The organism is Achromobacter sp. NCFB-sbj8-Ac1-l (assembly GCF_052695805.1).
In genome coordinates this window covers 4,127,251-5,029,432 of the sequence record NZ_CP199812.1, presented here as the reverse complement: position 1 = coordinate 5,029,432, position 902,182 = coordinate 4,127,251, and the positions used below count along the sequence as shown (strand labels likewise).

General features: G+C 67.2%; 814 protein-coding genes, 10 tRNA genes, 4 rRNA genes, 1 other RNA gene, 4 pseudogenes and 3 riboswitches (2 of these 836 running past the window's edge). Of the genes and pseudogenes, 434 read left to right on the top strand and 399 right to left on the bottom strand.

The window, feature by feature from the left end; translation table 11 throughout:
- The 5 genes from ACUDP5_RS23095 to ACUDP5_RS23075 form a co-directional block, all read right to left on the bottom strand.
- On the bottom strand, positions 1–859 hold the start of the coding sequence (locus tag ACUDP5_RS23095; RefSeq protein WP_445657289.1) for a DUF3141 domain-containing protein. It extends 1,613 nt beyond the left edge of the window; the window shows 859 of its 2,472 coding nt (coding positions 1–859); it begins with the start codon at positions 857–859; its stop codon lies off the left edge, out of view.
- A 187-nt stretch (positions 860–1,046) separates the two neighbouring features.
- Entirely contained in the window at positions 1,047–1,445 is a 399-nt protein-coding gene (locus tag ACUDP5_RS23090; RefSeq protein ID WP_445657288.1) for a VOC family protein, read from the bottom strand.
- Positions 1,446–1,464: 19 nt separating this feature from the next.
- On the bottom strand, positions 1,465–2,100 hold the full coding sequence (gene yfcF / locus ACUDP5_RS23085) for a glutathione transferase (protein WP_445657287.1): 636 nt from the start codon (positions 2,098–2,100) through the stop codon (positions 1,465–1,467).
- A 95-nt stretch (positions 2,101–2,195) separates the two neighbouring features.
- Entirely contained in the window at positions 2,196–2,525 is a 330-nt protein-coding gene (locus ACUDP5_RS23080) for a DHCW motif cupin fold protein (protein ID WP_263911358.1), read from the bottom strand.
- A gap of 60 nt (positions 2,526–2,585) precedes the next feature.
- Positions 2,586–3,071: a GNAT family N-acetyltransferase gene (locus tag ACUDP5_RS23075; protein WP_263911607.1), complete on the bottom strand. Its 486-nt coding sequence runs from the start codon at positions 3,069–3,071 to the stop codon at positions 2,586–2,588.
- Between the two features lie 214 nt (positions 3,072–3,285).
- On the opposite strand from ACUDP5_RS23075, the gene ACUDP5_RS23070 reads away from it, so the two are divergent.
- The 3 genes and pseudogenes from ACUDP5_RS23070 to ACUDP5_RS23060 form a co-directional block, all read left to right on the top strand.
- Positions 3,286–4,233, top strand: a complete 948-nt coding sequence (locus ACUDP5_RS23070) for a DnaJ C-terminal domain-containing protein (RefSeq protein ID WP_263911608.1) — start codon at positions 3,286–3,288, stop codon at positions 4,231–4,233.
- Positions 4,234–4,235: 2 nt separating this feature from the next.
- The gene (locus ACUDP5_RS23065; protein WP_263911360.1) at positions 4,236–4,550 is read left to right on the top strand and encodes a chaperone modulator CbpM; all 315 of its coding nucleotides are present in this window, start codon (positions 4,236–4,238) and stop codon (positions 4,548–4,550) included.
- A gap of 15 nt (positions 4,551–4,565) precedes the next feature.
- Positions 4,566–4,652: pseudogene (locus ACUDP5_RS23060) on the top strand (glutathione S-transferase family protein); the annotation flags it as partial.
- Positions 4,653–4,806: 154 nt separating this feature from the next.
- Here the strand turns inward: ACUDP5_RS23060 and ACUDP5_RS23055 are convergent.
- The 4 genes from ACUDP5_RS23055 to ACUDP5_RS23040 form a co-directional block, all read right to left on the bottom strand.
- Positions 4,807–5,454, bottom strand: a complete 648-nt coding sequence (locus tag ACUDP5_RS23055) for a DsbA family protein (RefSeq protein ID WP_445657286.1) — start codon at positions 5,452–5,454, stop codon at positions 4,807–4,809.
- A gap of 75 nt (positions 5,455–5,529) precedes the next feature.
- On the bottom strand, positions 5,530–7,005 hold the full coding sequence (locus ACUDP5_RS23050) for an inorganic phosphate transporter (protein ID WP_263911364.1): 1,476 nt from the start codon (positions 7,003–7,005) through the stop codon (positions 5,530–5,532).
- A gap of 191 nt (positions 7,006–7,196) precedes the next feature.
- The gene (locus tag ACUDP5_RS23045) at positions 7,197–7,322 is read right to left on the bottom strand and encodes a hypothetical protein (RefSeq protein WP_255358783.1); all 126 of its coding nucleotides are present in this window, start codon (positions 7,320–7,322) and stop codon (positions 7,197–7,199) included.
- A 40-nt stretch (positions 7,323–7,362) separates the two neighbouring features.
- The gene (locus tag ACUDP5_RS23040; protein WP_445657285.1) at positions 7,363–8,487 is read right to left on the bottom strand and encodes a D-alanyl-lipoteichoic acid biosynthesis protein DltD; all 1,125 of its coding nucleotides are present in this window, start codon (positions 8,485–8,487) and stop codon (positions 7,363–7,365) included.
- 194 nt (positions 8,488–8,681) lie between these two features.
- On the opposite strand from ACUDP5_RS23040, the gene mog reads away from it, so the two are divergent.
- Genes mog through ACUDP5_RS23025 form a run of 3 tightly spaced genes read left to right on the top strand, consistent with a single transcriptional unit; the run spans position 8,682 to position 10,602 of the window.
- Positions 8,682–9,332, top strand: coding sequence for a molybdopterin adenylyltransferase (mog, locus tag ACUDP5_RS23035; RefSeq protein ID WP_445657284.1), 651 nt, complete (start codon positions 8,682–8,684; stop codon positions 9,330–9,332).
- Between the two features lie 41 nt (positions 9,333–9,373).
- Entirely contained in the window at positions 9,374–9,721 is a 348-nt protein-coding gene (locus tag ACUDP5_RS23030; RefSeq protein ID WP_025137363.1) for a hypothetical protein, read from the top strand.
- Between the two features lie 17 nt (positions 9,722–9,738).
- Positions 9,739–10,602 (top strand): peptidoglycan DD-metalloendopeptidase family protein, encoded by an 864-nt coding sequence (locus ACUDP5_RS23025; protein ID WP_445659205.1) that lies wholly within the window; start codon positions 9,739–9,741, stop codon positions 10,600–10,602.
- Between the two features lie 36 nt (positions 10,603–10,638).
- Here ACUDP5_RS23025 and ACUDP5_RS23020 read toward each other — a convergent pair whose 3' ends face one another.
- From ACUDP5_RS23020 to ACUDP5_RS23000, 5 genes are all read right to left on the bottom strand, one after another.
- Positions 10,639–10,968 carry a hypothetical protein gene (locus tag ACUDP5_RS23020; protein WP_263911371.1) on the bottom strand — a complete coding sequence of 110 codons (330 nt, stop codon included), beginning with the start codon at positions 10,966–10,968 and terminating at the stop codon, positions 10,639–10,641.
- A gap of 163 nt (positions 10,969–11,131) precedes the next feature.
- Positions 11,132–11,395 (bottom strand): translation initiation factor IF-1, encoded by a 264-nt coding sequence (gene infA, locus ACUDP5_RS23015; protein ID WP_006221179.1) that lies wholly within the window; start codon positions 11,393–11,395, stop codon positions 11,132–11,134.
- Between the two features lie 531 nt (positions 11,396–11,926).
- Entirely contained in the window at positions 11,927–12,466 is a 540-nt protein-coding gene (locus tag ACUDP5_RS23010) for an SRPBCC family protein (protein ID WP_263911375.1), read from the bottom strand.
- Positions 12,459–12,824, bottom strand: coding sequence for an ArsR/SmtB family transcription factor (locus ACUDP5_RS23005; protein WP_263911377.1), 366 nt, complete (start codon positions 12,822–12,824; stop codon positions 12,459–12,461). Before ACUDP5_RS23005 ends, ACUDP5_RS23010 begins: the two co-directional genes overlap by 8 nt.
- A gap of 53 nt (positions 12,825–12,877) precedes the next feature.
- Entirely contained in the window at positions 12,878–13,309 is a 432-nt protein-coding gene (locus ACUDP5_RS23000; RefSeq protein ID WP_445657283.1) for a GFA family protein, read from the bottom strand.
- A gap of 194 nt (positions 13,310–13,503) precedes the next feature.
- On the opposite strand from ACUDP5_RS23000, the gene phnC reads away from it, so the two are divergent.
- The 3 genes from phnC (at position 13,504) to phnE (ending at position 16,228) form a co-directional block, all read left to right on the top strand.
- Positions 13,504–14,346 (top strand): phosphonate ABC transporter ATP-binding protein, encoded by an 843-nt coding sequence (gene phnC, locus ACUDP5_RS22995; RefSeq protein WP_445657282.1) that lies wholly within the window; start codon positions 13,504–13,506, stop codon positions 14,344–14,346.
- 30 nt (positions 14,347–14,376) lie between these two features.
- On the top strand, positions 14,377–15,360 hold the full coding sequence (gene phnD / locus ACUDP5_RS22990) for a phosphonate ABC transporter substrate-binding protein (protein ID WP_445657281.1): 984 nt from the start codon (positions 14,377–14,379) through the stop codon (positions 15,358–15,360).
- A gap of 73 nt (positions 15,361–15,433) precedes the next feature.
- Complete coding sequence (phnE, locus tag ACUDP5_RS22985) at positions 15,434–16,228, top strand: phosphonate ABC transporter, permease protein PhnE (RefSeq protein WP_445657280.1); 795 nt, start codon at positions 15,434–15,436, stop codon at positions 16,226–16,228.
- Positions 16,229–16,291: 63 nt separating this feature from the next.
- On the opposite strand, the gene ACUDP5_RS22980 is transcribed toward phnE, so the two are convergent.
- The 3 genes from ACUDP5_RS22980 to ACUDP5_RS22970 all read right to left on the bottom strand — a co-directional run bounded on the left by ACUDP5_RS22980 (position 16,292) and on the right by ACUDP5_RS22970 (position 19,670).
- Complete coding sequence (locus tag ACUDP5_RS22980) at positions 16,292–16,795, bottom strand: GAF domain-containing protein (RefSeq protein WP_445657279.1); 504 nt, start codon at positions 16,793–16,795, stop codon at positions 16,292–16,294.
- Entirely contained in the window at positions 16,792–17,763 is a 972-nt protein-coding gene (locus tag ACUDP5_RS22975; RefSeq protein ID WP_263911384.1) for a Bug family tripartite tricarboxylate transporter substrate binding protein, read from the bottom strand. The genes ACUDP5_RS22980 and ACUDP5_RS22975 overlap by 4 nt, the downstream gene beginning before the upstream one ends.
- Before the next feature lie 71 nt (positions 17,764–17,834).
- Positions 17,835–19,670 (bottom strand): gamma-glutamyltransferase family protein, encoded by a 1,836-nt coding sequence (locus ACUDP5_RS22970; RefSeq protein WP_445657278.1) that lies wholly within the window; start codon positions 19,668–19,670, stop codon positions 17,835–17,837.
- A gap of 120 nt (positions 19,671–19,790) precedes the next feature.
- Here ACUDP5_RS22970 and ACUDP5_RS22965 point away from each other — a divergent pair, with 120 nt between their 5' ends.
- A complete protein-coding gene (locus tag ACUDP5_RS22965) occupies positions 19,791–20,759 on the top strand; it encodes a LysR family transcriptional regulator (protein ID WP_445657277.1) in 969 nt (322 codons plus the stop codon).
- Here the strand turns inward: ACUDP5_RS22965 and phnN are convergent.
- The 4 genes from phnN to phnF form a co-directional block, all read right to left on the bottom strand.
- Positions 20,724–21,302, bottom strand: coding sequence for a phosphonate metabolism protein/1,5-bisphosphokinase (PRPP-forming) PhnN (gene phnN, locus ACUDP5_RS22960; protein ID WP_445657276.1), 579 nt, complete (start codon positions 21,300–21,302; stop codon positions 20,724–20,726). The genes ACUDP5_RS22965 and phnN overlap by 36 nt on opposite strands.
- Positions 21,299–22,042: a DUF1045 domain-containing protein gene (locus ACUDP5_RS22955; RefSeq protein WP_445657275.1), complete on the bottom strand. Its 744-nt coding sequence runs from the start codon at positions 22,040–22,042 to the stop codon at positions 21,299–21,301. Before ACUDP5_RS22955 ends, phnN begins: the two co-directional genes overlap by 4 nt.
- Positions 22,043–22,044: 2 nt before the next feature.
- Positions 22,045–23,241, bottom strand: coding sequence for an alpha-D-ribose 1-methylphosphonate 5-triphosphate diphosphatase (locus ACUDP5_RS22950; protein ID WP_445657274.1), 1,197 nt, complete (start codon positions 23,239–23,241; stop codon positions 22,045–22,047).
- Between the two features lie 83 nt (positions 23,242–23,324).
- Positions 23,325–24,047 (bottom strand): phosphonate metabolism transcriptional regulator PhnF, encoded by a 723-nt coding sequence (gene phnF, locus ACUDP5_RS22945; protein ID WP_263911394.1) that lies wholly within the window; start codon positions 24,045–24,047, stop codon positions 23,325–23,327.
- A gap of 184 nt (positions 24,048–24,231) precedes the next feature.
- Between phnF and phnG the strand changes: the two genes are divergently transcribed.
- From phnG to ACUDP5_RS22905, 8 genes are all read left to right on the top strand, one after another.
- Entirely contained in the window at positions 24,232–24,702 is a 471-nt protein-coding gene (phnG, locus tag ACUDP5_RS22940) for a phosphonate C-P lyase system protein PhnG (protein WP_263911395.1), read from the top strand.
- 1 nt (position 24,703) lies between these two features.
- Complete coding sequence (gene phnH / locus ACUDP5_RS22935) at positions 24,704–25,321, top strand: phosphonate C-P lyase system protein PhnH (protein WP_445657273.1); 618 nt, start codon at positions 24,704–24,706, stop codon at positions 25,319–25,321.
- A 1-nt stretch (position 25,322) separates the two neighbouring features.
- Complete coding sequence (locus ACUDP5_RS22930) at positions 25,323–26,474, top strand: carbon-phosphorus lyase complex subunit PhnI (RefSeq protein WP_445657272.1); 1,152 nt, start codon at positions 25,323–25,325, stop codon at positions 26,472–26,474.
- Positions 26,471–27,361 (top strand): alpha-D-ribose 1-methylphosphonate 5-phosphate C-P-lyase PhnJ, encoded by an 891-nt coding sequence (locus tag ACUDP5_RS22925; protein ID WP_445657271.1) that lies wholly within the window; start codon positions 26,471–26,473, stop codon positions 27,359–27,361. The genes ACUDP5_RS22930 and ACUDP5_RS22925 overlap by 4 nt, the downstream gene beginning before the upstream one ends.
- On the top strand, positions 27,358–28,134 hold the full coding sequence (phnK, locus tag ACUDP5_RS22920; RefSeq protein ID WP_445657270.1) for a phosphonate C-P lyase system protein PhnK: 777 nt from the start codon (positions 27,358–27,360) through the stop codon (positions 28,132–28,134). Before ACUDP5_RS22925 ends, phnK begins: the two co-directional genes overlap by 4 nt.
- Positions 28,135–28,136: 2 nt before the next feature.
- The gene (phnL, locus tag ACUDP5_RS22915) at positions 28,137–28,853 is read left to right on the top strand and encodes a phosphonate C-P lyase system protein PhnL (RefSeq protein ID WP_445657269.1); all 717 of its coding nucleotides are present in this window, start codon (positions 28,137–28,139) and stop codon (positions 28,851–28,853) included.
- 4 nt (positions 28,854–28,857) lie between these two features.
- The gene (locus tag ACUDP5_RS22910) at positions 28,858–30,057 is read left to right on the top strand and encodes an alpha-D-ribose 1-methylphosphonate 5-triphosphate diphosphatase (RefSeq protein ID WP_263911404.1); all 1,200 of its coding nucleotides are present in this window, start codon (positions 28,858–28,860) and stop codon (positions 30,055–30,057) included.
- Between the two features lie 167 nt (positions 30,058–30,224).
- Entirely contained in the window at positions 30,225–30,659 is a 435-nt protein-coding gene (locus ACUDP5_RS22905) for a hypothetical protein (RefSeq protein ID WP_263911405.1), read from the top strand.
- A 72-nt stretch (positions 30,660–30,731) separates the two neighbouring features.
- Here the strand turns inward: ACUDP5_RS22905 and ACUDP5_RS22900 are convergent, their stop codons facing one another.
- Together ACUDP5_RS22900 and ACUDP5_RS22895 are read right to left on the bottom strand one after the other, a co-directional pair.
- Positions 30,732–31,109 carry a hypothetical protein gene (locus tag ACUDP5_RS22900; protein ID WP_263911406.1) on the bottom strand — a complete coding sequence of 126 codons (378 nt, stop codon included), beginning with the start codon at positions 31,107–31,109 and terminating at the stop codon, positions 30,732–30,734.
- A 175-nt stretch (positions 31,110–31,284) separates the two neighbouring features.
- The gene (locus ACUDP5_RS22895; protein WP_263911407.1) at positions 31,285–32,592 is read right to left on the bottom strand and encodes a dicarboxylate/amino acid:cation symporter; all 1,308 of its coding nucleotides are present in this window, start codon (positions 32,590–32,592) and stop codon (positions 31,285–31,287) included.
- Positions 32,593–32,934: 342 nt separating this feature from the next.
- On the opposite strand from ACUDP5_RS22895, the gene ACUDP5_RS22890 reads away from it, so the two are divergent.
- Positions 32,935–33,834: an SMP-30/gluconolactonase/LRE family protein gene (locus tag ACUDP5_RS22890; protein ID WP_445657268.1), complete on the top strand. Its 900-nt coding sequence runs from the start codon at positions 32,935–32,937 to the stop codon at positions 33,832–33,834.
- Positions 33,835–33,991: 157 nt separating this feature from the next.
- Entirely contained in the window at positions 33,992–35,056 is a 1,065-nt protein-coding gene (gene fba / locus ACUDP5_RS22885) for a class II fructose-bisphosphate aldolase (protein WP_263911409.1), read from the top strand.
- A gap of 100 nt (positions 35,057–35,156) precedes the next feature.
- On the opposite strand, the gene ACUDP5_RS22880 is transcribed toward fba, so the two are convergent.
- The gene (locus ACUDP5_RS22880) at positions 35,157–35,612 is read right to left on the bottom strand and encodes a GFA family protein (RefSeq protein WP_263911411.1); all 456 of its coding nucleotides are present in this window, start codon (positions 35,610–35,612) and stop codon (positions 35,157–35,159) included.
- A gap of 174 nt (positions 35,613–35,786) precedes the next feature.
- On the opposite strand from ACUDP5_RS22880, the gene ACUDP5_RS22875 reads away from it, so the two are divergent.
- The 6 genes from ACUDP5_RS22875 to ACUDP5_RS22850 all read left to right on the top strand — a co-directional run bounded on the left by ACUDP5_RS22875 (position 35,787) and on the right by ACUDP5_RS22850 (position 40,510).
- Positions 35,787–36,668 carry a phosphoribosylaminoimidazolesuccinocarboxamide synthase gene (locus tag ACUDP5_RS22875; protein ID WP_445657267.1) on the top strand — a complete coding sequence of 294 codons (882 nt, stop codon included), beginning with the start codon at positions 35,787–35,789 and terminating at the stop codon, positions 36,666–36,668.
- A gap of 255 nt (positions 36,669–36,923) precedes the next feature.
- Positions 36,924–37,082, top strand: a complete 159-nt coding sequence (locus tag ACUDP5_RS22870; protein WP_263911414.1) for a DUF5993 family protein — start codon at positions 36,924–36,926, stop codon at positions 37,080–37,082.
- A gap of 9 nt (positions 37,083–37,091) precedes the next feature.
- The gene (locus ACUDP5_RS22865) at positions 37,092–37,664 is read left to right on the top strand and encodes a disulfide bond formation protein B (protein ID WP_263911416.1); all 573 of its coding nucleotides are present in this window, start codon (positions 37,092–37,094) and stop codon (positions 37,662–37,664) included.
- 74 nt (positions 37,665–37,738) lie between these two features.
- Complete coding sequence (gene purE / locus ACUDP5_RS22860; protein WP_025137396.1) at positions 37,739–38,260, top strand: 5-(carboxyamino)imidazole ribonucleotide mutase; 522 nt, start codon at positions 37,739–37,741, stop codon at positions 38,258–38,260.
- A 5-nt stretch (positions 38,261–38,265) separates the two neighbouring features.
- The gene (locus ACUDP5_RS22855) at positions 38,266–39,456 is read left to right on the top strand and encodes a 5-(carboxyamino)imidazole ribonucleotide synthase (protein WP_263911418.1); all 1,191 of its coding nucleotides are present in this window, start codon (positions 38,266–38,268) and stop codon (positions 39,454–39,456) included.
- Positions 39,457–39,460: 4 nt separating this feature from the next.
- On the top strand, positions 39,461–40,510 hold the full coding sequence (locus ACUDP5_RS22850) for an L-threonylcarbamoyladenylate synthase (protein ID WP_445657266.1): 1,050 nt from the start codon (positions 39,461–39,463) through the stop codon (positions 40,508–40,510).
- A gap of 68 nt (positions 40,511–40,578) precedes the next feature.
- Here the strand turns inward: ACUDP5_RS22850 and ACUDP5_RS22845 are convergent, their stop codons facing one another.
- From ACUDP5_RS22845 to ACUDP5_RS22830, 4 genes are all read right to left on the bottom strand, one after another.
- Positions 40,579–41,406, bottom strand: a complete 828-nt coding sequence (locus ACUDP5_RS22845) for an IclR family transcriptional regulator domain-containing protein (protein ID WP_263911421.1) — start codon at positions 41,404–41,406, stop codon at positions 40,579–40,581.
- Complete coding sequence (locus ACUDP5_RS22840) at positions 41,406–42,047, bottom strand: 3-oxoacid CoA-transferase subunit B (protein ID WP_445657265.1); 642 nt, start codon at positions 42,045–42,047, stop codon at positions 41,406–41,408. Before ACUDP5_RS22840 ends, ACUDP5_RS22845 begins: the two co-directional genes overlap by 1 nt.
- Positions 42,048–42,075: 28 nt before the next feature.
- Positions 42,076–42,756, bottom strand: coding sequence for a 3-oxoacid CoA-transferase subunit A (locus tag ACUDP5_RS22835; RefSeq protein ID WP_445657264.1), 681 nt, complete (start codon positions 42,754–42,756; stop codon positions 42,076–42,078).
- 68 nt (positions 42,757–42,824) lie between these two features.
- Positions 42,825–43,844: a Bug family tripartite tricarboxylate transporter substrate binding protein gene (locus tag ACUDP5_RS22830; RefSeq protein WP_263911425.1), complete on the bottom strand. Its 1,020-nt coding sequence runs from the start codon at positions 43,842–43,844 to the stop codon at positions 42,825–42,827.
- 393 nt (positions 43,845–44,237) lie between these two features.
- On the opposite strand from ACUDP5_RS22830, the gene ACUDP5_RS22825 reads away from it, so the two are divergent.
- The 7 genes from ACUDP5_RS22825 (at position 44,238) to ACUDP5_RS22795 (ending at position 51,550) form a co-directional block, all read left to right on the top strand.
- Positions 44,238–45,260 (top strand): amino acid ABC transporter substrate-binding protein, encoded by a 1,023-nt coding sequence (locus ACUDP5_RS22825; protein ID WP_263911427.1) that lies wholly within the window; start codon positions 44,238–44,240, stop codon positions 45,258–45,260.
- A 165-nt stretch (positions 45,261–45,425) separates the two neighbouring features.
- Complete coding sequence (locus tag ACUDP5_RS22820; protein WP_263911428.1) at positions 45,426–46,292, top strand: IclR family transcriptional regulator; 867 nt, start codon at positions 45,426–45,428, stop codon at positions 46,290–46,292.
- Positions 46,293–46,594: 302 nt separating this feature from the next.
- Positions 46,595–47,503 (top strand): arginase family protein, encoded by a 909-nt coding sequence (locus tag ACUDP5_RS22815; protein WP_263911429.1) that lies wholly within the window; start codon positions 46,595–46,597, stop codon positions 47,501–47,503.
- 39 nt (positions 47,504–47,542) lie between these two features.
- A complete protein-coding gene (locus ACUDP5_RS22810) occupies positions 47,543–48,334 on the top strand; it encodes an ABC transporter substrate-binding protein (RefSeq protein WP_263911430.1) in 792 nt (263 codons plus the stop codon).
- Positions 48,335–48,364: 30 nt separating this feature from the next.
- Positions 48,365–49,057, top strand: coding sequence for an amino acid ABC transporter permease (locus ACUDP5_RS22805; protein WP_025137407.1), 693 nt, complete (start codon positions 48,365–48,367; stop codon positions 49,055–49,057).
- A 4-nt stretch (positions 49,058–49,061) separates the two neighbouring features.
- Positions 49,062–49,814 carry an amino acid ABC transporter ATP-binding protein gene (locus ACUDP5_RS22800; protein ID WP_175219870.1) on the top strand — a complete coding sequence of 251 codons (753 nt, stop codon included), beginning with the start codon at positions 49,062–49,064 and terminating at the stop codon, positions 49,812–49,814.
- A 176-nt stretch (positions 49,815–49,990) separates the two neighbouring features.
- Complete coding sequence (locus ACUDP5_RS22795; RefSeq protein WP_445657263.1) at positions 49,991–51,550, top strand: acetolactate synthase large subunit; 1,560 nt, start codon at positions 49,991–49,993, stop codon at positions 51,548–51,550.
- Positions 51,551–51,618: 68 nt separating this feature from the next.
- Here the strand turns inward: ACUDP5_RS22795 and ACUDP5_RS22790 are convergent, their stop codons facing one another.
- From ACUDP5_RS22790 to ACUDP5_RS22755, 8 genes are all read right to left on the bottom strand, one after another.
- A complete protein-coding gene (locus tag ACUDP5_RS22790; protein ID WP_263911432.1) occupies positions 51,619–52,329 on the bottom strand; it encodes an ABC transporter ATP-binding protein in 711 nt (236 codons plus the stop codon).
- Positions 52,317–53,105, bottom strand: a complete 789-nt coding sequence (locus ACUDP5_RS22785; protein WP_445657262.1) for an ABC transporter ATP-binding protein — start codon at positions 53,103–53,105, stop codon at positions 52,317–52,319. Before ACUDP5_RS22785 ends, ACUDP5_RS22790 begins: the two co-directional genes overlap by 13 nt.
- Positions 53,098–54,198, bottom strand: coding sequence for a branched-chain amino acid ABC transporter permease (locus ACUDP5_RS22780; RefSeq protein WP_445657261.1), 1,101 nt, complete (start codon positions 54,196–54,198; stop codon positions 53,098–53,100). Before ACUDP5_RS22780 ends, ACUDP5_RS22785 begins: the two co-directional genes overlap by 8 nt.
- A 2-nt stretch (positions 54,199–54,200) precedes the next feature.
- Positions 54,201–55,082 carry a branched-chain amino acid ABC transporter permease gene (locus ACUDP5_RS22775; RefSeq protein WP_263911436.1) on the bottom strand — a complete coding sequence of 294 codons (882 nt, stop codon included), beginning with the start codon at positions 55,080–55,082 and terminating at the stop codon, positions 54,201–54,203.
- Between the two features lie 9 nt (positions 55,083–55,091).
- Complete coding sequence (locus tag ACUDP5_RS22770) at positions 55,092–56,252, bottom strand: ABC transporter substrate-binding protein (RefSeq protein ID WP_445657260.1); 1,161 nt, start codon at positions 56,250–56,252, stop codon at positions 55,092–55,094.
- Between the two features lie 31 nt (positions 56,253–56,283).
- Positions 56,284–57,126: an alpha/beta fold hydrolase gene (locus tag ACUDP5_RS22765; RefSeq protein WP_445657259.1), complete on the bottom strand. Its 843-nt coding sequence runs from the start codon at positions 57,124–57,126 to the stop codon at positions 56,284–56,286.
- On the bottom strand, positions 57,123–58,682 hold the full coding sequence (locus tag ACUDP5_RS22760; RefSeq protein WP_445657258.1) for a benzoate-CoA ligase family protein: 1,560 nt from the start codon (positions 58,680–58,682) through the stop codon (positions 57,123–57,125). The genes ACUDP5_RS22765 and ACUDP5_RS22760 overlap by 4 nt, the downstream gene beginning before the upstream one ends.
- Positions 58,683–58,786: 104 nt before the next feature.
- Positions 58,787–59,257 carry a DUF4863 family protein gene (locus tag ACUDP5_RS22755; protein ID WP_263911439.1) on the bottom strand — a complete coding sequence of 157 codons (471 nt, stop codon included), beginning with the start codon at positions 59,255–59,257 and terminating at the stop codon, positions 58,787–58,789.
- Positions 59,258–59,434: 177 nt separating this feature from the next.
- Between ACUDP5_RS22755 and ACUDP5_RS22750 the strand changes: the two genes are divergently transcribed.
- The 7 genes from ACUDP5_RS22750 to ACUDP5_RS22720 all read left to right on the top strand — a co-directional run bounded on the left by ACUDP5_RS22750 (position 59,435) and on the right by ACUDP5_RS22720 (position 69,093).
- On the top strand, positions 59,435–60,346 hold the full coding sequence (locus ACUDP5_RS22750; RefSeq protein WP_445657257.1) for a helix-turn-helix transcriptional regulator: 912 nt from the start codon (positions 59,435–59,437) through the stop codon (positions 60,344–60,346).
- A gap of 196 nt (positions 60,347–60,542) precedes the next feature.
- Positions 60,543–62,201, top strand: a complete 1,659-nt coding sequence (boxC, locus tag ACUDP5_RS22745; RefSeq protein ID WP_445657256.1) for a 2,3-epoxybenzoyl-CoA dihydrolase — start codon at positions 60,543–60,545, stop codon at positions 62,199–62,201.
- A gap of 35 nt (positions 62,202–62,236) precedes the next feature.
- Positions 62,237–63,664 carry a benzoyl-CoA 2,3-epoxidase subunit BoxB gene (gene boxB, locus ACUDP5_RS22740; RefSeq protein WP_263911442.1) on the top strand — a complete coding sequence of 476 codons (1,428 nt, stop codon included), beginning with the start codon at positions 62,237–62,239 and terminating at the stop codon, positions 63,662–63,664.
- A gap of 51 nt (positions 63,665–63,715) precedes the next feature.
- Positions 63,716–64,951 carry a benzoyl-CoA 2,3-epoxidase subunit BoxA gene (boxA, locus tag ACUDP5_RS22735; protein WP_263911443.1) on the top strand — a complete coding sequence of 412 codons (1,236 nt, stop codon included), beginning with the start codon at positions 63,716–63,718 and terminating at the stop codon, positions 64,949–64,951.
- Positions 64,952–65,043: 92 nt separating this feature from the next.
- A complete protein-coding gene (locus ACUDP5_RS22730) occupies positions 65,044–65,484 on the top strand; it encodes a MaoC family dehydratase (RefSeq protein ID WP_263911444.1) in 441 nt (146 codons plus the stop codon).
- 279 nt (positions 65,485–65,763) lie between these two features.
- Positions 65,764–67,311 (top strand): phage tail protein, encoded by a 1,548-nt coding sequence (locus tag ACUDP5_RS22725; RefSeq protein ID WP_445657255.1) that lies wholly within the window; start codon positions 65,764–65,766, stop codon positions 67,309–67,311.
- A 120-nt stretch (positions 67,312–67,431) separates the two neighbouring features.
- Positions 67,432–69,093 carry a phage tail protein gene (locus ACUDP5_RS22720; protein WP_445657254.1) on the top strand — a complete coding sequence of 554 codons (1,662 nt, stop codon included), beginning with the start codon at positions 67,432–67,434 and terminating at the stop codon, positions 69,091–69,093.
- Positions 69,094–69,121: 28 nt separating this feature from the next.
- On the opposite strand, the gene ACUDP5_RS22715 is transcribed toward ACUDP5_RS22720, so the two are convergent.
- The 3 genes from ACUDP5_RS22715 to ACUDP5_RS22705 all read right to left on the bottom strand — a co-directional run bounded on the left by ACUDP5_RS22715 (position 69,122) and on the right by ACUDP5_RS22705 (position 73,362).
- A complete protein-coding gene (locus ACUDP5_RS22715; RefSeq protein ID WP_445657253.1) occupies positions 69,122–70,108 on the bottom strand; it encodes a TRAP transporter substrate-binding protein in 987 nt (328 codons plus the stop codon).
- A 247-nt stretch (positions 70,109–70,355) separates the two neighbouring features.
- Positions 70,356–71,549, bottom strand: coding sequence for an acyl-CoA dehydrogenase (locus ACUDP5_RS22710; RefSeq protein ID WP_054428460.1), 1,194 nt, complete (start codon positions 71,547–71,549; stop codon positions 70,356–70,358).
- Positions 71,550–71,679: 130 nt separating this feature from the next.
- Positions 71,680–73,362: a thiamine pyrophosphate-binding protein gene (locus tag ACUDP5_RS22705; protein ID WP_445657252.1), complete on the bottom strand. Its 1,683-nt coding sequence runs from the start codon at positions 73,360–73,362 to the stop codon at positions 71,680–71,682.
- 180 nt (positions 73,363–73,542) lie between these two features.
- Between ACUDP5_RS22705 and ACUDP5_RS22700 the strand changes: the two genes are divergently transcribed.
- The 4 genes from ACUDP5_RS22700 to ACUDP5_RS22685 all read left to right on the top strand — a co-directional run bounded on the left by ACUDP5_RS22700 (position 73,543) and on the right by ACUDP5_RS22685 (position 76,820).
- The gene (locus ACUDP5_RS22700; protein ID WP_445657251.1) at positions 73,543–74,448 is read left to right on the top strand and encodes a LysR substrate-binding domain-containing protein; all 906 of its coding nucleotides are present in this window, start codon (positions 73,543–73,545) and stop codon (positions 74,446–74,448) included.
- A 38-nt stretch (positions 74,449–74,486) separates the two neighbouring features.
- Positions 74,487–75,470 carry a site-specific tyrosine recombinase XerD gene (xerD, locus tag ACUDP5_RS22695; RefSeq protein WP_445657250.1) on the top strand — a complete coding sequence of 328 codons (984 nt, stop codon included), beginning with the start codon at positions 74,487–74,489 and terminating at the stop codon, positions 75,468–75,470.
- A 114-nt stretch (positions 75,471–75,584) separates the two neighbouring features.
- Positions 75,585–76,073 (top strand): Cys-tRNA(Pro) deacylase, encoded by a 489-nt coding sequence (ybaK, locus tag ACUDP5_RS22690; RefSeq protein WP_026383153.1) that lies wholly within the window; start codon positions 75,585–75,587, stop codon positions 76,071–76,073.
- A gap of 168 nt (positions 76,074–76,241) precedes the next feature.
- A complete protein-coding gene (locus ACUDP5_RS22685) occupies positions 76,242–76,820 on the top strand; it encodes a DJ-1/PfpI family protein (RefSeq protein WP_025137430.1) in 579 nt (192 codons plus the stop codon).
- A 50-nt stretch (positions 76,821–76,870) separates the two neighbouring features.
- Here ACUDP5_RS22685 and adhP read toward each other — a convergent pair whose 3' ends face one another.
- Positions 76,871–77,896, bottom strand: a complete 1,026-nt coding sequence (adhP, locus tag ACUDP5_RS22680; protein WP_263911455.1) for an alcohol dehydrogenase AdhP — start codon at positions 77,894–77,896, stop codon at positions 76,871–76,873.
- 211 nt (positions 77,897–78,107) lie between these two features.
- On the opposite strand from adhP, the gene ACUDP5_RS22675 reads away from it, so the two are divergent.
- Positions 78,108–78,497: a ribbon-helix-helix domain-containing protein gene (locus tag ACUDP5_RS22675; RefSeq protein ID WP_445657249.1), complete on the top strand. Its 390-nt coding sequence runs from the start codon at positions 78,108–78,110 to the stop codon at positions 78,495–78,497.
- A 138-nt stretch (positions 78,498–78,635) separates the two neighbouring features.
- Here ACUDP5_RS22675 and pbpG read toward each other — a convergent pair whose 3' ends face one another.
- The 4 genes from pbpG to ACUDP5_RS22655 form a co-directional block, all read right to left on the bottom strand.
- Positions 78,636–79,904 (bottom strand): D-alanyl-D-alanine endopeptidase, encoded by a 1,269-nt coding sequence (gene pbpG, locus ACUDP5_RS22670; protein WP_263911457.1) that lies wholly within the window; start codon positions 79,902–79,904, stop codon positions 78,636–78,638.
- Between the two features lie 353 nt (positions 79,905–80,257).
- Positions 80,258–80,332 (bottom strand) — tRNA-Arg (locus ACUDP5_RS22665).
- 75 nt (positions 80,333–80,407) lie between these two features.
- On the bottom strand, positions 80,408–81,013 hold the full coding sequence (locus ACUDP5_RS22660) for a DUF4276 family protein (protein ID WP_445657248.1): 606 nt from the start codon (positions 81,011–81,013) through the stop codon (positions 80,408–80,410).
- A complete protein-coding gene (locus tag ACUDP5_RS22655; protein ID WP_263911459.1) occupies positions 81,010–82,212 on the bottom strand; it encodes an AAA family ATPase in 1,203 nt (400 codons plus the stop codon). Before ACUDP5_RS22655 ends, ACUDP5_RS22660 begins: the two co-directional genes overlap by 4 nt.
- A gap of 189 nt (positions 82,213–82,401) precedes the next feature.
- On the opposite strand from ACUDP5_RS22655, the gene ACUDP5_RS22650 reads away from it, so the two are divergent.
- From ACUDP5_RS22650 to ACUDP5_RS22620, 7 genes are all read left to right on the top strand, one after another.
- Positions 82,402–83,166, top strand: coding sequence for an enoyl-CoA hydratase/isomerase family protein (locus ACUDP5_RS22650; protein ID WP_263911460.1), 765 nt, complete (start codon positions 82,402–82,404; stop codon positions 83,164–83,166).
- The gene (locus ACUDP5_RS22645; protein WP_263911461.1) at positions 83,163–84,794 is read left to right on the top strand and encodes an AMP-binding protein; all 1,632 of its coding nucleotides are present in this window, start codon (positions 83,163–83,165) and stop codon (positions 84,792–84,794) included. Before ACUDP5_RS22650 ends, ACUDP5_RS22645 begins: the two co-directional genes overlap by 4 nt.
- Positions 84,791–85,735, top strand: a complete 945-nt coding sequence (locus tag ACUDP5_RS22640) for a hydroxymethylglutaryl-CoA lyase (protein ID WP_445657247.1) — start codon at positions 84,791–84,793, stop codon at positions 85,733–85,735. Before ACUDP5_RS22645 ends, ACUDP5_RS22640 begins: the two co-directional genes overlap by 4 nt.
- Positions 85,736–85,823: 88 nt before the next feature.
- Positions 85,824–86,360 carry a MarR family winged helix-turn-helix transcriptional regulator gene (locus tag ACUDP5_RS22635; protein WP_263911464.1) on the top strand — a complete coding sequence of 179 codons (537 nt, stop codon included), beginning with the start codon at positions 85,824–85,826 and terminating at the stop codon, positions 86,358–86,360.
- A gap of 82 nt (positions 86,361–86,442) precedes the next feature.
- Positions 86,443–87,177, top strand: a complete 735-nt coding sequence (locus ACUDP5_RS22630; protein ID WP_263911466.1) for an enoyl-CoA hydratase/isomerase family protein — start codon at positions 86,443–86,445, stop codon at positions 87,175–87,177.
- Positions 87,174–88,370, top strand: a complete 1,197-nt coding sequence (locus tag ACUDP5_RS22625) for a CaiB/BaiF CoA transferase family protein (RefSeq protein ID WP_263911468.1) — start codon at positions 87,174–87,176, stop codon at positions 88,368–88,370. Before ACUDP5_RS22630 ends, ACUDP5_RS22625 begins: the two co-directional genes overlap by 4 nt.
- Before the next feature lie 114 nt (positions 88,371–88,484).
- Positions 88,485–89,453, top strand: coding sequence for a tripartite tricarboxylate transporter substrate binding protein (locus tag ACUDP5_RS22620; protein WP_263911469.1), 969 nt, complete (start codon positions 88,485–88,487; stop codon positions 89,451–89,453).
- A 47-nt stretch (positions 89,454–89,500) separates the two neighbouring features.
- On the opposite strand, the gene ACUDP5_RS22615 is transcribed toward ACUDP5_RS22620, so the two are convergent.
- Positions 89,501–90,454, bottom strand: a complete 954-nt coding sequence (locus ACUDP5_RS22615) for an NAD(P)H-dependent flavin oxidoreductase (RefSeq protein WP_445657246.1) — start codon at positions 90,452–90,454, stop codon at positions 89,501–89,503.
- A gap of 194 nt (positions 90,455–90,648) precedes the next feature.
- Between ACUDP5_RS22615 and ACUDP5_RS22610 the strand changes: the two genes are divergently transcribed.
- The 12 genes from ACUDP5_RS22610 to ACUDP5_RS22555 all read left to right on the top strand — a co-directional run bounded on the left by ACUDP5_RS22610 (position 90,649) and on the right by ACUDP5_RS22555 (position 106,657).
- On the top strand, positions 90,649–91,854 hold the full coding sequence (locus ACUDP5_RS22610; protein ID WP_445657245.1) for an MFS transporter: 1,206 nt from the start codon (positions 90,649–90,651) through the stop codon (positions 91,852–91,854).
- A 16-nt stretch (positions 91,855–91,870) separates the two neighbouring features.
- Entirely contained in the window at positions 91,871–92,038 is a 168-nt protein-coding gene (locus ACUDP5_RS22605; protein ID WP_263911471.1) for a hypothetical protein, read from the top strand.
- Between the two features lie 58 nt (positions 92,039–92,096).
- Positions 92,097–94,760: a PD-(D/E)XK nuclease family protein gene (locus ACUDP5_RS22600; RefSeq protein WP_445657244.1), complete on the top strand. Its 2,664-nt coding sequence runs from the start codon at positions 92,097–92,099 to the stop codon at positions 94,758–94,760.
- A 3-nt stretch (positions 94,761–94,763) separates the two neighbouring features.
- On the top strand, positions 94,764–98,363 hold the full coding sequence (locus tag ACUDP5_RS22595; protein WP_445657243.1) for a UvrD-helicase domain-containing protein: 3,600 nt from the start codon (positions 94,764–94,766) through the stop codon (positions 98,361–98,363).
- A 484-nt stretch (positions 98,364–98,847) separates the two neighbouring features.
- Positions 98,848–98,945: signal recognition particle sRNA small type (gene ffs, locus ACUDP5_RS22590), an RNA gene on the top strand.
- A 120-nt stretch (positions 98,946–99,065) separates the two neighbouring features.
- Positions 99,066–101,543 carry a DNA polymerase III subunit gamma/tau gene (gene dnaX / locus ACUDP5_RS22585; protein ID WP_445657242.1) on the top strand — a complete coding sequence of 826 codons (2,478 nt, stop codon included), beginning with the start codon at positions 99,066–99,068 and terminating at the stop codon, positions 101,541–101,543.
- 46 nt (positions 101,544–101,589) lie between these two features.
- On the top strand, positions 101,590–101,916 hold the full coding sequence (locus ACUDP5_RS22580; protein WP_025137446.1) for a YbaB/EbfC family nucleoid-associated protein: 327 nt from the start codon (positions 101,590–101,592) through the stop codon (positions 101,914–101,916).
- Positions 101,917–101,983: 67 nt separating this feature from the next.
- Positions 101,984–102,592 (top strand): recombination mediator RecR, encoded by a 609-nt coding sequence (recR, locus tag ACUDP5_RS22575; protein ID WP_006385499.1) that lies wholly within the window; start codon positions 101,984–101,986, stop codon positions 102,590–102,592.
- Between the two features lie 154 nt (positions 102,593–102,746).
- Positions 102,747–104,036: a CaiB/BaiF CoA transferase family protein gene (locus tag ACUDP5_RS22570; RefSeq protein ID WP_445657241.1), complete on the top strand. Its 1,290-nt coding sequence runs from the start codon at positions 102,747–102,749 to the stop codon at positions 104,034–104,036.
- Positions 104,017–105,057 (top strand): ABC transporter substrate-binding protein, encoded by a 1,041-nt coding sequence (locus ACUDP5_RS22565; RefSeq protein ID WP_445657240.1) that lies wholly within the window; start codon positions 104,017–104,019, stop codon positions 105,055–105,057. The genes ACUDP5_RS22570 and ACUDP5_RS22565 overlap by 20 nt, the downstream gene beginning before the upstream one ends.
- Positions 105,050–105,859 carry an ABC transporter ATP-binding protein gene (locus ACUDP5_RS22560; protein ID WP_263911480.1) on the top strand — a complete coding sequence of 270 codons (810 nt, stop codon included), beginning with the start codon at positions 105,050–105,052 and terminating at the stop codon, positions 105,857–105,859. The genes ACUDP5_RS22565 and ACUDP5_RS22560 overlap by 8 nt, the downstream gene beginning before the upstream one ends.
- Positions 105,860–105,862: 3 nt before the next feature.
- Complete coding sequence (locus ACUDP5_RS22555; RefSeq protein ID WP_263911482.1) at positions 105,863–106,657, top strand: ABC transporter permease; 795 nt, start codon at positions 105,863–105,865, stop codon at positions 106,655–106,657.
- Between the two features lie 104 nt (positions 106,658–106,761).
- Here ACUDP5_RS22555 and ACUDP5_RS22550 read toward each other — a convergent pair whose 3' ends face one another.
- The 4 genes from ACUDP5_RS22550 to ACUDP5_RS22535 are packed head-to-tail and all read right to left on the bottom strand — an operon-like array spanning position 106,762 to position 110,596.
- On the bottom strand, positions 106,762–107,331 hold the full coding sequence (locus ACUDP5_RS22550; protein ID WP_263911484.1) for a biliverdin-producing heme oxygenase: 570 nt from the start codon (positions 107,329–107,331) through the stop codon (positions 106,762–106,764).
- 19 nt (positions 107,332–107,350) lie between these two features.
- Positions 107,351–108,013, bottom strand: coding sequence for a hypothetical protein (locus ACUDP5_RS22545; protein ID WP_445657239.1), 663 nt, complete (start codon positions 108,011–108,013; stop codon positions 107,351–107,353).
- Between the two features lie 8 nt (positions 108,014–108,021).
- Complete coding sequence (locus ACUDP5_RS22540; protein WP_263911488.1) at positions 108,022–108,387, bottom strand: response regulator; 366 nt, start codon at positions 108,385–108,387, stop codon at positions 108,022–108,024.
- 1 nt (position 108,388) lies between these two features.
- Positions 108,389–110,596: an ATP-binding protein gene (locus ACUDP5_RS22535; protein ID WP_445657238.1), complete on the bottom strand. Its 2,208-nt coding sequence runs from the start codon at positions 110,594–110,596 to the stop codon at positions 108,389–108,391.
- 147 nt (positions 110,597–110,743) lie between these two features.
- Between ACUDP5_RS22535 and ACUDP5_RS22530 the strand changes: the two genes are divergently transcribed.
- Positions 110,744–111,271, top strand: a complete 528-nt coding sequence (locus tag ACUDP5_RS22530) for a carboxymuconolactone decarboxylase family protein (RefSeq protein WP_263911491.1) — start codon at positions 110,744–110,746, stop codon at positions 111,269–111,271.
- 39 nt (positions 111,272–111,310) lie between these two features.
- Here the strand turns inward: ACUDP5_RS22530 and tal are convergent, their stop codons facing one another.
- A complete protein-coding gene (gene tal, locus ACUDP5_RS22525) occupies positions 111,311–112,264 on the bottom strand; it encodes a transaldolase (protein WP_445657237.1) in 954 nt (317 codons plus the stop codon).
- Between the two features lie 166 nt (positions 112,265–112,430).
- On the opposite strand from tal, the gene carA reads away from it, so the two are divergent.
- From carA to ACUDP5_RS22505, 4 genes are all read left to right on the top strand, one after another.
- On the top strand, positions 112,431–113,585 hold the full coding sequence (gene carA, locus ACUDP5_RS22520) for a glutamine-hydrolyzing carbamoyl-phosphate synthase small subunit (protein WP_445657236.1): 1,155 nt from the start codon (positions 112,431–112,433) through the stop codon (positions 113,583–113,585).
- A gap of 10 nt (positions 113,586–113,595) precedes the next feature.
- Positions 113,596–116,838: a carbamoyl-phosphate synthase large subunit gene (gene carB, locus ACUDP5_RS22515; RefSeq protein WP_263911494.1), complete on the top strand. Its 3,243-nt coding sequence runs from the start codon at positions 113,596–113,598 to the stop codon at positions 116,836–116,838.
- Positions 116,839–116,891: 53 nt separating this feature from the next.
- Complete coding sequence (gene lpxO, locus ACUDP5_RS22510; protein WP_263911495.1) at positions 116,892–117,788, top strand: lipid A hydroxylase LpxO; 897 nt, start codon at positions 116,892–116,894, stop codon at positions 117,786–117,788.
- 86 nt (positions 117,789–117,874) lie between these two features.
- Complete coding sequence (locus ACUDP5_RS22505; RefSeq protein ID WP_263911497.1) at positions 117,875–118,651, top strand: SDR family oxidoreductase; 777 nt, start codon at positions 117,875–117,877, stop codon at positions 118,649–118,651.
- A 49-nt stretch (positions 118,652–118,700) separates the two neighbouring features.
- Here ACUDP5_RS22505 and ACUDP5_RS22500 read toward each other — a convergent pair whose 3' ends face one another.
- The 6 genes from ACUDP5_RS22500 to ACUDP5_RS22475 form a co-directional block, all read right to left on the bottom strand.
- Positions 118,701–119,345 carry a histidine phosphatase family protein gene (locus ACUDP5_RS22500; RefSeq protein WP_263911499.1) on the bottom strand — a complete coding sequence of 215 codons (645 nt, stop codon included), beginning with the start codon at positions 119,343–119,345 and terminating at the stop codon, positions 118,701–118,703.
- A 51-nt stretch (positions 119,346–119,396) separates the two neighbouring features.
- Positions 119,397–120,305, bottom strand: a complete 909-nt coding sequence (locus tag ACUDP5_RS22495) for a LysR family transcriptional regulator (RefSeq protein ID WP_263911500.1) — start codon at positions 120,303–120,305, stop codon at positions 119,397–119,399.
- A gap of 24 nt (positions 120,306–120,329) precedes the next feature.
- A complete protein-coding gene (locus ACUDP5_RS22490) occupies positions 120,330–121,415 on the bottom strand; it encodes an ABC transporter ATP-binding protein (RefSeq protein WP_263911501.1) in 1,086 nt (361 codons plus the stop codon).
- A gap of 15 nt (positions 121,416–121,430) precedes the next feature.
- Positions 121,431–123,137: an ABC transporter permease gene (locus ACUDP5_RS22485; protein WP_445657235.1), complete on the bottom strand. Its 1,707-nt coding sequence runs from the start codon at positions 123,135–123,137 to the stop codon at positions 121,431–121,433.
- A 106-nt stretch (positions 123,138–123,243) separates the two neighbouring features.
- The gene (locus ACUDP5_RS22480) at positions 123,244–124,569 is read right to left on the bottom strand and encodes an ABC transporter substrate-binding protein (protein WP_445657234.1); all 1,326 of its coding nucleotides are present in this window, start codon (positions 124,567–124,569) and stop codon (positions 123,244–123,246) included.
- A gap of 147 nt (positions 124,570–124,716) precedes the next feature.
- On the bottom strand, positions 124,717–125,148 hold the full coding sequence (locus ACUDP5_RS22475) for a FlxA-like family protein (protein WP_445657233.1): 432 nt from the start codon (positions 125,146–125,148) through the stop codon (positions 124,717–124,719).
- A 133-nt stretch (positions 125,149–125,281) separates the two neighbouring features.
- Between ACUDP5_RS22475 and ACUDP5_RS22470 the strand changes: the two genes are divergently transcribed.
- Positions 125,282–126,598 (top strand): uracil-xanthine permease family protein, encoded by a 1,317-nt coding sequence (locus ACUDP5_RS22470; RefSeq protein ID WP_263911507.1) that lies wholly within the window; start codon positions 125,282–125,284, stop codon positions 126,596–126,598.
- Positions 126,599–126,700: 102 nt separating this feature from the next.
- Here ACUDP5_RS22470 and ACUDP5_RS22465 read toward each other — a convergent pair whose 3' ends face one another.
- Positions 126,701–128,320, bottom strand: a complete 1,620-nt coding sequence (locus tag ACUDP5_RS22465) for a methyl-accepting chemotaxis protein (protein ID WP_263911509.1) — start codon at positions 128,318–128,320, stop codon at positions 126,701–126,703.
- Between the two features lie 677 nt (positions 128,321–128,997).
- Here ACUDP5_RS22465 and greA point away from each other — a divergent pair.
- Complete coding sequence (gene greA, locus ACUDP5_RS22460) at positions 128,998–129,474, top strand: transcription elongation factor GreA (RefSeq protein WP_199166166.1); 477 nt, start codon at positions 128,998–129,000, stop codon at positions 129,472–129,474.
- Positions 129,475–129,605: 131 nt separating this feature from the next.
- Here the strand turns inward: greA and ACUDP5_RS22455 are convergent, their stop codons facing one another.
- A complete protein-coding gene (locus ACUDP5_RS22455) occupies positions 129,606–130,217 on the bottom strand; it encodes a YhbY family RNA-binding protein (protein ID WP_263911510.1) in 612 nt (203 codons plus the stop codon).
- A gap of 18 nt (positions 130,218–130,235) precedes the next feature.
- On the opposite strand from ACUDP5_RS22455, the gene ACUDP5_RS22450 reads away from it, so the two are divergent.
- The 5 genes from ACUDP5_RS22450 (at position 130,236) to ACUDP5_RS22430 (ending at position 136,219) form a co-directional block, all read left to right on the top strand.
- Complete coding sequence (locus ACUDP5_RS22450) at positions 130,236–130,868, top strand: RlmE family RNA methyltransferase (protein ID WP_025139564.1); 633 nt, start codon at positions 130,236–130,238, stop codon at positions 130,866–130,868.
- Between the two features lie 228 nt (positions 130,869–131,096).
- Positions 131,097–132,995 carry an ATP-dependent zinc metalloprotease FtsH gene (gene ftsH / locus ACUDP5_RS22445; protein ID WP_445657232.1) on the top strand — a complete coding sequence of 633 codons (1,899 nt, stop codon included), beginning with the start codon at positions 131,097–131,099 and terminating at the stop codon, positions 132,993–132,995.
- A gap of 18 nt (positions 132,996–133,013) precedes the next feature.
- A complete protein-coding gene (gene folP / locus ACUDP5_RS22440) occupies positions 133,014–133,859 on the top strand; it encodes a dihydropteroate synthase (RefSeq protein WP_445657231.1) in 846 nt (281 codons plus the stop codon).
- The gene (glmM, locus tag ACUDP5_RS22435) at positions 133,856–135,199 is read left to right on the top strand and encodes a phosphoglucosamine mutase (protein ID WP_263911513.1); all 1,344 of its coding nucleotides are present in this window, start codon (positions 133,856–133,858) and stop codon (positions 135,197–135,199) included. Before folP ends, glmM begins: the two co-directional genes overlap by 4 nt.
- A gap of 216 nt (positions 135,200–135,415) precedes the next feature.
- A complete protein-coding gene (locus tag ACUDP5_RS22430) occupies positions 135,416–136,219 on the top strand; it encodes a GNAT family N-acetyltransferase (RefSeq protein WP_263911514.1) in 804 nt (267 codons plus the stop codon).
- Positions 136,220–136,387: 168 nt separating this feature from the next.
- Here the strand turns inward: ACUDP5_RS22430 and ppx are convergent, their stop codons facing one another.
- Positions 136,388–137,875: an exopolyphosphatase gene (gene ppx, locus ACUDP5_RS22425; protein ID WP_263911516.1), complete on the bottom strand. Its 1,488-nt coding sequence runs from the start codon at positions 137,873–137,875 to the stop codon at positions 136,388–136,390.
- 221 nt (positions 137,876–138,096) lie between these two features.
- Between ppx and ppk1 the strand changes: the two genes are divergently transcribed.
- The 5 genes from ppk1 (at position 138,097) to pstB (ending at position 144,416) form a co-directional block, all read left to right on the top strand.
- A complete protein-coding gene (ppk1, locus tag ACUDP5_RS22420; RefSeq protein WP_263911518.1) occupies positions 138,097–140,172 on the top strand; it encodes a polyphosphate kinase 1 in 2,076 nt (691 codons plus the stop codon).
- Between the two features lie 345 nt (positions 140,173–140,517).
- On the top strand, positions 140,518–141,558 hold the full coding sequence (pstS, locus tag ACUDP5_RS22415) for a phosphate ABC transporter substrate-binding protein PstS (RefSeq protein ID WP_263911519.1): 1,041 nt from the start codon (positions 140,518–140,520) through the stop codon (positions 141,556–141,558).
- Between the two features lie 136 nt (positions 141,559–141,694).
- Complete coding sequence (pstC, locus tag ACUDP5_RS22410) at positions 141,695–142,711, top strand: phosphate ABC transporter permease subunit PstC (protein ID WP_175194411.1); 1,017 nt, start codon at positions 141,695–141,697, stop codon at positions 142,709–142,711.
- Between the two features lie 26 nt (positions 142,712–142,737).
- On the top strand, positions 142,738–143,592 hold the full coding sequence (pstA, locus tag ACUDP5_RS22405; RefSeq protein ID WP_175194414.1) for a phosphate ABC transporter permease PstA: 855 nt from the start codon (positions 142,738–142,740) through the stop codon (positions 143,590–143,592).
- 47 nt (positions 143,593–143,639) lie between these two features.
- Positions 143,640–144,416 (top strand): phosphate ABC transporter ATP-binding protein PstB, encoded by a 777-nt coding sequence (gene pstB, locus ACUDP5_RS22400; protein ID WP_006221056.1) that lies wholly within the window; start codon positions 143,640–143,642, stop codon positions 144,414–144,416.
- Between the two features lie 64 nt (positions 144,417–144,480).
- Here the strand turns inward: pstB and ACUDP5_RS22395 are convergent, their stop codons facing one another.
- Positions 144,481–145,836, bottom strand: coding sequence for an MFS transporter (locus ACUDP5_RS22395; RefSeq protein ID WP_445657230.1), 1,356 nt, complete (start codon positions 145,834–145,836; stop codon positions 144,481–144,483).
- A 154-nt stretch (positions 145,837–145,990) separates the two neighbouring features.
- Here ACUDP5_RS22395 and ACUDP5_RS22390 point away from each other — a divergent pair.
- Positions 145,991–146,067 (top strand) — tRNA-Pro (locus ACUDP5_RS22390).
- Between the two features lie 330 nt (positions 146,068–146,397).
- Here the strand turns inward: ACUDP5_RS22390 and ACUDP5_RS22385 are convergent.
- On the bottom strand, positions 146,398–146,874 hold the full coding sequence (locus ACUDP5_RS22385) for a hypothetical protein (protein ID WP_263911546.1): 477 nt from the start codon (positions 146,872–146,874) through the stop codon (positions 146,398–146,400).
- On the bottom strand, positions 146,871–147,845 hold the full coding sequence (locus ACUDP5_RS22380) for a LysR family transcriptional regulator (protein WP_263911547.1): 975 nt from the start codon (positions 147,843–147,845) through the stop codon (positions 146,871–146,873). The genes ACUDP5_RS22385 and ACUDP5_RS22380 overlap by 4 nt, the downstream gene beginning before the upstream one ends.
- A 96-nt stretch (positions 147,846–147,941) precedes the next feature.
- On the opposite strand from ACUDP5_RS22380, the gene ACUDP5_RS22375 reads away from it, so the two are divergent.
- The 3 genes from ACUDP5_RS22375 (at position 147,942) to ACUDP5_RS22365 (ending at position 150,904) form a co-directional block, all read left to right on the top strand.
- Positions 147,942–149,306 (top strand): 2-hydroxycarboxylate transporter family protein, encoded by a 1,365-nt coding sequence (locus tag ACUDP5_RS22375; RefSeq protein WP_445657229.1) that lies wholly within the window; start codon positions 147,942–147,944, stop codon positions 149,304–149,306.
- Positions 149,296–150,294: an esterase gene (locus ACUDP5_RS22370; protein WP_263911549.1), complete on the top strand. Its 999-nt coding sequence runs from the start codon at positions 149,296–149,298 to the stop codon at positions 150,292–150,294. Before ACUDP5_RS22375 ends, ACUDP5_RS22370 begins: the two co-directional genes overlap by 11 nt.
- 142 nt (positions 150,295–150,436) lie before the next feature.
- Positions 150,437–150,904 (top strand): carboxymuconolactone decarboxylase family protein, encoded by a 468-nt coding sequence (locus tag ACUDP5_RS22365; RefSeq protein WP_263911551.1) that lies wholly within the window; start codon positions 150,437–150,439, stop codon positions 150,902–150,904.
- Between the two features lie 39 nt (positions 150,905–150,943).
- Here the strand turns inward: ACUDP5_RS22365 and ACUDP5_RS22360 are convergent, their stop codons facing one another.
- The 3 genes from ACUDP5_RS22360 to ACUDP5_RS22350 all read right to left on the bottom strand — a co-directional run bounded on the left by ACUDP5_RS22360 (position 150,944) and on the right by ACUDP5_RS22350 (position 152,314).
- Positions 150,944–151,546, bottom strand: a complete 603-nt coding sequence (locus tag ACUDP5_RS22360) for a LysE/ArgO family amino acid transporter (protein ID WP_263911552.1) — start codon at positions 151,544–151,546, stop codon at positions 150,944–150,946.
- Positions 151,547–151,680: 134 nt separating this feature from the next.
- The gene (locus ACUDP5_RS22355; RefSeq protein ID WP_445657228.1) at positions 151,681–151,899 is read right to left on the bottom strand and encodes a hypothetical protein; all 219 of its coding nucleotides are present in this window, start codon (positions 151,897–151,899) and stop codon (positions 151,681–151,683) included.
- Positions 151,900–152,089: 190 nt separating this feature from the next.
- Complete coding sequence (locus ACUDP5_RS22350; RefSeq protein ID WP_263911614.1) at positions 152,090–152,314, bottom strand: YdcH family protein; 225 nt, start codon at positions 152,312–152,314, stop codon at positions 152,090–152,092.
- A 278-nt stretch (positions 152,315–152,592) separates the two neighbouring features.
- Here ACUDP5_RS22350 and ACUDP5_RS22345 point away from each other — a divergent pair, with 278 nt between their 5' ends.
- Positions 152,593–153,738, top strand: a complete 1,146-nt coding sequence (locus ACUDP5_RS22345; RefSeq protein ID WP_263911555.1) for a sterol desaturase family protein — start codon at positions 152,593–152,595, stop codon at positions 153,736–153,738.
- A gap of 80 nt (positions 153,739–153,818) precedes the next feature.
- On the opposite strand, the gene ACUDP5_RS22340 is transcribed toward ACUDP5_RS22345, so the two are convergent.
- The 5 genes from ACUDP5_RS22340 to ACUDP5_RS22320 all read right to left on the bottom strand — a co-directional run bounded on the left by ACUDP5_RS22340 (position 153,819) and on the right by ACUDP5_RS22320 (position 158,355).
- Positions 153,819–154,442, bottom strand: a complete 624-nt coding sequence (locus ACUDP5_RS22340; protein WP_263911557.1) for a response regulator — start codon at positions 154,440–154,442, stop codon at positions 153,819–153,821.
- 833 nt (positions 154,443–155,275) lie between these two features.
- A complete protein-coding gene (locus ACUDP5_RS22335; RefSeq protein ID WP_445657227.1) occupies positions 155,276–156,001 on the bottom strand; it encodes an anti-sigma factor in 726 nt (241 codons plus the stop codon).
- On the bottom strand, positions 155,998–156,567 hold the full coding sequence (locus ACUDP5_RS22330; protein WP_445659204.1) for a sigma-70 family RNA polymerase sigma factor: 570 nt from the start codon (positions 156,565–156,567) through the stop codon (positions 155,998–156,000). Before ACUDP5_RS22330 ends, ACUDP5_RS22335 begins: the two co-directional genes overlap by 4 nt.
- Positions 156,568–156,691: 124 nt before the next feature.
- Positions 156,692–157,240 (bottom strand): DUF3455 domain-containing protein, encoded by a 549-nt coding sequence (locus ACUDP5_RS22325; RefSeq protein ID WP_445657226.1) that lies wholly within the window; start codon positions 157,238–157,240, stop codon positions 156,692–156,694.
- 155 nt (positions 157,241–157,395) lie between these two features.
- The gene (locus ACUDP5_RS22320) at positions 157,396–158,355 is read right to left on the bottom strand and encodes an AraC family transcriptional regulator (protein ID WP_263911561.1); all 960 of its coding nucleotides are present in this window, start codon (positions 158,353–158,355) and stop codon (positions 157,396–157,398) included.
- 316 nt (positions 158,356–158,671) lie between these two features.
- Between ACUDP5_RS22320 and ACUDP5_RS22315 the strand changes: the two genes are divergently transcribed.
- The 3 genes and pseudogenes from ACUDP5_RS22315 to ACUDP5_RS22305 form a co-directional block, all read left to right on the top strand.
- Entirely contained in the window at positions 158,672–159,718 is a 1,047-nt protein-coding gene (locus tag ACUDP5_RS22315; RefSeq protein WP_445657225.1) for an aldo/keto reductase, read from the top strand.
- A 128-nt stretch (positions 159,719–159,846) separates the two neighbouring features.
- Positions 159,847–160,536 (top strand): lysozyme inhibitor LprI family protein, encoded by a 690-nt coding sequence (locus tag ACUDP5_RS22310; RefSeq protein WP_445657224.1) that lies wholly within the window; start codon positions 159,847–159,849, stop codon positions 160,534–160,536.
- A 14-nt stretch (positions 160,537–160,550) separates the two neighbouring features.
- Positions 160,551–161,288 (top strand): annotated as a pseudogene (locus tag ACUDP5_RS22305) (YoaK family protein); the annotation flags it as partial.
- A gap of 79 nt (positions 161,289–161,367) precedes the next feature.
- On the opposite strand, the gene ACUDP5_RS22300 reads toward ACUDP5_RS22305, so the two are convergent.
- From ACUDP5_RS22300 to ACUDP5_RS22290, 3 genes are all read right to left on the bottom strand, one after another.
- Positions 161,368–162,177, bottom strand: a complete 810-nt coding sequence (locus ACUDP5_RS22300) for a hypothetical protein (RefSeq protein WP_445657223.1) — start codon at positions 162,175–162,177, stop codon at positions 161,368–161,370.
- Between the two features lie 65 nt (positions 162,178–162,242).
- Positions 162,243–162,956, bottom strand: a complete 714-nt coding sequence (locus tag ACUDP5_RS22295; protein WP_263911566.1) for a tetratricopeptide repeat protein — start codon at positions 162,954–162,956, stop codon at positions 162,243–162,245.
- A gap of 82 nt (positions 162,957–163,038) precedes the next feature.
- The gene (locus ACUDP5_RS22290) at positions 163,039–163,584 is read right to left on the bottom strand and encodes a fasciclin domain-containing protein (protein WP_263911567.1); all 546 of its coding nucleotides are present in this window, start codon (positions 163,582–163,584) and stop codon (positions 163,039–163,041) included.
- A 283-nt stretch (positions 163,585–163,867) separates the two neighbouring features.
- Here ACUDP5_RS22290 and ACUDP5_RS22285 point away from each other — a divergent pair, with 283 nt between their 5' ends.
- A complete protein-coding gene (locus tag ACUDP5_RS22285; protein ID WP_025139514.1) occupies positions 163,868–164,527 on the top strand; it encodes a thiopurine S-methyltransferase in 660 nt (219 codons plus the stop codon).
- 47 nt (positions 164,528–164,574) lie between these two features.
- Here the strand turns inward: ACUDP5_RS22285 and ACUDP5_RS22280 are convergent, their stop codons facing one another.
- From ACUDP5_RS22280 to ACUDP5_RS22265, 4 genes are all read right to left on the bottom strand, one after another.
- Entirely contained in the window at positions 164,575–165,174 is a 600-nt protein-coding gene (locus ACUDP5_RS22280) for a transglycosylase SLT domain-containing protein (protein ID WP_025139513.1), read from the bottom strand.
- A 216-nt stretch (positions 165,175–165,390) separates the two neighbouring features.
- The gene (gene acnB / locus ACUDP5_RS22275) at positions 165,391–167,982 is read right to left on the bottom strand and encodes a bifunctional aconitate hydratase 2/2-methylisocitrate dehydratase (protein ID WP_263911570.1); all 2,592 of its coding nucleotides are present in this window, start codon (positions 167,980–167,982) and stop codon (positions 165,391–165,393) included.
- A gap of 299 nt (positions 167,983–168,281) precedes the next feature.
- Positions 168,282–169,190, bottom strand: coding sequence for an FxLYD domain-containing protein (locus ACUDP5_RS22270; RefSeq protein ID WP_445657222.1), 909 nt, complete (start codon positions 169,188–169,190; stop codon positions 168,282–168,284).
- Positions 169,180–170,061 (bottom strand): FxLYD domain-containing protein, encoded by an 882-nt coding sequence (locus ACUDP5_RS22265; protein WP_445657221.1) that lies wholly within the window; start codon positions 170,059–170,061, stop codon positions 169,180–169,182. Before ACUDP5_RS22265 ends, ACUDP5_RS22270 begins: the two co-directional genes overlap by 11 nt.
- A 353-nt stretch (positions 170,062–170,414) precedes the next feature.
- Here ACUDP5_RS22265 and ACUDP5_RS22260 point away from each other — a divergent pair, with 353 nt between their 5' ends.
- A complete protein-coding gene (locus ACUDP5_RS22260) occupies positions 170,415–171,179 on the top strand; it encodes a TSUP family transporter (RefSeq protein WP_445657220.1) in 765 nt (254 codons plus the stop codon).
- 45 nt (positions 171,180–171,224) lie between these two features.
- Here ACUDP5_RS22260 and ACUDP5_RS22255 read toward each other — a convergent pair whose 3' ends face one another.
- From ACUDP5_RS22255 to ACUDP5_RS22225, 7 genes are all read right to left on the bottom strand, one after another.
- The gene (locus ACUDP5_RS22255; protein ID WP_263911576.1) at positions 171,225–171,665 is read right to left on the bottom strand and encodes a CBS domain-containing protein; all 441 of its coding nucleotides are present in this window, start codon (positions 171,663–171,665) and stop codon (positions 171,225–171,227) included.
- Positions 171,649–172,116, bottom strand: coding sequence for a type II toxin-antitoxin system RelE/ParE family toxin (locus tag ACUDP5_RS22250; protein WP_445657219.1), 468 nt, complete (start codon positions 172,114–172,116; stop codon positions 171,649–171,651). Before ACUDP5_RS22250 ends, ACUDP5_RS22255 begins: the two co-directional genes overlap by 17 nt.
- A 721-nt stretch (positions 172,117–172,837) precedes the next feature.
- Positions 172,838–173,851, bottom strand: coding sequence for a proline racemase family protein (locus ACUDP5_RS22245; protein WP_445657218.1), 1,014 nt, complete (start codon positions 173,849–173,851; stop codon positions 172,838–172,840).
- Positions 173,852–173,886: 35 nt separating this feature from the next.
- Entirely contained in the window at positions 173,887–174,678 is a 792-nt protein-coding gene (locus ACUDP5_RS22240; protein ID WP_263911581.1) for an ABC transporter permease, read from the bottom strand.
- A complete protein-coding gene (locus tag ACUDP5_RS22235; protein ID WP_445657217.1) occupies positions 174,675–175,523 on the bottom strand; it encodes an ABC transporter permease in 849 nt (282 codons plus the stop codon). The genes ACUDP5_RS22240 and ACUDP5_RS22235 overlap by 4 nt, the downstream gene beginning before the upstream one ends.
- Positions 175,520–176,569, bottom strand: coding sequence for an ABC transporter ATP-binding protein (locus ACUDP5_RS22230; RefSeq protein ID WP_263911582.1), 1,050 nt, complete (start codon positions 176,567–176,569; stop codon positions 175,520–175,522). Before ACUDP5_RS22230 ends, ACUDP5_RS22235 begins: the two co-directional genes overlap by 4 nt.
- A gap of 16 nt (positions 176,570–176,585) precedes the next feature.
- A complete protein-coding gene (locus ACUDP5_RS22225; protein WP_445657216.1) occupies positions 176,586–177,641 on the bottom strand; it encodes an ABC transporter substrate-binding protein in 1,056 nt (351 codons plus the stop codon).
- Between the two features lie 124 nt (positions 177,642–177,765).
- Between ACUDP5_RS22225 and ACUDP5_RS22220 the strand changes: the two genes are divergently transcribed.
- The 5 genes from ACUDP5_RS22220 to ACUDP5_RS22200 all read left to right on the top strand — a co-directional run bounded on the left by ACUDP5_RS22220 (position 177,766) and on the right by ACUDP5_RS22200 (position 182,573).
- Positions 177,766–178,848, top strand: a complete 1,083-nt coding sequence (locus ACUDP5_RS22220; RefSeq protein WP_445657215.1) for a GlxA family transcriptional regulator — start codon at positions 177,766–177,768, stop codon at positions 178,846–178,848.
- 105 nt (positions 178,849–178,953) lie between these two features.
- Positions 178,954–179,661 carry a glutathione S-transferase gene (locus ACUDP5_RS22215; RefSeq protein ID WP_263911586.1) on the top strand — a complete coding sequence of 236 codons (708 nt, stop codon included), beginning with the start codon at positions 178,954–178,956 and terminating at the stop codon, positions 179,659–179,661.
- Between the two features lie 483 nt (positions 179,662–180,144).
- Positions 180,145–181,614, top strand: coding sequence for a methyl-accepting chemotaxis protein (locus ACUDP5_RS22210; RefSeq protein ID WP_445657214.1), 1,470 nt, complete (start codon positions 180,145–180,147; stop codon positions 181,612–181,614).
- A gap of 113 nt (positions 181,615–181,727) precedes the next feature.
- Positions 181,728–181,952 carry a DUF1653 domain-containing protein gene (locus ACUDP5_RS22205; protein WP_263911588.1) on the top strand — a complete coding sequence of 75 codons (225 nt, stop codon included), beginning with the start codon at positions 181,728–181,730 and terminating at the stop codon, positions 181,950–181,952.
- A gap of 3 nt (positions 181,953–181,955) precedes the next feature.
- Positions 181,956–182,573 carry a 3'-5' exonuclease gene (locus tag ACUDP5_RS22200; protein ID WP_263911589.1) on the top strand — a complete coding sequence of 206 codons (618 nt, stop codon included), beginning with the start codon at positions 181,956–181,958 and terminating at the stop codon, positions 182,571–182,573.
- A 13-nt stretch (positions 182,574–182,586) separates the two neighbouring features.
- Here the strand turns inward: ACUDP5_RS22200 and ACUDP5_RS22195 are convergent, their stop codons facing one another.
- Entirely contained in the window at positions 182,587–182,877 is a 291-nt protein-coding gene (locus ACUDP5_RS22195) for an antibiotic biosynthesis monooxygenase family protein (RefSeq protein WP_175194581.1), read from the bottom strand.
- Positions 182,878–182,999: 122 nt separating this feature from the next.
- On the opposite strand from ACUDP5_RS22195, the gene ACUDP5_RS22190 reads away from it, so the two are divergent.
- The 3 genes from ACUDP5_RS22190 to ACUDP5_RS22180 all read left to right on the top strand — a co-directional run bounded on the left by ACUDP5_RS22190 (position 183,000) and on the right by ACUDP5_RS22180 (position 185,095).
- Positions 183,000–183,413, top strand: coding sequence for a hypothetical protein (locus tag ACUDP5_RS22190; RefSeq protein WP_445657213.1), 414 nt, complete (start codon positions 183,000–183,002; stop codon positions 183,411–183,413).
- Between the two features lie 457 nt (positions 183,414–183,870).
- Positions 183,871–184,335 (top strand): hypothetical protein, encoded by a 465-nt coding sequence (locus ACUDP5_RS22185; protein ID WP_263911592.1) that lies wholly within the window; start codon positions 183,871–183,873, stop codon positions 184,333–184,335.
- A gap of 46 nt (positions 184,336–184,381) precedes the next feature.
- Positions 184,382–185,095 carry a hypothetical protein gene (locus tag ACUDP5_RS22180; protein ID WP_445657212.1) on the top strand — a complete coding sequence of 238 codons (714 nt, stop codon included), beginning with the start codon at positions 184,382–184,384 and terminating at the stop codon, positions 185,093–185,095.
- Between the two features lie 31 nt (positions 185,096–185,126).
- On the opposite strand, the gene ACUDP5_RS22175 is transcribed toward ACUDP5_RS22180, so the two are convergent.
- Together ACUDP5_RS22175 and ACUDP5_RS22170 are read right to left on the bottom strand one after the other, a co-directional pair.
- A complete protein-coding gene (locus tag ACUDP5_RS22175) occupies positions 185,127–187,553 on the bottom strand; it encodes a DUF3772 domain-containing protein (RefSeq protein WP_445657211.1) in 2,427 nt (808 codons plus the stop codon).
- 229 nt (positions 187,554–187,782) lie between these two features.
- Positions 187,783–188,706: a LysR family transcriptional regulator gene (locus tag ACUDP5_RS22170; protein ID WP_263911597.1), complete on the bottom strand. Its 924-nt coding sequence runs from the start codon at positions 188,704–188,706 to the stop codon at positions 187,783–187,785.
- A gap of 125 nt (positions 188,707–188,831) precedes the next feature.
- On the opposite strand from ACUDP5_RS22170, the gene ACUDP5_RS22165 reads away from it, so the two are divergent.
- Entirely contained in the window at positions 188,832–190,349 is a 1,518-nt protein-coding gene (locus ACUDP5_RS22165; protein WP_263911599.1) for an acetyl-CoA hydrolase/transferase family protein, read from the top strand.
- A 50-nt stretch (positions 190,350–190,399) separates the two neighbouring features.
- Here ACUDP5_RS22165 and ACUDP5_RS22160 read toward each other — a convergent pair whose 3' ends face one another.
- A complete protein-coding gene (locus tag ACUDP5_RS22160) occupies positions 190,400–191,347 on the bottom strand; it encodes a LysR substrate-binding domain-containing protein (RefSeq protein WP_263911600.1) in 948 nt (315 codons plus the stop codon).
- A gap of 153 nt (positions 191,348–191,500) precedes the next feature.
- Between ACUDP5_RS22160 and ACUDP5_RS22155 the strand changes: the two genes are divergently transcribed.
- The 7 genes from ACUDP5_RS22155 (at position 191,501) to rrf (ACUDP5_RS22125) (ending at position 198,856) form a co-directional block, all read left to right on the top strand.
- Entirely contained in the window at positions 191,501–191,869 is a 369-nt protein-coding gene (locus ACUDP5_RS22155) for a hypothetical protein (protein ID WP_445657210.1), read from the top strand.
- A 1,349-nt stretch (positions 191,870–193,218) separates the two neighbouring features.
- Positions 193,219–194,749, top strand: a 16S ribosomal RNA gene (locus tag ACUDP5_RS22150).
- 133 nt (positions 194,750–194,882) lie between these two features.
- A tRNA-Ile gene (locus ACUDP5_RS22145) sits at positions 194,883–194,959 on the top strand.
- 26 nt (positions 194,960–194,985) lie between these two features.
- Positions 194,986–195,061, top strand: a tRNA-Ala gene (locus ACUDP5_RS22140).
- A gap of 308 nt (positions 195,062–195,369) precedes the next feature.
- Positions 195,370–198,254 (top strand): 23S ribosomal RNA (locus ACUDP5_RS22135).
- Positions 198,255–198,454: 200 nt separating this feature from the next.
- Positions 198,455–198,567, top strand: a 5S ribosomal RNA gene (rrf, locus tag ACUDP5_RS22130).
- A 176-nt stretch (positions 198,568–198,743) separates the two neighbouring features.
- A 5S ribosomal RNA gene (rrf, locus tag ACUDP5_RS22125) occupies positions 198,744–198,856 on the top strand.
- Together the 16S, 23S and 5S rRNA genes with 2 tRNA genes alongside form the textbook arrangement of a ribosomal RNA operon.
- A gap of 157 nt (positions 198,857–199,013) precedes the next feature.
- On the opposite strand, the gene ACUDP5_RS22120 is transcribed toward rrf (ACUDP5_RS22125), so the two are convergent.
- Both ACUDP5_RS22120 and ACUDP5_RS22115 read right to left on the bottom strand, forming a co-directional pair.
- Entirely contained in the window at positions 199,014–199,769 is a 756-nt protein-coding gene (locus ACUDP5_RS22120; RefSeq protein ID WP_263912421.1) for an aldolase, read from the bottom strand.
- 140 nt (positions 199,770–199,909) lie between these two features.
- Positions 199,910–200,620 carry a haloacid dehalogenase type II gene (locus tag ACUDP5_RS22115; protein ID WP_445657209.1) on the bottom strand — a complete coding sequence of 237 codons (711 nt, stop codon included), beginning with the start codon at positions 200,618–200,620 and terminating at the stop codon, positions 199,910–199,912.
- 214 nt (positions 200,621–200,834) lie between these two features.
- Between ACUDP5_RS22115 and ACUDP5_RS22110 the strand changes: the two genes are divergently transcribed.
- On the top strand, positions 200,835–201,722 hold the full coding sequence (locus ACUDP5_RS22110) for a LysR substrate-binding domain-containing protein (RefSeq protein WP_445657208.1): 888 nt from the start codon (positions 200,835–200,837) through the stop codon (positions 201,720–201,722).
- A gap of 32 nt (positions 201,723–201,754) precedes the next feature.
- Here ACUDP5_RS22110 and ACUDP5_RS22105 read toward each other — a convergent pair whose 3' ends face one another.
- The 3 genes from ACUDP5_RS22105 to ACUDP5_RS22095 form a co-directional block, all read right to left on the bottom strand.
- On the bottom strand, positions 201,755–202,144 hold the full coding sequence (locus ACUDP5_RS22105; RefSeq protein ID WP_445657207.1) for a YchJ family protein: 390 nt from the start codon (positions 202,142–202,144) through the stop codon (positions 201,755–201,757).
- A gap of 6 nt (positions 202,145–202,150) precedes the next feature.
- On the bottom strand, positions 202,151–202,423 hold the full coding sequence (locus tag ACUDP5_RS22100) for a GNAT family N-acetyltransferase (RefSeq protein WP_025135608.1): 273 nt from the start codon (positions 202,421–202,423) through the stop codon (positions 202,151–202,153).
- A gap of 164 nt (positions 202,424–202,587) precedes the next feature.
- Positions 202,588–203,532 (bottom strand): 3-hydroxyacyl-CoA dehydrogenase NAD-binding domain-containing protein, encoded by a 945-nt coding sequence (locus ACUDP5_RS22095; RefSeq protein WP_445657206.1) that lies wholly within the window; start codon positions 203,530–203,532, stop codon positions 202,588–202,590.
- A gap of 113 nt (positions 203,533–203,645) precedes the next feature.
- Between ACUDP5_RS22095 and ACUDP5_RS22090 the strand changes: the two genes are divergently transcribed.
- Complete coding sequence (locus ACUDP5_RS22090) at positions 203,646–204,296, top strand: hypothetical protein (protein ID WP_263912413.1); 651 nt, start codon at positions 203,646–203,648, stop codon at positions 204,294–204,296.
- A gap of 74 nt (positions 204,297–204,370) precedes the next feature.
- Here the strand turns inward: ACUDP5_RS22090 and ACUDP5_RS22085 are convergent, their stop codons facing one another.
- Positions 204,371–205,783 (bottom strand): MFS transporter, encoded by a 1,413-nt coding sequence (locus ACUDP5_RS22085; RefSeq protein ID WP_445657205.1) that lies wholly within the window; start codon positions 205,781–205,783, stop codon positions 204,371–204,373.
- A gap of 213 nt (positions 205,784–205,996) precedes the next feature.
- On the opposite strand from ACUDP5_RS22085, the gene ACUDP5_RS22080 reads away from it, so the two are divergent.
- A complete protein-coding gene (locus tag ACUDP5_RS22080; RefSeq protein ID WP_263912411.1) occupies positions 205,997–206,863 on the top strand; it encodes a LysR family transcriptional regulator in 867 nt (288 codons plus the stop codon).
- 142 nt (positions 206,864–207,005) lie between these two features.
- On the top strand, positions 207,006–208,409 hold the full coding sequence (locus ACUDP5_RS22075) for an amidase family protein (protein WP_263912409.1): 1,404 nt from the start codon (positions 207,006–207,008) through the stop codon (positions 208,407–208,409).
- Positions 208,410–208,491: 82 nt separating this feature from the next.
- Here the strand turns inward: ACUDP5_RS22075 and ACUDP5_RS22070 are convergent, their stop codons facing one another.
- The 10 genes from ACUDP5_RS22070 to ACUDP5_RS22025 all read right to left on the bottom strand — a co-directional run bounded on the left by ACUDP5_RS22070 (position 208,492) and on the right by ACUDP5_RS22025 (position 218,591).
- Positions 208,492–209,016, bottom strand: coding sequence for a GNAT family N-acetyltransferase (locus tag ACUDP5_RS22070; protein ID WP_263912408.1), 525 nt, complete (start codon positions 209,014–209,016; stop codon positions 208,492–208,494).
- Between the two features lie 41 nt (positions 209,017–209,057).
- A complete protein-coding gene (locus tag ACUDP5_RS22065) occupies positions 209,058–209,840 on the bottom strand; it encodes a 2-keto-4-pentenoate hydratase (protein WP_445657204.1) in 783 nt (260 codons plus the stop codon).
- Positions 209,841–209,845: 5 nt separating this feature from the next.
- The gene (locus ACUDP5_RS22060) at positions 209,846–210,226 is read right to left on the bottom strand and encodes a hypothetical protein (RefSeq protein ID WP_263912406.1); all 381 of its coding nucleotides are present in this window, start codon (positions 210,224–210,226) and stop codon (positions 209,846–209,848) included.
- A gap of 48 nt (positions 210,227–210,274) precedes the next feature.
- The gene (locus ACUDP5_RS22055) at positions 210,275–211,555 is read right to left on the bottom strand and encodes a glutamate-5-semialdehyde dehydrogenase (RefSeq protein ID WP_445657203.1); all 1,281 of its coding nucleotides are present in this window, start codon (positions 211,553–211,555) and stop codon (positions 210,275–210,277) included.
- Between the two features lie 92 nt (positions 211,556–211,647).
- On the bottom strand, positions 211,648–212,706 hold the full coding sequence (holA, locus tag ACUDP5_RS22050) for a DNA polymerase III subunit delta (RefSeq protein WP_263912403.1): 1,059 nt from the start codon (positions 212,704–212,706) through the stop codon (positions 211,648–211,650).
- Between the two features lie 3 nt (positions 212,707–212,709).
- Complete coding sequence (locus ACUDP5_RS22045) at positions 212,710–213,372, bottom strand: LPS-assembly lipoprotein LptE (protein WP_445657202.1); 663 nt, start codon at positions 213,370–213,372, stop codon at positions 212,710–212,712.
- Between the two features lie 11 nt (positions 213,373–213,383).
- Positions 213,384–216,041, bottom strand: a complete 2,658-nt coding sequence (gene leuS, locus ACUDP5_RS22040; protein WP_263912400.1) for a leucine--tRNA ligase — start codon at positions 216,039–216,041, stop codon at positions 213,384–213,386.
- Positions 216,042–216,128: 87 nt separating this feature from the next.
- Positions 216,129–217,349 (bottom strand): MFS transporter, encoded by a 1,221-nt coding sequence (locus tag ACUDP5_RS22035; protein ID WP_263912398.1) that lies wholly within the window; start codon positions 217,347–217,349, stop codon positions 216,129–216,131.
- A 58-nt stretch (positions 217,350–217,407) separates the two neighbouring features.
- Complete coding sequence (locus tag ACUDP5_RS22030) at positions 217,408–217,920, bottom strand: MarR family winged helix-turn-helix transcriptional regulator (protein ID WP_263912397.1); 513 nt, start codon at positions 217,918–217,920, stop codon at positions 217,408–217,410.
- Positions 217,921–218,132: 212 nt separating this feature from the next.
- The gene (locus ACUDP5_RS22025; RefSeq protein WP_049072689.1) at positions 218,133–218,591 is read right to left on the bottom strand and encodes an HU family DNA-binding protein; all 459 of its coding nucleotides are present in this window, start codon (positions 218,589–218,591) and stop codon (positions 218,133–218,135) included.
- 377 nt (positions 218,592–218,968) lie between these two features.
- Here ACUDP5_RS22025 and ACUDP5_RS22020 point away from each other — a divergent pair, with 377 nt between their 5' ends.
- The 3 genes from ACUDP5_RS22020 (at position 218,969) to ACUDP5_RS22010 (ending at position 222,904) form a co-directional block, all read left to right on the top strand.
- A complete protein-coding gene (locus ACUDP5_RS22020; RefSeq protein WP_263912395.1) occupies positions 218,969–220,120 on the top strand; it encodes a D-alanyl-D-alanine carboxypeptidase family protein in 1,152 nt (383 codons plus the stop codon).
- An 86-nt stretch (positions 220,121–220,206) separates the two neighbouring features.
- Entirely contained in the window at positions 220,207–221,079 is an 873-nt protein-coding gene (locus tag ACUDP5_RS22015; RefSeq protein WP_445657201.1) for a phosphonopyruvate hydrolase, read from the top strand.
- Between the two features lie 73 nt (positions 221,080–221,152).
- Positions 221,153–222,904 carry a SulP family inorganic anion transporter gene (locus ACUDP5_RS22010; RefSeq protein WP_445657200.1) on the top strand — a complete coding sequence of 584 codons (1,752 nt, stop codon included), beginning with the start codon at positions 221,153–221,155 and terminating at the stop codon, positions 222,902–222,904.
- Between the two features lie 13 nt (positions 222,905–222,917).
- Here the strand turns inward: ACUDP5_RS22010 and ACUDP5_RS22005 are convergent, their stop codons facing one another.
- The 6 genes from ACUDP5_RS22005 to ACUDP5_RS21980 form a co-directional block, all read right to left on the bottom strand.
- Positions 222,918–223,676: an ABC transporter ATP-binding protein gene (locus tag ACUDP5_RS22005; protein WP_445657199.1), complete on the bottom strand. Its 759-nt coding sequence runs from the start codon at positions 223,674–223,676 to the stop codon at positions 222,918–222,920.
- Complete coding sequence (locus ACUDP5_RS22000; RefSeq protein ID WP_263912390.1) at positions 223,673–225,550, bottom strand: ABC transporter permease; 1,878 nt, start codon at positions 225,548–225,550, stop codon at positions 223,673–223,675. The genes ACUDP5_RS22005 and ACUDP5_RS22000 overlap by 4 nt, the downstream gene beginning before the upstream one ends.
- A 13-nt stretch (positions 225,551–225,563) precedes the next feature.
- A complete protein-coding gene (locus ACUDP5_RS21995) occupies positions 225,564–226,787 on the bottom strand; it encodes an ABC transporter substrate-binding protein (RefSeq protein ID WP_263912389.1) in 1,224 nt (407 codons plus the stop codon).
- A gap of 219 nt (positions 226,788–227,006) precedes the next feature.
- Positions 227,007–227,174: a 50S ribosomal protein L33 gene (gene rpmG, locus ACUDP5_RS21990; RefSeq protein WP_003810296.1), complete on the bottom strand. Its 168-nt coding sequence runs from the start codon at positions 227,172–227,174 to the stop codon at positions 227,007–227,009.
- Between the two features lie 37 nt (positions 227,175–227,211).
- A complete protein-coding gene (gene rpmB / locus ACUDP5_RS21985) occupies positions 227,212–227,448 on the bottom strand; it encodes a 50S ribosomal protein L28 (RefSeq protein WP_006390601.1) in 237 nt (78 codons plus the stop codon).
- Between the two features lie 325 nt (positions 227,449–227,773).
- Positions 227,774–228,973 (bottom strand): Bcr/CflA family multidrug efflux MFS transporter, encoded by a 1,200-nt coding sequence (locus ACUDP5_RS21980; RefSeq protein WP_445657198.1) that lies wholly within the window; start codon positions 228,971–228,973, stop codon positions 227,774–227,776.
- A gap of 171 nt (positions 228,974–229,144) precedes the next feature.
- Here ACUDP5_RS21980 and ACUDP5_RS21975 point away from each other — a divergent pair, with 171 nt between their 5' ends.
- The 5 genes from ACUDP5_RS21975 to ACUDP5_RS21955 all read left to right on the top strand — a co-directional run bounded on the left by ACUDP5_RS21975 (position 229,145) and on the right by ACUDP5_RS21955 (position 234,939).
- Positions 229,145–230,419, top strand: coding sequence for a class I SAM-dependent methyltransferase (locus tag ACUDP5_RS21975; protein WP_445657197.1), 1,275 nt, complete (start codon positions 229,145–229,147; stop codon positions 230,417–230,419).
- Between the two features lie 561 nt (positions 230,420–230,980).
- The gene (locus ACUDP5_RS21970) at positions 230,981–231,982 is read left to right on the top strand and encodes an ABC transporter substrate-binding protein (RefSeq protein ID WP_263912387.1); all 1,002 of its coding nucleotides are present in this window, start codon (positions 230,981–230,983) and stop codon (positions 231,980–231,982) included.
- Positions 231,983–232,192: 210 nt separating this feature from the next.
- Positions 232,193–233,050, top strand: coding sequence for an ABC transporter permease (locus ACUDP5_RS21965; RefSeq protein ID WP_263912386.1), 858 nt, complete (start codon positions 232,193–232,195; stop codon positions 233,048–233,050).
- On the top strand, positions 233,047–234,420 hold the full coding sequence (locus ACUDP5_RS21960) for a quaternary amine ABC transporter ATP-binding protein (protein ID WP_263912384.1): 1,374 nt from the start codon (positions 233,047–233,049) through the stop codon (positions 234,418–234,420). Before ACUDP5_RS21965 ends, ACUDP5_RS21960 begins: the two co-directional genes overlap by 4 nt.
- A gap of 144 nt (positions 234,421–234,564) precedes the next feature.
- Positions 234,565–234,939, top strand: coding sequence for a tautomerase family protein (locus ACUDP5_RS21955; protein ID WP_263912383.1), 375 nt, complete (start codon positions 234,565–234,567; stop codon positions 234,937–234,939).
- 97 nt (positions 234,940–235,036) lie between these two features.
- Here ACUDP5_RS21955 and ACUDP5_RS21950 read toward each other — a convergent pair whose 3' ends face one another.
- The 3 genes from ACUDP5_RS21950 to ACUDP5_RS21940 form a co-directional block, all read right to left on the bottom strand.
- Positions 235,037–236,002 carry a Bug family tripartite tricarboxylate transporter substrate binding protein gene (locus tag ACUDP5_RS21950; RefSeq protein ID WP_445657196.1) on the bottom strand — a complete coding sequence of 322 codons (966 nt, stop codon included), beginning with the start codon at positions 236,000–236,002 and terminating at the stop codon, positions 235,037–235,039.
- Between the two features lie 126 nt (positions 236,003–236,128).
- Complete coding sequence (locus ACUDP5_RS21945; protein ID WP_263912380.1) at positions 236,129–236,614, bottom strand: MaoC/PaaZ C-terminal domain-containing protein; 486 nt, start codon at positions 236,612–236,614, stop codon at positions 236,129–236,131.
- Entirely contained in the window at positions 236,611–237,864 is a 1,254-nt protein-coding gene (locus ACUDP5_RS21940; RefSeq protein ID WP_445657195.1) for a CaiB/BaiF CoA transferase family protein, read from the bottom strand. The genes ACUDP5_RS21945 and ACUDP5_RS21940 overlap by 4 nt, the downstream gene beginning before the upstream one ends.
- A gap of 70 nt (positions 237,865–237,934) precedes the next feature.
- Here ACUDP5_RS21940 and ACUDP5_RS21935 point away from each other — a divergent pair, with 70 nt between their 5' ends.
- Complete coding sequence (locus ACUDP5_RS21935; RefSeq protein WP_263912378.1) at positions 237,935–238,831, top strand: LysR substrate-binding domain-containing protein; 897 nt, start codon at positions 237,935–237,937, stop codon at positions 238,829–238,831.
- A gap of 4 nt (positions 238,832–238,835) precedes the next feature.
- Here the strand turns inward: ACUDP5_RS21935 and ACUDP5_RS21930 are convergent, their stop codons facing one another.
- Positions 238,836–239,849: an acyl-CoA dehydrogenase family protein gene (locus ACUDP5_RS21930; RefSeq protein WP_445657194.1), complete on the bottom strand. Its 1,014-nt coding sequence runs from the start codon at positions 239,847–239,849 to the stop codon at positions 238,836–238,838.
- A 9-nt stretch (positions 239,850–239,858) separates the two neighbouring features.
- Positions 239,859–241,010 carry an acyl-CoA dehydrogenase family protein gene (locus ACUDP5_RS21925; protein WP_445657193.1) on the bottom strand — a complete coding sequence of 384 codons (1,152 nt, stop codon included), beginning with the start codon at positions 241,008–241,010 and terminating at the stop codon, positions 239,859–239,861.
- Between the two features lie 215 nt (positions 241,011–241,225).
- Between ACUDP5_RS21925 and bktB the strand changes: the two genes are divergently transcribed.
- From bktB to ACUDP5_RS21875, 10 genes are all read left to right on the top strand, one after another.
- Positions 241,226–242,407: a beta-ketothiolase BktB gene (gene bktB / locus ACUDP5_RS21920; RefSeq protein WP_175218453.1), complete on the top strand. Its 1,182-nt coding sequence runs from the start codon at positions 241,226–241,228 to the stop codon at positions 242,405–242,407.
- A gap of 105 nt (positions 242,408–242,512) precedes the next feature.
- A complete protein-coding gene (locus ACUDP5_RS21915) occupies positions 242,513–243,283 on the top strand; it encodes a spermidine synthase (protein ID WP_263912375.1) in 771 nt (256 codons plus the stop codon).
- 147 nt (positions 243,284–243,430) lie between these two features.
- Entirely contained in the window at positions 243,431–244,183 is a 753-nt protein-coding gene (locus ACUDP5_RS21910; RefSeq protein ID WP_445657192.1) for a GntR family transcriptional regulator, read from the top strand.
- A complete protein-coding gene (locus tag ACUDP5_RS21905) occupies positions 244,134–245,450 on the top strand; it encodes a malonyl-CoA decarboxylase domain-containing protein (protein WP_445657191.1) in 1,317 nt (438 codons plus the stop codon). Before ACUDP5_RS21910 ends, ACUDP5_RS21905 begins: the two co-directional genes overlap by 50 nt.
- A gap of 83 nt (positions 245,451–245,533) precedes the next feature.
- The gene (locus tag ACUDP5_RS21900) at positions 245,534–246,325 is read left to right on the top strand and encodes an enoyl-CoA hydratase/isomerase family protein (protein ID WP_445657190.1); all 792 of its coding nucleotides are present in this window, start codon (positions 245,534–245,536) and stop codon (positions 246,323–246,325) included.
- Between the two features lie 5 nt (positions 246,326–246,330).
- On the top strand, positions 246,331–247,872 hold the full coding sequence (locus ACUDP5_RS21895) for a malonate--CoA ligase (protein WP_445657189.1): 1,542 nt from the start codon (positions 246,331–246,333) through the stop codon (positions 247,870–247,872).
- Between the two features lie 169 nt (positions 247,873–248,041).
- A complete protein-coding gene (locus ACUDP5_RS21890) occupies positions 248,042–249,016 on the top strand; it encodes a Bug family tripartite tricarboxylate transporter substrate binding protein (protein ID WP_445657188.1) in 975 nt (324 codons plus the stop codon).
- A 75-nt stretch (positions 249,017–249,091) separates the two neighbouring features.
- Entirely contained in the window at positions 249,092–249,592 is a 501-nt protein-coding gene (locus ACUDP5_RS21885) for a sigma-70 family RNA polymerase sigma factor (RefSeq protein ID WP_445659203.1), read from the top strand.
- Entirely contained in the window at positions 249,517–250,557 is a 1,041-nt protein-coding gene (locus ACUDP5_RS21880; protein WP_445657187.1) for a FecR domain-containing protein, read from the top strand. Before ACUDP5_RS21885 ends, ACUDP5_RS21880 begins: the two co-directional genes overlap by 76 nt.
- Positions 250,558–250,647: 90 nt before the next feature.
- Positions 250,648–253,086: a TonB-dependent siderophore receptor gene (locus ACUDP5_RS21875; RefSeq protein WP_445657186.1), complete on the top strand. Its 2,439-nt coding sequence runs from the start codon at positions 250,648–250,650 to the stop codon at positions 253,084–253,086.
- Positions 253,087–253,172: 86 nt separating this feature from the next.
- Here the strand turns inward: ACUDP5_RS21875 and ACUDP5_RS21870 are convergent, their stop codons facing one another.
- Positions 253,173–254,129: an aldo/keto reductase gene (locus ACUDP5_RS21870; RefSeq protein ID WP_263912366.1), complete on the bottom strand. Its 957-nt coding sequence runs from the start codon at positions 254,127–254,129 to the stop codon at positions 253,173–253,175.
- Positions 254,130–254,400: 271 nt separating this feature from the next.
- Here ACUDP5_RS21870 and ACUDP5_RS21865 point away from each other — a divergent pair, with 271 nt between their 5' ends.
- The 3 genes from ACUDP5_RS21865 (at position 254,401) to ACUDP5_RS21855 (ending at position 257,447) form a co-directional block, all read left to right on the top strand.
- Entirely contained in the window at positions 254,401–255,372 is a 972-nt protein-coding gene (locus ACUDP5_RS21865; protein ID WP_025137870.1) for an ABC transporter substrate-binding protein, read from the top strand.
- 388 nt (positions 255,373–255,760) lie between these two features.
- Complete coding sequence (locus ACUDP5_RS21860; protein ID WP_263912364.1) at positions 255,761–256,651, top strand: ABC transporter permease; 891 nt, start codon at positions 255,761–255,763, stop codon at positions 256,649–256,651.
- 1 nt (position 256,652) lies between these two features.
- Positions 256,653–257,447 carry an ABC transporter ATP-binding protein gene (locus tag ACUDP5_RS21855; protein ID WP_263912363.1) on the top strand — a complete coding sequence of 265 codons (795 nt, stop codon included), beginning with the start codon at positions 256,653–256,655 and terminating at the stop codon, positions 257,445–257,447.
- Between the two features lie 83 nt (positions 257,448–257,530).
- Here the strand turns inward: ACUDP5_RS21855 and ACUDP5_RS21850 are convergent, their stop codons facing one another.
- The 4 genes from ACUDP5_RS21850 to ACUDP5_RS21835 form a co-directional block, all read right to left on the bottom strand.
- Positions 257,531–258,199 (bottom strand): aspartate/glutamate racemase family protein, encoded by a 669-nt coding sequence (locus ACUDP5_RS21850; protein ID WP_445657185.1) that lies wholly within the window; start codon positions 258,197–258,199, stop codon positions 257,531–257,533.
- 26 nt (positions 258,200–258,225) lie between these two features.
- The gene (locus tag ACUDP5_RS21845) at positions 258,226–259,470 is read right to left on the bottom strand and encodes an NAD(P)/FAD-dependent oxidoreductase (RefSeq protein WP_445657184.1); all 1,245 of its coding nucleotides are present in this window, start codon (positions 259,468–259,470) and stop codon (positions 258,226–258,228) included.
- A gap of 118 nt (positions 259,471–259,588) precedes the next feature.
- Positions 259,589–261,226 (bottom strand): NAD(P)-binding protein, encoded by a 1,638-nt coding sequence (locus ACUDP5_RS21840; RefSeq protein WP_445657183.1) that lies wholly within the window; start codon positions 261,224–261,226, stop codon positions 259,589–259,591.
- Positions 261,226–262,737, bottom strand: a complete 1,512-nt coding sequence (locus ACUDP5_RS21835; RefSeq protein ID WP_263912358.1) for a polyamine aminopropyltransferase — start codon at positions 262,735–262,737, stop codon at positions 261,226–261,228. The genes ACUDP5_RS21840 and ACUDP5_RS21835 overlap by 1 nt, the downstream gene beginning before the upstream one ends.
- Positions 262,738–262,834: 97 nt before the next feature.
- On the opposite strand from ACUDP5_RS21835, the gene ACUDP5_RS21830 reads away from it, so the two are divergent.
- The 8 genes from ACUDP5_RS21830 to ACUDP5_RS21795 all read left to right on the top strand — a co-directional run bounded on the left by ACUDP5_RS21830 (position 262,835) and on the right by ACUDP5_RS21795 (position 268,647).
- Positions 262,835–263,221 (top strand): DUF350 domain-containing protein, encoded by a 387-nt coding sequence (locus ACUDP5_RS21830; protein WP_263912437.1) that lies wholly within the window; start codon positions 262,835–262,837, stop codon positions 263,219–263,221.
- 45 nt (positions 263,222–263,266) lie between these two features.
- Positions 263,267–264,310, top strand: coding sequence for an SPFH domain-containing protein (locus ACUDP5_RS21825; RefSeq protein WP_445657182.1), 1,044 nt, complete (start codon positions 263,267–263,269; stop codon positions 264,308–264,310).
- Between the two features lie 13 nt (positions 264,311–264,323).
- Positions 264,324–265,793 carry a DUF4178 domain-containing protein gene (locus ACUDP5_RS21820; RefSeq protein WP_263912356.1) on the top strand — a complete coding sequence of 490 codons (1,470 nt, stop codon included), beginning with the start codon at positions 264,324–264,326 and terminating at the stop codon, positions 265,791–265,793.
- Between the two features lie 3 nt (positions 265,794–265,796).
- The gene (locus ACUDP5_RS21815; protein WP_263912354.1) at positions 265,797–265,970 is read left to right on the top strand and encodes a hypothetical protein; all 174 of its coding nucleotides are present in this window, start codon (positions 265,797–265,799) and stop codon (positions 265,968–265,970) included.
- Positions 265,970–266,359, top strand: a complete 390-nt coding sequence (speD, locus tag ACUDP5_RS21810; RefSeq protein ID WP_263912436.1) for an adenosylmethionine decarboxylase — start codon at positions 265,970–265,972, stop codon at positions 266,357–266,359. The genes ACUDP5_RS21815 and speD overlap by 1 nt, the downstream gene beginning before the upstream one ends.
- 121 nt (positions 266,360–266,480) lie before the next feature.
- Positions 266,481–267,239, top strand: coding sequence for a molybdate ABC transporter substrate-binding protein (gene modA / locus ACUDP5_RS21805; protein ID WP_445657181.1), 759 nt, complete (start codon positions 266,481–266,483; stop codon positions 267,237–267,239).
- 38 nt (positions 267,240–267,277) lie between these two features.
- Complete coding sequence (gene modB / locus ACUDP5_RS21800; RefSeq protein WP_445657180.1) at positions 267,278–267,961, top strand: molybdate ABC transporter permease subunit; 684 nt, start codon at positions 267,278–267,280, stop codon at positions 267,959–267,961.
- Entirely contained in the window at positions 267,961–268,647 is a 687-nt protein-coding gene (locus ACUDP5_RS21795) for an ATP-binding cassette domain-containing protein (RefSeq protein WP_263912349.1), read from the top strand. Before modB ends, ACUDP5_RS21795 begins: the two co-directional genes overlap by 1 nt.
- A gap of 59 nt (positions 268,648–268,706) precedes the next feature.
- On the opposite strand, the gene ACUDP5_RS21790 is transcribed toward ACUDP5_RS21795, so the two are convergent.
- A complete protein-coding gene (locus tag ACUDP5_RS21790) occupies positions 268,707–269,501 on the bottom strand; it encodes a TOBE domain-containing protein (RefSeq protein ID WP_445657179.1) in 795 nt (264 codons plus the stop codon).
- Between the two features lie 194 nt (positions 269,502–269,695).
- On the opposite strand from ACUDP5_RS21790, the gene ACUDP5_RS21785 reads away from it, so the two are divergent.
- From ACUDP5_RS21785 to ACUDP5_RS21730, 12 genes are all read left to right on the top strand, one after another.
- The gene (locus ACUDP5_RS21785) at positions 269,696–270,289 is read left to right on the top strand and encodes a DUF4136 domain-containing protein (RefSeq protein ID WP_263912345.1); all 594 of its coding nucleotides are present in this window, start codon (positions 269,696–269,698) and stop codon (positions 270,287–270,289) included.
- Between the two features lie 28 nt (positions 270,290–270,317).
- Complete coding sequence (locus tag ACUDP5_RS21780) at positions 270,318–271,514, top strand: patatin-like phospholipase family protein (RefSeq protein WP_263912344.1); 1,197 nt, start codon at positions 270,318–270,320, stop codon at positions 271,512–271,514.
- Positions 271,515–271,720: 206 nt separating this feature from the next.
- Positions 271,721–272,152: a helix-turn-helix domain-containing protein gene (locus ACUDP5_RS21775; protein WP_263912343.1), complete on the top strand. Its 432-nt coding sequence runs from the start codon at positions 271,721–271,723 to the stop codon at positions 272,150–272,152.
- Between the two features lie 271 nt (positions 272,153–272,423).
- A complete protein-coding gene (locus tag ACUDP5_RS21770) occupies positions 272,424–273,680 on the top strand; it encodes an efflux RND transporter periplasmic adaptor subunit (protein ID WP_263912342.1) in 1,257 nt (418 codons plus the stop codon).
- Positions 273,681–273,743: 63 nt separating this feature from the next.
- Positions 273,744–276,986, top strand: coding sequence for an efflux RND transporter permease subunit (locus ACUDP5_RS21765; RefSeq protein WP_445657178.1), 3,243 nt, complete (start codon positions 273,744–273,746; stop codon positions 276,984–276,986).
- Positions 276,983–278,476, top strand: coding sequence for an efflux transporter outer membrane subunit (locus ACUDP5_RS21760; RefSeq protein WP_445657177.1), 1,494 nt, complete (start codon positions 276,983–276,985; stop codon positions 278,474–278,476). Before ACUDP5_RS21765 ends, ACUDP5_RS21760 begins: the two co-directional genes overlap by 4 nt.
- The gene (gene pdxJ / locus ACUDP5_RS21755) at positions 278,473–279,213 is read left to right on the top strand and encodes a pyridoxine 5'-phosphate synthase (protein WP_263912339.1); all 741 of its coding nucleotides are present in this window, start codon (positions 278,473–278,475) and stop codon (positions 279,211–279,213) included. The genes ACUDP5_RS21760 and pdxJ overlap by 4 nt, the downstream gene beginning before the upstream one ends.
- A gap of 123 nt (positions 279,214–279,336) precedes the next feature.
- The gene (gene acpS / locus ACUDP5_RS21750) at positions 279,337–279,774 is read left to right on the top strand and encodes a holo-ACP synthase (protein WP_263912338.1); all 438 of its coding nucleotides are present in this window, start codon (positions 279,337–279,339) and stop codon (positions 279,772–279,774) included.
- Positions 279,775–279,817: 43 nt separating this feature from the next.
- Positions 279,818–280,873 (top strand): beta-N-acetylhexosaminidase, encoded by a 1,056-nt coding sequence (gene nagZ, locus ACUDP5_RS21745; protein ID WP_445657176.1) that lies wholly within the window; start codon positions 279,818–279,820, stop codon positions 280,871–280,873.
- Positions 280,836–282,665: an excinuclease ABC subunit UvrC gene (gene uvrC, locus ACUDP5_RS21740; RefSeq protein WP_263912335.1), complete on the top strand. Its 1,830-nt coding sequence runs from the start codon at positions 280,836–280,838 to the stop codon at positions 282,663–282,665. The genes nagZ and uvrC overlap by 38 nt, the downstream gene beginning before the upstream one ends.
- Before the next feature lie 32 nt (positions 282,666–282,697).
- Positions 282,698–283,270: a CDP-diacylglycerol--glycerol-3-phosphate 3-phosphatidyltransferase gene (gene pgsA, locus ACUDP5_RS21735; RefSeq protein WP_025137842.1), complete on the top strand. Its 573-nt coding sequence runs from the start codon at positions 282,698–282,700 to the stop codon at positions 283,268–283,270.
- A gap of 194 nt (positions 283,271–283,464) precedes the next feature.
- A complete protein-coding gene (locus ACUDP5_RS21730) occupies positions 283,465–284,760 on the top strand; it encodes an MFS transporter (protein WP_263912334.1) in 1,296 nt (431 codons plus the stop codon).
- A gap of 110 nt (positions 284,761–284,870) precedes the next feature.
- On the opposite strand, the gene ACUDP5_RS21725 is transcribed toward ACUDP5_RS21730, so the two are convergent.
- Positions 284,871–285,947 carry a tartrate dehydrogenase gene (locus ACUDP5_RS21725; protein ID WP_263912332.1) on the bottom strand — a complete coding sequence of 359 codons (1,077 nt, stop codon included), beginning with the start codon at positions 285,945–285,947 and terminating at the stop codon, positions 284,871–284,873.
- 140 nt (positions 285,948–286,087) lie between these two features.
- On the opposite strand from ACUDP5_RS21725, the gene ACUDP5_RS21720 reads away from it, so the two are divergent.
- Positions 286,088–286,996 (top strand): LysR substrate-binding domain-containing protein, encoded by a 909-nt coding sequence (locus ACUDP5_RS21720; protein ID WP_263912331.1) that lies wholly within the window; start codon positions 286,088–286,090, stop codon positions 286,994–286,996.
- A gap of 112 nt (positions 286,997–287,108) precedes the next feature.
- Here ACUDP5_RS21720 and queF read toward each other — a convergent pair whose 3' ends face one another.
- Entirely contained in the window at positions 287,109–287,933 is an 825-nt protein-coding gene (queF, locus tag ACUDP5_RS21715) for an NADPH-dependent 7-cyano-7-deazaguanine reductase QueF (RefSeq protein ID WP_445657175.1), read from the bottom strand.
- A gap of 322 nt (positions 287,934–288,255) precedes the next feature.
- On the opposite strand from queF, the gene aceA reads away from it, so the two are divergent.
- Entirely contained in the window at positions 288,256–289,575 is a 1,320-nt protein-coding gene (gene aceA, locus ACUDP5_RS21710) for an isocitrate lyase (protein ID WP_263912327.1), read from the top strand.
- Between the two features lie 53 nt (positions 289,576–289,628).
- Here aceA and ACUDP5_RS21705 read toward each other — a convergent pair whose 3' ends face one another.
- A complete protein-coding gene (locus ACUDP5_RS21705) occupies positions 289,629–290,426 on the bottom strand; it encodes an AraC family transcriptional regulator (RefSeq protein ID WP_445657174.1) in 798 nt (265 codons plus the stop codon).
- 127 nt (positions 290,427–290,553) lie between these two features.
- Here ACUDP5_RS21705 and ACUDP5_RS21700 point away from each other — a divergent pair, with 127 nt between their 5' ends.
- A complete protein-coding gene (locus tag ACUDP5_RS21700) occupies positions 290,554–291,318 on the top strand; it encodes an alpha/beta fold hydrolase (RefSeq protein WP_445657173.1) in 765 nt (254 codons plus the stop codon).
- A gap of 60 nt (positions 291,319–291,378) precedes the next feature.
- Here the strand turns inward: ACUDP5_RS21700 and ACUDP5_RS21695 are convergent, their stop codons facing one another.
- A complete protein-coding gene (locus ACUDP5_RS21695; RefSeq protein WP_263912323.1) occupies positions 291,379–292,236 on the bottom strand; it encodes a LysR family transcriptional regulator in 858 nt (285 codons plus the stop codon).
- A 126-nt stretch (positions 292,237–292,362) separates the two neighbouring features.
- On the opposite strand from ACUDP5_RS21695, the gene ACUDP5_RS21690 reads away from it, so the two are divergent.
- Genes ACUDP5_RS21690 through ACUDP5_RS21680 form a run of 3 tightly spaced genes read left to right on the top strand, consistent with a single transcriptional unit; the run spans position 292,363 to position 295,424 of the window.
- Positions 292,363–293,331 carry a tripartite tricarboxylate transporter substrate binding protein gene (locus ACUDP5_RS21690; protein ID WP_445657172.1) on the top strand — a complete coding sequence of 323 codons (969 nt, stop codon included), beginning with the start codon at positions 292,363–292,365 and terminating at the stop codon, positions 293,329–293,331.
- Positions 293,332–293,364: 33 nt separating this feature from the next.
- Positions 293,365–294,228 carry an HpcH/HpaI aldolase/citrate lyase family protein gene (locus ACUDP5_RS21685; RefSeq protein WP_263912320.1) on the top strand — a complete coding sequence of 288 codons (864 nt, stop codon included), beginning with the start codon at positions 293,365–293,367 and terminating at the stop codon, positions 294,226–294,228.
- Positions 294,225–295,424 (top strand): CaiB/BaiF CoA transferase family protein, encoded by a 1,200-nt coding sequence (locus ACUDP5_RS21680; RefSeq protein WP_445657171.1) that lies wholly within the window; start codon positions 294,225–294,227, stop codon positions 295,422–295,424. The genes ACUDP5_RS21685 and ACUDP5_RS21680 overlap by 4 nt, the downstream gene beginning before the upstream one ends.
- Positions 295,425–295,513: 89 nt before the next feature.
- Here ACUDP5_RS21680 and bioD read toward each other — a convergent pair whose 3' ends face one another.
- From bioD to bioF, 3 genes are read right to left on the bottom strand one after another with little or no spacing between them, the layout of a single operon-like run.
- Positions 295,514–296,941: a dethiobiotin synthase gene (bioD, locus tag ACUDP5_RS21675; RefSeq protein ID WP_445657170.1), complete on the bottom strand. Its 1,428-nt coding sequence runs from the start codon at positions 296,939–296,941 to the stop codon at positions 295,514–295,516.
- Positions 296,938–297,597, bottom strand: coding sequence for an alpha/beta fold hydrolase (locus tag ACUDP5_RS21670; RefSeq protein ID WP_445657169.1), 660 nt, complete (start codon positions 297,595–297,597; stop codon positions 296,938–296,940). Before ACUDP5_RS21670 ends, bioD begins: the two co-directional genes overlap by 4 nt.
- Positions 297,597–298,781 carry an 8-amino-7-oxononanoate synthase gene (gene bioF / locus ACUDP5_RS21665; protein WP_445657168.1) on the bottom strand — a complete coding sequence of 395 codons (1,185 nt, stop codon included), beginning with the start codon at positions 298,779–298,781 and terminating at the stop codon, positions 297,597–297,599. The genes ACUDP5_RS21670 and bioF overlap by 1 nt, the downstream gene beginning before the upstream one ends.
- 82 nt (positions 298,782–298,863) lie before the next feature.
- Here bioF and ACUDP5_RS21660 point away from each other — a divergent pair, with 82 nt between their 5' ends.
- From ACUDP5_RS21660 to ACUDP5_RS21615, 10 genes are all read left to right on the top strand, one after another.
- Positions 298,864–300,132, top strand: coding sequence for an adenosylmethionine--8-amino-7-oxononanoate transaminase (locus ACUDP5_RS21660; RefSeq protein WP_445657167.1), 1,269 nt, complete (start codon positions 298,864–298,866; stop codon positions 300,130–300,132).
- A gap of 52 nt (positions 300,133–300,184) precedes the next feature.
- Positions 300,185–301,159: a P-type ATPase gene (locus ACUDP5_RS21655; protein ID WP_445657166.1), complete on the top strand. Its 975-nt coding sequence runs from the start codon at positions 300,185–300,187 to the stop codon at positions 301,157–301,159.
- The gene (gene ccoS / locus ACUDP5_RS21650; protein WP_025137824.1) at positions 301,156–301,317 is read left to right on the top strand and encodes a cbb3-type cytochrome oxidase assembly protein CcoS; all 162 of its coding nucleotides are present in this window, start codon (positions 301,156–301,158) and stop codon (positions 301,315–301,317) included. Before ACUDP5_RS21655 ends, ccoS begins: the two co-directional genes overlap by 4 nt.
- Positions 301,318–301,448: 131 nt before the next feature.
- Positions 301,449–302,936: a cytochrome-c oxidase, cbb3-type subunit I gene (gene ccoN, locus ACUDP5_RS21645; protein ID WP_263912310.1), complete on the top strand. Its 1,488-nt coding sequence runs from the start codon at positions 301,449–301,451 to the stop codon at positions 302,934–302,936.
- Positions 302,937–302,946: 10 nt separating this feature from the next.
- The gene (gene ccoO / locus ACUDP5_RS21640; RefSeq protein ID WP_263912309.1) at positions 302,947–303,723 is read left to right on the top strand and encodes a cytochrome-c oxidase, cbb3-type subunit II; all 777 of its coding nucleotides are present in this window, start codon (positions 302,947–302,949) and stop codon (positions 303,721–303,723) included.
- Positions 303,724–303,725: 2 nt separating this feature from the next.
- Positions 303,726–303,899, top strand: coding sequence for a cbb3-type cytochrome oxidase subunit 3 (locus ACUDP5_RS21635; RefSeq protein WP_199167331.1), 174 nt, complete (start codon positions 303,726–303,728; stop codon positions 303,897–303,899).
- On the top strand, positions 303,896–304,861 hold the full coding sequence (gene ccoP / locus ACUDP5_RS21630) for a cytochrome-c oxidase, cbb3-type subunit III (RefSeq protein WP_445657165.1): 966 nt from the start codon (positions 303,896–303,898) through the stop codon (positions 304,859–304,861). The genes ACUDP5_RS21635 and ccoP overlap by 4 nt, the downstream gene beginning before the upstream one ends.
- A gap of 75 nt (positions 304,862–304,936) precedes the next feature.
- Entirely contained in the window at positions 304,937–306,427 is a 1,491-nt protein-coding gene (gene ccoG, locus ACUDP5_RS21625) for a cytochrome c oxidase accessory protein CcoG (protein WP_263912305.1), read from the top strand.
- A 54-nt stretch (positions 306,428–306,481) separates the two neighbouring features.
- Positions 306,482–306,706, top strand: coding sequence for a FixH family protein (locus ACUDP5_RS21620; RefSeq protein ID WP_263912304.1), 225 nt, complete (start codon positions 306,482–306,484; stop codon positions 306,704–306,706).
- Positions 306,707–306,725: 19 nt separating this feature from the next.
- Positions 306,726–306,962, top strand: coding sequence for a hypothetical protein (locus tag ACUDP5_RS21615; protein WP_025137817.1), 237 nt, complete (start codon positions 306,726–306,728; stop codon positions 306,960–306,962).
- Positions 306,963–307,018: 56 nt separating this feature from the next.
- Here the strand turns inward: ACUDP5_RS21615 and ACUDP5_RS21610 are convergent, their stop codons facing one another.
- Entirely contained in the window at positions 307,019–307,945 is a 927-nt protein-coding gene (locus ACUDP5_RS21610) for a LysR family transcriptional regulator (RefSeq protein WP_445657164.1), read from the bottom strand.
- Positions 307,946–308,065: 120 nt separating this feature from the next.
- Between ACUDP5_RS21610 and ACUDP5_RS21605 the strand changes: the two genes are divergently transcribed.
- The 4 genes from ACUDP5_RS21605 to ACUDP5_RS21590 are packed head-to-tail and all read left to right on the top strand — an operon-like array spanning position 308,066 to position 312,281.
- Positions 308,066–309,040 carry a Bug family tripartite tricarboxylate transporter substrate binding protein gene (locus tag ACUDP5_RS21605; protein ID WP_445657163.1) on the top strand — a complete coding sequence of 325 codons (975 nt, stop codon included), beginning with the start codon at positions 308,066–308,068 and terminating at the stop codon, positions 309,038–309,040.
- Between the two features lie 8 nt (positions 309,041–309,048).
- Complete coding sequence (locus ACUDP5_RS21600; protein ID WP_445657162.1) at positions 309,049–310,083, top strand: 4-hydroxythreonine-4-phosphate dehydrogenase PdxA; 1,035 nt, start codon at positions 309,049–309,051, stop codon at positions 310,081–310,083.
- Between the two features lie 57 nt (positions 310,084–310,140).
- Complete coding sequence (locus tag ACUDP5_RS21595) at positions 310,141–311,313, top strand: L-rhamnonate dehydratase (protein ID WP_445657161.1); 1,173 nt, start codon at positions 310,141–310,143, stop codon at positions 311,311–311,313.
- A gap of 5 nt (positions 311,314–311,318) precedes the next feature.
- Positions 311,319–312,281, top strand: a complete 963-nt coding sequence (locus ACUDP5_RS21590) for a dihydrodipicolinate synthase family protein (RefSeq protein WP_445657160.1) — start codon at positions 311,319–311,321, stop codon at positions 312,279–312,281.
- A 33-nt stretch (positions 312,282–312,314) separates the two neighbouring features.
- Here the strand turns inward: ACUDP5_RS21590 and ACUDP5_RS21585 are convergent, their stop codons facing one another.
- Together ACUDP5_RS21585 and amaB are read right to left on the bottom strand one after the other, a co-directional pair.
- A complete protein-coding gene (locus ACUDP5_RS21585; protein WP_445657159.1) occupies positions 312,315–313,598 on the bottom strand; it encodes a phospholipase A in 1,284 nt (427 codons plus the stop codon).
- Between the two features lie 165 nt (positions 313,599–313,763).
- Positions 313,764–315,266, bottom strand: a complete 1,503-nt coding sequence (gene amaB, locus ACUDP5_RS21580; RefSeq protein ID WP_445657158.1) for an L-piperidine-6-carboxylate dehydrogenase — start codon at positions 315,264–315,266, stop codon at positions 313,764–313,766.
- Between the two features lie 126 nt (positions 315,267–315,392).
- On the opposite strand from amaB, the gene ACUDP5_RS21575 reads away from it, so the two are divergent.
- The 10 genes from ACUDP5_RS21575 to ACUDP5_RS21530 all read left to right on the top strand — a co-directional run bounded on the left by ACUDP5_RS21575 (position 315,393) and on the right by ACUDP5_RS21530 (position 322,791).
- Complete coding sequence (locus ACUDP5_RS21575) at positions 315,393–316,148, top strand: amino acid ABC transporter ATP-binding protein (protein ID WP_445657157.1); 756 nt, start codon at positions 315,393–315,395, stop codon at positions 316,146–316,148.
- A 174-nt stretch (positions 316,149–316,322) separates the two neighbouring features.
- A complete protein-coding gene (locus ACUDP5_RS21570; RefSeq protein WP_025137807.1) occupies positions 316,323–317,114 on the top strand; it encodes an ABC transporter substrate-binding protein in 792 nt (263 codons plus the stop codon).
- An 82-nt stretch (positions 317,115–317,196) separates the two neighbouring features.
- A complete protein-coding gene (locus tag ACUDP5_RS21565) occupies positions 317,197–317,889 on the top strand; it encodes an amino acid ABC transporter permease (protein ID WP_263912289.1) in 693 nt (230 codons plus the stop codon).
- Positions 317,890–317,891: 2 nt separating this feature from the next.
- Positions 317,892–318,581 carry an amino acid ABC transporter permease gene (locus tag ACUDP5_RS21560; RefSeq protein ID WP_263912288.1) on the top strand — a complete coding sequence of 230 codons (690 nt, stop codon included), beginning with the start codon at positions 317,892–317,894 and terminating at the stop codon, positions 318,579–318,581.
- Between the two features lie 9 nt (positions 318,582–318,590).
- Positions 318,591–319,883: an NAD(P)/FAD-dependent oxidoreductase gene (locus ACUDP5_RS21555; protein ID WP_445657156.1), complete on the top strand. Its 1,293-nt coding sequence runs from the start codon at positions 318,591–318,593 to the stop codon at positions 319,881–319,883.
- Between the two features lie 12 nt (positions 319,884–319,895).
- Positions 319,896–320,480, top strand: a complete 585-nt coding sequence (locus ACUDP5_RS21550) for a helix-turn-helix domain-containing protein (RefSeq protein ID WP_445657155.1) — start codon at positions 319,896–319,898, stop codon at positions 320,478–320,480.
- A 104-nt stretch (positions 320,481–320,584) separates the two neighbouring features.
- Positions 320,585–320,974 (top strand): hypothetical protein, encoded by a 390-nt coding sequence (locus tag ACUDP5_RS21545; RefSeq protein ID WP_445657154.1) that lies wholly within the window; start codon positions 320,585–320,587, stop codon positions 320,972–320,974.
- A 99-nt stretch (positions 320,975–321,073) separates the two neighbouring features.
- A tRNA-Arg gene (locus ACUDP5_RS21540) sits at positions 321,074–321,150 on the top strand.
- A gap of 634 nt (positions 321,151–321,784) precedes the next feature.
- A complete protein-coding gene (locus ACUDP5_RS21535) occupies positions 321,785–322,297 on the top strand; it encodes a DUF421 domain-containing protein (protein WP_263912284.1) in 513 nt (170 codons plus the stop codon).
- A 101-nt stretch (positions 322,298–322,398) separates the two neighbouring features.
- Positions 322,399–322,791: a YkvA family protein gene (locus ACUDP5_RS21530; protein WP_263912283.1), complete on the top strand. Its 393-nt coding sequence runs from the start codon at positions 322,399–322,401 to the stop codon at positions 322,789–322,791.
- Between the two features lie 53 nt (positions 322,792–322,844).
- On the opposite strand, the gene ACUDP5_RS21525 is transcribed toward ACUDP5_RS21530, so the two are convergent.
- Positions 322,845–323,360 (bottom strand): RcnB family protein, encoded by a 516-nt coding sequence (locus tag ACUDP5_RS21525; RefSeq protein WP_263912281.1) that lies wholly within the window; start codon positions 323,358–323,360, stop codon positions 322,845–322,847.
- Between the two features lie 273 nt (positions 323,361–323,633).
- On the opposite strand from ACUDP5_RS21525, the gene ACUDP5_RS21520 reads away from it, so the two are divergent.
- Positions 323,634–323,972, top strand: a complete 339-nt coding sequence (locus ACUDP5_RS21520; RefSeq protein ID WP_263912279.1) for a DUF6693 family protein — start codon at positions 323,634–323,636, stop codon at positions 323,970–323,972.
- A 64-nt stretch (positions 323,973–324,036) separates the two neighbouring features.
- On the opposite strand, the gene ACUDP5_RS21515 is transcribed toward ACUDP5_RS21520, so the two are convergent.
- The 4 genes from ACUDP5_RS21515 to ACUDP5_RS21500 form a co-directional block, all read right to left on the bottom strand.
- A complete protein-coding gene (locus ACUDP5_RS21515) occupies positions 324,037–324,381 on the bottom strand; it encodes a hypothetical protein (RefSeq protein ID WP_263912278.1) in 345 nt (114 codons plus the stop codon).
- Positions 324,382–324,541: 160 nt separating this feature from the next.
- The gene (locus tag ACUDP5_RS21510; protein WP_263912276.1) at positions 324,542–325,165 is read right to left on the bottom strand and encodes a response regulator transcription factor; all 624 of its coding nucleotides are present in this window, start codon (positions 325,163–325,165) and stop codon (positions 324,542–324,544) included.
- Between the two features lie 14 nt (positions 325,166–325,179).
- Entirely contained in the window at positions 325,180–328,938 is a 3,759-nt protein-coding gene (locus ACUDP5_RS21505) for an ATP-binding protein (RefSeq protein ID WP_445657153.1), read from the bottom strand.
- A 56-nt stretch (positions 328,939–328,994) separates the two neighbouring features.
- Positions 328,995–330,227 (bottom strand): EAL domain-containing response regulator, encoded by a 1,233-nt coding sequence (locus tag ACUDP5_RS21500; RefSeq protein WP_263912274.1) that lies wholly within the window; start codon positions 330,225–330,227, stop codon positions 328,995–328,997.
- A 350-nt stretch (positions 330,228–330,577) separates the two neighbouring features.
- On the opposite strand from ACUDP5_RS21500, the gene ACUDP5_RS21495 reads away from it, so the two are divergent.
- On the top strand, positions 330,578–330,988 hold the full coding sequence (locus tag ACUDP5_RS21495) for a DUF1090 domain-containing protein (protein WP_263912273.1): 411 nt from the start codon (positions 330,578–330,580) through the stop codon (positions 330,986–330,988).
- 85 nt (positions 330,989–331,073) lie between these two features.
- Here the strand turns inward: ACUDP5_RS21495 and ACUDP5_RS21490 are convergent, their stop codons facing one another.
- Entirely contained in the window at positions 331,074–331,457 is a 384-nt protein-coding gene (locus ACUDP5_RS21490; RefSeq protein ID WP_263912272.1) for a hypothetical protein, read from the bottom strand.
- A gap of 170 nt (positions 331,458–331,627) precedes the next feature.
- On the opposite strand from ACUDP5_RS21490, the gene ACUDP5_RS21485 reads away from it, so the two are divergent.
- Positions 331,628–331,798 carry a hypothetical protein gene (locus ACUDP5_RS21485; RefSeq protein ID WP_263912271.1) on the top strand — a complete coding sequence of 57 codons (171 nt, stop codon included), beginning with the start codon at positions 331,628–331,630 and terminating at the stop codon, positions 331,796–331,798.
- Between the two features lie 56 nt (positions 331,799–331,854).
- On the opposite strand, the gene ACUDP5_RS21480 is transcribed toward ACUDP5_RS21485, so the two are convergent.
- Positions 331,855–332,988, bottom strand: a complete 1,134-nt coding sequence (locus ACUDP5_RS21480) for a glycosyltransferase family 4 protein (protein ID WP_263912269.1) — start codon at positions 332,986–332,988, stop codon at positions 331,855–331,857.
- A gap of 39 nt (positions 332,989–333,027) precedes the next feature.
- Positions 333,028–333,978, bottom strand: coding sequence for a glycosyltransferase family 9 protein (locus ACUDP5_RS21475; protein ID WP_445657152.1), 951 nt, complete (start codon positions 333,976–333,978; stop codon positions 333,028–333,030).
- 208 nt (positions 333,979–334,186) lie between these two features.
- On the opposite strand from ACUDP5_RS21475, the gene ACUDP5_RS21470 reads away from it, so the two are divergent.
- The 3 genes from ACUDP5_RS21470 to ACUDP5_RS21460 all read left to right on the top strand — a co-directional run bounded on the left by ACUDP5_RS21470 (position 334,187) and on the right by ACUDP5_RS21460 (position 337,176).
- On the top strand, positions 334,187–335,122 hold the full coding sequence (locus tag ACUDP5_RS21470) for a hypothetical protein (RefSeq protein ID WP_263912266.1): 936 nt from the start codon (positions 334,187–334,189) through the stop codon (positions 335,120–335,122).
- 144 nt (positions 335,123–335,266) lie between these two features.
- Positions 335,267–336,652, top strand: coding sequence for a PLP-dependent aminotransferase family protein (locus ACUDP5_RS21465; protein WP_263912265.1), 1,386 nt, complete (start codon positions 335,267–335,269; stop codon positions 336,650–336,652).
- Positions 336,652–337,176 (top strand): DedA family protein, encoded by a 525-nt coding sequence (locus tag ACUDP5_RS21460; RefSeq protein ID WP_263912264.1) that lies wholly within the window; start codon positions 336,652–336,654, stop codon positions 337,174–337,176. Before ACUDP5_RS21465 ends, ACUDP5_RS21460 begins: the two co-directional genes overlap by 1 nt.
- A 65-nt stretch (positions 337,177–337,241) precedes the next feature.
- Here ACUDP5_RS21460 and ACUDP5_RS21455 read toward each other — a convergent pair whose 3' ends face one another.
- Positions 337,242–337,940, bottom strand: a complete 699-nt coding sequence (locus tag ACUDP5_RS21455; RefSeq protein ID WP_263912262.1) for an SDR family NAD(P)-dependent oxidoreductase — start codon at positions 337,938–337,940, stop codon at positions 337,242–337,244.
- 157 nt (positions 337,941–338,097) lie between these two features.
- On the opposite strand from ACUDP5_RS21455, the gene ACUDP5_RS21450 reads away from it, so the two are divergent.
- Positions 338,098–338,523, top strand: coding sequence for an organic hydroperoxide resistance protein (locus ACUDP5_RS21450; protein WP_445657151.1), 426 nt, complete (start codon positions 338,098–338,100; stop codon positions 338,521–338,523).
- Positions 338,524–338,531: 8 nt separating this feature from the next.
- Here the strand turns inward: ACUDP5_RS21450 and ACUDP5_RS21445 are convergent, their stop codons facing one another.
- The 3 genes from ACUDP5_RS21445 to ACUDP5_RS21435 all read right to left on the bottom strand — a co-directional run bounded on the left by ACUDP5_RS21445 (position 338,532) and on the right by ACUDP5_RS21435 (position 340,833).
- On the bottom strand, positions 338,532–339,851 hold the full coding sequence (locus tag ACUDP5_RS21445) for an ATP-binding protein (RefSeq protein WP_445657150.1): 1,320 nt from the start codon (positions 339,849–339,851) through the stop codon (positions 338,532–338,534).
- Positions 339,852–340,589: a response regulator gene (locus tag ACUDP5_RS21440; RefSeq protein ID WP_025137773.1), complete on the bottom strand. Its 738-nt coding sequence runs from the start codon at positions 340,587–340,589 to the stop codon at positions 339,852–339,854.
- A 64-nt stretch (positions 340,590–340,653) separates the two neighbouring features.
- Positions 340,654–340,833 (bottom strand): hypothetical protein, encoded by a 180-nt coding sequence (locus ACUDP5_RS21435; protein WP_263912257.1) that lies wholly within the window; start codon positions 340,831–340,833, stop codon positions 340,654–340,656.
- A 178-nt stretch (positions 340,834–341,011) separates the two neighbouring features.
- On the opposite strand from ACUDP5_RS21435, the gene ACUDP5_RS21430 reads away from it, so the two are divergent.
- Together ACUDP5_RS21430 and ACUDP5_RS21425 are read left to right on the top strand one after the other, a co-directional pair.
- On the top strand, positions 341,012–341,704 hold the full coding sequence (locus tag ACUDP5_RS21430; protein WP_445659202.1) for a cytochrome c biogenesis CcdA family protein: 693 nt from the start codon (positions 341,012–341,014) through the stop codon (positions 341,702–341,704).
- Positions 341,705–341,760: 56 nt separating this feature from the next.
- Entirely contained in the window at positions 341,761–342,300 is a 540-nt protein-coding gene (locus tag ACUDP5_RS21425) for a thioredoxin family protein (protein ID WP_263912256.1), read from the top strand.
- A 72-nt stretch (positions 342,301–342,372) separates the two neighbouring features.
- On the opposite strand, the gene ACUDP5_RS21420 is transcribed toward ACUDP5_RS21425, so the two are convergent.
- The 4 genes from ACUDP5_RS21420 to ACUDP5_RS21405 form a co-directional block, all read right to left on the bottom strand.
- Complete coding sequence (locus ACUDP5_RS21420; protein ID WP_445657149.1) at positions 342,373–343,635, bottom strand: arsenic transporter; 1,263 nt, start codon at positions 343,633–343,635, stop codon at positions 342,373–342,375.
- A 113-nt stretch (positions 343,636–343,748) separates the two neighbouring features.
- Entirely contained in the window at positions 343,749–345,161 is a 1,413-nt protein-coding gene (locus ACUDP5_RS21415; RefSeq protein WP_445657148.1) for a trypsin-like peptidase domain-containing protein, read from the bottom strand.
- Positions 345,162–345,322: 161 nt separating this feature from the next.
- A complete protein-coding gene (gene ggt, locus ACUDP5_RS21410) occupies positions 345,323–346,918 on the bottom strand; it encodes a gamma-glutamyltransferase (protein WP_445657147.1) in 1,596 nt (531 codons plus the stop codon).
- A 22-nt stretch (positions 346,919–346,940) separates the two neighbouring features.
- Entirely contained in the window at positions 346,941–347,927 is a 987-nt protein-coding gene (locus ACUDP5_RS21405) for a Bug family tripartite tricarboxylate transporter substrate binding protein (protein WP_445657146.1), read from the bottom strand.
- A 232-nt stretch (positions 347,928–348,159) separates the two neighbouring features.
- On the opposite strand from ACUDP5_RS21405, the gene ACUDP5_RS21400 reads away from it, so the two are divergent.
- Entirely contained in the window at positions 348,160–348,816 is a 657-nt protein-coding gene (locus ACUDP5_RS21400) for a GntR family transcriptional regulator (protein ID WP_445657145.1), read from the top strand.
- Between the two features lie 59 nt (positions 348,817–348,875).
- Here ACUDP5_RS21400 and ACUDP5_RS21395 read toward each other — a convergent pair whose 3' ends face one another.
- A complete protein-coding gene (locus ACUDP5_RS21395; RefSeq protein ID WP_263912432.1) occupies positions 348,876–349,757 on the bottom strand; it encodes a DMT family transporter in 882 nt (293 codons plus the stop codon).
- Positions 349,758–349,795: 38 nt separating this feature from the next.
- On the opposite strand from ACUDP5_RS21395, the gene ACUDP5_RS21390 reads away from it, so the two are divergent.
- Positions 349,796–350,365, top strand: coding sequence for a helix-turn-helix domain-containing protein (locus ACUDP5_RS21390; RefSeq protein WP_445657144.1), 570 nt, complete (start codon positions 349,796–349,798; stop codon positions 350,363–350,365).
- Positions 350,366–350,436: 71 nt separating this feature from the next.
- Here the strand turns inward: ACUDP5_RS21390 and ACUDP5_RS21385 are convergent, their stop codons facing one another.
- From ACUDP5_RS21385 to ACUDP5_RS21375, 3 genes are read right to left on the bottom strand one after another with little or no spacing between them, the layout of a single operon-like run.
- Positions 350,437–351,225 carry a deaminated glutathione amidase gene (locus ACUDP5_RS21385; protein ID WP_445657143.1) on the bottom strand — a complete coding sequence of 263 codons (789 nt, stop codon included), beginning with the start codon at positions 351,223–351,225 and terminating at the stop codon, positions 350,437–350,439.
- A 41-nt stretch (positions 351,226–351,266) separates the two neighbouring features.
- Entirely contained in the window at positions 351,267–352,220 is a 954-nt protein-coding gene (locus tag ACUDP5_RS21380) for a nitrate ABC transporter substrate-binding protein (RefSeq protein WP_263912246.1), read from the bottom strand.
- 55 nt (positions 352,221–352,275) lie between these two features.
- On the bottom strand, positions 352,276–353,253 hold the full coding sequence (locus tag ACUDP5_RS21375) for a Bug family tripartite tricarboxylate transporter substrate binding protein (RefSeq protein ID WP_263912244.1): 978 nt from the start codon (positions 353,251–353,253) through the stop codon (positions 352,276–352,278).
- 149 nt (positions 353,254–353,402) lie between these two features.
- On the opposite strand from ACUDP5_RS21375, the gene ACUDP5_RS21370 reads away from it, so the two are divergent.
- The 4 genes from ACUDP5_RS21370 (at position 353,403) to ACUDP5_RS21355 (ending at position 358,571) form a co-directional block, all read left to right on the top strand.
- Entirely contained in the window at positions 353,403–354,368 is a 966-nt protein-coding gene (locus tag ACUDP5_RS21370; protein ID WP_445659201.1) for a LysR family transcriptional regulator, read from the top strand.
- Between the two features lie 135 nt (positions 354,369–354,503).
- Complete coding sequence (locus tag ACUDP5_RS21365) at positions 354,504–355,031, top strand: sigma-70 family RNA polymerase sigma factor (RefSeq protein WP_263912242.1); 528 nt, start codon at positions 354,504–354,506, stop codon at positions 355,029–355,031.
- Positions 355,032–355,063: 32 nt separating this feature from the next.
- Entirely contained in the window at positions 355,064–356,005 is a 942-nt protein-coding gene (locus ACUDP5_RS21360) for a FecR domain-containing protein (RefSeq protein ID WP_445657142.1), read from the top strand.
- 181 nt (positions 356,006–356,186) lie between these two features.
- A complete protein-coding gene (locus tag ACUDP5_RS21355; protein ID WP_263912240.1) occupies positions 356,187–358,571 on the top strand; it encodes a TonB-dependent siderophore receptor in 2,385 nt (794 codons plus the stop codon).
- 94 nt (positions 358,572–358,665) lie between these two features.
- Here the strand turns inward: ACUDP5_RS21355 and ACUDP5_RS21350 are convergent, their stop codons facing one another.
- The 3 genes from ACUDP5_RS21350 to ACUDP5_RS21340 form a co-directional block, all read right to left on the bottom strand.
- Entirely contained in the window at positions 358,666–361,074 is a 2,409-nt protein-coding gene (locus ACUDP5_RS21350) for a TonB-dependent siderophore receptor (RefSeq protein ID WP_445657141.1), read from the bottom strand.
- 89 nt (positions 361,075–361,163) lie between these two features.
- Entirely contained in the window at positions 361,164–362,177 is a 1,014-nt protein-coding gene (locus ACUDP5_RS21345; protein ID WP_445657140.1) for a FecR family protein, read from the bottom strand.
- Positions 362,174–362,692, bottom strand: coding sequence for a sigma-70 family RNA polymerase sigma factor (locus ACUDP5_RS21340; RefSeq protein ID WP_445657139.1), 519 nt, complete (start codon positions 362,690–362,692; stop codon positions 362,174–362,176). Before ACUDP5_RS21340 ends, ACUDP5_RS21345 begins: the two co-directional genes overlap by 4 nt.
- 295 nt (positions 362,693–362,987) lie before the next feature.
- Between ACUDP5_RS21340 and ACUDP5_RS21335 the strand changes: the two genes are divergently transcribed.
- Positions 362,988–364,259, top strand: coding sequence for an MFS transporter (locus tag ACUDP5_RS21335; protein ID WP_445657138.1), 1,272 nt, complete (start codon positions 362,988–362,990; stop codon positions 364,257–364,259).
- Between the two features lie 104 nt (positions 364,260–364,363).
- Here the strand turns inward: ACUDP5_RS21335 and ACUDP5_RS21330 are convergent, their stop codons facing one another.
- From ACUDP5_RS21330 to ACUDP5_RS21320, 3 genes are all read right to left on the bottom strand, one after another.
- Positions 364,364–365,236: an NAD(P)-dependent oxidoreductase gene (locus tag ACUDP5_RS21330; protein ID WP_263912233.1), complete on the bottom strand. Its 873-nt coding sequence runs from the start codon at positions 365,234–365,236 to the stop codon at positions 364,364–364,366.
- A gap of 110 nt (positions 365,237–365,346) precedes the next feature.
- Positions 365,347–366,054, bottom strand: a complete 708-nt coding sequence (locus tag ACUDP5_RS21325) for a fumarylacetoacetate hydrolase family protein (RefSeq protein WP_445657137.1) — start codon at positions 366,052–366,054, stop codon at positions 365,347–365,349.
- A gap of 157 nt (positions 366,055–366,211) precedes the next feature.
- Positions 366,212–367,114, bottom strand: coding sequence for a helix-turn-helix transcriptional regulator (locus ACUDP5_RS21320; RefSeq protein WP_445657136.1), 903 nt, complete (start codon positions 367,112–367,114; stop codon positions 366,212–366,214).
- A gap of 171 nt (positions 367,115–367,285) precedes the next feature.
- Between ACUDP5_RS21320 and ACUDP5_RS21315 the strand changes: the two genes are divergently transcribed.
- Positions 367,286–367,714: a PaaI family thioesterase gene (locus ACUDP5_RS21315; RefSeq protein ID WP_263912228.1), complete on the top strand. Its 429-nt coding sequence runs from the start codon at positions 367,286–367,288 to the stop codon at positions 367,712–367,714.
- 78 nt (positions 367,715–367,792) lie between these two features.
- Here ACUDP5_RS21315 and ACUDP5_RS21310 read toward each other — a convergent pair whose 3' ends face one another.
- On the bottom strand, positions 367,793–369,250 hold the full coding sequence (locus ACUDP5_RS21310) for a phospholipase D-like domain-containing protein (protein WP_263912227.1): 1,458 nt from the start codon (positions 369,248–369,250) through the stop codon (positions 367,793–367,795).
- 80 nt (positions 369,251–369,330) lie between these two features.
- Between ACUDP5_RS21310 and ACUDP5_RS21305 the strand changes: the two genes are divergently transcribed.
- From ACUDP5_RS21305 to kdgT, 3 genes are all read left to right on the top strand, one after another.
- Entirely contained in the window at positions 369,331–369,558 is a 228-nt protein-coding gene (locus tag ACUDP5_RS21305) for a hypothetical protein (protein WP_445657135.1), read from the top strand.
- A 35-nt stretch (positions 369,559–369,593) separates the two neighbouring features.
- Positions 369,594–369,669 (top strand) — tRNA-His (locus ACUDP5_RS21300).
- Positions 369,670–370,258: 589 nt separating this feature from the next.
- A complete protein-coding gene (gene kdgT, locus ACUDP5_RS21295; RefSeq protein ID WP_445657134.1) occupies positions 370,259–371,260 on the top strand; it encodes a 2-keto-3-deoxygluconate transporter in 1,002 nt (333 codons plus the stop codon).
- A gap of 33 nt (positions 371,261–371,293) precedes the next feature.
- Here kdgT and ACUDP5_RS21290 read toward each other — a convergent pair whose 3' ends face one another.
- The 7 genes from ACUDP5_RS21290 to ACUDP5_RS21260 all read right to left on the bottom strand — a co-directional run bounded on the left by ACUDP5_RS21290 (position 371,294) and on the right by ACUDP5_RS21260 (position 375,650).
- Positions 371,294–371,683: a type II toxin-antitoxin system HicB family antitoxin gene (locus ACUDP5_RS21290; protein WP_445657133.1), complete on the bottom strand. Its 390-nt coding sequence runs from the start codon at positions 371,681–371,683 to the stop codon at positions 371,294–371,296.
- A 21-nt stretch (positions 371,684–371,704) separates the two neighbouring features.
- Complete coding sequence (locus ACUDP5_RS21285; RefSeq protein WP_263912221.1) at positions 371,705–371,887, bottom strand: type II toxin-antitoxin system HicA family toxin; 183 nt, start codon at positions 371,885–371,887, stop codon at positions 371,705–371,707.
- 105 nt (positions 371,888–371,992) lie between these two features.
- Complete coding sequence (gene mntP / locus ACUDP5_RS21280) at positions 371,993–372,556, bottom strand: manganese efflux pump MntP (protein ID WP_445657132.1); 564 nt, start codon at positions 372,554–372,556, stop codon at positions 371,993–371,995.
- A gap of 11 nt (positions 372,557–372,567) precedes the next feature.
- A riboswitch (yybP-ykoY riboswitch) is annotated at positions 372,568–372,737 on the bottom strand.
- A 56-nt stretch (positions 372,738–372,793) separates the two neighbouring features.
- The gene (locus ACUDP5_RS21275) at positions 372,794–373,165 is read right to left on the bottom strand and encodes a tRNA-binding protein (RefSeq protein ID WP_263912218.1); all 372 of its coding nucleotides are present in this window, start codon (positions 373,163–373,165) and stop codon (positions 372,794–372,796) included.
- A gap of 10 nt (positions 373,166–373,175) precedes the next feature.
- Positions 373,176–374,837: a hypothetical protein gene (locus tag ACUDP5_RS21270; protein ID WP_445657131.1), complete on the bottom strand. Its 1,662-nt coding sequence runs from the start codon at positions 374,835–374,837 to the stop codon at positions 373,176–373,178.
- Positions 374,838–374,845: 8 nt separating this feature from the next.
- Positions 374,846–375,460, bottom strand: coding sequence for a YiiX family permuted papain-like enzyme (locus ACUDP5_RS21265; protein WP_445657130.1), 615 nt, complete (start codon positions 375,458–375,460; stop codon positions 374,846–374,848).
- 28 nt (positions 375,461–375,488) lie between these two features.
- Positions 375,489–375,650 carry a hypothetical protein gene (locus ACUDP5_RS21260; protein WP_445657129.1) on the bottom strand — a complete coding sequence of 54 codons (162 nt, stop codon included), beginning with the start codon at positions 375,648–375,650 and terminating at the stop codon, positions 375,489–375,491.
- Positions 375,651–376,263: 613 nt separating this feature from the next.
- Between ACUDP5_RS21260 and ACUDP5_RS21255 the strand changes: the two genes are divergently transcribed.
- The 3 genes from ACUDP5_RS21255 (at position 376,264) to ACUDP5_RS21245 (ending at position 377,787) form a co-directional block, all read left to right on the top strand.
- A complete protein-coding gene (locus ACUDP5_RS21255) occupies positions 376,264–376,458 on the top strand; it encodes a hypothetical protein (RefSeq protein ID WP_445657128.1) in 195 nt (64 codons plus the stop codon).
- A 30-nt stretch (positions 376,459–376,488) separates the two neighbouring features.
- Positions 376,489–376,980 (top strand): GNAT family N-acetyltransferase, encoded by a 492-nt coding sequence (locus tag ACUDP5_RS21250; RefSeq protein WP_445657127.1) that lies wholly within the window; start codon positions 376,489–376,491, stop codon positions 376,978–376,980.
- A 174-nt stretch (positions 376,981–377,154) separates the two neighbouring features.
- Positions 377,155–377,787 carry an FMN-binding negative transcriptional regulator gene (locus tag ACUDP5_RS21245; RefSeq protein WP_263912208.1) on the top strand — a complete coding sequence of 211 codons (633 nt, stop codon included), beginning with the start codon at positions 377,155–377,157 and terminating at the stop codon, positions 377,785–377,787.
- A gap of 51 nt (positions 377,788–377,838) precedes the next feature.
- On the opposite strand, the gene ACUDP5_RS21240 is transcribed toward ACUDP5_RS21245, so the two are convergent.
- Positions 377,839–379,095, bottom strand: a complete 1,257-nt coding sequence (locus ACUDP5_RS21240; protein WP_445657126.1) for an MFS transporter — start codon at positions 379,093–379,095, stop codon at positions 377,839–377,841.
- Between the two features lie 89 nt (positions 379,096–379,184).
- On the opposite strand from ACUDP5_RS21240, the gene ACUDP5_RS21235 reads away from it, so the two are divergent.
- From ACUDP5_RS21235 to ACUDP5_RS21225, 3 genes are all read left to right on the top strand, one after another.
- On the top strand, positions 379,185–379,928 hold the full coding sequence (locus ACUDP5_RS21235; protein ID WP_445657125.1) for an ArsR/SmtB family transcription factor: 744 nt from the start codon (positions 379,185–379,187) through the stop codon (positions 379,926–379,928).
- Between the two features lie 87 nt (positions 379,929–380,015).
- Positions 380,016–380,642, top strand: coding sequence for an N-acetyltransferase (locus ACUDP5_RS21230; RefSeq protein ID WP_263912205.1), 627 nt, complete (start codon positions 380,016–380,018; stop codon positions 380,640–380,642).
- A gap of 313 nt (positions 380,643–380,955) precedes the next feature.
- Positions 380,956–381,228 (top strand): hypothetical protein, encoded by a 273-nt coding sequence (locus tag ACUDP5_RS21225; protein ID WP_263912203.1) that lies wholly within the window; start codon positions 380,956–380,958, stop codon positions 381,226–381,228.
- Positions 381,229–381,302: 74 nt separating this feature from the next.
- Here the strand turns inward: ACUDP5_RS21225 and ACUDP5_RS21220 are convergent, their stop codons facing one another.
- The 3 genes from ACUDP5_RS21220 to ypfJ all read right to left on the bottom strand — a co-directional run bounded on the left by ACUDP5_RS21220 (position 381,303) and on the right by ypfJ (position 383,787).
- A complete protein-coding gene (locus tag ACUDP5_RS21220) occupies positions 381,303–382,067 on the bottom strand; it encodes a DUF1828 domain-containing protein (RefSeq protein ID WP_263912202.1) in 765 nt (254 codons plus the stop codon).
- Positions 382,064–382,600: a hypothetical protein gene (locus tag ACUDP5_RS21215; RefSeq protein WP_263912200.1), complete on the bottom strand. Its 537-nt coding sequence runs from the start codon at positions 382,598–382,600 to the stop codon at positions 382,064–382,066. The genes ACUDP5_RS21220 and ACUDP5_RS21215 overlap by 4 nt, the downstream gene beginning before the upstream one ends.
- A 335-nt stretch (positions 382,601–382,935) precedes the next feature.
- Complete coding sequence (gene ypfJ, locus ACUDP5_RS21210) at positions 382,936–383,787, bottom strand: KPN_02809 family neutral zinc metallopeptidase (RefSeq protein WP_263912198.1); 852 nt, start codon at positions 383,785–383,787, stop codon at positions 382,936–382,938.
- 88 nt (positions 383,788–383,875) lie between these two features.
- Here ypfJ and ACUDP5_RS21205 point away from each other — a divergent pair, with 88 nt between their 5' ends.
- The 4 genes from ACUDP5_RS21205 to bamC all read left to right on the top strand — a co-directional run bounded on the left by ACUDP5_RS21205 (position 383,876) and on the right by bamC (position 387,394).
- Positions 383,876–384,502 (top strand): L-threonylcarbamoyladenylate synthase, encoded by a 627-nt coding sequence (locus tag ACUDP5_RS21205; RefSeq protein WP_263912197.1) that lies wholly within the window; start codon positions 383,876–383,878, stop codon positions 384,500–384,502.
- A 109-nt stretch (positions 384,503–384,611) separates the two neighbouring features.
- Complete coding sequence (locus tag ACUDP5_RS21200; protein ID WP_263912196.1) at positions 384,612–385,259, top strand: site-2 protease family protein; 648 nt, start codon at positions 384,612–384,614, stop codon at positions 385,257–385,259.
- 87 nt (positions 385,260–385,346) lie between these two features.
- Positions 385,347–386,252: a 4-hydroxy-tetrahydrodipicolinate synthase gene (dapA, locus tag ACUDP5_RS21195; RefSeq protein WP_025138040.1), complete on the top strand. Its 906-nt coding sequence runs from the start codon at positions 385,347–385,349 to the stop codon at positions 386,250–386,252.
- Between the two features lie 17 nt (positions 386,253–386,269).
- Complete coding sequence (gene bamC, locus ACUDP5_RS21190; RefSeq protein ID WP_175192761.1) at positions 386,270–387,394, top strand: outer membrane protein assembly factor BamC; 1,125 nt, start codon at positions 386,270–386,272, stop codon at positions 387,392–387,394.
- Between the two features lie 152 nt (positions 387,395–387,546).
- On the opposite strand, the gene ACUDP5_RS21185 is transcribed toward bamC, so the two are convergent.
- The 6 genes from ACUDP5_RS21185 to ACUDP5_RS21160 all read right to left on the bottom strand — a co-directional run bounded on the left by ACUDP5_RS21185 (position 387,547) and on the right by ACUDP5_RS21160 (position 394,224).
- Positions 387,547–387,774 carry an endopeptidase gene (locus tag ACUDP5_RS21185; RefSeq protein ID WP_105557453.1) on the bottom strand — a complete coding sequence of 76 codons (228 nt, stop codon included), beginning with the start codon at positions 387,772–387,774 and terminating at the stop codon, positions 387,547–387,549.
- Positions 387,775–387,991: 217 nt separating this feature from the next.
- A complete protein-coding gene (locus ACUDP5_RS21180; protein WP_445657124.1) occupies positions 387,992–389,185 on the bottom strand; it encodes a JmjC domain-containing protein in 1,194 nt (397 codons plus the stop codon).
- On the bottom strand, positions 389,182–391,836 hold the full coding sequence (mutS, locus tag ACUDP5_RS21175) for a DNA mismatch repair protein MutS (RefSeq protein ID WP_445657123.1): 2,655 nt from the start codon (positions 391,834–391,836) through the stop codon (positions 389,182–389,184). Before mutS ends, ACUDP5_RS21180 begins: the two co-directional genes overlap by 4 nt.
- Positions 391,837–391,969: 133 nt before the next feature.
- A complete protein-coding gene (locus ACUDP5_RS21170; protein ID WP_263912129.1) occupies positions 391,970–392,317 on the bottom strand; it encodes a hypothetical protein in 348 nt (115 codons plus the stop codon).
- A gap of 561 nt (positions 392,318–392,878) precedes the next feature.
- Complete coding sequence (locus ACUDP5_RS21165) at positions 392,879–393,142, bottom strand: hypothetical protein (RefSeq protein ID WP_263912128.1); 264 nt, start codon at positions 393,140–393,142, stop codon at positions 392,879–392,881.
- A gap of 179 nt (positions 393,143–393,321) precedes the next feature.
- Complete coding sequence (locus ACUDP5_RS21160) at positions 393,322–394,224, bottom strand: LysR family transcriptional regulator (RefSeq protein ID WP_445657122.1); 903 nt, start codon at positions 394,222–394,224, stop codon at positions 393,322–393,324.
- Positions 394,225–394,317: 93 nt separating this feature from the next.
- Here ACUDP5_RS21160 and ACUDP5_RS21155 point away from each other — a divergent pair, with 93 nt between their 5' ends.
- The 3 genes from ACUDP5_RS21155 to ACUDP5_RS21145 all read left to right on the top strand — a co-directional run bounded on the left by ACUDP5_RS21155 (position 394,318) and on the right by ACUDP5_RS21145 (position 396,885).
- Positions 394,318–395,337 carry an NAD-dependent epimerase/dehydratase family protein gene (locus ACUDP5_RS21155; protein ID WP_445657121.1) on the top strand — a complete coding sequence of 340 codons (1,020 nt, stop codon included), beginning with the start codon at positions 394,318–394,320 and terminating at the stop codon, positions 395,335–395,337.
- Between the two features lie 211 nt (positions 395,338–395,548).
- Positions 395,549–396,445, top strand: coding sequence for an aldose epimerase family protein (locus ACUDP5_RS21150; RefSeq protein ID WP_445657120.1), 897 nt, complete (start codon positions 395,549–395,551; stop codon positions 396,443–396,445).
- An 83-nt stretch (positions 396,446–396,528) separates the two neighbouring features.
- A complete protein-coding gene (locus ACUDP5_RS21145; protein ID WP_263912124.1) occupies positions 396,529–396,885 on the top strand; it encodes a hypothetical protein in 357 nt (118 codons plus the stop codon).
- An 87-nt stretch (positions 396,886–396,972) separates the two neighbouring features.
- On the opposite strand, the gene ACUDP5_RS21140 is transcribed toward ACUDP5_RS21145, so the two are convergent.
- From ACUDP5_RS21140 to ACUDP5_RS21130, 3 genes are all read right to left on the bottom strand, one after another.
- Complete coding sequence (locus ACUDP5_RS21140; RefSeq protein ID WP_445657119.1) at positions 396,973–397,230, bottom strand: hypothetical protein; 258 nt, start codon at positions 397,228–397,230, stop codon at positions 396,973–396,975.
- A gap of 181 nt (positions 397,231–397,411) precedes the next feature.
- Entirely contained in the window at positions 397,412–398,425 is a 1,014-nt protein-coding gene (locus ACUDP5_RS21135) for a zinc-binding alcohol dehydrogenase family protein (RefSeq protein ID WP_263912122.1), read from the bottom strand.
- An 87-nt stretch (positions 398,426–398,512) separates the two neighbouring features.
- Positions 398,513–399,307, bottom strand: coding sequence for an SDR family NAD(P)-dependent oxidoreductase (locus tag ACUDP5_RS21130; RefSeq protein ID WP_445657118.1), 795 nt, complete (start codon positions 399,305–399,307; stop codon positions 398,513–398,515).
- A gap of 112 nt (positions 399,308–399,419) precedes the next feature.
- On the opposite strand from ACUDP5_RS21130, the gene ACUDP5_RS21125 reads away from it, so the two are divergent.
- The gene (locus ACUDP5_RS21125; RefSeq protein ID WP_263912120.1) at positions 399,420–400,337 is read left to right on the top strand and encodes a LysR family transcriptional regulator; all 918 of its coding nucleotides are present in this window, start codon (positions 399,420–399,422) and stop codon (positions 400,335–400,337) included.
- A 37-nt stretch (positions 400,338–400,374) separates the two neighbouring features.
- Here ACUDP5_RS21125 and ACUDP5_RS21120 read toward each other — a convergent pair whose 3' ends face one another.
- Positions 400,375–400,881 (bottom strand): DUF6496 domain-containing protein, encoded by a 507-nt coding sequence (locus ACUDP5_RS21120; RefSeq protein ID WP_263912119.1) that lies wholly within the window; start codon positions 400,879–400,881, stop codon positions 400,375–400,377.
- A gap of 196 nt (positions 400,882–401,077) precedes the next feature.
- On the opposite strand from ACUDP5_RS21120, the gene ACUDP5_RS21115 reads away from it, so the two are divergent.
- A complete protein-coding gene (locus tag ACUDP5_RS21115) occupies positions 401,078–401,296 on the top strand; it encodes a dodecin (protein ID WP_025138019.1) in 219 nt (72 codons plus the stop codon).
- A gap of 699 nt (positions 401,297–401,995) precedes the next feature.
- Here ACUDP5_RS21115 and ACUDP5_RS21110 read toward each other — a convergent pair.
- Both ACUDP5_RS21110 and hpxZ read right to left on the bottom strand, forming a co-directional pair.
- A complete protein-coding gene (locus ACUDP5_RS21110; RefSeq protein WP_263912116.1) occupies positions 401,996–402,550 on the bottom strand; it encodes an NADPH-dependent FMN reductase in 555 nt (184 codons plus the stop codon).
- Between the two features lie 128 nt (positions 402,551–402,678).
- Positions 402,679–403,056 carry an oxalurate catabolism protein HpxZ gene (gene hpxZ / locus ACUDP5_RS21105; RefSeq protein ID WP_263912115.1) on the bottom strand — a complete coding sequence of 126 codons (378 nt, stop codon included), beginning with the start codon at positions 403,054–403,056 and terminating at the stop codon, positions 402,679–402,681.
- A gap of 201 nt (positions 403,057–403,257) precedes the next feature.
- Here hpxZ and ACUDP5_RS21100 point away from each other — a divergent pair, with 201 nt between their 5' ends.
- The gene (locus ACUDP5_RS21100) at positions 403,258–403,800 is read left to right on the top strand and encodes an antibiotic biosynthesis monooxygenase (protein ID WP_263912114.1); all 543 of its coding nucleotides are present in this window, start codon (positions 403,258–403,260) and stop codon (positions 403,798–403,800) included.
- A gap of 77 nt (positions 403,801–403,877) precedes the next feature.
- Here the strand turns inward: ACUDP5_RS21100 and ACUDP5_RS21095 are convergent, their stop codons facing one another.
- Genes ACUDP5_RS21095 through ACUDP5_RS21070 form a run of 6 tightly spaced genes read right to left on the bottom strand, consistent with a single transcriptional unit; the run spans position 403,878 to position 408,951 of the window.
- Positions 403,878–404,585 (bottom strand): GntR family transcriptional regulator, encoded by a 708-nt coding sequence (locus tag ACUDP5_RS21095; RefSeq protein WP_263912113.1) that lies wholly within the window; start codon positions 404,583–404,585, stop codon positions 403,878–403,880.
- 33 nt (positions 404,586–404,618) lie between these two features.
- Complete coding sequence (locus tag ACUDP5_RS21090) at positions 404,619–406,064, bottom strand: AtzE family amidohydrolase (RefSeq protein ID WP_445657117.1); 1,446 nt, start codon at positions 406,062–406,064, stop codon at positions 404,619–404,621.
- The gene (locus ACUDP5_RS21085; protein WP_263912111.1) at positions 406,061–406,243 is read right to left on the bottom strand and encodes a DUF4089 domain-containing protein; all 183 of its coding nucleotides are present in this window, start codon (positions 406,241–406,243) and stop codon (positions 406,061–406,063) included. Before ACUDP5_RS21085 ends, ACUDP5_RS21090 begins: the two co-directional genes overlap by 4 nt.
- A gap of 30 nt (positions 406,244–406,273) precedes the next feature.
- Positions 406,274–407,095, bottom strand: coding sequence for an ABC transporter ATP-binding protein (locus ACUDP5_RS21080; RefSeq protein WP_445657116.1), 822 nt, complete (start codon positions 407,093–407,095; stop codon positions 406,274–406,276).
- Between the two features lie 2 nt (positions 407,096–407,097).
- Positions 407,098–407,940 carry an ABC transporter permease gene (locus ACUDP5_RS21075; RefSeq protein WP_445657115.1) on the bottom strand — a complete coding sequence of 281 codons (843 nt, stop codon included), beginning with the start codon at positions 407,938–407,940 and terminating at the stop codon, positions 407,098–407,100.
- Between the two features lie 3 nt (positions 407,941–407,943).
- A complete protein-coding gene (locus ACUDP5_RS21070; RefSeq protein ID WP_445657114.1) occupies positions 407,944–408,951 on the bottom strand; it encodes an ABC transporter substrate-binding protein in 1,008 nt (335 codons plus the stop codon).
- 295 nt (positions 408,952–409,246) lie between these two features.
- On the opposite strand from ACUDP5_RS21070, the gene ACUDP5_RS21065 reads away from it, so the two are divergent.
- The 8 genes from ACUDP5_RS21065 to ACUDP5_RS21030 all read left to right on the top strand — a co-directional run bounded on the left by ACUDP5_RS21065 (position 409,247) and on the right by ACUDP5_RS21030 (position 418,718).
- Positions 409,247–410,158, top strand: coding sequence for a LysR family transcriptional regulator (locus tag ACUDP5_RS21065; protein WP_263912105.1), 912 nt, complete (start codon positions 409,247–409,249; stop codon positions 410,156–410,158).
- 123 nt (positions 410,159–410,281) lie between these two features.
- Positions 410,282–410,956 (top strand): hypothetical protein, encoded by a 675-nt coding sequence (locus tag ACUDP5_RS21060; protein ID WP_445657113.1) that lies wholly within the window; start codon positions 410,282–410,284, stop codon positions 410,954–410,956.
- A 39-nt stretch (positions 410,957–410,995) separates the two neighbouring features.
- Complete coding sequence (locus ACUDP5_RS21055) at positions 410,996–412,315, top strand: MFS transporter (RefSeq protein WP_445657112.1); 1,320 nt, start codon at positions 410,996–410,998, stop codon at positions 412,313–412,315.
- 227 nt (positions 412,316–412,542) lie between these two features.
- Entirely contained in the window at positions 412,543–413,841 is a 1,299-nt protein-coding gene (locus ACUDP5_RS21050; protein WP_263912099.1) for an imelysin family protein, read from the top strand.
- Positions 413,838–415,355, top strand: a complete 1,518-nt coding sequence (locus tag ACUDP5_RS21045) for a di-heme oxidoreductase family protein (RefSeq protein ID WP_445657111.1) — start codon at positions 413,838–413,840, stop codon at positions 415,353–415,355. Before ACUDP5_RS21050 ends, ACUDP5_RS21045 begins: the two co-directional genes overlap by 4 nt.
- Positions 415,355–416,473 (top strand): imelysin family protein, encoded by a 1,119-nt coding sequence (locus tag ACUDP5_RS21040; RefSeq protein ID WP_445657110.1) that lies wholly within the window; start codon positions 415,355–415,357, stop codon positions 416,471–416,473. Before ACUDP5_RS21045 ends, ACUDP5_RS21040 begins: the two co-directional genes overlap by 1 nt.
- A gap of 163 nt (positions 416,474–416,636) precedes the next feature.
- Positions 416,637–417,725 (top strand): DUF1513 domain-containing protein, encoded by a 1,089-nt coding sequence (locus ACUDP5_RS21035; protein ID WP_445659200.1) that lies wholly within the window; start codon positions 416,637–416,639, stop codon positions 417,723–417,725.
- 159 nt (positions 417,726–417,884) lie between these two features.
- Positions 417,885–418,718, top strand: a complete 834-nt coding sequence (locus tag ACUDP5_RS21030) for a mechanosensitive ion channel family protein (RefSeq protein ID WP_263912093.1) — start codon at positions 417,885–417,887, stop codon at positions 418,716–418,718.
- 124 nt (positions 418,719–418,842) lie between these two features.
- On the opposite strand, the gene ACUDP5_RS21025 is transcribed toward ACUDP5_RS21030, so the two are convergent.
- Entirely contained in the window at positions 418,843–419,604 is a 762-nt protein-coding gene (locus tag ACUDP5_RS21025) for an IclR family transcriptional regulator (protein WP_263912092.1), read from the bottom strand.
- Between the two features lie 162 nt (positions 419,605–419,766).
- Between ACUDP5_RS21025 and ACUDP5_RS21020 the strand changes: the two genes are divergently transcribed.
- A complete protein-coding gene (locus ACUDP5_RS21020; protein WP_263912090.1) occupies positions 419,767–420,756 on the top strand; it encodes a Bug family tripartite tricarboxylate transporter substrate binding protein in 990 nt (329 codons plus the stop codon).
- Positions 420,757–420,821: 65 nt separating this feature from the next.
- On the opposite strand, the gene ACUDP5_RS21015 is transcribed toward ACUDP5_RS21020, so the two are convergent.
- On the bottom strand, positions 420,822–421,610 hold the full coding sequence (locus tag ACUDP5_RS21015; protein ID WP_263912088.1) for an RNA methyltransferase: 789 nt from the start codon (positions 421,608–421,610) through the stop codon (positions 420,822–420,824).
- Positions 421,611–421,730: 120 nt separating this feature from the next.
- On the opposite strand from ACUDP5_RS21015, the gene ACUDP5_RS21010 reads away from it, so the two are divergent.
- The 3 genes from ACUDP5_RS21010 to ACUDP5_RS21000 all read left to right on the top strand — a co-directional run bounded on the left by ACUDP5_RS21010 (position 421,731) and on the right by ACUDP5_RS21000 (position 425,279).
- Complete coding sequence (locus tag ACUDP5_RS21010; RefSeq protein ID WP_175192733.1) at positions 421,731–422,516, top strand: inositol monophosphatase family protein; 786 nt, start codon at positions 421,731–421,733, stop codon at positions 422,514–422,516.
- A 260-nt stretch (positions 422,517–422,776) separates the two neighbouring features.
- A complete protein-coding gene (locus ACUDP5_RS21005; RefSeq protein ID WP_263912086.1) occupies positions 422,777–424,360 on the top strand; it encodes a TerC family protein in 1,584 nt (527 codons plus the stop codon).
- A 58-nt stretch (positions 424,361–424,418) separates the two neighbouring features.
- Positions 424,419–425,279 (top strand): undecaprenyl-diphosphate phosphatase, encoded by an 861-nt coding sequence (locus tag ACUDP5_RS21000; protein ID WP_445657109.1) that lies wholly within the window; start codon positions 424,419–424,421, stop codon positions 425,277–425,279.
- Between the two features lie 104 nt (positions 425,280–425,383).
- Here ACUDP5_RS21000 and ACUDP5_RS20995 read toward each other — a convergent pair whose 3' ends face one another.
- The 3 genes from ACUDP5_RS20995 to ACUDP5_RS20985 all read right to left on the bottom strand — a co-directional run bounded on the left by ACUDP5_RS20995 (position 425,384) and on the right by ACUDP5_RS20985 (position 427,477).
- Positions 425,384–426,157 (bottom strand): UDP-2,3-diacylglucosamine diphosphatase, encoded by a 774-nt coding sequence (locus ACUDP5_RS20995; protein WP_263912084.1) that lies wholly within the window; start codon positions 426,155–426,157, stop codon positions 425,384–425,386.
- The gene (locus ACUDP5_RS20990) at positions 426,150–426,659 is read right to left on the bottom strand and encodes a peptidylprolyl isomerase (protein WP_025137994.1); all 510 of its coding nucleotides are present in this window, start codon (positions 426,657–426,659) and stop codon (positions 426,150–426,152) included. Before ACUDP5_RS20990 ends, ACUDP5_RS20995 begins: the two co-directional genes overlap by 8 nt.
- 134 nt (positions 426,660–426,793) lie before the next feature.
- Complete coding sequence (locus ACUDP5_RS20985) at positions 426,794–427,477, bottom strand: tetratricopeptide repeat protein (protein WP_445657108.1); 684 nt, start codon at positions 427,475–427,477, stop codon at positions 426,794–426,796.
- Between the two features lie 342 nt (positions 427,478–427,819).
- Here ACUDP5_RS20985 and cysS point away from each other — a divergent pair, with 342 nt between their 5' ends.
- From cysS to ACUDP5_RS20955, 6 genes are all read left to right on the top strand, one after another.
- Positions 427,820–429,274: a cysteine--tRNA ligase gene (cysS, locus tag ACUDP5_RS20980; protein ID WP_445659199.1), complete on the top strand. Its 1,455-nt coding sequence runs from the start codon at positions 427,820–427,822 to the stop codon at positions 429,272–429,274.
- A gap of 20 nt (positions 429,275–429,294) precedes the next feature.
- Positions 429,295–429,939: a DNA-3-methyladenine glycosylase 2 family protein gene (locus ACUDP5_RS20975; protein ID WP_263912081.1), complete on the top strand. Its 645-nt coding sequence runs from the start codon at positions 429,295–429,297 to the stop codon at positions 429,937–429,939.
- Positions 429,940–429,975: 36 nt separating this feature from the next.
- The gene (locus ACUDP5_RS20970) at positions 429,976–430,941 is read left to right on the top strand and encodes an acetyl-CoA carboxylase carboxyltransferase subunit alpha (RefSeq protein ID WP_263912079.1); all 966 of its coding nucleotides are present in this window, start codon (positions 429,976–429,978) and stop codon (positions 430,939–430,941) included.
- 146 nt (positions 430,942–431,087) lie between these two features.
- A complete protein-coding gene (tilS, locus tag ACUDP5_RS20965) occupies positions 431,088–432,149 on the top strand; it encodes a tRNA lysidine(34) synthetase TilS (RefSeq protein ID WP_445659198.1) in 1,062 nt (353 codons plus the stop codon).
- A 109-nt stretch (positions 432,150–432,258) separates the two neighbouring features.
- On the top strand, positions 432,259–433,524 hold the full coding sequence (locus ACUDP5_RS20960; protein WP_025137988.1) for an aspartate kinase: 1,266 nt from the start codon (positions 432,259–432,261) through the stop codon (positions 433,522–433,524).
- An 88-nt stretch (positions 433,525–433,612) separates the two neighbouring features.
- Positions 433,613–433,705, top strand: a tRNA-Ser gene (locus ACUDP5_RS20955).
- An 88-nt stretch (positions 433,706–433,793) separates the two neighbouring features.
- Here ACUDP5_RS20955 and ACUDP5_RS20950 read toward each other — a convergent pair.
- The 4 genes from ACUDP5_RS20950 to ACUDP5_RS20935 all read right to left on the bottom strand — a co-directional run bounded on the left by ACUDP5_RS20950 (position 433,794) and on the right by ACUDP5_RS20935 (position 435,846).
- Entirely contained in the window at positions 433,794–434,117 is a 324-nt protein-coding gene (locus ACUDP5_RS20950) for a hypothetical protein (RefSeq protein ID WP_263912074.1), read from the bottom strand.
- 82 nt (positions 434,118–434,199) lie between these two features.
- Positions 434,200–434,607, bottom strand: coding sequence for an ABC transporter substrate-binding protein (locus ACUDP5_RS20945; protein WP_263912072.1), 408 nt, complete (start codon positions 434,605–434,607; stop codon positions 434,200–434,202).
- A 316-nt stretch (positions 434,608–434,923) separates the two neighbouring features.
- Positions 434,924–435,340: a DUF5071 domain-containing protein gene (locus ACUDP5_RS20940; protein WP_445657107.1), complete on the bottom strand. Its 417-nt coding sequence runs from the start codon at positions 435,338–435,340 to the stop codon at positions 434,924–434,926.
- 80 nt (positions 435,341–435,420) lie between these two features.
- Positions 435,421–435,846 (bottom strand): hypothetical protein, encoded by a 426-nt coding sequence (locus ACUDP5_RS20935; RefSeq protein WP_445657106.1) that lies wholly within the window; start codon positions 435,844–435,846, stop codon positions 435,421–435,423.
- On the opposite strand from ACUDP5_RS20935, the gene ACUDP5_RS20930 reads away from it, so the two are divergent.
- The 3 genes from ACUDP5_RS20930 to ACUDP5_RS20920 are packed head-to-tail and all read left to right on the top strand — an operon-like array spanning position 435,832 to position 443,134.
- The gene (locus ACUDP5_RS20930; protein WP_445657105.1) at positions 435,832–438,651 is read left to right on the top strand and encodes an ATP-binding protein; all 2,820 of its coding nucleotides are present in this window, start codon (positions 435,832–435,834) and stop codon (positions 438,649–438,651) included. The two genes, ACUDP5_RS20935 and ACUDP5_RS20930, sit on opposite strands and share 15 nt — an antisense overlap.
- A complete protein-coding gene (locus ACUDP5_RS20925) occupies positions 438,648–439,907 on the top strand; it encodes an EAL domain-containing response regulator (RefSeq protein ID WP_445657104.1) in 1,260 nt (419 codons plus the stop codon). Before ACUDP5_RS20930 ends, ACUDP5_RS20925 begins: the two co-directional genes overlap by 4 nt.
- Positions 439,904–443,134 carry a response regulator gene (locus tag ACUDP5_RS20920; RefSeq protein WP_445657103.1) on the top strand — a complete coding sequence of 1,077 codons (3,231 nt, stop codon included), beginning with the start codon at positions 439,904–439,906 and terminating at the stop codon, positions 443,132–443,134. Before ACUDP5_RS20925 ends, ACUDP5_RS20920 begins: the two co-directional genes overlap by 4 nt.
- Positions 443,135–443,162: 28 nt before the next feature.
- On the opposite strand, the gene ACUDP5_RS20915 is transcribed toward ACUDP5_RS20920, so the two are convergent.
- The 3 genes from ACUDP5_RS20915 to acpA form a co-directional block, all read right to left on the bottom strand.
- On the bottom strand, positions 443,163–446,507 hold the full coding sequence (locus tag ACUDP5_RS20915) for an autotransporter outer membrane beta-barrel domain-containing protein (protein WP_445657102.1): 3,345 nt from the start codon (positions 446,505–446,507) through the stop codon (positions 443,163–443,165).
- Positions 446,508–446,799: 292 nt separating this feature from the next.
- Positions 446,800–447,843 (bottom strand): tRNA 2-selenouridine(34) synthase MnmH, encoded by a 1,044-nt coding sequence (mnmH, locus tag ACUDP5_RS20910; RefSeq protein WP_445657101.1) that lies wholly within the window; start codon positions 447,841–447,843, stop codon positions 446,800–446,802.
- Between the two features lie 100 nt (positions 447,844–447,943).
- Positions 447,944–449,698: an acid phosphatase gene (gene acpA / locus ACUDP5_RS20905; protein ID WP_445657100.1), complete on the bottom strand. Its 1,755-nt coding sequence runs from the start codon at positions 449,696–449,698 to the stop codon at positions 447,944–447,946.
- 203 nt (positions 449,699–449,901) lie between these two features.
- Here acpA and ACUDP5_RS20900 point away from each other — a divergent pair, with 203 nt between their 5' ends.
- The 3 genes from ACUDP5_RS20900 (at position 449,902) to ACUDP5_RS20890 (ending at position 450,935) form a co-directional block, all read left to right on the top strand.
- Positions 449,902–450,531: a TetR/AcrR family transcriptional regulator gene (locus ACUDP5_RS20900; RefSeq protein ID WP_445657099.1), complete on the top strand. Its 630-nt coding sequence runs from the start codon at positions 449,902–449,904 to the stop codon at positions 450,529–450,531.
- Positions 450,532–450,648: 117 nt separating this feature from the next.
- Positions 450,649–450,725, top strand: a tRNA-Arg gene (locus tag ACUDP5_RS20895).
- A 133-nt stretch (positions 450,726–450,858) separates the two neighbouring features.
- Positions 450,859–450,935 (top strand) — tRNA-Arg (locus ACUDP5_RS20890).
- Between the two features lie 167 nt (positions 450,936–451,102).
- On the opposite strand, the gene ACUDP5_RS20885 is transcribed toward ACUDP5_RS20890, so the two are convergent.
- The gene (locus ACUDP5_RS20885) at positions 451,103–451,321 is read right to left on the bottom strand and encodes a DUF3079 domain-containing protein (protein WP_263912422.1); all 219 of its coding nucleotides are present in this window, start codon (positions 451,319–451,321) and stop codon (positions 451,103–451,105) included.
- Between the two features lie 168 nt (positions 451,322–451,489).
- Here ACUDP5_RS20885 and ACUDP5_RS20880 point away from each other — a divergent pair.
- Positions 451,490–451,566, top strand: a tRNA-Arg gene (locus ACUDP5_RS20880).
- Positions 451,567–451,679: 113 nt separating this feature from the next.
- Here the strand turns inward: ACUDP5_RS20880 and ACUDP5_RS20875 are convergent.
- Positions 451,680–452,276 carry a short chain dehydrogenase gene (locus tag ACUDP5_RS20875; RefSeq protein ID WP_445657098.1) on the bottom strand — a complete coding sequence of 199 codons (597 nt, stop codon included), beginning with the start codon at positions 452,274–452,276 and terminating at the stop codon, positions 451,680–451,682.
- A gap of 132 nt (positions 452,277–452,408) precedes the next feature.
- Here ACUDP5_RS20875 and ACUDP5_RS20870 point away from each other — a divergent pair, with 132 nt between their 5' ends.
- Positions 452,409–453,320, top strand: a complete 912-nt coding sequence (locus ACUDP5_RS20870) for a LysR family transcriptional regulator (protein WP_263912056.1) — start codon at positions 452,409–452,411, stop codon at positions 453,318–453,320.
- 14 nt (positions 453,321–453,334) lie between these two features.
- On the opposite strand, the gene ACUDP5_RS20865 is transcribed toward ACUDP5_RS20870, so the two are convergent.
- A complete protein-coding gene (locus tag ACUDP5_RS20865; protein ID WP_263912055.1) occupies positions 453,335–453,583 on the bottom strand; it encodes a hypothetical protein in 249 nt (82 codons plus the stop codon).
- A 101-nt stretch (positions 453,584–453,684) separates the two neighbouring features.
- Positions 453,685–454,284 carry a helix-turn-helix domain-containing protein gene (locus ACUDP5_RS20860; protein WP_445659197.1) on the bottom strand — a complete coding sequence of 200 codons (600 nt, stop codon included), beginning with the start codon at positions 454,282–454,284 and terminating at the stop codon, positions 453,685–453,687.
- A gap of 211 nt (positions 454,285–454,495) precedes the next feature.
- On the opposite strand from ACUDP5_RS20860, the gene ACUDP5_RS20855 reads away from it, so the two are divergent.
- Positions 454,496–455,164, top strand: a complete 669-nt coding sequence (locus tag ACUDP5_RS20855) for a hypothetical protein (RefSeq protein ID WP_445657097.1) — start codon at positions 454,496–454,498, stop codon at positions 455,162–455,164.
- A gap of 97 nt (positions 455,165–455,261) precedes the next feature.
- Here ACUDP5_RS20855 and ACUDP5_RS20850 read toward each other — a convergent pair whose 3' ends face one another.
- A complete protein-coding gene (locus ACUDP5_RS20850) occupies positions 455,262–456,038 on the bottom strand; it encodes an SIR2 family NAD-dependent protein deacylase (RefSeq protein ID WP_445657096.1) in 777 nt (258 codons plus the stop codon).
- A gap of 190 nt (positions 456,039–456,228) precedes the next feature.
- Here ACUDP5_RS20850 and ACUDP5_RS20845 point away from each other — a divergent pair, with 190 nt between their 5' ends.
- Both ACUDP5_RS20845 and ACUDP5_RS20840 read left to right on the top strand, forming a co-directional pair.
- Positions 456,229–456,855: a cysteine dioxygenase family protein gene (locus ACUDP5_RS20845; RefSeq protein ID WP_263912050.1), complete on the top strand. Its 627-nt coding sequence runs from the start codon at positions 456,229–456,231 to the stop codon at positions 456,853–456,855.
- 64 nt (positions 456,856–456,919) lie between these two features.
- Complete coding sequence (locus ACUDP5_RS20840) at positions 456,920–457,684, top strand: IclR family transcriptional regulator (RefSeq protein ID WP_445657095.1); 765 nt, start codon at positions 456,920–456,922, stop codon at positions 457,682–457,684.
- Between the two features lie 350 nt (positions 457,685–458,034).
- Here ACUDP5_RS20840 and ACUDP5_RS20835 read toward each other — a convergent pair whose 3' ends face one another.
- Positions 458,035–459,000, bottom strand: coding sequence for a tripartite tricarboxylate transporter substrate binding protein (locus ACUDP5_RS20835; protein ID WP_445657094.1), 966 nt, complete (start codon positions 458,998–459,000; stop codon positions 458,035–458,037).
- Between the two features lie 289 nt (positions 459,001–459,289).
- Here ACUDP5_RS20835 and ACUDP5_RS20830 point away from each other — a divergent pair, with 289 nt between their 5' ends.
- Genes ACUDP5_RS20830 through ACUDP5_RS20810 form a run of 5 tightly spaced genes read left to right on the top strand, consistent with a single transcriptional unit; the run spans position 459,290 to position 464,328 of the window.
- Positions 459,290–460,453: a CaiB/BaiF CoA transferase family protein gene (locus tag ACUDP5_RS20830; RefSeq protein WP_263915396.1), complete on the top strand. Its 1,164-nt coding sequence runs from the start codon at positions 459,290–459,292 to the stop codon at positions 460,451–460,453.
- Positions 460,450–461,172, top strand: coding sequence for an enoyl-CoA hydratase/isomerase family protein (locus ACUDP5_RS20825; protein WP_445657093.1), 723 nt, complete (start codon positions 460,450–460,452; stop codon positions 461,170–461,172). The genes ACUDP5_RS20830 and ACUDP5_RS20825 overlap by 4 nt, the downstream gene beginning before the upstream one ends.
- A 52-nt stretch (positions 461,173–461,224) precedes the next feature.
- The gene (locus ACUDP5_RS20820) at positions 461,225–462,055 is read left to right on the top strand and encodes a CoA transferase subunit A (protein ID WP_263915394.1); all 831 of its coding nucleotides are present in this window, start codon (positions 461,225–461,227) and stop codon (positions 462,053–462,055) included.
- Positions 462,048–462,782 (top strand): CoA-transferase subunit beta, encoded by a 735-nt coding sequence (locus tag ACUDP5_RS20815; protein ID WP_263915393.1) that lies wholly within the window; start codon positions 462,048–462,050, stop codon positions 462,780–462,782. The genes ACUDP5_RS20820 and ACUDP5_RS20815 overlap by 8 nt, the downstream gene beginning before the upstream one ends.
- A 58-nt stretch (positions 462,783–462,840) precedes the next feature.
- Positions 462,841–464,328 (top strand): class I adenylate-forming enzyme family protein, encoded by a 1,488-nt coding sequence (locus ACUDP5_RS20810; RefSeq protein ID WP_445657092.1) that lies wholly within the window; start codon positions 462,841–462,843, stop codon positions 464,326–464,328.
- A gap of 6 nt (positions 464,329–464,334) precedes the next feature.
- Here ACUDP5_RS20810 and ACUDP5_RS20805 read toward each other — a convergent pair whose 3' ends face one another.
- From ACUDP5_RS20805 to ACUDP5_RS20780, 6 genes are all read right to left on the bottom strand, one after another.
- Positions 464,335–465,228 carry a GntR family transcriptional regulator gene (locus tag ACUDP5_RS20805; protein ID WP_445657091.1) on the bottom strand — a complete coding sequence of 298 codons (894 nt, stop codon included), beginning with the start codon at positions 465,226–465,228 and terminating at the stop codon, positions 464,335–464,337.
- A gap of 4 nt (positions 465,229–465,232) precedes the next feature.
- Positions 465,233–466,285, bottom strand: a complete 1,053-nt coding sequence (gene pdxA / locus ACUDP5_RS20800; protein ID WP_445657090.1) for a 4-hydroxythreonine-4-phosphate dehydrogenase PdxA — start codon at positions 466,283–466,285, stop codon at positions 465,233–465,235.
- The gene (dtnK, locus tag ACUDP5_RS20795) at positions 466,282–467,502 is read right to left on the bottom strand and encodes a D-threonate kinase (protein ID WP_445657089.1); all 1,221 of its coding nucleotides are present in this window, start codon (positions 467,500–467,502) and stop codon (positions 466,282–466,284) included. Before dtnK ends, pdxA begins: the two co-directional genes overlap by 4 nt.
- Complete coding sequence (locus tag ACUDP5_RS20790) at positions 467,499–468,527, bottom strand: 2-keto-3-deoxygluconate permease (protein WP_263915389.1); 1,029 nt, start codon at positions 468,525–468,527, stop codon at positions 467,499–467,501. The genes dtnK and ACUDP5_RS20790 overlap by 4 nt, the downstream gene beginning before the upstream one ends.
- Positions 468,528–468,678: 151 nt before the next feature.
- Entirely contained in the window at positions 468,679–470,532 is a 1,854-nt protein-coding gene (locus ACUDP5_RS20785) for an ABC transporter ATP-binding protein/permease (protein WP_263915388.1), read from the bottom strand.
- A gap of 71 nt (positions 470,533–470,603) precedes the next feature.
- Positions 470,604–471,125 (bottom strand): MarR family winged helix-turn-helix transcriptional regulator, encoded by a 522-nt coding sequence (locus ACUDP5_RS20780; RefSeq protein ID WP_445657088.1) that lies wholly within the window; start codon positions 471,123–471,125, stop codon positions 470,604–470,606.
- 143 nt (positions 471,126–471,268) lie between these two features.
- Here ACUDP5_RS20780 and ACUDP5_RS20775 point away from each other — a divergent pair, with 143 nt between their 5' ends.
- Positions 471,269–472,231, top strand: coding sequence for a tripartite tricarboxylate transporter substrate-binding protein (locus ACUDP5_RS20775; RefSeq protein WP_263915399.1), 963 nt, complete (start codon positions 471,269–471,271; stop codon positions 472,229–472,231).
- Positions 472,232–472,243: 12 nt separating this feature from the next.
- Complete coding sequence (locus tag ACUDP5_RS20770) at positions 472,244–473,812, top strand: sulfatase-like hydrolase/transferase (RefSeq protein ID WP_263915386.1); 1,569 nt, start codon at positions 472,244–472,246, stop codon at positions 473,810–473,812.
- 48 nt (positions 473,813–473,860) lie between these two features.
- On the opposite strand, the gene ACUDP5_RS20765 is transcribed toward ACUDP5_RS20770, so the two are convergent.
- The 10 genes from ACUDP5_RS20765 to ACUDP5_RS20720 form a co-directional block, all read right to left on the bottom strand.
- Positions 473,861–475,549 carry an AMP-binding protein gene (locus tag ACUDP5_RS20765; RefSeq protein ID WP_445657087.1) on the bottom strand — a complete coding sequence of 563 codons (1,689 nt, stop codon included), beginning with the start codon at positions 475,547–475,549 and terminating at the stop codon, positions 473,861–473,863.
- 2 nt (positions 475,550–475,551) lie between these two features.
- A complete protein-coding gene (locus tag ACUDP5_RS20760) occupies positions 475,552–476,145 on the bottom strand; it encodes a chalcone isomerase family protein (protein ID WP_445657086.1) in 594 nt (197 codons plus the stop codon).
- A complete protein-coding gene (locus ACUDP5_RS20755; RefSeq protein ID WP_263915383.1) occupies positions 476,109–476,654 on the bottom strand; it encodes a DUF4442 domain-containing protein in 546 nt (181 codons plus the stop codon). The genes ACUDP5_RS20760 and ACUDP5_RS20755 overlap by 37 nt, the downstream gene beginning before the upstream one ends.
- A 4-nt stretch (positions 476,655–476,658) precedes the next feature.
- Complete coding sequence (locus tag ACUDP5_RS20750) at positions 476,659–477,858, bottom strand: acetyl-CoA C-acyltransferase (RefSeq protein ID WP_445657085.1); 1,200 nt, start codon at positions 477,856–477,858, stop codon at positions 476,659–476,661.
- Between the two features lie 9 nt (positions 477,859–477,867).
- A complete protein-coding gene (locus tag ACUDP5_RS20745) occupies positions 477,868–480,258 on the bottom strand; it encodes a 3-hydroxyacyl-CoA dehydrogenase/enoyl-CoA hydratase family protein (RefSeq protein WP_445657084.1) in 2,391 nt (796 codons plus the stop codon).
- A 61-nt stretch (positions 480,259–480,319) separates the two neighbouring features.
- Positions 480,320–481,630: an outer membrane protein transport protein gene (locus ACUDP5_RS20740; protein WP_263915380.1), complete on the bottom strand. Its 1,311-nt coding sequence runs from the start codon at positions 481,628–481,630 to the stop codon at positions 480,320–480,322.
- Between the two features lie 109 nt (positions 481,631–481,739).
- Positions 481,740–483,674 carry a 3-hydroxyacyl-CoA dehydrogenase NAD-binding domain-containing protein gene (locus tag ACUDP5_RS20735; protein ID WP_445657083.1) on the bottom strand — a complete coding sequence of 645 codons (1,935 nt, stop codon included), beginning with the start codon at positions 483,672–483,674 and terminating at the stop codon, positions 481,740–481,742.
- Positions 483,671–484,966, bottom strand: a complete 1,296-nt coding sequence (locus tag ACUDP5_RS20730) for an acetyl-CoA C-acetyltransferase (protein WP_445657082.1) — start codon at positions 484,964–484,966, stop codon at positions 483,671–483,673. The genes ACUDP5_RS20735 and ACUDP5_RS20730 overlap by 4 nt, the downstream gene beginning before the upstream one ends.
- A 15-nt stretch (positions 484,967–484,981) precedes the next feature.
- Positions 484,982–487,330, bottom strand: coding sequence for an acyl-CoA dehydrogenase (locus ACUDP5_RS20725; RefSeq protein WP_445657081.1), 2,349 nt, complete (start codon positions 487,328–487,330; stop codon positions 484,982–484,984).
- Between the two features lie 54 nt (positions 487,331–487,384).
- Positions 487,385–488,056 carry a TetR/AcrR family transcriptional regulator gene (locus ACUDP5_RS20720; protein WP_263915376.1) on the bottom strand — a complete coding sequence of 224 codons (672 nt, stop codon included), beginning with the start codon at positions 488,054–488,056 and terminating at the stop codon, positions 487,385–487,387.
- A 324-nt stretch (positions 488,057–488,380) separates the two neighbouring features.
- Between ACUDP5_RS20720 and ACUDP5_RS20715 the strand changes: the two genes are divergently transcribed.
- The 3 genes from ACUDP5_RS20715 (at position 488,381) to ACUDP5_RS20705 (ending at position 492,313) form a co-directional block, all read left to right on the top strand.
- Positions 488,381–489,976, top strand: a complete 1,596-nt coding sequence (locus ACUDP5_RS20715) for a glucosamine inositolphosphorylceramide transferase family protein (protein ID WP_263915375.1) — start codon at positions 488,381–488,383, stop codon at positions 489,974–489,976.
- A gap of 564 nt (positions 489,977–490,540) precedes the next feature.
- Complete coding sequence (locus tag ACUDP5_RS20710) at positions 490,541–491,290, top strand: response regulator transcription factor (protein ID WP_263915374.1); 750 nt, start codon at positions 490,541–490,543, stop codon at positions 491,288–491,290.
- Between the two features lie 345 nt (positions 491,291–491,635).
- The gene (locus tag ACUDP5_RS20705; RefSeq protein ID WP_263915373.1) at positions 491,636–492,313 is read left to right on the top strand and encodes a response regulator transcription factor; all 678 of its coding nucleotides are present in this window, start codon (positions 491,636–491,638) and stop codon (positions 492,311–492,313) included.
- Here the strand turns inward: ACUDP5_RS20705 and ACUDP5_RS20700 are convergent.
- From ACUDP5_RS20700 to ACUDP5_RS20640, 13 genes are read right to left on the bottom strand one after another with little or no spacing between them, the layout of a single operon-like run.
- Positions 492,291–493,541, bottom strand: coding sequence for a glycosyltransferase WbuB (locus tag ACUDP5_RS20700; RefSeq protein ID WP_445657080.1), 1,251 nt, complete (start codon positions 493,539–493,541; stop codon positions 492,291–492,293). The genes ACUDP5_RS20705 and ACUDP5_RS20700 overlap by 23 nt on opposite strands.
- A complete protein-coding gene (locus ACUDP5_RS20695; protein ID WP_445657079.1) occupies positions 493,538–494,098 on the bottom strand; it encodes a putative colanic acid biosynthesis acetyltransferase in 561 nt (186 codons plus the stop codon). The genes ACUDP5_RS20700 and ACUDP5_RS20695 overlap by 4 nt, the downstream gene beginning before the upstream one ends.
- Positions 494,095–494,982, bottom strand: a complete 888-nt coding sequence (locus tag ACUDP5_RS20690) for a glycosyltransferase family 2 protein (RefSeq protein WP_445657078.1) — start codon at positions 494,980–494,982, stop codon at positions 494,095–494,097. Before ACUDP5_RS20690 ends, ACUDP5_RS20695 begins: the two co-directional genes overlap by 4 nt.
- A 13-nt stretch (positions 494,983–494,995) precedes the next feature.
- Positions 494,996–496,138 carry a glycosyltransferase gene (locus tag ACUDP5_RS20685; protein WP_263915369.1) on the bottom strand — a complete coding sequence of 381 codons (1,143 nt, stop codon included), beginning with the start codon at positions 496,136–496,138 and terminating at the stop codon, positions 494,996–494,998.
- Positions 496,131–497,423 (bottom strand): O-antigen ligase family protein, encoded by a 1,293-nt coding sequence (locus ACUDP5_RS20680; protein ID WP_445657077.1) that lies wholly within the window; start codon positions 497,421–497,423, stop codon positions 496,131–496,133. Before ACUDP5_RS20680 ends, ACUDP5_RS20685 begins: the two co-directional genes overlap by 8 nt.
- 26 nt (positions 497,424–497,449) lie before the next feature.
- A complete protein-coding gene (locus tag ACUDP5_RS20675; RefSeq protein WP_263915367.1) occupies positions 497,450–498,352 on the bottom strand; it encodes a glycosyltransferase in 903 nt (300 codons plus the stop codon).
- Positions 498,353–498,372: 20 nt separating this feature from the next.
- The gene (locus ACUDP5_RS20670; protein ID WP_263915366.1) at positions 498,373–499,686 is read right to left on the bottom strand and encodes a lipopolysaccharide biosynthesis protein; all 1,314 of its coding nucleotides are present in this window, start codon (positions 499,684–499,686) and stop codon (positions 498,373–498,375) included.
- A gap of 31 nt (positions 499,687–499,717) precedes the next feature.
- A complete protein-coding gene (locus tag ACUDP5_RS20665; RefSeq protein ID WP_445657076.1) occupies positions 499,718–500,671 on the bottom strand; it encodes a GDP-L-fucose synthase family protein in 954 nt (317 codons plus the stop codon).
- A gap of 6 nt (positions 500,672–500,677) precedes the next feature.
- A complete protein-coding gene (gmd, locus tag ACUDP5_RS20660) occupies positions 500,678–501,787 on the bottom strand; it encodes a GDP-mannose 4,6-dehydratase (RefSeq protein WP_025140082.1) in 1,110 nt (369 codons plus the stop codon).
- Positions 501,788–501,797: 10 nt separating this feature from the next.
- The gene (locus tag ACUDP5_RS20655) at positions 501,798–502,160 is read right to left on the bottom strand and encodes a VanZ family protein (RefSeq protein ID WP_263915364.1); all 363 of its coding nucleotides are present in this window, start codon (positions 502,158–502,160) and stop codon (positions 501,798–501,800) included.
- 37 nt (positions 502,161–502,197) lie between these two features.
- Positions 502,198–503,628: a mannose-1-phosphate guanylyltransferase/mannose-6-phosphate isomerase gene (locus ACUDP5_RS20650; protein WP_263915363.1), complete on the bottom strand. Its 1,431-nt coding sequence runs from the start codon at positions 503,626–503,628 to the stop codon at positions 502,198–502,200.
- Entirely contained in the window at positions 503,625–504,170 is a 546-nt protein-coding gene (locus ACUDP5_RS20645) for a GDP-mannose mannosyl hydrolase (RefSeq protein ID WP_263915362.1), read from the bottom strand. The genes ACUDP5_RS20650 and ACUDP5_RS20645 overlap by 4 nt, the downstream gene beginning before the upstream one ends.
- Positions 504,160–505,569 carry an undecaprenyl-phosphate glucose phosphotransferase gene (locus ACUDP5_RS20640; RefSeq protein WP_445657075.1) on the bottom strand — a complete coding sequence of 470 codons (1,410 nt, stop codon included), beginning with the start codon at positions 505,567–505,569 and terminating at the stop codon, positions 504,160–504,162. The genes ACUDP5_RS20645 and ACUDP5_RS20640 overlap by 11 nt, the downstream gene beginning before the upstream one ends.
- Before the next feature lie 247 nt (positions 505,570–505,816).
- On the opposite strand from ACUDP5_RS20640, the gene ACUDP5_RS20635 reads away from it, so the two are divergent.
- From ACUDP5_RS20635 to ACUDP5_RS20605, 7 genes are all read left to right on the top strand, one after another.
- A complete protein-coding gene (locus ACUDP5_RS20635) occupies positions 505,817–506,953 on the top strand; it encodes a polysaccharide biosynthesis/export family protein (RefSeq protein ID WP_445657074.1) in 1,137 nt (378 codons plus the stop codon).
- A gap of 100 nt (positions 506,954–507,053) precedes the next feature.
- Positions 507,054–509,315, top strand: a complete 2,262-nt coding sequence (locus ACUDP5_RS20630; protein ID WP_263915358.1) for a GNVR domain-containing protein — start codon at positions 507,054–507,056, stop codon at positions 509,313–509,315.
- Positions 509,316–509,333: 18 nt separating this feature from the next.
- Positions 509,334–510,737, top strand: coding sequence for a phosphomannomutase/phosphoglucomutase (locus tag ACUDP5_RS20625; RefSeq protein ID WP_263915357.1), 1,404 nt, complete (start codon positions 509,334–509,336; stop codon positions 510,735–510,737).
- 13 nt (positions 510,738–510,750) lie between these two features.
- Complete coding sequence (gene pgi, locus ACUDP5_RS20620) at positions 510,751–512,424, top strand: glucose-6-phosphate isomerase (RefSeq protein WP_263915356.1); 1,674 nt, start codon at positions 510,751–510,753, stop codon at positions 512,422–512,424.
- A gap of 12 nt (positions 512,425–512,436) precedes the next feature.
- Positions 512,437–513,489: a UDP-glucose 4-epimerase GalE gene (galE, locus tag ACUDP5_RS20615; protein ID WP_263915355.1), complete on the top strand. Its 1,053-nt coding sequence runs from the start codon at positions 512,437–512,439 to the stop codon at positions 513,487–513,489.
- Positions 513,490–513,683: 194 nt separating this feature from the next.
- Positions 513,684–514,631: a serine O-acetyltransferase EpsC gene (gene epsC, locus ACUDP5_RS20610; RefSeq protein ID WP_263915354.1), complete on the top strand. Its 948-nt coding sequence runs from the start codon at positions 513,684–513,686 to the stop codon at positions 514,629–514,631.
- Between the two features lie 30 nt (positions 514,632–514,661).
- Positions 514,662–515,480, top strand: coding sequence for an NAD-dependent protein deacetylase (locus tag ACUDP5_RS20605; protein ID WP_263915353.1), 819 nt, complete (start codon positions 514,662–514,664; stop codon positions 515,478–515,480).
- 168 nt (positions 515,481–515,648) lie between these two features.
- Here the strand turns inward: ACUDP5_RS20605 and ACUDP5_RS20600 are convergent, their stop codons facing one another.
- From ACUDP5_RS20600 to gabT, 3 genes are all read right to left on the bottom strand, one after another.
- Positions 515,649–516,503 carry an inositol monophosphatase family protein gene (locus ACUDP5_RS20600; protein ID WP_263915352.1) on the bottom strand — a complete coding sequence of 285 codons (855 nt, stop codon included), beginning with the start codon at positions 516,501–516,503 and terminating at the stop codon, positions 515,649–515,651.
- Positions 516,504–516,707: 204 nt separating this feature from the next.
- Complete coding sequence (locus ACUDP5_RS20595) at positions 516,708–518,177, bottom strand: NAD-dependent succinate-semialdehyde dehydrogenase (RefSeq protein ID WP_263915351.1); 1,470 nt, start codon at positions 518,175–518,177, stop codon at positions 516,708–516,710.
- Positions 518,178–518,335: 158 nt separating this feature from the next.
- Positions 518,336–519,598: a 4-aminobutyrate--2-oxoglutarate transaminase gene (gene gabT, locus ACUDP5_RS20590; protein ID WP_445657073.1), complete on the bottom strand. Its 1,263-nt coding sequence runs from the start codon at positions 519,596–519,598 to the stop codon at positions 518,336–518,338.
- 95 nt (positions 519,599–519,693) lie between these two features.
- On the opposite strand from gabT, the gene pdxR (ACUDP5_RS20585) reads away from it, so the two are divergent.
- Positions 519,694–521,223, top strand: coding sequence for a MocR-like pyridoxine biosynthesis transcription factor PdxR (gene pdxR / locus ACUDP5_RS20585; protein ID WP_445657072.1), 1,530 nt, complete (start codon positions 519,694–519,696; stop codon positions 521,221–521,223).
- Between the two features lie 43 nt (positions 521,224–521,266).
- Here the strand turns inward: pdxR (ACUDP5_RS20585) and ACUDP5_RS20580 are convergent, their stop codons facing one another.
- Positions 521,267–522,184 (bottom strand): DUF72 domain-containing protein, encoded by a 918-nt coding sequence (locus tag ACUDP5_RS20580; protein ID WP_445657071.1) that lies wholly within the window; start codon positions 522,182–522,184, stop codon positions 521,267–521,269.
- A gap of 262 nt (positions 522,185–522,446) precedes the next feature.
- Between ACUDP5_RS20580 and ACUDP5_RS20575 the strand changes: the two genes are divergently transcribed.
- From ACUDP5_RS20575 to ACUDP5_RS20515, 13 genes are all read left to right on the top strand, one after another.
- Complete coding sequence (locus ACUDP5_RS20575; protein ID WP_445657070.1) at positions 522,447–525,335, top strand: type VI secretion system Vgr family protein; 2,889 nt, start codon at positions 522,447–522,449, stop codon at positions 525,333–525,335.
- Complete coding sequence (locus ACUDP5_RS20570; RefSeq protein ID WP_263913510.1) at positions 525,328–526,194, top strand: DUF4123 domain-containing protein; 867 nt, start codon at positions 525,328–525,330, stop codon at positions 526,192–526,194. The genes ACUDP5_RS20575 and ACUDP5_RS20570 overlap by 8 nt, the downstream gene beginning before the upstream one ends.
- A complete protein-coding gene (locus tag ACUDP5_RS20565; protein ID WP_445657069.1) occupies positions 526,191–528,332 on the top strand; it encodes a T6SS phospholipase effector Tle1-like catalytic domain-containing protein in 2,142 nt (713 codons plus the stop codon). The genes ACUDP5_RS20570 and ACUDP5_RS20565 overlap by 4 nt, the downstream gene beginning before the upstream one ends.
- Before the next feature lie 2 nt (positions 528,333–528,334).
- Positions 528,335–528,886 (top strand): DUF3304 domain-containing protein, encoded by a 552-nt coding sequence (locus ACUDP5_RS20560; protein WP_263913512.1) that lies wholly within the window; start codon positions 528,335–528,337, stop codon positions 528,884–528,886.
- Between the two features lie 83 nt (positions 528,887–528,969).
- Positions 528,970–529,461: a DUF3304 domain-containing protein gene (locus tag ACUDP5_RS20555; RefSeq protein WP_263913513.1), complete on the top strand. Its 492-nt coding sequence runs from the start codon at positions 528,970–528,972 to the stop codon at positions 529,459–529,461.
- Positions 529,462–529,622: 161 nt separating this feature from the next.
- Positions 529,623–531,719 carry an ATP-dependent helicase gene (locus ACUDP5_RS20550; protein WP_445657068.1) on the top strand — a complete coding sequence of 699 codons (2,097 nt, stop codon included), beginning with the start codon at positions 529,623–529,625 and terminating at the stop codon, positions 531,717–531,719.
- 101 nt (positions 531,720–531,820) lie between these two features.
- Positions 531,821–532,828: a magnesium and cobalt transport protein CorA gene (locus tag ACUDP5_RS20545; RefSeq protein ID WP_263913515.1), complete on the top strand. Its 1,008-nt coding sequence runs from the start codon at positions 531,821–531,823 to the stop codon at positions 532,826–532,828.
- A gap of 105 nt (positions 532,829–532,933) precedes the next feature.
- Entirely contained in the window at positions 532,934–533,590 is a 657-nt protein-coding gene (locus ACUDP5_RS20540; protein WP_263913516.1) for a thermonuclease family protein, read from the top strand.
- 91 nt (positions 533,591–533,681) lie between these two features.
- Positions 533,682–535,919: an ABC transporter substrate-binding protein gene (locus ACUDP5_RS20535; RefSeq protein WP_445657067.1), complete on the top strand. Its 2,238-nt coding sequence runs from the start codon at positions 533,682–533,684 to the stop codon at positions 535,917–535,919.
- A complete protein-coding gene (locus ACUDP5_RS20530) occupies positions 535,916–536,893 on the top strand; it encodes an ABC transporter permease (protein ID WP_263913518.1) in 978 nt (325 codons plus the stop codon). The genes ACUDP5_RS20535 and ACUDP5_RS20530 overlap by 4 nt, the downstream gene beginning before the upstream one ends.
- A 5-nt stretch (positions 536,894–536,898) precedes the next feature.
- The gene (locus tag ACUDP5_RS20525; protein WP_445657066.1) at positions 536,899–538,407 is read left to right on the top strand and encodes an ABC transporter permease; all 1,509 of its coding nucleotides are present in this window, start codon (positions 536,899–536,901) and stop codon (positions 538,405–538,407) included.
- Positions 538,404–540,098, top strand: a complete 1,695-nt coding sequence (locus tag ACUDP5_RS20520; RefSeq protein WP_445657065.1) for an ABC transporter ATP-binding protein — start codon at positions 538,404–538,406, stop codon at positions 540,096–540,098. The genes ACUDP5_RS20525 and ACUDP5_RS20520 overlap by 4 nt, the downstream gene beginning before the upstream one ends.
- Positions 540,099–540,334: 236 nt before the next feature.
- On the top strand, positions 540,335–541,492 hold the full coding sequence (locus tag ACUDP5_RS20515) for an FAD-dependent oxidoreductase (RefSeq protein ID WP_445657064.1): 1,158 nt from the start codon (positions 540,335–540,337) through the stop codon (positions 541,490–541,492).
- A 120-nt stretch (positions 541,493–541,612) separates the two neighbouring features.
- Here ACUDP5_RS20515 and ACUDP5_RS20510 read toward each other — a convergent pair whose 3' ends face one another.
- The 3 genes from ACUDP5_RS20510 to ACUDP5_RS20500 all read right to left on the bottom strand — a co-directional run bounded on the left by ACUDP5_RS20510 (position 541,613) and on the right by ACUDP5_RS20500 (position 545,878).
- Positions 541,613–542,152 (bottom strand): MarR family winged helix-turn-helix transcriptional regulator, encoded by a 540-nt coding sequence (locus ACUDP5_RS20510; RefSeq protein ID WP_025140514.1) that lies wholly within the window; start codon positions 542,150–542,152, stop codon positions 541,613–541,615.
- A gap of 27 nt (positions 542,153–542,179) precedes the next feature.
- On the bottom strand, positions 542,180–543,922 hold the full coding sequence (locus ACUDP5_RS20505; protein ID WP_445657063.1) for a collagen-like triple helix repeat-containing protein: 1,743 nt from the start codon (positions 543,920–543,922) through the stop codon (positions 542,180–542,182).
- 357 nt (positions 543,923–544,279) lie between these two features.
- A complete protein-coding gene (locus ACUDP5_RS20500; RefSeq protein WP_445659196.1) occupies positions 544,280–545,878 on the bottom strand; it encodes a ShlB/FhaC/HecB family hemolysin secretion/activation protein in 1,599 nt (532 codons plus the stop codon).
- A 601-nt stretch (positions 545,879–546,479) separates the two neighbouring features.
- On the opposite strand from ACUDP5_RS20500, the gene ACUDP5_RS20495 reads away from it, so the two are divergent.
- The 17 genes from ACUDP5_RS20495 (at position 546,480) to ACUDP5_RS20415 (ending at position 562,691) form a co-directional block, all read left to right on the top strand.
- Entirely contained in the window at positions 546,480–547,310 is an 831-nt protein-coding gene (locus ACUDP5_RS20495) for an MHYT domain-containing protein (protein WP_263913524.1), read from the top strand.
- A gap of 118 nt (positions 547,311–547,428) precedes the next feature.
- Positions 547,429–547,605, top strand: a complete 177-nt coding sequence (locus tag ACUDP5_RS20490; protein ID WP_006390266.1) for a Flp family type IVb pilin — start codon at positions 547,429–547,431, stop codon at positions 547,603–547,605.
- Positions 547,606–547,760: 155 nt separating this feature from the next.
- Entirely contained in the window at positions 547,761–548,282 is a 522-nt protein-coding gene (locus ACUDP5_RS20485) for a prepilin peptidase (protein ID WP_263913525.1), read from the top strand.
- Positions 548,249–548,689 (top strand): pilus assembly protein, encoded by a 441-nt coding sequence (locus ACUDP5_RS20480; protein ID WP_263913526.1) that lies wholly within the window; start codon positions 548,249–548,251, stop codon positions 548,687–548,689. Before ACUDP5_RS20485 ends, ACUDP5_RS20480 begins: the two co-directional genes overlap by 34 nt.
- A gap of 1 nt (position 548,690) precedes the next feature.
- Positions 548,691–549,182, top strand: coding sequence for a TadE/TadG family type IV pilus assembly protein (locus tag ACUDP5_RS20475; protein WP_445657062.1), 492 nt, complete (start codon positions 548,691–548,693; stop codon positions 549,180–549,182).
- Positions 549,179–550,132 carry a Flp pilus assembly protein CpaB gene (gene cpaB / locus ACUDP5_RS20470; protein ID WP_445657061.1) on the top strand — a complete coding sequence of 318 codons (954 nt, stop codon included), beginning with the start codon at positions 549,179–549,181 and terminating at the stop codon, positions 550,130–550,132. The genes ACUDP5_RS20475 and cpaB overlap by 4 nt, the downstream gene beginning before the upstream one ends.
- Before the next feature lie 66 nt (positions 550,133–550,198).
- Positions 550,199–551,584: a type II and III secretion system protein family protein gene (locus tag ACUDP5_RS20465; RefSeq protein WP_445657060.1), complete on the top strand. Its 1,386-nt coding sequence runs from the start codon at positions 550,199–550,201 to the stop codon at positions 551,582–551,584.
- Positions 551,581–552,921, top strand: coding sequence for a pilus assembly protein CpaE (locus tag ACUDP5_RS20460; RefSeq protein ID WP_445657059.1), 1,341 nt, complete (start codon positions 551,581–551,583; stop codon positions 552,919–552,921). Before ACUDP5_RS20465 ends, ACUDP5_RS20460 begins: the two co-directional genes overlap by 4 nt.
- Positions 552,922–552,942: 21 nt before the next feature.
- Positions 552,943–554,304: a CpaF family protein gene (locus tag ACUDP5_RS20455; RefSeq protein ID WP_263913530.1), complete on the top strand. Its 1,362-nt coding sequence runs from the start codon at positions 552,943–552,945 to the stop codon at positions 554,302–554,304.
- The gene (locus ACUDP5_RS20450) at positions 554,304–555,233 is read left to right on the top strand and encodes a type II secretion system F family protein (protein ID WP_263913531.1); all 930 of its coding nucleotides are present in this window, start codon (positions 554,304–554,306) and stop codon (positions 555,231–555,233) included. The genes ACUDP5_RS20455 and ACUDP5_RS20450 overlap by 1 nt, the downstream gene beginning before the upstream one ends.
- Before the next feature lie 11 nt (positions 555,234–555,244).
- Positions 555,245–556,240, top strand: coding sequence for a type II secretion system F family protein (locus ACUDP5_RS20445; RefSeq protein ID WP_445657058.1), 996 nt, complete (start codon positions 555,245–555,247; stop codon positions 556,238–556,240).
- Positions 556,241–556,251: 11 nt separating this feature from the next.
- Positions 556,252–557,136 (top strand): tetratricopeptide repeat protein, encoded by an 885-nt coding sequence (locus ACUDP5_RS20440; RefSeq protein ID WP_263913533.1) that lies wholly within the window; start codon positions 556,252–556,254, stop codon positions 557,134–557,136.
- Between the two features lie 21 nt (positions 557,137–557,157).
- Positions 557,158–557,604: a DUF3613 domain-containing protein gene (locus ACUDP5_RS20435; protein WP_263913534.1), complete on the top strand. Its 447-nt coding sequence runs from the start codon at positions 557,158–557,160 to the stop codon at positions 557,602–557,604.
- 26 nt (positions 557,605–557,630) lie between these two features.
- Positions 557,631–559,742, top strand: coding sequence for a pilus assembly protein TadG-related protein (locus ACUDP5_RS20430; protein ID WP_263913535.1), 2,112 nt, complete (start codon positions 557,631–557,633; stop codon positions 559,740–559,742).
- 49 nt (positions 559,743–559,791) lie between these two features.
- Entirely contained in the window at positions 559,792–561,198 is a 1,407-nt protein-coding gene (locus tag ACUDP5_RS20425) for a sigma-54 dependent transcriptional regulator (RefSeq protein ID WP_263913536.1), read from the top strand.
- Between the two features lie 176 nt (positions 561,199–561,374).
- Positions 561,375–562,082: a DUF2968 domain-containing protein gene (locus tag ACUDP5_RS20420; RefSeq protein ID WP_263913537.1), complete on the top strand. Its 708-nt coding sequence runs from the start codon at positions 561,375–561,377 to the stop codon at positions 562,080–562,082.
- A 150-nt stretch (positions 562,083–562,232) separates the two neighbouring features.
- Entirely contained in the window at positions 562,233–562,691 is a 459-nt protein-coding gene (locus ACUDP5_RS20415; protein ID WP_263913538.1) for a DUF1178 family protein, read from the top strand.
- A gap of 136 nt (positions 562,692–562,827) precedes the next feature.
- Here the strand turns inward: ACUDP5_RS20415 and efp are convergent, their stop codons facing one another.
- From efp to ACUDP5_RS20400, 3 genes are all read right to left on the bottom strand, one after another.
- On the bottom strand, positions 562,828–563,388 hold the full coding sequence (gene efp / locus ACUDP5_RS20410; protein WP_006220534.1) for an elongation factor P: 561 nt from the start codon (positions 563,386–563,388) through the stop codon (positions 562,828–562,830).
- A gap of 208 nt (positions 563,389–563,596) precedes the next feature.
- Positions 563,597–564,712, bottom strand: a complete 1,116-nt coding sequence (earP, locus tag ACUDP5_RS20405; protein ID WP_445657057.1) for an elongation factor P maturation arginine rhamnosyltransferase EarP — start codon at positions 564,710–564,712, stop codon at positions 563,597–563,599.
- Between the two features lie 9 nt (positions 564,713–564,721).
- Positions 564,722–565,924 (bottom strand): DUF2863 family protein, encoded by a 1,203-nt coding sequence (locus tag ACUDP5_RS20400; protein ID WP_263913540.1) that lies wholly within the window; start codon positions 565,922–565,924, stop codon positions 564,722–564,724.
- 256 nt (positions 565,925–566,180) lie between these two features.
- On the opposite strand from ACUDP5_RS20400, the gene ACUDP5_RS20395 reads away from it, so the two are divergent.
- Together ACUDP5_RS20395 and ACUDP5_RS20390 are read left to right on the top strand one after the other, a co-directional pair.
- Positions 566,181–566,954 carry a dioxygenase gene (locus ACUDP5_RS20395; protein ID WP_263913541.1) on the top strand — a complete coding sequence of 258 codons (774 nt, stop codon included), beginning with the start codon at positions 566,181–566,183 and terminating at the stop codon, positions 566,952–566,954.
- Positions 566,955–567,096: 142 nt separating this feature from the next.
- On the top strand, positions 567,097–568,095 hold the full coding sequence (locus ACUDP5_RS20390; RefSeq protein WP_445657056.1) for a DUF4892 domain-containing protein: 999 nt from the start codon (positions 567,097–567,099) through the stop codon (positions 568,093–568,095).
- 104 nt (positions 568,096–568,199) lie between these two features.
- Here ACUDP5_RS20390 and acnA read toward each other — a convergent pair whose 3' ends face one another.
- Positions 568,200–570,905 carry an aconitate hydratase AcnA gene (gene acnA / locus ACUDP5_RS20385; RefSeq protein WP_263913543.1) on the bottom strand — a complete coding sequence of 902 codons (2,706 nt, stop codon included), beginning with the start codon at positions 570,903–570,905 and terminating at the stop codon, positions 568,200–568,202.
- Between the two features lie 309 nt (positions 570,906–571,214).
- A complete protein-coding gene (locus ACUDP5_RS20380) occupies positions 571,215–572,144 on the bottom strand; it encodes a LysR family transcriptional regulator (protein WP_445657055.1) in 930 nt (309 codons plus the stop codon).
- A gap of 118 nt (positions 572,145–572,262) precedes the next feature.
- Here ACUDP5_RS20380 and ACUDP5_RS20375 point away from each other — a divergent pair, with 118 nt between their 5' ends.
- The 3 genes from ACUDP5_RS20375 to ACUDP5_RS20365 all read left to right on the top strand — a co-directional run bounded on the left by ACUDP5_RS20375 (position 572,263) and on the right by ACUDP5_RS20365 (position 575,795).
- Positions 572,263–573,150 (top strand): SDR family oxidoreductase, encoded by an 888-nt coding sequence (locus ACUDP5_RS20375; protein WP_445659195.1) that lies wholly within the window; start codon positions 572,263–572,265, stop codon positions 573,148–573,150.
- Entirely contained in the window at positions 573,147–574,682 is a 1,536-nt protein-coding gene (locus ACUDP5_RS20370) for an AMP-binding protein (protein ID WP_445657054.1), read from the top strand. The genes ACUDP5_RS20375 and ACUDP5_RS20370 overlap by 4 nt, the downstream gene beginning before the upstream one ends.
- A 129-nt stretch (positions 574,683–574,811) precedes the next feature.
- Entirely contained in the window at positions 574,812–575,795 is a 984-nt protein-coding gene (locus ACUDP5_RS20365) for a Bug family tripartite tricarboxylate transporter substrate binding protein (RefSeq protein WP_445657053.1), read from the top strand.
- 74 nt (positions 575,796–575,869) lie between these two features.
- Here ACUDP5_RS20365 and ACUDP5_RS20360 read toward each other — a convergent pair whose 3' ends face one another.
- Positions 575,870–576,778 carry a LysR substrate-binding domain-containing protein gene (locus tag ACUDP5_RS20360; RefSeq protein ID WP_445657052.1) on the bottom strand — a complete coding sequence of 303 codons (909 nt, stop codon included), beginning with the start codon at positions 576,776–576,778 and terminating at the stop codon, positions 575,870–575,872.
- Between the two features lie 118 nt (positions 576,779–576,896).
- Between ACUDP5_RS20360 and ACUDP5_RS20355 the strand changes: the two genes are divergently transcribed.
- Together ACUDP5_RS20355 and ACUDP5_RS20350 are read left to right on the top strand one after the other, a co-directional pair.
- The gene (locus ACUDP5_RS20355; RefSeq protein ID WP_263913547.1) at positions 576,897–577,922 is read left to right on the top strand and encodes a pirin-like C-terminal cupin domain-containing protein; all 1,026 of its coding nucleotides are present in this window, start codon (positions 576,897–576,899) and stop codon (positions 577,920–577,922) included.
- A gap of 303 nt (positions 577,923–578,225) precedes the next feature.
- Positions 578,226–580,430: a TonB-dependent receptor gene (locus ACUDP5_RS20350; RefSeq protein ID WP_263913548.1), complete on the top strand. Its 2,205-nt coding sequence runs from the start codon at positions 578,226–578,228 to the stop codon at positions 580,428–580,430.
- A 97-nt stretch (positions 580,431–580,527) separates the two neighbouring features.
- Here the strand turns inward: ACUDP5_RS20350 and ACUDP5_RS20345 are convergent, their stop codons facing one another.
- From ACUDP5_RS20345 to ACUDP5_RS20320, 6 genes are all read right to left on the bottom strand, one after another.
- On the bottom strand, positions 580,528–581,295 hold the full coding sequence (locus ACUDP5_RS20345; RefSeq protein ID WP_445657051.1) for an SDR family oxidoreductase: 768 nt from the start codon (positions 581,293–581,295) through the stop codon (positions 580,528–580,530).
- Positions 581,292–582,281 (bottom strand): NAD(P)H-quinone oxidoreductase, encoded by a 990-nt coding sequence (locus tag ACUDP5_RS20340; RefSeq protein WP_445657050.1) that lies wholly within the window; start codon positions 582,279–582,281, stop codon positions 581,292–581,294. The genes ACUDP5_RS20345 and ACUDP5_RS20340 overlap by 4 nt, the downstream gene beginning before the upstream one ends.
- A gap of 21 nt (positions 582,282–582,302) precedes the next feature.
- Complete coding sequence (locus ACUDP5_RS20335) at positions 582,303–583,007, bottom strand: ABC transporter ATP-binding protein (RefSeq protein ID WP_025140547.1); 705 nt, start codon at positions 583,005–583,007, stop codon at positions 582,303–582,305.
- A complete protein-coding gene (locus tag ACUDP5_RS20330) occupies positions 583,000–584,781 on the bottom strand; it encodes a branched-chain amino acid ABC transporter ATP-binding protein/permease (RefSeq protein WP_445657049.1) in 1,782 nt (593 codons plus the stop codon). Before ACUDP5_RS20330 ends, ACUDP5_RS20335 begins: the two co-directional genes overlap by 8 nt.
- 22 nt (positions 584,782–584,803) lie before the next feature.
- Positions 584,804–585,670 carry a branched-chain amino acid ABC transporter permease gene (locus ACUDP5_RS20325; protein ID WP_175193098.1) on the bottom strand — a complete coding sequence of 289 codons (867 nt, stop codon included), beginning with the start codon at positions 585,668–585,670 and terminating at the stop codon, positions 584,804–584,806.
- Between the two features lie 126 nt (positions 585,671–585,796).
- Entirely contained in the window at positions 585,797–586,996 is a 1,200-nt protein-coding gene (locus tag ACUDP5_RS20320; RefSeq protein WP_263913553.1) for an ABC transporter substrate-binding protein, read from the bottom strand.
- A gap of 331 nt (positions 586,997–587,327) precedes the next feature.
- Here ACUDP5_RS20320 and ACUDP5_RS20315 point away from each other — a divergent pair, with 331 nt between their 5' ends.
- Genes ACUDP5_RS20315 through ACUDP5_RS20305 form a run of 3 tightly spaced genes read left to right on the top strand, consistent with a single transcriptional unit; the run spans position 587,328 to position 590,081 of the window.
- Positions 587,328–588,110 (top strand): SDR family oxidoreductase, encoded by a 783-nt coding sequence (locus tag ACUDP5_RS20315; RefSeq protein ID WP_445657048.1) that lies wholly within the window; start codon positions 587,328–587,330, stop codon positions 588,108–588,110.
- Positions 588,110–589,153: a 3-hydroxyacyl-CoA dehydrogenase gene (locus ACUDP5_RS20310; RefSeq protein ID WP_445657047.1), complete on the top strand. Its 1,044-nt coding sequence runs from the start codon at positions 588,110–588,112 to the stop codon at positions 589,151–589,153. The genes ACUDP5_RS20315 and ACUDP5_RS20310 overlap by 1 nt, the downstream gene beginning before the upstream one ends.
- Positions 589,146–590,081 (top strand): 3-keto-5-aminohexanoate cleavage protein, encoded by a 936-nt coding sequence (locus ACUDP5_RS20305; RefSeq protein WP_445657046.1) that lies wholly within the window; start codon positions 589,146–589,148, stop codon positions 590,079–590,081. The genes ACUDP5_RS20310 and ACUDP5_RS20305 overlap by 8 nt, the downstream gene beginning before the upstream one ends.
- A 208-nt stretch (positions 590,082–590,289) precedes the next feature.
- Here the strand turns inward: ACUDP5_RS20305 and ACUDP5_RS20300 are convergent, their stop codons facing one another.
- Together ACUDP5_RS20300 and ACUDP5_RS20295 are read right to left on the bottom strand one after the other, a co-directional pair.
- A complete protein-coding gene (locus ACUDP5_RS20300; protein ID WP_445657045.1) occupies positions 590,290–591,357 on the bottom strand; it encodes a glycerol dehydrogenase in 1,068 nt (355 codons plus the stop codon).
- Positions 591,358–591,366: 9 nt separating this feature from the next.
- Positions 591,367–592,071, bottom strand: a complete 705-nt coding sequence (locus ACUDP5_RS20295) for a GntR family transcriptional regulator (protein WP_263913558.1) — start codon at positions 592,069–592,071, stop codon at positions 591,367–591,369.
- Positions 592,072–592,251: 180 nt separating this feature from the next.
- Between ACUDP5_RS20295 and ACUDP5_RS20290 the strand changes: the two genes are divergently transcribed.
- The 4 genes from ACUDP5_RS20290 to ACUDP5_RS20275 are packed head-to-tail and all read left to right on the top strand — an operon-like array spanning position 592,252 to position 596,495.
- The gene (locus tag ACUDP5_RS20290; protein ID WP_263913559.1) at positions 592,252–593,067 is read left to right on the top strand and encodes a transketolase; all 816 of its coding nucleotides are present in this window, start codon (positions 592,252–592,254) and stop codon (positions 593,065–593,067) included.
- Positions 593,068–594,054, top strand: coding sequence for a transketolase C-terminal domain-containing protein (locus ACUDP5_RS20285; RefSeq protein WP_263913560.1), 987 nt, complete (start codon positions 593,068–593,070; stop codon positions 594,052–594,054). It begins immediately after the preceding gene.
- Positions 594,055–594,069: 15 nt separating this feature from the next.
- The gene (locus tag ACUDP5_RS20280; protein ID WP_445657044.1) at positions 594,070–594,879 is read left to right on the top strand and encodes a shikimate dehydrogenase family protein; all 810 of its coding nucleotides are present in this window, start codon (positions 594,070–594,072) and stop codon (positions 594,877–594,879) included.
- Positions 594,880–594,896: 17 nt separating this feature from the next.
- Entirely contained in the window at positions 594,897–596,495 is a 1,599-nt protein-coding gene (locus ACUDP5_RS20275) for a GMC family oxidoreductase (RefSeq protein ID WP_445657043.1), read from the top strand.
- Between the two features lie 73 nt (positions 596,496–596,568).
- On the opposite strand, the gene ACUDP5_RS20270 is transcribed toward ACUDP5_RS20275, so the two are convergent.
- Genes ACUDP5_RS20270 through ACUDP5_RS20240 form a run of 7 tightly spaced genes read right to left on the bottom strand, consistent with a single transcriptional unit; the run spans position 596,569 to position 602,245 of the window.
- Entirely contained in the window at positions 596,569–597,672 is a 1,104-nt protein-coding gene (locus ACUDP5_RS20270; RefSeq protein WP_445657042.1) for a mandelate racemase/muconate lactonizing enzyme family protein, read from the bottom strand.
- A gap of 23 nt (positions 597,673–597,695) precedes the next feature.
- Positions 597,696–598,514, bottom strand: a complete 819-nt coding sequence (locus ACUDP5_RS20265) for a transporter substrate-binding domain-containing protein (protein WP_445657041.1) — start codon at positions 598,512–598,514, stop codon at positions 597,696–597,698.
- A gap of 55 nt (positions 598,515–598,569) precedes the next feature.
- On the bottom strand, positions 598,570–599,301 hold the full coding sequence (locus ACUDP5_RS20260; protein WP_025140562.1) for an amino acid ABC transporter ATP-binding protein: 732 nt from the start codon (positions 599,299–599,301) through the stop codon (positions 598,570–598,572).
- The gene (locus ACUDP5_RS20255; protein ID WP_263913566.1) at positions 599,285–599,944 is read right to left on the bottom strand and encodes an amino acid ABC transporter permease; all 660 of its coding nucleotides are present in this window, start codon (positions 599,942–599,944) and stop codon (positions 599,285–599,287) included. The genes ACUDP5_RS20260 and ACUDP5_RS20255 overlap by 17 nt, the downstream gene beginning before the upstream one ends.
- 11 nt (positions 599,945–599,955) lie before the next feature.
- Complete coding sequence (locus tag ACUDP5_RS20250) at positions 599,956–600,639, bottom strand: amino acid ABC transporter permease (protein ID WP_445657040.1); 684 nt, start codon at positions 600,637–600,639, stop codon at positions 599,956–599,958.
- Positions 600,640–600,676: 37 nt separating this feature from the next.
- Entirely contained in the window at positions 600,677–601,909 is a 1,233-nt protein-coding gene (locus ACUDP5_RS20245) for a UxaA family hydrolase (protein ID WP_445657039.1), read from the bottom strand.
- A gap of 9 nt (positions 601,910–601,918) precedes the next feature.
- Positions 601,919–602,245, bottom strand: a complete 327-nt coding sequence (locus ACUDP5_RS20240) for a UxaA family hydrolase (protein ID WP_445657038.1) — start codon at positions 602,243–602,245, stop codon at positions 601,919–601,921.
- Between the two features lie 252 nt (positions 602,246–602,497).
- Between ACUDP5_RS20240 and ACUDP5_RS20235 the strand changes: the two genes are divergently transcribed.
- Genes ACUDP5_RS20235 through ACUDP5_RS20225 form a run of 3 tightly spaced genes read left to right on the top strand, consistent with a single transcriptional unit; the run spans position 602,498 to position 605,075 of the window.
- The gene (locus ACUDP5_RS20235; RefSeq protein ID WP_445657037.1) at positions 602,498–603,268 is read left to right on the top strand and encodes an SDR family oxidoreductase; all 771 of its coding nucleotides are present in this window, start codon (positions 602,498–602,500) and stop codon (positions 603,266–603,268) included.
- Positions 603,269–603,305: 37 nt separating this feature from the next.
- Positions 603,306–604,160 carry a fumarylacetoacetate hydrolase family protein gene (locus ACUDP5_RS20230; protein ID WP_445657036.1) on the top strand — a complete coding sequence of 285 codons (855 nt, stop codon included), beginning with the start codon at positions 603,306–603,308 and terminating at the stop codon, positions 604,158–604,160.
- 27 nt (positions 604,161–604,187) lie between these two features.
- Entirely contained in the window at positions 604,188–605,075 is an 888-nt protein-coding gene (locus tag ACUDP5_RS20225; RefSeq protein WP_445657035.1) for an IclR family transcriptional regulator, read from the top strand.
- 16 nt (positions 605,076–605,091) lie between these two features.
- On the opposite strand, the gene ACUDP5_RS20220 is transcribed toward ACUDP5_RS20225, so the two are convergent.
- The 3 genes from ACUDP5_RS20220 to ACUDP5_RS20210 all read right to left on the bottom strand — a co-directional run bounded on the left by ACUDP5_RS20220 (position 605,092) and on the right by ACUDP5_RS20210 (position 608,657).
- Positions 605,092–606,228 (bottom strand): AAA family ATPase, encoded by a 1,137-nt coding sequence (locus ACUDP5_RS20220; protein WP_445657034.1) that lies wholly within the window; start codon positions 606,226–606,228, stop codon positions 605,092–605,094.
- On the bottom strand, positions 606,225–607,106 hold the full coding sequence (locus ACUDP5_RS20215) for an RNA ligase family protein (protein WP_263913574.1): 882 nt from the start codon (positions 607,104–607,106) through the stop codon (positions 606,225–606,227). The genes ACUDP5_RS20220 and ACUDP5_RS20215 overlap by 4 nt, the downstream gene beginning before the upstream one ends.
- A 507-nt stretch (positions 607,107–607,613) precedes the next feature.
- On the bottom strand, positions 607,614–608,657 hold the full coding sequence (locus ACUDP5_RS20210) for an alpha/beta hydrolase (protein ID WP_263913575.1): 1,044 nt from the start codon (positions 608,655–608,657) through the stop codon (positions 607,614–607,616).
- 201 nt (positions 608,658–608,858) lie between these two features.
- On the opposite strand from ACUDP5_RS20210, the gene ACUDP5_RS20205 reads away from it, so the two are divergent.
- Entirely contained in the window at positions 608,859–610,037 is a 1,179-nt protein-coding gene (locus tag ACUDP5_RS20205; protein ID WP_263913576.1) for a beta-lactamase family protein, read from the top strand.
- A 13-nt stretch (positions 610,038–610,050) separates the two neighbouring features.
- Here the strand turns inward: ACUDP5_RS20205 and ACUDP5_RS20200 are convergent, their stop codons facing one another.
- Positions 610,051–611,499 (bottom strand): HD domain-containing phosphohydrolase, encoded by a 1,449-nt coding sequence (locus tag ACUDP5_RS20200; protein WP_445657033.1) that lies wholly within the window; start codon positions 611,497–611,499, stop codon positions 610,051–610,053.
- A 125-nt stretch (positions 611,500–611,624) separates the two neighbouring features.
- Between ACUDP5_RS20200 and ACUDP5_RS20195 the strand changes: the two genes are divergently transcribed.
- From ACUDP5_RS20195 to ACUDP5_RS20185, 3 genes are all read left to right on the top strand, one after another.
- Positions 611,625–612,383 (top strand): alpha/beta hydrolase, encoded by a 759-nt coding sequence (locus tag ACUDP5_RS20195; protein ID WP_263913578.1) that lies wholly within the window; start codon positions 611,625–611,627, stop codon positions 612,381–612,383.
- 113 nt (positions 612,384–612,496) lie between these two features.
- Positions 612,497–613,375, top strand: coding sequence for a hypothetical protein (locus ACUDP5_RS20190; RefSeq protein WP_445657032.1), 879 nt, complete (start codon positions 612,497–612,499; stop codon positions 613,373–613,375).
- Positions 613,376–613,379: 4 nt separating this feature from the next.
- Positions 613,380–614,039 carry a hypothetical protein gene (locus ACUDP5_RS20185; RefSeq protein WP_445657031.1) on the top strand — a complete coding sequence of 220 codons (660 nt, stop codon included), beginning with the start codon at positions 613,380–613,382 and terminating at the stop codon, positions 614,037–614,039.
- A gap of 20 nt (positions 614,040–614,059) precedes the next feature.
- On the opposite strand, the gene ACUDP5_RS20180 is transcribed toward ACUDP5_RS20185, so the two are convergent.
- On the bottom strand, positions 614,060–615,388 hold the full coding sequence (locus ACUDP5_RS20180; protein WP_445657030.1) for an MFS transporter: 1,329 nt from the start codon (positions 615,386–615,388) through the stop codon (positions 614,060–614,062).
- Positions 615,389–615,515: 127 nt separating this feature from the next.
- Here ACUDP5_RS20180 and pdxR (ACUDP5_RS20175) point away from each other — a divergent pair, with 127 nt between their 5' ends.
- Positions 615,516–617,018, top strand: coding sequence for a MocR-like pyridoxine biosynthesis transcription factor PdxR (gene pdxR, locus ACUDP5_RS20175; RefSeq protein WP_263913581.1), 1,503 nt, complete (start codon positions 615,516–615,518; stop codon positions 617,016–617,018).
- A gap of 63 nt (positions 617,019–617,081) precedes the next feature.
- On the opposite strand, the gene ACUDP5_RS20170 is transcribed toward pdxR (ACUDP5_RS20175), so the two are convergent.
- The 5 genes from ACUDP5_RS20170 to ACUDP5_RS20150 all read right to left on the bottom strand — a co-directional run bounded on the left by ACUDP5_RS20170 (position 617,082) and on the right by ACUDP5_RS20150 (position 622,935).
- Entirely contained in the window at positions 617,082–618,410 is a 1,329-nt protein-coding gene (locus ACUDP5_RS20170; protein WP_445657029.1) for an aspartate aminotransferase family protein, read from the bottom strand.
- On the bottom strand, positions 618,407–619,486 hold the full coding sequence (locus ACUDP5_RS20165; protein WP_445657028.1) for a phosphotransferase: 1,080 nt from the start codon (positions 619,484–619,486) through the stop codon (positions 618,407–618,409). Before ACUDP5_RS20165 ends, ACUDP5_RS20170 begins: the two co-directional genes overlap by 4 nt.
- Positions 619,483–620,781, bottom strand: coding sequence for an ArgE/DapE family deacylase (locus tag ACUDP5_RS20160; protein ID WP_445657027.1), 1,299 nt, complete (start codon positions 620,779–620,781; stop codon positions 619,483–619,485). Before ACUDP5_RS20160 ends, ACUDP5_RS20165 begins: the two co-directional genes overlap by 4 nt.
- Positions 620,782–620,950: 169 nt before the next feature.
- On the bottom strand, positions 620,951–621,922 hold the full coding sequence (locus ACUDP5_RS20155) for a tripartite tricarboxylate transporter substrate binding protein (RefSeq protein ID WP_263913585.1): 972 nt from the start codon (positions 621,920–621,922) through the stop codon (positions 620,951–620,953).
- 68 nt (positions 621,923–621,990) lie between these two features.
- Positions 621,991–622,935, bottom strand: a complete 945-nt coding sequence (locus ACUDP5_RS20150) for an esterase (RefSeq protein WP_263913586.1) — start codon at positions 622,933–622,935, stop codon at positions 621,991–621,993.
- An 85-nt stretch (positions 622,936–623,020) separates the two neighbouring features.
- On the opposite strand from ACUDP5_RS20150, the gene ACUDP5_RS20145 reads away from it, so the two are divergent.
- Positions 623,021–623,917: a LysR family transcriptional regulator gene (locus ACUDP5_RS20145; RefSeq protein WP_445657026.1), complete on the top strand. Its 897-nt coding sequence runs from the start codon at positions 623,021–623,023 to the stop codon at positions 623,915–623,917.
- Positions 623,918–624,091: 174 nt separating this feature from the next.
- Positions 624,092–624,382, top strand: a complete 291-nt coding sequence (locus tag ACUDP5_RS20140; protein WP_445657025.1) for a helix-turn-helix domain-containing protein — start codon at positions 624,092–624,094, stop codon at positions 624,380–624,382.
- Between the two features lie 45 nt (positions 624,383–624,427).
- On the opposite strand, the gene ACUDP5_RS20135 is transcribed toward ACUDP5_RS20140, so the two are convergent.
- From ACUDP5_RS20135 to ACUDP5_RS20125, 3 genes are all read right to left on the bottom strand, one after another.
- Entirely contained in the window at positions 624,428–625,114 is a 687-nt protein-coding gene (locus tag ACUDP5_RS20135; RefSeq protein ID WP_445657024.1) for a hypothetical protein, read from the bottom strand.
- Between the two features lie 187 nt (positions 625,115–625,301).
- The gene (locus tag ACUDP5_RS20130; protein ID WP_263913589.1) at positions 625,302–625,985 is read right to left on the bottom strand and encodes a hypothetical protein; all 684 of its coding nucleotides are present in this window, start codon (positions 625,983–625,985) and stop codon (positions 625,302–625,304) included.
- 231 nt (positions 625,986–626,216) lie between these two features.
- Positions 626,217–626,723: a CinA family protein gene (locus ACUDP5_RS20125; protein WP_445657023.1), complete on the bottom strand. Its 507-nt coding sequence runs from the start codon at positions 626,721–626,723 to the stop codon at positions 626,217–626,219.
- Positions 626,724–626,953: 230 nt separating this feature from the next.
- Between ACUDP5_RS20125 and ACUDP5_RS20120 the strand changes: the two genes are divergently transcribed.
- Entirely contained in the window at positions 626,954–628,543 is a 1,590-nt protein-coding gene (locus ACUDP5_RS20120; protein ID WP_445657022.1) for an ATP-binding protein, read from the top strand.
- Here the strand turns inward: ACUDP5_RS20120 and treY are convergent.
- The 11 genes from treY to ACUDP5_RS20065 form a co-directional block, all read right to left on the bottom strand.
- Positions 628,540–631,245, bottom strand: a complete 2,706-nt coding sequence (gene treY, locus ACUDP5_RS20115; protein ID WP_445657021.1) for a malto-oligosyltrehalose synthase — start codon at positions 631,243–631,245, stop codon at positions 628,540–628,542. The genes ACUDP5_RS20120 and treY overlap by 4 nt on opposite strands.
- The gene (gene malQ, locus ACUDP5_RS20110) at positions 631,242–633,359 is read right to left on the bottom strand and encodes a 4-alpha-glucanotransferase (RefSeq protein WP_445657020.1); all 2,118 of its coding nucleotides are present in this window, start codon (positions 633,357–633,359) and stop codon (positions 631,242–631,244) included. The genes treY and malQ overlap by 4 nt, the downstream gene beginning before the upstream one ends.
- Complete coding sequence (gene treZ / locus ACUDP5_RS20105) at positions 633,356–635,143, bottom strand: malto-oligosyltrehalose trehalohydrolase (protein ID WP_445657019.1); 1,788 nt, start codon at positions 635,141–635,143, stop codon at positions 633,356–633,358. Before treZ ends, malQ begins: the two co-directional genes overlap by 4 nt.
- On the bottom strand, positions 635,140–637,251 hold the full coding sequence (gene glgX, locus ACUDP5_RS20100) for a glycogen debranching protein GlgX (RefSeq protein ID WP_445657018.1): 2,112 nt from the start codon (positions 637,249–637,251) through the stop codon (positions 635,140–635,142). The genes treZ and glgX overlap by 4 nt, the downstream gene beginning before the upstream one ends.
- A 2-nt stretch (positions 637,252–637,253) precedes the next feature.
- On the bottom strand, positions 637,254–639,212 hold the full coding sequence (gene glgB / locus ACUDP5_RS20095; RefSeq protein WP_445657017.1) for a 1,4-alpha-glucan branching protein GlgB: 1,959 nt from the start codon (positions 639,210–639,212) through the stop codon (positions 637,254–637,256).
- Positions 639,209–642,589, bottom strand: coding sequence for a maltose alpha-D-glucosyltransferase (treS, locus tag ACUDP5_RS20090; RefSeq protein ID WP_445657016.1), 3,381 nt, complete (start codon positions 642,587–642,589; stop codon positions 639,209–639,211). Before treS ends, glgB begins: the two co-directional genes overlap by 4 nt.
- Entirely contained in the window at positions 642,582–645,806 is a 3,225-nt protein-coding gene (locus ACUDP5_RS20085) for a maltotransferase domain-containing protein (RefSeq protein WP_445657015.1), read from the bottom strand. The genes treS and ACUDP5_RS20085 overlap by 8 nt, the downstream gene beginning before the upstream one ends.
- 11 nt (positions 645,807–645,817) lie before the next feature.
- Positions 645,818–647,386, bottom strand: a complete 1,569-nt coding sequence (glgA, locus tag ACUDP5_RS20080; protein ID WP_445657014.1) for a glycogen synthase GlgA — start codon at positions 647,384–647,386, stop codon at positions 645,818–645,820.
- A 158-nt stretch (positions 647,387–647,544) separates the two neighbouring features.
- The gene (locus tag ACUDP5_RS20075; protein WP_445657013.1) at positions 647,545–648,573 is read right to left on the bottom strand and encodes a lysylphosphatidylglycerol synthase domain-containing protein; all 1,029 of its coding nucleotides are present in this window, start codon (positions 648,571–648,573) and stop codon (positions 647,545–647,547) included.
- Complete coding sequence (gene clsB, locus ACUDP5_RS20070) at positions 648,570–649,772, bottom strand: cardiolipin synthase ClsB (protein WP_445657012.1); 1,203 nt, start codon at positions 649,770–649,772, stop codon at positions 648,570–648,572. Before clsB ends, ACUDP5_RS20075 begins: the two co-directional genes overlap by 4 nt.
- Positions 649,769–650,539, bottom strand: a complete 771-nt coding sequence (locus ACUDP5_RS20065; RefSeq protein WP_263913602.1) for an endonuclease/exonuclease/phosphatase family protein — start codon at positions 650,537–650,539, stop codon at positions 649,769–649,771. Before ACUDP5_RS20065 ends, clsB begins: the two co-directional genes overlap by 4 nt.
- A 212-nt stretch (positions 650,540–650,751) precedes the next feature.
- Here ACUDP5_RS20065 and ku point away from each other — a divergent pair, with 212 nt between their 5' ends.
- Both ku and ligD read left to right on the top strand, forming a co-directional pair.
- Positions 650,752–651,720, top strand: a complete 969-nt coding sequence (gene ku / locus ACUDP5_RS20060) for a non-homologous end joining protein Ku (RefSeq protein ID WP_445657011.1) — start codon at positions 650,752–650,754, stop codon at positions 651,718–651,720.
- Between the two features lie 2 nt (positions 651,721–651,722).
- Positions 651,723–654,317 (top strand): DNA ligase D, encoded by a 2,595-nt coding sequence (gene ligD, locus ACUDP5_RS20055; RefSeq protein ID WP_445657010.1) that lies wholly within the window; start codon positions 651,723–651,725, stop codon positions 654,315–654,317.
- Between the two features lie 115 nt (positions 654,318–654,432).
- Here ligD and mqo read toward each other — a convergent pair whose 3' ends face one another.
- Entirely contained in the window at positions 654,433–656,145 is a 1,713-nt protein-coding gene (gene mqo, locus ACUDP5_RS20050; protein WP_445657009.1) for a malate dehydrogenase (quinone), read from the bottom strand.
- Positions 656,146–656,572: 427 nt separating this feature from the next.
- On the opposite strand from mqo, the gene galU reads away from it, so the two are divergent.
- From galU to ACUDP5_RS20035, 3 genes are all read left to right on the top strand, one after another.
- Positions 656,573–657,406, top strand: a complete 834-nt coding sequence (gene galU, locus ACUDP5_RS20045) for a UTP--glucose-1-phosphate uridylyltransferase GalU (RefSeq protein WP_445657008.1) — start codon at positions 656,573–656,575, stop codon at positions 657,404–657,406.
- Between the two features lie 87 nt (positions 657,407–657,493).
- Positions 657,494–657,709: a hypothetical protein gene (locus ACUDP5_RS20040; RefSeq protein WP_263913607.1), complete on the top strand. Its 216-nt coding sequence runs from the start codon at positions 657,494–657,496 to the stop codon at positions 657,707–657,709.
- Between the two features lie 48 nt (positions 657,710–657,757).
- Positions 657,758–658,189 (top strand): hypothetical protein, encoded by a 432-nt coding sequence (locus ACUDP5_RS20035; RefSeq protein ID WP_445657007.1) that lies wholly within the window; start codon positions 657,758–657,760, stop codon positions 658,187–658,189.
- A gap of 22 nt (positions 658,190–658,211) precedes the next feature.
- Here ACUDP5_RS20035 and ACUDP5_RS20030 read toward each other — a convergent pair whose 3' ends face one another.
- Positions 658,212–659,579 (bottom strand): amino acid permease, encoded by a 1,368-nt coding sequence (locus tag ACUDP5_RS20030; RefSeq protein WP_263913668.1) that lies wholly within the window; start codon positions 659,577–659,579, stop codon positions 658,212–658,214.
- 277 nt (positions 659,580–659,856) lie between these two features.
- Positions 659,857–660,891: a DUF1254 domain-containing protein gene (locus ACUDP5_RS20025; protein ID WP_445657006.1), complete on the bottom strand. Its 1,035-nt coding sequence runs from the start codon at positions 660,889–660,891 to the stop codon at positions 659,857–659,859.
- A 508-nt stretch (positions 660,892–661,399) separates the two neighbouring features.
- On the opposite strand from ACUDP5_RS20025, the gene ACUDP5_RS20020 reads away from it, so the two are divergent.
- Positions 661,400–662,332, top strand: a complete 933-nt coding sequence (locus ACUDP5_RS20020; protein WP_445657005.1) for an N-carbamoyl-D-amino-acid hydrolase — start codon at positions 661,400–661,402, stop codon at positions 662,330–662,332.
- A 36-nt stretch (positions 662,333–662,368) separates the two neighbouring features.
- On the opposite strand, the gene ACUDP5_RS20015 is transcribed toward ACUDP5_RS20020, so the two are convergent.
- Together ACUDP5_RS20015 and ACUDP5_RS20010 are read right to left on the bottom strand one after the other, a co-directional pair.
- Entirely contained in the window at positions 662,369–663,325 is a 957-nt protein-coding gene (locus ACUDP5_RS20015; protein ID WP_263913610.1) for a LysR family transcriptional regulator, read from the bottom strand.
- A gap of 330 nt (positions 663,326–663,655) precedes the next feature.
- Complete coding sequence (locus tag ACUDP5_RS20010; RefSeq protein ID WP_445657004.1) at positions 663,656–664,555, bottom strand: LysR family transcriptional regulator; 900 nt, start codon at positions 664,553–664,555, stop codon at positions 663,656–663,658.
- Positions 664,556–664,700: 145 nt separating this feature from the next.
- Here ACUDP5_RS20010 and ACUDP5_RS20005 point away from each other — a divergent pair.
- From ACUDP5_RS20005 to ACUDP5_RS19985, 5 genes and pseudogenes are all read left to right on the top strand, one after another.
- Positions 664,701–665,498: pseudogene (locus ACUDP5_RS20005) on the top strand (hydroxymethylglutaryl-CoA lyase); the annotation flags it as partial.
- Between the two features lie 279 nt (positions 665,499–665,777).
- Positions 665,778–666,914, top strand: a complete 1,137-nt coding sequence (locus ACUDP5_RS20000) for a CaiB/BaiF CoA transferase family protein (protein WP_445659194.1) — start codon at positions 665,778–665,780, stop codon at positions 666,912–666,914.
- Between the two features lie 41 nt (positions 666,915–666,955).
- The gene (locus ACUDP5_RS19995) at positions 666,956–667,957 is read left to right on the top strand and encodes a tripartite tricarboxylate transporter substrate binding protein (protein ID WP_263913626.1); all 1,002 of its coding nucleotides are present in this window, start codon (positions 666,956–666,958) and stop codon (positions 667,955–667,957) included.
- 120 nt (positions 667,958–668,077) lie between these two features.
- Positions 668,078–670,462: a catalase gene (locus tag ACUDP5_RS19990; RefSeq protein WP_263913627.1), complete on the top strand. Its 2,385-nt coding sequence runs from the start codon at positions 668,078–668,080 to the stop codon at positions 670,460–670,462.
- A 146-nt stretch (positions 670,463–670,608) separates the two neighbouring features.
- Positions 670,609–670,809 carry a hypothetical protein gene (locus ACUDP5_RS19985; RefSeq protein WP_263913628.1) on the top strand — a complete coding sequence of 67 codons (201 nt, stop codon included), beginning with the start codon at positions 670,609–670,611 and terminating at the stop codon, positions 670,807–670,809.
- Between the two features lie 99 nt (positions 670,810–670,908).
- Here the strand turns inward: ACUDP5_RS19985 and ACUDP5_RS19980 are convergent, their stop codons facing one another.
- The 7 genes from ACUDP5_RS19980 to ACUDP5_RS19950 all read right to left on the bottom strand — a co-directional run bounded on the left by ACUDP5_RS19980 (position 670,909) and on the right by ACUDP5_RS19950 (position 676,934).
- On the bottom strand, positions 670,909–671,166 hold the full coding sequence (locus ACUDP5_RS19980; RefSeq protein ID WP_445657003.1) for a hypothetical protein: 258 nt from the start codon (positions 671,164–671,166) through the stop codon (positions 670,909–670,911).
- A gap of 213 nt (positions 671,167–671,379) precedes the next feature.
- On the bottom strand, positions 671,380–672,390 hold the full coding sequence (locus ACUDP5_RS19975; RefSeq protein WP_263913630.1) for a transketolase family protein: 1,011 nt from the start codon (positions 672,388–672,390) through the stop codon (positions 671,380–671,382).
- Positions 672,387–673,250 carry a transketolase gene (locus ACUDP5_RS19970; RefSeq protein ID WP_263913631.1) on the bottom strand — a complete coding sequence of 288 codons (864 nt, stop codon included), beginning with the start codon at positions 673,248–673,250 and terminating at the stop codon, positions 672,387–672,389. The genes ACUDP5_RS19975 and ACUDP5_RS19970 overlap by 4 nt, the downstream gene beginning before the upstream one ends.
- A gap of 28 nt (positions 673,251–673,278) precedes the next feature.
- Positions 673,279–674,538, bottom strand: a complete 1,260-nt coding sequence (locus ACUDP5_RS19965) for a TRAP transporter large permease subunit (RefSeq protein WP_263913632.1) — start codon at positions 674,536–674,538, stop codon at positions 673,279–673,281.
- Positions 674,539–674,553: 15 nt separating this feature from the next.
- Positions 674,554–675,084 carry a TRAP transporter small permease gene (locus ACUDP5_RS19960; RefSeq protein ID WP_445657002.1) on the bottom strand — a complete coding sequence of 177 codons (531 nt, stop codon included), beginning with the start codon at positions 675,082–675,084 and terminating at the stop codon, positions 674,554–674,556.
- 71 nt (positions 675,085–675,155) lie between these two features.
- Positions 675,156–676,148: a TRAP transporter substrate-binding protein gene (locus ACUDP5_RS19955; RefSeq protein WP_263913634.1), complete on the bottom strand. Its 993-nt coding sequence runs from the start codon at positions 676,146–676,148 to the stop codon at positions 675,156–675,158.
- 36 nt (positions 676,149–676,184) lie between these two features.
- A complete protein-coding gene (locus ACUDP5_RS19950; RefSeq protein ID WP_263913635.1) occupies positions 676,185–676,934 on the bottom strand; it encodes an SDR family NAD(P)-dependent oxidoreductase in 750 nt (249 codons plus the stop codon).
- Between the two features lie 123 nt (positions 676,935–677,057).
- On the opposite strand from ACUDP5_RS19950, the gene ACUDP5_RS19945 reads away from it, so the two are divergent.
- Positions 677,058–677,954, top strand: a complete 897-nt coding sequence (locus tag ACUDP5_RS19945; protein ID WP_445657001.1) for a LysR substrate-binding domain-containing protein — start codon at positions 677,058–677,060, stop codon at positions 677,952–677,954.
- A gap of 88 nt (positions 677,955–678,042) precedes the next feature.
- Here the strand turns inward: ACUDP5_RS19945 and ACUDP5_RS19940 are convergent, their stop codons facing one another.
- Complete coding sequence (locus ACUDP5_RS19940; RefSeq protein ID WP_263913637.1) at positions 678,043–678,957, bottom strand: LysR family transcriptional regulator; 915 nt, start codon at positions 678,955–678,957, stop codon at positions 678,043–678,045.
- A 232-nt stretch (positions 678,958–679,189) separates the two neighbouring features.
- Here ACUDP5_RS19940 and ACUDP5_RS19935 point away from each other — a divergent pair, with 232 nt between their 5' ends.
- Positions 679,190–680,320, top strand: coding sequence for an MFS transporter (locus ACUDP5_RS19935; RefSeq protein WP_445659193.1), 1,131 nt, complete (start codon positions 679,190–679,192; stop codon positions 680,318–680,320).
- Positions 680,321–680,357: 37 nt separating this feature from the next.
- Here the strand turns inward: ACUDP5_RS19935 and ACUDP5_RS19930 are convergent, their stop codons facing one another.
- From ACUDP5_RS19930 to ACUDP5_RS19910, 5 genes are all read right to left on the bottom strand, one after another.
- Positions 680,358–681,377, bottom strand: coding sequence for an XdhC family protein (locus ACUDP5_RS19930; RefSeq protein WP_445657000.1), 1,020 nt, complete (start codon positions 681,375–681,377; stop codon positions 680,358–680,360).
- The gene (locus ACUDP5_RS19925; protein ID WP_445656999.1) at positions 681,364–681,951 is read right to left on the bottom strand and encodes a nucleotidyltransferase family protein; all 588 of its coding nucleotides are present in this window, start codon (positions 681,949–681,951) and stop codon (positions 681,364–681,366) included. Before ACUDP5_RS19925 ends, ACUDP5_RS19930 begins: the two co-directional genes overlap by 14 nt.
- Before the next feature lie 10 nt (positions 681,952–681,961).
- A complete protein-coding gene (locus ACUDP5_RS19920; RefSeq protein WP_445656998.1) occupies positions 681,962–684,253 on the bottom strand; it encodes a molybdopterin cofactor-binding domain-containing protein in 2,292 nt (763 codons plus the stop codon).
- On the bottom strand, positions 684,250–684,723 hold the full coding sequence (locus ACUDP5_RS19915; protein ID WP_445656997.1) for a (2Fe-2S)-binding protein: 474 nt from the start codon (positions 684,721–684,723) through the stop codon (positions 684,250–684,252). Before ACUDP5_RS19915 ends, ACUDP5_RS19920 begins: the two co-directional genes overlap by 4 nt.
- A gap of 625 nt (positions 684,724–685,348) precedes the next feature.
- Positions 685,349–686,098 (bottom strand): SDR family oxidoreductase, encoded by a 750-nt coding sequence (locus tag ACUDP5_RS19910; protein WP_263913672.1) that lies wholly within the window; start codon positions 686,096–686,098, stop codon positions 685,349–685,351.
- Positions 686,099–686,285: 187 nt separating this feature from the next.
- Between ACUDP5_RS19910 and ACUDP5_RS19905 the strand changes: the two genes are divergently transcribed.
- On the top strand, positions 686,286–687,191 hold the full coding sequence (locus ACUDP5_RS19905; protein ID WP_263913643.1) for a LysR family transcriptional regulator: 906 nt from the start codon (positions 686,286–686,288) through the stop codon (positions 687,189–687,191).
- A 15-nt stretch (positions 687,192–687,206) separates the two neighbouring features.
- Here the strand turns inward: ACUDP5_RS19905 and ACUDP5_RS19900 are convergent, their stop codons facing one another.
- The gene (locus tag ACUDP5_RS19900) at positions 687,207–687,611 is read right to left on the bottom strand and encodes an Hsp20/alpha crystallin family protein (RefSeq protein WP_445656996.1); all 405 of its coding nucleotides are present in this window, start codon (positions 687,609–687,611) and stop codon (positions 687,207–687,209) included.
- A gap of 29 nt (positions 687,612–687,640) precedes the next feature.
- On the bottom strand, positions 687,641–688,081 hold the full coding sequence (locus tag ACUDP5_RS19895; protein WP_263913645.1) for an Hsp20/alpha crystallin family protein: 441 nt from the start codon (positions 688,079–688,081) through the stop codon (positions 687,641–687,643).
- Positions 688,082–688,405: 324 nt separating this feature from the next.
- On the opposite strand from ACUDP5_RS19895, the gene ACUDP5_RS19890 reads away from it, so the two are divergent.
- The 5 genes from ACUDP5_RS19890 to ACUDP5_RS19870 all read left to right on the top strand — a co-directional run bounded on the left by ACUDP5_RS19890 (position 688,406) and on the right by ACUDP5_RS19870 (position 691,896).
- Positions 688,406–689,368: a Bug family tripartite tricarboxylate transporter substrate binding protein gene (locus tag ACUDP5_RS19890; protein ID WP_445656995.1), complete on the top strand. Its 963-nt coding sequence runs from the start codon at positions 688,406–688,408 to the stop codon at positions 689,366–689,368.
- A gap of 71 nt (positions 689,369–689,439) precedes the next feature.
- Positions 689,440–690,099, top strand: a complete 660-nt coding sequence (locus ACUDP5_RS19885) for a glutathione S-transferase family protein (protein ID WP_263913673.1) — start codon at positions 689,440–689,442, stop codon at positions 690,097–690,099.
- Positions 690,100–690,111: 12 nt separating this feature from the next.
- Positions 690,112–690,894, top strand: a complete 783-nt coding sequence (locus ACUDP5_RS19880; RefSeq protein WP_263913647.1) for an aldolase — start codon at positions 690,112–690,114, stop codon at positions 690,892–690,894.
- A 62-nt stretch (positions 690,895–690,956) separates the two neighbouring features.
- Entirely contained in the window at positions 690,957–691,514 is a 558-nt protein-coding gene (locus ACUDP5_RS19875; protein WP_445656994.1) for a helix-turn-helix domain-containing protein, read from the top strand.
- 16 nt (positions 691,515–691,530) lie between these two features.
- The gene (locus tag ACUDP5_RS19870) at positions 691,531–691,896 is read left to right on the top strand and encodes a cupin domain-containing protein (RefSeq protein WP_445656993.1); all 366 of its coding nucleotides are present in this window, start codon (positions 691,531–691,533) and stop codon (positions 691,894–691,896) included.
- Positions 691,897–691,954: 58 nt separating this feature from the next.
- Here ACUDP5_RS19870 and ACUDP5_RS19865 read toward each other — a convergent pair whose 3' ends face one another.
- The gene (locus ACUDP5_RS19865; RefSeq protein WP_263913649.1) at positions 691,955–692,329 is read right to left on the bottom strand and encodes a hypothetical protein; all 375 of its coding nucleotides are present in this window, start codon (positions 692,327–692,329) and stop codon (positions 691,955–691,957) included.
- 228 nt (positions 692,330–692,557) lie between these two features.
- On the opposite strand from ACUDP5_RS19865, the gene ACUDP5_RS19860 reads away from it, so the two are divergent.
- From ACUDP5_RS19860 to pdxK, 19 genes are all read left to right on the top strand, one after another.
- Positions 692,558–693,238: an STN domain-containing protein gene (locus tag ACUDP5_RS19860; RefSeq protein WP_445656992.1), complete on the top strand. Its 681-nt coding sequence runs from the start codon at positions 692,558–692,560 to the stop codon at positions 693,236–693,238.
- Positions 693,228–693,836 (top strand): RNA polymerase sigma factor, encoded by a 609-nt coding sequence (locus tag ACUDP5_RS19855; RefSeq protein ID WP_263913651.1) that lies wholly within the window; start codon positions 693,228–693,230, stop codon positions 693,834–693,836. Before ACUDP5_RS19860 ends, ACUDP5_RS19855 begins: the two co-directional genes overlap by 11 nt.
- Positions 693,812–694,831: a FecR family protein gene (locus ACUDP5_RS19850; RefSeq protein ID WP_445656991.1), complete on the top strand. Its 1,020-nt coding sequence runs from the start codon at positions 693,812–693,814 to the stop codon at positions 694,829–694,831. Before ACUDP5_RS19855 ends, ACUDP5_RS19850 begins: the two co-directional genes overlap by 25 nt.
- 101 nt (positions 694,832–694,932) lie before the next feature.
- Positions 694,933–707,484, top strand: coding sequence for a filamentous haemagglutinin family protein (locus ACUDP5_RS19845; RefSeq protein WP_445656990.1), 12,552 nt, complete (start codon positions 694,933–694,935; stop codon positions 707,482–707,484).
- 350 nt (positions 707,485–707,834) lie between these two features.
- Positions 707,835–709,454, top strand: a complete 1,620-nt coding sequence (locus ACUDP5_RS19840; RefSeq protein WP_445656989.1) for a ShlB/FhaC/HecB family hemolysin secretion/activation protein — start codon at positions 707,835–707,837, stop codon at positions 709,452–709,454.
- 37 nt (positions 709,455–709,491) lie between these two features.
- Entirely contained in the window at positions 709,492–711,423 is a 1,932-nt protein-coding gene (locus ACUDP5_RS19835) for a DUF2341 domain-containing protein (RefSeq protein ID WP_445656988.1), read from the top strand.
- Between the two features lie 12 nt (positions 711,424–711,435).
- Positions 711,436–711,855, top strand: coding sequence for a biopolymer transporter ExbD (locus ACUDP5_RS19830; protein WP_263913655.1), 420 nt, complete (start codon positions 711,436–711,438; stop codon positions 711,853–711,855).
- A 17-nt stretch (positions 711,856–711,872) separates the two neighbouring features.
- Positions 711,873–712,586, top strand: coding sequence for a TonB C-terminal domain-containing protein (locus ACUDP5_RS19825; RefSeq protein WP_445656987.1), 714 nt, complete (start codon positions 711,873–711,875; stop codon positions 712,584–712,586).
- A gap of 36 nt (positions 712,587–712,622) precedes the next feature.
- Entirely contained in the window at positions 712,623–714,317 is a 1,695-nt protein-coding gene (locus ACUDP5_RS19820; RefSeq protein WP_445656986.1) for a putative porin, read from the top strand.
- A 10-nt stretch (positions 714,318–714,327) separates the two neighbouring features.
- Positions 714,328–715,035, top strand: coding sequence for a DNA repair protein (locus ACUDP5_RS19815; protein WP_445656985.1), 708 nt, complete (start codon positions 714,328–714,330; stop codon positions 715,033–715,035).
- A 42-nt stretch (positions 715,036–715,077) separates the two neighbouring features.
- Positions 715,078–715,554, top strand: a complete 477-nt coding sequence (locus ACUDP5_RS19810; protein WP_445656984.1) for a YbjN domain-containing protein — start codon at positions 715,078–715,080, stop codon at positions 715,552–715,554.
- 99 nt (positions 715,555–715,653) lie between these two features.
- Positions 715,654–716,730 (top strand): peptidylprolyl isomerase, encoded by a 1,077-nt coding sequence (locus ACUDP5_RS19805; RefSeq protein ID WP_445656983.1) that lies wholly within the window; start codon positions 715,654–715,656, stop codon positions 716,728–716,730.
- Positions 716,663–717,145 carry an MbcA/ParS/Xre antitoxin family protein gene (locus ACUDP5_RS19800; RefSeq protein ID WP_445656982.1) on the top strand — a complete coding sequence of 161 codons (483 nt, stop codon included), beginning with the start codon at positions 716,663–716,665 and terminating at the stop codon, positions 717,143–717,145. The genes ACUDP5_RS19805 and ACUDP5_RS19800 overlap by 68 nt, the downstream gene beginning before the upstream one ends.
- Positions 717,142–717,624 (top strand): RES family NAD+ phosphorylase, encoded by a 483-nt coding sequence (locus ACUDP5_RS19795; protein ID WP_263913662.1) that lies wholly within the window; start codon positions 717,142–717,144, stop codon positions 717,622–717,624. Before ACUDP5_RS19800 ends, ACUDP5_RS19795 begins: the two co-directional genes overlap by 4 nt.
- Before the next feature lie 383 nt (positions 717,625–718,007).
- Complete coding sequence (locus tag ACUDP5_RS19790; protein WP_445656981.1) at positions 718,008–727,448, top strand: hemagglutinin repeat-containing protein; 9,441 nt, start codon at positions 718,008–718,010, stop codon at positions 727,446–727,448.
- A 2-nt stretch (positions 727,449–727,450) separates the two neighbouring features.
- Positions 727,451–727,897: a hypothetical protein gene (locus ACUDP5_RS19785; RefSeq protein WP_445656980.1), complete on the top strand. Its 447-nt coding sequence runs from the start codon at positions 727,451–727,453 to the stop codon at positions 727,895–727,897.
- 207 nt (positions 727,898–728,104) lie between these two features.
- On the top strand, positions 728,105–730,732 hold the full coding sequence (locus tag ACUDP5_RS19780) for a hemagglutinin repeat-containing protein (protein ID WP_445656979.1): 2,628 nt from the start codon (positions 728,105–728,107) through the stop codon (positions 730,730–730,732).
- Positions 730,732–731,064: an Imm45 family immunity protein gene (gene imm45, locus ACUDP5_RS19775; protein WP_445656978.1), complete on the top strand. Its 333-nt coding sequence runs from the start codon at positions 730,732–730,734 to the stop codon at positions 731,062–731,064. Before ACUDP5_RS19780 ends, imm45 begins: the two co-directional genes overlap by 1 nt.
- Before the next feature lie 323 nt (positions 731,065–731,387).
- Positions 731,388–732,251, top strand: coding sequence for a pyridoxine/pyridoxal/pyridoxamine kinase (pdxK, locus tag ACUDP5_RS19770; protein WP_263911207.1), 864 nt, complete (start codon positions 731,388–731,390; stop codon positions 732,249–732,251).
- Positions 732,252–732,341: 90 nt separating this feature from the next.
- On the opposite strand, the gene cynS is transcribed toward pdxK, so the two are convergent.
- The 6 genes from cynS to ACUDP5_RS19740 form a co-directional block, all read right to left on the bottom strand.
- Positions 732,342–732,785: a cyanase gene (gene cynS / locus ACUDP5_RS19765; protein WP_263911223.1), complete on the bottom strand. Its 444-nt coding sequence runs from the start codon at positions 732,783–732,785 to the stop codon at positions 732,342–732,344.
- A gap of 9 nt (positions 732,786–732,794) precedes the next feature.
- Positions 732,795–733,589, bottom strand: coding sequence for an ABC transporter ATP-binding protein (locus ACUDP5_RS19760; RefSeq protein WP_445656977.1), 795 nt, complete (start codon positions 733,587–733,589; stop codon positions 732,795–732,797).
- A gap of 2 nt (positions 733,590–733,591) precedes the next feature.
- A complete protein-coding gene (ntrB, locus tag ACUDP5_RS19755; protein WP_445656976.1) occupies positions 733,592–734,434 on the bottom strand; it encodes a nitrate ABC transporter permease in 843 nt (280 codons plus the stop codon).
- Positions 734,434–735,795 (bottom strand): CmpA/NrtA family ABC transporter substrate-binding protein, encoded by a 1,362-nt coding sequence (locus ACUDP5_RS19750; protein WP_445656975.1) that lies wholly within the window; start codon positions 735,793–735,795, stop codon positions 734,434–734,436. The genes ntrB and ACUDP5_RS19750 overlap by 1 nt, the downstream gene beginning before the upstream one ends.
- A 133-nt stretch (positions 735,796–735,928) precedes the next feature.
- On the bottom strand, positions 735,929–736,567 hold the full coding sequence (locus tag ACUDP5_RS19745) for a response regulator (protein WP_263911202.1): 639 nt from the start codon (positions 736,565–736,567) through the stop codon (positions 735,929–735,931).
- Entirely contained in the window at positions 736,558–737,721 is a 1,164-nt protein-coding gene (locus tag ACUDP5_RS19740; protein WP_263911200.1) for a PAS domain-containing sensor histidine kinase, read from the bottom strand. The genes ACUDP5_RS19745 and ACUDP5_RS19740 overlap by 10 nt, the downstream gene beginning before the upstream one ends.
- A 191-nt stretch (positions 737,722–737,912) precedes the next feature.
- Here ACUDP5_RS19740 and ACUDP5_RS19735 point away from each other — a divergent pair, with 191 nt between their 5' ends.
- Both ACUDP5_RS19735 and ACUDP5_RS19730 read left to right on the top strand, forming a co-directional pair.
- Positions 737,913–738,836: an ABC transporter ATP-binding protein gene (locus ACUDP5_RS19735; RefSeq protein ID WP_025135666.1), complete on the top strand. Its 924-nt coding sequence runs from the start codon at positions 737,913–737,915 to the stop codon at positions 738,834–738,836.
- Positions 738,833–739,594 (top strand): ABC transporter permease, encoded by a 762-nt coding sequence (locus ACUDP5_RS19730; protein WP_025135667.1) that lies wholly within the window; start codon positions 738,833–738,835, stop codon positions 739,592–739,594. Before ACUDP5_RS19735 ends, ACUDP5_RS19730 begins: the two co-directional genes overlap by 4 nt.
- 131 nt (positions 739,595–739,725) lie before the next feature.
- Here the strand turns inward: ACUDP5_RS19730 and ACUDP5_RS19725 are convergent, their stop codons facing one another.
- The 4 genes from ACUDP5_RS19725 to ACUDP5_RS19710 all read right to left on the bottom strand — a co-directional run bounded on the left by ACUDP5_RS19725 (position 739,726) and on the right by ACUDP5_RS19710 (position 742,948).
- The gene (locus tag ACUDP5_RS19725; RefSeq protein WP_445656974.1) at positions 739,726–740,430 is read right to left on the bottom strand and encodes a glutathione S-transferase family protein; all 705 of its coding nucleotides are present in this window, start codon (positions 740,428–740,430) and stop codon (positions 739,726–739,728) included.
- Positions 740,431–740,579: 149 nt separating this feature from the next.
- The gene (locus ACUDP5_RS19720; RefSeq protein WP_025135669.1) at positions 740,580–740,984 is read right to left on the bottom strand and encodes a DUF4168 domain-containing protein; all 405 of its coding nucleotides are present in this window, start codon (positions 740,982–740,984) and stop codon (positions 740,580–740,582) included.
- 230 nt (positions 740,985–741,214) lie between these two features.
- The gene (locus ACUDP5_RS19715) at positions 741,215–742,012 is read right to left on the bottom strand and encodes a 4'-phosphopantetheinyl transferase family protein (protein ID WP_445656973.1); all 798 of its coding nucleotides are present in this window, start codon (positions 742,010–742,012) and stop codon (positions 741,215–741,217) included.
- A gap of 120 nt (positions 742,013–742,132) precedes the next feature.
- The gene (locus tag ACUDP5_RS19710) at positions 742,133–742,948 is read right to left on the bottom strand and encodes a sulfite exporter TauE/SafE family protein (protein WP_445656972.1); all 816 of its coding nucleotides are present in this window, start codon (positions 742,946–742,948) and stop codon (positions 742,133–742,135) included.
- Positions 742,949–743,050: 102 nt separating this feature from the next.
- On the opposite strand from ACUDP5_RS19710, the gene ACUDP5_RS19705 reads away from it, so the two are divergent.
- Positions 743,051–743,818, top strand: coding sequence for an AraC family transcriptional regulator (locus ACUDP5_RS19705; RefSeq protein ID WP_445656971.1), 768 nt, complete (start codon positions 743,051–743,053; stop codon positions 743,816–743,818).
- 130 nt (positions 743,819–743,948) lie between these two features.
- Positions 743,949–745,133 carry an FAD-dependent oxidoreductase gene (locus ACUDP5_RS19700; RefSeq protein ID WP_445656970.1) on the top strand — a complete coding sequence of 395 codons (1,185 nt, stop codon included), beginning with the start codon at positions 743,949–743,951 and terminating at the stop codon, positions 745,131–745,133.
- Between the two features lie 49 nt (positions 745,134–745,182).
- On the opposite strand, the gene trhA is transcribed toward ACUDP5_RS19700, so the two are convergent.
- Positions 745,183–745,827, bottom strand: coding sequence for a PAQR family membrane homeostasis protein TrhA (gene trhA, locus ACUDP5_RS19695; protein WP_445656969.1), 645 nt, complete (start codon positions 745,825–745,827; stop codon positions 745,183–745,185).
- 282 nt (positions 745,828–746,109) lie between these two features.
- Here trhA and ACUDP5_RS19690 point away from each other — a divergent pair, with 282 nt between their 5' ends.
- The 3 genes from ACUDP5_RS19690 to ACUDP5_RS19680 all read left to right on the top strand — a co-directional run bounded on the left by ACUDP5_RS19690 (position 746,110) and on the right by ACUDP5_RS19680 (position 748,282).
- Positions 746,110–746,292 carry a hypothetical protein gene (locus ACUDP5_RS19690; RefSeq protein ID WP_025135675.1) on the top strand — a complete coding sequence of 61 codons (183 nt, stop codon included), beginning with the start codon at positions 746,110–746,112 and terminating at the stop codon, positions 746,290–746,292.
- Between the two features lie 204 nt (positions 746,293–746,496).
- On the top strand, positions 746,497–747,498 hold the full coding sequence (locus ACUDP5_RS19685; protein WP_445656968.1) for an extracellular catalytic domain type 1 short-chain-length polyhydroxyalkanoate depolymerase: 1,002 nt from the start codon (positions 746,497–746,499) through the stop codon (positions 747,496–747,498).
- Positions 747,499–747,769: 271 nt separating this feature from the next.
- Positions 747,770–748,282, top strand: a complete 513-nt coding sequence (locus ACUDP5_RS19680; RefSeq protein ID WP_445656967.1) for a DUF1993 domain-containing protein — start codon at positions 747,770–747,772, stop codon at positions 748,280–748,282.
- Between the two features lie 46 nt (positions 748,283–748,328).
- Here the strand turns inward: ACUDP5_RS19680 and ACUDP5_RS19675 are convergent, their stop codons facing one another.
- Both ACUDP5_RS19675 and ACUDP5_RS19670 read right to left on the bottom strand, forming a co-directional pair.
- Positions 748,329–748,832, bottom strand: a complete 504-nt coding sequence (locus ACUDP5_RS19675) for a VOC family protein (protein WP_263911183.1) — start codon at positions 748,830–748,832, stop codon at positions 748,329–748,331.
- A gap of 128 nt (positions 748,833–748,960) precedes the next feature.
- Positions 748,961–749,329, bottom strand: coding sequence for a DUF1428 domain-containing protein (locus ACUDP5_RS19670; RefSeq protein ID WP_445656966.1), 369 nt, complete (start codon positions 749,327–749,329; stop codon positions 748,961–748,963).
- 170 nt (positions 749,330–749,499) lie between these two features.
- Between ACUDP5_RS19670 and ACUDP5_RS19665 the strand changes: the two genes are divergently transcribed.
- Positions 749,500–750,474, top strand: coding sequence for a GlxA family transcriptional regulator (locus ACUDP5_RS19665; protein WP_445656965.1), 975 nt, complete (start codon positions 749,500–749,502; stop codon positions 750,472–750,474).
- A 40-nt stretch (positions 750,475–750,514) separates the two neighbouring features.
- Here ACUDP5_RS19665 and ACUDP5_RS19660 read toward each other — a convergent pair whose 3' ends face one another.
- The gene (locus ACUDP5_RS19660) at positions 750,515–751,558 is read right to left on the bottom strand and encodes a transporter (protein WP_445656964.1); all 1,044 of its coding nucleotides are present in this window, start codon (positions 751,556–751,558) and stop codon (positions 750,515–750,517) included.
- Positions 751,559–751,676: 118 nt separating this feature from the next.
- Here ACUDP5_RS19660 and ACUDP5_RS19655 point away from each other — a divergent pair, with 118 nt between their 5' ends.
- The gene (locus ACUDP5_RS19655) at positions 751,677–752,624 is read left to right on the top strand and encodes a Dyp-type peroxidase (RefSeq protein WP_263911177.1); all 948 of its coding nucleotides are present in this window, start codon (positions 751,677–751,679) and stop codon (positions 752,622–752,624) included.
- A 74-nt stretch (positions 752,625–752,698) separates the two neighbouring features.
- Here the strand turns inward: ACUDP5_RS19655 and ACUDP5_RS19650 are convergent, their stop codons facing one another.
- Positions 752,699–753,145 carry an SRPBCC family protein gene (locus ACUDP5_RS19650; RefSeq protein ID WP_175196033.1) on the bottom strand — a complete coding sequence of 149 codons (447 nt, stop codon included), beginning with the start codon at positions 753,143–753,145 and terminating at the stop codon, positions 752,699–752,701.
- 149 nt (positions 753,146–753,294) lie between these two features.
- Between ACUDP5_RS19650 and ACUDP5_RS19645 the strand changes: the two genes are divergently transcribed.
- Positions 753,295–753,783, top strand: coding sequence for a nucleoside deaminase (locus ACUDP5_RS19645; RefSeq protein ID WP_445656963.1), 489 nt, complete (start codon positions 753,295–753,297; stop codon positions 753,781–753,783).
- An 86-nt stretch (positions 753,784–753,869) separates the two neighbouring features.
- Here ACUDP5_RS19645 and ACUDP5_RS19640 read toward each other — a convergent pair whose 3' ends face one another.
- Entirely contained in the window at positions 753,870–755,570 is a 1,701-nt protein-coding gene (locus ACUDP5_RS19640) for a M24 family metallopeptidase (protein ID WP_445656962.1), read from the bottom strand.
- A gap of 153 nt (positions 755,571–755,723) precedes the next feature.
- On the opposite strand from ACUDP5_RS19640, the gene pdxR (ACUDP5_RS19635) reads away from it, so the two are divergent.
- Entirely contained in the window at positions 755,724–757,280 is a 1,557-nt protein-coding gene (gene pdxR / locus ACUDP5_RS19635) for a MocR-like pyridoxine biosynthesis transcription factor PdxR (RefSeq protein WP_445656961.1), read from the top strand.
- Here the strand turns inward: pdxR (ACUDP5_RS19635) and ACUDP5_RS19630 are convergent, their stop codons facing one another.
- Complete coding sequence (locus ACUDP5_RS19630; RefSeq protein WP_445656960.1) at positions 757,281–758,096, bottom strand: alpha/beta fold hydrolase; 816 nt, start codon at positions 758,094–758,096, stop codon at positions 757,281–757,283.
- 252 nt (positions 758,097–758,348) lie between these two features.
- Between ACUDP5_RS19630 and ACUDP5_RS19625 the strand changes: the two genes are divergently transcribed.
- The 4 genes from ACUDP5_RS19625 to ACUDP5_RS19610 all read left to right on the top strand — a co-directional run bounded on the left by ACUDP5_RS19625 (position 758,349) and on the right by ACUDP5_RS19610 (position 761,220).
- Entirely contained in the window at positions 758,349–758,651 is a 303-nt protein-coding gene (locus ACUDP5_RS19625) for a hypothetical protein (protein ID WP_445656959.1), read from the top strand.
- Positions 758,652–758,912: 261 nt separating this feature from the next.
- The gene (locus ACUDP5_RS19620) at positions 758,913–759,701 is read left to right on the top strand and encodes a PhzF family phenazine biosynthesis protein (RefSeq protein WP_445656958.1); all 789 of its coding nucleotides are present in this window, start codon (positions 758,913–758,915) and stop codon (positions 759,699–759,701) included.
- A 13-nt stretch (positions 759,702–759,714) separates the two neighbouring features.
- Positions 759,715–760,302, top strand: coding sequence for an SUKH-4 family immunity protein (locus tag ACUDP5_RS19615; protein WP_445656957.1), 588 nt, complete (start codon positions 759,715–759,717; stop codon positions 760,300–760,302).
- A 174-nt stretch (positions 760,303–760,476) separates the two neighbouring features.
- A complete protein-coding gene (locus ACUDP5_RS19610) occupies positions 760,477–761,220 on the top strand; it encodes a sulfite exporter TauE/SafE family protein (protein ID WP_445656956.1) in 744 nt (247 codons plus the stop codon).
- A gap of 3 nt (positions 761,221–761,223) precedes the next feature.
- Here the strand turns inward: ACUDP5_RS19610 and ACUDP5_RS19605 are convergent, their stop codons facing one another.
- Positions 761,224–762,453 (bottom strand): D-amino acid dehydrogenase, encoded by a 1,230-nt coding sequence (locus tag ACUDP5_RS19605; RefSeq protein WP_445656955.1) that lies wholly within the window; start codon positions 762,451–762,453, stop codon positions 761,224–761,226.
- Between the two features lie 44 nt (positions 762,454–762,497).
- A riboswitch (glycine riboswitch) is annotated at positions 762,498–762,588 on the bottom strand.
- Position 762,589: 1 nt separating this feature from the next.
- A riboswitch (glycine riboswitch) is annotated at positions 762,590–762,680 on the bottom strand.
- Between the two features lie 133 nt (positions 762,681–762,813).
- Here ACUDP5_RS19605 and ampC point away from each other — a divergent pair.
- Together ampC and ACUDP5_RS19595 are read left to right on the top strand one after the other, a co-directional pair.
- Entirely contained in the window at positions 762,814–764,037 is a 1,224-nt protein-coding gene (gene ampC / locus ACUDP5_RS19600) for a class C beta-lactamase (RefSeq protein WP_445656954.1), read from the top strand.
- 340 nt (positions 764,038–764,377) lie between these two features.
- Positions 764,378–767,629, top strand: coding sequence for a phosphoribosyltransferase-like protein (locus tag ACUDP5_RS19595; RefSeq protein WP_445656953.1), 3,252 nt, complete (start codon positions 764,378–764,380; stop codon positions 767,627–767,629).
- Between the two features lie 234 nt (positions 767,630–767,863).
- On the opposite strand, the gene ACUDP5_RS19590 is transcribed toward ACUDP5_RS19595, so the two are convergent.
- Complete coding sequence (locus tag ACUDP5_RS19590; protein WP_445656952.1) at positions 767,864–768,145, bottom strand: hypothetical protein; 282 nt, start codon at positions 768,143–768,145, stop codon at positions 767,864–767,866.
- 218 nt (positions 768,146–768,363) lie between these two features.
- Between ACUDP5_RS19590 and ACUDP5_RS19585 the strand changes: the two genes are divergently transcribed.
- From ACUDP5_RS19585 to ACUDP5_RS19555, 7 genes are all read left to right on the top strand, one after another.
- Positions 768,364–769,446 carry a Shedu immune nuclease family protein gene (locus tag ACUDP5_RS19585; RefSeq protein ID WP_445656951.1) on the top strand — a complete coding sequence of 361 codons (1,083 nt, stop codon included), beginning with the start codon at positions 768,364–768,366 and terminating at the stop codon, positions 769,444–769,446.
- 162 nt (positions 769,447–769,608) lie between these two features.
- Entirely contained in the window at positions 769,609–770,514 is a 906-nt protein-coding gene (locus ACUDP5_RS19580) for a DUF2242 domain-containing protein (protein ID WP_445656950.1), read from the top strand.
- A gap of 144 nt (positions 770,515–770,658) precedes the next feature.
- Positions 770,659–771,084, top strand: a complete 426-nt coding sequence (locus ACUDP5_RS19575; protein WP_263911149.1) for a CopD family protein — start codon at positions 770,659–770,661, stop codon at positions 771,082–771,084.
- A 197-nt stretch (positions 771,085–771,281) separates the two neighbouring features.
- The gene (locus tag ACUDP5_RS19570; RefSeq protein WP_445656949.1) at positions 771,282–772,121 is read left to right on the top strand and encodes a MetQ/NlpA family ABC transporter substrate-binding protein; all 840 of its coding nucleotides are present in this window, start codon (positions 771,282–771,284) and stop codon (positions 772,119–772,121) included.
- Positions 772,122–772,128: 7 nt separating this feature from the next.
- On the top strand, positions 772,129–773,244 hold the full coding sequence (locus tag ACUDP5_RS19565; protein ID WP_445656948.1) for a methionine ABC transporter ATP-binding protein: 1,116 nt from the start codon (positions 772,129–772,131) through the stop codon (positions 773,242–773,244).
- Positions 773,225–773,881: an ABC transporter permease gene (locus ACUDP5_RS19560; protein ID WP_263911145.1), complete on the top strand. Its 657-nt coding sequence runs from the start codon at positions 773,225–773,227 to the stop codon at positions 773,879–773,881. The genes ACUDP5_RS19565 and ACUDP5_RS19560 overlap by 20 nt, the downstream gene beginning before the upstream one ends.
- Before the next feature lie 48 nt (positions 773,882–773,929).
- The gene (locus tag ACUDP5_RS19555) at positions 773,930–775,120 is read left to right on the top strand and encodes a trans-sulfuration enzyme family protein (protein WP_445656947.1); all 1,191 of its coding nucleotides are present in this window, start codon (positions 773,930–773,932) and stop codon (positions 775,118–775,120) included.
- Positions 775,121–775,206: 86 nt separating this feature from the next.
- Here the strand turns inward: ACUDP5_RS19555 and ACUDP5_RS19550 are convergent, their stop codons facing one another.
- Both ACUDP5_RS19550 and ACUDP5_RS19545 read right to left on the bottom strand, forming a co-directional pair.
- Complete coding sequence (locus tag ACUDP5_RS19550; protein WP_445656946.1) at positions 775,207–776,271, bottom strand: hypothetical protein; 1,065 nt, start codon at positions 776,269–776,271, stop codon at positions 775,207–775,209.
- 77 nt (positions 776,272–776,348) lie between these two features.
- Positions 776,349–776,807: a hypothetical protein gene (locus ACUDP5_RS19545; protein ID WP_445656945.1), complete on the bottom strand. Its 459-nt coding sequence runs from the start codon at positions 776,805–776,807 to the stop codon at positions 776,349–776,351.
- 242 nt (positions 776,808–777,049) lie between these two features.
- On the opposite strand from ACUDP5_RS19545, the gene ppk2 reads away from it, so the two are divergent.
- Positions 777,050–778,303 carry a polyphosphate kinase 2 gene (ppk2, locus tag ACUDP5_RS19540; RefSeq protein ID WP_445656944.1) on the top strand — a complete coding sequence of 418 codons (1,254 nt, stop codon included), beginning with the start codon at positions 777,050–777,052 and terminating at the stop codon, positions 778,301–778,303.
- A gap of 82 nt (positions 778,304–778,385) precedes the next feature.
- Here ppk2 and ACUDP5_RS19535 read toward each other — a convergent pair whose 3' ends face one another.
- The 4 genes from ACUDP5_RS19535 to ACUDP5_RS19520 form a co-directional block, all read right to left on the bottom strand.
- Complete coding sequence (locus ACUDP5_RS19535; protein WP_263911137.1) at positions 778,386–778,766, bottom strand: RNA-binding S4 domain-containing protein; 381 nt, start codon at positions 778,764–778,766, stop codon at positions 778,386–778,388.
- A 59-nt stretch (positions 778,767–778,825) separates the two neighbouring features.
- The gene (locus ACUDP5_RS19530; RefSeq protein ID WP_445656943.1) at positions 778,826–780,535 is read right to left on the bottom strand and encodes an EAL domain-containing protein; all 1,710 of its coding nucleotides are present in this window, start codon (positions 780,533–780,535) and stop codon (positions 778,826–778,828) included.
- A gap of 191 nt (positions 780,536–780,726) precedes the next feature.
- Positions 780,727–781,716, bottom strand: a complete 990-nt coding sequence (locus ACUDP5_RS19525; RefSeq protein ID WP_445656942.1) for a tripartite tricarboxylate transporter substrate binding protein — start codon at positions 781,714–781,716, stop codon at positions 780,727–780,729.
- A complete protein-coding gene (locus ACUDP5_RS19520; protein WP_263911132.1) occupies positions 781,713–782,549 on the bottom strand; it encodes an amidohydrolase family protein in 837 nt (278 codons plus the stop codon). The genes ACUDP5_RS19525 and ACUDP5_RS19520 overlap by 4 nt, the downstream gene beginning before the upstream one ends.
- Before the next feature lie 129 nt (positions 782,550–782,678).
- Here ACUDP5_RS19520 and ACUDP5_RS19515 point away from each other — a divergent pair, with 129 nt between their 5' ends.
- Both ACUDP5_RS19515 and ACUDP5_RS19510 read left to right on the top strand, forming a co-directional pair.
- Entirely contained in the window at positions 782,679–783,566 is an 888-nt protein-coding gene (locus ACUDP5_RS19515; RefSeq protein WP_263911130.1) for a LysR family transcriptional regulator, read from the top strand.
- 152 nt (positions 783,567–783,718) lie between these two features.
- The gene (locus tag ACUDP5_RS19510; RefSeq protein WP_445656941.1) at positions 783,719–785,545 is read left to right on the top strand and encodes an ABC transporter ATP-binding protein/permease; all 1,827 of its coding nucleotides are present in this window, start codon (positions 783,719–783,721) and stop codon (positions 785,543–785,545) included.
- Positions 785,546–785,566: 21 nt separating this feature from the next.
- Here the strand turns inward: ACUDP5_RS19510 and ACUDP5_RS19505 are convergent, their stop codons facing one another.
- The 3 genes from ACUDP5_RS19505 to ACUDP5_RS19495 all read right to left on the bottom strand — a co-directional run bounded on the left by ACUDP5_RS19505 (position 785,567) and on the right by ACUDP5_RS19495 (position 788,058).
- A complete protein-coding gene (locus ACUDP5_RS19505) occupies positions 785,567–786,823 on the bottom strand; it encodes a type II toxin-antitoxin system HipA family toxin (RefSeq protein WP_445656940.1) in 1,257 nt (418 codons plus the stop codon).
- A gap of 10 nt (positions 786,824–786,833) precedes the next feature.
- Positions 786,834–787,130 carry a helix-turn-helix domain-containing protein gene (locus ACUDP5_RS19500; RefSeq protein ID WP_263911126.1) on the bottom strand — a complete coding sequence of 99 codons (297 nt, stop codon included), beginning with the start codon at positions 787,128–787,130 and terminating at the stop codon, positions 786,834–786,836.
- A 124-nt stretch (positions 787,131–787,254) separates the two neighbouring features.
- On the bottom strand, positions 787,255–788,058 hold the full coding sequence (locus ACUDP5_RS19495) for an aspartate dehydrogenase (protein WP_263911125.1): 804 nt from the start codon (positions 788,056–788,058) through the stop codon (positions 787,255–787,257).
- Positions 788,059–788,332: 274 nt separating this feature from the next.
- On the opposite strand from ACUDP5_RS19495, the gene ACUDP5_RS19490 reads away from it, so the two are divergent.
- The gene (locus ACUDP5_RS19490) at positions 788,333–788,833 is read left to right on the top strand and encodes a GNAT family N-acetyltransferase (protein ID WP_445656939.1); all 501 of its coding nucleotides are present in this window, start codon (positions 788,333–788,335) and stop codon (positions 788,831–788,833) included.
- Positions 788,834–788,855: 22 nt separating this feature from the next.
- Here ACUDP5_RS19490 and ACUDP5_RS19485 read toward each other — a convergent pair whose 3' ends face one another.
- The 8 genes from ACUDP5_RS19485 to ACUDP5_RS19450 all read right to left on the bottom strand — a co-directional run bounded on the left by ACUDP5_RS19485 (position 788,856) and on the right by ACUDP5_RS19450 (position 798,545).
- The gene (locus tag ACUDP5_RS19485) at positions 788,856–789,773 is read right to left on the bottom strand and encodes a BMP family ABC transporter substrate-binding protein (RefSeq protein ID WP_445656938.1); all 918 of its coding nucleotides are present in this window, start codon (positions 789,771–789,773) and stop codon (positions 788,856–788,858) included.
- Entirely contained in the window at positions 789,770–790,747 is a 978-nt protein-coding gene (locus ACUDP5_RS19480) for a Bug family tripartite tricarboxylate transporter substrate binding protein (protein WP_445656937.1), read from the bottom strand. Before ACUDP5_RS19480 ends, ACUDP5_RS19485 begins: the two co-directional genes overlap by 4 nt.
- 186 nt (positions 790,748–790,933) lie before the next feature.
- Positions 790,934–792,322: an amidohydrolase gene (locus tag ACUDP5_RS19475; RefSeq protein ID WP_445656936.1), complete on the bottom strand. Its 1,389-nt coding sequence runs from the start codon at positions 792,320–792,322 to the stop codon at positions 790,934–790,936.
- 212 nt (positions 792,323–792,534) lie between these two features.
- Positions 792,535–794,028, bottom strand: coding sequence for an MFS transporter (locus ACUDP5_RS19470; RefSeq protein WP_445656935.1), 1,494 nt, complete (start codon positions 794,026–794,028; stop codon positions 792,535–792,537).
- A gap of 130 nt (positions 794,029–794,158) precedes the next feature.
- Entirely contained in the window at positions 794,159–795,109 is a 951-nt protein-coding gene (locus ACUDP5_RS19465) for a tripartite tricarboxylate transporter substrate binding protein (RefSeq protein WP_263911116.1), read from the bottom strand.
- Positions 795,110–795,180: 71 nt separating this feature from the next.
- Positions 795,181–796,509: a carboxylesterase/lipase family protein gene (locus ACUDP5_RS19460; RefSeq protein ID WP_445656934.1), complete on the bottom strand. Its 1,329-nt coding sequence runs from the start codon at positions 796,507–796,509 to the stop codon at positions 795,181–795,183.
- Positions 796,510–796,664: 155 nt separating this feature from the next.
- Complete coding sequence (locus ACUDP5_RS19455; protein WP_263911113.1) at positions 796,665–797,615, bottom strand: adenosine deaminase; 951 nt, start codon at positions 797,613–797,615, stop codon at positions 796,665–796,667.
- A 12-nt stretch (positions 797,616–797,627) separates the two neighbouring features.
- The gene (locus tag ACUDP5_RS19450; RefSeq protein ID WP_263911111.1) at positions 797,628–798,545 is read right to left on the bottom strand and encodes a LysR family transcriptional regulator; all 918 of its coding nucleotides are present in this window, start codon (positions 798,543–798,545) and stop codon (positions 797,628–797,630) included.
- Between the two features lie 212 nt (positions 798,546–798,757).
- On the opposite strand from ACUDP5_RS19450, the gene ACUDP5_RS19445 reads away from it, so the two are divergent.
- The 4 genes from ACUDP5_RS19445 to ACUDP5_RS19430 all read left to right on the top strand — a co-directional run bounded on the left by ACUDP5_RS19445 (position 798,758) and on the right by ACUDP5_RS19430 (position 802,084).
- Complete coding sequence (locus tag ACUDP5_RS19445; RefSeq protein WP_445656933.1) at positions 798,758–799,411, top strand: hypothetical protein; 654 nt, start codon at positions 798,758–798,760, stop codon at positions 799,409–799,411.
- A gap of 208 nt (positions 799,412–799,619) precedes the next feature.
- Complete coding sequence (locus ACUDP5_RS19440) at positions 799,620–801,158, top strand: lytic murein transglycosylase (RefSeq protein ID WP_445656932.1); 1,539 nt, start codon at positions 799,620–799,622, stop codon at positions 801,156–801,158.
- Positions 801,159–801,275: 117 nt separating this feature from the next.
- Positions 801,276–801,875, top strand: a complete 600-nt coding sequence (locus ACUDP5_RS19435) for a GNAT family N-acetyltransferase (protein ID WP_263911105.1) — start codon at positions 801,276–801,278, stop codon at positions 801,873–801,875.
- Between the two features lie 20 nt (positions 801,876–801,895).
- Positions 801,896–802,084 carry an oxidoreductase-like domain-containing protein gene (locus tag ACUDP5_RS19430; protein ID WP_263911104.1) on the top strand — a complete coding sequence of 63 codons (189 nt, stop codon included), beginning with the start codon at positions 801,896–801,898 and terminating at the stop codon, positions 802,082–802,084.
- A gap of 40 nt (positions 802,085–802,124) precedes the next feature.
- Here ACUDP5_RS19430 and ACUDP5_RS19425 read toward each other — a convergent pair whose 3' ends face one another.
- The 8 genes from ACUDP5_RS19425 to ACUDP5_RS19390 all read right to left on the bottom strand — a co-directional run bounded on the left by ACUDP5_RS19425 (position 802,125) and on the right by ACUDP5_RS19390 (position 811,047).
- Complete coding sequence (locus ACUDP5_RS19425; RefSeq protein ID WP_263911102.1) at positions 802,125–802,562, bottom strand: acetyltransferase; 438 nt, start codon at positions 802,560–802,562, stop codon at positions 802,125–802,127.
- 8 nt (positions 802,563–802,570) lie between these two features.
- Positions 802,571–804,310, bottom strand: coding sequence for a peptidase M14 (locus ACUDP5_RS19420; RefSeq protein ID WP_445656931.1), 1,740 nt, complete (start codon positions 804,308–804,310; stop codon positions 802,571–802,573).
- Positions 804,311–804,587: 277 nt separating this feature from the next.
- Positions 804,588–805,454 (bottom strand): ABC transporter permease, encoded by an 867-nt coding sequence (locus ACUDP5_RS19415; RefSeq protein WP_199164196.1) that lies wholly within the window; start codon positions 805,452–805,454, stop codon positions 804,588–804,590.
- 5 nt (positions 805,455–805,459) lie between these two features.
- Positions 805,460–806,383, bottom strand: a complete 924-nt coding sequence (locus ACUDP5_RS19410; protein WP_025135729.1) for an ABC transporter permease — start codon at positions 806,381–806,383, stop codon at positions 805,460–805,462.
- 72 nt (positions 806,384–806,455) lie between these two features.
- Positions 806,456–807,988 carry an ABC transporter substrate-binding protein gene (locus ACUDP5_RS19405; protein WP_263911097.1) on the bottom strand — a complete coding sequence of 511 codons (1,533 nt, stop codon included), beginning with the start codon at positions 807,986–807,988 and terminating at the stop codon, positions 806,456–806,458.
- A gap of 52 nt (positions 807,989–808,040) precedes the next feature.
- On the bottom strand, positions 808,041–809,894 hold the full coding sequence (locus ACUDP5_RS19400) for an ABC transporter ATP-binding protein (RefSeq protein ID WP_445656930.1): 1,854 nt from the start codon (positions 809,892–809,894) through the stop codon (positions 808,041–808,043).
- Positions 809,895–809,903: 9 nt separating this feature from the next.
- Positions 809,904–810,416 carry a winged helix DNA-binding protein gene (locus ACUDP5_RS19395; RefSeq protein WP_175195699.1) on the bottom strand — a complete coding sequence of 171 codons (513 nt, stop codon included), beginning with the start codon at positions 810,414–810,416 and terminating at the stop codon, positions 809,904–809,906.
- A gap of 133 nt (positions 810,417–810,549) precedes the next feature.
- Positions 810,550–811,047, bottom strand: coding sequence for an Lrp/AsnC family transcriptional regulator (locus ACUDP5_RS19390; protein WP_263911095.1), 498 nt, complete (start codon positions 811,045–811,047; stop codon positions 810,550–810,552).
- 114 nt (positions 811,048–811,161) lie between these two features.
- Here ACUDP5_RS19390 and ACUDP5_RS19385 point away from each other — a divergent pair, with 114 nt between their 5' ends.
- Complete coding sequence (locus ACUDP5_RS19385) at positions 811,162–812,643, top strand: aminotransferase class V-fold PLP-dependent enzyme (protein WP_445656929.1); 1,482 nt, start codon at positions 811,162–811,164, stop codon at positions 812,641–812,643.
- A gap of 113 nt (positions 812,644–812,756) precedes the next feature.
- On the opposite strand, the gene ACUDP5_RS19380 is transcribed toward ACUDP5_RS19385, so the two are convergent.
- The gene (locus ACUDP5_RS19380; RefSeq protein WP_445656928.1) at positions 812,757–813,143 is read right to left on the bottom strand and encodes a hypothetical protein; all 387 of its coding nucleotides are present in this window, start codon (positions 813,141–813,143) and stop codon (positions 812,757–812,759) included.
- Between the two features lie 325 nt (positions 813,144–813,468).
- Between ACUDP5_RS19380 and fmdA the strand changes: the two genes are divergently transcribed.
- On the top strand, positions 813,469–814,698 hold the full coding sequence (fmdA, locus tag ACUDP5_RS19375) for a formamidase (protein WP_263911092.1): 1,230 nt from the start codon (positions 813,469–813,471) through the stop codon (positions 814,696–814,698).
- A gap of 22 nt (positions 814,699–814,720) precedes the next feature.
- Positions 814,721–815,053 (top strand): FmdB family zinc ribbon protein, encoded by a 333-nt coding sequence (locus tag ACUDP5_RS19370; protein ID WP_445656927.1) that lies wholly within the window; start codon positions 814,721–814,723, stop codon positions 815,051–815,053.
- 29 nt (positions 815,054–815,082) lie between these two features.
- Here ACUDP5_RS19370 and ACUDP5_RS19365 read toward each other — a convergent pair whose 3' ends face one another.
- Positions 815,083–815,826: an ABC transporter substrate-binding protein gene (locus ACUDP5_RS19365; protein WP_445656926.1), complete on the bottom strand. Its 744-nt coding sequence runs from the start codon at positions 815,824–815,826 to the stop codon at positions 815,083–815,085.
- A 132-nt stretch (positions 815,827–815,958) separates the two neighbouring features.
- Entirely contained in the window at positions 815,959–816,384 is a 426-nt protein-coding gene (locus tag ACUDP5_RS19360; RefSeq protein ID WP_445656925.1) for a copper resistance protein NlpE, read from the bottom strand.
- Positions 816,385–816,676: 292 nt separating this feature from the next.
- Between ACUDP5_RS19360 and ACUDP5_RS19355 the strand changes: the two genes are divergently transcribed.
- From ACUDP5_RS19355 to ACUDP5_RS19325, 7 genes and pseudogenes are all read left to right on the top strand, one after another.
- The gene (locus tag ACUDP5_RS19355; RefSeq protein WP_445656924.1) at positions 816,677–817,072 is read left to right on the top strand and encodes a GFA family protein; all 396 of its coding nucleotides are present in this window, start codon (positions 816,677–816,679) and stop codon (positions 817,070–817,072) included.
- 169 nt (positions 817,073–817,241) lie between these two features.
- Positions 817,242–817,712, top strand: coding sequence for an OsmC family protein (locus tag ACUDP5_RS19350; RefSeq protein ID WP_445656923.1), 471 nt, complete (start codon positions 817,242–817,244; stop codon positions 817,710–817,712).
- Between the two features lie 128 nt (positions 817,713–817,840).
- Positions 817,841–818,488, top strand: coding sequence for a glutathione S-transferase family protein (locus tag ACUDP5_RS19345; protein ID WP_445656922.1), 648 nt, complete (start codon positions 817,841–817,843; stop codon positions 818,486–818,488).
- Between the two features lie 14 nt (positions 818,489–818,502).
- Positions 818,503–819,078 carry a GNAT family N-acetyltransferase gene (locus ACUDP5_RS19340; RefSeq protein WP_445656921.1) on the top strand — a complete coding sequence of 192 codons (576 nt, stop codon included), beginning with the start codon at positions 818,503–818,505 and terminating at the stop codon, positions 819,076–819,078.
- A 31-nt stretch (positions 819,079–819,109) separates the two neighbouring features.
- Positions 819,110–819,661, top strand: coding sequence for a cysteine hydrolase family protein (locus tag ACUDP5_RS19335; RefSeq protein WP_445656920.1), 552 nt, complete (start codon positions 819,110–819,112; stop codon positions 819,659–819,661).
- A gap of 6 nt (positions 819,662–819,667) precedes the next feature.
- Positions 819,668–819,883: pseudogene (locus tag ACUDP5_RS19330) on the top strand (DUF3820 family protein); the annotation flags it as partial.
- A gap of 268 nt (positions 819,884–820,151) precedes the next feature.
- Positions 820,152–820,484: a hypothetical protein gene (locus ACUDP5_RS19325; protein WP_263911082.1), complete on the top strand. Its 333-nt coding sequence runs from the start codon at positions 820,152–820,154 to the stop codon at positions 820,482–820,484.
- A 147-nt stretch (positions 820,485–820,631) separates the two neighbouring features.
- Here the strand turns inward: ACUDP5_RS19325 and ACUDP5_RS19320 are convergent, their stop codons facing one another.
- Entirely contained in the window at positions 820,632–821,858 is a 1,227-nt protein-coding gene (locus tag ACUDP5_RS19320; RefSeq protein ID WP_445656919.1) for an MFS transporter, read from the bottom strand.
- 234 nt (positions 821,859–822,092) lie between these two features.
- Here ACUDP5_RS19320 and ACUDP5_RS19315 point away from each other — a divergent pair, with 234 nt between their 5' ends.
- Positions 822,093–823,061, top strand: coding sequence for a GlxA family transcriptional regulator (locus ACUDP5_RS19315; protein WP_445656918.1), 969 nt, complete (start codon positions 822,093–822,095; stop codon positions 823,059–823,061).
- A gap of 179 nt (positions 823,062–823,240) precedes the next feature.
- Positions 823,241–824,494 carry an Hsp70 family protein gene (locus ACUDP5_RS19310; RefSeq protein ID WP_445656917.1) on the top strand — a complete coding sequence of 418 codons (1,254 nt, stop codon included), beginning with the start codon at positions 823,241–823,243 and terminating at the stop codon, positions 824,492–824,494.
- Between the two features lie 73 nt (positions 824,495–824,567).
- Here ACUDP5_RS19310 and ACUDP5_RS19305 read toward each other — a convergent pair whose 3' ends face one another.
- Complete coding sequence (locus ACUDP5_RS19305; RefSeq protein ID WP_263911076.1) at positions 824,568–825,488, bottom strand: LysR family transcriptional regulator; 921 nt, start codon at positions 825,486–825,488, stop codon at positions 824,568–824,570.
- A 136-nt stretch (positions 825,489–825,624) separates the two neighbouring features.
- On the opposite strand from ACUDP5_RS19305, the gene ACUDP5_RS19300 reads away from it, so the two are divergent.
- From ACUDP5_RS19300 to ACUDP5_RS19290, 3 genes are all read left to right on the top strand, one after another.
- Entirely contained in the window at positions 825,625–826,644 is a 1,020-nt protein-coding gene (locus tag ACUDP5_RS19300) for a zinc-dependent alcohol dehydrogenase family protein (RefSeq protein ID WP_445656916.1), read from the top strand.
- A 135-nt stretch (positions 826,645–826,779) separates the two neighbouring features.
- Positions 826,780–827,367 (top strand): NUDIX domain-containing protein, encoded by a 588-nt coding sequence (locus ACUDP5_RS19295; RefSeq protein ID WP_263911073.1) that lies wholly within the window; start codon positions 826,780–826,782, stop codon positions 827,365–827,367.
- Between the two features lie 42 nt (positions 827,368–827,409).
- Positions 827,410–827,745: a 2Fe-2S iron-sulfur cluster-binding protein gene (locus ACUDP5_RS19290; RefSeq protein WP_263911072.1), complete on the top strand. Its 336-nt coding sequence runs from the start codon at positions 827,410–827,412 to the stop codon at positions 827,743–827,745.
- Between the two features lie 48 nt (positions 827,746–827,793).
- Here ACUDP5_RS19290 and ACUDP5_RS19285 read toward each other — a convergent pair whose 3' ends face one another.
- The 4 genes from ACUDP5_RS19285 to ACUDP5_RS19270 form a co-directional block, all read right to left on the bottom strand.
- Entirely contained in the window at positions 827,794–829,095 is a 1,302-nt protein-coding gene (locus ACUDP5_RS19285) for an MFS transporter (protein WP_263911070.1), read from the bottom strand.
- 143 nt (positions 829,096–829,238) lie between these two features.
- Complete coding sequence (locus tag ACUDP5_RS19280; protein WP_263911068.1) at positions 829,239–830,438, bottom strand: hypothetical protein; 1,200 nt, start codon at positions 830,436–830,438, stop codon at positions 829,239–829,241.
- Positions 830,439–830,455: 17 nt separating this feature from the next.
- Complete coding sequence (locus ACUDP5_RS19275; RefSeq protein ID WP_025135762.1) at positions 830,456–831,184, bottom strand: helix-turn-helix domain-containing protein; 729 nt, start codon at positions 831,182–831,184, stop codon at positions 830,456–830,458.
- Between the two features lie 129 nt (positions 831,185–831,313).
- Complete coding sequence (locus ACUDP5_RS19270) at positions 831,314–831,742, bottom strand: gamma-glutamylcyclotransferase family protein (RefSeq protein WP_445656915.1); 429 nt, start codon at positions 831,740–831,742, stop codon at positions 831,314–831,316.
- A 139-nt stretch (positions 831,743–831,881) separates the two neighbouring features.
- Between ACUDP5_RS19270 and clpB the strand changes: the two genes are divergently transcribed.
- Positions 831,882–834,488 (top strand): ATP-dependent chaperone ClpB, encoded by a 2,607-nt coding sequence (clpB, locus tag ACUDP5_RS19265; protein ID WP_175191854.1) that lies wholly within the window; start codon positions 831,882–831,884, stop codon positions 834,486–834,488.
- A gap of 108 nt (positions 834,489–834,596) precedes the next feature.
- Here the strand turns inward: clpB and ACUDP5_RS19260 are convergent, their stop codons facing one another.
- From ACUDP5_RS19260 to ACUDP5_RS19225, 8 genes are all read right to left on the bottom strand, one after another.
- Positions 834,597–835,037 carry a DUF1641 domain-containing protein gene (locus ACUDP5_RS19260; RefSeq protein ID WP_263911064.1) on the bottom strand — a complete coding sequence of 147 codons (441 nt, stop codon included), beginning with the start codon at positions 835,035–835,037 and terminating at the stop codon, positions 834,597–834,599.
- Entirely contained in the window at positions 835,034–836,224 is a 1,191-nt protein-coding gene (locus ACUDP5_RS19255) for an NAD(P)/FAD-dependent oxidoreductase (protein WP_445656914.1), read from the bottom strand. The genes ACUDP5_RS19260 and ACUDP5_RS19255 overlap by 4 nt, the downstream gene beginning before the upstream one ends.
- A 162-nt stretch (positions 836,225–836,386) precedes the next feature.
- Positions 836,387–837,397: a 2-hydroxyacid dehydrogenase gene (locus ACUDP5_RS19250; RefSeq protein ID WP_445656913.1), complete on the bottom strand. Its 1,011-nt coding sequence runs from the start codon at positions 837,395–837,397 to the stop codon at positions 836,387–836,389.
- A complete protein-coding gene (locus tag ACUDP5_RS19245; RefSeq protein ID WP_445656912.1) occupies positions 837,394–839,091 on the bottom strand; it encodes an ABC transporter ATP-binding protein in 1,698 nt (565 codons plus the stop codon). Before ACUDP5_RS19245 ends, ACUDP5_RS19250 begins: the two co-directional genes overlap by 4 nt.
- Positions 839,088–839,933 (bottom strand): ABC transporter permease, encoded by an 846-nt coding sequence (locus ACUDP5_RS19240; protein ID WP_175191861.1) that lies wholly within the window; start codon positions 839,931–839,933, stop codon positions 839,088–839,090. Before ACUDP5_RS19240 ends, ACUDP5_RS19245 begins: the two co-directional genes overlap by 4 nt.
- Entirely contained in the window at positions 839,930–840,904 is a 975-nt protein-coding gene (locus ACUDP5_RS19235; RefSeq protein ID WP_263911056.1) for an ABC transporter permease, read from the bottom strand. The genes ACUDP5_RS19240 and ACUDP5_RS19235 overlap by 4 nt, the downstream gene beginning before the upstream one ends.
- Before the next feature lie 31 nt (positions 840,905–840,935).
- The gene (locus tag ACUDP5_RS19230; protein WP_263911055.1) at positions 840,936–842,501 is read right to left on the bottom strand and encodes an ABC transporter substrate-binding protein; all 1,566 of its coding nucleotides are present in this window, start codon (positions 842,499–842,501) and stop codon (positions 840,936–840,938) included.
- Positions 842,502–842,549: 48 nt separating this feature from the next.
- Positions 842,550–843,317, bottom strand: a complete 768-nt coding sequence (locus ACUDP5_RS19225) for a class II aldolase/adducin family protein (RefSeq protein ID WP_263911054.1) — start codon at positions 843,315–843,317, stop codon at positions 842,550–842,552.
- Between the two features lie 166 nt (positions 843,318–843,483).
- Between ACUDP5_RS19225 and ACUDP5_RS19220 the strand changes: the two genes are divergently transcribed.
- From ACUDP5_RS19220 to ACUDP5_RS19205, 4 genes are read left to right on the top strand one after another with little or no spacing between them, the layout of a single operon-like run.
- Positions 843,484–844,209, top strand: coding sequence for a GntR family transcriptional regulator (locus ACUDP5_RS19220; protein ID WP_263911052.1), 726 nt, complete (start codon positions 843,484–843,486; stop codon positions 844,207–844,209).
- Positions 844,206–845,234 (top strand): histone deacetylase family protein, encoded by a 1,029-nt coding sequence (locus ACUDP5_RS19215; RefSeq protein WP_445656911.1) that lies wholly within the window; start codon positions 844,206–844,208, stop codon positions 845,232–845,234. The genes ACUDP5_RS19220 and ACUDP5_RS19215 overlap by 4 nt, the downstream gene beginning before the upstream one ends.
- An 11-nt stretch (positions 845,235–845,245) precedes the next feature.
- Positions 845,246–846,298 (top strand): phosphotransferase, encoded by a 1,053-nt coding sequence (locus tag ACUDP5_RS19210; RefSeq protein ID WP_445656910.1) that lies wholly within the window; start codon positions 845,246–845,248, stop codon positions 846,296–846,298.
- A 13-nt stretch (positions 846,299–846,311) separates the two neighbouring features.
- The gene (locus tag ACUDP5_RS19205; RefSeq protein ID WP_445656909.1) at positions 846,312–847,649 is read left to right on the top strand and encodes an aspartate aminotransferase family protein; all 1,338 of its coding nucleotides are present in this window, start codon (positions 846,312–846,314) and stop codon (positions 847,647–847,649) included.
- Positions 847,650–847,738: 89 nt separating this feature from the next.
- Here the strand turns inward: ACUDP5_RS19205 and ACUDP5_RS19200 are convergent, their stop codons facing one another.
- Entirely contained in the window at positions 847,739–849,391 is a 1,653-nt protein-coding gene (locus tag ACUDP5_RS19200) for an S-layer protein (protein ID WP_445656908.1), read from the bottom strand.
- 98 nt (positions 849,392–849,489) lie between these two features.
- The gene (locus ACUDP5_RS19195; RefSeq protein WP_445659192.1) at positions 849,490–850,173 is read right to left on the bottom strand and encodes a TetR family transcriptional regulator; all 684 of its coding nucleotides are present in this window, start codon (positions 850,171–850,173) and stop codon (positions 849,490–849,492) included.
- A gap of 156 nt (positions 850,174–850,329) precedes the next feature.
- Here ACUDP5_RS19195 and ACUDP5_RS19190 point away from each other — a divergent pair, with 156 nt between their 5' ends.
- The 3 genes from ACUDP5_RS19190 to ACUDP5_RS19180 all read left to right on the top strand — a co-directional run bounded on the left by ACUDP5_RS19190 (position 850,330) and on the right by ACUDP5_RS19180 (position 852,896).
- Positions 850,330–851,541, top strand: coding sequence for a Tm-1-like ATP-binding domain-containing protein (locus ACUDP5_RS19190; protein WP_445656907.1), 1,212 nt, complete (start codon positions 850,330–850,332; stop codon positions 851,539–851,541).
- 10 nt (positions 851,542–851,551) lie between these two features.
- Entirely contained in the window at positions 851,552–852,382 is an 831-nt protein-coding gene (locus ACUDP5_RS19185; protein WP_445656906.1) for a phosphoenolpyruvate hydrolase family protein, read from the top strand.
- 70 nt (positions 852,383–852,452) lie between these two features.
- Positions 852,453–852,896, top strand: coding sequence for an SRPBCC family protein (locus tag ACUDP5_RS19180; RefSeq protein ID WP_445656905.1), 444 nt, complete (start codon positions 852,453–852,455; stop codon positions 852,894–852,896).
- A gap of 48 nt (positions 852,897–852,944) precedes the next feature.
- On the opposite strand, the gene ACUDP5_RS19175 is transcribed toward ACUDP5_RS19180, so the two are convergent.
- A complete protein-coding gene (locus ACUDP5_RS19175) occupies positions 852,945–853,913 on the bottom strand; it encodes a LysR family transcriptional regulator (protein WP_263911042.1) in 969 nt (322 codons plus the stop codon).
- Between the two features lie 169 nt (positions 853,914–854,082).
- On the opposite strand from ACUDP5_RS19175, the gene ACUDP5_RS19170 reads away from it, so the two are divergent.
- Entirely contained in the window at positions 854,083–855,546 is a 1,464-nt protein-coding gene (locus ACUDP5_RS19170) for an N-acyl-D-glutamate deacylase (RefSeq protein ID WP_445656904.1), read from the top strand.
- 34 nt (positions 855,547–855,580) lie between these two features.
- Positions 855,581–856,540, top strand: coding sequence for a tripartite tricarboxylate transporter substrate binding protein BugE (locus ACUDP5_RS19165; protein ID WP_263911040.1), 960 nt, complete (start codon positions 855,581–855,583; stop codon positions 856,538–856,540).
- Positions 856,541–856,636: 96 nt separating this feature from the next.
- On the opposite strand, the gene ACUDP5_RS19160 is transcribed toward ACUDP5_RS19165, so the two are convergent.
- From ACUDP5_RS19160 to ACUDP5_RS19140, 5 genes are read right to left on the bottom strand one after another with little or no spacing between them, the layout of a single operon-like run.
- A complete protein-coding gene (locus ACUDP5_RS19160; RefSeq protein ID WP_445656903.1) occupies positions 856,637–858,061 on the bottom strand; it encodes a sulfite reductase subunit alpha in 1,425 nt (474 codons plus the stop codon).
- Between the two features lie 3 nt (positions 858,062–858,064).
- Positions 858,065–859,081 carry an FAD:protein FMN transferase gene (locus ACUDP5_RS19155; RefSeq protein ID WP_445656902.1) on the bottom strand — a complete coding sequence of 339 codons (1,017 nt, stop codon included), beginning with the start codon at positions 859,079–859,081 and terminating at the stop codon, positions 858,065–858,067.
- Positions 859,082–859,095: 14 nt separating this feature from the next.
- Positions 859,096–859,896 (bottom strand): DUF4198 domain-containing protein, encoded by an 801-nt coding sequence (locus ACUDP5_RS19150; protein ID WP_445656901.1) that lies wholly within the window; start codon positions 859,894–859,896, stop codon positions 859,096–859,098.
- Positions 859,897–859,928: 32 nt separating this feature from the next.
- Positions 859,929–860,444, bottom strand: coding sequence for a DUF2271 domain-containing protein (locus ACUDP5_RS19145; RefSeq protein ID WP_445656900.1), 516 nt, complete (start codon positions 860,442–860,444; stop codon positions 859,929–859,931).
- Positions 860,445–860,471: 27 nt separating this feature from the next.
- Positions 860,472–861,098: a PepSY-associated TM helix domain-containing protein gene (locus ACUDP5_RS19140; RefSeq protein ID WP_445656899.1), complete on the bottom strand. Its 627-nt coding sequence runs from the start codon at positions 861,096–861,098 to the stop codon at positions 860,472–860,474.
- 157 nt (positions 861,099–861,255) lie between these two features.
- On the opposite strand from ACUDP5_RS19140, the gene ACUDP5_RS19135 reads away from it, so the two are divergent.
- Positions 861,256–861,810, top strand: a complete 555-nt coding sequence (locus tag ACUDP5_RS19135; protein WP_445656898.1) for an HdeD family acid-resistance protein — start codon at positions 861,256–861,258, stop codon at positions 861,808–861,810.
- A gap of 4 nt (positions 861,811–861,814) precedes the next feature.
- The gene (locus ACUDP5_RS19130) at positions 861,815–862,207 is read left to right on the top strand and encodes a CrcB family protein (RefSeq protein WP_263911031.1); all 393 of its coding nucleotides are present in this window, start codon (positions 861,815–861,817) and stop codon (positions 862,205–862,207) included.
- A 76-nt stretch (positions 862,208–862,283) separates the two neighbouring features.
- Here the strand turns inward: ACUDP5_RS19130 and hpnE are convergent, their stop codons facing one another.
- From hpnE to hpnC, 3 genes are read right to left on the bottom strand one after another with little or no spacing between them, the layout of a single operon-like run.
- Positions 862,284–863,609: a hydroxysqualene dehydroxylase HpnE gene (gene hpnE / locus ACUDP5_RS19125; RefSeq protein ID WP_445656897.1), complete on the bottom strand. Its 1,326-nt coding sequence runs from the start codon at positions 863,607–863,609 to the stop codon at positions 862,284–862,286.
- Positions 863,606–864,469: a presqualene diphosphate synthase HpnD gene (gene hpnD / locus ACUDP5_RS19120; RefSeq protein ID WP_263911028.1), complete on the bottom strand. Its 864-nt coding sequence runs from the start codon at positions 864,467–864,469 to the stop codon at positions 863,606–863,608. The genes hpnE and hpnD overlap by 4 nt, the downstream gene beginning before the upstream one ends.
- Before the next feature lie 19 nt (positions 864,470–864,488).
- Complete coding sequence (gene hpnC, locus ACUDP5_RS19115; RefSeq protein ID WP_445656896.1) at positions 864,489–865,319, bottom strand: squalene synthase HpnC; 831 nt, start codon at positions 865,317–865,319, stop codon at positions 864,489–864,491.
- A 125-nt stretch (positions 865,320–865,444) separates the two neighbouring features.
- On the opposite strand from hpnC, the gene alr reads away from it, so the two are divergent.
- Both alr and ACUDP5_RS19105 read left to right on the top strand, forming a co-directional pair.
- The gene (gene alr, locus ACUDP5_RS19110; RefSeq protein ID WP_445656895.1) at positions 865,445–866,572 is read left to right on the top strand and encodes an alanine racemase; all 1,128 of its coding nucleotides are present in this window, start codon (positions 865,445–865,447) and stop codon (positions 866,570–866,572) included.
- 194 nt (positions 866,573–866,766) lie between these two features.
- Positions 866,767–867,486, top strand: a complete 720-nt coding sequence (locus tag ACUDP5_RS19105; RefSeq protein ID WP_006396065.1) for an SDR family oxidoreductase — start codon at positions 866,767–866,769, stop codon at positions 867,484–867,486.
- A 163-nt stretch (positions 867,487–867,649) separates the two neighbouring features.
- Here ACUDP5_RS19105 and hpaI read toward each other — a convergent pair whose 3' ends face one another.
- From hpaI to ACUDP5_RS19085, 4 genes are read right to left on the bottom strand one after another with little or no spacing between them, the layout of a single operon-like run.
- Entirely contained in the window at positions 867,650–868,450 is an 801-nt protein-coding gene (hpaI, locus tag ACUDP5_RS19100; protein WP_263911023.1) for a 4-hydroxy-2-oxoheptanedioate aldolase, read from the bottom strand.
- 14 nt (positions 868,451–868,464) lie between these two features.
- Positions 868,465–869,268: a 2-oxo-hept-4-ene-1,7-dioate hydratase gene (gene hpaH, locus ACUDP5_RS19095; protein ID WP_263911021.1), complete on the bottom strand. Its 804-nt coding sequence runs from the start codon at positions 869,266–869,268 to the stop codon at positions 868,465–868,467.
- A gap of 25 nt (positions 869,269–869,293) precedes the next feature.
- The gene (locus ACUDP5_RS19090; RefSeq protein ID WP_263911020.1) at positions 869,294–870,043 is read right to left on the bottom strand and encodes a fumarylacetoacetate hydrolase family protein; all 750 of its coding nucleotides are present in this window, start codon (positions 870,041–870,043) and stop codon (positions 869,294–869,296) included.
- A gap of 18 nt (positions 870,044–870,061) precedes the next feature.
- On the bottom strand, positions 870,062–871,093 hold the full coding sequence (locus ACUDP5_RS19085) for a fumarylacetoacetate hydrolase family protein (RefSeq protein WP_445656894.1): 1,032 nt from the start codon (positions 871,091–871,093) through the stop codon (positions 870,062–870,064).
- Positions 871,094–871,294: 201 nt separating this feature from the next.
- Here ACUDP5_RS19085 and hpaE point away from each other — a divergent pair, with 201 nt between their 5' ends.
- Together hpaE and hpaD are read left to right on the top strand one after the other, a co-directional pair.
- Positions 871,295–872,761 carry a 5-carboxymethyl-2-hydroxymuconate semialdehyde dehydrogenase gene (gene hpaE / locus ACUDP5_RS19080; RefSeq protein WP_263911017.1) on the top strand — a complete coding sequence of 489 codons (1,467 nt, stop codon included), beginning with the start codon at positions 871,295–871,297 and terminating at the stop codon, positions 872,759–872,761.
- Positions 872,762–872,789: 28 nt separating this feature from the next.
- Complete coding sequence (hpaD, locus tag ACUDP5_RS19075) at positions 872,790–873,641, top strand: 3,4-dihydroxyphenylacetate 2,3-dioxygenase (RefSeq protein ID WP_263911014.1); 852 nt, start codon at positions 872,790–872,792, stop codon at positions 873,639–873,641.
- A 77-nt stretch (positions 873,642–873,718) separates the two neighbouring features.
- Here the strand turns inward: hpaD and hpaR are convergent, their stop codons facing one another.
- Both hpaR and ACUDP5_RS19065 read right to left on the bottom strand, forming a co-directional pair.
- Complete coding sequence (hpaR, locus tag ACUDP5_RS19070) at positions 873,719–874,168, bottom strand: homoprotocatechuate degradation operon regulator HpaR (protein ID WP_263911013.1); 450 nt, start codon at positions 874,166–874,168, stop codon at positions 873,719–873,721.
- 104 nt (positions 874,169–874,272) lie between these two features.
- Entirely contained in the window at positions 874,273–874,926 is a 654-nt protein-coding gene (locus ACUDP5_RS19065) for a hypothetical protein (protein ID WP_263911012.1), read from the bottom strand.
- 300 nt (positions 874,927–875,226) lie between these two features.
- On the opposite strand from ACUDP5_RS19065, the gene radA reads away from it, so the two are divergent.
- The 3 genes from radA to ACUDP5_RS19050 all read left to right on the top strand — a co-directional run bounded on the left by radA (position 875,227) and on the right by ACUDP5_RS19050 (position 877,797).
- Positions 875,227–876,588, top strand: a complete 1,362-nt coding sequence (gene radA, locus ACUDP5_RS19060; RefSeq protein ID WP_183005111.1) for a DNA repair protein RadA — start codon at positions 875,227–875,229, stop codon at positions 876,586–876,588.
- A gap of 12 nt (positions 876,589–876,600) precedes the next feature.
- On the top strand, positions 876,601–877,380 hold the full coding sequence (locus tag ACUDP5_RS19055; protein WP_263911011.1) for a sulfite exporter TauE/SafE family protein: 780 nt from the start codon (positions 876,601–876,603) through the stop codon (positions 877,378–877,380).
- Positions 877,381–877,560: 180 nt separating this feature from the next.
- Entirely contained in the window at positions 877,561–877,797 is a 237-nt protein-coding gene (locus ACUDP5_RS19050) for a hypothetical protein (protein ID WP_263911009.1), read from the top strand.
- 254 nt (positions 877,798–878,051) lie between these two features.
- On the opposite strand, the gene ACUDP5_RS19045 is transcribed toward ACUDP5_RS19050, so the two are convergent.
- The 3 genes from ACUDP5_RS19045 to ACUDP5_RS19035 all read right to left on the bottom strand — a co-directional run bounded on the left by ACUDP5_RS19045 (position 878,052) and on the right by ACUDP5_RS19035 (position 881,168).
- Entirely contained in the window at positions 878,052–879,008 is a 957-nt protein-coding gene (locus ACUDP5_RS19045; protein ID WP_263911007.1) for a 2-hydroxyacid dehydrogenase, read from the bottom strand.
- 113 nt (positions 879,009–879,121) lie between these two features.
- Positions 879,122–880,093 carry a tripartite tricarboxylate transporter substrate binding protein gene (locus ACUDP5_RS19040; protein ID WP_263911005.1) on the bottom strand — a complete coding sequence of 324 codons (972 nt, stop codon included), beginning with the start codon at positions 880,091–880,093 and terminating at the stop codon, positions 879,122–879,124.
- A gap of 73 nt (positions 880,094–880,166) precedes the next feature.
- Positions 880,167–881,168, bottom strand: coding sequence for a Bug family tripartite tricarboxylate transporter substrate binding protein (locus ACUDP5_RS19035; RefSeq protein WP_445656893.1), 1,002 nt, complete (start codon positions 881,166–881,168; stop codon positions 880,167–880,169).
- Between the two features lie 153 nt (positions 881,169–881,321).
- On the opposite strand from ACUDP5_RS19035, the gene ACUDP5_RS19030 reads away from it, so the two are divergent.
- From ACUDP5_RS19030 to garL, 5 genes are all read left to right on the top strand, one after another.
- Positions 881,322–882,287 carry a dihydrodipicolinate synthase family protein gene (locus tag ACUDP5_RS19030; RefSeq protein WP_263911001.1) on the top strand — a complete coding sequence of 322 codons (966 nt, stop codon included), beginning with the start codon at positions 881,322–881,324 and terminating at the stop codon, positions 882,285–882,287.
- A gap of 137 nt (positions 882,288–882,424) precedes the next feature.
- Entirely contained in the window at positions 882,425–883,138 is a 714-nt protein-coding gene (locus ACUDP5_RS19025) for a FadR/GntR family transcriptional regulator (protein WP_263911217.1), read from the top strand.
- Between the two features lie 133 nt (positions 883,139–883,271).
- Positions 883,272–884,294, top strand: coding sequence for an Ldh family oxidoreductase (locus ACUDP5_RS19020; RefSeq protein ID WP_445659191.1), 1,023 nt, complete (start codon positions 883,272–883,274; stop codon positions 884,292–884,294).
- Between the two features lie 124 nt (positions 884,295–884,418).
- Positions 884,419–885,420 (top strand): Bug family tripartite tricarboxylate transporter substrate binding protein, encoded by a 1,002-nt coding sequence (locus ACUDP5_RS19015; RefSeq protein ID WP_263910998.1) that lies wholly within the window; start codon positions 884,419–884,421, stop codon positions 885,418–885,420.
- A gap of 11 nt (positions 885,421–885,431) precedes the next feature.
- Positions 885,432–886,199 carry a 2-dehydro-3-deoxyglucarate aldolase gene (gene garL, locus ACUDP5_RS19010; protein WP_445656892.1) on the top strand — a complete coding sequence of 256 codons (768 nt, stop codon included), beginning with the start codon at positions 885,432–885,434 and terminating at the stop codon, positions 886,197–886,199.
- Positions 886,200–886,229: 30 nt separating this feature from the next.
- Here garL and lysA read toward each other — a convergent pair whose 3' ends face one another.
- Positions 886,230–887,462 (bottom strand): diaminopimelate decarboxylase, encoded by a 1,233-nt coding sequence (gene lysA / locus ACUDP5_RS19005; RefSeq protein ID WP_445656891.1) that lies wholly within the window; start codon positions 887,460–887,462, stop codon positions 886,230–886,232.
- A gap of 115 nt (positions 887,463–887,577) precedes the next feature.
- Between lysA and ACUDP5_RS19000 the strand changes: the two genes are divergently transcribed.
- Positions 887,578–888,492 (top strand): LysR family transcriptional regulator, encoded by a 915-nt coding sequence (locus tag ACUDP5_RS19000; protein WP_445656890.1) that lies wholly within the window; start codon positions 887,578–887,580, stop codon positions 888,490–888,492.
- A 152-nt stretch (positions 888,493–888,644) separates the two neighbouring features.
- On the opposite strand, the gene rpsT is transcribed toward ACUDP5_RS19000, so the two are convergent.
- The 7 genes from rpsT to ACUDP5_RS18965 all read right to left on the bottom strand — a co-directional run bounded on the left by rpsT (position 888,645) and on the right by ACUDP5_RS18965 (position 894,716).
- Complete coding sequence (rpsT, locus tag ACUDP5_RS18995) at positions 888,645–888,908, bottom strand: 30S ribosomal protein S20 (protein ID WP_006396042.1); 264 nt, start codon at positions 888,906–888,908, stop codon at positions 888,645–888,647.
- 336 nt (positions 888,909–889,244) lie between these two features.
- Complete coding sequence (locus ACUDP5_RS18990) at positions 889,245–890,231, bottom strand: FecR domain-containing protein (protein WP_445656889.1); 987 nt, start codon at positions 890,229–890,231, stop codon at positions 889,245–889,247.
- Positions 890,232–890,426: 195 nt separating this feature from the next.
- The gene (murJ, locus tag ACUDP5_RS18985; RefSeq protein ID WP_263910991.1) at positions 890,427–891,986 is read right to left on the bottom strand and encodes a murein biosynthesis integral membrane protein MurJ; all 1,560 of its coding nucleotides are present in this window, start codon (positions 891,984–891,986) and stop codon (positions 890,427–890,429) included.
- A gap of 117 nt (positions 891,987–892,103) precedes the next feature.
- The gene (locus ACUDP5_RS18980) at positions 892,104–892,862 is read right to left on the bottom strand and encodes a 3-hydroxyacyl-CoA dehydrogenase (RefSeq protein WP_175191903.1); all 759 of its coding nucleotides are present in this window, start codon (positions 892,860–892,862) and stop codon (positions 892,104–892,106) included.
- 146 nt (positions 892,863–893,008) lie between these two features.
- Positions 893,009–893,665, bottom strand: coding sequence for an adenylate kinase (gene adk, locus ACUDP5_RS18975; protein ID WP_263910989.1), 657 nt, complete (start codon positions 893,663–893,665; stop codon positions 893,009–893,011).
- Positions 893,666–893,757: 92 nt separating this feature from the next.
- A complete protein-coding gene (gene kdsB, locus ACUDP5_RS18970) occupies positions 893,758–894,522 on the bottom strand; it encodes a 3-deoxy-manno-octulosonate cytidylyltransferase (protein ID WP_263910987.1) in 765 nt (254 codons plus the stop codon).
- Positions 894,523–894,533: 11 nt separating this feature from the next.
- Complete coding sequence (locus ACUDP5_RS18965; RefSeq protein ID WP_006384001.1) at positions 894,534–894,716, bottom strand: Trm112 family protein; 183 nt, start codon at positions 894,714–894,716, stop codon at positions 894,534–894,536.
- A gap of 178 nt (positions 894,717–894,894) precedes the next feature.
- Between ACUDP5_RS18965 and ACUDP5_RS18960 the strand changes: the two genes are divergently transcribed.
- Positions 894,895–897,120: an IgaA/UmoB family intracellular growth attenuator gene (locus tag ACUDP5_RS18960; protein WP_445656888.1), complete on the top strand. Its 2,226-nt coding sequence runs from the start codon at positions 894,895–894,897 to the stop codon at positions 897,118–897,120.
- A 16-nt stretch (positions 897,121–897,136) separates the two neighbouring features.
- Here the strand turns inward: ACUDP5_RS18960 and lpxK are convergent, their stop codons facing one another.
- From lpxK to ACUDP5_RS18945, 3 genes are read right to left on the bottom strand one after another with little or no spacing between them, the layout of a single operon-like run.
- Positions 897,137–898,180, bottom strand: coding sequence for a tetraacyldisaccharide 4'-kinase (lpxK, locus tag ACUDP5_RS18955; RefSeq protein ID WP_445656887.1), 1,044 nt, complete (start codon positions 898,178–898,180; stop codon positions 897,137–897,139).
- Complete coding sequence (locus ACUDP5_RS18950) at positions 898,177–898,590, bottom strand: ExbD/TolR family protein (protein ID WP_025135832.1); 414 nt, start codon at positions 898,588–898,590, stop codon at positions 898,177–898,179. The genes lpxK and ACUDP5_RS18950 overlap by 4 nt, the downstream gene beginning before the upstream one ends.
- Positions 898,587–899,204, bottom strand: coding sequence for a MotA/TolQ/ExbB proton channel family protein (locus ACUDP5_RS18945; protein WP_263910983.1), 618 nt, complete (start codon positions 899,202–899,204; stop codon positions 898,587–898,589). Before ACUDP5_RS18945 ends, ACUDP5_RS18950 begins: the two co-directional genes overlap by 4 nt.
- Before the next feature lie 352 nt (positions 899,205–899,556).
- On the opposite strand from ACUDP5_RS18945, the gene xseA reads away from it, so the two are divergent.
- The gene (gene xseA, locus ACUDP5_RS18940) at positions 899,557–900,924 is read left to right on the top strand and encodes an exodeoxyribonuclease VII large subunit (RefSeq protein WP_445656886.1); all 1,368 of its coding nucleotides are present in this window, start codon (positions 899,557–899,559) and stop codon (positions 900,922–900,924) included.
- 111 nt (positions 900,925–901,035) lie between these two features.
- Positions 901,036–902,182, top strand: the 5' portion of a protein-coding gene (locus ACUDP5_RS18935) for an ankyrin repeat domain-containing protein (protein ID WP_445656885.1). 2,108 nt of this gene lie beyond the right edge of the window; 1,147 of the gene's 3,255 nt are visible here — the first part of the coding sequence; its start codon is at positions 901,036–901,038; its stop codon lies off the right edge, out of view.

The window sequence follows — 902,182 nt, the reverse complement described above, 5'->3', positions numbered from 1 at the left end:
TCAAAAAGACGTGGCCGCCCCACCATTTTTCGAAGCTCAGGTAGCGCCCGGCCTCGGTGTCGACCTTGGAATACAGGTTGTACTGCTTGGACCACAGCGTGTTGGCGGGATTCAGGTTTTCGAAGTTCTGCACCAGCCAGGCGCCATCGAAGGTGCCGTTGCCCAGGTCGCTGGTCAGGGCGGTAAGCCAGCTGCCGCCCAGCAGGCCGCCGGCGTAGCGCATCGGGTTCATGCCGCGCCAGCCCGCCCAGTACGACAGCGGCGCCCCGGCGATGATGATGGGCCCGAACAGCTCCGGGCGCACCGCGGCGGTCATCATGATCTGCCAGCCGGCCTGGCAGTTGGCCACCACCACCGGCTTGCCTTCGGCGTCCGGATGCAGGGCGATGATCTTTTCCAGGAAGTGGGCTTCGGCCGCCATCACGTCTTCGACGGTCTGGGTAGGCATGGGCCGGGGCAGGAAGGTGGCGAAGTAGCAGGGGTGGCCGGCGCGTACCGCCACGCCGATCTCGCTTTCGGGCTTGAAGCCGCCGATGCCGGGGCCGTGCCCGGCGCGGGGGTCCACCACCAGGAAGGGGCGCTTGATGGGGTCGACCACCACGCCTTCGGGCGGCTTGATGCGCAGCAGGCCGTAATTGACTGGCCGGTCCAGTTCGCGGCCGTCCAGCACCAGTTCGTATTCCATGCTGAGCACGTTGGGGGCCCGCTTGGCCATGTGCTCGTGATATTGGTTGCCGCGCTGGCGCATCACGTCGGCATAGAGCACGGCGCGCTGCCAGGCGTCCACGGCGTATTCATAGGCGGCCGTCCAGGGATTGAAGGACGGGGCGGGGACGCGATCGTTGCCGGATTCGGCCATGGCGATCTCCTGTAGGGATGCTGCCGGCGGCAACGTTGCCGCCGGGCGGGTTCCCAGTGGAACCAGCTGACTTGACCCCCCCATTACACCTGATTGAATGTTGCATCGCAACATGGGTGGGATTGATGCAGGTCAAACACGGGCGGACTATCCGTCCCTCTGGGTGTTCCGCCCCCCGGGCGACGCGTCAGGGTGCGTCGTGGCAGACGGCCTCGATGCGGTTGCCCGACGGGTCCAGCAGAAACGCGGCGTAGTAATGCGGATGGTAGTGCGGCCGCAGGCCGGGCGCGCCGTCGTCGCGGCCGCCATGGGCCAGCCCGGCAGCGTGAAAGGCGTCCACCACCGCGCGGCTGGCGGCCTTGAAGCACCAATGGCGGCGGGTGCCGGCCAGCGGTTCGGCGGCATCGGCCAGGATGGAAATGTAAGTGTGCCCGGCATCGCCGGGCCGGCAGCGTTCGCCGTAGCCCAGGGCATCGGGGCGGTCGTAGACCTTGGCCGCGCCCAGCGCCTGCATGACGGCATCGTAGAAGGGCCGGGCGGCGTCCAGCCCGGCGACGGTCAGGGAGACGTGATCCAGCAATTGCATGGCGGCTGCGGCAGGTGGGCTAGCTGCGGGCTGCCGCGTTGTGCTCGAGCCATTTGCGCACCGACGGGCGCTGCCATTGCGCTTGGGCATAGTCGCGCAGCGGATCGGGCAGGCCGTCCAGCCACAGGCGCCGCAGCGCCACCGCCAGGTCGACGTCGGCAATGCACCATTCGTCGAACAGGGTCGACTGGCCGGCGCCGATCAGGGCGCTCGCGACGTGGATCAGCTTGGCCGCCGCCGCGTGGCCGGCGTCGGACAGGGGCTGGCCGGGCTGGTCGTAGAACACGGTTTCGGTGGGGCGTTCCTGGCGCAGGGCGGCCAGGTCGCTGCGCAGCCAGGCCTGCAACTGCCGGGCACGGGCACGGTCGCGCGCATCGGCCGGATACAGCGCCGTACAGGCCGGCGCCGGGTGCAGGTCTTCCAGGTATTCCGTGATGGCGGTGGATTCGGTCAGGTTGAAATCGCCATGCGTCAGCGCCGGCACGCGTGCGGTCAGGGCGCGGCACTGGTAGGGCTGCATGCGTTGCTCACCCGCGTCCAGGTCGATCAGGCGCACTTCGAAGGGCAGTTGTTTTTCAGTCAGCGCCACATAGGCCGACATGGCGTAGGGGCTGAGGAACTGGGAATCGACGAACAGCGTAAACGGGGCGCCCAAGTGCTTCTCCGGTGTGGCGGTGATGAGGGGTTACGTAGGAGGGGTCGTAGGATGAAGCGTAACGCAACTGAAATTCAGCGTGTCGCGCGGGCGCGTCAGTCGACGATGAAGAGCCTGGCGCCGGTCGCTGTGGACGAGCGGTGCGGCTCGGCCTGGTCGGCCACCTGGTAGCTCATGCCGGGCGTCAGCACGAAGCGGCGGCCGTCTTCCAGCTCGGTGTGCAGTTCGCCTTCCAGGCAGAACAGGATGTGGCCCTTGCTGCACCAGTGGTCGGCCAGGTAGCCGGCGGTGTATTCGACCATGCGCACGCGTATGTCGCCGAACTGGCGGGTGCGCCAGTAGGCCATGCCGGTATCGCCGGGGTGTTCGGTCGCCTCGACGGCGGACCAGTCGGTGGTGCCGAAGGGGATGTTGCTCATCTTCATGGGATGTCCTTTGCCAGGGGGGGCGCCGCGGCGGCGCCCGGTAGGGGAATCGTGGGCGGCTCAGGCGGCCAGCTTCTTTTGCCAGAACATGGCGCGGCCGGTGTCTTCGTCCAGCGAATAGCCTTCAAAGCCCAGCTTGCGGTACAGGCCCTGTGCGACGTCGTTGCCTTCCAGCACTTCCAGCGTGATCTTGCAGCAGCCCATCTGGCGGGCGCGGGTTTCCAGCGCGGCCAGCAGCTGCTTGCCCACGCCCAGGCCCTGGAAGCGCGGCGAAACGGCCAGATCATGCAGGTTCACCAGCGGACGGCAGGCGAACGTGGAAAAGCCCTCCAGGTAGATCGCCACGCCAGCCGCCTGGCCGTCGACCCGGGCCAGCAGTGCGTGCGCGGTGGGGCGGCGGGCCAGTTCGCCGATCAGGTTCTGACGAGCGTAGTCGGGCAAGGGCGAATTGCCGCCCATGGGGCCGCTGGCGTATTCGTTGAGCATGGCCAGCACTTGCTCGCCGTGTTCCGGGTGGTTGAAGTCGACGTCGATGATTTCCAGCACGATCGGTTCCTGTTCGTTGGCGGCGGCCTGGCGCAACGGGCGCGGGGCCGCCGGCCCGGTCTGCGCGACCGGACCGCAGCCTGCAATTATGCGCGAAGCGGCAAACTTGGTGAATCGCATTGAAAAATCGGCCGCCAGCCCCTATCTTCTTTGTATTCAGGGCCGAATCCGGCGCGAGCCGCCTTTGGCTGCAACCCCAACCATGGGCTGGAAAATGGAGTTCAAGGACTACTACAGCATTCTTGGTGTGGAGCGTGGCGCCTCCGAAGACGAGATCCGGCGCTCCTACCGCAAGCTCGCCCGCAAATACCACCCCGACGTCAGCAAGGAAAGCGACGCCGAGGCGCGCATGCGCGACGTCAACGAAGCCTACGACGTGCTGCGCGACAAGGAAAAGCGCGAAGCCTACGACAACCTCGCGGCCGGCGTATCGCCCGGCGGCGGCTTCCAGCCGCCTCCCGGCTGGGACGAAGGCTTCGAATTCCACCGCGGCGCGGCGCCTGGCGACGAAGCCCAGTTCAGCGAATTCTTCTCGTCGCTGTTCGGTGGCCGCGGCCGCCGCGCGGCGGGCCAGGGCGCGCAGCAGGAATTCCGCGCCCGCGGCGACGACCATCACGCGGCCATCGAGGTCGACCTCGAAGATGCGCTGAAGGGCGCCACGCGCGACATCAGCCTGCGGTCCATGCAGGTCGATGACCAGGGCCGCCCGCAAATGCAGACGCGCACGCTCAGCGTGCGCATTCCGCCCGGCGTGCGCGAAGGCCAGTTCATCCGCCTGGCGGGGCAGGGCATGCCCGGCTATGGCGGTGGCGAAAACGGCGACCTGTACCTGGAAGTGCGCTTCAAGCCGCACGCCCGCTACCGCGCCGAAGGGCGCGACCTCTACATGACGCTGCCGGTCGCCCCCTGGGAGGCGGCGCTGGGCGCCAAGGTCAATGCGCCCACGCCGGGCGGCACCGTCGAAGTCGCCATCCCGGCCGGCTCCGGCAACGGCCGCAAGCTGCGTCTGCGGGGGCGCGGCATTCCGGGTGATCCGCCCGGCGACCTGTACCTGGTGCTCGAGCTGGCCCTGCCGCCGGCCGACACCGAGGCCGCCAAGGAGGCCTACCGCAAGCTGCAGCAAGACCTGCCGTTCAACCCGCGGCGCCACCTGGGGGTCTGATCATGAAGAAACTCGTCATCACCAGCGCCACCGTGGTGGGCAAATCGCAACCGCTTACGGCCGACGACCTGGCCCGCGCCTGCGGCGCCGAAGTGGAATGGGTCGCGCAACTGGTCGAAGTCGGCATCGTCGAGGCCGCCGGGCAGCAACCCGCGCACTGGCGCTTCTACAGCATGGACCTGCAACGCGCGCTGGACGCACGCCGCCTGGAACGCGATTTCGGCGCGGGCCTGGATGCCGTGGCGCTGATCCTGGACCTCAGCCAGGAAGTGCGGCGCCTGAAGGCGCAACTGCGTGCGCTGGGCGGCAGCGACTAACCCAGGAGACCGACCATGCTGACCCTCTATCACGCGCCGCGCTCGCGGTCGTTCCGGATACTCTGGCTGCTGGAAGAACTGGGCGTACCGTACGACACCGACTCGGCCTATGCCGAACGGCTGGCGGCGCGCCCGGCGATGCATCGCGCCTTGCAGCGCGACGGAGACATCGGCGAGTCCTGATGCCCGGCCACGCAGGCCGCCTGGAGGGTTCTGGCCGAACCGGGTTGGCGCAACGGGCCTTGCCGGGCGGTGTTTACTTCAGCCGCTCGCGCAGGTCTGCCTGCCATTGCGACGGGCGGCCCAGGTAGCGGCCCGGTTCCAGCAGCGTATAGGCGCCGTTCATTTCCAGCGCCAGCGTCGGAAAGCCCGAGCCGCCCACCCGCGTCAGCAGCGCCCGGCTGTCGGCGATGTGGCGCGCGGTGGCCTCGCCGTCGGCTTGCGCATACGCGGCGCGGAAGGCCTCGGCATCCAGCCCGATGTCTTCGGCCAGCCCTTGCAGTTCAGCGGGGTCGGCGATGCGCAGGCCTTGCACGTAGTGCGCGCGCTGCAGCCGCTTGAGCAGGTCCAGGCCGCGGCCCGCCAGCGTCTGCGCGGCCAGGACCGCGGTGGTGGGCGGGGCCGAATCGAACACTGCACCGTGGTCGCGCAGCAGGCCGTCGCGATAGTCCACGCCGAATTCCTGGCCGGTGAGGCCGGCGATGCGCGCATCGTGCGGCATGACGTAGCGGCGCAGGGCGTCGGTGACCGGCTGGACGTTGCTGCCGGTCATCATGCCGCCGCCGTGGGGCGCGATCGTCAGGCCCGCGATGCCGCGGGCGGCCTCGATCAGCGGCGCGGCGCCATAGCACCAGCCGCAAAGCGGGTCATAGATGTAATGCAGGGTGGGGGAAGAGGTAGCCATGGCGCCATGGTAGTGGCGCGCCCGCGCCGGACATAGCCCGGCGCGGTTGCCAGAGTGTTGCGTCCGCCGCGCGGATCAGCCGGCGATCTGCACGCCGACCCAGAACAGGCCGGCCGCCAGCAGCATCGAGGCGGGCAGGGTCAGGATCCAGGCCAGCAGGATGTTGCGCACCGTGCCTCCCTGCAGGCCGCTCTTGTTGGCGATCATGGTGCCGGCCACGCCGGACGACAGCACGTGGGTGGTCGAGACGGGCAGGCTGAACACATTGGCCAGGCCGATGGCGCCCACCGCCGTCAGCTGGGCCGACATGCCCTGGGCGTAGGTCATGCCCTGCTTGCCGATCTTTTCGCCCACCGTCAGCACCACGCGGCGCCAGCCCACCATGGTGCCGGCGCCCAGCGCCAGCGCCACCGCCACGATCACCCAGAAGGGCGCGTACTCGGTGGTGGCGGTCAGGTCGGCGCGCAGGCGTTGCAGGTCGGTGCGTTCACGGGCCGGCAGGCCTTCGATGCGCGCCACCTTCTTGGCCGTGTCGTCCAGGCACAGCAGGTAGCGGCGCACGTCGATGCGCTTGGCCGCCGACAGGTCGGCATAGTTGCTGACGCCATGCAGGTCGGCCTGCAGCGCGTCGATGGTGGGCAGGGTCAGCTCGGGATCGCAGCGGAAATTGCGCGGCAGGTCCGAGGCCGAGCCGGCGCGCTTGAGCGCCAGGAAGTCGCCCAGCATGGCTTCGTTGCGCTGGTAGAAGGCGGACAGGTGGGTGGCCGCGTCGCGGGTGCGTTCGATCTGGTAGGTGGTGCTATTGGTGTCCAGCACGAAGTTGGCCGGCACGATGCCGATCAGCACCAGCATGATCAGGCCGATGCCCTTCTGGCCGTCGTTCGAGCCGTGCACGAAGCTCACGCCCATCGCCGACAGCACCAGCACCAGGCGGTTCCAGAACGGCGGGTGCTTTTTATTGTCGATGGCGCGGCGCTGCTCGGGCGTCTTGTGCATCTTGGATAGCGGCAGCCAGCGCTTGAGCGCCAGCAACAGCCCGCCGGCCACCAGGAAGCCCGCCACCGGCGACACCACCAGCGAGGCGCCGATGTCGATCGCCTTGCCCCAGTTGACGCCGTCCGCCAGGGGCAGGTCGGTCATCAGGGCATTGGCCAGGCCCACGCCCAGGATCGAGCCGATCAGCGTGTGCGAGCTGGACGCGGGAATGCCGAAATACCAGGTGCCCAGGTTCCAGGCGATGGCGGCGGCCAGCATGGCGAACACCATGGCCAGTCCGCGCCCCGTGTCCACGTTGATCAGCAGTTCCACCGGCAGCAGGTGGACGATGGCGTAGGCCACGCCCACGCCGCCCAGCAGCACGCCCAGGAAGTTGAAGATGCCGGAAAGCACCACCGCCAGGTGCGGCGGCATCGCCTTGGTGTAGATGACCGTCGCGACGGCATTTGCCGTGTCATGAAAGCCATTGATGAATTCGAAGGCCAGGACGAATGTCAGGGCCAGCGCAAGGCTGAGGCCGACCCAGAGGTCTAGGCCATGGAAGAGGGAGAACATGGAGGGCGGGGAGAGGTTCCGGCGAGGCCCAGATTATTACAGATTTGTGACCTGTCCCTGGTTGCTTGGCGCAACTTCGACGGCATGGTGGACACGCCTCGCGGCGGGGGCGAGCGGCCCTGCGACCGGCGGCCCTGGCGCCCAGGGCGCAGTCCCCTTGGCCCCCTGCGCGCGCGCCCCCGGGCAGGCCCCTAGAACTTCTGGTACTGGAACTCGATCTCGATCGGCTTGCCCAGGTTGGCCGAGGTGTCGGCCTGGATCATCATGACGGCCAGCAGCCCCAGGTACAGCAGGCACAGCCACAGGGTTTTCTTCATCGCGGGCCCTCCTTGGCGGGCTGGGGAGAAAAAAGGGGCATCATGGCCGGAACATCTCGGCGATGCGCTGGTTGACCCGCAGCCAGCCCAGTTCGCCCAGGTGCTGCACGTCGCGCAGGGTGCCGACCTCGTAGGGGGCACCGTACATGTCCATGCAGGTCATGGCGTAGCGGGCGCACAGGGCGTTGACCTCGTGCTGGATCGGGGTGAAGCGGTCCAGGTCCTTGAACACCAGCGGGTGCAGCGGCTGCATCACGAACAGCGCGTTCACGCCGTGGTTGCGCAGCAGCTGCATCAGCGCGGCCAGCTCGCGCAATTCGTCCTTGCCGGTCAGCGGCTGGGGCTGGAACGCGGTCTTGCCGCCCGCCGGCACGGCTTGCAGGTATTTGTCGAAGAAGTCGTCGCGCACCGCATAGCGGTTGCGGGCCATTTGCGCCTGCTCGGCGTCCTGCGCCTCGCGCGCCAACGCGTCCCAGTCCACCACGCGGGCGGCAGCGCCCGGGCCGGCCATTTCGTTTTCCGGAGCCGGGGCGGCATACGCGGGCGCCCACAGGTCCACCAGCCGCTGGCGGAACACGTACGCCTGCTCGGCGGCCATGGACCAGGCCACGCGGGCATCGCCCTTGTCGTGCAGCCAGCGCGCGACCTGTTCGCGCCCCTCGGGCTGGCGCAGCAGGCGGGGCAAGAGAGGATTGGCGTGTTCGCGGAATTCGTCCGGCCCCAGGCCGCCGTCGCCATCGAACCAGCCCGGCGACACCATCACCACCACCCGCGAGGCGGGCGACAGGTCGTCGGCCAGGGCGGCCAGCACCAGTTGCATGCCCAGCGATTGGAAGCCGGAATGGCCGTAGGCCATGACCGGCATCTGCAATTCGTCGGCCAGGAACCGGTACGGCACGAAACGCAGGTCGGTGCTGGTGAGTTCGGACGAGCCCAGCACCACCAGCCGGTCGCCGGTGCGCAGCGCCTGGCTCAGGCGCGACAGGTTGCGGGTCTGGTCCTGCAGGGTGTTGCCCAGGTTGTGGATGTAGACGCCCGCCGAGGCGGCGGGCGCCGGGCCGGTCCGCAGGGCCAGCGAGTGGCAGGCGCCCCAGCCCGCGGCCACGGCAACGGCCAGGGCCAGCGCTGCCGCCAGCGCATGCTGCCCAAGGGTGCGTTTGAACATGAGGAACCAGGAAGGCGCGGCGCGCGTCTCAAGTGAGGGATCGGATTGTGAGCGGATGTTATCCAGGCGCCATGACCGAGACAAGCGCGCAAACCCGAGGGTGCCCGCCGATTCCCCTTTTTGCGACAACCTCTGGCCGAGCCCGCCGCGTCCGCGTCCGGCTGGGCCGCCGAAGAATGCGATAGCATCCTGCCATGACTACCCCTACCCGAATCGCCCGCCGCCACCCCGACGAACTGATCATCGGCCTGGTGTCGATTTCCGACCGCGCCTCGACCGGCGCCTACCAGGACCAGGGCCTGCCCGCCCTGCGCGAATGGCTGGGCGGCGCCCTGGCCTCGCCCTGGCAGGCCGTGGACCGCCTGATCCCCGACGAGCCTGCGCGCATTTCCGAGACGCTGATCGAACTGGTCGATACCTGCGGCTGCGACCTGGTGCTGACCACCGGCGGCACCGGCCCGGCCCGGCGCGACGTCACGCCCGAGGCCACCCTGGCCGTCGGCACCAAGGAAATGCCCGGCTTTGGCGAACAGATGCGCCAGATCAGCCTGCGTTTCGTGCCCACCGCCATCCTGTCGCGGCAGGTGGCCGTCATCCGCGAGCGGCCTTCGCACGCCGCCCTGATCGTGAACCTGCCGGGCCAGCCCAAGGCCATTCGCGAAACGCTGGAAGGCCTGAAGGCCGACGACGGGTCGACCCTGGTGCCGGGCATCTTTGCCGCCATTCCCTATTGCATCGACCTGATCGGCGGCCCCTATGCCGAGACCCATCCCGAGGTCATCGCCGCCTTCCGCCCCAAATCGGCGCGCCGCCCGCAGCCTGCCCCCGGGGGCGCTGCGGTATAGTTGGCCGCCCCCTTTTTACACCTCAGCCAGAGAGCCGTCCCATGAAGGTCCGTACTGCCTTGTCCCTTACCGCCGTCCTGCTCGCCGTGTCGGCCTGCGCCAACGTCAAAGACGTGCGCGACCGCGATCCGGTGTTCTACGGGTCCACCCAGCGCTCGGCCGAGGACTACACCAATTGCGTCGCCTCGGCCTGGAAGGGCATTGGCGTGAATTTCGAGCGCAAGGCGGTGCGCAACGGTTTTGAACTGATCCAGCAGGACAGCCTGGGCGTCGAGGCCGTGCTGACCACCACCACCTGGAAGGGCAAGACCGAAGCCCGCCTGTCCACCCGCATCACGCGGCGCGACCAGAGCCTGATCGAACCGGCCAACCTGTGCCTGCAACAGTGATGCCGCAACGCCGAGACATGCTGCGGCTGGGGCTGGCCGCAGCCGCCGTCTGCCTGGGCCTGCCGGCCCGGGCCCAGCAGGCCGCCGGCCCGCAGGCCGGTTTCATCACCCGCAAGCTCAATGCGCCGGTGCCGGGCGGCGTGGCCGTACTGGCGCTGGGCGACGGCGCCCGCGCGCCCGAAGTCACCTACCGCGACCGCCGCGTGCTGGTGCTGCGCGAAGACGGCAAGCAGTGGATCGCCGTGGTCGGCATTCCGCTGGCGGTCAAGCCGGGCGCGCAGGAAATCTCGGTGCGCGACGGCAATGCCACGCGCCAGGTGCCCTTCACCGTGCGCGCCAAGGAATACGTGGCGCAGCACATCACGCTGAAGAACCCGCGCCAGGTCAATCCGGACCCGGACGACATGAAGCGCATCGAACGCGAGATGGCCGAGCAAAGCGCTGCCAACCGCGCGTATCGCGCGGGCGTCACGCCCAGCAACGTGCTGCTGGACCGCCCGGTCACCGGCGGCCGCCTGTCCAGCCCGTTCGGCCTGCGCCGTTTTTTCAACGGCGAAGAGCGCAATCCGCATTCCGGCCTGGATTTCGCCGTGCCGGCCGGTACGCCGATCAAGGCGCCGGCCGCGGGCGTGGTGTCGCTGGTGGGGGATTACTTCTTCAACGGCAAGACGGTGTTCCTGGACCATGGCCAGGGCTTCGTCAGCATGTTCTGCCACATGTCGGCCATCGACGTGAAGGTGGGCGATGAGGTGCCGCGCGGCGGCCTGGTGGGCAAGGTCGGGGCCACCGGTCGGGCGACCGGCCCGCACCTGCACTGGAATGTCAGCCTGAACGATGCGCGGGTGGACCCCGCGATCTTCATCGGCGCCTTCAAGCCCTGACGTTGCGCGGCGCGCACGGGCGCGCCGGGGCCACGGTCAGGCGGTGACGGCTTGCGCCTGCGGTTCGGGCGCGGCCGGCGCGGTGGCCGGCTGTTGCAGGGCGATGCGGTGCAGCACGAACTGGTGCATGCGCTCGGCATACATCATCTGGTCCAGCATGCCGTGCAGCTGCACTTCCTGCTCATCCAGGCAATTGTCGTACTTGGTCTTGGCTTCGGCGTAGGTCAGGCCGGTGTTGCGCAGGCTGTTGATGAACGCCTCGCGCGATTGATGAAGCAGGCGCAGGCCTTCTTCCCCCTTGGCGAATCGTCTTCGCGTCAGAGAGAGCTGGTCGGCGGCTTCTTTCAATTCCTGTGTCAGATCCATCTTGCTTCGTGCGTGTTCCGCCGGGCCTGGCGGCTGGGCGCCATTTTTTCATGAACCGGGGTCTTCTGCATTACTACGGCAGGGCGCGGGCAAGGTTAAGGGCAAGCCGCGCTGAAGCAAGCGGTGGGGGGCCGGCGCACAGGCCGGCCCGGAGCCGGGCGTTTTAGCGGCGGTATTGCTGGGGACGGTGCGGCGCGGGAGCGCGTTCGTCCTTGTGGCGGAAGTTGATGCGGCCCTTGGTCAGGTCGTACGGCGACATTTCCAGGGTGACGCGATCGCCCGCCAGGATGCGGATGCGGTGCTTGCGGATGCGGCCCGAGGCGTAGGCGCCCACTTCGATGCCGTTGTCCAGTTTGACGCGGTAGCGGCTATCGGGCAGCACTTCGTCAACGATGCCATCCAATTCGATGAGTTCTTCTTTAGCCATTTTCTACTCCTTGATCATTGCGCGCCGCCATGCCGTCGGCATGGCGCGCCGCAGGGGCGGCGGGCGCGTTGGACCTTGATATCCAGGTCCGGCGGTTTGAACGTAAAACGTTCGGGCAAGCGCGGGTAGGGGCCACGGCATCCCGGGTGGATGTCTGAAATGACGGATACTCGCGCCGCGAGGGCGGTGTGCGCGCGATGCGCGGCTTGGTCGCGGTTTGGCGCGGGTAGCGCGTAGCCGGAAGAAGCGGGTTGGAGCGTCTGCTGCAGTGCCGGGCGGCGCGGTTGCTGCAATGCGCTGCGGGACAGTCGTAGGTTTCGCCCAAGAAAACCGGTTGCCGTTCCGACCCGCCACCGCAAGGTTGGCGCGCAGAGTGAAATAAGCCCGGTTTTTGCGGAAAAATCACGGACTTATGTTACTTCAAAGCGCAATATTTAGCCAGTTTTTATCTGCCGCCAGGGCGTGATAGTTGCTATTGAACGACTTCCCCGCGCCAGGCAGGCCTGGCAGGTGCGGGGAGGCAAACCGTGATTAGCGCGCTGGAATGCGGGCCTGATAGTCGGCTTCCCGGCGTTGCAGCGCCGACCAGAACGGGCCCGGGCTGCGCCCGGCCAGGCGGGCGGACAGCACGCCCAGGTGGGTGTGCCAGCCGCCGGCCACGTCGACCATGTCCTCGCGGGTGGCGAGTTTGCGGTGGGTCAGCACCAGCAGGGTGTCATGGCCCTGCGGCGACAGTTCGAACGTCACTTCCGAAGGTTCGCCGCGCGAGCCGCCCCAGGTAAAGGCCAACAGCCGCGGCGGCTCGCAGCGGGTGATGACGCCATGCGTGGTGACCCCGTTTTCGTAGGGCTTGTAGGGGTCGGGCGTGGGTTCGGCGACGGACGACAGGTCGGCGTGCACGAAGCGCAGGGTGACGCCACCGCCTTCGCGCAGGTCCATGTCGCCGGTGGCCAGCCATTGGCCGCGCTTGTCGGATTCGGTCAGGAAGGCCCAGACGCGCTCGACGCTGCCGGGCAGGACGCGGGTGAAGGTCAGGGACTCGGGGCCGGTGACGACGCCGTATTCACTCATGTTGCTCTCCTTGGGGACTGGCCGGGGGCGTGTGGGCGGCGAGCGCGGCGGCCAGCGCGTCCAGCTTGCCGGACCAGAATCGTTCATAGAAGCGCAGCCATTGCATGGCCTCGGCCATGGGAGCCGGTTCCAGGCTGCAGACATGGTTGCGGCCCTTGACGGTGCGCCGCAGCAGGCCGGCCCGTTCCAGCGCCTGCACGTGCTTGGAGGCGCCCGCAAAGCTCATGCGCAAAGGCGCGGCCAGTTCACCGATGCTGCGGTCCCCCTCGGCCAGGCTGCGCAGCATGTCGCGCCGCGTGGGGTCGGCCAGCGCGCGAAAGACGGCATCCAGGGTGGGGGAGGGCATAAGTTCAACCATAGGGTTGAATATATCCCGCTTTTCGTCAGAAGTTCAACCCCTGGGTTGAATATTCAGGTGACCGCGTGCGGCAGCTCCGCGTCAGCGCGCTCGTAGGCCCCGGGGTGTTGGGGCAGGGTGTCGGTGATGTCGAACCACGGCGCCTTGCTGGCCACGTGGCAATGCGCGCCGGGCTTGACGCCCGGATCGTCGTCCAGCGCGCCCAGCGGCAGGCCGTAGATGTCCGGGGTCTGGTCGAAGCGGCTGAGCAGCGGCGTGCCGCAGGCTTCGCAGAAGCCGCGGTAGTTGCCCGGCGACGAGCAGTACCACGTGACGTGGTTTTCCCCCTTGGTCCAGGCGAAGTCCTTGGCCTGGACCGTGGCCCGGCTGCGGAACGCCGCGCCGTGCGATTTGCGACACATGGCGCAATGGCAATTGAGGGCGTCGGTGAGCGGGCCGCTGATTTCGTAGGCAACGCGGCCGCAGAGGCAGGAACCTTTGATCATGATGAGCGCCTGGCGAAGGGGGGATTCCTTGAATATACCCGCGGCCCGCGACCGTGGCGCGACCTTATATGACGGATGTCTTTCAGTCCGTTGCCATGCCCCCATTTTCCGCCAAATGATTCGATCGTCAGGTCATCGCGCTGTCATGCCGCGTAAACAGAATGCGCCCATGAACTACCCAAGGGGATTCGACGATGACAACCGCCATCGAAGTGCAAGGCCTGAGCAAATCCTTCCATCCCGGCGCGCTGGCGCTGGACAACGTCAGCCTGCGCGTGGCCGACGGTGAAATGGTGGCGCTGCTGGGCGCCTCGGGCTCGGGCAAGTCCACCCTGCTGCGCCATCTGGCCGGCTTCGTGGCGGGCGACGCCGGGCAGGGCAGCGTGACCGTCAATGGCCAGCTGATCCAGCGCAATGGCCGCCTGTCGCGCAACGTGCGCGCCGCCCGCGCCGGCATCGGCTTCGTGTTCCAGCAATTCAACCTGGTGGGCCGCCTGCCGGTGATCACCAACGTGCTGACCGGCCTGCTGCCGCGTGTGCCGATGTGGCGCAGCCTGATTCGCGTGTTCCTGCGCGCCGAAGTCCGCCAAGGCCTCGATGCGCTTGCCCAGGTTGGTATAGACGACTATGCATTTCAGCGCGCCTCGACGCTGTCCGGCGGCCAGCAGCAGCGTGCGGCCATCGCCCGCACGCTGGTGCAGAACGCCCGCGTGATCCTGGCCGACGAACCGATCGCCTCGCTCGACCCGGAATCGTCGCGCCGCGTGATGGACACGCTGGCGCAGATCAACCGCACCCGCAAGATGGCCGTGGTGGTGTCGCTGCACCAGGTCGACGTGGCTCTGCGCTACTGCCCGCGAGTGGTGGCGCTGCGCCACGGCAAGGTGGTCTACGACGGTCCGTCGGCCGACCTGACGCCCGCCATGCTGCGCGAGCTGTACGGCTCGGAACTGAGCGAGCTGCTGCCCGAATACACGCCGCCGGTCATGCCGCTGCCCGGCCTGGCGCCGCTTTCCCGACAGGCCTGCGCCGCCTGACCCACCGCCTTCCCACCCGGAGCTTTTCCCATGCTACGCAGAACCTTTTGCGCCCTGATCGCCGCCGCCGCCCTGTCCACGCAGGCCCACGCCCAGGACGCCAAGCCGCTGAACTTCGGCATCATCTCGACCGAATCGTCGACCAACCTGAAGTCGGTCTGGCAACCGGTCATCGACGACCTGAGCCGCGCCGTCGGCGTGCCGGTCAAGCCTTTCTTCGCGTCCGACTACGCGGGCATCATCGAAGGCATGCGTTTCAACAAGGTGCAGGTCGCCTGGTACGGCAACAAGGCCGCCATCGAGGCGGTGGACCGCGCCAACGGCGAAGTGTTCGCCTCGGTGATCGACAAGGACGGCAACCCGGGCTACTGGTCGCTGCTGATCGTCAACAAGGACAGTGACCTGAAGACGCTGGACGACGTGCTCAAGCGCCGCGGCCAGCTCAGCTACGGCGCGGGCGATCCCAATTCCACGTCCGGCACCGCCGTGCCTGGCTACTACCTGTGGGCCGCCAACAAGATCGAACCCAAGACCTTCTTCAAGACGGTGCGGTCGAGCAACCACGAAGCCAACCTGCTGTCGGTCATCAACAAGCAGGTGGACGTGGCCGTGAACAACACCGAGGCGCTGGAGCGCTATCGCCTGAGCACCGGCAAGGACGCCAACGACAGCGTGCGCATCCTGTGGAAGTCGCCGTTGATCCCGGCCGATCCCCTGGTCATGCGCACCGACCTGCCGGCCGACATGAAGACCAGGATCCGCGACTTCTTCGTGAACTACGGCAAGGGCAAGGATGCCGAGCGTGAACTGGCCAACCTGAAGGCGCTGACCTACCAGGGCTTCCGCGCGTCGGACAACCAGCAACTGGTGCCGATCCGCCAGATCGAACTGGCCCGCGAAAAGGCCAAGGTCGAAGGCGACGCCACCATCAGCCAGGCCGAAAAGCAGAAGCAGCTGGCCGAACTGGACCGCAAGCTGGCCAGCCTGGGCCAACCGGCCACGGCCAAGCAGTAACGATGCCGCGCGCGCGGGCGCCTGACCCCCGGGCGTCGGCGCGCGTTCATCGCCCTCTTTACCTGGAAAAGATATGACCCTGGCCGTGCCCTCTTCCCGTTCTTCCGCCGCGCCGCGCTCGTCGCTGCCGGTCCTGCTCGTCTGGGCCGTCGTGCTGGCGCTGCTGGTGATGTCCTGGCGCGGCGCCGACATGCGGCCGCTGGATCTGCTGCGGGACTCCGGCAACATGGCGCAGTTTGCCGCCGACTTCTTCCCGCCCAATTTCCGCGATTGGCGCATGTACCTGGACGAGATGGTCGTGACGGTGCAGATCGCCGTGTGGGGCACGTTCCTGGCGATCGTGCTGGCGGTGCCGCTGGGCCTGCTGTGCTCGTCGAACATGGTGCCGGCCTGGGTCTACCAGCCGATGCGGCGCCTGATGGATGCCTGCCGCGCCATCAATGAAATGGTGTTCGCCATGCTGTTCATCGTGGCGGTGGGCCTGGGCCCGTTCGCCGGGGTACTGGCGCTGTGGGTGCACACCACCGGCGTGCTGGCCAAGCTGTTTTCGGAAGCGGTCGAGGCCATCGACCCGCGACCGGTCGAAGGCGTGCGCGCCACCGGTGCCAACGCGCTCGAAGAAATCGTCTACGGCGTGATCCCGCAGGTACTGCCGCTGTGGATCTCGTATTCGCTGTACCGCTTCGAGTCGAACGTGCGCTCTGCCTCGGTGGTCGGCATCGTGGGCGCGGGCGGCATCGGCACCGTGCTCTGGGAAATCATCCGCAGCTTCCGCTACGCCGAGACCTGCGCGGTGATGATCATCATCGTCGCGTTCGTGGTGGTGATCGACATGGCGTCCTCGCGCATCCGCCGGGCGTTGATCTAGCGGCCGGCACGCCCAGGCGGCGGGCAAGGCGGGGCCGGGGCCATGGCCCCGGCATCTGCTCCGTCAGCCCTGCGGCCCCAGCATGAGAAAGGCGGGCAACGCCAGCAGCCCCGCCAGCCGGGCCGCAGCGATGTCATCGGCCGACAGGGCCTCGCGCGGCATCAGGAAGTTCACGGTGCCCAGGCAGGCCTGGCCATACACCACCGGTACGTTGATGACCGACCGCAGACCCAGTTCGCGGATGGCGTCATGGTCGTTGAAGAATTCGCGGATGGCATCGGTGCCTTCCCCGATGAACAGCTTGCGTTCAAGCAGCACGTGGCGGCCCCAGGCGGTGCCGCGCTTGTCCTTGCTGCCGCCCGGCGGGTAAACCTGCGGATTGGAACTGTACAGGCGCACCACGCGCATGCGCTCGGCATCGTGGCGGTTGATGGTGCACAGCGTGTGGCCCAGCGTGGCGTGGGCATGGGCATCGACCGCGGCGAAGGCGGCCGGCGCCGAGGCCTCGGCGTAGGCCTGCGCCAGGCGTTCCAGGGCCGTATCCACGGCGTCCAGAGGAGCGGTCATTCTGCCGTGATCCCCAGTTCCTTGATGAGCTTGCCGTACTTGTCGGCATCGCGCGCCAGCACCTTGGAAAACTGTTCCGGCGTGGTGTCCATCAGCAGCACGCCCATGTCGGCCATTTTCTTGATGACCTCGGGACGCTTCAGGATGCGGTTGATTTCCTGGTTGAGGCGGGCGGTCAGCTCCGGCGGCATGCCGGCCGGGCCGAAGGCGCCGTACCACACCGACAGCTCATAGCCGGGCAAGGTTTCGGCTACCGTGGGGACGTCGGGCAGCAGCGGCGAGCGCTGTTCTTCGGTGACGGCCAGCAGCTTGAGCTTGCCGGTCTGCACGTGCGGCAAGGTCTGCGTGCCGGCGCTGAACAGCACCTGCGTGCGCCCGGCCACCGTGTCCAGCACGGCGGGCGCGCCGCCGCGGTAGGGGATGTGCATCATCTTCACGCCGGCGGCCTTTTCGAACAGCGCGGCGCTGAGATGGTTGGTGGATCCCTGGCCGGCAGACGCGTAGGCGACGGTGCCGGGGTTGGCCTTGGCGTAGGCGATGAATTCCTTCAGGTTGGACGCCGGCACCGACGGATGCACCACCATGGTGTTGGTCACCAGCGCCAGTTCGGCGATGGGCGTGAAGTCCTTGACCCCGTCGAACGGCATGCTGGAGTACAGCGCCTGGTTCATCGTGTGCGTGCTCATCGAGCCCACCAGCAGCGTATAGCCGTCGGGTTTGGCGCGGGCCACGAAGGTGGTGCCGATGTTGCCCGACGCGCCCGAGCGGTTCTCGACAATGACCGGTTGGCCGAGCGATTGCGTCAGCCCTTCGGACAGCACGCGCGCCAGGATGTCGGTGGACCCGCCCGCGGCCCACGGCACGATCAGGGTGATGGGCTTTTCGGGCCAGGCGGCATGCGCCAGCGCGGGGCCGGCAAGCGCCACGCCCAGGGTGCAGGCGCGCAGCAGTCGTTGGATGAGCTTCATGGTGTTTACCCCTTGCAATGTGGCCGGTCTGGTCGCCGGCTGGATGGAAATGTGTTCAGTGCGGGCAGGATCTAACGGCCGACGGCGTAGCCCTGCATGCCGCGCGGATTGGCGCCGGCGCGCAGCAGCAGGCCGCCACCGGCCGCGGGCTCGCGGGTGCAGGCGCTGATGCGGCCTTCGGACCAGTCCGGCCCCACGCGCACCTCGTGGCCCGCGTCGCGCAAGGCCTGCACGGTGTGCTCCGGCAGACGCGCTTCGACGGTCAATCGGTTCAGCGTCAGCGCGCGCGGCCAGAACGAGCCCGGAAAGTGGTCGATGTGCCAGGACGGCGCCTCGATGGCTTCCTGCAGATTCATGCCCAGGGCGTGGCGCAGGAAGAACGCCACGGTCCATTGGTCCTGCTGGTCGCCGCCCGGCGTGCCGAACGCCATGTAGGGCAGGCCGTCGCGCAGCACCAGGCCGGGCGACAGTGTCGTGTTGGGCCGCTTGCCGGGTTGCAACTGGCCGGGCACGCCTTCATCCAGCCAGGTCATCTGCAACCGCGTGGTCAGAGGAAAGCCCAGTCCCGGCACGACCGGGCTGGACGACAGCCAGCCGCCCGAAGGCGTCGCGGCCACCATGTTGCCGTCGCGGTCGATGACGTCGATCTGGCAGGTGTCGCCCACGAAGATCTCGCGCTCGGCCCATTCGGCCACGGGCGGCAGCGCGGCAAACGTCGGCTCGCCGACGCCGAAGCGCGTATCGGACGCGGCCAGCGTGCGCACGGCCGCGCCCAGATCGGGCAGGTGCGGCGCGCGGCCGCCAGGGCTGCCGGGGCGCAGCGTGTCCGAGGCACGCGCGCCGATCGTGGCGGCGCGTGTTCGGGCGTATTCGTCGCTGAGCAGGTCGGCCAGCGGCACGTCGACGAAGTCGGGGTCGCCATACCAGGCGGCGCGGTCGGCGAAGGCCAGCTTGGCGGCCTCGGCCACGCCGTGCACGAACTGCGGCGAACAGGGGTCGGTGCCCAGGTCCAGGTGGCGCAGCAGCGCCAGTTGCTGCAAATGCGCCGGGCCTTGCGACCAGATCCCGCACTTGGCCACGGTGTAGCGGCCATATCGGACCGTGGCCGGCTCGTCGTAGCGGGCGCGCCAGTCGGCCAGGTCGGCCTTGCGCAGCAGGCCGCGGTTGCGCTGGCCGGTAGTGTCGCGCACTGCCTCGTGGGTGTAGTAGTGGTCGATCTCGTCGGCCACGAAGCCGCGGTACCAGACGTCCAGCGCGGCATCGATGCGGCCGCGGCGGTCGGTCGAGGCGGCATGCGCCTCGTCCAGGATGCGGGTGTAGGTGGCGGCGATGGCCGGCGTGCGCATCAGCGCATCGGGCGCGGGCACGCGGCCGCCGGGCAACCACACGGCGGCCGAGCTGGTCCATTCGTCGCGGAACAGGGCCTGCACCGCCAGGATGGCCTGCGTGATGCGCGGCACCAGCGGAAAGCCGTTGCGGGCGTAGTCGATGGCCGGTCGCAGCACGTCGGCCAGTTCCCAGGTGCCATAGTCGCGCAGCAGGGTCAGCCAGGCGCCGAACGCACCGGGCACCGTGGCGGGCAGCAACCCGATGCCGGGTACCAGGTCCACGCCCAGGCCGCGAAAGTAGCCGGGCGTGGCCAATGCCGGCGCGGGGCCCTGGCCGCACAGCGCCCGCATGCGGCCTTCGGCTTCGCTCCAGAACAGGATAGGCACTTCACCGCCCGGGCCGTTCAGGTGGGGTTCCACGATCTGCAGCGTGAAGCCGCCCGCGATCGCGGCGTCGAACGCGTTGCCGCCACGTTCCAGCACGCTCATGGCCACCTGCGAGGCCAGCCAATGCGTGGACGAGACAACACCGAAGGTGCCGCGGATTTCAGGTCGGGTGGTGAACGTGGGGGTGGACATGGGCGGTCGAGGCGGCAGGGGCTGGGCGGCGGTGAACGGCCCCAGTATAGGGTCGTGAAATAACTGCAAAACCCTTTATTGGCATAATTGAATAACCATAAGGTTATAGGAATGCGCGTCGTGACCTGGGACCCCTCCCGTCTTGCCAGCCGCCTCAAGCAGCGCCACCTGGTGCTGCTGGCCAACATTGCCCGGCATGGCACGCTGACCCGCGTGGCGGCGGCTACGGGTATCAGCCAGCCGGCGGCGACCAAGGCGCTGGCCGAACTGGAAGATATTTTCGGCGCGCCGCTGTTCCTGCGCACGGGCCGCGGCCTGCAGGCCACGCCCCTGGGCGAGCTGGCGCTGGTGCGCGCCCGCCACCTGCAGAACGATCTGGACGTGTGGGCGCGCGAAGTCGCCGCGCTGCACGATGGCCGCGCCGCGCACCTGCACGTGGGGGTGGTGCCGTATGTGTCGAGCGCGCTGCTGACCGCGGCGATCAGCCGGCTGCACCAGCGCCATGGCGTGACGCTGACGTTGCACCGCGCCACCACCGACCACCTGGTGCCGATGCTGCGGCGGCACGAGCTGGACTGCATCATCAGCCGCGCCACCTCGACCGTGGCGTTGGACGACCTGAGCCACCGGGTGCTGTACCGCCAGCGGCCGCGCCTGATCGCGCACAGCCGGCTGGCGCAGCGCCTGGCCCGCCGCAAGCCGGACTGGGCGGGGCTGGCCGAGATGGATTGGGTGCTGCCGGCCGCCAACACGCCGACGCGCCAGCTGATCGTCGAGCATTTCATCCGCGCCGGCCTGCGTTCGCCGTCGCCGGTGCTGGAGGCCTATTCCACCGACGTCATCGAAGGCATGCTGAGCGCCAACGATGCGCTGATGTCGGTGGTGCCGGAAGACATTGCGCGCGAGATCTGCCAGCGCGGCAAGCTGGGCATGGTGCCCTGGGATTTCGGCTGGGAGTTGCCGCCGATCAACCTGATCCGGCGGCGGCGTGAACAGGCGCTGGCGGCGGAAGACCGGTTCTCGGAAATATTGCTGGAACTGTGCGCGCTCGCGTCAGACGGCCAGCCTGTCGCGGGCGATATCCAGTAGTTCTGCCGCCGCGGCTTCGGGGGCGCCGTTGTTGCCCACCCGCAGCAGGCGGCAGCCCTCGGGCACGCCGAAGTCCTGCGCCGCGCGCGCCAAGCGCGACGCAATCTGTTCAGGCGTTTCACGGCCGCGTTCGGCCAATCGCTGCGCGAGCTGGGCGGGGTCGACCGTGATCTCGACCGCCGTCAGGGCCGGATAGCGCTGGTACGCGTCGGCCAGATGCGCGCGCGAGCCGTTGATGATGACCGCCGCGCCGCAGTCCAGCCAGGTATCGACCTCGATGCCGATGCCGTAGAAGAGGCCATGGCTGGCCCAGCGCAGGGCGAAGCAGCCCAGCGCGGCGCGGCGCGCGAATTCCTCGACGGTCAGGCGCAGCGCGTCCTCGGTGGCGCCGCTGTCGCGGGTGATGTAGCGGTGCGCCACCAGCACGGGTTCGTCGCCGCGCAGGCGGGCGCGCATCAGTCGCAGCAAGGTGTCCTTGCCGCTGCCCGACGCACCCATCAGGTAGACCAGGCGCGCGCCGCTGGCGGGGGCGGGCGGGTTCATGCCGCGGCCGGCCCTTGCAGCCAGGCGGCGCCGGCGGCATCGGTGTGCGTACCGTCGAAACCGTAGTGGCGCGCGGCGATGAAATCCGCGCCCGCTTCCGGCTGTACGTAGACGCTGACGCCAGGCACCGGCATGGCCTGGCCCCGCAACGGGTCGGCGAAGGCGGCGATCGCGGCCTGCGCCTGGGCCAGTGCGGCGCCTTCCAGCTTGCCGGTCAGCGTGATGTGGAAGGTGAAGGTGTCGAACACATACGGGTAGCCCCAGCGCGCCAGCATGGCCTGCTGTTCGGGTGGCAGGGTGTGCGGCTGGCGGCGGGCCAGTTCGTCCGGTGTGGGCGGAGCGCGCAGTTCGTCCAGCCCGCGCACGGCGGCCGCGGCCAGCGCGTGGATGCGGGCGTGGCCGTCGCTGTCGTGCGCGGCGACGCGCCAGGCCAGGAAGCCGCGCAGCGGTTCGCATTCCAGCTGGAGGGCGAACGCGCTGTCGCCTTCGGCCAGCCGGCGCGCGGCGGCGTCGACGTCTTGCGGCGCGGTGCCGGTGCGCAGGCGGAAGGGCGGCTTGAGCGTGGCGTGCAGGCCGTAGTGACGCGGCGCGCGCGTCCAGTCGGAGGCGGCTTCGGGCTGATCGGGCAACGGCGGCAGGGCCGCGCCGGTGTCCGCGCAGCGGCCCAGCCAGCGGCTGCCCAGGTCGCGCCAGGGGCCGGTGGGGGCCAGGTACAGGGCGTAACGGTGAGCCAGCGGCATGATCAGGCCGCCATGCGCTGGCTGTGGTCGTCGCCGAAGGCGCGGGTGGCATAGCGCAATTGTCCGCCCACGATCGCGGCGCAGACGCGCGGCAGGCCGGGCACCTGGTCGTCCACCACGATGGCGTCGGCGATCAGGCCGGGGGCCAGCATGCCGCGGTCCTGCAGGCCGGCGGCGCGCGCCGGGTTCAGCGACACCAGGTTCCAGGCCTGCTCCAGCGGCAGCACGCCGTCGTGCGCCAGCCGCATGACGGCGGCCAGCGGCGCCGGGTAGTAGTAGTCGGACGTGAGAATGTCGCACAGGCCCGCGCGGATCATCTCGGTGGCGCTGGGGGCGTTGGTATGGCTGCCGCCGCGTACCACGTTGGGCGCGCCGAACACCACGGAATTGCCCAGGTCGCGCGCCACGCCGGCGGCTTCGCGCGTCAGCGGGAATTCGGCCACGCCGCAGCCCAGCTGGTGGTAGTAGCGCCGCGTGGCGGCGTCCGGGTCGTCGTGCGAGGCGACCTTCAGGCCGGCCGCTTGCGCGCAGGCGGTCAGCTCGCGCATGGCGTCGGCCACGGAGTCGGCCGCGCCCATCGCCTGGCGGATGCGTGCCTGGAAGGTGTCCAGGTCGCACTCGGCGCGATCGGCGTACTGCAGCAGCTTGCGATCGTCGCCCAGGCGGCGCGCCATGCTGGGCAGATGGTCGTTCAGCGCCACGAAGCGCACGCGGCCGTCGCGGATCCATTGCTGGGCGGTCTCGACGCCGCCCACGTGGTGGGTCTCGAAGCGCAGGTGCACGTAGTGGCGCGCGCCCATGACGTGGCGCAGGCGTTCCAGCGCGTCGAACATGCGTTCGGCGTAGACTTCGCCGCGCAGGCCGCCTTCCCACGACAGCGTCACGCCGTGGAATTCGGTGGTGATGCCGTTGGCCAGCAGTTGGCGGTCGACGTCGAACAAGGCGCCGTCGTAGGGGAAGGTGACGCCGGGCCGGGGCATGATGGCGCGTTCGAAGGCATCGCCGTGCAGGTCGACGATGCCGGGCAGCACCAGCAGGTTGCCGGCGTCGAACCAGGACGCGCCGCGCGCGGCCGAGCCGCCGCCGTCGTCGATCAGTCCTGCGTGAAAGCGCAGGCTGGCGTGCTCGATGCCGCGAGGGGTCAGGATACGTTGGCCTGTGACACCGGCCAGGGGCGAGGGGGCGTGTGTGGGGTTCATGACTGGGACGTTAGCGTTGTTGCATTACAACCAGATGTCTAGATGAGTTGGGCGGCACTGCCGCGACCAGGGCCGCGGGGAGTTCAGGTTTCGTCGGTCACCATCAATTGCACCAGGTCGCCGACGAAGCGGGTGATGCTGTATTGCAACGGCGCGCCCGCCTGGTCGATGTTCAGGGCTTCGACCTGCAGGATCGGGCGCGTCTTGGGTTGCCCCAGCAACCGCGCCACTTCCGGCGAGGGCAGGGCGGCGGTAATGCGCGACCACTTGCGGGTGTAGTCGCCGATGCCGTAGTGGGCATAGACTTTGGACACCGATTTCAAGGTGGTCAGGCGGTCGGCGAAATCGGGAAAGCGCTTTTCGTCGAAGTAGTGTTCGGACGCGCTGATGGGGCGGTTTTCGGCCTTGCCCACCAATTGCACGCGCAACAGCGGCGCGGTGCGCGCCAGGCCCAGGTGCTTGGCCACGTCGGCCGCGCGCAGGGTCTGGCTGCCCAGGGTTTCCAGGTGGCCCAGCACGCCCTGGCTGCGCAGGTTTTCCGAAAAGCGGGTGCGCTTGCCGATCGCGTAGTCGATGGCGTGTTCCTGCACGAAGGTGCCGCGGCCCTGTTCGATGCGCACCAGGCCGCTTTGTTCCAGTTCGCCCATGGCGCGCCGGATGGTGTGGCGGTTGACGGAAAACTTGGCGGCCAGTTCGGGCTCGGACGGCAGTTGTTCGCCCGCCGTATAGAGCTTGTTGCGGATGTCGTCCGCCAGTGACTCGCCAATCTGCCGCCACACGGCAATGCCGGAACCTCTTTCAACCATGGGATGTGCTCGCGCTGTCATATCAGCTTCATCAAGAATGGCTGTGATTGTGCACCAAGCGGCGGGCGCGGGATAGGCGATGCGTCCCCGCCGCAACTGTCATCAAAAATTCACGCCAGGCTGTTGAACTTCGTTCTGAACGCGATCATACTCCATCCGGTCGTCTAGACGTTTAGAGGAAATAATGGATCATCGACACACAGCGCAAGGCGAGACCAACGCGCAGCGGGCTGCCTGGATGCGGGTGCTGGCGTTGGCCGATCCGGCCATGCTGGACGGGGCCTTCGGTGCGCTGGGCGGGCTGCCGTCGCACCAGATGCTGCGCCCGGCGCAGACCGGCATGGCCATGGTGCGCGCCCGCAGCGGCGGCACCGGCGGGCGTTTCAACCTGGGCGAAATGACGGTCACGCGTTGCGCCGTCAGCCTGGACAACGGCGTGGTCGGCATTGCCTACGTGCAGGGCCGATCGCTGCGCCACGCCGAACAGGCCGCCGTGGCCGACGCCCTGCTGCAACTGCCCGACTGGCACGACACGGTGCAAGCCCAGCTGATCGGGCCGCTGGCGCGCGAACGCGCCGAACGCGTCGAGCGCCAGGCGCGCGTGGCCGCGCAGACCAAGGTCGAATTCTTCACGATGGTGCGAGGCGAGGACTGACATGCAGCAACACATCACGAACGCGTCGGCCGCCAGCCGCAAACTGCTGCCGGGTTTTGCGGACCCGGTGAATGACGCGCAGGCCACTTTCCGCACGGCGCTGGATGCCATGGCGCATCCCGGCCGCGTCGTCGAAACGGCTGCCACCAGCGGCGTGCCCGCCGGGTTGTCGCCCGCATTGGCCGCGCTGCTCCTGACGCTGGTCGACGTCGACACGCCGCTGTGGCTGCCCGACGGCATCGATAGCGGCGTGCTGGATTTCCTGCGCTTTCATTGCGCCTGCCCGCTCGTGCCGTCGCCGTCGCTGGCGCGCTTTGCCTGCGTGCCGGCGGGGTGTGCGGCGCCGGCCCTGTCGGCCTGCCATCCCGGCGACCCGGCGTATCCCGACCTGTCGACCACGCTGCTGATCGAAGTCGAATCGCTGGAATCGGGTGCCGAAGTCACGCTGACCGGCCCCGGCATCCAGACCCGCCAGGCGCTGCGCGCCGCCGGGCTGCCCGACGGTTTCTGGCGCGAATGGCGCCTGAACCATCAACGTTTTCCGCTGGGCGTCGACGTCTTCCTGACGCACGGGCGGCAACTGTGCGCGCTGCCTCGCAGCACGCGCGTGGAGAACTGACATGTACGTGGCCGTCAAAGGGGGCGAACGCGCCATCCTCAATTCCTATCGCATGCTGGACGACTACCGGCGCGGCGACCGCGCCGTGCCCGAGCTCAGCCTGGAGCAGATCCGCGAACAGATGCCGCTGGCGGTGTCGCGCGTGATGGCCGAGGGCTCGCTCTACGATCCGCAACTGGCGGCGCTGGCGCTCAAGCAGGCCGCGGGCGACGTGATCGAAGCCGTGTTCCTGTTGCGCGCCTACCGCACGACCCTGTCGCGCTATGGCTATACGCAGCCGATCGACACGGGCCGCATGCGCCTGCAACGCCGCATTTCTTCCACCTTCAAGGACGTGCCCGGCGGCCAGATCCTGGGCCCGACCTACGACTACACCCAGCGCCTGCTGGATTTTTCGTTGGAAGCCGAGCGCCACGCAGACGCCTTGCCGGCGGGCGACGAGCCGCTGGACAGCGCCATGCCGCGCGTGACCGACCTGCTGGCGCACGACGACCTGATCGATGCCGAAGCGGTTCCCGAAGGCGATCCCGAACCCTTCGACCTGACCCGCCAGCCGCTGGACTTTCCGGCCTCGCGCGCCGCGCGCCTGCAGAACCTGGCGCGCGCCGACGAAGGTTTCCTGCTGTCGATGGGCTATTCCACGCAGCGCGGCTACGGCAATACCCACCCCTTCGCCGCCGAAATCCGGTATGGCTTCCTGGAGGTCGAGATGCACATCGAGGAGCTGGGCTTTGCCGTCACCGTGGGCGAAATCGAGATCACCGAATGCCAGATGGTCAGCCAGTTCGCCGGCAACGGCGAAGAAGGCCCCAAGTTCACGCGCGGCTACGGCCTGACCTTTGGCTACGGCGAGCGCAAGGCCATGTCGATGGCGCTGGTGGACCGCGCCCTGAAGGCGCAGGAACTGGGCGAACGCGCCGATTCGCCGGCCAACGACCACGAGTTCGTGCTGTATCACAGCGACAACGTCGAGGCCTCCGGTTTCGTGCAGCACTTGAAGCTGCCGCACTACGTCGACTTCCAGGCCAACCTGGAGTTGTTGCGGCGCCTGCGCGCCGAGCGTGCCGCGCCCGGCTCCGGGCCTGGACCCGTCTCGAGCCTCGCGTCTACCCCTGACACCACCCGCCAGCTGGACGAGGCCGTCGCCCCATGAATGCTTCCCCCCTTTCCGCCGCCACCGTCGAACGCGACGACCACTACAACTTCGCCTACCTGGACGAATCCACCAAGCGCATGCTGCGCCGTGCGCTGCTCAAGGCCGTGGCCATTCCGGGCTACCAGGTGCCGTTCGGCAGCCGCGAGATGCCGCTGCCTTACGGCTGGGGCACGGGTGGCATCCAGGTCACCGCGGCCATCATCGGCCAGGGCGACGTGCTCAAGGTCATCGACCAGGGCTCGGACGACACCACCAATGCCATCAACATCCGCCGCTTCTTCGGCCGGGTGACCGGCGTGGCCACCACCGAATCCACCCGCGACGCCAGCATCGTGCAGACTCGCCACCGCATTCCCGAAACGCCGCTGGCGGCCGGGCAGATCATGGTGTTCCAGGTGCCGATTCCCGAGCCGCTGCGCTGGCTGGAGCCGAGCGAAACCGAAACCCGCACCATGCATGCGTTGGCCGAATACGGCGGCATGCACGTCAAGCTGTACGAAGACATCGCGCAGCACGGCCACATCGCCACCACCTACGACTACCCCGTCATCGTCAACGACCGCTACATGATGCGGCCGTCGCCGATCCCCAAGTTCGACAACCCCAAGCTGGACAACAGCCCCGCGCTGATGCTGTTCGGCGCCGGCCGCGAAAAGCGCGTGTACGCCGTGCCGCCGTACACGCGGGTCGAGAGCCTGGATTTCGAAGACCATCCCTTCACCGTCGAGAAGTGGTCGGAATGCTGCGACGTGTGCGGCTCGCGCGACAGCTTCCTGGACGAGATCATCCTGGACGATGCCGGCACGCGCCGCTTCGTCTGCTCCGATACCGAATACTGCAACGACCGCCAGGCGCAGCAACACCCGAAAGAGGCCACCGCATGAACGCCCAACCTTTGCTTTCCGTGCGCGACATGACGCGCACCTGGGATGGCGTGCACGGCTGCCGCAACGTCAGTTTCGACCTGTTTCCGGGCGAAGTGCTGTGCGTGGTGGGCGAGTCTGGCTCGGGCAAGAGCACCTTGCTGTCGGCCGTGTCGTACCAGACCTCGCCCGACTCGGGCAGCGTCTGGTACGACACCCGCGACCAGGGTTTTACGGACCTGGCCGGGTTGCAGGGGGCGCGCCTGCGCCTGTTGTCGCGCACCGACTGGGGTTTCGTGCGCCAGAACGCGCGTGACGGCCTGCGCATGCAGGTCAGCGCGGGCGCCAACATCGCCGAACGGCTGATGGCGGTGGGCGACCGCCACTACGGCGAATTGCGCCAGGCCGCGGGCAACTGGCTGGAAAAGATGGAAATCGACGCCGGCCGCCTGGACGATGCGCCGGCCGCGTTTTCGGGCGGCATGCAGCAGCGCCTGCAGATCGCCCGCAACCTGGTGACGCATCCGCGCCTGGTCTTCATGGACGAGCCGACCGCCTCGCTGGACGTCTCGGTGCAAGCGCGCTTGCTGGACCTGCTGCGCCAGCTGGTGACCGACCTGGGCCTGGCCGCGATCGTGGTGACCCACGACCTGGCGGTGGCGCGCCTCTTGGCGCACCGCACGCTGGTCATGCGCGGCGGCGAGGTGGTGGAAAGCGGCCTGACCGACCAGATTCTCGACGACCCGCAGCACCCCTACACCCAGTTGCTGGTGTCTTCCATTTTGCAGAGCTGACCATGACTGTAGCGACTCCCATGATCGAGGTGCGGGGCCTCGGAAAGATGTTCACCCTGCACAACCAGGGCGGCATTCGCCTGCCGGTGCTGGACGCGGTGGACTTCGACGCCGCCGCCGGCGACTGCCTGGTGCTGGCCGGCCCGTCGGGCACCGGCAAGAGCACCTTGCTGCGCTGCCTGTATGGCAACTACCTGGCCACCGAAGGCAGCATCCGCGTGCGCGCCGGCAACGACTGGGTGGAACTGGTCGGCGCGCCCGAACAGCGCATCCTGGCGCTGCGGCGCGATGTCATCGGCTACGTCAGCCAGTTCCTGCGGGTGATTCCGCGCGTGTCGGCGCTGGACGTGGTGGCCGAGCCGCTGCGCATGGCCGGCACCGATGCCGAAGAAGCCCGCGCCCGCGCCGGCACCATGCTGCGGCGCCTGAACGTGCCGTCCCGCCTGTGGGGCCTGGCGCCGGCCACGTTCTCGGGCGGCGAGCAGCAGCGGGTCAACATCGCCCGCGGCTTCATTGCGCGGCACCCCATCCTGCTGCTGGACGAGCCGACGGCCTCGCTGGATGCCGACAACCGCGCCGTGGTGGTCGAGCTGATCCGCGAAGCGCGCGCCGCCGGACGCTGCCTGCTCGGCATCTTCCACGACGCCGAAGTGCGCGATGCCGTGGCGACCCAGGTCCTGGCCCTGCGCCCCGCGCAGGCCGCCGTCGAAGTGGAGTGACCCCATGCAAAGCATCTACCTGACCCACGCCCGCGTCGTGCTGCCGGACCGCGTGCTGGAAGACAGCGCCGTGTTGATCGATGATGGGGTGATCGTGGCGATCGCCCCCGACGGCGCCCGCGCCGACCAGGAAATCGACCTGCGCGGCCAGACGCTGGTGCCAGGCCTGATCGACTTGCACTGCGACGCCATCGAAAAAGAGGCCGAGCCGCGCTCGAAAGTGCTTTTTCCGCTGGATTTCGCGGTGGCCCAGGTGGACCGCCGCAACGCCGCGGCGGGCATCACGACGCCCTTCCATGCACTGTCGTTCGCCAACAGCGAGTCGGGCGTGCGCAACAACGAAACCGCCGCCCAGGTGGTACGCAGTGTGCGTGCGTTCCGCTCGCACAGCCTGGTCGACAACCGCGTGCATTGCCGCTACGAAGTCACCGACGCGACCTCGTTGCCGGTGTTGCAGGCGCTGATGGACGAGGGCGCGGTGGACCTGCTGTCGGTGATGGACCATTCGCCGGGGCAGGGCCAGTTCAAGACGCTGGAGTCCTACCTGCAATACATGATCGGCAACCACGCCATGAGCCGCGAGCAGGCCGAAGAGGCCGCCCGCGCCAAGACGCGCTCGAAGGATGGCGCGGTGCAGCGGGTGGAAACGTTGCTGGCGCATGCGCACGGCCTGGGCATCCCCACGGCCAGCCACGACGACGATTCGATCCACCGCATCGCGACCATGCGCAACCTGGGCGTGGCGATGAGCGAATTCCCGATCACGCTGGACACGGCGCGCGCCGCGGTGTCTTGCGGCCTGCCCACCATCCTGGGCGCGCCCAACGTGCTGCGCGGCAAGAGCCAGAGCGGTTCGATGCGGGCCATCGATGCCATCCGCGCGGGCGTGGCCAGCTGCCTGTGCTCGGACTACCAGCCGTCCACGCTGATCGCCGCGGCCTTCGCGGTGGCTGCGCAGACCGATCTGACGCTGCCGCAGGCCATGGCCCTGGTGACGGCCAATCCGGCCGACGCCTGCGGGTTGTCCGACCGTGGCCGCATCGCGGTGGGGTTGCGCGCTGACCTGGTGGCCGTGGCGCAGGTGGGCACGCTGCCGCTCATCAGCCATGCCTGGAGCGCCGGCCGATTGGTGTTTTCGGCCCACTACCCCGCGACCAGGCCGGCGATGCCGGCCGTCGAACCGCGCGGGCTGGTGGCCGCCTGATCGTCCCGCCGCCCGGGCGCGCGCCTTTTTTTTGCGCCCGCGCAAGGCCCGGCGGGCAAAAACATCGCTACCGGGCAAGCGGGGGCCGCGCGCATCTGGTTAAATGGGTGGATGACGAGGCGGCCCCGGCTTGCGGGGTCCGTCTTCCCTTTTTTCCGGAGCGCGCGATGGCACGATTCAATTTCAACCAAGACCCCGAAGAACCCGATCTCTGGGCCGCGGAAAACGTGCCCGTGGGCGGCAGCCGCCCGCCCATCCACGTGATGATCCAGACCGACGGCGAAGAACCTGACAGCGGCGCCTCGAAAGTGGTCAAGGCCATCATCGACAACCTCGATGACCACGTCCTGGCCGCCGCCGAGTTCCTGCTCGACAACTACTCGTACGAACACTACAAGAAGCTGGGCATCGAAGACGACCAGCTGCTGGCCGAAGAAACCGCCGAAGCCATGGCCGAGAAGGCCGTGCTGCGCGCGCTGTGGCTGTTCGACGAAGACGGCGACGGTTATGAACTCTGGTTCACGCTGCCCTGGGACCCGGTCCACACCTACGATGTGGAATTCGAAGACGGTTCGCCCGTCTCGTGTTCGGTCAACGACTGATCCCACGCCAGAAGCGCCCCGCCCAGCGGGGCGCTTCTGCATCGGCGGTGTGTTCGCGCGCCGCCTGGGCGCTCAGGGCATGAGTTCGTAGCGGGTCGCGCGGGCCTCGCCCAGCGACTCGTCATAGCGGTAGAGCAGCTTGACGGGCTTGCCGCGGCGCACCGCCGACGCATCGACATTGTCCAGCGCCACGTCGACCTGTCGACCGACGAATTCCGTGCAGTCGGTATCGGCGCGCGCGCCGTCGGGAATGTCCGCCGCCTTGACCTTCAACTGGAACAGCACTTTCGATAGCTCGGTGCCATCGGTGCGGTACTGGCGCATGGTGACGGGCAGGTTGACGACGGTGCCGGACAGATCGCACGAGATGCGGGTCCAGGCATGCGCGCTGGGCAGCGCGGCCATCAGCGCCGCCGCGGCGAGCGCGGTGCGCAAGCGTGGGAGTTTCATGGCGTTTGCAATGGGCGCAGCGGCCAGGCGCGGCGCCCGTAAGGGGCCAGGGGGCTTTTATGTTGCGCCGGTCGCGCAACCAGGTCAAGGCGGGGCGGGCAGCAAAAAAAGGCCCCGCAACAGAATGCGGGGCCCGCTTTGGAATTCAGCAATGCGTCAGTGCGACGCCTCGCCATCAAGCGTCGCGCGTGGCGGCCCGGGCCGGTTGCGAGGCGTCCGTCAGCGGTTGACCGACATCGGCCTTGGGCGCCAGGTCTTCCTCGTTGCCTTCCATCTTGGCGATGACGGCGGTGGCCAGGCTGTTGCCGACCACGTTGGTGGCCGTGCGGCCCATGTCGAAGAACTGGTCGATGCCCATGATCAGCAGCAGGCCGGCCTCGGGCAGGTGGAACATCGGCAGCGTGGCTGCCACCACCACCAGCGAGGCACGCGCCACGCCGGCCATGCCCTTGCTGGTCACCATCAGCACCAGCAGCAGGGTGAGCTGCTGCGAGAAGGTCATTTCGATGTTGTAGGCCTGCGCGATGAACAGCACGGCGAACGACTGGTACATCATCGAGCCGTCCAGGTTGAACGAATAGCCCAGCGGCAGCACGAAGCCCGAAATGCGCTTGGACACGCCGAAACGCTCCAGCGCTTCGATCGTCTTGGGGTAGGCCGATTCGCTGCTGGCGGTGGAAAACGCGAGCAGGGTCGGTTCCTTGATCAGCCCGCCCAGGCGGAAGGTGGACTTGCCCAGGAAGAGGTAGCCCACGGCAAACAGGATGGCCCACAGCAGCGCCAGGCCCAGGTAGAACTCGCCGATCAGCTTGCCGTAGCTGACCAGCACGCCCAGGCCTTCGGTGGTGATGGCGGCGGCCATGGCGGCGAACACGCCCAGGGGCGCGAAGCGCATGACGTAGTCGGTCACGCGGAACATGATCTTGGCCAGCTCGTCGATCATGTTGTAGATCGTGTTGTGGCCCTTGCCGCGAACGAACGACAGCGCCGCGCCGAAGAACAGCGAGAACACCAGGATCTGCAGGATTTCGTTGTTCGCCATGGCTTCGGCGATGCTCTTGGGGAACACGTGGGCAATGAACGCCTTCAGCGTGAAGTCGCCCGTTTTCAGGCCGGCGGTGGCGGCCGCGTCCGGCAGCGCCAGGTTCATGTGCGCGCCGGGCTGGAAGATGTTGACCAGCGCCAGGCCCAGCAACAGCGAGATGGCCGAGGCGGCGATGAACCAGAACATGGCGCGCAGGCCGATGCGGCCCACGGCGCTGGCGTCGCTCATGCTGGCCAGGCCCGACACCAGGGTGGCGAAGACCAGGGGCGCGATGATCATCTTGATCATGCGCAGGAAGATGTCCGTGATCAGGCTGAAGTACGAGGCGATGTCCTTGGCCTCTTGCGCGTTCTGCGCGTACTTGTTGCAGAAATAACCCACCACGACGCCCAGCACCATGGCGATGCCGATGTAACGCGTCAGCTTCTTAGTATTCATCTTCAAAAAACGGAAAACAGGGACCCTATCGGTCGGCCGGGGGCCTTACCCGCCGGCACGGGGCGGGGCGAATCGGTCCAATGACGGATATGCCGGAGGGCGCCCGGAGCGGCACGGGTTAACCCTTTGGGCCGCGATGTTAACGCCGCGAACCTGACAGTTAGTTGTCAGGTTGGGGACGGATCGGCACAATCGAAGCGGGGCCGCCGGACATGCCAAAATGACCGCACCCCGAGGGCCGCCGCCAGCCGGCGGGCCGCTGACAAGAACATGGGCTGCCCGGGTCAAGGGTCGGCCCGGTGGGAGGTCATCCAGGCCCCCGCCTATATAGGAGACAGAGCTATGCCGAAACGCGAATTGTCCGTCCTGGCGTCCGGGTACACCTACCTGGAGGGCCTGCGCTGGCATGACGGGCGCTTGTGGGCGTCGGACTTCTACACCGGCCAGGTGATCGCCGTGGACCTGCAAGGGCGCGTCGAGGTCATCTGCCGGGTCCTGCAGCAGCCCTCCGGCCTGGGCTGGCTGCCCGACGGGCGCCTGCTGATCTCGTCCATGAAAGACCGCAAGCTCCTGCGCCGCGAAGCGGACGGCACGTTGTCGCAGCATGCCGACCTGTCCGCCCTGACGGGCGGCCCCATCAACGACCTGGTGGTGGACGACCAGGGCCGGGCCTACGTGGGCAACTTCGGCTTCGACCTGATGGCCGGCGAGCCTTTCGCCACCACCACGCTGGTGCGGGTGGACACGGACGGCGTTGCCCAGGTGGTGGCCGACGGGCTGTGGTTTCCCAATGGCTCGTTCATCACGCCCGACGGCAAGACCCTGATCGTCAACGAAACCTTCGGCAACCGCATCTCGGAATTCGACATCCTGCCCCATGGCGCCCTGGGGCCACGGCGCGACTGGGCCCATTTCGGCGCCTTGCCCGACTCCAATGACCTGTCGGTGCTGATCGAAGCCTCGGCCATCGGGCCGGACGGCGGCGCGCTGGATGCGGAGGGCGCCCTGTGGGTGGCCGACGCCATCGGCAAGCGCATCGTGCGGCTGGCGCGCGGCGGCAAGATCCTGGAACAGATCGATACCGGCGAGTTCGGCATCTTCGCCGCCGCGCTGGGCGGCCCGGACGGCAAGACGCTGTTCATGGCGGCCGCGCCCGACTTCATCGAGGCCAACCGCCGGGCCAAGCCCGAAGGGAGGATCCTGATGACCCAGGTGGACGTGCCGCACGCCGGCCGCCCCTAGGGCGGGTCGGCGGGCGGCCCAGTCAGACGGCCGGTTTAGTCCTGGTGGATAGGGATACCGGCCGTTTCAAGACCTTTCTTCGATTCCCCCGTAAAATCTCGCCATTCGGCTCGATTTCAACCATCTTTCAATCCACAGTACCTAAGGAGGACCACTCATGGCCCTAGTCTCCATGCGCCAGTTGCTCGACCACGCCGCCGAGCACGGCTACGGCATTCCGGCTTTCAACGTCAATAACCTGGAACAGGTCCAGGCCATCATGGAAGCCGCGGCGGAGACCGACAGCCCGGTGATCATGCAGGCTTCGGCCGGCGCCCGCAAATATGCCGGCGAAGGCTTCCTGAAGCACCTGATCCAGGCCGCCGTTGAGTCCTACCCGCACATCCCCGTGGTCATGCACCAGGATCACGGCCAGTCGCCCAAGGTCTGCCAAGGCGCCATCGACCTGGGCTTCTCCAGCGTCATGATGGACGGTTCCCTGAAAGAAGACGGCAAGACCATCGCCGACTACGACTACAACGTCGACGTCACCAAGAAGGTCGTCGACATCGCCCACAAGCTGGGCGTCACCGTCGAAGGCGAACTGGGCTGCCTGGGCTCGCTCGAAACCATGGAAGGCGACAAGGAAGACGGCCACGGCGCCGACGGCAAGCTGACCATGGACCAGCTGCTGACCGACCCGGAACAAGCCGCCGACTTCGTGCGCCGCACCCAGCTGGACGCCCTGGCGATCGCCATCGGCACCAGCCACGGCGCCTACAAGTTCACGCGCAAGCCCACCGGCGACATCCTGTCGATCGCCCGCATCAAGGAAATCCACGCCCGCCTGCCCAACACCCACCTGGTGATGCACGGCAGCTCCAGCGTGCCGCAGGAACTGCTGGCCGAGATCCGTGAATTCGGCGGCAACATGAAGGAAACCTACGGCGTGCCCGTCGAGGAAATCCAGGAAGCCATCAAGTACGGCGTGCGCAAGATCAATATCGACACCGATATCCGTCTGGCCATGACCGGCGCGATCCGCCGCTTCTTTGCCGAGAACCCCGAAAAGTTCGACCCGCGCGAATACCTGAAGCCGGCCCGCGCCGCCGCCAAGGCGATCTGTGTGGCTCGCTACACGGAATTCGGCACCGCCGGCAACGCCAGCAAGATCAAGGCGCTGCCGCTGACCGAGATCGCCGCCCAGTACGCCTCGGGCAAGCTCGCCCAAGTGGTGCAGTAAGCCGCTGGCCCGGTCCCGCCTCCTGGGGCGGCCGCCGGGCGGGCTGTCAGGCGAAAAAAGGCGGGCCCCGGGTGGGCCCGCCTTTTTCTTGCGCGTCGCCTCAGGCGGGCGGCCCGTTCTTGGGAAAGTGCGGCACCGACTTGTCCACGTGGTGCCAGGACGGGGCCGAATCGGTCCAGAGGCTGACGCGGGTGTGGAAGGCCTCGGGATCGTCCAGCGAACCGGCCCGCACCACTTCGTACGTCGTGCTGTCGGAGCCGCCGAACAGCGGCGTGCCACAGTCCGGACAGAAGCTGCGCATCACGATGTGGCCGGAATCGCTCTTGTAGCGGTGTTCGCGCGCCTGGCCGCGCAAGAGGGTGACGGAGCCGGCCGGGAAGATCAGCGCGTGGGCCGGCGCGCCGCCGCTGGAATACTGGCAATCGCGGCAATGACAGGTGGCGGCCATGATGGGCTCGTCGGTCACTGCGTAGCGTACGGCGCCGCACTGGCAGCCGCCGGTCAGGTGAACCTGCGCGTCGGCGTGGGACGCGCGTTTCAAGGATGCTTCCTGCATACGACTTTGTCTCCTCCAGGTGAAAAGGGAGCGTCGTGACGCGCGTTCGCGGCCGGCGCATTATTTGGAATGCAGCCAGACTAACCCGGGGTCCGCCACCCGGCAAGACGGACCTATTTGCAGTAACCTATGCGCTTTCTTGCGCCCTCATTTTTGCCATAGGCCATTTTTCCCGTGACTTCTGCTTTGCATCAATCCAGCATCACGTCCCTGCCGCTGCTGGGCCGCGGTAAGGTCCGCGACATGTACGCCGTGGGCGACGACAAGCTGCTGATCGTCGCCTCGGACCGCATCTCGGCGTTCGACGTCATCCTCGACGATCCCATCCCCGGCAAGGGGCAGGTGCTGACCGAGCTGACCGAGTTCTGGCTGCAGAAGCTGGCCCACATCCTGCCGAACCACTCCACCGGCGTGAAGCCCGAAGACGTGGTGGCGCCCGACGAAATCGACCAGGTGCGCGGCCGCGCCGTGGTGGTCAAGCGTCTGAAGCCCATCCTGGTCGAAGCGGTGGCCCGCGGCTACCTGATCGGTTCCGGCTGGAAGGACTACCAGGCCACCGGCGCCGTCTGCGGCATCAAGCTGCCCGCCGGCCTGCAACAGGCCAGCCAGCTGCCCGAGCCGATCTTCACGCCCGCGGCCAAGGCCGAATTCGGCATGCACGACGAAAACGTCGACTTCGCCCACGTGGTCAAGGAAGTCGGCGAGGAAATGGCCGAACGCATCCGCGACGTCACGCTCAAGCTGTATGCCGAGGCCGCCAGGTTCGCCGCCACCAAGGGCATCATCATCGCCGACACCAAGTTCGAATTCGGCCTGGACGACGATGGCACGCTCTACCTGATGGACGAAGTGCTGACCCCGGATTCCTCGCGCTTCTGGCCCGCCGACGGCTACCGCGTGGGCATCAGCCCGCCGTCGTTCGACAAGCAGTTCGTGCGCGACTGGCTTGAAACGCAACCCTGGGACAAGACGCCGCCTGCGCCGCGCCTGCCCCAGGACGTACTGGAAAAGACCGCCGCCAAGTACCGCGAAGCGCTGGATCGCCTGATCGCCTGATCTCGCGACCGCGCCGGTCACCCCGCAACCCGCCCGCGTTTTGGGCGGGTTTCTTTTTGTCCGGGATGGCTGGCGGCTCAGGGAAATCCCTGCTTTTCGCTAAGAATTATTGCTTATTGTTACGCTATACTCGCCGGCACATTGCACCCGGAGACCGTCGGCGAGGCCGCTCGGCTTCCCTCTGCCAACTTGCCGGGCGCGGCCCGCAGCCGCCGCAAGGGCGCATTGCCCCCCGGTCGTAGAAAGGAGCTGCGCATGATAATGATGTTGCCTTTCCTGACCGGATTGGTCGCGGTGTGGTTCGGCATGCTCGGCAAGCGCCGTCCTTGCGTGGCGTTCTGGCTGATCACCCTGCTGGTCTTCGCCGCCTGGTGCCAGTTCCACATGACCAGCCCGCTGGCGCTGTCGCTCTAGGGCCGCGCCATGATTTTCTCCCGCAATCCCGCGCGCGGTTCGCGCATCCTCAACGGCCTGGCCCTGCTGGGCGTGACCGCCATCCTGGGCCTGGCATTCGCCTGGCAGTTCGCCTACGACGAGCTGCCGTGCCCGCTGTGCCTGCTGCAACGGGTGGCCTTGATGCTGGCCGGGGTCGGCCTGCTGCTGAACCTGCGGCTGGGGCCATCGCCCATGCACTACGCCATGACGATCGCGGCCTCGCTGGGCGGCATGGTGGCCTCGGGGCGCCAGGTGCTGCTGCACATCGCGCCGGGCGACCCGGGCTACGGCACGACGCTGCTGGGCCTGCATTTCTACACGTGGGGCTTCATTGCCTTTGTCGCGCTGATCGTTTTCTGCGTGGTGATGCTGTCGGCCGACCGCAAGTGGGGCGACAACGTGATCAAGCGGCCGGTCTCGGCGCTGGGCGTGGTGGTCATGGCCCTGTTTTTCATCATGGTGCTGGGCAACCTGGGCAGCACCACGTTGCAATGCGGTTTCGGGCCCTGCCCGGACAACCCCACCGGCTATCTCTGGCTGGGTTCCGCCGACCCGTCGTAGGGGTGCCGCCGACGCCGGGTAAAATACCGGGTTTCGCGGTTTCGCCGCGGCCATCCAACTACTCGACATCGGTTATGACAGCCAAGACTTCCGCAGCGGCAGACGCCACCCCCGTGGTGGGCGTGATTATGGGTTCTTCCAGCGATTGGGAGGTCATGAAGCACGCCGTCACCATGCTGGAAGATTTCGGCGTGGCCTATGAAGCCCGCGTGATCTCCGCGCACCGCATGCCGCAGGACATGGCCGAATACGGCGCCGCGGCGTTCGAGCGCGGCCTGCGCGGCATCATCGCCGGCGCCGGCGGCGCGGCCCACCTGCCGGGCATGATGGCGGCGCTGACCGAAGTGCCGGTGTTCGGCGTGCCGGTGCCGTCCAAGTACCTGCGCGGCGAAGACTCGCTCTTGTCCATCGTGCAGATGCCCAAGGGCGTGCCGGTTGCCACCTTCGCCATCGGCGAGGCCGGCGCTGCCAATGCCGCGCTGCACCTGATCGCCACGCTGGCGGGCACGGACGCGGGCCTGCACAAGAAGCTGGTGGCGTTCCGCGCACGCCAGACGCAGGCCGCCCGTGACATGAAGGTTCCGCCCGAGGCTTGATCCGTATGACGCAATCGACTGCTTTCTCCATCGCGCCCGGCGGCTGGCTGGGCCTGCTCGGCGGCGGCCAGCTGGGCCGCATGTTCTGCCACGCGGCGCAAAGCCTGGGCTACAAGGTCGCGGTGCTGGACCCGGCCGCCGAATGCCCCGCGGGCATGGTGGCGGACCTGCACATCCAGGCCGCCTACGACGACGAGGCCGGCCTGGAGCGCCTGGCGAGCACCTGTCAGGCCGTCACCACCGAATTCGAGAACGTGCCGGCCGACAGCCTGCGCGCGCTGGCCACGCGTTGCCGCGTCAGCCCGGCCGCCGACGCGGTGGCGATCGTGCAGGACCGCATTTCCGAAAAAAGCTTCATCGCCGGCCAGGGCATTTCAGTCGCGCCGCACGCGGCCATCCGCAGCGAAGCCGATCTGCGCGCCGCGCCCGATGCGTTGTTCCCGGGCATCCTCAAGGTGGCCCGGCTGGGCTACGACGGCAAGGGCCAGGCCCGCATCGACACGCGCGAAGCCGCGCTGGCCGCCTTCGCCGAGTTCGGCGGCGTGGCCTGCGTGCTCGAAGCGCTGATGCCGCTGGACTACGAGATCTCGGTCGTCATCGCGCGCGGTTTCGATGGCGCGAGCGTGGTGTTCCCGGTGGCCCGCAACGTGCACCGCGACGGCATCCTGGCCGTGTCCACCGCGGCGCCGGTCAAGCAGGATGCCGCCCACGCCGAACGCCAGGCGCGTGCCACCGAGGCCGCGCAGGCCATCGCGCAGGGCCTGGGCTATCACGGCGTCCTGTGCGTGGAATTCTTCGTGTTGCAGGACGGCAGCCTGATCGTCAACGAGATCGCGCCGCGTCCGCACAACAGCGGCCACTACACCATGGACGCCTGCGTCACCAGCCAGTTCGAGCAGCAGGCGCGCGCCATGGCCGGCCTGCCGCTGGGCAGCACCGACCTGCTGGCGCCGGCCGTGATGCTGAACCTCCTGGGCGACATCTGGTATCCGTCGGCCACCGGCGAGGCGCAGCGCGAACCCGACTGGGCCGCCGCGCTGGCCGTGCCCTCCGCCAAGCTGCACCTGTACGGCAAGCGCGAAGCGCGCCGTGGCCGCAAGATGGGCCACGTCACCATCGTGGCGGCCAGCTTGCGCGAAGCGCAGGCCGACGCCGCGCGCGTGGCCGCCGCGCTGGGCATGCAAGCGCCCGAGTAACGCGATGCCTGCCCAGCCGTCCTCTTCCGCCAGCGCCCAGGACATCGCCGCCGCCGCCCAGCGCCTGCTGGACGGCGAGCTGGTGGCATTTCCCACCGAGACCGTCTACGGCCTGGGGGCGGACGCCGAGAACCCGCAGGCCGTGGGCAAGATCTACGCCGCCAAGGGCCGGCCGTCGAACCACCCGGTCATCGTGCATATCGCGCCGCAGGGCGACCTGTCGTACTGGGTGTCCGAGGTGCCACCCGAAGCCCGCCTGCTGATCGACGCTTTCTGGCCCGGTCCGCTGACGCTGATCCTCAAGCGCGCGCCGCACATCGCCGATACGGTCAGCGGCGGCCAGGACAGCATCGGCATCCGCTGCCCCTCGCATCCGGTGGCCCAGGCGCTGCTGGCGGCGTTCGCGGCCGGCAAGCCGAACGGGCAGGGCGGCGTGGCCGCGCCGTCGGCCAATAAGTTCGGCCAGGTCTCGCCGACCCGCGCCGACCACGTGACAAGCGAATTCCCCGACGAGGTCGCCGCCGGCATGCCGGTGCTGGAAGGCGGCGCGTCCGACGTCGGCATCGAATCCACCATCCTGGACCTGTCGCGGCTGGATCGTGGCGCGGGCCCGGTGCTGCTGCGCCCGGGGCACATCAGCGCCGCGCAGATCGAAGCGGTGCTGGGCGTGCAGGTATTCGCGCCGGACGCCGCGGCCCCACGCGCGTCGGGTACGCTGAAGGCGCATTACGCGCCGCGCACCGCGCTGGAACTGGCCTCCGATGCGCGCTTGCAGGCCGTGCTGCAAGGCCGTGGCCTGCCGGCGGGCAAGGTCGTGGTGGTGGCCTATGCGCCGCCGCCCGCGGGGCTGGATGCCCGAATGCAATGGCAGCAGGTGCCGGCGGACCCGACGCGCTACGCCCAGGCGCTGTATGCGCTGCTGCGCGACCTGGACGGCCAGGGCTTTGCCCGCATCATCGTGCAGGCCCCGCCTGCCAACGACGACTGGCACGCGGTCAACGACCGCATCGGCCGCGCGGCGGCGGCGTTCACGCTGGACACGACGGACCTGTAAGGTCTGTCTTTCCCCACGCGGACCTGTAAGGGCCGTCCTTCACGCCGTGGACCTGTAAGGTCCGTCCTTCACGCCGCCAGGAATTCCCCGATCCGTTCCACCGCCTGCCGCATCGGCGTCAGGAATTCGCCGGTCAGGCGTTCGAGCGGCACCCGTGCCGCCTTCACGCTGACGTTCACCGCGCCGCAGGCCTTGCCGCTGGCCGAGCGCACCGGCACCGAGATCGCGCGCACGTTCAGTTCGAGTTCCTGGTCGACCACGGCGTAGTCCTGCTCGCGGATGCGTTCCAGCTCGGCGCGCAGCCGCGCTTCGGTGACCAGCGTGAATTCCGTATAGGGTTGCAGGTCGACGGCAGCGAAGTAACGCGCCAGCGCCGGCTCGGACAATTGCGCCAGCAGCACCCGCCCGATGGACGTGCAATAGGCCGGCAGACGGCTGCCCAGCCCCATCGACGTGGCCAGCAGCCGGTTCACCTCGGACCGCGCCAGGTACAGCATTTCATGGCCTTCCATGATGGCCAGCGCGCAGGTCTCGTTGACGGTGGCGCTGAGTTCTTCCAGCACCGGCTGGGCCAGCGAAACGAACGGCGTCGACGAAAAATAGGCATAGCCCAGGCCGAGGATGCGCGGGGTCAGCACGTATTGGCGGCCATGTTGTTCGGCAATGCCCAGCAGCATCAGCGTGTGCAGGCAGCGCTGCACCACCGCGCGCGGCAGGTTGGCGCGGCGCGCCAGTTCGGCGGCGGTCTGCGGATGGCGCCGCGTGCCGAACGCGCGGATCACGTGCAGTCCGCGCGCCAGCGTCAGCATGTAGTCGGGATCGCCCCGCAACTGGTCGGGGTGGTCTTCGGGGGCCAGCGGCGCGGCGTAGCCGGGCGGGGGGAGGTTGGGCAGCATCAGCCTGCGCGCAGCGGCGCGCCGGTGCGCGCCTGCAGTTCCGTCAAGGTCATGCCATCGATCATATCCCGGACCCACAGGCCGTCCGGCGTGACGTCGATGACGGCCAGGTCGGTGTAGATGCGGTCCACCACGCCCGCGCCGGTCAGGGGATAGGTGCAGCGTTCGACGATCTTGGGCGCGCCGTTCTTGCTGTTGTGCTCCATCATGATGAACACGCTGCGCGCGCCCACGGCCAGGTCCATGGCGCCGCCCACGGCCGGCGCCTCGCCCGGTTTGTTGAGGGACCAATTGGCCAGGTCGCCGTTGGCCGCGACCTGCATGCCGCCCATGACGCAGAGGTCCAGGTGGCCGCCGCGCATCATGGCGAACGAGTCGGCGTGGTGAAAGTACGCGCCGCCGTCGAGCAGCGTGACCGGTTGCTTGCCGGCGTTGATCAGGTCCAGGTCGATGGCGTCGTCGGCGGGCGGCGGGCCCATGCCCAGGATGCCGTTTTCGCTGTGCAGCACGATCTCGCGGTCGGCGGGCAGATGGGCGGCCACCAGCACGGGCATGCCGATGCCCAGGTTGACGTAGCTGCCGTCGGGGATGTCACGGGCCAGGCGGCGCGCCATGGCCTCGCGGGTCAGGGGGGTAGGCATTGTGCGGGATCCTTGAGGGGGGCGGGGCCTAGCTGGAAAAGACGGCGTCGGGCACTTCGGTGACGCGCGTGACGAAGATGCCGGGCGTCACCACGGCTTCGGGCGACAGCTCGCCCAGCGCGGCCTTGGCGCGCACCTGGACGATGGTGGTCTTGGCGGCCATGCACATGATGGGGCCGAAGTTGCGCGCGCTTTTGCGGTAGGTGAGGTTGCCCCAGCGGTCGGCCTGGTCGGCCTTGACCAGCGCGAAGTCGCCGTGCAGCGGCGCCTCGAACACGTAGCCGCGGCCGTCGATGATGCGGGTTTCCTTGCCGGTGGCCAGTTCGGTGCCGTAGGCCGTGGGCGTGAAGAAGCCGCCCAGCCCCGCGCCCGCGGCGCGCAGCCGTTCGGCAATGGTGCCTTGCGGCACGCATTCGAGTTCGATCCTGCCCTGGCGGTACAGGTCGTCGAACACCCACGAATGCGAGGCCTTGGGAAACGAGCAGATCACCTTGCGCACGCGGCCGGCCTTGATCAGGGCGGCCAGGCCGGTTTCGCGGTTGCCGGCGTTGTTGCTCACCACGGTGAGGTCGCGCGCGCCCTGGTCGATCAGGGCGTGCAGCAGTTCGGTAGGCATGCCGGCGCCGCCGAAGCCGCTGACCAGCACGGTGGCGCCGTCATGGATGCCGGCCACCGCGGCGTGGGGAGTGTCGATGAACTTGTCGATCATGGTTGCCTTCGGGTCGGGCGGGGCGCGAGTTGCCGGCGCGCCCCGCGGATGCGTCGCCGCGGGGCGGCTCAGTCCAGCGTGATGTGCGCCTGCTTGATGATGTCGGCGTAGCGCGCGGAGTCCTGCTTCATCAACTGGGCGAACTGGTCGCTGGTGCCGCTGGCCGGCAAAAAGCCGGCGTCCAGGAATTTCTGCCGTACGTCGGGCTCTTGCACGATGTCGCTGATCTCGCGCGCCATGCGGTCGATGATCGGCTTGGGCGTGTTGGCCGGCGCCATCAGCCCGGCCCATGACCCGGTGACAAAGCCCGGCATGCCGGCTTCTTCCATGGTGGGGATGGCGGGCTCGGTGGGCCAGCGCGCCTTGCCGGTGAAGCCCAGCGCCTTCAACCGGTTCTGCTTCACGTACTGCATCGGCACCAGGATGGGATCGAACACCATCGACACCCGCCCGCCCAGCAGGTCGGTCAGGATCGGCGCGCTGCCCTTGTAGGCCACGTGCGTCATGGTGAGCTTGTTCTGCAGGGCGAAGTCGGCGCCGGTCAGGTGGGCGCTGGACCCGTTGCCGCTGGACGCGTAGGTGAGCTTGTCCGGGTGCTTGCGGGCATAGGCCACCAGTTCGGCCACGCTGTTCACGGGCAGGTCCTGCGAGACGAACAGGAACAGGGGCAGGTCGGCCATCTGCGCCACCGGCGTCAGGTCGTCGGGCTTGTAGGGCAGCTTGTACAGGTGGAAGTTGATGATGAACGCGGGCAGGATGGACAGGAAGGTGTAGCCGTCGGGGTCGGCCTTGGCGGCGATGCCCGCGCCCACGCTGCTGTTGGCGCCCGGCCGGTTCTCGACAATGATGGTCTGCTTCAGGCGCGGGCCGAGCTTTTCCATCACGATGCGCGTGACGATGTCGGTGGATCCGCCCGGCGTGTAGGGCACGATCACCTTGATGGGCTTGCTGGGCCAGTCGTCGGCGGCGTGGGCGCTGCCCGTGGCCAGGCCGCAGGCGGCCAGCGCGGCGCAGAACAGGGTTTTGAGGGCGTGGCGGCGATGTCCTGCCGCAAGGCATTGGGGCTGCGGTTTCCTTGCTTGTGCCATGGATTTGTCTCCTCCATGAGTCGGCCTTGGACCAGCGCGCGCCCGGGTTTTTGTTGTGGCGCGGCCGGTTTTTTGTGGGAATGTCGATCGCGCCGCCTTTCGGACAAGGCGCGAAAAAAGTATGGCACGCAGGGGGGAGGCCACTGGGGCATCGGGGTACGGATAAAGTTCGGTGACCGGACTTCACCCAGGTTTCCAGGACGGTTTCACCTGGGGTTTCCACTAGGCGTTTGCGCGTTGTTCACGCCATGGACATCGCGTAATCTGGCGGCCGGCCCGCAAAGCATGGGCTCGGTTTCAGCCGCAGCGGGCCTACAGGCCGGCGCGGGCATCCAGGGCCTGTGCGAGGTTCCTTTTTAGCGTTGACAGGCCCTAAATTCAGGAGAAGCAATAATGAAGCGGTTGATCTCGTTGGCTGCCGGCGCCCTGGCCCTGGCTTGTGCGTCCCAGGCAGCGGTGGCTGGCCCCACGCTGGATGCTGTGAAGAAAAAGGGCTACGTGCAATGCGGCCTGACCGACGGCGTGTCCGGGTTCTCGGCCACCAACAGCAAGGGCGAATGGGAAGGCATGGACGTGGACATCTGCCGCGCTGTTGCCGCCGCGGTGTTCGGTGATCCGACCAAATTCAAGGGCACGGCGCTGTCGACCCAGCAACGCTTCACCGCGCTGCAATCGGGCGAAGTCGACGTGCTGCTGCGCACCGTCACGCTGACCCAGACCCGCGACACCTCGCTGGGCCTGTCTGCCGTGGCTGCCAGTTTCTACGACGGCCAGGGCATCCTGGTGAACAAGAAGCTGGGCGTGAAAAGCGCCAAGGAACTGAACGGCGCCACCGTCTGCGTGCAGCCGGGCACCACCACCGAGCTCAACCTGGCCGACTGGTTCCGCGCCAACAACATCGAATTCAAGCCGGTCGTGATCGACAAGGTCACCGAGGTCGTGCGCGCGTTCGAATCGGGCCGCTGCGACGCCTTCACCGACGACGCCTCGCAACTGGCCGCCGTGCGCGCCACCCAGGTCGCCAAGCCGGACGACTACGAGATCCTGCCGGAACGCTTCTCGAAGGAACCGCTGGGCCCCATGGTGCGCCAGGGCGACGAGAACTGGCTGGGCATCGTGCGCTGGACCCTGTTCGCGTTGCTGGAAGCCGAGGAATACGGCATCACCCAGAAGAACGTGGACGAGATGCTCAAGAGCAACAACCCCAACGTCTCGCGCATCCTGGGCGTGACGCCGGGCGCCGGCAAGAACATGGGCCTGGATGAAAAGTGGGCCTACAACGCCATCAAGGCCGTGGGCAACTACAGCGAAGTGTTCGAGCGCAACGTCGGCAAGGACAGCAAGCTGGGCCTGCAACGCGGCACCAATGCGCTGTGGAGCAAGGGCGGCGCGATGTACCCGTGGCCGATCCGCTGAACGCGGCGGCATGAGGAACTACGGCCCGTTCGCGGGCCGTTTTCTTTTTTGCGGGTGCGCGCGGCGCCTGGGCCGCAGCTTGTGCGGTGGCCAGGATCGCCATGCGATATGGTCGAACCATTATGCGGTACGCTATGCGCTTTTCCACCGGACGCACCGCGCGCCATGACGCAACCCCGACCCGCCGAGGATTCTCCCCTGTTCATCGCCGCGCTGGCGCGTGGCGTTTCCGTGCTCAGGGCCTTCGGCGAAGGCCGGCCGGCGATGACGCTGCCCGAACTGGCCGAGGCCACGGGCCTGAGCAAAAGCTCGGTGCAGCGCTTTGCCCATACGTTATGGACGCTGGGTTACCTGCGCAAGGACCCGGCCAGCAAGAAGTTTTCGCTGGGGCCGTGGTCGCTGGAACTGGGCATGAAATATGTGCAGACCAGCCCGCTGGTGCTGGGCGGCAACCCGTTCCTGCACTCGCTGAACCGCAACTGCCAGGAAACCTGCAGCCTGGCCGAGCCCGACGGGTTGGACATGGTCTATGTGGCGCGGTTTGCCACCCACAAGGAAATGTTCGTCAACATGCCGGTCGGCATGCGGCTGCCGCTGTACAGCACGGCGTCGGGCCGCGCCGTGCTGGCGCGCCTGGACCCGGACGTGGCGCGCGGCCTGCTCGAGCGCTGCGACCGCAAGCCTTTCACTGCCTCCACCATCACGGACCTGGATGCGCTGATGGCCGAACTGGAATTCGCGCGCCAGCACGGCTATGCGAGGTCCAACAGCGAGTTCTATCCGGGCGACATGACCATCAGCGCGGCCGTGCTGGACGCGGGCGGCACGCCGCTGGGCGCGGTCAATGTGTCGGTGCCCTCCAGCCGCTGGTCGTTCGAACAGGCGCAGGCCGTGTTCGGTCCCCAGGTGGTGGAGACGGCCCACGCCATCAGCGCGTCCCGCACGCTGGGACGCTCGCATCCGTTCTATGAGTGGGAGCCGCCCGGTGGCTCGCTGCGTGGCGCGCTGCCGTTCTCGATCGACGAGGTCTGACGGCGCGAGCTTGCCCCCGGGCAGGCCGCAATCTGGTGCGCGCGCCGCGCACCATACGGGAGCCGGTCGCGGCCAATTCCCGATAAATTTGATCAAGTACTAAGTGCGCTGCTCAGGGAAATTCCCTAATTGGCGGCTGGTCTTCTTGCGCGTTACTCTGAATTTGACGTGATCGTATCGCACAGCGATTCGATTGAATCTAATTATGCAGCCGGACGCGGCATTGTCGCGGCTGGCTGACGCCAGGGAGCCGCGCTGTGCCGTCGTCCGCCGAAGTCTGTTTTCATCCCGTTTCGGGGTTCATGGGTCTGCCGTCGGCGCGTGCCGCCGGCACGGGGGCCGCGCTTGCCTGCGTCGTGGGCATCCCGTTCGATTGCGGCACGCATCCCTTCCGGGTCGGCTCGCGCCAGGGGCCGGATGCCATCCGCGAGCAGTCGCGGCTGCTGCGGCCGGTGGACATCTTCCGCCGCCACGGCATCGACAATCCGCCTGAATTCCTGCGTGCGGTCGACGTGGGCAACGTGGCCTGCCATCCGGGCGACCCGGACGCCTCGTATCCGCTGATCGAGGCCGGTATCGGCGCCATCCTGGATGCGGGCGCAATCCCTATTTCGATGGGCGGCGACGGCGCGGTCACGCTGCCGCAACTGCGCGCCGTGGCGCAACGCCACCCGGACTTCGTGGTGCTGCATTTCGATTCGCACACCGACACCTATCCGATCCCTGGCTACAACACCGCCACCACCTTCACCCGCGCCGCCGAAGAAGGCCTTTTGGACGTGCAGCGCAGCTTCCACGTGGGCACGCGCGGCAGTTCCTTCATGCCGGGCGTGCTGGAGTTCGGCCGCGAGGTCGGCTACACGATCGTGCCCTACGACGAATTCGACGCGGACCAGAAGGGCGCGCTGGACGACATCAAGCAGCGCATTGGCGAGCGGCCGGTCTATCTATGTTTCGACATGGACATCTTCGATCCGTCGTGCGCGCCCGGCGTCTGCACGCCGGAGTGGGGCGGCTTGTCGCCCAAGGAAGGGCTGGCGCTGCTGCGCCAGCTGGCCGGCCTGAACTTCGTGGCCTTCGACGTGAACACCGTGTCGCCGCCGCAGGACGTGCAGGGCGCCACGGCTTTCCTGGCCGCTACCGTCATGCAGGAATTCTGCGCGCTGGCGGCGGTGGCGGTACGGCAGTACCCAGAAGGGCGTCCGGCCTGACACGGCGCCCGCGGCATTCATTCATACAAGGGGAATTCCATGACACTCAAATCCATTCTGCTCGGCCTGGCTTCGGCCGCGCTGCTGGTCCAGGCCGGCGCGGGCGTCGCGCGCACGCTGGACGACGTGCGCGCCGACAAGACGCTCAACGTGGTCACCACCGCATCCGCGCCGCCGCACGGCTTCAAGAATCCGCAATCGAATCGCCTGGAAGGCATCATGGTGGACGTGGCGGCCGCGGTGGCCAAGCACCTGGGCGTGGCCGACAAGCTGGCCGACGTGCCGTTCTCGGGCCTGATCCCGACGTTGACCTCGGGCCGCGCCGACCTCATGTCGGCGCCGCTGTTCATCACCGAGGAACGGGCCCGCGCCATCGACTTCTCTGTGCCGGTGTACGAGTGGGGCGAAGGCATCGTGGTCAGCGACAAGACCGCCAAGCGCTACGGCAAGTTCGAAGACATGCAGGGCCAGAAGGTCGGCGTGCTGGTGGACTCGGTGCAGTTCAACATGATCAAGGACATGCCCGGCACCAAGGTGTCGACCTACCAGGACTATTCGACGCTGCTGGCCGACGTGCGCGCCGGCCGCATCGACCTGGGCATCGTCGATCCGCCCAGCATCATCTACCAGATCAAGACCAAGAACATTCCTGGCGTGAAGCTGGACACCGGCTACCAGCCGCAGCGCAAGTGGCAGGTCGGCATGGCCGTGCAGAAGGGCAATGCCGCACTGCTTGACGCCGTGAACGCCGCGCTGGCCGAGATGAAGCGCAACGGCGAACTGGCCGCCATCGGGCAGAAGTGGGGCGTGTCGGATCTGCTCAGCAAATAAGGCCCACGCGGCACGGATAAGGAGCACGACTTGGATCTCGCTACCCTGCGCATGTACCTGACCCCCCTGGCCGAGGGCACGGTCTGGACCCTGGCGCTGTTTTTCTGTTCGGCATTCCTGGCGGTGGCGCTGGGCCTGGTCGTCTGCCTGTGCCGCCTGTCGCGGCACCGGGCGCTGAGCCGCGCCGCGCGCCTCTACATCGACATCATCCGCGGCACGCCGTTGCTGCTGCAGCTGTTCTACATCTACTACGGCCTGCCCGAGATGGGCGTGGTGATCAACGGCTTCGTGGCCGGCGTGCTGGGCCTGACGCTGAATTTCGGCGCCTACCTGGCCGAGCTGTTCCGCAGCGGCATCCAGTCGGTGGATACCGGCCAGTACGAGGCGGCGCGCGCGCTGGGCCTGCGCCGCGGCCAGCGGCTGCAACGCATCGTGCTGCCGCAGGCGCTGCGCACGATCTTCCCGGCGCTGGGCAACTACGCGCTGGTGCTCATCAAGGAGACCTCGCTGGTGGCGGTGATCAGCGTGTATGAACTGATGCGCGCCGGTGAAATGCTGGCCGGCGCGACGTTCCAGGCGCTCACGGTCTACACGATGGTCGGCGTCATCTACTTCGCGCTGTGCAGCATCCTGGCCTATCTGTTCCGCCGCTCTGAAAAGCGCCTGACCGTGCCGGGTTACTGGAGCGGCGCCGGTGACAACCACGACATCTCGAAGGCCTGACGCCATGGACGGAATGAATCGCATCGCGCCCATCATCACGATGCAGGGCGTCTCGAAATGGTATGGCGACTTCCAGGTGCTGGACGGGCTGGACCTGCAAGTGAGCCCCGGCGAAAAGCTGATCCTGTGCGGCCCGTCGGGCTCGGGCAAGTCCACCACCATCCGGCTGCTCAACCGGCTGGAAGAGCACCAGAAGGGCCGCATCGTGGTCGACGGCATCGAGCTGGACGACGACGTCAAGAACATCGAGCGCATCCGCGCCGAAGTGGGCATGGTGTTCCAGCACTTCAACCTGTTCCCGCACCTGACCGTGCTGGAAAACTGCACGCTGGCGCCGATGCTGGTCAAGGGCGTGGCGCAGGCAGACGCCGAGCAGCGCGCCATGCAGTACCTGGAACGCGTCAAGATCCCGCAGCACGCGGCCAAGTATCCGGGCCAGTTGTCCGGCGGGCAGAAGCAGCGCGTGGCCATTGCGCGCGCGCTGTGCATGCAGCCCAAGATCATGCTGTTCGACGAGCCCACCTCGGCGCTGGACCCCGAGATGGTCAAGGAAGTGCTGGACACCATGGTGTCGCTGGCACGCGATGGCATGACGATGGTGTGCGTGACCCATGAAATGGGCTTCGCCCGCGAAGTCGGCGACCGCGTGGTGTTCATGGACCAGGGCGCGATCGTCGAGGTCGACACGCCGGCGCAGTTTTTTTCGGCGCCGCGTTCCGAACGGGCGCAGGCTTTCCTGGGGCAGATCCTGGCGTAGAGGCGCGCGGCATTCGGACCTGTGGACGGGAAAATTCCGGCAGCCGGAACCCCGAAAAATGGTTCCATGCCCGGCGCCGAAAATGGCTCTACCGGGTTTGCGCTACGCTACCTATCATGCCGATGGGCCGGCGCGCCGCCGCTGGCCCCAGCCAACAAAACTACCAGGGAAACACGATGAACGGCGCTGACAGTCTTTGCGATACCCTCCTTGCCAACGATGTGGACGTCTGCTTTGCCAACCCGGGCACGTCCGAGATGCACTTTGTGGCGGCGCTGGATCGCAAGCCGAAGATGCGCTGCGTGCTGGGCCTGTTCGAAGGCGTGGTGACCGGCGCCGCCGACGGCTACGCCCGCATGGCCGACAAGCCGGCCGCCACCTTGCTGCACCTGGGCCCCGGCCTGGGCAACGGCCTGGCCAACCTGCATAACGCCAAGCGCGCCCGCACCCCGATGGTCAACATCGTGGGCGATCACGCCACCTACCACGTGCAGTACGACGCGCCGCTGACCAGCGACGTCGAGGGCGTGGCGCGGCCGATGTCGCATTGGGTCAAGCGCAGCCTGACGGCCCAGGCCATGTCGGCCGACGCGGCCGAGGCCATTGCCGTGGCGCGCCGCGCACCGGGCAATATCGCCACGCTGATCCTGCCGGCCGACACCGCCTGGACCGAACTGCCCGCCGACACCCCCGCGCCGGTCAAGGTCACCGACGCCGCCCTGCCGCACACGTCGATCGAGGCCGTGCGCGCCGCCGCCCAGGCGATCCGCAGCGGCGAGGTCACCACGCTGATGCTGGGCGGCGCCGCACTGCGCGAGCGCGCCCTGAACGCCGCCGGCCGTATTGCGCGCGCCACCGGCGTGCGCCTGATGTCCGAAACCTCCAACCGCCGCATCGAACGCGGCGGCGCGCGCACGCCGGTCGACCGGCTGCCGTACCCCATCGATCTGGCCGTGGCCAAGCTGAAAGACGTGCGCCACCTGGTGCTGGCCGGCGCCAAGGCGCCGGTGGGCTTCTTTGCCTATCCCGGCAAGCCCAGCCTGCTGGCCCCGCCCGATTGCCAGCAAGTGGTGCTGGCCACCGGCGAGCAAGACCTGGCGCATGCGCTGGAATGGCTGGCCGACGAGCTGGGCATCGCCGCCGACGCGCCGCGCCTGGCCGCGCCGGCCGCCGCCTACGAGGTTCCGGCCACGGGCAAGCTGACGGGCGCCGCGGTCAATATCCTGGTCGCGCATCACCTGCCCGACAACGCGATCGTCTGCGATGAATCGATCACCCAGGGCCGCGAATTCCCGATCTACAGCGCCAGCAGCGCCCCGCACGACTGGCTGATGCTGACCGGGGGCGCCATCGGCATCGGCCTGCCGCTGGCCGCGGGCGCGGCGGTGGCCTGCCCGGATCGCAAGGTCATCACCCTGCAGGCCGACGGCAGCGGCATGTACACGCTGCAGGCGCTGTGGACGCAGGCGCGCGAAAACCTCGATTGCCTGACGGTGATTCTGGCCAACCGGTCCTACGCCACGCTGCACGGCGAAATGAAGAACGTGGGCGTGCAGGAGCCGGGCCGCAATGCGCGCCGCATGCTCGACCTGGAAGAACCCTACCTGGACTGGACCCACCTGGCGCGCGGCATGGGCGTCGAAGCGGTCAGCGTCGATACGGTCGAAGGCTTTGCCCGTGCGCTGCAAGACGGCCTGAAGCGCCGCGGCCCGTTCCTGATCGAAGCGCTGATCTGACCTGACGGGATAGAGACAAGCCCCGCCGCGCCGGCCATCGGCGCGGCGGGGCTTTTTCATGAGCGGGGCTAGACGCCCAGATAGCGCGTCAACTGTTCCGGTGTGGCCGCCAGCGCGGCGCTGTCGCCATCCTGCGCGATCAGGCCTTTCTCCATCACCAGGCAACGATCGGTATGGGCCAGCACCGCGCGATAGTTGCGGTCCACGATCAGGGTGGACATGCCCGTTTCGCGGATGCGCCGGATGATGCGCCAGATCTCGGCCACGATCAGCGGCGCCAGGCCTTCGGTGGCTTCGTCCAGGATCAGCAGGTCGGGATTGGTCATCAGCGCGCGGCCGATGGCCAGCATCTGCTGCTCGCCGCCCGACAATTGCTGGCCGCCGTGGCCCAGGCGTTCGGCCAGCCGGGGAAAGGTTTGCAGCACACGGTCGTAGTGCCAGTCCTGGCGCCCCTGGACGCCGGCGCGTGCGGCTACGAGCAGGTTCTCGCGCACGCTCAGGTTGGGGAAGATGCCGCGGCCTTCGGGCACGTAGGCGATGCCCAGCCGCGCGATGGCGTGGGGGCGAGCGCGGGTGCAGTCCCGCCCGCGCACCGCCACGTTGCCGCGCGCGCTGGGCACCTGGCCCACCAGGCTGCGGATCAGCGTGGTCTTGCCCATGCCGTTGCGGCCCACCAGGCCCACGGATTCGCCCGCCGCGATGCGCAGGTCGACGCCGCGCAGCACGTGGCTGGCACCGTAATACACATGCAGGCCGCCGGCCTCGATCAATGCGGGCATGCGGCGTCTCCGAAGGCGTGGTCTGCCGCCAGGTCTTCGCCCAGGTAGGCGGTGCGCACCTCGGCGTTGGCGCGGATCGCCGCGGGGCTGCCGCTGGCGATGCTGCTGCCGTTGACCATGACGGTGATGGTGTCGGCGATACGAAAGACGGCGTCCATGTCGTGTTCGACCAGCAGGATGGCGTGGCCTTCCTTCAACGTCTGCAGCAGGGCCAGGATGCGGTCGGTTTCTTCCGGGCCCATGCCGGCCAGCGGCTCGTCCAGCAGCAGGACCTGTGGCTCGCCGGCCAGGCACATGGCGATTTCCAGCTGGCGCTTGCGGCCGTGCGGCAGCAGGCCGGCCGGTTGCGCGGCATCGTCTGCCAGCCCGGTGCGCGCCAGCGCCTGCTTGGCCAGCGCCACGCTGGTCCGGCAGGCGGACGCCGGGTGCCACCAATGCCAGAAGCGCTGGCGCCGCGCCTGCGCGGCCAGGCGGCAATTCTCGAACACGCTCAGTTCAGGAAACAGCGTGGACCGCTGGTAGCTGCGGCCCAGCCCGGCCTGGGCGCGTTCGGGCTGGCTCCAGCCCGTGATGTCGCGGCCGCCCAGCGAGACCGCCCCGCTGGTGGGCGCCAGTTCGCCGGACAGCAGGTTGATCAGCGTCGACTTGCCCGCGCCGTTGGTGCCGATGACGGCGTGGACTTCGCCGCGTTGCAGCGCGAGCGACACGCCATTGACGGCGGTCAGGCCGCCAAAGCGGCGCGTGACGTCGCGCGCGGCCAGCAGGGAATCAGGCATGGGGCTCTCCCGGTAGGGGCAGGCGCAGCGGCGCCGGGGTGGAGGCGGTGGGCGTCAAGGGGGCGGTCTTGCCGTCGGGTATGCCATCGGGCTGGCCGCGCAACGCGGCGGTGTCCGCGGGCGTATCGCGGCGCGCACGGCGGCGGCGCCACTGCGCGGGCAGGCCCGCCAGGCCGTCAGGCAGCAGCGCGACCAGCGCGATGATGGCCAGGCCCAGCGGCAGGTGCCAGTGGCGTGCGTAGTCGCCAAACAGCGCCTGCGACTGGAACAGTTCCTGCAACAGCACCAGCGCCGCCGTGCCGAGCACCGCGCCGCCCAGGCTGCCCATGCCGCCCAGGATCACCATCAGCAGCACCAGGCCCGATTGTTCCCAGGCCAGCAGTTCGGGCGTGACGAAGCCGTCTTTCAAGGCGAACAGGAAACCGGCCAATCCCGCCAACGCGGCGCCGATGACATACGCAGCCAGCTTGTATGGATAGGTCGAATACCCGGCCGCGCGCATGCGCTGTTCGTTGATGCGGATGCCGGCCAGCGCCGCCCCGAAGGGCGAACGCCGCAGCAGCGCCAGAAAGCCCCAGGTCAACGCCAGGCAGGCCAGCACGAAGAAGTAATACGTGACGCCCTGGTCCAGGTCGAACGGGCGCCAGCCGCCGATGTCGGCCTGCGGCCGGAAGTACAGGTAGATGCCGTCGCTGCCGCCGCCCGCCTTGGTGTCGTGGAACACGTAGTACGCCATCTGCGCGAAGGCCAGCGTCACCATGATGAAGTACACGCCGCGGGTGCGCAGCGCCAGCGCGCCGGTGATGAGGGCGTAGGCGGCCGCGGCCAGCAGCGCCGCGGGCAGCAGCCACCACAGGCTGCCTGCTTCCGACGCCGGCGACAGCAGCGCGGCGGCGTAGGCGCCGATGCCGAAGAAGGCGGCATGCCCCAGGCTGACCAGCCCCGCGCCGCCCACCAGCAGTTGCAGGCTCAGCGCGAACACCGCGTAGATCATGATCTTCACGGCCAGCCCGGTGTAGTAGTCGCTGCCGCTCCAGGCGAAGGCCGCCAGCGCCAGCAGGGTCAGGCAAGGAAGGAGTCGATTCAGCGTCATGGTCAGCCCTGTTTGAACAGCCCTTCGGGCTTGCACAGAAGAATGGCGGCCATCAGCACGTACACCAGCACGCCGGCGGCGGCCGGAAACAGCACCTGGCCGAAGGTCTCGACCACGCCCACCAGCATCGCCGCCACGAACGCGCCGCGGATCGAGCCGATGCCGCCGATCACCACCACCACGAAGCACACGATCAACACGCCGTTGCCCATGCCGGGGTACACCGACGACACGGGCGCGGCGATGCTGCCGGCCAGCGCCGCCAGCGCCACGCCCGCGGCGAACACCAGCCGGTAGAGCCTGTTGACGTCGATGCCCAGCGCGCCGGTCATCTCGCGGTTGCTGGCGCCGGCGCGCAGCATCATGCCCAGCCGCGTGCGCGCGATGACCCAGTACAGGAGCAGCGCCACGCCGATGCCGACGCCCGAGATGAACAGCCGATACACCGGATAGGTCATCACGTCGCCCAGCGCGATGCTGCCTTGCAGCCAGGCGGGCAGCGGCACGCCGTGCACGTCGTTGCCCACCAGGATGCTGCGCAGTTCCTCGAACACGAGGATCAGGCCGTAGGTCATCAGCACTTGCTGCAGGTGATTGCGGCGATACAGGTAGCTGAAGAACGCGGCTTCGAGCAGGTAGCCCAGCGCGGCGGCGGCCAGCACGCAGACCGCCAGTGTGGCCAGGAAGCCGCCGCCCAGCCAGCGATCGACCGCCGGCCCCAGCGCGAACGCCATGTAGGCGCCGATCATGTAGAAGCTGCCATGGGCGAGGTTGATGATGCCCATGATGCCGAAGATCAGCGTCAGCCCGCTCGCCACCAGGAACAGCAGCAGGCCGTACTGGAAGGCGTTCAGGCTCTGGATGAGCAGGATGCCGGCGTCCATGGGCCTGTCCTAGAGCTTGCAGCCGCGGGCGGGATCGGCCAGCTTGCGCACGGCCACGTCCACCACCTTGTTTTCCAGGCCGTCGACGCGGCGCAGGTAGATGTCCTGCACCGGGTTGCCGGCCGCCGACAGCGTGAACGGACCGCGCGGGCTGTCGACCGTGGCACCGCGCATGGCCTGGCGGAAGTCCGCCTTCCTGGCGAAGTCGCCTTGCACCGCGCTCAGGCCCGACTGCATCAGCTGCGCCGCGTCATAGCCCTGCACCGCGTAGACGTCGGGCTGCGCGTTGTAGGCCTTGGCGTAGTCGGCGCGAAAGGCGTTGTCGCGCGGCGTGTTCAGCCCGTCGGCGTAGTGCAGCGTGGTCAAGAGGCCCTGCGCCGATGCGCCCTGGGCGGGCAGCGTGCCATCGGTGAGAAAGCCCGAGCCATACAGCGGAATGGTCTTGTCCAGGCCCGCCGCATGGTAGTCCTGCACGAACTTCACCGCGCCGCCGCCGGCAAAGAAGGTGAACACCATGTCGGGTTTGAGCGCGGCGATCTCGGTCAGGAGCGATTGGAATTCGACGTTGGGGAAGGGCAGGCTCAGTTCCTTGACCACCTTGCCGCCGGCCTGCTCGAAGCCTTCCTTGAAGCCGCCGATGGCCTCGTCGCCGGCCGCGTATTTCCAGGTGATGGTGACCGCCGTCTTGTGGCCGCGCGCCTTGGCCACCGGCCCCATGGCGTAGGCCGGCTGCCAGTTGGTGAACGACGTGCGGAAGATGCCCGGGCCGCATAGCGGGCCGGTGATGGCGTTGGCGCCGGCATTGGTCACGATCAGCGTGGTGTCCGAATCCTTGGCGGCCTTTGCCAGGGCCATCGCCACGCCGGAATGCACGGTGCCGATCAGCACGTCCACCTGGTCGCGCTTGATCAGGCGGTTGGCGTTCTCGGCTGCCTTGGACGGGTTGGATTCGTCGTCCACCTTGAAGTACTCGATTTCGCGCCCGCCCAGCTTGCCGCCTTGTTCGGCCACATACAGCTTGAAGCCGTTCTCGATGGCGTTGCCGAGCGCGGCGAAGGTGCCGCTGTAGGGCAGCATGAAACCGACTTTGAGCTTGTCGGCGGCCAGGGCGCCGCTGGTGGCCAGCATCAGGGCGGCGCCTAGCGCGGCCCGGGACAGGGCATGGGTCATGGTGGGTCTCCGTACGTTGTTATGGGCTGCCTTAATGGCGGCCGGGGGGGGCCAGCGCGCCGATGAAGCCGGCGATGGCCTGGATGACGGTGGCGGGCTGGTCCTTGTGCGGCGAATGGCGGCAGTCGGGAATTTCCAGCAGTTGCGTCTGCGGGGCGGCCTCGTGGATGCCGCGGATCTGCGCCAGCGTGCCGTATTCATCGTCGAGGCCCTGCATCGCCAGGACGGGGCAGGTGATGGCGGGCAGGCGGCCCCGCAGGTCCCATTGGGCAAAGCCCGGGTCCAGCCAGATGTCGTTCCAGCCCCAAAAGGCGGAATCCACGTCATCGTGGTGGCGCGCCAGGCGCTCGCGCAGGCCGCCTTCCAGATAGGCCTGGCGGGCCAGGCGGATATGGTCCACGGCGCGCGTTTCGACGAAGATGTGTGGCGCGGCCACCACCACGCCGGCCACGGCCGCCGGATGGCGGGCCGCATAGAGCAGGGCGATCGAGCCGCCGTCGCTGTGGCCGAACAGCACGGGGCGATCGCGCCCGGCGTCCACGTCCAGCGCGGCCAACAGCGCGGGCAGCACGTCTTCGGCTTCGCGATGCATGAAATCGACGGCGCGCTGTTCGCCCGCGGCCAGGGGCGTGGACCGGCCGTAGCCATGGCGCGAATACACCAGCCCGCGGCAACCGGCGGCATCGCATACCTGTTGCGGCCAGTCTTTCCACATCGACACCGAACCCAGGCCTTCGTGCAGGAACACCAGCAGCGGGGCATTGCGCCGCGCTGGAGAGAGCCAGCGGTATTCCAGGCGCTGGGGGCGGCCCGGCCCGTGCAGGTCGACCCAGCCGGCGTCCATGCCGGCCCGGGGGGCGGGGGCGGCCGTCATGGCGTGACCTGTTCCAGCTGGCGCAGGCGGAAGCGCTGGATCTTGCCGGTGGCGGTCTTGGGCAGTTCTTCGGTGAAGTCGATCTGGCGCGGGTACTTGAAGGGCGCCAGGTGCTGCTTCACGTAGCGCTGCAGGTCGGCGCCGGTCTGCGCATCGGGAGCGAAACCTGGGCGCAGCACCACGTAGGCCTTGGTCTTGACCAGCCCGTCGTGGTCGGGCACGCCGATCACGGCGGCTTCGAGCACGGCCTCGTGCTGCACCAGGATGTTCTCGACCTCGACCGGCGACACATACTGGCCGCTGACCTTGATCATGTCGTCGCTGCGGCCGGCATAGGTGTAGTAGCCGTCGGCGTCACACACGTACTTGTCGCCGCTTTTCAGCCAGTCGCCCAGGAAGCACTGGCGCGTCTTGTCGCGGTTGTTCCAGTACATCAGCGCGGCGCTGGGCCCCTTGATGTAGAGGTCGCCGATGGCGCCGGCAGCCACCGGGGCGCCGTTGTCGTCGCGCAGCTGTACCTCGTAGCCCGGCACCGGCTTGCCGGTGGTGCCGTAGCGCAGCTGGCCGGCCTGGTTCGAGATGAAGATGTGCAGCATTTCCGTCGAGCCGATGCCGTCCAGGATCTCGCAGCCGAAATGGCGCGTGAAGCGTTCGCCGATATCGCGCGGCAGCGCCTCGCCGGCCGACGTGCAGACGCGCATCGCCACGCGTTCGCGCGGCGGCAGGTCGGGGGCCGCCAGCATGCTGGCATACAGCGTGGGCACGCCGTAGAACACCGTCGGCCGGTGTTGCGTCAGGCGCTGGAACACGGCCTGCGGCGTCGGCCGTTCGGCCATCAGTACCACCGTGGCGCCCACCGACAGCGGAAAGGTCAGGCCGTTGCCCAGGCCATACGCGAAGAACAGCTTGGCCGCGGAAAACGCCACGTCGTCTTCGCGAATGCCCAGCACCGGCTTGGCGTACAACTCGGCCGTGTGCCACAGATTGCCGTGGGTGTGCACCACGCCCTTGGGCTTGCCGGTCGAGCCCGACGAATACAGCCAGAACGCGATCTCGTCGGACAGCGTGCGCACCGCCGGCGCCAGCGGCGCCACGGCCAGCAGCGCGTCCAGGTCATGCGCGCCGGCCGGCAGCGGCGCGGCGGGCTGCGAGACCACCAGGTGTTCGACCTCGCCGGGCGCCTGCGCCAGCGCCGCCTGCAAAGTCGGCAACAGGGCGCCGGACACGAAGGCGGCTCGCACCCGGCTGTGGCTCAGGATGTAGGCATAGTCGTCGGCCGTCAGCAGCGTGTTCACGGCCACCGGCACCACGCCCGCGTGCAGCGCGCCCAGGAACGCCACCGGCCAATCCACCGTGTCCTGCATCAGCAGCAGCACGCGCTCTTCGCGCCGCAGGCCCAGTTGGCGCAGCGCGCCCGCCATGCGCGCCACGCGCTCGGCCAGTTCGCCGTAGGTCAGCTGGCGGGTGTCGTCGATATAGGCCGTCTTGGCGGCGCGCGGCGCGTTCAAGGCCGCCAGGTGGCTGGCGAAATTCAGTTCGGCGGGGCAGGCATTCACGGTGGTCTCCTGGTGTTCTGGCGGGCGTCGGGCCCGGGCCTGTGATCGGCCCTTGTCGGCATTGCAGGCCATGCCGGCGCGCAAGGCCGCATGGCGGGGTGGGGTCAGGGGCGCGCGAAGTCGATGGCGCCGCCGGGTAGCAGGTACAGCACCAGCGCGCGGCCTTGCGTCACCGTCGGCGCATGCGCGCTGCCGGGGCCATAGACCAGCCAGCCGGCGCCGTGGCCATCGAAGCGGGCGTCGGCGGTCAGCGGCATGATCATGTCGATTTCGCCGTTGGGGTGGGCGTGGTGGGGGCCCGCCAGGTCGTCCATGTCGACCACGTCGACCGAACAGCCGGCCAGGTCGTCGGCCGGCTTGATGACGCGGCCATAGCGGATGCCGCCGCCTTCGCGGTTGCACATCCAGCCCTCGGCCACGCCTTGCCTACAGGCGCTGAAGATGTCGCTGTACAGGGGGCTGCCCGGGCCGGCATCGCGGTTCAGGCGGTCTTGCAGGGCGCCGTCCAGCGGCTGCCCGGCCATCAGGTCGGTGACCTGGCGCATCAGGGCGTGGAATCGTTCAGGCGTGCTCACCGTATCTCCTCCTTTACACTGTCGGCGCTTCAGCGGGGATGCAATCCAGTGCTGTTTTGTCGCACCTGACACGCTGTTGAAGCTGTTGGAGGAAAAATAGTGCTTCCATTGACCTGGGTCAAGCACTATAGTGCATAAATCGAGTGTTATCAGGGTATTTGCGGAGTCAGCTACACCATGAATCAAGCGCTAGACGCAGCGCCATCCGAAGAACCTCACCGCGAAGCCTTCCTGGTGGCCCTGGGCGAGCGGGTGCGCCGCCTGCGGGCCATCCGCGGCATGACGCGCAAGGGCCTGTCGCAGGTGACCGGCGTGTCCGAGCGCCACCTGGCCAACCTCGAGCACGGGGTCGGCAATGCCTCGATCCTGGTGCTGCTGCAGATCGCCAAGGCCTTCAACTGCGCCCTGGCCGAGCTGGTCGGCGACGTCACCACCGAATCGCCCGATTGGCTGTTGATCCGCGAACTGCTCAGCGGCCGCACCGAATCCGACCTGCAACGCGCGCGCGAAGCGCTGACCCAGCTATTTGGCGTGGGCGCCGGCGCGCAGCGGCCCAACCGCACCCAGCGCGTGGCGCTGATCGGCCTGCGCGGCGCCGGCAAATCGACGCTGGGCCAGATGCTGGCCGACGACCTGGGCTACCCCTTCGTCGAGCTGAACCGCGAAATCGAACGCGTGGCCGGCTGCAGCATCCTGGAAATCCACAATCTGTACGGCCCCAACGCTTACCGCCGCTATGAGCGCCGCGCCCTCGAAGAGGCCATCCAGATCTACCCTGAAATGGTGCTGGCTACCCCGGGCGGCCTGGTGTCCGAACCCGCCACGCTCAACCTGCTGCTGGCCCATTGCTACACGGTGTGGCTGCGCGCCACCCCCGAAGAGCATATGGGCCGCGTCATGGCGCAGGGCGATTTCCGCCCCATGTCGGGCAACAACGAAGCCATGGCCGACCTCAAGCGCATCCTGGCCGGGCGCGAAGCCTTCTATGCCAAGGCCGACCTGACCTGGGGCACCAGCCATCTCGAGGTGCAGGAGAGCTTCGCCGGCCTGCGGACCCAGGTGCGCAAGGCCTGCGGCCTGCCGTTGTAGCGGTCGGTTCACCGGTAGGTTTGTGCCAGGGCCGCCCAAAAGGGCGGCCCTGTTCATTGTGGCGGCCGCGCGCCTCCAAGAAACTGCACTTTTGTGCATCTTTTGCTTGACGCTGATTTTCACCTGCACTAATCTGCATAATAATTCATGTGATGCAGTATTTTTCCTGTCATCAGGATGCACGAGGAGACAAGCGATGAGCAGCCCAGCCAATCCGGTCGATTTTCGGACCGATCCCGCCCAGTACCGCCATTGGCGCCTGACGTTCGACGGCCCGGTCGCCACCTTGGCGATGGACGTCGCCGAAGACGGCGGCCTGCGCCCCGGCTACAAGCTCAAGCTCAATTCCTACGACCTGGGCGTGGACATCGAACTGCACGATGCCCTGCAACGCATCCGCTTCGAGCATCCGGAAGTGCGCAGCGTGGTCGTCACCAGCATGAAAGACCGCATCTTCTGTTCGGGCGCCAACATCTTCATGCTGGGCCTGTCGTCGCATGCCTGGAAGGTGAACTTCTGCAAGTTCACCAACGAAACGCGCAACGGCATCGAAGACTCCAGCCGCCATGGCGGCTTGAAGTTCATCGCCGCGCTCAATGGCGCCTGCGCGGGCGGCGGCTACGAGCTGGCGCTGGCCTGCGACGAGATCCTGCTGATCGACGACCGCTCGTCGTCGGTGGCCCTGCCCGAAGTGCCGCTGCTGGGCGTGCTGCCTGGCACCGGGGGCCTGACCCGCGTGACCGACAAGCGCCGCGTGCGCCACGATCACGCCGACGTCTTCTGCACCCTGGTCGAAGGCGTGCGCGGCCAGCGCGCCAAGGACTGGCGGCTGGTCGACGACGTGGTCAAGCCCGCCCAGTTCGAGGCCGCGGTGCGCGCCCGCGCGCTGGCGCTGGCCGAAGGCAGCCACCGCCCGCAGGGCGAAGCCGGCGTGGCGTTGACGCCGTTGGTGCGCGAGGAAAGCGCCGACGCCTTGTCGTACCGCTATGTCGACGTGCAACTCGACCGGGCTCGCCGCCAGGCCACCTGGACCGTGCGCGCCCCGCTTGCACCCGTCGAGTCGGACCTGCCGGACATCCTGGCCGCGGGCGCCGCCTGGTGGCCCTTGCAGATGGCCCGCGAGCTGGACGACGCCATCCTGTCCCTGCGCACCAACGAGCTGGACATCGGCACCTGGATCCTCAAGACCGAAGGCGACGCGCAGGCGGTGCTGGCGGCCGACGCCGCCCTGCAACGCCATGCCGACCATTGGTTCGTGCGCGAAACCGCCGGCCTGCTGCGCCGCACGCTGGCGCGGCTGGACGTCACCTCGCGCAGCCTGTTCGCCCTGATCGAGCCCGGTTCGTGCTTTGCCGGCACCTTGCTTGAATTGGCGCTGGCCGCCGACCGCAGCTACATGCTGGACAGCGAAGCGGGCGAGGCCGCCGCCAGCCTGGTCGTGGGCGACGCCAACTTTGGCGCCTACCCGATGGTCAATGGCCAGAGCCGCCTGCAACGGCGCTTCTACGAAGAAGCGCCGGCGCTGGATGCGGTGCGCGCCCGCGCCGGCCAGCCGCTGGATGCGCAGGACGCCCTGTCGCTGGGCCTGGTGACCTTTGCGCCCGACAGCATCGACTGGGACGACGAAGTCCGCATGGTGCTGGAAGAACGTCGCGCGCTGTCGCCTGATGCGCTCACCGGCCTGGAAGCCAACCTGCGCTTTGGGGGCCGCGAAACCATGGAAACACGCATCTTCGGCCGGCTGACCGCCTGGCAGAACTGGATTTTCAACCGCCCCAACGCCGCCGGCGAAAAGGGCGCGCTGAAGCTGTATGGCAAGGGCGAGCAGGCGACCTTCGACTGGAACCGCGTCTGAGCGGCCCACGAACAAAAAGAACCAGGAGCGAGACAATGTCAGGCATCAACTACACCGACAAGATCCCCAATAACGTCAACCTGTCCGGCGACCGCACGCTGCAGCGCGCGCTGGAACACTGGCAGCCCAACTACCTGCAATGGTGGCAGGACATGGGTCCGGACGGCTCGCATGGCTTCGACGTGTACCTGCGCACCGCGGTCAGCGTCGAACCCGACGGCTGGGCGCATTTCAACCACGTGCGCATGCCGGACTACCGCTGGGGCATCTTCCTGGCGCCGCAAGACGGCCAGCGCAAAATCCACTTCGGCGAAAACATCGGCCGCGACGTCTGGCAGGACGTGCCGGGCGAACACCGCGCCAACCTGCGCCGCATCATCGTCACGCAGGGCGACACCGAGCCGGCGTCGATCGAGCAGCAGCGCCACCTGGGCCTGACCGCGCCGTCGCAGTATGACCTGCGCAACCTGTTCCAGATCAACGTCGAAGAAGGCCGCCACCTGTGGGCCATGGTGTACCTGCTGCACCGCTATTTCGGCCGCGATGGCCGCGAAGAAGCCGATGCGCTGTTGCAGCGCACGTCGGGGGATTCGGACAACCCGCGCATCCTGGGCGCCTTCAATGAAAAGACGCCCGACTGGCTGGCGTTCTACATGTTTACCTACTTCACCGACCGCGACGGCAAGTTCCAGCTGTGCGCGCTGGCCGAATCCAGCTTCGATCCGCTGGCCCGCACCACCAAGTTCATGCTCACCGAAGAGGCCCACCACATGTTCGTGGGCGAATCCGGCATCTCGCGCGTCATCCAGCGCACCTGCGAAGTGATGAACCAGCTGAAGACCGACGACCCGGCCAGCGTACGCGCGGCCGGCGTGATCGACCTGCCCACCATCCAGCGCTACCTGAATTTCCACTATAGCGTCACCATCGACCTGTTTGGTGCCGACCAGTCGTCCAACGCCGCCATCTTCTACGGGTCGGGCCTGAAGGGCCGCTACGAAGAAAGCAAGCGCACCGATGACCACCAGCTCAAGAACGACACCTACCGCGTGCTGACGGTCAACAACGGCAAGCTCGGCGAAGCCGAGGTGCCGATGCTCAATGCCCTGAACGAAGTGCTGCGCGACGACTTCATCCGGGATTCCGTGGCCGGCATCGGCCGCTGGAACAAGGTCATTGAAAAGAGCGGCATTGCCTTTCGCCTGCATGTGCCGCACAAGGCTTTCAACCGCCAGATCGGCACGCTGGCCGGCATTCGCATGTCGCCCGAAGGCGAGGTGCTGTCCGAAGCGCAGTGGCAGGCTCACCGGCACCAGTGGCTGCCCACGCCCGAAGACCGCGAATTCGTGGCCTCGTTGATGGGCCGCGTCACCGAGCCGGGCAAGTTCGCCAACTGGATCGCGCCGCCGGTCATGGGTGTCAACCGCCAGCCGGTGAATTTCGAGTACGTCCGTTTCAACTGAGGCCCGGCGGCGGCGCGCGGCGCCGCCGCGGTGCGTATTGGGATGACCGCGATGAACGCAGCCCTGCCCGTAGACGTCCTGAAGCAGCATCTCATCGACCCCGAGATCTGCATCCGCTGCAATACCTGCGAAGAAACCTGTCCGGTCGACGCGATCACGCACGACAGCAACAACTACGTGGTCGACCCCGACATCTGCAACGGCTGCATGGCCTGCGTGCCGCCGTGTCCGACCGGGTCCATCGACAACTGGCGCCTGGTCGTGCGCGCCCAGGCCTATACGCTGGCGGACCAGCTGGGCTGGGATGAGTTGCCGCGCGAAGAAGCGTTGCCCGAAACGGCCGCGGCGGCCGTGCCGCTGGCCGATGCCACCGCATCGGAACCCCCCGCGAACGTCGCCTGGACCGCCGCTGGCGCCAGCGTGCCGCCCTGGTCGGCCGCGCACCCCTATGTGAACCTCTACACCCACAAGGCCCCCGTCACCGCCACCGTGGTGGGCAACTACCGCGTCACCGGCGCGGACACCGACAGCGACATCCACCACATCGTGCTGGACTTCGGCGAACTGCCGTTTCCCGTGCTGGAAGGCCAGTCCATCGGCATCCTGCCGCCGGGCACCGATGCGCAGGGCCGGCCGCACCACGCGCGTCAATACTCGCTGGCCAGCCCGCGCGACGGCGAGCGCGCCGGTTACAACAACCTGTCGCTGACCGTGAAGCGCGTCACCGAAGACCACCAGGGCAACACCGCCCACGGCGTATGTTCGAACTACCTGTGCGACCTGGCCAAGCACGATACGGTGCAGGTCATCGGCCCCTTCGGCCAGACTTTCCTGATGCCCAACCACCCGCGGGCCAACCTCATCATGATCTGCACGGGCACCGGGTCGGCGCCCATGCGCGCCATGACCGAACGCTATCGCCGCCGCATCGACACCGGCGAGAACGGCCGGCTGATGCTGTTCTTCGGCGCCCGCACCGAGCGCGAACTGCCGTACTTCGGCCCGCTGATGAAACTGCCGCGCGACTTCATCGACATCAATCTGGCGCTCTCGCGCGAGGCGGGGCAGCCCAAGCGCTACGTGCAGGACCTGATCCGCGAGCGGGCCGCCGATGTGCGCACGCTGCTGGCCGACCGCAATACCTGCATCTACGTGTGCGGATTGAAGGGCATGGAAGTCGGCGTGCTGGACGCGCTGCGCGAGGTGACGATGCAATCGGGGCAGGATTGGACTATCCTGCATGACGTGCTGCGCCGCGAGGGGCGGCTGCACTTCGAAACCTACTGACGTCGAGATCCATCGACTCGGAACCGGCATGGCAACGCGCGGCCATCCCCGCGCGCTGCCGTGCCGATTGCATCGCGAGGGGAAGTCCACCCATGAAGTTCGCCGATTTCAAGGACGGCATGCTGATCAAGGCCGGTCCTGTCACCATCACCGAAGCCGAGATTCTCGAGTTCGCCCGCAAGTACGATCCCCAGTGGTTCCACACCGACGTCCAGCGCGCCGCCGAGGGCCGCTGGGGCGGCCTCATCGCCAGCGGCTGGCACACCTGCGCGCTGGCCATGCGCATGGCGGTGGACTCGGCGCTGCACGATTCCGAATCCTTCGGCTCGCCCGGCCTGGGCGAAGTGCGCTGGCGCACGCCAGTGCGCCCCGGCGACCAGCTGCGGCTGGAAGCCCGTGTGCAGGGCGCGCGCACGTCGTCCTCGCGCCCCGACCTGGGCATCATCACCTGGGCCTGGACGGTGCTGAACCAGCACGACGAAGGCGTGCTGGAACTGGACGCCACCAGCCTGTTCGACTTGTCCGGCGACTGATCCGGCCTGAGCCGTCCGCCCGTGTCGCGCATGGCGCCGGTCAGCCGCCGACGTCGTGTCGCAGATTGCTTGCCGGGCTGGGTGATAGCCCCCTAACATGACTGCGTCGTGGGCGAATTGCGTCCATTGATCCCGCAAGCCCGCCCAGGACACTGAGCGGGCTTTTTGCATGGGGCCAATGAATCCGCCGTAGCCCGAACCTGTATTGCCCACCCGCATTGCGCCGGTGGGCTTTTTTCATTCGGCGGCACTGCCGCGTCATGTCCTGAAAGGCGTTTCATGCAAATCCTCAAACCCATCAACGTCGGCCAGGCGCCGAACGACCAGACCGGCGATACGCTGCGCAACGCGATGGTCCTGGTGAACGAGAACTTCACCAAGACCCGCAGCGGCGTGGATGCCGTGGAAATCGCGGCGGCCGCCGCCCAGCGCAAGGCGGACGCCGCCATTCCCGCCGCGGAAAAAGGCGCGGCCGGCGGCGTGACGCCGCTGGATGCGGCAGGCAAGGTGCCGGCCGCGCATCTGCCGGAACCCGCCATTCCGCTGGCACAGAAGGCGGCGCCGGGCGGTGTCGCGCCGCTGGACGAAGGCAGCCGGGTCCCGGTCGATTTCATGCCGATCACGGAACCGGCCGTTCCATTGGCCCAGAAGGGCCAGCCCTACGGCGTGGCCACGCTCGCCGTCGACGGCAAGATCGACCCGTCGCAGTTGCCCGCCCTGATTCCGGTGGCGGAGAAAGGCCGCGCCAACGGCGTAGCGATGCTGGGCGCTGACGGCCGCGTGCCCGCCGTGCAACTGCCTGCGGTGCAGGATGCGGTGCCGCTGGCGGAAAAAGGCCTGCCGGGCGGCGTGGCCACGTTGGGGGGCGACGGCCGCGTACCGGTCGAGCAGATGCCGCCGATTCCCATGGGCCTGCCGGTTGCCACGATGGCATGGTGGCCGTTGCGCGCCTCCATCCCGGCCGGGCAGATTCCCGCGGACGGCCAGACCCTTTCGCGCGCCACCTTTCCCGACCTGGCCGCCATGGTGACGGGGGGCAGGGTGCCCGTCGTGCCGGAAGCGGATTGGCTGGCCGACCCGCTCAAGCGCGGCAGCTACACGCTCGGCGACGGGGTCTCCACGATACGCGTGCCGGACATGAATGGTGTCGCCAGCGGTTCGCTGGCGGCGATGGTGTTGCGGGGCGACGGCGCGAGATCTGCAGGCACTCCTGGCAGGCTGCAGGCCGATCAACTGGGTCCGATGGACTACCGCGTGGTCAGCGGATTCAACCAGGCGACCAACCTGTTGGCCGATGGGGCGTTGAACGCCGTGATGCCTTCGGGGAATTTCGTCGGCTACACATTCACGACGACTCGGCAAACCACGTCCGGCAATCGGTGGATTGCCAACACCGGCGACGAAACGCGGATGGCGAACGCCACGGGGGTCTGGACGATCCATGCTTTTGCAGCGGTGACCAATCCAGGGGCTGTGGACACGGCGCAACTCGCCAGCGATTTCGCGGCCCTGAACGCCGCCTTTCAATCCTTGAAAGGACAGACCTTGGGATTTGGTCAAGCGCTGCAGGATATGCAGGGCCAGCGTGCGTTTGGCCCAACCTATGTCAATGCCGCCGGGCGCCCCATTTGCGTTTATGTATTGGGCAGCACGGCATCGTCCGCCGGCGGAAACATGTATCTGACGATCAATTCGGTTCCGGCCACGCGTGTAATCGCGACGGGCAACGGCGTTACGTTAGCGATGAATTCGGTGGTGCCGTCGGGTGCGAGCTACGCCGTTGTATCCGACAACATGAATTTTGGTAGCTGGCGTGAGTACAGGTAGCCGCCTCGGGGTCGCTTGAAGACCTCTCGATCAGCCAGTTCTTTTCGATGCCCGCCAGCGAGTCCGCTTGCGGCTTTTTTTTGCGGTCCCGATGCAGTGGCCGCTTCCGAGAGCTTTCCCATGCAAATCCTCAAACCCATCAACGTCGGCCAGGCGCCGAACGACCAGACTGGCGACACGCTGCGTGACGCCATGGTCGTCGTCAACGAGAACTTCACCAAGACTCGCAGCGGCGTCGACGCCGTGGAAGTCGCGGCGGCCGCCGCGCAGCGCAAGGCCGATGCCGCCATTCCCGCCACGGACAAAGGCGCCGCGGGTGGCGTGACGCCACTGGACGCCGTCGGCAAGGTGCCCGCCGCGCATCTGCCGGAACCGGCCATCCCGCTCGCACAGAAAGCGGCGCCCGGCGGTGTTGCCCCGCTGGACGAAGGCAGCCGCGTGCCGGTGGATTTCCTGCCGGTCACGGAACCGGCCGTGCCGCTGGCACAGAAGGGCCAGCCTGGCGGCGTCGCCACCCTGGCCGCGGACGGCAAGATCGCGCCGGTGCAATTGCCCGACCTGATTCCCGCCGCTGAAAAGGCACAGCCGAACGGCGTTGCCACGTTGGCCGCGGACGGCAGAATCGTGGCGGGCCAGTTGCCCGCGTTGATACCCGCCGCCGACAAGGGCCGGCCGGGCGGCGTGCCGACGCTGGACGCCGAAGGCCGTGTGCCCGCTGCGCAACTGCCAGCCGTGCAGGATGCCGTGCCGCTTGCTGAAAAAGGGCAGCCCGGCGGCGTGGCGACGTTGGCCGCCGATGGCCGCGTGCCCGTCACGCAATTGCCGCCCATCGACAGCATTCCGCTGGGATTCGTGACGTGGTGGCCGAGCCGTGCGGCGATCCCCGCCGGTTGGGCGCCGCTGGACGGGCAGGTGATCAACCGGGCGACGTATCCGGATATGTGGGCGAGCGTGCAGGCGGGTAAATTTCCGGTGGTGCCGGAGGCGACTTGGCAGAGCGATGCCTCGGTTCGAGGCAGCTACACGACGGGAGACGGCACGACTACGCTGCGTCTGCCGGATCTGAACGGCAAGTCGCCGGGGGCGCATGGGGCGGTCTTGTTGCGGGGGGATGGTGCGCTGTCTGCAGGCATCGATGGGGTGATCCAGCGCGACGCCACGCAACGGGTGGCCGGGGCCATTGCCTTGGCCTACGGCGTGACCCAGATTGATGCGTCCGGCGCATTTTTTTCACAGGAAGGCGTTGGGGGAGGATCGACCTCCTACTCATACACCAATCCATATCGATGGCTGAAGTTCGACAATGCGCTCCAGGCTCGCACCGCCACCGAGAATCGCCCGCTGAATGCCACTGGTTGCTGGGTGGTGAAACTGTTCGGCGTGGTCACCAACCCGGGCGCTGTAGATGCTGCACAACTGGCCTCCGACCTTGCCCAGGCCCAGTCCGCGCTTCAACAATTGAAGAGCCAGGTATTCGGCATCGGGCAAAAGCTGCGTCAGCGCACCACGGTATTGCGTACGTGGTATCAGAACACGACGGGTCGTCCCATCATGGTGGGATCGCGCTTCATCGGGACCGTTGCCGGAACTCTCGTTGTTGCCGGGTATCTCAACAATGCCCCCAATTCCACGGGGGTGGTTACCTCTCACTATGAAACCATCCCAGGTGGATACGTAGACATGCGATGTGGATTCACCATGCAGGTTCCCCCCGGTCTATGGTGGACGGTCGATGCGCTGAACATGGATATCGAGGCGGGCTTCAGCTGGGAATACGCCTGACGCTTATCGCCGACGGCCGCCTTGTCGTCTACGGCCGCCGCATCGCCTTCAGGATATTCACCCCATCCGGCCCTGCCGCAGCCTCCCACTGCTTCACCGAATCCGCCGCCGCGTCCTTCAGCGCCTTGCGCACCGGCATCGGCACCGCCGTATCGATCGTCACGCCGTTCTTGCGCATGTTGGCGTAGTTCTGCTGCAGCCGGCCTTCGATGCGCTTCCATTGCTCGGCCTCGGTCTGGGCGGCGGCCTGGTCGATGGCGCGGCGCGACTTCGCATCCAGCGCCTGGTAGGCCTGCAGGTTCATCGTCGCCACCGACACCGGCATGGCGTAGTTGATCTCGGCAAAGCGCGGCAGGTGTTCCCACAGCTTGCGACCTGCGCCGCCGTCGCCCGACGACAGCACCGCGTTGACCTCGCCCGAGGCGATGCGTGGCATGGCGTCGGCGAACGAAATGTTCTGCGCGCGGGCGCCGGCTTTCTGCATCACGTCCTGCGACGTGGTGTCGTACGTACGGATGCTCAGCGCCTTCAGCGCCGCCACGCTGTCCACTTTCTCTTTGGACCAGATGCCCGAGGCCGGCCAGGGCGTGGTGTAGAGCAGCTTCTGGCCGTGCGCGGCCAGCAGCTTTTCATAGGCAGGGCGGGCGGACTTGTTCAAGGCGCGCGCCTTGCTCAGCGAGTCGGCCAGGAAGGGCAGCGACGACACGCCGAACAGCGGGTACTTCGCCGCCAGGGCGCCGGCAAACGCGTCGCCGGCATCGACCTTGCGCGCTTGCACGGCATCGATCATGTCGCCGGACTTGATGCCGCGCGCGGCATCGAAGCTTGCGTCGATGAGCACCTGGCCGCCGCTCTTGCTGCGCACCAGGTCGGCGAAGGTGGACACGCCTTGTCCCGGCATCGACGTGGCCGGGTATTCGGTGGTCATGGTGAGGGTGGTGGCGGCCAAGGCGCCGTGGCCCGCGAAGGCAATGACAACGCCCGCCAACAGGCGGAGAGAGGGACTGCGAAGCATGCGCGACTCCTGGTCGTGACGGAAAATCCGGGGTCGGGCAGGCGATGCAGCGGGCCGGCGCCAGGCCAATGCCGCAAAGCGTACGGCAAGGCCCGTTGCGCGGCTAGTTCTTGATTACCCTGAAGGCGTGTCGCGCCGCATGAAAAAAAGCCGCCCCGGGGTGAACTGACCCCCGGGCGGCTTGTCGGTGCAGGCAAGCGGGGCGGCTATCGATGGCCCCGTTGCCTGCCTGGCGTTAAGCAGGCGATCAATAGAACGCCTGGATGCCGGTCTGCGCGCGGCCCAGGATCAGGGCGTGCACGTCGTGGGTGCCTTCGTAGGTGTTGACCACTTCCAGGTTCACCAGGTGACGGGCGACGCCGAATTCGTCGGAGATGCCGTTGCCACCCAGCATGTCGCGGGCCAGGCGGGCGATGTCCAGCGCCTTGCCGCAGGAATTGCGCTTCATGATGGAGGTGATTTCGACGGCGGCGGTGCCTTCGTCCTTCATGCGGCCCAGACGCAGGCAGCCTTGCAGGGCCAGCGTGATTTCGGTCTGCATGTCGGCCAGCTTCTTCTGGATCAGCTGGTTGGCGGCCAGGGGGCGGCCAAACTGCTTGCGGTCCAGGGTGTATTGGCGGGCGGTGTGCCAGCAGGCTTCGGCGGCGCCGATGGCGCCCCAGGCGATGCCGTAGCGAGCGGAGTTCAGGCAGGTGAACGGACCCTTCAGGCCGGACACGCCGGGCATCATCTGGTCGGCGGACACTTCCACTTCGTCCATGACGATTTCGCCGGTGATCGAGGCGCGCAGGCCGACCTTGCCGTGAATGGCGGGGGCCGACAGGCCCTTGGTGCCCTTGTCCAGGATGAAGCCGCGGATCTTGCCGTCGAATTCACCGCCCACGCACTTGGCCCACACCACGAACACGTCGGCGATGGGCGAGTTGGTGATCCACATCTTGTTGCCGGACAGCTTGTAGCCGTCGGCCGTCTTGACCGCGCGCGTTTCCATGCCGCCGGGGTCGGAGCCGTGGTTGGGTTCGGTCAGGCCGAAGCAGCCGATCCATTCGCCGCGGGCCAGCTTGGGCAGGTACTTCTGCTTTTGCGCTTCGCTGCCGAATTCGTTGATGGGCACCATCACCAGCGACGACTGCACGCTCATCATCGAGCGGTAGCCGGAGTCGATGCGTTCGACTTCACGGGCGATCAGGCCGTAGCTGACGTAGTTCAGGCCGGCGCCGCCGTATTCGGCGGGGATGGTGGCGCCCAGGAGGCCCAGCTCACCCATTTCGGAGAAGATTTCCGGGTCGGTCTTTTCGTTGCGGAAGGCGTTCAGCACGCGCGGGGCCAGCTTGTCCTGCGAATAGGCGTGGGCGGCATCGCGCACCATGCGTTCTTCTTCGGTGAGCTGCTGGTCCAGCAACAGGGGGTCTTGCCAATGGAAGGAAGGATTCGAGGACATGCTGGGTCTCCGCTATGGATTTCCGTTTTCGGAATCTGGAAAGTTTAAACCTAAAATAATTCGGGCGGCAAGCCGGGGTTTGCGCGACGCGCGCCTGCGCGCCGCTCGTGGCCTGGCTGCCGGTCGGGGATCAGTGCTGGGCCTTGAGCGCGGCGTCGCGGATCTTGTCCAGCGTGGTGGACGGCGTGATGGCCTGCGGGTCGATGAAGCAGTGCAGGATCGCCGGCTTGCCGCTGGCCAGGGCGCGTTCGAACGCCGGGCCGAACTGCTCGTTGGTCTCGACGCGTTCGCCGTGGCCGCCAAAGGCGCGGGCGTAGTCGGCGAAGTCCGGGTTCTTCAGCTCGGTCGCGGAAATGCGGCCGGGGTAGTGCTTTTCCTGGTGCATGCGGATGGTGCCGTACATGCCGTTATCGACCAGCACCACGATGATGGGCAGGTCGTACTGCACCGCCGTGGCGAATTCCTGGCCGTGCATCAAAAAGCAGCCGTCGCCGGCAAAGCAGACCACGGTCTTGTCGGGCCAGACGCGCTTGGCGCCCACGGCCGCAGGCAGGCCGTAGCCCATCGAGCCCGAAGTGGGGGCCAACTGCGTGCCGTAGCGCGTGAAGCGGTGAAAGCGATGCAGCCAGGTGGCGTAGTTGCCGGCGCCGTTGGTCATGATGGCGTCGGCCGGAAGCGTTTTTTCCAGGTAGGCCATGACCTGGCCCATCTGCAGCACGCCCGGCGTGGTGACGGCGGCCGGGTCGCTCCATTTCAGGTACGACTCGCGCATGGCCTGCGTGCCTTCGGCCCAGACGGGCAGGGCGGGGGCCTTCAGGCCGGCCAGCGCGTCGGCGAAGGCCGCGGGCGAGGTGTTGATGGCCAGCGTGGGGCGATAGACGCGCGCCAGCTCGCCGGCATCCGGATGCACGTGCACGAGCTTCTGCTTGGGCACGGGGATGTCGAACAGCGTGTAGGCCTGGCTGGGGTTTTCCGACATGCGCCCGCCCACCAGCAGCACCAGGTCGGCGTCGGCCACGCGTTTGAGCAGCGTCGGGTTGATGCCCAGGCCGACGTCGCCGATGAAGCAGGGGTGGTCGGCCGGGAACAGCATCTGGCGTCGGAACGAGACTGCCGTGGGCAGCGCATGGCGCTGCGCGAAATCGGCGAACTGTTGCACCGCGCGGGCATCCCAGCGGGTGCCGCCCAGGATGGCGACCGGGTTGCGAGCCCCAGCCAGCAATTGTTCCAGGTCGGCCAGTTGGCCGGCCGTGGGGGCCGCATCGATGACTTCGTAGCGCGGCGCGTCGGCCACCTGGGCGGCTTCGACCAGCATGTCTTCGGGCAGGGCGATCACGACCGGGCCGGGGCGGCCCGAGGTGGCAATGTGAAAGGCGCGCGAGATCAGTTCGGGAATGCGTTCGACCTGGTCGATTTCAGTGACCCACTTGGCCTGCGTGCCGAAGACGGCGCGGTAGTCCATTTCCTGGAAGGCTTCGCGCTCGCGCATGCCGCGTTCGATCTGGCCCACGAACAGGATCATGGGGGTGGAGTCCTGCTTGGCGATGTGCACGCCAGCCAGCGCGTTGGACGCGCCCGGGCCGCGGGTGACCATGCAGATGCCCGGTTCGCCGGTCAGCTTGCCGTGGGCGTCGGCCATCATGGCCGCGCCGCCTTCCTGGCGGCATACGGTGACCTTGATGTCCACATCGTGCAGGCCGTCCAGCACCGCCAGGTAGCTCTCGCCGGGAACGCAGAAAACGTGTTTGACGCCCTGGGCGACCAGTTGGTCTACCAGGATGTGGCCGCCAAGGCGGGAAGCTTGCTGGGACATGGTGGGGACGTGGTAAGCCGAGGTTGGGACCCCCGAGCATAATGTTCCTTGATCGCACAACGCAATTGATAAAATTGCACAATCTAGTGACCCCCCGGCACGACCCCCGATGCTGCGCCGCGATAAGCGGGCTGCGGGTTTTCCCGGGTTTCTCGTCTTTTTTCCAGGCGGTCCCGCTCCATGAGAAACGGCATTCCCAACCTGAGCGCGCTGCAGGCGTTCGAGGCATCGGCCCGCCTGGGCAGCTTTTCGCGGGCGGCCGAAGAATTGTCGCTGACCCACAGCGCCATCCATCGCCAGGTCGCCAGCCTGGAAGCCCGCCTGGGGGTGCAATTGTTCACCCGGGTGCGGCGGCGCATCGCGCTGACCGACCACGGCGCGGAATATGCCGGCCGCATCCGACATCACCTGGACCAGATCGAGAAAGACACCTTCGGCCTGGTCAGCCGCACGGGCATGGGCCGCAGCATCCACATCGCCGTCGTGCCCACCCTGGCCACCACCTGGCTGATCCCGCGGCTGGCCGACTTCCAGCGCGAGCAGCCGGACATCACCGTCAGCCTGTCGGTGCGCACCTTGCCCTTCCAGTTCAAGGACCAGCCGTTCGACGGCGCGCTCTACCACGGCGATACGCTGTGGCCGGGCACCCAGGGCGTACTGCTGTTTCCCGAGCGCGAACTGGTGCCGGTATGCGCCCCGGCGCTGGCGGCCCGGGTCACCGAGGCCGGCGCCGGCGCGCTGGCCGGCATGACCCACCTGCACCTGAGCTCGCGGCCCGACGCCTGGCGTCAGTGGTACGGTGCCCACAACTACCTGTATGGCCCCCAGGCCGCCGGCGGCCCGCGCTACGAGCTGTTCACCATGGTGATGGCCGCGGTGCAGGCCGGCCTGGGCGTGGGCCTGATGCCGCGTTTCCTGGCGCAGCCGGCGCTGGACCAGGGCACGCTGGCCATGCCGGTGCCGCAGGCGCTGACGGTCAGCCAGGGCTATTACTTCGGCTATCCGCTGCGCAGCGAACGATCCGACGCGCTCAAATTGTTCGAAACCTGGCTCAAGTCGGCAGCGGCGGCGGTGGCCGGCCGCTGATGCCGCCGTAGAATGGGGCCAATTTTCCTATCCTTGCCATGCCAGAACCCCGCCCATCGCTAGCTTCCCAGCCCGACATCGACGCCTTCATCGACGCCGTCTGGCTGGAAGACGGCCTGTCCGCCAATACCCTGGCCGCCTACCGCCGCGACCTGACGGGTTTCGCACGCTGGCTGGAAGACCCCGAGGCCTATGCCCGCGAGATGGCCGATCGCTACGGCGACGCGGTAGCCCCCCACGTCTTGCCGGCCGGTCCCGCCAAACCCCTGGTCGAGGCGGACAAGGGCGACATCGAAGCCTGGTTCGCCTTCCGCCACGAAGAAACCCGCGCCACCACCGCCAACCGGCGCCTGGCGGCCCTGCGGCGCTTCTATGCCTGGGCCCTGCGCGAGCATCGCGCACCGCGCGATCCCTGCCTGACCCTGGTGGCTGCCAAGCAGCCCCCACGTCTGCCCAAGACGCTGTCCGAGCAGCAGGTCGATGCGCTGCTGCGCGCGCCCGACCTGGGTCAGCCGCGCGGCCTGCGCGATCGCGCCATGCTCGAAACGTTGTACGCCACCGGCCTGCGCGTGTCCGAGCTGGTGGGCGTGCGGGCGCTGGATGTCAGCCTGAACGAAGGCGTGGTGCGCGTCGTGCTGGGCAAGGGCGGCAAGGACCGCCTGGTACCGCTGGGCGCCGAGGCCGCCCACTGGATCGATCAATACCTGAAGACCGCACGGCCCGAACTGGCCGCCGGCCGCGTCAGCGATGCGCTCTTCATCACCGGCCGCGCCGAAGCGATGTCGCGCCAGGCATTCTGGCAACTGGTGAAGAAATACGCGCTGCTGGCCGGGGTGAACGCGCCGCTGTCGCCCCACGTGCTGCGCCACGCCTTTGCCACGCACCTGCTGAACCACGGCGCCGACCTGCGAGTGGTGCAGATGCTGCTGGGCCACGCGGACATTTCCACCACGCAGATCTACACCCACGTGGCGCGCGAACGCCTGAAGGCGCTGCACGCCGCGCACCATCCGCGCGGCTGACACCCGGTTGCCATGGGCTCGCCGCGTGATTGCCCCGCGCGAGCCACGCGGTTGCCGCGCGCGCCCGGGATGCCTACACTTTTGGCCATCCACGCCTTTTCCAAAGCAATCTCCATGAGTAAAGCCCGCCACGTTTCCGAAACGCCTGCCACCCAATTCCTCAAGCAGCACAAGGTGGCCTACACCGAACACACCTACGATTACGTCGATCATGGCGGCGCCGGCGAGGCCGCGCGTCAGTTGGGGCTGGACCCGCACGCGGTGGTCAAGACGCTGGTGATGGAAGACGAATCGGCCAAGCCCCTGATCGTGGTCATGCACGGCGACCGCGAGGTCTCCACCAAGAACCTGGCGCGCCAGGCCGGCCTGAAAAAGGTCGAGCCCTGCAAGCCCGAGGTCGCGCAGCGACACTCGGGTTACCAGGTGGGCGGCACGTCCCCTTTTGGCACGCGCAAGAAAATGCCGGTATGGGTCGAGGCCGAGGTGCTGCAATATCCGGTCGTCTACATCAATGGCGGCCGCCGCGGCTATCTGGTGGGCATCGACCCCAACGTGCTGGTCAGCCTGCTGGACGCCAGGCCGGTGACGGTGGCGCTGGAATAGGGGCGCTTCGTCGGCCGACCGGCAGCGCGCCGGTTCGGTCCGCGCGTGGTATCCCGTTACCACCCTTGCGCATGATGGTGGGGGCACAATGGCCGAAGAACATCAAGAACCGGCCGCCCGGCCTCGGGCCCCTGAACCGGCTCCGCCCCTCATCCCCAGGAGACAAGCATGAGCAAGAGACTATTGATGCTGGTCGGCGACTACGCCGAAGACTACGAAACCATGGTGCCGTTCCAGACGCTGCTGGCCGTGGGGCACACGGTGCACGCGGTCTGCCCGGGCAAGAAGTCCGGCGAAAGCATTGCCACCGCCATTCATGATTTCGAAGGCGCGCAGACCTACAGCGAAAAGCGCGGCCACAATTTCGCGCTGAACTACGACTTCGATCGCGTCGAGGCAGGTTCGTACGACGGCCTGGTGATTCCCGGCGGCCGTGCGCCGGAATACCTGCGCTTGAACGAAAAGGTGCTGGACATCGTGCGCGCCTTCGACCAGGCCAAAAAGCCCATCGCTGCCGTGTGCCACGGCGCCCAGCTGCTGGCCGCGGCGGGTATCCTGAAGGGCCGCACCTGCTCGGCGTATCCGGCGTGCGCGCCCGAAGTGCGCCTGGCCGGCGGCACCTACGCCGAAATCGGCATTGACCAGGCCTACACCGACGGCCACCTGGTCACCGCGCCAGCGTGGCCCGCGCATCCGGCGTGGCTGTCGCAATTCCTGGCCGTGCTGGGCACGAAGATCACGCACTGATCGCGCTGCCCATGAACAAGCGCCTGCCGCGAGGCAGGCGCTATTTTTTGCTACGCGAAGTCCAGCACGATGCGGCCTTCGATCTGGCCGCGGCGCATGCGGTCGAACACGCTGTTGATGTTCTCCAGCTTTTCGGTGGCCACGGTGGCATGCACCTTGCCTTCCTCGGCAAATTGCAACGATTCCTGCAGATCCAGGCGCGAACCCACGATCGAGCCGCGCACCGTCACGCCATTGAGCACCATGTCGAAGATCGACAGCGGGAAGTCGCCGGGCGGCAAGCCGTTCAGGGCGACCGTGCCGCCGCGGCGCACCATGCCCAGCGCCTGCTCGAAGGCCTTGGGCGATACCGCGGTGATCAGCGCACCGTGGGCGCCGCCGATTTCCTTCTTCAGGTACGCCGCCGGGTCGGTGGTCTTGGCATTGACGGTGACTTCGGCACCCAGCCGCTTGGCAAAGGCCAGCTTATCGTCGTCGATGTCCACCGCCGCCACGTTCAGGCCCATGGCGCGTGCATATTGCACCGCCATATGGCCCAGGCCACCAATGCCGGAAATGACCACCCAATTGCCCGGGCGGGTGTCCGTCATCTTCAGGCCCTTGTAAACGGTGACGCCGGCACACAGCACCGGGGCGATATCCACGAAACCCACGTTCTTGGGCAGCAACCCCACATAATCGGCTGCCGCCAGCGCATATTCGGCAAAGCCGCCGTTGACGGAGTAGCCTGCGTTCTGCTGCTGCTCGCACAGGGTTTCCCAGCCGCCCAGGCAGTGCTCGCAATGGCCGCAGGCGGAATACAGCCAGGGGATGCCGACGCGATCACCTTCCTTCACATGCGTCACGCCTTCGCCCACGGCCACCACGTGGCCGACACCCTCGTGGCCGGGGATGAATGGCGGATTGGGTTTGACGGGCCAGTCGCCCTCGACCGCGTGCAGGTCCGTATGGCACACGCCGCAGGCTTCAATCTTTACCAGGAGTTCGCCGGCCCCGGGGCGCGGCACTGCGACTTCTTCGATTTCCAGGGGTTTGCCGAATGCTCGTGCAACTGCGGCCTTCATCGTCTTGTCCATCACTACCTCCGAAGTCAGATCAGTTTCACCATGCTCGGATGGGCACGCGTCCGAGACCTTGATTTATATCAATCGTGTCCGAATGCGAGGCCCCCGCGAAACGTGTCGTTTCAGAATGGCGGCCAGCCACCCGGGAATGGCCGCAACTTGCCGCGCCCGCGCCTGTCGTCGTACAGTGGACCGCAGCCCCGTCCCCGCACCAGGAGCGCCCATGTGTGAAATCTTCATCCGCGCGAGCGAACAATCCTACGCGCCCGAAACCCGTTCCCTGCGCCTGCATGGCGTGGCGACCAGCCTGCGGCTCGAACAGCTGTTCTGGCAGGTGCTGGAAGAAATCGCAGCGCGCGACGGCATGCGGGTGACCCAACTGATCGAACGCCTCTACGACGAACTGGTCGAGTACCGCGGCGAGGCCGCCAACTTCACCTCGTTCCTGCGCGTCTGCTGCCTGCGTTATCAATTGCTGCAGGCCGAAGGCCGCATTCCCGCCGATGCCGGCGTGCCGATTCGGTCGCTCAATGCCCAGGCCGTGCTCGAAGGCCTGCCGGCGTCGCTGTACGATCCGCAGCCCCTGCGCCAGAAACGACCGGTCGCCGCCTAGCTCGTCGTGCCGCGGCGGGCTGCCCCGACGTCCGGGTGTGGCGCCAGGGTTGCCGTCAGGGCTGGGGGCAGGCAGGGGACGCAGGAAAAAAAAAGCCCGATCATGATCGGGCTTTTTTGTGGACGTTTGCGGGCGAACTCAGCCGCCCGGCTGCGCCGAGGCCATGGCCACTTCGCTTTGCACGATGCGGCGGATGCGCACGGCGTCGCCGATACGCGAGAGCTTGCCTTGCGAATCCAGCAACACGATCGCCAGGTCGCGGCCGTTGATGCGCGCCAGCATCACCAGGCATTCGCCGGCTTCGTTGATGTAGCCGGTCTTGGATACCTTGATGTCCCAGTCGGGCTTGCGCACCAGCAGATTGGTGTTGCGGAACGTCTGGGTGCGGTTATTGATCTCGACGTCGTACTCGGTATCGGTGGAGTAGCGGTGGATCAGCGGGCGCTGCGAGGCGGCGCGCAGCAGGCGTGCCAGATCGTGCGGCGACGACACGTTGTTGCTGGACAGGCCGGTGGGCTCGATGAAGTGCGTGCTGGTCATGCCCAGCGACTGCGCCTTGGCGTTCATGGCGGCCACGAAGGCCGGCAGGCCGCCCGGGTAGTGACGGCCCAGCGCGTTGGCGGCGCGGTTTTCGGAAGACATCAGCGCCAGGTGCAGCATGTCGCCGCGCGACAGCTTGGTGCCTACGCGCAGGCGCGAGGTCGTGTGCTTCAGGCCATCGACGTCTTCGTCGGTGATCTCGAGCATTTCGTCCATGGGCTGGTTGGCATCCACCACCACCACGGCCGTCATCAGCTTGGAAATGGAAGCGATGGGGCGCACCACGTTTTCATTCTTGGCGAAGATCACGGTGGACGTGGCCAGGTCTTGTACGTAGGCGGTGCTGGAACGCAGCGCGGCAGCTTCGGCGCGCACCGACACGGCGGGCGGCGGCATGGCGGCCGATGCCGCGGCGGCCGTGCGCTGGCCGCGGGCGGGCTTGTTGGGCTTGCCGTTCTTGCCGGCGGCGCCTTTCTTGGCCGGCGTTTGCGCTGCGACGGCCTGCTTGCCGCCCTTGGGCGGGGCGGCCTTCTTGCCGGCGGCCGGCTTGGGGGCGGCCTGCTTGGCCGATGCCTGCTTGCCGGGGGCTTGCTTGCCCGCGGCAGCCTTCGGAGTGCCTTTGCCGGCAGCCGATTTCGGGGCGGCCGCCTTGGGCGCGGCCTTGCCTGCGCTTTGCTTGCCGGCGCCGGCCTTGGCCGGGGCGGGGGCTTTCTTGGCTTGTTGCGCCTTGCAAGCCGCCGATTTGGCGTTGGTCTTGCAAGGGTCGGTGTTTTTCGCGGCGAACGCGGCGGAGGGCAGGAGCGCGCACATCGCCAGCGCCGCCGGCGCTATCGCGTTCGCAATCGCACGTTTCCAGTTAAATGCCATGGTTTGAGCAGGCTTGTCAGTCTGTGAAGAATTATTTCCCGGTCCGGGCTTGCGGTGCTTCAGGAAAAGTCCAGATGAATTAGAGGCTTACGCGTCGAATTTAAACAGAAATTTCAAGTTGCGCGCAAGACGATTCGCTATCATCGCCTAAAAAAATACCGGGGACATATTGACGGATGATCAATTTGTCACCAACGGCGTCCCGAGACGCTACCGTCGCGCGGCGCGTGAGCGTAGCCCGGATTAACCCTCATCTTGCTGAAAGGGCTGAATTTTCTTGGGGTTGGCGATGCAGGGGGCGGGATAACGCCAGGGGCGGGGCTGCGGGGGGCGCAGTCAAGGCCGGGGAAGGGTGGCCTCGCCGGGTGGAATCGAACCACCAATTGACCCTTAGGAGGGGCCGGTTATATCCATTTAACTACGGCGAGACGGGCAAGGCATTGAAAATAAAGAATTTATTCTTTATGCCTGAAATGCTGAGAGGCGCATTCTATCATTCGGCATCAGACCTTACGTCTGGCGCGAGCCATCTGCCTGTCCCATTCGTCGCACAGCTTGCGGAAGGATCTGCATCGTTCCAAGGCTTGCGGCAAATTCATCTTGGCGGAGAACGCAGGCTGATCTGTCGTCTCGCCATAGACCTGATTGCCCATTCGTTCCCGCAACCATCCTTTGGCATTTCTCGGCGCTTCCGCGTCAGTGTGCAGATCGGCGGCTGTGATCTTCAATGAACGTTCCCCATTCAGTGAAGCGGCTGCGCCGATGAACCACGCCTCGTATTCCCGATTTGCCAGTATGACGGAGACGGGGCGGTGAGGCAGTACCGCACGGGCACGGGCGAGGACGCTGGCACCCAGTTCGGCGGGGCAATCGTCATCGGCGTCCAGCAAGACCATGACCCAACCATCGTCGCCACATTTGGCCGCGGCGAATAGCAGGTGCCGCTGGAATTCTTCTTCACGGCGCAAAAATCTGTCGCGATGGACTCGGATGGGGGGGCATACCTCGATGTAGGCGTCCGGGTTGCGCCAGTTTCCGATCCTTCGCAGCAGGATGGGTAGCGAGACGACTTCACCGTGGCCTTCGACGATGCACGCCACACGGGTCATGGATTGTCGCCGTCAAACAGCTGGGCTTGGTGGGCGGCTTGGTCACGCAGGGCGGCAGGATCAGGGGCCAATTGACCGAGCTTGAGAAGTTCTCCGGCTGAAAACAGATGCTGGCGTATGGCTTCGCGGGATGCCATATCGATCGGGGCAAGTTTGGTTTCGCCTTCGTCGGACACAATGGCCAGGATTTGATCGTCTCGGATGGAAGCGTCATCCAGCAGATCGGGACTATGGCTGGTAACGATGACCTGCGTGTTCTGCGTGGCGCGTTCGAGCGCCTCCCGGAGCGCCGCGCTGGCCGCGGGGTGCAGTGCGGTTTCCGGCTCTTCGATGCCGATCAGGGTCGGCGCGAAATCCTGGTTGGTTTGAAACAGGGCCGTTAGAACGCCCAACGCGCGAAGTGTGCCGTCTGACATGTTGTGGGCAGAGAAACGCCAAGGATCTTTGGCGCCTGGCACGTCTTGACGGAATTCCAAGGTTTCCATCGGACCGACTTGCACCCTGGTCACTTCATGGACGGTGGGCACGACGGTCTGAAGGTATTCGGAGATGGTGTCGATGGCGCCAGGGTTCACTTTTTCGAGGTGTCCGATGACGCTTGCGATGTTCTCGCCTTCGGGCTTGAGCAGACGGCCTTCTTGCGGCTTCTGCAAATCGCGCATCATTTTGGGATTCAAATTGTAGAAGCCCATGCTGGTGAGTGCGTCGTAAATGGGTCTGAAATCGCTCAATCCGGAAAGTGCCACCAACGCCAGGCGATCTTTCGTGAAAGCAGGCAACGTCGTTTCGCTGCTTTGCACGACTTCACCGCGCTCGATGCGGTAGAACGGGCCCTTGCCGACGCCGCCCAGGCTGCATTCTTCGGCTTGGACCTCGAACCCACGATTCTTCAACGCCCCCACATTGAAAGCATAGTGGCCGAGTTGATCTCCGATCCGGAATTCCAGGCGGATTCCAAAATGAGTGGGATGGCCGCTGGACCGCCTGCGAACTTCCGAGAGGCCGCCGCGTCGGCTCAGGGCTTGATCAAGCGAGCTGCTCAGCGCGTCGGTCACCAGATGCAGTGCGTCGACGAAATTGCTTTTTCCGGCGCCATTGGGTCCGACCAGATAGGTCAGCGGGCCTAATGCGACGTCACACTGACCGATGCTTCGGTAGTTGCGAAGAACGACTCGGGTGATGAAGGGAGCGGCTTTCATGGGTGATATCCCTGGGAGAGTCCGGGAATGGTAACAGTGCAGACCAAGGGCGAAAGGAGTATCGGGCGGGTTGCGTCAAAAGTAGTGGATTTAATCAACTATATGCCCTATATTGACTGCCACGGCCGGACCCCGCGGCAGGCGATGCCCAGCGTTCGGCCCCATACCTAGAACATCCAGGAGTGAGGCATGACCCCGACTTTCCACACGATCTTGCTGGGCGTGCAGGACCGTGTCGCCACGGTGACGCTGAACCGGCCCGACAGCCGCAATGCGCTGAATTCCCTCATGTGCGCCGAATTGGTGCAGGCCATGCAGTGGCTGGCGGCCGAGCCGAGCGCGCACGTGGTGCTGATCAACGCGGCGGGCTCCGCCTTTTGCGCCGGTGCCGACCTGAAAGAGCGCAAGACCATGTCGAACGCCGAGATGACGGCGCGGCGCGTGCAGGGCTTTGCCGCCTATGGCGCGATCGAGCGCATGCCGCAGCCGGTGATCGCCGTGGTGCAGGGCGCCGCGTTCGGCTCGGGCTGCGAGATCGCCGGTGCGTGCGACTTCGTGCTGGCCTCGTCCGAGGCGGTGTTCTGCTATCCCGAAGTGGGTTGGGGCACGGTGGGCGCCACGCAGCGGCTGCCGCGCATTGCGGGGGCGCGCCTGGCCAAGGAACTGCTGTTCACCGGCCGCCGCTTCGATGCGGCCGAGGCGCGCGAGATCGGCCTGGTCAATCATGTCTACGCCCCCGAGGCGCTGGCAAACGAGGCGGCCGCGATGGCCGCGGCCATCGCGCGCGCCGCGCCGCTGACGGTCCGGCTGACCAAGCGCAGCATCGACCAGGGCCTGGCGACGACGCGCGAAGGCGCCATGGCCATCGAACTGCTGGCCATCGAAGAAAACCTGCGCGGCACCGATTGGAAGCAGGCGATCGCCGGCTTTGGCGGCGCAGGAGACCAAGCATGATCGCCCCGATGACGCTATCGCAGGCGCTGGCGCGCCAGGTGGCCGAACGCGCCAACGCCGAAGCGTTCGTGGCGCCGGGTGAACGCCTGACCTGGGCCCAGTTGCATGACGGCGCGCAACGCATCGCCCACGCGCTGCACGCGGCCGGCGTGCGCCGTGGCGATCATGTGGGCGTGCTGCTGGGCAACGGCGGCACGTGGGTGCAGAGCTTCTACGCCTGCGCCATGCTTGGCGCCGTGACCGTGCCGGTCAACACGCGCTTCAAGACCGATGAATTGGAGTTCTGCCTGAAGCAGGCCGACGTAACGCTGCTGCTGACGGCGGACACGTTCCTGGGCATCGACTTCCTGGATTTGCTCACGCAGGTCGAGCCGGCGCTGAACAGCGCGTTGCCCGGGACGCGGCTGCCGCGGCTGCGGCGCGTGGTGGTGCTGGGCGAGCGTCGCCTTCCCGGCGCTCAATCCTGGGAAGAGTTCATTGGGGCAGGCGATCCCACCTCGCCCGTCGACGACATCGAACTCGACGCCTTGCAACGCGACGTCACGCCCGACGATGTATTGCTGATCCAGTACACCTCCGGCACGACCTCATTCCCCAAAGGCGTGATGCTGACGCATGCCAACATGCTGACCAACGCCTGGGCCGCGGCGCAGCGCATCGGCGTGCGGCCCGACGACCGCTACTTCAGCATCCGGCCGTACTTCCACGTGGCCGGCACCACGCTGTCGATCCTGGTCAGCCTGATGACCGGCTGCTGCCTGCTGACACTGCCCAAGTTCGACGTGGCCGAGGCGCTGCGCATGCTGGATGAAGAACGCTGCACGCTGACGTCCGGCAACGACACCATCTTCCTGATGTTGATGGGCCACCCGGACTTCGATCGCCGCCGCATCCACCTGCGCGGCGGCTGGGCGGCGGCGGGGCCGCAAGTCATGCAGAAGATCCGCGATGTCATGGGCGTGCCGGGCATCTGCAACGCCTATGGTCAGTCCGAGGCCTCACCCAACATCACGCTGTCGTCGTTCGACGATCCGTTCGAGTTGCGCGCCATGGGGTGGGCGCTGCCGCATCCCGGCATGCAGGTGCGGGTGGTGGACCCTGGCACCGGCCAGCCGCTGCCGGCGGGCGAACCCGGCGAGATCCAGGCGCGCGGCTGGAGCGTGATGAAGGGCTACTACAACATGCCCGAGGCCACCGCGCGCGCGCTGGGCCCGGATGGCTGGCTCAGCACCGGTGACCTGGGCGAGATGGACGCTTCGGGTCGCCTGCGCATGGTGGGCCGCCTGAAGGACATGTTCCGCGTGGGCGGTGAAAACGTCGCGCCGGCCGAAGTGGAAGAAACCCTGCACGGCCATCCCGCCGTGCGCATGGCGCAGGTGGTGGGCGTGCCCGACGCGCGCCTGGGCGAAGTGCCCGCCGCGTTCGTGCTGCTCAAAGACGGGCAGGACTGCACCGCGGCCGAGCTGACCGCCTGGTGCAAGGCGCGCTGCGCCAACTTCAAGGTGCCGCGCTATGTCGAAATCGTGGACAGCTTCGAGCACATCGGCATGACGGGCAGTTCCAAGGTGCAGAAGAACAAGCTGCGCGCGCACGCGGTGGCGCTGTTCGGGCTGGAGCCGCAATCGTGAGCGCGCGCGACGTGGTGCTGTGCGAATGCTTTGCGCGTGACGGCCTGCAGCACGAGCCCGACTTCATCCCCACGGACGTGAAGGCTGAACTGATCGATCGCTTCGCCGCAGTGGGGTTCGAGCGGATCGAAGCCACCTCGTACTCCAATCCCAAGGTGGTACCGCAATTCGCGGATGCCACCGAGCTGCTGGCCGCGCTGCCGCGACGGGGCGGCGTCTGGTACAAGGCCACCTGCGCCAACGCCCGCGCGGTGCAGCGCGCGTTGATCGATCTGGACAGCGGCATCGGCGCCAACGAAATCAGCCTGCTGGTCTCGGCCAGCGAGTCGCACTCGGCGCGCAATCTCAAGCGCGACCGGGCCGCGCAATGGGACAACATTGCCGAGATGGCACGGCTGGCCGATGGCCGCTTTCGCCTGATCGGCACCATCTCGGTGGCCTTCGGTTGCCCCTTCGAGGGGGCGGTGGACCCCGATGCGGTGATGGCGGATGTGCGCCGTTTCGCGGCCCTGGGCGTGGGCATCGTGACCTTGGGCGACACTACTGGCATGGCCACACCGGCCTCGGTGCGGGCGCTGTATGGCCGCATGGCGCGCGAGACGCCCGAGGTGACGCCGGTGGCGCACTTTCACGACACGCGCGGCACCGGCCTGGTCAATTACGTGGCCGCGCTGGACGCGGGCGTCAGGTATTTCGACTGCGCCTTCGGCGGCGTCGGCGGCCACCCGGCCAAGGTGCGCTACGGGGGCGGGCATACCGGCAACGTTGCCACCGAAGACCTGGTCAACCTGTTCGAATCCATGGGCGTGCGCACGGGGCTGGACCTGCAGGCGTTGCCCGCCGTGTCGCAGCGCTGCCAGGACGTGCTGGGGCGTGCGCTGCACAGCCGGGTGGCGCAAAGCGGGTTCAATCCGCTGATCGCCGCCGCGGGGGGCGTTTGATGACCGCGCGCCGTGTTTGTATATCATGCGGGCAGCAATGCGCGACCTGCGCGCGCCCCGTATTCCGACGCATTTGACGAGTCCCGCCATGGCCACCCGACCCGCATCCAAGCCAGCCCCTTCCACGCGCCCCGCTCCGCAGGCGCTCAAGGAACTGTTCTCGTATCGCCTGAACCGCCTGGCCTACGTGTCCAGCCGCATCGCTGCTGGCCTGAACGAAAGCCGCTACGGCGTGGGGCCGCGCGAATGGCGCATCATCGCGCTGCTGGGGGCGGCGCCGGACATGTCGTTGAACACGGTGGCGCGCGAGGCAAATATCGACAAGAGCCAGGCCAGCCGCACCGTGTCCGAATTGATCGAACGCGGCCTGATCCAGCGCAGTGCCGACAGCCAGGATGGCCGCGGCGTCAGCCTGGACCTGACGCGCGCGGGCCGCGCACTGTACGACGAGATGTTCCCGGCGGCGGTCGAACGCAACGAGGCCATGCTGTCGGTGCTGACGCAGGCCGAACGCGACGCCATGGAACGCATGCTGGACAAGCTGACGGGTCACGCGCTGGACATGCTGAACGAGTGCAAGGCGGAAGTGCCCGCACGTCGCGGCCGGGGCGTGCAGCCACGCTGAGCGCGGGGCGCGCGCTTTTTTTACCCTTATTGTTGATTTAATCAATTAATTTGCACGTTGCCATTGGCAAAGGATATCCGTGATGTCGGAACTGATCATCGAAGACCTGGGCGCCGTCCGGGTGCTGCGGTTGAACCGCCCGGAAAAGCACAACGCACTGAATACCGCGCTGACCACCGCGCTGCTGGACGCGCTGCGGCAGGCGGACCAGGACGCGGCCGTGCGCGCGGTGGTGCTGACGGGCAACGGCAAGTCGTTCTGCGCCGGCGCCGACACCACGGAATTCTCGGCCCTGACGCCGGAGCAACCCGATGCGGTGCTGCGACGCGCCGACCTGACCACCGACCTGCACCTGGTGTTCTCGCGCATGGCCACGCCGGTGGTGGGCGCCGTGCACGGCAACGCGCTGGGCGGGGGCGCCGGCCTGGCGCTGGCCTGCGACCTGACGGTGATGGCCGAGGACGTGCGCTTTGGTTATCCCGAGCTGCGCCATGGGATCGTGGCCGCCGTGGTGATGGCCAACCTGGTGCGCCAGGTGGGTCGCAAGCATGCCTTTGAACTGGTGGCGATGGCCGAACCGATCGACGGCGCCCGGGCCCTGGCGCTGGGCATCGCCAACCGTGTCGCGCCCGCCGCGCAGGTGCTGGACCAGGCACTGGCCATGGCGCAGCGCCTGGCGGGCTGGGAGCCAGCGGCCATGGGGCTGACCAAGCGGGCGTTCCATCGCACGGCCGACCTGGGCCTGGCCGAGGCGCTGGGCGTGGGGCGCGACGCCAACGTCATCATGCGGGGCTTTCGCCAGGGAGCGGTGCGATGAGGCCGCTGGAAGGGGTCACCATCCTGGACCTGTCGCGCGTGCTGGCCTGCCCGTTCGCCTCGATGATCCTGGCCGAGCTGGGCGCGGACGTCATCAAGGTCGAGCAGCCCGGCGGCGGCGACGAAACGCGGGGCTTCGAACCCAAGGTGCAGGGCGAAGGCGGGACGGAATCCGCCTACTACCTGGCCTTCAATCGCAGCAAGCAATCGGTCACGGTGAACTTTCGCCACCCCGAAGGCCAGGCCGTGATCCGGCGCCTGGCGCAGACCTGCGACGTGGTGGTCGAGAATTTTCCCGTGGGCACGCTGGCGAAATACGGCCTGGACCGCGACCACATCGCGCCGGATAACCCCGGCCTGATCTATTTTTCGTGTACCGGGTTCGGCATGACCGGGCCGTATGCGCCGCGCAAGGGTTACGACACCGTATTCCAGGCGATGGGCGGCATCATGAGTCTGACCGGCGAGCGCGGCGGCGGTCCGGTCAAGCCCGGCCTGCCGGTCAGCGACCTGACCTCGGGCCTGTGGGCCGCCATCGGCATCCTGTCGGCGCTGGTCGGGCGGGCCCGTTCGGGCCAGGGCTGCCATATCGATTTTTCGATGCTCGACGGCCAGGTAGGGCTGCTGTCGCTGGCGGCCGCGCGCTATTTCGCGCTGGGCGAAGTGCCGCCGCGGCTGGGCACCGAGCACCCGGGGCGGGTGCCGTCCGCCGCGTTCGAATGCGGCGATGGCCGCTGGGTCCAGATCACCGGCAGCGACCAGCACTGGAAGCCGCTGTGCGAAGCGCTGGAATTGCCGCAGTGGGCCGATGACCCGGACCTGGCCAGGAACGCCGTGCGCGTGGCGCGCCGCGAAGAAGTCATGGCCGGCCTGTCGGCAGCCGCAGCCCGGCTGACCCGCGACGAACTGTGCCGCCGTTGCGATGCACGCGGCGTGCCGGCGGGGCCGATCCTGGACGTGGAAGAGATCCTGCACAACGAGCACGTGCTGGCGCGCGGCATGGTAGCCAGTTACGACCACCCGTCCATCGGCCGTTTCGGCGCCGTGCCCGTGCCATTCAAGTTCGACGGTTTCGACGATCCGCGGCTGGAGCGTCCACCCTTGCTGGGCGAGCACACCGACAGCGTCCTGGGCGGGCGGCTGGGCCTGTCGCCCGCGCAGATCGAAGCCTTGCGCGCCCAGGGCGCGATCTAGGACTGCCGTGACGAGCGCGTATTCCGTTTCAACAGGCATCAAGGCCTTGGGGCATGACGCCTCGGGCCTCATCTGATTCACCCCAAAAAAACACAATATTCCAGGAGACAACCCATGAAGATTCTGCAGCGCCTGTTATGCGTCGCGGCGGCGGGCGCGTTAAGCGCCTCGGCCGTCGCGGCCGATTCGTATCCCTCGCAACCGATCACGCTGGTGAACCCCTATGCCGCCGGCGGTCCTGCAGACGTGCTGGGCCGGGCCCTGGCGCGCGAGCTCGAAAAGCAGCTGGGCAAGACCGTCATCGTCGAGAACAAGGCCGGCGGCGGCGCCGCCATCGGCGCCAGCTTCGTCGCCCGCGCCAAGCCCGACGGCTACACGCTGCTGCTGGGCACGTCCGCCGCCCACGTGGTCACGCCGCTCATGCAGCAGACGCCGTACGACGGCATCAAGGATTTCGCCTTCGTGTCCATCGTCGCCAACCAGCCCAACATGCTGGTGGTGCGGCCCACGCTGAAGGCCGAAAACATCGAGCAACTGATCGCGATGGCGCGCAAGGAGCCTGGCCGCATCAACTACGCCTCGGCCGGCCCCGGCAGTTCGCCGCACCTGGGCGCTGAACTGTTCCGCGAACGCGCGGGCGTGGACATCGTCCACATTCCCTATAGCGGCGCTGCGCCGGCCATCAATGACCTGGTGGGCGGGCAGGTGGACATGGCCGTGCTGAACCTGGCCGCCAGCCTGCCATTCATCCGCAGCGGCCGCCTGAAGGCGCTGGCCTACGCCAACGACAAGCGCTCGCCGCTGTTGCCCGACGTGCCGACCCTGGCCGAATCCGGCGTGAAGGGCGCCGAGTCCGCGTCCTGGTACAGCCTGGCCGCGCCCAAGGGCACGCCGCCGGAGGTGCTGCAACGCCTGAACGACGCGGTGGCGAAGGTGAATGCCAATCCCGAATACGCCAAGCTGATGCAGGCGCAGGGTGTGGACCTGTGGAACATGACGCCGCAGGAAGCCACGGCATTCGTGGAAAAAGACCAGACCGCCATGCGCAAGCTGGTGCAGGCGGCGGGGTTGATGAAGAAGTAAGGGAAGCTGGCTGGGAAGGGGGGCCGCCTTGGGCGGCCCCTTCTCGTTCATCCCGCCAACGCCGCCACGCGCGTGAGCGCCTCGCGCGTTTCAGCCACCAGTTGTTCCACGACGGCGCCTGCCGGTTGCAGGCTGTCGATCAACCCGGCGCTTTGTCCGGCTTCGACCTTGCCGCCTTGCACGTCGCCGTCGAAGGCGGCCTGTTTCAGTGAGCTTGCCGCGAACATCGCGTCCAGCGCGGCGGCGTCGCCGCCGCGTTCGGCGGCCAGGTAGTCGTGCGCGAAGGCGTTGCGCAGCATGCGTACCGGCGAACGGCCGCGGCCCACCAGGGTCGTGTCGGCCACGCCGGCGGCCAGCACGGCGTCTTTGTAGGCGTCGCAGACGCCGGCTTCGGGCGTCAACAGGAAACGGGTGCCCAATTGCGCGCCCGCCGCGCCCAGGCACAGCGCGGCGGCGATGCCCGCGCCGTCGGCGATGCCGCCAGCCGCCACCACCGGCACCGTCACACGCCGCACCACTGCGCGCACCAGCACGTGCAGGCCGATCTCGTCCGGACCGGGGTGGCCGCCGGCTTCCAGGCCCACTGCGATCACGGCATCCACGCCCGCCGCTTGCGCCTTGGCGGCATGCTCGGGGCTGGCAATGACCTGCAACCACTTGATGCCCGCTTCGCGCGCGCGCCCGATGTGCTTTTGCGGGCCGCCCTGGGACGCAATGATGACCGGCACGCCCTTGCCGATGGCGATGTCCATGTGTTCCTGCGCGCGCTTGTTGTACAGCGGAATGTTGACGGCAAATGGCGCGTCGGTGCCGTCGCGTACGTCGCGGATGGCGGCGCGCAGCACGTCGGGGTACATCGGGCCGGCGGCGATCACGCCCAGCCCGCCGGCGCGCGATACCGCCAGCGCCAGCGCCGCATTGGACGAGGCCCAGCTCATGCCGCCCTGGATGATCGGATAGCGCGTGCCGAGCAAGCGGGTCAACGGGGTCTGCAGAGTCATGGTCGTCGTGCCTGGGGAAAATCCCATTCTGGAATATTTGGTTGATAAAATCAACCATATTCGATGCCGCACGGCATTCATGGCGACGCGGTTATTGCCGGGGCGGCGAGGCGATTTGATTATCATGTGAAGGTCCGGCCTGCGGCTGGACCGTCCCGAGGAGGGGGCGTTTCCCATCATCAATAAGAACAATCATGTCTGGCAATACCGATACGCTTTCCGTGCGCACCCTCGTTTTGGGCACCCTGGTCGTGCTTCTGGCCATGGGCGTGCGCGCCACCTTCGGCCTGTTCATGCAGCCGATGGGACTGGCCCATGGCTGGGGCCGCGACGTTTTCTCCATGGCCTTCGCGCTGCAGAACCTGGTCTGGGGCGTGGCCTGTATCTTCATGGGTATCCTGGCCGACCGCTATGGCTCCGGCCGCACCATTGCGCTGGGCGCGGTGCTGTACATGCTGGGCATGATCGGCACGCGTTTCGCCACCGACGAGGCCACGCTGTACCTGAGCGCCGGCGTGCTGGTCGGGCTGGGCCAGGCGGGCACCACGTTCCCGGTGATCCTGCCGGTGGTGGCCCGCGCCGTGCCGCCGGCCTACCGCAGCACGGCCATGGGCATCGCCAGTGCCGGCGGTTCGCTGGGCCAATTCGCGGTGGTGCCTACGGGCCAGGTCTTGATCTCCGGGCTGGATTGGCCGGGCGCACTGTGGGTGCTGTCGCTGTTCGTGGCCTGCGCCGCGCCGCTGGCGTATTTCCTGCGCGGTCGGCCGCAAGCCCAAGGCGGACCGCAGCAATCGCTGGCCGCCGCGGTGCGCCAGGCCGTGCGTCATCCGTCGTTCCATTTCCTGTTCTGGAGCTATTTCGTCTGCGGCTTCCACACGGCCTTCATCACGCTGCACCTGCCGGCCTACGTCACCGACGGCGGTCTGACGCCCGGGCAGGGCGCCACCGCCGTGGCGTTGATCGGCCTGTTCAATGTGCTGGGCTCGTTCTACGCCGGCAAGCTGGGCGGCAAATACAGCAAGAAGCGTCTTCTGGCGGTGGTCTACGGCATGCGCGCCTTCGGCATCCTGTTGCTGTTGTGGATGCCGCTGTCGTCCTGGGTGCTGTATGCCTTTGCCGCCTGGATGGGCCTGTTCTGGCTGGGCACCGTGCCGCTGACCCAGGGGCTGATCGGGCAGATCTACGGCCTGCGTTATGCGGCCACGTTGTCCGGCATCGTGTTCCTGGGCCACCAGTTGGGCAGTTTCATCGGCGTGTGGCTGGGGGGCTATGCCTATGCCACGACCGGCAACTACGACCTGGTCTGGTGGCTGGGCGTGGTGCTGGCGGTGGTGGCCGCGTTGCTGTGCCTGCCGGTGCGCGAGCAACCGGTGACGCAACCGGCTGCGGCGTCCGCGTAATCACCCCGAGTCCGCCATGAATCCCACGCCCGCCTCGCCGCCCGCTTCGCCCAGACGCCACACCGGCTGGCGCGTGGCCGGCTGGGCCGCGCTGGCGCTGGTGCTGGGCCTGGCCTTCTGGGGCTACACCACGCCCGAGATGCAGATCCACTGGGAAAACCTGGCCTCACTGTGCGGTTTTTAGCCACGTAGACGGGGTCGGCTCGCGGTATCCTACGGCGGTGAATTCTTCTTCGCCTTCCATGCAGGACACACCGCTTTCCTATCCCGACCTCAGCTTGCCCGACATCGGTGGCCTGCCTGCCGCCGACATGCTGGTGCTGACCGTCAACAACCGCCTGTCGCGCCGGCTCACGCTCGAGCTGGCCGGCTTGCTGCGCCAAGAGCGCCAGGTCAGTGAACTGCCCCGCATCCTGCCTTTGTCCGCCTGGTTGGCCGAATCCGCCAACGAACTGGCGTTCGAGGCCGACGAAGGCGTGCCCGCCTACCGTCTGGACAGCTTCGCCACCCAGCTGGTCTGGACCGAAGCGATCCGCGCCGAAGAAGCTGAACGCGTGCTGCTCGACGCCAGCCAGGCCGCACGCCTGTCGATGGACGCCGACCTGCTCATGGACGAATGGGCGCTGCATGTGCCGTCCGGCGCCGATACCGACGAATACCGGGGTTTTGCGCGCTGGCGCCAGCGCTATCGCAAGGCCTTGGCCGCCATCGATGCCGAAGACGCCAACCAGGGCTACGCCCGGGTCCTGGGTGCACTGGAAGACGGCCGCCTGGCGACGCCGGGGCACCTGGTGCTGGCGGGTTTCACTGACCTGTCGCCGCGGTTCCGGCGCCTGCTGCAGGCGTTCGAAGAACAGGGTTGCCTCATCGCCCAATGGCGCGACGCGCAGCGCGCGCCGGCTGCGCCGCGGCGCTTCGAGGCGCCCGACCAGGGCGCTGAATGGCGCGCCGCGGCCGAGTGGGCGGCCAGCCAGCTCAAGCAGCATCCCCATGGCCGCTACGCCATCGTGTCGCCGCAACTCGAAGCCGAATCCCCGTTCGCGCGCCGCATTCTCAGCCAGGCGCTGGCTGGCCATGGCGGCCAGCCCGCGTTTGCCTTCAACGTGGCGGTGGGCCGGCCGTTGAATGAATGGCCCCTGGCGCGCGCCGCGCTGGCCTGGTTGCGGGCGCTGGCCGAGTGCGCGGCGGGCAAGGGCTGTGGCGTCGAGATACTGGGCGCTGCCTTGCTGGCGGGCCATTGCGCGGGCGACGTCAGCGAACGCGCCCGGTTGGCGGCCCTGGACGCGCGCTGGCGCCGCCGCGGCCAGGTCCACGTTGCCGCGGCCGAGTGGCGCAAGCAGCTGGCCGTGGTACCGCCCTTGGCGCAGGCCTGGGGCCAGGCCATGGAAATCTGGACGCAGGGGGGCAACCGTGCGTCCTGCGATGTCTGGATGCTGCGCATGAAGGCCGCCCTGACGGCGCTGGGTTTTCCCGGCGAAGGCGTGCTGGACAGCGTCGGCTACCAGGTGCTTGGCGCCTTGGGCGACGCGCTGGCCAGCTTTTCGGCGTTGGCGCCGGCAGCGGGCAAGCTGGGCGGCGTGGCGGCGGTCAACCTGCTGCAAAGCGTGGCGCGGTCGGCCTCGTTCCAGCCGCAACGCGATCCGTTGGCGCGGCTGGACGTGCTGGGTCTGCTTGAAGCCGAAGGCGGCTTCTGGGATGGCGTCTGGATGCTGGGCCTGACCGACGACGTGCTGCCCGCGTCACCCAAGCCCAATCCATTGTTGCCGCTGGCGGTGCTGCGCCAGGCCAAGGCGCCGCGGGCCACCCCCGAACGCGAGCGGGAATGGGCCGAAGGCATGTATGCCGCGCTGTGCCGGTGTGCGCCTGAACTGATCGTCAGCCACGCCCGCATGGACGGCGAACGCGAATTGCGGCCATCGCCCCTGATCGCGGCGGCCCTGCCCGCCGACTGGGCGCCTGCGCCCGCACAAGGCGTTGCCGCGCTGCCGCAGGAATCGCTGGACGACTCGCAAGGCCCGCCGCTGGCGCCGGACGACCGCAGCGGCGGCGGCCTGGACGTGCTCGACACCCAGGCCCGCAATCCGCTCTGGGCCTTCGTGCGGCACCGGCTGGGCGGGCGCGAACTGGCACCATACGCCGACGCCGCCACGGTGAACGTGCGCGGCCAGTTCCTGCACAAGGCGCTGGAACGGGTGTGGGGCATGCTGCCCGATCAAGAGGCCCTGCACGAGACGCTGGCCACGGGCCGCCTGCCCGCGCTGCTGGAACAGGCGGTGGCGCAGGCGGCCGACGAAGAACTCAAGGAATACGCCCCGGCGCTCAAGGCGCTGGAATGCGCGCGGGCCCTGACCGTGCTGGCGTCGTGGCTTGACATGGAAGCCCAGCGCCTGCCATTTACCGTGGCCCAGGTCGAGAAAAACCACGAGTGGCACCGCGGCGCGCTGCACCTGAAACTGCGGCTGGACCGCATCGATGCCCTGGCCGACGGCCGCAACGTCATCGTCGACTACAAGACCGGGGTGGCCGCCGCCAAGCCCGAACCCGACTGGTCGCGCAGCCGCCCGGTGAACGTGCAGTTGCCGTTCTACGCCTCGGTGCTGGCCGACGCCGCGGGCGGCGAGGTCGCCGGCCTGGTGCTGGCCCAGATCCACGCGCGCCAGGTGGCGGCGCAGGGCCTGGCCGACGAAGACCTGGGCATGCCGGGCGTCACCCTGGCCGCGGACAGCAAATATTTCGACGGACTGTCGTGGCCAGAAATACGCCAGCGCTGGCGTAGCGCCATCGAATCGCTGGCCGACGAATACGTGGCCGGCTACGCCGCCAATGTGGCATATCGCCGCGACGATCTGAAATACTGCGACGCGCTGCCTTTCCTGCGCTTGCACCTGGATGACGAGGACGCCTGAGCCATGGCCGATACAGAACGCCAGCCCCAGGACCACGCCGCGCGCGCGGCCGCGCTGGACCCCGCGCGCTCGTTCCTGGTGCAGGCTCCCGCGGGGTCGGGCAAGACCGAGCTGCTTACCGACCGCATCCTGGCGCTGCTGGCCACGGTGAATCGCCCGGAAGAAATCGTCGCCATCACTTTCACGCGCAAGGCCGCGTCCGAAATGCATGCCCGCGTGCTCAGCAAGTTGCGCCGCGGCCTGGATGCTCCGCCCGATGCGGCGCACGAACGCCGCAGCTGGGACCTGGCCCGTGCCGCGCTGGCACGCAACGATGAACAGGGCTGGCACCTGCTGGACCACCCGGCGCGCCTGGCCATCCGCACCATCGACTCGTTCTGTGCGGGCCTGGTGCGCAGCATGCCGTGGCTGTCCGAATTGGGAGGCATGCCCGAGATCACCGACGATGCGCGCGGCCACTACGAGGCCGCGGCGCGCGCCACGCTCGACCTGGCCGACGACTACGACGCCGTGCGCATCCTGCTGCAGCACATGGACGTGGATGTGCAGGCCGCCAAGGAAGCCATCGCCGCCATGCTGGGTCAGCGCGACCAATGGCTGCCGCTGCTGCGCCATGGCTCTGACCGCGAGGCCTTGGAGGCCACGCTGGCCGAGGCCATCGGCGAAGACCTCGACGCCCTGTGCGAGGCCATGCCCTTGGGCTGGGCCGACGCCCTGTCGGGCCCCGCCCGACTGGCCGCCACGCAGTTGCAGGACGGCGACGATGACAACAAGCTTGCCGCATTGCTCGACTGGACCGATGAACTGCCCGCCGATGCCGAGGTGCTGGACGAGTGGCGCGCCGTGGCGCACCTGCTGCTCACCGGCACCGGCACGCTGCGCAAGACCGTCAACAAGAACCTGGGCTTTCCGGCCAAGTGCGCCCACAAGGAACCCTTCGTGGCCTGGCTGGAAAGCGCGGACCCCGACGCCCCCTGGGTGCGGCGCCTGGCCGCCGTGCGCGATATCCCCTCGCCGCACTTTTCGGACGCCCAATGGGAAGTGCTGGGCGCGCAGCTCATGACGCTGGCCCTGGCGGTCGCGCAATTGCGGTTGCGGTTCGCCGACACGGGCGAGGTCGATTTCATCGAAATCTCGCAGCGCGCTGCCGCGGCGCTGGGCAGCGCCGACGACCCCGGCGAACTGCTGCTGAAACTGGACGCCTCCATCCGGCACCTGCTGATCGACGAATTCCAGGACACCAGCCAGACGCAGCTGGACCTGCTGCGCACGCTGACGTCCGGCTGGCAACAGGGCGACGGCCGAAGTCTTTTCCTGGTGGGCGATCCGATGCAGTCCATCTACCGTTTCCGCAAGGCGGAAGTCGGGCTGTTCCTGGAAGTCGCCGAACAAGGCGTGGGCGAACTGCAACCGGGTTTTCTGAACCTGACCGACAATTTCCGCTCGCAGGCCGGCATCGTCGACTGGGTCAACCAGTCCTTTGCGCAACTGCTGCCCAAGCGCAGCGACGCGGCGGCGGGCGCCATCAAGTACAGCCCGTCCAGTGCATTTCACGAGGCCCTGCCGGACCCGGCCGTGCGCTTTCATCCCGCCTGGTCGCGCGCCGGTGCGGCCCCGGCGGAAGAACAGGCCGAAGACATCGCCGTGGGCCTGGTGCGCCAGGCGCTGGCGGAAAACGCCGGCAGCAAGCACCCCGTCGCAGTGCTGGTGCGGGCCCGCAGCCACCTGGGCAACCTGACGCGCCGGCTGGCGCAAGAGGGTATCCGCTGCCGCGCGGTCGATCTCGTGCCGCTGGCTTTGCGGCCGGTGGTGGCCGACCTGGTGCAACTGGTGCGCGCCTTGTCGCATCCGGGTGACCGGCTGGCCTGGCTGTCGGTGCTGCGTGCGCCGTATTGCGGCCTGACGCTGGAATCGCTGCAGCACCTGTTCGGTGCCGACCACGTCACGCCGGTGCCGGTGCTGCTGGAACGCGCGCTGCGCATCGTGCCGGCCCAGGCGGCCGCGGGGGGCTTCGAGGCCACATCCGGTTTGGCACCAGGGAAGCGGTCCGATCGCACCGCAGTCGCGCACCAGGGGGGGCAGTTCGGTCACGCTGATGCCGCGCCCCAAGGATCGCTGTTCGATCACACGGAAGCGCCGCCCCAAGGATCGCTGTTCGACGACGCCGAAGCCCCGCCGTATGGGGACCCATCCGCCGATACGCCCTCGACGCCCGTGGCGCAGACGCTATTGCACCCGGACGAATATGCCCGCCTGCGCCAGGTGGCGATGGTGCTGCTGGACACGCGCAACGCCTCGGGCGCCATACCCTTCGCAGCCTGGGTCGAAGCGCTCTGGCGTCGTCTGGGCGGCCCGGCGCTGTACAGCGGCCCATCGGTGGCCACCGACGCCGAAAGCCTGTTCCAGCTGGTCGAGCGCCTGGCACCCCATGGCGCCATCGACCCGGCCGCGCTGGACGCCGGCATCGCCCGCTTGTTCGCCGCGCCTGACGCGGCCGACGAAGAAGCCGCGGTCGAAATCATGACCATGCACAAATCCAAGGGCCTGCAGTTCGACACGGTCATCCTGTACGGTCTGCACCGCGCCCCGCGTGGCGACCAGCCGCCGCTGGTGCGCTTCGAGCAAAGCGGCGGCCGCGTGCTGTTCGGCCCGGTCAAGGCCCGCGCCGAAACCGAAGCCGACCCGGTGTCGCGCTACCTGGGGGCGCGCGAAGCGCGCCGCGCTTCCTACGAAATCGACCGCCTGCTGTACGTGGCCGCCACCCGCGCCCGCAAGCGCCTGCACCTGGTTGGCCATGTCTCGATCGACGAGGCCAGCGGCCAGCCCAAGACCCCGTCCTCGGCCAGCCTCCTGGGCCGCCTGTGGCCCTGCCTGACCCCGCCCGTGCCCCCGTCGTCCGGCGAAGACGCCGCCGCGCCGCCCGAAGACGGCCCCGAATGGCAAGGCGAACCCCTGCGCCGCATCGATACGACCGGCCTGGCACACCTGTCGCGCCAGGCCGACGTTGCCATCAGCCCCGGCTTCGCTGCCGCCGCGCGCGGCGCCTGGGGCGAGGGCGGCGAGCATCCCGCCTGGCAACTCGAGTCCGGCTACGACGCGGCCATCGGCACCCTGGCCCACGCATGGCTGGCCCGCATCGGCCAAGACGGCGTCGCCGCCTGGCCCGCCGAAGCACTGGCTGACCGACTGCCCGCCATGCGCCGCCAACTGACCCGCGCCGGCATCCCCGCCAGCCAGGCCGACGCCGCCTCCGAAGCCGTGCTGGACACCCTGCAAGCGACCCTGTCCGACGACCGCGGCCTGTGGCTCCTGTCCCAATCCGGCGCCCGCCGCGAATGGCCCCTGATCGACGCCGCCGGCAAGGTCTCGGTCATCGACCTGGCCCTGAGCACCGAAGATGGCTGGCTGATCGTCGACTACAAAACCGGCCGTCCCCAACCCAACGAGTCCCCCACCGCCTTCGCCCAACGCATGCGCCAACGCCACGGCGACCAACTCCTGCGCTACTGCGCCCAAGTCACCGCCCTTGACGGCCGCCCCGCCCGCGCCGCCCTCTACTTCCCCCGCGCCAAAGCCTGGATAGACCTGACTCCACCCCCCTAAGTCAGCCACTCCACACCCAATCAACGCGACACAACCAATCAACGCGACACAACCAAAAGAAGCCAAACCGAAGCCAGCACGCCACAAGACAAGCAAGCAAGCAACGCCCTCAACCAGGCAAATAAAGCCAGCCAGTAAACAAGGCAAGCAGACAACGCAAAGCAAGCAAAGCGAGCAAGCAAGGCAAAGCGAGTGAGCAAGCAAGCAAGGCAAAGCGAGCAAGGCAAAGCGAGCAAGGCAAAGCGAGCAAGGCAAAGCAAGCAAGGCAAAGCGAGCAAGCAAGCAAGGCAAAGCGAGCAAGCAAGCAAGGCAAAGCAAGCAAGCAAGGCAAAGCGAAGCGAGCCAAAAGGACAAGCGAAGCGACGTCCTCTCCCCCTCCCCCCCGGGGGGAGGGCCGGGGAGGGGGCCCCCCTACAGCCCCCTGGGGCCCGCCAATCAAGAGGCTAGCAAGCGAGCAACGCGAAGCTCTGCTAGAATCTTGATTGGCGGGCCCCTTCGCATGGTTCGACGGTGAACCTGGTCAGGTCGGGAACGAAGCAGCCATAGTCGTTTAGGGTCAGTGCCGGAGTAAGGCTCGCCAACCGGTTTCTCAAAGGGGACGGGGTTGTTTTCCAAGGGGGATTCCCCGGAAGATGATTCCGTCCCCTTTGCATTTCACGCCGGCCATCGCTTAGGCTCTTGCAAAGGCTCTACAATCCCGCCATGACTTATCTGGTACTGGCCCGCAAGTGGCGGCCGCGATCGTTCGATACCCTCGTGGGACAGGATCACGTGGTGCGCGCGCTGACGCATGCGCTCGACACCCAGCGCCTGCATCATGCCTGGCTGTTCACCGGCACCCGCGGCGTCGGCAAGACCACGCTGTCGCGCATCCTTGCAAAATCCCTGAACTGCGAAACCGGCATCACCTCGAAGCCCTGCGGCGTCTGTCGCGCGTGTACCGAGATCGATGCCGGCCGCTTCGTCGACTACCTCGAGCTGGACGCGGCGTCCAATCGCGGCGTCGAGGAAATGACCCAGCTGCTCGAGCAGGCCGTCTACGCGCCGGGTGCGGGCCGCTTCAAGGTCTACATGATCGACGAAGTGCACATGCTCACCGGGCACGCGTTCAACGCGATGCTCAAGACGCTGGAAGAGCCGCCGCCGCACGTCAAATTCATTCTTGCCACCACCGATCCGCAGAAGATCCCGGTCACGGTGCTGTCGCGCTGCCTGCAATTCAACCTGAAGCAGATGCCGGCCGACTCCATCGTGGGCCACTTGCAGGCGGTGCTGGGCGAAGAGCAGGTCGGCTTCGAAGTCCCTGCGCTGCGCCTCATCGGCCAGGCCGCGTCCGGCTCCATGCGCGACGCGCTCTCCCTGACCGACCAGGCCATCGCCTACAGCGCCGGCAACCTGACCGAAGACGCCGTGCGCGGCATGCTCGGCACGATCGATCAACGCCACCTGGTGCGCCTGCTCGACGCCCTGGCTGCCGGCGATGCCAAGAGCGTGCTCGCCGTGGCCGACGAGCTGGCAACCCGCGGCCTGTCGTATGCCGGCGCGCTGGCCGACCTGGCTGTGCTGCTGTCGCGCGTGGCCATCGAGCAGCGCGTGACTGGCGCGATGCCGGCCGAAGACCCGTTGGCGGCCGATATCGCCCGCCTGGCGCAGGTGCTGCATCCCGATGCCGTGCAACTGTTCTATTCCGTGGCGGTGCATAGCCGCGGCGAACTGACGCTGGCGCCGGACGAATACGCCGGCTTCATCATGGCCTGCCTGCGCATGTTGGCGCTCAATGGCGACGCCGGTCCGCAGACGGCCCTGGAAGCGCCCGCCACGCCGGCCCGCCAGACGGCAGAGCCGGCCACGGCAGCCGCGCAGCCGGCGCCGGCTGCGCCGGTCGCAGCCGCACCCGTTGCGTCGCCGGCGCCTGCCGTGCAAGCCTCGGCGCCCGCTGCGGTGACGCCGTCGCCTGTTGCGCAAGCCGCCGTTGTTCAGGCACCCGTCGATCAGGCACCCGCCGTCGCTCAAGCTCAGGCCGCACAAGCGTCCGCCGGGCAAGCGCCGGCCAGCCGGGCCGCCACGAATCAGCCCCCGGCGACGCAGCCCGACGCGGCGCAAGCGCCGGTTGCCCAGGCCGCTGCGGCGACGCCCGTGCCGGCCCCTGTCTCCGCCCCGGCTGCTCCGGCGCAGGTTGCCAGCGTGGCAGATGAACCTGCCGCAAGCCCCGCCGCCGCACCGGCCGTTGCGCCGGTTGCCGCAGCAGCCGCCGCTGCGAACTCGGCAGCCGCTGCGCAAGCGCCGTCGGCTGGCATTCCGCCCTGGGAAGAGATTCCCGCCGACGCGTCCGCGCAATCCGTCGCGCCGGCCGCGGCTGCGCAACCGTCTGCTCCCGCGAATGCGGCAACGGACGCGCCGGCATCGCCGCCTGCTGCGGGAACGCCCGCCGCCGGATTGCCCGTCGCCGGATCGCCCGCCGCCGGATTGCCCGTCGCCGGATCGCCCGTCGCCGGATTGCCCGTCGCCCCCAAATCCGCACCGCTCGCTGTGACGCCGGCCGCTGCCGCTGTCGCGCCCGCCGCGGACGACAACGATGGTCCGCCGTCCTGGGTCGACGAGGAAATTCCCTTCGAAGCCGAAGGCGGTTTCGTACCGGACGGCGGCTTCACGTCGGATCCCGACGACGACTTCGAAACCCTGGCCAGCGCGCCGTCGGCGGCCCCGGTGCCGTCGCCCGCGCCCGCCCGGCGTGACGGCGCCGCCCCGGCGCGCAAGCGCCAGACGCGCGCCCGCCTCGCCGACATGACCTCCACCGCCTGGCCCGAGCTGGCCGCGCGCCTGCCCGTAACCGGGCTGGCCGCCGAGTTGGCCCGCCAAAGCGAATGGGCCGGCGTGCAGGGCGATGCCGTCATCCTGCGGGTGGCGGTCCGGACGCTGGCCGAAAGCGAAAGCCGCGTGCGGCTGCAGACCGTGCTGTGCGAACACTTCGGCCAGGGCATCCGCCTGGATGTCGACGTCGGCGCCGTCGGCGAAGCCACGGCCCACGCCGTGGCCCAGGCCGAGCGTGCGGCGCGCCAGCAGGCCGCCGAAGACGCGGTCGCCGTCGACCCGTTCGTGCAGGCGTTGCTGTCCGATTTCGGCGGCCATGTCGTGGCCGGCTCGATCCGCCACGTCGATCCCCCTTCCGCCGCCGCCTGAGGCGCCGGCAAATCCCCTTATTCCCCTCGTTCAAGGAAACTCGATCATGATGAAAGGACAACTGGCCGGCCTGATGCGCCAGGCGCAGCAGATGCAGGAAAACATGAAGAAGGCGCAGGACGCCCTGGCCGAGATCCAGGTCGAAGGCGCCGCGGGCGGCGGCCTGGTCAAGGTCACCATGTCCTGCCGTCACGACGTCAAGCGCGTCGAGATCGATCCCTCGCTGCTGGCCGACGACAAGGACATGCTTGAAGACCTGGTTGCCGCCGCGTTCAACGACGCGCTGCGCAAGGCCGAGGCCACCTCCCAGGAAAAGATGGCGTCCGTTACCGCCGGCATGCCGTTGCCCCCGGGCATGAAGCTGCCGTTCTGATCGAACGCCCGGGCCGTCGCCGCATCCCGCGGCGCGGCTATTGCCGTCCGCAAGATTTCGCCGCGCCATGGATCCACTACTGCCCGAACCCGAACCGCTCGTCTCGTTGATCGAGGCCCTGCGGCGCCTGCCTGGCGTGGGCGTGCGCTCTGCCCGGCGCATGGCCTATCACCTGCTGCAGCACGACCCCCAGGGGGCCGACATGCTGGGGCGGGCGTTGGCGGGCGCGGTGCGTGACCTGCGTCATTGTTCGCGTTGCAACAGCTTCGCCGAAGAAGACGTGTGCGCCACCTGCGCCAACCCCAAGCGCGATCCTTCCCTGCTGTGCATCGTCGAAACGCCGGCCGACCAGAACATGATCGAGTCCAGCCACGGCTACCGCGGCCTGTACTACGTGTTGATGGGCCGGGTTGCGCCGCTGGAAGGCATCGGGCCGCGGGAACTGGATTTCGACCGTGTCATCCGCCGGGCGACCGACGGGGTGGTGCAAGAGGTCATCCTGGCCACCAACTTCACGGCCGAAGGCGAGACCACCGCGCATTTCCTGGGGGAAGCCCTGGGCGAACGCGGTCTGCGCGTGACGCGCCTGGCCCGCGGCGTGCCTGCGGGCAGCGAACTCGAATACGTGGACGCCGGCACCATCGCCTGGGCACTGATGGAACGCAAGACCACCTGACGTGCCCGCGTGGCGTTTGCCGGGCGAAGGTCGTGCCGTCCACGGGGCGCGCACAGGCCTTGGGGCGGCGGGGCGGGGCAGGGTATCCTGTACCGCTCGCAAATCGATCCGCGGCGCATGTACGGCGCGGACACCCACGAGGAAGACACCCATCATGTCAGCCCTGACCGGACTGAAAGTCCTGGAACTCGGCACGCTCATCGCCGGGCCGTTCGCCGCGCGCATCTTCGGCGAGTTCGGTGCCGACGTCATCAAGGTCGAAACCCCGCACGGCCCCGACGGTACGGGCGGCGGTGACCCTATCCGCAGTTGGCGCCACCTGCACGAAGGCAATTCGCTGTGGTGGACGGTACAGGCCCGCAACAAGCAATCCATCGCGCTCAACCTGAAGCACCCCGACGCCCGCGAGATCGCCCGCAAGCTGGCGCTGGACGCCGACGTGGTGGTCGAGAACTACCGCCCCGGCGTGCTGGAAAAATGGGGCTTGGGCTTTGAACAGCTGCGCGCCATCAACCCCGCCTTGATCATGGTGCGCCTGTCCGGCTACGGCCAGACGGGGCCGATGAAAGACCAGCCGGGCTTCGGCGCCATCGGCGAATCCATGGGCGGGCTGCGCTACGTGTCCGGCCATCCCGACCGGCCGCCGCTGCGCGTGGGCATCTCGATCGGCGACTCGATCGCGGCGCTGCACGGCGTGATCGGCGCGATGATGGCGCTGCGCCATCGCGATGCCACCGGCGGCCGCTGGAACGGCCAGAGCGGCGAGGCCTGCCGCGCCGGCCAGGGCCAGATGGTCGACGTGGCGCTCTACGAAGCGGTTTTCAACATGATGGAAAGCCTGGTGCCCGAATACGACGTGGCCGGCGTGGTGCGCGAGCGCACGGGCGGCGCGCTGCCCGGCATCGTGCCGTCCAACACCTACACCACCCGCGACGGCCAGAACGTCGTCATCGCCGGCAATGGCGATGCGATCTTCCACCGCCTGATGCGGGCCATCGGCCGCGATGACCTGGCCACGGACCCGGACCTGGTCCGCAACGGCGGGCGCGCCCGCCGCGTGGACGAGATCGACGGCGCGATCCAGGCGTGGTGCGGCGGCCGTGACATTGACGACGCGCTGAACACCCTGAAGGCGGCCGACGTGCCGGTCGGCAAGATCTACAGCGTGGCCGACATGTTCACCGATCCGCAGTTCCTGGCGCGGCGCATGATCGAGCAGCACCAGTTTGCCGATGGCCGTCCGGTCAAGCTGCCGGCGGTGGTGCCCAAGCTGTCCGAGACCCCCGGCGGCACCCGCTGGATCGGCCCCGCATTAGGGGAACATACCGAGGAAGTCCTGAAATCGCTGGGGTATGATTCAGCGGCTATCGACAAGCTGGCGCAGATCGGCGCTATCGGTAAGCCTGATCCCAAGGAGACAACACATGTCAGTCACACGCCGTGATTTGCTCAAGATGGCCGGCGCTGCCGGCGTCATGGGCATGGCCCCCGCCATCGTGCGCGCCCAGAAGCTGGAGAAGACCAAGGTCCAGATCGCCGTGGGCGGCAAACCCCTGATCTACTACCTCCCGCTGTCCATCGCCGAGGCCCGTGGCTACTTCAAGGACGAAGGCCTGGACGTGTCGATCGCCGACTTCGCCGGCGGTTCCAAGGCGCTGCAGGCGGTCGTGGGCGGCAGCGCCGACGTGGTCTCCGGGGCCTTCGAGCACACGCTGGCCATGCAGTCCAAGGGCCAGTTCTACCGCGCCTTTGCCTTGCAGGGCCGTGCACCGATGATCGGCGTGGGCGTGTCCAGGAAGAACATGCCCAACTACAAGGGCCCGGCCGACCTGAAAGGCAAGAAGATCGGCGTGACCGCGCCGGGTTCGTCCACCAACATGGTGGTCAGCTTCTTCCTGGCCAAGCACGGCCTGAAGGCCTCCGACGTGTCCATCATCGGCGTGGGCGCCGGCGCGGGTGCGGTCACCGCGCTGCGCAGCGGCCAGATCGACGCCATCTCCAACACCGACCCCGTGGTGTCGATGCTGGAAATGCCGGGCGACATCCAGATCATCGTCGACACGCGCACCCTCAAGGACACCCAGGACATCTTCGGCGGCAACATGCCGGCCGGCTGCCTGTATGCCCCGCAGGCGTTCATCGATGCCAATCCGAACACCACCCAGGCGCTGACCAACGCGCTGGTGCGCGCCGACAAATGGATCCAGAAGGCCGGCCCCGACGAGATCGCCAAGGTCGTGCCCGAAACCTACCTGCTGGGTGATCCGGCCGTCTACAAGGCCGCCATCGGCAAGAGCCTGGAAGGCCTGTCGCCCGACGGCCTGATCCCCGAAGACGGCGCCGCCACGGCGCTCAAGGCCCTGGCCGCTTATCAGGCGGACTTCGACGCCGCCAAGATCGACGCCTCCAAGGTCTGGACCAATGACTTCGCGCGCCGCGCCAACGAGAAATACCCCAATGGCTGAAGCCGCGCTTTCGCTGGAAAACATCAGCTGCACCTTTGTCTCCCGCGACGACCGCTCGCAGCGCTACACCGCCGTCAGCGACACGACCCTGGCCATCGCGCCCGGCGAGTTCGTGTCGGTGGTGGGCCCCACGGGCTGCGGCAAGTCCACCCTGCTCAACGTCAGCGCCGGCTTGCTGGCGCCGTCGTCCGGCCAGGTGAAGGTCTTTGGCCAGCCGCTGTCCGGCATCAATTCGCGGGCCGGCTACATGTTCCAGGGCGAGGCATTGCTGCCGTGGCGCAGCGCGCTGGATAACGTCGTGGCCGGGCTGGATTTCGCCGGTGTGCCGCGCGCCGAAGCCCTGGAACGCGGCCGCGAATGGATGCGCCGCGTCGGACTGGGCGGGTTCGAAGGCCGCTATCCGCACCAGATGTCCGGCGGCATGCGCAAGCGCGCCATGCTGGCCCAGACGCTGATCCGCGATCCCGACATCATCCTGATGGACGAACCGTTTTCCGCGTTGGACATCCAGACCCGCCAGCTGATGGAAAACGAGGTGCTCGACCTGTGGATGGCCAAGCGCAAGGCCGTGCTGTTCATCACGCACGACCTGGACGAGGCCATCGCCATGAGCGACCGCGTCGTGGTGCTGTCGGCCGGGCCGGGCACGCACCCCATCGGTGAATTCGCGATCGATCTGCCGCGCCCGCGCGACGTGGCCGAAGTGCGCAACAACCTGCGCTTCGTCGAACTGCATGCGGCCATCTGGGCCGTGCTGCGCGAGGAAGTGCTCAAGGGCTATGCCCAACAGAAGCGGGCCTGACCTATGTCCAAGTCGTTCAAACCCGGTTCCGCCAGCCTGCGCTTCTGGCAGTTGCTGCTGCTGGTCATCATCCTGGGCGTCTGGCATCTCGCCTCGCGCGATTCCAAGGTCGCCTTCTTCTTCGGCGAACCCCTGAAGGTCTGGGGCCGCATCTGGGCCTGGTTCGTCACCAACGCCGACATCTATACCCACTTGTGGGTCACGTTGACCGAAACGGTGCTGGCCTTCTTCATCGGCACCATCGCCGGCCTGGCTTTCGGCCTCTGGCTGGGCCTGTCGCCGCGCGCTAGCGCCATCCTGGACCCCTACATCAAGGCGGCCAACTCGATGCCGCGCGTGATCCTGGCGCCGATCTTCGGCATGTGGTTCGGGCTGGGCATCTGGTCCAAGGTCGCGCTGGCCGTGACGCTGGTGTTCTTCATCGTCTTCTTCAACGTCTACCAGGGCGTGCGTGAAGTCAGCCCGACCCTGCTGGACAACGCCCGCATGCTGGGCGCGCGCCAGCGGCAATTGCTGCGCCACGTCTACCTGCCGTCGGCCACCAGCTGGGTGTTCTCCAGCCTGCACACCTCGGTGGGCCTGGCCTTCGTGGGCGCGGTGGTGGGCGAATACCTGGGCTCGGCCAGCGGCGTGGGCTACCTGATCCTGCAGGCCGAAGGCACGTTCGACGTCAATACCGTGTTCGCCGGCATCGTGGTCCTGACGGCGTTCGCGCTGGTGCTGGACTACATCGTCGGCGTCGGCGAGAAACGGCTGATGAAGTGGCAGCCCAAGTCGGGCGAGACCGAAAAGCTCTGATCCGCTGCTTGTCGAGAAGCCCCATGAAAAAGCCCGGCCTGGCCGGGCTTTTTCATGGGCGTCGCGCACAGGGGGCGCGAGCCCGCGGGGTACTGATAATCGGCCTAGGCCTGCAGTGCGCGCTGGCTGCGCAGCCACGCGGTCAGGCTGTCGAACGCGTCCTGCGCGCCTTGCAGCGCACGCGCTTCGTGCCCCTGGGCGGCGCTGTCCAGATGCTGCAGGAAGCCCTTCCACAGCGCGCCGACCTCGTCGCCATAGCCGCGCAGGTAGCTCAGCGGCAGGGGCGGGGTCACGTCTTCCAGCCGCTTGGCCAGGAAGCGCCCGCCCAGTTGCGAGCCTTCCACTACATAGGCCACGCCCAGTGCATAGGCGTCGGCCTGGTCCGGCGCGGGGGCGTCGGCGCAGTGCGCAACCGGGGCCGCGTCGCCCGCCGCGTGCAGGTCGGCGCGGATCAGGGCGCTTTTGCCCGCGCGGGCCGGGGCGCGCAATTCGGCCGGCCATTCCAGCTGCCACAGGCGCTGTTCGACCGGTTCCAGCCAGCCCAGCAGGGCCCGCAGGTAGTTCAGGTAATGGGCGCGGCTGACGTCGCCGTCGGCCAACGCCAGGCCTTGGTCCAGGGTTTCGTGGCGTGCGCGGGTGCCGTCCCGCAAAACCTGGTGCACGGGGGAGATCATGCGAAGCTCCTTGAGGGTTTCAACAGGCCTGCGGCGCAACCGGCAGGTGCAGCGTCCAGCGCTGCGACTGCCGCTCCAGGCGCCAGCCCGATGCGGCGGCCAACAGCTCGATGTCGTGCGTATCGAACAGCTGCGGCGCGGTCGGTGCCTGGGGCATCGCTGAAAAATCCGCGTGCCAGGCCCGCGTGTCCGTAGCGTCCAGCGCCAGTTCGCCGCCTTCGGGCAGCCACGGCAGCATGCACAGCAGCCATGCCATCACCAGGTAGCGCGATGCGAACGCGGGCAGCTCGATCGCCCCGGCGTCCTCGGGCCAGCGCACCTGGCGCCTGGACCACATCAATTGCGAAAACAGCAGCTTGCGGCATTGGCGCAGCAGCGCATCGGCCGGCAGGCGGGCGCCATTGTCGATCAGCCACTGGTCCAGGTCGCGCACCACGTTGACGCTGTCTTCGAGCATGTGGTGCAGATCGCCCGCCAGGCGTTGGCAACGCTGCTGCAGGGCATCGGCGCTGGCGCCATCCGGCGCCTGGCGCAGCATGGCTACGGCCAGCGTGGCGTTGGACAGCGGCGCAAGGGTCTCGTGCCGCAGGACGGGAAAGATCTGCGCCAGGACCTTGAAGCGCACGCCGTCGGCGGCCAGGGCCGGCGCGGAAAGGGCCAGGGCGGAAGTATCGGCGTGCATGGGTGGCCTCAATCCGCCTGCCGCAGCACGTTCAGGAGTGCGTCGGGGTCGGCGGGTTTTTCGATCCAGCCGTTGAACAGGCGGGTGGCCTCTTCGTGGCGCTCGTGGCGGGCCAGGCCGCTCAGGGCATAGATGCGGGTCGACGTGCTGCGCTCGCGCAGCCGGCGGGCCAGTTCGTAGCCGTCCATGTCGGGCAGCAGGATATCGACCAGCACCGCTTGCGGGTCGAAGGCGGCGACCTGCGCCAGGGCGTCTTCGCCAGTGACGGCGCAGCGGGTTTCCAGGCCGGACAATGCCAGGAATTCGGCCAGCAGTTCAGAGCCCATTTCGTTGTCGTCGACCAGCAGGACGCGTAGCGAGCGCGCTTCGTTCAAATCATGTCTCCAGGATGCGGGTTGCGGGCGGCGCATCGGCGCCGCGCGGCAGAATAACAGTGAAAACCACCCGGCCGTCATGGCAGCCGACGGTGATCTCGCCATCGTGGTCGCGGACCACCTGTTCGGCAATATACAACCCCAGCCCCAGGCCATTGCGGTTGCGCGAATGGCCCATGGATTCCGGCTTGAAGGGCGAGAACAGATGCGCCATGACCTCGTCCGGTATCGGGGCGCCGTGGTTCACGACCGTCAGTTCGATGGCCTCGCCGTCCTGTCGCGCCGTCACGTGGATCGGCATGCGCGGTGCGCCGTGCTGGCGGGCGTTGCTCATCAGGTTGGTGACCACCTGGGCGATGCGGTCGGTGTCGGCCATCAGGGTCAGCCCGGGCTGTACGTCGGGTTCGATCAGCAGGCCGGGGTAGGCCTGGCGCTTTTCCTCGATCAGGCTGTTCAGCAGGTCGGACAGGCGGCATTCGCGCTTTTCGATGCCCAGCCCCATGCCGGCCTGCAGGCGCGACAGGTCCAGCACCTGCGAGATCAGGCGTTGCATCCGGCCGCTGGAATAGCGGATGCGCTCGCCCATGCGGGCGCCGGAATCCGTTTTCGACAGCAGCGTGGCCGCCATGGAAATGGATTGCAGCGGATCGCGCAGGTCGTGGCCCAGCATCGCCAGCAGCGCGGTGCGGGCGCGATCCACGTCGGCAGCGCGGCTGGTGGCGATGTGCGAGAGTTCGTCGCGCAGGTTGTCGGCCGCTTCCCGTTCGGCCGGCAGCCACGGTGCGCTGGTGTCGCGGGTGACTTCGCGCCACGCGTCGAACGAACCGCGCGGCGTCAGGCGCGGCCCCAGGTTGCCGACGGCGTATTGCTTTTCGGGCTTGCCGCCCCACACCACGGTTTCGATCTGCTCTTTGCGCAGCCAGATCAGCCAGCCGTTGTTCATGGGGTCGAACTTGCAGGCCAGGAGGCCCGCGTACGGCACCAGGTCGGTTTGCAGGTCGGGGTAGTCGCGCGCGATGTTGTGGGTGTGAACCAGCCGCTGGCCGCTCTGGTCCAGCGCGCACAGGATGCCGGCCAGTTCGCCGCGCGGCGCAATGCCGCCGAACACCGTCACGCTGTTGCCCCACAGGCACAGCGCGGCGTCGTTGGGGACGAGCGCGGCGGGCGTGTCCGGGCCGCCGGACAGCGCCAGGTGCACATTTTCCGAAGCCGACACGCGTTCTGCCAGGCGGCTGACCAGCGCGGCGCTGTGGCGCGCGTTTTCGGCGCGCTCGCTGCCTTCGATGTTGGCCAACGCCGCCGACAGCACCTGCGCCAGCGCCTCGCAGGCCAGCCGGGCGGGGTAGGGGATCTGGCGCGGGGAATGGTGATGGCAGGCGATCATGCCCCACAGCTTGCCGCCGATCACCAGCGACAGGCTCATGGAGGCGCGCACGCCCATGTTCGCCATGTATTCCAGATGAATCGGCGACACGCTGCGCAGCACCGAAAAGCTCATGTCCAGCGGCGGTTCGTCAGCGCTGTCCTGGCCCAGCACGCGCACGGGCTGGTATTGCGCGTCGGCAATCTGGCGCAGCGTATTCACCGTATACAGGCGTCGCGCCTGGGCGGGGATGTCGCCGGCCGGATAGCGCCGTCCGACCCAGTCTTCCAGCGTGGGGTCGCCCCGCCGCTCGGCCACGATTTCGCCGCTGTCGTCCGGATGAAAGCGGTAGGCCATGACGCGGTCAAAGCCGGTGGCGCGCTGTACTTCCTGCACCGTGCGATCCAGCAGGCTGGCGATGTCGCGTTGCACGCGGATGCGTTCGATGCCGCGGTAGATGCGCGCGGGGTCGGCGATGTCGGCAGCGTCACCGCGGCGTTCCAGTTCAAGCAGCGTCAGGCCGTCCCCGTTGCGGTGGGCAATGACGTCATAGGTATGTTCATTCAGCACCAGGGTCAGCGGATCGAACACCGGGTCGGCGCTGTCCAGCCAGACCGACAGGTAGTGCGACAAGCCCGGTGGCAGGGCGCCGGGTTCGCAGCGATAGCCCAGCGCAAGGGGTGTGCCCAGTACCTGCGGCGCGGTTTCGCTCGCGTAGCGCAGCACGCCCGCGGCGTCGAACGCGAGCAACGCGCCCAGGGGCTGGATGGCGCCCGGTACGTGGATCGGTTCGCTGTCGCAGTTTGCGAGCGTGACAGGCGGGTGGGACTGGGTAGGCGCATTCATTCTAGGCTTGTCCTGGGAGTGCGCAGTGTGCTGTCATTATGTCAAAGTTCTTGCGAATGTGTTCATTTGCTGCGCCTCGGACATTCGACGCTCAAAGGCGTTACGCGCTTGGGCGCCAACCGGTCTTAATCCCCTTACGGAGTTTTCATGGCGCGTCTTCCTTACGCCGATTTGTCTCATCCCGACGCGAAACCGCTGGTGGACCGCATCGTCGCCGAACGCGGCAGCGTGCTGCATCTGTACCAGATGCTGCTGCACAGCCCGGCCGTGGCCGGGGGCTGGCTCAATTACCTGACGTCCATCCGCCAATTGTCGTCGTTGCCGGGCGATATTCGCGAGCTTGTGATCATGCGGGTGGCGGTGATCAACGGCGCGCCCTACGAGGCCGACCAGCACGCGCCGATCGCCCTGAAAGAAGGCCTGACGCAAGCCCAGCTGGATGCCTTGCCCGATTGGCAGGCATCACAACGGTTCAGCGAGCGAGAACGCGCGGTCTTGGCCTATACCGACGCCATGACGCGCCAGGTGCAGGTGCCCGAAACCGTGTTCCAGGCCGCGCGCGCCGCGATGGGTTCGGACAAGCTGACGGTCGAACTGACCGCCACGGTGGCCGCCTACAACATGGTCTCGCGCTTCCTGGAAGCGCTGCAGGTGCATTCGCACGACCACCGCTGAAAACCGTCCGGGGGCGCCGCCCGCCGGACGGGGCGGGGCTCAGCCGCGCTGGGCCTCGATCAGCGCGTCCAGCTTGATGGCGTCAACCACGAACGCGCGAATGCCCTCGGACAGCTTGTCGCTGGCCATGGCGTCGTCGTTCAGCTGCGTGCGGAAGGCCACTTCGTCCGAGGCGATGCGGGCGATGTCACCGCTGACGGCATCGGCGCGCAACTGCGCCGGGGCGTCACCGTCGGTGGCCGCCAATTGGGTCAGCAGCTCGGGGCTGATGGTCAGGAGGTCGCAGCCCGACAGCGCCAGGATCTGGCCCACGTTGCGAAAGCTGGCGCCCATGATCTCGGTGGCGATGCCGAAGCGCTTGTAGTACTGGTAGATGCGGGTCACGGACTGCACGCCGGGATCGCGCGCGCCGGCATGGTCGGCTTCGACCCAGGCGGCGCCGGCGGCCTTCTTGTGCCAGTCGTAGATGCGGCCCACGAAGGGCGAAATCAGCTGCACCTGGGCGTCGGCGCAGGCCACGGCCTGCGGCAGCGAGAACAGCAGGGTCAGGTTGCAGCGCACGCCCTCGGCCTGCAGTGCGCGGGCGGCCTGGATGCCTTCCCAGGTGGAGGCGATCTTGATCAGGACGCGCTCGCGCGGCACGCCGGCCGCTTCGTACAGCGCGATCAGGCCGCGGGCGCGTTCGATCGTGGCGCGGGTGTCGAACGACAGGCGGGCGTCGACTTCGGTCGAGACCCGGCCGGGCACGATGTTCAGGATGGCGCGGCCGAATGCGACCAGCAGGCGGTCCATCAGTTCGGCGGTGGGGGCGCCGCGGTGGTCGCGGGCGGTCTTTTCCAGCAGCGGGCGATAGGCGTCCTGCTGCACGGCTTTCAAAATAAGGGACGGATTCGTGGTGGCGTCGGTGGGACGCAGCGCCTTCATCGCTTCGAAATCGCCGGTGTCGGCGACAACGGTGGTGTGATTGCGCAGGGCGTCAAGTTGGCTGGACATGGACAAAACGGGCTCACAACGTCAGGGTTGAAGGTGCCTTAGCGTATCACCGCCGACAGGCCAATTCTTCGATCCTGGCCTTATTTGGCGCGGTTTTCCGGGGAAAACGGCCGCTCAAGGTATAATTCGAAGGTTTGATTATCGATTCATAAAACCGGGGTTTACTGTGCTGCCGCAACTTTTTCCCGAGGGGATCAACCGCTTCCCTCCTGCAATTCTGGCTCTGGCGGACGGTACCATTTTTCGAGGCGTGTCGATCGGTGCGCCTGGGCATACCGTTGCCGAAGTGGTGTTCAACACCGCGATGACCGGGTACCAGGAAATTCTCACCGATCCCAGCTATAGCGGCCAGATCGTCACGCTGACCTATCCGCACATCGGCAATACCGGCATCAACGCCGAAGACGTCGAGGCGAACCGCGTCTACGCCGCCGGCCTGGTGGTCCGCGACTGTCCCGCCCGCGTGTCGAACTTCCGTTCCACGCAATCGCTGCCCGAGTACCTGTCTGCCCAGGGCATCGTTGCCATTTCCGGCATCGACACCCGCAAGCTGACCCGCATCCTGCGTGAAAAGGGCGCCCAGGGCGCCTGCATCTTTGTCGGCACCGACGCCGACCGCGCCGTCGAACTGGCCCGCGGCTTTGCCGGCATGGCCGGCCAGGACCTGGCCAAGGTCGTGTCCATCAAGTCCAACGCCACCTGGACCGAAGGCACCTGGCAACTGGGCGAAGGCTACACCCAGCCCGACCAGTCCAAGTTCCACGTCGTCGCCTACGACTTCGGCATCAAGTCCAACATCCTGCGCCTCCTGGCCGATCGCGGCTGCCGCCTGACGCTGGTGCCGGCCCAGACCAGCGCCGAAGAAGTGCTCAAGCTCAACCCCGACGGCGTGTTCCTGTCCAACGGCCCCGGCGACCCCGAGCCCTGCGACTACGCCATCGCCGCCACGCGCACGTTCCTGGACAAGAAGCTGCCCGTATTCGGCATCTGCCTGGGCCACCAGATCATGGGCCTGGCCGTGGGCGGCAAGACGCTCAAGATGAAGACCGGCCACCACGGGGCCAACCACCCGGTGCAGGACCTGGCTTCCAAGCGCGTCTTCATCACCAGCCAGAATCACGGTTTCGCGGTCGACGCGGCCAGCCTGCCGGCCAACGCGCGCGTCACGCACGTGTCGCTGTTCGACGGCACGCTGCAGGGCTTCGAGCTCACCGACCGTCCGGCCTTCTGCTTCCAGGGCCACCCCGAAGCCAGCCCCGGTCCGCACGACATCCTGGAGCTCTTCGACAAGTTCATCAGCCTGATGTCCGGCCAAAAGTAAAGATTGCATCATGCCCAAGCGTACAGACCTAAAAAGCATTCTCATCATCGGCGCCGGCCCCATCATCATCGGGCAGGCCTGCGAATTCGACTATTCCGGCGCGCAAGCGTGCAAGGCGCTCAAGGCCGAGGGTTACCGCACCATCCTGGTGAACAGCAACCCCGCCACGATCATGACCGACCCGGAAACGGCCGACGTCACCTACATCGAGCCCATCACCTGGCAAGCCGTCGAAAAGATCATCGAGCGTGAAAAGCCCGATGCGCTGCTGCCCACCATGGGCGGCCAGACCGCGCTGAACTGCGCGCTCGACCTGGCCCACCACGGCGTGCTGAAAAAGCACAATGTCGAACTGATCGGCGCCAACGAGCACGCCATCGAAAAGGCCGAAGACCGCCAGAAGTTCAAGCAGGCCATGACCGACATCGGCCTGGAATCGGCCAAATCGGGCGTCGCCCACAGCATGGACGAAGCCTGGGAAGTGCAGCGCCGCATCGCCGCGGAAGTCGGCACCTCGGGCTTCCCCGCCGTCATTCGCCCCAGCTTCACCATGGGTGGTTCGGGCGGCGGCATTGCCTACAACGCCGAAGAATTCGAAACCATCTGCCGCCGCGGCCTGGAAGCCTCGCCTACCAGCGAACTCCTGATCGAAGAGTCGTTGCTGGGCTGGAAGGAATTCGAGATGGAAGTCGTCCGCGACAAGGCGGACAACTGCATCATCGTCTGCTCCATCGAAAACCTGGACCCGATGGGTGTGCATACCGGTGACTCGATCACCGTGGCGCCGGCCCAGACGCTGACCGACAAGGAATACCAGATCATGCGTAACGCATCGATCGCGGTATTGCGCGAAATCGGCGTGGACACCGGCGGCTCGAACGTGCAGTTCGCGGTCAATCCGCAGAACGGCCGCATGATCGTCATCGAGATGAACCCGCGCGTGTCGCGTTCTTCGGCGCTGGCCTCCAAGGCCACGGGCTTTCCCATCGCCAAGGTCGCTGCGCGCCTGGCCGTGGGCTACACGCTGGACGAACTCAAGAACGAAATCACCGGCGGCGCCACGCCGGCCTCGTTCGAACCGTCGATCGACTACGTCGTCACCAAGGTGCCGCGTTTCGCCTTCGAGAAATTTCCCACCGCCGACGCCCGCCTGACCACCCAGATGAAGTCCGTGGGTGAAGTCATGGCCATCGGCCGCACCTTCCAGGAATCGTTCCAGAAGGCGCTGCGCGGCCTGGAAGTCGGCGTCGACGGCCTGAACCAGAAAACCACCGACCGCGAAAAGCTGCAGGTCGAGCTGGGCGAACCCGGTCCGGAACGCATCTGGTACGTGGGCGACGCCTTTGCGCAAGGCTTCACGCTCGACGAAGTGCACGCCATCACGCACATCGACCCCTGGTTCCTGTCGCAGATCAAGGAAATCGTCGACATCGAGCTCGCGCTCGAGCAAAAGACGCTGGCCGACCTGGACTACGCCACCCTGTGGGAACTGAAGCGCCGCGGTTTCTCCGACCGCCGCCTGGCGTTCCTGCTGGATTCGGCCGAATCCGAAGTGCGCAAGCTGCGTCACCAGCTGAACGTGCGTCCGGTCTACAAGCGCGTGGACACCTGCGCCGCTGAATTCGCCACCCGCACGGCCTACATGTACTCCACCTACGAGGAAGAGTGCGAAGCCGCGCCCACCGACCGCAAGAAGATCGTGGTGCTGGGCGGTGGCCCGAACCGCATCGGCCAGGGCATCGAATTCGACTACTGCTGCGTGCACGCCGCGCTGGCGCTGCGCGACGACGGGTACGAGACCATCATGGTCAACTGCAACCCGGAAACCGTGTCCACCGACTACGACACGTCGGATCGCCTGTACTTCGAACCCCTGACGCTCGAAGACGTGCTGGAAATCGTCCACAAGGAAAACCCGGTCGGCATGATCGTCCAGTACGGCGGCCAGACCCCGCTGAAGCTGGCGCGCGCCCTGGAAGCCAACGGCGTGCCCATCATCGGCACCAGCCCCGAATCCATCGACGTGGCCGAAGACCGCGAGCGCTTCCAGAAGCTGCTCAACAAACTGGGCCTGCGTCAGCCGCCCAACCGCACGGCCCGCACCGAAGGCGAGGCCCTGGCCCACGCCACCGAAATCGGCTACCCGCTGGTGGTGCGTCCCAGCTACGTGCTGGGCGGCCGCGCGATGGAAATCGTGCACGAGCAGCAAGACCTCGAACGCTACATGCGCGAAGCCGTCAAGGTCAGCAATGACTCGCCGGTGCTGCTGGATCGCTTCCTGAACAACGCCACCGAAGTCGACGTCGACTGCCTGGCCGATGGCGAAACCGTCTTCATCGGCGGCGTCATGGAACACATCGAGCAAGCCGGCGTGCACTCGGGCGACTCCGCCTGCAGCCTGCCGCCTTACTCGCTGTCGGCCGACGTCATCGCCGAAATCAAGCGCCAGACCACCATGATGGCCAAGGCCCTGAACGTCAGCGGCCTGATGAACGTGCAGTTCGCCATCCAGGGCGGCGACGTCTACGTGCTGGAAGTGAACCCGCGCGCTTCGCGTACGGTGCCTTACGTGTCCAAGGCCACCGGCCTGCAACTGGCCAAGATCGCCGCGCGCGCCATGGCCGGCCAGACGCTGGCGGCCCAGGGCATCACCAAGGAAGTCGTGCCGCCTTACTTCTCGGTCAAGGAAGCCGTGTTCCCGTTCGTGAAGTTCCCGGGCGTGGACACCATCCTGGGTCCGGAAATGAAGTCGACCGGCGAAGTGATGGGCGTGGGCACCAGCTTCGGTGAAGCCTTCGTGAAGTCGCAGCTGGCCGCGGGCGTGCGCCTGCCGGAATCCGGCACGGTGTTCATCAGCGTGAAGAACCAGGACAAGCCCCGCGCCGTCGAAGTGGCGCGCGGCCTGCACGCCCTGGGCTTCAAGCTGGTCGCCACGCGCGGCACGGCGGCCGAGATCGAAGCGGCCGGCATTCCCGTGCAGCGCGTGAACAAGGTCACTGAGGGCCGTCCGCACATCGTCGACATGGTCAAGAACGGCGAGATCTCGCTGGTCATCAACACCGTCGAAGAACGTCGCAACGCCATCGTCGACTCGCGCACCATCCGCACCCAGGCGCTGGCCGCCCGCGTGACCTTCTTCACCACCATCGCCGGCGCCCGCGCCGCGGTCGAAGGCATGCAGTATCTGCGCCAGGGCTTGGGCCTGCAGGTCTATTCCCTGCAGGAACTCCACGCGTCTTTGACTGACAAATAGTGCTTGGGCGCGCAGAGGGCGCGCTGCAAGTGAAGTGAGGTGAGGGCAAAAGAATGAAATGGTTCATTCTTGCGTTATTCATTGTGTGCGCCACGGTAGTTCACTACCGTGGCCGTGTCAGGCACCGGTTCTCGCGGCAGGCGTTGGATCACTCCACGTTCACGGCGCCGCTGAACTGCTTCATGTACGCGTTCTCCAGCGTGCCCAACAAGCCCTATCTCGATCTGGATCAGTTTCCAGAGCTGAAGGTCTTGTTGGACCGCTGCGACGAAATCCGGGCAGAGGCCGTCAACCTGTATGGCGACGGCCACATCAAGGCCTCGGATAAATACAACGACGCGGGCTTCAATTCCTTCTTCAAGACCGGCTGGAAGCGTTTCTACCTGAAATGGTATGACGCCGACCATCCGTCGGCCGACGCCCTGTGTCCGGTCACGACCCAGTTGCTGGCAGGCATTCCCACCATCAAGGCGGCGATGTTTGCCTCGTTGCCTCCGGGCAGCCGCCTGCCGCGGCATCGCGACCCGTACGCCGGTTCGTTGCGCTTTCACATGGGCCTGATCACGCCGAACAGTCCCGACTGCTATATCGACGTCGACGGCCAGCAATACCACTGGCGCGACGGCGAAGCAGTGGTGTTCGACGAAACGTTCATCCATTACGCCGAAAACAAGACCGACCAGAACCGCATCATCCTGTTCGCGGACGTGGAACGCCCCATGCGTTACCGCTGGGCCCAGGCGTTCAACCGGGTGGTGGGCGGTTTCCTGCTGCGTGCGGCCGCAGCCCCCAACCAGGAAGGCGACGCCACCGGTGGCATCAACCGCATTTTCGGTGCGGTGTACGCGGTCAGGCGTTTCGGCAAGGCGCTCAAGAAAAAGAGCAAGCCGCTGTACTACCTGTCCAAATGGGCGCTGGTGGCGGCGATCTTCGCGCTGATCTTCCTGTAATCCGCGGCGCCGGCCTTCCTGTAGGATATCGGGCGGCCCTCCCTGGCGGGAGGCGCCGCCTTTTTTCATCCGACCCAGGCGAACTCATGGACAGAGTCTTCATTACCGGTGCCAGCAGCGGCTTGGGCCGAGCCCTGGCCCAGCAATACGCCGCGGCCGGCGCCACGCTGGGCCTGCTCGGGCGGCGCGAAGACGCGCTGCGCGAACTGGCCGCCAGCCTGCCGGGCCAGCACCGCTGGTATGCGGTGGACGTGCTTGATCGTCCGGCGCTGCATGCCGCCGCGCAGGATTTCATTGCGTTTTGCCAGGGGCGGGTAGACGTGGTCATCGCCAGCGCCGGTATCAGCGCAGGCACCCTGACCGGGCACACCGAAGACTTTGACGTTTTCAAAGCCATTGTCGACACCAACCTGTTGGCGACCGTGGCCACCTTCGAACCCTTCGTGGACGCCATGCGCGCCGCGGGCGGGGGGCGGCTGGTAGGTATTGCCAGCGTGGCCGGCGTGCGCGGCCTGCCCGGGGCAGGCGCCTACAGCGCGTCGAAATCGGCGGTCGTGACCTACTGCGAAAGCCTGCGGCTCGAGCTGGCGGGCGACGGCATCCGCGTCGTCACCATTGCGCCGGGCTACATCCGCACGGCGATGACCGCGCACAATCCGTATTCCATGCCGTTCCTGATGGACGCGGACGCCTTCGCTCGACGGGCGCACGCAGCCATCGCGCGAGGCACGTCGTACACGGTGATTCCCTGGCAGATGGGCGTGGTGGCCAAGCTGATGCGGCTGTTGCCCAATGCCGTCTACGACCGCCTGGCGCGCAATGCGCCGCGCAAACCGCGCAAGGCGGACAAGGCGGGGCAGTAGGAGATAACGCGGCAGGCCAGGCCGCACCAGGCGGCGTGGCCCAAGGCCGTTACGGCACCACGTCGTCGCCGACTTCGGCAGCCACGTGGCCCACGTCGCCCCAATCCAGCACCTGCCAGTGACGGCCCTTTACGCCCACCCGGTTGATGCTGACATTGAGCAGCGCGGCATCGCGCGGCGCGTTCAGCGGCACGCCGCTGGCATGGCGCCAGATGATGTCCAGCACGCCGCCGTGCGTGAACATCAGGATGCGTTCGCCCTCGTGGCGGCTGGCAATGTCGTCCACGGTGGAAATCACGCGCGACTGGAACTGGCCCAGCGTTTCGCCGCCATCCAGCGGGCGCAGCGGATCGCGGCTTTTCCAGGCGGCGGCGGCTTCCGGCGCCAGCACATCGATGCGGTCGTGGTCCAGGCCTTCAAGCACGCCAAAGCCGCGCTCGCGGATGCCCGGTTCGACGCGTACGCGCAGGTCCAGTTGCTCGGACACCGGTACGGCGGTGGCGTGGGCGCGCTGCAGGTCGCTGCTGTAGATGGCGTGGATCGGCGTGTGGTGGGCTTCCTCGCGCAGGCGCGCCGCCAGCAGGCTGGCCTGGTTGCGGCCGAATTCGTTCAGCGGGATGTCTTTCCAGCCTTGCAGGCGGCGTTCGCGGTTCCAGTCGGTTTCGCCGTGGCGGATGAACCAGATTTCAGTCATTGCAATATCGATACGGTGGGGAAGGGGCGCGGACGGACGGGTGGGCCCGGCTCAAAGCGGGTCGGGCGCGATTGGCGCACGCGGCTTCCAGATGGCTTGAATCACCGAGCTTAACGCGACCAGCGCGGGCTCGCTAGCGCGTTCGTAGGGCAGGATGAAGCCCAGCGTCGCGTCGGCGCGAGCCTGGCCCCAGACGATGAAGTCGTTCGAGGCCGCGCCGGCCAGCGCGGTTTCCTCGCGCAGCAGCGCGCAGCCGGCGCCGGCCCGCACCAGTGCTTCCAGGTTGGCCTGGTCGTCGTGCTGCATGGCCACGCGCGGCGACAGGCCGTGGCGTTCGAACATGTCGCGCAGCAGCAGGTGGGTGTGGCTGCCGGCCGGACCGTCCAGCCATGGCAGTTGCGCCACTTCGCGCCAGCCGCCGCGCTTGAGCACGGCGGCCTGTTCCTTGGGCAGCGCGATGCGGTAGCGCACACTGCGCAGCGGCTGCCACAGCACCCCGCGCGGCGGGTGGGCGGCAATCGTCAATGCCGCCGGCAGCCGGCCGGTGCTGACCTGTTCGGCAAGCGTGGCGGTGGGCAGCGTCTGCGTCTTCAGTTCGATCAGCGGCAGCCGCTGGGCAATGGCCGAGGCCAGCTCGCCCAGCCGCAGGAAATCCGGTTTTTCGCTGGGCACGCCCAGTTCGACCACGCCTTGCAGGCTGCCCTGCAACTGCTGCGCTTCGGACTTGAATTGCGCGCCCAGCACCAGCAGCGATTCGGCCGTGGGCAGCAGCATTTCGCCGGCCTTGGCCAGCGCCAGCCGGCCGCCGCTGCGATCAAACAAGGCCACGCCCAGGCTTTGTTCCAGGGCCTTGATCTGGCCGGTGACGGCGGGCTGGGTCAGCGACAGGGCTTCGGCGGCCTTGGTCAGGTTGCCCAGCCGGGCCACCGTGACGAAGGCGCGTATCTGATAGATTTCCATGGCGCCTTTGTAGGGGAACCGGGCTCAGGCGGCAAGCAGCCGCACCTGGGTCGGCTCCAGCCCGATCGACACCGGCGCCCCCACCGGAAACGGCGACAGTCCCGCCAGGTGAGACTGGTCTGCCGTCAGGCGCTGCTCGCCCACCTGCACCTGGTAGCGGGTGAACTCGCCCAGGAACTCACTGCTTTCCACCACGCCAGGCAGCCACACGTAGCGCGCATCGCCCAAGCCGTCGGCCATTTCGATCTGCACGGTATGCGGCCGGAAGCTCGCCGCCAGGCGCTGCGCCGTGGGCGCTTCGGCCGCCAGCGGCAGGTGCAGGTCGCCCACGCCTTCCACCGCCAGCACCACGCTGCCGCTGGTGCGCTCGCGCACATTGCCTTCCAGCACGTTCATGGTGCCCACGAAGTTGGCCACGAAGCGGTTCACCGGATAGTCGAACAGCGTGCTGGGTGCGCCGATCTGCTGCACCACGCCATGGTCCAGCACCGCCATGCGGTCGGCGGTGGTCATCGCCTCTTCCTGGTCGTGCGTCACGAAAATGGTGGTGATGCCCAGCCGGCGCTGCAGGCTGAGCAGATCCTGGCGCATCTGCACGCGCAGCTTCTTGTCCAGGTTCGACAGGGGTTCGTCCAGCAGCAGCACCTGCGGCTCGATCACGATGGTGCGCGCCAGCGCCACGCGCTGCTGCTGGCCGCCGGACAGCTGGTTGGGGCGGCGGCGCGCGTATTGCGACAGGCCCACCAGTTCCAGCGCGGCCTCGACCTTGCTGCGGATCTGGTCGCGCGGCAGCTTGCGTTCGACCAGGCCGAACGCCACGTTGTCCCACACCGTCATGTGCGGCCACAAGGCATAGTTCTGGAACACCATGCCGATGTTGCGGTTCCAGGGCGGGATGCCGCTGATGTCCTTGCCATCCACCAGCAGCTGGCCGGCGTTCTGGCGGTTGAAGCCCGCGATCAGGCGCAGCAAGGTGGATTTGCCCGAGCCGGATGGCCCCAGCAGGGCGAAGAACTCGCCGGGCTCGATGCTGATGTTGACGTCCTTGAGCACTTCCGTCTTGCCGTACGACAGGCGGATGTTGCGGCATTCAACGCTGACTTTCTTCATGTTGTTCCCCTTGGTTCAAGCCTCGTCGCCGCGCGCCGGGCGCTGGCGCGCCTGGGCGCGCTCCACCAGCAGGTGCGAGACATAGGTGCCGATGGCCACGGCCACCACCGCCAGCACGCCCAGCGCGGCGCCGGGCCCACGGCCCGCCGCGCTCTGCATGTACAGATAGATGCCGTAGCTCATCGGCGCCTGGCTGTCTTTGGTGACCAGCATGATGGTGGCCGACAGCTCGACCGCCGCCGTCACGAAGCTGGTGACAAATCCAGCCAGCATGCCACCGGCCATCAGCGGCACCACCACGCGGCGGATGGTGCGCAGGCGAGTCGCGCCCATCGATTGCGCGGCCTCTTCCAGCGATACGTTGATCTGCTGCAGCGAGGCCACGCAGGAGCGCAGCGCATACGGCAGGCGCCGCACCGAGTACGCGATCATGATGATGATCCACGACGAGGTCAGCAGCGTGCCGGTGCCGGGAATCTCCACGCCGCGGAACGTGCGCAGCAGGCCGATCGCCAGCACGATGCCGGGAATCGCCAGGGCGGCGGACGCCAGGAAATCCAGCCACTGGCGCGCCGGCAGGCGGGTGCGCAGCATCAGGTAGGCAATGGCCGTTCCCAGGATCACGTCCACGCCCGCGGCCAGGCCGCAATACAGCAGCGTGTTGGCGATCATGCCCTGCGACTCGCTGAACACCGCGGCGTAGTGCGCCAGCGTGTAGCCGTCGGGCAGCGGCGCAAAGCTCCAGACGCTGGCCAATGACAGCAGCAGCACGCCCATGTGCGGCGACAGCACAAGCAGCAGCACCAGGGCGATCCAGCCATAGGCCAGCGTGCTTTCCAGCGGATTCAGTTTGCGCTTCTGGATCGAGTTGCCGCCCTTTTGCAGCGTGGAATAGTCGCGCCCCTTGAGCACCCGCGCCGACAGCCACAGCGCCAGGATCGAAAACGCGATCATGATCACGCTGATCACATAACCCAGCGGATCTTCCAGGCCCACCTGGGTGATGCGCAGATAGGCCTGCGGCGCCAGCATGTTGGTGGTGCCCAGCACCAGCGGCGTGCCCAGGTCATCGAACACCTTCACGAACACCAGCGACGTGCCCGCCACGTAACCGGGCAGCGCCAACGGGAAGATCACCCGGCGGAACAGCCGGAACCCGCGCGAACCCAGGTTGAAGGCCGCCTCTTCCATGGCGCCGTCGATGTTGCGCAGCGCCACCACCAGGTTCATCAGGATGAACGGGAAGTAGTGCAGGGCCTCGACGAAGATCACGCCGTTCAGCCCGTCCATGAACGGGATGGTGAAGCCGAACCAGTCGTTCAGCAGCAGGTTCACGCTGCCCGAACGGCCGAAGATCAGCTGCATGGCCACGGCGCCCACGAAGGGCGGCATGATCAGTGGCAGCACGCCCAGCGTCTGGATGATGAGTGCGCCGCGGAAATCGAAGCGCACCGTGAAATACGCCAGCGGCACCGCGATCAGCGAGGCCAGCAGGGCGGACCAGCCCGCGACGTAGAGGCTGTTGAAGAAGGCCTCGCGCATCAACGGCTGGTTGAAGAAGGCGCCGAAGTGGCCCGTGGTGAAGCTGCCGTCCGCATTGACGAACGCCGTGTAGAACACGGTGCCCACCGGCACGGCCAGGAACAGCGCCAGGAAACCCAGCACCAGAAGCGCGGCCAGCACAGGGCCGGCGGGCAGGCGGGTATGGCCCGGAAGATTCATCGAGATTCCCGTTGTGGTTGAAGACAGGCGGTGGCCGCCGGTCCGTGCCAAGGGCCGGCCCGACGGTCATGCGGGCGGGGCGAGCCCCGGCCCCGCAGGTCCTGCGCTACAGCGCTGCCGCTTCCCGCGCCAGCTTCACGGCCTGCTCATAATTGCTTTTGGCCGTGCCGTTCCATTCGCCTTCCAGCTGCGTGATCTGCTGGTTGACCGCCGCGTCCTTCTTGTTGCCGCTGAAGATCTTCAGGAAGGCCGGGTCGGCGGCTTTCTTGCCGTCGACCAGCGGGGCCCACGCCAGCCTGCGCGCCTGTGCCAACAGTTCTGCCGGCTTGCCGCTCTTGGCCTTCTCGCCCAGCTTGGCCTCGGCGTCGTAGATCGCCTTGGTCGCCGCCTGCAATTCCTTCAGGCGGAACGTGACGGTCTGGTCATACAGCGACTGCACCACGTAGTAGCGCGTCTGCGACAGGTCGGCATTGAACTGGACCTTGCTGCGGCGTGCGATCTCGGCCGGGTCCGGATAGCCTTCGGGCACCTTGCCGGCCAGCGCCGAGTACGGCAGCACCGGCAGGCGCGAGATCTTCGGTTCCAGCAGCAGTTCCTGGCCTGCCTGGCTCAGGGTGAAGGCGATGAACTTCTTGCCTTCCTCGGTGTTCTTGGCGCCGTCGATCAGCGCGATGTTGGCCGGCACGATGGCCGTTTCCGACGGATAGACGAATTCCACGGGGAACTTCGAATACTTGCTCGACAGGCCGAAGAAGTCGATGACCGGACCCGCGCCGAACTGGCCGTTGTTCACGCCGTCCGGCACGCCGAACGAACGTTCGGTGACCGCGCTGCTGTTGCCCGACATGCGCAGCAGCGTATTCCAGCCGTCATCCCAGCCTTCGCCCTGCAGGATCGTTTCCACGGTCAGGTGCATGGTGCCCGAGCGCGATGGGGAGGTGATGCCGACATGGCCGAACCATTGCGGCGCCAGCAGGTCCTTCCATTCGACCGGCGCGGGGATGTTGTGGGCCTTGATGTAGCGCGTGTTGTAGACGATGCCGTAGCCGGCCAGCGCCTGTCCGAGGTACATGCCGCCAGGGTCGTTGATGGGGTAGTTGCCGATCTTGTCCGGCACATTCCTGTTGGCCACGTCCGACGAGTTGGCCAGCAGCTTGTCGCGGCCCAGCACCTCGAACGCGTCGGGGGCGCTGGCCCAGAACACCTCGGGGCGCTGGCCCGCCGGCGTTTCGCGCACGTAGGCGATGCCGGACACGGTGTTCTTGTTCAGGATTTCCAGCGTGATGCCCGGGTTGGCCTTTTCGAACGCGGTCTTGTAGGCCTGGGTCAGGTCTTTCGGGAACGACGTGATGACCGTGACGGTGCCCGCCAGGGCCGGCGCCGCGCAGGCGGCCAGCAACGCCCCTGCAAGGGCTGTGCGCATTGCATGCATGGTTTGTCTCCGTGGTTTTTTGATTTGTCCGGAGACCTTAATGGCTGCGCCCGCCGCACGTCCAATCAGAAATTTTGATGCGCGTCATCAGCCCGGGGGGGGGGCTGGCGCCGGTCCCGCCGAAGCACCGGCGCAGGGAAAACGCGCTTACGCCGTGGCTGCCACGCCGCCGTTCGCTTTGGCCATCGCCTTGGCTTTTTCGGCCATGACCTGCTGGATCTGGCTCATGATCTGCATCGCCTGGCCGTTCAGTGCTTGCATCTGCGTGGCTTTTTGCTCGGCCGACGCGTTGCTGTCGCGCACGCGTGCAATCTGCTCCATGACCCGCTTGAGCTGGCGCTGCAGTTCCTTGATCTGCCGGGTGTAGTGGTCGTCGTTCTCGGAAGATTCCGTTTCCTCCGTCTGGCCCACCTTCATGGCGCCGGCATTGGACACGCGGATCTTGCCGTCGGGCGTGACGGTGACGCCCTTGCTGTCGTCCTTGGCGTCCTTGGCTTCCTTGTTGGCCTGGATTTTCTGCGCCCACAGGTCGGCGATGCTGCCGATGCGCGAGGTGCCGCTGATGGAATCGATGGCCATGAGGGGTCTCCAGAAGGAAGAATGACTGGGGGTTTCCACTAATACGGCATTCCGACCGGGAACTTAAGTTGCCGCCCGTTCCCGGCCCCCTTTACACTGGCGCCCGCTCACACCAATCACCCCCGGGGAATCCATGTCCAATTCCTATTTTCCGCGCTGGCGCCTGGCCGACGACGCCGAGCCCGGCGTCATCATCGCGCCCGATGAACGGCTGTCCTGGCCCAAGAACGTGGCCATGGGGGCGCAGCACGTGGTGGCGATGTTCGGCTCCACCGTGCTGGCGCCGCTGCTCATGGGCTTCGATCCCAACGTCGCCATCCTGATGTCGGGCATCGGCACCCTGATCTTCTTCCTGTTCGTCGGCGGCCGCGTGCCCAGCTACCTGGGCTCCAGCTTCGCCTTCATCGGCGGCGTCATCGCGGTGACCGGCTATGCCGGCGGCGGCGCCAATGCCAACATCGGCGTGGCGCTGGGCGCCATCATCGCCTGCGGACTGGCCTACACGCTGATCGGCGTCATCGTCTGGATCGTCAACGCCCGCGCGGGCGGCGGCGCCAACTGGATCGATACGCTGATGCCGCCGGTCGTGACCGGCGCGGTCGTCGCGGTGATCGGCCTGAACCTGGCGCCCATCGCCGCCAAAGGCGCCATGGGCGCCTCGGGCTTTGATAGCGCCATGGCAATTGTCACCATCCTGTGCGTGGGCGGCATCGCCGTCTATACCAAGGGCATGGTGCAGCGGCTGTTGATCCTGGTCGGCCTGATCCTGGCCTGCGTGGTGTACGCCCTCTGCGCCAACGGCCTGAATCTGGGCAAGCCCATCGACTTTTCCGCCGTGTACGCCGCGGCCTGGTTCGGGCTGCCGCATTTCGCTGCACCGGTCTTCAAGGCCGAGGCAATGGGCCTGATCGTGCCGGTGGCCATCATCCTGGTCGCCGAGAACCTGGGCCACGTCAAGGCGGTCAGCGCCATGACCGGCCAGGACCTGGACCGCTACCTGGGCCGCGCCTTCGTCGGCGACGGCGTGGCCACCATGGTGTCGGGCGCAGTGGGCGGCACCGGTGTCACCACCTATGCCGAGAACATCGGCGTGATGGCGGTCACCCGCATCTATTCGACGCTGGTGTTCGTCATCGCGGCCCTGATCGCCATCGTGCTGGGTTTCTCGCCCAAGTTCGGCGCCTTGATCCAGACCATCCCGGCCCCCGTGCTGGGCGGCATGTCGGTCGTGGTGTTCGGCCTGATCGCCATCGCCGGGGCCCGGATCTGGGTCGTGAACCAGGTCGACTTCAGCGACAACCGCAACCTGATCGTGGCCGCCGTCACGCTGGTGCTGGGCGCGGGCGACTTCACGGTCAAGCTGGGCAACTTCACGCTCGGCGGCATCGGTACCGCCACCTTCGGCGCGATCATCCTGTACGCGTTGCTGCGTCGCAAGAAGCAGGGGTAGGGCGGCGGTTGCCGCTTGCGCCTTGCCGCTGGCCGGGCGCTCGGGCCCGGCCCCTGGCCGCCGGCCCGGGCTGGCGTGACGTCCGCCCAGGCCGGCCCCCTCTCAGGGCCGTGATAGCCGCGAAGCCGGTGCCCGGCCCGCCACCCGCACCGGCGCCGCCTCGATCACCTGGCCCGACTGGGTCTTGAAGACTGCGGTGGCCTCGGAAAGGCGCCGCGCCTGGTCCTCCATCGCCGATGCCGCGGCCGAGGCTTGTTCCACCAGCGCGGCGTTCTGCTGTGTCACCTCGTCCATCTGCGACACCGCCAGGGTGACCTGGTCGATGCCGCCGGCCTGCTCGGCCGACGCCGCCGAGATTTCGCCCATGATGTCGGCCACTCGCTGCACCGAGGTCACGATTTCCTCCATGGTCTGGCCGGCGGCCGATACGTGCGACGCCCCTGCCGCCACCGTCTCGACGGAGGTCTCGATCAGGGCCTTGATTTCCTTGGCCGCCTGCGCCGCGCGCTGGGCGAGGGTGCGCACTTCGCCCGCCACCACCGCAAAGCCCTTGCCCTGTTCGCCCGCTCGCGCCGCCTCCACGGCCGCATTGAGCGCCAGGATGTTGGTCTGGAAGGCAATGCCGTCGATCACCGAGACGATGTCGGCGATACGGCGCGAGCTGTCGGAGATGCCTTGCATCGTCGCCACCACCTGGCCGACCGTGTGGCCGCCGCGCTGGGCCACTTCCATGCTGACCGCGGCCAGTTGGTTGGCCTGGGCGGCGTTTTCGGCATTCTGCTTGACCGTGGCGGCCAACTGCTCCATCGTGGCCGCCGTTTCCTCCAGCGCCGCCGCCTGCTCTTCGGTGCGAGTCGACAGGTTGGCGTTGCCCGCGGCAATCTCGGCCGCCCCGACGTTGATTTCCTCCACCCCCTGGCGCACGGTCGTGACCGTACGCGTCAGCCCGTCCTGCATGCGCTTGACCGCCGAGAACAGCGTGCCGATCTCGTTGTTCGATCGGGCGTCCACCCGCTGGGTCAGGTCGCCGGCGGCGATGCGGTCGAAGTGCCGGCCCGCGTCCTGCAAGGGCAGCAAGACGCCACGCCGGATGAAGGCCCAGCACAGCGCCGCCAGCAGCACGGCTACCGACAGCAGCACGATGGACGACACCTTGGCTGTCGCGTAGGTGTTCTGCGAACGGCCCAGCACCCCGTCGCTGCGTTCCTGCACGCGCGCCAGGAAGACCTGCATGTCCTTGGCGAAATTCGTGTCAGCCTGCCGCACGGCGTCTTCGCCCTGCTGGTAGCGGGCCACCGAGCGTTCCTTCAGCGCCGAATCCAGTTCCTGCAGCGCCGCCGCGTAGCCGTTGAAGCGGCCTTGCAGCGCCAGGGCCAATTCCTGGCCGCGCTCGCTCTTGGGTACTTCCATGTAACGGGCAAAGCGCTCGCGCGCCAGTTGCAACTGTTCGGCGGCAGTCGCTTCGGCTGCCGCGGCCTGGTCGTTGGCGCCGGCCTGCAGGGCGGCAATGCCGGCGCCCAGCGCCAGGCGGGTCCGCAACAGGGCGCCATTGGTCTCGTACAGCGGATCGACCTGGTGCACGGCCACATTATTCAGGTCTTCGATTTCCCGCACGCTGTTTTCGGCATTCATCCAGCCTAGGCCGCAAGCCAGCGCCAAGGCCACCACGAAGCAGGCCAGCACCAGCATCATTCCCGTACGGACTTTCAATTTTTCCAGCATGAGAGCTCCCGTTCTTGAACGCGCTCCACCGCTGGCGCGGGCCCCAAGCCCATGGGCGCTGCGGTAGAGGGGCAAACGTCGAGCCGGATGACTGCGATGCGTCCGCCCAATCTGCAACACGCACAATCGATCGATTCCCGCGGCGGCCACATTATGTCGTTGGCCGTCGCGCCCCTCGGATTTGATTAAGGAAAACCGCCGGTTGATTCCGACTTGTATTTAATTGTTATTAATGGGCCGATTTGTCGGTTATACCTTTTTTATTCGATACCACCGCGCGTTTTTACAGAAACCCCGGGCCCTCCCGATATCCAGGCTATCGGTGAGTATCTTTTATGCAACGCGCGGCAGCGGCCCTTGCCGGGTCAGGGGCGGGCGGGGTTGGTGGGGGACGGATCTGGAAGCAGGCCGTTTTGGGAAACGACGGGTTTTAGCGGGTTACAGCGGCGAAATGCGCCGAAAACGACGGTTTCTCCGGTGGCTTGCAATTCCCGTGGACTTTGACCACAATATGGCCTTGATTGCCCCGGTTCCGACCCGAGCCGGGGTTTTGTTTTGGTCGAAGCTTGCCGCATCCGCCTGGCGAGCCGACCGGACGCCTACCGCGTCAGGTCCAAGACCTTCACACCGAGAACGCTCCGTCCGGGGCGTTTTCTACTTTTGTTTGGGAAACGACAATGTCTGCCATTCCTTTGACCGTGCGCGGGGCCGAGCGCTTGCAAGAAGAGCTCCAGCGGCTGAAAACCGTGGAACGTCCCGCCGTCATCAACGCTATCGCTGAAGCGCGCGCGCAGGGCGATCTGTCGGAAAATGCCGAGTACGATGCGGCTCGCGAGCGCCAAGGTTTTATCGAGGGCCGGATTGCCGAACTTGAAGGCACGCTTTCCAATGCCCACCTGATCGACCCGACCTCCCTCGAGGCCGAAGGGCGCGCCGTGTTTGGCGCTACCGTCGACATCGAAGACCTGGATTCGGGCGACCGTGTGACGTACCAGATCGTCGGCGACGTCGAAGCCGACATCAAGTCGAACCTGATCTCCGTGTCGAGCCCCGTGGCCCGCGCACTGATCGGCAAGAGCGAAGGCGATGTCGTCGAGGTCAAGGCCCCGGCTGGCGTTCGCGAATATGAAGTCCTGGGCGTGCGTTACATCTGACGCCTGCCAATAGCGGTAACATCAGCAAAACACCATAGCCAGAACGTAGCGTTCGTCAGGATTTCCGCGGCTAGCAGGCGGAACGCTATGGTGGACCGGGCGCGTAAAGCGCCCGTTTTTGTGCCCGGGTTCTATCTTTTGGGCGACGACTTGCGGCTGGTGCCGCTGCGTGCCCCGGCCCGCAGGCTGAGCGCGCTGCCGGCGCGACGCGGAATGCCGTGGGCGCTGGAAGACGTCTTCTTGTTGCTGGGACGCATCGGCTTGCCGTTCTTGTTCAGCTGGTCCTGGGGCACGAAGCGGGCCTTGGCCGGCTTGGGCTCTTCGGTTTCGGAACGGCGCGGACGCTTGGACAGGGTCTTGCCTTCGGCGGCCAGCTTCTTGGGCGTATGCGGCTCGGAGGCGCGGCGCTTGGTCGAGGCGGGGCGCTCCGGTTCCATCGCGGCCAGCGCGGCGGGCTTGATGTTGCCAGCCAGCGGGCGGAACAGAATCAGGGTCTTGCCCAGGTGGTGCACGGGGGCGCAGGACAGCGTGTCGCAGATGGTCGACAGCATGGCATCGCGGGCCTCGCGGTCGTCGCCGCCGGCGCGGACCTTGATCAGGCCGTGGGAAGCGAGTGCCAGATCGATTTCCTTGAGCACGGCTTCAGTCAGGCCATTGTCGCCAATCAGGACGACGGGGCGCAAAGGGTGAGCGGCGGACCGAAGGTCGCTGCGCTCACGAGAGGTAAGTTCTAATATAGGCATGCGTGGAATTGTACGGTAATGGCCAAGAATAAATTCTCCAAAGACTGGATTCACCAGCACATCAACGATCCCTATGTGAAGATGGCGCAACAGAAGGGCTACCGGGCCCGCGCCGCCTTCAAGCTGATCGAGATCCTCGACACCGAGAAACTGATGCGCCGGGGCGACCTGGTCATCGACCTGGGTTCGGCGCCCGGCAGTTGGTCCCAGGTGGCGCGCGAGCGCCTCGCCGGGCCCGGCGGCGTCGTGGACGGACGCATCATCGCGCTCGACATGCTGCCCATGGAGCCCGTGGCGGGCGTCGAATTCATCCAGGGCGACTTCCGCGAAGATGACATTTTGAAACAGTTGGAAGACATGGTCGGATCGCGCGCGGTAGACCTTGTAATTTCCGACATGGCCCCCAACTTGTCAGGCGTGGGTATCGCCGACGCCGCGCGCATCCAGCATGTGTGCGAGTTGGCGATGGAATTTTCGCTCGCCCATCTCAAGCCCAATGGGGCGCTGATCGTCAAGGCTTTCCACGGAACCGGCTTCTCGCAGATCGTGCAAAGCTTCAAGCAGCACTTCAAGCGGGTGGTCGAGCGCAAGCCGAAGGCATCGCGGGACAAATCCTCCGAAACCTTTCTGGTGGCCCGCGATCTGAAATAACCCATGCCGGGGCCTCGTGCCCCGGTCAGAAGAAACCCCCCGGTCGGCCACGGCCGGCCTGCCGAGACAACGACCAGCAAAATCACGAATCAGGCGTAATTTAGAGGCCCCGGCTGATCCCAGGACGCAACCCGGTCCAACAGGGTAGAATGGGCTATTGACATACTTGTGACTGTGCCATACGCGGGTGCGCAGTCGCCGGTCGGAATCGAAAGCAGGAGATCGACCTTGAATAATTCATTTTCGAAAGTCGCCGTCTGGATGGTGATAGCCCTGGTGCTATTCACGGTCTTCAAGCAGTTCGACGGACGCGCACAGACCCAGGACGGCGTGACCTACACGCAGTTCATGGACGACGCCAAGGCGGGACGTATCCGCAAGGTGGACGTGCAGGGCGGCGCCGGTGGCGACGTGCTCTACGTCACGCCGGACGCAGGCCGTGCCTACACCCTGACCTCGCCGGGCGACCTCTGGATGGTCTCCGACCTGCTCAAGTATGGCGTGCAGGTGTCGGGCAAGCCGCGCGAAGAGCAATCGCTGCTCATGAGCATCTTCGTGTCGTGGTTCCCCATGCTGCTGTTGATCGGCGTGTGGGTGTTCTTCATGCGCCAGATGCAGGGCGGCGGCAGGGGCGGTGCGTTCAGCTTCGGCAAGTCGCGCGCCCGCATGCTCGACGAAAACACCAACCAGATCACCTTCGCCGATGTGGCGGGCTGCGATGAAGCCAAGGAAGACGTCCAGGAACTGGTCGACTTCCTGCGCGACCCCAGCAAGTTCCAGAAGCTGGGCGGTCGCATTCCGCGCGGCGTGCTGATGGTCGGCTCGCCCGGTACCGGCAAGACGCTGCTGGCCAAGGCCATCGCGGGCGAAGCCAAGGTGCCGTTCTTCAGCATCTCGGGTTCGGACTTCGTTGAAATGTTCGTCGGCGTGGGCGCGGCCCGCGTGCGCGACATGTTCGAAAACGCCAAGAAGCACGCGCCCTGCATCATCTTCATCGACGAAATCGATGCGGTGGGTCGCCAGCGTGGCGCCGGCCTGGGCGGTGGCAACGACGAACGCGAACAGACCCTGAACCAGATGCTGGTGGAAATGGACGGCTTCGAATCCGGCCAGGGCGTCATCGTGATCGCCGCCACCAACCGTCCGGACGTGCTGGACCCGGCGCTGCTGCGCCCGGGCCGCTTCGACCGCCAGGTCGTGGTGCCGCTGCCCGATATCCGTGGCCGCGAGCAGATCCTGAAGGTCCACATGCGCAAGGTGCCGCTGTCGCCCAACGTCGACGCGACCATCCTGGCGCGCGGCTGCCCGGGCTTCTCGGGCGCCGACCTGGCCAACCTGGTCAACGAAGCCGCGCTGTTCGCCGCTCGCCGCAATGGCCGCACGGTGGATATGTCCGACTTCGAAAAGGCCAAGGACAAGATCATCATGGGCGCCGAGCGCCGCTCGATCGTCATGCCCGAAGAGGAACGCAAGAACACCGCGTACCACGAGTCCGGCCACGCGATCGTCGCGCGCATGCTGCCCAAGACCGACCCGGTCCACAAGGTCACCATCATCCCGCGCGGCCGTGCGCTGGGCGTGACCATGCAGTTGCCCGAAACCGACCGCTACAGCATGGACAAGGGCCGTCTGCTCTCGACCATCGCCGTGCTGTTCGGTGGCCGCATCGCCGAAGAACTCTTCATGGACCAGATGACCACCGGCGCCTCGAATGACTTCGAACGCGCCACGGCCATCGCCCGCGACATCGTCACGCGCTACGGCATGACCGACGAACTGGGTCCCATGGTCTACGCCGAGAACGAAGGCGAAGTGTTCCTGGGCCGCAGCGTCACCAAGACCACGCACATGTCCGAAGCCACCATGCAGAAGGTGGACTCCGAGATCCGCCGCATCATCGACGAGCAATACGGCGTGGCGCGCAAGATCCTGGAAGAAAACCGCGACAAGGTCGAAGTCATGACCGCCGCGCTGCTCGAATGGGAAACCATCGACGCCGACCAGATCAACGACATCATCGAGGGCCGCCCACCGCGTCCCCCGAAGACGCCGCAGGGTCCGTCGGATACGCCCGACACGCCCCCGACCGGCCTTGCCGCAGGCGGCAATACGGCGGCCGCAGTCTGAGGGCTTCCGTCCTGAGTTATGGCCAATAACTTTCTTTGCGGGCGCTTCGAGTTTGATCTCGAGCGCCCGCTTGTCATGGGCATCGTCAATGTCACGCCGGATTCCTTTTCCGACGGCGGCCAGCACGACGATACCGATTCCGCGGTGGCGCATGCGCGCCAATTGATCCAGGAAGGCGCGCAGATCCTCGATCTGGGCGGCGAGTCCACGCGCCCCGGCGCCGACCCGGTATCCGTGGCCGACGAACTCGATCGGCTGTTGCCGGTGATCGAGGCGTTGCGCGATTGCGGCGTGCCGTTGTCCATCGACACCTTCAAGCCCGAGGTCATGCGCGCCACGCTGGATGCCGGCGCCGACATGATCAACGACATCTATGGCTTCCGGCAGCCGGGCGCCATCGAGGCAGTGGCGCAATCGCGCTGCGGGCTGTGCGTCATGCACATGAAAGGCGAGCCGCGCACCATGCAGGCGACGCCCCCTGAATATTCAGACCTGATCGGCGAGATCGGGCTCTTCCTGGGATCGCGCGCCCAAAAGCTGCGGGCGGCCTGGGTGGACCCCCGGCGCATCGTGCTGGACCCGGGCTTCGGGTTCGGCAAGACCGCCGACCAGAACTTTCAACTGCTGCGCCGGCTGTCCAGCCTGCGCAGCGGCGGTTATCCATTGCTGATTGGCTTGTCGCGCAAGACCATGATCGGCCAGGCCACGGGCCGGCCGGTCGGCGACAGGCTGCCCGGCAGCATTGCCGCCGCCCTGGCCTGTGTGGCCCGTGGCGCGTCCATCGTGCGGGTGCACGACGTCGCGGCCACGGTCGACGCGCTCAAGGTGTGGCAGGCGGCTGAACAAGGAGCTATCACTTCATGATTCGACGCAAGTATTTTGGTACCGACGGTGTCCGTGGCGAAGTGGGCGGCCCGGTGATCAACGCAGAATTCGCGTTGCGCCTGGGTTATGCCGCCGGCCGCGTGCTGGCCCGCGAACATGCGGGGCGTGGCGGCAGCCGCCCGCAGGTCGTGATCGGCAAGGACACCCGCATTTCCGGCTACATGCTGGAATCGGCACTGGAGGCCGGCCTGTCGGCCGCCGGCATCGACGTGCTGCTTGCAGGCCCGATCCCGACGCCCGCCGTGGCCTACCTGACCCGCGCGTTGCGCCTGGTCGCCGGGATCGTGATCAGCGCCTCGCACAATCCCTACCAGGACAACGGCATCAAGTTCTTCTCGGCCCAGGGCATGAAGCTGCCCGACGAGATCGAAGCCGCGATCGAGGTTGCGCTGGACGAGCCGCTGGGTTGCGTCAGCTCGGAAGGGCTGGGACGCGCCCGCCGCATGTCGGATGCGCAGGGCCGTTACATCGAGTTCTGCAAGAGCACGTTCCCCAATGATCTCGACCTGAACGGCATGAAGATCGTGGTGGACGCCGCTCATGGCGCCGCATACAACATCGCGCCGCACGTCTTCCGCGAACTCGGGGCCGAGGTGCACGCCATCGGTGTGCACCCCGACGGCTTCAACATCAACAAGGGCGTCGGTGCGCTGCATCCCGAGTTGCTGGCCAAGGAAGTGAAGGCGCGCGACGCCCACATCGGCATCGCCCTGGACGGCGACGCCGACCGCCTGCAGATGGTGGACGGCGACGGCCGCATCTACAACGGCGACGAATTGCTCTACGCCATCCTGCGCGAGCGCATGCAGCGCGGCAAGGTCGATGGCGTCGTGGGCACGCTGATGACCAACTTCGGCTTCGAGCGCGAATTGAACCGCCTGGGCGTGGGCTTCGAGCGTGCCAATGTGGGCGACCGCTACGTGCTGGAACAGATGCAGGCACGTGGCTGGCTGTACGGCGGCGAAAGCTCCGGCCACTTGCTGTGCCTGGATTGCCACTCCACCGGCGACGGCATCGTGGCGGCCCTGCAGGTGCTGACCGCGCTGCGCCGCAACCAGGCGTCGATGGCCGACTGGGTGCAGGATCTGCGCATGTATCCCCAGAAGATGATCAACGTGCCGATCACTCCCGGCCAGGACTGGAAATCGCATCCCGGCCTGAGCGCGGCGCGCAAGGCCGTCGAGGCCGAACTGGCCGGCCGTGGCCGCATCCTGATCCGTGCTTCGGGTACCGAGCCCAAGCTGCGGCTGATGGTCGAAGCCGAGGACGAGGCCCTGGCCGTGACGTCTGCTGAAAAGCTGGCGGCCAGCCTGGCATAGGCTCTTTTTTGCGTGGATCGAACCTGGCCATTCATCGTTTTGCGATGAATGGCCATTGTTTGTGAACATTCAGCATTGTTTTGTAAAGAATTGTCGAGCTTTGCAGGAATTGGGCCTCATCGCTCCGATCTAAACTTCATAGTCACGTAACATATTGGTCAAGTCTTTGACATACAGGGCGTCCAAACTGACCGGACTCTCTAGGAGCTTCGCGCAATGCTGGAACTAGCACGCATCAACCCAAGCCGTAATGCCGCCGAACCGTGGACGGGACCTGCCGCCAGGGTGTTGGTGGTTGGCCTGGCGCGCACGGCCGAGGAAATCGAACAAATCCAGCGCCTGCGCTACGAGGTCTTCACCGAAGACATGGGCGTGGTGTTTCCTGATGCCCACGATGGGATCGAGCATGACCGCTTCGACCCCTTTTGCGAGCACCTGATGGTTCGCGAACTGGACACTGGCCGTGTCGTGGGTACCTACCGCATCCTGACGCCTGAAAAGGCGCGCGAGGCGGGGGGCTACTACTCGCAATCCGAATTCGACCTGTCCGGCCTGGGCGCGATCCGCGACGAACTCGTGGAAGTGGGCCGCTCGTGCACCCACGCCGACTACCGCAATGGCGCGGTCATCATGCTGCTGTGGTCCGGTCTGGCGGAATACCTGCGCCGCGGCGGCTATCAGTACGTGCTGGGCTGCGCCAGCGTCAGCCTGCGCGACGACGGCGTGACGGCTGCCGAAGTGTGGCGCACCATCTCCAAGCACCTGCCCAAGGAAGGCCAGCCGCAGGTCACGCCGCTGCACCGCTACCCGGTGGAAAAGCTCAACAGCACGCTGCCGGCCCGCGTGCCGCCGCTGATCAAGGGTTACCTGAAGCTGGGCGCCACGGTTTGCGGCGAGCCGGCCTGGGACCCCGACTTCAACGCCGCCGACTTTCCGGTGCTGCTGAAGATGGACGGCATGGACGAGCGCTACCGCCGCCATTTCGGCCTGGACCAACCCGTCGCCAACGGCCAGCGCTGATCATGCGCCGCCTGTTCCGCCGTATGAAGATCAAACTGATACGGCGGGCCACGCGGCCCTTCCGTCTGGAACTCAAACAACTGGAACGGCAGACCGATCTGTTGCCGTTCTAGCGCGCGTGAGTCGTGCGCAGCGTGACGCGGGGCCCGCCCCGCGTCGTTGCTTGCTTCAGAATTCCAGCAGTTCGAACGAAAATCCCACCTTCGACCATTCGGCTTCTTCCGCGCGCAGCGTGAAGTCGCTGAGCGGATGCTGCGCGAGCCAATCGCGGTTCACACGCACCACGATCGAATCGTTGCGCACGGAAGCCGTCAGGGGCAGGGGTTCGATTTCGCCGCGGCGGCGGAACAGCAGCACCGCCAGGCGCAGGCTCAGGATGGCCATCCACTGCGCGCGGGTGCGCACCAGGGGTTCCAGCTTGCCCAGCTTGCCCTGGTGGCCCAGGGCCAGCAATGCCAGCAATTGCTGGTCGGCGCGGGAAAAGCCGGGCATGTCGGCGTTTTCCAGCACGTAAGCGGTGTGCTTGTGATACGCGTTGTGGGCGATGGACAGGCCCACTTCGTGCAGGTCGGCCGCCCAGCCCAGCGCCACGCGCAGTTCGGTGCGTTCCGGGCCTTCAGGCATCATCGCGTCGAACAGGCTCAGCGCGGCATGGTGCACGCGGCGGGCCTGGTTGACGTCGACGTGGTAGCGCTTCATGAACTGGCGCACCGATTCGTCGCGCTTGTCGTGTTCGTCGTCGCGGCCCAGCAGGTCATACAGTACGCCCAGGCGCAGTGCGCCGTCGCCCGTGTGCATGACATCGATGCCCAGTTCGTCGAACAGGGCGCTCATGATGGCCAGGCCGCCGGGGAGCACGTCGGCGCGCTCGACCTTGATGCCGGGCAACTCGGACGGAATCACCCGGCCGGCGCGCACGATGCGGTCCTTGAGCTTGGTCAGGCCCGCGCGGGTGATGCCGCGGTCGGACATGCCGCCTTCGGTCAGGATGGCGAACAGCGCCTTGGCGGTGCCCGACGAGCCGTAGGCTTCTTTCCAGCCCGTCTTGCGGTACTGCTTGGCGATGACTTCGATTTCGCGGCGGGCGGCCAGTTCGGCCAGCTTCATCTGGTGGGCATCGACAACGCCGTCCGAGAAGAACTGGCGGCTGTAGCTGACGCAGCCCATGTACAGCGACGACATCAGGCCGGGTTCGTGGCCCTTGCCGATGATGACCTCGGTGGAACCGCCGCCGATGTCGATCACCAGGCGCTTGTTGGGGGAGGGGGGCAGGGTGTGGACCACGCCCGAGAAGATCAGGCGGGCCTCTTCGCGGCCGGCAATGACTTCGATGGGAAAGCCCAGGGCGGCTTCGGCACGCGGCAGGAAATCACGGGTGTTGCGCGCCACGCGGAACGTATTGGTTGCCACCGCCCGCACCCGGTTGGGGTGGAAGCTGCGCAGGCGGTCGCCGAAGCGTTCCAGCACGGCGATGGCCCGTTCGATGGCATCGTCGCCCAGTCGCTTGTCGGCGTCCAGGCCGGCGGCGAGCCGGACGGTTTCCTTGAGGCGGTCGATCTGATAAATCTGGGGCGTACCGTCCTGCTGAACGATGCGTCCGATGGAGAGGCGGAAGCTGTTGGACCCGAGGTCCACGGCGGCCAGAAGTTGATCCATGCGGCTCGTCAATATTGGCTTTGAGGTGGCCTGATTATAGATACCCCATGTGACAGCGCCTTCCGCTGCGGGTTTTCGCTTATGGAACATATGGTTGGCGTCGAAAGTCGGGTGCGCCATGTGTCCCGGATTTGTCGTACGCTACGCTTTTAGTGCTGTGTCATAGAACCGTCACCCTTTTGCAGTAAAACTCCACGCTCTCCCTACGTATGGAATCCGGTATGACCACACGCCCGCCCGCCGAGCCTTTGCTCCTGAATCGCGAGTTGTCGCTGCTCAAATTCAACGACCGTGTGCTGGCGATGGCGGAAAATCCTTCGACGCCCCTGTTGGAACGGCTGCGCTACGTCTGCATCGTCAGCTCCAACCTGGACGAATTCTTCGAAATCCGGATATCCAGCCTGAAAGAGCAGCAGCGCCAGTCGCCCAACCTGGTGGGCCCGGATGGCATGACGCCGGACCAGGCGTTCGAGAATGTCCAGCAGGCGGTCCACGAGCTGGTGGGGCGCCAGTACGCATTGCTCAACGACGCCATTCTGCCCGCGCTGCAGGCCGAGGGCATTGCCCTGCATCATGCGTCGGAATGGAACCCCCAGCAGCAGGAATGGGCGCGCGAGGTCTTCAACCGCGACGTGATGCCGCTGCTGACCCCCATCGGGCTGGATCCGGCGCACCCGTTTCCGCGGGTCTACAACAAGAGCCTGAATTTCATCGTGTCGCTGTCGGGCGCGGATGCCTTTGGCCGCCAGGCGTCCATCGCCGTGGTGCAGGCGCCGCGCGCGCTGCCGCGCCTGATCAAGATGCCGCCCGAGCTGTCCGGGCATCCCGAGGGCTACATCCTCCTGACGTCGCTGCTGCGTGCCTTCGTCGGCGAGCTGTTCCCGGGCCTGGAAATGCTGGGTTGCTACCAGTGGCGGGTGACGCGCAACAGCGACCTGTTCGTCGACGAGGAAGAAGTCACCAACCTGCGCCACGCCTTGCAGGGTGAGTTGTCGCAGCGCAACTTCGGTGCCGCCGTGCGTCTGGAAATCGACAAGCTCACACCGGTGGAACTGGAAAACTTCCTGCAGCGCGAGTTCTCGCTCAAGCCGGAAGACACCTATCGCGTGCCGGGCCCGGTCAATCTGTCGCGCCTGATGCAACTGTGCAACTCGCCCGACCGCCCGGACCTGTTGTTCCCCGACTACCGTGCGCCGCTGCCGGCGCCGTTCGACCGGGTGGGCGACAAGCCGTCCGACCTGTTCGAGGCCGTGGCCGAACAAGACCGCCTGCTGCATCATCCGTACCAGTCCTTCCAGCCCGTCATCGATTTCCTGACCGCCGCCGCGCTGGATCCGGACGTGATGGCCATCAAGCAGACCATCTACCGCACCGGCGAGGATTCCGAGCTGATGAAGATCCTGCTGGCCGCCGCGCGCGCCGGCAAGGAAGTGACGGTGGTGGTGGAGCTGATGGCCCGTTTCGACGAGCAGACCAACATCAATTGGGCCTCCAAGCTCGAAGAGGTGGGCGCCCACGTGGTGTACGGCGTGGTGGCGCACAAGACGCATGCCAAGATGGCCGTGGTGCTGCGCCGCGAAAAGGGCCGCCTGCGCCGGTACGCCCACCTGGGCACGGGCAACTACCACCCGCGCACCGCGCGCCTGTACACCGATTTCGGCCTGCTGACCGCCGATCCCAAGCTGTGCGAGGACATGGACAAGGTCTTTGCGCAGTTGACGGGCCTGGGGGCGCGCCGCTCGCTCAAGGCGCTGATGCAGTCGCCGTTCACCATGCATGACGGCATGGTGGCGCTGATCCGCGCCGAGGCCCGCGCGGCCAAGGCCGGCAAGCGCTCGCGCATCATGGCCAAGATGAACTCGCTGCTCGAAGAGCAGATCATCGAAGAACTCTACAAGGCCAGCCAGGCCGGCGTGAAGATCGACCTGATCGTGCGCGGCGTCTGCGCCCTGCGCGCCGGCGTGCCGGGGCTGTCGGAAAACATCCGGGTGCGTTCGATCGTGGGCCGCTTCCTGGAGCACTCCCGGGTGTTCTATTTCTACGCCGAAGGCGCCGAGACCGTCTACTTGTCGTCGGCCGACTGGATGGACCGCAATTTCTTCCGCCGCGTCGAAATCGCCTTCCCGATCTACGACAAGTCGCTCAAGAAGCGCGTCATCGACGAAGCCTTCACCTTCGCCCTGCGCGACAACCAGCTGGCCTGGCAACAGCAGGCCGACGGCGACTACGTCCGCGTCAAGAGCCGCCGCGAGCCGTTCAACCTGCACCAGTACCTGATGCAGAAGCTGGGCGTTTAGCCCAGGCCTGAGCCGGGCAGGGGGACGGATATCCGTCCCCCAATCCTTGGGGCAGGGGGGGGGCTTCCGGCCCCGCCAATCTTCACCCCAATCAATCCGACCCCAATTTCTCCGCAAGCAAAAAAACCGCTTTCGAGGCAGGCGCTCCGAGAGCGCAGCCGCGCGGATCCGGCTACGCCGGTCCGCCACCGGCGCCCCCCTGGGGGGGAAGCGCGCAGCGCTCCGGGGGGGGGAATGTGACTGTCACTATCCTGTCACGTTGGACTTCTAAGATGCGAGGGTCGCTGAAAGACAGGCAGTAGAAAGCCTGCCAAGACTCCTCTAACGAGCACAGAAGGAACCAAGATGTTCAAACGTGTCTTCAAACAAGTTTCCCTGGGCGTCGCGCTGAGCGCCGCCGTGTTTGCCGTCCAGGCCGCCGACGTGACCGGCGCCGGCGCATCGTTCCCGTACCCCGTCTACGCCAAGTGGGCGTCGGACTACAAGGCAGCCACCAACAACGCGGTCAACTACCAGTCGATCGGTTCGGGCGGCGGCCAGCAGCAGATCATCGCCAAGACCGTCGATTTCGGCGCCTCGGACGATCCCATGAAGGCAGCTGACCTGGAAAAGAACGGTCTGCTGCAGTTCCCGGCCGTCATCGGCGGCACCGTGGCCGTGGTGAACATCGACGGCATCGAACCGGGCAAGCTGAAGCTGTCGGGCAAGGTCCTGGCCGAAATCTTCCTGGGCAAGATCAAGAAGTGGGACGACGCCGCCATCAAGGCGCTGAACCCCGACCTGAAGCTGCCGTCGGCCGACATCATCGTCGTGCACCGTTCGGACGGCTCGGGCACCACCTTCGGCTGGACCAACTATCTGTCCAAGGTGTCGCCGGAGTGGAAGGAACAAGTCGGTGAAGGCAAGGCCGTCAAGTGGCCCGTGGGTCAAGGCGGCAAGGGCAACGAAGGCGTCGCCGCCTACGTCGGCCAGCTGAAGAACTCGATCGGCTACGTGGAATACGCCTACGCCAAGCAGAACAAGCTGGCCTGGACGCAGTTGCAGAACAAGGACGGCAAGTTCGTCCAGCCGGAACAGAAGGCCTTCGCCGCTGCCGCCGCCAACGCCGACTGGAAGAGCGCGCCTGGCATGGGCGTGGTGCTGACCGACGAACCGGGCGCCGATTCCTGGCCCGTGACCGCCGCGACGTTCATCCTGGTGCACAAGTCGCAAGACAAGCCGGCGCAAGGCAAGGCCGTGCTGGAATTCTTCGACTGGGCCTTCAAGAATGGCGCCAAGTCGGCTGAAGCCCTGGACTACGTGCCGCTGCCGGAAGCCGTGACCAAGGAAATCCGCGCTGCCTGGGGCGAAGTCAAGAGCGCCGACGGCAAGGCTGTCTGGAAGTAAGTGGATGATGGGCGCGGTGGCCTGGCCCCGCGCCCGCATCGGTCCGCTGCCCCGGTTTCCGGTTGGTTGGAAATCGGGGCGGATCTTCCGGACCGTCTCGTAGTTTCTCCCAAGGTTTCCTAAGGAAAGTCCATCCATGAGCGCGGTAATGGATAATAGTGTGCCGCTTTCGCCCAGCGTGGCGGACTCCGTGACTACCGGCACGCCTTCGCCTATGAAGCAAAATAAAAACGCGCTGATGGATGCGCTGTTCAAGAACCTGACCCGCCTGTTCGCCTTCCTGGTGTTCATCCTGCTGGCGGCGATTCTGATTTCCCTGATCTACGGCAGTCGCGAATCGCTGGCCAAGTACGGCCTGTCGTTCCTGTGGCTGAACGACTGGGACCCCGTCAAGCAGAACTACGGCGCCGTGGTGCCCATCATCGGCACGCTGCTGACCTCGGCCATCGCCCTGATCATTGCCGTGCCGGTGTCGTTCGGCATCGCCATCTTCCTGACCGAACTGTCGCCCACCTGGCTGCGCCGCCCGTTGGGCACCGCCGTCGAAATGCTGGCCGCCATCCCGTCGATCATCTACGGCATGTGGGGCCTGTTCGTCTTCGTGCCGGTGTTCCAGCAATACGTGCAGCCCTTCCTGATCGCCACGCTGGGCAGCGTGCCGATCATCGGCGGCATGTTCGCCGGACCGCCTTTCGGCATCGGCATCTTCACCGCCGGGCTGATCCTGTCGATCATGATCATCCCGTTCATCGCGGCGGTGATGCGCGACGTGTTCGAACTGGTGCCGGCCATGCTGAAGGAATCGGCCTACGGCCTGGGCAGCACGACCTGGGAAGTGATGTGGCGCGTGGTGCTGCCGTTCACCAAGTCGGGCGTCATCGGCGGCATCATGCTGGGCCTGGGGCGCGCCTTGGGTGAAACCATGGCGGTGACCTTCGTGATCGGCAACGCCTTCAAGTGGTCCGGCTCGCTGTTCTCGCCGGGCAACTCGATCGCCTCGGCCCTGGCCAACGAATTCAACGAAGCAGGCGGCATCCAGAAATCGGCGCTGCTGGAACTGGGCCTGATCCTGTTCCTGATCACGACCATCGTGCTGGCCCTGGCCAAGATGCTGCTGGTTCGCCTGTCCGCCGGCGAAGGCAAGAAAACCTGACCCGCCGCGAGCCCAAGGAAAAGAACATGGCTGTATCCGTACTCAATATGCAGAACGGCGTGTATCGCCGGCGCCGCGTGGTCAACCGCATCATGCTGACCATCTCGCTGGGCACGCTGGTGTTCGGGCTGTTCTGGCTGTTCTGGATCATCCTGACGCTGCTGACGAAGGGCGCGCCGGCGCTGTCGTACACGCTCTTCACCGAAATCACGCCGCCGCCGGGGCAAACCGGCGGCCTGATCAACGCCATCTTCGGCAGCGTGATGATGGCCGGCGTGGGCACGCTGATCGGCACACCGGTCGGCATCCTGGCCGGCACCTACCTGGCCGAATACGGCCAGCGCGGCTGGCTGGCGCCGGCCACGCGCTTCCTGAACGACGTGCTGCTGTCGGCGCCGTCGATCATCATCGGCCTGTTCATCTACGCCGTGTACGTGGCGCAGGTGGGGCACTACTCGGGTTGGGCCGGCGCCATCGCGCTGTCGATCCTGGTGATCCCGGTGGTGGTGCGCACGACCGACAACATGCTGCTGCTGGTGCCCAACAGCCTGCGCGAGGCCGCGGCCGCGCTGGGCTGCCCCAAGTGGCGCATGATCACGCTGGTCTGCTATCGCGCTGCCAAGACCGGCATCATCACCGGCGTGTTGCTCGCGATTGCCCGCATCTCGGGTGAAACCGCACCGCTCTTGTTCACGGCGCTGTCGAACCAGTTCATGTCGACCAACATGAACGGCCCGATGGCCAACCTGCCGGTCGTGATCTACCAATACGCCGCCAGCCCCTTCAAGGACTGGAACGACCTGGCCTGGGCCGGGGCCACCCTGATTACGCTGCTGGTGCTGGGCATCAACATCCTCGCCCGCAACATGTTCCGCAAGTAAAGATCGCTTTGCCGGCGCGCCAGGCGCGCCGGACCTAGGGAAACCAAATGGAAAACACCGCTACCGCCGTCAAGAACAAGATCGAGGTCAAGAACCTGAACTTCTACTACGGCAAGTTCCATGCGATCCGCAATGTGAACATGTCGATCCAGGAGAAGAAGGTCACCGCCTTCATCGGCCCGTCGGGCTGCGGCAAGTCCACGCTGCTGCGTACCTTCAACCGCATGTTCGAGCTGTATCCGGGCCAGCGCGCCGAGGGCGAGATCATCCTGGACGGCGAGAATCTGCTCACCGCCAAGACCGACATTTCGCTGATCCGCGCCAAGGTCGGCATGGTGTTCCAGAAGCCCACGCCGTTCCCCATGAGCATCTACGACAACATCGCCTTCGGCGTGCGTCTGTTCGAACGCCTGTCCAAGGGCGAGATGGACGAGCGCGTGGAGTGGGCGCTGAGCAAGGCCGCGCTCTGGAACGAAGTGAAGGACAAGCTGCACCAGAGCGGCAACAGCCTGTCGGGCGGCCAACAGCAGCGCCTGTGCATCGCCCGCGGCGTGGCCATCAAGCCGGAAGTGCTGCTGCTGGACGAACCCTGCTCGGCGCTGGATCCGATCTCGACCGCCAAGATCGAAGAACTGATCGCCGAACTCAAGAACGACTACACCGTCGTCATCGTGACCCACAACATGCAGCAGGCCGCGCGCTGCTCGGACTACACGGCCTACATGTACCTGGGCGAGCTGATGGAATTCGGCCAGACCGACCAGATCTTCGTGAAGCCGTCGCGCAAGGAAACCGAAGACTACATCACCGGCCGTTTCGGCTGATCGGGCACCGGCCTGCACGGCCGGGGCATGGACGGCGCGCCCGCAAGGCGCGCCGTTGTCGTTTTCAGGATCGCTGCTGTTGCAGGGTCTGCGGGCGGGTGGCGGGCTGGGCCTGGGAGCCGCCCGCATAGCGTCCGGGGATCAGGATCACGAACACGGCCGCCAGCACCGCTGCGCACGAGAAGGCGATGAAGTTCCACGCCAGCGGCAGTTGCAGGCTGGCGAGGTAGCCGCCGACGATGGGGCCGCTCATCGCGCCGATGCGGGCGAACGATAGCGCCCAGCCGGTGGCCGCGCCGCGCGCATGCGCCGGGTAGTAGCCCGCCAGGTAGCCCGTCAGGATCAGCGAAGATGAAATGCTGCCCACGCCGGCCAGCGCCACCCACAGGTAATTCACGACCAGCGGGTTGTTGTAGGTCAGGCAGTAGATGCCGACGGCGCCCACCAGGAAGAACAGCGCCACGATCTTGCGCGGTTCGGTCTTGTCGGCGAACTGGCCCAGTACCAGGCCGCCAATGGCGGACGCCAGGCTGAACACCAGCAGGAACGACAGGCTGGACCCCAGGTCATAGCCGTTCTTGCGCATGATCTGCGGCAGCCAGGTGTTCAGGCCATACACCAGCATCATGCCCAGGAACAACGCGCCCCAGAAGCACAGCGTGGCGCGCAGGTGGCGTGGCGAGAACACCGCCGCCATCACGTCGCGCCAGGTGGCTTTCTCGCCCGCCACTTCGCGCGGCCGGAACGGATCCAGCGACGCGATGCCAAGACGATCGGCCATGGCGCGCGCGCCGGCTTCGTCGCCCTTGGCCAGCAGGTATTCCAGCGACTCGGGCAGCCAGCGCGCCAGCAGCGGCACCAGCAGCAGCGGCGCCGCGCCCACCAGGATCACCGAGCGCCAGCCCCAGTGCTGCAGCAGCGCCATGGCCACCGCCGCCGAACACAGGATGCCCAGCGAATAGCCGGAATACATGACCCCATAGTTGAAGCCTCGCCTGGCCGGCGGGGAATATTCGATGGTCAGCGCCGCCGCCACCGGAATCACGCCGCCCAAGCCTAGTCCGCCGATGAAGCGGAACGTCGCAAACCAGGCCGGCGTGGGCGCCCAGGCCGCGCCGATCATGGTCAAGGAAAACAGCGTGACGCAGGCCAGCAGCATGCGCCGGCGCCCCAGCAGGTCAGACAGCGTCCCCACCGCGAACGAGCCCACGAACATGCCGGCCAGCGCGTAACTGCCCAGCATGCCCAGCTGGATCGGCGTCAGGTTCCAGCTCTTGTCGTCGGCCAGGGCGGGCAGCACCGCGCCCATCACCCCCACGTCGTAACCTTCGAACAGGATTGCCAGCCAGCAGACGAACAGCACGGTGTAGGTGGTCCGCGAGGGCGTGGCCCAGGCGGAAGATGAGGCGGCGGTAGCCATGTTTTTCCCGATGAATGTCGTTATAAGATCGAATTTAATTTATGCTTCAACTATATAGGTGTCAATCAGGGGATTGCCCGGCCCGGTCTGGCCAGGCCTCTTGCGGGCAGCGGCGTTTCTGGGGGGCGTCGGTATCTGGTATAGTTGCCACCCTCGGGGCGTAGCGCAGCCTGGTAGCGCATCTGCTTTGGGAGCAGAGGGTCGTGAGTTCGAATCCCACCGCCCCGACCACATACGGCAAGGCCGCTAGCGATAACAGTCGCTAGCGGCCTTTGTTCTTGTGGTGTTCGAAGAACGGCAGGAGATGCGCAGAGTCGGTCGGGTTGTGGTCGCCGCTGAAGATTTGCCTGACTTGGTTGCCGAAACCCATCCCCGGAACCAAACCACGGCCATTGTGGCGCAGGAAATGGTGTCTGGACGCAATCGTCAGTCTTCCGTCGGCCGCAACCGCGGCCATTGCCGCAGGCAAGCTGTGGGGGGATGCCAACCAATCAGTCGGGTTGCGCCAGGGTTTCCTTTTCATCGCAGTGAGGATGTTCCTGGGCTACCTCATCCTGGCTTTCAAGAGGCAGTGTTGGCCAGGCCGCCATACGTCCGCCGAAGCGATTCCCCCAGCGGTGTGATGAGGTCGTCCAATCGCCAGCACTGTAACGCTTCGCGCTTTAAGACCAAGTGAACGATCTGCGGTGTCTGCGGGCCGCCGGGCTCGAGCGCGAAGGGGTATCGCATTGCCACGATTGCCGTGTCGGGAGATTCGGTTTCGGTGTCGAAGACGGGCCTGGCCGCCATATCGCCGTCTTGGGCGCCAAGCCAGGGGTTGTAGTCCAGATGACCCACCTCGCCCTTGGCGTAGTCCCATTCCTTGCGCAGCGCCTGGTCGAACTCGGGAGTGAACAGCGACGGGTCATGGCTATCCGGCTTCCAGTAGAAATCGGCGTGCCTTTCATGAAAGGTGCGCGTCCACTGCGCCGGTGCCTGGCAGTCGGCATGTGCAGGCCAGGCCAAGATGGACAGCGCGAACAGTAAAAGAGCCTTCATGCGTGGGGTTCCTTGTGCGAGTTGCCAGGCGGGGGGAGTGTTGCCTGCCAGATTCCCGATTCGATCAGACTGCGGCATTCTTCGATGACCTCATCGGCGACCAGTTTGATAGGAGTCGAGGCTTTGCCCACCTTACGGTGGGCCAGGCATACGGTGCGGGCCAGCGGCGGTTCGATCGGTCGGGCCACCAACAGCCGCGCTTCGATTTCGTCCCTGACCGCGCAGGGGGCCAGCACGCTATGGTACCGGCCACTGGCGACGAGTTTGACCAGTTGGTGTCCGGCGTCGATTTCCAGCGCGACATCCAGGGCGGCGCCATACTTTTCGGCATGCGATTCCAATGCCGCGCGAAAGCCGTTGGCACGAGACGGCATGGCCAGGGGATAAGCGCCCAGCTCGGCCATTTTCACGGGCGCATGGCGGGCGCGGGTACCGCGGCGGCTGACCAGGTGCATGGTTTCCTGAGCCAACGGCAGGCAATGCAGGTCGACCGTGGCCGAGCGGTCGAACACCACGGCCATATCGATCTCGCTGTTCTGCAGCCATTTCCACAGGTACCCGGAAAAGGCTTCCACCACGCGCAGCTTGATTTTCGGGTAGCGGCTGGACAGCCGCTCGATGATGGGTAGCGCTGCCACCGCCGCCGTCGAGGACGGCAAGCCGATGGCCACGTCACCTTGCGGTTCCTGGCGTAGCCCGTCCAGCTCGCGCAGACTGGTCTGCGCCAATTCCAGGATGTCGTAGGCGCGCGCAAGCAGCAATTGGCCGGCCTGGGTGAGCTGGACGCCACGGGGTTCGCGATGCAGCAACGCCATGCCAAGCCTGGCTTCAAGTTTGGCGACGGCAATGCTCAGCGCGGGCTGGGCCATGCCCAGGCGCTGTGCAGCGGCGGTCATGCTGCCCGCCTCGCTGATGGCAATCAGCGAGGCCAGGTGCTGCATCGTCAGCGGAAGCTTGCCGATCTCATCCATTGATTATTTATATGGAAGAATAAATTTGGCATATTTTACATTTATGGGTTGCCTGGATACAGTCGCCGCTTCCTCGCATAACAATAAGGACGCGCAATGAGACAGGCTGAACAGGCGGCCGCGCCGCCGCTGGCGGTTGACGGCTCGCAAGACAGGGCGGGCAAGCCCTGGCTGCGCGGGTGGCTGAAGCTGATGAGCATCGAGATCGGGGTGGTGCCGCTGCCGATTTTCCTGGCGTTGCTGGGCGTGATCGGCATCATGACGCTGAAAGGCAAGGTGCCCTCCGACCTGTCGATGTCGATCGGCGTACTGGCAGTCGGCGGCTTCATCTTCATGGAGCTGGGCAAGCGGGTCCGCCTGATTTCGGTGACGGGTGTGGCGGCGATCATGGCGTTCGTCGTGCCTTCTGCGCTGACATTCCATGGCGTGATTCCGCCGCAAGTGGTGGAGTCGGTGCAGACCTTTACCAAGGTTTCCAATTTCCTGTACCTGTACATCGCCATCATCATTGTCGGCAGCATCATGAGCATGCCGCGCGATGTGCTGGTGGCTGGATTCCTGAAGATCTTCGTACCGCTGGCGGCCGGGTCGGTCGTGGCGGGTGGGGTCGGCACGGCGGTAGGCATGGCGATGGGCTTTGACTGGATACACAGCCTGTTCTTCATCGTCATTCCCATCATGGCGGGGGGATTGGGCGAGGGGGCGATTCCCTTGTCGCTGGGGTATTCGATACTGATGGCGCAGCCGCAGGAAGCGCTGTTCGCCCAGATCATCCCGGTGGTCATGCTGGGCAGTTTTACCGCGGTAATGCTGGCGGGGCTGTTGAATATGCTGGGCAAGCGATATCCGCACCTGACCGGCGAAGGGCAACTGCAGCCCGGGGCGGATCCCATGCAGGCCGCAGCGGACCGCAAGCCGGTGCCGTCGGTGTTCGACCCGATGGCGCTGGGCAGCGGCCTGGTGACGGTGGTGGGCCTGTATCTGCTGGGTACGTTGAGCCAGAAGCTGTTCGATTTCCCGGCCCCCATCGCCATGCTGATCCTGGTGGTGGCAATGAAGCTCCTGCGCATGATTCCTCCGAAGATCGAAAGCGCGGGCAAGGACCTGTATGCCTTTACGTCCAAGGTCGTGACCTATCCCTTGCTGTTCGCCATGGGCGTGGCGTTGACGCCGTGGGACAAATTTGTCAGTGCGTTCAATGTGCCTACGCTGGTGACGGTCTTTGCCACTGTTTTTTCGATGATCGCGACCGGCTTCCTGGTGGCGCGTCGGCTGCGCATGTACTCCATCGATGTCGCCGTGGTGAATGCTTGCCATAGCGGACAGGGCGGTACCGGCGACATCGCCATCCTGACGGCCGCCAACCGGATGTCGCTGATGCCGTTCGCGCAAATCTCCACGCGGATCGGCGGCGCCATTACGGTAACGCTCGCGCTGGTGGCGGTTCGCTATGTCGTGTGACCTGCTGACCGTGCCGCCCGCTGCACCTGATGAAGTGATTGCGCTGCGTCGCGTGCGTGGCTTTCACGTCGGCGGACGGGCGGTGGATCTGCACGGCCTGCCCAGAAAGACGATCGAGACCGTGCCCGGCGAGCCGCCACGCCGGTCGGATCCCAATGGCCGCTATCAGGTCGGCCAGCTGTACGCGCAGCATTTCGAACTGGCCAACGCAACCCGCCAGACGCCCGTGCTGTTCTGGCACGGCGGAGGCATGACGGGGGCGACCTGGGAAGAGACGCCGGACGGCCGGGCGGGCTGGCATGAGTGCTTCATGCGGCGCAGGTTTCACACCTGCGTCACCGACGCGGTGGAGCGCGGCAGGGCTTCCTGGGCGCCGTATCCCGACATTACTCCCGAGGCGCCGGAGCATCGGACGCTGGACCAGGCGTGGTCCATCTTCCGCTTCGGTCCACAGGGCGGGTACCGATCGGCGTTGGCCCATGCCGGGATGCGCTTTCCGATTCATCGCGCGGACCAGTTCGCCAAGCAGTTCGTGGCACGCTGGACCTGCAACACCGAGGCGACGCTGGCGGCCTATGGTGAGCTATTGCAGCATTTCGGGCGTAGCATCGTCGTGGCCCACAGCGAAGGGGCGCGCCACGCGGCGCAACTGGCGGCCCGAATGCCCGCGGCGATCGCCGCCGTGGTCCTGGTGGAACCTGCCGGTGCGCCGGCGTTGGACGCGGCTGCCGCCTGCGCTGCCGCAAGCGTGCCGCACCTGGTCATCTGGGGCGATCATTTTGCCCACAGCGAGTTGTGGCGTCGGTACCGAGCGGGGGCTGATGATTGGCTGGCGCGGATTCGGGCTGCGGGGGGACGTGCGGACGTGTTGGATCTGCCTGCTGCGGGTATCCACGGCAATTCCCATTTGCTCATGATGGACGATAACTCCGCGGACCTCGCGGCCCTGGCGGCCGATTGGGTTCTGGCCCGGGTGCCTCAAGGCTGACGGCAACCGGGGGCCACGTGTCGCCGGGGCGGCCAAGGCCCGGCGCATCATGGCCCAGCACGCAACCCGGTTCTTGGATCTATCGAAAAACGTCGTCGGGGCGCACCATGGAGGCTTCGATATCCCTCCATCAGGACCCATCATGAGCAATCGCATCGACTACGCCCAGGCCTCGCCCGAGGGCTACAAGGCCTACGGCGCCGTCTACACCTATCTGCGCCATTGCGGCCTGCCGGAAGTGCTGGTCAATCTCGTGTATTTGCGGGTGTCGCAGATCAATGGCTGCGCCTATTGCATCGACATGCACTCGCGCGACCTGCTCAAGCAGGACGTGGCCGTGGACAAGCTGGTGCTGGTGCCCGTGTGGCGCGAAGCCGGCGCGGTGTTCAGCGCGCGTGAACAGGCCGCGCTGGCCTGGGCCGAATGCGTGACGCGGGTGGCTGAAACCGGCGTGCCGGACGCCGACTACCAGGCGGCTGCCGCGCAGTTCAATGACAAGGAACTGGCGGACCTCACCTATGCGATCGGCCTGATGAATGCCTTCAATCGGCTGGGCGTGACGTTCCGCAATGTGCCGGCCGCCGCGAAGAAGGCGGCGCAGGCGCAGTAAGGGGCCGGCGGGCTCCGCGGGATCGGGTCCGTGCCCGCCTCAGGGCCAGATCAGCTTCAGCGCGATCGCCAGCATGGCGACGCCGACCAGCGCATCCAATACCCGCCAGGCGGTCTGGCTGGCAAACACGGGCCGCAGCAGTCGGGCGCCGAAGCCCAGCGTGAAGAAGAACAGGAACGACGCCGTCATGGCGCCCAGGGCGAAGGCGGTCTTTTGCCCTTCGTATTGGCTGGAAATCGATCCCAGCAGCACCACGGTGTCCAGATACACGTGCGGGTTCAGCCAGGTGAAGGCCAGGCAGGCGGCGAGCGTGGCGCCCAGCCCGGCGGCTTGCCGCGAGGACGGGGTGAGGCTGCCGTGGTTGCGCAGGGCCGACCGCAGGCTGCGAGCCGCATAGACGAACAGGAACAGCGCGCCGCCGTAGCGCAGCACCGGTTCCAGCCAGGGCAGGGCGTTGGACGCCAGGCCGAAGCCCGCAATGCCCGCCGCGATCAACAGGGCGTCCGAGACCGCGCACACCAGGCAGACGGCAAACACGTGTTCCTGGCGCAGGCCCTGGCGCAGCACGAAGGCGTTCTGTGCGCCGATGGCAAGGATCAGGCTGAGGCTGAGGAGAAAACCGGGCAGGAAAGCGTGAGTCATGTGGCACCTTGAAGCAAGGGCGACAGACTAGCGGTTGTGGCCTGGTTAGAGAATCTAAAGATACTAATCTATCTTTAGTACTGCTGAAGTCGGCGCTGGGCCGCGCAGCCGGGGCGCGGGCGCGGTCAGCCGAGCTAGTGGCGCGCGGCGGTGGGGCCGGGTTGCAACTTGTCGAGCTGGGCCTGCAGCGAATCCAGCAGCAATTGCAACTGCTCGGACGTCATGGCATAGACGCGGCCACGGGCGCTGCCCTCGGCGGCCGAAGGCGTCGGGGCGGGCAGAAAATCCAGCCGCAAGAGCAGGGAGTCGTGTTCCACGAGAGGCAGCATGGCCCAACCGGTTACAGGCGACACGGCCTCGCCTGGCTTGAAATCTCTGTCATGCACCTTGCACCACCTTGCGTATGCCTCCGGCAACGGGCCGGACACGGGAATTCTATTCGTTCAGCTAAACGTCAGCAAGCGAGGGGCGGCACGAGGTGCAGATGCAAAAAGGGCGCCGAGATCGGCGCCCTGGCGGGGGATGCGCAAGCAGGCGCGTACGCTAGCCTGCTTTCTGGTCCGCGGCGAGCAACAGGCTGTACAGCTTGTCCTTGAGCAGCAGTTTCTCTTTTTTGAGCACTTCGACGGCGCCATCGGACGCCGGGATAATGCCGGCCTCCATGTTCTTGATTTCCTGGTCCAGGTCATTGTGCCGCTGGAACAGGGCCGAGAAGTGGCCGTTTTCGGCTTTCAGTTGGGTAATCAGTTGGCGGTACTCAGGAAACATGGCGGCCTCGTGCTGTGATCCGGTTGAAAAACGACTGCGCTGCGGCCGGCAGGCCGGCCCGCAATGAACGGTCGATTCCATGACATCGCACCGGCCAGTCAAAGTCAACCGACCTTCCTTCGCCATCGGGGCCACTATTTGGGGGGATTTGACGCAACACAAGGATTGGCGCGGTTTTGGGACGAATAGGGATGGTCTTATCCACTCACGTTTAATTACATGCTCTGCGAGGGCGGGGGGGATACACTCGCTTCCCCGTGGTCTGCCATAAGAGTGCAATGAATCAGCGCGCGCCCCTTCACCGTCAGGTTGTGAATTTGTTCAAGCAGGACGGTCGCATCCACCCGGGTACCGGCATGATCACCGGCGTGATTGCGCTGTTCCTGGCGATCCTGTCCGTGCTGGGCGTGCTGGCGTTTCACTTTCCGGCGTATCTGACAACACCCGAGCTGCGCAGCTTCTATACGGTCGAAGCGATGCGCGCGCTGTTGTTCGGCGCCTTGCTGGTGTCGGGCACGATTGCGTTGACGAATATTGTCTTCGGCCGCCAGCGCTGGCTCAATATCGCTGCATTCGTCCTGGTGTGCGGCGCAGTGGCGGCCGGCGGCAGCCAGGTCGTGGTGACCAGTACCAATACCGGCCACACCCCCTACCTCGGGCTGGACTGGTTCATCCTGGACCTGCTGGCGTCCAGCACCGTGTTCATCATCTTCGAGAAGCTGTTTCCGCTGTACCCCGGCCAACCGGTGTTCCGCGGTGAATGGCAAGTGGACATGAAGCATTTCCTGTTCAACCACCTCTCGGTGGGGGCGGTGCTGCTGTGCATCAACTTCTTCGTGCACAGGCTGTTCTCGTGGGCGGCGTATGAACCGCTGCAGCAGGCCATCCAGTCGTTGCCCTACCTGGCCGAGTTGTTCCTGGCCGTGCTGGTGGCCGATCTGGTGCAGTACGCCGCGCATCGGGCGTATCACGAGGTACCGTTCCTGTGGCGCATCCATGCGGTGCACCACAGCACCCGCACGCTGGACTGGCTGGCCGGCTCACGCTTGCACATCGTCGAGCTGCTGATCACGCGTGTGGCGGTGCTGGGCGTCCTGTTCGCGCTGGGGTTTTCCAAGCCGGTGCTGGACGCCTACATCATCATCGTCGGGTTCCAGGCGGTGCTGATTCACTCCAACGTCAAGCTGCCCTGGGGCTGGCTGCGCTACGTGATCGTGACTCCGGATTTCCATCATTGGCACCATTCGTCCGACACGGAAGCCATCGACAAGAACTACGCGGCCCATCTGTCGTTCATCGATTACCTGTTCGGCACCGCCGTGCGCGGCGCCGGCAACCGTCTGCCGCAGAACTACGGCATCCTGGACAACGACATGCCCGGCACATTCCTGGCGCAGCAGGCCTACCCATTCCGCAAGAAGTAGGCCGATCGACTCGGCTCGCCGAGCGCCGCCTCACTGGGGGCGCATGGATCGGCCGCGTGGATACTGGAAATTTCCAGGGTTCAGAAAAACCGCAGCTCGCGCAGCGCGTTATATAGCTCTGAATCGTTTCTGGCGCCGATTTTCCGCATCGCGGATACCTTGTGCGCGCTGGCGGTCTTGACGGTGCGGTTGATCTTGACCGCCACCTCGGTCATGGACATGCCCGCCGCGAACAGGCGCAGTACTTCCAGTTCCTTGTCGCTCAACGCGGTACCGCGGACCGTATGCCAGCTTTCATTCAGCAGGGTCAATATGGTGGGAGACTGGTAGGCCAGGCCACCGTCGACCCGCTCCAGCGCAATGGCAATATGGGTCAGCGGGTCGCGCTTGCTGACCACCGCCGCCACACCGTTTTCGATAATGACGCGAATAATGGCCGCGTTGTCCTGCATGGTGAAGACGACGATCTTCATGTGGGGATACTGCCGCTGGATCCATTTCACGAGGGTAAGGCCGTCCGCCGCATCTTCCCGAGGCAGCGAGTAATCGGCGATCAAGACATCGGCGGCATGGCGGGCCAGCAGGTCACGCAGCCCGATGATGGTGGATGCGCAGCCGACCAGCTGAACAGCGGGCAGGTCGCCCAGGATTTGTCCAAGTGCGGTAAGAACCAAGGGGTGGTCGTCAATGGCGATGACTCGCATGATGTCTATGCTCCTGATGGTTGGGACAAGGGAGGGCACGCGGTGGCGCGCTGCGTGTGCGGTCGAATGCGCGAGGCAATGGCAGGAAGCGGAGCGCGGGCAGGCCGCACGGGTGAGGCAGGATCGGCCAGGCGCATGGGGCCGCAGAGGAACGGATGCCAGGCATGGACCGACCGCAGCAGGACGCAAAGCGGAGGCGGCAGCGCAGCCCTTGGGGAAGAAGGAATGCGGGTCCCCGGGCCAACTGCGGGCAACGCATCGCGGGGCGATCCGATCGATCGCCGTGTGGCTAGGTAGCGCGAACCGGGCTCGGATGAGGGCGCGTCTGCTCGCGCGATTTTCTGATCGTCAATCTGGCTTGAAATGCACCAGAAATACGCTTGCGATTTCCGGTGGTGCAACCTTATGTGGCAGTAGAAATATCGGCCGCTTGCAGCATCAAGGCAAAGGGCAGTGGATTTTTAAAATAAATGAATTCTTGCGCATGCCGAGCGGTTTGGCGCGTGTGGAAGATTCTAATTTTCTAATATCCAGGCGCTGCGTCGATCGCCGCGCCGCGCGATCCTGTCACTGTCCGGGGAATATCCAATACTCGGAATCGACCGCCCCGGCATTATGGTTTGGCCTGTCATATCGTCTTGCCACAGAGGCAGGGGCCACGGCGCAAAAGGCATTTTGGCGAGCCTTGCGTTCGCCGATCGTCAACCGTTGTCCGCCTTCAGGCGCAGTGCGGTTGACGAGGCATATGTCGTGCCGCCGATAAAATGATGCGGGGCGGGGAACCGGTCGAAGTTGCGGCCGGCATTTTCCAGAAAAATGCCACGCGCTCGACGCTACATTACTTTGACGGCCCGGCCGATGAATTGAATCGGACCGGTCGGCTTGCCGATGGGCGAGCCGGTGGCCGGTTCCAGCGTCAATTCGAACAACTGGTTGGGTTCCAGCGGGGGCAGTTTGTCCAGCGGAATACGCACCGGTTCGCCCGGTTTGACCAGGCCCAGCGACACCGGACCGGCCCAGCCGTCGGCCTTGGTCCAGAATTCCAGCGCGCGATCGGCCGGCACCTGCATGGCCGCGATCGGCACCAGTTGCACCTCGCGCTCGCCCGCCTGCGCCTGCACCACCCAGCCCGGCGTCTGCGACTGAGGGGCGACCAGCACCACCATGTATTGCATCGGGCCGGGCGTTTGCGCGGGCCGTAGCGCCAACGTGCCGGCCAGGACCAGGGCGGCGGCCAGGCCGCTGGCGGCGACCCCGCGCCAGAAGAACAGGCTGTCCCACCACCCCGGGCGCGACGATGCGCCGGCCCGGGCGGCGGCTGACTGGCCGTTCAGTGTCTTCTCGATACGCGGCCACAGGCCGGGCGACGGCTCGACCGGCGCGGCCAGGTTGGCCAGCGGCAGCAGGCGCGCTTCCCAGCGGTCGACGGCGGCACGCAGCGCGGCATCGTGCGGCAGGCGGGCATCGACGTCGCGACGGCGCGCGCCGGACAGGGTGCCCAGCACGTACTCGCCGGCCAGTTCGTCCAGGCCTTCGGGGGGTTCAGGCAGGGCGCTCATGCCAGGCATTCCTTCAGCGCTTTCAGGCTGCGCTTGATCCAGGCTTTGACGGTGCCCAGCGGGGCGCCCAGGCGTTGCGCGATTTCACCGTGCGACAGGCCTTCGACGTAGGCATGCAGCACGCAGTTGCGGCGCACGGGTTCCAGTTGTTCCAGGCAGGGGCCGATGCGGCCGGCGCTGTCGCGCCAGTCGAAGGCTTCACGCGTGTCGTGCCAGGCCTCGATCGCATCGCGGGCGTCCAGCGCGGCGGCGGTGTCGTCGTCGACGGCGGTCTCGTGGCGGCCGTCACGCACGGCGTTCAGCGCCAGGTTGCGGGCAATGCTGTAGATCCAGCCGCGGGCCGAGCCGCGCGCGCTGTCGAAGCTGCCCGCACGGTTCCAGATATTGACGAAGGCGTCGTGCACGATGTCTTCGGCCCGGGCGCGGTCGCGCAGGATGCGCTGGGCCACACCCAGCAGCCGTGGGCCTTCTTGGCGGTACAGGGCTTCCAGCGCCGAGCGACGCCCCGCGGCGCACTGGTCAAGGGCCGCTTCGTAATCGAAATCCGGAACAGGTCGGTTCGGCATGCGCGCGGGGGCAGGGGCGGTGGGCGGGGACCCGGGCAAGGCCCGGGCGGCGGCGGATGCAGGCATGTTACCGGACTCCCGCCGCCGTGGCCCGTGTCGTTGCACGTCGCCGTTGCACGTCGCGTCAGTTCGCTTTCCAGAAGATGTAGTCGGCCTGGTACGAGACCTGGCTGCGCTGGCCGGCCGTGGTGCAGGGCGTTTGCGGGGCGACGCCGCCCTTGAGCGCGGTGCGCTGGATGTAGGCGACGCCATTGAGCGCGCCGGCGCCCATGGCGGGATTGGCCTTGACCAATTGGTACGGCAGGTTGCCGGCGCCGGCGGGCGCCACGGCGACCTGGGTACCGGTCAGCTTGGAGCCGTCGGCGGCCTCCCAGGTGGCGGGCGGGCCGTAGTAGGTGCCGACCTGTTTGCCCTGGCGATCCTTCAGCACGGCTTTCGGGCCGGCGAAGACCCATTCCAGCTGGTCCTTGGCGTCTGCCTTGGCGCGGCATTCATAGGTGATTTCGCCCGCGCCGACGGTTTCCCAGGCGACCTTGTGGCCGGCGGGGACCTGGACGGGTGCGGGCAGGGCGTCCTGCGAATACGCCATGGCCGGGGCGGCGGGCATCAGGCCGCAGGCGGCCAGCAGGGCGGCGGCCAGCAGGCCGGCGGCGGGGGTGGGGCGAGTGGTCATGAGCGGTCTCCTGGGGATGTCCCTGGCGGATACGGCGGGCAGGATGCGCGCCGTTGCAGGTACTACCCGCCGGAGCCGCATTTGGATGCAGGCCAATTGGAATTATTTTTTCGGCCAGCGGGCGTCTCCGAAGGAACCTCCTGTTTGCCGGAGAATCAGGCAGCCGCCAGCGCCTCGTCCTTCCAACGCTGCTTGTCGCGCAAGGGCGGGGTGCCGAACAGGCGGCTGTATTCGCGACTGAACTGCGACGAGCTTTCGTAGCCCACGGCGTGCGCGGCCAGGGCAACGCCGGCGTCGTCGGTCAGCATGAGGCGGCGCGCCTCTTGCAGCCGCAGGTGCTTCTGGTATTGCAGCGGGCTCATGGCGGTGGCCTGCTTGAAATGGTGGTGCAGCGAGGACACGCTCATGTGGACGTCGCGGGCGATTTCCTCGACCCGCAAGGGCTGGGCATAGTTGTCGCGCAGGATGCGAATGGCCTTGGCCACGCGGTTCAATTGGCTGTCCTGCATCACGCTCTGGCGCAGCACCACGCCCTGGCCGTTCATCAGCAGGCGGTACAGCAGTTCGCGCTTGACCATCGGCGCCAGGATCGGGATGTCGCGCGGCGTGTCCAACAGGCGCAGCAGTCGCAGCACCACGTCCAGCAACGTGCCACCCAGCGGATTGACGCACAGCGCGCGGGACGCCTCGGCCGGCACCAGCGGCGGCAGGTTTTCGTCGCTGATCAGCTCGGAAATCTCTTCCGGGTTCAGATCCAGGCGCAGTCCCAGGTAGGGCAGGGTCGGACTGGCCACCGATACCTTGGCCACCACGGGCAGGTCGACCGACGAAATCAAGTAGTGGAAGGGGTCGTACTCGTAGGTTTCGTCACCGATCCACAGGCGCTTGGATCCTTGCGCAATGACCGCCAGCGCGGCTTTCTGCAGGCCGGGCTTGGCGCCGGTGGGCTGCGAGATACGGTGCAGGTAGAGGCCTTCGATGGGGGTATCGAGCGATCCCTCCATGGTGCCGGTCATGCGTTCCAGCAGGCCCAGCAGTTCGCGCCGGGCGGGCTCGAAGGCGGCATCCAGGAGGTCGGCAGAGTCGGGAATGGGCAGGTCGGAAGTAGGAGGCATGGGGGCTCCGGGTGGGCGGCCTCGCGCACGCGCGTGCTGCGTGGCCGCCAGAGGATCAGGCGGTATTGAGTGTAGACCCGGGCTGGGCCTCATGGTGCACCCGGATGCGCGGCGCGGAGAATCAGGCAAAGAATGCGGAGGATCGGGCGGATGCCCGGCGTGCGGGTCGAGGGCCAGAGAATCAGGCAAAAAAAGGGCAGGATCGAGCATCCATCCGAAGGGCCCGGCGACGCATACTGTTTCCACCCCGGCCACGCGCCTGCTGCCTTCCCATCCCGGGATTGGAGACGCGCCGCGCCCACGAAGGAGTGCAATGATGCGGTACAAGAAATTCGGCAGCACCGGCCTGTTCGTCTCGGAACTTTGCCTGGGCACCATGACCTTCGGCGGCGAAGGCGAATTGTGGAGCAAGATCGGCGACCTGCAGCAGGAAGACGCCAACCGCCTGGTGGGGCGCGCACTGGAAGCGGGCGTCAACTTCATCGACACGGCGGATGTCTATTCCGAGGGCCGCTCTGAAATCATCACCGGCCAGGCGCTGCGCGACCTGAAGGTGGCGCGCGACGAGGTGGTCATCGCCACCAAGGTGTTCGGCCAGACGGGCGCCGGCGTCAATGCCCGTGGCAATTCGCGCTTTCACATCATGGACAGCGTCAAGAAAAGCCTGTCGCGGCTGCAACTGGATCATATCGACCTGTACCAGATCCACGGCTTCGACCCGGCCACGCCGGTCGAGGAAACCGTGCGGGCGCTGGACAACCTGGTGCAGCACGGCCACGTGCGCTACGTGGGGGTGTCCAACTGGGCGGCCTGGCAGATCATGAAGGCCCTGGGCATTGCCGAGCGCCTGGGCCTGGCGCGCTTCGAATCGCTGCAGGCGTACTACACCATCGCAGGCCGCGACCTGGAACGCGAGATCGTGCCGCTGCTGCAGAGCGAAGGCGTGGGCCTGATGGTCTGGAGCCCCCTGGCGGGCGGCCTGCTCAGCGGCAAGTACCGCCGCGACGGCCAGGCCGAGGCCGGCAGCCGCCGCGCCCAGTTCGACTTCCCGCCGGTTGACCGCGATCGTGCCTTCGACAGCATCGACGTCTTGCGCCAGGTGGCGGATGCGCGCGGCGTGTCGGTGGCGCAGGTGGCATTGGCCTGGCTGCTGCACCAGCGTTCGGTGACCAGCGTCATCATCGGCGCCAAGCGGGTCGATCAGCTGGACGACAACTTGGCGGCCACCGCCATCAAGCTGACGCCGGACGAGCTGGACCAGTTGGACAAGGTCAGCGCGTTGCCGCCGGAATACCCGGGCTGGATGCACGTGCGCCAGGGCGAATTCCGCCGCCGGCAACTGGCCGAGTCGGACGCGGGCTGACCCGCCAGCCCGATGGGAAAGCGCGGCGGCTGACACCGCCGCCGCTTGGGAAGGCAGCTGTAGAATCCTGGGGATCGGAGGCGGTCGCTGGCGTTGACCGCCCACTCATTGTCCAGGGAGCTTTTTCTATGAAGCGCTATGCGCGTGCCGCCGGTTTCGCGGCGGTCATGGCGGTTGCCGTGCAGGGGGGCGCCAGGGCGGCGTCCACCCCGAGCTTTGATTGCGCCCGCGCCACAAGCAGCGCTGAAAAGGCGATCTGCGCCGATGCCAGGCTTGGGGCATTGGACGTCAGTATTGCCAACCAATTTGGCAAGGCGCGCAAGGCCTTTGACGCCGAAACGGCCCGGGCCCTGTCGTCCGAGCAGCGGCAGTTCGTCCGTTTACGCGATGAGTCCTACGAACACCCGACAGATAGCGCGACGGGCGCCGAGGAAATCGCCGAGCGCTTGCGGGATCGCGAAGCATTCCTGACGGCGCTTGAACTGGCGCCACGCAAGGGTTTCGAAGGAAATTGGGGCAACTTCAGCGGCGAGCTCAAAGTGACTCGGCTTGCCGATGGCCGTCTGGCTGCCAAGGTTTCCGCAGCGGCGCCTTACAACGCCAGCTGGGTTTGCGAAGCCTCGGGGGTGGGCGCACTGAGCGGCGATACGCTGGTGCTCCAGGAGCAGGACGGCGACGGGTGGACGCTGGTGTTGCGCCGCGTGGGCTCGGGCCTGGGGCTCGAAGAAGTGCCGCCTCCCGGTGACAAGAGCGAAGCCAGTTCGCCCAGTTGCGGCTTCAATGGGTCGTTGGCCGGTATCTACTTCCCGTTGCGCTGAGGCGCTGCGCCATCGTGCCCATTCCCTTCCTGCGCCAGCTCACCGCCGTCAGCCGTACGCCGCAGGCCAATCGGCGGCTGGCCTATATCCTGACCTTCACCGCGGGTGCGGTCAACGCGGGCGGCTTCCTGGCCGTGCAGCAGTACACCTCGCACATGTCGGGCATCGTCTCGATGATGGCCGACCACATGGCGCTGGGCGGCCTGGCGGTGGTGCTGCAGGGGCTGGCTGCTCTGCTGTCGTTCCTGGCGGGGGCGGCCACGTCGGCCTCGCTGATCCACTTCGGGCGCCGTTCGCACCTGGCCAGCGAGTTCGCGCTGCCGCTGCTGGTCGAGGCCGTGCTGCTGCTGGTGTTCGGTCTCTTGGGTGCCAACCTGGAAACGTTACGCTGGTTCTACGTACCGGGCACCGTGATGCTGCTGTGCTACATCATGGGCCTGCAGAATGCGATGATCACGAAGGTGTCGAAGTCCGAAATCCGCACCACCCACGTGACCGGCATGGTCACCGATATCGGCATCGAGCTGGGCAAGCTGTTCTACTGGAACCTGGCGCGATCCGACGCCGCGAATTCGCCACCCGTGCGGGCCGATCGCGGCAAGCTGGTCGTCTTGGGCGCGATGGTCACGTTGTTTTTCACCGGCGGCGTGGTGGGCGCGTATTCGTTCTTCCATTACGGCTTCGGGTCCACGTTGCCGCTGGCGCTGTGCCTGATGGTGCTGGCGGCAGTGCCGGTGGCCGACGATATCCGCGGGTTCTTCTCTCGGCCGTGATGCCCCGCGGCGTCCGGCATGCGGCCATTGTGTGAACCGTCGTTGCCGCGATGCCGGCCTAGGCTTTCGCGTAGGCCAGGAAGACCTGCAGCGCGGCGGCCGTCTGCCCGTGCAGGCTGGCCAGGCGCGCGTCCTTGGCCGGCTCGGTGATGGCACGGCCCTGGGCGTCGAGCGCATAGGGCTGGCCCAGCACGCGTGCCATATCGATCTGGAAGAAGCTGCTGTCGCCATACGGGCGCTTGCCGTCGATGTACGGCATGGGCCAGTAGGCGTCGCCTTCGCGCAGCACGGCTTCCAGCGCACCTTTGCCCGCTTCACGCCAGTTGGCCGCACGCAGCAGGGCAAGGTGCTCGCGATGCAGCCGGAAAAAGCCCTTGGCGTCCACGCCACTATCCGGAAAGTCGAAGGCCTCGCGCCGTTGCGGCGGCAGGGCATAGCGGCCGGGCGGCAACTGACCGATACCGCGCACATAGGCGGGCACCAGCCGGCAGACCTCGGCCATGCGCTGCGTCGCCAGGCGGCTGTCGGCCGTACCCAGCAACGCCATCGCCGCGGCCACCGTGTCCTTGCCGCCCAGCGGATATTCGAATTCGATGCCGGGCGCGCCGGATTCCACAGGAATCCAGATCACGCCCAGGTGGCGCATCAGCTTGGCGTGGTCTGCGCCGTAGCGGATGCCTGCCAGGTCCGCCTGGAACACGCGGCGGATGATGGCCTCGCGGTCGTTCGGCGCTGCGCTACCCGCGGCAGTTGCCATGCGCAAGGGGGCGCAGGCCAGCGCCGCCATCGCCAGTGCCAGGGCGCGGCGGGGCGGGCAAGCGAGCGGTTCAGGGGGCGGCATGGACGTGTCGGACTGCATAAGGGGCATGAGGGCGATTCCTGGGGCTGCGGGCGGCTGTTGCGCCGGGGGGACCATGGCCTTGAATGAAGCGGCTAGCGCGGCAACGACGCCCGTTCGGCCTCGGCTCGCGCATAGCCGGGCTGCACCCGTAGCGCGGCCTCGAAACTGGCGCGGGCGTCGGCCTGGCGGCCCAGCCGCCGCAGCAGCAAGCCCTGGTTGGTCAGGATCTGGGCGCTGGGCGGCGTGGCCGCCACCGCTTGTTCGTACGCTTTCAGTGCCTCCGGAATGCGGTCCAGGCCGTCCAGCAGCGCGGCTTCCAGGTTCAGCCCGATGCTCCATTGCGGATAGCGCGCGGTCAGGGCGCGCGCCGTGGCCAGTGCGTTGGGCAGGTCCCGCAACTCGGCCTGCGCACCGGCCTTGTTCACGTAGAACCAGCGGTTGTCCGGGGCCAGCGTGATCGCCTCGTCGAACAGCTTCACCGCGGCGGCCTGCTGGCCGTTGATGGATTGCAGCTTGCCCAGGAAGTTCTTGACGTCGGCATTGGCCGGCTCGCGCTGCGACAGGGCTTCGGCAATGCGCTGCGCCTGCGCCGGATCGTTGGCGCGCAGCGCGGCGGAGATCTGCTGGTTCATGTCCTGCAGCGGCGCGGGCCATTGCTGGATGCGGGCGCGCAAGGCGGCGCTCTCCGAAGCCAGTTCGGCCTTGTAGGCATTATCGAATTCCAGGGGCTGCGCTTGCGCGGGGGGGCCGACAAGCAGCAAGACGGCCAGCAGGCCGGATACGGCGGCGAGAGGTAAACCGGACAACGATCGAACCGTACGAAGCAGCGTTGCGGTCATGAGCGGGCGGGTAGGGGTCACAGGGACCCCTACGATATCCCGGATGCGACTACTTGGGCATCAACACGCTGTCGATCACGTGGATCACGCCGTTGGATTGGTACACGTCATAGGTGCTGATGTTGGCCACACCGCCCTTTTCGTCCTTGACGGTCAGGTTGTGCTTGCCGTTCATCATGACCCAGAGCTTGCCGCCGCTGGCCGTGGTCAGTTCGGTGACGCCACCCTTCCTGGCCTTGGCGGCCAGGGCGTCGAAGTCCAGTTTGCCCGGCACCACGTGGTAGGTCAGGATCTTGCTCAGGGTGGCCTTGTTTTCCGGCTTGACCAGCGTGTCGACCGTGCCGGCGGGCAGCTTGTTGAAGGCGGCATTGGTGGGCGCGAAGACCGTGAACGGGCCCTTGCCCTGCAGCGTATCCACCAGGCCGGCGGCTTTCACGGCCGCGACCAGGGTGGTGTGGTCGGCGGAATTGACCGCGTTGGCAACGATGGTCTTGCTGGGCATCATCGCTTGTCCACCCACCATGACGTCGGCCGCGTAGGTCGGCGACAGGGTCAGGGCGGAGCTGGCGATGGCAATCGAGGCTAGCAATTTCATGACGATCTCCTTTGTGTTGGCCGTCACGAACACATACGGGGCTGGCGTTGGCCTGGATGCAAAACAAGAGTTGGGATAAACCCTAGGAGCGTGCCCCGACGCCTGTGTCGCCAAGCCTTTGCCTTGACGCCACGCGAGTATGAGCATTATTCGGGTGCTTGTTCCCGATGCTGCCCTGACGCCAGACAGGTAGTATCAAGGGGTCTTGCCAAGCCGCGCACCGGCGCGCGGCACCGCCCGCGAATGGAGTAATTCGCTATTTTCAGGAGGATAAATACAAAGCATGGACGCGGAATTCTGGTTGGAACGCTGGCGCGACGGTCGCACGCATTTTCATCAAACGCGCGTGACGCCTCTGTTGCAGAAATACTGGCCGACGCTGTCGGTGCCCCCCGGGGGCAAGGTGCTGGTGCCGCTATGCGGCAAGTCGCTGGATATGGTGTGGCTGGCGGCCCAGGGCTTTCAGGTATTGGGCGTGGAACTGTCCCAATTGGCGGTCGAGCAATTCTTCACCGAAAACGAGCTCAAGCCCGTCATCCACGACACCGCCTACGGCAAGCATTATGTCGCGGGCAATATCGAGATCATCTGCGGCGATATCTTCAAACTGGATGCGCAACTGCTGTCGCACTGCGTGGGCGCCTATGACCGGGCGGCCCTGATCGCCCTGCCGGCGGACATGCGCGGCGCCTACGTGCGCCACGTCTACGGGCAGTTGGCGCCGGGCTATCGCGGCTTGCTGATCACCCTGGACTATCCCCAGGAAGAGATGGAAGGCCCGCCGTTCGCGCTGGTCGATACCGAAGTGCGGGCCTTGTTCACCGGTGTGTCGCCGGCCGTCATCATCGACCGCCGCGACATCCTGGCCAAGGAACCCAAGTTCGCCGAACGCGGGGTCAGCCGGCTCGATACCGTGGTGTATCGGCTGGGCGTGCAGGCCTGAGCGCGCCCCAGGGGGCGGCGCGAGCCGCTTCCCTTGGCAAAAGCCGCTTAGAAAAACCAGCCGCCGCGCGTCAGGTCCTTTTCGCAGCTTTTGTACTGGCTGGCGAATTTGTCGGCGCGCGCCTGCACCTTCTTCGATACCGTCTTGAGCCAGGCCTTGCGGTCGTAGCTGCGGTTGCGGTAGCCGGTCCAGCCTTCGTGGTAGTTCAGGTACTGACCGTAGGCATCCGACTTGGACACGCCGTTCAGGCGCTGGGTCTTGTTCATGTACCAACCCATGAAATCCAGCGCGTCGGCGAAATTGTCGCGGCTTGAACCCCAGCCGCCGGCGTCTTTCTTGTAGTCGCCCCAGGTCTCGTCCTTGGCCTGCGCGTAACCGTAGGCGGAACTGACCCGACCCCAGGGGATGATGCCCAGGAAGTAATAGCGCGGCGGCACGGCGTCCTGCTTGAACGAGGATTCCTGGTACATCATGGCCATCGGCACCTGCACCGGCGCGCCCCATTTTTTCTGCACCTTCAACGCGGCATCGTGCCAATCGGGCTTTTCGCGGAAGATGGCGCAGATGTTCTCGGGGTTCGAGGGCGGCGCCGTGGCGCAGCCGGCCAGCGCCGTCAACAGCGGCAGCGGCAACAAGAGCCGTGTCATTGGCAGTCTTCTCCTGGGGCCGGCGGGCGGCAGTGAGGGGTTTGTGTCATTGGTTACGGTGATTGTATGAAAACGTATCGCCAAATAAGTTCCGTCCCCGACTAATTTCCTGCCTGGCCGGGCGATGCCCCTTGCTTGCCTTGCGCAGTGCCAAATAAAAACGGCCCCGGATCGCTCCGGGGCCGTCTGCAGGCAGGCCTGGCTGGCGGTTGAGGCTTACACCTCGATCACGTCGGCCACGTCCTTGTAGTCAGCGATCTTGTCGAAGTTCAGGTACTGATAGATCTGGTCGCCGCTCTTGTTGATGACGCCCATGTCGGCCATGTACTCGTCCTTGGTCGGAATCCGGCCCAGCTTCGAGCAGATGGCGGCCAGCTCGGCCGAACCCAGGTACACGTTGGTGTTCTTGCCCAGGCGGTTCGGGAAGTTGCGGGTGCTGGTCGACATGACCGTCGCGCCTTCACGCACCTGGGCCTGGTTGCCCATGCACAGCGAGCAGCCCGGCATTTCGGTACGTGCGCCCGCCGTGCCGAACACGCCGTAATGGCCTTCTTCGGTCAATTGCGTGGCATCCATCTTGGTGGGCGGGGCCACCCACAGCTTGACGGGGATGTCGCGCTTGCCTTCCAGCAGCTTGGACGCCGCGCGGAAGTGGCCGATGTTGGTCATGCAGCTGCCGATGAACACTTCGTCGATCTTGGCGCCGGCCACTTCCGACAGCGTCTTGACGTCGTCCGGGTCGTTCGGGCAGGCCACGATGGGCTCGTGCACGTCGGCCAGGTCGATCTCGATGACGGCGGCGTATTCGGCGTCGGCGTCCGGCTCCAGCAGCTTGGGGTCGGCCAGCCAGGCTTCCATTGCCTTGATGCGGCGGCCCAGCGTGCGTTCGTCTTCGTAGCCGTTGGCGATCATCCACTTCAGCATCACGATGTTGCTGTTGATGTACTCGATGATCGGTTCCTTGTTCAGGCGCACCGAGCAGCCGGCGGCCGAACGTTCGGCCGAGGCGTCCGACAGTTCAAAGGCTTGTTCGACCTTCAGGTCGGGCAGGCCTTCGATTTCCAGGATGCGGCCGGAGAAGATGTTCTTCTTGCCTTGCTTGGCCACCGTCAGCAGGCCTTGCTTGATGGCGTACAGCGGAATGGCATTGACCAGGTCGCGCAGGGTCACGCCAGGCTGCAGCTTGCCCTTGAAGCGGACCAGCACCGATTCCGGCATGTCCAGCGGCATCACGCCGGTGGCGGCGGCAAAGGCGACCAGGCCCGAACCGGCCGGGAACGAGATGCCGATGGGGAAGCGGGTGTGCGAGTCGCCGCCGGTGCCGACGGTGTCGGGCAACAGCATGCGGTTCAGCCACGAGTGGATCACGCCATCACCCGGGCGCAGCGACACGCCGCCACGGGTGCTGATGAATTCCGGCAGCGTGTGGTGCGTCTTCACGTCCACGGGCTTGGGGTAGGCGGCGGTGTGGCAGAACGACTGCATCACCAGGTCGGCCGAGAAGCCCAGGCAGGCCAGGTCCTTCAGCTCGTCGCGGGTCATCGGGCCGGTGGTGTCCTGGCTGCCGACCGAGGTCATCTTCGGTTCGCAGTAGGTGCCCGGGCGAATGCCGCGGCCTTCCGGCAGGCCGCAGGCGCGGCCGACCATCTTCTGGGCCAGCGTGAAACCCTTGCCGGTGTCGACCGGGTCCTTGGGCAGGCGGAACAGCGTCGACGGCGGCAGGCCCAGCGCTTCGCGCGCCTTGCCCGTCAGGCCACGGCCGATGATCAGCGGAATGCGGCCGCCGGCGCGCACTTCGTCGAACAGCACGTCGGACTTCACTTCGAATTCGGCGATGACTTCGCCGTTCTTGAGGGCGCGGCCTTCGTAGGGACGCAGTTCAACCACGTCGCCCATTTCCATCTTGGACACGTCCAGCTCGATCGGCAGGGCGCCGGCATCTTCCATCGTGTTGTAGAAGATCGGGGCGATCTTGTTGCCCAGGCAGACGCCGCCAAAGCGCTTGTTCGGCACGAAGGGGATGTCTTCGCCCGTGAACCACAGCACCGAGTTGGTGGCCGACTTGCGCGAGGAACCGGTACCGACCACGTCGCCCACGTAGGCGACCAGATGGCCCTTTTCCTTCAGCGATTCGATGAACTTGACCGGGCCGCGCTTGCCGTCTTCTTCCGGCTGGAAGGCCGCGCCGTCGCGCTTGTTCTTCAGCATCGCCAGGGCGTGCATCGGAATGTCGGGGCGGGTCGTGGCGTCGGGAGCGGGCGACAGGTCGTCGGTGTTGGTTTCGCCAGGCACCTTGAAGACCGTGATGGTCAGGCTTTCGGGCAGTTCCGGGCGGCTGGTGAACCACTCGGCATCGGCCCAGCTCTGCATCACGGACTTGGCGTTGGCGTTGCCCTTGTCGGCCTTTTCCTTCACGTCGTGGAAGGCGTCGAACATCAACAGCGTCTTTTTCAGCGCATCGGCGGCGATGGTGCCGATTTCCGCATCGTCAAGCAGTTGGACCAGCGGGCCAATGTTGTAGCCGCCCAGCATCGTGCCGAGCAGTTCGGTCGCCTTGGCGCGGCTGATCAGGGCACAAGCTTCCGAGCCCAGGGCCACGGCGGCCAGGTACGACGCCTTGACCTTGGCGGCGTCGTCCACGCCAGCCGGCACACGGTGGGTCAGCAGCTCGACCAGGTTCTGCTCTTCGCCGGCAGGCGGATTCTTCAGCAGTTCGATCAGTTCAGCGGTTTGTTTGGCCGTCAGGGGCAGCGGGGGAATCCCCAGAGCCGCGCGTTCGGCAACGTGTTGGCGGTAAGTATCCAGCATGTGAGGCCTGCTTAAAGTCGGGTTGGAAGAAGGGTTGTCGGCAGGAATTGTAGAAGGAAGAGGGGGCGCAAGCAAATGTCTTATATCTTATATAAGACTTGAGTCGATAGCCGTTGCGGGAAGGCCACGGCGTCTGCGGATGACGCATGCCAGACGGGGTTGGCCGGGGCGTCTTGCAGGGAGTTGTCCGGTGGAGACAGCGCCCTGAAGGGAATAAATGGGGACGGAAAAAGGGGGCTGGCTGCCCCCTGATGTACCGGTATCGGCGAGCGCGGATGCGGGGCGCGCCCGGTCCGCGCCTAGTTCGCCTTGGCGTCGTAGACCACGGCCACCCGGGCGAAGTTGCCGCCGTATTGCTTGACGTCCACCTTGAACGGCGCGCTTTCGCCGGGCTGGAGCTTGGGCAGTTTCAGTTCCGAATACTGGGCGCCCGACAGCTTGTCCTGCGCGTCGTACAGGCTGACCCACACCTTGACGCTCTCGACTTCGGCCTTGTCGTCGTTGCGCACCCGACCGTGCACCACCACATACTTGTAGCGGAAGCGGTAGGTGAAATTCAGCGTGCCGGTACCGACGGCCGCCTCGGTGTTGTCGACGGTGATGTCCAGCTTGGGACGCGTGCCGGGCAGCGCGGCGCGCTTGGCGGGCTGCCAAGCGGTCTTGATCTCGCTGTAGCGCTCGAAAGCCTCGCCTTGCAGCCGCACGGGAATGCGCTCGCCGGGATACAGCATGGACGGCAGCGGCCATTCCTGGCGCAGCTTCAGCGGGCGCGAGCCGTCGAACACCGACAGCGTCAAGCCGGGCGACAGGGCAATGTAGCCATCGCTGCGGTTGACGACTTCGGCCAGCAGCAGCGGACGCTCGATCTCGTCCAGCAGGCGGCGTGGCGGCGACAGCGTCAGCGCCGCCGGGTCGAACAGCGCGAAGCCCGGGTCCAGCAGCTCAGCCGTGGTCAGGCGCACGTGGTCGATGACGCGCGTATCGGCGGGGCTGACCCGCACGACGCGGCTGGCGGGAGGCGCGGGCTTGGCAGCCGGCGTCTCGGTGGCCATTGCGGCCTGCGTCGTGGTCGTGGCCTTGGCCTGTTCCCAGGGCAGCAGGCCGTTGTACTTGGCCAGCGCGTAACCGCTGGCGGCCAGGATGACCAGCACCAGTCCGGCCTTGGCGGGCAGGGACAGGCGCTTGGGTTCGGAACGGCTAGCTTTCACTTTGCACCATGTAATCGTAGGACCCGACCTTGCCCTCGGACAGCATGTCGCAGTTCACGTCGAACGTGGTCACCGCGCCGGGGGCGAGCGAGTTGGCCGAGCCATACCCGGTGCCGGTGCCGATCAGCTTGCCGTCTTCGCCATACAGCATCACCGTCACCTGCGTGCTGTTGGATGCGGTCGTGCCCTGGTTGCGCAACAGGCCGACCAGGCGATAGTCGCCGGCGTTGCGCACCAGTTGCACCTTGTCGGCGGCAATCTCCAGCGCGGTGCTGCGGGCGCGGGACGGCACGCTGGGCTCCAGGGTGTAGCGGGTGTAGGACGTGTCGGGCAGCGAGATCACCACCGGCGTGTATTCGCCGGGCTGCAGCGTGCGTGCCAGTGGCGACCCCGTCGCCGACGACAGCGTCAAATCGCCCTGGTAGAAGGTGGCGGTGACGCGAGGGCTGTCGATCTTTTCCCCCGTCTCGTTGCGCATCACCATGACCAACTGGTTGCGGTTGCGCACACGCCTTTCCTGTACGTCGGTCAGCTTGACCAGCGAGGCGTCCAGCGGGGGGATGACCGGCGACGGACGGTAGGGGGCCCGGGTTGACGAGCCAAGATTCAACGTCAGCGGCACCAGGATCGCCGCCAGCACCACCAGCACCATCGCCACGATGGCGGCCGGTTGCAGCTTGGCCGCCGGCGCGGGTTGTTGCATGCCGCGCAGGATCTTCTCCAGCCGCTGGGCGACATTGTCCTCGACCAGGGTCACGGCCTGGCAGTGGCTGCACTGGTACTCGTTGGTGTCCAGCTTGATGAACTGCGCGCTGCCGCAAGTGGAGCAGGTCAGTGTCACCGTATTGATCGTGGTCTGTTTGGGCGTCATGCTGGGCGGAAAACGCGCCGGGCTCGGCGCGGCGCCGGGATGGCGCGGCAAGACCCGGCAGAGCGTGGCTTACAGGGCGGGAAGGATAGCGGGGGGAGACGGGGGGCTGGGTGCATGAACGCATCCAGTTATGACAAGATGTGTGGATGGGCCCCGGACGCCGGCTTTCCGGTCGCAGCCCTGGCGGCGGCCGCAGCCAGGGGGCCGGCAAGGGAGCCAGGCCCTTGCCCCCCGGTGCTATCATCGCCCGCGTCCAATCGCCTTATTGAATACGCCGTTCCCAGTCGTTCCGCCCTGGGCCGCCTTCTGCCGCGGTCGGGCCGAGCCGAGGCAGGTCAGGCTCCGCCCGAAGCATGAGCATCTTCCAACACGTCTTGTTCCTCGCCTGCGTGGCGCTGGCTACCTATGCCCAGACCATGACGGGTTTCGCCTTCGGCCTGGTGCTGCTGGGCCTGTCCGGCGTGTTCCAGCTGGCGTCCGTGTCCGACGTGGCCAACGTGGTCAGCGTGCTGTCGCTGGTCAACGCGGTCGTCACGCTGGCCCGCGCCAAGCCGCAGGTCAACTGGCGGCTGATGGCGCCGGCCCTGGCCAGCAGCCTGGTCGGCGTGGGGGCGGGGGTGGCCGCGCTGGCGTGGATCAGCGGGTCCATGGCGGTGCTGCTGCAATTGCTGCTGGGCGTCACCATCATGGCCTGTGCCGTGCTGCTGGTGGCGCGCACCCAGCCGCTGGCGCGCGTGTCATCGCGCGCCTCGTTCCTGTTCTTCGGCGGCGTGTCGGGCGTCTTGGGCGGCCTGTTTTCCAGCGCCGGCCCGCCCATGGTGTATCACCTGTACCGCCAGCCCCTGCCGCTGGCGTCCATCCGCAACAGCCTGCTGGTGCTGTTTTCCTTGAATGCGGTGGTGCGCCTGGCGCTGGTGACCGGGCAGGGCGCGTTCAAGGCAAATTCGGTCTGGCTCAGCCTGCAGGCCCTGCCTGTGGTGATTGGCGTGACCTGGGCGGCGCGCCGCTATGGCACCGCCGGGTCCATGAAGACCATCAAGCGGATGGTCTTCGTGCTGCTGGTGGCGGCCGGGCTGGGCTTGGTGGTGCCCGCGACCCGAACCCTGGCGGGCGGATAGCCGCCAGGGCGTTGCGGCATGGCGGTCGGCCGCCGCGTGGCAAGGTCAGTGCGGCTGGCCGGAAATATAGCGTTCGAGTTCGGTGATGATGAACTTCTGTTCGCTCATGACATCCTTGACCAGATCGCCGATGGACACCAGGCCGACCAGCTTTTGCTCATCGATGACCGGCAGATGGCGGAAATGCCGTTCGGTCATCAGTGCCATGCAGTGTTCGCGGGTGTCTTCGGGACGCACGTAGAAGACCGAATCGGTCATGATGTCGCGCACTTTGGTCGTGCGCGACGAGCGGTCCTGCAGCACGATCTTGCGGGCGTAGTCACGTTCGGTCAGCATGCCCAGCACCTCGGTGCCATCCACCACCACCACGGCGCCGATGCCGCGCTCGGCCATGGTCTTGATGGCGTCGTACACCGAGGAATCCGGCGAGACCGTCACGACGGCGGGGTTGGCCTTTTCCCTGAGAATCTCAGCAACTTTCTTCACGATGTGCTCCCGAATCGCTGGCAAGGTTCAAACGCCGGCCCCTGCCGTGCGCCTGCGCGCGGCGAGCGGTGTGGCCGTGGCTCCATCCTAAGCCCGGGGCAGGGATTGCTGCAAGCGTCCGATAAATGGCGAGCCGGTATTGGGGCAGGGGCTCCCGGAGCAGATGGCTGTGGTCACGTCCGCCGTAGAAAATGCCAATGATGGTCACAGATGCATGGTCGCCCACTTTATAGGCAATCGTGCAGCGTCGTTGGTGGTGCAGAAATCGCACATCGGGAGTGACGGTATCGCGCTGCGCACCCCTGTTGGGAAAACCCACCAAGTCCAGACAGGCCCGTACAACATCATCGATGTATCGATCCGCCGCACGGGCTGATCCCGCAGCGCTGAAGTACCGCTGCATTTCAATGATGTCGCGCAAGGCATCGGGGGCAAACACGACGTGTGTCATGTCAGCGCGATGGGCGAGATGATGCGCGCTCGGCGGCGAGCGCGGCCCGAACGTCGTTGATGGTCAGCAGTCTAGAGGGATCTGCCTGGCAAGCCGCACTGATCGCCTCGATTTGTCTGATCCAATCTTGTTCAGTGAGATGTTTTTCCCTGTGAACATATCGGGGCGGGAGTGGCACGGATTTGCGGTTGGCCGTCAACGCAGTGGAATAGGGGGGGATTGGGCAGCGCAGCATGGAAGGCTCCTTGTCGTTTTGGACAAGGACAGGCTACGTGTTGCTCTATGCCGCTACAAGCGTTTCGACCCCGTCAATACGTCCGATCTTTATTCCGATGATGTCGTGTGCCGAAAACAAGGGATCTATTTTCGGAGTCTGCGGCCATCCACAATAGCGAATACTGTCAACATCGCCGATTATGGGACATCACTTTCGTTCCAAGGAGTCCCCGGGCCATGGACTTGATCTCTTGCCCGCCATTGGCCGCTAGCATATGTCACGCGTGCGAAACGATGGCGGAATTACGTGCATACACCACGTTCGCAGACGAATACAGGAAAGCGGCGCTAACAGAGTTAAGCCATCCTGAATATCGTGAAGCGGGTTTGATGGCCCTGTATGAACTGGCGCAGGCTGAAGGTCAGATACCGTTTCACACTTGCGCCATAAGGTCATGCCAGCTCGGCGGCGGCACGCAAGCGCAGGCCGCCGCCCCACATCACCTCAACGAATCAGGAACCCCGCGCCCACCGGGTCATTCTTGTCGATGACCCAGCGTGCCGTACCCAGGATGCTGGCGGTGCCCTTGACCGTGGGGCGCACCGCGCGGGTGCCGTTCAGGTTCACCTCGCCCAGCAGGCAGCCTTCGAAGGTGCCGCTGCCCAGCAGGCCTTCCGACCTGATCGGCTGGTTCAGGCCCATCTTGCCGCGCGCCTCGAACATCGCCATCATCGCGCTGGTGCCGGTGCCGCCGGGCGAACGGTCCAGTTGCCCGGCGCTGAACACGTGCACGTTCTTGTAGAACGCGCCCTCGATCGTCGGCTGGTGCCAGAACGTAATGAAGTTCAGGTTGTTGATGTGCGCCTCGGTCGGATGCTGGATGTGGTGGCGTGCATTGAGCTGGTCGCGCACCAAGAGGCCCATGCGCGACAGTTCCGTGCCATTATCAGGCGAAATGCGCAGGTCGCAGTTCGACAGGTCGACGATGCCGAAGTAATTGCCGCCCCACACGATGTCGGCCGACAGCTTGCCGTAGCCCGGCAGTTCCACCGGGATGTCCTGCGCCGCCACGTAGGCCGGCACGTTCTCGAAGCGCGTCCACAGCACGTTGTCGCCTTCGGACGCCACTTCCGACACCACCAGCCCCGCGGTGGTCTCGAAGCGGATGCGGGTGATGCCGTCCTTGCCGCGCGGCACCAGGCCGTTGGCCACCATGGCCATGCTGACGGCGATGGTGCCGTGGCCGCACATATGCGAATACTCGGTGCCGTCGATGTAGATCAGGCCGGCGTCGTATTCGGGGCTGGACGGCGGCGTCAGGAACACGCCGAACATGTCCTTGTGGCCGCGCGGTTCGCGCATCAGCGCCTTGCGCAGCCAGTCGTAATGCTGTTCCAGGAACGCGCGCTTTTCCAGGATGGTCGAGCCGGCGGGGTACGGAATGCCGCTGTGCACGATGCACAGGGGCTCGCCTTCCGTGTGGGTATAGATGACATCGAACGCGTCTTGCTTGCGCATGACAGAAGCTCCAGGCGGTAGATAGAAGAGAAAAGTTATTTGCCGCGTTCGGACAGCATGTCCAGCCCGACGGTCAAATCCAGGATCACGATGGCGACGACCGCAGCCACGATCGTGGCGCCCGATACGGCTGCGATGGTCGGATCAATCGTGTATTGCACATAGTTGAAAAGCTTCACCGGAATCGTGTTCAGGTCCGCGGTGGTGTTGAAGATGGACAGCTCCACGTTGATCCACGACGAGATGAACGCGAAGATCGAGCCGGTCACGATGCCCGGCCGGATCTGCGGCAGCACCACCAGGAAAAACGTCGTCCAGGGGTTGGCGCCCAGGTCGGCGGAGGCTTCTTCCAGCGCCCGTTGTTCGGGCGTCAGCAACGTCAGCGTGGATCGCAGCACGAAGGGCGCGATGATCACGACGTGGCCGATCAGCAGCGACAGGAAGCTGCGCGTCAACCCGAAGTACGCGCCGAACTGCAGCAATGCCGCGCCCAGCACGATGTGCGGCAGCACCAGTGGCGACATCAGCACCGAGGTCAACGCGGCCTTGCCCGGGAAGTCATAGCGCGCCAGGGCCAGCGCGGCCGGCACCGTCAGCAGCACCGCCGCCACGGTCGCGGCCAGCGCCAGCACCGTGCTCGTGGTGAACGCGGCCACGTAGCCGGCTTCCACCAGCAGCGTGCGGTACCACTCCAGCGTCCAGCCCTGCGGCGGAAATGCCAGGTACGGCGTGGCGGTGAACGACGCGCCCAGGATCACCACGAGCGGCAGCGCCAGGTAGGCCAGCACGACCAGCGCGGTCAGGCGGATCAGGTGGCGGGCGATCATCGTGCAGCTCCCGGCAAGGCGGCGGCGCGGTTGGCCAGCGCCACCAGGATCAGGGTGAAGACCAGCAGCACCATGCTCAGCGCGCCGCCGTAATGAAAGTCGAACACCGTGCTGTATTGCTGAAATATCAGCATCGACAGCACCGTGACGCGGCCGCCCGACAGCAGCGCCGGCGTCACGTAGGCGCTGACCGCCAGCGTGAAGACGATGATGGCGCCCGAGACCACGCCGGGCAGCGTCAGTGGCCAGGTCACATGGAAAAAGGTCGCGGCGGGGCTGGCGCCCAGGTCGGCGGACGCCTGCTCGCAGGCCGGGTCCACCCGTGCCAGCGCATTGCCCACCGCCAGCACCACGAAGGGCAGCAGCACGTAGACCATGCCGATCAAAATGCCCAGTTCGGTGCCGATGAAGCGCATCGGCCGGTCCACCGCGCCGGTGGCCATCAAGCCCTGGTTGACCAGGCCGTTGCGGCCCAGCAGCACCATCCAGCCAAAGGCGCGCACGATGTTGCTGGTGAACAGCGGCACCACCAGCAGGATCACGCAAGCGCGGCGCCAGGCCTGCCAGCGCACCACGCGCACCAGGTACCAGGCCAGCGGATAGCCCAATACCAGGCACGCCAGCGTCGTGAACAAGGCCAGCCGGAACGTCACCAGGATCACGTCCCAGTGGTATTGATCGGCCAGCACGCGCAGGTACTGGGCGGCCGTGGGCGTCAGTCCGTCGGGCCCGCCCGTGGCGCTGGCCAGCGCCACCACGGCCAGCGGCGCCAGGAAGAACGCCGCGAAGAACAGGACGGGCGCCGCCAGCAGCAGGCCGGGGGAAAGCCAGGCGCGCCGCATCATGGCTGCCCGCCTATCAGGTGCAGGTGCTGCGGCGCGAACGCCAGCGTCACCTGGGCGCCGCCATGCAGCCCCGTGGGCGCGATGCCGCCATGCCGCGCCACCAGCGTCTGCGCGCCGATGTCGACGTGGATCATGCAGTGGCTGCCGACGTTGATCACGTCGGTCACCTTGCCGGTCAGCATGGCCTCGGCGGCCTCGCACAGCTTCAGGTCTTCAGGCCGCAATACCGCCAGGCCGCGCGCTGCCGCCGGTTGCGGAAAATGCGGCACGCGCAGGCCCTGCGCGTCCAGCACCAATGCGCCGTCGTCGGTGGCGGTGTAGGCCAGGAAATTGGCGTCGCCGATGAATTCGGCCACGAACTGCGTGGCCGGGCGCCGATAGATCTCGGTGCCCGCGCCCACCTGCTCGATGCGGCCCGCGTGCATCACCACGACACGGTCGGCCATGGTCATCGCTTCTTCCTGGTCATGGGTGACGAAGATGAACGCGATGCCCAGCCGCGCCTGCAGGTGCTTGAGTTCAAGCTGCATGCGCTTGCGCAGCTTCAGGTCCAGCGCCGACAGGGGCTCGTCCAGCAGCAGCAGCTTGGGCTGGTTGACGATGGCGCGCGCCAGCGCCACGCGCTGCTGTTGGCCGCCGGACATTTCCCGCGGGTAGCGGGCGCCGAAGTCGGCCAGCCCCACCATGTCCAGCGCGTCCCGGGCGCGGGCCGCCGCCAGGGCGCGTGACGCGCCCTGGCGCCGCGGGCCGTAGGCCACGTTTTCCAGCACCGTCATGTGCGGAAACAGCGCGTAGTTCTGGAACACCGTATTCAGCGGCCGGTGGTGCGCCGCCAGGCGGCTGATGTCCTGGCCGTCGATGAGGATGCGGCCGGACTCGGGCTTCAAGAACCCGGCGATCGACTTGAGCAAGGTGGTCTTGCCGCAGCCGCTGGGGCCCAGCAGCGCCACGAACTCTCCCTGCTGGATGGCCAGGTCGATATGGTCCAGCGCCTGGTAGGCGCCAAAGCGCATCGACACGCCTTCGATAGTGAGCAAAGCGGACATGGGAACAGGACCTTGCTCAGCGCTTGCGGGCAACCTGCCGGTTCCACGCATCGGTGACCTCGGCGCGGCGGGTGTTGATGATGTTCCAGTCGAACAGGCTCAGGTTCTTCACCGAGCCTTCCGCGCCCCACGGCAGCTTGCGGGCGACGTCCGTGGACACCTGCACGTCCTTGACCGCGGGGCCCAGGTACAGGCGGGTGGCCAGGCAGGCGGCCGCGTCCGGCGTCAGCGCGGTGTCGATGAACTTCTGGGCGGCGGCCTTGTTGGGCGCGCCCTTGACCAGGTGCAGGCGGGCGTCGGTGGCCCAGGCGCCTTCCTTGGGCACCGTGAAGCCAATGGGCAGGCCCTTGTCGATCAGGTCCCAGGCGCCCACGTTGAAGTGCGCACCGATCACGGCTTCGCCGCTCTGGTAGGCGTTGGTGGCGGCGCCCGAACTGTCAAAGAACAGGGCCGTGTCCAGCGAGGCCAGCTTGGCGTACAGCGGACCCAGGTTCGACGGATCGATGGCCCAGACCCGGGCCAGGAAGAAAATGAACGGCACGCCCGACGAATTGGCGGGCGAGGGCACCGCCACCGCGCCCGCATACTCGGGCTTCCACAGGTCTTTCCAGCTGGTCGGCGGCTGCTTCACTTCCTTGGTGCTGTAGGTGATGCCCAGCGAGTAGTAACCGGTGCTGACGGCGAACACGGAGGCACCCTCGCGATACACGCCCTGGTCGATCACGTTCTTCAGGTTGGGCAGGGCGGCCGGGTCCAGCGCGTCCAGCACGCCGGCCTGCTGCGCCAGCTCGCTGATGCCGCCGTCCATCCAGGCCACATCGATGGTCGGGGCGGCCTTCTGCTGCTGCAGCTTGGCCAGGGTGGTGGTGGACGTGCCGACTTCCGGGACCACCGTCACGCCGGTCGCCTTGGTGTAGGGATCGGCCACGCAGGTGCGGAACGCGTCGCCCCAATTGCCGCCGTACCAGGCGACGGTGATCTTCTGTTGCTGCGCCAGCGCTGCCTGCGACGCCAGGATCAGCCCCGCGCCCAGCGCAGCGGCGCCCAGCGCGCTGCGGGTGTTTGTTGCCATGTCGGATTCCCCTTGTAGATTTGTCGATCCGCGACTCATTGACTCAAGTACCACAGCCACATCTTGGGCGATGCTCGGGAAAACGAGCTTGAAGGCGCGGGACATAAACTTGAATAATTGCGTCATGACTGTCGCCGCGCCCCCTTCGTCCGCGCCGCTCTCCTATGAAGACGGCGACGACCTCCAGCCCCCGGGGAAACCCGCACTGACCGTCGGCCTCGTGTTGCTGGACCAATTCACGCTGGCCGCGTTTGCCGGTTTCGTGGACGTGCTGCGCCTGGCGGGCGACCACGGCGGGCGCAGCCGGCAGATCCACACCGCCTGGCGTGTGATGAGTTGGGACGGCAAACCACGCTGTTCCAGCGCCGGCCTGACCCTCGACGTCGCCGCGGGCCTGCCCGATGACCCGACGCAGTTCGACTACATCGCCGTCTGCGGCGGCAATGACTATTCCAGCGGTCGCATGCCCGAGCCGCTGCGCGACTGGCTGCGGCTGGCGGCAGCGCTGCGGGTACGCCTGCTGGGCATCTGCACCGGCACCTTCGCCCTGGCCCAGGCCGACGTGATCGGCCCGCGCACGGTCTGCGTGCACTGGAACGTGCTGGAAGCGTTTCGCGAGCGCTTTCCGCAGACCCGCGCCGTGGTCGACCGGCTGTTCGTCGACGAAGGCGACCTGATTTCCTGCGCAGGGTCCACCGCTGCGATCGACTTGGGGCTGTACCTGGTGGCGCGCCACTGCGGCCGTGACAAGGCCCAGCAGGCGATGCGCCACATGATGCTGCAGGGCGCGCGACCCGGCCGTGTGCCGCAGGCGCATTTCCGCACCGATCTGTCGGGTATCCAGGACCTGCGGGTGCGCCAGGCCGCGCATTTCATCGAACAGCGCATCGATAATCCGCCGCCGCTGGATGCCATCGCGCGTTATGTCGGCGTAGGCCGCCGGCAATTGGAAAGAGCGTTTCGCCTGGCCACCGGCATGTCGCCCATGGCCTTTCAACGGCAGCTGCGGCTGGAATACGGCAGCTGGTTGCTGTTGAATAATGCCTGCAGCATCACGCAGATTGCCCTGGACTGCGGCTTTGCCGACGGCGCGCATTTTTCTCGCGATTTTCGCGCCCATTTTGGGCAGTCGCCACGCCAGTATCAACAGATACATGGACGCCAGTCCGCTCAGGTCGACGGCGAAACCAGCGTCTTCCCGGCCTAGGCTGGTTACCTCCCGAAACTGCCTGGGCCGGTGCGGTCATCAGCCCTTGCAGGCCACTGCCTTAGCATGGGCGGGTATTGGCATTCCGTTTGGAAGGAGACCTGCATGACCTACGATCTTTGGTATTGGGACGGTATTCCCGGACGTGGTGAATTCGTGCGCCTGGCACTCGAGGCGGGCGGCATACCGTATCGCGAGCGAGCCCGGGAACCCGGCGGTGAAAACGCGTTGCTCAAAGACATGCTGTCCGAACGCAAACACCCGCCCTTCGCGCCGCCTTATCTGGTGGCCGGCAAAATGACGCTGGCGCAGACCGCCAATATATTGCTGTTCCTGGGCGAGAAACACGGCCTGGCGCCGGACACCATCGAAGGCCGCCTGTGGGTGAACCAGTTGCAGCTGACCATCGCCGACATGGTGGCCGAGGCGCACGATACCCATCATCCCATTTCGGCCAGCGATTATTACGAAGACCAGAAGGAAGAGGCCGCCCGGCGGGCACGCAGCTTCCGCGAAGAGCGCATACCGAAATTCCTGGGCTATTTCGAAGGCGTGCTGGGCGGACCGGACGCCTGGTTGGCAGGCGGCAAGCGCTGGACCTATGTGGACTTGTCCTTGTTTCACTTGGTCGACGGCCTGCTGTACGCATTTCCCAAGCGCATGGGCACCCAGGCGGCGAAATTTCCCAACATCATGGCGTTGCATCGGCGGGTGGCGGAGCTGCCCGCGTTGCAAGCCTATTTCGCCAGCGGCCGGCGCTTGCCCTTTGGTGAAGGCATATTCCGCCATTACCGCGAATTGGACGCGGAATGAAAAACCGCCCGGGCGGATATGCCGACTGATCGGGTGCAATTTTTATTTGCGCGCTAAATAAATGGGGCCGTCATCACGACGGCCTTTTCATTATGACGCAGGCATGCGAGAAAAATACGAGGCGGATTCGTATTAACCCCTATTAATTTCCCTGCCTTGGGTTATGCCGTCGCCATGCGGCTTACGTGGTGGTCGGCATAAAGAAGCGCCGTGAAACTTTTTTCTGCGGCGACCTTCTTAAAACATTGAGTGTGCGTGGTTTTTGGGATTAAATATTTTCGACTGGATACATTCTTCCGTTTTTCTGTAATTCACTGACCTGCCGTCGCTGCGATGGTGACGGATATGCAGGCAAGCGTGTGCATGCGGCGCGGCGTGCACTGCCTGATCGTTGGGACGCGCCAAGCAGTCTGCTTCAGATAAGCCGCCGTTTCTTTATCCGTTTCAGAACATTCGTCCCATCCCATGGCAGGAGACGTCAACATGCAATGGCTTACCCTAAACCGCCTGCTCCGTGGCGAGCGCGGCATGCAGAAAGCAGACCTGTATGGCCAGATCGCGGCCATCCACAAGGCTCAGGCGGTTATCGAATTCGATCTCGAAGGCCACGTGCTGATGGCGAACCAGAATTTCCTGGACACCATGGGCTACGAATTGGACGAGGTGCTGGGGCAGCATCACCGCATGTTCGTCGACCCTGGCGAGCGCGAGTCTGCGCAATACCTGGATTTCTGGCAGCGGCTGGGCCAGGGCGCCCACGACGCCGGCCGTTACCGGCGCATGCGCAAGGATGGCGCGGATGTCTGGCTGCAGGCCAGCTACAACCCCATCTTCGACAAGCGCAGCCGCCCGTTCAAGGTGGTCAAGTACGCCACCGATATCACCGCGCAACAGCAGCGCCAGGCCGATACCGAAGGCCAGCTCGAAGCCATTTCCAAAGTCCAGGCCATTATCGAATTCGAATTGGACGGCACCATCATCCGCGCCAACGATTTGTTCCTGAACGCGGTGGGTTATCGCGAAGACGAGGTCGTGGGCCGTCACCACAGCATGTTTGTCCTGCCCGAAGAGGCCCGCGGTCAGGCCTACAAGGATTTCTGGCGCAAACTGCGCAGTGGCCAGCACGATACCGGCCAATATCTGCGCATTGGCAAAAATGGCCGCCAGGTCTGGATCGAAGCCAGCTACAACCCGATTTTCGATGCCGAAGGCCGGCCCTTCAAAGTCGTGAAATTCGCCACCGACATCACCAAGCGATTTACCGCTGCCCAGACGCTGCGCGTGGCCGTGCAGGGGCTGACCGAAAATGCCGAGCGCGCCAGCCAGGCCAATACCCTGGCGCAGGACGCCTGCAAGGTTGCCGAAGAGGGGGGCAAGACCGTACAGGGGGTGGTGCGCACCATGAGTGCCATTACCGACAGCTCCAGGCGCATTTCGGAAATCATCGGGGTGATGGACGGCATCGCGTTCCAGACCAATATCCTCGCGCTCAATGCCGCGGTCGAGGCCGCACGTGCGGGCGCACACGGCAAGGGCTTCGCGGTGGTGGCGGCCGAAGTGCGCAGCCTGGCACAGAACAGCGCCGCCGCGGCCAAGGAAATCAAAGGGTTGATCACCACCTCCGTCGAACAGATCGAAAGCGGCGCCAGCCAGGTCCAATCGGCCGGCGCCACCATGGAAGACATCGTGGCGTCGTCGCGCCGGGTCACCGAGATCATGGGCGAAGTGGTGGAGGTATCCCTGGCCCAGTCGGGCAAGTTGGGCGAAGTCACTGAAGACATCACCCAGATGACCGCCGAAGCCGCGTCCGCCCTGCAGGCGGCCCACGAATTGCATGGCGGCCATGCCGTCTTGAAGCCGGCGGTCAAGCCGGTGGCGCCGTCCGTGCGGGCGCGCCCCGCCGCCAATACGCCGTTGCCGCCCAAGCCCGTATTGGAATACGTGCGGTACTGAACCCCGCGGCGGGCATGCCTGCCGCCCGAGTGCGCTATAAATACGGTCTTGTTTGAACCCGTCGGCCCAGGCAGGCCCCCTGCCCGGGCCGTGTCTTTTGCGGCAAAAATTCAATGACCGAATCCGAAGCCCTGGCGCTCGCCACCCATCGCCACTACAAGGGCGGCCTGTACCGCTATGTGGACACCGCCCGCCACTCCGAGACGGAAGAAACGATGGTGGTCTACGAGCATCTCTGGCCGCACGCGCGCGGCCTGTGGGTGCGGCCGGCCGACCTGTTTTTCGGCCAGTTGGCTGACGGCTCGCCGCGTTTCGCCCCGCTGCGCACGGCGGAGTAGGCCGTGGCCTTCTATTACCGCAGGACACGCCAGACGGGCGCCACTGCCCGACCCGCCGGCGCCGCCCGCCCGCCGTCAGCCGCGCTATCCGCGGCGCTGGACGCCTTGCGCGGCCCGTTCATCGTGGCCGACTTGGAAACCACGGGCTTGTCGACCTCGACCTGCGAGATCCTGGAATTCGCGGCAGTCCGGGTGGGGCCGGGCGGTGCGGCCGAACGGGAATATGCGCAGGTGGTGCGCACCCGCGGCGCGGTGCCGCCCTTCATTTCGCGGTTGACCGGCATTACGCAAGCAGAGGTCGACAGCCAGGGCCTGCCGGTGGCGCTGGCATTCGCGCGGTTCCTGGAGTTCGTCGAAGACCTGCCGGTGTTCTTCCACAACGCGTCGTTCGACCGGCGTTTCCTGGAAGCCGCCGCAGCGCAGACCGGCATGCCGTTCGCCAATGCCACCCATTGCACGCTGGCGCTGGCCCGGCGGGCCTGGCCTGAGCTGCCCTCGCACAAACTGGACGTGCTGGCGCGGCATGTCGGCGCGTCCGAACCCACCCACCGGGCGCTGGCCGATGTGCGCACCACGGTTGCCGTGGCGCTGGCGGCCAGTTCAAGGCTGGCGGCGGCCTGACGCCGCCGCTATGTCAGACGACTTTCTGTTCGTGATGCACCTGCGGCGGTTCGACGAAGAAGCCCGCCACCAGTTTGCGCCATTCTTGAAAATCGGGCGATTCCCGGAAATCCACCATATGGTTTTCGACGGTTTCCCAATCTACGACCAGCGTGTAGCGCTGCGGTTGCTCGATGCTGCGGTACAGCTCCATGCCGTGGCAGCCCCGGGCACGCAGAAAAAGCGGCTTGGCCTGTGCCACGCCGGCTTCGAACAGCGCTTCCTGGCCTTCGCGGACATGGATGCTGGCGATCTCCTGGATCATGATGGTGTCTCCGGATGAAAGGGGCCGGGCAGGCCCCGGCCGGGCGGAGTAGTATGGCTGAAAATTCCCCTCGCGTCGCCGGGCGGGCAGCAGGTTCGCCCTGCCGGCCTCCCGCCATTCCGATGAACCGACAAGCTGTCACCCTGCCGCGCCTGATCGTTGTCCGCCTGTTGTGGTACGCGGCAGTTGGCGCGCTCGCCGTCATGGCGCTGGCCTCGCAGACCCAGTTCAGTGTGGCCGCCGTGCTGTCGGCCATTGCCGTCTATGTGCCGCTGTCGATGCTTGGCCTGCCGTTGATGGCCTGGCTGGGATTGAGTCGCGCCAACGGCATGGCGACCAGGGGGCCGGCGCCTGTGTGGCCATGCTGGCTGACCGGCGGGGCAGGCATCGAGCTGCTGGCGGGCTACCACTTGTCGGCGCGGCTGGAGCTGGCCGAGTGCGGCGTGCTGTTATTGCTCGTCGCGGTGGACCTGGCGCTGGTGCGCCGAGAATCCCTCTGCCTGGCCGGGCGCTTGGGTGCGAACCCACGGGCCTGACCCCGCTGCAAGCGACGTCAGCAAGCATCGCTTGGTCGTGATACGGCTTTGCTCCTTCCATCCTGACAGTCAGCCTAAAGGCTGTCGCCGCTCGGCCTGCCGCCGTGCGCGCTAGGTTACTTGCGCGAGATCGCAGCTCGCCCCCCCATCCTAAAAGCTGAGAAGCGCCGCAGCAATGTCACGCGCGGCGCGTTCCGGCTCGTCCATCTGCATGGCCTGTAGCGGGGTGATCGCAGATTGCACGACATCTTTTACGTCTTCTTCCCCACTCTCTTGGGACCGGTCGCCCGTTTAACCGATATCGACATCCTTAGTGCGGCGCAATCATTCCGTACCAATACGAAAGTCCCAAGCGCCATGTTGCCGGAAGGGCGTACTGCGTCGGGGGGGTAAAGGTCCGCGCCGGTCGGCCACCGGCACCTGTGCATCCGCATGAAGCGGATCAGGAGGAGCTCAAATGAAACAGCTCGCAGCAGTCGCAACTCTGTCCCTCGTCGCGTTCTCCGCCTACGCGACCGGGCCGAGCCCGACCATTTCCGCATCGGGTCACGTCGGTACCATCACCGGCACGGTCTCGTCCGTATCCACCGGGACTTCGGTGGTGTCGACACAGATCAATGGCTACGGCTCTTCGAGCCAGACGTCGTTTGGCGAGACCGGCGGCGTCGCCACTGCCGGTGGCAGCTTCAACAGGGACGGCACCACTGTGGTGACCAGTACCCGCCAGTACGCCACCAGCGAAACCTACGGCCATATCACCGGCAACGCACCGATCATGGTGGGCGACAGCGTCGCCAATGGCGGCGCCACGTTCGGCAGCACCACCACGAACGCCTCGGCAACGGGCACGTTCAAGGCGGGCGCGATCGGCGCCACGGCGGCGATCCACGGTATCGGTCACGTGGGTGGGTTCGGTCACTGAGCAGCAGGCAACCCGGACGGCCTCGGCCGTCCGGCTGGAGGACATCATGAAAACCATTGCGCTTGCCTTATCCCTGTCGCTGGTCGCGTTCTCAGCCAACGCCCAGACCAGCTCTTCCGCTGCGACGACCTCCGCGTCGTCAGGCTCCACCAACGCGGGCAACAACCAGGGTATTACGCTTAATTCCAACAACAGCGGTTCGAGTACCTTGCGCACCGCACCGCCGATCGGCGCGCAGAGCTTCTACGGCTCGTTCTCGTCCGACAGCTGCATGGTGTCGGCCGGCGGCGGCGGTTCAGTCGTGGGGTTTGGCATGAACGTTGCGTTCCCGGTCGAGGACACGAAATGCAGCCTGCGCCGCAACTTCGAACGGACCATGCAGGCCGCCGCATCGACCAAGGACCCCGACCGTTCGCGCCGGCTGGAAACGGCTGCGGTCGACATCCTGTGCCAGACCGACGACCGCACCAAGGCGGCGCTGACCGCGCAGGGCCTGTGCACCAATCCGTCGCTGACGACGGCCGACCATCGTTTCGAAAATCCGACCGTGGCCCAGGCAGCCCCCGCGGCCTCGAATCAGGCAATGTACGCGCCCGCGCAGCCGCCGATGCAGACCGCGCAATATGCACCGCCCGTGTCCGCAACAGCCGCGCAGGCTTATCCGGTGCCGTCGGTACAGAACACCATGCCCAATTCGCCGGCGCTACGCAATCCGCGCATGGATCGCCAGGGGTTGGTGGACTTCTATTCGCCGGGCTGAGATCGTGGCCGGCGAACAGGCGTGCGAAGCGTCAGGGCGTGGCGGCAGGCGCGGCCGCGGCGCCCGGCCCTTCAGCCGTGGGCGGTTGCAGGGCGGTGGCTTGCGGGGCAGAGGCCAGCAGCATCGTGGGCGGCGACGACACCTCCAGCCCGGCCTCGTGCAACCGCTGCAGCAATGTGAACAACAAGGCGCTGCGCACACCGTACGACGAGCGTGGCGACGACACATAGCCCTTGGCGTTGAACACCAGGTTGCCGCCTTCGATGCCATCCAGGAACACGTTGGGCGCCGGCGTATCAAGGACGTCCTCGTGGTCGGCAAACGCCTGCAGGATCAGTTCACGCACACGCTGTGCATCCGTTGACAGCGGCAGGGGCAGCTTGATCTGCACCAGGCCCAGCGGATTCGAGCGCGTCACGTTTCGAACCGTCTTGGTCACGAATTCCGAGTTCGGCACGATGACCGTGGATCGGTCTCCCATCTGGATTTCCGTTGCCCGCACATTGATGCGCAGGATGTCGCCTTCGACGCCGCCCAGTGACACCCAGTCGCCCACCTTGACGGGGCGCTCGGCCAGCAGGATCAGGCCCGAGACGAAATTCTGCACCACCGCTTGCAGGCCAAAACCGATACCCACCGACAAGGCGCTGGCAATCCACGCCACCCGTTCCAGCCCGATGCCGGCGGCCGACAGCGACAAGGCCACGGCGAGCACGAAGCCGGCATAGCCGAACAAGGTGGCGGCCGACAGCTGCATGCCGGGGTCCAGCTCGGTGGTCGGCAGATAACGGTTGGACAGCCAGCGCTTGAGCATCTTCACGCTCAGGAGCGACACGCCCAACACCAGCAACGCTTGCAGCACCGCGCCCGGACGAATGTTGGCTTCGCCGATGGCCAGCCCCTTGCGCAGTTGGTCAAAGCGCTGCAGCAGGTCCATCGGTCCTTCGCCAAACGGGGCCAGCAGCAGGATCACTGCCAACAGGCCTACCGCCACCCGGCCCACGCCGGACAGCAGCACCGCCGCCTGGTCGCGCAGGCTGGGTCCTTCGTTGTCGTCGCGGTGCGAGGTGCCCAGCAGGGTACTGAAGCCGTCTTCGATCAAGGTCGACAGCAGGTAGGCCGATGCGAGAATGATCGCGACCCACAGCACCTGCTTGGTCAGGAAGCTGCCAAACGCCACATACCCCGCCAGCAGGCTGGCCAGGCTGATGATCAGTACCGTGCCCATCGCCGTGAGCAGCAGCGAGATCCAGAACGGCGTGGGGGCGTCGTCCGCCTGCTGCGCCTGGCGTCGCAGGCGGCGGCCGATGGACAGCGCCACCGCCATGGTCGCCATCACGAACACCGCCACGATGCCCGTCAGGGTGATCGTCGTGGTCAGGCTGGCGTTCAGCAGTACGGGCAAGCGTTCGGCCAGCCAGATCATCACCACCAGTACGCCCAGCACCCCGGGCAGCCAGCGCAGGCGCTGCGCCACCGCATCGGTAATGGGCGGCAGGCGCCAGGACGGCCGGTTGGTCGACATCAGTGCATAACCCAGGCCGGACACATAGCCGCCAAAGCACACGGTCGCCACCAGGTTGGCCAGCAGGGCACCGGTGCTATCGGACAACTGCGAATTCCAGTCCAGGCCGGCGTGGATCAGCACGGCGATGACGCCGGGCGTGGCGACCGCCAGCGCCAGCAGCGCCACCGCCAGGAACGACCGGCGCAAGCGGCCGGGCGGCACCCGGGTCGCGGTGATGCGCAACAGCACGCGGCCAATCCAGACGCGCAGGGCGATCGCCACCGCGGCTGCGGCGGCCAGCAACAGCCAGCCCCACTTGGGCGTCTGGCCAACCGCGGTGGTCAGGTCATCGCGCAGCGCCACCAGCCGCTCCAGGTCGCCGGGGAATTCTTCGCGGAATTCCGCCCAGAACTGACCGGACAGGAACGAATCGCGCCGCTCACCCAGCCGCGCCTGGAACTGCGTGCGGCGCAGGCCTGAGATCTGCTCGGCGGTCTGCGCGGCGTCTACCGATAGCAGCCGCGCCAGCTTGATCTGTGCATCCAGCGCCCGGCTGGTCTTTTCCAGCTGCATGCGCTGCGCCGCAACGTCCGGGGCCTCCTTGACGCCATCGGGCGGGGCGCCCAGCTCGCTCAGGCGGGCGGTCACGCTGGCCAGTTGCGGCGTCAGGGCGTCGGCAGTCGCGTCGGCCTTGGATTGGATGTCCTGCGCATCGCCGCGCTGTTTGAGCAAGGCGGCATCGTCCGTTTCGTCGGGCACGCGCTTGCGGATCTCGTCCAGCTGCTTGCGGGCATTGGTCAGCGTGGCCTCGGTATCGGTGGGCGCGGCGGGAGCTGCGGCATAGGCCGTTGACAGACTGAGCGCCAGCAGCAGAAGGGCGATCAGGGCGGCAAGGGAAAAACGGCGCGGCCGGGTGGTGCGCGAAGACAGGTGTTGCAGGTTCGGGGTCATTTTTCTTGGGGCGATTCGCTCGCATCGAGGCGGCAGCATAACAAGCCGTGGACGGGGCCGTTGCAACAAAAACTCAGCTGCGTCCCTGATAGATATCGGGGCCTGGACGCGCCGCCAGGCGACCGTCCGGGCTATAAAAAAGGGACACATTTCGGTCGAGCGGGGTCCGGCCGCCAGAAGCCGGCTGCGGCGGCAAACTACGGTCGCAAAATCGAGCGGGTATCGGGGCTTAGCGGGACGCCGCAGGCTTGCGTGCCGGCGCCGGCCGCGACTTGCCCAGCACCGCTTCGCATACGGCCAACCAGGCTCGCGCGGCGTGGGACAGGTAGCCGGACTGCTGCCAGATGTGGCCCACCTCCCATTGCAACCCGGACTTGGCCAGCTTGGCAGTGCTCAGGCCGCGAGTCTTCATCCTCTGCATCAGGGGTTCGGGCAACAACGCCGCGCCCAGGCCGGCGGACGCCATCGCCACCAGGAAATCCCAATGCGCGCTCTGGGCTGCAATGCCGGGCTGCAGGCCGGCGTCGGCGAAGGCCTGCCGCAGCCGCCGCGTCATGGCGAAATCGTCTGTAGGTATCAACAACCGGGTGTCGCGCAGCGCGCTCAGCGGCAGCGATGTCTTGCCGGCCCAGGCGGCGTCCGGCGGCCCGATCACCCAGATGGGATAGCTGCCGAAAGCCTGCACGGCAAGGCCGCTGTCGGGCGCGACCGGCAAGATGGTGGCGCCCACCTCCAGTTCGCCGCCGGCCACCTGGTCCTCGACCGCGCGCCCCGTGCCCTCACGCAGGGTCAGGTGGATGCCGGGGTGCAGCTCGCGAAAGCGCTTGACCACCGGCGTGAACAGCAGATTGATCATGGGCGGAATGCCGACCTCAAGCGCTCCGCGCTGCAGGTCGGCGGTCTGGCGCATTTCCTCGGTCAGCTGTCGCATGGTTTCCAGCACCTGCAGGCCGCGCTGGTACATCACGCGGCCGGTATCGGTGGGCCGCGCCGTATGACCGTCACGCACCAGCAGTGCGGTGCCGGCTTCTTCCTCCAGCTGGCGGATCATCTTGCTGACCGTGGACTGCGTCACGAACAAGGCCCTGGCTGCCTGCGTGAAGCTGGCGTGCCGCACCGTTTCCACGAAATACCGCAAGGCTCGCACGTCCAAGGCCTGTCTCCTGCGCAAGGTGCGCCACATTCAATCAATGAAAAAAACGACTGGATTGAATGATTTTAAGTCATTACGAGATTTGGCTCGACATTCCTATACTGCGAAAAAAATCTGGAGACACCATGCATCTCGACCGTATCCGCCATCCTGGGCTGCGCGCCAAGATCACGTCCGCCGAACAGGCGGCCCTGCTGGTCCAAGACGGCATGACCGTCGGAATGAGCGGCTTCACCCGCGCCGGAGACTGTAAATCCGTGCCGGCGGCGCTGGCCAGCCGGGCCGAGCGCGAACCCTTGTCCATCACGCTGATCACTGGCGCCTCGCTGGGTCACGACACCGACAAGATGCTGGCGCAGGCCAATGCGCTGGCGCGCCGCATGCCCTTCCAGGTCGACACCACGCTGCGCCGCAAGATCAACCAGGGCGCCATCGCTTTCATCGACCAGCATCTGTCGGAAACGGCAGAGCAATTGCGCGCTGGCCACATCGGCCCGATCGACGTGGCCATCATCGAGGCCGCCGCCATCACTGAAACCGGCGCGATCGTCCCGACCATGTCGGTGGGCAATTCCGCGTCGTTCGCCCAGCAGGCGCGCACCGTCATCATTGAATTGAACCTGGGCGTGCCCGCAGCCATCGAAGGCCTGCACGACATCTACGTGCCTGCCGACCGGCCGGGCCGCGAGCCCATCGGGCTGGTCTCTGCGGACCAGCGCATCGGCCTGCCGTTCATCCAGGTGGATCCCGATCGCATCGCCGCCATCGTCATCACGCAAGAGCCGGACAGCCCGTCCAACGCCTTGCCGCCGGATGCCGAGACCAATGCCATCGCCGCGCACATCAACGCCTTCCTGCGTCGCGAAGTCGACGCGGGTCGCCTGACCAATTCGCTGCTGCCGCTGCAGGCAGGCATCGGCACCATCGCCAATGCGGTGCTGCATGGTTTCGAGTCGTCGGAATTCGACGGCCTGACCATGTATTCCGAAGTGCTGCAGGACAGCGCCATCGAACTGCTGGACCAGGGCAAGCTGGCGTTCGCGTCGGCGTCGTCCATCACGGTGTCCAAGCCGGTGTACGAAAAGATCCTGGCCAATATCGAGCACTATCGCGAGCGCATCGTGCTGCGGCCGCAGGAAATCAGCAATGCGCCTGAAATCGTGCGCCGCCTGGGCATCATCGCTATCAACACGGCGCTGGAATTCGACCTGTACGGCAACGTCAATTCCACCCATGTCGGCGGCACCCACATGATGAACGGCATCGGCGGCTCGGGCGACTTCGCCCGCAATGCCCACCTGGCGATCTTCGTGTCCAAGTCCATGGCCAAGAACGGCGATATTTCCAGCGTCGTGCCCATGGTGTCTCACGTGGACCATACCGAGCACGATGTCGACGTGCTGGTCACCGAATGCGGTCTGGCCGATCTGCGCGGCCTGGCGCCGCGCGAGCGCGCCCGCGCGGTCATCCAGCACTGCGTGCATCCGTCGTATCGCGACGCCCTGCAAGACTACTTCGATCGTGCCTGCCAGCGCGGCGGCCAGACGCCGCACCTGCTCGAAGAAGCGTTTTCCTGGCACCAGCGCTTCAACGAAACGGACAGCATGCGCGCGGCGCCGTCCGCCGAACGCAAGGTCGCTTGACCCTGGCGCGGATCAACCGCTGCCGCTGTCGGGGGTAAAGCCGGGCCGCTTTACCCCTTTTTTTCCTGTGCAGTCTGGGCCGCCTCGTGGCGTGCTGGCGTCACCAGCGTCTTGCTCGACCGCTCCAGCTCGTCGCGCAGCCATTGCTTGAACGCGACCAGCGGCGCCCAATCGCGCAGGCTGGGTCGGTAGACCAGGTGATAGGTCTGCGCCTGCTCGTAATGCACGCTGATGGGGGAGACTTGCACCAGCCGGCCCGAGCAAATCGCGTCTGCGGCCAGCAATTCGCGCCCCAGCGTAATGCCCAGCCCCTGTTCCGCCGCTTGCAGCATCATGCCGGCATCGTTGAAGGTCGCCACCGGCGTAACCGGCACGCGCAGCCCCGCTGCGGCGAACCAGTGCTGCCACATGTCCCGTTCGCCCAGCAGTGGCTGGCGCGCCAGCGTTTCGGGCGTGTTGTCAGGCAGCGCGCGCGCCGTCTCGGGCGAGGTCAGGGCAATCAGCGGTAGCGGCATATCGAATAACGGTTCGGACTCCACGCCTGGCCAAGGCCCGCGGCCAAATCGCAAAGCGGCATGAAAGCCATCGCGCAGCAGATCCACGACCTGCTGCGATGTCTCGATTTCCAGCGACAGTCCGGGATGCTGGGCGTGCCAGCGTGCCATGCGAGGCAACAGCCAACGCTGCGCAAATGACGGCAGCACCGACACGCGCATCCGCTGCGCGCTACCGCTGGCCGCGGCGGACGCCGCCATCAGCCCCTCATCCAATAGCGCCATCGCGCTTTGCACGCTGCACAGCAGCGCCGCACCAGCCGAATTCAGCACAATGCCGCGCCCGCTGCGCTCGAACAGCGCAAAGCCCAGTTGTTCTTCCAACCCCTTGATCTGCTGGCTCACCGCGCTGTGCGTCAGGTGCAGTCGGTCCGCTGCGGCGCGCAGGTTCTGCAGTTCGGCGACGGCGCGAAAAGCCGGCAGGGTGTTCAGAGGCAGGCGCATAAGGTCGGCATGGCGAGAGAGTCGGTGGGATCAGGGCGGGCAAGGGCTCTTGATTGGTTAGCTTAACTGACCGTATCGGGTAAAACAATTCGATTTTCAGGCGGGGTTTGGGCGACTACGCTTACCAAAAGGATCGAAACAAGGAGATCACCCATGACCGCGCACTCTTGCCCCCCGATTGCTCCGCCCTTTGGCAACGTGCCCCCGGCAGCTCGCTCGGCGCGTCCGGCCGAAGATTCCCTCCATCCTGCAGCGAAAGTCACCGCCTCTCAAGCGACGATAGTCGAGACGGTTCCGGCGGTCACCGTGGCCGATCCACAGCCCAAGGAGGCGGGCAGCCTGATCGGACGGCTGTGGCGTGCCTATCGGCAGAAACGGGCCGAAGCCGTGCTGCGCAACCTGGCCCATGAATTGGATGCCCACATGCTCAAGGATGTGGGCGCCCCGCAATGGCTGGTGAACCAGACCACGCTCGAGCAGTCCCTCAAGCGGATCACTCGTATCGAAACCCTGCGTTGGTGACGGTCGGGCGAAGTGAGCCCGAGCCGGCCAGGCTTGTCTCTGTGGGCTGGGCGTCTCTCTATATAGAGAGACGCCCAGCCTTTGAGCGCTGACGGCGCCTCACCCTTGGACTCGGCGACGACGCCCCTTGCCCGGCGTCGGTCCAAGGTGTCTCCGCGAGGCGACTCTCTCTATATATAGAGGAGGGGCTTCAGCGGAGCCTCTTCGGCTCGTTTCCCCATAGAAGGCGTTCCTATATAGAGAGAGCTTCTATGTGGATAGCACCATGCAGGTCATCCCGTAGAGACGGAGCGTAGAGACGGACGTCACCCGCGAGGGGGGGAAGGGCACACGGCGCGGGGCCCGTTTGCGCGTTCTTCCCCAGGGGCGCGCAAACCGATGACGATTCCTACGCAGGTTTTTGCTTCGGGCGCGTGACAACGCAAAATTCTGTGCTATAGTCTCGCTCCTTCGCAGTTCAAGCAGTTTTCTGAACCGCGAAGCCAAGCAAGTGCAACGGATCTGGATGCCTCGGCAACACAGATCTGCCGCAGGGCTTCAAGGCGATGGGCCGGCAACGGTTCTCGAACCAGCAGTCAGCGGGTTTTGCAAAAGATGGTGCAAATCAGGCAGAAGCCAGTTGCACAATCTGCAAAAATTGTGCTATAGTCTTGGGCTTGGCTGGTGACAGCGAATCAGGGTTTACCCGGTAGGGTGGTCTGAATCAAGTTGCTAGCCGACTGAGCGGTAACCAACCTCTGGGGTTTCCCGGGGCTGCTGGAAAGTGAAGGAATTCACCGGATGGCGGGGTTGCAGGATAGGATGCAAATTAGGCAAAAGCCGGTTGCATAATCTGCAAAAGTTGTGTTATAGTTTCAGGCTTGGCAGTTGCCGAAAAGTTAGGGTTAACCCTGATGTTTCGATAGCTGCTAGGGCGAGACCTGGAGAGGTCGAGTGGCAAGGCGGTGAAGTTGAGTTGAAAACGAAAGTTTTAAAGCGAAACGAAGCTGACTTGACAAACGATAAAAACTTCTTCATAATCTCGTTTCTCTGCTGCAACGACAACGACAGCGACAGCGACAGCGACGACGCGAAAGCGAAGTTAGCCGAAGTTGACGGGCAGATAGCAGTAAGAAGTAAATGTAGTACAGAATTTAGCAGTACCGCTCTTTAACAATTAAACAACCGATAAGTGTGGGCGCTTGATGCGAGTGCAGAGTGACTTCGGTCACAAGCACAATGAAATTAAGTGCTCACTAGAAGTGAAGTACCTTAGACGTCAAGTTTAAGAACATACCTCACTTCCTTTGAGTAGCGACGTATGACTCGACCCTTTCGGGGGTTAAGAAATACGAACAAATACAGAGATTAAACTGAAGAGTTTGATCCTGGCTCAGATTGAACGCTAGCGGGATGCCTTACACATGCAAGTCGAACGGCAGCACGGACTTCGGTCTGGTGGCGAGTGGCGAACGGGTGAGTAATGTATCGGAACGTGCCCAGTAGCGGGGGATAACTACGCGAAAGCGTAGCTAATACCGCATACGCCCTACGGGGGAAAGCAGGGGATCGCAAGACCTTGCACTATTGGAGCGGCCGATATCGGATTAGCTAGTTGGTGGGGTAACGGCTCACCAAGGCGACGATCCGTAGCTGGTTTGAGAGGACGACCAGCCACACTGGGACTGAGACACGGCCCAGACTCCTACGGGAGGCAGCAGTGGGGAATTTTGGACAATGGGGGAAACCCTGATCCAGCCATCCCGCGTGTGCGATGAAGGCCTTCGGGTTGTAAAGCACTTTTGGCAGGAAAGAAACGTCATGGGCTAATACCCCGTGAAACTGACGGTACCTGCAGAATAAGCACCGGCTAACTACGTGCCAGCAGCCGCGGTAATACGTAGGGTGCAAGCGTTAATCGGAATTACTGGGCGTAAAGCGTGCGCAGGCGGTTCGGAAAGAAAGATGTGAAATCCCAGAGCTTAACTTTGGAACTGCATTTTTAACTACCGAGCTAGAGTGTGTCAGAGGGAGGTGGAATTCCGCGTGTAGCAGTGAAATGCGTAGATATGCGGAGGAACACCGATGGCGAAGGCAGCCTCCTGGGATAACACTGACGCTCATGCACGAAAGCGTGGGGAGCAAACAGGATTAGATACCCTGGTAGTCCACGCCCTAAACGATGTCAACTAGCTGTTGGGGCCTTCGGGCCTTGGTAGCGCAGCTAACGCGTGAAGTTGACCGCCTGGGGAGTACGGTCGCAAGATTAAAACTCAAAGGAATTGACGGGGACCCGCACAAGCGGTGGATGATGTGGATTAATTCGATGCAACGCGAAAAACCTTACCTACCCTTGACATGTCTGGAATTCCGAAGAGATTTGGAAGTGCTCGCAAGAGAACCGGAACACAGGTGCTGCATGGCTGTCGTCAGCTCGTGTCGTGAGATGTTGGGTTAAGTCCCGCAACGAGCGCAACCCTTGTCATTAGTTGCTACGAAAGGGCACTCTAATGAGACTGCCGGTGACAAACCGGAGGAAGGTGGGGATGACGTCAAGTCCTCATGGCCCTTATGGGTAGGGCTTCACACGTCATACAATGGTCGGGACAGAGGGTCGCCAACCCGCGAGGGGGAGCCAATCCCAGAAACCCGATCGTAGTCCGGATCGCAGTCTGCAACTCGACTGCGTGAAGTCGGAATCGCTAGTAATCGCGGATCAGCATGTCGCGGTGAATACGTTCCCGGGTCTTGTACACACCGCCCGTCACACCATGGGAGTGGGTTTTACCAGAAGTAGTTAGCCTAACCGTAAGGGGGGCGATTACCACGGTAGGATTCATGACTGGGGTGAAGTCGTAACAAGGTAGCCGTATCGGAAGGTGCGGCTGGATCACCTCCTTTCAGAGCTTAGTGCTCGTGTTAAGCGTCCACTCTTATCGGTTGTTTGATATATAGCTGGGATCGGTTGTGGGCTTGGGTAGAGGGATTCCTCCCTGTGTCCATGGCATCCTGACTACTGATCCGAGAAGGTTTTGGGTCTGTAGCTCAGTCGGTTAGAGCACCGTCTTGATAAGGCGGGGGTCGTTGGTTCGAATCCAACCAGACCCACCAAGTATTTGACGCCAGGCGTTGAATATGGGGGTGTAGCTCAGCTGGGAGAGCGCCTGCTTTGCAAGCAGGATGTCATCGGTTCGATCCCGTTCACCTCCACCATTGATTCTCAAGCAGTCACCTGGTGGTGACGTGTAGAGGCTAACTCATAGCATCGTGATTGAATAAGTCGACGGTCTTATGAGTTAGGTTTTACCTGACAGCTATATTCGTTCTTTAACAATCTGGAAGAAGCACAACGAAATGTACTTATCAAGTACTCGGCGCAAGTCGATGAAGATAAGTACGGGTTGTGATTGCATTATTTTGTTCCAAGTTCTCAAGACTGAAGTGAATAACTTCAGACTGCTTTGAAACTTATGAACGGCACAAACGCTAATACTCAGGTCCTATAGCCTACAGCGTTATAGGATCAAGCGACTAAGTGCATATGGTGGATGCCTTGGCGATCACAGGCGATGAAGGACGTAGTAGCCTGCGAAAAGCTACGGGGAGCTGGCAAACAAGCTTTGATCCGTAGATGTCCGAATGGGGAAACCCACCGCAGCAATGCGGTATCCCTAGCTGAATACATAGGCTAGTGGAAGCGAACCGGGTGAACTGAAACATCTCAGTAGCTCGAGGAAAAGAAATCAACCGAGATTCCGAAAGTAGTGGCGAGCGAAATCGGAAGAGCCTTTACGTTTTAGCATGCAAGATAATCGAAGGGGATGGAAAGCCCCGCCGTAGCAGGTGATAGCCCTGTAGATGAAATTTTGTGTGTGGAACTAAGCGTAAGAAAAGTAGGGCGGGACACGTGAAATCCTGTTTGAAGATGGGGGGACCATCCTCCAAGGCTAAATACTCGTGATCGACCGATAGTGAACCAGTACCGTGAGGGAAAGGCGAAAAGAACCCCGGAAGGGGAGTGAAATAGATCCTGAAACCGTATGCATACAAACAGTAGGAGCCTCCTTGTGGGGTGACTGCGTACCTTTTGTATAATGGGTCAGCGACTTACATTCAGTGGCAAGGTTAACCGAATAGGGAAGCCGTAGCGAAAGCGAGTCCGAATAGGGCGATTCAGTCGCTGGGTGTAGACCCGAAACCAGATGATCTATCCATGGCCAGGTTGAAGGCACGGTAACACGTGCTGGAGGACCGAACCCACTAATGTTGAAAAATTAGGGGATGAGCTGTGGATAGGGGTGAAAGGCTAAACAAATCTGGAAATAGCTGGTTCTCTCCGAAAACTATTTAGGTAGTGCCTCAAGTATTACTGCGGGGGGTAGAGCACTGTTATAGCTAGGGGGTCATGGCGACTTACCAAACTATGGCAAACTCCGAATACCCGCAAGTACAGCTTGGGAGACAGAGCACCGGGTGCTAACGTCCGGACTCAAGAGGGAAACAACCCAGACCGCCAGCTAAGGTCCCGAATTATCGCTAAGTGGGAAACGAAGTGGGAAGGCATAGACAGTCAGGAGGTTGGCTTAGAAGCAGCCATCCTTTAAAGAAAGCGTAATAGCTCACTGATCGAGTCGTCCTGCGCGGAAGATGTAACGGGGCTAAGCGATAAACCGAAGCTGCGGGTGTGCACTTTTAGTGCACGCGGTAGGAGAGCGTTCTGTAAGCCTGCGAAGGTGGCTTGTAAAGGCTGCTGGAGGTATCAGAAGTGCGAATGCTGACATGAGTAGCGATAAAGGGGGTGAAAAGCCCCCTCGCCGTAAGTCCAAGGTTTCCTGCGCAACGTTCATCGGCGCAGGGTGAGTCGGCCCCTAAGGCGAGGCAGAGATGCGTAGCTGATGGGAAACTGGTTAATATTCCAGTACCGTCGTACAGTGCGATGGGGGGACGGATCGCGGAAGATCATCAGGGTGTTGGATGTCCCTGTTGCTGTATCGAAGATGGCGCTTAGGCAAATCCGGGCGCGTAAATCAAGGGTATGGCACGAGCGAGCATTGCTTGCGAAGTGATTGGAAGTGGTTCCAAGAAAAGCCTCTAAGCTTCAGCTGTACGAGACCGTACCGCAAACCGACACAGGTGGACGGGATGAATATTCCAAGGCGCTTGAGAGAACTCAGGAGAAGGAACTCGGCAAATTGATACCGTAACTTCGGGAGAAGGTATACCCCGGTAGTGTGAAGCGCCTGCGCGCTTAGCATGATGGGGTCGCAGAGAATCGGTGGCTGCGACTGTTTATTAAAAACACAGCACTCTGCAAAGACGAAAGTCGACGTATAGGGTGTGACGCCTGCCCGGTGCCGGAAGGTTAAGTGATGGGGTGCAAGCTCTTGATCGAAGCCCCGGTAAACGGCGGCCGTAACTATAACGGTCCTAAGGTAGCGAAATTCCTTGTCGGGTAAGTTCCGACCTGCACGAATGGCGTAACGATGGCCACACTGTCTCCTCCTGAGACTCAGCGAAGTTGAAGTGTTTGTGATGATGCAATCTACCCGCGGCTAGACGGAAAGACCCCATGAACCTTTACTGTAGCTTTGCATTGGACTGTGAACCGGCCTGTGTAGGATAGGTGGGAGGCTTTGAAGCGTGGTCGCTAGATCACGTGGAGCCATCCTTGAAATACCACCCTGGTTTGTTTGCGGTTCTAACCTTGGTCCGTTATCCGGATCGGGGACAGTGCATGGTGGGCAGTTTGACTGGGGCGGTCTCCTCCCAAAGTGTAACGGAGGAGTTCGAAGGTACGCTAGGTACGGTCGGAAATCGTGCTGATAGTGCAATGGCATAAGCGTGCTTGACTGTGAGACTGACAAGTCGAACAGGTGCGAAAGCAGGACATAGTGATCCGGTGGTTCTGAATGGAAGGGCCATCGCTCAACGGATAAAAGGTACTCTGGGGATAACAGGCTGATACCGCCCAAGAGTTCATATCGACGGCGGTGTTTGGCACCTCGATGTCGGCTCATCTCATCCTGGGGCTGTAGCCGGTCCCAAGGGTATGGCTGTTCGCCATTTAAAGAGGTACGTGAGCTGGGTTTAAAACGTCGTGAGACAGTTTGGTCCCTATCTGCCGTGGGCGTTGGATACTTGACGGAGCCTGCTCCTAGTACGAGAGGACCGGAGTGGACGTACCTCTGGTGTACCGGTTGTCATGCCAATGGCATTGCCGGGTAGCTAAGTACGGAAGAGATAACCGCTGAAGGCATCTAAGCGGGAAACTCGTCTGAAGATTAGGTATCCCGGGGACTTGATCCCCCTAAAGAGTCGTTCGAGACCAGGACGTTGATAGGTCGGGTGTGGAAGCGCAGTAATGCGTTAAGCTAACCGATACTAATTGCTCGTGAGGCTTGATCCTATAACACTGATGGTTATGACCTGGTGATGTAGCGTTCCAAGTGTCGTTCAATACAAAATCTGGCTGCACCGTCAGCAGCCAGCCAACACCAATTACACCCCACTGTGCGTGATCATCGAGCGAGTCTCTGATCACCCACACGTTGCGCTTCTTCCAAGATTGGAGTTGTTGCCCTCAAAGCAACCACTCAACCAGTTACGCCTGACGACCATAGCAAGGTGGTACCACTCCTTCCCATCCCGAACAGGACAGTGAAACGCCTTTGCGCCGATGATAGTGGACGGACGTCTGTGAAAGTAGGTCATCGTCAGGCTTTTATTCCGCAAAACCCCATAGGCTCTCGCCTGTGGGGTTTTGTCTTTGTGTGAAAGCCCCGCCTGCGCGCGGTGCGATTATCGAGTCGATGCTCTGATCGCACTGTGCCTGGTGTCATGCAGTACCCAGGATTTGAGTGTCCGCCGTGGCGGCGCGATGCTCGGCAAGTCAAAGCCTGATACCCATAGCAAGGTGGTACCACTCCTTCCCATCCCGAACAGGACAGTGAAACGCCTTTGCGCCGATGATAGTGGACGGACGTCTGTGAAAGTAGGTCAGCGTCAGGCAGTTATTCAAAAGAAAACCCCACAGGCTCGCGCCTGTGGGGTTTTTGTTTTGGGCGGTAGTGGGCGCGTCAATGCGATCCTGCCTCTATTGGATTTTGTCGGATCGACTTGATGCGATTACGCACCGGGTGACGTCAACGCGACCTCGGAACTCGAATCAACGCGAGCCCGTATCCGGCAGTTGGCGTCGCAGGGCGATGAAGAACAGTTCGGATTGCAGGCGTTCGCTTTGGATCTGTGCGGCAACCTTGGCGGCGATGGCGGGATCTGCCGGGGCCAAGGGGCGACCTGTGGATTGGGCCAGGACCTGGGCGTTGCAGGCGCGTTCGAGGAAGAAGAGATCGTCGTAGGCGTAGTCGAGGCGTTCGCCGCAAACGACTACGCCGTGATTGCCCAGGAATGCGATGTCGGCGCCTTGCATGGCGTGGGCGATGCGTTCGCCTTCGCTGGCGTCCAGGGCCAGGCCGTTGTAGTCGGCGTCGACCGCAATGCGGCCATGGAAACGCATGGCGTTTTGAGACAGGGTGGTGTCGAGCGTGCGATCGGCCGTGAGCGTCAGGGCGGTGGCGTAGGGCATGTGGGTGTGCAGCACACAGGCCTTGCCGGCGATGCGGTGAATGGCGGCGTGGATGAACATGGCCGTGGGTTCGACCTCGTGGCGACCGGCGAGCTTCTGGCCGTAGGCGTCGACCAGCACGATGTCGTCGGCCTGGACTTCGTTCCACATCAGGCCGCGGGGATTCAACAGGAAATGATCGGGGTCGCCGGGCAACGCCACGCTGAAATGGTTGCAGACGCCTTCGCCGAGTCCGTGCGCCGCGGCGGCACGCAGGGCCAGCGCGAGGTCAGCGCGCAGGGCGGTGACGTGTTCGGCGTGGAAGAGCGCATCGGGAAAGTGAGGATCTTTATTCATGAGGCTACCCAGCGTGGAATTCCTGGTTGAGGGTGAAAACAGGGCGAAAGGGACGGCCCAGCCCGGCGCCGACAGAACAGTCTACATGCTGCCAGCAAGGCAGCCCTGCGGCCAGAGCCAAGCCGGTTGTCGCACACGTTTCAAAGCCAGCCCGCTTGCCGGAACAGGGCGGGGACCTGGTCCAGGGTGGATACGGTAGCGTCGGGGCGGTAGTCAGGCAAGGGCAGGCGGCCGGTGCCGCGGTCGATCCACACACAACGAAAGCCGATGTCGCGGGCGGCGGCGTGATCCAGGTGCGGGCTGGCGCAGATATGCACGATCTCGTGGGGGGTGGTGCCCAAGCAGTCGTGGGCGTGGGCGAAGATCTTGCGTGATGGTTTGTAGGCGCCGGCCTGTTCCGCCGTGATGACGCAGTCGATGTGGCCGCCGAGCTGCGCCACGTTGCCGGCGATGATGGCGTCGTCGGTGTTGGAAATGATGCAGAGCTTGAAGCCGGCTTGTTTCAATGTGGCCAGTGTCTCCACGACCTCGGGAAACGGCGGCATGGCGGAGATGCTGCCGGTCAGCAGGCTGGCGTCTTCCGGGCGGTAGGGCAGTTGCAGGTCGCGCATGGTCAGCCGCAACGATTCTCGGGTGACGTCGGCGAAGCTCATGTGGGGCGGCGTACGCTCGAGCCGGTGCTCATGTTCGTCGTAGACGCTGAGAAACTGGGCAGGCGTGGGCGTATGCGCTTGTTCGCCGGCGGCCAGGATACGGGCTACCGCAGCCTGCAGGCCTTCGTCCCATTGGATCAATGTGCCGTAGCAGTCGAAGGTGAGCCATTGCGGGCGGGGAAGGGGGGTCAGGGGCATGAGTCGTCCTTCGTCAAGAAGCGGTGGGAGAAGTGCCTCCAGCTTAGATTCGCCCACCGTAAGCTGTAAAATTAATAATAAAACTCTTGTCAGTGATTAAATAGATATGAAAAGGGGCCAAGCCGAATCGGGCCCTACGCCACCGGCCGAGGTCGATCGGCCGGCCACGCTCGCTTGCCGGACTGCAAACCCCTAGACGGATGACGGACCTTTCATGCTGGATCTCGAACTTCTCAAGACACTCGTATGTGTAGTGGATGAAGGCAGCTTTACGCGTGCGGCGGGCCGTGTGCACCGGACGCAGTCGACCGTCAGCCAGCAGGTACGCAAGCTGGAGCAGTCGGTGGGCAAGACGTTGTTGCTGCGGGACCGTACGGGCAATCAGGTGGCTGCGACCGAGGATGGCCAGTTGATGCTGGCCTATGCGCGCAAGCTGTTGGCGATGGCGGACGAGGCCGAGTTGGTGTTGACCGCGCCCCGCGGGGCGCAGGTGATCCGGCTGGGGGTGCCGGAAGATTTCGATGTGTCGCGGCTGACGACGCTGTTGGCGCGGTTTGCCGCCAGTCATCCGGAGATCCGCCTGGAGACCGGCAGCGGCATGAGCTCCGACCTGAAAGCCAGGTTGGCGGCGGGCGAGTTGGATCTGGCGCTGATCAAGCGCGAGCCAGGCGATGGCCCGAGCCTGGCGGCATGGCCGGAGCGGCTGGTGTGGGTGGGCGACAGGCGGCTGTTGCAAGAAGGGCAGGATGCCGTGCCCCTGGTGCTGTTTCCGCAGGGCTGCATCTATCGCAAGCGCATGATCTACGCCTTGGAAAGCGCGGGGCGGCCATGGCGGGCGGCTTATCACAGCCAAAGCCTGGCGGGAGTGCAGGCGGCGGTGGCGGCGGGGCTGGGGGTGTCGTTGTTGCCAGCGTTTGCTCGCTTGCCCGAGCACGGGGTGCTGGGTCCGGCGCAGGGCTTGGCCGAGGTGCCTCAGACAGAACTGGCGATCGTAGGTGAACTGCGCGAGGCCAGCGAGGCGCGAGGCCGGCTGGTGGCGGTGCTGAAGGAGGCGGTAGATGCGGATGTCGCGCCGCGGCCGCGGCGCGTGGCGTCAGCGTAGGCTGCCGTCGACGCAGTACCTGAGCCCCCAGGTCAGCTTAGATCGCCATCGACGTAATACCAGCGTCCGGATTCGCGCACGAAACGGCTGACTTCATGCTGGCGGCTGGCGCGTCCGGCCAGTCGGCTGCGGGCGACGAATTCGACGGTGGCGTGGTCGGCGTCCTGGGTGCGGGCTTGCTTGATCGCCAACCCCAGCCATTTCAATCCGGGCGGATTGGGGTCGAGCGAGGCCGGACGCGTGCTGGGGTGCCAGGTGTCGAGCAGATACGGCAGCTTGTCCAGCACGAAGGCGCTATAGCGCGAACGCATCAGGTCTTGCGCGGTGGGGGCCTGCAAGGCCTGCGGACCTTCGTGCCAGCGGCCACAGCAGGCAGCGTAGGATTTGGCGGAGCCGCAGGGGCAGGCGGCAGGATTGAGCATCGGGTGTCAGGCCAGCAGGTCGTTGTATTCAGGGTGACGGCGCATGTAGACGGCGGCGTAGGAGCAGCTGGGCCGGACTTTCAAGCCCTGGGCGCGGGCGCTGTCGAGTGCGACGCGGGTGAGTTCAGCGGCGATGCCGCGACCGCCGACTTCGCTGGGAACACCCGTGTGGGTGATGGTCATCACACCGTCTTGCAAGTGGTAATCCAGGACGCACAGCACGCCATCGACGGTGGCCGTGTAGCGGGAATGTGCGGTGTCGTGGGTCACGGAAATCATGGGAAAAATCCTGTGCTTGAGAGGCCAGCGTGGCCGGATGAGTCATAGGATACCAGCGGCGCCATGCGCTTCCGATGGGCGGTCTGCATGCCATGTCCGGCGCGCAAGCCCGAAGGATCTTCCACGGTTCGGTGGTGGATCGACATGGCAGGATGTCCAGCAGCTCAGCGCTGCAGGACCTTCAGCAGCGCAGTGAGTTGCGCATCGCGGGTCTGGACCAAGTCGGCAATGTTGCGGGATCCGGCTTCGGCGTTGACGCCGTCGATCAGGCGGCGTTGCAGGTCGGGGGTGACGTCGGGAGCGCCCAGGTCGTCCCACCAGGTCTGCACGGGGCCGAGCAGGTGATCCATGAAGTGCGCAAGTCCGCCGGCGCCGCCGCCCAGGTTGAAGGTCATGTGCGGCCCGAACAGGGCCCAACGCAATCCCGGGCCTTGCGAGACGGCGGCATCGATGTCGGCGACGCTGGCGACGTTTTCCGCAGCCAGGTGGATGGCTTCGCGCCAGAGGGCGGCTTGCAGGCGGTTGGCGATGTGGCCGGGCACTTCCTTGTTCAGGCGGATAGGGTGCTTGCCCAGTTCGCGGTAGAAGGCAATGCTGCGGTCGATGGTGTCGGCCGAGGTCTGCTCGCCGCCCACGACTTCGACGAGCGGGATCAGGTGGGGCGGGTTGAACGGGTGGCCGATGACGAAGCGCCCGGCGTGTTGGCAACGCGCTTGCAGGCGGGTCATGATGAGGCCCGATGAACTGGATGCCACGATGACGTGCGGCGGCAGGATGGCGTCGATGCGGGCGAAGAGGTCTGTCTTGAAGTCTTCGCGTTCAGGCGCGTTCTCCTGGACGAAGTCGACGCCTTGCAGGGCGGTGGCCAGGTCGGGTTCGAAGCGCAGCGCGTCGGGGTTGGCGCCGCGGCTGACGCGGCCCAGTTCGGTCAGTACGGGCCACGCGGCAGCGACGCGGGCGCGCGTCTGGGATTCGGCGTCGGCGGCGGGATCGCTGACCACGACGTCGAGACCGTGCGCCAGGAACAGCGCGGCCCAGCTGGCGCCGATGGTGCCCGCGCCGACGATGGCGACGCGGCGGATGGCGGGAGGAGTGGACGGGTCGGTCATGCGGCGCTCCGGAAGCGGGTCGGGGAACGGCCATTGTGAAGCAAAGACGGCGGTGTTGCCACGCGGCGCGGCGGACGGCAAGATGGGGCTTCTGATTTGGACTGGAGCGGTGGATGGACGATTCGCGATCGGGCGCGCAGCCGGCGGTGCCCTACTTCTGCCAATGGGAATCCGCGCACCTGGCGGGCGACATCATCCGCAAGGCGTTGCGCCTGGAGGATGATCCCGCGTGGCGCGATTCCGGGGCGAACAGCGTGGCGGAATACGCGCGCTGGGCCAGCCACGTCTGTGGCATGGCTTGCTTGAAGATGGTGCTGGCCGCGCGCACGGGCCAAGTCCATCCGACGCTGGAACTGGCCCGACGCAGCCTGCCGTATGGCGCGTATACGGACGTGGACGGCCACATCAAGGGGCTGATCTATGCGCCGTTCGTGCGCTTCGTGGCGGAAGACTTCGGCCTGCAGGCCGACGTGCGGGTGGGGGTACGCACCGCAGACCTGCCGGCGCTGATGGCGAAGGCCGAGTACTTCATGGCCTCGGTGCATCCGTGGATACGCTGGCCCGAGCGCGAACCGCCCGCCAAGGGCGGGCATCTGGTGCTGGTGACGCGCGCCACGGCTGACGGCGTGACGTTTCACAACCCTTCCGGCGAACCGGGCGTGCAAGCGGACGCCAGGGTTCCGCTGCACGTGTTCGATACGTTTTTCGCGGGCCGCGGGGTGGCGATCCTGCCGCAAGGCGGCCGGCCCGGTCTGGACGCGTAGCGGGCCGTCGCAGGCGAAACCCCCGCGTGCCGCAAGCCAGGCGTCGCGGGCGGGGGACGCATTCGTGCCGCCCGTCAGGCGTTGCGGGCGCGGCGCAGATGCTTCCAGACCAGCATCGCGGCGACCAGGTAGGCCACGGCGATGATGCTGTAGGCGACGGGCAGGCTGGCGTGCCAGTCGGGCAAGAGGTGCAGCACGGTGCCCATCAGCGCCACGCCGACCAGGGCCCCCGACTGGCGGTTCGCGTTCAAGGCGGCCGCGGCGCTGTTGGCGTGGTGCTTGCCGGACACTTGCATGACGACGCTGGTCATCGCCGGAACGGCGATACCGACGCCCAGATTGGCCAGGGCCACCACGATGGCAAAGGGCCAGTAGGCGATGTCCGGTGTAAACGCGGCCAGGCCGACTGCGCTCATGAGGGTGGCGAGCGAAATGCCGCCCAGCAGCGAGGCCGACACATTCCAGCGGGCAGACACGCGGCCAGAGATCAAGTTGCCGATCGAGAACACGGCCAGCATGGGCACGAGCTGGATGCCGGTCTGCAAGGCGTCGGCGCCGCGGGCGTGCTGCAGGAACAGGCTGAGCAGGAACAATTGGCCGTACGACGCGAGGTTGATGAGGAAACCGACGCCGTTGGCCGCGGCGAATTGCGAGGTCTGGAACAAGGTGCGCGGGATGATGGGTTCGGCGTGGCGCCGTTCGCGGCGCACGAGCAGGACGGCGGTGGCTGCGCACAGCGCGACGGCGGCCAGGATGGGCGCCGACGACCAGCCGTAGGCATTGCCCTGGATCAGCACAAAGCACAGCGAGGACAAGGCGATGACACCCAGCACATGGCTGAGCGGATTGAGCGCGCGCGGCCGGCGCGGGGCGGCCTGGATGCGGCGCCGTGCCAGCCACAGGCCGGCCAGGCCCAGCGGCAGGTTGATGAGGAAGATGCCGCGCCAGCCGAACTGGTGGATCAGCACGCCGCCGAGCAAGGGGCCGGCGGCGCCGGCCACGGCGACGATGGCCGACCAGGCGGCCAGCATGCGGTTGCGCACGTGTTCGTCTTCATAGGCGTGGGTCAGCAGGCTGAGCGAGCTGGGCATGAACAGCGCCGCGCCCAGGCCTTGCAGCATGCGGGCGGCGATCAGCATATCGCCGTTGGGGGCGATGCCGCAGAGCAGCGAAGCCAGGGTGAAGACACCCAGGCCGGCCAGGTAGATGGTCTTGGCGCCGTAGCGGTCGGCCAGGGCGCCGGCCACCAGCAACAGGGCAGCGAAGGTCAGGGTGTAGCCGTCGACGATCCAGACCAGGTCGGTGAGCGGCACGGTGAACTGCAGCGCGATGCTGGGCAGGGCGACGTTGACGACGGTGACGTCCAGCATGGCCATGACGAAGCCGATGGCCAGGGTGACCAGGGGCAACAGGCCCGTCGTGGCGGGCCGCTGGGCGGGAGCCGGGACGGCGGGTGTGACAGGGGCGGTGGGGCAGGCGGTGCGCATGGCAAGCATTCCGGGGGGACTTTCCGAGGTGCACAGCTTAGGAGCTTTCCGTGATGCAAAAAAGAGGAATAATTGCTTTATCGTGATGCAAAATTGCATCCTGTGAGGGGCTGGACGCCGTCACCGTGCCGCTATCCTCATGCCCGCCCGGCGGCCGCCGAACGGGCGCATGCACACAGACAGACGCCGCCACCGCGGCAAGGAGCCGGCTCCATGGATTGGGACAACGCGCGGATATTCCTGGCCATTTACCGCAATGGCACGCTGCGCGGTGCGGCCGCGTTGCTGCAAATCGACCAGGCCACCGCGGGGCGTCGGCTGGCGGCGTTGGAAACCTCGCTGGATGCCCGCCTGTTCCTGCGCACGCCGACCGGCTATGTGCCGACGGCGGCGGGTGAACAGGCGTTTGCAGCGGCCGAGCGCATGGAGCAGGCGGCCGACCAACTGCAACGCCAGATGCAGGGGCTGGATCATCGCCTGTCCGGTGTGGTGCGGGTGGCGACGTCCGAGACGGTTGCCCGTTACTTCATCATGCAAGCCATCGGCCGCCTGCACCAGCAGCATCCGGACATCCGCATCGCGCTGTCGACAGCGATTCAGCTGAGCAACCTGACGCGCCGCGAGGCCGATCTGGCGATCCGCAATATCAAGCCCGACAACCCCGACCTGATCCAGCGCCACCTGACGCGCAAGGAGGTCGGGCTGTATGCGTCCAAGTCCTACCTCGAGGCGCACGGCGAGCCCAAGCCCGGCACGGCATTCGCGGGTCATACGCTGGTGACCTATCAGCAGTCGGTGTTGCCGGGCTGGTCCGATACGTTCTGTGGCGAGCCGACGGGCAATGGGCGCATCGCCATGGAATTGAATTCGGGCCTGATGATCATCGAGGCCGTGGCGGCGGGGCTGGGAATCGGTGAACTGCCGGTGCACATGGCGCCGCAGTACCCGGACCTGGTGCGCATCTGGCCGAATCGCAGCGAGCCCTACGACCTGTGGTTGGTGATGCACGGGGACCTGAACCGCACGGCGCGGGTGCGGGCCGTGGCGGACGCGATCATCGAGGTGTTCGAGGACGACTGAGGTGTGGCGGCGCGTTCGGCGGGAAGGCCTGTGGGGCCGGGCCAGCCCGGGTTGTGGCGGCGCGTGGCAGGCGCTAAGGTTGACCGTTCGGCGGCCGCGCGTCGCCGTGATGTCTTCCCTGACCTGGAACAAGGAGTTGCGTGTGTCCGAGCTTTGGCGTTTGTCCGCAGTTGAATTGGCCGCGCGTATTCGCCGGCGCGAGGTGTCCGCGGTCGAGGCCGCGCAAAGCGCGCTGGCGCGGCTGCAGGCCGTGAACCCGTCCATCAACGCGGTGGTCGACTATCGCCCCGAAGACACGCTGGCGCAGGCCGCGCAGGTGGACGAGGCCCTGGCGCGCGGCGAGGCGCCTGGCCTGCTGGCGGGCGTGCCGGTGACGGTCAAGGTCAACGTGGACCAGGCAGGCTTCGCCACCACCAACGGCGTGACGCTGCAGAAGGACCTGATCGCTGCCGTCAACAACCCGGTCGTGGACAATCTGCGCCGCGCCGGCGCGGTGATCGTGGGGCGCACCAACACGCCGGCCTTTTCATTGCGCTGGTTCACCAGCAATCGGCTGCACGGCCACACCCTGAATCCGCGCAATCCGGCGTTGACGCCAGGCGGTTCTTCGGGCGGCGCGGCCGCGGCCGTGGCGGCGGGCATCGGCCACCTGGCGCATGGCACGGACATCGCGGGGTCGATCCGCTACCCGGCCTATGCCTGCGGCGTGCATGGCTTGCGGCCTTCGCTGGGACGGGTGCCCGCCTACAACGCCGCCTTGCCCGAACGCACTATCGGTGGACAGATCACTGCGGTGTCGGGGCCGATGGGGCGCAGCATTGCCGACGTGCGCCTGGGGCTGGCCGCGATGGCCGCGCCCGATCCGCGCGATCCCTGGTGGGTGCCTGCGCCCCTCACGGGGCCGGACGTGCCGCGACGCGCGGCGCTGTGCCTGAACCCGGATGGCATGCAGACCGAGCCGGCGGTGGTCAAGGCCCTGCAGGAGGCCGCCCGCCGCCTGAGCGAGGCGGGTTGGTCGGTGGACACGCTGGATGCCGTGCCGCCCTTGCAGGAAGCGGCGGATCTGCAGATCCGCATGTGGATGGCCGACGGCTACGAGGGCATGGTCGAGGCCGCCCGCAAGGAAGGCGATGCCGGGGCGATTGCGGCGTTGGCGGGCCAGCGCGAGCGTGCGGCCGGCATGGATCTGGCGCGGTTTTCGGCCATCCTGACGCGCCGCGCGACGTTGACGCGTCTTTGGGAACTGTTCCTGGCGGACTATCCGGTGCTGCTGTTGCCGGTGTCCGCCGAATTGCCGTTTGCCGACGATCTGGATCTGCAAGGCGACGCAGCCTACGACCGCGTGTGGCGCGCGCAGATGACGCAGATCGGGCTGCCGTTCATGGGCTTGCCCGGCCTGACCGTGGCCATGGGCAGCGCGGGCGACAGCCCGGTGGGCGTGCAGGTGGTGGCGGGACGCTACCGCGAGGACCTGTGCCTGGCGGCAGGCGAAGCGATTGAAACGGCGGGGCCGCCGGTCGACATCGCGCAGCCGCAGCCGCGCTGAACGTGTGATGGGTGGCGGGCATGACGCCCGCGGCGCTGTCTGGCAGGCCCCGGCATCCGGGGCCTTGCCGTTTCTGGCGTTGTCAGGCGGCCGCCGCTTGGCGCCATTCGGCGCGCAGCAGGCCCATCATGCCGGTGTCCCAGCGCACGTCGCCTGCCTGCGTGGACGAACGCCGCACGCCTTCGAACGTGAAACCCAGGGCCTGGTACAGGTGGATGGCGCGTTCGTTGAAGGTGTAGACGTTGAGTTCCAGGCGCTCGATGCCCGGCGTGCGGAAGGCTTCGTCGATCAGCAGCGTCACCATGGGGCGGCCCAGCCCCTGGCCACGCTGGTCGGGGGCGATGACGACGCGGCCCAGGCGGGCGTTGCCGTCGCGCCAATCGTAGGCCAGCTGCGCATGGCCCACGGGGGCGCCGTCGCGGCAGACCATCCAGCAGCGCCGCGAGGGCGGCTGCGTTTCACCTTCCCGCAGCATGATGTCCAGGTCGGCCGACGTGATCGGGTACGAGACGTGTGACCCGCCCCATTGCACGACGTCGGGCAGGCTCGTGAACCAGCTGGCCAGGAGGGTGTAGTCGGACGGGGTGAACGGGCGCAGGGTCAGCATGGAAGTCCTGAAGTCGGGATGCGAGTGAAACGCCGGGAAAATCAGGGGGCCGTGAAGCGCAGGCTCAAGACGCCAAGATCGCCATAGGCGATGTCGATGTCGCGGTTGGCGGGCACGTCCAGGAACCCTGCATACGAACCCGTGATGACGTGCTGGCCCGCTTGCAGGCCCAGCCCTTGCTCGCGCAGGAAGTTCGCCAGCCAGTACAGCCCGGCCTTGGGATGGTCGTTGGGGTGGATGCCGGCGTGCTGTTCGACTTCGGCGCCGTCCACCGACAGGGTGAGCGTCATGGTGGCCGGGGCGTCATCGGGCGATGCCAGGCGCGGGCCCAGCACCAGGCCGCCGTTGAACATGTGGTCGGCCAGCAGTTCGGGCAGGCTGGCGTGTTCGGGGGCGGCGTAGCGGCAGCCCAGCACTTCCAGCGCCAGCCGCGCATCGCCGATGGCGGCATCGATCTCGGCGTGGCTGTAGGGCTCGCTGCGGGCAGGCAGGTCGTGTGCGAGTTCGAACGCGATTTCGGGTTCGATGCGCACGATCGGCGTGCGGCTGGCGATGACGCCGGCCTGGGCCACCGTCGATGCGTAGATGGGGGCGACGACGGTTTTTTCGGGCGAGGGCAGCGCGCTTTTCCAGGCGGCGATGGCGTCCTGCCGGGTTTGCAGCAGCAACCGGGCCGTGCATTGCTGCACGGCAAGGGCCTGGCCCACGGTTTGCGGCCGGCAGGCCACGGGCAGGCGCGGGCCGGCCACGCCGGATTCGCGCGCGGCGATCAGGGCGCGCGCGGCGTCGGCGCAGCTGGGATAGTCTTCGATCTGGAGATGCATGCGGGTCAGGCTCCCAGGTAGAGCAGGGTCCACAGCACGATCATGGCGATCAGGCCCAGCCAGCACGAACCCCAGAAGCCGACGATGGGCCATTTCAGGGCCAGCGGCGTCTTCTTGGGATCCACATGGGGGAGCAGGTCGTTGGCGTTGCCGATGAGCCAGAAGCGGGTGCCCGGAAACATCAGGCGGAAAAAATAGTCCAGCATGATCGCGGCCTGGATGGCCAGCGGATAGGCCTTGAACGGGCGGTGCTGCAGGTAGGGGTGCTTGAGTACGGCGTTGATCTCTTTGCTTTTGACGAAGAACAACCAGATGCCGCAGAGCGAGCAGGTGATGAAGCACAGCACGAAAAGGCTGAAGGCCATGGCCATGGCGGGTGAATGCATGGAAATTCCGACAAGTGCGCGGCGCCGCCGCAAGGTCAAAGAGAAGGGTCAGCCGCGGGTCTGGCCTTCGCCGGTCAGTACCCACTTGAGGGTGGTCAGGCCTTCCAGGCCGACCGGGCCGCGGGCGTGCAGGCGGTTGGTCGAGATGCCGATTTCCGCGCCCAGGCCGTATTCGAAGCCGTCCGCAAAGCAGGTCGGCAGGTTGACGTAGACCGAGCTGGAATCGACTTCGCGCTGGAAGCGCTGGGCCGACGACAGGTCTTCGGTGACGATGGCGTCGGTGTGGCCGGAGCCCCAGCGCGCGATGTGTTCGATGGCGTCGTCCAGCGAGTCGACGATGCGAATCGCCAGGATCGGGCCCAGGTATTCGGTGGCCCAGTCTTCTTCGGTGGCCGGTGTGGCGTGGGGCAACAGCGCCAGCGTGCGCGGGCAGCCGCGCAATTCGACGCCGTGTTCGGTCAGGGCCGCCGCCAGGCGCGGCAGAATCGACACCGCGGCCACCGCGTCGACCAGCAGGGTTTCCATTGCGCCGCAGATGCCGTAGCGATAGGTCTTGGCGTTGAAGGCGATGGCGTGGGCCTTGTCGGGGTCGGCGGCGGCGTCGATGTAGATGTGGCAGTTGCCGTCCAGGTGCTTGATGAGCGGCACCCGGGCTTCTTGCGCCAGCCGGGCGATCAGGCCCTTGCCGCCGCGCGGCACGATGACGTCGATGTGTTCGGTCATGGTGATGAGCTTGCCCACCGCGGCGCGGTCGGCCGTGGCCACGACCTGCACCGCATCTTGCGGCAGGCCGGCGGCGGCCAGGCCCAGTTGCACGATGCGGCCCAGGGCCACGTTGGAGTGCAGGGCTTCGCTGCCGCCGCGCAGGATGGCGGCGTTGCCCGACTTCAGGCACAGCGCCGCCGCGTCGATGGTGACGTTGGGGCGGGACTCGTAGATGATGCCGATCACGCCCAGCGGGACGCGCATCTGGGCCACCCGCATGCCGTTGGGGCGCACGGTGGTGGCGGTGATGCTGCCGATGGGGTCGGGCAGGGCGGCGATCTGGCGCAGGCCCTCGGCCATGTGCGCCAGGGTCTTTTCCGACAGGGTCAGGCGGTCGAGCAGGGCGGCTTCCAGGCCGTTGGCGCGGGCGGCGGCGACATCCTTGGCGTTCGCGGCCAGCAGCTCGTCCTGGTTGGCGGCCAGCGCGTCGGCCATGGCCAGCAAGGCCTGGTTCTTGGCGGCGCTGTTGGCGCGCATCATGGCGCGGGAGGCCCGGCGTGCGTTCTCGCCCAGGGTCAGCATGGCTTGTTCGATGGAAGACGAGGACATGACGGCGTCGTTCATAGTGTTGGGGCGGTAGGGAGACCGCCAGCGGAATGGGGATAGTTTATCCGGCCGGGCGGCCGGAGGGGACGAGTGGGGCGGCTAGGCCGCCTTCACGGTCGGCCGCCGGCAGCGGCCACGCGCAGGGCCAGGCGGGTCATTTCTTCCCAGGGGTCGGATAGCCGCCCAGGGACGGACAGCCCCTTGATGAGACGGTCGACTTCATGGGCGTGCTGCACTGCGGCGGGCCAGACGGCGGGATGCACCCGCCCCAGCGCTTGCAGCGCCAGCCGTTCATGGGCGCCGAAGATACGCAGGCGGCGCATCAGGCCGTTGGCGTCCTGTCCCAGGCTGCGGGCTTCGGCCACGCGTGCCAGGAGGCGGATTTCTTCGCCCACCGCCCATAGCACCAGGGGCAGCGCTTCGCCTTCGGCGCGCAGGCCGTCGATCATGCGGATGGTGCGGGCGACGTCACCGGCCAGCATGGCGTCGCGCAGGCCGAACACGTCGTAGCGCGCCACGTTGAGCACGGCGCGTTCGACGTCTTCGGCGGCCAGTTGGCCTTCCGGGTAGAGCAGGCCGAGCTTCTGGATTTCCTGGTGGGCGGCCAGCAGGTTGCCTTCGACCTTGTCGGCCATCCATTGCAGGGTGGCGTTGTCGGCCCGCTGGTTCTGGCGGGCCAGGCGCATGCCGACCCAGGCGGGCAGGCGGGTGCGCTCGATGCTCGCGATATCGACCATCATGCCGCCGCGGCCGAGGGCCTGGACCCAGCGACTTTCGCGGGTGGCCTTGTCCAGGCGCGGCAGGGCGATGAGGACGAGCGTATCGGGGTTGTCCGCCTGCTTTTCGGCCTGCTCGGCCAGGCGTGCCAGGGTATCGGCGCCGGCCTTGCCGGGCTTGCCGGTGGGGATCTTGATTTCCAGGATGCGGCGGTCGCCGAACAGCGAGACGCTTTGCGTGGCGGCGGTGACCGAGCTCCAGTCGCTGCGCGCGTCCATCACCATCGACAGGCGATCGGTGTAGCCGGCGTTGCGGCCGGCGGCGCGCAGGGCGTCGACGGCCTCGGTGACCAGGAGCGGCTCGTCGCCCGATACCGTGTACAGCGGGGCCAGGCGGTTGCCGGCACGCTGCAGGTGGTCAGCCAGCCGATCCGCGTCCAGGGGTTGTGCCATCGGTCAGCGCAGGTTGGCCGGATCGGTGGTGGACGGCGTCTGCCACGGCGCCGGCGTGCTGCGTTGCTGCGGCGCGGTCGGGTCGTACAGCGGGATTTCGCCGTCTTCGCCACGCTGCTCGCGCGTCTCGAAGGCCTTGCGGACCTCAGGCGCGGTCATGCGGCGCAGCAGGCGGGCAACGAGATCGCGCTGCATGGAGTTGTACAGCGTTTCGATCTGGCCCTGCTTGGCCTGGACGATCTGGTCGTCGTAAGGCATTTCGCGGAAGATCGACAGCGTGGTGTCCGGGATCAGGGCGCGGCCCTTGTCGTCGATGAGACGGAAGGTGTAGTTGATGCCGAGTTCGTATTCCTCGACGCGGCCCTGGGCGTTCAGCGACACCTCGCGCAGCGAACGGTCGTTGGCGACCTGCTGCAGGATGGCCTGCGCTTCCTTGGGCGTGGCGACCAGCTTGGTGTTGGGCGAGGCCGCGCGCAGCGCGCGGCGCACGTCGGCGCCAAACAGGGTGTTGTCGGGGATGCCGATGTACAGCGTATCGAACGGCAGAGGCGTGACGCCCCGCAGCGTGAAGCCGCAGGCCGTCAGCAGCATGAACAGCGCCAGGCAGGCGCCGCGCAGCAGCCATGATTGGCGGGGGGAGTGCGTTTGTTGCCCGGCGAAGTACATGCTTGACCTCATCAGCCTACGACGTTGACCAGTTTGCCCGGGACCACGATAACCCGCTTGGGCGGGCGGCCTTCCAGGTAGCGGGCGACTTCTTCCTGGGCGGCGGCGAGCTGTTCGATCTCTTCCTTGGCGGCCTTGGCGGCCACGCGGATCGAACCGCGCAGCTTGCCGTTGACCTGCAGCATCAGTTCGATTTCGTCCGCCACCAGCGCGGCTTCGTCGACATGCGGCCACGGCGCGTCGAGCAGGTCGCCCAGCTCTTTGGCGTAGCCCAGATCTTGCCAGAGGTGCCAGGTGATGTGCGGCACCACCGGATACAGCACGCGCAGCAGCACGCCCAGCGTTTCCGTGTAGGCGGCGTCGGCATGGGCGCCTTCGGGCAGCTTGGCGTCGTCGATGGCGTTCAGCATCTTCATGCACGCCGACACGACGGTGTTGTACTGGATGCGCTGGTAGTCGTAGTCGGCCTGCTTGAGCAGGTTGTAGACCTCGCGGCGCAGATCCTTCACGGGGGCGGGGGCGTCGGCCCAGTTGGCGCCGGCGGCCAGGCCGCGCGCCACGGTGTCGCGCTGTGCGTAGCTGATGGACCACAGGCGGCGCAGGAAGCGGTTCGAGCCTTCGACGCCGGAATCGGACCATTCAAGGGTCTGCTCGGGCGGGCTGGCGAACATGACGAACAGTCGTGCGGTATCCGCGCCCAGCGTGTCGATCAGCGATTGCGGATCGACGCCGTTGTTCTTGGACTTGGACATGGTGCCCACGCCGCCATAGGTGATGTCGGAGCCGTCGGACTTGAGCTTGGCGCCGGTGATGGCGCCGCGGGCGTCATAGACGTTTTCGACCTCTTCGGGCCAGAAGTATTCGATGCCGCCCTGGGCGTTCTTGCGCGAGTAGATGTGGTTCAGCACCATGCCCTGGCACAGCAGCTTGGTGAAGGGCTCGTCGAAATTGAGCAGGCCCATGTCGCGCATGACCTTGGTCCAGAAACGGGCGTACAGCAGGTGCAGGACCGCGTGCTCGATGCCGCCGATGTATTGATCCATCGGCATCCAGTAGTCGTTGCGCGCGTCGACCATGGCGGTGTTGTTGCCCGGCGACGTGTAGCGCATGAAATACCAGGACGAATCCACGAAGGTGTCCATCGTGTCCGTTTCGCGGCGCGCGGGCTTGCCGCAGCTGGGGCAGGCGCAGGACAGGAAGGCTTCGTTCTTGGTCAGCGGGTTGCCGCTGCCGTCCGGGATCAGGTCGTCGGGCAGGACGACCGGCAGGTCTTTTTCGGGGACCGGCACGGGGCCGCAATCGGCGCAGTGGATGATGGGGATCGGGGTGCCCCAGTAGCGCTGGCGCGAGATGCCCCAGTCGCGCAGGCGCCAGGTGGTCTGTTTTTCGCCCAGGCCTTGCGCGCCCAGGTCGGCGGCGATGGCGTCCACGGCCTCTTTGTGCGACAGGCCGTCGTACTTGCCGGAATGGATGGTGCGGCCGGCCTGCTTGTCGCCGTACCATTCCTGCCAGGCGTCGGTGGAATAGGCCTTGCCGGCCACGTCCACGACCTGGCGGATCGGCAGGTTGTATTTCTTGGCGAAGGCGAAGTCGCGTTCGTCGTGGGCGGGCACGCCCATGACGGCGCCGTCGCCGTAGGTGATCAGCACGTAGTTGCCGACCCAGACTTCGACCTGGTCACCGGTGATCGGATGGGTGACGTAAAGGCCGGTGGGCATGCCTTCTTTTTCGCGCGTGGCCAGTTCGGCTTCGGTGGTGCCGCCCAGCTTGCATTGCTCGATGAAGGCGGCCAGCGCCGGGTTGGACTGCGCGGCGTGCGTGGCCAGGGGGTGCTCGGGGGCCACGGCGCAGAAGGTCACGCCCATGATGGTGTCGGCGCGGGTGGTGAAGACGTACAGCTTGCCGTCCTGGATCAGCTGGCCGTCCTGGCCGGCGATCTGGTGCGGGAAGGCAAAGCGCAGGCCTTCGGACTTGCCGATCCAGTTTTCCTGCATCAGGCGCACTCGCTCGGGCCAGCCGGGCAGGTCGTTCTGGACGGCGCCCAGCAGTTCGTCGGCGTAGTCCGTGATGCGCAGGTAGTAGCCGGGAATTTCGCGCTTTTCAACCGGCGCGCCCGAGCGCCAGCCGCGGCCGTCGATGACCTGTTCATTGGCCAGCACGGTCTGGTCGACCGGGTCCCAGTTGACGACCTGGGTCTTGCGGTAGGCGACGCCCTTTTCGAGCATCTTCAGGAACAGCCACTGGTTCCATTTGTAGTATTCGGGGTCGCAGGCGCACATTTCGCGCGACCAGTCGATTGCCAGGCCCATCGACTTCATCTGCTTCTTCATATAAGCGATGTTGTCGTAGGTCCATTTGGCCGGCGGCACCTTGGACTTGATGGCGGCGTTCTCGGCCGGCATGCCGAAGGCGTCCCAGCCCATCGGCATCAGGACGTTGTAGCCCCGCATGCGCAACTGGCGAGCCATCATGTCGTTGATGGTGTAGTTGCGCACGTGGCCCATGTGCAGCTTGCCGCTGGGATAGGGCAGCATCGAGCAGGCGTAGAACTTCGGCTTCTCGGAGCCGTCCGGGTTCTTTGCGTGTTCTTGGACCAGATAGGCGTCGCGGGCCTGCCAGTCTTGGTGGGCGGCCGCTTCGACGGTAGTGGGGAGGTAACGTTCCTGCATGGGCTCGTGCGCGATGGCGAAAAAAGGGGTGAGCCGCCCTCGCGCACGGGGCGCGGGGGCGGTCAAAACCCCTGATTATAGGAGGTGCTAGGCGCGGATAGGGGACGGGGCCGTTTCCGGGATGCGGGCACTGGCCGCCAGCATGCCATACGCCAGGGTTATGGCCCCGAGAACGGCGCCCGCGGTGACCACGCCGGGCCAGCCAAAATGGGAGTACAGCCAGGACGATACCAGCGATCCGGTGGCCCCGCCGATGAAATAGCTGGTCATGTAGCCGGCGGTCAGGCGGCTGCGGGCCTCGGGGCGCAGGCGGTAGAGCGAACTGGTATTGGTGACGTGGACGCCCTGGATGGCCAGGTCCTGGATCAGGATGCCGGCCAGCAGGGCGATCACCGAGGCCTGGCCGAAGGCCATCAGGCCCCAGGAGGCCACGAGGAGCAGCAGCCCGATCCGGGTGGCCTGGTTGCCCAGGCCGCGGTCGGCCAGCCGGCCAAAGCGGTTGGCGGCATAGGCCCCGGCCGCGCCGGCCAGTCCGAACAGCCCGATCGTCGTGTTGTTGAATTGGTAGGGCGGGCTGGACAACAGGAAGGTCAGGGGTGTCCAGAGCATGCTGAAGGCAGCAAACAGCAGGAAGCCCAGCAGCGAACGGCCGCGGAACAGGGGCTCTTCGGCGTACATGCGAAAGATCGATCCCAGTAGTTGCGGGTAGCTCATGCCGGCCTGGGGCGCGTGGCGCGGCAGTACCTTCCAGAGGGCGCACGACATGCCCAGCATCAGGATGGCGGCGACCCAGTAGACGGTGCGCCAGCTGCCCAGGTCGGCCAGTGCGCCGGCGACGGTTCGGGCCAGCAGAATGCCAAGCAGCAGGCCGCTCATGACCGTGCCCACGGCCTTGCCGCGTTCGTGCGGGGCGGCCAGCGTGGCCGCGAAGGGCACCAGGATCTGTGCCACTACCGACAGCGTGCCGGTGATGGCGGTGCCGAGCATCAGGGTGGTGATATCGGGGGCGAATGCGGAAACCAGCAGTCCGCCCGCGGACAGGAAGGTCATCAGCACGATCAGGCTGCGCCGCTCGAACAGGTCGCCCAGGGGCACCAGGAGGAGCAGGCCGATCGCATAGCTGAGCTGCGCGGTCATGACGATACTGCCGGCGGCGGCGGTGGACAGCGTGAACTGCTGGCTGATGGTGTGCAGCAGCGGTTGCGCGTAATAGTTGCTGGCGACGGCCAGGCCGGTGGCGACCGACATCAGCAGGATGACGGGCGCGGTGAGCGGGGCGGGCTGGGCGGTGCGGGAGGGGGAGTTCATGCGGAGCAATGCGTGGATGAAGAGCCGGGCAAGCGGGGCCCGGTACCGAGGCGACGGATCAGGCGTCGACGCCGCCAGGCGTTTCCTGGTCGTGCGGGATCAGCAGTTTTTTCAGCAGGCCGGCCATCTGGCGGCGTTCGGTGGCGGTCAGCGGGGCGAGCAGGGCGTCGAGCTCGCGCAGATAGTCCTTGAGTACCAGCTTGATGACGCGCAGGCCTTCGGCGGTGAGCGCGACGATGACGCCGCGGCGGTCTTCGGGGTTGGGCGTGCGCGCCAGCAGGCCAGCCTGTTCCAGGCGGTCCAGGCGGTTGGTCATGGCGCCGGAGGTCAGGAGCAGCGCGTCCACCAGTTTCTGTGGGTTCATCGCGTGGGGTGCGCCGGTGCGGTACAGCGTGGCCAGCACGTCGAATTCACCCTGATGCAGGTGATAGCGCTTGAACGCACGGTTCACGTCGCGCGCGGCGAAAGCGTTGAAACGAAACACGCGGCTGACGACGCTCATGGGCGAGATATCCAGGTTGGGGCACTCGCGGGCCCATTGCGACAGCACCTGATCGACCAGATCGTTCATGATGGCTTTATATGAAGTTTCTTTACGTAAAGATAAATTCTAGCAGCTTGGCCGCAGGTCATGCAAAGCGAGCATGCGGGACGACAGGTCTGCCGAACGCGCCGTGGCCTCAGGCGCGCGGTCAGGGAGGAACATCGGACCGCGAAAAAAAGAAAGGGCCCGCCCCTTGCGGGGCAGGCCCTTTCCGGCTTGACCGGATACTCGCGCGGAAATTACTGCGCGGCGTCCTTCAGCTTCTTGAGCGGGCGAACCTTCACCTTGACCGAAGCCGGCTTGGCGGGGAACCAGCGCTCTTCGCCGGTGAACGGATCCTTGCCGAAGCGCTTGGCCTTGGCGGGAACCTTCTGCACGGCAACCTTGAACAGGCCGGGCAGCGTGAATTCGCCAGCGCCCTTCTTGTCCACGGAGCTCAGCACCGAGGTTTCCAGGCTGGCCAGGACGGCCTTGACGGCCTTGGCTTCAACGCCGGACTGCTCGACGATGTAGGCGATCAGCTGGGTCTTGTTCAGAGCAGCCTTGATAGCCTTGGGGGCGGCAGCAACCTTCTTGGCGGCAACGACCTTCTTGGCAGCGGGCTTCACTGCGGGTTTGGCGGCGGTAGCCTTCTTTGCGGGCGCCTTGGCGGCGGGCTTGGTGACTTTCTTGGCAGGAGCTTTTGCTTTCGTGGCCATGGTCAAAATCCGTATGTTGAGGACATTGGGGCAGCGCGCGCCGAATATCGGCGTTTGACGCTACGCGCCCGATGATAGCGGAACCTCGGCGGTTTTTGCGCCTTTCTACGGGCCTTTCGATCAATGTTTGTTGTTTTCCACGCAGAAAAACCCTTTCTGCAAGGGCTCGCGCAAAATGTCGTGACAATCGCAGCGATTTTTTCAGTGCGCCGCGCAGCGCGAAAAACGCTTGATTGAAGGGGTTTTGAACCATCCGCGCGCAACGTGTTCCAATGCATCGCGGCGCGCATCGGCCGGGTGGGACGGCGGCTTCGCGGCCGTTTGCCTGTCGGCCGCCGGCGCGCCATTCCCACCCCGCATGGAAGTGAAGCAGTCATATGTTGATGAAGAAGTTGGCGGCGAGCGTGCTCGTTGCGACCGCGTGTATGTCCAGCGCCCTGGCGCAATCGATGCCGCAACCGGCGCTGTCGGCCAAAGCCTGGCTGTTGCTGGATGAGACCAGCGGGCAGGTGATTGCCTCGCAAGGCGCCAATGCCCGGATCGAGCCGGCGTCGCTGACCAAGATCATGACGGCGTACGTGGTGTTCGGCGCGCTGCACGACAAGGAAATTTCGCCCGACCAGAAAGTGACCATCTCGACGCGGGCCTGGAAGGTGCCGGCGGGCAGCTCGAAGATGTTCCTGGAGCCCGGTTCGAAGGTGTCGGTGGACCTGTTGCTGCGCGGCCTGATGATCCAGTCGGGCAACGATGCGGCCATTGCGCTGGCCGAGGCGGTGTCGGGCAGTGTCGAGGCCTTCGTGGCCCGCATGAACGATACGGCCGTGAAACTGGGCCTGCACGGCACGCATTTCGCCAGTCCGCATGGCCTGCCGGACGCGGGCACGTATTCCACGGTCAGTGACCTGTCGATCCTGGCCACGCGCTTCATCCGCGATTATCCCGAGCTGTACAAGTCCTATGACTCGGCCAAGACCTTTACCTATAACAATATTACCCAGCCCAATCGCAACCGCCTGTTGTGGCTGGATCCCAGCGTGGACGGCCTGAAAACCGGCCACACCGAGGCGGCGGGCTATTGCATCGTGGCGACTGCCCGGCGCCCGAACGGCACGGATCAGCGGCGCCTGGTGACGGTGGTGGTGGGCACGGCCTCGGACAAGCTGCGCACGCAGGAAAGCCGGGAGTTGCTGGAGTGGGGCTTCCAGGGCTTCAAGACCGTCAAGCTGTATGCCAAGGGCCAGCCGGTGGCAACGCCCGAGGTCTGGAAAGGCCAGGCCGACATGCTGAAGGCGGGTTTTGCGCGCGACGCCTATGTGACGGTGCCGGCGGGCGCGAAGGTGGAGTCGGTCTGGACGCCGCAGGACCCGCTGGTGGCGCCCATCGCGGCGCAGGCCACGGTGGGATCGCTGCGCGTGATGGTCGACGGCAAGCCGGCCATGCAGTTTCCGGTGGTGGCGCTGGAGCCCGTGGCCGAAGCCGGATTCGTCGGCCGCACCTGGGATTCCATCCGCCTGTGGTGGCGCGGCTAACGGCAATATCGAAGAGCGGGCAGGGCATTTAGTGTAAAAAATGCCTTGGCCGGGGCACTGTGCGCCGGATCTTCAGGTTGCCCCCCATGTCCCGCAACGCCCGTTTTCGCCAGCAACTGCAGCATGCCACCCTGATGCACGCCATGTCGGCGCACAATCCCTTGTCGGCCAGGCTGGCGGCCGACGCAGGATTCGACGCGATCTGGGGCAGCGGCTTCGAACTGTCGGCCAGCTATGCGGTGCCGGATGCCAACATCCTGTCGGCCGGCCAGCATCTGGACATGATGCGGGCCATCGCCGCCGTCGTCGATATCCCCGTCATTGCGGACATCGACACGGGTTTCGGCAACGCCATCAACGTGGCCTATGCCGTGCCGCAATACGAAGCGGCGGGCGTATCGGCCGTGGTGATGGAAGACAAGACCTTTCCCAAGGACACCAGCCTGCGCGCCGACGGCCGGCAGGAACTGGTGCGTACGGAAGAATTCCAGGGCAAGATCGAAGCGGCCTGCGCCGCACGCCGCGACCCGGATTTCTGCGTCATTGCGCGCACCGAGGCGCTGATCGCCGGCCTGGGCCAGGCCGAGGCCCTGGCACGCGCCTCGGCCTATGAAGCCGCCGGCGCCGACGCCATCCTGATCCATTCCAAGCAGACCACGCCCGACGAAGTGCTGGCCTTCATCGCAGTCTGGCAGGGTCGGGTGCCGCTGGTGCTGGTGCCCACGGCCTACCCGCAACTGCGCGAGGCCGACATCCAGGCGCTGGGCAAGGTGGGGCTGGTGATCTACGGCAACCATGCGATCCGCGCGGCCGTGGGGGCGATGCGCGACGTGTTCGCCCGCATCCGGCGCGATGGCGGCATCCATGCCGTGGATGCCGGGTTGCCGACGGTGCGCGATATCATCGACCTTCAAGGCGATGCGGGCATGCGCGAACTGGAACGCAAGTTCCTGCGGTGAACGCGTTGCCATTCGAAGAAAAACCAGGGGTGGGGCAATGGGGGCGGTAGGACGCAGGGCGTGGCTGACGCGCATGTTTGGCGATTGGGTGCCGGAAGTGGGCGCCGTGACGCTGCGCGCGGACCTGGCCGCCGGCCTGCTGGGCGCCTTGCTGGTGCTGCCGCAGGGCGTGGCGTTTGCCACGCTGGCGGGATTGCCGCCGCAATACGGCCTGTATTCGGCCATCGTGCCCTGTATTGTCGCGGCGCTGTTCGGCTCCAGCCGTCATGTCATGTCGGGCCCCACCAATGCGAATTCGCTGGCGCTGTTCGCGGTGCTGACGCCGCTGGCGGTGGCAGGCAGCCCCGGCTATATCGAGCTGGCGCTGGCCGTGACGGTGCTGGTCGGATTGATGCAGTGGCTGGTCGGCACGCTGCGGCTGGGCTCGCTGGCGCATTTCATTTCACCTTCGGCGCTGTTCGGCTTCACCAGCGGCGCGGCCGTGCTGATCGCCGTGCATGCCTTGAAAGACGCGCTGGGCCTGCCGGCGCCGGCCTCGCACGGGGCGGGCACGCTGTTGGCCAGCGTGGTGGCGAACGCTGGCCAGATCCAGGCGGGCGCGGTGCTGGTGACGGCCGTGACGCTGGTCTGCGCGCTGCTGGTCAAGCGCTGGGACAAGCGCAAACCCTACATGTTGGCGGGCTTGGCAGCGGGGGCGCTGGTCGCCGCGGCGTTCAATGCATTGACCGCGCAACATGGGGCTGCGCCCGTGCCGGTGCTGGGCGACCTGGCGCAACCCTGGCCGCCGTTCCACGTGCCCAGTGTCGACTGGCGGGCCCTGCCGGACCTGCTCAGCCTGGCGTTTGCGTTGACCATCGTGGCGCTGGCGCAGTCGATTTCCATCGCCAAGGCGGTGGCCGCGCGCTCGGGGCAGCGCATCGATGCCAATCGTGAATTCATCGGGCAGGGGCTGTCCAACGTGGTGGGTGGGTTCTTTTCCTGCTATTTGTCCTGCGGCTCGCTGAACCGGTCGATTCCCAATTTCGAGGCGGGCGCCCGCACGCCGCTGGCCTCGGTGTTTTCGGCGTTGCTGCTGATGGCGCTGGTCGCGTTGACCGGACCGCTGCTGTCGCAGATTCCGCATGCGGCCATTGCCGGCCTGTTGCTGCTGGTGGCGTGGACTTTGCTGGACGTGCCGCGATGGCGCCAGCTGATCCGCACGCAGCCGGGCGAATGCGCGATTGCCGCGGCCACGTTGGCGGCCACCATCACCATTCGCATGGAAGTGGCCATTCTGCTGGGCACCGTACTGTCGCTGATGGTCTATCTGCACCGCACGTCGCGACCGGCGATGCGCACCATGGGCTTTGATTCGCGCGGGCTGGACCGCCGCTTCGTGGTGCTCGAGGCGCAGCCGGAAGCACTGCCGGAATGCCCGCAGCTCAAGCTGCTGCGCATGGAAGGGTCGGTCTATTTCGGGGCCGCCGCGCACGTAGCGCAGCGCCTGCAGGAATTGCGCACCGCGCCTGATGCGCCGCGCCATCTGCTGGTCATGGCCAAGAGCATGAATTTCATCGACCTGGCCGGCGCCCAGGTCTGGGATGACGAGCTGGCGGCGCGACGTGCGATGGGGGGCGACCTGTACTTCCACCGGCCCCGGCCCGAAGTGCTGGCCATGTGGCGCCGCACGGGCTTTCTGGACAGGCTGGGCGCGGACCACGTGTTTCCCGACAAGGCCACGGCGCTGCACGCCATCTACGCCAAATTGGACCGCGGCATCTGTGCGGGCTGCCAGGCCAAGGTGTTCTGGGAATGCCAGCCGGACAGCCCGCAGTCCGGCGGTTGATCGCGCATGCCGTTCAGGCCCGCGGCGTTTCGGTGCCCAGGTAGGCGGCCTTGACCCGTTCGTCGGCGGCGATGGCGTCAGGGGGGCCGTCGGCCAGCAGGCTGCCGCGCACCAGCACTGCGATGCGGTCGGCATGCTTGAAGACGACGTCCAGGCTGTGCTCGGTGAACAGCACCGCCATGCGCTGCGTATCGGCCAGTTCACGCGTCAGGCGCATCAGCGCGTGGCGCTCGTTGGTGGCCATGCCGGCGGTGGGTTCGTCCATCAGCAGCAGGCGCGGGCGGTGTGCCAGCGCCATGGCCAGTTCCACCCGCTTGACCTCGCCATAAGCCAGTACGCCGCAGGGCGTGGCAGCCTGGTCGGCCATCTGCACCTGCGCCAGCAAGGCGCGGGCTTCGTCGACGGCGTGCGCGGCGGCGCGGCGCCAGGGCCGAAACAGCAGGCGGTCGCGCGACAGCAGCGCGGTCTGCACGTTTTCCAGCACCGTCATCGAGCGAAAGGTGGCGGCGGTCTGAAACGTGCGGCCCACGCCCAGCCGGCAGATCCGGCCGGCCGCCAGGCCCACCAGCTCCTGGCCATCCAGCCGCACGGACCCGGCATCGGGGCGCAGTTGGCCACCCAGCGCATTGAAGCAGGTGGACTTGCCGGCGCCGTTCGGGCCGATCAGCGCCAGCATCTGGCCGGCGTCGAGGTCGAACGAGACATCGGCCAGCGCGTCGATGCCGCCGAACGACTTGCGCAGCTTGCGTACTTGCAGCAAGGGACCGCTCATGCGTGCCTCCGGCGCAGGCGCCGGGCCGCGCCGGCCAGGCCCTCGGGAAAGAGCATGACCAGCGCCAGGATGGCCAGGCCCAGCACCGCGTGCCAGTATTCGGTGCTGCGGGCCGCGGTGTCCTGCAGCCAGGTGTAGGCCGCCGCGCCGACCAGCGGGCCGGCCAGCGTCTGCAAGCCGCCCAGCAGCACCATCACCAGGCCGTCGACCGAGCGGCTGACGCTGAGCGCATCGGGGGCGATGCTGCCTTTCGAGAACGCATACAGCGAGCCCGCCAGCCCCGCCGCCAGCGAGGCCGCGACAAAGCCTGCCCATTGGATGCGGCGCGTATCCATCCCCAGCGCCTCGGCCCGCAAGGCCGAATCACGGACACCGCGCAGGGCGTAGCCCAGCGGCGCAAACGCCAGCCGCCGCAGCCACCAGACGCCCAGCACGCACAGCGCCAGCGTCACGTAATAGAAGCCCGGCCCCTGCGTCAGCCAGCGTGAGGGCCACAGGCCGATCAGGCCGTTGCTGCCGCCCGTCACGTCGTCCCATTGGTAGGCCGTGGCCCAGAGAATCTGCGCCACCGCCAGGGTCAGCATGGCCAGGTACACGCCCGACAGGCGCACGCAGAACCAGCCGAACAGCAACGCGCCCAGCACGGCAGCAAAAGGGCCCAGCAGCAGCGCGGCCTCCATCGGCAGCGCCGCCATTTTCAGCAGCAATGCGGCGCCATAGGCGCCCAGGCCGAACCACGCGGCGTGGCCGAACGTGGTCATGCCGGCCAGTCCGGTCAGGAAATGCAGGCTGGCGGCAAACAGGGCGGCGATCAGCACTTCGGTCAGCAGGATGCCCAGGTACGGCCACTGCGCCGCCGCCAGCGGCGCCAGCACCAATAGCGCCAGCAGCGCGCCATAGGCCAGGCGCACGCGGCGGCCGGCGGGGACGATGGGCGGTTCGGCGGAGGGGGCCTGCGACGACGGTGCGGGCGGCTTGCCCAGCAGGCCCCAGGGCCGCGCCACCAGCACCACCGCCATGACGGCGAATTCGGCCAGCAGGGTCAGTTTGGACAGATTGAAGGCCCACGGTCCGAACTGCACCTGGCCGATGAAGACGAACACCGCCTTGACGCAGCAGATCAGCAGCGCTGCCAGGAAGGCGCCGGGAATCGAGCCCAGGCCGCCCACCACCACGACCACGAAGGCGCTGGCGATGATCTCCAGGTCCAGCCCCAGCGTGGCGGGCACGCGCGGCGCGGCCAGCGCGCCGCCCAGGCCGGCCAGGAAGGCGCCCAGCGTGAAGGCGGAGGTGAACAGCCAGGCCTGGTTGACGCCCAGCGCGGCCAGCATGTCGCGATTTTCCGAGGCGGCGCGCAGCAAACGGCCCCAGCGGGTGCGCATGAGCAGCAGCCACAGCAGGCCCAGCACCACGGGGCCGGCGGCGATCAGCAGCAAATCGTATTGGGGAAAGCGGCGGCCCAGGATGTCGACGGCGCCCGACAGGCCCGGCGCGCGCGCCGAGAACAGGTCTTCGGGGCCCCACAGCGCCAGCGCGGCGTCGCCGATGACCAGCACCAGGGCAAAGGTCGCGAGCAACTGGAACAGTTCGGGGGCGCGGTACAGGCGCTTGAGCACCAGCAGCTCGGCGGCCGCCCCGACCAGGCCGGTGGCCAGCGCTGCCAGCAGCAGCCCGGCCCAGTAGCCCGGGCCGTCGCCGAAATAGCGGGTGAAGGTCCACGCCAGGTACACGCCCAGCATGTAGAACGAGCCGTGCGCGAAGTTCACCACCCGCGTGACGCCGAAGATCAGCGACAGGCCGGCGGCCACCAGGAACAGCGCGCTGGCGTCGGCCAGGCCGTTGAGCAGCTGCGACAGCAGCCCGGACAGGCTCATCGGGGCCGGCGCGTCAGTGGGCCGGGCGCATCTTGCGCACCTGCTCGTCCTGCGGCTGCAGGCGGGCGCCGTCGATGTAGGCGAAGTCCTTCATGATGCCCTTGCCGTCTTCCACGGCGGTGACGCCGACGTACACGCCCATGGTCGACTGGTGGTCGATCTTGCGGTACTGGATGGGGCCGTAGGGGGTATCCACTTTCAGGCCGGCGAAGGCGTCGACCAGTTTTTCGGTGTCGACCTGGCCCGCGGCTTTCAAGCCCTGGGCGATCGACATGAGCGAGGCGTAGCCCACCACCGAACCGACCTTGGGCGTTTCGTTGTAGCGCTTGCGGTAGGCCTCGACGAAGGCATTGTTGGCGGGGGTGTCGATGGCGTACCAGGGGTAGCCGGTGACGATCCAGCCGGTGGGCGTGTCGGCGCCCAGCGGTTCCAGGTATTCCGGTTCGCCGGACAGCACCGACACCACGGCACGGTTCTCGAACAGGCCGCGGGTGTTGCCTTCGCGCACGAAGCGCGTCAGGTCGGCGGCGAACAGCACGTTGAAGATCGCGTCCGGCTTGGCGTCCGCCAGCGCCTGCACCACGGCGCCCGCGTCCACCTTGCCCAGCGGCACGGCCTGTTCGGCCACGAATTCGACGTCGGACTGGAACGACTTCATCATGGCCTTGAAGGTGGCCACGGCGGACTGCCCGTATTCGTAGTTGGGGTAGACGATGGCCCAGCGCTTCTTGCGCAGCGCCAGCGCCTTGGGCGCCAGGGCGGCCACGTGCATCCAGGTGGATGGCCGCAGGCGGTAGGTATAGCGGTTGCCTTCCTGCCAGGTGATCTTGTCCGTCAGCGGTTCGGCGGCCAGGAAGAACACCTGTTGCTGCTTGGCGAAGTCGGTCAGGGCCAGGCCGGTATTGGACAGGAAGCCGCCGAACAGCAGGTCCACCTTTTCGCGCGCCAGCAGTTCCTGGGCGGCGCGCACCGAGTCGCCGGGGTTGCCGTTGTCGTCGCGCGAGATCACTTCCAGCTTGCGGCCCAGCACGCCGCCCGCCGCGTTGACCTCTTCCAGCGCCAGTTGCCAGCCCTTTTTATAGGGGCCCAGGAAAGCGGGGATGGCCTTGTAGCTGTTGATCTCGCCGATGCGGATCGGCGGTTCCGAGTCTTTGGCGGACGCGACCGGAGTCAGCGCCAGGGCCAGGAGCGCGGGGGCGAGCGCGCGGCGCAGCAGGGTCAGGCAGGGACGGAGCATGGCGGGTATCGCAGGCTGGAGGGCTTGAATGAAGCCGCGCCGGGCAGGGTGACGATGGCCGGCGCGGGGTCGGTTTCGGCCCAATTGAAGCATGGGCGACGCCGCTCGCCAAGGAAAACGGGCCATCCTGGGAAAAACGCCTAGGGGACGCCGCGCCAGGTGCCAATGAAAAAGGCCCTGCGATGCAGGGCCTTTTCGACTCGCGGAATACCGGCTGAATTACTTCAGCTTGGTTTCCTTGTAGTCCACGTGCTTGCGAGCGACCGGATCAAATTTCTTGATCAGCATCTTCTCGGGCATGTTGCGCTTGTTCTTGGTGGTCGTGTAGAAATGACCCGTGCCGGCAGTCGACTCGAGCTTGATCTTTTCGCGGATACCTTTGGCCATGTCGTGCTCCTAGTATGTCAGATTGGCGGGGGGCCGATTAGGCCAGTTCGCCGCGGGCACGCATGTCGGCCAGCACGGCGTCGATGCCGTTCTTGTCGATCGTGCGAATGGCCTTGGCCGAGACGCGCAGGCGCACCCAGCGGTTTTCGCTTTCAACCCAGAACCGGCGCGATTGCAGGTTGGGCAGGAAGCGACGCTTGGTCTTGTTGTTCGCGTGCGAAACATTGTTGCCCACCATCGGGCCTTTGCCGGTCACTTGGCATACGCGTGCCATGGATGCACCTCTTTATGTCGTTCTTGCGCGCATCGCCGGGGGAGTAGACAGGGTTTCAGCCGCCGGGCTGTGGACGCTGCATGCTGCAGCATTCTGCCGGCCACCCAGTCTTAGTGGATGAGGGGGAATCTGGAACAACCGGGATTTCGCCCGCTGCCTGGGATTCCGCCCAGTGCTTATACCCGCTGCCTGCCATCCGCCTGCACAACATGCGCGGTTTGGGGGTCAGAGTGTTGAACTACAAAGCATAGTAGTCCAGCACGGGAAACTTCATGTGAAGACGTAGATTCTAATACGAAAAAGCCAGACAAATCAAGCGATAGGGCTAGGCGGTGTGCGATTGCGCCACGCGGCCCGAGATCCAGGACAGGCAGGCGCAGGTCGCCAGGGTGGTCGTCAGGGGCAGCGCGCTATCGGTCTGCCAGGCGCTGACGGCAAAACCGGCCAGGGCGCCGCAGGACAGTTGAAGCGTCCCCAATAGCGCCGACGCGGCGCCCAGGCGCTTGCCCTGGTCCGACAGCGCCAGCGCCGCCGAATTGGGATTGACGAAGCCCTGGCTGCCCATATAGCAGATCAGGCAGGCCATCAGCAGCGGCAGCGTCATCCAGCCGACCAGGGTCAGCCCGACCGCGGCCAGGCTGGCCGCGGCCAGCGTGGTCAGGGCGCGGCGTTGCAATTGGCGCGGCGTGTGGGTGCGCAACAGGCGCGCGCTGATCTGCGAGCAGATGATGAGCGACAGGGCATTGGTGCCGAACAGCAGGCCATAGTATTTGGGGTCGACGCCGTAGAGCTCGATGAACACCCGCGGCGAACCGATGATGTAGGCGAACATGCCGGCCTGGCCGAAGCCGCCGGCCAGGCTGTGCGACATGAAGCCGCGGTGGGCGAACAGCGCCCGGTAGTTCTGCAGGATGGTCTGCCAGCGCAGCGGCACCACGCGTTCGGGCGCCAGCGATTCTTTCATGATGAGGACGACGGCGGCCATCAGCATGGCGCCGCCGGCCAGCATCACCCAGAACAGGCTGCGCCAGCTGGTGATGGCCAGCAACTGCCCGCCGGCCAGCGGCGCCAGGATGGGGGCCAGGCCCATGATCAGCATCAGCAGCGACATCGCGCGCGCCGCCTCGTGGGTTTCGTAGTGGTCGCGGATGACCGCGCGCGGGATGACGATGCCGGCCGCACCGCCCATCGCCTGCACCACCCGCCAGCCGGTCAGCGCCTCGACCGAGCCCGCCAGCGCGCAGCCCAGCGACGCAATCATGAACAGCGCCAGCCCCACCATCAGCGGCGGCTTGCGGCCAAAGCGGTCAGCCATCGGGCCGTAGAAGACCTGTGCCATGGCCAGGCCGATCAGGTAGGCGGCCAGCGTGCGTTCGACGTCGCCGCGCGGCACGCCCAGGTTTGCCGCGATCGTGGGGAACGCGGGCAGGTACATGTCGATGGCGAAGGGGCCGATTGCCGTCAGGGCGCCCATGAGAATGAGCCAGCCCGGCAGGGAGCCGCGGGATGAGAGTGTTGGGGGCATGTGGATCGCGAAGGATCGCGCGGGGAACACGGCGCGAGGCACAGGGCGCGTCGCGCTTTATTGCGCGATTTGCACCGAGCCGATGACTGTATCACGGGGCACCTTACACGCAAATGGCAATAGATTTCCGATACAGTCTGGCGTGTCCGTACGTATTTCAGAGGAGATGCTGTGAGTCCTTTGTTGTCTGTTGTGGAACGCAAGCTCCAGGCCTTGCCCGTGACCGTCCAGCTCGTGCTGCCCGACGGCACCGTCGTGGGGCCGCCGGACCCGCGGGTTCGCTTCGTCACGCATGACAAGACGGCGCTGGCCCACCTGGCCGAAGGCGCGGTCGGCGTGCTGGGGCAGGATTACGTCGAGGGCCGCATCGATATCGAAGGCTCGATGCGCGACGTGATGGCGGCGGCGTCGGCGATGCTGCCGGGGTCGCCGGTGGATGCGGCACGCGGCGGCTGGCTGACCGAGCTGGTGCGCAAGGTGATGTCGGTGTGGCGCCATTCGGTCGAGCGCGACGCGCGCCAGATCGAGTTTCACTACGATCTTTCCGACGATTTCTACGCTTTGTGGCTGGACCCGCGCCGGGTCTATTCCTGCGCCTACTACCGCACGGCGGACATGAACCTGGCCCAGGCGCAAGAGGCCAAGCTCGACCACATCTGCCGCAAACTGCGCCTGCAGCCGGGCGAGCGCTTCCTGGATGTGGGCGCCGGCTGGGGCGGCCTGCTGCTGTGGGCGGCCGAGCACTACGGGGTGGACGCCACGGGCATCACGCTGTCGCGCAACCAGCACGCGCACGTCAGCAAGCTGATCCAGGAAAAAGGCCTGTCGGGCCGGGTGCGGATGGAGCTGCTGGACTACCGCAAGCTGGACGAGGCCACGCCCTACGACAAGATCGCCTCGGTGGGCATGTTCGAGCACGTCGGCCGGGCCCAGCTGGAAAGCTATTTCGCCAAGCTGCGCCGCCTGCTCAAGCCGGGAGGGCTGATCATGAACCACGGCATCACCGCGGCCGGCGTCTACAACGCCGAGCTGGGCAACGGCATGGGCGAGTTCATCGAAAAGTACATCTTCCCGGGCGGCGAGCTGACGCACATCAGCGTGGTCATGGAAGCCATGACCAACGGCGGCCTGGAAGAGGTGGACGTGGAAAACCTGCGGCCGCACTACGCCCGCACGCTGTGGGCCTGGAGCGACGCACTGGAAGCGCGCCTGCCCGAGGCCGCGCAGATCTTGAGCGGTGAGCAGGGCGCGCGCTCGCTGCGCGCCTACCGCCTGTACCTGGCCGGCTGCGCCATGGCGTTCGAGCATGGGTGGATTGCGCTGCACCAGATATTGGGCCATCCGCCGGCCGGCGGGCGGGCGGACGAACTGGACAACCCGCCTGACCTGGCCTACCCCTGGCGGCGCGATTACATGTACCGGACCGAGGGCGGGCAGGGGAGCTGAACGCCTGGCGCCCGGGCGTGCGGCGGTGCGGGTTTTGAGCGGATTCGATCCTGTCCGGGATCGAATCCGTTCTTGTTTGCGGGGCGGTTTGATTCTGAACACGGGCTGAATCAAGCCTTTTTTTGCGCCGATTCGGGTCCGATTCGGGTCCGGTTTTGCTCTTCAAATGTATTTATACGAACAAAAGATTAACTAAATGTATCGTTATTTTTGTAGGACGATTTCCTAGGGAAAAACGAGGAATCACCCCTTGGGAATCGGGGTTGTCCCGCACGTTTTTTGGCCGGAATGTATCTGTTTCATTCAGGCTTGGGGTTGGGTAATGCGGCAATTTCGTTTAAGATGCTGCCTTCTTCTTTCAGTTTGTTCACTTTCTGTGGGTTCTCGAAAACTTAGTTTTTGAGACTCCTGTCTTGCAAGAGTCCGCACCCTGTGGATCCTCTTGTTGCTAGTGTCGGTTTGTATTGGCGGTTCTGCCCGTCTTCCGCACAACCCCCTTAGCTCCATGGCACGGCTGGTTTTCGCGCCGCCGTGTCCCTGAACCTATGGAGGCAAAAGCCAATGCGTTTCACCCCCGTCAAGACCCTGGCCGCCGCGGCCGTCTTGCTCGCCTTTGCTGGCACGGCCCAAGCCGCCGATGCCCCGCAATGCGAACTCAAGCGTCCGATCAACTTCGGCGCCATGAACTGGGAATCCAACCTGGTCCTGGTCGACGTTGAGCGTTTCATCATGGAAAAGGGCTACGGCTGCAAAACCGAAACCCTGCCCACCGAGACCTTGCCCGCCCTGGCCGCGCTCGAGCGCGGCGACCTGGATATCAATACCGAGATCTGGCTGAACAGCGTGGCCGACCCCTGGGAGCGCGCTGAAAAGACCGGCCGCGTCAAGCGGATCGGCGACCTCTACATGGGCGGCGAGGCCTGGTACATCCCCCGCTACACGGCCGAGCGCCTGCCCGAGCTGAAGTCCGCGGCCGACCTGCCCAAGTTCAAGGACAAGTTCAAGGACCCCGAAGAACCCGGCAAGGGCCGCTTCTACGGCTGCCCGGCGGGCTGGGGCTGCGAAGTCACCAGCACCAACCTGTTCCATGCGCTGAAGCTGGACGACACCTACACGCTGTACTCGCCCGGCACGGGCGCGGCGCAGAAGGCGGCCCTGATGTCGGCCTACAAGCGCAAGCAGAACGTGGTGTTCTATTACTGGTCGCCCACGCCGCTGGTCGGCGCCATGGACCTGGTCAAGCTGGACATGCCGCCCTACGACGCAGAAAAGCACAAGTGCCTGACGTCGCCCAAGTGCGCCAAGCCCGAGGCCAGCGCCTATCCCGACAACCCCGTCTTCACGGCCGTGAACACCAAGTTCTCGCAGGAAGCGCCGGTGCTGACCGAATTCCTGTCCAAGGTCTCGGTGCCGCTGCCCGTGATGAACGAAACCCTGGCCCACATGGAAGAGTCCGGTGACGAATCCGCCGCCGTGGCCAAGTGGTTCCTGAAGACCAAGCCCGACGTCTGGACCAAGTGGGTTCCGGCTGACGTCGCCGGGCGCGTCCAAAGCGCGCTGTAACCGCCCGCCGCCATCCTTGGCGGCGCAGCCGCCCGGGCATCCTCCGCCCGGGCGCGCCGCCAGTTGGACTTTTTCCCCTTGGGATGCCCCCAAGGGGAAAAAGCCCCTCGGCCGGCACAGGGCCCGCATGCGCGGGCAATGCGCAAGAGCATTTTCTCTTGCGCCAGCGGCACGCCTTCGCGGCGTACGCGCTGAAATGGAGTCGAAAGCATGTTTCCTGAAATTATTCCTGCCCGCCAAGTGCGGGGAGCCATCGACGGTTTCGTCGATCACCTGGTGACCAACTACGCCGACACGCTGGAAACGCTGTCGCAGCCTGTGCTGCACGCGCTGGTCTGGCTGGAGCAGCTGCTGCGCAGCTCGCCCTGGTGGGCCGTCGTGGCCGTCACCGTCGTCATCGCCTGGCTGGTCAGCCGCCGCATCGTGCTGAGCCTGGCCATGGGCGCGCTGCTGTGCGTCATCGGCGTGCTGGGCCTGTGGGACGCCGGCATGCAGACGCTGGCGCTGATGATCATGGCGGCCGGCCTGTCGGTCATCATCGGCATTCCGCTGGGCGTGCTGATGGCCCGCGTGAACTGGCTGCGTTCGATCATGCTGCCGGTGCTGGACGTGATGCAGACCATGCCCAGTTTCGTGTATCTGATCCCCGTGGTGATGCTGTTCGGCCTGGGCAAGATCCCCGCCATCATCGCCACCGTGATCTACGCCGTGCCGCCGCTGATCCGCCTGACCGACCTGGGCATCCGCCTGGTCGACCGCGAAGTGCTGGAAGCCTCGCGCGCCTTCGGCGCCAATCCGCGCCAGCAACTGTTCGGCGTGCAACTGCCGCTGGCCCTGCCCAACATCATGGCTGGCATCAACCAGACCACGATGATGGCGCTGTCGATGGTGGTGATCGCGTCGATGATCGGCGCGCGCGGCCTGGGCTATGAAGTCTTGCTGGGTATCAACCGTCTGGAGGTGGGCCGCGGCCTGCTGGCCGGACTGGGCATCGTGGTGCTGGCCGTGCTGTTCGACCGGATCACGCAATCGTATGGACAGCGCATGCGCATGGGAGGCCAGCGATGAGCAAGATCGAAGTCAAGAACATCTACAAGATTTTTGGACCGCATCCGAAGAAGTGGCTGAAGGCCGCCCAGGACGGCATGACCAAGGAAGCGCTGCTGGCCGAAAGCGGCCACACGCTGGGCCTGCGCGACATCAGCCTGTCGATCGACGAAGGCAGCATCTACGTCATCATGGGCCTGTCGGGCTCGGGCAAGTCGACGCTGATCCGCCACTTCAATCGCCTGATCGAGCCCAGCGCGGGCCACATCCTGGTGGATGGCGTGGATGTGGTGAGCCTGAACAAGCGCGACCTGGAAACCTTCCGCCAGAAGAAGATGAGCATGGTGTTCCAGCGCTTCGGCCTGTTCCCGCACCGCACCGTGCTGGACAACGCCGCGTACGGCCTGACCGTGCAGGGCGTGGGCCGCGCCGAACGCGAAAAGCGCGCTCGCGAATGGCTGGACCAGGTGGGCCTGTCGGGCTTCGAGCAGCAGTATCCGCACCAGTTGTCGGGCGGCATGCAGCAGCGCGTGGGCCTGGCGCGCGCGCTGGCCACCGATGCCGAAATCCTGCTGATGGACGAAGCCTTCTCGGCGCTGGACCCGCTGATCCGCCGCGAGATGCAGGACCAGCTGCTGCAGCTGCAATCCAAGCTGAACAAGACCATCGTCTTCATCACGCATGACCTGGACGAAGCCCTGCGCCTGGGCAACCGCATCGCCATCTTGAAAGACGGCGAACTGGTGCAGGAAGGCACGCCGGAAGACATTCTGCTGAACCCGGCCAACGATTACGTGCAGTCGTTCCTGCAGGACGTGAACCGCACCAAGGTGCTGAACGCAACCCACGCCGTGAACCCCGCGCGCCTGACGCTGACCATGCGTTCGCGTCCCGCGCATGCCGTGGACCGCATGCGGGCGCTGAACTACGAGTATGCGCCGGTGCTGGACGGCAAGCGCCTGGCCGGCGTGCTGACGCTGGTGGCGGCCGAGCAGGCGGTGCGCGAAGGCGGGCGCGACGTGTCGCGCTTTGTCGAGGACCTGGCGTCGGTGCCGGCCACGGCTGGCCTGGGCGAGGTGCTGGCGCAACTGGTGCACAGCGACCAGCCGGTGGCCGTGACGGGCGAGAACGACGAGTTCCTGGGCATGCTGTCGCGCAAGAAGGTGGTGGAACTGGTGACGCCGGCGCTGGCGGAATCGTCCACCGAGGCCGCGGCGGGTGACGCGGCGCAAGCCAGTGGCACGGGTCAACCCGCGGCGGGCGAACCGGCGTCGGGCCAGCCCGTGGCAACCGATGGCGCGGCCAACAGTGCGCCGGCGGCCGACGGCACACCTGCGCAGGCTGAGCTGGAAGGCCAGCCCCAGCCGGCCAAGCGGGGCGAAGCCGCCTGACGGCGTGGCGGCCGGCGATCCGGCGGCCGGCGAACCGGCGGCCGCTTGCCGCGCGCCAGGGCTTGCCCTGGCGCTGGCTCCGGATATGATGGCTGGCCGGCACGGATCGCCGGTTCGTCCCTATTCGGAATATCGGAACCCGTCATGCCTATCTTGAATGTCCAGATCATGCAGGGCCACTCGGCCGCCCAGAAGACCGCCTTGCTGAAGGCGGCCTCGCAGGCGGTGGTGGAAAGCATTGCCGCGCCGCTGGCCAGCGTGCGCATCGTCTTGCAGGAAGTGCCGGCCGAACACGTCATCGTGGCCGGCGAGATCGGCAAGGCCATGGCCCGCGTGGACGCCGCCCTGATCGAAGGCCGCGACGAGGCCAAGAAAGCGGCCCTGATCGCGGCGCTGAACCAGGCCGTGTGCGACAGCATCGGCATTTCGGGCGAAGACGTGCGCGTGCTGATCCGCGACGTGCCCAAGACCGACATGGGCGTGGCCAACGGCCTGAGCGCCAAGGCCGCCGGCCGCTGAGGCCCAGGGCGCCGGTCCGGGCAGGCCCCGGCGCCGGCGCGGCGGTATCTTGCCGGGCGTCTGCGCCCAGCCCGATCGCCCGCCATTGCCCAGCGCTTCAATCCAGCTTGACGCCGGCGTCCTTGATGACGGCGCCCCAGCGCTGGATCTCGCTCTTGATGTAGGCGCCGTATTCCTGCGGCGTCGATCCCAGGGCCTGCGCGCCCTGGACCTTCAACTGCTTCTGCATCTGTTCCGACTGCAACGCGCGGCGGATTTCGGCATTCAGTTTCTGCACCACCGCGTCCGGCGTGCCGGCGGGCACCACCACGCCTTGCCAGGCCCCCATCTCGAACCCGGGCGCCACCGTTTCCGCCACTGTGGGCACGTCGGGCAGTTGCTCGCTGCGCGCACGGCTGGTGACGGCAAGCGCCCGCAGCTTGCCTTCGCGGATGAAGCCCAGCGAATCATTCAACGTATTGGTCATCAACTGCACCTGGCCGCCGACCAGATCCGTCATGGCCGGCGCGCTGCCACGGTACGGCACGTGTACGGCGTCGATCTGCAGCGAACGCAAGAGCAGCAGGGCGCCCAGGTGCGTGACGTTGCCCGCGCCCGCCGATCCATAGGACAGCTTGCCCGGATGCTGGCGCGCATAGTCCACGAAGCCTTGCGCATCCTTGGCGGGCACCGACGGATGCACCAGCAGCACCAGGGGAATCACGGCGGTGGACGAAACCGGCGTGAAATCCTTGACCGGATCGAACGCCAGCGAGCGGTACAGGTTGGGACTGAGTGCGATCGACGAGGTGTTGTACAGCACCGTATAGCCGTCGGGCTTGGCGGCGGCTGCGTACTGCATGCCGATGTTGCCGTTCGCGCCGCCCTTGTTCTCCACCACCACGGTCTGGCCCAGTTGATCGGTCAGTTGCTTGGCCAGCACCCGAGCGACCAGGTCGGTGGGCCCGCCGGGCGGGAAGGGCACCACCATCGTGATGGGACGTTCGGGCCAGGCGGCCTGGGCGGCGGGGGCGCCGGCCAGCGCCAGGGCGGCCAGCAGGGTCGCGCGCAATGCGTGCTTCATGGTTGTCTCCTTGTGCTTTTCTGGGAATGAGGCCGCTGCCCGCGGGATGTCGCGTGGCGCGGCCCCAGCGCGGCAGCGCCCTCTGGGTGGGGCGCTTGTCCGCTGGGTGCCGGAAAAATGGGCGTTTCAGTCCGGCTTCCGATCCGGCCGGCCCGCCAGCATGCGCGTGGCGGTGTAGGTCATGACGGCCTTGCCGTGCTGGTTATAGACATCGATGGTGGACGAGACGACCGCACGGTTGTGCTGCGAGGTCGGGCGCACGCCGGTCACTTCGATCTCGGCCCAGACGGTGTCGCCGGCCACGACCGGCGCCAGCATCTTCTTGTGCACTTCCAGCAGCGCCAGCCCGGTGCCCTGCACCATGCCCTGCATGATCAGGCCTTCTATCAGGCCATAGGTCAGCGCGCCGGGCGCCGGGCGGCCCTGGATGGCGCCGTGCGCATAGGTGGCGTCGATGAAGATCGTTTCCAGCATGCCGGTGACGCTGATGAAGTTGACGATGTCGGTCTCGGTGACGGTGCGGCGGAAGGTGCGGAAACGTTGGCCGACGGCCAGGTCCTGCCAGTAGAAGCCCTGGCCGAGCTGGGCGGGAGCATTGCGGTCTGAAGTCATGCGGGGTCCTTGAGGGAAACGGGTGGGGGGTCGGCTTGCTGCGCGGCGCCGCTATGCAGCAGGGCCTCGATGCCGGCTTCGTCCAGGCCGGCCTGGCGCAACACGTCGCGGGTGTGTTCGCCCAGCCGTGGCGGCATGGCGGGCGGCACCTGCGAGCGTTGCAGCCGCACGGGGTTGCGGGTGAATCGGTAGTGGCTGCCGGACTCGCTTTGCAGCGGCTGGAAGAAATCCACGCTGCGCAGGTGCGGATCGTTTTCCAGGTCTTGCAGGCGGTTGACGGGGGCGGCCGGAATTTCCAGCCTTTCGCACAGCGCCAGCCAATGGGCGGTGCTGTGCGCGGCAACGATGCCGGCGAGCAGTTCGTATAGGGCGGCGATGTGTTGGGTGCGCGACGTGATATCGGCAAAGCGCGGGTCGTCAGCCAGGTCGGGGTGGCCCGTGGCCCGAAAGAGGTTGCGCCAGTGGGCATCGGTGTACGGCATGAGGCAGACGTCGCCATCGGCCGTGCGGCAAGGCTTGCGCCAGGGCGTCAGCACGCGCGGATAGCCGGCCTGCCCGTCGGACGCATCGGCCAGGTGGCGGCCGTAGTAGTGCTCGACCAGCACATAGGAGGCCATGCTTTCGAACATGGGCACTTCCAGCTGCTGGCCCTGGCCGGTGCGTTCGCGCTGGAACAGCGCGGCCAGGATGGCGTGTGCGGCAACCAGGCCGCAGGTCTTGTCGGCGGCCACCGTGGGCAGGTAGCGCGGCGTGCCGGTCTGGCGGTCGGCCAGGTCGGCAAAGCCTGCCAGGCCCTGGATGATGTCGTCGTAGGCGGGCCGGCCGTCGTAGGCGCCGCCCGCGCCAAAGCCGTACAGGCCGGCATACACCAGCCGCGGATTGCGGGCGCACAGCGTGGCCGGGTCCAGGCCCAGCGCGGCCATCTTGGCCGGCCGCATGCTGTGCATCAGCACGTCCGCCTGGTCCACCAACGCCAGCAGCGCCTGGCGTGCGGCGTCCTGCTTCAGGTCCAGCACCACGCTGCGCTTGTTGCGGTTCAGGCCCAGGAAAATGGCGGCCAGACCGGGTTCCTGCGCGGGGCCGGTGCGGCGGGTGGAGTCACCGCCCGGCGCCTCCACCTTGATGACGTCGGCGCCGTAGTCGGCCAGGATTTGCGAGGCGTAGGGGCCGAACACGACCGACGTCAGGTCCAGCACGCGCACGCCGCCCAGCGCGGCGGCGTGGGCAAGGGAGGGGGAAGGGGAGGTCATGGGGGAATCCTATCGGCGTGGCGTATACGCGTCTAATATGGCTTCGGTATTGCGTGATATGGAATCTGTTATGGCTATCGATCTACGGCAGTTGCGCCAGTTCGTCTGCATTGCCGAACTGGGCAGTTACCGCCGCGCCGCCGACGCGCTGCACATTGCGCAACCCGCGCTGTCGGTGTCGATCCAGAAGCTCGAACATGCCGTGGGCGTGCCGCTGCTGGTGCGCGGCGCCAAGGGTGTGACGTTGACGCCGGCAGGCGAGGCCCTGATGGCCGACGCGCGCCGCGCGCTGTTTCACACCGAGCAGGCCCGTCAGGCCGCGCGCCGCGTGGCGCTGGGCGAATGGGGCACGCTGCGGCTGGGCTTTGTCGGGTCGGCCACCTACATGCTGCTGCCGCGTTGCCTGCCGGTGTTTCGGGCTCAGTACCCGGACCTGCAACTGGAGCTGCGCGAAGACAGCACGGTAGGGTTGGCGGCGATGTTGCGCGCCAATGAAATCGACGCCGGCCTGGTGCGCGGCCCTCTGGCAGAGGACGCGGCGCTGGCGTCCTGGGTGGTCGAGCGCGACGACCTGATCCTGGCGGTGCCGGCGGGGCATCCGTTGGCGAGCGGCGGGCCGGTGGACCTGGCCCGTGCGCGCGGCGAGAGCTTCGTGATGTATTCGCCAGCCAAGGTGCCGGGCCTGCACGGGGTGGCGCAGGCGTTGTGCCGCAAGGCCGGCTTTTCGCCGCGCATCAGCCAGGAGGCGATCCAGGTGCAGACCCTGGTCAGCCTGGTGGCCAGCGGCATGGGCCTGGCGCTGGTGCCGGGGGTGACGCGGGCCTATTCCACGCCGCACGTGGCGTTCGTGGCGCTGACGGATGCGGAGGCGCGCAACGCGTTGTCGCTGTCGCTGGTGACGCATCGGGGCACGTCGTGCGCGTCGGTGCTGCGGTTGCGCGACAGCATGCTGGGGCAGGGCGCGTAAGACGTCAGGCCGTTTCCTTGTCGAACAGCGCTTCGCGCAGGAACGGTAGCGCATCCAGGTCGCTGGCCAGGGCCTGTGCGCCGATACGCTCGTGCCAGTACGATTCGGCGCCTGCCGCGAGGCGCCATTCGCGCAACCGCCGCGTATACAACTGCAGGTCGCATTCGTCGGTGATGCCGATGGCGCCGTGCACCGCGTGCGCGATGTCGGCCACCGGCGCTACCGCCTGGCTGGCGCGGGCCTTGCCCAGCGCGGCCAGCAGCGGCTGCGGCAGGCCGGCGCGGCCCTGGAAGGCCAGTTGCGCCGCCATGCGCACCGCCCAGACCTGTTCGGCCATCACGCTGATCTGCTGCTGCACGGCCTGGAAGCGGCCGATGGGCTTGCCGAACTGGCTGCGCGTATTGGCGTAGTCCAGCGTCATCGCCAACACCCGGTCCATGGCGCCGGCGATCAAGCCGGCACAGGCCGTGGCCGCCAGGGTTTCCAATGCGGGCAAGGCGGCGGGCGCGTCGATGCGCTCGCCGTCGTCCAGCGACCAGCGCGCGGGGGCGGCCAGGCTGCCGTGCACGCCGCCGGCAGCGATCGCGGCTTGGGCCACCGGCAAGAGCCAGGCCTGGCCGTCGATATACGCCAGCACGGCATCTGCGCTGCGCACCCAGGGCACCTGGATTCCGGCGACTTCGCGGCCTTGCAAGGTCCAGCCGTGCGGCGCCAGCGCAATCGATCCGCGCGATTGCGCGGCGCCCGCCTGCGCCAGCCAGGCGCGCGCCAGCATCGTGTCGACGATGGGGGAGGGGCACAGGTGACGGCCGGCGGCAGCGGCCAGCGGCAGTGCATCGGCCAGCGTCAACCCCGCGCCGCCCTGCGCTTCGGGCACCAGCGCATCGGCAAAGCCCGCGGCCTCGCAGGCCTGCCAGGCGTCGATGGGCGGCTGGCCCTGTTCGGCGCGGCGGATCAGGTCGGGGGTGCTGGTCTGGGCGAAAAGGCGTTCGGCGGCGTCGCCAAAAAGAGAATCCATGAGGTGTCCTTATCGAAGGCCGAGGCCGCGCGCGATGATGCCGCGCAGGATTTCGCGGGTGCCGCCGCGCAGCGAAAACGTGGGCGCGGCCTGCTCCAGGTAGGCCAGCGTGCGCACGAGCGGCGCGGGGGGCGGTCGGTCGGGGCGCCGGCCCAGCGCGTCGGCGATGAGGCGTGGAATGTCCTGTTCCAGCTCGGTGCCCAGGTCTTTCACCAGCGCGGCTTCGATGGCGGGGCTTAGGCCCGCGGCCAGCTTGCCCGCCACGGCCAGCGACATCGCGCGCAGCACCGCCATCTGCGACAGCACGGACCCCAGCAGCGCGGCGTCGGGGCCTTCCGTGCTGCCCTCGCCGCGGCAGTGCGCCAGCCAGCATTGCAGCAGCGCGATGCTGGAATACAGGCGTTCGGGTCCGCTGCGTTCGAATGCCAGTTCGGCGTTGACCTGGGCCCAGCCCGCGCCTTCCTCGCCGATCAGCGCGTCGGGCGGCAGTTCCACGTTGTCGAAGAACACCTCCGAGAAATGCGCGTCGCCGGCCAGGTCGCGAATGGGGCGGATGGTGATGCCGGGCAGCGACAGGTCGACGATGACCTGCGATAGCCCCTGGTGCCGGTCGTCGGGCGTGCCGGACGTGCGCACCAGCGCAATCATGTAATGCGAGCGGTGCGCGTTGGTGGTCCAGATCTTGCTGCCGTTCAGGCGCCAGCCTTGTGCAAGGGGTTCAGCGCGGGAGCGGATGCTGGCCAGGTCCGAGCCCGAGCCGGATTCGCTCATGCCGATGCAGAAAAAGGCCTCGGCGCGGCAGATGCGCGGCAGGTAGAAGGCTTTCTGCGCCGCCGTGCCCAGCTTGAGAATCAGCGGCGCGCTCTGGCGGTCGGCGATCCAGTGCGCCGATACCGGTGCGCCGGCACCCAGCAATTCTTCGGACAGCACGAAGCGCGCGAAATGGCCCCGCGCGGCGCCGCCGTATTCGCGCGGCAGGGTCAGGCCCAGCCAGCCGCGTTCGGCCAGCTGGCGGCTGAAACCCGCGTCATACCCCATCCAGGAACGGGCCCGCTGGTCCGGCGCCAGGCCGTCCAGGGCCTCGGCCAGGAAGGCGCGCACCTCGGCGCGCAGCGCTTCGTCTTGCGGGGGAATGGCGGTCAGGTCCAGCGTATCGATCATGGGGCGGGGTCCGGGTCGGGCGGGCGCCGGTCAGGCGCGGCGAGAGGCCACTATCCGCGAGCGCCGCGCCGGGTGTCCAATATTTTTTTCCGGGTCGGCGATACGAATCGGCTATCGCTGGGGGTTAGTCCGATAACCGACAGGCGCGTCCTTCGCGGCCGGCAAGGCCCCCGGCCCCGCGGGTATGATGGAACGCATTACAAGGAGGAAACACCATGAATGAAGTCATCGTCGCGTCCGCCGTCCGTACCGCCATCGGCGATTTCGGCGGGGCGCTGAAAGACGTGCCGCCCTGCGACCTGGGCGCCACCGTCATCCGCGCGGCGCTCGAGCGCGCCGGCGTCTCGGGCGACGAAATCGGCCACGTTGCCGTGGGCCACGTCATCAATACCGAACCGCGCGACATGTACCTGTCGCGCGTGGCCGCCATGAACGCCGGCATCGCCAAGGAAACGCCGGCCTTCAACGTCAACCGCCTGTGCGGCTCGGGCCTGCAGGCCATCGTGTCGGCGGCGCAGACCATCCTGCTGGGCGACGCCGAGATCGCCATTGGCGCCGGCGCCGAAAGCATGAGCCGCGCGCCGTATATCGCGCCGGCCCAGCGCTGGGGCGCGCGCATGGGCGACAGCGTCATGCAGGACATGATGACCGGCGCGCTGTCGGACCCCTTCGGCCGCATGCACATGGGCGTCACGGCCGAAAACGTGGCCGCCAAGTTCGGCATCAGCCGCCAGGACCAGGATGCGCTGGCCGCCGAATCGCACCGCCGCGCCGCCGCCGCCATCGAAGCCGGCTATTTCCGCGACCAGATCGTGCCGGTGGTGCAAAAGACGCGCAAGGGCGAAGTCGTGTTCGATACCGATGAGCACGTGCGCCGCGACGTCACCGCCGATAGCCTGGCCGGCCTGAAGCCGGTGTTCCAGAAAGAAAACGGCACGGTCACGGCCGGCAATGCCTCGGGCCTGAACGACGGCGCCGGCGCCCTGGTGCTGATGAACGCATCGGTCGCGGCCAAGCGCGGCATCAAGCCGCTGGCGCGCCTGGTGGCCTATGCCCACGCCGGCGTGGACCCCAACATCATGGGTATCGGTCCGGTGCCGGCCACGCAGGCCGCGCTCAAGCGCGCCGGCCTGACGGTGGACCAACTGGATGTCATCGAAGCCAACGAGGCCTTTGCCGCGCAAGCCTGCGCCGTGAGCCGCGAGCTGAAGCTGGACCCGGCCAAGGTCAACCCCAACGGCAGCGGCATCGGCCTGGGCCACCCCATCGGCGCCACCGGCGCGATCATCACCGTCAAGGCGTTGCACGAGCTGCAACGGGTGCAGGGCCGCTACGCCCTGGTCACCATGTGCATCGGCGGCGGCCAGGGCATCGCGGCGATCTTCGAACGCATCTGATGGCGCGGCGGGCGGGGCATGCCCCGCCCGCCTGCATGGCGCCCCGTCCGGGGCGTGACCGAATTGTGTCAGGCGCGGTCTGCGGCCGGCCCTACAATCGCGCCCATGCATAAATCCAAATTCCCCTCTGAACTGGACCAGCCCACCCTGTCCGAAGTCGACGGCGTGCGCTATCTGCACTTCAACACCGAATGGGTCCAGGGCGCCATGCGCATCAAGAACCCATCGGAGCTGGTGCTGGAATACACCAGCCAGATGCTGGCCTGGCTGCTGTTCCTGGAGCCGCCCAAGGAAGAGGCCATCGGCATGTTCGGCCTGGGCGCGGGGTCGCTGGCGCGCTTCTGCGTCAAGCACACGCGCAGCCCCTTGCTGGCGGTGGAATGGAATCCGCGCGTGACCGCCGCCTGCCATATGTTCTTCCGCCTGCCCGGCGAAAACCGGCTCAAGGTCGAACACGACGACGCCGCCGTCTGGGCGGCCGACCCGGCCAATGCCGGCCGCTGCCCGGTGCTGATGGTGGACCTGTACGACGCGTCCGCCGCCGGTCCGGTGCGCGACAGCGTCAAGTTCTATCGCGACTGCCGCCGCGTGCTGGGCGAGGTCGGCGTGGTGGCGGTGAACCTGTTCGGCCGCCACGAAAGCTTCGGCAAGAACATCGACAACCTGTCCAAGGCCTTTGACGACCGCATCGTGCTGCTGCCTGAAATCGACGCCGGCAACCAGATCGTGCTGGCGTTTTCCGGCCCGCGCCTGGCGATCACGCCGGCCGAGCTGCTGGCGCGCGCCGAGGTGGTCGAATCCAAATACGGCCTGCCGGCCCGCCGCTGGGCGCGTTCGTTGACCCGCCACGCGGTCGACGGGATCCTGCACTTCTGATTCCAGGCAAGTCCCTGCCCGCCCGCGCGTTATGTCGCGGGGGGTTAGGGCAAATCCTTAGCTGTCCGGCTAGCCGGAATCCGACCGCCAGGGATATGATGGGCTTATTCATAATTATGAATTACGGCGCATTGCGGCCGTCAGCCCATGACCCAACCCATCGTCCGGCAAGCCCTGTACCTGGAAGTCGCGGATCGCCTGCGCGGCATGATCCACGCGCGCGCCCTGCGCAACGGTGAATGGATCGACGAGCTGCGGCTGGCCGGCGAATTGGGCATTTCCCGCACGCCGCTGCGCGAGGCGCTCAAGGTGCTGGCCACCGAAGGCCTGGTGCGGCTGGAGCCGCGCCGCGGCTGCTTCGTCAATGAACTGTCCCCGCAAGACCTCGAAGACATTTTCCCCCTGATGGCCATGCTGGAAGGGCGCTGCGCCTTCGAAGCCGCGCGCAAGGCCACCGATGCCCAGCTGGCGGCGCTGGCGCCGCTGCACGAGGCGCTGGCCGGCCATGCCGCCGCCGGCCGCATCGACGCCTATTACCAGACCAATTACCTGATCCACGAGGCCGTGCAGGCGCTGGCCGGCAACCAATGGCTGGTGGACATGGTGGGCAACCTGCGCAAGGTGCTGAGCCTGTCGCGCCACCGCAGCCTGGCCTGGCCCGGCCGCATCCAGGAATCCTGCGGCGAGCACCTGGCCATCTTCGAAGCCCTGCGCGCCCGCGATGGCGAACGGGCCGAGGCGCTGGCGCGCCACCACCTGATGCGCCAGCTTGAAGTGCTGCGCGCCCTGGCCGCCGACGATCCGCAGGACACGCCGTTTTCCGACCTTCCCGTTGCTGAGGAACCCGCCCATGAACGCACCCGCCCATCTCGCGCCCGCGCGCGGTGCACGCACGCCTGAGCCCGAACCCGACACCGTGGAGTCGGCCGCCAGCGAAGCCGGCAGCCTGATCACGCGCCTGGGGCGCCTGTGGGAACGCGGCCGCCTGCCCAGCGAATCCGAAGTGCGGCGCCTGTTCGAGGCGCGCCTGACCGACGTGGCCGCCAACAAGCTGGCGCGGCGCTGGTGCGAGCAATACGGCGCGGCCGACGGCAAGGACCGCCGCCTGATGCTGGCCGCGCTGGCGCAGGTGCGCGGCAGCTTTGCGGGCGAGGCGGGCGAAGGCGTGCGGCTGTTCAAGCGCTTCAATGCGCAGCCGCTGGGGCTGCGTTTCCTGGTGGAACTGCGCGCCGACATGCTGCGCTGGCGCAAGCAGGTGGCGGGCATCCAGGCGCTGGACAAAGACCTGGAAGGCCTGCTGTCGGCCTGGTTCGACGTGGGCCTGCTCGAACTGCGCCCGCTGACCTGGGATTCGCCGGCGTCGCTGCTGGAAAAACTGATCATCTACGAGGCCGTGCACGAGATCAAATCGTGGGACGACCTGCGCCACCGGGTTGCGCCCGACCGCCGTTGCTACGCCTATTTCCACCCGCAGATGCCGGGCGTGCCTCTGATCTTCGTCGAAGTCGCCTTTGCCGGCCAGATGGCCGACAACGTGCAGGTGCTGCTGGACAGCGATGCCCCCAGCCAGGACCTGGACAAGGCGCGCTGGGCGATCTTCTATTCCATCTCGAACACGCAGCCGGGCCTGAAGGGCATCAGTTTCGGCAACTTCCTGCTCAAGCGCGTGGTCGAGCAATTGCTGGAAGAACTGCCCAAGCTCAAATCGTTTGCGACCTTGTCGCCGATTCCCGGCTTTGCCGACTGGCTGGGCAAGCTGGATGCCGATGCGGTGGAAGCCATCGTGCGCGAAGACAAGGCGCGGGCCAAGGCGCGCAAGCGCGAGGGCGTGCCCGATGGGCAACGCTGGGTGGCCCGGCTGGCGCGCGCCGCGCAGGCGAAAAAGACGCCTGACGTGGTCAAGCGCGCGGCCTTCCGGCTGGCCGCGCATTACCTGCAATCCATGAAGAACGGCCTGCCCGTGGACGCCGTGGCGCGCTTTCACCTGGGCAACGGCGCGCGCATCGAACGCCTGAACTGGGCGGCCGATACCTCGGCCAAGGGGCTCAAGCAGTCGTGCGCGCTGATGGTCAATTACCTGTACGACCTGGATGAACTCGACGACAACCTGGCGCGGCTGCACGACGGCAAGCCCCAGGTCAGCCGCAGCGTGGGGCGCGTGGCCTGACGGCCGCGCCGCCCGGCAATAAATACAGAAGAGCGCGGGCCTGTGCCATGCCGGCAGGTCTGCAGACAAACTCGGGAGGGGACATGACAGACGACGTGGCCGGCCGCGTGCTGCTGCAGCGCGAAGGCCATCTGGCCTGGGTGACGCTATCGCACCCGGGCCGCCTGAACGCCATCACGGTGGCCATGTGGCATGAACTGCGCGACGTGTTCACACGCATCGCGCAGGATGACGGGCTGCGCTGCGTGGTGGTGCGCGGCGAGGGCGGCAATTTCGCCGCGGGCGCCGACATCCGCGAATTTCCGGTCGAACGCGCCGACGCCGCGGGCGTGCAGCGCTATCACCGCGAGGTGCTGGCGCCCGCGCTGCGGGCGGTGGCCGAATGCCCGCAGCCGGTGGTGGCGCAGATCGAAGGCGTGTGCGTGGGCGGGGGCCTGGAAATCGCCAGCCAGTGCGACCTGCGCATCGCGGGGGAATCCGCGCGCTTCGGCGTGCCGATCAACCGGCTGGGCTTTCCCATGGCGCCCGATGAAATGCGCGGCCTGCTGGCGCTGGTGGGCCGCGCGGCCACGCTGGCCATTTTGCTGGAAGGCCGGGTGTTCGGCGCCGCCGAAGCCCGCGAACTGGGTCTCTTGACCCGCATCGTGGCCGATGTCGACGTGGCCGCCCAGGCGCGCCGCAGCGCCGAGCGCATCGCCCAGGGCGCGCCGCTGGCCGCCCGCATCAACAAGCGCCTGTCCGCCCGGCTGGCCCGCGGCGGCACCTTGACCGAAGACGAATACCAGGATTATTTCTCCTACGCCGACAGCCGCGACCACAAGGAAGGCGTGCGTGCCTTCCTGGCCGGCGTAGACCCTCTTTTTTCCGGAGACTGAATACGGTGAGCAACGCCAACCTATACGCTGTGCTGCAGGGCGGATTCCCCGCCAACCGCAAGCAGGTCGCGCTGGAAACGCCCGACCTTGAATACACCTGGGACGACATCGACCGGGCCACCGCCTGCCTGGCCAACCTGCTCAGCTCGCTCAAGCTGCCCGAAGGGGCGCGGGTGGCGGTGCAGGTCGAGAAATCGCCCGAGGCCCTGCTGCTGTACCTGGCCACGCTGCGCGCGGGGCTGGTGTACCTGCCGCTGAATACGGCCTATCGCGAAGCCGAGATCGAATACTTCCTGGGCAATGCCGAGCCCGCCGTGGTGGTGTGCGCCAGCAAGAACCGCGACTGGGTGCAACGCGCCGCCGACAAGGCCGGCTGCGCCCATGTCTATACGCTGGACGAAGACCGCAGCGGGACGCTGCTGGATGCCGCGGGCGGCCTGCCCCAGACGTTCAAGACCGTGGCGCGCAAGCCGGATGACCTGGCTGCCATTCTGTACACGTCCGGCACCACCGGCCGCAGCAAGGGTGCGATGCTGTCGCATGGCAACCTGGCGTCCAACGCGCAGGTGCTGCACAAATACTGGGGCTGGCGTTCGGACGACGTGCTGCTGCACATGCTGCCGATCTTCCACGTGCACGGCCTGTTCGTGGCCTCGCACGGCGCCTTGCTGGCCGGCGCCAGGATGATCTGGCTGCCCAAGCTGGATGCCGACCTGGCGCTGCGCTACCTGCCGCAAAGCACGGTGATGATGGGCGTGCCCACCTATTACGTGCGGCTGTTGGCCGACAAGCGCTTCAACCGCGAACTGTGCGCCAACATGCGCCTGTTCATCTCGGGGTCGGCGCCGCTGCTGGCTGAGACGTTTTCCGATTTCGCCCAGCGCAGCGGCCACGCCATCCTGGAACGCTACGGCATGAGCGAGACCGTGATGCTGACGTCCAACCCCTACGATCCGGCCGATGGCGAGCGCCTGGCCGGCACCGTGGGCCGGGCCTTGCCGGGCGTGCAGGTACGGGTGGTGGACGACGCCGGCATTGCGCTGGCGCCGGGCGAGATCGGCAACGTGCAGGTGCGCGGCCCCAATGTGTTCTCGGGCTACTGGCGCATGCCGGAAAAGACGCGCGAGGAATTCACCGCCGATGGCTGGTTCAAGACGGGCGACGTCGGCCGCTGGGGCGGCGAATCCGCGGGCCGCGACGTACCGGCCGACTACCTGTCGATCGTGGGCCGCAGCAAGGACCTGATCATCTCCGGCGGCTTCAACGTCTACCCGAAAGAAATCGAAACCCTGATCGACGACATGCCGGGCGTGGCCGAATCCGCCGTGATCGGCGTGCCGCACGCGGACTTCGGCGAGGCGGTGGTGGCGGTGGTGGTGCCCAAGGAAGGCGTGTCGCTGGACGCGGCGGCGATGCAGGCCGAACTGAAGGCGCGCATCGCCAACTTCAAGGTGCCCAAGCGCCTGCACATCGTTGACCAATTGCCCCGCAACACGATGGGCAAGGTGCAAAAGAACGTGCTGCGCGAAACCTATCAAACGCTGTAGCGCCGCGACACCGTGCCGGTCCCCAGGGACCGGCATTTTTTTCAAGGAGCCCGATCCCCACGCCAGTCCACAACATCCCCGCAATACCCTGGCAGCACCCGATCCAGAAAACACAAGAGACGAGACGCGGGAAACGCGCCGTCCCCACGCTGCAGCAAGAGGAGACAATATGAAATACCGCATACTCGCCACGGCCTTGCTGGCCACGGCGGCCGCAGGGTTTGGCGGCGCCGCCGGCGCCGCATCCTGGCCGGAACGGCCCATCACGCTCATCGTGCCTTTCCCCGCAGGCGGCGGCACGGATACCTTTGCCCGCCCGTTGGCACAGCAACTGACCATGCAACTGGGCCAGTCGGTGGTGATCGACAACAAGGGCGGGGCGGGCGGCACCGTCGGCGCAGGCGTGGCGGCCAAAGCCCGGCCTGATGGCTACACGTTCTTCATGGGCGGGGCGCACCACGCATTGGCGCCGTCGCTGTACAAGAGCCTGAACTACAACATCCAGAAAGACTTCGTGCCGGTCGCGCTGGTGGCGCAGCCGCCGCAGGTGGTCGTCATCAACGCCACCAAGCTGCCGGTCAAGACGGTGCAGGAATTCGTCGACTACGCCAAGAAGCACCCGGGCGAGATCAACTTCGGCACCGCCGGCAAGGGCAGCACGCACCATCTGGCCGGCGAATTGTTCGCCATGCAGACCGGCATCAAGCTGGTGGACGTGCCCTACCAGGGCGCCGGCCCCATGCTGACCGCGCTGATCGGCGGCCAGGTGGACCTGGCCTTCGACGGGCTGGGGTCTTCGTCCGGCCACATCCGCTCGGGCACCATCAAGCCGCTGGCGGTGGCCGCCGACAAGCGCTCGCCGTCGTTGCCCGACGTGCCCACTGCGGCCGAAGCCGGCGTGCCGAACTACGTGGTGTCGACCTGGTACGCGATCTGGGCGCCCGCCGGCACCCCGCCCGAGGCCGTGGACCGCATGACGGCCGAAATCACCAAGGCCCTGAACGCACCCAAGATCAAGGAAACCTGGGAAAGCAACGGCTCGTCGGTGCCGACGCTGACGGGCGCCGAGTTCGGCAAGTTCGTCGACAGCGAAGTCTCGCGCTGGGCCAAGGTGGTCAGCGATTCGGGGGTGAAGCTGGATTGATGGTCGGGCGGGCCGGATTGGATTACAATTGATAACTATTATCATTAATGAATCCACCCGGTCCGTCGCATGGCCATGCATCACAGCGGTTCTCAAGCGCCTGTCGAGGGGCTTTACCAGCAGCATCAGTCCTGGCTACGCAATTGGCTGCGGCGCAAGACCGGCTGCCCGTTCGATGCCGCCGACCTGACGCAGGACACCTTCCTGAAAGTGCTGCTGCGGGCCGGCGATGCGCGGGCCTACCGCGAGCCGCGCGCCTACCTGGTCACCATCGCCCACGGCCTGATGGTCAACCTGTTCCGGCGCCGCGACATCGAACGCGCCTATCTGGACACGCTGGCCGCCCAGGAAGACGGGCTGTCGCCGTCGCCCGAACGCCGTGCGCTGGCGCTGGAAGCGCTGATCGAAATCGACCGCCTGCTCGACGGCCTGCCGCCCAAGGTGCGCCGTGCCTTCCTGTTGTCGCAACTGGAGGGGCTGCGCCACGCCGAGATCGCCGAATGCCTGCAGGTGTCGGTCAGCTCGGTGCGGCAATACCTGGCGCGCGCCATGCAGCATTGCCTGACGGCGTGGTGAGCGGCCAGGTGGGCAGGCTGTCCGACGATGTGATCCGCGAGGCCAGTCTCTGGTTCGTGCGCCTGGGCGCGGACGATGCCGGCGCGGCCGACACGGCGGCCTGGCGCCGCTGGGTGGACGCCAGCCCGCAACACCGCGCCGCCTGGGATCGGGTCGAGCAACTGGGGCGCCAGTTCGGCCAGGTGGACCGCCAGGCCGGCATTGCCGCACTGGACCGGCCGCGTTCGCGCGGCCGTCGCCAGGCGCTCAAGGTCCTGTCGCTGGCGCTGGGCGCGGGCGGCCTGGCCGCCACCGGCCTGCAATGGCAGACCTGGACGGCAGCGCTTTCCACCCGCGTGGGCGAACGCCGCAGCGTGGCGCTGGACGACGGCAGTGTGCTGACCCTGAACACCGACAGCGCGGCCGACGTGCGCTTTACCGCGACCGAACGGCTGGTCATCCTGCGCCGTGGCGAATTGCACCTGGCGTCGCGTCCGGACGCACGCCAGCCGCCGCGGCCGCTGCGGGTGGTGACGCCGCTGGGGCAGGTGACTGCGCTGGGCACGCGCTATACCGTGCGGCTGCTGGACGGCCAGGCCTGGACGGCCGTGACCGAAGGCGCCGTGCGCATCCAGCCCATCCATGCCAACGCCGAGGCGGCAGAAACGGTGCAGGCCGGCTTTTCCGCCTATTTCGACGGCGGCGCGGTGCAGCCGGCCCGTCCGGCGCCGCACGCCGCCGCCTGGGTGCAGGGCGCGCTGTATGCCGACAACATGCGGCTGGACGATTTCATCGACGAACTTGGCCGCCACCGGCCCGGCCGGCTGGCCTGCGATCCGGCGGTGGCCGGGTTGCGGATTTCGGGCTCGTTCCCCCTGGGCGACACCGACCGCATCCTGGCGGCGGTGGAACGCGCGCTGCCGGTGCAGGCGCAGCGCTATACGCGGTATTGGGTGACGCTGCGCGCCAGGCCACAGGGCCGTTAGAAAAAAATCTCAGGCGGGACTGTCACTTTCGCGGTTTCGATTGGCATACGGGTGTAGCCCCAACTTTCTTTGCCTGGAACCCCGACCATCATGTCTTTGCCGTTTGCCCCTTCCCATCCCGCCGCGCCGGCCAGCCTGCGCACGAAGGCGTTTGCCGCGCTGGTGCTGGCCGCCCTGGCCGGCGGCGCCCTGGCCCCGCAAGCCGTGCAGGCGCAGGCCGCACCGCCCACCGCAGCCGGCCGCGTGGTCGATATTCCCGCCGGGCCGCTGGGCGCGGCGCTGGCCGGTTACGCGCAGCAGGCGCGGGTGCTGCTGTCGTTCGACCCCGCCCTGACCGAAGGCCTGCAAAGCACGGGTCTGCAGGGCGCCTACGGCGTCGAGCAGGGTCTCGCCGCGTTGCTGGCCGGTACCCCGCTGGAAGCGTTGCGCCGGGGCGATGGCGACTATCTGCTGCAACGCACGGGCCAGCAGGCCACGCAACTGGCGCCGGTGCTGGTGCTGGGCGCGGGCGCCACGACTGAAGGGTCGGGCCTCTACACCGCCGACTGGATGCGCTCGGCCAACGGCCTGGTGCTGTCGCAGCGCGAAACGCCGCAGTCCACCAGCGTGCTGACGCGCCAGCAACTGGATGACCGCTCGATCACCAGCGTGCGCGACGTGATGGAAAACGCCACCGGCATGAACGTGCAGCAGGCCGAATCCGAACGCCTGACCTACTATTCGCGCGGTTTTTCGCTGGATACCTTCCAGTTCGACGGCGTGGTCAAGCCGCTGAACGGGCTGTACCAGTTTGGCGACGGCAACCTGGACCCCGTGATCTACGACCACGTGGAAATCATCCGCGGAGCGACTGGCCTGATGAGCGGCACCGGCAATCCGGGCGGCTCGGTCAACTTCATCCGCAAGCGGCCCACGCGTGAATTCCAGGGCATTGCCAAGATCGCGGCCGGCACCGAAGACACCTATCGCGGCGAGATCGACCTGTCCACGCCGTTCAATGAATCCGGTTCGGTGCGCGGCCGCCTGGTGGGGGCCAAGGAGCGTCGCGGCGACACCATGGACCTGTACAAGAAAAAGCGCGACGTGCTGTACGGCATCATCGAGGCGGATGTGGCCGAGGCCACCACGATCAGCGTGGGCGGCTCGGTGCAGCGCACCCGCCCCAGCGGGATCAGCTGGGGCGGCCTGCCCGCGCTGGACGCCAACGGCAAGCCCATCGATTGGCCCAAGGGCCAGGCCATGGGCGCCAAGTGGTCGCGCTGGGACACCGATTCGCACGAGTATTTCGCCCAGGTCGAGCACGGCTTTGCCAATGGCTGGAATGCGCGCCTGTCGTACACCCGGCTGGAAAACACCTTCAATGCGCCGCTCTTGTTCACGTCCGACGTGCCGCTGACGATCGACGGCTTTTCCTCGCCGCCGCTCTTGCGCAAGTTCAAGGGCGGCAGCGACCAGGACGTGTACGGCGGGTCCATGGACGGCGGCTTCGACGCATTCGGACGGCGCCATCAGTTCAACCTGGGCTTTTCGCATTCGGTCATCAATGCCTGGAACCAGAGCTGGGACACCAGCGACCAGGCCACCTATCCGATTCCCGACGTGAAGCACTGGACCGGCGACTGGCCCACCCCCAACTGGGACATCCTGGCGCTGTCGCAGACCCACCGCGACAAGCAGACGGGCGTGTACGGCACGCTGCGCCTGGGGCTGACCGACAGCCTGCACCTGTTGACCGGCGCGCGCTGGACCCGCTGGGAATCCACCGAGACCAGCGGCGGCGTGACCGGCTATTCGCATACGTATTCCGAGGTCACGCCCTACGTCGGCCTGACCTACGACCTGAACGACACCTATACGGCCTACGTCAGCTACACCAACATCTTCCAGCCGCAGATGGTGAAGACGCGGGACTGGAGCATGGCGGGCCCGGCCTATGGCCACAACTACGAGGCCGGCGTGAAGGCCTCGTACCTGGACGGGCGCCTGAACGCGTCGGTGGCGGTGTTCCAGACCGACCAGAAGGACGTGGCCGAGTACGGCGGCTATGACTATGCGCACGACGACGGCTGGTACGACATCCTGGACGGAACCCGCACGCGCGGCTTCGAAGCCGAACTGGCGGGCGAGGTCATGCCGGGCTGGAACGTGTTCCTGGGCTACACCTACCGCCAGTCCAAGGACAACGCCGGCAAGAAGGTACTGACCACCCAGCCCGAACAACTGCTCAAGCTGAGCACCGCCTACCGCCTGCCGGGCGCATGGAACAAGCTGACGGTGGGCGGCGGCGTGCGCTGGCAAAGCCAGACCAGCGCGCAGACCTATTACGGCCTGCAGTCGGGGGCGATCGTGCAGAAGCCTTATGCCTTGTTCGACCTGATGGCGCAGTACAACTTCAGCGACAGGACGCAGGTGCAGTTGAACGTGCGCAACCTGGCGGACAAGAAGTACTACCGCTCGATGGGTTTCTATAACTCGGTGTTCTACGGCGAAGGCCGCAGCGCGCTGGTGACGTTGACGCAGCGCTTCTGAGGCCACGCCGTTGAGGGCCGCGCGCCGCCAGGCGCGCGACCATGAGGGCCGCTGCGGGCCGCCGCCCGAACCGGCCCTGCCGCCTGTCAGCGCCAGTCGCTGGCCAGGCTGAGTTTCGCCAGTTGGTCACGCGTCAGCGTCAGGCTGGCTGCTTTCACCAATTCTTCCAGCTGCGCCAGCGACGTGGCGCTGACGATCGGCGAGGTGATGCCCGGCTGCGCGATCTGCCAGGCCAGCGCCGCCTGCGCGGGCGTGCAGCGGGCGTCTTCGGCCACCTCGTCCAGCGCTTTCAGGATGCGGTAGCCGCGGTCGTTCAGGTAGGTGTCGACGATCTTCTTGCCGCGCGCGCTCTTGCCGACATCGGCCGGGCTGCGGTACTTGCCGCTGAGAAAGCCGCTGGCCAGCGCGTAGTAGTTGATGGTGCCCATGTCCTGCGCTTTCACCAGCGCCTGCAAGCCGGCCTCGAAGGGCTCGCGGCTGTACAGGTTGTATTCGGGCTGGATGCTTTCGTAGCGCGGCAGGTTATGCCGTTCGGCCGCGATCAGGGCTTCTGACAGGCGCACCGGCGTGTAGTTGGAGGCGCCGATGGCGCGCACCTTGCCGGCTTCGATCAGTTTGGCGTATTCGCCCAAGGTGTCGGTCAGCGGGGTGTCGGGGTCGTCCTTGTGCGACTGGTACAGGTCGACGTGGTCGGTCTGCAGCCGCGCCAGCGAGGCGTCGATCGAGCGCCGGATGTACGCCGGCGCCAGGCCCTTGGCGTCCGGGCCCATTTCCATGCCGACCTTGGTGGCGATCAGGATCTTGTCGCGCTTGCCCGAGCGCTTGAGCCATTTGCCGATCAGGGCTTCGGATTCGCCGCCCTGGTTGCCGGGCACCCAGCGCGAATACACGTCGGCCGTGTCGATGAAGTTCAGGCCCGCGTCAACCAGGGCGTCCAGCAGCGAGAACGTGCCGGCCTCGTCGACGGTCCAGCCGAAGACGTTGCCGCCGAAAGTCAGGGGAGGGATCTGCAGGCCGGAACGGCCCAATGCGCGTTTGATCATGGTAAGGCCTTTGGGTGGCGCCAATCAGGTACCGCGACGACTATGTCGCGGATGTCGTGTCGCGCGGGGGCGGCGCTTTTAGTATATTGGCGCCGCTCGCCCCGGCATGGGGCAGGCGTGCTGCGCATGCACCATTTCAGGGATTCCCCCCAAGTTAATTTGTATTGCGACACGTTAGACTATACGGCTTTACGGCTGGACCGGAACCGCAGGGAAGCCTGCGGTACAGCCGTAACAATGAACAAATACCAAGGGTTCAAGGAGCTTATCTATGCTGATCGGGAAAAAACATTTTCTGACGGTTGGCGCCATGGCGCTGGCGATGGCTATCGCCGCGCCCGTGTCGGCGCAGCAGAAGTCGGTGGCGGTCACCGCCATCGTCGAGCATCCGGCGCTGGATGCCGTGCGTGACGGGGTGCAGGACGCCCTGAAGGCCGCCGGCTACGAGCCGGGCAAGAACCTGAAGTGGCAGTACCAGAGCGCGCAGGGCAATAACGGCACCGCCGCCCAGATCGCCCGCAAGTTCGTCGGCGACAAGCCCGACGCCATCGTTGCCATTGCCACCCCGTCGGCCCAGGCCGTCGTGGCCGCCACCAAGGACGTGCCGGTGGTGTATTCCGCCGTGACCGATCCGGTTGCCGCCCAGCTCGTGTCCAGCATGGACGCCTCGGGCACCAACGTGACGGGCGTGTCGGATCTGCTGGCGCTGGACAAGCAGGTCGACCTGATCAAGAAGATCGTTCCCAACGCCAAGCGCGTCGGCATCGTCTACAACCCGGGCGAGGCCAACTCGGTCGTGGTGGTCAAGAAGCTGCAGGAAATCCTGCCCAAGTCGGGCATGAGCCTGGTCGAAGCCGCCGCCCCGCGTTCGGTCGACGTGGCGTCCGCCGCGCGCAGCCTGATCGGCAAGGTCGACGTCATCTACACCAACACCGACAACAACGTGGTCTCGGCCTACGAGTCGCTGGTGAAGGTCGGCAACGACGCCAAGATCCCCCTGATCGCCTCGGATACCGACAGCGTCAAGCGCGGTGGCATCGCCGCCCTGGGCATCAACTACCGTGACCTGGGCGTGCAGACGGGCAAGGTGGTGGTGCGCATCCTGAAGGGCGAAAAGCCCGGCGCCATCCCGTCCGAAACCATCAACAAGCTCGAGCTCTACGTGAACCCGGGCGCGGCCGCCAAGCAAGGCGTGACGCTGTCCGACGCGGTCATCAAGTCGGCCGCGGTGGTCGTGAAGTAAAGTATCGGCTGGTTCGCCCCGCTCGTGCCTACCCGGCGCGAGCGGGGCTTGTTTTTATCTTGTTTTCTTGTTTGCCCGGCCGACAGGCGGGGTCCACAGGGCGGCAGCATCCACAAGGTGCGCGCGGCCCGGCGCGATGGCGTTGGTCTTGAACGGCATGTCGGCTGCTGGCCGCCACGCTGCGTTTTGCTCCCCCGGAGCGTCCATCAAGCAGCCCGCTTGCGGCCCTGGCCGCCAAGCCTGGCGACGCCTTGGCAGGAATCGAGAGAAAATCACGCGGCAAGAAACGTTTATTGCAAAAGCTCGGGTAAAACTGATGCCGAAACGCAAGAAGTTGGACGTTTCAAATCTCTAATATGCTCGTTCCTTACCTGATTGGATTTGACCCATGTCATTGTTCTCGTTGTTAGGCGCACTGGAGATCGGCCTGATCTTCAGCCTGGTGGCCTTGGGCGTGTTTATCTCCTTTCGCCTGCTGCGCTTCCCGGACCTGACCGTTGACGGCAGCTTTCCGCTGGGCGGCGCCGTCTGTGCCACGCTGATCGCCTCGGGCACCGACCCGTTCGTCGCCACCATCGCGGCCACCTTTGCCGGCGCGGCTGCCGGACTGGTCACTGGCTGGCTCAACGTCAAGCTCAAGATCATGGATCTGCTGGCCAGTATCCTGATGATGATTGCGCTGTACTCCGTGAACCTGCGCATCATGGGCAAGCCCAACGTGCCGCTGATCACCGAACCCACCGTCTTCACCATCCTGCAGCCGGGCTGGCTGTCGGACTACGTGGCGCGGCCCCTGATCCTGGTGGTCATCGTGGTGCTGGCCAAGCTGGCGCTGGACTGGTTCTTCGCCACCCAGACGGGTCTCGCGGTGCGCGCCACCGGCTCGAACGGCCGCATGGCCCGCGCCCAGGGCGTGAACACCGGCCGCATGATCCTGTTCGGCATGGCGCTGTCCAACGCGCTGGTCGCCATGGCCGGCGCGCTGTTCGCGCAGACCCAGGGCGGGTCCGACATTTCCATGGGCATCGGCACCATCGTCATCGGCCTGGCCGCCGTGATCGTGGGCGAAAGCATCCTGCCGTCGCGCAAGCTGGTGCTGGCCACGCTGGCCGTCATCATCGGCGCCATCGTCTACCGCTTCTTCATCGCGTTGGCTCTCAACAGCGATTTCATCGGCCTGAAGGCGCAAGACCTGAACCTCGTCACCGCGGTCCTGGTCACCATCGCCTTGGTCATCCCCATGCTCAAGCGCCGGTTCCTCGGCAAGAAGGGGCGCTGATATGCTGTCCGCAAAAGACCTCAAGATCACTTTCAACGCGGGCACGCCGATCGAAACGCGCGCGCTGCGCGGCCTGTCGCTCGACATTCCCGAAGGCCAGTTCGTCACGGTCATCGGCTCGAACGGCGCGGGCAAGTCGACCTTCCTGAACGCCGTGTCGGGTGACCTGCCCATCGATTCGGGCAAGATCGAAATCAACGGCGTGGACGTCACGCGCCAGCCCGTCTGGGCCCGCGCCGGCCGCGTGGCCCGCGTGTTCCAGGACCCCATGGCCGGCACCTGCGAAGACCTGACCATCGAAGAGAACATGGCGCTGGCGCAGCTGCGTGGCGCGCGTCGCGGCTATGGCCGTGCCGTCAAGGCCTCGATGAAGGACGGTTTCCGCGAACGCCTGGCCACGCTGGGCCTGGGCCTGGAAAGCCGCCTGGCCGACCGCATCGGCCTGTTGTCGGGCGGCCAGCGCCAGGCCGTGAGCCTGCTGATGGCCGCGCTGCAGCCTTCGCGCATCCTGCTGCTGGACGAGCACACCGCCGCGCTCGACCCGCGCACCGCCGACTTCGTGCTGCAACTGACGGCGCGCATCGTGGCCGAAAACAAGCTGACCACCATGATGGTCACGCACAGCATGCGCCAGGCGCTGGACGTGGGCGACCGCACGGTGATGCTGCACCAGGGCCAGGTGGTGCTGGACGTGTCCGGCGACGAGCGCCGCGGCATGGACGTGCCTGATCTGCTGGCCATGTTCGAGCGTGTGCGCGGCGAAAAGCTGTCGGACGACGCCTTGTTGCTCGGCTGACCGTCGCGCCGACCCGGTCGGCAAAACGCCCGCTGCAAGCCTCGACCCGAGGCCCGCAGCGGGCGTTTTTCATGGCGGGCCGGTCAGGCCGCGAGGCCCCGCCAGGTCTTGATCAGCAGCGTTTCGATGTCGTGCACCGGCAGGCCGGTGGCGCGCGCCACGGCGTCGCGGTAGGGCGGCATGTTGGTGCATTCCAGCACGATGTCGGTCAGGCCGGGCGCCCGCGCCGCCAGGCGGGCGGCGGCATCCACCACGTTGCGTTCGACCTCGCTCAGGTCCATCACGGGGCTGTTTTCCAGGATGCGTGCATGCATCTCGCAGCCGGGCGCCAGCCCTTCGACGATGGCATTGGCCGGCACGTCGACCGCATCCAGAATGCCGCGCGACAGCGATTGCGCATCGAAGGTGACGATGCCCACGCGCGCCAGCCCACGGCATTGCAGGAGGCTGGACGTCACCACCGGCACGGGCACGGCGGCCTGTAGCGCCGACTGGTATTTGGCCAGGAAGCCGCAACTGGTGGAGATCAACGCCGCGCCGTCGCGCGCCAGGCCCACGGCGGCATCGATGAAGGGCTGCAGGAAGGCCGGGTCGGCGTCTTGCACGATCTTGCGTGGCGAGGCGCCCTGCACCGTGACGAAGCGCACGGGGATGCCGGCGCGTTCGTAGGTCTGGACGTTGCCGACATCGCCAGGCGGCCGCGGAAAGCGGGTGTCCAGCATCAGCACGCCAAGAAAGCCCGGGTTGCGCATGGGAGTGTCCTTGCTCTGTGCAGGCCTCAGATGAATCGGCCGGGGCGGAAGGCGGCGTGACGCTCGCCGCCCTCGCCGGACATCAGTTCGCCCAATATGCTTGCCGTGCCTGGCCCGGTGCTGAAACCGATGTGCTGGTGGCCCAGCGCCAGCCACAGGCCGGGGTGGCGCGGCGCCTGGCCGATCATCGGGCGGCTGTCCGGCAGGGTGGGGCGGCGGCCCAGCCAGGCCTGCGAATCCAGCCGCGCGCCCAGGTCCAGCGCCTCGCGGGCGCGGGTTTCCGCCAGGTCCAGCTGCACCGGTCGGGCGGGGGCCTCGCAGTCGTCCAGTTCGACCCCGGTGGTCAGGCGCAGCCCGCGGGCCATGGGCGACAGCACGTAGCCGCCGCCGGTGTCGTACACGGGCCGGCCCAGCGCCGGGCCGCTGCCGGGCGCGTAATGCATGTGATAGCCGCGTTCGAACGCCATGGGCAGGTCGATGCCGGTGGTCTTGAGCAGCGCCTTGGACCACGGGCCCAGCGCCACCACCAGGGCGGGTGCGCTGAGCGAGTCGGACCCCTGGTCGCCTTGCACGGTCCAGCGATCGACATCACGGCGGATGGCGGCCGCCCGCAGAGGCTTGAAGGTGCCCCCCGACCGCTGGAACAGGGCGGCATAGGCACGGACCACCGCCTGCGGATCGTCCACCGAGTACGAGCCCTGGATCCACAGCGCGCGTGCGAATATCGGGGCCAGGGCGGGTTCCAGCCGGGCCAGCTCGGCCGGGTCCAGCGCCTGGGTCGGCACCTGGTGGCGGGCATAGGCGCTGCGCGCCAACGCGCTGCCTTGCCAGGCCGCTTCGCTGCGGAACAGGAAGATCCAGCCGGTATCGCGCAACCGATGGCTGATGCCCGCTTCGGCCAGCAGACGCTGGTGCTCGGGGGCCGACAGCCGGATCAGGCTGTCCAGGGCCGTCGCCGTTTCCTGGAACACCGAGGGCCGGGCGCGCCACAGGAAGCTGGCGGCCCAGCCCAGGTTGCGGGCCAGGTAGCCGGGGCGGTAGCGGAATTGAACCGTGTCGTTGCGCAGCAGCCGGGGCAGTTGGCGCCACAGGCCGGGATGGTTGAACGGCATGAGGGAACTTCGGGCCAGCACGCCGGCATTGCCGTGCGAGGTTTCCTGGCCGGGGGCCTGGCGGTCGACCAGGGTGACATCCATGCCGCGGCGCTGCAGTTCCAGCGCGCAGCAGACGCCGACCATGCCGGCGCCAAGCACAATGACTGGCTTTCCCATCGTTTTTTCGGGTCTCGGGCTAGGGTCAAAGGGACCCGCCGGCGATTGTAGGGCAGCGGGGCGGATCAGGCCATCGCGCGGACGGACGCGCCGCGCCAAGGCCGCCCGGCCATCGCCTTCACGTCGCCGGGCGTTGCCCCAGGATGCGCCCGGCCGCCGTCACGCCCCACCACGCGGCTTCCTCGAAGACCGAATAGCCGGACAGGTCGGCGTGGGCGAACAGCACCGGGCCATCCACGTCGCGCAGCGCCGCCAGGCCGGGGTTGGACAGGTAGCCGCAATAGGGCGAGGCCATGGCGTGGCCGCGCACCGTGATTTCGAGCTGGCGTGCGTGGCGCCAGAATTCATCGCCATAGGCCGCCACCAGGTCGGCCGCCACCTCGTCGCGCAGGGCCTCGGGGCGCGCGGTGGTCAGCCACTGGCGCGTGGCCTGCGGCGTCTTGCCGCTGAGCGCGTCGTAGGCGGTGAAGACCGTGCGCGGCGACCGCGCCACCCGCAGCAACTGGTGGGTCGACACCACGTAGCCCAGCGCCTGGCCCTGGTAGACCACGTTGTCCCACGACAGCGGTTCGCCGGGCGCCTCGCGCGGATAGCCGTCCATGACGAAGTTGGACACCAGCCAGGGCGCATGCGGCGAGGCATGCACGGCCGGATCGTAGCCATAGGCGCGGATATCCGGCAGCACGTGCTGGGCCACGAACAGCGGCATGGCGCAGACCGCGCGCCGGGCTTGCAGCGTGTACACCGCCGGGGCGGGGCCGGTCGCCAGGCAGTCGATCTGCGGTCCGGCGGGCGTTTCGCGCAGGCGCATGGCGGTGCCGGGCAACAGCCAGTTGCCATGGCCCAGGCGGGCGCTGATCGCGTCGTGCAGGCGTTGCACCAGCGGCGCCAGGCCGCCGGGCCAGGTCAGTACCGCGCCTTCGGCGGCGTTGGCGGCATGGCCGTCGCGGCTGGCGAAGTAGTGCAGGCCGGCCCAGGCCGACACCACGTCGTACTGGGCGCCGTAGTCGTCGCGGCAGCAGTAGTTCAGGTACCAGTGCAGGGCGGGCGAGGTATAGCCTTCGCGTTCCAGCCAGGTCTTGAAAGTCAGGGTGTCCAGCGCCCGCCAGGCGGGGTCGCGCGAGGACAGGGCGATGGGAATGCAGAAGACCTTGCGGCCGTCGTTGCCGACCTGCCCGTGCAACGCATCCACCTGCGCCAGGAACTTGCGGTGTTGCTCGGCGTGGCCGTCGGGCAGCCCGGTCATGGGCAGCAGGCCGTCTTCCCAGTGGCCGCCGCGCAGCAGGCGTTCTTGCGGTGAATGCGCCAGGATGGCTTCGTCGTAATACGGCCGCGCGGCGTAGGCATCGCGCTCGGCGATGCCGAAGTCGGCCAGCATCTCGCGCACGTGGGTGGACTGCATCGAGGGTAGCGGCAGGTAGTGCGCGCCCAGCGGATAGTCCAGCCCGTCGCGCACGCCGGCCGCGGCGTTGCCGCCGTATTCCGGGCCTTGCACCACCACGAAATCGGTATGGCCCTCGCGCGCCAGTTTCCAGGCGCAGGACAGGCCGGCCACGCCGGACCCCAGGATCGCCACCTGGCTTTGGCGGGTGCCGGATGACGCCGGCAGCGCGGCGCCGTCGCGCAGCGCGTGGCCCGCCTGCATGCCGGGGTAGCGCACCTCGGGCGTGGTCTCGACGATGCGTGACCGGTAATAGCCCGCCGTGCCCGCCGCCGCGGCGGTGGCCGCGCCCAACAGGAAGGTGCGGCGGCGCATCAGCGGATGACCTTGCGCCAGTCCTCGTCGAAGTAGCGCACGAGCGATTGCTCGTTCAGGCGGTTCGGCGGCATGGCCAGCGCCGGCATGTCGGCGGGAAAGTGGAACAGCTCGCGCAGCGTGGCCGGGTCCAGGTAGCGGGTGGGCACCGAAATCGCCGTGGGCGGCGTGTAGTCGCGCCGCTTGCCGGCCAGGATGAAGCCCCAGTCGCCGAACGACGGCACGTAGGCGTGGTACGGCCAGGTGTTCAGGCCGGCTTCCTTCAGCGTGGCGTCCACGCTCCAGAACGAGCGCGGCGCGAAGTAGGGCGAGGTGGACTGGATGACCATGTAGCCGTTCTCGGCCAGATGGCGCGCCATCAGGTGGTAGACCGGCACCGAATACAGCCGGCCCAGGCCGAAGTTGGACGGGTCGGGAAAGTCGACCACGATGTAGTCATAGACCTCGGCGTGGCTTTCCAGCCAGCGGCCCGCGTCGTCGTTGATGACGGTGACGCGCGGGTCCGTCAACGAGTTCTGGTTCAGCCGCGTCAGCGGTTCGGACCGCGAAAACAGGCCTGTCATGGCCGGGTCCAGGTCGACCAGGGTCACGTGCTCGACGTGCTTGAACTTCAGGATCTCGCGCACTGCCAGGCCGTCGCCGCCGCCCAGCACCAGCACGTTGCGGGCCCACGGCAGCGCCTGCAGGCCGGGAATCACCAGCGACTCGTGATAGCGGTGTTCGTCGCGCGACGAGAACTGCAGGTTGCCGTTGATGTACAGGCGCAGGTCGTCGTGCCAGCGGGTCACGATCAGGCGCTGGTAGGGCGTGGTCTCGGCATGCACCACGTCGTCGCCGTACAGGCCTTTTTCGGCCCAGCCGGTCATCTGGCCCGAGAACGCAAAGCCCAGCGCCAGCAGGCCCAGCACCACGCTGCCGCGAATGGCTTTCTCGGCCGGGCGGCGCACTTCGGCGCGGAACAGCCAGGTGGTCCAGAGCGCCACGCTGGCGTTCAGGATGCCGAAGAGGAACCCGGTGCGCAGCAACCCCAGCTTGGGCGCCAGCAGCAACGGAAAGACCAGCGACACGGCCAGCGCGCCAAGATAATCGAAGGTCAGCACGCGGCTGACGATTTCGCGAAATTCCGTCTTGCGCTGGTTGAAGACGCGCATCACCAGCGGGATTTCCATGCCCACCATCAGGCCGATGATGAAGACGCCGACGTACAGCGCGGCGCGAAAGGGCGCCGACAGCCAGGCGAACACCAGGAACAGGACGGCGGCGGAGACCCCGCCCAACAAGGCGACGGCCAGTTCGACGTCGATGAACCGATTCAAAACGTCGTCGTCTTTTACATATTTTGACAACCACGATCCGATGCCCATCGCGAACAGATAACAGCCGATGACGGACGAGAATTGCAGGATGGAATCGCCCAGCAGATAGCTGGCCAGTGCGCTGCTGATGAGCTCGTAGCCCAAGCCGCAGGAAGCGACGATCAATACCGACAGGATGAGAACGCGGTCGCGCATGGGGGTTCCGACTCAGAAAATGCGTTCGCAGTATATCGAAGCCGCCGTATATACTGCGCGCAATTAGGGCCTGAAGGGGGCGAATATGGGAGAAGCGATGCATCCGGCCGTGACCTATCTGATCTACATTGTCTCGGCACTGGTCATGCTTGGCGTGTTCACCTTGGTCTACACCACCGTGACGCGCTACAAGGAATTCGAACTGATCCGCGAAGGCAATATCGCCGCGGTGCTGTCCTATAGCGGCGCGCTGGTGGGTTTTTCCTTCACGCTGTGCTCCAGCATCGCCATTCACGCCAGCTTCATCATGTTCGTGGTCTGGGGCGTGGCCGCCATGGCGGTGCAACTGGTCGTCTATGCGGTCATGGCGCGGGCCATCCGCGGCCTGAACGAGGCCATCGAAGAAAACAACATCGCCATGGGCGGCCTGATCGGTTCGATCTCGCTGGCCGCCGGCGTGGTCAACGCCGCCTGCCTGACCTGATCCGGCCCGGCGCGCTGATTCCGATCTGACACAGGAGAACTTGCCATGAGTCTCGGTTCATTTATCCGCAAGCAGTTTATCGACATCCTGCAATGGAACGAGGACGGCGACGGCGTGCTGGCCTGGCGTCATCCGATGCAGGATTTTGAAATCCAGTACGGCGCCAGCCTGACCGTGCGCGAGTCGCAGATGGCCGTGTTCGTCAACGAAGGCAAGGTGGCCGACGTGTTCGGCCCCGGCATGTACAAGCTGACGACGCAGACGCTGCCGGTCCTGACGTACCTGAAGAACTGGGACAAGCTGTTCGAGTCGCCCTTCAAGTCGGACGTCATCTTTTTCAGCACCCGCCTGCAACTGGGCCGGCGCTGGGGCACGGCGCAGCCGGTGACGCTGCGCGACAGCGAATTCGGCATGGTGCGCCTGCGCGCCTTCGGCGTGTATTCGTACCAGATCACCGACCCGGCCAAGTTCTACCGCGAAATCAGCGGCACGCGCGACGTCTATACCGTCGACGACCTGGAACTGCAGCTGCGCAACATGGTGGTCGCCGCCATGACGACGGCGCTGGGCAGCTCGAAAGTGCCGTTCCTGGACATCGCCGGAAACCAGGGCCTGATGTCGCAAAGCATCAGCGAGCAACTGGCGCCGGTGTTCGACCGCTACGGCGTCAAGCTGGACAACTTCACCGTCGAAAACGTGTCGTTGCCCGAAGAATTGCAGAAGGCGCTGGATACCCGGATCTCGATGGGCATGGCCGGCGACCTGGGCAAGTTCACCCAATACCAGACAGCCACGTCCATCCCGCTGGCGGCGCAGAACGAAGGCGGCATCGCCGGCATCGGCGCGGGCCTGGCGGCCGGCGCGGCGCTGGGCCAGACGATGGCGGCCGGGCTGGGCGTGGGGCAGGCCTCGGGCCAGCCGGCGCAGGCCGCGGCGGCGGGCGCCGCCGGGGCTGCCGCAGGGGCGGCGGCCGGGGGCGACCCCGTGCAGCGCTTGCAGCAGCTGAAAGATCTGCTGGACAAGGGCCTGATCACGCCGGCCGACTACGACTCGGCCAAGGCCGAGGTGCTCAAGAAACTCACGAGCTGAGCGCCGAACGTCCATGCAGCAGGTCTTGTGTCCGCAATGCGGAGCGCCCGTCAAGTTCACGTCCACGGCCTCGGTCATGGCGGTGTGCGGCGCATGCCGCAGCACGCTGCTCAAGGATGCCGAATCGGTCAAGCGCATCGGCGAAACCGCGGATGTGCTGGAAGACTACTCGCCGCTGTGCCTGGGCGCCGCCGGCCAGTTCGAAGGCAAGCGCTTCGACCTGATCGGCCGCATCCAGCTGCGTTACGAGGACGGCTTCTGGAACGAGTGGTACCTGTGGTTCGACGACGGTTCCGACGGCTGGCTGTCGGACGCGTCGGGGCAATACGCCATTACCCGCCGCCGCAAGGTCAAGTCGACCCAGGGCATGCCGGCGTTCGCCGACATCTCGCCGGGCGATGAGCTGAAGCTGGATGGCCAGCGCTTTTCGGCGTCGGACGTGCGCAGCTGCCGCGCCGGCGGCGCGCAGGGCGAACTGCCGTTCGTGCCGGGTGACGGCTGGGAAGCCAAGGTGGCCGACTACCGCAGCATCGACGCCTTCCTGACGCTGGATTTTTCCGACGGGCCGGAGCCCGAGCTGTATATCGGCAAGGCATTCGACCTGGCAGGCATGCAGGCGGCCACGCTGCGCTCGAACGAGCAGGTCGAGGAAACCGCCGGGCGTTTCCGCGGCCAGATCAAGGCGCTGGACTGCCCCAGTTGCGGCGCGCCCATCAGCTTTGTCGCGGCCATGGCCACCCAGGTGGTCTGCCCGTCTTGCACCGCCACGGTCGATTGCGCGGGCGAGACCGCCCAGGTCATCGCCAAGGCGCAGAAGCTCAAGGCCATCAAGACCACGCTGGCGCTGGGCGCCACCGCCAAGATCGACGGCGCCACCTTCACCCTGATCGGCCTGATGAAGTGCGCCGACCCGGATCCCGAAGAACCGTCCGACTGGATCGAATACCTGCTGTTCAACCCGGCCAAGGGCTTCATCTGGCTGGTGGAAACGGACGAAGGCTGGGAACGCGTGCAGGTCTGCGATACCTGGCCCAGCCGCAACAATGCGACCAGCGTGCGCTGGCGCAACAAGCTCTACCAGAAGCTGTACGACTACACCTCGCGGGTCGAGCTGGCGCTGGGCGCCTTCAACTGGCGCGTGCGGGTGGGCGACAGCACCCAGATCACCGACTACAAGGCCGGGAACCTCAAGCTGACCAGCGAACTGGGGCCCGCCGAGCTGGGCTGGTCTGCCTCGGGGCCGGTGGCGCCGGCCCAACTGGCCGAATGGTTCGGCAACCCCGAACTGGCCAAGCAGAAAGCCATGCCGCGCACGAGCACGTCGGGCGGCTATCGCAAGTGGGCCTGGTTCGCGACGATCGCCATGGGGTTCCTGAACCTGGGCAATATCTTCAATGGTCGCCTGCTGCCGATCGTGATCGGCCTGGCGTTTCTGTGGCTGCCGGCCAGCCTCGCGGACAAGATGTCCGCAAAGGACGACTAGCCGATGGGCAAGTTTCTCTATGCCATCTATGCCGTGATCGTGGTCATGGCCGCCACGGGCGCCAGCTCGCCCGGCGCCCGCTTCACCAGCGGCGGCAGCAGCAGCGGCAGCAGCAGCAGTTGGGGCGGCGGTTCATCGGGCAGCTCGGGCTGGTCGTCGGGCGGATCGCACAAGTGATGCCTCGGGACGCCACGCAGCGGGACCTGCCGCAGGCCGCCACGCCGCACGCCACCCCGGGCCGCCACATCCTGGCCGATTTCCGCGGCGTGGACGCCGGCCTGCTGGCCGACGCCGCCGCGCTGGAACGTGAACTGGTGCAGGCCGCCCAGGCCGCGGGCGCCAAGGTGCTGGGCGCGCATTTCCATCATTTCGGCGCCGGCGCGGGCGTGACCGGCGTGGTCATGCTGAGCGAATCCCATATCAGCGTGCATTCCTGGCCCGAACACCAGTTCGCGGCGCTGGACATCTTCATGTGCGGCGCCGCCCAGCCCGAACGGGCGCTGGAACGCCTGCGCGCGGCGCTGGCCCCCCGGACGGTGCGCGTCACCACCGTCGACCGCGGCTGAGCGTCCCCCTTCATTCCCAGGCATTTGACGTGGCGCAAGCCGGTACCGGACGCAAATTGACGAGCGTTATATACCTATATATATTTCGTTACCGAGATTGATCTTGTCCGAGGAGAGTGCCATGTTCCGCAAACACCCGATCCTGGCCGTGTCGCTGGCCCTGGCCGCCGTCTGGGGCCCCAGTGCCCATGCCGGCGACCTGGTGGTGTCCGCCGCGGCCAGCCTGACCAATGCGTTCAAGGACGTGGCGCAGGCCTACGAAAAGGAACATGCCGGCACCAAGGTGGTCCTGAACTTCGGCGCCTCCGACGTGCTGCTGCAGCAGATCGTCAAGGGGGCGCCGGCCGACGTATTCGCCTCCGCCGACCAGAAGGCGATGGACAAGGCCGTCGAGGAAAAGGCCGTCAAGCCCGAATCGCGGGTGGACTTCGCGGCCAACCAGATCGTGCTGATCGTGCCGACGGACAGCAAACTCAACATCGCCGCGCTCAAGGACCTGACGCGCGACGACGTCAAGCGCATCGCCTACGGCAACCCGGCTTCGGTGCCGGTGGGTCGCTACACGCAGGGCGCGCTGCAGGCCGCCGGCCTGTGGGATGCCGTGCAGGCCAAGAGCGTGCTGGCGCAGAACGTGCGCCAGAGCCTGGACTACGTGTCGCGCGGCGAGGTGGATGCTGGCTTCGTGTTCGCCACCGACGCGGCCGTCATGCCGGACAAGGTCAAGGTCGCCGTGCGCGTGCCCTCGCAAACGCCGGTGACCTATCCGATTGCCGTCACCGCGCGCGACGCCGCCGCCAAGGAAGCGCAAAGCTTCGTGGCCTATGTACTGTCGCCCGCCGGCCAGGAAATCCTGTCGCGCCATGGCTTCCAGAAGCCCTGAGGCAGGGCGTCGACATTGACATGTGAATCGCAGGCGTCATGAGCGATCCCGTCTGGGTGCCCCTGCTGCTGACCTTGAAGGTGGCCGGCTGGGCAACGCTGCTGGCCACCCTGGTCGGCACCGCGGCGGCCTACGGCCTGTCCCGCTGGCGCTGGCCGGGGCGGGACCTGCTGGACGCCATCCTGACGCTGCCGCTGGTGCTGCCGCCCACCGTCCTGGGCTATTACCTGCTGGTCCTGTTGGGCCGGCGCGGGGTGATGGGCGAAACGCTGGCGGCCTGGGGCATCGAACTCGTGTTCACCTGGCAGGGCGCGGTCATTGCCGCGTCGGTGGTGGCGTTTCCGCTGGTGTTCAAGTCGGCGCGCGCCGCGTTTGAGAACGTCGATGCGCAATTGGAAAGCGCGGCCCGGGTGCTGGGCGTCTGCGAGGTGGGCGTGTTCTTCCGGGTCACGCTGCCATTGGCGGCGCGCGGCATCGTGGCGGGCGTGCTGCTGGCCTTTGCCCGTGCACTGGGCGAATTCGGCGCCACGCTGATGATCGCCGGCAACCTGCCGGGCCGCACCCAGACCCTGTCGGTCGCCATCTACGAAGCGGTGCAGGCGGGCGATGACGCCACGGCCAATTTCCTGGTGCTGGTGACGTCCATCACCTGCATCGTGGTGCTGCTGGCCGCGGGCAAGCTGGTGCCCGTCCGCGCCAATCGCCGCAACGGAGGCGCCTGATGAGCGTCGACCTGCGCATTCGCAAGCAGATGGTCTCGGGCGAGCGGCATTTTTCGCTGGACGTGGCGTTCTCGTCGGCGGCCCAGCGCATCGCGCTGTTCGGGCCATCGGGCGCGGGCAAGAGCCTGACGTTGCGGGCGGTGGCCGGCCTGCTGCGGCCCGACGCCGGCCGCATCGCGGTCAATGGCCGCGTGCTGTTCGACGCCGACGCGCGCATCGATGTGGCGCCGCAAGCCCGCAAGGTGGCCTACCTGTTCCAGGACTATGCGCTGTTCCCGCACCTGACGGTGGCGCAGAACATTGCATTTGGTACGCGCCGTGGCTGGCTCAATCCCTCGCGCCGTGACGCATCGCCCGAGTTGCGGCGCTGGGTCGACGCCTTCGAGCTGGGGGCCATCGTCGGCAGCTATCCCAACGAGATTTCCGGCGGCCAGAAGCAGCGGGTCGCCCTGGCGCGCGCGCTGATGCTCAAGCCCGACATCCTGCTGCTGGACGAGCCGTTTTCGGCGCTGGATTCGCAGCTGCGCGGCAAGATGCGCCAGGAATTGAACGCCTTGCAGCGTCAGCTGGATGTGCCGATGCTGCTGATCACGCACGATCCCGCCGACGTCGAGGCGCTGGCCGACGAGGTGTTCGAAGTACGCGAAGGCAAGGTGCGCCGACGCGACGAAGACGTGGGCGTCTAGCCGCGAGCGGGCAGGGCGGCGGCGCGCTGCCGTTCATTGCCTGGCGGGGAAAAGCAGACTCAGTCCAACACGCCCAGGATCACGCTGGACGCCTTGAAGATGGCAACCGCCGCGGCGCCTTCGCCCAGGCCCAGTTCCTGTGCGCTTTCGTTGGTGACGATCGCCACCAGCGTGGTGCCGCCTTCCAGGTCGATCAGGATTTCGCTGTTGACCGCGCCTTCGCGCACCGCCGCAATGGTGCCCGCCAACTGGTTGCGGGCCGACAGCCGCAGGCCGGGGCCGGGGGCGCCGACGATCACCGACGATGCCTTCACCAGCGCCAGGGCTTCCTTGCCGGGCGCCAGTTCCAGTTCCTGGGTGCTTTCGCGGGTGATGGTGGCGGTGATGACCTGGCCGCCGGCAATGCGCAACAGGATTTCGTCGTTGACGGCGCCGGTGCGCACTTCCATCACCGTGCCCATGAGTTTGTTGCGGGCGCTGGTCTTGAGCATGAATCGCCTCATCAAATCGATGTCGCCGCTGGCCGTCAGCCCCGCGCGCGCCAGGTTGTCCATGAACTTGCGGTGTTCGGCTTCCAGTGCCCGGAAGGTGGCGATCAGGCTGCGCGCCCGGTCGGTCAGGCGCGTGCCGCCGCCGCCCTTGCCGCCGGCCGCCCGCAGCACGAGCGGTTCGCCCGCCAGGTTGTTCATGGCGTCGATGGCGTCCCAGGCCCCCTTGTAGCTCATGCCCACCGCGCGGGCGGCGGCCGTGATCGAGCCGGTGGCATCGATCTGCGCCAGCAGGTCTATGCGATTCTTTCCGCCCCAGTTCTGGGCGCCGGAACGAAACCAAATCGAGCCGTCGAGTTCCAACATGGAGGTATCTTCTGGTCTGGGTCTGAAATGACCCCCGAGTGTAATGGAGCCCGCGCCGACTGCGGCTTGATGTCGATCCAATGAGAATGCTTCCTTGTTGAAACTTTATCCGCTTCGCGGCACTATGAATGCGCCTGACGCCTGTTGACACTCGGACCCGCCCTGTGTGCGGGTTCCCCTTTTCGGAGATCGACATGAAAGCGTTCAAAATGCTGGCCGTGGGTTCCTTGACGGGCTTGTTGGCGGCGTGCGCCTCTGGCCCCACCGTCAAGGGTGATTACGATCACCAGGCCGATTTCGCGCAGTACCGCACCTTCGGCTATATGTCGCCGCTGGGCACCGACAAGGCCGGCTACAGCACCTTGCTGACCGAAAGGCTGAAAGACGCCACCCGCGGCCAGATGGAAATGCGCGGCTACGTCTACAGCGCGTCCAACCCCGACCTGCTGGTCAACTTCAGCGGCAAGCTGCAGCAAAAGACCCAGGTCACCGAAGCGCCGCCGCCCATGCCCTACTACGGCTACCGCAGCGGTTTCTATGGTGGCTGGCCCGGCTACGGCTGGGGCGACACCGTCTATCAGTACACCGAAGGCACCCTCAACATCGACCTGATCGATCCGCGCCGCAAGCAGCTGGTGTGGGAAGGCGTGGCGGTGGGGGAAGTGCAGAACCCCGAGATGGCGACGTCGGCGCAAAGCGTCGACAAGGCCGTCGCACTGATTTTCGCCAAGTATCCGTTCCGGGCCGGCGTCGCCGCCCCGCAGTTGCCGGACAAGAGCAAGCCCTAGGGCTTGCCGCTATGAAAAGGACCGCCGCATGAGTACACGCCGCAAGGCCTTGACCCCAGACACCGGCGCAACGCCGCCCTACGAAACCGTGGCCCTGGTCCTGCAGGGTGGGGGCGCCCTGGGGTCGTACCAGGCGGGGGTATACCAGGGGCTGCACGAGGCAGGCATCCGGCCCAACTGGATTTCCGGCATTTCCATCGGCTCGATCAACGCGGCGATCATCGCCGGTTCGCCCGAAGACGAGCGGGTGGAGCGGCTGCGCGGTTTCTGGGAAAGCATCTGCCGGCCCGCGGGGTTTCTGTCCGTGCCCTGGGGCGACACCCTGGCAGGCATGTTCGAAGGCATCCCGTTCGGCTTCGGTTCGCCGGCCATGAATGGCCAGCTGTCGGCCTTCCAGGCGCTGTTTTCCGGCCAGCCAGGCTTTTTCAAGCCGCGCTTTCCGCCGCCCTACTGGGTGCACGGCAAGGGCGCGGCGTCCACCAGCTTCTACGACACCACGCCCTTGGCCGCCACCCTGCGCCAGTACGTGGATTTCGACCTGCTCAATGCGGGCAAGGTGCGCGCCAGCTTCGGCGTGGTGAACGTGCGCAGCGGCAACTTCGCCTATTTCGACAGCCAGAAGCACACGCTGGGGCCCGAGCACATCATGGCCTCGGGCGCCTTGCCGCCGGGCTTTCCGTCGGTGGAGATCGACGGCGAGCATTACTGGGACGGCGGCGTGGTGTCCAACACCCCGCTGGCGCAGGTGCTCACCACGGACACCATGCGCGATACGCTGGCGTTCCAGGTGGATCTCTGGCCCGCCCGCGGCGGGCTGCCCACCACGCTCGAAGAGGTGGCCGAGCGCCAGAAAGACATCCAGTATTCCAGCCGCACCCGCATGGTCACCGATCAGTTGCGGCGGGTGCTGAAGCTGCGTCATGGCCTGCAGCAACTGCTGGACAGATTGCCGGAAAAAGACCGCAATGCGCCCGAACTGGCAGAGATCCGCCAGCAGGCCAATACGCCCGCCACCAACATCATCAACCTGATCTACGAGTCCAAGCACCGCGAGCGCTTTTCCAAGGACTACGAGTTCGGCACCGAGGCCATGCGCGAACACTGGGAATCGGGCCTGGCCGACATCCGCAACACGCTGGCCAAGCCCGGCATCCTGGCGCGGCCCACGCAGGACAGCTGCTTCGTCGCGCACGACATCCACCGCAACGGCAAGCACACCTCATAGCGGCAGGTCTTGCGGCATCCCGCTATGTGGTTGACCGCAAGCGGGCCGCTCCGGCAGGGAATTTTGCTAGGACTAGTCTTATTCCTGGGTCGCCGGGGGGCACAGCGTCCGCAAGCCCGGTAGTCTTTCGGCAGGATTAGCAACCTTGTTCCGGAAGCGGATCGCCGTGCCCTCCCGGCGGCGACCTGCCCGGTGGAGACTCCGGCATGACTGTTCCCGTTCCTCGCGCTTCCGTACCCCCCGCCGTCGCAGCCACCGCGTCGTCGCGGCCGGCGGCGGCACCCAAGCGTGCCGCCGCGGCCGAGGCCGACCCGGCCGCCGCGACGGCCTTCCCGACCGACGGCTGGTGGAGCCTGGCCTACCGCGGCTGGACCCTGCTGACCCCCGCTGGCGCCCGCCTCGACCTGACCGAGGTCGAACGTGCCTGCTTCCAGTGCCTGCTGCACAATCCGCGCCGCGAGCTGTTGCGCGAAGAACTCATGGCGGTCCGGCAGGGCACCAACCTGCGCACGCTCAACGTCGCTATCTGCCGGCTTCGCCGCAAAGTGCGACATCTCGATGCCCGTCTGCCGTTGCACACGGTGCATGGCGCGGGCTATGTCTTTCTTGGAAATCTGCGAGAGATATCCGACCTGTGATTCAAGCGTGGTAAATCCGCGCGGCGACTACGCCATCGCGCTGTGAAAATCAGTGATTTCCCCAATAACTGAGTTACATTAACGGGCTATTCACGTGTCACGCACGGCGCGCAGCGTTTTGTTTTGATCGCGGGCAGGGTTTGCGGTCAAATACGGCGGTCGGAGTCGGCCTTCGAAACCTGCGGCCCGCTTCGGCAACCAGACGCGGCGACGACCTATCGCCGTTACATTGTTGCGGTCGCTTGACGCGGTTAACTTCGCGGGGGTTTCAATGCGGTTTTCGCCTAAACGTGTCTCAGGTCTGGCTTTTTCCGGTGGCGTCCTCGCGCTGTTGTTGGCGGGGTGCGGTGAAAAACCGCAAATGAACCCCGGCATGCCGCAGGTCAGCGTCATCACCGTCCAGCCCCAGCGCACGCCCATCGTGGCCGAACTGCCCGGTCGCGTCGACGCGGTGCGCGACGCCCAGATCCGTTCGCGGGTCACCGGTATTGTCCAGAAGATCACCTTCGAACAGGGCGGCGACGTCAAGGAAAACCAACTGCTGTTCAAGATCGACCCGGCGCCCTACAAGGCCGCCTACGATCAGGCCACCGCGCAGCTCAAGCAGGCGCAGGCCACCTTGTTCAGCGCCAAGGTGCTGGCCGACCGCTACGCCCCGCTGGTAAAGGCCAACGCCGTCAGCAAGCAGGAATACGACAACGCCGTGGCGTCCTACCGCCAGGCCGAAGCCAACGTCGCCGCCGCCAAGGCCGCGCAGGACAACGCGTCGATCAACCTCGGCTACACCGACGTCACCTCGCCCATCACGGGCCGCATCGGCAAGCCCCTGGTGACCGAAGGCGCGCTGGTCGAGTCCACCTCGGCCACGCAGATGGCCACGGTGCAGCAACTGGATCCGGTCTACGTCGACTTCACCCAGTCCACCGCGGATCTGGCCACGCTGCGCCGCGCTTTTGCCAGCGGCAAGCTGCAGCAGGTGGGCAAGGACGCCGCGCGCGCCACCGTGGTGCTGGAAGACGGCTCCGAATACGACAAGCCGGGCAAGTTGCTGTTCACCGGCATCACCGTCGATCCGTCCACCGGCCAGGTCAATCTGCGCGCCGAAGTCCCCAACCCCGACGGCATCCTGTTGCCCGGCATGTACGTGCGCGTGCGCCTGGAGCAGGGCGTGAACGACCAGGCGCTGGTGGTGCCGCAGCAGGCGCTGCAGCGTACCGCCGACGGCTCGCAAAGCCTGATGCTGGTCAAGGACAACAAGATCGAACAGTTGCCCGTCACCACCGGCGGCGCGGTCAACAACGACTGGATCATCACCAGCGGCCTGAAGGCCGGCGACGTCGTCGTGGTCGAGGGCTTCCAGAAGATCCGTCCTGGCGCGCCGGTGCAGGCCAGCCCCTGGAACAAGAACGGCGGCAAGCCCGCCGCGGGCGGCCAGCCCCCCGCACAGCCCGGGGCCAAGCCCGCCGAGCCAGGCGCGCAGCCTGCCCAGCCGGCCCCCCAGGACAAGGCCTCCGGCCAGAAATCGTAAGCGGCCCGCAGCGCATCGCGCTGCGTTCCTCTTTAGTGAGCATCGCTTTCAGAGTCAGCCCACATGCCGCAATTTTTTATTGATCGACCAATCTTCGCCTGGGTAGTCGCCCTGTTCATCCTGCTTGCCGGGGTGCTGGCGATTCCCAACATGCCGGTGTCCCAGTACCCCGACGTGGCGCCTCCGGCCATCACCATCACCGCGACCTACCCGGGCGCGTCGGCCAAGGAAGTGGCCGAGTCGGTCACCAGTATCATCGAGGACAAGCTCAACGGCGCCAAGGGCCTGATCTACTACGAGTCGGTCAGCGATTCCTACGGCACCTCGACCATCACCGCCACCTTCGCCCCGGGCCGCGACCCTGACCTGGCGCAGGTGGACGTGCAGAACCGCGTGTCCAACGTGATCGCCCAGTTGCCCGCCGCCGTGCAGCAGCAGGGCCTGAAGTACGAGCAGACCAGTACCGGCTTCCTGATGATCGTCACGCTGTCGTCCACCGACGGCTCGCTGGACCAGACCGCGCTGGCCGACTACATCACCCGCAACGTGCAGAACCCGGTGTCGCGCGTCGCCGGCGTGGGCCAGTTCCAGCTGTTCGCGGCGCCGCGCGCCATGCGCATCTGGGTCGACCCCGCCAAGCTGGTGGGTTTCAGCCTGAGCATGGCCGAGGTCAACCAGGCCATTTCGTCGCAGAACGTGCTGGTGTCCGGCGGCAGCATCGGTGCGCCGCCCAACCCCGAATCGCAGCGCATCACCGCCACCGTGGTGGCCAATGGCCAGTTGAGCACGGTCGAAGGTTTCGGCAAGATCGTGCTGCGCGCCAACACCGACGGCTCCAAGGTGCTGCTGCGCGACGTCGCCCGCATCGAGGTCGGCGCCGACAACTACCAGTTCGGCGCGCGCCTGAACGGCAAGCCCACGGCGGCCTTCGCCATCGTGCTGTCGCCTGACGCCAACGCGCTGGCCACCGCCCAGGGCGTGCGCCAGCAGATGGACGAGCTGTCCAAGTACTTCCCCGGCAACATCACCTACGCCATCCCCTACGACACCGCGCCCTACGTCAAGGTCTCGATCGAGCAGGTGCTGCACACCCTGGCCGAAGCCATGGTGCTGGTGTTCCTGGTGATGTACCTGTTCCTGCAGAACGTGCGCTACACCCTGATCCCGGCGCTGGTGGTGCCGGTGGCCATGCTGGGGTCGTTCGCGGTCATGCTGGCGTTGGGGTTCTCGATCAACGTGCTGACCATGTTCGCCATGGTGCTGGCCATCGGGATTCTGGTCGACGACGCCATCGTGGTGGTCGAGAACGTCGAACGGATCATGGCCACGGAAGGGTTACCCCCCAAAGAGGCCACCAAGAAAGCCATGCCGCAGATCAGCGGCGCCATCATCGGCATCACGCTGGTGCTGGTGACGGTGTTCCTGCCGCTGGCCTTCATGAGCGGGTCCGTGGGCGTGATCTACCGCCAGTTCTCGGTGGCCATGGCCGTGTCGATCTTCTTCTCGGCGCTGCTGGCCCTGACCTTCACGCCCGCGCTGTGCGCGACCATCCTGAAGCCGGTGCCCAAGGGTCACCACAACGACAAGAAGGGCTTCTTCGGCTGGTTCAACCGCAAGTTCGACGCGACCACCCACGGTTACCAGAACTGGGTGTCCCGCATCCTGCACAAGGGCGGGCGCATGATGCTGGCCTTCCTGGTGCTGGTGCTGCTGCTGGGTTGGCTGTACCTGCGCCTGCCGTCGTCGTTCCTGCCTGAAGAAGACCAGGGCTACGTCATCAGCAACATCGAGCTGCCCACGGGCGCCAGCGCCAACCGCACGGTGCAGGTCATCGAAGAGGTCGAAGCCTACTTCCGCGACATTCCGGCGGTGGAAAACATCATCACGGTGCAGGGCTTCAGCTTCAACGGCAACGGCCTGAACGCCGCTATCGCGTTCACCACGCTCAAGGACTTCAAGGAGCGCAAGGGCAAGGGTGATTCCGCCGGCGCCATCGCGTTCAACGCGTTCCAGAAGCAGTTGATGGGCGTGCACGACGCCATGGTGTTCACGCTGGTGCCGCCCGCGATCTCGTCGCTGGGCAACGCCACCGGTTTCGACCTGCGCCTGCAGGATCGGGGCTCGGCGGGTACCGATGCGCTGGCCGCGGCCACCGGGCAGCTGATGGGCATGGCCATGAAGAGTCCGGTGCTGTCGCAGGTGCGCATCACCGGCCTGTCGGCCGGCGCGCAGCTGACGCTGGACATCGACCGCGACAAGGCCGCTGCCCTGGGCGTGAACTTCGACGAAGCGGCCTCGCTGATCTCCACCGCGGTCGGTTCGGCCTACCTGAGCAAGTTCCCCAACCTGGGCCGGATGCAGAACATCTGGGTGCAGGCGGACGCGCCCTACCGTATGCAACTGTCCGACGTGCTCAAGCTGAACGCCCGCAACGTGCAGGGCGGGATGGTGCCGCTGTCGACGTTCGTGTCGGCCAAGTGGTCGCAGGGCCCGGTGCAGGTGGTGCGCTACAACAGCTATGAATCCATGCGTATCGGCGGCAGCGCCGCGGCGGGTTACACCACCGGCCAGGCCATGGAAGAAATGCAGAAGCTGGTGGCGCAGTTGCCGCAGGGCTTCGGCTACGAATGGACGGGCTTGTCCTACCAGGAACGCCAGGCCGGCAACCAGGCCCCGATCCTGATGGGCCTGTCGCTCCTGATCGTGTTCCTGGTGCTGGCCGCGCTGTATGAGAGCTGGGCAATTCCCATCTCGGTCATGCTGGTGGTGCCGCTGGGCATGCTGGGCGCGGTCGCGCTGGTCAGCGCGCTGGGCATGTCCAACGACGTGTACTTCCAGGTGGGCATGGTGACCGTGATCGGGCTGGCGGCCAAGAACGCCATTCTTATCGTGGAATTCGCCAAGGATCAGTACGCGCGGGGCATGGGCCTTTACGAGGCCGCGGTGGAAGCCGCGCGCCTGCGGTTCCGGCCGATCCTGATGACGTCGCTGGCGTTCATCCTGGGCGTGGTGCCGCTGGCCATGGCCACCGGCGCCGGCGCTGCCAGCCAACGTGCCGTGGGCTTGGGCGTGTTGGGCGGCATGCTGGCCGCCACGCCGTTCGCGGTGATCTTCGTGCCGACCTTCTTCGTGGTGGTGCTGGGCCTGTTCAAGACCCGCCCGCGCCTGTTGGGCGCCGAACTGCGCGCCTTCGAAGAAGAGCAGGCGGCCAAGAAGGCGGCGGCGGGCCAGACCCCGCCGGATACCCCGCCGGCAACGCCCGCACCCGCTCAACCCAACAATGGTGGCCAGGAGGGCAAGGAATGAGCGCCCTGATGTTCAAACAGACCGCCTTGTCCGCCTTCGTGGCGGTGGCATTGGCCGGCTGCTCGCTGGCCCCCGACTACAAGCGTCCGGATGCGCCGGTGTCCGGCACTTTCCCGGACCAGCCCAAGGTGCAGTACGGTGCGTACGCCAACCCCATGTCGCTGGGCACGCAGCCCGCCGACGCGGTGGCGCCGCAGACGGGCACGCCCGCGGCGGACCTGGGCTGGCGCGAATTCTTCCGCGATGCGCGCCTGCAGCGCCTGATCGAACTGGCGCTGGTCAACAACCGCGACCTGCGCGTGGCCGTGCAGCGCGTCGAAGAAGCGCGCGCCCAGTACGGCGTGCAGCGCGGCGCGCAGTGGCCCAGCATCGGGGCCGGCATCCAGGGCCAGCGCCAGCATCTGCCGCGCAACATGCGCGCGGGCGGCTCCGATGCTCCCTCGATCAGCAGTTCGTACCAGGCCGGCATCGGCCTGACCACGTTCGAGATCGACCTGTTCGGCCGCCTGCGCAGCCTGTCCGAGGCCGCGTACCAGCAATACCTGTCGACCGAGCAGGCACAGAAAAGCACGCACATCGCGCTGATCGGTTCGGTGGCCGAGTCGTACTTCAACCTGCGCGCCGCCGAGGTCCAGCTGGAACTGACGCAGCGCACGCTGGCGTCGCGGCAAGAGTCCTACGACCTGGTCAAGCGCCGTTTCGATGGCGGCGTGGCGTCCGAGCTTGACCTGAACCAGTCCAAGTCGCTGCTGGATACGGCTTCGGCCGATCTGGCCCAGCTGGCGCGCGCCAAGGCCCAGGCCGTCAACGCGCTGGTGCTGGTGCTGGGCACGCCGTTGCCCGACGACCTGCCGGCGCCGGCGGTGTTTGGCCGCGACCAGTTGCTGGCCAGCGTGCCGGCCGGCCTGCCGTCCGATCTGCTGGAACGCCGGCCCGACATCCTGGCCGCCGAGAACCAGCTCAAGTCGGCCAACGCCAACATCGGCGCGGCGCGGGCGGCGTTCTTCCCGACCATTTCGCTGACCGGCCTGCTGGGCGTGTCGAGCCCGTCGCTGGATACGCTGTTCAAGGGCGGGCAGGGCTACTGGAGCTTCTCGCCGTCGATCACCACGCCGCTGTTCGCCGGCGGCAGCATCCGCGAAGGCCTGAACCTGGCGAAGGCGCGCGACAACATCGCGGTGGCGCAGTACGAGCAGACCATCCAGCAGGCGTTCCGCGAAGTCTCGGACGCGCTGGCGGGCGAAGCCACCTACGGCGCGCAGCTGGATGCGCAGCGGGCGCTGCAGGACTCGTCGGCTCGCACGCTGGAGCTGTCGAATCTGCGCTATACCAATGGCATCGACAGCTACCTGCAGGTGCAGACGGCGCAAGTGGATTTTTTCAATGCCCAGCTCGCGCTGGTGCAAACCGGCCTGGCCGCGTTGATCAACCGTGTGGAACTCTACAAGGCGTTGGGCGGCGGCTGGGAAGAAACGACGAAAGTGCAATGATAGAACTTGGTGTAAATATCGATCACGTCGCGACCCTGCGGCAGCAGCGCCATACGACCTATCCCGACCCGGTGGCGGCGGCGTTGCGCGCCGAAGACGCCGGCGCCGACCTGATCACGCTGCATCTGCGCGAAGACCGCCGCCACATCCAGGACGCCGACGTCTACGCCATCCGGCCGGTGCTGCGCACCCGCATGAACCTGGAATGCGCGGTCACGGCCGAAATGCTCGAGATCGCCTGCGCGGTCAAGCCCAGCGACGTTTGCCTGGTGCCTGAAAAACGCACCGAGCTCACCACCGAAGGCGGGCTGGAAGTGGCGGGCGCGTTTGCCGCCGTGTCCGATGCGGTGGGCCTCTTGACCGAGGCCGGCATTCGCGTGTCGCTGTTCATCGATCCGGACCCCGTGCAGATCGAAGCCGCCGCCCGCGCCGGCGCGCCGGTCATCGAACTGCACACCGGCGCCTATGCCGAAAGCGAAGGCGAGGCCGCCCAGGCCGAACTGCAGCGCATCCGCGTGGCGGTGGCCGAGGGCCTGCGCCACGGTCTGCGCGTCAATGCGGGCCACGGCCTGCATTACGGCAACGTCAAGCCGGTGGCGGCGCTGGACGGCATCTCCGAATTGAACATCGGCCATGCCATCGTGGCGCAAGCGGTGTTCGACGGCTGGGAAAAAGCGGTGCGCGACATGAAGGCCCTGATGGTGCAGGCCCGACTGGAAGCGGTGCGCGGCCGTTGACCGCAGGCGGCCCATGGCCAATGGCCAGCGGTCGGCCGCCAACTGCTAAGCTGGTCGCTGTCATTCCCGGCTGTAACCTTCAGCTGTAAGCCCCAGCTGTCATTTCCTTCAGACGCCGCAGCGATGTCCCAACCTGAATCCACCCCTGTCGTCCCGCCGCCCGCCGCCATCGGTGGCATCGGCATGGACCTCCTGCGCATCGATCGGATCGAGCGCGCCCTGGCGCGCCACGGCGACCGCTTCGCCGAAAAGATCCTGGGCCCCGAAGAACTGCTGAAGTTCCATGCGCGGCGGGCCCGCGATCCGGTGCGCGGGGTGCGCTTCCTGGCCACCCGCTTTGCGGCGAAAGAGGCCTTTTCCAAGGCGGTGGGCCTGGGCATGCGCATGCCCATGACGTGGCGCCGGGTGCAGACCCTGAACGCGCCGGGCGGCCGGCCGGTGCTGGTGATCGCCCCTGAACTGCTGGAATGGTACGTGCAGCGCTTTGGCGCCGCGCACGTGTCCATTACCGATGAATCCGACATGGCCGCCGCCTACGTGGTGGTCGAACGCAAGCCCTGACCGCGCCGGCGGGTGTGCGAGACACATACAGAAGGACAAGCCGATGGCCAAGAAGAAATCCCGGGCACTGCCGCCCGGTCCCGTGATGGTCGATGTGGCCGGCACCGTGCTGACCAAGGACGAAAAGAAGCGCCTGCGCCACCCGTTGGTGGGCGGTGTGATCCTGTTCGCCCGCAATTTCGAGAACCGCCGCCAGCTGACCGAGCTGACTCGCCAGATCCACAAGGCGCGCAAAGAGCGCCTGCTGATCCTGGTCGACCACGAAGGCGGCCGGGTGCAGCGCTTTCGCGAAGACGGGTTCACCGCCTTGCCGGCGATGCGCGACCTGGGCACCCTGTGGGACCGCGATCCGCTGACGGCCATGCGCCTGGCGACCGAAGCCGGCTACGTGCTGGCCGCCGAGCTGCGCGCCTGTGGCGTGGACATGAGCTTCACCCCGGTGCTGGACCTGGACTACGGCGTCAGCAAGGTGATCGGCAACCGCGCTTTCCATCACGATCCGCGCGTGGTCACGATGCTGTCGCGTGCGCTGATCCAGGGGCTGGCCCTGGCCGGCATGTCGGCCTGCGGCAAGCATTTCCCCGGGCATGGCTTCGTGGGGGCGGATTCGCACCACGAGATTCCCATCGATCCGCGTCCGCTCGAACGCATCCTCAAGGACGACGGCGCGCCCTATGCCTGGCTGGGCGACGCCGTGCTGCCCTCGGTGATGCCGGCCCACGTCATCTACCCCAAGGTCGACAAGCATCCCGCCGGATTCTCCAAGCGCTGGGTGCAGGACATCCTGCGCACCCGCCTGGGTTATGACGGCGTGGTGTTCTCGGACGACCTGACCATGGAAGGCGCGTCGGTGGCCGGCGACATCCTGGCGCGCGCCAACGCCGCGCTGGGCGCCGGCTGCGACATGGTGCTGGTGTGCAACCGGCCCGACCTGGCCGATGAATTGCTGGCGCGCCTGAAGGTCGACCATGCCCCCGAGTCCGTGGCCCGCATCCGCCGCCTGATGCCGCGTTTCGACGCGCTGGACTGGGACTCCCTGCAGGCGGAAAGCCGCTACCAGAATGCCCGACGACTTCAATCTCAAATCGTTCCTGGCTGACCTGCCGCATCTGCCGGGCGTGTACCGGCACCTGGATGCGGCCGGCGAGGTCATGTATGTCGGCAAGGCGCGCGACCTGAAAAAGCGCGTCTCGTCGTATTTCCAGAAGAACCTGGCCAGCCCGCGCATCGCCCAGATGGTGGCGAAGGTGGCGCGGCTGGAGGTCACGGTGACGCGCTCGGAAGCCGAAGCGCTGATCCTGGAAAACAACCTCATCAAGAGCCTGAAGCCGCGATACAACATCCTGTTTCGCGACGACAAGTCCTACCCGTACCTGCTGATCACGGGCCATGACTGGCCCCGCATTGCGTACTACCGCGGCGCGACCAACAAGCGCGGCCAGTATTTCGGCCCGTTTCCCAATGCCTGGGCGGTGCGCGAAACCATCCAGATCCTGCAGAAGGTGTTTCGCCTGCGTACCTGCGAAGACACCGTGTTCGCCAACCGCTCGCGCCCCTGCCTGCTGCACCAGATCGGCCGTTGTTCGGCGCCCTGCGTGGGCGCCATCGAGGCAGGGGACTACGCGTCGGACGTGCAGCGGGCGGTGCGCTTTCTGAACGGCGAGGCCAAGGAAGTAATGGGCGAAATCGAGGCCCGCATGCTGGAAGCCGCCGAGGCGCTGCGCTTCGAGGAAGCGGCCGCGCTGCGCGACCAGATGGGGTCGCTGGCCCGCGTGCTGCACCAGCAGACCATGGAAAACGTCAGTGGCGAAGACACCGACATCGTCGCCATCGCCATTGCGGGCGGTAAGGTCTGCGTCAACCTGGCCATGGTGCGGGGCGGTCGGCACCTGGGCGACAAGCCGTTCTTTCCGACCCATGCCGAGGGCGAGGCCGCGCCGCAGGTGCTGGAAGCCTTCGTGGCGCAGCACTACACGGACAACGCGCTGCCGCCCGTGCTGGTCTGTTCGCACGCCTTGCCTGATGCCAGCCTGATCGACCTGCTGGTCGAGCAGGCCGGCGGGCGGCCGTCGCGCGTGCTGACCCGGCCGCAAGGCACCCGCCGCGCCTGGCTGGAACAGGCACAGAAAAACGCCGACATGGCGCTGGCCCGCGCCCTGACCGAGTCCGGCGCCCGTGCCGCGCGCACGCTGGCGCTGGCCGAAGCGCTGGACCTGGACACCGACGAAACGGCGCTGGACGCCCTGCGCATCGAGTGCTTCGACATCAGCCACACGGCGGGCGAGGCCACCCAGGCGTCTTGCGTGGTGTTCGAACACCACGATATGCAGCCGTCGCTCTACCGCCGTTACAACATTGCCGGCATTACCCCGGGCGACGACTACGCCGCCATGCGCCAGGTGCTGACGCGGCGCTTTGCCAAAGTGGCCGACGGCGAAGCCCAGATGCCGGGCCTGGTCCTGATCGACGGCGGCAAGGGCCAGGTCGAGGTGGCGCGCAAGGTGTTCGTGGAACTGGGGCTGGACATCCAGACCCTGGTAGGCGTGGCCAAGGGGGAAGGGCGCAAGGTCGGCCTGGAAACCCTGGTGTTCGCCGACGACCGCCCGCCCGTGGCGCTGGGCGGTGAATCGGCTGCGCTGATGCTGATTGCCCAGGTGCGCGACGAGGCCCACCGCTTTGCCATCACCGGCATGCGGGCGCGCCGGGCCAAGACCCGCAACGTGTCGCGGCTGGAGGAAATCGAGGGCGTCGGCGCGCGTCGGCGCCAGCGCCTCCTGGCCCGGTTTGGCGGCTTTTCGGGGGTGGCGTCGGCCAGCATCGAAGACCTGGCGTCGGTGGACGGCATTTCGGAAGAACTGGCCGAGCGGATCTATGAAGCCCTGCGCGGTTAGGATTCATCTGCGTGATGTAGCATACGAACACTATGCCAATTAACGTACCCATAATCCTGACCTGGCTGCGGATCGCCATGATTCCGCTGGTGGTCGGGTTGTTTTACCTGCCCGAAAGCTGGATGTCGGTGCCCGTGCGCGACTCTTTCGCCGCCTGGGCCTTCATCATCGCCGCGCTGACCGACTGGTTCGACGGCTGGCTGGCGCGCCGCTGGAACCAGACGTCGGCGTTCGGCGCGTTCCTGGATCCGGTGGCCGACAAGCTGATGGTCTGCGCCGCCCTGATCGTGCTGCTGGACCTGAGCCGGGTCGACGCGTTCATTTCGCTCATCATCATCGGCCGCGAAATCACGATTTCCGCGCTGCGCGAATGGATGGCCAAGATCGGCGCCAGCGCCAGCGTGGCGGTGCACCGGCTGGGCAAGTTCAAGACCGCCGCCCAGATGGTGGCGATTCCGTGCCTGCTGTACAACCAGCCCATCTACGGGGTGTCCACCAAGATGCTGGGCGACGTGCTGATCATCGTAGCCGCGGTGCTGACGGTCTGGTCGATGCTGTATTACCTGCAGCGCGCCTGGCCCGCCATCCGCGAAAAGGCCCAGTAAGCCGAATACGCCGCGGCGGCCCGGCTCGCGCCCGGGGCCGCCGTTACATATGAAGAGCGATGCCGGCTGCCGCCGGCCCGGCCCCGCGCCGCATTCGCCAAAGGGACAACGGCCGGCCCGCCCGGACGTTGAGGAGACAACCCGCGAGCCGCCTGCAGGCGGCCGCTTATCGCCGCCCCGCGCGGCCCCGTGCCATGACTACCGCTGCAACCCCCCTGGCCTCCGATGCCGCCGTCCGCCGGCGCGACTGGCAGATCATCCTGCTGATCGGCGTGGCCCACGCCTCGTCCCACTTCTTCCAGCTGGTCCTGCCGTCCCTGTACGTGTCGCTGGGCAATGAATTCGGCCTGGACTTCGCCCGCCTGGGGCTGCTGGTGTCGACCTTCTATGTGGTGTCCGGCATCGGCCAGGCCTCGTCCGGCTTCGTGGTGGACCGTATCGGCGCGCGCCCGGTGCTGTGGTTCGGGCTGGCGTGCTTTGTGCTGTCGGGCCTGTTGATCGGGTCGGCCACCGGCTACCCCATGCTGATGACGGCGGCGGTGGTGGGCGGCATCGGCAATTCGGTGTTCCACCCGGCCGACTATTCCCTCATCAACCACCGCGTCACGGCGCCGCGCCTGGGGCACGCCTTTTCGACCCACGGCCTGACGGGCAACCTGGGCTGGGCGCTCACGCCCGTGTTCATGACCACCATTACGCTGCTGGCCAACTGGCGCGTGGCGGCCTACAGCGCCGCCAGCCTGGTGGCGGTGGTGCTGCTGATGACGGTGGTGTGGCGCGGCTTGCTGGGCGGAGCCGAACCGGCGGCGCAGCCCGACGGCCAGGATGCCAAGGCCGTGCGCGCCGCGCCCAAGCCGCAGGAAGGCGTGCTGACCACGCTGGCCACGCTGCTGGCCAAGCCGGCCTTGTGGGGCGCCTTCCTGTTCTTTGCCTGCACGTCGATCGCCTTGTCATCGGTGCAGAACTACACCATTCCGCTGCTGGGCCAGCTGTACGACCTGTCCAAGGTCGCGGCCAGCTCGGCGCTGTCGGGTTACATGGTGGCCTCGGCGGTGGGCATGGCGGCCGGGGGCTTCCTGGTGTCGGCCAACCCGAGGACCGAGCGCACCGTGATGGTGGCGCTGATCCTGGCGGGCCTGACGCTAGTGGTGCTGGCCCTGGGCCTGGTGCCGGCGGTGCTGGCGGCCCCGGTGGTGGCCTTGGCCGGCTTCTGCTCGGGCGTGGCCGCGCCGTCGCGCGACATGCTGATCCGCAAGGTCACGCCCAAGGGGTCCACCGGGTCGGTCTACGGCCTGGTGTATTCGGGCATGGACGTGGGCTCGGCCCTGGGGCCGCTGGCCTTCGGCCTGCTGCTGGATGCGGGGTTGCGCCAGGGGCCGTGGATCGGCGCCGGCGTGGCCTTTACCGCGGCTGCCTTGCTGGCGCAGTGGATTGCGGTGCAGGCGCGCCGGGCGGATCCCGCCGCCTCGCCTGCCGCGGCGCGTTCCTGACGCGTCCTGGCCTTCGTTGCCGCCAGCACAACGCCGCCCTCGGGCGGCGTTGTGTATTTTGGCCGTACGGTTCAGGCGCGCCGGGTCGGCGCGGCCAGGCCTGCCGGATGTCAGGCGCCCGCTTCGATGTGCGCGGCGATGGCGCGGCCGATGTCTTCGGTGCGGGCCTGGCCGCCCAGATCGGGCGTGCGCGGGCCGTCCTTCAGGCAGTGTTCGATGGCGGCCAGGATGGCGTCGTGGGCATCCTGGCTGCCCAGGAACTGCAGCATCAGCGCACCCGACCAGATCATGGCGATGGGGTTGGCGATGCCCTTGCCGTAGATGTCGGGGGCGGAACCGTGCACGGGTTCGAACAGCGACGGGAACTTGCGTTCCGGGTTCAGGTTGGCCGACGGCGCGATGCCGATGGTGCCGGTGCAGGCCGGGCCCAGGTCCGACAGGATGTCGCCGAACAGGTTGGACGCCACCACCACGTCAAAGCGCTGCGGCTGCAGCACGAAGCGCGCGGCCAGGATGTCGATGTGCTGCTTGTCGGTCTTGACGTCGGGGTAGTGCTGGCCCATGGCGTCGGCGCGTTCGTCCCACCAGGGCATGCTGATGGCGATGCCGTTGCTTTTGGTGGCCACCGTGAGCTGCTTGCGTTCGCGGCGGTTGGCCAGCTCGAAGGCGTAGCGCATGACGCGGTCGGTGCCGTGGCGCGTGAAGACCGATTCCTGGATGACGACTTCGCGGTCGGTGCCTTCGAACAGGCGCCCGCCCAGGTTGGTGTATTCGCCTTCGGTGTTCTCGCGCACGATGAAAAAGTCGATGTCACCGGCGCGCCGGCCGGCCAGCGGGCAGGCCACGCCGTCGAACAGCCGCACGTGGCGCAGGTTGATGTACTGGTCGAATTCGCGGCGGAACTTGAGCAGCGAGCCCCACAGCGACACGTGGTCGGGCACCGTGGCCGGCCAGCCCACCGCGCCGAAGAAGATGGCGTCGTAGCCTTGCAACTGCGCCTTCCAGTCGGGCGGCATCATGTCGCCATGCTGGGCGTAGTACGCGCAGTTGGCCCAGGGAAAGGTATCGATCTGCAGGGCCAGGCCGAAACGGCGGGCGGCGGCCTCTACGGCGCGCAGGCCTTCGGGCAGGACTTCATTGCCGATGCCGTCGCCGGCGATGGCTGCGATTTTGTAGACGTGGGACATGGATGGGAAACCTGGAAATGAGGGGGAAGGAAGCCCGGTCGCCGCCCCGACAGGCGGGCCACAACGGGAACCCCACCATGGTAGGCGTCTGCACAATCCATCTACAATGGGCTGTTCTGTGAAATGACTCTGCACGAATCATGAATAATGACCTGCTGCCCGCCGATCTGCGCGTGTTCAACGCGGTGGTGCGTGCGTCCAGCTTTTCCAAGGCCGCCGAAGACCTGGGCATGTCGCCCGCCTACGTCACCAAGCGCATCCGCCTGCTGGAAGCCAGCCTGGGCACGCCGCTGTTTCACCGCACCACGCGGCGCGTGGTGGTGAGCGAAGCGGGCGAGCGCGTCTACCACTGGGCCCAGCGCATCCTGGACGACGTGGACCACCTGGTGGAAGAAGTCGGCACCACGCGGCGCGAGCCGCGCGGCCTGCTGCGGGTGTGCAGCAGCTTCGGCTTCGGGCGGCGGGTGGTGGCGCCGGCGCTGTCGGCGTTCGTGTCGCGCCACCCCGCGGTGCAGGTGCGCTTCGAGGTATTCGACCGGCTGGTCGACGTGGCCGCCGAAGGCTACGACCTGGACGTGCGGGTGGGCGACGACATCGCGCCGCACGTCATCGCCCGCAAGCTGGCCACCAATCACCGCCTGCTGTGCGCCGCGCCGTCGTACCTGGCCGAGCGCGGCGAACCGCGCAAGCTGGCCGACCTGGCGGCGCACGATTGCCTGGTCATCAAGGAACGCGACCATCCCTTCGGCGTCTGGCGCATGCGCCGCGGCGACCAGGAACACACCGTCAAGGTGCGCGGCCCGCTGTCGGCCAACAATGGCGAGATGGTGGTGCAGTGGGCCGTGGACGGCCGCGGCATCATCCTGCGGTCAGCCTGGGACGTGGGCCCGCTGATCGCGGCAGGCAAGCTCGTGCCCGTGCTGCCGCAATACCGCCAGGAAGCGAACATCTGGGCGGTGTACCCGTCGCGCGTGAACGCGTCGGCCAAGGTGCGGGTGTGCGTGGATTTCCTGGAGGATCATCTGCGCAGGCAGCCGCTGATGGACTGAGCCGGGGCCCCGCACGGCATACGCTGATCGGGCGGCGGCCAGCCGCTGATGCCGTATCCGGCGCGGCCACGCCCGGCGCGAGCCGTTCGGGACGTCAATGGCTGCGCGGCGCTTACTGCCGGACGGTGCGCACGTCCGGCGGAGGCCCCGCTTCGAAGTTGCTGCGCCACGGGTTGATGTCCAGCCCGCCGCGCCGCGTGTAGCGGGCGTAGACCGTCAACTGCTCGGGCGCGCAGGCGCGCATGATGTCGGTGAAGATGCGCTCGACGCAATGCTCGTGGAATTCGGCGTGCTGGCGAAACGAGATGACGTAGCGCAGCAGCGATTCGCGATCGATCGGCGCGCCGCGGTAGCGGACCTGCACGCTGGCCCAGTCGGGCTGGCCGGTCACCGGGCAGTTGGACTTGAGCAGGCGCGAGCACAGGGTTTCGTCGACGGGATCGCCCGGACGGGTGCGCAGCAGTTCGGGCGCCGGCTCGTAGGTGTCGATCTCGATATCGAGCTTATCTATATAGATGCCGTCCAGTTCGCCCATGCGCAGCTCGGAAAAGCGCTGCGGCAGGATGAAGTCCAGCCCCACCGGGGCGCCGGCCGCGGCGCTGAGGTCGCGTTCGAGCCGGCCGCGCAATGCGGCGGAATTGACCAGGCGGGTCTGGTTGAACGAGTTCAGGTACAGCTTGAACGACTTGGATTCAATGATGTTGGGGCTGTCCGCCGGCACCGAGACCGTCGCCATGGCGACGCGCGGCTTGCCCTTGGCGTCGAGCCACGACAGTTCGTAGGCGTTCCACAGGTCTACGCCCGTAAAGGGCAGCGTGCCGGCGGCCAGGTCCAGCGCCTGGCGGTTGTGGGCGCGGGCGATGGGAAACAGCAGCGAGGGATCGTATTGCGAGGCGTAGGCCACGCTCTGGCCCAGCGGGCCGTGAGACAGCGTCATGGAAAGGGTCGTCGAAATGCTTGGGGATGACCGCATTGTAGGCGGTCGGCAAAGGCTTGTTTTTCACATCATGAAACGCCGATCTCGGTATGTGAAAGTTCGTGCTGCGGCGCATCGCAGCGTCATTTCACAGATGACAATGTCGTTCCGCAATGCGAAATGAAGTTCATAACTTGTTGATTTTATTCAATAACATTTTTCATCTTATATAAGAGGCACACCCACATTGCTCCGCAGCAGAGGCATAGACTTTGTCCAACGATTCACGCAATGCAAACCAGAGTTTTTTTGTCTTTTCAGCCATAGACCAAGGAGCATGACCATGAGCCACCGCGAAACCGAAATCCGCAATCTGCAGAAAGACTGGGCCGAGAACAGCCGTTGGCAAGGCATCAAGCGCGACTACAGCGCCGAGGATGTCATCCGCCTGCGCGGCTCGATCAGCGTCGAGCACACCCTGGCCCGCCGCGGCGCGACCCGTCTGTGGGAACAACTGCATAGCGAGCCTTTCGTGAATTCGCTGGGCGCCCTGACCGGCAACCAGGCCATGCAACAGGTCAAGGCCGGCCTGAAGGCCATCTACCTGTCAGGCTGGCAAGTGGCCGGCGACGCCAACCTAGCCGGCGAGATGTACCCCGATCAGTCGCTGTACCCCGCCAACTCGGTGCCGCAGGTCGTGCGCCGCATCAACAACTCGCTGACCCGCTGCGACCAGATCCAGTGGATGGAAGGCAAGAACCCGGGCGACGAGGGCTACATCGATTTCTTCGCGCCCATCGTGGCCGATGCCGAAGCCGGCTTCGGCGGCGTGCTGAACGCCTTTGAACTGATGAAGGCCATGATCGAAGCCGGCGCGTCGGGCGTGCACTTCGAAGACCAGTTGGCCTCGGTGAAGAAGTGCGGCCACATGGGCGGCAAGGTGCTGGTGCCCACCCGCGAGGCCGTGGCCAAGCTGGTGTCCGCCCGCCTGGCGGCCGACGTGATGGGTACGCCCACCGTGCTGCTGGCCCGCACCGACGCCGACGCGGCCGATCTGGTGACCAGCGACGTCGATGAAAACGACCGTCCGTTCATCACCGGCGAGCGCACCGTGGAAGGCTTCTTCCGCACCAAGGCCGGCATCGACCAGGCGATCTCGCGTGGCCTGGCCTATGCGCCGTATGCCGACCTGATCTGGTGCGAAACGTCCACGCCGAACCTGGAATACGCCCGCAAGTTCGCGGACGCCATCCATAAGCAATTCCCTGGCAAGCTGCTGGCGTACAACTGCTCGCCGTCGTTCAACTGGAAGAAGAACCTGGACGACGCCACCATCGCCAAGTTCCAGCGCGAGCTGGGCGCCATGGGCTACAAGTTCCAGTTCATCACGCTGGCCGGCTTCCACGCGCTGAACTACGGCATGTTCGAACTGGCCCACGGCTACGCCCGCCGCCAGATGAGCGCCTTCGTCGAATTGCAGCAAAAGGAATTCGCCGCCGCCGACCTGGGCTTCACCGCCGTGAAGCACCAGCGCGAAGTGGGCACCGGTTACTTCGACGCCGTCACGCAGACGATCGAAGGCGGCCAGTCGTCGACCACCGCGCTGACCGGTTCGACGGAAGAAGCCCAGTTCGACCACGGCAAGGTGCAGAAGGTCGCCTGAGCCTGACGGGATCAAGTTTGCAGTTGCAGTTGTAGTGCTGTTGTAGGGTGGATTCAGGGTGCCTTCGGGCACCCTTTTTTTTCGGCCAGATAGGCGCCAGGGGGCTGGCCCAGCGCCCGGCGAAAGGCGGACGTGAAGGCGCTGGGGCTGGCGTAGCCCAGGTCCAGCGCGATGCGGGTTACCGGCAGGCCCTGGCTCAGGCGTTCGATCGCGGCCAGCAGGCAGGCCTGCTGGCGCCAGGCGGCGAAGCTCGCGCCCGTCTGCGCGCGGAACAGGCGGGTGAATGCGCGTCGGCTCATGCCGGCTTGCCCGGCGACGGTGTCCAGGCTGATTGCGATGGACGGTTCGGCGAACAGTTGCCGGCAGGCGCGCGCCAGGCGTGGGTCGGCGGGCAGCGGTGCGCTCAGCGGCAGCGGCGCCATGGCGGCGATTTCCTCGGCCAGCAGGGCCATGAGCTTGCCGGCGCGACCGTCCAGGTCGTACAGCGCGGGCAGGTCGATGGCGGCGTCCAGCAATTGGCGCAACAGGGGCGACACGCCCAGCACGCAGCAATGCGCGGGCAGCCCCAAGGCCTGCGCCGCCGTATCGGCCAGGAAGGTGTTCAGCATGGTCACCGGGCCGCCCATGGTCATTTCGTGGGTGATGCCGGCGGGCACCCAGCAGGCGCGCTGCGGCGGCACCAGCCAGCGGCCGTGGGGCGTGGCGACGCTGATCGCGCCACGCGCGGCAAAGGCGAACTGGCCGCGCCGGTGGGCGTGCACGGGAAACGTCAGTCCGGCCGGGTAGTCGCAGGCGGTCACGACCACGTCTCGGGGGATGTCCTCGTAGGGATCGACCAGGGTGTTGCGCATGGCCCGGATTCTACAGCGATGGGCCTGGTATCGAAGGCGGGCCGAACGGGGGCGGCCTACGATGCCCAGGTCTTTGAAACCCACGGCTGCCCGTCAGGGGGCCGCGACCTCTGCTTGTGGAGTGTGAATGTCCAATACCTTTCACCGCGTGGGGCAAGGCCCCCATCCCGTCATCGTGCTGCATGGCTGGTTTGGCGACGCGCACGCATTCGAACCGATCGAGCCCTGGCTGTCGGCCACCGCCTTCAGCTATGTGTTCATGGACTACCGCGGCTATGGCGGCATGCGCGATGTCCCGGGCTCGTACCGCATCGACGAGATCGCCGCAGATACCCTGGCGCTGGCGGACGCGCTGGGGTTTGATCGATTCAGCCTGGTAGGGCATTCGATGGGCGGCATGGCCATCGAGCGGGTCGCGACGCTGGCGCCGCGGCGGGTGCGTGCGTTGGTGCCGGTGGCGCCAGTGCCTTGTGGTGGCGTGGCGATGGCGCCGGCCACGCGGGCATTGCTGGAGGGGGCGGCCGACGACCTTGCCAAGCGTCGTGCCATCATCGACCGCAGCACCGGCGGGCGTCTGCCGGCGGCGTGGGTACAGTGGAAGGCGGCGTATTCCGCCGAGCACTCGTCAGCCCAGGCGTTTGCCGCCTATCTGCCGGCCTGGGCCGATACCGATTTCAGCGACGTGGTCGATGGGCGCCATCCGGTGTTGGCGCTGGTGGGCGAACACGATCCGGTGTTCAACGCGGCGCTGATGGCGGCGACCTATGGACAGCGCTATCCGGGGGCAGCGGTTCAGGTGCTGCAGAATGCGGGGCACTATCCGATGAATGAAACGCCGCTGGCCCTGGTGGCGGCCATCGAGCGTTTTTTGCATGAGGTGGCGGCGGATTGATGCGCGCGGGGCGGGTTTGCGCCGGGGCTGCCCCGCGGCGCGGACAGGCTGCGGGCGATGCTACGGGCGGGCGCCTTCCAGCAGCGCCTGCACCAGGCGGTTGTCCTGGTCCGTCTGCCGACACACGAACGAGATCTGCCGATAGGGCGCGTCCTTGCCCAGCGGCAGCACGCGCACGGGATGCACGTCCAGCAGGTTGGGGCCGGGCTCGGGCAGGATGCTTACGCCCAGGCCTTCGGACACCAGCGCGGTCAGCGCGGCCAGCGATGGCAGGTCGATGCGGCAGCGGGCGTGCGGTGCATGCTGCGCAACATAGCGGGCCGCCAGGCGGCCGCCGATGGTGGTCTTGTCAAAGCGGATCCATTCGTAGCGTTCGAACAGATCGGCCAGCGATTTCTCGCGCGACTGCGGCGGAGCGATCAGCACGAGGCGTTCCCGAAACAGCGGCGTCCACGCCAGCCGCCGGGACCCGCCGGTTTCCGGCTGCGTGATGATCGCCGCGTCGATTTCGCCGGTCTTGAGCCTTTCGACCAGCTCGGTCGCGCGGCCGCGCACCAGCCGCACGTCCAGTTGCGGATAGCGCTCGCGCAGCACCCGCAGCAGCGGCGGCAGCAGGGTCACCTGCAAGGGCTCGATGGTGCCCAGCCGTACCCGGCCTTCGACCTGCGGCGTACTGCGCCGGCGCAGCTCGTCCAGCCGCGACAGGGCGTCTTGCAGCACCGCGTCGACTTCCGCGGCGAAGGCATTGGGGCGGGCCTGCAACGCCGACCGGTCGAACAGGGGCTGGCCGAAGTATTCCTCGATCTGCTTCATCTGCAGGCTGACGGCGCTGGGCGACAGGTTCATGTCGGCCGCGCCGGCCGCGAAGCTGCCGCCGCGCAACACGGCATTGAGCGTGCGGAACGATTCGATCTTCATGAGGAATCCTCACGTAGTGTTTTAAGAATCCTCGCTTTATATCACCAGGCGACAGGCCTAGCATGGCGTCGACCATAACAACACGGCGGGCACATGTCTGCCTGACCGTGGACACGGAGACATGCCATGAAGAAGATCCTGGGCGGCCTGGCGGCCGCTTGTCTGGCCGGGCTGATGGCCGCGGGCGCCTCGGCCGCAGCGCCCACCTTGCCCGCCACCGTCACGATGGTGGTGCCGTTCCCGCCGGGCGGCAGCAATGATGTGTTTGCACGGGTACTGGCCGAAAAGCTGGGCGCCCGCGTGGGCGCCACCGTCATCGTCGAGAACCGCCCCGGCGCGGGGGGCGCCATCGGCGCCGAATACGTGGCGCGTGCCGCCAAGGACGGTTCGGTGCTGATGCTGTCCTCGTCGACGCTGACGACCAATGCGGCGGTGCAGACCAATCTGAAGTACGACGTGGCGCGCAGCTTCGCGCCGGTGGCGATGCTGGCGCGCAGCCCGATGGCGCTGGTGGTGGGGCAGGACTCGCCCTACCGGTCGGTGGCGGATCTGCTGGCGGCGGGTCGCAAGGAACCCGGCAAGCTGACCTATGGCAGCGCGGGGCTGGGCTCGGTCAACCAGATGGCCAGCGAGATCCTGGCGGGCGGCGAGAAGACGAGCTTTACGCATGTGCCCTACAAGGGCATGTCGCACGCATTGAACGACCTGGCCGGTGGCCGGGTGGACTTCGTGATCGGCAGCTTTGCGTCGACCGCGTCGCTGCTCAAGGGCGGCAAGCTGCGCGTGCTGGCCGTGACCTCGCCGACGCGTTCGCCGTTCTATCCCGACCTGCCCACCATCGCCGAAGGCCAGCCCGGCTACGCCGTCGAATTGTGGTGGGGCGTGCTGGCGCCCGCGGGCACGCCGGCCCCGCTGGTCGAACATTTGAACGCCGAGATCCGCGGCATCGTCAACGATCCGAAGATGCGTGCCATGTTCGCCGAGGAAAGCGCGGTGCCGGCCGAATTGACCGTGGCGCAGTTCGCCGACCTGGTGCAGGCCGACGCGGCCCGCTGGAAGCGGGTGGCCGCCGACCGCAACATCTCCATCCAATGATCCGCAACCCCCGCCGCTGTTGAGAGTGCCCGAATGAGAAGCAAACTGTTTGTACCGGGATCGCGTCCCGAGCTCTTCGCCAAGGCCCTGGCCGGCCCGGCCGATGCGCTGTCGTTCGACCTGGAAGACGCCGTGGCCGCCGAACGCAAGGGCGAGGCGCGCGGCCATCTGGCCGCGCTGCTGGAATCGGCGGCCGCCGTGGCCAGCGCCAAGACGCTGATCGTGCGCGTCAACGCGCTGGATTCCGCGCATTTCCAGGCCGACGTGCAGGCCGTGGTGCGTCCCGCGCTGCGCCTGGTGAACCTGCCCAAGGCCGAATCCGTGACGCAGGTGCGGGCCGCGGCCGATGCGATCGAACGGGCGCGCCTGGCCAATGGCGTGGCCCGGCCGGTGGGGTTGCTGCTCAACGTCGAATCGCCGCGCGCCTTGCGCGATGCCGCCGCGCTGGCCGCTGCGCATCCGTCGGTGGCGGGCCTGCAATTGGGGCTGGGCGACCTGTTCGAGCCGGCCGGCATCGACCGCCGCGAGCCGGCGGCGGTACAGCAGGCCATGTTCGCGCTGCGGCTGGCGGCGGCCGAGGCGGGCGTGTTCGCCTACGATTCGGCGTTTGCCAATATCGCGGACGAGGCGGGCTTTCGGGCCGAGGCCGAATTGGCGCGCCGCCTGGGCTTCCTGGGCAAAAGCTGCATCCATCCGCGCCAGGTGCCGCTGGCCAACGCCGTATTCCGGCCCACGGATGCCGAGATCGCCCACGCGCGGCGAGTGGTGCAGGCGGCCGGGCAGGCCGAGGCACAAGGCGTGGCCGCCTTCGTGGTGGATGGTCGCATGATCGATGGCCCTTTCCTGCGCCGCGCCGAAACGGTGGTGCGCCTGGCCGACACGCTGGAGGCGCGATGACCCGAGCCACGACGCCGCGATCCTCCATCGGGCCGCTCGCGGGGGTGCGCGTGCTGGACCTGAGCGCCTATATTGCCGGTCCCTACGGCTGCGCGCTGCTGGCCGACCAGGGAGCCGACGTGATCAAGATCGAGCCACCCTCAGGCGACAACCTGCGCAAGTATCCCTCGACGCTGGAGGCCGAAAGCCGCGCCTTCCTGGGCGTGAACCGCGGCAAGCGCGGGCTGGTGCTGGACCTGAAGCAGGACGCGGCGCGGGACGTGCTGCGTACGCTGGTGACGGGCGCCGACGTGCTGGTGCACAACTTCCGCCCCAGCGTGCCGGCGCGCCTGGGCATCGCCTACGAGCAACTGGCCGAGATCAATCCGCGGCTGATCTACTGTGCGGTGACCGGCTATGGCGAAAGCGGCCCGCTCAAGGACAAGGCGGGCTACGACCAGGTGCTGCAGACCATGACGGGCATGTGCGCCTTGCAGGGCCGCGCCGACGGGCCGCCGGAAGTGCTGTACGGGTCGGTGGTGGACTACTACGCGTCGTCCATGGTCGCGGCGGGCGTGGCGTCGGCGTTGTTTGAACGCGAGCGCAGCGGCCGCGGCCAGTTCGTGGGCGTGTCGCTGCTGCGCAGCGCGCTGGCCTTGCAATCGGCGCGGCTGGTGTGGGCCGAAGGCGAGCCGCGCGAGATCGGGCGCGACATGCGGTCGGGAGGCATTACCGGCATCCATCCCACGCGTGACGGCTATCTGTATATCTCCGCCAACACGCCGCATTTCTGGCAGGCGCTGTGCGCCAAGACCGGTTTGCAGGCACTGGCGGCCGATGCCCGCTACGACTCGGTGCGCAAGCGTGCGCAGTACCGCGACGAGATCGTGCCGCGGTTGCACGAGGCCCTGCAGGCGCACACTGCCCTGGAGTGGGAAGCGTTGTTCGGCGAAGAGGTGCCCTGCGCCGCGGCCCGCGGCGTCGAAGACATGTTCGATTTCCCGCAGGTGCAGGCCGAGGGCATGATCTCGACCTTTGCGCATCCGGTGGTGGGCAGCTACCGGGGTTTTGCCCAGGCCATCAAGTATGGCCGCAGCGCACCGTCCACCCCGTGCGCGGCGCCTGCCTTCGGCCAGCATAGCGACGAGGTGCTGGCCGAAGCCGGCATCGATGCGGCGCAGGCGGCGAGGTTGCGCGCCAGCGGGGCGCTGGGGTAGGCGCGTTCGGGGCCGGCGGGTTCTTGCGGCCTGTTGGCGCGGCGTTGCCGCTTCACGGCGGGCGGCGTGCCCGGCCGCCGGCGTGGCCGCTAGGCGGCGCCATCCAACGTCGCCAGGCACTCGTCCAGCGGCGGAATCAGGCGCGCCAGCGCTTGCACGGCGGCGGCGTCCACGCGGTCCAGCGGCGGAATTTCCGCCAGCACGCGTACGTTGCCGAACCGTTCGATGGCTTCGCGGTTGCCGGCCGACAGCGGCCCGCTCATCACCACGCCCAGCACCGGGATGGCGCGGCGGCGCAGCGCTTCCAGGCTGAGCAGGGTGTGGTTGATGGTGCCCAGGCCGCTACGCGCGGCCAGCACCACCGGCAGGCCCAGGCGCGCGATCAGGTCGATCATCATATGGCTGTCGTCGATCGGCACGTACAGGCCGCCGGCGCCTTCGATGATGAGCGGGGCGTCGGTGCGGGGCGGCACGATGGCGGTGGCATCGATCTCGGCGTTTTCCAGCGGCGCGGCGGCCCAGGGCGACAGCGGCGCCTGCAAGACGTAGGCGGGCAGGTGCTGGCGTTCGGGCGGCAGTTGCGCCAGGCGTGCGACGGTGTCGGTGTCGCCGGGTTCCTCGGCCACGCCGGTCTGCACCGGCTTCCAGTAGTCGGCATTCCAGGCGCGCGCCAGGATGGCCGACACCAGGGTCTTGCCGATGCCGGTGTCGGTGCCGGTCACGAATACGCCTTTGAGGTCGGACTTATGAGGGTTTTTCCACATGCCGTAGGCCAGGTGATAGGTCACCGTGGCTCCTTGTTGGTTGAACTGCGCCAGCACCCGCCGCAGCGCGGCGGCCCCCAGCGGCGCTCGTCCGGGCGCCGGCGTGGTGGCGCCGATGCCCTTGAGCGCCTGCAGGAAATGCAGGCCGTCAGGATGTTGTTGTATCAGCCGTTCGCTGTGTACGCCACCGGCCAGATTGCCGCTGGCCGGACGGATGGCGTGGGGGGCCGGATACTGCGGCGTCGCCGCCGCCAGGCCGATGGCGTGGTGGGCCGCCCGCCATTCGGCGAAGGTGTCCGCGGCCAGTGTCGCCATGGCCAGGTGGCCGCCGGGCGCCAGCAGCGCGGCCAGCCGGCCCAGCCCGGCGTTCAGGTCCGTGAACCATTGCACCGCCAGGCTGGAGCAGATCAGGTCATAGCCGCCCGGCAGGCTATCGGGATGCTCGCCATCCAGCACCTGGTAGCGGGCGCGGCCGGGCAGGGCGGGGCCTTGCCGGGCGCGGGCCAGCATGGCGGGCGAGATGTCGGTGATGGTCCAGTCCGCCGGGCCCAGCCGCGCGGCCAGCGCCTGCGTCAAGAGGCCCGTGCCGCAGCCGATTTCCAGAATGCGCGGATGGGGCGGCAGCGGCAGCCGCAGGATGTCATCGGCCAGCCGTTCGGCCGTGATGCGCTGGGCGGGCGCGTGGGCGTCGTAGCGGTCGGCGGCGGCGCCGAATCGGTCGCCGATGCGGGTGTTGCGCGAATCCGGGCTCATGCGGCGGGCGCCAGGCGGGCCAGGAAGGCGCGGATCTGCGCGGCGCACCAGTCGGTGTCGGTGACGGGCAGCAGGTGGCCACCGCCTTCGCGCCAAACCACGCCGTCGCCGAAGGTGGCCTGCGTCATCGGGGCGGGCACGATGGGGTCGGCGTCGCCCGCAAGCGCCAGGCAGGGCACGGGCAGGGCGGCCAATGCCGCGCGCTGGTCGTCATCGCGCAGCGCCCGCAGGTCGCGCGCCAGCACATCGATATTGGGCAAACCGAACGCACCGGTAGCGCCGCAGCGCTGGCGAAAATCGCGCAGCACCGCATCGGGCTGCGCCGCCAGCCGGGCCAGCATGCGATCAAGCATGCGCGGCGGCACGCCCGGGGCGAAATCCGGGGCGGCGGCAAAGCGCGCGAAACCGTTGATGGACACCAGGCCGATGCCATTCGGGAGCCTCTCGCGCAGCAGCCGCAGCACGCCCAGGGAATGGCCGATGGCGATCACCGGGCCGTCGGGGCAGGGCGTGCGCGCGGGGCCGAAGTAACCGGCGTCGAAGGTGGCTTGAGGCAAGTCGAGCAGCGCGGCAGCCAGCGGCGCCCAGAAATCGGCGTCAAAGGCCCAGCCGTGCACGAACAGCAGGGTCGGGGCTTGCAAAGGCGTGTTCCGCATCAGGCAAGCGCGGCGGCCAGGCCGGCGATCAGGCGGTCGATATCGGCGTCGCGGTGCGCGGCGCTCAGGGCAATGCGCAGCCGGCTGGTGCCGGCGGGCACGGTGGGCGGGCGGATCGCCACGGCCAGCAGGCCGCGCTGTTCCAGGTTGGCGGCCAGCGCCATTGCGCGGGCGGCGTCGCCCACCATGGCGGGCACGATCTGGGTGGACGAGTCGGCGGTATCCAGGCCCTGTTCGCGCAAGGCGGCGCGCAGGCGGTCGCCCGAGGCCGCCAGGCGGGCGCGTTCGGCGTCCAGCGTGGGTACCAGGTCCAGCGCGGCGTCCATGGCGCCCAGCACGGCCGGCGGCAGCGCCGTGGTGTAGATAAAGCCTGAACACGCATTGACCAGGTAGTCGCACAGCGCGCGCGAGCCGGCGACATAGGCGCCAAAGCCGCCCAGCGCCTTGCTGAACGTGCCCATCGCCAGGTCGATGCGGCCGGGCGCCAGCCCTGCCAGGCCCATGCCGCGCGGGCCCAGCACGCCGGTGGCGTGGGCCTCGTCCAGATACACAAAGGCGTTGTAGCGGTCGGCCAGCGCGGCCAGGCGGGCCACGTCGGTGCGGTCGCCGTCCATGCTGAAGACGCTTTCGGTGACGATGAAGCGGACGGCGGGCGCTGCTTCGGCCCCTGCCCGGGCGGCCAGCAGCGTTTCCAGGTGGTCCAGGTCGTTGTGGCGAAAGCGGATCTGCTTGACCCCCGCCGCCTGGCAGCCGTGGTGCAGGCTGGCGTGGTTGAGCTTGTCGGCGTAGACCTGCACATCGCCCTGGCCTTGCGCCGCCCGCAGCAGGGCGGGCAGCACGGCGGCGTTGGCCTGCCAGCCCGATGCCAGCAGCAGCGCGGCTTCCGTCCCCTTCAAGCGCGCCAGCTTGGCCTCGACCTGTTCGTGCAGGTCCAGGTTGCCGCAGACCAGACGCGACGCCTGGGCGCTGGCGCCGTGACGGGCTGCCCATTCGCGCGAACGGTCAATCAGCAGCGGATGCTTGGACAGGCCCAGGTAGTCGTTGCTGGAGAAGTTCAGCGCGGGCGCGCCGCCCATCTCGATGCGTCCGGCCGGGGCCGCGGTGGCGGTGCGCAGCCGGCGGCGCACATGGCGCGATTCGGCCAGCGCCAATTCGGAAGAAAACAGGGGGTCCAGCTTAGACATGACGATTTCCCGCAGCGGCCGGCGCCGCAGGGAAGGGCCGGGCCAGGCCGTAGAATGCGAGCCATTGTAGTGGAGGTGAAACATGCAGACCCCCGACTGGGTGGCCCAGGGCCAGCCCCATATCTGGCTGCCCTATGCCCAGATGAAAACGGCCACGCCGCCCCTGCCGGTGGTGCGCAGCCGCGGCAGCCGGCTGGAACTGGCCGACGGCCGCGAGCTGATCGACGGCGTGGCGTCCTGGTGGACCGCCTGCCACGGTTACAACCACCCGCACATCGCCCAGGCGGTGCGGGCCCAGCTGGACGCCATGCCGCACGTCATGTTCGGGGGGCTGACCCACGAACCCGCCCTGACCCTGGCGCGGCGCCTGGCCGGCCTGCTCGGCCCGGGGCTGGACCGCGTGTTCTATACGGATTCCGGCTCGGTGGCGGTGGAAGTCGCCATGAAAATGGCCGTGCAGTTCTGGCTGAACCAGGGCGAACGCGGCCGCAGCCGCTTCCTGGCGTTTCGTGGCGGCTACCACGGCGATACCTTCGGCACCATGGCGGTGTGCGACCCGGACGAGGGCATGCACAGCCTGTTTCGCGGCATGCTGGCCGAACACGACATCGTCGACCTGCCGCGCACCGACGCGGCCATGGCCGAGCTGGACGCCTTCCTGGAAACGCGCGGGCCGCAGCTGGCCGGCATGCTGGTCGAGCCGCTGGTGCAAGGGGCCGGCGGCATGCTGCTGCACGACCCCGACGTGCTGCGGCGCCTGCGCACCCTGGCCGACCGCCATGGCCTGCTGCTGATCTTCGACGAGATCTTCACCGGCTTTGGCCGCACCGGCACGATGTTCGCCTTCGAGCAGGCCGGGATCAAACCCGACATCATCACGCTGTCCAAGGCGCTGACCGGCGGCACCCTGCCGCTGGCCGCCACCGTGGCCAGCCAGCGGGTGTTCGACGGTTTCTGGTCCGACGACCCCTCGCACGCCCTGATGCACGGCCCCACCTTCATGGGCAATGCGCTGGCCTGCGCCGCCGCCAACGCCTCGCTGGACCTGTTCGAGACCGAACCCCGGCTGGCCCAGGCCCAGGCGATCTCGGCCGCGCTGGCGACGGGCCTGGCGCCCTGCCGCGAACTGGATTGGGTGCGCGACGTACGCGTGCTGGGCGCCATCGGCGTGGTCGAGCTGGACGGCATCCAGGACCGCGAGGCCCTCAAACGGCGCCTGGTCGAGGCGGGCGTGTGGGTGCGCCCGTTCGGCAACGTGGTCTACCTGACCCCGGCCTTGACCATCGACGGGCAGGACCTGGACACCCTGATGCGGGCGGTGGTGACGGTGCTGCGGGCGCGGCGGCCTTGAAGGCTTGATCCACATCAAGGCGCATGGCGCGCGGGCGGCCTACCATCGGCGCATGCGAGCAAAATCCATCTTCGCCGTGCCGGCGACCTTGTCTGCCGACGAACGCCAGCAGCGCCGCCATGCGCTGGTGCGCCTGTCGCTGGCCTGGCTGGCGATGATGCAGGTGATGATGTTCGCCTGGCCCGGCTACCTGCGCCACGAAGGCATCCCCAAGGATGCGCTGGACACGCTGGACTGGGCCATCGTGCTGATGAACTGGGCCAGCCTGGCCCTGACCGTACCGGTGGTGCTGTATTCGGCCTGGCCGATCTGGCGCCACGCCGGCGCCAACCTGCGTCAGGGGCGCGCCGGCATGGACGTGCCGGTGGCCCTGGGCATCGTCGCCGCCTTCATTCCCAGCGTCCACGCCACCTGTACCGGGCGCGGCGAAGTCTATTTCGATTCAGTCACCATGTTCGTCGCCTTCCTGCTGACGGCGCGTTACCTGGAACTGTGCGCCCGCCAGTCGTTCGGCGGCGCCGCGGGCGGCCTGCGCCATGCGCGGGTCGAAGCGCAGCGGCTGGCGCTGGGCGCCGGCGCCGACCGCCTGGCCTCGCGCTTCGTCTTGGCCCAGGTGGCGCTGGCGCTGGGCGCGGGCGCGGTCTGGGCCTACATCGACCCGGCCCACAGCGTGCCGGTGATGGTGGCATTGCTGGTGATGAGCTGTCCCTGCGCCATGTCGATGGCGGTGCCGACCGCCATGGCCTCGGCACATGCCGCGCTGGCGGCCGACCCGGCCATGTCCGACGCCGCACTGGATGCGCTGCTGGAACGCGCCCGCCGCAAGGCGCGCCAGAACCTGCATGGCTCGCTGGCCTGGCACCTGCTGATGACGCCGCTGGCGCTGGTGGGGTGGGTCACGCCCTGGCTGGCCGCGATCACCATGCTGGTGTCGTCGCTGGCGGTGGCCTATAACTCGTGGCGGCTGACGCGCCATCACGGTCTGGCCGGCGAAGCCGCCGGCGGCGCGCTGGAAGCCGCGCCATGACCATTCTCTATCTGCTCCTGCCACTGTCGCTGCTGTTCGTGTTCGCCATCGGCGTATTCCTGTGGTGGGCCGTGTTCAACGGCCAGTACGACGACACCGACAGCGCCGGCGCCGCCATCCTGCGCGACGACGACAGCGGGCCGGCCGCGCGCGGCTGACGCGGTCTGTCGCATTCCCGCCGCGAGTTCCCCCGCGCCCTTTGCCCGGCTTGACGCATATCAACACCCGTTTGCGCGCCTCCCCCCATCATTGAAACCTGGAGCTATTTGTTTCTTTTAGGGGAAGGGTGATGAACGATTGCGCCGCAATCGCAAGCAAGGCCGATACCTTCAACTACAGGGTCGTGAGGCAATTCGCGCTCATGACGGTGGTCTGGGGCATTGTCGGCATGGCTGTGGGCGTTTTTCTCGCCGCGCAGCTGATTTGGCCTCAGTTGAATTTCGACACCGCCTGGCTGAGCTACGGCCGCCTGCGCCCGTTGCACACCAACGCGGTGATCTTCGCCTTCGGCGGCAGCGCGCTGTTCGCGACCTCGTACTACGTCGTGCAGCGCACCTGTCAGACCCGCCTGTTCTGCGACCGGCTGGCCGCGTTCACCTTCTGGGGATGGCAGGTCGTGATCGTGGCTGCCGCCATCACCCTGCCGATGGGCTTTACCAGCAGCAAGGAATACGCCGAACTGGAATGGCCGATCGACATCCTGATCACGCTGGTCTGGGTCGCCTACGCCATCGTGTTCTTCGGCACCATCATCAAGCGCCGGTCCAAGCACATCTACGTGGCCAACTGGTTCTTCGGCTCGTACATCCTCACCATCGCCATCCTGCACATCTTCAACAACATCGAGATGCCGGTGACGCTGTGGAAGTCGTACTCCGCCTACTCGGGCGTGCAGGACGCGATGGTGCAATGGTGGTACGGCCACAACGCCGTGGGCTTTTTCCTGACCACCAGCTTCCTGGGCATGATGTATTACTTCGTGCCCAAGCAGGCCGGCCGTCCGATCTATTCGTACCGCCTGTCCATCGTCCACTTCTGGGCGCTGGCCTTCACGTACATGTGGGCGGGCCCGCACCACCTGCTGTACACCTCGCTGCCTGACTGGACCCAGTCGCTGGGCATGACGTTCTCGCTGATCCTGCTGGCGCCGTCGTGGGGCGGCATGATCAACGGCATCATGACGCTGCAGGGCGCCTGGTACAAGCTGCGCACCGATCCGATCCTGAAGTTCATGGTGACCGCGCTGTCGTTCTACGGCATGGCCACGTTCGAAGGCTCGATGATGTCGATCCGCACCGTGAACGCGCTGTCGCACTACACGGACTGGACCATCGGCCACGTGCACTCCGGCGCGCTGGGCTGGGTCGCGATGATCTCGTTCGGCTCGCTGTATTACCTGATTCCGCGCCTGTACGGCCGCGAAAAGATGTACAGCGTCAAGGCCATCGAACTGCACTTCTGGATCGCCACCATCGGCGTGGTGCTGTACATCGCCGCGATGTGGATCGCCGGGGTGCAGCAGGGCCTGATGTGGCGCGACACGGCCGCCGACGGCACGCTGGTCTACAGCTTCGTCGAAGAACTCAAGACGCGCGTGCCCTACTACCTGATCCGCTTGCTGGGCGGGGCGCTGTTCCTGTCGGGTGTCCTGGTCATGGCCTGGAACGTCTGGAAGACCGTCAGCGGTGCGCAGGCGGTGAACCCCGCGATTCCGCAAGACGATCCCCACGCCACCCGCGCACCGGCCATCGCCGTCGCCGCGCCGGCCACCGTTTGACGAGGACATCATGGCCAACAAGCAACAAGGCTTCTTTTCTCACCAGACGCTCGAGAAGAACATCGGCTGGATGATCATCGCCAGCATCCTGGTGGTGTCCTTCGCGGGCCTGGTCCAGATCGTGCCGCTGTTCTTCCAGCACAGCACGACGCAGCCGGTGGCGGGGGTCGAACCCTACAGCCCGCTGCGCCTGATGGGTCGCGACGTCTACATCCGTGAAGGCTGTGTCGGCTGCCACTCGCAGCAGGTGCGCCTGCTGGCCGCCGAAGTGCAGCGCTACGGCTCGTATTCGCTGGCCTCCGAATCGGTGTTCGACCATCCCTTCCTGTGGGGCTCCAAGCGCACGGGTCCCGACCTGGCGCGCGTGGGCGAGCGGTATTCCGACGATTGGCATCGCATCCACCTGCGCGATCCGCGCAAGGTGGTGCCCGAGTCCAACATGCCGGCCTACCCGTGGCTGCAAAAGACCGTGATCACCGGCCAGAACGTGGACCAGCGCATGCGCGCCCTGCGCGCCCTGGGCGTGCCGTACACGGACGAAGACATCGCCGCCGCACCCAAGGCCATCGAAGGCAAGACCGAAGAGGACGCGCTGGTGGCCTACCTGCAAGGGATGGGCGTGGGCGTGCGCAAGGCTCAGCAAGCCAGGAAGGCGGAAGAGGCCAGGAAGGCTGCAGAAGCCAAAAAGGCCGCGGAGCCCGCCGCGCCGTCGGCCGTGCCAGCTGCCACGCCGCCCGCCGCAGCACCCGCCGCCGCGGCCGTGCAACCGGCCGCCACGGGAGGCTGACCATGGCATTCCTCAGCGCAATCGTCACCGCCATTTCGATGGCGACCTTTATCGGCATCGTCTGGTGGGCCTGCTCGCGCGGCCGCCAGCGTGCCAACAGCGAATCGGCCCTGCTGCCGTTCGCGCTGCCCGATGAATTCGGGCCGGCACAACAAGATGGAGCGGATCGGTCATGAGCGATTTCGTCAATGGCTTCTGGGGGTATTTCATCTCGATCGTCGCGGTGGGCGGCGTGGTCTGGTGCCTGTGGCTGCTGTACACGCAGCGCCGCTGGCTCAGCGCCAAGCCGGCCAATGGCCAGGTCGAAGACACCGGCCACGTCTGGGACGGTGACCTGACCGAGCTGAACAACCCCGTGCCCGGTTGGTGGACCTGGATGTACCTGCTGGCCTGCGTGTTTGCACTGGGCTACCTGTTCTTCATGCCCGGCCTGGGCGAATACAAGGGCCAGCTGGGCTACAGCAGCGCCGACGAAGTGGCGCGCCAGCAGGCCAAGATGGCCGAAGCGGTGCGCCCCATCTACGCGCGTTTCGACACCATGACGGTGCCGCAGATCGCCGCCGACCCCGGTGCCCGTGAAATCGGCCAGCGCCTGTTCCTGAACACCTGCGCGCAATGCCATGGCTCGGACGCCAAGGGCGGCCCCAGCTTTCCCAACCTGACCGACGGCGACTGGCTGCACGGGGGTTCGCCCGAAGCCATCACGCAGACCATCACCAACGGCCGCATCGGCATGATGCCGCCCTGGAAGGCCGCCATCGACGCCAAGACCGCCGGCGACATCGCGCAATACGTGCGTTCGCTGTCGGGCCTGACCGCCGACCCCGTGCGCGTGTTCCGCGGCAAGCGCGAGTTCGCCAATTACTGCGTCGCCTGTCACGGCGTCGACGGCAAGGGCAACCAGGCCTTGGGCGCACCCAACCTGACCGACGACGTGTGGCTGTACGGCAGCTCGGAAGCCACCATCGTCAAGACGATCCTGGATGGCCGCGACAACCGCATGCCGGCTCATGGCGACATCCTCAGCCCCGAGCAGATCAAGATCCTGACGGCCTGGGTCTGGGGCTTGTCCAACAAGCCGGATGGCGCGCAGCCGCCGGCGCAGCAACAGGCCTCGGCCGCCAAGCCGGCCAATTAGTCAGACGGCGCATAGGTGGGGGCGCGGCAAGCCGGCAGCCCCCATATCAGATGGACTTACCGCACGGAGCAGCACATGGATGATGGGTCAACCGCAAGCGTCAGCAGTTCGCCTGGCGGCGACCCGCCACCCTGGCGGCCGCACACGCGCCCGCCGCGGCCCGGCCAGGAAACGCTGGAGCAGACGCTGGCCGGCGTGCGCAGCAAGATCTATCCGCGTTCGGTCAGCGGCATCTTTGCGCGCTGGCGTATCGCTTTCGTCTTCATCACCCAGCTGATTTTCTACGGCCTGCCCTGGCTGCAATGGAACGGCCGCCAGGCCGTGCTGTTCGACCTGGGCGCGCGCAAGTTCTACCTGTTCGGGCTGGTGCTGTGGCCGCAGGACGTGGTGTACCTGGCCGTGCTGCTGGTCATCTCGGCGCTGGCGCTGTTCCTGTTCACCGCCGTGGCCGGGCGGCTGTTCTGCGGCTACGCCTGTCCGCAGACGGTCTACACCGAAATCTTCATGTGGATCGAGCGCAAGGTCGAAGGCGACCGCATTGCGCGCATCCGGCTGGACGAATCGCCCTGGTCCTGGCGCAAGGCGCGCATCAAGATCACCAAGCATGCGCTGTGGATCGCGCTGGCCTGGTGGACGGGGTCGACCTTCATCGGCTATTTTGCGCCGATCCGCGAGCTGGGCCACGAGCTGTTCACGCTGCAGCTGGGCCCGTGGCAATGGTTCTGGATGCTGTTCTACGGTTTTGCCACCTGGGGCAACGCGGGCTTCATGCGCGAGTCGGTGTGCAAGTACATGTGTCCCTATGCGCGCTTTCAAAGCGTGATGGTGGACCCCGACACGTTCGTGGTGACCTACGACAAGCGCCGCGGCGATCCGCGCGGCGGCCGCTCGCGCAAGATCGACCACAAGGCGGCGGGGCTGGGCGATTGCGTCGATTGCAGCCTGTGCGTGCAGGTGTGCCCGACGGGCATCGACATCCGTGAAGGCCTGCAATACATGTGCATCGGCTGCGGCGCCTGTATCGACGCCTGCGAGCAGGTCATGGACAAGATGCAGTACCCGTCCGGGCTGATCCGCTATACGTCGGAACGGGCCATGCTGGACGGACTGTCGGCGCAAAGCGCGCGCTCGCACCTGCTGCGACCGCGGGTGCTGATCTACGGCACGCTGATCCTGGGGCTGGCGGTGGCGTTCGTGGTGTCGCTGGCGCTGCGCAATCCGCTGCGCGTCGATGTGATTCGCGACCGGGGCGCGCTGGGCCGCGAGGTAGCGGGCGGCATGATCGAAAACGTGTATCGGCTGCAGATCATCAACACGTCGGATTCGCCGATGCGGCTGCGCCTGTCGGCCGAAGGCATGCCCGGGCTGGCGGTGCTGGCCGGGCAGGGCGGGTCGGACGTGGTGGAGGTCGAGGCGGCGGCGAACAAGCTGGTGCCGATGGTGATCCGCGCGCCGGCGGGGGCCGAGCCCGGGGCGCATGCCATCACGTTGCGGGCGCGCGCCCAGGATCAAGACAACCGGTCGATCGAGACTGACGAAGCCGCAAGCTTTTACGTACCGGATTGAATGCCGGACCTGCTGGACCCTGTTCCCGATTGAATTTCGACAAGGATGCCCACGATGAATACTGCCCATGTTGCCGCGCCGTTGACGGTCAAGCCCTGGTACCGGGAACCCTGGCCCTGGTTCCTGATGGCGGGGCCCTTCCTGGCGGTGGTGGGGTGTGCGATCACGATCTATTTCGCCTATACGCAGTTCGGCAATCAGCCGATCGTGGAAGGGGTGGTCAAGCGAGGGCTGGTGATCGAGCCGGCCGATCCGGCCGCGACGCCCGCGGCGCGTTGATGAATTCGGGAGGCACGCCATGGGGTTGAAGTCACTGATGTGGATACTGTGGCCGTCGTTCCTGGCGGCAGCGGTGGGCAGCGCGGTGGTGTTTGCCTTGATCGACCCGCTGGATGTGGCGGTGATGGGATACGTGCCGTCGGGTCGGGTGGGGTTCTATACGGTGTCGTTCTTTTTGCTTTGGGCGATGGCGGGAGCGTCCAGCGCGTTGACGGCGTATTTGATGCCTCGGGTGGAAGAGGACGAGGATCTGTAGGGGGGCGTGGTGGGCGGCTTCGTCGGTTGCCAAGGCGCACAGACGAAATCACCGCGCTACGCCGCCCCGTGCAGCAATTGCACGAAGTGCGTGGCCGCCGTGCTCAAGGGCCGGTCCTTGGGAACAATGCTGCCAAATGCCGTCAGCGATTGCTGAATCTGATACGGAATGATCGCCAGCAGGCCATGGCGCGCGTAGCGGCTGGCGACGGATTCGGGGATGACGCCGAGCATGTCGGATTTGATGGCCAGGTTCGTGGTGGTCAGGATCGAGGCGGACTCGATCAAGCCTTTGGGCAGGGTGGCGTTGTGGCTGCGAAATTCCTGTTCCATCACGTCGCGCATGGGGCTGCCGTGCGGTTGCAGAATCCAGGGGTAGGCCTGCAGGGCGTCGAAGGTCACGCGTTTGCGGCGGGCCAGCGGGTGGTCGGTGGCGGCGATGACGCACAGGGCTTCGTCGCCGATGGGGCGAAAGACGTAGTGGCGGTCCGATAGCGTCAGCATCCGCCCGATGACGACGTCGAGCTTGCCTTCGTTCAGGCGCTGGATCAGCAGGTCGCTGGTGCCGGTGGAGATTTCCACGGCCAGCAGGGGGTAGGTCTGTTTCAGGCGCAGCAGGGCGTCGGTCAGGTGGCCGGGCGAGGCGGCCATGATGCTGCCGATGAACAGCTTGCCGGCGCTGCCCAGGCGCAATTCTTCCAGTTCGCGGGCCAGGGACGACAGCGTGCCCCGCATGCCGCGAAAGTAACCCATCACGCAATCACCGGCGGCCGTCAGGGCCAGGCCGCGGCCGACGCGTTCGAACAGCGGTTGGCCGATAGCCAGTTCCAGCTCGTGCAGCATCTTGCTGGCGGCGGACTGGGTCATGTTGAGCTGGGCGGCGGCGGCGCGCAGGGTGCCGCGTTCTTCAATGGCCAGCAGCAGCACGATCTGCCGCATGCGCAAGCGGGCCAGCAGGGCGGGGACGTTGGGAACGCGTTCCATGATTGATCGCCTGGGGTGAACGGTTGGTGCAAAAGTTTCATTTTACGGAAACAGCGCTTGTTTCTAAGATGCACCCATAACAAAGCCCGTCACGGGCGATAAACCCCCAAGGAGACAACCATGAAAATTCGGCTATGTGCCGCCCTGGCGGCGGGCGTCTTGTGCCTGTCCGCTGCAATGCCCACCCCTGCCCAAAACGCGGATTGGCCGACGCGGCCGCTGCGTTTGCTGGTGGGCTCTGCGCCTGGCGGCGGCACCGATGCGATGGCCCGTGCAGTGGCGGACAAGCTGGGGCCGATGCTCAAGCAGACGGTGGTGGTCGAGAACAAGCCGGGCGCATCCAATACGCTGGCGGCGGACCTGGCCGCCAAGTCCGCCGACAACCACACGATGGTGATGGGCGTGTCGACGGCGCACGCGATTGCGCCGCATCTGCTCAAGCTGGGCTACGACAACGACCGCGACCTGACGCCGGTGGTGTTCGTGGGCGCGGTGCCCAACATCCTGGTGGTGAACAACGCGGTGCCGGCGCAGTCGGTGCAGGAACTGATCGCGCTGCTCAAGCGCAAGCCGGGCGAATACAACTTCGCCAGCAGCGGTTCGGGCAGCACGCAGCACATCGCCGCGGAACTGTTCAAGGACGCGACGGGCGTGCAGATGACGCACATTCCGTATCGCGGCAGCGGCCCTGCCATGGTGGACCTGATGGGCGGCCAGGTGCAGATTGCGTTCGAAACGGCGTCGTCGGTGATTCCGCACGTCAAGAGCGGCAAGGTGCGCGCGCTGGCGGTGCTGAGCGCCAAGCGCAATCCGCAGTTGCCGGACGTGCCGACGATGGCCGAGGCGGGTGTGCCCGGCGTCGAAATGAGCGCCTGGTACGGCATCTACATGCCCAGCGCGACGCCCGCCGCCGTGCAGCAGCGGGTGCACGACGCCGTCAACCGCATCCTGGCGTTGCCCGACACGCAGGCCCGCCTGCAGGCGATCGGCGCCGATATCAACCCGATGAGTCAGGCGCAGTTCGCGCAGTTCCACCAGGCCGAGAACCAGCGCTACGCCGGCATCATCAAGAAGAACCATATTTCCGTGGAATGAGCCGCAGCATGAATCCCGATATCAAACCCGTCATCGCCCTGACGCTGGGCGACCCCGCCGGCATCGGCCCCGAACTGATTGCGCGCCTGTTGGCGCGGCCCGAGGCGACGCAGCAGGCCAACATCGTGCTGGTGGGCGACGAATGGCTGTGGCGCGAAGGCCAGCGCGTGGCGGGCGTGCAGGTGGCCACGCAGGCGGTGGACAGCATCGAGGCGGTGCGCGCGCGGCCGGACACCGCCGCGCCCGCCTGGCTGGCGATGGACACGGTGCGCCAGCAGGACGTGACGGTCGGCCAGGCCCAGGCGGCCGGCGGGGCATCGGTGCTGCGCGTGCTGAACGCCTGCATGGACGCGGCGCGCGATGGCCACATCGACGCCATCTGCTTTGCGCCGCTGAACAAATTTGCGATGAAGCAGGGCGGCCTGCGCCACGATGACGAGCTGCACCACTTTGCGCAGTACCTGGGCGTGACGGGGTACTTCTGCGAATTCAATACCCTGGGCGATCTGTGGACGTCGCGTGTGTCCTCGCACATTCCGCTCAAGGATGCGGCAGCGGCCCTGAGCATCGACGGCATCAAGGCCGCGACCCGGTTGATCTATCAATCGCTGCGGGCCAATGGCGTGGCCGAGCCACGCGTGGCGGTGGCGGCGTTCAACCCGCATGGCGGCGATGGCGGCACGTGCGGGCGCGAAGAGGTGGACATCATTGCGCCCGCGGTGCGCCAGCTTAACGAGGAAGGGCTGCCGGTGCAGGGGCCGTTTCCGGCGGACACGATCTTCCTGAAGGCGCAGGCCGGGCAGTTCCAGGCCATTGTCACGATGTACCACGACCAGGGCCAGATCGCGATCAAGCTGCTGGGCTTCTCGCGCGGGGTGACGGTGCAGGGCGGCTTGCCCATTCCGATCACCACGCCGGCCCACGGCACGGCCTATGACATCGCGGGCCAGGGACGCGCCCATGTCGACGCCACCTGGCAGGCGTTCTGCATTGCCTGCCGCATGGGCCTGTCGCATCGCGCCACGCGCGCCGCCGCGGCCTGAATCCGACCTTCGTTTCCCGTTTCCCGACTCGTTCGACCCTTTACGCAGGAACCCCACATGAAGATCAAATCCGTCCGCGCACGCGTCTACGAATGGACCGGCAAGACCGTGCCGCCGCAAGGCAACTTCTGCTCCAACGCCATGGATCTGCTGTACTCGCCGCAGGAAACCATGAGCACCTTCCGCTTTCATGGCTGGACGGTGGTCGAGATCGAAACGGACGACGGTATCGTCGGACTGGGCAACGTGGCGCTGGCGCCGCGCATTGCCAAGGCCATCATCGATCAGTACCTGGCACCGCTGGTGGTGGGCCACGACCCCTGGGACTACGAATACCTGTGGCAGCGCATGTACCGCGCCACCCACGCCTGGGGCCGCAAGGGCGTGACGATGGCGGCGATCTCGGGCGTGGACCTGGCCATCTGGGACGTCCTGGGCAAGTCCGTGAACAAGCCGGTCTTCAAGCTGCTGGGCGGACGCACCAAGGAGAAAATCCCGGTCTATTACTCCAAGCTGTACCGCGGCGACCTGAAGGCGATGCAGGAAGAGGCGCAGACTTACCTGGACCAGGGCTTCAAGGCTTTCAAGATGCGCTTTGGCTATGGCCCGGCGCACTTGCAGCACGGCGTGTCCGAGAACCTGAAATCGGTCGAAGCGGTGCGCGAGGTGATCGGCTACGACACCGACCTGATGCTGGAATGCTATATGGGCTGGAACCTCGAATACGCCAAGCGCATGCTGCCCAAGCTGGAAAAGTTCGAGCCGCGCTGGCTGGAAGAACCGGTGATCGCCGATGACATCGATGGCTACGCCGAACTGAACCAGCTGACGTCCATTCCGATCTCGGGCGGCGAACACGAGTTTTCGTTGTACGGCTTCAAGCAGCTGCTGGACCGCAAGGCCGTGTCGGTGGTGCAGTACGACACCAACCGGGTGGGTGGCATCACCGCGGCGCACAAGATCAACGCGCTGTGCGAGGCCTACAGCGTGCCGGTGATTCCGCACGCCGGCCAGATGCACAACTACCACCTGACGATGAGCACGCTGGCCTCGCCCATGAGCGAGTATTTCCCCATGTTCGATGTGGAAGTGGGCAATGAATTGTTCTACTACCTCTTCGACGGCGAGCCGGTGGCCCGCGAAGGCTTCATCGACCTGGACGACAACAAGCCGGGCCTGGGCTTGACGCTCAAGACCGACTACCTGAAAGACTTCAACATCATCGAGTGAACGCCATGACGACGACAATGACGGCGGCTTCGATACCCGCAACCGCAGGCCGGGCGCCGCGCTATCGCGGCATCTTCCCGGTGGTGCCCACCATCTTCACCGAATCCGGCGAACTGGACCTGCCCGGCCAGAAACGCGCGGTGGACTTCATGATCGATTCGGGCGTGGATGGCCTGTGCATCCTGGCCAACTTTTCCGAGCAGTTCTCGCTGTCGGATGACGAGCGCGAGACGCTGACGCGCACGCTGCTGGAGCATGTGGCCGGGCGCGTGCCGGTCATCGTGACGACCACGCACTACGGCACCCGCGTCTGCGCGGCGCGCAGCCGTCGCGCGCAGGAACAGGGCGCGGCCATGGTGATGATCATGCCGCCGTATCACGGCGCCACGATCCGCGTGTCCGACGAGCAGGTGGTGGGATTCTTCCAGCAGGTGTCGGACGCGCTGGACATTCCCATCATGATCCAGGATGCGCCGGTCAGCGGCACGCCGTTGCCGGCGGCGCTGCTGGCGCGCATGGCGCGCGAGATCGAGCAGGTGTCGTACTTCAAGATCGAAACCGCCGGCGCGGCCAGCAAGCTGAGCGACCTGATCGCGCTGGGCGGCGCGGCGGTGGAAGGGCCATGGGACGGCGAAGAGGCCATCACGCTGCTGCCCGATCTGGATGCGGGCGCGACGGGCTCGATGACCGGCGGCGGCTTTGCCGACGGCATTCGCCCGATCATCCAGGCCCACCGCGATGGCCGCGCCGACGAGGCTTACCGCCTGTACGAGCGCTGGCTGCCGTTGATCAATTACGAAAATCGCCAGGGCGGCATCCTGACCGCCAAGGCGTTGATGCACGCCGGGGGCATCATCGCCTGCGACGCGCCGCGCCATCCGTTTGCGGCCATGCGGCCGCAAGTGCGGCAGGGCCTGCTGGACGTGGCGCGGCGGCTGGACCCGCTGGTGCTGCGCTGGGGGCGCTAGGGCGCCTGGCCAGCGCCTGCGCCCGCCTCGGGACTACGGCACCAGCGACAGGCCGATGCGGAATTGCGATTCGTTGCGTTGGTTGTAGCCCAGCAGCGTTTCGCCGTAGCCGTTGAAGTATTGCAGGTGCAGGTAGCCGTTCATGTTCAGCCAGGTGCGCTGCAGCGGCCAGGCGAAATCCAGCTGGGTGGTGCGGCGGCGCTGGTCGCCCTGGCGGTACATGGCCGATACCACCGCGCCATTGTCCTGCGCCCAGCGCAGGTTCCAGTCGACGCGGCCGGCGTAGTCGGCGTAGTCCCTGTTCTCGCTGGCCACGCCGAAGTAGGCCTTGACCTTGGGCGCGAACGTCAGCGTGCTGCCGCCGTCGAAGCGGTAGTTGAACTGGGGCTGCAGGTAGGCGTCGTTGACCGAACGCGAATCGTCACCGGCCTTGCCGTTGGAGTTGTGTTCGACGCCGGTGTTCAGCCCCAGGCGCCAGGCCTGGTTTTCCGACTGCCACATGTTGTCCGACAGCCAGAACAGGCTGGGGTTGAAGGTGGTGTCGATGAAGGGCATGGAATCGCCCTGCAGGTCCCATAGCGAGGTCTGGGTGTAGCCCAGGTAGAAGTTCTCGCCCCAGGTGGCCGGGCGGTTGCCCGACGGGCTGAACAACCGGTACTTGGCGCTGATCTGGAAGCGCGCGGTGGTCTGGCCGCGGGTGCCGATGTCGAAGTACACCGGCTTGTATTCCGAGATCGCGCTGCGGAAATGGTCGAACGCCGATTGCTGGTAGTTCGAGACGGCAACGGTGTCTGGCGCCGGGCCGCCTTCGGGCGATGCGCCGGCCGCGGCCACGACGGCCGGCGGCACGGGCTGGCCGGTGCGCGCGTCGACCACGGGGCCGGGGGCGGGCGTGCTGGCCAGGGTGCCGCTGTCGCGGCCGGTGGCGTCCAGCGCCATCATGGCCGGCTGGCCTTCGATGGCAATGGCCTGCAGGCCGCGGGCGGTGGCGGGCACGACCGCGCTCCACGACATGCGCGCGAAATTGTTGACCGGCACGCTGTAGTTGGCCTTGCCGCCTTGCAGCCTGGCCAGGCTGCGCACGATCTGGCCGTCCTGGCTGCGCCATTGCAGCACCAGTTCAGGCGGCGCCTCCCAGGTGGCGCGCGCGTTGCCTTCATTGAAATACACCGCTTCGATGGTGACGGTGTCGCCGGGCGCAGCGGACGGCCGGTCCAGGCGGTACGACACGCCGGCGACGGCGGTGCCGGCCAGACCCAGCGCCAGGGCGGCAGTCAGGATGCGCAGGGAAGGGGCGAAGCGTCGGCGTGTCGTCATGGGAGGCGGGTTCGATTTGTGACGAAGAAATGTAGCATCGACCCGGGCAACATTTTGTAAGTCAGGCTAATCGTATGTAGGAGGTGCAACATAACCCACGTCAAAAGGCCCCGTGGCATTGTCGACAATGACAATGCCACGGGGCCTGGCCCCTTGCGTGCGGGCTTACTCGCCGAACTTGATGCCCTGGGCCAGCGGCAGGTTGCGCGAGTAGTTGATGGTGTTGGTGGCGCGGCGCATGTAGTTGCGCCAGGCGTCCGAGCCCGACTCGCGGCCGCCGCCGGTTTCCTTTTCACCGCCGAATGCGCCGCCGATCTCGGCGCCCGACGTGCCGATGTTGACGTTGGCGATGCCGCAGTCCGACCCCGATGCCGACAGGAAGGTCTCGGCTTCGCGCAGGTCGTTGGTGAAGATGGCCGACGACAGGCCCTGCGGCACGCCGTTCTGCAGCGCCAGCGCCTGGTTGAAGTCGGTGTAGCGCATCACGTACAGGATGGGGGCGAAGGTCTCGTGGCAGACCACGTCGGTCTGGCCCGGCATTTCGGCGATGGCGGGGCGCACGTACCAGGCGTCCGGGTACTGGTCGGCCAGCACGCGTTCGCCGCCCGTGACCTTGCCGCCCTGTTCGGCCGCGGCCTTGAGCGAGGCCTGCATGGCGTCGAACGAGGCCTGGTCGATCAGCGGACCCACCAGGTTCTTGCCGTCCAGCGGGTTGCCGATAGGTGCGCTGGCGTACGCCTTGTGCAGGCGTTGCAAGAGATCATTGGCGACGCTTTCGTGCACGATCAGGCGGCGGGTGGTGGTGCAGCGCTGGCCGGCGGTGCCGATGGCGCCGAACACGATGCCGCGGGCGGCCATGTCCAGGTCGGCGGTGGGGCCGACGATGATGGCGTTGTTGCCGCCCAGTTCCAGCAGCACGCGGCCAAAGCGCTGCGCCACGCGCGGACCGACCTGGCGGCCCATGCGGGTCGAGCCGGTGGCCGACACCAGCGCCACGGCGTGCGAGTCGACCAGCGCTTCGCCGACCTCGCGGCCGCCGATCAGTACTTCCGACAGGCCGGCGGGTGCGTCGCCGAAGCGTTGCGCGGCCTGGGCGAACAAGGCCTGGCAGGCCAGCGCCGTCAGGGGCGTCTTTTCAGACGGCTTCCAGACCACGGCATTGCCGCAGACCAGCGCCAGCGCGGCGTTCCACGACCACACGGCCACGGGGAAGTTGAAGGCGCTGATGACGCCCACCACGCCCAGCGGATGCCAGGTTTCCATCATGCGGTGGCCGGGGCGTTCGGACGCGATGGTCAGGCCATAGAGCTGGCGTGACAGGCCGACGGCGAAGTCGCAGATGTCGATCATTTCCTGGACCTCGCCTTCGCCTTCGGCCAGGATCTTGCCGGCTTCCAGGCTGACCAGCTGGCCCAGTTCGCGCTTGTGCTGGCGCAGCGTCTCGCCCAGCAGGCGCAGCAGCTCCCCCCGACGCGGCGCCGGCACGTCGCGCCAGGCCAGGCTGGCCTGGCGGGCGCGGGTGATGGCCGCGTGCGCCTGCGCCACGGTGTGCTCGTGCACCCGGGCCAGTTCGGCGCCGTCGATCGGGCTGCGGGCGACCAGCGTGCCGCCGGTCAGGGTGTCAGGGTTCAAGCCGAGCGCGCGCAGGATGTCTTGGGGAGTGTCCATACCGGTTCCTTGGAGATTGCCTGCGAAGGAATGCCTTCGCTTAAGGGTTATGCCTAAGTGGCGATTCTGGAAATAAATTTACTATACGAAACTCCAGCGCGAAATGCGAAACCTTTTTTGAAGGCGATGCTCGTGTCAGAACCTTTGCTGCAAGTGCAGGGGGTCACCAAGACCTACCAGCGCGACGGCCAGCCGGACCACCTGGCGCTGGCGGGCATCGATTGCCAGCTGAACCGCGGCGAAGTGCTGGTGGTGGTGGGGCCGTCGGGCTCGGGCAAGAGCACGTTCCTGCGCACCCTGAACGGGCTGGAACGCATCGACAGCGGCACCATCCGGGTCGACGGCGTGTCGCTGACCGACCCGGCCACCGACGTCAACCGCTGGCGCACCAACGTGGGCATGGTGTTCCAGCACTTCAACCTGTTCCAGCACCGCACCGCGCTGGACAACGTGGCGCTGCCGCAGCGCGTGGTGCGCGGCCGCGACCGCGCGCAGGCCGAAGGCTATGCCCGTGAATTGCTCGACCGCGTCGGCATGGGCGAATACGGCGCCCGCTACCCCAGCCAGTTGTCCGGCGGCCAGCAGCAGCGCGTGGCGATCGCCCGTGCCCTGGCCATGGACCCCAAGCTGATGCTGTTCGACGAGGCCACCTCGGCGCTCGACCCCGAGACCGTCGGCGGCATTCTCGAACTGATGCGGGCGCTGGCGCGCGACGGCATGACCATGGCCGTCGTCACCCACGAAATGGGCTTTGCCCGCGACGTGGGTGACCGCGCCCTGTTCATGGACGCCGGCCGCATCATCGAATCCGGCACCCCCAACGACGTTTTCTGCCACCCCAAAGAACCGCGTACCCGCGCCTTCCTGGAAAAGATCCTGTAGTTCCCGCAGCACGCATCAAGCAGTACGCAGCACAGGCAGCAACCAGGCCCCGGCAGCGCTTCTGGCGCGGGCGCCTGGTGGTATCCAGGGCCGGCCCGGCCTCTCCGGGCGCCGCCGGCATCAGGCATTTGCCCGGAACGACACACGTCCATTCTTATCTTGAAGGGGAAGCAAATGCTGAAAATCAAACAATGGCTGGGAGCCGCGGGCCTTGCCGTGGCGGCCGCTTCGGTGGCGCTGCCCGCGCAGGCCGACGAGCTGGGAGACATCATCAAGCGCGGCGAACTGCGGGTGGCGGTGCAGACCTCGGGGCCGCTCATGAGCTTCATGGACAAGAGCGGCAAGCGCACCGGCCTGGCCGTGGAAGTGGCCCAGCGCATGGCCGATGACCTGGGCGTGAAGCTGGTGCTGCAAGACTACGAATGGAAGGGCCTGATTCCGGCACTGCTGTCGGGCAAGGCCGACATGGTGGCCGCCGACATGACGCCCACGCCGCAGCGCGCGGCCCAGGTGCTGTTCTCGGCGCCCATGTTCTACGCCGACACCGTCGCCGTGGTGCCCAAGGATTCGCCCTACAAGTCGTACAGCGAGCTGGACAAGGCCGGCGTGACCGTGGGCGTGCTGGGTGCCAGCACCTACGCCGAAGTCGGCAAGAAGATGCTGCCCAAGGCCACGCTCAAGGAATTCTCGGGCGGCAGCGCCCCGGTCGGCCAGGCCCTGTCCAGCGGCCGTCTCGATGCCGGCATCATGTCGCTGTCCACCGCCAATCAGTTCCTGGTCGACTTCGGCAACCTGCGGGTGCTGGACGGCATCATGGTGCGCGAGCCGCTGGCCTTCGCCGTGGGACCCAACGCCTTTCGCCTGAAGTTCTGGCTCGACAACTGGCAGACGCTCAAGACCGCCGACAACACGCTGCCCGAGCAGGTCAAGTACTGGTATTCGACCGACTGGAAGAAAGAGCACTGATCCGCATCCGCCGACAGGCGGCCGCCGCGCCGGGCCTGCGGGCCTGGCGCCAGGTTCTCCCCGAGTTGACAGGCTATCGCTCATGGATTGGTTGATCGACTACTACAACTGGCGCATCGTCAGCCAGTACACGGGCCAGTTCGCCACGGGCCTGGCCAACACCCTGATCGCGGCGGGCGCCAGCCTGGTGCTGTCGGTGCTGGCCGGCATTCCGCTGGCGCTGGCGCACATGTCGCCGCGCGCCGCGGTCTGGCGGCCGGTGGCCGGCTATGTGCAGTTCATCCGCTCGACCCCGCTGCTGGTGCAGATCTACCTGGTGTATTACGCCGTGCCCATGCTGATCCCCGGCGCCAAGGGCTGGAGCGAAATGGTGCTGGGCATTCTCGCCATGACGCTGCACCATGCCGCCTACATGAGCGAAATCATCCGCGTCGGCATCGAGTCCGTGCCACGCGGCCAGATCGAAGGGGCCAAGGCCTGCGGCATGAACTATCGCCAGCGGCTGCGCTACGTGGTGCTGCCGCAGGCCTTCGTCAACACGCTGCCGCCGCTGCTGGGGCAGACGGCCGTGCTCATCAAGGACACCTCGCTCCTGTCGCTGATCACCGTGTTCGAACTGGTGGCCGCGGGCGTGCAGATGAACAGCGACCGCATCGTGCCCAACGAAAGTTTCCTCACCATCGCTGCCGGCTATCTGCTGATCTACGGCGTGATGCTGCTGTTGTCGCGGGGCGTGAGCCTCTGGCTGGCGGGTCCCGCCTGGAACGCGAGGTAAGCATGCTGGATTCCTACCTGTCCACCGCCGGCGTCGTCCTGCCGTTCCTGCTCAAGGGCTTCTGGGAGACGCTGAAGATCTCGTTCGTGGCGATCATCGCCGGCTCGCTGCTGGGTTTCGTCATCGGCGTGATTCGCAGCTACCGCATCCGCGGCGTGCACCAGGTGCTGGGGCTGTACATCCACGTGCTGCGCGGCACGCCGTTCCTGGTGCAGCTCTATATCTTCTATTTCGTGCTGCCCAGTTCCGGCATCGAACTGCTGCATTGGGATTCCGGCACGGCGGCCTTCGTGTCGCTGTCGGTCTACACCTCGTGCTACGTGGCCGAGATCGTCATGGGCGCCATCCAGTCGGTGCCGCGCGGCCAGACCGAAGGCGCCATGACGCTGGGCCTGCGCCCCTTGCAGATCCTGCGGCTGGTGGTGCTGCCGCAGGCCATGCGCCTGATCGTGCAGCCCATGAGTGGCGTCTACGTGATGCTGATCAAAAGCACCGCCATCCTGTCGGTCGTCGGCATCACCGAACTGACCCGCCAGGGCGAAGTGTTCATCATCACCTTTCCGGCGAAATCGCTGTTCATCTACGGCATGATCGCCGCCATCTATTTCATCTACTGCTACCCGCTGCTGCGCCTGGCCAACTGGCTGGAAAAACGCCTGACCGGCGGGCTGCAGGGCGCCGGACTGCATTGACCCCAGACCATGGCCACCGAGTACATCGACACCTACTACAAGCGCACGCTGGGCGATGCGCAGACCTACTATGCGCCGTTGGCCGGCGCGGCCGACGCCGACATCTGCGTGGTGGGCGGCGGGCTGGCCGGCCTGTCCACGGCGCTGGAACTGGCGCGTCGCGGCCGCGGCGTGACACTGCTGGAGGGCCGCCGCATCGCCTGGGGGGCCTCGGGCCGCAACGGCGGCTCGGTCTCGCCGGCGTTCTCGGCCGGTGCCGACGCCATCCGCAAGCATGTCGACGAAGATCACTACCGCCAGCTGTACCGGCTGTCCATGGAAGGCGTCGAGATCATCCGCAACAACATTCGCGACCTGCACATCACCGACGCCCACAAGGTCGACGGCAGGTTGCGCGTGGTGCGCTACGAGGCCACCGACGCGTTGCGGCGCTACTGCGAAGACCAGTGGCGCGACTTCGGCCGCGACGTGCGCCTGTTGTCGCGCGCCGAGGTGCGCGAACGGCTGGTGTCCGATGCCTATTTCCAGGGCATCGAAGATCCGGCGTCGTTTCACTTCCATCCGCTGAACTACGCGCGCGCCCTGGCCCGCGAATGCGTGCGGCTGGGCGTGACGATCCATGAAGATTCGCCCGTGACCCAGGCCCGGCTCGACGGCGCGGTCAAGCAACTGGACACCGCCGCCGGCCAGGTGAATGCGCGCACCGTGGTGCTGGCCACCGGCGGCTACACCGGCGATGCCGTGCCGGCGCTGCGCCGGGCCATGCTGCCGATTGCCACGTACATCATGCTGACCGAGCCCCTGGGCGACCGGGTGCACGAGGCCATCCGTACCCCGGCCGCCATCGGCGACGACCGCCGTGCCGGCAACTATTACCGCGTGCTCGATGGCGGGCGCATCGGCTGGGGCAGTAGAATCACCACCCGTGTCGATGATCCGCCCGATCTGGCCGAGTCCCTGCGCCGCGAACTGCTCTCCGTCTACCCCCAATTGCAGGGGCTGCGGGTCGAGACCGCGTGGTCCGGGCGCATGGCCTACGCGCGGCATCTGATGCCGCAGATCGGCAAGCTGGCCCCCGAGGTCTGGTATTGCACGGCCTTCGGCGGACACGGCATGAACACCACCTCCATCGGCGGGCGGGTCGTGGCCGAGGGGATCACCGGCGACAGCCAGCGCTACCAGCTGTTCGCCCCGTTCGGGCTGGCCTGGAACGGCGGCGCCTTCGGCACGGCGGCGGTGCAACTCACATATTGGTCTTACCAGGCGCGCGATTGGTGGCGGGAGCGGCAGTCGCGTGCATGACAGGGTGTACAGATGCAAGGCAACAAACAGAGCGTGTTGGCACAACGGCTGCGAGCCCTGCGCCAGGCGCGGGATTGGACACTGAAGCAGGCGGCGCAAGCCACCGGCGTGTCCGCGTCCACGCTCTCGAAAATCGAGAACAGCCTGCTGTCGCCCACCTATGACAACCTGATCAAGATCGCCGCCGGGCTGGACCTGGACGTGGCCGAACTGTTCACCGCGTCCGACGCCCACATGGGCACCGGCCGCCGCAGCCTCTCGCGCCAGGGCGAAGGCCGCCAGTACGAAACCCCGTACTACGACCACCGCCTGCTCTGCACCGCGCTGTCGCACAAGCGCATGATGCCGTTCCACACCCGGGTCAAGGCCCGCAAGTTCGACGAATTCCAGGACTGGAGCCGCCATCACGGCGAAGAATTCGTCTACGTGCTGGAAGGCGAGGTCGAGCTCTACACCGAGTTCTACGAACCGGCCCGCCTGAAGGCCGGCGAAAGCTTCTACATCGACAGCCGCATGGGCCACCGGGTCATCAGCCTGAGCAAGAATGACGCCCTGGTGCTGTGGGTGTCCACGCACGCGGATATTGGCGAGGAATAGGGGCGGCGCACTTTCAGAATATTCCAATGGCTGGCCCCCCCCGGCCGGCCTATGCTGCCTTTCGATTTGTCCCGGCCTCGGGGCAAGATAGAAAGGAATTCTCGATGAAGTTCAATGCCAAACCGGATGACAGGCCACCGGTTGCCGCGGAAACGCTGAAGCTCTGCTATCGCATGACGCGCAGACTCTTGCTGATGTTTTTGCTTATTCTCGTGGTGATATTCGGCGTTCTTTACGCCACGCGCTTCGCCCCGCTGCCAGCGCTGTTCTCTTACCAATGGCTGCCAGGGCTGGATGTGGGCGGCACCTTGCTCGGGGCTGCGGTGTTGGGGGTGATCCTGTACGGGAAATGGTATGCCCGGCGGGTGGGCAATTTGCTGGGCGAGCCGTACGTAAGCATGACGATGGCCCTCTACCATATTGGCATGGCTGCGCTACGCTCTGGCTACCGCGGGGGCCTGATCACCCCGCTGCGCAAACGCCGGGCGCGATAGCCCGGGGCGGCATTTCCCGCATGGCTGCAGCGATCCGCCCACGGCAGGCCCCGCAACAGGGTAAAATGCGGCGCTCTTCGGAGATCATCACCACACCGCGCGGCAGTAGCTCAGCTGGATAGAGCACGGGCCTTCTAAGCCCGGGGTCGGGGGTTCGAGCCCCTCCTGCCGCGCCATTAAACCCAATGAATTCAACGGTTTACGGCCATTCTTGATTCGGCCGTGGCATTGGCCCGTTGCGACGATCCTGCGGCTGAAACCCCGGCGGCGGGTCGCCAGCGACCGTCAAGCCCATCTGCGCTTGTGGATCAGGACCCCAGGGATCCGTGCCGATCAGGATGTGGCGCCTGCGAACCGTGAAAGCCCATGTCTGCCCCCTGCTTGCGCAGATGCACGGTGTCACCCACCGCGGGGTGCGGCACGTCCTGAGGTCAGTGCACGTCAGAGAACATCTGTGTCGGCATCTTGATGTCGAGCAACGTTTTCAAGGTCGATTCCTTCTCAGACAGTGTGTTGTGTGAGAGCGCAAATCATAGCGAACCGGAATCTGTCACCTCGGCGTCGCTTCGGACGCGTCGAACCCGCGGCGGAATGAAACTTGCTGATGCCGTCGGCGGTGCTTTCCGCTCTGGAAACAGGAATGCATGCTGTCGCGCCAACCGCCGCCTGCGGGCACGAAACTTCGCAGAGCCCCTCTCATTGGCGGGAAGTCGAAACGCCATCCGGGCCGCCAGTGCGGAACACGCATTGACGCGCAGGGCGGCCTGTTTCAATGAATGGCATGCCCCGCCACATTGATGGAGAGAACGCATGATCGACCTTTCTGAGATTTTCGCGCTTCAGGCAGGCTTCGCTGAGATGTTTGTGCGGGGGAGCACGATGTATTGGGTTCTCTATGCGCTGCTGCGCGTGTCGGGTAGGCGTGATCTGGGCTCGCTGGGCGTGGCGGACATGCTCGTGCTGGTGCTCGTGGCCGATGCCGCGGGCAACGCGATGTCGGGCGACTCGTATTCCCTCGGTGACGGGATCATCGTGGTCACGACGATCGTGGGTTGGAGCTATCTGCTTGACCGTCTGAGCTACCACGTGCCGGCGCTTCGAAAAGTACTTGAGCCGCAGCGCGTATGCCTTGTGCGTGACGGCCGACTGATGGTGTCGGGTTTGCGGCGTGAGCACATCACTCGGGGCGAGCTCATGGAGCAATTGCGCTTGAAAGGGGTCGACCACCTGTCGTGCGTCAAGCGTGCCTACCTGGAATCCACCGGCGAATTCAGCGTCATCGCGACTGAGGAAGGGCGAAAGGGCGGGCTCCATGCGGAATAGGGCTTCGCACGATGACTGGCCCGGGACGCGCTGGCGAGATGTCGGGGAGTCGATTCGTGTCTCCTACAATCAACACTCTCGGACGACCTGCATGGCCACGGATGAGCATCAACAGTCGATTGAAGGGGTGGGCAACGCGCATCAAGCGTGACGCAGTCACGCTCTGGTTCGCAGGGAAGAACCCGCGAACGCCCTGGTACGCCAAGGCCCTCGGGCTGTTGGTCGTGGCCTATGCCCTCAGCCCGATAGACCTGATCCCGGATTTCATTCCAGTGCTCGGCTACCTGGATGATGTGCTGTTGCTTCCCATTCTGATCGGGTTGGCCATCAAGTTGCTCCCTGCGCCAGTGCTTGCCGAATGCCGTGCACAGGCGGACGAATGGATGCGGGTCAAGGGATCCAAGCCCAGCAGTCGTCTGGGCGCCACGCTGGTCGTGGTCATCTGGATCGCAATGGCAGTGGCCGCATGGCTGTGGCTGCGATCCCGGCTGTAGCCGGGATCGCGTGCCGCGACGATGTTCGAGAAGGCGAAGGGCCGCCTGTCCCGTCAATCGAAGACGTCAAACAGCACGTCCGCGACAATCGCCGTGGCAACGGCCACCAGTATCAGGTCTGAACCGGCGACTCTCCACTCGTAGCCCGGATAGGCAGGCAGACGCGCCAGCATCGGGCCAGGCACCATCTTTTTTGCGATTCCCGGGGGCAGGGGCTTGCCGCGCGCCAGGTTCTTGCGAATTCCCGGCGGCAATGAACTGTAGCCGGACAGTCCATATTCACTGGCGTAGCTTCTGGCCGTCGAGAGGGTGATGCCGGCGTGGCGAAGCGTCACGTCGACGTCATTGGCATTCTTGCCGCCGCCTTTGGAGGAACCGCCATTTCCGCCATTGCCCTTGTTGGAATTGTTGCCTTTGCCCGAGCCGTTGCCGTTGTTCTTGTTCCCCTGGCCCTGTCCGGCATTGTCCGGCTTGCCCTTTCCTTCCGGCGGGGCGGCCAGGACGTTGCCAGCCAGGAACATACAGCAGAGGGCTGCGGTGACGAATTGTTTGGTTCTGGGGGCGCTCATGGTGGGCTCCTGGAGGAGAAAAGCGGGAGTGAGTCGATTCTAGGATGGGGCGCGTCTCTGGGCGCACCGTCGCACTGATATAGATGTAAGCAGGTTTGAACCCGGCATTCTGCATTTTCAGAAAGTTCCAATAGGCTCGACCCGGTACGGCACCTAAGCTGCGAATCCTGCGGCCGACCCTTGCCTGGACGAAGGAAGACGCCGCAGACGTGGGCGCCGCCCGTCGGTGCGCCCTTTCTTGCTGTTGAACCCTCTACCTATAGGCATCAAGCCATGAAGCAGTTTTCCCTCAAGTCGGATCTGACGGTGGGCGATATCATCGGCCACGGCATCATCTGGATCTTGCTGAGCGTGGTGACGTTGGGCCTCGCCCTGTTCGTTTTTCCGTATTACATGCAGCGCTTCATCATCAGCCGCACGTCCGTTGTGGATGACCAGGGCAAGCGGGTGGGGCGTCTGCAGTGCACCATCGATCTGGCCAGCATCATTGGCAACATCGTCATCTGGGCGATCATTTCGATCGTGACGCTGGGCATCGGCTACTTCATCTTCCTGTACAAGATCCATGCGCATTGCATGAACCACACCCGTATCGTGGACGTCACGATCTGAGCGGTGGGCAACCCCACTGATTGGCCGCCTTCGAGGCGGCCTTTTGTTTGCGTCACGCCAGGGGCTACCAGCGTGGCAGGGTGACCATGAAGAGCAGGGTGGCGGTCAGGACGCCGGTCACGCCGCAGATGAAATAGATTGCCGCGAAGCGCCTGGCCGAGTTGGGGTCGCGGCCGTGCGTGCGCTTGAACAGCCCATGACGGACATGCCAGTAGGGAATCGGCAGCGCCAGGGCCGTCATGGCCAGCACCAGCCAGACCGACGAGGGGCAGATACCCAGGTAGCACACCAGGCGGCGGCAGGACCGCAGCCAGATCAGGTGCGCGGTCAGTTCACAGGCCAGCGTGACCAGGAAATAGAAGAATAGCCAGTGCCAGGGGCGAGCCCTGGGCTGCGAATGTAGTCGCATGGAGGTGAACGACGAGAGGATTGCGGGTGGGGGGATGCCAGCATCCAGGCCGCATGCCTGTCGTTGAACGAAAGGGAGCCCGGGCAAGCTTGCCTAGCTTGCGCCATGAGAGAGAATTCGGGTATTGGAACTTTCTGAATTTTGCGGGGCGCAAAACCCGTCAGAGCAGCCGCAGGTCGCGCAGGGCGGCATGCAGCTCGGAGTCGTTCTTGACGCCCAGTTTGCGCATGGCCGATACCTTGTGCGCGCTGGCGGTCTGCACCGTGCGGTTGACCTTGTTGGCGACTTCGGTCATGGACATGCCGGCGGCGAACAGGCGCAGCACTTCCAGCTCGCGTCCACTGAGGGCGCCGCCCGCCACGGCGTGGCGGCTTTCATCCAGCAGCGATTGCATGGTGGGCGAGCGGTAGGTCAGGCCGCCCCGCAGGCTTTGCAGCGCGATGGAAATATGGTTCAAGGGGTCGCGCTTGCTGACCAGCGCCGCGACGCCGCTGCTCATGATGACGCGGATCACGGCGGCATTGTCCAGCATGGTCAGCACGATGATCTTCAGGTCGGGATATTGCCGCTGGATCTGACGCAGCAGCGACAGGCCGTCGGCGGAGTCTTCCCGGGGCAGGGAGTAGTCGGCGATCAGGACGTCACACGGGGTGCTGGCCAGCAGGTCCCGAAGTTCGGCAATGGTCGACGCACGCCCCACCAGCCGGGTGTCGGGCAGGTCGTTGACGAGCTGCTCGATCCCGGCAAGGATGAGAGGGTGATCGTCGATGGCAATGACTCGCATGGTGTGCTCGCCTTTCAGGGTGCGTTGTCCAAGGTCATTATGCCGGCCGCTGCGTCGGCGTTGGTCTCTTTTTTCATGCGGGCCATGACCTGGCGGCATTCGGCGATGAAAGCGATTCCGATGGCCTCGCGTGCGGTCGCGTCGGCCGGACGGATGGCGCTCGAGAACGCGGCGACACAATCGATCAGGCCCGGATGCTGGACGGCATGGGTGGAGCCGCGGGCGCGATGGATCCAGTCATGCAACCTGCCATCGTCGTGCAGGGGCAGCAGATGGGCCAGGTCGTCCAGGTCCTGGTCGAACAGTTCCAGGAAGGTGGCGACGAACTGGCGCGCCTTGTCGTGGGTGCCGAACACGGTCACGAGGTTGTCGAGGTATTCGCTGGGCGGTGTCACGTCTGGGGCAGCCACGACAGGGGTGGGCGCGGTGAGCGGTTCGTTGGAAGGTGCGTTGGCCGCCGTCGGCGACTTCAGCAGCGCGGCACGCAGGGTGTCGAGTTCCACGGGCTTGACCAGCAGGCCCAGCATGCCGGATTCCAGGCAGCGGCGATAGGCGGTGGACGTCCCGTCCGCTGAATAGCCGATGACCGGTGGCTTGGGAACCCCCCAGGCCGCTGCGCCCGCCGTGATTTCCCGGGACAGCGTGTAGCCGTCCATGCCCGGCATGGTGCAGTCGGTGATGACGGCGGCAATGCCGCCCGCGCCATGGTCGTTCTTCCAGTCGTGGTGCAGGGCTTCCAGCGCCTGCGGCCCGGACGAGGCCGAGATCACCTGCATGCCCAGCAGGCGCAGCTGGGTTTCCAGCAGCATGCGGTTGGACGGGTGGTCATCGACAATGAGCACCGTGCTGGTGGCGGGCAGGCTCAAGGCCGGGAATTGTTCGGAGGTGCCCGTTTCGGATTCGATGGGCGCAGTCCAGGTGCTGCCATAGCGCATCGGCAAGGTCACCGTGACGGTGGTGCCGCTCCCTTCGATGCTTTGCAGGGCGATTTCCCCGCCGAAAAGCGCTGCCAGCTTCTTGCTGATGGCCAGCCCCATGCCGGTGCCGCCGTAGCGTTCGTAGGTGCCGGCGGTGGCCTGCTGGAAGGGGCTGAACAGGTGCGGCAGGACGTCGGCCGGAATGCCGATGCCGGTGTCTTGCACCGCGATGCGCACGACGCATCGGTCCTTGTCCTGGCGGACGATGCCGGCCGTGACGGTGACGCTGCCTTGATGGGTGAATTTCAGGGCGTTGGCCACCAGATTGTTGACGACCTGGCGCAGGCGGCCCGCATCGAACACCAGGTCGGCCGGAACGCCGGGTTCGACCCGGGCGGTCAGGCTGATGCGCTTGGCCTCGGCCGACCGGTTGAACGCCATGACCCAGCGAGGCAGTGCCTCGTTCAGGTCGCCCGCCGAGTAGTGCAGCGTCAGTTCGCCGGCCTCGATCTTGGAGTAATGCAGGATATCGTTGAGCAGCAAAAGCAGGGCGGTGGCCGAGTCGTAGGCCAGCGCGGCCTGCTGTTGGGCCGGCGGCGAGACTTCGCCCGCCTTGCCTTCCTTGAGCAGTTCCAGCGCGCCGACCACGATATTCATCGGGGTGCGGATTTCGTGGCTGATGGTGGCCAGGAACAGGGTCTTGGCACGATTGGCGGCGTCGGCATGCTGGATGGCCAATTGCAGCGAGCGTTCGGTGGCCTTGAGTTCGGTCAGGTCGACCCAGCCGCCCAGCAAGGCCTGCAGCTCGCCGCGGGGACCGAGCAGCGGCACGACCCAATGCTGGCCCGTCAATTCCCGGCCGCCCAGCGTCAGCGTCATTTCGGCGAAGTACGGCTGGTGCGTGGCCTTGACCTCGTCGTAGGCGCGGCGGATCTTCTGGCGGCTGTCGTCGTCGAGGGTGGCGATGCCCTCCAGGGTCAGGTGCATGTCCACCAGCGGGTCTTCGACCAGTTTTTCGAAGGCCTCGTTGCAGGCGATCATGATGCCGTCCGGATCCCAGACGTACATGGGGTTGGGGTTGGCGTCCAGCATCTGGCGCTTGAGCGTCAGGCGCTCTTGCATCAGACGGTCGTTGCGGCGCCGGTTCAGGAAGCGCACCAGCAGGAAGATCAACCATGCGGCCAGCAGCACGCTGGCGATGCTGCCGGCGATGATCAGGCCCCGGATCAGGGGCCCGCGGGCGGCCCAGCGGAATTCGAGCTGTTCGGAATATTGCCATTGGGCAATGGTGAATTCCATCTGCTCATCGGTGATGGCATTGAGGACCTTGTCGATGATCGAGGCCAGCAACGGATTGCGGTCGGACACCGGGTAGACAAACGGCACCATGTCCGGCCTGCCGATGCCGGTGATCTGCAGCTGGCCTTGATAGAAACGGGCGATCAGGTATTCGGCGGACGGATACAGCAGGGGCGTGGCGTCGGCCTCGCCGGTGGCGACGGCATTGAGCGCGGCCAGGCCGGTGGACACTTCGACGATGGCCGGCAATTTGCCCGGGCTGGCCGCCTGCAGCATGGCCTTGACGGGGGAGGCGCCGACCAGCGCCACGCGCAGGGGTTCGAGGTCGGCGATGGTCTTGGGGTGTGGCCCGTCGATGCGGGATATCAGCGCATAGGTGCTGTGCAGGACCGGCTGGGTAAGCAGCATGCCTGCGAAGTCCGCGTAATTGCCCTGCATGGTGCTGGCCATGTCGGCCTGGCCGCTGCGCACGGCCTGGATCTGGTCCAGTGCCGAGTCGTAGAACTCGGCCGTGAACTGCAGCCCGGTCTGGGCCGTGACCAGGTCCAGCACCGATGCGGAAATGCCGGCGGAACGACCAAAGCTGTCGCGGAACGTGAACGGCACGACCAGCGACGAAGTCGCCACCGTGACCTTGGGGTGGTCCTTGATCCATTGCAGTTCGGCCTCGGTGAACGGCACCTTGCCGTCCAGGCGGCCTTGTTCGGCCTGCACCCAGCGCCGTTGCAAGGTGTTGTGCACGCGCTCGGGGAAGGAGGCCAGCGCCTCATTGAAACTGCGCAGCAGGGCGGCGCGTTGCGGGTTGAAGACAAAGGCGTACTGGGTGCGCAGGCCGGTCGTGGACGGGCGCGCTTTCAGCATGTAGAACAGGATGGCGTTGTTGTAGGCCGAGATCGAGACCGTATCGCCCAGGAAAGCCACGTCTTTGTGGGTGGCAACCCGCTCCAGGCCTTCGTAATAGCTGTCCACCCCGTGCAGGGCGGTATCGGGAATGAGGCGGGCGACCGCGTCGGTGTCGAGTTCGCTGCGCAGGTAGCCCAGCGTGCCCGTGCCGAGCGAGCTGCCGTTGCGCACTTCAGAGCGCGTGATGACGATGGCCGCGGCACTGAAGATAGGCGTGGACCGCGGGAAGCGCGCTGGCGGCAGCACGGCGTCCGCGCCGACGGCGGCGTCGATTTCGCCTGCTTGCAGGGCGGCGGACAGGGCATCGATGCTGTCATAGAAGCGCACCCCGATCGACAGGTTCCTGGCGCGGCCGATGATGTCCAGGTAGTCGGCCGCCAGGCCGCGGGCGTGGCCGTTGCGGTCGCTGCGCGAGAGCATGGGCGCCATGCCGTCCATCACCCCGACGACGATATGGTCAGAGGGGGCGGTGGCCGGCTGGTCGCTGGAACCGGGCAGGACGACGCTGCTGGCTTCGGGGGAGGCGTCCAGGGGGGACGGGGAGGCGCTCGAATCGGCGGCCGCCTGGGAGGCGCCGCAGGCAATTGCCAGGGTCAGGACGAGCGCGGTCGCGCGCAGCACCCTCCCAAAGGTGGAGACAAACAGGGTAGGCACAGTGCCGAATCCTTCATTCCGGGTAGGCTTCGAGCGTCAAAGCGGATGGTTACAGTTTAGCTGCATAGTGAGGGGGGAGGTAAGGCGTGTTCGGCCGTCGGCAGCATGCCGCGGGCCCGGCAGAACGAGAGAAGCTGCCATTCCGGCATGGGAGCGCCGTACAGATAGCCTTGCTCGCGATCGCAGCCGAGTTCGCGGATGACCTTGCTGTGGGCCTCGGTTTCCACGCCCTCCGCCACGGTATGCATGCCCAGCCGGTGGGCCAGGCCGATCATCGATTCGACGATGGCGCGCTGGTGCGGATGGTTCGACAGGCCTTCAAGGAACGACCGGTCGATTTTCAGTTCGGTGAAGGGAATGTCGCGCAAGCGTGCCATCGACGAGTAGCCGATGCCGAAGTCGTCGATCGCCAGGCCGAATCCGGCCATGCGCAACTCGGCCAGGTTCTCGAACAGCGAGCCTTCCGCGGCGCTGTCGTTCAGTGTTTCCGTCAGCTCGAAGACCACGCTTTCGCGTCGGACGCCGCTGGCATCGGCAAGGGTGATGAGCGACTGCACCACGCTGTGCCGAGCCATCGCGGCGCTGCTGAGATTGATGGATACCGAGACGGCCAGCCCGCCTTCCAGCCAGTGTTGCTGGGCCGCCAGGGACTGGCGCATCATGCTGGCGGCCAGCTGGCCATCGAGGTTGCGTGCGGTGATGGTCGGCATGAAGGCGCTGGGGGAGAGGATGCCGTGCAGCGGCTCGTACCAGCGCGCCAGCGCTTCCACGCCCAGGATCCGCCCCGTGCGGCAGCAGATCTGTGGCTGGAACCACGGCTGTATCCGCCCGTCCTGCAGGGCTTCCAGCGCGGCGCGTTCGGTGACGGGAAAGCCCCTGCCGGCGGGCGGCGCGCTGGGATAGGCGTGAGCGTGGCGGCCGCTGCCAGTCAGGATCTGCCGCAGCGCGTCGACGGCCAGGGGCTTTTCGATAAGGCCGATCACCTCGACCGACGAGCTGCGCGCGACCAGCTCGGCAGACCGCAGGAAGCGAGGGTCCAGCGTGGTCGTGAAGATGACTTGGGGCGGCGAGTTCAAGGTCGCCAGTTCGCGCACCAGCGAGATGCCGTCCATGCCGGGCAGGCGCAGGTCGCACAGCAGCACGTCCCAGCGTTGGGCGCGCAGGCGCCGCAAGGCGTCCTGTGCGTCGCTGACCACTCCAAAGGCGGCGAGATCGCAGCGCGACAGCGCCGCAGACGCATAGCGGGCCTGAATGGGGTCATCTTCCAGTACCAGCACTCGAAGGGTCATGTGCTTTCCTATATTAGGGGCAAGACGGGCTGGACCATTCGGTGGCGCCAGCGGCGGCAAGGGCGCTTTGTCGGCGCGGTTGGAGAAGGCGGAGCAGGTCTGGCGGCGATCGGGTGACGAGGGCGCAACCGGCGAAGGCGCCGCCAGGGGGCTTGAAATCGGGTGAATTCTGCCCTGCAAGGGGGAACCTGGGCATTGGAAGTTTCTGAATTTTGTTACAGGAGTGCGGATTTGAAATTTGAGGTGCCCATTTCGCAGCAATTTTCAGAAAGTTCCAATTTTCAGAAGTCTTGGTGCTGGGCAACATGGGCGGATTCGCCGTATCCGGCACGTAAGAAAGGAACTCCCGCATGGAAAGAATCTCCCCCGTCGGCCGGCTTGTGGTCATCGCCGGCGGTGCGCTGTTGCTGTCGGCAGCGTTCAGTGACGTTGGCGCGCAGGCTGGTCCTTTGACCGGCTGCGCCGCCAAGACGTATCAGATCGAGCAGGAACTTGACGCCGCACAGCGTGCCCGGGCAGACAGTGCCCGCATTGCCGGGTTGCGCATTGCGCTGGTCCAAAGCCGGCAATGCGACGACAAGGCGCTGGCCCGCGAGCGAGCCGCCAAGGTCGAGGAAAAGCAGGGCAAGGTCAAGGAACGCCAGGCCATCCTGGATCGTGAACTGCGCGACGGCGATGGCAATCGCATCAGCCGGGCCAAGCAGAAACTGGACAAGGCCCAGCGGGAACTGCGCGCGGCCGAGCAAGAGCAGCACAGCTGATTCGCCGGGTCTCGTGCCGGCCGAGGGCCGGTCCGGTGCGAGGCCTTTTCATGGCGCGCCCTTGCCAAGCAGGGCGCGCCTTTTTTTATGCTGCGGGTTTGGGTTCGAGGCGGGCGCGGCCGCGGCGTTTGGGCAAATGATGCAGTGGCATGGGGGCGCCCGGTCGGTAAACCGGGGCGTGCCAGACGACGGACCATTTGATCTGCAGCCGCGTTTCGATGAACGGGGCGGTCCATTCGCAAAGCGGCACCATGCCGTTTTCGATGAGGATGTAGGTGATCAAGGTGAGATCGAGCCGGTTGGCGACTTCGGCCCGGCTCAGGCTGTTGGTTTCGCGCCAGGCGCGCAGCGCCGACCAGCCGTGTTCGCGCATGAGCATCAATACGCTTGGAGGAGGGAGCTTGTCCAGCAAGGCGGCCGGGCGGAACAGGGATTCCTCGGCGACTTCACTGAGTAGAGGTTCATTCATGTGGGGGGCGTCTGTGGATGCGATTTGAGAATGCATCACACAGTGTGAGAGCCAGCGGCAGCCCGCACCATTGGAAGATTCTAATTATGGTGGCGCGGCGCAAAGCGCGTATGCTGGTCACCGGTGTGCCGCGCAGCGTGTTGCTGCGTCGGTGCCACCCAGGAGCCATCATGGAAAAGAAAGACACCCCCCCGGAACAGAAAGACAAGCCGGCCACGCAGAAAAAGCCGGATGTTCCTGCCGCCGCCAAAGGGTGGCCGGCACCGAAGAACACGTTTGCGCCCAAGCAGCGGGCCATGGATCGCAAGCCGGGCAGCCGCGGATCGGCTCGCGGCCGCTGATCGAACCGCCCCTGATGTCATCGGCGACGGGCTGACTCAAGTGCGCTGGCGCGGCGTCAAGCCGTGGCGGTGGCCGGCTGGCCGCGGCCCATGGCGCGGCGGTAGGCATCAAGGGTGTGGGCCATCTGGCTGGCCAGGCGGAAATGCGCTTCGGCGTGGTCGCGGGCGCGGGCCACGGTGGCGGCGACCTGGCCGGGATCTTCGCGCATGCCCAGGATGTGGTCGGCAAACCCGGCAACGTCGCCGGGTTCGGCCAGCCAGCCGGTAACCCCGGGCCGCACGATTTCAGGCAGCCCGCCGACATTGCTGGCCACGACGGGGCAGCGCGCGGCAAATGCTTCCGGCACCACGCGCGACCAGGCCTCGGTGGCCGAAGGCACCAGCAGCACGTCGGACGCGTGCATCATGTCCGCCACGTCGATCCGGTGGCCCGCAAACACGACGTGGTCAGCGATACCCAACTGCACCGCCAGCGCGCGCAATTGCTGTGCGTAGGGCTGGGTATCGACGGTGGGCATGCCGACCACCAGCGCAACGGCCGGCATCCCGTGGCGGCGCAGGCGCAGCACCACGCGCAGCAGGTCGGCCTGACGCTTTTCGGGGCGCAGCATGCCGATCGTGGAGACCACGTAGGCGCTTGCATCCACGTTCAACGCGCGCCGTGTGCGCTGTCGTACCCCTGGCTTGTCGACGATGCGAAAGAACGCTTCGCCCGCCCATTCCCCCACCACGCTGATGTGTTCGGGCCGTGCCAGCCGCGCGGCCAGCAACGCATCGCGGCCGGCGTCGCTGGTGGCGATGACATGGTCGCAGCCCAGCTTCCATTCGAGCCGGCGCCGCGGGCTGGTGGGCATGGGCTTGGCGAAGTGACGGGTGCGGACCACGGCGCACAGGTCGCGGCACAGCGCGGCCGTCTTGCCGTCGGCGCGGCTGTGGCTGTCGATGATGTCGACGCCCATCAGCTTGACGGTGCGGCGCAGCGAGAGAATGGCGCGGGGGGAATAGGGCGAACCGAAATCGATCGGCACGGTGGGGACGTCGCGGCGGTAGGCGGCCTCGCTGATGGCGCTGTCGGCGGGCGCGGCGATGGCCGCGGCGTGGCCGTGGCGGTTGAGCCATGCGGCCTGTTCCAAGGTACGGAACTCAAGTCCGCCCAGGCTTTTTTCGCCAAGAATATGCAGGATCCGCATGGGGTCACAGGGTTGGGAAGGGGGGAAAGGCCGGTGCCATCAGGCCCGGGCGGTCGGGGCGTGGGACAGGACGTGGGCGCAGGCGCGCAGCACGTCGTCGGGCGTGATCGAGTTGATGCCGGCGCGCGGCTCGCGGGGCACGACGTCCATGGCGCCGCGGCGGCGCCAGAACCATTCGGGGTTGGACTGGTTGAAGATGCCGACATACGGCACGCCGGCGGCTTGCGCCACGTGCGACGGGCCGCAATCGTTGGCCACCACCAGCCGCGCGCGCAGCATGATGGCGCTCAATTCCGACAGGGGACGACAGTAGGCGATCCGGATGTCGGCGCGGCGCATGGCATCGAGTTCGGCGCGTTCGCGGGCTTCCTGCTGACCCAGTACGAAGGTGTAGCGGATGTCTGCGCCCAGCAGCGGCTTGAGGCTGTCGGCCAGCCGCAGGTAATGGGCCAGGCTCCAGCGCTTGAAGGGCCCCGAACCGCCGCCCGGAATGAAGACGACGTCTGCGCCCAGCTCGGTCTGGCGATGGCGCCGGCCCAGTTCGGCAAAGCAGCGCCGTGCGGTCGCTTCGGCATCCAGCGGCCGGTACGCGGCGAGCAGGCGCAAGTTGGCCAGGCCGATGTATTCGCTTTCGTCCTTGCGATGGCAATGCGTCCAGACCAGGTCGCTGAGTCGGGCATTGCGAAAGCCCAGCCGGATGGCGGGCAGCCGCAGCAGGTTGAGCAGGCCGAAGCGTTCGCTGCTGTGGTGCAGGTTGACCGATACCTGGGTCTTCGCGGTCAGGCTGCGCACATAGTCCCGCAGGCAGCGGGCGCGCTGGAATTCGTCGACCCAGGGCAGGTCGCGGTAGATGTGGCCGACATCGTCGCGCGCGACCACCTTGACCTGTCTGCCGGGCCACCAGGCCTTGAGCTGGTAGAGCGTGGCAAAGGCGACGATCTGGTCGCCCAGCTGGGGTTGGCTTCTGACGTAGACGACGATGTCCGACACGCGCGATCTCTCCGAGGTAACCGATGCAATGGCTACGCAATCTACGGGAGCGGATCGATGAATGTTCTTCGATAGATTTAAAGAATGTGAAGATTCGGGCGGGGCGGCTGCAAAGAAAAAAATATGTCGGCAGGCAGGAGGCATGCGCCGATGCCCTGCGTTTGGGGTATCGTGGCCGCGTTCTTTGCTGACCGTACAAGGCGCCCGCATGACGCATCCGCTGTCGACCCCCGGCTACCGCAAGCTGCTTGACCTGCAGCGCCGCATCCACGAATTCACGCTTGACGCCTGCGCCGAGGACGACGTGGACATCCGTGCCCCGGACCTGCCGCTGTGGAGCCGGGCGTACCAGTATCTGTCCATCGCGCCCTTGCTCGGCGGCCTGCAGGTGGAATATTTCGGCGAATCGTGGGAAGAACCTTTTGCATGGACCCTGGCCTGCCTGGCCGACCAGGAAGTCGCCGATGCGATCGTGGCGCTGTCGTTCACGGGGCCTGACGAAGGCGCCAACGGCACGCGCGAATGGGAATTCACGCCGCTGCTGGACACCAGCGTGCGATTCCCGGGATTGAAGTCGCTGGCCATCCGCCCCAGCGGCCAGGCCGACCACAATGTCGTGCTGATCCAGCGGGCCGGCACCATCATGGAAGAGGCCGGCGACATCGCCCGGTTCGTGGCCAAGGCGCCGCACCTGACCCAGCTCACCGTGCCGAATGCACCGGATGCGTCTTTCTTTGCGGTGCCGTTGCCGTCCTTGCAGACGCTGGTGGTGGAAAGCGGATTCGACACGCAGGATTTCATCGAGAACCTGGCGTCCTCCACCAACCTGACGGCGTTGCGATCGCTGGATTTCACGGAATCGACGGAATTGCACTCGACGTGGGCCCAGGCGCGCGTCGCCGGTTGCATCACGCCGTTTTCGGCCTATGAGCAGTTGCTTCGCAGTGCCACCGGCGAGCGCTTGCGGGCGCTGTACCTGCGCAATACCTGCCTGAACCTGGAGCAGTTGCAGGCGCTGCAGGCACTGCGGCCCAAGCTGGGGCTCATGGTGGTGCAGTCGCCGCGCGGCGGCTACGTCAGCCACTTCCGCCAGGACGTATTTCCCTGGCGCCACCTGGTGCAGCCCGACCCCGGCGTGCGATAAGGCCTGCGCCAACGGCCGGCAGGCGCTGGCAAGGGGCAGCTGAGCCATACAAGATTCCTGATGTATGGACTTGATGGGAGTTTGTTGCCATACTGGTCGGTTGATATCACCCATACATTGCGACATTTTTCCGCGATAAAACTCATGCATGACGACAATATGTATGCATCCTGGCCGCTGAAGTTCGTGCGCGGCGCAGGGCCCCGCTACCGCCAGATCGCCGATTTCATCGACAGCGCGGTGGCCGACAACCGCATGCAGCCCGGCGACCGCCTGCCACCGCAGCGCGGCCTGGCCCAGCACCTGGGCGTGGACCTGACGACGGTGACGCGCGCCTACGCCGAAGCGGGCCAGCGCGGCTTGATCGAACCGCGCGGCCCCCTGGGCACCTTCATCGCGCGGCCTGCCGACGAGCCGCTGTTGCAGATGCTGGACCTGGGCATGAACATGCCGCCGTTGCCGCTGGGCTGCGATCTGCAGGACCTGCTGCGGCGTGGCCTGGCCAAGGCGATGGAACGCCACGACGTGGGCGTGATGATGACCTACCACCAGGCAGGCGGCGGGCAGGCCGAACGCGAGGCCGGCGCGCAGTGGCTGGCGCAGTCGGTGGGCCGGGTGGACCCGGACCGCGTACTGGTGTGCCCCGGCGCCCAGGCGGCGCTGGCCGCGGTGATGCTGGCCTATAGCCGGCCGGGCGACGGCATCGTGGCCGAACCGCTGGTGTACCCCGGTCTGCTGACGGCGGCCCAGCAACTGGGCCGCCGGATACTGGTGGCCGAGACGGACGCCGACGGCATGACGCCGGCCGGCCTGGAACGCGCCTGCCGCGACGGCGCCCGCCTGGTCTACCTGAACCCGACGTTGCAGAACCCCACGGCGCACACCATGAGCGCCGCGCGCCGCCGCGACCTGCTGCGTTCGGCCGCGGCCTGTGGCGTGCGCATCATCGAGGACGATCCCTATTCGCTGTTCCTGGACGATGCGCCGCCGGCGCTGGCCAGCCTGGCGCCTGCATCGGTGTTCCACATTGCCACGCTGGCCAAGACGCTGACCCCGGGGCTGCGCACGGCCTTCGTGCTGACGCCCGACCAGGACGGCCGCCGCAATGTGCTGGCGGCCATGCGGTCGTTCGCGGTCATGGCCGCGCCGCTGATGGGTGTGCTGACCACGCAATGGATCGCCAGCGGCATGGCACAGCAGATCCTGGATGGCGTGCGCGCCGAAGCCCACGCGCGCCAGCGCCTGGCGCGCCAACTGCTGCCGGGGCCGTTTCCGGCGGCGGCGGCGGGCATCCACCTGTGGCAGGCGCTGCCGGACCGCTGGACGGCGGCCGACCTGGAACGCGTGGCCCGCGATGAAGGCCTGAGCGTGACGTCGTCGGACGTGTTCCACCAGGGACCGGGTGCACCCAATGCCATCCGCATTTCGCTGGGCAGCATTCCCGACCGCCAGGAACTGGCGCAGGCGCTGGAGCACCTGGCCAGCCTGGTGCGACGCCGGCCACGCGGGCTGCGCGATGTGATCGTCTGATGTTCGAGACGTTCCATGCCTTGCAGGACTCGATGGTGGACTTCGCCAAGACCCACGCGAACTGGCTGGCGCCGATGGGCTTTGTCTTCGCCTTCCTGAAATCGCTGCCGCTGGTGGCGCTGGTGATACCCGGCACGGCGCTGCTGCTGTCGATCGGCGCCATCCTGGGGCTGGGCGATGCCAACTTCGTGGCGGTATGGCTGGCGATCTCGGTGGGCGCGGCGCTGGGCGACTGGGTGCAATTTGCCGCGGGCGTATGGTTTGGCCCCAGCCTGATGCGCAGCAAGCCGCTGCGCAAGCGCCCCGAGCTGCTGCATCGCAGTACCCTGTTCATCCAGAAATGGGGCGTGCTGAGCATCGTGCTGTGCCGCTTTTTCGGGCCGCTGCGCGCCACCGTGCCGATGATTGCCGGCATCTGCGGCATGCGGGCGGCGGCGTTTCAGGTGGCCAACTGGGCATCGGCGTTCTTGTGGGCGGCGGCGCTGCTGCTGCCCGGCTGGTGGGGAACGCGCACGTTCCTGTAGGCCGGGCGGCATGTGCCGGCGTCTTGCTCGATGCGTCGGCACTGATGCCGTATGCCCGCTGACCTCTACGGCATCAGCTTGAGCAGCGCGGCAATCAACGCCCAGCGCCGTGTGACATAGACGCGCCGCTTGCGCAGCCGGATGGCGTGGGCGATCTGCCTGGCGACTTTTTCCGGCGAGGCCACCCAGAACAGGCCGCTGCCTTGCGCCATGGCGGTGGCCACGAATCCGGGGCGCACGTCGGTCACCGCGATGGGCAGCTTCAAATGCCTGACCTTCTGCCGCAACCCGTCCAGGTAGTTCGACACGAAGGCCTTGGACGCGTTGTAGGCCGGCGCGGCGCCGCTGCCGCGCAACGCCGCCACCGACGAAATGCCTACCAGGTGCCCCTTGCGATGCAGGATGAAATGCCGCAGCGCGACGTTGGCCATGGCCGCGAAGCCGTGCACGTTGATGCCGATGGTGTCGGATTCCTTGTCCCAATCCAGGTCCGTGTTCAGAAAGCCCACGCCGGCGCTGATGATGCACAGGTCCAGCCCTTCCATGCGGGCGATCAGGTCGCGCAGCGCGGCCATGGCGTCGGCGTCGCGGGCCACGTCCAGCACCAGGGTGTGCACAGTCGTGCCCGGCAGGTCGGCGCGCAGGCTGTCCAGCAGCTCGCCGCGGCGGCCGACCAGGCCCAGGGCGTAGCCTTCGCGGGCCAGCTGTTTGGCCAGCGCGCGGCCGATGCCGGAGGTGGCGCCGATGATGATCGCTCGTTTCATGGGGTGGGTGGGACGGCAATAGGGGAGCGCCGATACAGTACGACGCAAACTTCGCGGGGCGCGGACACATGCAGGATACAGCGGCTTGTTGGAATGCAGGCTCTCAGTTTGCACGACGCCGTGCTTTTCCCCCCGCATGTCCTACAAGGAGCCCATCATGGCCAAACCGCTGGAAACCGTTCTGTACACCGCTCGCACCCACACCACCGGCGGGCGCGAGGGCGCCGGCCGCACCGACGACGGCGCGCTGACGCTGCCGCTCAGCCCGCCGGGGTCGGGGCGCCCGGGCACCAATCCCGAGCAATTGTTCGGCATCGGCTATTCGGCCTGCTTCATCGGCGCCATGCAGCTGGCCGGCGCCAAGCTGGGCATCACCGTGCCGCGCGAGGTGGCGGTGGATGCCGAAGTGTCGCTGGGCAAGACCGACGGCGGCGCGACCTATGCGCTGGGCGTCAACCTGCACATCTCGCTACCGGGCCTGCCCGCCGAGCAGCAGCGCCAGCTGGTGGAAACGGCGCATCAGACCTGCCCGTATTCGGGTGCCATCCGCGGCAATATCGACGTGGAATTCTCGATTGCCTGATCGAAGGCTCAAGCCGACGGCTTGAGCCGTATCTCCGCTTCCAGCCCGCCGCCCTCGCGGTTCTTCAACCGCAGTTCGCCCTCCAGGATGCCCACCAGCTGCTGCGCGATGGCCAGCCCCAGGCCGGTGCCGCCGCTGTCGCGGTTGCGCGAGCCTTCCAGTCGGTAGAAGGGCTGCAGCACCGCCTGCAGCTGGTCATCGGGAATGCCGGGGCCGCGGTCCAGCACGCGGATCGACACGCCGCCGCCCTCGGCCGCGCCCATGACGACTTCGGCCGCACCGCCGAATTTCAAGGCATTGTCGATCAGGTTGCCCAGCACGCGGCGCAGCGCGCGCGGCCGCGTCTGCCATGGCGCGGGGCAGTGGCCTTGCAGCGTGACCGGCTTGCCGATGTCGGCGTAGTCGCACACCAGGCTGTCCAGGAAGGCGTCCAGGTCGATGCGCACGGCGGGTTCGGTGGCGGCGCCCGCGCTGCGGGCATAGGCCAGGCCGTCGCGCACCAGTTGTTCGACTTCCTGCAGATCGTGCGTGAGCTTGTCGCGGTCGATGGAGTCGTCCATGAATTCGGACCGCAGCTTCATGCGGGTGATCGGCGTTTGCAGGTCGTGCGAGATCGCGCCCAGGATCTGCATGCGTTCGGCCAGGTGGGCGGCGATGCGGTCCTGCATGGCGTTGAACGCGGCGGACGCCTGCGCCACTTCGGCCGGCCCGTCTTCGGCCAGGCGCGGGCTCTGGCGGTCGGGGCTCATGGCGTCGGCGGCGCCGGCCAGGTGGGTCAGCGGGCGTATCGCCAGGCGCACGGCCAGCCAGGCGCACAGGATCAGCAGCGCCAGTTGCGCCGCCAGCACTACCGGCAGCCAGACCGCCAGCGGCATGACGGCCATGTGGATGTCGAGCGTGACGGGCTGCCCGTCGGCCAGCAGGGCGCGCACCTGGATGTGCTTGGGGTCGTCGCCCACGGTGCCGAAGGCCAGTGGATAGGCGCCGTTCAGCGCCGCCTGGATCGAATCGCGCACGCCCTCGGCGGCCGGCGTCTGCAAAGGGCGGTCGAAATCGCCGGGGCCCAGCAGGTACTGGCGGTTGCTGCTGGCCAGGCGCGGCAGCCAATCGGCGCGCTCGGCGGCGGGCAGGCGGTTCAGGATGGCCAGCGCCACCACCACGTCGCGTTCCAGGTTGTCCAGCATGACGCTCTTGGCGGACTGGTAGCGTTCGTAGAACAGCAGCGAGAACGACAGCGCGTGGGCCAGCACCAGGCCCACCAGGAAGATCAGGAACAGCCGGCTGGCCAGGGTGCGAGGCCAGCGGCGCAGCGCCGGAACCCAGGCCATCTACGGCGCCTCGGATACGTCGACCTGCGCGGCGAACACATAGCCTTCGCTGCGCACGGTCTTGATGTACAGGGGTTCGCGCGCGTCTTCGCGCAGGCGCTGGCGCAGCCGGCTGACCAGCAGGTCGATCGAGCGGCCGAAGAAATCGGCGTCGCGCCCTTGCGTCAGGTTCAGCAACTGGTCGCGGTTGAGCACGCGCTGCGGGTGGTCCAGGAACACGCGCAACAGCCGGTATTCGGCGCCGCTGAGCGACACGATGGTGCCTTCGGCGTCCAGCAGGTGGCGCGCGGTGGTGTCCAGCGTCCAGGTGCCGAAGCGCACTTCGCGGCCCGGCTCGGTGACCTGGAAGTTGGGCGGCAGCATGCGGGTGCGGCGCAGGATGGCCTTGATGCGCGCCAGCAGCTCGCGCGCCACGAAGGGCTTGACCAGGTAGTCGTCGGCGCCCATTTCCAGGCCGAGCACGCGATCCATGTCTTCGTCGCGCGCGGTCAGCAGCAGGATGGGAGTGCGGCGGTGCTTGCCGGCGCGCAGCTCGCGGCACAGCACCAGGCCGTCGTCGCCGGGCATCATGATGTCCAGCACGATCAGGTCGACGGTCAGGCTTTCGAGCAGCGAGCGCATCTGGCGGCCGTCGGCGGCCAGGGTGACGTTCAGGCCGTTCTTCTTGAGGAAGTTGCCGGCCAGTTCGCGGATCTCGCGGTCGTCGTCGACGATCAGGATGTGGTCTATGGGGTCCATGGCTTACCCGTGCGGAGGAAACGGAAAGGCCGTCTGGCGGCGGCGTTTCGACAGTGGGCTCATTCTACTCATCGGGCTGCTCGCGGCGGCGGACCTGGCTGTCGTGGATCAGTTGGCACGGGCCGGGCTGCACGGCTTCGGCGCCCAGGCCGCCGGCCAGCAATGCCAGCATGGCGAACAGGCGGCGCAGGCGATTGCCGGCGGGGGGCTTGTGGGGCGTGATGGGGAGGCGAAGGGGGGGCATGCGTGCAGCTCCAGCAAGGGTGTCCGGCACGTTATAGCCCCGCCCGCCCGGCGAAGTGTGTCGTAGTGTATGCAGGCCCGGGGCGGATACAAAAGCGGTGCAAAAAGCCGCGTTCCGGGCACAGGGCGGATACGCGGCGCGCGTTCAATGCGGTCATCGACACGGAACGGACCGCCGCATCATGACCCTGATCAACACCCCTCTTGCGCTGGGCGCCGGCATGCTGACGGTGGCCTCGCCCTGCGTGCTGCCGCTGTTGCCCATTCTGCTGGGCAGCGCCGTCGAACGGTCGGGCCGGTGGCGGCCCCTGTACATCGTGCTGGGCTTCGTGCTGGCGTTTTCGGGGCTGGGCATCGCGCTCAGCCTGCTGACCCATGCCGTCGAATCGGCCCACGAGGCGGTGCGCGCGGTGTCGGTGGCGCTGCTGGCGCTGTTTGGCGTGGCACGCATCTGGCCACGGCCTTATGACTGGCTGGCGGCGCGGCTGGCCGGACCGTTGCAGGGCGTGATCGGCCTGGGCGGCAGGGGCGGTGATGGCAATGCCGGCGGCTTCGTGCTGGGCATGTCGCTGGGCGCCGTCTGGACGCCCTGCGCCGGCCCGGTGCTGGCGTCGATCCTGGTGCTGGCGGCGCGTGCCGAAGACCTGGGGCAGTCCAGCCTGTTGCTGCTGGCCTATGGGCTGGGCGCGGGCATTCCCATGCTGGCGATCGCCTATGGCGGCAGCTTCGCCGCCGGCCGCGTGCGCGCCATCGCCCGTCATGCCGTGCGTTTGCAGCGTGCCTTCGGCGTGCTGCTGGTGGCCTCGGCCGCCGCCATCTATTTCCAGTATGACGTGCTGGCCTATGCCTGGATCAGCCGTCTGTTTTCGTGACCCGACCGGGTCTTCGTGTCCCCCTGGGTTATCGCGACCCTGCAAGGAGAGTAACCATGATGTCCATCCGCCTGCCGGCCCGCCGGGCCCTCGTTTCCGTCAAGCTGGCGCTGGCCGGCCTATTGATCGGCTCGGCCGCCCAGGCCGCGGCCCCGGCGTCGGCCCCCGCGCCGGAATTCACCGGCATCCAGACCTGGCTGAACAGCGAACCGCTGACGCAGGCCGGCCTGCGCGGTAAGGTGGTGCTGGTCGATTTCTGGACCTACACCTGCATCAACTGCATCAACACCCTGCCGTACGTGAAGCAGTGGCACCAGAAATACAAGGACCAGGGCCTGGTGGTGGTGGGCGTGCACACGCCGGAGTTTCCGTTCGAGCGCAGCACCAAGAACGTGGCGGACGCCATCAAGCGCTTCGGCATCGAGTATCCGGTGGCGCAGGACAACCAGTACAAGACCTGGGACGCGTACCGCAACCAGTACTGGCCGGCGTTCTACCTGATCGACAAGCAGGGCAACGTCGTCTATCGCCATTTCGGCGAGGGGCGCTATGCCGAGACCGAAGCTGAGATCCAGCGTTTGCTGGCGCAACCGTAAGCGGTGCCGTGGCGGCGGGGGCGCCAAGGCAACGGTTGCCCTGGATATCCGGGTCAGCCCGGCGCGATGCCGCTAGCCGCCCGCCAGCGCCAGGGCCAGCAAGGCGCCCAGCAGCGCGGGCGGCATCACCCGCGCGCCCAGCTTCAGGAAGGCGAGGCCGCTGACGTGCTGGCCTTCGCGCCGCACGGCGATCAGCCACAGCAGCGTGGCCAGCGAGCCGGTGATGGACAGGTTGGGCCCCAGGTCCACGCCGATCAGCAGCGCGCCGGTGGTCTGCGCGGGCAGGTGGGCGATCTGGCCGACCGAGCCGGCGATCAGGCCCGCGGGCAGGTTGTTGATCAGGTTGCTGGCCAGTGCCGACACGATGCCGGCGCCCCACAGCGACTGCCCGGCGGACTGGCTGGCCAGTTGCACCAGCGCCCGCGCCAGCGTGTCGATCGCGCCGCTCAAGGCCAGGCCTTCGACCAGCACGAACAGGCCCGCCACCATCGGCAGCACGCCCCAGGCCACGTGGCGCAGCACCGGCATCGGGCTGATGCGCTGGCGCAGGTGGATGCCCGCCGCGGTGGCCAGGCCGGCGATGAAGGTGGGCAGGCCCAGGTCGGCATTGAACGCGGACGCCAGCATCAGCACGATGGCGGTCAGAATGATGCCCAGGCCGGTCAGACGCGCCCCGGCGCTCAGCGGCTGCGCCGGGATGTCGGCCTGCAGGGGCTGGCGCAGGGCGTCGCGCTGGGTGTAGCGCAGCGCCAGATAGGTCAGGGCGATGGCGGCCACCGACGGCAGGGTGAACTGCCGCAGCCAGTCGAGCAGCGGCGGCATCTGGCTGCCGTACACCACCAGGTTGGCAGGGTTGGAGATCGGCAGGACGAAGCTGGCGGCGTTGGCGATGAAGGCGCAGATGAACAGGTAGGGCAGCGGGCGTGCGCCGGCGGCCTTGGCCGCCGCATACACGGCCGGGGTCAGCACCACGGCGGTGGCGTCGTTGGACAGGAACACGGTGACCAGGATGCCCACCAGGAACACCAGGTCGAACAGGCGCCGCGCCGAGCCGCGGGCGTGGCGCGCGGCCACCATGGCCAGCCAGTCGAACAGCCCCTGCTGGCGGGCCAGCTCGGCCAGCACCATCATGCCGATCAGGAACAGGTAGACGTCCAGGCCCTTGCCGACCGCGCCCAGCGCCGCCTGCCAGGGAACCAGGCCGGTCGCCGTGACCAGCAAGGCCGCGCCGCCCGCCCAGACGTATTCGGGCAGGTTCCAGGGGCGCAGCAGAATGCCGACGATCGCCAGGGCGGAAATGGCCCAGAGGGCAAGGGTGGCGTCGGAAAAAGGCATCGGAACGGCAACGGCGGGACAGGGGAGCCGCGATTATCGCCTGCCAGGCGGCCTGGCGTGAGCCGGCAGCCAGGCGCCGGGGGCACCCCGTTGCCGCCATACGACGGTGGGCGCTAGTTGATCTGCAAGGTGTACATGGCCTGTCCGCGCACCAGCGTCAGCAGCAGCGGCTGCCCCGGCGCGGCGCCCGCCAGCAGCCCGCGCAGGTCGGCCAGCCGGCTGACCGGGCGCTGGTTGACGCCGATGATGACGTCGCCGCGCTGCATCCGCGCCGCGACCGGCCCGCGGTCGGGGTAGGTGGCGCTGACGGCCACGCCGTCGTTGCCTTTGAGCCGCTGTTCGCGGCCGATCTCGGTGAATTCCACGCCGTTCAGCCGTGCGTCAAGAGAGCCGCCGTGCAGCCGTTCGTTCTTTTCCGGTTCGATGCGCAGCACGGCTTCGGTGCGCTGGCCGGCGCGCAGCAGCGTCAGCCGCACCTGCTTGCCCACCGGCAGCAGCCCTTCGGCATTGCGCAATTGGGCGCTGGTGCCGATGGACCTGCCATCCACCGCCAGGATCTGGTCACGCGCCTGCACGCCGGCCTGCTGCGCCGGCGAACCGTCCGCCACGCGCGCCACCGCCACGCCCGTCGTGCCCGGCGCCAGTCCCAGCTGGCGGGCGTTGCGCGGGGTGACGTCGACGGTGTCCAGCCCCAGCCCGCCGCGCTGTACCTGGCCGTGTTGCAGCAACTGGCGCATGACTTCGCCGGCCAGGTTGGACGGGATGGCGAAGCCGATGCCGACGTTGCCGCCGGACGGCGTGTAGATCATGGTGTTGATGCCGACCAGTTCGCCGTTCAGGTTGACCAGCGCGCCGCCCGAGTTGCCGGGGTTGATGGACGCGTCGGTCTGGATGAAGTTCTGGTAGCCGGCCGCGCGCAGGCTGGAGCGTTCCAGCGCCGACACGATGCCCGACGAGGCCGATTGGCCCAGGCCGTAGGGGTCGCCGATGGCGACCACGAAGTCGCCGACGCGCAGGTCGCTGGAGTCCGACAGGGTCAACGCCTGCAACTTGTCGGGCGGAATGCGCAGCACCGCCAGGTCGGTGTCGGGGTCGCTGCCGACGACCGTGGCGGTGAAGCTGCGGCCGTCCTGCAGCGAGACGCGGATGGACGTGGCGCCGCGCACCACGTGGTGATTGGTCAGGATGTTGCCCTGGGTGGCATCGACGATGACGCCCGAGCCGATGCTCTGGCGGCCGGCCCCGGCGGCCTGGCCGATGCCGGGCGCCTGGCGGCTGTCGCCCTGGGCGGAAATGTTGACGACGGCGGGGGTGACGCGTTCGAGCATCGGCGCCAGCGACGGCAGCGGCTGGCCGTCCACGGCCATGGGCAGGGCGGCCCGGGCGGCGGGGACAAGCGAGGTCGCCAGGAGCGTAGCGGCCAGCGCCAGGGCGCGCGCCAACGAGGTGCGCCGGCGGGCGGCCAAGTGGGTGGACCAACGGATGGCCTGCTGCGGGAATCCGCAGGCGGACGAAAGCAAAGTCATGGAACCGTCAGGCAGAACCTGTGTGGGGATCAGCGTGCCAGTATCGCCCTGCGCCGCGTCGCCCATATGACCGATAAAGCGTGCTTCGTGGCCCGTATCGCCCCCTTCGGCCGGCCAGGCGTGACGCTGGCCGACGCAAGCCGGCGCAGCGTGCCGTTCGTTTAGAACCCCACCGCCTGCCCGTCGCGGCGCGAGTCCGACGCCGCCACGTAGCCGCCCTGCGGCAGCCGGCAGATCAATTGGGCCGAGCCGAATTCCAGGCTGTCGGTCGGCGCCACCGCCACGTTGTGGCCGCGTTGGCGCAGCGTCTGCACCACGTCGTCCGGCAGGTGCGCTTCGACGTTGACTACCGGGCCTTTCTCGACCCGGAAGCGTGGCGCATCGCTCATCGCCTGCGGGTTCTGGCCGAAGGCCGCCAGGCGCGTCACCATTTGCAGGTGGCCCTGCGCCTGCATCGAGCCGCCCATCACGCCGAACGACATCACCGGTTCGCCGCCGCGCGTGACGAAGGCGGGGATGATGGTGTGCATCGGCTTCTTGCGCGGCGCGACCTGGTTGGCGTGGCCGGGCGTCAGCACGAAGTTCAGGCCGCGGTTGTGCAGGCTGATGCCGGTGCCCGGCACCACCACGCCCGACCCGAAGCCGTGGTAGTTGGACTGGATGAACGACACCATGGTGCCGCCGGCGTCGGCGGTGGTCAGGTAGACCGTGCCGCCGGTGGCGGGCGTGCCGGCCACCGGCACGGCGGCGCGGTCCATCGAGATCAGGCGGGCGCGCTCGGCCAGGTAGGCCGGGTCGAGCAGGGCGCGCGCGTCGGTGCGCATGTGGCGCGGGTCGGCGACGTGGTGGTGCAGGTCGGCGAACGCCAGCTTCATGGCTTCGATGCTGACGTGGTAGTAGTCGGCGCTGTCGCGCCCCATGGATTCCAGGTCGAATCGTTCCAGCATGCCCAGCGCCATCAACGCCGAGATGCCCTGGCCGTTGGGCGGGATTTCGTGCAGTTCGTAGCCGCGGAACGATTGCGAGATCGGCTCGACCCATTCGGGGCGGTGCTCGGCCAGGTCGTCGGCGGTCAGCGCGCCGCCCGAGCGGGCCGCGAAGTCGGCGATCCTGGCGGCCAGCGCGCCGCGGTAGAAGCTGTCGCCACCGCTTTCGGCGATCTCGCGCAAGGTGCGGGCCTGGTCGGGAAAGCGCCACCATTCGCCGGGCAGCGGCGCGCGGCCCTGCGGCAGGAAGGCCTCGGCAAAGCCTGGCTCGTGCGCCAGCTTGGGCATCTGGGTGGCCCACTGGCGGGCGATGGTGGGGCTGACGGGAAAGCCGTCCTCGGCGTAGGCGATCGCCGGTTCGAACAGCGTGGCGAACGGCAGCTTGCCGAAGCGGTCCGACAGGGCCTTCCAGCCCGCCACCTGGCCCGGCACGGTGACCGTGCCCCAGCCCGTGGCCGGCATGGCCTCGCGTCCGGCGAAATACTCGGGCGTCCAGGCGGCCGGCGCGCAGCCGCTGGAATTCAAGCCATGCAACCGCCCTTCGTGCCAGACCAGCGCGAACATGTCGCCGCCGATGCCGTTCATCACGGGTTCGACGACCGTCAGCGCGATGGCGGTGGCGATGGCGCTGTCCACGGCATTGCCGCCGGCCAGCAGCATGCGCAGCCCCGCTTGCGCCGCCAGCGGCTGGCTGGTGGCGACCGCGTTGGCGGCCAGCACCGGCATTTTTCGGGAAGCGTAGGGGAAAGACCAATCGAAGGGGGAAGACATGGGCAAGGTTTTCTAAGGAGGTTTACTGCGGCGTGATGCCGGCCTGGTCGATCAGTTGCTTGGTGCGCGGAATTTCGGCCTTGATGAAGGCGGCGAATTCCTCGCGGCTGCCGCCCCGGGGCTCGGCGCCGGCTTCGGCCAGCTTACCGCGCAGCACGGGGTCTGCAAGCACCTTGTTGACGGCGCGGTTCAGCTTGTCCAGCACGGGGGGCGGGGTGCCTTCCGGCGCCACCAGGCCGTACCAGGGGGCAATGTCGTAGCCGGCGTAGCCTTGCTCGGCGATGGTGGGAATGTCGGGCGCCAGCACCGAGCGCTGCGAATTCGACATGCCCAGGGCCAGCAGCGCGCCGCTCTTGACCTGCGGCAGGCCGGTCATGATGGTGTCGAAGTACATCGACACCTGGCCGCTCAGCAGTGCCGGAATGGCTTCGCCGGCGCCCTTGTACGGCACGTGCAGGATGTCGATGCCGGCCACCGACTTGAGCATTTCGCCGGCCATGTGCGAGGTGGTGCCCGTGCCGAACGAGGCATAGGTCAGCTTGCCGGGGTTGGCGCGGGCGTAGGCCACCATTTCGGGCAGCGTCTTGAACGGCTGCTGCGGATTGGCCAGCAGGATGTTGGGCGTGTAGGCCACCATCGACACCAGCGCGAAGGCGTCCGGGTCGTAGGCCAGGCGCTTTTGCAGGAAGCGGTTGGTGACGATCGCGGCCGGGCCGCCCATCAGCAGCGTGTAGCCGTCGGGGGCCGACCGCGCCACCGAGGCGCTGCCGATCGCGGCGGCGGCGCCGGGGCGCGCTTCCACCACAAAGGGCTGGCCCAGTTCGGTGGACAGCGCCGCGCCCAGCTGGCGCGAAATCAGGTCGGTGGCCGAACCGGCCTGGAACGGCACCACGATGCGCACGGGATGCTGCGGCCAGTCGGTGGCGGCGGGGGCGCTCTGGGCGCCCGCCTGGGCGGTGAAGGCCAGGGCGGCGGCGCAGCCCAAGGCCCGGATGAGACGAAATTGCATGGATTCCCCTTGATCGCGAAGTAATCAGGCTATGTAGCCAGGCGGTTGCGCCGGCCGGGTCTGTCGCCCGTTGCGTTGCGGCGGGCGCGCACGGTCGTCGCGCCAGGACTGGATTTGACGCGACCCGGCCGGCCGCGGCCATAGGTATTTGCATCCATGGATCACTGGATCCAATTTGTGTTATTTTTGCGTTTATCTATCATGGCGCCTTTGCGAAACCCCGGGGACGAAGATGCTGCAATTCCAGAAGACAGCCGTCAGCGCCGAAGAAGAGGCGTACCTGCACCTGCAACGCGAGATCCGGCTGGGCAACTACCCGCCCGGGCACCGGCTCGTCCCGGACGTCATCGCCAACGAAATCGGCACCAGCCGCATGCCGGTGCGCGGCGCCTTGCGCCGGCTGGCATCCGAAGGGCTGGTGGACATCCGCGCCAATCGCGGCGCCGTGGTGCGCGGCCTGAACCAGCAGGAAATGCTTGAGGTCTTCGAGATGCGTTCGGTGCTCGAAGGCCTGGCCATGCGCAACGCCGTGCTGAACATGAGCGCCGAACACGTGCGCCGCCTGGCCAGCATGCTCGACCAGCTGGAGCAAGGGTCGGGCGATTACCTGGACTGGACCACCGCGCATCGCGATTTCCACGAATACCTGTGCAGTTTCTGCCAGCAGCCGCGCCTGCTGCGCCAGATTTCAGAGCTGCATTCGGTGGTCGAACCCTATATGCGCCTGTGGGCGGCCCAGCCGGGCCGCGTGCTGCGAGTGCGCGAGTCGCACCAGGAACTGATCGACGCGCTGCAAACGCGCGATCCCGACCGGTGCGAAGCGGCGATGCGCCGGCATGTGCTCAATACCGTACCGGCGTTGCAGGCGTTCCTGGAACAGGCGGGCTGATCGGACCGGGGCGGCGGCCCCGGCGCCAGACCTCGGCGCCAAGCCCGTCGCCGCAGCCGTCAGGCTTCACGCAGCTTGCGTTTCGGCTTGCGCTTGAACTTCACTTCACTGGCCAGCACCCCGGCCACGATCAGCGCGGCGCCCACCAAGGCCAGCGCGGGCAGGCGGTCGCCGGCCAGCCGGCCGACAATGCCGCCCCACACCGGTTCGCCCGCGTAGATCACGGTGGCGCGGGTCGGCGACACCGACTTCTGCGCCCAGTTCATCGTCAGCTGGATCACTGCGCTGGCCAGGCCCAGGCCGATGGCCGCACCGGCCCACAGCCAAGAGAACGTGGGCACGCCTTCGCCCAGCACCGGCATCAGCGCAAACGACACCAGACCCGCCGTCAGCAACTGCACGGCGGTGACGCGGCGGCTGTCCACCGATTGGGCGAAGTGGCCGATCAGGATGATCTCGGCGGCAATGGCCGCGGCGCCGGCCAGGGTGGCGATTTCGCCGGGGCTGAAATGCAGGGAACCCGCCTCGGGTCCGGCCAGCAGCACCAGGCCGGTGAAGGCCAGCGCCACGCCGACCCAGCTCATCAGGCCAGGCGGGCGTTTCAGCACGGCCCATTGCAACAGCGGCACGATCGGCACGTACAGCGCGGTGATGAACGCCGACTGGCTGCTGCTGATGGTGCGCAGCCCGACCGTCTGCAGGTAGTAGCCCAGGAACAGCGCGCTGCCGATCGCGATGCCCGCGCCGGCCTCGTGCCGCGTCAGGCCCGCCATGTGCTTGCGAAACAGCAGCATCGACATCGCGCCGGCGATGGTGAAGCGCAGGCCCACGAAGAACAGCGGTCCGCTATGCTGCATGGCGATATGGATAATGAGGAAAGTGCTTCCCCACAGCATGGTGACCAGCACCAGGGCGATTTCCTGGCGCGACAGGGCGAACATCGATTTGGGCTTCACGGCAGACTTGAGGTGTCACTAATTTGAGCAATATACTGCACATCACGAATTCCGACAGCGATGTCCTCACCCACGTCGGGGCCAACCTCAAACGGTTGCGCAAGGCGTCGGGCCTGAGCCAGACCGCGCTGGCCGATGCGTCCGGCATCAGCCGCCGCATGATCGCGGGCTTGGAAGCCGGCACGGCCAACATCAGCCTGTCCAGCCTGGACAAGCTGGCGCATGGGCTGGGGGTGGGGTTCGTGGACCTGGTCAGTGACCCGACGCGGGAACGCCGCCGCATCGAGGCGCGCGCCTGGCGCGGCAAGCGCCCGGGCAGCCAGGCGGTGCTGCTGGGCGCGGCCCCCGCCAGTTGCGAGGCGCAGCTATGGCTGTGGCTGCTGGCGCCGGGCGAGACCTACGTGGCCGAGCCCGATCCGCCTGGCTGGCACGAGATGGTCTACGTGATGGAAGGCACGCTGCAGCTGGAATTGTCGGGCGTGGCCCGGCAGGTGGCGGCCAACGATTTCGTCATCTACAGCAGCGCCCAGCCGTATGCGTATCGCAACGATGGCGACACCCCGCTGCGGTTCGTGCGCAACGTCTTGAGATAGCGCACCGCTCGCCGTCGATGCCGAGCGGCGCCGATGCTGGCGTGCCTTCGCCCGGGTGCGGCCGCTCACCGCTAAGCCAGTTCCGGCCGCGCGAAGCGCCGGTTCTTCAATACCGGCAGCACCTCGCGCGCATGGCGGATCCGTGCGGGATCCAGGTCGGCGAACAGCAGCGTGGCCTGCTCGCCCGCCTGGGCGATCACCACTCCCAGCGGGTCCACCACCATGCTGGCGCCGATATTGCGCGGCCCGCATTCGCCCACGGCCGCCACGTAGCAGGTGTTCTCCAGCGCCCGCGCGGTGCTCAGCACCGCCCAGTGCGCTTCCTTCAGCGGCCCCTTGACCCAGGCCGACGGCACCACCAGCACGTCGGCGCCATCCAGCGCCAGACGCCGCGCCAGCTCGGGAAAGCGCAGGTCGTAGCAGGTCATCATGCCCACCTGCATGCCGGCCACCGGCACCAGCGGCGGCACGTCCGACCCCGGCACCACGTTGACGGACTCCTGCATCGAAAATGCATCGTACAGGTGCAGCTTGCGGTACTGGGCGATGATCTCGCCACGGCGCAGCGCCACCTGCGTGTTCCAGACGCGGCCCCCGTCGGCCGGCGTGTGCACGGTCATGATGACGGTCAGGTCCAGCGCACGCGAGGCGTCCAGCAGTTGCGACAGGAACGGACCGTCCAGCGGCTGGGCGGCGCGGCGCACCAGGTCGGGGTCGGCGATGTCGCGGGCCAGGATGCCCTCGGGCAGCACCAGCAGGTCGGCGCCGGCGGCGGCTGCGCGGCGGATCAGGTCTTGGCAAAGGCGGGCATTGTCTTCCCAGGTCGGGTGGACGGCGAATTGCCCCAGGGCGATTTTCATGGCGATTCCTTGGCGGTGGTTCTTGAGGCGTCGATCGGCGTTCAGGGCGCGCGCGGAAACAGCTCGTCCGGCGTCATGACGCGATCGGTCAGTTGCTGCGCATGCAGTTCGGTGGCGAAGTCGGCGATCATCTTCCGATTCGGCTCCAGCCCGTTGCGGTTCCAGCCGGCGGGCAGGTCGCGCGAGGTCTGGATCAGCTCGTCCAGAATCCAGGGCGTGGTGTCGGCATACTTGCGGCGCTTGTCCAGCCACAGCGTGGCGGACGCGTCCAGCGCTTCGCTCAGCGCCTGCGCGATCCACGGGTGGGCGCAGGCCAGCGCGGGCTTGATGCCCAGCAGATGGATGCCCGGCACGTAGCCCACCTGACGGAAGTAATCCACCTCGCTGTCGCGGCAGGCCGGCAGCAATTGGCGCAGGTCCGAGCCGGCATCGAAGAAGCCGTCGGGCATGAAGGGCGTGAACACCGCGTCCAGTTCGCCGCTGCGCAGCAGGTCCACCAGCGGCCGTTCGCCGGGCGCCGCCTCGATCACGCCGGGCCGGCCAAAGCCGCCCAGGCGGTCGGTGATGGGATGCGCGCCGGTCAGGCGGCCCACTTGCCAGCGGGCGTCGTCCACGCCGATGCCCTCGCGTCGCAGCAGCGCGCGCGTCCAGGTGTTGCCCGAATCCTGCCAGCCGGTCATGCCGATGCGGGCGCCGGCCAACTGGTCCAGCCGGGTGATGCCGCTGGACCGCGCGGTAATGATGCAGCGGTGGCGAAAGCCACGCATCAGGAAATGCGGCACGCCGACGATGTCGGTGCGGCCCCGGGCGCGGCCCAGGCAGTACCGGCTCATCGACATCTCGCCGGCATCGAAGCGCGGGTCGCTCGCCAGGTCGTCGGGCAGGGTACCTACGCGATGGACGTCGAGGTCGATGCCGGGGACGGTGACGTCACCGAGTGCGAGCGGCACGATGTAATCCCAGTCGCGCACGGCGAGCCGGATCTTGATCTTCATGGGAGTCGTCCTCGCGGCCGGACGGCCGCGGTTCAGGGATGGGAAAAGAAGCCGTTCAGTCCAGGCGGATGCCGCGGGCTTTCACGATGTCGCGCCAGAAGGTCTGCATGCCGACCTGCATCTTGAGCAGGTCGTCGCCATACAGGTCCAGGATGTCGTTGCCCGAATTCAGGATGAACTCGCGCAGCGCCGGGGTCTTGAGCGCCTGCCGCAGGGCGCCCTGCAGCTTCTCCACCACCGCGGGCGGCGTGCCGGCCGGCGCATACAGCGCCGTCCAGCCGTACAGCGTCAGGCTGGGATAGCCCAGTTCGGCCACGGTCGGTACGTCCGGCGCCTCGGCCACGCGGGCGTCGCTGGTGGCGGCGATGGCCACCGTCTTGCCCGACTTCACGTAGGGCAGGGCGGACGACGGCGTATCGAACAGAATGTCGATGGTGCCGCCGATCAGGTCGGATTCGGCCGCCGCCGGCCCCTTGTACGGAATGTGCGACAGCTGGATGCCGGCCAACTGGCTCAACAGTTCGCCCAGCAGGTGCGGATTGGTGCCGGGGCCGGCGCTGCCGTAGGTGAGCTTGCCCGGTTCGGCCTTGGCGCGGGCGATCAGGTCCTGCACGCTGCGGATGCCCGACGCCTTGCTGGCCACCAGCACGAACGGCGACCGCGAAATGATGCCGATCGGCGCGAAGTCCTTGTTCTCGTCGTACGGCAGCTTGCGGCTCAGCACGATGGGCAGCATCACCATCGCGCTGGACGCGCCGGCCAGCAGCGTATAGCCGTCCGGCGCCGCCTTGGCCACGGCATCCACGCCGATCGCGCCGCCGGCGCCCGAGCGGTTTTCCACCACGAAAGACTGCCCCAGCTGCTCGCCCATGGCCTTGCTGACGGCGCGCGCCAGCACGTCGGACGACGCGCCGGGCAGGGTGTGGACGATGACCTTGACGGGTTTGGACGGGTAGGCATCCGCGGCTTGCGTCCCGCCGGCCAGGCCCAGGCAAAGTGCGGCCGCGGCGGCCAGTCGGTGTACTGCGTTCATGGAATTCCCCTTGCTGTTTTTACGACGGCGCCATCGTTGAGCGCCATCGGCAGGGCCATTGTCAGGACGAGGGGTAATGTGCGTCAATGTCGAAATTCGGCATAAAACTTGCATATCTCGCAACTGTCTGGAGACGCATCTTGAACTTCATGGCCCTGGAGGCGCTGCGCGCCTTTGTCGAAGGCGGCAGCATTGCCGAGGCATCGCTGCGCATCCATCGCAGCGCGTCACAGGTCAGCCGCCTGCTGGCGACGCTGGAAGAAGAGGCGGGCTTTCCGCTGCTGGTCAAGGAAGGGCGGCGGCTGTCCCTGACCGAGCAGGGCCAGGGCTTTTACCAGCGCATCGACGAGATGCTGCGGGCCGGCGACGCCGTCACCGAATATGCCCGCGGCGCGCGGCGCAAGAACCGCACCCACGTCAACGTGCTGGTGGCCCAGCACCTGATCGAAGGCCTGCTGGTCGAGGCCGTGGCCCGCGCGGTGCAGGAAGACAATGCCTTCGGCGTCACCATCAATGCGCGCATGCCGCCCAATGTGGATGCCTGGATCAGCCAGCAGCATTTCGACCTGGCATTGGCGCAATTGCCGGTCGAACACGCGCTGCTTACCACCGAGGTGCTGGCCGAATCGCGCGCCGTCGCCATTCTGGGGCCCGACGATCCGCGTGCGGCGCAGGCGGTGATTACGCCGCAGATCCTGGGGCAGGGCCGCTTCATCGGGCTGCCGCTGCGCGGCGCGCTGTACCACCGCTACGCGCGCGCCTTCGCCAAGGTCGGTTACCAGCCCGAGGCCCAGTTCGATGTGTCGTTCGGCTTCATCGCCTGCCAGTTGGCGGTGCGCGGCTGCGGCGCGGCGCTGAGCGATCCGTTGACGGCGCTCACGCAGACGCACCTGGGGGCGCAGATCCGCCGCTTCGAACCCGAAACGCCGCTGCAATACGGCCTGATCTACCCCAAGGCGCGCCCGCCGTCGCCCGCGGCGCAGTTGCTGATCCGGCATTTACGCGAGGTGGCGGCGGAAAAGCTGCAACGCGTGGATGCGCTGATCGCGGCGGGGCCGGCGCAGGGGCGGCCCAAGCCGGCGCGTGGCGGGCGGCAAGCCCCCCGCAGCCGATAGGGGGGCGGAATGGATGCCGTGGGTTTGCCGCAACGGCCCGATTTTTCCCCTGCCACGGCGGCAGGCCTCTCGGCTAGAATCGAGAATAATATTCATTCTTAAGCCGCTCGGTTGCATGGGCGTCACGTTCGCCCCATGTCAGACCAGGCCCCCACCCTCTCTCTCGAAGCGCTCTACAGCGACCACCACCCCTGGCTGGTGGGCATGCTGCGGCGCAAGCTCGGCAACCGCGACAACGCCGCCGACCTGGCGCAGGACACCTTCCTGCGCGTGCTGGCCAACCGCAACGTCGAAGCCATCCTGCGTCCGCGCGAATACCTGGCCACCATCGCCCGCGGGTTGGTGACCGATGCCTATCGCCGCCAGGCCATCGAACGCGCCTACCTGGAAACCCTGGCCGCGCGGCCCGAGCCGGTCGCCATTTCGCCCGAGGCGCGCGCCATCGTGCTGGAAACCGTGCTGGCCATCGACCGCATGCTGGACGAGTTGGGGCCGCGCACCCGCGAGATCTTCCTGCTGGTGCAGTTCGAGGAACTGACCTACGCCCAAGCCGGCGCCAAGCTCGGCGTTTCCGTCACCACCGTCAAGAACCACATGGTGCGCGCGCTGACGCAATGCCTGCTGCTGGCCGCCGACCAGGGTGTGCAAGTCGGCAGGCCATAGAGACTTCCTACCGTGTTGCAACGTACTGATCCATGACGGTTTCCGCAGAAACGCTTGAAGCGGCCGCGCGCTGGTACGTGGCCTTGCAGGACACCGACGCGGACGAGGCAACGCGGGCCGGTTGGGGCCGATGGCTGGACGCCGACGCCCGCCATCGCCAGGCCTGGGCGCGCATGCTGGATTTGCAAGAGCGCCTGGGCAGCGTGCCCGGCGACCTGCTGTTGCCCACCTTGCAGGCCGCCCGCCAACAGCAACGCCGGCGCCTGCTCGCCCTGGCCGTGCTGGCTGGGGGCGGGGCGGCGCTGGGCATGTACAACGCGCCTGCATGGCGGGTGCTGACCGCCGGGCTGCGCACCGCCACCGGCGAACGGCGCACCGTCACGCTGCCCGACGGCGGCATGCTCTATCTGAATACCGGGTCTGCCGTTGACGTCGACTACGGGTCCGAACGCCGGCTGCTGCGCCTGTACCAAGGGGAAGTCCTGGTGCAGACCGCGCCCGACAACGTGGGCCGCCGGCCCTTTGAAGTGCTGACGCCGGACGGCAGCGTGCGCGCGCTGGGCACGCGTTTCTCGGTGCGCCGCGAAGAACATGCCACGCGGGTGGCGGTATTCCAGGACGCCGTGCTGCTGCAGCCTGCCGATCCGGGCATCGCTTCGCAGCGCCTGTCGGCCGGCCAGCAAAGCCTGCTGACGGCGCGCGCCACCGCCGCGCCCCAGCCCGTGGTGCAGGGCCAGGCCGCCTGGGTCGACGGTCGGTTGGTCGCCATTGACCAGCCGCTGGGTGACTTCATCGCCGAGCTGGCGCGCTATCGCAGCGGCAGCCTCTCGTGCGATCCGGCGGTGGCCCATCTGCGCCTGTCGGGCGCCTTCCGCCTGGCCGATACCGATGCGGTGCTGGAAAACGTGGCGGCTTCGCTGCCCGTGGCGCTACGCACCCGCACCCGCTACTGGGTGCGTGTCGTGCCGCGTTGATCCAAAAATATTTTCATCGCGGGGTTGCTCTTTCCCGTTCTCATCCGGCCTACCAGATAGAGCCGCCTGGTCCGGGGGCTGCCTGCCCTGTCTGGACCGTGTGGCATGTCCTGTCCTGCCTATGAGAGCCGCCGTGTCCCGCAAGCCGCAAGCCGCCGTTGTCCGCCCTGCGTTTCCCTTGATGTCTGGTCTATCTTCCCGGCCGCCGCGCGCCTTGGGCGTCCCGCGCCTGTTGCCCGTCCTGCTCGCCGCGGCCGTCTGGGCCGCCTCGGCCGCAAGTCCGCTGGCGCCGGCCGCTCGGGCCCAGGCCGCACCCTCGGTCCGCAGCTACGATATCCCCGCCGGTCCGCTGGACGTCACGCTGAGCCGCTATGCCGCTGCCGCCGACATCACGTTGTCGTTCGACGCCGACCAGACCCGCGGCCGCCAGTCCGCCGGTATCCGCGGCAGCTACGCCGTGGACGCCGGCCTGGCCCATCTGCTGGCCGGCAGCGGACTCGATGCGCGTCATCGCGGCGGTGGCAATTATGTGCTGCGCGAGGCGCCTGCGGCTGGCGTTGCCACGCTGCCCGCCGTCACCGTCACCGGCGAAACCGCCTTCAGCGCCGTACCCGGCTACGCCGCCAGCCGTACCGCCACCGCCACCAAGACTGACACGCCGATCCTGGAAGTGCCGCAGTCCATCTCGGTGGTCGGCCGCGACGAAATGGACGCGCGCGGCGCGCTGGATGTGATGGACGCCGTCCAGTACACCCCGGGTGTGTCCGGCAATACCTATGGCCCCGATAACCGCGGCTGGGAATACATCAACCTGCGTGGCTTCTCGACCTATTACGTGTCGTTCCGCGACGGCCTGGCGCAGACGCCCACCGGCGTCACCCGTTACTCCACCGAGCCCTACGGCCTGGAACGCATCGAAGTGCTGCGCGGCCCGTCGTCGATGACCTTCGGGCAGGGCGATGCCGGGGGCGTTCTCAACCGCATCAGCAAACGTCCCACCGGTGAGCGCATCCGCGAGGTGGAGGTGCAATACGGCAGCTACGAGCGCAAGCAATTGGCCTTCGACCTGGGCGACGCCTTCGGCCAGGACGACGCGCTCAGCTACCGGCTGGTGGGGGTGGGGTTGGACAGCGACGACCAGGACAAATACCCCAATGGCGACAAGATCAACCGCAAGCGCCTGTACCTGGCGCCCTCGCTGCGCTGGCAGCCCAGCGCCGCCACGTCGGTGACCTTGCTGGCCGAGTACATCAAGAACAAGACCGGTGAAGATCCCTACTATTTCGCCAAGGACTACAAGCTTACCGACGTGAAGATGGGCGACCCGGGTTTCAGCCGCATGCGCAGCGAGCAGGCATCCATCGGCTACCTGCTGGAGCATCGCTTCAACGAGGCGTGGACCTTGCGCCAGAATTTCCGCTACAGCCATCTGTCGATGGACCGGCGGGTGATCTGGACGGACGAGGTCAACGAAGACGTCACCGCCATTTCCCGCGTCGCCCGCACCTGGGACGACCCGCTGAGCCAATCGGTGGTGGACACCCAGATGCAGGGAAATCTGCGGCTCTGGGGCACCGAACACACCGTGCTGATGGGGTTCGACTGGAGCGAACAGCGCGCCAAGGCCAACCGCTACATCGGCCCGGCGCCCGACCTGGATCTGCGCAACCCTGTCTATGGCGTGCCCATCGCGACGCCCACCAACCCGCTGGCCGACTACCGCCAGACGATCCGCCAGGCCGGCCTGTATCTGCAAGACCAGATCAAGCTGGACGACCACTGGATCGTGACGCTGGGCGGGCGGCAGGACCGGGTCACGTCCACCACGGACGATCGCCTGCACGACACCCACCAGACGCAGACGGACAACGCCTTCAGCGGTCGCGCCGGCCTGACCTACCTGGTGGGCAACGGCCTGGCGCCCTATATCAGCTATTCGGAATCGTTCGTGCCCAACAGCGGCGTGGACGCGGACAACAACCCCTTCAAGCCCAGCCGCGGCAAGCAGGTGGAAGTGGGCGTCAAATACCAGCCGGCCGGCTCGCGCAGCCTGTACACCGTGGCCGTGTTCGACCTGAACAAGACCCACATCGTCAGCTACAACCCCATCACCGACGAACAGCGCCAGACCGGCAAGCAGCGCGCCCGCGGCATTGAACTCGAAGCCAAGGGCGAACTGATGCGCGGCCTGAACGTTGCTGCGTCCTACACCTTGCTGGACATGAAGGTGCGCAGCAGCGGCGATCCACAAGAGGTCGGCAAAATCCCGATGGGCGTGCCCAGGCACACCGCGGCGCTGTGGCTGGACTACACGCTGGCCCAAGGCCTGGGCGCGGGCGCCGGGGTGCGCTACACCGGCCGGCGCCAGAACGACGAGCACAACACCTCCAGCGAGCCCGGCGTGGCCCTGGTCGATGCCGTGGTGCATTACGAAACGGGCCCGTGGCGCCTGGCGCTGAATGCCACCAACCTGTTCAACCGCGACTACTACTCGATCTGCTACATGGGCGAGTGCTACCGCGGCGCCGAGCGCACGGTGGTGATGACGGCACGCTATCGCTGGTAGGCGCGCAGAGTGCCTTGTGCCGCGGACAGTGCCGCGGCGCAAGGGCTTGCTTCAGTCGGCAAGCGCGGGATAGAACCGCTGCAGAACGCGTGCCTCAGAACGCATACTTCAACGTCGCCACGACGTTCCGTTCTTCGCCGTAGTAGCAGTAGTTCAGGCTGGCGCACGAGGCCACGTAGGTCTTGTCCAGCAGGTTGTTGGCCGCGACCCGCACGCTCATGCCCTTGAGCGAGGACGACAGCCGGCCCAGGTCGTAGCGCACCGACATGTCCAGCAGCGTGTACGCCGGCACTTTCAGCGTGTTGGTGTTGTCGGCCCAGCTGGTGCCCACGTAGCGCACGCCGGCGCCCACGCCCAGGCCGTTGTCGAACTGATAGTCGCCCCACACCGACGCCATGTGGCGCGGCGCCTGGTAGGGCGTCTTGCCCGCCAGGCCTTCGGCCGACTCGCGGTAGCGCATGTCGGTGAAGGTATAGGCGGCCAGCATCGTCAGGTTGTCGGTCAGGCGGGTCTTGCCTTCCAGCTCGATCCCGCGTGAACGTACTTTGCCCGCCGCGGTGTAGTAGGTCTGCGCCAGCACGCGGTTGGCAACGTTGTCCTGCGTCAGGTCGAACACGGCCAGCGTCACCATGTTCTCGGTGCCGGGCTGCTGGTATTTCACGCCCACTTCGTATTGCTTGCTCTGGGTCGGGGGCAGCAGGTTGCCCTGGCGGTCGACATAGGCGTTGGGGTTGAACGATTCGCTATAGCTCACATACGGCGACACGCCGTTGTCGAACAGATAGACCAGCCCGCCGCGCTTGGTGAACGTCGAGCCGTTCCAGTTCTTGTCCGACAGGTAGGCGCCGGTGCGGCTCGAATCCGTGGTGCGCACCTCGTCCTGGCGGCCGCTCAGCGTCAGGCGCCAGCGGTCGTAGGCCAGTTGGTCCTGCAGGTAGAAGCCGGTCTGCTCCAGCTTGCGGTCAAAGAACGTGCGGCTGGTGATCTGCACGTCGCCATTGGCATAGTCGGGGTGGAACGCATCCAGGTTCGACGCCGAGCCTGAATCCCAGCGGCCATCGGCGTGGCGATGCTGGTAGTCCAAGCCCAGCAGCAGCGTGTGCTTGACCGCGCCGGTTTCAAAGCTGCCCTGCAACTGGTTGTCGATGGCGAAGGCGCTGAGCGTTTCGCGGGCGCCCGAGTAATAGCGCGTCAGCTCGGTATCGTTGGCCCAGCCATAGCCGTAGACCTGCTTGAGGCGCACGTCGGACGACACGTAGCGCGCGTTCTGGCGGAACGTCCAGCGGTCATTGAAGCGATGGTCGAACTGGTAGCCGAAGATGCGTTCGTTGCGCTTGAACTGATTGTCGTCCGGGTCCGAATCCACGAAGTGGCGTGAAATGCGCTGGCCGGCGTGGTCGTTGGTGATGCTGGCGTCGGCCGGCACTCCACTATGGAAGCCGCCGCTGGGGTCGCGCTGCAAATAGGCCTGGAGCAGCAGGCTGGTGTCCGGCGTGAACTTGAACATCACCTGCGGCGCAATCGCGTAACGCTCTTCCCGGGTGTTGTCGAACTGCGTGTCGGTGGACCGGCCCAGGCCGGTCACGCGGTAGGCCACCTTGCCCTGGTCGTCCACCGGGCCGGCCAGGTCGAAGCCCGCGCTTTTCTGGCCCTGCGTGCCGTACGACACCTCTACCGAGCGATACGGCTCGAACAGCGGGCGCTTGCTGGTCAGTTGCACCAGGCCGCCCGGCGCGCTGCGGCCGAACAGCACCGACGAGGGGCCACGGAACACGTCGATGCGCTCGACGAAGTACGGGTCGATCTGGATCGAACTGAACGTGCCCGAATCGCTCAGCAGCTTCAGGCCGTCGTAGATGGTGTTGTCGGTGCTGTTCTCGATGAAGCCGCGCAATGCCACGTAGTCGTAGCGGTCGGCAGCGCCCACCAGGCCGGTGAAGGCGCCGGGCGTATAGCGCAGCGCTTCGGACACGCTGCGCGGCTTCTGTTCGTCCAGCTGTTCGCGGGTGATGACCGACACCGATTGCGGCGTTTCGATCAGGGCCGTGTCGGTCTTGGTGGCGCTGGAACTGGTCGAGGCCAGCAGGCCCGCGGTCGGGTCCAGCGCGCCGGGCACGCCCTGGCCGCTGACGCGCACCGCCGGCAGCGTGGTGGCGCCGGGTTGCGGCTGCGGGGTCAGCACATAGCCGCCCGCGCTGCGGGTGGCGGCGAAACCGCTGCCGGCCAGCAGCGCGCGAAAACCTTCGTCCACCCGATAGCGTCCGCGCAGGCCCGGCGTGGTCAGGCCCTGGATGCGGCTGGCGTCCACGGATATCGCCACGCCCGCCTGCTGGGCATAGCGGTTAAGCGCCGGCGCCAGCGGCCCGGCGGGAATGTCGTACGGCAACGCGGCGTCGGTCTGCTGCTGCGCGTGGGCGGGCAGGGCGGTGGCGCCTCCCAGGGCGGCAAGCGCCAGGCAAAGCGCCAGCGGGGTCAGGCGGTGGGTCAGGGTCGGCAAGGGCATAGCGGGTTCCGTGTGCGTGAGTGTCCTGATTGCTATGACGCGCCACGCGGAAAAAGCGGAACCGTTGCAGCGAAAAAAAGTAAAAAAAGTCAGCGGGCGGGCGCCACCCGGTCGATCATCACCAGCCAAGGGGTCAACATGCGCACCCGGATCGGGAAGCTGCTGGCCAGCAATTGCAGCGCGCGCTCGGGGTCGTCCAGCGGCAGCACGGCATTGACCTGCATGCCGGCCAGCGCCTCGCGGTCGATGCGCATGACGCCCGGCCGATAGCGCGCCAGGGTATCCAGCACGTCGACCAGCGGCTGATCCTGCACCACCAGGCGGCGGTACTTCCAGGCGTCTTCCAGCGCGGCCACGTCCACGGCCGTCGGTTCGCCCAGGCCCTGCGCGGTGATGCGCAAGGCCTGGCCGGCCGACACCTCGCGCCCCGCGCCGCCCGCCGCTTGCCGCGAGGTGGCCCGCACCTTGGATTCCAGCATGGTCAGCACGGTCACGCCGGCCTCGGCGTGCACCACGAAGCGGGTGCCCAGCGCGCGCACCGTGCCCTCGGCCGTGCGCACCGTGAACGGCCGGGCGGCATCCTTGGCGACTTCCACCAGGATGTCGCCGCGCACCAGTTCCACCTCGCGCCGCTGCGGATCGAAATGCAGGTTGAGCGCCGTGCCCGGTTCGAGCGTCACGCGGCTCTGGTCCGACAGGACGTGCGTCTGCCACTGGCCGGCGCCGCTGCGCATGTCGGCCAGCAGATACGACGAGGGATAGAAATGCAGGAACCCCGCCAGCGGCGCGGCCAGCACGCCCGCCAGCGCCAGGGCGGCCATGGCGCGGCGCACGCGGCGGCGCCGACCGGCTGCCCAGCCTGCCCTCAAGCCCGCGTGCAACGGCTGCGTCTGTCCCGCTGCGTCGTCACGCAGCGCACCCAGCTGCGCCAGCACGGACTCCATACGTTGCGCGGCGGCTTCGTGCTGCGGATGTTCGCGCTTCCAGGCGTCAAAGTCCGCCCGCAGCCGTTCGCGTTCGGCCGGACTGGCGTCATCCTCGGTCAGGCGCAGCAGCCACTGGGCAGCTTCGTGCGCGATGGACGGTGTGCCGGCCGCGCTCATGCCTGCACCTGTTCATGGCAATGCACCAGCGCCGACACCAGGTACTTGCGCACCATGCGGTCGGACACGCCCAGTGTCGCGGCAATCGCGGCGTGGGTCTCGCCATCCAGGTAGTGCAGCAGGAACGCCTGGCGCGGCCGTTCGGCCAGCCCGTCCAGGATGGCGCTGATCTGCGCCAGCGCCTGCGAGGTCATCAGGATCTGTTCCGGCGACGGCGCGCCCGGCTGGTCGCGCAGCGCCAGGCTCAGCTCGGCCAGGTAGGCGGCTTCGACCTCGCGGCGGCGGGCCTGGTCGATGATCAGCCGGCTGGCCGTGACCGAGAGATAGGCGCGCGGTTCGTTGACCGCGGCCAGCGCATCGCGCGACGTCAGGATGCGCGCAAAGGTGTCGTGCGCCAGATCGGCGGCGTTGTGCGGGCAGCCCAGCTTCTTCTTCAGCCAGCCCAGCAGCCAGCCGCCGTGGTCGACATACCAGGCATGCAGGTCGGGATCGGGGCGGGACGCGGCCGTGGGCATCGAAAACGCGCAGAGGCGGGTGGGAAAAGAGCCGCCTGGGCAGCCGTTCGGGAAGGGGTTTGGTAATGAAAATAACACTCAATTATATTTGGTCAGCTGGAAATTGCGAACCCACCGCCGGCCGACCGGCCACCGGACAGGTCGTTGTCGCCGCCGCATCCCGTCCATATAGCCGGGAGTAATATGGCGCGTCTGGCGGCCGGCTTTCGTTTGCACGCATCCCCTGCGATGTCTGAGATCTTGAAGCGCCCCGGGCGACAAGAATTCACCAATAAGAAGACAAGGAGCGAGGCAAGTGGAGAAGCAAGAATCAGGCGGCTGGTATTTCGGCTGGAACATCGTCGGCGCCGCCACGGTACTCACCCTGTTGACGGTGGGCCTGCGGATGGGCATCGGGCCGTTTTTCCTGCCCATGGCCGACGGCCTGGGTTTTTCGCGCAGCCTGCTGTCGGGCATCGTCGCGGTCGGCATGCTGTGCTATGGCCTGGGCATGCCGTTGGCCGGCTATCTGGTCAGCGCGCGCGGCACCCGCTTCGTGCTCTTGACCGGCACGGCCATCGTCGTGGCCTCGTCCATCTGGACCGTGTTCGCGCGCGGCCCCCTCGAATTCCTGCTGGCCTTCGGGGTGGCGCTGTCGATCGGCCTGGCCTTCACCAGCCCGGTTGCGCTGACCCCCGTGATCAGCCGCTGGTTCACGCGCCAGCGCGGCATGGCGCTGTTCTTTCTGTCCACCGGGTCCATGGCGGGCATCGCGCTGATGACGCCCACGCTCACCTTTGCCATCTCGGCCGTCGGCTGGCAGGAAACCCTGCTGGGCTTTGCCGTGCTGTTCGCGCTGCTGAACGTGCCCGTGGCGCTGTTCGTCATGCGCGACCAGGCGCCCGAACACACCGACCTGCTGCCGCACCAGATCGTCGAGAAAACGGCCACGGCCAAGGCGGCCGCCAAGGCACCGGACGCCAAGATCGGCGAGGCCGTGCGCACGCTGCCGTTCTGGCAGGTGGCGCTGGGGCTGTTCGCCTGTGGCTTCAGCATGAACCTGCTCGGCACCCACGGCATGCCCATGCTGATGGATCATGGCTTTGACGCCACCACCAGTTCGCTGGGCATCGGCCTCATCGGCCTGGTCGCCATCTTCAGCACGCTGGTGCTGGGCCGCATGTCGGATCAGGTCGAGCGCCGCAACATCCTGGCCACCATCTACCTGGTGCGCGGGCTGGGCTTCTTTGCGCTGGTGATGGTGGGGGCGCACTGGGAACTGTACCTGGCCGCCACCATCGGCGGCGTGGTCTGGGCGGGCAGCATCGCGCTGTCGTCCGCCATCCTGGCCGACGTGTACGGCGTGCGGCTGGTGGGCGTGCTGTACGGCCTGACCTACCTCGGCCACCAGGTCGGCGGCATGATCAGTTCGTGGCTGGGCGGGTGGGCCTTTGAACGATTCCACACGCATTGGGTGGCGTTCGGCGCGGCCGGCGCCTTACTGCTGCTGGCGGCCATCATCTCGATGCAGTTGCCGCGCCGCGGCGCCTTGCGCGCCGTGCCGGCGATGGCGGCGGGCCGGCCCTAGGCGGGCCAGGCCAGGCCTGGCCGGGGTCTGACCGGGTTTTGACCGATCAGCCGGCGTTCAGCCGGCATGCCGGCCCGGCCGATGACCGGGCCCGTTTTTTTCGCCTAGCGGTCTTTCAGCAACGACACCAGTTCGGGCACGTAGCGGTCGCCGCCGCCCTGGTCCACCGCCTGGTCATAGGTGTGCAGCACGGCCGCGCCGATCTCGCGCACCGCGCCCGTCTCGGCGGCCATGGTGTTGTAGTAGGACAGGTCCTTCTGCGCGTTCGACATGAAAAAGCGCAGCGACGACGGGTCCTGTTCGAGCAGATAGGGCTTCAGGCGCTCCAGCGCCACGCCGCCACCGCCGCCCTTGGTCAGCACTTCGGCGAACACGGCCGGGTCGATGTCCGCGCGCAGCGCGCAGGCGGCGGCTTCGGACAGCAGCGCGATCGCGCCGAGCGACACGTAGTTGTGCAGCAGCTTCATGCGGTGGCCGGCGCCGATGGGGCCGGCATGCGTGATGTTCTCGGCAAAGCACGCCAGGATCGGCCGGCATTCCGCGAACAGCGCGGCATCGCCGCCCACCAGCAGGTTCAGGCGGCCTTCGGCGGCTTCCTTGGGCGTGCGGGTCATGGGGGCGTCCAGGAAACGGCCGCCACGCTCGATCACCGCCTCGGCCACCTTCAGGGTGGACGACGGAATCGCGGTCGAGCAATCGATGATGACGGTGCCCGGGCGCAGCCCTTCCAGCACGCCGCCCGGCGACAGCAGCACGGCTTCGACCTGCGGGCTGCCCGTGACGCACAGGATGATCACATCCGACTGCGCCGCCAGCGCCGCGCCATCGGCGCAACTGGTGGCGCCCGCGGCCTTCAGGGCATCCAGGGGCTGGTTGCCCGGGTGTTCCAGCACGGTCAGCGCGTGACCGTGCTTGACCAGATTGCTTGCAATGCCATGGCCCATCAGGCCGATGCCAACCATACCGATTTTCGCCATCTTCCACTGCTCCTGCCTCACGGGCGTTTGTTGTGGCGTAAATCTTACTCTCAGAATTGCGATGGCAGCCGCTGCGGGGGGCGCTGGCTGGCCCCCCCGCCTTCCGCGTGTCAGACGATACGAATGCTCAGTTCCGGCAGGCCGTCCACATGCGCGCGGATCACGTCGCCGCGCACCACCGGCCCCACGTTCTCGGGCGTGCCCGAATAGATCAGGTCGCCGGGGAACAGCTCGAATGCTTGCGACAGCCGCGAAATCTGCTCGGCCACCGACCAGATCATGTGGCTCAGCGTGGCCTGCTGCTTGCGTTCGCCGTTCACCGACAGCCAGATCTCGCCTTCCTGGTAGTGCCCCGTCTGGGCCACCGGGTGGATCGGCCCGATGGGGGCGGCATGGTCGAAGCTCTTGCCGATTTCCCACGGCTTCTTCTGGTCGCCCATGCCGCGCTGCAGGTCGCGCCGCGTCATGTCCAGGCCCAGCGCGTAGCCGTACACGCATTGCAGCGCGTCTTCCGGCGCGATGTCGCGACCGCCCTTGGACAGCGCCGCCACCAGTTCCACCTCGTAGTGGTAATTCTGGGTCAGGGGCGGGTAAGGGTGGTCCGTCACGCTGTCGGGCAGCACCACCTGGATCGCGTCCGTCGGCTTCTGGAAAAAGAACGGCGGCTCGCGCGTCGGGTCCGAACCCATCTCGATGGCGTGGGCCGCGTAGTTGCGGCCGATGCAGTAGATGCGGCGCACCGGAAAGCGCTGCGCGCTGCCGGCGATGGGCACCGTGGTCTGGGCCACGGCAAAAGGGGTCTGGACGGGCTGGGTCATCGCGGGTCTCCTGAAGGTTGCGAGGGTTGCAGCCACTTTACGGTTGCCGCGCCCCGGTGCACTGGAGACGATTACGCAATCCCTGGACGATTCCGTGATTTGCAGGACGGTGCGGTCCCGGACCGCGGCAGATCGCGGCTCGGCGCGGCCGTCCGGCTCACCGGTCCGCGTTGCCCGCCCGCAGGCGTTCACGGTATTCGGTCGGGCTGACCCCTTCCAGCTGCCGAAAGCGACGCGAGAAGTACGCCTCGTCCGCAAAGCCCGCCGCGTGCGCCACCTGGCTGACCTTGCGCGCTGAATGCGCCAGCAGATCGCGGGCCAGCGCCATGCGGCGCTCGGCCACGAGTTCGGTGAAGGTCTTGCCGGTTTCCTTCTTCAGCAGATGCGCCAGGTAATTGGGCGACAGGAAAGCGGCCGCGGCCGCATCGTTCAGCGTCAGGTTCTCGGTGATGTGCGCGCCGATGTGCGCCAGCACGCGCTTGACGCTGCCGCGGCGGCTGCTGCCGGCGTGGTGGCGCGCCATGTGCAGCAGGTCGGCTTCATGGCGCTCGCACACCAGGCCGATCAATTGCAGGATCAGCCCGCGGATCGTCGTCAGCGAGCCAAAGCCGCGGCGCTGGTTTTCTTCGGTCAGGCGCTGGATCAGATCCTGCACCTGCGCAAAACCGGCGTCGTCCAGCTCGAAATCCAGGTATTCCTGAAACAGAAAGGGCGCCAGCGCCGGCGCCTGCGATACCGGCACGTCTTCCAGGTCCAGCGGGTCCACCGTCAGTTCCGGCCACAGGAAACGCTGCGCGAAATTGATGATCACGTAACGCGCGCCCGGCGGATGCGGCACCAGGTGCACCCGGTACGGCAGCACAAAGCTCAAGGAACCGCGCTTGAACGGGCGCACCGTGCCGCTGATGGTCTGGCGGGTATCGCCGTCCAGGTTCACCTGGATCTGAAAGTACTCGTGGCGGTGCGGCTGTTCGAGCGGCTCGCGCACCTGCTGCGCACGGATATCGAAATCGAAATAGTCCGCGCGCTCGGCCATGCCGTAGGTCTTGATGGGGTTCATGCGGGAAACTGGGTGCCGGGCGGTTGATGGCCAGACTGTAGCGCCGGCGCGACGGCCGCGCCAGCGGGCGGCGATATTGTCCGTTCACCGGTCGCCCGGCCGCCGCGCCCGCGCGGCACGGCCGGTTTGCGCTACCGTTGCAGGCTCCGCAGCGGATTTCTCCCTGACACCATGATCGATTCCATCCCCTCCGGCTTTGCGCCCTGGCGCCCCAGCAGCGCCTTCATGCAGCACCTGGCCGACCTCAGCGGCTTTTACCGGCGCGCGGCCGACGACGTGCTGGCCCTGCGCGTGGGCCAGGTCCACGGCAATATGCATGGCATGGCCCATGGCGGCTTTCTGGCCACCCTGGCCGACAGCGCCCTGGGATTCGTCATTGCCCACCAATGCCAGGCCTCGGTCGTGACCGCCCAGATGTCGGTGGAATACCTCAACGCCGTCATGCCCGGCGACTGGCTCGAAGCCCACGTCACCATCGACAAGCGCGGCAAGCGCCTGATCTACGCCACCTGCCGGCTGCTGGTCGACGACCGCCTGGTGCTCAAGGCCAGCGCGGTCTTTGCCGTGCGGCAGGCGGCTACGCCGACGTCGGACGGTTGAGCGGAAGCCCCCCACACCGACGCGCCGACCGGGGATGCCGCCTTCGATCCGTCAGGCGGGGCAACGCCGGTCATGCGCCTACAGATACGGCGTGGCCAGCCAGATCACCTTGTTGCGCAGGCGCTTGGCGAAGGGCGCCTGCTGCAGGTTTTCCAGGGTTTCGCGGCGCGCGTTGCCCACCAGCGCATCGATCTTCGCGCCGATCCAGCGCGCCACGGCGGGGTCGTAGATTTCCGTATCCAGCTCGAAATTGAGCCGCAGGCTGCGCGGGTCCAGGTTCGAAGAACCCACATAGGCCCAGCCGTCGTCCACCGTCATCAGCTTCGAATGGTCGAACATGCCTTGCGAGCGCCACACCCGGCACCCGGTGCGCACCACCTGGTCCAGTTGCGCGGTCATCGCGTAGTCCACCAGCCGCAGGTTGTTCTTGCCGGGAATCACGATGTCCACCACCACCCCGCGGCGCGCCGCCGTGGCCAGCGCGCCGATCAGCGGCTGGTCCGGCAGGAAGTAGGGCGACTGGATGCGCACGTGCCGCTGCGCCACCGCCAGCGCGCCCAGCAGAATGCTGTGGGCGCTGCCCATCGCCCGGTCCGGCCCCGACGGCACGCAGCGCATGGGCACCGTGCCATGGGGCGGCTGCGCGCTGGGGTCGAACCAGGGCGTGGCCGGCAGCGATTCGTGCGTCGTGAAATTCCAATCGTGCGCAAACACCGACATCAGCTGCGTCACGATCGGCCCTTCCACCCGGAAGTGCGTGTCGACATTGGTCGCCGCGCCCGACAGCGCCGTCACGAACGCCGCCCGCACATTCATGCCGCCGGTAAAGCCGATGCGCCCATCCACCACCAGCACCTTGCGGTGGCTGCGCAGATTGGCATAAGGCATGCGCAGCACGCCCAGCGGGTTGGTCATGAAGCGCGCCACCGGCACCCCGCCACGCGCCAGCATCCGCACGATCGGCGGGTGCGAATACTTCGACCCGATCGCGTCGATCAGCACGCGGACCTGCACGCCGCGCGCCTGCGCCTCGATCAACGCGTCGGCCATTTCGCGGCCAATCGCATCGTTGTCGAAGATATAGCTTTGCATCGCAATGGCATGGCGGGCGTTGCGTATGGCCTGCAGCATCGCCGGATACGCCTCGTCGCCGCCCGCCAGCGGCAGCACGGTATTGCCGCCCAGCAGCCGGAAGCGGCTGACCTGGTCGCCCAGCACCTTCAGCGACGCGAACTGCGGGCCTGAAATGGGCGCCACGTCCACGCTGGGCGTCTCCACCAGCGCGGCATCCACCAGCATCGCCTCGTCGCGCTGTTGCGTCATCCGCGTCTTGCGGATGCGGTTGATGCCCGCCACGAAATAGGCCAGGGCGCCGAACAGCGGCGAAAACAGCGCCAGCCCGACCCAGCCGATGGCCGAGCGCACATCCTGCTTGGTCATCGCGGCGTGCACCGCCGCGCCGGCTCCGGCAACCAGGCTGACGCCGAACACCAGGTGCGGCCAGTAGGCGATCAGTAATTCGTGTATGCGATCCATAGCGCCAGCGCGGGCGGGCCTCCAAAGGGTGGTCCAAGGGGTGTGCCAAGCGGCAAGGATAGCAAGGCTGGCGGGCAGGCATGCTGGGGCTGGCCGGGATTGACGGGGCATTGATGGCCGAGCCAGACAGGGCGTTTTACACACGCGAAAAAAACGTGCTAGAATTCGGCCTCTTCGCTGTTGAACACAACGAAGCCGCTGGCAAAATGCGAAAGCAAAATGCGAAAGCAAAATGCGAAAGCAAAATGCGAAAGCAAAATGCGAAAGCAAAATGCAAAACACGTAAGACACGCCGCAAGGGTGTTTGAGTGGCGGCAATAGTTCAGCAGCAAAGAAACCAGTGGTGGCTGTAGCTCAGTTGGTAGAGTCCTGGATTGTGATTCCAGTTGTCGTGGGTTCGAGTCCCATCAGCCACCCCACCAAATTCAAGAGAAAGGCACTTACGCGAAAGCGAAGTGCCTTTTTCTTTTTCGCGGTGCCAGTGCAGCGGTCGCATCGCTGCAACAACACGGCTGCAACAACACGGCTGCAACAACACGGCTGCAACAACACGGCTGCAACAACACGGCTGCAACAACACGGCTGCAGCAATCCTGCGCCAACATCACGGTCGGCAACGCCGCCTCATCACTTTCGTCGTATCGGCATCGCAGGTCCGCCACCGATACGCCGCGTCCCCTCTGCCTCCGTCACGTGCCACACGCGCGTCGCGTGGATCCTGTCGACCGGGGTGCCGCGGCGCATTCACGTCAATGGCCTATTTGTCCGAGCTCGCCGGCCTCGATTTCCAGCGGGATGCCAACCGCGTCATTTTATTCCATATATAAAAATTAATTTTATTAATAAAATTACAATCAAGGGGTTTTCAAACGATTTATCGGTGTTTACCCGCTATTTTCGCCAAAAATAGGGGGCAAGATCGATTTTTTCGTAGCGTTTTTCAATAAAACTTGATTTCATTAGAAAAAACGCGAGTCCGCGCAGGCGACCCGCAACAACGGAGACAACATGAAAATCAAGCGTTCCATCGAACGGATTCCCGGCGGCATGATGCTCGTACCGCTGCTAATTGGGTCCGCGCTGCACACCTTCTGGCCCGACACCGGCAAGTACTTCGGGTCCTTCACCAACGGCCTGATCACCGGCGTCGTGCCCATCCTTGCCGTCTGGCTGTTCTGCCTGGGCGCATCCATCAACCTGCGCGCCACCGGCACCGTGCTGCGCAAGTCGGGTGCGCTGATCGGCGCCAAGCTCGGCCTGGCCTGGGTGGTGGCCTTGCTGGCGTCGCGCTGGCTGCCGGAAGGTGGCATCGCCACCGGCTTTTTCGCCGGCCTGTCGGTGCTGGCGCTGGTGGCCGCGCTGGACATGACCAACGCGGGCCTGTTCGCGTCGTTGATGGAGGAATACGGCACGCGCGAAGAGGCCGGCGCATCCGTCTTGATCGGCATGGAATCCGGTCCGCTGATGACCATGATCATCCTGGGCACGACCGGACTGGCGGCGTTCGAGGCGCATCACCTGGTCGGCGTCGTGATTCCGTTCCTGATCGGCTTTGCGCTGGGCAACCTGGACGAAGACCTGCGCGAATTCTTCAGCCGCGGGCCGCGCATGCTGATCCCGTTCTTCGCCTTTGCGCTGGGCAACACCATCAATCTGTCCGTCATCCTGGATACCGGCTTGCTGGGCATCGTGGTGGCGGTGGGTGTGATGCTGGCGTCGGGCGTGGCGCTGGTGATTTCCGACATCCTGATCGGCGGCGGCCGCGGCACGGCGGGTGTGGCCGCGTCCAGCACGGCAGGCGCTGCCGCTGCCACCCCCAGCCTGGTCGCCGCCGCGGCGCCGCAGTTTCAACCGTGGGCGCCGGCAGCGACCGCCCTGGTCGCGGCATGCGTGGTCATCACCGCCTTGCTCGTGCCCATGCTGACCGCCTTCTGGGCAAAGCGCATCGCCCCGCGCGTGCGCCGGGGCAAGGCGCAAGCCGTGCCGGTGATGCGGGCCAGCGAGGTGTGATTTGGGTTGGAGCGTGAGGCTTGGATTCCCGCCTTACGCTGCCGACATCTCGTGCTCTGCTGCCATCGCTAGAAATGCGGAGCGTGACAGATGGCGCGCCTTGGCGACCTCATCGATACGATGCACGAGGTATTCGGGCAGGCTGATGTTCAGCCGAACGGCTTTAGTACTGATCTTGGATAGGTCGATCTCGACCATCATCCAGAAGCCGGCTTTGTAGTCTGCGTGTTTTGACCACTGGTCAGGAGTCGACGGGGGAGGGATATGCTCCGTTTCGCCGAAAAAATGAGCTTCTACGGCTTCTTGAGCCGCGCGTGGCAGATCTTGCAAATCATCGGCACCGGCGAAGCATCCGGGAAAATCCGGAAAGGACGCCCCAAAGGCGCTGTCTTTATCCTTTTGCACGTAGATCGGATAGAGCATAGGGTTCTCCGTGACAGGCTTTTATCGCAGGCCGGCTTGCTTCAGGATGCTGCGCTGAGTTGCTAGCGGCAGATCTTTCTTGGGATGCGGCACGGTGACCTTGCCAAGTTTGATCGGGTGCTTGAATTGGTGGTGGGAGCCCACGGTGTGCACTAAGTACCACCCGTCCGCCTTCAATTGCCTGATAAGGTCTGCGCTAGTCATTTGTGTATTTATACACAAGGCGTAATCATACACAATAATCGTTCGGTCTGAGTTTGTATGATGAATCACCTGTCGCGCCATTCGCCTGGGCGCATAGCCCAGACATCAGGCCTTCAAGTGCTCGTACAGAATAGTGGCCCCGATCCCGATCAGCGCCAGTCCCCCCAGCACTTCCGCGCGCTTGCCGGCGACGTTGCCGACCAGACGGCCGATCATGACGCCCAGGGTCACCATCAGCAAGGTGGCCAGGCCGATCGCCAAGGCGGTGACGACGATGTTGTTGTCGATGAACGCCAGGCTCACGCCCACCGCCATGGCGTCGATGCTGGTGGCGAAACCCGTGGCGGCCAGCAGCCAGAACGAATGGCGGCCGACGGGGGCGGCATCTTCCTTGTCCGCGCCCAGGCCGTTGCGGATCATCATCGCGCCCAGGATACAGAGCATGCCGAAGGCGATCCAATGGTCCCAGTCCTGCACGAACTTCGCGGCCATCGAGCCCAATGCCCAGCCGATCACGGGCGTGATTGCTTCGATCACACCGAAGATCAGGCCGGTGCGCAAGGCTTCGGACAGGCGGGGTTTGTGCAGCGCGGCGCCTTTGCCGATCGCCGCCGCGAAGGCGTCGGTGGACATGGCGAAGGCCAGGACTATCGTGGAAAGGGCATTCATGCGAGAGAAGCTCCGACCGGGCGAAACGCATAGACTTTTTCCCTATCGCCCGGTCAGAAGCTACGGAAAAGTCCATGGTCTCGCCAAACCGTATCGGTTGTTTGCGCCATGGCCAGGGGGGCCAAGAATGTTGACGCAAACGCTTCCGGACGGGGCCGGAAGAGGCTACTCCCCAAAGAGGAACGCCAGTTTACCAAAAGGCGCGTGGCGCGGGTGTGACAGCGCCGGGCGCCAGGCTCAGGTCAGCCGCGCCCCGTTGGGCACGTCAAGCTCGGGCGTGACCAGCACGGTGTGGTCGGCGTCGTCCGCCAGCCCCAGCACCAGCACTTCGGAACGCACCGGGCCCACCTGGCGCGGCGGGAAGTTCACGATGCCCAGCACGCGCTTGCCGGGCAGGTCTGCCAAGGCGTAGCGGCCGGTGATCTGCGCCGAGCTTTTCTTGACGCCGACGCCGGCGCCGAAATCGATGGTCAGCTTGTAGGCCGGCTTGCGCGCTTCGGGAAACGGATCTGCGGCGATGATGGTGCCCACGCGGATGTCGACCTTCATGAAGTCATCGAAGCTGACGGTCGGGGCGGGCGGCGTGTTGGGGTCTTGGGTGTAGTGCATGGCAGGAATTCTAGGCCAGATCGATGCCGCCGCGCGTCACGGATGCAGCCAGCAGGTCTTGCAGGTCGACCACGGCAATGCGCCCGTCTATCGTGCCGACCGCCAGGCGTTCGTCGCGTGCGTCCATGGCGTAGATCACGGTGGCTGCGCCTTGCATGCGGACCCTGGCATCCAGCCGCACGCCCCCCGTCAGCGCGTCGATCAGCATCAGCCGGCCGTCCAGGAATGCCGCGATCACCAGCCCGGCGGCCGCCAGGATCATGGTGGGCGACGCATGCGTGGCATGGCGCCACGACAGCAGACCGCGCGTCAGGCTTTTGCGGTAGATGAAACCGCTGTAGGTCCTGTCGACCGTGGGCGTGTAGTGCTTGCCGGCGATGACGACGCCGGGCCCCTGTTCGTCGTCGACATACGCGCCGCGGCATTCCATCGCATGGCTGGCGTGCGTGCCATCGGGTTGCAGCAGCGGCCACAGGCGCTCGATGCTGCCGTCGGCATGCACGATGCACAGGTGCTTGCCTTCGTGCGAGCTGGGCGGCGTGCCCTGCACGGCGAACAGGTGCGGGGCGCCGTTGATGCCGATGTAGTGGTTGAAGCAGTCGTAGTGGCCGACGTCCAGCCGCTGTTGCGTTGCCAGCGTGGCATCCAGCTGCACGTCATGGGCGCGCGGGCGCGTCGGGCCCATGCGGTCCTGGCGTCCCAGCAGGCGGCCGTCGCTCGCGATCGAGAAGGTGTATTGGCCAGCGTAGTCGTGCACCGCGACCAGGGCGTCGCCCCGCAGGGCATACAGGCGGGAATCGCGGCGGAACCGGTCGCCGGGATCGGGTGGGGCCACGGCATGCACCGTGACGGCTTCTGCGCGCAGGATTTCGGCGCCGTGGCCGCCGCCCTCGTGACGGGCGACCAGACGCCCCTGCGCGTCGTAGCGGTCCAGCAGGCAGTTGTCGTGCGTGGCGCCCAGGGCGTCGGCATTCAGCCACGCGAGATCCCAGATGGCCCCGCGCAATCCCAGGTCGGGTACGCCCAGCCAATCGGCCAGGCGGTCGGCGGCATCAGGGGCGGGCGTCGGTGCGCCGCCTGTCGTGGCCGTGGCCGGGTCCAGTGTCAGTGTTTCGGGCGACCGCGCATGCCAGGCCGCGTCTGAATCTTCGATCTGGATGGGGAACACGGTGTCCAGTACCTGGTTCCAGGCGCCGTCGGGGTCGTATTCCTGGTCGCCCCATTCTTCGTCCCAGGGCCGGACCCAGGCGTGCACGTGGCTGCCATCGTCGCTGTAGCGGCAACGCACGACTTCGGGAATCGCCGCGTAGGGGCGGCGGCTGTTGCCGCTTTGCCAATTCCAGAAGGCCAGGTCGCCTTCGAACAGATAGCCGCCGTCGTAGCTGCCCGCCCCGATCACGACGACGGGTTCGGTGGGATGGAACGCCACGTCGTTGACCGGCAGGCGCAGCGCGTCGTACACCGCGAAGGGGGCCGGCTCGCCCTGCCGGTACAGGCCGACGCGATAGCGCAGCGCGGCACCGCCATAGGCCGCCCGTGCGCGCGGCGTGGCCAGCAGTGGAAATACCGAAGCCACCGCGGCGATGTCGCCGGCAGGACTGAAGAAGACACCGGTGATATTGCCTGCACCGTGCAAGGCCGGGTTCATGAACGGGATCGGCGTCGCGTCCATGACCGGACTCAAGGCGTGCGCAGCAGTGGCGAATCGAACATCGCGGCGGGCGAGATGATCGGTTCTTCCCAGGGAATGGCGTCGCCGTAGCGCTCTCGCATCTTGGCGCGCACGGCTGGGGCAGTCAGATCGAATTGCTTCAGCGGTTGCAGCGCGCCGATCTCGATGCCGAGCGCGCGCTGATAGGTTTTCCAGACCAGTTCCGAGCAATAGATCTTGTCGTCCGACCAGCCGAACGCGGCGTCATACGGCTTGCCCGCATAGGTGGCGCCCATGGCGGCCAGGCGGTCGCGTCGCGCCGGCGTCAGTTGCGAGGGATCGCGCAGGCGCTTGACCACGTAAGCGCCGCGTTCGCCTTGCGCGGCCCAGGTTGCCAGCGGCGTGTAGCGCACCGTGGCAGCGGCTTCGAGCACGTAGGGGCGGCCTTGCCGCAGCACGATCATGCCCATGTGGCTGTAGGGAGAGTGGGTGGCCTGCTGCACCGCCAGGCTTTGGGCGGAACGTGACTGCTGGAACACCAGGTCGCCGGTCTGGACGTCGGGGGCGGCCACCACAGCCAGGGAGACGGCGCAGAGCGCGGCCGCGGCGGTACGGCAAAGCCAGGCGATGATGAAAGGGCGCATGGACAGGTGAGCGGGGTTCAGCCGCGCATCATGATTTGGCCGCGGCGGCGGCGGTCTTCTTGCTGCGCGGTTTGGCGACGGGCGTTTTTTCGGCGACGGGCGCGTCGAACTCCTGTTTGTTGCGTTCGCCCCGTGGGGTGTTTTCCGGATGGGGCTTGGGAAACGCCCAGGGCTTGGTCTTCTGATCCATTGCTAGTACTCCTTGCACAGGCGGAACAGTAGCATTTGCCGCGGCCGTGGGTAAGTGAGGGTTGACGTCAATATTCATCACATCGTGATATGAGAAAACGGGAATGCGCGGCGGTTGGCGGCTGGCCTTGAAAGGTGGCAGCAAGCTTGGCGATGGCGCCGGTGGCCACGCAGGCCTGCCGGGCTGTCGCAAGGCCGGCCATGCGGACCGGCCTTCTATGGACCGCCGCGGCGGCGACGGGTTCAATCGACGGCGGCGCGCAGTGTGCTGCTGGCGCCAGACCGCTGCTGGCCGCGGGGCCGCGGCGCGCAATTCTACCTTGGCTGCGAAAGACGATGCGTCCGATATTGGCCATGACACGTCATGTCCCGCTCACGGCAGGTCGGCGTGGCCGGGTCCGGATGCGGTCGGATGGCGGTCGTCGCGGTCGTGCCCGATCGTCGATCGCGGTTCGCATCGGCGCTCTCGCGGGTTTACCCCTTTGGTAGCAACCCGTATCAGCCCAATGGTGTCATCCGGCCGCCAGGTCAGCTCATCCTTCTGCGCGCCGCACGCCGCAATCGCGCCGGTATGCGCGGGACTACGATGGGGGCGTGCACATAGGGAGGAAACTATGGACACGACCAAAGAGTGGTACGCCGCCGTCAAGGAATGGCAACGCGCGCGGGACGAGCTCACCGCCGCCGTCGCCGCGATCAAGTGGCCCAATCCCACGCCGGGATGCCTGGACACCTATGATCGCGCCTACGAACATGAAACCGCCGCGCGCGAGCGCATGAACCAGGCCTACGAGCGCGTCCGACGATAAGCCTTGCACGCAGTTGCTACACTGCCGCGCATGACGCAACTTCCCTCATCCCCCCTGACGATCCGGCCGGCCCGAACGGCCGACGCCGCCGCCATCGAGGACGTGCTGACGCGCACCTACGAAGGCACCTGGCAACCGCAGATGACGCCGGAGAAATACCGGTATTTCCTGGACTCGGGCAAGATCCCCCAATATGTCGCGGCGCGTGGCACGCTGTTCCATGTCTGCGAGGTCGATGGCCGCGTGGCCGGCATGGTCGATTGGGAGAAAAACTTCATCTGGGCCCTGCACGTGCATCCGGCCGTGCAGCGGCGCGGCGTGGGCGCGGCGCTGCTGGCCCTGGCCGAAGACGGCATGCGCGCGGCCGGCTTTGCCGACGCCCGTCTGGAAACCGACACCTTCAATACCCAAAGCCGCGCGTTCTACCGCAAGCACGGCTACGCCGAAATCGACACCTATCCCGACGAGGAATGGGACAGCGGCTTCACCACGGTGCTGCTGGTGAAGGCATTGGCGGGCTGACTGTCCGGGCGGTCAGCCCTTGGGCAGGCTTCCCGGTGTGAACGCCCGTGTCACGGGCAGGTGCCCGTCGGCAGGTGTTGTGGCTCCATGAATTGGCGGCCATATGGCTCTGGTTATGGAGCCAGGCTGGCGCTATCGTGTGTTTTTCCCCGACATCACACATCCCTCTGCGCCATGTACCTGCCGTCCGCTTTCCGCGAAGATTCGCTCGAGGTCCAGCACGATTTCATCCGCGCCCACCCGCTGGGCGTGCTGATGACCAGCGGGGAGGGCGGGCTGATGGCCAACCACATCCCCTGTCTGCTCTATCCCGAAGGGCCGCACGGCGTGTTGCGCCTGCACATGGCCCGGGCCAATCCGCAATGGAAGGAACTGGCCGCGGGCGCGGAATGCCTGGTGGCGTTCCATGGCGCGCAGGCCTACATCACGCCGTCCTGGTACGCCACCAAGGCCGAGACGCACAAGGTCGTGCCCACCTGGAATTTTGTTGCGGTGCACGTATGGGGCACGCCGGTGATCCACGATGATCCCACCTGGGTGCGCGCGCAGATCGGCGCGCTGACCGAGGCCCAGGAAAAAGCGCGGGTGCAGCCCTGGCGGGTCGACGATGCACCCGAAGACTTCATCGCCGCGCAGATGCGCGCCATCGTCGGCGTCGAAATCGCCATCACGCGCATCGAGGGTAAATGGAAGGTCAGCCAGAACCGCACGCCGGCGGATCGCCAGGGCGTGGCCACCGGTCTGGCCGACGAGCAGGGCGATGCCGTCATGGCCGGTCTGGTGGCGCGCCGCGGCGGGCTCGACTGAGCGCATCGGCCGCGCTGCGGATGGCCCCACCGCCGTCCCGCAGCCGTGCGGTCAGGCCATCACGGGAGCTTGCCGCCGCGCCGAGGCGCCACGGCCCCATGTGAGGCACGCGATCGCCGCCGCCTGCACGCAGGCGGCCACGGCCAGGAACCAGAACATCGACCGGTCCGCTTCGCCCGAGACCGACCGCAGCACGCCGAATACGGCCGGCGCAAACGCATAGGCGCCTTGCGACAACGCCACGATCAGCGGCACCACCCGCAGCGCGTCTTCGCGCGCGAATTCCGTCTGCGCAATCAGCGGCGGCAACGACGTGGCATTGCCGATGCCCGAGCCGAACAGCACCACGCCCACCCACACCGCCCACATGTGGTCGGCCGCCAGCATCAGCACCAGCGAGCCCGCGATCTGTGCGCCATAGGACACGCAAGCGACCTTGCGGCGATCCGCGGTCGGCGGCATCAGCCACCCGACCAGGCTGCGCCCGGCGATGGCGCTGGCCGTAGCCAGCCCCATCGCGATGCCTGCGGTCTGTGCGCCCAGCAGCGGCGCCAGGAGCGACAGCAGGTGCGCGATCAGACCGATCTGCGCAAACAATCCCAGCGCCATGCCCGCGCCCAGCGTCAGGAAGGCGCGGTCGCGCCACAGCCTGGGCACGCGCGCCATCGTGTTGATCGCCGCCTGCGCGGGCGCGTCCGCCGCGGCGCCATCGGGCAACTGGCCCAGTTGCTGCGGCGTGACGGCAAACACCTTGCGCGCCAGCACGGCGATCACCAGCACCATCGCCGCGCCGACCCACAGCGCCGCCTGCGCGAAACCATAGCCCGCGATCAGGAACACCCACAGCGGTGAAAACACGATGCCGCCCACGCTGGCGCCGTTGTAGGCCATGCCCAGCGCCGTCGGCCGGCGCCTTACGAACCATGGCGCGATCAGCGCGTTGACCGCCGCCGCGCCCAGCGTCACCCAGCCCATGCCCGACAGCAGCGCCGCCGCGTACAACTGCCAGGGCGCGTCCGCCCGCGCCCAACCGGACACGCCCAGCGCCAGGGACACGGCGCCCGTCAGCGTCACGGCCGGCAGGCCCCAGCGCCGGTACAGCCGCGGCAGATTGGCCACCACCAACGTGCCGCACAGGAAATGCAGCGTCACGGCAGCCGACACCAGCGCCACGCTCCAGCCGGTGCGTTGCACCACGGCATGCAGGAACACGGGCGGGCCGTAGAAACCGACGCCCCAGCCGAACACGGCCAGGACGAAGGTGGCATACAGAACCTTCCAACCGAAAAAACGCGAGGCGTTGCGCATGATGGGGCCGGCGGCAAGGCCGGCTGTCTTGTTGAGATGACTCGCAGTATGCTTGGCCCTGTACACAACACTTTGGTCGTGGCCGAATTATGGAATCCAAGTTCGCCGACATCAATCTGTCGGCCGTTGCCGGCGCCATCGCCGATCCTGCCCGTGCGCGCATGCTGTGCGTGCTGCTGGACGGCCGTGCGCGCACCGCCACTGAACTGGCCGCCGCCGCCGACATCGGCGCGTCCACCGCCAGCAGCCATTTCCAGCGGCTGCGCGACCAGGGCCTGGTCGAGCTGGCGGTGCAGGGCAAGCATCGCTACTACCGCCTGGCCAATGCCGAAGTGGGCCAGGCGCTTGAAGCCCTGCTGGTGGTCGCGGGCGCCGAACGCACCCCGTTCAAGCCCAACACGCCGTCGGCGTTGCGCGAGGCCCGCACCTGCTACGACCACATGGCCGGCACGCTGGCCGTGCGCATCCACGATGCGATGCTGGCGCGCCAGTGGTTGGCGGCCGACGGCCGCGACTACGTCTTGACGCCGCTGGCCGAGGCCTCATTGGCGCAAGTGGGCGTGGACGTGGCCAAGGCGCGCCAGCGTCGCCGCCGCTTCGCCTGCGCCTGCCTGGACTGGAGCGAGCGCCGCTCGCACCTGGGCGGCGCGCTGGGCGCCGCACTGCTCGAGGCGCTGCTGCAACGCGGCTGGGTCGACAAGGACCTGGACTCGCGCGCCCTGTCGGTCACGCGCAAGGGCGCGCGCCAGTTCCCCGCGTTCTTCGGCATGCCGGACCAGGTGCCCGCGGACCGGGCCGACTGGACGCGGCCGGGCGATTCCGCGGCAGCCTGAGGTTCTATGACATCTTGCCGCCTGCACTTGCGGGCGGCACAAACACGGGTTTTTTCATCGGGCATTTGCCCTGTACAGGAGGTGGCCTTGCTTACGCTGGCCCTGCACGCTTTTCCTCGCGCCTTGCCTGTCGCGACGGAACTGCGCATCGACGTCAACCACGCTCCGCAAGAGGTGGACAAGGAACTCGATGCCATCTACGACCGTATGAATCGTCCCTCGGATCGCTTGCACGGATTGCAGGAGGTCCGTACCGACATCCCTGGCCTTGTGCTTCGCCATCGCGAAGCCGATGGCGAGTACTACGTGTACGTGGTGGACGTGCGGCGGGGCCGGCTGGCGGGCTATACCGTGTTCAACCGGTTGATCGAAGTGGGGCGGCGCGCCGACCCTTATGTGCGCGCGCCGCACTCGAAATACGCCGCGCCCTACCAGGGCATGGGCTTGGCGACCTCGGTCTATCGCTGGGGGCTGGATGCGGGCCTGTGCATCATGAGCGGTGCGCGCCAGTCGCCCGCCGCACACCGCCTGTGGCTGGGCCTGGCTCGTGACTATGCGCTGGGTTATGTCGACCTGCGACGCAAGCGCCTGAACTACCTGGGCCGTGCGGTGACGCCGACGGTGCTGGCCGACCTGCATACCCGCATGTTCCTGCTGGGGCGGGGGTGGACGCTGTCCGACTACCTGTCGGCCACCGGCATGAGCCCCGCTTGAAACCCTGACGACGCGACGAATGCCGCATGAAACCGCCCGGAAACCCGGCGGATAGTGCGCTTTCGCAACAGCTTTAGGGAAATCCCCGGGACAGATGACGCCCGCGGCCACTGGCCGCCGGCGTCATCCGGCTGTCAGCCGCGCCCCGCTTGCGCATCGGCGCGCCGAGCCCGTGCGGGGGGCGGCACGACAGAAACGGGGACGCAAGTCTTGCGATGCAACAATGTTTCCATGAGATGCCCGGGTTACAAAACATATCCGAACTGTCATGAACAGGCGGGGTATGCTGGCTCGCAGAAAGAGGGCATCCGAAGTGCATCAGAACAACTTGATCTACAAGGGATACCGGCTGACGGCCAAAGTGTCCCGGGGCGCTGGCGCTGAGGTTCAAGCGTTGCCCAGCGGCCCCGTCTTCATCGCATCGGTCATGGTGGTCCAGGCGGGCGCGGTCCGCGAAGGCGGCGACGAATACCCCGTGCCACGCTTCGCCGAAGGCGGTTTTGTCTACAGTCCGCGCGAAGCGGTGCATGCCGCCATCCTGCATGGCCGCGAAATCGTCGACGGCCTGACCAACATGCCAGCCTGAGGTCCAGGCCGGGAACCCTGGCCTGCCTCGCCGCCGGGCCGTCCGGCCATCGGCGGCGGCCGTGCGCCGCTCGCCTAGTCGGCGAACACGGCCTGCCAGTCGCGCGTCTTGGCCAGCGTCTGCACGGTGGCCGACTGCTCCAGGATGGTCACGGCCTTCTTGAATTCCTCGGCCGACGCGCCGTCTTCCAGAATCACCATGCGCGAGTTGCGCGCATCCGCCATTTTCACGTCCGACATCTTGCCGTGGGTCTGGTAGACCTGGGTCCAGTCCATTTTCTTGCCGGCCTTGAGCGCGATCGGCTCGATGTACGTCAGCGCCGTGCTGCCCGCGGCGCGCACCGCGAACGCAAAATCGGCGGTGTGGCCACTGCTGCCCTTGGCGCGCGCCCCCTTGACCATGCGGTTCACACCAACGCCCGCCGCCAACGCACGGCCGACCTGGGCGCGAAAACGCAGCTGGCTGAACTTGGGCATCCACTTGGCGCACTGGAACGACAGGGCCATGGCCAGCTTCACCGCGTCCCACAAGGCTTCCTGCAACTGCTCGTTGGGGCCCGAGGCCACGATGGCGCCCGACTTGTCGAAATGCGCCAGGCTCACGCCCGGCGTTTCGTTCAGGATGTCGATGCGCTTGGCGGCCAGCTCGATGCCGTAGCTGGACGCGTGCATCGCGGTCTCACAGGCATCGGTGAGATAGAACGTGGCGTCGTCCGGGTGCGCGATGAAGAACGCGGCGTGCTGGCCGTCCAGGCCGAGGGTCATCGGCGAGATGGCGCGGATGGCATGCTCGCCCGCCGGCAGGACGGTCCAGCCGGAGGCTTCCAGGAAATTGCTCATAGGATCAGTTCGATTTGTCGGCCTTTGAGGGGATGCGCGAATCCGCCGGTCAGGGTCAGGTTGGCCCTCGGCAGGAAATACTGCATCAGCTCGCCGATCGTGTGCAGGGCGGGCACGATGGGCTCGGCATAGCCTTCGCCTTCGTTCACCCAGATATGTTCATGGCTGCGGTCCGCCAGCGGCTTGCGGAACTGCGGGCGGCCTTCGCCCACCAGGCTGGTGTGGAACGAGTCGTCCGTGTCCACGCCGAACACGCGGTGCGGGCCCACGAACAGGCTCGCGCAGAACGCTTCGGTCAGAAAGAGGGTGGCCTGGCCGTGCACCACGGTGCGGGCGCCGCGGTAGGTGGCGCGAAAGATCACGTCGTCGCGCACTTCACCCTTGATGCGGCAGGGGCTGGCAAATTCCATCCATTGGGGGCTGGCGCCGACCGGCTTGGGCATCCAGGTGATCTGCTTGATGGTTTCCTTGGGCTCGGCAAGGATCTCTTGCACCTCATCAACGGTGATTAGCGGTTCGAACTTGTTGGCCATGGAAACGGATCTAGTGTCTGGAAATGCGTCGCGCGGTACGCGTCGCCGCAGGGGTCCGGCGTGCGCGCGGCAGCGCGAGAGGGGCGGTTTTTTCCCAATCAGGCTGTCCGCCGGCAGAAAGCGTCCGGCCCAATGGGAAAAGCCCCCTTGCGGGAGCTGGTCCGCGCAGCGGGAACTGCGCGGGGCGTAATCTTACAAGATGAAGACGGTGCCGGTCTTGCGGCTGTATGGATATACAGGCAAAACCGGCGCCTTGGCAGCGGACTGTCAGCCTGCGGCGCCGGACGCGACCCGGCGCCGCGCCGCGCGACGGGGATCGTCGGCGCTGCGCGCGGCTACAGCGAGCTGGCCGCGAACGTGTCGCATTGCTTCAGGTTGCCGCTTTCCAGGCCGCGCTTGAACCAGCGCACGCGCTGGGCCGACGAACCATGCGTGAAGGCGTCCGGCACCACGTAGCCCTGGCTTTGCTTTTGCAGGCGGTCGTCGCCGATTGCGGTGGCCGCGGCCAGCGCTTCTTCGACGTCGCCGCCTTCCAGGATGTTGCGCGCCGCGTTGGCCCGCTGCGCCCACAGCCCGGCAAAGCAATCGGCCTGCAGTTCGAGGCGCACCGACAAGGCGTTGGCCTGCGACGGATTGCGGCGGCGCAGGTTGTCGACCTGGTCTGATATGCCCAGCAGATGCTGCACGTGATGGCCGACTTCGTGGGCAATCACGTAGGCCTGCGCGAAATCGCCAGGCGCCTTGAAGCGGTTCTGCAATTCATCGAAAAACGCCAGGTCGATGTACACCTTGCTGTCGGCCGGGCAGTAGAACGGCCCCATCGCGGCCTGCCCGGTGCCGCAGGCCGTGGGCGTGGCGCCGCGAAACAGCACCAGCTTGGGCGCCACGTACTGGCGGTTCAGGTCTTTCTGGAAGATGGCGCTCCAGGTGTCTTCGGTTTCGCCCAGCACCTTCGAGACGAAGCGCGCCTGCGGGTCGTTGGCGGGCGGCTTGGTGGCCGGCGCCTGCTGCTGCGTGGGCGGCCCTTCGGCCATCTGCAGCACCACGTTGGGATCCACGCCAAAGTACATGGCCACCAACGCCAGCACGATGGTGCCGATGCCGATGGTGCCGCGTCCGCCGATGCGCGGGCCGCTGGCGCGGCGGTCTTCCACATTGTCGCTTTCGCGGGAATCATCAAGGCGCATACTGTGTCTCCGGGCGGGCCGGATGGACCGCCATGTGTTGCATCGCCGCCATTGGCTGGGCGGCCTTCAAGAGTGTTAGGATAATCCCATGGCCCTTCATTTAGATATCCACCCCGCGAATCCCCAACCGCGCCTGCTCAAGCAGGCCGCCCAATGGCTGACCGACGGGGGCCTGGTGGCGGTGCCCACCGACTCCAGCTACGCGGTGGTCGCGCGCCTGGACGACAAGAACGCCGCCGACGGCCTGCGCCGCCTGCGTGGCCTGGACGAACGGCATCACCTCACGCTGCTGTGCCGCGACCTGGCCGAAATCGGTCATTTCGCCCGCGTCGACAACCGCCAGTACCGCTTGCTCAAGGCTGCCACGCCCGGCCCCTGGACCTTCATCCTCGAAGCCACCAAGGAAGTGCCGCGCCGCGTCTCGCATCCCTCGCGCAAGACCATCGGCATCCGCGTGCCCGACCACGCCGTCATGCTCGGGCTGCTCGAACAGGTGGGCGCGCCGCTCTTGTCCACCACGCTGATCCCCAAGGATGAAACCGAAGCGCTGAACGACGCCGAAGCCATCCGCGAGCGCTACGACCACCAACTGGCCGCCATCATCGATGCCGGCGCCTGCCCGCATTCGCCCACCACCGTCATCGATCTCACCAGCGAAGAGCCGGTCGTGGTGCGCGTGGGCCGCGGCGATCCTTCCACGCTGGGTCTGGCCTGAATCCGCCTGCCATGCTCCACCGCCGGGCGCGGGCGCGCCCGGCGCGCGTCAGGCGATGCCTGCGCTGCGGCGCATGTCGTCATGCGGCTCCTCTACAATCCGGTTCGCCATGAACGACATCATCCAAACCATCGCGGTCTACGCGATACCGGTCATCTTCGCCATCACGCTGCACGAGGCGGCCCACGGCTATGTCGCGCGCATGTTCGGCGACCCCACCGCCTACCAGGCCGGCCGTGTCAGCCTGAACCCGGCGCGTCACATCGACCCCGTCGGCACGCTGCTGGTGCCGGTCGTGATTCTGCTGATGTCCAAGCTCATGGGCAGCCCCGGCATGCTGTTTGGCTGGGCCAAGCCCGTGCCGGTGGATTTCGGCCGCCTGCGCCGGCCCAAGAAAGACATGCTATGGGTGGCGCTGGCCGGCCCGGCCGCCAATCTGCTCATGGCCATCCTGTGGGTGTTTTCGCTGCGCCTGTTCCTCGAATCCGGCATGCAGGAAACCTTCTGGTACGAAATGGCCATGGCCGGCGTCCAGGTCAACCTGGTGCTGATGGCCCTGAACCTGCTGCCCATCCCGCCGCTCGATGGGGGACGCATCGTTTTCAGCCTGCTGCCCAACCGGCTGGCCTGGCAATACTCGAAAATCGAGCCCTACGGCCTGGTCATCGTGGTCGTGCTGCTGGTGACCGATGTGCTATGGATATTGATGCGTCCGATCCTGGCGTTAGGAACGACAATCGTTCAGTGGTTTCTGTAGGATTTCGGCCAATATCCGTTAAACTCAGCGGTTTCATTGATTCTGGCCCTGAGGCATCCCGCCATGGGGCGTTGGAGCCCTTCATTTATGGCATCCCCTGCAACCGCCGCAGGCGTTAATTTCCAGGGCAGCATGGTGGCCCTCGTCACCCCGATGCAGCCCGATGGCAGCCTTGACTACGCTGCCTACCGGTCGTTGATCGACTGGCACATCCAGGAAGGCACCGACGCACTCGTGGTGGTGGGCACCACCGGGGAGTCGCCGACGGTTTCCATGGAAGAACACGCGGAACTCATCCGCGTGGCGGTTGAACATGCCGCCGGCCGCATTCCGGTCATTGCCGGCGTGGGCGCCAACTCCACCGACGAAGCCATCCACCTGACCCGCCACGCCAAGGCAGTGGGCGCGCAGGCCGGCCTGTCCGTGGTTCCTTACTACAACAAGCCCTCGCAAGAAGGCCTGTACCGCCACTTCCGCACCATCGCGGAAGCCGTCGACCTGCCCACCATCCTGTACAACGTGCCGGGTCGCACCGTTGCCGACATGAGCAACGAAACGGTCCTGCGCCTGGCCCAGGTGCCGGGCATCATCGGCATCAAGGACGCCACTGGGGACATCGCCCGCGGCGGCCTGCTGCTGCGCGAAGCGCCTGCCAGCTTCCAGGTCTTCAGCGGCGACGATCCCACCGCTGCCGCCCTGATCCTGCTGGGCGCCCGCGGCAATATCTCCGTTACCGCCAACGTCGCGCCCAAGCTCATGCGCGACCTGTGCGCGGCCGCACTGGCGGGCAATGTTCCCAAAGTGCGTGAACTAAATGCACACCTGGCTCGTCTGAACAAGGCTTTGTTCGTTGAAGCCAATCCTATCCCCGTCAAGTGGGCGTTGGCCGAAATGGGCCGCACCGCACTGGGCTACCGGCTTCCGCTGGTTGAACTGGGGGCGCAGCACCATGAATCGGTGCGTCGTGTGCTCCAGGAAACGGGTCTGCTCTAAATATCGTGAGGATACGTATGAACAAGCGTCATGCCGGTCTGTCGGCATTGATGTCTCTGGTGTTGTTGGCCGGCTGCAGCGAGGTCAACCAATTCCTGGGCAATGAAGAATCCGTCAACTACAAGAGCGCCGTCACTCAGCGTGGAGAGCCTTTGAGCATTCCGCCTGACCTGACCCAGGCCGCCAGCGATCCGCGCTACCGCGCGCCCGCTTCCGGCTCGACGACGTACTCGCAGTTCCAGCAACAAGGCCAGGCGCAAGCCAGCAGCCCCAAGGCCAGCAACGTGCTGCCCGGCCGCCAGGACATGCGCGTCGAGCGTGACGGCGATCTGCGCTGGCTGGTCGTCGACCGTGCCCCCGAAGACGTCTTCCCGCGTCTGGTCGACTTCTGGACCGAAAACGGCTTTACCGTGGCCAGCAACAACCCGGCTGCCGGCCTGATCGAAACCGACTGGGCGGAAAACCGCGCCAAGATCCCGGAAAGCTGGCTGCGCCAAGCCCTGGGCGCGGTGCTGGAATCGGCCTGGGACAGCGGCGAGCGCGAGAAATTCCGCACCCGCGTCGAACGCGTCAACGGTCACACCGAAGTCTACGTCAGCCACCGCCAGATGCTCGAAAAGCGCGTCGGCGGCGACGGCTCGCAAGTGCAGTGGCAGAACGGCAAGGAAGATCCGGGCCTGAACGCCGCCATGCTGGCGCGCATGATGGTCTACCTGGGTTCCGACGTCGACAACGCCCGCAAGCTGGTGCAGCAGGCCGAAGCCGCGCCGCAAAAGCCCGCGGTTCAGCAAGACGTCCGCGCCCAGGGCGCCCTGCTGATCGTCAACGAATCGTTCGACCGCGCCTGGCGTCGTGTCGGCGTCGCGCTGGACGGCGGCGGCTTCGCCGTGGACGATCGCGACCGTTCGGCCGGCGACTACTTCGTACGCTACTTCGACACCGACACCGGCGAAAAGATCGACCAGCCGGGCTTCTTCAGCCGCATGTTCTCGGGCGACAAGAAGGCCGAAGCGCCGCAGTACCGCATCCACCTGACCGCCAGCGGCGACCAGACCAATGTGACGGTGCTGGATGCCAAGGGCGAACGCGACAGCAGCGCCACCGCGCAGCGTCTCTTGAGCGTGCTGAAAGACAAGATGTGATGTCGACCGCGGGCGCTGATGCAGCGCCTGCGCGGTTCAAAGGCCCCTGCGGGGGCCTCTTCTTTTGGTCGCTTTCATTCCTGTCAGACAAACAAAAGCCCCGGCATCGCTGCCGGGGCTTTGTCGTACCTAGAGCGGGGGTTCTTCTCTAATTACGATGCGGGCGTGGTCGAGCCGCCCGGGGTGTTCGAGCCGCCGCCAGGCGTGGTGCCGGGCGTGGGGGCCGGAGCCGGCGAGGTGGCCGGGGGCGTGGTGGAAGGCGCGGGGGTGCTCGCGCCCGGAGTGGGGTTGTTCGCGGGCGCCGGGGCATCTTCCTTCTTGTTGCAGGCGCTGAGCGACACCGCCAGCACCGACGCAATAATCAAGGTTTTGCTCATCATTTTTGGACTCCTGTAGATGACGACTCTTGAAACCCCGTCAGGGGAAACCAGAATCCAGGCTACAGGAAGCCGTAAGCCCTGCGAGTGTGAAAGTTAAAAAGGTCGCATCCCAACGGCAACAAACCTTTCCGCCACGTGTGATGTCTTTCCTTATGTGACCCCGCGATCAGACCTCATTGCGTTCTGTGCAATACAGATACGCATAGGTGTCTGGATACTACGAGGCCACATAGTGGATCCACCCTGAATCCAGCCAATCGGCCAGGCACGAGCGGGCTTCGTCGCACAGGCGGGCGCAGGCGGGGTCGGCGCAATCCAGGCTGCGGGTGTCGGCCAGCTTGCACAGCGCGGCCGAGGCCGGCGTCATGGCGGTTTCACCGTTGATGAACAGCTGCTTGCCGCGGTAGAGCATGCGGCTGCGGCGGTCCAGCACCAGCTTGCCGGCAGTGGGCCAGTCTTCTTCCAGGTCCACGTCCAGGTCTTCAGGGGCATCGAAAACGCTGAGGTTGCTGGGCTCGGTCAGCCAGCAGCCCAGAAAGCGCGAGGCCAGCGCGTCGTCAAAGCGCAGCTTCTGCACGGTCTCCAGGGTGGCCTCGACCAACGCGTCGGGCACCTGCGCGGGCGTCGTGACGGCGGCCTGGGCCGGGTCGCGGTACACGGCCGACAGCTTGGGGCCGGGCAGTGCCGGTTCGCCGTACGGACCACCCAGCAGGCCGACGCGCGCCATGACCTGGTCGGCCGCGGCTTCGAGCAGGCCACGGGCCAGCGTGGCCTGCGTGGGGGCGCGAAAACCGATGGAGATGGTCATGCAGCCGTCACCCGCGGCGATGCCGTCGTGGGCGGCCTGGGGCGGCAGGTACAGCATGTCGCCGGGGGCCAGCACGGCTTGCGCTTCGGGCTCGAAGCGGCTCAGGATCTTGAGCGGCAGGCCCGGTTCCAGCGACAGGTCTTTCTGGCGCCCGTAGCGCCATTCGCGTTCACCGGCCGCTTGCAGCAGGAACACGTCGTAGCTGTCGAAGTGCGGGCCGACGCCGCCGCCGTGGCTGGCGATGCTGATCATCACGTCATCCAGGCGCGCGTCGGGAATGAAGCGGAACTGCTGCATCAATTCGGCCGCGGCATCGCTGTGCAGGTCCACGCTTTGCACCAGCAGGGTCCAGTCGCCTTCGTTGTCTTTCGGCAGGCGGGCGAAGGGGCCGCTTTCCATTTGCCATTCGCCGTTCTCGCGCCAGATCAGGCGCGACTCGACGTCGTCGCGGCGGGCCAGTTTCTTGATGGCCGCGATGGTGACAGGCGGCTTGAAGTCGGGAATGGCCTGGCGGATCAGGAGCGGCTTCTTTTGCCAGTACCGGCGCATGAAGTCGTTGGGGCTCTGGTTGCCCAGCAGCGGCAGGGGATGATCGAGGTTCATTGCAGGTGCTTTTTCAGGCGGTAGAGGGCGTCCAGCGCTTCGCGCGGAGTCAGGCTGTCGGGGTCGATGCCGGCGAGTTCGTCACGCAGGCCGTCCAGGGCCTCGATGGCGTCGGCGCGGTCGGCCTCGGCGTAGGCTTGCGCGTCGGCGTCGGCAGCGGCCGAGAACAGGCCCAGCTGCGGCGTGGGCGCGCCTTGCGCTTCCAGGCGTTCCAGTTCGCGGGTGGCCTGGCGGATCACGGCGGCGGGCACGCCCGCGCGCTGCGCCACCTGGATCCCGTAGCTGCGACTGGCGGGGCCTTCGCGCACTTCGTGCAGGAATACGATGCCGCCGGCGGACTCGGCCGCGGCCAGGTGCACGTTGGCCGAGGCGGGCTGTTCGGCCGGCAGGCGCGTCAGTTCGAAGTAGTGGGTGGCGAACAGCGTCAGGGCGCGGTTGTGCGCCAGCAGGCGGCAGGCAATTGCCCAGGCCAGCGCCAGGCCGTCGTAGGTGGACGTGCCGCGGCCGATCTCGTCCATCAGCACCAGGCTATTGGGCGTGCTGGCCGACAGGATGGCGGCCGCTTCCGTCATTTCCATCATGAAGGTCGAACGTCCGCCGGCCAGGTCGTCGGCGGCGCCGATGCGGGTGAAGATGCGGTCGATCTTGCCGATGCGGGCGCGCGCGGCGGGCACGAAGCTGCCGATGCGCGCCAGCAATACGATCAGCGCCACCTGCCGCATGTAGGTCGATTTACCGCCCATGTTCGGGCCGGTGATCAGCAGCATGCGGCGCGCCGGGTCGAGCCGGCAGCCGTTGGGCGTGAAGCGTTCGATGGCGTTTTCCACCACCGGATGGCGGCCCGCATCGATGTCGATGTCGGCCTGCTCGGACAGTTCGGGTGCGATCCAATCGTGGCGGCGCGCATGGTCGGCCAGCGCGGCCAGCGTGTCCAGTTCGGCCAGGGCGCCCGCGCAGTCGGACAGCGGGCGTACGTGTTCGGCCAGCACATCCAGCAATTGTTCGAACAGCCACTTTTCGCGAGCCAGCGAGCGGTCTTGTGCCGACAGTACCTTGTCTTCCCAGGTCTTGAGTTCCGGGGTGATGTAGCGTTCGGCGTTCTTGAGCGTCTGGCGGCGGCGGTAGTCTTCCGGCACCTTGGCCGTCTGGCCCTTGGTGACTTCGATATAGAAGCCATGCACGCGGTTGAATTCCACGCGCAGGTTGCTGATGCCGGTGCGTTCGCGTTCGCGCGCTTCCAGTTGCACCAGGAAGTCGCCGCCGTCGGCGGCCAGCGCCCGCAGTTCATCGAGTTCGGGATCAAAGCCCGTGGCCAGCACGCCGCCGTCGCGGATGGCGACCGCGGGCTCGGCGGCAATGGCGCGCACCAGCAGGGCGGCCAGCGCCGGATCGACCGACAGGTGCGAGATCAGCTGGCCCAGGCGTGGGGAATCGGCCATGGGCTCGACCAGGTCGCGCAGCGCCGGCAGGGCTTGCAGCGCATCGCGCAGGCTGGCCAGTTCGCGCGGACGCACCGAACGCAGCGCCAGCCGTGCGGCGATGCGTTCGATATCGGGAAACGCGTTCAACGCACTGCGCAGGCCTTCCAGCAGCCCGGCCGAGCCGAAGGTCTGCTCGACGTCCATGCGGCCGGCCAGCAGCGCCGAGATGGCTTGCTGGCGGGCGTGGGCTTGCTCGTTTTCGCGCAGCGGATGATGCAGCCAGCGGCGCAGCAACCGGCTGCCCATCGGCGTGCGGCAGCCGTCCAGCAGCGAGAACAGCGTAGGCGCGTCTTCGCCGGACAGGGTCTGCGTCAGTTCCAGGTTGCGGCGCGTCACCGGGTCCAGCAGCACGAACTGGCCGGGCCGTTCGGCCGACAGGCTCTGCACGTGCGCCAGCGCCTGCGATTGCGTGCGGGCCGCGTAGCGCAGCAGTGCGCCGGCTGCGCAGATGCCCGCGGGCATGTCTTCGATGTCGAAGCCGGCCAGCGTGTCGGTCTTGAAGTGCGCCAGCAGATGCGCGCGCGCGCCATCGCTTTCGAAATGCCAGTCCGGCACGCGCGAACGGGCGCCCTCGAACGGGAAGTCGAATTCCGCGCTGTCCGCGCACACGATCTCGGCCGGGGCGATGCGATGCAGCTCGGATTCCAGCTGCGCCGGCGCGCATTCGGTCACGCGGAAATCACCGCTGGCCAGGTTCAGCCACGCCAGCCCGGCCCGCGGCGCGCGCGCGTTGCCGGACACGAAGACTGCCGCCAGTGCGCGATCGGCCTTGGCCGGCAGCAGCGCGTCGTCGGTCAGCGTGCCGGGCGTGACGATGCGCACGATGCGGCGCTCGACGGGGCCTTTCGAGGTGGCCGGATCGCCGATCTGTTCGCAGATGGCGACCGATTCACCTGCCGCTACCAACCGCGCCAAGTATTGCTCCATTGCGTGCACCGGCAGCCCGGCCATCGGGATGGGCGTGCCGTTGGACGAACCCCGCTTGGTCAGCGTCAGGTTGAGCAGCCGCGCGCCGCGCTCGGCGTCTTCATAGAACATTTCATAGAAGTCGCCCATGCGGTAGAACAGCAGCAACGGACCAGCCTCCGACTTGAGTCGGAGGTATTGCTGCATCATGGGGGTGTGGCCCGCGTGGGCGTCGGCGGCGGAGTGTTGTGTTGCGGAATTCATGCCCGTGATTGTATCGGGCCGGGGCGGGGGATGTGGCGGGCAGTTCATGGCCCGTGAGACGGGGTGAACGAAAAGTGGCGGTCAGCGGGAAGGGCGGGATTGTGGGGGGCAACAGCGAGCCAGTGACCCTGCTTTACGGAGAAGGCGGTGGCGTGACGGGGGCGAGAGGGGCTGGCATCGCCTGCGGCTGAGAGGGCGGATACGAATAGACCCACGGAGCAGCCGCCGGCGGCATGCGTTGCAGACCGAAGTAAATGGCGCCGATCACCGCGATGATGCTCACGATCCACTTGTAGATGTCGGTGTGGGCCCTCTCGACGGATGCGCGGATGCTTCCGATATCCAGCTTCGCGTCAATGCTCGCGAGCGTGGTCTTGACGGCAATGACGTCGCCTTTGAGGGTGTCGACGTCCTTCTCGATCCGACCCAGCCGGCCGTCGATGACATCTACGCGTTTTTCAAGGTGTGCCAGGCGATTCATTCGCGCATTATCGCCGCCGTGGCCCCCAGAGCCAAACGAGGATCCGCGACCACCCTGGATGGATGTGCGTGACGAGTCCTTTGATGTCAGTTCATTCTGCTTCACTGCCGTTCCGTTTTCTGATTCAACCCAGGCAGATTAATCAAAACCGTTCGTGCAGACTGCAAAGACGCTCGCTTGTAGGACGAGCTCGCATCCGGGGTCACCGCAGCGGGATTGCATACGTCGAAACAAGGCAGGGAATGGCACCGCAAGCCATTGAGGTTCCAGCAACCCGCTCAGTCGCTAACGGCGGGTGAGGATGGATAAGGTCGGCCCGGCTGTGGATGCCAGGCGCGTGCTACGACATGTCCGCCAGGGGCGGATTCAACAGCCGATCTTGGCTTCCTGGCCGTAGCCGAACGGCCAGCGGCGGCGGGTGGGTTCTGGCTTGGTGGTCTCTTCTTGCATGGTCTTCTCCTTGTCTTGCAGTCCCGAGGATTCTATTTCCCCGGATGTAACAGCATTGCAAGTGATCGTTAGCACTCTATCGGTCGAGGCGTCGGACGTGGCCACGGCGGCTCAATCGGCCGCGAACAGGGTGACCTGGCGTTCCAGCGCGTAGGTGGCGCGGTAGCTGGCGGGCGTGGCACCGCGGTCGATAAGGAGCAGGCCTTCGCGTTCGGCGGCGGCCAGGACGTCGCGCAGCTTGGGGCCGCTTTCCACGCCGGTGGCCTCTTGCAGGCGGCCCAGCGGCAGGTAGTCGCCATTTTTCACGCCAGCCAGGCGCGGGAAGGCGCTGAGCCAGATGCTGCGTGGGGGCGGGGTGTTGATCAGACTGGTCATGGTCGGGCCTCCCGTGCGGTCTAGATACTGTATGAATAAACAGTATATCCGATCAGTCCTATTTCGCTGGGCGGTGATGTCGCATCAGTCTGAGATGGGTGCCTTGGGGGCAGGTGCCACTCGCCTCATTCCGGCATTGCGGGCGCAGAGACGGGCGGGCACGCCGACGACAACTGCGGTCAGCCCGACGCCGCACCGTTATGCGCCAGCAAGCAGGCCACCAGCGCATCGAACACCACCTTGCAGCGCGGACTGGCGCGCAGGTCTTCGTGCATGGTGATCCACGTTGCCAGGGAAAAGGCGGCTTGCTGCGGCAGAACGCGCACCAGGGTCTTGTCGCGCCGGGCCAGCGCAGCCTGGCAGATGCCAATGCCGGCACCGGCGCGGATCAGGGCCAGTTGCGCCAGGTCGCTGTCGGCGCGCAGGGCAAAGGTGTCCCGGTGCCAGGGAATGGGGAAACGCTTGCCGGCTTCGCGCAGGAAGGGCGTCAAGGCGTCGTAGCCGATCAGGGTGTGGCCGGCCAGGTCGGCGGGCTTGGCCGGAGTGCCATGGCGGCGCAGGTAGTCTTTGCGAGCGAACAGGCCGAGGTCGACGGCGCCGACCGAGCGGGCGATCAGCTGTTCCTGCTGGGGTGGGGCCATGCGCACGGCGATGTCGGCTTCGCGCAGCAGCAGGTTCTGCACGCGGTTGGTGGGCGCCAGTTCAAGGGTCAGGCCGGGATGATCGCGTCGCAGTTGCGCCAGGACCGGCGGCAGCACTTCGATGCCGATGACTTCGCTGGCCGAGATGCGGACGGTGCCGGTGATGCCTGGGCCGTGGCCGGACGCGGCGCGTTCCAGCGCGGCGGCGTTGCTTTGCATGGCCTCGGCGTAGCCGCGCAGCGACAGGGCGGCGTCGGTGGCGAGCAGGCCGGTTTGCGACCGGGTGAACAGCACCTGGCCCAGGGCGCTTTCCAGGGCGGCAATGTGGCGGCCCACCGTGGGCTGGGTGATGCCCAGGGCGCGCGCGGCGCCGGACAGCGAGCCTTCGGCCAGGACGGCGAGAAAGCTGCGGTAGAGTTCCCAGCCGATCGTGTTGGTCATGCATAAATGTATAGCTGCACCGCCAGGTTCAGCAATTTATTTATTGAGGGCGCGGCGCCAGAATGTTTGCCATGGGACGACAGGAGCAAGACCATGAGCATGGCAACGATGATTCAGGCGCAGCAGCCCGGCACGGCGCTGGTATTGGGCGCCACCGGCGGGGTGGGGGGTGAGACGGCGCGGCAGCTGCGCGATGCCGGTTGGGGCGTGCGCGCCCTGGCGCGAGGGCTGGCGACGGAAACGGCGCAGCAGGACGGCATCACCTGGTTGCGCGGCGACGCGATGAACCGGCAGGACGTGGCGCGGGCGGCGATGGGGTGCGAGGTGATCGTGCATGCCGTGAATCCGCCGGGCTACCGCCGTTGGGGCGAACTGGTGCTGCCGATGATCGACAACACGATTGCGGTGGCGCAGGCGCAGGGCGCCACCATCGTGCTGCCGGGCACGATCTACAACTACGGGCCGGATGCTTTTCCGGTGCTGACGGAAACCTCGCCGCAGCATCCGCAGACCCGCAAGGGGGCGATCCGGGTGGAATTGGAACATCGCCTGCAGGTGGCCAGCGGCCGTGGCGCGCGTGTGATCGTGCTGCGGGCGGGCGATTTTTTCGGGCCGCGCGCCGGCAACAACTGGTTCTCGCAAGGGTTGGTGAAACCGGGGCGGCCGGTGAGCGTGGTGCAGGCGCCGAGCGCGCGTGGGGTGGGGCATCAATGGAGCTATCTGCCGGACGTGGCGCGCACGTTGGTGCAGGTATTGGCGCGCCGCGACGCCTTGGCACCGTTCGCGGCATTTCATATGGCGGGGCATTGGGATGCGGACGGCACGCAGATGTCAGCCGCGATCGTGCGGGTGGCAGGGCGTCATGGCGTTCGGCCGCGAGTGCGCGCGTTTCCGTGGTGGCTGCTGCGGCTGGCGGCGCCGTTCGTGCCGACACTGCGCGAGCTGATGGAAATGCGGTATCTGTGGCGCCAGCCGCTGCGCATGGACAATGCGCGGCTGGTCGAGCTGTTGGGCGCGGAACCGCTGACACCGCTGGATGAGGCCGTGGAGGCGACCTTGCGCGGATTGGGTTGCCTGCCCGCATTGCCTGCCAGGGCCAAGGCGTTGGCCTGACCCGGCAAGCAGGCAAGCACGCAGGCAGGCCCGCACGCACGCAGACGGGCAACCGAGCAGGCAACCGAGCAGGGACGCAGGCAATCAATCAGGCACGCAGGCAATCACTCAGCCAAGCCAGCCAGCCTGTCGGCCCGCCCGGCTTGCCCCCGTCAGACCCGGACATGCACAATGGCGCCACGCGGCCGTTGCAGCGCCGCGGGAGCCCCCGATGTCCGACCTGCCTTTTCCCGCCCCGCTGGATGCCAGCGAGCGGGTGACGATTGCCTTTGGCCCCCATCGCGCCGAGTTCGCGCCGGGTGGTGGCGGGCGCCTGACGCGCCTGTCGACCGACGCGCACGACTGGATCGTGCCGTTGGCCGAATCCGAATGGCCGCCCGCGAAGTGGCCGCGCGCGGGTTCCTATCCGCTGGCGCCGTATTCCAACCGGGTGCGCGATGGCGTCTTCACTTTCAACGGGGCGCGGCATCCCTTGCAGTCGTTGCCGGGACGGCCGCAAGCCATTCACGGCAGCGCCTTGTACCAGGCCTGGCAGGTACGTCACCTGGCCGACGATGCGGTGGATCTGGTGCTGGATCAGCCCGCCGGCGTGCTGGGCTGGCCGTGGGCATTTGAATGCGTGCAGCGTTATCGGCTGGACTCGCGCGGCCTGTCGCTGACGCTGCTGATGATCAACAAAGGCGATTCACCGATGCCGTTTGGCTGCGGCATTCATCCGTATTTCACGGCCGAGCGGGTGGCGCTGCATGCGCGCCGCCACTGGCCGGCGGATGCCGATGGCCTGCCCACCGGCAGCCAGACCACCCATGTGCGTGAGCTGGGCTGGTCGGCCGCGGGCTGCGATACCTATCTGTCGCAATGGGGCGGACGCGCCACGCTGCATTGGTCGGATGGACACGAACTGGCGCTGCACGCCGATCCGGCCTTCGCGCATCTGGTGGTGTACACGGCGCCGGGCTCGTCGTTCCTGTGCGTTGAACCCGTGACCAACGTGGCTGATGCCTTCAATCTGGCGGCAGCGGGCGACACTCGTACCGGCCTGCAAGTGCTGGAGCCGGGCGCGCGGTTCAGCGCGACGCTGCTGCTGGCGCTGCAACCGCCCCGTTGAATCTGCCGGCCGGTGTGAATGTCCGCTGGCAAGCGCCCGCTGCTACGGCGATAATCCGGCAAAACCAGTCCAGGAGTCGTTACGTGAAAAAGCTCAGCACCGAACAATTGCAGGCCGCGGCCGAGACGCTGCGCCGGGTCCAGGCCAAGCTGGCCCGCTCGGGCAACCTGCCGCTCGAGCCGACGATCTACGCCAGCGCCAAGGGCTTTCGGCGCAACGTGCCGGAATACGTGTGGTCGTGGCTGTCCGGCCTGCTGGCGCCGCACAAGAGCCTGTCCGCCTGGATGGATGCGCATCAGCCTGGCTGGCGCGAAGGCAAGACGCCGTCCGCGGTGGTGTATGCGCGCACCGAGAACGGCTGGTTCGATTGGCTGATCGCTGAGCTGGAAGCCGAAATCCGCGACCCGCATGCTCGCGCCAAGCGGGAAGGCCAAGCCTGAGTCCAGAAGGGGCGCGGCGCGCGCGATCGCTGGGCGGGTGATCGCAGCGGCCCGACGGCCGGGCGAAGCGAACCCGGCGGCGTGCAGTCAGGTCCGGGAACGCAGGCTGCGGGCGCGCAGCCGTTGCAGCAGCAGGAACAACCCTTCCAGCACGGCGGCCACCAGCAGCGCCGCCAGCACCGATCCCAGCACCAGCGCATCCCACATGCGCGGCGGGCCGACCCGGAACTGGATGGTGTCGAACACCAGGCCGGCGGTGACCCCGGCGACGACGGCCGCTTTCCACCCTTGCAGGGGGACCAGCCGCAGCATCAGCAAGGCGAACGCCACCATGCCCCACAGCATGGGTTCCGCGGCTTGGCCGAACAGGTGACAGATCAGAGCAGACTCCCGAAAACGCGGCGACAGGCCGAAAGCCCGTCGCGCGCAGTCGAGTTTGTACCTCTTTCTTTACGGCAATGCGAGACACCCGTCCTATTTTTTTCAGGAACCGCCCGCGGCGGTGCCGAAACGGGCGGGTGGGGTGTCAGAAGCCTTCCAGCACCACCTTGCCCTGGGCCTTGCCGCTTTCGATGAAGGCGTGCGCGCGCCGCAGGTTTTCGGCGTTGATCTTGCCGTAGTGTTCGCCCAGCGTGGTGCGCAGGGTGCCGTTGTCGATCAACCGTGCGGCCTGGTTCAGCAGTTCGTGCTGGGCGATCAGGTCGGGCGTGCCGTGCAGGGGCCGCGCGAACATGAATTCCCAATGCAGCGAGGCCGACTTGCCCTTGAGCAGGCGCACGTCGATGGCCGCGGGGTCGTCGATCAAGGCGATCTTGCCTTGTGGGGCGATGGCCTCGGCCATCTGCGCGAAGTGCTTGTCGGTCTGGTTCAGGCCGGCAATGAAGCTCACCTGCGGATAGCCGATGCGCTTGAGTTCTTCGGTCAGCGGCTGGCTGTGGTCGATGACGTGGTGGGCGCCCAGTTCGCGCACCCAGGCCTGGGTTTCAGGCCGGGACGCGGTACCGATGACGGTCAGGCCGGTCAGCTGGCGGGCCAATTGAACCAGGATGGATCCCACGCCGCCTGCCGCGCCGATGACCAGCAAGGTGCCCTGGCTGGGGGCGGCGTTGTCCAGCACGCGCAGGCGGTCGAACAGCAGTTCCCAGGCGGTGATGGTGGTCAGGGGCAGGGCGGCGGCCTGGGCGAAGTCCAGGCTTTGCGGCATGCGGCCGACGATGCGTTCGTCCACCACGTGCAGTTCGCTGTTGGCGCCGGGGCGTGTCAGGGCACCGGCATACCAGACGCGGTCGCCGGGCTTGAACAGGCTGGTCTTGGCGCCGACGGCGCGCACGATGCCGGCGGCGTCCCAGCCGATGATCTCGGGCTGGCCGTCCTTGGGCTTGCGGTTGGCGCGGATCTTCACGTCCACCGGGTTGACGGAGATGGCCTTGACCTCGACCAGCAGGTCGTGGTCGCCGGGCACGGGATCGGCAGCGGTGATGTCCTGCAGCGATTGGGGATCGGTGGCGGGCAGGTTCTGGAAGTAGGCGATGGCTTTCATGGGGGCTCGATAGATCAGTCAGGGGTCTGGAAACAGGGCGAGGCCGGGGCCGCGGCGGCAAGGGCCCCGACGAGCGTGAACGGAATATCAGGCGATGGTGCGCACCACGCCGCCATCCACTCGCAGCGCGGCGCCGTTGGTGGCCGAGGCCTGTTTCGAGCAGGCGTACACGACCATGTTGGCGGCTTCTTCCACCGTGGCCAGCCGGCGCAGCAGCGAGGTGGGGCGGTGCTGGGCGATGAAGTCGCGTTCCATCTGGTCTTGCGACACGCCCTGTTCCTTGGCCATCTCGGCAAAGAAGTCGGCCACGCCTTCGGACCGGGTGGGGCCGGGCAGTACCGCGTTGACGGTGACGCCGGTGCCGGCGGTCAATTCCGCCAGGCCGCGCGACACGGCCAGCAGCGCGGTCTTGCTGACGCCGTAGTGGATCATTTCGGTGGGAATGTGCAGGGCCGATTCGCTGGAGATGAAGACGATGCGCCCCCAGTTGGCGGCCAGCATGCGCGGCAGGTAGTAACGCGACAGGCGCACGCCGCTCATGACGTTGGTGTCCAGCATGCTCTGCCAGTCGTCGTCGGTGATTTCCGTGAACGACTTGGGTTCGAAAAAGCCGGCGTTGTTGACCAGGATGTCGATGTCGGGATGCGCGGCGCAGATCGAGGCGGCGCCGTCGGCGGTGGCGATGTCGGCCTGCACGGTGCTGACCTGGGCGCCGGGGTGCTGGCGCACGATGGCGTCGGCGGCGTGCTTGAGCTTGTCGGCATTGCGGCCGTGCAGCACGACTTGCGCGCCGGCTTCGGCCAGGCCCTGGGCGATGGCCAGGCCGATGCCGCCGGACGATCCGGTGACCAGGGCCTTCTTGCCGTTGAGTTCGATGTTCATGGGGGACTCCATTGCAGGTTCGGGGGTGTGGCCATGATTACCTGTCCGCGAACAATGAAAAACCGGCTAGCATCGGACTCAGTTTCAATAATTTTTTGAAAATGAGTCCATCATGCTTCGGTTTGAAGACCTGCGGATCTTTGTCGCGGCGGCCGATCACGGCAGTTTTTCGGCGGCGGCACGCGAGCTGGACCTGACGCCCGCGGTGGCCAGCGCGGCGCTCAAACGGCTGGAGCTGACGCTGGAAACGCGGCTGTTCGTGCGGTCCACCCGCAGCCTGCGCCTGACCAGCGACGGCGAGCGCTACCTGGAATACGCCCGGGCCGCGCTGTCGACCCTGCAGGCGGGCCAGAATGCGCTGGCGCGCGACAAGACGGCGATTTCCGGCACCTTGTCGGTGTCGATTCCGTCTGACCTGGGGCGCCATGTGCTGCTGCCCTGGCTCGACGCGTTCCAGCTGCGGCATCCGCGCGTGAGCTTCCAGGTGCGTATCAGCGACCGGCTGGCCGACCTGTACCGGCAACCGGTCGATATTGCCCTGCGCTACGGCACGCCCAACGATTCCAGCCTGGTGGCGCTGCCGCTGGGCGAGCACAACCGCCGGGTGGTGTGCGCCTCGCCCGCGTATTTCGCGCGCCATGGCGTACCGCAGGCGCCGGCGGATCTGCGTCGGCACAATTGCCTGTGCTTCGTGCTGGGCGAATCGCTGCACGACCGCTGGACGTTCGAGCGCGGCGGCGCCAGCCAGGTGGTGCCGGTCAAGGGGGATCGCGTCGGCGACGACGGCGACCTGGTGCGGCGCTGGGCGTTGGCTGGACACGGCGTGGCCTACAAGTCGCGCTACGACGTGCTGGCCGATTTGCGCGCCGGCCGGCTGGTCGAGGCATTGTCCGACTACGGCAGCGAGCCGTCGCCGCTGTACCTCTTGTGCGTGCACCGCATGCTGCTGTCGCCGACGGTCAAGCGCTTGCGCGAGTTCCTGCAGGCGCGCTTGCGCGACTTTGAAGCGGGCGTCGACACGGGGCCGTGAACCCCCGGCAGGCATTGCCCAGCCACGCCGCGGCGCCTCAGTGATGCGCGGCCGCCCGGGCATTGGCCGCGCGGGTCCGCGCTGCTTTCTTGGCGGCAGCCGAGCGTCCCGCCGCGCCCTTGGTCGCGGCCGCCTTCTTCGCGGCGGCCGAGCGGTCCGCAGCCGTGCGCGACGCGGCCGTCTTGCTGGCGTGGCGCGACAACGCGGCCTTCGCGGCCGGCCGGGGGCTTTCCTTTTTCAGGGCTCGGGTGGTGGCGCGGGCGCGTGTGGCGGACTTGACGTGGCCGTCATGGGCGGCCTGGCTGTCCTGTTCGGCTTTGCGCCGCGTCGCTGCACTGGCTTTCTTGGGGGCCGGCAGGTCGACACCGGCGCGGCGCGCCTGCGACAGGCCGATGGCGATGGCCTGCTTGGTCGAGCGCACTCCGTGCTTGCCTTGGCGGACGCGGTCGATTTCCTCGCGGACGAATTCGCCGGCCTGGGTGGATGCGGATTTGCCTTGCTGCTTGTCGCGCGCGGCGCGTTGCAGGGTTTTTCGTTCTGGCATGACGAGACCTCCTTGCTAGCGGTTGCGAAAAGCGAGTGGCGGGCCGCGACCGAGGCCGCGGACGTCGGAACTCGTAACACCACTCTAGCGCGCAGCGGGTATCCTGGGTGTTCGAATGGATTGCCGGTCGTAAGCGCCGGAACATCGCGCACGGCCGACGATTCGCGACTCACCCCCTCTACACCGGAGACGAGCTATGTCGAACCATGTCTACAAGCAGATCGAATTGGTGGGCTCTTCCACCAAGTCCACCGACGACGCCATCACCCAGGCCATCGCGCGCGCATCCGAAACCCTGCGCAACCTGGATTGGTTCGAAGTCACCGAGGTGCGCGGCCACATCAAGGACGGCAAGGTGGCCCACTGGCAGGTCGGATTGAAGATCGGCATGCGCCTGGAAGGCAACGAAGGCTGACGGGGAGGGTGCTCTTTTTTTGAGCGCCCCTTCCAAGTGGTTGTTGGATAAGGAGTTTTTCAGCTTGTTATGCGGCTGTTCAGAGGCTTGTCCACATTCGATGGGGACAAGCCTGGGCCGCGCCGGGCTGCCGCCGGCTGGGCGGTCCGCCAAGGCGGCCGCGGCCCGAGGTTGAGCGTTTATTGCCCGCATTGCGCAAGTCCTTGGCTCAAAAGGGATTTTCACCTCTGCCCGCAGGCTGTCCTCAGCCTTATCCACATTTCCCGGGGACAACCTGGCGCCCCTTCCTGCCCATTTGGGCCTTTCTTGACCACCCCTTGCAGGTCATTGATGCGCAAGGGAATTCCGCACCTGCCCTCAGACTGTCCTCATGCTTGTCCACAGAATGCTGGGACAAATGCACAACGGGCCGCGCTCGTGGCCGAGGATGCCCGATTCATCCTTGTGGCGGTGGATAAGTGGCCAAAAAATCAGCCAAAAGGACGATTGCGCATTTTTTGACCGGTGATCGCAAGTGCTTGCCTCCACACGGTTTTTCGAGACTGCCCGCCACCTGTCCTCAAGCTTTTCCACAGTTGAGGGGGATAAGAATCGCCCACAAAAAAAGCCCCCCGACGTAGCGGGGGGCTTGATCGCCCGGAGGTAAGCGGGCGATCTGTGCCGGACGGGGAGGCGCCCCGGCTCCGGCAACGGCGGCGATCAGGCGTTGAATTTCTTGACCCAGTCCACGTAGCGGTCGATCCAGCCTTGCAGGAACTTGCGCGTGCCTTCGTTGGTGATGGTGTACTGGTCGTCGACCAGGCCTTCGGTGTACTGCAAGAAGACTTCCGGCGTGGTCAGGGCGACGGCGCCTTCGGCGGCCAGGATGTTGCGCAGGTGCTGCTGCATGAGAGCGGTGCCGGCGGCGCTGGGCGAGGTGCCCACGATGCCCACGGCCTTGCCGGTCCAGGAGTTCTGGCCCCACGGACGCGAGCCCCAGTCGATCGCGTTCTTGACGGCGGCGGGCAACGAGCGATTGTGCTCGGGCGACACGAACAGGATGCCCTGGGCGTCCAGGATCTGCTGCTTGAGCTTGGCGGCGGGGGCGGGCAGGTTGTTCTCGTTGTCCTGGTTGTACAGGGGCACATCGCCCAGGCTGACGTAATCGAACTTGAAGTCCGCGGGTACCAGTTTTTCCAGCGCACGGGCCAGGCGCAGGTTGATCGACGCGGCGCGCAGGCTGCCGACGAAGACAGCGATCTTGTAGGTGCTCATGGGGCAGGTGCTCCAGGGGACTAGGGGAAGTCCAGTGTAGACCTGTCCTCATGACGGCTCAATGCCGGCGGCCCAATAAGGTTATGGGGTGGCCTGGCCTGGTCGGGCCCGTTGATCCCGCGTGTGGCTTACCCCGCCATCAGGCTGACGTGGGCCGACACCACGCGCCAGCCGTCGGGCGTGCGCATCCAGGTCTGGCTCTGGCGGCCGATGCGGTCGCTGCCGTCGCGCTGGAATTCGATGTTAGTGGTGGCGAAATCCCGGCCATAGGTGGTGATCGCCGTGCGCAGCACGCGGCGCGCCAGTCCTTGCGGTGAACGGCCTGCGCGAAAGGCGCGGATGGCGTCGTAGCCGTACAGGTTTTCCCCGGCGCCGTAGCGCAGGGTGTGGGGGCTGTTCCAGAACAGCTCGTCGAGCACCTCGACCTGGTTGTTGACCAGGGCGGTTTCATAGCGGGCGAAGGCGGCAGTGACGTCGGCGACGACGTCGGGCAGGTTGATGTCCATCGGGTTCCTGACAATGAATGCACCGTGATGGTGCGTTATTTAGGGTAATCACCAATATGGTGTCTGCTGCGGTGCGCAATTTGTCGGCGAAAGCCTGGCGCCCGGCCTCTTGCGGGGCGAATGCTGCACCGCAAGGCTGGCACGCGGCTTGCTAGGGTAAACACTGCATAACACGCTGCACGCTGCCCCAGGAGTTCCGCCATGTCCAGTTCCGCTGTTTCCGCCCCGGTCACCATGCTGGTCACCCGTCATATCACGCCCGAACGCTACGGCGATTTCCTGTCCTGGATGCGCCAGGGCGAAATCCTGGCTGCCGGCTTTCCCGGTTTTCTGGGATCGGGCGTGCTGCAACCGCCCGAGGGCGGCGACCAGTACCAGATCGTGCTGCGGTTCAACGACGAGGCCAGCCTGTCGCGCTGGGAAAAATCCCTGCCGCGCCGCATGTGGCTGGAACGCGGCGCCAACCTGGTACGCGCCAGCCATGCGCGCCGCGTCAGCGGCATGGACGCGTGGTTCGGCCCGCAAAGCCATCGCGCGCCGCCGCGCTGGAAGCAGGCGGTCAGCATCTGGCTGGCGTACTTTCCGGTGCTGCTGGCGTTTTCGCTGCTGGTCAGCGAGCACCTGACGTCGCTGCCGGTCTTCTGGCGTGCGCTGATCACCAGCGTGGCGTTGACGCCCGTGATGGTGTATTTCTGCATTCCGTTCGTCACGCGCAGGCTGGATCGCTGGTTGCGCCCCCGCTGAGCCTGGCCGGGGTGTTGCGGGCGCCGCATGCGGCGCCCGGGCCTTGAGCCGTGCGCTGGGACAGGCCATGCGAGGGCCTACGCCGCCTGCGCGCGGCGGGTGGCATACATGCGGTGCAGCGTGATCTTGCGCACCGCGGCCTGGCTGTCGCCGATATGGGCTTCGAGCAGCGCGGTCGCCCGCTCGGCATCGCGCTGCAGGATGGCGGTCAGGATCGCGCCATGTTCGGCATAGGTGCGGGCAATGCGGTCGGGTTGCGTGAAATCCAGCCGCCGCACGATGCGGATGCGTTCCGTGGCGGCGCGGTGTACCCGCGCGATCTCGGGGTTGCCGGCCGCGGCGACCAGGTCCATGTGAAAGCGTTCGTCCAGGTCGGCCAGCCATTCGCCGTCCCGGGAATGCTGGCTCTCGTCCACCAGCCAGGTATCCACCAGCGGTTGCAGCGGACGGAGCGGATCGGGGATCTGCCCGGGCGCGCACAGCGCGCGAACCGCTGCCGTTTCCAGCACCCGGCGCAGCTCATAGAAGTGATCCAGCGTGTCGAAGTCCAGCGGCTTGACCAGCCAGCCATTGCGCTGGCGTACCTCCAGGTAGCCCTCGCGCTCCAGGCGGAACAGCGCTTCGCGCACCGGGGTGCGGCTGACTCGCAGGCGGTCGGCGATTTCGGTTTCGGTGAAGCGGTCGCCGGGCGCCAGCCGGAAATCCAGGATGTCGCGCTTGAGCGTGCCGTAGGCCGCGTCGGCCAGATTGCGGGGGGTGTCGAGGACGGCGAAAGGGGAGTCCATGTCTGGGCCTGGAGTGACGGTCGGTGGGCGGATTTATGCCGCAGCCTGTGACGAGACGTTTGCGGTCGCTTGCGTGGCCGCTCGTGGGGCGGCCGTGGCGGCGCGCGCGCCGGCCGCGCCGGCCTGCTCCAGCCTGCGTGCGGCCAGCAGGCAGTCGGCTTCGCGCCACGGCGCGGCGATCAATTGCACGCCCAGTGGCAGGTGTGCCTCGCTGCCGTTGCCGGGCCAGGTCGGCGCGGCGCACACCGGCAGGCCCAGGCACGAGATGGGCTGGGTCAACAGGCCCATGCTGGCGCGTGCGGGCAGGGTGCGGCCGGCCAGCGTCAGGCTGTCGGTGCCGATGACGGTGGCGGGCACGGGCGTGGCAGGGGCGATCAGCACGTCGTAGTGCTCGAACAGCGCCAGCGCTTCGCGGTAGACGCGCTGGCGGATGCGCTGTGCCTGTTGTACCCAGGCCGTCGGCACGAGGCTGCCGGCCACCAGGCGGGCGCGGGAATGCGGTTCATATTGGTCGTAGTGCGTGGTGAGCCGGCGGCGATGCAGCGCGCCGCCTTCGGCCGCCGTGATGATGAAGGCCGCGGCGCGGGCCTGTTCGGCGCCGGCCAGTTCCACGGTATCGACGGCGCCCAGCGCACGGGCGGCGATGTCCACCGCCAGGCGGGCCTCGGGGCCGGTCCAGTGGGCGAAGTAGCCGCCCAGCACGCCCACGCGCAGCGGCCGGTCCGATGCCAGGCCGGCCAGCGTGGGTTCCGCGATGCGTTGGGCGCAGGCGTGGTCGTCGGGGTCCGGGCCTTGCAGCGCGTCGTAGGCCGCGGCCAGGCTGGCCGTGTCGGCGGCAAAGGGCCCAAGATGGTCCAGGCTGCCGACGAAGGGATACGATCCCGTGCGCGCCAATCGGCCGAAGGTGGGCTTCAGGCCAAACACGCCGCACAGCGATGCGGGCACGCGGATCGAGCCATTGGTATCCGAACCGAGCGTCAGCGGCACCAGACCGCCCGCGACTGCGGCGGCGCTGCCGCCCGACGATCCGCCCGCGATGCGGGTGGTGTCGTGCGGATTGCGGCAGGCGCCGTAGAAGGTGTTTTCGGTGGTGAAGCCGTAGGCGTGTTCGTCCATGTTCAGCGCGCCCACCAGCACGGCGCCGGCGTCGCGCAGGCGCGCCACCAACGTCGCGTCGTGCGTCGCGGGCGGGTTGCCGGCATTGACGCGGCCGCCGGCCAGCGTGGTTACGCCCGCGACGTCGAACAGGTTCTTGACCGCATAGGGCACGCCTGCCAGCGGCGGCAGGGTCTCGCCGCGCGCACGGCGGGCGTCGATGGCGGCGGCTTCAGCGCGGGCGCGGGCCTCGAGCACGGCGGTAAAGCAGTTGTAGTGCGGGTCAAGGTCGCGCACGCGCGCCAACGTGGCTTCCAGCACCGCCACGGCGCTGCGTTCGCCGCGCTGTACCTGCCGCGCAATGTCCAGGACGGCGCTGTTCACGGGCGGAACACCGATGCCGATTCCAACTCCACCGGCAAGGCCTCGTCGATGAACGTCGCGGCGATGTCGTGGATGCGCGAGAACTGCTGCACGACGTCGGCCGTGTCCGCGTCGCGCAGTGCATAGCCCGACAGCGCCAGCGCGCTGCGGACGTATTGGTCGATGGTTTCCTGGGTCATGGCGGATTCTCCGGCAATGGGTGGGTTCGATCAGCGGCGCACTTCGCGCTGGAAGATCTCCAGGCTCAGTTTCTTCATGCCGATGAAGCTGGGTTCGGACAGGGTGTCGACGGTGCGCGGACGCGCGTCGGTGTAGTCCAGGATTTCGGCCACGCGGGTCGGGCGCTTGGTCAGCAGCAACACCTGGTCGGCCAGGTACACGGCTTCTTCCAGATCGTGCGAGACCAGCAGCATGGTGGTGCCGGTCTGCATGAAGACTTCCTGCAGCTTTTCGCGGATGAACAGCGTCATCTCGAAATCCAGCGCGGAAAAGGGCTCGTCCAGGAACAGCACTTCGGGTCCCGGGGCCAGCGCCCGCATGATCGAGGCGGTCTGCTGCTGTCCGCCGGACAGTTCATACGGGTAGCGCTTGAGATCGAACTTGACGTCGAACGACGCCACCAGTTCTTCCACCCGGGCATCGACCTCGGCCTTGCTGCGGCCTTCCAGCCGCAACGGATAGGCGATGTTGTCGATGGTGCGCAGCCACGGGAACATGGCTTCGCGGTAGTTCTGGAAGACGTAGCCGATCTTGGTCTGCGCCAGCGACTTGCCGTCGAACAGGATCTCGCCGGCGTCGATGGGGGTGAGGCCCGCGATCATGTTGATCAGGGTGGACTTGCCGCAGCCGTTGGGCCCGAACACCGAGACGATCTTGCCCTTGGGAATGTCCAGGTTGAAGTTTTCGTACAGCGGCCAGCTGGCGAAGTACTTGGTCAGGCCGCGGATCGTGATGTGCGTGCCGGCCGGGCCCGGCTCGAACGGCGCGGGCGCGGGGGCAGGGGCGATGACGGGGTTGATGACGGTGGACATGGTTATCGGCCGCTCCAGTGGACCACGCGCTTTTCCAGCACCAGAAAGAGAATGTTGAGCACGTAGCCCAGGGCGCCCGCGGCCAGGATCGACGCGTACATGTCGCGTACGTTCAGCACCTGCTGGGCATTGATGATGCGATTGCCCAGCCCGCTGTCCGAGCCGATGAACATCTCGGCCACGATGACGATGACCAACGCCATCGACACGCCGCTGCGCAGGCCCACGAAGGTCGGCTGCAGGCTTTCCCAGATCAGCACGTCCTTGAAGATCTGCCAGCGCGAGGCGCCCATGACCCGCGCCGCCATCACCCGCTGCTTGCGGGCGTTGATGACGCCGTAGGCGCTGTTGAACAGGATCACCAGCACGGCCGCGAAGGCGGCGATGGCGATCTTGTTCATGTCGGTCACGCCGAAGATCATCAGGAACAGCGGGATCAGTGCGGACGACGGCGTCGAGCGAAAGAAGTCCACCAGGAACTCCACGCTGCGGTAGGCCTTTTCATTGCTGCCCAGCAGCACGCCCAGCGGCACGCCGATCACCCCGGCAATCACGAAGGCCTGCAACGTGCGGCTGACGGACGCCAGGAAGTCGCCCAGCAGCGGGCCGCCCGCCATGCCCTTGGCCAGCGCCACCAGCGTGGCGCCCGGGGTGGGCAGCAGCACGGGGCTGACCAGTTGCAGGCGCACCACCAGGTCCCACACCACGTACAGCGCCAGCGGGCCGATCAGCGGCAGAAGGCGTGCGGCGGTCCATTTGCGCGGCGGGCGCGACGCGGGCGCGCCGGCCACCGTGGCCGCGGCGGCCGGCGCGTTGACCGCGCGGTTGGCGTTGATCGCATCCATGGCTCAGCCCTTGTACAGCATCGAGGCCACGTCGACCTTCTGCGCGAAGATGCCCTTGTCGGCGAACAGGTCGAAGAACTTCTGGAAGTACTGGATGTCGCCGGGGGTGAACTCGTTGTAGAGCGTGTAGGCGGCCAGCGGCACGGCTTCGGTCATGGGGCCTTCGATGGCGGTGTAGCCCTTCATGAAGGGGCGCGCCTCGTCCGGTTTGGTGCGGATCAGTTCGATGCCGCGGGCGTATGCGGCGATGAATTTCCTGCTTTCCTCGGGATGCTTTTTCAGGAACGCGGTGGTCAGCGAGGCCGACCCGCCGAACCAGGGCGCCATCGGATCGCCCAGCACGTATTTGGCGATCACGCCTGCTTCCAGCACGCGGGTGGTGCCGTTCAGGCGGCCGACCGTGCCCGTGGGTTCCAGCGTGTAGCACGCGTCCAACTGGCCGGCGGCAACCGCGGCGACGTGCTGGCTGATCGCCAACTCGACCACGGTTGCCCCGGTTGCGCCGGCGCGCTCCAGCACTGCTTTGGCCAGCGTGGCATTCTGGATGCCGGGTCCAGAACCGACCTTTTTCCCCTTGAGGTCTGCGATGGATTGGATGGGACTGTCTTTCGCGACAATGAACTCGTCCAGCACGTTCTTGGCGTTGCTGGGGTTGGACGCGAAAATCTTGAACAGGCCGGGCGAGGCGATCTCGCCGATGGCCAGGTTGGCCGAGCCGGTGCCGTTGGCACTGCCGTCGGCGCGGCCGGCCAGCATGGCTTCCATGACCTGCTGCGCCCCGGCGAACTTGAGCGGCTCGACGTTCAGGCCGGCTTCCTTGAAGTAGCCCTTTTCGATGGCGGCGTAGAACGGCAGCCCGGCCGCCACCGGCCAGTAGCCGATGCGGATCGTCGGGCCCGACTGTGCGCGCACCAGCGCGGGCGCGGCCAACGCGGCGGCGCCCAGCGCAGCGCCTTGCATCAGCTTGCGGCGGGTGGCGTTGAAGGCAAAGGGCGCGGGGCGGTCGGTCATGCGGTACTCCTGGTTGGCGAGATGGGCGCTTGTAGACAAGCTTGCATACCAGCAGACAAGCAAGACCCGTGCCAACTCGTGAACATGGCACTGTTTCCTGGCGTAACGCGTTGGCGCGACCCGCCTCGGGGCGCGGCATGAACCACGTTGGTGCATGGCAGGCACCGTGACGGGGCGGGCAGGCGCGCAGGGCGTCCGCCCGGCCCCAGGCGCGGTAGGATGTGGGCGGATCAAGGCTTGCCGCCTTGGCGTTCTAGGAAAGGGGGTGCGCCGCCGGGCGTGCCGCCACGTGGATATGAATACCCGTTTTGTCGAAGCATTTCTGTGGTCCGCCCGCCTGGGCAGTTTCCGTGCGGCCAGCGACCGCCTGCACATCACCCAGGCCGCAGTGGCCAACCGCATTGCCTCGCTCGAAGAAGACATCGGCGCGCGGCTGTTCGAACGCGATGCCAAAGAGCTGCGGCTGACGGCCGTGGGCACGCGCTTGCTGGATTACGGCGAGCGCCTGCTCGAACTGCGCCAACAGATCCTGTCGCTGGGCCGCACCGGCGACGAAGTCTTCGGCCTGGTGCGCATCGGCGCCATCGAGACCGTGGTGCATACCTGGCTGATCGGCTTTCTGACCAATCTGCGATCCACCTATCCGGGCATCGAGGTGCAGCTGACGTCCGAAACCACCCGCGCGCTGCATCGTGGCCTGCGCGAAGGCACGCTGGACATCGCCTTCCAGACCGACCTGCTGACGGACACCGGCGTCATCAGCACGCCGTGCCTGCCGATGGAAATGGGCTGGGTCGGCCCGGCAGGCGACGAGGAATCACTCACGGTGCAGCAACTGCTGAGCGAACCCGTGCTGACCATGAGCCCCGGCTCGCAGCCGCACGAGGCCTTGAAGAACCTGTTCCGCGAGGCCGGCATCCCGCTGGGCAAGGTGCACTGCGTCAGCTCGATCTCGGCGCTGGCGCGGCTGGTGCGCAGCGGCTTCGGCCGCGCGCTGGTGCCGCTGCCGCCCATCCATGAATACGTGGCGCGCGGCGAGATGCAGGTGATTCGCAGCGACATGCCGGTGCCGCCGCAATTGCTGGTGGTGAGCTACCTGGAAGGCGCCGGGTCGGACGCCATCCGCCTGGTGGCCGAACTGGCCAGCCGGGCGTCGGACCAGTACACCGCGTCGGTCGCTCAGCCCAAATTTGGTTCGGCGCAATAGAGTTATCCCTAGGTGGGCTTTCAGTAATTCTGTTGCCGCCGCGAAAAATTACTCGTTTGGCTTGGAAAGGCCAGTCGGCCGAAGATGACCCCCTTCTGCAACCGAAGGGTTTTTCTTCTTGCCATGAGCCAAGCCAACACGTCTTCCACGCTGCCGCCCAACGGGATGCTGTTCGTCGCCTGCGACGTCGATCCCGCGTTCGAAACCGATTTCAACCGCTGGTACGACCGCGAGCACGTCGAAGAGCGCGTGCGCATCCCGGGCTTCCTGTCGGGCGCGCGCTATTTCTCGCTGTCGGGTGGCCGCAAGTACCTGGGCCTGTACCGCACGGAATCGCTGGGCGCCTTCACCACCGCCGACTACCGCGCGGCGTTCGAACGCCAGACGCCGTGGTCGGTGGCCAACCTGGACCGCATGCGCGACCCGATGCGCCGCGTCTGCGCCGTGCAGGCCGTGACCGGCTTTGGCAGCGGCAGCCACATCGCGGTGCTGCCGCTGGCGTTCGGCGGTGACGCCGGCGCGCTGGCGACCCGTGCCGCCGAAGCGGGCGCCACGCTGGCCAAGACCGACGGCTTCGTGCAGTCGTACCTGCTGGCGCCGGATGCCGCCCTGAGCGGTCCGCTGCCGCGCGAATCGACTGAGAACCGCCGCCTGGACCCGCTCTTCGTCGTCGAGGCCAGTACGGCCGACGCGGCCCGGGCGCTGGCCGACGCGGCGGCCGCGGCGTTGGGCGCGCGCGCCGCCGACGCCTGGCTGCTGGCGCTGGGCTGGAAGCTGGCGGCCGCCGACCTGCGTTGACACGCGGCGGCATTCACACATCACACTTGGGGAAACACAATGGCTGAAAACACGCTGCATGCGCCGGCCTGCGCGCATCCGTCGGCCTCGCCGGACAAGATGAAACGCCTGGCCATGGCCAGCTCGGTCGGCACCACGCTGGAGTGGTACGACTTCACCATCTACAACCTGATGGCCGCGCTGGTCTTCAATTCGATCTTCTTTCCGTCGTTCGATCCGCTGACGGGCACCATCCTGGCGTTCTCGACCTACGCGGTCGGGTACGTCTCGCGGCCGCTGGGCGGCTTCGTGTTCGGCCATCTGGGCGATCGCCTGGGCCGCAAGTTCGTGCTGGTCGCCACCTTGGTGATCATGGGCATCTCGACCGGCATGATGGGCATGCTGCCCACCTACGCCAGCTGGGGCGTGTGGGCGCCGGTGGCGCTGGTGGCCTTGCGCTTCATCCAGGGCGTGGCGCTGGGCGGCGAATGGGCCGGCGCGGTGCTGCTGTCGATGGAGCACGGCAAGCCCGACCAACGTGGCCGCAATGCCTCGTTCACGCAGGTCGGGCCGTCGTGCGGCACGCTGATCGGCACCGGCTTCATCGCCGTGATCTCGGCCTGGCTCAGCCCCGAGGAATTCCAGGCCTGGGGCTGGCGCGTGCCGTTCATTTCCAGCGTGGCGCTGGTGCTGTTCGGCCTGTGGCTGCGCCGCGGCGTGGAAGAAACGCCGGTGTTCCTCGAAATGGAACAGAAGCGCGAAACCGCCAGCACGCCCATCAAGGACGTGCTGGGCCAGCACTGGCGCCAGTTGCTGGTGGCCGGGGGCTCGCGCATCGGCTCGGATGTGCTGTACGCGCTGGTGGTGGTGTTCACGTTGACCTACGTGACGACGGTGCTGCACCTGTCGCGGCCCATGGCGCTGACCGCGACCATGCTGGGCGCGGCATTGAACGCCGTGGCCGTGCCGCTGTTCGGGCATCTGTCGGACAAGATCGGGCGTCGCCCGGTGTACCTGGCCGGGGCGGCGCTGGGCATGGTGTGGGCGTTCGTCTTCTTCACGTTGATGGACACTGCGCATCCCATCGCCATCTGCGCTGCCGTGGTCGTGGGCCTGTTGATCCACGCGATGATGTACGGCCCCCAGGCCGCCTTCATCACCGAACAGTTCCCGGGCCGGGTGCGCTACGCGGGGTCGTCGCTGGCCTACACGCTGGCCGGCATCGTCGGCGGGGGCTTTGCGCCGCTGATCATCGCCAGCCTGTTCAAGTCGTGGAACTCCACCTTGGCGATCTCGCTGTACGTCGCCGCCGCGCTGCTGGTCACCGCCATCGCGGTGCTGGCCGCCAAGGAAACGGCCAAGTCGCCGCTGCAACGCTGACGCCGCGCCGGGGCCGGGCAGGCCCCGGCCCCGCGACAGGGCTCGGATTCCGGGCCCTTTTTTCGTTTGGAAAGGGGCAAATCCCGGTGAATTCATTCGGCAAAACGTCAGGTATCTGACTTTGGGCTGAATATCAAACGAAAATTGTTTACACTCGCATCCACAAAATTCAAGTGTGAATGGGGCCGCCGCGGGGCGGAACCCATTCGAGTTACGGGAGAATGTCGATGCGCAAGTTGTTGTTGGGAGCGGTGCTGGCGGCCGCGGTGTTCGGGGGAACGGCGCACGCCGCGGTGCAGCCCAAGGCCGTGGTTGCCACCTATTCGGATCTGGCGCTGGCAGGCTACGAAGATTCGCTGACCGCTGCCAAGACGCTGCGCGACGCCATCAATGCGTTGGTATCCAAGCCCAGCGAGCAAACGCTCAAGGCCGCCCGCGACGCCTGGCTGGCCGCACGCGTACCCTACCAGCAGACCGAGGCCTATCGCTTCGGCAACCCCATCGTCGATGACTGGGAAGGCCGTGTGAACGCGTGGCCGCTGGATGAAGGCCTGATCGACTACGTCGACGCGTCCTACGGCACCGAAAACGACGAGAACGCCTACTATGCCGTCAACGTCATCGCCAATTCCAAGATCTCGGTGGGCGGCAAGACCGTCGACGTCAGCAAGATCACGCCCAAGCTGCTGTCCGAAGTGCTGCACGAAGCCGACGGCAACGAAGCCAACGTGGCCACGGGTTACCACGCCATCGAATTCCTGCTGTGGGGCCAGGACCTGAACGGCACCGGTCCGGCGCCGGCCGACCGCAAGGGCACGCCGCAGGAACGCCACGCCGGCAACCGCCCGCACACGGACTTCGATCCCAAGCAGTGCACCGGCGGCCACTGCGAACGCCGCATCGAATTCCTGAAGGCCGTGACCGACCTGCTGGTGACCGACCTGGAAGAAATGGTGGGCAACTGGAAAAAGGACGGCGCCGCGCGCAAGGCCGTCGAAGAAGACCCCAAGGCCGGCCTGATCGCGATGCTGACCGGTCTGGGCAGCCTGTCGTACGGCGAACTGGCCGGCGAACGCATGAAGCTGGGCCTGATGCTGCATGATCCCGAAGAAGAGCACGACTGCTTCTCGGACAACACCCACAATTCGCACTTCTACGACCAGATCGGCATCCGCAATGTCTACCTGGGTTCGTACACGCGCATCGACGGCAAGACCGTGGAAGGCGCCAGCCTGTCCGAACTGGTGAAGGCGCGTGATCCCAAGCTGGACGTCGAAGTGCGCGCCAAGCTGGATGCCACCGTGGCCGCCATGCAGGCGCTCAGGGTTCGCGCCGAAACGGTCGAGACCTACGACCAGATGATCGCGGATGGCAACAAGGAGGGCAACGCCCTGGTGCAGGCCGCCATCGATCGCCTGGTGGACCAGACCCGCAGCCTGGAACGTGTGATCACGCTGCTGGACCTGGGCAAGGTCGCCATCGAAGGTTCCGACAGCCTGGACAAACCCGACGCCGTATTCAAGTGAAGCTCGTATTCGTCGCCGTACTGGCGGCGTCGGCCCATGCCGGCGCCGCCGCCGCTCCCTCCGCGCCCGCCGGGCGCGATGACCTGACCGCTGAAGACCTCAAACGCGTCCTCGCCATTACGGCGCCCACGCGTGACTTCTCCAAGGCCGAGACCTTCGAGACCATGCAGGCGGGCGCCACCACCACCAACAAGCTCATCAACGCCGACATCTTCTCGCAGCCGTCGGCCAATATGAGCTTCGAACGCCGCCAGGAATTCCAGGTCGGCAACGGCCTGTTCCGCAAGGACTGGGTCTCGGCGCCCGCGTCCACGCAGGCCTCCGACGGCCTGGGGCCGCTGTTCAATGCGCGTTCCTGCCAGGCCTGTCACACCAAGGACGGGCGGGGGTCGGTGCCGGGTTTCGATCCCCTCGAACGCCCTGATGCCGTTGCGTTGCTGTTGCGCCTGGCCGTGCCGCAAGGCCCGGACCGCGGCCATCCCAAGCTCGCGCCCGGTGAGCTGGCGATGCTGCCCGAGCCTGTCTATGGGGTGCAGTTGCAGAACTTTGCGGTGGCGGGCCTGCCCGCCGAAGGCCGCATGGAAATCGAATACACGCCGGTCACGATCACGCTCAATGGCGGCGAAACCGCCACGCTGATGAAGCCCGTGTATCGCATCGACAACCTGGGCTACGGCCCCATGCGCAAAGACACGCAGGTGTCGCCGCGCCTGGCGCCGCCGATGATCGGCCTGGGGCTGCTGGAAGCCATCCACGAAGCCGACATCCTGGCCAACGTGGGCGCCGACAAGCGCGACGGTATCGTGGGCAAGCCCAACTGGGTCACCGATGCGCGCACCGGCGCGCGGGCGCTGGGGCGCTTCAACCTGAAGGCCGGCCAGCCGACCGTCGAGCAGCAGAGCGCCGCGGCGTTCTCCAATGACATGGGCCTGTCTACGCCGCTGTTCCCCAACCATTTCGGCGACTGTACGCCGGCCCAGGCGCAGTGCCTGAAGATGCCACACGGCGCGCAGCCGCGTTTCGGGCCCGAGGAAGTGCCGGCCAAGCTGATGGACTTCGTCACCGTCTATTCCACCAACCTGGCCGTGCCGCAGCGCCGCGACGCCGACGATGCCCGCGTGCTGGCCGGCAAGAAGCTGTTCTACGAGGCCAATTGCGTGGCCTGCCACGTGCCCAAGTACGTCACCAGCCGCAACGCCAGGCAGGCCGAGCACCGCTTCCAGCTGATCTGGCCCTACACCGACATGCTGGTGCATGACATGGGTGACGACCTGGCCGACGGCGTGTCCGATGGCCAGGCGACCGGGCGCGAATGGCGCACGCCGCCGCTGTGGGGCATCGGCCTGACCAAGACCGTGAATCCCTCGGCCACCTGGCTGCACGACGGCCGCGCCCGCACGCTGCTCGAAGCCGTGCTGTGGCACGGCGGCGCGGGCCAGCCCGCGCGCGATCGCGTCGTGGCGATGACGCCCGAAGAGCGCGCCGATCTCATCCGTTTCCTGGAGTCGCTGTGATGGCATTCCCTGTTGCACGCCGGTCCTTGCCGGCCAAGGCCTCGGCCGCCGCACTGTTGTTGGCCGGGGCATCGGCCTGGCCGCTGGCGGCCCGCGCCGAATTGCCCGCCGACCTGGGCGAGCGCCTGGCGCAGGGCTACGCCCGGCCAGCGGTGGCGGCCATGGCCGAGGCCGCCGGCGCACTGGAAGGTGCGCTGGGTCCCTGGTGCAGCAAGCCGGACGCGGCGGGCGCCAAGCGCGTCGAAGACGCGTTCGCCGGGTTGGCGCAGGCGTGGGCACGCATCGAGTTCCTGCGCTTCGGGCCGCTGGTGCAGTCCAACCGCTTTGAACGGCTGGCGTTCTGGCCGGACACCCGCGGCGTGATGCCCAAGCAGGTGCAGGCGTTGATCGCCGCGCAGGACGCCGAGTTGCTCAAGACCGGCGCGCTGGCCGGCCGCAGCGTGGCCGTGCAGGGCCTGCCGGCGCTGGAATACGTGCTGTATGGCGAACCCGCGCTGCTCAAGCAGGCGGGTACCACGCAGGGCACGCCGACATTCCCTTACGCCTGCGGCTATGCCGTGGCGGTGTCGGCCAATGTGGCCGCGATGTCGCGCGATGTGGCCCAGGCCTGGGGCGCGCAGGGCGATTTCGGTCGCCAGTTCGCGCGGCCGCAGGCCGGCAACGACCTGTACCGCGATCCGCAGGAAGTGGCGGCCGAAGCGATGAAGGCCCTGTCCACGGGCTTGCAGTTCGCACGCGACGTGAAGATCCTGCCGGTGCTGGGTGATTCGGCCGCCAACGCCCGGCCCAAGCGCGCCGCCTTCTGGCGCAGCGGCCTGACCACGCGCACGCTGGCCGCCAACCTGGACGGCCTGGCGGCGTTCTACACCGCCGGTGGCTATGGGCTGCCCAAGGGCGGTGAATGGATGGCGGGATCGGTGCTGGGTGAACTGGCCCGCGCGGCCGCGACATTGCGCGACGTGCCCGCGCCGCTGGAGCAGGCGTTGGCCGACGCCGAGGGGCGCCGGCAACTGGCGCTGGCGGCGCTGACCTTGAAGAACGCCAAGGCCATCGTCGACCAGGACCTGGCGCCCGCGCTGGGCGTCACCATCGGATTCAACGCGCTCGATGGCGACTGATCGTTCCTCGGCACGCGGGGCAGGGCGGGCTGGCGGCCTGCCGCCCGCGCAACCGGCTCGCCGCGACTTCCTGGCGCGCGCAGCGGCAAGCGCCTTGGGCGTGCGATTGAGCGTGGCCCTGGGTGGAACAGTCGGTGGAACACTCAGTGCTGCAGCGGGCGGCATGGTCGGTGCCGGCCTGGCTTGGCCGGGGGGCGCGCAGGCCGCGCCATCGCCGGGCGACGCTGCGCTGTACGTCACGGCGCGCCAACGCGGCGGACGCGATGAGGCGGTGGTGCTGGATGCCGCCGGCCAGGACCGCCGTGTGCTGCCAATGCCCGCACGCGGCCACAGCTTTGCCATCGACCCGGCCGGCGACCGCGCCGTGGTGTTTGGCCGCCAGCCCGGCTTTTTCGCGCTGGGCTTCGACCTGCGCGGCGAGCGTGCGCTGGTGGAACTGCCGTTGCCCGACGACCGGCATTTCTTTGGCCACGGCGCGTATTTTGACGGCGCCCGGCTGCTGGCGGCCACCGAGAATGACTTCGATGGCGGCCGCGGCGTGCTGGGCATCTACGACGCCACGCCGGGCGGCAACTACCGCCGCATCGGCGAATTCGACAGCGGCGGCATCGGTCCGCACGAAGTCGTATTGATGCCCGACGGCAAGACGCTGTGCGTGGCCAACGGCGGCATCCTGACGCACCCCGACTACGGCAAGCTGGAACTCAACCTGGACACCATGCGCCCGTCGCTGGCGTATATCGACGCGGCCAGCGGCCGCCTGCTGGAACGGGTCGAGCTCGCGCCCGAGCTGCACCGCCTGTCGATCCGCCACCTGGCGCTGGCGGGGGGCGGCAGCGTGTGGTTCGGCTGCCAGTACATGGGGCCGGCCGGCGACCGCCCCGCGCTGGTCGGCCGCCACCGCCGCGGCGCCGCGCTGGAACTGTTCGCCGGACCCGCGCAGGCGCTGCGCGACATGCGCAACTACGTCGGGTCGGTGGCGGTGGACGCGGCGGGCAAGGTGGTTGCCACGTCCAGCCCGGTGGGCGGACAGGTGCTGTACTGGGACGCCGAAAGCGGCCGCAGCCTGGGGCTGACGCGCCTGGCCGACGGCTGCGGCGTGGCGCCCGCGCAAGCGGCCGGCTTTCTCATCAGCAGCGGCCTGGGCGCCATGCTGCGCACCGACGCCGCGGGCGCGGCGCATCCGCTGTTGCCGCCCTCGCGCGAGCGGGCCTGGGACAACCACTTTCGCAAGGTCGCCGGCGCCACGTAGGATGCGTGGCGGCCGCCGCGACGGGGATCGACCACGCATGCGGATCGCGGCGCCGCATCCTTACAAAGCTTGACACACCGGCTGCATCATCCCGCCCTGTCGGCAAGCCGCATCTGATAAAGTTTTCGGCTGTCTTTTTTGCACGAGGGAGCGTTAACGATGGAAGACGCCTTGAACGAATTCAACGCCTGGGCCCCCAGGCTGGTGGACATGGGCATCAATCTGCTGGTGGCCTTGTTGATCCTGGTCATCGGCTGGTGGGTGTCGGCGCTGCTTGGCCGCTGGGTGCGCCGCATCGCCACGCGTTCCAGCAAGATCGATCCGACGATCGTGCCGATGTTCTACAGCACCGTGGTGTGGGCGGTGCGCATCTTCACGCTGATCGCGGTGCTGGCGCGCTTTGGCGTGCAGACCGCCAGCCTGATCGCGGTGCTGGGCGCCGCCGGCCTGGCCGTCGGCCTGGCGCTGCAAGGCACGCTGCAGAACATCGCGGCCGGCATCATGCTGTTGATCCTGCGGCCGGTGCGCGCGGGCGAATACGTGGGCCTGAGCACCGGCGCCGAGGGCACGGTCGAAGAGGTTGGCCTGTTCCTGACCCGTCTCGTGCAAGGCGACGGCATCCACCTGACCCTGCCCAACAGCACGGTCTGGAACGCCACCATCACCAACTACAGCCGCAACAAGACGCGCCGCCTGGATATCCCCGTGCCGGTGCGCTATGGCGACGACCTGAACGCGGTGCTGGCCAAGCTGCAAGGCATTGTCGATGCCAGCCCGGACGCGCTGAAAGATCCCCAGCCGCTCGTGAAGGTCGTCGACTACAAGGAAAACGGCGTGATCGTGAACGTGCGGGTGTGGGCCGAGGCAGGCAAGTACTGGGACCTGCGCTGGGGCCTGTACCAGGAAATCCGCAGCTCCCTCGAAGCCGCCGGTTTCCAGGCGCCGATCCCGCTGCGCGAGATCCAGAACCCCAAGACGGGCGCTCCGGCCTGAGCGGTTCGCGCAAACAGAAAGGGCGTCCGTGCCGGCACGGACGCCCTTTTGTGTTGCGTGGCCTTTCTGCGCGTAGAAAGGCGTCGCGGATGAGGCATCCGCGGCCGGGCTGGCTGGCGCGGCCTCAGGCCTGCATTGCCAATCGCGCCAGTTCGCCCTTGATCCACCCCGCGATTTCGCGCTGGCGCTGGGCCGGCATGCGGTCGATGATGGCCGTGACGCTGACTGCGAGCAGCGGCGCGCCTTGCGCATCGAGCAGTGCGCAGCCCACGCCCAGCGCGCCGCGCACGGCGTGGTTGCCCACCACCGAATAGCCGCGCGCGCGGGTGTTTTCGATCAGGCGGAACATTTCCTGGGGTGTCATGCCGCCGTACTCGTCCAGCCGGCTGGAGTTGCGCTCGACGATGCCGCGGGCCACGTCGTCGGGCAGGGCGGCCAACAGCGCCATGCCGCCCGATCCCACGCCCAGCGGCTGGCGCTTGCCAGCGTAGGTGGCCAGGATCTGCACCGGGTAGCTGCCGATTTCGCGGTGCAGGCTGATGGAATCGTCGTCGTCGCGCACCACCAGGAACACGGCGTCGCCGGTGCGGTCGGCCAGCCGGCGCAGCACCGGCAGCAATTGCCGCACCCGCGGATCGCGGGAACGCGTGTCGGGGTCCACCGCCAGCTGGGCGCGGTATTTCTTGGTGCCGGTGACAGGCAGCACCAGGCCCGCATCGAGCAGGGCGGCCAGCAGCCGGTAGATGGTGGGACGCTGTATGCCCGTAAGCCGGGCGATATCAGTCACGCTTAGCCCGTCGGGCCCTTGGTCCCGCAGGGCGGCCAGAACGGCCAATCCGCGCCGCAATGTGCGTGGGCCTGCGGCCGCGGCATCGCTGTCTTGCATGCAACTCTCTAAAAACTTGGGGGGTTATTGCGGAACGGTCAAGGGAAAACCATAGTCCGTAGCGTGGACTCTACCTTGATGCTCCGCTCGTGTATAGATCAAAATGCGTCATCCAATAATTCAAAACGTCCATTTAATGGACAGTATCTGCACGGAGACTCTATGACTACCGGTCAAAAGCCTGGTCTGCGGCGCTTTGCCGCTACGCTGCTGGCTACCGCCGCAAGCGCTTTCGCAATGGGTTCTGCCCAGGCTGCCTACCCCGACAAACCTGTCCGCATCGTGGTCGGCTTTTCCGCCGGCGGCACCACCGACGTGATCGCCCGCATCATGGCCAAGGAGCTCACCGAAGCCCTGGGCCAATCGTTCGTGGTCGAGAACAAGCCGGGCGCCGGCAGCAACATCGCCACCGACCAGGTCCAGCGCGCCGCCCCGGACGGCTACACGCTGTTGTTCGTGGCGGTCACCAGCGCCATCAACCAGACGCTGTACAAGAACGTCACGTTCGACCTGACGAAGGACTTCACTCCCGTGGCGCTGGGCGCCAAGGTACCGAACATCCTGGTGGTCAATCCCCAGGTGCCGGTCAAGACGGTGCAGGAACTGGTGGCCTACGCCAAGAAGAACCCGGGCAAGCTGGCGTTCGCCTCGTCGGGCAGTGGCACGTCCATCCACATGGCCGGTGAATTGTTCAAGATGCAGGCCGGCATCGACGTGCTGCACGTGCCGTACAAGGGCAGCGCCCCGGCCATCACCGACCTGATCGGCGGCCAGGTGCAGTTCATGTTCGACAACATGCCGTCGGCCTGGCCGCACGCGCAATCGGGCAAGCTGCGCGCCCTGGCGGTGACCACCAGCGAGCGTTCCAAGAGCGCGCCGGACGTGCCCACCATGAAGGAAGCCGGTTTTGCCAATTTCGACGTCTCGTCGTGGTTCGGCCTGATCGCCCCGGCCGGCACGCCGCCGGAGGTGGTCAACAAGCTGAACGCCGCCATGGTCAAGGCGCTGGACAAGCCTGAAGTGCAGCTCAGCTTCGAAAAGCTGGGCGCCGTGGGCGTGAAGACCACGCCGGCCGAATTCGGCCAATTCATCAAGTCGGAAGTGGAAGGCTGGGCGCCGGTGGTCAAGGCCTCGGGCGCCACGGTGGACTGACAGGCTTCGTGCCGCGGGCGGCCAGCCGCCCGCAGCCGATGCGCAGGGACGGGCGATGCCCGTCCCTATTTTTTTGTGCGCTCGCCCCGGGCGGTGGCCAGCATCGCGGTGCAGACGCCGCGCAGCATGTCGACCTCGTCGCGGGTCAGGCCCACGCGCGAAAAAAGGTGCCGCATGCGTGGCATCAGCTTCTTGGGATGGGCCGGGTCCAGGAACTGCACGCCCACCAGGGCTTCTTCCCAGTGGGCCAGGAAGGCCTGCACGGCCTCGCCGGAGGCCGGCTGGGCGCCGCGGGACGGCTCCTGCGCGGTCGAGGCCGGCAGCAGGGCGGCGCCCTGGTCCACCAGCAGGGCGTAACGCAGCTCCCAGGCGGCCAGTTGCAGGGCCTGCGCCACGTTCAGCGAGCTGTATTCGGGGTTGGCCGGGATGTGGCAGATGCGGTGGCACAGCCCGATCTGCTCATTGGTGAGCCCGGCGCGCTCGGTGCCCAGCACGATGGCGGTGCAGCCTTCGGCCGTCTCGGCCAGGTGGGCGCAGGCCAGGTCGGCCGCCTGGCGGATGTCGCAGGGCGGGGGACCCAGGTCGCGCACCCGGGCGGTCAGGGCGAACGCCAGGGTGACCGGCGCCAGGGCTTCTTCCAGGGTGTCGTGGATACGGGCGTTTTCCAGCACGTCCAGGGCGCCGCTGGCCAGTGCCACGGCTTCCGGCTGGGTGGTCACATCGGCGAATTTGGGGCCCACCAGCACCAATTCGGAGAAGCCCATGGTCTTGATGGCACGGGCCGCCGAACCGACGTTTCCGGGGTGGCTGGGGTTCACCATAATGAAGCGAACGCGTGAAAATGCTTGAGTCATTTAAAATGGCACGTTTGGCTTAGTGCCTTCCTGGTTTTTTGGGTCGATTTCCCCTATGGGGACAGCGGCGGATCCGGGGCGGCGGCTAGCGGCCTGTTCACCGCATACGTACGGAATTTTATGCACCCGATGCTCAACATCGCCATCAAGGCGGCCCGGCGTGCCGGCACCATTATCAACCGTGCCAGCATGGATTTGGAACGACTCAGCGTGGCTCGCAAGGGGCCGCGCGATTATGTCACGGAAGTCGATCGCGCCGCCGAGGAGTCCATCGTCGAGACGCTGCACGCCGCTTACCCGGATCACGCTGTCCTGGGCGAGGAATTTGGCTTGCAGGGCCCCGACCAGGCCGAGTTCCAGTGGATCATCGATCCCCTGGACGGCACGACCAACTTCATCCACGGCCTGCCCAACTACGCCGTGTCGATCGCGCTGACCCAGCGCGGCCAGGTCACGCAGGCGGTCATCTATGACCCCTCGCGCAACGAGCTGTTCACCGCCAGCCGTGGCAGCGGCACGTTCCTGAACGACCGCCGCGTGCGCGTCTCGGGCCGCACCCGCTACCACGAGGCCCTGCTGGGCGCGCACTGGCCCAACTCCGGCGATCCGGAACAAGGCTCGGCCCGCTTCCGCAACATGGCCGAAGGCAGCACCGGCGTGCGCCGCCTGGGCGCCACCGTGCTGGACCTGGCCTACGTGGCCTGCGGCCGCCTGGACGGCTTCTGCGGCGTGGGCCTGAAGCCCTGGGACCTGGCGGCGGGCAGCCTGATGGTGCTGGAAGCCGGCGGCCTGGTCGCCGACTTCGATGGCGAGCAAGGCTGGATGGATTCCGGCAACGTGCTGGCCGCCAGCCCCAAGATCTTCACGCAGATGCTGTCGGCCCTGAATCCGGCGCCCGCGGCCTGACGCCTGCACGAGCCGGCGGCCGTGGCCGCCGGGCTCGCACCCGCATGGGCGGCACGGCCGTGCCTGCCCGACGATGCGCCACATCGCGCTCGCGTCATTGCTCATCCCACCGGCCCCTTGCGGCCGGTTTTTTCATGGCCGGTGCCACTGGCCAATCGCCCCGTAACCCGCGGCCGTAGGGCATGCGGACGAGGCGTGTCACCGGCGTGTCACGGATTTTCCATGTACGATTACCGGTCGTGTAACTTCTGGAGCTCCTGATGGAGTGGCTGCTGGACCCCGCTGCGTGGGTCGGCTTGCTTACCCTGGTCGTCCTTGAGATCGTCCTGGGAATCGATAACCTGATTTTCATCGCCATCCTGGCGGACAAGCTGCCCCCGTCGCAACGCGACAGAGCGCGCATCTTGGGCCTCAGCCTGGCGCTCGTCATGCGGCTTGGCCTCTTGTCGGTCATGTCGTATCTGGTCACCCTGACCACCCCCTTGTTCGCAGTCGGACCCTTCTCGCCCTCTGGCCGGGACCTGATCCTCATGGTCGGCGGCTTCTTCCTGCTGTTCAAAGGCACGATGGAACTGCACGAGCGCCTCGAAGGCGGGCAGCACGGCGGCTCGTCGGGGCCGCGCGTGTACGCCAGCTTCTGGGTCATCGTCACGCAGATCGTGGTGCTTGATGCCGTGTTCTCGCTGGACTCGGTCATCACCGCCGTCGGCATGGTCGACCACCTGGCCATCATGATGATTGCCGTGGTCATCGCCATCGGCATCATGCTGCTGGCGTCCAAGCCCCTCACGCGCTTCGTCAACGCCCACCCCACGGTGGTCGTGCTGTGCCTGGGCTTCTTGCTGATGATCGGCTTTTCGCTGCTGGCCGAGGCCTTCGGCTTCAAGGTGCCCAAGGGCTACCTGTACGCCGCCATCGGCTTTTCGGTCGCCATCGAGGCGCTCAACCAGGTGGCGCGCCGCAACCTGCTCAAGCTGGACGCCCGTCGTCCCATGCGCGAACGCACCGCGTCCGCCGTGCTGCGCATGCTGGGCAAGCGCCCGCCCGCCGAAGAGCCTGACCTGCCCAGCGCCGACGGCCCCGCCATGCCGGCCTTCGGCGTCGAAGAGCGCAACATGGTCAGCGGCGTGCTGACGCTGGCCGAGCGGTCGATCCGGTCCATCATGACGCCGCGCACCGACGTGTCGTGGATCAACATCGACGATGATCCCGAGACCATCCGCCGCCAGATCACCGAGGCGCCGCACAGCTTCTTCCCGGTCTGCCGCGGCTCGCTCGACGAAGTGCTGGGCATCGCCCGCGCCAAGGACCTGGTGGCCGACCTGATCACCGAAGGCCGGGTACGCCGCAACCGCCTGCGCGATCCGATCATCGTGCACGAGGCCATCGGCATCCTGCGCCTGATGGACACGCTCAAGCGGTCGCGCGGCCAATTGGTGCTGGTGGCCGACGAGTTCGGCGCCATCGAAGGCCTGGTGACCCCGATCGACGTGTTCGAAGCCATCGCCGGAGAATTCCCCGACGAAGACGAGCTGCCCGACATCGTCGCCGACGGCCCCAACACCTGGAAGATCGACGGCGCAGCAGACCTGCACCATGTCGAACAGGTGCTGGAGACCGAAGGCCTGGTCGATGATGCGCAGGATTTCTCCACCCTGGCCGGCTACTTGCTGTCGCGTTTCGGCCATCTGCCCAAGCCGGGCGATGTCTGCGAATACGAGATCCACCACGACCATTTCCGCTTCGAAGTCCTGGAAATGGATGGCCGCCGCATTGCCCTGGTGCGCGTCGAAAAGCGCGCGCCGGAACTGCTGGACGAAGACGCCTCGCTGACCAACGACTAGCGCCGCGAATCCTGGACCCCGCCCCGGACCCGACCTCATCTACCTGGAACCCGCCATCGTGACCGATTCCACGCTCTACCTGATCAAGGCCTTCATCCTGGGCATCGTCGAAGGCCTGACGGAATTCATCCCCGTGTCCAGCACGGGCCACCTGATCCTGATCGGCGACTGGATCAATTTCGAATCCAGCCAGGGCAAGGTATTTGAAGTCGTGATCCAGCTGGGTTCCATCCTGGCCGTGATGTGGATCTTCCGGGCCCGCCTGCTGCAGCTGATCCGCGGCACGCTGACCGGCGTGCCCAGCGAGGTGGCCTTCACCCGAAACCTGATCATCGCCTTCCTGCCGGCCGCCGTCATCGGCGCCATCTTCATCAAGGCGATCAAGCAGGTGTTCTACCACCCGGGCGTAGTGGTGGTGACCCTGGTGCTGGGCGGCCTGATCATGCTGTACGTCGAACGCCGCACCCGCCACACGCCGGGCGACGTGCCTGGCGCCGCGGACGACACGGCGTCCGACGAACACGCCACGGCGCGCACGCTGGAACAGATCACCTGGAAGCAGGCGCTGGGCGTGGGCGTGGCCCAATGCCTGGCCATGATCCCCGGCACCTCGCGGTCGGGCGCCACCATCATCGGCGGCATGATCGCGGGCATCCAGCGCAAGACAGCCACCGAGTTCTCGTTCTTCCTGGCCATGCCCACCATGCTGGGCGCGGCCGTGTACGACATGTACAAGAACATGGACCTGCTCACCCAGCACGACCTGTCGGGCATTGCGGTCGGCTTCGTGGCGGCCTTCCTGAGCGCCATGGTGGTGGTGCGGGCGGTGCTGCGCTTCGTGGCCAACCACACCTACCGCGTGTTCGCCTGGTACCGCATCGTGTTCGGCGCCATCGTGGCGGCCTGGATCTTCCTCTGACACCGCCTTGCGCGGGGCCCGGGCCCCGCGCCCAGGCAAAAAAATGGGCCGCGTCATGTGACGCGGCCCATTTTCATGGCGCATGGCGGGGGCGAGCCCCAGGCCTACGCGTCGGTTTCGAGATCGTAGAACTGCAGGCCGTCCTGGTCGATGACCAGCCAGCCGCCGCGCGGCGGCGACACGTGGTCGCAGTCCCAGTCGGGCAGCACCCAGCGTTCGCGCTTCTTGCCGTCGACGTCAAGCACGTGGCGGGCAGGGCGATGGGTATGTCCGTGCACCAGCACGCTCACGCCGGCGTCGCGAAAGGCCTGCGCAATGGCGCCGGCATTCACGTCCATGATTTCCATCGACTTGGCCTGGTTGGCGGCCTGGCTTTCGCCGCGGGCCTGCTGCGCCATGGCCAGGCGCTCGGGAATGGTCTTGGACAGGAATTCAGCCTGCCACTGCGGATTGCGCACCATCTGGCGGAACTGCTGGTACGCGGCGTCGTCGGTACAGAATTCGTCGCCGTGCGTCAGCAGCACGTTGCCGTAGTCGGTCTGCAGCAGCGCCGGTTCGGGCAGCAGCTTGGCGCCCACGGCGGCGGCCAGTTCCTCGCCGATCAGGAAGTCGCGGTTGCCGCGGCCCAGCCAGACCGGAATGCGCGCGGCGGTGGCCTGCAACGCCTTGAGCACCGTGGCCAGCCACGGCGGCGCGGCGCGGATCACGTCGTCGCCGATCCAGGCATCGAAGATGTCGCCCGGCAGCAGCAGGGCGGCGGCTTCTTCTTCGGCGGCCTGCAGGAAGGCCAGGAAGGCCTCCGAGGTGGCCGGCGTGGCCGGCCCCAGGTGCAGGTCGGATGCCAGCCAGATCGGGCCGGCCAGGGCAAGCTTATTCAAGAACTTCGGCCTTCTCGATGATCACGTCTTCGTTGGGGACGTTCTGGTGAAAGCCCTTGTTGCCGGTCTTCACGCCCTTGATCTTGTCGACCACGTCGGTGCCTTCGGTGATGCTGCCGAACACGGCGTAGCCCCAGCCATTGGGCGTGGGCGCGGTGAAGTTCAGGAAGTCGTTGTTGGACACGTTGATGAAGAACTGGGCAGTCGCCGAGTGCGGGTCGCTGGTGCGGGCCATCGCCAGGGTGTACTTGTCGTTCTTCAGGCCGTTGTTGGCCTCGTTTTCGATCGGGGCGTGGGTCTGCTTCTGCTTCATGCCGGGTTCGAAGCCGCCGCCCTGGATCATGAAGCCGTCGATCACGCGATGGAACACCGTGCCGTTGTAGAAGCCTTCCTTGACGTAGGTCAGGAAGTTCTCGACGGTCTTGGGCGCCTTGGCGGCGTCCAGGGTGATGACCATGTCGCCTTGGTTGGTGTGAAGCTTGACGCGGGGATTGGTGCTCATGGCTTTTGTGCCTTCAGAGGGAGAGGTTGAGGGGGCGGCCGCGGGCGCGGCGCTGACGAGCGCTGGGGCAAAGGCGGCCAGCGCGAACGAGCACGCCGTCAGGCGCAGCAGGTGGAGAGGGGAATAGCGGGACATCATTTGTGTTGCCTATCCTTCAGCATGGTTTCGACTTCGCGGGCCTTGTCCTGCATGCCCGGCACGCCTTCCTTGGCGGCCTGCTTGTAGGTGCGCAACGCCTGCAGCAATTGCAGGTCGCCCAGGTTGGCGCGCGCGGCGGCGTAGCCTGGGTCGGCGCGCAAGGCCTGTTGCAGGGCGTCTTGTGCTTTTTCAAGTTCGCCCCGGCTGGCATATAGAGCGGCCAGGTTGTTCCAAGGTTCCGGCAGCTCGGGGAAGCGGGTCGTCATCTCGGTGTAGATGTCGATGGCTTCGGCCTTGCGGTCCAGGGCAGCCAGGGCGCGCGCGTGCTGGAACATCAATTGCACGTCGGTGCCGCGCTGCTCCTTGATCTGGGCTTCGCGCTTTTCGATCATCGCCAGCGCCTCGGCGTTGTCGCCGTGGTTCAGCAGGCGCTCGATGTGGTTGGTGATCTGCGAGGCGGTGGGCTGCAGGCGGGTGTCCACGCTGGGCTGCACGGATTTCAGCACATTGGCCAGGCCATCCCAGCCGCCTTCGGGCGGAATGGGGTCGAGCGTGGTGCGGCTGGCGTTCGGGTTCTGTCTCGAGCCTCCGGCCATGGATTGGGCGAAGGCGCCGGCAACCGGCGCGCCAGCCAGGGCCAGGGCGAGCAGGGTGACGCAAAAACGCGGCTTGATAGTCACGTGGGCATCCGTTAAAAGTCGAGGCCGGGCCGCGCATACGCGCGTGACCGGGCCGCTTGCTATACTTGACGACCGCCATTTTAGCCTCGGTTGGGTTTTTGGCTCGACATTGAGGCAAAACGCTGGCTGACAGGTGTAGCGGATCAGGTCGACAGATGAAAACCCATGGGATGAAACCCATGGGATGAAAACCCATGAAGCCCGGGGCGAGAAACCCCGGGTGGCAAGCCTGATCCTGGCAATGTCGGCAACCCTTGGGCGGCCGTCTTGAAGGTATCGTCCTTCGGGCACAACGTTTTCCGCAGCCGCCTCGGAAAAAATTTGGACAATCTCACAAGCGCCATGCTGCAAATCTACAACACGTTATCGCGTACCAAAGAACCGTTCAAGCCGGCCCAGGCCGGTCAGGTGCGCATGTACGTGTGTGGCATGACCGTGTACGACTTCTGCCACCTGGGCCATGCCCGCATGCTGGTGTCGTTCGACGTGGTGCAGCGCTGGCTGCGCGCCAGCGGCCTGGCGGTCGACTACGTGCGCAACATCACGGACATCGACGACAAGATCATCCGCCGCGCCGTCGAGACCGGCCGCCGCATCGGCGAAGTCACCGAGTTCTACATCGACGCCATGCACGCCGACGAGCGCGCGCTGGGCGTGGCCACGCCCGACCGCGAGCCGCGCGCCACCCAGTACGTGGGCGAGATGCTCGACATCATCGGCAAGCTCGAACAGAAGGGCCTGGCCTACCAGGCCGACGACGGCGACGTGAACTACGCCGTGCGCGGTTTCGAGGGCTACGGCAAGCTGTCCGGCAAGACGCTGGACGACCTGCGTGCCGGCGAACGCGTGGCGGTGGGCTCGTCCAAGCGCGATCCGCTCGATTTCGTGTTGTGGAAATCGGCCAAGGCCGAAGAACCCGCCGACACCAAGTGGGAATCGCCCTATGGCCTGGGCCGTCCGGGCTGGCACATCGAATGCTCGGCCATGAGCAAGTCGTTGCTGGGCCTGCCCCTGGACATCCACGGTGGCGGTCCCGACCTGAAATTCCCGCACCACGAAAACGAAATCGCCCAGACCGAAGGTGCCTTCGGCGGCGTGCTGGCCAACATCTGGATGCATTGCGGCCCGCTGATGGTCGATTCGGACAAGATGTCCAAGTCGCTGGGCAATTTCCGCACCATCCGCCAGACCATCGCCCAGGGCGAGCCGGCGGCCGACGTGGCCGATTACCGGGTCAATCCGCGCGAAGCCGAAATGGTGCGTTTCTTCATCGTGCGCAACCACTACCGCAGCCCGCAGAACTACACGCCGGACAACCTGGTCGACGCCCAGAACGCCCTGGACCGCCTGTACCAGGCGCTGCAGAACGTGCCGGCCGACGCCCAGGGCATCGACTGGAACGAGCCCCAGGCGCAGGCCTTCAAGGCCGCCATGGACGACGATTTCAACAGCTCCGGCGCCGTCGCGGCCCTGTTCGAGCTGGCGTCCGAGGCCAACCGCAGCAAGAGCGCCCGCAGCGCCGGCCAGCTCAAAGCGCTGGCCTCGCTGCTGGGCCTGTTGCAACAGGACCCGGCCGCCTACTTCCAGTCGTCCACCCGTTATTCGGCGGCCGCGATGGAACAGGGCGTGCGCAGCGAACTGGACGCCGATGCCATCCAGACCCTCATCGACGCCCGCGCGGCCGCCAAGGCGGCCCGCAATTTCGCAGAGGCGGATCGTATCCGCGCCGAGCTGCGCGATGCCGGCATCGAACTCGATGACAAACCGGGCGGCCTGACGCAGTGGCGTCGGGCGTGAACCCCCAGGAAACGCCCCACATGTCCATCGCAGATACCGACATTCCCAAGCCTGAGTATTGGGAAGCCGCCGTCGCCCACCTGATGCGGCGCGACCGCATCCTGAAAAAGATCATTCCCCAGCACCCCGAGGTCTGGCTGACCTCGCGCGGCACGCCTTTCGTGACGCTGGCGCGGGCGATCATCGGCCAGCAGGTCTCGGCCAAGGCGGCCGACGCCGTCTGGGACAAGTTCCTGGAAGCCGCCGGCAAGCGGCCCACCCCCGTGGCGGTGCTGCGCGTCGGCCTGGAGGGCCTGCGCGCCGCCGGCCTGTCCCAGCGCAAGGCCGAATACGTGCTGGATCTGGCCGTGCATTTCGGCGAACGCCGAGTCCACCCCGAAAAGTGGGCGGCCATGGACGACGAGGCCGTCATTTCCGAATTGACCGCCATCCGGGGCATCGGACGCTGGACGGCGGAGATGTTTTTGATTTTCAATCTGCAGCGGCCTGATGTCCTGCCGCTGGATGATCCTGGGTTGCTCAAGGCAATCTCGCTACACTATTTCAGCGGCGAGCCTGTCTCGCGCTTCGAGGCTCGCGAAGTCTCGTTGGCGTGGCAACCCTGGCGTACCGTGGCTACCTGGTATCTGTGGCGCAGTCTGGAACCGACGCCGGTCCAATACTGACGCAAACCAGGTCGCCCATCTACGGAACCACACTACATGCGCAATACATTTCTGGAATTTGAACAGCCGCTCGCCGAGCTTGAAAACAAGATCGAGCAGCTGCGCTACGTGCAGGCCGATTCGGCGGTAGACATCTCCGACGAGATCGGACGTCTGCAGCAGAAGAGCCAGACCCTGGCCAAGGAAATCTACGCCAAGCTCACGCCCTGGCAGACGGCGCTGGTCGCCCGCCACCCCCAGCGTCCTTACACGCTGGACTACGTGCGCGAAATCTTCACCGACTTCCACGAACTGCACGGCGACCGCATGTACGCCGACGACCAGTCCATCGTGGGCGGCCTGGCGCGCTTTAACGGCACGCCCTGCATGGTGATCGGCCACCAGAAAGGCCGCGACACCAAGGAACGCGCCGCCCGCAATTTCGGCATGCCGCGTCCGGAAGGCTATCGCAAGGCCCTGCGCCTGATGCGCCTGGCCGAAAAGTTCGGCATCCCCGTGTTCACCTTCGTGGACACCCCCGGCGCCTATCCCGGCATCGGCGCCGAAGAGCGCGGCCAGTCCGAAGCCATCGGCCACAACCTGTATGCCATGGCCGAACTGAAAGTGCCCGTGATCGTCACGATCATCGGCGAAGGCGGCTCGGGCGGCGCCCTGGCCATCGCCGTGGGCAACGCCGTGCTGATGCTGCAGTACGCGACCTACGCCGTGATCTCGCCCGAAGGCTGCGCGTCCATCCTGTGGCGCAGCGCCGACAAGGCCCCCGAGGCCGCCGAGGCGCTGGCCATCATCGCCCCGCGCCTGAAAGACCTGGGCCTGGTCGACCGCGTCATCAACGAACCGGTGGGCGGCGCCCACCGCGACCCGCGCGTCATGGCGCGCCTGTTGCGTCGCGCGCTGGGCGACGCCCTGCGCCAGCTGCAGGGCATGACGCCCGAGCAGCTCGTGGAACAGCGCGTCCAGCGCCTGCTGTCCTACGGCGCCTACCAGGAAGTGCGCGCCTGAGGCGCCCCGCGCGCCGGCCCGTGCCGGCGCCGCGGCAGGCCTGCCCAGCGCCGTCCGCCATGACCTGCCCCCCCACCGCGTCCGATCCTTCCGAAGCGGCCAGCGCGGGGCAGTCGTATCCCGTATCGCCCGACCTGGCCGGCGCCCTGCGCCGCGCCTTGCAGTGCCTGCCGCAACCACCGGGTCGCATCGCCGTGGCCGTCAGCGGCGGCGCGGACTCGGCCATGCTGGCCGTGCATGCGGCCGCCGTCGCCCGGGCCGCGGGCATCGACGTGGTGCTGTTCCATGTGCATCACGGCTTGCAAGCGGCGGCCGACGATTGGAGTCGGCAGGTGCAGGCCCTGGCCGGCCTGCTGGGGCTGCCGCTCCGGCTGGCCCGGGTCCAGGTGGACGAGGCCAGCGGCCAAGGCATCGAGGCCGCCGCGCGCGACGCCCGCTACGCCGCGCTGGCCCGCCTGGCCCAGGCTGACGGCGTGACGGCGGTGCTGCTGGCCCACCACCGCAACGATCAGGCCGAAACCGTATTGCTGCGCCTCTTGCGCGGCACCGGGCTGGCCGGCATGGCGGCCATGGCGCCCTTGACCCGCCGCGATGGCGTCACCTACCTGCGCCCCTGGCTGGACGAGGGCAGGCAGGCCATCCTGCACGCCGCGGATCAGTTCGCCGACGCCACTGGCTGGCGACCCGTGCAAGACCCCACCAACGCCGATCCCCGCTACACCCGTGCCGCCTTGCGCGCGCTGCTGGCGCCCGCGCTGGATGGCCGCTGGCCCGGCTGGCGCGCCATCGTCGCCCGCCACGCCCGTCACATGGCCGAAGCCGCCGAGATCCTGGACGAAGTCGCCCGCGACGACCTGGCCGGCCTGGAACCCGGACCGGATGGCGCCAGTTTTTCGTTGGCCGCCTGGCGCAGGCTGTCGCCGGCGCGCCAGGCCCAGGCGCTGCGCTACTGGCTGGCGCAGAACGGCGCCCGCATGCCGACCGACGCGCGCCTGCGCGACCTGCTGCGTCAACTGCGTGAACTGCACAGCCTGGGGCACGACCGCCAGTTGCGGGTGGAGCAGGCCGGGCACGTGATCCGCTGCCATCGGGGGCGGGTATGGCTGGAACCCCGCCGAGCGACGGGCCAGCCGTCGGCAAACGCCCGCCGGAACCCGGCTGCGAATCCGGAAAATTCGGCGAAAGACGACAAATTTCGCGAAAAATGACCGTGCGATGGAAAGAAAATTCCACGACCTGCGCAAATTTTTACCGCCGCGATAGAATATGAGGTTTTGCCCGTCAACACTTGCGGCGGGTTCCCAGCCAGAGTACGAGATGTCCCTGATCGTTCATAAATATGGCGGTACCTCGATGGGCTCGGTAGAGCGCATCCGGAACGTGGCGCGACGCGTCGCGAAGTGGCACGCTGCCGGCCACCAGGTTGTCGTGGTGCCCTCGGCCATGGCAGGCGAAACCAATCGTCTGCTGGGCCTGGCCCGCGAAATTACGCCCCAGCCCGACGCCCGCGAGCTCGACATGATCGCCGCCACCGGCGAACAGGCCAGCAGCGGCCTGTTGGCCATCGCGCTGCAAGCCGAAGGCGTGGCCGCCCGCAGCTACGCGGGCTGGCAAGTGCCGGTGCGCACCGATTCGTCGTTCACCAAAGCGCGCATCACGTCCATCGACGACGCCCGCATCCGCGCCGACCTCGACGCCGGCCGCGTGGTCATCGTCACGGGCTTCCAGGGCGTGGACCCGGAAGGCCACATCACGACGCTGGGCCGTGGCGGCTCCGACACCTCGGCCGTGGCCGTGGCGGCGGCGCTCAAGGCCGATGAATGCCTGATCTACACCGATGTGGATGGCGTCTACACGACCGATCCGCGGGTGGTGCCCGAAGCGCGCCGCATGGCCGTCGTTTCCTTCGAGGAAATGCTGGAAATGGCGTCGCTGGGCTCCAAGGTCCTGCAGATCCGCTCGGTGGAATTCGCCGGCAAATACCGTGTGCCGACGCGGGTCCTGTCGTCCCTGACCGACCCGCTCATCCCGCTCGACCAGGAAATGGTTTCGGGCACGCTGATTACTTTTGAGGAAGACGAAAAAATGGAAGCCGCCGTTGTCTCCGGCATCGCCTTCAGCCGCGACGAAGCCAAAATCACCCTGCTGGGCGTTCCCGACAAGCCCGGCATCGCCTTCTCGATCCTGGGCCCGGTTGCCGCCGCCAATATCGATGTCGACATGATCGTGCAGAACCAGTCCGTGGCCGGCACGACCGATTTCTCGTTCACCGTGAACCGCAACGAGTTCGCCCGCGCCGTCGACCTGCTCAAGCGCGAAGTCATTCCCGCCGTGGGCGCTCGCGAACTGTCCACCGACGAGAAGGTCGCCAAGGTCTCGATCGTCGGCATCGGCATGCGTTCGCACGTCGGCGTGGCCAGCCTGATGTTCCAGACGCTTTCGCAAGAAGGCATCAACATCCAGATGATCAGCACCAGCGAAATCAAGACCTCGGTCATCATCGACGACAAGTACATGGAATTGGGCGTGCGCGCACTGCACAAGGCCTTCGGCCTGGACCAGGCGCCGGCCACCAAGGCCTGAGGAGCGCAGTTCCGGCACGATTTTTTTCACGGGCAGGCCCCGCCAGGGAAAAACCGTTAAAAAGTCGTGCTAGAATCTCGTTCTCTTCGGAGATGTGCCCGAGAGGCTGAAGGGGCTCCCCTGCTAAGGGAGTATGTGGCTAAAAACTGCATCGTGGGTTCGAATCCCACCATCTCCGCCAGATTCTCAGCCTGGCTTTGCCAAGCTGAATAAAAGCCCGCAGAACTTCCGTTCTGCGGGCTTTTTCGTTTGGCACTGCCGCCAGGCGACTACTTGATCTTGCTGCAACGAAACGCCTCGATGCCTTTCTCGACATAGTGCGGTTCGCGGGCGCAGGCGGCGCGCATGGCCTGGTTGGCCAGGGTCATCAGGTTGGCGGCGTTGGTCATGGCTTCCAGGCCGTCCTGGCTGGGGCCGATCTTGTCGTAGCGTGCCTTGTACTTCTCGGCTTGTTCGCTGTAGGCAAAGGCACGCATCACGTCGGCATAGGCGATGGCGCGCGAGATGTCGCCGGCGGTGGGTTTCTTTTCGGCGGCGAAGGCGGGGCTGGCCAGCAAGGCCAGGGCGAGCAGGGCAGCGGAGGTGGCTTTCATGGTCGTCATCGGGTGTGTTCTCGCGGGTTGTCCGAGGTGGGCCGGCCGGCGGGGCGCATCAGCGGCGCGCGGCGCATTGCCATCACCACATCTTGCAGGTCGTGCCGTGGTTGACGAGGTCACCGCCGACGACGATGCCTTGCTCATTGACGTGCAGCATGGTGTAGCAGCTGGCCACGCCCGTGCGTCGTTGATAGATGGTGCCGGTGTTGTTGCCGAAACCGTAGCTGACGCCGCCGGGCGGGGGCACGTAGAAGGTACCCACCGCTTCGTCCCACGAGACTTCGCCGGAGGTCTGCCACTGGTAGACCAACTGGCCGACCGGCAGGTCGTCGCTGGCGTAGACGCGGTCGGGCACGCCCCACTCGGCCACGATGTCGTTCACCGGTTTGCCCTTGTGGCGCATCATCGCCACGTCCCAGGTGGTGCAGCCGCTCAATACGGCGCCGAACAGGCAGGCCGCCAGGGCTTTGAAAAAGCTGAATCGCACGTTTGTTTTCCTTGTTCAGATGCCAGACAGGTTCCCTACGCGCCGCATCATGCCAGCAGCCTGTGACGCTGGCGAGAGGGGGGTGTGGCGTGGATTCAACAGCCTGTTCGTACCCCGTTTTGCCCGGCAGATCGGCGTTGCCGGGGTTCCCATCGGGCAAGGTTCGGGAAAAGCGGGGGCGCTTCATAGGGCGATGGGATTGCGGCGAGCGTGCGGCACGTCGCGCGTGGCAGCCCAGGCCTGCGCCGCGTCGCTTCAAAGTGTTTACTTCTTTTACATTTGCGGGAGGATGGGGGGCGGTTTTGTCGCGGTGCCTTTAGCGGCTTGCGTGCAGCGTGGCCAGGATCTGGCCGGCGAGTTCGTCGACGCCTTCGTCGCGCTCGGCCTGGCTGGGCTGCGCCGCCAGGCGCGTCAACTGCGGTTCCATCGCCAGGGCGAGGGGGGCGGACGCGCTGACCAGATAGGCCAGAACGTTGTAGGTCCAGATGGGGTCATCGGACGCGAGGATCGTGCGCACGTGGTCGGCCAGCGGCGCGCCGATGCTGGCCAGAAAGGGCGCCAGCACGCGGGCGACGGGCCAGTTGATGTCCTGCATCCAGACGAGCAGGGCAGGCAATTGCGCGTGTACGGCGGGATAGCCCGACGCCACGATGATCTCTGCGCCGAGCAGGTCGTGTTTGTGGGTGGGCACCGCGTTGGCGGGATTGCGGGAGGAGTCTGCGTCGGCAGGCAAGAGGGGGCTCCTTGAGTGCCCGGGCCCGGCGCGTTGGCGACGGCATTCGCGGGCTGGGATCGGATCAGTCGGTCAAGGCGTCAATGGTTCAACGCCTGCGCATACTTGGCACGGGCGTCGATCGTGCCATCGTACGAGATGTTGCGGATGCGTTGCTGCTCGTCGAGTTCGGTGTTCGTCCAGGTATAGACGTGACGGCCTGCAATGGTGCGCGCGCTGCTGGGCACGCCCAGGCTGTCCATCGTCAGGGAGACCGGTTGGCCTCGCAGGCGGGCGAAGCCGCTGTTCAACTGATCGGTGACGCAGGTTGCCACAAGTAGGACGATGAAACCTTGCGGGTTCACGCAGTCCTTTCGGTAGCAAGCCTGGCAGGACGCACCGCCTTTGAGAATATTCTCAACCCTGCCGCCGACGTCGAAATTTATGATCATTTCATGATCGTAAAGCCCCGCATGCGGGAAGCATTGACGGCGGCGGCCCCGGGTTTGCCCATGCTTCTTCTTCACCTGTTCGCCGTCGCCCTGACGGCCTGCATTCTGGTGGGAACGGCGCTGTACGCCTATTGGTCGTTCACGGGGGAAGTCTCGAAATACCGCCGCCGGATGAATGCCGGCGCCTACAACGCACAGCTGTATTTCGACCAGCGCGAGGCGTTGCTGCGGTCGGTGGCGGCATCGGCGGTGCGCAATACCGATCGCATGCCCGTGTCGCGCACGCCGCGCACGTTTGGCGAGACCGGGCAGATCAGCGTCGACCCGCTAGTCGAGACGGACGGGGGCTATGAGTGGGCGCTGATCCTGACCCCGCGCGATCGCGCGGACGTCGCGCGGTTGCAGGCGCAGATCGTGTACGCCTCGCCGACCGATACGGCGGTCCGCCGACTGGCAGCCCGGGCCGCGGACGGCGCGCTTGCGGCGGCTGCCGGCGGCACGGCGGCGGCCACGTCCCCCTTGCCTGACGATATCTCCCGCTGGCTGGCGCACGCGCTGCGCCAGCGCGATACCGGCGCGGGTCGCGATGGCCGCACGCCGCTGGTGTGGCTGCGTCCGCCGATGGATCCGGCCAATCGATTGTTCCTGTACACCCCCGTGGATATCGACGGCGCCGAGCAGACCTGGATCGGGCTGGAGATGGGCGGACTGGGCGCGGTGGTCGGCCAGGCGCAGTGCGCAAGCGGCGGCGCGAGCTACGCCTTGTATGACGGCAACGGCGTGATGGCGCTGCACAGCGGCAATCTGCCGGCGCGCGTCGACGAGACGGCCGCACACCTGTCGCACGATGCATTCCGGTTGCAGGGCGACGGCTGGTGGCCGCAGACGCTGGTGCTGGTGAAGTCGGTGGGCGAGGCGGGTTGGCGGCTGGCGTATTTCGTGCCGATCAGCGATCTGCTGGAAGATGGCGCGCGTTCGTTCTGGACGGCGGGCGGGGTGGCGGCGCTGCTGATCGCCATCGTGCTGCTGGCGGTGCGCCATATCCGGAACCGGCTGGTCAGGCCTGCGTTGCGGCAGTACGAAGCCCTGGTCGACAGTGTGGCGCTGAACCAGAAGATCGTCGAAGTGGCGCCCGTGGGCCTGTGCCTGCTGCGGCGCTCGGACGGGGCCTTGCTGTTGTCCAATGCGGCCGCGCGGCAGTGGCTGGGCGAGCAGGACCAATGGCGTGAAACGCTGCGCCAGGCGGGCGCGCAGACGGGCGGCAAGGAATATGCGCTGGCCGATGGCCGCAGCGCCTACCTGACGTTTGCCGCGACGACGTACCAATCCGAAGACGTGGTGTTGTGCGGGATCAGCGACATCACGGCGCAGAAAGGGGTGGAACGCGCGCTGCGCAGCGCCAAGCTGGCGACCGACCAGGCCAGCGAATCCAAGGCCATGTTCTTTGCCACCATCAGCCACGAAATCCGCACGCCGCTGTACGGCATCCTGGGCACGCTGGAACTGCTGGCGCTGACCGGGCTGTCCGGCCAGCAGGAGCAGTACCTGCGGACCATCCAGCAGTCGTCGTCGACGTTGCTGCGCACCATCAACGGCACGCTGGACCTTTCGCGTATCGAGGCGGGGCGGGAAGAGCTGGAAATCGGCCCCTTCTCGCCGGCGGACGTGGTGGAACAGGTGGTGGCCAATTACCTGGCCCGGGCGCAGGCCAAGGGCCTGGACCTGTATGCCATTACCGAGGTCGGCATGCCGCCGACGACGCAGGGCGATGCCATCCGCGTGCTGCAGATCCTGAACAATCTGGTCAGCAACGCGATCAAGTTCACCGAGTCGGGCAGGGTGGTGCTGCGGGCCCGCGCCGAACCCGACGGACCGGGGCGCGTGCGGCTGCGCTTTCAGGTGGCGGACACCGGGCCGGGCATCTGCGAGAGCCATCGCACACGCCTGTTCGAACCCTATTTCCGTGGGCCGACGGCGCAGGATGGGGATGTCGCCGGCACCGGCCTGGGCCTGACCATATGCCGGCGCCTGTCGGATCTGATGGGCGGGACCTTGTCGGTGATCAGCGAGGAAGGGCTGGGGACCAGCATTTCATTCTGCCTGACCTTGCCGACCGCGACGGACGAGGCGTCGGCGGCGGCGCCGGTCGAGTTGCAGCCGCACGCGGTCTATGTGGATGGCGCGGTGCCCGAGGTGGTGGGCAACGTGTGCAGTTGGTTGAATGCGTGCGGCGCGATCGCCTTGCCTTACCGCAGGCAGTCGGACGCGGCCGACCTGGCGGGCGCCGTGCTGGTGCAGGCCTGGCCGCCGGCCGCGGCGGCGCCGCGCTGGTGCCAGCCGCGGGTGCGCGTGCTGGCGCCGGGGGCGGGGCAAGAGGCGTTCATGGCCTCTGCCGGCCGCCAGAGCCTGGCCAGCGCCTGCAATCCGGCCAGCATCTGCCGCGCGGTGCGGATGGCGCAGGATGGCGAGGAAGGCGGCGAGCAGGATCCGGACGGCGCCCGGCCGCGGCGCCTGGGCTTGCGGGTGCTGGTCGTGGAAGACAACGCCATCAACCAGCTGATCCTGCAGGAACAGCTGGAACATCTGGGCTGCACGGTGACGCTGGCGTCCGACGGCGGGCAAGCGCTGCGGCGTTGGGACGCCGAGCGCTTCGACCTGGTGCTGACGGACCTGAACATGCCCATCGTCAACGGATTCGAACTGGCGCGGTCGTTGCGGGACGGCGGCTATGCCGGCCCGCTCATCGGCCTGACGTCGAGTTCGGCGGCCGAGGTCGCCCAGCGTGCACTGGCGGCAGGCATGAGCCAGGTGTTGTCCAAGCCGCTGCCGTTCATGGCACTGGCGCAAACCTTGCATGGCATCGCAAAGGAACTGAAGTGAACAGGCTGTCCGATTACAAAGTGCTGGTGCTGGACGATCACGCCTTGCAGTGCCTGCAGTTGAAAGACCTGCTGGAAGAGGCCGGCTTTGGCCGCGTGGATACGCTGGAGAGCGCGCCGGACGCGTTGGCGCGAATCCGCGACGAGGGCTATCACCTGGTGGTGATGGATGTCAGCATGCCCGGGATGGACGGGGCCCAGTTCATCCACGCGCTGGCGCGCCTGAACCTGCGGCCGATCCTGGCGATCGCCACCGCGTGTTCGCGCCGGATCGCCAACAGCATCGGCCTGATGGCCAAGGAAAGCGGCTTTGCGATGCTGGGGGCCTTCGTCAAGCCGGTGACGCGCGAACAGATCGCGGGCCTGGCGGACCGCCTGCGGCACCGGCCGGTCGAAGGCCTGCCGGTGCCGCAGGGCGATGAGGACGATGCCCGCAGCCTGCTGGACCGCCAAAGCGTGGTGGCCGCGCTGCGCGACGGCAGCATCCAGGCGTGGTTCCAGCCCAAGAAGTCCCTGGCGACCGGCGCCATCGTCGGGGCCGAGGCGCTGGTGCGCTGGCGGCATCGCGGGCTGGGGTTGATGATGCCGGGATCGTTCCTGCGCACCGTGCGCGACTATGGGCTGGACCTGGAGCTGCTGATGCGCATGCTCGAAGACAGCCTGGCGGCCAGCCGTGCCTGGCGGCGCCTGGGACACCGCATCCCGGTGTCGGTGAATCTGCCGGTCAGCCTGCTGGACCGGCCGCAACTGCCGGACGAACTGTACGAACAGGTTACCCATGGCGGCATCCCGGCCGAAGACGTAACATTCGAACTCCTCGAGGACGACATGACCGTGACGCCCGGCAACTACTACATGGGGGCCAGTCGCTTGCGGTTGAAGGGGTTCGGCCTGTCGCAAGACGACTTCGGCAAGGGATATAGTTCGATGTACAGCCTGATCTCGACTCCGTTCACCGAACTGAAGATAGACCGCGCCTTTGTCCATGGCGCCGCAGGCGACGAGGTTCGCGCGGCCGCGCTGGTCTCGTCCGTGCTGCTGGGCCGGCAACTCGGGCTGCAAGTCACGGCGGAGGGCGTGGAAACGCTCGAAGACCTGCAATTCCTGCGCCGCATCGGCTGCGACTGCGTGCAGGGTTTCCTGATTTCGGCGGCGGTCGACCTGCCCACGTTCAATGGCCTGCTGGCCAACGAACCCGGCAACGAGGCGGCGCCCGCGCCATTGCTGGCGATTCCCGACCAGGCGGGTTGCAAATGAAACTGGACACGCCGCTCATCAAGGTCATCCGCGCCTCGCGCCGGCTCAATATCGCGCTGTTTGGCGTACTGCCGTTGTTGCTGGTGCTGGGCGGGGTCCTGTATTGGGGCGGCCAGCGCATCCTGCAGCAGGAAGAGGAAAAGCTGCGTATCGATTTCTCGATCCTGACGGGCTATGTCCGCGCCCATGAAACCATTTTGCAGGGCCTGCGTGCGCAGGGCCAGAACCCGGACGGCCATCGACTGGTATCGGCGACCCCGGTGAGCGAGACGCCGGGTTTCGAACGGGCGTCGTGGGCATTCTTCGATGGCCAGCACGCGATTGCGGCCATGCCGTTTTCGCTGCTGTGCCAAAGCCCGGATTCGTGTCCGGTGGTGGATGGGGTGTTCTTCGGCATCGGCGGCTACATGTCGGATTTCTATTCCACCCGCTGGGCGGCGTCGGTGTTTCCGGCGTCGCCGCTGTTCATCATTTCTCCGGGCCAGCAACTGAGCCTGAGCGTGCCGGCGATCTCGGCCGTTTCCGGCTATGAGCCGTTGACCCGGGCGGCCTTCCTGTCGGTGGTGGATGCGGTACACACGGCGTCCGGCGGCACCGATCCGGATGATCGCACCCTTGGCGACGGCGCCAAAGTCACCTGGCTGCGCGATCCGGACCTGCCCCACTCCATGATCGCCATGCTGCCGGTGATGCTGCCGTTGAATACCCGGGACGGCACGGTGACCCAGCGGCGCAACGTCTATGCGGTGTCGTTGCTCAACCGCAGCCGCGTCAGTGTCGCCGAGCGGGTGTTGAACGTGCCGCTGTACGACCAGTTCTGGCTGCAGCGCCAGGACGGCACGGTGCTGATCGGCGAGGGGCCGCCGCCGCAAGTGGCGAAGGCCGGATTTCATTTCACCTCGCAAGGCCTGATCCTGCGCATCGCGGACCGCACCGCGACCTGGACCGCCTTCTACCGCGTGGGCTATGGCGGCTTCTTTCGCGCCAACATGTGGCTGCCGGTGGCGGTGCTGCTGATGTTCGGCATCGGCCTGGCCGCGGGCGCCGGTTATCTGTTCTGGTACAACCGGCGCGTGATCCAGCCCGCCGAGCTGGCGCACCTGGACATGGTCGAAAGCGAGGAATTCAGCCGCACCGTGCTGGACACGGCGCCGGTCGCGCTATGCGTGCTGTCGCGGCCCGAGGGGCGGGTGGTGTTCGGCAATGCCCTGGCGGCGCAGTGGCTGGGCATCGGGGTGGGCGAACAGCTGCACGATTCGCCGGATGCCAACAAGCTGCTGCGCCAGGTGCTGGGGGCGACGGCGCCGGGCACGATCGAAACCTTCCGCACTCATGATGACCGGCCGCTATTCGTGGCCTTCGCGCCCACCCGCTACAAGAAGCAGGACGTGGTGCTGTGCGCGTTTGCCGACATCAGCGCCCGCGCCGAGATGGAACACACCCTGGCGCAGGCCAAGCAGCAGGCCGACCGCGCCAACGAGGCCAAGTCGACCTTCCTGGCCACGATGAGCCACGAGATCCGCACGCCGCTGTATGGCGTGCTGGGCACGCTGGAAGTGCTGTCCCTGACGCAGCTGGACGAGGCGCAGCGCCGCCACGTGGACCGCATCCAGGATTCGTCGGTGATCCTGCAGCAGTTGATCAGCGACATCCTGGATATCACCAAGATCGAATCGGGACAGCTGGCGCTGGAAATGGACCGCTTCGATCCGCGCGAACTGGTGCAGGCCTGCGTGGCCTCGTATGCCGGCATGGCCGAGCAGAAGGGCCTGGTGATCTACAGCTGCGTCGATACGGCGGTGCCGGCCTGCGTCATGGGCGATGGCGGGCGGGTCAGGCAGATCCTGAACAACCTGGTCAACAACGCGATCAAGTTCACCGATTCCGGCCATGTCGTGACGCGGTTGCGGGCCGAAGACCTGCCGGGCGGCCGGGTGCGGCTGCATATGCAGGTGGTCGATAGCGGCGTGGGCATCAGCGCCGAAAACCAGGTCCGCCTGTTCGAGCCGTTCTACCAGATCGACAGCGGCTCGCATCTGGTGCGTGGGGCCGGCATCGGCTTGTCCATCTGCGCCAGCCTGGCCGAGCTGATGGGCAGCAGCATCCAGGTCACCAGCGAGCCCGGCCTGGGCAGCAGCTTTTCGCTGGCCATCGATCTCGATGTGGCCGAGGCGCGGCCGGCGCCCGCGCCCGATCTGGCCGGCGTGCGTGTGTATGTGCGCAGCTCGCGCAAGGAACTGAGCGAGAACATCTGCCTGTGGCTGGCGCATTGGGGCGCCTCGGCCTGCCTGGCGCCGGCGCAGCCGCCTCGCGACGGCGCGCAGGACGGGGTGCTGGTCGACGTGCATATTGCTGGCGATGTGATGCCCCCCGTGCCGTGGCCCGGGCTGGTGGTGTCGGCAGGGGGCGGCGAACCCCTGGCCGCGACGCCTTACCCGGCCGACCGGCACGACCTGTTCAGCATCGGTTTTGCGGTGGCGCGTTGTGCGGCTGGCGACGCCGACGTGGTTCGCGAAACGGTCGCGGTACGCTATGCGCCGCTGAACCTGCGGGTGCTGGTGGCCGAAGACAACCCGATCAACCAGGTCACCATGCGCGACCAGCTTGAGCAGCTGGGCTGCCAGGTGACGGTGGCGCCGGATGGCGCCGAGGCCCTGGCGCAATGGCACATCGCACCGTTCGACGTGGTGTTGACGGACGTGAACATGCCGCGCATGAACGGCTATGAATTGGCGGGCGCCTTGCGTGCGCTGGATGCCGCGGTGCCCATCATCGGCGTGACGGCCAACGCCCTGAAAGACGAAGAAGCCCGCTGCAAGGCGGCGGGCATGAACCACTGGCTGGTCAAGCCGATCAAGCTGAGCCTGTTGTGGAATCAGTTGCGCGCCTGTCGAGGCGGGGCTGACGTGGCCCCGGCACGGCCGGCACCCTTGCCCGCGGCGCCGGCCGTGCCGGCGATACCCGCGAAGTACCGCGAGGTCTTTCTGCAGACCATGGGCCAGGACCTGGCGAGGCTGGAGCAGGCGCAGGCCGCCGGCGACGCCCAGGCGCTGCGCAAAGTGCTGCACCGCATGCGGGGCGGTTTCGCGGCGGTGCAGGCGCGCGATCTGCAGCAGTTGACGCAGCATGCCGAAGACCGGTTGGTGGCGGGCGGCCTGAACGACGCCGCCCGCGCCGGCCTGGCCGCCTTGACAGCGGCGCTGGGCCAGGCGCTGGCCGAGGTGTGAACCGGGCGCGGCGCTGCCCGGGCGCAGGCTACCAGCGGTAGCTGACATTGAGCATCCCGCCATAGCCGCGCTGATCGTGTTCGCCGGCCTGGCCGAACACGTGGCCGGACACTTGCACCCGCTTGCCCACGCGGCCTTCCGCGCCCAGTTTCAATTCCAGCGCGTTGCGCGCCGGCTGCGCTGCCAGGGTGTTCTCGCCCATGCGCACCTTCGGATTGCCGCCGTTGTGCAGCCAATTGGTCTCGAGGAACGGGCGCACCGCCGGCTTGTCGGCCTGGGGCGCGGTGCGCGGATACACGCGCACGCCCACGCGTGATTGCCAGGCATTGTCGGCGTCGCTGCGCATGCGGGTGCCTTGCAGCGTGGCGTCCTTGGCGTCATAACGGCTGTAGATGACCTGCGCATTCGGTTCGATCACCAGGGCTTCCAGGGTCGAGCCGGCCGCAAAGGGCTGGATCGCGTAGCCGGCTTCCAGCGAGGCGCTCCAGACGTTGGAACGATAGCGGACCGATCCCAGTTCGCTGCTGATCTGGTTGCGGTAGCGGCCGTACTGCAGCCAGGTGTCGGCATAGGCGCCCAGGCGGGTGAGATCGTTGGCGTAGTAGGTGCCGTATACCCCCACCGCGTAGCCGGAGACCTTGCCGCGGGCCCTCGCATGGGTCGATGCATGGGCGCCGGGAAGCATCAGCGTCGACACGGCGCGCGAGCGCGCATCGCCATAGCCGCCCATCAGGCCGGCGTAGGCGGCGCCGTCCTGGCCGACGGCAGCCTTGAACAGGTCGCCGCCCAACTGCACCATGGCGCTATCGGTATCGACATCGACTCGCCCTTCCGACATGCGCAGGCCGCTGTCGTGGCGCCCCTGCACCCGGGCCCACAAGCCGCGGCCGGTCGCCGCAGTGGCGTCGCCATCGGCATAGGCCGGTACGCGGTCATGCAGGCTGTGCGTGAACAGGCGCGTGCTGGCCAGGCGGTTGCCGGCCCAGGCGCCGCTTTCCGGCGATACGTTCTTGAAGCCGTTGCCGGGCAGCACTGGCTCGGGCGGCGTCACGGGCGGGGCGGGGACGTCGGGATCGGTCGGGTTCGTCGGGTCGGTGGGGCCCGGCGGCGCCGTGGGCGGCGTGTAGTCGGACGTCAGGTACCAGTCCGGTGCCACGCCGCCGTTGCCGCCGCGCACCAGGCTGTAGTCGTAGCCGTTCAGGGACACGGTGGCGGCGCTGGCGCGGTAGCCGGTGGACCCGCTGTCCAGGCGGAACGCGTCGGGGGTGGTGGTGCCGCCGTTGACGGTCTCGACGACCCGGATGCCGTATTGGGTCTGGCCACCGTCGCCGCCCGCGTTGACGATGCGCAGCGACGTGTTGCCCGACGTGGTGCCGCCGTCGATGACGAGCTTGTCGGTGGGCGACGCATCGTCGCCCAGTTGCGTGTTGAGCACCAGCGTGCCGCCGCCGACGTAGTTGTTGACCGTCAGCGTCTTGAAGCCCGTGCCGCCGGCCGGTGCGGCGAAGGCCACGGTACCGGCGTTGTTCAGCGTGCCCAGGCTGGAGTCGTTGCGCACGGTCCAGGCGCTGGCGCTGTCCAGCGTCAGGCTGTTGATGCGGCCGGGGCCGCGTTGTACCAGCGCGCCGGTCAGCGCCGAGCCGTTCTTGAGCGATACGTCCAGGATGCCGCTGTCGGCCAGCACGTCGCCGGTCAATACGGCGTTCGACGCGTCCAGGTTGACCTGTTCGCTTTCGATCACGGTCGACACGCCGCCGCTGGTCACGGTGACCGAGCGCGAATGCAGCAACACGCCGCTATCGATATCGCCGCCCGTGCGTGTCGTGATGTTGGAATCCGACACCAGGAAGGTATGGCCGCCGCCGGAGGCGAGCAGGCCCACGCCGTCCTGGGTGCTGATCTGGCTGCCATTGCGCAGCACGACGCTGTTGCTCAGCCCGGCGGCCGTCAGGTAGCTCCAGATGCCGTTGGCGCTCGCGCCCTGCAAGGTGAAGCGGGTGTTGTCCAGGGTCACGGCGGCGCGGTTGCTCATCGACAGCCCGGACGCATTGGCGCCGGACGTGTTGACGACGGTGTTGCGCGCCGACAGGCTGGCGCCGGTGCCGCTGGCGAACAGGCCATAGGCGGTGGCGCCGCGGGTGGTGACGTTGACGTCTTCCAGCGTGATGGCGGCGCCGCCCACGCGCGCCAGCACGCCGACCGCGCCGTCGCCCTGGGTATCGATGTCGACGCGGGTGGCCTGGATGGTGGCCGAGCTGCCGTATTCGCGCGACACATACAGGCCATGGGCGTTGTTGCCCAGGGTCTTGACGGTGCCGTCGGTCAGCGTGACCACGCCGGCGCGGTTGTCGATGCCCAGGTGCGCCGACGTGATGTCAAAGCGGTTGGCCGTGAAGGCCGTGCCGGTGGACGGCAGCCACACGCCGGTGCCCAGGTAGCCCAGTGCCGAGATGGACACATTGTCCACCACGGCCGAGGTGTTCGTCGCGTTGATGTTCAGGCCGTAGCTGACGTCGCCGGTGGACACGAGCGTGGCGTTGCGGATGTCGGCAACCGAGGCGGGGCCGCTGCCCGAACTGAGCATGATCGCCGCGCCGCTTGACGTGATGCTGCCACCGTCCATCTCGAAACGGCCGCCTTCGACGCGGGCGCCGGCGCCGTTGGCCGCGTTGACCACGGTGCCGCGCAAGGTCACGAGGGAATTCTGGTCATTCACGTTCACGCCAGGTGCAAGATTGCCGGTGACGGTGATGGTGCCGCCTTCTATGGCGATGCGACCGCCGCTGTCGACGTAGGCGCCGCCCGCGTTGTACAGCGATGTGGCGACGGTGACGTCCTTGGCGGTGATGACGGCATTGGCGCCTTCGGCGCGCAGGCCGCTGCTGCCGCTGCCCGACGTGGTGACGCTGCCGCCGTCCAGCTCGATGCGGCCGCCGTTCTGTGCGTAGACACCATGCGAATAGGCGCCTTGCGTGGAAATGTCGGTGTGCGCGGCGGTGATCAGGCTGCCGGCGCCGATGGCGGCCAGGCCGTGCGCGCCCTGGCCGTCGCCCAGCGTCTTGATGGTGCTGCCCGTCAGCGCAGCGCTGCCGCCGGCGCTGGCGCGCACGCCGATGGTGGTGCCCGCCGAGGCCGAGCCGGCATTGACGGCGATGCCGTCGCCGCGCACGTCGTTGCCGGCTACGGAAACGTCGATGGCGCCGCCGGTGCCGGCATGCGTGACGGTGTCGCCGGGGTTCAGCGTGACTTGCGTGCCGCCGGCCGGGTCATTGACGAGGACCTGGGCGAAGTCCGCGGCCAGGGCAGGGCCGGAAAAGGCGGGCAGCGTGGCGGCCAGCACGCCCAGCATGATGGGGTTCAGGGGGATGCGCATTGAGGGCTCCTTGGCCCTTGGCCTTGGCGCACCCGTACACATCGATCAGAACCCGGTCGGAGACACTCCGCATTGTTCAAGCGTACTGGCACGCACCGGACAAAGGCGATGACGTATCGGTAGCCTTCATGTTGCGTTGCGGCAGGACACTAAAAAACAGGACGATTCTCAAAAGCGCTGCATTGATTGGCAGGAGTGGTAAGCGACTGAAAACCAGAAGATTCTCAAACCCGCGAGCGCGATTCAATGCCTTGACGAGGGGGCGTGCGTCGTCCGTCGTTGGCTGGCCAGATCAGGCCAGGCGGTCGAGCAATGCGCGCGCCTGCGCCACGACGTCGGCGTCGTTGGGCCGGAAGGTCAGCGGCAAGGCCTGCGCAAGATGCGTGAAATGGGCCTGGCTGCTGCGCAGGTAGGTGGGGTCGTAGTGCCGCTCGATCAGTTCGCGCGCCAGGTCGGCGCGGCGGCCCTCGTCGATCATGCCGTGCCAGGCGGCAACGGTGTCGCGGCTGTGCAGGCCGACCATGCGTTGCAGCTGTACCTTGAACCACTCGGGATGCGCGAACAGCTGCGCGTAGTCCTGCTGCAGAAAGGCCGCGCGGTCTTCGCGGCTGGCGGTGACGGCGACGCAGGCGCCTTGGTGCATGGCTGCCAACAGCGCCGCCGGCAGCGCTACCGCGCCGATCTTGCGGCTTTCGGCTTCGACGAAGACCGGCCGGGCCGGATCGAACTGGCGCAGGCCGCAAGCCAGGCGGGTGTCGAACCCTTTTTGCGTGGGCTGCGCGGTGCCGGGCCAGCCGCCCAGCAACGAGCCACGGTGGGCGGCCAGCGCCTCCAGGTCGAGTGTTTGCGCGCCGGCCTGCGCCAGGGCGCCAAGCAGGCGCGTCTTGCCGCTGCCGGTGGGGCCGGTGAGCACCACGAAACGCAGCGTGGGCGGCAGGGTGTCCAGCGTATCGAGCGTGGCGCGGCGGTAGGTCTTGTAGCCGCCGTCGAGCTGGCGGGCGCGCCAGCCGATCATGTTGAACATCACGGTCATCGAACCCGACCGCTTGCCGCCGCGCCAGCAGTAGATCAGCGGTCGCCAGCCCTGCGGGCGGTCGGCAAAGGTGGTGTCCAGGTGGGCGGCGATGTTGCGCGCCGCCAGCGTGGCCCCCAGGCGGGTCGCCTCGAAGGGCGATTGACGGTACAGCGTGCCCACGCGGGCGCGCTCGTCGTTGCTGAACACGGGCGCGTTCACGGCGCCGGGGATGTGGTCGTCGGCGAATTCCAGCGGCGAGCGCACGTCGATGATTTCGTCGAAATCATCCAGTCTGTCCAGGCCGGCGAGCAGGTGTTTCAAGGTGGAACCATCCAGGGGGGATGGCGCATTCTCGCATGCGGCACCGCCTGGCGGCATGCCCGCGGCCGACGCACGGGGCGCCGGCCGCGGGCCTGGCCCCTTACGCGCTGAACGCCAGCGCGTTGGTCAAGTCGCCCATGGGCTGCTGGCCGCGGGCCTTCATGGCGTCGTCGCGGGCCTTCAGGCCGTCAAGCGTGGGCAGGTCGAACAGGCGCGTGGCCAGGCGCAGGATCGAGCCGGTGTCGTAGAGGGTGTGGTCGACGGCGCCCTTCCTGGCGAAGGGGGATACGACGAGGGTCGGGATGCGCGTGCCGGGGCCCCAGCGGTCGCCTTGGGGCGGCGCCACGTGGTCCCACCAGCCGCCGTTTTCGTCCACGGTGATGACCACCACCATGTTGTCCCATTGCGCGCTCTTGCGCAGGCTGTCGACGATGTGCGCGATGTGGCGATCGCCCGAGTCCACGTCGGCGTAGCCGGCGTGCATGTTCAGGTTGCCTTGCGGCTTGTAGAACGTCAGCGGGGGCAGCTTGCCGGCTTCGGCGTCGGCCAGGAATTTGTTGGTCGACGACAGGTCGCCCAGGCCGCCGTCGCGCAGGTGCGCGGTGCGGGCCGCGGTGCCGGGGCCGGTGCTCTTGAAGTAGTTGAACGGCTGGTGGTGCGCCTGGAAGTTGGGCGACGACGGAAAGCCGGTGTTGGCCGTCGAGTCGACCGCCGCTTGCCAGCCGCCGGCGTACCAGGCCCAGTCCAGGCCCTTGGCGCTCATCAGGTCGCCGATGTTGCTGTGGTCCTGCGGCACCATGGTCTGCGGGCTGGTGGCATCGGCCAGTTCGGGATGCGTGGCATCGCGCGAGAACGACGGCCAGTAGGGCGGGGCCATGGTGTTGACGCCATAGCCGTCCGGCGTCAGCGCGCTGGCGCCGAACTGCGGAATGCCGGTGAGGGCGCTGGCAGGCGAGGTGGGCTTGGGTTGCAGGCGCGGGTCCGTGGGGTCGCTGCTTTGCAATTGCGCGATCTGGGTACTGGCGACCGACGTGGTGGCGTTGGGATAGAACGGCGGACGGCCCGCCACCAGGTACTGGTGGTTCAGGAACGAGCCGCCGAATGCGCCCTGGAAGAAGTTGTCGCACAGCACGAATTCCTGGGCCAGCTTCCACAGGCGCAGGTTGTAGGCGGAATCACTGTAGTGGCCCATGACCAGTGCGCCCGAGTCGGCCCAGGCCACGAAGCGGTCGTTCTTGCCGCCGTTGATCTGCATCTGGTTCTGGTAGAACACGTGCCAGAGGTCGCGCGTGACCACGCCTTGCGGCAGCGGTTCGCCCTGCGGACCGCGCAGGTCGAACGGCGCGTTGGCCAGGTTGTTCATGTAGGGCGCGGCCTGGTCGACCTGGTAGGTGATGTGGTTGGCCTGTTGCGAGGTGGGCACCATGCCGCCCCACACGGGCGGCAACACCGACAGCGGGGTGCCGTCGCGGTCGTTCTGCGTGTAGTCGGCGGCGGTCAGCGCGGACAGCGGCTTTTCCACGCCGGGGAAATTGGCGAACAGGTTATTGAAGCTGCGGTTCTCGGCGAAGATCACGACCAGCGTCTTGACGTTCTTGCGCAACTGCGCGGTCACGTCGGGCGCGGCGGGCGGCGTGGCCGGCGGCGGGGGCGTCGTGGTGCTGTCGTTGTCGTCATCGCTATCGCTGGAGCAGCCGGCCAGCGCACCCAGCGTGGCGGCGCTGGCGCCGAGCGCGGCGATGCCGGTCAGGAAGCCCCGGCGGGTGGCGCGGACGGGCGAGTCGGCGGTCACGGAATCGGCGGCCGTCGGCGTCGCGGCAGCCTGCGCGTTCGCGCGCTTTTCTTTTTCAGACATGGTTGTAGACCTATGCGGATAGGGCGGCGCCCTGTCATGGCGCCACGGGATCGCCGGATGACAGCCGGCATCGTTAACGGCCGCTAGGCTAGTGACGCCAGGTTCTATCGATGTGACGTTCTGCTGTCGGCAAGCTGTACGCCGGGCGGGCAGGCACGGATTTCCCTTAGACTTGTGAAATTGGTGAAACCCGAGTGAAAGCTATGACCGACATCCCCGCAGACGAATCCGCGCGCAAGGCGGCGCCGTCGCGTACCAAGCCGCCGGAAGTGCGGCTGGACGAACTGATGGGTGCGGCCCAGGCGCTGTTCCTGGAAAAGGGCGTGGACGCCACCACCATCAGCGAGATCACGGAAGCGGCGGGCGTGGCCAAGGGCACGTTCTACGTCTATTTCCCGTCCAAGCAGGAAATGCTGGCCGCACTGGCCGAGCGTTACGTGCGCCACTTCGTGCAGGCGCTGGACGAGGCGATCTCCGCGTGCGATGAAGACGACTGGGTCGGGCGGCTGCGCGTCTGGATCCACGCCAACGTCACGACCTATCTGCGGACGTACCGGGTGCACGACATCGTCTTCACGCACACGCATCACCATGCGCGCGAGGGCCATACCGAGAACGACGTGATCCGGCAATTGAAGGGCATCCTCGAGGCCGGCATGCGGGCCGGCGCCTGGAAGCTGGACAATCCCCGCATGACGGCGCTGTTGATCTACGCCGGCGTGCACTGCGCAACCGACGACGCGATCCTGGCCCGGTTGTCGGACGTCACGGATTTCGCTACCGGCATCGCCGACGCCTACTTGCGCATGTTGGGCGTGCCGGCGCGCGGCTAAGGGGCGAGTCGGCGCGGCGCGCGGACCGCGATGGAGCCGCGCTGCATGACGGCATCTATCCCCCCTGACTTGCACACTTTGCGAAACAACGCTATGATTCAAGGCTTGCTTTTTCACGCGCCCGTAGCTCAGCTGGATAGAGTACCTGGCTACGAACCAGGGGGTCGTAGGTTCGAATCCTGCCGGGCGCGCCATTGAAATTCCTGCACGGGGTTCAATGGAAATCGTGAATCGTGAATCGTGAGTCGTGAAAAACGAAAGCGAAAACGAAAGCAAATGCAGTGCGGCGGTAAGATTATTCTGATATAATTTTGCCTCTTTGCCGGAGCGCCCGTAGCTCAGCTGGATAGAGTACCTGGCTACGAACCAGGGGGTCGTAGGTTCGAATCCTGCCGGGCGCGCCAAATACCGCAAAGAAGAACGTCAAGAAATACGCAGTAAAAATGAAAAGGCCTTTGATCTCGCATCGAAGGCCTTTTTGTTTTGCCCGCGGGTTTCGTGGGTGTGATGCGTGGCACGCGTTGTGTGCACGTGTCTTGTGCATCGGGATATCGCGTATGACCGGCGTCTTTCAGTCCGTGGCGGGGCGGGCCGGCGCGACAGGCTTGTCTTCGCTGTCTTCCAGGTCCCAGTGGCCAACGGTGTACCAATCGTCGCCCAGCAGTTCGGCGGGGTGCAGGGTGCGGCCCGAGCCATTGCCGCAGGCCAGCGCGTCGGTCGGGCAGTAGCGGTCGCAGCCCCAGCAGATGCGTTCGGGGTGCTTGGGATGCAAGGGAAATTTCTTGGCCATGGCGCGGGTAGGGGGGCGGCATGCGTGCCGGCCAGTCCAGCGTACTGCGGCCTGCGTGGGCGCCATTTGACGTGGCGCAAGCCATGCGCAGCGCTGCCCCGGCGCGAAAACCCGCCGCGCTGATTTGCAGACCCATCCTGCTTCATGTTATAAACACGCCTCTTTAGCGCGCCCGTAGCTCAGCTGGATAGAGTACCTGGCTACGAACCAGGGGGTCGTAGGTTCGAATCCTGCCGGGCGCGCCACCTTATTTGAACGGCCTGACGGTTTTCCGTCAGGCCGTTTGCTTTGGTGAATCGCGAGATGCGCCCTGGTCTGGTGGAACGCGCGCGTTCCTGCTGTACCCGCGCGCTTCGCGTTACCAGACGCGGTAGGTCTGGCCCGTCTGGGCCCCTTCGACGCTGCGGCTGTAGGCCAGCGCCACGCGCTTGGCGGGGGCGGCTTCGAAACCCAGGAAGTAGGGGCCATAGCCTTCCCACGATTCCTGCAGCACCGTCGGGCTGACCGAGTTGATGCGCGCGCCTGCCAGTTCCACGGCCGCACCCCGCACGAAACCATCGATGGCCGAGTTCACGGCCGAGGCATTGGCGCCGAAGCGGATGGGCTCGTCGCTGACGATGCCGCTGGTCAGCGTGATCGAGCCGCCCTGGTTCAGGTAGTGCTGGCCGATCAGTGCCAGGTCGACCTGGCCCAGCAGCTTGTCGTGCAGGCCGATCTTGAATTGTTCGGCGGTCATTTCCGCCAGCGGGCCGAAGTGCAGCGCGCCGGCGGTGGAGACGATGGCATCGACCTTGCCCACGCGTTCGAACAGGGCGCGGATGCTGTCGCTACGGGTGATGTCCACCTGGTATTGGCCCTGGGTCTTGCCCACGGCGATGATGTCGTGGCGCTGGCCGAGTTCCTGGGCCACGGCGCGGCCGACGGTGCCGCTGGCGCCGACTAGAAGGATTTTCATGGTGGTTTCCTGTTGATCAGTGAATGGGGCGCCGCGGACCGTCCGCCAGCGCATGAAAGCATTCTGCCGCGGGCATTCCTATGGAAAAATCCAGGAATGGTTGGAACACTTCACACTCAGGGTGCGTAATTCATGGATCGTCTGCTCAGCATGGAGATCTTCGTGGCGGTGGTCGAGCTGGGCAGCCTGACGGCCGCAGCCGCGCGCCACGAGATGTCGCCCGCCATGGCCGCCAAGCACATCAAGGGGCTGGAGGCGCGGCTGGGGCTGCGCCTGATGAACCGCACCACCCGCCGGCAGAGCCTGACCGAAGCGGGCCAGGCCTACTATGTGCGGTGCAAGGCCATCCTGGCCGACATCCGCGACGCGGAGCAGGGCGCCGAAGCGCTGCGCGTGGCCCCGCGTGGCACGCTGCGCATCACCTCGACCGTATCGTTCGGCTCGGTGGCCCTGGCGCCCGCCGTGGCGGATTACCTGGGCCTTTATCCGGACGTCAGTGTCGAGCTGGCCTTGAGCGACGTCGTCGAGGACATGGTCGCCTCGCGCTACGACCTGGCGGTGCGCATTGGCGAGCCGCAGGATTCGGGGCTGGTTGCGCGTCGCATCGGCAGCTACCAGATGATCATCTGCGCCGCGCCCGCCTACCTGGCCCGCTACGGCACGCCGGCCACGCCCGCCGACCTGGCCCGCCACCAGTGCCTGGACTTTTCGTATTGGGGGCGCCGTACGGGCTGGCGCCTGGCTGATGGCGCGGGCGGCGACGCCGATTACCCGCCGACCAGCCGCTTCATTTCCAACAATGGCCAGGCCCTGCGGCAGGCGGCACTGGCCGGTTTCGGCATCGTGCTGCAGCCTGAGATCCTGCTGGCCGACGATGTGCGCGCAGGCAGGCTGGTGCCCATCCTGCAGCCGCATTGGCCGGCCGCCCGGCCCATCACGTTGCTGTACGCCAAAGACAGGCAGGCGCTGCCCAAGCTCACGACGTTCGTGGAGTTCGTCGTGGCGCGGTTCGCGCAGAAGGCCGGCGGGCGGCGAGGCAGGTAGGGGGGATGCGGGCGTCAGCCGCGTCGTCGGTCCATTGCCGTCAGGCAGGTGCCGTTCTTGATCAGCTGGTAGACCTGTCCGCCCAGCCACGCGACCTTTTCGCCTGAGCTGGTGCGGCAGACGCAATGCGTCTTGGGATCGAAGCGGGACGTTCCCAGGGCCGAATAGGCGTCCGGGTCCGAAACGAAGCGTTCGATGCGGTACAGCGTACCGTCCGGCGCGGTAGCCAGGACGTCGGTCAATCGTCTTGCGGTTCCGAGCATGTGAAGTACCTCCGATGCGCGGGGCCGTCTTTCACGCGGCGCCAAGGTTGCTCGAACATTGCCATGGGTTCGGGCCAGGGTCGGGAGGACCCCGGTCGATATCAATGGACATGTCCTCCTAACGATGAATCATCGAGCTGGTCGGGTGAGACGCCCAGGGCTTCCGAGATGCGGTCCAGGATGATCTGGCGGGGCCGCGGGCGAGGCCTTTCCAATTCGATGTAAATGGAGTGATCCACCCCCAGGCGGGCAGCCATATCAGCGGTGCTGATATTCAGGTGCTCGCGCCAGGCGCGTATCAGGCTCCAATCGTTGCCGGTTTTTAGACTTGCGACAGCTGATGGTACGACGCTTTTCTTTGCAGCGGGTGGTTTATGCGTGGAGGTGGGGCGGCAGGCATCCCGCAGCGTATTTCTGGCCTTGGCGCTTTTGCGAGCGTCAGGGGGCGGCGCGGTGCCAGGCTCGGCGGTGAAGATCGTGCCGCCATTGATCTGGCGGTAGAGATTCTCGCCGATCCAGCACAGGGCTTCACCGTTGTCGAGCATGCATTCGCAATCCAGGTGGTAATTGCTGGGAATGCTCTCGAGCTTGGCGATGGTTTCCGTGGTCGTGGCATGCCGTACCACCCGGTGCAGGACACCGTCCGGCGAACGCACGAACACGTCGGGAAGTCTCCAGGAAAACGGAATGATGATCTCCAGGGCTGCAAGGATTATCTGCCACTGTATCCCTCTGCGCGTACGGTGAGATTTGGGGTTTCCCCTGCATCGCCGACGCTTGTTCATCGTAGTCCTCTCGCCATCAAACATCTTCACAAATCTTCACGGCGCAACGTGCTGTGCGCGGCCGAATGCCAGCAAGATTGCGAGTTGTTCGTCAGCGCCCGCCCCAGTTGCCGTGATGTCTTCGCCTGTGATCGACACCCCGCGATCCGCGCCGCGCGCGCACCGCATCACCTGGTGGGCCGCCGGACTCGCGTGTGGCCTGCATGCCCTGGTGGCGTGGTGCCTGTGGCGCGAGGCGGGCGAACGGCCCGCCATGCCGTGGTCACCACGGCAGGAAGCGGCATTCTTCGTGGACGTGTTGCCGGCCGAGCCGGCGCGGCGCGAGGCCTTGCCCGCCGCGGCGCCGCCCGCGCAGCCAGCCGCGGCGCAGGAACCGGGCGCATCCGCTGAGCCGGCCCGGTCGCAAGCGTCGGCCAGACCTCAAGAACCCGCCAGTCGGCAGGCGCCGCCGAAGCGGCTCCCCGCCGTGCCCGCCATCCCCTCAAGACAACAGGCGACCCCGGCATCGCCGAATGCCTCGTCGTCAACGGCCAAGCCGTCATCGGCGCCCGCCGCGGTATCGCCGCATGATTTCCGCTGGCGCGGCGAAGACGCCGCCGCGCAAGGCGCGCCGCGCGCGCGTGGGCAAGCGCGCGTGGACCTCGCGCCCAAGCCGCGGGCCGAGCCATCGGCATTGGCCAAAGGCATCGCCCAAAGCGCCAGGCCGCCTTGCCGCGACGCGCATGCCCATCTGGGATTGCTGGCCTTGCCGTTGCTGCTGGCCGATAGCGTGCGCGATGACGGCTGCAAATGGTAGCGGGGCGGTCGGCGCACAGGCAGCGCCCGGGCTTGCGCAGGCGCGCCTTGTCGCGGTCATGCGATGGCGATCGCGGGGCGCGCGGCACCGCCGCGATTCAGAACCCCGCCGCCTCCAGCAAGCGTGGCATGACTGCTGCGGCCGCGCCGCGCACGTTGTAGTGGGCCTGCGCATCCAGCGGCGTGGCCGCGGGATTGACCTGCACGACCGTCGCCCCGGCCCGCAACGCGTGCAGCGGCAACTCGGCAGCGGGATACACCAGCGCCGACGTGCCGATGGCCAGGAACAGATCGCATTGCTCGGCGGCCGCTTGCGCGGCCTGCCACGCCCCGGTCGGCAGGCTTTCGCCAAACCACACCACCCCGGGCCGTATCGGCGCGCCGCAGTGCACGCATGCCGGCGGCGTGATCGCGCGGCCTTCGTCAGCCAGCGCATCCGCGCCCTCCGCAGCAAACGTCGCGGGGCGCGCGCAGCGCGAACAGCGCGGCGCATGCAGGCTGCCGTGCAGATGCAGCACCTCGTCGCTGCCCGCGCGTTCATGCAGGTTGTCGACGTTCTGCGTGATCAGCGTCAGCGCAGGCACGTGGCCGGCCAGCGCGGCAATCGCGCGATGCGCCGCATTCGGCGAAGTGCGATCGACCTGCGCACGTCGCCATTCGTACCAGCCCCAGACCCTGTCCGGCTGCGCCGCAAACGCTTCGGGCGTGGCCAGCGCGCTGGCGTCAAAGCGCGACCACAGACCCGTAAGCGCATCGCGAAACGTCGCAATGCCGCTTTCGGCCGACACGCCGGCGCCCGTGAAGACGACGACGTTCACCGCCCGCGCCAACGTGTCGGCCAGCGCGGGCGGAATGGAAAGTGGGGCAGCGGTCATCGCGGAAACCTCTCAAGTGAACAGCCCGCTACGCTGCACGCGCGGGCAGGGGGCTGTCAAGCGTTGCCGGCGCCGCCCACGCCGCCAGGCATTGCCGCCGACGTCCCGAATCATGGATACTGGACAGCCTGATTGGGATTGTTCAACGGCAAGGCCCGGACGCGGCCCTGCCCGACCCGGAGACACGAGCATGTCCGAAGCACCCGCCGGCCTGGACCGGTTGCGCCATTTCATCGCCACCGCCACCCGCCTGGCCACGCCCGCCGGACTGGCGCAGTCCCCCGAACTCGAAGCCGAATTCGCCGCCCTCATCCGCCACGACGACTGGCTGCCCGACGCCTGTACCGTGCCCCACCCGCAGTACTACCAGCAATACCTGCTGCACTGCGACCCCCTCGAACGCTTCAGCCTCGTCAGCTTTGTCTGGGGCCCAGGCCAGCAAACCCCCGTGCACGACCACGAAGTCTGGGGCTACGTCGGCATGCTGCGCGGCGCCGAAGTCAACCAGCGCTACACCCGCGCGGCCGACGGCCGGCTGTCCACCCTGGGCCAGCCCGACACCTTGCGCCCCGGCGACGTAGAACGCCTGTCACCGCAAGAAGGCGACATCCACCGCGTCTCCAACGCCTTTGCCGATCAAGTCTCGATCAGCGTGCACCTGTACGGCGGCAACATCGGCGCCGTCTCGCGCCATGTGTACGACCCCGCCACCGGCCAGGCCAAACCGTTCGTCTCCGGTTATTCCGCGGCCAGCATCCCCAACCTGTGGGACCGCTCCGCCGCCGTGCGCGCCGCGCTGCCCGTCCAGCCCGCCTGAGGCCTGTTCGCGGGCCGGCGCCCGTGCTATGTTCGCGTCCTAAATATTGGGAAATACCAGAACAATGGACAAGACACTGCTCAAGGGGCTGATGGTATTGGAGGCCGTCACCGACGTAGACAACCCGCCGCGCACCATCGATGCGCTCGCGGCCCGCGTCGGCCTCACGCGCAGCAACACCCACCGCACCCTGCAAACCCTCATCCACGCCGGCTACGTCATCAAAGACGAAGATGGCGGCGGCTACCGCGGCGCCGTCCGCCTGTTCGAGCTCGCCGCCCGCCAGCTCGGCCAACTCGACATCCGCAAACTCGCCGCGCCCTTCATGCGCACCCTGGCCGACCAGACCGGCGAAACCGTACACCTGTCCGTCCTGGACGGCTTCGACGTCGTCTACGTCGACAAAATCGACAGCCCCCAACCCATTCGCGCCTACTCCATGGTTGGCGGCCGCGCCCCCGCCTATGCCGTCGCCACCGGCAAAGCCCTGCTCGCCTACCAGCCCGACGGCTACGTCGAACGCTACGCCGACAAACTCGCGCGCCACACCCCCGCCACCATCGTCTCCATGCCCCTCTTGAAAGACGAACTGCACAAAGTCGTCCGCGCCGGCTACGCCGTCAACCGCGGCGAATGGCGCGAAGGCGTAGGCGGCCTGGCCGTCACCCTCTTCAACAGCCTGGACCAACCCGTCGCCGCCATCGGCATCTCCGGCCCCCTGGACCGCCTGAGCGCCGCCCGCATGAAACAACTGGCCCCCGACGTCGCTGCCTGCGCCCAATCCATCTCCCAAGGCATGGGCTACCGCCGAGGCTTCCTGGGCCAGTAAAAAGCGGATCAGCGCCAGCCCCAATCCCCACCGCCACACCCCCAAGCGGTAGTCAATTCGCCAACAGCATTCCAAGCCGCCCAAACAAGCACCCCCGCCCAAACCGTTGGCATCCCCAAAACGCCAGCGCTTGGCGCCGTCGGCGGGCGTAGGGCGGGGCGTGTAGATTGCGCCCGAGGGAATCGGAAGGCAGTCGCCGAAGGCGACAACGACGATGACAGCGGGGCAGTCCGGAGCGAAGGCTCCGGACCGCAATCGTAGCCCCGCCCTACGCCCGCCGACGGCGCCAAGCGCGACTTAAGAACCCCACCTCCCGCGCACCCACACCCCCAAACGCCACAATAAAAAAACTACCGCCCCCCCGACAACCTGACGACCTCCCCCCACCGAGCAACCTCCTGCTTCACCACCACATCCGTATCCGCAGGCGTACTACCCACCGCATCCGCCCCCAGCTTCAACGCAGCCTCCCGCACCGCAGGCAACGCGGCCGCCCGCTGCATCCCCGCCGACAGCCGCTCCACGATCGCCGCAGGCGTCCCCGCCGGCGCCAACAACGCATAAGCCGTCGCCACCGAATATCCCTTCACGCCTTGTTCCATCAGCGTAGGCAGCTCGGGCAGTGCAGTCGCCCGCTTCGCCGTCGTCACCCCCAGCAGCCGGATCTTCCCGCTGGCCACCTGCGGCAGCAGCGCCGGCAACGTCTCGAACACCAGATCGATCTGCCCCCCCAGCAAGTCGGTGATCGCCGGCCCGCTGCCCCGATAAGGCACATGCATCAGCCGCGTTCCGGTCAGCGCCTGGAACAGCTCGCCCGCCATGTGCTGCGACGTCCCCGGCCCCGCCGACCCGAATGTCAGCGTCCCCGGCTGCCGCTTGGCCAGCGCAATCAGCTCCTGCACATTGTTTGCCGCGATCTTGCTGTTCACCGCCAACGCCATCGGCATGCTCGTGGCCATCGACACCCCCACGAATGCCGTGCCGAAGTCATAGCCCGGCTTGTCCGGCAGCGCCGCATGGATCGCATGGCTGCCCAGCGCCCCCATCAGCAGCGTATAGCCGTCGGGCGCCGACTTTGCCACGTATTCCGCCCCGATCTCGCCGCCCGCGCCCGCCTTGTTTTCCACCACCACGCTTTGCCCCAGAAAGTCGCCCAACTGCTGTGCATAGATGCGCGCCGCCGCGTCGGTCGCGCCGCCTGGCGGAAACGGCACCACCATGCGTACGGGCTTGTTCGGCCAGGTCTGTGCCAGCGTCGGGGCCGCGACGGCCAGGGTCAGCGCGGCCGCCGCGGCAATGCGCCAAAAACGTTTCATCCGAGTCTCCTTGGTGGGGCAGGGCCGTCACGCGTGGCGCGGATGCGCGATGAAACGCCGCGGTCCTTTTATAAGTCCTAAATAATAGGATTTGATTTTCAACAAATGGTTTACCAAGAATTCCACACGGTGCTATGCTGGTCAACAATTAAGCACCTTACCTAGGGATTGCTCTAGGAATTTCCGCTCACAGGGTCGGCGATGCCGGGCAGGATGCCACGCGCCAAGGTGCCGCTTTATACTTTTTTTCCAATCCTAAATATTGAATTTGTATAACGAGAGGTTGACGATGACTCCTAGCTCGGCATTGGCCGGCGTTACCGTGCTCGAGATCTGCAACGTCGCCGCGGGACCCTTCTGCGGCATGCTGCTGGCGGACATGGGCGCCGACGTGATCAAGCTTGAAAACCCCGAAGGCGGCGACACCTTGCGCAGCTGGCCGCCGCTCAGCCAGGGCTACAGCGAGAACTTCGCCTCGCTCAACCGCAACAAGCGGTCGATCACCCTGAACCTGAAAGACCCCGCCGACCTGGCATTGGCGCGCGAACTGGCCCTGAGCGTCGACGTGCTCATCGAAAACAACCGCCCCGGCGTCATGGATCGCCTGGGCCTGGGCTACGCCGCGCTGCAGGAGGCCAACCCCCGCCTGGTGTATTGCTCGATCTCGGCCTACGGCCAGTCCGGTCCGCGTGCCCAGGAAGGCGGCTTCGACCTGACCATCCAGGCCATGAGCGGCCTCATGAGCGTCACCGGCGAAGCCGGCGGCGAACCCGTCAAGTGCGGCGTGCCGGTGGCCGATTTCTCAGCCGGCCTGTATGGCGCCTTCGCCATCGCATCGGCCCTGCGCGCCGCCCAGGCCAGCGGCCAGGGCACCCATATCGACGTGCCGATGCTGGGCGCCACGCTCGGCATCGCCGCGCTGCAGACCTCCGAGTTCTTCGGCAGCGGGCGCGACCCGGTCAAGCTCGGCTCGGCCCATCCGCGCAACGCGCCCTACCAGGCGTTTCGCTGCAAGGGCGGCTACTTCGGCATGGCGGCCGGCAACAACGCCTTGTGGAAGAGCGTCTGCGTCACGGTGGGCCGCCAAGACCTGCTCGCCGATCCGCGCTTTACCGACACCAGCGCCCGCGCCCGCAACCAGGACGCGCTGCGCGACATCCTGGAAGCCCTCTTCGCCGCCGACGATGCCCCAACCTGGCTGGCGCGTTTTCGCGCCGCCGGCGTGCCCTGCGCGCCCATCAACACCTATTCCGAAGTGCTGGCCGATCCGCAGGTCGAACACATGGGCTGGGTGCAGCCCGTGGACCTGCCCAACGGCGTGCGCACCCGTACCTTTGGCCTGCCGGTGCGCTTTGACGGCCAGACCACTGCGCTGCGGCGCCCGCCGCCCGCGCTGGGCGAGCACAACGACGAAGTGCTGGGCGCGCTGCGCAAGAAAGGGGTGGCGGCATGAGCGCGGCACTGCGCATCGAGACGCGCGGCGCAGTGCACGCTCTGACGCTGGCCCGTCCTGAAAAAATGAATGCCCTGTCCGCGGACCTGGTCGAGGCGCTGATCACCGCGGTGGACGACGCCGCCGCGCAAGGCGCCCAGGTGATCCTGCTGCGCGGCGAAGGCCGCAACTTCAGCGCCGGCTTTGATTTCGGCGACTGGGAAAGCCAGAGCGAAGGCGACCTGCTGCTGCGCTTCGTGCGCATCGACACCTTGCTGCAACGCGTGGCCGCTTCGCCCTGCCTGACCGTGGGGCTGGCGCACGGGCGCAACTTCGGCGCAGGCGTGGATCTGTTCGGCGCCTGCAAATGGCGCGTCAGCGCGCCGGATGCCAGCTTTCGCATGCCGGGCCTGAAGTTCGGGCTGGTGCTGGGCACGCGCCGCTTCGGCGCGCTGGTCGGCGCCGAACGCGCCCGCACGATCCTGGAGCAGGCCAGCACTTTCAGCGCCGACGACGCGCTGCGCGATGGCTTTGCCAGCCGCCTGGCACCCCAAGACGAATGGCCGCAAGTCGAGCGCGAGGCCGAAGACACGGCCCAGGCGCTGTCGGCGGCCAGTCGCACGCAACTGTACGCCGCCCTCTCGGCCGAGCGGCCCGACACCGACCTGGCCCGCCTGGTGCGGTCGGCGGCCGAGCCGGGCCTGAAGGCGCGGGTCGCGGCCTATCTGCAAGCCCGTTGACGGGCCAGCGGCCAGCCCCCCGGCACCACCCCGGAAAAACCAAGGAGACAGCATGGGTTCGGGATTCAACCAGAAAGACAAGCAGCGCACGCTGGCGGAACTGGCGGCGCTCGTGCCGGACGGGGCGTCGATCGCCCTGGGCGGCAGCTTCCTGCACCGCGGGCCGTTCGCGTTCGTGCGTGAACTGATCCGCCAGGGGCGGCGCGACCTGGAACTGGTCAAGCAGTCGCCGGGGTACGACGTGGACATCCTGTGCCGCGCCGGCGCGCTCAGGAAAGTGCGCGCCGGCATCGTCGCCATGGAAGGCAATTTCGGCCTGGCACCCTGGTATCGCAAGGCGATCGAGCAGGGCGAGGTCGAGCTGGAAGAACATGCCTGCGCCAGCCTGACCGCCGGATTGCGGGCGGCGGCCTTCGGCGTGCCATTCCAGCCTTGTGGCGGCCTGCACGGCAGCGACCTGCCGCGTCTCAATGGCTGGCAGTGCCTGGACGACCCCTATGGCAGCGGCCAGAAGACCTGGGTGGTGCCGGCGGTGCGGCCGGATTTCGCGGTGATCCAGGCGTCTGAGGTCGACGCACTGGGCAATGTGCGCGTGTACGGCACCGCCCATTGGGACCGCATCATGTCGCGCGCCGCGGGCAGCGTGCTGGTGGTGGCGGAAAAGCTCGTGGACAGCGCCGTGTTCGAGGCGCAGCCCGAGGCCACGCTGGTGCCGTACTTCATGGTGCAGGCGTTCACCGTGCTGCCGCGCGCGGCCTGGCCGGGGTCGTGCTGGCCGGACTACGCCATCGATTACCCGGCGGTGGAATCCTACATGGACAAGCAGGGCGACCTGGCGGCCCACCTGGCCGCGGCGCCCGAAGCAGGAGCGGCGCATGGCTGAGCAATGGTCTGGCTTTTCGTATGTGGTCACGAACCTGGCGCGCTTCATCCGCCCCGACGAGATCACCTTCAGCGGCGTCAATTCCACCTTGCCGATGCTGGCCTGCCTGCTGGCCAAGCGCGCTTACGACTGGGACTTCGTCTACATCAACGTCGCCGGGGGCGTGGACCCGCGGCCCTCGCACATTCCGCTGTCCAGTTCCGACCCGGTGCTGGCCGAGCGCACCGCGTCCATCTTCGCCAACGAAGACTTCTACGACCTGTGCACGCGCGGCCGCATGGACCTGACCTTTCTGGGCGCGGCGCAGATCGACGGCGCGGGCTGCGCCAACAATTCCTGCATCGGTGACTGGCACGCGCCCAAGGTGCGCCTGCCCGGCGGGGGCGGCGGCGCCGTGATGCTGCCGACCGCGCGGCGGGCCTGCACCTGGCGCACCGAGCATTCGCGCCGCGCCTTTGTCGAGAAGCTGGACTTCATGACCTCGTGGGGCGGGTTCCATGGCGTGGTGACGCCGATCGCGGTGTTCGTCAAACGCGACGGCCGGCTGGCGCTGCAATCGTGGCATCCCGAGTCCAGCCTGGGAGAAGTGCGCGAACGCACCGGCTTCGTCTTCGATGCCACCGGGGCCGAGCCCACGCCGCTGCCGACCGAGGCCGAGGCCCGCGCGCTGCGCGAGCTGGACGCCGATGGCCAGTTCGAACGCGATGCGGCGGTGACGCTGCGCTGACGCGCGGCCTGGCGTCGTTGCTTGCGGCGACGCCGGGCCCGGATCGAAAGGAACGCTGATGCTGATGGATACCGACGCCACCGTGACGGCGGCCGGCGCGCGCCTGTGGGCGCAGCCTGACTGGGCGGAGCGCCCTGCCATTCTCGCGGCCGACGACGTGCTGACCTACGGCGACCTGCACCGGCGGGTCGGCGCCGCCGCCCACGCCTTGCACGCCGCGGGCGTGCGGGCAGGCGACTATGTGGCGGTGGCGATGGAACGTTCGCCGGCCCAGCTGGTGGCGATCTTGGGTGTGATGGCCGCGGGCGCCTGCCCCTGTCCGCTGGAGCCGCGCCTGTCGCATGAGGAAACCGCGCGTCGGGTGGCTGCGGTGGGGCTGGCGTGGATGCTGTTCGACGACGCGCATGCCGCCACCGCGCAGGCCAGTGGCCTGGCGCAGGCGCGGTTGCTGCCGGCGCGGGAACAGGCGCGGGGCGACGCCGCCTGGCCGCGGCCGGCGCGCGCTGCGCGCGACCCCGGCCTGCTGCTGTTCACCTCGGGCAGCACCGGCCACCCCAAGGGCGTGCTGCTCAGCCACGGCGGCTTGATGAACAACGCGCGCGGCGTGCTGGCGCATACCGGGCTGACGCCGGCCGATCGCCTGCTGCACGTGATGCCGCTGCACCATACCAATGCGCTCAACAACCAGGTGTTCGCGCCCTTGCTGGCCGGGGCCTGCGTGGCGCTGGCCGGGCGCTTTCGGGCCGAGGACATGCCGGCCCTGCTGCGCACGTGGCGGCCCACTATCATCACCGGCGTGCCCACCATGTATGCCCGCATGCTGGACCTGGCGTTCGATGCCGAGAGCCTGGCCGGGCTGCGTTTCGCGCGGTGCGGTTCAGCGCCCATCACCGAGGCGCTGCACCGGCGCATCGAGGCGTTCCTGGGGTGTCCGCTGATCGTGTCGTACGGGCTGTCGGAAGCCACCTGCACGTCCACCATGAACCCGCCCCACGCGCGGCGCATCGGCTCGGTCGGCACGGTGCTGGCTGGGCAGCGCGTGACGCTGCGCCTGCCGGACGGCCGCGAGGCGCCGGCGGGCGGCGAAGGCGAGATCTGCATCGAAGGCGGCAGCCTGATGCTGGGATACCTGGGGATCGAGGCGGAAGCGGCCGGGCAGGCGCCCACGCGGCTGGCCACGGGCGACCTGGGGCGATTCGATGCCGAGGGCTACCTGACCATCACCGGCCGCATCAAGGATGTGATCATCCGCGGCGGCGAGAACATCTCGCCCGCGCTGATCGAAGGCGTGGTGACGGCGATGCCGGGCGTGGCCGCCTGCTGCGTGGTCGGCGCGCCGGATGCGGACCTGGGCGAGGTGCCGGTGGCGTTCGTGCAGCGGGGAACCGCCTCGGACACGCCACAAGCGGCCGCCGTGCGCGCCGAGGTGCTGGCGCGGCTGGGGCGTATCTATGTGCCCAGGGACGTGCAGTGGGTGGACCGGCTGCCGGAGAATGCGGTGGGCAAGGTCGACCGCAAGGCGCTGGCGCGGCGGGTGGCGGGGTAGGCGCGGTCAGGCGTCGGCGCGCAGTCGTGCCAGTTCGGCGGCAAGCTCGGCTACGAGCGCTTCGGCGCGGGCCAGCGGGTCGGGGCCGGCGCAAGGGGTTGCCGTGGCGGCCGACTCGGCCCCTCGCAACCGCGGTTGGACGCTTTCGTGGGCCACGCTCACGTCCACGTCGAACACCAGCTTTTCGGCCCGGTGCCAGGTGGTGAACCATTCCAGCGGCTGGCCGTGCTGGTCCATGCCCTGGCCTTCCAGCATCAGCAGCGGCGTGCCGGACTGGGTGTCCAGCAGCTTGGCCAGCGTGGCATCGGCGGCCACGGCGCGGATCTGGTTGCGGCCGGCGCCAGGGCGCAAGCCGAAGCGCTGGGTCAATACGCCATGCAGCGAGGCATCGGTGAGGTCGGCGGCCCGCAGGCCGGGCACGGCGGCGGCGGGCAGCCAGGTCCGCACATAGGCCAGCGGTGCATCGGCCACGTGGCGCAGCCGTTCCAGCAGCAGCAGGTCGGTCGTGCCGAAGAAAGCGGCCACGGCCTGGGGCGGTTCACCCGCGCCGAACGCCAGCACGCGGGTCTTGAGCGCGACGCCGGACTGGGCGAATTGCTCGTACAGGCCGGTGGACCGCTGCACCAGCCGGCGGTGTTCCTGCGGCGCCGCCACCACGGCGGGGCGGCCCGCTTCGCGCTGGATCAGGCCTTCGGCGGCCAGCGCCGACAAGGCCTGCCGTACCACGCTGCGCGCCACGCCGAAGCGCTCGCACAGCGCCGCCTCGCTGGGCAGCAGGGCGCCGGCGTCGAGCTTGCGGGTGCGGATGTCGCCGCGCAGCAGCGCGGCCATCTGGGCGTGCAGCGGCACGTCACCCGAGCGGTCGAGCGTGGGCAAATCGTCAGCGGTGGCGGGCGCCATGGAATCAACCTCCTGTTTGAGCCCGCGCAGTTTCCCATACATGCGTCCAGCCCGGGGCCAGATGCGCGGCGCGCTCGGCGGCCAGGATCAGACTGTCTTCGCGGGCAATGCCCTGGCCCGCGATGTCGAACGCGGTGCCGTGGTCCACGGACACGCGCACCACCGGCAGGCCGACGGTGATGTTAACGCCGTCGTCGCCATATACGGCCTTGAAGGGGGCATGGCCCTGGTCGTGGTAACAGGCGATCACGAACTGCCATTTGCCGCGCACGGCCTGCGGGAACAGGGCGTCGGCCGGAATCGGGCCGGCAGCCAGGATGCCGGCGGCGTTGGCTTCGGCCACGGCGGGCGCCAGGATGTCGGCGTCTTCGCTGCCGAAGATGCCGTTTTCACCGGCGTGCGGGTTCAGGCCCGACACCGCGACGGGCTTGTCGCCGCGGCCCAGGGCCTTGGCGAACGAACCGGCCAGGCGCAGCACCGCGCGCATGCGGGCGGGCGTCAGGTCGTCGATGGCCTGGCGCAGCGAGACGTGGGTGGTGGCGTGGAAGATGTAGAGGTCGCCGGCCGACAGCACCAGCGAGAAGGTCTTGACGCCGAATTCATGGGCCAGCAGCTCGGTGTGGCCCGGCCACTTGTGGCCGGCGGCGTGCATGGCCGCCTTGTTCAGCGGCGCGGTGACGATGCCGTCGACCTCGCCGGCCCGCGCCAGGGCGCAGGCGGTGGTGACAAAGCGCACCGAGCCGTCGCCGGCCGCGGCGCTGATCTCGCCCAGTTTCACGTCGGCCAGCGACGGGCCGGCCTGCAGCACTTCGATCGTGCCCGGCGTGTTGGTGGCGTCCGCGGGGCGCTCCACGCGGCGCACGATGGCGGGGTCGCCACCCAGGCGGCGCACGGCGTCGGCCATCACGTCCACATCGCCGATCACCACCAGGCGCGCCTTCTGGCGCAGTTCGTCATGGCCCATCAGCATCTTGGCCGTGATCTCGGGCCCGATGCCCGCCACGTCGCCCAGGGTCACGGCCAGCAGCGGCGGATTGCGGGGAGGGGTTTGTGTCATCGCGAAAATCTCCTGTCGCGGATCGCGCGGACGGCGCGAACCAGTACGTCTTCGGTGCCAAAGCCGCCGGCCTTGGTCACCACGGGCAGGCCTGCGGCCGTGCCCCCGGTCAGCGTGCCCAGGGGCACGCCTCCCATCACTTCATCCACCAGGGCGATGCCGCTGGCGCCCAGCGCCAGCAACACCTGGCGCGCGCCGTCGCCGCCGGTGGCTACCACGCCCGCTGCGCGCGAGGCGCCGATGGCCTGCGCGGCCAGCGAGCCCAGGCGCTCGGCCACGGTTTCGGAATCGAGCCCGTCGCGCTGGCCTTCAGGGGCCAGCAGCAACAGGGTGCCGGCTTCGCGCGCGCCGTCCTTGGCGTGGGCGTCCAGCAGCGGTTGGCTCCAGGCCTGCCAGGCGGCGTCGTCGGCCAGTTCCGCCAGACCGGGCGCCCAGGTGCGGGCCCCGGCCGCCTGCAGCGCGGCGGCCTGGGCGCGCGCGGCGCTGTGTTGCGAGGTCACCACCACGACCACCGCGGCGCTCTGGTCGGCGCCGGCCCAGACGCGGGCCAGCGGCACGGCCAGGCCGCCCGCGCCCACCGGCAGCGCGCGGTCGCCCAGCAGGGCGATGGCACGGGCCAGGCGTTCCAGGTCGGCGTCGTTGCGCGCATCCACCACCACGGTGTGGCCGGCCTGTTCGATGCGGGCAGCCAACGATTCGGGCGTTTCATCGCCTTTTGCCGCGACGTGGGCGCAGCCCAGCAGCGTGGGCACGTGGCTTTCGGTCACCGGGGTGACCGGGTCGGTGGCGGCGGAGGTTTCGGTGACCGGCTTGCCGTCGACCTTGAGCACGCCGTCTTCCAGCGTGCGGCCGGTGGCAGGAAAGGCCGGGCAGATCACCGCGATGGCATCACGGCGCCAGGCGCCGCGCGCCGCGTCGATCTCGGCCTTGAAGGCGCCACGCAGCGTCGAATCCACTTTCTTGTACAGCCGCGTCACGCCCGCGGCGCGCAGCCGTTCGACGTTGCGGCGGATCACCTCGCCGGCCTGGGCGGCCGGCAGCGCGCGGCTGTGCGTGGTGACGGCCAGCACTTCGACGTCGTCGGAGGCCGGCGCGGCCAGGGCCGCGTCGGCGCCGTCGATCGACAGGTGCGTGTTCCAGCCGGCGCGCACGAACTGCACGGCGGTGTCGCCCGAGCCGGTCAGGTCGTCGGCGACGATGGCGATCGCGGGTTTCACAAGGCCTCTCCGCGCGCTTCGCGCAGGCCGCCGGCCGGCACGGCGGCGCTGTCGTCTTCGGACTTGAGCTCACCGGCGCGCTTCAGGAAGTACGAGGCCAGGACCGGCGCCAGGATGGAACTGATCAGCACGCACGCGGCGACCTGCGCGGTGGCGGTCGACACGTATTGTTGGAAGTTGGGGTCGGCCGCGGCCACCACGGCGGGCGTGGCGATGGCGTTGCCGGCGGTGGTGCCGGCCGCAAAGCCCAGGCCGCTCTTGCCGCCGCGACGCAGGATCAGGCGATAGCCCAGGTAGACCAGGCCGCCGGTAATGGGGCTGATGATCAGGCCCAGGATCAGGCCGCTGATGCCGCCGCTGACCACGGCGCCCAGGTTGATGCCGGTGCCCAGCGCGAAGGCGAAGAACGGGATCACGATGTTGGGCACGGGCTTGAGCACGTCGCGCCACTTCGGGTCCAGGTTGCCGACCACCACGCCCAGCAGGAAGGGCACCAGCGCCGCCACCAGCGCGATCATCGGAATGTCGGCCAGGCCCGAGGCGCCCAGGAACAGCAGGCTGAAGAAGGGGCCATCGTTGACCGCGCTGGCGACGTAGGCGCCGCGGTCGCGGGCATCGCCGTACTGGCCGGTGTAGGCCAGCCACAGGCCGCCGTTGCTATTGTCGAACGCGGCCAGCATCGCCAGGATGGACACGCCCAGCACGCCGTCCAGGCCCACGTAGCTGCCCAGGATGATGATGAGGGTGGCGGGCACCAGCGTCTTCATCAGCAGGATGGTGCCGGCGGTGGCCAGGATCGGGCCGCCGGTGCGGGTATTGACCTGGGTGCCGGTGGCGAAGATCAACAGGGCGATCAGGGGCAGGGCGCTGTTCTTGAACAGCGCGGTGGTGAAGCCGCCGATGGCCAGCGCGTCGGGCGCGAAGGTGCCGATCAGCGAGCCCAGGATCAGCGGCACCAGCATCAGGCCGCCAGGGATTTTCTGCATCGTGCCAAAGAAAGGCGAGCGGGAGGATTCGGTCGTCACAATCGGAGTCTCCAGGAGGGATGTTCTGGGGCGCAGACGTTCGTACGCGCGTCTGTCGGGGTTGAAAACCGACAGTGTACACCTGTACGTACATGCTGTACGTACAGGTTGTCCCTAAGCTCCGACCCCGCGCCGCCCTGGCCGGCCCGGGTCAATCCAGCCCCACGAAGCCGCCCGTCTGGTGGCTCCACAGCCGCGCGTACAAGCCGCCCTGCGCCACCAGGCTGGCGTGGGTGCCCGACTCGACGATCTTGCCGTGGTCCAGCACCACCAGCCGGTCCATGCGGGCGATGGTGGACAGGCGGTGCGCGATGGCGATGACGGTCTTGCCCTGCATCAGCGTTTCCAGGCTTTCCTGGATGGCGGCTTCGACCTCGGAATCCAGCGCCGAAGTGGCCTCGTCCAGGATCAGGATGGGCGCGTCCTTGAGCAGCACGCGGGCAATGGCGATGCGCTGGCGCTGGCCGCCCGACAGCTTCACGCCGCGTTCGCCGACATGGGCGTCCAGGCCGCGGCGGCCATCGCCGTCGACCAGGGCGTCGATGAATTCGTCGGCGCGGGCGCGGCGGATGGCGTCCCGCACTTGCGCGTCGGTGGCGCCGGGCCGGCCGTACAGCAGGTTGTCGCGGATGGACCGGTGCAGCAGCGAGGTGTCCTGCGTGACCACGCCGATCTGCGAGCGCAGGCTGGCCTGGGTGACGTGGGCGATGTCCTGGCCGTCGACCAGGATGCGGCCGCCTTCCAGGTCGTACAGGCGCAGCAGCACGTTGACCAGGGTGGACTTGCCGGCGCCGGACGGGCCGATCAGGCCGATCTTTTCGCCCGAGCGCACGGTCAGGTCCAGGTGCGAGATGATCTCGCGACCGCTGCCGTAGTGGAACGACATGTCGTCAAAGCGCACCTCGCCCCGGGTGATGCGCAGCGGCTGGGCGTCGGGCGCATCCACCACCTGGCGCGGCTGCGAGATAGTGGCCAGGCCGTCCTGCACCATGCCGACGTTTTCGGAAATGCCGTTGACCTCCCACATGATCCAGGCCGACATGTTGTTGATGCGGATCACCAGGCCCATGGCCAGCGTGATGGCGCCCAGGCTGATGCTGCCGATGCTCCAGAGCCACAGCGCCAGGCCCGCCGTGGCCACGATCAGCACGCCGTTGAGCGTGTTGATGGACACGTCCATCGCCGTGATGACGCGGGTCGACAGACGCTGCTTTTCCGTCTGCTCGGTCATGGCCTGGCGGGCGTAGTCCTCTTCCTGGCGGGTATGGGCGAACAGCTTGAGGGTGGAGATATTGGTGTAGCCGTCGACGATGCGGCCCATCAGCTTGGACCGCGCTTCCGAGGCGATCACCGCGCGCGCCTGCATGCGCGGCACGAAATAGGCTAGCATGCAGCAATAGATGCCGATCCACAGCACCAGCGGGATGACCAGGCGCCAGTCGGCCTCGGCGAACAGGTACAGCGCGCTGGCGGCATACAGGATCACGTGCCACAGGGCGTCCACCGACTGCACGGCGGAGTCGCGCAGCGAGTAGCCGGTTTGCAGCACCCGGTTGGCGACCCGGCCGGCGAAGTCGTTGTGAAAGAACGCCAGGCCCTGGTTCAGCACGTAGCGGTGGTTCTGCCAGCGCACCAGCGTGGTCAGGCTGGGCGAGATGGTCTGGTGCGCCAGCAGGTCGTGCAGGCCGATGGACAGGGGCCGCAGCACCATCACCACGAAGGCCATCCAGGCCAGTGTGTAGGCATGTTCGCGGAAGAAGTCGGCGGGCGCGGTGTGCTGCGCCATGTCGACCAGGTCGGCCAGGAAGCTGAACAGCGCCACTTCCACCAGCGCGCCGGCCAGGCCCACCAGCAGCAGCACGACGAAGATCGGCCAGACCTGCAGCAGGTAATAGGCATAGAACCGCAGGACCCGCCCGGGTGGCGTCACGTCCGGGGCGTCGCGAAACGGGTCGACCAGGTTCTCGAAGTAACGGAAAACGGGATTCGGTTTGTCGCCGGGCATGGCAGGTCCACAAGAAGAGGCCGGCCAAGCGTATCAGGGAAACCCCTGAAAAATAAAGGCGGTCCGCGCCGTCAGGTGTATTGCGCGCGCCGTGTTCCGCCTTCGCGCCGGCTGGCCTTTTCAGACACGATGTTGTCCTGCGCCATGCGCCGGCCACGCTGTTCGATGCGGGCCAGCAGGTCGCGCAGCTGGGCGATCTCGGCCGCGTCCAGGTCCTGCACCAGCAGGTCGTTCAGGCGCAGCACCTCGGGCAGCAGGGCGCGATAGCGGTTCAGGCCGTGTTCGGTGGCTTCGATGCGCACCACGCGGCGGTCGGCGCTGTCGGGCAGGCGCCGCAGCCAGCCTTTTTCGCACAGCGCGCCCAGCGTGCGCGAGGTGCGCGCCAGGTCCAGCTTGGCGGCGGCGGCCAGTTCGGCCGACGTCATGATGCCGCCTTCCACCGCACAGGCCAGGAGGCGCCATTCGCGCCGGGTGATGCCGAAGCGGCCTTCGCACAGGCGCACGAAAACAGGGTTGGATTGCGACCAGGCCTGGTAGAGCCGGTACATCAGCATCTCGGCCAGCGGGTATTCGACGGGTTCTCGAGGGGTCATATCGTTATGCCAGGTACTGGATTAGATCAAGCAATCTTCGCGGCGCTACAGTCGTCTCGCCTGTCTACGGGCCTGTGCTAGCCACAAGAACCATAACCGACAGCGGGGCCGCTGTCGCCAAGGAGATTACCGTGCGTAAATGGATATCCGGCGCCGCCTTCGCGGCGCTCGCGGCGGTTGCAGCCGCCCCGGCCTGTGCCCAGTCCGCGCCGCTGGACGGCGCGCTGACCATCGTGGTGGGCTATCCGCCCGGCGGCAGTTCCGACCGCGTCGCGCGGCTGGTGGCCGACCGCCTGAAAGACCGCCTGGGCGTGACGGTGGTGGTGGAAAACAAGACCGGCGCCGGCGGCCGCATCGCGGCCCAGGGGCTGCATGCCCTGGCCGCCCGCCAGAATGTGCTGATGCTGGCCAACCCCGCCGTCATGGTGGTGGCGCCGCTGGTCTATGCCGAACCGGGCTACGACGCCCGCCGAGATTTCAAACCGGTGTCGCTGGTCAGCCGCTACAAGTTCGCGCTGGCGGTGCCGGCCAGCTCGTCCATCCGCGACGTGGCGGGGCTGCGCCAGTGGCTGCAGGAGCATCCGCGCCAGTTCACGGTGGGCGTGCCGGCCACCGGCAGCCTGCCGCACTTCTTTGCGCTGATGCTGGGCCGCGAGATCGGGCAGGAGCCCGAGGTGGTCGGCTACCGCGGCTCGGCGCCGCTGATCTCCGAACTGATCGGCGGCATCCTGCCGCAGGCCGTCGACACGCTGGATACGCTGCTGCCGCAGCATCGCGCCGGCAAGATCCGCATCCTGGCGACCTCGGGCGACGCGCGCGACGCCGACCTGGCCGACGTGCCGACGTTCCGCGAAGCCGGGGTGGACCTGGCGGCCGACGGCTGGAACGCGTTCTTTGCATCCTCGTCGATGGCGCCGGCCAAGGCCGAGCGCCTGGGCGCGGACATCGCCGCGCTGATGCGCGAACCGGCCATGCAGCAGGCGGTGCGCGAGTCGTACCTGGAGCCGGTCTCGGCCGACGCCGCCGCCACCGCGGGCGCACTGGACGCCTACCGCAAGCAATGGGAGCCGGTGGTGCGCGCGTCCGGCTTCACGGCCACCCAATAGGAGCGAACGCCGATGAGCACGGTGCAGAATGTGTTGTTCATCATGGCCGACCAGCTGCGGGCCGACCACCTGAGCTGCTATGGCCATCCCTGCCTGAAAACGCCCAGCCTGGACGCGCTGGCCGCGCGCGGCGCGCGCTTCGAGCGGGCGTTCGTCAATTCGGGCGTGTGCGGGCCGTCTCGCATGAGCTACTACACGGGCCGCTACCCGTCGCGCCACGGCGCCACCTGGAACCGGGTGCCGCTGTCCATCAACGAGATCACGCTGGGCGAGTACCTGGACGGGCAGGGGCGCGACCTGGTGCTGGCGGGCAAGACGCACGTCATCCCCGACCGGGCCGGCATGGAACGCCTGTCCATCGACGGCGGCTCTGAATTGGGCGCGCTGCTGTCGCGCGGCGGCTTCATCGAAGCGGACCGCTACGACGGCCATCACGAACCGGGCAAGGAAAGCGGCTACCCCGCCTTCCTGCGCAGCCAGGGCTACGACAGCCCCGACCCCTGGACGGACTACGTCATTGCCGGGGTCGACGCGCAAGGCCGCGTGGCCAGCGGCTGGAACATGCGCAACGTGCACCTGCCGGCGCGTGTGGCCGAGCCGCATTCCGAAACCGCCTACATGACCGACCAGGCGCTGGATTTCATGAAGCGCCGCGGCGACCAGCCCTGGGTGCTGCACCTGAGCTACGTGAAGCCGCACTGGCCCTACATGGCGCCGGCGCCCTACCATGCGCGCTACACGGCCGATCAATGCCTGCCGGTGCGCCGCAACCGCGAGGAGCTGGCCAACGCGCATCCCGTGGTGGCGGCCTACCGCCAGCATGAGGAAAGCGTCAGCTTCTCGTCCGACGAGTGCGTGCGCGTGGTGCGGCCCGCCTACCAGGGCCTGATCCGCCAGCTGGACGACCATCTGGGCCGACTGTTCGACTACATGGAAGGCGCCGGCCTGATGCGGAACACGCTGATCGTGTTCACGGCCGACCACGGCGATTTCCTGGGCGACCACTGGCTGGGCGAGAAGGAACTGTTCTACGACACCGTGCAGCGGGTGCCGTTCATCGTGATGGACCCATCGGCCGCGGCCGATGCCACCCGCGGCCAGGCGCTGGCCGACATGGTGGAAAGCGTGGACCTGGTGCCCACGGTGCTGCGCGCGCTGGACGTGGAGCGGCCCTGGCACCGCCTGGAAGGGCGCGAATTGCAGTCCGTGCTGCACGGCCGTGCGGCCAACGCGCCGTGGCGCGACTGCGTGTTTTCGGAGCTGGACTACAGCTTTCGCCAGGCGCGGCTGTTGCGTGGCAAGACGCCGCAGAATGCGCGCGCCTGGTCCGTGCGCACCGACCGCTGGCGCTACGTGCATTGGCTGGACGAGCCCGAACAACTGTACGACCTGCACGCGGACCCCGACGAATTCCAGGACCTGGGCACCAGCAGCGCGCATGCGGCCGTGCGCGCCGAATTGCGCCAGCGTCTGCTGGACTGGATGCTGCGCGGCAAGCGCCGCACCACGATCGCCGACGACGCGGTCGAGCGCGGCACCAACGCGCACAAGCGCGCCGGGGTGTTCTTCGGGCAGTGGTGAAGCGGGCGTCGCCAGGCCGCAGCCTGGCGACGCCTCCCGCGCCGGCCGCTAGGCGCCGGCCGTGTCCTTCTGCGGCTGGGCGGCCGGCTTGAGCTCGCGCCGCAGGATCTTGCCCACGTTGGTGCGTGGCAGGTCGTCGCGGAACTCGACGTAGCGCGGCACCTTGTAGCCGGTCAGCTGGGTGCGGCAATGCGCGATCAGCGTTTCGGCGTCCAGGTTGGGATCCTTGCGGATCACGTACAGCTTGACGGCTTCGCCCGAGCGTTCGTCGGGCACGCCGATGGCCGCCACCTCGCGCACGCCGGGGTGCAGCGCGGCCGCGTCCTCGACCTCGTTGGGATAGACGTTGAAGCCCGACACCAGGATCATGTCTTTCTTGCGGTCGATCAGGTAGACGTAGCCGGTCTCGTCGACGTAGCCGATGTCGCCCGTGCGCAGGAAGCCGTCGGGGTACATCACCAGCGCGGTCTCGTCCGGCCGGTTCCAGTAGCCCTGCGTGACCTGCGGGCCGCGCACGCAGATTTCACCGGTTTCGCCCACGCCCAGTTCCTGGCCGTCGTCATTGCGGATGGACAGATCCGTGGACGGCACCGGCAGGCCGATGGACCCGGTGAACACCTGGACGTCCAGCGGGTTGATCGTGACGGCCGGCGAGGTTTCGGTCAGGCCATAGGCCTGCGCCAGCGACTTGCCGGTGACGGCCAGCCAGCGGTCCGCCACGGCGCGCTGCACGGCCATGCCGCCGCCCATCGTCAGCCGCAGCCGCGAAAAATCCAGCTTGGCGAATTCGGCATTGTTCAGCAGCGCATTGAACAGCGTGTTCACGCCGGTGAAGGCGCTGAACGGCACCTTGGCCATTTCCTTGACCAGGCCCGGAATGTCGCGCGGGTTGATGATGAGCAGGTTGCTGGCGCCGATCTTCATGAAGGTCAGGCAGTTCGCCGTCAACGCGAAGATATGGTAGAGCGGCAGCGCGGTGACGATGCATTCCTGCCCTTCCTTGACCAGCGGGCGCACCCAGGTATAGGCCTGGGTGACGTTGGCGGCCAGATTGCCGTGCGTGAGCATGGCCGCCTTGGCGACGCCCGTGGTGCCGCCGGTGTATTGCAGGCAGGCCAGGTCGTCCTGCGTCAAGCTCACTTCGTCGAACGGGGCGTCGCGGCCCGCGCGCAGCGCGTCGCCCAGCCGCAGCGCCTGGGGAATCGACCAGGCGGGCACCATGCGCTTGACCCGGCTCACCACGAAGTCGACCAGCCGGCCCTTGACGGGGCCGAGCAGTTCACCGATGGACGTGACCAGCACGTGTTCGACCGCCGTGTCGGGCAAGGCCTTTTGCAGCGTGGCGGCGAAGTTGTCGGCCACCACGATGGCGCGCGCGCCCGAGTCGGCCAGCTGGTGTTCCAGTTCATGCGCCGTGTACAGCGGGTTGCAGTTGACCACGATGCAGCCCGCGCGCAGCGCGCCGAACAGGCAGACCGGGTACTGCAGCAGGTTGGGCATCATCAGCGCCACGCGGTCGCCCTTGCGCAACCCGTTGGCATGCAGCCAGGCGGCGAAGTCGCGCGTCAGGCGGTCCAGTTCGCCGTACGTCAGCGACTTGCCCATGCTGATATACGCGGTCTTGTCGGCGAAGCGCCGGCAGCTGTCGCGGGCGATCGATACCAGCGTGGCCGCCGGGTCCAGGTCGATTTCCGCGGGCACGCCCGGCGGGTAGCTCTTTTGCCAGATTCGTTCCATCTTTACGGAGTTCCCAGTAGGGCTTTCTTCAGGGAAGACTGTGCCGGGTGGTCGCCCAGCCAGACCCGCAGCAGCGCGCGGGCAAAGGCCGGGTCGTCGATGCGGCCGCGCGGCTTGCCGTTGTCGGTGACCGAGACGCCGCGGGCATCGAAATCCAGGTCGATGACATCGCCTTCGCGGGCCGAGCCGATCTCGGCCATCAGGGCAGACAGGCGGCCGGCAGACCCTTGCAGGGCGGCGAGTTCCGCCTTGGGGGTATTGTCGCGCAATCCCTCCTGCAACGCGGCGTCCAGGCTCTTGCTGTCGACATCGCGCAAGAGTTGCAGCCGCATGCGGCGCGGTTCGTTGCTGTTGATCAAGGCCGCGGCGTCCTGGCTGCTGGCGCTGGCGTACAGCGCCGCGACATAGACCTTGACCACGAACTTGGTGCGCACGCCGGCGCCGTTCAGCACCAGCGTATGGCCGCCTTCGGACAACTGCGCCGGCACGCGCACGCCGGCCACGTCCAGGTCGGCGGCCAGCGCCGGGGCGCCTGCCAGGCAGGCGGCCAGGATAAGGCTCAGGGCGGTGGCTCGCCCTCCAGAGATGTCACGCATGGGTCTCCTCCAGTCGTTTTCTGCTTGTAGTACTTCTTGTCGGCGATGTAGATCGTGCGTTCCACGACGGCGTAGACGACGCCGTCCTTGTCCTTCAATTCCACGGTGTACGTCCGGGTGGTCTCGTGGTGCTGCGCAAGAATCCTGCGTATCTCCGCGATTTCTCCCGGCGGTAGCCGGAAGTCCACGTACAGCGTGGTGTAGGCGGGCTTGCGGTAGCGGATGGACGCCGCCTTGTCCCACACGATGTGGTCCGCGCCCAGCGCGGCCATCAGCATGGTGGGATGGGCGCCGTCGGTCACCGCGAACAGCGAGCCGCCGTACATGGACCCTACGATGTTGCGCGTGCGCCGCAGCAGCGGCAGCTTGATGCGGATGTGCTGGAAATCCGGCGACACGTGCAACACCCGGCCGCCGGTGGCGCGAAACGCCGGATGCAGGTTGAATCCCACCCGCATCAGGCGTGCGCGCCAGGCCGGCGATAGCCGTTTGAACCAATAGGGCTTCACCGGCTTACAGGGCCTCGAACAGGCCGGCCGCGCCCATGCCGGTGCCGATGCACATGGTCACCAACCCGTACTTGCCGCCGGTGCGGCGCAGGCCGTGGGTGAGCGTGGCGGTGCGGATCGCGCCGGTGGCGCCCAGCGGATGGCCCAGCGCGATGGCGCCGCCCAGCGGGTTGACCTTGGCCGGGTCGAGCTTGAGTTCGCGGATCACCGCCAGCGACTGGGCGGCAAAGGCCTCGTTCAGTTCGATCCAGTCCAGGTCTTCCTGGCGGATGCCGGCGCGGGTCAGCACCTTGGGGATGGCGGCCATGGGGCCGATGCCCATCACTTCGGGCGGTACGCCGGCCACCGCGAAACCGACAAAGCGCGCCAGCGGGCTGAGGTTGAATTCGCGCAGCACGCGCTCGGACACCAGCACCACGGCGGCGGCGCCGTCGGACATCTGCGAACTGTTGCCGGCCGTGACGCTGCCGCGCGCGGCAAACACCGGTTTCAGGCGCGCCAGCGCCTCGGCGGAACTGTCGGGGCGCGGGCCTTCGTCCACCTCGACCAGGCGGCGGGTTTCATGCACGTTGCCATCGGACCCGCCCGGCAGGCGGGTCACGACTTCAAACGGCGTCGTCTCGGCGCGGAAGTGGCCGGCGGCGATGGCGGCGCTGGCTTTCTGTTGCGAGGCCAGGGCGAAGGCATCCTGGTCTTCGCGCGACACCTTCCATTGCTCGGCAACCTTTTCGCCGGTCAGGCCCATGCCGAAGGCCATGCCGATGTTCTCGGGGTTCGAGAAGATGGCCGGGTTCAGCGAGACCTTGTTGCCCATGATCTGCGGCATGGCGCTCATGGACTCGGTGCCCGAGCCGATCATGATGTCGGCTTCGCCGGTGCGGATGCGGGCGGCGGCGTCGGCCACGGCCTGCAGGCCCGACGCGCAGAAGCGGTTGACGGTGACGCCGGCCACGCTTTGCGGCAGGCCCGCCAGCAACAGCCCGATGCGCGCCACGTTCATGCCTTGTTCGGCTTCCGGCATGGCGCAGCCGGTGATGACGTCGTCGATCCTGCCGGCATCCAGCCACGGCGTCTGGGCCAGCACGCCCTTCAGCGCGGCGGCCAGCAGGTCGTCCGGCCGGGTGGTGGCGTAGGCGCCGTTGCGCTTGCCCACCGGCAGGCGCGTCGCGGCGACGATGTAGGCCTCTTGAATCTGCTTGCTCATGTCAATTCCTCAATTTCGCAGTGGCTTGCCGGTGTCGAGCGTGTGGCGGATGCGGGCTTGCGTTTCAGGCGTGCGCAAGAGCGCGACGAACTCCTTGCGCTCGACCGCCAGCAGCCATTCTTCGTCCACCTTCGCGCCGGTCTCGACCTCGCCGCCGCACAGGGCCACGGCGGCGCTGCGCGCCACGCGGTAGTCATGCGCGCTGATCATGCCGCCTTCGCGCATGTTGACCAGCACCATCTCGAAGTTGGCGATGCCGTTGCGGCCGGCGACGGGAATGTCCTTGAACTTCGGCGGCGGCACGTAGCCGGCGGTGGCCGCGGCACGCGCCTGGCCGATGGCCACGTAGAGCAGCTCGCCCGGGTGGAACAGCACGATGTCGTGTTCGCGGGCAAAGCCGGCGTCGACGGCCTCGCGCGCGCTCTTGGCGACCTGCGCCATCGCGATGGTCTGGAACACCGGTTGCAGGTAGGGGAAGACCTCGCCGGGCGTGGCGGTCCTGGCAGCCAGGGCGGCCGCGCGGCCGGCGAATTCCTTGCTGCCGCCGCCGGCCGGAATCAGGCCCACGCCGGCCTCGACCAGGCCGATATAGCTTTCCAGCGCCAGCACGCGGTGCGAGGCATGCATCAGGAATTCGCAGCCGCCGCCCAGCGCCATGCCCTGCACGGCCGCCACGGTGGGGATCTGCGCGTACTTGAACGATTGCGAGGTGCGCTGGAATTTCTCGACGGTGGCTTCCAGCATGTCCCATTGGCCGGCGGCGCAGGCTTCGGCCACCTGTTGCAGGTTGGCGCCCACGGCGAAGGGGGCGTCATGCCAGATCACCAGGCCGTCGAAGTCGCGTTCGGCGCGGGCGACGGATTGCAGGATGCCTTCCAGCACCTCGGCGCCCAGCGTGTGATTCTTGGACGTGACCGACAGGATGGCGATGCCGGCGTCCACCTCGGGCAGGTTCCACAGGCGCACGCCTTCGTTTTCCCAGACGGTGACGCCGCGATCGTCGGCGCCTTCGCCGAACACGCGCTCGGGGAACAGCTGGCGCCGGTAGACCGGGAGCGCCGAACGCGGATGCAGCGTGCCGCTGCGGGCGGAATACGAGCCTTCAGGCGTGTGCACGCCCTTGCGGTCGGGCTCCAGGGCCCAGGCCGGCAGCGGCGCGTCGCTCATGGCGCGGCCGGCCTTGATGTCCTCGGCCACGGCGCGGGCAATGTCCTGCCAGCCGGCGGCCTGCCAGGTTTCGAACGGGCCCTGCGCCCAGCCGAAGCCCCAGCGCATCGCCAGGTCCAGGTCGCGTGCGTTGTCGGCCACCTGGCCCAGCTGCACGGCGCTGTAGTGGAATATGTCGCGAAACAGGCTCCAGAGGAACTGGGCCTGCGGGTGGCTGCTGGCGCGCAGCGCGGCAAAGCGCTTGGCCGGATCGCGTTCCTTGAGCAGGGCGGCGACTTCGTCGGCCAGCTTGCCGGCACTGGGCCGGTAGTCTTGCGCCTTCAGGTCCAGCACCAGGATGTCGCGGCCCGCCTTGCGATAGACGCCGGCGCCGCTCTTCTGGCCCAGCGCGCCCTTGGATATCAACGCCGACAGCCACGCGGGCGGGGTGAAATAGCGGTGCCACGGGTCGTCGGGCAGGCCCTTGTCCATGGTGCCGATCACGTGGGCCAGGGTGTCCAGGCCCACCACGTCGGCGGTGCGGTAGGTGGCGCTCTTGGGGCGGCCGATCCTGGGGCCGGTCAGGGCATCGACCTCGTCAAAGCCCAGGCCCAGGCGCTGCGTGTGGTGAATGGCAGCCAGGATCGAGAACACGCCGATGCGGTTGGCCACGAAGTTGGGCGTGTCCAGCGCGCGGATGACACCCTTGCCCAGGGTGGACGTGAGCCAGGTTTCCAGCTCGTCCAGCACGGCAGGCTGGGTGTGCGAGGTGGCGATGATCTCCACCAGCCGCATGTAGCGGGGCGGATTGAAGAAATGGATGCCGCAGAAGCGCTCGCGCAGCGAGGCGGGCAGGGCATTGGCCAGCGCGTCGATCGACAGGCCGGACGTGTTGGACGCGATGATGGCGCCAGGGGCGACGTGAGGGGCGATGCGCTCGTACAGCGCGGTCTTCCAGTCCATGCGCTCGGCGATCGCTTCGATGATCAGGTCGCAGCCGCGCAGGCGCTCGATGTGGTCGTCGTAGTTGGCCGGGGTGATGAGGGCCAGGCGGGCGGCGACGGCCAGCGGCGCGGGCTCGAGTTTCTTCAGGCCGGCCAGCGCTTTCTTGACGATGCCGTTGCGGTCGCCTTCGGGCGCCGCCAGATCGAACAGCGTGACGGGCACGCCGGCATTGGCCAGGTGGGCGGCGATCTGCGCGCCCATGACGCCGGCACCCAGCACGGCGACGTGTTTGACGACGAACTTGCTCAAGGAAGTCTCCTGAAAATGCAGGCGGCAGGCGGGACCGGCCCGTCCGCCGCCCGGGGCAAGGCTAGAAGCGGGACGACAGTTGCAGGCCGAAGATGTGGCCGCTGCTGTCATAGGTGCCCGCGACGCGGCCCTTGGTCAGCTGGTTGCCGGACGTGGTGTCGATGTCCGTCTTGCGCAGGTACAGATAGGTGTAGCCCAGGTCGAGCGTGGTGCTCTTGGTGGCCTGCCATTGCACGCCCGTCGAGAACCAGTAGCGGTCGTTGTCGGGCAGCGAGGTCGGGCGGTCTTCGGCCTTGTGGACCGGCGACTGGTCGTAGGCCAGGCCGAATTTCCACTTCCAGTCGGGCGCGAACTTGTACGACGTACCCACGGCGATGCGCCACGTGTCGCGGAAGTTCAGCGGCAGGTCGTCATCGCGCGCGCCGGTGCCCGAGTTGCGGATCTTCAGGTCGGGAATGCTGCTCCAGCCCGTCCACGAGATGTCGCCCAGCAGTTCCCACTTCTCGTTGAGCTGGTGGGTGGCGCTGAGGATCAGGGTGTCGGGCAGGTCGACCGAGGCCTTGGCATCGAACGACACCGACTGGCCGGTGGGGCCGATGTTGTCGATGTCGGTATCGCCCTTGGCGGTGTGCTTGATCTTGGAACGGTACGACAGGCCGATGCGGGTGTCTTCGGTGGGTTGCAGCATGAAGCCCACGTTCCAGCCCCACGCGTCGCCCTTCAGGTTCAGGTCGGCATCGCCATTGGTGAAGAGGGTGCGTCCGCCGGGCAGCGCCACGGGCACGACCGTCTTCTTCTTGTAGTTGGCGTCGATGTGCTGCCAGTTCACGCCGAAGCCCATCGAGAACTTGTCGTTGACCTTGTAGGCGATCGACGGGTTGACGTTGATCGTCTTGATCTCGAACTTGTTCGAGTGGTATTGGCCTTCCCAGCCCTTGTCGTATTCGGTCATCAGGCCGAAGGGGGCGCCGACGCCCAGGCCGATGAACCATTTTTCGCTCAGTTGCCACGAGCCATACAGGTTGGGCACGACGCCCAGGTTGCCGGCATCGCCGCCGTCGCCGCCGGTGGGGCGGGTGCCGCCCAGCGCCGTGGGGTTGCGGCTGTTGCCGTTGTCCGAGAACTTGAAGGAGGGCTTGATCAGGTTGACGCCGCCCGAGACGTTGATGCCGGGCAGGTAGGTCATGCCTGCCGGGTTGTAGTAGATGATGCTGGCGTTTTCCGGATTTGCCGCCGAGCCCGCGTAGGCGTTGCCCAGGCCGCTGGCATTCTGCTCCAGGAGCTGAAAGCCGGCGCCGTGGGCGGCGCTGGTCGCGCCCAGGCCGACCACAATGGCCGACAGGGTGCTCAGGGACAATGAACGTCTGCTCATGGTACTGCCTCCTCGTGTTGGATGAGTGTGTCTCTATGGCACTGCCGGTCTCGTGTCCCGGTCTATTCGGCTCAGGGGTAAAGGGTCCTATGGCCGGTTGTCTGCTGTGCTACGTACTGCGACTGCTCTGGTAATGCAGGGGTCCGCCCGTGAACGGTGCGAACCCGGTCCCAAAAATCACGCCCGCGTCGGCCAGGTCGGCGTCGGCCACCACGCCGGAATCGACCCGTTCGCGGGTGGCATCGATCAACGGCTGGATCAGGCGCTCGGCCAGGCCGGCCGGTGCGCCGGCGGCGTCTGTCTTGTCCTTGACCGGCTTGCCATCGCGCCAGGCATAGAAGCCGCGGCCGCTTTTCTTGCCCAGGTCGCCGCGCGCCAGCCGCTCGGCCAGGCAGCGCGGCGGCTCGGCGCCGCCGGCCAGTTCCTGCCCGGCGGCGCGAGCGATGTCCAGGCCCACGGTGTCGGCCAGTTCCAGCGGCCCCATCGGCATGCCGAACGCCACCATGGCCGCATCGACCGTGGCGGGCGACAGGCCTTCGTCTACGCTGCGCATGGCTTGCAGCATGTAGGGCGCCAGCACCGCGTTGACCAGGAAGCCGGGCGCGCTCTTGACGGGCAGGGCCAGCTTGCCGATCTGGCCGACGAAGGCGCAGGCGCGGGCCAGCGTGGCGTCGGCGATGCCGTCGGCGTGCACCACTTCGACCAGCGGCATCTTGGCCACGGGGTTGAAGAAGTGGATGCCCACCAGGCGCTCGGGGTGGGTGAGGCCGGTGCGCAGCGTTTCGAGCGACAGGCTGGACGTATTGGTGGCCAGCAGGGCGTCGGCCTTCATGCGCGGCTCCAGCGTCTGGTAGAGGCCGCGCTTGGCCTCGGGCTGTTCGCTGATGGCCTCGATGACCAGGTCGGCCAGCGGCACGCCGCCGCCGGCAGGGTCGGGCACCAGCCGGTCGAAGGCGGCGCGGGCCGCGCGCGGGTCTTTCAGGCGGCGCGAGAACAGCGTGGCGGCGCGCTTGATGGCGGGGGCGATGCGGGCCAGGTCCTGGTCCTGCAAGGTGACGGTCATGCCTTTGAAGGCGCACCAGGCGGCGATGTCGCCGCCCATCACGCCCGCGCCCACCACGTGCACGTGGCGGATGGGCGCCGCGCCCGCCTGGCGGCCATTGGCCTTCAGGCGTTCCTGCAGGCGGAAGACGCGCAGCAGGTTGCGCGCGGTGTCGGACGCGATGATGCCGTCGATGAGTTGCGGCGCCTGCAAGGCGTTGCCGCCATGTTTTTCCCAGATGTCGACGATGGCCGGTGCGGCCGGGTAGTGCACCTGCGGGTCCTTGGCGGCGATCTGCTTGCGGGCGCGGTTGGCGGCCACGGCCTTGAGCGGCCAACGGTTCAGCCAGGCGCCCAGGCCGCGCGCGCGGCGCGGCGGCTTGCCCGACAGCACGGTGGCGCGCGCTGCGGCCAGCAGCAGGCGCGGCGGCACGCGGGCGTCGACCAGGCCCAGCGATGCGGCACGGCGCGCGTCGGCGCCGCGGCCGGTCAGCATCATGTCCAGCGCGGCGGGCGCGCCGATGACGTCGGCCAGGCGCAGCATGCCGCCCCAGCCGGGGAAGATGCCCAGCATCACTTCGGGCAGCGCCAGCGAGGCGCCGGGCGCGTCCTCGACCAGCCGATAGCGGCAGGCCAGCGCCAGTTCCAGGCCGCCGCCCAGGCAGTGGCCCTGGATCAGGGCCAGCGTCGGGTAGCGCACGGCGGCCAGGCGGTTGAACAGGTTCCAGCCGCGCGCCACCAGCGCACGGCCCTGTTCCGGCGTGGTGAGCTCAGCGAATTCATTGACGTCGGCGCCCACGATGAAGCCCGACGACTTGCCCGAGCGAATGATCAGGCCCTTGGGCGGCTGGGCGTCCAGCGCGTCCAGCACCGTGGCCAGCTCGGCCATGGTGTCGGCCGACAGGGCATTGACCGCGCTGCCGGCGCGGTCGAAGATCAGCCACGCCAGGCCGTCGGCGTCGCGCTCCAGGCGCCAATGCGAAAGCGATTCCAGAGCGGTCATTGGCGGTCCTTGTTCAGTGTTTCGACCAGCATCGCTCCGCCCATGCCGCCGCCGATGCAGATCGCGGCCATGCCGCGTTTGGCGCCGCGCTGCTTGAGCGCGTCCAGCAGGTGCAGCACGATGCGGGCGCCTGACGCGCCCACCGGATGGCCGATGGCGATGGCGCCGCCGTCCACGTTCAGGCGGGCAGGGTCCAGCGCGCCCCACGCGGGGGTGTCGAAGTGTTCCTGGCAGTAGGCGTCGTCTTGCCAGGCCGCCAGGCAGCCTAGCACCTGGGCGGCGAAGGCCTCGTTGATTTCCCACAAGTCCAGGTCATTCAGGCCCAGCCCGTGGCGTTGCAGGATGGGCGTGGCCGCGTGCACCGGGCCCAGTCCCATCTGCGCGGGGTCCAGGCCGGCCCACTGGCTGTCCAGGATGCGGCCCAGCGGTTGCAGGTTCCAGCGCTGCACGGCATCTTCGGATGCCAGCACCAGCATCGCGGCGCCGTCGGTGACCTGCGAGCTGTTGCCGGCGGTGATGTTGCCCCAGGGCTTGTCGAATACGGGCTTGAGCTTGGCGAGCTTTTCGGGCGTGGAGTCTTCGCGCACGCCGTCGTCGTCGGGGTAGGGCTTGCCTTGCGCGTCGATCAGCGGCGCGATTTCGGCGAAGGCGCCATGGGCGCGACCGGCCAGCGCGCGCGCATGGCTTTGCGCCGAATAGGCATCCATGGCCTGGCGGCTGATGCCGAAGCGGGTGGCGACATTCTCGGCAGTCTGGCCCATGGACAGGCCCACCACCGGGTCCGTCAGGCCCTTGAGCAGGCCGATCACCGGCGCCAGGTCGCGCAGGCGCAGGCGGCGCAGCGCGGCCAGCTTGGCGCCCATGCCACGCGCCGCATACCAGCCCGCCAGCCAGCGCACCATGTTGTCGGAAAACAGCAGCGGCGCGCGCGACAGGGCGTCGACGCCGCCGGCCAGCACCAGCTGCGAGCGGCCGGTCTGGATGTTGGCGATGGCCGAATCCAGCGCCTGCATGCCCGAAGCGCAGTTGCGCATCACGGTCCAGCCGGGCACTTTGTCGCCGCAGCCCAGCCGCAGCGCGATGACGCGGCCGATGTTGATTTCGTCGGGCGAAGGCGCGGCGCAGCCCACGATGACCTCGTCCAGGTCCGTGGGCGCGTAGGGTTGGCGCAGCAGCAGGCTGCGGCCGGCCTGCACGGCCAGGTCGCCGGCCGAAAACGGGCCGGGGCCCGTGCGCGCCTTCAGGAAGGGCGTGCGGGCGCCGTCGACCACGTATACCGGTTTGAATGCCATCCGATCCCCCCTGGCTCAGGCCGCTTTGCGTTCGGCGGCCGGCTTGACCGCACCCGTGATGCCGAAGTCAAAGGGGAAATCATCCACTTTCACCACGGTATCGCGCAAGGTGTTCCGGCGTTTGACGACCGCATATTCTTCGGCGGTGATGCCACCGGCGGCAAACGCGGCGTCGGCCAGGTCGCGCACATTGGCCTGCGGATTGCCTGCCAGCGCGCCGCTTTTCTCGAATTCGCGGATCTTCGATTCAATGGGCTCGGCGTCCAGCGTGGCGGCCAGCGCCAGTTCGATCGCGCCGACCGGCTCGTCGGCGGTGGCGGGCAGGTGGCAGCCGGCGGTCAGGCGGTCGCGGGCGGCGCCCGGGTTGATGAGCAGCCGCGCCACGTCCTGGCCCAGTTGGTCGGACGGCAGCGATTGTGCATGCCCCCACGGGAAGACGATGCGGCGCAGGCTCCAGGCCACCAGGCGGTTCGGGTAGTTTTCGAGCACGCCTTCAAAGGCTTCCTGCAACCGGAACAGCGCGTCCTGGATCGACCAATGGGCCAGCGGCGCGTCGGCGGCCTGGCGGCCTTCGTCTTCGAAACGCTTGAGCGTGGCGCTGACCAGGTACATCTGCGACAGGATGTCGCCCAGGCGCGCCGACAGGCGTTCGCGGCGCTTCAGGCTGCCGCCCAGCACCAGCATCGAGGTGTCGGCCAGTAGCGCGAAGGCGGCGGAATACCGGCTGAGCAACTGGTAGTAGCGCTTCATCTCGGGCGCCACGTCGGCATTGATGCCGATCCAGCGGCCGCCGGTGAGCGAGGTACCCAGCGCGCGCAGCTTATTGCGCACGACGAAGCCGACATGGCCCCAGAAGGCGCGGTCGAAATCCTGCAGGCCCTGCTTGCGGTCGGGCGATTGGGCCGCCTGCATCTCGGCCAGCACGTAGGGATGGCAGCGGATCGCGCCCTGGCCGAAGATGATCAGGCTGCGCGTCAGGATGTTGGCGCCTTCGACGGTGATGCCGATGGGAATCTGCTGGTAGGCGCGGCCCAGGAAGTTGGACGGGCCCAGGCAGATGCCCTTGCCGCCGATCACATCCATGCCGTCGTTGACGACCTGGCGCGCGCGTTCGGTGACGTGGTATTTGACGATGGCCGACACCACCGAGGGCTTTTCGCCCAGGTCCACCGCGCCGGCTGTCATGCTGCGGGCGGCGTCCATCATGTAGGTGTGGCCGCCGATGCGGGCCAGCGCTTCTTCCACGCCTTCGAACTTGCCGACCGGGGTGCGGAACTGGCTGCGCACGCGGGCATAGGCGCCCACGGCGCGCGCCGTCAGCTTGGACATGCCGGTGTTGGACGACGGCAGCGAGATCGAGCGGCCGGCGGCCAGGCATTCCATCAGCATGCGCCAGCCCTGGCCCGCCATGGCCGGGCCGCCGATGATGAAGTCCAGCGGCATGAACACGTCCTGGCCACGGGTGGGGCCGTTCATGAACATCGCGTTCAGCGGGAAGTGGCGCCGGCCGGTGTCCACGCCGGGGTGGTCGTGCGGCACCAGCGCGCAGGTGATGCCCAGGTCTTTCTTGCTGCCCAGCAGGCCGTCCGGGTCGTACAGGCGGAACGCCAGGCCCAGCAGCGTGCAGACCGGCGCCAGCGTGATGTAGCGCTTGTCCCAGCTGACCCGCATGCCGATGACTTCGCGGCCCTGCCATTCGCCCTTGCAGACGATGCCGCTGTCGGGGATGGCGGCGGCATCGGATCCGGCCCAGGGGCTGGTCAGGGCAAAGGCGGGGACCTCTTCGCCGCGAGCCAGGCGCGGCAGGTAGTGGTTCTTCTGTTCGTCGGTGCCGTAGTGCAGCAGCAGCTCGGCCGGGCCCAGCGAGTTGGGCACCATGACGGACACGGCCAGCGCTGACGAACGCGTCGACAGCTTGGTGACGATTTCGGAATGGGCGTAGGCCGAGAACGCCAGGCCGCCGTATTCCTTGGGGATGATCATGCCCAGGAAGCCGTTGCGCTTCAGGTAGGTCCAGACGTCGGCGGGCAGGTCGAATTGTTCTTGCGTGACGCGCCAGTCGTTGACCATGCGGCAGGCCTCTTCGGCCTGGTTGTCCAGGAAGCTTTGTTCTTCGGCCGTCAGGCGCGGGCGCGGATAGGCCAGCAGGCGGCTCCAGTCGGGGCGGCCGCGGAACAGTTCGCCTTCCCACCAGACCGTGCCGGCTTCCAGCGCATCGCGCTCGGTGTCCGACATCTGCGGCAGCACCTTGCGGTAGAGATTGAAGATGGGGGCCGACAGCAAGGCCCGCCTGATCGGGCGCACGCCCAGCAGGACGGCAACCAGGAGCGCGATGACGACCAGCGCGATGAGGACTGCGTTCATTTCCTTGTCTCCTTTCTCTATGTTCTTGTGGGCCTGCCGCGTGCGTCGTTCGGTCTAGGTGGCGCAGTGCGGTGGCAACGGCGCGCGCAATCCGCCGAGCAGAAAGCTCATCAGGCGGGGCAGCAGCAGGCCGGGGTTGTCGGGTTGCTCGGCTTCGTCCAGCGTCCAGCCCGTCACCGACCGCAGCAGGTCGGTGCCGATGATGGCGTAGGAGGTTGCGCCCAGCATGAATTGAAAGCGCCACACGATCTCGGCGCGCGGCACGTCGGGCAAGGCGGCGAACAGCGCATTGCGGTAGCGCTCGAGCACATCGGCGTATTCCTCGGCAAAGAGCGCACGGATGAAGTCGGACGGGTCCGTCATGGTGCGTTCGAGCAGCGGCAGGAAGGTACTGCCGGCCTGGCCGGGGTCGGCAGCCAGGCGCAGCAGGGTGCCGAAAAAGGCATCGACGATCTGCGAGGGCTTGAGCGGCTTGCCGCCGGCCTGGGCTTCGAGCTCGTCGAGCAGGCGCAGGCGTTCGCGGTTGAGGATTTCAAGCCGCCGCTTGAGCACGGCCTGCACCAGCGATTCCTTGGAGCCGAAGTGGTAGTTCACGGACGCCAGGTTGACGCCCGCCGCACCGGTGATCTGGCGCATGGACGTGCCGTCATGGCCTTGCTGCGCGAACAGGGCTTCGGCGGTGTCCAGGATGGATTCACGAGTCGTGGAGGATCTGAGTTCTTGCATCGGGTTGAATTCAAACGTTCGTTTGAATGCAGTATGCGCGTCCCGGTGCAGGGATGCGATCCCGGCAATCCCGAATAGGGTTTACCCCTAACGCCCGGTGGGCATCATCCGAATGGCTTTCCGGGGTCCGCGCCTCATCCAGATGGCAGTGAGCCGTTTGTCCTCGGACGCCCGCCCTAGGATGAAAGCCGTCTGGAAGCCTTCGCCGAAACGCCTCAGTATCAGCGCGAGGACTTGAAAGCGTGGCACTGCGGATGCACCTGGCGAGCCCGATCGCCGTTCCGGTGCCGCGGGCCTCATCGCCCTGACACAGGAGCAGGAGATATGAAGACCTACAGAGTAGGGCTGTTGCTGGACGGGACGGACCAGCCCGGGTGGATCCACGACATGGCGGACTGGCTTGCGCGCAGCCAGGACTTCGAATTGGCGGCGCTGCTGGTCATGCAGAAGGCCGTTGTCGAGCCCAGACCCCGGCTGGGCGCGAAGGCGTTGTTCAGCACCTTGTCGCGCCTGGAGTCGCGCCTGTTGCCGGTGCGCCAGCGCCAGATGCTGAGCTGCCGCGACATGCGCGCCAGCGTGCCCGCATCGACCGCGGTGCTGACCCTGGCGCAAGGCACGGAGGGCAGCGACGACGGCGTAGCCGCATTGGGGCTGGACCTCGTGATCCTGTTGGGGGCCGTGCCGGCGGTGCGCACGCGCATGGTCGGCTGGGCCCGCCTGGGTCTGTGGCGGTTGAGCTATTCGGACATCGCTGTTTCCACCAGCCGCTACGCCGGCTTCTGGGAGGTCTACCAGCGCGAGGACCACACCACGGTGAAGCTGTGGCGGGTGGGGCTGGACGCAGATGCCGACACGCTGCTCGATCAGCGCAGCTTCAATACGGAAGTGTTCTGGCTGAAGAACCAGACGCGCGCATTCAGCCTGGGCAACTTCATGGTCTACGACGCGTTGCAGGCGCTGGCCCGCGCCCGGCCCGGCACCACGCCGCCCGGCATGCAGATCATGAGCGGCCAGCGCCGCGACGACCCGGCCGAGTGGGACAGCGCCGCCTATATCGCGCGCCAGGCCTGGTTAATGACGGATTTGATTGTGCGGCGCATCATGAAACGCAATGTGCGCTGGCGGATTGGTATGTTTCCCTCGGCCCGCCAACAGGCGGTGGTATCCGAGGCCATGGTATTGCAGCCGCCAAAAGGCCGCTTTTTCGCGGATCCTTTTGTATATACCAAGGACAAGAATCCCTATATATTTTTCGAGGACTACGATTTCACCTCCCGCAAGGGCACGATCTCCGTGGCAACCTTTGAGGACGGGGCTTTCCGCTTTCTGGGGACGGCCTTGAACCTGCCCTATCATTTATCCTTTCCGTACGTTTTTGAATATGATGGCGTGACCTACATGGTTCCTGAAACGTGCGGAAATCGCAGTATAGAATTATGGAAATGCACTGAATTCCCGTTGAAATGGGAATTGGATTTGACGCTGATGGATAATATTTCTGCCGTCGATACCATTATTTTCAAGCGCGGTGAATATTGGTGGCTATTAACCAATATCGATCGCACGGATGGCCAGAATCACTGTGATGAATTGTTCGCGTTCTTCGCCGATTCGCCGCGCACGACGCAGTGGACGCCGCACGCCAGCAACCCTATCGTGCGCAACCCGATGCGGGCCCGCAACGCCGGGATCGTTGTCTCGCCTGGGGGAGAGGTGATCCGCTGCGCGCAGTACCAAGGTTTTTGCCACTACGGCAAGGGCGTGTCGCTCAACCGCATCGAAGAGCTGTCGCCGTCGACCTACGTCGAAACGGACGGCGAAATCCACTACGCCAGCTTCCTGAAGAAGCGTCATGCTTCAATGCACCATTGGCACCATCAGGGGGGGCACACGGTATTTGACTTCGCCTATATGGAGTAAATGACCTGGCGTAATTGAAAATAAAAATGTTACCTATATTTCGATTGCCGCCGGCACGCCCGGGCTTGATGTGTCCGTGGAAACATATCGACAGACCTGTCGACGAATCTGGCCGATCCTGTCCGTCTGTGCGCCCGGCGCCAGCGGGCGGGGATCGCGCCTGTCAGCCGCCCGAATTCGCCCGCCCCGACATTCCTTTCATTCGGCCTCCCCGAGGGGGAGAGCGGTTTGCGCCCTGCGCATTCGTGGGGGAAACCCTAGCGTATGAAAGGATGATGGGGGCCTCTCATCCTGATTTACGAGGATGATTAAGGCTAACGAATGATTTCTGTTTTTGTCGGATTATATCGAGTCGAAGCGTCTTGATTTTGCCCATTTCGAACCATAAGATGGGTTCATGCCATCCGTTATGTTGGCTACGAAAGTCTCCCAGCCCAAACGACCCGGTACAGCTTCATTAGATATTCCGGGATACGCGGACCACCCCCGCGGGGCTGGAAAAAAAACAAGTCTTCAGCACAGCGAAGATCCCTTCTAGGCCTGTTGAACAACCGGGAGGACACCATGGCCAAGATGGTCCTGATTGAAGCTCATCCGCTCTTGCGGCTGGGGTTGTGGCAGATTCTGAGCAAGTTGGACGATGTGTGGGAAATCGAAGGGATGGGGCTGGCGGACGTTTCCAAGGCGGACGGCGCGCATGCGGGCGCCGACCTCTTGATCTACGGCCTGCCGGTAGACAACGAAGAAGCGTGGACGACGTTGCACGAGATCCAGCGGGTACTCAACCCGAAGCGGATCCTGCTGTTGACGGATGTCATGCCGCTGCCGATGCCGGTGCAGGGCTTGCCGGGCGCCAGTGTCTACGGATGCCTGATGAAAACGGCTTCGGTCGAGATACTGGAGGCGGCCATCCGCCTGGTCATGGCGGGCGGGCAGTGTTTTCCGAGCGAACAGGCGTTGCAGTCGCCGGCCCAGGTGGCCTGCGCATTGCCGACGCGTGATCTTGACGATGGCGCAGGCAAGAGTTCCATGCCGATGAGCGCCGGGGCGCAGTTGTTGCAGATCACGCCGCGCCAATACGAGGTGCTGGTGCTGCTGGCCAGGGGCTATCCGATCAAGACGGTCAGCCGGATGCTCAATATCTCGGTTGCCACGGCCAAGACGCATGCCTGCACGCTGTATCAGCGCCTGCACGTCAAGAACAAGGGCGAAGCGGTCTACGCGGCCCTGCAGCGCGGCGCCACGTTGGAATGGCATGAACCCAACGGCCGCGAGGCGGATGGCGGGCAGCTTTACGGACGCAAGCTCGGATAGCGGTCTGCGACGGCCCGGCAGCCGGGCGCGCGCTATCCTGTGGTTGCGGCGCCACCCGGCCATCCCGCCTAGGGCATCCAACGCAGCATCGGCGGTCGCCGTGCCGCGGCCTTCCTCCTCCAATCATCCTCCTGCACGAGATTCAGCGAACGTAGCCGCTGATAGCATGGGTTGTGTCCTCAAGCATGGGTTGAGATGGCGAATCACAATTACTCGCCAGCGCGATGCCGTGCAGTGGACGAGATTCCCGTGAGTCAGGCAACGCACTAGAACCCCGTTGCAGCGTGCCGCAGCCTTGGCCATGGGAACCGTGTCTGGGCCCCGCGTCACAAGGTTCTTCCCGGGATGACAACCGTTCTAATCGAAGACTACGCGCTGCTTCGTGTCGCCATCCAGCATGTGCTGGAGCGTGTCCGGAACGCCGAGGATATTCTGGCGATCTCGCCAGCCCATCTTTTGAACATGCCCAGTTCAATCAACCGACCGGTGGAACTGCTGGTGATCGGCTGTAGCGGCGTGGCCGAGCCCGATATCGGATTGCTGTCGCAGGCCATGGCGCTGTTCATGCCTCGGCTGGTGCTGGTGTTGTATTCGGTACTGGACCAGAGTGTGATGTCGGCCTGCGCCCGCGCCGGCGTGGCGGGTTATCTGCCCAAGGCGTCCAGCCCGGACGCGCTGGCCGCCGCGGTGAGCCTGGTGCTGGCAGGGGGCGAGTGCTACCCGCAGCCCACCGGACGGCCGCTGGCCGCGTCCAATACGCCCTTGCAGGAGCTGCGCGAACTGACGCAGCGCCAGGAGGAAATACTGCAGTTGCTGGTGCAAGGCAAGACCATGCGCGAGATCGGGCAGCACGTGGGCATTTCCGTGGCGACCGTGAAAAGCCACGCCCGTACGCTGTACTGGAAGCTGAACGCGCGCAACCAGGCCGAGGCGGCCTATATCGCGGTACAGATGGGGTTGGTGCGCGGCAGCGGCGCGCCGTCGCTGCCGCCGGCGGGCGTCAAGGCCGGCGACGAGGAATGAGGCGGGCCGGGCCGTCGATCACGTCGGCGAACGCCCGTTCCGCTGCCGCCAGCACCGCATCGATATGCAGATGGTCCAGCGCATGGCGGCGCGCGGCGGCGCCCAGCGTTTCGCGGATCTGCGCGTTGCTGGCCAGCTTGCGCACGGCCTCGGCCATGGCGGCGGCGTCTTCGGGCGGCGTCACCAGGCCACAGCGGGCCACCACGCCCGCCAGCTCGGTGCCGCGCGCCGCGCCGCACACGACCGGCCGGCCGCTGGCCAGCATGCCCGTCAACTTCGACGGCATGACCAGGTCGGCCGCGCCGGCGCGTTGCGGCAGCAGGTGGATGTCGGCCGTGTTCAGCAGCGCGCCCAGCCTGTCGGCCGGCTGCAGGTCCAGAAAGCGCACGCGCGCCAGGCCCCCGCAGTCGGCTTGCAGCGGCGCCTTCTCGGGCCCCTGGCCGCAGAAGACGAACCAGAGATTCTCCTGGGGCTCAAGCAGCCGGGCGACCTGCGCCAAGGTGCCCAGGCCCTGCTTGCCGCCCATGTTGCCGGAGTACAGCGCCACCACGGCGTCTGCGGGAATGCCCAGCTCGGCGCGCAGGTTGTTGGCAGGGTCTGGGGTGATGGCATGGACGTCGATCCAGTTGGGCAGCAGCACCACGCGATCGGGGTCCACGCCCTTGTTCAGCGCCAGGTCCAGCATGCGGCCCGAGATCGTCGACACGCGGTCGAAGCGCCGCATCAGCCAGCGTTCGGCGCGCAGCACCGCCGCGCGCAGCCCGGCGCCCTTGAGCAGGCCCAGGTCGAACGCCGCATCCACTTCGTAGTCCTGGATGTGCAGCCACGCCTTGGCGCCGCACAGCCGCGCCGCCAGCCAGGCCGCGGGCGCGCAGAACAAGGCCGGCTCGACCACCATGATCAGGTCCGGGCGGCCGGCCGCCGCGCGCAGCAGCGAGGGCAGGCTGGCCAGCGCGAAGCTGGCCAGGTGCAGCAGGCGCTTGGCGCCGCCGGGCCGCTTGGGCACCCACAGCGGCGCGCGCCGCACCGTGACGCCCGCGCGAGTTTCCTTGCGGTAGCGGCCGGCATGGTAGCCGTCGTGCACCTGCCATTGGGGGTAGTAGGGCGGCGCGGTGACCACGCTGACCTCATGCCCGCGGGCGGCCAGCCATTCGGCCAGTTCGGCGCTGTATTTGCCGATGCCGGTCAGTTCCGGCGCGTAGTTGATGCCGTACAGAAGGATCTTCATGCCGGCGGCGCCACGCGAGGCCTGACGGGCCGGCAGGGGTTGCCGTGGCACACCATGGCCGGCGGCAGGCTGCGAAACACCGAACTGCGCGCGCCCACCACGGCCTCGCGGCCGACGGTGACGCCGGGGCCGACGAACACATCGGTGGCGACCCAGGCGCCGTCTTCGATGCGCACGGCGCGCTCGCGCAGCGGAAAGTCGGGCTGCGCCGCGTCGTGGTCGGCGGCGCACAGGTAGCTGCGTTGCGACACCACGGCATGCGCGCCGATATGCACCGGGCCCAGGCTGTAGATCACCGCGTCGTCGCCGATCCAGGCGTAGTCGCCGATGTCCACCTTCCAGGGGTAGGTCACCGTGGCGCTCGGGCGGATCAGCACCTTCCTGCCCACCCGCGCCCCAAAGCGGCGCAGCAGCCAGCGGCGAAAGCCATACGCCACCTGCGGCGACCAGCGAAACAGCGACCCCTGCACCAGCCACCACAGCTGCACGGTCAGCGCCGAGCGGCCGCGCTGGCCGGGCGCGAGCGCGAACTGGTCCAGCCGTTGCAGCGCGCTCATTTGGCGGCTCCCGGCACGGCATCGCCCTGTTCTTCTGCGGCATCGGCCAGGCGGGCCTTGCGGATCTCTTCGGTCTTGATGCGGATCTGCCAGTAGTACATGGCGCGTGCCACGGCGTAGTCAAAGCCCGCGCGCCCATCCAGGAAGCCCAGCCGCAGCACGTAGGAATGCAGGAACGAAATGGGCGCCTTGAACGGCATGGCCTGGAAGACGCGCTTGAGCAACGCCCGCGCGCCGACGTTGGCTTCGCGCGGGTCGTTCATCAGGCCCTTGATGCGCAGGTTGGCTTCCCAGTCGGAATAGCGGTTGTGCTTGTCGAAGTAGTGGTAGAGCGAATCGTGGTCGTTGTGCACCATGCGGGCGCGCAGCGCGAAGGTCTCGCCTTGCACCTGCGGCTGGTAGTGGCCTTCGACCTCCCACATGTGGGCCACGTCCAGGTCGTCGTAGTCCAGGAAGCGCGACTGGTCGCGGGCCAGCAGCGCCAGCTTGTAGACGCGGTGGCCATGCAGCAGCTTCTTGCCGCAGAACACGTAGTCGAACGGCACGAAGGCGCCGCCGGCGCCTGCCGCAAAGCGGGGCAGGCAGGCGCGGATCTCGTCGGCCAGCGCCGGCGTCATTTCCTCGTCGGCGTCCACGTACAGCACCACGGGGTGCGTGAACGGCAGCTGTTCCAGGCACCACTGCTTTTTCTTGGGGTACTTGCCGTTCCATTGGAAATTGGACACCTTGGCGCCCAGCGCGGTGGCCATGGCGCAGGTGGCATCGGTGCTGTTGGAGTCCACCACGAAGACTTCATCGAAGTCGGCCAGCGCCTTCAGGCACTTGGCGATATTGCGTTCCTCGTTCTTCGTCATCACGACGACGGATACCGGTATCTTTGACATGGTGCTTTCCTGTTCAGGACGCGCGGCGCCGCAGCAGCGGCTGGAACAGCGCGATGACATCTTGGCAATGTCGTTCGAGTGAAAAGGCGTCGGCGCGCTCGGGGCCCTGGGCGGCCAGCCGTTCGCGCATCTCGCCGTCGTCGGCCAGGCGGCGCACCGCCGCGGCCAGGGCTGCCGCGTCGCCCACCGGCACCAGCAGGCCGTAGCGGCCCGAGTCCAGGATTTCGGCCGGCCCGTGCGGACAATCGGTGGAAATCACCGGCACGCCCAGGCACAGGGCCTCGACCAGTACGTTGCCGAAGCTTTCGCGCAGCGAGGTCAGGGCAAAGGCGCCCGCCCCGGCGATCATCGGGAAGGGGTTGTCGACGTGGCCCGCCAGCGTCACCGGGCTGCGCGACGCGTGCGCATCGATGCGCTTTTGCAGCGCCGCGTGCTCCGAGCCTTCGCCCAGGATGGTGAAGCGGATGCCCGGGTCGTCCAGCAACGCGGCGGCGTCGATCAGGGTGGCGTAGTCCTTGACCGCTTCCAGGCGCCCGACGGCAACCACGTGATACGGCTGCGTGACGTCGCCCGCCGCCGGTAGCGGCGCGGGCCAGGCCGAGCTCTGTTCGCGCACGTCTTCCAGGGGCACGCCGTTGTAGATGGTGCGAACCTTGCCGCGCAGCGGCGGGAACATGCTGACCAGGTCTTCCTTGACGCCGCGCGACACCCCGACCACGGCGTCGTGGCGGCGGTAGGTCTGGCTGACCAGCCAGCATTTCAGGCGCCGCATGCGCGAGGCGCCGTAGTGGATGGCCGGGCTGCTGTGTTCGAACGCGACGGTGGCGAACTGCCCCCGCAGCACCTTCTTGGCCAGCACCACCAGCATGTTGCACAAGAGGCCGTGCGAGCAGACCACGGCGGGCTTGTCGCGCCGGATCTGCGCCACCAGGCGGGCGAAGGCCAGCGGCAGCCGCAGCCGCAGCGCACTGGGCGATTCCAGCACCGGCAGGGCCCGCGTCACCCTGGGATTGGCGATCGGATATTCGCGGTTGCGCGAGCGCAGCAGGAACAGCGACGCCGGTACGCCGCGCTGCGGCAGGGCATCGGCGATGAAGGCCACGCATCTTCCGACCCCGCCATGCAGGTCGGGCGCGACGAACAGGACATCAGGCATGGGGCATGACTCGCGGGTGCGCCCGGCGATCGACGTCCGGGCGGGGGCTGGGGGCCGCGGCGGCGGGGCGGGGCACGGGCATGGCGCGGGCATTGCGCATCAACGACAGGCAATAGCACAGCAGGAAGCCGGTGAAGGCGGTCTTGGGCGCGTACGCCAGGCCGCCCGACAGCGAATCGACGAAGATGTACATCGGTGCGGTGGCCAGCAGGTAGCGCCGATGCAGCTCCAGGCCGGGATGCGCGTAGCGTCGGAACAGGGTCAGCAGCAGGATCAGCAGCGGCGGCAGCATGATCATGATGGTGCCGACGACGCCGAACTTCATCAGGTAGAAGGCCCAGGAATTGTGGGCGAAGGTGCTGAGCTCGAAGCCGTTCTCGCCCATGACCCAGCTGCGAAAGCCGGCGCCCTTGCCGAACACCGGGCTTTCGGCAAACGAGTCCATCTGGCCTTGCATTTCCTGGATGCGGGCGCCGTAGCTGGAGTCTTCGTCCAGCCGTTCGACGCTGAAGACCCGGTTGGTCAGCACGTCCAGGTAGCCGATGCTGGCGAACACCAGCAGCCCGGCCACCGCGGCGGGGGCGAAGATCATCACCACGCGGCGCCGGATGTCCGAGCCGCTGGCCAGCATCATCGCCAGCAGCACCGAGACCGCCAGCTGCAGGTACTGGCTGCGGTTCAGCGAGAACACCAGCGCCAGCAGCATGTACAGCGTCAGCATGTAGGCCTTGGGCCCGGACACGTTCAACGTCTTGCGAAAGTACAGCAGCGACACCACGCCGAACGGAATCGCCCAGACGCCCAGCCGCACGTTGCGCAGCGGATTGGCGACGTTGAAACCCTGCAACTGTTCCAGCAGCATCAGCGTGGCAACCGCCAGGCATGCCGCCACGATGTACTTCTGCAGGACGGCGTAGGCCTTGGGACTGTCGATGTCCTTGTAGCAAAGGAACGGCGTGCACAGGAAGTAGAAGACGATGCGCAGGTCGCGCGCGACGTCGCCGGTCTCGATGCCCGGATGGTGCAGCGATACCAGCAGCAGGTAGATCACCGACAGGGTCTGCAGGCCCAGCAGCATGCCCAGCGCGCCGCGCGGCAGGGCGTAGGCGCCGGGGTCTGCCAGCCGCAGCATCTTGACGAACAGGATCGCCACGAACAGCACGTCGAAGGGCGACAGCTTGAAGCTGCCCACGCCCAGGATGAAGCGGTCATCGTTCAGGGCCAGCGCGGTGAACGCGAACAGGCCCAGCAAATGCAAGGTGGAAAGGCGGCGGTGCGGTTGCATGGCGTCTCCATGGCGGGTGGCAGGCGTCAATGCGCGGCCCAGTCGTCGCGTCCCAACAGCTTGGTGGTCAGCTTCTCGAACAGGTAGGAAAGGTCGCCCTGGCGGGCGTGGGCCGCCACCTTGGAGGCGCGGCACGACAGCTCGAACAGCTTGCCCAGCCCCGGTTCCGTGCGGCGGATGCGGTCCACGATCTGCGAGCGTTCTTCCAGCAGCACGTCCTGCATCAGCGCGGTCTTGGTTTCGTCGTGCGTGGTGTAGACGCCCATCGCGTCGGGCACGATCAGGTTCTTGCCGTCCCGCAGCAGGCGGCTCCAGAGTTCCAGGTCCATGCAGTAGCGCATGCTTTCCTGCAACAGGCCGTGCTTGCGCAACAGGTCGCGGCGAAAGATCGCGGCCTGGTTGGGAATCGACGCCTTCACCACCGTCAGCGTGCCGCGGTTGACGGGGGTGTAGTGGATCTTGCGGAAGATGCGGTTGTTGGCGTCGGCCACGAACAGGTTGCCGCTGACGATCGGCGCGCGCCCCTTGGCGGCCGCCGCGCCCAGCTTGCGCAGCGCGCCGGGGTAGTACAGGTCATCGGAATTCTGCCAGCCGACGTAGTCGCCCGTGGCGCGTTCGAAGCCCTTGTTGATGGCGTGCGACTGGCCGCGGTCCGGGGCGCTTTCCCAATAGGTCAGGTAGCGCTCGTATTTGCGGATGATGTCCACGCTGCCGTCGGTGGAGCCGCCATCGATGATGATGTATTCCAGGCGCGGATAGCCCTGGTTCAGCACCGAGATGATGGTGCGTTCCAGGAAGCGGGCCTGGTTGAACGAGGGCGTCACGATGGTCACCTTGGGCAGCAGGCCCCCGGCGATCGGCGCGGGCGGACGCAACTCGCTGACGAAGTCGATGAGTTGACGCGAATACTCGTTGTGACGCTTGCGCATATAAGACCTCAACATGATGGCTACCGGGCCGCGGGCAATGCACCCGGGCAGTCTGGTCGGGATTGACGGATGGCGAGGGCCACGCCGGCCAGCGTGATCGCCGCGTAGGCCATGCGGCCCCAGGCCGCGGCATGTTCTCCGGCGGCCTGCACCAGGCCGGCCATGACGCACAGCATGGCCAGGCCGCCCAGGCCATTCAGAATGGCGACCGCGCGGGAATTGCCCAGCCCGAGCAGCGAGAAATGCGCGGCCGCGTTCAGTGACAGCAGGCCCGAGGCCACGATCAGCAGCCGGAAGGTGCCCAGGTGGCCGTGGGCCACGGCATCGCCCAGCAGCAGGTCGAGCAGCGGCTGGCTGACCGCCAGCACCGCCAGCGTGGCGCTGGCCGACAGCGCCAGGTTCCACAGCATCATGCGGCGGATTTCGGCCTCGGCCGCGCCGGGGTAGGGCGGGGATACCGACAGGCGGCTGACGCGCGGCATGGCCTTCTGGAAAATCGCCACTGATGCGGTGTGGATCATCTGGCCCACCTGAACGCCGACGGTATAGATCGCCAGCGCCGCCGGCCCCATCAGGCTGCCGACCAGCACCCGGTCAACCGAGCCGAAGGCCAGCGCGCTCAGGCTGTTCAGCCAGGACCAGCGCGAAAACCGGAATGCTTCGGCCATGGCGCCGCGGTCGCGCACGGGTCGCACCAGCACGCGGCCATAGCGGCGGGCGAACACGCGCATCTTGACCGAGCCGGCCAGCAGCAGCCCCAGGGCCTGGGCCAGCCCGGTCCAGGTGGGCGAGGCGGTCAGCCAGGCCGTGGCGCAGGCCAGCGCCATGGTGCCGCTGCGGCTGACGACCTCGCACAGCGCCGTGGCCCGGAAGTCTTCGCGGCCCTTCAGGCAGCCGGACATCAATTGGTCGTACTGCTGCGTCAGGTAGATGGCCAGCGCCGGCATCGCCAGCAGCGTCACGGCGACGCCGCCGAAGGTGGCCGCCGGCCAGCCCAGGTCCACCGCCAGCCACAGCACCATGGCCACCAGCGTCACCACGCCCAGCGCGCAGCCGATCAACGACATGGCCACGCCGGCCGCGCGCAGCGCGCCGCCCGGTTCGTGCATGCGTTCGGACACCAGCTTGGTGGCGGTGACCGCCGCGCCCAGGTTGGCGGCGTTGCCGAAGCCGGCCAGCGCGATGATCATGGAATACTGGCCAAAGCCCACCGTGCCCAGCTGGCGAAACAGCAAGGGCAGCGCCACCAGCGCCGCGACCGGGCCGATGCCGTATTCCACCAGCCCCCAGAACGAGGCATTGCCGGCGATGTGCTTCCTGATGAATCGGACCATCGGATAGCCTGTTGTCGGTTGTTGATTGGCCCTAGGCCACGGGCAGCGGATGGCGTGCCTGCTCGCGCAGGAAATGGCCATAGGCCAGCGTCACGCCATGGTGCAGCGAAATCTCGGGTTTCCAGCCCAGCGCGCGCACGCGCGACGAATCGAGCAGCTTGCGCGGCGTGCCATCGGGCTTGCTGGTGTCGTACACCACGCTGCCCTGGAAGCCCACCACCTGCGCCACCACCCGGGCCAGTTCGGCAATGGACAGGTCCTGGCCGGCGCCGATGTTGTAGATGCCCTCGGCCGCCGGCGATTCCATCAGCATCAGGCAGGCCTGCGCCAGGTCGTCCACGTACAGGAACTCGCGCAGCGGCGTGCCGGTGCCCCACAGCGTCACGCTCTCCTGGCCGGCTTCGCGGCCTTCGTGGAACTTGCGGATCAGCGCGGGCAGCACGTGGCTGCTGTGCAGGTCGTAGTTGTCGTGCGGCCCGTACAGGTTGGTGGGCATGGCGCAGATGAAGCGGGCGCCATGCTCGCGCTGGTAGGCCTCGCACAGCTTCAGGCCGGCGATCTTGGCGATGGCGTAGGGCTCGTTGGTGGCTTCCAGCGGGCCGGTCAGCAGCGCATCTTCGCGGATCGGCTGCGGCGCCTCGCGCGGGTAGATGCACGACGACCCCAGGAACAGCAGCTTGCGCACCCCGGCCGCGTAGGCGGCCCGGATCACGTTGCACTGGATCATCAGGTTGCGGTACAGGAAGTCCACCGGATGATTCTGGTTGGCCAGGATGCCGCCGACCTTGGCCGCGGCCAGGTACACCACGTCCACCGGGGTGGTCGAGAAGAAGCGGTGCACCTGGTTCTGGTTTTCCAGATCCAGTTCGGTGTGGCTGCGCGTAATGACGTTGCGATAGCCGCGCCGCTGCAATTCGCGCACCAGCGCGGCGCCCACCATGCCGCGGTGGCCCGCCACGAACACGCGTTGATCCAGGTTCGTCATGGCGGACTACTCCTTGTAGGCGTAGATTTCGTAGCCGTTCTGTTCCACCAGCGCATCGCGCCGGGCGTCCTTCAAGTCGCTCTCGACCATTTCCTTGACCAGCTGCGCGAACGTGGTGCGCGGCGACCAGCCCAGCTTTTCGCGCGCCTTGGTCGGGTCCCCCAGCAGGGTCTCGACCTCGGTCGGGCGGAAGTAGCGCGGGTCGACCCGCACGATGACCTGGCCGGGCTTGATGTCGTGCACCGGGCTGAACAGCACGGTGGCGGTCTCTTCCAGCCCTTCGCCTTCCCAGGCCAGCAGGATGCCCAGCTCGCGCGCCGCCGTATTGATGAACTCGCGCACGCTGTATTGCATGCCGGTGGCGATCACGTAGTCTTCCGGCGTGTCCTGTTGCAGCATCAGCCACTGCATTTCGACGTAGTCGCGGGCATGGCCCCAGTCGCGCAGCGCCGACAGATTGCCCAGGTACAGGCATTCCTGCAGCCCCAGCACGATGCGCGCCAGGCCGCGGGTGATCTTGCGGGTCACGAACGTTTCGCCGCGCTTGGGCGATTCGTGATTGAACAGGATGCCGTTGCAGGCGTACATGCCGTAGGCTTCGCGGTAGTTCACGCTGATCCAGTAGGCGTACAGCTTGGCGGCGGCGTAGGGGCTGCGCGGGTAGAAGGGGGTGGTTTCCTTCTGCGGCGTTTCCTGCACCAGGCCGTACAGCTCCGACGTCGAGGCCTGGTAGAAGCGGGCCTTGTCTTCCAGCTTCAGGATGCGGATCGCCTCCAGCAGGCGCAGCGTGCCCAGGCCGTCGGCGTTGGCGGTGTACTCGGGTTCTTCGAACGACACGCCCACGTGGCTTTGCGCGGCCAGGTTGTAGATCTCGTCGGGCTGCACCGATTGCACGATGCGGATCAGGCTGCACGAGTCCGTCATGTCGCCGTGATGCAGCACGAAGTTGCGCGGCTGGTCGTGGGGGTCCTGGTACAGGTGGTCGATGCGCGCGGTGTTGAACAGCGAGGCGCGCCGCTTGATGCCGTGGACTTCATAGCCCTTGGCCAGCAGGAACTCCGCCAGGTATGCGCCGTCTTGCCCAGTAACGCCGGTAATCAGTGCCCGTTTTGGCATGGTTTTATCCTTAAGACTTAGTCATTGCACGAAAAGAGCCGAAGGCTGCGGAACCGATGTTCAACGAGATTACTGTCGCACCCGCCGCAGAGATATCGGCCAAAAGGTCTAAGAGTTCAGCTTGGCGATAGGCAAAAAAGGATTGGATCCATTCGTCCAGCCCCCCCAGCACCGCCACCACCAACAGCGCCGTCAGCCCGGGCCGACGCTGCACCGAGGCGTAGATCAGCGCGGTCAGCACGGCATAGGCGGTCAGGTGCAGGCGCTTGTCCCCGAAGGTGTCCGACATCTGGGCGGCCAGCCCGGGCAGGTTGCCCACCGTGACCAGCACGCCGAAGAACGCCGCCGCGGCGGGCAGGCAGTAGCGCGCCACGCCCGGGCGCCAAAAGGATGAGGCCCGGCCCGGCGCGTCATACCCGGCCATACATGTCCTGGAAGCGCACGATGTCGTCCTCGCCCAGGTAGGCGCCGGACTGCACCTCGATGATTTCCAGCGGGATCTTGCCGGGGTTCTCCAGGCTGTGGACCTCGCCCAGGGGGATGTAGGTCGACTGGTTCTCGGTCAGCAGGTATTGCTTGTCGCCGTTGTAGATGCGCGCCGTGCCCGACACCACCACCCAGTGCTCGGCGCGGTGGTGGTGCATCTGCGACGACAGCCGCGCGCCCGGTTTGACCGTGATGCGCTTGACCTGGTAGCGCGGGCCGTGGCCCACCGAGTCGTACGAGCCCCAGGGGCGCTGCACTTCGCGGTGGTGGTTCATTTCGGACCGGTGCTGGGTCTTGAATACCTCCACCAGCCGCTTGACGTCCTGCGAACGCGTCTTATGGGCTACCAGCACGGCGTCGGCCGTCTCGATCACCACGATGTCGTCCAGCCCCACCGAGGCCACCAGGCGGCTGGTCGAATGGATGAGGCAGTTGCGCGAGTCCTCGACCATGACGTCGCCCGTCGTGGAATTGCCTTCGGCCGTCTTCTGGGCAATGCCCCAGACCGCGTCCCAGGCCCCGACGTCGCTCCAGGAGGCCGCCAGCGGGATGACCACGGCGCTGTCGGTGCGTTCCATGATGGCGTAGTCCATCGAATCGCTGGGGCAGGCCTCGAAGGCGGCGCCGTCCAGCTGGAACAGGGCGCTTTCGCCGTGGCCGGCGCTGACGGCCAGGCGCACCTGGGCCAATATCTTGGGCGCCAGCCGTTCCATTTCGGCCAGGAAGACCGAGGCCTGGAAGGCGAACATGCCGCTGTTCCAGTAGTAGCCGCCGTCCTCGATGAAGCGCTGCGCGACTTCCGGCGACGGCTTTTCGACGAAGCGGCGCACCCGGCGTGCCGGGGCCAGGTCGTCGGGTTCGGCGGCCTGGATGTAGCCATAGCCGCTCAGCGGCGCCGTGGGGGTGATGCCGAAGGTCACCAGCGCACCCTGGCGGGCGGCCTGGTAGGCCTGGGCAAAGGCCTCGGCCAGCACGGGGCCGTCTTCCAGCACGTGGTCGGACGGCATGATCAGCATCACCGGGTCTTCGCCGTCGCGCATCGCCCGCAGGGTGGCCGCGGCAATCGCCGGGGCGGTGTTGCGGGCAAAGGGTTCCAGCACGATCTCGGCGTCCTGGATGTCCAGCTCCAGCGCCTGTTCGGCGGCGATGTAGCGGTGCGCCTCGTTGCAGACCAGCATCGGGCGCGCCTGGGCGCCGGCCGAGCCCAGCCGCCGCAAGGTGTTCTGCAGCAGGCTGCGGTCATCGGTCAAACGGATGAACTGCTTGGGCAACAGCTCTCGCGACAACGGCCACAGGCGCGAGCCGGAGCCGCCGCAAAGGATGACGGCCCGGTACGGGGGATGGGGGTTGGTCATGGCGCTGACTCCTTGAAGTAGGCCTGGGTGTACGGATGCGCGCCGGGATCGGCGGCGATGGCCGCGGGCGGCTGCCAGCGGTAGCGTCGGTGCTGCCCCAGCGGCAGGCTGGCGGTATCCAGCGCCAGCTGGGCTTCGTAGGCGAGAACGATGTAGTGCGTCGAGCGGCCGTTCTCGCCGGCAAAATTGGTGCCATAGAAGTGTTCGTACACGCCGCGCGGGCGCCAGGCCTGCGGCGGCAGCGTCAGGCCCAGTTCTTCGCGGGCCAGCCGGCGCAGCGCCTGGGCCAGCGTTTCGTCCTTGCGCACCCGGCCGCCCGGCACGAACCAGGCGCCCTGCGCGGGCGGGTTGCAGCGCAGCCCCGTCAGGTAGCGGCCTTCGGGGTCGCGTAGCAAGAGGTCGATGGACACCAGCGGCAGCATCTGTACCGCCCGGCGAAAGTCGTCTTCGGGCAGCAGGCCGGGGGCCGGCGCGGCGGGGCGAGGGGCAAGGCGGGCGCGTGCGCCGGCCACGGCGGGCCAGCCCAGGGGTTCAGTAGACATTTCGGCCCGTCCATCCGGATATCGCCGTGCGGGCGATGATCATCAGGTCCATCCGGAACGTCCAGTGCTGGATGTAGTAGATGTCGTGCTCGACCCGGTCGCTCATCTTGCGCAGCGTGTCGGTCTGGCCGCGCAGGCCGTTGACCTGCGCCCAACCGGTGATGCCGGGCTTGACGCGATGCCGCATCATGTAGCGCTGCACCAGGTCCTTGTACATCTCGTTGTGTTCCAGCGCGTGCGGGCGCGGGCCGACCACCGACATGTCGCCGCGCAGCACGTTCAGGAATTGCGGCAGCTCGTCCAGGCTGGTGCGGCGCAGGAACCCGCCGACGCGGGTGATGCGGGCATCGTTGCGCGTGGCCTGGGTGACCACGCCGTGTTCCTGGTGCACGGTCATGGTGCGGAACTTGTAGACATGGAAGACCTTGCCGTCCACGCCCAGGCGCGGCTGGGTGAACAGTACCGGCCCGCGCGACGTCAGCTTGACCAGGCACGCCACGCCCAGCATCAGGGGCGACAGGCCGATCAGGGCGCACAGCGCAAAGCTGCGGTCGAAGGCCTCCTTGGCCAGGCCGCGTACGCCGGCCGCCGGCAGGCTGTTCAGCTGGATGGCGGGCAGCCCCAGGAATTCGCCGATGCGGTGCCCCAGCAACTGGATCGACATCACGTCGGGTATCCAGCGGATATCCACCAGGTCGTTGCGCAGGTGGTACAGCACTTCGCGCAGTTCCTGGCCGGCCTCCATCGGCAGCACGATCCACACTTCGCGCACGTTGTGCTCGCGAACGAAGCCGTGCAGGGCATCCAGTTGATGCAGCCGCCGCACCTGTGGCGGCAGGCTTTCGTGCGGTTCGGCGTAGATGCCCGCGACCTCGTAGCCGGCCTCGCGATAGCGTTCCACCCGGCGCCACAGGTCGTGACCCAGCGCGCCGAAGCCCACCAGCAGTACGCGCTTCTTGTTCAGGCCGCGGTCGCGCGCCGCGCCCAGTACGGCGTAGACCGCCAGGCGTACGCCGGCCAGCGCCAGGGCGGCCGTGCCGAACCAGGTGGCCGCCCACATGCGCGATACCGCCGCGCTCTGATGCATGAGAAAACTGACCAGGATGCCCAGCGCGAACACCGTGGCCCAGGCGGCCAGGCTGCGCACCACCAGGTCGGTCAGCATGCGGCCGCGCCACGATACGTACAGCCGGAAGGCGGGGAACAGGGCGATGACGCCCAGGCCGCACAGGTAGATCAGGAACAGGTGGATCTGCGGCGGTTCCGCCAGGGTCTCGTCCGCGAACTTGAGCTCGGTGACGGCCAGGCCGCAGATGACGACGATTGCGGCATCCAGCATGCGGTACAGATAGCTGGAGCGGTTGAATCTTGCCGACGTGTCCGTGTGGGACGATTCCATCGCGAACTCCTGGGTGGGGGGAGTCGCCCTGCGGCCGCAAGGAAAACAACGGTGCACTGCCGCAAAGCATGTGGCTACCGTGGGAATCTTATTGAGTGCAAGAGCCACCCGAAACCTCCAAACGATGTAGGAGAAGGCTTAGGGCATCCGTCGAATGTGCGGGGGCTGGAAAAGAGAGTGGAATGTCGCAACCCGTTACGCATCGGGCTCCTTTCCAAGCAACGAAGTCATTCACAGTGGATTTGCCATGACGACATTTTTCGGAACGTTGAGCCGAGCCATCGCTGCCATCGCGCTCGTGTCCTCGCTAGGCGCTTGCGCCCTCTCTCCCGGCATGACCTTCAACGCCAAGCATCGCGTCGATCCGCTCGACCCGAACTCGGTCGCCGATATTCGGGAAATCACGCCCAGCCTCGTGCTGGAAGACAACCGTGCGCGCCAGGCGCTGCTGAACAACGATGGGGTGTCGAAGCTGGTCGACAAGACCGAGCCGTACCGCATCGGCCCTGGCGACATCCTTTCGATCGTGGTGTGGGATCACCCCGAACTCGTGCTTCCGACGCAAACCTACGCCATCGGGACTGGGGTGACCGAACTAGCCTTCGGGGATACCGCCTCGGGCATTCCGGGCTATACGGTCTCATCCTCTGGATATATCCAATTTCCCTATACAGGACTGCTGAAAGTGGCGGGCTTGACGGAACTTCAGGCGCGCAATCTCATAGTGAACAGTTCGGGTAAATACATCCAGGACCCGCAGATCACGGTGCGGGTGCTGGGCTACCGCAGCAAGCGGGTCTACGTCGAGGGCGAAGTCAAGACGCCTGGCACCGTCGCGATCAACGACATTCCCATGACCTTGCTGGAAGCGATCAACCGCGCGGGCGGCATCCTGCCCACCGGTGACCGCAGCAGCGTCTATGTCATCCGCGAAGGCAAGGCCACACGCGTCAACCTGCCCGCCCTGATCGAGCGTGGGCAGGACCTGAACCAGGTCATGCTGAAGTCGGGCGACATCGTCCGGGTGACGCCACGCGACGAGAGCAAGGTGTTCGTGACGGGCGAAGTGACTACGCCCGCCTCGATTGTGATGAGGGATGGAAGACTGACGCTGAACGAAGCGCTGGGTGTGGCCGGCGGGCCCAACCAGATGACTGCGGACTCGTCACAGGTGTTTGTGGTGCGCAGTACCGAGCAGGCGACGCCGCTGGTGTTCCATCTGAACGCCGCATCGCCGCAGGCTTATGCGGTGGCGGAGAAGTTCGAGTTGCAACCCAAAGACGTCGTGTTCGTGGATACGGCAGCGCTGGTGCGGTGGAACCGCTTCATCAGCAACCTGTTCCCGAGTGCGCAAACGGTGCAGACCGTGCATTCCATCAAGTAATCGACCCGGGGCCCGCCCGGCGCCGTCCGGCGCGTGCGGGCCCCGACCCACGCCTTTGGGGGCGTCGCGACCGCGGCGGCGCCTATTCTTGGAGAGCTGCATGTCGTTGCCTATCGAATCGTTCGAGCCCTCCGTCCCGGCTCGCCAGCAGGAAACCCCGCTGTCCTCGCATGTGGACGCCATTTTCTCCAACCGATGGCTGATCATCGCCCTGACGTTGATTGCGCTGTTGGGCGCGGTCCTCTACGTCATGGTGACGCCGTCGGTCTACCAGGCGGACATCATCGTCCAGGTGGAGGAGGAACTCCCCCAAGGCCAGAACCGCAGCCTGCTGGGCGACGTCTCGGCCATTTTCGACACCAAGGCCGAGACCTCCGGCGAAATGGAAGTGCTGCGCTCGCGCATGGTGGTCGGGCCGGCCGTCGACAAGTTCAGGCTGTACATCCATGCCAAGCCGCGCTACTTCCCGGTGGTGGGTGAATGGCTGGCGCAGCGGCATGAAAGCCTGCCGTATCCGTCCGGGCTGCCGCGCGGCGGCTATGCCTGGGGCGGCGAGTCGATTTCGATTTCACAGCTGGACGTGCCCAACGAATGGCTGGGCAAGCCCTTTCGCATCACCACCCAGGGCGAAGGCGCCTTCACGCTGTTCGACAAGGTCACCGGGTCCACGTTCAAGGGCACCGTCGGCAAGCCCGAGCATTTCCTCTTGCCGGGCGGCGGCGCGATGGACGTGCACATCGATGCGCTCAGCGGGCGGCCGGGCACGGAATTCACCGTGTCGCGCACCTCGCGCCTGGCGGCCATCGAGGACGTGCAGTCGCGCCTGGGCATCTTCGAACGCGGCCGCACGTCGGGCGTCATCGGCGTCACGATGGAAGGCAACGACCCGGTGCTGACCACGGCCGTGCTGAACCAGATCGGCCAGGAATACGTGCAGCAGAACGTCAACCGCAAGTCGGCCCAGGCCGAGAAGTCGCTGGCGTTCCTGGACAAGCAATTGCCGCAGCTCAAGCAGGAACTGGACGCGGCTGAAACCAAGTACAACTCGCTGCGCAACAAGCGCGGCACCATCGACCTGAGCGAAGAGGCCAAGCTGATCCTGGCCCAATCGGTCGACGCCCAGACCAAGGTGATGGAACTGCGCTCCAAGCGCCAGGAACTGATCACCCGGTTCGCGCCGACCCACCCCAGCATCGTCGCCATCGACCGACAGATCGCCTCGCTGACGGGCGACGTCAACCGGATCGGTGACAACATCAAGCAGTTGCCCGACCTGGAGCAGGACGTGGTGCGGCTGGTGCGCGACGTGCGCGTCAATACCGAGCTGTACACGGGCCTGCTCAACAACGCGCAGCAACTGCGCCTGATCCGCGCGGGCAAGGTCGGCAACGTGCGCATCCTGGACGCCGCGGTGCAGCCGGATAAGCCGGTGCGCCCCAAGGCCGCCATCATCATCGGCGTGGCCACCGCCATCGGGCTGATCTTCGGCGTGCTGTGCGCCTTCGTGCGCAACGCGCTGTTCGGCGGACTGTCCGAACCGGACGACGTCGAACGCTACACCGGCCTGCCGGTGCTGGCCGCCATTCCCCACAGCGACCTGCAGGACAAGCTGTGGCGCCGCAGCCGGCGCAAGAATGCGACCGTGCCGGCGCTGCTGGCGCAAAGCCAGGGCAATGCGCCACCCATCGAAAGCCTGCGGTCCTTCCGCAACGTGCTGCAGGCGTCGCTGCGCCAGTCCGCCAACAACATGGTCATGTTCACCGGGCCGGTGGCAGGGGTGGGCAAGTCGTTCCTGTCCGCCAACTTCGCCTTCATCCAGGGCGGGGTGGGCAAGCGCGTGCTGCTGATCGACGCCGACTTCCGCAAAGGCCAGCTGAACCGCTATTTCGGCGTGCCCAAGGAAGACGGCCTGTTCGAAGTGCTGTCGGGCACCATCCCGCTGGAACGCGTGCGCAAGCACAGCGTGTCCGAAGGCGTGGACTTCATCGCCACGGGCGCGGTCACCTTCGATCCGTCGGAATTGCTGGCCTCGCCGATCTTCGGCCAGACGCTGCGTGAACTGTCCAGCCAGTACGACATGGTGATCCTCGATACCGCGCCGGTGCTGTCCTCGCCGGATGCGGCCGTGGTCGGCACGCATGCGGCGGCGGTGATGGTGGTGGTGCGTTCCGGCATGAATACCGTGGGTGAGATCCGCGAGACGGCCAAGCGCCTGATCCAGGCGGGCGCGCCGGTGGACGGGGTGCTGTTCAACGGCTTGAAGCTGATGCCGGAGCGCTTCGGCTTCCGGTCCAAGTACGGCGGCTACCGCTACTCGCGGGCCGCGTACTACGGCGATTTCAAGCAGAACGGCCCCAAGTAACCCCGGCGGAGAACTGGCATGCATGGAACTTTTGGCTGGGAATCCCCGCAGATCCTGGATGCGGTCTTCAAGGCCTACGACATTCGCGGCACGGTGCCGGACGAGATCGACGCGCGCTTCGCCCATAGCCTGGGCATGGCGGTGGGCGTGCGGGCGGTGGAACTGGGCGCGCGCGCCGTGGTGGTAGGGCGTGACGGCCGCCTGAGCAGCGTGGAACTGGCGGCGGCGCTGCAGGCCGGGCTGCGCTCGGCGGGCGTGCACGTCATCGACATCGGCATGGCCACCACGCCGATGGTGTATTTCGCGGCGCGCCTGATGGATACCGGCGCCGGCATTGCCGTGACCGGCAGCCACAATCCGCCGGCCCACAACGGCTTCAAGATCGTGCTGGACGGCGCCTCGCTGTATGGCGAGGGCATCACCGCGCTGCGCGATGCCATGCGCCTGCCGATCGAGTCCGCCAGCGTGGCGGGCGGTCGCACCCAGATGCAGATGCAGCCGTGCTACGCGGCACGGCTCTTGGGCGACATCCGCCTGTCGCGGCCCATGAAGGTCGCCATCGACTGCGGCAGCGGCGTGGCGGGGGCGGTGGCGCCGGCGCTGTTTCGCGCACTGGGCTGCGAGGTCACCGAGCTGTTCTGCGAGGTCGACGGCTCGTTTCCGGGCCACCATCCCGACCCGGCGGATCCGCAGAACCTGCAGGACCTGATCTATTGCCTGCGCTATTCGGACTGCGAGGTCGGCCTGGCCTTCGATGGCGACGGCGACCGGCTCGGCGTGGTCAGCAAGTCCGGCCAGATCATCTGGCCAGACCGGCAACTGATCCTGTTTGCCCGCGACGTACTGGCGCGCAACCCGGGCGCCGAGATTCTCTACGACGTCAAATGCAGCCGCCACGTGGCGCGCGCCGTCGTCGAGGCCGGCGGCAAGGCCACCATGTGCCGGACCGGGCATTCGCTGGTCAAGGCGAAGATGCGCGAAACCGGCGCGCTACTGGCTGGCGAGATGAGCGGCCACATCTTCTTCAAGGAACGCTGGTACGGCTTTGACGACGGCCTGTATGCCGCGGCCCGCCTGCTGGAGATCCTGTCCTCGGCGCCGGACCCCTCGGCCTTGCTCGAAAGCCTGCCGCAGTCCTGCGCCACCCCGGAAATCAAGCTGGAAACCGCCGAAGGCGAACACGTCGAACTGGTGGACGCCCTGCGCGAGAACGGGGAGTTTCCCGGCGCGCTGTCCATCAACGACCTGGACGGCGTGCGGGTCGACTACGCCGATGGCTTCGGCCTGGCGCGGCCGTCCAACACCACGTCGACGGTGGTGCTGCGTTTTGAAGGAGACACCGTGGCCGCCCTGGCCCGCATCGAGGAGGACTTCCGCAACGCGTTCCGGCGCATTGCACCTCATATCCGTTTACCGTTCTAAGGAGCATCACGCGATGGGAAAGGCGAATTTTGCGATAGAGGCCCTGGTCAACAGCGAGACGGCCGGGCTGGCCGGCAGCCCCGAATGGCTGGCGTTCGCGCAGTCGGCAAGCGATGCGCCGCTGGATGCCGCGGCGCTCAAGGTGATCGAAGCGGCGGGGCTGTGCGTGGACCTGACCATGCAGCGGCAGTCGGCGGCGCTGGATGCGGCCGCGGTGGCATTGCTGCGCGCCCGGGGGCTGGACGCGGCGCGCCAGGCGCTGTTCGCCGGGGGGCCGGTCAACTGGACCGAAGGCAAACCCGCCTGGCACACGGCGCTGCGAGCCGGCCGTACCCGCGAGCAGCCGGACGGGCAGGATGAAGATTCGGTGTGCGAATACGCGCGCATGGCCGATTTCGTGCGGCGTACCGACCAGACCGCTGATTTTTCCAGCGTGCTGCACATCGGCATCGGCGGCAGCGACTGGGGGCCGCGCCTGGCCATCCAGGCGTTCGGCGGGCCCGGCCAGCGCCGCCAGATCCGCTTCGTTTCCAACATCGACGGGCATGCCTTCCATGACGCCGTGGCCGGGCTGGACCCGCGCCGCTGCCTGGTGGTGGTGTCGTCTAAATCGTTCACCACCGCCGAGACGCTGCACAATGCGCGCGCCGCCATCGCCTGGCTCAAGCAGGGCGGCGTGGCCGACGTCTCCACCCACCTGGCGGCCGTGACCGCCAACGTGCCCGCCGCGCGCGCGCTGGGCGTGCCGTCCAGCCAGGTCTTTCGCATGTGCGACTGGGTGGGCGGGCGCTATTCCGTCTGGTCGGTGGCCGGCCTGTCCATCGCGCTGACCGTCGGGGCCGACGTGCTGATCGGCATGCGCGCCGGCGCCGAAGCGATGGACCAGCACTTCCAGCAGGCGCCCTTGGCCTCGAATGCGCCGGTGCAGCTGGCCCTGGCCGGGCTGGTCAACTGCAGCGTGCTGGGCCACAGTTCCCTGAACATTGCCGCCTACAGCGCCCGCCTGCTGCACCTGGTGACCTACCTGCAGCAGCTGGAAATGGAATCGCTGGGCAAGCGGGTCGCCGGTGACGGCAGCGAGGTCGGCGTGCCCACGGCCCCCATCATCTGGGGCATGCCGGGCACCGACGGCCAGCACACGTTCTTCCAGTGGCTGCACCAGAGCGCAGAAGGGGCGCCGGTGGATTTCATCGCCAGCCTGCAAGGGCATGCGGACAGCCCCGACGCGCATCGCATGCTGCTGGCCAACTGCCTGGCGCAGCGCCAGGCGCTGTTACGCGGCAAGTCCCTGCAACAGGCGCTGCTGGATGTGGCCCATGTCGATGATCCGGACAAGGCGTTGAGCCTCGCCCACCACATGGTGCACCCGGGCGGGCGGCCGTCCACGCTGATCGTGCTGCGCCAGCTGGATCCGCGCGGCCTGGGCGCGCTGCTGGCACTGTACGAGCACAAGGTGTTCGTGCAGAGCGTGGTCTGGGGCATCAACCCCTTCGATCAATGGGGCGTGGAACTGGGCAAGCGGCTGGCCACCGGCATCGAGCGCGAACTGGCGGTGCCTGTGTCGGCCGGCGTGGTCGACTGGGGCCATGACGCCTCGACCTCGTACTGGATCGACCGCTACCGTGGCCATGCGCAGGCGCCGCGTCCGCGCCATGCCTGGGTGCCTGGCGTGGCCGCCCATCTCTGACGGAGCCGGGCCATGGCAGACATGCGGGTACTGGTCACCGGCGGCGCGGGCTATATCGGCGCCCACACGCTGGTGGCGATGCTGGCCGCGGGCCAGCGGCCGCTGGTGCTGGACAACTTCAGCAACGGCAGCCCCGAGGCCGTGCGGCGGGTCGAGCGCCTGTGCGGCGCGCGGATTCCCCTGGTGGAAGGGGACATCCGCGAGCCCGGCGGCGTGCAGGCGGTGCTGGCGCAGGCGGCGGCCGACGGCGATCCGGTGCAGGCGGTGTTGCACCTGGCGGGTTGCAAGGCCGTGGGCGAGTCCGTGGCCGACCCGCTCAAGTACTACGACAACAACGTGGCGGGCTCGCTGGCGCTGCTGCGCGCCATGCGCGAGACGGGCGTGGCGCGGCTGGTGTTCAGCTCGTCCGCCACTGTCTATGGCGAACCCCAGTCGCTGCCCTTCACCGAAGCCCACCCCCTGGCGCCCGCCAACCCCTACGGCCGCACCAAGCTGATGGTCGAGCAGATGCTGCGCGACCTGTGCGCGGCCCAAGCCGATTTCGGCGCGGTGACCTTGCGCTACTTCAACCCGATCGGCGCGCATCCCAGCGGCCAGATCGGCGAGAGCCCGCGCGACGTGCCCAACAATCTGTTCCCCTTCATCACCCAGGTGGCGGTGGGTCGGCGTCCCTTCCTGAACGTGTTCGGCAACGACTACGCGACGGCGGACGGCACCGGCGTGCGCGATTACCTGCACGTCATGGACCTGGCCCAGGGGCACGTGCAGGCGCTGGCCTATGCCGCCGGTCATCCCGGCTTCGTGGCGGTCAACCTGGGCACGGGGCAGGGCACCAGCGTGCTGGAACTGGTGCGGGCGTTCGAACGGGTCAACCAGTGCCGCATTCCGCTGCGCACGGTGGCGCGCCGGCCGGGCGACATCGAGCGGATGTGGGCCGATCCGGCCCTGGCGGCTTCGCTGCTGGGCTGGCGCAGCCGCCACGGGGTGGACGCCATGTGCGCCGACGGCTGGCGCTGGCAGCAAGGCAATCCCGAAGGCTACGAGGCCGATCCGCCTGCGGCATAACCCCAACAGCCTGTCGGACGAGTTCCGCGAACGGCGCGCAAGCGGTTACAGTTGACGGAAATATTGCGAAGCAGCATCGCCGCGCGGCCCGGCCGTCACCCGGCGATGCACCGTCAGCGAGGCACCCTCATGTTTGCATTCCATTCCTTGGCCGGCCTGCGCGCCGGTTTGTCCACCCTGGCGGGGCGGTCCCTATGAGCGGCCCGACCTACCTGCCGCCCGCCCACTGGAACCTGGACAGCATCGTGTCCGGCCTGCGCGAGGCCCGCGTGGCCTGGCGCGGCCCGCGCGGCCGCCTGCGCGAAGATGCCGGCCTGCGCGAATTCCCGTCCCAGGAAAGCCTGCGCCAGATCATCAAGGATCTCTGTGGCGCCTTGTTCCCGATGCGCCTGGGCCCCATCGACCTGCGCGAGGAAGTCGAAGACTTCTACGTCGGCCACACCATCGGCGCGGCGCTGGATGCCCTGCTGCACCAGGTCGGTCTGGAACTGCAATACGTCGGGCGCAACGATCCGACCCTGCAGGCCGACACGCAGCAGCGCGCCATCGAGATCGTGCGCCAGTTCGGCGCCGAGCTGCCGCGGGTGCGCGCCGCGCTCGACCTGGACGTGACCGCCGCCTACCAGGGCGACCCGGCCGCGCACAGCGTCGACGAAGTGCTGCTGTGCTATCCCGGCGTGGCGGCCATGATCCACCACCGCCTGGCCAACGTGCTGTACCGGCTGGGCGTGCCCATGCTGGCGCGCATCGTGGCCGAGATCGCCCATGCCGACACCGGCATCGACATCCACCCGGGCGCCACCATCGGTCGCAGCTTCTTCATTGACCACGGCACCGGCGTGGTGATCGGCGAAACCGCCATCATCGGCGACCGCGTGCGGCTCTACCAGATGGTCACGCTGGGCGCCAAGCGCTTCCCGCCGGGCGAAAACGGTGAGCTCAAGAAAGGCCTGGCGCGCCACCCGCTGATCGAAGATGATGTCGTGATCTACGCGGGCGCCACCATCCTGGGACGCGTCACCATCGGCAAGGGCTCGACCATCGGCGGCAACGTCTGGCTCACGCGCAGCGTGCCGCCGGGCAGCAACGTCACCCAGGCCAGCCTGGTCAGCGACATGCCGGATTGCGGCCTGGGCGGCTGACGCCCGCGGTCCCACGCCCTCGGAGCCACGATGGACACACGAGTTTCGGATCTGGCCGCGCTGCGCGGCTTCGTCGACCGCCACCCGCGGCTGTTCGTCCTGACCGGGGCGGGCGTCAGCACCGATTCCGGCATCCCCGACTATCGCGACACCGACGGCGAATGGAAGCGCAAGCCGCCCATGACGTTGCAGACGTTCATGGGCGACGACCTGGCACGGGCCCGCTACTGGGCCCGCAGCATGGTGGGCTGGCGCCGCTTCGGCCAGGTGCAGCCCAACGCCTCGCACCGCGCGCTGGCGCGGCTGCAGCATCGCGGCCTGGTGTCCATCCTGGTGACCCAGAACGTCGACGGCCTGCACGAGGCCGCCGGCAGCCGCGACGTGGTCGACCTGCATGGCCGGCTGGACGAAGTGCGCTGCATGAACTGCGACTGGCGGGGCGGCCGCCAGGCCTGGCAGGACACCCTGCACGAACGCAATCCCGACTGGATCGCCTTCGAGGCCGATGACGCACCCGACGGCGACGCCGATCTGGACGGCGTGGATTTCGCCTCCTTCCGCGTGCCGCCCTGTCCGCGCTGCGGCGGCATCGTCAAGCCCGACGTCGTGTTTTTTGGCGAAACCGTGCCGCGCGATCGGGTCGACCGGGCCAATGCCGGCCTGATGGCCGCCGATGCGGTCCTGGTGGCCGGTTCGTCGCTGATGGTCTATTCCGGTTACCGGTTTGTGACGGCGGCCGCCCGCAACGGCCTGCCGATAGCCGCCATCAACCTGGGCCGCACCCGCGCCGACAACCTGCTCACGCTCAAGGTAGCGCTGCCCTGCGCCGTGGCGCTGGAAGCCCTATAACGGGGACGGAGACCGGCCGGTTTTTGACCGGTTTAACCAAGTACCCGCCCCGTAAGGGTTTTTTCGCGCGGTTACAGAGCTTTCCATAGGGTTGTCCACAGATACTGTGGATAAATCCTAGGGATAACCCCGATTTTTAGCGACTTTTAACGCCGTGATCGCCGGGGTTCAGCCCTCGGCGTCGGGGATGGCATCGCCCATGAGGGCCTTGCGGGCGGCGTGCCAGCTGCCCGCATCCGGGGCATACAGCAGGCCGCCGCTGCGGTGGGTGGGCTTGTAGGGCGACCCGTCAAAGCGCGCCGCATAGCCGCCCGCTTCGCGGTGCAGCAGCCAGCCGGCGGCGTGGTCCCAGGCGGTCAGCTGGTTGTACAGGGCGACATGGCTGTGCCCGGCCGCCAGCATGCGGTATTCGTGGGCGGCGCAGCGCAGGCTGGCCGTGCTGCCCAGGCGCGACAGGTTGCCGTTGACCGTGGTGCGCAGCGGCTCGGGCAGGGCGCCGGTGGAAATCAGCCCGTCCATGTCTTCGGGCGGCGCCGGGGCGGCCACGGCCAGTGAGGCCTGCTTGCCGTTCTCGTATTCCATCCATGCGCCTTCGCCGCGCACGGCCAGCGCGCTGTCGCGACTGACGGGGTCGTAGATGACGCCGGCGATCACGTCGCCGCGATGACAGGCGGCGATCATCATGCCGAACAGCGGCAGCCCGGCCACGTAGTTGCGGGTGCCGTCGATCGGGTCGATCAGGAACGCCAGGTCGGCGTCCACCAGCATGTTGAGCAGTGCCGGGTTGCGGGTCGAGGCTTCTTCGCCGATCAGCACGGCGCCGGGGTGCAGCTTGGACAGGCGCGCGGCGATCAGGCGTTCGGCGGCCTCGTCGGCGTCGGTGACCAGGTCGCGCGGCGAGGTCTTGTCGCGCACGGACCCCTCGGGCAGGTTGCGAAAGCGCGGCATGACTTCCGCCTGCGCCGCGTCTGCCAGGATGCTCGCCAGCCGGCGGGTGTCCTCACGGGTAAATGATCTGCTCATAGTCGCTCGTCCAGGGAACGCGCAAATCTATCACGCCTGGGCGGCAATTGATCGCGATTTATAACCGCATGAACTTAAAGGGAATTTTGCACCTGTGCAGGAGTTATCTGCCAGGTTGTCCACAATTCCTGGGGATAAACGGGACCCGAGCCCCGTTTATCCCGCCAGGACGGGCGCCGAGCGGCGCCCGGGCGATGCCGGGGCTCAGGCGCCCAGGTCGACGCAGAGGTACTTGATCTCCAGGTACTCTTCGATGCCGTACTTCGAGCCTTCGCGGCCCAGGCCCGATTGCTTGACGCCGCCGAACGGGCCGACTTCGTTGGAGATCAGGCCGGTGTTGATGCCGACGATGCCGTATTCCAGCGCTTCGGACACGCGCCAGATGCGGGCGTAGTCGCGGGTGAAGAAGTACGCGGCCAGGCCGAAGATGGTGTCATTGGCCATGCCGATGACCTCGTCTTCGGATTCGAAGCGGAACAGCGGCGCGACCGGGCCGAAGGTTTCTTCGGTGGCAAAGCGCATCGACTGCGTCACGTCGCGCACCACGGTGGGTTCGAAGAACGTGCCGCCCAGCGCATGTGGCTTGCCGCCGGCGATGACCTTGGCGCCGTGTGCGGTGGCGTCGGCAATGTGCTCCTGCACCTTTTCCACGGCGTTGGCGTCGATCAGCGGACCTTGCGTCACGCCGTCGCCAAAGCCGTCGCCCACCTTCATGGCGTTGACCTTGGCCACCAGGCGCTTGGCGATTTCCTCGTACACGCCGGCCTGCACGTAGATGCGGTTGGCGCATACGCAGGTCTGGCCGGCGTTGCGGTACTTGGACGCCAGGATGCCGTCCACGGCGCGGTCCAGGTCGGCGTCGTCGAACACGATGAACGGCGCGTTGCCGCCCAGTTCCAGCGACAGCTTCTTGATGGTGGGGGCGCATTGCTCCATCAGCGTGCGGCCCACTTCGGTCGAACCGGTGAAGCTCAGCTTGCGCACCACGTCGCTTTCGCACAGCGCGGCGCCAATGTCGCGCGAGCTGCCCGTGATGACGTGGAACACACCGGCCGGCACGCCGGCTTCTTCGGCCAGCACGGCCAGCGCCAGCGCGGTCAGCGGGGTCTGCTGGGCGGGCTTGACCACCATGGTGCAGCCGGCGGCCAGCGCCGGGCCGACCTTGCGGGTGATCATCGCGGCCGGGAAGTTCCACGGCGTGATCGCGGCGGTCACGCCGATGGGCTGCTTGAGCGCCAGCAGGCGCTGGCCGGCCTTGGGGCTTTGCAGCACGTCGCCGTCGATGCGCTTGGCTTCTTCGGCGAACCACTCCAGGAACGATGCGGCATAGGCGATTTCACCGGCGGCCTCGGTCACGGGCTTGCCCTGTTCCGAGGTCATGATGGCGGCGAGATCCTGCTGGTTCTGCATCATCAGTTGCGACCACTTCAGCAGGATCGCGGCGCGTTCCTTGCCGGTCTTGGCGCTCCAGGCGGGCAGGGCGGCTTGCGCGCTGGCGATGGCCTGTTCGGTTTCCTTGCGGCCCAGCTTGGGCACGGACACGATGGTCTTGCCGGTGGACGGGTTGTCGACGGGGATCGACGGGCCATTGCCCGCGGCAACCCACTTGCCGTCGATGTAGCAGGCGTCGCGCAGCAGTTCGGGACGCGAAAGGGGATGGGTCAAAGACGTCATTGCAAAAGTCTCCAATGGAATAGGTCCACCCCCGAAGCGCTGCGCGCTTCCCCCTCAAGGGGGCATGCCTGCGGACCGGCAGAGCCGGCTCCGCGGCATCTCGATCGGGCGGTACCCCGACAGGGGGGCGGGCCGTTATGGGGGGCCAAGGCCGATTCTTAAGCGGCCAGCGACTCGGTCAGGATGGCCAGCGCGCGATCGAACTGGGCGTCGGGAATGGTCAAGGGGTACAGGAAGCGCAGAACGTTGCCGTACACCCCGCAGCTTAGCAAGATCAGGCCTTGTTCCAGGGCGCGGGCCTGCACGCGCTTGACGGCTTCGGCGTCGGGCTTGCCGTTGGCGTCGTTCAGTTCCAGCGCCACCATCGAGCCCAGGCCGCGCACGTCGGCGATGCCGGGCACCTTGCCGCGCAGGCCTTCCAGATGGGCGCGCAGCTTGTCGCCCAGGGTGACCGAGCGTTCGCACAGCTTTTCTTCGGCGATCACGTCCAGCACGGCGTGGGCCGCGGCCACCGCCAGCGGGTTGCCGGCGTAGGTGCCGCCCAGGCCGCCCGCGGCCGGGCCGTCCATGACGTCGGCGCGGCCGACCACGCCCGAGATCGGGAAGCCGCCGCCCAGGCTCTTGGCCATGGTGATGAGGTCGGCCTGCACCGAGTGGTGCTCCATGGCGAACAGCTTGCCGGTGCGGCCAAAGCCGGTCTGCACTTCATCGGCGATCAGCAGGATGCCGTGCTCGTCGCAGACCTTGCGCAGCGCGGTCATGAGTTCGGGCGGGGTGATGTTGAAGCCGCCTTCGCCCTGCACCGGTTCGATGATGATGGCCGCCACGCGCTTGGGGTCGATGTCGACCTTGAACAGCAGGTCCAGCGCCTTGAGCGAATCGGCCACCGTGATGGCTTGCGTAGCGTTGGGGAAGGGCACGTGGTAGATGTCGCCTGGCATCGGGCCGAACGACAGCTTGTAGGGGGCGACCTTGCCGGTCAGCGCCATGCCCAGCATGGTGCGGCCGTGGAACGAGCCCGAGAAGGCGATGACGCCCGAACGGCCGGTGGCCGAGCGCGCGATCTTGACGGCGTTCTCGACGGCTTCGACGCCGGTGGTGAAGAAGGCGGACTTCTTCAGGCCGTCGATGGGGGCCAGGCGGTTGATGCGTTCGGCCAGCGAGATGTAGCCCTCGTAGGGCACGATCTGGTAGGCGGTGTGCGTGAAATTGTCGAGCTGGGCGCAGACGGCGGCCTTGACCTTGGGGTGCAGGTGGCCGGTGTTCAGCACCGCGATGCCGCCCGCGAAATCGATGTATTCCTTGCCGTTGGCGTCCCACAGCGTGGCGTTTTCGGCGCGCACGGCATAGAAATCACACATGACGCCGACGCCGCGCGGCGTGGCCAGGGAACGGCGGGTATTCAGGTCCTGATTCTTCATCTCAGCCTCGGATGGCAAGTGGGCGGGAAAAACCTTATTTAATGCTACTATGGCCCCATTGTTGGGAACCACTTTTATAAATCAGGTAGAACCAATTGCGGTCCATCGTTGGGGATTTGCTGCTGCTGCGCCTGGCCGATGCCGGCGGCGGGCCGATGAACAAGCGGCTCTACCATGGCATTCGAGAAGCCATCCTCGATGGTTCCATCGCGGCGGATTCGCGCCTGCCCGCCTCGCGCGACCTGGCCGCCGAACTCGGCATCGCCCGCAACACCGTGGTGCACGTCTACAGCCAACTGCTGGCCGAAGGCTACACCCGCAGCCGCCAGGGCAACGGCACCTTCGTCAACGCCTCGCTGCCCGATTCCTACCTGGCCAGCGGCCGCCAGTCGCGCCGCGCACCCACCCCGCAGCCGCGTCCGGCGCTGTCCGCGCGCGGCGCCGCCATTGTCGACGGCGTCTCGGCCTCGCCCTACCAGTGGGGGGCGTTCATGCCCGGGGTGCCCGACCTGACCGAATTTCCCCACAAGAAATTCGGTCGCATCTTTTCCGCGCTGTGGCGCAACCCCTCCCCCGATCTGCTCACCTATGCCTACGGCGGCGGCCTGCCGGCGCTGCGCGAAGCCCTGGCCGAGCACCTGGCGCTGACGCGTTCCATCGACTGCGACCCCGACCAGATCCTGATCACCGAAGGCTCGCACCAGGCCATCGACCTGGCCACGCGCATCCTGGGCGAAGCCGGCGAAACCGCCTGGGTCGAAGACCCGGGCTACTGGGGCGCGCGCACGGTGCTGCAGGCCAACGGCCTGCACACGGTGCACCTGCCGGTCGACGAAGAAGGCATGCGCCTGCCGGAAGGCGGCGTCTTGCCCGGCGGCGCGCCGCCGCGCTTCATCTTCGTCACGCCGTCGCACCAGTATCCGCTGGGGCCGGTCATGTCGCTGGCGCGCCGCCGCCAGCTGCTGGCCGTGGCGCACCAGCACGGCAGCTGGATCATCGAAGACGACTACGACAGCGAATTCCGCTTTTCCGGCCGGCCCATCGCGTCGCTGCTGGGGCTGGAGCCCGATGCGCCCGTGATCTACATGGGCACCTTCAGCAAGACGCTGTATCCGGGGCTGCGCGTGGGCTACCTGGTGCTGCCCAAGCCCCTGACCGCCGCGTTCCAGGCGGCCCACGCCGAGCTGTACCGCGAAGGCCACCTGATGACGCACGCGGCGCTGGCCACCTTCATCGCCGAAGGCCACTACGCCGCCCACATCCGCCGCATGCGCATGCTGTATGCGCGCCGCCGCGCCATGCTGGTCAACCTGATCGAACGGCGCCTGGGGCCCGACTGGCTGCATCGCGACGCCAGCCTGGCGGGCCTGCACCTGGTGCTGACCTTGCCGACACACATGGACGACCTGCGCGTGGTGGACGTGGCGCGCCGCAAGGGCGTGCTGACGCGCGCGCTGTCGCGCTACTACGTGGGCGCCGAAGGGCGCCGCCCCGGGCTGCTGCTGGGCTATGCCTGCGTGCCCGAGCACGACATCGCCCGCAAATTCGAAGTGCTGCTGGAAAGCCTGGCGGAAGTGGCACGCACGTCGCCCGCGCCGCTGGCGTTGGCCGAGGCGGGCGGCTAGCGCTTGCCGCCGTGGCGCCGCATGCGGGGCCGCGCCATCCCCTTCACGGCGGGCCGTCTTGCGTGCCGGGGGCGCTCAATGCCGCCTTGAATGCCGCGGCATTGCGCATGCCCTGGTCTTCGTAATTGGTGTTGAACACCGCGTGCGCCTGCGCGCTCTGCTGCGCCACTTGCTGAAAGCGGCGCACCAGTTCGGCCAGTTCCTCTTCCGAATATTCGTACTGGAAACGCCCCGACGACGCGCTGCCCGACGCGTTCCAGGTGGCCGTGTTGCGCCCGTGCAGGCGCAGCAGCGTCAGGTCGGGATGCGTGCACGCCCATACCGCGGGCACGCTGTTGTCAAAGCCCTGCGGCGCATCGACCACGGTATGCACCACCCCCAATTCGCGTTCCATCGCCAGCGTGGCCGCCGTGGCCTCGGGCGTCGCGAACCAGCTGCGATGGCGAAATTCCACTGACACCAGATGGTCTTCCAGCCGCCGCGCGCAATCGGCAACCCGCGCCATCCCGCGCGCATCCCGCTGGACCCAGGGCGGAAACTGAAAATGCACCGCGCCCAGCTTGTCGGCCATGCGCAGGGGCTCCAGCGCCAGCGTATAGCGGCGCCACAGTTCATCGCGCAGGTCATCGGGCATGCCGCGGTGATAGATCACCGGTTCGGGCCAGTCGCCCAGTTCCTGGCGGATATCGGCCGGCAGCGCCGCCAGCGGCGTCTGGTGGCCGGTGAACAGTCGGTACGCCTTGATGTTGAAGACGAAGTCGTCCGGCGTGCGTTGCGCCCACAGGTAGGCGTTTTCCGCGCTGGGCAGGGCGTAGTAGCTGGAGTCCACCTCGGCCAGCGAAAAACGCGAGGCGTAAAAACGCAGCCGGGCGTCGGCGCTGTTGGCCTGGGGCGGATAGAAGCGGCCGCAGGCCAATAGCGTGGGGTCGGTCCAGGAAGCGGTGCCGGCAAGCAGGCGCATGGCGTTGGGGCAAGCACCGCGGGGGGCGGCACGACGGATAGGAAGCCTTCGATTTTTTCATTCTCGTGCCGTTTTTTCAATTTTTGTTGCAACTTGAGCGACGTTGGTTGTCATTGACGCCAGATCGTCGTGGTATTTCTTCCTGTCCATCGGGGATGTTGACCCCGAGGCGTATCGACACTCGTTGTCGGCGCGCAGGTGCAATGCGACATGGGAGTTTCCTGATGCTGACATTGGTGCTATTGCGTGTCGGGCCGCTGCGATGAGTGGCCTGTTCAATTCCGACGCCCGCCTCTATCGCCTGCAAGGCGAGGGTGCGCTGGCGTCGCTGCACGTCGAAGGCTGGACCGGCCGCGAGGCGCTGTCGGGCGTGGCGCAACTGCGCATCGTGGCGCTGTCCGACGATGCCGGCCTGTCGTTGCAAGACATGATCTCGCGGCCCGTCACGCTCTGGACGACGCGCGCCGACGGCAGCCGCAGCGGCCGCAGCGGCGTGGTGCGCGAAGCGGAATTGCTGGCCGGTGATGCAGGGCTTGCGCGCTACCGGCTGACGGTGGCTCCGTGGCTGTGGCTGGCCACGCAGCGGCGCGCCAGCCGCCTGTTTGAAAACAAGCTGGTGCTGGACATCGTGCGCCACGTGCTCGATACCTACGAAGGCTACGTCTACCGCATCGCGGCCGACGTCGACAGCGCGCTGGCCGACCTGGCCCCGCGCCCCTACACCACGCAGTACCGCGAAACCGACTACGCCTTCATCAGCCGCCTGTTGGCCGAAGCCGGCCTGGGCTGGACCGTGCTGGAAGACGCCGAGGTGCCGGCGCGCCACGTGGTGCAGATTTTTGCCGACAGCCGTGCCCTGGCCGAAGACGCGGAATCGTCCAGCGGCGGCGTGCGGTTCCAGCGCGCCAGCGCCACCGAATCGCGCGACACCGTGCAGGCCCTGGTGCGCCAGCGCCGCCGCACGCCCGACAGCATCACGGTACTGGGCTGGCACGACAGCGGCAAGCGCGCCGTGGCCGCGCAGGCGCGGGTCCACGCGGCCAACGGGCAGGACGATGCAGCGGGGCTGGATTGGTACGACATTGCCGGCCACGGCGGTTTTGCCAACGAGGCCCAGGCCCGCCGCCAGGCGGAACTGGCGCGCGAGGCCGTGCGCGCCCGCGCCGAGACCTTCGCCGGGCGCGGCGTGGTGCGCACGTTCCGCTCGGGCACGCGCTTCACATTGCAGGACATGTCCTCGCTGGGCCCGACGGGCGAGGCCGGGTTCGAGCCGGTCTTCGCGCTGGACTGGATCGAGCACGTGGGCATCAACAACCTGCCGCCAGAGACGCGCACGTCGCTGACGCAGCGCCTTGGCGGGCTGGATGCGTATCTGACGCTGGATGGCGAGGCGATTGCCGCGCCGCAAGAGATCCCGCCTGGCGATGGTTCGACGTTGGATGACGCCTCGATCTCCCCCGACCCCGCCGTCCTGGCCAAGGCCCGCGAGGTCGGCTACGCCAACCGCTTCCAAGCCGTGCGCTGCGACCGCCCCTGGCGCCCACCCTTGCCGGAATCCCGCGGCGCCCGCCTGGGCGGCGCGCCCTCGGTCCACGGCGTGCACACCGCCGTGGTCACCGACGCCGAAGGCGGCACGCAACCCAGGCAAAGCGACGAGATCCTGCGCAACAAGCGCGGCGACGTGCGCATCAGATTCCATTGGCAGGCGGGCAGCCAGGACGGCGAGGCCAGCAGCCGCTGGGTGCGCGTGGCGCAGCGCCAGTCCGGCGCCGGCATGGGCATCAGCTTCGTGCCGCGCATCGGGCAAGAAGTGCTGGTGCGCTTCCTGGACGACGACATCGACCAGCCCATCGTCGTGGGCGCGCTGTACAACGGCCGCGGCGAAGGCGGCACGCCCGCCACGCCGGGCGGGCGCGCTGGCAGCGCGGCCGATACGCAGGTCTACGCCGCCGCGCGCGACAACGCGCCCAGCGCCCAGGCCAACCTGGCCGCGGGCAACGCGCCGGCCTGGCACGGCGCGGCCGCAGGCGAAGACAACCACCGCAACGCGGCCGCGCTGACCGGCTTCAAGAGCAAGGAATTCGGCGGCGCGGGCTACAACCAGATCGTGTTCGACGACACCGACGGCCAGCTGCGCATGCAGGTCAAGAGCAGCCAGGAGGCCTCGGAACTGAACCTGGGCCATCTCATCCATCAGGCCGGCAACTACCGCGGCGGCCTGCGCGGCGTGGGCGCCGAACTGCGCACCGACGCCTACGGCGCCGTGCGCGGCGGCGCGGGCGTGCTGCTGTCGACCTACAGCGCCACCGGCGGCAACGCCAGCGCCGTGGGCGATGCGGCGGGCGTGCAGGCGCTGGCCAGCCAGACCGACCAGATGGCGCGTTCGCTGGACAGCGTGGTCGGTGCCCACCAGGGCCTGCGGCTGGCCACGGCGCTGGGCACCAAGGGGCCGCAGGCCAGCGTGCTCGATGGCGACAAGGCGCCGCTGGCGGCCATGCACCGCACCGTCTCGGGCACGGTCGCGGGCGACAGCCTGGATGGCGCCCGCGGCGATGCCTCGGCCAGGCACACGCAGGCCGCGCCAGGCAAAGTGCCGCACCCCACCGATCCCGTCGTGCTGATGGCTGCGCGCGCCGGGCTGGCGCAGGTCGCGGCCAAGCACCTGCAAGTGACGGCCGGGGAGGCCGTGCACTGGTCGGCCGGCAAGGACCAGAACCTGGCGGTGATGGGCGCGCTGCGGCTGCACACCGGCCAGGGCCTGGGCATCGTCGCCGGCCTGCAGCAGGGCGGGGCGGAGGCGGGGCTGGACCTGATCTCGGCCAAGGGCAACGTCGACGTGCAGGCGCAGCACGACATTTTGCGGGTGCAGGCGCAGCAGGACATCACCATCGGCAGCGCACAGACCGCGGTGGAATACGCCGCGCCCAAGCGCATCCGCATCGCGACGGCGGCCGGCGCCAGCATCGTGCTCGAAGGCGGCAACATCACCGTCACCGCGCCGGGGCGCATCGACGTCAAGACGGGCGACAAGCGCTTTGCCGGCCCCGACCGATTGCCCTATCCGTTTCCCCAGATGCCCGAGAGCGTCTGCGTCAGCTGCGCCGTGGAAGCCGCGGCGGGCGGCCAGGCCATGACGGTGAAGAATGCTTGAGGACCGCGATACCTGGATCGATCCGGCCGGCCCCGCCGTGGGCCGGGCGCTGTACGACGCCGCGTGGAACCAGCCGCAGCCCATGGAGCGCTACGTGCTGCTCGACGCCGCCTTTGCGCCAGGGCTGCCCGCGCGGCTGGCGCGCTGGCTGGAGCCCGAAGACTACTGCTCGCTCTATGCCGGACGCTACGAAGGCGAAGGCCTGGACGAGGTTGCGCCCTACCTGCTGCGCCTGCCCTGGGTGCCCGCGCTGCGCCAGCCGCTGTGCGACAAACTGATGGATCTGACGCGGGGTAGACCCATGCTCAGCCTGCTGTTCAGTGAGGCCACGCTGGAGCCGCTGGCCGACCACCTGCGCGCGCAGATCGAGGCCGTCGGCGCTGATGGCCGCGCCTATCTGCTGCGTCTGGCGGACACGCGCGCGCTGGCCGCGCTGCTCGACGTGTTGACGCCCGCGCAACGCCAGCGCCTGCTGGCTGGCATCGCGCGCTGGTCCTACGTAGACCGCGCGGGTGAACTGCAATCGATCGAAGGCGGCCCGCCAGCCGCGCCCGCCATCGAGCCGACGCCTTATCAGATCGACGCGGATCAACAGCGCCAACTGCAGCAATGGGCCCTGCCGGACGCCATCCTGCGCTTCGTGCAATTGCGCGCCGGCCTGTTCGGCGAGCTGGCCTGCCGCCCGGCCGCGGCGCATCGCCTGATCGACGAAGGCGTGCAGCGCCTGGCTCGCCGCGGCGTGGATCACGACGCGCTGGCCTATCGCCATGCCTTGACGCTGCTGCGCCGCCACGGCCTGCTGGCCCCCGCCCATTCCTCACCCACGCCTGTTGTCTCCAGCCTGGAGCCGCAATCATGACGTTCAAGTTCCGCTTCGCCGGCCCATGCCGCGAGATTCCCACGGACCTGGATTTCCAGGAGCAACGCAAGGCCTGCCAGAAAATGGGCGAAAAGGCCGGCACGGACTGCTCGATCGAGTTGTTCTTCGGATTCTTCTTCGATGGCACGCGCAACAACATGTATGTGTCGGACAAAGCGCGAGACAACACGCAGACGAATGTGGCGAGGTTGCATAACGTATTTGACGATAAGAAAGACCCTAGTTACAGCGCGCGCCAACACCGATTTCGTACCTATGTCGAAGGCGTGGGTACTCCTTGCGTAGATAAGGTGGGTGATCCGGGAACTGGCGTGCATGCGCAGGCGGGAGCCGCAGCGGGATGGGGGGGAGAAGGTCGCATCAATTGGGCTCTGCTGGAATTCCAGAACCATCTGTATTCGCATTTCGTACCGAATAGCACTTTGACAGATGCGCTAAGGCAGGACACGCGAGCGCTGGTTCGGGAAATGAGCACGGATATGTCGATGTCTGGTTTGCAGATAGAAGAGCTGGCAAAGGGCGCCACCCTTCCTTTTGGACCAACGCCTGGTGACGCGGCGGACGTGGCGATTCGACGCGCCCAAGGTCTGGCTGCATCAGTTTGGAGAGTTCTGAGCGTTCATAAAGCCAGACCGAACAATATGGCACGCTATTCCGTGTTGTCGCGTCGTAACCGTGAGATGCGGCAGATGCTGTCCGGCTACCTGTCCACAAATCCAAAAGTCGAGCGCATTCGCGTCTCTATCTTTGGTTTCTCTCGTGGCGCGGCCGAGGCACGGGTGTTTGCCAATTGGCTCAAGGACGCCTGCGATGTTCCCGAAGGAATGTCTTTTTACACCCCTCGCGGAGACGGCGTCTTGCGCCTTGGGGGCATTCCTGTGGTCATCGATTTCATGGGCTTGTACGACACCGTGGCCTCGGCCGGCATTGCACAGTCGGCGCCTGGCGAATTGTGGGACGGCCACGGCGCGTGGGCAAGCAAGGAAGACATGGAAGTTCCAAGTATGGTCACTCGCTGCGTCCATATGGTCGGGGCGCACGAAGTGCGAGGATCATTTCCGCTGGACTTGATTGATGGTCGTGGCTTTGAAGAGATCGTCTATCCGGGGGTGCATTCAGACGTGGGAGGCGGCTACAAGCCTGCAGAGCAAGGCCGAGGGATGGCGGATAACGATAAGCTGTCGCAAATTCCTCTGTGCGATATGTATCGGGAAGCCGTGACGGCCGGCGTACCCTTGAGGTTGCACACGGCGCCTGCTCGCGACAAGGCCCGGTTTGAAGTGTCGGCCAACCTGCGCAATGCATTCAATGCTTACGTCGAGAACACTCGCGACATATCCAATGGGCAATCATCGACCCGCCGAATCATGTACAACCACTACGTTCAGTATGTGCGCTGGCGACGCTTTCGTGTTGATCGCGGGCCTGAGTGGCTGGGCGGCATTCCCAGTGCGCTGCGGGCCAAGGCGAACAATCCTCAGGACTACGAGGATCTGGTGCAAGCCAACGACGAGTTGCTGCTGGAGGTTCGAACGTTGACTGCGAACAATGCGCTTGAACGCAGCTCAACCCCGAATGTGATGCCGGGTGCGGAAGGCGCTCGGCTCTATGACAGTGTCATGTTGGCATTGCGAGGCAACAAAGAGAAGATGTGGCTGGATCAGATGCGCACCGTCTGGAACCTTCCTGGCAGGCCCGTCGCCGCGGTGATTGATTTTCTGGACAATTATGTGCACGATTCAAGGGCCTGGTTCAAGCCTCTGGGCAAGGATGACGACGTGTGGATGAGCATCCAGCGTGATCGTCTCAAGCAACTGGACCAGCGTGAAAAGCTGGCCGAACAATATGTATCGACCGGTCGGGCTGACCTGGCCTGGCCACTGATGCCCAGCAAGGAAGAGCGGGCAGAGTTGGTTGCCTATCGAGCAAATCCCAATGCCGTGCCATTGCAGGCCGGTGGACGGGAGTTTTACTCTCAATGGGGCTATTTGCGCTGGCGCTCTGTCTACGCCAATCCTCAGGTTCGGGCGCAACGGGAGGCGCAGCAGGACCGGGAGAATACGCAGCGTGCTCTGCAGAATATGCCAATAAACTTCAACGCCATTCCGCGATTCTGAGTATGCAGAAAATCAATTTTCTGATCAGCCTGTTCACTCGACTTCGCTCGCTTCGTTGGGGATGCTCTTTAGCCTTTTGCATGGCGTTGATAGGGCAGCCTGTGGCTGGTTGGACGCAGTCCATGCCTATTCCCGCAACGCTTGGCGTGCGGTTAGGCATCATCAATTACCTTGACGAAGGTTTGAGTCCCGTCTTCATCAATCGTGCATGGGCGGGAAGTGCTCGTGCGCAGGCTTACACATCCAGCACTTGCTGCGTTGCCATTGCGACCGAGTGGAAGCCGGGAATGACAATGAGGGTGGAGTGGAATTCTGATTCGATGTTTTATCGTGGCGAGAATGATCTATTGGTTCGCGATGTTCCGGTCATGCCATACGAGCCGTTTCACGATGGTTATGTCTGGGCCATTTTTCTGCCTGGTGGAGAGGTGCGGCTGCAACCATCACGCTCTCGTCCTGGCGCGGAAGGCTTTTTGTTGGGGTTGCCTCCACCCGGCGAGGCGACCGAGGCGGAATTGAAGCAGTTCATCGAAAAGACCCAACCCAAGCAGTAGGCATGCGCCCGAGCATACGGATTCTTCGTTCACGTGCACGCGGTCAGTCGCTACACGGCAGTGCCCGTCTGATTCGCCGATCTATGTTGGCAATGTTCCTGGGCGCTTCAAGCCTGATCGCTGGTCTGGCTTCGACACAGCCCGTGCCGACCCCCGAGGCGCTTGCTGTTCGATTGGGTATCGTCAATTATCTGGATGAGGGCTTGAGCCCGGTTTTCATCAATCAAGCGTGGGCAGGCACCGCTCGTGCGCAGGCTTACACATCCAGCACTTGCTGTGTTTCCCTGCCAAGGGAGTGGGTGCCGGGCATGACGATGCGGATCGAATGGAACTCCGATTCCATGTTCGAGCGCGGGCAGGATGCGTTGACGGTACGAGACGCGCCGGTCTTGCCTTACGACATTTCCTATAGCGGCTATGTTTGGGCGATTTTCTTGCCTGGGGGTGAAGTGCGTGTACAGCCTTCAGCGTCTGGGCCTGGCGCTGTGGGCTTTTTGCCGGGACTGCCTCCACCCGGCGAGGCGACCGAGGCGGAATTGAAGCAGTTCATCGAAAAGACCCAACCCAAACCTTGAGTCGTCCGGGCGCCGAGCGACCGTCGCGCTACCCGTCCTCGTTTCTTCCCCCGTCCCCGCCAGACTCCCGCCGGGACATTGCCCGCGGCTGGTATGATGCCTGGATATATAACCAGTTGTCAGGCCGGCCTTTCCGCGCCTGGCTGCCAGCCCCGCGCGCCATGTCCGACCCGACCCTTCCGCCTTCCAACAGCCGTCCCGACCCCTTGGCCGACCTGAATCCGGCCCAGCGCGAGGCCGCCGAATTCGGCGTGGCCGGCGCGGGCGACGACGGTCCCCTGCTGGTCATCGCCGGGGCGGGGTCAGGCAAGACCAACACCTTGGCGCACCGGGTTGCTCACCTGATCCTGAACGGCGCCGACCCGCAGCGCATGCTGCTGTTGACGTTCTCGCGCCGCGCCGCCCAGGAAATGGAGCGCCGCGTGGGGTCGGTGCTGCAACGGGTGATGAACCTGCGCGGCACCCAGCAGGCGCCGTCGCTGCCATGGGCGGGTACGTTCCACGCCATCGGGGCGCGCCTTTTGCGCGATTGCGCCCAGCGCATCGGCCTGTCCGACGCCTTCACCATCCACGACCGGGGCGACGCCGAAGACCTGATGGGCATGGTCCGGCACGAGCTTGGGCTGTCGTCCACCAAGTCGCGCTTTCCGCTCAAGGGCACCTGCCTGGCGATCTATTCGCGGGTGGTCAACAGCCAGACGCCGGTGGCCGACGTGCTGCACAGCGTGTTCCCGTGGTGCGCGCAGTGGGAAGACGAGCTCAAGAGCCTGTTTCGCGGCTACGTGGCGGCCAAGCAGGACCAGCAGGTGCTCGATTACGACGACCTGCTGTTGTACTGGGCCGAAATGATGGGTGATGCGGCCAATGCCGCCGACGTCGGCGGGCGCTTCGACCATGTGCTGGTGGACGAATACCAGGACACCAACCGCCTGCAATCGGCCATTCTGCTGGCCATGAAGCCCGACGGCCGCGGCCTGACGGTGGTGGGCGACGACGCGCAGTCCATCTATTCGTTTCGCGCCGCCACGGTGCGCAATATCCTGGATTTCCCCAACCAGTTTCCCAAGCCGGCGCGGGTCATCACGCTGGACCGCAATTACCGTTCGACCCAGCCCATTCTCAATGCGTCCAATGCCGTCATCGGCCTGGCGACCGAGCGCTACGCCAAAGACCTCTGGACCGACCGCACGTCGTCGCAGCTGCCCGAACTGGTCACCGTCAGCGACGAAGGCGGGCAGGCCCGCTGGGTGGCCGATCAGGTGCTGGCCCAGCGCGAGGGCGGGGCCACGCTCAAGTCGCAGGCCGCGCTGTTTCGCACGTCCAGCCACAGCGCGGCGCTTGAACTGGAACTGACCCGCCGCAATATCCCGTTCGTCAAATTCGGCGGGCTGCGCTTCCTGGAAGCGGCCCACGTCAAGGACCTGCTGTCGCTGTTGCGCTGGGCCGAAAACCCGCGCGGCCGCATGGCGGGTTTTCGCGTGGCGCAGTTGTTGCCCGGCATCGGGCCGGCCACCGCCGGCAAGCTGATGGACGCCATGGCGCAGTCGGCCGAGCCGCTGCGTGCGCTGCGCGAATTCAAGCCGGGTGCGGCGGCCCAGGCCGAGTGGGGCGCGTTTGCCGATACGTATGCCGCGCTCGCCGACCCGGGCCTGCGCTGGCCGGCCGACGTCGACCTGGCGCTGCGCTGGTACGCCGGCCAGCTCGAACGCCTGTACGACGACGCCCGGGTGCGCAAGACCGACCTGGACCAGCTGGTGCGCATCGCCGCCGGCTACCCGTCGCGCGAGCGTTTCCTGACCGAACTGACGCTGGACCCGCCCGATGCCACCAGCGACGAATCCGGCGCCCCGTCGCGCGACGAAGACTACATGATCCTGTCCACCATCCATTCGGCCAAGGGCCAGGAATGGAAGGCCGTGTACGTGCTGAACGTGGTCGATGGCTGCATACCGTCCGACATGAGCACCGGCACGGCCGAGGAAATCGAAGAAGAGCGCCGCCTGCTGTACGTGGCCATGACGCGCGCCAAGGAACGCCTGCAACTGATCGTGCCGCAGCGCTTCTATGTGCACCAGCAGACCGGCATGGGCGACCGCCATGTGTACGGGTCGCGCACCCGCTACATCACCAACGCCATGCTGCCGCTGTTCGACCACCTGCCCAAGCTGCCCGACCTGCCGGGCGGGCCGCGCGAACCCCGGCAGCCGCAGGCGCCGCAGGTGGACGTGGCCAAGCGGGTGCGCAGCCTGTTCGCCTAGCAGGGGGGGGCCTCGGCCAGGGCTGAACAGCGGCGCTGGGCTATCATCGCCCCATACCGATACGCTGTTTCCGCAAGGGCTCGCATAGCCGGAGGATGCCTATGTCTACCGAAGAAATCGTCGCCACCGATCCGCATAAAGGCGAGGTCGTGGCGTCCATTGCCTATGTGAACGGCCGGCGCGAGCGCGAGGTGCCCATCGAAGAAGTGGGCCAGTACGTCAACCAGGACCGCAGCATGCTGTGGGTGGGCCTGCGCAATCCCGGCCCCGAACTGCTGGGCCAGGTGGCCCGCGAGCTGGGCGCCTGCGACAAGAACCAGGAAGAAATGCTGGAGCCGCACCGCCGGCCCAAGATCATCGACTACGGCAACATGGTGCTCATCGTGGCCATCACGGTCGAGGTCGAAGCCGAACGCCCCATCTTCGGCGAAACCCAATTCCTGATCGGCGAAGGCTTCCTGGTCACGGTGCGGCGCGGTGCCACCGCCGGCCACAGCCCCTTGCGCGAACGCCTGGAAGCCTCGCCCGACCTGCTCAAGCGCGGCAGCGACTACGTGGCCTCCGAACTGCTGGACTGGCTGGTGGACCGCTACGTGGCCGCCGCCGGCAAGATCGAATCGGTGGTCGAGGGCGCCGAGCAGAAGCTGCTGATCCGCGGCGCGAAAGATTCCGATATCCGCAAGCTCTATCGCCAGCGCCGCGACCTGTTGCGCATCCACACCGTGGTGTCGCCGCTGGTAGAGATCAGCCGCCGCCTGGCGCGCGTCGAGATGTCGGCCGTGGACGAACACGCCCGGCCGTATTTCGGCGAAGTGGCCGACCGCGTGTCGCGCGTCGATGAACTGTTCAACGCGCTGCGCGAATCGCTGGCCTTCGCGTTTGAAGCCAGCCTGATGATCGGCCAGGCCGCGCAGAACGACACCACGCGCAAGCTGGCGTCCTGGGCCGCCATCCTGGCCGTGCCTACGGCCATCGCCGGCATCTACGGCATGAACTTCAAGTTCATGCCCGAGCTGGAATCCCCGTATGGCTATCCCGTCACCCTGGGGGTGATCGCGTCGGTCTGTTCCTTCCTGTACTGGCGTTTCCGCAAGTCGGGCTGGCTCTAGACCTGCCAGGCCGGCAGGGCGCCGGCGCCGGGTGGGCCGCGCCTTGCCTGCGCCGCCCGGGCTTGTGGCACACTGCCTCTCGTTTCTTTATCCGGAGCCCGGCCCGTGCGCGGCAAATCTCCTTTTGGCGGCGCCAGCAAGCTGACCGCCCTGATCGTCGCCCTGGTCCTGGCCGCGGCCGGCGCTATCGTCAACTGGCTGCAGCCGTCGGGGCAGGGCGGCCAGCGGCCCGGCGCCAGTGCGCCGGCCTCCCAACGCACACCCGGGGCAGCCCCCGCAGGCGGCGTGCCGACCGGCAGCTATACCTTGACCGGCATGATCGTCAACGTGGCCGACGGCGATACCGTCACGCTGCGCGTGCCCGACGGCCAACGCCGCATCCGCCTGGACAGCATCGATGCGCCCGAAGAGGGCCATGGCGCCGACCAGCCCGGCCAGCCCTATGCCGAGGCCGCCCGCAAGAACCTGGCCGACCTGGTGGCCGGCAAGACCCTGACCGCGCAGTGCTACGAAAAAGACCAGTACGGCCGCGAAGTGTGCGCCCTGATCCTGGAAGATGGCCGCTCGGCCAACCGCCTGCAGGTCGAAGCCGGCTACGCCTGGGCCTACACGGCCCGCCAGGGCGCCTATCTGCACGACCAGGCCATGCCCGGCCTGCAACGCCAGGCCAAGGCCGCCGGCCGCGGCCTGTGGGCGGGCAAGGACCCCGTGCAACCCTGGAAGTGGCGCTACGACTGCTGGCGCCAGCGCCAGTGCGGCTGACCCCCCGGCAGAACCCTAAGGGGATGCCTGGGTACTGGGGCAAGGGCACCTTTGCTATTCTCTGTCGCACTGAATAGAAGGAAAGGTTTCCATGCTTGCTTTGAAGCGGCTTTGGGCGGCGGCCATGCTGCTGTTGCTGGCGTTGGCGGGCTGCTCCCAGGAAAGCAGCCCCATCAACAGCCCGTACCCGTCCGGCGCCGAAGGCCAGAACACCCTGTATTCCGCCTTCGTCAAGCGTTCGCCCAAGTACCTGGACCCGGCCAGCTCTTATTCCGGCGACGAAACCCCTTATACCTACAGCATCTATGAGACGCTCTACGGGTACCACTACCTCAAGCGGCCCTACGAACTGATTCCCCGGGCCGCGGCGTCCATTGACCCGCCGGTCTACCTGGATGCGCAGGCCAAGGTCCTGCCGGCCGACGCGCCGGGCGAGCAGATCGCCGAAAGCGTCTACGACATCAAGATCAAGCCCGGCGTGCGCTTCGCGCCGCACCCGGCCTTTGCCCGCAAGACCGACGGCAGCTACGACTACTTCCCGCTGTCGCCGGAAGACCTCGAAGACAAATACGCCATTCCCGACTTTCCCCGCACCGGCACGCGCGAGCTGGTCGCCGACGACTACGTCTACGCCTTTCGCCGCCTGGCCAGCCCGCGGGTGGTGTCGCCCATCTATTCGCTGATGGCCGAATACGTCAGCGGCCTGAAGGACTATGGCGACCGCCTGCGCCAGCGCGACCAGGCGCTGCGCCGCGACCTGCCCGGCGGCGCGGGCGCTTCCTGGCTGGACCTGCGCGAGCCCGACGGCTTCACGGGCGTACAGGCGCTGGACCCCCACACGCTGCGCATCCGCGTCAACGGCAAGTACCCGCAATTCAAGTACTGGCTGGCCATGACCTTCACGGCGCCGGTGCCCTGGGAAGCCGACCGCTTCTACAACCAGCCCGGCATGGCCGAGCACGACCTGTCGCTGAACACCTGGCCCGTCGGCACCGGCCCCTACATGCTGGCCGAATCGCTGCAGAACCGCCGCCACGTGCTGGCGCGCAACCCCAACTTCCACGGCGAACCCTATCCCTGCGAAGGCGAGCCCGGCGACAAGGCGGCCGGCCTGCTGGCCGACTGCGGCAAGCCCACGCCCTTCATCGACCGCGCCGTGTTCAGCGTCGAAAAAGAGGCCATTCCGCTGACCGGCAAGTTCATGCAGGGCTACTACGACGTGCCGCAGATCGAGCGCGGTGAGTACGGCGTGGCCATGCTGGTGGCCGCGGGCGACAGCCAGGACAAGGCGCGCAAATACCAGGAACACGGCATCCGCCTGCCCACCACGGTCGAAACCGCCAACTGGTACATGGGCTTCAACTGGCTCGATCCGGTGGTGGGCAAGGGCGACACGCCCGAGCAGGCCGAAAAGAACCGCAAGCTGCGCCAGGCCATCAGCATCGCGTTCGACTGGGAAGAATACGTGGCGGTGTTCGAGAACAGCCAGGCGTCGGTGGCCTACGGCCCGGTGCCGCCCGGCGTGCTGGGCTACCGCGAGCCGCCCGAAGGCGTGAACCCGGTGGTCTACGACCTGGTCGACGGCAAGCCGGTGCGCAAGTCGGTCGACGTGGCCAGGCGCCTGCTGGCCGAAGCCGGCTACCCCGATGGCCGCAACGCCGTGACCGGTGCGCCCCTGGTGCTGTACTACGACTCGATGCAGGGGGGCGGCTCGAATCCCGCGTTCGACTGGATGCGCCGCCAGATGGCCAAGATCGGCGTGCAGATGGACGTGCGCGCCACCGACTACAACCGCTTCCAGGACAAGATGCGGCGCGGTTCGGCGCAGATCTTCCTGTGGGGCTGGAACGCCGACTACCCCGACGCCGAGAACTTCCTGTTCCTGCTCTACGGCCCCAACGCCAAGGCCAAGGATGGCGGCGAAAACGCCGCCAACTACGACAGCCCCGAATTCAACCGCCTGTTCGAGCAGATGAAGTTCCTGGATGACGGCCCCGCAAAGGAAGCCCTGATCGCCCGCATGGTCGCCATCGTGCAGCGCGACGCGCCCTGGATGTTCGGCTACTTCCCGATGTCGGGCGGCGCCTACCAGCAGTGGGTCGGCAACGCCAAGCCCACCCAGATGGTGCGCAACACGCTGCAGTACATGAAGATCGACCCGGCCCTGCGCGAGCGCAAGATCGACGAATGGAATTCCCCCATCTGGTGGCCGGTGGGCCTGTTCGCGCTGCTGATCGCGCTGGCGATCTGGCCGTCGTACCTCGCGCTCAAGCGGCGTGAACGACAGACCGCGTTTGGCCACGGTCCGCGCAAGGAGCATCAATCATGATCGGCTACATCATCCGCCGGCTGCTGTATGGCGTGCTGATCCTGATCGGCGTGAACCTGTTCACCTTCATCCTGTTCTTCGCGGTGAACACGCCCGACGACATGGCGCGCCTGGCCATCGGCGGCCAGCGCATCAGCCAGGACGCGGTCGAGAAATGGAAGGTCGAGCACGGCTACGACAAGCCGCTGTTCTACAACACAAAGGCCAGCGGTTCCGCCCAATTGACCGACACCGTGTTCTACCAGCGTTCGGTGCCGCTCCTGGTGATGGACTTCGGCCGCTCCGACGGCGGCCGCGACATCGGCCGCGAAATCCAGACCCGCATGGGCCCCAGCCTGGCGCTGGCGGTGCCCACCTTCTTTCTGGGGCTGTTCGCCAGCATCGTGTTCTCGCTGACCTTGGTGTATTTTCGCGCCACCCGGCTGGACTTCTGGGGCGTGGTGGTCTGCGTGATACTGCTGTCCATCTCCAGCCTGTTCTACATCATCGCGGGGCAGTGGCTGTTCGCCAAGGTGCTGCGGCTGGTGCCGTTCTCGGGCTTCGAGGGCGGGCTGGACATGGTCAAGTTCCTGGCGCTGCCGGTGCTGGTGGCGATCGTGTCGCGGCTGGGTCCCGAAGCGCGCTTCTACCGCACCCTGTTCCTGGAAGAAATCGGCAAGGACTACGTGCGCACCGCCCGCGCCAAGGGGCTGGCCGAACGCGTGGTGCTGTTCCGCCACGTGCTGCGCAACGCCATGCTGCCCATCCTGACCAGTACCGTGGCCGCCTTGCCGCTGCTGTTCATGGGCAGCCTGATCGCCGAATCCTTCTTCGGCATCCCCGGACTGGGCAGCTACACCATCGACGCCATCAACGCGCAGGACTTCTCCATCGTGCGCGCCATGGTCTTCCTGGGGGCGTCGCTGTACATCGTGGGGCTGATCCTGGCCGATATTTCCTACACGCTGGCTGACCCCCGCGTCCGATTCGAGTAGCCGCCATGCCCCAATTCGTATTCCTCTGGACCGATATTGCGCTGTGGCTGATGGTGCTGGGTGCGCTGGCCTACGCCTGGCGGGTGCGCCGCAGCCCGAACCTGCGTTCCACCTGGGCGCGCGTGGCGCGCGACACGCCGGCCATGTGTTCCGCGGTGGTGCTGGCGGCGTTTGCGGTGGTCGGCTTGCTGGATTCCGTGCATTACCGCCCCTTGCTGCCGCCCGCTCCCGGCGCGGCCGCGGACGCGCCGCCGGTCTACGCGCCCGCCGTCAAGTCGGCGCTGGACGGCCTGTTGAGCGGCTCGGTGCTGACGCGGCCGGAAAAAACCTATTCCAGTCCGCTGGCCGTGCGCCAGTTCACCAAGGAAACCCTGCTGGTCGACGACAAGCCGGTACGCGATTTTCCGCGCCTGCGGGCCGCGGGCACACACCTGGCCGACCCTGATCGCGACCATGCCGGCGACCTGTCCCGACGGTTGGGCCTGGGGCTGGCGGCGGGCCTGGCCGTGGCGCTGGCGGGTACAGGCCTGCTGTTCGCCGGGCTGGCCCGGCGCGCGGGCGTTTCTGCCGCGGCGCAGGCGCTATTCGGCGGCGATTCGGATGTGCCCTGGCGCGCCATGGCCATCACCTTCACGCTGCTGTGCCTGGCGGGCGGCGCGCTGGCGGGGCTGTCCACCGGCTACCACGCGCTGGGCACCGACCGCATCGGCAACGACGTGCTGTGGCAGGCCCTCAAAAGCATTCGCACCGCGCTGGTCATCGGCAGCCTGACCACCCTGGCGATGCTGCCGCCGGCCATCGTGTTCGGCATCGCGGCCGGCTATTTCAAGGGCAAGGTCGACGACGCCATCCAATACCTCTACACCACCATCACCTCGATTCCCGGGGTACTGCTGGTGGCGGCCTGCGCGCTGATGATGCAGGTCTACATCGACAACCACGCCGATCTGTTCGATACCTCGGCCGCGCGCGCCGACCTGCGCCTGTTCCTGCTCTGCATGATCCTGGGCCTGACCGGCTGGGCCGGCCTGTGCCGGCTGCTGCGCGCCGAGACGCTCAAGCTGCGCGAGCTGGAATACGTGCAGGCGGCGCGGGCCTTCGGCGTGTCGCACTGGCGCATCATGACGCGCCACCTGCTGCCCAACGTGGCACACCTCGTGCTGATCACCGTGGTGCTCGAATTCTCGGGGCTGGTGCTGTACGAGGCCGTGCTGTCCTACCTGGGCATCGGCGTGGACCCCAGCATGAATTCCTTTGGCTCCATGATCGATGGCGCGCGCCTCGAGATGTCGCGCGATCCCATGATCTGGTGGAATCTCCTGACCGCTTTCCTTTTCATGCTGGCCCTGGTGCTGGCGGCCAACCTGTTCGCCGATGCGGTGCGCGACGCCTTCGATCCGCGCACCCGCCGCTACAAGCCGAGCCGCCTGCCGGGCCTGGGCCTGTTCGGCCGCCGCCCCGACGCCGTGCTGGCTGCCGACGCCCGCTCATCCAAGCCCGGAGACGCCCCGTGACGCACGACACCCCCTTGCTGGCCGTGCAGGGCCTGGACGTCGACATCGCCGGCGAAAGCGGCATGACGCATGCGGTCAAGCGCCTGCAACTGGCCATCTCGCAGCGCCAGACCTTTGCCCTGGTCGGCGAATCGGGCTGCGGCAAGAGCATGACGGCGCTGGCGTTGCTGCGCCTGCTGCCCGATGCCGGGCGCATCGTCGGCGGCCAGATCGAACTGGACGGTGAAGACCTGAACCGCCTGCCCGAAAGCGCCATGCGCGGCGTGCGCGGCGGGCGCATCGGCATCATCTTCCAGGAGCCCTCCACCAGCCTGAACCCCGTCATGCGGGTGGGCGACCAGATCATCGAAACCCTGGTGACGCACACGCCGCTGCGCGGCGCTGCGGCACGGGCGCGGGCCATCGACTGGCTGCGGCGCGTCGGCATCCCCGAGCCGGAACGGCGCGTGGACGACTACCCGTTCCAGTTCTCCGGCGGCCAGAAGCAGCGCGTCATGATCGCGATTGCCCTGGCAGCCGAACCGCTGCTGCTGATCGCCGACGAACCCACCACCGCGCTGGACGTCACCGTGCAGGCGCAGGTGCTTGATCTGCTGGCCGACATCCAGCAGGAAATGGGCATGGCCGTGCTGCTCATCACGCACGACCTGGCCGTGGTCAAGAACGTCGCCCATCACGTGGCGCTGATGCGCGGCGGCGAAATCGTCGAAAGCGCCAGCGCGGAGGAATTCTTCCGCGCGCCCAAGCACCCTTATGCGCGCCAGCTGTTCGACGCCATTCCGACCTTCGAAAAGCGCGGCGTGCCGCTCAGCCAGCCTGGCCGCGACGCACAGGCGCTGGACCCGGCCGCCGCCCGCCGCCGGGTGCGCGACCCCGGTGTCGTGCTGGACGTGCAGGACCTGAAGGTGCATTACCCCGTGCGCAAGGGGCCGCTGCGCCGCGTGGTGTCGTGGGTCAAGGCGGTCGATGGCGTCACCTTCACGCTGCGCGCCGGTGAAACGCTGGCGTTGCTGGGCGAATCGGGCTGCGGCAAGACCACCACCGGCAAGGCGCTGCTGCGCCTGATCGACGGCGCGAACATCTCCGGCCGCGCCATGCTGCAAGGGCAGGACCTGCTCTCGGCCGACCGCAGCCGCTTGCAGCGTCTGCGCCAGGACATCCAGATCGTGTTCCAGGACCCCTATGCCTCGCTGGATCCGCGCATGCGGGTGGGCGACATCCTGGACGAAGGCCTGGAATCCCTGCGCCGCGGCATGAGCGCGCAGGATCGCGCGGCCCATGCTGCCCGGCTGATCGAACGGGTCGGCCTGCCGGCCAACACGCTGGCGCGCTATCCGCATGAATTCTCGGGCGGCCAGCGCCAGCGCATCGCCATCGCGCGGGCCCTGGCGGTCGAGCCCAAGGTGCTGATCTGCGACGAGCCGACCTCGGCGCTGGACGTGTCGGTGCAGGCGCAGATCCTGGACCTGCTGCGCGAATTGCAGGCAGAACTGGGCATCGCCTATCTCTTCATCACGCACAATTTCGGCGTGGTCGAGTACCTGGCGGACCGCATCGCCGTCATGGAAGGCGGGCGCATCGTCGAGCTGGGCGAGGCCGACGCCGTGCTGCACGCGCCGCGCCAGGACATGACCCGGCGGCTGCTCGACGCCGTGCCACGCCTGCAATTCGGGCCCCTGTCCGCCGACTGAAACCTGCCCCTTTCGCGCCGCGGCGGGCGAGGGGGCGGCGGTGTCGTGCGATACTGTCGATTCGAAATCCGCGAAAAACGACGTTCCGATACCGCCGGCCCCGCGCCGCCCGGAACGTCGCGCACACGTCACCCCGCCTTGGCGTCAGGTCGGCCAGCGATTCCCCCGACATCCCGTCGGACCGTCACGAGCAACTGCGCGCGCAGCGCGCCTTGCCCGTACCACCGGAACGCGCCATGAACCTCGCTATCCCCGCAGCAAACTCCCTGTCCCGTGCCCGTATCGCCATCGTCGGCGCCGGACTGGGCGGCCTGACGCTCGCACGCGTCCTGCACCTGCACGGCATCCCCGCCACCGTGTTCGAAGCCGACGCCTCGCCCGATGCGCGCGGCCAGGGCGGCTTGCTGGACATCCACGCACACAACGGCCAGATCGCCCTCAGGGCCGCCGGCCTGCACGAGGCCTTCCTGGCCCTGGCGCTGCCCGGCGAGGACGGCAAGCGGGTCGTCGACCGCCATGGCCGCATCCTGTTCGATCGTCCTGGCCAGGCCCAACCCGCCCGGCCCGAAATCGACCGGGGCGCGTTGCGCCGCTTGCTGGCCGCGTCCTTGCCTGACGGCACGATCCGATGGGGCCACAAGCTCACCGCTGCCGACGCCCTGGGCGATGGCCGGCATCGCCTGGCGTTCGCCCAGGGCGCCTCGTTCACCGCCGATCTGGTGGTCGGCGCCGACGGCGCCTGGTCCCGCATCCGGCCGCTACTGTCGGCGGCCCTGCCTGCGTACGTCGGCACCACCTTCATCGAAACACGCCTGTCCGATGGCGACCGCCGCCACCCCGCCAGCGCGCAGCTGATCGGCCGCGGCACCCTGATGGCCGTGGCGCCCGGCAAGGGCATCCTGGGCCATCGTTACGCCGACGGCACCCTGCAGGCGTACGTCGCCTTGAACCGGCCGCAGGCCTGGTTCAGCGCCATCGACTTCACCTGCCGGTCGGCCGCCCTGGCGCGGCTCGCCCGGGAATTCGACGGCTGGGCGCCGGCGCTGCGCGCGCTGGTGACCGAAGGCGAGGCCGACCCTATCGCCAGGCCGCTGCACGCCTTGCCGGTCGCGCATCGCTGGGAACGGGTGCCCGGCGTGACCTTGCTGGGGGATGCGGCGCACCTGATGTCTCCGTTTGCCGGCGAAGGCGCCAACCTCGCCCTGTACGACGGCGCCGCGTTGGCCCACGCGCTGTGCGCGCGCCCCACCGCGATCGAGACCGCCTTGGCCGAGTACGAACAGGCCTTGTTTGCCCGCAGCGCCTCGGCCGCCGCGCAGACGGCTCGCAACCACGAGCGCTTCTTCGGCCCGCTCGCGCCGGCCAGCGTGGTGGACCTGTTCGCCGCGCACTGACGCCACCCGGCGCGGACGCACCCAGGCCCCCACGCGGCCAGGACAGGGCCCCAAAGGAAAACCGCCCCCCGATCCGCAAGGACCGGGGGGCGGTGCGGGGGCCGCCTTTGCGGCCAGACGTCACTCGTGCGCGCTGCGCGTTTCCAGCCACACCAGGGTGTCGTGCCGCAGGGCGCGTACACATTGCGCCAGGAAGGCATGCACCACCTCCAGCTCGGCGGCGTCGTAGCGGCGCGCCATCAGCACCACCGCTTCGGCCACCCACTGGCGTTCCTGGGCCAGTTGCTGGCAGGCTTCCTCGACCGGCCGGATCACGATCATCCGGCGATCCAGCGGGTGGCGGCCCCGCTGCACATACCCGGCCGCTTCCAGGCGATTGATCAAGGCGGTGGCGCCGCCGGAGCTGATGCCCATCAGTTGGGCCAGTTGACCCGTGGGCAGGGCATCGAACTCCATCACCAGTTCCAGCGCTTTCAGATCCGCCAGGGGGATACCCAGTTTCTCCGCCAGGGCCGACTGGCATGCCGCGTTGTACACGGCGAACTGCCGACCCAGCATCAGGGCGATATCGTCAAGCATTCCGGGCCGCAGATCGTTGTTGCGAGATTCAGGCATCACGGTCACATGCTCGTGGTGAACGATGGTTTCTTGTTGCAGCATGGTTCGCTCCCTCACGGATCCGGTGGTTTACTTCTGGCCCGACAGGCCGCCGAGCAGGCCGCCCAGCAAACCGCCGTTGTTGGCACCGTTGGTGGTGGTGCCGCCGCCCACCGCGGCCGTCACGCCACCCAGCAAGCCGCCCAACAGGCCGCCATTGTTGGCCGTGCCCGAGGCGCCGGCACCGGCGCTGGCCCCGGCACCCGCACCGGCGGCTCCCGCTCCTGCGCTGACGGTCGCGCCGCCGGTCACCCCTCCGAGCAAGCCGCCGAGCAAGCCGCCATTGGCACCTGCCGCGCCGCCCGCCGTCCCGCCGGCCGTGCCGGTCACGCCACCGAGCAGGCCACCCAGCAAGCCGCCATTGGCGCCGGCCGTGCCGCCCGCAGCGCCGCCGGTCGCACCGGTCACGCCGCCGAGCAGGCCGCCCAGGAGACCGCCGTTGGCCGCGGTGCCGCCCGTGGCGCCGCCCACGGTGCCGGTCACGCCGGCAAGCAGACCGGTCACCGGTGCCAGCAGGCCGCCGTTGGCGCCCGTGGTGCCGCCGGTGACGCCGCCCAGGATGCCGGTGATCGGGCTGAGCAGGCCGCCGTTATTGCCGCCCGTCGCACCGCCCAGGCCCAGGCCGCCGGTCAGGGAGGCAACGGCGCCGGTGGCGTTGGCCAAGGTGGCGCCGAGCGGGTTGGGGTTGCCCGGGGTGGCATTGAGCAGGCCGCCGGCGCTGCTGACCGCGCCGCCCAGGCCTTGCAGCACGCCATTCAGGCCCGCCACATTGCCGCCGGGCAGTTGCGTGCCCAGGTTGCTGACCGTGCCGCCCAGGCTGTTGAGGATGCCGCCCACCGGCGCGCCCAGCTTGGTGGTGGCGCCGACTTGCTGCGTCAGGCCGACCACGGTGCCCGCCAGGGGGCTGGCCGTCGGATCCAGCGCCGCGCCAATGCCGCCCAGCGTGGGCTGCAGGCCCAGCGGCAGCACGTTGTCGACCGTCTTGCCCACATTGCCCAGCGCCGGTTCCAGCAGCGGCTTGGACGGGCCATCGAGCACGCCGCCGGTCACGCCGCCCACCAGTTGGGTCACCGGGTTCAGCAGGCCGCCGTTGCCCGACAGGCCGCCGGTCAGCGCGCCCACCGCGTTGGTGGCGTTGCCCAGGATCGTGGTCAGCGGTTGCGGATTCTTCGGATCGGCATTGAGCAGGCCGCCGGTGCTGGCGACCGTCTTGCCCAGGCCTTCCACCAGGCCGCCGACGCCGGCGCTCAGGCCGCCGGGCAGGCCGGTGCCCTTGACCGTGGTGCCCAGGCCTTCGACCAGGCCGCCGACCTGCTTGACCGTACCGTCGACGGGTTGGCCCAGGCCGGTGGTGGCGCCCACTTGCTGCGTCAGGCCGACCACGGTATCGACAACCGGTTTGACGGTGGGGTCCAGGGCCTTGCCCACGCCGCCCAGGGTCGTGCCCAGATTCAGCGGCAGGGTATTGTCGACGGCCGCACCGGTATTACCCAGGGTGGTTTGCAGCAAACCGGTGGTCACCGGATTGACCGGGGGATTCGGTTCGTTCGGGTTGCCCGGGTTATTCGGACCGCCGGGGTTATTCGGATTGCCCGGATTGTTCGGGCCACCCGGATTGGTCGGAAGATCGGTGCCCGGCAAACCAGCCGAAGGACCGCTCTTGTGGCCACCGCCTCCGCCGCCGCAGGCAGCCAGCGTGCTCATCAGAGCGGCCGCCAGAACGGTGGAAGTCAAAATACGTTGTACGCGCTGCGTTTCAATCTTGGCATTCATGGCGAGCTCCTGTGGGGGAAGTGTCAGGCGTCGAAACTGCCCGATACGTCTCTACATGCATAAACCGTGCCAATATTTTTCGAATGCCGTGCCAGTTTACGTTCAGCGCGTTTTTAGGTTTCTAAAATGTCAATAAAATCAATGGCTTGAGTGGTGTTAAAAGGGTTTATACCAATATTGGGAATCCCCCATTTTTACGATCACGCGGAGCCTGCGAATGTTACGTCTGACCGTCAATCGCCCGTTACGTTACGGCCCACGTTACGTAACGCGGTGTGTGGAACAGGCAAAAAAAAGCGCCCGTCGGAACGGGCGCCTGGGTTTTCCGACGGCAATCCATGGATTGCCGCCGCCAGATCAGAACGCGTCGTAATACAGCGAATAGTTCGCGTTGAAACGCACGTCGCGGTCGTTGTTCACCGTGGCCGAACCTATCGGCTTGGCCACGTTGAAATCAAACAGGTAGTACTTGTCATCGGTGAAGCGCAGGCCCAGCGCCACGGATGACAGGTGCCGTTGATTCAGTTGCTGCAGGCCCTTGTTGTTGTAATAGGTGCGGGCAAAGTCGATCAGCGCGTACGGCTGCACGTTCGACAGGTATTCCCAACCTGTGCCGAAACGGCGGTTCACTTCGGCTGATACGCCCACGCCCTTGTCGCCGCTTTGTTCGCCTTGCGGATAACCCATTGCGAAGCGCCAGCTGCCGAACGACACCTGTTCGGACGACGGCAATATATTGCTCGAATACTGGGCGGCGCCGGAAAGCGTCAGGCCGAACTGCGCTGGCAGGGCGAAGGTCTGCTTGGCATTCAGGTTGTAGCGGGTGAAGTCCAGGTCCAGGATCGGCACGGCCGAATAGCCGTAGTTGGTGTTGATCTCTTTCTTGGCGCCGGCCGAATTGAAGCCCTTGGCCACCGCCAGGGTCACGTCGGAAGTCGCGGCCTCGGACACCTGGATATAGCGCATTTCCAGGTTGGCGGCGCGCACCTGCGCATCCTGCTGCAGCCAGCGGTCGGAGTTCTTGGCCTCGTAGCGGTCCTTGGAGTTGGCGGCATAGACCCCCAGCGTACCCGTCAGCGAGCGCGTGTTGTTCAGCAGGAAGGGGTAGCTCACGCCGATGCCGATGCGGTCGTTCTTGACGCGCCGCTGGAAGCCCAGGTATTCGATCGCGTCGTCCTTGGGCTTGGCATCGTAGTGATAGCCATCCACCTTGACCGCCAGGCCGTCGTTGCCGATCGGCACGCGGATCTCGCCCGACACGTACTTCACGTCGTCGGTGTTGAACGGGACGGCTGCCGTCAATTTGACCTGCTCACCCAGCGGCGTCAGGCTGTTGGTGGCGGCATTCACCAGGGGCTGCATGCCGGTGCCCAGGTCCGCCACGCCGGCGGTCAGGCTGACCGGCTGGCGCGAAGCCGTCAGCACCAGTTCCGTGGCGCCGTCGGCGCGCCGCGGCAGGTCCAGCGCCGGCGTGAATTTCACGCCCGGCACCGTGCGCATCAGGTTCAGCACCCGTTCCAGCGTGGCCTGTTTCAGGGGCTTTTCGGCTTTCAGCGGCTCGGCCAGGGATTCCAGGCGGTCCTGCGCATTGCCGATGTCGCCTTCGATGCGCACCGTGCCGATATAGCCTTCCACCACCGTCACCACCACCAGGCCGTTGGCAAAGGTCTGGTTCTGCACCAGCGCGAACGACAGCGGATAGCCGCGGTCACGGTAAAGCTGGGTGATCTTGTCCACCTGCTGCACCAGCTCGCCCAGGCTGATTTCCTTGCCGGACAGGGGTTCGAGCAGGGCCGACACCTCTTCGAACGGCATTTCATGCACGCCGGTCACGTCAAAGTGCCGGGGCACGATGCGTTGCGCCAGCCGCGCCTGCAGCGCCAATTGCTCCGGGGTGGCGGTCTGCACCACAGGGGGCGGCTGCGTCGCGCTGGGAGGGCGTTCTATCTGCGGCATGGCGTCGACGGGGTTGCCCCGCAGCGGGCCATCGGCCCGTGCCGTGCCGACAGCGGCAAGGGTGCAGATCAGGGCGAGGTAAAGCGGACTTGCGGGAAGCGTACGTCTCATGCCTTGTTGTCTCTCATTTGCCGCAGGTGCCGTTAAACAGCATTCGATAAATGCCCGGATTAAGGCCGTCAATATACGGGGACGCTATATAAGTAATGACCGTCGCGTGCCGTTCAGGCGGTATGTTGCCAGCGCGGCAGGGCAATGACAAATTATTTCATTGTGACTGCTCGGAAACGTGGATATAACAACATAGTGAAATAGAAGGCAATTCCGGAATGCGAAAATTCAGGGTTTACCGGTATGCGAAAAAATGACGCCTGCGAATTTCCGAGTATTCGTTACAAGTAAGCTGTCGCAGTGTTGCGAATACTGGTATAAACCCTGATGTGTATTAATTGTTAATAGATAAGACTATATAAACGTTTCAAAACACATCGGGTTTACAGGCTATCGGGAGTCCGTAGATGAACCAGGATGACCGCAAGACAATCGTCGCAAGCAGACCCGCCGCAGACGGCCTCGATCCGCAGATTCACAGGGGCCATCCATGAACCCGGGCGATATCGTTCCGCTTTCTTTCAATGGCGGCCTCGTCGCGCTGTCGTTCCTGATTGCGGTGCTCGGTTCCTACGTGGCGCTGCTGGCCGCCGTCGGCATCCGTGCCGAAATGCAGGACGGTGAAATTCGCATCGGTTACATCCTCATCGGTGCGCTGGCCATGGGCGGCGTGGGTATCTGGAGCATGCACTTCATCGGCATGCAGGCACAGGACTTGCCGTTCGACGTGGGTTACCAGGTCGGATTGACCGCACTCAGTTTCCTGGTGGCCGCCGGTTTTTCCGGTTGGGCTTTCTGGTATGTGGGCCGCGACCGTTTCACATTTATGCGTTGTCTGGTGGGCGGCCTGGCCGCGGGCCTGGGCGTTGCCGCCATGCATTATGTGGGCATCAGCGCCATGCGCATGCCGGCCGTATTCATGTGGAATCTGCCGATGGTTGTTTTGTCGGTATTCATCGCGGTAATTGCCGCGTCAGCCGCATTGTGGCTGGCTTTCAATACGCAGAATGAGTTTCAGCGCGCCGGAGCGGCCGTTTTGATGGCAGTGGCCGTGTGCGGCATGCATTACACCGGCGCGGCAGCAGGCACTGTCGTCTGCACCACGCCGCGGGATTTTTCCAGCATGCAGATCGGCGGGGTGATGTTGCCGTATATCGCGTTCGTGCTGTCCGCCGTCATGCTGATCGCCATGCGGTGGCATCTGCAGCGCGCCTCGCGACGCTTTCGGGCGCGCCTGGCGCAGCGCATCGATTCGATCATCGAATCGGCTCCCTCGGTGGAGCCGGGCAGGACACCGGGTTCCACATTGGGCCCCGGTTAGCAGTCCCCGGAGGCGCGCGGGTGACGAACACGCCAGCGCACCGAAGTACCGGGTTTAGGGGGCCTGTGCCGCGACTGCGGCGAGGCTCAATTATCCAGCGAGACCTCAGGAGCTCGACATGAAAGCGAAACTTGCGCAGTTCTGGAACGACGAAGAAGGCATTACCGCCCTGGAATACGGGCTGATCGCGGGCACCATCGCGGTGGCGCTGGTGGCGGCTTTGGCGACATTCACGGGCGCGCTAAGCGGCCTGTTCACGTCGCTGCAAGCCAAGCTCGCCAACGCGTCCAAGTGAGACCGAAGGCCCCGGCCGCCTCGGCGTGCCTGGCTATGGCCAGGCGGCCCCGGCTGGCCGGGCCTGCTGCCCCGTTTGATACGGAGCTGAAGGAGACGGTGTCCCACTGGGCGGGCACCCGGTAGTTCGAACCGAAACCGTCAGAAGGTCCTGCCTTGTATCCAGGGGAAGTGCTGTGGTGGCTGTTGTTCGCATGCTGGAATCTGGTGTTGATCTACACCGATCTGCGCTATCGCCGCGTACCCAACACGCTCATCGTCGCGGGATTCGCGGGGCAGGCGCTGTGGCTGCTGGCCGCCTGGCTGGCTCCGGCTTGGGGCTATCCGCCACGCTGGGCCGGCTGGCCCATGGCCTTGGCCGGATTTGCCCTGGCCTTGCCCTTTTTCCCCTTATGGACCCGGCGCCTGATGGGCGCGGGCGACGTCAAGGCCATTGCCGTGCTGGGCCTGTTGACTGGCTTTGCACCGCTGGTGCTGACGCTGGTGTTTGCCAGCCTGCTGGCCGGGCTGCACGCCTTGCTGTACCTGTTTTTTTCCCGAAGCTGGGCATTGCCGCTTCGGGCTCGCCAGATTCCGTACGGCACCTACCTCGGCGCCGCCGCGCTCAGCGTGGTGTTTATTCCCTTGAATTCGGACTGGTATTCGTGGTGTTTTTCCTGGTGTTCTACGCGATCCTGACCTACGCCCTGGTCTTTACCGCGCAGCATTCCGTGACCCTGGCCGCCCAGGATGGCGCGCGCAAGGTGCTGCAGTGGCAGCCCGGCGCCACCTCGCTGACGACCCGTGCCAATGCCGGGCGCGATATTGCGCTGGACCGGTCCGGCTGGATCACCACGATGTCCTCGGCGGCCGTGGCTGTCGCCGTGTGCGGGCCGTCGGGCACGCTCAGCAGCACGGGCGGGGGCAGCTGCAGTGGCTTGCCGCTCACGGCCGACCAGATCGAGGTGACCGTCAGCTATCCCTACGGCGCCAATCCCCTGATTCCGAATTTCCCGTTCCTGGCGCAGGCCCTGATGCCGCCTTCCAGCGTGCTGACCGCGCGCGCCACGGTCCACCTGGGTAATTCGCTGGACGGGAGCCCCTGACATGGCTGCGCACGCCGACCCGGATGTCCCGCGCGGCCGCAAGGCCGGGCAGCAAGGCATCGCCACGCTGGAGTTCTCGCTGATGGTGACGATGCTGCTGATGTTCGTCTGCGCCGTCGTGGGCTATGGCGTGCTGTTCTGGATGCAGCAGCAGTTGGCCTCGGCCGCTTCCGAAGGCGCACGGGCGGCGGTGTACGCGCGCTTCGCGGGCCAGGCGGATGTGCCCGGTTCGGCATGCACGGCGGCCATGAGCGTGTTCGGCAGCGGGTCGGCGGTGGCGTGCGCCACCACCAGCGCACCCTGCACCTGGAGCGGCTCGGGTGGCCAGACGGCGCAATGCGCCACCGTCGCCATGACTTTCAACGTGCAGGCCTGGCCGGTGCTGTCGACCTTCCAGGCCTTCATCGCGATGTTGCCCGGGACGGACAAGAACTGGATTCCGACCCGGCTGTCGTCGAAAGCCATCGTGCAAATCTCCCAAGGGACACCATGAGCAGTCTGAGCAAAATCATCGCGGGTGTATTGCTGGCGGCGGGCCTGGTGCTGGCGTTCGTGGCATGGCGCCTGGCTTCCGAACCGTCGGCGCCTGCGCAGACACCCGCCGGGCCCGTGGCCACGACGACGCCCGCGCCGTCAGCGCCGCCGGCCAAGCGCTATCCGGTGGTGGTCGCGGCGACGCCGATCCCGGCCGGCACGCGCATCGACGGCAGCAAGATGCTCAAGGTGGATGAATGGCAGGTGGCCTTGTCGGGCAGCTTCAGCTCGCCGACGCCGCTGGAAGGCGCCTATGCGCGCATCGACATCGCGGCCGGCGATCCGCTGCTGCCCAGCATGCTGGCGCAAGGCCTGGGCCGCCAGCTCAAGCCCGGCGAGCGCGCCGTGGCGATCGCGGTGGATGAAGTCGTGGGGGGCGGCAATCGCATTGCGCCGGGAGATCTCGTGGACGTGTTCTTCATGCTGGAGAAGGGCGTCGAGGTCCAGGGCGGCCAGGCCCGGCTGCTGCAGTCGCAGGTCCGTGTGCTGGCCTACGGCGCCGCGTCGGTGGACGGTCCGGAAGAAAAGACCACGCTGCCCGGACCACCCGGGCAGCCGGCCAGGACGGCGGTGCTGGCCGTACCGGTCGAACAGGTCAGTGAATTGATGCTGGCCAGCCGCACCGGCCGCCTGCAACTGGCCCTGCGGCCGGTGGGCGACGACGCCGTGCCCGACACGCAGCTGTTCGCGCAGCGCAGCGCGGTATTGCCTGCTCGCGCCGACCTGACACCCGAACAGCGCGCACTGCTGCAGACCGGACCGAACCGCGCCTATGCCGGCGAAAGCCTGGCGCAGCTGGAAGGCACGTCGCCCGCCGCGAAACCCGCGCCGGTCCGTGCGTCCGGCGGCGGGGGCGGTCGTTCCGTCGAAATCTTGCGAGGAGACAAATCCGAGCGCGTGCGCTATTGAAACGCGGCTGCGCGTGGCCAGATGCCGCCCGTGGCTGGACCCGACCTGTCAACTAGATCCAGCACAATGAAGAGAACCCAGCGGACCCCTTTGATCTGCGTCCTGTCGGCCGCAGCGGCGATGACCTACGGCGCGATGAGCCTGGCGCAGAACGCCGTGCCCAACGCGTCCAGCCTGAATGCGCCCGCCCGCGACATCGCGGTGGCCGTCAAAGGCCAGCAGACGCTCATGCTGGATGGGGCGCCCACCCGCATCGCCATCGGCGACCCCGAGGTGGCCGACGTGAAGGTGCTGCCCGCCTCGGGCAAGCGCCAGGCGTCGCTGCTGTTGTACGGCAAGAAGGCAGGCACCACCACGTTGCAGATCTGGACGGGCGCCAATGCCGCGCCCCAGCTCTGGACGGTGCGCGTGGCCGGCACGGTGCAGCAGGTGCTGGCCGGACGCGGGGCGGCCGGCGGCGCCAATATCGACGTGGCGGGCGACCGGGCCGTGGTGTCGGGCCAGGCGGAGTCGCCGTTGTCGCATCAGGCGTCGGTGGCCGCCGCGGGCGCCGCCGTGGGCGACAAGAACGTCGTCGATGTCTCCACCGCCGGCACCGGCGGCGTGGTGCAGGTGGAAGTCAAGGTGGTCGAGGTGTCGCGCTCGGTCATGAAGCAGGCCGGCATCAGCTTTGCCGGCCGCACCGGCCCCTGGGGCGGCATCAGTTCCACCTCGCCCCAATCGCTTGGCGGGGAGCTCGGTTTCAGGACCGCCGCGCTGGACTCGGGGTTTTCGCTGTTCTACGACTCCAATAATTTCAGCGCTCGCCTGCGCCTCTTGCAGAACAACGGCATGGCGCGGGTGCTGGCCGAGCCCACGCTGGTGGCGCTGACCGGGCAAAGCGCCAGCTTCCTGGCGGGCGGCGAGCTGCCGATTCCCGAGGCCGGCGGCCTGGGCACGACCACGGTGACGTTCAAGCCGTTCGGTATCGGCCTGACAGTGACGCCGACCGTACTGTCGCGCGACCGGATCGCACTGAAGGTGGCGCCCGAGGCCAGCGAGCTGGACTACGCCAATGCCGTCATCATTCCGAACGGAAGCGGTGACGGCGTCGGCACGAGAATCCCGGCGCTGCGCACCCGCCGCGCCGACACCACGGTCGAACTGGGCGATGGCGAGAGCTTCGTGATCAGCGGCCTGGTCTCGCGCCAGACCAGGGCGCTGGTCACTAAAGTGCCGATGCTGGGCGACCTGCCCATCATCGGGTCGTTCTTCCGCAGCGTGGACTACACCCAGGAGGACACCGAGCTGGTCATCGTGGTGACGCCGCGTCTGGTGCGGCCCATTGCACGCGGCGTGACATTGCCGCTGCCCGGGGCCAGGCAGGAAGCGACCGACACTGCGTTCAACGCTTGGGGCTACTACCTGATGGGTCCCATGGGCGGGCAGCAAATGCCGGGCTTTTCACGGTGAGCAATATGAAGACACATGCCAGGGAGTGGGTGGGTTTGCAAAACGGCAACCGGTTTCTGTTTTGTTCAAAGGGCGACGGCGTGGCCGCGCAGCTCGGGCAGGCGCTGGGCGACATGGGCATGTTGACCCAGGAAGTGCCCGGCGTCGAAGAGCTGGGCCGCCGCCTGACCGAGATCGAGCCGCAGGTGGTGTTCCTGGATTTCACATTGAGCGAGGACGAGCCGGGCAAGCTGTTCAAGTCGGCCGAATTGGCGCGTTTGCTGGCGCGCATCGCGCCGACGATTCCGCGCGTGGCCGTGGGGCTGCTGAGCCAGCCCGAGGGCGCCATCGCGGCCTTGCGGGCGGGCGTCAGCGATTTTGTCGATCCCACCGTGGCCCCGCAAGAGGTCAAGGACGTGGTGCAGCGCCTGCTGGACGTGCCGGTGGGCGGGGCGCGGATGGATGGCTCGCGTCGCAGCGTGCTGCTGCTGGGGGCGCGTCCGGGCGTGGGCACCAGCACCTTGGCCGTGCATCTGGCCGGCATGGTGCAGGATCGCCTCAAGCACATGCATGGCGTGCGGGCGTCGGCCTCCGGCGCCAAGGCCGCCAAACCGGCGGCCGACACCGGCAGCCACCTGCCGCTGAGCAGCCGGGTGGCGCTGATGGACCTGGGCTGGCCCGTCGGCGACTGCCAGCTGTACCTGAACATCGGCAGCGATTTCGACTTCGCCGAGGCCGCGCGCAATCTTCGCCGCCTGGATTCCACCCTGCTCAGTTCGGCCATGGCGCACACCGCCAACGGCCTGAGCGTGCTGGCGCTGCCGCGCGACCTGAGCCAGATGCGCGACGTGTCGCAGTCCGATTCGCTGTTGGTGTTCGAACGCATGCGCCAGCATTTCGGCGTGGTGGTGGCGGACTCGGGCGGCTTTACGAATCCTGAATTCGTCGCGGGCCTGGCGCGCGCCTCGCAGCAGAACTGGATCGTCACCGACCAGAGCGTGGGCGCGCTGGTATCGCTGGCCGGTCTGCTGCAGGAACTGGAACAACTGCACGTGGACCGCCGCAGCCTGGGCCTGATCGTGAACCGCTACGACGAGCGCTACGGCATGACGGCGCAGCAGATCGCCGAACGCTTCCAGCTTGATTTGGTCGGCACCTTGCCGGACCGCACGCTGGCGCTGATGGTGTGCACCAACCAGGGCCATTTGCTGCACGAGGAAGCCGAGCGCGACGTCTACGTCCGCGCGGTCCAGGCGCTGGCCGAGAAGCTGAGCGCGGAAGAAAACACACCGGGCGGCCGGGCAAGCTGGCTGGCCACGTGGCTGCCTGGCGTGCACCGCCGCATGGTGGTCGAGTAACGGACGGCGGCGGAATCCGACATGATCATGACAGCGACCATAGAGTTCGGCGGCGATGGCGACAAGGGCTTCGCGTCCTCCAACCGCTTCCAGGAAGTCAAGACGGCGGCCTACGAGCACCTGCTTTCCCGCATCGAAGAGCTGGGCGCGGAATTCGGCAGGTGGGCGCGCTCGGCCATCCAGGAGTTCGTGGATATCGAGGTGGCAAGCTTCGTGCGCTTGCGCCGGGTGCCCATCAATGAAGGCGAAATGCGGCAGATCGCCGAGGCCCTGACCAAGGAACTGGCCGGGCTGGGGCCGCTGGAGGACCTGCTGGCCGATCCGGCCGTCGAGGACATCCTGATCAACGGCTACGACAACGTGTTCGTGTCCCGCCGCGGCGTGCTGGCGCGCGAGACGCTGCGCTTTACCGACAACCAGCACGTGCTGCGCATCGTGCGGCGCATCCTGGCGCCGATCGGCCGCCGGCTGGATGAATCCAGCCCCATGGTGGATGCGCGGCTGCCCGACGGCGGCCGCCTGAACGTGGTGATCGAGCCGCTGGCCGTGGACGGGCCGATGGTCTCGATCCGCAAATTCCGCCAGGACCCCCTCAAGCCGGCCGATCTCCTGACGCTGGGCACCTTCGACGAAGAGATCTACCGCCTGCTGCACGAGGCGGTCAAGAACCGCTGCAACATCCTGGTGTCGGGCGGCACCAGCTCGGGCAAGACCTCGCTGCTGAACGCGATGGCGTTTTTCATCCCCGAGACCGAACGCGTGGTGACGGTGGAAGATACGGCGGAACTGTCGCTGAACCACCCGCACGTGGTGCGCCTGGAATCGCGCCAGGGCGGTTTTGACGGCAGTGGCGCCGTCAGCATCCGTGAACTGATCCGCAACAGCCTGCGCATGCGGCCGGACCGCGTGGTGGTGGGCGAAGTGCGCGGCGCCGAGGTCATGGACATGCTGCAGGCCATGAACACCGGCCATGAAGGGTCGATGGCCACCATCCACGCCAACTCGCCGCGCGAATGCCTGTACCGGATCGAGATGCTGGCCGGCTTTGCGGGCTTTCAGGGCAGCGAGGACAGCCTGCGGCGCCAGATCGCCAGCGCGCTGGATTTCATCGTGCAGATCGGACGCCTGTCCAACGGCAAGCGCCGGGTGCTGTCGGTGACCGAAGTCACCGGCATGGGCGACAGCGTGATCTCGACCCAGGAACTGTATCGCCACGAAACCTTCGCCACGCCGGAAGGCGAGGAGAAGGACCGCTGGAATTGGCTGGGCATCCATCCGCACACTCCCAAGCTTGCGAAGATGCGCAATGAGCAGCGCCCCGCCGAACCGACGCCGGGCGAACCGGATGGCGGGGGCGGGGGCTTCTGGAGCAGGAGGCGCTGATGCTGCAAGCGGCCGTCTTCGGGGGCTTGGCGCTGCTGTTCGCGGTGGCGGCGGTATTGCTGTGGCGTCACGCCAATAGCGGCGCGCGCCGCGCGGCCAGCTCGGCCTTCCTGGAAGATCAACTGCGGCGCAGCCGCGGCGCGCCGGTCACGGGCAAGTTGCCGTTCGCGCAAGGCGCGCGCGCCCTGCGCAGCGGTTTTTCGCGCTGGGACATGCTGCTGTTGCAAGGCGGCGTGCGCCAGAGCCCGGCCTTTTACGCCAAGCTGATCCTGCCCATCTTGGTGGGTGCGCTCTTGGCGTGGTTGTTTCTGGGATGGCTGTCGGGCGTGGTGGCGCTGGTGCTGCTGTCGGTGTTCGCGTACTTCCTGCTGTGGCTGCGTGCGGATCGGCGGCAGCGGCGCCGGGTGTCGCAACTGCCCGCCTTCCTGGACAACATCGTGCGCCTGGTCACCATCGGCAACAGCATGGCGTCCGCCTTCCAGACGGCGGCCGCCACCACCGACGAGCCGCTGCGCGAAGTGGTCGAGACCGCGGCGGCGCTGAGCCGTTCGGCCAAGGAGCTGGACGCGGCGCTGGTGCAGGTATCGCGCCAGTACGACATGAAAGAACTGTACATGGTGGCGGCGGTGGTGTCGGTCGCGCTGCGCTTTGGCGGCCGCAGCGACCAGGTGCTGGAACGCATGGCCGCGTTCATGCGCGACATCGGCCAGGCCCGCGCCGAATTGACGGCCAGTTCGGCCGAAATCCGCCTGTCGGCCTGGATCCTGGCGTTGCTGCCCTTGGGCATCGCCGGCTTCATCATGGTGGCCAACAACGACCTGTTCATGGGCCTGTGGGTCGATCCCCTGGGCTTCAAGATGCTGATGACCGCGGTGGGCCTGCAATTGGCCGGCTCGTACATCCTGTATCGCATGGCCAAGGCCATTTGAGGACGCCGAGGATGCAAGCCCTTCAATCCTGGAATGTCTCGACCGTGCTGGCGGTGGCGCTGATGCTGGTGGCTGCCGCCATGCTGATCCTGGGCCTGAGCATGACGCGCCGCCTGCGCGGGCAGGACCGCAGCCGGCAGGTGGTGGACCAGGCGCTGGCCACGCGCGAGGGCCGCGCCAAGGCCGCCGCCATGGCGCCCGAGGGCGGGCAGGGCAGGCTGGCCGCGGCCACGCGTGCGGCCGATTCGTTCGGCAAGCGCCTGAGCGAAGGCCGCTTCGCCGAAGCCCTCCTGGCCGGCGAGGACCGCAAGCTGGTGGACATGGCGGGTTACGAGAACCCGGCCACGGCCCGACTGCGTTTCATCGTGGCGCGCTTCACGCTGGCGCTGCTGTTGCCGGCGGCAGCGGTGGCGCTGGGCCTGGGCCGCAAGATCAGCGATTCGTCGCTGGGCCTGTTCGTGGCGGCCTTCTTCGGCTTTGCCATCGGCTACATGCTGCCCAAGTGGTTCGTGCGCCGGCGCCTGTCGCGGCGTCGCAAGCAGGCGGCCAATGAGCTGCCGCTCTTGATCGACCTGTTGCGGCTGTTGCAAGGGGTGGGACTGTCGATCGACCAGAGCCTGCAAGTGCTGATCAAGGAGTTCGACCAGGTGATGCCGGTGCTGGCCTACGAACTGCGGCTGGCGTCCGAACTGTATGTGCGCGGACGTACCCGCGAGCAATCGCTGGCGCGGCTGGCGGGCGGCTTTGACAACGACGACCTGTCGGCCATCTGCCGCCTGATCGCCCAGGTGGACCAGCACGGCGGCGCGGTGCAGGAGCCGCTGAATCGTTTCGGTGAACGGCTGCGCGAGAAGCGGCGGCTGGAATTGAAGGAAAAAGTGGGCAAGACCACCGTCAAGATGACGGCGGTCATGATCGTGACCTTGTTGCCGGCGCTGTTGATCGTGACGGGCGGGGCGGGGTTTGTTGCGGTATTGCGCGGTTTGTCGCGCATGGGGGGCATGTGATGGCAGGCGGTATGGAAAGCGCGGGACGCGCATGGCGTTGGACCCTGGCGGCGGCCGTCGTCGTGGGCGCAGGAAGCCTGGCCGGATGCCAGAGCAACAACGCGGAAACCGCCTGGCAACTGATCCAGCAACAGCAGCAGGAACAGGCCCTGATGCGCCAGCGCGAGGACGAGGCCGAGAACCGGCGCAAGCCCGCCGAGCCGGAGATGATGCTGTCGATGATCGCCGAGTCGCAGCGCCAGGAACGCTATTTCGCCTCGCTGGCCTATATCGAAGCGTTCCAGCAGAAGTTCGGCAACGATCCGCGCGTGGCGGTCATGCGGGCCGAAGCGTTGCGACAGACCGGGCAGACGGCGTCCAGCGAACAGGCCTACCGCGCATTGCTGGGCACCGCCCAGGCCGCCGACGGCTGGCATGGCCTGGGGCTGATCGCCGGTTCGCGCGGCCAGTTCGAACAGGCGGCCGACGATTTCGCGCGCGCCGCCAAGCTGTCGCCAATGGACCCGCGCATCCTGGGCGACCTGGGCTTTGCGCGTCTGCGCGCCGGGGATCCCGCCGGCGCTCGCGTGCCCCTGGGGCAGGCGGCCGAACTGGCGCCCGAGAGCAGCAAAGTGCTGGCCAACCTGGCCTTGCTGCTGCTGGTGGAAGGCGAACCGGTGCGCGCCAGAAACGTGATGGACCGCGCCCAGCTCAGTGACGAGGCGCGCAGCCAGGTGCTGCGCCTGGCTTCCGAGATCCGCAGCCAGACGGCGGCGCCGCTGGCCGCCGCGCCCGCGGCCGGGGCGGCGGCGGGCGCCGATACGCAGGCGACCCGGGTGTCCCGTGGCGAAGGCATCGTGCTGCCGGTCATGAGCCCCTTGATGGACAGACTGGGCAACGGGCCCATCATGCGTTAACCGACTCCAGGAACCCTAGCCATGTCTCGAACCCTAGCTTTTGCTCCGTTTTCGCTGGCGCTGGTCCTGACGGCGCTTGCGCCCGCGGCCGGCCATGCGCAGTCGAACGCGCCCCTGACTGGCAGCATGACCGGGGGCGGCGCGGCCCAGGCCACGCCGGTGCCCGCGGCCCCGGCGGCCGCTGCGCCTGCCGGCCAGATGCCGTCGCGCCCGGTGGTGCAGCAGGTGCAGACGCCGATGCCGCAGCCCGCGCCCCAGGCCGCCCCGCAAGCCGCCGAGGCGCCGGAAGCCTTCGGCGACATCACGCGCGGCCTGCTGGCCGCCCAGGCCGACGGCCGCCGCGCGGGTGCGGCATTGCCCGTGCTGGGCCCGGTGTCGACCGCCGCCTGGAACCGCTACGTGGACAGCTTCACCCGGCCGATCCCCGAGTGGTTCACCAAGCGCGTGCAGACCAACAACACCAACTAGCGTTCTTCCGTCCCGGAGTCGCGATCATGCCAGCCCCTTCTTCGTGTCCTGCGTCTCCCCTGCGGCAGCGTGGCAGCATGACGGTGGCCATCGTGTTCGCGGTCATCGTCGGCCTGGTGCTGCTGGGCGTCGCCCAGCTGGGCTATGCCTATTACATGAAGCGGGAAATGCAGAAGGCCTCGGACCTGGCCGCCTTGTCGGCGGTGCAGGTGCTGGGCATGGGCGCGCCCGCCGATTGCACGCGGGCGCAGGCGGCCGGGCGCACCGCCGTGCTGGCCAACGTACCGAATATCCTGGACACGTTTGCCGCGGGCGACGTGACGGTGGAATGCAAGGTGTGGGACAACACCCGCGCCGATCCCACCGGCATGTATGTGTTCGATCCGGCCAGCGGGCAGGTGCCCAACGCGCTGCGCATCACCATCAGCAAGACCCTGACCAGCCTCATTCCCAGCTTTTCCGGCAGCACGTCGGGCGGCACGGCGGTGCAGGTGGTGTCGGTGGCGGCCAGCACGCAGCCGGTGGCGGTCTTCACCGTGGGCTCGCGCCTCTTGCGGTTGCAGAAGGGCGGCCTGCTGTCGCAACTGCTGTCGACCGTGGGGGCTTCGCCTGCGCAGCTGGACATCCTGGATGCGGCGGGTCTTGCCACCGTCAACATCACCCCGTCCGGCCTGCTGGAAGCGCTGGGCCTGCCGGTGTCGGTGGCCACCGGCGTGGGCACGCCCGCACAGCTGGCGGCCCTGAACAACCTGACGCTGGGCCAGTTGCTGCAGGCGACGCTGACCGTCATGAACAAGGCCGGCAACACCGCCGGCGCCAGCCTGGGCCTGCTGAGCAACGCCATCAACGTGGTGCTGAACGTGATGCCGGTGAACCTGCCCGTCAAGCTGTTCGGCGACGGCGGCGTGCTGGACCTGAACGTGGTGGGCGGCGACATCAACTCGGCCTTGCAGGCCAACATCAACGCGCTCAACGTGCTGGAGACCGCGCTGGTCATCGCCAACGGCCAGAACCTGGTCAACCTCGGCCTGAACGTGCCGTTGCTGGGCGTGCAGTCGCAAGTGCGCATCGTCGAGCCGCCGACCATCGGCGTGGGCGGGGTGGGCACGCAGGCCACCAGCGCCGGCATCCGCGTGTACCTGCGCGCCAACACCAGCAACATCCCCCTGTTGGGGCCGCTATTGGCCAATACGCTGGGCACCAAGGTCGACCTGCCCGTCATCATCGACGTGGCGCAATCGACCGGCACCGTGTCCAAGCTGTGCCAGGCCCCGCTGACGCAGCAGCAGGCCACCATCGATGTCACCTCGTCGGTGGCCAACATCTGCCTGGGCAAGTTCCCGGGCATGTCGTCCGCCGTCGACAACGTGCAGGCCAATTTCCTGTCCATCACCAACAGCTGCCAACCCAGTTCCTTCGCCGCCATCCAGCGCTACCAGGTGCTCAACGTGCTGGGCATTTTGCCGCTGACCGCCAAGGTGACGTTGCCGGTCTTCAATTCGACCGCGCCGGTGTCGGTGACGCTGACCCAGCCGCCTTCGCCCAATTCCACCGCCACCGTCAACGCCACGTCCATCAACCTGGGCGCGCTGGCGTCGAACCTGTCCGATGCCCTGATCGGCGGCATCCTGGGCGACCTGGTGGGCACCGGCACGCCGTTGACGCCCGAGCAGCGCACGGGCCTGGCCACCGATCTGGTGGGCGGCGGCGGCAACAACCCCGGCAAATCGATCTCGCAGGTGGTCAACGACATGCAATGGTCGACCACCGCGCTGAACCAGCTGGGACAGCGCCTGTCCACCGGCGGCCTGACCGGCGTGCTGGGCGGGACCTTGCAACTGGTGGGCAATATCCTGAATTCGCTGCTGCTGGCGCCCTTGAGCGACCTGACCTGCTCGCTGGCGATCGTGCCCGACGCCATCCGCCAATGCCGCGTCAACGCGGTGTCGTCGCTGGCGCTCAGCGGCGGCAACCAGGTCGGCGGCGTGCTGTCGATCGTGGTGGCGTTGCTGCAGCCGCTGCTGGGCATGCTGTCGACCCTGCTGCAGCAATTGCTTGACATGCTTGGCCTGAGCGTCGGCCAAACCGATGTATCGCTGCTGTCCGTGGACTGCGGCAAGCCCCGTCTGGTGTATTGATGATGAAGCTCTTGAACCCTGCCCAACCCTGGCCGGCGCGGTGGTCGCCATGACCCAGAAATTCTCGCGCGAAGAATTCGACGTGTATGTCTGGGAGGGCACGTCCGATATCGCCAGCCGCGCCGAGCGCTGCCTGGCGGGCATGGACGTGTCGCTGGTGCGTGCGGACGCCGGCACGGCCTTTCCGCCGCCGCGGGATCCGACCCGGCCGGCTGTTGCGCTGGTGTCGGTGTCGGTCATGGGCGATAACCGCTTCAGCGGCTACGACTGGCTGTCGGTGCAGGCGATGCCGGTCATCTGGGTGGCGTCCGAGGCCCGCGGCCGCGATCCCCGCTATTACCCGCCCGAATACTCTTACACGTTGCCGCTGGCCTTCACCACCACCGACCTGCGCAAGCTGCTGTTCGAACTGCTGGGCACCCTGGACCAGGTCAACCGGTCGGCGCCGCGGCGCGAGCAGCCGCTGATCGCGGTGTCCGAACCGATGCGGGCGCTGCTGGCCGAAGCCGACATGTTTGCCGACTGCCGCAGCAATGCCCTGATCCATGGCGAGACCGGCGTGGGCAAGGAACGCATCGCGCGGCTCTTGCACGACCATGCGGCCTGGTCCGACGGGCCGTTCGTGGCGGTCAATTGCGGCGCCATTCCCGAAGGCCTGTTCGAGGCGCATTTCTTCGGCCATGCCAAGGGCGCGTTCACCGGCGCGGTGGGGGCACACAAAGGGTATTTCGAGCAGGCCAACGGGGGCACGCTGTTCCTGGACGAAATCGGTGACTTGCCGCTGTACCAGCAGGTCAAGCTGCTGCGCGTACTGGAGCAGAGCGCCGTGACCCGTCTGGGTTCGACGGTGGAGATTCCGGTCGATTTCCGCCTGGTGGCCGCCACCAACAAGGACCTGCGGGTGCTGGTGGGGCAGGACGAGTTCCGCGCCGACCTGTATTACCGGTTGGCCGTCATTGAGTTGCGCATTCCCAACCTGGAGCAGCGCGGCCCCGAGGAAAAAGCGGCGATTTTCCGCGGCCTGCTCGAACGCATGGGGTGCGAAGGCGAGCCGCCACCCTGGCTGATCGAGCGCGTGGCGCGCACGCGGTATGCGGGCAATGTGCGCGAACTGTCCAACGTCGCCGAGCGCGTGGCGATCGTACGGCGCCAGTTCAAGGCCTGGGACCAGCCGCGTATCGAACGTATTTTCGATCAGTTGGCCGAGCCGCTGCGGGCCTCGGGCGCGCTGGGCGGCGCGGGCGCCAATACCCAGTGCGAGCCGCCGGTATTCACCGACGCCGAGCGCGCCGAGCGCGCCCGCATCCTGGCTGCGCTGGATGTGAATGGCTGGCGGCGGCAGGATACCGCCAATACCCTGGGCATCAGCCGCAAGGTGTTATGGGAAAAAATGCGCAAATTGCATTTGGGCGGCGGTCAGGGTGAAACTGCCGACGGCATTATCGAAGCGTCCTGACGACAGTATGGGGCGCAGTATGCAAGGGTTTTTCCACGGCGGTTTTCGGGCCGCCCTATAACGCGCAATAGGGAATCCCCCTTAGCGCACGACATTATCCGGGCGTGCTATGTAAGTGCGTCTGCCGCAAGCGAAATAAATTGCTATAGTTCCGCAACGATTTTTTTGGGGAAGGCATGAACGTCCACTTTATCCGTGCCGCTGCGCGCATGGCGCTGCTGGGCACGGCCCTGTCCGGCCTGGCCGCATGCGCCAGCGCGCAATCCGAACCCCCGCGGCCCACGGTCCAGCAGGTCGAGGACAAGCAGGCCGCTTCCACGCCGGTGACCCCGCCCGCGCCGGCGCCTGCCGCGCGCCCGTCGTCGACGGTGGCCGAGCTGCAGGGGTTGATCCAGAACCGCCAGGTTTCCGAGCTGCGTACGAGCTATAACGGCACGTACGGCGCCAGCCTGCTGTTCAAGCCGGACGATCTGACCTATTACGTGGCCCTGTTCCAGCAGAAGGATTTCTGGCGCGTGCTCAAGACCAAGTCGGACAAGCAGGCCGAAGCCACGTACCGTGCCTTTGTCGCCCAGTCGGCCGACCTGGCCGAAGTGGACATCAAGCGCATCAAGCTGCAGGCCGAATACACCCACGCTGAAAAGCTCCTGGCCAGCCGCAACGCCGAACTGAGCACGCTGCAGGCCGACCGTACGCTGCGCATGCAGCAGGAAGAACAGGTCGCCGCCCGCCAGGAACAGTCGCGCCAGGAAGCCACGGCCTTGGCTGACCAGCAAAAGGACGTCCGCCAGCAACTGCGTGACCTGCAACGCCAGATCGACGCCCTGCAAGCCCAGCAGGCGCAGATCGGCCAACCCGCCGCGGCCCCCAGGCGCGGCAAGTAGGCCAGGACAGGTCAGCGCCTTGGCGCAGGCGAAAGCGGGCCCGCGGGCCCGCTTTTTCTTTGAATCGGCCAAAACCCCGTCGGCGGCATGGCCGTGAGGCCGGCGCCAGGGCTTTCTTGTATTCTGGCGGCTAACCCCCATATTCCAGTCATGGCTCTCAAAGTTTTCGACCTCCAGTGCGAGCACGGCCACATTTTCGAAGGCTGGTTCGGTTCGCACGAAGACTATGACGCGCAGCAGGCGCGAGGCCTGGTGTCGTGCCCCGTCTGTGCATCCGCCAACATTACCAAGCGCCTGTCCGCGCCGCGACTGAACGTGGCGCACCTGCATGCGCCGGCCACGCCGCCGGCACCGTCGGCGGGCGCATCGGAAGCCGAAAAGATGTCGGCCTTGCAGGCGGTGGTCATGCGGCAGGTCAGGGCGTTGCTGCGCAACACCGAAAACGTCGGTCCGCGCTTTGCCGAGGAAGCCCGCCGCATCCACGAGGGCGATGCCGACGAGCGCCCCATCCGCGGCACCGCCACGCCCGAAGAGCGCGAGGCGCTGGCCCAAGACGGCATCGACGTCATGGCCGTGCCGGATTTCCTGGACGACGATCGACTGCAATAAATGTGGGCCCCCACGCCGCGCGCTGCGCGCTTGCTGCCCCCCGTGGGGGCTGCCCGGCCTTCGGGCGGCCGGGCGGCCGGGCATAAAAAAGCGCCAGACCCGTTAGGGCTGGCGCTTTTTTGCACCTGCTGCCGGCTTAGTTGTTGACGCGGCTGCGGTATTCGTTCGTGCGGGTGTCGATTTCGATCTTGTCGCCGATGGCGCAGAACAGCGGCACGTTCAGTTCGTAGCCGGTGTTGATCTTGGCCGGCTTGGTCACCTTGCCCGACGTGTCGCCGCGGACGGCCGGTTCGGTGTAGGTGATTTCGCGGACGATGGTCGTGGGCAGTTCCACCGAGATGGCGCGGCCGTCGTAGAAGACCACTTCCACGGGCATCGCTTCTTCCAGGTAGTTCAGGGCATCGCCCATGCTTTCGGCTTCGATTTCGTACTGGTTGTACTCTTCGTCCATGAAGACGTACATCGGGTCGCCGAAGTAGGAGTAGGTGCACTCCTTGCGATCCAGTTGGACGACTTCGAACTTTTCGTCGGCCTTGTAGACCGATTCGCTGGCCGAGGCGGTCAAGAGGTTCTTGAACTTCAGCTTCACGACGGCGGCGTTACGGCCGGACTTGTTGTATTCGGCCTTCTGGACCACGAGGGGGTCCTTGCCGACCATGACCACGTTGCCGACTCGCAATTCCTGAGCGGTTTTCATCGATAAAACTCCGGGGGGATGGGTGCACTCGCCGTGCTAGCAAAAAGCCGCAACGCCCCTTTGCAGGGCCCGCGTGTCCATCACGTTGGTTGACGTGTCGACGGCGACAGCCGCACAAATAGGCCAGCGTTCTCGGCTTCATGCACACCCCGGGAGGCGACATAGTTGAGGCCCGGTAATTCCTGGGCGACTCAGAAAACTCTCTATTCTAACGTTTCTTGGCCAACTCTGCGCAAAATCCAGCCAGATTTTCCGCCAGATCCGGCTGCAGGGCCTGTGCGGCGTCCCAGTCGCGGGCACGTTGCATCCAGGCCTGCCAGGCGGCGGGAGCCAGGGCGCCGGCCAGGGCGCGGGCGGCGCAGGCCGCGTCGCCGGGCTGGTTCCAGGCGCGGATCAGGGCCGCGGCGGTATCCGGGGCCGGATAGCGGGCCAGCCAGGCCTCGAGCTTTTCCAGGTGGATGTTCTCTTCCTGGGGATAGATCTGCCAGACCAGCGGGCGGGCGGCCCAGGCGGCGCGCACGAACGAGTCTTCGCCGCGCACGAAATTCAGGTCGGCGCACCAGAGCACGCGGTCGTAGTCGGGCTGGGCCACGAAGGGCAGCCGCGCCACGGCCGGGCCGCCGGGCCGCGCGCAGGCGGCTTCCAGGCCCGGTGCCACGCCTTGGGGCGCCAGCAGCACGGTGGCTTGCGGGTCGTCGGCCAGGGCCTGGACCAGGCCGTCGATGGGGGCGCTGGGGTAGCAAAACAGGGACACCGTGCGCGCGCCCGTGCGCCGTTGCGAGAGCAGTGTTTCCGGTACGCCCAAGCCGCGCAGAAAGGCGTCCTGCGCGCCGGGATCGGCCTGGAAAGCGTTGCGTTCGGCCGACAGGGCGGGCTCGCGCAGCAGACCGCCGGTGGCCGGCGTGAATCCGGGAAAGAAGAAATGCTTCACCAGCCCGTCGGGGCGCTGCGACGGCAGGCCATGGCAGCTTTCGACCCAGGCTTCGGCGCTGAGGTATTCCAGGTTGATCCAGACCGGGTGGGTGCGCCGCATGCTGTCCAGGAACCCGGCCGGGGGATCGCAGGCAAAGGCCTCGATCACGACGTCGCGGGCCGCCAGCGCCGGGTCGGGTGTGTCGGACCATTGCACGATGTCGATGCCCTGGCAGGCCTGGCGCGCCAGGCCCGCGGCGATGCCGGGTTGGATGCGGGCAAAGCTGGCCAGGTCGTCGACCCACAGGCGGACATCCCAGCCGCAACCGTGCGCCAGGCGGCGCGCCAGGCGCCAGCAGACGCCGATGTCGCCGTAGTTGTCGACGACCCGGCAGAAGATGTCTGCTTGCATCGGCGCCCCTCAGTGGAACTTGGCGGGGGCGGCCTCGGCGTCCTCGGGCAGTTCGGCGTGCACCAGTTCGCCCAGGGGATTGGGGAAGTAGGGCGCGCCGCAGTCCTCGCAGTATTCCGGCGGCAGCACGCCGGGAATGCGGCGTACGTCGTTCACGCCGTATTCCTTGAGCAGTGCCGCGATGTCGTCGACCACGTCGGGCTGGCCTTCGTCGCCGGGCAGGTCTTCTTCGCGGCCGTACAGGGGCCAGACGCAGCCGTAGTAGACGTCATTGCTGTTGCGCGCCGTGAAGCTGATGCGGTATTCGTCGATGCGGCTTTCGCCGCAGCCGGCCACCACCGCACGCAGTTGCGAGGCTTCGAGGCTGACGGCGCCTTCGAGCCAGCTGATGGCGGCACGCAACGACAGCGGCCGCACGCGGCGGTCGGCTTCGCGGTTGCTGACGTAGTAGGCGTCGGGCAGCAGCGATTCGAAGCCGCAGCCGGGCAACAGGCTGGCCAGCGTGGGCTGGGCCTGGGCGGCCCATTGTTCCTGGCAGGCGTCGCGGCTGGCGTCGGCCTCGCCGATCTGTTCCTGCCAACGGAAGACGGGCGCGAATTCCGGCACGGCCACCGCGGCCACGATGTAGCGTGTGTCGGCCAGCATGTTGGCGGTTTCGACTTCGGTGTTCAGCGTGGGTTTGGTGGTTTCCGCGCCCAGCGCCTGCGCGCCCAGGCGTTGCAGCCACTGCCAGGTCTCGGAGAAGGTGCGCGGCATCTGGTCGACGCTGACCAGCCAGGGCATCAGCGCCGTGCGTGCCTGGCTGGACAGCACGTGGCCGTGCAACTGGGCCAGCAGCGCCTGCTGGGCGCTGGCGGACACGGCGCCGGTGGGAATGGCGTAGCGGGTCCAGGCCACGATGGGGGCGACGATCAGCAGGACGTCGTAGCGCACGCCGTTTTTTTCGAGCTTCATCGATTCGGACAGGGTTTCGGCCTGTTCGATCAGGACTTCGTAGGCGCCCACGTCGCTTTGGGCGAGGTGGTCCAGGGCGGCCTCCAACGGGGCGTCCTGGCCTGCCTTGAGCAGCTTCGGAATCGCTTCGCCAAGCTGGTTCTCCCAGAACACGTCTTCAACGCGGCTGCCCGAACGGTTGAGCGACTGGGCAAGGGTGACCAGGCGGGTGGCATCGCGGTTCATGCGGGGAGTGGATTGGCTGCGGGATCGGGCCATAACTTCGGGGGCGTCCAGTAAGTGTGTAACGACGTAGTTTAACGCCCGCCACGGTCGCGGGCAGCCGCAACGCGTGGCAAGGCCGGCAGCGGGCGAGGCGGGCGCGGCGGCGATGCGCGTCCCGCCGCCGCAGGCGGGCATCTCCCAGCCGCATTGATGCTGATCGGGCAACAGATTATCCCTTTGGCGGGGGTTTATTGCCGAACTCAATCGACCGACAATGTTTGCATCGACATGATTTTCTGGAGTCACCGCCATGCGTTGGCCTACGCTGTTCGTTTCCCATGGTTCTCCCATGCTTGCCGTGGAGCCCGGTTTGACCGGCCCCGCGCTGGCCGCCTGGAGCCAGGCCCAGGGGCGCAAGCCCCGCGGCATCCTGGTGGTTTCGCCCCACTGGATGGGCCATGGCCTGGCCCTGTCCACCCGCGACCAGCAGGTGGCGTGGCACGACTTCGGCGGCTTTCCGCCCGAGCTCTATACGCTGCAGTACGCCGCGCCCGGTTCGCCCGAACTGGCCGCGCGGGTCCAGCGTCTGCTGGCCGAATCGGGCATTGCCGCCGATCGCGATCCGCGCCGGCCGCTGGACCACGGCGCCTGGGTGCCGCTGCGCTACCTGTACCCCGACGTGGACGTGCCGGTGGTGCAGCTGTCGCTGGACATGGGCCGCGACGCGGCGGCCCAGTTCGAACTGGGCCGCGCCCTGGCGCCGCTGCGCGACGAGGACATCCTGATCATCGGGTCGGGCTCGCTGACGCACAACCTGCGCGACGTGCGCATGCCGCAGGACGCGCCGCCCGTGCCTTATGTACCGGCATTCCAGGATTGGTACGCGCGCCACCTGGCTGCCCATGACGTGCCGGCGCTGCTGGATTGGCAGGCGCAGGCGCCGGGCGCGGCACAGGCGCATCCGCACGACGATCACCTGATGCCGCTGTACGTGGCATTGGGGGCGGGCGGTGACCAGGCCACGCGGCTGACCGACGAAATCTCGTATGGCGCGCTGGCGATGGACGCCTACGCGTTCGACTAGGGCCTGGCGTGCGCCCAGCCGCCGAGTGGCGCAGCGGCTCGGCGCCTCTACGCCTTGTTACGCCCCGCGGGTTGGAAACGGCAGAGCGGCTATGCATAATGGCTGCCGCCCGCCTTCGCGGGCGTTTCCTTGTGTTGGACGCATGCCGGCGCTGCCGGCGGGGGAGATAAAGATCGTGAAAGCGCCTATCGTGGCATCCGCAAGTCTGGCCATCGCCGCCCTGTGCCTGGGTGCCGCGCAGCCCGCCTGGGCCGAAGACGTGCCGGGGTCGAGCGACCATCCCGCGCTGACGCGTTTCAAGGGTGCCGAGATCCGCGCCTACGAACGCAAGGACTACGACGAAGCCTTCATGCCCAACCAGCCGATTGCCGAGGAAGCGACGGCCAAGGTCCTGGAACTCGAAGGCAAGGTCACCCGCATTTCATATCGCATCGGCGGCGACAAGTCGGCGCTCGAGGTGTATCGCAACTACCAGGGCGCCTTGCAGTCGGGCGGCTTCAAGACCGTGTTCGAATGCAAGGGCGACGATCAGTGCGGCCGCGACTTCCAGGCGTTCGTCAACAACGGCGGCAAGGTCCGCCCCACCGGGCAGGGCGATGCCGCGTTCGGCGGCAAGTACTACGTGGTGCTGGCCAAAAAGGAAGCGCCCTCGGGTGACATCTATGTGTTCCTGGACGTGATGGAAGACGCGTCCAACCAGATCACGCCGGTCTACGTGCAGGTGCTCGAGACCCAGCCCATGCAGACCGGGCAGGTCCAGGTGCTGGACATGGCCGCCATGCAGAAATCGCTGGCGGAATCGGGCCGCGTGGCCGTCTACGGCGTGTACTTCGATACCGACAAGGCCGAGGTCAAGCCCGAATCCAGGGCGGCGCTGGACGAGATGGGCAAGCTGCTCAAGGCCAACGCCAACCTGAAGGTCTACGTGGTGGGCCATACCGACAATCAGGGCACCCTGGCGCGCAACCTGGAGCTGTCGCAAAAGCGCGCCGATGCCGTGGTCAAGGCGCTCGAAACCGACTACAAGATTGCCGCCGCGCGCCTGTCGCCGCGCGGCGTGGCCTCGCTGGCGCCGGTGGCGGCCAATGACGCCGAAGCGGGCCGCGCCAGGAATCGCCGCGTGGAATTGGTCGTCCAGTGACGCGGCGCATTGCCTGATGCCTGGCGCCGCGAAGCGTTCGAAAGCCCAAAAAAAGCCCCCGGAACCGTCAGGTTCCGGGGGCTTTGTCTTGCTTGCCCAGGCGCTTACGCGGCCAGCAGCTGGCGCAGCACGAAGGGCAGGATGCCACCGTGCTGGTAGTAGTCGACTTCGATCGGGGTGTCGATGCGCAGCAGCACCGTCACATCCTGCTTCGAGCCATCCTTGCGGGTGATGGTCAGCGTGACGTCCTGCATCGGCTTGATGCCGTTTTCCAGGCCCGAGATGTCGTAGGTTTCTTCGCCGGTGATGCCCAGCGACTGCACGCTGTCGCCGCCCTTGAACTGCAGGGGCAGCACGCCCATGCCGACCAGGTTGCTGCGGTGGATGCGTTCGAAGCTGCGGGTGATGACGGCCTTCACGCCCAGCAGCTGGGTACCCTTGGCGGCCCAGTCGCGCGACGAGCCGGTGCCGTATTCTTCGCCGCCGAACACCACGGTGGGCGTGCCGGCCGCCACGTACTTCATGGCCGCGTCGTAAATGGACATCTGTTCGCCGCTGGGCTGGAACAGCGTGTCGCCGCCTTCGAAGCGGCTGCCATCGGCCAGCGGGGGAATCATGAGGTTCTTGATGCGCACGTTGGCGAAGGTGCCGCGCATCATGATTTCATGGTTGCCGCGGCGCGAACCGTAGCTGTTGAAATCGGCCTTCATGACGCCGTGTTCCTTGAGCCACTTGCCCGCGGGCGAGGTTTCCTTGATGGAGCCGGCCGGCGAGATGTGGTCGGTGGTGACCGAGTCGCCGAACACGCCCAGCGCGCGGGCGTTCTTGACGGCGGGCATCGCGCCCGGTGTCATGCCGAAGCCATCGAAGAAGGGCGGTTCGGCGATGTACGTGGAATCGGGCCAGTTGTAGGTGTCGCCGTTGACGCCCTTGATGTTTTCCCAGAGCTTGCCCGGGTTGCTCTTGACCTGGCCGTAGTTGGCCTCGAACGCCTTGGGGTCCAAGGCGTACTTGAGCAGCGATTCGACTTCTTCGGTGGTGGGCCAGATGTCGCCCAGCCAGATGTCGCCCTTCTTGCCACGGCCCACGGGCTCGGTCATCAGGTCGCGCGTGACCGTGCCGGCCAGGGCGTAGGCCACGACCAGCGGGGGCGAGGCCAGGAAGTTGGCCTTGATGTTCGGGTGGATGCGCGCTTCGAAGTTGCGGTTGCCGGACAGCACGGCCGAGCAGACCAGGTCGTTGCTGGTGATGACGTCGTTCAGGTCGGGCGTCAGGTCGCCGGCGTTGCCGATGCAGGTGGTGCAGCCGTAGGCGGCGACGTCGAAGCCCAGCTTTTCCAGGTAGGGCAACAGGCCCGTCTTGGTCAGGTATTCGGTGACCACGCGCGAGCCGGGGGCCAGCGAGGTCTTGATGTGCTTGGGCACTTTCAGGCCGGCTTCGACGGCCTTCTTGGCCAGCAGGCCCGCGGCCAGCAGCACGCTGGGGTTGGACGTGTTGGTGCACGAGGTGATGGCGGCGATGAGGATGTCGCCGTTCTTGACCTTGGTGCCGGTGCTGGTGGTGAAGGTCTGCTGCAGCTTCTCGGCGGGCTGGTTGAAGCCGTTTTCGGCCACCGGCTTGGAGAACAGGTCGATGAAGGTGTTCTTGACGTTGCCGATTTCGATGCGGTCTTGCGGGCGCTTGGGGCCGGCCAGCGACGGGGCGACGGTGGACAGGTCCAGCGTCAGCAGCTTGGTGAAGTTGATGTCCTTGGCGGCGGGCACGCCGAACATGTTCTGCGCCTTGAAGTAGGCTTCGAACGCGGCGATCTCGTCTTCGGTGCGGCCGGTGCCGCGGAAGTAGTCGATGGTGCGGCCGTCGACCGGGAAAAAGCCCATGGTGGCGCCGTACTCGGGCGCCATGTTGCCGATGGTGGCGCGTTCGGCCACCGACAGGCTGGCCGTGCCTTCGCCACAGAATTCCACGAACTTGCCGACCACTTTTTCACGGCGCAGCATTTCGGTAATGGTCAGGACCAGGTCGGTGGCGGTGACGCCGCCGCGCAGCTTGCCCTTGAGTTCCACGCCGACCACGTCGGGGGTCAGGAAATACACCGGCTGGCCCAGCATGCCGGCTTCGGCCTCGATGCCGCCCACGCCCCAGCCGACCACGCCGATGCCGTTGATCATGGTGGTGTGGCTGTCGGTGCCCACCAGGGAGTCAGGGTAGTAGACGTTGTTCTTCTTGTCCTGGTGCACGCCGCGCGCCAGGTATTCCAGGTTGACCTGGTGGACGATGCCGAAGCCCGGGGGCACCACGCCGAAGGTGTCAAAGGCCTGCATGCCCCACTTCATGAACTGGTAGCGCTCTTGGTTGCGCTTGAATTCCAGCTTCATGTTCAGGTCCAGCGCGTCCTTCGTGCCGAAGTAGTCGATCATGACCGAGTGGTCGACCACCAGGTCGACCGGCACCAGGGGTTCGATGCTCTTGGGGCTCTTGCCCATCTTGTCGGCCACCGAACGCATGGCGGCGATGTCGGCCAGCAGGGGCACGCCGGTGAAGTCCTGCAGCACCACCCGGGCGACCACGAAGGGAATTTCGTCTTCGCGCTTGGCGTTGGCTTGCCAGGCGGCCAGCTGGCGCACGTGTTCTTCAGTGACCTTCTTGCCGTCGCAGTTGCGCAGCACCGATTCCAGCACGATGCGAATGGAGACCGGCAAACGCTGCACATCGATGCCCAGGGACTTGCCCAGCGCCGGCAGCGAGTAGAACTGACAGGACTTGTTGCCGATCTTGAAATTCTTGAGTGTGTCTAGGGTGTTGTGCGGCATGATGGACTCCGTGGTTTCGCCCGCGTAAAGCCGGCATTTTCAGGCGTTTCGACGCGTTTGTCATTGTAGGCGACAGCGGCGCGGTCTGGCTGGTGTCTTATATCTTATATAAGACTTGAAGGGCACGTCAAAGTTCCTCGGCACCGTCAGGTCCTGGCTGCGCCCGGCAATCCGGGCCCCGCCTGGGGCGCCCCGGTATCTGGCGCCCGTCGAGGGCTGCATGCCCAAAGCGCTACTTTGGAGCAGGCGCGCCATCCCTGCAAGTCCCCTTTTTTTAACAAAGAAGTCCTACAGGCGCATGGCGGCCGGTCAGGCCAGGAAATCGCGCAACAGCGGCTCCAGTTCTGTTTTCAGGAAGTCCACCAGGGCGCGCTGGGCCGTGGACGGGTAGGGGGTGGGCGAGGTCAGGATATAGAGCTTGTCGCCCGGCCCCTCGGCCTGGTAGGCCTGTAGCACCGGGGCCAGCCGCCCGGTCCGCAGGTCGGGCTGCACGATGTAGGCCGGCAGCAGCGCCACCCCCGCGCCGTCGCGGGCGGCCTGGGCCAGGAAGGGGAAGTATTCGGATTGCAGGCGGGGCGCCAGCTTGGTCTCGTATACCTGGCCCTTGCGGTGCAGCCGCAGCGTCACCTGGGGCTTGGGACCGGGCGGGGCCAGGAAGTCCAGCCGGCCCAGGTCGCGCGGGTGGGCGGGGGCGCCCATCCGCGCCAGGTAGTCGGGTGCGGCGCACAGGTGCCACTTGATGCGGCCCAGTTCGCGCGCCACGTAGTCTTGGGGCGGGGTCGAGATGACCCGCAGCGCCACATCGATCTCGGACGAAATGAGGTCGCTCACCCGGTTCGAAAACAGCACCCGCAGGCTGAGACTGGGATGGTTCAGCGCAAAGCGCACCAGCAGCGGGCGCAAGGCTTCCAGTTCGCCCAGGCCGGTAGGCAGGCTCAGGCGTACGTGGCCGGTGGGTTCGGTGCCCAGCTTCTGCAGGGCGTGGCGGGCCGATTCAACCTCGCGCGCCATGCGGGCGCCGTGTTCGTACAGCACCGTGCCTTCGTGGGTCAGTTCCAGTCGGCGGGTGGTGCGCCGGATCAACTGGGCGCCAAAGGCGCGTTCCAGCTTCTGCAGGTTGCGGCTTACGTGCGAACGCGTCACGCCCTGGCGCAGCGCGGCTTCGCTCAGCGTGCCGGCTTCCACGATGGTCACGAACAGCTGGATCAGGTTCAGGTCCAGGGCGGGCAGGGCGGCCATGGCTTGCCTCATTGTTGCCTGTCAGGAAACATAGTTTAGTCATATCAGGGCATTGTCGCGGAACAAGGCCATTGATACTCTGAAATCAAACACAAGGAGACACCCCATGCGACAAACCATGTTCCGCGCCGACCTGTTCCAGGGCCAGCGCATCCTCGTCACCGGCGGCGGCACCGGGCTGGGCTACGCCATGGCCCGGCAGTTGGCGGCGCTGGGCGCCACGGTGCACATCTGTGGACGCCGCCTGGCGGTGCTGGAGCAGGCCGCCGAGGCGCTGCGGCGCGATTTTGGCGGCCAGGCCCATGCCCATGCGGTGGACATCCGCGACGCCAGCGCGGTGGACGCCATGGTGGCTGGCATCTGGGCCGATCACGGCGGACTGGACGCGCTGGTCAACAACGCCGCCGGCAATTTCATCAGCCCCACCGAAAAACTGTCCGAGCGCGGCTTCAACGCCATCGCCGACACGGTGTTTCGCGGCACGTTCTACATGACGCAGGCCGTGGGCAAGCGCTGGATCGCCACGGGGGCATCCGGGGCGGTGGTGTCCATCGTGGTCACCTGGGTCTGGACCGGTTCGCCCTTCGTGGTGCCCTCGGCCATGTCCAAGGCCGGCATCGACGCCATGACCAAGTCGCTGGCGGTGGAATGGGGCCGTCGCGGCATCCGCCTGAACGCCATCGCGCCCGGGGTCATTCCCACCGAGGGTGCGTCGGCCCGGCTGCGGCCCAACGATACGGGCACCGACGCCCTGGTCAGGCAGAACCCCATGCAGCGCCTCGGCCAGGACCAGGACATCGGCGAACTTGCCGCTTTCCTGCTGGCGCCGGGCAACGACTGGATCAACGGCCAGACCATCGCGCTGGACGGCGGCGACTACCTGGCCAACGGCGCCTACTTCAAGCAGTACTTCGAATGGACCGACGACGACTGGGCCGCGGCCCGCGCCGCCATCGAGGCGCGCAATGCCGAAGACAAGGCGCAGCGTTCGGCGGGCCGGGCATGAGGGCGTCGGAGCATCGCGCCACGGCGCCCGCAGCGTCCGCTGGCGCCGGACAGATCATCGTCGGCGATGCCGTGCTGGACCGCGCCACGCTGGCCGAGCGCGGCGAGCAGGTCGCGGCCGGGCTGGCGGCGATGGGGGTGGGTGAAGGCGACGTGGTGGCGGTGCTGCTGCGCAACGGCATGCCCTACCTGGAAATCATCCAGGCCTGCAAGCGCCTGGGCTGCTACTACTGCCCCATCAACTGGCACTACACGCCTTCCGAGGTGGCCTTTCTGGTGACCGACAGCGGCGCCCGGCTGCTCATCGCCGAAGCCGATCTGTGGCCGGCGGTGCAGGCCGCGCTGCCCGCCGACCTGCCCGCCTTGCGGGTGGGCGCTGCGGGCGCCGCCGACGACTACGCCGCCTGGCGCGACGCGCATGCCCCCTACGACGGCCCCGTGGTGGCCCCGCGTGGCCACATGGCCTATACGTCGGGCACCACCGGCCGCCCCAAGGGCGTGGTGCGTGAACCGTTTCCGCTGGATCAGCTGCCGCAGCGCCTGGCGGCCGTCGAGGCCGTCGTCGAACAGGCCTATGGCTTGCGGGCCGGCTGCCGGGCACTGCTGCCGGCGCCTATCTACCACAGCGCGCCCAGCGTCTTTGCCCAGGTGGCGCTGCGGGTCTGCGATACGCTGGTCGTCACCCCGCGCTTCGATCCTGTCGAGGTGCTGCGCCTGATCGAACGGCACCGCATCGACACGATCTACCTGGTGCCCATCATGTATGTGCGCCTGTTGAAACTGGACCCTGCGGTGCGCGCGTCGTTCGACCTGTCGTCGCTGCGTTTCGTGGCCTCCACCGGGGCGCCGTGCGCACCGGCGCTCAAGCGCGCCATGATCGACTGGCTGGGGCCCGTCATCCACGAAACCTACGCGTCCAGCGAGGCCGGCATGGTGACGGCCATCGGCTCGCAAGAGGCGCTGGTGCGGCCCGGCAGCGCCGGTCGGCCCATCGGCGGCGCGCAGGTGCGCATCGTCGGCGAGGACGGCGCCGCGTGCGCACCGGGGCAGGTCGGCCGCATTTTCGTGCGCCAGCCGGCCTATGCCGACTTCACCTATCGCAACCACCCCGACGCCCGCCGCCGCATCGAGCACGACGGCCTGATCGGCCTGGGCGATCTGGGCTACGTGGATGAAGACGGCTACTTGTTCGTGTGCGACCGCGAATCCGATCTGGTCATTTCGGGCGGCGTGAACATCTACCCGGCGGAAATCGAGCACCACCTGATGCAGTACCCGGGGGTGGCCGATTGCGCGGTGTTCGGCGTGCCCGACGACGAGTTCGGCGAGCGCCTGCTGGCGCTGGTGCAGCCGGCGGCGGACGCGCACGTGCAGCCCGAAGAGGCGCTGCTGTGGCTGGCGGGGCGCATTGCGCGTTTCAAGGTGCCGCGCGAACTGCGCCTGCAGGCCGCATTGCCGCGCGACGACAACGGCAAGATCGCCAAACGGCGCCTGCGCGACACCTTCTGGGCCGGCCAGGAAAGGAAGGTGTAGCGCGCATCTTCGCTCGATACAAGAACACAACGCCGCGTCCGTGACCGCCAGGCCTGGCGCGGTTGCCCATGCAGCACCGCCAGCGCAAGCCCATATTGCGCATCACACAATGACACTGGGGAGACAACCATGTCGAGGATGATTCACACGTTCGGCCGCCTCTCGGCCGCCCTGTTGCTGACTGCCGCCGGGGCGTTGCCGGCGTGGGCGGCGTTTCCCGACCACCCGGTCAAGCTGGTGGTGCCGTATACGCCGGGCGGGTCGGCCGACCAGCTGGCGCGGGTGCTGGCCGAGCGGCTGTCGCAGGAACTGGCGCAGCCCGTGGTGGTGGAAAACAAGCCGGGCGCCAACACCATGATCGCCGCCACCCAGGTGGCGCGGGCCCAGCCCGACGGCTACACGGTGTTCCTGGCCAGCAACGCCAGCATGGTGCTCAACCCCATGCTTTACCAAAAAATCTCGTACGACGCCGCGCGCGATTTCCGCGTGCTGTCGGTGGTGGCGGAATTGCCGCTGGTGGTGGTGGCCAACAACGACGTGCCGGCCGCCACGCTGGCGCAATTCGTCGACTATGCCCGCGCCCGGCCGGGCAAGCTGAACTACGCCTCGGTGGGCATCGGCAATCCCTTGCAACTGGCTACCGAGCTGTTGAAGTCGCGCACCGGCATCGACGTGGCGCACATCCCTTACAACGGCAGCGCGCCCGCGCTCAGTTCGCTGATGAGCAACGACACACAGCTGATGGTGGACGTCATCAGCACGTCGTTGCCGCTGGTGCGCGACAAGAAGCTCAAGGCGCTGGCGGTGACCACCCGTGAACGCCTGCCCGTGCTGCCGGACGTGCCGACCGTGGCGGAAAGCGGCTTTGCGGGGTTTCGCGCGGCCACCTGGTTTGGCCTGGCCGTGCCCAAGGCAACGCCGTCGGCCGAATCCCGCCGCCTGCAGGAGGCCGTGGCGGCGGTGATGCGGCAGCCGGACTTTCGCGATCGGTTCCAGGTGCAGGGACTGGTGATCCAGGCGCCGCGCAACCAGGCCGAGGTCGACGCCTATGTGGCCGAAGACCGCGAGCGCTGGGGGGCGGTGATCCAGGCCAACCAGATCAAGCTGGATTGAGGCGCGTCATGGCCTGGGCGATCCCCGGCTGGGCGCCTCCAGGTCTTGGGCCCGCCGGGCCAAGCGGCGCGCGCTCAGGCCACCAGCGCCGGCAGTTCCGCCACCGCGAACTCCAGGAAGCGCCGCAGCGCCAACGGCGCGCCGCGGCGGGCGGGCATGACCGCGTAGATGCGTGCCGGCGCCGTGTGCCAGGCGGGCAGGATCTGCACCAGGTCGCCCCTGGCCAGCGCGCCGGGGCACAGGTAATGCGGCAGCAGCGCCACACCCAGCCCGGCGCGCGCCATTTCGCGCAGCGCCGCCAGGTTGCTGCTCAGGCACCGCGGCCGGAATTCCACGGATTCGGCTTCGCCTGCCGGGCCGACGAAATGCCAGCTTTGCGGACTGTCCTGCGTAGCATGGGCCAACAGGGGCAGCGTGTTCAAGTCGCGCGGGTAGCGCGGCGCGGCCAGGGCCATGCCGGGGGCGCACACAAGAATCAAGGGCACTGGCGCCAGCTCGCGTGCGACCAGCCGGGAATCGGTGAGCGAGGCGCCCTGGGCGCGGAAGGCCAGGTCGTAGCCTTCGCCCACCAGGTCGATGATCTGGTCGCGGGTGTCCAGCAGGACGCGCACGCCGGGATGCTTCAGGCAGAAGCGGGCCACCAGGTCGCCCACCAGGGTCACGGCCAGCGCCGACGGCGCCGTCATGCGCAGCAGGCCACTGGGCGTGTCACCCATCGACGCGGCCAGGTCGAAGGCGCTGCGGGCTTCGCGCGCCATGGCCAGGGCGTGCACGTAGATCTGCTCGCCCATCGGGGTGAGCGACACCCGGCGGGTGTTGCGCTGGAGCAGGCGCATGCCCAGCCGCGCCTCCAGTTCGGCCACGCGCCGGCTCAGCTTGGAGCGCTGCATGTTCAGCACGCGGGCGGCGGCGGAAAAGCCGCCTTTCTCCACCACCTCGCTGAAAAGCAGAAGATCGTCGAGGTGATGGATGTACGTGTTCATGGGGTTTACGCGAAGAATTGTCCTGCTTAACAGGACAATTATTCCTGAAATCCGACTCTACTGTGCGCCCGGCAGAACCCATAAGCTCTGCGTCAGGTAATAACCAGGCAGCACATCCTTGACCATCCGCCTCAGCCCCCCCGTGGCCCGCCCCTTTGAACCGGCGGGCGACGCCTGTTCCCTCCGTCAATTCCGCCATACCGATTTCCCGCAGGGCATGTCGCCCCTGGTGCTGGTGGACCATTTCGTCATGACCGGCCCTACCTTTGCGCCGCACCCGCATGCGGGCATGTCGGCGGTGACCTTGCTGCTGGAAGACACGCGCGGCGCCATGCGCAGCCGCGACAGCGTGCACCACGACCACGAGATCCGCGCGGGCGACCTGCACTGGACGCTGGCCGGCCGCGGCATCGTGCACACCCAGCAACCGGTGGGCGAAGCCCGATTGAATGGCTTGCAGATGTTCGTCAACCTGCCGGAGCGGCTGAAATCGCTGGCGCCGGACACCTCGCTGCTGCGCGCCTGGGAGATGCCGGTCATCCAGACCGATGCCGGCCGCGTGCGGGTGGCGGCGGGCCGCTATGGCGGCTGGGAGGCGCCGCTGCATACCCCGGAACCGTTGCTGGTGCTGGACGGCTGGCTGCGGCCGGGCGCGTCGCGCCTGGTGCCGTTGCCGGCCGGGTGGAACGCCTGGCTGTACACGGTGCAGGGCGAATTGGGCGTGCGTGCGCGCCACCAGACCACGCCGGCAGCGGTCGGGGCGCCGACGGCGGCCGGCTGGGTAGGGCCCACGGCGGGTCGAGCACCTGGCGCAGGGCCTGCGAAAGGCGCTGCCGGGGCGTCCCCCGCTGCGGCGGGCAAACGGCCTGCGGCCAGCGTCAAAAGCGTGGTGGATCCCGATTTTGCCATCTTGTCCGAGGGGGCTGCCTTGGCCGCCTCGGCGGACAGCGACGGGCTGCTGCTGTTGATCGCGGGCAGTGCGCCCGCGCATTTCGTGCTGGTGGCGGGGCCTGCCATCGACGAACCCGTGATCCAGCGCGGCCCGTTCGTGATGGCGAGCTCACGTGCCTTGTCGCAAGCCATGGCGGCGTACGAAGCGGGGGAGTTCGGCACGTTGCGGCAAGAGGCGGGCGTGCAGGGGTGAGGCCGGGCAGGCGCTGACCCCGGGCTGAACGTCGGGCGGCCCCGTCGGCGCCTGATGTGCCCCAGGCGTTGTAACGCTGCAACAAGTGGTAATTTCTATATAAGGGACGCAATGAGAATGATTCCGTTTTATCTAGAATCTATCTCGCACGATCTCAATCCCCTTTGGTGAACAGGCTCGCCAGGGCCGGCCCGTCCGGCCCCGCGGCAGTTCGAGTGGCCAGCCGTTGACCCGCGTGACCCTCCATCGGGATGTTTGCGATTCCCAGCTTCTTGCGAAGCGCCCGCCTCTTGATATCCCGATATGAAACTACGAACTCTTGCGTGCGTGGTCGCGGCCTTGCCGTATTCCATTGCCCATGCCCAATCCACCGCGCCCGCCGCCGCCAACAGCCCCGTCGTGTCGATGGAAGCGATCAAGGTCGAGGCCAGCGCCGACGCCTCGGCCGGCGGCCTGGCCCAGCCCTATGCGGGCGGGCAGGTGGCGCGTGGCGGCCGCATCGGCGTGCTGGGCACGCAGGACATCATGAGCACCCCGTTCAGCGTCACCAGCTATACCAACGAGCTGATCCAGGACAGGCAGGCGCGCAGCGTCGGCGACGTGCTGCAGAATGATCCGGGCGTGCGCGTGGCGCGCGGCTTCGGCAATTTCCAGGAATCGTATTTCATCCGCGGCTTCATCCTGAGCTCGGATGACGTGGCCTACAACGGGCTGTACAGCCTGCTGCCGCGCCAGTACATCGCCACTGAACTGTTCGAACGCGTGGAAGTGCTGCGCGGCGCGACCGCCTTTTTGACCGGCGCGGCGCCCAACGGCGGCGGCATCGGCGGCGTGATCAACCTGGTGCCCAAGCGTGCGCCGAACGATCCGCTGACCCGCATCACCACCGGCGTGTCCAGCGGCGGCCAATTCCAGGTGTCCACCGACATCGCGCGCCGCTTCGGCCCGGACGACAGCACCGGCATCCGCATCAACGCGGCGCAGCGCAGCGGGGACACGGCCATCGACGACGAACATTCCCGCACCAGCCTGGTGTCGCTGGGCCTGGATTGGCGCTCGGCCGATACGCGCCTGTCGGCCGACATCGGCTTCCAGGAAAACAAGCTCAAGCGCGCCCGGCCGAACGTCAGCGTCGTGGGCCTGAAGGACCACGTGCCCGCCGCGCCCGATGCCAGTTCCAACTATGCGCAGCCCTGGTCCTATTCCAACGAGCGCGACTGGTTCGGCACGGTGCGCGCCGAGCACGATTTCAGCGACAAGCTGACCGGCTGGGCGGCGTTCGGCATGCGCCGCAGCGACGAGGCGAATTCGCTGGGCAACGTCACGTTGACCAACGCGTCCACGGGGGCGGGCAATTTCTACCGCTTTGACAACACCCGCGAGGACAGCGTCAATACGGGTGAAGTGGGGCTGCGCGCCAAGGTGCGCACCGGCCCGGTGGGGCATGAATTCGTGGTGTCGGCGTCTTTCTTCGACCTGAAGAAAAAGAACGCCTACATCATGGACTACGCCAATACGTTCCCGACCAATATCTACGACCCGCAGTCGTATTCGCAGCCGGCGTTCAGCGCCAAGGCGCTGCGCGGCAACGATATCGATGATCCGGCGCTGCAAGGCCGCACGCGCACCAGCAGCTACGCGTTCGGCGACACCCTGTCGTTCCTGGACGACAAGGTGCTGCTGACCCTGGGCATTCGCCACCAGCGCCTGTCCTCGCGCAGCTATGCCTACAACACCGGCAAGGAAAACGGCGCCTACGACCAGAGCCGCAATTCGCCGGCCGCGGGCCTGGTGTTCAAGGTGGCGCCCAGCGTGTCCCTGTATGCCAACTACATCGAAGCGCTGGTCGCGGGGGACACCGCGCCCACGGTCGCCAATGGCAAGCCGGTACCCAATGCCGGCGAGAGCCTGGCCCCGTATGTGTCCAAGCAGAAGGAAATCGGCGTCAAGTACGACGGCGACGGCCTGGGCGCGGGCCTGGCGCTGTTCTCGACCGACAAGCCGCGTGCGTCCTACGATGCGTCCAACAAGTTCACGGCCTCCGGCAAAGATCGCCACCAAGGCGTCGAGGTGACCGTGTTCGGCGAACCGATCAAGACCGTGCGCGTGCTGGGCGGCCTGACCTTCCTGGATGCCAAGCAGCGTTCCACCGGCAACACCGCCATCGACGGCAACCGCGTGATCGGCGTGCCGCGCTTCCAGGCCAACCTGGGCGCGGAATGGGACATTCCCGGCGTGCAGGGCCTGGCCGTGGACGGCCGCGTGGTCTACACCGGGGCGTCCTATGCGGACGATGCCAACACGCTCAAGGTGCCCGGCTGGACGCGCTTTGACGCCGGCCTGCGCTACATGATGGACGTGGACGGCCACGTGGTGACGCTGCGCGCCCGGGTCGACAATATCGCCAACCGCAATTACTGGTCGTCGGTGGGCGGCTACCCCGGCAACGGCTACCTGGTGCTGGGCGGCCCGCGCACGTTCTCGCTGAGCGCCAGCATGGACTTCTGATCGGTCCCGGTGTTCACCGGATCGCCGGTCCGTCCGAGGCGGACCGGCAAGACAAAAAAGCCCTGCCGGTTCATTGAACCAGCGGGGCTTTTGCTTTCTACGTCATTAACCAGCCACCTGCCACATCAAGCACCTGCCCGGTCACGAAGCGCGCCTGGTCCGATGCGAAGAAGAGGCAGGCATCGGCCACTTCTTCCGGCGTGCCCAGGCGGCGCAGGGCGGTGACGTCGGCCACGGCGTCGTTGATTTCCTTGGGCACGCTCTTGAGCAGCGGCGTGCTGATGCGCCCCGGGGCCAGGCCGTTGACGGTGACGTCGTATTCGCCCAGTTCCGCGGCCCAGTGGCGCGTCAGGCCCAGCAGCGCCGCCTTGGTGGCGGCATAGTGCGCGGCGACGATGTCGCAGTAGGCCTTGCCGGCCACCGACGACATGTTGATGACACGGCCCTGGCGCTGCTTGACCATATGCGGCGCGACCAGGTGCGTCATGTAGAAGACGCTGTTCAGGTTGACCGCTACCACCTTGTCCCATTCGCCGGGCGTCATTTCCCAGACCTTCAGCGCGCGGCCGTCGGTCTTGGGCGAGATGCCGACGTTGTTGACCAGGATGGTGGCCGGGCCGAGATCGCGGGTGATGCGCTCGTAGGCGGCCTGGCACTGGTCGAAATGGGCCACGTCGGCAGGCACGAAGGCCACGGCGTGGCCGCGTGCTTGCAACGCTTTTTCATACGCCTGGCCGGCCTGGGCGTTGAAGTCGATCAGCCCGACCTTCGCGCCTTCGGCCAGAAAGCCTTCGACGATGGCCGAGCCGATGCCGCCCACGGCGCCGGTGACGATGACGACCTGACCGGTGAAGCGCGCGCTCATGCCTGCACCTGCAGCATGATCTTGCCGATGTGCGCGCTGCTTTCCATCAGGGCATGGGCCTCGTTGGCCCGGGCCAGCGGAAACACGGCGTGGATGCGCGGCAGGCACTGGCCTTGTTCCATCAGCGGCAGCACCTTGTCGGCCAGTGACTGGGCGATGGCGCCCTTGTCGTCGTCGGACCGCGGACGCAGGGTGGATCCGGTGAACGACAGCCGTTTGGTCATGATGGGCAGGGCGTCGATCTCGGCCTTGCTGCCTTCGAGGAAGGCAATCTGCACCAGGCGGCCATTCACGGCCAGCAGGCGGATGTTCTTGTTGATGTAGCGGCCGCCCACCATGTCCAGGATGACGTCGACGCCCTGGGTGGCCTCGCGGATCTCGGCCTCGAAGTCCGTCTCGCGGTAATTCAAGGCGTGGTGCGCGCCGGCCGCCAGGCAGGCGCGGGCTTTCTCGGCATTGCCCACGGTGGTCCAGACCTCGGCGCCAAAGGCGCGCGCCAGCTGGATGGCCGTGAGACCGATGCCGCTGGAGCCGCCATGCACCAGGAATTTCTCGCCGGCCGCAAGGCGGGCGCGGTCGAACACGTTGGTCCAGACCGTGAAATAGTTTTCGGGGATGGCGGCGGCCGCCAGCAGGTCCAGGCCGCGCGGCACCGGCAGGCAGTGGCGTTCGTCGGCCAGGCAGTACTGGGCGTAGCCGCCGCCGGGCGTCAGCGCGCAGACCTTGTCGCCCACCTTCCAGCGCGTGGCCTGGGCGCCCACGGCGATGATGGTGCCGGACACTTCCAGGCCCAGGTAGGGCGACGCGCCGGGCGGGGGCGGGTACGAGCCGGAACGTTGCAGCACGTCGGGGCGGTTGACGCCCGCGTAGGCGACTTCGATCAGCACCTGGCGGCCGGTGGGCGATTCCATCTCGCGTTCGGCCGGGCGCAGGCAGTCGGGCGAGCCGCCCTTGCCGTGGTCGATGAATGTGCAGCGTAAAGACATATAGGGCAGGTCCTTGAAGAATCAGTGGCCCAGGTAGGCCTTCTTGACATGGGGGTCGGCCAGCAGCTCGGCGCCGGTGCCGGTGCGCACGATGGCGCCGTTCTCCAGCACGTAGCCGCGATCGGCCAGGCGCAGGGTGCGGAACACGTTCTGCTCGACCAGCAGCACGGTGACGCCGTGCGCCGTGACGTCGCGGATGATGTCGAACATCTGCTGCACCAACAGCGGCGACAGCCCCAGCGAGGGCTCGTCGAACACCAGCAGCTTGGGGTCGGCCATCATGCCGCGCGCGATCGCCACCATCTGCTGCTCGCCGCCCGATAGCGAGCCGGCATACTGGCCCAGGCGTTCGCGCACCCGCGGAAAGATCTGCAGCACTTCTTCCAGCTTTCGCTGCACGATGGGGCGGGCGGCGCGCTTGTACGAGCCCATCAGCAGGTTGTCTTTCACGGTGAAGTGCGGAAACAGCTGGCGGCCTTCGGGGATCATGGTGATGCCCGCGTCGACGATGTCGAAGGGCGGGCGGTTGGTCAGGTCCTGGCCTTCGAATTCCACGCGGCCCGTGGTGGCGCCGATGACGCCGCACAGGGTCTTGAGCGTGGTGGTCTTGCCGGCGCCGTTGGCGCCGATCAGCGTGACGATCTCGCCGGCGCGCACCTCGAAGTTCAGGCCGTTGAGCACCTGGCTCTTGCCGTAGCCCGACGAAAGATCCGAAACCTTAAGCATCCTGGTACTCCTTGCCCAAATAGGCTTCGATGACGGCGGGGTTCTCGACCACGTCCCTGGGCGCCCCGCTGACCAGCACCGCGCCTTCGTTCAGCACGATGATGCGGTCAGACAGCGCCATGGTGGCCTGCATCATGTGTTCGATCAGCAGCACGGACACGCCCGAGTCGCGGATGCGGCGGATCATCTGGATGGATTTCTCGATGTCGGTGGGGTTCAGGCCCGCCATCACCTCGTCCAGCAGCAGGATGCGCGGCCGGATGGCCAGGGCGCGGGCGATCTCCAGCCGCTTCATGCCGCCCACCGTCAGGCTGCGGGCCTCGGTGTTCAGGTACTTGAGCAGGTCGGTTTCCTCGGCCACCTTCAGGGCGATCTGTTCGGCTTCCTCGCGGTCAGCGGTGCGGATGAAGGCGCCCAGCATGATGTTTTCCAGCACCGTCAGGCCGGTGAAGGGCTTGGCGATCTGGAAGGTGCGCCCCAGCCCCTGGTGCGCGAATTCGTCCGGCGTGGTGCAGGCCACCCAGTTGCCCTGCGCATCGCGCATGGACACCGCGCCCTTGTCCGGCGACAGAAAGCCGGACAGCAGGTTGAACACCGTGGTCTTGCCGGCACCGTTGGGGCCGATCATGCCCAGGATCTCGTGCTGGTTCAGCGTCAGCGACACGTCGTTGGTGGCGCGCAGGCCGCCGAAGCTCTTGAACAGCTTGTCGGCCTTGAGCACGGGCTGGTCGTTGCGGACCGCGTTGTGCAGCCGGGCCGGCTCGTTCAGCTTGCGTTTGGCCCGCGGCGTGCCCAGGTAGGGCAGCCGCGCCAGCGCGCGTTCGATGGCGGGGCCGAAGGCGCCGGCCAGGCCGCGCGGAATGGTCAGCACCACCGCCACCAGGATCAGGCCGTAGATCAGCCCGTGCATGCCGTTGCCCACGCTGGACAGCCAGCCGCGCGCCAGTTCGGCGATGGGCAGCACCAGGAAGGTGCCGGCGATGGGGCCGGCCACCGTGCCCAGGCCGCCGATCAGGGCGAACATGGCGACCTGGATCGACAGTTCCAGCGAAAACGCGGAGCTGGGGTCGACGAAGGTCAGGTAGGTGATGTGGAAGGTGCCGATCACGCTGGTCAGCATGGCCGAGACCACCGCGGCGATGATCTTCACGCGCACGGTCGGAATGCCCACCGCCAGCGCCGCGTCCTCGCGTTCGCGGATGGCGATCAGGTAGTGGCCGATGCGCGATTTGCGGATGTACCACGACACCCAGGTCACCCCGAGGAACAGGCCGAACGCGATGATCACGTAGTTGATCTTTTCGCGGAACACCATCCAGGCCCAGCCGATGTTCAGCGGCAGGCTGATGCCGCTGGAGCCGCCGGTCCAGCTTTCTTCGTGGATGACCAGCAGCCGCACCACTTCCAGGATGGCAATGGTGGCCAGCGCGAAGAACGGCCCGCGCAGCCGCAGCGTGGGGTAGCTGATCAGGATGGCCACGGCCGCCGAGATGGCCGCGCCCGCCAGCATGCCGAACCAGGGCGAGATGCCGAAGTTCTGCGTCAGCAGCGTGGCGGTGTAGCCGCCGATGCCGTAGAACACCGCATGGCCCAGCGACAGTTGGCCGGCGTAGCCGCCGACGATGTTCCAGGCCACCGACAGGGCGGAAAAGACGAACAGCAGGACGAACAGATTGGTCCAGAACGGCGTGCCCAGGACGACGGGCACGATGAACATGACGATCAGCAGGATAAGGCTGACGTAGGCTTTGGGGCTTCGAAAGTCGGGAAACACGTCTCGCTCCTTGTGGCTCTGATCACTCTGTACCGACGCCGAACAGGCCGGTCGGTCGCAGGACAAGGATCAAGAGGAAGATCCCGAAATAGACGACCTCTTTGAGGTCGGGGGCGATGTAGTAGCCGGCCAGCGTATCGACGATGCCGATGATCATGGACCCGGCCACGGCGCCGTACAGGCTGCCCAGGCCGCCCAGCACCACGATCACGAAGGCGGTCAGCACGAAGTAGGTGCCCACCGTCGGGAACACGGGGTACTGCGGCGCCAGCAGGCCGGCCGCGATGCCGACGAAGGCGGTGCCCAGGCCGAAGGCGATGGCGTAGACGTTGTTGACGTTCACGCCCATCAACGTGGCGGCGTAGCGGTGCTGCGCTACCGCGCGCAGCGCGCGGCCCAGGTAGGTGCGGTGCATGAACAGGTGCAGCAGCACGGCCAGGCTGATGCCCACCACGAAGGTGATGAGCTGGCCCGTCACCATGGAATAGGCGCCCACGTCGATGGCGTTGGTGCCCAGTTCGACCGGCGCGCGGTAGACGTTGGCCCCGAAGATCACCAGGGCCAGGTTCAGCAGGATGGTGGACACGCCCACCGTGGCAAAGATCTGGATGTGCTGGTCGGCGTTCAGCAGCGGCTGGATGATGCCTTTCTGCGTCAGCGCGCCCAGCGCGAACAGGATGACCGCCACCGGCACCAGGCCGATGTACGGGTGCACGCCGAACTGCGCGGCGATCAGATAGACCAGGTACATGCCGATCATCAGGAATTCGCCGTGGGCGAAGTTGACGACCCGGACCACGCCGAAGATCAGCGTCAGCCCCAGGCTGATGATGGTGTATGCGCCGCCCAGCAACAGGCCATTGATGACCAGTTGAATGAAGATATCCATGGTGCAACCTCTTGGAAAGGGGAGCGCCCCGGCCCGGCGGCCGCGCCGGCCGGGCCGGGGCCTGCTGGCCCCGGTGTTACGCCAGGCGCCCCCGAGCGCCTGGTTGCTGGCAAGTTGTCGTGCTTGTTATTTCTTGAAGACAGGCTTGCCCAGCGCGAGGTTGCTCGGGGCGATGGTGACCAGCTTGCCGTCCTGCCACTGCATCACGTAGAACGTGGACGCATTGTTCTGGCCGTCTTCGCCGAAGTCGAAGGCCCAGCCGTTGGCGGTCTGGCCGGCGGGCTTCTTGTAGGCCAGCACGGCGGCGCGAATCTTGTCCTTGTCGGTGGACTTGGCCGCGGCGATGGCTTCGAAGAAGGCCTTGGCGCCGACGTAGTTGGTCAGGCTGTGGCCGGATTGCGGATCGCTCTTGTAGGTGGACTTGTAGGCTTCCAGGAACTTGTCCAGGCCGGGCGCGCCGGCCGGGTTGATGGACGATTGCGGGAAGTCCAGGTCGAACACGCCGTTCATGTCGGCGCCCACGGCCTTGGCGGTGTCGGCCAGCGAATAGCCGCCACCCGCGCCGATCACGACCTTGGGCTTGAAGCCCGCGGCGCGCGCCTGGCTGAAGAACAGGATGGCGTCGTTCTGGTAGGCCGTTTGCAGCACGACGTCGACCTTGGCGCCCTTCAGCCGCAGGATCAGCGACGACAGGTCGACCGTCTTGGCGGAGTAGGGCAGCACCTCGGCCACGGTGTAGCCGAGTTCCTGGGCGCGCTTTTTCTCGGTGGCGGCCACGTCGGTGCCGTAGGGCCCGTCTTCGTGGATGATGCCGATCTTGATGTCCTTGGGGTTCAGGCCCATGCCGGGCGCGATGGTGTCGTGCAGCGCATTGACCACCGAGACGCCGTACAGCGCGGTGTTGGGGTTGCTGCGGAACAGGTACTTGTAGCCGCGCGTGGTGATCTTGTGGGCGGTGGCGCCCAGTTCGAAGTAGGGCACGCCGGCCAGTTCGGTGACGGGCGAGGCCGCATACGAGATGCCCGACGCGTAGCTGCCGAACACGCCGACCACGTTGGACGAGATCAGGCGCTTGGTTTCGGAGACGGCCTGGGTGGGGTCGACGGCGTCGGCCTTGATGATCTGGATCTTTTCGCCGTTGATCCCGCCGGCGGCATTGATTTCATTGACGGCCAGTTCCAGGCCGCGGTAGCTCTCCTGGCCCAGCAGCGCCAGGGCGCCGCTGAACGGGAAGAGGGCGCCTACTTTCATGTCGGCCGCTGCGGTGCCGCTGACCATGACGCCGCACAGGCCCAGCGCGATGGCGAATTTATTGAACTTGAACACTGTCTACGCTCCTTTGTTGGTATGGGATGCGGACTGTATGCTGCTTCGTCCGTCTTTTTTAAATATATGATATATGCGCCGGCGGGGTGTGGGAACCTCGTTCTGGATTCTAGTGCCGGACTTGCAAGGCTGAATCGGGGATTTCCCTCAAGCCGCATGAATAAAGCGTTTGCGGGCGATTGGCTCCTATGGGGCGGCGTGAATTCCCCCCTTCGGATGAGGCGTATGGAACCACTTTTCGACAATTCCTGCGGCAAGAAACTGTCCGTTTAGATCATATATCCTATATGATCGAAAGGCGTTTCACGAAAAGAATCCAGGAGACATACGCATGTTCGAGGAAGTGGATTTCGCCGGAAAAAAGGTACTGATCACGGCCGGTGCCGATGGACTGGGCCTGGAAATGGCCCAGGTATTCCACCGCGCCGGGGCGTCGGTGCTGGTGTGCGACGTCAATCGCGACCGGCTGGCCGCGTTGCCGGGTGAGTTGCCCGGCGTGCAGGCGGTGTACGCCGACGTGTCGGACGAAGACAGCGTGGCCGCGCTGTTCACCGCCGTGCGCCAGACGCTGGGCGGGCTGGACATCCTGGTCAACAACGCCGGCGTGGCCGGCCCCACGGGCTTTGTCGAAACCCTGTCCAAGGCCGACTGGGACCGCACGCTGGCCGTCAACATCACCGGCCAGTTCCTGTGCGCGCGCCAGGCCATCCCGCTGCTCAAGGAATCGCCTGCCGGCGTGATGATCAACCTGTCGTCGGCGGCGGGGCACCTGGGGTTTGCCGGGCGGTCGGTGTATTCGGCGTCCAAGTGGGCGGTCATCGGCTTCACCAAGTCGCTGGCCATCGAACTGGGCGGCCATGGCATCCGGGTCAACGCGATCCTGCCGGGCGCGGTCGAAGGGCCGCGCATCCGCGCCGTCATCGCTGCCAAGGCCAAGACGCTGGACAAGCCGGTGGACGAGATCGCGGCGCTGTACGAAAACCAGGCTGCGCTGGGCCGCATGGTCACCGCGCGCGATATCGCCAACATGGTGCTGTTCAACGCCAGCGAGGCCGCCCGCAGCGTGACGGGCCAGGCCATCGTGGTGGACGGCTTCACGCAGAAGCTCTACTGATGGCGGCCGCCACCGCCCCGCGCGACGGGGCTGCGCGTCGCGAGACGGGGCCAGGCCCCGACCCTGCCGACGAACATGGCGGCATCGACCGCCGTTGCATCGACCGTCGCTGCGCGGCCATCATCGGCACCGGGTTGATCGGCCAGGGCTGGGCCATCGTGTTCGCCCGCAAAGGCTGGGACGTGCGCCTGTATGACGTCAACGCGGCCATGCTGGGCGAGGCCCGCGCCCTGATCCGCCGCCAGCTGGACCAGCTGCAGGCGCACGGGCTGCTGCAGGACGCCGCGGCGGCCGCTGCGCGCATCCATGTCGCCGACAGCCTGCAGGATGCGCTCAAGGGCGCGAGCTACATCCAGGAAAACTCGCCCGAGACGCGCGACATCAAGCGCAGCCTGTTCCCCTTGCTGGATGCGGCGGCCGAGTCCGACGCCATCATCGGCAGTTCCACGTCCAGCATTCCGGCCAGCGAATTCACCGAGGACCTGCCCGGGCGCCACCGCTGCCTGGTGGCGCATCCGGTCAATCCGCCTTACCTGATTCCGGTGGTGGAACTGTGCCCGGCGCCCTGGACAAGCGCGGACACCATGGCGCGCGCCCGCGACATCATGCGGGACATCGGCCAAAAGCCCGTGTCGATGACGCGCGAGATCGAAGGCTTCATCCTGAACCGCCTGCAAGGCGCCTTGCTGCACGAGGCCTTCCGGCTGGCGGCGGCCGGCATCGCCAGCGCCGAGGACATCGACGCCACGGTGAAAGACGGCCTGGGCCTGCGCTGGTCGTTCATGGGGCCGTTCGAAACCATCGACTTGAATGCCCCCGGCGGCATCGCCGATTACTGCGGCCGCTATGGCGGCCTGTACCAATCCATCGGCGCCACCCAGGCCGAAAGCGTGGCCTGGGAGGGCGCGCTGGTCGATGCCCTGTCGGCCGAACGGCGGCGCCTGCTGCCCGACGAAGACCTGACGGCGCGCCGCTATTGGCGCGACGAGCAACTGATGCGCCTCGCGCGCCACAAGCAAAGCAACGGAGACGAAATTGGCTAAACCCAAACAGAAAGTCGTGATCACCTGCGCCGTCACGGGCGCCATCCACACGCCCAGCATGTCGCCGCACCTGCCGGTCACCGCCGACGAAATCGCCGAAGCCGCCATCGGCGCGGCGCGCGCGGGCGCCGCGGTGCTGCACCTGCACGCCCGCGACCCCGAAACCGGCAAGCCGTCGCAAGACCCGGAGTTGTTCAAGCCTTTCCTTGAGCGCATCAAGGCCGAGACCGACGCCATCATCAACATCACCACCGGCGGCAGCCCGCACATGACGGTGCAGGAGCGCATGCGCCCGGCCACCACGTTCAAGCCCGAGCTGGCGTCGCTGAACATGGGGTCGATGAATTTCGGCCTGTTCCCGATGCTGGGCCGCTTCCAGGACTTCAAGCACGACTGGGAACGCGAGCACCTTGAGAACAGCCGTTCGCTGATCTTTCGCAACACCTACGCGGACATCGAATCGATCCTTGAACTGGGCAACGCCAACGGCACCCGCTTCGAGTTCGAGTGCTACGACATCAGCCACCTGTACAACCTGGCGCACTTCGTGGACCGCGGCCTGGTCAAGTCGCCGCCGTTCATCCAGTCGGTGTTCGGCATCCTGGGCGGCATCGGCCCGCACCCCGAAGACCTGATGCACATGAAGCGCACGGCCGACCGCCTGTTCGGCAATGACTACGAATGGTCGATCCTGGGCGCCGGCCGCAACCAGATGCCGCTGGCCACCATCGGCGCGGCCATGGGGTCGAACGTGCGGGTGGGGCTGGAAGATTCGCTCTGGATCGGGCCGGGCCAGCTGGCCGAGTCGAACCGGGTGCAGGTCGAGCGCATTCGCACCATCCTGGAGGCGCTGAATCTGGAAGTGGCCACGCCGGAGGAAACCCGCGCCAAGCTGGGGCTCAAGGGCGGTGACAACGTGGCGTTCTGAGGCGGCAACGCCCGGTGTGGGAAGGGAAGGCCCCCACGCCGCGCGCTACGCGCTAGCTGCCCCCCAAGGGGGCGCCCCCCCGCCTTGGGGCGGCCCGGCGGCGGAAGGTAGGGCCCCCACGCCGCGCGCTACGCGCTAGCTGCCCCCCAAGGGGGCGCCCCCCGCCTTGGGGCGGCCCGGCGGCGGGGGTGTTCTTATCGGCAGCTTTTCACGCGTGGCGGCGCAATGCGTCTGCGAGAGTCTTGATGTCCAGGGTGCGATCGAAATTGGCGGCGTGGCGCGCCTTGAGCGTCAGGTCGGCCGCCAGCGTCAGTTCGGCGTCGGTGGGGGCGACGGCGCCCAGCGCGTGCAGCGTGGTGGGCAGGCCCACCTGGTCGTACCACTGGGACAGCGTGGCCAGCATGCCGTCCTGGCGGTCTTCGAGGTCCAGCTGCACCAGCAGGCCGACGGCCACTTGCAGGCCGTGCAAGGCCGTGGCCACGCCCGTGATCTTGGGCAGGCCGCGCGTCAGGGCGTGGGCGATGGACAGGCCGCCGCTTTCGAAGCCCAGGCCGCTCATCAGGATCATGGCTTCCACCACGCGCTCGAACGCGGGCGTGGGCGCGCCGCTGCCGGCAACGGCCAGCGCGTCGGCGCCGTCGGCCAGCAGCGTGCGCAGGCAGCCGTCGGCGATCAACTGGGCCGACAGCAGCGGGGCGCCGTCGTACATGTTCTTGCCGCCGTTGCGGGCGCATTGCTCGGCTTCGAACTTCTTGGAAATGGCGTCGCCCAGGCCGGCACGAAAGAAGTGCGCGGGGGCGGTGGCGATGATGGCGGTGTCCACCAGCACGATGGTGGGGTTGAACAGCATGTGCTCGACCGCCAGGAGGTTGTGATGGGCGTCGTACAGCACGTAATTCTTGCTGGTGGGCGCGTCGTTCGAGGCCACCGTGGGCACGGTGACCAGGTGGCAGTGCGCGGCCTTGGCCACGGCCTTGCCGGCGTCCAGCGACTTGCCGCCGCCCACCGCGATGACCATGTCGATGCCCGCGGCCGCGGCCTGGGCGCGCAGCGCCGCAATGACCTCGGGCGTCAGGTCGCCTTCCACCAGGAGCGGCGTGAGCGTCACGTGGCGCGCCGCGCACAGCGCTTCGATTCTTGGACCCAGCACGCCATGGACGTAGCGGTCGATGACCAGGGCGGCATGGCGGCCGAACAGGGCGGCGTAGTCGCCCAGGGTGTCCAGTGCGCCCGCTCCCTGGATATAACGGCCGGGAGCGCCAAAAATCTTCAGCATGGGGTCTTCCTATTTGCGGGGCCCGGGCGGGCGGTAGTCGAGTTCTTTTTCGCGTTCGACCAGCCAGTCGATCATGATTTTTCCGCCCCAGACCAGGTCGGCCTGGATGGCCTTGGCCGCGGCGTCGGAATCGCGTGCTTCCAGGGCTTCCAGCACGGCCTCGTGGCGATGCTCGTTTTCGGAATAGTCGAGCCCGGCCGTCTTCACATGGAACACCTTGAGGATGGGGCCGGTGATGACCCAGAACGATTCCACGGTGTTGCGCAGGATGGGCTTGTTGCTGGCTTCGAGGATGCCGAAGTGGAACTTGCGGTTCAGGTAGCTGGCGCGCTTGGGATCGGTGGACGTGCAGGAGATGAAGTCTTTCTGCAGGGCGATCAGGTTGTCCAGCTGCTTGCGGGTGATGTGCTTGGCGGCTTCGGCCGCGCCCATGCCTTCCAGGTGGAAGCGGATCTGCTGGATTTCGCGCAGCTTTTCGGAATTGACGTAGGGCACGTACACCGCGGTGGCGGCTTGCATTTCCAGGCCCTGTTCGCTGATGAGGCGGAAGATGGCCTCGCGCACGGGCGTGATCGAGACGCCCATTTCCTGGGCCAGCTCGCCAATGATCAAACGTTCTCCGGGTTCGTACTGCCCGTTGATGAGGGCATTGCGGATTTCGTTGTAGACCTTGACGGAGAGGTTCTCTTTCTTTACCGGTTTAAGGCTGGGCATGACGGTTGGGGCTTGCGGGTTCGAGGGAGTGGGCCGGGGCCGGAAAACAGCGCCCGGCTGAATTCTAGCCCGGCCTAGCCAATTCGAGCGCGATGGGTATATTATATATCATATATTCTAACGACGTAAGGGAACGTCATGCGCCAGGACCGGGGAGCCCCAACCGAAGGGGAAATCCGCATGCTGCGGGAAAAGGCCCGCTACATACGGCTGGAGACAATCAGGCTGATCGAAATCGCCAAGGTCGGGCACTACAGCTCGGTCTTCTCGTGCGCCGAGATCTTTGCCGCGCTGTACTACGACGTGATGCGATTGCGGCCGGGCGAGGCCGCCTGGCCGGACCGCGACCGCTTCCTGATGGGCAAGGGCCACGCGGCGGTGGGGTTGTTTCCCGTGCTGGCCGACCACGGCTTCATTGCGCGCGAACTGCTGGACGGCTATACCCGCCTGGGCAGCCCGCTGGGCGACCACCCCGACATGACCAAGGTGCCGGGCGTGGATTTCAGCTCGGGGTCCATCGGCCACGCGCTGTCCAACGGCGCCGGCATGGCGGTGGGCGGGCGCATGAACGGGCGCGATTACAACGTCTTCGTGATGCTGGGTGATGGCGAGATGCAGGAAGGGCAGGTCTGGGAAGCCGCGCTGTTCGCCGCCCACCAGCGGTTGTCGCGCCTGGTGGCCATCGTCGACCGCAACGGCTATCAGCTGGATGGCAAGGTCGATGACGTGATCGGCGTGGAATCGCTGAAAGACAAGTGGCAGGCCTTTGGCTGGGACGTGCACGAGGTGGACGGCCATGATCTGTCGGCCCTGACCACGCTGCTGCGCCGCCTGCGCGCCGACCAGACGCGCGACAAGCCGGCCTGCGTCATCGCCAGGACCATCAAGGGCAAGGGCGTGGGCTACATGGAAACCGAACCCGGCTGGCATCTGGGCTACCTGGCGCCCCAAGACGCGCAGGCCGCCATCGACGAAATCATGACCCGCGAGATCTGAATGGCACAGGCACAGATAACTTCCCCCGATTCCTGGCAGTACCGCGCGCTGAACGCGGTGAACCCCGGGCTGTCGTATCTTTCCGATGCGCTGATCGACCTGGCGCAGGCCGGGCACCCGGTGGTGGCCGGCTCGGCCGACCTGCAATACTCCAACGGCCTGAACCGCTTTGCATCGGCCTATCCCGACCGCTACGTGCAGTTCGGCATTTCCGAGCAGAACATGGTGTCGGCGGCGGCCGGGCTGGCCACCACCGGGCTGATGCCCTTCGTGGCCACGTTCGCCTCGTTCCTGGGCCTGCTGTGTTGCGAGCAGATCCGCATGGACGTGGCCTATACCCGGCTGCCCGTGCGCCTGATCGGCCATCACACGGGCATCAGCCTGGGGTTCTACGGCACGTCGCACCACGCCACCGAAGACATCTCCACCATGCGCGCCATTGCCGGCCTGACGGTGGTGTCGCCGGCCGACGGCCCGCAACTGGCCGCTGCCATCAAGGCGTCGGTCGACTGGCCCGAGCCGATCTACTTTCGTATCGGCCGGGGCCGCGACCCGCAGGTGTACGAAGACGGCACGCCGTTCACGTTCGGCCGCGCCATCACCCATGGCACTGGCACCGACCTGAACATCATCGCCTGCGGCATCACGCTGCATGCGGCGCTGGAGGCGGCCGCGCGGCTGCGCGAAGACGGTCTGTCGGTCGGCGTGATCGACATGCCCACCATCAAGCCGCTGGATCGCGAGGCCGTGCTGGCCGCCGCCGGCCAGGCGCGCGCGTTGCTGACGGTGGAAGAACACAACGTGATGGGCGGGTTGGGGTCGGCGGTGGCCGAAGTGCTGGCGGATGCCGGCACCGGCACGCGGCTGCGGCGCCATGGCATCTACGATGAATACAGCCTGATCGCCCCGCCCACCACCCTGTACGCCCATTACCAGCTGGACGGCGCCGGCATCGAGGCCGTGGCGCGTGAGTTCATCCAGCGATAAGACACGGAGACAGCAATGAAGGAAATCAGCGGCAATACGCGCTTGTTCGGCATCCTGGCCGACCCCATCTACCACGTGAAGACGCCGCAGCGCATGAACGAGCACTTCGCGCGCATCGGCTTTGACGGCGTGTGCGTGCCGTTCCATGCGCGGCCCGACAACCTGGCCGAGGTGGTGGCGGGCCTGCGCCGCCTGGAAAACCTGGGCGGCCTGATTGTCACCATGCCGCACAAGACGGCCATCCTGGCGCTGGCCGACGAGGCCACGCCGGTGGCGCGCAAGATCGGCGCGGCCAATGTGGTGCGGCGCGAGGCCGACGGCCGCCTGGTGGCGCACATGCTGGACGGCGAAGGCTTCGTGCGCGGCCTGCGCACGGCGGGCGTGTCGCCCGAGGGCAAGAGCGCCTACCTGGCCGGCGCCGGCGGCGCGGCCAACGCCATCGGCTTTGCGCTGGTGCAGGCGGGCGTGTCGCGCCTGACCATCGCCAACCGCACGCCGGCCAAGGCCGAAGACCTGAAGGGCCGCATCCTGTCGCTGCATCCGCAGGCCCGCATCGATGTCGGCACGGCCGACCCGTCGGGCCACGACCTGGTGGTCAACGGCACGTCGCTGGGCATGAAGGAAGACGATGCGCTGCCGCTGGATGTACAGCGCCTGACGCCGGACCAGCTGGTGTGCGAAGTCATCATGCAGCCCAAGGACACGCCGTTGCTGCGGGCCGCGCAGGCGCGCGGCTGCCGGGTGCACTATGGCGCGCCGATGCTGGCCGGGCAGATCGAGCTGATGGCGGAAATGATGGGCGTGGCGCCCGCCGCGCAAGCCTGAGCCCGCGGAACCAGACGATGGGCGATTACGACTTCATTATCGCGGGCGGCGGCACCGCCGGCTGCATCCTGGCCAACCGGCTGTCGGCCGACGGCCGCCACCGGGTGCTGATGCTGGAAGCGGGCCATGAAGCCCGCAGCATGTGGATCGGGATTCCGGCGGGCTTTTCCAAGCTGCTGGTCAACCCGGACTACAACTGGCGCTTTGCCACCGAACCCGAAGACAACGTCCACGGCCGCACCATCGCCGTGCCGCGCGGCAAGGGCGTGGGCGGCTCGACGCTGATCAACGGCATGATCTACGTGCGCGGCCAGCCGGCCGACTACGACGGCTGGGAGGCCGCGGGCGCCACCGGCTGGGGCTATCGCCAGGCCGAACGCGTATTCCGCAAGATCGAGCACTACGAACCCGGCGACGCCAGCCGTGGCAAGAGCGGGCCGATGCACCTGGAAGAAGTGGCCGAGCGCTTTCCGGTGTCCGATGCGTTCTTGCGCGCGGCCCAGGAAGACGGCCTGCCGCTGAACCCGGACTACAACGGCGGCAAGCAGGACGGCGTGGGCTATTACCAGGTGCTGCAGCATCGCGGCCGCCGCTGGAGCGTGGTGGACGGCTACCTGAAACCCGCCGCCGGGCGCAAGAACCTGACAGTGGAATGCGGCGCGCACGTGACCCGGCTGCTGTTCGAGGGCAAGCGCTGCGTGGGCGTGGCCTATCGCCAGAACGGCCGCGAATTCACCGTGCGGGCCCGTCGCGAGACGCTGGTGTGCCTGGGGGCGGTGCAGTCGCCGCAACTGCTGGAACTGTCTGGTATCGGCAACCCGGCGCTGTTGCAGTCCTTGGGCATCGCGCTGGTGCATGCGCAGCCGCAGGTGGGCGAAAACTACATCGACCACTTCGCCACGCGCATGAACTGGCGGGTCAAGAATACGGTGACGCTGAACGAGATGTCGCGCGGCTGGCGGCTGGCGCAGCAGGTGGCGCGCTACTACACGCAGCGCAAGGGCATCCTGACGCTGGGAACAGGCCTCGTGCACGGCTTCATCAAGAGCGCGCCGGACCTGCCCGCGCCCGACGTGCAGTATTTCTTCGTGCATGCCAGCTACGCCAACGCGGCCGAGCGCATCCTGGACCGGCATCCGGGCATGACGCTGGGCGTGGCGCAGTTGCGGCCCGAATCGGTGGGCACCATCCACATCAAGTCGGCCGATCCGCTGGCGGCGCCCGCGATCCGGCCGAATTTCCTGTCGGCGCAGGTCGACCGCGACAGCCTGGTGGGCGGCATGCGGGTGGCGCGGCGCATCGTGCAGCGGCCGGCGTTGCAGCACTACGTCGAGGCCGAACTCAGCCCGGGGCCGGCGGTGGAGACCGACGCGCAATGGCTGGACTTTGCCCGCCGCAATGGCCAGACGATCTATCACCCGATCGGTACCTGCCGCATGGGGTCGGACGCCGCCGCGGTGACCGACGTGCGGCTGCGGGTCAACGGCGTGTCCGGGCTGCGGGTGGTGGATGCCTCGGTGATGCCGAAGATGGTGTCCGGCAATACCCAGGCGGCGGTGATGATGGTGGCCGAGCGCGGGGCCGAGATGATCCTGGAAGACGCCGCCGCGGCGTAAGGGCGGGGCTTCGGTGCAGGCAGCCGCCCGGCGACGGGCGCTGCCGTCGCCGGCCCCACGCCCGCTTTGTGCTTCAGTCGTGCCGGCTTCGATGCAGCGTCAGCTTGCCGATGCGGTCCCAGTCCCAGGCGATGCCCAGGCCGGGTTCGTCCGACGGGATGGCGCGGCCCTGCTCGATGCGCATGCCGCGTTCGGTCACCATGTCCAGCTGCGGAATGTATTCCAGCCAGCGGCTGTTGGGCACGGCGCAGCACAGGGCCACGTGGATCTCCATCAGGAAGTGCGGGCACACCGGCACGTTGCAGGCCTCGGCCATGTGCGCCACCTTCAGCCAGGGCGTGATGCCACCGATGCGGCCCACGTCCACCTGCACGATCGAGCAGGCGTCGCTTTGCAGGTAGTCCTTGAACTGCGACAGGCTGTAGAGCGATTCGCCGACGGCGATCGGCAGGGTGGTGGATGCGCTCAGGCGGCGGTGCGCCTGCACGTCGTCGGCGTGAATGGGCTCTTCGAACCAGGCCAGGTCCAGCGGTTCGAAGCAGCGGGCCCGGCGGATGGCTTCGGGCAGGGAAAAGCCCTGGTTGGCGTCCGTCATGATGTCCCAGCCCGGGCCGACGGCGGCGCGCACGGCCGCCAGCCGCGCCACGTCTTCGGCGACGTGGGGCTTGCCGACCTTGAGCTTGGCGCCGCCAAAGCCGGCTTCGCGCGCCTTCAGGGCTTCTTCCACCAGCTGCGTCTCGGTCAGGTGCAGCCAGCCGCCTTCGGTGGAATACAGCGGAATGTCCGCCTTGGCGCCGCCCGCCAGCTGGTGCAGCGGCAGCTTGGCGCGGCGGGCGCGCAGGTCCCACAAGGCGGTGTCGATGGCGGCCAGCGCGATGGACGTCAGCGCGCCGACGGTGGTGGCGTGCACGCGGTACATCAGGTCGCGCCACAGTTGCTCGATGTAGTCGGCATCGCGGCCCAGCAGCAGCGGCGCCAGGTGGTCGTCCAGCAGGCGCACCACCGACGAGCCGCCGGTGCCGATGGTGTAGCTGTAGCCGGTGCCGGTGACGCCGTCGGCGTCCGTGATGCGCACGATGGGGGTTTCCTGGCGCTCGAAGCTTTGCACGGCGTCGGTACGCTTGACCTTGGGCTGCAGGTCCACCTGCAGAATGTCGACGGAGACGATGCAGGCCATGTCGGGTTCTCCTGGGCGAGGTATCAGCCGCCGACCTTGGCGACTTCCTGCGGCAGGTCGACGCCGTGGAACTGTTTGTAGATGGTGTTGAGTTCGCCGTTCTTCAGGTTGGCGCGCACCCAGTCATCCAGCTTGGCCTTGAGCGCCGGCTCGTTCTTGCGCAGGCCGATGGCCAGCATGTTCAGGCGCATCACGAACTTCGATTCCATCTGCTTGGCGGGCGCCTTGTCGTTGATGGTGCGCAAGAGGGCGGGGGCGGTGGCGAAGATGTCGGCCTGGCCGCTGACCACGGCCGTGATCGAGGTGGCGTCGTCGTCGAAGCGGATGATCTGTGCGTCCTTGGGGGCGATCTTGGTCAGCTCGGTGTCGTTGGTGGTGCCGCGGGTGGCAATGACCTTCTTGTTGGACAGGTCGACCGCGCTGGTCAGCGTCATGCTCTTGGGGGCGCCCACCACGGCCAGGATGGCAGCGTAGGGCACCGAAAAGTCGATGACCTTCTGGCGCTCGGGCGTGACGGACATGCTGGAGATGACAATGTCGGCCTTGTTGGTCTGCAGGAAGGGCACGCGGTTGGCGCCGGTGGTGGGCACGATTTCCAGTTCCACGCCCAGGCCCTTGGCCAACAGGCGCGCGGTTTCCACGTCGGACCCGGTGGAATGGAGCGCGGCGTCTTTCATGCCGTAGGGCGGCACGCCCAGGTCGATGGCCACGCGCAGCTTCTTGGCCTTCATGATGTCGTCGAGCTGGTCGGCGTGGGCCGCGCCGGTGGCGGCCAGGGCGCCGGTCAGCGCCAGGCCGAGGAAGGCGGCGCGCAGCCGCGGCAGGAATACGGGCGTGTTCATGCAGGTGTCTCCAGTGTCTTGGTGTTGTGGTTATTGCTGCGAGAGGGCGGCGGCGTTACAGGCCGCTGCCCAGGAACTGCCGCAGTTCCGGCGTGGCGGGGGCCGACAGCATGCTGGACGGCCCCTGTTCCCAGACCTGCCCCTGGTGCATGAAGATGACCTTGTCGGCCACTTCACGCGCAAACGCCATTTCGTGCGTGACCAGGATCATGGTCATGCCGTCGGCGGCCAGGTTTTCCATCACCTTCAGCACTTCGCCCGTCAGTTCGGGGTCCAGCGCCGAGGTCACTTCGTCGAACAGCATCACCTTGGGCTGCATCGCCAGCGACCGGGCGATGGCCACGCGCTGCTGCTGGCCGCCCGACAACTGCTCGGGATAGGCGTCGGCCTTGTCGGCCAGGCCGACGTGTTCCAGCGCCTGCATGGCCTGTTCGCGCGCCTGGGCCGGTTTGACGCCCTTGACCGAGCGCGGCGCCAGCGTGATGTTCTGCAGCGCGGTCATGTGCGGGAACAGGTTGTAGCTCTGGAACACGATGCCCACGTCCTTGCGCAGCGCCCGCAGATCCAGCTTGTCGCTGTCGTGCAGCGCATGGCCGCAGACGTGGATGGTGCCGCCGTCGGTGGTCTCCAGGCGGTCCATGCAGCGCAGCGCGGTGCTCTTGCCCGAGCCGCTCTTGCCGATGATGGCGGCGACCTCGCCACGGTTGACGGAAAACGACACGCCGCGCAGCACGTGGGTGCCGCCAAAGCGTTTGTGGACCTGGTCCAGTTCAACGACGGGTTGCATTCAGTCTCCTTTCCAAGGAACGGCTCCAGCGTGACAGCGGGTAGCACATGAGGAAGTACAGGACGGCCGCGCAGCCGAAATACACGAAGGGCTGGAAGGTCGAGTTGTTCAGGATCTTGGCGTTGTAGGCCAGCTCGGCGTAGCCGATCACCAGCGAGGCGATCGAGGTGTTCTTGATGATCTGCACCAGGAAGCCGACGGTGGGCGGGGTGGCGATGCGCAGGGCCTGCGGCAGCACCACCTTGGCCATGCGCTGCAGCCGCGACAGGCCCAGGCATTCGGCCGCTTCCCATTGGTTCTTCGGCACGGCCTGGATGCAGCCGCGCCAGATTTCGCCCAGGAAGGCGCTGGCGTACACGGACATGGCCAGCGCGGCGGCGGCCAGGGCCGACAGCTCGCCCAGGCCGAACAGGCTGGGCCCGAAAAAGCACAGGCCCATCAGCACCAATAGCGGCGTGCCCTGGATGACCTGGATATAGCCGGCGGCCGCCAGGCGCAGCAGCTTGCGCGGCGCCACCCGGGCCAGCGCCAGCAGCAGGCCGGCCGCGCCGCCGCCCACGAAGGTCCAGGCCGACAGCTTGATGGTGCCCCAGGCGCCTTGCAGCAGGTACAGGGCGTGTTCGTCGGGAATGAAGAAAGCCATGGCGCGGGTCCTTACAGCGACGTGCCGAGCTTGCGCCGGCGCGGGAACACGATCTGCGCCAGCAGCCAGAAACCCAGTCGCATCAGCCACGACAACGCCAGGTATACGCCCCACAGCACGATGAAGACTTCGAAGTTGCGATAGGTGTCGGACTGGATGCGGTTGGCCACGCCCAGCAGTTCCTCGGCGCCCACCGCCGACATGATGCTGGAGGCCAGCATCAGCAGGACGAACTGGCTGGTCAGCGACGGATACACGCGTTCGACCGCCGGGCGCAGCACCACGTGCCAGAACACTTGCGGGCGCGACAGCGCCAGGCATTCGCCGGCTTCGAGCTGGTCCCTGGGAATGGATTCGATGCCGGCCCGCATGATTTCGCAGGTATAGGCGCCGATGTTGATGACCAGCGCCAGCACTGCACCGGTCATGATCGACATCGTCAGCCCGGCGCTGGACAGGCCGAAGATCAGGAAATAGGCCTGGATCAGGAGCGGCGTGTTGCGGATCAGCTCGACGTAGCCGCCGGCCAGCGCCCGCAGCCAGCCCAGCCGGCTGTTGCGCGCCAGGGCGCACAGCGTGCCCAGCACGAAGCCCAGCACCGTAGCCAGGAAAGACAGCTTGACCGTGACCCAGGCGCCTTGCGCCAGCAAGGGCCATTGTTCGAGCACGGACGCGAAATCAAACGTGTAGTTCACTACGTCACTCCTTGGGCCGGCTGGCTGCGCGGGCCGGTCAGGCCGCGCGGCTCAGCGGCAGGCAGGACGGGCCGATGGGCTCGAACGCCTTGTAGGTCAGGATGAATTCGCGGTGCCCCAGGTCTTCGGACTTGCTGGGGGCGCCGTTGGCCACCGCCGCGACCTGGGCGTGGATTTCCTCGGCAACCTCTTGCAGCGTGCCGCGGCCTTCCAGGATGCGGCCGGCGTCCACGTCCATGTCTTCGCCCAGCGCACGGTAGGTGTCGGGGTTGGCGCAGACCTTGATGACGGGCGAGACCGCCGACCCCACCACCGAGCCGCGGCCGGTGGTGAACAGGATCACGTGCGAACCGCAGGCGATCAGCTCGACGATTTCGGCGTTGTCGCTGATGTTGGGAAAGCCGAAGCGCGGCTCGCCGTCGGGCACCACGTCCAGCAGATACAGGCCGCCAAAAGGCGGCACGTCGCCGGGCTTGATGATGCCGTCGATGGGCGAGGCGCCGCTCTTGGCGTAGGCGCCCAGCGATTTTTCTTCGATGGTGGACAGGCCGCCGTCGGCGTTGCCGGGGGCGAAGCTGCCGTGGCCCATGATGCTGTAGTAGCGCGCGGCCTTGTTGACGCAGGCCACGATCTCGTCGCCCAGTTCGGGGGTGGCGGCGCGGCGGCGCATGTGGAATTCGCAGCCGACCAGTTCGCCGGTTTCTTCGAAGATACAGGTGGCGTCCTGGGCGATGAGCATGTCGAAGGCGCGACCCACCGCCGGATTGGCGGTGATGCCGCTGGTGCCGTCGGAGCCGCCGCAAATGGTGCCCACCACCAGTTCGTTCCAGCCCATCGGCACGCGGGCCTGCCCCGCCAGTTGTTGGGCGGTGGCGCGGACCCAATCGCGGCCCGCCGCCACCGTGCTGCGGGTGCCGCCGCGCTGCTGGATGGTCAGCGTGTGGACCGGCCGGCCGGAATCGGCGATGGCCGCTTCCAGCTTGCGCTTGTTCATGCTCTCGCAGCCCAGCGACACCAGCAATGCGGCGCCCACGTTGGGATGCGTGGCGATGGCCGTCATCATCTGCTCGGCATAGGCGTTGGGGTAGCAGCCGGGAAAGCCCACCAGGTGCACCTGCACATCGCCGGTCAGGTCGCGGAAATCCAGCGCGATCTCGCGGGCCACGTGGTGGGCGCATTCCACCAGGTAGGCCACGACGACCACGTTGCGTATGCCTTTGCGGCCGTCGGCGCGCGGGTAGCCCTGCAAGGGCGGGGTCAGATCCGTCATGGGAAAACCTCAGTGCCGGTCGGTGAAGGCGTGACCTTCTTCCAACGTGTAGGTGGGGGTGTAGTCGCTGTCCAGGTTGTGGGTATGGATGTGGTCCCCGGCGGCGACGGCGGTGGTCAGGCTGCCGATGACGGCGCCGTACTTCAGGATCTTTTCGCCGGCCGGCATGGCGTGGCGCGCCAGCTTGTGGCCCAGGCCCAGCGGCGTGGCGATGAGGGCGGTGCCGGTTTCCAGCTGCACACGGGCGCCGGCGGGCAGGGCGCTGCGCACGATCAGGCAGTTGTCTTCGGGGGAAATCAGCAATAGCTGAGGGTCCAGGGGGGCTTGTCTCGTCATGATTTTTTAGGAATGATTGTTTTGCGTATAAAAGCAAGTTTCATATCAGAGGTCAACATTGGTTTTCCCGAATTTTGGAATATTTGAAGGAAATTCGGGTAATTACCGATGGGTGCAGGCTTGCGCCGGCTTGCTGCATGCTAAATTTCCCGTGTATTGTGTTTTACAAATGAAATTCAATTTTCATTAAATGGATCCGGCGCAGGCCTTTGCGGCGACGCCGGGCCGCCTTACCCACCCGAGAGAAGAGACATGACCCTACGTTTGCAAGACAAGCGCGCGCTGGTCACCGCGGCCGGCAATGGCATCGGCCGCGCCAGCGCCCTGGCCCTGGCCCGCGAAGGCGCCCAGGTCTGGGCCACCGACATCAGCGAAGACGCGCTGGCCGACCTGGCGCGCGAGGCCCGCGAGGCCGGCCTGACCGGCCTGCGCACCCGCGTGCTGAACGTGCGCGACAACGCCGCGGTGGCCGACTGCGCCCGCGAGACCGGCGCGGTGGACGTGCTGTTCAACTGCGCGGGCTTCGTGCACGCCGGCAGCATCCTGGACTGCGAGGAAGCCGATTGGGACTTCAGCATGGACCTGAACGTCAAGGCCATGTATCGCACCATTCGCGCCTACCTGCCGCTGATGCTCGAGCGCGGCGGTTCGATCATCAACATGGCTTCGGCCGCATCCAGCGTGAAGGGCGTGCCCAACCGCTTCGTCTACGGTGCGTCCAAGGCCGCGGTGATCGGCCTGAGCAAGGCGGTGGCCGCCGACTTCGTGGCGCGCGGCATCCGCTGCAACGCCATCTGCCCCGGCACCATCGAATCGCCGTCGCTGCGCGACCGCATCGCGGCGCAGGCCCGCCAGCAAGGCAACGACGAGGCTACGGTGCGCGCCGCCTTCGTGGCGCGCCAGCCCATCGGCCGCGTCGGACGGGTGGACGAAGTGGCGGCGCTGGTGGTCTACCTGGCCAGCGACGAATCCGGCTTCACTACCGGTACCATCCAGGTTATCGACGGCGGCTGGTCCAACTGACCGGCCGGCCTCTTTCATTCCCTTCCAAGGATTACGCATGAAACTCGTACGCTACGGCCAACCCGGCCAGGAAAAACCCGGCCTGATCGATGCCCAGGGCGCCTTGCGCGACCTGTCCGGCGTGGTCGGCGACATCGATGCCGGCGCCATCGCCCCGGCCTCGCTGGCCAAGCTGGCCAAGCTGGACGCGGCCTCGCTGCCGCGCGTGGACGGCGCGGTGCGCTACGGCTGCCCCGTGAACGGCGTGGGCAAGATCGTCTGCGTGGGGCTGAACTACGCCGACCACGCGGCCGAGTCCGGCCTGCCGGTGCCGGCCGAACCGGTGCTGTTCCTGAAACCCAGCTCGTCCATCACCGGCCCCAACGACCCGGTCATCATTCCGCGCAACTCGGTCAAGACCGACTGGGAAGTCGAGCTGGGCATCGTCATCGGCAAAAAGGCGTCCTACGTCGAAGAAAGCGAGGCCCTGGAGTACGTGGCAGGCTACGCCGTGGTCAACGACGTGTCCGAACGCGAATACCAGATCGAACGCGGCGGCCAGTGGGACAAGGGCAAGGGCTGCGACACCTTCGCCCCGATCGGCCCGTGGCTGGTCACCCGCGACGAGATCGCCGACCCGCAGAACCTGGACATGTGGCTGGAGGTCAACGGCCACCGCTACCAGAACGGCAGCACCCGCACCATGGTGTTCGGCGTGGCCACGCTGGTCAGCTACATCAGCCAGTTCATGACGCTGCAGCCCGGCGATGTCATCAGCACCGGCACGCCGCCGGGCGTGGGCCTGGGCCAGAAGCCGCCGGTCTACCTGAAGGCGGGCGACGTGATGCGCCTGTCCATCGCCGGCCTGGGCGAACAGCGCCAGGTTCTGCAGGCCTGGTCGCGGGTCGAATAAAATTCGGTTCCCACCCAGAGCCACGCCATGACCGCAACCAAGAAATCCGCCTCCGCCCGCGCGACGCCCAAGACCGATGTGCCGGCTGACGTTCTGGCCGAATCCCCGGCAGACGCGTCCGCCGAAAGCCCGGGCGCGCAACGCTACGCGGCGCCCGCCCTGGAAAAGGGGCTGGATATCCTGGAAGCGCTGGCGGCCAGCCCGGCCGGCTACACGCTGGCCGAGCTGGCCCAGAAGATCGGCCGCAGCGTCAGCGAGATCTTCCGCATGGCGGTGACGCTGCAGCGACGCGGTTTCGTGCAGGTCGACGAAAACGACCGCTACACGCTGACGCTCAAGATGTTCGAGCTGGCGCACCGCCAGCAGCCGCTGAAATCGCTGGTCAGCGTGGCCCTGCCGCTTTTGCGCGAGTTGGCCAACCGTGCCCGCCAGTCGTGCCACCTGGCCGTGTACCAGGGCGGCCGGGTGGTGGTCATTGCCCAGGTCGACAGCCCCGAGCGCTGGTCCTTCGGCCTGAAGGTGGGCGTGATGATGGGCCTGACCGATACCTCGTCGGGTCACGTGCTGCTGGCGTTTCGCGACGAAGTCGAACGCACCCGCATGCTGGCCGCGCACATCAAGGTCGAAGGCGAACTGGAATCCGACCCGGGCGAGCTGTTTTCCATTCTGGCCGACGTGCGCAAGAATGGCTGCGCCTGCATGGCCAGCCGCCAGATTCGCGGCATCACCAACGTGGCGTTTCCGGTGATGGGCGTGGGCAACCACGTCATCGCCGCGATCAACGTGCCGCACATCGAACGCATCGACCAGAAAGAATCGCCCAGCATCGCCCAGGTGCAGGAGATCGTCGGCAACGTGGCCAAGCGGCTGTCGACGCTGATGGGGTACAGCGGGTATCTGCCGGAACAGGCGTAGGCCGCGGGCGGCCGGGCTACACCGCGTACACCACGCGGTGCGCCTCGGTGGGCAGCGGCAGGTCCCAGCGATGCAGCATCGCCGTCAAGGTCTTGTTGGACAGGGACGTGTCGCGGCGGGTATTGCGCCGCAGGAGTTCGGCGCGCGGTTGCTCCAGGTACACCAGGTCCACCTCGGCGTGGTAGCTGTACAGCAAGTCCAGCGTCTTCTTGCGCATCAGTTCGCTCAGGTTGGTGGCGTTCCACACGAACGGCTGGCGCCTGCGCAGCAGGTCCTTGGCGCGATCCACCGCCAAGTGCGCGACCTTGCCCTCGTTCTTGCCGTGGGCCAGGCCCAGGGCTTCGCGGGCGTCGTCGAACGACACCACCGGCAGGTCGGGATGATGCCTGGCCACCCAGCTGTTCTTGCCGCTGGCCGGCAGGCCCGACATCACGATGACCTTGGACCCGGGCTCCTGGAACAAGGCGTAGTCCGGGTGCACCTGCGCACCGCGGAAATAGCTGACGGCGGTATGCGCATCGGCAAAGTGGCGAGGCTGGCCGAAACAGGCTTCGTCGCGGGCCACTTCGCAGAACAGCGCAATGTTGTCCAGCACCTTGCCCTGGTCGGCGCAGACGCGGCCGCGCATGTCGGCTTCGGCCAGCATCGCCAGCAAGCGAATGTCCAGCTGCCACGACAGTTCGCGCACGATGAATTCCGCCGATTTGCCGCGGCGCGATCCGGCCAGCGCGTAGAACGGCACCTGGTGCACGCTGATCAACCGGCAGATCGCTTCGCGCACGGCGAACGGCACGCCCGCGTCCCACAGCGCGATGCGGGCGTCGATGGCGCCCTTGCGCGAGTGGCCCGGCTGGCCGATGGCGCCCGTGACCGGGTCGATCACGGTGGTGCTGTGCTTGGCCATGTCGTGCAGCAGCGCGGCCAGGAAGACGATTTCCTGGTCGCCGCGGCTGGCCTCGCGATACTGCGGCAGCGCCAGCAAGGCCTCGACCACCATCTGCGTATGGGTCCATACATCGCCCTCGCCGTGGTAGCGCGGGTCTTGCGGCGTGGTCTTGGCCAGCTCCAGCGCCGGAAACGCCGCCAGGCAGGCCGCGAAGTCCGGTTGTTGGTCGGGGGCGGGCGCCAGGGCCCGCAGGTGTTCGTAGTTCATGATGCCTCCGGCGAGTGTGGGGCGGCCGCGCGCAGGGTGTCCCAGTCGACAGCCGGCTGGCTGGCGTACAGGTCCACGCCCGGCGCCAGCAGGTTGGGCACGTAGGGCTGTTCGGAATGGTGCTTGTCGGATTCCAGGATGGCCTGCACGAAATCCGCGCGCACCCACTTGTAGCGGGCAACGGTCTGGCCGCCGGATTCGACCTTGATGTACAGGCCTTCGGACAGGTCCGACTTGTCGCATTGCTGCCAGGCCATGGGCAGATCGTGGCCTTCGCGCCGCAGCGTTGCCTCGAAGGCGTTGCGCCACTGCGCGGTCTTGGCCAGCGAGGGCTGGAGCAGCGCCTTCAGGGCGGCCAGCCGGGTCGGCGCGATGCCTTCGAACAGCACCGGCACCGACAGCACCGGGCCGCCTGCCAGCAGGTCGCGGCGCGCCGCGGTCGACAGAAATTCACCGGTCTGGCGGTCCAGCACGTCGAATTCGAAGAAGTGATGCGGCAAGGCGTCGTAGAACACCGAGTGCTTCTTCGACATTGTTTCGCCGTACATCACGTAGCGGTCTTCCAGGCGTTGCAGCAGCCAGTCGGCATGGGCCTGGGCCCACGCCTTGATGAAATTGAACTGGCGTTCGCGGCCGCCGCCGACCAGGTAGTGGCCGCGCGATTGCAGCAGCAGTTCGCCCGCCGGGCTGAAGCTGATGCCGGTGTTGGCACCGTCCAGCTTTTCTTCCACCACCAGGAACTGGCCCTGCAGGTGGCGGTAGGGAACGTGGTCGTGGCCCTCGTCGCCGTCCTGCAGGCGCGAGCCTTCCAGGTGCGGGGTGCGGGGGTAGCGATAGAGGTCGAAGGATTGCGCGTGCGCGCGCGGATCGGGCGTCATGGAACTTCTCCAGGCAAAGTGGGGAAGCCGACGACGCGGTCTGACGGGGAAGGGGAGGCGAGTGTGTGTTGCGCTTTCCGGAACCGCGCCTGCCGTGCGAGAGGCTCAAGACGCAGGCGTCGAGCCGCAAAGACGGACAGGCAGACCGCGATTACCCGGAAAGGGAAGTCGTCGGCGATTAGGCGAATTGACGGATGGCAGACACGGTTGCACTCGGAAAGAAAGGGGGTGAAAAGAAGGCTGCGTGAAAAGCAGGGCGCCATCCTAAGGCGGGGCAATGCCGGTTGTCAATGCGGGCCTGCCAAAATGCTGCATTGTGCGGGTGACGTGTGCATCGCAACTGCTCGTGACCACTGTGCGTGGTCATTGTTCAAGGCCGTTCTTTGTGGCTTTCGCCCTACAGCCCAGCGTTTGTAAAACGAAAATACAGCCTGTACTTTGTTTTCGGTCATGCGGGGCAATGTACGCATTGAGTATCGTGCACGCCTTTGCCCCGCGTGTCGGTCCCTACAGCCGTGTCACCTGCAACACCGCATCGGCAAACGCCTTGGGCGCTTCCTGCGGCAGGTTGTGGCCGATGCCGCCGGTGATGTCGCGGTGCTGGTACTTGCCGGTGAACTGCCTGGCGTACGCGGCGGGGGGCGGGTGCGGCGCGCCGTTGGCGTCGCTTTCCAGGGTAATGGTGGGCAGGGCGATCTTGGGGGCCGCGGCCAGGCGGCGTTCCAGCTCGTCGTAGCGCGCTTCGCCCTGGGCCAGGCCCAGGCGCCAGCGGTAGTTGTGGATCACGATGGCGACGTGGTCGGGGTTGGCGAAGGCCTTGGCGCTGCGCGCATAGGTGGCATCGTCGAAGTCCCATTTGGGCGAGGCCAGTTTCCAGATCAGCTTGTTGAAGGCGTCCACGTTGGCGGCGTAGCCGGCCGCGCCGCGTTCGGTGGCGAAGTAGAACTGATACCACCACTGGAATTCGGCTTCGGGCGGCAGCGGCTTGCGGTTGCCTTCCTGGCTGCCGATCAGGTAGCCGCTGACCGATACCAGCGCCTGGCAGCGCTCGGGCCACAGCGCGGCCATGATGTTGGCGGTGCGCGCGCCCCAGTCGAAGCCGGCGATGACGGCCTTGGGAATCTTCAAGGCGTCCATCAGGGCGATGATGTCGACGGCCACCACGGCCTGTTCGCCGTTGCGGGCGGTGTCGGCCGACAGGAAGCGGGTGGTGCCGTAGCCGCGCAGGTGCGGCACGATGACGCGATAGCCGGCGGCGGTCAGTTGCGGCACGACGTCGATGAAGCTGTGGATGTCGTAGGGCCAGCCGTGCAGCAGCACGGCGACCGGGCCGCTGGACGGGCCGGCGTCGACATAGCCGATGTCCAGGTCGCCGGCGCGAATCTGGCGGATGGCGCTGAACGTGGTGCTGGCGGCCGATGGCGTGCCGTTGGCGGCGATTGGTGCGGCCAGCGCCTTGGCGTTCAGGCCCAGGTTCAACAGGCTGGCGCCGGCCAGGGCCGAGGTGGTGCCGAGCAGGCGGCGGCGTTGAGTGTCGATCGGGTCGGGCATGGTCGGGGTCTCCGGAAGGGGATGGGGGGCAGGGACGTTGTAGCCAGCCCAAGGGCGCGAAGGGTGTCGCAATGTACGGGCCGGGGGCGCGGATACATAAGGACGTAAATCTCTTGATCGTCCGGGCGCCCGGCGGTGCCGTGCGGGGAGAAAACCTGCGCACGGTTGTGCATTGCGCCCGGACTTGGCATGATCCGCGCCATGGCAACGGCACCCGCTTTCCGCACGACATCTTCCCGCCCCGGCCGCACGGTCTTGTGGCTGGCGCTGGGGCTGGCCGCGCTGGTGGCGGCGGCCTATGGGGCGACCGCCGTGATGGAGATTCCGCCACCGCCGCAATTGCTGCGGCTGGAGATCTCGGCGCCGTCGCGCCGCGGCGATCTGTTTCCGGTCCGCGAGGTGGCGGCGCCGGCGCAAGCGTCCGCGTTGCCGTCACGCCCGCAGCCGATGCCGGCCGTGGTGCCCTGGAAGGGCGGCGAGCTGCCGTTTGCGCAGTTCCTGGCGGGCACCGCCACGAATGCGTTCGTGGTGCTGCGCGAGGGTGGGGTGGCCTACGAGTGGTACCGGCCGGGCGTGGATGCGTCCACGCGGCTGTCGTCGTGGTCGATGGCCAAGTCCGTCGTGTCGCTGCTGGTGGGGCAGGCGATTGCGCGCGGCGAAATCCGCGAAGACGACCGCCTGACCGCGCTGCTGCCCGAACTGGCCGGCGCGGGCGATTACGACCGCATCACGCTGGGCCAGTTGCTGGACATGGCGTCGGGCATCGACGTGGCGGAAAACTACCGGCCCTACTGGCCCTTTACGGGCACGGCCCGGATGTACCTGACCCGCGATCTGCCCGGCTATGTGCAGACGCATCGCGCGATGCATTTCGTGCCGGGCAGCCAGGGCGACTACCGCAGCATCGATACGCAGCTGCTGGGCATGGTGCTGACCCGCGTGACGGGCCGGCCCCTGGCCGACCTGTTGGCCGAACGCCTGTGGCGGCCGATGGGGGCCGAGGCGCTGGCGACCTGGAACCTGGATACGCCGGGCGGCACCGAAAAGGCGTTCTGCTGCCTGAATGCCACGGCGCGCGATGTGGCGCGCATCGGCCAGCAGGTGCTGGAGGCGGGGCGCGGGCAGAGCGTCATCCCCGCTGAGTGGGTCGCGCGCATCGCCCGGCCGCCGACGCATCCGGTGGACGGCTGGGGCTATTCGGCGCAGTGGTGGCAGCGTGATCCGCAGGGCAGCCCGGATTTCGCGGCGGTGGGTATCCACGGCCAGTACCTGTACATCGATCCGGCCAGGCGCGTGGTGATCGTAAAGCTGAGCGACTACGGCGAGAACCAGGACGAAAAGGAAACCTACGACGCGCTGCGGGCGATTGCCGGGGGGTGACGGCGGCAGCCGCCTACAGGATGCCGGCCGTCAATGCCTTGAGCGTGGCCGCCGCGCGGGTGGAACACTCCAGCTTGCGGAACACGCTTTCCACGTGGGTGCGCACGGTGCTGGGGCTGATGTTCAGGGCGCGCGCGGCTTCCTTGTTGCTGGCGCCCAGGCTGATCTGGCGCAGCACGTCCAACTCGCGTTGCGACAGCGCCGAGGCCGCGCGGCGCGGGGCGGCGCTGACGTCGCCGCCGGCCGCGGCGATGGCGGCTTCGGCAACCATGGCGTCGTAGCGGCCGGCCGCGGCGTCCTGGCGCAGGATGCGGGCGGCGTCCGGCAAGGCATGGGCGGGTCGCCACGGGCGGTCTTCCAGCAGGGCCTGCAAGGCCACGGTGGTGGCCAGCACCCGCTGCGGCAGGGTCAGCGCGGCGCCTGAAGCGCCCCGAAAATAGCCGCTGCCATCCAGCCGCTCGTAGGCATAGGAGGCCAGGTCGGCGGCCTGGCTCAGGCCCTTGATCTGGCGCGCGGCGCGGGCGGTCCAGTAGGGCATCAGGCGCAGCTGTTCCCATTGGTCGGGCGTGAGCGGACCGGGCGTGTCCCATAGCCGGTTCGGCAAGGCGGCGCGGCCGATGCCGTGCACCAGGGCGGCGGCCTGCAACTGCGCCTGCGCGTCGCCATCCAGGTCCAGCCGGGCGGCGGTCTGCACCGCCAGCGCGGCGACGCGGCGCGAGTAGCCGGCCAGCCACGGCAGCTTCAGTTCGGCCACGTCGGCCAGCAGGGTCAGGTCCGCCGGCGCGTCGGCGCGGCCATCGGCCAGGTGCCATTGCGAGGCATCGGGCGGCGCGGCGTCGATGTCGTCCAGCCAGGCCGGCCCGTGCTGCACGGCCAGCGCGGCGACGTCGGCCGGATACTTGGCGCCGGCCTGGCGCCGCAGGAAGTCCAGCGCGCTGTCGCGGCCATGCGCGCGGCTGAGAATTTCCAGGTCGCTGGCGGCGTTGACGACGAACGCCGTGCGCGAGACGACGGTGCCGTCCAGCGCTTGCGGCATGCCCTTGCCGTCGTAGCGTTCGAAGGCGTGGCGCAGGCCGGTCACCACAGCGTCCGGCATGCCCAGGCTGACGGCGACGTCGCCCGAGATTTCGCAATGGATCAGCGCCAGCGGCACGATCATCGATTGCGTGCGCGCGTCCAGCGGCGGCAGGGTCTGGGCCATCATGGCTTCGCGCGAGGCGATGTCGTCGCCCAGCAATTCGGCAAAGCCGCCCGCGTTGGCGGTGCAACCGGACCAGCGCAACAGGGCCACGGCGCGGGCGTGGTTCTGGCCATCGGCGTCGGCCCCCAGCGCGGCGGCCAGCAGGCCGGCCAGGCAGGCGGTGCGGCGCGAGTGGTCGGTGGCGCGGCCCATGCTCAGGTCGCCGACGAAGGCCATGGCCAGCACGGCGTCGGTGAGTTCAATGGCGCTAGCGGCGGTCATGGGCGGAAGGTGTGTGGGAAGGGCGCATCGGTCAATCAACCGATACCGGGGCGCAGGCGGCAAGACGACACTGGCATCCAGCGAACGCCGCGTCGGTGTTCGGCACCCAAGCAAAAGGAAATTCCATGAAGCGCCATATTATCGCAGCCTCCCTGTTGGCAGCCGGCCTGTTGGCCGGCGCGGCGTCGCAAGCCCAAGCCGCCCAGCCTTCCGTCGTGATCGTGCACGGGGCCTTCGCCGACGGCTCGGACTGGGCCAAGGTGGTGGCCCTGCTGCAGGCCAAGGGCGTGCAGGTGCAGGCCGTGCAGAACCCGCTGGAATCGCTGGCCGGCGACGTCGCCGCCGCCAATCGCGCCATCGACAACCAGCCGGGCAAGGTCGTGCTGGTCGGTCATTCCTGGGGCGGCACGGTCATCACCGAGGCGGGCAAGAACGACAAGGTCGCCAGCCTGGTCTACGTGGCCGCCTTTGCGCCCGAGGCCGGCCAGTCGGTGGCGACGCTGACAGAAGGCACGCCCAAGGCCCCGGGTTCGGACAGCATCGCGGCCGACAGCCATGGCTGGCTGAGCCTGTCGGCCAAGGGATTGGCGCGCGACTTTGCGCAGGACGTGCCGGCCGAGCAGGCCCGCGTCATGGCGGCGACGCAGGGCCCCATCAAGGCGTCGGCCTTTGCCGAACCCGTGTCGGTCGCGGCCTGGAAGACCAAGCCGTCGTACTTCGTCGTCAGCCAGCAGGACCGCATGATCCTGCCGGCGCTGCAACGCCAGATGGCCGCCCGCATCAAGGCCAAGGTGACCGAGTTGCCGGCCAGCCACGTGCCGCAACAGTCGCGCCCGGCCGATGTGGCGCAGGTGATCCTGGATGCCGTGGCCAGCGTGAAGTGACGATCGAGGCGAAGGCGCCGGCCGCTGGCTGACGCCTTCGGCTTTCCGGCCGCAAGCCGGATTGGCCTAGAATGCCGGCACCTGTTTCATGCGGCGCTGCTGCCGAGGATCGCGTGCCCTCTTTGTCGAAGACCATTCTATCGGGACGCCGCGGCGCCCAACGGTACGCCAGCATGGTGCTGGGGGCCGCCCTGTTGCTGCCGGGCGCGGCCCGGGCGCAGGCCGCGGCGGCGGCGCCGGATTACCTGAAGGCGACCCAGTCGATTGGCGGGGACTTCGAACTGGAAGGCTATCCGAATTCGACCTTGCGCCAGATCAAGTATCGGGGCAAGCCCTACCGGCCATTGAATGCGTACGAGTTCATCCAGGTGAAGGCCCTGGGGCCGACCCAAGGCGGCCAGCCGGTGCTGCTGGCGGTGTCGAACGACTTCATGGGCGTGGGCACGATACTGATCGCGGTGCAGAACGATACGCCGCTCGCACGGGTCTTGAGCCCCACCGTTGACATACGCGACCCGGACCTGGGCCTGGCGCAGCCCGGGCGTGAGGATCTGCTGCTGTTTACGGCGGGTTCGCGCGCCCTGGTGACGTCCACGGGGCAGGTGTTGTGGTTCGAGCATGCCTTGCCCAAGGAGTCTCTGCGATCCAGTCCGCTGCTGGTGTCGGTGTCGCCCGACAATCGCCATGGCGCGCTGCTGCTGGACAACGAGATCCGCTTGAGCGTGGCGGACGACGGCCCCTATGCCAGCGTGCCGTTCACCAAGGCCATGCAATTGAATGCCTTCCGGGCGGCCGGAAACCAGAGCGCCGAGCTTGCCCGCCAGGCGCTGGGCGAAGGCAAGCGTATCGACCAGCGGCGGCTTTACGACAACATGAAGGCGGAATGGATCAACCGGCATTTCCAGTGGCAGGCGGGCAAGGACGGGTGGCAGTTCGTTGGCCAAGGCCTCAAGCCCGTCGTGCTTGCCGCGCCGCCGCGCCAGGAGCCTTGAGGTGATGTCCCTGGTCGTGTCCCGTAGCGTGAGCGGGTTGGGCCTGGTGTTGGCCGCGGCGCTTGCCGGGTGTGCCAGCCAACCCGATATCTACCAGAAGCATATGCGCGCCGAGGACGCCAACCCGGCGGACGTGGTGTTGACGCTGGACGTGACGTTTGCACGCGCGCCTGACTACGCGCCCAAGAGCCATGAATATGGGTCGAAGGAGACGCGGCGGGAGTATTCCGGCTATCCCGGCATTGACGTGCCCTTCTACCAGAAGGGCCTGGGCTTTGACCTGGGTGTGCTGGGCGATCCCCGGGCGTTGCTGGCGCTGCCGTATCCGTCGCCCACGACCCGCACGACGTCCGCGCAGCTGAAGATCTTCGGCGAACGGCTGGACGCCCGGCGCTACCGCTTCGTCGTGCTGCCCCGGCCGGGATGGAACAGCATGAACAGCTTCCAGGTGGCGTTTGCCATCAACGGCCGGCGCGAGGGCATGACGTTCGCCTACAGCACGAAGGCGGTGTGCGAAAGCCGCTTCGAGGTGACGACGCCGACGTATGGCTTCGGCATGTCGGTGGCGGCGAACTTTCCGGGTGGCAAGCCGGGCTGCCTGAAGGCCTGCGACGCACGCCCCGGCTATCCGGGGCAGTGCGCGTTCTTTTCCGGCGTCGAGTAACGCGGCGCCGGGGCTTGCGTTCAGTGGGCCCGGCTGTGCTGGGCAGCTACCCCGCGCCCGCCCTGGCGGGCCGCCTCGCGCTCAGGCGTCGGCAGATACACCGCGCACAGGAAATTGGCACCGGCGATGAGGGCGAACATCAGCGCCATCGGCTGCCAGGTCAGGCCGAAGGTGTGTGCCACCCACAGGCCCACCAGCGGCGTGGTGCCGCCGAAGATCGCGCCGCATAGCTGGAAGCTGAGCGAAATGCCCGTGTAGCGCATCTCCACCGGGAAGGCCAGCGGCAGGTAAGGCGCCAGCACCGCGTAGTAGGCGCCGATCAGGAAGATCGCGGTGAGCAGGCCGATGGCGATGTTCTGGATGTCGCCGGTCAGGACCAGCATCATCATCGGCACGGCCCACAGCGTGGACAGCGCGGTGACCCAGATCAGGAAGCGACGCTCGCCGATGCGGGTGGCGATGTACGAGGCAATCGGAAAGCTGATCAGCTCGACCACGCCGGCCCAGGTCACCACGTCCAGGATCTGGCTGCGCGTGATCTTCAGGTAGGTGGTGGTGTAGGTGATCATCAGGGTGGTCACGAAATAGAACCCCGAGATGCCGAGCAGGCACAGGCCGATGCCCAGCAGCAGGGCGTGCTTGCGTTCGCGCAGCACCAGGCGGATGGGCGCGGTGGTTTCCTTTTTCTGCGCCTTCAGGCGGGCTTCGAGCTCCGGGCTTTCGTTGACGCCGCGGCGGATGATGAAGGCCACCAGCACCAGCACGCCGCTGATGATGAACGGCAGGCGCCAGCCCCAGGACAGGAAGTCTTCCTTGGGCAGGTCGGACACCAGGCGGAACACGCCGGTGGCCAGGATCAGGCCGATGGGGCTGCCGTATTGCGGGGCGGACGCCAGGAAGGTGCGCCACTTGGGCGGCGCGTGTTCGGCGGCGATCAGCACCGCGCCGCCCCATTCGCCGCCCACCGCGATGCCCTGCACCAGGCGCAGCGCCACCAGCAGCACCACGGCGGTCAGGCCGATGGAATGGTACGAAGGCAGCAGGCCGATCAGCGTGGTGGCCACGCCCATCAGCAGCAACGTGATGACCAGGCTTTGCTTGCGGCCGAAGCGGTCGCCGACGTGGCCGAACAGCACCGCGCCGACGGGCCGCGCAAAGAAGCCGATGGCGAAGGTGCCCAGCGAGGCCAGCGTGCCCATGAAGGGATCATTGGTGGCGAAGAACACGTCGCCGAAGACCAGCGCGGCGGCGGTGGCGTAGCAGTAAAAGTCGTACCACTCGATCATGGTGCCGAAGAATGCCGCGGCCGCGGCGCGGACGGGCTGCTTGCGGCCTGTGGAGTCGTTCATGGAAGGAATTCCCCTTGTTTTTCGCGGCTGCCGAATCGGCGCGGCGATGTCTGATAACGGCGTTGACGATAGCAACTACTGGCTATATCTTGTATAGCCACAATCCGTTCAGACATAGGTCCACTTCATGAAAGAAGTCCTGCTCGCCGATCTGCTTGCCGGGTCCCTCTCGCGCGAGTCCGACGAGCCGCTGCAAAAGCAGATCTACGACATCGTGCGGCGCGGCGTGCTGGACCACACGCTGGTGGCGGGGCAGCGGCTGCCGTCGTCGCGCGCGCTGGCCACCGACCTGGGCATATCGCGCATCACGGTGACGCTGGCTTACGAAAGGCTGATCGCCGAAAACTACCTCAGTGCGCGCGGCGGCAGCGGCACCTTCGTGGAAAAAACCGTGGACCGGCCGCTGCTGCCGCCCGAAACCCCCGAACACGTGCAGCGCCATCGCCCCGGCCTGTCGGCGCGCGGCGAGGTCATCGCCGGCGGCGCGGGCGGCCTGGCGCAGCACACCGGCGCCTTCGTGCCGGGCGTGGCCGATGCCAGCCTGTTTCCGTTTCATCTCTGGCGCCGGCTGGTGTCGCGCCACCTGGGCAAGTCCAACCTGGCGCTGTCCGGCTACGCCAAGGACGGCGCGGGCTACATGCCGCTGCGGCTGGCGATTGCCAATTACCTGCGCCTGGCGCGGTCGGTGGTGTGCGAGCCGGAACAGGTCATCGTCACCGCCGGCACGCACCAGTCGGTGGACTTGTGCGCGCGATTGCTGACCGAATGGGGCGATAGCGCGCTGGTCGAAAGCCCATGCCACTGGGCCTTTCCGCCGGTGCTGGGCGCGGCCGGGGTGCGGGCGCATGCCGCGGTGGTGGACGAGCAGGGGCTGGACCTGGCCGCCAGCAAGCTGCCGCGCCGCGCCCGCCTGCTGATCACCAGCCCGTCGCACCAGTACCCCACCGGCGTGGTGATGCCGCTGGCGCGCCGGCTTGAACTGTTGCAAGCGGCGCGGGCGCGCGGGCTGTGGGTCATCGAAGACGACTACGACAGCGAATTTCGCTACGACGGCGCGCCGATTCCGTCGCTGCAAGGGCTGGATGCCGATGGCCGCGTGATCTACATGGGCACGTTCAGCAAGACCATGTTCGCCGGCCTGCGCATGAGCTACATGGTGGTTCCGCCGCAAGTGGCCGCCTCGTTTTCGCAGGCGGCCGCCAGCATCTACCGGCCGGGCCAGCTGCACTTGCAGGCGGCGTTGGCCGACTTCATGGGCGATGGCCATTTCTCGCACAACATCAAGCGCCTGCGTACCGAGTATGCGGGCCGCCAGGCGGTGCTGCGCGAGGCGCTGGCGGCGCGCGTGGGCGATGCGGTGCAATTGTCGCAGGCGCGCGCCGGGCTGCACGTGTATGCGCGGTTGCCGCCCAAGGTGCAGGTGGCCCGGCTGGCGGATGCCGCCCGCGAAGAAGGCATCGTGCTGGGGCAGCCGGCCTACCTGCCCGATGCCGCTCGCCATGGCCAGCCGGCCGTGGTGCTGGGGTATGGCGGCGTGCCGTGCGAGCGCATCGATGATGGCGTGATGCGCTTTGCACGGGCGTTGGCGCGGGCCACGGATGCCAAGCCCGCAAGGCGCGTCAAGCGTTGATGTCCAGATGGCGGTGCGTGGGGCGGCGCAGGCTTGCGACCGCCCCACGCGCCATGTTCGCGCCTACAGTTCGCCCAGCACCTGGTCCGCCGCCGCCAGCAACAGGTCGGCGTGCTCTTGTCCGAAGGGCAGTTGCGGCCGCAGCTTGAGCACGTTGCCGTGCAGGCCGGTGGCGCTGAGCAGCACCCGGCGTTCACGCATCAGGTTGACGAAGCGGTGGGTGGCTTCCTTGGCCGGCGTCTTGGTGGCGCGGTCGCGCACCAGTTCCACACCGATGAACAGGCCATCGCCGCGCACGTCGCCGATCAGCGGGTGGCGTTCGGCCAGCGCCCGGAAACCCTCGCGCAGATACTGTCCGGTGCGCGCGGCGTTGGCTTGCAGGCCTTCTTCCTGGATGACCGCCAGCGTGGCCTGGGCGGCGGCGCAGGCCACCGGATTGCCGCCGAAGGTGTTGAAGTAGCGGGCCTCGCGCCCGAAGCGTTCCATGATGTCCGGGCGCGACACCATCGCCGCGATCGGGTGGCCGTTGCCCATGGGCTTGCCCATGGTGACCAGGTCCGGCACCAGCCCATGGCGCTCAAACCCCCACATCTTCGAACCCGTGCGCGCAAAGCCCGCCTGCACCTCGTCGGCAATGAACAGGCCGCCCGCGTCGTGGATGGCCTGCACCGCCGGCGCCAGGAAGCCCGCCGGGTCGCTGTAGACGCCGTCGCTGGAAAAAATGGTGTCCACCAGCAGCGCGGCCGGGCGGATGCCATGGCGGCGCATGTCGTCGATGGCGGCCTGTACCTGCGCGGCGAACCAGGCGCCCAATGTGGCCGGGTCCTGCCGGTAGGTGTCGGGGGCGGCCACGGTGCGCGTGTCCAGCCCCAGCGGCACGGCCTGGCCCAGCGACGGCGACACCGCCGCCACCGCCGAGGTCACGCCGTGGTACGCCAGCTGCGTGACGATGACGCCGGTGCCGCCGGTGTGGCTGCGCGCCACGCGCAGCGCCAGGTCATTGGCCTCGCTGCCGGTGCAGGTGAAGATCACCTGCGACAGCGGCTCGGGAAAGGTCGCCAGCAGCTGTTCGGCGTAGTCCAGCACCCCGTCGTGCAGGTAGCGCGTGTGGGTGTTCAGGATGGCGGCCTGCTCGGCAATGGCCCGCACCACGCGCGGATGGCTGTGGCCGACCGAAGCCACGTTGTTGTAGGCATCCAGGTAGCGCTGGCCGTCGGCGCCGATCAGCCACACGCCTTCGCCGCGCACGATGTGCAGGGGCTGGTCGTAGAACAGGCGGTAGGACGGGCCCAGCACGCGCTGGCGGCGGGCGATCAGGGCGCGTTCGGCCTCGGGCAGCGCATCGGCGGCCGCGGGGTCGAAGGCATTGAGCATGGCTTTGTCTCGGCTCATGTGAAACTCTCCATCGGGGTCAGGCAGGCGGCCAGCAGGATGTCGCTGGCCTGCTGGCGCGGCAGCGTGTCCAGCCGCGCCAGGCCGGACCAGGCCTGGCCATTGTTGCGCAGGATGTATTGGCGGTTTTCGGGATGCTGCTCGGCGCGCCAGCCGGTGATCGCCACCGTGATGAGGTGGCGCGCGGCGATCAGGTCGGGCAGCAGGGCGATTTCGGTGTCGGTCAGGGGCAGCGCCTGGTGGTAGCTGGCCACGCAGTGCCGCAACGCGGGCGATAGCGGATCGGGCGCGTCTTGCAGCAGATAAGCGCCGGCCACGGCCAGGTCCTGCACCAGCGGCGCGCGCACCATGTCGCCAAAATCCAGCAACGCGGCGATGCGTTCGGGGCGGGCCGGTTCGACCATCACGTTGTACGGGTTCAGGTCGTTGTGGATCACCTGGCGCCGCAAGCCTTCAAGCGCCGGCTGGGTGTGGCGGATGAAGCGGTCCAGGTGGCGTTCGGCCAGGGCGCGCCGTTCGGGGTCGGCAATGCGGGGCAAGAGGTCGGCCAGGCGGTCGGCGTGCTGCAGGTCCCAAAGCAGTTCGTGGTCGGCCATGGGGTGGCTGAAATGGGCCAATGCCAGATCGAACTGCGCCAGCGCACGGCCCAGCGCCTGGTGCTGCGCGGGGCTGCGGGCCACCTTGTAAAGCGGCACGCCATCGATATAGGTGATCAGCCGGATGGCGCGGCGGGCGCCGTCTTCGTCTTCGTGCCAATGCACGTAGTCGCCGGCCACGCCGGGAATCAGGCGCGGCACCGGTGGTTCGCCGCCGGCCTGCATCAGGCACAACTGCGCCTGGGTATGAAAGTCGGTGACCGCAGGATCTTCGGCGGGGTGGGTGGCCTTGAGCACATAGGCCGCGCCATCCGCGCACTGGATCAGGAAGTTCTGGTCGCGTTCGCTGGACAGGATGCTGGCGCGGGCCGTCAGCCCGTAGCAGGACAGGGCCAGGGCCTCGGCGTCCGCCAGGGTCAGTTTCGGGGGCTCGGCGGCGAACAGCGCCTGGCCGGCGCTGGGGCGGGTGCTGCGATTCATGCGGGGCGCTCTTCCAGTCCGCACCATTCGGCGATGAACAGCGCGATGGTCTGGGTCACCTTGCGCACCGATTCCAGGTTGACCGCTTCGTCGTAGCCGTGCGGCATGCGGCATTCCGGGCCGTAGACGATGGCCGGCGTGTCGGCGTACAGGCCATAAAAGCGCGCGTCGGTGGCGGCGGACGTGGCGTACTCGCGCAGCGGCTCGCCAAACACCTGCTCGTGGGCGCTGCGCAGCGCGGCTTCGACCTCGTCGGAATCCTTCAGTTCGTAGCCCTCGGCCATGAAGCCGTGGTAGACCACCTTGGGCGGATGCTTGGCCAGGAACGGGTCGCGCGCGGCGGCCTGCGCCACGAAGGCCTCGATCTCGGCGCGCGCGGCTTCCAGGCTCTGGCCGGGGTACACCGCCACACGCATGTCGAAGGTGCACCAGGCCGGCACGCTGGACGGCCAGTCGCCGCCCGCGATCTTGCCCAGGTTGAAGCGGATGGGGTGGGGGTGGTCGCAGAAATGGCGGTGGTCGCACTTGCGGCCGTTCCAGCGCGCTTCCAGCTCGTCCAGCGCCTGGATCAGGAAGATGGCCTTCTGGATGGCATTGGCGCCCGCGCCGGTGAACGCAGCCGAGGCGTGCTGGGGGTCGCCTTCGACCTGCACCTGGAACCACATTGGCCCGACCTGGGCGCGCATCAGCATGGGCAAGAGCGGTTCGGGAATGAAGGCCGCGTCGGCCCGGTAGCCGCGCGCCAGGCAGGCCAGCGCGCCGTTGCCGGTGCATTCTTCTTCCACCACCGATTGCAGGAACACGTCGCCCGCGGGCGCCAGGCCCAGGCTGGCCAGCGCGTCCATGGCCGACAGGCAGGCGACCAGGCCCGACTTCATGTCGCCCGCGCCGCGGCCGTGCATCCAGCCGTCGACGATGGCGGGGTCGTACGGGTCGCGGCTCCATTGCGACAGCGGGCCGACCGGCACCACGTCGATGTGGCCGTTCAGGATCAGCGAGCGGCCCTTCAGGCTGCGGGCGCGGTGCGCGCCGACCACGTTGTAGGCGTTGTCGTAGGACACCGCCACCGGCGAAAAGCCCGGCAGGTGGGCAATGGCGTCGACGTCGATCTTCCAGCGGTCCACGCCGTAGCCGCGTTCGGCATAGCGCGCCGCCATGAAGTCCTGCGCGGTGGCTTCTTCACCGCGCTGCGACGGCAGGCGCACCAGTTGCGCGGTCAGTTCGGTCTGGGCCGCAAAGCCCGCGTCCACGGCTTGGATGATGCGCTGCCGGAGCGCCGGGGTCAGTTCTGGCATGGATGTGCTCGAGGTTGACTGGGATGCGAGCCATCCTAAAGACAATTGGATCTGTGAAAAATAGCCAATCCGGGTTATTTGATATAGCCACTTTGCGGCGCTGGCGGCTTGGCGAGGCCGCCACCGTCCGCGCAATGACGGGCGACGCCGCCGCGCCGCCCGTGCCGGCCTACTGGCGAGGGATTTCGGCGCTGGCGATGGCCTCGCGCCATTGCTTGTCGCTGGCCTCGACAAAAAGGGCGAATTCCGCCGGGCTGGCGGGGGCGCTGACCTTCACGCCCAGTTCCTGGAAGCGCGCCTGCACGTCGGGTTGCGCCATCACGCGGGTGAATGCCTGGTTCACCGTGTCCACGACGGGTTCCGGGGTGCCGGCGGGGGCGAACAGGCCCGTCCAGAAATAGAAGTCCATGCCCTTCAAGGCTGCCGTTTCCCCGGCCGAGGCCATGTCCGGGTTGCCGATGTCGCGGTCGCGGCTCATCACGCCCACCGGCGTCACGCGGCCGCTCTTGACCAGTTCCAGCAGGGCGGGCAGGCCGGACACCGCCAGGTCGACCGTGCCGCCGATGACGTCGGTGGCGATCTTCGAGGCGCTGGCATAGGGAATGAAGGTGATCTCGGTGCCGGTCATCTTCTTCAGGCTTTCCATCGCGATGCTCGGCAGCGAGCCGACGCCGGTGGCGCCGTAGGTCAGCCGGCCGGGCTCGGCGCGGGCGCGCCGGATCAGGTCGTCGAACGAGCGCACGCCCAGCTTGGGGTTGGCCACCACGGCCAGGCCGCTGGTGCCCAGCGGGGCCACGGCCTGCAGGTCGCGATAGGTGTACTTGGCGGAGACCTGCACCTGCGGCGCGATCACCACGTCCGAGACGATGCCCATCAGCAGGGTGTAGCCATCGGGTTTGGCGTTGACGGCCCGCGTGACGCCGATGATGCCGCCTGCGCCGGCGATGTTCTCGATGACGATGGTCTGGCCCAGTTCCTGGCCGAGCTTGGGCGCGACCAGGCGGGCAAAGGCATCCACCGAGCCGCCCGGGGCGTAGCCCACGATCAGCTTGATGGGTTGGGTGGGGTAGGTTTGCGCGGCAACGGGGGCCGCGCCGGTTGCGAGGGCCAGCGCCAGTGCGGGCAGGATGAAGGGTTTCATGTTTGTCTCCGTGGGGTGTTGTTATGGGTTGCTGTGATCGAGGGTCGCCATGCGCCGAGCCGGGGACGTCAGGTCTGCAGCCACGCCCTGACCCGCTCGAACACGTCGTCGCTGTTGCGGTCCATCATGGGCAGGTGGGAGTTGCCGTGGACCCCCTCGGCCGGCAGGTCGATCACGCTGACCGGCGTGGTGTCGCGGATGCTGGCGAGGTAGGCGTCGGCCTGGCGCCGGTAATTGATCCAGTGCGATCCGGACGCTTCAATAAAGTCGCCCCACACGTGCAGATGGCGCGGCAGCGGCCCGGTCGGGCTGGGCGCAGGCATGCCGCCGGGTTCGATGCCGACCACCGACTGCACCCACTGCGGCCGACGCCGTGCGATCTCGGCGGCGAAGCCGGCGCCCTGGCTGTGCGCCACCAGGTGGCAGGGGCCGACCTGGTCGACCAGCGCTTCGTACGCGGCCAGGATCATGGCTTCGTGGCCCGGCCAGCGCGGCACCCATTGCCGGGCGAAATGGTCGAAGCTGTCGCAGGGAAATTGCTGCCCGGGAAAGGGATGGCGCGGCGCGGGCGCCGGCTCATAGCGGGGGCCGATGCGAAAAGTCAGCCAGGCCTCGCGCTTGGTGCGAAATACGGGCGCCTCGGCGTAGACCTCGGGATAGCGCGCCCAGGACGAACGGCCGCGCTCCACCGCGTCGCTGACCAGCACGTCGTAGCCCGCTTGCAGAAAGCGCATCAGCCAGCCCGGCCGGCCATCCGGCGTGTCTTCCCAGGTGCAGCCGGTCATGCCGCCGCCGTGCCACAGCAGCACGGGATGCGGATGGCGGGGCCGCGCCAGCCGGAAGGCCTGTACGTACATCTGGCCGTAGACCTGCTCACCGTTGGGATCGACCTCGCGCGGATGGCCGTTCAGCACCATGCTGCGGTGTTCGACGGGCAGGCCCGCCACCGTCGCGGTCTGGCCGCCGACAAAGAACGAGCTTACGGATTTCAGGCAGATATCGTCGCAATGCATAACAGGTCCGTTTTCGATGACGGGCGTAGCTTGCGATTCGGCCTATAGTTACGTCAATCGAATAAAAATCAAAGATTGTTGATCTATGGGAATCAATTACGACATCGAGGATCTGCGGGCGTTCTGCACGCTGGTGCGCACCGGCCAGTACACCGCGGCGGCGTCGCAGCTGTGCATCACCACGTCTGCCTTGAGCCGGCGCGTGGCCAAGCTGGAGGACCGCATCGGCGGCAAGCTGTTCGAACGCACGACGCGCCGCGTGGTGGTCACCTCGATCGGCCGCACCTTGTACGAACGGGTGCTGCCCGCCGTCAGCCGGCTGGACGCCTGCCTGCTGGAAGCGGCGCGCGCGGCGCAGGGGCAGGGCGGCAACCTGGCGGTGGGCACGGTGGCGTCGGTGGGCTATTCCGTGTTTCCCAAGGTGTTGCCCGCGTTCTACGCCGCGCATCCGCACACCTACCTGTCGATCCGCGACGCCAACGCCACCGTGGTGGCCAAGCTGGTGGAAGACGGCGAGGTCGAATTCGGCGTGACGACCGTGGTGTCGTTTCCGCAATCGCTGGTGGTGGAGAAGGCCGCCGCCTACGGCTACAACCTGGTGTACGCCAAAGGCTCGGCCTTCCGTCCGCGACGCCGCACGCTGACCTGGACGCAGGTGTCCGATTTGCCCGTGGTGGGGCTACACCCCTTGAGCTCGACGCGCCTGCAGATCGACAGCGTGCTGCACGCCAGCGGCATTGTCTTGCCCTGGAAGATCGAAGTCGATCAGCTGGCCACCATGGTCGGCCTGGTGCAGACGGGGGATTTCGTGGCGGTGATGCCCGGCTTGTTCGACGCGGCGGGCTATGGCTTGCAGTCGGTGCCGGTGGGAAGCCCGGATATCGTCCGAGATATCTACCTGGTCAGGCGTCACGACGTGAGCCTGTCACCGGCGGGGCAGTCGTTGCTGGGGTTGATTCGGGAGCGGTTGGGGGCGGGGTAGGGGGCACGACAACGTCCGGATGCAATGGGCCTTGTTCGACAGGAATTCTGCCCTGGGCAAACAATTTAAATCCATAATATTGTGTCTTAAGTTTGAGTTATGACTTTAAGGGCCAATATTTTGGAATTAACTTTTGCGAGTTCCAATGAGATTGTCAGAGCGCTTTGTGAACGATTGCGCAAAGAACGACTGGCGCAGCAACTGACGCAGGCTGATGTCGCCGCGCGCGCCGGCATTTCCGCGAATACGGTTTCCAATCTGGAAGCAGGCAAGAACGTGGCCTTTGAGAATGTGGTCCGTATCGCTATGCTGCTCGGACGCGCCAACGAACTGGAGGCGCTTTTCAAGTCCAAGTTGGATAGTCTCGACGACATCCTTCGATATGAACACAGCGCTGGCCGCAAGCGCATCAGGAAAAAGCTCGACAATGCAATATTCGTCGCCGTTGAACCCGGTGCACGATGATGCGTCGAACGACGGCTGGTCGCAGTCTTGGTGGCCGGCAAGCCGTCACGGACGAAAGCCAGCAAGGATCGGCGCGATCCATTCCTGGCCTCCCCCGTTGTCCCAGGGGCCGTTCTCTCGTCCACCGTAAAGCTCCTGGCTACCGGTCACTGTCTTGATGCCTTGCGGATGGCGCGCGGCGTCGAGAAAGGCGTTCACCACGTCGCGCAGGCCGGCCTCGTCATGGGGCGGCAGCGAGGCCAGGGCATCGTCGAGCGAATAGCGGATGTCGGCAATGACACATTCGTAGCGGACGGTCGCCATTTTTTGTCCGGGCAGCGCCGGATTGGGTTTGATCGTCTTGGACAGGACCTTGCAGCTTGATTGCGAAACGAGTGCCCGCTGTAGACGCAGGGCCTCGATCAACCGTTCCTTCGCCGCCTGTGGTTCGGTGGCATTGAGCAGCGCTTGCACCCGAATTTCCGCCGCGCGTCGGTACGCGCCTTCCCGCATGTTGTCCACGTTGCGCAAGACCTCCACGCGGATGGGTAGCTTGTCGGGATAGAAGCGCTTCGTGTAGGCATCCAGTTGACGCGCGCTGTTCATGTCGTCGTGGATGACGTAATCGAGGTAGAGCTGCCCGATCTGTTCGGGCGTCAGCGATTGTGCTGCGGCTGGGGCGATGGGAAGTAGAGATATCCAGCCGAACAACGCAGCGGCGACGGCACGGGGAAAGCTCTGAATCAGGCGCATGGCGGGCGAGGGCTGGGCGTTGGGGGACGGGCCGCAGTCGCCCTGTCGATCAAGTGCGCGGCAAGGCGTAGCGATGTCATTATGCCTGCGCGAGGGACGACAGCGCCGATGCGCCTGGCGGCGGCGGGGGCCAGCAAGGCGTTCGGCTTCGCGTGCGCGGCGGCGCCGGGCCGCCGCGTCAGCCGCGTCAGGGTTGAAACCCCGCAATGATCGGGTCGACCCACTCGTTGTAGTCTTCGGTGGACCAGGGCCCCTGGCTGCTGGGCGCAAACAGGTCTTTCTTGCCTGTCACCGTTTTCACGCCCTTGGGATGCCGCAGGGCGGCCAGGAATTCGTCGACCAGCGTTGTCACGCCGGCTTCATCGGGCGCGGCGAGTTTGCTCAGCGCGGCCTCGAAGGAATAGCGCACGTTGGGGATGGTGCATTGGTAGGTGACCTGCACGACTTGATATCCCGGCGGCAGGTCATTGGGCTTGATCTTGCTGGACTGCACTTTGCAGTCCGATTGCTGAACGGCGGCGTGCTGCAACTGCAGTGCCTCGGCCAGCTTGTCCTTCAGGACGCGGGGGTGCCTGGCGTTGGGCAGGGCGCCTGCCAACTGGGCCGCCATTTGCTGGAATTGCGCGCTGCGGATGGCCGCCATGTTCTTGACGGTGTTGACATCGAAGGTGTCTTTGCCGTCATTGGACAGCCTCAGGTAGTCGTTCAGCTGACGGGCGCTGTCGGCGTTGTCGTGCACGATGACGTCGAGATACAGCTGGGCGACCTGGTCGGGTGTCATCTGGACCGGCGTGGAGGTCAGGGCGGTGGCCGGGGCCGTAGCCAGCAGGCTGGCCAGGCCCAGCAACGCGGGAGCGAGGGAGCGCGTCAATCGTGGATTCGAGGACATGGTGATAAGGCTTGGGGTGGCAAGGAGCGGGCCTGTCGGTGGCGACGGATGGCCCATGGGTGAAGAAGGAGGCAAGCGTAGCAACGCCGAGGCGGTCGTGAACGCCCGGACGAAAGAAACAGAAATTTCCTACAAATCGGGCTTGCGGACCGCCTTCCCGACCGTCTCCGGCAGCGCCTGGCCGCTTCCCGGCCGCCGTGCCCCCGCCTTGCCTCAGGATCGCTGGCCCGGCTGGTGCAGCAGGAAGTGTTCGACGATGCCTTGCAGGGCGTAGTCGGCGCTGGCCTGGCGGATGCGCTGGCGGCTGCCGCTGAACTGCCGGGTGGCGGTGTAGACGATGGGGCTGGCGTCGGCGTTGCCGCTTTTGAAGGCCCAGGCGTAACACTGTGTGCCCGCCGGCACGCGGTCGTCGATGGCGTCGGTGACGCCGGTGTTGGCAACGGCGACGTTGGCGGGACTTTTGCGCGCGGCGCCCAGCGCCATGTCGCGGGCCACGGCTTCGCTGGTCAGGTTATGAGTGGCCAGGGTGGATTGCGGCACGTCCAGGCAGCGCCGTTTCGATTCGGCCGAATACACCACGAACGCGCAATCGAGCAGGGCGCCCGCGCCCGGGATGTCGGCCAGCGTGGCGGCGATCAGCCCGGCGGTGCAAGACTCGGCGGTCACCAGCGTCAGCCGATGTTCGTGCATGAATAAGGCGACTCTTTCGTTGGCATTCATCAGGGACTCCTGCGGTTGTCCTGCCTTCCCAGCAATTGCCATGCCGGAAATCGCCCATTTCCCGGGCCGTCGCAGGTGCTGACAGACACTCACAGAATAAGGTCGCGGGCGGTCGGCACGGCGCGCATAATGAAGCTTGCGGTGAAGGCAGTTCGGACCGAAGCGGTGCCTGTGGCGCCCATCAAGTTCCCTTTTCCAGCGGCGTTGCGGCGCCCCATCGAGGAACTCCCATGTCTACATCTGCGCAGGTCAGGACGCGAGGCGAATCAGCGCTTCGGCTGGCAGGTGAAAACCGCTACCGGCTGCTGGTCGACGCCGTGATGGACTACCAGATCTACCTGCTCGATGCCGAGGGCCGGGTGATCAGCCTGAACAAGGGCGCCGAGCAGTTCAAGGGGTACACGCTGCAGGAAGTCGCGGGCGAGGATTTTTCTCTTTTCTACACCGAAGAGGACCGCGCCGCCGGCCTGCCCCAGCGGGCGCTGGAAACCGCAAGACGCGAGGGCCGCTTCGAGGACGAAGGCTGGCGCGTGCACAAGAACGGCCAGCGCTTCTGGTGCAGCGTCGTCATGGATACCATCCGCGACGACGACGGCAGCATCCTGGGTTTTGCCAAGATCACGCGCGACCTGACCGAAAAGAAAAATGCGCAGCAAGAGGTGGAAGCCGCGCGCGAAGCCCTGTATCACTCGCAGAAGCTGGAAGCGCTGGGCCGCCTGACCGGCGGGGTGGCGCATGATTTCAACAATTTCCTGACCACCATCCGCTTTGCCGCCGACATGCTGGCCAAGCCCACCGTCGAGGCGCCCAAGCGGCTGGAACTGGCCGGACTGATTGCCGCGGCGGTGGATCGTGCCGGCCATTTGACGGCGCAATTGCTGGCGTACGCACGCCGCCAACCGTTGAAGCCCGCACGCTTTGACGTGCGCGGCTGCATCGAGGGCATGCAGGATATCTTCGCGGCCACGGCCGGGGCGGGCATCAGGATCGACTACCGCTTCGAGGATGGCCCGCTTTACATCTGCGCCGATCCGAACCAGCTCGAGACCGCGATCCTGAACATCGTGGTCAACGCGCGCGACGCCATGCCGCAAGGCGGAACCTTGACGATCTCGCTGTGCCGCGCGAACGGCGTGGCCGGCCCGGACCCGGCGGGCGGGGGCCGGCCGTGCGTGGCGATTGCCGTGCGCGATGCGGGCAGCGGCATGGCGCCCGAGGTCCTGGCGCACGTGTTCGAGCCCTTCTTTTCCACCAAGCCGATCGACAAGGGTACCGGCCTGGGGCTGAGCCAGGTGTTCGGATTCGCCCGGCAGTCCGGCGGCGACGTCAGCGTGAGCAGCAAGGAAGGCGAAGGGTCCACGTTCACCATCACCATTCCGGAAGACGCATTGCGGGGCGATATCCAGGCCGTGCAAGCCCCGCCGGCTGATCCCGGCGAGGCGTTCGAACGCATCGTGCTGGTCGAGGACGACGCCAGCGTGGCGGAGGTATTGCGTGCGCTGCTGGAAGACCTGGGCCACGAGGTCACGTTGTGCACCGGCGCCGATCAGGCGCTGGACCTGCTGGCCGAGACCCACGGCGGTTGTGACCTGGTGATCACCGATATCGAGATGGCCGGCCTGAACGGCATTGAGCTGGCGCATCGTATCCGTTCGATGTGGCCGCACATCCGCATCATCCTGACGACGGGGGCCGACGACATCCTGCACCGGTCGGGGCCGCGCGTCTTTCCGCTGCTGCCCAAGCCATGGTCGATGGCGCTGCTCATCGACCTGCTCAAGCGCGATCCCGGGCCCGTGCCCGAGGGCCGGGCGCCCTAGGCGCCGGTGGCGCAGAGCGCCACCGGGTGGTCGCGCAGCAGCGGCAGCACGGCCAGTTCGCCCGCCGCGCCGACCTGGTGCCGCCGGCCTGACAGCACATCCAGGAAGACCCGGCCCGCTTCGCGCGGCAGCAGCAGCCGCGTGTCCGTCCAAAAGGTGCGGGCGGTGGCGGCATCGCCCTGGGCGTAGCCGGCGACCGCCACGGCGCACAGCCGGGGCACCACCAGCAGCAGGTCCTGGCCGTCATGGCGCCGCAAATAGGCCACGATGCGATCGGCCTGCGGCCCCTGGGCCGCGACGGGACGGCAGTCGGCGTGGCGCAGCAGCTCGGGAAAGCGGGCGCGCAACCGCAGTGCGCGCTGGATCAGGGCCTGCTTGACCGCGCCGCTGCGCCAGGCGCCGGCGCAACCCGCCAGCGGACTGTCGGGCGAGGTCTCGGCCAGCAGCGCGGCGCGCGCGGCGTAATCCACCGGCCGGCGGTTGTCGGGATCGACCAGGCTGAAGTCCCACAGGTCCGTGCCCTGGTACAGGTCCGGCACCCCGGGCAGGGTGTTGCGCAGCAAGGTCTGCGTCAGGCTGTTGACCAGGCCCGCCGGGGCCAGGCGCAGCGCGTACGCGGCGATCTCGCGCAGCAGGGCGCGGCCCTCGGGCTCGGCCAGCAGATGGTCCAGGGCATGGCGGGCCGCCTGTTCGTACGCCGTGTCGGGGCTGGTCCAGCTGCTGTGCTGCTTGGCTTCGCGCAGGGCTTTCTGCTGCCATTGCGCCAGGCGCTCCAGGCAGGCCGCGACGAGGTCGGGGCGGGTGTCGATGTCGCCCGGCGCCAGGTCCAGCGGCCACGCGCCGACCAGGCTTTGCAGCAACTGATAGCGGTCGGCCCGGGACGGCATGCCGTCCTGCGTGGGCAGGCGTTCTATCCAGGCTTGCGCGGTGTGGATCCAGCCTTGCGGATCTTCGGTCAGCGCGGCCAGGCGGCAGCGGCTGTCTTCGCCGCGCTTGTGGTCGTGCGTGGCGGTGGCCAGCATGGCATCGGGGTGGCTGCGGGCGCGTGCGACGCAGGCGGCGTGAAACGCCTGCGGGTCCAGCGAGAAGCGGGCGGGACTGGAGCCGACTTCGTTGCGCGAAAGCAGCGGGGCGTAACGGTAGAACAGGGTGTCTTCCAGGGCTTTGGCCGCGAGCGGCGGGGTCAGTTGCTGGAAGTGGCGCAGCGCACGGTCGCGGGCGCTTTGCAGGGCGCGGCCGGCGCTGGCGTCCTGCGGTTCGCCGGGCGTGCCGTCCAGCCACTGGCCGAGCAGCTGGAGCAGGCGGTCGTCGGCGCTGCCGGGGCGCGCCCCGAGCTGGCGGCGGGCGTCGGCCAGGGCGGCCTGCATACGGGCCTCGTCCGCCGCGCCGCGGCCGCCGTCTTCCGCATAGCTGCGGTAGACGGCAAAGGCGGCGAGCACGGCGGACAGCACGCGGTCGATGGCCGGGCCGGCGCAATCCCGGGTGCGCAGGTCCAGCCGCGCCACCCGCGTCAAGGCGCGCACCAGCGTCTGCCGTTCGGCGACGAAGTGCCGCTCCAGCATGAGGCGGCGCACGGTCAGCAGTTGCTCGGACGCGCTGTCGTGCTGGCCGCTCAGGCGCTGCCAGAATTGTTCCAGGCCGTCGCGGGCGGCCGGGGCATGCAGCAGGGCGCCGACCTGGTCCATGAAGTCGTAGCCGGTGGTGCCGTCGGCCCCCCAGCGCGGGTCGGGCGTTTCGTCGTGGGCCAGGATTTTTTCCACGATCAGGTAGGGCTCGGGGCACAGGCCGGCCTGTTGGCGCGCGGGGCCGGCTTGCGCCAGCAGGCCGCGCAGGCGCCGCAGGTACGCGCCGGGCGCGGCCAGGCCGTCGACGTGGTCGATGCGCAGGCCGTCCAGCAGGCCCTGGTGGTACAGGCGCAGGGGCAACGCGTGCACGGCGTCGAAGACCGCGTCGTCCTCGACCCGCACGCCGATCAGCTCGCTGACCTCGAAGAAGCGCCGCCAATTGATCTGGTCGGGCGCGGTGGCCCACCAGGCCAGGCGGTAGTGCTGGCGCTCCAGCAACGCATGCAGCCGCTGCCGGCCCTGCGGTGTGTCCGCCGCGTGGGCAGCGCAGACCTGGGCGGGCGTGCCGCCGGCGTCCAGCGTGGCCTGCGCGAGCGGATAGCGTTGATCGCCGACGGCAATCGCGTAGCCGGCGCGGCCGTCCGGCACCAGCGCCAGGCCCCCCGATTCCAAACAGGTGCCGTAGGAATCGGGCAAGACCGGCAGCAGCACTTTGCCGCGCAGCGCGGGATCCGGTGCACGCCAGTCGATGTCGAAATGCCGCGAATACGCGCTGCGTTCGCCATGGCGCAGCACGTCGGCCCACCAGCGGTTCGAGACGTGCGCGGCCATGTGGTTGGGCACGATGTCGGCGATGAGGCCCAGGCCGAGCGCACGGGCGGCAGTGGCCAGGCGTTGCAGGGCGGGCTCGCCGCCCAGTTCGGGATTGACGCGGCCGTGGTCGATGACGTCGTAGCCGTGGGTGGATCCCGTGCGTGCCGTCGTGATGGGCGACAGGTACAGGTGGCTGACGCCGAGCGCGGCGTAGTAGGGCGCCTGGGCGGCGGCATCATCCAGGGTGAAGCCGGCATGCAGCTGCAGGCGGGCGGTGGCGCGCGGCCGCCCGGCGGTGGCGGTGGGGGGCAAGGCAAGCGTCATGGTTTGCGGTCTCTCAGGGCGCGCAGCGGCGCGAGCCGCGTGCGCACCGCCGGGTCGTCCAGGCAGCGGGCCGCGTCCAGCGGCTGGCGCTGGCGCCAGTTGGGATGCCGTGCGTCGGCACCCGGCAGGTTGGGCTGTTCGAGCATGCCGGTGGCGTCTTCCAGGGGCACCAGCGTGAGCGGACAAGGCGTGGCGGCGACGAAGGCGAGCAGTGCGGCGCCGGGGGCCTGCGCCGGCGCCGGGCTGGCGGGCAAATGCGCGTGGTCGCGCACGGCTTGCCACAGGTGTTCGCGATCCGCCTCGCGCTGGGCGTGCAGCTCGGCGGGAGCCTCGTGCGGACCCGTCAGCCCGAGCCGCGCGCGCCAGTCGAGATCGTGGCCCTGCCACCAGCCCCGCAGCGTGGGCAGGTCATGCGTCGTGGTCATGGCGGCGGCGCTGGCCGGCCAGGCGGCCGGCGGCAGGAATGCCGCGGGGGCGCGCGGGCTGGGCGGACCGCGCATGAACCAGAGCACGTTCATGCCCAGCAGGCCGTGCTCGCGCAGTGCGTCGTCAAAGCCCTCGGGCACCGTGCCCAGGTTTTCACCGATCACCAGGGCCCGGTGGCGCCACGCTTCCAGCGCCGTCAGCCGCAGCAGCGCGCGCAGCGGGTAGCGCAGGTAGGCGCCGTCGGCCGCGCCCGCGCCATCGGGAATCAGCCACAGGCGGGCCAGGCCCAGGATATGGTCGATGCGCAGTCCGCCCGCCTGCGCCAGGCTGGCGCGCAGCAACGCCAGGAAGGCCGCGTAGCCGGAATCGCGCAGCGCGCGGGGCGACAGGGCGGTGAGCGACCACGCCTGGCCCAGCGGGTTGTGGATGTCGGGCGGCGCGCCGACGCTGGCGTGCCGCAGCAGATCGGCCTGGCGGCTCCAGGCATGGCTGCCGGCCGGGTGGGCGCCGATGGCCAGGTCCGCAATCAGGCCCACGCGCATGCCGGCCTGCCGGGCCGCGGCGTGCGCGCTGGACAGGCTGAGCGCCGCCAGCCATTGCGCGAACCGGTGAAAGTCGAGTTCGTCCGCGTGCGTGCGGGCGGCGGCCTCGGCCTGCGCCGATCGCGGGTCGCGCAGCGCCTGCGGCCAGTCGGCCCAGGTGGCGGGCGCGCCGGGAAACTGCGCCTGGCGTGCATGCAGGGTTTCGAACAGGGCGTGGTCACGCAGGTCCTGTCCGCCCGCGGTGCAGAAGGCCTGGAAGGCCTGTTGCTCGGGCGCCGAGGCTTGCGCACCGAAGCCGCGATGCAGTTCGCGCAGCAGCTGCTGACGCCAGCGGGCCGCCTGCGGCCAGTCGATCAGGTCTTGTGCGTCCAGGGCCTGCAGCGCCGAGGCGGCGGCCGGCGGCAGGCGCGCCAGCGCTGCGCGCAGGGGCGCCTCGCCCAGCACGCCGGGGTCGGCATACAGGGTGTTAAGGAACAAGCGGCTGGAAGGGGAATAGGGACTGAATTGGGTCGGGTCGTCGGCGAACAGCGCGTGCACGGGACTGATGGCCAGCGCATCGGCGCCCGCGGCCCCGGCGGCGCCGGCCAGTTCGCGCAGCGCGCCGAAGTCGCCAAAGCCCTGCGTGGACCGGGCGGCGTCCGGCCCGCGGTAGCGCAGGCTGTAGACCTGCGCAGCCAGGCCCCAGGCACGCGGCGCGGCATCGCCCAGCAACTGCGCCAGGGTCGGCGCGCTGGGCGGCGCGACGGCCAGGGTGGTGGTGCCGCCGGCCAGTTCCAGCTGGTAGTAGCCTGGCTGGGTCGGCACCGCCAGCTCGGGCGCGCCGCCGATGCCCGGGCTGGTGTGTCCGCGCAACGGGGCTGCCTGGGGGGCGTGGATGGCATAGCGGCCGGCGCAGCGTGCGGGCAGGCTGAGCGTGCCGCCCGCCACCGCGACCCGCATGGGCGGCAGGTGGGCATGGCTGTCGGCCAGGTGCCGGCGGCTTGCCTGGATCTGGCCGTCGGCGTCGGCCGGCAGGTCCATGGCGCGCAGCAAGGCACGCAGCGTGTCCGGCGCCACGACCCGGGGGTGGCCATGCGCATCGGTCCAGTGCTCGGCCAGGCCGGCTTCGGCGGCCAGCGCCGCCAGCGCGGCGTGGGGAGCCGTCATGGGGCCTCCTGCAACAGATACACCGTGCTGCCGCGACACAGGCTGCCTGTGCCGATGGCGTCGAACGCGCCGGGCAGCGATTCGAACAGCACCTCGCCAAAGCCGCCGGCGGGCGCGAGGTCCGCCGGCAGCGGCACGTGGTCGGGCCCCAGGTTGGCGTAAAGCGTCAGTACGGCGCCGTCATTCATGGCCCACCGGGCCAGCACGGCGTGTTCACCCACTGCGCGGGCGCCGAGGCTGCTTGCGCCGCGCAGGCGCGGCGCAAGCAGCCGCTGGCGCAATTGCAGCAGCGCTTCGTAATACGTGCGCCAGGCCTGGGCGTCATCCAGATCTTCGTCCCCCCACGGCTGGCTGCGCAGATAGGTGGTTTCGGCGTTGGGGTCGGGCAGGGTGTCCGGGTCGTTGCCTTGTGCAAGGGCCGCGAATTCCAGCTGCCGGCCTTCGCGGACCGCATCGGCCAGGGTCGGGTCGGCATGGCTGGTGAAGTACAGGAAGGGCGCCTGGCTGCCGATTTCTTCGCCCATGAAAATCAGCGGCACCTGCGGGGCCAGCAGTTGCAGGGCCACGGCGGCGCGCAGGCGGTCGGCCGACGGCACCAGGGCGGTCAGCCGATCGCCCTGGGCGCGGTTGCCGGTCTGGTCGTGGTTCTGCAGGAACAGCACGAAGGCGGTGCTGGGCAGATGGGCGCTGGGCTCGCCGCGCGGCGCGCCGCCGCGATGGGCCGACGGCTGGCCTTGGTACAGCCAACCCTCTTGCAGGCAGCGGGCCAGCGCCCGGGCGGGGTGGGTGGCGTAGTCGGCGTAGTAGCCGTGGGCTTCACCCGTCACGAGATGGTGCAGCACGTGGTGGGCGTCGTCGTTCCACTGGGCGTCGTAGCCGGCCTGCAGCAACGAGGCGCGGTTGTCGTCGTTTTCCAGCACCAGGTGCACGTGGCGTGCGGGCAGTTGGCCGCGCACGTGGCGGGCCAGCTCGGGCAGCCATCCGTGGCCGGCAATGGCGTGCACGGCATCGAGCCGCAGGCCATCGAAGCGGAATTCGCTTAGCCAGTACAGCGCGTTTTCCTCGAAAAAGCGCCGCACGGCGGCCTGGCGAAAATCGATGGCCGCGCCCCAGGGCGTGCGGACGTCGTCGCGAAAGAAAGAGGCGGCGTAGTGCGGCAGAAAATTGCCGTCCGGGCCGAAATGGTTGTAGACCACGTCCAGCATGACCCCCATGCCCAGGCCATGGGCGGTATCGATCAGGTCCTTCAGCGCGTCGGGCGTGCCATAGGCGGTATCCGGCGCGTACGGCAGCACGCCGTCGTACCCCCAGTTGCGCGGGCCGGGGAAGTCGGCAATGGGCATGAGTTCCAGCAGCGTCACGCCCAGGCGAGCCAAGGCCGGCAGCCGCTGGCGCAGGCCCGCGTAGCCGCCCGCCAACCCGGGGTGCACTTCGTACAGCACCGTCTCTTCCCAGGGCCGGCCGGTCCAGTCGGGATGGCGCCATGGGTAGGCGTCCGGGCCGACGACGACGCTATCGCCATGGGCGTCGCCCCATTGCAGGCGCGACGCCGGGTCCGGCACCGTCAGGCCATCGGCCAGGCGATAACGGTAGCGCGTGCCGGGAGGGCAATCCACATCGACCTGGGCGAAGCCCAGTGCGTCCGGTTGCAGCGCGATCGGCGCGCGCCCCTCGACCAGCAGGGCCAGCCCGGGCGAGGCGGTCGGCGCCCACAGGCGAAAGCGGGTGCGGCCGTCGGGCAGCGGCAGCGCGCCAAACGAATAGGGCTCGGGCCAGGCCGTCATGGCGCCTCCCCGGGCATGCGGGCCGCGGTCAGCAGCACCAGGCTCTGGGCTTCGACCGGCACCTCGCCGCCGTTGACCGGCACGGCCGCGGTGGGGGCAGAGGAATCCAGTTCACGGATCCAGGCCAGCGCCGGCTCGGGCAAGGTGAAGGCCACGGCTTCCTGGCCGGGATTCAACAGCAGCAGCGTGACATCGGCGCTGCCGTCTTCGCGCAACGCGGCGCGGCGCAGCGCCATGGGCTTGGCGCCGCCATCTTCCCATGAGGCCGCGTCGATGGGCTGGCCGTCGGGGTTGAACCAGCTGACCGCCGCGACGCCCGGGCAGATTTCGGCGGCGGCATCGCCATAGCGCGCCGCGCGCAGGCCTGGATGGCCGCGTCGCAAGGCCAGCGCGCGCGCCACGAACTGGCTCAGCGCGCGCCCCTCGTCGCTTTGCGCCTGGGTCCAGTCCAGCCACGACAGGGCGTTGTCCTGGCAGTAGGCGTTGTTGTTGCCGTCCTGGCTGTTGCCGAATTCGTCGCCCGCCAGCAGCATCGGCGTGCCGTCGGACAGGCACAGCGTGGCCAGCAGCGCGCGTTGCACGCGGGCCCGGCGTTGCAGGATGGCCTCGTCGGTGGTGGGCCCTTCCTCGCCCCAGTTGTGGCTGTAGTTTTCCGAATGGCCGTCGGTGCCGCCTTCGCCATTGGCCTCGTTGTGGCTGCCGTCGTAGCTGACGATGTCCCGCGTGGTGAAGCCGTCGTGCGAGGCAATGAAATTGACGCTGGCCCAGGGGCGGCGATGACGCCGGTCGAACACGTCGCGCGACCCCGCCAGGCGGGCGGCCATGTCGCCGCGCTGGCCGTCGTCGCCGCGCCAATAGCGGCGCGTGGTGTCGCGGTAGCGGTCGTTCCATTCCGCGAACCCGGGCGGATGGTTGCCCAGCTGATAGCCGTCGGGACCGATGTCCCACGGTTCGGAAATGAGCTTGGCGCGCGCCAGCTGCGGGTCTTGCAGCAAGGCGTCGAAAAAGCCCGAGCCGGGATCGAAGCCGGTGCCTTCGCGGCCCAGGGTCACCCCCAGGTCGAAGCGAAAGCCGTCGACGCCGTACGACTGCATCCAGTAGCGCAGCGAGTCGGTCACCATCTGCAGCACCCGCGGGTGCGACAGGTTGACGGTATTGCCGCAGCCGGTGTCGTTGATGTAGTGGCGCTCTTCGCCCGGCACCAGCCGGTAGTAGCTGGCGTTGTCCAGGCCGCGCCAGGACAGGGTGGGGCCGAGCTCGTTGCCTTCGCAGGTGTGGTTGTAGACCACGTCCAGGATGACTTCCAGGCCCGCCGCGTGCAGGCGCCGGATGGCCTGGCGCAGGTCGTTCGGCCCGCTTTGCAGGTAGGTCGGCTCGGGGGCGAAGAACGACAGGGTGTTGTAGCCCCAGTAGTTGCGCAACCCCCGTTCGATCAGGAAGTGGTCTTGCAGAAACGCATGCACCGGCAGCAATTCCACGGTGGTGACGCCCAGGCGCTGCAAGTGTTCGATGAAGCGGGGATCGGCCAGCGCGGCGCAGGTGCCGCGCAGCGGCTGGCGCAGGTCTTCGCGCTGCATGGACGCGCCGCGCACATGCACTTCATAGATGACCGTGTCGGTCCACGGCGTGTCAGGCGCCTTGCTGCTGCCCCAGTTGAACGGCGCATCGTCGACCACGATCGCCTTGGGCATGGCGGGTGCGCTGTCGCGCCGGTCCAGGCTGAGGTCGGCGCGCGGGTGGTTCATGCGGTAGCCGAACAGCGCGTCGCTCCAGTTGACCGGGCCGGTCAGGTGGCGGGCGTACGGGTCCAGCAGCAGCTTGTGTGGATTGAAGCGGTGGCCATTGCGCGGATCGTACGGGCCGTGGGCGCGCAGGCCGTAGACCAGCCCGGGCTGGGCGTCGGGCAGGTAGCCATGCCAGATCTCGTCGGTGCACTCGGGCAGGTCGAAGCGGCGCAGTTCCTTGCGGCCACGGGCATCGAAGACGCAGACCTCCATGCGGGTGGCGTTGGCCGAGAACACGGCGAAGTTCACGCCCAGGCCGTCGCTCACCGCACCCAGGGGATACGGCTTGCCGGCGGTCATGCGAGTCAATAGGGAAGCGTCCATGGTCATTCGCCTTGATGCGTGAAATACAGGGTGGACAGGCCGGGCAGCGTCAGCGCCAGCGACTGCGCATGGCCGTGCGCCGGCTGGCCGTCGCTGGCCGCCTGGCCAAGGTTGCCGTGGCCGGCGCCGCCGTAGCTGCCGGCGTCGGTGTTCAGGACTTCGGCCCAGCGGCCGGGCAGCGGCACGCCGACGCGATAACCCTGCCGCGCCACGGGCGTGAAATTGCTGACCGCCAGCAAGGGGGCGGCGCCATCGGTGCGCAGGAACGCCACGACACTGTTGTCGGCGTCGTCCAGCACCAGCCAGGCAAAGCCGGCGGGGTCGGCATCGCGGGCGTGCAGCGCCGGCAGGTCGTGATACAGGCGGTTCAGGTCGCCCACCAATCGCTGCATGCCCTTGCGGGCCGGGTCGTCCAGCTGGTTCCAGTCGATGGGGCTGTCGTGGTTCCATTCGGCGGCCTGGGCCAGTTCGTTGCCCATGAAGAGCAGCTTCTTGCCGGGGTGTGCCCACATATAGCCCAGGTAGGCGCGCAGGCCGGCGTGGCGCGCGGTGAGATCGCCCGGCATCTTGTGCAGCAGCGAGCCCTTGCCGTGCACCACCTCGTCGTGCGACAGCGGCAGCACGTAGCGTTCGGCGTAGGCGTAGACCATGCTGAAGGTCAGTTCGGCGTGGTGGTACTTGCGATGCACCGGGTCTTCGCTCAGGTAGCGCAGCGTGTCGTGCATCCAGCCCATGTTCCACTTGTAGTGAAAGCCCAGGCCGCCGTCGGCCACGGGCGCGGTGACGCCGGGCCAGGCGGTGGATTCTTCGGCGATCATCATGGCGTCGGGCACCTCGGCGCGCACCGTGTCGTTCAGCGCCTTCAGGAAGTCGACGGCTTCCAGGTTCTCGCGGCCGCCGTGGCGGTTGGGAATCCATTCGCCGGGCTTGCGGCTGTAGTCGCGATACAGCATCGAGGCCACCGCGTCCACGCGCAGGCCGTCGACGTGAAAGCGTCGCAGCCAGTGCAGCGCGCTGGCGATCATGAAGGCGCGCACCTCGGTGCGGCCCAGGTTGTAGACCTGGGTGTGCCAGTCGGGGTGGTAGCCTTCGCGCGGGTCGTCGTATTCGTACAGGGCGGTGCCGTCAAAGCGCACCAGGCCATGCGCGTCGTCGGGAAAGTGCGCGGGCACCCAGTCCAGGATCACGCCCACGCCGGCGGCGTGGCAGCGGTCGACGAAATGCGCGAAGGCGGCGGGCGGCCCCAGGCGGGAACTGGGGGCGAACAGGCCCAGCGGCTGGTAGCCCCACGAGCCGCCGAAGGGGTGCTCCATGATGGGCATCAGCTCGATGTGGGTGAATCCCAGGGACGCGGCATAGGCGGGCAGCTTGTCGGCCAGCTGGTCCCACACGCAGGCGCCGTCGTCCGGCGCCAGCCACGAGCCGGCGTGGACCTCGTAGATCGTGATGGGGGCGTGTGGCGCGTGGCGGGCGCCGCGCGCCTGCATCCAGGCGTCATCCGTCCAGGGATAGGGGGCGGGGTCGTCCACCACCGACGCGGTGGCGGGCGGCAATTCGCTGCGGCGCGCCAGCGGGTCGGCCCGCAGCCGGATGGCGCCGGTGGCGTCGGTGATGGCGAACTTGTACAGCGCGCCCGGGCCCACGCCGGGCACGAACCGCTCCCATACGCCCGCCTCGTCGCGCTTGTGCATGGGGTGGCGGCTGCCGTCCCACCCGTTGAAGTCGCCCACCACCGCCACCTGGCGGGCATTCGGGGCCCACACGGCGCAGCGCAGCCCGGCCACGCCGTCGACCGTGTCCGGGTGCGCGCCCAGCCATTGCAGCGCCGCACGCCAGTCGCCCGCGGCCAGTGCGTGCAGGGCGTCATCGGACAGCAACGCACGCCAGCCGGGCGTGTCGTCGACTTGCGTGGGCGCCGAGTGCCGGGCAGCGGCGGGCGGGGAGCGATCGCGGCGGTTCATGATGAGGCATCCTCGGCATCGATGGCCGCGTTCTGTACCAGGCCTTGCGCCTGACTGGTCAGGGCGCACAGCGGAATGGAGATCCAGTCGGGCCGATGGCCGGCTTCGTAGCGGATTTCATAGGCGGCCTTTTCCAGCTGGGCCAGGGGCAGCAGGGCGGCCGACGCCTGCGATGCGGGCGCGCCGGCCTCTTCGTAGCCTTGCAGGAAGGCTTCGGTGGCGCGGGCGCGAAAGCGCGCCAGCAACGTGTCGCGCAATTGCGCCGGCGACCCGGAGACGGCGGCGCCATCCGTTGCGGGGGCCGCGTTGGCGTCCGTCTGTGCGCCGCCCAGCGGATCGCTGCGGGCGATGGCCGCCGCGGCGTAGTCGAACGACCGCAGCATGCCCGCCACATCCTTGCAGGGCGACGCGCGCTGGCGGCGTTGTTCCAGCGGGTGGTCGGGTTCGCCCTCGAAGTCGATCAGGTACGCGTCGGTCTGCGCGACCAATACCTGGCCCAGGTGCAGGTCGCCGTGCACGCGAATGAGCGCCGTGCCGGTCAGCGCCTGCGCCAGGCGCTGCACTTGGACGACCAGGCGGTCGCGATGCGCGAACAGCCATTCGGCGCAGGCGCGCGAGGCGTCTTCCAGCGTGCCTTGCCGGGCTTGCAGCGCCTGGATGGCGCCATCGAGCTGGGCGATGACGCGCTCGGCCAGCGCGTCCGCGTCCGCCTGCGAGGCCGTGGCGGGCGCGAAGGCGGCGTCGTCGCTCGGACGCGCCAGGGCCGCGTGCATCTGCGCCACGCGGCGGCCGATCGTGGTGGCCATGACCGCGTAGCCTTCCAGGCTGGCCTCGAATTCCTGCGGGCTGTCGCCGCCCAGCAGGGCGCTGGCCAGCGTGCGCTTCAGGTAGTCCAGCGTCCAGCGCCAGGCGTCGCCCTCGTTGGCGATGTAGGCGTGCAGCACGGCCAGCGTGCAGGGCACGCCGTCCGCGTCCACCCGCTGCACCTCGCCCAGCAGGGCGGGAATGTTGGCGTAGCCGGCGCGGGTCAGGTGGCGCGTCATCTCGACCTCGGCCGACAGACCGGGGTGGGCATTGCGCAGCAGTTTCAGGATGGCCTGGCCGCCCACGATGACCGAGCTGTTGGACTGCTCGCCGGTGACCCATTGCAGCGTGGATTCCGGCCCCAGGTCCAGGGCGGCAAGGCCGGGTTCGGCCAGGCCGCGCACCACGCCGGGTTTGTCGCCGGGCTTGCCGCCCTGGCGGCCGTCCCATTCGCGGCCGGCTTGCAGGGCCAGCACGATGCCGTGCACGAAGCCGGGTTGCAGGAAGGCATCGGCCAGCATGCCGACTTCGGGGCCGCGGCGCACCCGCGCGATGGGGTACTGGATCTGCGCGGCTTCGTCCCACACCAGGGCGAACGGCACCTGGACCCGCATGCCGGGGGCATCGTCGGCGGGTTCCGCCTCGGCCCAGTAGTATTCTTCGCCGCCTTCGGTCCCGAACGGCGTGGCGTAGGCCAGTCGCACCCGGGGCAGGACGCGGGCGTCGGGAAACCAGCGCTGGCGAGCCAGGTATTCGGGCAGCACCTCGGTTTCCAGCGTGTTGCGCGAGGCGTCGGTCAGCACGGCGTTGGCGTGGCCGCGCAGCACCAGCGTCACCAGTTCCGGCATCTGCGCCGGCCCGCTGGCGTGCCAGCCCGGCGGGGCCGCGTCGGCGCTCAGGTCCATCCAGTAAAAGCCATAGGGCGGCAGCGTCAGCAGGTAAGGCAGCGCGCCGATGGCGGGAAACGGCGTGCCGCCCAGCATCTCCACCGGCACGCGGTCCTTGAAGTCCTGCAGCGGCAGCTCGACCGGCTGTGCGGCGTTGGACAGGTTGGCCACGCACAGGATGGTGGTGTCGCGCCACTGCCGCAGATAGGCCAGGATCTTGCGGTTGCCGGCCTGGATGAAGCGCAGCGTGCCGCGGCCGAAGGCATGGCTCTGGCGCCGCTGGGCCAGCATGCGGCGCGTCCAGTTCAACAGCGAATGCGGGTCGCGCTGCTGGGCTTCGACATTGACGGCTTCATAGCCATACAGGGGGCCCATCAGCACGGGCAGCGGCAGGCGCTCGGGATCGGCGCGGGAAAAGCCGCCGTTGCGGTCGGGCGACCATTGCATCGGCGTGCGTACGCCGTCGCGGTCGCCCAGGTGCACGTTGTCGCCCATGCCCAGTTCGTCGCCGTAGTACAGCACCGGGGTGCCCGGCATCGACAGCAGCAGGCTGTTCATCAGCTCGACGCGGCGCCGGTCGCGTTCCAGCAGGGGCGCCAGGCGGCGGCGGATGCCCAGGTTGATGCGGGCGCGCGGATCGGCGGCGTAGACGCTCCAGAGATAGTCGCGTTCGCGGCTGGTGACCATTTCCAGCGTCAGCTCATCGTGGTTGCGCAGGAAAATCGCCCACTGGCAATTGGCGGGGATGTCCGGCGTCTGGCGGATGATGTCGGTGATGGGAAAGCGGTCTTCCTGCGCAATGGCCATGTACATGCGCGGCATCAGCGGAAAGTGGAACGACATGTGGCATTCGTCGCCCGTGCCGAAGTATTCCTGCGCGTCTTCCGGCCACTGATTGGCTTCGGCCAGCAGCAGGCGGCCCGGGTATTCGGTTTCGATGACGGCGCGGATCTGCTTGAGCACCTGGTGGGTCTCGGGCAGGTTCTCGTTGTTGGTGCCTTCGCGTTCGACCAGATACGGCACGGCGTCCAGCCGCAGGCCGTCCACGCCCATGTCCAGCCAGTGCCGCATCACGGACAGCACTTCCTTCAGCACCTGCGGATTGTCGTAGTTCAGGTCGGGCTGGTGGGAGTAGAAGCGGTGCCAGAAATAAGCGTTGGCCACCGGGTCCCAGGTCCAGTTGGACGTTTCGGTGTCGCAGAAGATGACGCGGGTGCCGGCGTAGGTCTTGTCGCTGTCCGACCACACGTAGAAATTGCGGGCGGCGGACCCCGGGCGAGCCGTGCGCGCGCGCTGGAACCACGGATGCTGGTCGGACGTATGGTTCACGACCAGCTCGGTGATGATGCGCAGGCCACGCGCATGGGCCGCGCGGATCAGCCGGCGCACGTCGGCCACCGTGCCGTAGTCCGGGTGCACGCCGCGGTAGTCGGCAATGTCGTACCCGTCGTCGCGGCGCGGCGATGGGTAGAAGGGCAGCAGCCAGATCGTGTCCACGCCCAGGTTGGCGATGTAGTCCAGCTTGGCGATCAGGCCGGGCAGGTCCCCCACGCCGTCGTCGTTGGAATCGAAGAACGATTTCACGTGCAACTGGTAGATGACGGCGTCCTTGTACCAAAGGCCGTCGTTCTGCGGGGGCTGGGTTTCGTTGATCATGGTGGCGGGCTCCCTGGCGGCGTCAGCCATGACGCGACAAACGCCAGATGCAATAGGGTTGATCGGGCGACAGCGCGACCGGGCGGGCGTGGGCGTGCCACGTTTGCCGGGTGCCTGCCAGCAGGTCTTCGGCCACCAGGCTGTCGGGCCAGGGCGCACCGAACACGCCGAAGGGCGGTTCCAGCCATGCCGTCTGGGCATGGAAGGGGTCCAGGCTGATCGCGGCCAGGATCACGTCGCCGTTGCCGGGCGTGGCCTTGGCGAAGGCGATGACGCGGTCGTTGCCGCTGGCCGCCAGCGTCAGGCCGCGATGGCTCTGCAAGGCAGGATGGGCGCGGCGCAGCTGGTTCAGGCGGCCGATCTCGGCGCGGATGTTGCCGGGCTGGCGCCAGTCGCGCTGGCGCAGTTCGTATTTCTCGGAATCCAGGTATTCCTCTTTGCCCGGCACGGGGGCGGCCTCGCACAGCTCGAAGCCGCTGTAGACGCCCCACAGGCCCGAACCCAGCGCGGCCAGCGCGGCGCGGATCAGGAAGCCGGGGCGGCCCGAGGTCTGCAGGAACAGCGGGTTGATGTCCGGGGTATTGACGAAGAAATTCGGCCGGAAGAAATCCGCGGCTGGCGGTTGCGAGATTTCCTGCAGGTAGGCTTGCAGCTCGGGCTTGTCGTTGCGCCAGGTGAAATAGGTGTACGACTGCGTGAAGCCGATCTTGGCCAGGCGGTACATCATCTTGGGCCGCGTGAAGGCTTCGGACAGGAACAGCACGTCGGGATGGCGCGCGTGCACCTCGGCGATCAGCCACTGCCAGAAGGGCAGCGGCTTGGTGTGGGGGTTGTCCACGCGGAAGATGCGCACGCCATGCTCGGCCCAGAACAGCACGATGTCGCGCAAGGCGCGCCACAGTCCCAGCTTGCGGCCCCGCTTGGGCGGCCCGCCGTAGAACGCCACGTTGACGATGTCTTCGTACTTCTTGGGCGGGTTTTCGGCATAGCGCAGCGAGCCGTCGGGCCGCCACGAAAACCAGTCCGGGTGCTGCGCCAGCCATGGGTGGTCGGGCGAGCACTGGATCGCGAAATCCAGCGCCAGTTCCAGGCCGTGGTCCGCGGCGGCTTCGACCAGCCGCAGAAAGTCTTCCAGGCTGCCCAGCCGGGGTTCGATGGCATCATGGCCGCCGGCGGGCGAGCCGATGGCGTAGGGGCTGCCGACGTCGTCCGGCTCGGCGCGCAGGCTGTTGTTGCGGCCCTTGCGATTGGCCAGGCCGATGGGATGGATCGGCGGCAGGTACAGCACGTCAAAGCCCATCTCGCGAATGTCGGGCAGGCGCAGGATGACGTCGTCGAACGTGCCGTGCCGTCCCGGTTCGGCCGCCTGCGAGCGGGGAAACAGTTCGTACCACGCGGCGTGCGTGGCCTGCGGGCGGTCGACCCACACGGGGTAGACGGCCGACAGCGATTCGAACGGATGGAGGTCGTGGGCTCGCATGGCCGCGGCCAGTTCGTCGCCCAGCAAGGCATCCAGCAGCGCGGCGTCCGGTTCGGCGTCGGCGTCCCGGGCATTGAGCGCTTCGATGAGCTGGGCGATGGGGGTGTCCGCGGCGCTGTCCGGCATGGCATCGCGTCGGGCGGTCCTGGCGGGGCCCCGGCGGGCGGCCGGCATGGTGTCGTGCAGCAGCCGCAGCCCTTCCTGCATCTCCAGCCGCAGCGGCACGCCCGCCTGGCGCTTGACCCGCAATTCGTGCCGGAAGGTCTCCCAGGCGTCGAACCAGGCGGCGATCTGGAACGCATGCGGGCCGATCCGCCCGGGGCGGAAGGCGGCCTGCCAGCGGTCATTGCCGATGGCCACCAGCGGCACTCGCTGCCAGGCCGATTCGTCATCGGCGCGCCAGCGCAGTTCGGCAGCCAGCCGGTCGTGGCCGTCCATGAAGATATCGGCCTGCACGGCAATGGCTTCCTGCACGCGGCGTTTGACGGGATAGGCGCCGCCGTCGACCGCCGGAGTGACCTGTTCGATGGCGACGCGCGCCGTCACGCCACCTTCGCTGCGCACGCTGGCGGCCACGCGCGGCGGGGTGCGCACGGGCCGGGCGGGGTACAGGTCGTAGCGGACGCAGGCGCCGGGCGGCAGCGCGTCGTCCGCCGGCGCGCCGTCATGGGGCAGGACCTCGCCGGGCGGCAGCAAGCCGGCCGCCAGGTCCCAATCCACCCGTGCGGCGGCCGTGGCGTCCGGGTTCAGGGCCAGCAGCGAGGTGCCATCCGGCGTGTTGCTGTCGCCGTTGGCGCGCACGATCAGCGTGGCGCCGCCATCGCGGCCGACGACAATGGCCGGCGCGCCCTCGGCCGGCGTGTCGCGCAGCCAGTCGTTGACCTCGGCGGCGCCCGCCCCGCGGTCGGCCTCGCCGGCCAGCCAGCCCGCGCCGCTCAGGGCGGCGGCCCAGGCGCGGCGCGTGTCGGGCGCGCCGGTCACCGGTGCGGGGCCGTCGAGGTCGCAGGCAGGTGCGATGACCGGTCCGATGGCACGCAGCCGTTGCAGTTCATCGGCCAGCCAGGACGCCCGGTAATCCCACCAGGGCAGCGACGAAAACACGCCGTCGAAATCGGCGCCGTGCAGGCGGGCCAGCGCCTGCGGCGCCAGCCCCGGGGTCCAGGCCAGGCAGCACAGTTCGGGACGCGCCTGGCGCGATGGCGCAAACAGCGCGCGCCAGGCTTGCGGATCGAGAAAGGGGGGCGCCTGCACCACGTAGCCGGCCACGCCGCAGCGTGTCCAGCGCAGCAGGCGCGCGGCCCAGGCGTCGATGAACGCCGCGGGCGGCTCGGGCTGCAATTGGCGCACGCCGTGTTCGGCCAGCGGCAGGCGCGGGTCGCGGGCAGGGTCGTCCACGGGCGCGCGATACCAGGCGGGCGGCGCGGTGCTTTCCACGGCGTCCTGCGCGACCCGTTGCAGTTCCACCCGCAGCAGCAGCGCCAGGCCATGCTTGGACGCCGCGCCGGCATCCTGCGCCAGGCGCTGCGTCAGTGGCTGCACGCCGCCATCGGCCATCGGCGCCTGGTCCGCATCCCTAGGCGCCAACGAGCGGGCGCGTGGCGGGCAGAGCCAGGGCACGGGCACCAGCACGGCGTTAAAGCCCTCGCGCCGCAATCCGGCCAGCAGCAGGTCGCGTGCGGACGTGTCCGCCGCCGAAGCGGCGGGCAGGCCGGTGCGGGCGTAGTGGATGCGCGGGCTTGCCTGGAGCGTGGCGGAAGGCTCTGCCATCGGCCGTTTCCTCACAGCGCCACGGGCGACGAGGCCCCCGATACCTGGCGCGCGGGCCGTTGGCGAGGCGCCACGGCATCGGGCTGCGGCATGGCAACGGTCTGCGTTCCGGCCGGTGCCAGTTCGCGGAACAGCGTCTGGTACGCGGCAACCGCGGGCCGCCAGCTGAAATCGGTGGTCATGGCGTTGCGCTGCATGGCGCGCCACAGCGTGCCATGCTGGCGCAGGTGCAGGGCGCGCGAGATCGCCGCGGTCATGTCGGCCGGATCGCAACCGTCGAACAGCACGCCGGTTGCCGTGGCCATCGCGGCCAGGGGCAGCTCGGGACCGGGATCTTCGATCGTGTCGGCCATGCCGCCGACGCGCGACCCGATCGGCAGCGTCCCATAGCGCATGGCGTACAGCGGCGTCAGGCCGAAGGGCTCGAAGCGGCTGCCATGCAGCAGCACGTCGCCGCCGGCATGCAAGCGGTGGGCGCCGGCCTCGTCATAGCCGATGCGCACGGCGCAGCGGCGTGGATAGCGCGCGGCCAGGTCCTGCAACGCAGCCTCCAGATGCCGCTCGCCCTGGCCCAGCACCGCCACCTGCAATTCGGGATGCGCGTCCAGCGCCTGGGGCAGGGCTTGCGCCGCCACGTCGGCCATTTTCTGGCCGGTCAGGCGGCTGCACAGGATCATCAGGGCGGCATCGGGGTCTGCCTGCAAGCCGAACTCGTGCTGGGCGGCCGCCTTGCACAGGCGCTTGTTGGCCAGGTCCGCGGGGGTGTAGCGCAACGGACCCAGGTGGCGGTCGCGGGCAGGGTCCCAGAGTTCGGCGTCGATGCCGTTGGGAATGGCCAGCAGGTCGCCTGTGCGGTCGCGTTCGCGCAGCGCGGCTTCCAGTCCGCAGCCGAATTCCGGCGTCAGGATTTCACGCGCATAGCAATGGCTCACCGTGGTGACGCGGTCGGCGTAGCGGATGCCCGCCTTCATGAAGTTCAGGCGGCCCCAGGCCAGCGCGCCGGATTCACCGCGGTAGGCGGCCGGGATGCCCAGGCGCTCGGCCTCGTCGACCGGCATCTGTCCCTGGAAGGCCAGGTTGTGGATGGTCAGCACGCTTTTCACCGCGTGCACGCCGGCGGCGCGCAGCAGCATCGGCGTCAGCGCGGCATGCCAGTCGTGCGCATGCACCACGTCGGGGCGCGGCACGCCGGGCAGACCTTGCGCGATGCGCACCGCGGCATGGGCCAGCGCGGCATAACGCAGGCCGTTGTCCGCGTGCTCATTGCCGTTCTCATCCAGGTACAGGCCAGGGCGGTCATACAACGCATCATTTTCCAGCAGCAGGAAGGAAAGGCCCGATTGCGGGCAGACGCCCGCCAGCAGCCGGGCGTTGCCGCCGGGCAGGCCGGTCAGGGCGGCCACGGGCCGGGGATTCGTCAGGCGCCGCGCCACGCCGCGATAGGCGGGCAGCAGCAGGGTAGGCGGGGTCTGCGCCTGGGTCAGCGCGCGGGCCATGCCGGTGATGGCGTCGCCCAGGCCGCCCGTCTTTGCCAAGGGAAAGGCCTCGGCTGCCACGATCAGGATCTTTGTTGTCGTCATGCTTGCTCCGGGGGGATGCGGAGCACCCGGCAATCGGGGTCATGTCCGCAAGACCTGCCTGTACGCAAGAGGCATGCCCAGGGTCCCTGCACTGCGGCAATCGGCGCCGGCGCGCCCGGCCGCGTGTCGTTGTTGCCGACGTTTGTAATCGGCGCGCTTCAGGGACGGACGGCTGGCGCATCGCGCGCCGCACCGGCAGAACCGGCAGGGCCATGCCGCTTGCGCCAGCCCAGGCGCGCTTCCACCGCGCCGAACGCCAGCAAGGCCAGGCAGAGCGGGCCGAAGGCGTACAAGGCGCGGTAGCTGAGCGCCGCGCCCAGCACCTCGGCGGCCGGCAGCCGCGGCGCCAGGACCGCGACAAAAATCGCCTCGGTGGTGCCCAGACCGCCGGGCACCCGCGTCACGACCGCGGCAAAGCTGGTGCACAGCAGAATGCCCAGCACCGCGGGATAGCTCACCTTGCCCTGCAACAGCACATAGATGATGGCGCCCATCAGCATCCAGGACAGCGCCGCGATGGCGCTTTGCAGCACGGCCATGCGGCCGCGCGGCAGGGTGATGCGCTGGCCCAGCCAGGTGGCGGACCGGCGCGTGGCGCACGCGCAGATCCAGACGTAGGCGGCGGCCGCGGCCAACAGCGCCACGCCGATCCCGCGCAATACGCCGCCGCCGATCTCCCAGCCCGCCGGCACCGTCACGGCGCCGCTGGCAAACACCCCTCCCGCCACCCAGGCATAGCCCACCCAGTTCGAGAGGGCGGCAAACAACGCGACCCGCGTGGCCACCGACTTGCGGCATCCCAGGCGGGTGTAAAGGCGCAGGCGCGTGCCCAGCCCGCCCACCAGCACGCCCAGGTTCAGGTTCAGCGCATAGCTCAGCATGGCCACGCCCAGCACCTTGGCGCGCGGCAGGGCATGACCGGTGTAGCGTCGCCCCAGCAGATCCAGCGACGCATAGGCCAGGTAGGCCGGCACCACCAGGGCGGCGGCCAGCAGCACCGCATCGCGCGGGATGCGCCGCATGGCCTGCCAGACCTGCGGCCAGTCCACCGAACGGGCAAAGTACGCCAGCAGGCCCAGCGCCAGGGCCAGTACCACCCAGGGCAGGATCTTCTTGATGCGCGGCCAGCGGTGGCGCGCGGCGCGCAGGGCGCGCGATCGGTACAGGCGGGATCGGTACAGGCTCATGCGGCCTCGCTTTCGCCAGCATCGCTGGCGAGGACGGTGCGCAGGCGCGGCTTGTGCGCCGGCAGCGCCCCGGCCCAGGCCGGGAAGCGGCGCAGGAAATGGAACACCACCACGCCCACCCAGAAGCGGCGCAGCCGTCGGCGCGAGGCCGGGCCGCGCGACACCGGCCGGCAGTCTTCGGCGATCAGCCGTTCCAGGCTGGCGCGCAGCGCGGCGTTCAACCCCGTGTCGCGTGCCACGACGTTGGCTTCCAGGTTCAGGGCCAGGCTCAGCGGGTCCAGGTTGCTGGAACCCACCGTCGACCAGTCCTCGTCCACGCACGCGACCTTGGCGTGCAAGGGCCGCTTGCAGTATTCGAAGATCTCGACGCCCGCATCGATCAGGTAGTCGTACAGCATGCTGGCCGCCAGTTGCGCGACCAACATGTCGGGTTCGCCCTGCAGCAGCAGGCGCACCCGCACGCCGCGGCGGGCGGCGTTGGCCAGGTCATGCAGCAGGCGGTAGCCGGGAAAGAAATAGGCGTTGGCGATCAGTACGTCCTGCCGCGCCGAACGCAGGCCGGCGCGGTAGTAGCGTTCGATGTCGGTCGGGTGGCTCAGGTTGTCGCGCACCACCAGCCGCCCGCCGCCATCGCCGTCGGGCACGGCCTCGACGCGGGCGGGCCGCTGGCGGCGAGGCCGCGCCGCGTCCAGCGCCGCGCGCGCGTAGTCCGCGATGTCGGCGGCCAGTGGACCCTGCACGCGCAACGCGTAGTCCTGCTTGGCTTCGGGACCATAGTCCGGCAGATGGTCGGCCGAAAAATTGATGCCACCGACGAATGCGCAGGTCCCGTCCACCGCCACGATCTTGCGGTGCATGCGTCGAAACACATTGGTGCGCACCCCCAGCAGCCGCGGCCGCGGGTCGAACAGGTGCACGCGCACCCCGGCACCGGTCAGCGCGGCCAGGAAGGCCGGTGGCAGCTCGTCCGACCCGAAGCCATCCAGCAGCAGGTCGACGCTGACGCCGCGTCCGGCGGCGGCGATCAGGGTCTGCTGCAGCGCCTGGCCGACCTTGTCATCGAACAGGATGAACGTTTCGATCAGCACTTCCCGGCGCGCGGCGTCCACCGCGGCCTGCACCGCCGGGAAGTAGGCCTCACCGTTTTCCAGCAGCGTGTAATGGTTGTCGCTGCGCCAACCGAGGGGCGGGGTCGTCATAGCGCGATCTCCGCCGAAATCGGCACGTGGTCCGACAGCCGCGACCACACCCGCGCCGCCAGCGGCACCGGCTGCCAGTCATGCACGTCGCGCACGTAGATGCGGTCCAGGCGCAGCACCGGCCAGCGCGCGGGAAAGGTGCGCGCGGGGCGTCCCACCCGCGAGGTGTACACCTCGCGCGTGCCGCAGCCGCGCATCAGGCCGTCGGCCCGCAGGCGCCAATCATTGAAGTCGCCCGCGATCAGCAGCGGCTCGCCGGCCGGGACCTCGCGTTCGACCAGCCGGCACAGGCTGCGCAATTGCTGGCCGCGGTGGCGCTCCAGCAGGCCCAGATGCACGCAGATGGCGTGTACCGCCTGCGCATGGCCGGGCACCTGCAGCACGCAATGCAGCAGCCCGCGGCTTTCGTGCCGCCCCACGCTGACGTCGTGGTTCTGGTAGCGCGCGATCGGGTAGCGCGACAGGATGGCATTGCCGTGGTGCCCCGCCGGGTAGACGGCGTTGCGGCCATAGGCGAAGTCGCGCCACAGGGTATCGGCCAGGAATTCATACTGCGATGCCGGGGGCCAATGCTGCGCGTGGCGCGCCGCCATGCCCTGGTGTTCGCCCACGACTTCCTGCAGGAACACCAGGTCGGGCGCCGCCGTGCGCAATGCATCACGCAGCTCGTGCAGCATGAAGCGGCGATTGAAGCTGGTGAAACCCTTATGGGTATTGACGGTAAGCACCGTCAGGGTCGTTCGGGGCGGATCGGACGGGACGGACATGGGGTCTCCAGTGGCAGGGCCGGGGCACGCAAGCAATTCCCGTTCCCGGGGCGCCGCGACCGCCGCCGTTTCCGCCCGGGCATGGCATTTGCTGGCGTGTCCGGCTGGTCGCCGGGCAGCAGCGAGCGCTATGCTGGGAATCCATCCCGCCCGGGCGATCCACCCTCCGGCATGCCCGCCGCGGCGCGCCGGTCACAAGAAGGAGCGGCATCATGGCGACACGAACCATCTGGAAAGGGGCGATTTCGTTCGGGCTGGTGCATATTCCCGTCGGCCTGCACACGGCCACGACCGAATCGGGCGTGGATTTCGACTGGCTGGACAAGCGATCGATGGACCCGGTCGGCTACAAGCGCATCAACAAGCGCACCGGCAAGGAAATCGACAAGGACAACATCGTCAAAGGGGTGGAATACGAAGACGGCCAGTACGTCGTGATTTCACCGGACGAGATTGCCGAAGCCTATCCGCGCACCACGCAGACCATCGAGATCCAGCAGTTCGTGAACGCCGCCGAGGTGTCGTTCGTGTACCTGGAACGGCCGTATTACGTGGCCCCCATCAACAAGGGGCAGAAGGTCTATGCGCTGCTGCGCGACACCCTGGCCAAGACCGGCAAGATCGGCATCGCCAAAGTGGTCATCCAGACCAGGCAGCACCTCGCGGCGCTGATCCCGTCGGGCGATGCGCTGGTGCTGAACCTGATGCGCTGGGGCGACGACGTCAAGTCCACCGAGGAACTCGATCTGCCCAAGGCCGGCAGCAAGGCCTCGGCGCCCAGCGCCAGCGAACTGAAGATGGCCAGGATGCTGGTGGACGACATGACGGGGCAGTGGGACCCGGAGCAATACAAGGACGAGTTCAAGGCCGTGGTGATGGACCTGGTGGCCAGGAAGGTCAAGGCCGGCAAGACGGAAACGGTGGTCGAGCCGCAAGAGGAATCGCCCGCCTATGCGGACAATGTGATCGACTTGACCGAGCTGCTGCAGCGCAGCTTGAAGGGGCGCTCGGCGGGCAAGCCGGCGTCCGGGGCGGCCAAGACGGCGACGCGTAAAACGGCCGCCAGGACCGCAGCCAAGGCAAGCGCCAGGCCCGGCAGCAAGCGCGCCGCCAGGGCCACCCCCAAGCGCCCCGCCAAGACGGCCGCGAAATCCGCGTCCGGGACCCGCAAGGCGGCATGACGATGGCGGGCACCGACACCCTGGCCAAATACCGCGCCAAGCGCAACTTCGACGTCACCGCCGAGCCCGCGGGGGGCGGCGAGGCCAACGAGGCGGCGCGCGCCTTCGTCATCCAGAAGCACTGGGCCAGCCACCTGCACTATGACTTCCGGCTGGAACTGGACGGCGCCATGAAAAGCTGGGCCGTGCCCAAGGGGCCCAGCTTCGATCCCGCCGTCAAGCGCATGGCGGTGCAGGTCGAAGACCACCCCATCGCCTACAACCAGTTCGAGGGCGAAATCCCCAAAGGCCAGTACGGCGCGGGCAAGGTCATCATCTGGGACGAAGGCACCTGGTCGCCGGTGGGCGACCCGGCGGACGGCTACCGGCGCGGGCACCTGAAATTCGACCTGCATGGCGTGAAGCTGAAGGGCCGCTGGGCCCTGATCCGCATGAAGGGCAAGGAATCCGACAAGCAGCCGCCGTGGCTGCTGGTCAAGGACCGGGACGACTACGCCCGCGATGCCAGCGCGTTCAGCGTCGTCGACGAACAGCCCGACAGCGTCGTGCCGCTGCGCCAGGCACAGCGAAAACCCAAGTCCCCGCCCAAGCCGGCCGCCGCGCCCCGCCTGCCGGGCCAGGCGGCCGACTGCCCCGGGATGCTCAAGCCGCAGTTGGCCACCCTGGTCGAGGGCGTGCCGGACCCGTCGCCAGAATGGCTGTACGAAATGAAATTCGACGGCTACCGGCTGATGGCCCGCATCGAAGCGGGCGACGTCCAGCTGTTCACCCGCAACGGTCACGACTGGGGCCCCAAGCTGCCGCACCTGGTCCAGGCCTTTGGCCGGCTGCCCGTGCAGAATGCCTGGATCGACGGCGAAATCGTGGTGCTGGCCGACCACGGCGCGCCCAGCTTCCAGGCGCTGCAGAACGCCTTCGATGGCGAACGCACGGGGGGCATTCTCTTTTACGCCTTCGACCTGCCGTACGTTGCCGGCCGAGACCTGCGTCACGAGCCGCTGCGCGTGCGCCGCGGCCTGCTGGCGCAACTGATGGACGCCATCGACGAAGACGCCCTGCGCTTGAGCGAGGCATTCGACGCCGCGCCGGCGGACCTGGTGGCGTCGGCCTGCAAGATGGGGCTGGAAGGCATCATCGCCAAACGGCTGTCGTCGCCCTATGTCTCGCGGCGCAGCGACAGCTGGATCAAGCTCAAGTGCGCCCGCCGCCAGGAATTCGTCGTCGTCGGCTACACCGACCCCAAGGGCACGCGCGTCGGGCTGGGCGCCTTGCTGCTGGCCTATCATGGCGACGACGGCCAACTGATCTACGCCGGCAAGGTCGGCACGGGCTTTGACGACCAGGGCCTGGTCGCGCTGCAACGGCGCCTGGCGGCCCTCGAAACCGCCGAGCCCGCGGTCAGGATTCCCGGCAGCGGACGCGGCACGCATTGGGTCAAGCCCCAGTTGGTCGCCGAGGTGTCGTTTGGCGAATGGACCGGCGCGGGCCATGTTCGCCACCCGGTCTTCCAGGGCCTGCGCAAGGACAAGCCCGCCCGCGCCATCACCAAGGAGACGCCCGTGAGCGCAGACGCCGTGACATCCGCTCGTGCCGCCCGGCGCACGAAGAAGACGACCCCGGCCGCGACCAAGGCCGCCGCAAAGACTGCCGCGCAGCCCGCCCGAACATCCGCCAGCCGGTCCACGCAGACGCCCGCCACCCGGGCCGCCAAGCCCGCCGCGACCGCCAAGCTGTCGCATCCCGAACGCGTCATCGACGCGTCCACCGGCCTGACCAAGCTGGACCTGGCGCGTTACTACGCCCTGGTCGCGCCGCTGTTGCTGCGCCACCTGAAGGGCCGCCCGGTTTCCTTCCTGCGCGCCCCGGACGGCATCGAGGGCGAACGGTTCTTCCAGAAGCATCTGGAAGCGCCGATGCCCGGCGTGCGCGCGTTGCCGCAATCGCTGGACCCCGGCCACGCGCCGCTGGTGGAATTGCCCACCGCGCAGGCCGTGCTGTCGGCCGTACAGATGAACGTCGTCGAGTTCCACACCTGGAACGCGGTCAAGACGGCCATCGACAAGCCGGACCGCATGCTGTTCGACCTGGACCCGGGCGAAGGCGTGCCCTGGAAATCGGTACAGCGCGCAGCCCGGCTGCTGCACGTGATGCTGGACGAGATCGGCCTGCAAAGCTGGCTCAAGACCAGCGGCGGCAAGGGCCTGCACATCGTCGTGCCGCTGCGCCGGCAATACGACTGGGACACGGTCAAGGCATTCTCGCAGGCCATCGTGCAGCATCTGGCCAAGACGCTGCCGCAGCTGTTCGTGGCCAAGAGCGGGCCGAAGAACCGCGTCGGCAAGATCTTCGCCGACTACCTGCGCAACGGCTTCGGCGCCACCACGGTGGCGGCCTGGTCGGCGCGTGCGCGGCCCGGCATGGGCGTGTCGGTGCCGCTGGCCTGGGATGAACTGGACGATGTGCCGGCCAGCGACGCGTGGACGGTCGCCAACATCCACACCCGGCTGGACGTCGGCGATTCGCCTTGGGACGACTATCGGCCGCAAGCGCTGCGGGCGGCCATGCAGGCCATGGCCTTCAAACCGGGCGGAAAGTGAGGGGCGTCACGCGGCCCCGGCCACTGCCGGGCGCAGCCGTCGCAAAGCAATCGGGGGGAAGCCGGCGCATGCCGGCCTCCCCCCGAGGCTTTCCGAAGATGCCGTCTTGATGGGCCTACAGCGCCTGCATCTCGGTGTTGGCGTTGCGGGCCGGCTGCGGCGCGGCCGGCTTGGGCGCCGCCGGCGGGTTCACCACCGGCACGCCGGTGTTGGCCGAGGCGTTGTCCGTCACCGGCACTTCCACGTAGGGCAGGTGCAGCGTCTGGCTGGTCATGGCGCGAATCTGGTTGGTCAGCGCGGGGCTGTCATTCAGCTTCTGGCCATACGACGGGATGATCTCCTTCAGGCGCGTCTTCCAGCCGGCTTCCATCTGCTGCGGGAAGGCCTTGGCCAACAGGTTCAGCATGATGGGGGGCGAGGTCGATGCGCCGGGCGAGGCGCCCAGCAGCGCGGCGATGGTGTTGTCCTTGTCGGTCACCACTTCGGTGCCGAATTGCAGGATCGGGCCCTTTTCCGGATCGCGCTTGATGACCTGCACGCGTTCGCCGGCCGTCACCAGGCGCCAGTCTTCACGTTTGGCCTGCGGGAAGTACTTCAGCAGCTGCGCGTGGCGGTCGTCGTCGGTCAGGCGGGCCTGGTTGACCAGGTACTTCACCAGGTCCAGGTTTTCCAGCCCGACGTCGACCATGCTGGTGACGTTGTTGTGGTTCACCGACGAGAACAGGTCGAACGCCGAGCCTTCCTTCAGGAACTTGGTCGTGGCCAGCGCGAACGGGCCGAACAGCACCACCGGCTTGCCGTCGAGCTTGCGCGCGTCCAGGTGGGGCACCGACATCGGCGGGGAATCCGTGTCGGCCATGCCGTAGGCCTTGACGTCGTGGCGGCCCGCGATGGACGACGCGTCAAACGCCAGGAACTGGCCGCCCACCGGGAAACCGGCGTATTGCTTCGATTCGGGGATGCCCGACATCTGCAGCACCTTCAGCGATGCGCCGCCGGCGCCGATGAACACAAAGCGCGCCTTGGTCGTGCGTTCCTGGTTGGTCTTCAGGTCCTTGACCGTGACGTTCCAGGTCTTGTCATCGTTCTGGCGCAGGGCGGTGACTTCATGCTGCAGCTGCAGCTTGAAGTTCGGGTTGCGCTGCAGGCCCTGGGTGAGCTGGTTGGTGATGACGCCGAAGTTCACGTCGGTGCCCAGCGGCATGTAGGTGGCGGCGACCTTCTGGCCGGGATCGCGGCCTTCCATCAACAGCGGCGCCCATTGCTTGATCTGGGCGGGGTCGGTGGAATATTGCATGCCGTAGAACAGCGGGCTCTTGACCAGCGCGTCGCGGCGCTTGCGCAGGTATTCGATGCGGTCATCGCCCCACACGAAGCTCATGTGGCCCGTGGGATTGATGAAGTCCGAGGGCTGGCCCAGGCGGCCGGCCTTGACCTGATGCGCCCAGAACTGGCGCGAAATCTCGAACTGCTCGGCAATGTTGATGGCGCGCTTGATGTCGACCGAGCCATCGGGCATTTCGGGGGTGTAGTTCAGTTCGGCAAAGCCCGAATGGCCGGTACCCGCATTGTTCCAGCCGTTGGAGCTTTCAAGTGCCACGCCGTCCAGCCGCTCGAACAGTTCGACGTGCCAGTCCGGCTGCAATTCCTGCAGATAGGTGGCCAGCGTCACGCTCATGATGCCGCCGCCGACGAGCACGGCGTCGACGGGTTTGTCGTTCTCGGCTGCCGGGACTGACCGCTGGTGCAGCGGCCAATAAAGAAACAGCGCCGCCGCAATGACCAGCAATGCAGCCAGGCTGCCCACGATTTTGAGGAACTTTCTCATGGGTTAGAAACCTTTTTGGTTCAAAGGATTATTTTTTTCTTATGGGGACTTGCAGGAAGACAGGGGTGGGCACCTCCGTGGCGGTCAAGCACGCGAAAGGCCGCCCGGGCGTCGGGAGACAGGGGCCGGGGTCAGGCAATCGGGCAAACGTGGATCAAACGCCGACCGGGTCGACGTGGGGGGCGCTGCACCGTCGAACACGGCCAGGCCGCTCAAAGACTAGTCGATTCTTGTTCCGAGTAGGGGAATACCCTGACAAAGGGTATTGGTTTCCCGGGGGGCGCGAGGGCCGGTTGTTGGTCACCCGCCACATTGCGCCCGCCGTCGGCAGCCTGACCATGCGTCCCCCTGGCCGGGCACGCCAGTTGCTAGGGCCCAGGCACGGCCATCCGCCCCGGATGTGACCGACCCACCGAGGCCGTCCTCCATGCTTCCCATTCGTAAAGCGGTATTCCCTGTCGCGGGCCTGGGCACGCGTTTTCTGCCGGCCACCAAGGCGATGCCCAAGGAAATGCTGCCCATCGTCGATCGTCCCTTGATCCAGTACGCCGTCGAAGAGGCCGTGGCCGCCGGCATCACGGAACTGATCTTCGTCACGGGCCGCAACAAGCGCGCCATCGAAGACCATTTCGACAGCATGCCGGAACTGGAACGCGACCTGGAATCCAAGAACAAACTGGCCTTGCTCGATACCGTGCGCAACGTCATTCCCGACAGCGTCAAGTGCGTGTACACGCGCCAGCCGGCCGCGTTGGGGCTGGGGCACGCGGTGATGTGCGCCGCGTCCATTGTCGGCAACGAGCCGTTTGCGGTGCTGCTGGCCGACGACCTGATCGACGCCGACGCGCCCGTCATCGGCGAAATGATGCAGGTGGCGCGGGAATTCGGCGGCAGCGTGCTGGCGATGCAGCAGGTGCCGGCCGCGCATACCCGCCAATACGGCATCGTGTCCGGCAGCGAGGTGGCGCGCGGCGTGCTGCGCCTGTCGGGCATGGTGGAAAAGCCTGCGCCCGACGAGGCGCCATCCAATCTGGCCGTGGTGGGCCGTTACATCCTGGAGCCGGAGCTGTTCGATGCCCTGGCGCGCACCGCGCCGGGCGTGGGCGGCGAAATCCAGCTCACCGACGCCATCGCCAGCCTGCTCACCACCCGCCGGGTGTTCGGTTATGCCTACGAGGGCGTGCGCTACGACTGCGGCAGCAAGGAAGGCTTTTACCAAGCCACCATGGAAATCGGACGCAAATACCACGGGCTGGGGTGAAGGCGGGCCGGTTCGGCACGCCGGTTGCTGACGGCAGGCAAGGGCCGCATGAGCGGCTTGCCAGATCCATGAAGGAGCCGGACCACCATGCGCACCGCATCGAACCACCGAAACGCCACCGTCCCGGGCCGCGACGCGCCGCCCCGGCGTGACCCTGCGCCGGACCCATCCCCCGCCGAGACGCCCGAACCCGTGCCGGGCAAGGGCCAGACCGACGACAAGGGCCGCTCGCCGCCCGACAGCCTGCCCAACCCCATGCCGGATGTCGATCCGCAACAGACACCGGGTATCGACCGGTTGTGAATGGCCGGTCTCGTCCCTCAACCCGCCGTTGCCTCCTGGAGGCCTCTCATGAAAACCCGACACACCGTAGCCGCATTGATGGCCCTGACGGCCTTGGCCGGCACCAGCAGCTGGGCGCAGACGAAACAGCCGGCGCCGACCCCGCCACCGCCCGCGGGCACCTCGATCATTCCCGAGAAGATGGCGCCCACGCCGCCTGCGACGCCGGATCGGCGCGACAGGCAGGAAAAACAGGACAGGCAGGAAAAGCAGGACATACAGGGCAAGCAGGACAAGCTGGACAAGTCCCGCAACGACGACAAGCCGAACAAGCCTGCCACCAGCCCGTCCAGCCGCCCGCCCGCGTCATCCGGCGGAGAAGGCGGCACGGACAGCCGCGGCCCTTCGTCCGGCCAGGGCGGCACCGGGTCGACGGGGCAGGGCGGCATGCCCGGGTCGGGCGCGTCGGCCGGGTCCGGTGGTGCCGCGGATACCCGTTGACCGCGTCCGGGCGCGCCGCGCGTCAGGCGTTGTTCTCTGACAGCCGCGGCGCGGCCGCGTCGGGAGTGTCCACGCCGCGCTTGCCGATACCGGCCACCTGCGCCACGATGCCCATGGCCACGATCACCGCGGCCAGGATCGCGGTGTACAGCACCTCGTTGCGGTACGTGCCTTCCAGCACCATCGTCACCAGCGCCGCGATGATGCAGACGATGACCGCGTAGGTCAGCCACGGAAACAGCCACATCTTGAATGTCAGTTCCACGCCCTGCGCCTGCAGGCGCTGGCGCATGCGCAGCTGCGAGCAGGCGATGGCCAGGTAGACGAACAGGGCGATGGTGCCGGTGGCCTGCATCAGCACGTCATACACGTCCATCTTGGACGTGGCCATCATCCACACCGCGGCAAAGGCGAAGACGCTGGAAATCAGCACGCCGACATACGGCGTGCCGGTATCGCGGCCGGTGATCTGCATGATGCGGTGGGCGTCGCCGCGTCTGGACAGCGAATAGAGCATGCGCGAGGCCGTGTACAACGCCGAGTTGAAGCAGCTGCACACCGAGGTCAGCACGATGAAGTTCACGATCAGCTGCGCGTGCGGAATGCCCAGCGCGTCCAGCGCCACGTTGTAGGTGCCGTGGGTGGGGTCGGTCAGGCCGGGGGCGTTGTAGGGCACCAGGCACACGACGATGAAGATAGACCCCACGTAGAACAGGCAGATGCGCCAGACCACCGAGCGCGTGGTCTTGATGATCTCGCGCCCCGGGTTGGCGGATTCGGCGGCGGCGACGGTGACGATCTCGGCGCCGATGAAGGCGAACATCACGCCCAGCAGCGCCACCACCACGGCCTTGGGCCCGTTGGGCATGAAGCCCTGGCTGGTCAGGTGCGACCAGCCGTTGGCATTGCCCCACGGCCACACGTGCACCAGCGCCAGGCTGCCGATGACGAGGAAGATGACGATGGCCACCACCTTGATCAGGGCGAACCAGAATTCGAATTCCCCGTAGTTGCGCACGTTCAGGAAGTTGACGACGATGAGCGACACGGTGACCAGCAGGCCGTAGCCCCAGGCCGGCACCATGGGGAACCACCCGTGCAGGATCTGGCCGGCGACGTAGGCTTCCCAACCCATCAAGAGCGCCCAGAAATACCAGTAGAGCCAACCGATGGTAAAGCCCGCCCAGCGCCCGATGGCACGGTCGGCGTAGGTAGAAAACGAACCCGTGTCGGGCTGCGCCACGGCCATTTCACCCAGCATGCGCATGGCCAGGATGACCAGCAGGCCGCCGCCGATGTAGGCCAGGATGACGGCCGGGCCGGCCAGTGCGATCTGCTTGCCCGAGCCCACGAACAGCGCCGCGCCGATGACACCCGCGATGGACATCATCGTGAGATGGCGCGATTTCAGGCCGCCTTTGAGTTCCGTGTTGGGAGTATTGGCCAACGTCTTCTCCTCTCCGAATGGCAGGGGCCATGGCGTGTCCGCCATCGGAATGGAAAAGAGGCCTGTCCCCAGCCGGTTTATCGCTATTGATTGTGCGAAAGAGGATACGTCAGCAGGCGGGCGGACAGGCGCCCGAGCCATGCTCTGTTGCAAGTGCAAGAATTTTGTTGCCGTGCCGGCCCGCGTGGGTTCGCGCTGGCGATGCGCGGGCCTGCTGGGCTCATTGCGCGATGGCTTGCGGGTCCGGAAAGCGCCACGAGCCATTCAGGATCTCGTCACCGGGCTGATAGAGCCTGACCGTGTAGTTCCAGCCCGGCATGGTGGGCAGGCAGTTGGCGATCTTGCCGTCGCAGCCGCCGAACTGGATGACGATCGAGCCGTCGTCGCCTTGCCGGGCGGTCAGGTTGTTCAACGAGTAGGCGTCGTACGCATTCTTCTGGAAGTACCCTTCGGCGTTGTACACGCTGACCGACCAGAAGCTCTTGACCGGCACCTTGTCCACCTTGAGCCGGTAGATGACCTTGCCGTCGTTCTGCGCGATCTTGCCGTTCAGGTAGGTGGCGTCCTTGGCCGGGTTGCCGCCCCAGCCGGCCGCGGTGCCCAGCAGATGCTGGATCGGATCGACGCTGGTCGGGGTGCCGAAAGCCTTGTCGTAGTTCGGCATGGTGGCGGCCAGCACCAGCAGGGCGTCGCGCACCTTGTCCTGGCTGGCCTTGTCCCATTTGGGCACGGCGAAGGTGCCGGGCTGGGCCTGGCTGACCTTGATGGCGTCCTGCAACGCGTGCACCTGCGCCAGGTCCTTCGGGTCCGCGGGGTCGACCAGGGTGCGGATGGCGACGAACACGTAGCGGGTGCCGACATCCTCTTTTTTCAGCGTGTGGGTGCCGGCGCCGTAGAACACGGCGGGAACGTAATGGTTTTCGTCGACGACCAGGGTCGACATGAAGCGCTTGCCGGCTTCGGGCAGCGTGATGGTGACGGGGCCGGCGTCCAGGTCGAAGACGGCCTGCGAATACAGCGTGTCGCGATTCATGCGGATGACGTTCTGGGCGTCGATGGCCACCATCGCGCGGCTGTGCACGAACTTGCCCAGGCCGCCGTCGGCCACCATCTTGCCCAGGTACAGGTCGGATTCGGCGCGGGCGAAGTTATCGACCGTGACCAAGGTTGCCGCGTCGGGAGCGGGCTGCGCGTGGGCGCTGGCAAATGCCGCCAGCGTCAGGGCGACGATGCGGGACGCGGAGGAATACGACATGGGAAAAGCCTCTTGAAGGGGAAATCGCGGCGACTGTACCCCGAGGCTCCGGGCGCAAACCGCTGACGACGGCGAGTCGAGACAGATCGCCATGAACAATGAGACGTTGCTGCGGGACGCGTTCGTCCTGCGCGCCCGTCCTGCCCGCCGCGAAGACGTCGGCCAGGCCGGCGCGGCGCGGGCAAACCCGATATAAAACTTTGCATGGTCTCCATGATCCAGCGTTATGCATGGTGCCGTGGGGCTGCGCCGGGCGGGGCGCCAATAGTCATTGGAATCAAAGGGTTGAGACGTTCTTGAAATGGCCGCGCCGCACCCGGCGCAAAGGGGGCGGGGCCATTTCGGATTTGTGGCGACGCATGCATGATGGGGCCTTGCGCCAGGCGCGCCGCCGCGTGCCTGCCCATGCATCGGACCCTGTGGAACCACTGTTCAGCATGGTCCTTGATCCATCCCGATAACCCCCCCGGAGACCGATATCGTGAGCAACACAAAACCCGCGCGAAAGATGGACCTTGCGGTCGCCCAGATGGGCGCCGTCAACCTGGCCGACAGCCGCGCGGTGGTGGTCCGCCGCCTGGTCGACATGATGCGCGAGGCCGCGGCCCGCAAGGCCGAGTTCGTGGTGTTTCCCGAACTGGCGCTGACCACCTTCTTTCCGCGCTACTGGATGGAAGACGCCGAGGCGGTGGAACGCTACTTCGAAAAGACCATGCCCAACGCCGACGTGCAGCCGCTGTTCGACACGGCGCGCGAGCTGGGCATCGGCTTTTACCTGGGCTATGCCGAACTGACGCCGGAAGGCCGGCAGTTCAATACGGCCATTCTGGTGAACCGCCAGGCCAGGATCATCGGCAAGTACCGCAAGATCCACCTGCCGGGCCATTCCGACCACAAGCCGGATGCGCCGTTCCAGCACTTGGAAAAGAAGTTCTTCGAAGTCGGCGACCTGGGTTTTGGCGTGTGGGACACCCATGACGTCAAGATCGGCATGTGCCTGTGCAATGACCGGCGCTGGCCGGAAACGTACCGCGTGATGTCGCTGCAAAGCGCCGAGCTGATCGTGCTGGGCTACAACACGCCGTCGCTGAACATCCACTGGAACGAGCCGGCGCACCTGCGCACCACCACGCACGAGATCGTGCTGCAGGCCAGCGCCTACCAGAACGCAGTGTGGGTGGCTGCTGCCGCCAAGTGCGGCTTTGAAGACGGCCACCACATGATCGGCAGCTCGATGATCGTGGCGCCGTCGGGCGAGATCGTGGCGCGTTCCAGCGGCGAGGAAGACGAAGTGATCACCGCGCGCATCGACCTGGCCATGGGCCAGGCGTTCCGCGACCACGTCTTCAATTTCGCCAAGCACCGCAGCCCGCAGCACTACAAGCTGATCGTCGAACGCACGGGCGCCGGCGACCCGCTGCCCGTGGCGGAAATCAGCTAGGCCGACGCCGGGCTGGGCGCCGTGTCACCGCAAGTGTCAGGCCCGCTGGAGAATGGCCTGCGTCATCGCAGGCAGTTCTTTTTTGACGATCTGCGAGAACTGCGTCAGGAAGGCCTTGGCAATCGACGGCGGGGGGTCGACGCGGGACTGCGACACGTGCACGAACAGCGGTATCGCCGGCTCGATGCGGCGCACCACCAGGCCATGCAGCAGGGTATCGGTCAGGCCGTAGGAATCGACCAGCGCCACGCCCACGCCCTGGCGCACGAACGAGCACGCCGTCTGCGACGAGCGCACCTCGATCGCCGGGGTCAGGATGTGGCCCAACGGGTCCAGGTGTTCGAACAGCGTGTCGCCCAGCGGCGTGTCGCGGCTGTAGCCCACCAGCATTTCACCGGCCAGCATCGCCGGCGCAATCACGCGTTCGCGGGCCAGGCGGTGGCCCGCCGGCAGCACGCAGACGACTTCGCCCTGCGCCAGTTCGGTGGTGATCAGGTTGGGGTGTTCGGGCTTGAAGATCGAAATGGCGATGTCGGCATAGCCCAGCAGCAGCTGCGGCAGCAGGGCGTCCATGCCCAGCGGTCGGTAGCGGATGCGCACGCCAGGGTTGCGGGCGCAGAACTTGGCCGTCGCCGCGGGAATCAGCCATTCGCCGAAGCTGGGGCTGGACACCACGCTGACCAGGCCGCCGCCGTGGCCGGCCAGGCCGGCGGCCATGTCGTTCAGGCGGTTGACGCCCGCCTGGATGGATTCGACTTCCTGGAACAGCTTGCGCGCTTCCTTGGTGGGATGCAGGCGGCCCTTGAAACGCTCGAACAGCGCATAGCCCAGCCGCAGTTCGATCGAGGCCAGCACGCGGCTGATGGCCGGTTGCGTCACGTGCAGCAGCCGGCCGGCTGCGCTCAGTGAGCCCGTGATCATGATGGCGTGGAAAACTTCGATCTGGCGCAAGTTCAACGGCGCAGACCGGACCTTTCCGGGTAATTGAGACATGCTGCGTGATTTCCTCTTGACCGGGACGGTGCCCGGATGCGTGCCGTCCCGCCTCTACTGACGAAGAATTCTACCCAATGGCGACGAACGCTCGCGTCACCCCGGCAAACCCGGCATCCAGGCCAGGCCGAGGCCGACGCCAGCATCGCGCCCCGGGTGCGGCCGGTGCGGCAGGAAGCCGCCGCGACCGATGCCTTCTCGTGGCCTGCTTCAGCGATCCCGGCCTGCGCGACCTGGTGCCGGCGCCCGTGCTGGGCATCGGTGCTTGTTCGGTGCTGACCGCCATGGGTATCGGCACGCACGTTGGCATGATCGCCATCGCAAGCCCCCTCAGGTGGCCACGCCGGCCAGATGGTCCAGCAGCACCCGCGCCGCGGGCGAAAGGCTGTCTTCGTCGCGAAAGCAGATGACGAAGCTGCGCGTGGCCCAGGCGTCGGTCAGCGGTATGACCACCAGGCCGTTGGCCTCGGCATAGGATTGCGCGACCTGTCTCGGAACGACCGTGATGCCGAGGTTGGCGCGCACCACGCGCAGGGCGGAGTCGAAGTTCGACACGATCACCCGGTGCAGCAGCGGCTTCCCGGCCTGCGCCGCGGACAGGTGCAGCTTGACCTGCACGGAGCTGGCCACGGGCATGCCCACGTGTTCATAGTCCAGCGTCTGCTGGAACTGCAGCGTGCGTTCGCGGGCCAGCGGATGGCTGGGATGCACCACGATGGCCAGGTGGTCGTTGCGGTAGGGGCGCGACCGCAAGCCATCGAGCGGCGAGGCATCCCAGCACAGGCCCAGCGATGCCACGCCCTCCTTGATGCCGCGGATCACCTGGTGGCTCAGGCCCTCTTCCAGGTCGATGCGTATGCTGCGATGGCGCTCATCCTGCAGGAACACGGCCACATCCTCGGCCAGGGATTCGGCGAGCACCGACGACGTGGCCAGCACGCGTACCTGACCGCGCAGGCCATGGGAGTACGCCGACATGTCGCGCTCGATGCGGGCCGTGCTGGTCAGGATGGCGCGGGCGTGTTCCAGCAGCGTTTCGCCGGCCGGGGTCGGTTCCACCCCGTGGCGGCGCCGCGTCAGCAGCTTTGCGCCGACGGTGTCTTCCAGTTGCGCGAGTCGCTTGCTGATGGCGGAACCGACGATATTCGCATTGGCGCCCGCGCGGGCGATGTTGCGCGTTTCGCAGACGGCCACGAACAGGCGCAGGGAAGTCAGATCGAGATCGCGCATGGGAAGGTCCTCGGTCGCGTCGGGTCAGGGAGGAACCCATAAGATATTCCAATATGGAACTTGATGCGTTCCAAATTAGCGACGCCGCGATGATTGGAGAAATCTAAACTGGGTCTACTCCTGTCTACCTGGACGACTGCTCTCTATGTCTGCAAATGCGTTTCCTGCTGGCTGGCCCGCGCGCGTGACCGTGCGCGAAGTGGGCCTGCGCGACGGCCTGCAAAGCCTGGCCCGTGTGGTGCCCACCGATATCAAGCGCGACTGGATCGCCCAGGCCTATGCCGCCGGCCTGCGTGAAATCGAGGTCGGCTCTTTTGTGCCGGCGCGCCTGCTGCCGCAGCTGGCCGACACGGCAGCGCTGGTGGCGTATGCCAGGACGCTTCCCGACCTGCATGCCTCTGTGCTGGTGCCCAATCTGAAAGGCGCCGAACACGCCATCGCCGCGGGGGCGGACTTGATGATCGTGCCGCTGTCGGCCAGCCGGGCGCACAGCCTGGCCAATCTGCGCAAGACACCGGACGAGGTGGTCAAGGAGGTCGCGCGGATCCGCGCGGCGCGTGACGCCGCGGGGTCGCGCATGCTGCTGGAGGGCGGGGTGGGGACGGCCTTTGGCTGCACCCTCCAGGGGGCCGTGGACCCCGCCGAGGTGCTTGCCCTGATGCAGGCCTTGCTCGATGCCGGCGCAGATCGCGTCAGCCTGGCCGATACCGTGGGATACGCCGACCCGCTGATGGTGCGACGCCTGTTCGAGGCCGCGCGCAAGATCGCCGGCGACCGCCTGGCCTGCGCGCATTTTCACGATACGCGTGGCCTGGGCATGGCCAATGTCATGGCGGCGCTGGAAACCGGCATGACCCGGTTCGATGCCTGCCTGGCCGGAATAGGAGGGTGTCCGCACGCGCCCGGCGCCAGCGGCAACGTCGCGACCGAGGACGTGGCGTATCTGCTGGGAAGCATGGGCGTGGCGACCGGCGTGGACATGACGCGCCTGCTGGCCCTGCGCGAACAGGCGGGCGTGTGGCTCGAGGGCGAAACCCTGCGGGGTGCGATCGCCCGGGCCGGCTTGCCCAGGACCTGGCCGGCGGCCGCCTCGGCCGCACCCCTGCCGGATGCGGCAGCGGAGCCGGCGCCGGTCGATGCCACGCCCGCCGTCCCGGCGACGCCCGCGGCTGCCACGCGCCGCCTGCCCTTGGCCGGCCTTCGCGTCGTCGAGTTCACCCACATGGTCATGGGGCCGACCTGCGGCCTGGTGCTGGCGGACCTGGGCGCCGAGGTGATCAAGGTCGAGCCTGTCGATGGCGACCGCACGCGTCATCTGCTGGGCGCCGGGGCGGGGTTTTTTCCGATGTTCAATCGCAACAAGAAATCCATCGCCCTCGATCTGCGCAGCGCGGAAGGGGCGCAGGCCGCGCGCAGGTTGTGCGCCAGCGCCGACATCGTCGCCGAGAATTTCAGGCCGGGCGTCATGGCCAGGTACGGGCTGGACTATGCCTCGCTGGCGCCGGGCAACCCGGGCCTGGTCTACGTCAGCTGCAAGGGCTTCCTGCCTGGGCCCTACGAGCACCGCACCGCGCTGGACGAAGTCGTGCAGATGATGGGCGGCCTGGCGTACATGACGGGACGTCCCGGCGACCCCCTGCGGGCGGGGACCAGCGTCAATGACATCATGGGCGGCATGTTCGGGGCGATCGGGGCGTTGGGGGCGTTGCTGGAACGCAAGGTCACCGGACGCGGCCAGGAAGTGCAGTCTGCCCTGTTCGAGAACAATGTCTTCCTGGTTGGGCAACACATGCTGCAGTATGCGATCACGGGCGAGGCCGCGGCGCCCATGCCCGAACGCATTTCGGCCTGGGCCCTGTACGACGTATTCAACGTCAAGGACGGCCAGATCTTCCTGGCCGCCGTCAGCGATGCGCAATGGGTCACGTTCTGCGACGCCTTCGGCTTCGACGACCTGAAAAACGCGCCGCACCTGAAAACGAACAATGAGCGAGTGCGGGTGCGAGCGGCCTTGCTGGCCGATCTGCGGGTCCGCCTGCAGCACTACGAGGTCGACGAACTGGCCCGCCGCTTCGAACGGCACGGACTGCCGTTCGCGCCCATCGTGAAGCCGGAGGAATTGTTCGCCGATCCCCACCTGCAAGCCACGGGCGGCCTGGCGGACATCCGCCTGCCGGACGGCGAACGCGCCGGACAGACGGCGCAGGCCACGCTGTTTCCCATCACGATGGGCGGCGCGCGGCTGGCGGTGCGGCTGCAACCGCCCACCGTGGGCGAACACACCGGGCAATTGCTCAGGGAACTGGGCTACGGGGATGACGATATCCGCGGGCTGCGAGAGCGAGGGGTCGTTCACTGATATTGCGCGACCCCCATACCTATAAATCAAGGAGACAGAAAATGAAGACAGGTGAAGGTTCGACCTCGCGCCGCGCATTGCTGGGCGCGATGGGGGCCGGCTGGCTGGGGGCGGTGCTGCCCTGGCGCGTGGCCCAGGCGCAAGGGCAGGGGGGCCGGCCGCTGCGCTTGATTCTGCCCATCAGCGTGGGCTCGGGCGTGGATACCATCGTGCGGTCGGCGGGGCCGGCCCTGAACCAGGCATTCGGACAGTCGGTGGTGGTGGAAAACCAGCCGGGCGCGGGCGGCATCCTGGGCACCTCAGCCATCGTGCGCGCCACGCCGGACGGCAACACCTTGGGCGTGGTCTCGAACAACCATGTGATCTTTCCCAGCGTTTTGAAGTCGGTGCCCTTCGACCCCATCAAGGACATCACGCCGATATCGCTGATCGGCACGACGCCGATGCTGCTGGTGGTGAATCCGAAAAAGCTGCCGCAAGGCAATGTGCGCGATCTGGTGGCCGCCTTGCGGGCCAAGCCGGACGCCTACAACTACGGTTCATCGGGCAACGGCACGATCCTGCACCTGGGCTGTGAACTGTTTCTGCAGCAGAACGGCCTGAAGATCCGCCACATTCCCTACAAGGGCACCGGCCCGATGGTGGCGGACATCATCAGTGGACAGGTCGATTTTGGCGTGACGTCGCTACCGTCCATCCTGCCGCACCTGAAAAGCGGCGCGCTCAAGGCGATCGGCACGGGCAGCAGGACGCGCAGCGCGGCCGCGCCCGAGATTCCGACGCTGCGCGAGCAGGGCATGCCGGACTACGAGGTCGAGGGCTGGTTCGCGGCCGTCGGCCCGGCGCACCTGCCCGGCGCGCAAGTGCAGCGCGCCTACCAGGCCTTCGCGGCCGCCTACCGCGATCCCGACACCCGCAAGGCCATGGACGTGCAGGGCAATGTGATCACGCTGCGCGACCCGGCAGACACGGCGGCCTATTTCGCCAGCGAGATGCGCAAGTATGCCCAGGTGGTGAAAAACGCGGATATCGAGGCCCAGTAGGACAGGGCATGCACGCCAGGGGGCCGCCGTACCCGTGTCAGGTATGGCGCTTGCTGGATGACTCCGATCAAGCCGTTCGCGGCGGGCACCGGCTGATCCGGTGTGTACAAGGAGATCTCCATGGCAAGCAAGAAACCCGGCAAGACCCAGACCCAGGGCCCCGTCGATACCGCCTTCAACAATACCGACAGCGGGCCCGCCACGCCGCCGGCCGCCAGCGGCGGTTCCGCGGCGATGCAGCGGGCGGCGGCGGTGGCCGCCACCGTGCAGGCGATGCCGCACAACCCGTCCAAGGCGCAGGAATATGGGGACGAGGGCGCCCGCTGCCCTTACCGGGGCGAACAGGCCCCGCCGCCCGATGCCTCGGTGGGGGCCAGCACCCTGTCCGAGCCGCAGCAGAACGCCAAGACGGGCGAGCCGGCCGAGCCCGGCGTGAACGCGGTCGCCGGCCAGCTGGCGCGGGTGCGCGCCGATGCCCAGGGGCAGGCGCTGACGACGAACCAGGGCGTGCCGGTGAGCGACAACCAGCATTCGCTGAAAGCGGGCTTGCGCGGCCCCGCGCTGCTCAAGGATTTCATCCTGCGTGAAAAAATCACCCACTTCGACCATGAACGCATTCCGGAACGCATCGTGCATGCGCGCGGGTCGGCCGCGCATGGCTACTTCGAGTGCTATGAACCCCTTGCCGATCTGACCCGGGCGTCGATCTTCGCCAAGAAAGGCAAGCGCACCCCGGTATTCGTGCGCTTTTCGACGGTGGCCGGGGAGCGCGGGTCGAAAGACACGGCGCGCGACGTGCGCGGCTTCGCGGTCAAGTTCTACACCGATGAGGGTAATTGGGACCTGGTGGGCAACAACATGCCCGTGTTCTTCATCCAGGACGCGATGAAGTTTCCGGACCTGGTGCATGCCGTCAAGCCCGAGCCGCATCACGGCATGCCCCAGGCGGCGTCGGCGCACGACACCTTCTGGGACTTCGTGTCGCTGATGCCGGAATCGACCCACATGCTGATGTGGCTGATGTCGGACCGCGCCATTCCCCGCAGCTATCGCATGATGCAGGGCTTTGGCGTGCACACCTTTCGCTTCGTCAACGACCAGGGCGAGTCGCACCTGGTGAAATTCCATTGGAACCCGGTGGCCGGCACCCACTCGCAGGTGTGGGACGAAGCCGTGAAGATATCGGGCGCCGATCCGGACTTCCATCGCCGTGACCTGTGGGAGGCCATCGATGCCGGCCATGGGCCGGAGTGGGAATTGGGCGTGCAGGTCTTCACCGAAGAAGACGCCGAGCGCTTCAGCTTCGACGTGCTCGATGCCACCAAGATCGTGCCGGAAGAACTGGTGCCGGTTCGTCCCATCGGCCGCATGGTGCTGGACCGCAACCCGGACAACTTCTTTGCCGAAACCGAACAAGTGGCGTTCTGTACGGCGCATGTGGTGCCGGGCGTGGACTTCACCAACGATCCCTTGCTGGCCGGGCGCATCCATTCTTACGTCGATACGCAGATTTCGCGGTTGGGCGGCCCCAATTTCCACGAGATTCCGATCAACGCGCCGCTGGCGCCCGTGCACAACAACCAGCGCGATGGCATGCACCGGCAGGCCGTGCACCACGGGCGCGTGGCGTACGAGCCCAATTCGCTGGGCGGCGGCTGCCCGTTCCAGGCCGGCATGGAAGGCTATGTCTCGTTTCCCGAGCCTGTCAGCGGCGACGAGCTGCGCGGCCATCCGGAACGGTTTGCCGAACATTACAACCAGGCGACCCTGTTCCTGAACAGCCAGACAGACTGGGAACGGCGCCATATCGTGAACGCCTTCGCCTTTGAACTGAGCAAGGTCACCGTCGCCGCCATCCGGCAGCGCATGGTGGCGTCGCTGCGCAATGTCTCCGATGACCTGGCGCAGGCGGTGGCGGACAAGCTGGGCATGGCGCTGCCCGATCCCATGCCGCGTGCCCTGCGCGACGTGCCCCAGCCCGAAGTCGAACAGTCGCCCACGTTGTCGCTGACCGCGCGGCCCGGCGAGGTGGGCGTGGTCACGCGCAAGGTGGCCATCCTGGTCGCCGAAGGCGTGGACGGCGCTGCCGTCTCGGCGGTGGCGCAAGCCTTGATCAAGGCCGGCGTCGTGGTGCGGCTGGTGGGCCAGCGCATCGGTCCGGTGGGGACGGCCGGCAGTGGCGCGTTCGACGCCGACGCGTCGCTGGACAACCATCCGTCGGGCCTGTTCGACGGGGCCGTGGTGCCTGGCGGGGCGGCGGCGGTCGCACGCTGGAACCAGGACGGCCGCGCGCTGGAATTCATCCGCGACAGCTACCGCCATGGCAAGACGCTGCTGGCGGTGGGCGACGGCGCGGCGCTGCTTGAAGCCGCGGGTATCGATCTGGCACAGGAGGATGGCGGCCTGGTCGTCGGCGCCACGCCGGCCAAGGCCACGGCCGCATTCATCGAGTCGTTGGCGCGCCATCGGCACCCCGAACGGGAAACCGACCCGGCGCGCCTCTGACGGCGCGGTACACGGCGGTTCGGGCACTGGCCACGAACCGCCGTGGCGCCAGCCTGGCGTTGTCGGGTCCGCCTCAGGCACGCCACTTGCTGGAGATGGTCGGCCATGCCTGATGGCTCTCCTGGAGTACACCCATGCTTACCGCTATGTCTGGAACCCTCGCTGCGCCGCAACAACCCGTGGTCACCGAAGCCGAACGGTGTGCCCGCCGAACGCTGGAGGCCGCTCAACGGCTGCTGCATCCCCAATCCGCCGTCACCACCGCCACCTCGACGATCGAGCTCGAGCTGGCGCGGTATGTCAAGGAAGCCTACGTGCCGCGCAAATCCGTCTGGGCGGAGCGTTGAGCGACGGGCGTCAAGCCCTCGAACGCCATCAGCTATTTCTTCGATCATTTCGCCGCCCGCAGGCGCGCCCGCCAAGGCACGCGCCCGGCGGGCGGTGGTTCATGACGCCAGCACGCGAGACGCCAGATTGAGCAGCGTCAGCAACGCCGTCCCGATCAACCACAGCATCAAGGCTGGCCATAGGCGGACCAGCCGCACGCGCAGCGTCGAGGGCGACGCGGCCGCGGACGGCGGCGCGGCGGCCTGAAGGCGTTCAGCATTGGCGGCGGCAAGGGGGCGTAAAGGCGTGCCGGGCTCGGGGGACACCAGCGTGTTGCCGATCAAGGTAGAGGACGAAGCAATTTCCGGGGAGATCACAGTAAATCCTGCCTTCCGCGTCGGTAGTAGCCCGCAGGGAGAGTTGAAGGGGGATTGCCTGGAGCAAACGGCGTGCCGCGGGGCAGGCGCGGTTGCGGATTGTCACCAAGTCAGCGGGCGTATCCCCCTTCCAGGCCGTGGCCTTGCCCGATAGCGGCCCGCACGGGGCGGGCGCGGCGCGCAGTGTCCGCAATGCGCGCCGCCTCGCATCGTTCAGGCCAGCCAGCGCTTGATGCGGCCGGCCAGCGCCTCTCGGCTGATGCCGTAGCGGTCATGCAGGGTGGGCAGGGCGCCGGCGTCGAGAAAGGCGTCAGGCAGGCCGGCCATCTGGAACCCGGCCGGCTGCACCCGGTGCCGCAGCAAGGCCGCGGCGACGGCTTCGCCCAGGCCGCCGATCACGGAATGGTTTTCGGCCACGACCACCAGCCGGTGCTTGTGGCGCACCGCCTCGACCAGGCTGGCCTCGTCCAGCGGCTTGATGGTGGGGCTGTGCATCACCGCCACGTCGATGTTGTCGCGCGCGAGGTCTTGCGCGGCTTCCAGCGCCCGCATGGTCAGGATGCCGCTGGAAATGACGAGGACGTCTCTGCCTTCGCGCAGCATTTTCGCCTTGCCCAGCTCGAAACGGTAACCCTCGATCTCGTCCAGCACCAACGGCACCTGGCCGCGCAGCAGGCGCATGTACACCGGCCCCGCATGCTCGCCAATCTGCGCGACGGCCTGCTCGATGTCCAGCGCGTCGCAGGGGTCGACGATCGTCAGCCCCGGAATGGCGCGCATCATCGCCAGGTCGTCGGTTGCCTGGTGGCTCGGCCCATAGCCGGTGGTCAGGCCCGGCAGCGCGCAGCAGATCTTGACGTTGAGGTTTTCTTCGGCGATCACCTGATGGATGAAGTCATAGGCCCGCCGCGTGCCGAACACGGCGTAGGTCGTGGCGAACGGGACGAGACCTTCCTTGGCCATCCCGCCCGCGGCGCCCATCAGCAGCTGCTCGGCCATGCCCATCTGGAAAAAGCGCTCCGGGTGGGCTTGGGCGAACAGGTGCAGGTCCGTGTATTTGGCAAGGTCCGCGGTCAGCCCGACGACGTCCGGGCGCGACTGTGCATACGCGACCAGGGCCTTGCCGAAGGGCGCGGCCCGTACGCGTTGCCCTTCGGAGGCGATCGACGCAATCATGGCCGACGTCGTCAGGCGGGGTTTTTGCTGGGTGCTGGCATTGCTCATTGCCGGGCTCCTTCGATCAGGGAAGCGGGGCGGTTCTGGTCCAGGATGTCCAGAGCCTGTTGCCATTCGGGCGGATCGACCCGGATGAAGTGATTCTTCTCACGCTGCTCGAGAAACGGGATGCCCTTGCCCATGCGGGTGTCCAGCAGGATCACGCGCGGCTTGCGATCCGGCAGATTGCGTGCGGTGTCGAATGCCTCGACAACGGCGGCCAGGTCGTTGCCGTCCACGCGCTGCACGTGCCATCCGAAGGCGGCCCACTTGTCGGCCAGCGGCTCGAATCCCAGCACCTTGCCTGACGGGCCATCGGCCTGCTGGTTGTTGATGTCGACCAGGCAGACGAGGTTGTCCAGTTCATGGTGGGCCGCACCCAGCGCCGCTTCCCAGGTCGACCCTTCGTCCAGCTCGCCATCCGACATGGAGTTGTAGACAAAGGCGGGGTTGCGCTTGTGCTTCAACCCCAGTGCGATGCCGACGCCGATGGCCAGGCCCTGGCCAAGCGAGCCGCCAGAGATTTCCATGCCCGGCGTGTAGCTCGCCATGCCCGACATGGGCAGGCGGCTGTCATCGCTGCCGTAGGTGTCCAGCTCGCTTTCCGGGATCACGCCCGCCTCGATCAGCGCCGCATAGTGGGCGATGGCATAGTGGCCGTGGGACAGCAGGAAGCGGTCGCGGCCTTCCCATTGCGGGTCGCCTGGCCGCAGCGTCATGGCGTGGCGGTACGCCACGGCCAGCACGTCGGCCCAGCCGAGCGCCTGCCCGATATATCCCTGCCCCTGCACTTCACCCATGCGGACCGCATACCGGCGGATGCGCCACGCGGCGGCCATCAGGCCGCTCAAAGACCCGGATTGCTCCATTTGAAGTTCCCTTTTGTTTGACAAGTTTTCAATGCAGGATGCTCGCCGGCACGTAGGAGACGAGCCCCAGCACGGCAAACGCGACCAGATAGAAGGGCACCAGTTCGCGAACGGTCTGGCCGACCTTGACCTTGGCCAGGGCGCTGGTGATGAACAGCGTGGTGCCTACCGGCGGCGTGTACAGGCCGATGGCCAGGTTCACGACCATCATCACGCCAAGCTGCGTCATGTCCATGCCGATGCTCTGCGCCAGCGGGACGAAGACCGGCGCCAGCAGCAGCACGGCCGCCGGCAGGTCGATGAACATGCCCAGGAACAGCATCATCAGGTTCATCAGCAGGATCACCAGCCATTTGGCATGCACGTTGTCCTGTACCCAGTGGGCGATACCCTGCGGCGTCTGGTCGAACGTCAAGAGCCACCCGATCGCTGACGAGGCCATGATCACCAGCAGCACCACGCCGGTCGCCAGGCCGGCATGGACCACGGCGGCGTTGAGCCGCTTCCAGTCCAGGTCGCGGTACAGCACCGCGGAAACCAGGCCGGCGTACAGCGTCGACAGGACGGCAACCTCGGTCGGCGTGGCGATGCCGAAACGCAGGAAGACGATGATCAAAAGCGGCAGCACCACCGCGGGCAGGGCGTAAAGCAGATGCCGGCGAAAGGCCGCGCCGTCGAAGGGCGCCGTGTCCCGCGGGAAGTTGCGGCGCCGGCCCACCCACCAGCATGCCGTCATGAATCCGGCGCACAGCAGCAGGCCCGGCAGTATCCCCGCCACGAACAGCGACGCGATGGACGCGTTGGCCGTCAAGGCAAACAGGATCAACGGGATCGAGGGGGGAATCAGGATGTCGATCGTTGCCGCGGCGGCCAGCGTGGCGGCCGAGAACGCGGCAGGGTAGCCCAGCCGCTTGTGCCACGGAATCATCAAGGAACCGATGGCCGAGGCGTCCGCCACCGCCGAGCCCGATACACCGCCGAACAGCGTGGACGAGAGCACGCCGACCTGCGCGGGTCCGCCGTGATAGCGGCCGATCAGCGCCGACAGCACGCCCACCAGCGCTTCGCCGAGCTTGCCGCCCATCATGAGCGAACCCGTCAGCATGAAAAAGGGGATGGCGATCAGGGGAAAGCTCTGCACCTGCGCGACCATCTGCTGCACCAGCACGTCCAGGGGCACGCGGTCCGTGGTGGCCACGGCCGCCGTGGCGGCGATCAGCAAGGCGTGGGCGATGGGCATGGCGGCCACGGCCGCGCCCATGAACAAGACAAGTATCAATGCACTCATGTCGGGTCTCCCTGTTTACCAGTGCACGGCGGGCGCCTGCGGCTCGCCTTCGGGCTGCGCCGCGGCTTCGCAGCCACGCCAGCTCTGCCATGCGGATTGCGCCGCCAGCACGGCGAGCAGCAGCATGCCGCCCATGACGCACGCATAGGTGAGCGAGCCGGGCATCTGCAGGATGGGAGACTTCTCGTCGTGGACGATATCGAGCATATTGAACGTCGCCCACGACAGGGTGGCGTACAGGGCGGTGACGGCCGCCCAGCTCAGGGTGGCCACCACGCGGCGCGTGCGGGCCGGCAGCGCGTCCATCATGAAAGTGGTGGCGATATGGGCGTTGTGCAGCGCGGCCAGCACCACCCCCGACATGACGAGCCACGGAAAGAGCAGCTCGGGTATCTCGTTGGCCCACTCCAGGCTTGATCCGGTCGCGTATCGCAGGCCGGTGTTGATGACGAGGATCACGAAGATCACCGTGGTGGATAGCCAGAGGATCAGGCGGCACAGGCCGTCGATGATCCTGCCGACCAGTCCGTGTGGATCGGTATTCATGTTGTCTCCTGCCTTGTGCGCGGTCCGCCGGCGTGCCCGCCGGGGCGGGACGCGGGCGGCCGAAGGACGTGTCAGTTGCCGCGCGCCGCGGCCAGAACCTTCTTGACGTAGGGGCCGATGGGACTGGCCAGCCATTTCTCGTCCACCGAGGCGGTGGCCTTGGCGAAGCCCGCCGTGTCAGGCGTCGTGACCAGCACGCCCTGGGCCTTCAGTTCCGCCAGCAGCCTGACGTCGGCCTCCTGGCTCAGCTTGCGCTGCAGCGCCGACGCTTCGTCGGCCGCTTCCTGCACGACTTTGCGGTCGGACTCGCTCAGGCGATCCCAGGTGCGCTTGCTCATCAGGAAAGGCGTCATCTGGAACTGATGATGGGTCATCGCCAGATGCTTCTGCACCTCGTACAGCTTGCTGGCCTGGAAGTTCACCAACGGGTTTTCCTGGCCGTCCACCACGCCTTGCTGCAACGCCACGTAGAGTTCGGCGAACTTGATCTGCTGCGCCTGCGCACCCAGGGCATTCATGATGTCGACCAGCGTGGCGTCAGGCGGCACGCGCATCTTCAGGCCTTTCATGTCCTCGACCGTGTTGATGGGGTGCTTGCTGTTGGTCATCTGGCGGATGCCGTTGTCCCAGGTTCCCAGCAGGATCAGGTTCTTGCTGGCCGACTTCTCGGCAAGCTCCTTGCCCAGGGGGCCATCGAGCAGCTTGAAGGCGGCGCCGGCGTCCCGGAACAGGAAGGGCATGCCGTAGGCGGCGTATTCTGGAACCGCGGCCGCGACGGCGCCTTGCGAATTGGCGCTGATGTCCAGGGCGCCGGTGCGCAGCGCCGTCACCATGGCGGCGTCATCGCCCAGTTGGCCGGACGGCGCGACCTGGACTTCGATGCGTCCGCCGGTCTTGGCCTTGAGCACCTGCGCGAATTTCTCCGACGCCTCGTGGCGCGGATTGCCCACGGCCGCGCCATGCCCCAGGGTCAGCTTGATGTTCTGCGCCTGTGCCGCCAGCGGCAGCAGTGCGGCGGTGGCGAGGGCCGCCAGGCCCGTGCGAAGCAGTGTTCTGCTTTTCATGATTGGTCTCCTCCGATGGTGATGGGGTGCTGCGGATCAGTGAATCAACATGCCCCCGTTGACGTCGAGTGTGATGCCCGTGCAGTAGGCCGACAGGTCGCTGGACAGGAACACGCAAGCGCCCGCCACGTCGTCGGCCCTGCCCAGCCGCGCCAGCGGGATGGTGCCTTCGATATCGGCCTTGCGCTCGGCCGACAGTTTGCCCTGCGTGATGTCGGTCTCGATCAGGCCGGGGGTGATGCAATTGACGCGGATGCCGTCTGCGCCGAATTCGCGCGCCATGGCGCGGGCCAGCCCCAGGACGCCCGCCTTGGCGGCCGAGTAGTGCGGTCCGCCGAAAATGCCGCCGCCGCGTTGCGCGGACACCGACGAAATGCACACGATGGCGCCGGCGCGTTGCGCCTGCATGGCCGGCAGCGCGGCCTGCGACAGGTAGAGCGTGCCGCGCAGGCTGACGTCCAGGATCCGGTCGTAGTCCGCACCCGTGATTTCCAGCGTCTTGACCGGCTGCGTAATGCCGGCGTTGTTCACCAGGATGTCGATCCTGCCGTAGGCGTGGATGGCTTGTTCGATGGCGGCCACGCAGGCGGCCTTGTCGGTCACGTCCGCCACCAGACCCAGATGGCCGTCGCCCAGCCGGGCGGCGGCGGTGGCCGGCTCCGCGCGCGCCAGGTCCAGGATCACGACGCGCGCGCCGTGGGCGGCCATCTGGCGCGCGGTGGCAAATCCCAGTCCGTTGAGCCCTGCGCCGCCGGAAATCACGGCAACCTTGTCCTTGAGCAGCATCTGTCGTCCTCCTGTCGTTGTCATGTCAGTGCGGACTATTCTGGGTGCCTGCTAGCATTAAGACAAACGATGTGTCATCAGTCTAAGATGACAGATCTTCATCTGAAGTCAGGGTCTACCCCCATGCCTGCTCTGCCGCCCATCGCCAACCTGCTGGCGTTCGAAGCCGTCGCGCGCCGGCGCAGCTTTGCGATTGCCGCGACCGAGTTGCATCTGACCGCATCGGCGGTCAGCCATCAGATTTCCCGGCTGGAAGCGGACCTGGGCGTGCGGCTGTTCGAGCGCAGTGCCCACGGCGTGCGCCTGAGCCGCGCGGGCGAACAGTACCTGGCGCGCATCGGCGGCGCGCTCGCGGCCATCTCGACGGCCACGGAAGACCTGCGCCAGGGCGTCAGCAACAGCGTGTACGTGCATTCGGCGCCCAGCATCGCGAGTCTCTGGCTGGTGCCCCGGTTGCGGCGCTTTGCGCTGGCGCATCCGCAGGTGGCGCTGAATCTGTCGGCGGCCCATTCGCACAGCGATTTCGCGCTGGGCCAATCGGACGTCGACATCCGCTATGGGGTACCGCAATGGGACGACGTCGTGGTGGAACCCCTGTTCGAAGAGCGCATCCTGCCGCTCGCGAGCGCGGCGTTCATTCGCGAGCATCGCATCAAAAGGGTGGATCAATTGCTGGACGTGCCGCTCATCCAGAGCAACGTCAGCGTCATCCAATGGTCTGACTGGTTCGGCCGCTATTCCGAGCGCCGCGCGCCGGACCACTTCACGATCCGCTTCGATCGGGCGCAGATGTCCCTGGACGCTGCGGCACAGGGGCTGGGCGTGGCGCTGGAAAGCGCCACGATCGCGGGCTCGCACCTGGCCGCGGGCGGGCTGCGGCCCATCTTCGGCATGGCCAAGTCCATCGCGGTGAAGGCCCATTTCCTCGTCTACCCGGCCCGGCACGCCAAGCGTCCCTCCGTGGAGGCTTTTCTGGCCTGGATTCACGCCGAGGCGGCCAGGACCGTGGCGCAGGAATGAGTGCCGGGCCGGTACAGGGGGGCGATGCGGGTCGGCAAGCAGGTGCGAGGAAGGCGCGGGCCAGGCAGTCCCTGTCCCGCACAACCGGCTAACGCTTCTCGGGGGCCGGCGCAGGCGTCAATCGCAGCGCGTTGAGCACCCGCGAGAACGCGGGTGAAGGTTGCCGCCGGCTCGGGTAATACAGGTAGTAGCCGGGGAAAGGCGGGCACCAATCTTCCAGCACGCGCACCAGTTGTCCGTTCTCGAGGTGGGGCGCGAACTCTTCTTCGGGCAGGGACGCGATCCCCAATCCCGCCACCGCCGCGTCCACCATGCCGGGCGAGGTGTTGAAGATGAGCTGGCCATCCACACGCACGTTCACGGTCTGGCCGCGGCGCTCGAAGTCCCAGGTGTAGAGACCGCCCGCGGTCTGCATGCGCATGTTGATGCAATTGTGCTGGAGCAGGTCGCGCGGCGTCCTGGGAACCGGGCGTGTCTTGAAATACGCAGGCGATGCCGCGATCGCCATGCGCAGCTTCGGCCCGATCGGCATGGCAATCATGTCCTTGTCGATCGTGTCACCCAGCCGCACGCCCGCGTCGTAGCGGTCGGCCACGATGTCCCGCAATCCGTAGTTGATGTCGAACTCGATCTTGATGTCGGGGTAGTCGAGCATCAGGGGCGTGAGCTTGGGCAGCAGCGTGGTGCGCAGGATGTGCTCGCCACAGGTGATGCGCACCGTGCCGGCTGGCTTGTCCCGCATCTCCGTCAGCTCATCCAGCTCAGCGCCGATTTCATCGAAGCGATGGCCGATGGCATTGAGCAGCCGCTCGCCGGCGGCGGTGGGCGACACGCTGCGCGTGGTGCGCGTGAGCAGCCGGATATCCAGGCGCGCCTCCAGGCCGCTGATGGCCTGGCTGAGGGCCGACTGCGTGACGCCCAGCAGCGAGGCGGCGCGCGTGAAGCTGCCTTCGCGCGCCACGGTGACGAAATACAGAAGATCGTTGAGGTTGCGTTTGACCATGGCAGCAGTTTTTCACGAACCATTCATTAGTACAACTAATAGCGTCTTTAAGTTTTCATTAGCTAGTCAATCTGGTGCCGACGCCGCAACATGCAGGGTGTGGTCAATGCCGTTGCGCCTGCCGACCCTGGCACGCGCATGCAATGTCCGAATCGAGAGGGTCAAGTCCTTGGCACATGCCTGTTTCGCTCCATCGCGAGCACAACCCGCCCATTGGAGTGGCGTGTTCGCCATGTCGCTGTGCGTGTTTGCATTGATCGCGTCCGAATTCATGCCGGTCAGTCTGCTGACGCCGATAGCGGCCGACCTGCACGTCACCGAAGGCCTGGCCGGGCAGGGCATCGCGATCTCCGGCGCATTGGCCGTGTTCGCCAGCCTGTCGATCTCGTGGCTGGCCGGCGGCATCAACCGCAAGACGCTGCTGCTGGCGCTGACTTCGCTGATGGCCATCTCCGGCGCCGTGGTGGCGCTGGCACCGAACTACCTGACCTACATGGCGGGCCGGGCGCTCATCGGCGTGGTCATCGGCGGCTTCTGGTCTTTGTCGGCGGCTACGGCCATGCGCCTGGTGCCCGCCGACCAGGTGCCACGTGCCCTGGCGGTCTTCAATGGCGGCAACGCGCTGGCGACGGTGATTGCGGCGCCGCTGGGCAGCTACCTGGGGTCGGTGGTGGGCTGGCGCGGGGCGTTCTTCTGCCTGGTGCCGGTGGCCGCGATTGCCTTGGTCTGGCAGGGGATCAGCCTGCCGGCGATGCCCGCCCAGGCACGCGAGGCGGGCTCGGGCAACGTCTTCAAGGTGCTGGCAAGCCGGCCGGTGGCATTGGGCATGGCCGCCTGCGGCGCTTTTTTCATGGGACAGTTCGCGCTGTTCACCTACGTGAGGCCCTTTCTCGAGACCGTGACGCACGTGAGCGTATCCACGCTGTCTCTGATCCTGCTGGCGATCGGCGTGGCCGGCTTCATCGGCACGGCACTGATCGGCGCCGTGCTCAAGCGCAGCGTGTACGGGACGCTGATCGTCATTCCCGCCCTCATGGCCGTGATTGCCCTGATGCTCATTCCCTTCGGCGCCCGGGTCGCCGGCGTCGTCGTGCTGCTGGGGCTGTGGGGCCTGATGGCGACCTCGGCCCCGGTGGGCTGGTGGAGCTGGATCGCCGAGGCGATGCCGCACAACGCCGAGGCAGGCGGCGGCCTGATGGTCGCGGTGATCCAGCTGGCCATCGCCCTGGGGTCGACCGTCGGCGGCTTGCTGTTCGACTCGGCGGGCTACGCCAGTACCTTCATGGCCAGTGCTGCCGCGCTGCTGTTGGCGGCCTGCCTGGCTTTTCTCACCTCGCGTTCGCCCTTGCGGCAGGCCGCCTGAACCGTAACGCCGACGGGACGTGGCATGCGGATGAGTGCTAGTCGCAGGTCAAGGAATCCCGCTGCTGCTTGACTTGCTCGACGGACAGCGTCGGCGGTAGCGCGACGCCATTCTTGACCGCAAGGATTTCCGCCATGATGCTGACCGCGATTTCCGCGGGCGTCCGGCTGCCGATGTAGATACCGACAGGCGCGTGCAAATGGGCGAGAGATGCCGGGGTTTCGCCAAAATGTTCCATGAATCGCTGCTTGCGGCTGTTCGTGTTGCGACGCGAGCCTATGGCGCCGACATAGAAGGCGGGGCTGTGAAGGGCTTCCAATAGCGCAAGATCGTCCAGCTTGGGATCGTGGCTCAGGGCGACGATGCACGTGCGTGCGTCAGGCTGCAGCGCCTGAACGGCGTCATCGGGCATTTCACGGGTGATGGGTACGCCCGGAACCGACCAGCTGCCCAGGTGCTCCACGCGCGGATCGCAGACCGTCACTGAAAAATCGTTGAACAAGGCCATGGTGGCCAGGTATTCCGCCAGTACTCCGGCGCCGATGAGCAGCATTCGGTATTGCGGCCCCAGGGTGTGGGTCAGGGTCGCGCCGTCAAAGCGCAACGCTTCGGGCGCCGAAGTGGGCGTCAACGTCACCGCGCCAGTGGCCACGTCGACGGTGCGCTGGACGAGCTGGCCCGCTTCCAATTGCCGGACCAGGGCGTCGAGCGTGTCGAATGCCGGCTGGAACTCCAGCAGCAATTCCAGCGTGCCGCCGCAAGGCAAGCCGAAGCGGTGGGCTTCGTCCGCCGTCACGCCGTAACGCACCCGTTCGGGAACCTGTCGGGGAATGCCCCCCGCGCTGCAGGCAAGGGTGTAGCGATGTATCAGGTCATCTTCGATGCAGCCGCCAGACACCGAGCCGACACACCGCCCGTCTCCCCGCAGCGCCATCATCGAGCCGGCGGGGCGCGGCGAAGACCCCCAGGTCTTGACGACCGTCGCCAGCAATAGCGGGTGTCCCTGCGCATGCCAGGCGCAGGCTTCCCGCAGTACCCGGACGTCAACGGTTTCCATGCGAATGTTCCTTGGCAAGGCTGCGCACCGAGAGCATGGCCTGGGCGCGGTTCAGATCGTCCGGTGTGTCCACGTCCATCACGATTCCCGGGTCGTTCAACTGCAGTTCCAGCACGCCGTCATGCTGGCGGTATGCGCGCACGATGGAGGCCGCGCCCGTGTCCCCGCGAAGCGCCATCAGCGCCTGTGCGCATTCAGGCGCAAATCCGACGGGATGCCCCTGCCGGCCGTTCCAGAGCGGAACGACCACGGGCTGGGAGGCCAGGCCTTGCGCCACCCGGCGCAAACTGTGCGCCTCTACCAGGGGCAGGTCGCCAGGCAGGATCAGCCAGCCGGCGGCATCTTGCGTGGCCATGACCCCGCGGGCAATCGAGCGGCCCATGCCGTTCTCGGGGATCGCTGGCCCGGGCCGCACCACGTGGCATGGCAGGCCGGAATCGGCCACGGCTTGCAGCACATGCTCAAGCACCGGCACGCCTGCCAGCAAGGCGTCGAGTTTGTGCGTTGCACCGCCCGACTGGCGAAATCGCTCACCCTGGCCGGCGGCCAATACGATGATGGTCGGCTGTTTCATGGTCCGCGGGTCAGGCGAGGGTGCGCACGGGCAGGCTGCGAATCCGCTTGCCGGTGGCGGCGAATATGGCGTTGCAGACGGCGGGCGCCACGGGAGGCACCGGCGGCTCGCCCACGCCGCCAGGCGGCAGGGCGTGATCGTCGTTGACCAGATGGGTCCGGATCACGCGGGGTGACGCGTTGTGGCGCAGCACCTCGTAGTCGTGGAAGTTGCTTTGCTTCACACGGCCCTTTTCAAAGGTGATTTCGCTGGTGAGCGCCAGGCTCAAGCCCATGATTGCGCCCCCTTCCAGTTGCGCGCGGATGCGCTCGGGGTTGACCTGCGGGCCGCAGTCTATCGCCATGTCGACGGAAACGATGCGCACCTGGCCCTTTTCATCTACCGCGACCTCGACCACGGCGGCGGTGTAGCTCATGAAGCTGTAGCAGAAAGCCAGGCCCAGGCCGTGTCCCTTGGGCAGGGTCCTGCCCCATTCTGCGCCTGCGCATGCCGCGTCGATGACACCACGAAGGCGGCCCGTGTCGTAAGGGTAGCGCTCGGGAGATTCGGAGTAATTCCAGGTATCGCCCAGCGTCCCCGGGTCGATCCGGCGGGCCGGGCCGATGAGCTCGAGCGCGAAATCCTTGTGGTCCTTGCCCGCGCGCTCGGCCAACTCGGCAATGAAGCATTGCGCTGCGAAGGCGTGCGGAATGTTGGCGACAGAACGGAACCATCCGATGCGGGCATGCGCCTCGACTTCGGCCGTTTCCACCCGCACGTTCGGTATGCGGTAGGGCATGTTGATCGCAGACATGGCCGATTCGAACATCTGCTGCCCTTTGGCCCCTTCGGAGAAGAGCGACGCAATGGTGGGGGCGGCGCTGCGGTGCAGCCAGGATTGCACCTGACCCGTCTTGTCCATGACGGCTTCCAGCCGCTCGACCGATACGGTATGCAGGTAATCGTGATGGATGTCGTCTTCGCGCGTCCATACCAGCTTGACTGGCGTGCCTTCGGGCATGGCGCGGGCGACGATGGCGGCTTCATCGACGAAGTCGGGCTTGGACTTGCGGCCGAACCCTCCGCCCAGCAGCAGCACGTTCACTTTCACGTTGGCGGGATCAAGCTTCAGGCGGGCAGCCACGGCATCGCGCGCCGCCACCGGGTTCTGGATCGAGGTCCAGACATCGGCGTGGTTGCCGTTGATCTGCACCGTGGCCACTGGCGGCTCCATCGAGGCATGGGCCAGATGCGGCACGTAGTACTCCGCCGCCAGGCGGTCGGCCTGCGGCGCCTGGGCCCAGGCTTGCCCGGCATCCCCTTGATTGCGTATCGACTTGCCGGGTCGGCGCGCCGCCGCCTCCAGGGTCTGGCGGTAGGCCGTGGAATCGTATTGGCCATTCGGGCCGTCGTCCCATTCGAGCTCCAGGGCATCGCGGCCCTGGCGGGCGGCCCAGGTGTTGCGGGCGACGACCGCGACCCCCCCCAGTGGCTGGAACGCGGGGGCCCCCTTCATCGCCGGGATCTCGACGACTTTCAGCACGCCGGGCACGGCCAGCGCCTTGGCGCTGTCGAAGCGACGCAGTGTGCCCCCGACGACGGCAGGGCGCGCCACCACGGCATAGACCATGCCGGGCAGGTGCATGTCCATGCCGTAGCGTGCCTGGCCTTTGCCGATGGCCTCCAGGTCCACCAGGCGCACCTGGTCCTTGCCGATGTACCGGAAATCGGCCCGATCCTTGAGCTTGAGCGCATCGCCGGTGGGCACGGGCTGCCTGGCCGCGTCGGCCGCCAGCTCGCCGTAGGTCAAACGGCGCCCGGTGGGCGGATGCAGCACCTCATGCTGCACTGCCTTGACCTGAGAGAGGGGAACGGACCATCGTGCGGCCGCGGCGGCCTCGAGCATCTGGCGGGCGGCCGCGCCCACGCGCCGCATGGGCATCAGGAAGTGGCGGACGCTGCGGGAGCCGTCCACGTTCTGGTTGCCGTAGCGCACCTCGTTGGCTTCTGCCTGGATGACTTTCACGCGATCCCACCGCGCTTCCATCTCGTCGGCCACCACCATGGGCAGGCTGGTGCGAACGCCCGTGCCCATTTCGGCTCGGTGCGCCACGATGGTGACGGTGCCGTCGGCGGCAATGCTGACGAAAACCAGCGGGTCCTCGACCGTGCCGCCCGGCATGCTGTCGGCGCCATACTGCTTGTCGGTGCCGTCGGCCGCCCAGGCGGTCGTGATGAATCCCTTGGCCGAGACGGCCAGGGTCAGGGCGCCCAGACTGCCCTGCAGGAAGCCGCGGCGGGAAAGTTGAGCGGTGCGCGTCATTGTTTGCCCCCTTGGGCCAGGCGGTTGGCAGCCTGCCGGATGGCGGCGCGGATGCGAGGGTACGTGCCGCAGCGACAGATATTGCCGCTCATGGCGTCTTCGATATCCTGATCGGTCGGCTGGGACGTGGCTTTCAGCAGGCTTACCGCCGTCATGATCTGGCCCGCCTGGCAGTAGCCGCATTGCGCAACGTTCTGTTCTATCCAGGCTTGTTGCACCGCTTGGCCGATGGCGTCGGCCTCGATCCCTTCGATGGTGGTGATACGGTGACCCGCCGTGGCCGAAAGGGGGGTGACGCAGGAACGAATGGGGGCGCCATCCATGTGCACCGTACAGGCGCCGCACAATGCCATGCCACATCCGAACTTGGTGCCGGTCATGCCGAGCTCGTCCCGCAGGGTCCAGAGCAGCGGTGTTTCGCCGGGAACGTCGACATCCTTGACTTGGCCGTTGATGTGAAGTTGGGTCATAGCGGATTCCAGGTTGCAGGTTTGGAGACTCTACGGGATGTGCGTCCCGGGCGGGAGGACAACGCCTGATTATTCCTCAGCGCGTGCATTAGCGCACCTCATAACCCCTATAAGCGAACCGAGCCTGCCTGGCGACGGTACGCCGTCGTTCGCGGCCCACTTCCGTCGGCGTTCAGCGTCGCGCCCCGCAAGGGGGGGTAAGACGATTCTGAAAATGATCGTGCTGATGTCGACGCCCGGGTCTGCCACGACATAATCCGCGAGTCGTTGCAAGACATTGCGCGATGTTCCTTGTTGTTCGATTCCAGCTGTTCTTCCAAAAAGTGGCTCCCTGTCGGGATTGATGTCGTATTGCCCGGCGGGACATGACGCAGACCCAAGAGGGAAAAATGAGAACCAAGCAGTCGCATCACCAAGTAGCGCCGGGACCTGGCCTGCCTTACCTGCCGCGGGCGCGTCTGGCCGTCGTGGCGACGCAGGCCGCCTTGCTGGCTCAGGCAGCAGCCGGGCCGGCGCAGGCGCAGCCTTACGTCAATTACGATGGCACCCGTACCCGCGATCGGGTCTCTCCTGGCGTGCGGGCGAGCGCTTCTGAAACAGGCTGCGCCGCGGCGCGCCGCACGGCTCAGACCTGTGCCATGCCGCCGTCGACGAAGAGCTCGACGCCATTGACGAAGCTGGCGGCATCCGAGGCCAGAAACGCCACCACCTTGCCAATCTCTTGCGGCTCGCCAAGACGACCCAGCGGCACCTGTGCGGCCAGGTGATCGAACAATCCCTGACGGGCCTCGTCCGGGACCAGGCCGCCCAGCCCCGGCGTGCGGACCGGCCCCGGGCTCACGACATTCACGCGGATGCCGCGGTCTTTCAGATCCAGCGCCCAGGAGCGCGCAAAGTTGCGCACCGCCGCCTTGCTGGCGCTGTAGACGCTGAAATTCGCCGTGCCCAGGATGGAAACCGTCGACGCCGTGAGAATCACCGAGGCGCCATCGACCAGAAGCGGCAGGGCCTTTTGCACCGTGAACAAGGTGCCGCGCACGTTCGTGCCGAAGATGCGATCGAAATGCGCTTCGGTGATCGCGCCCAGCGGCAACATATCGCCGCCGCCGGCATTGGCAAACAGGATGTCGAGCCTGCCGGCGCTTTCGGCGATCTGTGCGTAGACGCGATCAAGGTCGCTCAGCACCGAGGCGTCGGCGCGAATGCCCGTGGCTGCGCCACCGAGACTGGCCACGGCGGCATCGAGTTCCGCCTGGCGGCGTCCGGTGATGAAGACGCGCGCGCCTTGTGCCGCCAATTCCTGAGCGGTGGCCAGGCCGATGCCCGTGGTGCCGCCGGTGACCAGTGCGATCTTGCCATTGAGTTGCTGATTCATGATGAGCTCCAAGTCCTGATAAGAAAGGTTTCAGTCCAGCCGTTCACCGGACTCATTTCCGTGTGAAGCGTTGTTGCTGACTGGCATGGAGGTCACTTTATGGGCAAGGCGGTATGAGAGTTAGTATGTAAAATTGAAATAACTATCCATGGTTATGGATAATCTGATTTCTGAAGGAGACCCGGGCATGGATCAGTTGACCGCCATTCGCGGCTTTGCCCGCGTGGTTGAAGCCGGCAGTTTCACCCGCGCGGCGGACTCGCTGGACATGCCCAACGCGACGCTGAGCAAGATGGTGCAGGACCTGGAAACGCACCTGGGGGTCCGCCTCTTGCAGCGCACGACCCGGCGCGTCACCGTCACGCCGGAAGGCCGCGACTACTACGAGAAGACCCTGCGCATCGTGCGCGACCTCGAAGACATCGACAGCGCGTTCAACGCGGTGCCGGGCCGACCCAAAGGGCACCTGCGCATCGATGTAGGAGGATCGACCGCACGCGACGTGCTGATCCCGGCGTTGCCTGACTTTCTGGCGCGCTATCCGGACATCCGTATCGACCTGGGCGTGTCCGATCGGGCTGTCGATTTGATCAGCAACAACGTCGATTGCGTGGTCCGTGGCGGGCCGCTCGACGACTCCTCGCTGGTGGCGCGGCACCTGGGCACCGCCGCCCTGATCACCTGCGCCACGCCGGGATACCTCAAACAGTTCGGTACGCCGGCGTATCCGGATGAGCTGAAAAACGGCCACAAGTTGGTGAGTTACCTCTCGCCGCAGAACGGCCGCGCGGTTCCCTTTCGCTTCGAACGCGAAGGGGAAAAGCAGGAGCTCAAGGTGGACCGCCACGTCGGCGTCAACGAAAGCAATGCCCATCTGGCCGCCGCGCTGGCGGGCCTGGGTATCGTCCAGACCTTCACCTACGCCGCGCGCCCGGCACTCGACAGCGGGGCGCTCGTCGAAATCCTGAAACCGTGGCGGCCGCAACCCTATCCGTTCCACGTCGTGTATCCGCACAATCGCCATGTCACGCAGCGGCTGCGCGTCTTCATCGACTGGCTGATGGAGCAGGTTCCGGCGCGACTGGGCGCCTAGCTCCATGCTTGACATTCAAGTCACGGTGACCGAGATCTTGCGCTGCTGCGCTTCCCGCAGGCGCGGGATCTGCAGCGTCAGCACGCCGTGTTTCAAGTTGGCCGTGATGTTGTCTTTGTCCAGGTCGTGGCCCAGCGTGAAGCTGCGGCGAAACAGCGGTTCGCGCAGTTCGTTATGCACCAGGCGCACCTCGGCCGGCACCTGCACCGCGGCTTCGCCTTCGATCAACAGTTCGTTCGACTGCACCTTGATCGACAGCCTCTCCCTGGACACGCCGGGCAGGTCGGCCAGCAACGTGATGCCGGTGGCGTTTTCGTAGATGTCCACGGCGGGCAGGGTGGCGGGACGATTGCTGTCGTTCGCGCCCTTGGCCAAGGGTTCCGAGCCGCCCAGGGCGGCAAGTGGGTTGCGTGCTTGCATGATGATCCTCCTGTGTCGTCGGCCGGTGTTCATTGGATGGCGATCAGGCGCGGCTTGGCGGATTCGCGCTTGCCGATCGAGATGCAGAGGCAGCCGTCGGTGTAGCGTGCCTGGATGTTGTCCGGATCGGCATCGCTGGGCAATTCCACCAGGCGACTGAATCGGCCGCGCGCGCGTTCGCGGGCATACAGGGTGGTTTGCCCGGAAGGCTCTTCTTCGCGCCGTTCGCCCGAGAGGGTCAGCAGGCCTTTTTCCATCGTGACCTCCAGCGCGTCCGGGTCGACGCCCGGCACGAACGCCACGACTTCGATCGAATCGGCGCTGACGCCGACGTTCACGGGGGGGAAATCGCCGCGCGCCGTGGAGCGCAGGTTGGAAGGCGCGCTCGAGGATCGCAGGATTTTGTCCAGCTGTTGCAGGGTGTCCAAGGCGGAACGGACGCCGCTATCGAAAAATGGATAAGTTGCCATGTTCGTCTCCCGATGAGGTCTGGTTCAGACGGGCGGGGGCTTGGCGGCAAGGGTGTTTTCAAGCTGCGTTGCCCCGCCATAGCGCAGATATGGCATCGGGCGCGCAGGTTTCAAGATCGGGATTTGATTGATTTATCCAATCAGGTGGGCCGCCAGAATTGCCGATTTTTTTGGCGCGGGATGTCGAGCGCTTGCCGCTTGGCGAAATGTTCTGTCCGCCGCCCCAGGGTATCCCCCAATCAAATTTCCCTTGCGGAAAATCAATCCCCTATAGGACACTTTGTGTCATAGCCGCATCCAAGCGGCGGACACAAGGGGAATGGCATGAAACGCAAGATCATGGCGGCCGCGCTGGCGTTGGCGGCGGGGCTGGGCGGCGCGGCGCAGGCGGCTTTTCCGGATCATCCGGTGCGGCTGGTGGTGCCTTTCGGGGCCGGCGGCATCACGGATATCGTGGCGCGGCAGGTGGGCAAGGGCATGGGCGACGCGCTGGGCCAGAGCGTGGTGGTGGAAAACCGGCCGGGCGCGGGTGGGGTGATCGCGGCGCAGGTGGCGGCCTCGGCGGCGCCTGACGGGTATACGATTTTCATGGGCACGGTGGGCACGCAGGTGGTGAACCCGCTGATCTATGCCAAGCTCAGCTACGACGCGGACAAGTTCTTGCCGGTGGGCCTGGTGTCCGGGTCGCCCTACGTGCTGGCGGTGCGCGGCGATCTGCCGGCGGCAAATTTCGGCGAGTTCGTGGCGTATGCCAAGGCGCATCCGGCCAAGCTGAATTTCGGGTCGGCGGGCACGGCCAGTTCGCCGCACCTGGGGCTGGAATTGCTGAAGCTGACGGCGGGCGTGGATATCGTGCACGTGCCGTTCAAGAGCGGCAGCGAGGCGGTCAATGCCGCCATCGGCGGGCAGGTGGACGTGGTGATGGACGCCAGCCCGGTGATCATGCCGCACGCGGCATCGGGCAAGCTGCGGGCGCTGGCCGTGGCGTCGGACCAGCGCTTGCCGTCGGCGCCGCAGGTGCCGTCGTCGCGCGAGGCGGGCGATGCGGGCTTGCAGATCAGTTCGTGGAATGCGTTTTTTGCACCGGCGGGCACGCCGCCGGCGGTGCTGGAAAAGCTGAATGCGGCGCTGCGCCAGACATTGGCCGCGCCCGACCTGAAGGCGCGCCTGGCGGCGCAGGGCACGCAGCTGTACACCGGCGCGCCCGAGGAATACCAGCGTTTCATCGCGGCCGAGAAAGCGAAGTGGGCCGAGATCGTCAAGCGCGCCGATATCAAGATGGATTGAGAATGGCGACGATGAACGGGGCCGGCACCCGGCCGACGACGCCCAAGACAAACCCGACCGAGACAACGTCGATGAGCACCGTGAACGAGACGACGCAGGCCTTGCATCCGCTGGCCGGGCAGCCCCTGGAACTGGCCGATACGCTGCGGTCGGGCAACGCGTGGAAGGTGCGCCTGGCCTGCGGCTACATGGGCCTGACGGTGACGCGCCGCACCTTCGACATCGTGCAGGGCGACCTGGAGACCGAGGCGTTTGCCCGCATCAACCCCTGGCGCCAGGTGCCGGCGCTGCTGACGCCGCAAGGCGAGTGGCTGGCCGAGTCGCAGGCGATCCTGTGGTATCTGGGCCGAGGCACGCCCTGGTTGCCTGAAGGCCGGCTGGAACAGGCGCAGGTGGCCAGCTGGCTGAGCTTTGAGCAGACCCAGCACATGCATGCGTTCGCGCAGCCGCGCCTGTTGATCCACCTGCGCCAGACGGCGCGGGTGGACGACCCGGCGATGGTGCAATGGCGCGCGATCGGGATGCGCGCGGCCGCCTGGATGGACGCCCACCTGGCGGAGCGCCTGTTCCTGGTGGGCGATGCGCCGACCATCGCGGACGTTGCGCTGTATCCCTATACCAGCATGGCGCAAGAGGGCGGCTATGACCTGTCCGCCTTTACCCATATCAGTGCCTGGCTGGCGCGCATGCGCGCCTTGCCGGGCTTTACGCCGTTGTTGGAAACGGCATAGAAAGGAGTCGAGATGGCCGATACCATGCACTTGGGCAAGGACGAATTGATACAGCGGGCGAAGGCCGACATGCAGCGCACGCTGGATACCCCGGACTGGACGCTGCGCGAGCGCCTGGCGCTGACCTGCCGCATTCTGTTCGACGGCGGGCACGATTCGGGCCTGGCGGGCCAGATCACGGCGCGTGCGCCGGCGCCCAACCGCTATTACACCCAGCGCCTGGGCCTGGGCTTTGACGAGATCACGGCGGACAACCTGCTGCTGGTCGACGAAGACCTGCAAGTGCAGGAAGGCGGCGGCATGCCGAATCCGGCCAACCGCTTTCATTCGTGGATCTATCGGGCGCGGCCGGACGTGAACTGCATCATCCATACGCACCCGCTGCATGCCGCGTCGCTGTCGATGCTGGAGGTGCCGCTGGAAGTCTCGCACATGGACAACTGCCCGCTGTACGGCGACGTGGCGTTCCTGAAGGACTGGCCGGGTGTGCCGGTGGGCAACGAGGAAGGCGTGATCATTTCGGGCGCGCTGGGCGACAAGCGCGCGATTCTGCTGTCGCACCATGGCATGCTGGTCGCGGCGGGCTCGGTGGAAGAGGCCTGCGTGCTGGCGTTGCAGTTCGAACGCGCGGCGCGCATGCAGTTGCTGGCGATGGCCGCCGGCAAGATCCAGCCGATTCCGCCGGCGCTGGGTCACGAGGCGCACGACTGGATCCTGACGCCCAAGCGTTCGCAGGTGGGCTTTGCGTATTACGCGCGGCGGGCGCTGCGCCAGCATCCCGACGTGCTGGGCTGAAACTCGACGAAGCCGTCGGTTTAGGGCATGCTTACCGGTCGTTACCGTGCCCTTTTCCGCCCATGATCGACCTGCCTCACCGTTTGCGCACGTTGCGTCGCCAGCAGTCCCTGTCCCTGGAACAGCTGGGCGAGCGCACGGGCCTGACCAAAAGTTATCTCTCCAAGCTCGAACGCGGTTTGAGCGAGCCGTCGATATCGACCGTGCTGCGCCTGGCCGAAGCCTATGGCGTGGGGGTGTCGCAATTGGTGGGCGGGGGCGACGGCGCCGCGCAGGACGAGGTCGTGAGCCTGGTGCGCGTGGCCGACCGCGAGGTCCTGCAACGCCGCGGCCTGGGTAGCGAATACCACTATGAATCGCTGGCCGGGCGCCGCAAGGTCAAGGCCATGGAGCCTTTTCTGGTGCATCCGCCGCGCGAATTTCCGGACGCCTCGGCGGTGTTTCCGCACCCGGGCGAGGAATTCCTGCTGGTGCTCAAGGGCGCCATCGAGGTGCGGGTGGGCGAACGCGAGTTCCGCCTGGACACCGGCGATTCCCTCTATTTCGATTCCGAACTGCCGCATCGCATGCGCACGGTCAGCCGCGGCGCGGCCGAAGTGCTGGTGGTGGCGGCGCATTGATTCCAAGGAAAGCGCAGTGAAGCACGATCAATCGCGGCTGGTCCGCATCGATGCCGGCCCCATGAAGAACCCGGTGCCCGGCAAGCCCAAGCGGCCGATTTCCGGCGACGCGGCGTTTCGCACCGTGACGGCATTCGAAGGCAACGGCGGCCGTGCCGAAGCCGGCGTGTGGGAAAGCACGGCGGGCAGTTTCCAGTCCAATACCACGGGCTACATCGAATTCGGCTACATCGTCGAAGGCGCGGCGCGCCTGGTCGACCCGGACGGCACGGTGCACGAGCTGACCGTGGGGGAGGCCTTCGTGATGCCGGAAGGCTATACCGGCCGCTGGGAAGTGGACACCTTCGTCAAGAAGATCTATTTCATCAGCCGCACGGCGTGATGCCCAAGCGGGCGGGCCGCCCGGCCTGATGCCGCGTCCTGCCGGGGCGCGACGGGCTTCACGGCGGCGTCGGCCGCTGCGGATACGCCGACGTGCCGAAGGTATTGCCCATGCGGTTGCCGATGGTGGCGGGCGTGGGCAGGCCCATCTGGTTGGGCGGCTTTTGCGTGATGGCCTCGGACCCCGGCGTGGGCGGGGGCCTGGGCGCGGCGTCGGGCGCCATCTTCTGGTTCAGGCAGTCATAGGACAGGGCATGGTAGCCATTGACCTCGGTGTCGATGCAGGCGCGAGGCGCGGGCTTGGGCGGGGTTGCCGTGGACGCGGCGGGCTGCGGCGCTGCCGGGCCTTGGGCCCCGGCCGCCATGGGCGTGGCCGCCAGCGCTGCCAGCAACAGCAGGCAGGCGCGATCCGGAATCAGGCTGAATGGGCGCATGCGGGCTCCTTGGACAAGGCCCGGCGGCCAGCGGCCGCCATGCGATCAGTATAGGGACGGATAACGCCGCGCAGGTGACGATTGCGTGGCGGCGGGACGGCGCGCTTGTGTGGCGTGTCACGATTACGTCATTCTCGCACCCTAGCATGGCGCCTTTCGCATCGAGGCGGGCGCACGGGCGTTCGCGGCAATGGCCATGCCTGGCAATTTTCCTACGTGTTGGCGTCGATGACCCTGGCCTGTCCGACAGGCGGGGGCTGGATTCGGCGCGCCTGCCTGGCGCTGGGGTTGTGCGCCCTGGCCGGTGCGGGCGCGGCGCAGACGCCGCCGCGCGAGATCGCTTTCTCCATTGCCGCCCAGCCCCTGGACCAGGCGCTGGCGCAGTACAGCCTGACCAGCGGCCTGACGGTGTTGGTGGACAGCGCCCTGACGGCGGGACGCGAGGCGCCCGCGGTGGTGGGCACGTATACGCCGGGAGACGCGCTGCGCCGGCTGTTGGCCGGCTCGCCGCTGGCGATCCGCTATGCCAGTCCGCATTCATTCACCGTGGTGGCGGCGCCGCGCGAAGCGCCTGCGCGGCCGGCCGGGCAGGCGCGGCTGCGCGACACCCCGTATGCCGCCGCCTTGCAGGGCGCGCTCAAGCGTGCGCTGTGCAAGGGGCAGGGCGCGGAACCGGGCCGTTATCGCGCGTTGGTCAAGCTGTGGTTCGACAAGGCCTGGCGCGTCAATCAGGTGGACTGGGTGGCCGACACCGGGTCGGCGCCGCTGAACCGGCGGCTGGAGGCGGCGCTGCGCGGGGTGACGGCCGGCCCGCTGCCTGCCGGCATGGTGCAGCCGGTGACGGTGCTGTTGCAGCCGGCCGGCGCGGCTGACTGCGGCGCCTTGCAGGGAGACGGCCGTGCGGGATGACAAGCCGTCCGGCTCGCTGCGCGCGCTGTTCCTGGAGCGCTACAACGATTTTCGCAGCCAGCTCAAGCGCCGCCTGGGGTCCGACGACCTGGCGCACGATGCCATGCAGGAAGCCTTTCTGAAGGTCAACGACATGCCGCCGGGCGGATCGATCCAGCAGCCGGCGGCATACCTGTTCCGGGTGGCGTTGAACATTGCCGAAGACCAGCGGCGGCGCGATGCGCGGCTGCTGACGGGGGTGGAGATCGCCGAGTTGATCGGCGGCACCGACGAGGCCGAGGACCCGGCGCGCATCGCGCAGGGCCGCAGCCAGGTCGACGCCTTTCGCCGCGCGTTGCGGCAACTGCCCGAACGCACGCAGCAGATGCTGATGGCGGCGCGGGTGCATGAGCTGCCGCATGCCGAGATCGCCAGGCGCTACGGCGTGTCCGAGCGCATCGTGTCCAAGGAACTCAAGCGTGCGCTGGAACACTGCGGCAAGGCGCTGGAGGCAGAGGCCGAACCGGTGCGGCAAGCGCCGGGCATGCCAACGCCGGCCGCGCAAAGGCCGGCCACGAAAAAGGAAGGACCTCCATGGGAAGCACCGCCATGGCGCTGATGATGCTGCCGGGCCGGCACAAGCGCGGCCCAGCGCCTGCGGACGCCGCGCGGCAGTGGCTGCTGACGTTGACCTCGGGCCGCGCCACGCAGGACGATGCCGAGGCGTTTCGCGCCTGGCTGGCTGCGGACCCGCGGCACGAGGCGGCGTTTGCCGAACAGAAGCGGCTGTGGCAGGGGCTGGGGCCGGCGGTGCAGGAGGAAGTCGCCGCGGCTGCCGCGCGCCGGCCGCGCCTGGCGGGCCGCCGGGCGTTCCTGGGCGGGGCGCTGGCGGCGTCGGCCGCCTATCTGGCGTGGCGTCCGCCGCTGGGGCTGTGGCCGGGACTGGATGAACTGGGGGCGGACTACCGCACGGCCACGGGCGAACAGCGCCGGGTGGCGCTGGGCGACGCGCTGGAACTGGAAATGAACACGCAGACGCGGATCAACGTGCGGTCCGGCCCGCGCGACGGCGCGGTGATCGAACTGGCGGCGGGCGAGGCAGAGATCCGGGTGGAACGGCCGGCGTCGGTGCAATCGTCGTCCGTCGCACCGGCCAGCGCGGCAGCCCCCGCGCAGGTGGTGGCCGGCGCCGGCCGCGTTACCGCGCGCCAGGCCGTCTTCAACCTGCGCTACCTGGATGGCGCGGCCCGCCTGTGCTGCTTGTCCGGCACGGTGCAACTGGCGCACGCCCAAGGCCATTTCGACCTGGCCGCGGGCCAGGAATTGCGCTACGACGACGCGCGGGTGCTGCCGCCGGCCAAGGTCGATACCGAGGCCGTGACGGCCTGGCGGCGCGGCTGGCTGGTGTTCGACCGGGTGCCGCTGGCCGACGTGGTGGACGAGATCAACCGCTACCGCCGCGGCCGCCTGGTGCTGCTGAACAAGCAATTGGCCCAGCGGCGGGTGCAGGCGCGTTTTTCGCTGGCCCAGGTGGCGGACGCGGAACAGTTGATCCGCGACGCCTATGGCGCCGAGGTGACCCGGCTGCCGGGCGGGGTGGTGCTGCTGTCGTGATTCCATGAATTATTTATGACAGGGTTCCGGTCGGCATTTTTCCATCCGTCTGTCTTGTTCTAGGTGGCGAACACTCGCGATTGGAATAAGGAAGGACGATCATGCAGGCACGGATGGCGCAACGGGACGGCAAGGCAATCATGGCGCGCGCGGCAAGGCGTGGCCGTCCGCAATGGCGTCCGACGCCGCTGGCGCAGGCCGTTGCCGCGCTGCTGATCGCGGGGGGCTGGAGCGGCGCGGCCCAGGCCCAGGCGCGAGCCTTCAGCCCGGGCTGGTTCGCCGACAAGAACGCGGTGCAGTCCACGGCGCAGCGCACCGGCCGCATGCCGGACGGCAGCCTGGCGGGCATCGGCAACGGCGCGCGCCAGCAGGCCGAATCGCGCCAGCAGCTGCAGCGGTCGCTGGACAACCTGAACCGCACGGCGGCCGCCGTGGCCGCGCAGCAGGCGGCGCAGGCGGCGGCCCGTGCCGCAGCCGCCGCCAACGGCGCCAGCGTGCCCGATGGCCTGGTCGAAGGCGGCCTGTGGGAAGCGCGGGGCGCGCTGGCCAAGTGGGAAGGCGCCAGGGCCGCCAGGGCCAGCACGGAAGGCGGCCGGCAGGTCGTCACCATCGAACAGACGCAGTCTCGCGCCATCCTGAACTGGGACACCTTCAACGTCGGGCGCAATACCACGGTGCAGTTCAAGCAGGGCGCGGACGATGCGGTGCTGAACCGGGTGGTCGGCGCCAGCGCCAAGCCCAGCCAGATCCAGGGCGCCATCAAGGCCGACGGCACGGTGCTGGTGGTGAACCAGAACGGCGTGATCTTCACCGGCACCAGCCAGGTCAACGCGCGCAACCTGGTGGCCGCCGCCGCCATGATCACCGACGCGCAATTCAAAACGAAAGGCCTGTACGCCGACAACGGCGCGCAGCCGACCTTCACGGACGCGCTGGGCGGCATCGAGGTGCAGGCCGGCGCGCGCTTGCAGACCGCGGCGCCCGGCACGTCCACCACGGGCGGCGGCTACGTGCTGCTCTTGGGCAAGACGGCGGCCAACGCCGGCACGATCGACACGCCGTCCGGACAGGCGCTGCTGGCCGCGGGCGACAGCTTCGTGATCAAACGCGGGCAGGGTACGTCGGGCAATCTGGTGTCCACGACCCGCGGCAACGAAGTGACGCCGGCCGGTACGCCCGGCCGCGTCGAGAACACGGGCCTGATCCAGGCGGCGCTGGGCGACGTGACGCTGACCGGCGGCGATGTCGCGCAGCGCGGCGTGCTGCTGTCGAGTACGTCGGTGGATGCGCGCGGCACGCTGCACCTGACCGCGACGGGCGGGCAGGGCCGCGTGACGGTGGCCGAGCACAGCACCACGGCCATCCTGCTGGACCGCAGCGGCGCCCAGGCGCTGGACAGCCAGCGTGACGGCCTGCGCGTGCCGCCCGCGGCGCAGGGCGATGCGCCGCTGCTGGCGGCGGGCGCCGACCGGCGCGAACTGTCGCGGGTGGAAATCAGCAGTTCGGGTACGGTGGACTTCGCGGCCGGCTCGATCACGCTGGCCACGGGCGGGCAGATCGCGGTGCAGGCGGCCCAGCGCAGCCTGCTGCGCGAAGGCGCGGTGCTGGACGTGGCGGGCGCGGTGGGCGTGCCCGTCGCGATGGAAAACAACAACCTCAAGATCAACGTCCAGGGCAACGAGCAACGCGACGCGCCGGTCAACCGGGAAAGCGGCAAGCTCAACAGCAAGGACGTCTGGGTGGACGTGCGTGACCTGGTCCTGGTGCCAGCCGGCACCAACGGCTACGCCACGGACCGCTGGTACACGGCCGGCGGCCTGCTGGAAGTGAGTGGGTATCTGGGCACGCAGTCGCATGGCGTCAACGAGTGGATGGCGCAGGGCGGCAATGTCGAATTCACGGGCGGCGACGTGGTGACGCGCGCCGGCTCGCAGATCAACCTGTCGGGTGGCACGCTGGATGTGCAGGATGGCATGATCCGCCAAAGCTGGCTGCGCGGCGTGGACGGCCGGCTGTACGAGGTGACGCGCGCGCCCGGCGACCTGGCCTACACCGGGCTGTACCAGGGCTACGAGGCCAGCAGCCAGCGCTGGGGCCAGACGCGCTATTTCTACAACCCGCTGATCGCGCCGCAAGAACGCTTCGAGGCCGGCTACACCGTGGGCCGCGATGCGGGCCGCCTCGTGATCGGCACGCGCAGCGCCGTGCTGGAAGGCGAGCTGATCGGCACGACGTTCCAGGGCGATCGCCAGAACGCCGCCGCGCAGGCCGGCCTGGATGGCTACCAGCAATCGCAGCGCGCCGTGGCGCGCGGCGCGCAACTGGTGGTGGGCACGTACACGCCTTACTACGACAAGCGCACCGGCGCGCTGCAATACGCGTTGGGGCGTGGCGACGGCACGGTAAGCCAGGTGGTGCTGTCCGATCGCGCCGACGCGGTCGCGGCCGGGCTGGATCTGGCGACGGCGTTGCCCGATGACCGCGCAGGCAAGCTGCTGCTGGATACGACCCGGCTCAATAACGCGGGGTTGGGCGCCATCAAGATCGCCGCGGGCGATATCGCGGTACGGTCGGACCTGGCCGTCGCGCCGGGGGGCGACATCACGCTGTTCGCGAACAACGTGACGGTGGACGCCGCGCTGACGGCCAACGCCGGCAGCATCCGGCTGGGCAATGTGCTGAACCAGGTATCGCCCTCCGGCATGAACGACACGGCGTCGGGGGGCGCGAATGCGGACGACCGAGTGACGCTGAGCGCGCGCGCCCGGCTGGATACGTCGGGCCTGTGGGCCAACCTGGCGCTGGCGCCCGGACAGGCGCAGGCGTTGCCCTACCTGAACGGCGGCACGGTGTCGCTGCGCAGCAACCGCGACATCGATCTGCAGGCCGGCAGCGTGATCGACGTGGGCTCGGGCGCCGCGCTGCGCGCCAAGGGCAAGCTGACCGGCGGCAAGGGCGGCAGTGTGACGGTGGAAGCGGTGCCCGGCGGTGCGGCGGGCGGCGGGCGTGTGGTGCTGGATGCCGCGCTGCGCGGCTATGGGGCGGATGGCGGGGGCACGCTGGCGGTGACGGCGGGCAAGGTGGTGCTGGGCGACCGTCCGGCCGATGCCGGCGATGACGTGCTGGCGCTGGCGGCGCCGTTCTTCCAGCAGGGTTTTTCGCGCTACGAGATCACCGGCAGTGGCGGCGCGTCTGTCGCCGACAATGCGCGCATCGACGTGACGATGCCGGTCTACCGGCCGGTGGCCGAGGCGGCCGGGTTGGCCACCGGTACGCCGACCGGCGCCGCCCTGGAAACCGGGCTGCCGCCCGTCTACCTGCACAACCCCGTGGCGGGCACGGTGACGCGGCGGCGCGGCGCCAGCCTGTCGCTGCAAAGCGGACGGTCCGTGGCGCTGCCCGGGGCGGACGCCGATGCGGCGCTGACGATTGGCCAAGGCGCGCAGGTCGCGGTCGATCCGGGCCAGGCGATCCAATTGCGCGGCGCGGGCCAGATCACGGTGCTGGGCGCGCTGACGGCGGCCGGCGGCAGGATCGATATCCGCCAGCTGCGCATGGGCGACATCGATGTGGCCGAGTCCATCGAAATGGCCGTGGGCCAGATACACAACCGATCGATCTGGATCGGCGAGCAGGCGGTGCTGAACGTGGCTGGCCGCGCTGAAACCGGCGTGGATACGCAGGGCCGCCGCTATGGCGTGGCCGATGCGGGCGGCGTGATCGTGATCGGCGGCGAGATCAATCACGACCGCGCCACGGCCACCGCGTCCGACGCCTACGTGGTGATCCGCCCGGGCGCCGTGCTGGACGCGTCGGGGTCGAGCGGGGTGGTGGACGTGAATGGCGTCGGGGCGGTGCCGCTGGACCGCAGCGGCGGCCGCATCGCGCTCAGTTCCTACAACGGCCTGTTCCTGGACGGCACCTTCATCGCGCGGGCCGGCGGCCCCACCGCGGCGGGCGGCACGCTGGACATCGCGCTGGAAACGCCGCTGTACCGTTCTCAGGGCGACAACCCGTCCGACCCGGCCGTGCAGGTGCCGCGCGAAATGGTGCTGGCGGCCGGCGGCGGCAAATCGTTGGCCGCCGACCTGAAGCCGGGCGAAGGTGCCGACGCGTTGCGCTATGGCCAGACCCGCCTGGATGTCTCCCGCTTGCTGGCCGGGGGCGGCTTTGACCAATTGGGGCTGCTGGCCAACGGCCTGATGTCGTTTGACGGCGCCGTGGACATCGCGGTGGCGCAAAGCTTGCGCCTGTATGCCGGCGCCTTCTCGCTGGCGCCGGACGCGGCGGCCACGACCCGCGTCAACCTGGCGGCCTCGCAGGTGCGCCTCTCGGGCCCCGGCAAGTACTACTCGACCAACGGCGTGATCCGGCCGCGCGTGCTGTTCGGCGATGCGCCGTCGGTAGCGGCGGGCGCGTTCACCGTGCACGCCGCCGACCTGCTGGAAGTGGGCAACAGCCTGTCGTTCGGCACCCAGGGCACCATCAATCGCCCGGTGGGCGGCTTGTTGGCGGTGACGCGCACGGGCTTTGACCGCGTCACGCTGGCCAGCGGCGGCGACCTGCGCTTCCTGGCGCGCAACGACGACGAGCCGCGCACGCGGCTCTGGACCCGCGGCGACCTGGACCTGATCGCCGCGCAGCTGTATCCGGTGACGGGCGCCGAGGCCGAGGTATTGGCGGGCTACACACGCAACCCGATCTCGAATGCCAATGTGTTCGACCCCACCCGCACGCTGCGGGTGGGGCGCGCCGGCGGCGCCGACGCGCCGCTGCCGGCAGTGCCGTATTCGGCGTTCGGTTCGCTGCGGCTGGCGGCGGCCACGGTGGAGCAGGGCGGCGTCGTGCGCGCGCCGCTGGGCGCGATCGTGCTGGGCGACGTCAGCGAAACCGTGGGGACGCGGCACCTGGCGCTGTTGCCGGGCAGCGTCACGTCGGTCAGCGGCGCCGGGTTGCTGATGCCCTATGGCGGCACTACCGATGGCGTGGCCTATAAATTCAAGGGCGCGGACGTTGCGCTGGTGGGCGCGGGCGGCGCCATCGGGGTGGGCAGCGGGGCGTCGCTGCAAACGGGCATCACGCTGGCCTTCCGTGACGTGGACATGCTGGCGGGGTCGGTGCTGGACCTGTCGGGCGGCGGCGAACTGACCGGCGCCGGCTTCGTGTCAGGCCGCGGCGGTTCGACCGATGCGCGCTATGCGCCGCTGGTGCGCAACAACCCGCAGGGCGGCTTCACCCTGCCGGGGTTGGCGGCCAACCCCGTCTACGCCATCGTGCCCGGCGCGCAGCCGGACTACGCGCCGGTGGGCGGCGAAGCCGGGGCCTCCCAGGCGGCGCCGGGGCAGCGCATCACGATCGGCGCCGGTGTACCGGGCCTGCCGGCCGGCACCTATACGTTGATGCCGTCCACCTACGCCTTGCTGCCCGGCGCGTTCCGGGTCGAACTCAATACCGGCGCGGCCGCGGGCGCCGCCATGACGCCGGCGCAGATGCGCAACCAGTCGTGGGCGGCCAGCGGACGGTTGTCCATCGCGGGCACGCAGGTGGCCGACGGCCTGGCGACCTCGGTGATCCTGACCCCCGCCAACGTGCTGCGCACTTATTCGCAATACAACGAGACCAGCTACGCCAATTTCGTGCGCGCCGATGCGGCCACGCGTGGCGTGCCGCGCGCGATGCTGCCGGCCGATGCCCGCACCTTGCGCCTGGCGATCCACCGCGGCTCAGAAGACGGGCAGGCGTTGCGCGTCGAAGGCCTGGCTGACTTCAAGCCGGCGGCCGGCGGCTTTGGCGGCGCGGCGGCCGTGGGCGGCAGTTTCGGCATGGAAATCCTGGCCGCGGGCCAGGCGCCCACGGCGGGCTACGATGGCGCCTCTGTCCACGCGGATGCCCTGGCCGCGCTGGGCGCCAGCCGCCTGGTGATCGGCGCATTGCCGGTGGTGCAGTACGGCCAGGGTGGGCGCTTCTACACCTTCCAGGGCAATGCCACGCAGGTGTTGGTCCGCGCCGGCGCGCAGTTGGCGGCGCCGGAAGTGCTGGTCTCGGCGCAGACGATCGAGCTTGAAGCGGGCGCGGGCATCTCGACGCTGGGCCGCGGCGCGCCGTCTGCGGACTCGACCAACGGCTATGCCTTCGAACCCGGCAGCGCCGGGCTGCTGGCCGTTTCCAATGGCCGCCTTGACGTGCTGGCCCCCCAGGCGACGGGGGCGGGCTCGATCCGCATCGGCACCTGCGCAGCGCAAGCCTGCCAGGGCGTGACACAGCTGTATTCCGAAGGCACCATCGCCGCCGCCACCAACGGCACCTTCGACCTGGGCGAGCAGGTGCTGTACGGCACCCGCAATCTGACGCTGGCGGTCGGCGCCGTCAACGCGGGTGCGGCCGACGCGCTGGCACAGGCCGCCGCGCTCGGCGTGCTGCCCAGTGGGCTGACGCTGAACCAGGCGATCCTGGGGCGGCTGCTGCGCGGCGACACCCGCACGGGCGCCCCGGCGCTTGAAAAGCTGACGCTGACGGCACGCGAGTCGATGAATTTCTACGGCACGGTGGCCTTGGACACGCGTGACCCGGTCACCGGCAAATACAGCCTGGCCACCTTGGCGCTGGGCACGCCGGCCCTCTACGGCTATGGCGAGGCGGGCGACGAGGCCAGCATCCGCACGCAGAACCTGGTCTGGAACGGCGCCACGCAAGCGCCCGGCGCGGTGGCGGCGGGCGGCGCGGGCACCGGGCGCGGCGCGTTGCGCATCGACGCCGACCGCATCGAATTCGGCTACGGCCAGGGCACCCAGCCCAGCGGCCAGGACGACAACGCGCGGCTGGTGCTGGGCTTTGGCGGCGTGACGCTGAACGCCAGCGACCGCATCACCGCCAACCATCGCGGCAGCCTGGCGGTGTACGCGTCGCAGGGCGCCTACGTCAGCGGCAGCGGCTATACGTACAGCGGCGGCAACCTGACGCTGAACACGCCGCTCTTGACCGGCGCGGCCGGTTCGGTGAACCGCATCACGGCGGGCGGCGACGTGCGGCTGCTGGCCGCCGCTGGCGCGCAGCCGCCCACGGTGCAGGACCTGGGCGCCGAGCTGAGCCTGTCAGGCGCATCGGTACGGGTGGACGGCACGATCGTGCTGCCCAGCGGCAAGCTGACGCTGCAAGGACGCGACGGCGTGTTGCTGACCGGCGCGTCGCAACTGGACCTGAGCGGCCGCGCCATCGCCTTCAATGACGTGCTGCGCTACAGCTGGGGCGGCGACCTGATCCTGGAAAGCAGCCAGGGCGGCATCCGCCAGGACGCTGGCGCGCTGATCGACCTGTCGGCCGTGGAGAACAACGCCGGCAGCCTGCGCGCCGTGGCGCTGGCGGCGGCCGATGGCCAGGTGAGCCTCTTGGGCCGCATCGTGGGCTCGGCCTCGGGCCGTTACGACGCGGGCGGCACCGCGGTGCCGTATCGCGCCGGCAGCGTGGACGTGCGCGCCCAGCGCCTGGGCGACCCGGCTGCGCTGAACACCGATTTCGATGCGCTCAACCAGCGCCTGAACGACGGCGGCGTATTCGGCGCGCGCGGCTTCCAGATCAAGCAGGGCAGCCTGACGGTGGGCGACACGCTGCGCGCCAACGACATCAATCTGTCCCTCGACGGCGGCAGCCTGACGGTGGCGGGCCGGGTGGACGCCAGCGGCGAACGTGTGGGCCGCATCCGCCTGGCGGCGCGCGACGGCCTGACGCTGGCGGCCGGCTCGGTGCTGGACGCCTATGGCTCGGTGCTGCGGGTGGACAGCTACGGCAAGATCATCGACGCACCCAACCGCGCGGTGGTGGAACTGAATTCCGGCCACGGCGTGCTGACGCTGGCCGGCGGCGCGCGCATCGACTTGCGCCATGGCACCGCCGCCACGCCCGGCACGGCGGCCGGGCAGCACGACGGCGCTTCACGCGGCACGCTGGAATTGCTGGCGCCGCGCATCGACGCGGCGGGCAATGCCGGCATGAACGGCGGCGGGGCGCCCGGCAGCGCCGCCACGCATGGCGACATCGCCATCGACGCGCGCGGCCCGATTGCGATTGATGGCGCCCGGTCCATCACGCTGACCGCCATGCAGCGCTACGACGATGCCGACGTGGGCAACCCCGCCGACCGCATCGGCGGGCGCACCTACCAGATCATCAACCAGGCCTACCTGGACGCCAAGCACGGCGACAGCCTCGGCTTCATGAGCGGGGCGCTGGCCAACGCGGCCCTGATGGACGGCAAGCTGGCGGGCCTGAACAACGCCGCCTATCGCGACGCGTTCCGTCTGCGCCCCGGCGTGGAAATCCTCAGCAAGACGGCGGACGGCGACCTGGTGGTGCAGGGCGACCTGGACCTGTCGGGCTACCGCTACGCCAGCGTCAACCCGCGCACGCCGCTGACGTCGGTGTACGGCTCGGGTGAAGCCGGTGCGCTGACGCTGCGGGCCAAGGGCAACCTGGATGTCTATGGCAGCATCAACGACGGCTTCGCGCCGCCGGCCCCCACGCCGGACGACGAGCATGGCTGGATCCTCACGCCCGGGGCGCAGCCGTTCGGCGGCGACGTGGTACTGCCGCGCGGCGGCGTCCAGCTTGCCGACGGCACCGAGTTCCCCGGCGGCAGAACGCTGAACTATCCCTTGCCGCTGAAGGCCGTGAAGCTGGCGGCCGGCACCCGGTTGCCGGTCGAAGCGGCGCTGGATCAGTCGCTGCCGCTGGCCGCCGGCACGGTGTTGTCCGGCGACGTGCGCGATGCCGCCGGCCAGTTGCTGTACGCGGCCGGCTCGGTGCTCAAGCAGGCGGTGGACCTGCCGGCGGGCACGCGCCTGGGCGCGGGCACGCTGCTGACGGATGGCACGTCGCTGCGCGCCTTCACCTGGCCGGCCAACGTGGCGCTGCCCAATCTCTACACCACGCAGGGTTACGAGGCCAACGTGCTGCTGATGGAAGGCACCATCACGCTGCAGCAGGGCGCGCTGATTCCGTCGCAGGCCAAGCTGGTGTTCCCGGCCGGCACCGACTACGTGGAACTGCGCCCCGGCACGTCGGCGGACCCGCGGCGCAACTGGGCCGTCGCCCAGATGCTGCCGGCGGGCAGCCAGTCGTGGTCCGTGCAGCTGGTGGCCGGCGCCGACCTGGACGCAGCCGATCCGCGGCGGGTGCTGACTGGCCCGGGCGCCGGCAAGCTGACGCTGGCCGACACCCACTACAACGCCAGCCTGGTGCAGGGCGGCGGCTGGGTCTGGGGCCCGGATGCCGATCAGTCGGGCTTTGAACCCGGCGCCCCGGTGCCGGACGACATGGCCTGGCTGTGCGACATCGTCGAAGGCTTGTGCGAACGCGGCGATTCCAGCGCGGTATCGGTCACGCCGCACACGCAGAATTTCAGCGTGCTGCGCACCGGCACGGGCGACCTGGACCTGGCCGCGGGCGGCGATATCAACCTGATGTCGGCCTATGGCGTGTACACCGCAGGCACCCAGTCACCCAATGTGGCGCCGGCCTACCAGTTGCCGCGCGGGCGCTTCGGCGCCACGGTGCTGGGCGACGATTATGCAAGCACCTACGAACCGTTCGTGACCGCCGGATCAGGCTACCAGGCCTGGTATCCGCAAGCGGGCGGCAACCTCAGCCTGTACGCGGGCGGCGCGCTGCGCGGCGATGTCTGGGGCAAGACGGTGATACCCACCTACGACGGTCGCGGCATCGACCCCAGCGTCGGCGTCGGCAACTGGCTGTGGCGCCAGGGCACCGGCAGCGCCAATGGCGGCGACACGCCGACCGCCTGGTGGATCAACTTCGGCAGCTACACCCGTGCACCCGTGGACTTCAAGGACACCACGCCGCTGCTGGTGGGCTTTACGGGCTTCGGCGCGCTGGGCGGCGGCAACGTCAGCGTGCGCACCGATGGCGACGCCGGCAACATCGAGCAGCGCGGCTCGCTGGCCAATCCGCGCAGCCAGGGGCTGGTCGTGGCGGTCGGCAGCACCGGGCGGATCGGCGCGGACGGCGCCATGACACTGACGGGCGGCGGCGATATCGACGTGCGCATCGGCGGTGTGCTGAATCCGACGCAAAGCGCGCGCGGCCAGGTGTCGTCCACCAACGGCCCCAAGCCCTACTACGGCGACCCCGCCATCGACCTGCAAGGCGCGCTGATCAACCTGCGCGGCAATGTACAGTTCGCGGGCGGCGCGATCGGCGGGCTGGCGCTGCAATACGGCAACAATGCCAGCCTGCAGGACGCCAAGGAACGTCGTGGCTACGACCCCTATGCGTCGACGCAGGCCAGCGCCACGGGCGGCCTGGCGCTGATTCCGGGCGATGCGGCGATCCGGCTGGATACGCGCGGCGACCTGGTGGTGGGCGGCGCGGGCGATCCGGGCCGGGTGGCGTTGCAGAACAGCACGCCGTTCCGGCTGCGCGATGGCACGCAGATCGATGGCGGCGGCTACAGCTGGTTCTCGATGTGGACGGCCAACACCGCCATTGAATTGTCCAGCGCGGGCGGCAACCTGACGCCCAGCCGGCAGACTTCACACAGTGCACAGGGCCTGTCTTTGCAGGTCGGACGCAACACGTCCGCGTCGGATGCGCGCTACCTGTATCCGTCGATCCTGCGCGCCACGGCGTATGACGGCAGCATCTATGCGGGCGTGTCGGCCGGCTACCTCAATGCCGAAAACGACGGCCTGCCGTATTCGCTGACCTTGGCGCCAGGCGCACGCGGCCAGCTTGAACTGCTGGCGGGCAATTCGATCTACGCGGGCGGCTACGCCATCAACCGTTCGGGCGCGGACCCGGCCAGTGTGGCCACTGTGCAGGCGCCGGCGTTCGCCGGCTATACCTCGCAGGGCACCAGCACGGCCGCGCTCAACAACCAGGGCGCCAACGGCATCGCCGGCGCCCGCAACACGCACTTCCCGTTGTTCTATTTCGATGCGCCCACGGCCAGCGCCGCCGCATCGAACCTGGTCACGCGCCTGTACGCCCGGGACGGCGACATCGTGGGGCTGCGCAGTGGCGAGGCGATCACGCTCATCGCAGGTCCCAACCTGGGGCAGGTCTGGTACGAAGCCGCGGGCCCGGTCTGGATGATGGCCGGCCGCGACATCGTGGCCTCGGGCACCGACACCGGTGCGCAGCAGTTGGTGCCGTCGACCAACGGTTATCTCTTCGCGCTCGGCGTCACCAACTCGGCGACCTCGTCCGGCAACCTGTTCGTGCAGGGCGATGCGCGCGACGTGTCGCGGGTGTCGGCAGGCCGCGACATTCTCTACAGTTCGTTCCAGGTGGCCGGCCCCGGCACGCTGGAAGTCTCGGCCGGCCGCCACGTGCTGATGGCCGACCGCGCGTCGCTCACCAGCCTGGGGCCGGTGCTGCCGGGCGATCGCCGCCCGGGCGCCTCGATCGCCGTGCTGGCGGGCGTGGGCGCGGCCGGCCCGGACTACGCGGGCTTCCTGGCGCGCTACCTGGATCCGTCGCGCCAGGCCGACGCCAGCCGTCCGCTGGCGGACCAGGGCCTGGCGTTCAAGACCTACGAGGCCGAGCTGCTGCTGTGGCTGACGCAGCGCTACGGCTTTGCCGGCAATGGCGACGACGCGCGCGCCTACTTCAGCGCGCTGCCGGCCGAACAGCAGCGCATCTTCGCGCGGCAGGTGTATTTCGCCGAGCTGCGGGCCGGCGGACGCGAATACAACGACAAGGCCAGCCCGCGCCAGGGCAGCTACCTGCGCGGCCGCCAGGCCATCGCGGCGCTGTTCCCCGAGACCGTGCCGGGCGCCTGGCAGGGCGACCTGACGCTGTACGGCGCGGCCGGCATCCGCAGCAGCTTCGGCGGCGACATCCAGTTGCTCACGCCGGGTGGCCAGCAGGTGTTCGGCGTGGAAGGCGCGGCGCCGCCCGCCAGCGCCGGCATCATCACGCAGGGCCAGGGCGACATCCAGCTGTATGCGCAGGGCAGCATCCTGCTGGGCCAGAGCCGGGTCATGACGACCTTTGGCGGCGGCATCACCGCGTGGTCCGCGCAAGGCGACATCAACGCCGGGCGAGGTTCGAAGACGACGGTGCTGTACACGCCGCCCAAGCGGGTCTACGACGCGGTCGGCAACGTCACGCTGTCGCCCAGCGCGCCGGCCACCGGCGCGGGCATCGCCACCCTGGCGCCGTTGCCGGAGGTGCCGGCGGGCGACGTGGACCTGTACGCGCCGCTGGGCACCATCGACGCGGGCGAGGCCGGTATCCGCGTGTCGGGCAACGTCAACATCGCCGCCTTGCAGGTGGTGAACGCCGCCAACATCCAGGCCCAGGGCGAAAGTCGCGGGGTGCCGGTGACGGCGTCGGTGAACACCGGCGCGATGTCGTCGGCCAGCGCGGCGGCGACCTCGGCGGTGGGCGCCGCGCAGGAATCGGCGCAGCGCGCCCAGAACCAGGCGCGCCAGAACCTGCCGTCGGTGATCAACGTGCAGATCCTGGGGTATGGCGAGGAACCGGTGGTCGGCGCCACCACCGCGCCGCCCGGGCCGTCGGCCGCGGCCACGCGCTATGACGCCGCCAGCGCGGTGCAGGTGCTGGGCGCGGGCACGCTGGACGACAGCGAGATGCGCGCGTTGACCGCGCAGGAAAGAAGCAAGCTGGCGATGTAGGAAAGGGGGGCGCCGGGCCGGTGGCCGCTGTCCGGCGCCTTTGACAGTCGTGCACGAAAGGCGGCCGGCGTGTCACGCCAGCGTCACAGGAACGACAGGCAAAAAGTGCATCAGGGCCCGCCAAACGCCGGGCCCTGATTCTTTTCTGCGCACCTTTTCCCGGGGCCCGCGCTGTTTCATGAAATTTTTCTTACAACGCGCAGTCCGCGCGGCCCCGGAACGTCTAGTAACAAGCAGAAGCTGTAGACGCGGGTATGCGGGCAAAAACCGTAACGGGAATGTCGCAAGCGCACTGCACGGTAGCGGCCGGTGCCAGACCGGTTATCACACAAGGAACTGAGTGCATCGCTATGCATGATTTCGAGAGCAGGGTCGGCGCGCTGCGCGCCATGATGCGACGCGCGCCGGGAGCGATGGTGCTGGCGCTGGCCGCGGGCGCGGCCTGGGCGCAGCCGGCGCCGGCCGCGGACAGCCACGCGCGCCGCGTCAACATCAACGAATACATCGTGCGCGGCAACACCGTGCTGGACGCGCGCGACATCGAAAAGGCCGTCTACCCGTACCTGGGGCCGGACCGCACGCTGGCCGATATCGAATCGGCGCGCGAAGCCTTGCAGACCCTCTACCAGGAACGCGGTTACCAGTCGGTCTACGTGGACCTGCCCGAGCAGCAGGTGGCCGACGGCATCGTGTTCCTGCAGGTGGCCGAGACCAAGGTGGGCCGGGTGCGCGTGGTGGGCGCCAAGCACTATTCGCCGCTGACGATCCGCGACGAAGTGCCCGCGCTGCAGGAAGGCGCCGTGCCCAACTTCAACCAGGCGCAGGCCCAGCTGACCGACCTGAACAAGGGCGCCAGCCGCCAGGTGGTGCCGCTGGTCAAGGAAGGCCGCGTGCCCGGCACCATGGACGTGGACCTGAAGGTCGAGGACAAGAACCCCTGGCACGCCAGCCTGGGCCTGAACAACGACTACAGCGCCGACACCACGCGCCTGCGCAGCACGGCCTCGCTGGGCTACGACAACCTGTGGCAGCTGGGCCATTCGGTCAGCCTGACCTTCTTCACCGCGCCCCAGGAAACCGACAACGCCAAGGTCTGGTCAGGCTCGTACTCGATGCCGCTGGACAAGCAGTGGAGCCTGCAGTTCACCGGCTACAAGAGCGACAGCAACGTGGCCACCATCGGCGGCACCAACGTGCTGGGCAAGGGCTATTCGTTCGGCATGAGCGCCATCTACACGCTGGCGCCGCAGGGCGACTGGTACAACTCGCTGTCGGTCGGGCTGGACTACAAGAAGTTCGACGAAACCACCCGTTTCGGCAACAACGAAGACCGCATTCCCCTGAAATACCTGCCGTTCACCTTCTCGTACAACGGCTACCGCTATTCCGAATCGTCGCAAAGCAGCCTGGGCCTGTCGGTCGTGGGCGCCAGCCGCTCGTTCTTCGGCATGGGCAGCGACTGGAAGGAATTCGACGACAAGCGCTATCGCGCCAGCCCCAGCTTCGCGCTGCTGCGCGGCGACGGCACCCATACCCAGAACCTGTTCGGCGACTGGCAACTGGGCCTGCGCGCCGGCTTCCAGCTGTCGTCCGGCGCGCTGGTGTCCAACGAACAGTTCTCGGCCGGTGGCAGCACCAGCGTGCGCGGCTACCTGGCCGCCGAACGCACCGGCGACGACGGCTTCCTGGGCTCGGTCGAGTGGCGCACGCCGTCGCTGGCCCGCTGGCTGGGCAGCAATGTCAACGAATGGCGCTTCTATGCCTTTGCCGACGCCGCCACGCTGCGCCTGCGCGATCCGCTGCCCGAGCAGGACGTCAGCTACTCGCTGGCCAGCGTCGGCCTGGGCACGCGCCTGCAGGTGCTGGACTGGCTGTCCGGCTCGCTGGACTGGGGCTATCCGCTCAAGGACGGCCCCAACACCAAGAAACACGATCCCCGCCTGAACTTCAGCGTACGCGCCAGCTTCTGAGCGCTCGCGAAACCGTATTCACCCCGGAGTCTTGACCATGCAACGCTTATTGATGCTCCTGCTGACCGTGCTGGCCGGCGTCTTGCCGTCCGCCGCCCATGCCTGGTGGCAGCCTGACTGGCAGTACCGCAAGCAGATCACCGTCGACAGCACGCCGCAGGGCGCGCCGCTGGGCGCCGCCGCGGGCCGCACGCCGCTGCTGGTGCGCCTGCACACCGGCAATTTCTCGTTCGACGGCATCAATGAAAAGGGCGCCGACATCCGCTTCGTGGCGGGCGACGACCAGACCGTGCTGAACCACCAGCTGGAAGCCTTCGACCCGCTGCTGGGCATGGCGCTGGTGTGGGTGGACCTGCCCGAGCTGGCCGACGGCCAGCGCCAGGACATCTGGATGTACTACGGCAACCAGAAGGCCCCGGCGTCCGCCAATGGCCAGCTGACGTTCGACCCCAACTACACGCTGGTCTATCACTTCGACGGCGCCGCCGGCGCTCCGCCGCGCGACACCACCGGCAACAGCAACAATGCCCAGACGCCGATGGCCGCTGCCGTCGATGGCGTGATCGGCCGCGCCGCGCAGTTCACGGGCGGCGCCCCGCTGATGCTGCCCGCCAGCCCGTCGCTGGCCGTGCCCGCCGCCGGCGCCTTCACCTTCAGCGCCTGGGTGCGCGCCGACCAACCGGCCGGCGAGCAACTGGTCTATGCCCGCCGCGATGCCGGCAACGCGCTCCTGGTCGGTATCAACCAGGGCGTGCCCTTCGTGGAAGTGAACGGCCAGCGCAGCCAGCCCGGCCAGTCGCTGACCCCGGCCGCCTGGCAGCACCTGGCCGTGACGGCCGACGGCAGCCGCGTCACGCTGTATGTGAATGGCCGCGCCACGTCGTCGCTGGCCGCCAGCCTGCCGCCGCTGAACACGCCCGCCGCCCTGGGCGGCGACGTGCCGGCCCCGGCCGTGGCCGTGGCGCCCGCCGCCGCGGAAGGCGCCGCCGCCAATGGCGCCGCCAACCCGGCCAACCCGGCTGCCGACGCCGCACCCGTTGCCGCCCCGCACGTCTATGCGCCGTTCGTCGGCGCCATCGACGAAGTGCGCCTGTCGCGCGTGGCCCGTCCGGCCGCGCTGATCCTGGCCGACGCGTTGTCGCAGGGTTCCGAATCGCGCCTGGTGGCCTACGGCACCGACGAAGAACAATCGGGCTTCGGTTTCGGCGGCCTGGGCTTCCTGCTCAAGGCCGTGCCGATCGACGCCTGGGTCATCATCGCCATCCTGGTGCTGATGATGGTGCAGTCGTGGATCATCATGATCAAGAAGAGCCGCAACGTGGCCCGCGTGGCCCGTGCCAACGAGCAGTTCCGCGAGTCGTTCGCCAAGGTCGGCCAGCGCCTGGAACTGCTGGCCGACGACAAGGCCCTGGCCACCCGCCTGGAACACGCCTCGCTGTGGCGCCTGTACCGCGTGGCCATCAATGAAATCCGCACCCGCCGCGAGCAGGGCGCCGACACCAGCTCGATCTCGGCCGCCACCATCGAAGCCATCCGCGCCTCGCTGGACGCCGTGCGCACCAAGGAAAACCAGCTGCTGGGCGCCAAGCTCGGCGTGCTGTCCAACGCCATCGCCGGCGGCCCCTATATCGGGCTGCTGGGCACGGTGCTGGGCATCATGGTGGTGTTCCTGGGCACGGCCATGGCCGGCGACGTGAACATCAACGCCATCGCCCCGGGTATGGCCGCCGCGCTGCTGGCCACCGCCATGGGCCTGTTCGTCGCCATCCCCGCCCTGTTTGGCTACAACCGCCTGGTCTCGCGCAACAAGGAAGTCAGCGCCGACATGCGCGTGTTCGTCGACGAATTCGTGACGCGCCTGGCCGAAGTGCATGGCGAGACCCAGGCCCAGGAAGCCGCCCACCACGGCGCCGCGCGCGCCCCGGCCGCGCGCCCCGCCGTGCGCGAGCCGCAGCCCGCCGAAGCGTAAGGAGACGACCCCATGGCTTCCGTATCCGCTTCCCAGGACGATGATGATGACGCGCCCGTCGACGGCATCAACATCACGCCGCTGGTCGACGTGCTGATGGTCGTGCTGGTCATGTTCATCCTGACCGCCACGGCGCAGATCGCCGGCATCAAGGTGAACCTGCCCAAGGCCAGCTCGTCCATCGCGTTGGCGCAGCCCAAGACCAAGGCCATTTCCGTCAACGACGCCGGCCAGGTCTTCCTGGACGCCTACCCGGTCACCCTGCCCGAGCTGGAAGACCGGCTGCGCACGGAGAAAGCGCTGAACCCCGATTTTCCGGTGATCGTGCGCGGCGACGCCGCCGTGCAATACCAGAAGGTCGTGGAAGTGCTGGATCTGCTGCGCCGCCTGGAACTGGCCCAGGTCGGGTTGGTCACCGGCAAGCCGAGATAGGGGCCGAGGCTACCGCCATGCCGCAACACGCATCCGATACCCCGCGCACCCCGCACCCCGCGCTTCGCTGGCTCAAGCTGGCGGCCGTGGCGGTGGTGTTGATCGCGGCCGCCTACGCGCTGTGGCGCTGGGCCAATGACATGGCCGGCGTGCGCCGCGACGCGCCCAAGGTCACCGCGATCATCCCGCTGCCTCCGCCGCCTCCGCCGCCGCCCGAACCGGAAAAGCCGCCCGAGCCCGAGCCGCCCAAGGAAGAGCCCGTGGCCCCGCCCGAACCCGAGCCGCAGCCCACGCCCGAACCGCCCAAGCCGCAGGACGAGGCGCCGCCGCGTCCGGCCGACGACCTGGCCAACCCGATGCAGATCGACGGCGACGCCCAGGCGGGCAGCGACGCGTTCAACATCGGCGCGGGGCAGGGCAAGGGCATGGCGGGCGGGGGCGGCGGCCGCGCCGGCAACGCCACCTACAGCCAGTACCTCGCCTACGCGCTGCAGAAGATCCTGCGCGAAGACGAGCGCACGCGCAATCTGACCTTCCGCCTGCAAGCCAACATCTGGCTCACGGCCAGCGGCCAGATCACGCGGGTGGAACTGACCCGTTCCAGCGGCGATGCCGACGTCGACGCCCGCGTGGTGGCGGCGCTGCGCGCGGTGCCGGGCCTGGATGAACGTCCGCCGGCTTCGGCCAGCATGCCCATCCGCGCATCGCTGACCGGCCGCCGCCCCTCCTGAAGTGCTGAATTGAACCGATCCTGGAGTGCCAAGAGAATGAAGTTCCAAATGAACCGGTTGGCGGCAACGCTGGCCCTGGCCGCGGCGGGCGCCGCCACGCTGCCGGCCCACGCCGCGCCTGCCCCGTCCGAAAACGCCACCATCAACCTGATCCGCCTGCTGGTGCAGCAGGGCGTGCTCAAGGCGGACCAGGCCGAGGCCCTGGTGGCCCAGGCCGAAGCCGAAGCGAAGGCCGCGCGCGCCGCGCCGCAAGACCGCGGCGCGGCCGCTGCCCAGCCGGGCGACGTGCGCGTGCCCTACATTCCGCAGACCGTGCGCGACCAGATCCGCGACGAGGTCAAGGCCGAAGTCATGGTGCAGGCCAAGGAAGAAAACTGGGCCCAGCCCAACACCTTCCCCGACTGGGTATCGCGCATCACCATCGACGGCGACGTGCGCGTGCGCGACGAATCGCGCCTGTACTCGGGCAACAACAGCAATGAAATCGTCGATTTCGCCAAGCTCAATTCCAAGGGTCCGTACGACCTGAACCGCAACACCAACAACAACTACCCGCCGATGCTGAACACGCGGGAAGACCGCCGCAACCAGCTGCGCATCCGCGCGCGGCTGGGCGTGCGCGCCGAGATCTCCGAGTCGTGGTCGGCCGGCATCCGCCTGGCCACCGGCAGCGACGACAGCCCGGTGTCCACGTCGCAGACGCTGGGCGGCGGCATGGGCAAGAAGGACATCTGGCTGGACCAGGCCTACCTGACCTACCGCCCGGCCAAGTGGGCCACGGTGACCGGCGGCCGCATCGCCAATCCGTTCGAATCCACCGACATGCTGTTCTCGAACGACCTGAATTTCGACGGCGTGGCCGCGATCTTCAAGCAACCGCTGGAAGGCCGCGACGTGACCCTGTTCGGCACGCTGGGCGCGTTCTCGACCGAGTACGGCTCCAATGGCTGGAATTCGTCCTCGTTCTCGGAAGGCAAGAGCGAAGACAAGTGGCTGCTGGCCGCCCAGGCCGGCGCCGACTGGAAGATCAATCAGCAGAACAGCCTGCGCGGCGCGCTGGCCTATTACCACTTCGACAACATCGCGGGCAAGCGCTCCAGCGCCTGCTCGCCGTGGGCCGGCCAGGAAAACTGCGACACCGACTGGTCGCGTCCGGCCTTCATGCAGAAGGGCAACACGCTCTTCCTGCTGCGCAACATCACCGCCAACCCGCTGGACCCGGCCAACACGCCGCAACCGCAATACGTGGGCCTGGCGTCCAAGTTCGACCTGCTGGACCTGAACCTGCGCTGGGACACGCGCGTGTTCAACGGCCTGGGCCTGCGCATGAACGCCAACTACATCCGCAACCTGGCCTACAGCAAGAGCAAGATGGCGAGCCGTTCGCAAGGCAACATCGTCAACAACTTCGGCGACAACGGCGACGTGGAAAGCGGCCCCAATGCCTGGATGCTGCAGGCCACGCTGGGCCGCTCGTTCGACCTGAAAGAGAAGGGCGACTGGCTGGCCTTCGTGGGCTACAAGTACATCCAGCCCGATGCGCTGCCCGATGCCTTCAACGACTCGTCGTTCCACCAGGGCGGCACCAACGCGCGCGGCTACTACATCGGCGGCAGCTACGCCTTCGACAAGAACGTGTACGGCGTCCTGCGCTGGATGAGCACCCGCGAGATCTACGGCGCGCCGCTGTCCATCGACACGATGCAGTTCGAGATCAACGCCAGGTTCTGAGGCCATGGACATGCACATCGTATGGGATGAATCCTGCCAGCCGCGGGCGTTTGGGCAGGGCCGGCGGCTGGCCGCCGCCGTGGCCCTGTGCGCGGCGGGCCTGAGCCTGGCCGGCCCGGCTCAGGCCGAAACCATGGAAGAGCGCCTGCGCACCCAGTTGCGCAGCACCACCCAGCAACTGCAGCAGCTGCAAAGCGAGCAGGCCCAGGTCAACGCCGCCAAGGCCGCGGCCGAGGCCCAGCGCGATGCGGCCCAGAAAGAGCTGGAAGCGCTGCGCGGCCAGTTGGCCCGCGCCAAGGGCCAGGCCGACAAGCTGGCCGAGCAGCAGGGCGCCGTCATGGAAAGCGCGCAGGCGCAGGTGGCGGCCAGCCATGCCCAGCTGGGCAAGTTCAAGGGCGCCTACGACGAGCTGCTGGCGCTGTCGCGCGCCAAGGAAACCGAGCGCGTGACGCTGGCCCGCACCCTGGCGCAGCGCGACGAGCAGGTCAAGACCTGCGTCGCCAAGAACCGAGAGATGTACGAGGCCGGCAAGGAAATCCTCAACGCCTACGAACGCATCAGCACCGGCGGCATCCTGGCCATGAAACAGCCCTTTGCCGGCAGCGCCCGCGTCAAGTTCGAGGAACAGGCGCAGGAATACGGCGACAAGCTGTACGACGCGCAAGTGTCGGCGGCCCCGGCCGCCGCCGCGGCTGCCACCCCGACCGCCCAACCCTGATTTTCAAGACCTGTCTTCATTTCTTCATCTAGGAAAACTGTAATGACCGACTCCAGCCTGATTCTCGACGTCAACGCCGAACGCCTGCAGGAACTGCTGCAATCCGCCGGCTACCGCGTCACCGTGTCCGAGCAGAACGGCATGGTGCAACTGCTCAGCGCCAGCCAGGGCGTGGGCTTCGCCGTGCGCCTGGGCAACCCGGCCGCCGAAGACGGCCACTACCTGGACTACACGCTGAGCTGCGCATTGCGCGTGCAGGGCGAGCTGCCTGCCGGCCTGGCCGAACGCTGGAACGTGGAAAAGCGCTTTGCCCGCCTGACCGTGCAAGGCGCCTTCCTGGTGCTGGAACTGGACGTGATCCTGGCCGGCGGCGTGTCCGAGAACTACCTGCGCGCCACCGCCGAACTGTGGGACCGCCTGTTGCAGGAATTCCTGCTGTTCCTGCGCGCCAACGCCACGAGCCAGGCCTCCGACGCGGGTGCGGCGCAGGAAGAGGCCGTCGCCGAGGCGGCGAACTGATCCATCCGCCGGGCCGGCGCCCGGCGGCGGGGGCGATGACCCCAACCACCGGCCGCCGTTCCGGGTGAATGGCGCATTCAAGCAAGCGAGGTTTCGACCATGACTATTCTTTCCGACAAGCCCACCCGGTTGCGCGTCACCGCCGCCGTGCTGCTGATCGCGGTGCTGGCCGGCGCCGTGGCGCTGATGCGCGGCAATCCGGCCCAAAGCAGCGAAGCCGCGCCCGCCAAGGTCGCCGCGGCCGACCCGGCCAAACCTGCCGCCGCGTCGGGCAAGGCCCCGGCCAACCCGGCAGCCCCCGCCGCCGCGCAGGCCCCGGCCGTCGCCACGCTGGGCGCCGTGCAGGTGGACCGCGACGAGCTGGTGCGCCAGCTGCAAGCCATGCCGCCCGAGGCTCGCGCCCAATTGCAGGGCAACCGCGCCGGCCTGGACCAATGGCTGCGCTCGCGCCTCGCCGAAAAGGCCCTGGTCGAACAGGCCCGCGCCCAGGGCTGGCAAGACAAGCCCGAACTCAAGCGCGCCTTCCAGGCCGCGCAGGAACGCATCGTGTTGCAGACCTACCTGGATTCCGTCAGCCGCGCGCCCGACGGCTATCCGGCCGACGCCGACCTGCAAGCTGCCTACGAACGGGCCAAGCCGCAATTGGCGCAGCCGGCCCTGTACCGCGTCAGCCAGATCTTCCTGCCCGCTGCGCTGGGGGATGCCGACGCCGTGGCCAGCGCCCGCAAGCAGGCGCTGGACCTGGTCAAGCGCGCCCAGGCCCCCAAGGCCGATTTCGCCGCGCTCGCCAAGACCTATTCGCAGGACGCGACCACCCGCGCCCAGGGCGGCGACATCGGCTACGTGCCGCTGGCGCAGCTGACGCCGGAAATGCGTCCGGCCATCGAGCAGTTGAAGGCCGGCGAGGTCTCGGCGCCGGTGCAATCGGCGGCGGGTTTCCACATCCTGAAGGTGGTCGATCTGCGCGCGGCCAGCGTCACGCCGTTCGAGCAGGTCAAGGAAGAATTGCGCGCCGCGTTGCGCAGCCAACGCCAGGAACTGGCGGCACGGGCTTACCTGGAGGGGTTGCTCAATGCAGGAACCGTCAGCATTGATGGCGCGGCCCTCAATGCCGCCTTCGAACAAAGCGCGTCCGCCGCGCAAGCCCAGCCCGCCCTCGCGGCCCGCGCGCCCTGACCGCGACAGCCTTGCCGCCTTGCTGGACGCGCGGCTGGACCAGGCCCTGGGCCAGGCCGGGCCGCCCGCCAGCCTGCAATGCGCCCCGGCGCTGTTGCAGTCGTTGCGCACCACCTTTGCGGGCGAGCTGCTGCACTGGCTGGCGCTGGTGCCGCAGGTCGAGGCCGGCCGCTCGCGCGATCCGCTGCGCGACCACAGCCTGGACCTGGCCGACCTGCGTGTGCTGTACCGGGCGCTGCGGGTGGCCTGGCTGGCCGAGCTGGTCTTCGACGGTTCGGATGGCGCGCGGCGCTGGCTGTGCAGCCCCAAGCGCCGGCTGCACGGCCGGGTGCCGATGCTGCTGTGCCAGCACGGCCGCTACGCCGCCATGATCGAGCAGTGGCTGATCAACATCGACGAAGGAAACGGCCCATGACCGCGCTTTGGCGCTTGAGCAACAGCCAGGACCTGCTGCCGCGCGCGCGCCCTGCCGGCCGCTGGCATGGGGCGGGTAGCTCGGTGGTGGTGCTGGACGCCTCCCCCGCGGCCGCCGTATTCGCCCGCCTGGCGCAGGCCGAGGTCGCGCACCCGCGGGCCTTGCCGCGCAACTACTTCCTGCTGGAAGTGCGAGTGCCGCCGCAGGCGGTGGCCGACCCGCGCCCGCCTGCGGCCTGGCAGACCGACCTGCAGGCGTCCCGCGCCTTCGGCAACGCCTGGCTGGCCGAGGGCGACACGCTGCTGCTGAAAGTGCCGTCCGCGGCCGGCGGCTTTCAGTACCTGCTTAACACGGACCACCCGCAACGGGCGCAATGCCAGATCGTGTCGTCGGTGGCCTACCCGTTCGCGCCGCATCTGACGGGCATCGACGGGGCCGTGCTGGACGGGGCAGGGTGGCTGGCTTCGGCGCGGGATTGATCGGTACGGGACTGATCGGTGCCGGGTAGATTGGCGCGGGATTGATCGGCGCAGGGTGGATCGGCGAGGGTTGGGGGGGGGCGGCACGGATGCGGCGCCCGGCACGCGCGTAACCGGTTCGTCGGTGGGCGCGGGTGATGCGCGGCAAGCGCATGGGTCACAGGTCAATCTTCCTAGGGTCCGAGTCCCGTCGGTTCCACCAGATCGGTTCAAAAATTAGAATCTTCCAATGTTCTGTCTGATTCGGATTGCGTAGCGTAAGCGGGCAATTTCCGGATCGCTGCTTTTGGCTTTGTCGATAGTCCGCGGGGTTTGGGCGGGCTGAAGGTCGGCTGTCGTGGCAACGGTTGTGGTTTCACCCCCTTTGCCGAGTCTTGCCTGATATGTCGACGTTACGCCGCACGATTGCCTGCTTGCTGGTCTTTGCGCAGATCTGGACGCCCGTCCTGGCGCAGACCTTGCCGATTTCGGTAGATCAGAACGTGGGTGGGCAGAAGCCCGTGGTGGGCGTGGCCAATGGCGTGCCGGTGGTCAACATCGCACCGCCCTCGGCCGGCGGGGTGTCCAACAACCACTACACCCAGTTCAACGTCGGCCCGTCCGGTGTGGTGCTCAACAACAGCGGCGCGGCCAGCCAGACGCAGGTGGCGGGGCAAGTGGCCGGCAACCCGATGTTGGGCAACCAGCGCGCCACCACGATCCTGAACCAGGTCACGGCGCCCAACCCCTCGCAACTGCGCGGCATGCTGGAAGTGGCCGGCAATCGGGCGAACGTCATTGTTGCCAACCCGGCTGGTATTACCTGCAACGGCTGCGGCTTTCTGAACTCCAATCGCGCCACGCTGACTACCGGCAAGCCGGTCGTGGGGCCGGATGGTTCGCTGGGCTTTGATATCGCCAGCGGGCGTTTGGCCATTGAAGGCGCGGGCTTGTACGGTGCCAATCTCAGCCAACTGGATCTGCTGGCCCGCACGTTGGAACTGAACGCCCAGGTCTGGGCGGATCGCTTGAACGTGGTGGCCGGGCCGGCTCGCGTCGGGTATGACGGTATCGACGTCTCGGCCCTGTCCGGCGCTGGTGCTACGACTGGCGTATCCATCGACGTGGCAGCCCTGGGCGGCATGTACGCCAACAGCATCCGGCTCATCGGTACCGAGGCTGGTGTGGGCGTGAACATTGGCGGCAACTTGGCTGCGCTCACCGGCACGCTGACCGTCAGCGCCAACGGCGACGTCAAGATTCTGCCGTCCGGCCGCATGCAGGCCGCCACCGATCTGTCGGTGCAGGGCGGGCGCGACATCGTCAACGACGGCACCGTCACGGCGGGTGGCGCGCTGGCGCTCAATGCGCCTGGCACGGTGTCCAATGCCGGCGCGATGTCCTCGGGGGGCAACGCCAGTGTCGTGGCACGGCAACTGGATAACCGCGGTGCCTTCACCGCGGGCCTGCAGGCCGATGGCTCCATTAGCCCCTTGGGTGCATTGAGCGTACAGGTCAATAGCCTGCAGAACGCCGGCACGCTGATGGCCGGTGGCAACGCTACGGTCACGGCCGATGCGCTGGGCCTGTCGGGCGGCAAGTTCGTCGCGGGCGGTGCGCTGACGTTGGATACCACCGGCGCAATCACCAATCGCGCCGGTTCGGTGTACGGCGGCTCGGTGCTGCTGCGTGCTTCCAGCCTGGACAACACCGGCGGCAAGCTCACCAGCGGGGCAGGGTTGACGGTCAACGTCGCAGGCGCGGTCGACAACTCCGCCGGCACCCTGGCGGGCGCCGGCGCGGTGGCCATCACCGGTCAATCCATCATCAACGCCGCAGGCGGCGTCGTCTCGGGCGACAGCGTGGCGCTGCGCGGTCCAGCCGGCATCAACAACCAAGGCGGTTCCGTCCAAGCCAATGGCGCGCTGCGTGTGGAAACGGCCGGCGCCTTGAACAACCAGGGCGGCAAGCTTCTGGGTGGCACGGCCGATATCCAGGCGACCAGCCTGGACAACCGCAACGGCGTTGCGCAGGCGGACGGCAAGCTCACCATCGCCAATACCGGCGCTTTGCAGAACCAGGGCGGTGGCCTCTTTGGCGGCTCAGCGGACATCAAGGCAGCCAGCCTGTCCAACACCGACGGCAAGGTCGTCAGCGGCGGCGCACTGGACGTGAACACCACCGGCAACCTGGACAACACCGGCGGCACCATTGCCGCCCAAGGGCAAGCGACGCTGAACGCGCAAGCCCTGTCCAACACCCGCGGCCTCATTGCCGCAGGCAACCTGACACTCAAGACGCAAGGCCTGCTGGACAACCGTGCCGGCCTGATCCAGGCCGACAACCTCTTGGCTTTGACGGCCGGCAGCCTGAACAACCGCGACACGCTGGCCAATGGGCTGGCCGGAGCAGGCGCCGCTACGCCTGGCGCCCTGGGCGTCATGGGCAAGCAGGTTGCCTTGAACGCCACGGCCATCGACAACCAATCCGGCCGCATCGGCGCGGGCCAGGACCTGGGCGTTGCCACCGGCACGCTCGACAACACGTCGGGCAATGTCTCATCCGACGCCAACGCCAAGCTCGCGGTCAACAGTCTGACCAACGGCAGCGGCGCGGTGACGGCCGGCAATTCCCTGGAACTGACCACCGACACCCTGGACAACGACGGCAAGCTCCACGCCGGCCAGGACCTGACGATCACCGCCAACACGCTGACCAACCGCGCCACCGGCGAACTGATCGCCCTGCGCAACAACACCCTGGTCATCAGCGGCTTGCTGGCCAATGCCGGCCTCATCGATGGCGGCTACACCCGCATCACTGCGGGCGGCCTGACGAACACCGGCAGGATCTACGGCGACCGCATCGGCATCCAGACGCCGACGCTCATCAACGAACCCAATGCCGTCATTGCGTCGCGTGGCGACCTGGACCTGGGCGTCGGCACGCTCGCCAACCGTGAACACGCCTTGATCTATGCCGGCGCAGACCTGCGCGTGGGCGGTGCCCTGGACGCCTCCGGAAAGGCCACTGGCCAAGCCGCGTTGCTGTCCAACGAATCGGCCACCATCGAAGCCGAGCGCAACGCCGACATCGCGGCGGCCAGCATCCAGAATCTGAACACCCATTTCACCAGCAGCATCGTTCAAACCAAGAGCGAAGAGAAATGGTTCTACCGCTTGAACGGCTCCACGGAGATCATCGACGGCGAGGGCATGTGGTTCTGCAACACCGTCAAATCCATTTGCGGACGCAGCCCCAGATGGATGGGCCAGTACGACGAACGGCGCCTGTTGCTGCCGTCGACCCGCTATCCGGAAAGCCAGTACGGCCCGCCCTTTGACTACAGCAGCATTCAGGAAGACCAGCAAGGCCGTGCCGGCGTCAGCGCACCGATCGGGCTGGCGTATATCCCGGAAGAGCCGTCGTGCGGCGGGGGGGACGCTGGGACTTGCGGTGTCAATCCCGCCCAATTTTTCTACAAACCCGACGCCAAGATCTGGTCGGTCTTCGAGGTCGAGCGCCCCACCGGCATCAGGAAACCACCGTCACCGGATGACTGCGGCTTTCGCTGCCCTGCGGACCTGGCCCAGCAACAGGCCACCTACGAGCGCGACCTGCAGCTCTACGACACGTTGAACGAGAAGATCCGCGACTTCAACGCCGACTTCCGCAACAACCGCATGATCAAGGACTTCACCTTCTACGAAGTCACGCAGATCACAACCGAAACCGGTGTCACGCAGAGCGATCCGGGCAAGATCATCGTGGGCGGCAATGCGCGGCTGGTCGGCAACGTCCAGAACGACAAGAGCCAGATCATCGCGGGCGGGGCCCTGAATGCCGAAGGCGGCACGTTGACCAACCTGGGCGCAGAGGGTTCTCGCACTGTCCAGCGCTCGGGAACGATGGTCTATACCTACGAAAAGCGGGACTCGCGTCGCTATGACCGCTCGCCCTATGGCGTCACCGTCTCGGTGGAGAAAATCGATGCCGGTCTGGGGGTGACGCAGCAGAACACCGGTATTTCCCCGGGAGGCGTCGCGCCTGGCGCCAGCGCGATTGCCGCGGCCTTGCCGCCGGCGACGGTCACGCGCGTGTCGCTGCCGGGCAATCTCGCGGTCGCCGTGGTGACATTGCCGCCCGTCATTCCCACCAGCGCGCTGTACCGCGTCATGCAGGCGCCAGACGCCCCGTACCTGATCGCAACCGACCGCCAGTTCCTGGGCTCGCGCACCGTCACGTCCAGTGATTTCCTGCTTCGCCAACTGAACCGCAATGGCACCTATGTCCTCAAGCGCCTGGGCGATGGCTTCTACGAACAGAAGCTGGTGGCCGAGCAGGTCATGCTGGCCACGGGCCAGCGCTACGTGGGTGACTACACCGACAACGAAACGCAATACAAAGCCCTGCTCGCCGCGGGCGCCGACTTCGCCGGTCGCTTCGGCCTGACCGTCGGCACCGCGTTGTCAGAAGACCAGATGCGGCATCTGACCGGCGACATTGTCTGGCTGGTCGAGCAGACCGTCACGCTGCCCGACGGCAGCCAGCAAAAGGTATGGGCACCGCAGGTGTACCTGGCAGTCAGGCCCGGCGACCTGCGCGGCGACGGCACGTTGATCGCAGGCGGCAGTGTCCACATCGACATGGGCGGCGATGTCGCCAACAGCGGCACCCTGGGCGCGCGCAACGCCCTGGTGGTCGCGGGACAAAACCTGCGCAACAACGTGGGAACGATTCAGGGCAAGGCCGTCAACCTGAACGCCCGGCAGGATATCGACAACATCGCCGGATTGCTCAAGGGCGACAGCGTCACCCTTTCCGCCTTACGCGACATCAACCTGACCACCACCGCGAGCAGCGCCAGCGGCGCGCGCACCCGTACGACCTTCATCGACGGCGTGTCACGCATCGATGCGGGCAAGCTCGATGCCTTTGCCAGGCGCGATGTGAACGCCACGGCCGCGGCGATCAGCGCAACGTCCGACGCCGCGATCAAGGCAGGCAGGAACATCAATCTGACCACTGTGACGCAGTCTTATGCGGACTCCGTCCACTGGAAAAGCAAGAACCGGGCCGATCTGTCCTTGAGCCAGGAAGTGGGCACGTCCTTGTCGGCGGGCGGCAGCTTGCAGTTGGTGGCCGCGCAAGACGTCAATGCGCGCGCTGCCCAGGTGTTCGCCGACAAGAACCTGACCCTGTTGGCCGGGCACGACGTCAACCTGACGGCCGGCGTGGCATCGGGCTCCGTGCGTGACGAGCACTACCAGAAGGTCAAGGGTTTCCTGTCCAGCCGCTCGACTCACACCATCGACAGCAGCGCCTACAGCACCGCCCAAGGCACGCAGTTGTCCGGTGAAAGCGTCCTGGTTGGCGGCGGGCGCGACATCCGCATGACGGGCGCGCAGGTCCTGGCTTCCAAAGACATCGTGCTGGACGCGGCACGCGACCTGGCCGTGCAGGCTGGCGTGAACGCCTACGCCGAAGACCACTACCGCCGGGAAAAGAAAAGCGGCTTCTCGGTGGGCGGCATGGGCATCTCGTATAGCCGCAGCGACAGCAAATCGAACCAGCGCGTGGACGGCACCACGCAAAGCGACGCGCGCAGCTTGCTCGGCACGACCGGCGGCAACGTCATCCTGACCGCGGGCCGCAATGCCAGCATCGTGGGCAGCGACATCGTCGCCGGCAAGGCGGCGGGCGATGTGACCGGCAGGACCGGCAACATCGACATTCAAGCGCAGAATGTCGCCATCCTGACCGGCCGCGATACGGAAAACACCCACAGCGACTATTCCAACAAGCAAAGCAGCTTTGGCGTGAAGCTCGTGGGCACGCCGGTGGACACCTTCAAGAACCTGTCCAACGCCGGCTCGGCAAAGGCCAAGGTCCAGGAACTGGCCCACAGCGGTGCCACCACGCCGGGCGTGACGCTCAACTTCAGCCGCAGCAAAAGCAGCGGTTCGCGGGATACGTTCAGCCAGGTCAGCAGCGGCTCGGAGCTGAGCGCAGCCGGCGACATTCTCATCCGCGCCACCGGCAGCGGCGCCAGGGATGCCGCCGGCCGCGCGGTCGACGGCGACATCGCCCTGATCGGCTCCAACCTGCGCGCCCAGGGCGGCGTGGTGCTCGATGCCAAACGCGACATCACGGTCGCTGGCGCGCAGAACCGGTACCGAGAATCCAGCAAGAACGATAGCAAAAGCACCAGCATCTCGGTGGGCAGCATGAGCCTGGGCGACATGGGCCGCGCCATCGACGGCGGCCCCAACGCCAGCGGCGTCAAGACGTTCCCCTTCGGCGCCCAGACCGCCACTGCCGGTGAAACGGCCGCGGGCACCTGGCAGACGGCATCGCTGATCACGGGCAACACCGTCTATCTGAACAGCCGCGAGGGAGACATCCGCATTGCCGGATCGGCCATCGACGCCGTCAAGAACGTGGGGCTGTCCGCCAGCAAGGGATCGATTTCCATCGACACCGGCACGGCGACGCGCGACCACACCAGCAGCCACCGCAGCAAAAGCGTCGGCGACCTGAGCGACGACGTCGGCGGCGCAACCACCGGCATCCGCAAGTCCAGCGGCACGCTGGCCGAGAACAGCCGCAGCACCAGCGGCGCGGGCAGCACCATCGTCAGCCGCCAGGGCGACGTGTCCATCATCGCCAAGCAAGACCTGCTGATCCGGGGCAGCGACATCTACGCCAACCGCGACGTGCTGCTGGGCGGGCAGACCGTCACTATCGAAGGCAGCTTCGACACCTCGGCCTTCCGGGATTTCCAGAAGACCAGCCAGATCGCGGTCACGACCAGCGTCAACAGCCCGGTCATCAAGGCGGTGGAAACCATCGACCGCATGCGCCATGCCGCTCAAGACACCAACAACGGCAGAATCCAGGCAGTGGCCGCCGTGGCCGCGGGCTTGGCGGCCAAGAACCTCTACGACGCGGTGGCCAAGAATCCCGCGCAGATGGGGGGCATCAGCGTCAACGTCGACGTGGGCGCCAGCAGTTCCAGCCAGACCCGCAGCGGACAAAGCAGCACCGCCAACGGTTCGGCCGCCTCGGCTGGCCGAGACCTGGCCATCATCGCCACGGGGAACGGCGCGCAGTCCAACATCACCGTATCCGGCTCGAACCTGACCGCCGGCCGCAACGTGTTACTGAATGCGGAGGGCGACATCCTGCTCACCGCCCAGAAAAACACGTCCAGCCAGAAGAGCGACGGCAAGAGCCGCAACGCCAGCATCGGCGTGGGCCTGACGGTGGGCGGCAGCCAGAATGGCTTTGCCATCAACGTCGGAGCTGGCGGTAGCACCAGCAAGGGCAACGGCCAGGACAGCTCCTGGAACAACACCCATGTGGTGGCGGGGGAAAAGCTCACCATCAGTTCGGGTGGCGACACCGTGCTGCGTGGCGCCCAGGCCCGCGCGGCGCAGATCGTAGCCACCGTGGGCGGCAACCTCGTCATCGAGAGCCTGCAAGACATCAGCAACTACGCCGCCCGTGACCGCAGCGGCGGCGTACAGGTCAGCCTGTGCATCCCGCCCATCTGCTACGGCGCCAGCAGCGTCAGCGGCAACTACGGCCAGACCAAGATCAACAGCCAATACGCCAGCGTCACCGAGCAGACGGGCATGTGGGCCGGCGATGGCGGTTTTCAGCTGAACGTGGGCAAGAACACGGGGTTGATCGGCGGTGTGATCGCCAGCAGCGACAAGGCGGTGGCTGATGGCAAGAACGTGCTGATCACCGGCACCCTGACCAGTCGAGACATCGAGAACCGCGCCAGCTATGAAGGGCAGTCGATTCAACTCGGAGGGGGCTTCAACTTCGGTGGCGGGGGTTCGGGCGGCAAGGACGGCGGCAAAGATGGCGCCAAGGGCGGCGGTGCCGGCAGTGGCAATAGCGCCATCGGCACCGACAACCAAGGCAACGTCGCCGGCGGCAGCAAGGCCACGCCGGGCTCCACGTTGCCCAGCTTCGATGGCCTCAGCGCCAACGTACCCATTGCGATGGGGGCTAATGGTGAGGCCAGTTCCACCACGAAAAGCGCCATCAGCGGCGGCACCATCGTCATCCGGGACGAGGCGGGGCAACAGGCGCTGACGGGGCAGACGGCGGCCGAAGCGATTGCCGCGTTGAACCGGGATACCAAGGACACGCTCAACGCGCTGGATCGGATCTTTGATGAGAAGGAGGTCCGGGCGGGGTTTGAGGTGACCAAGACCCTGGCGCAGGAGACGGGGGCGTTCTTGGCGAATCGGGCGGCGGAGGCGGACGCGCTGAAGGAAGCGATGCGCACCGAGAACGATCCGGCTAGATACGCAGACCTGGAACGGCAGTTTAACGCTGCTAAAGAATGGCTACCCGGTGGGACCTATCGCCAATTTGCCAACGCCGTTTTGGCTGGACTCGGCAGCAATGTGACCGGCGCTGCGACGGACATCGCGCAAAACGCTTTGGTCAACTATCTGCAACAGCAAGGCGCAGCGCAGGTCGGTAAGTGGGTGAGCGAAGGCCTCGTGCGAAATGGCTCACCCGAACATGCCGCATTGCAAGCGATCGTGGGTTGCGCAGGTGCAGCCGCGAGCGGCCAGAGTTGTGGCGCGGGAGCGACGGGCGGCGCCGCTGCGATCCTCGTGAACGCATTGCTGGATAGCACTAGTGGGAATACCAACGCCGAGAAAGAGGCACGTCGCAATCTTGTCGCGTCGCTGATTGCCGGCGCAGCGGCAGTTGCAGGTGCAGATGGTATCGCGACGATCACGAATGCGGCGATTGCTGAGCTGGACAACAACACGCTGAATCTGGCGCACGATCAGGATCTCATCGGCCGGCTGTCGCAGATCGACAAGTTGGATCCGAAGCAGCAAGACGATTTGATGCAGCAGATCAAAGCCGCGCACGCCGCGGGTACGCAGGCAGCGTTGGATCAGATGAAGAGCATCTTCGGTCCCGGCGAGTTGCAGGAAACGCGGGACCAGTTGGAGTCGATGCTTGGCAGTGGATCGGCATGTGGGCAGGTGCCTGCTTGCGCGTTCCAGCTGACGAAGTCAATTAAAGAACTCGATGGCCTGCTGGCTCAGTACAAAACGCAGAGTGAATTGACTCCCAAGGTTGATGCGGCGCTGCTGGCGTTCGACATCGCGTCAAGCGGCGTTCTGGGAGGGATTCGGAATACATTCGTTAACCTCATCAAACTGAGCGCTACGCGTGCAGCGCGCGGTTCGTTGGAGATGACGGTTGCGAAGATGGCCTATGCGGATGGGGCGTCTTGGACGGTGCGCAATGGGGAGGTGCTGCTGGCTGATGGCAAGACGGTGCTGGCGCGCCAGAATCCAGTCACCGGTAAATTTGACGGCGCTGGCGGTTCCTTAAAAACTCCCACTACGATTCCTTACGATCCGGCAGGCACGGTAGTTTTGCAGGGTAATGCACCTGTATGTGGACCAGCATGCGCGGCCATGACGATAACTGATAAGACTGGGAAATCTATCAGTCTGACCGAAGCCATAAACGGTTTCTCCAACGGTGTCAGGCCTACAGGTGTAAATACTATAGAGCTAGCAGAAGCTATATCTAGTGCTGGAGTTTCAAATTCGGTGAACTTATCAATGCTCCCTCACGAACTGAATTCGGCATTGAAAAATGGGAGCAATGTGATTGTTCAAGTGCGTGCTGGTGAGGGGTATCATTTCATGATTGTCGACGGAGTAAAGACCGTAGATGGTATTGGTTATTATATGATCAGAGATCCCTACACAGGCCCAAGAGGCGTCATGCAAAGTATTTTGGATCGAGCGATGGGCGCCGGGGTTAATTCTATTGTGATAGGAAAATAGGCATGAGTATCAGTGTCCATGATTTTTTGAAAAAAAAAATATCGACTGAACTTGAACTAAATTCTAAAAACTTCGAGATAGAAGGATGGCTGACGACGAAGGGCGGGGATTTAATTTTGATCGAAAATGAACAGATCGACGATAATTGTGTGGACGAAAATATAATAATTTCTAATTTTGAAATAATTTACGCGATAAGAGATAGGATTTTGCCTTTGGCTGGTGGAAGAAGTTTTTTGTTTCACAAAGCAAAAATAGTCGGAAAGCTGGTTGGAATTTCACCCCCTACAGTTTTTGTTGAGAAATTGCGTGTTTGTGAAAGAAATTCGAGCTTCCTTACTATTGATATAAGTAATAATTCTATTGAGAGTGGGAAAGGGAAATATGGTGACCAGCTATTAGGGAACAAGAAGCCGTATCCAGTGGATTGGCTAGATGAATTTTTGTGAAAATAAAATAAGGTGTCAGACTCTGAGGTTTCCCCACGAATTTCCCGGGAAACCTATTTCAAATCAGAGGCTTGAGGTGCAGGGCGAAGTCAAACGATTCGGGTATGAACCCCGGTGTCAGACTACGTTTTCGGCGAGCGTCTCTGGAAACGGTTGTCTGAATTGAGGTTTCTAGCCCGACCCTGAGGATTCAAGAATCCCGCGCAGATGGGGGGCATCAGCGTCAACGTCGACGTGGGCGCCAGCAGTTCCAGCCAGACCCGCAGCGGACAAAGCAGCACCGCCAGCGGCTCGGCCGTCACGGCAAACCGTGACCTGATCATCGTTGCGGCCGGCAAGGGCGCCGGGTCCAACATCACCGTATCCGGCTCGAACCTGACCGCCGGCCGCAACGTATTGCTGAACGCCCAGGGCGACATCCTGCTCACCGCCCAGCAAAACACGTCCAGCCAGAAGAGCGACGGCAAGAGCCGCAACGCCAGCATCGGCGTGGGCCTGACGGTGGGCGGCAGCCAGAATGGCTTTGCCATCAACATCGGGGCAGGGGGCAGCACCAACAAGGGCAGCGGCCAGGACAGCAGCTGGAACAACACCCATGTGGTGGCGGGCAACCGGCTCACGATCAACTCCGGCGGCGACGCCGTGCTGCGCGGCGCCCAGGCCCGCGCGGCGCAGATCGTCGCCACCGTGGGCGGCAACCTCGTCATCGAGAGCTTGCAAGACATCAGCAACTACGCCGCCCGTGACCGCAGCGGCGGCGTACAGGTCAGCCTGTGCATCCCGCCCATCTGCTACGGCGCCAGCAGCGTCAGCGGCAACTACGGCCAGACCAAGATCAACAGCCAATACGCCAGCGTCACCGAGCAGACGGGCATGTGGGCCGGCGATGGCGGTTTTCAGCTGAACGTGGGCAAGAACACGGGGTTGATTGGCGGCGTCATCGCCAGCAGCGACAAGGCGGTGGCGGACGGCAAGAATGTGCTGATCACCGGGACCTTGACCAGTCGAGACATCGAGAACCGCGCCAGCTATGAAGGGCAATCGATTCAACTCGGAGGGGGCTTCAACTTCGGTGGCGGGGGTTCGGGCGGCAAGGACGGCGGCAAAGATGGCGCTAAAGGCGCTGGCAGCAGTAATCAAAGCGCCATCGGCACCGACAACCAAGGCAACGTCGCCGGCGGCAGCAAGGCCACGCCGGGTTCCACGCTGCCCAGCTTCGATGGCCTCAGCGCCAACGTGCCCATTGCGATGGGCGCCCGCGGCGAGGCCAGCTCCACCACAAAGAGCGGCATCAGCGGCGGCACCATCGTCATTCGGGATGAGGCGGGGCAAAAGGCGCTGACGGGCCAGACCGCGGCGGAAGCGATTACCGCGTTGAACCGGGACACCAAAGACACGCTCAACGCGCTGGATCGGATCTTTGATGAGAAGGAGGTCCGGGCGGGGTTCGAGGTGACCAAGACCTTGGCGCAGGAGACGGGGACGTTCTTGGCGAATCGGGCGGCGGAGCGACAGGCGCTCGAACAGGAGCTTACCAACGAGCTCAAGAAGGGCGCTGCTACGGATGACGTCCGAGCATTCGAACTGATGTCGCAGATCGAGGATGCGCGGCTTTGGGCGCCGAATGGCGCCTATCGACAGATCATGACCGCTCTGGTTGCGGCGGCTGGCGGCAATGTCACCGGCTCAGGTGTTGAGTTTGTCCAGGCGGCAGCAGTCAACTATCTGCAGGGGCTGGGGGCATCGGGAGTCAAGAGGATCATTGCGTCGCTCGGAGATGGGCCTGGCACTGAACCAGCTCGCGCCGCGCTGCATGCGATTGTTGGATGCGCAGGCGCAGCTGGTCAGGGTGCCAGTTGCGGCGCAGGGGCGCTAGGTGCTGGTGCCGGCAGCGTTATCAATGCACTGATGGGGCCGTCCAACGGAGCAACTCCCAACGAAGTTGAAGCACGTCGCAATCTCGTGTCGAGCCTTATGGCTGGTATTGCCGCTAGTGCAGGGCTGGACCCCGCTGCGGCGAGCAATGCCGCGATATTCGAAACGGAGAACAACTGGGTCCCAGTTGTCATATTGGGCATAGAGGCAGCTTCAATTAAATGTGCCACGACTCCAACGTGTCAGCGTGTAGTTGCGCAAGTGTCAGGTGAAGTCGCCATCCTTGGTGTAAAGATGAAGGATGGAGCTGTCTATATATTGAGCGCGGCCTTGACCGGAATCGGGGCGGCGCTTAGCGACTCCCTGTTCAGCGATCTCGATGGTGTTCTCGGGCGCGATACATCCCTGCCGCCGTTGCCGGTCGACTATGGGAAGGAGCATGGGGGGGCTCTGCCTCCCAACCCTGGCTCGCAGGGCGGCGGCGTCGACCTCAGCATTCCGACATTCCCCGGCGATCTGATTCCGCCAGGCGGGACGCCTCCGACTACTGACGACGGCGGTTCACATACGGGGGGGAGTGTCACGCCGCTTCCTGATCCTGCCGGTCCTGAGCTAATTTTTAATGGCGGTGGTAGCAAGCTGCCCGATGGGCGTACTGCGGAAGAGTTTGAAAAAAGCTTGGTTGGCTTGCCTCCTGGTGAACGAGTTGCACAAATAAAGCAAATGGCCAGTCAAATTGCCTTGGCGAATGGAATGATCAAGGACAGTAGGTTGACGAAATTTAATGGTAGAGATGTGTTTCGTGGGGGGGATGGATTTCTTTATGGATTAGATACGCAGCATGGTAGATTTGAAGTTGTGGACCCAAAAAAAGGAAAACACTTGGGAGAGGTCTATTTTTCAATGAAAAAAACTAAATCAGCTGACCCCAGTGGGGGTCATGATTTGCGAGTAAATTAATGAATAAATTTGTGAAGTTGATGGATGCTCCAGGCGACGGACTATGGCATGGAAATATTCTTCGATTGAAGGCGAAGTGGCCCTACGAGAATGTTGTAGATTTCATGGTGTTTGATACTTTGGATGCGGAGAGGCCCAGCGGATTAATCGTCACTTCAGGTCATAAGGCTGGATTGATTTTGGTGCATTTTCCAGTAATTTGTTGTAATGATAACGGGAGGGGGGTTCGAAAGAAATGGTTGATTGATAATTGGGATTTGTGGGTTTATCCGGACTGTTCTGTCGACAAGGTCATGTTTTCAACAGGGTATGTGGTGGGGGAAAAAAACTAAGGCGCCTTTAAAAAAAGAAAATAAGATACCGTCTTGCCGGTCAAGCGTTTAGCTGTAGTCAAAAAAATAAGATACCGTCTTGCCCGTCAAGCGTTTAGCAGTAGTCTGGGCGGTATGGTGAGCGTGTTTTTAGTACACCGAAGCTAGTACACCGAAGCGCAGATGAGCGAGCTTTAGGAAGAACATGAGTTTGATGAAGACCAGCTTCGCGCTGAAGTCGCAAGAGGGGTGCAGAAGATGTGTGGCCTAGAATAGGGGCCACCCCCGTCGCACCCCCGGCATGTCGCCGGCCGACGATCCCGTTTCCGCCAGGAGCCCGCCGTATGACCGCCATTCCCGCTGCCCCGACCGCCGGCGCAGCGCTGCCCGCCGTGACCGCGCGGGTGGACGTGATTTCCATTCAATCCCAGGTCGTGTATGGCTACGTCGGCAACAACGCCGCCATGCCCGTGTTTCGCCAGGCGGGCCTGCGGGCCATTGCCGTGCCCACGGTCATCCTCAGCAACACGCCGCACTATCCCACCCTGCACGGCGGCGCCGTGCCGCTGGATTGGTTTCAGGGCCTGCTCAAGGGGCTGGACGAGCGCGGTGTGACCCAGGTGGCGCGCGCGGTGGTCTGCGGTTACCTGGGCCAGCCGGGCCAGGCCGATCTGCTGGCCGAGTGGCTGCCGGCGCTGCGGGCGGCCCGGCCCGATCTGCGGGTGCATATCGATCCGGTCATGGGCGATCGCAACGACGGCCTGTACGTGGATTCGGGTCTGGTGGCGCAGTACCGCAAGAAGCTGGTGCCGCACGCCGATGGCATGACGCCCAACCATTTCGAACTGGAGCAGATGGTGGGCCGGCCGCTGTCTTCTATTGACGAGGTGGCGGCGGCCGCGCGTGAATTGATCGCCGAGGGTCCGCAATGGATTGTCGTGACCAGCGCTGCGCCCATGGCGGCCGCGCCGGGCGTCTTGCAATTGGCCGTGGTGACTGACGCCGACTGCATCGTACTGACCCACCCCGAGATCGCTATCCCGCCGTCGGTGCACGGCACGGGCGATGTCTTCATGGCCGCCATCACCGCCCGGCTGCTGGCCGGCGACGCGCTGCAAGAGGCGGCACGGTCGGCCACCGCGGTGGTGACCGACGCGCTGACGCGCACACGCGAACTGGGCTGGGAAGAACTGGCGATCGAAGGCTGACGCCCGCCGTCCTTGCGGGCTGGGGGGGCCGCCCGCGGACGCCACCCGCACTTTCCGGCCCCGGGGCCGCGTCATGCGGCCCCGTCCTGCTCAATACGTCTTGTACGGCAGGAACTTGCCGCTCATCACGATCTGCACCCGGTCGCCTTTGGGGTCGGCCTCGCGCGTCAGGTCCATCTTGAAGTCGATGGCGCTCATGATGCCGTCGCCGAACTCTTCATTGATCAGCGCCTTGAAGGTGGTGCCGTAGACGTTGATCAGCTCGTAGAAGCGGTAGATCAGCGGGTCGGTCGGCACGCTGGTGGGCAGGGACCCCTTGTAGGGCACCACCTGCAGCTGCACCACGGCGTCGGCCGGCAGGTCCAGCACGCGCGCGGCGGCCAGGGCCTGTTCTTCGGTCAGCGTCATCTGGCCGAGCAGCGCGGCCGTAGTCCATTCCTTGCTCTGGCCGACGGCCTCGGCAATGGCGGCCCAGGACAGTTTCTTTTCCAGGCGGCGGGTGACGACCAGTTCGGTGACTTCGGCGCGGGACATCATGGGGGTTCACTCCTTGTGGGAAGCCTTGTCGACCAGGAAGTCGACGAGATGGTTGCGAATTTCGTAGTAGCGCGGCTCGTGGTGCAGGCTGGCGCGGGTCCGGCCGCGCGGCAGGTCCACATCGACGGATTCGGCGATGCGGGCATACGGCCCCGCGCTCATCAGCAGGATGCGGTCGGACAGCAAAATGGCTTCGTCCACGTCGTGCGTGATCATGAAGACGGTCTGGCGGGTTTCCTGGACGATGGCGCGCAGTTCGTCCTGGATGGTGCCGCGGGTCAACGCGTCCAGCGCGCCGAAGGGCTCGTCCAGCAGCAGCATCCGCGGCTGGATGGCAAAGGCCCGGGCGATGCCCACGCGCTGCTTCATGCCGCCCGACAGTTCGCACGGCTTCTTGTCGGCGGCGTGCGCCAGGCCGACCATGGCCAGGTAGCGCAGGCTGTGCTCGCGCACCTGCTCGCGGCGATAGGCCGGCCAGCGCGAACGCACGCCGAATTCCACGTTCTGCAACGCGGTCAGCCACGGCAGGAGGGCGTGCGCCTGGAACACCACGCCGCGCGCCAGGGACGGGCCGGCGATCTCGCGGCCGTCCATGATGACCACGCCTTCGCTGGCTTCGTCGATGCCCGCCAGGATGTTCAGGATGGTGGTCTTGCCGCAGCCGGAATGGCCGATCACGCAGACGAACTGGCCTTGTTCGATGTCGAAGTCGATGTGTTCGAACACGGGCGCGGCGGGCTGGCCGCGGCGGTCTGGATAGCGCTTGGCCAGCGCCTGGACTTGCAGGAAAGGGGCGCCCATGGTCATTCCCGGTAGCTGACCAGCCGCGCGGCGCGCGCCAGCAGGGTGTCCAGCAGCATGCCGATCAGCCCGATGAACAGGATGGCGCAGATGATGTTGGCGATCGACAGGTTGTTCCATTCATTCCACACGAAGTAGCCGATGCCGGTGCCGCCGATCAGCATCTCGGCGGCCACGATGACCAGCCAGGCGATGCCGACCGAAATGCGCATGCCCGTCATGATGGTGGGCGCGGCGGCCGGCAAGATCACTTGCAGGGCGGTGCGCAGCCGCGTCACTTCCAGGGTGCGCGCCACGTTCAGCCAGTCCTGCCGTACCGCGCCCACGCCGAAGGCGGTATTGACCAGCATGGGCCAGAGCGAGCAGATGAAGATCACGAAGATGGCGGACGTGTCGGCATCCTTGATGGTGTAGAGCGCCAGCGGCATCCAGGCCAGCGGCGAGATCGGCTTGAGCACCTGGATGAACGGGTCGAAGGCGCGGTACACGGTCTTGGACATGCCGATCAGGAACCCCAGCGGTATCGCGACCAGGGCCGCCAGGCCGAAGCCCGTCAGCACCCGCGCCACGGAATACGCCAACTGCACGCCGATGCCCTTGTCGTTGGGGCCGCGGTCGTAGAACGGGTCCTGCAGGTGTTGCCACAGCTTGGCGCCGACCTCGGCCGGGCCGGGAAACGGCGTCTTGGACCCGCTGGCCGCGGCGTTGCCGACCAGCGCGGCGTAGGCCGGGTCTACCGTCGCCGCGCCCGCGGCGGGGCGGGTGGCGGCGTGCCAGAGCAGCAGGAACGCCAGGAACAGCACGACGGACAGGAACGTCGCCCGCCAGGATTGCACGGCCCGCATCAGGTTCTCCGGATCTTGAAGCCGGCCAGGTAGGCCTCGGGCTGGCTCGGGTCGAACGGCTTGCCCATCACGCTGAAGGTCTTGTCGGTCTGCGCGGGCGGGGTCAGCCCGGCTTCGCGCATCAGGCGCACCGCGTCGGTGGCCAGGAACACCTCGCTGGCGACCTTCTGGTAGTCGACGTCGCCCTTGATCTGGCCCCAACGCTTCATCTGCGTCAGGATCCAGACGGCGAACGAGCCCCATGGCATGGGATCGAAATCGATGCGGGCCGGGTCCGTCAGCACCTTGCCCAGGCCGTCGGCATAGGTGCCGGTCAGCACCTGTTCGACCACGGTGACGGGCTGGTTCAGGTAGTTGGGCGCGGCGATGGCGGTGGCGATTTCCTTGCGGTTCGCCGGGTTGCGGGCGTAGGCGGTGGCCTCGATGATGGCCTTGAGCAGCGCCTGGTAGGTATTGGGCTGGGTGGTCACGAATTCCCGGCTGGCCGAAAACGCGCAGCACGGATGGCCGTCCCAGATCGCCTTGGACAGCGTGTGGATGAAGCCCACGCCGTCGTACACCGCGCGCTGGTTGACCGGGTCCGGGGCCAGGAAGCCGTCGATATTGTCGGCCCGCAGGTTGGCCACCATCTCGGGCGGCGGCACCGAGCGGATCTGCACGTCGGTGTCGGGGTCCAGCCCGTGTTCGGCCAGGTAGTAGCGCAACAGGTAGTTGTGCATCGAATAGTCGAACGGCACGGCGAACTTGAAGCCTTTCCAGTCCTTCGGGTCGCGCCGGTCCTTGTGCTTCATCGAGAGCGTGATGGCCTGGCCGTTGATGTTCTCGACGGCGGGCATGGTCCAGGGCACCGCGCGGCTGGCGCCCACGCCCAGCGAAATGGCCAGCGGCATCGGCGACAGCATGTGGGCGGCGTCGTATTCGCCGGACATGGCCTTGTCGCGGATCAGCGCCCAGCCGGCCGTCTTCACCACTTCCACGTCCAGCCCCTGCTTGCCGTAAAAACCCATGGGGTGCGCCATGATGATGGGCGTGGCGCAGGTGATGGGAATGAAGCCGACCTTCAGCTTCTGTTTTTCCAGCGGCCCGGTCGATTGCGCAAAGGCTTCCTTGGCGGCGGCCAGCGGGAACAGCGATGCGACGGCGGCCAGGGCCGTGCCGCTGCCGACGGCGCGCAGGAAGCGGCGGCGCAGCGCGTCCTGCGGGAACAGGGCGCGCATCACGGCGTTTTCAACGGCGCTGTCCGAGGCCGCGTCCAGCGCCACGCCGCCCTGGGCGCGCGCGTGCTCGGCCTGGGACGCATGGCGGCCGCAGCCGCAGGCCAGGCGGCTGCCGGGGTCGAACGGATTGCTGAACAGGGACATGGAAGCCTCCGGAATGGGGAAGGCCTTCATCTTGGCGCCGGCCGCGGGCGGCCGGTATCGCCGGTTCAACCATATGCGTGTAGGGCGATCACTACACGGTGCGCGGCCTGCGCCAGGGCGGTGCGCGAACGCGTCAGCGGGCACCCAGCTGGTGCGTGTTGGCGTAGGCCACCAGCTCCACCAGCGTGCGCACGCCCAGCTTCTCGAAGATGCGGGCGCGATAGGTCGAAATGGTGTTCACCGACAGCGCCAGCTGCTCGCCGATGGCCGAGACCGATTTGCCGGCCACCAGCAGTTGCAGCACCTGGAATTCGCGGTTGGACAGCAGTTCGTGCGGCGGCCGGGTGCTGTCCTGGCGCACTGTGTGCGCCAGCAGTTCGGCCACGGTGGGGGTCACGTACATCCTGCCGGCGGCGGCGTTCACCAGGGCGGCGAGCAATTCGTCGGGGTCGCAGCCCTTGTTCAGGTAGGCGTGGGCGCCGGCCCGCAGCGCCCGCACCGCGAACTGGGATTCCGGGTAGACGGACAGCATCACCACGCCCAGCGCGGGGTAGTCGGCGCGCACGGTCTTGAGCACGTCCAGGCCGTCGCGTTCGCCCAGCGCCACGTCCAGCACCAGGGCGTCGTAGCGGCCTTGGCGCAGCGCGCGCAGGGCGGACGGGGCATCGGCGGCCTCGTCCACCCGGCCCACGCGCGGGTCTTCCAGCAGGATGCGGGCCAGGCCGCGGCGGATGATGAGGTGATCGTCGACGATCAGCAGGTTCAGGGCCATGGCGTCGTTTCTCGGGCGGCGGGCGGGTTCAGGCGCAGGCGGGCGCGCATGCCGGCGCCGGGGGCGCTGTCCAGCACCAGGTCGCCGCCGATGGCGCGCGCCCGTTCGCGCATGCCCAGGATGCCGAAGGTCTGGCGCGTTTCAGGCAGTTGCATGCCCACGCCGTCGTCTTCCACGGCCAGCAGCAGGCCGCCTTCGCCCCAGGTGGCGCTGACGCTGACGCTGCGCGCCCGCGCATGGCGCTGCACATTGGTCAGCAGTTCCTGCACGATGCGGTACACGGCGATTTCGGCGGCGGGGGCCAGGCGGCGGCTTTCGGTGTCGGGCGGGCACAGGTAACGGCATTGCAGCCCGCTGCGCGCCTGCAGGTCCTGCAGCAGGGTTTCCAGCGCGGCCCACAGACCCAGGTGATCCAGCACCACGGGGCGCAGGTCGTTCAGGATGCGGCGGGTGGCGTCCATGGCCGTCTGCGTCACGTCCAGCATGCGGTCCAGGTGGGCTTGCAGCGGCGGCTGCGCGGCCAGTTGCCGGCGCAGCCAGTTCAGGTCCAGCTGCAAGGCGGTGAATGACGCGCCCAGGTCGTCGTGGATGTTGCGGGCAATATGGGCGCGTTCTTCTTCGCGCAGCGTGCTCAGGTGCGAGGACAGGCTGCGCAGCGACTCATGCGCGGCGCTCAGTTCGGCGGTGCGCGCCGCGACCCGGGCTTCGAGCAGCGCCCGGGTGCCGTGCAGCTCGCGTTCGATGCGTTTGCGCGCGGTGATGTCCGAAAACGTCACCACCGCGCCCACCACGTCGTCGTCGTTGCGGATGGGATAGGACGCGTACTGGGCGTCAAAGCACGAGCCGTCGCGCCGCCACAGCACTTCGTCGTCCACGCGTTCGCCGCGGCCGTCGCGAAACGCCTTGAAGATGCGGCAGTCGTGCACCGGCATCAGCGTGCGGTCGGCATGGGAATGGTGGATCAGGTAATGCATGTTGCGCCCCACCACCTCGTCCGGGGTGTAGCCCAGCATCCCGGCGCCCGCGCCGTTGATGAAGATGCAGCGCCCGCGCAGGTCGATGCCGTAGATGCCTTCCCCGGCGGATTCCAGCAGCATTTCCAGCTGGCGCCGCCAGGCGGCGTGGTGCGACAGGTGTTTCAGGTCCGCGAACATATCGATTCACCGGGCGCCAGGCAGCCCGGTCCCCTGGTTTGGGGCTGTCTGCCCCTTTTTGTGTGCACAAGAGTGTAAGGCAGCCCGGGGCGGTCTATCGCGTTTATCAAACACACCGTTCCATTTGGGCGAACAAGCCCGCCGGGCCGGGCGGGTAAAATCCAGGGTTATCCATCATGCTGGGAGCCAGAGTGCAGCCGGTCATTTCAGTACAGGGTCTATCGAAACGGTACGCCTCGGGGTTCCAGGCGCTCAAAAGCGTCGACCTGGACATCCAGCGCGGCGAGATCTTCGCGCTGCTCGGGCCGAACGGCGCGGGCAAGACCACCCTTATCAGCATCATCTGCGGCATCGTCAACCCGACCGAAGGCCGGGTGCTGGCTGACGGCCACGATATCGTGTCGCAGTATCGCGCCGCCCGCGCCGCCATCGGCCTGGTGCCCCAGGAAATCTCCACCGACGCCTTCGAAAGCGTCTGGAACACGGTCACCTTCAGCCGCGGCCTGTTCGGCAAGCCGGCCAACCCCGCCTACATTGAAAAGGTGCTGCGCGATCTGTCGCTGTGGGACAAGAAAGACAGCCGCATCATGGCCCTGTCCGGCGGCATGAAGCGCCGCGTCATGATCGCCAAGGCGCTGTCGCACGAGCCCAAGATCCTGTTCCTGGACGAGCCCACCGCCGGCGTCGACGTCGAACTGCGGCGCGGTATGTGGGAAATGGTGCGGCGCCTGCGCGAAAGCGGCGTCACCATCATCCTCACCACCCACTACATCGAAGAAGCCCAGGAAATGGCCGACCGCATCGGCGTGATCCGCAAGGGCGAGATCATCCTGGTCGAAGAAAAGAACGAGCTCATGGCCAAGCTGGGCAAGCGCCGCCTGACCCTGACGCTCAAGGCGCCGCTGCCGGGTATTCCCACGGCGCTCGATGCCTTCCAGCTGGACCTGTCCGACAACGGCCACAAGCTGGTCTACACCTACGACAACCACGGCGGCGGTGAAATCTCGGCCTTGCTGCGCCACCTGAGCGAACTTGGCATCGAATTCACCGACCTCAATTCTTCCGAAAGCTCGCTCGAGGAAATCTTCGTCAGCCTGGTGACCGCCCAATCATGAATTTCTACGCAATCCGCGCCATCTATCTGTTTGAAATGGCCCGCGCCTGGCGCACGCTGATGCAAAGCGTGCTGTCGCCGGTGATTTCCACGTCGCTGTACTTCGTGGTGTTCGGTTCGGCCATCGGCTCGCACATGGTCGACATCGACGGGGTCAGCTACGGCGCCTACATCGTGCCCGGCATGATCATGCTGTCGCTGCTGACGCAAAGCATCGCCAACGCCTCGTTCGGCATCTACATGCCGCGCTTTTCCGGCACCATCTACGAGATCCACTCCGCGCCGATCTCGTATATGGAGATCGTGGCCGGCTACGTGGGGGCGGCGGCCAGCAAGTCCATCATCCTGGGGCTGATCATGCTGGCCACGGCCCGCCTGTTCGTCTCGTTCGAGATCGTGCATCCGTTCTGGATGCTGGGCTTTCTGGTGCTCACCGCCGTCACTTTCAGCCTGTTCGGCTTCATCATCGGCATCTGGGCCGACGGCTTCGAGAAACTGCAGATCATCCCGCTCATGATCATCACGCCGCTCACCTTCCTGGGCGGCACCTTCTATTCCATCAAGATGCTGCCGCCGTTCTGGCAGACCGCCACGCTGTTCAACCCGGTGGTCTACCTGGTCAGCGGCTTTCGCTGGGCGTTCTACGGTGTGTCGGACGTCAGCGCCAGCGTCAGCGTTGGCATGACGCTGGTGTTCCTGGTGGTGTGCATGATCGCGGTGCGCTGGATCTTCAAGACGGGTTATCGCTTGAAGACCTGATGGGACAGGGCGCGGTCTTCGGGACCGCGCGGAAATGACGGGCGCGCCGCATACCGGGCGCAACCCGGACCCGACATGCAAAGGGCGCCGTCAATGGCGCCCTTTGCATGTCGGCGGGTGGTTCCGGTGCCTTATTCCGGTCCGGCCGCCGTCGGCGCATTGCGCGCCAGGCCGCCGTGGGCGTCCAGCAGGCGCTCGCGCCAGGCGTGCACCGGGTCGTCTTCGGCCAGCAGTTCCAGCGCGCTGGTGCAGCGCGCCCACATGAACATGCCGAACACGGCGTAGTCCGCATAGGCGGGCTGCGCGCCGGCCAGGAATGGCTGGCGCGCCAGCAGCTGCCGCAGCGGCAGCAGCGCGGCGCGCAAGGCGGCGATCTGGTCCGCGTAGCCGGCCGGCAGGTCTTCCAGGCGGCCGAAGCGCTTCTCGCGCGTGGTGCGGAAGTAGTCCTTGTCTTCGTCGCGGATCAATCCGTGAATCTCGGGCAGCAGCAGGCGCGCCAGCACCGGCACCAGGGTGGTGTCGGACCAGCCATTGACGAACAGGCTGAGCGCGCGGCCGGTGTCTCCGCCAAACAGCGAGGGCCGTTCGGGAAACGTGTCTTCGAGGTAGCAGGCGATCTGCCAGGAATCGCTGACCACGTGCGGCTCGTGCACCAGCACCGGCACCAGCTTCTGGCCAGAGAACGCGATGGCTTCCTTTTCGGTGAAGTGCCACGGCACGGTGCGGGCCGTCAGGCCTTTGTGCGCCAGCGCCATGTGCGTCTTCCAGCAGTGCGGGGAAAAGCGCAGCGTCGGGTCGGCGCCGGCCAGGTCATACAGGGTGAGTTCCGGGGTCAAGGCGGGGGCTCCTGGGTGGTCCTGCGAGAGGTCTGCCTAGGATAACCCCGGCCCGGGCCCATTGCATTGGGCGACGCCATCGGGCTGCTGCGTGGGCGCCATGCGCCGGTCCCATGCACCGGCCCGATGCCGCGGCGTGGTGCGAAAGCCTATTGCACCGCCGCGCCGGCCTTGCCCATGCTCATCAGCCGCTGCTTGAGCTGCGGATCCTGCTGCACGGCGCGGCCGATGCCGTTGAATTCCTCGACGGACAGGCCGTCGGCCTGCACCAGCTTGACCATCTTGGCGTCGGCTTCCTGGACGATCTTCTGCTTGGCCGCGTCGCTCTTGGCGGCTTCGACCTTGGGCCGGTATTCGTCCACCACGCCCGACACCTTCTGCGACGCCGACGCGAAGCGCTGCAATTGCTGGTCGGACGGCTGCACGGCCGGGGGCGCGGCTTGAGTCTGCGGCGGGGTCTGGGTGGCCGGGGCGTTTTGCGCCAGGGCAGGGGCACCGGACAACGCGGCCGCCGCGAGCACGGCCGATAGGATTGCGGTCTTGGAACGCTGCATGAAAAATCCTCCTTAGTGTTAACAGGCCCTTTTCCGGGTAAGTGTCTGGCCATGATGACAACCGGTCCGGGGAGGGTTCAAGTTTCGCAATGTGTTTTCCTGTGTCGGCGGACCACAGTGCTGCGGGGTCTGCACGGGGGAAGCGCCCCGGGCGCGCCGTGGAAACGTTTTACCCGCAACTTCGTGACATTGGGAAAGCGGATCGCAGGGCAGATGTCGGCTGCGCGGCCCTACGGCGCCAATTGCACCGCCGTGTACACGTGTCCCTGGCCGTAGCGATAGCCGCAATGAAACGACTGGCCACGCCGGAAATCCGGCCCGGCGTCGCGCTGCAAGCGCAACACCAGCCGTTGCGCGGATACGTCCGCGTGCATCACGGCCAGGTCGCCGAATTCCAACGGGTAGCGCGTCAGCGGGAATTGGCACTTGTAGAACGCTTCCTTGGCCGAGAACACCAGCGTGGCCCAGTCCGCGCGGGGCAGCGCATTGCCGACCAGCGCGCGTTCTTCCGGCAGCATGCAGACGGATTCGATGGCTTCCAGTTCGTCGGCATTGGCGATGGCTTCCAGGTCGATGCCCAGGCCGCGCGTGTCTTCGTGGCGGCCCACGGCCACCGCCAGCAACTGCCGGCTGTGGCTGATCGAACCTGTGAAACCGTCGGGCCAGACTGGCGCGCGGTCTGCGTCGGTGCCTACCTGTAGCGTCTGCGCGCCTAACCCCGCCAGCAGCGTGGCGGCCAGGTCGCGTCCGGCCTGGTATTCGGCGTGGCGGCGTTGCGCGGCAGGGGCGGGGGCGACGCCGGTGGCGTCGGTATGGGCTGCCCCGATATTGGCCGCCTCAGCATAGGCCGCCCCAGCATGGGCTGCCCCAGCATGGGCTGCCCCAGCATGGGCTGCCCCGACATAGGCCGGCTCAACTTCCACCGACAGCCGCAGCACGCGCTGGGCGATGCGGCCGGTCAGGACGAAAGGCGCGTAGGCGTCGGGTAGCGGATTCACGGTGTCGGGGGCAGGGGAAAATCGATGCACCGAGGTCCCTGGAGTCGATGTGACAGGGGGCATGGCGCGGGCAATCGCGACAGGCCGCCAGTCCATCTGGACGGGCCGCGACGCGCAGCCACGATCATAGGCCATCAGGCCCGGCCGATCCTACGCCAGCACCATGCTCACCATCACCAAAACCAACAGCAGCACATACACGCGGGCATGCAGCCGGTCCGGAATACGCGGAATCAGCGGCGCCGCCAGCCGGATGCCCACCAGCGAGCCTAGCGCCAGCGCGGCGAATGCCAGCAGGTCGACATAGCCGACGATCCACGGCGCCAGCGGCGCGGCCAGTTCGCGCGCCGCCGCCATGTAGGCCAGCGTGCCCACGATGGCCACGGGCAGCGTCAGCGGGTTGGCCATGGCCGCGGCCTTGGCCATGGGCAGGCCGCGGCGGCGCAGGAGCGGCACCGTCATCACGCTGCCGCCTACGCCCAGGAACGTGGCGATTGCGCCGATCACCACGCCGCCGCCCACGATCACCCCCTGGCCCAGCGGCCGCGCATCCTGCGTGTCCGTCTGCGCCATGAAGCCCTGGCGCAGCAGGCAGTCCAGGATCGTGACGCCCAGGTAGGCAATGAAGGCGTAGCGCACCAGGTCGCCACTGGCCGACGTGGCGGCCCACGCGCCCACCAGCGCACCCACGCCGATGAAGGCGGCCAGCGGCCACACATAGGCGCGCACGATGTTGCCGTTGCGCTGGTGCTTGCGGGTGGCGGCAATGGAATTGACGATCATCACGCAGGTGGATGTCGCCACCGCGATGTGCATCGCCGCCTGGCCAATGGCGTCCTGGGCGCCATGGGTGGCCGTCAGCACGCCGTACAGCACCGGCACCACCACGAAGCCGCCGCCAAAGCCGAACAGCACCGTGGTCACGCCACTCAGGGCGCCGAACAGCGCCAACACCACATACAGCATGTCATGCATCCTTGATGGGAAAACATCACGATAGGCCGGCGGGCGATGGCCTGCTTTCGAGGATTGGACAATAATGTTCGTGTTTCGGCCAACCGCCCGCCCATGCGCAATACCCACATCGACCTGCACGACCGTCTGGACCGCACGGTTGTCGCCATCGGCAACGACTACCCGCCCGGCCATCTGCTGCCGGCGCACTCGCATCGACGTGCGCAGTTGCTGTATGGCGCCACCGGCGTCATGCACGTGGTCACGCGCGACGGCAACTGGGTGGTGCCGCCGCAGCGCGCGGTCTGGATCCCGGCCGGCGTGGCGCACCAGGTCCGCATGCAGGACGTCAGTACCCGCAGCGCCTACATCGAGCCAGGCGCCGTGCGCACCGCCAGCACGGCCTGCGAAGTGGTGGACGTGTCGCCGCTGCTGCGCCAATTGCTGCTCGAAGCCGTCGACATGCCGCCGCGCTACGATCTGGCGGGTCGCGACGGTGCGCTGGCCACGCTGCTGCTGCACGAGGTGGATCGCGCTGCCGTGCTGCCGCTGCACATTCCGCTGCCGCCCGACAAGCGCCTGGCGCCGCTGTGCCGCGCCTTCATCGCCGCGCCCGACGTGCGCCAGACGCCCGAGGCCTGGGCCGAGCGCCTGCACATGAGCCCGCGCACCTTCAGCCGCCATTTCCGCCAGCAGACGGGCATGGCGTTTTCCGAATGGCGCCAGCGCGCCTGCGTGGTGCTGGCGCTGGCCCGGCTGGCGGCCGGCGCGCCGGTGACCGCCATCGCGCTGGATTTCGGCTACCAAAGCCCGGCCGCGTTCTCCACCATGTTCCGCCGCGTGCTGGGGCGGCCGCCCACGAGTTACCTGCGGGCGGAGTAGGGGCAACACAGGGCAGGGACGCCTGCGACGCGCAGCAAGCTTGCATGACGGCAGTCCAGGGAAGCCACTTCCGGCAAAGGTTGCGCGCGTTGGTACTATGCCCGCACTTTCCCTACACGGCGCCGCGTTCATGTCCCCCACGCCTTCCCCGCTTTCCATCGGCATCGCCGGCGCCGGCAGTGCCGGCCTGGCCACCGCGCTGGCCCTGGCCCGCGCCGGGCATCGCGTGCAGGTCTTCGAAAAGCACCAGGGCTTCACCACCCTGGGCGCGGGCCTCTTGCTGCAGCCGCCCGGCGTGCGCGGCTTGCAGGCGCTGGGGGTGGATATCGCGGCGCTGAACGTCGGCGCGCCCATCGACCGGCTGCTGGGCCTGTCGCATCGCGGCTGGCGCGTGGTGGATATCGATTATGTGGGCGACGGCGCTCGCGCCGTCAACCGCGCCGCGCTGGGCGGCGTGCTGTTCGATGCCGCCCAACGCGCCGGCGCGCAGTTTTCCTTCGGCTGTCCGGTGCAACGCCTGGACACCGAGCAGGGCCGCGCCCGCGTGCGCCACGCAGGCGGCGAATCGACCTTCGACCTGTTCGTGGTGGCCGACGGCGCTGCGTCCGCGCTGCGCGAACAGGTGGGGCTGGCGGCCCGCTCAAGCGTCTATCGCTGGGGCGCGCTGTGGGGCCAGTTCTGGGTGCCAGAATGGGCCGGCGCCTCGCAACTGCTGCAACGCTTTGCCGGCACCCGCGAAATGATGGGCTTGCTGCCGACCGACCTGGGGCCGCAGGGCGTGCGCCTGTCGCTCTTCTGGAGCATCCGCCACGACGCCTTGCCGGCCTGGCGCGCCGCGCCCATTGCCGCCTGGAAAGCCCGTCTGTTGCAGCTTTGGCCCGAGGCCGAGCCGGTGGTCAGCCAGGTCACCGCCCACGATGACCTGGCGGTGGCGACCTACCGCCACAGCTGGCCTCTCGCCCTGGCCAGCGGCCCCTACTGCGCGGCGGGCGATGCCGCCCACGCCATGAGCCCGCAACTAGGGCTGGGCACCACGCTGGCGGTGCTGGACGCACTGGCGCTGGCGCGGGCGGTCGACCAGCACGGCGCCGCGGACGGCCCCGCCCAATACGCGCGCAGCCGCCTCACGCCGTCACGCCTGTACCAGACCCTGAGCCGCGCGCTGACCCCATGTTTTCAGGCGTCAGGCCCCGGCCTGTGGCGCGACCTGGCCTTCGCCGGCAGCCTGCTGATACCCGGCATGCGCAGCCTGATGAAACGCGGCCTGCTCGCCATGCCTGAACCGGGGGCGGCGCGGCGTTCATCGCGGGCGTAAAAAAGCACCCGCTCGGGGTGCTTGTTGGCTAGGGTGTTCCGTCGCACCCCTACGCCGCATACCAAAGCACCGCAAAGAAATGGCACACCGTGCCCGCCAGCACGAACAGGTGCCAGATGAAGTGGCTGTAGCGCCAGCGGTTGTCGAAGACGAAGAACACCACGCCGCCGGTATAGGCCAGCCCGCCTGCGACCAGCCACCACAGGCCGCCGGTGGGCACGAGTTCGAGCAGGGGTTTGACGGCGATGATGACCAGCCAGCCCATGGCCAGGTACAGCCCGGTGGACACGGCGGGGCGGTTCAGGCGCTTGCTGGCTTTGAGGCCCACCCCCAGCAGTGCCATGCCCCAGACCAGCCCGAACAGCGTCCAGCCCCACGGCCCGCGCAGGGCGCCCAGCGCGAACGGCGTGTAGGTGCCGGCAATGAGCAGGTAGATGGCCGAGTGGTCCAGCACGTTGAACAGGCGCTTGGCGCGGTTGTCGGGCAGCGCGTGGTAGATGGTGGACGCCAGGTACAGCAGGCACATGGTGGCGGCGAACACTGCGGCGCCTGCGATGAAGGCCGCGTCGCCCTGGCGCACGGCCGCGACGATCAGGATGGGGGCGGCGGCCAGCGCGCCGGCCGCGCCCAGGCCGTGGCTGATGGTGTTGGCGATTTCTTCGCCCAGGGTCTGGCGGCGGTCGTTCGGGAACATGGTTTGCTGAAGGGAAAGGCAGGAAGTGAAGATCAGGGTTTCTACCATAGGCGTTTTGGGCCACCGCCTCAAGCGGAATGGGTCCGAAGACGCGCCTGCCTTGATCTGGTGCAAGCGCGCCGTCATGCCCCCGCCCGAAATGCTGCGAGGTTAAGTTACTGTGTGATACATTTCACACGCTAATCAATCTGCCCGACAGAGGCGGCGATTCAGCGGCTTACCGCGTTAACGACGGGCGACGCATCCGGCGTGCCCGCACAGACTCTTGAAGGGGAAGCACTTATGATTCCGGCAATCGGCCTGATGGTTGGGGCTTACATCGTCACGCGCATGACCGCGACGTTGACCCGGCCCGATACCAACAAAGTCGTCAAGGTGCTTTCGATTCTGACCATCGTGGTCGCACTGGTGTCCTGTCTGGACCTCCTGACCAGCAGCGCCGCGATTCAATCCGGCCGGTTCTGATCCGGCGGATTCCAGGGCATTGGCGTCCGCTCCCGCGGACGCGGCAGTCGGCGGGCCGCAGGGTGCGGCCAGGTGGTTTTCAAACGTCGTCGTGGAGTTAAAAAGAGGTTTACTGGCAGAGGCCTGACAATGGCGCGCAGTTTTACCAGCTTGTTTTTCAACGCCGCAAAGAAATTCAGCAAACTCCAGCGCGCGGCGCTGCGCATGGCGGCCCCCAAGGCGGCCCGCAAACGCACCGTATCGGCGCGCAAGGCCGCGGTGGCGCGGCAAGCGGCCAAGACCGCCGCTAGCGCCGCGTCCAGCCTCGGCGCCGGTCGCTGGGAGGCCTCGCGGCAATTCTCCGATGCGCTGGGCCGGCGCCTGACCTTCGCCCGCTACACCCCCGTCACCGCGACACGCCAGGGCATGCCCCTGGTGGTGATGCTGCACGGCTGCCGCCAGACGGCGCTGGCGTTCGCGCGCGGTTCGCGCATGAACCAATGGGCGGATGCCGGCGGCTTCATGGTGCTGTATCCGCAGCAGTCCATGACCCGGCAGGTGCAGCGTTGCTGGCGTTGGTTCCAGCCCGATGCGCAGCACGGCGGGGCCGACGCCGACCTGATCGCCGCGTTGATCCAGTCCGAGGTGGCGCGACATGGCCTGGACCCTGAACGCGTCTATATCGCCGGCCTGTCGGCCGGCGCCAGCATGGCCGCCCTGGTGGCCCTGCGCCATCCCACATTGATCGCCGCGGTGGCAATGCATTCCGGGCCGGTGGTGGGCGACGCGCATACCGCGGCGGCGGGCCTGAGTACGATGCGGCGCGGCTCGGTCAAGCCGCTGCTGCCGCTGGTGCAAAGCGTGGCGGATCCGGCCGTCTTCGAGCTGGGCATGCCCGCCATGATCCTGCAGGGCCAGATGGACCCGGCGGTGGCGCCGCGCAACGCCAAGCAGCTGTTCGAGCAGTTCCGCGCGCTCAACGGCCTGGGCGCGCAAGACCTGCCGGTCGAGCGCGTGCTGGGATTGGGCACGGAAAAGGCGTATCGCCGTGTCGACCTCGTGCGGGGGCGCAAGACCGTGCTGCGGCTGTGCGAGATATCCCGGGTCGAGCACGCCTGGAGCGGCGGCGATGCGTCGGTTCGTTACCACGCCCGCAGCGGGCCGGACGCCTCGGCGCTGATCTGGCGCTTTTTCCAGGGCCAGCGCCGCGTCGCGATCGGCCAGTAAGGGGCCGATACGATGGGCGGATCGATCGTTGCCAGTGGGGGCGGCGCTTCGCAACGGTGCCACGAGTATCGACGCCACGCCTGTCGGCGCCGCGATTGGCATGCGAAAACCCTGCGCCGCGCCGGCAATGGCGCTATTGTTCCGGAATCGGGAATGCAGTTGTCGCGGCCCTCGTCGGCCGCTTGAAAGCACCGGGCGCTAACATCGCCGCACGCTCGGAAATCCGGCGCCACGTCCGGCGCCGGCCGGCGACGTCTTTCGGAAAAACATCATGTCTTTGTCCATGTACCAGGCCAGCGTGCCTGTCTTCATCCGCGGCCTGACCGTGCTCGCCGCGCTGCTGGAAAAGGGCGCCGCCCACGCGGCCGCCAGCGGTATCGATCCGGCCGAACTCGTGAACGCCCGCCTGGCCCCCGACATGTACCCGCTATCGGGCCAGGTGCAGCGCGCCAGCGACGCGTCCAAGTTCGCCGTGCAGCGCCTGTCGCAGGTCGAGTCGCCCAAGTTTCCCGACGAGGAAGCCACCTTCGAGCAGCTGCAAAAGCGCGTGGCCGATACCATTGCCTATCTGCAATCGGTGCCGGCCGACAAGCTCGACGGCGCCGAAGGCCGCAAGGTCACGCTCAGCTTCGGCGACTTCAAGCCCGAATTCCAGGGCGACGCCTACCTGCTGACGTTCGCGCTGCCGAACTTCTATTTCCACGTCACGACCGCCTACGACATCCTGCGCCATGCAGGCGTAGCGATCGGCAAGCTGGATTTCCTGGGGCCGTACAAGGCCTGAGGGGGATGACGCGGGGGCTGTCCGGCGCCCCGCCACCGCATCGCCATCAGCTCTTTTTCTGCGCCGGATCGCCGCAGCCGCTCATTTCGCCCATCTTGGCCATGTTCTGCTGGATTTCCTCGGGCGTCAGGTCCTGCTTGTGGGTGGCCAGCGACCAGCGGTGGCCGAACGGGTCCATCACCTGGCCGTAGCGGTCACCCCAGAACATGTCCGCGGCCGGCATGGCCAACTGGGCGCCGGCCGCCACCGCCTGTTCGATGGCGGCGTCCGCGTCCTGCACGTACAGGTGCAGCGTCACGGGCGAGCCCTTGAGCGCCTTGGGCCCCAGGCTGCCCCATTCGGGAAAATCATCCATCAGCATCAGGACCGAGTCGCCGATGCGAATGGCGGCGTGCATCACCTTGCCGTTGGGGCCGGGCAGCCGGGCCAGCTCCTCGGCGTTGAACGCCTTCTTGTAGAACGCGATCGCATCGGACGCGCCCTCGCACACGATGTGCGGGGTCAGGGTGTGCATGCCGTCGGGAATCGCCTTGCTTGCGGGGGTTGCCATGGTGTGTCTCCGTTGTGGATGGGGGGCGGGATAGCTACTGCGGAGTAGGCCGCCGGTGCGCCGTCGGCCTGTCCTTGTCCTACGACGAACGGGCGGCGCCGGAATCGACAGCTCGCCCGAACTTTTTTTTATCGTGGGGCCACCTTGGCCACCAGGGTGGCGAAGCCGCCCCAGCACATGCGCTTGAAATCGAACACGCCCTCGCAGGACATGTTCGCCAGGCGCGGGTCGGCCATGACCTTGGCGTTGATGCGGTCGCGCTCGGCCTTGCTGGCAAAGGCGATCCACGAGAACACGACCGTTTCGCCTTCGCGCGTACCGGCCGCGGCGCTGAACGAACCGAAGCCTTCGCCGTCGATGTCGTCCGCCACGCATTCGCGGAATTCCAGGGCGCCGTATTCCAGCCAGATCGAACCGGCCATGTCGGCCATTTTCTTGTACGCGTCCAGGTTCGCCTTGGGCACGCTCAACAGGTAACCGTCTATGTATTGTTCCATCGTCAGCTCCTTCGCTCGGTGTTGTTTTGTGCGGCCGCCGCCGGCCCGCATCCTTGCCCGGCGACCGCCCCGGTATCCGTGCCGGGTGATGCCACTGTATCGGGATCGGCGCCGCTTTCCGATAGGCAATTGCGACATCTTCAGGGTGGATTGCGACACGCCTGCGGCGTATGCTTGGCGGCATGAAAAACATCGCGTTTTTGCTGCCCCGCGGCGCCAATATCGCGTCGCTCGAAACCGCCCGGCATGGTTTTTTGGTGGCCAACGAATACCTGGCCGCGCAGGGCCGTGAACCGCGCTTCCGGGTGCGCACGCTGGCCGCCACGCGCCAGGTCAGCCTGGACGACGGCCGCATCACGGTGCTGGCCGACCTGGTGCTGGACGACGCACAGGGCATCGACATCTGCATCGCTCCGCCGCTGCTGGGGGCGGTGTCCGACGTGGTGCTGTCCAATCGCGAACTGATCGACTGGCTGGCGGGCCATTACCGCCAGGGCGGCGAAGTGGCCAGCCTGTGCATGGGGGCGGCGCTGCTGGCAGCCGGCGGCCTGCTCGACGGCCAGCAGGCGGTGGTGCATTGGGTGGCGCGCGACCTCTACGCCAGCCTGTTTCCGTCGGTGCAGTGGTCCAGCGACCGCGTCGTCATGTCGGAAAACGGCATCTACACCAGCGGCGGTGCGTTTTCGGCCGCCCACCTGGTGCTGCACCTGATCGAAAAATACACCGACCGCGACACCGCCATCTGGTGCGCCAAGTACTTCCAGCTCGACTGGAGCCGCCAGAGCCAATTGCCGTTCTCGGTGTTCATGGGCCACAAGTCCCACGCCGACCAGGTGGTACGCGCGGTGCAGGACGAAATCGAAACCCGCTACACCGAAAAGATCACCGTCGAAGACCTGGCCGACCGCCACGCCATGGGGCGCCGCACGCTCGAACGGCGTTTTCGCCAGGCCACCGGCAACAGCATCGTCGAATACGTGCAGCGCGTGCGCGTCGAGGCGGCCAAGAAACGCCTGGAAAGTTCACGCAAGAGCGTGGCCGAAGTCATGTACGAAGTCGGCTACAACGACACCAAGGCGTTTCGCGACATCTTCAGCAAATACTGCGGCATGTCGCCCGTGGGGTATCGCGAACGCTATCAATGAGCAGGCGTGCGCGGCCTGCCCGATCCGGCAGGCCGGGTCGTCAGCCGCCGCGCCGCCGCCGAAACGCCCACCAGCCCATCAGCACGGTAAAGGCGGCCACCAGCAGGCAGATGATCCAGAAGCCGTGATGGTCGTCCGACAGCGGAATGCCGCCCACGTTCATGCCGAACAGGCCCGCCATGATGTTGATGGGCAGGGCCAGCACCGTCACCAGCGTCAAGGTGAACAGCGTTCGGTTGTTCTGTTCGTCCAGCCGCGCGGTCATCTCTTCCTGCAGCAGCTTGATGCGCTCGACCAGCCCGGCCATGTCGCCCAGCACCACCGAGAATTCCTCGGTGGATTCGCGCAGCTCCTGCACGTCGCGCGGCCGCAGCCAGGCGGGCGGACGGGCCAGCAGCCGGAAGACCGAACCCGGCTCGGGCGCCAATGTGCGTTGCAGCCGCACCAGCACCCGGCGGGTGCCGGCCAGGTCCAGGCGGCCGGGGCCGCCACGCGATGCCAGGAAATGGTCTTCGATGCCGTCGACGTCGACGCTGGCCTTGCGCACGATCTCCATCATCAGGTCGGCCTGGTCGCGCATCAGGTGCGCCAGCAACTGGGCAGGCGATTCGAACGGCTCGCCGCGCCGCACGTGCTCGCGCAGCCGGTCCAGCGACCGCAGCGGCTTGCGCCGCAACGTCACCAGCAGCCGCCGGTGGGCGCAGACCCACAGCGTCGATACCTGGGCAGGGGTGCGGTCGAAGTCGAAGATGACGTCGTTGAACACCGCCACCAGCGCGCCTTCCTGCTGCTCGATCCGGGTGGAATGAGCCTCGTCGCCCAGCATCGCGATGAAGGTGTCCGGCAGGTCCAGGTGGGCCTGCAGCCAGCGCACGCAACCGGCCTGCGACAGGTTCAGGTGCAGCCACAGAAAGGCGCCGTCGTCCGGCGCAGACTCGGGGCCGATGGCCTTGGCGCGGGCCAGCAGGTCCGCGAGCGCGGGCGGGGCGATCTCGGTGGCGGCGCCGCTCGCTGCGAAGCGGAACGCGCAGATCAGGCCGGAAATGTCGGATTGGTAGTCGGCCGGGGCCGCGGGCGTCGTCATGATGCGCGATGGTGACGCCAAAGCGTGACAGTTCGGAGACAGCGCGCCCGCCAGACCGGGCCGCATCAGCTATATTTCAAGCGCATTTCCTTCCCGCCGTTCCCGAGCCCGATATTCCATGTCCGAAAAACCCGTCGAACCCCAAGCCGTCCTCAGCCCCAACGCCCGCTACGCGATCTTCCTGGTCGCCACGCTGAACCCCGGCGCCGACAACGCCGCCACCGTACGCGCCTGGTGCGAAGACGTTGCCGCGCTGGTCCGCACGGTCGGCACTCGCGCCGTCGCGGCCGACCTGTCCTGTATCTGCGGCTTCAGCTCCGCCGCCTGGGACGCCCTGTTCGGCGCGCCGCGCCCGGCCTCGCTGCATCCGTTCCGCGAATTCGGTTCGGGCGACCGGGTAGCCGTGTCCACCCCCGGGGACATCCTGCTGCACATCCGCGCCGAAGCCATGGACGCCTGTTTCGAATTGGCCACGCTGCTGGTGGCCGGCCTGGGCACGGCCGCCAAGGTGGTCGACGAAGTGCATGGGTTCCGCTATTTCGACCGCCGCGCCATCATCGGTTTCGTCGACGGCACCGAAAACCCGCAGGGCTTCGAGCTGGCCGACTTCACCCTGATCGGCGACGAAGACCCGGCGTTCGCCGGCGGCAGCTACGTGCTGGTGCAGAAGTACCTGCACGACATGACCGCCTGGGAAGCGCTGCCGACCGAGCAGCAGGAACGCATCATCGGCCGTCGCAAGCTCACCAACGTCGAACTGCCGGACGACGTCAAGCCGTCGTATTCGCACAGTTCGCTGACCACGCTGGACGAGGGCGGCCAAGAGGTCAAGATCCTGCGCGACAACATGCCGTTCGGCCGCCCGGGCTCGGGCGAATTCGGCACCTACTTCATCGGCTACGCGCGTTCGCCCGCGCCCATCGAGCAGATGCTGGAAAACATGTTCGTCGGCCGTCCGGCGGGCAACTACGACCGCCTGCTGGATTACAGCCGCGCCGTCACCGGCGGCCTGTTCTTCGCGCCGTCGGCCGAGCTGCTGGAAGCGCTGGCCGAACGCGAAAGCTGACGCGCATCGCGGGGGCGGCCGCCAGGCGAATGAGGGCGCGTGGCCGCCCGCGCACCCCCCGCAGCCAGGCGCCGTCAATCCGGAATCTGCGGTTCCACCAGCCGCATCAGTTGGGCCAGGGATTCCTGCCAGCCCAGGTAGCACATCTCGGTGGGTATCACCGCCGGGATGTTCTCCTGCACCACGGTCATTTCCGTGCCGCAGGATACCTTGCGCAGCGTGATGGTGGTCTGCATCTGGCCCGGCAGGTTAGGATCGTCGAACTGGTCCGTGTAGCGGATCTTCTCGTTCGGCACCAGTTCCAGGTACTTGCCGCCGAAGTCGTGGCTATGGCCGGTGCCGAAATTGCGGAACGACATCCGGTGCGAGCCGCCCACCTTGGCGTCCAGTTCGTGGACCAGGCAGGTGAAGCCATACGGGGGCAGCCAGCGCACGATGGCGTCGGGTTCGAGAAAAGCGCGGTACACGCGGTCGGGGGCAGCGCGCAGCACGCGGTGCAAAGTTACGGTTCCTGTCGTCATGGTCATTTCCGCCTTGAAGGGAAAGTGGGGGATGTACTGGCTCGACGCATGAGCCTCCCGCAAATCGACAGGACACGGATCAGGATAAACCCTAGGGTGTCGGGGCGCGCGGGATGGCCGCCCGGGCGCCAGGCAAAAGGAGCATGGGCATGATCACGGCACAAGACAAACCCTACCTGGCGCGCTGCGTCGAATTGGCGCGGCAGGCGTTGGCGCAGGGCGACGAGCCCTTCGGTTCGCTGCTGCTGTCGGCCGACGGCCAGGTGCTGTTCGAAGACCGCAACCGCGTGGCCGGGGGCGACCACACGCGCCATCCGGAATTCGAGATCGCCCGGTGGGCCGCCGCCAACCTGACGCCCGCCCAGCGTGCCGCCAGCACCGTGTATACGTCGGGCGAGCACTGCGCCATGTGCGCCGCCGCGCACGGCTGGGTCGGGCTGGGCCGCATCGTCTACGCCAGTTCCACCCCGCAACTGAGCGCGTGGATGCAGGAACTGGGTTTTCCCGCGCCGCGGGTCAAGGCGCTGCGCATCACCGATGTCATCACCGACACGCCGGTGGACGGGCCGGATGACGAACTGGCCGAGCAGGTCGGGGCGCTGCACCGGGCGCGCCAGCGGCCGGCGGGTGCGGTCTGATGGGGGGCTGGCCAGCCTGACGGGCCTGACCTGACTGACCTGACCGAGACGGGCCTGATCGAGGCGCGCCTGACCGACCCGGCCGCCTAGCGCAGCAGCACGTCTTCGTAGAACGCGCCGATCGGCAGCGTCCGGTCGCGCACCTGGATCTCCAGCACCCAGATGCCATCGGCCGGCACGAAGTCGGCGTCTGCCAACTGGTGCTTGCCATACAACGCATGCGGAAAATCCGCCACGCGGTGGCCGGGAATCTCGCGCACCAGTTCGCAGCCATGTTCCCGCGCAAAGTCTTCGGCGCGGTCGTACAGGGCCGCGCCGCTCAACCCCTGCAGCCAGGCCTCGCGGGTGCGGGCGAACACCTGGCGGGCGGCCTCGGCACAGCGTTGGCGGTCGGCGTCCGCGCCCACCACGAAGGTGTCGCCGTAGTCGCCTTCATAGCCGTCCCATACCGGGCCGATGTCCACCACGAACAGGTCCTTGTCGCCCAGCCGCCGCTGGAAGTCGGTGGGATGCACGGCGGGCGATTGCGTATCGGCGCCGAACCGCACGTAGGTCGGATGCCAGTTGTGCGATGCGCCCATGCGGCGCAGGTGCGCGTCGGCCGCGGTGATGGCTTCGCGCGTGGTCATGCCGGGCTGGATCAGCGCGGCGATCTCGCGCACCGCCGTCAGCGACCGCCGCCGCGCACGCAGGATGCCGTCCATGGTGAAGCGCGGGCTGACCCGTTCCCACGGGTGGGCCGGGGCGGGCGCCACGACGGGGCCGGCGCCGGTCGCGGGCACGAAGGCTTCGGACAGAAAGCGGTCGTCGGGCAGGCCGGCCTGGCGCAGCCGGTCGCGCGCCGCGCGCACCATGGCGGGGTTGCCGCAGGCATAGACCACCGTTCGGGCCCAGTCATGGTCGGCGGCCGCGGCCCTGTCCTGCACGTAGGCGTGGGCCTGCGGGGTCGCACCGGCGTTGTCTTGCGGCACCACCGCATGCCATTGAAAACCGCCCTTGCCCAGCAGGGCGTTCAACATCGGCGCGGCATAGCAGTCGTCGGCCGAGCGGCCGCCCCAGTACAGCGTCACGCTCTTGATGGCCGGGCTTTGCAGGCCGGCCATCAGGATCGGGTACACGCCCGCATAGCCCGTGCCCGTGGCCAGCAGCACCAGGTGTTCGACGTCGTCCGGCCAGCCTTCGTCGGGCCAGGTGCAGCCGCCCAGCGGACCTTCCAGCGCCAGGGTGTCGTCGGGCATCAGGCGCGGCAGCAGGCGTTCGGTGAAGCCGCCGCCGGGCATGCGGCGGATCTGGAATTCCAGCCGGGCCGGGCCCGCGGCCGACGGCAGGCTGGCAATGGAAAAAGGCCGCCGGCTGCCGTCTTCCAGCAGGAATTCGACGTGTTGGCCCGGTTGCCAGGCGAAGGCGTCTTCGCCCTGCACCTGCACGATCAGCTGGGTCACGTCTTCGGTCAGCGGCACGCGCGACACGACGACGGCCTCGCGGCGTTGCGCTTGCAGGGCCGGTTCGCGCCAATGCGGAAAGCGCAGCGCCAGGTCGCCCGCCGCGCGGCACTGGCACATCAGCAGTTCATCGTCGGCGGTGACGTACGTGCGTTCGGTGGGCGGGGCCAGGCGTTCGTGGCGGCCGTCCACCACCGTGGCCCGGCACGAGCCGCATTCGCCGCGCTGACAGGAAAAGGGCACCGGCACCCCCTGGGCCAACGCGGCGTCCAGCAGCGTCGTCGTACCGTCGGTGGTGAAGTGGCCGGTGTCGAGGGTGATGGTATACAGGGAGGGCGTGGTCATGGCGCGTTTCCGTTGATAGGCCCGTGGGGGGCGCATGGAGCGCAATGTAGCGATAGAATGGCTTTGTCTACCAGGGCCATTTTTGTGAATATGACCAAGCCACTTTTGCGGGAAGCGCCACGGGGCTCCGACTCGGCCGCCCAGCCTGACGCGTTGTCCGTCCCCCCACGCGCCACCCGGCAGGCCGCCCGCCGCAGCGCCTCGCGGGTGCCACGCCAGGAAGCCAGCCTGGACTTGCCGCTGGACCCGCCCCGGGCCGGGGAATCCAAGCAGACCTGGGTCTATCGCCAGATCCGCGAGCGCATCCTCAAAGGCGTGCTGCCCTCGGGCAGCCGGCTGCCGTCCACCCGCAGCCTGGCCGGACGCTGGCACATTGCCCGGTCCACCGTCGAATCTGCCTACGACCAGTTGCACAGCGAAGGCTATACGGCGGGCACGGTCGGGTCGGGCACGTATGTGGCGGCGGTCATTCCCGATAATTTCTTTCGCGATGGCTTGCCCGGCGAGGCGGCGCAAGGGGGCGGCCGCCCGTCCACGCCGGCAGCGCCTGGCGCATCCGCTCCGTCACCGCTTGCCGTATCGGTACGCCCGGCAACCGGCCTGCCGCCGGTACCGCCGCCGCGTTCAGAGCCGCCTTTCACGGCCCGCAGCGCCGACGCCTCGCTGTTCCCGATGGCGGCATGGAGCAAGGGGCTGGCGGCCAGCGCCCAGCGCGTCACGCCGTCGCAACTGGCCAACGAGGAATCGCAGGGCTGGCAGCCGCTGCGCGAGCAGATTGCGCGTTACCTGGGCGCGGCGCGCGGCATCGCCTGCGATGCCGACCAGGTGGTGGTGCTGACCGGCATCCGCGACGGCATCGATCTGAGCGCGCGCGTGCTGTTGTCGCCGGGCGACAAGGTGTTGGTGGAAGACCCCGGCTACCTCAACGCCGTGCCGCTGTTCAGCCAGTACACGCGCCGCATCACGCCCATCGCGATCGACGAGCACGGTTTTTCGGTGGCCAGCGCCCGCCGCCAGCGCGGCGTCAAGCTGGTGCACGTCACGCCCGCGCACCAGTCGCCCACCGGCGTCACCATGCCCGTGTCGCGCCGCCTGGAACTGCTGGACTGGGCCGCGCAGACCGGCAGCTGGATCCTGGAAGACGACTACGACAGCGAATTCAACTACGACAGCGCCCCGCTGGCCGCCCTGAAAAGCCTGGACAGCGCCGACCGCGTGATCCACTGCGGCAGCTTCAACAAGACCCTGTTCAACGCGCTGCGCATCGGCTATGCGGTGCTGCCGCGGCCGCTGGTGGCGGCGTTCACGCGGACGCGCCACACCACGGGGCGGTCCAACAGCATCATCGAACAGATGACGCTGGCCAACTTCCTGGAAGACGGCAGCTTCGCCCGCCACGTGCGCCGTGTACGGCCCGTCTACGCGGCCCGGCGCGACCAGCTGCTGCGGCTGCTGCAACAGGCCGCAGGCTCGTCGCCGCTGCGGGTCAGCGGCGAGCAGGCGGGCTTTCACCTGGTGTGGTGGCTGCCGCCCGGCAGGGACCTGGCGGACCTGCTGCGCCGTGCACAGGCACGCGGCATCGGCATCCAGTCGGTGGCCGACTTCTGCCTGCGCGTGACAATGCCGCCCGGCGTGGTCATCGGCTACAGCGCACGTAGCGAGGCCGAACTGGAACAGGTGGGGGCGCTGCTGCGTGGGGCCGACGCCTGATTAGACGGCCTTGTCCTCCAGGAACGCCTCGATCAGCGCCGCAAACGCCGGCGGGCATTCCTGCATCGGGTAATGGCCGCAGTTCGGCATCACCCGCAGTTGGGCGTTCGGATGCCACGCCAGGAACGTCTGCCGCATGGCGGCTTCGTCCAGCCCCGGGTCCTTGTCGCCCACAATCACCAGGTACGGCGTCGTCAGCCCGCGCACCTCGTCCACGAAATCCGTGTGGACCAGCATGTCCAGGTAGGGAATGCGGCAAGCGGGCGCCACCGACGCGCGATGCCGCCGCAGCTTGGCCTGTGCCCAGCCGCGGCCCAGGCCGCCGGTCACGTATTGCATCAGGCGGCAAAAGGCCTCGTCGTCGTGCGCCGTGCTGGCAAAGAACGCATACGCGTCCGGGCCCAGCCGATTGCCCGCGGCCGACACCGGGCACACGGCAATCGCCCGCTTGATGCGGTCCGGCGCATTCGCCGCCAGGCGCTGCGTGACCATGCCCGTCATCGAATGCCCCAGCACGCTAAAGCGCGGCCAGCCCAGGTGGTTGGCCAGCGCCAGGCAATCGGCGGCGATCTCATCGACCGAGCAGGCGCCCGTCAGGTGGCGCGACAGGCCATAGCCGCGCAGGTCCGCGAACACATAGGTGCAGGCGTCGCCGTCCAGATAGGGCGTCATCGCGGCGTAGTTGCCGTGGTCGCCCAGCCAGTCGTGCAGCACCAGCACGGGTTCCGGGCCGTGGCCGTGGCGGACAAAGCCCAACAGGCTCGCCGCGGCGGTGTCGTTGCCGACGTTCGGACGGGAGGAGGGGAGATGGGTCATTTCAAGGGTTCCTTCTGGGTTGGAAAAAGCCAAAAGAAACGCCCTCCCGGCGGACCGGGAGGGCGTCTTGAAAGAAGCATCATCATATCGGGTTGGGGGGCGAAAATCCAGTGTCTGGCACAAAACTGCGTGCTAAGTGTCCCACGCGCGCGCTGCCCATGCGCGCGGCGGCTGGTGTACGCGGTGCGACAGTCCCCACGGCTACACTGTCGGGTGCGTGGAGCCATACAGGTTTGAACAAGCGGAGACGCCATGACGCGGCCAGTTCTGTACGTCGATTTCAATGAAATGGTGGACGCCAATACGGTGCTTCTTTGCGCAGGCGATTTCAAAAAGGATGTGTCCGGGGCTCTCGTTGAACTGCATGAAGGCTTGCTGGTGAGCATTTATACGGACGACGAGGACGAACACGGTGCCGTGGACAACTTGATCGCACAAGGGGTGGTCACGCGGCATTCAAGCCCCGATTTTTACCCTCACGTGAAATGGTGCTGCCGTATCGACGGCAAGGGAATTCGCCATCAATCAGACGTCGACAAGTCTGCCAGCCGTTGAACGCTGACTCGGGGCCTGGACGGACAGATCAAGCGCCAACGCGTTGCCACCGCAACCACCGATAGTGGTATTGCGCCTCTTGCACCTCATACGCGGCGCTGCTCAGTGGGCGATGACGTCGTCGAGAATGCTCATGGCTTGGCGAGGCTAGCGCTTGACCAGCCCGTGCCGATACCCGATGCCAAGCCCGCCGCAAGCACCCGCCCGGCGCCTTGTAGCAAAATAACGGCTGCTTCATCGCGTACGACACAGGAATTTCCCATGCCCCAGCTCGACCTTTACCAAGTAGACGCCTTCACTGCCGCTCCCTTCGGCGGCAACCCCGCCGCGGTGGTGCCGCTGGACGCGTGGCTGCCTGACGCGACGTTGCAGCGCATTGCCGAAGAAAACAACCTGTCGGAAACCGCCTACTTCGTGCGCCAGGGCGATGTCTACGAGTTGCGCTGGTTCACGCCCGCGGTCGAGGTCGACCTGTGCGGCCACGCCACGCTGGCGACGGCCTGGGTGCTGTTCGAACAGTTGGGCGTCCAGGACGACCTGCTGCGCTTTTCGACCCGCAGTGGCGAATTGCAAGTGCGCCGCGCCGGCAAGGCGCTGGCCATGGATTTCCCCGTCAAGCAACCGGTGGCCGAAGCCATCCCGGCCGCGCTGCTGCAAGCGCTGGGCTTGAAGGACGCGCGGGCGCTGTACCGCACCGACGACTACCTGCTGGTCATCGACGATGAAACCCTGATCGACGGCCTGAAGCCTGATTTCTCGGCGCTGGCCGCGTTTGACGTGCGCGGCGTGGCGGTCACGGCGCCGTCCACGCGCTACGACTTCGTGTCGCGCTGGTTCGGCCCGCGCGTGGGCGTCAACGAAGACCCCGTCACCGGCTCGGCCCACACCTCGCTCACGCCGTACTGGGCCGAGCGCCTGGGCAAGACGACGCTGACGGCCGAGCAGGGCGGGGCGCGCAAGGGGCAGCTGCAATGCGAACTGCCCGGCAACGGCCGCGTCATCATCAGCGGCCAGGCGGCGCTGTACCTGCGCGGCACGATCTACCTTTGACCCAAGGGCCATCATGATCGACATCGACGCCTTGCGGGACCGCTTTGCCCGTTTCGGTGAACTTCGCCCGCAAGGCCGCGACGAATGGCGCGGCGACATCCCGCTGCCCGACGCGCTGGCCGATTTCTATGCCCGCATCGGCCCGTTGGGCGAGACTTATCACGCGCACATCGGCCCGGTCGGCGTCACGCTGTCCGAAACCAATGTGTGCTTTCCCGCGCTCAGCCGCCTGTGGGATCTGCAGGCCGGCTACCGCTGGGATGCCTCGAACGGCCAACGGGTGCCGGCCTGGCAGGACCACTGGCTGGTCATCGCCGACCTGAACGCCGACCCCTTCATTCTGGACACGGGCAGCGGCCGCATCCTGTATGCGATGCACGGCACCGGCACATGGGCACCCGACGACATCGCGCCCGACCTCTGGACCCTGGCCGCCGCCCTGGCCGCCGTGGGTGAGATCTACCTGGACGCGGATGAAGACCTGCGCGACGACGACTGGGAAATCAAGCCGGCCTACCGCGATGCCGTGCTCGACCGACTGACCACCGTGCTGGGCGACCGGGGCGAGGCCGAAAGCTTCTACGAGGTCCTGCAAGGCTAGCCGGAACGCCTGCGGACAGGGTTCGACGGCGCGCGCGAGGCTTCGGCGCGCCATCATCGAAAACCTATTCCCTCATCAGCACTTCAAATAGCCCGGTCCGCCGCACCTGCCTAGAATCCCCGGTCATGACATCAAGAGGCCGCAACCGGCCCCGGAATCAAGGAGACAGCAGGCATGGACGCGGTATGGGTGGTGGCGATCGGCGCGGCGGTGGCGGGCTTCGTGCAGGGCCTGTCGGGCTTTGCGTTCGGCATGGTGGCCATGTCGTTCTGGGCCTGGGTGCTGGACCCGCGCCTGGCCGCCGCGCTGGCCGTCTTCGGCGCCTTGACCGGGCAACTGCTGGCCGTGTTCTCGGTGCGCCGGGGCTTTGACTGGCAACTGCTGTGGCCTTTCCTGGCGGGCGGCCTGGCCGGCATTCCGCTGGGCGTGCTGGTGCTGCCGCACCTGGACATGGACTGGTTCAAGGCGGTGCTGGGCGCCTTGCTGGTCTTGTGGTGCCCGGTCATGCTGATGTCGCAGCGGCTGCCGCGCATCGGCGGCAACCGCCTGGGCGATGGCGCCGTGGGCATGGTCGGCGGCGTGCTGGGCGGCATCGGCGGTTTCGCGGGCAGCGTGCCCACGCTGTGGTGCACGCTGCGCGGCTTCAACAAGGACACCCAGCGCGCCGTGATCCAGAACTTCAACCTGGCGATGCTGTCGGTGACGATGGCCACCTACCTGGCCACCGGCATCGTCACCCGCGACATGGCGCCCATGTTCGCGGTGGTGGCGCCGGCCATGCTGATCCCCACGCTGCTCGGCACCCGCCTGTACATCGGCATTTCCGAAGTGACGTTCCGGCGCACGGTACTGGGCCTGCTGACGTGTTCGGGGCTGACGTTGCTGGCGTCTTCGGTGCCGCAGTTGCTGGCGCGGTAGGCGCTACGCCAGCGCCACCCCGTCCCGCACACTTGCCGCCAGCATCTGCGCCGTCGCTGCCGACAGCGTCCACCCCAAATGCCCGTGTCCGGTGTTGTAGAACACGCCGGGCCGCTTGCCCGGGCCGACGCGCGGCATCATGTTGGGGGTCATGGGGCGCAGGCCGCACCAGGGCACCACGCGTGACGTGCGTACGCCGGGGAAGTGCTTGCGGGTCCAGTCCACCAGCGGCTGGATGCGCTCGGCGCGGATGTCCATGTTGAAGCCGTTGAATTCCGCCGTGCCGGCCACGCGGAAGCGGTCGCCCAGGCGGCTGGTGACGATCTTGGCGGCTTCATCGAGCAGGCTGACGGTGGGGGCGGCAGCGCGGCTGTCGGGCTCGTCCAGGTGCACGCTGATGGAATAGCCCTTGACCGGGTAGATGTTCAGCGAGTCGCCCAGCTGGCGCGCGAACTGGCGGCTGGCGGCGCCGGCGCAGATGACGATGGCGCTGGCCTCGTGCTGTTCCTGTTGCGTGCCGCCTTCGCGGGCAATGTCCAAGACGTAGGGCAGGCCGTCGCGGCTGATGGCGCGGATGTCGGCGTCCTGCTCGAAGCGCACGCCGCGGCGCGCGCAGGCACGGGCCAGGCCGCTGGTGAATTTGTGGATGTCGCCGGTGGCATCGGACGGCGTGTAGAAGCCGCCGTGGCAGGCCGTTTGCAGCGCGGGTTCGATGGCGCGTGCTTCGTCGGGCGTGACCGCGTGGCGTTCCAGTCCGCCTTCGCGCAGCAGCGCGTTGGCGCGGCGTGCGGTCTCGAAGCTGGCGGCGTCGTGGTAGATGTGCAGGATGCCGCGCCGATCCAGGTCGAAGTCGATGCCTTCTTCCTCGGCCATGGCGTACAGGTGCTGGCGCGCCTCGATGGCCAGCCGGGTGGTGGCGATGGTGTTCTGGCGGTAGTTGCGGATCTGCCCCATGAACTGGGCCAGCCACGAATACTTGTGCCAGCTGAAGCGCGGGTTGAGCAGCAGCGGCGCATTGCGCCGCCCCAGCCAGCGCAGGCCCTTCATGACGGTGGCGGCGCTGTTCCAGACTTCGGCGTTGCTGGCGGACAGCTGGCCGCCGTTGGCATAGGACGTTTCCATGGCGGGATAACGCTGGCGGTCGTAGACCGTGACGTCGTAACCCAGTTTGCTCAAGGCGTACGCAGACGTGACGCCGGTGATACCGGCGCCGATGATGGCGATGCGGGGCATGGTGGCTCCAGATAGCGTGGCTGCGGCCAACCGGCAGCAGCACCCCATCTGTCTTGGTACCTGAGAGCTTCACCCGGGCGGCGAGCGCCGCGGGATCCCCTTCGGTGGGCGCGCCTGGCGCCTCTCTCCAGATTGTCTACACCGCGCAGTCCTGTTGCCTGAGAGTTTCCGGGGCGGTTGCTCCGTCGGCGCCCGCCACGGGGGCGAGTCTCTTCTGCGGGGTTTTGAATCGACCGGAGCAGGATAGCCAAAATTTCGGTCGGACGAGACTTAGGGTTAGTACTAGGATGTGCCAATTTCGTCCTACACTGGGCGCCATTCGGCCGGCGCTAGCCGGTGTTACGCGATAGGAAGAATTGCATGCGTTTACTGGAGAAATTCCGCGCGCCGTTGTTGCTGCTGGCCCTGGCCGCCGCGGCGGGTTCGGCCGCTGCCGCAGACGCCGCAGCGACACCCAAACCCGCATCGAGTGGATCTGCGGCGAATGTTCCCACGGCCCCCGCAGCCCCCACGGCCGCAGCCCCCGTCATCGATGCCGCCGTGCTCGAGGTCATGCGCCAATACGACATCCCCGGCATGGCGATCGCCGTCACCCGCAACGGCCAGCAGCGCTTTTTCAACTACGGCGATGCCTCGCGCGCACCGCGCAAGCCGGTATCGCCCGACACGCTGTTCGAGCTGGGCTCGATCAGCAAGACCTTCACTGTGACGCTGGCGGGCTATGCAGAGGCCTCGGGCAAACTGTCATTGGGCGACAGCCCCGCCCGGTACGTGCCCGAACTGCAAGGCACCGACTTTGCCAAGACGACGCTGATCAACCTGGCCACGCACACGGCCGGGGGCTTTCCCTTGCAGGTGCCGGACGCCGTGCAGGACATGGCCCAGTTGATGGCCTACCTGAAGGCCTGGACGCCGCAGTACGCGCCCGGTACGCACCGCACCTACGCCAATCCCAGCATCGGCATGCTGGGCGTGGTGGCGGCGCGCAGCCTGGGCCAGCCCTACGTGGCGGCGCTGGAGCAGGGCCTGTTTCCCAAGCTGGGGCTGCGCAGCACCTATGTGAACGTACCGCCTGAAAAAATGCCGGACTACGCCTGGGGCTACGACAAGCAGAACGCGGCGGTGCGGGTGAATCCGGGCGTGCTGGCGGACGAGGCCTATGGCGTGAAATCGACCGCCCGCGACATGATCCGCTTCGTCGAGGTGAACCTGGGCGTGGCGCCCGCGGATGCCGCCATCCAGCGCGCCATCGCGGCCACGCATACCGGCTACTACCAGCTGGGCGCGATGACGCAGGACCTGATCTGGGAGCAGTACCGCTACCCGGTATCGGTGGATGACCTGGTGGCCGGCAACTCGGCCAAGGTGGCGTTCGAAACCCTGCCCGTGCAGGCCGTGCAGCCGCCGAGCGCGCCGCAGGAGGCGGTGTGGATCAACAAGACCGGCGCCACCAACGGCTTTGGCGCCTACGTGGCCTTCGTGCCGTCGCGCAAGCTGGGCATCGTGATCCTGGCCAACCGCAACTATCCCAACGAGGCCTGCGTGCGGTTGGCGTTGAGTGTTTTGGAAAAAATTAATATGTAGTCAAGTGCTATTTCATTTCTCCGGATACTCCGGGTTTTGTGGCCTCATAAGACTGTACCAATGCTTGACGGCTGTACAAGTTTACGTTTGTGTTTGGCGCCACGATATTTTTAGCCGAATGCCCGCGCGACCGCCTTTATAGGTAGTTCGCCTAGATCAATGAGAAAAACCAGAAATCCCTAAGTGGCAATGAGGGAACAGGAGGGGGTTTTTTATTGTATCTATTTGTTGTATTGTTTGGTCAGTTTTCCTTTCTTAGATGATTCCTGGCTTCTGTCGCTTGATTTCAGTTCGATGCGACGTGAAGGCTCAATGCGAGATTGCTTGGGAGAGAGTTCAGATGAGTAAATCAGAAGCTGCGACTGCTGTAGCAGAAGCAATCAGCAAATTTGAGCAGTCATTGACAGCTTTAGACCCTAATACGGCAACAGAAAAAGAACTAGATGCCGCACGGGCACTGTTGGTAACCGCGATTTGCACAGTTTGTGGTTTTTCTCAGCTTCAAGGTGGAGCCCACTTAGAGCAGGCAATAATCCGTTTAGAAGCGGCAAGCGAAGGGAAGCGCGAGGCCACTATCCTTCTAGTCCGATCGCTGTCAATCAGTGGTCTATTGCCAGTTGAGGCTCAGCAAAGCCGGTTTTCTCGCTGTTTACCTGCTCTTGTTGAGGAGGTCGCTCCTGATATTGCACGGCATTGCAAGCTACAAGATAAAAAACAGAACTACGAAAAAATTTCATTGCTGAGGGGGTTTCATGGGCAGATTTGTTCCAGTCTCTCGTTATTGCGTGAACTTCCGAATGATTTGGTTGAAATAAACAACATTAGAAGTCAGATTTCTAAGGCCCTGTCTACTAAGTCTTACCAAGGCTATCTGCAGCCCTTTAATTTTGTAGCGATTAGAGCAAAGGCTGAAGCGATAATTTATCAAGTAGAGCGGTTGGTTCAGTGCAAAGATTCAGGGTTTAAGTCGTTCTTTGATGAACTGGTTGATGATATTTGTGATATGACGACGCTTTGCAATAAGCATAGATCGTTTCTCACCGATGATTTTATCCGTCCCTTTGTTATGGCAGTACATAAGGGTGTGGGCGAGCTTGAGAGTTCCGCAGCACATCGATTTAAATGCGATATAGCGCCGAAGCGGCGGTCCATAAAGGCGGCTGAAAAAAAGTATCCACTTCATGAAGCAGATCGGTATGTGGTTTTCAATATCCCAATGGTTAATCATGGGCCGGGAATAGCTATTGATGTAACTGTAGAGGTTGATTGCGGAGAGAAAAACAGTGCTGTCTTGCTAGATAGTGAGGAATTGTCCTTAGGCGATGTGCCTCCTGGTGAATTCGCGCTTTCCGTACGTGCTTGCATTGTGGAGCCAACGTCCAGCGTGAAAATGACTATTCAAATTGAATGGCACCAACTCTTCGGCGATCGAGAAAGCGTAGTTTTTAATGTTGAAATCGATGCTCAAGATCCTTCGGTCGATTGGACAGTTCTTGAGTCTTTGGAACCATACAGCCTGGAGGTGGCTGAAGGTGACATGTTTGTTGGTAGGGTGGCTAAAGTAAAAACCATTGGCAATAAACTACTCAAGCGTCCAATGGCTTCCACGTACATCACGGGTCAAAAGAGGATTGGCAAAACCTCACTGGCCTATGCCGTTTCTGAGTATGTGCGTGGGGCAGATAGTGCGCACGAATATAGTTTTTTGTATCTAGAATATGGTGAATATTGCGCGGCTTCACCAGAGAGCACAGTAAAAGCTCTAGGAAATAGTGTTTTTTCATTTCTGCGTGGGTTTCTCCCTCACGGGCTTCATATTGCAGACGCCGATTTTAGTGAGTCGCTTGCGCCATTGAATTCTCTGGCACGTTTGTTGGAGAATAATGCCCCGACAAAAAGATTTGTCGTGATTTTGGATGAGTTTGATGAAATTCATCCGGAAATGTACAGAATGGGGGCGTTGGCGGAGACTTTTTTTGCGAATTTGCGGACATTGGCGGCAAGAAGCAATTTGGCTTTTGTACTTGTTGGTGGCGAGAAGATGCCATTCATAATTGGTGCTCAAGGAGATCAGTTAAATAAATTTGTACGAGAGCCGCTTGATTTTTTTGATCGAAGTCTCGAGTGGCAAGAGTATTGTGAGCTAATCTCGAAGCCTGTATCTGGTTTGTTAAACTGGGACGATGCCGCTTTGAGTGAGCTTTATAATTTTACTAATGGCCATCCTTATTATACGAAACTGCTTTGCGCAAAGATTGTGTTGAATGCAGTGCGGGAGCGTGATACGGAGATTATTTCATCCGATGTCCGCTATGCGTTGAACACCTTGGTAGAGGAATTGGATACTAATGCATTTGCTCACATGTGGAAGGATGGAATTAATGCGGAGCGTGAAGAAACGGAGGTGACTGAGTTAAAGCGACTTCGCTTGCTAGTCGCTCTGGGGAGGGCGTTGCGGGGGGGTGAAAGAAGTATTTCAAGCGTAATCAAAACGGCACCGTCAATTCGTCTTACAGAAGGGGAGGTGGCTCCGTTAGTGGACGATTTCATTCGTCGAGATATTTTGAGAGATCGAGATGGCGCATTGACTGCCAGTGTGCCCCTATTCGAGCGTTGGTTAATCGAGGTCGGTGTTTCTAAGTTGATTTCCAGCACGTTAGCCGATGATCTCGAAGTGGAGTTGGAACGAGCAGCGAAAGCCTCGTTTGTCGGCGGTGCGGAAATTCAACAGCTGACAGATAACTGGCCTCTCTATAGAGCGAGAAAGGTTGGACCTGAGGATGTCCGGGCTTGGCTGGATCAGGTTCCTTCACCGCAGGATCAACGCCTGCTGTTTAAGCTCCTACAAAAAATGCGGTTCCTCTCTCCGGACGAAATAGAAGAAAAATTGATCAATGCTCACGGACGGTTTGTACGGCCAATAGTCGGCGCTATGCAGATGGAGCGTAAGACAGACAAGAGAAGGGATATATGGATAACTTATTTTAATGGTGTGGGTAAGAGTGGAGTTCAATATGCAAGATACTATGCCAAGGTGAACTCGATATCCACGGAATGCATATTGGAGCCTGCTGCCATCGAACGACGTTTAAAAAACTTGACCGAAGGGGGGTGGGAAAAGCCAAAAGCTATTGTGATAATTGATGATTTTGTCGGATCGGGCAGAACGCTTGCAGACGGTGCGGTTGATTTTTCCGAATTATGTGGGGCGTTGTTAGTAAATTTGTCGATCCCTCTTTTGGCGGTGGTAATTGTTGGTACCGAAGATGGCGAGCGTCGAGTTAATTCCGTAATTGAGCAGAAGACAAATCTCCCACTGAAGTTGTACGTATGTGAGTATTTGCTGCAGAGCAATTATGCCTTTCTAAACCATGAACTAGGATTTTGGGAGAATGAAGAGGAAAAAATGCGGGCAAAGGCTTTGTGTCTAACCTTGGGAACGGGCCTGTACAAGGAGCCGTTAGGGTTTGGCGGGAAGGGGCTTTTGATGACGTTTCCAGATACCTGCCCTAACAATTCACTCCCTATCCTATATCGTTCGAGGTCTCACCCGACTTCGTGGCGGGCTTTATTCCCTCGTCCTGTTTCTTAAAGTGGTAGAACGTGTGGGTGCTCAGCGACCCCAATGCGGCAGCCAGCCCATCAAGCGCAGCCATTCGCACAACTCCCCCATTCGCCGTGGTTTGATGGGCGTCCAGATCTATATCGGCATAGTTCTAAAGTCCTGACCTTCGCGCAGGCCATTGCGGCCTAATTTTTTGTGACAAGCGATGATATCCGGTGCAGTGGTACGCGGGTCGATGGACTCCGCCAGATTGCGAGATGCTTAATGCAGGAGGCCGCCGCCGCCCCAGTCGATAAATTCTAAAAGTGATAATGCCGATAAGCGTAAACCGAAAGCTAATCGTATTGGGGTGTCGGTGTTTTCGGTGCTGGTCACGCCTTTCTTGGCCATGCATGCTGCCTCTTTCATGCCCAAGGCCTGGAGGCGCGGCAAGATTGGCAGCGACGAGAGCACATTGCTACCGTCGCCGTGACGCTGCTGATGGACCGGCTGTTCGGCAATCCCGAGACGGTAGGGGCTGTCGATGCCCCTCCTGATCGGCATGGGCATCCTCCTGTGCATGGCGCTGCTGGCCGTGGGCTGAGGTCAGTATTGGCGCAGTCGAGAGGGGAAGCGGGGGAGCAGTTAACGAGCACTGGGGCACTAGGAAGTGCGATATGTCTAAGGAAATAAAAATATTCAAGTATTTAATCTGAATCTCTTTCGCTGCGTGGTTTCTTGTGCTGTGTAGTGATTTTGGTAAAAAACCAGGAGATAAAAAATTGAAAGTCAGTGATTTCATTTTCGAATATGACGTGGGTGCCGACCGATCACCCGGGGCTTGCCGTCTTCGTATTTTCGTTAACCATTGTCAAGAAGTCTATGTCTTGATGACAGATCTCGAAGATCGATATAAAGGGCCGTCGATAACTAACACAGTGGAATCATTGAAAGAAGCATTGATTCTGAAAGGCCTAGTACCGACAGGCGCAAATTACATCGAGCACTATCCTCGTGAGTTAGGTCGGGAGGCGGCCACTTTTGATATCGTTACTTTTGACTCCGGTGGCCATCCGAATTGGAAGCACGTCGATAAGAAATGGGTGGAGGAGCAGTTGGAGTGCTCCAGCGAGGAGCTAGAATTCGCGTCAGTGCAGCAAGAGCGTATCCTTCGAGATATTGCTCAACTGCGCCAACGTGCGGATCCGTTTTCGGATTTTTCCTATCTGACGAGTCCTGTTGTCTTGTCTCGCCAGGCCCAAATCGAGCTCGGCATGCTGCCCCGAAGAGCCATTCAGGAACTGGTCGACGCCCGCGTTGATGAAAGAGGGTTGCTGCGCTTGCTGAAAACAGATTTGTCGGTGTTTGGCGAGGTCTACGCAGACAGAGATGAATACATCTGTTTTTCCGAGTTTCCTCTTGGCGACGGATTCGTGGATTTTGTCGTCTTCTCGGGTAGATCGCGGATGGATGTGACGTTCATCGAGATCAAGGGAGCCAATTTCAATTTGGTCAATCAAACCGGTTATGGCAAGTTTGCAAGTAAAGTGGAAGAGGCTGCTGACCAAATCAGGGATCGAGTGCGGACCGCGTATCTCGACTACGAGTCCTTTCGCAAAGCCATGCACGAAATTCGTTGCGAAGTGGAAGCTGGCAAGCAGCTCCATAACTCTTTTGTCGGTGCCCACGGCCATTTGGAAGTAGATGGAAACAAGGATGTGAACGTACGATGTGTCGTCATCGGTGGACGGTCAAATGACGATTTAGCAGAAAGCCAGCGGCGACATGTATATGAGCGGACCTTCAGCGTGCCATTGCGACTTGATTCTTGGGATAGCTGGATGAGGAAATTGAACAGACCTTAAGCATGTTGGCGACGTGCGGTCGGTTTTTCACTACCGTCTGACGCGCTAGCCCCATATGGGCTATAAAGCTGTTTCAACTCATCACTGCGCAGGCTAGCGCGGGCGCCGGACGCTCGGCCCTTGGCCGATAATCCCCCCGTCGCCCCCCAGCCGGATTTTTTCATGCCCCGCGTCACCCCTCGTCTTGCCCTTCCGTTGTGCGCTGCCCTGGCAGCCGTCCTCACGGGATGCGCCGCTCCCAAAGCCGCTTTCGAAAAAGAAGACTTCGCCCAGAACGACACCTATTCCCGGACGTTCCCGGCGGGCAGCACCACGGCGTGCGACGCCGGACGGCGGGCCTTGCTCAGCCAGGGCTACAACATCGACAAGTTCGAAGGGTCGCGCGTCACCGGGCACAAGAACTTCCAGGGCGACGACGGCCAGCATACGCAGATCAGCTTCAACATCGATTGCGCATCCGATGGCGCCGCCAACGAGCGCGCCACCGTGTTCGCCAACGCCGTGCAGGACCGCTATTCCATCAAACGCACCTCCAGCTCGGCCAGCGTGGGCGTGAGCGTGCTGGGGCAGGTGTCGATGCCGTTCGGCGCCAGCGACGATTCGCTGGTCAAGACGGCCAGCCAGACCGTGTCGCGGCCGGCGTTCTATGAAGGTTTCTTCCAGCTGCTGCAGCGCTTCCTGCCGGACGCGCAGGCCGCCGCCGCGCCCCATGTGCCGCCGCCTGGCCGCGGCAAGGCCGCCGCGCCCAAGCCGCCCGCGGATCCCGTGACCACGCCGGACGCGCCGGCCGATACGCTGAATCCCTCCACGGCCAGCGGTGCGTCGGCGGCCGGCGACAAGCCGGCGCCCGAGCCGGCCCGGGGGCAGCCTGCCGCGGCGCCAGCCAACGCTACCGGGGCGTCTACCGCGCCGGCCAGCCCGGCGCCGAAGACGGATTCGGCGGCCCCGACGTCCGCGCCGGCGCCCGCTGCGGCTGCCGCCACCCCCGCTGCGCCCTCGGGCGTCATGCCCGCCGCGCCCGCTGCCGCGACGCCCGCCACGCAGCCGGCGACCGACGCCGCCAAGTAATTTCCCGGGCCGGCGGCCCGGACCGCCGCGACGGCGTCATCCGCAGGCCGCCTGGTCGCCACGGCGTCATCCCGTTTGCCCCAGCGCAAACCCGGGCCGCAATACCGCCCCGCATCCGTCCGCCCTCCGGTGATAATGCCGCGCATGACCTATCAACTTCTGAAAATGCTGCATGTCGCCGCCGTGGTCGCATGGCTGGGCGGCTCGTTGTTCGTGTCCCTGTTCCTGTTGTCGTCGCAGCCGCCCGACAGCGACGAGGCGCCCAAGGAACGCAAGATGCTGGGCGCGCTGCGCCGCTGGACGCTGTTCGTGACCACGCCGGCCATGGTGCTGGCCTGGCTGATCGGCCTGCACCTGGCCATGACCTTCGGCTGGTTCGCCATGGACTGGCTGTGGATCAAGGCCGGCGTGGCGCTGGCACTGTCGGCGCTGCTCGGCATCCAGAGCGCCGCGCTGCGCCGCCTGGCCCTGGGCGGCGCCAAGCGCCCGCCCTTGGTTGACCTGTATGCGCCGTTCACCGTCATTGCGGCTGCGGTGATCGTGACGCTGGTGGTCGTCAAGCCGTTCTGAAGGCCAGGTTGGCGGACCGGGACTCTGCGCCCGTCCGCCCCAAGCGGTTCCGGCCAATCACCGTGCCGTCATATGCGCCCGCCACATAACCAAACACCCCTGTAATAAGGACTCAACCAACTATTCGTTCGTGCGCGCAGGGGCCGTCCCTAGAATCGTCTCTCTCATAACCGGCTTGACTTAGAGGCGATTTCCATATGACTCCCCGTACTTTCTCCGCCCGCACGGGCACGCTCATCAAGGGCTTCTTTGGCGCCGTGCTGGCCGCTGCGGCGATGTTCCACGGACCGGCATTCTCGGCCGATCCCAAGCCGTTGAAGGTGGGCGTGCGCGGCGGCGTCGACGAGCAGATCTGGGAAGTCGTGGCGCAGGTCGCCAAGAAGAACGGCCTGGCCGTCGAACCCGTCGTCATCACCGGCACCGCCAGCCCCAACGAGGCGCTGAACAACGGTGACCTGGACGCCAATGCCTTCCAGCACATTCCCTTCCTGAACGACCAGATCAAGCAGCGCGGCTACAAGCTGGTGTCGGTGGCCAACACGCTGATCTCGCCCATCGCGTTCTATTCCAGGAAGTACAAGTCGCTGAAAGATCTGCCCAACGGCGCCAAGGTCGGCATTCCCAACGACCCCAGCAACCAGACCCGCGCGCTGGTGATCCTGCGCGACAACGGCCTGATCACGCTGCGCGACGGCTTCGATCCGGCCACGGGCACCGCCACGCTGGCGGACGTGACGTCCAACCCCAAAAAGCTGGACTTCGTGGAAAGCGCCTCGGTGGTGCTTGCCCGTTCGCTGCCGGATGTGGACACCGCCGCCATCGTCAACAGCTTTGCCTATCAGGCCGGGCTGATCGCCACTCGCGACGGCATCGCGGTCGAGAAGAAAGAAAACAACCCGTACGTGAACATCATCGCCGTGCGCGAAAAGGACAGGAACGCGCCCTGGGTGCCGGAGCTGGTCAAGGCCTACCACTCGGAGGAAGTGCGCCAGTTCATCCTGAGCAAGTACGAAGGCTCGGTGATTCCGGTCTTCTAGGCGCGTCATGATCCAACACGAGTTTTCCCTGCCGCACGAAGCCGCGCAGGCCGAGGCCGGCGCGGCGCAGGATGCGCACATCGTCTTCGAAGGCCTGCAGAAGCACTATCCCGGCCCGCAGGGCCCGGTGGCAGCGCTGTCGGACATTTCGTTTTCTATCTCGCGCGGCGAGGTCTTCGGCATCATCGGGCGCAGCGGCGCGGGCAAGTCGACCCTGCTGCGTTCCATCAACATGCTTGAGCGGCCCAGCGCCGGCCGGGTGCGGGTGGATGGCGTGGACGTCGGCAGCCTGGACGAGGACGCGCTGGTGGGCCTGCGCCGCCGCATCGGCATGATCTTCCAGCACTTCAACCTGCTGTCGGCCAAGACCGTGGCGCAAAACGTGGCTTTGCCGCTGCGCGTGGCGGGCGTGAAGCCGGCCGCGGCGCGGGTGCGGGTCGACGCGCTGCTGGACCTGGTCGGGCTGCGCGACAAGGCGGATACCTATCCGGCCAAGCTGTCGGGCGGCCAGAAGCAGCGCGTGGGCATCGCCCGGGCGCTGGTGCATAACCCCGAAATCCTGCTGTGCGACGAAGCCACGTCCGCGCTGGACCCGGAGACTACCCAGTCCATCCTGGCGCTGCTGCAGGACATCAACCGCAAGCTGGGCCTGACGGTGGTGCTGATCACCCACGACATGGCCGTGATCCGCGAAGTCTGCCACAAGGTGCTGGTGCTGGACGGCGGCCGCAAGGTCGAACACGGCGAGGTCTGGCGCGTGTTCGGCGATCCGCAGGCCGACGCCACGCGCGCCTTGCTGCGCCCCTTGCAGCACGACCTGCCGGCGGACCTGGCGGCGCGGCTGGTGCCCGACCTGCAAGGCCTGGACGGCCGGCCGGGCGTGGCCGTATTGCGCCTGCGCTTCACCGGCCAGGGCCGCCCCGAAGGCGTGTCGCTGCAAGCGCTGGCAGCGCTGGGGCCGGGTGCGACGCTGCTGCATGGCGGGCTGGACCGGCTGCGCGGCCATGCGCAGGGCAGCCTGCTGGTGTCGGTGCCCGCCGCCGTTCTACAGGAAGAGGCCGCGCGCGCCGCGCTGGTGGCCGATCAGATCAAGGTGCTGGGATATGTCGCTGCCAATGCTTGATAAATACCTGCAGGCCTTCCTGCAGACGCTGACGATGGTGGGCATTTCCGCCGCCATCGCCATCATCGCCGGCCTGACGCTGGCCGTGGTGCTGACGGTGACCGCGCCCGGCAACCTGTACCCCAAGCCGCGCCTGAACAAGGCGCTGTCGGTCACGGTGAACACCTTTCGCGCCATCCCCTTCATCATCCTGCTGGTGGCGATGCTGCCGTTCACGCGGATGCTGGTGGGCACCACGCTGGGCACCTGGGCCGCGATCGTGCCGTTATCGGCCAACCTGGTGCCGTTCTTTGCGCGCATCGCCCAGGTCAGCCTGAACGACGTCGACCACGGACTGGTGGAAGCCGCCCGCGCCATGGGCTGCCGGCGCTGGCACATCGTGCGCCACGTGCTGCTGCCCGAGGCGCTGCCCGGCATCATCGGCGGCATGACCGTCAGCGTCATTGCCATGATCAACGCATCGGCCATGGCCGGCGCGGTGGGCGCGGGCGGCCTGGGCGACCTGGCCATCCGCTACGGCTACGAACGCTATGAAACCCGCGTGATGTTCGAAGTGATCGTCATCCTGATCGCGCTGGTGTCGATCGTGCAATTCACCGGCGAATGGCTGTCGCGCCGCGCCGACCACAAGCGTTGAGGGCGCGCCGCGCCGTCCGCATCCCCTGACTTTTCCTGGAGTCCCCTCATGTCCGATTCGCCCCAACACGGTTTTGCTACCCGCGCCATCCACCTGGGCTACGAGCCGCTGGATGAGCAGGGCGCTCTGTCGCCGCCGCTGTACCTGACGTCCACCTACACCCAGGACAGCATCGAGGCCTTTGACCAGATCCGCCTGGGCGATAAGGCCGGCTACGTCTATGGCCGCACCCGCAACCCGACGCAGGCGCTGCTGGAAGAGCGGCTGGCGTCGCTGGAAGGCGCCGAGGCCGGCGTGGTGACGGCGTCCGGCATGGCGGCCATTTCGGCCACGCTGCTGTCGCTGCTGCAAAGCGGCGACGAGATCGTGGTGGACCAGATCGTCTATGGCACCGCCTTCACGCTGTTCGCGCAGGGCCTGCCGCGCCTGGGCATCCGCGCCGTGTTCGCGGACTTCACCCGTCCGGAAACGGTCGCCGCCGCCATCGGCCCCAAGACCCGCGCGGTCTACTTTGAAACGCCGGCCAACCCCAACCTGCGGTTGGTGGACATTGCCGCCGTGTCGACGATTGCACGCGGCAAGGGGCTTCTGACCATCGTCGACAACACCTTCGCCACGCCGGTGCTGCAGCGCCCGCTGGAGCACGGCGCCGACATCGTGCTGCATTCGGCCACCAAGTACCTGGGCGGCCATGGCGACCTGCTGGCCGGCGCCGTGGTGGGGCACAAGGAACATATCGACGCGATCCGGCTGCAAGGCTTGCGCTACTTCACCGGCGCGACGCTGTCGCCGTTCACGGCATTCCTGGTGCTGCGCGGCATCAAGACGCTGGAACTGCGGGTCGAACGCCACAGCGAATCGGCCTTGAAGGTGGCCAAGTTCCTGCGTGAACACGCGGCCGTGGCCGACGTGTTCTATCCCGGCCTGGCCGGCACCGCGGGGGCCGACATCGCCCAACGCCAGCAAGCGGCGGGCGGCGGCCTGGTGGCGTTTGAACTCAAGGGCGGGCTGGCCGCCGGCCGGCGTCTGCTCAACAGCCTGAAACTGGCGCGCATCGCCGTGAGCCTGGGCGATCCCGAAACGCTGATCCAGCATCCGGCGTCGATGACGCACGCCAGCTACACGGCCGAAGACCGCGAGAAATACGGCTTGTCGGAAGGGCTGCTGCGGCTGTCGGTGGGCTTGGAAACCGCCGCGGATATCCTGGCCGACCTGAAGCAGGGGCTGGATCGGGTGTAGGCGCTGCGAAACGGCGCCTGGGTGGCGGATCGGCGATAACGCGGGTCCCGCCATGGCGCCGGATCCGCGTCAGGGCAGCGCCGGCATCAGCGCAGGTCCGACGTCAGGTTGTCGAACTGCTGCAATTCCAGCCGTGTGCGTTCGTCGGTCAGGCGTCGCACCGTCAATTGGTGCGCCTGAAACCGCGTCAAGAGCGCGTCCTGGTCGAACACGATTTCGTCGTGCTGGGCGCGCCAAGACCGGCGGTTGTCGTCGAGCAGGTTGATCATCTTTTCGAACTCGGCCAGCGTCAGGCGTTCGATTTCCCAGTTGCGCGCCAGGGTCGCCCGCTGGGTCGTGCGCGACTTGAGCGCGCCTTCGATCATCTGGTTCTTCTGCTGCTCGGTCAGGTCCAGGCTGCGGATGATGACGGGCACGTCGGTCAGCAGCTTCTGGTTCTGCTGGCTGTATTTCTGCACGATGTGCTGCGATTGTTCAAGGATCAGCCGGCTTTCCACCAGGCCGCGGTCGCGCGCCAGCCGGTTGGCGATGAACAGTTCAGACAGTCGCACCTCTTCCAGTTCCTTCATGTAGGCGCGGTACTGCGCCAGGCGCTGGCCCAGCATGATCTTCACGCCGCGCTCGATCTGGCCATAGGTGCCGCGAGCCTTGGGCGTGGGGTCGATGTCCGGCACGTCGCCGGTGGGATGGTCGGTTGCGTACAGGGCCGTGCGCATCAGCTCGCCGGCATGGCGGATCTCGGCGTAGGCGGTGTCTTTCTGCATGCGCTGGTAGGCGCCGATGGCGCTCAGCGTGACGCACGTGCCCAGCAGCGCCACCCCCACGCCGAATGCGATGCGGGTGCGGTTGCGCGGCGTGCGCAGCCGCTTGAAGAGCGACAGCACCAGTATCGCCACGGCGGGCGGAATCGCCAGCGCGAGGGCCGCGCCAATGCCGTAGCCGAGGGTCGACGCCGTGCCGGTATCCAGGGTGGATGAATCTCGCCGCACGCTGATCGCCATCAACCACAGACCGAGATAGATCGCCCAGGTCCAGAACGTGAGCGCGCGGCTGGCGGTGGGCGGGGTACGCAGGGCGGCGGCCAGCGGATCGGCCGCCGCAGGGGGGGCGGGCGAGGGCGGCACGGGGTCGGCCGCCATATCGGAGGGCACGCTTTCCAGGCTCGGGATGGGGGCTTTGCGCGTGTCCACGGCGGGCGGAAGGGGCGAGAAATAATTGGCGGTAAATGTTACTGTGCGACCTTTTCCGGCGCAATCGAATCTCGCTGCCAGGCCACCCATTCGCCCGCGCCGTCGAAGTGGCGCGGCCCGCGTTGCGCGGTGGCCAGACCGGCGCGGAGCACCTCGTGGTTCAGACCCGGCATGTGCCGCAGCAGGGCCGGCGGCAAGGCATCCACATCCAGCACGTCCTCGTCGAACTCCACCGCCATCAACGCGCCGTCGTCCTGCACCCGCACGTACCACAGGCCTTCCATGTAGTCGCCGTGCCAGGGGTCTGGAAACACGGCTTGGCGAAAACGAAAGCCGAATTCATGCACGTCTTCCCAGGGCCACGATTGGCGCAGGCCCATGCGCGCGGCCAGCTCGCTGGCGCGCGTGAAGCCGGCGTCGTCGAAGCGGATGGTTTCGGCGAAGGGGTCGGGCGGGGCGGGCGGGCCGGCAAGCAGCCTTTTCAGGAATGACCACATGATGGCGTCGGGGAAGCGGTTTCGATGCGGCAGTGTAGCGGCGGCACGGCGCTGGCGGGAGGACTGGCGCGGCCCTATGCGCAATGCGGCCCCGGTGGGGCCTGCGGGCCGCAGGCTGCAATGATGTTACAAGTCTTGATTCAGATCAACGTCCCGCGCCATGGCGCGGGTTAGGGTTGCGCTTTTTCCTGACGGGTCGCCGGCGACTGGCCGGAGCCCACGCGCAGCAAGGACAGGGATCCATGACAGACAAGACCTCGCAAGCCTCCGAATCCACCCAGGCCGACCTCGCCACCAAGCCGGCCTCCAGGTCGGCCACCAAATCGGCCAACAAGCCCGCCGCCAAGTCCGCCGCCACGCGCACCGCCGGGGTACGTGCTTCGGCCGCCAAGCGCACGCAAGCCGCCCGCCGCGCGCCCGGCGCTGCAACGACCGCCTCGCGCAGCAAGCGCGTAGAGGCCGCCGCCCAACTGCCGTCCATCGAGCCCGCCGTCACGGCTCGCAAGCGCGTCAGCGCGCGGGAAGCCGCGGCCCGCCAGGAAACCACCGCCGTGCTGGCGGACATTGCCCGCCGCTACACCGTGGGCGAATCCGGCGAGGCCCACGAGGCGCTGCGCTCGGTGATCGAAGAACTGTCGCCCGATGACGCGATGGCCGTGCACCGCGCGCTGCTCGAGGCCAGTGCGCAGGCGCCCGCCGCCCGCCGCAATCCCGACGAAGAGCTGGCCACCGATTGGCGCGAGGGCATCTACCCCTACAAGCACCGCATGCTGCGCCGCAATTACGAAAAGCAGAAGTACGCCTTGCAGGTGGAACTGCTGAAATTGCAGGCCTGGGTCAAGGCCACCGGCCAACGCGTGGTGATCCTGTTCGAAGGGCGCGACGCCGCCGGCAAGGGCGGCACCATCAAGCGCATGATGGAACACCTGAATCCGCGCGGCGCGCGCGTGGTGGCACTGGAAAAACCGTCCGACACCGAGCGCGGCCAATGGTATTTCCAGCGCTACGTGCAGCACCTGCCCACGGCGGGCGAGATCGTGATGTTCGACCGCTCCTGGTACAACCGCGCCGGCGTCGAACGCGTGATGGGCTTCTGCACGCAGGCGGAATATCTTGAATTCCTGCGCCAGGTGCCGGACTTCGAACGCAACCTGGTCGCCAGCGGCATCCACCTGGTGAAATTCTGGTTCTCGGTCAGCCAGGAAGAGCAGCGCCGCCGCTTCCTGCAACGCAAGGTGCATCCGCTCAAGCAGTGGAAGCTCAGCCCCGTCGACCTGGCCTCGCTGGACAAGTGGGACGACTACACCCGCGCCAAGGAAGCGATGTTCGCGCACACCGACACCGCCGATGCGCCGTGGATCGTGGTCAAGTCCGACTGCAAGAAGCGCGCGCGCCTGAACGCCATGCGCTACCTGATCGGACGCCTGCCGTACGAAGGCAAGAGCGCCGAGCCTGAAATGGCGCTGGATTCGCTGATCGTGGGGCGGGCGCTGTAAAGCCGGGTGCGTTGGGCCGGGCCTGCGCGTTGGCCGGGCCGCGGGCCGGCGCGGCGTCGCCGCTGCGTGCGAGGCGCGCCGCTTACTTGCCGCGCATCTGATCGATCAGTCGCCGATCGCGCTTGGTTGGACGTCCCGCTGCGATATCCAGCGCCGGCTCGGGCGCCAGGCGCCGCATTTCTGCCGCGCGGGCGCGGGCGGCGGCGCTTTCGGGGGTTTCCTCGTACAGTTGCCGGGCCACCGGCGCCGGGCCGCGCACGCCGCTGACCGCCACCACGCGCACGTGCAGCGCGGGGTCTTCCTTGCGCAGGCTGACCAGGTCGCCGGCGCCGACTTCGCGCGCCGGCTTGGCGGGCTGGCCATTGACCTGCACCCGGCCCTTGCCGATCTCGTCCACCGCCAGGCTGCGCGTCTTGTAGAAGCGCGCCGCCCAGAGCCATTTATCCAGCCGTATCTTTTCCATCGTGGTTCATCCAGACATCAGCCAGACATCATAGCGGCCGCGGCGACATCGCGTCGTCTTCAGCGCCGCGAATCGCGCAGCAGCGCGGCGAAGGCGCCGGCGGGCAGGGCGCGGCTGAACAGGAAGCCCTGCATGGCATCGCAACCTTCCTCGATCAGCATCTGGCGTTGCGCCTCGGTTTCGACGCCTTCGGCCAGCGTGCGCATGCCCAGCGAATGCGCCAGCCGCACCACGCCACGGATCACGGCGGTGGCCGTGGGCATCTTGCCCAGCGCCCAGACGAACGACTGGTCGATCTTGAGCGTGTCGATGGGCAGCCGCACCAGGTAGGCCAGGCTGGAATAGCCGGACCCGAAGTCATCCAGCGATGCCGAGATGCCGGCCTGGCGCAGTTCCATCAGGATGCCCGAGGCCTTTTCGACATCGCTCATCAGCGAGTTCTCGGTCACTTCGACATCCAGCAGCGCCGGCGGCACGCCGTGGGCCTGCGCCAGCCGCACGATGGTGCCGGCCAGGTCGGGCGCCACCAGCTGGCGGGCCGACAGGTTGAACGAGATGCGTGGCACCGGCAGGTCATCCGCCAGCCATTCACTGATGTGCTGGCAGGTGGCATTGGCCACCCACTCGGTCAGCGCCGATTCCAGCGGCGAATCCAGGATCACGTCCAGGAACGCGGCCGGGCCCAGCAGGCCGCGGGTGGGATGGCGCCAGCGCAGCAGCGCCTCGGCGCCGCACAGCGACCCGTCGTGCATGCTGATCTGCGGCTGGAAGTGCAGTTCGAACTGGTTGTGGGTCAGCGCGCCCTGGATGTCGCCGCGCAGCGACAGGCGCGCGCCCAGGCCCTGCATCAGTTCGCGGTGGTACAGCCGTACCTGGAAGCGGCCGGCCGACTTGGCGGCGTACATCGCGGCGTCGGCGTAGTTCAGCAGCATCTCGGCAGATTCGCCGGGCGAGTTCAGCATCGCGATGCCGATGCAGGCGCCCAGCGATACCGAACGGCCGTGGATGTCGCTGGGCCGCGACAGCGCGTTCAGGATCGAATTGGCCAGTGCTTCGGCCGCGCGCTCGTTGGTGTCGCGCAGCACCAGCAGGAATTCGTCGCCGCCGACGCGGGCGCAGAAGATCGACGGCGTCAGGAATCTGCGCAGCCGCTCGGCCACGTCGCACAGCAGCAGGTCGCCCTCGGCGTGGCCGAAGGCGTCGTTCACTTCCTTGAAGCGGTCCAGGTCCAGGAACAGCACGGCCAGCGACGGGTTCTGCGCGGTCAGCCCCGGCGCCGCGTCGGCGATGGCGCCGGACAGGGTCTCCATGCATTGGCGGCGGTTGGGCAGGCCGGTCAGGTAGTCGTGCGTGGCCTGGTACTTGAGCTGGGCGGCGGCTTCGCGTTCGCGCGAGACGTCGCGCAGCAATACCGCCACGCCGCCGGCACTGGGAAAGGCGCGGGCCTCGTACCAGCAGGCCAGCGGCGCGTAGTAGCCGGTATGGCTGGCGGGGCTGTCGGTCTGCAAGGCCGTCCGGCACGCCTCGTAGTAGCCGGTGGCGACCAGGTCGGGGCAGCTGTCCCACAAAGCCTGGCCGATCAGGTCCTGCCTGCTGCGCCGCAGCAGCCGTTCGGCGGCGGGGTTCACATGGCGCACGTGCCACGAACGGTCCAGCGAGATGAAGCCGTCGGCCAGGCCGTCGAGGGCGGCGCCGTCCAGGGCTGCCGCGGGTGTCCTGGCCGCGCCGGCGGGCGGGGGCGGGGAGGGCTCGTTGCTTTCTTGGTTCATCTCGTTCCGGATTTCCCTGAGCGCATGCGATCCGCTCTTTGTATCGCATCGGCAGGGCGCCGTAAAACCCGAACAAGCACCAAAAAAAGGGCGCCCCGAAGGGCGCCCCAAGACCGGCAATCCGGTTGCGGACCGTGAGGCCGCGTGTCAGGCATCCCGGGGATGCCGCCGCGGCCAGGTCCGGGCAGTACTCAATCCAGTTTCAGGCCGGCTTCCTTGACCACGCGCTGCCACTTGTCGATTTCAGCGCGGCGGAAGGTGTCCAGTTCGGCGGGCGTCGAGCCGATGGGCTCGGCGCCGATGCCTGCGAGCTGTGCGGCGATCTGCGGGTCCTTCAGCACCTTGGCCAGGGCTTGCGAGACCTGGTTGACGATCTCGGGCGGCGTGCCGGCGGGCGCGAAGACGGCGTTCCATTCGTAGGTCTCGTAGCCCGGCACGCCGGATTCGGCGATGGTGGGCAGGTCGGGCGCGGCCGTCGAGCGTTGCGATCCGCCGACGGCCACGGCGCGCAGCTTGCCGTTCTTCACGTGCTGCCAGGCCGAGCCCATGCTGGCGAACATTACCGGCACCTGGCCGGACATGACGTCGATCATGGCCGGACCGCCGCCCTTGTAGGCCACGTGCTGCAACTGGGTCTTGGCCAGCAGGTTGAACAGTTCGCCAGCCAGGTGCTGGGCCGAGCCGGGGCCGGCCGAGGCGAAATAGACGGGGTCCTTGGCGCCGGGCTGGCCCAGCTTGATGAGGTCGGCCACGGTCTTGACTTCGTACGACGGCGTCACCACCAGCACGTTGGGCACGCGCAGCAGCAGCGATACCGGTGCAAAGGCGGTCAGCGTGTCGAACTGCATCTTGGGGTGCAGCGCGGGGTTCTGGGCGTGGTTCGAGGCGTCCAGCATCAGCGTGTAGCCGTCGGGCTGGGCCTTGGCCACCACGGCGCCGCCGATCATGCCGCCGGCGCCGCCGCGGTTTTCGATCACCACCGGCTGGCCCAGTTCGGCCGCCAGCTTGGGGCCGATCAGGCGGGCCACCACGTCGACCGTGCCGCCGGGCGGATAGGTCACCACCAGCGTGACGGCGCGCTCGGGATAGGCGGCCTGTGCCGCGCCGGCAGCGCCGGCCAGCAATCCGGCGGCGGCCAGCAGGCAGCCGCGCCGCGCGAGGCGTTTGAACAGAGGGGTCATCGTGGGTCTCCTTGGAATTGGAACAGCTGCAACGGCGTGTCGGCGAGCACGGCGCGCCGTTGCGCGGGGTCGTCGATCCAGGCGTCCAGCCACTGCGTCGCCGCAGGGTAGGACGCCAGGTGGCGATGCTCGGTATGGGGCCAGTCGCTGCCCCACATGAGTCGGGCGGGCGTGCAGGCCCGCAGCAATTGCTGCGTCGCCTCGCGCCCGGATGCGGCACAGTCGGCGGCGGGCCAGTTGCGGTACGCGGCCGCCAGCTTGACCCAGACGCGGCCGCTGTCGGCCTGGCGCAGCAGATAGGCAAAGCCCGGGTCGGTCACGCCCAGCGCAGGGTCGGGCCGACCGAAGTGGTCCACCACCAGGCGGCAGCCGGCTTGCAGCAGCGCCGGCATGATATCGGCCAGGCGCGCGGCCTGCACGTGGATTTCGACATGCCAGCCCAGTGCATTGACGCGGTCCAGCAGGTGGCGCCAGGCCGGCGTCTGGATCTCGGGCAAGGGCAGGCCGATCAGGTTCAGGCGGATGCCGACCACGCCGGCCGCGGCCAGGGCCTGCAAGGCCTCGTCCGTGATGGCGGGATCGACCACTGCCACGCCGCGCAGCCGCTCGGGCTGCGCGCGCAGCGCCTCGACCAGATGGCTGTTGTCGGTGCCCAGGAAGCTGGGCTGCACCAGCACGCCGTGCGTCAGGCCGTGTGCGTCCAGCAGGGCCAGGTATTGCGCCAGCGTGGCGTCGTAGTCAGGCGTGTGGCGGCGCGTATCGGCCAGCGCCAGGCCTTGCCGGAATACGTGGGCGTGGGTGTCGACGGCGGGGCCGGTCGCGGACGGGGGCAAGGCAGTCTCCTGGGGCGGGTGCGGCGCCGGGGGCCCACCCGCTTCTGTAAGGTTTTGTAAGGCGGGATTGTAGGAAGACCGGGTATAGTTTTCTATTGTTTGAAAACGCTTTATTTATATTGAATCGATATGGAAACCCGGCATCTGCGCTATTTCCTGGCGGTGGTCGACCACGGCAGCGTCAGCCGCGCGTCCGAATGGCTGGGCATTGCCCAGCCGGCGCTCAGCCAGGCGCTGGGCCGCATGGAAAAGGACCTGGGCGTGCGCTTGTTTGAACGCTCGCGGCAGGGCAGCACGCCCACGCCGGCCGCCCTCGCCATCCTGGAAGATGTGCGTGCCAGCGTCACCCGCATCGACGCGGCCGCCCGCCGCGCCCAGGAAATCGGCCGCGGCAGCGCCGGGCAACTGACGGTGGGGCTGGTGTCCTCGGCGCTGTTCAACACGTTGCCCCGGGCGCTGCGCGAAATGCGCCGGCAAGCGCCCGGCGTGCGCATCATCCTGCGCGAAATGAGCAATGCCGAGCAGGCCGAAGCCCTGCAGACCGGCGAGATCGATATCGGCCTGATGCACACGCCGGTGGCCGTGGGCGGCCGCATGCGCGAACGCCAGCTGCTGCGCGACCGCCTGGTGGCGGCGGTGCCGGACGAATTCGAGGTTGCGCCGGATGGCCAGGTGTCGATGGCGCAGATCGCGCAGGCCGGCCTGGTGATGTATCCGCAGTCGCAATTGCCGGCCTTCTATGCCGACATCCTGGACGCCATGCGCAAGGGCGGCCACGACGCCCACGTGAACCAGGAAGCCAATCGCACGCTCACCGTGCTGGCGTGCGTGGCCGGCGGCTGCGGCGTGGCGCTGCTGCCCAGCTGGATCCGGTCGCTGGATTTCAGCGGCGTGCGTTTCTGCGAGGTGCGCGATGGCGAACGCCTGCCCAGCTTCGACCTGAGCGCCATCTGGCCGGCGCGGTCGGTGCCGACGCTGGCCGATACGTTCGCCAATCTGGATCTGGGCGCACAGTAGGGCCGAGGACGGCCTCGCCCCGGGTTCACCCAGGCTTTCAGTCCGCCTTCAGTTGCGCCGCCGAACGCTTAAGCCACGCTTAAGACGCCGCTTTTGCCGGAACTAGCCCTCCTGCGTCGTTCTAACCAGAAACGATGTGACAGGGGCATGACATGGATCTGAACTGGCAGCAGCAGCTGTGGGAAAGCGCGCTTTGGTTGGCGCGCGCATTTGGCATTGCGGCCGTCGGGCTGGTGGGGGTGACCCTGGCGCTGTCGCGCTGGACCGATTGGGGGCGCAAGTTCTGGCGCCTGGCCTGGCCCTACCTGACGCCGCGGCGCAGTTGGCGGCCGCTGTTGACGTTGGCCGCGCTGCTGTTCCTGGCGATGTTCTCGGTCCGCATGACCGTGCTGTTTTCGTATTGGTACAACGGCTTCTACAGCGCCTTGCAGGCGTTGGACCCGACCGCCTTCTGGCGCTTTCTGGGCATCTTCGCGGTGCTGGCCTGCGTGCACGTGGTGCGCACCCTGGTGGACAGCTACGCCGGCCAGGCCTTCGACATCCATTGGCGGGTGTGGCTCAACGAGCGCCTGACCGGGGATTGGCTCGGCGCGCGCGCCTACTATCGCAGCCATTTCGTCGGCGAGCCGGTGGACAACCCCGACCAGCGCATCGAGCAGGACATTGCCCTGTTCGTCACCGGTTCGCGCAGCCTGGCCATCGGTGCGCTCAGCGCCATGGTGTCGCTGGTGGCGTTTACCGCCATCCTGTGGAATCTGTCCGGTCCGCTGGACGTGGCGGGCGTCGAGATTCCGCGCGCCATGGTCTTCATGGTGTACCTGTACGTCATCGTCGCCACGCTGTTCGCCTTCAAGATCGGGCGGCCGTTGGTTCTGTTGAACTTCCTGTCCGAACGCCTGACCGCCAACTTCCGCTATGCCCTGCTGCGGCTGCGCGAGAACGCCGAGAACGTGGCCTTCTACCAGGGCGAAGCCGTCGAGCGCGCCACGCTCTGGACGCGCTTTTCGGCCTACATCGCCAACCTGTGGGCGCGGGTGTACCGGGGCCTGAAGTTCGACGGCTTCAACCTGGCGGTCAGCCAGGTGGCGGTGGTGTTCCCCTTCCTGTTGCAGGCGCAGCGCTTCTTCAGTGGCGCGATCAAGCTGGGCGATGTGATCCAGACCGCGCAGGCCTTTGGCCAGGTGCAGGATTCGCTGTCGTTCTTTCGTACCTCGTACGATTCCTTCGCCCAGTACCGCGCCACGTTGAACCGGCTGGCGGGCTTTCTGGATGCCAACGCGGCGGCGCGCGACCTGCCGGCGATCGAACCGCAACCGTTGCCCGACGGCATGGAGATCACCGGCCTGGACGTCTCGCGGCCCGATGGGCAGGCCCTGCTGCGCCAGTTGAATCTGTCGCTGCGTCCCGGTCAGGCCCTGCTCATCAAAGGGCCTTCAGGCAGCGGCAAGACCACCTTGCTGCGCGCCCTGGCGGGGCTGTGGCCGTACGCGCAGGGCAACGTGAAGCGGCCGCTGGGCGCGGCAGCGCTGTTCCTGTCGCAGCGGCCCTATCTGCCGCTGGGCGCGCTGCGCGACGCGGTGGCGTATCCGGGCCACGCGCAGCCGGGCGATGACGCCCGCCTGGCGGCCGCGCTGCGGCAGGTGAACCTGGGCCACCTGGCCGGCCGCCTGGACGAAGTGGCCGACTGGTCGCGCATCCTGTCCATTGGCGAGCAGCAGCGCGTGGCGTTTGCCCGCGTGCTGTTCAACCGGCCCGCCATTGTCTTTCTGGACGAGGCCACGTCGGCTACCGACGAAGGCCTGGAACACATGCTGTACAGCCTGCTGCGCCAGGACCTGCCGGATTGCATGCTGGTCAGCGTGGGGCATCGCAGCACGCTGGACCCGTTCCATACGCATCGGCTGGCGCTGGACGGCGAGGGCGGGTGGACGATGGGAGCGATGGACGTTGTGCCGGCTCGGACCTTGGCCGCAGCCTAGGGCGGGTATCCGTCCGCCGCATCATCTCCTTTTGGAGGGCTGGTCCCGTAGAAAGGCCCGTTCCAGCCGGGTGCCGCCTTCGTGATCTATCCCTGAGTCCTGCAAGACTTCTTGCCAGCGTTCGCTGACGACGTCTGCTACCTCTTCAACGATCTCCCAGGCACGCGCGTCGGATAGCCCGAATTGGCGAGCGGATGTCACTGCATTGTCGAAGCTCGATACTGCGCCGTCGTCGCCGACCAGCATGCCTTGATAAACCCGGTCGTTGTTGACCACGGAAGGCACCAGATCGAAGGCGGGGGCCAGTTGTAGGGTGTCTACCCAGGTGACATCGGGTCCGTCGACGAACCCGTGATTAAGCTCGTGGTCGTCGGTGTTCGATGTGGCTATGTTGAATATGAGCCGCCGGAATAGCTGTTTGCGATCGACGTCGGGATGCTCGCTCCATTTCGTCATTTGACGCGCCAAACCGGGGTAGCTGCCGTGCGGTGAGGGTGGTATGTCGGGCGCTTCCAGGGCGCTGCGTGCCGAGGCATAGCGCAATCGTCCGAACGCTCCGCCTGGTAGCACGGACACGTCAAAGCGCTCGGTCAGGAAAACGGCATTACCGCCTACTTCAATCAGTTTGCATGCCGGTACGTCGATGCCTGCGTATCTCGCCAGCAGATACATGGCGTGTTCTTGCCGCGCGACCTCGGGCAAGTCCGGCGCATCCTTGCTCGACCGAAATTTTGCGATCCAGATTCTACCGTCGGCCTTCACCGAGCACTTCGGCCGGGCGCCACCTAGAGACAAGGCGGGGCGCAACAGCCGCTGGGCATCCGGCGACAGGCGCTGGCCAAGCTCCAAGGCGCTCGCGGCTTGCTGGATGACGCTTAGCTCGGAAATGGCGGCAAGCCATATTGATGCATTTACAGTAGCCGGAGAATCGCTGAACAGCAGGGATCCACTTCGCACGCCACCATCAGATAGTCGGAGATAGCCCAACGGGTCTTGAGCGCCGTGAAGCCGATCGACTATCGCGCGCCCCCAGGAGTCAGGGCCAGCGTCCAGTAGAAAGCCGAAGTAGCCACCGTTTGCCGTCGTGTTGTATTGGACAGCGGTCAGTGGCACAGATGGGCAGAGCGCGACGCAATTCGGCCTGGCCAGATATGAGGCGCCATAGATGAAGCCTCCAACGCCTCGAGTCGACGTGACTTCTGTGTGCTGAAAGAGTCCAGCGACGACGGGCTCGCTTTGTCCCGGTAGATAGGTCCATACGTACAGCGAGCGCGCCATCGGCGGGTCCTTAGAAATTGTTATCCATCTGAGGAGGTGTGCCAGCGAGTGCGCCAACGTTTCCGGAGGTCAACAGATTGTCTAACTGTGCGTCCAGGTCCAGCGCCCATAGCATGGCGAGATAGTTGCCAATGGCGGTGGCTGGCTCGCCGTGCTCGATCGCGCGGACCGTGGACACGCCAATTCCAGCCACTTGGGCCAATCTTTCTTGGGTCCAACGGCGTTGCTTGCGCGCGTCGCGCAAGCGTCGTGCAAAAAGTGCCAGACGGTGATTGACGGTGGGCGGTAAATCAACTGTCTTATTCATTGCTATAGCACCGATGAATGCCGAATATAAGTGTTATAGCGCCGAAAACATGAATCTACAAGTTGGGTCCATAAGCGCGGGCGATGGCACGCCTGCGGGCACCGGGACGGTTCAGCAGGAACGCTCAAGTCCCGACGCGCAGCGGCCCGGTCAGCTTGCGCAGCGCGGCGATGACGCTTTGCGCGGTGATGCGGCCGGTCTTGGGGTTGGCCGACGGGATGTTCTGGATTTCCATCGAGAACGAGGCCGAATCGGACACCACTTCGACGCGGTGGATATTGCGTTCCAGCGACGGGTCGGCCCAGATTTCCAGCGTGGTGCGATCCGGCCCGATGCCGGCCAGCGATACGCTGACCGCGACGTTCAGGTTGGCCGGGAAACCCACGGCCGCTTCGCGCGGCGAACCACGGAAGATCAGGCGCGGTTCGGTGATGTCGGCGATGTCGATGTGGTTGTCCGTCAGGTACGGTGCGCCGAGCAGGCCGCGTACCGGCTTGCGGGTGATCATGGTGACTGAATGGATGACGCCTTCGGCGGCGGCGGTGATGGCGTCCAGCCCCAGGATGGCGCCGGACGGCACCAGGATCTGGCCTTGGTGGGCGCGCGCCAGTTCGATCAGGTCGTCGTGGCGCAGCAGCGCGCCCGAGCTCAGCACCACCAGCTTCTTGCCGGCCTTGAGCACCGGTTCGGCCAGTTGGCGGAACACGGCGGCGGGGGCGCATTCGACCACGACGTCGCAGTGCTCGACCAGTTGGTCGATGGTGGTGAACGTGGGCGTGGCCTGCTGCCAGGCGAAGGCGGGCGGGGCCTTGGGGTCGCGCACGGCTACGGCGGCCAGCGTCAGGCCGGGCAGGCCGGCATCCAGGGATTGCGCCACGGCCTGGCCGATGGCGCCGAAGCCGGCGATGCCGACGCGGTAGCTGTTCATGGAAGATTCCGGATGAAGGTCGCGGCGAACCGCGGGGTCGAAGGCTCGGCATGCGGGCGGCGGGCCGCCCGGCCAGGATCGGCGGTCACTGTAGCGAGGGGGCGGGCAGGCGTCAATCCGGGTCGGGAATTGTCGGACGCCCGGACGGGCCATCGCTCGCCGGGGCGTGGCCCGGCGAGTCAAGCCGCGACAGTCGAACGGGGACAGCCATCCCGGTGTTGGCCGCGTACACTTGCGCTTTCGCACCATGCTTGCCATCGCAACGAGAAAGGCCATGCAGATTTCCGCCGAGACTCCCGCCGACATCGACGCCATTTTCGCATTGACGCAGCAAGCGTTTCGCGACCATCCGCATAGTCAGCAGACCGAGGGGCACATCATCAACGCCTTGCGTGCTGCCGGCGTGCTGACGGTATCGTTGGTGGCGCGCGATGGGGGGCGTCCGGTGGGCCACGTCGCATTTTCACCCGTGACGATCAGCGACGGCGCGGCCGATTGGTACGGGCTGGGGCCGGTGGCCGTGCTGCCTGCGATGCAGGGCCTGGGCATTGGTACGGCGTTGATCCAGGCGGGCCTGGCCGAACTGAAGGCGCTTGGCGCGGCCGGTTGCGTGGTGTTGGGCGATCCGGCCTATTACAGCCGCTTCGGCTTCACGGCCACTGCGGCGTTGGTCTATCCCGGCGTGCCGCCGAAATACTTCATGGCGCAGGCCTACAGGCGGCCGGCGTCGGGGCAGGTGACGTACCACCAGGGCTTCGCGGCAACCGGGGCATAGCCTGCCGCCTTACCCGGTGCCCTCAAGCCGCCGCGCCCTCCAGCGCGAACTCCCGTCCGCGGTACTCGCCCGCCACCTGCACGTCGCCGCGCGCCAGGCGGGCCGACCAGTCGTCCAGAATGCGGCGTTCCTCGGCGCTGACGTCCGCGCCCAGCACCAGTCGCAGCGACGCATCGGCTTGCAGGCCGAAATGCGTGACCTCGCCCACCCGTAGCGCCCCGGCCGCGTGGTCGGCGGCGGCGCGCTCCACGCACAGGCCGGAGTCGGCCAGCGCCGACGCCAGGAACACGGCGGGATCGCGCGCGACCCAGTCGAGCACGTTGCCGATCTGGCGCAGGCCGTGGCGGCGGCACGACCGGGTGATGCCCTCGCGGCCGCCATCCATCATCGCGAACACCACTCGGGCGCCGCGCGCGGCCAGGCCGTCGGTCCAGGCGCTGGCCAGGTCCGGGTCGTGCTGGTTGCCGCAAAAGCCGGTCAGCGGGTCCTGGCCCCGCACGCGGCGCACGCCGTCGGCATAGGCCGCACGGCCCTTCAGGCCGGGCCGCACGCGTTCGCCGGACAGGTGAGCCGCGCCGCCGCGCAGCCCCGCCAGCACGCCGGCCAGAAAGGCGGTGTGTTCCTGCAGGATGTCGTACGAGGCCACATTGGCGGCGTGATGACTGCCCTGCGTGATGGCGAACTGCGTGCGCGCAAACCGTGGCGCGATGCGCGCCACCGGCACGTCGCCCTGGCCGCCATGCACGATGACCAGGTCGGGAGCGGCCGCGCACAGCTGCGCCAGGCGTTCGGTGCGTCGGTCCGTATCGTTGTCGGCGATCCATTCGATCTGCAACGCATGACCGGCACGGGCTGCGCGTGCAGCGCCTTCGACGGCGGCTTCGTTGAAGCCGCCTCGGCCGGGGTGGCCGAACAGCACCAGCACGCGGCGGGCGCTCACAGGCTGGCTCCGGTTGCACGCACCACCGGGCCCCAGGCGTCGGCCTGGCGGCGCACGAAGTCGGTGAATTCGCTGGGCGATTTCCGGGCCAGCACGAAACCCTGGCCCTCCAGCTTGGCGCGCACGCCAGGCGTTTGCAGCACCTGCGTCAAGGCGGCGTGCAGCCGCTGGCTGACGGCGTCGGGCAAACCGGCCGGCCCGGACAGACCGATGAAGTTCTCGGCCACCAGGCCGGGGTAACCCAGCTCGCCCACCGCCGGAATGGCCGGTGCCTGCGGCACGCGCTGCTGCGTGGTGACGGCCAACAGGCGCAGTTGGCCGGTCCGCAGGAACGGCAGGTTCTGCGGCAGTGCGTCCACCGCAAAACGGATCTGGCCGCCCAGCAGGTCATTGCGCATCGCGCCCGACCCCTTGTACGGAATGTGCTGCAGCGGCGCGCCGGTCTGGCGCGCATACAGTTCGCCCACGATCTGGCCGACCGAGGCCAGGCCGCCGCTGCCGTATTGCACGGGCTCGGGCTGCGCCTTGATCCAGTCGGTCAGTTGCGCGAAGGTGTCGACGGGCACCGCCGGATGCACCACGAAGGCCGTCGGCACGGCGCCGATATAAGCCACGTGCCGAAAGCTGGCCAGCGGGTCGTAGCTGTGCTGCGGCATCAGCGCGGGCGAGATCGACAGCGGCGCCGAGTTCGACATGAGCAGCGTGTAGCCATCGGCCGGGGCCTGCGCCACCTGCGCCGCGCCCAGGGTCGAGCCGGCGCCGGGGCGGTTCTCGATCACGATGGGCTGGCCCAGCAGGTCTGCCAGACTCGGCGCAATGATGCGCGCGGCGATGTCGCTGGCGCCGCCGGGCGGAAAGGTCACCACGAGCCGGATGGGACGTTCGGGCCAGGCGGCGGCGCGTGCCGGGCGGGGCCGTGCAAGCGGTAGCACCAGCGCGCTGGCAAGCAATAGTCGGCGTCGGGAAATCGGCATGGCGGTACGGCTCTTGGGCGGCAAAGGGCCGTACTGTAGGAAACCGCGCGGCGTCCCACAAAGACTTTATGGCGGTTTGCTTATGCCCGCCGCGCCAGACGCGGGCGGGGCGGGCGGCGCACGCCTTGCACGTGCGCCTTGCAGGCCTGCCGCGCGGGGCAGGCCCGGGCCGGCAGGCGAAGAAGGCTAGCTGCCTTTTTTGGCCTTGGCCATGTAGTCCACGGTCAGGTTCGACAAGGCGCGCACGCCGTTGATCAGGCCGGATTCATCCACATAGAAGCGCGGCGAGTGGTTGGGCGCGGCGGTCTCCGGATCGGTGCCCTTGGGCGTCACGCCCAGGTAGAAGAACATGCCCGGCACCTTTTCCTGGTAGAAGGAAAAGTCTTCCGAGGCCGTCGACTTGGGCTGCAGCCCGTAGTTGCCTTCGCCGGCCACGCGCCGCAGGGTGGGGCCCATTTCCTCGGTCAGGCCGGGGTTGTTGACGGTGGCGTTGTACAGCTCGACCACCCGCACATCGGCCTTGGCGCCCGCGCTCTGCGCGATCATCGTGGCCGTGCGTTCAATGCGCTGGTGGATGTCTTTTTTCATGCCCTCGTCATACGTGCGGATGGTGCCTGTCATGGCGACGCTGTCCGGCACGATGTTCATGCGGTTGCCGCCGTGGATGGCGCCCACCGTGATCACGGCGGGCTCCAGCATGCTGTTGATCTGGCGGCTGGGAATGGTCTGCAGGCCCAGGATGATCTGCGAGCTGACCACGATGGGGTCGATGCCCGACCAGGGCCGCGCGCCGTGGGTCTGCTTGCCGGTGACGTCGATCCAGAACTGGTCGGCCGCCGCCATGGCCGGGCCGCTGCGCCACGACAGCTTGCCCACGGGGTAGCTGCTGGACACGTGCAGGCCGAAGATCGCGTCGACCTTGGGATTGTCCAGCACGCCTTCCTGCACCATCATCTTGGCGCCCCAGATCTTCTTGCCGTCCGGTTCGAAGTCGGCCGGGCTTTCCTCGGCGGGCTGGAAGATGAATTTGACGCTGCCGGGCAACTGGTCCTTCATGCCGGCCAGCACTTCGGCCGTGGCCATCAGGATGGCGGTGTGCGCGTCGTGGCCGCAGGCGTGCATCACGTCGACTTCCTTGCCCAGGTAGGTGCCCTTGGCCTTCGAGGCGAACGGCACGTCGACCTGTTCCTTCACGGGCAGCGCGTCCATGTCGGCGCGCAGCGCCACCACCGGGCCGGGCTTGCCGCCCTTGAGCACCGCGACGACGCCCGTGCCGGCCACGCCGGTCTTCACGTCCATGCCCAATGCGCGCAGGTGGTCGGCCACCAGCTTGGACGTGCGGTTTTCCTGGTTGCCCAGTTCGGGATGCTGGTGGATGTCGCGGCGCCAGGCGATGAGCTTGTCTTCGATGGCCTTGGCGCGCTGGTCGATCTGCGCGGCCAGCGCCGCGTCGGGCGCCGCTTGCAGCGGGCCTTGCGTGCCGGGCGCGCTTTGCGCGGCGGCGGGGCCGCTCAGGGCCAGGTGCGCGGCAAGCGCCAGCGGCGCCAGGCGGAACAGGGTTCTATGGTGCTTCATGGCTTGTCTCCTCTTCGGTTGTTAACCTGTTATTGGCCGAAGATATTACCGGAGCAACCGTCCCTTGCCGCGTTTTTTACGCCTGCTTAAACACCCTGCCGTTTGATTCCGCGCGCTGGAATTCCGAACGATGGAACCGGGCGCGGCGCGGCCTGTTGCGCCGCCTTGCCGCGCGGTCCGTCCGGCGTTGCAAGGGGGCAGACCCGCTATCCTCACACCGTGCGCAAGACCGGCCGCGCGCCCCGGGTGACCGCCAGCAAAAGCAGCGCGGCCAGCGCCGACATCGCGCCGGCCCCCAGCATCGCGGCATGAAAGCCGCCGGCCAGCGCATCGGCAAACAACGCCGCCATGCCGTCGGCCTGCGCGGGCAGCACATGCTGCGTGACCGCGGCGCGCGCCACCGCCTGCGCGTCGGGTTGGCCCAGCCGGGTCAGTGCCGCGGCCAGGTGGTCGACCGCGCGGCCGCTCATCAGCGCGCCCAGCAGCGCGATGCCGATGGTCATGCCGGTCTGGCGCAGCGCATTCATGGTGGCCGACGCCATGCCCGAGCGTTCGCGCGGCACCGTCGCCATGACGGCCATGCTGGTGGACGGCACCGTCAGCCCCATGCCCAGCCCCAGCACCACCATCAGCGAACCCGTCAGCGCGTAGGGGGTGTGCGCGTCCAGGCTCATCATGCCCAGCATGGCCAGGCCGATCAGGCTGTAGCCGGCAATCATCAGGCGCGGCAGGCCGACGCGCGCGTTCAGGCGGCCAAAGACGGTGGACACCAGGCCCGACGCCACGAATTGCGGCGCCAGCTGCCAGCCGCTGGCCAGCGGCGACAGGCCCTGCACGTGTTGCAGGTACAGCGAGAAAAAGAACAGGCTGCTGTAGCCGCCGAAGCCCAGCACGAACGACGCGAAGTTGGTGACCGCGAAGCCCGCATCGCGGAACAGGCCCAGCGGCAGCAGCGGCCGCGCCACCTTCTGCTCGACCCATAGGAAGGCGCTCAGGCCGACGGCGGCGATGGCCAGCGCCGCCACGGTGTCCGGCGCCTGCCAGCCATGCTCGCCGGCGGCGATCAGGCCGTAGGTCAGGGCGCCCAGCCAGATCACGCTCAGCGCTTGCCCGGCGGGGTCGAACGCGGCGTGTTCCGGGTGCGCGCTTTCCTGGATGCCCCACAGGCCCAGCCCGATGGCCAGCGCGCCCACGGGCAGGTTGATGAGAAAGATGCTCTGCCAGCTGAAATGCGCCACCAGCACGCCGCCCAGCATCGGCCCCACGATCAGCGAAATGGCATTGCACGAGGCCCAGACGCCGATGGCCTGGGCGCGTTCGCGCGGGTCGGGAAAGGCCTGCGTCAACAGCGACAGGGCGCCGGGGATCAGCAAGGCCCCGGCCACCCCTTGCACGGCACGGCCGATCAGCAGCATCGGCAGGCTGTCCGCCACGCCGCACAGCGCGGAACCCACGGTGAACAGCAGCACGCCGCCCAGCCACGAACGCTTGCGGCCGTAGCGGTCGCCCAGCGGACCCGCCGATAGCATGAAGGCGGACAGGAACAGCGCGTACGCGTCCACCACCCACTGCAAGCCGGCCATGTCGATGCGCAGCGCGGCCTGCATGGTGGGCAGGGCCACGTTGACGATGCTGATGTCCAGGATGGTGATGAAGCTGCCCAGGTTGACGGCAAGCACCAGGGCACGGCGGCGGCTGGGGGTCATACGGATCGCCAGGAAAGGAAAGTGAGCCGTATTCTAATTACTGACTGACCGTCGGTCAATGAATAAGAGAATCATTCCGCGGCGAATCGTGCCGGCGCAGGGCGGGCCGTCCGCAGGCCGCATGACGGCCCTAATTCAGCTTGATCCCCAGTTCCTTGATCAGCGGACCCATCTCTGCCCGATCGGCGGCGATGGTGTCCGCCAATTCCTGTGCGGTGCCGCCGATGGGAATCATGCCCAGCGTCTGCATCTGCGCCTTCATGGCAGGTTCCTTCAGGATGTCGGACACCGTCTTCTGGATCAGCGCCACGCGGTCGGCCGCCACGCCCGCGGGCGCCATCAGGCCGATCCACGGCTGCGGCGCGTAGTCCGCCATGCCGGATTCGCGCAGCGTCGGCGTGTCCGGCAGGCCGGCGAAACGTTCGGGGCTGGTGATGGCCAGCGCACGCAGGCGGCCGCTGTCGATCAACCCCTTGGAACTGGATGGCGCGTCCAGCCCCACATCGAGCTGGCCGCCGATCAGGTCGTTCTGCGTCTTGCCGGACGATGACGACGGGATGTAAAGCGCCTTGATGCCGGCGCGGCGCGCGGTCTGCTCCCACACCAGGTGAAACGCGGTGCCGATCGAGAACGAGCCCACCGACAGGTTGCGCGCGCGGCTTTCCCGCACGAAGTCCTGCCAGGTCTTGATCGGGCTGTCGGCGGGCACGATGAACAGGAATGGCGTGCGCGCGACCAGCGCCACCGGTTGCAGGTCCTTCTGCGGATCGAACGGCAGGCTGTCCACCGCGAACGGCACGATGGTCACGGACGAGGCCACCACCATGCCCAGCGTGTAGCCGTCCGGAGCCGACTTGACCAGCGCGCCCGTGCTGATGATGCCGGACGCGCCAGGCTTGTTCTCCACCACCACCGCCTGGCCCCACACCTGCGACAGCTTGCTGGCCAGCACGCGCAGCATGACGTCCACGGGGCCGCCCGGCGGGTTGGACACGATGATCTTGACCGGCTTGTCGGGATAGGCCGCGCTGGCGGCGGCGGGCAACAGCAGGGCAAGCGAGATCGCGAGAGACTTCAACATGGATATTCCCCTTATGTATGTTGTGGGTGCGCCGGCCGTGCGAGCCGGGTCGCAGCCGACCGGCGTGTGGCTCAGTCCAGCAATTGCTGGTGCGGCGCCGCGGGCCAGTCGGGCGCCTCGCCGCGGATGAAGGCAAGCCAGGCGCGTTGGGTCGTCGCGGTCAGCCGCGCCGCCTGCGCGGGCGGCAGGCCGTGCAGCATGGGCGCCTGGGCAAAAGCGTCGAGGGTGCCGAACACGAACGGCAGTTCGATGCAGTGGCACGCCCGGAAGGCGTCGGTGGGCGCCACGTCAAAGCGCGCGAGCCAGGCCTGGCGGCCCTGGGCGGCGGCGTGTTCGGCCCATTGGCGCGACGGCGCGCCGAACACGGCCTCGCTGGCGGCCTGGCTGTCGGGGCCGGTGCCGTAGCCAGGAAACGCGGCCATCTCATCGCGGGTATAGGCCACCAGCACATCGGCGCGGCCGGCCGCCCGCTGCAATGCCGGGGCGATGTCGGCGGGCAGCACCTGTCCATCCAGCACCGGGCCGAACAGGCTGCGGCGGCCGCCCTCGGCCTGTAGCGCCGCGACCACTTGCGGCGCCTGCTGTGCGGCGAGCAGGCGGTCGACGGGCAGGGCGCGGGCCTCGTCCAGCGAGTTGGCGCCGGCCGCTTCCAGGAACGCCTGGCCCAATGCGGCGGCCTGTGCCGAACTGCGAAAACCGCGGCCCAGCGCGGCGCTCTGCAGAATGGCGCGGGCAAAGCGCGGCCGGCGCGCCAGCATGGCGCAGATCGACGAGGCGCCGGCGGACTGTCCCATCAGCGTGACGCGCGCGGGGTCGCCGCCCAGGTCTTCGATGTTGTCCATCACCCAATCGATGGCGGCTTCCTGGTCGAGCAGCCCGACGTTGGCGGTCTGCCCCGGCACGTGCAGCCAGCCCAGGGCGGCCAGCCGGTAGTTCACCGCCACCACCACCACGTCGCCCAGCGCGGCCAGGCGGGCGCCGTCGTACCAGTCCAGTGCGCCCGCGCCGCTTTGCCAGGCCCCGCCGTGCAGCCACACCACGACCGGCCGGCGCCGCGCATCGGGGGCCGGCATACGGGCTGCCGGCATACGGGCTACCGGCGTACCGGCTGCCGGTGTACCGGCTGCCGGCGTCCAGACGGTCAGGTGCAGGCAGTCTTCCGACTGCGGCGCATCGAAGTCGCCCATGGCGCCGCGCAGCCGCGACGGCAGCTGTGGCGGCACGGGGCCCGGGCGGGTGGCGTCCCGCGGACCTTGCCAGCGGGCGGGTTCGGGCGGTGCGAAGCGCAGCGCGCCCACGGGCGGCGCTGCGTAGGGAATGGCGCTAAAACGGCTGACGCCGCCTTCGCGCAGGCCGGTCAGCAGGCCGGCGCGCAGCCGGACCTGGACGGATTCGGTCATGGTGTTGCCCCTGGTCATTGTCATCGTGGGCGGCAACGCCGGATGGCATTGCCGTCTTCGGACTATGGTAGGGACGAACGGGGCCGGCATGGCATGCCGGTTTCGATCCGGGCCATGCGGGTTGCGCATGGCCCGGCCGTCGCGGGCGACGCCGGTTACTTCAGGATGCGCGCATCCATGCTGTTGTCGGCCAGCGCCTGCGCCTGCGCCTGGCTCATGCCCAGGTGCTCGTACAGCGCATGGAAGTTCTCGGTGACGTAGCCGCCGAAGTAGGCCGGGTCGTCGGAATTGACGGTGACCTTCACCCCCGCATCCAGCAGCGACAGGATGTTGTGCTGCGACATGTGTTCGAACACGCGCAGGCGGGTGTTGGACAGCGGGCAGACGGTCAGCGGGATCTGTTCGTCGATCAGGCGGGCCATCAGGCGCGGGTCTTCGGCGGCGCGCACGCCGTGGTCGATGCGCAGCACCTTCAGCAGGTCCAGTGCTTCCCAGATGTATTCCGGCGGGCCTTCTTCGCCTGCATGCGCCACGGCGGGCAGCCCTTCGGCGCGGGCGCGGTCGAATACGCGCTGGAACAGCCGCGGCGGAAAGCCCATTTCGCTGCTGTCCAGGCCCACGGCGATGAAGGCGTCGCGGTAGGGCAGCGCTTCTTCCAGCGTGCGCATGGCCTGCTCTTCGGGCAGGTGGCGCAGGAAGCTCAGGATCAGGCCGCTGCTGATGCCCAGCTTCTTGCGGCCATCTTCCAGCGCCTGGCTGATGCCGCCCAGCACCGCCGCGAACGGCACGCCGCGGTCGGTGTGGGTCTGTGGATCGAAGAAGGGTTCGGTGTGCACCACGTTCTGCTCGTGGCACTTGACCAGGTAGTCCCAGGTCAGGTCGTAGAAGTCCTGTTCGGTGCGCAGCACGTCGGCGCCCAGGTAGTACAGGTCCAGGAATTCCTGCAGATTGCCGTAGTTGTAGGCGGCGCGCAGCGCATCGATGTCGGGCCATGGCAGGGCGACACCGTTGCGGCGGGCCAGCCGGAACAGCAGCTCGGGTTCCAGCGAGCCTTCCAGGTGCAGGTGCAGTTCCGCCTTGGGCAGGGCATTGAGCCAGTCGTACATGGATGGGTGCTCCTATATTGCGTTGATGGCCTGGGCCAGCGTGTCCGCGAACGCGCGGGCCTGGCGGGTGCTGGGTCGGTCGCGGCGCCAGATGGCCGCCAGCGGCGATTTGCGCAGGGCCGGCCGGGCCGCCAGGACGACGACTTCGCCGCGCGCCGCCCGCACTGCCGCGACGCTGCCCGGCAGCATCCACAGATAGTGCCCGTCCAGCAGCATTTCACGGCCGAATTCCAGCGACAGGGCGCCGATCATATCCGGAATCGGCAGGCCCTCCTGGTGCAGCAGCATTTCCAGCTCGCCGCGGATGCGGCTGCCGGGCAGGGCGGTGATCCACGGATAGGTCACGCACTCGGCCAGGTCGGCGTCGGGCCGGCCCGCCAGCGGATGGTTCGGTCCGCAGACCAGCACCACGGCGTCTTCCAGCAAGGTGGCCGACCGGTACACCTGCGGATTGACCGTGGACGAGAAGCGGCTGATCAGCACGTCCAGCGCGCCGGCGTCCAGGTCTTCGATCAGGCGCTCGTGCGTGCCGATCTCAAGCGTCAGGGTGATGCGCGGATAGGCCTGGCGAAAGCGCGTCGCCGCCTGGGCCACCGGCCAGCCGGCGAACATGGAAAAACAGCCCACGGTCAGGCTGCCTTCGTCGCCGCGCGACAGCGCGGCCAGGTCGATCTCGGCCTTGCGAAAGCCGGTCAGCAACTGGCGCGCATGGCGGCACATGGCCTCGCCCAGCGGCGTGCAGCTGGTGCCGCGGGCCGTGCGCTCGAACAACCGCGCACCCACCAGTTCCTCGATTTCGGCGATGGCGCGCGACAGGCCCGACTGCGTGCTGTGCAGTTGCGTGGCCGCCTTGGACAGGTTGCCCAGCTCGGCCACCGTCAGCACGATTTCCAGGTGCCGGGTGCGGAGTTTTCCTTTGAAGGGCGTCATGGGAGCGGCGGTGGGCAGAGGGCGCAGGGCGATCCGCCGATTATTCCCCCCCGCCACGGCCTTGGCAACGCGGGGTTTCGGTATAGTGCGTGGCCATGGGACACGACACGATGGTAATAAAGACGGACCCTTCGGAGACACTGCCTGCGCCGTTGCGGACGTGCAAGGCAGGCGGGGCCGCGGCCCGCGCCGCCCGTCTGGCGTGGGCGGCCATGGCGCTGGCCGGCCTGTCGGCCTGCGGCGTCACCACGGTGGACGACGTGCGCGTCGCCTGGCCCGATTTCAAGCAGGGCGCGCCGCTGGTGCTGCCGTCGGACCCGGCGCAATGCCCGGACCTGGGCGGCACGTATCTCGCGGCCGGCGAACTGCGCGGCGGCAAGGCCTCGGTGGCCGGCCTGTCCGACCTGCAGCGCTTCCTGGCCAACGCGCTGGCGCTGCCGGACCTGCAAGACACCGCCGAGCGCCAATGGCAGCCCACGGCCGCGGCCCGCGTGACCTTCAGTCCCGCTGCCGGCGGCTGGAACATCCAGGCCGAAGACGGCCAGGGCAGCCAGAGCGCGGCGCTGTTGCGGCAACGCGATGGCGCGGCAGACCCCGATCCTGCCGACCCGCCGCAACCGCCCCGGGTCGGCGCCAGCCGCTATACCGGCTGCACCCAGGGCCGCTTCTGGGTGACGGCGCGGCGCGACTGGCATCAGTACGAATCCATGGGCGTGTACCGCTACGTCGCGCTGCTGCGGCCCCAGCAGGGTGGGCTGCTGGTCAGCGTGCAGCGGGAATCCCACAGCATCGGTCTGTTGCCCTGGTATTCGTCCGACAGCGAGCAGGCGCAGTACTGGTTCGCGCCGGCGACGATGCGTCCATGAGGTGCGCGAGCGCGCGACGGCGTGCGGATCGAATCGCGAGGGACGCGGCTGCCTCTTCCGCCGCGGCGGTGCCCGCAGGCATGCGGTAGCGATCTCTGGCGCGCAGGCGGGGCCGGTGGTTACCGATGGATAAATCGGTGCCACCGGGTTCGATTTCGGCGGCCGGTCGGGGTACGATCCGGGCTGACTCCGATTTTTCAGGATTGCCATGCGTCAGCATTCCCTTCGCGCTCGAATTGATCCCTTTGCCCGCGTGGTCCTGGCCGCTGCATTCTGCGCCGCCGCCACCGGCGTCGCCCAGGCCGAGGGGCCGTCCTCGGCCACGGGCTCGCGCAGTTCCGCCAGCCAGCCGGCGCCCGCGCCGGTGCTCACGCCCAAGCGCAGCTTCGATGAACCGGCAGCCACGCCGGCCGCGCCCGCCGCGGCGCCTGCCGCCGCACCGGCGCCGGCCGCTGCCCCGGCACACGCCGCACCGGCGGCCCCGGCCGTGCCTGCCCCGGCCGCCGCGCCCACGCCTGCCGCGTCTGCCACGTCACCCAAGGTCATCATCCCGACCGAACTCGACACCAAGGCCTGCATCGCCAAGCTGCGCAACGGCGCCACGGCCAACGGCCTCACGGTGGCCGACTGGGACAAGTACACGGCCAACGCCAAGCTGCTGCCCACCACTGTCGCGTCTGCCCAGGGCCAGCCCGAAGGCCGCGAGTCCTGGTGGGACTACATCGCCAAGACCGTCGACGACGAACGCGTCAACGACGGCCGCGGCGTGCTGGCCAAATACAGCGCGCAGCTGGGCACCATCGGCCAGCAGTACCAGGTGGATCCGGCCACGCTGGTCGCCATTTTCGGCATCGAGACCAACTACGGCCGCCAGGTCGGCAAGACCGACGTGCTCAACGCCTGGCTCACCCGCGCCTGCACCGAAAACAAGACCCTGTGGGAAAAGAACGCCTACGCCTCGGTGCGCCTGCTGCGCGACGGCGTGGTGCAGCCCGACAGTTTCGTGGGCTCCTGGAGCGGCGCCTTCGGCATGACGCAGTTCATCCCGACCTCGTTCTACGAGCTGGCCGCCGACGGCGACGGCGACGGCAAGATCGACCTCTACAACTCGCTGCCCGACGCTTTGGCGTCCACCGCCAACCACCTGCGCAAGCGCCGCGCCAAATGGACCCACGGCCTGCCCGCCGTGGTCGAAGTGCGCGTGCCGGCCGACGTGGCCGCCGCCATCCCGCCCGCGCCCGACGCCGAATACGTCGGCTCGCAAGACCGGCGCACCATCGCGCAGTGGGCCCAGGCGGGCGTCAAGCAGGGCAATGGCGCGGCGCTGAAGCTGGCCTCGGGCAACAACGAACAGGCCTACCTGTTCGCGCCCACCGGTGCCACCGGCCCGATCTTCCTGGCCACCGTCAACTTCGACGCGATCCTGCACTACAACCAGTCGCGCCGCTACGGGCTGGCGGTGTCGCTGCTCTTGAACCGCCTGCAAGGCGGCCCGGCGCTGGCCACCGCCTGGCCCACCGACGACCCGGGCCTGTCGCGCGCCCAGATCAAGTCGGTGCAGGAAATGCTCATCGGCCTGGGCTACGACATCGGCATCGCCGACGGCATCCCCGGCGCCAAGACCCGCGACGCGGTCCGCGCCGAACAGGAAAAGCGCAACCTGCCGCAGGACGGCCGGGTCGGCAAGCGCATCTACGACGCGCTCAAGGCAGCGTCCGGCGACGTCAAGGCCAAGCCCGGCGCCTGAGAAAAGGGGCTTACACCGCGATGCGCGTCACGGTGTAAGCCACCTCAGCCATGGCCGTGCGGCAGCGCGCTGGGTATGATGCAGGGCATCGTCTCCCTCGCGCCGCCGTCCGCTTCCATGTCGTCCTCCTTGCTGCCCGAATCGTTCGTCACTCCCCGCTTGCGCGCCGAGCGCATGTCGCAGACCCACCTGCCTTTCATCACCGCCATGCACGCGGACGCCGCCCTGATGGCCACCATGGGCGGCACCCGCGATGCCACGTCCACGCGGCGCTATGTGCAGCACAACCTGCTGCATTGGGCCGAGCAGGGCTATGGCATGTACGTGCTGACCGAGCGCGACAGCGGCGCGCTGGCGGGCCGCGCCGGGCTCAAGCTGGCGCTGGCGGGCGACGTGGAACACGTAGAAATTGCCTACGCCTTCCAGACTGCCTGTTGGGGCCGGGGCTATGCTTCGGAAATCACGCGGGCGTTGCTGGCGCTGGGCTTTGAGCGCCTGCCGGTGCAGGCGCTGAGCGCCGTGGCGGTCGTGGCCAATGCGGCGTCGCTGCGGGTGATGGAAAAATGCGGTCTGCGCTGGATCGACACCACCGGCGAGGGCGATGCCCGCAAGCTGCGCTACGAAATCCGGCGCGAGCAATGGCAGGCGCTGGCGGCCGGGCAAGCGGACGGCACAGCCACCGGGGCCGGGCCCGGCGGCGCTAACATGGCGTCATGAATGCCGTTTTGAAACCCACCATGACTACCCGCGACCTCCCGCCTGCAGGCGCCGACGACCCGCCGCCTGTTCCCCCCGAAGCGCCCGCACCCGAAGAATGCTGCAACAGCGGCTGCATTCCCTGCGTGTACGACACCTACAACGAGGCCATGGACGAATACCGCGACGCGCTCAAGGCCTGGCGCGCGCGGCACGGGCAAGCCGGGTGAGGTAAAGGCGGTGGCTACGCCTGCGGCGCCAACGGGCCGCTCAGCCCGCCAGCTTCATGTGGATGATCGGCCGGGGCCTGCCGGCCGAATCGGTTTCCGAGCGGCCCACGTCCTGAAAGCCGTAGTGCTTGTAGAAGCCGTGGGCCTGGGGGTTCTGTTCGTTGACGTCCACCTGCAGGCTGCCGTGCAGCGACAGCGCGAAGTTCAGCAGGCGTCGGCCCGCGCCTTTGCCGCGCTTGTTGGCGTCGACGAACAGCATTTCGACCTTGTTGCCGTTCAGGCCCATGAAGCCGGCGACCTCGCCGGTGTCGTCTTCGCAGACCCAGACGCGTACCGACGGCAGGTAGGTGTTGAGCACCTGCGGGTACATGGCCTGGATTTCCTTTTCGGTCAGGAACGTATGGGTGGCGCGCACCGAACGGAGCCAGATGTCCACCAGGGCGAGGTCGTCGCCGTGGTTGCGTTCTCGGATGTTCATGTCAAGCGCTACAAGCCCGATCGGTAGATGTCAGTGGCCGCCAGGACGGTTTCCATTTGCACAGTATGCGCGAAAACGAATCGGTCTCCGTATACGGTTTCATCCGGAAACTCGGAAATCAACGCCATCGGCAGTTCTTCCCGGTCGGTCTCCGTGACCTGTACGGGGATGCCGTTCAGCACATCGAATCCGGTTTCGAGCGCGTGGGCCTGGAATAGTTCAAGTTGGCGCGCATTGAATTCCACCAGGCCCGGCACATTGCGGGCCAGGCGCGCCGTTACGCCTTCGATCAGGCGGCGGGCACGCTCGCTCCAGCCCGGGTGGTGGCGCAGCACCAGGAAAAAGCCCTTCGGCACGGTCCACAGCTCGAAATGGCGCGGCAGGTAGCCCGAAAGGGGACGGGTCCACTCATGCGCCGGGTAGCCGTGCAGGTTGATGTGCAACTGCGCGCCGCTGATGGCGTGCGCCTGATGGCGGCCGTCGCGCTCGAAGAACGGGGCGTGTTCGCGGTAGGCGATGTCGTCGCCCAGCGCGCTGTAGCGCGACGCATGCAGCATGTGGCGCGGATGCTGTTCGCGCAGGCGGTTGAACAGCGCATAGCCGTCGGGGTTTTCCGAGGCGATCAGCGCGAAGTGGGCGTCGCCGCGCGCCTTGAGCGCTTCGGCCGCGCGCAGGGCGCCGACCACGCCGGAGGTTTCGTTGGCATGCTGCGCACCCGAAATGAACACCGCCGGGCCCGGGCCCCGCAGGTAGGTGCCCAGCACCGGACGGCCCTGGCGCGACACGGCCTGGAATTCGTCACCGGCCAGTGCGGCCACACAGCCCGCAATCTGCGCGGCGGGCAGGGGTTCACGTTGCTGGGCCAGCGGCGTGGTGAGCGGCGCGGGCGTCACCGGTGCGGGCGGCGCAAAGGGCTCCAGCGTCATCATCACGCGCGCCGCGCCATCGTGGCGGCGGACATCGGGAATGATCTGGCCGGGTTGCAGGCCGCGGTCGCCGGAAGGGCGGCCGGAATGCTGCTGAAAGTGTTCCAGCAACGAGAAATACAGGTCTTCGTGCAGGGCCTCGAAGGTGCTGACGATTTCCTCGTCCACCGGCAGGGCGAAGTCCATGCCCGGCAGGTCGACCCGGATTTCCAGGCGGTCGAAGTACGGCTCGTGCGCGCCCCAGGCGTGCTGGCGCACGGTGTCGACGATGCTGCGGAACGCTTGCTGGTATTCGGTGGCTTGCGGGCCATCGGTCTGCACGGCGCCGTCGGCGTCATGGACGCGCAGCCAGCCGGTGGGCGACAGTTCGGGCGTGCCGTCCTGGGCCTGGCCCAGCTGGTTGGGCGCGAACACGCGCGTCTGCACGCGGCGGCCGTCGGCGTAGGCCAGGGTGACGTCATAGTGCAGGTCCGACGCGCCCGGGTGCATGGCGACACGCACGCCGGGCAGCAGGGCGGCCAGTGGATACGCTTCCAGCGTGAAGCGCTTGGCCTGGGCATGTTCGTGCAGCGGGTAGCGCAGGTCGACCGACACCAGGCCGTCGCGCTCGACTTCTTCCAGGAAGTAATGCACCAGCGGCTTGTAGGCGCTGCGAAAACGCGCCGTGACCCCCGCCTGCGCCAACCGGGCCTCGGCCTCGCGACGCGCCTCGACGCCCTCGAACAGCCACCCCTCGACCGCCGCCCCACGCCAGGCCGGCGCCTTGTAGGCGTGGATCCACGCGTCAAGCGTGCGGTCGAATGTCTTTTCCAGCAAAACCATCGTCAGTCATCCTCAAATGCGCTTATTGGCGCCCCGCCCGCCCCGCCGCCGGGCCGCCCCAAGGCGGGGTCGCCCCCTCGGGGGGCAGCAAGCCCGCGCAGCGGGTGCAGCGTGGGGGTCCTATCCTTCGGGCCGCCCCAAGGCGGGGTCGCCCCCTCGGGGGGCAGCAAGCCCGCGCAGCGGGTGCAGCGTGGGGGTCCTATCCTTCGGGCCGCCCCAAGGCGGGGCCGCCCCCTCGGGGGGCAGCAAGCCCGCGCAGCGGGTGCGGCGTGGGGGCTCACACTTTTCCAGTGGGGTCGAGGCGATCGCGCAGCCAGTCGCCGAGCAAATTCAAGCCCAGCACCGTCAGCATGATCGCCAGCCCCGGGAACACGCTGACCCACCAGGCCGTCTGCATGTAGGTGCGGCCATCGGCCAGCATACCGCCCCAGCTCGGGATCATCGGGTCCACGCCCAGCCCCAGGAAGGTCAGGCTGCTTTCCAGCAGGATGTTGTTGGCGACGTTCAGCGTCATCAGGATCACCAGCGGGCCCAGCAGGTTGGGCACGATGTGATGGCGGATCATGGCCAGGTCGCGCACCCCGAAGGCGCGGGCGGCCAGCACGAACTCGCGTTCACGCAGCGCCAGCACCTGCGCCCGCACCAGGCGCGCATACTGCACCCACTGCGAAATGATCATGAAGAAAATGACGTTGAACAGCCCCCCGCCCAGGATGGCGATGAAGGTGATCGCCACCAGGATGAACGGCAGCGCCAGCTGCACGTCGGCAAAGCGCATCACGATCATGTCCCAGAAGCCGCGGTAGTAGCCGGCGATCAGGCCCATGACGATGCCCAGCAGCGCGCCGCCCAGCACCGAAATGAAACCGACCATCAGCGAGATCTTGCCACCCACGATCACGCGGGCCAGCACGTCGCGGCCCAGCGGGTCGGTGCCGAAGGGGTGGGCCGCGGTCGTGAACGGCGCGGTCAGGCGGGCGGCCAGGTCCATGGCTTCGCCGCCGTCGGGAAACAGCCAGCCCGAGGCCAGCACCAGAATGACCATGAGGCCGGTGAGCAGGGCGCCCAGCACGAATTCCAGCGAACGGTAGCGGCTGCGCGGCTTGGGGGCCGCGGGCGCGGCGGTGGGGGTGGTGGTCTGCATAAGGCTCAGCGCGTGCGGATTCGGGGATCGACGATGCCGTAGGCGATGTCGACGATCAGGTTGACCAGGACGATGACGGCGGCCAGCACGGTGACCGTGCCTTGCAGCACCGGATAGTCGCGGCCGGAAATGGCGTCGAACGCCAGCGTGCCTAGGCCGGGCCAGTTGAACACCATCTCGATGACGACGATGCCGCCGATCAGGCCGCCGAACTGCAGGCCCAGGTAGGTGATGAGCGGAATCGCGCAGTTGCGCAGCGCGTGCTTGTACAGCACCACGCGTTCCTTCAGGCCCTTGCTGCGCGCCACCATGATGTATTGCGCGGACAGCGTTTCCAGCATGGTGGTGCGCACCAGGCGGATATTGGTGGCCGACAGAATGATGGCCATGGTCAGCGACGGCAGCACCAGGCTGGCCGGACCGCTCCAGCCTGACGGCGGCAGCAGCGGGAAGGTGATCGACAACAGCAGCACCAGCATCAGCGCCAGCCAGAAATTGGGAAACGACAGCCCCACCAGCGACAGGATGCGGATGGTCTGGTCGGTGGCCTTGCCGCGCTTGATGGCGGCCTGGATGCCCAGCGGCAACGAAATCAGGATCGACGCGATCAGCGACGTGAAGGCCAGCATCAGCGTGGCGGGCAGGGCGTCGCCGATCAGCTTGGCGACCGGCGTGCCGCCCATGAAGCTGCGGCCGAAGTCGCCGTGGAGCAGGCCTTGCATGTAGCTCAGGTATTGCACGTGGAACGGCCGGTTCAGGCCCAGCGCCTGGCGGATGTTGGCCAGGTCCTGCTCGGTCACGCTGCCCGAGCCCTGGCTCAGCATCAGCGCGGGGTCGCCGGTCAGGCGCACGGCATAGGAAACAAGCAGCGTCACGGCCACGATCACGAAGACCGCCTGCAACACGCGTTTAATCAGAAATCCGGTCATGAGGCGCCGCCCCGGTTTTCACCGGGGCGGGTCAGTAGGGTTAATGCGCAAGCGCGCAGCGCTTCGGGGGGGTTAGTCCACCGACGTGTCGACGAAGCGGAAGCGGATGTCGCCCGGGACTTCCAGGTTCTTGACGCGCTTGTTCACGCCCACGATCGTGTTCAGGCTGTACAGCGGCAGTTCCAGCGCCTGGTCGGCCACGTAGCCGGCGATTTCCTGCAGCATGGCTTCGCGCTTCTTCACGTCATAGACGGTGCGTTGCGCTTCCAGCATGGCGTTCAGCTTGGGATCGTTGTCGTACGGGTTCCACTTCTGGCCCGAGTGATACATCAGGTAGGCCGTGTTGTCGTAGTCGTACGTCCAGCCGCCCCATTGGTTCTGCCACATCTCGCCGGTCTTGCCGCCGGGGATGATGTCGTTGAGCAGCACGCCGGTTTCGTACGGCTTGATGGTGGCGCGCACGCCCACGGCCTGCAGGTAGCCCGACACGGCCTGGGCCACTTCGCGGAAGTTCGAATCGCTGCCGCGCACGTCGATCTGCACCGTGGCGCCGGCCTTGATGCCGGCGCCGGCCAGCAGCTTCTTGGCTTCGGCGGGGTTGAACGGCAGGGGCTTCTGGTCGGGGTTGTAGCCGAACGACTGCGGGCCCTGGAAGCTGGCGATGGTCTTGGCCTGGCCCAGCAGCAGCTGCTTGACGATGGCGTCGCGGTCCACGGCCATGATCAGCGCGCGGCGCACGTCGCGGTGCTGGGTGATGCCGGTCTTGGTGTTGTAGCGCAGCGCGAAGGCCACCGGGCCGCCGGTCGAGATGACATCGGCGTTGCCCGACTTCTTCACGGTCTCGATCAGGCCCAGCGGGATCAGCGTGGCGACGTCGATGCGGCCGGCTTGCAGCTCGGCCACCTGGGTGCCCGGTTCGCCGATGAAGCGATACACCACCTTGTCCAGCTTGGGCTTGCCGCCCCAGTAGTCGTCGTTGCGCGCCAGGGTCACGTTGACCTTGGGCTGGTAGCTTTCGAACTTGAACGGGCCCGTGCCGACCGGGTGGGTGTTGAAGTTGTCTTCGCCCTTTTCCTGGATGTACTTGGGCGGCACGATCATGGCGCCGTAGCCGGCCAGCTTGGTCAAGAGCACCGGGTCCGGCTGCTTCAGGATGAAGTCGACGGTGTATTCGTCCACCACCTTGACCTCGCCGATCGAGTCGTAGTTGGACTTCTGCGGGCCCTTGGCGCCTTCGGCGCCCAGCAGGCGTTCAAAGGTGAACTTCACGGCTTCGGCGTTGAAGGGTTCGCCGTTGTGGAACTTCACGCCCTGGCGCAGCGTAAAGCGCAGGCGCTTGTTGTCGTCCAGGTATTCCCACTTGGTGGCCAGGCCGGGTTGCAGCTTCAGGTCGGCGCCGCGCATCGTCAGGCCGTCGTACAGGTTGCTGCCGACCGAACCCCAGAACGTCACGAAGGTGTCGATCGGGTCCCAGCTGCCCGGGTCCTGGTTGATGGCTACGTTGAGCGTGCCGGCGGCTTGCGCGGTCGACAGGACCGCGGGCAGCGCGCCGCCCAGCGCCAGGGCCAGGGCGGTGGCGGTGAAGGTTTTGCGTAGGGAGAGCATGTTCAACTCCAGGGACGGGAAATCGGGCGGGCCGACGTGAAAAAGAGGGGGTTCAGGCCGCACGGGCCACGCGGTGGCCGGGCGCGAATTCAACCAGGGGAATGATCGCGGGTTCGTCGCCCACGCGCCGCACGGGGCTGGGGATCTCGCCCTCGATCAGCGAGGTATCGATGTGGCGGCCCGGTTCGGCCACCGGCACGGCGGCCAGCAGCTTGCGGGTGTAGGCATGCTGCGGCGATTCGAAAATCTGGCGGCGGGTGCCCAGCTCGACGATCTGGCCCAGGTACAGCACCGCCACGCGGTGGCTGACCTTTTCCACCACCGCCATGTCGTGGGTGATGAACAGGTACGACAGGCCGCGGTCTTTCTGCAGGTCCATCAGCAGGTTCAGGATCTGCGCCTGGATCGATACGTCCAGCGCCGACACCGATTCGTCGGCAATGATCAGTTTGGGGTTGCTGGCCAGGGCGCGCGCGATGCACACGCGCTGGCGCTGGCCGCCCGAGAATTCATGCGGATAGCGGCGGGCGTGTTCGGGTTTCAGGCCCACTTGTTCCAGCAGTTCGCCCACGCGGCGCGCGATGGCGTCGTCGCCCGCCAGCAGGCCGTGGGTGCGGATGGGTTCGGCGATGCTGAACGCCACCGTCTTGCGCGGGTCCAGCGAGGCGTACGGGTCCTGGAAGATGTACTGGATTTCCTGGCGCAGGCGCTGGCGCCCGGCCGCGTCCATCGAAAAAATGTCCTGGCCGTTGTAGCGCACGGCGCCCGAGGTCGGCGCCACCAGCTGTTGCAGCGTCTTGCCGATGGTGGACTTGCCGCTGCCCGATTCACCCACCAGCGCCAGCGTCTCGCCGGGGTAGACGTCAAAGCTCACTTCTTCCACCGCGTGCACGCGGTGCGTGACGCGGCCGAACAGGTTGTGGCCGACGTCAAAGCGGGTAGTCAGTTTTTCCACGCGCAGCACCGGCTCGTCGTAGCGGGCGGTGTCCTGCTCGCGGGTCTCGCCCACTTCGCGCAGCGTGTCGCCTTCCAGCACCGTCTGCGGCGTGCGCAGCGGCAGGTCGCGGCCGGTCAGGCTGCCCAGGCGCGGCACCGCGGCCAGCAGCGCGCGGGTATAGGGGTGCTTGGGCGCGCGGAAAATCTCTTCCACGGTACCTTGTTCGACCTTCTTGCCGCGCAGCATCACGACGACGTCGTCGGCCATCTCGGCCACCACGCCCATGTCGTGCGTGATGAAGATGACGGCCGTGCCCAGGTCGCGTTGCAGTTCGCGCACGGTGTTCAGGATCTGCGCCTGGATGGTGACGTCCAGCGCGGTGGTCGGCTCGTCGGCGATCAGCAGCCGCGGCTGGCACGACAGCGCCATGGCGATCATCACCCGCTGGCGCATGCCGCCCGACAGCTGGTGCGGGTAGCGGTCCAGCAGCTGCTCGGCGTCGGGCAGGCGCACTTTTTCCAGCAGGGCGCGCGCCGATTTGCGCGCGGCCGACGGCGACAGCTGCTGGTGCAGCATGATCGCTTCGACGATCTGGTCGCCGATCGTGAACACCGGGTTCAGCGAGGTCATCGGTTCCTGGAAGATCATCGCGATGTCGTTGCCGCGGATGGCGCGCATCTGCTCGTCCGACGCGGCGGTCAGGTCGACTTCCTGGCCGGCGCTGTTCTGGAACAGGATCTTGCCGGTGGCAATGCGACCGTTGTTGTAGTCCGTCAGCCGCATGATGGCCATGGACGTGACCGACTTGCCCGAGCCGGACTCGCCGACGATGGCCAGCGTCTTGCCCGGTCGCACGTCGAAGTCCAGGTTGTCGACGGCGCGGAACACGCCGTTCGCGGTGTTGAAATCGACCGACACGCCGCGCACGGACAGAAGCGGCTGGCTTGAAGAGGCAAGGGTGCTAGACAACGTGAATTCTCACAGCGAGGTGGCGGCGCGGGCAGCCTGGTCGTACAGGCCCGACAGGGCGCGCAGGGTGTTGGCCAGCTGGCGGCTGGCGTCGTCCGCGGCGGGCGAATCAATGAACGGCTTGACCAGGCACTGCTCGCGCACTTCGGCGTAGCGCTGGATCGCGGCCGCGCCGGCATCGGTGGTGGTGTAGATCACTTCCTTGCCGGTCTTGGCGCTTTGCACCACGCCCAGCCGCTCGAGCTTCTTGAGCGAATAGTTCACCAGGTGGGTGTCTTCGACATTGAGCGTGAAGCAGATGTCGGCCAGCTTCTTGCCGCGGCCGCGGTGGAACACGTGGTTCAGCACCAGGATGTCCAGCGAGGTCAGTTCCGGCAGCCCGGCGCAGGCCATGCAGCGGACCATCCAGCGGTTGAAGGCGTGCGACGCGATGATCAGGCCGAACTCCACCTCGGACAGCTCCGGGGCGGACGAGGCGAGATGGGAGGAGGAAACAATGGCGTCCCGGACGGAAACAGACATGGGCGGCTAGTTGGGGACGGATCGACAACAAAACGTTGGCGAATTATTGACGATTTGTCGATATGGGCACATCCGGGATAACCCGTGGATATAAGCCACCCCGGGGCTTCATGACCGGGAGTTATCGCAGCCGTTATCCCGGCGTGCCGTCCTCGACCGCACCCGCCAATTGCGTCAGGTCGGGCGGCCGGTTCTCGATAATGGCTTCCATGCTGAAAAAGCCCGTCACCGTCGACAGCTCGAAGTCGGTGATCAGCTTCTGGTAGAAGCGGTCGTAGCCGGCGATGCCGCGGCAGGTGACCTTGATCAGGTAATCCCAGTCGCCGCCGATGCGGTAGAACTCGGTCACCTCGGGCAGGCGCTCGACGTGGCGCCGAAAGCCATCGGCCCAGTCCTTGGCGTGGTGGCTGGTGCGGATCATCACGAACACGGTCAGGTCCAGCCCCAGCGCCACCAGGTTGACCTGGGCGCGGGTGCCGCGAATGATGCCGCTGGCGTTCAGCCGCTGCAGCCGGCGCCAGCAGGCGTTCTGCGACAAACCGACCCGATCCGCCAGCTCGCGCTGCGACAGCGAACCCTCGCGTTGCAGGCAAGCAATGATACTTAGATCAAATTTGTCTATTTTTTCCATGAATTCGATCAAATGAACGGTTTTTAGTGATTTTCACCAAAATTTAGGTGAGGTTTCAAATTTATTTCCACCGTATGATATTCCGAGATAAATCCCTGTTCTCGTCTCACCATCATGTCTACCCAAGCGACCCCGGCCATCACAGGGCCGTTGCGCCAGTTTCAAGAATCCCTGGTATCCGCCGACATCGCCGCCGCCCTCGCTGACGGGCTGATCGGCAAGGACGCCGTCATCGACGGCCCTTACGGCACCAAGCCGCTCGTCTACGCCGACTACGTGGCGTCGGGCCGGGCGCTCATGCAGGTCGAACGCTTCGTGCTCGAGCACGTGCTGCCTTACTACGCCAACTCGCACACCGAGGCCTCTTACTGCGGCGGCTTCATCACACGCCTGCGCCGCGAAGCCCGCGCCGTCGTCGGCCGCTGTTGCGGCGCCAGCGACGAACATGCCGTGATCTTCTCGGGCTCGGGTGCCACGATGGGCATCAACCGCCTGGTGCACCTGCTTGGCGTGTCCGCCGCGGTGGCCGCGGGCCGCAAGGTCCGCATCGTCATCGGCCCCTACGAGCATCACTCCAATATCCTGCCGTGGCGCGAATGCGGCGCCGAACTCCTCTCGGTGGCCGAAAGCCCGCTGGGCGGCCCCGACCTCGCCGAGCTGGACGCCGCCTTGCAGGCCCCGGCCGGCACGCTGGTCGTCTGCGCACTGTCCGCCGCGTCCAACGTCACCGGCATCGTGGCCGACGTGGCGGCGATCACCCGGCGCGTCAAGCAGACCGGCGCAAGAATGGTCTGGGACTACGCCGGCGGCGCGCCCTACCTGGACATCCGCATGTCGCCCGCGGCCGATGCCTTGATCGACGCCATCGTATTCTCGCCGCACAAGTTCATCGGCGGGCCGGGGGCATCCGGCATCCTGATCGTACGCCGCGACGCCGTGGTGCCGGACACGCCCACGTTTCCGGGCGGCGGCACCGTCAAGTTCGTCTCGCCCGCCGGCCACGACTACAGCGCCAGCCTCGAAGCCCGCGAAGAAGCCGGCACGCCCAACGTGGTGGGCGACATCCGCGCCGCGCTGGTGCTGCTGGTGAAAGACGCGCTGGGCGCCGATTTCATGCAGCGCCGCAATGCCGACCTGGTGCGGCGTGCGCTGGCTCGCTGGCAAGGCGTGCCGCAGCTGGAGTTGCTGGGGTCGCTGACCGCGCCGCGCCTGCCGATCTTCTCCTTCCGCGTGCGCAACGGCCGTGGCGGCTTCGTGCACCAGCAACTGGTGACGCGCATGCTGAGCGACCGCTTCGGCATCCAGGCCCGCGGCGGCTGCGCCTGCGCCGGGCCGTACGTCCATCACCTGCTGGACATCGACGCGGCCGAATCCTCGCAGATGCGCCAGGCCATTCTCGCGGGCCGTGAAATCGAAAAGCCGGGCTTCATCCGCCTGAATTTCAGCGTGCTGCTGGCCGACGCCAAGGCCGATTTCATCCTGGATTCGGTGCTGGCGCTGGCGGCCGATGCCACCGACTTCGAAGCCGACTACGACTTCGACCCCAGCCGGGCGATCTTCTTCCCGCGCGTGGCCGAGCCAGAAGCCGTCGGCTGATCGGCCCGCTTGTCGGGGGTGCCCTGAACGTCGGCCGTACCTGCGGCCGACGTTTTCATCTGGGCGGCCGATTGCCGCGCGAGGTCATGCCTGGCCGGGTCGCGCGCCTGTCGTCAGGGCTGCTTCATGTAGGGGCCGCAGGTATCGATCCAGGCGGTCTTCTTGGCGGCCAGATTGTCCGGCAGCGTTGTCATCGACTGCACCGTCCTGTCCGGAAACTGGCCGCCGTCGCGCGTGCACTGTTCGTAGTCGTCGACCAGCGCAAACTCCATGTCGAGCAGGTCCAGTCGCCCCTGGCACAGCAGCGAATTCAGCTGGTGCAGATTGGTCACTTCGCGTTTGGTCTGCACCGTGACGGCCTCCTTGTAGCGCGCGACGCTGGCGTCGAATTGCGCCACGCATTGCTCGTCGGCCTGTGCCGATACGGGCAGCGCCGCGGCGAGCAGCAAGGCGGCGGACAAGGGGCGGGGCAGGAGGCGGAAAGCGTTGGGCAGGAACATGGAGGTGGGCGGGCGTTGCGGCGAGAAGGCGACAGGCGATGGCGGCATCATAACTGCCAGGGCCGATGCCCCGCGACCGGGGCCATCTCGCGGCCGCGATGGGCACTGCGTATAAACCCAGTTTACGCACGCCCGAAACTGGCCTACCGTGCAAGACGAATCGCGGGCTTGCACGACCTGGGGCCATCGCCCGTTCAACAGGGGCGGTCCGGCTGGCCCGGATGCGTGCCAGGCTCAAGGGGCGACAGCATCCGGCCCGCGATTGAGGTTCTGTTTTATCAACACTTTTGTTTTGCCAAAACACTACGTTGGAGATGAAAGAGAAATGACCGATACGCTCATCCGGGTCGACCTGGCCCAATCCCCCTACGAAAACAAGCAGATCCACAACCGCTGGCATCCGGACATTCCCATGGCGGTGTGGGTCAAGCCCGGCGATGACTTCATCCTGGAAACCTATGATTGGACCGGCGGCGCGATCAAGAACGACGACAGCGCGGACGACGTGCGCGACGTGGACCTGTCCACCGTGCACTTCCTGTCGGGCCCGGTGGGGGTAGAGGGCGCCGAACCCGGCGACTTGCTGGTGGTGGACCTGCTGGACATCGGCGCCAAGCCGGACAGCCTGTGGGGCTTCAATGGATTTTTCAGCCGCACCAACGGCGGCGGCTTCCTGACCGATCATTTTCCGCATGCGCAGAAATCCATCTGGGATTTTCACGGCATGTTCACGTCGTCGCGGCACATTCCGGGCGTGAATTTCGCCGGGCTGATCCACCCCGGCCTGATCGGCTGCCTGCCCGACAAGAAGCTGCTGGACACCTGGAACCAGCGTGAGCAGGCGCTGATCGATACGAACCCCAACCGCGTGCCGCCGCTGGCCAATCCGCCGGCCCCGAAGACAGCCCACATGGGCGCCCTGCAAGGGGCCGATCGCGACCGCGCGGCGGGCGAAGGCGCACGCACCGTGCCGCCGCGCGAACACGGCGGCAACTGCGACATCAAGGACCTGTCACGCGGCGCGCGGGTGTTCTTCCCGGTATACGTCAAGGGCGGCGGCCTGTCGGTGGGCGACCTGCATTTTTCGCAGGGCGACGGCGAAATCACCTTCTGCGGCGCCATCGAAATGGCCGGCTGGGTGCACATGCGCGTCACGCTCATCAAGGGCGGCATGGAAAAGTACGCCATCAAGAATCCCATCTTCAAGCCCAGCCCGATCACGCCGGCCTACAAGGACTACCTGATCTTCGAAGGCATCTCGGTGGACGAAGGCGGCAAGCAGCACTACCTGGACGTCAACGTGGCCTACCGCCAGGCTTGCCTGAACGCCATCGAATACCTGAAGAAGTTCGGGTATTCCGGGGCGCAGGCCTATTCCCTGCTGGGTTGCGCGCCGGTGCAGGGGCATATCAGCGGGGTGGTGGATATTCCGAATTCCTGCGCCACGTTGTGGCTGCCCACCGAAATCTTCGATTTCGACATCCAGCCGTCGGCATCCGGGCCGGTCAAGCACATCAAGGGCGGCATCGACATGCCCTTGTCGCGCGATCGCTGACCCGGCGCACAAGGAGCCTGCCATGCCCATGTATGACTATTCCTGCGCGGACTGCGGCGACTTCGCGGCGCTGCGGCCGTTGGCGCAGTGGCGCGATCCGGCGGCGTGTCCGGATTGCGGTGCAATGTCTGGCCGCATCGTCGGCGGCGCGCCGGCGATTTCGGCGTTGTCGTCCGCGGTGAACCGCGCCCATGCCGCCAACGAACGCAGCGCCAACGAGCCGCGCAGCACGCGTTCGGGCCACGGCATGAACTGCGGCTGCTGCGCGGGCGGGCGCAAAAGCGGCAAGACGCGCACCACTGCCGATGGGGCGAAATCCTTTGCCGGCTCGCGGCCCTGGATGATCAGCCACTGACCCCCGGCAAGGCCGCGCCTGCCGGAAGGCTACCCCTGGTTTTCCAGCGGCGCCACCGCCGCGCCCTGGATGTTGTGACGCGCCAGGGCGTCGGCGACGAAGCCCGTTTTCTTCATGGCTTCGACAAACGCCGACAGGTAGGCGCTGGCCTTCGCGCCACGGCTCTTGGGCACGCCCATGGCCTGGCGGATCAGCATGAAATGACCGTCCAGAAGGCGCAGGCCGCCCAGGCGCTCGGCGTCGGCTTCCAGCTGCTGCTTCACGCCGGCCGCGACTTCCAGGTTTTCCTGGATGAAGGTGTCGACCACGGCGGGCGAGGTGGGCGCGCGGAAGATCTCGGCGTGCTTGAGTTCACGGGTCAGGTACAGGTCGTAGGCGCTGCCTTTGCCGACCACCACGCGCTGGCCGGTGCAGTCCACTTCTTCCTGGCGGGTGATGGTTGAGTCCTGGCGCACCAGGTAGGCGCCTTCGATGACCACGTAGGGGGCGGTGAAGGCGATCTGTTCGCCGCGCAGCGGGTCGATCGCGAAAAAGCCCACGTCGGCTTGCTCGGCGGCCACCGCGTTGACCGACTCGCCGGCCGATTTGAACACCACCAATTCCAGTTTCACGTCCAGCCGGCGCGCCAGTTCCGTCGCCAGGTCCACCGACACGCCGCCAGGGGCACCGGTGTCGGGATGCGTGTTGGCCAGGATGGGGTTGCCCAGGTTGATGGAGGCGCGCAGCGTCCCCGTCGGGGCGAAGGCGTCGAGCAATTCGTGATCGGTTTTCATGGTGTTGCTTCCTTGGGTGCGCACCGGTACGTGCACGCCGCCCGGCGTGGGCCGGGCGGCGGGGCAGGTTCAGCCTGCAAGCATAGCCGGAAGACGGCGGCCTGCGCGATGCCGCCCCGGCGGCGCCTTGGGCTACCGGGCGCGCCGCAGCACGTAGTGCGGGGCCAGCGGGCCGGTCGGGCGGGTGCCATCGCGGTACAGCAGGATGACCTGGTTTTCGGCGATGAAATAGCGCTGGCTGTCGCCGGAGGCATCGAGCCGGATGGTGCTGCCGTCGGACTCCCAGCTGAACGTGCCGGCCACGGTTTCGGGCTGCGGCTGGCGGTCCAGGTATTGGGTGCTGCGTTCGTAGCGGCCGTCTTTCATCAGCGTCAGGCGCGTCTGGATGCCGGGGCAATCGGCGCAGGGCAGGGTGCCTTCGTAGCTGCCGGGCCAGTCCAGGGCGTTGCGGGCCGTATGGTTGTCCACGGGCACGGACCGTGCGGTGATGGGTTTGGAAGGGGTGCAGCCGGCAAGCAGGGCGACTGTCAGGGTGCAGGTCAGGGTGGTTTTCATCATGGCGAGCTCCTGTGTAGCTGAGCGTCCACGATACGGACGCAAGCTTGTCCTTGCTGAAACGGGTTGTAAAGGTCATGCGGGCGCTGTCCCGCTATGCGGGAAGGTGTTGCGGACGGCGGAATCAAGGAAGGCCCGGCTGCGCGTCAAAGGGGACGATGGCGGCAAGCGAGCCGCCGGATCTTGGCCGTGGTTGCCCCTCAGCAGGGCCGTATCGGTGCGCTGCACGCCGTTCGCCCACGCTACGCTTATATCTTGAGCCGGCCGCCTGCCGCGGCCACCAAGGAGACTCGCCATGAAGGGAAGCTGCCTGTGCGGCGCCGTGGCCTACGAAGCAGATCGCCTGTCGGGGCCGATCTTCCATTGCCATTGCGCCACGTGCCGCAAGTCGCACGGGGCCGCGTTCGCGTCGACCGCGCGGGTGGCGCGCGAAGACTTTCGCTGGACCCGGGGCCAGGCCACGCTGGGGGCGTATGAGTCCTCGCCCGGCAAGATCCGCCACTTCTGCACGGCCTGTGGCGCGCACCTGATGGCGCACTGGGTCGACCGGCCGCAGGTCATCTTGCGGGTGGCCACGCTGGACGATGACCCGGGTGCGCGGCCGGCCGCGCATATTCATATGTCGCACGATGTGCCGTGGCTGGTCGACGGGCCCGACGTGGCGGCGTACCCGGATGCGCCGCCTGCGTGAGGCAAGCCGGTCCGAAACGTGCGTCCGAAACGTGCGTCCCAAATGCGTGTCCCAAATGCGTGTCCCAAATGTGGGCCCCATTTGTCCCACATTGACCTTCACTGGCTTCGCGCGCTTGGGCTACGCTATCCGTCTTCGTACCCGCACTGCACCCTCAGGAATTCCTGCCATGAAAGGCGAACACCACTACGACGTCAACGTGACCTGGACCGGCAACACCGGCAAGGGCACCGCCAGTTATACGGCCTATTCCCGCGACCATGTCATCCAGGCGCCCGGCAAGGCCGACATCGCCGGCTCGGCCGATCCCGCCTTTCGCGGTGACGCGGCCCGCTGGAATCCCGAAGACCTGCTGGTGGCGTCGCTGTCGGCCTGCCACAAGCTCTGGTACCTGCACCTGTGCGCGGTCGAAGGCATCGTGGTCACCGTCTATCGCGACGACGCGCAAGGCGTCATGCGTGAAGACCCGGACCATGGCGGCGCGTTCGCGTCAGTGACGCTGCGGCCCGAGGTCACCATCCAGGCGGGCGGCGACGCCGGCCTGGCCGAAGCCCTGCACGCCCGCGCGCACCACTTCTGCTACATCGCGAACTCCGTGAAATTCCCGGTGCACTGCGAGCCGCGCATCGTCGTGGCCTGAAGCCGACCCGCGTGGCGTGGCTTGAACCCGGTCCGTGCATGGCGACCCGAACCTGACACGCATTGTTCATCCGCATTTCCGACCCGCATTTCCGACCCGCATTTCCCATCCATTTCAAGGACGCCAACATGCTGACCATCTGGGGCCGGCGCAGTTCATTCAATGTGCAGAAGGTGCTGTGGCTGGCGGGTGAACTGGGCCTGTCCTACGAACACGTGCCGGCCGGCGGGCAATTCGGCGTGCTGGATACGCCGCAGTTCCGCCGCCTGAACCCGCACGGCAAGGTGCCGCTGCTGCGCGACGGCGACACGGTGGTGTGGGAATCCCATGCCATCCTGCGCTATCTGGCCGCGCGCCATGGCGCCGCCGCGTTCTGGCCGGCGGATCCGGCGCGGCGCGTCCGGGCCGACGGCTGGATGGATTGGGCGCAGACGGCGTTGCAGCCGGCCTTCCTGTCAGGTGTGTTCTGGGGCTATTACCGCACCCCCGAAGCCGCGCGCGACACGGCGGCCATCGCGCGCAGCGTGGCGGCCACCCATGCCTGCCTGCAGCAACTGGACGCGGTGCTGGCCACGCAGCCCTATCTGGAGGGCGACGCGCTGACACTGGCCGACATTCCGGCAGCCACATCCCTGTACCGTTACTACGAACTGGACATCGACCACGCGCCGCTTCCCAATGTGCGCGCCTGGTACGAGCGCCTGCAGGCGCGCCCGGCCTATCGCGAACATGTCATGGTGCCGTTTGGCGAATTGAAGGGGCGGCTGGATTTTTGATTTAAGCTGCTCGCATGTCTTTCCCCATCACCGACTGGCCGCACCATGCCCCCGACCTGGGCATCGCCGGCCTGCGCCTGCGTCGGCTGCATGACGCGGACGCCGCCGATTGGTACGCCTACCTGAATGACGATGCCGTCACGCGCCACACCAGTTGGCAGCTTGACGGCCCGGAAACATTGGTCCGGCTGATCCGCGGCTATGCCGACCCGGCCGCCACGCACAGCGTGCGCCTGGCCATTGCCGGGGCCGACGACCGGCTGATCGGCACCATCGGCTTGAACGAGATTTCGTTGCCGAACTACCGCGCCGAAATCGCCTACGATCTGGCGCCGACGCACTGGCGCCAGGGCATTGCCACGCAGGCCTGCACGGTTGTCACCGACTGGGCCTTGCAGACGCTGGGCCTGGCCCGGGTGCAGGCCACGGTGCTGGATACCAACACGGCCTCGGCCGGCGTGCTGGAACGCTGCCGCTTTCATCGCGAAGGGCTGTTGCACCACTATCGCGTGGTGCGCGGCGAGTCGCGCCATTTCTGGATCTACGCCCGCATCTGGCCGCCCCCCATCGTGGGGGCGGAATGCGGCTAGGAAATTTCAAACCGGACCCTACGAGGAAAGCATGACGTCCGCCCTGATCGTGATCGATGTGCAACGCGCCCTGTTCGAGACCACCCCCGCCCCCGCTGATGCCGAGGCGGTGTTGGCGCGCATCAACGCGCTGGCCGATCGCGCCCGCGCGGCCGGCGCGCCAGTCATCTACGTGCAGCACGAAGCCCCAGGCAGCCCGATGGATGTCGGCCTGCCGGCCTGGCAGCTGGACACGCGGCTGCGACCGGCCGAGGGCGACATCCGGGTGCGCAAGACCACGCCCGATTCCTTCCTGCGCACCGACCTGGCGGACGTGCTGGCGCAGGCCGGCGCCACGCGGCTGGTGGTGTGCGGCTATGCCAGCGAATTCTGCGTCGACACCACCGTGCGCCGCGCCGCGGCGCTGGGCTTTCCGGTGACGCTGGCGGCCGATGCCCACACCACGCAAGACAAGCCGCACGCGCCGGGCGCGCAGATCCGCGCGCACCACAACGCCACGTTGTCGTCCATTGCCAGCTTCGGCGTCAAGATCACGGCCGTTCCGGCCGCCGACATCCCCTTTGGCGGCACGGCCGCCCCCTGATATCCCATGGATCCCGAACTGCTGTCGTTGCTGGTGACGCGCACCATGCCGTTTGGCAAGTACCAGGGCCACCTGATCGCCGACCTGCCGGGACCCTACCTGGCCTGGTTTGCGCGCAAGGGCTTTCCGAAAGGGGAGCTTGGCCGCTTGCTGGCGCTGATGCTTGAGCTGGACCATAACGGCCTGTCTTCCTTACTGGATCCTTTACGGACCGCGCCGCGCGCCTGGCCGGGCCAGCCGCCCGGGGACTTGTCGGTCAAGCCCTCCGCCGCCAGCGCGTCGGGTGCGGCGGCGCCCCCCAAGCGGGCGGCCAAGCCCTGATCCGGGCGTTGCACCCGCCGCCGGGAAACCGCAAGAAACAAATCCCGCGTCGGGCGTAGCGTCTTGGCACGCCCACGTGGGGCGCCCGGGGCTACCATAGACCGGCGCGTCACCGGACGGGGCAGTTGATCCTGGTCGGCTGGCGCGCATTCATTGATGAGAGGTCGCCATGAAAAAACTTCCGCTGTCCGCCGTCTTGCTGGCTCTGGCCTGCGTGGCCGGCGCGGCCCACGCGCAGAGCGCGGCGCCGGTCACCCAGGAATACCAGTATCCCAGCCAGCGCTCCAAGGACGGCAGCCTGTCGCCGCCGTCCACCTTGCGCATGACCGTCACGCCCGACCCGAATTCGGCCCCTGTCGTGATTCGCGATTCTGCCGAAAGCCAGGCGGAATACGTGCGCTGCCGCGAAGTCTCGGACCGCGCCGCCGTGTCCAATGCCCAGATGCAGGCCGGCGTAGCGCAATGCCTGCAACAGCTGGAGCAGCGGCGTCAGCCGCAGTAGCGGCAATAGCAGCAATAGCAGCAATAGCAGCAATAGCGGCATTGGCGGCAACGGCGGCAACGGCGGAAAGTCTCAGTCCCCAGCCGTGAAGGAAAGCGCAGGCGGCCACCCTGGTTCGGATGCCTGTGCTTGACCCGCGACCGCCGCCTACGCCTGGCCGGCCATCGATGCCTGGCGTGCCGCGCCGCGCGCCCAGTACCACGTCATCAGGCCCGCGGCCAGCACCACCGGCAGCATGGCCGCATTCAGCGCTTCCCACCCGAAGGTGTCCAGCGCCGGCCCGGCGGCCAGGGTCGCCAGGGCGGTGGCCGCATAACGCAGCATCTCGGCCGCGCCCTGGGCGCGGGCGCGTTCGGCCGGCCGGTACGACTGCGCCAGCAGCGTGGTGCCGCCCACGAACATGAAATTCCAGCCCACGCCCAGGCAGAACAGGGCCGCGTAGAACGCCGGCAGCGACGGCGACCCCATCGCAATCAATGCGCTGGCGATGTTGAGCAGCATGCCCGCCCACAGGATGCGGGCCAGGCCGAAGCGCTGGATCAGCGACCCGGCGAACAAGGCGGGCGCGTACATGCCCACCAGGTGCCATTGCATGATGCCCGCGCCATCGCCGATGGTGTGGCTGCAGGCCACGGCGGCCAGCGGCGCGGCCGTCATGATGAACATCATCGATACGGAGCCCACGACGTTGTTGGCCAGCGCCGCCACGAAGATCGGCTGGCGCGCGACCTCGCGCAGCGGCCGCGCCGGCAGGCCGGCCTGGGTATCGCCGGCGTGCCCCGGCGCCTCGATGTCGCGGTAGAACGCCCATAGCAGCACGGCCGACAGCAGCGCCAGCAGGGCCACCATCAGGTATGCGCCGGCAAAGGTGACGGGGGCAAACAGGTCGCGGCTCCAGTTCGCCAGCGCGGGGCCGGCAATGGCGGCGATGACGCCGCCGGCCATCACCACCGAGATCGCGCGGGTCTTGGCGGCCGGTTCGACCGCGTCGGCGGCGGCCAGCCGGTAATACTGGGCAAACGCCTGGAACACGCCGACCAGCGCGGTGCCGGCGCAGAAGGCCCAGAAGTCCGAATGGAACACCGCCCAGACCGAGATGCCGCCGCCCGCCGCGCCGGCCAGGGCGCCCAGCGCGAAGCCGTTGCGGCGGCCGATGCGCTGCATCAGCAGCGAGGCGAACCAGGTGACCACGGCGCCCGCCACGGTGATCAATGCGAAGGGCAGGGTGGACAGCGCCTTGTTGGGCGCCAGCATGTGGCCGGTCAGGGCCGTCAGGGTCAGGTCGATGGAGATCGCGGCGATGAACAGGCCCTGGCAGATGGCGAGCAGGCGGGCGTTGCGTTGGCCGGGGGTGGAGCGGGATGACGGGCGCATAGGGGCGGCGGGCAGGAAAGAGGCGGGCCCCGGCCAGGGCGGCGCGGGGGATCGGGGCACGAAGTACGAGGCTCGGGTTTGACAGCGTTTACTGTAGTGAGGCAGACTTTGGCGTAAATGACATAATTCCCTTAAAAAACGCCATCGTGTTCCCCAGGCCTGAATGACCTGCCTTGCAGACCGATGCGCGCCGGAATCCATGCCAGGCCTTTTCAATCGCTACAGGCGCTTGCCATGCCCCATGTCGTCGCTTTTCTGCTCGTGCCCGACTTCCAGCTGCTGGACATGTCCGGCCCCGCCGCCGTGTTCCAGACCGCGGGCGCCCTGGCGCACACGGCGGCCGGGCCCGCCTACACAGTGCTGACGGTATCGGAACAGGGCGGCCTGGTGCGCAGCACCAGCGGCATCGAGATCCAGACCCGCCCCTGGCGCGGCCTGCGGGCCGACACCCTGATCGTCTCGGGCGGCGAGGGCGCGCGCGAATTCGCCGTCACGCCCGGCATGCGGCGTTATCTGCACGCCCAGCGACAGGCGGGTCGACGGCTGGCCAGCGTCTGCACCGGCGCCTTCGTGCTGGCGGGCGCCGGGTTGCTGGATGGCCTGCGCGCTACCACTCACTGGCGCCGCGCGGCCGCGCTGGCGCGCAACCATCCGAGCGTGCGGGTCGACGCCGACAAGATCCACATCCGCGACGGCGATACCTGGACGTCGGCCGGCATCACCGCCGGCATCGACCTGGCGCTGGCGATGGTCGAAACCGACCTGGGGGCCGACCTGGCCGCGGAGACCGCACGAGAAATGGTGGTGTACCACCGGCGCTCGGGCGGCCAATCGCAGTTCTCGGCATTGCAGGACCTGGCGCCCGAGAGCGACCGCATGCGGGCAGTCCTGGAACACATCCGCAGGCATCTCGGCACGGCGCTGTCCGTGGACCAGTTGGCCGAAGTGGCCTGCGTCAGCCCGCGCCAGTTCCTGCGCAGCTTCAAGGCCGAAACCGGCGAAACGCCGGCCAAGGCGGTCGAGCGCATTCGCGCCGAAGCCGCGCGCGGCCTGATCGCGGCGGGCGACAGCAGCATTGAAAGCATCGCGCGGCGGGTCGGCTTCACCGATACCGAGCGCATGCGGCGGGCATTCCTGCGCGTCTACGGCCAACCGCCGCAGGCGCTGCGGCGGGCGGCCCGAAGCCAGGCTGCCGCCGCCTGACAGGGCGTCTGCCGGGCCAGGATCGCCAGGCGGGTCCGGTTAGCGCGGGCACGGGCCCCGCCGCCGCGCCATGACCCTGGTTTTCGTCGCGACAGCACTGCGCCGCCCGGGGTGACATGGCATTTCGGGCGGTTGCGGCTACACTTGTCCGCCGTTTTGCTTTCAGCCCCCGAATTTCCATGATTTCCACCGCATGCGGCGTCGACTTCGGCACCTCGAACTCCACCGTCGGCTGGAGCCGCCCCGACCAGCGCGCGCTTCTCGCCCTTGAAGACGGCAAGACCACCTTGCCCTCGGCCATTTTCTTCCACGACGAAGATGCCGAGGTCAGCTACGGCCGCGCGGCCATCTCCGACTACCTGGCGGGCTACGACGGGCGCCTGATGCGCTCGATGAAGAGCCTGCTGGGCAGTTCGCTCATCGACGGCTCGACCGAGGTGCAGGGCCGCTCGATTCCGTTTCGCGTGCTGCTCACCCGCTTCATCGCCGAACTCAAGCGCCGTGCCGAAATCGCCGCCGGGCGCGAGTTCACGCGCGCCGTGCTGGGCCGGCCGGTGTTCTTCGTGGACGACAACACGGCCGCCGACCAGACCGCGCAGGACACGCTGGGTGAAATCGCGCGCAGCGTCGGCTTTACCGACATCGAATTCCAGTTCGAACCGCTGGCCGCCGCATTCGACTACGAATCGCAGATCGACCGCGAAGAGCTGGTGCTGGTCATCGACATCGGCGGCGGTACCTCGGACTTTTCGCTGATCCGCCTGGGGCCCGACCGCGCCGGCAAGGCCGACCGCCGTGAAGACATCCTGGCCTACGGCGGCGTGCATATCGGCGGGGTCGACTTCGACAAGCAACTGAGCCTGGCGCACGTGATGCCGCTGTTGGGCCTGGGCAGCCAGTTGCGCAGCGGCAAGGACGTGCCCTCCACGCAGTACGGCAACCTGGCCTGCTGGCACACCATCAACCAGGCGTACACGCGCAAGGCGGCCGAGCATTTCGCCTACATCCGCGCCGAAGCCGGCGACCGCGAAAAGATCGACCTGCTGCTCAACCTGATCAAGCAGCGCGCCGGCCACTGGGTGGCGGTGCAGGTGGAAGAGGCCAAGATCGCGTTGTCCGAATCCCCAGCCGCGCGCATCGACCTGTCGCGCATCGCCCCTGACCTGGGCGTGGACGTCACCCGTCCGTCATTCGATGCCAGCGTGGCGCGCCTGATCGAAAAGGTCGAGCAGACCGTGGGCGCGTTGTTGCGCGATGCGGGCGTGGCCACGACGGAAGTGGACACGGTGTTCTTCACCGGTGGCTCCAGCCGCGTGCCGCGCCTGCGCGAAAGCGTGTCGGCCCTGGTGCCGGGTGCGCGCAGCGTGGAAGGCGACCTGTTCGGCAGCATCGGCGCGGGTCTGGCGCTGGACGCGCGCCGCAAGTTCGACTGATCGCCGCCGGGTCGGCCTTCGCCTGCCTCGCCCGCACGGCCTGGATACGGACCTGGCCGGCGCTGACCCGTGCCTACTTGGCCAGCATTGCCGGCACCCGCTCGGCCAGCGCGTCGATCGCCACGCGCGTGCGCGACGGCAGGTAGCGCGCCTGCGGCCAGACGGCGTGCACGTCGTGCGCGGCCATCATGTCGCCGTGCATCAGCACTTCCAGCTCGCCTGAACGCACATAGTGCGTCAGCATCCAGCACGGCAGCCACGCCAGCCCCGCGCCCGCGATGGCGGCGTCGGCGATGGCCTGCAGATCATCGAACCGCAGCCGCGGCGAGACGTGCAGCTGGATCACCTTGCCATCCGGCCCCATGACCGACCAGCCTTTCTCGACGCCGCCGTGGGCATAGACCACGCCCACGTGCTGGCGCATCTCGTCCAGCGTGGCCGGGCGGCCGTGGGCGGCGATATAGGCGGGTGAGGCGCCGATGCCCATGGTCTGCATGCCCAGGCGGCGCGCGGCCAGGCTGGCACTATCGGGCAGGCGGCCGATGCGGATGCCCAGGTCGTAGCCTTCCTCGATCAGGTCCACCACGCGGTCGTTGAAGGAAATGTCGATCTGCAGTTGCGGATACTGCAGGGCCAGTTCACGCAGCACCGGCGCCACGCAGTGCCGGCCGAACACCAGCGGCGCGCTCACCCGCAGGCGGCCTTGCGGCGAACGCCGGCCGCTGTCCAGCTCAGCCTCGGCGTCGTGCAGTTCCGCCAGCGCGCGCACGCAGCGGTCGTAATAGGCCTGGCCGGCGTCAGTCAGGCTTTGCTGGCGGGTGGTGCGGTGAAACAGCCGCGTGCCCAGCCGGGCTTCGAGGCGGGCAATGGCTTTGCCCACCGCCGAGCGGGTCAGGTTCAGGCGGTCGGCGGCCAGCGCGAAGCTGCCGGCCTCGGCGGCCTGCACGAAGACCTCGATGCCGCCCAGTCGGTCGTGGGGCGTGGGGGTGGCCATGATGATTGGTGCCTTGGTGGAAGCATTCAGTGGAAAAAATGCCGCCACTGGATAGTTTGGTTCCCGGATATCGTAACCCTACCGTGCCGCGCCGTCATGGCCGGCTTCCAGAACCCGATTCATCAAGGACCTCATCATGCAGGCATACCAGATCAGCGGCGGGCAGGGCATCGGCTCGCTCAAGCGCGTGACGCTCACCTCGCGCGAACTCGGCCCGTTCGAGGTGCGCGTGCGCATCAAGGCCGTATCGCTGAACTTTCGCGACCTGATGGTCGCGCGCGGCGACTATCTGAAGACCTCGGGCAGCCCCGTCATTCCGGCGTCCGACGCCGCCGGCGAAGTCGTGGCCGCAGGTGCCGGCGTGACGCGTTTCAAGGCCGGCGACCGCGTCATGGGCGCCTTCATGCCCAACTGGATCGACGGCGACCCCACGCCCGTCAACACCGCGCTGGCCCCCGGCGCGGCGACCGACGGCGTGCTGGCCACCGAAGCGGTCTACGCCGAGCACGGCCTGGTGGCGATTCCGGATTCGCTGTCGGACGAGCAGGCCGCCACGTTGCCCTGCGCGGCCGTCACGGCCTGGAATGCCTTGTTCGTCGCCGGCCGCGCCCGCGCCGGCCAGACCGCCTTGTTGCTGGGCACCGGCGGGGTATCGATCTGGGGCCTGCAACTGGCCAAGGCCGCGGGCCTGCGCGCCATCATCACCTCGTCCAGCACCGACAAGCTGGCGCGCGCCCGCGAACTGGGCGCCGACGGCCTGATCAACTATCGCGACACCCCGCAATGGCAGGACGAAGTGCTGCGCCTCACGCACGGCGAAGGCGCGCACGTGGTGCTGGAAGTGGGGGGCGAGGGGACGCTCGTGCGCTCGGTGGCGTCGGCGCGCATGGGCGGCACCATCGGCATCATCGGCGGGGTCAGCGGCTTTGCCGCCACGCCGGTATCGCCGCTGGCGCTGATCGCCGGCAGCAAGCGCCTGGAAGGCATTTTCGTGGGCAGCCGCAAGATGCTGGAAGACGTGACGCGGCTGGTGCACACCGCGCGTATCGCGCCGGTGATCGACCGCGTGTTCGGTTTTGACCAAGCGCCGGCCGCCTTCGAACACCTGGCCTCGGGACGCCACTTCGGCAAGATCGTGATCCGCGTCGACGCCTGACGGGTGGGCCGGGCCGGCGCCGATGACGCGCAGGCGGCGTCATCGGGTCGGTTGTCGCAAGCGCGATGGTAAGCTGCAAGCTTGCCCGCCGGGCCGCCTGTTGCGCCCGCCGCTTGACTGCCGACCCGTCCCGCCATGATCCACAAGCCCGATTCGCACCTGTTCGAAGAACGCGTTGCCAGCGAAGCGCCCTACGAGGGCCGCTTCCTCAAGATCCGCAACGACACCGTCCGCCTGCCCAACGGCCATACGTCCACGCGTGAATACGTGGTGCATCCCGGCGCGGTGGTGGTGATTCCGCTGCTGGACGACGGCCGCGTGCTGCTCGAACGCCAGTACCGCTACCCGGTCGGCCAGGTGATGACGGAATTTCCCGCCGGCAAGCTGGACCCGGGCGAAGACCCGCTGGTCTGCGGCCAGCGCGAACTGCTCGAAGAAACCGGCTACACCGCCACGCAATGGGCCCGCGCCGGCGCCCTGCACCTGGCCATCGCCTATTCCACCGAGATCATCCACATCTACTTTGCACGCGGCCTGCGCGCCGGCCCGCAGCAACTGGACCCGGACGAATTCCTGGACGTCTTCAGCGCCCAGCCGGCCGACCTGATCGCCGCCTGCGCCCAGGGCCAGGTCACCGACGCCAAGACCCTGACCTGCGTGCTGTGGCTGCAGAACGTGCTGTCCGGCGCCTGGCAGCTGGACTGGCAAGACCATCCGGCCTGAGGCCCGCCGCGCCCTCGGCCGTTGTTCGCCCCCGGTTCCGCCATGCCCGCCTTTCCCGTGCTGCTGCAACCGTCCGGCCTGCGTTTCGAGGCCGACGCCGACACGCCCGTGCTGGCCGCCGCGCAGGCCGCGGGCATCAAGCTGCCCAGCTCGTGCCGCAACGGCACCTGTCGCGCCTGCATGTGCCTGCTGCTGGCAGGCGACATTGCCTACCGCATCGAATGGCCGGGCCTGTCGCGCGATGAAAAGGAAGAAGGCTGGATCCTGCCCTGCGTGGCCCACGCCTGTTCGCCGCTCGAGATCCAGTCCTTGCAGGCCGAACGCATCGAAGCCGCCCCGCCCGCGCCGCCGCGGCCCCTGACCGGGGCGCGGCGCTAGCCGTCCTGGGTGGCCGGGCAGACCGCCGCGTGGCGGCCGGCCCCCGCATCACTCGTGCTTGTGCATGGCCGACTGGTGCTTGGTGTCGCGCATGGTGGCGTACACCAGCAGCGAAATGAAGATCACGCCCGCCAGGTAGTAGTAGAACCATTCTTCATGGCCCTGCTGCTTGAACCACAGCGCAATGGCGGGCGCGGTGCCGCCGAAGATCGACACGGTGATTGCGTAGGGCACCGCCACGCCGGTGGCGCGGATATTGGTCGGGAACAGCTCGGCCTTCACCACGGCGTTGATCGACGTGTAGCCGGCGGTGAACACCCAGGCCGCGCAGATCAGCAGGAAGGCAATGAATGGCGACCGCGTGTGCGACAGCGTCATCAGGATCGGCACCGTCAGCGCCGCGCCCGCAATGCCGAAGAACACCAGCAGCGGTTTGCGCCCGATCTTGTCCGACAGCGCGCCATACAGCGGCTGCAGGATCAGCGCGAAGATCAGCGAGGCCGCAATGACATAGGTGGTGACGATGTCGGAGAACCCGGCCGTCTGCCGCACGAAGGTCTGCATATAGGTGGTGAAGGTGTAGAACGCCGCCGTGCCGCCGGCCGTCAGGCCCACCACGATGGCGACCTCGCGCGGATAGCGCAGCAGGCCGCGCAGCGAACTGGTCTGCGGCTTGCGCCGGCTGGCTTCCTTGTACGAATCGGTTTCCGGCATGTCGCGCCGCATCAATGCCGTGATGACGGCCAGCATCGCGCCGATCACGAACGGAATGCGCCAGCCCCATTGCACCAGCTGCTCGTGCGTCAGGAACACGTTCTGCAACAGCAGCAAGACCAGGATGGCGCATAACTGCCCGCCGATCAGCGTGACGTACTGGAAGCTGGAATAGAACCCCCGGTGCTCGGGGTCGGCGATCTCGGTCAGGTAGGTGGCGCTGGCGCCATACTCGCCGCCCAGGCTCAGCCCTTCGATCACCCGCGCCAGGGCCAGCAGCGCCGGCGCGGCCAGGCCGATGGACGCATAGGTGGGCGTGACCGCGATGATGAGCGAACCCACGCACATCATGCCCACCGACACCATCAATGACAGCCGTCGCCCGTGCCGGTCGGCCAGGTGGCCGAACAGCCAGCCGCCCAGCGGCCGCACGATGAAGCCGGCCGCGAACAGCGTGGCTGCATTCAGCTGCTGGACGACGGGGTCGTGCGAGGGGAAAAAGGCGGGGGCGAAGTACAGGGCGAAGGCGGTATAGGCGTAGAAGTCATACCACTCCACCAGGTTGCCCATGGAGCCGACGAAGATGGCCTTGATACGGCGTTTGGCGTCGGGCATGTCCAGATACGATTGGGTCATCGCTGTCTTCCAGGGAAGTCCGTACCCCCTTATCTTGCGCCCGCGGGCGCAAAAATGCACCCCTGTATCTCATTGAATTTATTCAGCTTTTGGTCAGAATGGCGGTGCGGCCCGCGCCGCGCGGGCGGCCGGAAAACGGGGCCTTACTTGCCCGGCGGCGCGATCACCGAGCAGGCTGCGGCGCCAGGGGGCGCGATGGCGTTTTCGCCCAGCAGGGCGCGCACGCCGCAGACCGAGCCGAACATGCCCTGGTTCTCGTGCCCCACGCCGGCCACTTCGAAACCCGCGCGGTGCAGGGTCACGGGCTTGGCGCCGCGGCTGGCCACGATGCGCTCGTATTGCAGGTAGGCAGTGCCGCGCGCCAGCCGGGTGGCGCCCTGGGCCTCGGCGCCGCAGGTCTTGTCCAGCAGGCGGTGTTCGGGGTTGTTGTCGGCGCCGCCCAGCAGATAGGTCACGTCGCGCGCGGCGTAGCGCACGAACAGCTTGTCGTCGGCGGCGTCGTGCGCGTAGGGCGGCAGCTTGTCGGTGCCGTACTTGTACTGGTTGTAGGTGGGGCAGATGCCGCGTTCGTAGGGCGCGTAGCCCTTGCCGTCCGGGCGCGGGCGCTCGTTGGTCAGGTACAGGTAGGACGAGGGGTTCGCCACCACGTAGCGCAGCGCCACGCCGTCGCGGCGCAGCGGGCCGTCGAGCTGGTTCAGCACGGCGTAGCGTTGCACCAGCTGGGCGCCGCCGGAATGCCCGGCCAGCACGATGCCGGCCAGCGTGGGCAGGCGCTTGCGGTCGTCCAGGCTGCGCAGCAGGTCGTCGATGACCTGGAACGAACTGACCGGCGCCGGCCGGCCCGCGGCCTGCACGCTGTCCTCGCCGTCTTCCCAGCCGGACTTGCGCCAGGCGGCCATGCCGGCAAAGCCGGAATCGATCACGCCGACAAACCGCGGCGCCAGGATCAAGGTGTCGCCCGCGCGCGCCGGGTTGGCGGCCAGCAGGGTGGCGGCGGTTTCGTAATAGCGGTCGGCGTCGCGCTTGACGCCATGGAAGACGATGACGATTTGCTTGATATCGCGCAGGTCGTCGCGCGCCAGGTTGCGGTTAGCATAAACCGGTATCTTGTAGCGGCGGCCGGGCTTGCCCAGCTCAAGCGTCTGCCAGCGCGGCACCGCCACGCGCTTGGGCGCGGGCGTGGCTTCGTCGTAGTTGTAGGGGTCGGGCAGCGGCGTCTGGGCGCGTACGGCCGCAGGGGCCAGCAGCGCCAGGGCCAGGGCGGCCACCGCCGCGGCCCCGGCGGCACGCGCGCGCCGCGGAGACGGCGTCGGCGATGACGGGGCGGCGGGCGCGCGGTACATGGCGCGGGCAGGCAGGGTCAGCAGCCTTCGTGGCCCAGCAGCTGCTTGAGCGCGGGCAGGTCCAGGATGCGGACTTCGCGCTGGTTGATGCGGATCAGGCCGTCGCGGGCAAAGCGCGAGAACAGCCGGCTGACGGTTTCCAGCGTCAGGCCCAGGAAATTGCCGATTTCCTCGCGGCTCATGCGCAGCACGAACTCGGTGGACGAATAGCCCAGCGAGGCGTAGCGCTGCGACAGGTTCAGCAGGAAGGCGGCCAGGCGCTGTTCCGAACGCATCGAGCCCAGCGAGGCCAGCATCTGGTGCGACCGGGTGATCTCGCGGCTCATGAGGCGGCGAAACTGCTGCTGCAGCGACGGCAGGTGCGTGGCCACGCGGTCGACTTCGTTCAGGCGGATCACGCAGACTTCGGAGTCTTCCAGTGCGACGGCGGCCGACACGTGCTTGCCTTCCAGCATGCCGTCCATGCCGACGATTTCGCCGGGCAGGTGGAAACCGGTGATCTGGATCTGGCCGGTGGCGTCTTCAAGCTGCGTCTTCAGGCTGCCAAAGCGCACCCCGTAGACGGCATCAAGGGGATTGTCCAGCGAATACAGCGTTTTGCCTTTTTCAAGGCGCACGCGCTCTTTCACCAGTTCGTCCAGCTTTTCGACTTCGGCGGCGGCCATGCCGACCGGGACACACACGTGGCCCAGCATACACGTGGAACAGTGGGCGGCATCAGGGGCAACGGGGACCCGTTTTTGCATACGATGACCTCTAAAGTGGCCGGGCCTGGCGGGTAGCCGGGCAGGCGCAAAGCGTGAGACAGGTATCTATTGTAGTCCGTTGTTACTACGGGTGTCTTACGGGGTGGACAGGGGGCGGCCGCCGGGGACTTATCCGGCCGCCGGCCGGGCACGCCGGTAGGCCACCCAGTCGTCCCCCGCCACGTCGCGGGCCGCGCCGCGCAGGGCGGGGTCGATCGGGTAGTACTCGCAGGTCACGGGGGCGGCCCCGGCCGGGTCCAGGGGCTGGGCCAGCACCGTGCGGCGCACGAAGCAGCAGGGCTGGCCGGGCACGTATTCCTCGATCTCGTCCATCAGGGCGACGAGATCGGGCGTGACCTCGTAGATGTCGCCCAGCACCCGGCGTCCGTCGGCCACGGGGATCAGCCCCGGCCAGTCGCCGAAGTCCACCAGCGTGCCGGGCACGGTGGCCGCGCCCACATGCCGGGCAGGCGCCAGGCCGCGAGCCGCGGCGGCTTGCGCCAGATCATTGATTTCGCCCGCGCGTAGCGTGCCGTAGACAAAAACGTATATGCTCATAGTTCAGATTGTTGCGGTACGCGGATCCGTCCACGAGGCCCGGCCAGGTGTTGAAATTTTCGCATCCGGCCGCATATTCAGGTCATCGAGCCCGCCGGCATGTATCGGTCAGGCTCCTCAACAAGCCACTACGACCATTATGCGATTCGACAAACTGACTACCAAGTTCCAGCAAGCCCTGGCCGACGCTCAAAGTCTGGCCGCCCGCAACGACCATCCCTATATCGAGCCCGTCCACGTGCTGTCGGCGCTGCTGTCCGACCCCGACAGCGGCGCGGGCAGCCTGCTGGCGCGCGCCGGCGTGGCCGTCAACCGCTTGCAGCCGGCGCTGGACAGCGCCTTCAAGTCGCTGCCGCAGGTGCAGGGCGAAGACAACGTCCAGGTGGGCCGCGACCTGCAGGGCGTGCTGACCCGCACCGACAAGGAAGCCGCGCGCCGCGGCGACACCTACATCGCCAGCGAACTGTTCCTGTTGGCCCTGGCCGACGACAAGGGCGAAGCGGGCCGCATCCTGCGTGAAGCCGGCCTGCAGAAAAAGGCCCTGGAAGCCGCCATCGACGCCGTGCGCGGCGGCGAGAACGTGTCCGGCGCCGAAGGCGAATCCAATCGCGAAGCCCTGTCCAAGTACACGATGGACCTGACCGAGCGCGCCCGCCAGGGCAAGCTCGACCCGGTCATCGGCCGCGACGACGAAATCCGCCGCACCATCCAGATCCTGCAACGCCGCACCAAGAACAACCCGGTCCTGATCGGCGAACCCGGCGTGGGCAAGACCGCCATCGTCGAAGGCCTGGCGCAGCGCATCGTCAACGACGAAGTGCCCGAGACCCTGCGCGGCAAGCGCGTGCTGTCGCTCGACCTGGCCGCGCTGCTGGCCGGCGCCAAGTTCCGCGGCGAATTCGAAGAACGCCTGAAGGCCGTGCTCAAAGAGCTGTCGCTGGACGACGGCAGCAACATCGTCTTCATCGACGAGCTGCACACCATGGTCGGCGCCGGCAAGGCCGAAGGCGCGATGGACGCGGGCAACATGCTCAAGCCGGCGCTGGCGCGCGGCGAGCTGCACTGCATCGGCGCCACCACGCTGGACGAATACCGCAAGTACATCGAAAAGGATGCCGCGCTGGAACGCCGCTTCCAGAAGGTGCTGGTCGACGAACCCGATGTCGAGTCCACCATCGCCATCCTGCGCGGCCTGCAAGAGCGCTACGAGATCCACCACGGCGTCGAGATCACCGACCCGGCCATCGTGGCCGCGGCCGAACTCTCGCATCGCTACATCACCGACCGCTTCCTGCCCGACAAGGCCATCGACCTGATCGATGAAGCCGGCGCGCGCATCCGCATGGAAATCGATTCCAAGCCGGAAGTGATGGACAAGCTCGACCGCCGCATCATCCAGCTCAAGATCGAGCGCGAAGCCGTCAAGAAGGAAACCGACGACGCGTCCAAGCGTCGCCTGGGCGTCATCGAAGAAGAACTGGAAAAGCTGCAACGCGAATACAACGATTTCGAGGAAATCTGGAAGGCCGAGAAGGCCGCGGTGCAAGGCACCCAGGCCATCAAGGAAGAAATCGACAGCGTGCGCGCCGAAATGGCCGAACTGCAGCGCAAGGGCCAGTTCGACAAGCTGGCCGAACTGCAATACGGCAAGCTGCCCGACCTGGAAGCGCGCCTGAAGGCCGCTGAAGTGGGCGCGGCCCAGGCCGCCGAAGAAGCCGAAGGCGGCGAAGGCCGGCCGCGGCTCTTGCGCACCCGCGTCGGCGCTGAGGAAATCGCCGAGGTCGTGTCGCGCGCCACCGGCATTCCGGTGTCCAAGATGATGCAGGGCGAACGCGAAAAGCTGCTGCACATGGAAGACTACCTGCACAAGCGCGTGGTCGGCCAGGACGAGGCCGTGCGCCTGGTGTCCGACGCCATCCGGCGTTCGCGCGCCGGCCTGGCGGACCCGTCGCGGCCCTATGGCTCGTTCCTGTTCCTGGGCCCCACGGGCGTGGGCAAGACCGAACTGACGCGCGCGCTGGCCGAGTTCCTGTTCGACTCCGAAGAGCACATGATCCGCATCGACATGAGCGAGTTCATGGAAAAGCACTCGGTGGCGCGGCTGATCGGCGCGCCCCCCGGATACGTGGGCTACGAAGAAGGCGGCTACCTGACCGAAGCCGTGCGCCGCAAGCCGTATAGCGTGGTGCTGCTCGATGAAGTCGAAAAGGCCCATCCGGACGTCTTCAACGTGCTGCTGCAAGTGCTGGACGACGGCCGCCTGACCGACGGCCAGGGCCGCACGGTGGACTTCCGCAACACGGTCATCGTGATGACGTCCAACCTGGGCTCGCACCACATCCAGAGCCTGGCTGGCAAGCCGTACGACGTGGTCAAGGAAGTGGTCTGGGACGAGCTCAAGCAGACGCTGCGGCCCGAGTTCCTGAACCGCATCGACGAAGTCGTGGTGTTCCATGGCCTGGAAGCGCAGCACATCGAGTCCATCGCCCGCATCCAGCTGCGCCGCCTGGCCGAGCGCCTGGAAAAGCAGGAGATGCGCCTGGAAGTGACCGAACCGGCGCTGGCGGAACTGGCGCGCGGCGGGTTCGACCCGGTGTTCGGGGCGCGGCCGCTCAAGCGCGCGATCCAGCAGCAGATCGAGAACCCGGTCGCCCGGTTGATCCTGGAAGGCCAGTTCGGCCCGCGCGACGTGGTGCCGGTGGATTGGCGCGACGGCAAGTTCGTCTTTACGCGCACCTTGCAGTAAACCGCGCCCTCGGCGCGGCGAGGTGGCTGCCTCGCCTGGCGCAAAGGCCCCGCCCGGGAAACCGGGCGGGGCCTTTTGTTCTTGGGGCGCCCGGCAACCGGTCTGCCCCTAGGGGGCGGCGTAGTCCTCCCGTTGCTGGCGCATCTGCCTGCCCAGGCCTTGCAGCGACCGTAGCGCCAGCGCCAGGCCGCGCCGGGTGTCTTCGTCCCTGAACAGCTGGAACAGGCCCGCCAGGCCCGGCGGCTGCGCCTCTTGCATGCCCTGGGCCTGGGCCGCGCGCCACGCGTTGGCCAGCGTCCAGGCGGCGCCTGCCGCCTGGTCCGACAGGGCGCCCAATTTTTCCACCATGGGCGCGTCCAGCAGATCCACCAGGTCGGACGCCAACGCCAGCAGGTCCACCACGTTGTCCAGGCGGCCGCTGTCGGCCAGGGGCCGCAGCTTGTCCGCCAGCAACGTCAGGCTGTCGCCGCCATCGGCCGCCTGGGGAGTGTGAAGGACGCTGGCGCAGCGTTCGGGCGCCGGCAGGGTGTTGTCGTGGTGCGCGGTCATAGCATTCCCCTGGCAACGGACCAATACAGGCCTCGGTTGAAACCCTGGCGCAGCAGGCCGCCCAGCTTGGTGGGCGGCGTGGGCCGCACATCGTGCGTGTAGTCATACCAGAGCGGCATGCCGGCGTTCAGCCCCATCTGCGCGACCGCCTGTACGCGGCCTTCATAGACGCTGGCGGGATGGCCCAGCCGGATCTCGCCGGCGATGTTGTTGGCGATGACGGGCGCCTGGTTGTGGCACGAGCCGCCGGCCTTGCTGACGGGCAAGTCCACCGTGTCGCCGATCACATAGACTTTCTGCAAGCCATACACCTGCAAGGTCTCGTGATCGGTAGGCAGCCAGCCTTCGTTGTCCGGCGCCTGCGAGGCGCCGGATTCCAGCACCACGTCCACCGCGCGGATCGGCGGCGTGGCCATGAGGATGTCGAACGGCTGCTCGGCGCCTTCCTCCGAATAGGCGATGCGGCGTTCGGGATCCACGCGCGACAGCGTGAAGCCGCGCTGAAAGCGTATGCCGCGCTGCTCGAAAATGGCGGGCAGCACGTCGCAGGTGGGTTGCTGCAGGAACAGGCAATTGCGCAGCAGTTGCGCGGTGGTGGGGTAGGTGTAGACGATCTCGACCCGGTCGCGCACGCCGCGGCGGCGCAGGTAGTCGTCCAGCATCAGGGTGGTTTCGATGGGAGCGATGCCGCACTGGTGCGGCACATTGGGCGTCTTGGGGAACGTGACGCTGACGAAGACCCGGCCGCGCTCGATCCGGGATAGCCGGTCGGCCAGTTGGCGCGCCGGTTCGTACTGGTAGAAATGGTCGCCCGCTTCACGCAGGCCCTCGATGCGCTCGGGCGCCGGCACGCAGCCCGTGGCGATCACCAGGTAGTCATAGCCGTAGCGCTTGCCGCTGCGCGTGGTGACCTGCTGCGCGTTGAAATCGAAGCGGGTCACCTTATCGACGCGGAATTCGATTTCGGGACGTAGCAGGGACCTTTCGGGGCGCTTGAGTTCTTCCTGGAAAAACAGGTTGAACGCCACATACATGAAGGCGGGCTTGTAGTAGTGGTCCGGTGAGTCGGACAGCAGCAGGACGCTGACTTCGCCGCGCGATACCTCGGGGTACAGCTTCTGGACCAGTTGATTGGCCAGCATGGTGCCGCCCACCCCGCCCCCGACGACGACAATTCGCTTGCTCATAAAAATCCTCCGGTGAGAATAATCAGGAACCAAGTGCCTTGCCCGTCCATATGTAGCAAGCGTGGGGTGTTGGGTCAATCAAATAACTTCTATTTATAAAAAAACATCCTTTCCGGCCGGGGTTGTCGGGGGGCGAGGGCAGGTTGCGCGTCGGGGCGCCGCTCAGTAGCCGCGTGACGGGTCCGCACTGGTGTCGGGCCGGCCCCCGCCTTGCAGCGTTTGCAGGTTGTCCAGCGTCTGCCGGGCAATGGCCGCGGCCGGGGTGCGCGTGGCGATGTGGGGCGTGACCAGCACGTTCGGGTGGCGCCACAGCGGGTGGTCGGGCGGCAGCGGTTCCTGCGGTGTGGCATCCAGCGTGGCGTAGCTCAGCTGGCCGCTGTCCAGCGCCGCCAGCAGCGCTTGGGCGTCCAGGTGTTCGCCGCGCCCCGCGTTGACCACGTGGGCGCCGCGCGGCAGCTGCGCGAAGGTGGCCGCGCCCAGGAAGCCGCGGGTGTCGTCGGTCAGCGGCAGCAGGCAGACCAGCGTGTCGGCCTCGGCCAGCAAGGCGGGCAGGCCGTCGGCGCCATGATGGCCGGTAATCCCCGCCGGCAGGTCCGGCTTGGGCGTGCGGCTCCAGCCCGACACCCGGTAGCCCAGCGCCGTCAGCGCCCGGGCCGCGGCCAGCCCCAGGCGGCCCAGGCCGGCGATGGCGACACGGTGGTCCGACGGCGGCACGATGGGGCTTTCGCGCCAGAGGCCCTGGGCGCTGTTGCGGACATAGTCGTGAAAGTGGCGGTGGTGGTTGATGACCGCCCAGGCGACGTAGGTGCTCATGCCGGCCGTCATGCCGGCTTCGGCCACGCGGCACACCGGCACGTGGCGGGGCAGCGTCGGGTCGGCATAGAGGTGGTCCACGCCCGCGCCGATGGACTGGATCAGGCGCAGGTTGGGCAGGGTGGCCAGGAGGCCGGCGGGCGGCTGCCAGCAGACGGCCGCGTCGATGTCGGCCGGGTTGCCCAGGTCGTCGGCGGTGCGCCAGGCGATGTCGGGCCGCAGCGCCTGGAAGGCGGGCACCAGGTAGCGCATGTCCAGCACGCGGCTGAGCAGGGCGATGCAGGGCGGCCGGTCCGGGGTGACGGGTGCCATGACGGTTGGGGGCGCGGCCGAGGCGGTGGCGAGGGCGGCGGCGCTCATGCGGCCTCCGCGACCCGGCGCGCGCGCCCCGAGACGATGCTGGCGAAGTCCGGCACCGCCTGCACCAGTTCACGGGTGTAGGCCTCTTGCGGCTCGCCGATCACCTGCGCGGCCGGCCCGCATTCGATGATGCGACCCTGCTGCATCACGGCGATGCGGTCGCACATCTGCGCCGCCACGCGCAGGTCGTGGGTGACGAACAGCATGCTCAGGTGAAAGCGTTCACGCACGCTGGCGAACAGGTCCAGCACCTGGGCCTGCACCGACACGTCCAGCGCCGACACCGGTTCGTCGGCCACGATCAGGTCGGGGTCGGACGCCAGGGCCCGGGCGATGCCGATGCGCTGGCGCTGGCCGCCCGAGAATTCGTGCGGATAACGGCCGGCGGCGTCCGGGTTCAGGCCCACCAGTTGCAGCAGTTCGGCCGCGCGGGCGCGGGCCTTGTCGGGCGCCATGCCCTGCGCGATCGGCCCGGCCATGATCGAGCGGCCGACCGTGTGGCGCGGGTTGAGCGAGGCCTGCGGGTCCTGGAACACCATCTGCACCCGGCCGGTGGCCGGGCGGGCGCCGCGGGCCTGGCCGTTGAAAAGCACCTGGCCGCCGTCCTGCGCCAGCAGGCCGGCGATGCAGCGCCCCAGGGTGGACTTGCCGGAACCGGATTCGCCCACCAGGCCCAGCACCTCGCCGCGCCGCAGCGTGAAGCTGATGCCGCGCATGGCGGCGGTCTCGCGGCCACGGCGGAACAGCCCGCCGCCGGACACGTAGGTCTTGGTCAGGTCGCGCACGTCCAGCAGCACGGGCTGCGGCTCGGTGCTGCGCACGCTTGCCGGCATACCGTGCGGAATGGCGGCGATCAGTTTGCGGGTGTAGTCGTGGCGCGGGTGGCCCAGCACCTCGGCGGCCGTGCCGGCTTCGACGATCTCGCCCAGCTGCATGACAGCCACGCGGTCGGCGATCTGCGACACCACGCCGAAGTCATGCGTGATGAACAGCACGGCCGTGCCATGGCGGGCCTGCAGGTCGCGGATCAGGTCCAGGATCTGCGCCTGGGTGGTGACGTCCAGCGCGGTGGTGGGTTCGTCGGCGATCAGCAGCGCCGGTTCCAGCATCAGGGCGCAGGCGATCATGACGCGCTGGCGCTGCCCGCCCGACAGGCGGCCGGGGTAGCTGGCGGCGATGCCCTCGGGGTCCGGCAGGCGCACGTCGCGCAGGGCGCCGATGATGCGGGCGCGCTTGTCCGCGGCCGACAGCTTGACGTGGGCGTCCAGCGCTTCTTCCAGCTGGTCGCCGATGCGCATCACCGGGTTCAGCGCCGACATCGGGTCCTGGAAGATCATGCCGATGCGGTTGCCGCGCAGCGCGCGCCATTGCGGTTCGGCCAGCGTCAGCAGGTCATGGCCCTGGAAGGTGATGCTGCCGGCCACCGGGGCCACCATCGGCTGGGGCAGCAGGCCCATGACGGCGTTGGCGATCATGGACTTGCCCGAGCCGCTTTCGCCCACGATGCACAGCGTTTCGCCGCGGCCGATGCGCAGGCTGGCTTCCTTGACCGCCAGCGGGCGGTCGGCGCCCGCGGGCAACCGGATGGACAGGCCGCGAATGTCGAGCAGCGTGTCGGTGACGGTGGCGAGTGGGTCGGGCGCCAGGGCGCTGCCGGCCAGGCCGTCGGCGGCCGGGATGTCGACGGGGTTCATGCGCGGCTCCTTGGGTCCAGCCGGGTGTTCAGGCCGTCGCTCAGGCCTTCGCCGATCAGGTTCAGCGCCAGCACCGTCAGCAGGATGGCCACGCCGGGAAACAGGCTGATCCACCAGGCCTGGCGCAGCGCCGTGCGGGCCGCGCCGATCATGTAGCCCCAGCTCATCACGTTGGGATCGCCCAGGCCCATGAAGCTCAGGCTCGATTCCAGCAGGATGGCGGTGGCCACCATCAGCGACCCCATCACGACGATGGGGGCGGCCGCGTTGGGCAGGATCTGCGTGATGATGATGCGCAGGTTCGATTCGCCGGCCAGGTGGGCGGCATGGACGAAGTCGCGATGGCGCAGCGTCAGGAATTCACCGCGCACCAGCCGGGCCACCGGCGGCCACGACACCAGCGCGATGGCGGTCACGATGGATCCGACCGACGGCTGGAAGATGGCCACCAGCACGATCGCCAGCGCAAAGCTGGGAATCGCCTGGAACAGTTCGGTAAAGCGCATCAGGCCGGTGTCGATCCAGCCGCCGTAGTAGCCGGCCAGCGCGCCCACCGACACGCCGATCAACAGGCCCGCCAGCGTCGAGATCAGGCCGATGAGCAGCGAGATGCGCGCGCCGTACGCCAGCCCGGAACCGATGTCGCGGCCCATGGTGTCGGTGCCGAAGGGCAGGCCGGCCATGTCCAGCGGCGGCAGGAAGGGGCGCTGCACCATGGCCCAGGGGTCATGCGCGGCCACCAGCGGCGCGGCCAGGGCCAGCAGCAGCACCGCGGCCATCACGGCCAGGCCCGCCAGGGCGCCTTTGTTGCGGCGAAAACGCCGCCAGAATCCGTTGTTCATTGCAGTTCTATCCTCGGATCGGCCAGCGTGTAGAGCAGGTCGGTGATGATGTTGAACGCCACGGCCAGCGCCGCGGTGACCAGGAACGTGCCCAGCAGCAGGTTGTAGTCGCGCTGCACCAGGGCATCGAACATCAGCCGGCCGATGCCGGGCCAGGCGAACACGGTTTCGATCAGCACCGTGCCGCCCACCATGGAGCCGGCCTGGATGCCGGCCAGGGTGATGACCGGCAGCAGCGCGTTGCGCAGGATGTGGCGGCGCTGGATGCGGCGCGGTGACAGCCCCTTGGCGCGGGCGGTCTTGACGAAGTCCATCTGCGCCACTTCCAGCATGGCCGTGCGCGTCATGCGGGCATACACGGCCATGTAGAAGAGCGCCAGCGTGGCCGCCGGCAGCACCAGGTGGCTGGCGATGTCGGCCACGCGCGCCAGCCCGGCGTGGCCCGCGCCCACGGTCTCGAAGCCGAAGCCGGGCAGCCATTCCAGCTTGACCGAAAACAGCAGCACCCCCATCAGCGCCAGCCAGAACAGCGGCGTGGCATAGAACAGCATCGACAAGGTGCTGACCAGGCTGTCCAGCCAGGTCCCCGCGCGGGCACTGGTCCAGGCGCCCAGCGCCACCCCCGCGGTCAATGACACGACGAAGGCGGTCAGCGTCAGGAGCAGCGTGGCCGGCAGGCGTTCGCCGATCAGGCTCATGACCGGGCGCTGCTGGCGGTACGAATCCCCCAGGTCCAGCCGCGCGGCGTGGCTCAGGTAGGTGGCCAGTTGCTGCGGCAGGGGTTTGTCCAGTCCGAAGCGTTCGCGTACCTGCGCCATGAAGACTTCGTCGGAAGCGCCGGCTTCCCCGGCCATGACGGTGGCCGGATCGCCGGGCGCGGCGCGGATCAGCAGGAAATTGATGACCGCGATCAGGGCCAGCACCAGCAGGCCCTGCACGATGCGGCGCATCAGGTAAGCGAGTTTCTTCATGCGGCATTCCCCCTGTCTGGATCGTCGCGGTTTACGCCAGCGTGGCGCGCGCCAGGCTGTCGTTCAAGCCGATGCCTGAATTGATCAGGTTCTTGACGTTGTTGCGATACAGCGTGGGGAACTGCAGTTCCAGCAGCCAGGCCACCGGCACCTCGTCGACCAGGACGCGCTGCACTTCTTCGTACAGCTTGCGGCGGGCCTCGGGGTCGGCTTCACGGGCACCGCGCTCGAACAGGTCGTCGACCTTGGGGTTGCTGTACCCCTCGACGTTGTTCCAGGGCGAGCCCTTGGCGATCGTGGACGTCAGGTAGTTGCGGCTGACGCCCAGCGCTGCGTCGCCATACTGGTACAGGTAGCAGAAGGCGATGTCGTAGTCCCAGTTGGCGGTCTTTTCGCTCCAGCCGGCGACGTCGGTGGCCGTCATCTCCAGCTTGATGCCGGCCTCGGCCAGGTTCTGCCGGACGATCTCGGCAAAGCGCTGCCAGGTTTCGCCATAGGGCAGCGGCAACAGGCGCAGGGTCTGGCCCTGGTAGCCGGCTTCCTTGAGCAATTGCCTGGCGCGCGCCACGTCGCGCGGATAGCGCGTGACGTCGTCGGTGTGGTAGCGCACGCTGCTATTGAACGGGCCAGTCGCCACTTTGCCAAAGCCATACCAGGCCACGTTGCGCATGGCCTCGCGGTCCAGCGCATACATGATGGCGCGGCGCACGCGCACATCGCCCAGCAGCGGGTGGCGGTTGTTCAGCCACAGGAAGGAATGCGGGCCGAAGAATTCCCAGCCCTTGGTGGTGATGTCCACATTGGGCAGGCTCTTCAAGCGAGCGATGTCGAAGTATTCAACGGTGCCGCCGGGCAGCACGTCCAGCTTGCCGGATTCGAACGCGGCGGCGCGCGAGGCGGCGTCGGGAATGACGTGGAAGTAGACCGTCTCCACGCTGGGCAGGCCAGGCTCGTGGTACTGCTCGTTGCGCACCAGCTGGATGTACGAGCCGCGGCGCCATTCCTTGAACTTGTAGGGGCCGGTGCCGATGGGCGTGTTGTTGGCCGGGTTGGTCAGGTAGTCGGTGCCTTCGTAGATATGGCGCGGGACCATGGGCATGGTGCCGCTTTCGAACAGGCCCAGGAAGGGACCGAACGGGCGCGGCAAACGGAATTCGACGGTGTGGTCGTCCAGCGCCTTGATGCTGTCGACGAAGGCCAGGCCGGCGCGCAGCCGCGACTGGGTCTTGCGCAGGAACTGGTCCACGCTGAAGACCACGTCGTGCGCGGTGAAGGGCTTGCCGTCATGCCACAGTACGCCCTGCTTGAGCGTGAAGGTGTAGACGGTGGCGGTGTCGTTGACCGTCCAGGACGCGGCCAGGCCCGGCATGGGCTCCAGCTTTTCGTCGTAGCGCAGCAGGCTTTCGTAGATGTTGCCGCCGATCATCTGCGTCGGGCCGTTCTGCACGATGCCCAGCATCAGGCCGGGCGGCTCGGGCTGCACGGCAATGTTCAGCACGCCGTTGCGCGCGGCCGCGGCCCAGGCGGGCAGGGCGGCGGCGCCGCTCCACCAGCCGGCCGCGGCAGCGCTTGAAATCAGAAAGTCGCGTCGGTTCATGAGGTTCTCCTGGTGACGGGGCCGAAGGTGGCGGCAAGCGCGGCGCGGTCAGGCGCCGGCGGGTTCGACAAGCTTCAACAGCGCGCGCCATTCGCGTTCGCTGGGATCGGGGGCGCCGGGCAGGCGGTTGGTGTCGCCGCTGGCGTACTGGCGCGCGGTCTTTTCACTGACCTGCGGGCTGACCGGGTAGGTCGCCTGGCCGGTGGACTGGATCGCCAATTGCACACGGCAGGCGCGGTCCAGGTTGAGCATCAGGATGAAGGCCTGCGCCACGGTGGCGCCGGCGGTCAACAGACCGTGGTTGCGCAGGATCATCGCGTTGTGCGGGCCCAGGTCGGCGACCAGGCGTTCGCGCTCGTCCAGATCCAGCGCGATGCCTTCGTAGTCGTGATAGGCGACGCGGTTGTAGAACTGCAGCGCCCATTGGTTCACCGGCTGCAGGCCGCAGGCCAGCGACGACACGGCCACGCCGGCCACTGTGTGGGTGTGCAGCACGCAGCCCGCATCGGGGCGGCCCATGTGCACGGCGCTGTGGATGGTGAAGCCAGCCGGATTGACGTCGTACGGCGTGGGCGCCACCGGGCGGCCGTCAAAGCCGACCTTCACCAGCGATTCGGGCGTGATGTCGCGAAACAGATGGCCGTAGGGGTTGATCAGGAAGGCGCCTTCCTCGCCCGGCACGCGCGCCGAGATGTGCGTGTAGATGCTGTCGTCCATGCCGAAATGGGCGATGAGGCGATAGCACGCCGCCAGGTCGCGGCGGGTCTGTTGTTCCGCTGCGCTGAGGGGCTGGGCGGAATCCTGGGGGTGGGCCATTGATGCGTCCTTGGAGGGGAGGGGGGGGCGGCGGCGCGCCGGATGCTGGGCATTATGCGTCGATCGTCAACTGTCGACAGTTAGCAGTAACACTGATATGCTGCGCAAAATCGGGGTGCTATATAGCTGACGCGCCAAGCGCATTCACACCCCAGACGAGACTCCCATGCCTGAAACCCCGGCCGCCCTTACCGCTTTCGAATCCGTCAATGTTCCCGACCTGGTCGGCGTGGTCGAAGACCGGCTCACCCAGGCCATCGTGCAAGGCCGCCTGCCGCCGGGCAGCCGCGTGGTCGAAGCCGAGATCGCGCGCCAGATGGCGATCAGCCGCGCACCGGTGCGCGAGGCCTCGCGTCGGCTGGAACGCCAGGGCATCCTGGTGTCCAAGCCGCGCCGCGGCTTTTTCGTGCGCGAGATGTCGGTGCGTGAAATCGACGACCTGTTCCAGGTGCGCCTGAGCCTGGAAATGACGGCGGTGGCCGCCGCCTGCGAGCACGCCGATGCCGCCGGCCTGGCGCGCCTGACCCAGCTGCTGCAATTGATGATCGCCGAGGCCGCCGACGCGCCGCAGCACCGCCGCATCGAGCTGGACCTGAGCTTTCACACCCTGATCTGCGAGCTGTCGGGCAATGCGTACCTGCTGCGCCTGTTCTCCAGCACCCAGACCGAAATGCGCATGATCATTTCGCTGATCGACAACGTCTACCAAGACCCGGAACTGGTCGCGTCCACGCACCAGCCGATCCTGGACGCGTTGGCGCGGCGTGACGTGCAGGCCGCGCAGGCCTGCATGAAGGTCCACCTGGACGATGCCTGGGAGCACGTCCGCAATCTGTTCGTCTCGCAGCATGGCGCGGCGGGCGAAAAACCAAGGGGCAGCAAGAAGCCATGAAAGTCGTCTACAGCGATAAGCACCAGCTTCACGATCCGCAGTTTTTCATCGTGCGCGGCAAGGTCAAGCGCAGCAACGAACAGCCCGAGCGCGGCGCGCGCTTGCTAGCGGCGGCGCAGCGCGACGGCCACCGGATCATTGCGCCGGACGACTGCGGCGCGGCGCCGCGCGCGGCCGTGCATACGCCGCAGTACCTGCGCTTTCTTGAAACCGCCTACGCGCGCTGGCGCGAGTTGCCCGACGCCTCGGAAGAAGTGGTGGCCAACGTGCACCCGTTTCCGGGCCAGCCCTGCACCTATCCGGACCACATCGTGGGCCTGGCCGGCTATCACATGGGCGATACCGCCTGCCCGATCGGCGCGGGCACCTGGGAAGCGGCCACCTGGTCGGCGCACTGTGCCACCCACGCCGCCCAGCTGGTGCTGGACGGCGAACGCGCGGCCTATGCACTGTGCCGCCCGCCCGGCCACCATGCGTATGTCGACCGCGCCAATGGCTTTTGCTACCTGAACAATGCCGCCATCGCGGCGCAGCACCTGCGCACCGCGCATCGCCGCGTCGCCATCCTGGACCTGGACGTGCACCACGGCAACGGCACCCAGGGCATCTTCTATCGCCGCCCCGACGTGCTGACGGTGTCGCTGCACGCCGACGCGCACAACACCACGCCGTTCTTCGTCGGCCACGCCCATGAAACGGGCGAAGGCGACGGGCTGGGCTACAACATCAACCGCCCGCTGCCGGTCGGCACGGGCGACGAAGGCTACCTGGCCGCGCTGCGCCGCGTGTTCCTGGACATCCAGGCGTTCGCACCGGGTGCGCTGGTGGTGGCGCTGGGGCTGGACGCCCACGAACGCGATCCCTACAAGGGCCTGGCGGTCACCACCGAGGGCTTTGGCCGCATCCTGGCTGAAGTGGCCAAGCTGGGCCTGCCCACCGTGCTGGTGCAGGAAGGCGGCTACCTGTCGGACGACCTGGGCCCCAATCTGGCCAGCGCGCTGCGCGGCTTCGATTCCGCCGCCTGAAGGAGAGCGCCATGATCGATCAGGACTGCGCCCAGGACGTGCTGGCCGCGGCCTCGCCGGACATCGGCGAGGCGCAGGCCGCGCAACTGGCGCGGCGTCACTTCGGCATCGATGCCCAGGTGCGCCGGCTGGCCGGCGAGCGCGACCGCAACTTTCACCTGCGCGCTGACGATGGCCGGGAATACGTGCTGAAGTTCTCGCACCCGGCCGAAGACGCGCGCGTGGCCGATTTCCAGGCGCGCGCCTTGCGCCATGTCGAGCAGGCCGACCCGGGCCTGCCGGTGCAGCGCGTGCTGCTGGCCGATGACGGCGAGCCTTGCGTCTGGCTGCAAACGCCCGACGCGCCGCCGCGCGTGCTGCGGCTGTTCAGCTACCTGCCGGGCCTGCCGCTGCCGGACGCGCCGCGCTCGGCGGCGCAGCGCGACAACCTGGCGCGTACGCTGGCGCGGCTGGGGCTGGCGCTGCGCGGCTTCAAGCACCCCGCGGGGCAGCTGGACCTGCCGTGGGACATCCAGCGCACGGATGAAGTGGCGCCCTTGCTGGCGCACGTGACCGACCCCGCGCGTCGGGCGCTGGCCGAACGCGGCCTGGCGCGCTTCGTGAATCACGCCAAGCCGGCGCTGCCGGGGCTGCGCGCCCAGGCCATCCACAACGACCTGAACCTGTACAACGTGCTGGTCGATCCCGCCGACCCCGACCGCATTGCCGGCATCCTGGATTTCGGCGACATGGTGCACGCGCCGCTGGTCAACGACCTGGCGGTGGCGGCGTCCTACCAGCTGGAGCCCGGCGACGACGCCCTGGCGCCCGCCGTGGCCTTCACGGCGGCGTATCACGCGGTCAGCCCGCTGACGCCGGCCGAGCTGGACGTGCTGTTCGACCTGATGGTGGCGCGGCTGGTGATGGTGGTGGCGATCGGCGGCTGGCGCGCCGCGCGCTATCCCGAGAACAGCGCCTACATCCTGCGCAACAACGCGGTGTCGTGGGCGCGACTGCAGGCCTGCGACGGCATTGCCCGCGACGCGGCGCGCCAGCGCCTGCGCGCGGCGTGCGGCTTTCGATAAGAGGGCGGTGACCATGACTGTGACGCAACCCGGCGCGCCTGCTGCGGCCTTGCCCAACCTTCCCGCGAACGACGGCGGCGCCGCGCATACCGCCGCGCTGATCGCCCGCCGCCACCAGTTGCTGGGGCCGGCCTACCGCCTGTTCTACGAATCGCCCGTGCACCTGGTGCGCGGCGAAGGCGTGTGGCTGTACGACGCCCAGGGCAAGCCGTACCTGGACGCCTACAACAACGTCGTGCCGCTGGGCCACTGCCATCCGGCCGTGGTCCAGGCGATTGCCCGGCAGGCGGCGGTGCTGAACACCCACACCCGCTATGTGCACGAAACCGTGCTGGACTATGCCGAGCAATTGCTGGCGACATTTCCGCCCGGCCTGGGCCAGGTGATGTTCACCTGCACCGGCAGCGAAGCCAACGACCTGGCGCTGCGGATCGCGCAGGCGCATACCGGCGCCACCGGCCTGATCGTGACCCGCTTTGCGTACCACGGCGTGACCTTGTCGATCGCGCAGGCCTCGCCGTCGCTGGGCCGCTATGTGACGTTGGGGCAGGCCGTGCGCACCGTGGCCGCGCCGGACACGTACCGACAGGGGGCAGACGCCGTGGGCCCGGCGCTGGCGCAAGCCGTGCGCGACGCGGTGGCGGATCTGGCGGCCCAGGGCCTGCGCCCCGCCGCGCTGCTGGTCGACACCATTTTCTCCAGCGACGGCGTGCAGGCCGCACCCGAGGGGTTCCTGCGCGAGGCCGTGCAGGCCATCCACGAAGCCGGCGGCCTGTTCATCGCGGACGAGGTGCAGGCCGGCATGGGCCGCACCGGTCAGGCGATATGGGGCTTCATGCGGCACGGCATCGAGCCCGACCTGGTCACGATGGGCAAGCCATTGGGCAACGGCCATCCGGTGGCTGGCGTGGCCGCGCGCCCGCAGGTGCTGGAGGCGTTCGGCCGCAACGGGCGCTACTTCAATACCTTCGGCGGCAATCCGGTATCGGCCGCGGCCGGCCTGGCCGTGCTGCGCACGGTGCAGGAGGAAGCGCTGATGCAGAACGCCGAACGCGTCGGTCATTATCTGCGCGAGCGGCTGCAAGGCCTGGCCGCACGCCACGACCTGATCGGCGACGTGCGCGGCGCGGGCCTGTTCATCGGCGTCGAGCTGGTGCGCGACCGCCGCACGCGCGAACCCGCTACGCAAGCAGCCGCACGCGTGGTCAACGGCCTGCGCGACCGGCAGATACTGACCGGCAGCGCGGGCGAACACGCCAACACGCTGAAGATCCGCCCGCCGTTGCCGTTTTCCACGGCCGATGCCGACGTGCTGGTCGCGGCGCTGGACGAGACGCTGGCCGCGCTGTAGCGCCGCTGCAATGCAACAGGCCGCGGGCATTGGCTTGCCCGCGGCCTTTTCTGTGGGATGAAACGCGGGCTATCCCCCGCGTCCCCGCCTTACTGCTTGACCGTCACGAACACCGGATTCGAATAGAACCACAGGTCGTTGTAGTTGCGCGCATTGATCGCGTTGAAGCGCGCGGCGTTGTCGGCCAGGTCCACCTTCAGGTCGGGCAGCGGTTCGCCGTTGGCGGTTTCGCCCGCCACGTCCGGCGCCAGGTTGGTGCCGCGCAGGCGCAGGTACTGGCTCTTGTCGGCGGTCAGCTTGACCTTGATGACGTTGTAGCCGTCCTTGTCCACCGTCCAGTCGGCGCGGGTGTAGCGCGCCAGCACGCGGGTGCTGGGGTTGGTGGCGTTGTCATAGGCCGGCGTGCCGGGCGCGGCGCGCGGACCCACGTCGCCCACGATCAGGTCCACGTGATGCACCGTGGGCTTGACGTAGGTGGGGTTGCCGCTTTCGATCGGGTACTCGTAGTGGTTGCTGTCGGGGCTGCGAAAGCGGATGGTCACTTCCACCTGTTCGCCCTTGGCCGCTTGCAGCTCGCCGCCCATGTAGGCTGTGCCCGCTGCGCCCTGCGCCTGGAACTCCAGGGCGTCGATCAGGTCGCCGAACACGCCGAACATGCGGCCGCTCTTCAAGCCGGCCACCACGGCCGCCATGTCCTTGCCGTCCTTCCAGACGTAGGTCTTAGCGTATTCGCCGGGGGCGTAGCCGCTGCTGTACAGGCCCGACGCGGTGCGGAAATGGAAGTCGGAATCGGCCACGTTCCAGATGCGCCGGCCTTCGCCCAGCAGCGCATCCCAGGTGCCGCCGACCTTGGCCACCAGGTAGTCCACGCCGCCGTAGGTGCGGTTGGGCAGGTTCACGGGCGTGTAGGCCTCGGCATAGCCGCCGCGGTCCGGTTCCATCTGGTTGCCGACCATGCCTTCGATGCCGAAGAAGATCGTCGGCGCCAGGTCGTGCATGTCACGCAGCTGGCCGATGGTGTATTTGCCGGCATAGCGCGACGGGTGGTTCAGCAGCAGGTAGCTGTCCGGATGCTTGTCGCGCAGCCATTGCAGCGCGGTCAGCGAGTCGGCGTGGGTGGTGAAGGCGCGCGGCTGGCCGGCCAGGTCGGCCACCAGTTGCGCGTCGAACAGGTTGGCCGCCTTGTTGGTGTACAGGTACTCGTATTCGGCCACCGCGCGCAGCGACTTGGCCGACATCGGGTCGTTCACTCCGATGCCGATGTTGACGTGGTCATGTGTGGGCATGTCCCATTCGAACGACGAGAAGATGATCTTGCCGGCGTAGCGGCCCGCCGCCTGCGCCTGCCTGATGAACGGCACTTCGTATTGCGCCATGCCGGTGGAAAACGGCACGGGGCCGCCGGGCAGGGCGACGCCGGTGTTGTCGCGGTCGGACATGCGCAGGTGGTTCGACAGCGCGGCCCAGTCCAGTTTGTAGCGGTCGAACGCCTGGTCCAGCACGCTTTCCAGGGTCACCTGCGCGTCGTTGGACTGGATCGTGTGCACGTGCAGGTCTCCGGCGCTCCAGGCGCCCGTCTGCACGGGCGGCGGGGCCGGCGGCGTGGGGGGGGTCACCGCGGGCGGCGGGGCCGCGGGGGTCTCGTCATCGTCATCGCTGCCGCCGCAGGCGCTCAGCAGGGTCACGCAAGCCAGCGACAAGGGCATGATGGCCCGCCGCAGGCGGGATACTTCGAACCGCATTTCAAACTCCAGCGTCAGGCGGCCTGCAAGGCGCAGGGCCGCGAAGGCCCGCACTATGGGGTGTCAGGGTGACGTGGAAATGACAGGGGCGGCCGTGGCTAGCGCTTGCGCGCCGCCGGGGCCTTGTCGGCGGCCCCTCGCGGCGTCTCGCCGGCCTCGGCCAGCGCCTGCTGGATGATGGCATTCGCGGTCCAGCGCGCCACCTCGGTGACCTCGGGCAGGTCCAGCCGCCAGATGTCCTTGAGCACCAGGAACACCTCGGTGCCGTAGACCAGCGACAGCGCCTGCGCCACGCGGTCCTGCTGCGCGGGTGTCAGCGTGCCGGCCAGCGGCGCGATGGCGCGCTTGAGGATGTCGACCCGGTGGCCGCGCACCAGCCGCGGTTCGTTGCCCGCGCGGCCGGCGCTGGCTTCGGCGTGCTGCTGCAGCGATACCTGGATGGCGGCGCGCAGCGGCGCTTCGTGCGCTTCCAGCCGTGGATACGCAAAGCGCAGCAGCTCATCGACCCGGGCGGCGGCATCCGCCGCCTTCGAGTCCCAGGCCAGGATCGGGCCCAGGCTTTCGTCCACCACGGCGGCGATCAGGGCGCTCTGGCTGGGAAAGTAGCGGTAGGCGGTGGCGCGCGATACCTGCGCGTGTTCGGCCAGTTCGGCCACCGACGGCGTGATGCCCTGCGCCATCAGCCGGTGCGCGGCGTCCAGCAAGATCTTGCGCATGCGGGCGCGCGGTCCGTGCGGCGGTTCGCCGCTGGCGGCGGCCTGCCGGCTGGCGGGGCCGATCAGGCGGGCGACGGCGGGGGGCGACTGGCGGTCGGCGGGAGTTTGACGTGAGACAGGTGTCTCAGTATGATTCTTTCGTCTCATTTCTAGATTCTACAGGCCCAGGCGGCCCCAGACATATCGAGGCGCGCACCGAGTGTAGCCGCCCGCGGAGGAGTCATGACGCAAGCGAACCGGCGGGTCTTCGTGGCCGCCACCTACGACACCAAGGGCCACGAGGCCGACTACGTCGCCGACCTGCTCAAGCGGGAAGGGCTGGACGTCATCACCGTGGACGTGTCCACCACCGGCGCTGCCAGCGGCGCCCGCGTGCAGGCGCGCGAGGTCGCCCGCAGCCATCCGCAGGGCGAGCAGGCCGTCTTCACTGGCGACCGCGGCTCGGCCATCGCCGCCATGGCGCTGGCGTTCGAACGCTACGCCGCCGCCAACCCCGACATCGGCGCCTTGCTCGGCCTGGGCGGGTCGGGCGGCACCGCACTCATCACGCCCGCCATGCGCGCGCTGCCGATCGGCGTGCCCAAGCTGATGGTGTCCACCATGGCGTCCGGCAACGTCGCACCGTACGTCGGCCCTTCGGACATCGCGATGATGTATTCCGTGACCGACGTGGCGGGCCTGAACCGCATTTCGCGCCGCGTGCTGGCCAATGCCGCAGGCGCCATCGGCGGCGCCTTCCGCCAGGCCGCCAGCGCCGCGGACGACGACAGCCGCCCCGCGGTCGGCATCACCATGTTCGGCGTTACCACCGCCTGCGTGCAGCAGGTGACGCCGCTGCTCGAATCGCGCTTTGACTGCCTGGTGTTCCACGCCACCGGCACGGGCGGCCAATCGATGGAAAAGCTGCTCGACAGCCACCTCCTGGCCGGCGTGCTGGACCTGACCACCACCGAAGTCTGCGACTTCCTGTTCGGCGGCGTGCTGGCCTGCACCGAAGACCGCTTCGGCGCGGTGGCGCGTACCCGCGCGCCCTACGTCGGTTCCTGCGGCGCGCTGGACATGGTGAACTTCGGCGGCATGGATACGGTGCCCGAGCGCTACCAGGGCCGTACGTTCTATCCCCACAATCCGCAGGTGACGCTGATGCGCACCACCCTGCAAGAAAACAAGCGGCAGGGCGAATGGATCGCCGCCAGGCTGAACCAGTGCGACGGCCCCGTGCGCTTCCTGATCCCGGAAGGCGGCGTGTCGGCGCTGGATGCGCCGGGCCAAGCGTTCTGGGACCCGCAGGCCGACGCCGCGCTGTTCGCGGCGCTGGAAGCCAACCTGGTGCAGACGCCCAACCGCCGCCTGATCCGCGTGCCTTGCCACATCAACGATCCGCTGTTCGCACAGACCGCGGTCGATCATTACCTTGAAATCGCTACACACTGAGGACCCCGCCATGCCGCGTTTTGACCGCCCCCAACTGCTGGACAAGTTCCGCGCCATGGTGCGCGACCGCACTCCCATCGTGGGCGGCGGCGCCGGCACGGGCCTGTCCGCCAAGTGCGAGGAAGCCGGCGGCATCGACCTGATCGTGATCTACAACTCGGGCCGCTACCGCATGGCCGGGCGCGGCTCGCTGGCCGGGCTGCTGGCCTATGGCAACGCCAACGAGATCGTGGTGGACATGGGCCGCGAAGTGCTGCCCGTGGTCAAGCACACGCCGGTGCTGGCGGGCGTGAACGGCACCGACCCGTTCTGCGATTTCGACGTGTTCCTGGACGACCTGAAGCGCCAGGGCTTTGCCGGCGTGCAGAACTTCCCCACCGTCGGCCTGATCGACGGCAACTTCCGCGCCAATCTGGAAGAAACCGGCATGGGCTACGCGCTGGAAGTGGACATGATCCGCCTGGCCCACGACAAGGGCATGCTGACCACGCCGTATGTGTTCAACGAAGACGACGCCGTGGCCATGACGCAGGCCGGCGCCGACATCATCGTGGCGCACATGGGCCTGACCACCGGTGGCTCGATCGGCGCCGAAACCGCGCTGACGCTGGACGACTGCGTGGCCGCCATCGACCGCATCGCGGCCGCGGCGCTGTCGGTACGCCCCGACGTGATCGTGCTGTGCCACGGCGGCCCCATCGCCACGCCTGCCGACGCAGCCCACATCCTGCAGCATTGCAAGCACTGCCATGGTTTCTACGGCGCCAGCTCGATGGAACGCCTGCCCACCGAGCAGGCCCTGACCGCCGCCACGCGGGAATTCAAGCAACTGACGTTCTAAGGTTTCCGCTCACCCCCCCGCCGGCCCGCGCACGCCACGCTGCGGGGCCGGCGCTTGCCCAGGAGTCCGCATGCCGCATACCGTCTACACCAGCGCCATCATCCAGGCGCCGCTGGCCACCGTCTGGCCGCTGTTTCGCGATTTCAACGGCCTGGCCGGCTGGCACCCGGGCATCGCCCAAAGCCACCTGGAAGCGGATGGACGCCACGACGCCGTGGGAACGGTGCGCTACCTGACGCTCAAGCCGTCCGGTTTCGTGCGCGAGCAACTGCTGATGCTGGACGACCCCGGCACCGCGCTGCGCTATTCCATCATCGAGACCGACCTGCCGATGCGCGACTACCTTGCCGGCGTGGCGTTGCGCCCCGTGACGGAGGGCGGCGTGACGCTGGTGGAATGGTGGGCGGACTTTCGCGTGGAAGACGGCGCGGACCTGCAGGCGGTGGCGACCGCCGTCGGCCAGGGCGTGTTCGCGGCGGGGCTGGCGGCGCTGAACGAGACATTGCGCGGCTGACCGGCACACGGCACGGCGGCCGCCAAGCCGCCGGCCGCCGCGCCCCCGCTAGCCGCGCTTGCGCCCTGCACCCGCGGCCAGCTTGCACCCCGCAGGCAGCGCCGCGGTCCGCAGGTACGTGCGGATACCCAGGATCAGCGCCTCGGCCGCCGGGCTCAGCGGGTATTCCTTGTGGCGGATGATGCACATCGTGCGCACCACCGTCGGCCGCGCCAGCAGCGCGTAGGCCAGTTCCGGTTCCATCACGCGCTGCGCCGCCAGCGCGGGCAGCACCGCCACCCCCATGCCGGCCTTCACCAGCGCCGCCTGCGACGTGGTGCTGGACGCTTCGTAGAACGGCGCCGCGGCCTCGATCGGCAGGTCGGCGCGGGCCCGCAGCAGCGCCATGATGCCGGTCTCGTCCACCACCCCCACCAGTTTGCGGCCGGCCAGGTCCGCCCAGCGCATCGTGCCGTCGCGGCCCGGGCGCAGGTCGGCATCGTCGCGCCGATACAGCACGCCGAAGCGATCATCGAGCAGGGCGTCGAAGTGCAGCCCCGGCGCATCGGCCCAGCGGCTGGTCAGGCCGAAGTCGACCTCGCGCGTGGCCACCTTGCGCTGGATGCGGCCCGAGTTGTCGTCGCTGAGATATAGCCGGATGGCGGGGTATTGCGCCGCGAATGCGGCCGCCGCCGGCGCGATGATCTGGGTGATGGCCGATGGCGCCGCCGCCACGCCCACGCGGCCGCGTTCCAGCGCGCCAAAGCGCACCACGTCGCCGATGGCGCCGTCGAAGTCGGCCAGCAACCGCATCACGCGTGGCAGGAATTCCTCGCCTGCCGCCGTCAGCAGCACGCGCCGGCTGGTGCGGGCGAACAGCTGCGTGCCCAGCGCCTCTTCCAGCTGCCGCACCAGGCTGGTCACCGACGACTGCGTCTGGAACAGCCGCTTGGCCGCGTGCGTGAAACTGGATTCCTGCGCCACCGCCACAAAGGCGGTCAGGTGCTTGAGGGTGACATGCTTGGGCAGGCGATGCATTTCAAATCACGATAGATGGATCAATAAAAACAATTTTTCCAGATTGATCGCGCCGACGATACTAGGGCCTTCAGCAAGCGCCTTCAGCAAAGGCCTTCAGCAAGGTCCGTTCTCAGGACGGCCCTTGGCGCAACAAGCGGCCGGCAGGCCCACATCAAGGCGGAGCGGCATGCAGGACAATCTGGATCTGGTCATCGAAGGCGGCAGGGTGATCGACGGGCTGGGCGGACCGCGCCGGCGCGCCGACGTCGGCATCCGCGCGCAGCGCATCGCCGCCATTGGCGATCTGTCGGCCACGCCCGCCGCGCGACGCATCGATGCCGCCGGCAAGATCGTGGCGCCGGGCTTCATCGACACCCACGGCCACGACGACCTGATGTTCGTCGAAAAGCCGGGCCTGGAATGGAAGACCAGCCAGGGCATCACGTCGGTGGTGGTGGGCAACTGCGGCATCAGCGGCGCCCCCGCGCCGCTGCCCGGCAACACCGCGGCCGCGCTGGCCTTGCTGGGCGAAACGCCGCTGTTCGGCGACATGGCCGAATACCTGGCCGCGTTGCAGGTGCAGCAGCCGATGATCAACGTCGCGGCGCTGGTGGGCCACGCCAACCTGCGCCTGGCGGTCATGCGCGACCCGGCGGCGCAGCCCACCGAGGCGGAACAGCAGGCCATGCAGCAGAGGCTGGCCCAGGCGCTGGACGCCGGCGCGGTCGGCTTCAGTACGGGCCTGGCCTATCAGCCGGGCGGGGTTGCGGGGCAAGCCGAACTGGACGGGCTGGCGCAGGTGGCGGCGGCGCGTGGCGCGCTGCACACCAGCCACATCCGCAACGAAGGCGATGCGGTCGAGGAAGCGGTCGACGAGGTGCTGTCGATCGGCCGGCGCACGGGCTGCGCCACGGTGCTGTCGCACCACAAATGCATGATGCCGGACAACTGGGGCAAAAGCCGCGCCACGCTGGCCAACATCGACCGCGCCCGCGCCGACGGGGTGGACGTGGCCCTGGACATCTACCCGTACCCGGGCAGTTCCACCATCCTGATTCCGGAGCGCGCCGATCTCATCGACGATATCCGCATCACCTGGTCGACCCCGCATCCCGAATGCGGCGGCCGGATGCTGGGCGAGATCGCCACGCAATGGGGCTGCGACCGCGCCGAGGCCGCACGCCGCCTGTGCCCGGCCGGCGCCATCTATTTCGCCATGGACGACGCCGAAGTGCGCCGCATCTTCCTGCACGATTGCTGCATGGTCGGGTCCGACGGCCTGCCCAACGACGCCCACCCGCATCCGCGGCTATGGGGCAGCTTCACGCGCGTGCTGGGGCGCTTCGTCCGGGAAGCCGAACTGCTGACGCTGGAAGCCGCGGTGGCCAAGATGACCGCGCTGCCGGCTCGCGTGTTCGGCCTCGCCGACCGGGGCCGCCTGACCGTGGGCGCCTGGGCCGACGTGGTGGTGTTCGATGCCGACACGGTCGAGGACCGCGCCACCTGGGACGCGCCCACGCTCGCATCCGCCGGCATCGAGCACGTGCTGGTCAATGGCTGCCCGGTGTTTCCGGCCCTGGCCGGTGCCCAGCGCCCCGGCCGGATACTGCGCCGCGAAGCCGTAGCGACCGATCCCGATTTTCCGCAATAACAAGCAGAACCCATCCTCACAGGAGACAAGCCTCATGATCCGCAAGACTTGCGTCGCCCTGGCGCTGGCCGCCGTATTGCCGGCCGCCCACGCTGAATTTCCCGACCGGCCCATCACCCTGATCGTGCCATTCCCGGCCGGCGGGCCCACCGACATCGTCGGCCGCCTGGCCGCGGCCAAGGCGGGCGAAATCCTGGGCCAGCAGATCGTGGTGGAAAACCGCACCGGGGCATCGGGCACCATCGGCATGGCCGCCACCGCGCGCGCCAAGCCGGACGGCTACACCGTGGGCCTGGCCACCGTCAGCACCCACGGCACCGCGCCGCACCTGTTTCCCAACCTGTCGTATGACCCGGTCAAGGATTTCACCCCGGTCAGCAACCTGGTCACCAGCCCCAATATCCTCAGCGTCAATCCGCAGTACCCGGCCAAGACGCTGGCCGAATTCGTCACGCACGTGCGCGCCAACCCGTCCAAGGACGGCTACGCCAATGCCGGCGCGGGCGGCATCAATGACCTGGGCATGATCTGGTTCCTGCAGATCACCGGCGGCAAGATGAACAGCATTTCGTATCGCGGCTCGGCGCCTGCGCTGACCGACACGGTGGGCGGCGTGGTGCCGGTCATCTTCGACAACTTCCCGTCGTCGCTGCCGTACATCAAGAGCCAGCACCTGCGCGCGCTGGCCATCACGGGCCCGGCCCGCAATCCGCGCCTGCCGGACGTGCCCACCTTTGCCGAGCAGGGCTACAAGGACTACGACGTCACGGCCTGGTACGGCGTGGTGGGCCCGGCCGGCCTGCCCGACGCGGTGCGCGACAAGCTGGCACAGGCCTTTGCCCAGGCCGTGCGCGACCCCGCCACGGCGGCCAAGATGGAAGAGACCGGCGCGTTCCCGCTGGGCAACACGCCGGCGCAATTCGCCGAGCAGATCCGCACCGAGCGCGACCGCTGGAAAGCGGTGATCGACAAGGCGCAGATCAAGCTGCAATAAAGGAAGCGGGGCGGCGTTGCCTTGGCGTGAACGGCCCGGGCGGCGTTGCCGGCGCGGGATGCAAGGCGCCTGATGCCGGGGCGCCATGCCCCCGATTCAATACACGTCGCGCCGGTAGCGGCCATCGTGCAGCATCGCCTGCACCCGGTCCTCGCCCAGGATCTGGCGCAAGGCCGCATCCACGCCGCCAGCCATGCCTTGCAGGCTGCCGCAGACATAGATGGCGGCGCCATCGTCCACCCACGCCGCCACTTGCCGTGCCTCGTCCTGCAGGCCGTGCTGCACATAACGGCGTTCGGCCTGGTCGCGCGAATACACCGCGTCCACGCGGGCCAGCGTGCCGTCCTGGCGCCAGGCGTCGATCTCGGCTTTGCAAAAGGCGTCGTGCGCCGCATTGCGTTCGCCGAACAGCAGCCAGTTGCGCGTGTGCCCCGCGGCGCGGCGCGCCTTGATCAGCGCCCGCAGGCCCGCCAGGCCCGTGCCGTTGCCGATCAGGATCAGCGGCCGATCATCGTCCGGCGCATGGAAATTGCGATTGCTGCGTACCCGCAGGGCGATCTCGTCGTCCGGCTGCGCGATATGGGTCAGCCAGCCGCTGCCCAGGCCCAGCCCGCCATCGGCGGCGCGCATCTGGCGCACCAGCAATTGCAGCGCGCCCTCGGCAGGCAATGACGCAATCGAGTATTCACGGTGCGGCAGCAGCGGCCCGCCGCGTTCCTGGCGCGGGCCGATTTCAGCGATGTCGCCGGCCTGCCAGACGGGCGCTTCGCCGTCGGGCGGCGTCAGCGTCAGCAGATAGCAGGGGCCGCCCTGGCTGCCGGGGTTGAGACACTCGCGGTGCGCCAGGCGCCACGATTGATAGGCCGGGGCCTGCCAATCGGGCAGGTCGCTGCGGCCGGCCAGGAGACCCAGGTGATGCTGCCAGTGCCGCAGCGCGGCCGGGTCGCCATCGTCGACCTCGACGAGGTCGAACAGCGGCGTGGCGCCCTGGTCGTGCAGCCAATCATCCAGCCGATGACCGAAGCCGCAGAAGTGCGCGTAGTCGCTGTCGCCCAGCGCCAGCACGGCGTATTGCACGCCGGCCAGCGCGGCGGCGGGCGGCAGCACAGGCTCAGGGACTGCCGCCGCGTCAGGGCGCGTCAGGTGGTCGTGCGCGCCGTGCATGGCGTGTTCCGCGAACCCGGCCGCCGCGTCCGGCGGATCGCCTTCGCCGTAGGTGCTGGCAATGAACAGGATGCGGCGGTAGCTTGCCAACCGGGCGAGATCCAACTGTCCCAGCGGCACGACCTGTACGGCCAGGCCGCCGCTGCGCAAGGCGTCGGCGGTCTGGCCCGCCAGCGCCTCGGCGTAGCCGGTCTGGCTGGCATAGGCGATGAGCAGGGTGTCGGGGTGGGCCGGCGCATCCAGCCCGTGCCGCGTGGCCGCGGCCTGGGCCTGCCGTTGCCCGCGGCGCCAGGCCCAGCCGCACAGCAGCAGCCAGGCCAGCACCACGCACACGGCGGTCATCCAGCGTAGCGTCATGGATCAGTGCTGTACGGCCAGCGCCTGGAAGGTGGCGGTGGCGCTGATGCGATAGCCGCCGGCCTCGCGCAGGATGAACAGGGCGGCCAGGCCGAGGCGTTCGGCATAGGCCAGGCCCTCGCGTTCGCCCAGCACCGTCAGCGCCGTGGCCAGCGCGTCGGCCTGCATGCAGCCGGCGTGCAGCACGGTGACCGACGCCACGCCATTGCGCACCGGCTGGCCGCTGCGCGGATCGATCGTGTGGGCATAGCGGGCATCGCCGTCGCCGGCATGGCGGCGGTAGTCGCCCGACGTGGCGATGCTCAGGTCGTGCAGCGGCAACGCCAGGGCATGGTTGTCGCTGCCGTCCGGCACTTCCACCGCCACGCGCCACGGCGCGCCGTCGGGGCGCTTGCCGCGGGCGCGCAGTTCGCCGCCCACTTCCACCAGGTAGTCGGTGACGCCCAGCGCATCCAGCGCCTGGGCGGCGCGGTCCACGCCATAGCCCTTGGCAATCGATGACAGGTCCAGGTAGACGCCGCCCGGTTGCCAGGCGGCCTGGCGCGCCGGATCCAGCAGCACCCGTTGCCAGCCGCAGCGCTGGCGGGCCGCGTCTATGGCCGCGGGCGAGGGCGGCTCGAAGGCCCGCTGCCACGGCCCGAAGCCCCAGGCGTTGACCAGCGGCCCCACCGTCGGGTCATAGGCGCCGCCGCAGTCCTCGGCCAGCGCCAGCGCATGGCGCAGCACATGGAAGAACCCGGCGGGCAGTTCGCGCCAGCCGGGGCCGGCGCGGTTGTACCGGCTGATGTCGGCGTCCGCTTCCCAGGTGCTCATCTGGGCCACGACCTCGTCCAGCGCGGCCTGGATGGCCTGCCGCGCGGCCGCGTCCGTCGCGCCGGCGGGCAGCGCCAGCCGCGCCGACCAGGTGGTGCCCATGGTCGCGCCCGCCAGTGCGGCCGCGCGCCTGGGCAGCACGCCCAGGTCGACGCGAACCTGCAGGGCGGCTGCGCCACGCGGCGCATAGGACGGAACGGACGACATCGACGCGCCCGGGATCAGGGCTGCAGCACTTCGACGGTGCCGGCGTACGACAGGCGGCGCTTCTTGGCCTGCGGCACGCTGACCTTGGCGTCTTCGGTGCCGGCTTCGATCCAGTACAGGCCCGGCTGCGGCCACTTGACCGAGAACTTGCCGTCCTTGTCGGTCTTCAGGGCGATCTCGCCGACCTTGTCGCGGTAGCGGCTGCCGCCCGGCACGATGGTCACGTCCAGGTCGGCGGCGGGCTTGCCGTCCAGCAGCAGCTGGAAGTTGGCCGATTCGCCGGTGAACAGGTCGTTGGGGTGGGTGGCGGGCGCCAGTTCCAGGCCGCGGCCCACCGGCTTGATGGCCGAGGGCTTGCCGGCGGTGACGAAGGTTTCGACGCGGCCCAGGCTTTGCGTCACTTCCAGGTCGGCGGCGTTGGCCGGCACGGCCTGGGCCAGGCCTTCCGGCTTGCCGAAGTAGCGCTTGGGCTTGCCGTCTTCTTTCCAGCGGGCGAATACGCCGTCGTTCACCACTGCGATGCGGTAGGTGCCGGCCTGCTTGAGTTGCAGGTCGAAGGTGCTGCGCAGCTTGCCGCGATTCAGGTTCTCGGCTTCGGCGGCCGAGCCGTCCGGGGCCACCACGGCCAGGCCGTCCAGGCGCAGCGGCGCGTGGTTGAAGTAGAACTTGTCGTTGCCCACCGCGGCATCCACGGTGATCCAGCTGTCGGTGCCCGACAGCACGGTCGACGACGGCACCATCCAGACGTCATGGGCCTGGGCGGCGAAGGGCAGGCTCAGCGCCAGGGCGGCGGCCAGTTTGGCGGCGGATTTCATGGTTGCGTTCCTTGTGCAGGGATGGGGGCGGATCAAGGTTTCAGGTCCAGGGCGATGGCGCCCAGTTCGTGTTCGCCGCGGGCCGTCAGTTGCTCGGCCTTTTGCGGCGGCCACTGGAAGGGAATGCGCAGCAGCTCGCGGCCGCCGACTTCGCGCGCGGCCTCGACCACCACGGCGTACTGGCCCGGCTTCAGGCCGGCCAGCGGCCTGGACGCCGCGTCAAAGCGCAGGGCGTGCTTGCCGGCGGGCTTGGTCGCGCCGCTTACGCCGTCCACGGGAAAGGTCTGGTTGCGGCCGCTGCGGCGCCACCACTGGCGCATGTCCTTGAGCCATTCGGTGCCTTCGTTGTTCTTCTTGGCCACGTCGTACCAGACGGCCAGGTCGGCCGCCACGCTCTGGTCGGCGTTTTCGATCCAGATGGCCACGTACGGGCGGTGGTATTCGGCCACGTCCAGGCGCGGCACTTCGATGGACAGGCCGATGTCGGCGGCGTAGGCCGTTCGGGCGATCAGGCCGGCCAACAGGGCCGACAGCAACAACTTGCGCATGGAAATCTCCAGGGCGGATCGGATGAATCAGTGAATGAAGAGCAGCGCCAGCACCAGCGGGATCACGACGCCCAGCCCGACCATGGGCCAGGTCGCGCCGCGATTGCCCGCGTGCATCTTGAGCAGCACCAGCCCGGTCAGCGAAAAGACCAGACAGGCAATGGCGAAAATGTCCAGGAACCAGCTCCAGGCCAGCCCCGTGTTGCGGCCCTTGTGCAGGTCGTTCAGGTAGGCGATCCAGCCGCGGTCGGTGCGTTCGTATTCGACATCGCCGCTGGCCCGGTCGATCGACAGCCAGGCATCGCCGCCAGCGCGCGGCAGCGATACGTAGACTTCGCCGGCCGACCATTCCGCGGGCTTGCCTGCCGCCCCGGCGTCCAGTTCCGCGTCCAGCCATTGGGTGACGGGGGCGGGCAGGGGGGCTTTCTTCTGATTGGCCGGAAGGGTCAACTGCGCCAGCAGGGCGTCGGGCAGACGGGCTTCGCGGCTGGTCACGACCGCCTTCGATTCGATGTGCGAGGCGTTGTTCAGCGTCAGGCCGGTGATGGCGAACAGCAGCATGCCCAGCAGGCAGAGCGCCGAGCTGATCCAATGCCATTGGTGCAGCGTCTTGAGCCAGTAGGCCCGGCGCCGGGGGGATGCGTGACTGTCCATGAGGTGGGCAAAATTCAAGGGCCGGATTCTAGCATTCAAATGAGAATTACTCTTATAAAACACTTTATTAACGTGCGAAGCGATTTCAATCGATTTCGGACCCATTTCCCCGCGCGGCGATAAGATAGGGCACCCGTTACCACCACCGGAGGTCGTCATGCTGGAACAGCAAGTGGTTGATCAGATCGGTCGTCATTGGGGTTGGGTCGCGCTGCGCGGGGGGATCGCCATCCTGTTCGGCCTGATGGCCCTGTTCATGCCCGCCATCACCCTGTCGGCGCTGGTGCTGGTGTGGGGCGCATTCGCGCTGGTCGATGGGGTGCTGGCGCTGGTCGCGGGCATCCGCATCCGCGACCAGGGCAAGCCGTTGTGGGCGCTGATCATCGTCGGCCTGCTGGGCGTGGCGGCCGGCATCGTGACCTTCCTGTGGCCTGGCCTGACCGCGCTGGTGCTGCTTTACATCATCGCGATATGGGCGCTGGTGGCGGGGGTGTTCCAGGTCATTGCCGCGATCCGCTTTCGCAAGAACATCCACAACGAGTGGTTCCTGGGCCTGTCGGGGCTGGTTTCGATCCTGTTCGGCGCCATGCTGATCGCGCAACCGGGGGCGGGCGCGCTGGCGCTGGTATGGGTCATCGGCATCTATGCGGTGTTCTTTGGCATACTGCTGCTGGTCTTTTCCCTGCGCCTGAAGCAGCACCGCGCCCCTTGAGCCCATGTCCGTCTACCAGACCCTGATCCCCCTGAATTTCCTGGCCGTCGGCGTGGGGGCCATGCTCGGCGCATGGGCCCGCTGGCTGGCCAGCCTGTGGCTCAACACCGCGTCCTGGCCCTGGGGCACGCTGGCGGTCAATCTGGCGGGGGGGTATCTGGTGGGGGTGGCGCTGGCACTGGTGGCCGGCCACCCGGAATGGCCGGCCTGGGTGCGGCTGGGCGCCATCACCGGATTCATGGGCGGCCTGACCACGTTTTCGACTTTCTCGGCCGAAACCGTTGCCATGCTGGAGCGTGGCGCCTATGCCGGCGCGCTCGGCTATGCCGGCTTCAGCCTGTTGGGATCCTTGCTGTTGACGGGCCTGGGGCTGGCCACGGTCAATCTGCTGCGTTGACGTCGCCGCGTCGGGCCCGACGCAGGCCGGCGCGGCGGGCGCCGCCGCACGCGGCGACGGCCCGGGGCGGACAAGCTCAGTCGCCCGCGCGCGGATTGAGCACCCGCGCCGCTTCCAGGCCGCTGCGCACCGCGCCTTCCAGCACGCCGGGGTAGCCGGTGTCGGTCCAGTCGCCAGCCAGGGCCAGCGTGGGCCACGGCGTGGTGTTCAGCGGCCGATGCAGGCCCGGCACCGCGGCGAAGGTGGCGCGCTTTTCGATGAACAGTTCCGCGGACGACACTTCCGGCATCGGCGGCAGCCGTTGCGGGTGGCCCGCGGCCTGCTCGGCCACCTGGTCGATCAGCGCTTCGATGGCCTGCTGGCGGTTGCGATCGGTCAGCGTGGTGGCGGCGCTGGCCACCACCGCCAGTTCGCCCACCTGCGCGTCGCCCGCCAATTGGGCGCGATCGAACAGCCATTGGCCGACGTGGCCGCGCGCGCGTTCCTCGCGCAGCATCATCATGGGTTCAGGCAGGCGCCAGGGCTCGGCCAGCCGCAAGTTGAGCGTGGCGATCGGCAGGTAGTCGAAGGCGCGCAGCGCATCCAGCAAGCCGGTCGCGCCGGCCGCCCGCAGCGGCGCGTCGAGCAGGCGCGCGGCAAAGGTCGGCGGCACGGCCAGCACGGCCGCATCAAAGCGTTCCTGGTTGATGTCGATGCCGTCCGCCGACGGGTGCAACTGGCGCACCGTGCTGCCGTAGCGCATGGTGACCAGGCGCGCGGCGGCGTCGGGCCACAGCGCCGACAGGTCGGTGCAGGGCAGCAGCAGGTCGCTGTCTTCGCGGCGCCCGGCCAGGCTGTCGCGCAGCACGCGGGCAAACAGCACGGCGCTGGCGGTGGCCAGCGGCGTGTTCAGGGCGGCCAGGCAAAGGGGTTCCCAGACCTGGCGGATCAGCGCGTCGGACTGCGCGTGATAGTGCAGCAGTTGCTGCACGGTCCAGTCGCGCGGGGGCGTCCAGGACATCGCGCGCAGGCCGCGCATCAGCCGCAGCGTGGCCAGGCGATCGCCCCACGACAGGCCGCGGGCGCGCAGGATCGCCACGGCCATGTGCAGGGGGGCCGGCAGGCGCGGGGCCGACAGCCGGAAGCGGCCGTCCAGGCTGGCCAGCCGCAGGGGCCGGCGCATCAGCAGCGCATCGGGGTTGCGGCCCACCCGGCGCATCAGCGCCAGCGTGTGCTTGTAGGCGCCCGACAGCAGGTGCTGGCCATTGTCCAGGGGGGAGTCGAAAGCGTCGTGAAAGACGCGCCGGGCGCGCCCGCCGGGCGTGTGGCCGGCCTCAAAGACCGTGACCTTGGCGCCGGCCTCGCGCAGGGCGACGCTGGCGGCCAGCCCGGCCCAGCCGGCGCCGATGACTGCGGCCTTCATCGTGCCAACCGGCGGACCAGTCCACGTCCGCCGCCCACCCAGGTCTTCCAGGCCAGCCAGAGCTTGCGCAGGGGCGTCAGCGAAATGCGCTGATGCAGCACCTGCCAGTTGTCGCGTTCGATCTCGTCGAGCAGCGCGTGGTAGATCGCCGCCATCATCAGGCCGGGGCGCTGTGCGCGCCGGTCGGTCTCGGGCAGGCTGCGCATGGCGTCGCGGTACAGCTCGCGGGCGCGGTCGGCCTGGAACTTCATCAGGGCCGAGAAGCGCTCGGAATACTCGCCATTCAGGATGTCCGAGGCCTTGACCTCGAACTGCTGCATGTCGTTGACCGGAATGTAGATGCGACCGCGGCGGGCGTCGTCGCCCACGTCGCGGATGATGTTGGTCATCTGGAACGCCAGGCCCAGCTTTTCGGCATAGACCAGCGTGGCCGGATCGGTATAGCCGAACACGCCGGCCGACAGCTCGCCCACCACGCCGGCCGCATGCCAGCAGTACTTGCGCAGGCCGGGCCAGTCCAGGTAGCGGGTCTGGTCCAGGTCCATTTCCATGCCGTCGACGATGGCCAGCAGGCGTTCGCGGGTGATCGAACAGCTTTGCAGGTGCGGCTGCAGCGCGCGGGTCACGGGATGGTCGGGCTTGCCGTCGAACATCTGGTCGACCTGCGTGCGCCACCAGGCCAGCTTGATGCGCGCCAGCGACGGATCGGTGCATTCGTCCACCACGTCGTCGACTTCGCGGCAATACGCATACAGCGCCGTGATGGCGCGGCGCCGTTCGGGCGGCAGGAACAGGAAGGAATAGTAGAAGCTGGAACCGCTTTTGGCGGCTTTCTCCTGGCAGTACTCGTCAGGGGTCATAGTTGGCAGGGCCGGTTACTTACTTGATAGAGCGCCACAACATGATGGCCCAGTCTTTGGCGCCCAATTCGGGGCGATTCATGAATACATCGTAGCCGCCTGCCTCGATACGCTCCAGCACGCGCAGGCCGCCTTGCACCACCAGGCGCAGTTCCAGGCCGATGCGGCCCGGCAGGCGGCGCGCCAGCGGAGCGCCGAAGTGTAGCAGCGCGCGCGTGCGCTCGATCTCGAACGCCATCAGCTCGCGCCAGGCGGGCGTCAGGCGGGCCGCGGCGAGGTCTTCTTCGGACACGCCGAAGCGGCGCAGGTCTTCCTGCGGAATATAGACGCGGTGCTTGTGCCAATCGACCCGCACATCCTGCCAGAAGTTCACTTGCTGCAAGCCGGTGCAGATGGCGTCCGACTGTTCGACGTTCTGCGGCTCGGCCGCGCCGAACAGATGCAGCATCAGGCGGCCCACCGGATTGGCCGAGCGGGTGCAGTAGTCGGCCAGGGTGGCGTAATCGTCGTAGCGCTTGACGCTGATGTCCTGCTCGAAGGCGGACAAGAGGTCGTAGAAAGGGGTGATGGGCAACTGGTGCCGGGCAATGGTGGCCGCCAGCGGCACGAAGATGCTGGCCAATTCGGGCGCGCCGGGGGCGGGCACGGTGCCGGGTTCGGCGCCGATGCGGTGCAGTTCGGCGCGAAACGCCGCCAGCTGGGCCAGGCGTTCGGCGTCGTCGGCGCTGCCTTCGTCGGCAATGTCGTCGGCGGCGCGGGCAAACCGGTACAGATCGGTCACGGCGCCGCGCAGCCGTCGCGGCAGCAGCAGCGAGGCAACGGGGAAATTCTCGTAGTGATCGATGGGCATATGGGGTCCTGCGGTCTGGCCAGGGCGGGCCGGATCCGAGTCATTTTAGAGTACGCCGGGCGGCGCGATCCTGCTGCTGGCGCCACGCCGATCAGTTAGACTTAAGCGCCACAGGATCTCATACCATGCCCCGCCCAGTCTCTGCCACCGTTTCCGTCTCTGCCCTGGCGCACAACCTGGCCGCCGTGCGCCGCCACCTCGACCAGACCGCCGCCGCCGCTTCGGGCCTGCCGCCCTCGATCTGGGCGGTCATCAAGGCCAATGCCTACGGCCACGGCATCGAGCAGGCCGTCGCCGGCTTCTCCAAGGCGCAGGGCCTGGCCATGCTCGACCTGGACGAAGCCGTGCGCTGCCGCGAAGCCGGCTGGGGCGGCCCGATCCTGCTGCTCGAAGGTTTCTTCAACCCGTCCGACCTCGACCTCGTCGACCGCTACCACCTGAGCACCACCGTGCACCAGCGCGAACAGCTCGACATGCTGGCGCGGGCGCGGCTGTCGCGCCGGGTCGACATCATGCTCAAGCTCAACAGCGGCATGAACCGGCTGGGCTTTTCGCCGGCCGCCTACCTGGCCGCGCACGAACGCGCCCAGTTGCTGCAGCAGCAGGGCACGGTCGGCTCGATCGGCAAAATGACCCACTTCGCCTGCGCCGACGGCCCCCAGGGCGTCAGCGAGCAAATGGCGGTCTTCAATTCGGTGACGCATAAGTTGCCCGGACCGGTCAGCGTCTGCAATTCGGCGGCCACCCTGCGTTTCGCCGACATCGCCGTGGCCTCGGAAAACCAGGCCCACTGGGTCCGCCCCGGCATCTGCCTGTACGGCGCGTCGCCGTTCGCCGATGCCGACGCGGCCTCGTTCGGCCTGAAGCCCGCCATGTCGCTGCGCTCGGAAATCATTGCCGTGCAGGAACTGAAGGCCGGCGACTCGGTCGGCTACGGCGCGCTGTTCCGGGCCGACCGCGCCATGCGGGTCGGCATCGTGGCCTGCGGCTACGCCGACGGCTACCCCCGCCACGCCGCCACCGGCACCCCGGTGGCCGTGGCCGGCATCCGTACCCGCCTTGTGGGCCGGGTGTCGATGGACATGCTGATCGTCGATCTGGACCCCATTCCCGCCGCAGGCGTCGGCACCCCGGTGTCGCTGTGGGGCGAAGACGGCCCCTCGGTGGACGAAGTCGCCCTGGCCGCGGGCACCATCGGCTACGAGCTGCTCTGCGCCCTGGCGCCTCGCGTGCCGGTCACCCGCGACGCCTGAGCCATTCGGGGGGGATGTCCCCCTTCCGGTCACCCTCGGATGGGGGGCCTTTCCCCAGGGCGGGATGGTGTCCAGCGTGCAAGAATTGCTACGCAATTTACAAGACAGCCACCGCCGGATGGTGTCTACTTGAAAAAACCGGGCGCCCAGGCGCCCGTTTTCGACCCAGTAAACAATCAACGAGGTTTCGATCCATGAAGGACAAATGCGTGCTCATTACGGGCGCCACCAAAGGCATAGGCTGGGCGCTTACTCAGCGGCTGTCCGACATGGGTTGTCATGTGGTCGGCATCGCGCGCAATACCGGCGATGTGGACTTCCCCGGCTACCTCTATGCCTGTGACCTCGCCGATGCCGGCCGCACCGAAGAGGTGCTGCGCGAAATCCGCGAGAAATTCCCCGTCGACGCCGTCGTCAACAACGTCGGCATCGCCTCGCCCCAGCCGCTGGGCGAAATCGACCTGGCCACCCTGTACAACGTGCTGGACCTGAACGTGCGCGTGGCCGTGCAGGTCACGCAGGCCTTCATCGAATCGATGAAAGTGCGCCGCGCCGGCCGCATTGTCAACGTCTGTAGCCGTGCCATCCATGGCGGCCTCGAACGCACCGCCTATTCGGCCGCCAAGAGCGCGCTGGTGGGCTGCACCCGTACCTGGGCGCTCGAACTGGCCGAATACGGCGTCACCGCCAACGCGGTGGCCCCGGGCCCGATCGAAACCGAAATGTTCCGCGCCACCCGCCCGGCGGGCAGCGAAGGCGAAAAACGCGCCTTGGCCTCGGTACCCATGAAGCGCCTGGGCACGCCGGCCGAAGTGGCCGCCGCCATCGCCTTCCTGCTGTCGGACGACGCCGGCTTCATCACCGGCCAGGTGCTGGGCGTGGATGGCGGCGGCAGCCTGGGCGGCCGCTCCTGACCTGACGCTAGCGGGCGCGGATCGTATCTGCACCCTGCAAGACAGACCGGCCCGCTGCAAGCGGGCCGGTTTTCGTTGGGGTGTGATGACCGGGGCGTGGCGGCCGAAGCTGGGTAATCTCGGGGCGCGCGTCAAGGCCGGGGCGCCATCGTCCCCCAAGGCTTCAATACGGCCCGTTGGCCGCGTCCACCGTCTTCACGTTCTTGAATTCGCCCGCCAGCTTTTCCGCGGCGCGCGCGAGCAGCACGGCATCCACCCCCACCGCCACGAAGGTCGCGCCCAGCGACAGGTAATGGCGCGCCTGCGGCACGCCGCTATGCAGGATGCCGGCGGCCTTGCCCGACTTGACGATGCGGGCGATGGCCGCGTCGATGACCTGGGTGACTTCGGGGTGCTCGGGCTTGCCCAGGTAGCCCATGCTGGCCGACAGGTCGGCCGGGCCGATGAAGGCGCCGTCGACCCCATCCACCGCCAGGATCTCGTCCAGCGCGTCGATGCCGCGCGGCGTCTCGATCTGTACCAGCACGCACATTTCGTCGTTGGCGCGTTCGAGATAATCGGGAATGCGGTTCCAGCGCGACGACCGGGCCAGCGCGCTGCCTACGCCGCGGATGCCGGCCGGCGGGTAGCGCACCGCGGCCACGGCGGCCGCGGCTTCTTCGGCCGACTGCACCATGGGCACCAGCAGGGTCTGCGCGCCGGTGTCCAGGATCTGCTTGATCTGCACCGGGTCGTTCCAGGCCGGCCGCACCACCGGCGCCACCGGATAGGCGGCCACCGATTGCAGTTGGGCCAGCGTGGTCTGCAGCGTGTTGGGGGCGTGTTCGCCGTCGATCAGCAGCCAGTCGAAGCCGGCGCCGGCACAGATTTCAGACGTATAGGCGCTGGCCAGCCCGGCCCACAGGCCGATCTGGGGTTTGCCGGCGCGCAGGGCGCGCTTGAAGTGGTTGGTCAGGATATCCATGGGCTGCGTGGGGATCAGATGAAGTGGCAGTTGACGGAACCCAGCACGCCGTAATCGACATTGAAGGTATCGCCGGGGCGGGCCAGCACCGGGCGGGTGAACGACCCCGACAGGATGATCTCGCCTGCTTCCAGCGCCACGTCGTGGGCGGCCAGCTTGTTAGCCAGCCATACTACGCCATTGGCGGGGTGATTCAAGACGCCGGCGGCCACGCCGGTTTCCTCGATCACCGCGTTGCGCGACAGGATCGCGCCGACCCAGCGCAGGTCCAGCTCGTTCATCTTCACGGGCCGTCCGCCCATCACCACGCCCGCGTTGGCGGCATTGTCGGCGATGGTGTCGAACACCTTGCGCGGCCGCTTGCTGTCGGGGTCGATGCTGTGCGAGCGCGCATCGATGATCTCCAGCGCCGGAATCACGTAGTCCACCGCGTCGTACACCTGGAACAAGGTCACGTCGGGCCCGCGCAGCGGCTTGCCCAGCACGAAGGCCAGTTCCACTTCCAGGCGCGGCAGGATGAAGCGGCCTGCGGGAATGTCGCTGCCGTCGGCAAAGAACATATCGTCCAGCAGCATGCCGAAATCGGGCTCGTCGATCTGCGAGGCCTGCTGCATGGCGCGCGAGGTCAGGCCGATCTTGTGGCCGCGCTTGATGCGGCCTTCGCCCAGCTTGATGTCCATCCAGGCGCGCTGGATGGCGTAGGCATCGGCGATGGTGATGTCGGGGTGCTCCAGCGAGATCTGGCGGATCTGCTGGCGGGTGCGTTCAGCCTCGTGCAGGCGGGCGGCGATGGCGTGTACGGTGGGGGAGTCGAGCATGGCGAAGGTCCGGATAAAAGGAGTGTCAGGCGGGGTAGGGGGCCAGCGTGTTCACGAGCCGGCCGATGCCGTCGATCTCGGTCACGACTTCGTCGCCGGGGTTGACGTTGACGATGCCGTCGGGCGTGCCCGTCAGGATCAGGTCCCCGGGCGATAGCGTCATGAAACTGCTGAAGTATTCGATCAGGGCGGGAATGTCGAACACCATGTCGCGGGTATTGCCGCGCTGGGTTTCGAGGCCGTTGACGGTGGTGCGCAGGTCCAGGTTCATCGGGTCGGGCACGTCGTCGCGGTCCACCAGCCAGGGCCCCAGCGGCGTGCAGGTGTCGCGGCTTTTCACGCGCAGGTTCGGGCGGTACCAGTTTTCCAGGTAGTCGCGCAGCGCGTAGTCGTTGGCCACGGTATAGCCCGCCACGTAGTCGTAGGCCTGGCCGCGTGCGACGTTGCGGGCGGTCTTGCCTATCACGACCGCCAGTTCGCACTCGTAGTGCATGAAGGCCACGTCGGCCGGGCGCAGCGTCTGCGCGCGGTGGCCGACGAATGTGTTGGCCGCCTTCAGGAAACCCAGCGGTTCGTCCGGCGCCTTGAACGCCAGTTCCCGCGCGTGGTCGGCGTAGTTGATGGCCAGCGTGAAGGTGGTGCGCGGTTCGACGGGCGGCAGCCAGGTGACGGCGTCTTCCGCCAGGCAGCGGCCGTCGGCCAGGCGCACCTGGCCGGGGCCGGCTTCGGTGGCGGCGTGGATGGCGCCTTCAAAGACGATGCGTGCGTGTTTCATGGCGGGTTCCGGGATGCGTCAGGCCAGGGCGTTGCCCAGGGTGCCCACCTGGGCGATGCGGATGTCGTAGCGCTGCCCGGCGCGGGCGCGCGGCGGCTCGGCGGGGATGCCGGTGAGCAGGATGTCGCCGGGTTCGAAACGCATGAACGCGGTGACGTCGGCAATCAACCGCGCGACCGGCCGAACCCGATCGGCCGTCGTCGCGCGCTGTACCACTTCGCCGTCGACGCGCACTTCGATTTCCAGCGCGTCCGGGTCCGTCACCGCCGCTGCGGGCGCAAGATCGCGGCCCATGGGGCAGAAGCCGTCGCGGCACTGCTGCTTGAGGGCGGGCCGGAAGTAGCTGGCGTGCGGCGCCGACAGGTCGGCCACCACGCGGTATCCGGCCACGTAATCCAGGGCGTCGGCTTCGCGCACGCGGGTGGCGCGGCGGCCAAAGACGATGCCCAGGCAGGCGCCGATCGATATCTCGGGCACATCCGGCGGCAGCATGATCACGTCGCCGTCGGCGGCATAGGTGTTGGCGGGCTTGATGTACAGCACCGGCGCCTGCGGCGGCGCCTTGTAGGGCGGCGCGTGGACGGCCTCGCCCAGCGCGGCCAGGGCCTGGCGGCTGTTCAGCGCTACGCCGACCACCGTGCGCGGCAGGGCGGCGCGGGCCGCCGCCGCGCGATCGGCCAGGTACTCGCGATAGTTGTTGCGCTTGTAGTTCAGCACCGGGTCGGCCTCTTCGACCTGCAGCGAAATGCCCAGCGGCCGGCGCGCCATTTCCGCGGCCAGGGCGCGGTCCAGCGCCTGGAACACGCGTTCGCCCAGCGCCGCCTGCTGCGCGGCGCTGCGGCCGTGGCCGATGCGCAGCAGCACGTGCACGAACGCGTTGTCGGGGTGGCCGTCCACGATCAGGTAGTCATCCACCCGCACGGCGCGGGTGCGGGCGCCGGCCAGCGGGTACAGGCTGCCGTCGCCCACGGCCGCGTCCTGCACCACGCGCATCAGCGCACGGGTGTCCAGGTCGAGATTGGCGGAATACTCAATCCAGATGTGTGGCATGGCAGGCGTGGGACAAGCCCCCTCCGGCAGATATTGTTAGCATGTTAATTATCATAGTGAAAAAGCCCGTGGGCGGCAATGCGGGCCGCAAGGGGTTTTCCGCCGTTGACAGCGGCAATTTCCCGGGCATAAAGTTAACGAGTTAACTAAATATTCGGCAGGCCGAAGATCCGGCCCTCAACGGCCGACAAGGAGACACGCGTGAGCATCAAGCACTGGATCAACGGCAAGCAGGTCGACAGCGCCGACCGCTTCATCACCTACGACCCCGCCACAGGCGAGGCCATCGACGAAGTCGCCGCGGGCGGCCAGGCGGAAATCGACGCCGCCGTCGCGGCCGCCGCCGACGCCTTTCCCAAGTGGGCCGGCACGCCCGCCAAGGAACGCGCGCGGTTGATGCGCCGGCTGGGCGAACTGATCGACCGCAACGTGCCGCACCTGGCCGAGCTGGAAACCCGCGACACCGGCCTGCCGATCTCGCAGACCCGCAAGCAGCTCATCCCGCGCGCGTCCGAGAACTTCACCTTCTTTGCCGAAGTCTGCACGCGCATGAATGGCCACACCTATCCGGTGGACGACCAGATGCTGAACTACACGCTCTACCAGCCGGTGGGCGTGTGCGCGCTGGTGTCGCCCTGGAACGTGCCCTTCATGACCGCCACCTGGAAGACCGCGCCCTGCCTGGCGCTGGGCAATACCGCGGTGCTGAAGATGTCGGAACTGTCGCCGCTGACCGCCGACCAACTGGGCCTGCTGGCGCTGGAAGCCGGCATTCCGCCCGGTGTGCTGAACGTGGTGCAAGGCGATGGCGCGACCGCCGGCGACGCGCTGGTGCGCCATCCCGGCGTGCGCGCCATTTCGTTCACCGGCGGCACCGTCACCGGCAAGAAGATCCTGACCAGCGCCGGCGGCATCAAGAAGTTCTCGATGGAACTGGGCGGCAAGTCGCCCGTGCTGGTGTTCGACGACGCCGATGTCGAGCGCGCGCTGGACGCGGCCTTGTTCACCATCTTCTCGCTCAACGGTGAACGCTGCACCGCCGGTTCGCGCATCTTCGTGCAGGAATCCATCTACGCCGACTTCGTGCGCCGCTTCGCCGAACGCGCCCAGCGCCTGGTGGTGGGCGACCCCACCGACGAGGCCACGCACGTGGGCGCGATGATCACGCGCCCGCACTGGGAAAAGGTCACCGGCTACATCCGCCTGGCCGAACAAGAGGGCGCCCGCATCCTGGCCGGCGGCGCCGACGCCCCGCAGGGCCTGCCCGCGCGCCTGGCGGGCGGCAATTTCGTGCGCCCCACGGTGCTGGCCGACGTCGACAACCGCATGCGCTGCGCCCAGGAAGAGATCTTCGGCCCGGTCGCCTGCCTGATCCCGTTCAAGGACGAGGCCCACGGCCTGGCGCTGGCCAACGACGTCAAGTACGGCCTGGCGTCGTACATCTGGACGAGCGACATCGGCCGCGCCCACCGCCTGGCGCGCGGCATCGAGGCCGGCATGGTGTTCATCAACAGCCAGAACGTGCGCGACCTGCGCCAGCCGTTCGGCGGCACCAAGGAATCGGGCACGGGCCGCGAGGGCGGCGAATACAGCTACGAGGTGTTCGCCGAGATCAAGAACGTCTGCGTCTCGATGGGCAGCCACCACATCCCCAAATGGGGCGCCTGAGCCCCCCTCAGCATCCGGAGACAACACCATGGGCAAGCTCGCGCTGGCGGCCAAGGTAACGCATGTGCCGTCCATGTACTTATCCGAAATGCCCGGCCGGCATCACGGCTGCCGCGAGGCCGCCATCCAGGGGCATCGCAGCATTGGCCAACGTTGCCGCGACCTGGACGTGGATACGCTGGTCGTGCTGGACGTGCACTGGCTGGTCAACGCCGGCTATCACGTCAATTGCAACGAACGCTTCTCGGGCTGCTACACCAGCAACGAGCTGCCGCACTTCATCAAGGACATGGACTACGCCTACCGGGGCGATCCGGCGCTGGGGCGGCGCATCGCCGACTGCGCCAGCGCGGCCGGCGTGGCCACGCGCGCCCACGAAATAGCCAGCCTGGAACTGGAATACGGCACGCTGGTGCCGATGCGCTACATGAATGGCGACGACCGCTTCAAGGTCGTGTCGGTCGCGGCCTGGTGCGCCTGGCACGCGCTGGACGACAGCCGCCGCTTCGGCGCGGCGCTGCGCCAGGCCATCGAGCAGGGCGACAGCCGGGTGGCGGTGCTGGCCAGCGGGTCGTTGTCGCATCGCTTCAACGACAACAACAGCCCCGAAGCCGCCATGCACCAGATCAGCCGCGAGTTCTACCGCCAGGTCGACCTGCGGGTGGTGGAGCTGTGGCGCCAGGGCGACTGGAAGACCTTCTGCGCCATGCTGCCCGAATACGCCGAGCTGTGCGTGGGCGAGGGCGGCATGCACGACACCGCCATGCTGCTGGGTTTGCTGGGCTGGGATGCCTACGACCGCCCGGCCGAGATCGTGACGGACTACTTCACGAGTTCGGGCACCGGGCAGATCAATGCGATCCTGCCCGTGCCGGACTGATCCCGGGCCGGGCGGGCGCCGGCCCCGCCGGGGCGATTCAACGGATGCGCCGGGCGGGCGCCGGGCCGTGCGGGGGGCTACTCCGCGGTCGCGGGCTCACGCTTGATCAGCTCGACCATTGCGTCGACGTCGGCGTACAGGCGGTCGAGCAGTTCCTTGCCGATGCGGGCCTCGATTTCCTGGTACTTCGCATCCACTTGCGGCCGCATCCGGTCGATCAGCTTGTTGCTCTTGGCGGTCAGCGAAATCTCCTGGCGCCGCTGGTCGGCGTTGGAACGCACGCGCTTGATCAGGCCCTGTTCTTCCATGCCGGCCAGCATGCGGGTCAGGCTGGGGCTCAGGATCTGGCAACTGCGGGCAATCTGGTTGGGTTCCATGGAACCCACTTCGCTCAGGGTGCGCAGCACCCGCCATTGCTGTTCGGTCACGCCCGCGGCGTGCAATATCGGCCGGAAATGCGCCATGAGGGTTTCGCGCGCAAAAAGCAGCAGATGGGGAAGGTTGCGGTGGTGGAAGCTCGGACTCATGGCGGCCATGTTAGCAAGAAGCCGTTCGATTTCTTGAGGGTATCAACGTCCAGGCCCGCAACGAATGCGGGCCTGGGGGAAACGGAACGCGGGAAAAAACGGGGTCAGGAAGCGGGGTTCTGCTGCGCCAGCTCGTGCAGGTCGTCGGGCAGCGTCAGGTCGGGGGCGCCTTGTTGCAGCTCGCGCAGGGCGGCGACGGCCTCGTCCTGCTGGTCGTCCTGCATCAGGCTGCGGATATGCGCCACACGGGCTTCGATGTCCTGTTCACTGAAGGCGACGACCTCGGCGGTGGCGGCCTCGGCCGGTTGCTCGGCGGCGGCTTGCTCGGTGGCCTCGGCGGCTTGCGGCGCGGGGGCGGCGATCTGCACGGCCGGTTGGGCCTGCGCGTCTGCCGGCGCCTGCGCGGCACGCTGGGCCGGCGCGGGCGCGGGCTGGGGGGCAGGGGTGTCCGCAGCCATCATCGGACGAGGGGCGGGCGCGCGCTCGGCCGCAGTGCCGACTTCGTGGGGCACGGCCAGCTGGGCGTTCATGTCGGCCATCTCGGCGCTTTCGCGCATGTCGGTCCAGGCGAACACGCCGGCCACGATCGCCAGGCACGAGGCCGCCGCCCAGCCGGGATGCCAGCTGCGGCCGGGATGCCAGGTGCGGCGCACGGCCGCTTCCAATTCGGGGCTGCCGCCTGCCCTGGGTTTGCGATACAGGGCGCGCAAATCCAGGTCGTCGTCTTCGTCGAAGGGGGGGCGATAGGTGATGCTCATGCGCGTACTCCTCGCGCTTACGCCTGGTGGCAGGGCGTATTCGCGTTTGACCTCTGCTAGTGCCGCGCCGGTGGTCCGGCGATCTCGTCCAGGCTCGGGTCGTGTTCCGGTTTAGATGTTGATTATGCGCGATTTGAAGAAATCTGCCAGTGAATTTCGTGTATTTGCAGGCTGTAACTTCACGGTGTCCCCGATTGTGCAAGGAATCTGAAAGGTGCGTGCACCAGCGCGGGGCAAAACGTGTCGCAAACGCGCGCACGCGCAGGCCGACGAGGCGGGCTTGCCGGTACACTTTCGCCCATGGCCAAATCCCGAACCGTCTACGTGTGCGCCGAATGCGGCGGCACGACCCCCAAGTGGCAAGGCAAGTGTCCGCACTGCAATGCCTGGAACACCCTCGAAGAAACCGTGGAATCGTCGGCGCCCGCCGCCGCCGCGCACCGCTACGCGCCGCTGGCTTCCAGCAGCCCGGTGCGCAGCCTGTCCGAGATCGAGGCCCGCGAAACCCCTCGCCAGCCTACCGGGCTGGAAGAATTCGACCGCGTGCTGGGCGGCGGCCTGGTGGCCGGCGCCGTGGTGCTGATCGGCGGCGACCCGGGCATCGGCAAATCCACCTTGCTGCTGCAAGCCCTGGCCTCGCTGTCTGAAACCACCAACGTGCTGTATGTCACCGGCGAAGAATCCGCCGAGCAGGTGGCGCTGCGCGCGCGCCGGCTGGGCCTGCAGACCGGCAATATCAACCTGCTGGCGGAAATCCGCCTTGAAGCCATCCAGGCGGCGGTATCCGAGCAAAAGCCCACCGTGGCCGTGATCGACTCGATCCAGACCCTGTACAGCGGCGAACTCACCGCCGCGCCGGGGTCCGTGTCGCAGGTGCGCGAATGCGCCGCGCAGCTCACGCGGCTGGCCAAGCAGACGGGCATCGCCATCGTCATGATCGGCCACGTCACCAAAGACGGGGCGCTGGCCGGGCCGCGCGTGCTCGAACACATCGTCGACACCGTGCTCTACTTCGAGGGCGACACGCATTCGTCCTTCCGCCTGGTGCGCGCCTTCAAGAACCGTTTCGGCGCCGTCAACGAACTGGGTGTCTTCGCCATGACCGACCGCGGCCTGCGCGGCGTGGCCAACCCGTCGGCCCTGTTCCTGTCGCAGCACGAGCAGCAGGTGGCCGGTTCGTGCGTCATGGCCACGCAAGAGGGCACGCGCCCGCTGCTGGTCGAGATCCAGGCGCTGGTCGACAGTTCCCACGCGCCCAATCCCCGCCGCCTGACCGTCGGCCTGGAAGGCAACCGCCTGGCCATGCTGCTGGCGGTGCTGCATCGCCACGCGGGCGTCTCCACCTTCGACCAGGACGTCTTCGTCAATGCCGTGGGCGGGGTGCGCATCACCGAACCCGCGGCCGACCTGCCGGTGTTGCTGGCCATCATGTCATCGCTGCGCGACCGGCCGCTGCCCCGCGGCCTGATCGCCTTCGGCGAAGTCGGCCTGGCCGGCGAGATCCGTCCGGCGCCGCGCGGCCAGGAACGCCTGCGCGAAGCCGCCAAGCTGGGTTTTTCCATTGCCCTCATTCCCAAGGCCAATGCGCCGCGCCAGCCTATCGAAGGGCTCGAGATCTGGGCGGTCGACCGCCTGGATGCCGCGCTGGACAAACTGCGCTGACAGGAGCTTGACGTGAGTCTGTGGCTTATCGCCCTGTGCCTGGGTGCGGGGTGCCTTATCGGCTTCATGGGCGGCGTGCTGGGCATCGGCGGGGGCATGATCGCCATCCCCGCGCTGGTGCTGCTGATGGGCATGTCGCAACAGCTGGCGCAGGGCACCGCCCTGATCATGGTGTTGCCCACCATCATGATGGCCGTGCGCAAATACAACCAGCAGACCCGCATCGACCGGCGCGTGGCGCTGGCCGGGGCCGGGGGCGCGGTAGTGTTCACCTGGGTCGGGGCCCGGCTGGCGCTGGGCATCGATTCCAGCACGCTGCGCCTGAGCTTCGCGGTGTTTCTGTTTTTCATCGCGCTGTTCTACGCCTGGCAGACCTGGCGGGCGGGCGTGGCCGCGCGCTCGCCCAAGCCCGCCGCGGGCCGCACGGCGCCGGTGTTCACGCCGCGCCGCGCCAGTGTGCTGGGCGTGCTGTGCGGCACGCTGGGCGGTTTTTTCGGCGTGGGCGGCGCGGTGCTGGCCGTGCCCATCATCACCTCGGTCTTTCGCCTGCCGCAGACCACCGCCCAGGCGCTGGCCCTGTGCATGGTGATACCCGGGTCCGCGGTGGCGCTGGTCACCTATTCCTGGGCCGGGCAGGCCGCCTGGCTGGTGGGCCTGCCGCTGGCTGCCGGCAGCCTCTTGTTCGTGCCGGTGGGCGTGCGGCTGGCCTATCGGCTGCCTGAACGCAAGCTGAGAGCCTGCTTTGCCGCCATGCTGTTCGCCACCGTGGCGCTGCTGGCATTTGAAAGCTGAGGGCGGGCGCGCGCTGCGCGTTTGTCACCATCTCATGACGAAGCGTTAGCGCCGGAAAATTTCCTGTTCCGCGCTGAACCTTCGGCCGGGGGCGGGTTCCAACGGAGTACGGGTCATGCGGCGATGTTGCCGCCCCGAGTAGGAAAGGCCTTCGGGCCGATACCATCAGGAGTTCATGCAATGACGACACACTCCCGTATCGCTGCGTTCTTGTCTACCTCGGCCTTGTGCCTTGGCCTTGCTGCCGCGCCTTCGGCGTTCGCGGCGGGCGCCGATGCCACGACCAAGGCGGGCGATACCAAGACCCACGCGCAGCACAAGCAGCACAAGGCCGACAAGACCTCCGCCAAGCCGGCGGCGCCCAAGGCGGGCGCTGCCAAGACGGATGCATCGGGTGCCATGGCGCCCGCGAAGTAAGGCAGTACCTCAGTAACCGTAGTTCGCAGTAAATCTTCAACCGCAGTAAATCTCTAACCGCAGTGAATCTTCAATCGCAGTACCGCATTACCGGGCCGCAAGGTCCAAGTTCCTTTGCAAACGGCGGATGGCCCCCGGGCCTGAAAGCCGAAAGCCTCTCGGTATGGGCACCGAGAGGCTTTTTCGTTTGGGCGCCGCGCATCGCGCGGGCCCTGTCGGGTATGTGGGGCAGGCGATGACGCCCGCCACCCGCATCACTCCACCGGCGTGATCACGCGGCCGGTATCGAAGTAGGCCTGCAGGTTTTCCAGCATCAGGTCTTCCATCGACTGGCGCGTTTCCAGCGTGGCGCTGCCGATGTGCGGCAGCAGCACGGCCTGGTCGCTCTTGATCAGCGCGTCGGGCACCTTGGGTTCGTGTTCGAACACGTCCAGCGCCGCGCAGCCGAGCTTGCCGGCTTCCAGCGCGGCCACCAACGCGGCCTCGTCGATGACCGGGCCGCGTGCGATGTTGACGATGATGCCCTTGGGGCCCAGGGCTTCGAGCACTTCGCGGTTGACCAGGTGGCGCGTGCTGGGGCCGCCCACGGTGGCCACGATCAGGAAGTCGGCCCAGGCTGCCAGGTCGGTCAGCGAGGCTTCGTAGCCGTAGTCGATATCGTCGCGCTTCTTGCGGTTGTGATAGCGCACCTGCATGTCAAAGCCGATGCCGCGGCGGGCGATGGCCTCGCCGATGCGGCCCAGGCCGACGATGCCGAGCTTCTTGCCGCTGACGCGCTGGCCCAGCGGAATGCTGCCGTGCACCTGGCCCCATTGGCCGGCGCGCACGAAGCGTTCGCCCTGGCCCATGCGGCGCGCACCGGCGATCAAGAGGCCCCAGGCCAGGTCCGCCACGCAATCGGTCAACACGTCCGGCGTGTTGCTGACCTGCACGCCGCGCTGGTGCGCCGCGGCCACGTCGATGGTCTCGTAGCCCACACCCCAGCTGCAGATGGCCTTCAGGTCGGGCAGCGCGTTGATGAGTTCGGCGTTGGCGCCGAAGTTGGCCGACGTGACGACGGCGGTCACGCCCTTGCCCAGCTCGGCCAGCGCGGCCTTGCGGTCCGGCTGTTTCCACAGTTCGATGACGTCGTAGCGCTGCGCAAGGCGCTGGTTCGCGGAGGGCGAGCCGGCCAGCGAGCCGACCTGGATGATGCGATGCTTGGTGGTCATGTTGTCGTACGGGAGGGTGGCAAAACGTTCATGCTACTTGATCCTGCCTGGAATCCGGCTGAGAGCGGGACGCCCGGCGCGGCGCATGCCGGCCGCGCCGGGCGCGCTTAGCGTCATTCCAGCTGGATATTGGCCTTCTGGATCACCTCTTTCCAGCGCTTGACCTCGGCCTGCTGGAAGGCGGTGAACTGCTGCGGCGTGTTGGCCACGACCTCGAAGCCCAGGCCCTGCAGCGTCTTCTCGGTCTGCGGATCGCGCAGCGCGGCCTGCAGCGCCTGGGTCAGTTGCTGCACCACGGCCGGCGGCGTGCCCTTGGGCACGGCAAAGCCCTGCCACGAATACACCACCATGTCCTTGATCCCGGCCTCGGCCAGCGTTGGCACGTCGGGCAGGTCCGGCGCGCGGGCATCGCCGGTAATTGCCAGGGCCTTGAGCTTGCCGGCCTTGATGTGGTTCTGCACCGCGCCCAGATTCTGGAACGACACGTTGACCTGGCCGCCGATGAGGTCGGCGATGGCCGCGCCGCCGCCGCGGTAGGGCACGTCCACGCCGGTGGTCTGGGTGCGCTGGCGGAACAGCACCGCCGAAAGGTGGTCCGACGATCCCGTGCCCGACGACGCATACGACAGCTTGCCCGGGTTCTTGTTGGCGTAGGCCACCAGTTCGGCCACCGTGCTGGCCGGGAAGTCGGCCGAGGCCACCAGCACGTTGGGGTTGCGCACCGCCTGCGTCAGGTAGTCGAAGTCCTTGCTGGGGTTGTAGGACAGGTTCTTGTACAGCGCCTCGTTGATGGCGAAGGTGCCGATCGACCCGACCATCATGGTGTAGCCATCCGGCGTAGCGCGGGCCAGCGCCTGCGCGCCGATGGCGCTGTTGGCGCCCGGCTTGTTCTCGACCACGAAGGTCTGGCCCAGCGCCTTGGACAGGCCAGGCGTGACGCTGCGCGCCGTGATGTCGGACGAGCCGCCGGGCACGAAAGGCACGATCATCGTGACGGGCTTGGTGGGGTAGCCGGCCGCCTGCGCCGCCGGTCCGGCAAGCAGCGCGGCCGCGGCCAGCGCCACCGCGCATAGGGGTTTGTTCATGTTGTCTCCTGGTTCGCGTGATGATGAAGAACCCGTCGCCCACGCGTGGCGGCCGGGTCCGGACCGGCGCGGGTCAGTCGACCTTGGCGCCTGATTGCTTCACCACCTCGGCCCACTTGACGGTCTCTTGCGCCATGAACCGGGTGAACTGGGCGGGGGTGTTGCCGGACGGCGTGGCGCCCTGGGCCTGCAACTGGGCGCGCACCGGCTCCTGTTGCAGGGCCGCGGCGACGTCGCGCTGGATCTTGTCGACGATCTGCGGCGGCGTGCCCGCCGGGGCCAGCAGGCCGAACCAGCTGGACGCCTCATAGCCGGGCACCCCGGCCTCGGCCAGCGTCGGCACATCGGGCAGCGCGGGCGAACGCGTGGCGGTGGTGACCGCCAGCGGCCGCAGCTTGCCGCCCTTGATGAAGCCCATCGACGAGGGCAGGTTGTCGAAGATCAGGTCGGCCGAGCCGGCCATCACGTCGGTCAGCGCCGGGCTGCTGCCCTTGTACGGCACGTGCGTCATGCGCGTGCCCGTCATGGTCTGGAACAGCTCGCCGGACAGGTGCGTGGACGTCCCGTTGCCGGTGGAGGCCATGTTGACGCTGCCGGGGTTGGCCTTCAGGTACTTGATCAGGTCGGCCACGCTGCGGATGCCGTGCTTGTCGGCGAAGCCGGGGTTCAGTTCCAGCACATTGGGCACCGGGATCACCAGGGTGACGGGCTGGAAGTCCTTGACCGGGTCGTAGGGCAGCTTGGCATAGACGGACTGGTTGATGGCATGGGTGCTGACGGTGCCCATCAGGAGCGTGTAGCCATCGGGCGTGGCGCGGGCCGCCTCGCCGGAACCGACGTTGCCGCCGGCGCCCGCCTTGTTGTCCACCACCACCGCGCGGCCCCAGGACTTGCCCAATTCCGCCGCCACCACGCGCGCGGCGATGTCGGCGGTGCCGCCGGCCGGGAAGGGCACGATGATTCTGACGTCGCGTTCGGGGTAGTCCGCGTGGGCCGACGCGGCCGGTATCAGGAAGGCGGCCGCGGCCAGACAGGCGGCAAGGGCCAGGCGGCCTCGCTCAGGGACTGCATGCATGGAATTCGTCTCCTTGGTGTGCGCGTGGCCGCGCATCGTTTGTGAAACGAATATAGGTATTGAGCATTTACTTGTCAACCAAGTATACTTTTTTCACCTTACTTATTTGACAACTGGATTCCGGCGACGGGATCCGCCAGGAGCTTTCCCGCCATGAAAACGTCCCCGGTCACTGTCCAGGATCTGCAGCGCTCCGTCATCGCCGTGCCGCCCCTGGCGCGCCATGCCGACCTGTCCTTGAACGAGGCCGCCAACCAGGCCTTGTTGCGGCACCTGGAGGCCGGCGGCGTGCGCAATGTGATGTACGGCGGCAACGCCAATTTCTACAACGTGGGCGTGGGCGAATACGCGCGCATCGTGGACATGCTGGCCGCGCTGGCGGGCCCGGACACCTGGATCCTGCCGTCCGTCGGCCCCGACTTCGGCAAGATGATGGACCAGGCCGGCCTCCTGCGCAGCCGCGCCTTTCCCACGGCCATGCTGCTGCCGATGTCGTTTCCCTATACCGATGCGGGCCTGGCCGACGGCGTGCGCCGCTTCACCGACGCGTTGGCCAAGCCGGCCGTGGTCTACATCAAGTCGGCCGACTACCTGGCGCCGGCCACCGCCGCGCGGCTGGTCGAGGAAGGGCGCATCGTGGCCTTCAAATACGCCGTGGTGCGTGAGGACCCGGCGCGTGACGCCTACCTGACCGCGCTGCTGCAGGCGGTGGATTCGAACCGCGTGGTCAGCGGCATCGGCGAGCGCCCGGCCATCGTCCATTACCGCGATTTCGGCTTGAAGAGTTTCACGTCCGGTTCGGTCTGCGTGGCGCCGCGCGGGTCGATGCGCCTGCTGCACCTGCTGGCCGCGGGCCGCTACGACGAAGCCGAGTCGGTGCGCCAGCACTACCTGGGCCTGGAAGACTGCCGTGACGGCATCAGCCCGATCCGCGTGCTGCATGACGCGGTGACGCTGTCCGGCGTGGCCGACATGGGTCCGATGCTGCCGCTCCTGACCGGCATTTCCAGCGCCGAACGCGAACGCGTGGCGCCGGTGGCGCGGGCCTTGGCGGCCTGGGATCGCGAGGCGGCCGACGTCGCCGGCAATATCTCGGACAGGAAGACAGCCGCGGCGTAAGCCGCGCCATGGCGGCGCATGTGGCATTGACGGTACGATGACCGCTTTTGTCATTGCGCCCAGTTCCAGGAGGTTTCGTGGCCCGACCCAAAGCATCACCCCCCGCCGCGCCGCAGGCGTCTGCCGAGCCGGACGCCATGGGCGCGCTGGTGCTCGAACGGGGTCACCGCGTGCGCCTGGCCGACCAGCTCTACGGCCAGATCTTCGAGCAGATCGTCTCGGGCAAGCTCAATGTCGGCGACAAGCTGCCGTCCGAAAACGAAATCACCGAGCGCTTCGGCGTTTCGCGGCCAGTGGTGCGCGAAGCGCTGCTGCGCCTGCGCGCCGACGGGCTCATTACCGCGCACCAGGGCCTGGGCACCTTCGTCAGCCACCAGCCGGCACCGCGCCTGACCGCCTTCAGCGACGTGCAGAACGTGGGCGCCTACCTGCGCGCGCAGGAATTGCGCGTGGCCCTGGAAGGCGACGCTGCCCGCCTGGCCGCGCTGCGCCGCACCGACGAGCAACTGCAAAAGATCGAAGCCGCCCACGCCGCGTTCGCCGACAGCCTGGCGCGCGGCGAGGTCTCCGCCGAAATGGACCTGGCGTTCCATGCCAGCATCACCGAGGCCACCGGCAACGACTTCTACCTGGGCGTGCTGGAAAGCATCCATGAATCCATCAACGGCTTCATGCGCCTCACGCTCAACCTGACCCGCACCGGCTCGCGCCAGCGCGCCCAGCGCGTGCTGGACGAACACGCCACCATCCTCGAGGCCATCCGCGCCCAGGACGGCGAGCGCGCCCGGGTCGCCATGCAATTCCACCTGGGCCAGGCTCGCCACCGGCTGGTCGACCGCGAACGCGATTGACCCGCCGCACACCGGACCGGCTCACCCCACAGATCACAGGAGACTTCGCGTGCAAGGCAAGGGTTCGGCAATCACGGCGGCATCGGCGGGGCAGGTGCGGGAACAGATTCTGGTGGTCTTGCAGGCCTGGGGCATGGCGCCCGACCTTGCGGCCGTCACCGCCGGCCTGATGGCCGAAACCGATCTGCTCGGCATCGACTCGCACGGCATCTCGATGTTGCCGGCCTATGAAGAAAAATGGCGCGCGGGTTCGCTCAAGCTGGACGCGCGGCCGCGGCTGGTGCGCGACGGCGGCGCCAGCGCATTGCTCGACGGCATGGGCGGACTGGGCTATCCGGTGTCGGCACAGGCCATGAACCTGGCCGTGGACAAGGCGCTGGAACACGGCGTGGGCGCCGTGTCGGTCTGCAACTCGCACCACTTCGGCGCGGCCGGCGTGTACGCGCGCATCGCGGTCGAACGTGGCGTGGTGGGGCTGGTGACCAGCAGCGCCAACGGCGTCATCATGGTGCCCACGCGCGGCGCCATGCCCATGCTGGGCACCAACCCCATTGCGTTCGGCGCACCCGCCGCCAGCAACGAGCCCTTCGTGCTCGACATGGCCACCACCACCGTCGCTGCCAACAAGGTCAAGGTCTACGACTTCGTGGGCAAGCCGCTGCCCGCGGGGTGGGCGGTCGACGGGCAGGGCGAGCCGGTCACCGCGGCCGACAGCGCCATGCAGTTCATCTTCAAGCGGCCCGAGGGCGGCCTGACGCCTTTGGGCGGCACCGCGGCCATGAGCAGCCACAAGGGCTACGGCCTGGCCATGATGGCGCAGATCCTGGGCGGCACCCTGAGCGGCAGCGCCCTGGCCGCGCGTCGCAACGTCACGCGGCGCCCGGGCGAACCCGACGACGTGGGCCACTTCTTCCTGGCGCTCAACCCCGATGCCTTCCGCGCCGCCGGGTCGTTCGAATCCGACATGGACGACCTGATCGACACCCTGCACGACACGCCGCCCGCGCACCCCGACGAGCCGGTGCTGGTGGCGGGCGAGCCGGAAACCGCCGAGCGCGAACGTCGCCGCGTCCACGGCATTCCCATTGCGGCCGCGCTGGCCACGCGCCTGCGCGAACTCTGCCAACGCGCGGGCGCGCCCTATCTGCTGGACTGAGCCGGACGCGGCCTGGCTCGCGATGCTTTTTCTTCGCACGTTGCGCCAGCCGTAGCGCGCGAGGCCCCCACCGACCCGGACACCGGGCGGCATGTATTAGAAAAACACGACAAGGAGACAAACCATGCAAGAGAACACTTCGCCGGGTCGCCGGCGCCTGGGGCTGGCTGCGCTGGCGGCGAGCGCCCTCGTCGCGCTGTGCCCGGCCGCCCTGTGGGCGCAGTCCGACAAGTGGCCGACCCGGACGGTCAAGCTGGTCGTGCCGTTCCCGGCAGGCGGCAGCACCGACGCCGTCGGGCGCCTGCTGGCCGCCGAGCTGTCCAAGGAACTGGGCCAGAGCGTCATCGTCGAAAACAAGGGCGGCGCCAACGGCAACATCGGTTCCGACGGGGTCGCCAAGGCCGAGCCCGATGGCTACACGCTGCTGCTGTCCGGCGTGGGGTCCAACGCCATCAGCTACGCGCTCTACCAGAACATGCCGTACCGCGACAGCGACTTCGCGCACATCTCGCTGCTGGCCACCGGCCCCAACGTGTTGGTGGCCAACATGGATTTCCCGGCCACCAACGTTGCCGACTTCATCAAGCTGGTGCGCGCCAACCCCGGCAAGTACACCCATGCCAGTTCGGGCAACGGCTCGTCGGGCCACCTCGCCATGGAAATGCTCAAGCAGGCCGCCCACATCGATCTCGTGCACGTGCCCTACAAGGGCGGCGCCGCGGCCATCACCGACATGATCGGCGGCCGCGTGTCCGTGATGTTCCTGAACCAGGATTCCCTGCTGCCGCAGGTCAAGGCCGGCAAGCTGCGGGCGCTGGCGGTGGCCAGCGCGCAGCGCAATCCCGCCTATCCGGATACGCCCACCGTGGCGGAATCGGGCTATCCGGGCTTCGCCGCCGAATCGTGGTTCGGCCTGTCGGCGCCGGCCAAGACGCCGCCTGCCGTGATCCAGCGCCTGCACCAGGCCACCGTCAAGGCCCTGGCTTCACCGGATATCCGGCAGAAGCTGGAAAGCGTAGGCTTCGTGGTGGTGGGCGACGACCCGAAGGCCTTCTCGGCCTTCGTCCAATCCGAAATCACCAAATGGGGCGCGGCGGCCAAGGCCTCCGGCGCCCGCATGGACTAAGGACCGCACTCATGACTTCACCCTTGCCCAACCGCTTTCGCCAACGCATCCTGGCCCGCGAGCGCCTGATCGGCTTCTGGATGTGCATGTCCAGCCACATCACCGCCGAGGTAGCCGGTCTGGCCGACTTCGATTGGCTGCTGCTGGATGGCGAGCATTCGCCCAACACCGTGCCGATGTTCCTGCAGCAGTTGCAGGCCCTGCAGGGCAGCGCCAGCGCCGCCATCGGCCGGCCCACCTGGAACGATCCGGTCGAGATCAAGCGCCTGCTCGACATCGGCTTCTACAACCTGCTGATTCCCTTCATCGAGTCCGAAGACGACGCGCACCGCGCCGTGGCCGCCACGCGCTATCCGCCGCAAGGCATTCGCGGCGTGGCGGGCATGCAGCGCAGCAACCGCTACGGCACCGTGCCCGATTACCTCAAGACCATCAACGACAATATCTGCGTGCTGCTGCAGATAGAAAGCCGCGCGGGCATCGAGGCGGTCGACGAGATCGCCGCGGTCGAAGGCATGGATGGCGTCTTCATCGGCCCGTCGGACCTGGCCGCCGCGCTGGGCCATCTGGGCAACCCCGGCCACCCGGAAGTGCAGGACGCCATCCGCCACCTGTACCAGCGCGTCAGCGCGCAGGGCAAGGCCGTGGGCATCCTGGCGCCGGTGCAGGCCGACGCGCGCCGCTACCTGGACATGGGCATGCACTTCGTCGCGGTGGGTACCGACCTGGGCGTCTTCAAGCAGGCCACCTTCGCGTTGCGCGAAGCGTTTCCCACCTGAAAATGCCTGCGGGGCGCCTGGGCGCGGGTTTCAGTCTTCCAGCGCCAGCAGATCGGCCACCGTCTGGCGGCGGCGGATCAGGCGCGCTTCGTTCTTGTCCAGCAGCACTTCGGCGGCCAGCGGGCGGCTGTTGTAGTTCGAAGACATCGACGAGCCGTAGGCCCCGGCGTTATGGAACACCATGAAGTCGCCGATGCGCGGCTGCGGCAAGGCCTGGTCGGACACGACACCGCCCGCATCCTGCGTGAACACGTCGCCCGACTCGCACAGCGGGCCGGCCACGGCGATGCGCGTCTCGGCCGCACCCTGGGGCGCGCTGCCGTCCGGCGCATGCACCGAGATGCGGTGGTAGCTGCCGTACATGGCGGGGCGCATCAGGTCGTTGAACCCAGCGTCCACCAGCGCGAAGTCGCGCCCGGGGCGGCGGTTGATGGCGTGCACCTCGGCCACCAGCACGCCGGCTTCGGCCACCAGGAAGCGGCCCGGCTCGATCTCCAGGCGAACCTCATGGCCCAGGCGCTGCTCGATACGCTTGCGCGCCGCATCCCATTGATCGAAGTAGTGATCGCAGTCGATGCGCGGCTCGCCGTCGCGGTAGGGAATCGACAGGCCGCCGCCGGCCGAGATGGCTTCGATGTCGTGGTCCAGCGAGGCCACCACGTCCACCATCGCATCGCACACGCTGGACAGGTGGCCGTAGTCCACGCCCGAGCCGATGTGCATGTGGATGCCCACCAGCTTCAGGCCATGGCGGCGCACGATGGCGACGGCTTGTGCGACGTCGTCGATCCAGATGCCATGCTTGCTTTGCGGGCCGCCGGTATTGGTCTTGTTGCTGTGGCCGTGGCCGAAGCCCGGGTTGATGCGCAGCCAGACCCGATGGCCCGGCGCCGCCTGGCCCACGCGCTCGAGCATGTCGAGCGAACCGGCATTGACGGTGATGCCGTGCTTGATGACCGTGGCCAGGGTGGCGTGGTCGATCAGGTCGGCCGTGAACACCACGCCGGCAGGCTCGCCTTCGGGCTGATAGCCGGCGGCCAGGCTGCGTTCGATCTCGCCCAGCGACACCGCGTCCACCATCACGCCCTCGGCGCGCATCAGGCGCAGGATGTGCAGGTTGGAGCAGGCCTTCTGGGCGTAGCGGATGACATCGAAGCGGCGCAGCTGGGCGATGCGTTCGCGGATGACGGCGGCATCGTAGACCCACAGCGGGGTGCTGTACTGGGCGGCAAGTTCGGTGAGTTGGCGCGGATCGAAAGCCATTCTGGGGCAGACCTTGTATTCGGGGGAAGAATCAGGCGGGCATCATGCCCCATTCAGGTCATCCAGTAAAATGCTTAGATATTCAAGATCGATTCATTCCTGATATGGGTTCGCCATGCTCACCCACCGCCATATCGAAGTCTTCCGCGCCCTGATGATCGCCGGCAGCGTCACCAAGGCTGCCGACCTGCTGTTCACCTCGCAGCCGACCGTCAGCCGGGAACTGGCGCGCATGGAACAAAGCATCGGCTTCGCGCTGTTCGAACGCATTCGGGGGCGGCTGCGCCCCACGATGCCCGCGCTGGCGCTGTACGACGAAATCCGCCAGTCCTATGCCGGCCTGGAACGCGTGGCGTCCGCGGCGGCGCGCCTGCGGTCCTTCCAGGACGGGCAACTGGCGGTGATCGCCTTGCCGGCGTTCTCGCATTCCCTCTTGCCCGGGGCCTTCCGGCGCTTTCGCGACAGCCATCCGGGCGTGAGCCTGTCGCTGGAAGCGCAGGAATCCCCTTTTCTCGAAGAATGGCTGACCGCCCAGCGCTACGACCTGGGGCTGACCGAGCACGAGCTCGAACCCGCCGGCACGCGGCTGGAACTGCTGATCGAAGTGGACGAAGTCTGCGTGCTGCCCGACGGCCATCCGCTGTTGGCGCGGCAGGCGCTGGAACTGGCCGATTTCGCGGGTCAGCCGTTCATCAGCCTGTCGTCCAGCGACCCTTACCGTATCCAGATCGACGAGGCCTTTGCGGCGCAGGGCATCCTGCGGCGCGCCATCATCGAAACGCCCACGGCGGTGTCGGTGTGCACCTTCGTACGCCAGGGCCTGGGCCTGGCCATCGTCAACCCGCTGACCGCGCTGGATTTCATTGGCCGCGGCCTGCACATCCGGCCGCTGCGGCGTTCGTTTCCGTTCCGGGTGAACCTGGTGTTTCCGGAACACCGCCCCAAGAATCCGCTGGTGGATGCCTTTACCGCCTCATTGCGCGACGAGGCCACGCAGATCCGCACCCGGTTGGCCATGCGAGGCGATTGAGCGGATCAGTGCAGGCCGCCCCGGTCAAGCCACAATGTGCAGGCAACCCTGCGCAGACTTGCCGCGCGCAGGCAACAAAAAAGGATGCCCTGGGGCATCCTTCTTCATTTGCCGTATTCATGACGCCCCGCTAAGCAGGGCGGCAGAATGGCTTAGGCCAGCGCCTTGATGGCGGCAGCCAGGCGGCTCTTGTGGCGAGCGGCCTTGTTCTTGTGGATGATGTTCTTGTCAGCCACGCGATCGATCACGCTCGACGCCTTCTGGAACACTTCGCCAGCCGCAGCCTTGTCGCCGGCGGCGATGGATTGGCGAACGCGCTTGATGGCGGTGCGCAGCATCGAGCGCAGGCTGGAATTGTGCTTGTTGCGCTCAACGGATTGGCGAGCGCGCTTGCGGGCTTGGGCGGTATTGGCCATGTTGCTATATAAGTTGAATTCGGCAAAGTCGAACATTTTAGCAAGTCCCTGGGGGATTGCAAGCTTTAAATGCCACGTCTGCCGATGGAGCGCCCGTCAACCGGGCGGGGGGCGCTGCGGGGGGGAACCCCTGAGGCTGAACCGGGGTTGGAGAACCCTGGCTGAAAACCCCTGGCTGGCCCGCTGGCTGGATACCCGTTCACTGTCGGGGAAAATCCTTGCCGGGTTGCGCCCCGAGTTTCCGAGTCAAGCCTTATTGCGCCTACTGGATAAAAACACGGTGCTCAGTATACAACGAAGTGGCCTTTCGTTACAGGCCCGCGTCAGCGGGCGTGGTCAGGTCGCGACGTTGATCGAGACGAACCAGGGCGTATAACGGCGGACATGGATGGGCATCATGTCCTGCAATGCGCTCAGCGCGGCGTCGGTGTCGTCCAGCGGAAAGTGGCCGGACACCGGCAGGCCGCCGGCGGCCATGGACACGCGCAGGGTGCCGCTGCGGTAGGGGCGCAAGGCCGCGACCACCTCGGCCAGCGGGCGGCCGCGGGCGTCGACCCAGCCGGCTTCCCAGGCGGCCTCGGCCATCAGTTCGGCGCGCGGGGTGTCGATACGCGACGCGTCAAAGCGCGCACCCGTCCCGGCGCGCACGATGCCGTGGGCGCCGGCCATGGTTTCCACTACCACTTCGTGTTCATGCACCACCACCACCGTGCGCTGGGCCTGCTGGCGCACCATGTAGCGGGTGCCCAGCGCGCGCACCGTGCCTTCGGCGGTCTGGACCAGGAAGGGGCGGCGGGCGTCAGGGGCGACGGAAACGGTCACGGCGCCATCCAGCAGGCGCACCTGGCGATAGGCGGGCGTGAAATCCAGGTTGACGCGGCTGCGGGCATCCAGCAGCAGTTGGCTGCCGTCGGACAGGATGTAGCGGCGGCGTTCGCCGGTGGCGGTAGCGGCGTCGGCCGCGACATTGTTCAGCGGATAAAACGCGTTGCCCACGTACGCGGCACAGGCGCCGGCACTGGCGAGCGCCAGCGAGCCGGCCAGGAATCGGCGGCGTGGCGGCACGACGACGTCGGCGGAGGCCGCGGCGGCGGAGGGGGGCGAAGGCGGAATCGGCGGCTGGGTCGCCGTCGTGGCATAGCCGGCCGGATAGGCATCGCCCAACCGGCCAAAATTCGACCCTGCCAGCGTGCCCGTCAATTGTTGCCAGGCATTCTCATGCAAAGGGTCGGCTGCTCGCCACGCCAGGAAATCGTTGTAGTCCTGCGCTGTCGCTTTACCTGAGCGCAGCAGCAGCAACCAATTGATCACTTGGTCCGCCATGGGGTGTCCTTGGGCGTACGTCACTTCATCTCCCTGCCCTTGTTGCCGGGCGGGAATCCTTTCGATGGCAATTTGTAAATAATAAAGGTTTTTTACCAAAGATTACCGGGTTATTGTCAATTCTTGACGGCTTGAAAGTAAAAAAAGCCGGCGAAAGCCGGCTTTTTAAGGAGGATGGGTCGTTTAGACGAGGAATTACTTCGCCGGGCGTCGTCCAAAGTCTCGGGGACGGAACCCAAACAGTAACAACAGACCGAAGTACACCGCGCTGCAGGCGACCAGCACGCCTGCCAGCCACAGGGCGCGCTGGCCCGAATGGGCCTGCAGCCCGATCCAGTCAATACGGCCATCGGCGTAGACGAGCAGCGCGGCAAGCCCGGCCAGGGCGGGCACCAGCCGCAGCGCGAAACGGCCCCAGCCGGGCGTGGGCTGGTAAACCCCGCGGCGGCGCAGGCCGATCAGGAGCGCCAGCGCGTTCAGGCAGGCACCCAGGCCGATCGCCAGCGCCAGGCCCGCATGGGCCATCAACGGCACCAGCGCCAGGTTCATCAATTGCGTCAGGACCAGCACGCCGATGGCGATCTTCACGGGGGTGCGAATGTCCTGCTTGGCATAGAAGCCTGGCGCCAGGATCTTGACGGCCAACAGGCCGATCAGGCCGGCGGAGTAGGAAATCACGGCCAGGCGGGTCTGCAGCACGTCCTGCGCCGAAAAGGCGCCGTAGTGGAACAGCGTGGCCACCAGGCCATCGGACAGCAGCGCCATGCCCACCGCGGCCGGCAGGCCGAACAGCAGCACCAGCCGCAGGCCCCAGTCCAGCAGCGCGCTGTAGCCGCCGTGGTCGTCGCGGGCGTGCGCTGCGGACAGGCTGGGCAGCAGCACGGTGCCCAGCGCGACGCCCAGCAGCGCAGTGGGGAATTCCATCAGGCGGTCGGCGAACGACAGCCAGGTGACGCTGCCCGGCGTCAGCCAGGTGGCGATGTTGGTGTTGATGAGCAGCGAGATCTGTGCCACCGACACGCCCAGCGTGGCGGGCGCCATCTGCTTGAGGATGCGCTGCACCGTGGGGTCGGCCCAGGCCTGGCGAAAGCGCAGCGAAAAGCGCGGCGTCATGCCAAGCCGCGCCAGCGCCACCCACTGCACGGCCAGTTGGGCCACGCCGCCGATCATGACGCCGATGGCCAGCGCGTACACCGGCACGTCCATGCGCGGCGCCAGCCAGATGCAGGCGGCGATCATGGACAGGTTCAGCAGCACGGGCGTGAAGGCCGGCACGGCAAAGCGGCGCCAGGTGTTGAGCACGCCCGAGGCGAAGGCAATGAGCGACATGCAGAAGATGTAGGGGAACATCATCCGCGTCATCCAGACGGCCGCGCCGAATTCCGTATCGCGGGCGGCTCCGCGCAGGCCGCTGGCCATGGCGGACACCACCCAGGGCGCGGCGATGATGCCGATCAGCGTGATCGCCATCAGTGCCGCCGTCAGCAGCAACGCGACCCGGTCAAGCAGCGTGCGGACCTCGTCTTCGGACCGACTGTTGCGGGCATGGCCCAGGATCGGCACGAACGCCTGGGCGAACGCGCCTTCGGCGAACAGCCGCCGCAGCAGGTTGGGAATGCGGAAAGCGACCCAGAAGGCATCCGTGATGGGCCCGGCGCCAAAAGCGCGGGCCACCAGGATGTCGCGGATCAGGCCGGAAATGCGCGACAGCAGCGTAAAGCTGCTGACGGTGGCCGCCGAACGGAACAGGCTCATGGGATTGCTACAAAAAAGCTGTCCCGATAAGAAGGCTTTTTCCCGCCGGGCCGCCCCAAGGGAAAAAAGCCCCCTTGGGGGGCAGAGAGCCCTCGGAGAGGGCGAAGCGTGGGGGCACTATTTCGGAGGCATCCGGATGGCGCCGTCCAGGCGAATCGTCTCGCCGTTGAGCATGTCATTGGTGATGATGCTCTGAACCAGCTTGGCATAGTCTTCCGGGCGGCCCAAACGGGCGGGGAAGGGGATGCTGGCGGCCAGGGAATCCTGCACTTCCTGGGGCATGCCGAAGATCATCGGCGTGCCGAAGATGCCCGGGGCGATGGTCATGCAGCGGATGCCGGTCTTGGCCAGGTCGCGGGCGATCGGCAGGGTCATGCCGGCCACGCCGGCCTTGGACGCGGCGTAGGCCGCCTGGCCGATCTGGCCGTCGAAAGCGGCAACCGACGCCGTATTGATCATGACGCCGCGCTCGCCAGTCGGCTCGGGCGTATTGGCGCTCATGGCCTCGGCGGCCAGGCGCATCATGTTGAAGCTGCCGATCAGGTTGATCGACACGACCTTCTGGAACAGGTCCAGCGGGTGCGCGCCGTTCTTGCCGACGATCTTGGCGGCAGGCGCCACGCCGGCGCAGTTGATCAGGCCGAACAGGGTGCCCAGTTCTTTCGCCGCGGCCACGGCGCGCTGGCCGTCGGCCTCTTGCGTCACGTCGCAATGCACGTAGCGCTGGCCCAGCTCCTTGGCCAGTTCCTCGCCGGGACCGTCCTGCAGGTCGGCGATGACGACCTTGGCGCCGTTGGCCACCAGCATGCGCACGGTGCCGGCGCCCAGGCCGGATGCGCCGCCTGTCACGATGAATACCTTGTTTGCGATTTCCATGTCTCTACCACCAGATCAAATTCAAGGGATGAAAACGGGGGAACGAAAAGACGCGACGGGCGCCGGATGCGACAGGGCCTTCGGGACCGCGCCGGGACGCTTTGCGTCCGGCCGGCGCCGAAGGCCCTGTGCCATCAAAGCGCCGGTCAGCTCTTGACGGCTTCGAACAGGCGCGACTTGATTTCGTCGACGGCGCCCACGCCCGAGATCTTGCGATACTTCGGCGCGTCGGCGGGGTGCTGCTGCGCCCACGACGAGTAGTAGTCGACCAGCGGACGGGTCTGCTGGCGGTAGACGTTCAGGCGGTTGCGCACGGTGTCCTCGCGGTCATCGTCGCGCTGGATCAGGTCTTCGCCAGTGACGTCGTCCTTGCCTTCGACCTTGGGCGGGTTGAAGCGCACGTGGTAGCTGCGGCCGCTGGGCTGGTGCACGCGGCGCCCGCTCATGCGTTCGATGATGTCTTCTTCGGGGACTTCGATTTCCACCACGTAGTCCAGCTTGACGCCGGCGCTTTTGAGCGCGTCGGCCTGCGGGATGGTGCGGGGGAAACCGTCGAACAGATAGCCGTTGGCGCAGTCGGGCTGCTTCAGGCGGTCTTGCACGAGGCCGATGATGATCTCATCCGAGACCAGGCCGCCCGCGTCCATGACCTTCTTGGCTTCAATGCCCAGGGGCGTGCCGGCCTTGACCGCTGCGCGCAGCATGTCGCCGGTGGAAATCTGGGGAATGCCGAAGTGCTGGGTGAGAAACGCGGCCTGAGTGCCTTTGCCGGCGCCGGGAGGTCCGAGCAAGATGAGACGCATGAGTGCTCCTGAATGGGGTTTAATTTTTGTGGTCCGAGCGATTATGCCGCAACGCAGCAGCCTATGCGGAGCTGCGCCATGCGAAATAACCCTTATATCCGTTTGCTATAGATCAATCGAACGCGTTCCAGATCGGCCGGGGTATCTACGCCGGCGGCCGGAGGGTGCGACGCCCGATGGACGACGATGACGTGGCCATGTTCCATGGCGCGCAGTTGCTCCAGCGACTCGAACCGTTCCAGCGCGCCTTGCGGCAGGGTCGGGTAGCGGCGCAGGAACGACACACGGTAGGCATACAGGCCGATGTGGTGCCAGGCGGGCAGGCCGTCGGCCAGCACGCGTTCGCCGCCGGCCAGCGCGTCGCGCGCCCAGGGGATCGGCGCACGCGAAAAATACAGGGCGCGGCCATCGGCCGCGCACACCAGCTTCACGACATTGGGATTGAACAGCGCCTGGGCGTCAGCCAGCGGGCTGGCGCAGGTGGCGATGTCGGCCTCGGGGCTGGCAATCAGGCGGGCCGCGACGGCGTCGATGAGGTCGGGTTCGATGAGCGGTTCGTCGCCCTGCACGTTCACCACCACCGCGTCGTCGGGCAGGCCGAGCTGTTCGACCGCTTCGGCCAGCCGGTCGGTGCCGGTGGGGTGGTCGGCGCGGGTCATCAGCGCTTGCAGGCCATGGGCCTGGGCGGCAGCCTGCACGCGCGCGTCGTCCGTGGCGATATACACCTGCGAGGCGCCGGACTGCGCGGCGCGCTCGGCCGTACGCACCACCATCGGCTTGCCGGCGATGTCGGCCAGCGGCTTGTCGGGCAGGCGGGTCGAGGCGGTCCGCGCCGGGATCAGGGCGATGAAGCTCACGGGAGGGCGGATCAGGAAGATGCGGGGGCGTCGTCCAGCGAGCGCGCCTCGGATTCAAGCATGACGGGAATGCCGTCGCGCAGCGGGAACGCCAGGCGGTCGGCGCGGCAGACCAGTTCGGCCTGGGTCCGGTCGTGTTCGAGGCGGCCCTTGCACAGGGGGCAGACGAGAATGTCGAGAAGGCGGGATTCCATGACCGGGATTCTAAAACAGTTTGGGTGCCGCCAGCCCGTGACGGGCCGTTCGGCGGCGCGCAAAAAACAGCCTTGATTGCGTAGCTTGTTAATTATTGTCATGTTTTGACGCGGGCGCTACCTATTTCGGGACGGATCATGGCTATGATCCGCGGCGATTCTTAGAAAGAGGCTAGCGATGGATTCCAACACCCTTCGGATCGGATTGTTCCTCATCATCCTGATCTGGTCGGTCATCAGCGGCATTACCTATATGGTTCGCCGCAGCGACAACAAGAGCGCACTGCGCGAACTCAAGCAAGAAGGGCAGCCTCTGCGCCGTCTCAGCGCCGAGGAACAGGCGCTGGTGCAGCCGTTCCTGGTTCACCCGGCAAATCCCAAGAAAACCGCCCAGTTGCTTGGCGACGGGGTGTTCCCCCTGCGCGGCGCCTTCGTGCGCCATGGGCTGGAGAGCGGCCAGGGGACGGCGACGCTGCACGACACGCTGGGGGGCGTGGACGTAGTGCTGCCGTACGACGCCCGCGATTACCTGCGTGAAGACAATCAGGCCGAAGTCGTGATGACGGAGAAGTTCGCCATCGTGGTGGCCCTGAACGGCGAATTCGACCTGGCGGGCGGCCGCGAGCGCGATGTCCGCCGCCAGAAGCAGAACCAGCAGTGGGCCGGCGGCAAGCTGGGCGCATTGCAGGACGTGGTCGATGCCGATGTGGCGGGGCCCGATGCCGAGGCCGAACGCGAGTTCGCGGACGCGATGCGGGTCGAGATCCTGAGCCAGCGCGACGAGACGCCAGCCGAGATCGCCCAGCGCTGCCCGCCCGGCATCGGCTTCTGGCCGGCGCTGTGGTGGGTCGTCACGTTCGTCTGCCTCGGTATTGCCGGGGTGGGCGGCGGCACGCCCTGGCTGGCCGCCGCGGCTGCGCCGGCCTTGCTGGCGTTGTGGCTGACCTGGCGCCGCCGGTCGCCGGGGGCGCCGCAGAAGGTCAACCGCGCGCGCGGCGAGCTCAATGCCATCGTGCTGACCAACCCGGCCAATGCGCAAGCGGTATCGACGCAACTGTTCCTGGGCGACAAGCTGCCGGTCACGCTGCCGGACCACTGGCGCGCCAATCTGGAACTGCCCGACGACGGGCGGGTGGACCTGGACCTGCGGGTCGAGGATTACGCGGTGCTGCGCCTGGGCAGCCATTATTCGGTGGATGAAGAGCAGCGCCTGTATCCGCCGGTGTTCTGGGGCCGGCACGTGACGCTGACGCTCGCCGGCCTGCTGGGCGGCGTGGCGTTGGCCATGTTGCTGTCCACCCCGGGCGGCAGCCTGCAAGGCGATATCGCCCAGACGGCCGCCTGGCTGCGCGGCGCCGAGCCGCGCGCCTATGCGTCGGCCGCCGCCCTGGCGCAGGACCTGCCGGCCGTCGGCGACATGGTGTCGTTGCGCGGCCAGGGCCGGTGCCAGTTCCGGCCCGACGACTACCGGCCGGACGTGTTGCAGTTCGATTGCGAACGCCTGCGCTGGCAGGGGGATGCCGCGTCGGCCGATGAACTGCGCCTGGACCCGGCGGTGCTGCAACTGTATTCGGGCGCCTTTCTCAAGACGCGGCCCAATCCCATGATGGACATGCTGGTGCGCAGCCAGATCTACAACAGCATGGCGGGCAATCCGCTGGCCGCCTACAACGCGCGCAACGTGTCGGCGCTGACGGTGACCCGGCTCACCAATACCGTACTCACCATCGAACAGGCCTGCGAGGCTGCGACCGGCCAGGCGATCGCCGACTGCGACCGCATGAAGGCCGAAATGGCCGACACGCTGATGCTGACCCGCGACGAACCCGCCAACTGGCTCGAACTGTTCACGCTGGCGCGCGATGGCGCCTTCAAGCGGCAGGGCAACGCGGACGAGGGTGTATTCCTGACGCGTCACGCCGAGCGCATGCGCAACCTGGCCAAGTCCACCATGCAGCCCGTGGTGCAGGCCGCCATCGACCAGTCGGCACGCAGCCTGACGGAACGCCAGCGCGGCGGCGTCGTGCTGCAAGTCAGGTCCGGTCCCTACGCGCAGTTGCCGCAGCCGCTGGAGCGCGAGTTGATGCCGGACGTGCTGCTGGCATGGCAGCGCCAGGTGGCGATGATGTCGGCCGACGGCGCCATGCCGTTCGAGGTCGTCGGCCTGGTGACGGCAGTGGATCGCGACGCGTCGGGCGCGCCCGTCATCGGCATCGATGCCTGGCGTTCGCTGGCCGACCCCTGGCCGGCGGCCGCGCGCGTGCTGTGGCTGGTCCTGGCGGTCCTGCTGGTGGCCGTGCACCTGCCGCTGGCACTGGTGCGTTGGCGCGCCGCCGGTGTGCGTCGACGCAATCTGGAGGAATACGCCCGCCGCCGCAGCGCGGCCAAGCCGGCGTTTTTCTGAAACCGCGCGCCAGGTCCTAGGACGCGATGGGCTGGCGCAGCGCTTGCGCCAGCCAGTCGAACAACTGCGGGTCGGAAAAGCCGGCCTGCACCGGCACTTCCCACAGGCGCGCGTCGTGCAAGGCGGCGCATTTGATCGCGTCTTTGGAGGTCACCAGCACCGTCTGCGCCGTCAGGGCCTGGAATGGCGATGCCGCATAATCGTGGTGGTCGGGCAGCGGCATCGTGGCGTCAAGCGTGATGCCCTGCGCCCGCAAGGTCGAAAAGAAGCGTTCAGGATTGCCGATGCCCGCCGCGGCCGCCACGCCCGGCTGGCCGGCGAAGGTGGCCAGCGGGCGTACCGCGCCGCCTTCGATCTGACGGGCGTCGCCGGGTTCCAGCCACATCGCGACCTGGCGGGGGCGATCACGGGACGAGACCGCGGGGCGGCCATCGGGCAGCCCGATATTGGTGATGACCGCGTCCACCTCGCGCAGCCGGCTGGCCGGCTCGCGCAGCGGTCCGGCGGGCAGCAGCCGGCCATTGCCCACGCCGCGGGCATCCTGCACCACGATTTCGATGTCACGCGCCAGTGCCAGGTGCTGCAGGCCGTCGTCCGAGACAATCACATCCACCTCGGGGTGGGCCCGCAACAGCGCCTGGGCGGCCAGCGGGCGGCGCGGGTGCACCGACACCGGGGCGCCCGTGGCGCGCGCGAGCAGGGCCGGCTCGTCGCCGAATTCGGCCGCGGCCAGTTCGCCTTGTCCCACGCGCGCCTCGGGGCCGAGCTTGACGCCGTAGCCGCGGCTGACCACGCCCGGCGTGTAGCCGCGGGCGCGCAGGCCTTGCACGGTGGCGATGACCATCGGCGTCTTGCCGGTGCCGCCCACATAGATGTTGCCGATCACCACCACGGGCACCGGCGCGCGGTAGGCCTGCTTACGGCCGTCGCGATAGCGCGCGCGCTTGTCCGCCACCACGCGGGCGGTCAGCGCGGACAGCGGCAAGAGCAGGGTGGAGAGCCAGCCGCCGTGCTGCCATTGGCGGGCGAGCAGCGAGGCCTTGGACGGGCGCGCGCTCACCGGGCAGTCTGGGCGGCGAAGTTGACGCGGGCGATGCCGGCCAGCCGGGCGGCTTCCATGACGTTGATCACGGACTGGTGGGTGGCCTGGGCGTCAGCGTTGATGACCACCAGCGCTTCGGGTTTGCCGGCGGCGGCCTGGCGCAGCACGTCGGCGATTTCCGGCGGCGTCGAGACGTCGATCAGCGTGCCGTTCAGCGCATAGCGGCCGTCCTGGCTGACCGCGACCTCCAGCGCAGGCGGGGTTTCCTGGTCTGCGGAAGCTTGCGGCAGCGTGACTTTCAGCTGCGTGAAGCGGGCGAACGAGGTGGTTGCCGCCAGGAAGATGAGAATGACCAGCAGGACATCGATGAGCGGAATCAGGTTGATGTCCAGCTCGTCGCGGTCGCCCCGGGAACCCCGGAAATTCATGAACGCCCCTCGCGCGGGGCGGGCGCCACGGCGCGCGCCAGCCGCGAGGCGGACAGTTCCATGGCGTTCAGGTAGCCGTCGACCCGGCCGCGCAGGTAGCGGTGGGCGATCATGGCGGGAATGGCGATGAGAATGCCGAAGCCGGTGTTGTACAGGGCGATGGAGATGCCGCGCGCCAGTTGGGCGGGATCGCCGCCGCCGGGCGTGTACGAACCGAAGATTTCGATCATGCCGACCACGGTGCCGAACAGGCCCATCAGCGGGGCCACCACGGCAATGGTGCCGATGGCGGGAATGTAGCGGCTGAGATCGTGGGCGACCGCGCGGCCGGTGTCTTCGACCACGCTGCGCAGTTCTTCGCGCGGCAGGTGGCGGTGGCGCATGACCTCGGCCAGCACCCGGCCCAGCGGGGAATTGCGTTCCAGGCGGTTCAGGGCCTCGGGGGTGTCCTGGTGGTTGCGCAGCATGTCGGCCACTTGTTCGTTCAGCCCGCGCGGCAGGACCTGGCTGCGGCGCAGCGACAGGAAGCGCTCGAATATCAGCGCAAGACCCAGCACGGACGTCGCCAGCAGGGGCCAGATCGGCCAGCCGGCCTCGCGCAAGATGGAAAGCAAAGCGGTCAACTCCAGGTGCGCCGGGGCGGGGCGCACGGCCTCGTCCAGCATCTGATCAAGCCGAAACTGTAACGGCGCGGCGGGGTTGTGGCAAGGGTGGGTGACCGCCAAAGCTATCCACAGAAACTGTGGATAATTCTGTGCAAAACTTCGTTGGAACGCTTGTGGGCACAGGGGTTGCGCTTGTTTGCTTCACATTCGAGCAGCGCTGATTTTATAAAAAATCTATAAAAAACAGTGGGTTGTGCCGAATTTGCTGGCTTTCGGGCCAGCGGCTGCAAAAATGCCTGAACGCGGTATCATTGCGGCCCGCTACGTATGCCCTGTGGACAGGTACGCATCGGAAAGCCTTATGACAATTGAACTTGCAGTCACAAACAACGTATTTGCGCGGGATATCCTGACAGTTGCCCAGCTGAACCAAGCAGTGGGGCAGTTGTTGGAGCGCAGCATCCCGGCGCTGTGGGTGCGCGGCGAGATTTCCAACTTCACGCAGGCGGCTTCCGGGCATTGGTACTTCACGCTCAAGGACAGCCGCGCCTCGGTGCGGGCTGTCATGTTCCGGGGCCGCGCCAGTGCGGTCGGCTTCGTGCCGCGGGCCGGCGACCAGGTCGAAATCAGGGCCAGGGTATCGCTGTACGAGCCGCGGGGCGACTATCAATTGCAGGTCGACGCCATGCGCCGCGCGGGCGTCGGCAACCTGTTCGAGGCCTTCCTGCGCCTGAAGGAACAACTGGCTTCCGAGGGGCTGTTCGATCCGGCGCGCAAGCGCGACCCGGTGCCGCTGCCCCGAGCCATCGGCGTGGTGACTTCGCTGCACGCCGCAGCCCTGCGCGACGTGTTGTCCGCGCTGGCCCGCCGCGCGCCGCAGGTGCCGGTCATCATCTACCCGGCGCCGGTACAGGGCGCGGACGCCGCCGCCCGGCTGGCCGCCCAGGTGCGCCTGGCCAACGAGCGGGCCGAAGTCGACACGCTGCTGCTGGTGCGCGGCGGTGGCAGCATCGAAGACCTCTGGAGCTTCAACGACGAAGGCCTGGCCCGTGAAGTTGCCGCCAGTGCCATCACGGTCATCAGCGGCGTCGGCCACGAAACCGATTTCACCATCGCGGATTTCGTGGCTGACGTGCGCGCGCCCACCCCCACGGCGGCGGCCGAACTGGCCTGCGTGCCGCGTTCGGACCTGCTGGGCCGCGTCATGGCGTGTGCCCAGGCCATGGCCCGCGGCCAGCAGCGCCGCCTGGAACGCGCCGCCCAGCGCCTGGACCGCGCCAGCGCGCAACTGGTGTCGCCGGCCCAGCGCCTCGAACATCAGCGTGAACGCCTGAACAGCCTGGGTTATCGCCTGGCTTCGGCCTGGGCCGGTCCGCAGGCGCGCCGCAACGCGCGCGTCAATCTGCTGGCGCAGCGCCTGGCGCATCGCGTGCCCGACACGGGCCGCGCCGCCGACCGCCTCGCCGGCGTGACGCGGCAGCTCGGCCAGGCGCATGCGCGCCTGCTGGTGCAACGCCGCAACCGCCTGGCTGCGGCCAGCGCGCAACTGCGCGCGCTGGACCCGGGCAACACGCTGGCCCGCGGTTATGCCATTGCCCGCGATGCCGACGGCCGCATCGTGCGCGATGCCGCCGACCTGGCGCCGGGGCAGGGCCTGGATCTGAGCTTTGCACACGGCGGCGCCAAGGTCGATGTCACGCAGGTGCGCAAGACGCGCGACGCTTCCTGACGCGCTTGCCTTACGCTTTCCGGTTGGTATGTGCAATCCGGTCGAGCGACGTGGCGTGCGCCGGATTGTGTGGCAACATCGCCTGCGCAACGATCAGCCTGGGGTGGAACCATGCAGCAAAAGACACCACGCAAGGGCCGGCGCGGCACGCGTCCGGCTGCCGCGCTGACCGGCCTTCTGGCCGCGACGCTATCGCTGGGCGCCGTCGGGCTTGCCTCGACCGCGCAGGCCCAGGGGCCTGACAAGGCCAAGGCGGCCAGCAAGACCGAAACTCGCGCCGGCGCGGCCCAGCCGCCTGCCGCCCGCCCCGCGCCCGGCGGCAAGGACAGCTGCGATTGCAGCTCGCCCTACCGCGACTACAAGGCGGCCGATACGGCTGACACCCGCGCCTTGTTCGCCGCGGTCGAGGCGGGCGACGAAGCCGCTTTCACCACGGCCCTGGCCAAGGTGGCCCGGCCCGGCGACTATGCGCTCGAAGGCGTACCGCTGCTGCATGCGCTGCTGACGCCGCCGTGGCCGCGCAGCAAGCACGTGTATTGGGACATGCCCGCGGACGAAGCGGCGCGATTGCGCCAGGCCCATCGCGACGCCTTGCCGGCGCGCACCCGCATGCTGGCGGCCCTGCTGGCCACCCAGCCTCCCCTGAACGACATCACCTACGAATCGCGCCGTTCGCCGGTGCAGTTGGCGTTGCTGTACGGGTCGCCCGGCATCCTGGACATGCTGCTCGCGGCCGGTGCCCGCGCGGACCAGCGCGGTGATGACAACCGCAGCCCGCTCGACTTCCTGCTCAACCGCGATTTCGAATTCGCGGTGCGCATGACCTATCTGCCGCGTCTGGTCGACCGCCAGGACACCACGCGCATGGTGCTGGCACTGCTCAAGGCCGGCGCTCCGCGCCCCTTTGCCTATGTCGATGACCACGACGACGACGTCACGCGCAGTGCGCTCAAGGATGCGCAGGGCAAGCCACGCTTTGCCGCGGATTACCTGGCGTGGCCGGCGCTGGTGGAACTGACCGAAGGCGCCGACGTGGTGCGGGCGCTGGCCGCTACCGGCACCCGACCGGCCTATGGCGATGGCATCAGCCCGCTCGCGCTGGCCGCCTACACCGGCAACGCGGGCGCCGTGTCCGCGCTGAGGGAAATGGGCCCGCGCACGACGCCGGCCACGGGCTACGGCGAAACGGGCGACATCGATCTCTGGCTGGATGCGGCGCAGGCCGCCGTGGTCGCCGGGCATGGCGACATCGCCGAGC

Bases quoted from the DNA above. Each gene is read 5' to 3' on its own strand.
- ACUDP5_RS23090 (WP_445657288.1), bottom strand. From the start codon at position 1,445: ATGCAATTGCTGGATCACGTCTCCCTGACCGTCGCCGGGCTGGACGCC.
- ACUDP5_RS23080 (WP_263911358.1), bottom strand. From the start codon at position 2,525: ATGAAGATGAGCAACATCCCCTTCGGCACCACCGACTGGTCCGCCGTC.
- ACUDP5_RS23070 (WP_263911608.1), top strand. From the start codon at position 3,286: ATGGAGTTCAAGGACTACTACAGCATTCTTGGTGTGGAGCGTGGCGCC.
- ACUDP5_RS23065 (WP_263911360.1), top strand. From the start codon at position 4,236: ATGAAGAAACTCGTCATCACCAGCGCCACCGTGGTGGGCAAATCGCAA.
- ACUDP5_RS23055 (WP_445657286.1), bottom strand. From the start codon at position 5,454: ATGGCTACCTCTTCCCCCACCCTGCATTACATCTATGACCCGCTTTGC.
- ACUDP5_RS23050 (WP_263911364.1), bottom strand. From the start codon at position 7,005: ATGTTCTCCCTCTTCCATGGCCTAGACCTCTGGGTCGGCCTCAGCCTT.
- ACUDP5_RS23045 (WP_255358783.1), bottom strand. From the start codon at position 7,322: ATGAAGAAAACCCTGTGGCTGTGCCTGCTGTACCTGGGGCTGCTGGCC.
- ACUDP5_RS23040 (WP_445657285.1), bottom strand. From the start codon at position 8,487: ATGTTCAAACGCACCCTTGGGCAGCATGCGCTGGCGGCAGCGCTGGCC.
- mog (WP_445657284.1), top strand. From the start codon at position 8,682: ATGACTACCCCTACCCGAATCGCCCGCCGCCACCCCGACGAACTGATC.
- ACUDP5_RS23030 (WP_025137363.1), top strand. From the start codon at position 9,374: ATGAAGGTCCGTACTGCCTTGTCCCTTACCGCCGTCCTGCTCGCCGTG.
- ACUDP5_RS23025 (WP_445659205.1), top strand. From the start codon at position 9,739: ATGCTGCGGCTGGGGCTGGCCGCAGCCGCCGTCTGCCTGGGCCTGCCG.
- ACUDP5_RS23020 (WP_263911371.1), bottom strand. From the start codon at position 10,968: ATGGATCTGACACAGGAATTGAAAGAAGCCGCCGACCAGCTCTCTCTG.
- infA (WP_006221179.1), bottom strand. From the start codon at position 11,395: ATGGCTAAAGAAGAACTCATCGAATTGGATGGCATCGTTGACGAAGTG.
- ACUDP5_RS23010 (WP_263911375.1), bottom strand. From the start codon at position 12,466: ATGAGTGAATACGGCGTCGTCACCGGCCCCGAGTCCCTGACCTTCACC.
- ACUDP5_RS23005 (WP_263911377.1), bottom strand. From the start codon at position 12,824: ATGGTTGAACTTATGCCCTCCCCCACCCTGGATGCCGTCTTTCGCGCG.
- ACUDP5_RS23000 (WP_445657283.1), bottom strand. From the start codon at position 13,309: ATGATCAAAGGTTCCTGCCTCTGCGGCCGCGTTGCCTACGAAATCAGC.
- phnC (WP_445657282.1), top strand. From the start codon at position 13,504: ATGACAACCGCCATCGAAGTGCAAGGCCTGAGCAAATCCTTCCATCCC.
- phnD (WP_445657281.1), top strand. From the start codon at position 14,377: ATGCTACGCAGAACCTTTTGCGCCCTGATCGCCGCCGCCGCCCTGTCC.
- phnE (WP_445657280.1), top strand. From the start codon at position 15,434: ATGACCCTGGCCGTGCCCTCTTCCCGTTCTTCCGCCGCGCCGCGCTCG.
- ACUDP5_RS22980 (WP_445657279.1), bottom strand. From the start codon at position 16,795: ATGACCGCTCCTCTGGACGCCGTGGATACGGCCCTGGAACGCCTGGCG.
- ACUDP5_RS22975 (WP_263911384.1), bottom strand. From the start codon at position 17,763: ATGAAGCTCATCCAACGACTGCTGCGCGCCTGCACCCTGGGCGTGGCG.
- ACUDP5_RS22970 (WP_445657278.1), bottom strand. From the start codon at position 19,670: ATGTCCACCCCCACGTTCACCACCCGACCTGAAATCCGCGGCACCTTC.
- phnN (WP_445657276.1), bottom strand. From the start codon at position 21,302: ATGAACCCGCCCGCCCCCGCCAGCGGCGCGCGCCTGGTCTACCTGATG.
- ACUDP5_RS22955 (WP_445657275.1), bottom strand. From the start codon at position 22,042: ATGCCGCTGGCTCACCGTTACGCCCTGTACCTGGCCCCCACCGGCCCC.
- ACUDP5_RS22950 (WP_445657274.1), bottom strand. From the start codon at position 23,241: ATGAACCCCACACACGCCCCCTCGCCCCTGGCCGGTGTCACAGGCCAA.
- phnF (WP_263911394.1), bottom strand. From the start codon at position 24,047: ATGGTTGAAAGAGGTTCCGGCATTGCCGTGTGGCGGCAGATTGGCGAG.
- phnG (WP_263911395.1), top strand. From the start codon at position 24,232: ATGGATCATCGACACACAGCGCAAGGCGAGACCAACGCGCAGCGGGCT.
- phnH (WP_445657273.1), top strand. From the start codon at position 24,704: ATGCAGCAACACATCACGAACGCGTCGGCCGCCAGCCGCAAACTGCTG.
- ACUDP5_RS22930 (WP_445657272.1), top strand. From the start codon at position 25,323: ATGTACGTGGCCGTCAAAGGGGGCGAACGCGCCATCCTCAATTCCTAT.
- ACUDP5_RS22925 (WP_445657271.1), top strand. From the start codon at position 26,471: ATGAATGCTTCCCCCCTTTCCGCCGCCACCGTCGAACGCGACGACCAC.
- phnK (WP_445657270.1), top strand. From the start codon at position 27,358: ATGAACGCCCAACCTTTGCTTTCCGTGCGCGACATGACGCGCACCTGG.
- phnL (WP_445657269.1), top strand. From the start codon at position 28,137: ATGACTGTAGCGACTCCCATGATCGAGGTGCGGGGCCTCGGAAAGATG.
- ACUDP5_RS22910 (WP_263911404.1), top strand. From the start codon at position 28,858: ATGCAAAGCATCTACCTGACCCACGCCCGCGTCGTGCTGCCGGACCGC.
- ACUDP5_RS22905 (WP_263911405.1), top strand. From the start codon at position 30,225: ATGGCACGATTCAATTTCAACCAAGACCCCGAAGAACCCGATCTCTGG.
- ACUDP5_RS22900 (WP_263911406.1), bottom strand. From the start codon at position 31,109: ATGAAACTCCCACGCTTGCGCACCGCGCTCGCCGCGGCGGCGCTGATG.
- ACUDP5_RS22895 (WP_263911407.1), bottom strand. From the start codon at position 32,592: ATGAATACTAAGAAGCTGACGCGTTACATCGGCATCGCCATGGTGCTG.
- ACUDP5_RS22890 (WP_445657268.1), top strand. From the start codon at position 32,935: ATGCCGAAACGCGAATTGTCCGTCCTGGCGTCCGGGTACACCTACCTG.
- fba (WP_263911409.1), top strand. From the start codon at position 33,992: ATGGCCCTAGTCTCCATGCGCCAGTTGCTCGACCACGCCGCCGAGCAC.
- ACUDP5_RS22880 (WP_263911411.1), bottom strand. From the start codon at position 35,612: ATGCAGGAAGCATCCTTGAAACGCGCGTCCCACGCCGACGCGCAGGTT.
- ACUDP5_RS22870 (WP_263911414.1), top strand. From the start codon at position 36,924: ATGATAATGATGTTGCCTTTCCTGACCGGATTGGTCGCGGTGTGGTTC.
- ACUDP5_RS22865 (WP_263911416.1), top strand. From the start codon at position 37,092: ATGATTTTCTCCCGCAATCCCGCGCGCGGTTCGCGCATCCTCAACGGC.
- purE (WP_025137396.1), top strand. From the start codon at position 37,739: ATGACAGCCAAGACTTCCGCAGCGGCAGACGCCACCCCCGTGGTGGGC.
- ACUDP5_RS22855 (WP_263911418.1), top strand. From the start codon at position 38,266: ATGACGCAATCGACTGCTTTCTCCATCGCGCCCGGCGGCTGGCTGGGC.
- ACUDP5_RS22850 (WP_445657266.1), top strand. From the start codon at position 39,461: ATGCCTGCCCAGCCGTCCTCTTCCGCCAGCGCCCAGGACATCGCCGCC.
- ACUDP5_RS22845 (WP_263911421.1), bottom strand. From the start codon at position 41,406: ATGCTGCCCAACCTCCCCCCGCCCGGCTACGCCGCGCCGCTGGCCCCC.
- ACUDP5_RS22840 (WP_445657265.1), bottom strand. From the start codon at position 42,047: ATGCCTACCCCCCTGACCCGCGAGGCCATGGCGCGCCGCCTGGCCCGT.
- ACUDP5_RS22835 (WP_445657264.1), bottom strand. From the start codon at position 42,756: ATGATCGACAAGTTCATCGACACTCCCCACGCCGCGGTGGCCGGCATC.
- ACUDP5_RS22830 (WP_263911425.1), bottom strand. From the start codon at position 43,844: ATGGCACAAGCAAGGAAACCGCAGCCCCAATGCCTTGCGGCAGGACAT.
- ACUDP5_RS22825 (WP_263911427.1), top strand. From the start codon at position 44,238: ATGAAGCGGTTGATCTCGTTGGCTGCCGGCGCCCTGGCCCTGGCTTGT.
- ACUDP5_RS22820 (WP_263911428.1), top strand. From the start codon at position 45,426: ATGACGCAACCCCGACCCGCCGAGGATTCTCCCCTGTTCATCGCCGCG.
- ACUDP5_RS22815 (WP_263911429.1), top strand. From the start codon at position 46,595: ATGGGTCTGCCGTCGGCGCGTGCCGCCGGCACGGGGGCCGCGCTTGCC.
- ACUDP5_RS22810 (WP_263911430.1), top strand. From the start codon at position 47,543: ATGACACTCAAATCCATTCTGCTCGGCCTGGCTTCGGCCGCGCTGCTG.
- ACUDP5_RS22800 (WP_175219870.1), top strand. From the start codon at position 49,062: ATGGACGGAATGAATCGCATCGCGCCCATCATCACGATGCAGGGCGTC.
- ACUDP5_RS22795 (WP_445657263.1), top strand. From the start codon at position 49,991: ATGAACGGCGCTGACAGTCTTTGCGATACCCTCCTTGCCAACGATGTG.
- ACUDP5_RS22790 (WP_263911432.1), bottom strand. From the start codon at position 52,329: ATGCCCGCATTGATCGAGGCCGGCGGCCTGCATGTGTATTACGGTGCC.
- ACUDP5_RS22785 (WP_445657262.1), bottom strand. From the start codon at position 53,105: ATGCCTGATTCCCTGCTGGCCGCGCGCGACGTCACGCGCCGCTTTGGC.
- ACUDP5_RS22780 (WP_445657261.1), bottom strand. From the start codon at position 54,198: ATGACGCTGAATCGACTCCTTCCTTGCCTGACCCTGCTGGCGCTGGCG.
- ACUDP5_RS22775 (WP_263911436.1), bottom strand. From the start codon at position 55,082: ATGGACGCCGGCATCCTGCTCATCCAGAGCCTGAACGCCTTCCAGTAC.
- ACUDP5_RS22770 (WP_445657260.1), bottom strand. From the start codon at position 56,252: ATGACCCATGCCCTGTCCCGGGCCGCGCTAGGCGCCGCCCTGATGCTG.
- ACUDP5_RS22765 (WP_445657259.1), bottom strand. From the start codon at position 57,126: ATGACGGCCGCCCCCGCCCCCCGGGCCGGCATGGACGCCGGCTGGGTC.
- ACUDP5_RS22750 (WP_445657257.1), top strand. From the start codon at position 59,435: ATGAATCAAGCGCTAGACGCAGCGCCATCCGAAGAACCTCACCGCGAA.
- boxC (WP_445657256.1), top strand. From the start codon at position 60,543: ATGAGCAGCCCAGCCAATCCGGTCGATTTTCGGACCGATCCCGCCCAG.
- boxB (WP_263911442.1), top strand. From the start codon at position 62,237: ATGTCAGGCATCAACTACACCGACAAGATCCCCAATAACGTCAACCTG.
- boxA (WP_263911443.1), top strand. From the start codon at position 63,716: ATGAACGCAGCCCTGCCCGTAGACGTCCTGAAGCAGCATCTCATCGAC.
- ACUDP5_RS22730 (WP_263911444.1), top strand. From the start codon at position 65,044: ATGAAGTTCGCCGATTTCAAGGACGGCATGCTGATCAAGGCCGGTCCT.
- ACUDP5_RS22725 (WP_445657255.1), top strand. From the start codon at position 65,764: ATGCAAATCCTCAAACCCATCAACGTCGGCCAGGCGCCGAACGACCAG.
- ACUDP5_RS22720 (WP_445657254.1), top strand. From the start codon at position 67,432: ATGCAAATCCTCAAACCCATCAACGTCGGCCAGGCGCCGAACGACCAG.
- ACUDP5_RS22715 (WP_445657253.1), bottom strand. From the start codon at position 70,108: ATGCTTCGCAGTCCCTCTCTCCGCCTGTTGGCGGGCGTTGTCATTGCC.
- ACUDP5_RS22710 (WP_054428460.1), bottom strand. From the start codon at position 71,549: ATGTCCTCGAATCCTTCCTTCCATTGGCAAGACCCCCTGTTGCTGGAC.
- ACUDP5_RS22705 (WP_445657252.1), bottom strand. From the start codon at position 73,362: ATGTCCCAGCAAGCTTCCCGCCTTGGCGGCCACATCCTGGTAGACCAA.
- ACUDP5_RS22700 (WP_445657251.1), top strand. From the start codon at position 73,543: ATGAGAAACGGCATTCCCAACCTGAGCGCGCTGCAGGCGTTCGAGGCA.
- xerD (WP_445657250.1), top strand. From the start codon at position 74,487: ATGCCAGAACCCCGCCCATCGCTAGCTTCCCAGCCCGACATCGACGCC.
- ybaK (WP_026383153.1), top strand. From the start codon at position 75,585: ATGAGTAAAGCCCGCCACGTTTCCGAAACGCCTGCCACCCAATTCCTC.
- ACUDP5_RS22685 (WP_025137430.1), top strand. From the start codon at position 76,242: ATGAGCAAGAGACTATTGATGCTGGTCGGCGACTACGCCGAAGACTAC.
- adhP (WP_263911455.1), bottom strand. From the start codon at position 77,896: ATGGACAAGACGATGAAGGCCGCAGTTGCACGAGCATTCGGCAAACCC.
- ACUDP5_RS22675 (WP_445657249.1), top strand. From the start codon at position 78,108: ATGTGTGAAATCTTCATCCGCGCGAGCGAACAATCCTACGCGCCCGAA.
- pbpG (WP_263911457.1), bottom strand. From the start codon at position 79,904: ATGGCATTTAACTGGAAACGTGCGATTGCGAACGCGATAGCGCCGGCG.
- ACUDP5_RS22660 (WP_445657248.1), bottom strand. From the start codon at position 81,013: ATGACCCGTGTGGCGTGCATCGTCGAAGGCCACGGTGAAGTCGTCTCG.
- ACUDP5_RS22655 (WP_263911459.1), bottom strand. From the start codon at position 82,212: ATGAAAGCCGCTCCCTTCATCACCCGAGTCGTTCTTCGCAACTACCGA.
- ACUDP5_RS22650 (WP_263911460.1), top strand. From the start codon at position 82,402: ATGACCCCGACTTTCCACACGATCTTGCTGGGCGTGCAGGACCGTGTC.
- ACUDP5_RS22645 (WP_263911461.1), top strand. From the start codon at position 83,163: ATGATCGCCCCGATGACGCTATCGCAGGCGCTGGCGCGCCAGGTGGCC.
- ACUDP5_RS22635 (WP_263911464.1), top strand. From the start codon at position 85,824: ATGGCCACCCGACCCGCATCCAAGCCAGCCCCTTCCACGCGCCCCGCT.
- ACUDP5_RS22630 (WP_263911466.1), top strand. From the start codon at position 86,443: ATGTCGGAACTGATCATCGAAGACCTGGGCGCCGTCCGGGTGCTGCGG.
- ACUDP5_RS22625 (WP_263911468.1), top strand. From the start codon at position 87,174: ATGAGGCCGCTGGAAGGGGTCACCATCCTGGACCTGTCGCGCGTGCTG.
- ACUDP5_RS22620 (WP_263911469.1), top strand. From the start codon at position 88,485: ATGAAGATTCTGCAGCGCCTGTTATGCGTCGCGGCGGCGGGCGCGTTA.
- ACUDP5_RS22615 (WP_445657246.1), bottom strand. From the start codon at position 90,454: ATGACTCTGCAGACCCCGTTGACCCGCTTGCTCGGCACGCGCTATCCG.
- ACUDP5_RS22610 (WP_445657245.1), top strand. From the start codon at position 90,649: ATGTCTGGCAATACCGATACGCTTTCCGTGCGCACCCTCGTTTTGGGC.
- ACUDP5_RS22605 (WP_263911471.1), top strand. From the start codon at position 91,871: ATGAATCCCACGCCCGCCTCGCCGCCCGCTTCGCCCAGACGCCACACC.
- ACUDP5_RS22600 (WP_445657244.1), top strand. From the start codon at position 92,097: ATGCAGGACACACCGCTTTCCTATCCCGACCTCAGCTTGCCCGACATC.
- ACUDP5_RS22595 (WP_445657243.1), top strand. From the start codon at position 94,764: ATGGCCGATACAGAACGCCAGCCCCAGGACCACGCCGCGCGCGCGGCC.
- dnaX (WP_445657242.1), top strand. From the start codon at position 99,066: ATGACTTATCTGGTACTGGCCCGCAAGTGGCGGCCGCGATCGTTCGAT.
- ACUDP5_RS22580 (WP_025137446.1), top strand. From the start codon at position 101,590: ATGATGAAAGGACAACTGGCCGGCCTGATGCGCCAGGCGCAGCAGATG.
- recR (WP_006385499.1), top strand. From the start codon at position 101,984: ATGGATCCACTACTGCCCGAACCCGAACCGCTCGTCTCGTTGATCGAG.
- ACUDP5_RS22570 (WP_445657241.1), top strand. From the start codon at position 102,747: ATGTCAGCCCTGACCGGACTGAAAGTCCTGGAACTCGGCACGCTCATC.
- ACUDP5_RS22565 (WP_445657240.1), top strand. From the start codon at position 104,017: ATGTCAGTCACACGCCGTGATTTGCTCAAGATGGCCGGCGCTGCCGGC.
- ACUDP5_RS22560 (WP_263911480.1), top strand. From the start codon at position 105,050: ATGGCTGAAGCCGCGCTTTCGCTGGAAAACATCAGCTGCACCTTTGTC.
- ACUDP5_RS22555 (WP_263911482.1), top strand. From the start codon at position 105,863: ATGTCCAAGTCGTTCAAACCCGGTTCCGCCAGCCTGCGCTTCTGGCAG.
- ACUDP5_RS22550 (WP_263911484.1), bottom strand. From the start codon at position 107,331: ATGATCTCCCCCGTGCACCAGGTTTTGCGGGACGGCACCCGCGCACGC.
- ACUDP5_RS22545 (WP_445657239.1), bottom strand. From the start codon at position 108,013: ATGCACGCCGATACTTCCGCCCTGGCCCTTTCCGCGCCGGCCCTGGCC.
- ACUDP5_RS22535 (WP_445657238.1), bottom strand. From the start codon at position 110,596: ATGAATGCGCCTACCCAGTCCCACCCGCCTGTCACGCTCGCAAACTGC.
- ACUDP5_RS22530 (WP_263911491.1), top strand. From the start codon at position 110,744: ATGGCGCGTCTTCCTTACGCCGATTTGTCTCATCCCGACGCGAAACCG.
- tal (WP_445657237.1), bottom strand. From the start codon at position 112,264: ATGTCCAGCCAACTTGACGCCCTGCGCAATCACACCACCGTTGTCGCC.
- carB (WP_263911494.1), top strand. From the start codon at position 113,596: ATGCCCAAGCGTACAGACCTAAAAAGCATTCTCATCATCGGCGCCGGC.
- lpxO (WP_263911495.1), top strand. From the start codon at position 116,892: ATGAAATGGTTCATTCTTGCGTTATTCATTGTGTGCGCCACGGTAGTT.
- ACUDP5_RS22505 (WP_263911497.1), top strand. From the start codon at position 117,875: ATGGACAGAGTCTTCATTACCGGTGCCAGCAGCGGCTTGGGCCGAGCC.
- ACUDP5_RS22500 (WP_263911499.1), bottom strand. From the start codon at position 119,345: ATGACTGAAATCTGGTTCATCCGCCACGGCGAAACCGACTGGAACCGC.
- ACUDP5_RS22495 (WP_263911500.1), bottom strand. From the start codon at position 120,305: ATGGAAATCTATCAGATACGCGCCTTCGTCACGGTGGCCCGGCTGGGC.
- ACUDP5_RS22490 (WP_263911501.1), bottom strand. From the start codon at position 121,415: ATGAAGAAAGTCAGCGTTGAATGCCGCAACATCCGCCTGTCGTACGGC.
- ACUDP5_RS22485 (WP_445657235.1), bottom strand. From the start codon at position 123,137: ATGAATCTTCCGGGCCATACCCGCCTGCCCGCCGGCCCTGTGCTGGCC.
- ACUDP5_RS22480 (WP_445657234.1), bottom strand. From the start codon at position 124,569: ATGCATGCAATGCGCACAGCCCTTGCAGGGGCGTTGCTGGCCGCCTGC.
- ACUDP5_RS22475 (WP_445657233.1), bottom strand. From the start codon at position 125,148: ATGGCCATCGATTCCATCAGCGGCACCTCGCGCATCGGCAGCATCGCC.
- ACUDP5_RS22470 (WP_263911507.1), top strand. From the start codon at position 125,282: ATGTCCAATTCCTATTTTCCGCGCTGGCGCCTGGCCGACGACGCCGAG.
- ACUDP5_RS22465 (WP_263911509.1), bottom strand. From the start codon at position 128,320: ATGCTGGAAAAATTGAAAGTCCGTACGGGAATGATGCTGGTGCTGGCC.
- greA (WP_199166166.1), top strand. From the start codon at position 128,998: ATGTCTGCCATTCCTTTGACCGTGCGCGGGGCCGAGCGCTTGCAAGAA.
- ACUDP5_RS22455 (WP_263911510.1), bottom strand. From the start codon at position 130,217: ATGCCTATATTAGAACTTACCTCTCGTGAGCGCAGCGACCTTCGGTCC.
- ACUDP5_RS22450 (WP_025139564.1), top strand. From the start codon at position 130,236: ATGGCCAAGAATAAATTCTCCAAAGACTGGATTCACCAGCACATCAAC.
- folP (WP_445657231.1), top strand. From the start codon at position 133,014: ATGGCCAATAACTTTCTTTGCGGGCGCTTCGAGTTTGATCTCGAGCGC.
- glmM (WP_263911513.1), top strand. From the start codon at position 133,856: ATGATTCGACGCAAGTATTTTGGTACCGACGGTGTCCGTGGCGAAGTG.
- ACUDP5_RS22430 (WP_263911514.1), top strand. From the start codon at position 135,416: ATGCTGGAACTAGCACGCATCAACCCAAGCCGTAATGCCGCCGAACCG.
- ppx (WP_263911516.1), bottom strand. From the start codon at position 137,875: ATGGATCAACTTCTGGCCGCCGTGGACCTCGGGTCCAACAGCTTCCGC.
- ppk1 (WP_263911518.1), top strand. From the start codon at position 138,097: ATGACCACACGCCCGCCCGCCGAGCCTTTGCTCCTGAATCGCGAGTTG.
- pstS (WP_263911519.1), top strand. From the start codon at position 140,518: ATGTTCAAACGTGTCTTCAAACAAGTTTCCCTGGGCGTCGCGCTGAGC.
- pstC (WP_175194411.1), top strand. From the start codon at position 141,695: ATGAGCGCGGTAATGGATAATAGTGTGCCGCTTTCGCCCAGCGTGGCG.
- pstA (WP_175194414.1), top strand. From the start codon at position 142,738: ATGGCTGTATCCGTACTCAATATGCAGAACGGCGTGTATCGCCGGCGC.
- pstB (WP_006221056.1), top strand. From the start codon at position 143,640: ATGGAAAACACCGCTACCGCCGTCAAGAACAAGATCGAGGTCAAGAAC.
- ACUDP5_RS22395 (WP_445657230.1), bottom strand. From the start codon at position 145,836: ATGGCTACCGCCGCCTCATCTTCCGCCTGGGCCACGCCCTCGCGGACC.
- ACUDP5_RS22385 (WP_263911546.1), bottom strand. From the start codon at position 146,874: ATGAAGGCTCTTTTACTGTTCGCGCTGTCCATCTTGGCCTGGCCTGCA.
- ACUDP5_RS22380 (WP_263911547.1), bottom strand. From the start codon at position 147,845: ATGGATGAGATCGGCAAGCTTCCGCTGACGATGCAGCACCTGGCCTCG.
- ACUDP5_RS22375 (WP_445657229.1), top strand. From the start codon at position 147,942: ATGAGACAGGCTGAACAGGCGGCCGCGCCGCCGCTGGCGGTTGACGGC.
- ACUDP5_RS22370 (WP_263911549.1), top strand. From the start codon at position 149,296: ATGTCGTGTGACCTGCTGACCGTGCCGCCCGCTGCACCTGATGAAGTG.
- ACUDP5_RS22365 (WP_263911551.1), top strand. From the start codon at position 150,437: ATGAGCAATCGCATCGACTACGCCCAGGCCTCGCCCGAGGGCTACAAG.
- ACUDP5_RS22360 (WP_263911552.1), bottom strand. From the start codon at position 151,546: ATGACTCACGCTTTCCTGCCCGGTTTTCTCCTCAGCCTCAGCCTGATC.
- ACUDP5_RS22350 (WP_263911614.1), bottom strand. From the start codon at position 152,314: ATGTTTCCTGAGTACCGCCAACTGATTACCCAACTGAAAGCCGAAAAC.
- ACUDP5_RS22345 (WP_263911555.1), top strand. From the start codon at position 152,593: ATGAATCAGCGCGCGCCCCTTCACCGTCAGGTTGTGAATTTGTTCAAG.
- ACUDP5_RS22340 (WP_263911557.1), bottom strand. From the start codon at position 154,442: ATGCGAGTCATCGCCATTGACGACCACCCCTTGGTTCTTACCGCACTT.
- ACUDP5_RS22335 (WP_445657227.1), bottom strand. From the start codon at position 156,001: ATGAGCGCCCTGCCTGAACCCCCCGAAGGCCTGGACGAACTGGCCGGC.
- ACUDP5_RS22330 (WP_445659204.1), bottom strand. From the start codon at position 156,567: ATGCCGAACCGACCTGTTCCGGATTTCGATTACGAAGCGGCCCTTGAC.
- ACUDP5_RS22325 (WP_445657226.1), bottom strand. From the start codon at position 157,240: ATGACCACTCGCCCCACCCCCGCCGCCGGCCTGCTGGCCGCCGCCCTG.
- ACUDP5_RS22320 (WP_263911561.1), bottom strand. From the start codon at position 158,355: ATGCCTCCTACTTCCGACCTGCCCATTCCCGACTCTGCCGACCTCCTG.
- ACUDP5_RS22315 (WP_445657225.1), top strand. From the start codon at position 158,672: ATGCGGTACAAGAAATTCGGCAGCACCGGCCTGTTCGTCTCGGAACTT.
- ACUDP5_RS22310 (WP_445657224.1), top strand. From the start codon at position 159,847: ATGAAGCGCTATGCGCGTGCCGCCGGTTTCGCGGCGGTCATGGCGGTT.
- ACUDP5_RS22300 (WP_445657223.1), bottom strand. From the start codon at position 162,177: ATGCCCCTTATGCAGTCCGACACGTCCATGCCGCCCCCTGAACCGCTC.
- ACUDP5_RS22290 (WP_263911567.1), bottom strand. From the start codon at position 163,584: ATGAAATTGCTAGCCTCGATTGCCATCGCCAGCTCCGCCCTGACCCTG.
- ACUDP5_RS22285 (WP_025139514.1), top strand. From the start codon at position 163,868: ATGGACGCGGAATTCTGGTTGGAACGCTGGCGCGACGGTCGCACGCAT.
- ACUDP5_RS22280 (WP_025139513.1), bottom strand. From the start codon at position 165,174: ATGACACGGCTCTTGTTGCCGCTGCCGCTGTTGACGGCGCTGGCCGGC.
- acnB (WP_263911570.1), bottom strand. From the start codon at position 167,982: ATGCTGGATACTTACCGCCAACACGTTGCCGAACGCGCGGCTCTGGGG.
- ACUDP5_RS22265 (WP_445657221.1), bottom strand. From the start codon at position 170,061: ATGACGCCCAAACAGACCACGATCAATACGGTGACACTGACCTGCTCC.
- ACUDP5_RS22260 (WP_445657220.1), top strand. From the start codon at position 170,415: ATGAGCATCTTCCAACACGTCTTGTTCCTCGCCTGCGTGGCGCTGGCT.
- ACUDP5_RS22250 (WP_445657219.1), bottom strand. From the start codon at position 172,116: ATGACACACGTCGTGTTTGCCCCCGATGCCTTGCGCGACATCATTGAA.
- ACUDP5_RS22245 (WP_445657218.1), bottom strand. From the start codon at position 173,851: ATGCGCAAGCAAGACGCGTTCGATGTCATCTATACCCACACGGAAGGC.
- ACUDP5_RS22240 (WP_263911581.1), bottom strand. From the start codon at position 174,678: ATGATCGCCCGCCACCTGATCCGCCTGACCGCGCTGGTCGTGCTGGCC.
- ACUDP5_RS22235 (WP_445657217.1), bottom strand. From the start codon at position 175,523: ATGATGCGGCGCGCCTGGCTTTCCCCCGGCCTGCTGCTGGCGGCGCCC.
- ACUDP5_RS22230 (WP_263911582.1), bottom strand. From the start codon at position 176,569: ATGTCCGCTTTGCTCACTATCGAAGGCGTGTCGATGCGCTTTGGCGCC.
- ACUDP5_RS22225 (WP_445657216.1), bottom strand. From the start codon at position 177,641: ATGGCAACAAACACCCGCAGCGCGCTGGGCGCCGCTGCGCTGGGCGCG.
- ACUDP5_RS22220 (WP_445657215.1), top strand. From the start codon at position 177,766: ATGACTGTCGCCGCGCCCCCTTCGTCCGCGCCGCTCTCCTATGAAGAC.
- ACUDP5_RS22215 (WP_263911586.1), top strand. From the start codon at position 178,954: ATGACCTACGATCTTTGGTATTGGGACGGTATTCCCGGACGTGGTGAA.
- ACUDP5_RS22210 (WP_445657214.1), top strand. From the start codon at position 180,145: ATGCAATGGCTTACCCTAAACCGCCTGCTCCGTGGCGAGCGCGGCATG.
- ACUDP5_RS22205 (WP_263911588.1), top strand. From the start codon at position 181,728: ATGACCGAATCCGAAGCCCTGGCGCTCGCCACCCATCGCCACTACAAG.
- ACUDP5_RS22195 (WP_175194581.1), bottom strand. From the start codon at position 182,877: ATGATCCAGGAGATCGCCAGCATCCATGTCCGCGAAGGCCAGGAAGCG.
- ACUDP5_RS22190 (WP_445657213.1), top strand. From the start codon at position 183,000: ATGAACCGACAAGCTGTCACCCTGCCGCGCCTGATCGTTGTCCGCCTG.
- ACUDP5_RS22185 (WP_263911592.1), top strand. From the start codon at position 183,871: ATGAAACAGCTCGCAGCAGTCGCAACTCTGTCCCTCGTCGCGTTCTCC.
- ACUDP5_RS22180 (WP_445657212.1), top strand. From the start codon at position 184,382: ATGAAAACCATTGCGCTTGCCTTATCCCTGTCGCTGGTCGCGTTCTCA.
- ACUDP5_RS22175 (WP_445657211.1), bottom strand. From the start codon at position 187,553: ATGACCCCGAACCTGCAACACCTGTCTTCGCGCACCACCCGGCCGCGC.
- ACUDP5_RS22165 (WP_263911599.1), top strand. From the start codon at position 188,832: ATGCATCTCGACCGTATCCGCCATCCTGGGCTGCGCGCCAAGATCACG.
- ACUDP5_RS22160 (WP_263911600.1), bottom strand. From the start codon at position 191,347: ATGCGCCTGCCTCTGAACACCCTGCCGGCTTTTCGCGCCGTCGCCGAA.
- ACUDP5_RS22155 (WP_445657210.1), top strand. From the start codon at position 191,501: ATGACCGCGCACTCTTGCCCCCCGATTGCTCCGCCCTTTGGCAACGTG.
- ACUDP5_RS22120 (WP_263912421.1), bottom strand. From the start codon at position 199,769: ATGAATAAAGATCCTCACTTTCCCGATGCGCTCTTCCACGCCGAACAC.
- ACUDP5_RS22115 (WP_445657209.1), bottom strand. From the start codon at position 200,620: ATGCCCCTGACCCCCCTTCCCCGCCCGCAATGGCTCACCTTCGACTGC.
- ACUDP5_RS22110 (WP_445657208.1), top strand. From the start codon at position 200,835: ATGCTGGATCTCGAACTTCTCAAGACACTCGTATGTGTAGTGGATGAA.
- ACUDP5_RS22105 (WP_445657207.1), bottom strand. From the start codon at position 202,144: ATGCTCAATCCTGCCGCCTGCCCCTGCGGCTCCGCCAAATCCTACGCT.
- ACUDP5_RS22100 (WP_025135608.1), bottom strand. From the start codon at position 202,423: ATGATTTCCGTGACCCACGACACCGCACATTCCCGCTACACGGCCACC.
- ACUDP5_RS22095 (WP_445657206.1), bottom strand. From the start codon at position 203,532: ATGACCGACCCGTCCACTCCTCCCGCCATCCGCCGCGTCGCCATCGTC.
- ACUDP5_RS22090 (WP_263912413.1), top strand. From the start codon at position 203,646: ATGGACGATTCGCGATCGGGCGCGCAGCCGGCGGTGCCCTACTTCTGC.
- ACUDP5_RS22085 (WP_445657205.1), bottom strand. From the start codon at position 205,783: ATGCGCACCGCCTGCCCCACCGCCCCTGTCACACCCGCCGTCCCGGCT.
- ACUDP5_RS22080 (WP_263912411.1), top strand. From the start codon at position 205,997: ATGGATTGGGACAACGCGCGGATATTCCTGGCCATTTACCGCAATGGC.
- ACUDP5_RS22070 (WP_263912408.1), bottom strand. From the start codon at position 209,016: ATGCTGACCCTGCGCCCGTTCACCCCGTCCGACTACACCCTCCTGGCC.
- ACUDP5_RS22065 (WP_445657204.1), bottom strand. From the start codon at position 209,840: ATGCATCTCCAGATCGAAGACTATCCCAGCTGCGCCGACGCCGCGCGC.
- ACUDP5_RS22060 (WP_263912406.1), bottom strand. From the start codon at position 210,226: ATGCATTCACCCGCCATGGCCATGGCCTTCAGCCTTTTCGTGCTGTGC.
- ACUDP5_RS22055 (WP_445657203.1), bottom strand. From the start codon at position 211,555: ATGAACGACGCCGTCATGTCCTCGTCTTCCATCGAACAAGCCATGCTG.
- holA (WP_263912403.1), bottom strand. From the start codon at position 212,706: ATGGCACAACCCCTGGACGCGGATCGGCTGGCTGACCACCTGCAGCGT.
- ACUDP5_RS22045 (WP_445657202.1), bottom strand. From the start codon at position 213,372: ATGTACTTCGCCGGGCAACAAACGCACTCCCCCCGCCAATCATGGCTG.
- leuS (WP_263912400.1), bottom strand. From the start codon at position 216,041: ATGCAGGAACGTTACCTCCCCACTACCGTCGAAGCGGCCGCCCACCAA.
- ACUDP5_RS22035 (WP_263912398.1), bottom strand. From the start codon at position 217,349: ATGAACTCCCCCTCCCGCACCGCCCAGCCCGCCCCGCTCACCGCGCCC.
- ACUDP5_RS22030 (WP_263912397.1), bottom strand. From the start codon at position 217,920: ATGAACGATCTGGTCGATCAGGTGCTGTCGCAATGGGCCCGCGAGTGC.
- ACUDP5_RS22025 (WP_049072689.1), bottom strand. From the start codon at position 218,591: ATGGCCACGAAAGCAAAAGCTCCTGCCAAGAAAGTCACCAAGCCCGCC.
- ACUDP5_RS22020 (WP_263912395.1), top strand. From the start codon at position 218,969: ATGTTGATGAAGAAGTTGGCGGCGAGCGTGCTCGTTGCGACCGCGTGT.
- ACUDP5_RS22015 (WP_445657201.1), top strand. From the start codon at position 220,207: ATGTCCCGCAACGCCCGTTTTCGCCAGCAACTGCAGCATGCCACCCTG.
- ACUDP5_RS22010 (WP_445657200.1), top strand. From the start codon at position 221,153: ATGTTTGGCGATTGGGTGCCGGAAGTGGGCGCCGTGACGCTGCGCGCG.
- ACUDP5_RS22005 (WP_445657199.1), bottom strand. From the start codon at position 223,676: ATGAGCGGTCCCTTGCTGCAAGTACGCAAGCTGCGCAAGTCGTTCGGC.
- ACUDP5_RS22000 (WP_263912390.1), bottom strand. From the start codon at position 225,550: ATGAGCCTGTCCGGGCTGCTGTCGCAGCTGCTCAACGGCCTGGCCGAC.
- ACUDP5_RS21995 (WP_263912389.1), bottom strand. From the start codon at position 226,787: ATGCTCCGTCCCTGCCTGACCCTGCTGCGCCGCGCGCTCGCCCCCGCG.
- rpmG (WP_003810296.1), bottom strand. From the start codon at position 227,174: ATGGCCAAAGGTATCCGCGAAAAGATCAAGCTCGAGTCGACTGCCGGC.
- rpmB (WP_006390601.1), bottom strand. From the start codon at position 227,448: ATGGCACGCGTATGCCAAGTGACCGGCAAAGGCCCGATGGTGGGCAAC.
- ACUDP5_RS21980 (WP_445657198.1), bottom strand. From the start codon at position 228,973: ATGCCCCCAACACTCTCATCCCGCGGCTCCCTGCCGGGCTGGCTCATT.
- ACUDP5_RS21970 (WP_263912387.1), top strand. From the start codon at position 230,981: ATGCGTTTCACCCCCGTCAAGACCCTGGCCGCCGCGGCCGTCTTGCTC.
- ACUDP5_RS21965 (WP_263912386.1), top strand. From the start codon at position 232,193: ATGTTTCCTGAAATTATTCCTGCCCGCCAAGTGCGGGGAGCCATCGAC.
- ACUDP5_RS21960 (WP_263912384.1), top strand. From the start codon at position 233,047: ATGAGCAAGATCGAAGTCAAGAACATCTACAAGATTTTTGGACCGCAT.
- ACUDP5_RS21955 (WP_263912383.1), top strand. From the start codon at position 234,565: ATGCCTATCTTGAATGTCCAGATCATGCAGGGCCACTCGGCCGCCCAG.
- ACUDP5_RS21950 (WP_445657196.1), bottom strand. From the start codon at position 236,002: ATGAAGCACGCATTGCGCGCGACCCTGCTGGCCGCCCTGGCGCTGGCC.
- ACUDP5_RS21945 (WP_263912380.1), bottom strand. From the start codon at position 236,614: ATGACTTCAGACCGCAATGCTCCCGCCCAGCTCGGCCAGGGCTTCTAC.
- ACUDP5_RS21940 (WP_445657195.1), bottom strand. From the start codon at position 237,864: ATGACCTCCCCTTCCCCCTCCCTTGCCCACGCCGCCGCGCTGGGCGGC.
- ACUDP5_RS21935 (WP_263912378.1), top strand. From the start codon at position 237,935: ATGGCTATCGATCTACGGCAGTTGCGCCAGTTCGTCTGCATTGCCGAA.
- ACUDP5_RS21930 (WP_445657194.1), bottom strand. From the start codon at position 239,849: ATGGATTCTCTTTTTGGCGACGCCGCCGAACGCCTTTTCGCCCAGACC.
- ACUDP5_RS21925 (WP_445657193.1), bottom strand. From the start codon at position 241,010: ATGATCGATACGCTGGACCTGACCGCCATTCCCCCGCAAGACGAAGCG.
- bktB (WP_175218453.1), top strand. From the start codon at position 241,226: ATGAATGAAGTCATCGTCGCGTCCGCCGTCCGTACCGCCATCGGCGAT.
- ACUDP5_RS21915 (WP_263912375.1), top strand. From the start codon at position 242,513: ATGCATAAATCCAAATTCCCCTCTGAACTGGACCAGCCCACCCTGTCC.
- ACUDP5_RS21910 (WP_445657192.1), top strand. From the start codon at position 243,431: ATGACCCAACCCATCGTCCGGCAAGCCCTGTACCTGGAAGTCGCGGAT.
- ACUDP5_RS21905 (WP_445657191.1), top strand. From the start codon at position 244,134: ATGAACGCACCCGCCCATCTCGCGCCCGCGCGCGGTGCACGCACGCCT.
- ACUDP5_RS21900 (WP_445657190.1), top strand. From the start codon at position 245,534: ATGACAGACGACGTGGCCGGCCGCGTGCTGCTGCAGCGCGAAGGCCAT.
- ACUDP5_RS21890 (WP_445657188.1), top strand. From the start codon at position 248,042: ATGAAATACCGCATACTCGCCACGGCCTTGCTGGCCACGGCGGCCGCA.
- ACUDP5_RS21885 (WP_445659203.1), top strand. From the start codon at position 249,092: ATGCATCACAGCGGTTCTCAAGCGCCTGTCGAGGGGCTTTACCAGCAG.
- ACUDP5_RS21880 (WP_445657187.1), top strand. From the start codon at position 249,517: ATGCCTGCAGGTGTCGGTCAGCTCGGTGCGGCAATACCTGGCGCGCGC.
- ACUDP5_RS21875 (WP_445657186.1), top strand. From the start codon at position 250,648: ATGTCTTTGCCGTTTGCCCCTTCCCATCCCGCCGCGCCGGCCAGCCTG.
- ACUDP5_RS21870 (WP_263912366.1), bottom strand. From the start codon at position 254,129: ATGATCAAACGCGCATTGGGCCGTTCCGGCCTGCAGATCCCTCCCCTG.
- ACUDP5_RS21865 (WP_025137870.1), top strand. From the start codon at position 254,401: ATGCTGATCGGGAAAAAACATTTTCTGACGGTTGGCGCCATGGCGCTG.
- ACUDP5_RS21860 (WP_263912364.1), top strand. From the start codon at position 255,761: ATGTCATTGTTCTCGTTGTTAGGCGCACTGGAGATCGGCCTGATCTTC.
- ACUDP5_RS21855 (WP_263912363.1), top strand. From the start codon at position 256,653: ATGCTGTCCGCAAAAGACCTCAAGATCACTTTCAACGCGGGCACGCCG.
- ACUDP5_RS21850 (WP_445657185.1), bottom strand. From the start codon at position 258,199: ATGCGCAACCCGGGCTTTCTTGGCGTGCTGATGCTGGACACCCGCTTT.
- ACUDP5_RS21845 (WP_445657184.1), bottom strand. From the start codon at position 259,470: ATGGGAAAGCCAGTCATTGTGCTTGGCGCCGGCATGGTCGGCGTCTGC.
- ACUDP5_RS21840 (WP_445657183.1), bottom strand. From the start codon at position 261,226: ATGCGCCGCCGCACCTTCCTGTTGGGCGCGGCCACCGCCGCGGCGGCG.
- ACUDP5_RS21835 (WP_263912358.1), bottom strand. From the start codon at position 262,737: ATGCGCGACCGCGTTCTCATCCTGTCGGTATTGATCGTCGCTTCCTGC.
- ACUDP5_RS21830 (WP_263912437.1), top strand. From the start codon at position 262,835: ATGCATCCGGCCGTGACCTATCTGATCTACATTGTCTCGGCACTGGTC.
- ACUDP5_RS21825 (WP_445657182.1), top strand. From the start codon at position 263,267: ATGAGTCTCGGTTCATTTATCCGCAAGCAGTTTATCGACATCCTGCAA.
- ACUDP5_RS21820 (WP_263912356.1), top strand. From the start codon at position 264,324: ATGCAGCAGGTCTTGTGTCCGCAATGCGGAGCGCCCGTCAAGTTCACG.
- ACUDP5_RS21815 (WP_263912354.1), top strand. From the start codon at position 265,797: ATGGGCAAGTTTCTCTATGCCATCTATGCCGTGATCGTGGTCATGGCC.
- speD (WP_263912436.1), top strand. From the start codon at position 265,970: ATGCCTCGGGACGCCACGCAGCGGGACCTGCCGCAGGCCGCCACGCCG.
- modA (WP_445657181.1), top strand. From the start codon at position 266,481: ATGTTCCGCAAACACCCGATCCTGGCCGTGTCGCTGGCCCTGGCCGCC.
- modB (WP_445657180.1), top strand. From the start codon at position 267,278: ATGAGCGATCCCGTCTGGGTGCCCCTGCTGCTGACCTTGAAGGTGGCC.
- ACUDP5_RS21795 (WP_263912349.1), top strand. From the start codon at position 267,961: ATGAGCGTCGACCTGCGCATTCGCAAGCAGATGGTCTCGGGCGAGCGG.
- ACUDP5_RS21790 (WP_445657179.1), bottom strand. From the start codon at position 269,501: ATGTTGGAACTCGACGGCTCGATTTGGTTTCGTTCCGGCGCCCAGAAC.
- ACUDP5_RS21785 (WP_263912345.1), top strand. From the start codon at position 269,696: ATGAAAGCGTTCAAAATGCTGGCCGTGGGTTCCTTGACGGGCTTGTTG.
- ACUDP5_RS21780 (WP_263912344.1), top strand. From the start codon at position 270,318: ATGAGTACACGCCGCAAGGCCTTGACCCCAGACACCGGCGCAACGCCG.
- ACUDP5_RS21775 (WP_263912343.1), top strand. From the start codon at position 271,721: ATGACTGTTCCCGTTCCTCGCGCTTCCGTACCCCCCGCCGTCGCAGCC.
- ACUDP5_RS21770 (WP_263912342.1), top strand. From the start codon at position 272,424: ATGCGGTTTTCGCCTAAACGTGTCTCAGGTCTGGCTTTTTCCGGTGGC.
- ACUDP5_RS21765 (WP_445657178.1), top strand. From the start codon at position 273,744: ATGCCGCAATTTTTTATTGATCGACCAATCTTCGCCTGGGTAGTCGCC.
- ACUDP5_RS21760 (WP_445657177.1), top strand. From the start codon at position 276,983: ATGAGCGCCCTGATGTTCAAACAGACCGCCTTGTCCGCCTTCGTGGCG.
- pdxJ (WP_263912339.1), top strand. From the start codon at position 278,473: ATGATAGAACTTGGTGTAAATATCGATCACGTCGCGACCCTGCGGCAG.
- acpS (WP_263912338.1), top strand. From the start codon at position 279,337: ATGTCCCAACCTGAATCCACCCCTGTCGTCCCGCCGCCCGCCGCCATC.
- nagZ (WP_445657176.1), top strand. From the start codon at position 279,818: ATGGCCAAGAAGAAATCCCGGGCACTGCCGCCCGGTCCCGTGATGGTC.
- uvrC (WP_263912335.1), top strand. From the start codon at position 280,836: ATGCCCGACGACTTCAATCTCAAATCGTTCCTGGCTGACCTGCCGCAT.
- pgsA (WP_025137842.1), top strand. From the start codon at position 282,698: ATGCCAATTAACGTACCCATAATCCTGACCTGGCTGCGGATCGCCATG.
- ACUDP5_RS21730 (WP_263912334.1), top strand. From the start codon at position 283,465: ATGACTACCGCTGCAACCCCCCTGGCCTCCGATGCCGCCGTCCGCCGG.
- ACUDP5_RS21725 (WP_263912332.1), bottom strand. From the start codon at position 285,947: ATGTCCCACGTCTACAAAATCGCAGCCATCGCCGGCGACGGCATCGGC.
- ACUDP5_RS21720 (WP_263912331.1), top strand. From the start codon at position 286,088: ATGAATAATGACCTGCTGCCCGCCGATCTGCGCGTGTTCAACGCGGTG.
- queF (WP_445657175.1), bottom strand. From the start codon at position 287,933: ATGACGCTGTCTCACGGCCCGCTGGGCCAGAGCGTGGCCTACGCCTCG.
- aceA (WP_263912327.1), top strand. From the start codon at position 288,256: ATGAGCCACCGCGAAACCGAAATCCGCAATCTGCAGAAAGACTGGGCC.
- ACUDP5_RS21705 (WP_445657174.1), bottom strand. From the start codon at position 290,426: ATGCGCAACACCCTGGTCGATCCCTACGAGGACATCCCCCGAGACGTG.
- ACUDP5_RS21700 (WP_445657173.1), top strand. From the start codon at position 290,554: ATGTCCAATACCTTTCACCGCGTGGGGCAAGGCCCCCATCCCGTCATC.
- ACUDP5_RS21695 (WP_263912323.1), bottom strand. From the start codon at position 292,236: ATGAAGATCGAATCGTTCCGCACGCTCAATGCCGTGTTGCGCGGCGGC.
- ACUDP5_RS21690 (WP_445657172.1), top strand. From the start codon at position 292,363: ATGAAGAAGATCCTGGGCGGCCTGGCGGCCGCTTGTCTGGCCGGGCTG.
- ACUDP5_RS21685 (WP_263912320.1), top strand. From the start codon at position 293,365: ATGAGAAGCAAACTGTTTGTACCGGGATCGCGTCCCGAGCTCTTCGCC.
- ACUDP5_RS21680 (WP_445657171.1), top strand. From the start codon at position 294,225: ATGACCCGAGCCACGACGCCGCGATCCTCCATCGGGCCGCTCGCGGGG.
- bioD (WP_445657170.1), bottom strand. From the start codon at position 296,941: ATGAGCCCGGATTCGCGCAACACCCGCATCGGCGACCGATTCGGCGCC.
- ACUDP5_RS21670 (WP_445657169.1), bottom strand. From the start codon at position 297,597: ATGCGGAACACGCCTTTGCAAGCCCCGACCCTGCTGTTCGTGCACGGC.
- bioF (WP_445657168.1), bottom strand. From the start codon at position 298,781: ATGTCTAAGCTGGACCCCCTGTTTTCTTCCGAATTGGCGCTGGCCGAA.
- ACUDP5_RS21660 (WP_445657167.1), top strand. From the start codon at position 298,864: ATGCAGACCCCCGACTGGGTGGCCCAGGGCCAGCCCCATATCTGGCTG.
- ACUDP5_RS21655 (WP_445657166.1), top strand. From the start codon at position 300,185: ATGCGAGCAAAATCCATCTTCGCCGTGCCGGCGACCTTGTCTGCCGAC.
- ccoS (WP_025137824.1), top strand. From the start codon at position 301,156: ATGACCATTCTCTATCTGCTCCTGCCACTGTCGCTGCTGTTCGTGTTC.
- ccoN (WP_263912310.1), top strand. From the start codon at position 301,449: ATGAACGATTGCGCCGCAATCGCAAGCAAGGCCGATACCTTCAACTAC.
- ccoO (WP_263912309.1), top strand. From the start codon at position 302,947: ATGGCCAACAAGCAACAAGGCTTCTTTTCTCACCAGACGCTCGAGAAG.
- ACUDP5_RS21635 (WP_199167331.1), top strand. From the start codon at position 303,726: ATGGCATTCCTCAGCGCAATCGTCACCGCCATTTCGATGGCGACCTTT.
- ccoP (WP_445657165.1), top strand. From the start codon at position 303,896: ATGAGCGATTTCGTCAATGGCTTCTGGGGGTATTTCATCTCGATCGTC.
- ccoG (WP_263912305.1), top strand. From the start codon at position 304,937: ATGGATGATGGGTCAACCGCAAGCGTCAGCAGTTCGCCTGGCGGCGAC.
- ACUDP5_RS21620 (WP_263912304.1), top strand. From the start codon at position 306,482: ATGAATACTGCCCATGTTGCCGCGCCGTTGACGGTCAAGCCCTGGTAC.
- ACUDP5_RS21615 (WP_025137817.1), top strand. From the start codon at position 306,726: ATGGGGTTGAAGTCACTGATGTGGATACTGTGGCCGTCGTTCCTGGCG.
- ACUDP5_RS21610 (WP_445657164.1), bottom strand. From the start codon at position 307,945: ATGGAACGCGTTCCCAACGTCCCCGCCCTGCTGGCCCGCTTGCGCATG.
- ACUDP5_RS21605 (WP_445657163.1), top strand. From the start codon at position 308,066: ATGAAAATTCGGCTATGTGCCGCCCTGGCGGCGGGCGTCTTGTGCCTG.
- ACUDP5_RS21600 (WP_445657162.1), top strand. From the start codon at position 309,049: ATGAATCCCGATATCAAACCCGTCATCGCCCTGACGCTGGGCGACCCC.
- ACUDP5_RS21595 (WP_445657161.1), top strand. From the start codon at position 310,141: ATGAAGATCAAATCCGTCCGCGCACGCGTCTACGAATGGACCGGCAAG.
- ACUDP5_RS21590 (WP_445657160.1), top strand. From the start codon at position 311,319: ATGACGACGACAATGACGGCGGCTTCGATACCCGCAACCGCAGGCCGG.
- ACUDP5_RS21585 (WP_445657159.1), bottom strand. From the start codon at position 313,598: ATGACGACACGCCGACGCTTCGCCCCTTCCCTGCGCATCCTGACTGCC.
- amaB (WP_445657158.1), bottom strand. From the start codon at position 315,266: ATGGACACTCCCCAAGACATCCTGCGCGCGCTCGGCTTGAACCCTGAC.
- ACUDP5_RS21575 (WP_445657157.1), top strand. From the start codon at position 315,393: ATGCTCGTGTCAGAACCTTTGCTGCAAGTGCAGGGGGTCACCAAGACC.
- ACUDP5_RS21570 (WP_025137807.1), top strand. From the start codon at position 316,323: ATGCTGAAAATCAAACAATGGCTGGGAGCCGCGGGCCTTGCCGTGGCG.
- ACUDP5_RS21565 (WP_263912289.1), top strand. From the start codon at position 317,197: ATGGATTGGTTGATCGACTACTACAACTGGCGCATCGTCAGCCAGTAC.
- ACUDP5_RS21560 (WP_263912288.1), top strand. From the start codon at position 317,892: ATGCTGGATTCCTACCTGTCCACCGCCGGCGTCGTCCTGCCGTTCCTG.
- ACUDP5_RS21555 (WP_445657156.1), top strand. From the start codon at position 318,591: ATGGCCACCGAGTACATCGACACCTACTACAAGCGCACGCTGGGCGAT.
- ACUDP5_RS21550 (WP_445657155.1), top strand. From the start codon at position 319,896: ATGCAAGGCAACAAACAGAGCGTGTTGGCACAACGGCTGCGAGCCCTG.
- ACUDP5_RS21545 (WP_445657154.1), top strand. From the start codon at position 320,585: ATGAAGTTCAATGCCAAACCGGATGACAGGCCACCGGTTGCCGCGGAA.
- ACUDP5_RS21535 (WP_263912284.1), top strand. From the start codon at position 321,785: ATGATCGACCTTTCTGAGATTTTCGCGCTTCAGGCAGGCTTCGCTGAG.
- ACUDP5_RS21530 (WP_263912283.1), top strand. From the start codon at position 322,399: ATGAGCATCAACAGTCGATTGAAGGGGTGGGCAACGCGCATCAAGCGT.
- ACUDP5_RS21525 (WP_263912281.1), bottom strand. From the start codon at position 323,360: ATGAGCGCCCCCAGAACCAAACAATTCGTCACCGCAGCCCTCTGCTGT.
- ACUDP5_RS21520 (WP_263912279.1), top strand. From the start codon at position 323,634: ATGAAGCAGTTTTCCCTCAAGTCGGATCTGACGGTGGGCGATATCATC.
- ACUDP5_RS21515 (WP_263912278.1), bottom strand. From the start codon at position 324,381: ATGCGACTACATTCGCAGCCCAGGGCTCGCCCCTGGCACTGGCTATTC.
- ACUDP5_RS21510 (WP_263912276.1), bottom strand. From the start codon at position 325,165: ATGCGAGTCATTGCCATCGACGATCACCCTCTCATCCTTGCCGGGATC.
- ACUDP5_RS21500 (WP_263912274.1), bottom strand. From the start codon at position 330,227: ATGACCCTTCGAGTGCTGGTACTGGAAGATGACCCCATTCAGGCCCGC.
- ACUDP5_RS21495 (WP_263912273.1), top strand. From the start codon at position 330,578: ATGGAAAGAATCTCCCCCGTCGGCCGGCTTGTGGTCATCGCCGGCGGT.
- ACUDP5_RS21490 (WP_263912272.1), bottom strand. From the start codon at position 331,457: ATGAATGAACCTCTACTCAGTGAAGTCGCCGAGGAATCCCTGTTCCGC.
- ACUDP5_RS21485 (WP_263912271.1), top strand. From the start codon at position 331,628: ATGGAAAAGAAAGACACCCCCCCGGAACAGAAAGACAAGCCGGCCACG.
- ACUDP5_RS21480 (WP_263912269.1), bottom strand. From the start codon at position 332,988: ATGCGGATCCTGCATATTCTTGGCGAAAAAAGCCTGGGCGGACTTGAG.
- ACUDP5_RS21470 (WP_263912266.1), top strand. From the start codon at position 334,187: ATGACGCATCCGCTGTCGACCCCCGGCTACCGCAAGCTGCTTGACCTG.
- ACUDP5_RS21465 (WP_263912265.1), top strand. From the start codon at position 335,267: ATGCATGACGACAATATGTATGCATCCTGGCCGCTGAAGTTCGTGCGC.
- ACUDP5_RS21460 (WP_263912264.1), top strand. From the start codon at position 336,652: ATGTTCGAGACGTTCCATGCCTTGCAGGACTCGATGGTGGACTTCGCC.
- ACUDP5_RS21455 (WP_263912262.1), bottom strand. From the start codon at position 337,940: ATGAAACGAGCGATCATCATCGGCGCCACCTCCGGCATCGGCCGCGCG.
- ACUDP5_RS21450 (WP_445657151.1), top strand. From the start codon at position 338,098: ATGGCCAAACCGCTGGAAACCGTTCTGTACACCGCTCGCACCCACACC.
- ACUDP5_RS21445 (WP_445657150.1), bottom strand. From the start codon at position 339,851: ATGGCCTGGGTTCCGGCGCTGCGCCGCTGGCCTCGCACCCTGGCCAGC.
- ACUDP5_RS21440 (WP_025137773.1), bottom strand. From the start codon at position 340,589: ATGGACCCCATAGACCACATCCTGATCGTCGACGACGACCGCGAGATC.
- ACUDP5_RS21435 (WP_263912257.1), bottom strand. From the start codon at position 340,833: ATGCCCCCCCTTCGCCTCCCCATCACGCCCCACAAGCCCCCCGCCGGC.
- ACUDP5_RS21425 (WP_263912256.1), top strand. From the start codon at position 341,761: ATGATGTCCATCCGCCTGCCGGCCCGCCGGGCCCTCGTTTCCGTCAAG.
- ACUDP5_RS21420 (WP_445657149.1), bottom strand. From the start codon at position 343,635: ATGCCTTTTTCCGACGCCACCCTTGCCCTCTGGGCCATTTCCGCCCTG.
- ACUDP5_RS21415 (WP_445657148.1), bottom strand. From the start codon at position 345,161: ATGACTTTGCTTTCGTCCGCCTGCGGATTCCCGCAGCAGGCCATCCGT.
- ggt (WP_445657147.1), bottom strand. From the start codon at position 346,918: ATGTCTTCCCCCTTCGATTGGTCTTTCCCCTACGCTTCCCGAAAAATG.
- ACUDP5_RS21405 (WP_445657146.1), bottom strand. From the start codon at position 347,927: ATGCAATTTCGTCTCATCCGGGCCTTGGGCTGCGCCGCCGCCCTGGCC.
- ACUDP5_RS21400 (WP_445657145.1), top strand. From the start codon at position 348,160: ATGCTGCAATTCCAGAAGACAGCCGTCAGCGCCGAAGAAGAGGCGTAC.
- ACUDP5_RS21395 (WP_263912432.1), bottom strand. From the start codon at position 349,757: ATGTTCGCCCTGTCGCGCCAGGAAATCGCCCTGGTGCTGGTCACCATG.
- ACUDP5_RS21385 (WP_445657143.1), bottom strand. From the start codon at position 351,225: ATGAAAATCGCCCTGGGGCAATTCGCCGTCCACCCGACCTGGGAAGAC.
- ACUDP5_RS21380 (WP_263912246.1), bottom strand. From the start codon at position 352,220: ATGAAGATCAAGATCCGGCTCGCCGTGCGCGACTGGGATTACATCGTG.
- ACUDP5_RS21375 (WP_263912244.1), bottom strand. From the start codon at position 353,253: ATGAACGCAGTACACCGACTGGCCGCCGCGGCCGCACTTTGCCTGGGC.
- ACUDP5_RS21370 (WP_445659201.1), top strand. From the start codon at position 353,403: ATGGCCCTGGAGGCGCTGCGCGCCTTTGTCGAAGGCGGCAGCATTGCC.
- ACUDP5_RS21365 (WP_263912242.1), top strand. From the start codon at position 354,504: ATGTCAGACCAGGCCCCCACCCTCTCTCTCGAAGCGCTCTACAGCGAC.
- ACUDP5_RS21360 (WP_445657142.1), top strand. From the start codon at position 355,064: ATGACGGTTTCCGCAGAAACGCTTGAAGCGGCCGCGCGCTGGTACGTG.
- ACUDP5_RS21355 (WP_263912240.1), top strand. From the start codon at position 356,187: ATGTCTGGTCTATCTTCCCGGCCGCCGCGCGCCTTGGGCGTCCCGCGC.
- ACUDP5_RS21350 (WP_445657141.1), bottom strand. From the start codon at position 361,074: ATGCCCTTGCCGACCCTGACCCACCGCCTGACCCCGCTGGCGCTTTGC.
- ACUDP5_RS21345 (WP_445657140.1), bottom strand. From the start codon at position 362,177: ATGAGCGCGGCCGGCACACCGTCCATCGCGCACGAAGCTGCCCAGTGG.
- ACUDP5_RS21340 (WP_445657139.1), bottom strand. From the start codon at position 362,692: ATGCCCACGGCCGCGTCCCGCCCCGATCCCGACCTGCATGCCTGGTAT.
- ACUDP5_RS21330 (WP_263912233.1), bottom strand. From the start codon at position 365,236: ATGGCGAAAATCGGTATGGTTGGCATCGGCCTGATGGGCCATGGCATT.
- ACUDP5_RS21325 (WP_445657137.1), bottom strand. From the start codon at position 366,054: ATGACCCAGCCCGTCCAGACCCCTTTTGCCGTGGCCCAGACCACGGTG.
- ACUDP5_RS21320 (WP_445657136.1), bottom strand. From the start codon at position 367,114: ATGAACCCCATCAAGACCTACGGCATGGCCGAGCGCGCGGACTATTTC.
- ACUDP5_RS21315 (WP_263912228.1), top strand. From the start codon at position 367,286: ATGATCGATTCCATCCCCTCCGGCTTTGCGCCCTGGCGCCCCAGCAGC.
- ACUDP5_RS21310 (WP_263912227.1), bottom strand. From the start codon at position 369,250: ATGGATCGCATACACGAATTACTGATCGCCTACTGGCCGCACCTGGTG.
- ACUDP5_RS21305 (WP_445657135.1), top strand. From the start codon at position 369,331: ATGCTGGGGCTGGCCGGGATTGACGGGGCATTGATGGCCGAGCCAGAC.
- kdgT (WP_445657134.1), top strand. From the start codon at position 370,259: ATGAAAATCAAGCGTTCCATCGAACGGATTCCCGGCGGCATGATGCTC.
- ACUDP5_RS21290 (WP_445657133.1), bottom strand. From the start codon at position 371,683: ATGCTCTATCCGATCTACGTGCAAAAGGATAAAGACAGCGCCTTTGGG.
- ACUDP5_RS21285 (WP_263912221.1), bottom strand. From the start codon at position 371,887: ATGACTAGCGCAGACCTTATCAGGCAATTGAAGGCGGACGGGTGGTAC.
- mntP (WP_445657132.1), bottom strand. From the start codon at position 372,556: ATGAATGCCCTTTCCACGATAGTCCTGGCCTTCGCCATGTCCACCGAC.
- ACUDP5_RS21275 (WP_263912218.1), bottom strand. From the start codon at position 373,165: ATGCACTACACCCAAGACCCCAACACGCCGCCCGCCCCGACCGTCAGC.
- ACUDP5_RS21270 (WP_445657131.1), bottom strand. From the start codon at position 374,837: ATGGACGCGACGCCGATCCCGTTCATGAACCCGGCCTTGCACGGTGCA.
- ACUDP5_RS21265 (WP_445657130.1), bottom strand. From the start codon at position 375,460: ATGCGCCCTTTCATCATCGCCTGGCTTTGCCGTACCGCCGCGGCCGCG.
- ACUDP5_RS21260 (WP_445657129.1), bottom strand. From the start codon at position 375,650: ATGGATCAGAAGACCAAGCCCTGGGCGTTTCCCAAGCCCCATCCGGAA.
- ACUDP5_RS21255 (WP_445657128.1), top strand. From the start codon at position 376,264: ATGGACACGACCAAAGAGTGGTACGCCGCCGTCAAGGAATGGCAACGC.
- ACUDP5_RS21250 (WP_445657127.1), top strand. From the start codon at position 376,489: ATGACGCAACTTCCCTCATCCCCCCTGACGATCCGGCCGGCCCGAACG.
- ACUDP5_RS21245 (WP_263912208.1), top strand. From the start codon at position 377,155: ATGTACCTGCCGTCCGCTTTCCGCGAAGATTCGCTCGAGGTCCAGCAC.
- ACUDP5_RS21240 (WP_445657126.1), bottom strand. From the start codon at position 379,095: ATGCGCAACGCCTCGCGTTTTTTCGGTTGGAAGGTTCTGTATGCCACC.
- ACUDP5_RS21235 (WP_445657125.1), top strand. From the start codon at position 379,185: ATGGAATCCAAGTTCGCCGACATCAATCTGTCGGCCGTTGCCGGCGCC.
- ACUDP5_RS21220 (WP_263912202.1), bottom strand. From the start codon at position 382,067: ATGAGCAATTTCCTGGAAGCCTCCGGCTGGACCGTCCTGCCGGCGGGC.
- ACUDP5_RS21215 (WP_263912200.1), bottom strand. From the start codon at position 382,600: ATGGCCAACAAGTTCGAACCGCTAATCACCGTTGATGAGGTGCAAGAG.
- ypfJ (WP_263912198.1), bottom strand. From the start codon at position 383,787: ATGCGCCTTGATGATTCCCGCGAAAGCGACAATGTGGAAGACCGCCGC.
- ACUDP5_RS21205 (WP_263912197.1), top strand. From the start codon at position 383,876: ATGGCCCTTCATTTAGATATCCACCCCGCGAATCCCCAACCGCGCCTG.
- ACUDP5_RS21200 (WP_263912196.1), top strand. From the start codon at position 384,612: ATGAACGACATCATCCAAACCATCGCGGTCTACGCGATACCGGTCATC.
- dapA (WP_025138040.1), top strand. From the start codon at position 385,347: ATGGCATCCCCTGCAACCGCCGCAGGCGTTAATTTCCAGGGCAGCATG.
- bamC (WP_175192761.1), top strand. From the start codon at position 386,270: ATGAACAAGCGTCATGCCGGTCTGTCGGCATTGATGTCTCTGGTGTTG.
- ACUDP5_RS21185 (WP_105557453.1), bottom strand. From the start codon at position 387,774: ATGATGAGCAAAACCTTGATTATTGCGTCGGTGCTGGCGGTGTCGCTC.
- ACUDP5_RS21180 (WP_445657124.1), bottom strand. From the start codon at position 389,185: ATGAACCTCGATCATCCCCTGCCGCTGCTGGGCAACCAGAGCCCCAAC.
- mutS (WP_445657123.1), bottom strand. From the start codon at position 391,836: ATGAATTCCGCAACACAACACTCCGCCGCCGACGCCCACGCGGGCCAC.
- ACUDP5_RS21170 (WP_263912129.1), bottom strand. From the start codon at position 392,317: ATGAATCGCCTGGCACACCTTGAAAAACGCGTAGATGTCATCGACGGC.
- ACUDP5_RS21165 (WP_263912128.1), bottom strand. From the start codon at position 393,142: ATGACCAGTCTGATCAACACCCCGCCCCCACGCAGCATCTGGCTCAGC.
- ACUDP5_RS21160 (WP_445657122.1), bottom strand. From the start codon at position 394,224: ATGACCAACACGATCGGCTGGGAACTCTACCGCAGCTTTCTCGCCGTC.
- ACUDP5_RS21155 (WP_445657121.1), top strand. From the start codon at position 394,318: ATGAGCATGGCAACGATGATTCAGGCGCAGCAGCCCGGCACGGCGCTG.
- ACUDP5_RS21150 (WP_445657120.1), top strand. From the start codon at position 395,549: ATGTCCGACCTGCCTTTTCCCGCCCCGCTGGATGCCAGCGAGCGGGTG.
- ACUDP5_RS21140 (WP_445657119.1), bottom strand. From the start codon at position 397,230: ATGCTGTGGGGCATGGTGGCGTTCGCCTTGCTGATGCTGCGGCTGGTC.
- ACUDP5_RS21135 (WP_263912122.1), bottom strand. From the start codon at position 398,425: ATGAAAGCCATCGCCTACTTCCAGAACCTGCCCGCCACCGATCCCCAA.
- ACUDP5_RS21130 (WP_445657118.1), bottom strand. From the start codon at position 399,307: ATGAACATCGAACTCAACGGCAAGAAGGCCCTGGTCACCGGATCGTCC.
- ACUDP5_RS21125 (WP_263912120.1), top strand. From the start codon at position 399,420: ATGCTTCGGTTTGAAGACCTGCGGATCTTTGTCGCGGCGGCCGATCAC.
- ACUDP5_RS21120 (WP_263912119.1), bottom strand. From the start codon at position 400,881: ATGCCAGAACGAAAAACCCTGCAACGCGCCGCGCGCGACAAGCAGCAA.
- ACUDP5_RS21115 (WP_025138019.1), top strand. From the start codon at position 401,078: ATGTCGAACCATGTCTACAAGCAGATCGAATTGGTGGGCTCTTCCACC.
- ACUDP5_RS21110 (WP_263912116.1), bottom strand. From the start codon at position 402,550: ATGAGCACCTACAAGATCGCTGTCTTCGTCGGCAGCCTGCGCGCCGCG.
- hpxZ (WP_263912115.1), bottom strand. From the start codon at position 403,056: ATGGACATCAACCTGCCCGACGTCGTCGCCGACGTCACTGCCGCCTTC.
- ACUDP5_RS21100 (WP_263912114.1), top strand. From the start codon at position 403,258: ATGTCCAGTTCCGCTGTTTCCGCCCCGGTCACCATGCTGGTCACCCGT.
- ACUDP5_RS21095 (WP_263912113.1), bottom strand. From the start codon at position 404,585: ATGGACTCCCCTTTCGCCGTCCTCGACACCCCCCGCAATCTGGCCGAC.
- ACUDP5_RS21085 (WP_263912111.1), bottom strand. From the start codon at position 406,243: ATGACCCAGGAAACCATCGACCAATACGTCCGCAGCGCGCTGGCGCTG.
- ACUDP5_RS21080 (WP_445657116.1), bottom strand. From the start codon at position 407,095: ATGTCCACCGTCATCAACCCCGTCATCGCCCCTGCCCCCGCGCCCGCG.
- ACUDP5_RS21075 (WP_445657115.1), bottom strand. From the start codon at position 407,940: ATGGATGCGATCAACGCCAACCGCGCGGTCAACGCGCCGGCCGCCGCG.
- ACUDP5_RS21070 (WP_445657114.1), bottom strand. From the start codon at position 408,951: ATGACCGACCGCCCCGCGCCCTTTGCCTTCAACGCCACCCGCCGCAAG.
- ACUDP5_RS21065 (WP_263912105.1), top strand. From the start codon at position 409,247: ATGAATACCCGTTTTGTCGAAGCATTTCTGTGGTCCGCCCGCCTGGGC.
- ACUDP5_RS21060 (WP_445657113.1), top strand. From the start codon at position 410,282: ATGAGCCAAGCCAACACGTCTTCCACGCTGCCGCCCAACGGGATGCTG.
- ACUDP5_RS21055 (WP_445657112.1), top strand. From the start codon at position 410,996: ATGGCTGAAAACACGCTGCATGCGCCGGCCTGCGCGCATCCGTCGGCC.
- ACUDP5_RS21050 (WP_263912099.1), top strand. From the start codon at position 412,543: ATGCGCAAGTTGTTGTTGGGAGCGGTGCTGGCGGCCGCGGTGTTCGGG.
- ACUDP5_RS21040 (WP_445657110.1), top strand. From the start codon at position 415,355: ATGGCATTCCCTGTTGCACGCCGGTCCTTGCCGGCCAAGGCCTCGGCC.
- ACUDP5_RS21035 (WP_445659200.1), top strand. From the start codon at position 416,637: ATGGTCGGTGCCGGCCTGGCTTGGCCGGGGGGCGCGCAGGCCGCGCCA.
- ACUDP5_RS21030 (WP_263912093.1), top strand. From the start codon at position 417,885: ATGGAAGACGCCTTGAACGAATTCAACGCCTGGGCCCCCAGGCTGGTG.
- ACUDP5_RS21025 (WP_263912092.1), bottom strand. From the start codon at position 419,604: ATGCAAGACAGCGATGCCGCGGCCGCAGGCCCACGCACATTGCGGCGC.
- ACUDP5_RS21020 (WP_263912090.1), top strand. From the start codon at position 419,767: ATGACTACCGGTCAAAAGCCTGGTCTGCGGCGCTTTGCCGCTACGCTG.
- ACUDP5_RS21015 (WP_263912088.1), bottom strand. From the start codon at position 421,610: ATGACTCAAGCATTTTCACGCGTTCGCTTCATTATGGTGAACCCCAGC.
- ACUDP5_RS21010 (WP_175192733.1), top strand. From the start codon at position 421,731: ATGCACCCGATGCTCAACATCGCCATCAAGGCGGCCCGGCGTGCCGGC.
- ACUDP5_RS21005 (WP_263912086.1), top strand. From the start codon at position 422,777: ATGGAGTGGCTGCTGGACCCCGCTGCGTGGGTCGGCTTGCTTACCCTG.
- ACUDP5_RS20990 (WP_025137994.1), bottom strand. From the start codon at position 426,659: ATGAGCACCAATCCCCGCGTCAAGCTTCACACCAACCAAGGCGACATG.
- cysS (WP_445659199.1), top strand. From the start codon at position 427,820: ATGCTGCAAATCTACAACACGTTATCGCGTACCAAAGAACCGTTCAAG.
- ACUDP5_RS20975 (WP_263912081.1), top strand. From the start codon at position 429,295: ATGTCCATCGCAGATACCGACATTCCCAAGCCTGAGTATTGGGAAGCC.
- ACUDP5_RS20970 (WP_263912079.1), top strand. From the start codon at position 429,976: ATGCGCAATACATTTCTGGAATTTGAACAGCCGCTCGCCGAGCTTGAA.
- ACUDP5_RS20960 (WP_025137988.1), top strand. From the start codon at position 432,259: ATGTCCCTGATCGTTCATAAATATGGCGGTACCTCGATGGGCTCGGTA.
- ACUDP5_RS20950 (WP_263912074.1), bottom strand. From the start codon at position 434,117: ATGAAAGCCACCTCCGCTGCCCTGCTCGCCCTGGCCTTGCTGGCCAGC.
- ACUDP5_RS20930 (WP_445657105.1), top strand. From the start codon at position 435,832: ATGCTTCTTCTTCACCTGTTCGCCGTCGCCCTGACGGCCTGCATTCTG.
- ACUDP5_RS20920 (WP_445657103.1), top strand. From the start codon at position 439,904: ATGAAACTGGACACGCCGCTCATCAAGGTCATCCGCGCCTCGCGCCGG.
- ACUDP5_RS20915 (WP_445657102.1), bottom strand. From the start codon at position 446,507: ATGCGCATCCCCCTGAACCCCATCATGCTGGGCGTGCTGGCCGCCACG.
- acpA (WP_445657100.1), bottom strand. From the start codon at position 449,698: ATGTCTGAAAAAGAAAAGCGCGCGAACGCGCAGGCTGCCGCGACGCCG.
- ACUDP5_RS20900 (WP_445657099.1), top strand. From the start codon at position 449,902: ATGACCGACATCCCCGCAGACGAATCCGCGCGCAAGGCGGCGCCGTCG.
- ACUDP5_RS20885 (WP_263912422.1), bottom strand. From the start codon at position 451,321: ATGGCCAAGAAATTTCCCTTGCATCCCAAGCACCCCGAACGCATCTGC.
- ACUDP5_RS20875 (WP_445657098.1), bottom strand. From the start codon at position 452,276: ATGAAAATCCTTCTAGTCGGCGCCAGCGGCACCGTCGGCCGCGCCGTG.
- ACUDP5_RS20870 (WP_263912056.1), top strand. From the start codon at position 452,409: ATGGATCGTCTGCTCAGCATGGAGATCTTCGTGGCGGTGGTCGAGCTG.
- ACUDP5_RS20865 (WP_263912055.1), bottom strand. From the start codon at position 453,583: ATGCTCGGAACCGCAAGACGATTGACCGACGTCCTGGCTACCGCGCCG.
- ACUDP5_RS20850 (WP_445657096.1), bottom strand. From the start codon at position 456,038: ATGACCGCTGCCCCACTTTCCATTCCGCCCGCGCTGGCCGACACGTTG.
- ACUDP5_RS20845 (WP_263912050.1), top strand. From the start codon at position 456,229: ATGTCCGAAGCACCCGCCGGCCTGGACCGGTTGCGCCATTTCATCGCC.
- ACUDP5_RS20840 (WP_445657095.1), top strand. From the start codon at position 456,920: ATGGACAAGACACTGCTCAAGGGGCTGATGGTATTGGAGGCCGTCACC.
- ACUDP5_RS20835 (WP_445657094.1), bottom strand. From the start codon at position 459,000: ATGAAACGTTTTTGGCGCATTGCCGCGGCGGCCGCGCTGACCCTGGCC.
- ACUDP5_RS20830 (WP_263915396.1), top strand. From the start codon at position 459,290: ATGACTCCTAGCTCGGCATTGGCCGGCGTTACCGTGCTCGAGATCTGC.
- ACUDP5_RS20825 (WP_445657093.1), top strand. From the start codon at position 460,450: ATGAGCGCGGCACTGCGCATCGAGACGCGCGGCGCAGTGCACGCTCTG.
- ACUDP5_RS20820 (WP_263915394.1), top strand. From the start codon at position 461,225: ATGGGTTCGGGATTCAACCAGAAAGACAAGCAGCGCACGCTGGCGGAA.
- ACUDP5_RS20815 (WP_263915393.1), top strand. From the start codon at position 462,048: ATGGCTGAGCAATGGTCTGGCTTTTCGTATGTGGTCACGAACCTGGCG.
- ACUDP5_RS20810 (WP_445657092.1), top strand. From the start codon at position 462,841: ATGCTGATGGATACCGACGCCACCGTGACGGCGGCCGGCGCGCGCCTG.
- ACUDP5_RS20805 (WP_445657091.1), bottom strand. From the start codon at position 465,228: ATGGCGCCCGCCACCGCTGACGATTTGCCCACGCTCGACCGCTCGGGT.
- pdxA (WP_445657090.1), bottom strand. From the start codon at position 466,285: ATGACACAAACCCCTCCCCGCAATCCGCCGCTGCTGGCCGTGACCCTG.
- ACUDP5_RS20785 (WP_263915388.1), bottom strand. From the start codon at position 470,532: ATGCCCGGCGACAAACCGAATCCCGTTTTCCGTTACTTCGAGAACCTG.
- ACUDP5_RS20780 (WP_445657088.1), bottom strand. From the start codon at position 471,125: ATGACCCCTCGAGAACCCGTCGAATACCCGCTGGCCGAGATGCTGATG.
- ACUDP5_RS20770 (WP_263915386.1), top strand. From the start codon at position 472,244: ATGAGCACGGTGCAGAATGTGTTGTTCATCATGGCCGACCAGCTGCGG.
- ACUDP5_RS20765 (WP_445657087.1), bottom strand. From the start codon at position 475,549: ATGGAACGAATCTGGCAAAAGAGCTACCCGCCGGGCGTGCCCGCGGAA.
- ACUDP5_RS20760 (WP_445657086.1), bottom strand. From the start codon at position 476,145: ATGCGTGACATCTCTGGAGGGCGAGCCACCGCCCTGAGCCTTATCCTG.
- ACUDP5_RS20750 (WP_445657085.1), bottom strand. From the start codon at position 477,858: ATGAGCAAGCAGATTCAAGAGGCCTACATCGTCGCCGCGACGCGCCTG.
- ACUDP5_RS20740 (WP_263915380.1), bottom strand. From the start codon at position 481,630: ATGAGCAGACGTTCATTGTCCCTGAGCACCCTGTCGGCCATTGTGGTC.
- ACUDP5_RS20735 (WP_445657083.1), bottom strand. From the start codon at position 483,674: ATGACCGCTCTGGAATCGCTTTCGCATTGGCGCCTGGAGCGCGACGCC.
- ACUDP5_RS20730 (WP_445657082.1), bottom strand. From the start codon at position 484,966: ATGGCATTCAAACCGGTATACGTGGTCGACGGCGCCCGCACGCCCTTC.
- ACUDP5_RS20725 (WP_445657081.1), bottom strand. From the start codon at position 487,330: ATGAACGCAGTCCTCATCGCGCTGGTCGTCATCGCGCTCCTGGTTGCC.
- ACUDP5_RS20720 (WP_263915376.1), bottom strand. From the start codon at position 488,056: ATGCAAGAACTCAGATCCTCCACGACTCGTGAATCCATCCTGGACACC.
- ACUDP5_RS20715 (WP_263915375.1), top strand. From the start codon at position 488,381: ATGAAGACCTACAGAGTAGGGCTGTTGCTGGACGGGACGGACCAGCCC.
- ACUDP5_RS20710 (WP_263915374.1), top strand. From the start codon at position 490,541: ATGGCCAAGATGGTCCTGATTGAAGCTCATCCGCTCTTGCGGCTGGGG.
- ACUDP5_RS20705 (WP_263915373.1), top strand. From the start codon at position 491,636: ATGACAACCGTTCTAATCGAAGACTACGCGCTGCTTCGTGTCGCCATC.
- ACUDP5_RS20700 (WP_445657080.1), bottom strand. From the start codon at position 493,541: ATGAAGATCCTTCTGTACGGCATCAACTACGCGCCGGAACTGACCGGC.
- ACUDP5_RS20695 (WP_445657079.1), bottom strand. From the start codon at position 494,098: ATGAGCGCGCTGCAACGGCTGGACCAGTTCGCGCTCGCGCCCGGCCAG.
- ACUDP5_RS20690 (WP_445657078.1), bottom strand. From the start codon at position 494,982: ATGTCAAAGATACCGGTATCCGTCGTCGTGATGACGAAGAACGAGGAA.
- ACUDP5_RS20685 (WP_263915369.1), bottom strand. From the start codon at position 496,138: ATGCCTGATGTCCTGTTCGTCGCGCCCGACCTGCATGGCGGGGTCGGA.
- ACUDP5_RS20680 (WP_445657077.1), bottom strand. From the start codon at position 497,423: ATGCAACCGCACCGCCGCCTTTCCACCTTGCATTTGCTGGGCCTGTTC.
- ACUDP5_RS20675 (WP_263915367.1), bottom strand. From the start codon at position 498,352: ATGCGCAAGCGTCACAACGAGTATTCGCGTCAACTCATCGACTTCGTC.
- ACUDP5_RS20670 (WP_263915366.1), bottom strand. From the start codon at position 499,686: ATGGTCCGATTCATCAGGAAGCACATCGCCGGCAATGCCTCGTTCTGG.
- ACUDP5_RS20665 (WP_445657076.1), bottom strand. From the start codon at position 500,671: ATGACGAACCTGGATCAACGCGTGTTCGTGGCGGGCCACCGCGGCATG.
- gmd (WP_025140082.1), bottom strand. From the start codon at position 501,787: ATGCCAAAACGGGCACTGATTACCGGCGTTACTGGGCAAGACGGCGCA.
- ACUDP5_RS20650 (WP_263915363.1), bottom strand. From the start codon at position 503,628: ATGACCAACCCCCATCCCCCGTACCGGGCCGTCATCCTTTGCGGCGGC.
- ACUDP5_RS20645 (WP_263915362.1), bottom strand. From the start codon at position 504,170: ATGTCTACTGAACCCCTGGGCTGGCCCGCCGTGGCCGGCGCACGCGCC.
- ACUDP5_RS20640 (WP_445657075.1), bottom strand. From the start codon at position 505,569: ATGGAATCGTCCCACACGGACACGTCGGCAAGATTCAACCGCTCCAGC.
- ACUDP5_RS20635 (WP_445657074.1), top strand. From the start codon at position 505,817: ATGACGACATTTTTCGGAACGTTGAGCCGAGCCATCGCTGCCATCGCG.
- ACUDP5_RS20630 (WP_263915358.1), top strand. From the start codon at position 507,054: ATGTCGTTGCCTATCGAATCGTTCGAGCCCTCCGTCCCGGCTCGCCAG.
- ACUDP5_RS20625 (WP_263915357.1), top strand. From the start codon at position 509,334: ATGCATGGAACTTTTGGCTGGGAATCCCCGCAGATCCTGGATGCGGTC.
- pgi (WP_263915356.1), top strand. From the start codon at position 510,751: ATGGGAAAGGCGAATTTTGCGATAGAGGCCCTGGTCAACAGCGAGACG.
- galE (WP_263915355.1), top strand. From the start codon at position 512,437: ATGGCAGACATGCGGGTACTGGTCACCGGCGGCGCGGGCTATATCGGC.
- epsC (WP_263915354.1), top strand. From the start codon at position 513,684: ATGAGCGGCCCGACCTACCTGCCGCCCGCCCACTGGAACCTGGACAGC.
- ACUDP5_RS20605 (WP_263915353.1), top strand. From the start codon at position 514,662: ATGGACACACGAGTTTCGGATCTGGCCGCGCTGCGCGGCTTCGTCGAC.
- ACUDP5_RS20600 (WP_263915352.1), bottom strand. From the start codon at position 516,503: ATGAGCAGATCATTTACCCGTGAGGACACCCGCCGGCTGGCGAGCATC.
- ACUDP5_RS20595 (WP_263915351.1), bottom strand. From the start codon at position 518,177: ATGACGTCTTTGACCCATCCCCTTTCGCGTCCCGAACTGCTGCGCGAC.
- gabT (WP_445657073.1), bottom strand. From the start codon at position 519,598: ATGAAGAATCAGGACCTGAATACCCGCCGTTCCCTGGCCACGCCGCGC.
- ACUDP5_RS20580 (WP_445657071.1), bottom strand. From the start codon at position 522,184: ATGCGCCTGCTTGCCGGCACCGCTTCCTGGACCGACCCCACGCTATTG.
- ACUDP5_RS20575 (WP_445657070.1), top strand. From the start codon at position 522,447: ATGAGTGGCCTGTTCAATTCCGACGCCCGCCTCTATCGCCTGCAAGGC.
- ACUDP5_RS20570 (WP_263913510.1), top strand. From the start codon at position 525,328: ATGCTTGAGGACCGCGATACCTGGATCGATCCGGCCGGCCCCGCCGTG.
- ACUDP5_RS20565 (WP_445657069.1), top strand. From the start codon at position 526,191: ATGACGTTCAAGTTCCGCTTCGCCGGCCCATGCCGCGAGATTCCCACG.
- ACUDP5_RS20560 (WP_263913512.1), top strand. From the start codon at position 528,335: ATGCAGAAAATCAATTTTCTGATCAGCCTGTTCACTCGACTTCGCTCG.
- ACUDP5_RS20555 (WP_263913513.1), top strand. From the start codon at position 528,970: ATGTTGGCAATGTTCCTGGGCGCTTCAAGCCTGATCGCTGGTCTGGCT.
- ACUDP5_RS20550 (WP_445657068.1), top strand. From the start codon at position 529,623: ATGTCCGACCCGACCCTTCCGCCTTCCAACAGCCGTCCCGACCCCTTG.
- ACUDP5_RS20545 (WP_263913515.1), top strand. From the start codon at position 531,821: ATGTCTACCGAAGAAATCGTCGCCACCGATCCGCATAAAGGCGAGGTC.
- ACUDP5_RS20535 (WP_445657067.1), top strand. From the start codon at position 533,682: ATGCTTGCTTTGAAGCGGCTTTGGGCGGCGGCCATGCTGCTGTTGCTG.
- ACUDP5_RS20530 (WP_263913518.1), top strand. From the start codon at position 535,916: ATGATCGGCTACATCATCCGCCGGCTGCTGTATGGCGTGCTGATCCTG.
- ACUDP5_RS20525 (WP_445657066.1), top strand. From the start codon at position 536,899: ATGCCCCAATTCGTATTCCTCTGGACCGATATTGCGCTGTGGCTGATG.
- ACUDP5_RS20515 (WP_445657064.1), top strand. From the start codon at position 540,335: ATGAACCTCGCTATCCCCGCAGCAAACTCCCTGTCCCGTGCCCGTATC.
- ACUDP5_RS20510 (WP_025140514.1), bottom strand. From the start codon at position 542,152: ATGCTGCAACAAGAAACCATCGTTCACCACGAGCATGTGACCGTGATG.
- ACUDP5_RS20505 (WP_445657063.1), bottom strand. From the start codon at position 543,922: ATGAATGCCAAGATTGAAACGCAGCGCGTACAACGTATTTTGACTTCC.
- ACUDP5_RS20500 (WP_445659196.1), bottom strand. From the start codon at position 545,878: ATGCCGCAGATAGAACGCCCTCCCAGCGCGACGCAGCCGCCCCCTGTG.
- ACUDP5_RS20495 (WP_263913524.1), top strand. From the start codon at position 546,480: ATGAACCCGGGCGATATCGTTCCGCTTTCTTTCAATGGCGGCCTCGTC.
- ACUDP5_RS20490 (WP_006390266.1), top strand. From the start codon at position 547,429: ATGAAAGCGAAACTTGCGCAGTTCTGGAACGACGAAGAAGGCATTACC.
- ACUDP5_RS20475 (WP_445657062.1), top strand. From the start codon at position 548,691: ATGGCTGCGCACGCCGACCCGGATGTCCCGCGCGGCCGCAAGGCCGGG.
- cpaB (WP_445657061.1), top strand. From the start codon at position 549,179: ATGAGCAGTCTGAGCAAAATCATCGCGGGTGTATTGCTGGCGGCGGGC.
- ACUDP5_RS20465 (WP_445657060.1), top strand. From the start codon at position 550,199: ATGAAGAGAACCCAGCGGACCCCTTTGATCTGCGTCCTGTCGGCCGCA.
- ACUDP5_RS20455 (WP_263913530.1), top strand. From the start codon at position 552,943: ATGATCATGACAGCGACCATAGAGTTCGGCGGCGATGGCGACAAGGGC.
- ACUDP5_RS20450 (WP_263913531.1), top strand. From the start codon at position 554,304: ATGCTGCAAGCGGCCGTCTTCGGGGGCTTGGCGCTGCTGTTCGCGGTG.
- ACUDP5_RS20445 (WP_445657058.1), top strand. From the start codon at position 555,245: ATGCAAGCCCTTCAATCCTGGAATGTCTCGACCGTGCTGGCGGTGGCG.
- ACUDP5_RS20440 (WP_263913533.1), top strand. From the start codon at position 556,252: ATGGAAAGCGCGGGACGCGCATGGCGTTGGACCCTGGCGGCGGCCGTC.
- ACUDP5_RS20435 (WP_263913534.1), top strand. From the start codon at position 557,158: ATGTCTCGAACCCTAGCTTTTGCTCCGTTTTCGCTGGCGCTGGTCCTG.
- ACUDP5_RS20430 (WP_263913535.1), top strand. From the start codon at position 557,631: ATGCCAGCCCCTTCTTCGTGTCCTGCGTCTCCCCTGCGGCAGCGTGGC.
- ACUDP5_RS20425 (WP_263913536.1), top strand. From the start codon at position 559,792: ATGACCCAGAAATTCTCGCGCGAAGAATTCGACGTGTATGTCTGGGAG.
- ACUDP5_RS20420 (WP_263913537.1), top strand. From the start codon at position 561,375: ATGAACGTCCACTTTATCCGTGCCGCTGCGCGCATGGCGCTGCTGGGC.
- ACUDP5_RS20415 (WP_263913538.1), top strand. From the start codon at position 562,233: ATGGCTCTCAAAGTTTTCGACCTCCAGTGCGAGCACGGCCACATTTTC.
- efp (WP_006220534.1), bottom strand. From the start codon at position 563,388: ATGAAAACCGCTCAGGAATTGCGAGTCGGCAACGTGGTCATGGTCGGC.
- earP (WP_445657057.1), bottom strand. From the start codon at position 564,712: ATGCAAGCAGACATCTTCTGCCGGGTCGTCGACAACTACGGCGACATC.
- ACUDP5_RS20400 (WP_263913540.1), bottom strand. From the start codon at position 565,924: ATGGCCCGATCCCGCAGCCAATCCACTCCCCGCATGAACCGCGATGCC.
- ACUDP5_RS20395 (WP_263913541.1), top strand. From the start codon at position 566,181: ATGCGTTGGCCTACGCTGTTCGTTTCCCATGGTTCTCCCATGCTTGCC.
- ACUDP5_RS20390 (WP_445657056.1), top strand. From the start codon at position 567,097: ATGCCGGCGCTGCCGGCGGGGGAGATAAAGATCGTGAAAGCGCCTATC.
- acnA (WP_263913543.1), bottom strand. From the start codon at position 570,905: ATGCCGCACAACACCCTAGACACACTCAAGAATTTCAAGATCGGCAAC.
- ACUDP5_RS20380 (WP_445657055.1), bottom strand. From the start codon at position 572,144: ATGGCCGCCCTGCCCGCCCTGGACCTGAACCTGATCCAGCTGTTCGTG.
- ACUDP5_RS20375 (WP_445659195.1), top strand. From the start codon at position 572,263: ATGTTCCGCGCCGACCTGTTCCAGGGCCAGCGCATCCTCGTCACCGGC.
- ACUDP5_RS20370 (WP_445657054.1), top strand. From the start codon at position 573,147: ATGAGGGCGTCGGAGCATCGCGCCACGGCGCCCGCAGCGTCCGCTGGC.
- ACUDP5_RS20365 (WP_445657053.1), top strand. From the start codon at position 574,812: ATGTCGAGGATGATTCACACGTTCGGCCGCCTCTCGGCCGCCCTGTTG.
- ACUDP5_RS20360 (WP_445657052.1), bottom strand. From the start codon at position 576,778: ATGAACACGTACATCCATCACCTCGACGATCTTCTGCTTTTCAGCGAG.
- ACUDP5_RS20350 (WP_263913548.1), top strand. From the start codon at position 578,226: ATGAAACTACGAACTCTTGCGTGCGTGGTCGCGGCCTTGCCGTATTCC.
- ACUDP5_RS20345 (WP_445657051.1), bottom strand. From the start codon at position 581,295: ATGAGCGCGCGCTTCACCGGTCAGGTCGTCATCGTCACCGGCGCCGTG.
- ACUDP5_RS20340 (WP_445657050.1), bottom strand. From the start codon at position 582,281: ATGTCTTTACGCTGCACATTCATCGACCACGGCAAGGGCGGCTCGCCC.
- ACUDP5_RS20335 (WP_025140547.1), bottom strand. From the start codon at position 583,007: ATGCTTAAGGTTTCGGATCTTTCGTCGGGCTACGGCAAGAGCCAGGTG.
- ACUDP5_RS20325 (WP_175193098.1), bottom strand. From the start codon at position 585,670: ATGGATATCTTCATTCAACTGGTCATCAATGGCCTGTTGCTGGGCGGC.
- ACUDP5_RS20315 (WP_445657048.1), top strand. From the start codon at position 587,328: ATGTTCGAGGAAGTGGATTTCGCCGGAAAAAAGGTACTGATCACGGCC.
- ACUDP5_RS20310 (WP_445657047.1), top strand. From the start codon at position 588,110: ATGGCGGCCGCCACCGCCCCGCGCGACGGGGCTGCGCGTCGCGAGACG.
- ACUDP5_RS20300 (WP_445657045.1), bottom strand. From the start codon at position 591,357: ATGCTGAAGATTTTTGGCGCTCCCGGCCGTTATATCCAGGGAGCGGGC.
- ACUDP5_RS20295 (WP_263913558.1), bottom strand. From the start codon at position 592,071: ATGCCCAGCCTTAAACCGGTAAAGAAAGAGAACCTCTCCGTCAAGGTC.
- ACUDP5_RS20290 (WP_263913559.1), top strand. From the start codon at position 592,252: ATGCTGCGGGAAAAGGCCCGCTACATACGGCTGGAGACAATCAGGCTG.
- ACUDP5_RS20285 (WP_263913560.1), top strand. From the start codon at position 593,068: ATGGCACAGGCACAGATAACTTCCCCCGATTCCTGGCAGTACCGCGCG.
- ACUDP5_RS20280 (WP_445657044.1), top strand. From the start codon at position 594,070: ATGAAGGAAATCAGCGGCAATACGCGCTTGTTCGGCATCCTGGCCGAC.
- ACUDP5_RS20275 (WP_445657043.1), top strand. From the start codon at position 594,897: ATGGGCGATTACGACTTCATTATCGCGGGCGGCGGCACCGCCGGCTGC.
- ACUDP5_RS20270 (WP_445657042.1), bottom strand. From the start codon at position 597,672: ATGGCCTGCATCGTCTCCGTCGACATTCTGCAGGTGGACCTGCAGCCC.
- ACUDP5_RS20265 (WP_445657041.1), bottom strand. From the start codon at position 598,514: ATGAACACGCCCGTATTCCTGCCGCGGCTGCGCGCCGCCTTCCTCGGC.
- ACUDP5_RS20260 (WP_025140562.1), bottom strand. From the start codon at position 599,301: ATGCAACCCGTCGTTGAACTGGACCAGGTCCACAAACGCTTTGGCGGC.
- ACUDP5_RS20255 (WP_263913566.1), bottom strand. From the start codon at position 599,944: ATGGCTTTCTTCATTCCCGACGAACACGCCCTGTACCTGCTGCAAGGC.
- ACUDP5_RS20245 (WP_445657039.1), bottom strand. From the start codon at position 601,909: ATGACGGATCTGACCCCGCCCTTGCAGGGCTACCCGCGCGCCGACGGC.
- ACUDP5_RS20240 (WP_445657038.1), bottom strand. From the start codon at position 602,245: ATGACGAGACAAGCCCCCCTGGACCCTCAGCTATTGCTGATTTCCCCC.
- ACUDP5_RS20235 (WP_445657037.1), top strand. From the start codon at position 602,498: ATGACCCTACGTTTGCAAGACAAGCGCGCGCTGGTCACCGCGGCCGGC.
- ACUDP5_RS20230 (WP_445657036.1), top strand. From the start codon at position 603,306: ATGAAACTCGTACGCTACGGCCAACCCGGCCAGGAAAAACCCGGCCTG.
- ACUDP5_RS20225 (WP_445657035.1), top strand. From the start codon at position 604,188: ATGACCGCAACCAAGAAATCCGCCTCCGCCCGCGCGACGCCCAAGACC.
- ACUDP5_RS20220 (WP_445657034.1), bottom strand. From the start codon at position 606,228: ATGAACTACGAACACCTGCGGGCCCTGGCGCCCGCCCCCGACCAACAA.
- ACUDP5_RS20215 (WP_263913574.1), bottom strand. From the start codon at position 607,106: ATGACGCCCGATCCGCGCGCGCACGCGCAATCCTTCGACCTCTATCGC.
- ACUDP5_RS20210 (WP_263913575.1), bottom strand. From the start codon at position 608,657: ATGCCCGACCCGATCGACACTCAACGCCGCCGCCTGCTCGGCACCACC.
- ACUDP5_RS20205 (WP_263913576.1), top strand. From the start codon at position 608,859: ATGGCAACGGCACCCGCTTTCCGCACGACATCTTCCCGCCCCGGCCGC.
- ACUDP5_RS20200 (WP_445657033.1), bottom strand. From the start codon at position 611,499: ATGACCGCCGCTAGCGCCATTGAACTCACCGACGCCGTGCTGGCCATG.
- ACUDP5_RS20195 (WP_263913578.1), top strand. From the start codon at position 611,625: ATGAAGCGCCATATTATCGCAGCCTCCCTGTTGGCAGCCGGCCTGTTG.
- ACUDP5_RS20185 (WP_445657031.1), top strand. From the start codon at position 613,380: ATGTCCCTGGTCGTGTCCCGTAGCGTGAGCGGGTTGGGCCTGGTGTTG.
- ACUDP5_RS20180 (WP_445657030.1), bottom strand. From the start codon at position 615,388: ATGAACGACTCCACAGGCCGCAAGCAGCCCGTCCGCGCCGCGGCCGCG.
- pdxR (WP_263913581.1), top strand. From the start codon at position 615,516: ATGAAAGAAGTCCTGCTCGCCGATCTGCTTGCCGGGTCCCTCTCGCGC.
- ACUDP5_RS20170 (WP_445657029.1), bottom strand. From the start codon at position 618,410: ATGAGCCGAGACAAAGCCATGCTCAATGCCTTCGACCCCGCGGCCGCC.
- ACUDP5_RS20165 (WP_445657028.1), bottom strand. From the start codon at position 619,486: ATGAATCGCAGCACCCGCCCCAGCGCCGGCCAGGCGCTGTTCGCCGCC.
- ACUDP5_RS20160 (WP_445657027.1), bottom strand. From the start codon at position 620,781: ATGCCAGAACTGACCCCGGCGCTCCGGCAGCGCATCATCCAAGCCGTG.
- ACUDP5_RS20155 (WP_263913585.1), bottom strand. From the start codon at position 621,922: ATGAAACCCTTCATCCTGCCCGCACTGGCGCTGGCCCTCGCAACCGGC.
- ACUDP5_RS20150 (WP_263913586.1), bottom strand. From the start codon at position 622,935: ATGCATTGCGACGATATCTGCCTGAAATCCGTAAGCTCGTTCTTTGTC.
- ACUDP5_RS20145 (WP_445657026.1), top strand. From the start codon at position 623,021: ATGGGAATCAATTACGACATCGAGGATCTGCGGGCGTTCTGCACGCTG.
- ACUDP5_RS20135 (WP_445657024.1), bottom strand. From the start codon at position 625,114: ATGCGCCTGATTCAGAGCTTTCCCCGTGCCGTCGCCGCTGCGTTGTTC.
- ACUDP5_RS20125 (WP_445657023.1), bottom strand. From the start codon at position 626,723: ATGAATGCCAACGAAAGAGTCGCCTTATTCATGCACGAACATCGGCTG.
- ACUDP5_RS20120 (WP_445657022.1), top strand. From the start codon at position 626,954: ATGTCTACATCTGCGCAGGTCAGGACGCGAGGCGAATCAGCGCTTCGG.
- treY (WP_445657021.1), bottom strand. From the start codon at position 631,245: ATGACGCTTGCCTTGCCCCCCACCGCCACCGCCGGGCGGCCGCGCGCC.
- malQ (WP_445657020.1), bottom strand. From the start codon at position 633,359: ATGACGGCTCCCCACGCCGCGCTGGCGGCGCTGGCCGCCGAAGCCGGC.
- treZ (WP_445657019.1), bottom strand. From the start codon at position 635,143: ATGACGGCCTGGCCCGAGCCCTATTCGTTTGGCGCGCTGCCGCTGCCC.
- glgX (WP_445657018.1), bottom strand. From the start codon at position 637,251: ATGGACGCTTCCCTATTGACTCGCATGACCGCCGGCAAGCCGTATCCC.
- glgB (WP_445657017.1), bottom strand. From the start codon at position 639,212: ATGAACCGCCGCGATCGCTCCCCGCCCGCCGCTGCCCGGCACTCGGCG.
- treS (WP_445657016.1), bottom strand. From the start codon at position 642,589: ATGGCTGACGCCGCCAGGGAGCCCGCCACCATGATCAACGAAACCCAG.
- ACUDP5_RS20085 (WP_445657015.1), bottom strand. From the start codon at position 645,806: ATGGCAGAGCCTTCCGCCACGCTCCAGGCAAGCCCGCGCATCCACTAC.
- glgA (WP_445657014.1), bottom strand. From the start codon at position 647,386: ATGACGACAACAAAGATCCTGATCGTGGCAGCCGAGGCCTTTCCCTTG.
- ACUDP5_RS20075 (WP_445657013.1), bottom strand. From the start codon at position 648,573: ATGAGCCTGTACCGATCCCGCCTGTACCGATCGCGCGCCCTGCGCGCC.
- clsB (WP_445657012.1), bottom strand. From the start codon at position 649,772: ATGACGACCCCGCCCCTCGGTTGGCGCAGCGACAACCATTACACGCTG.
- ACUDP5_RS20065 (WP_263913602.1), bottom strand. From the start codon at position 650,539: ATGTCCGTCCCGTCCGATCCGCCCCGAACGACCCTGACGGTGCTTACC.
- ku (WP_445657011.1), top strand. From the start codon at position 650,752: ATGGCGACACGAACCATCTGGAAAGGGGCGATTTCGTTCGGGCTGGTG.
- ligD (WP_445657010.1), top strand. From the start codon at position 651,723: ATGGCGGGCACCGACACCCTGGCCAAATACCGCGCCAAGCGCAACTTC.
- mqo (WP_445657009.1), bottom strand. From the start codon at position 656,145: ATGAGAAAGTTCCTCAAAATCGTGGGCAGCCTGGCTGCATTGCTGGTC.
- galU (WP_445657008.1), top strand. From the start codon at position 656,573: ATGCTTCCCATTCGTAAAGCGGTATTCCCTGTCGCGGGCCTGGGCACG.
- ACUDP5_RS20040 (WP_263913607.1), top strand. From the start codon at position 657,494: ATGCGCACCGCATCGAACCACCGAAACGCCACCGTCCCGGGCCGCGAC.
- ACUDP5_RS20035 (WP_445657007.1), top strand. From the start codon at position 657,758: ATGAAAACCCGACACACCGTAGCCGCATTGATGGCCCTGACGGCCTTG.
- ACUDP5_RS20030 (WP_263913668.1), bottom strand. From the start codon at position 659,579: ATGATGTCCATCGCGGGTGTCATCGGCGCGGCGCTGTTCGTGGGCTCG.
- ACUDP5_RS20025 (WP_445657006.1), bottom strand. From the start codon at position 660,891: ATGTCGTATTCCTCCGCGTCCCGCATCGTCGCCCTGACGCTGGCGGCA.
- ACUDP5_RS20020 (WP_445657005.1), top strand. From the start codon at position 661,400: ATGGACCTTGCGGTCGCCCAGATGGGCGCCGTCAACCTGGCCGACAGC.
- ACUDP5_RS20015 (WP_263913610.1), bottom strand. From the start codon at position 663,325: ATGTCTCAATTACCCGGAAAGGTCCGGTCTGCGCCGTTGAACTTGCGC.
- ACUDP5_RS20010 (WP_445657004.1), bottom strand. From the start codon at position 664,555: ATGCGCGATCTCGATCTGACTTCCCTGCGCCTGTTCGTGGCCGTCTGC.
- ACUDP5_RS20000 (WP_445659194.1), top strand. From the start codon at position 665,778: ATGGTCATGGGGCCGACCTGCGGCCTGGTGCTGGCGGACCTGGGCGCC.
- ACUDP5_RS19995 (WP_263913626.1), top strand. From the start codon at position 666,956: ATGAAGACAGGTGAAGGTTCGACCTCGCGCCGCGCATTGCTGGGCGCG.
- ACUDP5_RS19990 (WP_263913627.1), top strand. From the start codon at position 668,078: ATGGCAAGCAAGAAACCCGGCAAGACCCAGACCCAGGGCCCCGTCGAT.
- ACUDP5_RS19985 (WP_263913628.1), top strand. From the start codon at position 670,609: ATGTCTGGAACCCTCGCTGCGCCGCAACAACCCGTGGTCACCGAAGCC.
- ACUDP5_RS19975 (WP_263913630.1), bottom strand. From the start codon at position 672,390: ATGAGCAATGCCAGCACCCAGCAAAAACCCCGCCTGACGACGTCGGCC.
- ACUDP5_RS19970 (WP_263913631.1), bottom strand. From the start codon at position 673,250: ATGGAGCAATCCGGGTCTTTGAGCGGCCTGATGGCCGCCGCGTGGCGC.
- ACUDP5_RS19965 (WP_263913632.1), bottom strand. From the start codon at position 674,538: ATGAGTGCATTGATACTTGTCTTGTTCATGGGCGCGGCCGTGGCCGCC.
- ACUDP5_RS19960 (WP_445657002.1), bottom strand. From the start codon at position 675,084: ATGAATACCGATCCACACGGACTGGTCGGCAGGATCATCGACGGCCTG.
- ACUDP5_RS19955 (WP_263913634.1), bottom strand. From the start codon at position 676,148: ATGAAAAGCAGAACACTGCTTCGCACGGGCCTGGCGGCCCTCGCCACC.
- ACUDP5_RS19950 (WP_263913635.1), bottom strand. From the start codon at position 676,934: ATGCTGCTCAAGGACAAGGTTGCCGTGATTTCCGGCGGCGCAGGGCTC.
- ACUDP5_RS19945 (WP_445657001.1), top strand. From the start codon at position 677,058: ATGCCTGCTCTGCCGCCCATCGCCAACCTGCTGGCGTTCGAAGCCGTC.
- ACUDP5_RS19940 (WP_263913637.1), bottom strand. From the start codon at position 678,957: ATGGTCAAACGCAACCTCAACGATCTTCTGTATTTCGTCACCGTGGCG.
- ACUDP5_RS19935 (WP_445659193.1), top strand. From the start codon at position 679,190: ATGTCGCTGTGCGTGTTTGCATTGATCGCGTCCGAATTCATGCCGGTC.
- ACUDP5_RS19930 (WP_445657000.1), bottom strand. From the start codon at position 681,377: ATGGAAACCGTTGACGTCCGGGTACTGCGGGAAGCCTGCGCCTGGCAT.
- ACUDP5_RS19925 (WP_445656999.1), bottom strand. From the start codon at position 681,951: ATGAAACAGCCGACCATCATCGTATTGGCCGCCGGCCAGGGTGAGCGA.
- ACUDP5_RS19920 (WP_445656998.1), bottom strand. From the start codon at position 684,253: ATGACGCGCACCGCTCAACTTTCCCGCCGCGGCTTCCTGCAGGGCAGT.
- ACUDP5_RS19915 (WP_445656997.1), bottom strand. From the start codon at position 684,723: ATGACCCAACTTCACATCAACGGCCAAGTCAAGGATGTCGACGTTCCC.
- ACUDP5_RS19910 (WP_263913672.1), bottom strand. From the start codon at position 686,098: ATGAATCAGCAACTCAATGGCAAGATCGCACTGGTCACCGGCGGCACC.
- ACUDP5_RS19905 (WP_263913643.1), top strand. From the start codon at position 686,286: ATGGATCAGTTGACCGCCATTCGCGGCTTTGCCCGCGTGGTTGAAGCC.
- ACUDP5_RS19900 (WP_445656996.1), bottom strand. From the start codon at position 687,611: ATGCAAGCACGCAACCCACTTGCCGCCCTGGGCGGCTCGGAACCCTTG.
- ACUDP5_RS19895 (WP_263913645.1), bottom strand. From the start codon at position 688,081: ATGGCAACTTATCCATTTTTCGATAGCGGCGTCCGTTCCGCCTTGGAC.
- ACUDP5_RS19890 (WP_445656995.1), top strand. From the start codon at position 688,406: ATGAAACGCAAGATCATGGCGGCCGCGCTGGCGTTGGCGGCGGGGCTG.
- ACUDP5_RS19885 (WP_263913673.1), top strand. From the start codon at position 689,440: ATGAGCACCGTGAACGAGACGACGCAGGCCTTGCATCCGCTGGCCGGG.
- ACUDP5_RS19880 (WP_263913647.1), top strand. From the start codon at position 690,112: ATGGCCGATACCATGCACTTGGGCAAGGACGAATTGATACAGCGGGCG.
- ACUDP5_RS19875 (WP_445656994.1), top strand. From the start codon at position 690,957: ATGATCGACCTGCCTCACCGTTTGCGCACGTTGCGTCGCCAGCAGTCC.
- ACUDP5_RS19865 (WP_263913649.1), bottom strand. From the start codon at position 692,329: ATGCGCCCATTCAGCCTGATTCCGGATCGCGCCTGCCTGCTGTTGCTG.
- ACUDP5_RS19860 (WP_445656992.1), top strand. From the start codon at position 692,558: ATGACCCTGGCCTGTCCGACAGGCGGGGGCTGGATTCGGCGCGCCTGC.
- ACUDP5_RS19850 (WP_445656991.1), top strand. From the start codon at position 693,812: ATGGGAAGCACCGCCATGGCGCTGATGATGCTGCCGGGCCGGCACAAG.
- ACUDP5_RS19845 (WP_445656990.1), top strand. From the start codon at position 694,933: ATGCAGGCACGGATGGCGCAACGGGACGGCAAGGCAATCATGGCGCGC.
- ACUDP5_RS19840 (WP_445656989.1), top strand. From the start codon at position 707,835: ATGCATGATTTCGAGAGCAGGGTCGGCGCGCTGCGCGCCATGATGCGA.
- ACUDP5_RS19835 (WP_445656988.1), top strand. From the start codon at position 709,492: ATGCAACGCTTATTGATGCTCCTGCTGACCGTGCTGGCCGGCGTCTTG.
- ACUDP5_RS19830 (WP_263913655.1), top strand. From the start codon at position 711,436: ATGGCTTCCGTATCCGCTTCCCAGGACGATGATGATGACGCGCCCGTC.
- ACUDP5_RS19825 (WP_445656987.1), top strand. From the start codon at position 711,873: ATGCCGCAACACGCATCCGATACCCCGCGCACCCCGCACCCCGCGCTT.
- ACUDP5_RS19820 (WP_445656986.1), top strand. From the start codon at position 712,623: ATGAAGTTCCAAATGAACCGGTTGGCGGCAACGCTGGCCCTGGCCGCG.
- ACUDP5_RS19815 (WP_445656985.1), top strand. From the start codon at position 714,328: ATGCACATCGTATGGGATGAATCCTGCCAGCCGCGGGCGTTTGGGCAG.
- ACUDP5_RS19810 (WP_445656984.1), top strand. From the start codon at position 715,078: ATGACCGACTCCAGCCTGATTCTCGACGTCAACGCCGAACGCCTGCAG.
- ACUDP5_RS19805 (WP_445656983.1), top strand. From the start codon at position 715,654: ATGACTATTCTTTCCGACAAGCCCACCCGGTTGCGCGTCACCGCCGCC.
- ACUDP5_RS19800 (WP_445656982.1), top strand. From the start codon at position 716,663: ATGCCGCCTTCGAACAAAGCGCGTCCGCCGCGCAAGCCCAGCCCGCCC.
- ACUDP5_RS19795 (WP_263913662.1), top strand. From the start codon at position 717,142: ATGACCGCGCTTTGGCGCTTGAGCAACAGCCAGGACCTGCTGCCGCGC.
- ACUDP5_RS19790 (WP_445656981.1), top strand. From the start codon at position 718,008: ATGTCGACGTTACGCCGCACGATTGCCTGCTTGCTGGTCTTTGCGCAG.
- ACUDP5_RS19785 (WP_445656980.1), top strand. From the start codon at position 727,451: ATGAGTATCAGTGTCCATGATTTTTTGAAAAAAAAAATATCGACTGAA.
- ACUDP5_RS19780 (WP_445656979.1), top strand. From the start codon at position 728,105: ATGGGGGGCATCAGCGTCAACGTCGACGTGGGCGCCAGCAGTTCCAGC.
- imm45 (WP_445656978.1), top strand. From the start codon at position 730,732: ATGAATAAATTTGTGAAGTTGATGGATGCTCCAGGCGACGGACTATGG.
- pdxK (WP_263911207.1), top strand. From the start codon at position 731,388: ATGACCGCCATTCCCGCTGCCCCGACCGCCGGCGCAGCGCTGCCCGCC.
- cynS (WP_263911223.1), bottom strand. From the start codon at position 732,785: ATGTCCCGCGCCGAAGTCACCGAACTGGTCGTCACCCGCCGCCTGGAA.
- ACUDP5_RS19760 (WP_445656977.1), bottom strand. From the start codon at position 733,589: ATGGGCGCCCCTTTCCTGCAAGTCCAGGCGCTGGCCAAGCGCTATCCA.
- ntrB (WP_445656976.1), bottom strand. From the start codon at position 734,434: ATGCGGGCCGTGCAATCCTGGCGGGCGACGTTCCTGTCCGTCGTGCTG.
- ACUDP5_RS19750 (WP_445656975.1), bottom strand. From the start codon at position 735,795: ATGTCCCTGTTCAGCAATCCGTTCGACCCCGGCAGCCGCCTGGCCTGC.
- ACUDP5_RS19745 (WP_263911202.1), bottom strand. From the start codon at position 736,567: ATGGCCCTGAACCTGCTGATCGTCGACGATCACCTCATCATCCGCCGC.
- ACUDP5_RS19740 (WP_263911200.1), bottom strand. From the start codon at position 737,721: ATGTTCGCGGACCTGAAACACCTGTCGCACCACGCCGCCTGGCGGCGC.
- ACUDP5_RS19730 (WP_025135667.1), top strand. From the start codon at position 738,833: ATGAATTTCTACGCAATCCGCGCCATCTATCTGTTTGAAATGGCCCGC.
- ACUDP5_RS19720 (WP_025135669.1), bottom strand. From the start codon at position 740,984: ATGCAGCGTTCCAAGACCGCAATCCTATCGGCCGTGCTCGCGGCGGCC.
- ACUDP5_RS19710 (WP_445656972.1), bottom strand. From the start codon at position 742,948: ATGCTGTATGTGGTGTTGGCGCTGTTCGGCGCCCTGAGTGGCGTGACC.
- ACUDP5_RS19705 (WP_445656971.1), top strand. From the start codon at position 743,051: ATGCGCAATACCCACATCGACCTGCACGACCGTCTGGACCGCACGGTT.
- ACUDP5_RS19700 (WP_445656970.1), top strand. From the start codon at position 743,949: ATGTCCCCCACGCCTTCCCCGCTTTCCATCGGCATCGCCGGCGCCGGC.
- trhA (WP_445656969.1), bottom strand. From the start codon at position 745,827: ATGTTCCCGAACGACCGCCGCCAGACCCTGGGCGAAGAAATCGCCAAC.
- ACUDP5_RS19690 (WP_025135675.1), top strand. From the start codon at position 746,110: ATGATTCCGGCAATCGGCCTGATGGTTGGGGCTTACATCGTCACGCGC.
- ACUDP5_RS19685 (WP_445656968.1), top strand. From the start codon at position 746,497: ATGGCGGCCCCCAAGGCGGCCCGCAAACGCACCGTATCGGCGCGCAAG.
- ACUDP5_RS19680 (WP_445656967.1), top strand. From the start codon at position 747,770: ATGTCTTTGTCCATGTACCAGGCCAGCGTGCCTGTCTTCATCCGCGGC.
- ACUDP5_RS19675 (WP_263911183.1), bottom strand. From the start codon at position 748,832: ATGGCAACCCCCGCAAGCAAGGCGATTCCCGACGGCATGCACACCCTG.
- ACUDP5_RS19670 (WP_445656966.1), bottom strand. From the start codon at position 749,329: ATGGAACAATACATAGACGGTTACCTGTTGAGCGTGCCCAAGGCGAAC.
- ACUDP5_RS19665 (WP_445656965.1), top strand. From the start codon at position 749,500: ATGCTTGGCGGCATGAAAAACATCGCGTTTTTGCTGCCCCGCGGCGCC.
- ACUDP5_RS19660 (WP_445656964.1), bottom strand. From the start codon at position 751,558: ATGACGACGCCCGCGGCCCCGGCCGACTACCAATCCGACATTTCCGGC.
- ACUDP5_RS19655 (WP_263911177.1), top strand. From the start codon at position 751,677: ATGTCCGAAAAACCCGTCGAACCCCAAGCCGTCCTCAGCCCCAACGCC.
- ACUDP5_RS19650 (WP_175196033.1), bottom strand. From the start codon at position 753,145: ATGACGACAGGAACCGTAACTTTGCACCGCGTGCTGCGCGCTGCCCCC.
- ACUDP5_RS19645 (WP_445656963.1), top strand. From the start codon at position 753,295: ATGATCACGGCACAAGACAAACCCTACCTGGCGCGCTGCGTCGAATTG.
- ACUDP5_RS19640 (WP_445656962.1), bottom strand. From the start codon at position 755,570: ATGACCACGCCCTCCCTGTATACCATCACCCTCGACACCGGCCACTTC.
- ACUDP5_RS19630 (WP_445656960.1), bottom strand. From the start codon at position 758,096: ATGACCCATCTCCCCTCCTCCCGTCCGAACGTCGGCAACGACACCGCC.
- ACUDP5_RS19625 (WP_445656959.1), top strand. From the start codon at position 758,349: ATGACGCGGCCAGTTCTGTACGTCGATTTCAATGAAATGGTGGACGCC.
- ACUDP5_RS19620 (WP_445656958.1), top strand. From the start codon at position 758,913: ATGCCCCAGCTCGACCTTTACCAAGTAGACGCCTTCACTGCCGCTCCC.
- ACUDP5_RS19615 (WP_445656957.1), top strand. From the start codon at position 759,715: ATGATCGACATCGACGCCTTGCGGGACCGCTTTGCCCGTTTCGGTGAA.
- ACUDP5_RS19610 (WP_445656956.1), top strand. From the start codon at position 760,477: ATGGACGCGGTATGGGTGGTGGCGATCGGCGCGGCGGTGGCGGGCTTC.
- ACUDP5_RS19605 (WP_445656955.1), bottom strand. From the start codon at position 762,453: ATGCCCCGCATCGCCATCATCGGCGCCGGTATCACCGGCGTCACGTCT.
- ampC (WP_445656954.1), top strand. From the start codon at position 762,814: ATGCGTTTACTGGAGAAATTCCGCGCGCCGTTGTTGCTGCTGGCCCTG.
- ACUDP5_RS19595 (WP_445656953.1), top strand. From the start codon at position 764,378: ATGAGTAAATCAGAAGCTGCGACTGCTGTAGCAGAAGCAATCAGCAAA.
- ACUDP5_RS19590 (WP_445656952.1), bottom strand. From the start codon at position 768,145: ATGCCGATCAGGAGGGGCATCGACAGCCCCTACCGTCTCGGGATTGCC.
- ACUDP5_RS19580 (WP_445656950.1), top strand. From the start codon at position 769,609: ATGCCCCGCGTCACCCCTCGTCTTGCCCTTCCGTTGTGCGCTGCCCTG.
- ACUDP5_RS19575 (WP_263911149.1), top strand. From the start codon at position 770,659: ATGACCTATCAACTTCTGAAAATGCTGCATGTCGCCGCCGTGGTCGCA.
- ACUDP5_RS19570 (WP_445656949.1), top strand. From the start codon at position 771,282: ATGACTCCCCGTACTTTCTCCGCCCGCACGGGCACGCTCATCAAGGGC.
- ACUDP5_RS19565 (WP_445656948.1), top strand. From the start codon at position 772,129: ATGATCCAACACGAGTTTTCCCTGCCGCACGAAGCCGCGCAGGCCGAG.
- ACUDP5_RS19560 (WP_263911145.1), top strand. From the start codon at position 773,225: ATGTCGCTGCCAATGCTTGATAAATACCTGCAGGCCTTCCTGCAGACG.
- ACUDP5_RS19555 (WP_445656947.1), top strand. From the start codon at position 773,930: ATGTCCGATTCGCCCCAACACGGTTTTGCTACCCGCGCCATCCACCTG.
- ACUDP5_RS19545 (WP_445656945.1), bottom strand. From the start codon at position 776,807: ATGTGGTCATTCCTGAAAAGGCTGCTTGCCGGCCCGCCCGCCCCGCCC.
- ppk2 (WP_445656944.1), top strand. From the start codon at position 777,050: ATGACAGACAAGACCTCGCAAGCCTCCGAATCCACCCAGGCCGACCTC.
- ACUDP5_RS19535 (WP_263911137.1), bottom strand. From the start codon at position 778,766: ATGGAAAAGATACGGCTGGATAAATGGCTCTGGGCGGCGCGCTTCTAC.
- ACUDP5_RS19530 (WP_445656943.1), bottom strand. From the start codon at position 780,535: ATGAACCAAGAAAGCAACGAGCCCTCCCCGCCCCCGCCCGCCGGCGCG.
- ACUDP5_RS19525 (WP_445656942.1), bottom strand. From the start codon at position 781,716: ATGACCCCTCTGTTCAAACGCCTCGCGCGGCGCGGCTGCCTGCTGGCC.
- ACUDP5_RS19515 (WP_263911130.1), top strand. From the start codon at position 782,679: ATGGAAACCCGGCATCTGCGCTATTTCCTGGCGGTGGTCGACCACGGC.
- ACUDP5_RS19510 (WP_445656941.1), top strand. From the start codon at position 783,719: ATGGATCTGAACTGGCAGCAGCAGCTGTGGGAAAGCGCGCTTTGGTTG.
- ACUDP5_RS19505 (WP_445656940.1), bottom strand. From the start codon at position 786,823: ATGGCGCGCTCGCTGTACGTATGGACCTATCTACCGGGACAAAGCGAG.
- ACUDP5_RS19500 (WP_263911126.1), bottom strand. From the start codon at position 787,130: ATGAATAAGACAGTTGATTTACCGCCCACCGTCAATCACCGTCTGGCA.
- ACUDP5_RS19495 (WP_263911125.1), bottom strand. From the start codon at position 788,058: ATGAACAGCTACCGCGTCGGCATCGCCGGCTTCGGCGCCATCGGCCAG.
- ACUDP5_RS19490 (WP_445656939.1), top strand. From the start codon at position 788,333: ATGCAGATTTCCGCCGAGACTCCCGCCGACATCGACGCCATTTTCGCA.
- ACUDP5_RS19480 (WP_445656937.1), bottom strand. From the start codon at position 790,747: ATGCCGATTTCCCGACGCCGACTATTGCTTGCCAGCGCGCTGGTGCTA.
- ACUDP5_RS19475 (WP_445656936.1), bottom strand. From the start codon at position 792,322: ATGAAGCACCATAGAACCCTGTTCCGCCTGGCGCCGCTGGCGCTTGCC.
- ACUDP5_RS19470 (WP_445656935.1), bottom strand. From the start codon at position 794,028: ATGACCCCCAGCCGCCGCCGTGCCCTGGTGCTTGCCGTCAACCTGGGC.
- ACUDP5_RS19465 (WP_263911116.1), bottom strand. From the start codon at position 795,109: ATGTTGAAGTCTCTCGCGATCTCGCTTGCCCTGCTGTTGCCCGCCGCC.
- ACUDP5_RS19460 (WP_445656934.1), bottom strand. From the start codon at position 796,509: ATGACCGAATCCGTCCAGGTCCGGCTGCGCGCCGGCCTGCTGACCGGC.
- ACUDP5_RS19455 (WP_263911113.1), bottom strand. From the start codon at position 797,615: ATGTACGACTGGCTCAATGCCCTGCCCAAGGCGGAACTGCACCTGCAC.
- ACUDP5_RS19450 (WP_263911111.1), bottom strand. From the start codon at position 798,545: ATGACGCCCTTCAAAGGAAAACTCCGCACCCGGCACCTGGAAATCGTG.
- ACUDP5_RS19445 (WP_445656933.1), top strand. From the start codon at position 798,758: ATGGCGCTGGCCGGCCTGTCGGCCTGCGGCGTCACCACGGTGGACGAC.
- ACUDP5_RS19440 (WP_445656932.1), top strand. From the start codon at position 799,620: ATGCGTCAGCATTCCCTTCGCGCTCGAATTGATCCCTTTGCCCGCGTG.
- ACUDP5_RS19435 (WP_263911105.1), top strand. From the start codon at position 801,276: ATGTCGTCCTCCTTGCTGCCCGAATCGTTCGTCACTCCCCGCTTGCGC.
- ACUDP5_RS19430 (WP_263911104.1), top strand. From the start codon at position 801,896: ATGACTACCCGCGACCTCCCGCCTGCAGGCGCCGACGACCCGCCGCCT.
- ACUDP5_RS19425 (WP_263911102.1), bottom strand. From the start codon at position 802,562: ATGAACATCCGAGAACGCAACCACGGCGACGACCTCGCCCTGGTGGAC.
- ACUDP5_RS19420 (WP_445656931.1), bottom strand. From the start codon at position 804,310: ATGGTTTTGCTGGAAAAGACATTCGACCGCACGCTTGACGCGTGGATC.
- ACUDP5_RS19415 (WP_199164196.1), bottom strand. From the start codon at position 805,454: ATGCAGACCACCACCCCCACCGCCGCGCCCGCGGCCCCCAAGCCGCGC.
- ACUDP5_RS19410 (WP_025135729.1), bottom strand. From the start codon at position 806,383: ATGACCGGATTTCTGATTAAACGCGTGTTGCAGGCGGTCTTCGTGATC.
- ACUDP5_RS19405 (WP_263911097.1), bottom strand. From the start codon at position 807,988: ATGCTCTCCCTACGCAAAACCTTCACCGCCACCGCCCTGGCCCTGGCG.
- ACUDP5_RS19395 (WP_175195699.1), bottom strand. From the start codon at position 810,416: ATGTCTGTTTCCGTCCGGGACGCCATTGTTTCCTCCTCCCATCTCGCC.
- ACUDP5_RS19390 (WP_263911095.1), bottom strand. From the start codon at position 811,047: ATGGAAAAAATAGACAAATTTGATCTAAGTATCATTGCTTGCCTGCAA.
- ACUDP5_RS19385 (WP_445656929.1), top strand. From the start codon at position 811,162: ATGTCTACCCAAGCGACCCCGGCCATCACAGGGCCGTTGCGCCAGTTT.
- ACUDP5_RS19380 (WP_445656928.1), bottom strand. From the start codon at position 813,143: ATGTTCCTGCCCAACGCTTTCCGCCTCCTGCCCCGCCCCTTGTCCGCC.
- fmdA (WP_263911092.1), top strand. From the start codon at position 813,469: ATGACCGATACGCTCATCCGGGTCGACCTGGCCCAATCCCCCTACGAA.
- ACUDP5_RS19370 (WP_445656927.1), top strand. From the start codon at position 814,721: ATGCCCATGTATGACTATTCCTGCGCGGACTGCGGCGACTTCGCGGCG.
- ACUDP5_RS19365 (WP_445656926.1), bottom strand. From the start codon at position 815,826: ATGAAAACCGATCACGAATTGCTCGACGCCTTCGCCCCGACGGGGACG.
- ACUDP5_RS19360 (WP_445656925.1), bottom strand. From the start codon at position 816,384: ATGATGAAAACCACCCTGACCTGCACCCTGACAGTCGCCCTGCTTGCC.
- ACUDP5_RS19355 (WP_445656924.1), top strand. From the start codon at position 816,677: ATGAAGGGAAGCTGCCTGTGCGGCGCCGTGGCCTACGAAGCAGATCGC.
- ACUDP5_RS19350 (WP_445656923.1), top strand. From the start codon at position 817,242: ATGAAAGGCGAACACCACTACGACGTCAACGTGACCTGGACCGGCAAC.
- ACUDP5_RS19345 (WP_445656922.1), top strand. From the start codon at position 817,841: ATGCTGACCATCTGGGGCCGGCGCAGTTCATTCAATGTGCAGAAGGTG.
- ACUDP5_RS19340 (WP_445656921.1), top strand. From the start codon at position 818,503: ATGTCTTTCCCCATCACCGACTGGCCGCACCATGCCCCCGACCTGGGC.
- ACUDP5_RS19335 (WP_445656920.1), top strand. From the start codon at position 819,110: ATGACGTCCGCCCTGATCGTGATCGATGTGCAACGCGCCCTGTTCGAG.
- ACUDP5_RS19325 (WP_263911082.1), top strand. From the start codon at position 820,152: ATGAAAAAACTTCCGCTGTCCGCCGTCTTGCTGGCTCTGGCCTGCGTG.
- ACUDP5_RS19320 (WP_445656919.1), bottom strand. From the start codon at position 821,858: ATGCGCCCGTCATCCCGCTCCACCCCCGGCCAACGCAACGCCCGCCTG.
- ACUDP5_RS19315 (WP_445656918.1), top strand. From the start codon at position 822,093: ATGCCCCATGTCGTCGCTTTTCTGCTCGTGCCCGACTTCCAGCTGCTG.
- ACUDP5_RS19310 (WP_445656917.1), top strand. From the start codon at position 823,241: ATGATTTCCACCGCATGCGGCGTCGACTTCGGCACCTCGAACTCCACC.
- ACUDP5_RS19305 (WP_263911076.1), bottom strand. From the start codon at position 825,488: ATGGCCACCCCCACGCCCCACGACCGACTGGGCGGCATCGAGGTCTTC.
- ACUDP5_RS19300 (WP_445656916.1), top strand. From the start codon at position 825,625: ATGCAGGCATACCAGATCAGCGGCGGGCAGGGCATCGGCTCGCTCAAG.
- ACUDP5_RS19295 (WP_263911073.1), top strand. From the start codon at position 826,780: ATGATCCACAAGCCCGATTCGCACCTGTTCGAAGAACGCGTTGCCAGC.
- ACUDP5_RS19290 (WP_263911072.1), top strand. From the start codon at position 827,410: ATGCCCGCCTTTCCCGTGCTGCTGCAACCGTCCGGCCTGCGTTTCGAG.
- ACUDP5_RS19285 (WP_263911070.1), bottom strand. From the start codon at position 829,095: ATGACCCAATCGTATCTGGACATGCCCGACGCCAAACGCCGTATCAAG.
- ACUDP5_RS19280 (WP_263911068.1), bottom strand. From the start codon at position 830,438: ATGTACCGCGCGCCCGCCGCCCCGTCATCGCCGACGCCGTCTCCGCGG.
- ACUDP5_RS19275 (WP_025135762.1), bottom strand. From the start codon at position 831,184: ATGCAAAAACGGGTCCCCGTTGCCCCTGATGCCGCCCACTGTTCCACG.
- ACUDP5_RS19270 (WP_445656915.1), bottom strand. From the start codon at position 831,742: ATGAGCATATACGTTTTTGTCTACGGCACGCTACGCGCGGGCGAAATC.
- clpB (WP_175191854.1), top strand. From the start codon at position 831,882: ATGCGATTCGACAAACTGACTACCAAGTTCCAGCAAGCCCTGGCCGAC.
- ACUDP5_RS19260 (WP_263911064.1), bottom strand. From the start codon at position 835,037: ATGACCGCGCACCACGACAACACCCTGCCGGCGCCCGAACGCTGCGCC.
- ACUDP5_RS19255 (WP_445656914.1), bottom strand. From the start codon at position 836,224: ATGAGCAAGCGAATTGTCGTCGTCGGGGGCGGGGTGGGCGGCACCATG.
- ACUDP5_RS19250 (WP_445656913.1), bottom strand. From the start codon at position 837,397: ATGAGCGCCGCCGCCCTCGCCACCGCCTCGGCCGCGCCCCCAACCGTC.
- ACUDP5_RS19245 (WP_445656912.1), bottom strand. From the start codon at position 839,091: ATGAACCCCGTCGACATCCCGGCCGCCGACGGCCTGGCCGGCAGCGCC.
- ACUDP5_RS19240 (WP_175191861.1), bottom strand. From the start codon at position 839,933: ATGAACAACGGATTCTGGCGGCGTTTTCGCCGCAACAAAGGCGCCCTG.
- ACUDP5_RS19235 (WP_263911056.1), bottom strand. From the start codon at position 840,904: ATGAAGAAACTCGCTTACCTGATGCGCCGCATCGTGCAGGGCCTGCTG.
- ACUDP5_RS19230 (WP_263911055.1), bottom strand. From the start codon at position 842,501: ATGAACCGACGCGACTTTCTGATTTCAAGCGCTGCCGCGGCCGGCTGG.
- ACUDP5_RS19225 (WP_263911054.1), bottom strand. From the start codon at position 843,317: ATGGCCCACCCCCAGGATTCCGCCCAGCCCCTCAGCGCAGCGGAACAA.
- ACUDP5_RS19220 (WP_263911052.1), top strand. From the start codon at position 843,484: ATGCCTGAAACCCCGGCCGCCCTTACCGCTTTCGAATCCGTCAATGTT.
- ACUDP5_RS19215 (WP_445656911.1), top strand. From the start codon at position 844,206: ATGAAAGTCGTCTACAGCGATAAGCACCAGCTTCACGATCCGCAGTTT.
- ACUDP5_RS19210 (WP_445656910.1), top strand. From the start codon at position 845,246: ATGATCGATCAGGACTGCGCCCAGGACGTGCTGGCCGCGGCCTCGCCG.
- ACUDP5_RS19205 (WP_445656909.1), top strand. From the start codon at position 846,312: ATGACTGTGACGCAACCCGGCGCGCCTGCTGCGGCCTTGCCCAACCTT.
- ACUDP5_RS19200 (WP_445656908.1), bottom strand. From the start codon at position 849,391: ATGCGGTTCGAAGTATCCCGCCTGCGGCGGGCCATCATGCCCTTGTCG.
- ACUDP5_RS19190 (WP_445656907.1), top strand. From the start codon at position 850,330: ATGACGCAAGCGAACCGGCGGGTCTTCGTGGCCGCCACCTACGACACC.
- ACUDP5_RS19185 (WP_445656906.1), top strand. From the start codon at position 851,552: ATGCCGCGTTTTGACCGCCCCCAACTGCTGGACAAGTTCCGCGCCATG.
- ACUDP5_RS19180 (WP_445656905.1), top strand. From the start codon at position 852,453: ATGCCGCATACCGTCTACACCAGCGCCATCATCCAGGCGCCGCTGGCC.
- ACUDP5_RS19175 (WP_263911042.1), bottom strand. From the start codon at position 853,913: ATGCATCGCCTGCCCAAGCATGTCACCCTCAAGCACCTGACCGCCTTT.
- ACUDP5_RS19170 (WP_445656904.1), top strand. From the start codon at position 854,083: ATGCAGGACAATCTGGATCTGGTCATCGAAGGCGGCAGGGTGATCGAC.
- ACUDP5_RS19165 (WP_263911040.1), top strand. From the start codon at position 855,581: ATGATCCGCAAGACTTGCGTCGCCCTGGCGCTGGCCGCCGTATTGCCG.
- ACUDP5_RS19160 (WP_445656903.1), bottom strand. From the start codon at position 858,061: ATGACGCTACGCTGGATGACCGCCGTGTGCGTGGTGCTGGCCTGGCTG.
- ACUDP5_RS19155 (WP_445656902.1), bottom strand. From the start codon at position 859,081: ATGTCGTCCGTTCCGTCCTATGCGCCGCGTGGCGCAGCCGCCCTGCAG.
- ACUDP5_RS19150 (WP_445656901.1), bottom strand. From the start codon at position 859,896: ATGAAATCCGCCGCCAAACTGGCCGCCGCCCTGGCGCTGAGCCTGCCC.
- ACUDP5_RS19145 (WP_445656900.1), bottom strand. From the start codon at position 860,444: ATGCGCAAGTTGTTGCTGTCGGCCCTGTTGGCCGGCCTGATCGCCCGA.
- ACUDP5_RS19140 (WP_445656899.1), bottom strand. From the start codon at position 861,098: ATGGACAGTCACGCATCCCCCCGGCGCCGGGCCTACTGGCTCAAGACG.
- ACUDP5_RS19135 (WP_445656898.1), top strand. From the start codon at position 861,256: ATGCTGGAACAGCAAGTGGTTGATCAGATCGGTCGTCATTGGGGTTGG.
- ACUDP5_RS19130 (WP_263911031.1), top strand. From the start codon at position 861,815: ATGTCCGTCTACCAGACCCTGATCCCCCTGAATTTCCTGGCCGTCGGC.
- hpnE (WP_445656897.1), bottom strand. From the start codon at position 863,609: ATGAAGGCCGCAGTCATCGGCGCCGGCTGGGCCGGGCTGGCCGCCAGC.
- hpnD (WP_263911028.1), bottom strand. From the start codon at position 864,469: ATGACCCCTGACGAGTACTGCCAGGAGAAAGCCGCCAAAAGCGGTTCC.
- hpnC (WP_445656896.1), bottom strand. From the start codon at position 865,319: ATGCCCATCGATCACTACGAGAATTTCCCCGTTGCCTCGCTGCTGCTG.
- alr (WP_445656895.1), top strand. From the start codon at position 865,445: ATGCCCCGCCCAGTCTCTGCCACCGTTTCCGTCTCTGCCCTGGCGCAC.
- ACUDP5_RS19105 (WP_006396065.1), top strand. From the start codon at position 866,767: ATGAAGGACAAATGCGTGCTCATTACGGGCGCCACCAAAGGCATAGGC.
- hpaI (WP_263911023.1), bottom strand. From the start codon at position 868,450: ATGGATATCCTGACCAACCACTTCAAGCGCGCCCTGCGCGCCGGCAAA.
- hpaH (WP_263911021.1), bottom strand. From the start codon at position 869,268: ATGCTCGACTCCCCCACCGTACACGCCATCGCCGCCCGCCTGCACGAG.
- ACUDP5_RS19090 (WP_263911020.1), bottom strand. From the start codon at position 870,043: ATGAAACACGCACGCATCGTCTTTGAAGGCGCCATCCACGCCGCCACC.
- ACUDP5_RS19085 (WP_445656894.1), bottom strand. From the start codon at position 871,093: ATGCCACACATCTGGATTGAGTATTCCGCCAATCTCGACCTGGACACC.
- hpaD (WP_263911014.1), top strand. From the start codon at position 872,790: ATGGGCAAGCTCGCGCTGGCGGCCAAGGTAACGCATGTGCCGTCCATG.
- hpaR (WP_263911013.1), bottom strand. From the start codon at position 874,168: ATGAGTCCGAGCTTCCACCACCGCAACCTTCCCCATCTGCTGCTTTTT.
- ACUDP5_RS19065 (WP_263911012.1), bottom strand. From the start codon at position 874,926: ATGAGCATCACCTATCGCCCCCCCTTCGACGAAGACGACGACCTGGAT.
- radA (WP_183005111.1), top strand. From the start codon at position 875,227: ATGGCCAAATCCCGAACCGTCTACGTGTGCGCCGAATGCGGCGGCACG.
- ACUDP5_RS19050 (WP_263911009.1), top strand. From the start codon at position 877,561: ATGACGACACACTCCCGTATCGCTGCGTTCTTGTCTACCTCGGCCTTG.
- ACUDP5_RS19045 (WP_263911007.1), bottom strand. From the start codon at position 879,008: ATGACCACCAAGCATCGCATCATCCAGGTCGGCTCGCTGGCCGGCTCG.
- ACUDP5_RS19040 (WP_263911005.1), bottom strand. From the start codon at position 880,093: ATGAACAAACCCCTATGCGCGGTGGCGCTGGCCGCGGCCGCGCTGCTT.
- ACUDP5_RS19035 (WP_445656893.1), bottom strand. From the start codon at position 881,168: ATGCATGCAGTCCCTGAGCGAGGCCGCCTGGCCCTTGCCGCCTGTCTG.
- ACUDP5_RS19030 (WP_263911001.1), top strand. From the start codon at position 881,322: ATGAAAACGTCCCCGGTCACTGTCCAGGATCTGCAGCGCTCCGTCATC.
- ACUDP5_RS19025 (WP_263911217.1), top strand. From the start codon at position 882,425: ATGGGCGCGCTGGTGCTCGAACGGGGTCACCGCGTGCGCCTGGCCGAC.
- ACUDP5_RS19020 (WP_445659191.1), top strand. From the start codon at position 883,272: ATGGCGCCCGACCTTGCGGCCGTCACCGCCGGCCTGATGGCCGAAACC.
- ACUDP5_RS19015 (WP_263910998.1), top strand. From the start codon at position 884,419: ATGCAAGAGAACACTTCGCCGGGTCGCCGGCGCCTGGGGCTGGCTGCG.
- garL (WP_445656892.1), top strand. From the start codon at position 885,432: ATGACTTCACCCTTGCCCAACCGCTTTCGCCAACGCATCCTGGCCCGC.
- lysA (WP_445656891.1), bottom strand. From the start codon at position 887,462: ATGGCTTTCGATCCGCGCCAACTCACCGAACTTGCCGCCCAGTACAGC.
- ACUDP5_RS19000 (WP_445656890.1), top strand. From the start codon at position 887,578: ATGCTCACCCACCGCCATATCGAAGTCTTCCGCGCCCTGATGATCGCC.
- rpsT (WP_006396042.1), bottom strand. From the start codon at position 888,908: ATGGCCAATACCGCCCAAGCCCGCAAGCGCGCTCGCCAATCCGTTGAG.
- ACUDP5_RS18990 (WP_445656889.1), bottom strand. From the start codon at position 890,231: ATGGCGGACCAAGTGATCAATTGGTTGCTGCTGCTGCGCTCAGGTAAA.
- murJ (WP_263910991.1), bottom strand. From the start codon at position 891,986: ATGAGCCTGTTCCGTTCGGCGGCCACCGTCAGCAGCTTTACGCTGCTG.
- ACUDP5_RS18980 (WP_175191903.1), bottom strand. From the start codon at position 892,862: ATGGAAATCGCAAACAAGGTATTCATCGTGACAGGCGGCGCATCCGGC.
- adk (WP_263910989.1), bottom strand. From the start codon at position 893,665: ATGCGTCTCATCTTGCTCGGACCTCCCGGCGCCGGCAAAGGCACTCAG.
- ACUDP5_RS18965 (WP_006384001.1), bottom strand. From the start codon at position 894,716: ATGGAATCCCGCCTTCTCGACATTCTCGTCTGCCCCCTGTGCAAGGGC.
- ACUDP5_RS18960 (WP_445656888.1), top strand. From the start codon at position 894,895: ATGGATTCCAACACCCTTCGGATCGGATTGTTCCTCATCATCCTGATC.
- ACUDP5_RS18950 (WP_025135832.1), bottom strand. From the start codon at position 898,590: ATGAATTTCCGGGGTTCCCGGGGCGACCGCGACGAGCTGGACATCAAC.
- xseA (WP_445656886.1), top strand. From the start codon at position 899,557: ATGACAATTGAACTTGCAGTCACAAACAACGTATTTGCGCGGGATATC.